Source organism: Geminocystis sp. NIES-3708 (assembly GCF_001548095.1).
In the GTDB taxonomy this organism is placed as follows: domain Bacteria; phylum Cyanobacteriota; class Cyanobacteriia; order Cyanobacteriales; family Cyanobacteriaceae; genus Geminocystis.
This window is the reverse complement of sequence record NZ_AP014815.1, coordinates 2,595,218-3,517,963: the sequence shown is the minus strand read 5'-3', so window position 1 is coordinate 3,517,963 and position 922,746 is coordinate 2,595,218. Positions and strand designations below refer to the sequence as shown.

The 922,746-nt window shown below is 32.3% G+C and carries 795 protein-coding genes, 8 tRNA genes, 2 other RNA genes, 9 pseudogenes and 2 riboswitches; of the genes and pseudogenes, 421 read left to right on the top strand and 393 right to left on the bottom strand.

Annotated elements, in window-relative coordinates:
- Positions 1-225: 225 nt before the first annotated feature.
- A complete protein-coding gene (gene speD, locus GM3708_RS15415; RefSeq protein ID WP_066348791.1) occupies positions 226-639 on the bottom strand; it encodes an adenosylmethionine decarboxylase in 414 nt (137 codons plus the stop codon).
- Positions 640-1,002: 363 nt separating this feature from the next.
- Between speD and moeB the strand changes: the two genes are divergently transcribed.
- Entirely contained in the window at positions 1,003-2,181 is a 1,179-nt protein-coding gene (moeB, locus tag GM3708_RS15410; RefSeq protein ID WP_066348788.1) for a molybdopterin-synthase adenylyltransferase MoeB, read from the top strand.
- A 160-nt stretch (positions 2,182-2,341) separates the two neighbouring features.
- Entirely contained in the window at positions 2,342-2,941 is a 600-nt protein-coding gene (locus GM3708_RS15405) for a hypothetical protein (protein ID WP_066348786.1), read from the top strand.
- A 61-nt stretch (positions 2,942-3,002) separates the two neighbouring features.
- Here the strand turns inward: GM3708_RS15405 and GM3708_RS15400 are convergent, their stop codons facing one another.
- The gene (locus GM3708_RS15400; RefSeq protein WP_066348784.1) at positions 3,003-3,224 is read right to left on the bottom strand and encodes a DUF4327 family protein; all 222 of its coding nucleotides are present in this window, start codon (positions 3,222-3,224) and stop codon (positions 3,003-3,005) included.
- Positions 3,225-3,478: 254 nt separating this feature from the next.
- Between GM3708_RS15400 and ubiE the strand changes: the two genes are divergently transcribed.
- Positions 3,479-4,180 carry a bifunctional demethylmenaquinone methyltransferase/2-methoxy-6-polyprenyl-1,4-benzoquinol methylase UbiE gene (gene ubiE / locus GM3708_RS15395; protein ID WP_066348782.1) on the top strand — a complete coding sequence of 234 codons (702 nt, stop codon included), beginning with the start codon at positions 3,479-3,481 and terminating at the stop codon, positions 4,178-4,180.
- 251 nt (positions 4,181-4,431) lie between these two features.
- On the top strand, positions 4,432-5,667 hold the full coding sequence (locus GM3708_RS15390; protein ID WP_066348777.1) for a DUF445 domain-containing protein: 1,236 nt from the start codon (positions 4,432-4,434) through the stop codon (positions 5,665-5,667).
- Positions 5,668-5,941: 274 nt separating this feature from the next.
- Here the strand turns inward: GM3708_RS15390 and GM3708_RS19485 are convergent, their stop codons facing one another.
- The 4 genes from GM3708_RS19485 to GM3708_RS19670 all read right to left on the bottom strand — a co-directional run bounded on the left by GM3708_RS19485 (position 5,942) and on the right by GM3708_RS19670 (position 7,758).
- Positions 5,942-6,088, bottom strand: coding sequence for a Uma2 family endonuclease (locus tag GM3708_RS19485; protein ID WP_231932969.1), 147 nt, complete (start codon positions 6,086-6,088; stop codon positions 5,942-5,944).
- Positions 6,089-6,220, bottom strand: a complete 132-nt coding sequence (locus tag GM3708_RS19675; RefSeq protein ID WP_255358405.1) for a hypothetical protein — start codon at positions 6,218-6,220, stop codon at positions 6,089-6,091.
- 16 nt (positions 6,221-6,236) lie between these two features.
- Positions 6,237-7,496, bottom strand: coding sequence for an RNA-guided endonuclease TnpB family protein (locus tag GM3708_RS15385; protein ID WP_066348773.1), 1,260 nt, complete (start codon positions 7,494-7,496; stop codon positions 6,237-6,239).
- A 133-nt stretch (positions 7,497-7,629) separates the two neighbouring features.
- Positions 7,630-7,758: a hypothetical protein gene (locus tag GM3708_RS19670; RefSeq protein WP_255358404.1), complete on the bottom strand. Its 129-nt coding sequence runs from the start codon at positions 7,756-7,758 to the stop codon at positions 7,630-7,632.
- 79 nt (positions 7,759-7,837) lie between these two features.
- Between GM3708_RS19670 and GM3708_RS15380 the strand changes: the two genes are divergently transcribed.
- Complete coding sequence (locus GM3708_RS15380) at positions 7,838-8,884, top strand: D-alanine--D-alanine ligase family protein (protein WP_066348771.1); 1,047 nt, start codon at positions 7,838-7,840, stop codon at positions 8,882-8,884.
- 43 nt (positions 8,885-8,927) lie between these two features.
- On the opposite strand, the gene GM3708_RS15375 is transcribed toward GM3708_RS15380, so the two are convergent.
- Positions 8,928-10,523, bottom strand: coding sequence for a type IV pilus twitching motility protein PilT (locus tag GM3708_RS15375; RefSeq protein WP_066348769.1), 1,596 nt, complete (start codon positions 10,521-10,523; stop codon positions 8,928-8,930).
- Between the two features lie 261 nt (positions 10,524-10,784).
- Here GM3708_RS15375 and GM3708_RS15370 point away from each other — a divergent pair, with 261 nt between their 5' ends.
- Both GM3708_RS15370 and dnaG read left to right on the top strand, forming a co-directional pair.
- Positions 10,785-11,174 (top strand): hypothetical protein, encoded by a 390-nt coding sequence (locus GM3708_RS15370; RefSeq protein WP_066348767.1) that lies wholly within the window; start codon positions 10,785-10,787, stop codon positions 11,172-11,174.
- Positions 11,175-11,374: 200 nt separating this feature from the next.
- Positions 11,375-13,294 carry a DNA primase gene (gene dnaG / locus GM3708_RS15365; RefSeq protein WP_144439329.1) on the top strand — a complete coding sequence of 640 codons (1,920 nt, stop codon included), beginning with the start codon at positions 11,375-11,377 and terminating at the stop codon, positions 13,292-13,294.
- Positions 13,295-13,358: 64 nt separating this feature from the next.
- Here the strand turns inward: dnaG and GM3708_RS15360 are convergent, their stop codons facing one another.
- Positions 13,359-14,204 (bottom strand): alpha/beta fold hydrolase, encoded by an 846-nt coding sequence (locus tag GM3708_RS15360; protein ID WP_066348762.1) that lies wholly within the window; start codon positions 14,202-14,204, stop codon positions 13,359-13,361.
- Positions 14,205-14,245: 41 nt separating this feature from the next.
- Entirely contained in the window at positions 14,246-15,085 is an 840-nt protein-coding gene (locus GM3708_RS15355) for a leucine-rich repeat domain-containing protein (RefSeq protein ID WP_066348761.1), read from the bottom strand.
- A 187-nt stretch (positions 15,086-15,272) separates the two neighbouring features.
- On the opposite strand from GM3708_RS15355, the gene cobQ reads away from it, so the two are divergent.
- Positions 15,273-16,760 carry a cobyric acid synthase CobQ gene (gene cobQ, locus GM3708_RS15350; RefSeq protein WP_066348760.1) on the top strand — a complete coding sequence of 496 codons (1,488 nt, stop codon included), beginning with the start codon at positions 15,273-15,275 and terminating at the stop codon, positions 16,758-16,760.
- 576 nt (positions 16,761-17,336) lie between these two features.
- On the opposite strand, the gene GM3708_RS15345 is transcribed toward cobQ, so the two are convergent.
- Positions 17,337-18,425, bottom strand: coding sequence for an AbrB family transcriptional regulator (locus tag GM3708_RS15345; protein ID WP_066348757.1), 1,089 nt, complete (start codon positions 18,423-18,425; stop codon positions 17,337-17,339).
- Between the two features lie 137 nt (positions 18,426-18,562).
- Positions 18,563-19,075 carry an allophycocyanin subunit beta gene (apcB, locus tag GM3708_RS15340; protein ID WP_066348754.1) on the bottom strand — a complete coding sequence of 171 codons (513 nt, stop codon included), beginning with the start codon at positions 19,073-19,075 and terminating at the stop codon, positions 18,563-18,565.
- Positions 19,076-19,353: 278 nt separating this feature from the next.
- Between apcB (GM3708_RS15340) and GM3708_RS15335 the strand changes: the two genes are divergently transcribed.
- Complete coding sequence (locus GM3708_RS15335; protein ID WP_066348753.1) at positions 19,354-20,520, top strand: HhoA/HhoB/HtrA family serine endopeptidase; 1,167 nt, start codon at positions 19,354-19,356, stop codon at positions 20,518-20,520.
- A 215-nt stretch (positions 20,521-20,735) separates the two neighbouring features.
- Here the strand turns inward: GM3708_RS15335 and GM3708_RS15330 are convergent, their stop codons facing one another.
- Positions 20,736-21,380 (bottom strand): ribonuclease HII, encoded by a 645-nt coding sequence (locus GM3708_RS15330; RefSeq protein WP_066348752.1) that lies wholly within the window; start codon positions 21,378-21,380, stop codon positions 20,736-20,738.
- Between the two features lie 169 nt (positions 21,381-21,549).
- A complete protein-coding gene (locus GM3708_RS15325; protein WP_066348751.1) occupies positions 21,550-23,634 on the bottom strand; it encodes an Rne/Rng family ribonuclease in 2,085 nt (694 codons plus the stop codon).
- Between the two features lie 1,119 nt (positions 23,635-24,753).
- Between GM3708_RS15325 and psaC the strand changes: the two genes are divergently transcribed.
- The 4 genes from psaC to GM3708_RS15305 all read left to right on the top strand — a co-directional run bounded on the left by psaC (position 24,754) and on the right by GM3708_RS15305 (position 27,815).
- Complete coding sequence (gene psaC, locus GM3708_RS15320) at positions 24,754-24,999, top strand: photosystem I iron-sulfur center protein PsaC (protein ID WP_002764973.1); 246 nt, start codon at positions 24,754-24,756, stop codon at positions 24,997-24,999.
- Positions 25,000-25,110: 111 nt separating this feature from the next.
- A complete protein-coding gene (locus GM3708_RS15315; RefSeq protein WP_066348750.1) occupies positions 25,111-25,500 on the top strand; it encodes a RidA family protein in 390 nt (129 codons plus the stop codon).
- A 105-nt stretch (positions 25,501-25,605) separates the two neighbouring features.
- On the top strand, positions 25,606-26,763 hold the full coding sequence (locus GM3708_RS15310) for a sugar phosphate nucleotidyltransferase (RefSeq protein WP_066348749.1): 1,158 nt from the start codon (positions 25,606-25,608) through the stop codon (positions 26,761-26,763).
- An 83-nt stretch (positions 26,764-26,846) separates the two neighbouring features.
- Entirely contained in the window at positions 26,847-27,815 is a 969-nt protein-coding gene (locus GM3708_RS15305; RefSeq protein ID WP_066348748.1) for an RluA family pseudouridine synthase, read from the top strand.
- 134 nt (positions 27,816-27,949) lie between these two features.
- Here the strand turns inward: GM3708_RS15305 and GM3708_RS15300 are convergent, their stop codons facing one another.
- Complete coding sequence (locus tag GM3708_RS15300; protein WP_066348747.1) at positions 27,950-28,300, bottom strand: phenylpyruvate tautomerase MIF-related protein; 351 nt, start codon at positions 28,298-28,300, stop codon at positions 27,950-27,952.
- Positions 28,301-28,449: 149 nt separating this feature from the next.
- On the opposite strand from GM3708_RS15300, the gene GM3708_RS15295 reads away from it, so the two are divergent.
- A complete protein-coding gene (locus GM3708_RS15295) occupies positions 28,450-29,061 on the top strand; it encodes a PH domain-containing protein (RefSeq protein ID WP_066348746.1) in 612 nt (203 codons plus the stop codon).
- Between the two features lie 11 nt (positions 29,062-29,072).
- Here the strand turns inward: GM3708_RS15295 and GM3708_RS15290 are convergent, their stop codons facing one another.
- From GM3708_RS15290 to GM3708_RS15280, 3 genes are all read right to left on the bottom strand, one after another.
- Positions 29,073-31,703 (bottom strand): trans-splicing intein-formed DNA polymerase III subunit alpha N-terminal partner DnaE-N, encoded by a 2,631-nt coding sequence (locus tag GM3708_RS15290; protein WP_066348744.1) that lies wholly within the window; start codon positions 31,701-31,703, stop codon positions 29,073-29,075.
- A gap of 21 nt (positions 31,704-31,724) precedes the next feature.
- Positions 31,725-31,991 carry a hypothetical protein gene (locus GM3708_RS15285; RefSeq protein ID WP_066348742.1) on the bottom strand — a complete coding sequence of 89 codons (267 nt, stop codon included), beginning with the start codon at positions 31,989-31,991 and terminating at the stop codon, positions 31,725-31,727.
- A gap of 199 nt (positions 31,992-32,190) precedes the next feature.
- On the bottom strand, positions 32,191-32,742 hold the full coding sequence (locus GM3708_RS15280) for a hypothetical protein (RefSeq protein WP_197671673.1): 552 nt from the start codon (positions 32,740-32,742) through the stop codon (positions 32,191-32,193).
- Between the two features lie 417 nt (positions 32,743-33,159).
- Between GM3708_RS15280 and GM3708_RS15275 the strand changes: the two genes are divergently transcribed.
- Both GM3708_RS15275 and gshA read left to right on the top strand, forming a co-directional pair.
- A complete protein-coding gene (locus tag GM3708_RS15275) occupies positions 33,160-33,807 on the top strand; it encodes a DUF305 domain-containing protein (protein WP_082714156.1) in 648 nt (215 codons plus the stop codon).
- 173 nt (positions 33,808-33,980) lie between these two features.
- Positions 33,981-35,135 (top strand): glutamate--cysteine ligase, encoded by a 1,155-nt coding sequence (gene gshA / locus GM3708_RS15270; protein WP_066348741.1) that lies wholly within the window; start codon positions 33,981-33,983, stop codon positions 35,133-35,135.
- A gap of 145 nt (positions 35,136-35,280) precedes the next feature.
- Here the strand turns inward: gshA and GM3708_RS15265 are convergent, their stop codons facing one another.
- Positions 35,281-36,552, bottom strand: coding sequence for a serine hydrolase (locus tag GM3708_RS15265; RefSeq protein WP_066348739.1), 1,272 nt, complete (start codon positions 36,550-36,552; stop codon positions 35,281-35,283).
- Positions 36,553-36,674: 122 nt separating this feature from the next.
- The gene (locus tag GM3708_RS15260; RefSeq protein WP_066349518.1) at positions 36,675-37,400 is read right to left on the bottom strand and encodes an RNA methyltransferase; all 726 of its coding nucleotides are present in this window, start codon (positions 37,398-37,400) and stop codon (positions 36,675-36,677) included.
- 54 nt (positions 37,401-37,454) lie between these two features.
- On the opposite strand from GM3708_RS15260, the gene GM3708_RS15255 reads away from it, so the two are divergent.
- From GM3708_RS15255 to GM3708_RS15245, 3 genes are all read left to right on the top strand, one after another.
- The gene (locus tag GM3708_RS15255) at positions 37,455-37,724 is read left to right on the top strand and encodes a DUF2470 domain-containing protein (protein ID WP_066348737.1); all 270 of its coding nucleotides are present in this window, start codon (positions 37,455-37,457) and stop codon (positions 37,722-37,724) included.
- Positions 37,725-37,992: 268 nt separating this feature from the next.
- Positions 37,993-38,298, top strand: coding sequence for an RNA-binding protein (locus tag GM3708_RS15250; RefSeq protein WP_066348734.1), 306 nt, complete (start codon positions 37,993-37,995; stop codon positions 38,296-38,298).
- A 150-nt stretch (positions 38,299-38,448) separates the two neighbouring features.
- Positions 38,449-39,177, top strand: coding sequence for a 2-phosphosulfolactate phosphatase family protein (locus GM3708_RS15245; RefSeq protein ID WP_066348732.1), 729 nt, complete (start codon positions 38,449-38,451; stop codon positions 39,175-39,177).
- A 103-nt stretch (positions 39,178-39,280) separates the two neighbouring features.
- Here the strand turns inward: GM3708_RS15245 and sbcD are convergent, their stop codons facing one another.
- On the bottom strand, positions 39,281-40,501 hold the full coding sequence (gene sbcD, locus GM3708_RS15240; protein WP_066348726.1) for an exonuclease subunit SbcD: 1,221 nt from the start codon (positions 40,499-40,501) through the stop codon (positions 39,281-39,283).
- A 390-nt stretch (positions 40,502-40,891) separates the two neighbouring features.
- On the opposite strand from sbcD, the gene GM3708_RS15235 reads away from it, so the two are divergent.
- Positions 40,892-42,349 (top strand): CAP domain-containing protein, encoded by a 1,458-nt coding sequence (locus GM3708_RS15235; protein ID WP_066348724.1) that lies wholly within the window; start codon positions 40,892-40,894, stop codon positions 42,347-42,349.
- A gap of 75 nt (positions 42,350-42,424) precedes the next feature.
- Complete coding sequence (locus GM3708_RS15230; RefSeq protein WP_066348722.1) at positions 42,425-42,667, top strand: 2TM domain-containing protein; 243 nt, start codon at positions 42,425-42,427, stop codon at positions 42,665-42,667.
- A 36-nt stretch (positions 42,668-42,703) separates the two neighbouring features.
- On the opposite strand, the gene GM3708_RS15225 is transcribed toward GM3708_RS15230, so the two are convergent.
- On the bottom strand, positions 42,704-43,870 hold the full coding sequence (locus tag GM3708_RS15225) for an FAD-binding oxidoreductase (RefSeq protein WP_066348720.1): 1,167 nt from the start codon (positions 43,868-43,870) through the stop codon (positions 42,704-42,706).
- Positions 43,871-43,950: 80 nt separating this feature from the next.
- Here GM3708_RS15225 and GM3708_RS15220 point away from each other — a divergent pair, with 80 nt between their 5' ends.
- On the top strand, positions 43,951-45,924 hold the full coding sequence (locus tag GM3708_RS15220; protein WP_231932967.1) for a mechanosensitive ion channel domain-containing protein: 1,974 nt from the start codon (positions 43,951-43,953) through the stop codon (positions 45,922-45,924).
- Positions 45,925-46,127: 203 nt separating this feature from the next.
- Positions 46,128-46,808 (top strand): ATP synthase F0 subunit B, encoded by a 681-nt coding sequence (locus GM3708_RS15215; RefSeq protein WP_066348718.1) that lies wholly within the window; start codon positions 46,128-46,130, stop codon positions 46,806-46,808.
- 33 nt (positions 46,809-46,841) lie between these two features.
- Here the strand turns inward: GM3708_RS15215 and GM3708_RS15210 are convergent, their stop codons facing one another.
- From GM3708_RS15210 to GM3708_RS15200, 3 genes are all read right to left on the bottom strand, one after another.
- Positions 46,842-47,984: a beta-ketoacyl-ACP synthase gene (locus GM3708_RS15210; protein WP_066348715.1), complete on the bottom strand. Its 1,143-nt coding sequence runs from the start codon at positions 47,982-47,984 to the stop codon at positions 46,842-46,844.
- Between the two features lie 144 nt (positions 47,985-48,128).
- Complete coding sequence (locus tag GM3708_RS15205) at positions 48,129-48,935, bottom strand: peptidylprolyl isomerase (RefSeq protein WP_144439328.1); 807 nt, start codon at positions 48,933-48,935, stop codon at positions 48,129-48,131.
- Between the two features lie 38 nt (positions 48,936-48,973).
- On the bottom strand, positions 48,974-49,525 hold the full coding sequence (locus GM3708_RS15200) for a photosystem I assembly protein Ycf4 (protein WP_066348713.1): 552 nt from the start codon (positions 49,523-49,525) through the stop codon (positions 48,974-48,976).
- Positions 49,526-50,197: 672 nt separating this feature from the next.
- Between GM3708_RS15200 and GM3708_RS15195 the strand changes: the two genes are divergently transcribed.
- The gene (locus tag GM3708_RS15195; RefSeq protein ID WP_066348710.1) at positions 50,198-50,800 is read left to right on the top strand and encodes a GNAT family N-acetyltransferase; all 603 of its coding nucleotides are present in this window, start codon (positions 50,198-50,200) and stop codon (positions 50,798-50,800) included.
- A gap of 2 nt (positions 50,801-50,802) precedes the next feature.
- Positions 50,803-51,252, top strand: coding sequence for a hypothetical protein (locus tag GM3708_RS15190; RefSeq protein ID WP_066348708.1), 450 nt, complete (start codon positions 50,803-50,805; stop codon positions 51,250-51,252).
- Between the two features lie 217 nt (positions 51,253-51,469).
- Here the strand turns inward: GM3708_RS15190 and GM3708_RS15185 are convergent, their stop codons facing one another.
- The 5 genes from GM3708_RS15185 to GM3708_RS15170 form a co-directional block, all read right to left on the bottom strand.
- A complete protein-coding gene (locus GM3708_RS15185) occupies positions 51,470-53,158 on the bottom strand; it encodes an MBL fold metallo-hydrolase (protein ID WP_066348706.1) in 1,689 nt (562 codons plus the stop codon).
- Positions 53,159-53,170: 12 nt separating this feature from the next.
- Positions 53,171-53,293, bottom strand: a complete 123-nt coding sequence (locus GM3708_RS19665) for a hypothetical protein (protein ID WP_255358403.1) — start codon at positions 53,291-53,293, stop codon at positions 53,171-53,173.
- A 137-nt stretch (positions 53,294-53,430) separates the two neighbouring features.
- On the bottom strand, positions 53,431-54,348 hold the full coding sequence (locus GM3708_RS15180) for a ParA family protein (RefSeq protein ID WP_066348703.1): 918 nt from the start codon (positions 54,346-54,348) through the stop codon (positions 53,431-53,433).
- 18 nt (positions 54,349-54,366) lie between these two features.
- Positions 54,367-54,693 (bottom strand): divalent-cation tolerance protein CutA, encoded by a 327-nt coding sequence (cutA, locus tag GM3708_RS15175; RefSeq protein WP_066348702.1) that lies wholly within the window; start codon positions 54,691-54,693, stop codon positions 54,367-54,369.
- 161 nt (positions 54,694-54,854) lie between these two features.
- Positions 54,855-55,289 carry a DUF3038 domain-containing protein gene (locus tag GM3708_RS15170; protein ID WP_066348700.1) on the bottom strand — a complete coding sequence of 145 codons (435 nt, stop codon included), beginning with the start codon at positions 55,287-55,289 and terminating at the stop codon, positions 54,855-54,857.
- Between the two features lie 32 nt (positions 55,290-55,321).
- On the opposite strand from GM3708_RS15170, the gene GM3708_RS15165 reads away from it, so the two are divergent.
- Positions 55,322-56,146 carry a biotin--[acetyl-CoA-carboxylase] ligase gene (locus GM3708_RS15165; protein ID WP_158505884.1) on the top strand — a complete coding sequence of 275 codons (825 nt, stop codon included), beginning with the start codon at positions 55,322-55,324 and terminating at the stop codon, positions 56,144-56,146.
- A gap of 89 nt (positions 56,147-56,235) precedes the next feature.
- On the opposite strand, the gene thrS is transcribed toward GM3708_RS15165, so the two are convergent.
- A complete protein-coding gene (gene thrS, locus GM3708_RS15160) occupies positions 56,236-58,047 on the bottom strand; it encodes a threonine--tRNA ligase (protein WP_066348694.1) in 1,812 nt (603 codons plus the stop codon).
- Between the two features lie 239 nt (positions 58,048-58,286).
- Here thrS and GM3708_RS15155 point away from each other — a divergent pair, with 239 nt between their 5' ends.
- Together GM3708_RS15155 and GM3708_RS15150 are read left to right on the top strand one after the other, a co-directional pair.
- Entirely contained in the window at positions 58,287-58,517 is a 231-nt protein-coding gene (locus GM3708_RS15155) for a photosystem I reaction center subunit IV (RefSeq protein ID WP_066348692.1), read from the top strand.
- A gap of 33 nt (positions 58,518-58,550) precedes the next feature.
- Positions 58,551-59,384: a DNA-formamidopyrimidine glycosylase gene (locus tag GM3708_RS15150; RefSeq protein WP_066348690.1), complete on the top strand. Its 834-nt coding sequence runs from the start codon at positions 58,551-58,553 to the stop codon at positions 59,382-59,384.
- Between the two features lie 79 nt (positions 59,385-59,463).
- Here GM3708_RS15150 and GM3708_RS15145 read toward each other — a convergent pair whose 3' ends face one another.
- Complete coding sequence (locus tag GM3708_RS15145; RefSeq protein WP_066348687.1) at positions 59,464-60,582, bottom strand: histidinol-phosphate transaminase; 1,119 nt, start codon at positions 60,580-60,582, stop codon at positions 59,464-59,466.
- 168 nt (positions 60,583-60,750) lie between these two features.
- Positions 60,751-61,644: a glycine--tRNA ligase subunit alpha gene (glyQ, locus tag GM3708_RS15140; protein WP_066348685.1), complete on the bottom strand. Its 894-nt coding sequence runs from the start codon at positions 61,642-61,644 to the stop codon at positions 60,751-60,753.
- A gap of 163 nt (positions 61,645-61,807) precedes the next feature.
- Between glyQ and GM3708_RS15135 the strand changes: the two genes are divergently transcribed.
- From GM3708_RS15135 to GM3708_RS15095, 9 genes are all read left to right on the top strand, one after another.
- Positions 61,808-62,992, top strand: a complete 1,185-nt coding sequence (locus GM3708_RS15135) for a response regulator (protein WP_066348682.1) — start codon at positions 61,808-61,810, stop codon at positions 62,990-62,992.
- 111 nt (positions 62,993-63,103) lie between these two features.
- The gene (locus GM3708_RS15130) at positions 63,104-63,694 is read left to right on the top strand and encodes a peroxiredoxin (protein ID WP_066348681.1); all 591 of its coding nucleotides are present in this window, start codon (positions 63,104-63,106) and stop codon (positions 63,692-63,694) included.
- Positions 63,695-63,745: 51 nt separating this feature from the next.
- A complete protein-coding gene (locus GM3708_RS15125; RefSeq protein WP_066348680.1) occupies positions 63,746-64,102 on the top strand; it encodes an iron-sulfur cluster assembly accessory protein in 357 nt (118 codons plus the stop codon).
- Positions 64,103-64,154: 52 nt separating this feature from the next.
- Positions 64,155-64,424 (top strand): YciI family protein, encoded by a 270-nt coding sequence (locus GM3708_RS15120; protein ID WP_066348678.1) that lies wholly within the window; start codon positions 64,155-64,157, stop codon positions 64,422-64,424.
- Between the two features lie 199 nt (positions 64,425-64,623).
- Complete coding sequence (locus GM3708_RS15115; RefSeq protein ID WP_066348677.1) at positions 64,624-66,342, top strand: NFACT family protein; 1,719 nt, start codon at positions 64,624-64,626, stop codon at positions 66,340-66,342.
- Between the two features lie 169 nt (positions 66,343-66,511).
- Positions 66,512-67,174, top strand: coding sequence for a TIGR00266 family protein (locus GM3708_RS15110; RefSeq protein ID WP_066348675.1), 663 nt, complete (start codon positions 66,512-66,514; stop codon positions 67,172-67,174).
- A gap of 3 nt (positions 67,175-67,177) precedes the next feature.
- Positions 67,178-67,855, top strand: coding sequence for a TIGR00266 family protein (locus GM3708_RS15105; protein ID WP_066348673.1), 678 nt, complete (start codon positions 67,178-67,180; stop codon positions 67,853-67,855).
- Between the two features lie 92 nt (positions 67,856-67,947).
- Positions 67,948-68,649 carry a TIGR00266 family protein gene (locus tag GM3708_RS15100; protein ID WP_066348671.1) on the top strand — a complete coding sequence of 234 codons (702 nt, stop codon included), beginning with the start codon at positions 67,948-67,950 and terminating at the stop codon, positions 68,647-68,649.
- Positions 68,650-68,677: 28 nt separating this feature from the next.
- Positions 68,678-69,481, top strand: coding sequence for a M48 family metallopeptidase (locus GM3708_RS15095; protein ID WP_071827629.1), 804 nt, complete (start codon positions 68,678-68,680; stop codon positions 69,479-69,481).
- Positions 69,482-69,529: 48 nt separating this feature from the next.
- Here GM3708_RS15095 and GM3708_RS15090 read toward each other — a convergent pair whose 3' ends face one another.
- From GM3708_RS15090 to GM3708_RS15070, 5 genes are all read right to left on the bottom strand, one after another.
- Positions 69,530-70,777, bottom strand: coding sequence for an S-layer homology domain-containing protein (locus tag GM3708_RS15090; RefSeq protein ID WP_066348669.1), 1,248 nt, complete (start codon positions 70,775-70,777; stop codon positions 69,530-69,532).
- A gap of 196 nt (positions 70,778-70,973) precedes the next feature.
- Positions 70,974-71,342 carry a DUF4359 domain-containing protein gene (locus GM3708_RS15085; protein ID WP_066348660.1) on the bottom strand — a complete coding sequence of 123 codons (369 nt, stop codon included), beginning with the start codon at positions 71,340-71,342 and terminating at the stop codon, positions 70,974-70,976.
- 106 nt (positions 71,343-71,448) lie between these two features.
- A complete protein-coding gene (locus tag GM3708_RS15080) occupies positions 71,449-71,691 on the bottom strand; it encodes a hypothetical protein (RefSeq protein WP_066348659.1) in 243 nt (80 codons plus the stop codon).
- Between the two features lie 167 nt (positions 71,692-71,858).
- Positions 71,859-72,422, bottom strand: coding sequence for a 50S ribosomal protein L25/general stress protein Ctc (locus GM3708_RS15075; RefSeq protein ID WP_066348657.1), 564 nt, complete (start codon positions 72,420-72,422; stop codon positions 71,859-71,861).
- A gap of 162 nt (positions 72,423-72,584) precedes the next feature.
- Positions 72,585-73,919 (bottom strand): adenylosuccinate synthase, encoded by a 1,335-nt coding sequence (locus tag GM3708_RS15070; RefSeq protein ID WP_066348656.1) that lies wholly within the window; start codon positions 73,917-73,919, stop codon positions 72,585-72,587.
- Between the two features lie 199 nt (positions 73,920-74,118).
- On the opposite strand from GM3708_RS15070, the gene glyA reads away from it, so the two are divergent.
- From glyA to GM3708_RS15030, 8 genes are all read left to right on the top strand, one after another.
- The gene (gene glyA / locus GM3708_RS15065) at positions 74,119-75,402 is read left to right on the top strand and encodes a serine hydroxymethyltransferase (protein WP_066348655.1); all 1,284 of its coding nucleotides are present in this window, start codon (positions 74,119-74,121) and stop codon (positions 75,400-75,402) included.
- Between the two features lie 204 nt (positions 75,403-75,606).
- Positions 75,607-76,011 (top strand): DUF262 domain-containing protein, encoded by a 405-nt coding sequence (locus GM3708_RS19095; protein WP_197671672.1) that lies wholly within the window; start codon positions 75,607-75,609, stop codon positions 76,009-76,011.
- 224 nt (positions 76,012-76,235) lie between these two features.
- The gene (locus GM3708_RS19090; protein ID WP_197671671.1) at positions 76,236-76,817 is read left to right on the top strand and encodes a hypothetical protein; all 582 of its coding nucleotides are present in this window, start codon (positions 76,236-76,238) and stop codon (positions 76,815-76,817) included.
- Positions 76,818-76,833: 16 nt separating this feature from the next.
- A complete protein-coding gene (locus GM3708_RS15055; protein ID WP_066348654.1) occupies positions 76,834-77,226 on the top strand; it encodes a HEPN domain-containing protein in 393 nt (130 codons plus the stop codon).
- An 11-nt stretch (positions 77,227-77,237) separates the two neighbouring features.
- Positions 77,238-77,950 (top strand): IS1 family transposase gene (locus tag GM3708_RS18110; RefSeq protein WP_144439327.1). Its coding sequence is split into 2 segments (ribosomal slippage): positions 77,238-77,577 and positions 77,577-77,950, totalling 714 coding nucleotides; the frame shifts between segments, so codons are not numbered across the junction.
- Positions 77,898-78,641 carry an MAE_28990/MAE_18760 family HEPN-like nuclease gene (locus tag GM3708_RS18750; protein ID WP_158505886.1) on the top strand — a complete coding sequence of 248 codons (744 nt, stop codon included), beginning with the start codon at positions 77,898-77,900 and terminating at the stop codon, positions 78,639-78,641. Before GM3708_RS18110 ends, GM3708_RS18750 begins: the two co-directional genes overlap by 53 nt.
- A 737-nt stretch (positions 78,642-79,378) precedes the next feature.
- On the top strand, positions 79,379-80,470 hold the full coding sequence (gene aroC, locus GM3708_RS15035; protein WP_066348647.1) for a chorismate synthase: 1,092 nt from the start codon (positions 79,379-79,381) through the stop codon (positions 80,468-80,470).
- A 146-nt stretch (positions 80,471-80,616) separates the two neighbouring features.
- Positions 80,617-80,688: transfer RNA gene (locus GM3708_RS15030), tRNA-Gln, on the top strand.
- Positions 80,689-80,869: 181 nt separating this feature from the next.
- Here the strand turns inward: GM3708_RS15030 and pstB are convergent.
- A complete protein-coding gene (pstB, locus tag GM3708_RS15025; RefSeq protein WP_066348646.1) occupies positions 80,870-81,679 on the bottom strand; it encodes a phosphate ABC transporter ATP-binding protein PstB in 810 nt (269 codons plus the stop codon).
- A 176-nt stretch (positions 81,680-81,855) separates the two neighbouring features.
- Positions 81,856-84,015, bottom strand: a complete 2,160-nt coding sequence (locus GM3708_RS15020; protein ID WP_066348639.1) for a PhoX family phosphatase — start codon at positions 84,013-84,015, stop codon at positions 81,856-81,858.
- 529 nt (positions 84,016-84,544) lie between these two features.
- On the opposite strand from GM3708_RS15020, the gene GM3708_RS19480 reads away from it, so the two are divergent.
- The 10 genes from GM3708_RS19480 to tpiA all read left to right on the top strand — a co-directional run bounded on the left by GM3708_RS19480 (position 84,545) and on the right by tpiA (position 95,672).
- Complete coding sequence (locus GM3708_RS19480; RefSeq protein WP_231932964.1) at positions 84,545-84,763, top strand: hypothetical protein; 219 nt, start codon at positions 84,545-84,547, stop codon at positions 84,761-84,763.
- An 87-nt stretch (positions 84,764-84,850) separates the two neighbouring features.
- A complete protein-coding gene (locus GM3708_RS15010; protein WP_066348638.1) occupies positions 84,851-85,228 on the top strand; it encodes a cyclic nucleotide-binding domain-containing protein in 378 nt (125 codons plus the stop codon).
- Positions 85,229-85,231: 3 nt separating this feature from the next.
- Positions 85,232-86,443: an acetate/propionate family kinase gene (locus GM3708_RS15005; RefSeq protein ID WP_066348635.1), complete on the top strand. Its 1,212-nt coding sequence runs from the start codon at positions 85,232-85,234 to the stop codon at positions 86,441-86,443.
- 31 nt (positions 86,444-86,474) lie between these two features.
- Entirely contained in the window at positions 86,475-87,548 is a 1,074-nt protein-coding gene (gene fni / locus GM3708_RS15000) for a type 2 isopentenyl-diphosphate Delta-isomerase (RefSeq protein WP_066348633.1), read from the top strand.
- A gap of 121 nt (positions 87,549-87,669) precedes the next feature.
- Entirely contained in the window at positions 87,670-91,401 is a 3,732-nt protein-coding gene (locus GM3708_RS14995; protein WP_066348632.1) for a response regulator, read from the top strand.
- Positions 91,402-91,488: 87 nt separating this feature from the next.
- On the top strand, positions 91,489-92,160 hold the full coding sequence (locus GM3708_RS14990; protein WP_144439326.1) for a hypothetical protein: 672 nt from the start codon (positions 91,489-91,491) through the stop codon (positions 92,158-92,160).
- A 139-nt stretch (positions 92,161-92,299) separates the two neighbouring features.
- Positions 92,300-92,782, top strand: coding sequence for a DUF4079 domain-containing protein (locus GM3708_RS14985; protein WP_066348630.1), 483 nt, complete (start codon positions 92,300-92,302; stop codon positions 92,780-92,782).
- A gap of 240 nt (positions 92,783-93,022) precedes the next feature.
- Positions 93,023-94,327 (top strand): threonine synthase, encoded by a 1,305-nt coding sequence (gene thrC, locus GM3708_RS14980; RefSeq protein ID WP_066348627.1) that lies wholly within the window; start codon positions 93,023-93,025, stop codon positions 94,325-94,327.
- 138 nt (positions 94,328-94,465) lie between these two features.
- The gene (locus GM3708_RS14975) at positions 94,466-94,741 is read left to right on the top strand and encodes a MoaD/ThiS family protein (RefSeq protein ID WP_066348626.1); all 276 of its coding nucleotides are present in this window, start codon (positions 94,466-94,468) and stop codon (positions 94,739-94,741) included.
- 199 nt (positions 94,742-94,940) lie between these two features.
- Positions 94,941-95,672 (top strand): triose-phosphate isomerase, encoded by a 732-nt coding sequence (gene tpiA / locus GM3708_RS14970; RefSeq protein WP_066348625.1) that lies wholly within the window; start codon positions 94,941-94,943, stop codon positions 95,670-95,672.
- Between the two features lie 365 nt (positions 95,673-96,037).
- Here the strand turns inward: tpiA and GM3708_RS14965 are convergent, their stop codons facing one another.
- Complete coding sequence (locus GM3708_RS14965) at positions 96,038-96,505, bottom strand: hypothetical protein (protein WP_066348624.1); 468 nt, start codon at positions 96,503-96,505, stop codon at positions 96,038-96,040.
- Positions 96,506-96,607: 102 nt separating this feature from the next.
- Between GM3708_RS14965 and GM3708_RS14960 the strand changes: the two genes are divergently transcribed.
- The 6 genes from GM3708_RS14960 to GM3708_RS18105 all read left to right on the top strand — a co-directional run bounded on the left by GM3708_RS14960 (position 96,608) and on the right by GM3708_RS18105 (position 103,946).
- The gene (locus GM3708_RS14960; protein WP_066348617.1) at positions 96,608-97,987 is read left to right on the top strand and encodes a TldD/PmbA family protein; all 1,380 of its coding nucleotides are present in this window, start codon (positions 96,608-96,610) and stop codon (positions 97,985-97,987) included.
- Between the two features lie 34 nt (positions 97,988-98,021).
- A complete protein-coding gene (locus GM3708_RS14955; protein WP_066348614.1) occupies positions 98,022-99,140 on the top strand; it encodes a DUF389 domain-containing protein in 1,119 nt (372 codons plus the stop codon).
- Between the two features lie 345 nt (positions 99,141-99,485).
- Positions 99,486-100,394: a sulfotransferase family protein gene (locus GM3708_RS14950; protein WP_066348611.1), complete on the top strand. Its 909-nt coding sequence runs from the start codon at positions 99,486-99,488 to the stop codon at positions 100,392-100,394.
- Between the two features lie 58 nt (positions 100,395-100,452).
- Complete coding sequence (locus tag GM3708_RS14945) at positions 100,453-101,745, top strand: lipopolysaccharide biosynthesis protein (RefSeq protein WP_066348609.1); 1,293 nt, start codon at positions 100,453-100,455, stop codon at positions 101,743-101,745.
- A gap of 166 nt (positions 101,746-101,911) precedes the next feature.
- Positions 101,912-102,598, top strand: a complete 687-nt coding sequence (locus GM3708_RS14940) for a bifunctional 2-polyprenyl-6-hydroxyphenol methylase/3-demethylubiquinol 3-O-methyltransferase UbiG (protein ID WP_066348606.1) — start codon at positions 101,912-101,914, stop codon at positions 102,596-102,598.
- A gap of 214 nt (positions 102,599-102,812) precedes the next feature.
- A complete protein-coding gene (locus tag GM3708_RS18105; RefSeq protein ID WP_071827628.1) occupies positions 102,813-103,946 on the top strand; it encodes a glycosyltransferase family 4 protein in 1,134 nt (377 codons plus the stop codon).
- A 77-nt stretch (positions 103,947-104,023) separates the two neighbouring features.
- Here GM3708_RS18105 and GM3708_RS14930 read toward each other — a convergent pair whose 3' ends face one another.
- The 5 genes from GM3708_RS14930 to GM3708_RS14910 form a co-directional block, all read right to left on the bottom strand.
- Positions 104,024-104,638: a GAF domain-containing protein gene (locus GM3708_RS14930; protein WP_066348603.1), complete on the bottom strand. Its 615-nt coding sequence runs from the start codon at positions 104,636-104,638 to the stop codon at positions 104,024-104,026.
- Positions 104,639-105,067: 429 nt separating this feature from the next.
- The gene (rpmF, locus tag GM3708_RS14925) at positions 105,068-105,244 is read right to left on the bottom strand and encodes a 50S ribosomal protein L32 (protein WP_066348601.1); all 177 of its coding nucleotides are present in this window, start codon (positions 105,242-105,244) and stop codon (positions 105,068-105,070) included.
- Positions 105,245-105,317: 73 nt separating this feature from the next.
- Positions 105,318-106,535, bottom strand: a complete 1,218-nt coding sequence (locus GM3708_RS14920) for a response regulator (protein WP_066348599.1) — start codon at positions 106,533-106,535, stop codon at positions 105,318-105,320.
- A gap of 292 nt (positions 106,536-106,827) precedes the next feature.
- Positions 106,828-107,577: a YebC/PmpR family DNA-binding transcriptional regulator gene (locus GM3708_RS14915; RefSeq protein WP_066348597.1), complete on the bottom strand. Its 750-nt coding sequence runs from the start codon at positions 107,575-107,577 to the stop codon at positions 106,828-106,830.
- Positions 107,578-107,782: 205 nt separating this feature from the next.
- Positions 107,783-108,457 carry a hypothetical protein gene (locus tag GM3708_RS14910; protein ID WP_066348595.1) on the bottom strand — a complete coding sequence of 225 codons (675 nt, stop codon included), beginning with the start codon at positions 108,455-108,457 and terminating at the stop codon, positions 107,783-107,785.
- Between the two features lie 174 nt (positions 108,458-108,631).
- Between GM3708_RS14910 and GM3708_RS14905 the strand changes: the two genes are divergently transcribed.
- The 5 genes from GM3708_RS14905 to GM3708_RS14885 all read left to right on the top strand — a co-directional run bounded on the left by GM3708_RS14905 (position 108,632) and on the right by GM3708_RS14885 (position 136,499).
- Entirely contained in the window at positions 108,632-109,813 is a 1,182-nt protein-coding gene (locus GM3708_RS14905) for an ATP-dependent 6-phosphofructokinase (RefSeq protein WP_066348592.1), read from the top strand.
- Positions 109,814-110,228: 415 nt separating this feature from the next.
- A complete protein-coding gene (locus tag GM3708_RS14900) occupies positions 110,229-120,254 on the top strand; it encodes a bluetail domain-containing putative surface protein (RefSeq protein ID WP_066348589.1) in 10,026 nt (3,341 codons plus the stop codon).
- A 268-nt stretch (positions 120,255-120,522) separates the two neighbouring features.
- Entirely contained in the window at positions 120,523-133,785 is a 13,263-nt protein-coding gene (locus GM3708_RS14895) for a cadherin-like domain-containing protein (protein ID WP_066348586.1), read from the top strand.
- Positions 133,786-134,156: 371 nt separating this feature from the next.
- Positions 134,157-135,590 carry a phosphoglucosamine mutase gene (gene glmM / locus GM3708_RS14890; RefSeq protein ID WP_066348584.1) on the top strand — a complete coding sequence of 478 codons (1,434 nt, stop codon included), beginning with the start codon at positions 134,157-134,159 and terminating at the stop codon, positions 135,588-135,590.
- An 84-nt stretch (positions 135,591-135,674) separates the two neighbouring features.
- Positions 135,675-136,499, top strand: coding sequence for a hypothetical protein (locus GM3708_RS14885; protein ID WP_066348582.1), 825 nt, complete (start codon positions 135,675-135,677; stop codon positions 136,497-136,499).
- Here the strand turns inward: GM3708_RS14885 and GM3708_RS14880 are convergent.
- Positions 136,496-137,656, bottom strand: a complete 1,161-nt coding sequence (locus tag GM3708_RS14880) for a cupin domain-containing protein (protein ID WP_066348580.1) — start codon at positions 137,654-137,656, stop codon at positions 136,496-136,498. The genes GM3708_RS14885 and GM3708_RS14880 overlap by 4 nt on opposite strands.
- A gap of 33 nt (positions 137,657-137,689) precedes the next feature.
- Positions 137,690-137,986, bottom strand: coding sequence for a hypothetical protein (locus tag GM3708_RS14875; RefSeq protein ID WP_066348578.1), 297 nt, complete (start codon positions 137,984-137,986; stop codon positions 137,690-137,692).
- A 366-nt stretch (positions 137,987-138,352) separates the two neighbouring features.
- On the opposite strand from GM3708_RS14875, the gene GM3708_RS14870 reads away from it, so the two are divergent.
- Both GM3708_RS14870 and GM3708_RS14865 read left to right on the top strand, forming a co-directional pair.
- Positions 138,353-138,868, top strand: coding sequence for a hypothetical protein (locus GM3708_RS14870; RefSeq protein ID WP_066348576.1), 516 nt, complete (start codon positions 138,353-138,355; stop codon positions 138,866-138,868).
- 52 nt (positions 138,869-138,920) lie between these two features.
- Positions 138,921-139,772: a shikimate dehydrogenase gene (locus tag GM3708_RS14865; RefSeq protein ID WP_066348574.1), complete on the top strand. Its 852-nt coding sequence runs from the start codon at positions 138,921-138,923 to the stop codon at positions 139,770-139,772.
- Here the strand turns inward: GM3708_RS14865 and GM3708_RS19085 are convergent.
- From GM3708_RS19085 to lpdA, 3 genes are all read right to left on the bottom strand, one after another.
- Positions 139,761-139,919, bottom strand: a complete 159-nt coding sequence (locus GM3708_RS19085; RefSeq protein ID WP_197671670.1) for a hypothetical protein — start codon at positions 139,917-139,919, stop codon at positions 139,761-139,763. The genes GM3708_RS14865 and GM3708_RS19085 overlap by 12 nt on opposite strands.
- A 314-nt stretch (positions 139,920-140,233) precedes the next feature.
- Positions 140,234-142,192 carry an amylosucrase gene (locus GM3708_RS14860; protein ID WP_066348573.1) on the bottom strand — a complete coding sequence of 653 codons (1,959 nt, stop codon included), beginning with the start codon at positions 142,190-142,192 and terminating at the stop codon, positions 140,234-140,236.
- A gap of 204 nt (positions 142,193-142,396) precedes the next feature.
- Complete coding sequence (gene lpdA, locus GM3708_RS14855; protein WP_066348572.1) at positions 142,397-143,818, bottom strand: dihydrolipoyl dehydrogenase; 1,422 nt, start codon at positions 143,816-143,818, stop codon at positions 142,397-142,399.
- A gap of 324 nt (positions 143,819-144,142) precedes the next feature.
- Between lpdA and sufC the strand changes: the two genes are divergently transcribed.
- Positions 144,143-144,913: a Fe-S cluster assembly ATPase SufC gene (gene sufC, locus GM3708_RS14850; RefSeq protein ID WP_066348570.1), complete on the top strand. Its 771-nt coding sequence runs from the start codon at positions 144,143-144,145 to the stop codon at positions 144,911-144,913.
- Between the two features lie 63 nt (positions 144,914-144,976).
- Positions 144,977-146,347 carry a Fe-S cluster assembly protein SufD gene (gene sufD / locus GM3708_RS14845; RefSeq protein ID WP_066348568.1) on the top strand — a complete coding sequence of 457 codons (1,371 nt, stop codon included), beginning with the start codon at positions 144,977-144,979 and terminating at the stop codon, positions 146,345-146,347.
- 242 nt (positions 146,348-146,589) lie between these two features.
- On the opposite strand, the pseudogene GM3708_RS18905 reads toward sufD, so the two are convergent.
- The 4 genes and pseudogenes from GM3708_RS18905 to bchL all read right to left on the bottom strand — a co-directional run bounded on the left by GM3708_RS18905 (position 146,590) and on the right by bchL (position 150,141).
- Positions 146,590-146,999 (bottom strand): annotated as a pseudogene (locus GM3708_RS18905) (DUF29 domain-containing protein).
- A gap of 206 nt (positions 147,000-147,205) precedes the next feature.
- Positions 147,206-148,618 (bottom strand): ferredoxin:protochlorophyllide reductase (ATP-dependent) subunit N, encoded by a 1,413-nt coding sequence (locus tag GM3708_RS14835; protein WP_066348566.1) that lies wholly within the window; start codon positions 148,616-148,618, stop codon positions 147,206-147,208.
- Positions 148,619-148,845: 227 nt separating this feature from the next.
- Entirely contained in the window at positions 148,846-149,214 is a 369-nt protein-coding gene (locus tag GM3708_RS14830) for a hypothetical protein (RefSeq protein ID WP_066348564.1), read from the bottom strand.
- Between the two features lie 54 nt (positions 149,215-149,268).
- The gene (bchL, locus tag GM3708_RS14825; RefSeq protein WP_066348562.1) at positions 149,269-150,141 is read right to left on the bottom strand and encodes a ferredoxin:protochlorophyllide reductase (ATP-dependent) iron-sulfur ATP-binding protein; all 873 of its coding nucleotides are present in this window, start codon (positions 150,139-150,141) and stop codon (positions 149,269-149,271) included.
- 514 nt (positions 150,142-150,655) lie between these two features.
- On the opposite strand from bchL, the gene GM3708_RS14820 reads away from it, so the two are divergent.
- Positions 150,656-150,850, top strand: coding sequence for a hypothetical protein (locus tag GM3708_RS14820; protein ID WP_066348560.1), 195 nt, complete (start codon positions 150,656-150,658; stop codon positions 150,848-150,850).
- Positions 150,851-150,957: 107 nt separating this feature from the next.
- Here the strand turns inward: GM3708_RS14820 and GM3708_RS18400 are convergent, their stop codons facing one another.
- The 3 genes from GM3708_RS18400 to GM3708_RS14810 all read right to left on the bottom strand — a co-directional run bounded on the left by GM3708_RS18400 (position 150,958) and on the right by GM3708_RS14810 (position 152,930).
- Entirely contained in the window at positions 150,958-151,203 is a 246-nt protein-coding gene (locus GM3708_RS18400) for a hypothetical protein (protein WP_066348559.1), read from the bottom strand.
- Entirely contained in the window at positions 151,196-151,363 is a 168-nt protein-coding gene (locus GM3708_RS18745; protein WP_158505882.1) for a hypothetical protein, read from the bottom strand. The genes GM3708_RS18400 and GM3708_RS18745 overlap by 8 nt, the downstream gene beginning before the upstream one ends.
- Before the next feature lie 556 nt (positions 151,364-151,919).
- Positions 151,920-152,930: an ABC transporter permease gene (locus GM3708_RS14810; protein ID WP_066348556.1), complete on the bottom strand. Its 1,011-nt coding sequence runs from the start codon at positions 152,928-152,930 to the stop codon at positions 151,920-151,922.
- A 151-nt stretch (positions 152,931-153,081) separates the two neighbouring features.
- Between GM3708_RS14810 and GM3708_RS14805 the strand changes: the two genes are divergently transcribed.
- Complete coding sequence (locus GM3708_RS14805) at positions 153,082-154,836, top strand: S8 family peptidase (RefSeq protein WP_066348554.1); 1,755 nt, start codon at positions 153,082-153,084, stop codon at positions 154,834-154,836.
- Positions 154,837-155,001: 165 nt separating this feature from the next.
- A complete protein-coding gene (locus tag GM3708_RS14800; protein ID WP_066348553.1) occupies positions 155,002-156,060 on the top strand; it encodes an anthranilate phosphoribosyltransferase family protein in 1,059 nt (352 codons plus the stop codon).
- A 114-nt stretch (positions 156,061-156,174) separates the two neighbouring features.
- Here the strand turns inward: GM3708_RS14800 and GM3708_RS14795 are convergent, their stop codons facing one another.
- Complete coding sequence (locus GM3708_RS14795; RefSeq protein WP_066348551.1) at positions 156,175-157,077, bottom strand: pentapeptide repeat-containing protein; 903 nt, start codon at positions 157,075-157,077, stop codon at positions 156,175-156,177.
- Positions 157,078-157,429: 352 nt separating this feature from the next.
- Here GM3708_RS14795 and GM3708_RS18900 point away from each other — a divergent pair, with 352 nt between their 5' ends.
- The 3 genes from GM3708_RS18900 to cobT all read left to right on the top strand — a co-directional run bounded on the left by GM3708_RS18900 (position 157,430) and on the right by cobT (position 159,355).
- Positions 157,430-157,585, top strand: a complete 156-nt coding sequence (locus tag GM3708_RS18900; RefSeq protein ID WP_173645022.1) for a hypothetical protein — start codon at positions 157,430-157,432, stop codon at positions 157,583-157,585.
- A gap of 192 nt (positions 157,586-157,777) precedes the next feature.
- Positions 157,778-158,200 carry an aspartate 1-decarboxylase gene (gene panD, locus GM3708_RS14790; RefSeq protein WP_066348549.1) on the top strand — a complete coding sequence of 141 codons (423 nt, stop codon included), beginning with the start codon at positions 157,778-157,780 and terminating at the stop codon, positions 158,198-158,200.
- Between the two features lie 39 nt (positions 158,201-158,239).
- Positions 158,240-159,355: a nicotinate mononucleotide-dependent phosphoribosyltransferase CobT gene (gene cobT / locus GM3708_RS14785; protein WP_066348548.1), complete on the top strand. Its 1,116-nt coding sequence runs from the start codon at positions 158,240-158,242 to the stop codon at positions 159,353-159,355.
- Here the strand turns inward: cobT and GM3708_RS14780 are convergent.
- Positions 159,299-159,703 (bottom strand): hypothetical protein, encoded by a 405-nt coding sequence (locus tag GM3708_RS14780; protein ID WP_066348545.1) that lies wholly within the window; start codon positions 159,701-159,703, stop codon positions 159,299-159,301. The two genes, cobT and GM3708_RS14780, sit on opposite strands and share 57 nt — an antisense overlap.
- A 200-nt stretch (positions 159,704-159,903) precedes the next feature.
- Between GM3708_RS14780 and GM3708_RS14775 the strand changes: the two genes are divergently transcribed.
- The 5 genes from GM3708_RS14775 (at position 159,904) to GM3708_RS14755 (ending at position 167,521) form a co-directional block, all read left to right on the top strand.
- Positions 159,904-161,046 (top strand): extracellular solute-binding protein, encoded by a 1,143-nt coding sequence (locus tag GM3708_RS14775; RefSeq protein ID WP_066348544.1) that lies wholly within the window; start codon positions 159,904-159,906, stop codon positions 161,044-161,046.
- An 86-nt stretch (positions 161,047-161,132) separates the two neighbouring features.
- Positions 161,133-161,203: transfer RNA gene (locus GM3708_RS14770), tRNA-Gly, on the top strand.
- A gap of 257 nt (positions 161,204-161,460) precedes the next feature.
- Entirely contained in the window at positions 161,461-164,661 is a 3,201-nt protein-coding gene (locus GM3708_RS14765; protein WP_066348542.1) for a PAS domain S-box protein, read from the top strand.
- Between the two features lie 227 nt (positions 164,662-164,888).
- On the top strand, positions 164,889-166,247 hold the full coding sequence (locus tag GM3708_RS14760; protein ID WP_066348540.1) for a diguanylate cyclase domain-containing protein: 1,359 nt from the start codon (positions 164,889-164,891) through the stop codon (positions 166,245-166,247).
- Between the two features lie 80 nt (positions 166,248-166,327).
- A complete protein-coding gene (locus tag GM3708_RS14755; protein ID WP_066348538.1) occupies positions 166,328-167,521 on the top strand; it encodes a Coenzyme F420 hydrogenase/dehydrogenase, beta subunit C-terminal domain in 1,194 nt (397 codons plus the stop codon).
- A 5-nt stretch (positions 167,522-167,526) separates the two neighbouring features.
- Here the strand turns inward: GM3708_RS14755 and GM3708_RS19735 are convergent, their stop codons facing one another.
- A complete protein-coding gene (locus tag GM3708_RS19735) occupies positions 167,527-168,750 on the bottom strand; it encodes a WecB/TagA/CpsF family glycosyltransferase (protein ID WP_071827627.1) in 1,224 nt (407 codons plus the stop codon).
- A gap of 204 nt (positions 168,751-168,954) precedes the next feature.
- Here GM3708_RS19735 and GM3708_RS14745 point away from each other — a divergent pair, with 204 nt between their 5' ends.
- Positions 168,955-169,605, top strand: a complete 651-nt coding sequence (locus tag GM3708_RS14745) for a PEP-CTERM sorting domain-containing protein (protein ID WP_066348537.1) — start codon at positions 168,955-168,957, stop codon at positions 169,603-169,605.
- Between the two features lie 373 nt (positions 169,606-169,978).
- Here GM3708_RS14745 and GM3708_RS14740 read toward each other — a convergent pair whose 3' ends face one another.
- Positions 169,979-171,676 (bottom strand): TrkA family potassium uptake protein, encoded by a 1,698-nt coding sequence (locus GM3708_RS14740; RefSeq protein ID WP_066348536.1) that lies wholly within the window; start codon positions 171,674-171,676, stop codon positions 169,979-169,981.
- A gap of 420 nt (positions 171,677-172,096) precedes the next feature.
- Between GM3708_RS14740 and GM3708_RS14735 the strand changes: the two genes are divergently transcribed.
- From GM3708_RS14735 to GM3708_RS14720, 4 genes are all read left to right on the top strand, one after another.
- Positions 172,097-174,118: an elongation factor G gene (locus GM3708_RS14735; protein WP_066348533.1), complete on the top strand. Its 2,022-nt coding sequence runs from the start codon at positions 172,097-172,099 to the stop codon at positions 174,116-174,118.
- A gap of 199 nt (positions 174,119-174,317) precedes the next feature.
- The gene (locus tag GM3708_RS14730; RefSeq protein WP_082714150.1) at positions 174,318-174,947 is read left to right on the top strand and encodes a Uma2 family endonuclease; all 630 of its coding nucleotides are present in this window, start codon (positions 174,318-174,320) and stop codon (positions 174,945-174,947) included.
- Positions 174,948-174,959: 12 nt separating this feature from the next.
- Positions 174,960-175,865 carry a 3'-5' exonuclease gene (locus GM3708_RS14725; RefSeq protein WP_066348528.1) on the top strand — a complete coding sequence of 302 codons (906 nt, stop codon included), beginning with the start codon at positions 174,960-174,962 and terminating at the stop codon, positions 175,863-175,865.
- Between the two features lie 123 nt (positions 175,866-175,988).
- The gene (locus GM3708_RS14720) at positions 175,989-178,478 is read left to right on the top strand and encodes an exonuclease domain-containing protein (protein WP_071827626.1); all 2,490 of its coding nucleotides are present in this window, start codon (positions 175,989-175,991) and stop codon (positions 178,476-178,478) included.
- Between the two features lie 223 nt (positions 178,479-178,701).
- Here GM3708_RS14720 and trpB read toward each other — a convergent pair whose 3' ends face one another.
- Positions 178,702-179,946, bottom strand: a complete 1,245-nt coding sequence (gene trpB / locus GM3708_RS14715) for a tryptophan synthase subunit beta (RefSeq protein WP_066349509.1) — start codon at positions 179,944-179,946, stop codon at positions 178,702-178,704.
- A gap of 161 nt (positions 179,947-180,107) precedes the next feature.
- Entirely contained in the window at positions 180,108-181,580 is a 1,473-nt protein-coding gene (locus GM3708_RS14710; RefSeq protein WP_066348526.1) for a catalase, read from the bottom strand.
- A gap of 306 nt (positions 181,581-181,886) precedes the next feature.
- Here GM3708_RS14710 and GM3708_RS14705 point away from each other — a divergent pair, with 306 nt between their 5' ends.
- The gene (locus tag GM3708_RS14705) at positions 181,887-182,306 is read left to right on the top strand and encodes a gamma-glutamylcyclotransferase (RefSeq protein WP_066348525.1); all 420 of its coding nucleotides are present in this window, start codon (positions 181,887-181,889) and stop codon (positions 182,304-182,306) included.
- Between the two features lie 20 nt (positions 182,307-182,326).
- Here GM3708_RS14705 and GM3708_RS14700 read toward each other — a convergent pair whose 3' ends face one another.
- Entirely contained in the window at positions 182,327-183,040 is a 714-nt protein-coding gene (locus GM3708_RS14700) for a M15 family metallopeptidase (protein ID WP_066348524.1), read from the bottom strand.
- Between the two features lie 111 nt (positions 183,041-183,151).
- Here GM3708_RS14700 and GM3708_RS14695 point away from each other — a divergent pair, with 111 nt between their 5' ends.
- Positions 183,152-184,597 (top strand): glycosyltransferase family 2 protein, encoded by a 1,446-nt coding sequence (locus tag GM3708_RS14695; protein WP_066348522.1) that lies wholly within the window; start codon positions 183,152-183,154, stop codon positions 184,595-184,597.
- A gap of 181 nt (positions 184,598-184,778) precedes the next feature.
- Here the strand turns inward: GM3708_RS14695 and GM3708_RS14690 are convergent, their stop codons facing one another.
- The 3 genes from GM3708_RS14690 to GM3708_RS14680 form a co-directional block, all read right to left on the bottom strand.
- On the bottom strand, positions 184,779-185,075 hold the full coding sequence (locus tag GM3708_RS14690) for a DUF2499 domain-containing protein (protein ID WP_066348520.1): 297 nt from the start codon (positions 185,073-185,075) through the stop codon (positions 184,779-184,781).
- A 47-nt stretch (positions 185,076-185,122) separates the two neighbouring features.
- On the bottom strand, positions 185,123-186,310 hold the full coding sequence (locus tag GM3708_RS14685) for a homocysteine biosynthesis protein (RefSeq protein ID WP_066348518.1): 1,188 nt from the start codon (positions 186,308-186,310) through the stop codon (positions 185,123-185,125).
- A 171-nt stretch (positions 186,311-186,481) separates the two neighbouring features.
- On the bottom strand, positions 186,482-187,336 hold the full coding sequence (locus GM3708_RS14680) for a glycosyltransferase family 2 protein (RefSeq protein ID WP_066348515.1): 855 nt from the start codon (positions 187,334-187,336) through the stop codon (positions 186,482-186,484).
- 380 nt (positions 187,337-187,716) lie between these two features.
- Between GM3708_RS14680 and GM3708_RS14675 the strand changes: the two genes are divergently transcribed.
- The 4 genes from GM3708_RS14675 (at position 187,717) to GM3708_RS14660 (ending at position 194,941) form a co-directional block, all read left to right on the top strand.
- A complete protein-coding gene (locus tag GM3708_RS14675) occupies positions 187,717-188,718 on the top strand; it encodes an ArsJ-associated glyceraldehyde-3-phosphate dehydrogenase (RefSeq protein WP_197671669.1) in 1,002 nt (333 codons plus the stop codon).
- Positions 188,719-188,850: 132 nt separating this feature from the next.
- Positions 188,851-190,083: an organoarsenical effux MFS transporter ArsJ gene (gene arsJ / locus GM3708_RS14670; RefSeq protein ID WP_066348511.1), complete on the top strand. Its 1,233-nt coding sequence runs from the start codon at positions 188,851-188,853 to the stop codon at positions 190,081-190,083.
- A gap of 37 nt (positions 190,084-190,120) precedes the next feature.
- The gene (locus tag GM3708_RS14665; RefSeq protein ID WP_066348508.1) at positions 190,121-193,546 is read left to right on the top strand and encodes a CHAT domain-containing protein; all 3,426 of its coding nucleotides are present in this window, start codon (positions 190,121-190,123) and stop codon (positions 193,544-193,546) included.
- 84 nt (positions 193,547-193,630) lie between these two features.
- The gene (locus GM3708_RS14660) at positions 193,631-194,941 is read left to right on the top strand and encodes a flavohemoglobin expression-modulating QEGLA motif protein (RefSeq protein WP_066348505.1); all 1,311 of its coding nucleotides are present in this window, start codon (positions 193,631-193,633) and stop codon (positions 194,939-194,941) included.
- On the opposite strand, the gene GM3708_RS14655 is transcribed toward GM3708_RS14660, so the two are convergent.
- Both GM3708_RS14655 and GM3708_RS14650 read right to left on the bottom strand, forming a co-directional pair.
- The gene (locus tag GM3708_RS14655; protein ID WP_066348502.1) at positions 194,924-195,595 is read right to left on the bottom strand and encodes a hypothetical protein; all 672 of its coding nucleotides are present in this window, start codon (positions 195,593-195,595) and stop codon (positions 194,924-194,926) included. The genes GM3708_RS14660 and GM3708_RS14655 overlap by 18 nt on opposite strands.
- A 402-nt stretch (positions 195,596-195,997) precedes the next feature.
- The gene (locus GM3708_RS14650; protein WP_066348499.1) at positions 195,998-197,248 is read right to left on the bottom strand and encodes a hypothetical protein; all 1,251 of its coding nucleotides are present in this window, start codon (positions 197,246-197,248) and stop codon (positions 195,998-196,000) included.
- Positions 197,249-197,383: 135 nt separating this feature from the next.
- On the opposite strand from GM3708_RS14650, the gene GM3708_RS14645 reads away from it, so the two are divergent.
- Positions 197,384-197,896, top strand: coding sequence for a hypothetical protein (locus GM3708_RS14645; protein WP_066348494.1), 513 nt, complete (start codon positions 197,384-197,386; stop codon positions 197,894-197,896).
- A 57-nt stretch (positions 197,897-197,953) separates the two neighbouring features.
- Here GM3708_RS14645 and GM3708_RS14640 read toward each other — a convergent pair whose 3' ends face one another.
- The 5 genes from GM3708_RS14640 to GM3708_RS14620 all read right to left on the bottom strand — a co-directional run bounded on the left by GM3708_RS14640 (position 197,954) and on the right by GM3708_RS14620 (position 204,750).
- Positions 197,954-200,584, bottom strand: a complete 2,631-nt coding sequence (locus tag GM3708_RS14640) for a cation-translocating P-type ATPase (RefSeq protein ID WP_066348491.1) — start codon at positions 200,582-200,584, stop codon at positions 197,954-197,956.
- A 74-nt stretch (positions 200,585-200,658) separates the two neighbouring features.
- Complete coding sequence (locus GM3708_RS14635; RefSeq protein ID WP_082714147.1) at positions 200,659-202,062, bottom strand: YdiU family protein; 1,404 nt, start codon at positions 202,060-202,062, stop codon at positions 200,659-200,661.
- Between the two features lie 75 nt (positions 202,063-202,137).
- Positions 202,138-202,956: a hypothetical protein gene (locus tag GM3708_RS14630; protein WP_066348488.1), complete on the bottom strand. Its 819-nt coding sequence runs from the start codon at positions 202,954-202,956 to the stop codon at positions 202,138-202,140.
- A gap of 83 nt (positions 202,957-203,039) precedes the next feature.
- Positions 203,040-203,477, bottom strand: a complete 438-nt coding sequence (locus tag GM3708_RS14625) for a hypothetical protein (RefSeq protein ID WP_071827625.1) — start codon at positions 203,475-203,477, stop codon at positions 203,040-203,042.
- A 325-nt stretch (positions 203,478-203,802) separates the two neighbouring features.
- Entirely contained in the window at positions 203,803-204,750 is a 948-nt protein-coding gene (locus tag GM3708_RS14620; RefSeq protein ID WP_066348487.1) for a DUF362 domain-containing protein, read from the bottom strand.
- Between the two features lie 209 nt (positions 204,751-204,959).
- Here GM3708_RS14620 and petN point away from each other — a divergent pair, with 209 nt between their 5' ends.
- From petN to GM3708_RS14585, 8 genes are all read left to right on the top strand, one after another.
- Positions 204,960-205,049, top strand: coding sequence for a cytochrome b6-f complex subunit PetN (gene petN, locus GM3708_RS14615; RefSeq protein ID WP_015222656.1), 90 nt, complete (start codon positions 204,960-204,962; stop codon positions 205,047-205,049).
- Between the two features lie 3 nt (positions 205,050-205,052).
- Entirely contained in the window at positions 205,053-205,190 is a 138-nt protein-coding gene (locus GM3708_RS18895) for a hypothetical protein (protein ID WP_173645021.1), read from the top strand.
- A 118-nt stretch (positions 205,191-205,308) separates the two neighbouring features.
- On the top strand, positions 205,309-206,766 hold the full coding sequence (locus GM3708_RS14610) for an efflux RND transporter periplasmic adaptor subunit (protein WP_066348485.1): 1,458 nt from the start codon (positions 205,309-205,311) through the stop codon (positions 206,764-206,766).
- A gap of 127 nt (positions 206,767-206,893) precedes the next feature.
- Complete coding sequence (locus GM3708_RS14605; RefSeq protein WP_066348483.1) at positions 206,894-208,090, top strand: pentapeptide repeat-containing protein; 1,197 nt, start codon at positions 206,894-206,896, stop codon at positions 208,088-208,090.
- A gap of 353 nt (positions 208,091-208,443) precedes the next feature.
- Positions 208,444-208,878 carry a VOC family protein gene (locus GM3708_RS14600; protein ID WP_066348480.1) on the top strand — a complete coding sequence of 145 codons (435 nt, stop codon included), beginning with the start codon at positions 208,444-208,446 and terminating at the stop codon, positions 208,876-208,878.
- A gap of 298 nt (positions 208,879-209,176) precedes the next feature.
- Positions 209,177-211,402 carry a molecular chaperone DnaK gene (dnaK, locus tag GM3708_RS14595; RefSeq protein WP_066348478.1) on the top strand — a complete coding sequence of 742 codons (2,226 nt, stop codon included), beginning with the start codon at positions 209,177-209,179 and terminating at the stop codon, positions 211,400-211,402.
- Between the two features lie 430 nt (positions 211,403-211,832).
- Positions 211,833-213,230, top strand: a complete 1,398-nt coding sequence (gene mgtE, locus GM3708_RS14590) for a magnesium transporter (RefSeq protein ID WP_066349505.1) — start codon at positions 211,833-211,835, stop codon at positions 213,228-213,230.
- An 11-nt stretch (positions 213,231-213,241) separates the two neighbouring features.
- On the top strand, positions 213,242-214,756 hold the full coding sequence (locus tag GM3708_RS14585) for a WD40 repeat domain-containing protein (RefSeq protein WP_066348476.1): 1,515 nt from the start codon (positions 213,242-213,244) through the stop codon (positions 214,754-214,756).
- Here the strand turns inward: GM3708_RS14585 and GM3708_RS14580 are convergent.
- The 5 genes from GM3708_RS14580 to GM3708_RS14560 all read right to left on the bottom strand — a co-directional run bounded on the left by GM3708_RS14580 (position 214,753) and on the right by GM3708_RS14560 (position 226,501).
- Entirely contained in the window at positions 214,753-216,423 is a 1,671-nt protein-coding gene (locus tag GM3708_RS14580; protein ID WP_066348474.1) for a ShlB/FhaC/HecB family hemolysin secretion/activation protein, read from the bottom strand. The two genes, GM3708_RS14585 and GM3708_RS14580, sit on opposite strands and share 4 nt — an antisense overlap.
- A gap of 124 nt (positions 216,424-216,547) precedes the next feature.
- Positions 216,548-221,842 carry a CHAT domain-containing protein gene (locus GM3708_RS18395; protein WP_066348472.1) on the bottom strand — a complete coding sequence of 1,765 codons (5,295 nt, stop codon included), beginning with the start codon at positions 221,840-221,842 and terminating at the stop codon, positions 216,548-216,550.
- A gap of 404 nt (positions 221,843-222,246) precedes the next feature.
- Complete coding sequence (locus GM3708_RS14570) at positions 222,247-223,872, bottom strand: Ppx/GppA phosphatase family protein (RefSeq protein WP_066348470.1); 1,626 nt, start codon at positions 223,870-223,872, stop codon at positions 222,247-222,249.
- 504 nt (positions 223,873-224,376) lie between these two features.
- On the bottom strand, positions 224,377-225,558 hold the full coding sequence (gene lhgO / locus GM3708_RS14565) for an L-2-hydroxyglutarate oxidase (protein WP_066349503.1): 1,182 nt from the start codon (positions 225,556-225,558) through the stop codon (positions 224,377-224,379).
- Positions 225,559-225,601: 43 nt separating this feature from the next.
- A complete protein-coding gene (locus GM3708_RS14560; protein WP_066348467.1) occupies positions 225,602-226,501 on the bottom strand; it encodes a phosphatidate cytidylyltransferase in 900 nt (299 codons plus the stop codon).
- A gap of 163 nt (positions 226,502-226,664) precedes the next feature.
- Between GM3708_RS14560 and GM3708_RS14555 the strand changes: the two genes are divergently transcribed.
- Positions 226,665-228,494 carry a DNA phosphorothioation-associated putative methyltransferase gene (locus GM3708_RS14555; RefSeq protein WP_066348464.1) on the top strand — a complete coding sequence of 610 codons (1,830 nt, stop codon included), beginning with the start codon at positions 226,665-226,667 and terminating at the stop codon, positions 228,492-228,494.
- Between the two features lie 54 nt (positions 228,495-228,548).
- Positions 228,549-229,550: a glucokinase gene (locus GM3708_RS14550; protein WP_066348462.1), complete on the top strand. Its 1,002-nt coding sequence runs from the start codon at positions 228,549-228,551 to the stop codon at positions 229,548-229,550.
- Positions 229,551-229,613: 63 nt separating this feature from the next.
- Here GM3708_RS14550 and GM3708_RS14545 read toward each other — a convergent pair whose 3' ends face one another.
- The 4 genes from GM3708_RS14545 to GM3708_RS14530 all read right to left on the bottom strand — a co-directional run bounded on the left by GM3708_RS14545 (position 229,614) and on the right by GM3708_RS14530 (position 231,376).
- Positions 229,614-230,183, bottom strand: a complete 570-nt coding sequence (locus tag GM3708_RS14545) for a DUF3318 domain-containing protein (RefSeq protein ID WP_066348460.1) — start codon at positions 230,181-230,183, stop codon at positions 229,614-229,616.
- Positions 230,161-230,364, bottom strand: coding sequence for a hypothetical protein (locus GM3708_RS14540; protein WP_066348459.1), 204 nt, complete (start codon positions 230,362-230,364; stop codon positions 230,161-230,163). Before GM3708_RS14540 ends, GM3708_RS14545 begins: the two co-directional genes overlap by 23 nt.
- 240 nt (positions 230,365-230,604) lie before the next feature.
- Entirely contained in the window at positions 230,605-230,961 is a 357-nt protein-coding gene (gene folB / locus GM3708_RS14535) for a dihydroneopterin aldolase (RefSeq protein ID WP_066348457.1), read from the bottom strand.
- 115 nt (positions 230,962-231,076) lie between these two features.
- The gene (locus tag GM3708_RS14530; protein ID WP_066348454.1) at positions 231,077-231,376 is read right to left on the bottom strand and encodes a YggT family protein; all 300 of its coding nucleotides are present in this window, start codon (positions 231,374-231,376) and stop codon (positions 231,077-231,079) included.
- Positions 231,377-231,467: 91 nt separating this feature from the next.
- On the opposite strand from GM3708_RS14530, the gene psbX reads away from it, so the two are divergent.
- From psbX to GM3708_RS14515, 3 genes are all read left to right on the top strand, one after another.
- Positions 231,468-231,584 carry a photosystem II reaction center X protein gene (psbX, locus tag GM3708_RS14525; protein WP_066348453.1) on the top strand — a complete coding sequence of 39 codons (117 nt, stop codon included), beginning with the start codon at positions 231,468-231,470 and terminating at the stop codon, positions 231,582-231,584.
- Between the two features lie 162 nt (positions 231,585-231,746).
- Positions 231,747-232,550: a Ycf66 family protein gene (locus tag GM3708_RS14520; RefSeq protein WP_066348451.1), complete on the top strand. Its 804-nt coding sequence runs from the start codon at positions 231,747-231,749 to the stop codon at positions 232,548-232,550.
- Positions 232,551-232,610: 60 nt separating this feature from the next.
- Positions 232,611-233,156, top strand: a complete 546-nt coding sequence (locus GM3708_RS14515; protein WP_066348448.1) for a TolB family protein — start codon at positions 232,611-232,613, stop codon at positions 233,154-233,156.
- A gap of 141 nt (positions 233,157-233,297) precedes the next feature.
- Here the strand turns inward: GM3708_RS14515 and GM3708_RS14510 are convergent, their stop codons facing one another.
- The 5 genes from GM3708_RS14510 to GM3708_RS14490 all read right to left on the bottom strand — a co-directional run bounded on the left by GM3708_RS14510 (position 233,298) and on the right by GM3708_RS14490 (position 238,743).
- The gene (locus tag GM3708_RS14510; protein WP_066348443.1) at positions 233,298-233,870 is read right to left on the bottom strand and encodes a hypothetical protein; all 573 of its coding nucleotides are present in this window, start codon (positions 233,868-233,870) and stop codon (positions 233,298-233,300) included.
- Positions 233,871-233,910: 40 nt separating this feature from the next.
- Positions 233,911-235,125, bottom strand: a complete 1,215-nt coding sequence (locus tag GM3708_RS14505; protein WP_066348441.1) for a type II secretion system F family protein — start codon at positions 235,123-235,125, stop codon at positions 233,911-233,913.
- Positions 235,126-235,192: 67 nt separating this feature from the next.
- On the bottom strand, positions 235,193-236,299 hold the full coding sequence (locus GM3708_RS14500) for a type IV pilus twitching motility protein PilT (protein ID WP_066349502.1): 1,107 nt from the start codon (positions 236,297-236,299) through the stop codon (positions 235,193-235,195).
- Between the two features lie 314 nt (positions 236,300-236,613).
- Positions 236,614-237,066, bottom strand: coding sequence for a DUF2996 domain-containing protein (locus tag GM3708_RS14495; protein ID WP_082714142.1), 453 nt, complete (start codon positions 237,064-237,066; stop codon positions 236,614-236,616).
- 87 nt (positions 237,067-237,153) lie between these two features.
- On the bottom strand, positions 237,154-238,743 hold the full coding sequence (locus GM3708_RS14490; protein ID WP_066348437.1) for a glycoside hydrolase family 57 protein: 1,590 nt from the start codon (positions 238,741-238,743) through the stop codon (positions 237,154-237,156).
- Positions 238,744-239,141: 398 nt separating this feature from the next.
- Here GM3708_RS14490 and GM3708_RS14485 point away from each other — a divergent pair, with 398 nt between their 5' ends.
- From GM3708_RS14485 to GM3708_RS14470, 4 genes are all read left to right on the top strand, one after another.
- Positions 239,142-240,506, top strand: coding sequence for a TolC family protein (locus tag GM3708_RS14485; protein ID WP_315862629.1), 1,365 nt, complete (start codon positions 239,142-239,144; stop codon positions 240,504-240,506).
- A 168-nt stretch (positions 240,507-240,674) separates the two neighbouring features.
- A complete protein-coding gene (locus tag GM3708_RS14480) occupies positions 240,675-240,890 on the top strand; it encodes a hypothetical protein (protein ID WP_066348433.1) in 216 nt (71 codons plus the stop codon).
- A gap of 290 nt (positions 240,891-241,180) precedes the next feature.
- Positions 241,181-242,155 (top strand): DNA polymerase III subunit delta, encoded by a 975-nt coding sequence (holA, locus tag GM3708_RS14475; protein ID WP_066348431.1) that lies wholly within the window; start codon positions 241,181-241,183, stop codon positions 242,153-242,155.
- Entirely contained in the window at positions 242,148-243,251 is a 1,104-nt protein-coding gene (locus tag GM3708_RS14470; RefSeq protein ID WP_066348429.1) for a metallophosphoesterase, read from the top strand. The genes holA and GM3708_RS14470 overlap by 8 nt, the downstream gene beginning before the upstream one ends.
- A gap of 140 nt (positions 243,252-243,391) precedes the next feature.
- Here the strand turns inward: GM3708_RS14470 and GM3708_RS14465 are convergent, their stop codons facing one another.
- Both GM3708_RS14465 and GM3708_RS14460 read right to left on the bottom strand, forming a co-directional pair.
- Entirely contained in the window at positions 243,392-244,219 is an 828-nt protein-coding gene (locus GM3708_RS14465) for a pentapeptide repeat-containing protein (RefSeq protein ID WP_066348427.1), read from the bottom strand.
- Positions 244,220-244,226: 7 nt separating this feature from the next.
- Positions 244,227-245,474 (bottom strand): lipid-A-disaccharide synthase-related protein, encoded by a 1,248-nt coding sequence (locus tag GM3708_RS14460; RefSeq protein ID WP_066348425.1) that lies wholly within the window; start codon positions 245,472-245,474, stop codon positions 244,227-244,229.
- A gap of 106 nt (positions 245,475-245,580) precedes the next feature.
- On the opposite strand from GM3708_RS14460, the gene GM3708_RS14455 reads away from it, so the two are divergent.
- Complete coding sequence (locus GM3708_RS14455; RefSeq protein ID WP_066348423.1) at positions 245,581-247,278, top strand: ATP-binding protein; 1,698 nt, start codon at positions 245,581-245,583, stop codon at positions 247,276-247,278.
- Positions 247,279-247,343: 65 nt separating this feature from the next.
- Here the strand turns inward: GM3708_RS14455 and GM3708_RS19080 are convergent, their stop codons facing one another.
- From GM3708_RS19080 to GM3708_RS14440, 3 genes are all read right to left on the bottom strand, one after another.
- Positions 247,344-247,649, bottom strand: coding sequence for a DUF3862 domain-containing protein (locus GM3708_RS19080; RefSeq protein ID WP_066348421.1), 306 nt, complete (start codon positions 247,647-247,649; stop codon positions 247,344-247,346).
- Positions 247,650-248,001: 352 nt separating this feature from the next.
- Positions 248,002-249,585, bottom strand: a complete 1,584-nt coding sequence (locus tag GM3708_RS14445) for an iron uptake porin (protein ID WP_082714140.1) — start codon at positions 249,583-249,585, stop codon at positions 248,002-248,004.
- A gap of 333 nt (positions 249,586-249,918) precedes the next feature.
- Positions 249,919-250,353 (bottom strand): peroxiredoxin, encoded by a 435-nt coding sequence (locus GM3708_RS14440; protein WP_066349499.1) that lies wholly within the window; start codon positions 250,351-250,353, stop codon positions 249,919-249,921.
- A 64-nt stretch (positions 250,354-250,417) separates the two neighbouring features.
- On the opposite strand from GM3708_RS14440, the gene GM3708_RS14435 reads away from it, so the two are divergent.
- The 8 genes from GM3708_RS14435 to psaB all read left to right on the top strand — a co-directional run bounded on the left by GM3708_RS14435 (position 250,418) and on the right by psaB (position 260,817).
- A complete protein-coding gene (locus GM3708_RS14435; RefSeq protein WP_066348412.1) occupies positions 250,418-251,122 on the top strand; it encodes a hypothetical protein in 705 nt (234 codons plus the stop codon).
- A 147-nt stretch (positions 251,123-251,269) separates the two neighbouring features.
- Positions 251,270-252,202: a ribonuclease Z gene (locus GM3708_RS14430; protein ID WP_066348409.1), complete on the top strand. Its 933-nt coding sequence runs from the start codon at positions 251,270-251,272 to the stop codon at positions 252,200-252,202.
- Positions 252,203-252,262: 60 nt separating this feature from the next.
- Positions 252,263-253,471, top strand: a complete 1,209-nt coding sequence (locus tag GM3708_RS14425; RefSeq protein ID WP_066348406.1) for a glutathione S-transferase family protein — start codon at positions 252,263-252,265, stop codon at positions 253,469-253,471.
- 150 nt (positions 253,472-253,621) lie between these two features.
- Positions 253,622-254,101, top strand: a complete 480-nt coding sequence (fabZ, locus tag GM3708_RS14420) for a 3-hydroxyacyl-ACP dehydratase FabZ (RefSeq protein WP_066348404.1) — start codon at positions 253,622-253,624, stop codon at positions 254,099-254,101.
- A 41-nt stretch (positions 254,102-254,142) separates the two neighbouring features.
- Positions 254,143-254,931: an acyl-ACP--UDP-N-acetylglucosamine O-acyltransferase gene (gene lpxA / locus GM3708_RS14415; RefSeq protein ID WP_066348401.1), complete on the top strand. Its 789-nt coding sequence runs from the start codon at positions 254,143-254,145 to the stop codon at positions 254,929-254,931.
- A gap of 330 nt (positions 254,932-255,261) precedes the next feature.
- A complete protein-coding gene (locus tag GM3708_RS14410) occupies positions 255,262-255,807 on the top strand; it encodes a hypothetical protein (RefSeq protein ID WP_066348398.1) in 546 nt (181 codons plus the stop codon).
- Between the two features lie 270 nt (positions 255,808-256,077).
- Positions 256,078-258,330, top strand: a complete 2,253-nt coding sequence (psaA, locus tag GM3708_RS14405; protein ID WP_066348395.1) for a photosystem I core protein PsaA — start codon at positions 256,078-256,080, stop codon at positions 258,328-258,330.
- 273 nt (positions 258,331-258,603) lie between these two features.
- A complete protein-coding gene (gene psaB, locus GM3708_RS14400; protein ID WP_066348392.1) occupies positions 258,604-260,817 on the top strand; it encodes a photosystem I core protein PsaB in 2,214 nt (737 codons plus the stop codon).
- A gap of 289 nt (positions 260,818-261,106) precedes the next feature.
- Here the strand turns inward: psaB and tsaD are convergent, their stop codons facing one another.
- Positions 261,107-262,153 carry a tRNA (adenosine(37)-N6)-threonylcarbamoyltransferase complex transferase subunit TsaD gene (gene tsaD / locus GM3708_RS14395; protein ID WP_066348390.1) on the bottom strand — a complete coding sequence of 349 codons (1,047 nt, stop codon included), beginning with the start codon at positions 262,151-262,153 and terminating at the stop codon, positions 261,107-261,109.
- A gap of 151 nt (positions 262,154-262,304) precedes the next feature.
- On the opposite strand from tsaD, the gene GM3708_RS14390 reads away from it, so the two are divergent.
- The 6 genes from GM3708_RS14390 to GM3708_RS14365 all read left to right on the top strand — a co-directional run bounded on the left by GM3708_RS14390 (position 262,305) and on the right by GM3708_RS14365 (position 265,943).
- Positions 262,305-262,811: a Photosystem I reaction center subunit III gene (locus GM3708_RS14390; RefSeq protein ID WP_066348388.1), complete on the top strand. Its 507-nt coding sequence runs from the start codon at positions 262,305-262,307 to the stop codon at positions 262,809-262,811.
- Positions 262,812-262,853: 42 nt separating this feature from the next.
- A complete protein-coding gene (gene psaJ / locus GM3708_RS14385; protein ID WP_017296182.1) occupies positions 262,854-262,982 on the top strand; it encodes a photosystem I reaction center subunit IX in 129 nt (42 codons plus the stop codon).
- A gap of 181 nt (positions 262,983-263,163) precedes the next feature.
- A complete protein-coding gene (locus GM3708_RS14380; RefSeq protein ID WP_066348385.1) occupies positions 263,164-263,628 on the top strand; it encodes a nitrate reductase associated protein in 465 nt (154 codons plus the stop codon).
- An 84-nt stretch (positions 263,629-263,712) separates the two neighbouring features.
- A complete protein-coding gene (locus GM3708_RS14375; RefSeq protein ID WP_066348382.1) occupies positions 263,713-264,174 on the top strand; it encodes a DUF2214 family protein in 462 nt (153 codons plus the stop codon).
- 430 nt (positions 264,175-264,604) lie between these two features.
- Positions 264,605-265,462 (top strand): carboxylating nicotinate-nucleotide diphosphorylase, encoded by an 858-nt coding sequence (gene nadC / locus GM3708_RS14370; RefSeq protein ID WP_066348375.1) that lies wholly within the window; start codon positions 264,605-264,607, stop codon positions 265,460-265,462.
- A 133-nt stretch (positions 265,463-265,595) separates the two neighbouring features.
- A complete protein-coding gene (locus tag GM3708_RS14365; protein ID WP_066348373.1) occupies positions 265,596-265,943 on the top strand; it encodes a hypothetical protein in 348 nt (115 codons plus the stop codon).
- Between the two features lie 80 nt (positions 265,944-266,023).
- Here the strand turns inward: GM3708_RS14365 and tatC are convergent, their stop codons facing one another.
- On the bottom strand, positions 266,024-266,788 hold the full coding sequence (gene tatC / locus GM3708_RS14360; RefSeq protein ID WP_066348371.1) for a twin-arginine translocase subunit TatC: 765 nt from the start codon (positions 266,786-266,788) through the stop codon (positions 266,024-266,026).
- A 170-nt stretch (positions 266,789-266,958) separates the two neighbouring features.
- On the opposite strand from tatC, the pseudogene hemB (GM3708_RS14355) reads away from it, so the two are divergent.
- Positions 266,959-267,949, top strand: a pseudogene (hemB, locus tag GM3708_RS14355) (porphobilinogen synthase).
- Positions 267,950-268,300: 351 nt separating this feature from the next.
- Here the strand turns inward: hemB (GM3708_RS14355) and GM3708_RS14350 are convergent.
- A protein-coding gene (locus GM3708_RS14350; protein ID WP_144439325.1) for an IS1 family transposase occupies positions 268,301-269,033 on the bottom strand; the annotation gives its coding sequence in 2 pieces (ribosomal slippage) (positions 268,301-268,694 and positions 268,693-269,033; 735 coding nt in all).
- A 361-nt stretch (positions 269,034-269,394) separates the two neighbouring features.
- Between GM3708_RS14350 and GM3708_RS14345 the strand changes: the two genes are divergently transcribed.
- The gene (locus GM3708_RS14345) at positions 269,395-270,012 is read left to right on the top strand and encodes a hypothetical protein (protein WP_066348369.1); all 618 of its coding nucleotides are present in this window, start codon (positions 269,395-269,397) and stop codon (positions 270,010-270,012) included.
- Between the two features lie 16 nt (positions 270,013-270,028).
- Here GM3708_RS14345 and GM3708_RS14340 read toward each other — a convergent pair whose 3' ends face one another.
- Both GM3708_RS14340 and GM3708_RS19470 read right to left on the bottom strand, forming a co-directional pair.
- Positions 270,029-270,865, bottom strand: coding sequence for an IS4 family transposase (locus tag GM3708_RS14340; RefSeq protein ID WP_304440346.1), 837 nt, complete (start codon positions 270,863-270,865; stop codon positions 270,029-270,031).
- A 12-nt stretch (positions 270,866-270,877) separates the two neighbouring features.
- Complete coding sequence (locus GM3708_RS19470; protein WP_231932959.1) at positions 270,878-271,180, bottom strand: hypothetical protein; 303 nt, start codon at positions 271,178-271,180, stop codon at positions 270,878-270,880.
- Between the two features lie 518 nt (positions 271,181-271,698).
- On the opposite strand from GM3708_RS19470, the gene folE reads away from it, so the two are divergent.
- The 5 genes from folE (at position 271,699) to GM3708_RS14310 (ending at position 276,116) form a co-directional block, all read left to right on the top strand.
- Positions 271,699-272,358: a GTP cyclohydrolase I FolE gene (folE, locus tag GM3708_RS14330; protein ID WP_066348362.1), complete on the top strand. Its 660-nt coding sequence runs from the start codon at positions 271,699-271,701 to the stop codon at positions 272,356-272,358.
- A gap of 125 nt (positions 272,359-272,483) precedes the next feature.
- Positions 272,484-273,479, top strand: a complete 996-nt coding sequence (locus tag GM3708_RS14325; RefSeq protein ID WP_066348354.1) for a GTP-binding protein — start codon at positions 272,484-272,486, stop codon at positions 273,477-273,479.
- A gap of 49 nt (positions 273,480-273,528) precedes the next feature.
- A complete protein-coding gene (locus GM3708_RS14320; RefSeq protein ID WP_066348352.1) occupies positions 273,529-274,296 on the top strand; it encodes a GTP-binding protein in 768 nt (255 codons plus the stop codon).
- Between the two features lie 6 nt (positions 274,297-274,302).
- Positions 274,303-275,118 carry a metallophosphoesterase gene (locus GM3708_RS14315; RefSeq protein WP_066348349.1) on the top strand — a complete coding sequence of 272 codons (816 nt, stop codon included), beginning with the start codon at positions 274,303-274,305 and terminating at the stop codon, positions 275,116-275,118.
- Between the two features lie 302 nt (positions 275,119-275,420).
- Positions 275,421-276,116, top strand: a complete 696-nt coding sequence (locus GM3708_RS14310) for a metallophosphatase (RefSeq protein WP_066348348.1) — start codon at positions 275,421-275,423, stop codon at positions 276,114-276,116.
- Here the strand turns inward: GM3708_RS14310 and GM3708_RS14305 are convergent.
- Both GM3708_RS14305 and GM3708_RS14300 read right to left on the bottom strand, forming a co-directional pair.
- Positions 276,113-277,540: an NADP-dependent isocitrate dehydrogenase gene (locus GM3708_RS14305; protein WP_066349498.1), complete on the bottom strand. Its 1,428-nt coding sequence runs from the start codon at positions 277,538-277,540 to the stop codon at positions 276,113-276,115. The two genes, GM3708_RS14310 and GM3708_RS14305, sit on opposite strands and share 4 nt — an antisense overlap.
- Before the next feature lie 108 nt (positions 277,541-277,648).
- Positions 277,649-279,262, bottom strand: coding sequence for a YcjF family protein (locus tag GM3708_RS14300; protein ID WP_066348345.1), 1,614 nt, complete (start codon positions 279,260-279,262; stop codon positions 277,649-277,651).
- 142 nt (positions 279,263-279,404) lie between these two features.
- Here GM3708_RS14300 and GM3708_RS14295 point away from each other — a divergent pair, with 142 nt between their 5' ends.
- Positions 279,405-279,923: a hypothetical protein gene (locus tag GM3708_RS14295; protein ID WP_066348344.1), complete on the top strand. Its 519-nt coding sequence runs from the start codon at positions 279,405-279,407 to the stop codon at positions 279,921-279,923.
- Positions 279,924-279,976: 53 nt separating this feature from the next.
- Here GM3708_RS14295 and GM3708_RS14290 read toward each other — a convergent pair whose 3' ends face one another.
- The 6 genes from GM3708_RS14290 to GM3708_RS14265 all read right to left on the bottom strand — a co-directional run bounded on the left by GM3708_RS14290 (position 279,977) and on the right by GM3708_RS14265 (position 289,967).
- Positions 279,977-282,760 (bottom strand): cyclic nucleotide-binding domain-containing protein, encoded by a 2,784-nt coding sequence (locus tag GM3708_RS14290; RefSeq protein WP_066348343.1) that lies wholly within the window; start codon positions 282,758-282,760, stop codon positions 279,977-279,979.
- Positions 282,761-282,845: 85 nt separating this feature from the next.
- Positions 282,846-283,655 (bottom strand): nitrate ABC transporter ATP-binding protein, encoded by an 810-nt coding sequence (locus GM3708_RS14285; protein WP_066349495.1) that lies wholly within the window; start codon positions 283,653-283,655, stop codon positions 282,846-282,848.
- Between the two features lie 116 nt (positions 283,656-283,771).
- Positions 283,772-285,772 carry a nitrate ABC transporter ATP-binding protein gene (locus GM3708_RS14280; protein WP_066348341.1) on the bottom strand — a complete coding sequence of 667 codons (2,001 nt, stop codon included), beginning with the start codon at positions 285,770-285,772 and terminating at the stop codon, positions 283,772-283,774.
- Between the two features lie 111 nt (positions 285,773-285,883).
- Positions 285,884-286,714 (bottom strand): nitrate ABC transporter permease, encoded by an 831-nt coding sequence (ntrB, locus tag GM3708_RS14275; protein ID WP_066348340.1) that lies wholly within the window; start codon positions 286,712-286,714, stop codon positions 285,884-285,886.
- 45 nt (positions 286,715-286,759) lie between these two features.
- Positions 286,760-288,109, bottom strand: coding sequence for a CmpA/NrtA family ABC transporter substrate-binding protein (locus tag GM3708_RS14270; RefSeq protein ID WP_066348337.1), 1,350 nt, complete (start codon positions 288,107-288,109; stop codon positions 286,760-286,762).
- A 430-nt stretch (positions 288,110-288,539) separates the two neighbouring features.
- Positions 288,540-289,967 carry an NAD(P)/FAD-dependent oxidoreductase gene (locus tag GM3708_RS14265; RefSeq protein WP_066348333.1) on the bottom strand — a complete coding sequence of 476 codons (1,428 nt, stop codon included), beginning with the start codon at positions 289,965-289,967 and terminating at the stop codon, positions 288,540-288,542.
- A gap of 270 nt (positions 289,968-290,237) precedes the next feature.
- Between GM3708_RS14265 and GM3708_RS14260 the strand changes: the two genes are divergently transcribed.
- From GM3708_RS14260 to GM3708_RS14245, 4 genes are all read left to right on the top strand, one after another.
- Positions 290,238-291,758, top strand: coding sequence for a type II CAAX endopeptidase family protein (locus tag GM3708_RS14260; protein WP_066348331.1), 1,521 nt, complete (start codon positions 290,238-290,240; stop codon positions 291,756-291,758).
- Positions 291,759-291,831: 73 nt separating this feature from the next.
- Positions 291,832-292,872 (top strand): circadian clock protein LdpA, encoded by a 1,041-nt coding sequence (gene ldpA / locus GM3708_RS14255; protein ID WP_066348330.1) that lies wholly within the window; start codon positions 291,832-291,834, stop codon positions 292,870-292,872.
- 98 nt (positions 292,873-292,970) lie between these two features.
- A complete protein-coding gene (locus tag GM3708_RS14250; RefSeq protein WP_071827623.1) occupies positions 292,971-293,288 on the top strand; it encodes a hypothetical protein in 318 nt (105 codons plus the stop codon).
- Positions 293,289-293,368: 80 nt separating this feature from the next.
- Positions 293,369-293,710: a ferredoxin-thioredoxin reductase catalytic domain-containing protein gene (locus GM3708_RS14245; RefSeq protein WP_066348328.1), complete on the top strand. Its 342-nt coding sequence runs from the start codon at positions 293,369-293,371 to the stop codon at positions 293,708-293,710.
- 463 nt (positions 293,711-294,173) lie between these two features.
- On the opposite strand, the gene GM3708_RS14240 is transcribed toward GM3708_RS14245, so the two are convergent.
- Together GM3708_RS14240 and psbN are read right to left on the bottom strand one after the other, a co-directional pair.
- Positions 294,174-298,448: an S-layer family protein gene (locus GM3708_RS14240; RefSeq protein WP_066348326.1), complete on the bottom strand. Its 4,275-nt coding sequence runs from the start codon at positions 298,446-298,448 to the stop codon at positions 294,174-294,176.
- Positions 298,449-298,730: 282 nt separating this feature from the next.
- A complete protein-coding gene (gene psbN, locus GM3708_RS14235; RefSeq protein WP_066348319.1) occupies positions 298,731-298,862 on the bottom strand; it encodes a photosystem II reaction center protein PsbN in 132 nt (43 codons plus the stop codon).
- A 93-nt stretch (positions 298,863-298,955) separates the two neighbouring features.
- Here psbN and psbH point away from each other — a divergent pair, with 93 nt between their 5' ends.
- From psbH to GM3708_RS14220, 3 genes are all read left to right on the top strand, one after another.
- Complete coding sequence (gene psbH, locus GM3708_RS14230) at positions 298,956-299,159, top strand: photosystem II reaction center phosphoprotein PsbH (RefSeq protein WP_066348317.1); 204 nt, start codon at positions 298,956-298,958, stop codon at positions 299,157-299,159.
- A gap of 53 nt (positions 299,160-299,212) precedes the next feature.
- The gene (locus tag GM3708_RS14225) at positions 299,213-299,473 is read left to right on the top strand and encodes a TatA/E family twin arginine-targeting protein translocase (RefSeq protein ID WP_066348313.1); all 261 of its coding nucleotides are present in this window, start codon (positions 299,213-299,215) and stop codon (positions 299,471-299,473) included.
- 118 nt (positions 299,474-299,591) lie between these two features.
- A complete protein-coding gene (locus GM3708_RS14220) occupies positions 299,592-300,572 on the top strand; it encodes a GHMP kinase (RefSeq protein ID WP_066348311.1) in 981 nt (326 codons plus the stop codon).
- A gap of 3 nt (positions 300,573-300,575) precedes the next feature.
- Here GM3708_RS14220 and GM3708_RS19460 read toward each other — a convergent pair whose 3' ends face one another.
- The 4 genes and pseudogenes from GM3708_RS19460 to GM3708_RS19655 all read right to left on the bottom strand — a co-directional run bounded on the left by GM3708_RS19460 (position 300,576) and on the right by GM3708_RS19655 (position 302,127).
- Positions 300,576-301,031 carry a restriction endonuclease gene (locus GM3708_RS19460; RefSeq protein ID WP_082714136.1) on the bottom strand — a complete coding sequence of 152 codons (456 nt, stop codon included), beginning with the start codon at positions 301,029-301,031 and terminating at the stop codon, positions 300,576-300,578.
- A gap of 74 nt (positions 301,032-301,105) precedes the next feature.
- Positions 301,106-301,246 (bottom strand): hypothetical protein, encoded by a 141-nt coding sequence (locus GM3708_RS19455; protein WP_231933219.1) that lies wholly within the window; start codon positions 301,244-301,246, stop codon positions 301,106-301,108.
- 3 nt (positions 301,247-301,249) lie between these two features.
- Positions 301,250-301,498: pseudogene (locus GM3708_RS19660) on the bottom strand (DNA methyltransferase); the annotation flags it as partial.
- A 116-nt stretch (positions 301,499-301,614) separates the two neighbouring features.
- The gene (locus GM3708_RS19655; protein WP_255358452.1) at positions 301,615-302,127 is read right to left on the bottom strand and encodes a DNA methyltransferase; all 513 of its coding nucleotides are present in this window, start codon (positions 302,125-302,127) and stop codon (positions 301,615-301,617) included.
- A 256-nt stretch (positions 302,128-302,383) separates the two neighbouring features.
- Here GM3708_RS19655 and GM3708_RS14210 point away from each other — a divergent pair, with 256 nt between their 5' ends.
- The 7 genes from GM3708_RS14210 (at position 302,384) to GM3708_RS14180 (ending at position 309,177) form a co-directional block, all read left to right on the top strand.
- On the top strand, positions 302,384-304,939 hold the full coding sequence (locus GM3708_RS14210; RefSeq protein WP_066348310.1) for a DUF3536 domain-containing protein: 2,556 nt from the start codon (positions 302,384-302,386) through the stop codon (positions 304,937-304,939).
- 90 nt (positions 304,940-305,029) lie between these two features.
- Positions 305,030-305,995 carry an aldo/keto reductase gene (locus GM3708_RS14205; protein WP_066348307.1) on the top strand — a complete coding sequence of 322 codons (966 nt, stop codon included), beginning with the start codon at positions 305,030-305,032 and terminating at the stop codon, positions 305,993-305,995.
- 392 nt (positions 305,996-306,387) lie between these two features.
- Positions 306,388-306,933: a hypothetical protein gene (locus tag GM3708_RS14200; protein ID WP_066348305.1), complete on the top strand. Its 546-nt coding sequence runs from the start codon at positions 306,388-306,390 to the stop codon at positions 306,931-306,933.
- A gap of 79 nt (positions 306,934-307,012) precedes the next feature.
- Positions 307,013-307,810 carry a fimbria/pilus periplasmic chaperone gene (locus GM3708_RS14195; RefSeq protein WP_066348303.1) on the top strand — a complete coding sequence of 266 codons (798 nt, stop codon included), beginning with the start codon at positions 307,013-307,015 and terminating at the stop codon, positions 307,808-307,810.
- 60 nt (positions 307,811-307,870) lie between these two features.
- Positions 307,871-308,116: a hypothetical protein gene (locus GM3708_RS14190; protein WP_066348301.1), complete on the top strand. Its 246-nt coding sequence runs from the start codon at positions 307,871-307,873 to the stop codon at positions 308,114-308,116.
- Positions 308,117-308,347: 231 nt separating this feature from the next.
- The gene (locus GM3708_RS14185; protein ID WP_066348298.1) at positions 308,348-308,773 is read left to right on the top strand and encodes a hypothetical protein; all 426 of its coding nucleotides are present in this window, start codon (positions 308,348-308,350) and stop codon (positions 308,771-308,773) included.
- Between the two features lie 5 nt (positions 308,774-308,778).
- Positions 308,779-309,177, top strand: a complete 399-nt coding sequence (locus tag GM3708_RS14180) for a hypothetical protein (RefSeq protein WP_066348295.1) — start codon at positions 308,779-308,781, stop codon at positions 309,175-309,177.
- 51 nt (positions 309,178-309,228) lie between these two features.
- Here the strand turns inward: GM3708_RS14180 and GM3708_RS14175 are convergent, their stop codons facing one another.
- A complete protein-coding gene (locus tag GM3708_RS14175; RefSeq protein ID WP_231932957.1) occupies positions 309,229-309,909 on the bottom strand; it encodes a tetratricopeptide repeat protein in 681 nt (226 codons plus the stop codon).
- A gap of 145 nt (positions 309,910-310,054) precedes the next feature.
- On the opposite strand from GM3708_RS14175, the gene GM3708_RS14170 reads away from it, so the two are divergent.
- A complete protein-coding gene (locus GM3708_RS14170) occupies positions 310,055-312,631 on the top strand; it encodes a fimbria/pilus outer membrane usher protein (RefSeq protein WP_066348292.1) in 2,577 nt (858 codons plus the stop codon).
- Between the two features lie 201 nt (positions 312,632-312,832).
- Here the strand turns inward: GM3708_RS14170 and GM3708_RS14165 are convergent, their stop codons facing one another.
- The 4 genes from GM3708_RS14165 to GM3708_RS14150 all read right to left on the bottom strand — a co-directional run bounded on the left by GM3708_RS14165 (position 312,833) and on the right by GM3708_RS14150 (position 317,811).
- Positions 312,833-314,998, bottom strand: a complete 2,166-nt coding sequence (locus tag GM3708_RS14165) for a transglycosylase SLT domain-containing protein (protein WP_066348290.1) — start codon at positions 314,996-314,998, stop codon at positions 312,833-312,835.
- A 184-nt stretch (positions 314,999-315,182) separates the two neighbouring features.
- On the bottom strand, positions 315,183-315,644 hold the full coding sequence (gene rimI / locus GM3708_RS14160) for a ribosomal protein S18-alanine N-acetyltransferase (protein WP_066348288.1): 462 nt from the start codon (positions 315,642-315,644) through the stop codon (positions 315,183-315,185).
- A gap of 127 nt (positions 315,645-315,771) precedes the next feature.
- Positions 315,772-315,955: non-coding RNA, 6S RNA (gene ssrS, locus GM3708_RS14155), on the bottom strand.
- Between the two features lie 59 nt (positions 315,956-316,014).
- Positions 316,015-317,811 carry a serine/threonine phosphatase gene (locus GM3708_RS14150; protein WP_066348281.1) on the bottom strand — a complete coding sequence of 599 codons (1,797 nt, stop codon included), beginning with the start codon at positions 317,809-317,811 and terminating at the stop codon, positions 316,015-316,017.
- A 238-nt stretch (positions 317,812-318,049) separates the two neighbouring features.
- On the opposite strand from GM3708_RS14150, the gene GM3708_RS14145 reads away from it, so the two are divergent.
- Together GM3708_RS14145 and GM3708_RS14140 are read left to right on the top strand one after the other, a co-directional pair.
- Positions 318,050-319,459: a nucleoside triphosphate pyrophosphohydrolase gene (locus GM3708_RS14145; RefSeq protein ID WP_066348279.1), complete on the top strand. Its 1,410-nt coding sequence runs from the start codon at positions 318,050-318,052 to the stop codon at positions 319,457-319,459.
- A 158-nt stretch (positions 319,460-319,617) separates the two neighbouring features.
- Positions 319,618-320,118, top strand: coding sequence for an NADPH-dependent FMN reductase (locus GM3708_RS14140; RefSeq protein ID WP_066348275.1), 501 nt, complete (start codon positions 319,618-319,620; stop codon positions 320,116-320,118).
- A 16-nt stretch (positions 320,119-320,134) separates the two neighbouring features.
- Here GM3708_RS14140 and GM3708_RS14135 read toward each other — a convergent pair whose 3' ends face one another.
- From GM3708_RS14135 to GM3708_RS14125, 3 genes are all read right to left on the bottom strand, one after another.
- The gene (locus GM3708_RS14135; protein WP_197671668.1) at positions 320,135-320,662 is read right to left on the bottom strand and encodes a hypothetical protein; all 528 of its coding nucleotides are present in this window, start codon (positions 320,660-320,662) and stop codon (positions 320,135-320,137) included.
- A 263-nt stretch (positions 320,663-320,925) separates the two neighbouring features.
- A complete protein-coding gene (locus GM3708_RS14130; RefSeq protein ID WP_066348269.1) occupies positions 320,926-322,290 on the bottom strand; it encodes an NAD-dependent succinate-semialdehyde dehydrogenase in 1,365 nt (454 codons plus the stop codon).
- 116 nt (positions 322,291-322,406) lie between these two features.
- Positions 322,407-323,750: a DUF3370 domain-containing protein gene (locus GM3708_RS14125; protein ID WP_082714132.1), complete on the bottom strand. Its 1,344-nt coding sequence runs from the start codon at positions 323,748-323,750 to the stop codon at positions 322,407-322,409.
- 38 nt (positions 323,751-323,788) lie between these two features.
- Between GM3708_RS14125 and GM3708_RS14120 the strand changes: the two genes are divergently transcribed.
- On the top strand, positions 323,789-323,995 hold the full coding sequence (locus GM3708_RS14120) for a hypothetical protein (protein ID WP_066348267.1): 207 nt from the start codon (positions 323,789-323,791) through the stop codon (positions 323,993-323,995).
- Between the two features lie 45 nt (positions 323,996-324,040).
- On the opposite strand, the gene dapB is transcribed toward GM3708_RS14120, so the two are convergent.
- Together dapB and GM3708_RS14110 are read right to left on the bottom strand one after the other, a co-directional pair.
- Positions 324,041-324,868, bottom strand: coding sequence for a 4-hydroxy-tetrahydrodipicolinate reductase (gene dapB / locus GM3708_RS14115; protein ID WP_066348266.1), 828 nt, complete (start codon positions 324,866-324,868; stop codon positions 324,041-324,043).
- A 77-nt stretch (positions 324,869-324,945) separates the two neighbouring features.
- Entirely contained in the window at positions 324,946-325,356 is a 411-nt protein-coding gene (locus GM3708_RS14110; protein WP_066348265.1) for a hypothetical protein, read from the bottom strand.
- A 422-nt stretch (positions 325,357-325,778) separates the two neighbouring features.
- On the opposite strand from GM3708_RS14110, the gene GM3708_RS14105 reads away from it, so the two are divergent.
- Positions 325,779-326,234, top strand: a complete 456-nt coding sequence (locus GM3708_RS14105) for a response regulator (RefSeq protein ID WP_066348264.1) — start codon at positions 325,779-325,781, stop codon at positions 326,232-326,234.
- A gap of 41 nt (positions 326,235-326,275) precedes the next feature.
- Here the strand turns inward: GM3708_RS14105 and GM3708_RS14100 are convergent, their stop codons facing one another.
- From GM3708_RS14100 to GM3708_RS14080, 5 genes are all read right to left on the bottom strand, one after another.
- Positions 326,276-327,835 (bottom strand): bifunctional ADP-dependent NAD(P)H-hydrate dehydratase/NAD(P)H-hydrate epimerase, encoded by a 1,560-nt coding sequence (locus GM3708_RS14100; protein WP_066348262.1) that lies wholly within the window; start codon positions 327,833-327,835, stop codon positions 326,276-326,278.
- Positions 327,836-328,157: 322 nt separating this feature from the next.
- Positions 328,158-329,681, bottom strand: a complete 1,524-nt coding sequence (locus tag GM3708_RS14095) for an FAD-dependent oxidoreductase (protein ID WP_066348259.1) — start codon at positions 329,679-329,681, stop codon at positions 328,158-328,160.
- Between the two features lie 204 nt (positions 329,682-329,885).
- Complete coding sequence (locus GM3708_RS14090; protein ID WP_066348258.1) at positions 329,886-330,314, bottom strand: hypothetical protein; 429 nt, start codon at positions 330,312-330,314, stop codon at positions 329,886-329,888.
- Positions 330,315-330,851 (bottom strand): CDP-diacylglycerol--glycerol-3-phosphate 3-phosphatidyltransferase, encoded by a 537-nt coding sequence (gene pgsA, locus GM3708_RS14085; RefSeq protein ID WP_066348257.1) that lies wholly within the window; start codon positions 330,849-330,851, stop codon positions 330,315-330,317.
- A 29-nt stretch (positions 330,852-330,880) separates the two neighbouring features.
- Positions 330,881-331,999, bottom strand: a complete 1,119-nt coding sequence (locus GM3708_RS14080) for a branched-chain amino acid ABC transporter permease (protein WP_066348255.1) — start codon at positions 331,997-331,999, stop codon at positions 330,881-330,883.
- Positions 332,000-332,102: 103 nt separating this feature from the next.
- Between GM3708_RS14080 and GM3708_RS14075 the strand changes: the two genes are divergently transcribed.
- Together GM3708_RS14075 and urtC are read left to right on the top strand one after the other, a co-directional pair.
- Positions 332,103-332,516 carry a GFA family protein gene (locus tag GM3708_RS14075; RefSeq protein WP_066348254.1) on the top strand — a complete coding sequence of 138 codons (414 nt, stop codon included), beginning with the start codon at positions 332,103-332,105 and terminating at the stop codon, positions 332,514-332,516.
- A 160-nt stretch (positions 332,517-332,676) separates the two neighbouring features.
- Positions 332,677-333,813 carry an urea ABC transporter permease subunit UrtC gene (urtC, locus tag GM3708_RS14070; protein WP_066348253.1) on the top strand — a complete coding sequence of 379 codons (1,137 nt, stop codon included), beginning with the start codon at positions 332,677-332,679 and terminating at the stop codon, positions 333,811-333,813.
- 34 nt (positions 333,814-333,847) lie between these two features.
- Here urtC and GM3708_RS14065 read toward each other — a convergent pair whose 3' ends face one another.
- The 3 genes from GM3708_RS14065 to ureA all read right to left on the bottom strand — a co-directional run bounded on the left by GM3708_RS14065 (position 333,848) and on the right by ureA (position 335,001).
- Positions 333,848-334,129 (bottom strand): YiaA/YiaB family inner membrane protein, encoded by a 282-nt coding sequence (locus tag GM3708_RS14065; protein ID WP_066348252.1) that lies wholly within the window; start codon positions 334,127-334,129, stop codon positions 333,848-333,850.
- 114 nt (positions 334,130-334,243) lie between these two features.
- Complete coding sequence (ureE, locus tag GM3708_RS14060; RefSeq protein WP_066348243.1) at positions 334,244-334,690, bottom strand: urease accessory protein UreE; 447 nt, start codon at positions 334,688-334,690, stop codon at positions 334,244-334,246.
- Between the two features lie 8 nt (positions 334,691-334,698).
- A complete protein-coding gene (gene ureA, locus GM3708_RS14055; protein WP_066348241.1) occupies positions 334,699-335,001 on the bottom strand; it encodes an urease subunit gamma in 303 nt (100 codons plus the stop codon).
- A gap of 86 nt (positions 335,002-335,087) precedes the next feature.
- Between ureA and ureB the strand changes: the two genes are divergently transcribed.
- Positions 335,088-335,354: an urease subunit beta gene (gene ureB, locus GM3708_RS14050; protein ID WP_066348239.1), complete on the top strand. Its 267-nt coding sequence runs from the start codon at positions 335,088-335,090 to the stop codon at positions 335,352-335,354.
- 65 nt (positions 335,355-335,419) lie between these two features.
- Here the strand turns inward: ureB and GM3708_RS14045 are convergent, their stop codons facing one another.
- Complete coding sequence (locus GM3708_RS14045; protein ID WP_066348236.1) at positions 335,420-335,980, bottom strand: DUF721 domain-containing protein; 561 nt, start codon at positions 335,978-335,980, stop codon at positions 335,420-335,422.
- Positions 335,981-335,986: 6 nt separating this feature from the next.
- Here GM3708_RS14045 and GM3708_RS14040 point away from each other — a divergent pair, with 6 nt between their 5' ends.
- A complete protein-coding gene (locus GM3708_RS14040) occupies positions 335,987-336,886 on the top strand; it encodes a hypothetical protein (RefSeq protein ID WP_066348234.1) in 900 nt (299 codons plus the stop codon).
- Positions 336,887-336,985: 99 nt separating this feature from the next.
- On the opposite strand, the gene GM3708_RS14035 is transcribed toward GM3708_RS14040, so the two are convergent.
- Positions 336,986-337,069: transfer RNA gene (locus tag GM3708_RS14035), tRNA-Leu, on the bottom strand.
- Between the two features lie 217 nt (positions 337,070-337,286).
- Positions 337,287-338,354: an undecaprenyldiphospho-muramoylpentapeptide beta-N-acetylglucosaminyltransferase gene (murG, locus tag GM3708_RS14030; protein ID WP_066349489.1), complete on the bottom strand. Its 1,068-nt coding sequence runs from the start codon at positions 338,352-338,354 to the stop codon at positions 337,287-337,289.
- A gap of 115 nt (positions 338,355-338,469) precedes the next feature.
- Between murG and GM3708_RS14025 the strand changes: the two genes are divergently transcribed.
- The gene (locus GM3708_RS14025) at positions 338,470-339,306 is read left to right on the top strand and encodes an inositol monophosphatase family protein (protein ID WP_066348231.1); all 837 of its coding nucleotides are present in this window, start codon (positions 338,470-338,472) and stop codon (positions 339,304-339,306) included.
- 297 nt (positions 339,307-339,603) lie between these two features.
- Here GM3708_RS14025 and GM3708_RS14020 read toward each other — a convergent pair whose 3' ends face one another.
- The 8 genes from GM3708_RS14020 to GM3708_RS13985 form a co-directional block, all read right to left on the bottom strand.
- Positions 339,604-340,119, bottom strand: coding sequence for a DUF1269 domain-containing protein (locus GM3708_RS14020; RefSeq protein WP_066348228.1), 516 nt, complete (start codon positions 340,117-340,119; stop codon positions 339,604-339,606).
- A gap of 270 nt (positions 340,120-340,389) precedes the next feature.
- A complete protein-coding gene (locus tag GM3708_RS14015; RefSeq protein ID WP_066348225.1) occupies positions 340,390-341,403 on the bottom strand; it encodes an HD domain-containing phosphohydrolase in 1,014 nt (337 codons plus the stop codon).
- 80 nt (positions 341,404-341,483) lie between these two features.
- Positions 341,484-342,383: a tRNA (5-methylaminomethyl-2-thiouridine)(34)-methyltransferase MnmD gene (locus GM3708_RS14010; protein WP_066348223.1), complete on the bottom strand. Its 900-nt coding sequence runs from the start codon at positions 342,381-342,383 to the stop codon at positions 341,484-341,486.
- A 40-nt stretch (positions 342,384-342,423) separates the two neighbouring features.
- On the bottom strand, positions 342,424-342,711 hold the full coding sequence (locus tag GM3708_RS14005; protein WP_066348222.1) for a hypothetical protein: 288 nt from the start codon (positions 342,709-342,711) through the stop codon (positions 342,424-342,426).
- A 144-nt stretch (positions 342,712-342,855) separates the two neighbouring features.
- The gene (locus GM3708_RS14000) at positions 342,856-343,683 is read right to left on the bottom strand and encodes an inositol monophosphatase family protein (protein WP_144439323.1); all 828 of its coding nucleotides are present in this window, start codon (positions 343,681-343,683) and stop codon (positions 342,856-342,858) included.
- A 152-nt stretch (positions 343,684-343,835) separates the two neighbouring features.
- Positions 343,836-344,351: a thermonuclease family protein gene (locus GM3708_RS13995; protein WP_066348220.1), complete on the bottom strand. Its 516-nt coding sequence runs from the start codon at positions 344,349-344,351 to the stop codon at positions 343,836-343,838.
- A 71-nt stretch (positions 344,352-344,422) separates the two neighbouring features.
- Entirely contained in the window at positions 344,423-344,791 is a 369-nt protein-coding gene (locus GM3708_RS13990) for a 2Fe-2S iron-sulfur cluster-binding protein (protein ID WP_066348218.1), read from the bottom strand.
- Between the two features lie 426 nt (positions 344,792-345,217).
- A complete protein-coding gene (locus GM3708_RS13985; protein ID WP_066348216.1) occupies positions 345,218-346,399 on the bottom strand; it encodes an RtcB family protein in 1,182 nt (393 codons plus the stop codon).
- 344 nt (positions 346,400-346,743) lie between these two features.
- On the opposite strand from GM3708_RS13985, the gene kaiC reads away from it, so the two are divergent.
- The 6 genes from kaiC (at position 346,744) to GM3708_RS13955 (ending at position 353,189) form a co-directional block, all read left to right on the top strand.
- Positions 346,744-348,432 carry a circadian clock protein KaiC gene (gene kaiC / locus GM3708_RS13980; RefSeq protein WP_066348214.1) on the top strand — a complete coding sequence of 563 codons (1,689 nt, stop codon included), beginning with the start codon at positions 346,744-346,746 and terminating at the stop codon, positions 348,430-348,432.
- A gap of 72 nt (positions 348,433-348,504) precedes the next feature.
- A complete protein-coding gene (locus GM3708_RS13975; RefSeq protein WP_066348212.1) occupies positions 348,505-348,882 on the top strand; it encodes a four helix bundle protein in 378 nt (125 codons plus the stop codon).
- Positions 348,883-348,996: 114 nt separating this feature from the next.
- Positions 348,997-349,323, top strand: a complete 327-nt coding sequence (locus GM3708_RS13970; RefSeq protein WP_066348209.1) for a circadian clock KaiB family protein — start codon at positions 348,997-348,999, stop codon at positions 349,321-349,323.
- Positions 349,324-349,433: 110 nt separating this feature from the next.
- Positions 349,434-349,823: a circadian clock KaiB family protein gene (locus tag GM3708_RS13965; protein ID WP_066348208.1), complete on the top strand. Its 390-nt coding sequence runs from the start codon at positions 349,434-349,436 to the stop codon at positions 349,821-349,823.
- Complete coding sequence (locus GM3708_RS13960) at positions 349,798-351,012, top strand: histidine kinase dimerization/phosphoacceptor domain -containing protein (protein ID WP_082714130.1); 1,215 nt, start codon at positions 349,798-349,800, stop codon at positions 351,010-351,012. Before GM3708_RS13965 ends, GM3708_RS13960 begins: the two co-directional genes overlap by 26 nt.
- A 50-nt stretch (positions 351,013-351,062) precedes the next feature.
- On the top strand, positions 351,063-353,189 hold the full coding sequence (locus tag GM3708_RS13955; RefSeq protein ID WP_066348204.1) for a GGDEF domain-containing response regulator: 2,127 nt from the start codon (positions 351,063-351,065) through the stop codon (positions 353,187-353,189).
- Between the two features lie 330 nt (positions 353,190-353,519).
- Here the strand turns inward: GM3708_RS13955 and GM3708_RS13950 are convergent, their stop codons facing one another.
- Both GM3708_RS13950 and GM3708_RS13945 read right to left on the bottom strand, forming a co-directional pair.
- Positions 353,520-353,822 (bottom strand): hypothetical protein, encoded by a 303-nt coding sequence (locus tag GM3708_RS13950; RefSeq protein WP_066348202.1) that lies wholly within the window; start codon positions 353,820-353,822, stop codon positions 353,520-353,522.
- A 362-nt stretch (positions 353,823-354,184) separates the two neighbouring features.
- The gene (locus tag GM3708_RS13945) at positions 354,185-354,844 is read right to left on the bottom strand and encodes a cadmium resistance transporter (protein ID WP_066348201.1); all 660 of its coding nucleotides are present in this window, start codon (positions 354,842-354,844) and stop codon (positions 354,185-354,187) included.
- 193 nt (positions 354,845-355,037) lie between these two features.
- On the opposite strand from GM3708_RS13945, the gene GM3708_RS13940 reads away from it, so the two are divergent.
- Positions 355,038-355,706 carry a cadmium resistance transporter gene (locus GM3708_RS13940; RefSeq protein WP_066348198.1) on the top strand — a complete coding sequence of 223 codons (669 nt, stop codon included), beginning with the start codon at positions 355,038-355,040 and terminating at the stop codon, positions 355,704-355,706.
- Positions 355,707-355,925: 219 nt separating this feature from the next.
- Here GM3708_RS13940 and GM3708_RS13935 read toward each other — a convergent pair.
- Positions 355,926-356,162 (bottom strand): annotated as a pseudogene (locus GM3708_RS13935) (DUF3593 domain-containing protein); the annotation flags it as partial.
- Positions 356,163-356,440: 278 nt separating this feature from the next.
- On the opposite strand from GM3708_RS13935, the gene GM3708_RS13930 reads away from it, so the two are divergent.
- A complete protein-coding gene (locus GM3708_RS13930) occupies positions 356,441-357,136 on the top strand; it encodes a PEP-CTERM sorting domain-containing protein (protein WP_066348195.1) in 696 nt (231 codons plus the stop codon).
- A 163-nt stretch (positions 357,137-357,299) separates the two neighbouring features.
- Here GM3708_RS13930 and GM3708_RS13925 read toward each other — a convergent pair whose 3' ends face one another.
- Positions 357,300-357,617, bottom strand: coding sequence for a DUF3593 domain-containing protein (locus GM3708_RS13925; protein ID WP_066349487.1), 318 nt, complete (start codon positions 357,615-357,617; stop codon positions 357,300-357,302).
- 187 nt (positions 357,618-357,804) lie between these two features.
- On the opposite strand from GM3708_RS13925, the gene GM3708_RS13920 reads away from it, so the two are divergent.
- The gene (locus tag GM3708_RS13920) at positions 357,805-360,087 is read left to right on the top strand and encodes an ATP-dependent helicase (protein WP_066348192.1); all 2,283 of its coding nucleotides are present in this window, start codon (positions 357,805-357,807) and stop codon (positions 360,085-360,087) included.
- A gap of 127 nt (positions 360,088-360,214) precedes the next feature.
- Here GM3708_RS13920 and GM3708_RS13915 read toward each other — a convergent pair whose 3' ends face one another.
- Positions 360,215-360,460, bottom strand: a complete 246-nt coding sequence (locus GM3708_RS13915; RefSeq protein WP_066348190.1) for an HNH endonuclease — start codon at positions 360,458-360,460, stop codon at positions 360,215-360,217.
- A gap of 8 nt (positions 360,461-360,468) precedes the next feature.
- Entirely contained in the window at positions 360,469-360,801 is a 333-nt protein-coding gene (locus tag GM3708_RS13910; protein WP_066348185.1) for a KGK domain-containing protein, read from the bottom strand.
- A gap of 291 nt (positions 360,802-361,092) precedes the next feature.
- Here GM3708_RS13910 and GM3708_RS13905 point away from each other — a divergent pair, with 291 nt between their 5' ends.
- From GM3708_RS13905 to GM3708_RS13880, 6 genes are all read left to right on the top strand, one after another.
- Complete coding sequence (locus tag GM3708_RS13905) at positions 361,093-361,767, top strand: peptidoglycan-binding protein (RefSeq protein WP_066348183.1); 675 nt, start codon at positions 361,093-361,095, stop codon at positions 361,765-361,767.
- A 37-nt stretch (positions 361,768-361,804) separates the two neighbouring features.
- Entirely contained in the window at positions 361,805-362,572 is a 768-nt protein-coding gene (locus tag GM3708_RS13900; RefSeq protein ID WP_066348180.1) for a hypothetical protein, read from the top strand.
- Positions 362,573-362,719: 147 nt separating this feature from the next.
- The gene (locus GM3708_RS13895; RefSeq protein WP_066348177.1) at positions 362,720-363,616 is read left to right on the top strand and encodes a hypothetical protein; all 897 of its coding nucleotides are present in this window, start codon (positions 362,720-362,722) and stop codon (positions 363,614-363,616) included.
- Between the two features lie 85 nt (positions 363,617-363,701).
- Positions 363,702-365,786, top strand: a complete 2,085-nt coding sequence (locus GM3708_RS13890; RefSeq protein ID WP_066348175.1) for a patatin-like phospholipase family protein — start codon at positions 363,702-363,704, stop codon at positions 365,784-365,786.
- Between the two features lie 39 nt (positions 365,787-365,825).
- Entirely contained in the window at positions 365,826-366,686 is an 861-nt protein-coding gene (locus GM3708_RS13885) for an MOSC domain-containing protein (RefSeq protein ID WP_066348169.1), read from the top strand.
- 430 nt (positions 366,687-367,116) lie between these two features.
- Positions 367,117-368,115 (top strand): RNA polymerase sigma factor, RpoD/SigA family, encoded by a 999-nt coding sequence (locus tag GM3708_RS13880; RefSeq protein ID WP_066348166.1) that lies wholly within the window; start codon positions 367,117-367,119, stop codon positions 368,113-368,115.
- A 243-nt stretch (positions 368,116-368,358) separates the two neighbouring features.
- Here the strand turns inward: GM3708_RS13880 and GM3708_RS13875 are convergent, their stop codons facing one another.
- Complete coding sequence (locus GM3708_RS13875) at positions 368,359-368,559, bottom strand: hypothetical protein (protein ID WP_066348163.1); 201 nt, start codon at positions 368,557-368,559, stop codon at positions 368,359-368,361.
- Positions 368,560-368,650: 91 nt separating this feature from the next.
- Here GM3708_RS13875 and GM3708_RS13870 point away from each other — a divergent pair, with 91 nt between their 5' ends.
- The 3 genes from GM3708_RS13870 to GM3708_RS13860 all read left to right on the top strand — a co-directional run bounded on the left by GM3708_RS13870 (position 368,651) and on the right by GM3708_RS13860 (position 370,791).
- On the top strand, positions 368,651-369,220 hold the full coding sequence (locus tag GM3708_RS13870; protein ID WP_066349485.1) for a DUF3611 family protein: 570 nt from the start codon (positions 368,651-368,653) through the stop codon (positions 369,218-369,220).
- Positions 369,221-369,225: 5 nt separating this feature from the next.
- Complete coding sequence (gene tadA / locus GM3708_RS13865) at positions 369,226-369,696, top strand: tRNA adenosine(34) deaminase TadA (protein ID WP_173645020.1); 471 nt, start codon at positions 369,226-369,228, stop codon at positions 369,694-369,696.
- Between the two features lie 81 nt (positions 369,697-369,777).
- Positions 369,778-370,791 (top strand): diguanylate cyclase domain-containing protein, encoded by a 1,014-nt coding sequence (locus GM3708_RS13860; RefSeq protein ID WP_066348160.1) that lies wholly within the window; start codon positions 369,778-369,780, stop codon positions 370,789-370,791.
- Here the strand turns inward: GM3708_RS13860 and nusB are convergent.
- From nusB to GM3708_RS13845, 3 genes are all read right to left on the bottom strand, one after another.
- A complete protein-coding gene (nusB, locus tag GM3708_RS13855; protein WP_066348156.1) occupies positions 370,788-371,426 on the bottom strand; it encodes a transcription antitermination factor NusB in 639 nt (212 codons plus the stop codon). The two genes, GM3708_RS13860 and nusB, sit on opposite strands and share 4 nt — an antisense overlap.
- A gap of 156 nt (positions 371,427-371,582) precedes the next feature.
- Entirely contained in the window at positions 371,583-372,608 is a 1,026-nt protein-coding gene (locus tag GM3708_RS13850; RefSeq protein ID WP_066348153.1) for an ABC transporter permease, read from the bottom strand.
- A 36-nt stretch (positions 372,609-372,644) separates the two neighbouring features.
- On the bottom strand, positions 372,645-372,893 hold the full coding sequence (locus GM3708_RS13845; protein ID WP_396229634.1) for a hypothetical protein: 249 nt from the start codon (positions 372,891-372,893) through the stop codon (positions 372,645-372,647).
- Between the two features lie 121 nt (positions 372,894-373,014).
- Here GM3708_RS13845 and GM3708_RS13840 point away from each other — a divergent pair.
- Positions 373,015-373,588, top strand: a pseudogene (locus GM3708_RS13840) (Uma2 family endonuclease).
- A gap of 104 nt (positions 373,589-373,692) precedes the next feature.
- Complete coding sequence (locus GM3708_RS13835; RefSeq protein ID WP_066348148.1) at positions 373,693-375,408, top strand: ABC transporter ATP-binding protein/permease; 1,716 nt, start codon at positions 373,693-373,695, stop codon at positions 375,406-375,408.
- A 104-nt stretch (positions 375,409-375,512) separates the two neighbouring features.
- Here GM3708_RS13835 and GM3708_RS13830 read toward each other — a convergent pair whose 3' ends face one another.
- The 7 genes from GM3708_RS13830 to GM3708_RS13800 form a co-directional block, all read right to left on the bottom strand.
- Positions 375,513-375,947 carry a photosystem I reaction center subunit II PsaD gene (locus tag GM3708_RS13830; protein WP_066348146.1) on the bottom strand — a complete coding sequence of 145 codons (435 nt, stop codon included), beginning with the start codon at positions 375,945-375,947 and terminating at the stop codon, positions 375,513-375,515.
- Positions 375,948-376,134: 187 nt separating this feature from the next.
- Complete coding sequence (locus tag GM3708_RS13825; protein ID WP_066348144.1) at positions 376,135-376,887, bottom strand: energy-coupling factor ABC transporter ATP-binding protein; 753 nt, start codon at positions 376,885-376,887, stop codon at positions 376,135-376,137.
- 18 nt (positions 376,888-376,905) lie between these two features.
- Positions 376,906-377,700 (bottom strand): cobalt ECF transporter T component CbiQ, encoded by a 795-nt coding sequence (cbiQ, locus tag GM3708_RS13820; RefSeq protein WP_066348142.1) that lies wholly within the window; start codon positions 377,698-377,700, stop codon positions 376,906-376,908.
- 83 nt (positions 377,701-377,783) lie between these two features.
- Positions 377,784-378,086 carry an energy-coupling factor ABC transporter substrate-binding protein gene (locus GM3708_RS13815; protein ID WP_066348140.1) on the bottom strand — a complete coding sequence of 101 codons (303 nt, stop codon included), beginning with the start codon at positions 378,084-378,086 and terminating at the stop codon, positions 377,784-377,786.
- An 8-nt stretch (positions 378,087-378,094) separates the two neighbouring features.
- Positions 378,095-378,856: an energy-coupling factor ABC transporter permease gene (locus tag GM3708_RS13810; protein ID WP_066348137.1), complete on the bottom strand. Its 762-nt coding sequence runs from the start codon at positions 378,854-378,856 to the stop codon at positions 378,095-378,097.
- A gap of 27 nt (positions 378,857-378,883) precedes the next feature.
- Positions 378,884-379,030: riboswitch (cobalamin riboswitch) on the bottom strand.
- A gap of 122 nt (positions 379,031-379,152) precedes the next feature.
- Positions 379,153-379,470 carry an antibiotic biosynthesis monooxygenase gene (locus GM3708_RS13805; RefSeq protein WP_066348134.1) on the bottom strand — a complete coding sequence of 106 codons (318 nt, stop codon included), beginning with the start codon at positions 379,468-379,470 and terminating at the stop codon, positions 379,153-379,155.
- A gap of 150 nt (positions 379,471-379,620) precedes the next feature.
- The gene (locus GM3708_RS13800; protein WP_197671723.1) at positions 379,621-379,923 is read right to left on the bottom strand and encodes a 30S ribosomal protein PSRP-3; all 303 of its coding nucleotides are present in this window, start codon (positions 379,921-379,923) and stop codon (positions 379,621-379,623) included.
- A 129-nt stretch (positions 379,924-380,052) separates the two neighbouring features.
- Here GM3708_RS13800 and GM3708_RS13795 point away from each other — a divergent pair, with 129 nt between their 5' ends.
- The 3 genes from GM3708_RS13795 (at position 380,053) to GM3708_RS13785 (ending at position 381,935) form a co-directional block, all read left to right on the top strand.
- Positions 380,053-380,814 (top strand): TIGR01548 family HAD-type hydrolase, encoded by a 762-nt coding sequence (locus tag GM3708_RS13795; RefSeq protein WP_066348128.1) that lies wholly within the window; start codon positions 380,053-380,055, stop codon positions 380,812-380,814.
- An 85-nt stretch (positions 380,815-380,899) separates the two neighbouring features.
- The gene (locus GM3708_RS13790) at positions 380,900-381,487 is read left to right on the top strand and encodes a hypothetical protein (RefSeq protein ID WP_066348127.1); all 588 of its coding nucleotides are present in this window, start codon (positions 380,900-380,902) and stop codon (positions 381,485-381,487) included.
- A 43-nt stretch (positions 381,488-381,530) separates the two neighbouring features.
- Complete coding sequence (locus GM3708_RS13785) at positions 381,531-381,935, top strand: hypothetical protein (protein WP_066348125.1); 405 nt, start codon at positions 381,531-381,533, stop codon at positions 381,933-381,935.
- A gap of 65 nt (positions 381,936-382,000) precedes the next feature.
- Here the strand turns inward: GM3708_RS13785 and GM3708_RS13780 are convergent, their stop codons facing one another.
- Positions 382,001-383,377 (bottom strand): flavin monoamine oxidase family protein, encoded by a 1,377-nt coding sequence (locus tag GM3708_RS13780; RefSeq protein WP_066348123.1) that lies wholly within the window; start codon positions 383,375-383,377, stop codon positions 382,001-382,003.
- A gap of 368 nt (positions 383,378-383,745) precedes the next feature.
- Here GM3708_RS13780 and GM3708_RS13775 point away from each other — a divergent pair, with 368 nt between their 5' ends.
- The 3 genes from GM3708_RS13775 to GM3708_RS13765 all read left to right on the top strand — a co-directional run bounded on the left by GM3708_RS13775 (position 383,746) and on the right by GM3708_RS13765 (position 386,978).
- A complete protein-coding gene (locus tag GM3708_RS13775; RefSeq protein ID WP_066348121.1) occupies positions 383,746-384,327 on the top strand; it encodes a FeoA family protein in 582 nt (193 codons plus the stop codon).
- 82 nt (positions 384,328-384,409) lie between these two features.
- Positions 384,410-386,740: a Fe(2+) transporter permease subunit FeoB gene (gene feoB / locus GM3708_RS13770; protein ID WP_066348120.1), complete on the top strand. Its 2,331-nt coding sequence runs from the start codon at positions 384,410-384,412 to the stop codon at positions 386,738-386,740.
- A 10-nt stretch (positions 386,741-386,750) separates the two neighbouring features.
- The gene (locus tag GM3708_RS13765; RefSeq protein WP_066348119.1) at positions 386,751-386,978 is read left to right on the top strand and encodes a FeoC-like transcriptional regulator; all 228 of its coding nucleotides are present in this window, start codon (positions 386,751-386,753) and stop codon (positions 386,976-386,978) included.
- Between the two features lie 379 nt (positions 386,979-387,357).
- Here GM3708_RS13765 and pntB read toward each other — a convergent pair whose 3' ends face one another.
- Together pntB and pntA are read right to left on the bottom strand one after the other, a co-directional pair.
- Positions 387,358-388,800: a Re/Si-specific NAD(P)(+) transhydrogenase subunit beta gene (pntB, locus tag GM3708_RS13760; protein ID WP_066348118.1), complete on the bottom strand. Its 1,443-nt coding sequence runs from the start codon at positions 388,798-388,800 to the stop codon at positions 387,358-387,360.
- Positions 388,801-389,390: 590 nt separating this feature from the next.
- Positions 389,391-390,974, bottom strand: a complete 1,584-nt coding sequence (gene pntA, locus GM3708_RS13755) for a Re/Si-specific NAD(P)(+) transhydrogenase subunit alpha (RefSeq protein WP_066348117.1) — start codon at positions 390,972-390,974, stop codon at positions 389,391-389,393.
- Between the two features lie 407 nt (positions 390,975-391,381).
- On the opposite strand from pntA, the gene GM3708_RS13750 reads away from it, so the two are divergent.
- The 3 genes from GM3708_RS13750 to GM3708_RS13740 all read left to right on the top strand — a co-directional run bounded on the left by GM3708_RS13750 (position 391,382) and on the right by GM3708_RS13740 (position 393,597).
- Entirely contained in the window at positions 391,382-391,921 is a 540-nt protein-coding gene (locus tag GM3708_RS13750) for a DUF192 domain-containing protein (RefSeq protein WP_066348115.1), read from the top strand.
- 544 nt (positions 391,922-392,465) lie between these two features.
- Positions 392,466-392,657 (top strand): DUF2949 domain-containing protein, encoded by a 192-nt coding sequence (locus tag GM3708_RS13745; RefSeq protein ID WP_066348112.1) that lies wholly within the window; start codon positions 392,466-392,468, stop codon positions 392,655-392,657.
- Positions 392,658-392,757: 100 nt separating this feature from the next.
- Entirely contained in the window at positions 392,758-393,597 is an 840-nt protein-coding gene (locus GM3708_RS13740) for a TlyA family RNA methyltransferase (protein ID WP_066348109.1), read from the top strand.
- Between the two features lie 6 nt (positions 393,598-393,603).
- Here the strand turns inward: GM3708_RS13740 and GM3708_RS13735 are convergent, their stop codons facing one another.
- Positions 393,604-393,996, bottom strand: a complete 393-nt coding sequence (locus GM3708_RS13735; RefSeq protein WP_066348107.1) for an FHA domain-containing protein — start codon at positions 393,994-393,996, stop codon at positions 393,604-393,606.
- Positions 393,997-394,304: 308 nt separating this feature from the next.
- A complete protein-coding gene (psaK, locus tag GM3708_RS13730) occupies positions 394,305-394,580 on the bottom strand; it encodes a photosystem I reaction center subunit PsaK (protein ID WP_066348105.1) in 276 nt (91 codons plus the stop codon).
- Positions 394,581-394,718: 138 nt separating this feature from the next.
- Between psaK and GM3708_RS13725 the strand changes: the two genes are divergently transcribed.
- On the top strand, positions 394,719-395,372 hold the full coding sequence (locus GM3708_RS13725; protein ID WP_066348103.1) for a phosphoribosylanthranilate isomerase: 654 nt from the start codon (positions 394,719-394,721) through the stop codon (positions 395,370-395,372).
- Here GM3708_RS13725 and GM3708_RS13720 read toward each other — a convergent pair.
- On the bottom strand, positions 395,356-395,790 hold the full coding sequence (locus tag GM3708_RS13720) for a DUF3750 domain-containing protein (protein WP_066348100.1): 435 nt from the start codon (positions 395,788-395,790) through the stop codon (positions 395,356-395,358). The genes GM3708_RS13725 and GM3708_RS13720 overlap by 17 nt on opposite strands.
- Before the next feature lie 216 nt (positions 395,791-396,006).
- Here GM3708_RS13720 and GM3708_RS13715 point away from each other — a divergent pair, with 216 nt between their 5' ends.
- Positions 396,007-396,558, top strand: a complete 552-nt coding sequence (locus GM3708_RS13715; protein WP_231932954.1) for a M23 family metallopeptidase — start codon at positions 396,007-396,009, stop codon at positions 396,556-396,558.
- Here GM3708_RS13715 and GM3708_RS13710 read toward each other — a convergent pair.
- From GM3708_RS13710 to cysC, 4 genes are all read right to left on the bottom strand, one after another.
- Positions 396,555-397,037: a CRR6 family NdhI maturation factor gene (locus GM3708_RS13710; protein WP_066348096.1), complete on the bottom strand. Its 483-nt coding sequence runs from the start codon at positions 397,035-397,037 to the stop codon at positions 396,555-396,557. The genes GM3708_RS13715 and GM3708_RS13710 overlap by 4 nt on opposite strands.
- A gap of 69 nt (positions 397,038-397,106) precedes the next feature.
- A complete protein-coding gene (locus tag GM3708_RS13705; protein WP_066348094.1) occupies positions 397,107-397,787 on the bottom strand; it encodes a GUN4 domain-containing protein in 681 nt (226 codons plus the stop codon).
- Positions 397,788-397,911: 124 nt separating this feature from the next.
- Positions 397,912-398,679, bottom strand: a complete 768-nt coding sequence (locus GM3708_RS13700) for a TIGR00297 family protein (protein ID WP_066348093.1) — start codon at positions 398,677-398,679, stop codon at positions 397,912-397,914.
- 48 nt (positions 398,680-398,727) lie between these two features.
- Positions 398,728-399,273: an adenylyl-sulfate kinase gene (gene cysC / locus GM3708_RS13695; RefSeq protein ID WP_066348090.1), complete on the bottom strand. Its 546-nt coding sequence runs from the start codon at positions 399,271-399,273 to the stop codon at positions 398,728-398,730.
- A 229-nt stretch (positions 399,274-399,502) separates the two neighbouring features.
- Here cysC and GM3708_RS13690 point away from each other — a divergent pair, with 229 nt between their 5' ends.
- Positions 399,503-401,758: a glycoside hydrolase gene (locus GM3708_RS13690; protein WP_066348087.1), complete on the top strand. Its 2,256-nt coding sequence runs from the start codon at positions 399,503-399,505 to the stop codon at positions 401,756-401,758.
- Positions 401,759-401,837: 79 nt separating this feature from the next.
- Here GM3708_RS13690 and GM3708_RS13685 read toward each other — a convergent pair whose 3' ends face one another.
- The 4 genes from GM3708_RS13685 to GM3708_RS13670 all read right to left on the bottom strand — a co-directional run bounded on the left by GM3708_RS13685 (position 401,838) and on the right by GM3708_RS13670 (position 405,521).
- Positions 401,838-403,217, bottom strand: a complete 1,380-nt coding sequence (locus GM3708_RS13685) for an ion transporter (protein WP_066348085.1) — start codon at positions 403,215-403,217, stop codon at positions 401,838-401,840.
- 42 nt (positions 403,218-403,259) lie between these two features.
- Entirely contained in the window at positions 403,260-403,805 is a 546-nt protein-coding gene (locus GM3708_RS13680) for a YqhA family protein (protein WP_066348082.1), read from the bottom strand.
- A gap of 136 nt (positions 403,806-403,941) precedes the next feature.
- Entirely contained in the window at positions 403,942-404,964 is a 1,023-nt protein-coding gene (locus tag GM3708_RS13675; protein ID WP_066348080.1) for a pentapeptide repeat-containing protein, read from the bottom strand.
- Between the two features lie 359 nt (positions 404,965-405,323).
- The gene (locus GM3708_RS13670) at positions 405,324-405,521 is read right to left on the bottom strand and encodes a hypothetical protein (RefSeq protein WP_066348073.1); all 198 of its coding nucleotides are present in this window, start codon (positions 405,519-405,521) and stop codon (positions 405,324-405,326) included.
- Positions 405,522-405,748: 227 nt separating this feature from the next.
- Between GM3708_RS13670 and GM3708_RS13665 the strand changes: the two genes are divergently transcribed.
- A complete protein-coding gene (locus tag GM3708_RS13665) occupies positions 405,749-406,636 on the top strand; it encodes a hypothetical protein (protein ID WP_066348071.1) in 888 nt (295 codons plus the stop codon).
- A gap of 3 nt (positions 406,637-406,639) precedes the next feature.
- On the opposite strand, the gene GM3708_RS13660 is transcribed toward GM3708_RS13665, so the two are convergent.
- The 5 genes from GM3708_RS13660 to GM3708_RS13640 form a co-directional block, all read right to left on the bottom strand.
- On the bottom strand, positions 406,640-407,353 hold the full coding sequence (locus tag GM3708_RS13660; RefSeq protein ID WP_066348069.1) for a response regulator transcription factor: 714 nt from the start codon (positions 407,351-407,353) through the stop codon (positions 406,640-406,642).
- 143 nt (positions 407,354-407,496) lie between these two features.
- Positions 407,497-409,062 carry a B12-binding domain-containing radical SAM protein gene (locus tag GM3708_RS13655; protein ID WP_066348068.1) on the bottom strand — a complete coding sequence of 522 codons (1,566 nt, stop codon included), beginning with the start codon at positions 409,060-409,062 and terminating at the stop codon, positions 407,497-407,499.
- Positions 409,063-409,634: 572 nt separating this feature from the next.
- Positions 409,635-409,820, bottom strand: a complete 186-nt coding sequence (locus GM3708_RS13650; protein WP_066348065.1) for a CsbD family protein — start codon at positions 409,818-409,820, stop codon at positions 409,635-409,637.
- Between the two features lie 134 nt (positions 409,821-409,954).
- Positions 409,955-410,740 carry a peptidoglycan editing factor PgeF gene (pgeF, locus tag GM3708_RS13645; RefSeq protein ID WP_066348062.1) on the bottom strand — a complete coding sequence of 262 codons (786 nt, stop codon included), beginning with the start codon at positions 410,738-410,740 and terminating at the stop codon, positions 409,955-409,957.
- Positions 410,741-410,786: 46 nt separating this feature from the next.
- The gene (locus GM3708_RS13640) at positions 410,787-411,956 is read right to left on the bottom strand and encodes a tetratricopeptide repeat protein (RefSeq protein ID WP_066348060.1); all 1,170 of its coding nucleotides are present in this window, start codon (positions 411,954-411,956) and stop codon (positions 410,787-410,789) included.
- A 143-nt stretch (positions 411,957-412,099) separates the two neighbouring features.
- On the opposite strand from GM3708_RS13640, the gene GM3708_RS13635 reads away from it, so the two are divergent.
- From GM3708_RS13635 to argB, 3 genes are all read left to right on the top strand, one after another.
- A complete protein-coding gene (locus tag GM3708_RS13635) occupies positions 412,100-413,941 on the top strand; it encodes a DNA polymerase III subunit gamma/tau (protein ID WP_066348058.1) in 1,842 nt (613 codons plus the stop codon).
- Positions 413,942-414,013: 72 nt separating this feature from the next.
- Entirely contained in the window at positions 414,014-415,300 is a 1,287-nt protein-coding gene (locus GM3708_RS13630) for a Glu/Leu/Phe/Val dehydrogenase (protein WP_066348057.1), read from the top strand.
- 314 nt (positions 415,301-415,614) lie between these two features.
- On the top strand, positions 415,615-416,502 hold the full coding sequence (gene argB, locus GM3708_RS13625) for an acetylglutamate kinase (protein WP_066348054.1): 888 nt from the start codon (positions 415,615-415,617) through the stop codon (positions 416,500-416,502).
- Between the two features lie 87 nt (positions 416,503-416,589).
- On the opposite strand, the gene GM3708_RS13620 is transcribed toward argB, so the two are convergent.
- Entirely contained in the window at positions 416,590-416,925 is a 336-nt protein-coding gene (locus GM3708_RS13620; RefSeq protein ID WP_066348051.1) for a hypothetical protein, read from the bottom strand.
- A gap of 1,224 nt (positions 416,926-418,149) precedes the next feature.
- On the opposite strand from GM3708_RS13620, the pseudogene GM3708_RS19825 reads away from it, so the two are divergent.
- Positions 418,150-418,596 (top strand): annotated as a pseudogene (locus GM3708_RS19825) (M23 family metallopeptidase); the annotation flags it as partial.
- Between the two features lie 55 nt (positions 418,597-418,651).
- Here GM3708_RS19825 and GM3708_RS13610 read toward each other — a convergent pair.
- Positions 418,652-419,524 carry an alpha/beta fold hydrolase gene (locus GM3708_RS13610; protein WP_066348046.1) on the bottom strand — a complete coding sequence of 291 codons (873 nt, stop codon included), beginning with the start codon at positions 419,522-419,524 and terminating at the stop codon, positions 418,652-418,654.
- A gap of 129 nt (positions 419,525-419,653) precedes the next feature.
- Here GM3708_RS13610 and GM3708_RS13605 point away from each other — a divergent pair, with 129 nt between their 5' ends.
- The gene (locus GM3708_RS13605; protein ID WP_066348044.1) at positions 419,654-420,298 is read left to right on the top strand and encodes a potassium channel family protein; all 645 of its coding nucleotides are present in this window, start codon (positions 419,654-419,656) and stop codon (positions 420,296-420,298) included.
- A gap of 18 nt (positions 420,299-420,316) precedes the next feature.
- On the opposite strand, the gene GM3708_RS13600 is transcribed toward GM3708_RS13605, so the two are convergent.
- Complete coding sequence (locus GM3708_RS13600) at positions 420,317-420,730, bottom strand: hypothetical protein (protein WP_066348042.1); 414 nt, start codon at positions 420,728-420,730, stop codon at positions 420,317-420,319.
- Positions 420,731-420,790: 60 nt separating this feature from the next.
- A complete protein-coding gene (locus tag GM3708_RS13595; protein WP_066348040.1) occupies positions 420,791-421,966 on the bottom strand; it encodes a transaldolase in 1,176 nt (391 codons plus the stop codon).
- 184 nt (positions 421,967-422,150) lie between these two features.
- Here GM3708_RS13595 and GM3708_RS13590 point away from each other — a divergent pair, with 184 nt between their 5' ends.
- The 3 genes from GM3708_RS13590 to GM3708_RS13580 all read left to right on the top strand — a co-directional run bounded on the left by GM3708_RS13590 (position 422,151) and on the right by GM3708_RS13580 (position 425,190).
- A complete protein-coding gene (locus GM3708_RS13590) occupies positions 422,151-423,074 on the top strand; it encodes a LysR family transcriptional regulator (protein WP_066348038.1) in 924 nt (307 codons plus the stop codon).
- A gap of 116 nt (positions 423,075-423,190) precedes the next feature.
- A complete protein-coding gene (gene trpS / locus GM3708_RS13585; protein ID WP_066348036.1) occupies positions 423,191-424,201 on the top strand; it encodes a tryptophan--tRNA ligase in 1,011 nt (336 codons plus the stop codon).
- A gap of 95 nt (positions 424,202-424,296) precedes the next feature.
- Positions 424,297-425,190 (top strand): methylenetetrahydrofolate reductase, encoded by an 894-nt coding sequence (locus tag GM3708_RS13580; protein WP_197671667.1) that lies wholly within the window; start codon positions 424,297-424,299, stop codon positions 425,188-425,190.
- Here the strand turns inward: GM3708_RS13580 and sppA are convergent, their stop codons facing one another.
- Both sppA and GM3708_RS13570 read right to left on the bottom strand, forming a co-directional pair.
- Positions 425,191-426,978: a signal peptide peptidase SppA gene (gene sppA, locus GM3708_RS13575; RefSeq protein ID WP_066348033.1), complete on the bottom strand. Its 1,788-nt coding sequence runs from the start codon at positions 426,976-426,978 to the stop codon at positions 425,191-425,193.
- Between the two features lie 61 nt (positions 426,979-427,039).
- Positions 427,040-427,939 (bottom strand): bestrophin family protein, encoded by a 900-nt coding sequence (locus tag GM3708_RS13570; RefSeq protein ID WP_066348032.1) that lies wholly within the window; start codon positions 427,937-427,939, stop codon positions 427,040-427,042.
- A 238-nt stretch (positions 427,940-428,177) separates the two neighbouring features.
- Here GM3708_RS13570 and GM3708_RS13565 point away from each other — a divergent pair, with 238 nt between their 5' ends.
- Positions 428,178-428,351, top strand: a complete 174-nt coding sequence (locus GM3708_RS13565) for a metallothionein (protein ID WP_066348031.1) — start codon at positions 428,178-428,180, stop codon at positions 428,349-428,351.
- Between the two features lie 177 nt (positions 428,352-428,528).
- Here the strand turns inward: GM3708_RS13565 and GM3708_RS13560 are convergent, their stop codons facing one another.
- Entirely contained in the window at positions 428,529-428,933 is a 405-nt protein-coding gene (locus GM3708_RS13560; RefSeq protein ID WP_082714124.1) for a helix-turn-helix transcriptional regulator, read from the bottom strand.
- A 161-nt stretch (positions 428,934-429,094) separates the two neighbouring features.
- Between GM3708_RS13560 and GM3708_RS13555 the strand changes: the two genes are divergently transcribed.
- From GM3708_RS13555 to GM3708_RS13545, 3 genes are all read left to right on the top strand, one after another.
- Positions 429,095-430,900, top strand: coding sequence for an aspartate kinase (locus tag GM3708_RS13555; protein WP_066348025.1), 1,806 nt, complete (start codon positions 429,095-429,097; stop codon positions 430,898-430,900).
- A gap of 118 nt (positions 430,901-431,018) precedes the next feature.
- Positions 431,019-432,437: a signal recognition particle-docking protein FtsY gene (ftsY, locus tag GM3708_RS13550; protein WP_066348023.1), complete on the top strand. Its 1,419-nt coding sequence runs from the start codon at positions 431,019-431,021 to the stop codon at positions 432,435-432,437.
- A gap of 230 nt (positions 432,438-432,667) precedes the next feature.
- On the top strand, positions 432,668-433,294 hold the full coding sequence (locus GM3708_RS13545; RefSeq protein WP_066348021.1) for a 7-carboxy-7-deazaguanine synthase QueE: 627 nt from the start codon (positions 432,668-432,670) through the stop codon (positions 433,292-433,294).
- 38 nt (positions 433,295-433,332) lie between these two features.
- Here the strand turns inward: GM3708_RS13545 and GM3708_RS13540 are convergent, their stop codons facing one another.
- On the bottom strand, positions 433,333-433,788 hold the full coding sequence (locus tag GM3708_RS13540) for a peroxiredoxin (RefSeq protein WP_066348018.1): 456 nt from the start codon (positions 433,786-433,788) through the stop codon (positions 433,333-433,335).
- An 85-nt stretch (positions 433,789-433,873) separates the two neighbouring features.
- On the opposite strand from GM3708_RS13540, the gene GM3708_RS13535 reads away from it, so the two are divergent.
- Complete coding sequence (locus GM3708_RS13535; RefSeq protein WP_066348016.1) at positions 433,874-434,668, top strand: rhodanese-related sulfurtransferase; 795 nt, start codon at positions 433,874-433,876, stop codon at positions 434,666-434,668.
- Positions 434,669-434,755: 87 nt separating this feature from the next.
- On the opposite strand, the gene crtR is transcribed toward GM3708_RS13535, so the two are convergent.
- Entirely contained in the window at positions 434,756-435,637 is an 882-nt protein-coding gene (gene crtR, locus GM3708_RS13530) for a beta-carotene hydroxylase (RefSeq protein WP_066348014.1), read from the bottom strand.
- Between the two features lie 325 nt (positions 435,638-435,962).
- Between crtR and rpaB the strand changes: the two genes are divergently transcribed.
- Both rpaB and GM3708_RS13520 read left to right on the top strand, forming a co-directional pair.
- A complete protein-coding gene (rpaB, locus tag GM3708_RS13525) occupies positions 435,963-436,709 on the top strand; it encodes a response regulator transcription factor RpaB (protein ID WP_066348013.1) in 747 nt (248 codons plus the stop codon).
- 131 nt (positions 436,710-436,840) lie between these two features.
- Positions 436,841-437,479 carry a cofactor assembly of complex C subunit B gene (locus GM3708_RS13520; RefSeq protein WP_066348010.1) on the top strand — a complete coding sequence of 213 codons (639 nt, stop codon included), beginning with the start codon at positions 436,841-436,843 and terminating at the stop codon, positions 437,477-437,479.
- A gap of 32 nt (positions 437,480-437,511) precedes the next feature.
- Here GM3708_RS13520 and GM3708_RS13515 read toward each other — a convergent pair whose 3' ends face one another.
- From GM3708_RS13515 to GM3708_RS13505, 3 genes are all read right to left on the bottom strand, one after another.
- Positions 437,512-439,245: an HlyD family efflux transporter periplasmic adaptor subunit gene (locus GM3708_RS13515; protein ID WP_066348008.1), complete on the bottom strand. Its 1,734-nt coding sequence runs from the start codon at positions 439,243-439,245 to the stop codon at positions 437,512-437,514.
- Between the two features lie 77 nt (positions 439,246-439,322).
- Positions 439,323-442,370 (bottom strand): peptidase domain-containing ABC transporter, encoded by a 3,048-nt coding sequence (locus GM3708_RS13510; RefSeq protein ID WP_066348006.1) that lies wholly within the window; start codon positions 442,368-442,370, stop codon positions 439,323-439,325.
- 147 nt (positions 442,371-442,517) lie between these two features.
- A complete protein-coding gene (locus GM3708_RS13505) occupies positions 442,518-443,258 on the bottom strand; it encodes a peptidylprolyl isomerase (protein WP_066348004.1) in 741 nt (246 codons plus the stop codon).
- A gap of 194 nt (positions 443,259-443,452) precedes the next feature.
- Between GM3708_RS13505 and glgA the strand changes: the two genes are divergently transcribed.
- On the top strand, positions 443,453-444,928 hold the full coding sequence (gene glgA, locus GM3708_RS13500) for a glycogen synthase GlgA (RefSeq protein WP_066348002.1): 1,476 nt from the start codon (positions 443,453-443,455) through the stop codon (positions 444,926-444,928).
- A gap of 407 nt (positions 444,929-445,335) precedes the next feature.
- Here glgA and GM3708_RS13495 read toward each other — a convergent pair whose 3' ends face one another.
- A complete protein-coding gene (locus GM3708_RS13495; protein WP_082714123.1) occupies positions 445,336-445,761 on the bottom strand; it encodes a heavy metal-responsive transcriptional regulator in 426 nt (141 codons plus the stop codon).
- A 235-nt stretch (positions 445,762-445,996) separates the two neighbouring features.
- On the opposite strand from GM3708_RS13495, the gene GM3708_RS13490 reads away from it, so the two are divergent.
- From GM3708_RS13490 to GM3708_RS13475, 4 genes are all read left to right on the top strand, one after another.
- Positions 445,997-446,791, top strand: a complete 795-nt coding sequence (locus GM3708_RS13490) for a glutaredoxin (RefSeq protein WP_066347996.1) — start codon at positions 445,997-445,999, stop codon at positions 446,789-446,791.
- Between the two features lie 159 nt (positions 446,792-446,950).
- Positions 446,951-448,801 carry a copper resistance system multicopper oxidase gene (locus GM3708_RS13485; protein WP_066347994.1) on the top strand — a complete coding sequence of 617 codons (1,851 nt, stop codon included), beginning with the start codon at positions 446,951-446,953 and terminating at the stop codon, positions 448,799-448,801.
- Between the two features lie 206 nt (positions 448,802-449,007).
- A complete protein-coding gene (locus GM3708_RS13480) occupies positions 449,008-449,961 on the top strand; it encodes a copper resistance protein B (RefSeq protein ID WP_066347988.1) in 954 nt (317 codons plus the stop codon).
- A 122-nt stretch (positions 449,962-450,083) separates the two neighbouring features.
- Positions 450,084-450,530: a hypothetical protein gene (locus tag GM3708_RS13475; RefSeq protein WP_066347985.1), complete on the top strand. Its 447-nt coding sequence runs from the start codon at positions 450,084-450,086 to the stop codon at positions 450,528-450,530.
- Between the two features lie 73 nt (positions 450,531-450,603).
- Here the strand turns inward: GM3708_RS13475 and GM3708_RS18740 are convergent, their stop codons facing one another.
- Positions 450,604-450,825, bottom strand: coding sequence for a hypothetical protein (locus tag GM3708_RS18740; protein ID WP_066347983.1), 222 nt, complete (start codon positions 450,823-450,825; stop codon positions 450,604-450,606).
- A gap of 95 nt (positions 450,826-450,920) precedes the next feature.
- Between GM3708_RS18740 and GM3708_RS13465 the strand changes: the two genes are divergently transcribed.
- Complete coding sequence (locus GM3708_RS13465) at positions 450,921-451,238, top strand: hypothetical protein (RefSeq protein WP_066347978.1); 318 nt, start codon at positions 450,921-450,923, stop codon at positions 451,236-451,238.
- Between the two features lie 535 nt (positions 451,239-451,773).
- On the opposite strand, the gene GM3708_RS13460 is transcribed toward GM3708_RS13465, so the two are convergent.
- The 4 genes from GM3708_RS13460 to psb34 all read right to left on the bottom strand — a co-directional run bounded on the left by GM3708_RS13460 (position 451,774) and on the right by psb34 (position 454,914).
- Positions 451,774-452,331 carry a DUF411 domain-containing protein gene (locus GM3708_RS13460; RefSeq protein WP_066347977.1) on the bottom strand — a complete coding sequence of 186 codons (558 nt, stop codon included), beginning with the start codon at positions 452,329-452,331 and terminating at the stop codon, positions 451,774-451,776.
- 177 nt (positions 452,332-452,508) lie between these two features.
- Positions 452,509-453,849, bottom strand: coding sequence for a two-component system sensor histidine kinase RppB (rppB, locus tag GM3708_RS13455; RefSeq protein WP_066347976.1), 1,341 nt, complete (start codon positions 453,847-453,849; stop codon positions 452,509-452,511).
- A gap of 126 nt (positions 453,850-453,975) precedes the next feature.
- On the bottom strand, positions 453,976-454,671 hold the full coding sequence (gene rppA, locus GM3708_RS13450) for a two-component system response regulator RppA (protein ID WP_066347970.1): 696 nt from the start codon (positions 454,669-454,671) through the stop codon (positions 453,976-453,978).
- 66 nt (positions 454,672-454,737) lie between these two features.
- Entirely contained in the window at positions 454,738-454,914 is a 177-nt protein-coding gene (gene psb34, locus GM3708_RS18595) for a photosystem II assembly protein Psb34 (protein WP_144439322.1), read from the bottom strand.
- Positions 454,915-455,097: 183 nt separating this feature from the next.
- Here psb34 and GM3708_RS13445 point away from each other — a divergent pair, with 183 nt between their 5' ends.
- From GM3708_RS13445 to GM3708_RS13430, 4 genes are all read left to right on the top strand, one after another.
- A complete protein-coding gene (locus GM3708_RS13445; RefSeq protein ID WP_066347969.1) occupies positions 455,098-455,481 on the top strand; it encodes a DUF3119 family protein in 384 nt (127 codons plus the stop codon).
- Between the two features lie 63 nt (positions 455,482-455,544).
- Entirely contained in the window at positions 455,545-456,876 is a 1,332-nt protein-coding gene (locus GM3708_RS13440; RefSeq protein WP_082714121.1) for a DUF3086 domain-containing protein, read from the top strand.
- Positions 456,877-457,080: 204 nt separating this feature from the next.
- Positions 457,081-457,482: a hypothetical protein gene (locus tag GM3708_RS13435; RefSeq protein ID WP_066347968.1), complete on the top strand. Its 402-nt coding sequence runs from the start codon at positions 457,081-457,083 to the stop codon at positions 457,480-457,482.
- A 150-nt stretch (positions 457,483-457,632) separates the two neighbouring features.
- A complete protein-coding gene (locus GM3708_RS13430; protein WP_066347964.1) occupies positions 457,633-461,091 on the top strand; it encodes an ATP-binding protein in 3,459 nt (1,152 codons plus the stop codon).
- A 14-nt stretch (positions 461,092-461,105) separates the two neighbouring features.
- Here GM3708_RS13430 and psb35 read toward each other — a convergent pair whose 3' ends face one another.
- The 3 genes from psb35 to GM3708_RS13415 form a co-directional block, all read right to left on the bottom strand.
- Positions 461,106-461,312, bottom strand: a complete 207-nt coding sequence (gene psb35, locus GM3708_RS13425) for a photosystem II assembly protein Psb35 (protein ID WP_173645019.1) — start codon at positions 461,310-461,312, stop codon at positions 461,106-461,108.
- A 60-nt stretch (positions 461,313-461,372) separates the two neighbouring features.
- Positions 461,373-461,711, bottom strand: coding sequence for a co-chaperone YbbN (locus tag GM3708_RS13420; RefSeq protein WP_144439321.1), 339 nt, complete (start codon positions 461,709-461,711; stop codon positions 461,373-461,375).
- Positions 461,712-461,879: 168 nt separating this feature from the next.
- Positions 461,880-462,626, bottom strand: a complete 747-nt coding sequence (locus GM3708_RS13415) for an NnrU family protein (RefSeq protein WP_066349478.1) — start codon at positions 462,624-462,626, stop codon at positions 461,880-461,882.
- A gap of 212 nt (positions 462,627-462,838) precedes the next feature.
- Between GM3708_RS13415 and GM3708_RS13410 the strand changes: the two genes are divergently transcribed.
- From GM3708_RS13410 to GM3708_RS13375, 8 genes are all read left to right on the top strand, one after another.
- Positions 462,839-463,840 carry a LysR family transcriptional regulator gene (locus GM3708_RS13410; protein WP_066347962.1) on the top strand — a complete coding sequence of 334 codons (1,002 nt, stop codon included), beginning with the start codon at positions 462,839-462,841 and terminating at the stop codon, positions 463,838-463,840.
- Between the two features lie 113 nt (positions 463,841-463,953).
- On the top strand, positions 463,954-465,426 hold the full coding sequence (locus tag GM3708_RS13405) for a leucyl aminopeptidase (protein ID WP_066347960.1): 1,473 nt from the start codon (positions 463,954-463,956) through the stop codon (positions 465,424-465,426).
- A gap of 60 nt (positions 465,427-465,486) precedes the next feature.
- A complete protein-coding gene (locus GM3708_RS13400; RefSeq protein ID WP_066347956.1) occupies positions 465,487-465,699 on the top strand; it encodes a DUF2839 domain-containing protein in 213 nt (70 codons plus the stop codon).
- Positions 465,700-465,980: 281 nt separating this feature from the next.
- Positions 465,981-467,030 carry a DnaJ domain-containing protein gene (locus GM3708_RS13395; RefSeq protein WP_066347954.1) on the top strand — a complete coding sequence of 350 codons (1,050 nt, stop codon included), beginning with the start codon at positions 465,981-465,983 and terminating at the stop codon, positions 467,028-467,030.
- 130 nt (positions 467,031-467,160) lie between these two features.
- Positions 467,161-468,372 carry an ATP phosphoribosyltransferase regulatory subunit gene (locus GM3708_RS13390; RefSeq protein WP_066347953.1) on the top strand — a complete coding sequence of 404 codons (1,212 nt, stop codon included), beginning with the start codon at positions 467,161-467,163 and terminating at the stop codon, positions 468,370-468,372.
- Between the two features lie 23 nt (positions 468,373-468,395).
- Positions 468,396-469,016: an exopolysaccharide biosynthesis protein gene (locus GM3708_RS13385; RefSeq protein WP_066347951.1), complete on the top strand. Its 621-nt coding sequence runs from the start codon at positions 468,396-468,398 to the stop codon at positions 469,014-469,016.
- A gap of 131 nt (positions 469,017-469,147) precedes the next feature.
- Positions 469,148-469,459, top strand: a complete 312-nt coding sequence (locus tag GM3708_RS13380) for a hypothetical protein (protein WP_066347949.1) — start codon at positions 469,148-469,150, stop codon at positions 469,457-469,459.
- A 60-nt stretch (positions 469,460-469,519) separates the two neighbouring features.
- Positions 469,520-470,350, top strand: coding sequence for a carbohydrate ABC transporter permease (locus GM3708_RS13375; RefSeq protein ID WP_066347943.1), 831 nt, complete (start codon positions 469,520-469,522; stop codon positions 470,348-470,350).
- Between the two features lie 50 nt (positions 470,351-470,400).
- On the opposite strand, the gene GM3708_RS13370 is transcribed toward GM3708_RS13375, so the two are convergent.
- Together GM3708_RS13370 and fabD are read right to left on the bottom strand one after the other, a co-directional pair.
- Positions 470,401-471,699: a homoserine dehydrogenase gene (locus GM3708_RS13370; protein WP_066347940.1), complete on the bottom strand. Its 1,299-nt coding sequence runs from the start codon at positions 471,697-471,699 to the stop codon at positions 470,401-470,403.
- Positions 471,700-471,836: 137 nt separating this feature from the next.
- Positions 471,837-472,700, bottom strand: coding sequence for an ACP S-malonyltransferase (gene fabD, locus GM3708_RS13365; protein ID WP_066347938.1), 864 nt, complete (start codon positions 472,698-472,700; stop codon positions 471,837-471,839).
- 155 nt (positions 472,701-472,855) lie between these two features.
- Between fabD and GM3708_RS13360 the strand changes: the two genes are divergently transcribed.
- A complete protein-coding gene (locus GM3708_RS13360) occupies positions 472,856-473,593 on the top strand; it encodes a DUF1995 family protein (protein WP_066347935.1) in 738 nt (245 codons plus the stop codon).
- Between the two features lie 4 nt (positions 473,594-473,597).
- Here GM3708_RS13360 and GM3708_RS13355 read toward each other — a convergent pair whose 3' ends face one another.
- The 7 genes from GM3708_RS13355 to GM3708_RS13325 all read right to left on the bottom strand — a co-directional run bounded on the left by GM3708_RS13355 (position 473,598) and on the right by GM3708_RS13325 (position 483,118).
- Positions 473,598-474,263 (bottom strand): class I SAM-dependent methyltransferase, encoded by a 666-nt coding sequence (locus GM3708_RS13355; RefSeq protein ID WP_066349477.1) that lies wholly within the window; start codon positions 474,261-474,263, stop codon positions 473,598-473,600.
- Between the two features lie 146 nt (positions 474,264-474,409).
- Complete coding sequence (locus GM3708_RS13350; protein ID WP_066347934.1) at positions 474,410-476,800, bottom strand: ATP-binding cassette domain-containing protein; 2,391 nt, start codon at positions 476,798-476,800, stop codon at positions 474,410-474,412.
- A 162-nt stretch (positions 476,801-476,962) separates the two neighbouring features.
- Positions 476,963-479,494: a glycogen/starch/alpha-glucan phosphorylase gene (locus GM3708_RS13345; protein ID WP_066347930.1), complete on the bottom strand. Its 2,532-nt coding sequence runs from the start codon at positions 479,492-479,494 to the stop codon at positions 476,963-476,965.
- A gap of 264 nt (positions 479,495-479,758) precedes the next feature.
- The gene (locus GM3708_RS13340; protein ID WP_066347924.1) at positions 479,759-480,469 is read right to left on the bottom strand and encodes a response regulator transcription factor; all 711 of its coding nucleotides are present in this window, start codon (positions 480,467-480,469) and stop codon (positions 479,759-479,761) included.
- 100 nt (positions 480,470-480,569) lie between these two features.
- A complete protein-coding gene (locus GM3708_RS13335; protein ID WP_066347922.1) occupies positions 480,570-482,162 on the bottom strand; it encodes a radical SAM protein in 1,593 nt (530 codons plus the stop codon).
- 118 nt (positions 482,163-482,280) lie between these two features.
- Entirely contained in the window at positions 482,281-482,664 is a 384-nt protein-coding gene (locus GM3708_RS13330) for a Mini-ribonuclease 3 (protein WP_066349476.1), read from the bottom strand.
- Positions 482,665-482,776: 112 nt separating this feature from the next.
- The gene (locus GM3708_RS13325) at positions 482,777-483,118 is read right to left on the bottom strand and encodes an STAS domain-containing protein (protein WP_396229672.1); all 342 of its coding nucleotides are present in this window, start codon (positions 483,116-483,118) and stop codon (positions 482,777-482,779) included.
- Between the two features lie 140 nt (positions 483,119-483,258).
- On the opposite strand from GM3708_RS13325, the gene GM3708_RS13320 reads away from it, so the two are divergent.
- The 3 genes from GM3708_RS13320 to GM3708_RS13310 all read left to right on the top strand — a co-directional run bounded on the left by GM3708_RS13320 (position 483,259) and on the right by GM3708_RS13310 (position 486,780).
- The gene (locus tag GM3708_RS13320) at positions 483,259-483,558 is read left to right on the top strand and encodes a hypothetical protein (protein ID WP_066347918.1); all 300 of its coding nucleotides are present in this window, start codon (positions 483,259-483,261) and stop codon (positions 483,556-483,558) included.
- Between the two features lie 37 nt (positions 483,559-483,595).
- Complete coding sequence (locus GM3708_RS13315) at positions 483,596-485,221, top strand: hypothetical protein (protein WP_066347913.1); 1,626 nt, start codon at positions 483,596-483,598, stop codon at positions 485,219-485,221.
- A 104-nt stretch (positions 485,222-485,325) separates the two neighbouring features.
- Positions 485,326-486,780, top strand: coding sequence for an ammonium transporter (locus tag GM3708_RS13310; protein WP_066347908.1), 1,455 nt, complete (start codon positions 485,326-485,328; stop codon positions 486,778-486,780).
- A gap of 194 nt (positions 486,781-486,974) precedes the next feature.
- On the opposite strand, the gene GM3708_RS13305 is transcribed toward GM3708_RS13310, so the two are convergent.
- From GM3708_RS13305 to GM3708_RS13295, 3 genes are all read right to left on the bottom strand, one after another.
- Positions 486,975-487,460 carry a molybdenum cofactor biosynthesis protein MoaE gene (locus GM3708_RS13305; RefSeq protein WP_066347905.1) on the bottom strand — a complete coding sequence of 162 codons (486 nt, stop codon included), beginning with the start codon at positions 487,458-487,460 and terminating at the stop codon, positions 486,975-486,977.
- Positions 487,430-487,687, bottom strand: a complete 258-nt coding sequence (locus GM3708_RS13300; RefSeq protein ID WP_066347902.1) for a chlororespiratory reduction protein 7 — start codon at positions 487,685-487,687, stop codon at positions 487,430-487,432. Before GM3708_RS13300 ends, GM3708_RS13305 begins: the two co-directional genes overlap by 31 nt.
- A 149-nt stretch (positions 487,688-487,836) precedes the next feature.
- Positions 487,837-488,364 (bottom strand): hypothetical protein, encoded by a 528-nt coding sequence (locus GM3708_RS13295; RefSeq protein WP_066347900.1) that lies wholly within the window; start codon positions 488,362-488,364, stop codon positions 487,837-487,839.
- 190 nt (positions 488,365-488,554) lie between these two features.
- Here GM3708_RS13295 and rfbB point away from each other — a divergent pair, with 190 nt between their 5' ends.
- Positions 488,555-489,628, top strand: a complete 1,074-nt coding sequence (rfbB, locus tag GM3708_RS13290) for a dTDP-glucose 4,6-dehydratase (protein WP_066347898.1) — start codon at positions 488,555-488,557, stop codon at positions 489,626-489,628.
- Positions 489,629-489,641: 13 nt separating this feature from the next.
- Here the strand turns inward: rfbB and GM3708_RS13285 are convergent, their stop codons facing one another.
- Positions 489,642-490,100 carry a phosphate-starvation-inducible PsiE family protein gene (locus tag GM3708_RS13285; RefSeq protein WP_066347896.1) on the bottom strand — a complete coding sequence of 153 codons (459 nt, stop codon included), beginning with the start codon at positions 490,098-490,100 and terminating at the stop codon, positions 489,642-489,644.
- 81 nt (positions 490,101-490,181) lie between these two features.
- On the bottom strand, positions 490,182-490,814 hold the full coding sequence (locus tag GM3708_RS13280; protein ID WP_231932950.1) for a nitroreductase family protein: 633 nt from the start codon (positions 490,812-490,814) through the stop codon (positions 490,182-490,184).
- A gap of 146 nt (positions 490,815-490,960) precedes the next feature.
- On the opposite strand from GM3708_RS13280, the gene GM3708_RS13275 reads away from it, so the two are divergent.
- From GM3708_RS13275 to GM3708_RS13260, 4 genes are all read left to right on the top strand, one after another.
- Entirely contained in the window at positions 490,961-491,299 is a 339-nt protein-coding gene (locus tag GM3708_RS13275) for a P-II family nitrogen regulator (protein WP_066347892.1), read from the top strand.
- Between the two features lie 247 nt (positions 491,300-491,546).
- Positions 491,547-492,188, top strand: coding sequence for an endonuclease III (gene nth, locus GM3708_RS13270; RefSeq protein WP_066347890.1), 642 nt, complete (start codon positions 491,547-491,549; stop codon positions 492,186-492,188).
- A gap of 343 nt (positions 492,189-492,531) precedes the next feature.
- A complete protein-coding gene (locus GM3708_RS13265) occupies positions 492,532-495,243 on the top strand; it encodes a phycobilisome rod-core linker polypeptide (protein WP_066347888.1) in 2,712 nt (903 codons plus the stop codon).
- Between the two features lie 161 nt (positions 495,244-495,404).
- Positions 495,405-496,118 carry an SIMPL domain-containing protein gene (locus GM3708_RS13260; RefSeq protein ID WP_066347887.1) on the top strand — a complete coding sequence of 238 codons (714 nt, stop codon included), beginning with the start codon at positions 495,405-495,407 and terminating at the stop codon, positions 496,116-496,118.
- A gap of 216 nt (positions 496,119-496,334) precedes the next feature.
- On the opposite strand, the gene GM3708_RS13255 is transcribed toward GM3708_RS13260, so the two are convergent.
- On the bottom strand, positions 496,335-497,639 hold the full coding sequence (locus GM3708_RS13255) for a CHAT domain-containing protein (RefSeq protein WP_231932948.1): 1,305 nt from the start codon (positions 497,637-497,639) through the stop codon (positions 496,335-496,337).
- Between the two features lie 261 nt (positions 497,640-497,900).
- Between GM3708_RS13255 and GM3708_RS13250 the strand changes: the two genes are divergently transcribed.
- Together GM3708_RS13250 and GM3708_RS13245 are read left to right on the top strand one after the other, a co-directional pair.
- A complete protein-coding gene (locus tag GM3708_RS13250) occupies positions 497,901-499,691 on the top strand; it encodes a sodium:solute symporter family protein (RefSeq protein WP_066347885.1) in 1,791 nt (596 codons plus the stop codon).
- Positions 499,692-499,704: 13 nt separating this feature from the next.
- Complete coding sequence (locus GM3708_RS13245; protein WP_066347883.1) at positions 499,705-501,999, top strand: glycosyltransferase 61 family protein; 2,295 nt, start codon at positions 499,705-499,707, stop codon at positions 501,997-501,999.
- Positions 502,000-502,003: 4 nt separating this feature from the next.
- Here GM3708_RS13245 and GM3708_RS13240 read toward each other — a convergent pair whose 3' ends face one another.
- Entirely contained in the window at positions 502,004-504,007 is a 2,004-nt protein-coding gene (locus tag GM3708_RS13240; protein WP_231932946.1) for a cation:proton antiporter, read from the bottom strand.
- A gap of 409 nt (positions 504,008-504,416) precedes the next feature.
- Between GM3708_RS13240 and GM3708_RS13235 the strand changes: the two genes are divergently transcribed.
- Positions 504,417-506,927, top strand: a complete 2,511-nt coding sequence (locus GM3708_RS13235; protein ID WP_066347878.1) for a glycogen/starch/alpha-glucan phosphorylase — start codon at positions 504,417-504,419, stop codon at positions 506,925-506,927.
- 70 nt (positions 506,928-506,997) lie between these two features.
- Positions 506,998-507,768: a slipin family protein gene (locus GM3708_RS13230; RefSeq protein ID WP_066347877.1), complete on the top strand. Its 771-nt coding sequence runs from the start codon at positions 506,998-507,000 to the stop codon at positions 507,766-507,768.
- Between the two features lie 200 nt (positions 507,769-507,968).
- Here the strand turns inward: GM3708_RS13230 and purF are convergent, their stop codons facing one another.
- The 4 genes from purF to GM3708_RS13210 form a co-directional block, all read right to left on the bottom strand.
- Entirely contained in the window at positions 507,969-509,447 is a 1,479-nt protein-coding gene (purF, locus tag GM3708_RS13225) for an amidophosphoribosyltransferase (RefSeq protein ID WP_066347875.1), read from the bottom strand.
- Positions 509,448-509,645: 198 nt separating this feature from the next.
- On the bottom strand, positions 509,646-510,554 hold the full coding sequence (gene prmC / locus GM3708_RS13220) for a peptide chain release factor N(5)-glutamine methyltransferase (protein ID WP_066347874.1): 909 nt from the start codon (positions 510,552-510,554) through the stop codon (positions 509,646-509,648).
- Between the two features lie 51 nt (positions 510,555-510,605).
- Entirely contained in the window at positions 510,606-511,457 is an 852-nt protein-coding gene (locus tag GM3708_RS13215; protein ID WP_066347873.1) for a pentapeptide repeat-containing protein, read from the bottom strand.
- Positions 511,458-511,562: 105 nt separating this feature from the next.
- Positions 511,563-513,254: a SulP family inorganic anion transporter gene (locus GM3708_RS13210; RefSeq protein WP_066347872.1), complete on the bottom strand. Its 1,692-nt coding sequence runs from the start codon at positions 513,252-513,254 to the stop codon at positions 511,563-511,565.
- Between the two features lie 541 nt (positions 513,255-513,795).
- Between GM3708_RS13210 and mscL the strand changes: the two genes are divergently transcribed.
- Positions 513,796-514,254, top strand: coding sequence for a large conductance mechanosensitive channel protein MscL (gene mscL / locus GM3708_RS13205; protein ID WP_066347869.1), 459 nt, complete (start codon positions 513,796-513,798; stop codon positions 514,252-514,254).
- Positions 514,255-514,460: 206 nt separating this feature from the next.
- On the opposite strand, the gene fba is transcribed toward mscL, so the two are convergent.
- On the bottom strand, positions 514,461-515,540 hold the full coding sequence (fba, locus tag GM3708_RS13200; RefSeq protein ID WP_066347859.1) for a class II fructose-bisphosphate aldolase: 1,080 nt from the start codon (positions 515,538-515,540) through the stop codon (positions 514,461-514,463).
- Positions 515,541-515,669: 129 nt separating this feature from the next.
- The gene (locus GM3708_RS13195) at positions 515,670-517,487 is read right to left on the bottom strand and encodes a tetratricopeptide repeat-containing sulfotransferase family protein (protein ID WP_066347857.1); all 1,818 of its coding nucleotides are present in this window, start codon (positions 517,485-517,487) and stop codon (positions 515,670-515,672) included.
- A gap of 317 nt (positions 517,488-517,804) precedes the next feature.
- Here GM3708_RS13195 and GM3708_RS13190 point away from each other — a divergent pair, with 317 nt between their 5' ends.
- Entirely contained in the window at positions 517,805-519,718 is a 1,914-nt protein-coding gene (locus GM3708_RS13190) for a calcium-binding protein (RefSeq protein WP_066347855.1), read from the top strand.
- A 62-nt stretch (positions 519,719-519,780) separates the two neighbouring features.
- Here the strand turns inward: GM3708_RS13190 and GM3708_RS13185 are convergent, their stop codons facing one another.
- The 3 genes from GM3708_RS13185 to GM3708_RS13175 all read right to left on the bottom strand — a co-directional run bounded on the left by GM3708_RS13185 (position 519,781) and on the right by GM3708_RS13175 (position 521,361).
- Positions 519,781-520,272, bottom strand: coding sequence for a Spy/CpxP family protein refolding chaperone (locus GM3708_RS13185; RefSeq protein ID WP_066347854.1), 492 nt, complete (start codon positions 520,270-520,272; stop codon positions 519,781-519,783).
- A 112-nt stretch (positions 520,273-520,384) separates the two neighbouring features.
- Positions 520,385-520,774: a hypothetical protein gene (locus GM3708_RS13180; RefSeq protein WP_066347852.1), complete on the bottom strand. Its 390-nt coding sequence runs from the start codon at positions 520,772-520,774 to the stop codon at positions 520,385-520,387.
- Positions 520,771-521,361, bottom strand: coding sequence for a sigma-70 family RNA polymerase sigma factor (locus tag GM3708_RS13175; RefSeq protein WP_066347843.1), 591 nt, complete (start codon positions 521,359-521,361; stop codon positions 520,771-520,773). The genes GM3708_RS13180 and GM3708_RS13175 overlap by 4 nt, the downstream gene beginning before the upstream one ends.
- A gap of 327 nt (positions 521,362-521,688) precedes the next feature.
- On the opposite strand from GM3708_RS13175, the gene GM3708_RS13170 reads away from it, so the two are divergent.
- Entirely contained in the window at positions 521,689-523,377 is a 1,689-nt protein-coding gene (locus GM3708_RS13170; protein WP_066347841.1) for a PAS domain-containing hybrid sensor histidine kinase/response regulator, read from the top strand.
- Here the strand turns inward: GM3708_RS13170 and nblS are convergent.
- Positions 523,374-525,302 (bottom strand): two-component system sensor histidine kinase NblS, encoded by a 1,929-nt coding sequence (nblS, locus tag GM3708_RS13165; protein ID WP_066347837.1) that lies wholly within the window; start codon positions 525,300-525,302, stop codon positions 523,374-523,376. The genes GM3708_RS13170 and nblS overlap by 4 nt on opposite strands.
- A gap of 106 nt (positions 525,303-525,408) precedes the next feature.
- On the opposite strand from nblS, the gene GM3708_RS13160 reads away from it, so the two are divergent.
- A complete protein-coding gene (locus tag GM3708_RS13160) occupies positions 525,409-525,738 on the top strand; it encodes a DUF3082 domain-containing protein (protein WP_066347834.1) in 330 nt (109 codons plus the stop codon).
- Positions 525,739-525,777: 39 nt separating this feature from the next.
- Here GM3708_RS13160 and GM3708_RS13155 read toward each other — a convergent pair whose 3' ends face one another.
- Positions 525,778-526,176 carry a universal stress protein gene (locus GM3708_RS13155; RefSeq protein WP_066347829.1) on the bottom strand — a complete coding sequence of 133 codons (399 nt, stop codon included), beginning with the start codon at positions 526,174-526,176 and terminating at the stop codon, positions 525,778-525,780.
- A 145-nt stretch (positions 526,177-526,321) separates the two neighbouring features.
- Positions 526,322-526,864, bottom strand: coding sequence for a hypothetical protein (locus GM3708_RS13150; RefSeq protein ID WP_066347826.1), 543 nt, complete (start codon positions 526,862-526,864; stop codon positions 526,322-526,324).
- Positions 526,865-527,114: 250 nt separating this feature from the next.
- Between GM3708_RS13150 and crtE the strand changes: the two genes are divergently transcribed.
- From crtE to GM3708_RS13135, 3 genes are all read left to right on the top strand, one after another.
- Positions 527,115-528,041: a geranylgeranyl diphosphate synthase CrtE gene (gene crtE / locus GM3708_RS13145; protein ID WP_066347824.1), complete on the top strand. Its 927-nt coding sequence runs from the start codon at positions 527,115-527,117 to the stop codon at positions 528,039-528,041.
- Between the two features lie 11 nt (positions 528,042-528,052).
- Positions 528,053-528,514, top strand: coding sequence for a divergent PAP2 family protein (locus tag GM3708_RS13140; RefSeq protein ID WP_066347823.1), 462 nt, complete (start codon positions 528,053-528,055; stop codon positions 528,512-528,514).
- A gap of 190 nt (positions 528,515-528,704) precedes the next feature.
- Positions 528,705-529,505: an SDR family oxidoreductase gene (locus GM3708_RS13135; protein ID WP_173645017.1), complete on the top strand. Its 801-nt coding sequence runs from the start codon at positions 528,705-528,707 to the stop codon at positions 529,503-529,505.
- A 95-nt stretch (positions 529,506-529,600) separates the two neighbouring features.
- Here the strand turns inward: GM3708_RS13135 and hrcA are convergent, their stop codons facing one another.
- A complete protein-coding gene (gene hrcA, locus GM3708_RS13130) occupies positions 529,601-530,680 on the bottom strand; it encodes a heat-inducible transcriptional repressor HrcA (protein ID WP_066347818.1) in 1,080 nt (359 codons plus the stop codon).
- Between the two features lie 203 nt (positions 530,681-530,883).
- Here hrcA and dnaN point away from each other — a divergent pair, with 203 nt between their 5' ends.
- Positions 530,884-532,065, top strand: a complete 1,182-nt coding sequence (dnaN, locus tag GM3708_RS13125) for a DNA polymerase III subunit beta (RefSeq protein WP_066347815.1) — start codon at positions 530,884-530,886, stop codon at positions 532,063-532,065.
- A 22-nt stretch (positions 532,066-532,087) separates the two neighbouring features.
- On the opposite strand, the gene GM3708_RS13120 is transcribed toward dnaN, so the two are convergent.
- The 4 genes from GM3708_RS13120 to lpxD form a co-directional block, all read right to left on the bottom strand.
- A complete protein-coding gene (locus tag GM3708_RS13120) occupies positions 532,088-533,341 on the bottom strand; it encodes a HAMP domain-containing sensor histidine kinase (protein WP_066347813.1) in 1,254 nt (417 codons plus the stop codon).
- A gap of 55 nt (positions 533,342-533,396) precedes the next feature.
- Positions 533,397-534,170 (bottom strand): ABC transporter permease, encoded by a 774-nt coding sequence (locus tag GM3708_RS13115; RefSeq protein ID WP_066347811.1) that lies wholly within the window; start codon positions 534,168-534,170, stop codon positions 533,397-533,399.
- Between the two features lie 103 nt (positions 534,171-534,273).
- Entirely contained in the window at positions 534,274-535,782 is a 1,509-nt protein-coding gene (locus GM3708_RS13110) for a hypothetical protein (RefSeq protein ID WP_066347810.1), read from the bottom strand.
- A 131-nt stretch (positions 535,783-535,913) separates the two neighbouring features.
- On the bottom strand, positions 535,914-536,948 hold the full coding sequence (gene lpxD, locus GM3708_RS13105; protein WP_066347808.1) for a UDP-3-O-(3-hydroxymyristoyl)glucosamine N-acyltransferase: 1,035 nt from the start codon (positions 536,946-536,948) through the stop codon (positions 535,914-535,916).
- A gap of 12 nt (positions 536,949-536,960) precedes the next feature.
- Between lpxD and GM3708_RS13100 the strand changes: the two genes are divergently transcribed.
- The 3 genes from GM3708_RS13100 to GM3708_RS13090 all read left to right on the top strand — a co-directional run bounded on the left by GM3708_RS13100 (position 536,961) and on the right by GM3708_RS13090 (position 538,689).
- Complete coding sequence (locus GM3708_RS13100) at positions 536,961-537,536, top strand: TerD family protein (protein WP_066347806.1); 576 nt, start codon at positions 536,961-536,963, stop codon at positions 537,534-537,536.
- Between the two features lie 118 nt (positions 537,537-537,654).
- The gene (locus GM3708_RS13095) at positions 537,655-538,269 is read left to right on the top strand and encodes a DedA family protein (protein ID WP_066347804.1); all 615 of its coding nucleotides are present in this window, start codon (positions 537,655-537,657) and stop codon (positions 538,267-538,269) included.
- A gap of 96 nt (positions 538,270-538,365) precedes the next feature.
- Positions 538,366-538,689, top strand: a complete 324-nt coding sequence (locus GM3708_RS13090) for an STAS domain-containing protein (protein ID WP_066347802.1) — start codon at positions 538,366-538,368, stop codon at positions 538,687-538,689.
- A 121-nt stretch (positions 538,690-538,810) separates the two neighbouring features.
- On the opposite strand, the gene GM3708_RS13085 is transcribed toward GM3708_RS13090, so the two are convergent.
- From GM3708_RS13085 to GM3708_RS13070, 4 genes are all read right to left on the bottom strand, one after another.
- Positions 538,811-539,035, bottom strand: coding sequence for a DUF167 domain-containing protein (locus GM3708_RS13085; protein ID WP_066347800.1), 225 nt, complete (start codon positions 539,033-539,035; stop codon positions 538,811-538,813).
- On the bottom strand, positions 539,025-540,191 hold the full coding sequence (locus tag GM3708_RS13080; RefSeq protein WP_066347798.1) for an aminotransferase class V-fold PLP-dependent enzyme: 1,167 nt from the start codon (positions 540,189-540,191) through the stop codon (positions 539,025-539,027). The genes GM3708_RS13085 and GM3708_RS13080 overlap by 11 nt, the downstream gene beginning before the upstream one ends.
- A gap of 136 nt (positions 540,192-540,327) precedes the next feature.
- Positions 540,328-541,455, bottom strand: a complete 1,128-nt coding sequence (locus GM3708_RS13075) for an aldo/keto reductase (protein ID WP_066347796.1) — start codon at positions 541,453-541,455, stop codon at positions 540,328-540,330.
- A 117-nt stretch (positions 541,456-541,572) separates the two neighbouring features.
- Positions 541,573-542,076, bottom strand: a complete 504-nt coding sequence (locus GM3708_RS13070) for a bifunctional nuclease family protein (protein WP_066347794.1) — start codon at positions 542,074-542,076, stop codon at positions 541,573-541,575.
- A gap of 170 nt (positions 542,077-542,246) precedes the next feature.
- On the opposite strand from GM3708_RS13070, the gene nagA reads away from it, so the two are divergent.
- Complete coding sequence (nagA, locus tag GM3708_RS13065) at positions 542,247-543,374, top strand: N-acetylglucosamine-6-phosphate deacetylase (protein ID WP_066347792.1); 1,128 nt, start codon at positions 542,247-542,249, stop codon at positions 543,372-543,374.
- Between the two features lie 71 nt (positions 543,375-543,445).
- Here the strand turns inward: nagA and GM3708_RS13060 are convergent, their stop codons facing one another.
- Both GM3708_RS13060 and btpA read right to left on the bottom strand, forming a co-directional pair.
- Positions 543,446-544,453 carry a vitamin K epoxide reductase family protein gene (locus tag GM3708_RS13060; RefSeq protein WP_197671666.1) on the bottom strand — a complete coding sequence of 336 codons (1,008 nt, stop codon included), beginning with the start codon at positions 544,451-544,453 and terminating at the stop codon, positions 543,446-543,448.
- A 149-nt stretch (positions 544,454-544,602) separates the two neighbouring features.
- Positions 544,603-545,454 carry a photosystem I biogenesis protein BtpA gene (btpA, locus tag GM3708_RS13055; RefSeq protein ID WP_066347790.1) on the bottom strand — a complete coding sequence of 284 codons (852 nt, stop codon included), beginning with the start codon at positions 545,452-545,454 and terminating at the stop codon, positions 544,603-544,605.
- A gap of 175 nt (positions 545,455-545,629) precedes the next feature.
- Between btpA and GM3708_RS13050 the strand changes: the two genes are divergently transcribed.
- Positions 545,630-546,319: a DUF4230 domain-containing protein gene (locus tag GM3708_RS13050; protein ID WP_066347788.1), complete on the top strand. Its 690-nt coding sequence runs from the start codon at positions 545,630-545,632 to the stop codon at positions 546,317-546,319.
- A 68-nt stretch (positions 546,320-546,387) separates the two neighbouring features.
- Here the strand turns inward: GM3708_RS13050 and hemL are convergent, their stop codons facing one another.
- Positions 546,388-547,695, bottom strand: a complete 1,308-nt coding sequence (gene hemL, locus GM3708_RS13045) for a glutamate-1-semialdehyde 2,1-aminomutase (protein WP_197671665.1) — start codon at positions 547,693-547,695, stop codon at positions 546,388-546,390.
- A gap of 396 nt (positions 547,696-548,091) precedes the next feature.
- Between hemL and GM3708_RS13040 the strand changes: the two genes are divergently transcribed.
- The 6 genes from GM3708_RS13040 to GM3708_RS13020 all read left to right on the top strand — a co-directional run bounded on the left by GM3708_RS13040 (position 548,092) and on the right by GM3708_RS13020 (position 557,610).
- Positions 548,092-549,642: a ferredoxin--nitrite reductase gene (locus GM3708_RS13040; protein WP_066347786.1), complete on the top strand. Its 1,551-nt coding sequence runs from the start codon at positions 548,092-548,094 to the stop codon at positions 549,640-549,642.
- Positions 549,643-549,861: 219 nt separating this feature from the next.
- On the top strand, positions 549,862-554,478 hold the full coding sequence (gene gltB, locus GM3708_RS13035) for a glutamate synthase large subunit (protein ID WP_066347779.1): 4,617 nt from the start codon (positions 549,862-549,864) through the stop codon (positions 554,476-554,478).
- Positions 554,479-554,536: 58 nt separating this feature from the next.
- Positions 554,537-554,701 carry an AAA family ATPase gene (locus tag GM3708_RS19445; RefSeq protein WP_082714120.1) on the top strand — a complete coding sequence of 55 codons (165 nt, stop codon included), beginning with the start codon at positions 554,537-554,539 and terminating at the stop codon, positions 554,699-554,701.
- Between the two features lie 68 nt (positions 554,702-554,769).
- Positions 554,770-555,780, top strand: coding sequence for an AAA family ATPase (locus GM3708_RS13030; RefSeq protein WP_066347778.1), 1,011 nt, complete (start codon positions 554,770-554,772; stop codon positions 555,778-555,780).
- Positions 555,773-556,468, top strand: a complete 696-nt coding sequence (locus GM3708_RS13025; RefSeq protein ID WP_066347777.1) for a DUF3226 domain-containing protein — start codon at positions 555,773-555,775, stop codon at positions 556,466-556,468. Before GM3708_RS13030 ends, GM3708_RS13025 begins: the two co-directional genes overlap by 8 nt.
- A 410-nt stretch (positions 556,469-556,878) precedes the next feature.
- Entirely contained in the window at positions 556,879-557,610 is a 732-nt protein-coding gene (locus GM3708_RS13020; RefSeq protein ID WP_066347776.1) for a lipoate--protein ligase family protein, read from the top strand.
- Between the two features lie 169 nt (positions 557,611-557,779).
- Here the strand turns inward: GM3708_RS13020 and GM3708_RS13015 are convergent, their stop codons facing one another.
- The 3 genes from GM3708_RS13015 to GM3708_RS13005 form a co-directional block, all read right to left on the bottom strand.
- The gene (locus GM3708_RS13015) at positions 557,780-559,120 is read right to left on the bottom strand and encodes a TldD/PmbA family protein (RefSeq protein WP_066347774.1); all 1,341 of its coding nucleotides are present in this window, start codon (positions 559,118-559,120) and stop codon (positions 557,780-557,782) included.
- A 119-nt stretch (positions 559,121-559,239) separates the two neighbouring features.
- On the bottom strand, positions 559,240-560,406 hold the full coding sequence (locus GM3708_RS13010; RefSeq protein WP_066347772.1) for an RNA-guided endonuclease TnpB family protein: 1,167 nt from the start codon (positions 560,404-560,406) through the stop codon (positions 559,240-559,242).
- Positions 560,407-560,686: 280 nt separating this feature from the next.
- Positions 560,687-562,936: a bifunctional (p)ppGpp synthetase/guanosine-3',5'-bis(diphosphate) 3'-pyrophosphohydrolase gene (locus GM3708_RS13005; RefSeq protein ID WP_066347769.1), complete on the bottom strand. Its 2,250-nt coding sequence runs from the start codon at positions 562,934-562,936 to the stop codon at positions 560,687-560,689.
- 236 nt (positions 562,937-563,172) lie between these two features.
- Between GM3708_RS13005 and patD the strand changes: the two genes are divergently transcribed.
- Together patD and mtnA are read left to right on the top strand one after the other, a co-directional pair.
- Entirely contained in the window at positions 563,173-563,553 is a 381-nt protein-coding gene (patD, locus tag GM3708_RS13000) for a heterocyst frequency control protein PatD (RefSeq protein ID WP_066347766.1), read from the top strand.
- Positions 563,543-564,649, top strand: a complete 1,107-nt coding sequence (mtnA, locus tag GM3708_RS12995; RefSeq protein ID WP_066347764.1) for an S-methyl-5-thioribose-1-phosphate isomerase — start codon at positions 563,543-563,545, stop codon at positions 564,647-564,649. Before patD ends, mtnA begins: the two co-directional genes overlap by 11 nt.
- A 461-nt stretch (positions 564,650-565,110) precedes the next feature.
- Here mtnA and GM3708_RS12990 read toward each other — a convergent pair whose 3' ends face one another.
- The 3 genes from GM3708_RS12990 to GM3708_RS12980 all read right to left on the bottom strand — a co-directional run bounded on the left by GM3708_RS12990 (position 565,111) and on the right by GM3708_RS12980 (position 567,790).
- Entirely contained in the window at positions 565,111-565,800 is a 690-nt protein-coding gene (locus tag GM3708_RS12990) for a J domain-containing protein (protein WP_066347761.1), read from the bottom strand.
- 102 nt (positions 565,801-565,902) lie between these two features.
- Positions 565,903-566,841, bottom strand: a complete 939-nt coding sequence (gene cysK, locus GM3708_RS12985; protein ID WP_066347758.1) for a cysteine synthase A — start codon at positions 566,839-566,841, stop codon at positions 565,903-565,905.
- Positions 566,842-566,935: 94 nt separating this feature from the next.
- Positions 566,936-567,790 (bottom strand): alpha/beta fold hydrolase, encoded by an 855-nt coding sequence (locus tag GM3708_RS12980; RefSeq protein WP_066347757.1) that lies wholly within the window; start codon positions 567,788-567,790, stop codon positions 566,936-566,938.
- Positions 567,791-567,923: 133 nt separating this feature from the next.
- Here GM3708_RS12980 and smpB point away from each other — a divergent pair, with 133 nt between their 5' ends.
- Genes smpB through cbiT form a run of 3 tightly spaced genes read left to right on the top strand, consistent with a single transcriptional unit; the run spans position 567,924 to position 569,357 of the window.
- Complete coding sequence (gene smpB / locus GM3708_RS12975; RefSeq protein WP_066347748.1) at positions 567,924-568,388, top strand: SsrA-binding protein SmpB; 465 nt, start codon at positions 567,924-567,926, stop codon at positions 568,386-568,388.
- A gap of 26 nt (positions 568,389-568,414) precedes the next feature.
- Positions 568,415-568,744, top strand: coding sequence for a hypothetical protein (locus GM3708_RS12970; protein ID WP_066347745.1), 330 nt, complete (start codon positions 568,415-568,417; stop codon positions 568,742-568,744).
- A 16-nt stretch (positions 568,745-568,760) separates the two neighbouring features.
- Entirely contained in the window at positions 568,761-569,357 is a 597-nt protein-coding gene (gene cbiT, locus GM3708_RS12965) for a precorrin-6Y C5,15-methyltransferase subunit CbiT (RefSeq protein WP_066347743.1), read from the top strand.
- Positions 569,358-569,389: 32 nt separating this feature from the next.
- Here cbiT and GM3708_RS12960 read toward each other — a convergent pair whose 3' ends face one another.
- Positions 569,390-570,934 (bottom strand): Ycf66 family protein, encoded by a 1,545-nt coding sequence (locus GM3708_RS12960; protein WP_066347740.1) that lies wholly within the window; start codon positions 570,932-570,934, stop codon positions 569,390-569,392.
- A 245-nt stretch (positions 570,935-571,179) separates the two neighbouring features.
- On the opposite strand from GM3708_RS12960, the gene GM3708_RS12955 reads away from it, so the two are divergent.
- Positions 571,180-571,986, top strand: a complete 807-nt coding sequence (locus GM3708_RS12955) for a response regulator transcription factor (RefSeq protein ID WP_071827620.1) — start codon at positions 571,180-571,182, stop codon at positions 571,984-571,986.
- Positions 571,987-572,127: 141 nt separating this feature from the next.
- Here GM3708_RS12955 and GM3708_RS12950 read toward each other — a convergent pair whose 3' ends face one another.
- On the bottom strand, positions 572,128-573,024 hold the full coding sequence (locus GM3708_RS12950) for a CoB--CoM heterodisulfide reductase iron-sulfur subunit B family protein (protein ID WP_066349468.1): 897 nt from the start codon (positions 573,022-573,024) through the stop codon (positions 572,128-572,130).
- Positions 573,025-573,204: 180 nt separating this feature from the next.
- On the opposite strand from GM3708_RS12950, the gene xth reads away from it, so the two are divergent.
- Positions 573,205-573,993 carry an exodeoxyribonuclease III gene (gene xth / locus GM3708_RS12945; protein ID WP_066347738.1) on the top strand — a complete coding sequence of 263 codons (789 nt, stop codon included), beginning with the start codon at positions 573,205-573,207 and terminating at the stop codon, positions 573,991-573,993.
- Positions 573,994-574,138: 145 nt separating this feature from the next.
- Here the strand turns inward: xth and GM3708_RS12940 are convergent, their stop codons facing one another.
- From GM3708_RS12940 to GM3708_RS12885, 12 genes are all read right to left on the bottom strand, one after another.
- Positions 574,139-574,900, bottom strand: coding sequence for a PilW family protein (locus GM3708_RS12940; protein ID WP_144439320.1), 762 nt, complete (start codon positions 574,898-574,900; stop codon positions 574,139-574,141).
- 313 nt (positions 574,901-575,213) lie between these two features.
- Positions 575,214-577,334, bottom strand: coding sequence for a polysaccharide biosynthesis tyrosine autokinase (locus tag GM3708_RS12935; RefSeq protein ID WP_066347726.1), 2,121 nt, complete (start codon positions 577,332-577,334; stop codon positions 575,214-575,216).
- 32 nt (positions 577,335-577,366) lie between these two features.
- A complete protein-coding gene (locus GM3708_RS12930; protein WP_231932943.1) occupies positions 577,367-578,935 on the bottom strand; it encodes a polysaccharide biosynthesis/export family protein in 1,569 nt (522 codons plus the stop codon).
- A 40-nt stretch (positions 578,936-578,975) separates the two neighbouring features.
- On the bottom strand, positions 578,976-580,226 hold the full coding sequence (locus tag GM3708_RS12925) for a glycosyltransferase family 4 protein (RefSeq protein WP_066347722.1): 1,251 nt from the start codon (positions 580,224-580,226) through the stop codon (positions 578,976-578,978).
- 501 nt (positions 580,227-580,727) lie between these two features.
- Complete coding sequence (locus GM3708_RS12920; protein WP_158505880.1) at positions 580,728-581,375, bottom strand: serine hydrolase; 648 nt, start codon at positions 581,373-581,375, stop codon at positions 580,728-580,730.
- A 356-nt stretch (positions 581,376-581,731) separates the two neighbouring features.
- The gene (locus tag GM3708_RS12915; protein ID WP_066347715.1) at positions 581,732-582,550 is read right to left on the bottom strand and encodes a hypothetical protein; all 819 of its coding nucleotides are present in this window, start codon (positions 582,548-582,550) and stop codon (positions 581,732-581,734) included.
- Positions 582,551-582,576: 26 nt separating this feature from the next.
- A complete protein-coding gene (locus GM3708_RS12910; RefSeq protein WP_066347711.1) occupies positions 582,577-583,344 on the bottom strand; it encodes a hypothetical protein in 768 nt (255 codons plus the stop codon).
- A gap of 116 nt (positions 583,345-583,460) precedes the next feature.
- Positions 583,461-584,738, bottom strand: coding sequence for a VWA domain-containing protein (locus GM3708_RS12905; protein ID WP_082714115.1), 1,278 nt, complete (start codon positions 584,736-584,738; stop codon positions 583,461-583,463).
- Positions 584,683-585,789, bottom strand: coding sequence for a hypothetical protein (locus tag GM3708_RS12900; RefSeq protein WP_066347708.1), 1,107 nt, complete (start codon positions 585,787-585,789; stop codon positions 584,683-584,685). The genes GM3708_RS12905 and GM3708_RS12900 overlap by 56 nt, the downstream gene beginning before the upstream one ends.
- A 383-nt stretch (positions 585,790-586,172) precedes the next feature.
- Entirely contained in the window at positions 586,173-586,496 is a 324-nt protein-coding gene (locus GM3708_RS12895) for a carbon dioxide-concentrating mechanism protein CcmK (protein ID WP_066347706.1), read from the bottom strand.
- A gap of 117 nt (positions 586,497-586,613) precedes the next feature.
- Positions 586,614-586,922: a carbon dioxide-concentrating mechanism protein CcmK gene (locus tag GM3708_RS12890; RefSeq protein ID WP_066347703.1), complete on the bottom strand. Its 309-nt coding sequence runs from the start codon at positions 586,920-586,922 to the stop codon at positions 586,614-586,616.
- A 217-nt stretch (positions 586,923-587,139) separates the two neighbouring features.
- Positions 587,140-588,867, bottom strand: coding sequence for a diflavin flavoprotein (locus tag GM3708_RS12885; RefSeq protein ID WP_066347700.1), 1,728 nt, complete (start codon positions 588,865-588,867; stop codon positions 587,140-587,142).
- 433 nt (positions 588,868-589,300) lie between these two features.
- Here GM3708_RS12885 and GM3708_RS12880 point away from each other — a divergent pair, with 433 nt between their 5' ends.
- The 6 genes from GM3708_RS12880 (at position 589,301) to GM3708_RS12855 (ending at position 597,298) form a co-directional block, all read left to right on the top strand.
- Positions 589,301-589,786 carry an allophycocyanin gene (locus tag GM3708_RS12880; protein ID WP_066347695.1) on the top strand — a complete coding sequence of 162 codons (486 nt, stop codon included), beginning with the start codon at positions 589,301-589,303 and terminating at the stop codon, positions 589,784-589,786.
- A 97-nt stretch (positions 589,787-589,883) separates the two neighbouring features.
- Positions 589,884-590,369 carry an allophycocyanin subunit beta gene (apcB, locus tag GM3708_RS12875; protein ID WP_066347692.1) on the top strand — a complete coding sequence of 162 codons (486 nt, stop codon included), beginning with the start codon at positions 589,884-589,886 and terminating at the stop codon, positions 590,367-590,369.
- A gap of 265 nt (positions 590,370-590,634) precedes the next feature.
- Positions 590,635-590,838: a phycobilisome linker polypeptide gene (locus GM3708_RS12870; RefSeq protein ID WP_066347689.1), complete on the top strand. Its 204-nt coding sequence runs from the start codon at positions 590,635-590,637 to the stop codon at positions 590,836-590,838.
- 152 nt (positions 590,839-590,990) lie between these two features.
- Entirely contained in the window at positions 590,991-594,602 is a 3,612-nt protein-coding gene (locus GM3708_RS12865; protein WP_066347687.1) for a Calx-beta domain-containing protein, read from the top strand.
- Positions 594,603-594,800: 198 nt separating this feature from the next.
- Positions 594,801-595,982 carry an aspartate aminotransferase gene (locus GM3708_RS12860; protein ID WP_066349461.1) on the top strand — a complete coding sequence of 394 codons (1,182 nt, stop codon included), beginning with the start codon at positions 594,801-594,803 and terminating at the stop codon, positions 595,980-595,982.
- Between the two features lie 68 nt (positions 595,983-596,050).
- Positions 596,051-597,298, top strand: a complete 1,248-nt coding sequence (locus tag GM3708_RS12855; RefSeq protein WP_066347684.1) for a D-alanyl-D-alanine carboxypeptidase — start codon at positions 596,051-596,053, stop codon at positions 597,296-597,298.
- A gap of 421 nt (positions 597,299-597,719) precedes the next feature.
- Here GM3708_RS12855 and corA read toward each other — a convergent pair whose 3' ends face one another.
- The 4 genes from corA to GM3708_RS12835 all read right to left on the bottom strand — a co-directional run bounded on the left by corA (position 597,720) and on the right by GM3708_RS12835 (position 601,174).
- Positions 597,720-598,847 (bottom strand): magnesium/cobalt transporter CorA, encoded by a 1,128-nt coding sequence (corA, locus tag GM3708_RS12850; RefSeq protein WP_066347682.1) that lies wholly within the window; start codon positions 598,845-598,847, stop codon positions 597,720-597,722.
- A 117-nt stretch (positions 598,848-598,964) separates the two neighbouring features.
- Positions 598,965-599,036: transfer RNA gene (locus GM3708_RS12845), tRNA-Lys, on the bottom strand.
- A gap of 132 nt (positions 599,037-599,168) precedes the next feature.
- On the bottom strand, positions 599,169-600,620 hold the full coding sequence (locus GM3708_RS12840; RefSeq protein ID WP_066347679.1) for a folate/biopterin family MFS transporter: 1,452 nt from the start codon (positions 600,618-600,620) through the stop codon (positions 599,169-599,171).
- 86 nt (positions 600,621-600,706) lie between these two features.
- The gene (locus GM3708_RS12835; RefSeq protein ID WP_066349459.1) at positions 600,707-601,174 is read right to left on the bottom strand and encodes a phosphoribosyltransferase; all 468 of its coding nucleotides are present in this window, start codon (positions 601,172-601,174) and stop codon (positions 600,707-600,709) included.
- A 186-nt stretch (positions 601,175-601,360) separates the two neighbouring features.
- Here GM3708_RS12835 and GM3708_RS12830 point away from each other — a divergent pair, with 186 nt between their 5' ends.
- The 6 genes from GM3708_RS12830 (at position 601,361) to GM3708_RS12805 (ending at position 610,041) form a co-directional block, all read left to right on the top strand.
- Positions 601,361-604,306: a UPF0182 family protein gene (locus GM3708_RS12830; RefSeq protein WP_066347676.1), complete on the top strand. Its 2,946-nt coding sequence runs from the start codon at positions 601,361-601,363 to the stop codon at positions 604,304-604,306.
- A gap of 134 nt (positions 604,307-604,440) precedes the next feature.
- Entirely contained in the window at positions 604,441-605,193 is a 753-nt protein-coding gene (locus GM3708_RS12825) for a galactosyltransferase-related protein (RefSeq protein ID WP_066347673.1), read from the top strand.
- Complete coding sequence (locus GM3708_RS12820) at positions 605,180-606,004, top strand: glycosyltransferase (RefSeq protein ID WP_066347670.1); 825 nt, start codon at positions 605,180-605,182, stop codon at positions 606,002-606,004. Before GM3708_RS12825 ends, GM3708_RS12820 begins: the two co-directional genes overlap by 14 nt.
- A gap of 71 nt (positions 606,005-606,075) precedes the next feature.
- On the top strand, positions 606,076-606,651 hold the full coding sequence (locus GM3708_RS12815; RefSeq protein WP_066347668.1) for a hypothetical protein: 576 nt from the start codon (positions 606,076-606,078) through the stop codon (positions 606,649-606,651).
- Between the two features lie 43 nt (positions 606,652-606,694).
- Positions 606,695-608,791 (top strand): hypothetical protein, encoded by a 2,097-nt coding sequence (locus tag GM3708_RS12810; RefSeq protein ID WP_066347666.1) that lies wholly within the window; start codon positions 606,695-606,697, stop codon positions 608,789-608,791.
- Between the two features lie 23 nt (positions 608,792-608,814).
- Complete coding sequence (locus GM3708_RS12805) at positions 608,815-610,041, top strand: glycosyltransferase family 2 protein (protein ID WP_066347664.1); 1,227 nt, start codon at positions 608,815-608,817, stop codon at positions 610,039-610,041.
- Positions 610,042-610,114: 73 nt separating this feature from the next.
- On the opposite strand, the gene dacB is transcribed toward GM3708_RS12805, so the two are convergent.
- Together dacB and pflA are read right to left on the bottom strand one after the other, a co-directional pair.
- On the bottom strand, positions 610,115-611,563 hold the full coding sequence (dacB, locus tag GM3708_RS12800) for a D-alanyl-D-alanine carboxypeptidase/D-alanyl-D-alanine-endopeptidase (RefSeq protein ID WP_066347662.1): 1,449 nt from the start codon (positions 611,561-611,563) through the stop codon (positions 610,115-610,117).
- 31 nt (positions 611,564-611,594) lie between these two features.
- The gene (gene pflA / locus GM3708_RS12795) at positions 611,595-612,353 is read right to left on the bottom strand and encodes a pyruvate formate-lyase-activating protein (protein ID WP_066347653.1); all 759 of its coding nucleotides are present in this window, start codon (positions 612,351-612,353) and stop codon (positions 611,595-611,597) included.
- A 220-nt stretch (positions 612,354-612,573) separates the two neighbouring features.
- Here pflA and GM3708_RS12790 point away from each other — a divergent pair, with 220 nt between their 5' ends.
- Positions 612,574-612,867, top strand: a complete 294-nt coding sequence (locus GM3708_RS12790) for a hypothetical protein (RefSeq protein WP_066347651.1) — start codon at positions 612,574-612,576, stop codon at positions 612,865-612,867.
- 12 nt (positions 612,868-612,879) lie between these two features.
- Here GM3708_RS12790 and GM3708_RS12785 read toward each other — a convergent pair whose 3' ends face one another.
- The 5 genes from GM3708_RS12785 to leuB form a co-directional block, all read right to left on the bottom strand.
- Positions 612,880-613,335: a GatB/YqeY domain-containing protein gene (locus GM3708_RS12785; protein ID WP_066347648.1), complete on the bottom strand. Its 456-nt coding sequence runs from the start codon at positions 613,333-613,335 to the stop codon at positions 612,880-612,882.
- Between the two features lie 73 nt (positions 613,336-613,408).
- On the bottom strand, positions 613,409-614,527 hold the full coding sequence (locus GM3708_RS12780; RefSeq protein ID WP_066347647.1) for a response regulator: 1,119 nt from the start codon (positions 614,525-614,527) through the stop codon (positions 613,409-613,411).
- Positions 614,528-614,808: 281 nt separating this feature from the next.
- Positions 614,809-615,069, bottom strand: a complete 261-nt coding sequence (locus tag GM3708_RS12775) for a hypothetical protein (protein WP_066347643.1) — start codon at positions 615,067-615,069, stop codon at positions 614,809-614,811.
- A 116-nt stretch (positions 615,070-615,185) separates the two neighbouring features.
- Positions 615,186-616,523, bottom strand: a complete 1,338-nt coding sequence (locus GM3708_RS12770; RefSeq protein WP_066347640.1) for an ArsB/NhaD family transporter — start codon at positions 616,521-616,523, stop codon at positions 615,186-615,188.
- 278 nt (positions 616,524-616,801) lie between these two features.
- Positions 616,802-616,955: riboswitch (cyclic di-AMP (ydaO/yuaA leader) on the bottom strand.
- A gap of 64 nt (positions 616,956-617,019) precedes the next feature.
- Complete coding sequence (gene leuB / locus GM3708_RS12765) at positions 617,020-618,105, bottom strand: 3-isopropylmalate dehydrogenase (RefSeq protein ID WP_066347637.1); 1,086 nt, start codon at positions 618,103-618,105, stop codon at positions 617,020-617,022.
- Positions 618,106-618,436: 331 nt separating this feature from the next.
- Between leuB and GM3708_RS12760 the strand changes: the two genes are divergently transcribed.
- The 3 genes from GM3708_RS12760 to GM3708_RS12750 all read left to right on the top strand — a co-directional run bounded on the left by GM3708_RS12760 (position 618,437) and on the right by GM3708_RS12750 (position 622,442).
- A complete protein-coding gene (locus tag GM3708_RS12760; RefSeq protein ID WP_066347634.1) occupies positions 618,437-618,742 on the top strand; it encodes a type II toxin-antitoxin system HigB family toxin in 306 nt (101 codons plus the stop codon).
- A 131-nt stretch (positions 618,743-618,873) separates the two neighbouring features.
- On the top strand, positions 618,874-619,299 hold the full coding sequence (locus GM3708_RS12755; protein ID WP_066347632.1) for a type II toxin-antitoxin system HigA family antitoxin: 426 nt from the start codon (positions 618,874-618,876) through the stop codon (positions 619,297-619,299).
- Between the two features lie 227 nt (positions 619,300-619,526).
- Positions 619,527-622,442, top strand: a complete 2,916-nt coding sequence (locus GM3708_RS12750; RefSeq protein WP_066347631.1) for an RNA helicase — start codon at positions 619,527-619,529, stop codon at positions 622,440-622,442.
- Between the two features lie 223 nt (positions 622,443-622,665).
- Here GM3708_RS12750 and coaD read toward each other — a convergent pair whose 3' ends face one another.
- Entirely contained in the window at positions 622,666-623,148 is a 483-nt protein-coding gene (gene coaD, locus GM3708_RS12745) for a pantetheine-phosphate adenylyltransferase (protein WP_066347629.1), read from the bottom strand.
- A gap of 117 nt (positions 623,149-623,265) precedes the next feature.
- Here coaD and GM3708_RS12740 point away from each other — a divergent pair, with 117 nt between their 5' ends.
- On the top strand, positions 623,266-624,492 hold the full coding sequence (locus GM3708_RS12740; protein WP_066347627.1) for a bifunctional sterol desaturase/short chain dehydrogenase: 1,227 nt from the start codon (positions 623,266-623,268) through the stop codon (positions 624,490-624,492).
- A 364-nt stretch (positions 624,493-624,856) separates the two neighbouring features.
- Positions 624,857-627,343 (top strand): ATP-dependent DNA helicase RecG, encoded by a 2,487-nt coding sequence (recG, locus tag GM3708_RS12735; RefSeq protein WP_066347624.1) that lies wholly within the window; start codon positions 624,857-624,859, stop codon positions 627,341-627,343.
- 143 nt (positions 627,344-627,486) lie between these two features.
- Here the strand turns inward: recG and cobU are convergent, their stop codons facing one another.
- Positions 627,487-628,035 carry a bifunctional adenosylcobinamide kinase/adenosylcobinamide-phosphate guanylyltransferase gene (cobU, locus tag GM3708_RS12730; protein WP_066347623.1) on the bottom strand — a complete coding sequence of 183 codons (549 nt, stop codon included), beginning with the start codon at positions 628,033-628,035 and terminating at the stop codon, positions 627,487-627,489.
- A gap of 228 nt (positions 628,036-628,263) precedes the next feature.
- Between cobU and GM3708_RS12725 the strand changes: the two genes are divergently transcribed.
- On the top strand, positions 628,264-628,878 hold the full coding sequence (locus GM3708_RS12725) for a WcaF family extracellular polysaccharide biosynthesis acetyltransferase (RefSeq protein ID WP_066347621.1): 615 nt from the start codon (positions 628,264-628,266) through the stop codon (positions 628,876-628,878).
- 89 nt (positions 628,879-628,967) lie between these two features.
- Positions 628,968-629,396 (top strand): single-stranded DNA-binding protein, encoded by a 429-nt coding sequence (locus tag GM3708_RS12720; RefSeq protein WP_066347619.1) that lies wholly within the window; start codon positions 628,968-628,970, stop codon positions 629,394-629,396.
- A gap of 26 nt (positions 629,397-629,422) precedes the next feature.
- On the opposite strand, the gene GM3708_RS12715 is transcribed toward GM3708_RS12720, so the two are convergent.
- Positions 629,423-631,144 carry a hypothetical protein gene (locus GM3708_RS12715; protein WP_066347617.1) on the bottom strand — a complete coding sequence of 574 codons (1,722 nt, stop codon included), beginning with the start codon at positions 631,142-631,144 and terminating at the stop codon, positions 629,423-629,425.
- Between the two features lie 248 nt (positions 631,145-631,392).
- Between GM3708_RS12715 and GM3708_RS12710 the strand changes: the two genes are divergently transcribed.
- A complete protein-coding gene (locus GM3708_RS12710; RefSeq protein ID WP_066347615.1) occupies positions 631,393-632,163 on the top strand; it encodes a sensor histidine kinase KdpD in 771 nt (256 codons plus the stop codon).
- A gap of 50 nt (positions 632,164-632,213) precedes the next feature.
- On the opposite strand, the gene GM3708_RS12705 is transcribed toward GM3708_RS12710, so the two are convergent.
- From GM3708_RS12705 to GM3708_RS12695, 3 genes are all read right to left on the bottom strand, one after another.
- Complete coding sequence (locus GM3708_RS12705) at positions 632,214-632,681, bottom strand: GNAT family N-acetyltransferase (protein ID WP_066347613.1); 468 nt, start codon at positions 632,679-632,681, stop codon at positions 632,214-632,216.
- A gap of 469 nt (positions 632,682-633,150) precedes the next feature.
- Positions 633,151-634,809 carry a pentapeptide repeat-containing protein gene (locus GM3708_RS12700; RefSeq protein ID WP_066347611.1) on the bottom strand — a complete coding sequence of 553 codons (1,659 nt, stop codon included), beginning with the start codon at positions 634,807-634,809 and terminating at the stop codon, positions 633,151-633,153.
- A 102-nt stretch (positions 634,810-634,911) separates the two neighbouring features.
- Positions 634,912-635,193 (bottom strand): DUF6150 family protein, encoded by a 282-nt coding sequence (locus GM3708_RS12695; RefSeq protein ID WP_066347601.1) that lies wholly within the window; start codon positions 635,191-635,193, stop codon positions 634,912-634,914.
- 205 nt (positions 635,194-635,398) lie between these two features.
- Here GM3708_RS12695 and GM3708_RS12690 point away from each other — a divergent pair, with 205 nt between their 5' ends.
- Positions 635,399-638,074 (top strand): TIGR03960 family B12-binding radical SAM protein, encoded by a 2,676-nt coding sequence (locus GM3708_RS12690; protein ID WP_066347600.1) that lies wholly within the window; start codon positions 635,399-635,401, stop codon positions 638,072-638,074.
- Positions 638,075-638,148: 74 nt separating this feature from the next.
- The gene (locus GM3708_RS12685; RefSeq protein ID WP_066347598.1) at positions 638,149-638,655 is read left to right on the top strand and encodes a hypothetical protein; all 507 of its coding nucleotides are present in this window, start codon (positions 638,149-638,151) and stop codon (positions 638,653-638,655) included.
- A 103-nt stretch (positions 638,656-638,758) separates the two neighbouring features.
- Here the strand turns inward: GM3708_RS12685 and GM3708_RS12680 are convergent, their stop codons facing one another.
- On the bottom strand, positions 638,759-638,953 hold the full coding sequence (locus GM3708_RS12680) for a hypothetical protein (protein WP_066347594.1): 195 nt from the start codon (positions 638,951-638,953) through the stop codon (positions 638,759-638,761).
- 162 nt (positions 638,954-639,115) lie between these two features.
- Entirely contained in the window at positions 639,116-640,906 is a 1,791-nt protein-coding gene (aspS, locus tag GM3708_RS12675; protein WP_066347591.1) for an aspartate--tRNA ligase, read from the bottom strand.
- Positions 640,907-641,125: 219 nt separating this feature from the next.
- On the opposite strand from aspS, the gene glyS reads away from it, so the two are divergent.
- Complete coding sequence (gene glyS, locus GM3708_RS12670) at positions 641,126-643,261, top strand: glycine--tRNA ligase subunit beta (protein ID WP_066347588.1); 2,136 nt, start codon at positions 641,126-641,128, stop codon at positions 643,259-643,261.
- 242 nt (positions 643,262-643,503) lie between these two features.
- A complete protein-coding gene (gene gloA / locus GM3708_RS12665) occupies positions 643,504-643,899 on the top strand; it encodes a lactoylglutathione lyase (RefSeq protein WP_066347585.1) in 396 nt (131 codons plus the stop codon).
- Between the two features lie 105 nt (positions 643,900-644,004).
- On the opposite strand, the gene rsmH is transcribed toward gloA, so the two are convergent.
- Complete coding sequence (gene rsmH / locus GM3708_RS12660) at positions 644,005-644,874, bottom strand: 16S rRNA (cytosine(1402)-N(4))-methyltransferase RsmH (RefSeq protein ID WP_066347582.1); 870 nt, start codon at positions 644,872-644,874, stop codon at positions 644,005-644,007.
- 151 nt (positions 644,875-645,025) lie between these two features.
- Between rsmH and GM3708_RS12655 the strand changes: the two genes are divergently transcribed.
- The 3 genes from GM3708_RS12655 to GM3708_RS12645 are packed head-to-tail and all read left to right on the top strand — an operon-like array spanning position 645,026 to position 647,737.
- Positions 645,026-646,483, top strand: a complete 1,458-nt coding sequence (locus GM3708_RS12655; protein WP_066347579.1) for a DASH family cryptochrome — start codon at positions 645,026-645,028, stop codon at positions 646,481-646,483.
- A complete protein-coding gene (locus GM3708_RS12650; RefSeq protein ID WP_066347576.1) occupies positions 646,480-646,875 on the top strand; it encodes a response regulator in 396 nt (131 codons plus the stop codon). The genes GM3708_RS12655 and GM3708_RS12650 overlap by 4 nt, the downstream gene beginning before the upstream one ends.
- Before the next feature lie 58 nt (positions 646,876-646,933).
- Positions 646,934-647,737 carry a YdcF family protein gene (locus tag GM3708_RS12645; RefSeq protein WP_066347568.1) on the top strand — a complete coding sequence of 268 codons (804 nt, stop codon included), beginning with the start codon at positions 646,934-646,936 and terminating at the stop codon, positions 647,735-647,737.
- Positions 647,738-647,755: 18 nt separating this feature from the next.
- Here GM3708_RS12645 and GM3708_RS12640 read toward each other — a convergent pair whose 3' ends face one another.
- The gene (locus GM3708_RS12640; RefSeq protein ID WP_066347566.1) at positions 647,756-648,916 is read right to left on the bottom strand and encodes an S-layer homology domain-containing protein; all 1,161 of its coding nucleotides are present in this window, start codon (positions 648,914-648,916) and stop codon (positions 647,756-647,758) included.
- Between the two features lie 406 nt (positions 648,917-649,322).
- Between GM3708_RS12640 and GM3708_RS12635 the strand changes: the two genes are divergently transcribed.
- The 5 genes from GM3708_RS12635 (at position 649,323) to GM3708_RS12615 (ending at position 654,847) form a co-directional block, all read left to right on the top strand.
- Entirely contained in the window at positions 649,323-650,117 is a 795-nt protein-coding gene (locus GM3708_RS12635) for a hypothetical protein (protein WP_066347563.1), read from the top strand.
- 18 nt (positions 650,118-650,135) lie between these two features.
- Entirely contained in the window at positions 650,136-650,519 is a 384-nt protein-coding gene (locus GM3708_RS12630) for a DUF4346 domain-containing protein (protein WP_066347560.1), read from the top strand.
- A 221-nt stretch (positions 650,520-650,740) separates the two neighbouring features.
- Entirely contained in the window at positions 650,741-651,658 is a 918-nt protein-coding gene (locus GM3708_RS12625) for an NAD(+) kinase (RefSeq protein WP_066347552.1), read from the top strand.
- A gap of 616 nt (positions 651,659-652,274) precedes the next feature.
- Entirely contained in the window at positions 652,275-653,534 is a 1,260-nt protein-coding gene (locus tag GM3708_RS12620; protein ID WP_066347550.1) for an RNA-guided endonuclease TnpB family protein, read from the top strand.
- A 308-nt stretch (positions 653,535-653,842) separates the two neighbouring features.
- Positions 653,843-654,847, top strand: a complete 1,005-nt coding sequence (locus tag GM3708_RS12615; protein ID WP_066347547.1) for a zinc-dependent alcohol dehydrogenase family protein — start codon at positions 653,843-653,845, stop codon at positions 654,845-654,847.
- Positions 654,848-654,873: 26 nt separating this feature from the next.
- Here GM3708_RS12615 and GM3708_RS12610 read toward each other — a convergent pair whose 3' ends face one another.
- Positions 654,874-655,542 carry a YqiA/YcfP family alpha/beta fold hydrolase gene (locus GM3708_RS12610; RefSeq protein WP_066347545.1) on the bottom strand — a complete coding sequence of 223 codons (669 nt, stop codon included), beginning with the start codon at positions 655,540-655,542 and terminating at the stop codon, positions 654,874-654,876.
- A gap of 74 nt (positions 655,543-655,616) precedes the next feature.
- Positions 655,617-658,238: a chloride channel protein gene (locus tag GM3708_RS12605; protein WP_066347543.1), complete on the bottom strand. Its 2,622-nt coding sequence runs from the start codon at positions 658,236-658,238 to the stop codon at positions 655,617-655,619.
- A gap of 38 nt (positions 658,239-658,276) precedes the next feature.
- On the opposite strand from GM3708_RS12605, the gene GM3708_RS12600 reads away from it, so the two are divergent.
- Complete coding sequence (locus GM3708_RS12600) at positions 658,277-658,672, top strand: DUF309 domain-containing protein (protein ID WP_066347541.1); 396 nt, start codon at positions 658,277-658,279, stop codon at positions 658,670-658,672.
- 98 nt (positions 658,673-658,770) lie between these two features.
- Positions 658,771-659,073: a prevent-host-death protein gene (locus GM3708_RS12595; protein ID WP_066347539.1), complete on the top strand. Its 303-nt coding sequence runs from the start codon at positions 658,771-658,773 to the stop codon at positions 659,071-659,073.
- A 118-nt stretch (positions 659,074-659,191) separates the two neighbouring features.
- Here the strand turns inward: GM3708_RS12595 and GM3708_RS12590 are convergent, their stop codons facing one another.
- Positions 659,192-660,511, bottom strand: coding sequence for an ABC transporter substrate-binding protein (locus tag GM3708_RS12590; protein WP_066347531.1), 1,320 nt, complete (start codon positions 660,509-660,511; stop codon positions 659,192-659,194).
- 141 nt (positions 660,512-660,652) lie between these two features.
- Between GM3708_RS12590 and GM3708_RS12585 the strand changes: the two genes are divergently transcribed.
- The 4 genes from GM3708_RS12585 (at position 660,653) to GM3708_RS12570 (ending at position 667,799) form a co-directional block, all read left to right on the top strand.
- Positions 660,653-661,399, top strand: a complete 747-nt coding sequence (locus GM3708_RS12585; RefSeq protein WP_066347529.1) for an alpha/beta fold hydrolase — start codon at positions 660,653-660,655, stop codon at positions 661,397-661,399.
- A 759-nt stretch (positions 661,400-662,158) separates the two neighbouring features.
- On the top strand, positions 662,159-662,371 hold the full coding sequence (locus GM3708_RS12580; protein WP_066347521.1) for a hypothetical protein: 213 nt from the start codon (positions 662,159-662,161) through the stop codon (positions 662,369-662,371).
- 46 nt (positions 662,372-662,417) lie between these two features.
- Positions 662,418-666,545, top strand: a complete 4,128-nt coding sequence (locus GM3708_RS12575; RefSeq protein ID WP_066347518.1) for a PAS domain S-box protein — start codon at positions 662,418-662,420, stop codon at positions 666,543-666,545.
- A 156-nt stretch (positions 666,546-666,701) separates the two neighbouring features.
- A complete protein-coding gene (locus tag GM3708_RS12570; protein WP_066347516.1) occupies positions 666,702-667,799 on the top strand; it encodes an ATP-binding protein in 1,098 nt (365 codons plus the stop codon).
- A 145-nt stretch (positions 667,800-667,944) separates the two neighbouring features.
- On the opposite strand, the gene GM3708_RS12565 is transcribed toward GM3708_RS12570, so the two are convergent.
- Positions 667,945-668,685 carry an alpha/beta fold hydrolase gene (locus tag GM3708_RS12565; RefSeq protein WP_066347514.1) on the bottom strand — a complete coding sequence of 247 codons (741 nt, stop codon included), beginning with the start codon at positions 668,683-668,685 and terminating at the stop codon, positions 667,945-667,947.
- A gap of 400 nt (positions 668,686-669,085) precedes the next feature.
- A complete protein-coding gene (gene hisG / locus GM3708_RS12560; protein ID WP_066347510.1) occupies positions 669,086-669,718 on the bottom strand; it encodes an ATP phosphoribosyltransferase in 633 nt (210 codons plus the stop codon).
- A 57-nt stretch (positions 669,719-669,775) separates the two neighbouring features.
- Between hisG and GM3708_RS12555 the strand changes: the two genes are divergently transcribed.
- Entirely contained in the window at positions 669,776-670,483 is a 708-nt protein-coding gene (locus GM3708_RS12555; protein WP_066347508.1) for a response regulator transcription factor, read from the top strand.
- A 280-nt stretch (positions 670,484-670,763) separates the two neighbouring features.
- On the opposite strand, the gene GM3708_RS12550 is transcribed toward GM3708_RS12555, so the two are convergent.
- The 3 genes from GM3708_RS12550 to GM3708_RS12540 form a co-directional block, all read right to left on the bottom strand.
- The gene (locus GM3708_RS12550) at positions 670,764-673,061 is read right to left on the bottom strand and encodes a BamA/TamA family outer membrane protein (RefSeq protein WP_071827672.1); all 2,298 of its coding nucleotides are present in this window, start codon (positions 673,059-673,061) and stop codon (positions 670,764-670,766) included.
- 44 nt (positions 673,062-673,105) lie between these two features.
- Entirely contained in the window at positions 673,106-673,849 is a 744-nt protein-coding gene (gene purC / locus GM3708_RS12545) for a phosphoribosylaminoimidazolesuccinocarboxamide synthase (protein WP_066347504.1), read from the bottom strand.
- 113 nt (positions 673,850-673,962) lie between these two features.
- The gene (locus tag GM3708_RS12540) at positions 673,963-674,631 is read right to left on the bottom strand and encodes a class I SAM-dependent methyltransferase (RefSeq protein ID WP_066347503.1); all 669 of its coding nucleotides are present in this window, start codon (positions 674,629-674,631) and stop codon (positions 673,963-673,965) included.
- Positions 674,632-674,774: 143 nt separating this feature from the next.
- Here GM3708_RS12540 and GM3708_RS12535 point away from each other — a divergent pair, with 143 nt between their 5' ends.
- Both GM3708_RS12535 and rpsU read left to right on the top strand, forming a co-directional pair.
- Positions 674,775-676,343 carry a site-2 protease family protein gene (locus GM3708_RS12535; protein ID WP_066347502.1) on the top strand — a complete coding sequence of 523 codons (1,569 nt, stop codon included), beginning with the start codon at positions 674,775-674,777 and terminating at the stop codon, positions 676,341-676,343.
- A gap of 125 nt (positions 676,344-676,468) precedes the next feature.
- Complete coding sequence (gene rpsU / locus GM3708_RS12530; protein ID WP_066347499.1) at positions 676,469-676,645, top strand: 30S ribosomal protein S21; 177 nt, start codon at positions 676,469-676,471, stop codon at positions 676,643-676,645.
- 233 nt (positions 676,646-676,878) lie between these two features.
- Here rpsU and GM3708_RS12525 read toward each other — a convergent pair whose 3' ends face one another.
- Positions 676,879-677,064, bottom strand: a complete 186-nt coding sequence (locus tag GM3708_RS12525) for a hypothetical protein (protein ID WP_144439319.1) — start codon at positions 677,062-677,064, stop codon at positions 676,879-676,881.
- 439 nt (positions 677,065-677,503) lie between these two features.
- Between GM3708_RS12525 and GM3708_RS12520 the strand changes: the two genes are divergently transcribed.
- On the top strand, positions 677,504-678,901 hold the full coding sequence (locus GM3708_RS12520; protein WP_071827671.1) for an ATP-binding protein: 1,398 nt from the start codon (positions 677,504-677,506) through the stop codon (positions 678,899-678,901).
- A 77-nt stretch (positions 678,902-678,978) separates the two neighbouring features.
- Here the strand turns inward: GM3708_RS12520 and GM3708_RS12515 are convergent, their stop codons facing one another.
- On the bottom strand, positions 678,979-679,377 hold the full coding sequence (locus tag GM3708_RS12515; RefSeq protein WP_066347494.1) for a hypothetical protein: 399 nt from the start codon (positions 679,375-679,377) through the stop codon (positions 678,979-678,981).
- 128 nt (positions 679,378-679,505) lie between these two features.
- Positions 679,506-680,819 carry an urea ABC transporter substrate-binding protein gene (gene urtA, locus GM3708_RS12510; protein WP_066347491.1) on the bottom strand — a complete coding sequence of 438 codons (1,314 nt, stop codon included), beginning with the start codon at positions 680,817-680,819 and terminating at the stop codon, positions 679,506-679,508.
- A gap of 39 nt (positions 680,820-680,858) precedes the next feature.
- Between urtA and GM3708_RS12505 the strand changes: the two genes are divergently transcribed.
- From GM3708_RS12505 to GM3708_RS12480, 6 genes are all read left to right on the top strand, one after another.
- Positions 680,859-681,590 carry a TVP38/TMEM64 family protein gene (locus tag GM3708_RS12505; protein ID WP_082714110.1) on the top strand — a complete coding sequence of 244 codons (732 nt, stop codon included), beginning with the start codon at positions 680,859-680,861 and terminating at the stop codon, positions 681,588-681,590.
- 85 nt (positions 681,591-681,675) lie between these two features.
- A complete protein-coding gene (locus GM3708_RS12500) occupies positions 681,676-682,602 on the top strand; it encodes a class I SAM-dependent methyltransferase (RefSeq protein ID WP_066347488.1) in 927 nt (308 codons plus the stop codon).
- A 90-nt stretch (positions 682,603-682,692) separates the two neighbouring features.
- The gene (gene rfbC / locus GM3708_RS12495) at positions 682,693-683,238 is read left to right on the top strand and encodes a dTDP-4-dehydrorhamnose 3,5-epimerase (protein WP_066347484.1); all 546 of its coding nucleotides are present in this window, start codon (positions 682,693-682,695) and stop codon (positions 683,236-683,238) included.
- A 72-nt stretch (positions 683,239-683,310) separates the two neighbouring features.
- The gene (gene rfbD, locus GM3708_RS12490) at positions 683,311-684,186 is read left to right on the top strand and encodes a dTDP-4-dehydrorhamnose reductase (RefSeq protein ID WP_066347481.1); all 876 of its coding nucleotides are present in this window, start codon (positions 683,311-683,313) and stop codon (positions 684,184-684,186) included.
- A 262-nt stretch (positions 684,187-684,448) separates the two neighbouring features.
- Positions 684,449-685,522 (top strand): glucose-1-phosphate thymidylyltransferase, encoded by a 1,074-nt coding sequence (locus tag GM3708_RS12485; protein ID WP_066347480.1) that lies wholly within the window; start codon positions 684,449-684,451, stop codon positions 685,520-685,522.
- A 20-nt stretch (positions 685,523-685,542) separates the two neighbouring features.
- Positions 685,543-685,965 (top strand): VOC family protein, encoded by a 423-nt coding sequence (locus tag GM3708_RS12480; RefSeq protein WP_066347479.1) that lies wholly within the window; start codon positions 685,543-685,545, stop codon positions 685,963-685,965.
- Here the strand turns inward: GM3708_RS12480 and GM3708_RS12475 are convergent.
- Positions 685,952-688,180: an FdhF/YdeP family oxidoreductase gene (locus GM3708_RS12475; protein WP_066347478.1), complete on the bottom strand. Its 2,229-nt coding sequence runs from the start codon at positions 688,178-688,180 to the stop codon at positions 685,952-685,954. The genes GM3708_RS12480 and GM3708_RS12475 overlap by 14 nt on opposite strands.
- A 180-nt stretch (positions 688,181-688,360) precedes the next feature.
- On the opposite strand from GM3708_RS12475, the gene GM3708_RS18585 reads away from it, so the two are divergent.
- The 5 genes from GM3708_RS18585 (at position 688,361) to GM3708_RS12450 (ending at position 691,229) form a co-directional block, all read left to right on the top strand.
- Positions 688,361-688,552: a type II toxin-antitoxin system HicB family antitoxin gene (locus GM3708_RS18585; protein WP_197671664.1), complete on the top strand. Its 192-nt coding sequence runs from the start codon at positions 688,361-688,363 to the stop codon at positions 688,550-688,552.
- A gap of 173 nt (positions 688,553-688,725) precedes the next feature.
- Complete coding sequence (locus tag GM3708_RS12470) at positions 688,726-689,466, top strand: SDR family NAD(P)-dependent oxidoreductase (protein ID WP_066347476.1); 741 nt, start codon at positions 688,726-688,728, stop codon at positions 689,464-689,466.
- Between the two features lie 197 nt (positions 689,467-689,663).
- Positions 689,664-689,882 carry an antibiotic biosynthesis monooxygenase family protein gene (locus GM3708_RS12465; RefSeq protein WP_066347469.1) on the top strand — a complete coding sequence of 73 codons (219 nt, stop codon included), beginning with the start codon at positions 689,664-689,666 and terminating at the stop codon, positions 689,880-689,882.
- 386 nt (positions 689,883-690,268) lie between these two features.
- Positions 690,269-690,742, top strand: coding sequence for a GNAT family N-acetyltransferase (locus GM3708_RS12455; RefSeq protein ID WP_082714107.1), 474 nt, complete (start codon positions 690,269-690,271; stop codon positions 690,740-690,742).
- A 199-nt stretch (positions 690,743-690,941) separates the two neighbouring features.
- Positions 690,942-691,229, top strand: coding sequence for a YkvA family protein (locus GM3708_RS12450; RefSeq protein WP_066347464.1), 288 nt, complete (start codon positions 690,942-690,944; stop codon positions 691,227-691,229).
- A gap of 454 nt (positions 691,230-691,683) precedes the next feature.
- Here GM3708_RS12450 and hypD read toward each other — a convergent pair whose 3' ends face one another.
- Positions 691,684-692,778: a hydrogenase formation protein HypD gene (gene hypD, locus GM3708_RS12445; protein WP_066347459.1), complete on the bottom strand. Its 1,095-nt coding sequence runs from the start codon at positions 692,776-692,778 to the stop codon at positions 691,684-691,686.
- A gap of 120 nt (positions 692,779-692,898) precedes the next feature.
- Here hypD and hypE point away from each other — a divergent pair, with 120 nt between their 5' ends.
- Both hypE and GM3708_RS12435 read left to right on the top strand, forming a co-directional pair.
- Complete coding sequence (gene hypE / locus GM3708_RS12440) at positions 692,899-693,945, top strand: hydrogenase expression/formation protein HypE (protein ID WP_066347457.1); 1,047 nt, start codon at positions 692,899-692,901, stop codon at positions 693,943-693,945.
- Positions 693,946-694,282: 337 nt separating this feature from the next.
- A complete protein-coding gene (locus GM3708_RS12435) occupies positions 694,283-694,564 on the top strand; it encodes a DUF4090 family protein (RefSeq protein WP_066347447.1) in 282 nt (93 codons plus the stop codon).
- 73 nt (positions 694,565-694,637) lie between these two features.
- Here GM3708_RS12435 and GM3708_RS12430 read toward each other — a convergent pair whose 3' ends face one another.
- The gene (locus tag GM3708_RS12430; RefSeq protein WP_231932940.1) at positions 694,638-696,053 is read right to left on the bottom strand and encodes a hypothetical protein; all 1,416 of its coding nucleotides are present in this window, start codon (positions 696,051-696,053) and stop codon (positions 694,638-694,640) included.
- A gap of 221 nt (positions 696,054-696,274) precedes the next feature.
- Here GM3708_RS12430 and GM3708_RS12425 point away from each other — a divergent pair, with 221 nt between their 5' ends.
- Together GM3708_RS12425 and GM3708_RS12420 are read left to right on the top strand one after the other, a co-directional pair.
- Positions 696,275-697,606, top strand: a complete 1,332-nt coding sequence (locus GM3708_RS12425) for a dihydroorotase (RefSeq protein WP_066347444.1) — start codon at positions 696,275-696,277, stop codon at positions 697,604-697,606.
- A gap of 155 nt (positions 697,607-697,761) precedes the next feature.
- A tRNA-Leu gene (locus GM3708_RS12420) sits at positions 697,762-697,842 on the top strand.
- A gap of 11 nt (positions 697,843-697,853) precedes the next feature.
- On the opposite strand, the gene GM3708_RS12415 is transcribed toward GM3708_RS12420, so the two are convergent.
- The 3 genes from GM3708_RS12415 to glp are packed head-to-tail and all read right to left on the bottom strand — an operon-like array spanning position 697,854 to position 700,990.
- Complete coding sequence (locus tag GM3708_RS12415; protein WP_066347441.1) at positions 697,854-698,657, bottom strand: TIGR03943 family putative permease subunit; 804 nt, start codon at positions 698,655-698,657, stop codon at positions 697,854-697,856.
- Between the two features lie 21 nt (positions 698,658-698,678).
- A complete protein-coding gene (locus tag GM3708_RS12410) occupies positions 698,679-699,713 on the bottom strand; it encodes a permease (RefSeq protein WP_066347439.1) in 1,035 nt (344 codons plus the stop codon).
- Between the two features lie 53 nt (positions 699,714-699,766).
- A complete protein-coding gene (gene glp / locus GM3708_RS12405; RefSeq protein ID WP_066347436.1) occupies positions 699,767-700,990 on the bottom strand; it encodes a gephyrin-like molybdotransferase Glp in 1,224 nt (407 codons plus the stop codon).
- 83 nt (positions 700,991-701,073) lie between these two features.
- Here glp and GM3708_RS12400 point away from each other — a divergent pair, with 83 nt between their 5' ends.
- Positions 701,074-702,321 carry a pitrilysin family protein gene (locus tag GM3708_RS12400; RefSeq protein ID WP_066347434.1) on the top strand — a complete coding sequence of 416 codons (1,248 nt, stop codon included), beginning with the start codon at positions 701,074-701,076 and terminating at the stop codon, positions 702,319-702,321.
- 47 nt (positions 702,322-702,368) lie between these two features.
- On the opposite strand, the gene GM3708_RS12395 is transcribed toward GM3708_RS12400, so the two are convergent.
- Positions 702,369-703,658: a glucose-1-phosphate adenylyltransferase gene (locus GM3708_RS12395; RefSeq protein WP_066347432.1), complete on the bottom strand. Its 1,290-nt coding sequence runs from the start codon at positions 703,656-703,658 to the stop codon at positions 702,369-702,371.
- A gap of 151 nt (positions 703,659-703,809) precedes the next feature.
- On the opposite strand from GM3708_RS12395, the gene tilS reads away from it, so the two are divergent.
- Positions 703,810-704,793, top strand: a complete 984-nt coding sequence (gene tilS, locus GM3708_RS12390; RefSeq protein WP_066347424.1) for a tRNA lysidine(34) synthetase TilS — start codon at positions 703,810-703,812, stop codon at positions 704,791-704,793.
- 258 nt (positions 704,794-705,051) lie between these two features.
- On the opposite strand, the gene GM3708_RS12385 is transcribed toward tilS, so the two are convergent.
- The 3 genes from GM3708_RS12385 to GM3708_RS12375 all read right to left on the bottom strand — a co-directional run bounded on the left by GM3708_RS12385 (position 705,052) and on the right by GM3708_RS12375 (position 710,621).
- Positions 705,052-706,098, bottom strand: a complete 1,047-nt coding sequence (locus GM3708_RS12385) for an MORN repeat-containing protein (protein ID WP_066347422.1) — start codon at positions 706,096-706,098, stop codon at positions 705,052-705,054.
- A gap of 406 nt (positions 706,099-706,504) precedes the next feature.
- Positions 706,505-708,007: an energy transducer TonB gene (locus GM3708_RS12380; RefSeq protein WP_066347421.1), complete on the bottom strand. Its 1,503-nt coding sequence runs from the start codon at positions 708,005-708,007 to the stop codon at positions 706,505-706,507.
- Between the two features lie 265 nt (positions 708,008-708,272).
- Positions 708,273-710,621, bottom strand: coding sequence for a TonB-dependent receptor domain-containing protein (locus GM3708_RS12375; RefSeq protein WP_066347418.1), 2,349 nt, complete (start codon positions 710,619-710,621; stop codon positions 708,273-708,275).
- A 277-nt stretch (positions 710,622-710,898) separates the two neighbouring features.
- Between GM3708_RS12375 and GM3708_RS12370 the strand changes: the two genes are divergently transcribed.
- The 9 genes from GM3708_RS12370 to GM3708_RS19430 all read left to right on the top strand — a co-directional run bounded on the left by GM3708_RS12370 (position 710,899) and on the right by GM3708_RS19430 (position 716,248).
- Positions 710,899-711,546, top strand: coding sequence for a MotA/TolQ/ExbB proton channel family protein (locus GM3708_RS12370; RefSeq protein WP_066347415.1), 648 nt, complete (start codon positions 710,899-710,901; stop codon positions 711,544-711,546).
- Positions 711,533-711,934 (top strand): biopolymer transporter ExbD, encoded by a 402-nt coding sequence (locus tag GM3708_RS12365; RefSeq protein WP_066347413.1) that lies wholly within the window; start codon positions 711,533-711,535, stop codon positions 711,932-711,934. Before GM3708_RS12370 ends, GM3708_RS12365 begins: the two co-directional genes overlap by 14 nt.
- A 106-nt stretch (positions 711,935-712,040) precedes the next feature.
- Positions 712,041-712,796, top strand: a complete 756-nt coding sequence (locus GM3708_RS12360; protein WP_066349453.1) for a histidine phosphatase family protein — start codon at positions 712,041-712,043, stop codon at positions 712,794-712,796.
- Positions 712,797-712,824: 28 nt separating this feature from the next.
- Positions 712,825-713,496 (top strand): Fe2+-dependent dioxygenase, encoded by a 672-nt coding sequence (locus GM3708_RS12355; RefSeq protein ID WP_066347411.1) that lies wholly within the window; start codon positions 712,825-712,827, stop codon positions 713,494-713,496.
- Positions 713,497-713,504: 8 nt separating this feature from the next.
- Positions 713,505-714,512 carry an iron ABC transporter permease gene (locus tag GM3708_RS12350; protein WP_082714101.1) on the top strand — a complete coding sequence of 336 codons (1,008 nt, stop codon included), beginning with the start codon at positions 713,505-713,507 and terminating at the stop codon, positions 714,510-714,512.
- Between the two features lie 55 nt (positions 714,513-714,567).
- Positions 714,568-714,831 (top strand): type II toxin-antitoxin system Phd/YefM family antitoxin, encoded by a 264-nt coding sequence (locus tag GM3708_RS12345; protein WP_066347406.1) that lies wholly within the window; start codon positions 714,568-714,570, stop codon positions 714,829-714,831.
- Positions 714,815-715,078 carry a Txe/YoeB family addiction module toxin gene (locus tag GM3708_RS12340; protein WP_066347403.1) on the top strand — a complete coding sequence of 88 codons (264 nt, stop codon included), beginning with the start codon at positions 714,815-714,817 and terminating at the stop codon, positions 715,076-715,078. The genes GM3708_RS12345 and GM3708_RS12340 overlap by 17 nt, the downstream gene beginning before the upstream one ends.
- Positions 715,079-715,209: 131 nt before the next feature.
- The gene (locus tag GM3708_RS12335; RefSeq protein ID WP_231932938.1) at positions 715,210-716,175 is read left to right on the top strand and encodes an iron ABC transporter permease; all 966 of its coding nucleotides are present in this window, start codon (positions 715,210-715,212) and stop codon (positions 716,173-716,175) included.
- On the top strand, positions 716,114-716,248 hold the full coding sequence (locus tag GM3708_RS19430) for an iron chelate uptake ABC transporter family permease subunit (protein WP_231932937.1): 135 nt from the start codon (positions 716,114-716,116) through the stop codon (positions 716,246-716,248). The genes GM3708_RS12335 and GM3708_RS19430 overlap by 62 nt, the downstream gene beginning before the upstream one ends.
- 332 nt (positions 716,249-716,580) lie before the next feature.
- Here GM3708_RS19430 and GM3708_RS19070 read toward each other — a convergent pair whose 3' ends face one another.
- From GM3708_RS19070 to GM3708_RS12315, 4 genes are all read right to left on the bottom strand, one after another.
- Positions 716,581-716,895, bottom strand: coding sequence for a hypothetical protein (locus tag GM3708_RS19070; RefSeq protein ID WP_315862618.1), 315 nt, complete (start codon positions 716,893-716,895; stop codon positions 716,581-716,583).
- Between the two features lie 367 nt (positions 716,896-717,262).
- A complete protein-coding gene (locus GM3708_RS12325; RefSeq protein WP_066347401.1) occupies positions 717,263-717,769 on the bottom strand; it encodes a GNAT family N-acetyltransferase in 507 nt (168 codons plus the stop codon).
- A 467-nt stretch (positions 717,770-718,236) separates the two neighbouring features.
- Positions 718,237-718,830 (bottom strand): hypothetical protein, encoded by a 594-nt coding sequence (locus GM3708_RS12320; protein ID WP_066347399.1) that lies wholly within the window; start codon positions 718,828-718,830, stop codon positions 718,237-718,239.
- Entirely contained in the window at positions 718,820-719,968 is a 1,149-nt protein-coding gene (locus GM3708_RS12315) for an ImmA/IrrE family metallo-endopeptidase (protein WP_066347396.1), read from the bottom strand. The genes GM3708_RS12320 and GM3708_RS12315 overlap by 11 nt, the downstream gene beginning before the upstream one ends.
- A 197-nt stretch (positions 719,969-720,165) precedes the next feature.
- Here GM3708_RS12315 and GM3708_RS12310 point away from each other — a divergent pair, with 197 nt between their 5' ends.
- Both GM3708_RS12310 and GM3708_RS12305 read left to right on the top strand, forming a co-directional pair.
- Positions 720,166-721,287 carry a Fic family protein gene (locus GM3708_RS12310; protein ID WP_066347393.1) on the top strand — a complete coding sequence of 374 codons (1,122 nt, stop codon included), beginning with the start codon at positions 720,166-720,168 and terminating at the stop codon, positions 721,285-721,287.
- A 408-nt stretch (positions 721,288-721,695) separates the two neighbouring features.
- Positions 721,696-721,938 carry a hypothetical protein gene (locus tag GM3708_RS12305; protein WP_066347390.1) on the top strand — a complete coding sequence of 81 codons (243 nt, stop codon included), beginning with the start codon at positions 721,696-721,698 and terminating at the stop codon, positions 721,936-721,938.
- Here the strand turns inward: GM3708_RS12305 and GM3708_RS19425 are convergent.
- Together GM3708_RS19425 and GM3708_RS19420 are read right to left on the bottom strand one after the other, a co-directional pair.
- Positions 721,896-722,660 (bottom strand): annotated as a pseudogene (locus GM3708_RS19425) (IS4 family transposase); the annotation flags it as partial. The gene GM3708_RS12305 and the pseudogene GM3708_RS19425 overlap by 43 nt on opposite strands.
- A 15-nt stretch (positions 722,661-722,675) precedes the next feature.
- The gene (locus GM3708_RS19420; protein ID WP_231932887.1) at positions 722,676-723,047 is read right to left on the bottom strand and encodes a hypothetical protein; all 372 of its coding nucleotides are present in this window, start codon (positions 723,045-723,047) and stop codon (positions 722,676-722,678) included.
- 95 nt (positions 723,048-723,142) lie between these two features.
- On the opposite strand from GM3708_RS19420, the pseudogene GM3708_RS18045 reads away from it, so the two are divergent.
- From GM3708_RS18045 to GM3708_RS12270, 5 genes and pseudogenes are all read left to right on the top strand, one after another.
- Positions 723,143-724,969: pseudogene (locus GM3708_RS18045) on the top strand (TonB-dependent siderophore receptor).
- A 162-nt stretch (positions 724,970-725,131) separates the two neighbouring features.
- Complete coding sequence (locus tag GM3708_RS12285; protein ID WP_066347384.1) at positions 725,132-725,953, top strand: iron-siderophore ABC transporter substrate-binding protein; 822 nt, start codon at positions 725,132-725,134, stop codon at positions 725,951-725,953.
- A gap of 4 nt (positions 725,954-725,957) precedes the next feature.
- On the top strand, positions 725,958-726,962 hold the full coding sequence (locus GM3708_RS12280) for an iron-siderophore ABC transporter substrate-binding protein (protein WP_231932935.1): 1,005 nt from the start codon (positions 725,958-725,960) through the stop codon (positions 726,960-726,962).
- Positions 726,963-726,966: 4 nt separating this feature from the next.
- Complete coding sequence (locus tag GM3708_RS12275; RefSeq protein WP_066347381.1) at positions 726,967-727,383, top strand: DUF1636 family protein; 417 nt, start codon at positions 726,967-726,969, stop codon at positions 727,381-727,383.
- 55 nt (positions 727,384-727,438) lie between these two features.
- Positions 727,439-729,202, top strand: a complete 1,764-nt coding sequence (locus tag GM3708_RS12270; protein ID WP_066347378.1) for an ABC transporter ATP-binding protein — start codon at positions 727,439-727,441, stop codon at positions 729,200-729,202.
- Between the two features lie 11 nt (positions 729,203-729,213).
- Here GM3708_RS12270 and GM3708_RS12265 read toward each other — a convergent pair whose 3' ends face one another.
- Positions 729,214-730,101, bottom strand: a complete 888-nt coding sequence (locus GM3708_RS12265) for an alpha/beta hydrolase (protein WP_066347371.1) — start codon at positions 730,099-730,101, stop codon at positions 729,214-729,216.
- Between the two features lie 10 nt (positions 730,102-730,111).
- Positions 730,112-731,143, bottom strand: coding sequence for an AraC family transcriptional regulator (locus GM3708_RS12260; RefSeq protein WP_066347367.1), 1,032 nt, complete (start codon positions 731,141-731,143; stop codon positions 730,112-730,114).
- A 265-nt stretch (positions 731,144-731,408) separates the two neighbouring features.
- On the opposite strand from GM3708_RS12260, the gene GM3708_RS12255 reads away from it, so the two are divergent.
- Complete coding sequence (locus GM3708_RS12255) at positions 731,409-732,209, top strand: ABC transporter ATP-binding protein (RefSeq protein ID WP_066347364.1); 801 nt, start codon at positions 731,409-731,411, stop codon at positions 732,207-732,209.
- A 996-nt stretch (positions 732,210-733,205) separates the two neighbouring features.
- On the opposite strand, the gene GM3708_RS12250 is transcribed toward GM3708_RS12255, so the two are convergent.
- The gene (locus GM3708_RS12250; protein WP_066347361.1) at positions 733,206-735,359 is read right to left on the bottom strand and encodes a polyribonucleotide nucleotidyltransferase; all 2,154 of its coding nucleotides are present in this window, start codon (positions 735,357-735,359) and stop codon (positions 733,206-733,208) included.
- 97 nt (positions 735,360-735,456) lie between these two features.
- Complete coding sequence (locus tag GM3708_RS12245) at positions 735,457-735,765, bottom strand: hypothetical protein (RefSeq protein ID WP_066347351.1); 309 nt, start codon at positions 735,763-735,765, stop codon at positions 735,457-735,459.
- Between the two features lie 173 nt (positions 735,766-735,938).
- On the opposite strand from GM3708_RS12245, the gene GM3708_RS12240 reads away from it, so the two are divergent.
- Entirely contained in the window at positions 735,939-736,610 is a 672-nt protein-coding gene (locus GM3708_RS12240; protein ID WP_066347349.1) for a HEAT repeat domain-containing protein, read from the top strand.
- Positions 736,611-736,846: 236 nt separating this feature from the next.
- On the opposite strand, the gene GM3708_RS12235 is transcribed toward GM3708_RS12240, so the two are convergent.
- The 3 genes from GM3708_RS12235 to GM3708_RS12225 all read right to left on the bottom strand — a co-directional run bounded on the left by GM3708_RS12235 (position 736,847) and on the right by GM3708_RS12225 (position 739,824).
- Positions 736,847-738,097 (bottom strand): competence/damage-inducible protein A, encoded by a 1,251-nt coding sequence (locus GM3708_RS12235; protein WP_066347347.1) that lies wholly within the window; start codon positions 738,095-738,097, stop codon positions 736,847-736,849.
- Positions 738,098-738,123: 26 nt separating this feature from the next.
- On the bottom strand, positions 738,124-738,894 hold the full coding sequence (locus GM3708_RS12230) for an HAD family hydrolase (RefSeq protein WP_066347343.1): 771 nt from the start codon (positions 738,892-738,894) through the stop codon (positions 738,124-738,126).
- A gap of 84 nt (positions 738,895-738,978) precedes the next feature.
- Positions 738,979-739,824: a pentapeptide repeat-containing protein gene (locus tag GM3708_RS12225; RefSeq protein WP_066347340.1), complete on the bottom strand. Its 846-nt coding sequence runs from the start codon at positions 739,822-739,824 to the stop codon at positions 738,979-738,981.
- Positions 739,825-740,056: 232 nt separating this feature from the next.
- On the opposite strand from GM3708_RS12225, the gene GM3708_RS12220 reads away from it, so the two are divergent.
- The 14 genes from GM3708_RS12220 to GM3708_RS12155 all read left to right on the top strand — a co-directional run bounded on the left by GM3708_RS12220 (position 740,057) and on the right by GM3708_RS12155 (position 751,439).
- On the top strand, positions 740,057-740,422 hold the full coding sequence (locus GM3708_RS12220) for an NAD(P)H-quinone oxidoreductase subunit M (RefSeq protein WP_066347337.1): 366 nt from the start codon (positions 740,057-740,059) through the stop codon (positions 740,420-740,422).
- Positions 740,423-740,663: 241 nt separating this feature from the next.
- Positions 740,664-741,728 carry a sulfate ABC transporter substrate-binding protein gene (locus GM3708_RS12215; RefSeq protein WP_066347335.1) on the top strand — a complete coding sequence of 355 codons (1,065 nt, stop codon included), beginning with the start codon at positions 740,664-740,666 and terminating at the stop codon, positions 741,726-741,728.
- Positions 741,729-741,819: 91 nt separating this feature from the next.
- On the top strand, positions 741,820-742,122 hold the full coding sequence (locus GM3708_RS12210; protein WP_066347333.1) for an NIL domain-containing protein: 303 nt from the start codon (positions 741,820-741,822) through the stop codon (positions 742,120-742,122).
- Between the two features lie 50 nt (positions 742,123-742,172).
- Entirely contained in the window at positions 742,173-743,039 is an 867-nt protein-coding gene (cysT, locus tag GM3708_RS12205; RefSeq protein WP_066347331.1) for a sulfate ABC transporter permease subunit CysT, read from the top strand.
- Entirely contained in the window at positions 743,026-743,838 is an 813-nt protein-coding gene (cysW, locus tag GM3708_RS12200; protein ID WP_066347329.1) for a sulfate ABC transporter permease subunit CysW, read from the top strand. Before cysT ends, cysW begins: the two co-directional genes overlap by 14 nt.
- A gap of 143 nt (positions 743,839-743,981) precedes the next feature.
- Positions 743,982-745,001 (top strand): sulfate/molybdate ABC transporter ATP-binding protein, encoded by a 1,020-nt coding sequence (locus GM3708_RS12195; RefSeq protein WP_066347327.1) that lies wholly within the window; start codon positions 743,982-743,984, stop codon positions 744,999-745,001.
- A gap of 129 nt (positions 745,002-745,130) precedes the next feature.
- Positions 745,131-746,018: a response regulator gene (locus tag GM3708_RS12190; protein WP_066347325.1), complete on the top strand. Its 888-nt coding sequence runs from the start codon at positions 745,131-745,133 to the stop codon at positions 746,016-746,018.
- Positions 746,019-746,021: 3 nt separating this feature from the next.
- The gene (locus GM3708_RS12185) at positions 746,022-746,303 is read left to right on the top strand and encodes a circadian clock KaiB family protein (protein ID WP_066347323.1); all 282 of its coding nucleotides are present in this window, start codon (positions 746,022-746,024) and stop codon (positions 746,301-746,303) included.
- A 124-nt stretch (positions 746,304-746,427) separates the two neighbouring features.
- Positions 746,428-747,678 (top strand): sensor histidine kinase KdpD, encoded by a 1,251-nt coding sequence (locus tag GM3708_RS12180; protein ID WP_066347320.1) that lies wholly within the window; start codon positions 746,428-746,430, stop codon positions 747,676-747,678.
- A 126-nt stretch (positions 747,679-747,804) separates the two neighbouring features.
- Positions 747,805-748,677, top strand: coding sequence for an S-methyl-5'-thioadenosine phosphorylase (locus tag GM3708_RS12175; RefSeq protein WP_066347317.1), 873 nt, complete (start codon positions 747,805-747,807; stop codon positions 748,675-748,677).
- Positions 748,678-748,772: 95 nt separating this feature from the next.
- Positions 748,773-749,144 carry a plastocyanin/azurin family copper-binding protein gene (locus GM3708_RS12170; protein WP_231932933.1) on the top strand — a complete coding sequence of 124 codons (372 nt, stop codon included), beginning with the start codon at positions 748,773-748,775 and terminating at the stop codon, positions 749,142-749,144.
- Between the two features lie 149 nt (positions 749,145-749,293).
- Positions 749,294-750,067 (top strand): type I methionyl aminopeptidase, encoded by a 774-nt coding sequence (gene map / locus GM3708_RS12165; RefSeq protein ID WP_066349450.1) that lies wholly within the window; start codon positions 749,294-749,296, stop codon positions 750,065-750,067.
- Positions 750,068-750,112: 45 nt separating this feature from the next.
- Complete coding sequence (gene pgl, locus GM3708_RS12160) at positions 750,113-750,808, top strand: 6-phosphogluconolactonase (protein ID WP_066347311.1); 696 nt, start codon at positions 750,113-750,115, stop codon at positions 750,806-750,808.
- A 19-nt stretch (positions 750,809-750,827) separates the two neighbouring features.
- Positions 750,828-751,439 carry an FHA domain-containing protein gene (locus tag GM3708_RS12155; protein WP_082714093.1) on the top strand — a complete coding sequence of 204 codons (612 nt, stop codon included), beginning with the start codon at positions 750,828-750,830 and terminating at the stop codon, positions 751,437-751,439.
- 503 nt (positions 751,440-751,942) lie between these two features.
- Here the strand turns inward: GM3708_RS12155 and GM3708_RS12150 are convergent.
- Positions 751,943-752,248 carry a 2Fe-2S iron-sulfur cluster-binding protein gene (locus GM3708_RS12150; RefSeq protein ID WP_066347310.1) on the bottom strand — a complete coding sequence of 102 codons (306 nt, stop codon included), beginning with the start codon at positions 752,246-752,248 and terminating at the stop codon, positions 751,943-751,945.
- A gap of 194 nt (positions 752,249-752,442) precedes the next feature.
- The gene (locus GM3708_RS12145) at positions 752,443-753,525 is read right to left on the bottom strand and encodes a PIN/TRAM domain-containing protein (protein WP_066347308.1); all 1,083 of its coding nucleotides are present in this window, start codon (positions 753,523-753,525) and stop codon (positions 752,443-752,445) included.
- Between the two features lie 477 nt (positions 753,526-754,002).
- On the opposite strand from GM3708_RS12145, the pseudogene GM3708_RS19820 reads away from it, so the two are divergent.
- From GM3708_RS19820 to GM3708_RS12125, 6 genes and pseudogenes are all read left to right on the top strand, one after another.
- Positions 754,003-754,200 (top strand): annotated as a pseudogene (locus GM3708_RS19820) (DUF6972 family protein).
- Positions 754,160-754,408, top strand: coding sequence for a hypothetical protein (locus GM3708_RS18575; RefSeq protein ID WP_144439317.1), 249 nt, complete (start codon positions 754,160-754,162; stop codon positions 754,406-754,408). Before GM3708_RS19820 ends, GM3708_RS18575 begins: the two are co-directional and overlap by 41 nt.
- Before the next feature lies 1 nt (position 754,409).
- A complete protein-coding gene (locus GM3708_RS12140; protein ID WP_144439316.1) occupies positions 754,410-754,745 on the top strand; it encodes a hypothetical protein in 336 nt (111 codons plus the stop codon).
- A 430-nt stretch (positions 754,746-755,175) separates the two neighbouring features.
- Entirely contained in the window at positions 755,176-756,168 is a 993-nt protein-coding gene (gene ccsB / locus GM3708_RS12135; RefSeq protein WP_066347298.1) for a c-type cytochrome biogenesis protein CcsB, read from the top strand.
- A gap of 73 nt (positions 756,169-756,241) precedes the next feature.
- Entirely contained in the window at positions 756,242-756,796 is a 555-nt protein-coding gene (locus GM3708_RS12130) for a hypothetical protein (protein WP_158505878.1), read from the top strand.
- Between the two features lie 39 nt (positions 756,797-756,835).
- Entirely contained in the window at positions 756,836-757,924 is a 1,089-nt protein-coding gene (locus GM3708_RS12125; protein WP_066347294.1) for a Gfo/Idh/MocA family protein, read from the top strand.
- Positions 757,925-757,941: 17 nt separating this feature from the next.
- On the opposite strand, the gene GM3708_RS12120 is transcribed toward GM3708_RS12125, so the two are convergent.
- Positions 757,942-759,270 (bottom strand): hemolysin family protein, encoded by a 1,329-nt coding sequence (locus GM3708_RS12120; RefSeq protein WP_066347292.1) that lies wholly within the window; start codon positions 759,268-759,270, stop codon positions 757,942-757,944.
- Positions 759,271-759,341: 71 nt separating this feature from the next.
- A complete protein-coding gene (locus GM3708_RS12115) occupies positions 759,342-759,644 on the bottom strand; it encodes a hypothetical protein (protein WP_066347291.1) in 303 nt (100 codons plus the stop codon).
- 78 nt (positions 759,645-759,722) lie between these two features.
- Between GM3708_RS12115 and GM3708_RS12110 the strand changes: the two genes are divergently transcribed.
- Positions 759,723-759,795 (top strand) — tRNA-Ile (locus tag GM3708_RS12110).
- 12 nt (positions 759,796-759,807) lie between these two features.
- Here GM3708_RS12110 and GM3708_RS12105 read toward each other — a convergent pair.
- Positions 759,808-760,227: a hypothetical protein gene (locus tag GM3708_RS12105; RefSeq protein WP_066347290.1), complete on the bottom strand. Its 420-nt coding sequence runs from the start codon at positions 760,225-760,227 to the stop codon at positions 759,808-759,810.
- 59 nt (positions 760,228-760,286) lie between these two features.
- Between GM3708_RS12105 and pyrE the strand changes: the two genes are divergently transcribed.
- Positions 760,287-760,859, top strand: a complete 573-nt coding sequence (gene pyrE / locus GM3708_RS12100; protein ID WP_066347289.1) for an orotate phosphoribosyltransferase — start codon at positions 760,287-760,289, stop codon at positions 760,857-760,859.
- 228 nt (positions 760,860-761,087) lie between these two features.
- Here the strand turns inward: pyrE and aroA are convergent, their stop codons facing one another.
- From aroA to GM3708_RS12055, 9 genes are all read right to left on the bottom strand, one after another.
- Entirely contained in the window at positions 761,088-762,425 is a 1,338-nt protein-coding gene (gene aroA, locus GM3708_RS12095; RefSeq protein WP_066347288.1) for a 3-phosphoshikimate 1-carboxyvinyltransferase, read from the bottom strand.
- 149 nt (positions 762,426-762,574) lie between these two features.
- A complete protein-coding gene (locus tag GM3708_RS12090) occupies positions 762,575-763,942 on the bottom strand; it encodes a DUF1822 family protein (RefSeq protein WP_066347282.1) in 1,368 nt (455 codons plus the stop codon).
- Between the two features lie 54 nt (positions 763,943-763,996).
- Entirely contained in the window at positions 763,997-765,418 is a 1,422-nt protein-coding gene (locus GM3708_RS12085; protein ID WP_066347280.1) for a hypothetical protein, read from the bottom strand.
- 10 nt (positions 765,419-765,428) lie between these two features.
- Complete coding sequence (locus tag GM3708_RS12080) at positions 765,429-765,713, bottom strand: hypothetical protein (protein WP_066347277.1); 285 nt, start codon at positions 765,711-765,713, stop codon at positions 765,429-765,431.
- 265 nt (positions 765,714-765,978) lie between these two features.
- Positions 765,979-766,197 (bottom strand): hypothetical protein, encoded by a 219-nt coding sequence (locus GM3708_RS12075; protein WP_066347275.1) that lies wholly within the window; start codon positions 766,195-766,197, stop codon positions 765,979-765,981.
- 157 nt (positions 766,198-766,354) lie between these two features.
- Positions 766,355-766,774 (bottom strand): MgtC/SapB family protein, encoded by a 420-nt coding sequence (locus GM3708_RS12070; RefSeq protein ID WP_066347272.1) that lies wholly within the window; start codon positions 766,772-766,774, stop codon positions 766,355-766,357.
- A gap of 115 nt (positions 766,775-766,889) precedes the next feature.
- Positions 766,890-767,726 (bottom strand): CPBP family intramembrane glutamic endopeptidase, encoded by an 837-nt coding sequence (locus tag GM3708_RS12065; protein ID WP_066347271.1) that lies wholly within the window; start codon positions 767,724-767,726, stop codon positions 766,890-766,892.
- A 59-nt stretch (positions 767,727-767,785) separates the two neighbouring features.
- On the bottom strand, positions 767,786-768,076 hold the full coding sequence (clpS, locus tag GM3708_RS12060) for an ATP-dependent Clp protease adapter ClpS (RefSeq protein ID WP_066347268.1): 291 nt from the start codon (positions 768,074-768,076) through the stop codon (positions 767,786-767,788).
- A 78-nt stretch (positions 768,077-768,154) separates the two neighbouring features.
- Positions 768,155-771,406 (bottom strand): efflux RND transporter permease subunit, encoded by a 3,252-nt coding sequence (locus tag GM3708_RS12055; RefSeq protein ID WP_066347266.1) that lies wholly within the window; start codon positions 771,404-771,406, stop codon positions 768,155-768,157.
- Between the two features lie 167 nt (positions 771,407-771,573).
- Between GM3708_RS12055 and GM3708_RS12050 the strand changes: the two genes are divergently transcribed.
- From GM3708_RS12050 to GM3708_RS12030, 6 genes are all read left to right on the top strand, one after another.
- Positions 771,574-772,509, top strand: coding sequence for a DNA polymerase III subunit delta' (locus tag GM3708_RS12050; RefSeq protein ID WP_066347263.1), 936 nt, complete (start codon positions 771,574-771,576; stop codon positions 772,507-772,509).
- Between the two features lie 158 nt (positions 772,510-772,667).
- Positions 772,668-774,038 (top strand): MFS transporter, encoded by a 1,371-nt coding sequence (locus GM3708_RS12045; protein WP_066347261.1) that lies wholly within the window; start codon positions 772,668-772,670, stop codon positions 774,036-774,038.
- 115 nt (positions 774,039-774,153) lie between these two features.
- Positions 774,154-774,672 carry a transcriptional repressor gene (locus tag GM3708_RS12040; RefSeq protein WP_066347259.1) on the top strand — a complete coding sequence of 173 codons (519 nt, stop codon included), beginning with the start codon at positions 774,154-774,156 and terminating at the stop codon, positions 774,670-774,672.
- A 56-nt stretch (positions 774,673-774,728) separates the two neighbouring features.
- Entirely contained in the window at positions 774,729-775,871 is a 1,143-nt protein-coding gene (alr, locus tag GM3708_RS12035) for an alanine racemase (protein WP_066347257.1), read from the top strand.
- Between the two features lie 123 nt (positions 775,872-775,994).
- Positions 775,995-776,165, top strand: a complete 171-nt coding sequence (locus GM3708_RS18880) for a hypothetical protein (RefSeq protein ID WP_173645016.1) — start codon at positions 775,995-775,997, stop codon at positions 776,163-776,165.
- A 221-nt stretch (positions 776,166-776,386) separates the two neighbouring features.
- Positions 776,387-777,436 carry a DUF3326 domain-containing protein gene (locus GM3708_RS12030; RefSeq protein WP_066347254.1) on the top strand — a complete coding sequence of 350 codons (1,050 nt, stop codon included), beginning with the start codon at positions 776,387-776,389 and terminating at the stop codon, positions 777,434-777,436.
- Between the two features lie 248 nt (positions 777,437-777,684).
- Here the strand turns inward: GM3708_RS12030 and GM3708_RS12025 are convergent, their stop codons facing one another.
- Positions 777,685-778,635, bottom strand: coding sequence for a glycosyltransferase family 2 protein (locus GM3708_RS12025; RefSeq protein WP_066347253.1), 951 nt, complete (start codon positions 778,633-778,635; stop codon positions 777,685-777,687).
- 33 nt (positions 778,636-778,668) lie between these two features.
- Positions 778,669-779,247, bottom strand: coding sequence for an L-threonylcarbamoyladenylate synthase (locus GM3708_RS12020; protein ID WP_066347251.1), 579 nt, complete (start codon positions 779,245-779,247; stop codon positions 778,669-778,671).
- Between the two features lie 136 nt (positions 779,248-779,383).
- Between GM3708_RS12020 and fmt the strand changes: the two genes are divergently transcribed.
- The 4 genes from fmt to GM3708_RS12000 all read left to right on the top strand — a co-directional run bounded on the left by fmt (position 779,384) and on the right by GM3708_RS12000 (position 782,028).
- Positions 779,384-780,385 (top strand): methionyl-tRNA formyltransferase, encoded by a 1,002-nt coding sequence (gene fmt / locus GM3708_RS12015; protein ID WP_066347249.1) that lies wholly within the window; start codon positions 779,384-779,386, stop codon positions 780,383-780,385.
- Positions 780,386-780,503: 118 nt separating this feature from the next.
- Positions 780,504-781,139: an L-threonylcarbamoyladenylate synthase gene (locus GM3708_RS12010; RefSeq protein ID WP_066347241.1), complete on the top strand. Its 636-nt coding sequence runs from the start codon at positions 780,504-780,506 to the stop codon at positions 781,137-781,139.
- Between the two features lie 99 nt (positions 781,140-781,238).
- Positions 781,239-781,589 carry a c-type cytochrome gene (locus GM3708_RS12005; RefSeq protein ID WP_066347239.1) on the top strand — a complete coding sequence of 117 codons (351 nt, stop codon included), beginning with the start codon at positions 781,239-781,241 and terminating at the stop codon, positions 781,587-781,589.
- A gap of 37 nt (positions 781,590-781,626) precedes the next feature.
- On the top strand, positions 781,627-782,028 hold the full coding sequence (locus tag GM3708_RS12000; RefSeq protein WP_066347236.1) for an MAPEG family protein: 402 nt from the start codon (positions 781,627-781,629) through the stop codon (positions 782,026-782,028).
- Positions 782,029-782,089: 61 nt separating this feature from the next.
- Here the strand turns inward: GM3708_RS12000 and GM3708_RS11995 are convergent, their stop codons facing one another.
- Entirely contained in the window at positions 782,090-782,485 is a 396-nt protein-coding gene (locus GM3708_RS11995; protein WP_396229633.1) for an SHOCT domain-containing protein, read from the bottom strand.
- 124 nt (positions 782,486-782,609) lie between these two features.
- Between GM3708_RS11995 and GM3708_RS11990 the strand changes: the two genes are divergently transcribed.
- Together GM3708_RS11990 and GM3708_RS11985 are read left to right on the top strand one after the other, a co-directional pair.
- On the top strand, positions 782,610-782,921 hold the full coding sequence (locus GM3708_RS11990) for a DUF1825 family protein (protein ID WP_066347229.1): 312 nt from the start codon (positions 782,610-782,612) through the stop codon (positions 782,919-782,921).
- Positions 782,922-783,070: 149 nt separating this feature from the next.
- A complete protein-coding gene (locus GM3708_RS11985) occupies positions 783,071-783,412 on the top strand; it encodes a DUF760 domain-containing protein (RefSeq protein WP_066347226.1) in 342 nt (113 codons plus the stop codon).
- A gap of 83 nt (positions 783,413-783,495) precedes the next feature.
- Here the strand turns inward: GM3708_RS11985 and GM3708_RS11980 are convergent, their stop codons facing one another.
- Positions 783,496-785,610: a TIGR00300 family protein gene (locus GM3708_RS11980; RefSeq protein ID WP_066347225.1), complete on the bottom strand. Its 2,115-nt coding sequence runs from the start codon at positions 785,608-785,610 to the stop codon at positions 783,496-783,498.
- Positions 785,611-785,959: 349 nt separating this feature from the next.
- On the opposite strand from GM3708_RS11980, the gene GM3708_RS11975 reads away from it, so the two are divergent.
- The 7 genes from GM3708_RS11975 to GM3708_RS11950 all read left to right on the top strand — a co-directional run bounded on the left by GM3708_RS11975 (position 785,960) and on the right by GM3708_RS11950 (position 791,927).
- Entirely contained in the window at positions 785,960-786,973 is a 1,014-nt protein-coding gene (locus tag GM3708_RS11975; RefSeq protein ID WP_066347223.1) for a type I glyceraldehyde-3-phosphate dehydrogenase, read from the top strand.
- 129 nt (positions 786,974-787,102) lie between these two features.
- Positions 787,103-787,435 (top strand): metal-sensitive transcriptional regulator, encoded by a 333-nt coding sequence (locus GM3708_RS11970; RefSeq protein WP_066347222.1) that lies wholly within the window; start codon positions 787,103-787,105, stop codon positions 787,433-787,435.
- 235 nt (positions 787,436-787,670) lie between these two features.
- Positions 787,671-787,829: a hypothetical protein gene (locus tag GM3708_RS18875; RefSeq protein ID WP_173645015.1), complete on the top strand. Its 159-nt coding sequence runs from the start codon at positions 787,671-787,673 to the stop codon at positions 787,827-787,829.
- 307 nt (positions 787,830-788,136) lie between these two features.
- The gene (gene mnmA, locus GM3708_RS11965) at positions 788,137-789,189 is read left to right on the top strand and encodes a tRNA 2-thiouridine(34) synthase MnmA (protein WP_066347220.1); all 1,053 of its coding nucleotides are present in this window, start codon (positions 788,137-788,139) and stop codon (positions 789,187-789,189) included.
- A gap of 322 nt (positions 789,190-789,511) precedes the next feature.
- Entirely contained in the window at positions 789,512-790,525 is a 1,014-nt protein-coding gene (locus tag GM3708_RS11960; RefSeq protein WP_066347218.1) for a DMT family transporter, read from the top strand.
- Positions 790,526-790,593: 68 nt separating this feature from the next.
- Complete coding sequence (gene grxC, locus GM3708_RS11955; protein WP_066347216.1) at positions 790,594-790,911, top strand: glutaredoxin 3; 318 nt, start codon at positions 790,594-790,596, stop codon at positions 790,909-790,911.
- A 56-nt stretch (positions 790,912-790,967) separates the two neighbouring features.
- Positions 790,968-791,927, top strand: a complete 960-nt coding sequence (locus tag GM3708_RS11950) for a pentapeptide repeat-containing protein (protein ID WP_071827617.1) — start codon at positions 790,968-790,970, stop codon at positions 791,925-791,927.
- Between the two features lie 225 nt (positions 791,928-792,152).
- Here GM3708_RS11950 and fusA read toward each other — a convergent pair whose 3' ends face one another.
- Entirely contained in the window at positions 792,153-794,246 is a 2,094-nt protein-coding gene (fusA, locus tag GM3708_RS11945) for an elongation factor G (RefSeq protein ID WP_066347212.1), read from the bottom strand.
- A gap of 316 nt (positions 794,247-794,562) precedes the next feature.
- Between fusA and cobM the strand changes: the two genes are divergently transcribed.
- A complete protein-coding gene (cobM, locus tag GM3708_RS11940) occupies positions 794,563-795,348 on the top strand; it encodes a precorrin-4 C(11)-methyltransferase (RefSeq protein WP_066347211.1) in 786 nt (261 codons plus the stop codon).
- 460 nt (positions 795,349-795,808) lie between these two features.
- On the top strand, positions 795,809-797,365 hold the full coding sequence (locus GM3708_RS11935) for a B12-binding domain-containing radical SAM protein (protein WP_066347208.1): 1,557 nt from the start codon (positions 795,809-795,811) through the stop codon (positions 797,363-797,365).
- A 258-nt stretch (positions 797,366-797,623) separates the two neighbouring features.
- Here the strand turns inward: GM3708_RS11935 and psbM are convergent, their stop codons facing one another.
- The 7 genes from psbM to ald form a co-directional block, all read right to left on the bottom strand.
- Entirely contained in the window at positions 797,624-797,728 is a 105-nt protein-coding gene (gene psbM, locus GM3708_RS11930) for a photosystem II reaction center protein PsbM (RefSeq protein ID WP_015221999.1), read from the bottom strand.
- Positions 797,729-797,964: 236 nt separating this feature from the next.
- Positions 797,965-798,924, bottom strand: a complete 960-nt coding sequence (locus GM3708_RS11925; protein WP_066347206.1) for a DnaJ C-terminal domain-containing protein — start codon at positions 798,922-798,924, stop codon at positions 797,965-797,967.
- Positions 798,925-799,015: 91 nt separating this feature from the next.
- Complete coding sequence (locus tag GM3708_RS11920; RefSeq protein ID WP_066347204.1) at positions 799,016-800,137, bottom strand: site-2 protease family protein; 1,122 nt, start codon at positions 800,135-800,137, stop codon at positions 799,016-799,018.
- Between the two features lie 356 nt (positions 800,138-800,493).
- The gene (locus tag GM3708_RS11915) at positions 800,494-800,844 is read right to left on the bottom strand and encodes a DUF1257 domain-containing protein (RefSeq protein ID WP_066347202.1); all 351 of its coding nucleotides are present in this window, start codon (positions 800,842-800,844) and stop codon (positions 800,494-800,496) included.
- A 118-nt stretch (positions 800,845-800,962) separates the two neighbouring features.
- Complete coding sequence (locus tag GM3708_RS11910) at positions 800,963-802,483, bottom strand: AAA family ATPase (protein ID WP_066347200.1); 1,521 nt, start codon at positions 802,481-802,483, stop codon at positions 800,963-800,965.
- A gap of 59 nt (positions 802,484-802,542) precedes the next feature.
- Positions 802,543-802,887, bottom strand: a complete 345-nt coding sequence (locus tag GM3708_RS11905) for a hypothetical protein (RefSeq protein WP_066347198.1) — start codon at positions 802,885-802,887, stop codon at positions 802,543-802,545.
- 217 nt (positions 802,888-803,104) lie between these two features.
- Positions 803,105-804,196 (bottom strand): alanine dehydrogenase, encoded by a 1,092-nt coding sequence (ald, locus tag GM3708_RS11900; RefSeq protein WP_066347196.1) that lies wholly within the window; start codon positions 804,194-804,196, stop codon positions 803,105-803,107.
- Positions 804,197-804,346: 150 nt separating this feature from the next.
- Between ald and GM3708_RS11895 the strand changes: the two genes are divergently transcribed.
- Positions 804,347-805,783 (top strand): TldD/PmbA family protein, encoded by a 1,437-nt coding sequence (locus tag GM3708_RS11895; protein WP_066347193.1) that lies wholly within the window; start codon positions 804,347-804,349, stop codon positions 805,781-805,783.
- 258 nt (positions 805,784-806,041) lie between these two features.
- Here GM3708_RS11895 and GM3708_RS11890 read toward each other — a convergent pair whose 3' ends face one another.
- From GM3708_RS11890 to GM3708_RS11870, 5 genes are all read right to left on the bottom strand, one after another.
- Complete coding sequence (locus GM3708_RS11890) at positions 806,042-806,845, bottom strand: metal ABC transporter permease (protein ID WP_066347191.1); 804 nt, start codon at positions 806,843-806,845, stop codon at positions 806,042-806,044.
- 63 nt (positions 806,846-806,908) lie between these two features.
- Positions 806,909-807,676 carry a metal ABC transporter ATP-binding protein gene (locus GM3708_RS11885; protein ID WP_173645014.1) on the bottom strand — a complete coding sequence of 256 codons (768 nt, stop codon included), beginning with the start codon at positions 807,674-807,676 and terminating at the stop codon, positions 806,909-806,911.
- A 12-nt stretch (positions 807,677-807,688) separates the two neighbouring features.
- Positions 807,689-808,669: a metal ABC transporter solute-binding protein, Zn/Mn family gene (locus GM3708_RS11880; protein ID WP_066347181.1), complete on the bottom strand. Its 981-nt coding sequence runs from the start codon at positions 808,667-808,669 to the stop codon at positions 807,689-807,691.
- Between the two features lie 250 nt (positions 808,670-808,919).
- On the bottom strand, positions 808,920-811,496 hold the full coding sequence (gene leuS / locus GM3708_RS11875) for a leucine--tRNA ligase (RefSeq protein WP_066347178.1): 2,577 nt from the start codon (positions 811,494-811,496) through the stop codon (positions 808,920-808,922).
- A gap of 43 nt (positions 811,497-811,539) precedes the next feature.
- Entirely contained in the window at positions 811,540-811,992 is a 453-nt protein-coding gene (locus GM3708_RS11870; RefSeq protein ID WP_144439315.1) for a hypothetical protein, read from the bottom strand.
- A 179-nt stretch (positions 811,993-812,171) separates the two neighbouring features.
- On the opposite strand from GM3708_RS11870, the gene GM3708_RS11865 reads away from it, so the two are divergent.
- Entirely contained in the window at positions 812,172-813,467 is a 1,296-nt protein-coding gene (locus tag GM3708_RS11865; protein ID WP_066347175.1) for an ATP-binding protein, read from the top strand.
- Between the two features lie 2 nt (positions 813,468-813,469).
- Entirely contained in the window at positions 813,470-814,339 is an 870-nt protein-coding gene (locus tag GM3708_RS11860; protein ID WP_066347174.1) for a DUF4435 domain-containing protein, read from the top strand.
- Between the two features lie 158 nt (positions 814,340-814,497).
- Here the strand turns inward: GM3708_RS11860 and GM3708_RS11855 are convergent.
- The 4 genes from GM3708_RS11855 to pdhA all read right to left on the bottom strand — a co-directional run bounded on the left by GM3708_RS11855 (position 814,498) and on the right by pdhA (position 820,678).
- Positions 814,498-814,571 (bottom strand) — tRNA-Pro (locus GM3708_RS11855).
- A gap of 117 nt (positions 814,572-814,688) precedes the next feature.
- Positions 814,689-817,823, bottom strand: coding sequence for a DEAD/DEAH box helicase (locus GM3708_RS11850; protein ID WP_066347172.1), 3,135 nt, complete (start codon positions 817,821-817,823; stop codon positions 814,689-814,691).
- Between the two features lie 758 nt (positions 817,824-818,581).
- On the bottom strand, positions 818,582-819,448 hold the full coding sequence (locus tag GM3708_RS11845; RefSeq protein WP_082714221.1) for a tetratricopeptide repeat protein: 867 nt from the start codon (positions 819,446-819,448) through the stop codon (positions 818,582-818,584).
- Between the two features lie 201 nt (positions 819,449-819,649).
- On the bottom strand, positions 819,650-820,678 hold the full coding sequence (gene pdhA / locus GM3708_RS11840) for a pyruvate dehydrogenase (acetyl-transferring) E1 component subunit alpha (RefSeq protein ID WP_066347165.1): 1,029 nt from the start codon (positions 820,676-820,678) through the stop codon (positions 819,650-819,652).
- 251 nt (positions 820,679-820,929) lie between these two features.
- Between pdhA and GM3708_RS11835 the strand changes: the two genes are divergently transcribed.
- Positions 820,930-823,221, top strand: a complete 2,292-nt coding sequence (locus tag GM3708_RS11835) for an IMS domain-containing protein (protein ID WP_066347164.1) — start codon at positions 820,930-820,932, stop codon at positions 823,219-823,221.
- A gap of 103 nt (positions 823,222-823,324) precedes the next feature.
- Here GM3708_RS11835 and GM3708_RS11830 read toward each other — a convergent pair whose 3' ends face one another.
- Positions 823,325-824,077 (bottom strand): isoprenyl transferase, encoded by a 753-nt coding sequence (locus GM3708_RS11830; protein ID WP_066347159.1) that lies wholly within the window; start codon positions 824,075-824,077, stop codon positions 823,325-823,327.
- Positions 824,078-824,699: 622 nt separating this feature from the next.
- Positions 824,700-827,579 carry a response regulator gene (locus GM3708_RS11825; protein WP_066347156.1) on the bottom strand — a complete coding sequence of 960 codons (2,880 nt, stop codon included), beginning with the start codon at positions 827,577-827,579 and terminating at the stop codon, positions 824,700-824,702.
- Positions 827,580-827,819: 240 nt separating this feature from the next.
- Between GM3708_RS11825 and cimA the strand changes: the two genes are divergently transcribed.
- Complete coding sequence (gene cimA / locus GM3708_RS11820; RefSeq protein WP_066347154.1) at positions 827,820-829,481, top strand: citramalate synthase; 1,662 nt, start codon at positions 827,820-827,822, stop codon at positions 829,479-829,481.
- Positions 829,482-829,541: 60 nt separating this feature from the next.
- Positions 829,542-831,185, top strand: a complete 1,644-nt coding sequence (locus tag GM3708_RS11815; protein ID WP_066347152.1) for a DUF6930 domain-containing protein — start codon at positions 829,542-829,544, stop codon at positions 831,183-831,185.
- Positions 831,186-831,501: 316 nt separating this feature from the next.
- On the opposite strand, the gene GM3708_RS11810 is transcribed toward GM3708_RS11815, so the two are convergent.
- The 6 genes from GM3708_RS11810 to GM3708_RS11790 all read right to left on the bottom strand — a co-directional run bounded on the left by GM3708_RS11810 (position 831,502) and on the right by GM3708_RS11790 (position 838,106).
- Positions 831,502-832,044: a DUF2854 domain-containing protein gene (locus GM3708_RS11810; protein ID WP_066347150.1), complete on the bottom strand. Its 543-nt coding sequence runs from the start codon at positions 832,042-832,044 to the stop codon at positions 831,502-831,504.
- A 213-nt stretch (positions 832,045-832,257) separates the two neighbouring features.
- Positions 832,258-833,724 carry a pitrilysin family protein gene (locus tag GM3708_RS11805; RefSeq protein WP_066347148.1) on the bottom strand — a complete coding sequence of 489 codons (1,467 nt, stop codon included), beginning with the start codon at positions 833,722-833,724 and terminating at the stop codon, positions 832,258-832,260.
- A 208-nt stretch (positions 833,725-833,932) separates the two neighbouring features.
- Positions 833,933-834,097: a hypothetical protein gene (locus GM3708_RS18735; protein WP_158505877.1), complete on the bottom strand. Its 165-nt coding sequence runs from the start codon at positions 834,095-834,097 to the stop codon at positions 833,933-833,935.
- A 153-nt stretch (positions 834,098-834,250) separates the two neighbouring features.
- On the bottom strand, positions 834,251-834,904 hold the full coding sequence (locus tag GM3708_RS11800; RefSeq protein ID WP_066347146.1) for a phosphate ABC transporter permease: 654 nt from the start codon (positions 834,902-834,904) through the stop codon (positions 834,251-834,253).
- 206 nt (positions 834,905-835,110) lie between these two features.
- Positions 835,111-837,000, bottom strand: a complete 1,890-nt coding sequence (locus tag GM3708_RS11795) for a DNA-directed RNA polymerase subunit gamma (protein WP_066347144.1) — start codon at positions 836,998-837,000, stop codon at positions 835,111-835,113.
- Between the two features lie 131 nt (positions 837,001-837,131).
- Entirely contained in the window at positions 837,132-838,106 is a 975-nt protein-coding gene (locus tag GM3708_RS11790; RefSeq protein WP_066347143.1) for an NAD(P)/FAD-dependent oxidoreductase, read from the bottom strand.
- A gap of 268 nt (positions 838,107-838,374) precedes the next feature.
- Here GM3708_RS11790 and GM3708_RS18870 point away from each other — a divergent pair, with 268 nt between their 5' ends.
- Positions 838,375-838,536 (top strand): hypothetical protein, encoded by a 162-nt coding sequence (locus GM3708_RS18870; RefSeq protein ID WP_173645013.1) that lies wholly within the window; start codon positions 838,375-838,377, stop codon positions 838,534-838,536.
- A gap of 119 nt (positions 838,537-838,655) precedes the next feature.
- Here the strand turns inward: GM3708_RS18870 and GM3708_RS11785 are convergent, their stop codons facing one another.
- The 4 genes from GM3708_RS11785 to psb30 all read right to left on the bottom strand — a co-directional run bounded on the left by GM3708_RS11785 (position 838,656) and on the right by psb30 (position 842,858).
- Entirely contained in the window at positions 838,656-839,051 is a 396-nt protein-coding gene (locus GM3708_RS11785; RefSeq protein WP_066347141.1) for a hypothetical protein, read from the bottom strand.
- A gap of 288 nt (positions 839,052-839,339) precedes the next feature.
- Positions 839,340-840,761: a type I glutamate--ammonia ligase gene (glnA, locus tag GM3708_RS11780; RefSeq protein ID WP_066347139.1), complete on the bottom strand. Its 1,422-nt coding sequence runs from the start codon at positions 840,759-840,761 to the stop codon at positions 839,340-839,342.
- Positions 840,762-841,012: 251 nt separating this feature from the next.
- Complete coding sequence (malQ, locus tag GM3708_RS11775) at positions 841,013-842,557, bottom strand: 4-alpha-glucanotransferase (RefSeq protein WP_255358449.1); 1,545 nt, start codon at positions 842,555-842,557, stop codon at positions 841,013-841,015.
- A 169-nt stretch (positions 842,558-842,726) separates the two neighbouring features.
- Positions 842,727-842,858 carry a photosystem II reaction center protein Ycf12/Psb30 gene (gene psb30, locus GM3708_RS11770; protein ID WP_017295305.1) on the bottom strand — a complete coding sequence of 44 codons (132 nt, stop codon included), beginning with the start codon at positions 842,856-842,858 and terminating at the stop codon, positions 842,727-842,729.
- A gap of 139 nt (positions 842,859-842,997) precedes the next feature.
- Here psb30 and GM3708_RS11765 point away from each other — a divergent pair, with 139 nt between their 5' ends.
- The gene (locus tag GM3708_RS11765) at positions 842,998-843,345 is read left to right on the top strand and encodes a YkgJ family cysteine cluster protein (RefSeq protein WP_066349447.1); all 348 of its coding nucleotides are present in this window, start codon (positions 842,998-843,000) and stop codon (positions 843,343-843,345) included.
- 286 nt (positions 843,346-843,631) lie between these two features.
- Here GM3708_RS11765 and GM3708_RS11760 read toward each other — a convergent pair whose 3' ends face one another.
- From GM3708_RS11760 to GM3708_RS11750, 3 genes are all read right to left on the bottom strand, one after another.
- A complete protein-coding gene (locus tag GM3708_RS11760) occupies positions 843,632-844,798 on the bottom strand; it encodes a pyridoxal phosphate-dependent aminotransferase (RefSeq protein WP_066347135.1) in 1,167 nt (388 codons plus the stop codon).
- Between the two features lie 136 nt (positions 844,799-844,934).
- A complete protein-coding gene (locus GM3708_RS11755; RefSeq protein ID WP_066347134.1) occupies positions 844,935-845,537 on the bottom strand; it encodes a pentapeptide repeat-containing protein in 603 nt (200 codons plus the stop codon).
- A 71-nt stretch (positions 845,538-845,608) separates the two neighbouring features.
- Positions 845,609-846,166 (bottom strand): hypothetical protein, encoded by a 558-nt coding sequence (locus tag GM3708_RS11750; protein WP_066347131.1) that lies wholly within the window; start codon positions 846,164-846,166, stop codon positions 845,609-845,611.
- 196 nt (positions 846,167-846,362) lie between these two features.
- Here GM3708_RS11750 and GM3708_RS11745 point away from each other — a divergent pair, with 196 nt between their 5' ends.
- Positions 846,363-847,880: an ammonium transporter gene (locus GM3708_RS11745; RefSeq protein ID WP_231932930.1), complete on the top strand. Its 1,518-nt coding sequence runs from the start codon at positions 846,363-846,365 to the stop codon at positions 847,878-847,880.
- A gap of 116 nt (positions 847,881-847,996) precedes the next feature.
- Positions 847,997-849,175 (top strand): 2'-O-glycosyltransferase CruG, encoded by a 1,179-nt coding sequence (gene cruG / locus GM3708_RS11740; protein ID WP_066347127.1) that lies wholly within the window; start codon positions 847,997-847,999, stop codon positions 849,173-849,175.
- Between the two features lie 39 nt (positions 849,176-849,214).
- Here cruG and GM3708_RS11735 read toward each other — a convergent pair whose 3' ends face one another.
- On the bottom strand, positions 849,215-849,610 hold the full coding sequence (locus GM3708_RS11735) for a DUF4359 domain-containing protein (protein WP_066347125.1): 396 nt from the start codon (positions 849,608-849,610) through the stop codon (positions 849,215-849,217).
- Positions 849,611-849,674: 64 nt separating this feature from the next.
- Between GM3708_RS11735 and GM3708_RS11730 the strand changes: the two genes are divergently transcribed.
- A tRNA-His gene (locus GM3708_RS11730) sits at positions 849,675-849,747 on the top strand.
- Between the two features lie 161 nt (positions 849,748-849,908).
- On the opposite strand, the gene GM3708_RS11725 is transcribed toward GM3708_RS11730, so the two are convergent.
- Positions 849,909-851,171 (bottom strand): ankyrin repeat domain-containing protein, encoded by a 1,263-nt coding sequence (locus GM3708_RS11725; protein ID WP_066349444.1) that lies wholly within the window; start codon positions 851,169-851,171, stop codon positions 849,909-849,911.
- Between the two features lie 165 nt (positions 851,172-851,336).
- Between GM3708_RS11725 and rpsP the strand changes: the two genes are divergently transcribed.
- The 4 genes from rpsP to GM3708_RS11705 all read left to right on the top strand — a co-directional run bounded on the left by rpsP (position 851,337) and on the right by GM3708_RS11705 (position 853,556).
- Positions 851,337-851,585 carry a 30S ribosomal protein S16 gene (gene rpsP, locus GM3708_RS11720; protein ID WP_066347123.1) on the top strand — a complete coding sequence of 83 codons (249 nt, stop codon included), beginning with the start codon at positions 851,337-851,339 and terminating at the stop codon, positions 851,583-851,585.
- Complete coding sequence (locus tag GM3708_RS11715) at positions 851,578-851,994, top strand: KH domain-containing protein (RefSeq protein WP_066347122.1); 417 nt, start codon at positions 851,578-851,580, stop codon at positions 851,992-851,994. The genes rpsP and GM3708_RS11715 overlap by 8 nt, the downstream gene beginning before the upstream one ends.
- A gap of 170 nt (positions 851,995-852,164) precedes the next feature.
- A complete protein-coding gene (locus GM3708_RS11710) occupies positions 852,165-852,935 on the top strand; it encodes an HAD family hydrolase (RefSeq protein WP_066347119.1) in 771 nt (256 codons plus the stop codon).
- 33 nt (positions 852,936-852,968) lie between these two features.
- Positions 852,969-853,556, top strand: coding sequence for a hypothetical protein (locus GM3708_RS11705; RefSeq protein ID WP_066347117.1), 588 nt, complete (start codon positions 852,969-852,971; stop codon positions 853,554-853,556).
- 19 nt (positions 853,557-853,575) lie between these two features.
- On the opposite strand, the gene GM3708_RS11700 is transcribed toward GM3708_RS11705, so the two are convergent.
- A complete protein-coding gene (locus GM3708_RS11700; protein WP_066347114.1) occupies positions 853,576-855,567 on the bottom strand; it encodes a DUF262 domain-containing protein in 1,992 nt (663 codons plus the stop codon).
- A 149-nt stretch (positions 855,568-855,716) separates the two neighbouring features.
- Entirely contained in the window at positions 855,717-858,293 is a 2,577-nt protein-coding gene (gene gyrA, locus GM3708_RS11695) for a DNA topoisomerase (ATP-hydrolyzing) subunit A (protein WP_066347111.1), read from the bottom strand.
- A gap of 416 nt (positions 858,294-858,709) precedes the next feature.
- Here gyrA and GM3708_RS11690 point away from each other — a divergent pair, with 416 nt between their 5' ends.
- From GM3708_RS11690 to GM3708_RS11680, 3 genes are all read left to right on the top strand, one after another.
- Positions 858,710-860,011 carry an IS4 family transposase gene (locus GM3708_RS11690; RefSeq protein WP_082714220.1) on the top strand — a complete coding sequence of 434 codons (1,302 nt, stop codon included), beginning with the start codon at positions 858,710-858,712 and terminating at the stop codon, positions 860,009-860,011.
- A gap of 133 nt (positions 860,012-860,144) precedes the next feature.
- Positions 860,145-861,800 (top strand): sodium:proton antiporter, encoded by a 1,656-nt coding sequence (locus GM3708_RS11685; protein ID WP_066347108.1) that lies wholly within the window; start codon positions 860,145-860,147, stop codon positions 861,798-861,800.
- A 326-nt stretch (positions 861,801-862,126) separates the two neighbouring features.
- Positions 862,127-864,058, top strand: a complete 1,932-nt coding sequence (locus tag GM3708_RS11680; RefSeq protein WP_066347107.1) for an ABC-F family ATP-binding cassette domain-containing protein — start codon at positions 862,127-862,129, stop codon at positions 864,056-864,058.
- Between the two features lie 96 nt (positions 864,059-864,154).
- Here the strand turns inward: GM3708_RS11680 and GM3708_RS11675 are convergent, their stop codons facing one another.
- The 3 genes from GM3708_RS11675 to GM3708_RS11665 form a co-directional block, all read right to left on the bottom strand.
- The gene (locus GM3708_RS11675) at positions 864,155-864,574 is read right to left on the bottom strand and encodes a TerB family tellurite resistance protein (RefSeq protein WP_066347106.1); all 420 of its coding nucleotides are present in this window, start codon (positions 864,572-864,574) and stop codon (positions 864,155-864,157) included.
- A gap of 3 nt (positions 864,575-864,577) precedes the next feature.
- Positions 864,578-865,918, bottom strand: coding sequence for a 16S rRNA (cytosine(967)-C(5))-methyltransferase (locus GM3708_RS11670; protein WP_066347105.1), 1,341 nt, complete (start codon positions 865,916-865,918; stop codon positions 864,578-864,580).
- 221 nt (positions 865,919-866,139) lie between these two features.
- A complete protein-coding gene (locus GM3708_RS11665) occupies positions 866,140-867,324 on the bottom strand; it encodes an NAD(P)H-quinone oxidoreductase subunit H (RefSeq protein ID WP_066347103.1) in 1,185 nt (394 codons plus the stop codon).
- Between the two features lie 188 nt (positions 867,325-867,512).
- Here GM3708_RS11665 and GM3708_RS18865 point away from each other — a divergent pair, with 188 nt between their 5' ends.
- The 3 genes from GM3708_RS18865 to GM3708_RS11655 all read left to right on the top strand — a co-directional run bounded on the left by GM3708_RS18865 (position 867,513) and on the right by GM3708_RS11655 (position 868,883).
- A complete protein-coding gene (locus GM3708_RS18865) occupies positions 867,513-867,662 on the top strand; it encodes a hypothetical protein (protein ID WP_173645012.1) in 150 nt (49 codons plus the stop codon).
- Between the two features lie 127 nt (positions 867,663-867,789).
- Positions 867,790-868,512, top strand: coding sequence for a pyridoxine 5'-phosphate synthase (locus GM3708_RS11660; protein ID WP_066349442.1), 723 nt, complete (start codon positions 867,790-867,792; stop codon positions 868,510-868,512).
- Between the two features lie 38 nt (positions 868,513-868,550).
- A complete protein-coding gene (locus GM3708_RS11655; protein ID WP_066347102.1) occupies positions 868,551-868,883 on the top strand; it encodes an MgPME-cyclase complex family protein in 333 nt (110 codons plus the stop codon).
- 95 nt (positions 868,884-868,978) lie between these two features.
- Here GM3708_RS11655 and hemB (GM3708_RS11650) read toward each other — a convergent pair whose 3' ends face one another.
- Positions 868,979-869,971: a porphobilinogen synthase gene (gene hemB / locus GM3708_RS11650; protein ID WP_066347099.1), complete on the bottom strand. Its 993-nt coding sequence runs from the start codon at positions 869,969-869,971 to the stop codon at positions 868,979-868,981.
- 186 nt (positions 869,972-870,157) lie between these two features.
- Between hemB (GM3708_RS11650) and ssrA the strand changes: the two genes are divergently transcribed.
- Positions 870,158-870,546: a transfer-messenger RNA gene (gene ssrA, locus GM3708_RS11645) on the top strand.
- A 51-nt stretch (positions 870,547-870,597) separates the two neighbouring features.
- On the opposite strand, the gene rsmG is transcribed toward ssrA, so the two are convergent.
- From rsmG to GM3708_RS11625, 4 genes are all read right to left on the bottom strand, one after another.
- The gene (rsmG, locus tag GM3708_RS11640; RefSeq protein WP_066347097.1) at positions 870,598-871,323 is read right to left on the bottom strand and encodes a 16S rRNA (guanine(527)-N(7))-methyltransferase RsmG; all 726 of its coding nucleotides are present in this window, start codon (positions 871,321-871,323) and stop codon (positions 870,598-870,600) included.
- A 221-nt stretch (positions 871,324-871,544) separates the two neighbouring features.
- Positions 871,545-873,128 (bottom strand): response regulator, encoded by a 1,584-nt coding sequence (locus GM3708_RS19415; RefSeq protein ID WP_066347095.1) that lies wholly within the window; start codon positions 873,126-873,128, stop codon positions 871,545-871,547.
- 189 nt (positions 873,129-873,317) lie between these two features.
- The gene (locus GM3708_RS11630) at positions 873,318-876,080 is read right to left on the bottom strand and encodes a hybrid sensor histidine kinase/response regulator (protein ID WP_066347093.1); all 2,763 of its coding nucleotides are present in this window, start codon (positions 876,078-876,080) and stop codon (positions 873,318-873,320) included.
- Positions 876,081-876,161: 81 nt separating this feature from the next.
- Positions 876,162-876,881: a DUF2993 domain-containing protein gene (locus tag GM3708_RS11625; RefSeq protein WP_066347091.1), complete on the bottom strand. Its 720-nt coding sequence runs from the start codon at positions 876,879-876,881 to the stop codon at positions 876,162-876,164.
- A gap of 86 nt (positions 876,882-876,967) precedes the next feature.
- Between GM3708_RS11625 and GM3708_RS11620 the strand changes: the two genes are divergently transcribed.
- The 3 genes from GM3708_RS11620 to cofG are packed head-to-tail and all read left to right on the top strand — an operon-like array spanning position 876,968 to position 879,541.
- Positions 876,968-877,714 (top strand): pseudouridine synthase, encoded by a 747-nt coding sequence (locus GM3708_RS11620; protein WP_066347089.1) that lies wholly within the window; start codon positions 876,968-876,970, stop codon positions 877,712-877,714.
- Positions 877,715-877,742: 28 nt separating this feature from the next.
- Positions 877,743-878,564 carry a RodZ domain-containing protein gene (locus GM3708_RS11615; RefSeq protein WP_066347087.1) on the top strand — a complete coding sequence of 274 codons (822 nt, stop codon included), beginning with the start codon at positions 877,743-877,745 and terminating at the stop codon, positions 878,562-878,564.
- A 29-nt stretch (positions 878,565-878,593) separates the two neighbouring features.
- Positions 878,594-879,541 (top strand): 7,8-didemethyl-8-hydroxy-5-deazariboflavin synthase subunit CofG, encoded by a 948-nt coding sequence (gene cofG / locus GM3708_RS11610; RefSeq protein ID WP_066347084.1) that lies wholly within the window; start codon positions 878,594-878,596, stop codon positions 879,539-879,541.
- 44 nt (positions 879,542-879,585) lie between these two features.
- On the opposite strand, the gene psbA is transcribed toward cofG, so the two are convergent.
- A complete protein-coding gene (psbA, locus tag GM3708_RS11605) occupies positions 879,586-880,653 on the bottom strand; it encodes a photosystem II q(b) protein (protein WP_066346808.1) in 1,068 nt (355 codons plus the stop codon).
- A gap of 468 nt (positions 880,654-881,121) precedes the next feature.
- Between psbA and cobO the strand changes: the two genes are divergently transcribed.
- Entirely contained in the window at positions 881,122-881,733 is a 612-nt protein-coding gene (gene cobO, locus GM3708_RS11600) for a cob(I)yrinic acid a,c-diamide adenosyltransferase (protein ID WP_066347082.1), read from the top strand.
- A gap of 130 nt (positions 881,734-881,863) precedes the next feature.
- Here the strand turns inward: cobO and murD are convergent, their stop codons facing one another.
- Positions 881,864-883,225, bottom strand: a complete 1,362-nt coding sequence (gene murD, locus GM3708_RS11595; protein WP_066347079.1) for a UDP-N-acetylmuramoyl-L-alanine--D-glutamate ligase — start codon at positions 883,223-883,225, stop codon at positions 881,864-881,866.
- Positions 883,226-883,287: 62 nt separating this feature from the next.
- Positions 883,288-883,839 (bottom strand): RDD family protein, encoded by a 552-nt coding sequence (locus GM3708_RS11590; RefSeq protein ID WP_066347075.1) that lies wholly within the window; start codon positions 883,837-883,839, stop codon positions 883,288-883,290.
- Between the two features lie 80 nt (positions 883,840-883,919).
- Here GM3708_RS11590 and GM3708_RS11585 point away from each other — a divergent pair, with 80 nt between their 5' ends.
- A complete protein-coding gene (locus GM3708_RS11585) occupies positions 883,920-884,171 on the top strand; it encodes a hypothetical protein (RefSeq protein WP_066347074.1) in 252 nt (83 codons plus the stop codon).
- Positions 884,172-884,286: 115 nt separating this feature from the next.
- Positions 884,287-886,134 carry an ATP-dependent zinc metalloprotease FtsH3 gene (gene ftsH3, locus GM3708_RS11580; RefSeq protein WP_066347072.1) on the top strand — a complete coding sequence of 616 codons (1,848 nt, stop codon included), beginning with the start codon at positions 884,287-884,289 and terminating at the stop codon, positions 886,132-886,134.
- A gap of 348 nt (positions 886,135-886,482) precedes the next feature.
- Here ftsH3 and GM3708_RS19410 read toward each other — a convergent pair whose 3' ends face one another.
- Together GM3708_RS19410 and GM3708_RS11570 are read right to left on the bottom strand one after the other, a co-directional pair.
- Entirely contained in the window at positions 886,483-892,389 is a 5,907-nt protein-coding gene (locus tag GM3708_RS19410; RefSeq protein WP_066347070.1) for a Calx-beta domain-containing protein, read from the bottom strand.
- A gap of 646 nt (positions 892,390-893,035) precedes the next feature.
- Positions 893,036-894,229: a lipopolysaccharide assembly protein LapB gene (locus GM3708_RS11570; RefSeq protein ID WP_066347069.1), complete on the bottom strand. Its 1,194-nt coding sequence runs from the start codon at positions 894,227-894,229 to the stop codon at positions 893,036-893,038.
- A 225-nt stretch (positions 894,230-894,454) separates the two neighbouring features.
- Between GM3708_RS11570 and serA the strand changes: the two genes are divergently transcribed.
- The 3 genes from serA to GM3708_RS11555 all read left to right on the top strand — a co-directional run bounded on the left by serA (position 894,455) and on the right by GM3708_RS11555 (position 897,611).
- Positions 894,455-896,035: a phosphoglycerate dehydrogenase gene (gene serA, locus GM3708_RS11565; protein ID WP_066347067.1), complete on the top strand. Its 1,581-nt coding sequence runs from the start codon at positions 894,455-894,457 to the stop codon at positions 896,033-896,035.
- A 78-nt stretch (positions 896,036-896,113) separates the two neighbouring features.
- Entirely contained in the window at positions 896,114-897,001 is an 888-nt protein-coding gene (gene prmA, locus GM3708_RS11560; RefSeq protein WP_066347065.1) for a 50S ribosomal protein L11 methyltransferase, read from the top strand.
- Between the two features lie 370 nt (positions 897,002-897,371).
- On the top strand, positions 897,372-897,611 hold the full coding sequence (locus tag GM3708_RS11555) for a hypothetical protein (RefSeq protein WP_066347063.1): 240 nt from the start codon (positions 897,372-897,374) through the stop codon (positions 897,609-897,611).
- 10 nt (positions 897,612-897,621) lie between these two features.
- On the opposite strand, the gene GM3708_RS11550 is transcribed toward GM3708_RS11555, so the two are convergent.
- Positions 897,622-899,028: a hypothetical protein gene (locus GM3708_RS11550; RefSeq protein ID WP_066347060.1), complete on the bottom strand. Its 1,407-nt coding sequence runs from the start codon at positions 899,026-899,028 to the stop codon at positions 897,622-897,624.
- A gap of 142 nt (positions 899,029-899,170) precedes the next feature.
- A complete protein-coding gene (locus tag GM3708_RS11545) occupies positions 899,171-899,746 on the bottom strand; it encodes a DUF4126 domain-containing protein (protein WP_173645011.1) in 576 nt (191 codons plus the stop codon).
- A gap of 88 nt (positions 899,747-899,834) precedes the next feature.
- Here GM3708_RS11545 and pdxA point away from each other — a divergent pair, with 88 nt between their 5' ends.
- Together pdxA and GM3708_RS11535 are read left to right on the top strand one after the other, a co-directional pair.
- Positions 899,835-900,893, top strand: a complete 1,059-nt coding sequence (pdxA, locus tag GM3708_RS11540; protein ID WP_066347058.1) for a 4-hydroxythreonine-4-phosphate dehydrogenase PdxA — start codon at positions 899,835-899,837, stop codon at positions 900,891-900,893.
- Between the two features lie 6 nt (positions 900,894-900,899).
- A complete protein-coding gene (locus GM3708_RS11535; RefSeq protein ID WP_066347056.1) occupies positions 900,900-901,688 on the top strand; it encodes a segregation/condensation protein A in 789 nt (262 codons plus the stop codon).
- A gap of 92 nt (positions 901,689-901,780) precedes the next feature.
- Here GM3708_RS11535 and GM3708_RS11530 read toward each other — a convergent pair whose 3' ends face one another.
- Complete coding sequence (locus GM3708_RS11530) at positions 901,781-904,252, bottom strand: LVIVD repeat-containing protein (protein ID WP_066347053.1); 2,472 nt, start codon at positions 904,250-904,252, stop codon at positions 901,781-901,783.
- Positions 904,253-904,497: 245 nt separating this feature from the next.
- Between GM3708_RS11530 and GM3708_RS11525 the strand changes: the two genes are divergently transcribed.
- Positions 904,498-905,463, top strand: coding sequence for a glycosyltransferase family 9 protein (locus GM3708_RS11525; RefSeq protein WP_066347052.1), 966 nt, complete (start codon positions 904,498-904,500; stop codon positions 905,461-905,463).
- A gap of 265 nt (positions 905,464-905,728) precedes the next feature.
- On the opposite strand, the gene GM3708_RS11520 is transcribed toward GM3708_RS11525, so the two are convergent.
- A complete protein-coding gene (locus GM3708_RS11520) occupies positions 905,729-906,316 on the bottom strand; it encodes a DUF4340 domain-containing protein (RefSeq protein WP_066347050.1) in 588 nt (195 codons plus the stop codon).
- Positions 906,317-906,368: 52 nt separating this feature from the next.
- The gene (gene murF, locus GM3708_RS11515; protein ID WP_066347049.1) at positions 906,369-907,742 is read right to left on the bottom strand and encodes a UDP-N-acetylmuramoyl-tripeptide--D-alanyl-D-alanine ligase; all 1,374 of its coding nucleotides are present in this window, start codon (positions 907,740-907,742) and stop codon (positions 906,369-906,371) included.
- 156 nt (positions 907,743-907,898) lie between these two features.
- On the opposite strand from murF, the gene GM3708_RS11510 reads away from it, so the two are divergent.
- Positions 907,899-909,209 (top strand): hypothetical protein, encoded by a 1,311-nt coding sequence (locus GM3708_RS11510; RefSeq protein ID WP_066347048.1) that lies wholly within the window; start codon positions 907,899-907,901, stop codon positions 909,207-909,209.
- Between the two features lie 3 nt (positions 909,210-909,212).
- Here the strand turns inward: GM3708_RS11510 and GM3708_RS11505 are convergent, their stop codons facing one another.
- The gene (locus GM3708_RS11505; RefSeq protein WP_066347047.1) at positions 909,213-910,310 is read right to left on the bottom strand and encodes an FAD-binding oxidoreductase; all 1,098 of its coding nucleotides are present in this window, start codon (positions 910,308-910,310) and stop codon (positions 909,213-909,215) included.
- 91 nt (positions 910,311-910,401) lie between these two features.
- Complete coding sequence (locus GM3708_RS11500) at positions 910,402-911,394, bottom strand: adenosine kinase (RefSeq protein ID WP_066347045.1); 993 nt, start codon at positions 911,392-911,394, stop codon at positions 910,402-910,404.
- 282 nt (positions 911,395-911,676) lie between these two features.
- On the opposite strand from GM3708_RS11500, the gene GM3708_RS11495 reads away from it, so the two are divergent.
- Positions 911,677-912,564: a universal stress protein gene (locus GM3708_RS11495; protein ID WP_066347041.1), complete on the top strand. Its 888-nt coding sequence runs from the start codon at positions 911,677-911,679 to the stop codon at positions 912,562-912,564.
- 143 nt (positions 912,565-912,707) lie between these two features.
- On the top strand, positions 912,708-913,412 hold the full coding sequence (gene rpiA, locus GM3708_RS11490) for a ribose-5-phosphate isomerase RpiA (RefSeq protein WP_066347033.1): 705 nt from the start codon (positions 912,708-912,710) through the stop codon (positions 913,410-913,412).
- A gap of 130 nt (positions 913,413-913,542) precedes the next feature.
- Here rpiA and GM3708_RS11485 read toward each other — a convergent pair whose 3' ends face one another.
- The 6 genes from GM3708_RS11485 to murC form a co-directional block, all read right to left on the bottom strand.
- Positions 913,543-913,881, bottom strand: a complete 339-nt coding sequence (locus GM3708_RS11485) for a hypothetical protein (RefSeq protein ID WP_066347032.1) — start codon at positions 913,879-913,881, stop codon at positions 913,543-913,545.
- Positions 913,882-914,147: 266 nt separating this feature from the next.
- Positions 914,148-915,032, bottom strand: a complete 885-nt coding sequence (locus GM3708_RS11480; protein WP_066347030.1) for a hypothetical protein — start codon at positions 915,030-915,032, stop codon at positions 914,148-914,150.
- Positions 915,033-915,117: 85 nt separating this feature from the next.
- Complete coding sequence (locus GM3708_RS11475; protein WP_158505875.1) at positions 915,118-918,048, bottom strand: EAL domain-containing protein; 2,931 nt, start codon at positions 918,046-918,048, stop codon at positions 915,118-915,120.
- A gap of 461 nt (positions 918,049-918,509) precedes the next feature.
- A complete protein-coding gene (locus GM3708_RS11470) occupies positions 918,510-919,304 on the bottom strand; it encodes a hypothetical protein (RefSeq protein ID WP_066347019.1) in 795 nt (264 codons plus the stop codon).
- A gap of 68 nt (positions 919,305-919,372) precedes the next feature.
- On the bottom strand, positions 919,373-920,302 hold the full coding sequence (gene murB, locus GM3708_RS11465) for a UDP-N-acetylmuramate dehydrogenase (protein ID WP_066349440.1): 930 nt from the start codon (positions 920,300-920,302) through the stop codon (positions 919,373-919,375).
- Positions 920,303-920,413: 111 nt separating this feature from the next.
- Positions 920,414-921,868: a UDP-N-acetylmuramate--L-alanine ligase gene (gene murC, locus GM3708_RS11460; protein ID WP_066347016.1), complete on the bottom strand. Its 1,455-nt coding sequence runs from the start codon at positions 921,866-921,868 to the stop codon at positions 920,414-920,416.
- Between the two features lie 195 nt (positions 921,869-922,063).
- On the opposite strand from murC, the gene GM3708_RS11455 reads away from it, so the two are divergent.
- On the top strand, positions 922,064-922,681 hold the full coding sequence (locus GM3708_RS11455) for a hypothetical protein (RefSeq protein WP_066347012.1): 618 nt from the start codon (positions 922,064-922,066) through the stop codon (positions 922,679-922,681).
- The last annotated feature ends 65 nt before the right edge of the window (positions 922,682-922,746 follow it).

The window sequence follows — 922,746 nt, the reverse complement described above, 5'->3', positions numbered from 1 at the left end:
TATTTTAGCCGTAGCGATCGCTTTTTAATAATTGATAAGAAAAATAAACTTAGTTAATTCTTGAATTAGACATAAAATTAATAACTACAAATTATATTTATTTATGTCTAATTGCTGATTCAATAACCCTCAAATGTGGTTGGTTCTGGAAATTAAAGATCATAAAAAGATTATCAGATTTTTTAGAACATTAAGAGTATTTGAGGGTAAAACAAGTCTTGAGCACTAAGCCACACCTTGTAAAGTAGGAATATACTCCTCTTTCATGGTAGTAGTATGTTGATTTACAAACGCTTCAGGAAAACCTCGATCGATTTCTCTCATGGTTGCCTGTTTAGCTTCGAGTGCAACTTGTAATACTTTCATGGCTTCTTTAGGTTGTCCAGCACCACAGAAAAATAAATCTGCGGCAAAATAACCATATTCAGGCCAAGTATGAATTGCAATGTGAGATTCCGCCAAAGTAACGGTAGCTGTTACCCCATGGGGACTAAATTGGTGTACACACATGTCTATTAAAGTCGCCTTTCCAGCCTTAATAGCATCTAACAAGCCTTGACGGATTCTTTCTGGATCATTCAAAAGATCTGCTGGTGCTTGCCAAGCATCTACCACTAAATGTGTACCCACTTTGTTCATTCTTGTCAACTCACTCCATACTGTGTTTACTAATAGGGACAATTGATTTTAACAGATTTTTTCTCTTACCTCAGCCAAAACCTAGTTTATGTTTTTTCTTTAGTTGTAATAAAACTTGAGTATTCATAGTAAGGTTAAGAAAAGGTAAAGACAAAAATTATCCAAACAATCATCATATAGAATCTTAAACATATTTGTCAATAGTTTTACTAAATTTTTTTTATACATAGCATTAGTAAATAGTTACAGCAACTTAATTACAGATTAAATATTAATTGTTGATGGTTAATAGTTGAGTGTTTGCTAAAATAGTAATTTACGAACAAAAACAGAAATTGATTTCTGGTAGACAAAAAGATTAAAATGCTCAATCCTAATTTAGAAGCGATAGAACTCAATAAAGAAGAGTACGAGCGCTATGCTAGACATATAATTTTGCCTGAAGTGGGTTTAGAAGGGCAAAAACGTATTAAAGCGGCGAGTGTACTCTGTATCGGTACAGGAGGATTAGGTTCGCCTTTGATTCTCTATTTAGCCGCCTCTGGTATTGGTAGAATCGGCATCGTTGATTTTGATATAGTAGATACCTCCAATTTACAAAGACAAATTATTCATGGTACATCATGGGTAGGTAAACCAAAAATAGAGTCTGCGAAACACCGTATTTTAGATATTAATCCCGCTTGTCAAGTCGATTTATATGAAACTCGTTTAAGTGCAGAAAATGCTCTATCAATTCTTGAACCCTACGATATAATCATTGACGGTACAGATAATTTTCCTACTCGTTATCTTGTTAACGATGCTTGTGTATTGTTAAACAAACCTAATGTTTACGGCTCAATCTTCCGCTTTGAAGGACAAGCAACCGTTTTCAATTATGAAGGTGGTCCGAATTATCGTGACTTATATCCTGAACCACCACCACCCGGAATGGTGCCTTCTTGTGCTGAAGGTGGAGTTTTAGGAGTATTACCCGGCATCATTGGAACAATTCAAGCCACAGAAGCCATTAAAATCATTTTAGGAGCAAATAATACTCTCAGTGGACGTTTATTGTTATTTAACGCTTGGGATATGAAATTTAGGGAATTAAAATTACGTCCGAATCCCGTGCGCCCTGTCATTGAAAAACTCATTGACTATGAACAATTTTGTGGAATCCCTCAAGCCCAAGCACAAGAAGCAAAAGCAAAAGAAGAATTCCAAGAAATTACTGTTCATGATTTAAAATTCTTATTGGATAGTCATCCTCATGATTTTGTTTTAATTGACGTACGTAATCCCAATGAGTATGAAATCGCCAAAATTCCTAACTCGGTTTTAATTCCTTTACCTGATATTGAAAATGGTGAAGGTGTACAAAAAATTAAAGAATTAATTGATGTTAATGGTCATCGTCTCATCGCTCATTGTAAAATGGGTGGACGCTCAACTAAGGCTTTACAAATCCTTAAACAAGCTGGAATCGAAGGCATTAACGTTAAAGGCGGCATTTTAGCATGGAGTAAAGAAATCGACTCTTCTGTGCCAGAATACTAAATAATTGACAATTGACAATTGACAGTGGATGATTGCTGTTTTTTAACTTGATAGTTAAACATCAAAATAAATCTCTCATCGTTAATTGTTAATTGTTTGCTCTTGATTGCTATATTATTTGAGATATATTAAGAGATAGTTTTCACTAAAAATATCTATTATGAAAAGCATTTTTAAATTAACAACCCTGATTCTTGTTTCTCCATCTCTATTTACTTTTGTTTTCCCTAACAGTGCAAAAGCAAATAATCAATTTGACGTTTGTCTTAAAGATTTAATCACCGCAGGTGTTACTACAGAACAAGCTCAAACAGGTTGTGCTGATGCTTTAGTGCCTAGGGAATTATCTACTTGTGTGCGTACTATTGCTACTGGTACGGACATCAAAGCCATTGATGCTCTTAAAAGTTGTTACCAAGTAAGACGACCTGTTGATATGGGTAATTGTGTAGTTAACATTAATAAAACTAGTATTTTAAAGACTACATCAAAAAGTACCTTAGAGAAAAAAGAAGTAGTAACCACAGAAACCGAAACTAATTTATTTGCCACCACTGAGGATAATACCTTAATGACTAAAATATCTCCTGTTATGATGGCATTAAATACCTGTCAAGCTAGTCTTTTACCAGCCAGACATTCCGAATGTGTGATTGCATTGTCTCGTACTCCACAAGTAACTGATCCTACTAAAGCGATGACAACTTGTTTAAGTGCGGAAGATTTCCCCAGAGACTTATTCCCTTCCTATCAAAAATGATCAAAAAATTAACAGTTAATAATTGATTAATAACTTTAACTTGTTAATTATTAATTGTTAATTATTCCTCGTCCCATTTCTCAACTATAATTATGTCACTTACAGGATCTTGCATCGAAAAACCAAAGGCTAATAATTCTGACTTGAGAAATTTCCATTCATCTCCAAATAATAAGGCAATTTTACCGATGTTATCTTGGGGCTGAATAATTTGTGAATTGACGAGGGAAGATACTTTTTGTTGCAATTTCACCATAGGATGAAGTACTTGCTTATTCCGCATAAAGTTTTTTCTATATTACTGATACTGTTATAATTATTGTTGGTTTTATTATTTGTTCAAATCTTCACGAGAATAGCTATTTATTTGCTGATTCTTATAATTCTCATGAGTACAACTTTATCACCAACTTTTATTTTAAGCAAATTTGAGTAGAAAATTATTGCTTGAGATTATCTTACCACATAATAGCATATTTTGCAAAAATATTTCCGCCTAATCATAAGTAATTTTTTACTAATTATCAACTATTAAAAATGAATTCTTCTCCTAATTCTCAAGATATTCAAAATCTTTTTAATGACATTGCACCAGTTTATGATCAAATGAATGATTGGTTGAGTTTTGGTTTTCATCGTATTTGGAAATTAATGACGGTAAAATGGAGTCATCCACAAACGAGGGAAACTGCTTTAGATTTATGTTGTGGTACTGGAGATTTAACTTTTTTAATGGCAAAGCAACTACAAAAAGGAAAGGTTATCGGAGTCGATTTTTCATCAGAGTTATTAGCAGAAGCAAGAAAAAAGCAAAAAACTAAGTCTTTTAATAGTGAAATTGAGTGGTTAGAAGCAGATGTGTTAAATTTACCATTTGAGAATAATTCTTTTGATTGTGGAACAATGGGTTATGGTTTAAGAAATGTTACTGATATTCCTGCTTGTTTACTTGAGATTCGACGGGTGTTAAAACCTAACGCAAAAATGGCTATTTTAGATTTTCATAAACCAACAGAAGATTGGATTGCTAATAGTCAGAAATGGTATTTGGATAACGTAGTGGTGAGAATTGCCGATTTTTTGGGGGCTTCTTCGGAATATGCTTATATTTACCCTAGTTTAGAGCGCTTTCCTAACGGTGAAACTCAAATTCAACTAGGTTTAAATGCTGGTTTTTCTCAAGCAGTTCATTACCCTTTATTTGGTGGTATAATGGGAGTCTTGGTATTAACTAAATAGTAAAAAAAATTAACAATGGATAAGAAAAAATTGATAATAAACCGAAGAAAAAAATAACACTTTTTTACGATAGTTTAATTGTATTTTAATTTAGTTATTTATGTTGATTTTAAGTTAAAACTTGAGATAAATATAGCTTTTATTTTAATACTTTGTCGTATAAATCTGATAACTATCAATTTTATTTCTTATTTGTATCATAGTTTATTAAAAAATAAAATATTATATTTATAATTAATTAGTTAAAAATAATGCCGTTGGAATTTTATAATTGGTGGCAAATCGCACTTCCTCCTATAGCTGGTTCAGTTATAGGATATTTTACTAATGATTTAGCAATAAAAATGCTATTTCGTCCTTATAAACCTTTATTTTTATTTCAAAAACAATTACCTTTTACACCTGGTTTAATTCCCAGAAATCAAGAAAGATTAGCCAAAAGAGTTTCTGATACTATTATGAACTCTTTATTAACTCCTGAAGAATTACAAAAATTAGCTAAAAGATTATTACAAACTGAGCGAGTTGAAGGGGCAATTTTATGGTTATTACAGTTAACATTAAAGCAAATCAAAGAAGATAAAGAACAAAAGTCAGCAAAAATATTAGCTGATATTTTAAGAGATTTATTTGGTGATGCTTTACCAAAGTTATTAAAAGTTTTAGCCAGAAAAGATGACTTTTTATCTACTCAAATTGATCAAATTTTTGACCGTGTTTTATTAGAGTTTAAATTAACGGAAGCACAAGCTAGACAATTATCAGATTGGTTATTACAAGTTATTTTTGCACCAGATTTATTACGTCAAGCGTTGGTTAATTTTTTAACAGATAGAAATATTAATGTTATCGATGAGGGTTTCAAGGAAAAAACTAGCGGCACTTATTGGGTTGTCGCAAATTTATTTGGATTAAAAAATGCTTTAAATCGTTTGCGCACTTTCTGTTTAGACGAAAAAGAAATGGCTAACTTACGCATTAAAGAGTTACTTTTATCTCTGGAAATTAGAAATAGATTAAAAGAATTTTTTTTAAGTTTTTCTTTACAAAATTTACCCGTAGCTACTGTTAAACAATTAAGGCAAACAACTAATAAAGCCGTCAGAGATTATATTCAAGAAAAAGGTGCAGATTTTTTACATGAATTTGGTTTATCTATTGATTGGGATAAAGTATCAATTTTAATTATTAATCGTTTACAAGCATCAATAGTAGTAAATACTTCTTTAAGTTTAATTAGTGAAGAATTAGCTTTAATTTTAGAGCGTTATTTAGAAGAAGATTTAGAAAAAATTGTTGCTCAAGCTATTCCTATTTTATCTATTGATCAGGTTATTATTGAAAGAGTAAAAGCAACAACTCCTGAACATTTAGAAGAAGCGACTCAAAGTATTGTTCAAAGTGAATTACAAGCTATAGTTAATTTAGGTGGAATTTTGGGTTTAATTATTGGTTTATTACAAAGTGCTATATTATTAATAAGTTAGCCTCTAATTTACTTAATTATTTAGAATTCTTATATTTATTTAACTTTTCTTGACTAAAACTAAAATTTTAACCATGAAAAAACATCTCCATTAGTTAATTTTAATTCTTTGATAAAATCTGGTACTGGTAACACATCAAAATTAGTATCAAAAAAAGCTACTTTTTGGGGATAGTATGCAAAGATTATCTTTTCTTGAGGATCAATAAATCCATGCTAACTCACAACCAGACTCAAGACAACGAACTATTTTTTTAATGATTGTACTCTGATTTTCATCGGGGGGAAACAATTTCAATCATCCAATCAGGCATAATAGAAACTATGTTAGTAATACCGCCATTTTCTTCTTTAGGAATATGATCATAAGTCAAAACTACTATATCAGGTACAATGGATTTACCACCGAAAGTACATCTCAATTAAGGAAAAGCTAAAGCAATTTTAGATTCTTCGACTACATCGTTAATCATTTTAGTTAATTTACCTTGAATGCGGCTATGTTTTCCTTGAGGCATTGCTTTTTGGTTGACACTCCATCGGGCTAAAGCCACGAGGATTCTTAAGAAGTTAACTTAAACTTACATTCAAGTCACTTATTCTTAAAGGGCTAGTCAAAAGCCCCTTACACACTTGGGAAAATCCCTCATGGTTACTTTTACGTCCTATATTCCATGCCCCATTAGCATCGGCATTAACCCTGATACCATCCTTCGATTCATACAATCCCCTTTTTACTCGTTTACCACTAAAGGTATATTTAGCCGTGTTATCAGGATTATAGTTAGGAATAGGGTCATTGTCTAAAGCACTTGCTTTACTGGTATAAGATTCTTCCTGCTCTATGTACTGAATTCCATAAGTTTCACATAAAGATTTTAACTTCTCTTTTAACGAATAAAAAGGTATTTGAACAAAATTCTGATTATTCCTTTTTCCAATGTTAATATCTTGTTTCCAACCTTTGTTCGTCCCTACTATTAGAGTGCCAATATCTAACCTGAGACAATTTTCAATAATATATCTAGCTGTTTTGCTTAGATAATCTCGAATTTGATTATTCCTTTTTAATAATAATCGTCCTTGTCTTTTAGTTACTCCTTTAGTACCTTGTTTGTCCTTGATTGATTGTAACTTAGCGTTTGATTTATTGTACCAGTGGTTATAACTTTTTAATTTGTGACCATCGATAATAAACGATGCCCCATTGGTACTTACACAAGTTGCTAAATTATTAAGTCCCAGATCTATACATAAGGCATTGTCAGACTTAAACTCAACAATTTGTAGTTCTTCCTCAGTAATAAATTCTACCTCAAAAAACTGGCAATTATATTTAGGATGTATTCGTACTTCTTTTAAACTTTTATCAACTAATCTGTCAGGGAAAGGTAATTTAACTTCACCATATTTAGCCTTAAACTCCCTAGACGTAGGTACTTTAAAAAATCCATCTTTAACTTTAATTCTAGGGATAATTAAGCTAAAATAGCCATCTTTTTTAAGGTAGCGTGGCAGAGATATTTGATTGAATTGGTAATTTCCAGACTTAGCCTTTTTAATTAAATTAAAAAACGAACGGAAACTTCTATCTACAACTTTTAAAGTTTGTTGAGCAATATCAGTATTTAATAATTGATAATTTTCATTAGTTTTACATTGATGGTAATTCGATTCGTAGCGAAGAAATGCTTTCTCAGCAAAAAAGAACTGCCTAACAGAGTATAGCCCTACATTGTAGAGGTTTTTTGACAATCTACAAAGTTCTTGTAAAGCTAAATACTCTGTTTGAGACAGTCCTCTAATTTGATTTTTTTGAGTTTTAAACATAGCCTTTAATTTCTCGCTATATTTTCATTATATGTCGAAGAATAAAAGTTGTCAATATGGTAAAGTAGAAATAAATATAAAGCCGCACTTTTAGGGCGGGGTTTCTAACCCAAGAATCCTGATGATTTGATTATTAAGATTCTTGGGTTGGTTTAGTTTCGGGGCGTTGTAAAAATTTAGCTAAAGTTATCGGTTTTTCAGCAATTAGTCTCACTATAAAATCTCCCTTATATTTTTCTTTTTCATTGTAACTATAGAGCATTAAACTTCAACTAAAATTGCCAAAATAAGGTAACATTTAAACTTTAGTTTTTTATTTTTATGGATAAATATTAATTTTTATGGGTAAAGTTAAAGTAGGTTTATTATTCGGTGGAAAGTCAGGAGAGCATGAAGTTTCTATAAAATCAGCACAAGCGATCACCAAAGGGTTATCCGTGGGAGAAAATGCTGAAAAATACGAAGTTATCCCTATTTATATTCAACTTTCGGGAGTATGGTTAGGGGGTGAAACGGCTAAGAATGTTTTAAAAACAGGTATCTCTTTCCATGATGATAATAATTCTAGTCCTCAATGGCAATTTCCTGATGAATGCAATCAGGTTCAAGTTTGGTTTCCCGTATTACATGGACCAAATGGTGAAGATGGCACAGTACAAGGGTTATTAACTTTAATGCAAGTCCCTTTTGTAGGCTTAGGTGTTCTTGGTTCGGCGGTAGGTATGGATAAAATTGCCATGAAAAATGCTTTTGCTCAAGTTGGCTTATCTCAAGTAACCTATTTAGCCGTTACCCGTGATGAGATTTTTAGTGGTGCTTGTGGTTTTTCAAAATTATGCGATGGCATTGATACAACATTGGGTTATCCTTGTTTTGTGAAACCTGCTAACTTAGGTTCATCGGTAGGAATTACGAAAGTAAGAACAAGAAGTGAACTAGAAAAAGCCTTAGATGAAGCGGCTAGTCTTGATCGTCGTGTGATTGTGGAAGCAGGAGTTAAAGCGAGGGAAGTAGAATGTGCAGTGTTAGGTAACGATAATCCCAAAGCATCTGTTATTGGTGAAATTACTTATGATGCAGATTTTTATGATTATGAGACTAAATATACTGATGGTAGAGCAAATTTAATCATTCCTGCGGATATTCCACCTCATATTGCTACCAAAATTCAGGAAATGTCAATCAAAGCCTTTCAAGCTCTTGATGGTAGAGGTTTATCAAGGGTAGATTTCTTTTATATTCCTGAGACGGAAGAAATTTTAATTAATGAAATTAATACTTTACCCGGTTTTACTGCTTTAAGTATGTATCCACAATTATGGGAGGCTTCGGGAGTTAGTTTTCCTGATCTAGTTGATAAATTAGTGACTTTAGCAATGAATAATTGATTATTTTCTTTAAGTTTCACTATCAATTATCAACTATTAACCATTAAACTCTGCCTCGTAACATCATCGCCATTTCGTTACGGGTAGGAGATCTTTCTAAGGCAGTTTCTTCAGTGATACGCCCTTCTTGATAAAGTTCAAATAGGGATTTATTCATGGTAATCATACCGTCAAATTCACCTTCAGCCATCAACATTCCAATTTCTTCGTATTTGTTACTGAGAATATAATCTTTTACCGTTTCAGTATTGATTAAAATATCATGATAAGCGGCTCGTTTACCGTCTGTCGTACGACATAGCCCTTGTGCAATAATACCGACTAAAGATTCGGCGATCGCTGATCTCATAGCTGGTTGCTCTTCGGCGGTATAAAGGGTGAAAATACGTTCAAGGGTTTTAACCGCACTATTGGTATGTAAAGTACCCATAACTAAGTGACCTGTTTGAGCCGCTTTAAGGGCGGTATTCACAGTTTCCTTATCTCGCATTTCCCCTACAAGGATAATGTCGGGATCTTCCCGAAGAGAGGCTTTTAAGGCGTTATCAAACTTAAGGGTGTGCATTCCAACTTCTCGTTGTTTAATGAGAGATTTACGACTTTTATGAACAAATTCTACTGGATCTTCAATGGTGATAATATGTTTTGCGTGTTCACTATTGATATGATCCACCATTGCCGCTAGAGTGGTTGATTTACCTGAACCCGTTGGTCCTGTAACCAAAATTAAACCTTTATGGGCATCACAAATATCTCTGAAAATGGGAGGAAGACGCAATTGTTCTAAAGTTAAGATTTTGAGAGGAATTAAACGTAACACTAAAGCAGGTCCTCTTAAAGTATCAAAAACGTTAATCCGAACCCTTGCAAAATCGTATTGAGTCGCCCCATCAAATTCTAATTCTTTTTTAAACCTTTGTATTTCATCATCTCGTAAAATTTCTCGTAACCAACTCATGAAAGTATTAAGATCAATTTCGGGATACTCCTCTAAAATCATCATTTCTCCACGATCACGCATTCGAGGAAATTCACCCACCCCTAAATGCACATCAGAATAACCATTGTCATAGGCTATCTGTACTAACTCATGGAGGGACGGTTGTCCCGGTGCTCTTCCTACTGGGGGAGTTGAAGAACGAGCTGCTCCTTGAGGACCGGCTCTTAAAGATGCGGGTGCAGGAGATCTGTCCATAACTGAACCTTTACGAACATCTGTTTCTCCGGGTTTAGCTGTCATTCGAGGAGGTGCTGAAGAAGAATTTAAAGGGGGAATTCCTCCTACGGGCGTATTATTTTGAGCTTTTGATTGTATATTTTTATTATTAAGAGGTGATCGAGGAGAAGAAGATAAAGGAGGAGGACTTAATGGGGGAAATTTGCCCTGATTGTTTAATGGTGGTAACATACCGGGTGTATTGATTTGCGTCTTTTCTTCCGAGTCAAAATCATCGTCATCTAAATCAGGAATATTAAATGGTTGAAGGGAATTTGTGTTTTTTCCTAAAGAGATAACAGAATCATCAGGATTAATATTTGTTTTATCTTCTATATTAGTTATTCCTTGAGGCTTTGTTTGGGAAATTAAGGGAGGTACTGGTAAAGGTTGCTTTCTTTGGCGATCAGAAGATTGTGTCATGATTATTCGTTCTCATTCAGAAGATCTCACTTTCATTGTATATCAGTTGCTAGAACATTAATTGCAACGAATAATTAACAATTAATTTTCTCGTTTTTTGCGATTATTATGGTAATTCTATTTATGTTTTAGTTTTAATGGGGAATTTTACCCATATTCAAAATTAAAGAAAGAGGAATTTAACCCTAACCATCAATTTCCCATGGAAGAGATAATAAAGGGAAGTTAAAAGTGGTGACCAGTTTTAGGGAGTGGATAGTAATGGAATATGTCTATTTTTTAGGTAATGCTAGTTTAATACTTAGGGTTATTAATTATTTTGAAACCATGACTTTTTTAAAATCTGCCTCTTTGACGGTGATTCATCAAATTAATGGTTGGGTTATCAGAATCAAAATCCCTTTAGTTTTATCTTTTCAAGAAGATTGTAATATTAAGGCATTTTTGACAGAATTAGGCACACCATATAATCCAGGTGTTCGTTTAGAGATAGTGTTTTGGAGTTTAGACATGGGGGACTCTCCAGTGAGGGTAATGCGTAATTATCGAGTTGCTATCGTTTCTCATGGGAAACCAGATCTTGATCGTATTGAAATTTTTCGCCAAGAATTTACTCGTGGCTTAGGATACCAACCAGAAACTTTTGCTTAACTTTAAGATTATTAAAATTTATTTTTTCAACTTATTTACTAAAGTTAATTCAAGTTGTAATTGATTTACATATTAAAGCCATCTTTTAGCTTAAATTATCTGAAATCTAACAATTATTATTACGAAAAGAAATTTATTACTTATTCTCAAATCTCCTGCTATAGTATTTTTTATTGCTAATAGTTTATAGTTTTGTAATTGTGAAAAATATTAGTCTCCATCCTGATACGATCGCTGAAGTTAAAGAAAAAGTTGATTTAGTAGAAGTGGTTTCTGATTACGTCGTGATGCAAAAAAAAGGACGAGATTTTGTTGGTTTATGTCCATTTCACGACGAAAAAAGTCCTAGTTTCACCGTAAGCCAAAACAAGCAATTATACTACTGCTTTGGTTGTGGTGCTGGCGGTGGTGCAATTAAATTTTTGATGGAAATTGGTAAACAGTCTTTTCGAGATGTGATTTTTAATTTAGCGGGGCGTTATCAAATACCAATTAAAACTTTAGCCGTTGAAGATCAAGAAGAAATACAAAAACAAATTTCATTGAGAGATCAACTATATGAAATTTTAGCCGTAGCTACTAATTTTTATCAATATAGTTTACAACAAGGAGAAGGACAAGAAGCCCTACGATATCTTAAAAATCAACGTAATTTATCACCAGAAAATATCGAAAAATTTAAGCTGGGTTATGCACCTGAAGGATGGCAAACTTTATATCATTATTTAGTAGAAATTAAACACTATTCAGTTATCTTAGTTGAACAAACTGGATTAATTAAAAAAAAATCAAAAGGAGAAGGTTATATTGACTATTTTCGTGATCGTTTAATGATTCCTATTCAAGATATTAATGGAAAAATAATCGCTTTTGGTGCAAGAAGTTTAGATGGTAGTGAACCTAAATATTTAAACTCTCCTGAAACTAACTTATTTTCTAAAAGTAAAACTTTATTTGCCCTAAATTTTGCTCAAAAAAATATTATTAAACAAGATAAAGCAATTATCGTTGAAGGTTATTTTGATGCCATTACTCTTCATAATTATGGAATAGATAATGTAGTTGCCGTTTTGGGTACAGCATTAACTGAACATCATATAAAACAACTTTCTCGTTATACAGAATCAAAAGAAATTATTGTTAATTTCGATGCAGATAAAGCAGGTTTAAAAGCAACTCAAAGAGCAATAAAAGAGGTAGAAAATTTAGTTTATAGTGGACAATTAAAACTAAAAATTTTAACTATTCCTAATGGTAAAGATGCCGATGAATTTTTACAATCTAGTGAAGATTCTGGCGATAAATATCAAGAATTAATTAATAAATCACCATTATGGTTAGACTGGCAAATTGAGCAAATTATTAACAACAAAAACTTACAAAATAGTGCAGATTATGAATTAGCTTTTCAATCTTTAGTTAAGTTATTAAATAAAATTACGAATAATGCCACTAAAGATTATTATTTATCATCTTGTGCCGAAATTTTAAGTACTAAAAGAAGTCAATATTTAGGACTGAATAGTCAAGATTTTAAAAAAATTCATCAGAGTTTACAGTTTGCTCTTAAACAGAATAGTTATAATTCTTATTACAAGAAAAAAAACTATAAAAATATTGATAAATCTATTCAAAATAATCAAGTAGAACAATCAGAGTTTTTATTATTATTAATTTATCTTCATTGTCCTGATTATAGGCAAATAATTATTAATCAATTAGATGAAAAAGATTTAGTATTTAGCTTAGTTTCCCATCGTTTTTTGTGGCAAAAAATACATCAAGTTTCTTTGAGTTTAAACACGAATAATGATCATAATTATTTATTAAATACTGTACAAGAAAATATGGTTAATAATCCAGATATGGCAAAAAAATTAAGTAACTTTTTTAATCTTAATGAAAATCAAAAACAATTTTTATTTCAGCCCGAACATTATATTCAAGCTGCCATTGCCTGTTTAGAAACTGTTAAACTTGAAAAATATAAACAATATTGTCAACAAAAAATAACAGAATTAACTCAAGAAAAAGATTTAACTAAAATGACCTATTATTATCAAGAAATTATTGCTACCGAAGCAGAATTGGTAACACAAAAATCTCTAAGAATGGATTAAATAATTAATTGATTATATATTGATCTGAGTCTGTAAAACCTAAAATTCTTTATCAATAATAAACTTAATTATTACTACCTAAAAAATTAACTATCATAGGTGAAATTTCCTTAGAAAAATGTTCTTGAGGATAATGTTTTGCTTCTTCAATAGTAATTAATTTAAGTTTTTTATTGCTATTAACTAATTCTTCTACTGGGGTAATTTCTAGCCAAGGATCATCTTTTCCCCAGATAATTAAACAAGATTTTTGCCATTGTTGTAAACCCGTTTCAATCTCCCTTGTTACTTGCTTTAAGTTTAATTTTTTTACCACTGTAACTAATGTTCTACCAGCTAAAGAGGAGGTAACAATTGGTTTACGATAAAAAGCTAAATTTTGATCAGAAATGACAAAACCTGACCCTTTTTCTAAAGTTCGATCAACAATTAAGGGATCTTGTGTCACCATATCACCTAAAAAAAGAACTCCACATTGTGCAATTTGCCAAGGTAGTTTTGCAGAGGAAGAAATAGGGGTATTTAAAATAATTAATTTATCAATTTTTTCAGGATATTGCAAAGCATATTGAATTCCAATCGTTGCCAAAAAACCTTGCACTACTAAAGAAATTTTGTCTAATTTTAAACCTTCTATAAATTCTGTAAATGCTTTGATATAACTAGAAGGAGTATAGTCAAAATCTCTTTTATCTGGTTTATCTGATAACCCCCAACCTAACCAATCAGGGGCTATAGCATGATAACCATATTCTGTTAAAATAGGCATAATTTCTAACCAAGAAAAACTTTGAGAAAGTAAGCCATGAAGAAAAATGACGGGGTTTTTTTTCTTATCTTCATTGGGCAAACCTTCCCGATAAAACCATTCTAATGAACCTATTTTTATTTTATTTTCTTGAATATTCATATTTTGCTGATAATTTTTTATTGTCAATTATTAATACTAATTTATCTATTACCAATAAAACAAAGGGCTTGTTTATTATTTGGACAAAATTGACGAGATACAGGATTGTTATGAATATACAGTTGTTGTAAATTATCTAAATTAAATAAAGATTCTACATTAGAATTAGTAATATTATTATTATTAAGAGATAATTCTTCTAAGTTTTTAAGTTTAGTTAAAGGAGTCAAGTCAAAAATTTTATTGTTATCCAAATATAACTCTTTTAAGTTGGTTAAATCTTTTATCGGCTTTAAATCCTGAATCCGATTTTCTTTCGCATATAATTGTTCTAAATTAGTTAAATTTTCAATCGGTTTTAAATCACTAATATTATTTTGATTTATATATAAAGTTTTTAAATTAGTGAGTGAAGATAAAGGCTCAATATCATTGATTTGGTTATCACTCAGATAAAGTTTTTCTAAATTAGTTAAAGATTTTAGTGGGGTAATATCTGTTATTTGATTATGACCAATAATTAATTTTTTTAAATTAGTTAAAGAGTTTAAAGGAGTAATATCACTAATTTCATTATCATATAAAGTTAACTCGGTTAAATTGACAAAACTCGTAAAAGGGCGTAAATCAGAAACACCTTGACTGCTAATATTAATAGTGAAAATTTTGGGCACAATTTCCGCCGCCTGTTGACAATTTTCTACTTTTAAAGTCTTGATAATAACATTAATAGTCTTTTGAGTAGCCGTTGGTAAAGATTCTTCTTGACGACACCAATCACTAAAACTGATTATTTTTGAACTAGTTTGAGCTATTGCTGATGAATAAATAGTAGTAGTTAGTGCGAAACTAAATATTAAACTAGATTTTAAGAAAAACATTTTATTATTTTTGTATGGCAAATCGATAATGAATAAAAAGATCCTAACTGAATCTTTGACCTTTAGAATAAACAATAAATATTTACTCAATCATTTTAATCTTAATTGTGACATGACTTTGTAAATTGTCCCGACACCAACTTTTTTCATCATTAGTAAAACTTAATTATTCATCTTTAAAATATAAATGAAAGCAATAATGGTAGTGGGAACTACATCCCATGCAGGTAAATCATCTCTTGTTACAGCTTTATGTCGCTTATTATGGCGTAAAGGTTGGTTAGTTACACCCTTCAAAGGGCAAAATATGGCATTAAATGCCTATGTAACCCCAACAGGAGGTGAAATTGGTTATGCTCAAGCACTACAAGCCTGGGGAGCAAAAACCACACCTAGGGTAGAAATGAATCCCATTTTACTTAAGCCTCAAGGTAACATGACATCTCAAGTAATTATGAAAGGAGAAGCTGTGGGAGTTACTAATGCTAAAGAATACTATCAAGATTATTTTGATAGAGGTTGGAAAGCGATTACAGAAAGTTTAGATATCTTAGCCCAAGAATTTGACTTAATCGTTTGTGAAGGTGCAGGTAGTCCAGCAGAAATTAATCTTAAACACCGTGATTTAACGAATATGCGAGTAGCAAAACATCTCAATGCGTCAACTATTCTCATTGCCGATATTGAAAGAGGTGGGGTTTTTGCTCATATAGTCGGAACTTTAGCATTATTAGATCCCGATGAACAATCATTAATTAAAGGCATCGTTATCAATAAATTTAGGGGAGATCAAAGTATTCTAGATCCAGGTATAAAATGGTTAGAAGAATATACCAAAATTCCTGTATTAGGTGTGATTCCTTGGTTTGAATCTGCTTTACCCTCAGAAGATTCTCTCGGATTACTTGATCAACCTAGCAAAAAGAAAAATCATGAGTTGAAAATTAATATTATCAAATTACCTCATATTTCTAATTTTACTGACTTTGATCCCCTAGAAGCGGAAAATAGTGTTTTAATTGAATATATCGAACCTCATCAAACCCTTGGTTATCCTGATGCTGTTATCATCCCCGGCACAAAAACCACCATCCCAGATTTAAAAATTCTCGAAGAAACAGGCATGATGTCACAAATAAAAGAATATGCTGACTCTGGAGGTACTATTATAGGTATTTGTGGTGGATTTCAAATGTTAGGACATCAAATATTAGATCCTGAACATCTTGAAGGATATGATCCCGTTTGTCAAGGATTAGACTTATTACCCATAAAAACCACTTTAAAACCTGAAAAAATCACTCGTCAAAGAGAAGTTGCCGCTAACTATCCTCAAAAAGCTCTTCCTGTAGATGGTTATGAAATTCATCAAGGCTATACCGAATTAATTCCAGCTTTAAGCAAACAAAGAAAAATCCGCTATTTTTCACTATTTGATGATGATACCCTTGGCTTAGTCAATGAAATACAATCTATCTGGGGTTGTTATCTTCATGGCATTTTTGATAATGGTGCATGGCGCAGAGCATGGTTAAATAATTTAAGACAAAAGCGAGGTTTATCATCATTACCCACTGGTATCAATAATTATCGCCAACAAAGAGAAGAATTACTCGATTCTCTGACAGATTTAATAGAGCAACATCTAAACTTAGATCCCATTATGAAGGATTAGTTTATAATTTATCAGCAGAAAATAAAAAGTAATTTTTTATGGTCAATCATGAAGAAATATTACAAAATTTATTTTTTAGTAGCCTAAAGAAAAAAAAAGATTTATATTGTTATTAGGTACAAAAAAAGGAAAACAAAAATCTTTTATTCAAGTGACGTTAGGGTTTGTGCCTTCTGCTCTGATTGTCTTTGCTAATCTTCTGTCGAAACTGTGACTTCTGAGATGGTTTAGCTCGACTGTTGTGGTTGTAGTGTAAATAAAAATCAAAAGAAGAGGCGTTTCTGAGTATAAGGTAGTTAATCACTACTTATTTGAGTTCCGTTTGTTGGGTTAAATTCTGAGATGTAATTCACGAATACTCAAGCCACAGCTAAAACTAGATTTGATTAGTGATTTTGTGTAAACTTTTAGCAACTCAATTTTTTTGAGGTAAGTTTTTGAATCTTAATTCATCCAATATAAAATAGCCCACCTGATTTCTATGGTGGGTTTAATTTTGTGTGAATCAATATTTAATACTGGATTTGTCAAACAAAGTATCAAAAATAGAATTTGATGAGAAAATAACCTCATTCATTATTCATTAGTGTTTGTTTGTTTAATTAAAGAAGTCGCTATAAAAGGACTTAAACTTAAAATTAATAACATTCTCGTCATTTGCATGGTTAAAACAAAACCAGAATTTCCTCCTAATTCAATGACTGTAGCCATCATCGCACTTAATCCACCCGGAGTTGATCCTAATAAAGCGGTTAAAGTATCTACTTTTGTTACTAAATGAAACCAATATCCTACTAGACAACAAACCGTAATCAGAATTATGACTAAAGCTGTTTCTAACAATACGGCTTTGAATAACTTTTGTAAAGTTTTGATTTCAAATTTCACCCCAATGGATAATCCTAATAATAGTAAACCTCCTCGAAAAATTGATACTGGCAAAGTGATTTCGTAAGGGAAAAAACAAAAAAGTAGTAAACAGCTAAAGAAGGGGGCAAGAAATAAATTTGAGGGTAATTTAATGATTTTACCAATTTGAACACCTATAAAGGCACATAAAGCGATGATAGTAATATTTATCGGTAGAGGTAGAGATGGCAATAAATGATGATTCTGAGAAATTATTTGAGTGGGAATTGAGGGAATTTCTGTAATATAAAAACTAGCAATAATGGGTACTATAACTGATACCATTAAAATTCTCAAATATTGTAAAACAGCAACCACAATGGCATCTGCACCTATATCTTCACTCATCGCTACTAAACTAGGTCCAGCTCCGGGAGTGCACCCTAAAAAACAACTAGGTAAGTCAAGTTCAGAAAATTTATATATTACATATCCATTAAATAAACTGAAACTAGCTGTAACGATTATACAGATTAATAAAGGGAAAAAATAATTTTGTGCCGTTGTTAAAGTTTCAAAAGAAAAACGACTGGCAGTAAAAATGGCTATTATTGCTTGTCCTGTAATGCTGAAAAATTTTGGTAAAGATTGAGCTTCTTTTTTTACCATTGCCCATATTAAACCTAAAATCATGGGAATTAATAGCCATGGAATGGGAAAGTTTAAGCGATCGCCAATAAAAGTAAAAACAATAGCGAAGAAAAAAAGGGCAATAATTTCAACAATATTCCCATAACTAAAATTAGAAAAGTTCATCTAATAATTAACCATTAACAATGAATAATGCAATACTCAATAGATACAAAAAGATAAACTAAATTAAGTAGATCTTTATTATGATCTATATCGTTCAAAGGTTGATTAATTATCCATTGTCAATGGTAGATAAAGATTTAGATAGAAACTTCGCTCAATTCACGAGTAAGATGGTCAAAAGGTGCATCAACAAAATCAACATTGTTAATTCCTGCTTCTAAAGCCATTTCCTTAATCATTTCTTTCATGATTTGAATACCCCGTACAGTGGGAGAAATAGGTACACCAAGAGAATTATAAGTTTCTCTCAAACCTTGTAAAACTCTCTCATCTAAAACAGTATTATTACCTGCTACTAAAGCATAACTAGCATAGCGAAGATAATAATCCATGTCTCTTAAACAAGCAGAGTAACGACGAGTGGTATAAGCATTACCACCTGCTCGGATTAATTCGGGAACTTCTTCAAATAATTTTCTTCCAGCATTTTTAACTAACTCAGGGGAATTAGCATTAATAATGGTAGCAACTTGAAGTCTAGTAGTGCCTGATTGATAATAAGATTTGATGGAATCTATAGCGTCACGATCTAAATAACGACCGGAGACATCATAATTTTTAATTAAATTAGTTACAGCATCTAGTAACATTTTTTTCTCCCAAACAAGATTTTTATGAGTAACTTAAAGAGTTATTTATGATCTTAATATGATCTTGAAATCCTCGCCAATGGCAAAGGGATCAAGATTTAGAGTTATTCACAGATATAATCAATCATTGTTATTAGGGAAAACACTACTGCTTAACTATCTAAAGGAAAAGACGGCTTCCCTATACAATAAAAATTATAAACTGCGAAACTATTATCTTATTTCTTAACGTCTGTTGATAGGAAAAGTATAAAATCTTTACATCTACCTTAATATCTATGAATATTCGCAAATCTATTAATCAATTTTTTTCTCATTTAGTTGCCTTATTGATGGGAGTTGTCATCGTTTTTAGCGCAATTAATCCATTAACGGCAGAAGCTCAAGTTAATAATAATGTTGTTGCTCAAGTTCCCGTAGCTTTGACTGAAGATAGTTTTATCGCCCGTGCCGTAGAAAAAACTGGAAATTCAGTAGTCAGAATTGATACAGAAAAGGTAATTACTAGATCAATTGATCCTATTTTTGAAGATCCTTTTTTTCGCCAATTTTTTGGAGATCAATTTCGTAATCGTATGCCTCAAGAAAGAAAAGTTACTGGTTTAGGTTCAGGTTTTATTGTTGATAGTCAAGGAATTATTTTAACGAATGCTCATGTTGTCAGTGGTGCAGATAAAGTTACTGTGACTCTCAAAGATGGAAGAATTTTTGAGGGGGAAGTTAAAGGTAGTGATCAAATTACCGATTTAGCGGTGGTTAAAATTAATTCTCAAGGACAAAATTTACCTGTTGCTTCCCTCGGTGATTCTTCTAACATCAGAGTTGGTGATTGGGCGATCGCCGTTGGCAATCCCATTGGTTTAGATAATACCGTCACATTGGGTATTATTAGTACTCTGAATCGTCCTTCTTCTGAAGTAGGCATTTTAGATAAAAAAATCGACTTTATTCAAACGGATGCCGCCATCAACCCAGGAAATTCAGGAGGACCACTTTTAAATGCTCAAGGAGACGTAATTGGCATCAATACCGCCATTCGTGCCGATGCTATGGGTATTGGTTTCGCTATTCCTATCAATCGAGCTAAAGAATTACAAACTACTTTAGTGGCAGGAAAAGAAGTACCTCACCCTTATGTTGGTATTCAAATGGTAAAAATTACTCCTGAATTAGCCAGAGAAAATAACAAAGATCCTAATACTACATTTTTGATTCCTGAAATTGAAGGTGTTTTAGTGGTAAGAGTTTTACCTGATACTCCTGCGGAAACTGGTGGTATTCGTCGAGGTGATGTCATCATTAAAGTTAATAATCAACCCATAAAAGATGCTAATCAACTACAAAAATTAGTAGAAACGACTGGTATTAATCAAAATCTCAAATTTGCGATCGTACGACAAGATCAAAAATTAGAATTAACGATTAAAACTGCTCAAATGAGATAAAAGAAGAAAGAAAAATCGTGAAGACGAGACAGGTGAATAAGTTGACAAGAAAAATCTGATTGCCCATTGCCTGACTTCATAAGAGTTGTCGATTACCTGTTAAGCTAAGACCCATATAAGTTGCATATTATGTTGTTATGGATAAATCAATAAATCTTCCCTGTCTTCTAGTCTCCTAGTCTTATCTTCATCAGTAAATATAAATGCGTTTGAGCTTACTTATTCTCCTCTTTTAGCTGACAAGGAGAAAATGACAATCGATGGAAAGGGGTTACACCATATTTTTCAATGGCTTGTAAATGCTTTTTTGTGCCATATCCTTTATTATTTTTAAAATCGTATTCGGGATATAGCTGGTCATATTCCATCATTTTTTGATCACGATAAACTTTAGCTAAAATACTCGCAGCCGCAATAATAGGCGATCGCAAATCACCTTTAATCAGAGCTTGTTGAGGATATTTTAATTGAGGTAATAAAGCATTACCATCAACTAAACATAAACTAGGAATAACTGATAAATGTTCAATAGCTTTAGTCATAGCTCGTAAAGAAGCCTGAAAAATATTAATCTCATCAATAATCAAATTATCAACTGATGCAATATGATAATCCTTGACAATCTCTCGAATTTGGGGTGATAAAACCTGTCTTTTTTTCGCCGTTAATTTTTTACTATCTGTGACTCCAATATTTTCTAACTTATAAAAATCATCAAAAGGCAACACTACAGCACAAGCTACCACTTCACCAAATAAACATCCTCTACCTACCTCATCAACTCCTACAATTAAGGCAGAAGGATCATTAATAAAGGTATCAACACAAAAATTAGAGATGGTATTTACTATTTTTTTCATGTTTATAGTATATTGCTAGTTTAAAACTTGTGTGTTGTATTTAATGTAGAGTGGGCATTGCCCACAAAAAATCACAATATAGTGTAGTGTTCAAACCTCATAAAAATAGTTGTTCTGCATAAGTTATCAAGCTTTTATAAAAAAACTTTCAATAGATTTAAAAGCTAAACTACTCACTTGTGACAACAGTAGATGTACGACGACGACGAGTTCTTACCACAGGGCGATCTTGTTCTAAGGCTTCCTTAATAATAGTTTCTGAGATGGTTTCAGCCTCAAGACTATTGTTAAGAGAAAAAGAAACTTCTTCCTCTATATCATCAATTTCTATGTCATTATCATTATTATTTTCCTCTAACCTTTCTGATTCTGACTCTAACAATTCTGAAGAGAATATTTCTTCTGATTCTTCATTTTCCAGAGGAGAAGGAACTATATCGGTAATAACTTCGAAGAGTGGATTTTCGGAAATGTCTTTATCAGACTGATAAACTGAATTTTTGGAAATATCTTTATCAGAGCTATCTTGAGAGGAAAAATCATCAGGAATATTAGATTCATCATTTTCAGAAGAAACATATATTAATACAGACTTAGGATCTTTAAATTCTTGCCCTAAATGAATCAAAGGAGAAACCCCCATTAAAGCATAAATATCTTGCTCTGCTGGTGTCATTTTCACCACAACTTTTTCCATCTTACTTTCATCTCGTCGGGGAGTACGAGGTAAAACAGCCCGTTCTTTTCTTTCAGGTTTAGTCTCCGATTCTGTAACAATACCATTACTTGCTACTAAAATTGGTTCGTCTTTACCACCAGTTTCTCGACGACGGCGGCGACGACGAGTACCATTTGTTTGCTCTTGATAACTAGGATGATTGATTAATTCAAGATCTTCTTGTTCATTATTATAATCTTCTAAGAAAGTATTTTTATCTTCTATTATGGTTTTTTCAGGGTTTTTATTAACAATAATTGGTTGATAATAACTAGGTGGCAACGATTCAACTTCATGATGATGACCGGGTAAATGTGCAACTAAACCTAAACCGCCACAATGAGAACAAGGTTGACCAAATAATTCATAAATGTTTTTCCCTTGACGTTTACGGGTTAATTCCACTAATCCTAACTCTGATAATTGAGCAATTTGTGGACGTGCTTTATCAGTTTTTAAGGCTCGATTAAAATGCTCTAATAACTTTAATTTGTCACGACGAGAATCCATATCGATAAAATCAACAATAATGACACCACCAATATTGCGTAACTTTAACTGACGAGCAATTTCTCCAGCCGCCTCATAATTTGTCCATAAAACCGTTTCCCTGGAAGTGGCAGAGTGAGTAAAAGAACCGGAGTTAACGTCAATAACAGTTAGTGCTTCTGTGGGTTCGATGATAATATAACCTCCAGAAGGTAAATCAACTCGTGGTTTTAAGGCTTCTTTAATCGCTGCATTAACTCGAAAATAATCTAAAATCGGACGAAATTCTTGATGATAATCTATAACAACTCCTTCAGGATGTTTCCCTCCTCCCCAATTCATTAACTGTTTTTTGACTCGTTTAACACTTTCTTCTGAATCAACAACAATACGATTAACTTCATCAGCATACATATCCCTTAGTACTCTTTGAATAAAGTCATCATCTCGATTAAGTAAAGCAGGAGGATTAATTGAATTAGCATCTTGTTGTATTTTTTCCCACTGTTTTTGTAATAATTCTAAATCTTCAATAATAGCTTCCTCTGGTGTTCCTTCAGCTTCTGTGCGTACCAACAATCCCATTCCTGCTGGTTTTAATAATATTGCTAAAGCTCGTAAACGATTACGTTCATTATCATTTTTGATTCTACGAGATAAACTAACCCCTTTACCATAAGGCATCAATACCAGATAACGACCCGGAAGACTAATATTTCCCGTTAAACGAGGGCCTTTTGAACCAGTAGGCTCTTTCATTACTTGGACTAATACAGATTGTTGAGGTGATAATAATTCAGTAATCGCCGCAGAGGTTTTTCTTAATCTTAAAGGACCTAAATCAGTTACATGAATAAAACCATTTTTTTCTGCATCCCCGATGTTCACAAAAGCGGCATCTATACCTGAAATTATATTTTCTACCGTACCTAAATAAATATCTCCTACCTGTTGATTTCCTGTAGCAACTACTAATTCTTGAATTTGATCCTCAGCAAATACTGCCGCTATATGATTTTTTTCTGCAATAATAATTTGTTTTGGCATTCAATTCCCTCAAAAAAAATTTATAAAAGTGTTATTATTCCTTATGGCTTTTTACATTTTGTTTAACTTGATAGAGTCACTATTTTTTTGACCACATTTATTACTTACTTATCAGCTGTAAATTCAGAGATTCAAACCTTCAAGATAAAATTTTCCCTAAATTATCCATAGCATTTCTCAAAATCCTAAGATACTGAATTATTTATCTAAAAGCTTTTATACAATCAGTATTTTCGTTTTGAGTTCGGTTATATCTATTGATCATGATTTACTCAATAAAACAATTCTACATTTATGTCTTAATCTTATAAATATTGAAATCACTGTTTCTTAAGACTGATGGAAATTTAAAGATCTGGTTTTATCTTTGTTATAAATCTCTATTATTAATTAAGAAAAATATGTAATTATTCATAGTCTCTATCAATTCTTTTGACATTAATTTATCTCAAGAATAAAAAAGTAAGTCAAACTTTTATCGTCTATAATCTTAAGACTTTTATTATTAATCAATTTGTTATTTATTGCTTTGATAGTGGTGTATAAGTAGTGATAAACAAGAACAGAAGAAAGTTAAACAGTAAAAACCATAGCTGTAAAACTCACGATTAAAGTGATTTACGATTGCTTGTTTTCTGTTGCCTATCTCCTGCCTTCACCGAAAATCAATACTTTTACAGGAATACTATTGCTTTTTACTTTAGCCATAGCAATCAAACTTTGGTTAGACTCATAATAACGCTTTAGGCGTAGTATGTCATTTAGATTCATGAAATATTGGAATTAATTGTTTCGGTCAAACAAATATCTTTATTTAATTTTAAGATAATTTGGAATATGTTATCCCTAAGCTGTATCCTTTTTCGGAATAAGTGCAATTATAACAAAAAAAGTACCTACGAACAATTATAACGGAGTTTTTCTCTTGCTATGATTACAAATGATTGATTTTTTGACAATACCATAGAGTTGAGTCTATGTTCTACGACTATACTAATAATAATTGTTACAGAGTTTGAAGTTATATATCAGAAAAGGTGACGGAGATTATATACTGCGGTAAAGTAAACCTTAAATTGAGAAATCATTGATAAAAATTCAGTAAGGAGTCTTTATTTTATGTCCCATAGTGTAAAAATTTACGATACCTGTATCGGCTGTACCCAGTGTGTTCGTGCTTGTCCTCTTGATGTACTAGAAATGGTACCTTGGGATGGTTGTAAAGCTGCACAAATTGCGTCCTCTCCCCGTACAGAAGATTGTGTTGGCTGCAAGCGTTGTGAGACTGCTTGTCCTACCGACTTTTTAAGTATCCGTGTCTATTTAGGTGCGGAAACCACCCGCAGTATGGGTCTGGCTTATTAAGAAACTCGTATATAATACTAGCAACTGTTGTCATTTTCTTGGCAGCAGTTATTTTTTAAGTCCTAAGTCATCGATTGATTTATTGTTTATTTTTAATTATTTATTTTTACCGTGAGTACCAAAAAAGTTATTTATACTAAAAATGCTCCTTTTCCTTTAGGTCCTTATAGTCAGGCTATCGCAGCTCAAGGAGAATTTATTTTTATAGCAGGACAAATTCCTCTAAATCCCGAAACAGGGGAAATAGTAGGAGATGGAGACATTACAGCTCAAACCAAGCAAGTAATGAAGAATATTGAAGGTATTTTGATAGAAGCGGGAGTTCAATGGTCAAATATAGTTAAAACAAGTGTTTTTCTCAGTGATTTAGCTAACTTTACTCCAATGAATCAAGTTTATAGTGAATACTTTTCCGAAAATCCCCCCGCACGAGCTTGTGTAGAAGTATCTCGTTTACCAAAAGATGTTTTAGTTGAGATAGAATGTATTGCAGTTAGATAACTAAGAATTTCTCCTATCCCCTAATTTTTATTGTTCATTGCTTTTAATGTTATCTTTAGGAATGAATTTATTATCCTTATTTTTATTTATAATCATTAACACATTATGAAAGCAATGATTTTAGCGGCGGGGAAGGGAACTCGTGTACGTCCTATTACCCATACTATTCCAAAGCCTTTAATACCTATTTTACAAAAACCTGTAATGGAATTTTTGGTGGAATTACTCCGTAAACATGGTTTTAATCAAATTATGGTTAATGTAAGTCATTTAGCTGAAGAAATTGAAAACTATTTTCGGGATGGTCAACGCTTTGGAGTTGAAATCGGTTATTCTTTTGAGGGAAGAATTGTTGATGGAGAATTATTAGGAGAAGCTTTAGGTTCGGCTGGAGGCTTAAAAAAAATTCAAAAATTTAATCCTTTTTTTGATGATACTTTTGTCGTTTTGTGTGGTGATGCGTTAATTGATCTCGATTTAACAGAAGTTGTTAGAAAACATAAAGAAAAAGGTGCGATCGCTACTGTCGTTACGAAATCCGTACCTAAAGAAGAAGTTTCTAGTTATGGGGTAGTTGTCACTGATGAAAATGATCGAATATTGGCATTTCAGGAAAAACCATCAGTAGAATCAGCTTTAAGTACTCAAATCAACACTGGTATTTATATATTTGAGCCTGAAATTATCGACTATATACCTCCAGATCAAGAATATGATATTGGAAGTCAATTATTTCCGAAATTAGTAGAATTGGACTTACCTTTTTATGCTGTTAACATGGAATTTGAGTGGATAGACATCGGAAAAGTACCAGACTATTGGGAGGCGGTAAGATCTGTTTTAAAAGGTGAAGTAAAAAACGTACAAATACCCGGAAAAGAAGTTCAACCCGGAATTTATACTGGTTTAAATGTATCTGTTAATTGGGATAAAGTGGAAATTACTGGTCCTGTATATATTGGCGCAATGACTCATATTGAAGATGGAGCAAAAATTGTTGGTCCAACGATGATTGGTCCTAATTGTTGGATTTGTGAAGGTGCAACCGTTGATAATAGCGTAATCTTTGAATATTCTCGTCTTGGGTCGGGAGTTCGTTTAGTTGATAAACTGGTATTTGGTCGTTACTGTGTAGATAAAACTGGTACTGCTATTGATGTACAAGCGGCTGCCATTGACTGGTTGATAACGGATTCTCGTAAAGATTTAGGAGATAATTCCAAAAGTGGAAAAATTATCCCAGATTTAGTTAATAGCAAATAAATAATTAGGGATTAGGAATTAAAAGTTAGAAAAAATCAATTTACTTATTTTTTAAAATTTGCGTTTAATCTTATTTAAAATTTGTGCTTAATACAACATCATCATTATTTTTAGAAAATTCTCAAGAATCATTAACTGTTACAACCACAGGAGAAAGGATTGATGTCTGGTTAGCTGATCATTTAGCAAGTTTGTCTCGATCACGTATTCAAAAATTAATCGAAGATGGGCAAGTATTACTTAATAAGTCTATTTGCACCCAAAAAAAGACAATTTTAAAAGAAAATGATCAGATAGTCGTTCATATTCCTCCTCCTGTCGAATCTTCACTCATTCCTGAAGTTATTCCTTTAGATATTCTTTATGAAGATGAATATTTGATTATTATTAATAAACCAGCTAACTTTGTGGTACATCCTGCTCCCGGACATAGCAAAGGAACTTTAGTTAATGCCTTATTAGCTCATTGTCCTGATTTACAAGGTATAGGTGGTGTTGAACGTCCGGGGATTGTTCATAGGCTAGATAAGGATACCACAGGGGCAATCATGGTGGCTAAGACAGAGCCTGTCTTACATAGTTTACAATCTCAAATAAAGGCAAAAACAGCAACTCGTGAATATTTGGGGGTTGTTTATGGATCTTTTTCAGCAGAATCTGGCATGATTGATTTACCCATTGGCAGACACCCAGCAGACGGGAAAAAAATGGCGATCGTACCTGTAGAGAAAGGAGGTAGAGAAGCCGTTACATATTGGAAGGTAAAAGAAAAACTAGGAAATTATTCTCTTATTCATTTTACATTAGGAACGGGACGAACTCATCAAATTCGAGTCCATGCTAGTCACCTCCGACATCCCATTTTGGGTGATCCTTTGTATAGTGCTGGTCATTTTGTAGGAGTCAATTTAACTGGTCAGGCTTTACACGCTTTCCGATTAACTGTAACTCACCCCATCACTCAAGAAAGAATTGAGGCGATCGCACCTTTACCTTTAGAGTTCGAGACACTTTTACGGATTTTAAGAGAAAAATCAGGAAATAAACAATAAATATTCCCAAAAATAAAAAATAAATTTATAAATATTACTTTACTATACCTAGAAGTTTACAACTGATTAGCTAACGCCTCTGAAAATCTCATATAGTAGGATTACTGTATTTATTTTTTGTGATCAATTAACCATTAAAAAGTAGAACTATTCCAACCCCACATTGAACCTTTAGCATCAGTAAATTCAATATAAATACGGTTTTTTGCTATGGCTAAATTATCATTAATTTCTTGACAAAAATCTTGACTCATTGCTTTAGTTTGATTAGGATTCATTGTACCAACACTTTTTATTTTTACATAGCAAACAGGCTCAAAAGTTCCTGCAAAACTCATGATAACATCAGATTCAAAAGCTGTCATAACATAAGATTCAGGTTTTCCTAAATGTTTGGCTAATTTACCTGATAAGCTACTTAATAAGTTTTTTACTTTTGCTGAATCTGGGGTAGAGATAGAAGTTTGAACTTTAATTAAAGGCATGAATTTATAACGTTATTAAAATAATTTTTGATCTAAAATATTCAATTTTAATCCTCAATCATAATTTTGTCAATTAATTAAAACTAATTTTGTTTTTACTATTATATAATGAAATTTATTCACCTAAAAATCAACAAGGTAACTAAACTATGTTTAAAAATATTGCTTCGGATGTATTAGGTTTAAGTGATATAGGTACAATTATTTCACCCAAGGATTATCATAAGGTTGAATCTGATGATTATATTCTCCATGAAGACGGTGAAAAAATCTATTTTCTTATTAAGTCTAAATCAGATGAATATTGTTTTACAAATTATGCTTTAATTCATCTTGATGGTTCTTCTGCTACGAGCAAAAAAAGATTATTAAAACGTTTTAGTTATAAAAATAATCCTATTAGTGATGTTACTTTAGAAACGGCTGGAACAGTTGATTTAGACATTGAAATTAAATTCCATATTGGCAATATTTCTTATTCAATTGATGTCATAAAACAAGATATTGAACCTTTAAAAAATTTGTACAAAACTTTAGTTAAAATCAGTTCCATTCAACGAGAGAATAAACATTACTTAGAATATGCAGAAAAAAGTCTGGATTTAGCTAGTAAAAGTTTAAAACCTTATACTAATAATGCTTTACCTGATGAACAATTTAAAGCAATTAATGTATATAGTTTTAATTGGTTAAAAAAGACTCATGAACAGTTTATCAGAAAAGATTTTAGCGAAATTTTTGATCTATTCATTAATCAATAAATTATTGAGTATTAATATTTAATATTTATTTCTAATAAATCTAAACCTTGAGTAAAAATATCATCGATGGGTAACATTTGATTATCTTTTGTCATCATTTTATGATCTTTTGTTGCCCGAATTATTCTACCATCTTCTAATTCATATTCAAAAACTTCTTGATCACCTCTGTTATGCCATTGAGCAATATTTTGAGTATAAATAAAGCCATTTTTATCGACACTATAAACTTGACAATTAATATTTTCTTTGACAATTTTACCAATAGGAATTGCACCATATTCTACCGTTAAAATTTCTGTATCTTCACTTAAACAATATTCAGCAAATTGCACCATTTGTTTAAATAAATTCTCAGCAGTTTCTTTTTTAACTCCATTTTTCATCGAACCATCAATAAAAATTTCTCGATGTTTTTCCATTTCTGAGGCTTTTTTCTTACCCATCGCACGGCGTAATAAGTCAGCTTCACCTAAAGAATATCCTGCTAAATCTTGAGCCATTTTCATAATTTGCTCTTGATATACAAGTACTGCATAAGTTTCTTTTAAAATCGGTTCGAGAAGAGGATGCTCATATTTTATCTCTAATCTTCCATGTTTTCGATCGATAAAAATAGGGATCAAACCAGCATCAAGAGGTCCAGGACGATAAAGAGCTAAAATAGAAGAAATATCCTCAATTCCTGACGGTTTTAAGTCTTTAACAATTTGTTTCATGCCATCAGACTCTAACTGAAAAATACCTTCCAAATCTCCTCTTTCTAAAAGTTTATGAGTTTGTGCTACATCATTAGGTAATTTTTTACTTGTGCCTTTCGCCAGAATTTCTAAGGCTTTTCTTTCCCCGATAGGTAATTCATCAACATCTATATCTAAGTTTTGATTTTGCTTAATTAATTCGGCAGTTTTTTGAATTGTTGTTAGATTTTTTAAGCCTAAAAAGTCCATTTTTAATAAGCCTAATGATTCTAAATCTTCCATAAAATATTGAGTAATAACCGCTCCTTCATTATTTTTTTGTAAAGGCACAATTTCATCTAATCTCTGACTAGAAATTACTACTCCTGCGGCATGAACTCCAAAAGTTTTATTCGTTCCTTCAATTCTAATTGCCATGTCTAACCACTTCTTAACATGAGGCTCTTGATCATATTTTTCTTTAAATTCTGGTGATGGTGTTTCTTCAGAAATCATCACTTTTAACTTAGTAGGCTTACCCCTAGAAACTGGAATTAATTTTGCCATATGATCTGACTCAGCATAAGGAATAGCAAGAACTCTAGCCACATCTTTTAATACTGATTTTGATGTTAAACGGTTAAAAGTGATAATTTGTGCCACTTTATCTTCACCGTATTTATCTGTGACATATTTGATCATTTGATCTCTTTTATCTATGCAAAAATCCGTATCAACATCGGGCATAGATTTACGTTCAGGATTTAAAAATCTTTCAAATAATAAACCATGATGAACAGGATCAATATTAGTAATTCCTAAAGCATAAGCTACCAGAGATCCTGCCGCTGAACCTCTTCCAGGACCTACAGGAATGTTATTATCTCTTGCATATTTAATATAATCCCAAACTACTAAAAAATAGGTGCAAAAACCCATCTTTTCCATCATCTTTAATTCATACTCTAAACGCTCTCGATATTCTTGAGAAACTTCATTACGTTTATAGCATTTTAATCTTTTTAATAAGCCTTCCCATGTCACTTCTTCTAAATAACTTTCAGCAGTGTGTCCTGATGGTACTTCATAATTAGGAATTCGAGGTTCTCCTAATACATTATAATGCTTAATTTTTTCGGCTATTTCTAAAGTGTTTATAATGGCTTTTTTGATAGTTTCATCATCAAGATGATCTCTAAATAATAACCTCATTTCTGCTTCCGATTTAAGATATTCTGTTCCCGAATAACGTAGTCTTTTTAATTCCTCAATATTCTTATTTGTTTGAATACATAAAAGGGCATCATGGGCTTCTACATCATTACAAGAAATAAAGTGAGAATCATTAGTTGCAACTATTTTTATATCTAATTTATTACTGATTTTGACAATTTCAGTATTAACAATTCTATCTTCTTGAGAACCATGATCTTGAATTTCTAAATAAAAATCATCTCCAAAAACTCCTTTGTACCACTTAGCAACTTCTCTAGCTTTTTTATAATCTCCCTGTAAAATTGCTTGAGGAATTTCACCCCCTAAACAAGCACTTGTTACAATTAAACCTTCACTATATTCTTTTAGTAGCTCTTTATTAATACAAGGACGACTAAAAATACCTTTTCCCTGCATTCCCTGAAGGTGAGAAATAGTAGTTAATTTAACTAAATTTTGATAACCTTTTGTATCTTTTGCTAAAACAATTTGATGATATTTTCTGATTTTTTTATGTTTTTCTATTATATCTGCATTAATTACATACATTTCATTGCCGATTATAGGCTTAATGCCTTTATTCATACAATGTTTGATTAATTGTATTGCTCCATACATCACACCATGATCCGTAATGGCGATGGCAGGCATATTTAATTCTTTAGCACGATCAATTAGAGCAGGAATTTGAGAAGCACCATCAAGAAGACTATAATCAGTATGGATATGTAAACCAACAAAAGACATTAGTTAAACAATTGAAAACTACTAATCTATCTTACTTAGATCTTGACCTTTTTTGATAGGAATGATGACTTCTTCTATCGGTAAATCTTGTTCTTTTTCTTCTATGTCAATATCTTGATTAAGATTTTCATCCCAGTCAGAATCATAACGATTCCAAGGTAAAATCGGTTTATTGGGTAAATTTTCTGTTAACACAGTTATATTATCAAGATCAGGATCTGGTAATTTGAATTTTGGCTCATCAGCGTTTAAATCCGATGTTTGATTATCATTAGAATCATTATTCATAGTATCTCCCCAATAATGTACTGAAATTAGCTTATTTTCCTGTTAATTCTATTTTACTGAAATCTCATACCAGATTTAAAATTCCATTCGGCAAGTCAGTAATTAAAAGCAAGAAATAGTAAGTAATAATCTTAATTGATGTCTGAAGTATATTGCTACTTTGTGATCACCTCAAATCTTAATTTGACGATAAATATTATTACACAGTAAAAACAGCAATAAAATAGGTAAATAAAATATTAATCATGATAGAAATAGCAATAGTTAATGTGGTATAAGCCGCATAAATTAAAGATTGAGAAATATCATCAATTCTTATTTTATTTGCTTTATAAATTTCTACAAAATTCGCCATCATTTGTAATTGATATTCTTCAGGGGATAAGGCTAAATAACGTTCTAAAAATTTATTATCTTCTAAATTAGGACTAATAATTACTTGACGAGGTAAAAAAGCATTAATTAATAAAATAAAATTAACTAAAAATCCTAACACTTCTACTAAACTAAAAATACTAGGTACATAAATTAAGCGAGAAATACTTAAACTTGTTAATAATGCACCATTTACGACAAAAAGAATATTTAATTTAGTAGTTAACGTATTAGCTTGTTCGTGTTGTTGTTGCGATACAGTTCTTATATCTTCAGCCGCTAAATTTAAAGTTACTTGACTTAATGAATCACTAACAGAAAGCATTTTAAGATGCTCATTAACTAGAGAATTAAGAGGAATAAAAGCTGTTACCATAATAGTTAATAATGAATAATTAATAGTGAATAATTGATAATCAATTTATAAAAGTTAGAGATTAACTCATGAAAACCTAACAAACTGTTATGATATTTTGAAATAGAGTTTTATTTTTTATTGCATAAACAAACCAACCCAAAAATTAAGCAACTTTAGCAGAGTTTTTAGTTGAAAAAATGGGTTTTTCTGTTTATATAAAACCTTGTTCAAGCATCATCACTAAAAGTAGGCTGAGGCACTGCCACATTTTCACCACAAATAGTTGTATTTTCATCTTAAGGCTATATTTTTATTATCGTTGATTATGATGATTTTAGTAATAAGTAAAACAAATTATTTTTTTTATGTTTCTAAATAACAAGTAATTTAACTTAGAATGTTGATATTCAATAACATACTACTTGCAATTATAAAATGTCTAAATATTTCACGAGTTTTATTTCAACATTATTACTAACTACCTTGACAGGGGTTGTTATCGGGTGTGGTGAGAATAATATTTTTGACTCTGTAACCAGTTCTCAAACTACCATGACGAATCATACTATGATGGGTCATAGTGCTATGAATTTAGGTCCTGCGGATGCTGAATATGATTTACGCTTTATTGATGTTATGATACCTCATCATGAAGGGGCAGTCATAATGGCAAAAGAAGCGTTAGTAAAATCTTCACGGAATGAAATTAAAACCTTAGCAACGGAAATAATTGAAACTCAAGACAAAGAAATTTCTGAAATGCGACAATGGCGTAGTAGTTGGTATCCTTCCGCACCAGATACTCCTATGGCTTGGCATTCTACGATGAATCATTCTATGATAATGTCTGAAGCTCAAATTGCCTCCATGCGTATGGATATGGATTTAGGTAAAGCAGATAACGAGTTTGATTTACGGTTTATTAATGCCATGATTCCCCATCATCAAGGGGCAGTGAAAATGGCAAAAGACTTATTAGCAAAATCTCAACGCCCAGAAATGCAAACTTTAGCCCAAAATATTATTAATTCTCAACAACGGGAAATTGAGCAGTTACAACAATGGCATGAAAAATGGTATTAAACAATTTTTTGTTAAGTTAATTTAAAAAAATGATTAAATATTGTCAGATAACTTTAGAAATCTCTAATTTCATGGCATAAAGTGTCAATAATTTGATGTTTAAGGGAAATAAGCTCAAATTATTCCTCTCCAAAGTATAATTAGTCTTATAGAGCAAAGATTGAGGCAAAAATGTGCTATTATCGAAAGGATTTGAAGTTGAAGTTTATACAGGCACTCCCGAAGGTGAAGTAATAGGGCTTTCGAGTCAAATTGTTAAAGATTTACATGGTTTTGTCCGAGAACCTGATAGTCGTAATGTAGAATATACTACTGCTCCTTTATGTAATTACGATCGTTTATTATGTGCTTTATTACGTCCTCGGCGAGATTTACGAAAATACCTTCAATCGTTGGGTAACTATACCATTATTCCGGGCAGTACTTTATCATTAGGCGATAGTAGCAGATTTTTTCGCTCAGATCCTGACAATCATTATCATGACTACATTGAGCAAACTTATCATACAAAAATTGTCACTGCTAGTATTCATATTAACATTGGCATCGAAAACATTGAAAAACTATTTCAAGCCTATCGTTTAATTAGATTAGAAGCACCTTTATTACTAGCATTGAGTGCGTCTTCTCCTTTCTTAGATAACGAAGTGACAGGTTTTCATTCTACCCGTTGGCGTTTATTTCCTCAAACCCCCGACAATGTACCTTTATTCACAAATCACCATCATTTTATTGAGTGGACAAAACAACAATTAATTTTAGGTACAATGCAGAACGTAAGACATCTATGGTGTTCTGTACGTCCCAATGGAGATAATCGTCCTTATAGTTTAAACCGTCTTGAGGTGCGAATTTCTGATTTAGTCTTAAACCCCATTCATTTATTAGCGATAACGGCTATTTTAGAAGCAAGAGTCCATCAAATTTTAAATGATGATACCTTTGATCCTTTACTACAAAGTAAGATTAATCATGGTGATTTAGAGACAGAATTGTTAAAAATAACAAAACATAATGAACAAGCCGTCAGCGAAAATAGTTTAGATGCTCAATTATATCGTTGGCAAGATGGTAGTAAAATTATCGCCCGTGATTGGTTAGAGGAATTAATCGGTGAATTATATCCTATTGCAAAAGCTAAAGGATTTTCTTGTTTCTTAACTCCTGCTTACAAAATCTTGAGTCAGGGCAATCAAGCACAACAGTGGTTACAACAATATCAACAAGGATTATCCATTACGGAAATTATCCAAAATGCGATCGCTACTGTAAACTTAGAGGAAAAAGATTTAGAAGACAAACTCTGTGAACAAATTTTAATCGCTTAATTGCTGATTATTTTAAAAATGCACAAATATTTATATGGTATTGAGAATTTTTTACTTGTCTTCCTGTTTTGTCTTTATCATTTTCCTTCTGTGAAACCAAGGTAGTGTATTAATTGAGGGCAAATACCATTCACCCCCACATTACCTATTTTAAAGGAGAACGAGGAGAATAATTTTTTAAATGTTGATAACCAGTGCGAGAAATTTCTTGAATTAAAGTTCTGGCAGAATAATCATTGTAAGGACGTTTCACTAATACTGCACCAATATAACGTTTTCCTGTCGGTATATCAACAATTCCTGCATCACCTAAAATAGTGCCAATATCACCTGTTTTATGAGCGATAGAGGCTTCTTCTTCGATTCCTTGGGGTAATAATGTTCTAGTTTTAGTTTGTCTCATAATTTCTAAAAGACGATCGCGCGATCGCAAAGAAATTAAATCCCCCTGATTAACTTTAACTAATACCATTGCTAAATCTCGAGGATTCGTGGTGTTCGTGCCTTCTAAATCTGGTAACGGGTTATTAATTACCGTCATATCTAAACCCCATTCTTTGAAACGTTTATTTAACTCATTCTTACCTCCTAAACGTTCAATAATCATATTAGTAGCTGTATTATCACTGTTAATGATCATTTCTGTCACAGTGTGAATTGCAGAAAATTGAGTGCCAACAGGTTGATATTGCATTCCTCCTGAACCACTACCTATATTTGATGAAGTGGTAGTCAGTTTTTCATCAAGATAAATTTTACCAGCATCCACATCTTGAAAAAATGCGACTAAGATGGGAATTTTAATGGTACTTGCCGCCGCAAAATTTGACGTACCGTTAAAATTTACATACGCACCATTATCTAAATCCACAAAAAAAGCTCCCGGTTCTAATTTCGGGTATTTAGCTTTAAGTTCAGCAAATTTATTTTTAAGAGGTATTAATTCTTGAGTAAAAGCTAGAGATTGATTATTTTTTTCTTCATTTATGACTTCAACTTTTTGATTCGTTTGGTCTTCTGTAATTTCTTTTGTAGATGATGGTGTAGTTATTTTTGCCGCTAAACCATCGATAAAAGGTATATTAATGGCAGGAAATAAAGGTTTTGTTAAATCAAGATTTGCCAAAATACTACCGAAAAGAGTACCCATTCCCACGCCAACAATAGCTAACCGAAAAACATTATTAAGAATAATATTCCCTAAATTAGAAGAAGTTTCCTGATCAGTAACGGTAGTTGGTTTAACGGTGGAAACAATATTATTTTTTTTAATAATGCTATTATTTATCGCCGAGCTACTTAGGGTAGAAGGTTTTTTCCGAGAGATGGATTTTCTCGAAGTTTTAGCTTTTTTTGATGATTCAGCTTTGCGATTGTAATTATTTTCTCCGTGAGTTCGAGACAAAAATATACTCAAGGTTCTCCCCTCAAATTGTTAAATCTTAAATGAATGTAAAAATATTAACTTATTTATAGAACATCTAAATATGTTTTAGATCATTTTTTTTATTCCAAGATTGAAACCTTCAATGCCACTCATTACCTATCTTTAATTGCCCACTGTATCTGTCGTAAAATACCTCTAATCATTGCCAATTCTTGACTTTTTAAATTAGTCCGATTAATAATTCTACGTAATTTTTCCATTTTTACCGCTGCTGTATGAGGGTATAAATAATTTACATCCAGTAATACTGACTCTAAATGTTGATAATATCCTTCTAATTCTTCAATATTGGCGTTCATCTCATTGTCGCTATTGTCTGAAATGTTAAGATCATTTAAATTCTGATAAAGTTCATAAGCACAAATTCCCACTGCTTGAGCCAAATTTAAGGAAGGGTATTCAGGATTAGCTTTTATACACACAAAACGTTGAGCGTAACTCAATTCCTGATTACTTAAACCTCGATCTTCAGGACCAAAAATCAAAGCTGAAGTTACATTTTTTTCTATTAACCAAGGAAGTGCTTGTCGAGGAGTTTCCAAGATGGTGGGAATACCTCTAGTTCTTGCAGTGGTGGCGATCGCCCGTTGACAACCTTCTAACGCCATGGGTAAAGAATCCACAATTACCGCCTTTTGTAAAACTTCAACTCCATGAACTGCCATAACTTGAGCATCTTCTGATAAATAATCACAGCGAGGCTTAACAATCACCAAATCAGATAAACCCATATTACGCATAACTCTAGCAATTGAACCAATATTTCTTTCTCCTGCTGGTTCAACCAAAATAATTTTAACCTGACCAATTAACGTCATTTCTCTTTGCCTTTGATGATAAAATACAACCACAAATGTTCCTAATCAATTAGTATGACAGAAACTATTACCACCGCCATCAGCGATCGTATTTGTAAACATATGAATGAAGATCATACCGATGCCATAGCCTTATATGCTCGATATTATGGTCAAGTTTCATTTTTAGACAAAGCTAAAATGTTATCCATTGATAATGAAGGAATGTACTTAATCATCGATGACCAAGAAGAAAAACCATTACGGATTGAATTTGATCATACCTTAGAAGATTCTAAAGACGCACACAATACTCTTGTCGAGATGTTGAAAAAAGCAAAATAAATAATTAGAAAAATACATGGGATAAACTGTCTGTCCTTGACTTAAAAGCTCTTTTACCTCTTTTTTTCCGTTTATTCTTCTTAGTTTTTAAAAAAAATTTGTAAAACACCCCCAAAATAGAAAATGAGTGTTATAATCAAACTTGATGAGATTAAGTATCGGTTTAAAGATTTGTTTAAGATATTCACGAGTTTTTCGAGTTTAAGATTGACAAGCTTCTCTCCGAATTGCGACTCTTGACCACAAAATTTTAATTTGGAGACAGACTATGTCAATCTATGTAGGCAATTTATCCTATGATGTTACGGAAGCACATTTAACCTCTGCGTTTGCAGATTTTGGAGCAGTAAAAAGAGTTTATCTTCCTACTGATCGTGAAACTGGACGTATGCGCGGTTTTGGTTTTGTAGAAATGAATACAGACGCTGAAGAAAACGCAGCAATCGAAGCGCTAGACGGTGCGGAATGGATGGGCCGTGACATGAAAGTAAATAAAGCAAAACCCCGTGAAGAAAACAATTCCCGCGGCGGTGGCGGCGGTGGAAGACGTAACAGTTTTTCTCGCAACTACTAAAGTATATTTGGGTTTGACTAAAGTTTAAATTTTTAGTTGTGACTCTTAAGTAAAAATAATCTCTATTCTTTATTTAGAATGGGGGTTATTTTTTTCTGACAGGATTAATGTACAATCAGGAATGTTCAATATAGTTTGACCTAAATTAGCGTGAAAATTTCTGTTTATCATACCCCTGAATCTACCCCAGCCAATACGATTCCTGAATGTGCTATCGTCATCGATGTATTAAGAGCTACTACTACTATAGGCACAGCATTAGATAATGGAGCAAAATCTGTTCAAGCCTTTAGTGATATAGATTTATTATTAGCAGAAAGTGATAAATTACCCTTAGAATCTCGGTTAAGACTGGGAGAAAGAGGCGGAAAAAAAGTCGACAGTTGTGATTTAGGTAATTCTCCCTTAGATTGTTCTTCTGAAGTTGTTAAAGATAAACAATTATTTATTAGTACTACAAATGGCACTCGATCTTTACAAAGAGTCCAATCAGCAAAAACAGTGATTGCTGCCGCAATTATTAATTATGGTGCGGTAGTTAATTATTTAAAAGAACATAAACCAGCTACAGTATGGCTACTAGGTTCAGGATGGGAAGGAGGTTATTCTTTAGAGGATACAGTTTGTGCGGGAGCTATAGCATCTGAGTTAGTTAATTTAAGTAATCTTGATGAGATTGGCAATGATGAAGTTATTTCTGCCATCGCTTTATATCGTCAATGGGAAGATAATTTATTAGGATTATTCCATTTGTGTAGTCACGGACAAAGACTATTAAAGTTAAATTTAGATGATGATTTAAAATATTGTGCCAACAAAAATATAATTTCTACTTTCCCGTTACAGTCACAAAAAGGGATTTTTACTATTCATAATTGATAATTTTTCTATGGCAGTAGGGACATAAAAAGTCAAAAGATGTTAATCTATGTCCCTAAGCTTTTCCCTGTTCTTTATTTTTTATCTGTCAAAATAACATTTTTTAAACAACTTGACTTAAAAGATTTTTTGCCGCTGCTAACATATCAGGTACTAAATCTTGTAAATCATTACGATTACCTAGATATGCCGATAGGGCTTCAAGTGGATCTAAACTTTTGCCAACCCCCAATTCTGGTAATCTTGCCCGAGCTAATTTTGTGACTAATTGAGCTTTGAGGTTATAAGTATGAGCAGGAGATAAAATTTCATTGATACGAGTCATTTTAATCAATTCTAGTTGTTCTGAACGCAGATGATAGATAACTCGAACGACGGCATCTTCTATATTATATTTAGCGATCGCCTGTATTAAATCTGATTCAGGATTGTTACTGGCACTTATATCAGTTTCAATGGTGACAAAGCGACGGGCTGGTAAAGAACAAAATTCCCAGTTAACTTGTTTATCAATAATATCAATTAAAACATAACCTTTTTCCTCTTTTTCCTCTGAAAAATCTACTCTCTCAATACTGCCGGGATAAACCACAGGAGGATTATTTTTTCGATTCAGATTTTGATGTTTATGAACATGACCTAGTGCAACATAATCAAATTCAGAACGAATTAACATTGATAAAGGAATTTGAAAACCTTTACCAACAGCTAAAAATCTTTCCGCTCCTAAATTTGCTTTTTCTGCCATCAGATGAGCGAGTAAAACAGTTGGAATTTGAGGATTTAATTGTCGAATTTCGGCTTCTAAAACTGGTTCAATTTTTTGGATTAATAATTGATTAATTTCTTCCATAGATAAGCCTTCGGTTTCAGGGCGAGTTAGTAACACAGACCGAGTTAACCATGGTAAGGTGATTACTTGAATTAAACCTGATTTTGTTTCTATTAAGTGAGTTTTTAATTGCTCTCCAACAATAAAATTAGGTACTCCTAAGGTACGATAAATAGATAAACTAGCACCACCATTACCTTGGGTATGTTGATCGTGATTACCTACTAATAAAACTGTAGGAATATTTGCCTCAACTAAACGGCGAAATTGATGAGCAAAAGCTGATTGAATATAAGGTGCTGGTGTACTGTCTGGAAAGGCATCACCGCCGAACAATACTAAGTCAAGATTATCATCAATCGCTCGATCAATACAAATACTTAAAGTATTGGTAAAGTCTTCTAGTCTAGTATTTAATCCTGTTTCGGGGTTAATTTTTCCGTGACTAAAACTGCTGCCTAAATGAATATCGCTTAAATGTAAAATTTTCACATTGATAATTATCTATACAAAAAAGATAAGAGATAGAAAAAACCGAATAACAACTATTGATTGAATTTTTTGAAAGAATCCAATTAGTTTTACTTTGATTTGTTTTAATTTTATAACACATTTAAAATGTATTGAGATAATAAAAAATACTCAAAAAAATATAGATAAAATCATAAGTATTAACTAGGACTGATACTGCTTATGGGATAGGAAGCAATTATCGTTTTAGTAACCAGAAATCACTATTAATCAATATTAAAAATGATTATAAATTTTGAATGAGATAATTTTAAAAATCATATGAATCAGAAAAATCTATCATTTTATTTTTTTAAGAAGAAGATTAACTGCGATAGCATAGAAATGCTTAGATTTCATTAATTATTAAAAATGACTCAAAGAGAACCAACAGCAATTGATCAGTTAATGCTAGAATTAATCAATCGAGCAAGAAAAAATCCTCAACAAGAAGCAGAACGCTTGATTAATGGACTTTTAAATGAAGGTGTACCATCCCAAAGAACTATCTCTAATACACCAAAACAACCTCTAGCATTTAATCTTTATCTCAATCAAAGTGCCAAAAATCACAGTGAATGGATACTTGAAGAAGATATTTTCAGTCATGTAGGGGTTAACAATACAACTTCTAAAGAAAGAATGGCAATAGCAGGATACCAATTTATTGAGCCTTGGGGGAGTGGTGAAAATATTGCATGGAAAGGTACAACAGCAAACCTAGATTTTACAAAATTTACTATAGATAACTATAATAACTTATTTGTGGATCTCAATTATCCCAATAGAGGTCATAGGGTAGCCATTATGAAGGATGATTTTCAAGAAATTGGGATTGCATCCATTCAAGGAGTTTTTACTTCCAATAAAGTTGATTATAACGCTGTGATGACTACTCAACACTTTGCTTATTCAGCTAGTAATAGTGCTTTTTTAACAGGGGTAGTTTATAGTGATGAAATTGTGAATGATGATTTTTATACCCTTGGCGAAGGTATTGGAAATATTAATATTATTGCGGAAAATATTGACTCTAAAGAAAAATATGAAACAAAAAATTGGTCAACGGGAGGATATTCTTTACCGTTATCTCCCGGTACTTATAATGTTAGTTTTATAGGTAATTTGAATCAAGATTTTCAAGATGATATTGTAGCAAAAACTATTACTATTAAGAAGCAAAATATAAAATTGGATATAGCTACAGATGATCTTTCTTTTGTCGTTGAAGATAATAGTAATATTGATGAAAATGATTTGAATAAGCCTGTCGAAAAAACTAATGATGAGCTTAATATTCCTATAGATAATCAGATTGAAAATAATATTATTCCTATCGATAATAGTATCAATAATCAATCTATAAATAAAATAGATTCTTTATTGAATAATCCTATATATCGCTTTCAAAATCAAAATCAATTAGGTAATTATTTATATACAGGAGAACAAGAAAAAACTAATATTCAAAATAATTTTTCTGAGTTTAAATTAGAAGGACTAGCATTTTATGTAGGAATTTCTGCTAATGATAATTTAACTACTATTTATCGTTTTCAAAATAGTAATATTCCCGGTACTTATTTATTTGTGGGAGAAGAAGAAGCAAAAAATATTCGTCAAAACTTTACTAATTTTAAAGAAGAAGGTATCGCTTTTTATGTTTATGGTGCTGATAGTAATAAAGGAGATTCTATCTATCGTTTACAAAATAGTAATATTCTTGGGACTTATTTATTTGTAGGAGAAACAGAAAAAAACAATATCCTAGCAAATTATTCTAATTTTATCTTAGAAGGGGTTGCTTTTAAGGTGGAATATTCTACTTAATACAAAACAATTTAAGTGAACGATCAGTTAATGTTAAAATTAACTTATTAATATTTAAACTTAAATACATTTATTATGCCCCCACGTTGGCCGAGAAAACCTGATCGTCAAAATGATCCTCAATATCGTAAATTAGATGATAGAATGAATTTTGCTGTTCATGTAGCCTTGTTTTTAGCTTGTAATTCTGGAGTTTGGTTTTTTCATAATTTTAATCATCCTGAATGGTTATGGACAACTCAATTTAGTCTTATTTGGGGTGGTATTTTATTTGCCCATCTACTTTATATTAGCGTTATTGCGGACTATTCCCATTGATGATATAACTTCAGTATCGTAATAGTATCAATATTTTTATCTTAGAGATGGCAATTGCTCGATTATGCTGTCTTTATTTTCTACTAGATAATGGGCAAAATGTCGGGCTAAAGGCGGTACAAATACAAATGGACTGGTAAATCCAGAGAATAAAGATAATCCTTCAATTTCCTCTATTTTTCTCGCCTGAAATGGCATTTCTTGACTAAAGGCTACTTGACAATTATACCAAGTACCTTGTAATACAGATAAGCTAGGTAAAACTTTAGCGATCGCTTCTCGAATTCTTCTTTCACTGACTTTAGAATTGATAGAAGTGTCTATATTAGTAATAATTTGACTAATTTGACCTAAACAAAAACTACCGTCTAAAAATTGAATTGCCCCAGCTTCTAAAACGTCACTGTGTATTTCATTGTTAGGGTTTTTCCACATAGATATTCTTTCTTCTCCTGTAATTTCTTTTTCTGTGTCTAAGCGTTTGCTAGTACAAGGCATTACTAAAGTACGTAACTTTATTTCTGAAGAAGGAATTTTTATTAGTTGTGCATGACTAAAATAAATAGGTAAATTTAATCCCAAATTTTCTAATAATTGCTTAGAAAATGCCCCTGCTGAGATAATAACTTGTGGACTAAAATAAATATTTTTATTAGTTTGAATACCTTCAATTTTATTGTGTTTATTTTTGATAAAAGTCACTAATTCTTTTTCGATTTTGCCACCTAATTTAATGAATTGTTTTTGATAAGCTAAAATCATTTTTTCGGGGTTAACATGACCTTGAGGAAACTTTAAACAACCAGAAATAGCATTAGGATTTAATAAAGGTTCTAATTGTTTACTTTCATCAATATTTAGAAATTCTGGCTTGATATAAAATTTTTGATAATCAGCAATTAACTTTTCAACATCTTGACTGGGATCAATAGTAAATAAAAGATCTAATTCTCTAAACTCTATATTTTCTGATAATTCTTCCCTGAGATTACGATAAATATTAATACCTTCTTCACATAATTGATTTGTTAATTTATCTGTTCCTCCCCAATAAGAAATACCACCATAGCTTGAAGTTGTTGCATTGTTTAAAGAAGCATCTTTTTCTAATAATAAAACTTTAACTTTTTTTTTTGCTAATTCATAGCTTAACACTGAGCCAGTTAAACCACCACCAATAACAATAACATCATAGCTATTCATAAATGAATTTATTTTAAAATACAGAAGGTGATAAGTTAATATTAACATAGGAGTTAAAAATTGTTAATATTCAAAGTGTAATGAAAACAATTAGGCAGAAAATTATTTGCTATTTTTTAATTTTTCTTGGTAGTTTAACTCTGATGATGAGTTTTTCTCCTTTTGTTGACGCTCAAATTCCTTTTTTGTTTTCTGAAGATGCTATCAATGAACTACCTCAAACTCCAGCATGGGATTTGAATCGGGCTATTCCTTGTGGTAGATTTTTATGTAGTCCAGTTTTTTTCTTCGGTGATGGAGATTTATTAGGAGATCGAATTATTCTTGCAATCCCAAGAGATAGAACTAAAACCACTAGAGAAGTAGCTTTAGAAGTTGAACAAAGAGCTCGATTTATCCAAAATGTCTTCATCGGTGTTTTTAATCATTTACGCCCCATAGTCAGAAATAATCCGATGGAAGAAAGAAAAAATAGGAGATTCTGGCTAATTACCACTAAAAAACCTTTTCATCCAGCAACTCCTATTGTCGAAATAGGCATCGAAAATGGTCAAACAGTAGTATATGTAGCGGGACAAAAAGAATTAGGTTTACCACAACAAGCTATTATCACTGTCACAGAAGTAGATGCTAGTGCTAATGCAATGACAATAGATCAATTAGCGCAAATATGGCGTTCAAAAATAAAACTATCTTTTAGTAATGCCCTTTGGGGTTTAGAAATGGATATACAAAGACCTTTTTTAAGGTTTAATTTTTCCAATTTAATTATTACTATAGCTATTTTATTTGTATTCTTAGAGAAAAAAATTAAAAGAATTTTCAGAAAAGTAAAAAGAAATTTGCAAGAAAAATTAGATGAAATTAATGAAAGTTTAAAGATAAATCCAGAAACTAATTATGCCAAAAAAACCAATTTAAAAAATTCTAAATTAACGATTGAAGAAAAAGAAAAAGAGATAGTTAAATCTGATGTTAAAAATGACTTTGCTTTATCAGAAAATATTTTTCTTAAGGGAATCAATAACGGAAAACAATTAATTTTTGAAGGCTTATCTTTTTCTGTAAAACTATTTCCACAAGGCTTCTTACAAAAACAAAATTTAATTAAACAACAAATCAATTTAATTGAATTATTCTCTAGCTTGATATTTTTAAGTCAAATCACGATCATTTTTTTAGCAATCACTATTATTACTGTTACCTTTAGAGAAACTCGTTTTTTATTTAATCTATTTTTCACCCAAGCCTTACTATTACCATTTATATGGGTAACAATGGTATTGGCAGATAGAATCACTGATTTTTGGATTGATAGTGCGTTAAATGAGTGGGCAAAAGAAAAACAAGAACTTCAACCTTATTCTAATCGTCCTATATTAAGAGTTAATACTTATTCTCCTGCCTTAAGAAAAGCGACAACAATTATATTTAATATCATTGGTATTTTCTTGAGCTTAGGAGTAATTGGATTAGACGTAAATGTTTTAGCTGGTGCTGGAGCATTAGCTGTACTATTTGCATTTCTTTCTCGTAATATTCTTGATGATTTACTTAATGGTACATTAATTCTCATCACGGATCGCTATGCCTTAGGAGATTTTGTTCAAATCAATAAATTAGAAGGGTTTGTAGAAACGATGAATCTTTATACAACTTCTTTACGTAATTTAGATGGACAATTAATTACGATTCCTAATGGACAAGTTTCTAGCGTCATTAACATGACAAAAAATTGGTCAAGGGTTAATTTTACGATTCAAGTATCATGGGAAGCTAATTTACAAAAAACCATGAATACTTTACAAAGAGTAGCAGATCAAATGTATAAAGAACCAGAATGGCGAGAAAAAATGTTTGATACTGCCGATATTTTAGGTATTGACCAAATAGATCATAATGGAGTGTTAATCAGAGTTTTAATTAAAACATTACCTTTACAACAATGGGCTGTGGGTAGAGAATATCGTTGGCGAGTAAAAGAAGCATTTCAAAGATCTGGTATTTCTCTTGGTATTCCTCAAAATCGAATTTGGTACAATGAAAATAAGTAAAGTTTGCTGAAAAAGTGCTTTCGTGAGAATAAAAGATAGAAAAAATAGTTATCAATAAAGATATTTACCCTAAACATCAGAATTAAATACGGTAATACTTTAATTAATTTTCGTATTATTATCAACACAGTCTAATATATAGTTTAATTATTTCAATAACTTGTAATTTATATCAGAACAATAAAGGAGATTTTTGATTGACTATGGCAAATAATTTAACACCTCAACAACAATTTATTCCCCTCAACTCTTCACCAGAAAAACCACCTAAAATAGAAGAAATGGGTGTTAGTATGCCTGATGAAATAGATAGATTAGAAGATTTAATACTCAATGGCACTCGTATTCCTTTTATGGGTAAAACTTTAATTGACGAGGATACATTAATTAATCAACTAGATTTAATTAGAATTAATATTCCTGATTGTTTGCAACAAGCAACGCAAATATTACAGCAAAGAGAGCAAATTCTTTCAGAAGCACAAAATTATGCTCAAAAAATAGTCGAAAATGCTCAAAGAAGAGCGGCACAACTCTTAGATGAATCTCGCATTGTGCAACAAGCAGAAAGTCAAGCTCATCAAATTAGAAGACAAGTACAACAAGACTGCGAAAATTTACAACGGAAAACTATTAATGAAGTAGAGCAAATTAGACAAAAAATTCAACAAGAAGCTATTAAAACTCGACAACAAGCTATTTTAGAAGCAGAAGATATTCAAAACGAAGCGGATATTTATGCTGACTCAGTATTAGGTAAACTAGAAAAAGATTTGAGTGATATGTTAAGAGTTGTACACAATGGTCGTCAACAAGTTCATAATCAAAAAGTTGCACCTCAACCTCGTCAACAGGATATGACGATCGCCAAAAAAGCATCTTAAACTCATTAACAATTAACAATTAACAATTAACAATTAATTTCCGATAGCTAAAACCGCATTTTGTCCGCCAAATCCGAAGCTAAAACAAAGCATTTTCTTGAGGTTATAATCATCAGATTCTCGGCAAAAATTAAGGGAAAAATCGGAATTTGATAAGCCAATATTAGGTAATAGTATCTGTTTTTTTAAAGACATCAAACTTAAAACTGTTGCCATAGCACCAGAAGCACCTAATGTATGACCTATTGCACCTTTATTAGAACTTACTTTCGGATTATGAACAAATAGTTTCTCAATAATTTTAGCTTCTCTTTGATCGTTAAGTATTGTACCCGTGCCGTGAGCGTTGATATAATCAATATCTTTTGCAGATAATCCCCCACGTATTAAACATTTTTCAATGGTACTCATGGCCGTTTTACCATCACTGGAAGGAGAAGTCATGGTATTAGCATCACAACTCATACCCCATGAGAGAATTTCACCATATATTTTAGCTTTACGATTTCGGGCTATTTCTTCTGTTTCTAACATTAACATTGCACCTCCTTCTCCTAAAACAAATCCATCTCTTTTTCTGGCAAAAGGATAACATCCAGTATCACTTAATGCTTTCATTTGAGTAAATCCTGCTATGGTTAAAGGAGTAATGGGAGTTTCTACCGCACCAACAATTACTCTTTCAGTTTTTTTTTGTTTAATTAATTCGTATCCTTGAGCGATCGCCACTAATCCTGTAGCACAAGCATTAGCAGGAGCAAGTACACAAGCAGAAGTTTGTAAATATTTAGCGACAATAAGGGCAGGTTGAGAGGGCAAGGTATTTAGCCAATGGGGAGAAAAATCAGAAATTTGATCTAAATTGTGAGAAGAAAATAAAGATAAAAACGATTCCCATTGACTTTGACAACCACGACTCGAACCGATAACTACCGCAATATCATTTAATGGGGGAAAAATATTTCCGTCTAAACAAACATCTTTAATTAATTGAGTCGTCAAATCAAATATAGGAGAAGGTTGAGAGTTAATTAATCCTAGGGGTAATTCAGGAAAAAAATTAAAAGGTTGACTTAATTTAATTCCCGAATTTCCTTCGACAATCCCTTTCCAAGTAGCATTTTTATTGCCAAAACAACTAAGAAGACTAATGCCTGTAACAACAACTTTAACCATCAAAAACAATTAGGAATTCGGAATTGCAAAAGGCAAATTTACCTGAGTTCAAGATAAAATTATCAGTCAAGATAAGTAATAAGTTATAACTAATTAGTAATAAATACTAGAATTGAGGGTAAATTCATTAAAATTAATTATTAATTATTTCCCTTGTTTCAGATTTTCAGCACCAGTAATAACTTCTGCAGTTTCAATGCGATCGCCTTGTTTAATTTTTTCAACCACATCCATACCTTCAGTAACTTTACCAAAAACTGCATAACTACCATCAAGGAAAGGTAAATCAGCTAAGGTAAAATAAAACTGAGAAGAGGCAGAATCTGGGGCTTGAGATCTAGCCATAGCAATTACACCATAATCATGTTTCAACTGTGGTGGTTGTTTAATGGTTGTGCTGTAAATAATTTCGGGAATTTGTGCGTCTTTTTCCGTTTCATCATACTGAGGACGAATTTCTAAAGGAATATAACGTTGTTTTTTAGTTTCAGGATCATTATAACCCCCAGTACCCAAAGCAGAAGCAGGAAATTTAGGATCTTTACCTTGAGGATCTCCACCTTGTACAACAAAGGGTTGAGGCTCTTTAACGACACGATGAAATACTAAACCATTATAAATGCCTTTTTGTACTAAATCGACAAAATTACCCGCCGTAATTGGTGCATTATCGCCGTCAACCTCAATAGTGATAGATTGACCATTAACTTTCATTACAACCGTAGCCTTGCCTTCTAATCGAGGTAAATTCATTGTATTTTGAGTAATTTGAGTAATTTCGGGAGAATTTTCAGGAGGATTTTCTGAATTAACATTTTCTTGGGTAGTAGCAGAATTATTTTCTGTATTTGTATTAGCACCCAACTGCTGACATCCAGATAAACTAATCGCTGTTATGAAAAACAAAATCAAAAAAATATTGACATGATTAGAAATTTTCATCACTGTCATAAAATAAATTAAAGGGTTAATTATTAATTGTTAATTATTTAAAGTCCTTCTAAAGGTACAGTGAGAAAACGAGCTAATTCTGCACCTTGATTTTCTAACTTAGAAAGAGAAATAGGTTCACCCACAGGGGTTAAAGGAATATCTCTTTTTGGCTTAACTCTTAAATATAAAGTTCTTTTAGGATTTAAACCTTCTTTGATTTCTGCCCTAATAGCTTGAATATCATCCAAATTATAAACTAACTCAATTCGGCGATTTTTACCAAGAAATCCGAAACGAAAAATAGTAACATTACCTTTTTTCTTATCAAATTCATTATAACCACCCCCAACATTGAGAAAAACCATCAGCCATAAATATAAGGCTAATAAAGTACCAGCGACACCATAAAAAGTTAGAGCAATACCTTGAGGGACAAATGGAAGTGTAGAAGTATCACTAACCATCAGAAAGTTAGTATGAAAATAACTAGATAAACCAGCTAATAAAAAACCGATACCACCAATGGAAACCACACTTGCCCACCAGAAATTGCTGAAACGTCTTGCTCCAGTAATATTTTGTCGTAAAATTAAATTGTTTGTTTCCATTATTTATAAAATTGTTTTTATACCTCAACAAAATTAAATTTTAACGGAAAATCAAACTAAATTCAGTAGATAAGAAAATTGACAAGTTGACAAGTTGACAAGTGGATAGGTTGACGGGTTGACAATTTCTTTGTTTATATCAATTAATTACTTAATTTAATTTTGATAAAGTTAATTTGAACAACTTTTTTACCAATTCTTTACCTGATACCTAACACTTGATACCTAAAACCTTCTCTTGACTGATAATTTTATCTCGAACTGAGGTAATTTTTATACATTTTTGGGATAATTTTATTCATTCACAAGAAATACCATCTACCTATCTTCCTGTCAGCCTATCAACGAGAGTCAGATATCACCGATAATTTTATGTCGAATTCAGGTCAGTGACGAGAAGAGGATTGATTTAAACACCATTAAAATTGATTTTCGATACTTATTTGTCAAATTTAATTCTTTTCAGTGACGACAATTTGGTATGTCATCAGTCTTAAATCCTTATTTTTCAAAGTTTTTTATATCGAACTGAAATGAGCTTAATAATAGTGTCCGATGTTCGATTTCGGATGTAGGAAAAAACAATCCCTGTTAATATAGAGAAAATTGAACTGCATTTAAACTTAAATTATATATCCATAACCAAATTATCTACTATTTTTTGTATTATTCGTGCAATCATCATTCTTCGGTTCTCAAAATTTTTTTGCCTCGACACCTGCTCATCAAAAATCTTCAGATACATTAGTTCGCTCTGCCGATCTAAGTGATGTAAATGAAATTGGAGATGTTCTAACCCTGAGTTTTAATAATTTTAACGACTTAACCCTATGGATTTATCCTTTTATCAAGCTAAGTGTTTGTGAAGATTTACGTAACCGATTAAAAAAAACCGATGCAAGTCATTTTTGTCTTGTCGCTGTAAATAAGATAACACCTGAAAAACAAAACTGTAAGAAAATAAAGGGTACAGTAGAATTATCATTTCGTACAGAATATGGTTGGAAGGGGAAAAAAACCTATCCTTATATTGCTAATCTGGCGGTGAGTAAAAATTATCGCCGTCAAGGTATCGGTAGTAAACTATTATCTAAATGTGAAACTATCGCCAAAGAGCATGGATTTAAAGAACTTTATCTTCATGTTTTAGCAAGTAACCAAAGTGGAAAACAGTTGTATTTGCGAAACGGTTATACTATTCGGCAAGTAGAAACTGACTTATATAGTTTATTCGTACCTAGTAAGCGTCGTTTACTCTTAGCCAAATCCATTTGATTATGACTATTGCTTCTAATTCAACAGAATATGACATAAATGATTTTTTGCGAGATAAAAAGTTATTAGTGATTAATCCTAAAAGAAAAAATGGCTTAATTTTAATTAAAACTTATTATGCAGAATTTGCCGGACCTGGGGCAATTGTGGGGGGGTGTTTTGATGAAGATTTACAAAAAGTTATCCCCGTAGGTAAATTATCTTTAATTTCACCCCTCAATCAATCGGAAAGGCAACGTGCTTATTTAATTAGAAGACAATGGGTAAGATTAACAAAGCAAATTACGGATAATCCCATACCTCATGAGAGAGCTCAAGTTATTCTTAATCAATTTGAGCATTGGTTCGATGCAAAGACAGCAAATCAAGTACCTGACGAAATATTTGCCTTGATTGTAGGTGTTTTACCAGATACCATCACCAAAGCCAGAGATTTAGTCAATAGACTTTAATTTGATTAATGGGGTAATACTTCGGTTTGGCAGAAGAAAAATAATCAAAACAAGACAAGTGGATAGATGGACAGGTGGACAAGTAGAATGGGGAAAAAATTCTCAATATCTATGCTATTCGTGTATTTTTGAGAGAATTTTATTGATTTACAAAAACATAATCTCTCTATCTCTTATCTTCACTGATAATTTTATCTCCAACTCACGTTGCTATAGTTCACAAAATCCCTTCAAAGAAAGGACAATAACCATCTGTCGGCACTTTAAAACCATCTAACGGAGAATTTTTATTATTACAAGATTGATCTTGATAATAAGCACAATTACCACAAGATTCAGGATTTAATTGACGACGCAGTAAACTATTTTGTTGTAATAATTCTCGTTGAGATAATCCCCTTAAAACTAATTCTTCGCCTTGCCAACGTGCTTCCACTAATCCTGTATCGGCGAAATTTTGCCATCGAGGATCTTTGTTGATTTGTTCTGGTAAAGTAATTGTAATATATGCTCCTGTTTCATTTAATTCCCCTTCATAGTTGCTTTGAGGAGTTACTTTCGGTTGCATAAATTTTGCCCCGATGGGTAAATCAACCATTATTCCCACCCTAGGAGAGTGTAATTGATAACGATTTTGTAATTCTTCTAGGCTAGTTAAATCTGCTAAATAATTCGGCGAACCATGAACGAATATAATATGCTGGGGACGCAAATTGTGAATAAGTTGAGTTGTATTTTTGCCGTCACTGTGTTCTGCTAATAAATAATCTTCAAGAATAATTTTTTTAGGGTTGATATTGGCTATAAATCTTTGAAATATTGAGCAATGCTTGATTTTTGACTGTTCAGAAATTAAAACTAACCATTTTTCTTGACTTTGCTCACAATATTCTTCTAAATGATTGATATTATCTGTTAAAACAATACTTGGGCTATTAATTAATTGATGGCGGGGCAGATTATTTTCTACTCGTCTCATTCTTGGTTTAATTTTATCATCCCAAAATAATGGCTGATGTTTAGCAAAATTTTGCACATTAGCAGGAAAATAATCCATTAACTCTAAATATAAATCACAAGCTGTGGGTAAGTCTCCATCTACCCATATATCTAAATTTGCTCCCGTAAACTCATGATGTGATCGCAATAATTTTAATAATTCTTGACCTAAACCAAAAGTAGGCACAGGCAAGATAACATTAACATTATCGGTTAAAGCAGATTTAATTCTCTCCATCAAGTATTTTTCTTGTTGACGGCGATGGGGATGTCGAGCAGTGCCATAACTACCTTCTAAGATTAAGACATCAGGATTTAAACCCCGTAAACTATCAAGAGACAATCCTTCGACTAATTGTAAATTCGATAAACAAAAATCCCCTGTATAGAAAATTTTATAAATTCGATTATTGTATTTATATTCAAACAAAAAAGAAGTTGCACCGGGTAAATGTCCTGCGGGAAATAATTCTACCGTTAAATCTGATTCTAAATTAATAGGGTTTCTATCAGTAATATCTATTTTTTTGGATATATTACTTCGAGATCGCCAAGGTAAAACTTGAGCAAAAGATAAAGAAGAAAAGTTTTTTTGATTTAACCAATTGAGAGGAAGTAACTTAGCCGTGACATCACTGGTATAAATAGGTAAATCAGGAAATTTTTGATGTAAAGACAGTAAACCACGAGCATGATCTTGATGAGCATGACTACAAAAAACCCAATCAGCAGGAGGTTCATTATTTGCAGATAAAGAATCTATTTCCGCTAAACCACAATCAAGTAAAATACGGTAATTACCGATATTGAGAAGGATTGCCACCCCTTCAGTTTGATTGCCAACACCAAAGGGATAACAAGAAAAAGCAATTTGCGGAGGGGAAAAAATTTCTTGCCGCTTAATCATAAATCATAAACTTTAATGTGCCGAACCGTTCCCATCATAGTCATCGGAGTCATAGAAACCGTTTCTAGTGCCGAAAAACAATGCAGAAACAATGAATAAACCTGTTAAGATAACTATTAACATTTTAACGTCCATAGTGAATAAATTCTCCAAATTATTAAGTTATTAACTTGTATTGTAAAACTTCAAGCAATATATAAATAAAAAGAATATTTTGATTGACTCTAATTACTAAAAATTAATAGTTTTTCATTCTCAATTCTGAATTTTGTCTAACCATGATTTGCACGGAAAGTGTTAATCTTACCTAAAAATTCTTCCGTAAGTTTACTAAAAGCTTTTGAGCCACTAGAATTAGGGGAAGTTAATACCGCAGGCATAAATAAATCAACAGCTTTAGCAACATTAACATCCATGGGAATATCAGTAGAAAATAACTGATCTATATTAAAATCTTGTTTAACCCGTCTAATAACTTGATCATAATATTTATCATAACGTCCAAATAATCCCGCTTCGGACAGAATGAAAACTATACCCAATAAATTCAAACTTAAAGGGTTATTAATTTCATGACTATCTTTTAACTTTTTAATTCGTCTTTCTAATAATTGTATTCCTACTAATGATAATGGTTCAGGACGTGCTGGTAATAAATAAAAATCACTAGCCGCAATGGCACTTCGAGTTAAAAGATTATATCCGGGGGCACAATCTATGATGATAAAATCATAATCATCAATAACAGGTTGTAAAATATTATGGATTAAAAGTCTTTCAAAGGTATTCCAAACTGATTCAAAATTTTCGATTTTATTTTCATTAACAGCTTGTTGATGTAGCATTTCTGATACTAAATATTCATCATATAACTCAATATCTCCGGGCAACAATTCTAACTTTGGTAAACCACACACAGACTTAGTAATTAAATCATGAATTCCTAATTTGGCATAAGGATTAGGTTGAACTATATTATCAATCAAATAACTAAGAGTTTTGCGTTTTTTTCTTAATTTACCAAATTCGTGGGGAGGTAACAAACTTAAAGTAGCACTAATTTGTGCATCTAAATCTAAAACTAAAACTTTTTGGTTAAAATTTTTGGCTAAAGAGGTAGCTAAATTAACTGTTAAAGTAGTTTTACCTACGCCTCCTTTCATATTAACAGTACTGATAATGTATCCCATAATATTTTTCAGAAATTTTTATGACTTAATAACGTTTTCTTCAATCCAATTTAGATAAGGTTGAGAAGCTTTGATAATGGGTATAGCTATAATTTCTGGCACTTCATAAGAATGTAACTCTTTGATTCTATTTTCTAACGTGCAAAAAAGCTGTAAATCCGTTTTAATTATCAACTGCCATTCTGAATCTTGACAAATTTTTTCTTGCCAACGATAAACAGAGGTAATTGGCAGACAATTAACACAGGCGGCTAAATTTTCTTCAATAAGTTTTTTTGCCATCTTCATTGCTTCTTTTTTATTACCAATGGTGACTAATATTACTCCAAAACGATTATCATTCATAAAATTAGGGAAAAACGCATCTAAATTTTAATGGTAAAAGTAGGCAATAGGCAATAAACTTCTCTAAAAAAATTTGTTATCTCTTCTTAGTAAAAGCTTTAGCCGTGATTTTGAAAATCATGGAAGATGTCTAAAGTAAAAGGCATTTCAGTTGTGTGTTTTTATAAACATTGTAATTGTTGTTTAAGGAAACGTTTTCCAGATTTTCCACTATAAAACAATAAATCAGTTAGTATTTTTAAGGCAAAATAAGATTGATTTTCAACGGCAATATTTATATCTAAAAATTCTTCAGATTGAGACAAAACTAAAAATTGATCTAAATAATCTTTTACTATACCATAATAATAATTCTTCTCATTAGAAGTTTCTATTTGCTCTAATAAAGAACAAGCTCTTCTAATTAATTCATCGTTTCTTTGTAAAATTTCAGCAAGATATTCAATTAATAAATCTAATTCTGAATTACTTACAGGAATAACTGTTGATTCTATTTTAATACCTAATGCTAAAATACCTAAATAAATTAGTTTTATTTTTTCAGGAGTATGGTTAACTTTTTCGACATCAATTAAATTCTCTTGTTCGTCTAACATAGTATAAACTTTTATTAAATTTAATGGTAATTATGAAACAAATAAATCTTAATTTACCTGAAAACTTTTCCTTATTAATTGTAAAACAGAATACCATCAATGGTTATGTTTATGAAACTTTAAATTCGACTAATTCTCAAGCATGGCAATTAATACAGCAAAATATTAAACCTCCTTTTTTCGTTATCGCTAAACAACAAACCGCAGGAAAAGGACAACGAGGCAATATTTGGAGTTCCCCTTTAGGAGGATTATATTTAAGTATAGTATTAGAAGTAAGACTATCTATTAAAAATATGTCTCATTTAATATTATTTTCAGTATCTGGTATTGTTACAGAATTAAGAAAATTTGATATTCCAGTACAAATAAAATGGCTTAATGATTTAATTTTAGACAGAAAAAAATTAGGTGGAATTTTGTTGGAAATTAAAACTGATAAAGAGATAATCAAAGAAGTAGTAATCGGAATTGGTATTAACTATGAGAATCAAATTCCAGATAACGGAATTAACTTAATAAACTATTGTCAAAAAACGAATAATTTTAGAATTAAATCCATTGAAAATTTAGCAGAAATAGTAACTTTAGGGATTATTAATGGTTATCAAGAGTATCTAAATTTAGGAATTGATTATGTTATAGATAAATATAATAATTTAATGTATAATCTCCACGAAAAAATATCTATTGAACAAGTACAAGGAAAAATTATAGGCATCGATAGTCAAGGAAATTTACAAGTTAAAATAACCTCATCAGGTGCTAGTAGTAAAATTAGTTTTTCAGCACAAAATTATAGTCTTTCCTACGATAAATCTCTTGAAAACTGTTACCAATTAACAGAGAAAAAATAAATTTTTTAAATTTCAGGACTTACTCACTTACCCCTAATTCCCTCTTCATAAAGGGGACTTAATATTGTTAATTGTTAATTGTTAATTACTTAAAAGTTTCCATGATTAGTGATCGCTGTACTAATTTTTTCGATAACTTCTAATACAGAAATAGCCCCTAATTCCCCTGAAGCACGAGTACGAATATTGAGGGTATTATTTTCTACCTCATTACCACCAACAACTGCCATGACAGGAATTTTCTGCTTTTCACCATTACGAATCATCTTGCCGAGTCTTTCGTTACTGTTGTCAACTTCCGCACGAATACCAGCGAGTAACATTTTTTGACAAACTTCTTGACAGTATCCTGAAAAATCATCGTTAACAGGCATTAAACGCACTTGAACAGGTGCTAACCATAATGGGAAATCCCCTGCATATTCTTCAATTAAAATGCCGATAAGACGCTCTAAAGAGCCAAAGGGAGCACGGTGAATCATAATGGGACGTTGACGAGTACCATCGGGAGCAGTATATTCAAGATCGAAACGCTCAGGTAAATTGTAATCTACTTGCACTGTACCTAATTGCCACTCTCTTTCTAAGGCATCTTGGAAAATAAAGTCTAATTTTGGTCCATAAAATGCCGCTTCTCCTTCCGCTTCAAAGTAATCCATATCGAGGTGTTGCACTGCATTACGGATAGCGTTTTGGGCTTTTTCCCACACTTCATCCCCGCCAATATATTTGTCAGAATTAGGATCACGAAAACTTAAACGGGCTTTAAAATTCTTCAGTTGTAAGCTCTTGAATACCGACAAAATCAGTTCAACTACGCTGAAAAATTCTGATTCGAGTTGTTCAGGAGTTACAAAAAGGTGAGAATCATCAACGGTAAAGCCTCTAACCCTCGTTAAACCGCCTAATTCCCCAGATTGCTCATAACGATACACCGTACCAAATTCCGCTAAACGCATAGGTAATTCACGGTAAGAGCGCAATTCACTTTTATAAATTTGGATGTGAAAAGGGCAATTCATGGGTTTTAAGACAAAACCGACTTCTTTTTCGGCTTCCTCAAAGTTATCCGCCATCATGGGAAACATATCTTCTTTATAGTTTTGCCAATGTCCAGAAATCTTAAATAAATCGATTCTGCCGATGTGAGGAGTAACAACTTGGAGATAACCTCGTTTTGTTTGCTCTTTTTTCAAAAAATCTTCTAAAGTTGAGCGAATTAAAGTACCTTTTGGTGTCCAAAGTGGCAAACCAGGACCGACAGGATCTGCGAAGATAAATAGACCCAATTCCTTACCTAGTTTACGATGATCTCTTTTTAAGGCTTCTTCCTTACGTCTTTTATATTCCTCTAATTGTTCGGGAGTTTCCCATGCTGTGCCGTATAATCGTTGTAACTGTTTATTATTAGCATCACCTCGCCAGTAAGCACCAGCAATACTTTCAAGCTCGATTGCCTTAGGATTTAAGTCTGCAGTAGAGTCAACGTGAGGACCTGCACATAAATCCCACCATTCTTCTGCTAAATGGTATATGGTGATAGTATCATCCTTAATACTGTCTAAAATTTCTAGTTTATAAGGTTCATTAATACTTTTTATTCTAGTTTGGGCTTCTTCTCTACTGACAACTTCTCGAATTACAGGCAATTTACGATTGATAATTTTGATCATTTCTTTTTTAATTGTCTTGAGATCCTTTTCTGTCAAAGGTTCTGATAAATCAAAGTCATAATAAAAGCCGTTTTCTGTCCAAGGACCGATCGTCACCTGCGCATTGGGATATAATTTTTGTACCGCCATCGCCATAACATGAGAAGTAGTATGACGAATTTTCTTTAAGTTTTCAGATTCACTGGTGCGTGGTAGTTTAATAACTTCTGTAAGGGCTGAATTAGACATAAAAATAAATATAATCATCAATATCGATAAGTAACCATCTTACAATAAACCTTGCCTGAGTTCGGGGTTTCGGTGAAAACATCAGAAAAAGACAGAAAAACAAAAGATATAAGTTAAACTTTGAAGACTATAATTTATAAAAACTTAATAAAACTTAAAGTAAAAATTGATGTCATTGAGACAAACAAGTAGTAATCTGTTATTTAATGGTCATTTTCAGAAGAATAATTAATTAACCTATGGCAATTCAACGTGGTTCAAAAGTAAGAATTTTACGCAAAGAATCCTACTGGTATAGAGATGTAGGGACTGTTGCTAGTATCGACAAAAGCGGTATCATTTACCCTGTTATCGTTCGTTTTGATACCGTAAACTATAATGGTTTTAGCGGCAGTGCTGGTGGTGTTAACACCAATAATTTCGCTGAACATGAATTAGAAGAAGTTTCCGCCCCTGTAGCGAAAAAGTAATCTAGTTTAACTCTATCTTATAGGGCTTAATTTATGCCTGAATTACCTGAAGTAGAAACTGTGTGTCGGGGGCTGAACAAGGCAACCTCCGAACTCACTTTTATTGGTGCAGAGGTTTTATTATCCCGTACTTTGGCTTATCCTGATGTTGACGATACATTTACTAAAGGCATTAAGTCACAAAAAATAATTGCATGGCATCGACGGGGAAAATATTTATTAGCCCAATTATCTGATGGTTGGCTAGGTGTTCATTTACGGATGACAGGGCAATTGTTATGGTTGACTCAAGATACTCCTTTACACAAACATACTCGTATTCGTTTCTTTTTTCCTGATAATCAAGAATTACGTTTTGTAGATACAAGAACTTTCGGTAAAGTTTGGTTTATCTCTGAAAATCAACCTCCTGAAACTATTATTACTGGTTTACAAAAATTAGGACATGAGCCTTTTTCTGCCAATTTTTCTGATTCTTATTTACAATCAAAGTTAAATAAAAGTCGTCGCCCCATAAAAACCACACTATTAGACCAAAATTTAGTTGCGGGTATTGGAAATATTTATGCTGATGAAGCTCTTTTCAAATCTAACATTCATCCTTTAACCTTATCTTGTGATTTGACATTTTCTCAAGTTTGTACTCTTAGATTAGCAATTATTACTGTCTTAGAAAATGCGATCGCCGCAGGAGGAACAAGTTTTAGCGATTTTCTGCAAATAACAGGGGTGAATGGTAATTATGGGGGTATTGCCTTAGTTTATGGACGCAAAAATCAACCTTGTCGAGTTTGTAACACTTTGATAGATAAAATAAAAATAGGGGGAAGATCAAGTCATTTTTGCCCCCAATGTCAAGTAAAATAGCGGTTTAACACCTGAATATAAGAATTTAAAAATTTGTCAACCGTATCTAAGCTATACGGACGTAGCATAGTACTTTTTTTTACGGACTGTCTAATTTATCCAGAAGATGATTATTTTCCGTTATTGTACCGATAGAAATTCTTAAACCTCCTCCCGTGTGTCTGACAATAATATTGTCTTGTTTTAGTTGTTGTAAAATACGATAATGATTTTCGTTACTGGGGTTATCAGCTAAACGTAAATAAATAAAATTAGCGTCACTATGCCACACTTTTAACAAAGGATTATTCACTAAAGTTTTATATACCCTTTCTTTTTCCGTCATGACTTGTTTCACGGCGGGTAAGATTATCTCTCGATTTTCCAACACCAATTCTGCGGCTAATTGAGAAAATGTCGGTAAATTATATGGTAAGCGGATTTTCTCTAATATTTTGATTACATCAAGATTGGCGATCGCATATCCTACTCGATGAGCGGCTAACCGAAAAGCCTTAGAAAAAGTACGTAAAATTAGCCAATTAGGGTGATTTTGTAATTCTGAAACTAAAGTTTGTTGACTAAATTCATAATAAGCCTCATCAATGACAACTAAAATATTTGAGGGTAAATTCTTTAACCATTGAATTTCATCTATGGTTAAGCAATTAGCAGTAGGGGAATTTGGATGCACCACAAAAATCACTTTCACAGGAGGATTATTTGAGTCGGAAATTACCTGATTTGCTTGATCTAAATTCCAAGAAAAATTACTTTCATTTCTATTAATTGAATGAGTAATAATTCCTAAACTTTGAGCTAAGATTTCGTACATAGAAAATGTAGGATTAGCCACTAAAATTGAACCTTGATTATTAAGACAAGTAGCGATTAAAATAGAACGAATTAATTCATCTGAACCGTTACCGACAGAAATGTTATTATGCTTGATAAATTGAGGTGAATTTATTGATTCATTAACATAGTCAGCAATTAAATTTTTTAGCTTAAAATGACTACCATCAGGATAACGATTAGTTTCGATTTCTTGTTCGTAGAATAAGGCTAATTTGGTTTTTAATTCTGATGGTAAATTATAAGGACTTTCATTGGCATCTAATCTTGTTAGTTGTTGCTGATTTTCACCAATGGGCGTTGGTATATAAGCTGATAAATTGAGTAAATCTTTTCGTATAAAAGATAGTTGAGATTTTGTCATTTGTTGATGAAGTTAAATAATAGTTTATATCTTAAATTTTTTTAATATTTTTACTAATTTTTTTTAAAAAATAGATATTGGTATCTAATAAATATGTAATATAAACAAAATCTCCATTTTTTAAATAAGTAATTATTGTTTATTATCTATATTGATTGAATTTTATTGCTAATTATTAACGACAAATTTGTCTTTTATTAAAGGGAAATTTAACGATTTTCTTTGATTCAAATATTGATGAGCAACTTGACGAGCTAAATTACGAATTCTGCCAATATACCTAGTTCGTTCAGTTACAGCAATTACTCCTCTAGCATCTAATAAATTAAAACAATGAGAACACTTTAAAACATAATCTAAACTAGGTAAAACAAGATTTTTTTCTATTAATTGTTTAGCTTCTTCTTCATATAAATTAAAGAGTTTTAATAATAAATCTGGATTGGATGCTTCAAAATTATATGTGCATTGTTCAATTTCTCCTTGCAAGAAAATATCCCCGTATTTTACTTTGTCATTCCATTGAACTTCATAAATGCTATCTACATCTTGAAGATACATTGCTAATCTCTCTAAACCGTAGGTAATTTCAATGGAAACGGGATGACAGTCAATACCGCCACATTGTTGAAAATAAGTAAATTGTGTAATTTCCATACCATCTAACCATACTTCCCAGCCGACACCCCATGCACCAAGGGTAGGAGATTCCCAGTTATCTTCTACAAAACGAATATCATGATCTTCGGGATGAATACCCAAGGCTTTTAATGAGTCTAAATAAATTTCTTGAATATTATTCGGAGATGGTTTAATCAAGACTTGATATTGATAATAATGTTGTACTCGATTAGGGTTTTCTCCGTAACGTCCATCGGTAGGTCTTCTACAAGGTTCTATATATGCTACTGACCAAGGTTCTGGACCAATAGCTCGTAAAAAGGTATGATGACTCATTGTACCTGCACCCTTTTCAGTGTCGTAAGGTTGGGCTATCAGACAATTTCTATCACTCCAAAATTGATTGAGGGTAGTAACAATAGTTTGAAAATTAATACTCATAAACAATAAGACTAAGATGTTAATATATATACTGAAAATATAGCAAGAATAATTAGAACAAGAATAACTGCTATAGTGGCAATGATGTTATGAATCAGAAAATCTCTGAATTTTATACTAAGATTTAAACAACGATTATCAGCCTACTTCTAATTTATCATTGATGGATACGCCTAATAAAGAAAACTATAGTGTTCCAATTAAGGGGTTTGTGGCATCAAAACAAACCTATCTTTTTAACACCCTCAAAAAACATCAATTTAGTGGTGAAGTTAAATTAGTTTATGCTGGAAAGGCTGAATGGTGTTTTTATTTGTATATGGGGCGTTTGATTTATGGTACAGGAGGAGAACATTCGGTTAGGCGTTGGCGACGAAATTTAGCCGCTTATCTTCCCAGCATTGCTACTGATGCGGGATATTTAGAAGAACAAATTCAATCTATTTCTAGTCATAATATTAAGTTTTGTTGGGAGTATGAATTATTACGTCGTTGGTTGTTAAATAATAGAGCAGATCGTGAATCTGTGATCAAAATGCTTAATAGTATTCTCATAGAAATTTTTTTCGATCTCAATCAAACTACAGAAATTACTTTCCATCTCAATAGTGATATTGGTGTACCTATCTCTGAACAAATTTTTCTCCTCGATGCAAATCAAGTTATTGTACCAGCATGGCAACAATGGCAGAATTGGGTTAGTCTTAGGTTAGGCGATCGTTCTCCGAATAAAGCTCCTGTAATTCGTTCTCCAGAACAATTAAAGCAGAAAATATCTCCAAAAACCTATAGTGCTTTTACTAAATTATTTAATGGTAGAAACTCTTTGCGAGATTTGTCTTTACAATTAAAAAGAGATTTGAACCAGTTTAGCAGTTCATTATTGCCGTACATTCAAGAAGGTTATATCGATTTAGTTTCCGTTGCGGATTTGCCTACTCCAATTTCTCTACCAACGATTATTCAGCCTGAAGAAAAAACGGCTTTAATTGCTTGTATTGACGATAGTCCGATGATTTGCGAGACTATGGCGACTATTCTCAAAAAATCTGGATACCAATTTATCGGTATTACTGAACCTTTAAAAGCGATCGCCAAAATTTTAGCAGTAAAACCAGATTTAATTTTTTTAGATTTAGTAATGCCCAATACTAACGGCTATGAAATATGTGCCAGTCTTAGAAAATTATCTATGTTTCGTCAAACCCCTATTATTATAATCACTTCCAATGATGGCATGATTGAAAGAGTACGCACAAAAATGATGGGTGCATCAGATTTTATCGGTAAACCAATAAATGCAGAAGACGTATTAACTATAGTTGCAAAATATTTATCTTCTAAATAAAGCTTTGTTTAATAGATTGATAGGAACATAATAATATTTTCAACATCGGTGATTTGAATTGTCTCAGAACTAAAGGCTAGAATTATCAGTGATCTATTATTCAATTTCAAAATGAACATTCAAGTAGGACAAAAAGCACCAGATTTTACTGCTACAGCGGTTATTGATCAACAATTTAAGGTTGTTAAACTGTCTGATTATTTAGGTAAATATGTTGTTTTGTTTTTCTATCCCCTTGATTTTACTTTTGTTTGTCCCACAGAAATTATTGCTTTTAGCGATCGCCATAGCGAATTTCAGAGTTTAAACACCCAAATTTTAGGAATATCCGTTGATAGTGAATTTGCACACTTAGCATGGATTCAAACTGAGAGAAAACAAGGGGGTATTGGTGACATTGAATATCCTTTAATTTCTGATTTGAAAAAAGAAATTAGTATAGAATATAATGTTTTAGAACCTAATGCAGGAGTGGCTTTAAGAGGCTTATTTATTATTGATCCTCAAGGTTTTATTCAGTATATGACAGTGAATAATCTTTCTTTTGGTCGTAGTATTGACGAAACTTTAAGGGTATTAAAAGCCATTCAATATGTGCAATCTCATGATAATGAAGTATGTCCTGTGGATTGGCAAGAAGGAGACAAAACCATGAATCCAGATCCAATTCAGTCTAAAGTTTACTTTTCTTCTCTCGGTTGAGAAATATAAAGTGTAGAATAGTAAGAAAACCAAAGTTAATAATTGAAGTTTATGACACAAGCAGTAGCCGTTACTAAAGGCATTCAATTAACCGAAAATGCCCTCAAACACGTTTTAATGTTAAGACAACAGCAGGGTAACGAAGATCTCTGTTTAAGGGTAGGAGTTAGACAGGGTGGTTGTTCTGGGATGTCTTACCTTATGGATTTTGAAAGTACAAGTAATATTACTGAACATGATGATGTTTTTGATTACGATGGTTTTAAAATAATCTGCGATCGCAAAAGTTTATTGTTTTTATACGGTTTAGTTTTAGATTATAGTAATGCAATGATTGGAGGAGGTTTTCAATTCACTAACCCCAATGCGAATCAAACCTGTGGTTGTGGTAAATCCTTCGCTGCTTAATTTTATGAGACAATTAACTATTAACAAATAATAATTAAATTGAATTTACGAGATGGCTAAATATATTTTATTCGGTAGTTATTGTGACAATGCTTTGGAAAAAAGAAGACCCTATCGCTCTGCTCATTTAGAAGGATTAGGAAAACAAAAAGAATCAGGTATTTTAATAACTCTAGGTCCAACTAAAGATAATAGTCAAGTATTTGGTATTTATGAAGCTGAAAATGAAGAAATAGTCAGAAATTTGGTTGAATCTGATCCTTATTGGCAAAATGGTATTTGGACAGAATATAAAATCAAAGAGTGGATTCAGGCTTTTTAATTGATTGTTTTATTCTTCAATTTTTGATTTCTAAAGACTTCTAATTTTCATATCCAAAACCTAATTAAGCTAAAACAGATCTTAAAATATAGTAATCCTACTAAATTATTTATGAATAATTAAAGATTAAAAAATAAATCTGTAAGTCTTACTCTACCTTATAGCTGATAGCTAATACCTGTAAAAAATTTCACTGATTATGCAACCAGTTGACTATACGACTCTTGTGGCTATTTGTCATTCTCTTCAAAATAATTATATTCCTTCTAGGTTAGAGCAAATATATCAAATCGATCGCCATACCATCAGTCTTTGTTTACGTAGTCTCAATCATAAAGCATGGTTAACGGTGTCATGGCATCCTCAAGCCGCCAGAATTTGCATCGGAAATTCTCCCCCTCGTGGTAAAGATACTTTTACTTTTAGTGAACAATTACGACATCTTATTAACGGTTATGCTTTAATTGGGGTGAAAATTGTTACGGATTGGGAAAGAGTGATTGATTTTCAGTTTGCAAAACGTCCAAATGAAGCACCAATACATCATTTATTTGTAGAAATAATGGGTAAATATAGCAATGTTATTCTTACTTCTGCGGATAACCAAATTATCACCGTTGCCAAACAAGTTACTGCCGATAAATCTAGTTTGCGCACGGTAGAAACTAGCCAATTTTATCAACTACCTCCAGCTTTAACGGGAGAAACACCAAAATTAACAGAATGTTTGGAAAAATGGCAAGAAAAAGTAACTTTAATTCCGGGCAGAATTGATAAACAACTGATTAAAACTTATCGAGGAGTTAGCCCTATTATCGCTCAAGATTTACTGACTCGCTCAAATATTTTACTAGAAAAATCTAATCAAGAATTAACTCAAGAAGAATGGGAAATTTTATATAAAAATTGGCAAAATTGGTTACAAGTTATTCAAAATAAATCATTTAATTGTCAAAAAACAAAGAAAGGATATACAGTTTTAGTAGATGAAGAAAATAATGAAGATTTACATAAAATTTTAAACGATTATTATAATCAAGAATTGTATAAAGAAAATTTTACTCAATTAAAGCTACAATTACAACAAAAAATTAAAAATATTGTAAGTAAATTAATTGTTAAAAGAGATAAATATAAAGAAAAATTACACGACTCTGATAATTGCGAAGTTTATAGTAATAAAGCTGATTTATTAATGGCTAACCTACATCAATGGCAACTGGGGATGAAAGAAATAATTGTCAATGATTTTACTACTAATGAACCCATAAAAATTAATCTCGCACCAGATAAAAATATTATTCAAAATGCTCAAGGTTTATATAAACAAAATCAGAAGTTAAAACGGGCAAAACTAGCGGTACAACCTTTATTAGAAGAGGTCAAAAACGAAGTTAATTATTTACAACAAATCGCTACAATTTTAACTCAATTAGACTATCAAGAAACAGAAGATTTAATAACTTTACAAGAAATAAAAACAGAATTAATTAGTCAAAAATACATCGAAGATAGTCAATATCGAGGAAATAATAATATAGAAGAATCTAATCCTAGACGCTATCAAACTCCATCAGGTTATGAAGTTTTAATTGGGCGCAATAATCGTCAAAATGATATTCTTACTTTTCGCACTGCCACTGATTATGATTTATGGTTTCATGCTCAGGAAATTTCAGGATCTCATGTTTTATTACGATTAAGTGCTGGTGATGTTCCTGATGATCAAGATTTACAATATACAGCTAATTTAACCGCTTATTATAGTCAAGGAAGAGAAAGCGATCAAGTACCTGTAATTTATACGAAACCGAATCATGTTTATAAACCTAAAGGGGCTAAACCTGGTATGGTAATTTATACTAAAGAAACAGTTATTTGGGGTAAACCTTCTATATTTTTAGGTTATAAATTATAGATAATACATTAGTTATATTATCTAATATATAGTTCAATTTTTATATTTATCATATTATCAAATTAGACTAGATTTTATGAATTATTTTTAATTTTAATATTTTTTTTATTTTTTTATTGAAATAAATGAATTAAGATGATAACAAACTATGATAGTTATCGTTTAAATCATGAAATATGATATTCGCTATCGTCCTGCTTTTGCTGCCATCTTTGTAACTTTAGAACCAAAAGAAAAAATTACAGCCGAAGCTGGTGCAATGGTTAGCATGGATGCCAATATAACTATGACAACAGAATTTTCTGGCGGTTTATTTCCCGCTTTGATACGCAAATTTTTTGGTGGAGAATCTTTATTTGTTAATGTTTTTCAGAATAAAACCAGTCGTCCATTGAATCTTGTATTAACTCAGTCAGTTATTGGGGATATCGAAGCCTTGAAATTAGATGGTAAAAGCATTTGTTTAGAAGCTGGAGCATATATTGCCCATGCTGGAGGGGCTAAAATGGGAGTTAAATGGGCTGGTTTTGCCAGTTGGTTTGCTGGAGAAGGGTTATTTAAACTACAATTTAGCGGCAAAGGAAGAGTTTTATTCGGTGGTTACGGTGGTATTACTCATAAAGAAATTAACGGCGAGTTTATCGTTGATAGCAGTCATCTTCTTGGCTATGACTCTAACATAAAACTAAATGTCGGTTTATCTGGTGGTTTATTATCTTCCATTACCTCTGGTGAAGGCTTTGTAACTAAGCTCAAAGGCAAAGGTAATATTTTAATACAATCTCGCAGTGTCAGTGGTTTAGTCGGTTTTTTACGCCCCAAGGTTAGATAATTTATGGATATACAAATTTTACAACAACCTGATAGTGCGATCGCTAAAGTGACCATGAATGCCCAAGAAGAATTGATCGCTGAAGCGGGTACAATGGTTGCTATGAGCGATTTTATCAACGTTAGCACCACTTTAAGACAAGGAAAAGGAGGAGGTGTTTTAGGTGGTTTAAAAAGAATGATGGCGGGGGAATCATTATTTTTAAGCGTTTTCCGTTGTTACCAGCCTGATGGTGAAATTTTTTTAGCACCTCGCTTTCTTGGCGATATTATTGTCTATGAAATGACAGGTAAAGAATTAGTAGTTCAATCAGGGTCTTACTTAGCTTGTGCTTCTGGAGTTAACATAGAGTTAGGATTTCAAGGCTTAAAATCCCTCTTTTCAGGGGAATCTGTTTTTTGGTTAAATATAACAGGATTTGGACCTGTAATTCTAAGTTCTTTCGGCGGTATTTATGAAATAGATGTTGATGGAGAATATATCGTTGATACAGGACATATTGTTGCATTTGAGAAAACTTTAGATTTTAAAATAAGTAAAGCAGGAAGTAGTTTATTAGGTTCATTTTTAGGAGGTGAAGGCTTAGTTTGTCGTTTCCACGGAAAAGGAAAAATATTTTGTCAAACTCACAATCCGGGTAGTTTTGGCAGTTTAATTGGTTTACAATTACCACCAAGATAAAGAAGTAGGAGAAGGGGAAGACAGGGAGAGGGAGAGATTGATTAGTAACAAAACAATATTAATTATTTATTATTTTCAAATAGAATTTTTATATGTTGAATAAATCAGAAATAAAATATCGAATTGAACATAATCCAGCTTATGGTTTTTTGATTTTAGATCTTCAACCAAATCAAACGGTAATCGTTGAAGCAGGAGGCATGGCGGCTATGGATTCCTGTATCGAAATGAAGTCAAAAATGCGTGGCGGTTTAGGCAAAAGTGTTACGAGAATGTTTGGTGGAGAATCTTTATTTTTAAGTGAATTTACTGCTAAAAAAACCTCTGGAGAATTATATATTTCACCCGGTGTACCCGGTGATATTAGCTATTATTATTTAAACGGTAATTGTGGTTTAATGGTGCAATCTTCTGGTTTTGTTGCCTGTAGCCCCACTGTCGAAATTGACACCAAATTTCAAGGTTTTAAAGGGTTTTTTAGTGGTGAATCTTTATTCTTATTAAAAGCAACAGGAATTGGTGATTTTTGGTTTAGTTCTTATGGTGCTATTATCGAAATTGAGGTTAAAGGAAGTTATATTGTCGATACTGGTTATATTGTCGCTTTTGAAGATACTCTTAATTATAATGTCGAGATGATTGGCGGTTTATCTTTTCGTAGTTTAAAAACAGGAATTTTGGGCGGTGAGGGTTTAGTTTGTCGTTTTAGGGGTAGTGGAAAGTTATGGTTACAATCTCGTAATTTGTATTCTTTACTTAATTTTCTTAATCCTTTTCGTCCTGTTAAAAGTTAAATTTAATAATTTTGGGTTAATTTATATAATGCCTTATTCTTCTCCTATTAGTAAAAATAGTCCCGAAGTAAATAATAGACAATTATTAACATTATTAATCTTATTTGGTGGTTTAGGATTATCTATTGTGTTAGCATTATTTGTAATAATTAATCAGATAGTAAACTTTATTCCTGTCAATGTAGAGCAAAAAATAGGAAATTTAATTACAGACGAATTTAAACAAAAAAGTGAGTCATCAACAACAGAAATAAAATTAAATAAAATAGTTGATAATTTAGAAAATTTATTACCAGAAAATACTAATTACAAAAGAGATTATAAAGTTTTATATATTCCTGAAAATACTGTTAATGCTTTAGCAATTCCGGGAGATATTATTATTATTTATGAAGGGTTATTAAAAGAAGTAAAATCAGAAAATGAATTAGTCATGATTTTAAGTCATGAAATCGGACATTTTGCTAATCGAGATCATCTGAGAAGTTTGGGAAATATTTTATTATTAAAAATTGTCATTAATTCTCTTTTTGGTGGTGTAGAAATTTTACAATCAGGTGCAGATTTCGCTAATATATTAGCTAACGCACAATATTCTCAAAATCAAGAAAGTAAAGCCGATGAATTTGGGTTAAATTTATTAAATAAATATTATGGTCATGTGGCGGGGGCAACAGATTTTTTTGAGCGTTTATCTAACAAAAATCAAGAAGACAATTTCATGGATTTTTTTGCCAGTCATCCCCAACCACAAAAAAGAGTTCAACGCCTAGAAAAATTAATTCAAAATAATAACTATACTCTAGGAAAAAAAGAAGATTTAAAAATGTAGAGGTGAATGATATTCACTCACCGCTATATTTTCATGGAGGACTAATTTTTAATTATTGATCATCAATTCTTCCTCTAAAACCAAATTAAAATTACTATTAGGTCTGACTACTAATAAATCTACTTTATTTAATCCAAAAAATTGAGGAATTAATGTTGCTAAAATACCAGCACCTGTACCAATTAATAATTCTTCAGTAGCGATCGCCTTATCTCCTGTTACTCCAGCAATAGCCGCCGCCGCCGCCGTGCCTAAAGCTGCATTTTTCAATAAATTACCGATATTCATACCTTTAGAAATACTCGTAGTTTCAGTAATAACTTGAGAAGAAGCATTTATGTTATAAGTTTGACCATTTGTTAACTGTAATGTTTGAGCATAAAACCTTGTACCATTACCTGTAGGACGTAATTCGCCGATAATTTTACTATCACGGGGAATTATAACAACACCATTATTAAGCATATTAGTCGTCACGGTTAAAGTAAGAGGTACAATTTCATCTTTAGTTAATAAAATTGATTCTTCTTCATGACTGACGGGGATTCTAGTGCCATCAGCAAGACTATAACTTACGACGGTTGGATTTAAAGCGACAATATAATTTGAATTAATAGCCTGTGATTGCCCTTGAGAAACCAAAGCCTGATAAATAAAAGCGGCAACTTCTGCTCTGGTAGCATTGCGAACAGGATTTAGTTGTTTTAAACTGGGATGATTAACTACTAATTCTCTTTCCGTGGCAGCGGCTACTGGCGATCGAGCAAAATTAGAGATACTATTAGAATCATTAAAAAAGTTAAGAGTATTATTAACATCCTGATTCGCATTATAATTCAATCCATTGGCTAATGATACCAAAACTTGTTCCCTAGGAATATTTTGCTCAGGGCGAAAAATTTGTCCGGGATAGCCCGACAGAAATCCCATACTATAAGCATTATTGATAGCATTATTAGCCCAATAATTGCTTGGCACATCATTAAAATTAATAGCAGAGCGAATTTGATTTTTTGGTAGTGCTTTTTGTACCATTGCCGCAAATTGAGCTCTGGTGACGGGTGCATCAGGTCGAAAAGTACCATCAGGGAAACCAGCAATAACACCTCTTTGTACCAAAGGATTGATAAAATTAGCCGCCCAATAATTAGCAGAAACATCATTAAATTGCAAATTTTGAGCCATTACCACTGCAGGATTAGCGAAAGAGAAGGTAATAGGTAAAGTTGCACTAACACCAAATGTAAGGGCAAGAAACAAAGCTGTTTTAGTTTTATGGCTATTTAATTTATTCATAAAAATTTATTTATCCTAATAAAAATAATTCTTATAGTAATTTTATTGACAAGAATTTTATTCATGAATTTATCAGTGAATATGCTTTCTTAAAGTCAATAATTTTAGTGCTATAAACCAATAGACTAAACTTTAATCCTAAATGTTCCTTCCTTGTCAATTGAGTATTCTATCGTAGTAAAAAATTTTACAAGACTTAATTTGAGTCCTTCATTCCATCGTCTAAAATCACAAAGTTATTAAATAAACCTAAAGTTTTTGAGTGATGAATATTGGCATCAAGCTCATAAATACTAAATAATAAATAATTATGTCTGGTGGTATTTTCAGCCACAAATCTTGCGACTAATTCCATACTGGTATCACCAATCAAATTACAAGCCTTACTAGCAAAATTTTCTAAAATACCTGTAGATTGAGAGTTACTTTGACAAATATCTTCTTTAATTGCTTTACTTCCTTTTTCCGCAATAAATGTTTCAAATTTTTTTTGATCTGGATTTGTCACTACCGCACTAATAATTAATAAACTTAAAATTGAGAGAGGAATCAAAGGTAACTTCATAAATTTTGCTCCAATAGTGTCTTTTGTATTATATCAAACGAGCAAAATAATTTATTACTTAAGAATTTAAAATTGATTTTATGTTTAATATTTATCAATAAAGTATCTATTTTTGAATTCTTTCAAACTGAGGAGTTTTATCTGTTAAACCAAATTTAGACATAGTTTTAATTAAAACGAAAGAAACAATCCCACCAATAATTAAACCTACTGTTAAAAGAAGAATAAACAATTTGAAAAATTCTCGTTTTTTCTGAGGAGATATATTCTCAATTTCTTCTTGTTCTTTTAAATATTCTAAATGATCATTATTTTCATCATTATCATTATTAAAAAATGAATTATTCATAACATTAAGTTAATTTTGTTTAAGAATTAATAAAAAACCGCTTACTTTAATAATTTTAGTAAACGGCTTTTTTTGATTACAATTATTTAGAGTTTGAATATAAATATTAAGAACTTTATCAGAAAAACTCTAATTAATCGATGACTTATTGTCAATTATTAATTGTTTTAACCTTTTTTCCGAGGTGCGACAATACCAATAATATTCTTATTAGGATCATCTAAGACTTTAATACCTTCAGGAAGAACTAAATTAGCTACAGAAAAACTTTTTCCAATATCCACATTAGTAATATCCATTTCTAAATATTGAGGAATATTAGTAGGTAAACAACGAACTTTAACTTCAGTCACCATTTGCTCCATAATACCACCTTGAGCGATACCAACAGAGTGTCCTACAATTTTTAAAGGTACAACTACTTCTACATCATTATCCCCTGAAGGACAAAAGAAACTAATATGGTGTAAATTACGTTTCCAAGGATGAGTTTGTACTTCTCTAATTAAGACTTTACCATTCCATTCCAATTCAGGAATAGCTAAATCAACTAAAGTGTTGTTGACAGAAGCATTTTTCAATAAAGTAATAGCCTCTTTTTGACTTAAAACTAAAGAGATTGCTTCCGCACCATTATGTCCGTATAAATTAGCAGGAATAAAACCTTCACGGCGTAATGCTCTAGGCTTACTACCTTCAGATCTTGTCTTGCATTCTAATGTTATTGTCATTTTACTTTGTGGATTTCTTTATAAGTTTAAATGTTATTGATATTTCCAAAAAGAAATTAATTTACTATTAACTATTAATACATTGATAAATTATACAATAGACATTTATCTATCAATAGATAATTCATTATAGATAATTGACAATTGTAGATCGCTAGATGACTAAGATTGAGCAGGATTACCATTAGCGTACAATAACGCTCTTTTAGGTCCATGAATAGGATCTTCTATAATAATAGTCTGATCTCGTCCAGGTCCTACCGAGACGATCGCAATAGGTAACTCCATCAATTCAGCTAAGAATTTTAAATAATCTAATGCCTTTTGAGGCAATTCCTCTAAAGTCTGACAGTGGCTAGTGGATTGTTGCCATCCGGGTACGGTTTTATATATAGGCTTACAGTTAGCGAATTTAGTAGCATGAGTAGGAAATTCTCGACAGATTTCACCATCGATGTCATAAGCTACACATACTTGAATTTCTTCTAACTCATCAAGAACATCCAATTTAGTAATGGCAAGACAATCTAAACCATTGATTCGGGCTGCATATCTGCCAATAACCCCGTCAAACCAACCACAACGCCTACGACGACCTGTAGTTGTCCCAAATTCTGCTCCTTTATCTCCTAAGTGAACACCAATGTCATCACCTAGTTCCGTGGGAAAAGGTCCTTCTCCGACACGGGTAGTATAGGCTTTTGCCACTCCAATAATACGATCAATGATTGTTGGACCAACACCAGCACCGACACAAGCACCACCAGCAATAGGATTAGAAGAGGTAACATAAGGATACGTACCATGATCTAAGTCTAATAGTGTACCCTGGGCTCCCTCAAACAAGATATTTTTCTTGCTTCTAACAGCTTGATCAATTTTCAAGGAACTGTCAATGACAAAAGGACGTAAACGATCTGCATATTTTATGTACTCTTGGACAACCTCTTTTGCATTTAAAGGAGGCAAATCATAGAGTTTTTCTAATACTGCATTTTTATAGTTAATAGTCCATTCCAACTTATCAGGATGGCGATCGCAGTTGATTAAATCTAGCATTCTAATGCCTATTCTTTCAGCTTTATCCGAATAAGTCGGACCGATACCCCTTCCCGTTGTGCCAATCTTATATTTACCACGCTTTTCTTCTGCTGCTTGATCTAAAATACGATGATAAGGCATCGTCACATGAGCAGTTTGCGAGATAAACAAATTATCCGTGGAAATATTGAGTTTAACCAGTTGGTCAATTTCTTCTAATAATTCCTGTGGATCTATCACAGTACCAGAACCTATAATACACTCAGTATCAGGGTATAAAATACCTGACGGAATTAAGTGTAATTTAAAGGTTTGATCTTTTACAACCACAGTATGACCGGCATTTACGCCCCCTTGAGAGCGAACCACCATATCTGCTGATTTACTGAGTAAATCTGTTATTTTTCCTTTTCCTTCATCGCCCCATTGGGCTCCGATTACGATAACGTTAGCCAAGAGTTTAATAGAGCTAAACTTCACACAAACTATTATTATCGCAGTTTCAGTTTACGATGTCAAGCACTTTTATTAATTGATAATTTAGTGACGTTTTCTTCTGTGTTTGAGGGAAGAAGATTAAAACTATCAAGTCGAAGGATTAAGCAACAATCTATTATCATAGATAAGGTATATCTATATAAAAAATTAAATTAACGTGAGTCAGACTAATTTAGAATTCTTAGCCGATACAGATCCAGCTATCGCCGAAATTATTGCTAACGAGTTGCAACGTCAAAGAGGACATTTAGAATTAATTGCTAGTGAAAATTTTACCTCTCCTGCGGTAATGGCGGCACAGGGTTCGGTTTTAACCAATAAATACGCAGAAGGTTTGCCCGGAAAACGTTATTATGGCGGGTGTAAATTTGTAGATCAAGCTGAAGATTTAGCAATTCAAAGAGCAAAACAGCTATTTGGGGCAGAAATGGCTAACGTACAACCCCATTCAGGTGCTCAAGCTAATTTTGCCGTATTTTTAACTCTTCTCAACCCCGGTGATAAAATCATGGGTATGGATTTGTCTCACGGTGGGCATTTAACCCATGGATCGCCTGTAAACGTTTCAGGTAAATGGTTTGAAGTATGCCAATACGGTGTAAGTAAAGAAACCGAACGCCTCGATTATGATCAAATAAGAGAAATTGCTTTAAAAGAACGTCCAAAACTCATTATTTGCGGTTATTCTGCCTATCCTCGTACTATCGAATTTGATAAGTTTAGAGAAATTGCCGATGAAGTTGGTGCATATTTACTAGCTGATATTGCTCATATTGCTGGTTTAGTGGCGACTGGTTTACATCCTAATCCTGTGCCTTATTGCGATGTCGTAACAACAACTACCCATAAGACATTAAGAGGACCTAGAGGCGGTTTAATCCTTACCCGTGATGCCGAATTAGGCAAACAACTCAATAAAGCGGTATTCCCCGGTACTCAAGGAGGCCCTTTAGAACACGTTATCGCTGGTAAAGCAGTGGCTTTCGGAGAGGCATTAAAACCTGAATTTAAAACCTATTGTGAGCAAGTTATCTTAAATTCGCAAACATTAGGAAATCAATTAGTAAGTAGAGGCTTTAAGTTAGTTTCTGGTGGTACAGATAATCACCTCAACTTAGTAGATTTGCGTTCCATCGGCATGACTGGTAAAGTGGCAGATCAGTTATTAGGTAAAACCAGCATCACAGCGAATAAAAATACTGTACCTTTCGATCCTGAATCTCCTTTTGTTACCAGTGGCTTACGTTTAGGCTCACCGGCGGAAACCACCAGAGGTTTAAAAGAAGCTGAATTCACGGAAATTGCGAATATTATCGCTGACAGACTTTTAAACCCAGAAGATGAAGCCGTAAGATTAGATTGTATTAAACGTGTAGAAGCGTTGTGCGATCGCTTCCCCTTATATCCTCATTTAAGAATCCCTGTACCTGCTTTAGCATAATTTTTCTATTATTAAAAGTGAAAAAGTCCCTCTTTTTTGGGGGATTTAAAGTTTTATTACATTTATTCTTTTATGGCAAATAAAATAATTAAAATTTTAGTAAAAAGTGTATGAGTCTAAATAACTATCTAATGGAAGGTGAAAAATTTATCATTGAAGATAAATCTGATCTTTCCCTGCCTTTGGTAACGGATGAGGTAATCAATGACAAATACAAAAGGGGTGAAATTAGAATTGTTACCGAACACCGAACAGGCTCGTTATCCCTTTGATACCATCGAAACCATGCTTGATAGTAAACAGGGAGACACAAAAAAATACCTTTTAAATCCTGAATATCAACGAAGAAAAAGATGGGATGACATTCGCAAATCTCGTTTAATTGAATCCTTCATTCTGAATGTACCCATTCCTCCTATTTTTCTTTATGAGGTAGATTATTCTATCTATGAAGTTATGGATGGACAACAGAGACTTACAGCTATATACGATTTTTACAAAGGACGATTTGAGTTAAAAGGATTAGAATATTGGCGAGAACTTAATGGACGAAAATATAATAATTTACCTGAACAAGTAAAAAGAGGTATTGATAGACGTTATTTATAATCAATTGTATTATTAGAAGAGACTGCAAAAACTAAAGAAGAAGCCGAAAGTCTTAAAAGAATAGTTTTTGAAAGATTAAATAGTGGTGGAGAAAAATTAACTCCACAAGAAACACGGAATGCTCTATATAATGGTAAGTCCAATCAATTATGTATTAAACTTGCCGAAAATGATAAATCAATCAATTATGTATTAAACTTGCCGAAAATGATAAATTTCGTGAGATGTGGAAACTACCTTTACAAAAAGAAGTAGAAGAATTACTCGTTAAAAGTGAAGATGAAATAAAGCAAGAGGGTGAATCAGATAAATTTAAGAGATTACAGTTGTATCGAAAAATGGAAGATGTGGAATTAGTTTTACGATTTTTTGCTTATAGACACTTGGAGAAATTTAAGTTTTCCCCATCCTTAGATAAATTTTTAGATGATTATCTTAAACAAGCAAATAATTTGTCTGATGAAGTTTTACACAAACTAGAATCTATTTTCAAAGAGACTATTGAATTAGTTTATACAATTTTTGGTAATAGTGCGTTTTTACTTCCAGCAAAAATGCAAAAATCTAAAACTCCTAGAAAAAGTGTTTATGATCCCTTAATGCAGGTTTTTTCAAAATATTTACGTTATAAATCCAATCTTATAAAAAAAGCCGAAATAATCAGAAAAGAAAGGTACTCTGATAAAGAATTATTATTTTTAATAGATAAAAATAGAGAACTTTTTGACGGTAGATTTAGTGATCAAAAAGATATTCAACTTCGCATTGATTATTTTGATAATTTTTTACAACAATACATTCAATAAACTTGGGTAGAAATTGATGAATATATCTTCCCTAGATGAATTAACAAGAGAAATTAATCTAGTACGAAAATATTTAACACATATTAAATATGTAAATGAGTTAACTAATTATTTTATTTCTGAAACTGATAATAAACAAATACAATTATTACTAGAGAACTTAAAAGAACACGATAAAAATTTTAGAACAGATAAACGAATATTTGAATATAAAGCTGTTATCATTTCACTTTATGCATTGATAGAAAAATATGTAGAAATTTGGATTAAAGAATATCTTGATTCTTTAGCAAAATTAATACCAGATTATAATCAATTAGATGACAAAATTAGAAATAATCATTTTGAACTTTCTTTAAAACTAATGGCGTTGGTGAATGAGGGTATGATAGAAAGAGGAAAAAAGTGAAGTAAAAAAACATGAAATGTCCAGAATGTGGCTCCAAGAATATCAATAAAAATGGCATAAAAAAAGGAAAACAAAATCATATTTGTGTTCATTGTCGCGGACAATTTATAGCTCCAGAACAACTCAGTGGTAAAGGTTATAGTGATGATCTCAGAAAAGAATGCTTAAAAATGTACGTCAATGGTATGGGTTTCCGAGCTATTGGGAGGATTAAACAGGTGCATCATACAACGATCATCTCTTGGGTTAAAGCAGTGGGTCAAATTTTGCCACAGAGCTATCATCCAGAAACGCTACCAGAAGTTGGAGAATTGGATGAATTGCAAACCTTTGTCGGCTCAAAAAAAAACCAATCTGGCGATGGACAGCGGTAGATCATTTTCACGAGGGTATATTGGAATGGGTCATAGGGGATAGAAGTGCAAAAACATTTAGACCGTTGTGGGAGCAAGTAAAAAAATGGCATTGTTATTTTTATGTAACAGAAGGGTGGAAAGTCTATGGAAACTTTATTCCTGAGGGCGACCAAATCATCTGTAAAACATACATGACCAGAGTGGAGGGAGAAAATACGAGATTAAGACATTATCTTGCTAGAGTACATCGAAAAACTTTATGTTATTCAAAATCCATGGAGATTTTAAAGTATTCTGTTTCACTATTGATTCACTATCTCAAATTTAAAGATATACCAATTCCTTCTTTTAGTCTTCTTCATACCTAAAATCACCAATGCCAAACTAATCAATACAATAATAAGTAGAGAGAGTGCTAAATATCAACATATTAAGAAAGAAGAGATTTTAAATAAATTAAATACTTGTCTGGTTAACCCTACAAATTATCAAATAAATACAGATGCATTTGTTTTATTATCTGGTAATTTAAAACATAATAAAATTGTTGAATTATTTAAAATTTTAAGTATTGATTTGAATGACAAATTAATTCATAATGAACAACTTAATAATAAAATTGATTTATCAAAAGAGAAAATCGCAAAAACACAAAAAGATGTTTTATATGAAAAAATAAATGATTTAGTTGAGAGAAGAAATGAAATTGCTCACGGTTCAATAAGATTAGATAATATTTTAAGTATTTCTGAATTAGAACCTTATATTGATTTTTTAGAAATTTATTGTCAGGCAATTTTAGAAGTATTAAATTCAGAATTTATTAAACAAGAATGTATTTATAATTATCAAAAAATAGAAAAAGTTATTGATGTTTTTGATAATAGTATATTATGTTTTAAAATTGAAAAATATCATGCAAAAGTTAGTGATATATTGATTATTGAAAATCAAGAAGAACAATTTTATAAAAAACCTATTTTATTAATTCAATTAAACAATCAATTATACCCAGAACTTAAGATTTCAGAAAAAATAAATATTGCGATAAAAATTTAACCTAAAATTAGAAAAAATCAAACATTTTATCTTGTTAAAAATTATGTCAATTCTTAATAATAAGAATGAATATTACCCAGTACATTAATCAAATTATTCAACAAAATTACGTTGAGATCATGAGTCAATGTGACGTCATTTCCATTGATTTAATGATTACCTCTCCACATAAGATAATTTAATTTAAGGACTTATAAAGTATAAAATTTATGTTTTCCTTTTTAAAGAAATAGCAGAACAGGTATTGAGAATTAATAAACAAGGCAGTTTTGGAGCTTTATTGAGTTGTGATGTCACTATTAAAAGAAGTAAAACAAGAACAAGTTTTAAACAAGAGCATCTCATTTATGTATGAAACAAAAATATTTAACCTTTTACTTTGTCTATTTTTTCAGGTTATTTTTTCATGTTTTGATTGCCAAGCATAGGGAATTAAACAAAATTGATTAAAGTTAATTTATCCTCATTTCTCTCATAAATTTATATTTGTTTTAATTGCCAATTAGCAGTTATCCATTTCAATTTAGTTTCGACACTAACAGTCATATTCTTCATGATTTTATCTAAGAATTATCAATGTTTGTAGTAAACTTTAGAAAGTTTGAAGCAATGAAGCAATATAAGCTAAAGCTCTTAACTACAAACGATCACTTATTTTAAGGCAGGGTTTTATGGTAAGTTTAAACAAATAAATATATCAATCAATAACTATTTTATTCGTAAATTTTAATTATTAAATGAGCAGTAATTTCGGTACATTATTTAGAGTATCAACTTTTGGAGAATCTCATGGAGGAGGGGTTGGTGTTGTTATCGATGGTTGCCCTCCCCTTATCGAAATTTCCTCTGAAGAAATTCAAATTGAGTTAAATCGCCGTAAACCCGGGCAAAGTAAGATTACAACTCCTCGCAACGAATCAGATTTATGCGAAGTTATGTCAGGAGTATTTGAAGGCAAAACTTTAGGTACTCCTATTGCTATTTTAGTCCGTAATAAGGATGCTAGATCTCAAGATTATGATGAAATGGCTGTAAAATATCGCCCTTCCCATGCTGATGCTACTTACGATGGGAAGTATGGCATTCGTAATTGGCAAGGTGGCGGTAGATCTTCAGCACGGGAAACGATTGGTAGAGTTGCGGCTGGTGCGATCGCCAAAAAAATTCTTCATCAAGTAGCTGGAGTAGAAGTCATCGCTTATGTGAAAAGTATTAAAAATTTGGAGGCAGTGGTAGATCAAAATACTGTCACTCTTGAGCAAGTGGAAAGTAATATTGTACGCTGTCCTGACGGCGAATGTGCGCAAAAAATGATTGATTTGATTGATGATATTCGTAAGGAAAAAGACTCTTTAGGGGGAGTTGTCGAATGTATCGTCAGAAATGTACCCGTAGGCTTAGGCGAACCTGTTTTCGATAAGTTAGAAGCAGATTTGGCTAAGGCGATTATGTCTTTACCTGCCACTAAAGGTTTTGAAATCGGTTCGGGTTTTCACGGTACAACTTTAACAGGAAGTGAACACAACGACGAATTTTACCTTGATGAGCAGGGGAACACCCGTACTAAGACTAATCGTTCAGGAGGTATTCAAGGGGGTATCAGTAACGGTGAAAATATCGTTATCAGAGCTGCATTTAAGCCCACAGCGACTATTGGAAAAGAACAGAATACAGTGAGTAAAGAAGGAGAAGAAACCACTTTAGCAGCGAAAGGAAGACATGATCCTTGTGTACTACCTAGAGCAGTGCCAATGGTAGAAGCAATGGTGGCTTTAGTGTTATGCGATCATCTTTTACGTCATCATGCTCAATGTGAGTTAATTAAGTAGGATTTGCTGAAAAAGTATTCGGCTTAAGTAGGGATAATTAATGAATTGCCCCTACAGCTTACTTAAAACTTGATCTTGAATAATCTTCATCTATTGCTTGACAAATTTGTTAAAGCTTTGTTATATTAATAAATGTGCGAAATCGATGGGATGTCGCCAAGCGGTAAGGCAGCGGGTTTTGGTCTCGCCATTCCTAGGTTCGAATCCTAGCATCCCAGTTTGTCAAAACTTAACCCATATGCAAAAAAAGAACAACTCGTCAGCAGTTCTTTTGATTAAATGTTGATTTTTATTAAGCCTATCAATCCCACTATCTGAATTTGTGATACTTTTGCGGGTACTAGTTATCAGATATAGTAAGATTTATAGATTGATTTTCTAACTTTTAATGATTAGTTATTAGCCGAAACGTCCACTTACATATTCTTGGGTAGCCTGTTCTACAGGATTTTGAAATATATTTTCCGTGCGATCATACTCTACTAAATAGCCTAGTTTACCACTTCCTCCTTCGATACTTTTAGCATTAAAAAAAGCAGTATAGTCAGACACCCTTGAGGCTTGTTGCATATTATGGGTTACAATAATAATGGTATAGTTGCGTTTTAATTCATGTATCGATTCTTCTACTTTTAAAGTTGAAATAGGATCTAACGCAGAACAAGGTTCATCCATTAAAATAACCTCAGGTTGAATAGCGATCGTTCTAGCAATACATAAACGTTGTTGTTGTCCTCCAGATAAGGCTAAACCACTTTGACGTAATTTATCTTTAACTTCATCCCATAAAGCCGCTTTTTTTAATGATTGTTCGACTAAATCGTTCATATTACCTTTATAACCGTTAATTCTAGCACCCCAAGCAATATTTTCATAAATAGATTTAGGAAAAGGATTCGGTTTTTGAAATACCATACCAATACTTGTTCTTAATTTCACAGGATCAATATTGTTGCTGTAAATATTTTTTCCTCTAAAAGTAATTTTACCATGAATTTTTGCACTAGCAACTAAGTCATTCATGCGGTTAAAACATCTCAAAATTGTACTCTTACCACAACCAGAAGGACCGATAAAAGCGATCGCATTATGTTTAGGAATTTCTAAGTTAACTCCTGCAACGGCTTTATGTGAACCGTAATAAACATCAACATTTTCAGTCCTTAAGACCGATTCTTCGATTATTTCTTGTGAATATAAATTACTCATATTTTTTAGATAATTACTGAATATAAATTAGTAGTTTATTTATGCTTTTTTTTGATAAAATTATTACAGTTTAGAACTGATTATTACTAATAAAATTTATTAATATACAAATATTAAATCAATTATAATTCTTCTTGGACATCTCTAAGTTAAGAGAAGATTAAAAAAATATGTTTTCAACCTAATTTACTATTATAAATAGCAACAATAGAAGGTTTTGGTGGTTGATTGGTTTGTAAATCGGGCCAATTTGAGCCTTGAGGAATCGTTCTTTTTTGCTGAAATTCTTCTCCTTCAGTCGTCAAAATAGATATTTCCGTTGTTTTTTGTGATTTATCTTTTCTCATACCACTGATTTCTGCTGGATGTTGAATAGCTAAAAACAGCGTTTTTTGATCTTTGGTAAAATATAAGCCAGTACCTTCGGCTTCCATTGGTACAATACCAAAAGGATAAGCTTTTCCTGCGTTTTCTCCTGATAGAGGTATATACCAAATAGAATTATTACCTAATGCTCCTATTGTATTTCTTTTACCTTGTGATAGTTGGTTTTGTATCCCTGTTGGCATATCCGTTACCATCCATAAATCCCCATTAGCATCGAATTCAAGATTATCAGGATTTGCAAAGCCCATACCACCTTTTGAAGGTTCACCACCTACTACGAGAATATCCCATGTAAATGTCATGGCATCAGGCTTATTATCAGTTTCTTTTAGACGCATCAAACAACCATATTGATACATTTTCCCTTGATTATCGCTGAAAATACGTTTGTCTGGACTACCTTCACTTCCTGCTACTCCTGCTGTATAGGCAATAACCAGAGAATTATCTATAGGATTCAATTCTACATCTTCAGGACGAGCTCCACAAGTACCTCCGACTACATTAGCGGCATAATGAGCATCAATTAAAATCACTCCTTGTATTTCTTCTTTGTTTTCTCCTAAATATAAATTTTCTAATTTTGGATATTTAGTCATAAAATCTTCTAACTCTTGTTGATTTTTCACGGCAATAAATCCGCCTTTTTTTCTATCAGGATTAGGAATTGTTAATAATCCGCCTTCTAAATCTTTTAAAGCTGTGGGATTAATAGGAGTATCTGGTTGTAAAGCTATCCATTCTCCCTTTCCGTTGTCTAACATTTTTGCAACGTATAACATTCCTTCTTCTAATAACTTTGAGTTTTTTTTCTGAATGGGATTAATAACTTTTCCTTTTGATACAAATTTATATAAATGTCCTCCAGTACGATCGCATCCAGAGTAAAATACTAAAGGTTGATCTTTTTCCGCTCGAATAGTTACCGCCTCATGACGAAAACGTCCTAACCATGTATGTTTTGTGCCATAATCATCAGGGTTAGAAGGATCAATTTCTACCATCCAACCATATTTATTTCCTGCCAACCCGAAAGGATTACCTTGACCATTCAAACCTGATACAGGCTCAAATTCTGGAGAAAAAGAAGTACCATCAGCCATAATAGCTTCAGGGACATAATTTTGGAAATTTTCTTCAGCACTGAATACTGTACCCCAAGGTGAAGTACCACCAGCACAATTAGCAAAAGTACCAATAATTTTATTGCCTAGATTGTCTATATAGCCTAAACCTTGACTTTTTTTAAAGATATTTGTCGCGGCTCCTGTAGCTGATAAGTAACGATTATCTTTCCAGCCTGAAATTCCGGTAATACGGCGATCATTTTTACTATAAGTGCGTTGCCATTTACCATCATTATCTTTTTTAATTGAGATTATACCAACACCTTGATCTATTAACAATTCTGCAAAAAATTCTTGAAATTTTAATTTGGCAGGGTTATCATCGGCAAGAGTAAAAATATTTAAAGCCTGTCTATTTTGATTTGCTTCTGTTAAGATATTCAAAACCTCTTGTGATAGAGATTTATTAATAACAGTTTCGTAAGTTTGCAACCAAGGAATCGGACTTACATATTCAAAATTTATCACCAAAAAACCCTCATTAGGGCTAATTTCAACAAAAGAAACATAATCGTTATTATAACCGAAACGAGAATCTCCAACTTTATCACCCCAAGAGGCAATAACATCATATTTAAAACCTTCTGGTAAGATTAAATCATCTTCGACTTGATAACTTTGATAAATTTCTTTTTGTTGTTGACTATTAAGATTATTAATTTCTAATGGAATGGGATATTTTATGGGCTTAAAATTACTAAAAGAATGATTAACATTCCCAGATGTTTTGGCGTTTAAATTAGATTTTAAAATTGAACTACAAGCAATAGCAGCTATACCAACTCCTAAAAAAGTTAAAAATTCTCTACGTTTAAAAGTCATTATTATCAACCACAAAATATAAGTTTAAATAGCTTATTTTAATACTAAATCATTTGTGAATAATTGAAGATTAAAAAATAAATCTATAAATTTTACTATACCGTTAAAGTTAATCACTAACAGCTAATAAACACTATATCTTAAAATAAAACCTTACAACTTTTATTTTAAGATACTATATCAATATTTTACATTATTTTTTCTTACTTATCTCCACTACTTCTTTTAATAAAATAATCACTTTTTCTTAAATAAATCTTAACCATAAATGAGGTTAAAAATGAGAAGATACTTAATCATAAATAATTGATACTGAACAATTAAAAATTTAATTAGTTATTAATTTTAAATTATAGAACCTAAGCTATTGAGTGTGTTAAAAACAATTGAGATTATTGAATTATTTTTTAAACATTTGGACGTTAAAAATATTCCCTTGGGAGAGATTATTTTTAAAGAGGGGGAAAATGGAAATATTATGTTTGCCTTAATAGAATGAGAAGTAGAGTTATTTCTTAATGATATAGTAGTGGAAACTATTCATGAACATGATGTATTTGGAGAAGGAGCTTTAGTACAACTAGATCATACTAGATTTACCACAGCTATGGCTAAAACTGATTATCAATTAGCGGAATTAAATAGGGAAAGATTTTTATTCTTATTACAAGAAATACCTTTATTTGCTTTAAAAATTGTTAGAAGTTTATCAAGTCGTTTACATAATCTTTTATTCTATAATAATTAGCTTTAATTATTTATCATGAATTATTAAAATTGCTAATTGTTAATTAATCTGAGACAATAAAATACTAATACTTTATATTATTATCTTATGTTGGAGCCTAGCGACGTTATTAATCTGTTTTTTAATCATCTCAAAACTCAGAATATTCCCGCTGGAGAAGTTATTTTTTCATCGGGAGACAAAGGAGAAAAAATGTTTGCTTTAATGAAAGGTGAAGTAGAATTATGGCTAAATGGTCAAGTAGTGGAAACTATTCATGAACATGATGTATTTGGAGAAGGAGCTTTAGTACAACTAGATCATACTAGAATGACTACTGCTATCGCCAAAACTGACTGTCAATTAGCGGAATTAAATAGGGAAAGATTTTTATTCTTATTACAAGAAACACCTTTATTTGCTTTAGAAATTGTTAGAAGTTTATCAAGTCGTTTAAGGAAAGTAAAGCAAAAATCATCAATTTAAACTATGAAAATCTTAGTTCTTAATGCTGGTTCAAGTAGTCACAAAAGTTGTTTATATGAAATTAATTCTTTACACAATATCATTTTACCTCTTAAACCTCTTTGGGAGGGAATGATTGATTGGACAGTTGATAGTAACCATGGACTACTAGAAGTTCAAGCCAACGGTAAAAAAAATACCTTTGAGTTACCAATGGATAATGTTGAAACTGGCATTAAAACTATGTTAGATACAATGATTAAAGGAGAAAATAAAGTTATAGAAAAATTAATAGATATAAATGTAGTTGGTCATAGAGTAGTACACGGCGGCAAAAAATACTATCAAGCGACTTTCATTACAGAGGAAGTAAAGGCAACTATCAAAGAATTAATACCCTTAGCACCGAATCATAATCCAGTGCATTTAAAAGGAATTAATAGTATTGAAGCCATAAATAAAGATATTCGGCAAATAGCGGTATTTGATACGGCTTTTCATTGTACTATTCCTGATTATGCCAAAATTTATCCTATTCCTTATCAATATTATAAAGAAGGAATCCAACGTTATGGTTTTCACGGTATTTCCCATCAATATGTATCTCAACGCATGGCAGAAATTATTGATAAACCGTTAAATAGTCTCAAAATCATTACTTGTCATTTAGGTAACGGTTGCTCAATTACCGCAATCAAAGATGGTAAAAGCATTAATACAAGTATGGGTTTTACTCCCCTAGAAGGATTAATGATGGGTAGTCGTAGCGGTTCGATCGATCCTGCAATCTTAACTTATTTTATGAGAGAATATGATTATGATAGAGACGAAATTGACCAAATTTTGAACAAAAAATCAGGATTATTAGGGATTTCTGGCATTTCTGCGGATTTACGTACGGTTTTAACTGCTATGGAAAACGGTGATAAACAAGCTAAATTAGCTGTTGATATTTATATTCATCGTATCCAAGAAGTTATTGGCAGTTTTTTACCTTCTCTCGGAGGATTAGATGCGTTGGTTTTTACTGCAGGAATAGGAGAAAATTCAGCTTTTATTAGAGAAAAAGTGTGTCAAAAATTTAATTTTTTAGGTGTTAAATTAGATAAGGAAAAAAATCGTCAATTTTGTATAGATAAAAATATCGCTACCGATGATTCTTCCGTCAAAATTTTGGTTATTCATACTCAAGAGGATTGGGCGATCGCCAAACAATGTTATAATTTGATAAGCTGAGAAATATTAGGTTTAATGATGAGGTGAGGCAATGGGTGATAGGGTATGGGAAATAGGGAAATTAACTGATACTCAGACGAGAAAAGATGATCATATAAAAATTTGTTTAGATGAAAAAGTACAATTTAAGGAAGTAAAAAATGGATTAGAAAAATATATTTTTATTCATAATTGTTTACCTGAATTAGACTATGAAAATATAAATATCTCTACTAACTTTTTAGGGAAAAAATTAAATTCTCCTCTCTTAATTTCTTCCATGACAGGAGGCACAGAAAATGCTCAGATTATTAATCAACGTTTAGCCATTATTGCTCAAAAATATCGTCTGGGAATGGGTATTGGTTCAGGACGTGTTATTATCGAAAAACCAGAAGTCGCAAAAACATTTCAAATAAGATCCCTTTGTCCAGATATATTATTATTAGCAAATATTGGGGCAGTGCAATTAAATTATGGTTATACATGGCGAGAATGCTTAAAATTAATCGAAATTTTGGAGGCAGACGGATTAATTTTACATCTCAATCCTTTACAAGAATGTATCCAATCAGAAGGCGATACTAACTTTAAAGATTTATTAGTAAAAATTGGCGTTATATGTGAAAAATTACCTGTACCTGTTATCGTCAAAGAAGTTGGTAACGGTATCTCCGCAAAAATTGCCAAAAAATTAATGGAAAGAGGAATACAAGCTATTGACGTAGCTGGTGCTGGTGGTACATCATGGGCAATGGTAGAAAGCGAAAGAAGTGATAGTAAATTAAAACGAGAATTAGGCAAAACTTTTGCTAATTGGGGAATCCCTACTGCTGATTGCGTTAAAGACATTGCTAAAAAATATCCCGATATTCCCTTAATTGCTTCTGGTGGTATTCGTAGTGGTTTAGATGTAGCAAAATTGTTAGCTTTAGGTGCAGATATAGTGGGTTTAGCTTATCCTTTTTTAAAAGCAGCAATGACATCAATGGAGACATTAGAAGAATTAGTAGAATTACTAAATGCTGAAATTCAAACTGTATTGTTTTGTACTGGTAATCAAGATATAAACAGTTTACAAAAATCAGATGATTTAATAATTAATAGCGAAAGAAGTTTACTTTAAACTTAATTTTTGGATTATTTAGACTAAAATGTAGTTAAATTTTTGCTCATGAATACTATATGATGTAAAGTTTTTATATACAAAAATCTTAACTCTCTTTCTTCATTCCTCTATTAATTCAATGTCAATAAATGAATTAGATAACCAAAAATTAAATTTAGTCTCTGATTATAATTTTCCTTTGTTTTCTGATGATAATCAGGCACGAGTTTCATCTTCGCAAAATATCTTAAATCAATGTCAGGGAAAAATTATCGAGGGTTTTGCTGATGGCATTGCTATTTTAAACAATGAAAAATATATTTATCTCAATCAAGCTCATTTAGATTTATTCGGTTACACTGAAAAAGAATTATTAGGTAAATCTTGGCGATCGCTGTATAGTGAGAAGGAAATAAAAAGATTAGAAGAGAAAGCCTTGCCTGTAGTATGGGAAAAAGGAATTTGGCGAGGGGAAGTATTAGCATTAACAAAAGACGGCAAAGAATTTTGGCAAGAAGTTTCTCTCAAGATTATCGATAAACAGACTGTAATTTGTCATTGTCGGGATATTAGTGAAAGAAAAATCATGGAAACCGACTTGAATCTCAGTCATGATTTATTAAGGGTTATTCAAGATGCTCAATCTCAGTTTATCGCTAATGTTGATAAAGGAGTTTTATTTGATAATCTTCTCGAAAATTTATTAACTTTGACAGGTAGCGAATATGGTTTCATTAGTGAAGTTGCATATAACCAAAAAGGAGAAAAAATACTAGAAGAAGGTTATATGAAAAATCGGGGCAAACCGTATATCAAAGTTCATGCTATCACTAATATCGCTTGGAATGAAGAAACTATCCGTTTATATGAAGAAAGTGGTGGAAGAGGAATGGAGTTTCATAACCTAAAAACCTTATTTGGTGCAGTAATTTATACGGAAAAACCTGTTATCTCTCATGATCCTAGCACAGATCCTCGCAGTGGAGGACTACCTGATGGACATCCCCCCCTATATTCTTTTTTAGGTTTACCTTTTCATTCCCAAGGAGAATTATTAGGAATGGTAGGGATTGCTAATCGAGAGGGTGGTTATAATCAAGAGTTAGTAGAATACTTACAGCCTTTCGTTTCGGTTTGTAGCAATATTATTGACTCCTATCGCAGTGAAAAACTTCGCCAAGAATCAGACACAAAATTAGAAAATAGTCGATTAGCTTTTAAGCAACAAGAAAGTGTTATTAGAAGTTTATATAAGGTTTGTTCATCTACACAACTTAATTTCCAGCAAAAGCTACAAGGAATTTTCGCCTTAGGCAGAAAAACTTTTAATTTCGATATCGGAATGTTAACAAGAATAGATGATAAATACTGCCATATCTTAGAATTGCAAACTGGCAACGAATATCGACAGCAATTTAATCAGAAAATAACACTAAATTTGGAAGAAACTTTTTGTTTTATAGCATATCAAAATAAAGAACCTTTTGCTATCGATCATGTTAGTAAATCAAATTATTGTCTTCATCCTGCACATCTTAATCTAAAAATTGAATCTTATTTAGGTACAAAAATAGAAGTTTTTAATAATACCTTCGGCACATTATGTTTTTTTTCTCTCAATGATCAAAAAGTAGAAATTACTACTACCATAAAAGAACAAATTAAGTTAATGAGCCAATGGATAGGTTATGAATTAGAAAGGGAAAAATCTCAGGCATTAATTGAAGAAAAATTTCAACAAGAAATACTACTAAAAAAAATAACTCAAGAAATTCGCCAGACTTTAGACTTTAATCAATTATTTGAAACTGCCGCCAATACTTTACTTAATACTTTTAAAATTAATCGTTGTCATGTTTTTGTTTATGACGAATCTAATATTCATCCTTTAAAAATGGTAGCTGAAGCCATCGAAGGTGAATTTATACCCATGTTTGAAACAACAGTTGATATTTCTCAAGATAATCCTCATATTGACAAAGTTTTGAGTTCAGATCAAGTAGTAGTTAGTGATAATGTGTTTGAAGAGCCTTTATTATATTTTATGGCGGATTTTTGCAAACAAATAGAACTTAAATCTATGTTGTCTGTACGCACTTCCTATAAAGGTCAAGCTAATGGTATCATAGGTTTACAACAATGTGATCGCTTCAGAAAGTGGACATCAGCAGAAATAAGTTTATTAGAAAGTGTTGCTAATCAATTAGGTATTGCGATTAGTCAAGCAAAGTTATTACAAAAAGAACAAGAACAAATACAACAGTTAGCACGGCAAAATAAGGCATTATCCAAAGCAGAAAAACAAGCCCAAACAGCTAATTCAGCAAAAACAGATTTTCTTGCATCTATGAGTCATGAAATACGCACACCAATGAATGGCATTATCGGCATGACAGAATTATTATTAGATACTTATCTTAATCCAGAACAGAAAAACTTTGTCGAAATTATCAATCATAGTAGTAACACTTTACTGACAATTATCAACGATATTTTAGACTTATCAAAAATAGAATCTAATAAAGTCGAATTAGAATCGACAATTTTTAACATTCATGAATGTATAGAATCGGTAATTAGTTTAATGGCATTACAAGCAGAAAATAAACATCTCAATCTAATTTATATAGTAGATCCTACCATCAATTATTTATTTAAAGGAGATGCGAATCGCTTAAGGCAGATAGTTTTAAATTTAGTTAGTAATGCTATTAAATTTACGGATATAGGGGAAGTTATTATACGTCTTGAAGTTAATATCACCAATAAATTTCCTGATATTCTCAAAATAAGTGTCGAAGATTCTGGCATTGGTATTCCAAAAAATCGTCTTAATCGTTTATTTCAATCATTTTCTCAAGTAGATGCTTCCACCACTCGTAAATATGGAGGTACTGGTTTAGGATTAGTTATCAGTAAAAAATTAGCAGAATTAATGGGTGGTACAATAACAGTACAAAGCGAAGTAAATATAGGCTCAATTTTTGAAGTTACCATCCAAGCCCAAAATATTGATCCAATAGAAGCTAATTTACCAGATTTACGTCCCCAAACTTGTTTCAGTGAGAAAAAAGCCTTAATCATTTCCGATTCTTCTGCCATTAAAGAGATGCTGAATTTACAAGTATCAAGTTTAGGCTTAAAAGTAGAAATAGTTTCTAGTCATAATTTTTATGATACAAATTTATCTTCAATATCAGTCATAATAGTTGATTATCCTTTATCCGAAATTGATAATTTAGAATTAGCTAAATTTATCCGCAAAAATACTCCCTATATTCCTTTAATTTGGTTAACACCTTTCAATTTAGCTACTAAAGAAAATTTAGCAAAAACAACTACCTTTGCCACAGTCATAACAAAACCAATTAAACAATTTCAGCTAAGTGAAATTATTCAACAATTATTGATGAAATCTGCTTCTTTATCCTTTTCTGAAAATAATTGTTTAGTCAACAAGTTTACTGAAAAAAAAGTTGATATATTACCCTTAAAAATTTTATTAGTAGAAGATACTTTACTCAATCAAAAAATTGCCTGTTTAATGTTAAATAAATTAGGCTATCAAGATATAGACATTGCTAATAATGGCTTAGAAGGAGTAAAATTTGTACAAAAAAAATCTTATGATGTGGTATTCATGGATATGCAAATGCCTATTTTAGATGGAATAAACGCTACACAACAAATTAGAAAACTAGGCACAAAAATTAAACAACCATGGATTATTGCGATGACTGCTTCTGCTTTATCTGAAGATAGAGAAAATTGTTTGAATGCAGGAATGAATGATTATCTTAGTAAACCTGTTAAATCGGATAATATTTTTCAAGCCTTGCAGAAAATTAATGATAAAAAATTATTAGAATGATATTCAAGGAAATCAATCACGATAAAATAATAGAAAGTATTCAAAATGTTATTTACAAAAAAGTACTTGTTATTGTCTTTAATTTTTATGGATATGAATTTAAGTTCTATCTTATCTCAAAATAATAGAATAAATAACTTCAATCAACTGAATAATTATTTTATCCAACTAGGTTTAAATACAGCTAATAATATTTGTCAAGCATACACTATCTCTGATTTAAGACAAAAATGTAATAACATAGTTGATCAAACTGAATATTTTGATTTTAATGCAATTTTTCTTTGTGAAGATAAATTTTTTATTTCTAGTAAAACTATCAACTGTTTAGATAGTATTAGGAATAAAACTTACATTAAATCAGAATTGATAAATTGTGGCAACAATACAAATGAATATCAAATTTATGACTGCTTAAACAAGAGTGGAAAAATGATTACATATAATCAACTTAGTTATGAATATGAGAATAAAATAGCCTTTGATAAAGCTGAAAATATATGCAATTCTTTTACTAATTCTCGAACTAAAAATGATTGTCATAAAATTTTGAACAATAGCTATTTTCTTGATATAGATGTTATTAGTTTCTGCCTGACAAAATTTAGTATCTCCCCTAAAATTTTAAATTGTTTTCAAATTATTAAAAATAAAACTTATACTGTTATTAACCTTTCTCAATGTAGTCAAAAATCCACCGAATCAACTATATTAGATTGCTTATTAAGTAATGGTTATCTAATAAAACCAGAAAGCTAAAATTGAGGGAAAATATCTAAGATTTTTATTATTTCTCATCAAATTTTTTACAGGAAATCTTCACAAATCAATATTCTTTATTCAACCTCAAGTTATACTGAATAAAGAAATTAAGTTTTGTTAAGAAGAATTAAGATTTATGAAAGAAACCATTAGAGAAATTTTACAACCCATTGCTGATATATTTTCGGGTTTTAATACACCTGAACCAATCGTTCATTGGGGACATCCTTTTTTTATGAGTATTGTTATCTTTGCTATGGGTAGTTTTGTGGCAATTACTGGTTGGCGTAGTCGTATTTCTGAAGATAAAGAAGTAAAAGTAAAGAATAAATCAGATCATCGCAAATTAGCACCATTTTTATTTTTATTTATCACTCTTGGGTATAGTGGCGGTGTGCTATCTTTAATTATGCAAGGTCAACCAATATTTGAAAGTCCTCATTTTTGGACAGGATCAACAGTTATTGGCATCTTAGGTTTAAATGGATTAATTTCGGCGACAGGTTTTGGTGGTAATAACGAAAACTTACGCACCGCCCATGCTTATATTGGTAGTTTAGCTTTAGTTATCATGATTGTCCATGCCATTCTTGGCTTTAAATTAGGATTATCTATATAGATAATTAGGATAAAAATCCAAAAGTGATCGTAATCGATAATTTTTTTAATAATAGTTGATTTTAACTTTTGTATTTTAAGGATTTTTATTCAGTCGAACTAAGATTTGGATCTATCCCGACTAAAAAGGTCGGGTATATTTGACAGCTCATTTGCTAATTGTTATACTTTTCACAACAAGCAATCATTTAAAGATTATTTTCAGATTCATCGATCATCGACTAACACAGGAGAAGATAAAATGACCCAAGCCATCGATCGTCCTAATACTAAATTTAAGCCTACCTTCACCAAATTAGTTTCTAAGGAAGGAAATGCAGAATATCCTCTTAAAGCTATTCATATTTGTGAAGAAACCTTTGCCCCTTTAGAAGTAGCCTATGATTACGATGCTATCAAAGCTCAAGTAAGCCGTGAAAGTATTGCCAAAGGACCTAATTCTATTTGGCGCTATAAAGCTTTTTTACCTGTTGAAAGTGAAAATCCTATAGATGTAGGTACAGGGATGACTCCCCTTGTCAAATCAAATCGCTTGGCTCGTCGTTTAGGTCTGAAAAATCTTTATATTAAAAATGATGCTGTTAATATGCCTACCCTTAGTTTTAAGGATAGAGTAGTTTCTGTTGCTTTAACCCGTGCTAGAGAGTTAGGTTTTACTACTGTCTCCTGTGCTAGTACTGGTAATTTAGCTAATTCTACCGCAGCGATCGCTGCTCATGCAGGTTTAGATTGTTGCGTGTTTATTCCTTCGGATTTAGAAGCAGGAAAAGTCTTAGGCACATTAATCTATAATCCCACAGTCATGGCTGTTAAAGGCAACTATGATCAAGTAAATCGCCTTTGTTGTGAAGTTGGCAATACTTACGGATGGGGCTTTGTTAATATTAACTTACGTCCTTACTATTCTGAAGGTTCAAAAACTTTAGGCTTTGAAGTAGCTGAACAATTAGGCTGGAAATTGCCTGATCACATTGTTGCACCTTTAGCTTCTGGCTCTTTGTTTACTAAAATTCACAAAGGTTTTCAAGAATTCGTTAAAGTTGGCTTAGTGGACGATAAACCGGTGCGTTTCAGTGGTGCACAAGCAGAAGGTTGTTCTCCTATTGCCCAAGCATTTAAAGAAGGTAGAGATTTTGTTATCCCTGTTAAACCTAACACCATCGCTAAGTCGATCGCCATTGGTAATCCTGCAGACGGAATGTATGCATTAGATTTAGCTCGTAAAACTAACGGTAATATTGAATCCGTCACCGATGCAGAAATTATTGAGGGCATCAAGCTTTTAGCGGAAACTGAAGGCATCTTCACCGAAACAGCAGGAGGTACAACTGTTGCTGTATTGAAGAAGTTAGTAGAAGCAGGAAAAATTGATCCTGAAGAAACCACTGTAGTTTACATCACTGGTAACGGTTTAAAAACTCAAGAAGCGGTGCAAGGTTATATTAGTGAGCCTTTCTTAATCGAACCTAAACTAGATAGCTTTGAACGTGCTTTAGAACGCTCTCGCACTTTAGAACGTTTAGAATGGCAACAAGTCTCCGTTTAATTAATAATGAAGAAAATCAAGAATAGATTAATTAATATTTTTGTTTTCTTCTTCCTTTTTTACTGGTTTTTATAATCTCTAACTCATTAGCAGTTAGTATTTTTTTGTCTGTAAACTTTATTGAAAATTATTAAAATTATGGCTGTTAAAGTATTAATTCCTACTCCTTTACAAAAATTTACAAAAGAACAAGCTACTATCGAATGTGATGCTACCAATGTACAAGAATTAATCGACGCATTAGAAGTCAATTGTCCCGGCATCAAAGCTCGTTTATGTGATGAACAAGGTGCACCTCGTCGCTTTCTCAATTTCTACGTCAATAGCGAAGATATACGCTTTTTAGATAACGTTACCACTCCTTTAGCTGATGGTGATGAAGTAAGTATTGTACCTGCTGTAGCAGGGGGTTGATAATTAAGTGGGGTGATAAAATTCACCCTTGAAGACAGAATTCACCCACGTAATAATTTTCAGAAAATAAGCATTTACTAAAATAACCGATACATTATAGAATGTTAGTTTTGATACTTATGCCCGTTTAAAAATGTTATTAAGAAAATTGGAGCATAGGACAAGTAAATTAACTCAATAACGGAAATTAGGAGCAAAAGTGCGGAAAATTATTATTGCTGGTAACTGGAAGATGCACAAGACTCAATCGGAGTCATTAGAATTTTTACAGGCTTTTTTACCCCATTTAGAAGACACCCCCGAAACCAGAGAAATAGTTTTATGTGTGCCTTTTACCAGTTTACATTTTATGTCGAAAAATTTGCATGGTAGTCGAGTTAAATTGGGGGCACAAAATATTCACTGGGCTGAACAAGGTGCATTTACTGGTGAAGTTTCAGGTGCTATGCTGACAGAAATTGGTATTAACTATGTTATTGTCGGTCATAGTGAGCGTCGTCAATATTTTGGAGAAACAGACGAAACTGTAAATTCTCGTCTCTTAGCAACTCAAAAACATGGTTTAACTCCAATTCTTTGTGTTGGTGAAAGTAAAGCCCAAAGAGATGCGGGAGAAACTGAAAATATTATCATCAATCAATTACAAAAAGCGTTAGTCAATGTTGATCAAAATAATCTTGTTATCGCCTATGAACCAATTTGGGCGATCGGTACAGGTGACACTTGTGAAGCGACTGAAGCAAATCGAGTTATTGCAATTATTCGCTCTCAGTTAAGTAATAAAAATGTTACAATTCAGTATGGTGGCTCTGTTAATCCGAAAAACGTTGACGAAATTATGGCACAATCGGACATTGATGGTGCATTAGTCGGAGGTGCAAGTCTTGAGGCTAGTAGTTTTTCTCGTTTAGTAAACTACAATCTAATATAATTGCTTTTTCTTCCACAGTCGATATTACTTTTCTGAGTTCAATATCAAATACGTGATGATTGACTAGAAAAACAGACTGACAAGAAGACAAGGATTTAATACTGGTGAGATACCAAATTTTACCCACTGAAAAGAATTAAATTTGATAAATAACTGTCAAAAATTAATTTTAATAATGTTTAAGTCAATTCTCTTTTCTTCCTCTATTCTTCTGGTTTTCTAGCCTCATCTTCCCTCAAAAAAATTATAAGTACCCATGCAAAATTAATTGTATAGAGGCAATGGGTTTAAACTCATTGTTACCAAAGCTTTAACAAAAATGAAATACACAATTAATTTTATTAACTTACTTATAGAACTCAGGTTTATTTAAATCTATCAATATCCAATAATTTAATCAAGTCTTGATCATCTTCCCACCTCGGCACAATTTCTAACTTATTATTCTGCTTTCGTGTTTCTGTAAACCATAAATTAGCTAAATCTTGTTTTATTTGTTCTATTCCTTCTGTAATAATAGTTTCATAATCATTAGCCCAAAAGGTAAAGATACGAGAAGGTTTAGGTTGAATAATAGTCCATTTAACCCTATTTTCATGATGTATTACTTGAATACCCTGATCAATTCCTGCACAATCAGGTACACCACACCAACAGGTTAAGATAAAGTAGTTTCCGTTGTGTTTTAAACTGTTTTTCAGCTCCGTCAAAGAGGTAGCATAGTAGGAAAAATCAGCGATGGGTTCTCCATCAATTAAAATAACACTAACAAAATAAATATTATCATCATTATCAAAACGGCATATTTTACTCTGTAACTCTATTTTATTCATTGGAATCGATTGAAATTAGATATTATAAAAATAAATATTTGTTAATTAAGCATAACTAACAAACATTTACACTATTCTCTATTACTTATTTCCTACTTAAAAATGCAAGACTATTGTAATCAACTATCAGATTTAATTAACCGTTATCGACATCGAGTTGATTTTTTGACTATTCGCCTAGAAAAAGCGGAGGGTAGTAATATAGTTTTGCGTGGTAATCAGGTGGAAACCTTGAGTGAAGGAATATCTTTAGGCGGGCAGGTAAGGGCTTGTTATAAAGGGGGCTGGGGTTTCGCTACTTTTAATGACTTAAGCCAACTGACAGAAAGAATTGAAGATGCTATTACTTCCGCTCGTTTAGTAGGGGATGATGAAACAATTTTAGCGGGTATATCTCCTATCCAAATAAACTGTCAATTACCTCTGACGGGTTCAAATCCTCGTGCAATTTCACTTTTTCACAAAAAACAACTTTGTGATCATTATAATCAGATTCTAGGGGAATACCATCCACAAATTATTACTTCTAGTGTTAGTTATCGAGATTCTCAACAAACAGTTCTATTAGCTACTTCAGAAGGAAGTATGATTGAACAATCTTGGGTTGACTGTGAAATGAGGTTTAGTGCTACCGCTAAAAATGGAGAATTAGTGCAAACAGGAAGAGAAACCACAGGTACAAGAAAAGCCTATGAAGATTTAACAAACTTAGATATTTCAGTGGAAAATGCCGCCAAACGAGCTATCAATGCCCTGAGTTTGCCTTCTGTCAAAGGTGGTACATATGATGTGGTCATTGATCCAATTTTAACAGGTTTATTTGTTCATGAAGCCTTTGGGCATTTATCAGAAGCAGATATGGCTTATGAAAATCCTGATTTATTAGAAGTTATGACAATGGGGCGTAAATTTGGTGAAGAGTTTTTACAGATTTTTGACGGAGCAATGCCAGAAGGACACCGAGGCAGTTATTATTATGATGATGAAGGTACACCAGCTACCACAACACAATTAATTAAAGATGGTATTTTAGTTGGGCGATTACATTCCCGTGAAACGGCGGGAAAATTAGGAGAAAAACCAACTGGTAATGCTAGATGTTTAAATTATCATTATCCTCCTATCGTTAGAATGACAAACACTTGGATTGGTAGAGGAAAAACTCCTGTCGCTGATTTATTTAGCAATATCAAAGAGGGAGTTTATGCTAGTAATTGGTTAGGTGGCATGACTAACGGCGAAATGTTCACCTTTACTGCAGGAGAAGCATGGATGATTAGAGATGGTAAGATTTCAGAACCCGTCAAAAATGTTACTTTGTCAGGTAATGTCTTTAAAACCCTAGCTAATATAGAAGCCATTGGAAATGATTTTTTCTGGGATGAATCAGGCGGTTGCGGAAAAGGTGGGCAAAGTGGTTTAGCGGTAGGTTGTGGTGGTCCTAGTTTGCGTATTAAGAATGTAGTTATTGGCGGAGACTAAAAAAGAAGTACTTTATTGATATAAGTAAAAAATCATGTCAGAAAAATCATCTCAATTATTTAAAGGGAAAAAAATTAAAGCCTTGTTTCGCTGGTTAAGAATGGCTTTTTATCGTCTGATTCCCCCGACTGAAGCAGAAAACGTTAAATCCTTACATCAAAAATTATCCTTGGACTCTTCATGGAATACTGATTTTATTTTATGCAGTGTTTCTGCTTGTTTAATCGCTACATTTGGCTTACTTAGTAATAGTGCCGCCGTGATTATAGGTGCGATGATTGTCGCTCCTTTAATGTTACCCTTAAGAGGTTTAGCTTTTTCCGCTTGTGAAGGAGATTTAAAATTATTTCGTAAGGCTTTATTCTCGATAATCGGTGCAACTTTACTCGCTATTTTTCTTTCTAGTTTGATTGCTAAAATTGTCTCTTTCCCTGATGTCGGCTCAGAAATCATAGCACGGACTCAACCCAATTTATTAGATTTAGGTATCGCCATCACCGCAGGCGCTATTAGTGGTTTTGGAAAAGTTCGAGAAGGTATAAGTGAAACTTTAGCAGGTACAGCCATTGCCGTTGCTTTAATGCCCCCTCTTTGTGTGGTAGGAATTTCTTTAGCAATGGGTAATTATGATTTCGCCAATGGTGCATTTTTGTTATATTTAACTAATTTATTGGGTATAACTTTAGCTTGTATGATCGCTTTTATCCTTTCTGGATATACAAAAGTAACTAAGGCTTTAGGATGGACAACTTTACTAACTCTTTTGTTAATGATACCTTTAGCTTCAAGTTTTTTTCGTTTATTGCAACAACAACAAATCGAGAAAGAAATTAATCGACAATTAATTAATGAAACGATTACCGTTGGTAGAGATGTTGAAAATGTTAAAGTCAAAGTAAGATGGACTTCCGAACAACCGATCATTACTGTTATTCTACAAACAGATAAAAATATTTCTCCCAACCAAGTCAGGTTAGTGGAAGAATATCTTCGTAAACGACTTAATCGCAATTTTGAGATAATATTTTCGGTAATCCCCATTAAAAATATTACAAGAAAAAATCCCCAAAATCCTGTTATGGAATTTCCTTTAGATGGTGATAACTATACTCTGCCCGAAAACGATAATTTTAAATTTTTCCAAAACCAATAAAAAAAATTAGGCTTAAATGCTGTGGTGATTGTAGTCAAAGAAACACAATCATTCAATGTCATACTGATATTGAACATTTTGCTAAAAATCAAGAAAAAATGGGTATTGAACGAATATCAACAAAATCTTATACACATCTTCAAATGAAAATCCATCTGTTGGAATATTAGTTTAACAAATATGATCTTTATTAATTTCTTTGTTAAGTTTGTCTTATTTAAGTTTAGTAAGTCCTCTTACTACCATTAATTATATAATTACCCTCAAGAGAAAAAAATTAAACTGAAAAAAGCAAGTCAACATATTTCGTTTAATAATTATAAAAAAGAAATAAATAGCAATTATATGCACGATAATAATCCACAAATAAAAAATAATGTTGGTTTTGCTATTGGCACTGGAAGGTGTGGTACTAATTTTTTAGCAAAATTACTAGAATTAGAACCACAGGTCAAATCAACCCATGAGAGAAATGCACTTAATGAAACTTTTCATCGTTATTGTAAATGGTATAACCTACCAGTAGATCATGAAGGTTTTTTAAACACCAAACAAAATGAAATATTTGAAGACTTGAAAAAAAACAGTTATTCTTTTGAAGCTAGTGCTTTTTTATCTGTTTCTGTTAAAGAATTATACGAAAGATTTGGGGCTAAATTTATACTTTTAGTTAGGAGTCCAGAAAAAGTTATCAACTCCTATCTAGTAAAAGGATGGTATGAAGATCAATTCCTTCAGAAAAATCATAATTTAGCTTTAGGTTATCAAAAAAATAAATCATTTCATCATTTTTTGGGAAGACCAGCCCCCATTGGTGAGAAGTTTATGCAATGGCAAACCATGACAAGGGTAGGAAAACTAGCTTGGTATTGGAATGAACTTAACTCTAGAGTCATTAATTTGTTTGAACAAATACCACAGGAATATTGGAAAATTCAAACGTTAGAAGAATTTAACTATCAATCTTACATAGAAATAGCAAACTTTTTTGGTTTTCAGCCCGAAGTCACACTTAAGCAGTTTGAAAATCTGACAAATAAAAAACCGAATGGCTTTACTGAAGTACCTACTATTGTGAACTGGACAGATCAAGAAAAAATAGAATTTGAACAAGAAGTCCAATCAATGGCAAAATATTTTGGTTATCAATACCAAATTAATTTACTTCCAATCCCAAAAACATATCCCATCACCTTTAAACAGAAATTTGTCAAAACACTTAAAAAAATCAAACGAATTTTGCTTTCTACCTAAAAGTATATCGGAGTCACTATAGTCCCCATATTTTATGAGTATATCAATAAAAAATTTAATGAAACATTCCTCCTATCTCTTCGCAGGAGGTATTGGTTCAATGGTGTTACGGTTTGCCCAAAATATCTTTGTGGCTAGGGCTTTAGGAGCAGAATTATTGGGAGTTTGGAGTACAATAGTTTCTTTCTCTGTCATAGTTTCATCTTTTTTTGCTTTTCGTACCCAAGAAGCTTTAACTCGTTATTTAGTAGAATTTAGAATAAAAAACGAGTCAGAAAAAATCAGATTACTACTGGCTACTGCTATTATTACCGATATAGCAAGTAATATAATCCCATTCTTATTTATAGTTATATTCTCACCTATAATAGCAACTAATTTAGCACAAGGACAAGCTCAACCTATTTTATTTATTCTCTATGCCACATCATTTTTAGCTCGTTCTTTTGATAACACATGGTATTGTGTTGCTCGTGATCTCAAGCGTTTGGGAAAACAATCTTTACGTCAAATTGTTATTACTTTTGTTCAGGTGGCTCTGATTTCCATTCTTTATTTTGTACAACTACTCAACTTGTACACAATGACTATTCTGATTAGTTTTATCTCCATAGTTAATTTTATCGTTGTAATAATTTTTCTCAATCAAGAGTTAAAAGAAGGTTACAACATAAAAATTATGTCTTTGCCATGGCATAATTACTTCAAAAGTTTTCGACAACTAAACCAATTTTGGAACTTTATGTTTTCAACATATATTTCAACAACTTTTTCTAGTCTGATTAAAAATATTGATATACTTATTTTAGGTGCTTTTACTTCTAATAAAGAAGTCGGAATTTATCAGTTAGCAAAAACATTATCTAGCTTCTTACAAGTAGGAACTCAATCATTAACTTCCATCATATATCAAGATTTTAATGAGTTAATCGCTAACCGTCAAACACAAAAAATCATTCAAGAGTTGAAAAGGATTTCACTGAAGTTAATTCCCATTCTCACTTTAACAATGATTTTAGTCTTCTTGCTCATATATCCTTTTATACTATTTTTCTATGGAGAAGAATTTATTAAATCTTATCCTTTATTTATTATAATTTCATTAGCCTTTACTGTTTCTCTCATTTTATTTTGGGCTCAAGCTTTGATTTTGAGTTTAGACTATCATAGATATAGAGTAAAGGTCATAATGCTGAGTTTTTTTATAGAATTATTCTTCATGCTTGTTTTTCTTCCTAATTTTGGTAGTTTCGCCATGGCGGTGATTACCTCGGTAAATATGGTGTGTATTAATTTAGTATTTGCAGTTAAAGCAGTCAAAGAAGTTCGGAATATTATTTATAAAACTTAAGAAACAAATTATGCTTTGACTACATTCAATCAGAATGACAAGAAAAAAGCGGCAGTCAATATTACTTTTTACGTTTTCAGTCCTAATTTTATTTTTTATTTTTTAATTTATAAGTAAAATTAAAATACTTATACAAAATTTACCCACATTAATTGATTGACCAAAAATGGATAATCGCCTGACTCGACCTAATGTTCACATATCCTACAACCAAAAAATTCGCCCCTATCATTTTGAAATAGCAAGATTATTTGAGAAATATTCTTCTGCATCTTGTGATTTATTAGAAATCGGATGCGGTTTAGGGCATACACTGGAATTAATAAAAAATAAAAGACCAGATACTAGGATTTTTGCAGCAGATATTGACGAGCATTTACTAACTACAACAAACAATAAAGTAACATTACATAGATCAATTCAGATTGATCCAATGGGAAATCTTGAAGACTTATTTGATTTGAAGTTGACATTTGATTCTATTATCATGTCTCATGTTCTTGAACATACAAAGAGACCTTATGATGTAATGAAAGGGATCATTAAAATGCTTCGTCCTAACGGAATAGCAATAGTTGCTGTGCCGAATCCTGTTCGCCCCACTGTATTTTACGGTAATATTCTTAAGCGCAACTACGTCAATCAGGGTCATGTATATTCATGGGATAGATCTCATTGGATTAATTTTCTTGAACGTATTTGTTGTTTGAACGTTAAGGAGTATTCTCAAGACTATGTTCCTTTACCATGGCTGGACAAATTTGGCATTTTTAAGCCACTTGAAATTTCTTTATCGTCATTTTTTCCTTGGCTATGTTTTTCAAACATAGCTGTGATCAAGAATAAAGAATGAAAACATTAAGAATGATTTATTTAAAGTAGATGTTAATCAGATTACTTTTTATCTTTAAATTGGAATCTATCAGTTATAAAAAATAACAGCTACTGCTAGAGTTGCAAAATCCAATATTCGAGATTAATAACACTATTCATCGAGTACTTAAAATTATTCCGATTAAATCTATTATCCAGGATAGACATCTTACAAAATGGAAATTAAAATATAGATGAAAATAGCTTATATATCATGGTCTGGCATACCTTCTCGCTCCGCCAACAGCATCCAAGTTATGAAAATGTGCGAGGCTTTCACGAAAAACGGTCATGAAGTTCTCTTATTTGCCAAAAACCAATCAAGTTTAAATTCTGAACCAGAAGATATTTATAGTTTATATGGAATTGAAAAGAAATTTGATATTTCTTATTTACCACCCTTATCCTTTGCTGGTGCAGGTTATCTGTATAGCATTTTAGCCTTACCCGCTTTATGGAAATTTAAGCCAGATGTTATCTATTGTCGATTAATTTCAGGATGTCTTCTCGGTTTATTTTTCAATATTCCTTCAATTTTTGAATCTCACTCCGACATAGGACAATCAGGAAAAGTAGCCGCAAAATTACTATCTTGGCTTGTTAATCAGAAAAAACCAACCAGAATTGTTACCATTTCTAATGCTCTGAAAGAATCTTTTGTTAAAAATTATCAAATTCCTGAAAAATTAATCTGTGTTGCCCATGATGGGGCAGATGATTTAGAGGAGAATAAGAGTAGTATATCCAGTGTTAGTTTTGACTCTGATATGTTTCGTGTTGGTTATATCGGTCAATTATATAATGGCAAAGGAATGGAAATTATTTCTCAATTAGCCCCTTTATGTCCATGGGCTCAGTTTCATGTTATAGGAGGAACGGAAGAAGATCTTAAAATTTGGAAGGAAAAAACGAATCAATTATCAAATCTGATTTTTTATGGTTTTTTGCCCTACTCTCAAACCCATAAGTATCGTTCCAGTTTTGATGTTTTAATTGCACCTTATTTGAATAAAGTTGGTATTGCGGGGCATCCTAATGGTGATGTTAGTAGATGGATGTCTCCTCTAAAAATATTTGAATATATGTCTGTTGGTAAACCAATTGTCACGTCTAATCTAGCAGTTTTAACAGAGGTTTTAGAAGATAACAAGACAGCTCTATTATGTAATCCTGATAATATTAATGACTGGGCAACGGCGTTGTCAAAACTCAGAGATGATTCTTCTTTCAGGCAGCTTTTAGGATGTAACGCAAGAAAAGAATTTTTGTCACAATATACATGGAAGGCGAGGGCAAATCTTGTTTTATCTTGTTTAAAAATAAGTTAAGTATGATCGCACATACTCCACTAACTGATAATCTTGAAATATTTTCGATGATATAAATAAAAAAAACTTAAAATTTTTTAACTGTTAATGGTTAATTGTAATCGGGCATGATCTAATGCTATCGCAATGGCAGGAGAATACATACTCATAAAATCTGCTATATCTTTAGTAAAATGTTCAGTTTCAGGATGAGTAAGAGTTAAAATACCTAATAATAGACTACCACGTAAAAAAGGAATACACAAAGCAGAACCAACTTTATAAGGTTGATTTGAAAAATGTAACCAGCGATTATCTTCATCAGCATTTTTGACAATAGCCATGCGGCGATAACGAGCAACCCATCCTCCTAAACCTTTGTCTAAAACTTCTCCAATTAAATAATCTTTTTCATCCCGCATCGTTGGACCACGAGCTAAAATACTTTCAGTAATAACTCCACGATCATCTAACATAAACAGACTAGCATCTTTTGCCCTAGTTAATTCCCTACTGACTTCAGTTATTTCCAAAAGAATAGAGCGTAACATAAGTTTGCCAACAGAAACATTACTCATCATTAAAATAGAGCGAAATAGTTTTTCTTGGGCTTCCATTGCTAATTTATATTTACTTAAGTCAGCAATATGACTTCTAAGAGAAGAAACTTCTAATTGTAAAGCTTGTACAGATTGTTGAGGTGGAAGATTCATACTAAGTAATAAGTTTATTCTGATTTAAGTTCTTTCATTATAGAAGTTAAATTTCTAATTATTTCAACAAATTTGTATTGTCTTTGAGAAAGAAAATTTATTCTCAGAAACAATGTTAGATTGAATTAGGGTTTGCCAAATGTGGTTATGAGAGTAAGCAATAACTTTATTGTTTTTAAAATCAGTAGTCAAAATTTAGTAGCCAATTATTTATAATTTCCAACGAATACAAACTCTTATGTGTCTGAATTAATCAAGTTTTTAGAGATTTTACTGAAGACTGAAAATGGAGGGTTTTAAACAGAAAAAACACTTGGAGATTAAAGGTTAAATAAAATATTTTTTGATTGAAAAAAAGTCATAAAATGAGAGGAAAAAAAGTTATTAAATTTATTTTTTTCCCTACATCAACTCAAAAACAATAGTTAACTACTCTTCTCCTTCTTCTTCCTCATCGGTAATATAGACAAAACTATTAGAGTTTCCAGTTAACACTGATTTACCTAAAGATAATGCTTTTTGTGCTTGTAATTCAGCTTTCTTAATCCAATGGGCACGACGTTGATTACGTTTAGATTTTGATGTTTTCTTCTTAGGTACTGCCATAAAGTTTAAATAATAATTTGATTATTGGACAATTTTACTATTTTAACCATAGTTGAGATACTCTGACAATATTTTAAATTTTTGTCTCTGTGGTCAACTCTAAAGTAGTTGCTGAATTATTATTTTTCGATCGCAAACAAGATTTAATTTTTGCTAAAACTTTTTCTTGATCAATTGGTTTACTTAAAAAGCCATTCGCTCCCACAATTTTACTTCTAACTCGATCTAACATACCATCATTGCTAGTCAGAATAATAATAGGAGTGTCTTTTAAAGAAGAAACCCGACGAATTTGAGAACAAATTTCATAACCATTAACAATAGGCATTACTAAGTCTAAAAAAATTAAATCTGGTTTTCTTTTCAAAATTTCTGGTAAGGCTTTAATGGGGTTTTGAATAGAAACATATTGATAACCTGCTTCTGTGATAATATGTTCCATTATCTGACAAACTTGTAAGCTGTCATCAATACAGAAAACAACTTGTTGATGAGTAGTCTTTGTTAATTTATAATTATTATTTGTGATGCCAATTAATGTTATTTGTAAAGGTTGATCTTTTACTTCAACTAAAGCAATTAATCCCTGTTCAAAATAAGGTTTTAACCAAACAGTAATCTTCAAAATAGTTAAATTTAATTTATCAGCTAATTCAATTAAAGGATATTTTCCATTTAATAAAGAGACTAATTTTTTATAAGTACTTTCTTTTCCTTTAAATTTTTGTTGTAATAAAACAGGATTTTTAATAATAGGTGCAAAGTTGGGATTCCAAAGACTTAATCCCATGTTGTGCCAATGTTGCCACTGATATTCGACTGCGGCTAATAAAGTTTCTATTTTGAATAAAGTAATAGACACTTTTAATCCTGATTCTTCTGGGAAATTGTCTTCTACAATAACAACATCATATTTTAATATTTCTTGATTTTCTGCTTGATAAATATCAAATAATATTTGTTTTATTCTTTCATCTATTAAAAATAATGCTTGTTCTTTTGTAATTAAAAATCTTTGTAATAAAGAGACAATTAAATAATAATTCCAACACTCAAATTCTTTTGCTTTGTTAATATCAATTAATTGATTGTCTAAATGAGGACAATATTTTGTTAATAATCTTTCCCATACCCGATAAGGATGATAACCGCCATCTGCCCAAATTAAACGACTAAGGCAGAAATATAACCGCCATTTGATGCCATTCGCATTTTTAACATCTATTCTACCTGTAAACTTTTTTCCTTGAAGGGATTGCAGTTTTTGCTTTAGTATTCCTGAACTACTCATTTCTTCCCCTTGACTTTCTTAACTAAAATAGAAGCGTAGATGACTAATTATCACTATCTCAAGGACAGGTTTAAATCCAGATTAATAACTGGTATAAACTAAGACACATCTAAACTACTGGTCAGAAAAATAGTTAAAATCAGATTTAATATATTTTCTGTGGTTTATTATTGGGTATTCTCTTGTATTAAATCGCTCGACTATGTGCGTTTTAGCTTATCAATGATATTTTAAGATATATAGAGCATAAAAGATTAATTTGTTGATTTTCTTAATAATAGTTAGGGTGATTTTACTCATTTTCGATTAATTCAAAATTTGCTGTGACATTTTGCACATCATCTAAAGATTCAAGAGTATCTATTAATCTTAATAAATATTTAATCTGATCTTGATCATTAATTTCTACTATATTATTCGGTATCCAACGAAGTTCTATTTCTCTAACACAAAAATTATTATTTGTCAAGATCTTATTAAGATTCTCTATCCCTTCAATGGTTGTAAAAATTTCCGCACCTTGATAATCTTCCTCGTCAATAATTTCATAACTATCTGCGTCTGCTTCTAAACAAATCTCTAACAACTTTTCTTCCTTTATCTTTCCTTCAATAGTGATAACCCCTTTTTGATCAAACATCCAACTAACACAACCAGTTTCCCCTAGATTACCACCATTTTTAGTAAAAGCTGATCGAATATCTGCGGCTGTGCGATTACGATTATCTGTCAAGGCTTCAATTAACACTGCCACTCCACCAATACCATAACCTTCATATCTAATTTCTTCTAAAATACTATCGTCATCGCTATACGTACCAGCACCTTTAGCGATCGCCCGTTCAATATTTTCATTAGGAATACTAGCTGCCTTAGCTTTTTCGATGGCTGTGCGCAACTGAAAATTACCTTCAGGATCTGGACTTCCATGACGAGCGGCTACAATAATAGCACGTGAAAGTTGAGTAAAAGTTTTACCTTTTTTAGCATCAACAACAGCTTTTTGTCGTTTAATATTCGCCCATTTACTATGTCCTGCCATAATTAAATTATAAAATTACTTCATCAAACTTTTAAAATGTCATTATCTCTAATTAGTTATCAATAATCAAGTTAACAACCAAATTTTAAAGCACAAGAAGCCAGTTGCGGTCAAAAAATGATCACTAAGTAAACCAAATGTAGCAAGAATAATAGCTTTGATTCCTCAGTTTGAAAAAATGCAAGTTAAATGCGTCTTAGCTGAATCAAAACACAAAATCAATAAATGCGTTTAATACTCCAGAAAAAAAACTACCTTCCCTTGGGCGAAAGAATTCAAAATTACCAGCCGTACCAAAAAAAGGACGAAGTGTCCATCCTAGCTGACTTCCGACAAAACCATATAAGACTAACCAGAATTTTAAAATATTCTTACGAACTTTAATATTTTGATCGTTATCATCATTATCAATGGGTTTCATGATTCGATATAAAAAAGAAACTCCAATAATACCCGTTAGGGCAAAAATAACCACATTTAATAATACAAAAAAAGGATAATCATTAACAGTAATTAAAAAAAACAAAACCACTGGTGCAAAACCACAAAGCAAAACAGCAATTACCGTTACAGCTGTTAATAAATAAGTGAAATGTTGAGCAATATTTTGTTTAGAACCAAATAATACATTAAAAATATAAAGAGTTGGCAAACAAATCAAAAGAGTTATCAGATAGAGTGCTGGTAATTTAATAGCGGAAGATAGTGCTTGTAGTGGACTATGAAATGTGCCGATAATAGCTCCATAGATAGCAAAGAAACAAAAACTTGAGAACATTAAAGATGAAATTTTACTTTTAAGATTAACACCGTCATAAATTTCTTCTAAAAAATTTTGGCGATCGCTTAATAAAATAATGACAGTGGAAAAGTAATTCATGGGGCTTAAGTATTCTTCCTGATGATTAAAAATTGACCATTTCTATCAACAAATCATAACAAATAAATCAAAAACACTATAAAGTTTTAGGCAATACAATAATGAGCTTTTTTTAAAAATAAGTGATTTAATAAATTAGTCAAGCAGTTAATTTATAATCAAATCATTAAAATTATGACTAATAAAAAAAGAATCGGTATTTTAACTAGCGGTGGAGATTGTCCTGGATTAAATGCAATTATTAGGGCTGTAGTCAAATATTCATATTTGAAAGGGTGGGAGGTTTTCGGTATCCCTCGTGGTACAGACGGTTTTCTTGATATTTCTAAAGGCGATCTACTGATTGAAGATCTTAAATTACAACCTCACGGTTATGATGTCCCCGGAGTTTTACAAGGACTAGATATATTACAGTTCATGAGTGGTAGTGTACTAGGTTCTCTTAGTAGAGGAAATCCAGCAGATGACCATATTACAGAACACATTCTTAAAGGTTATAATCTTTTAGAATTAGATGCTTTAATTGCCATTGGTGGAGATGGTAGCTTAGATATTATCTATGACTTAGCCAAAAAAGGAAACTGGAATCTAGTTGTTATCCCCAAAACCATTGATAATGATGTGGCATTTACTGAAAGATCTGTAGGATTTGATACTGCAAGTAATACAGTGACTCAAGCCTTGTATGATTTAACGTTTACGGCGGCAAGTCATGAACGTATAATGGTAGTGCAAGTCATGGGAAGAGATGCAGGACATTTAGCATTACACTCTGGTATTGCAGGAGGTTCTGATTGTATATTAATTCCTGAACTAACTCCCAAATTAACTGAAAAAACCATTGACGGCATTTGTAAATATATTGCTAAACTAAGAAAAGATAGACGAAAATTTGCCTTAATTGTTGTAGCAGAAGGAGTACACGGACTCAATAATCAAAAAGATCCTTATATAGGAGAAACCTTAGCTAATTTAATTAGAGAATATAGTCATCGCCTTTGTAGTAGCGACAATACGGATTATGAAGGTTTAGATCAAATAGATACTCGTGCTACAGTATTAGGACATTTACAACGTTGTGGTGTGCCTAGTTCCTTTGATCGTATTTTAGCTACCGTCTTTGGTATTAAAGCCTTACATCTCATTGAAGAAGAACGTTATAACCGTCTTGTAATATGGCAAAATGGAGCAGTAGAGAGTAAATCTTTAGAGCAAATCATGCCGATGATTAAATGGTGTCATCAAGAAAATACTTGTCCTGCTCCTGTAGATCCAGAAGGCTTCATGGTCAGAACAGCTTTATCTTTAGGTATTTATTTAGGAGAATCACATTTTCATCCTGATCATCATCAATAATTAATCACGTCTGTTTTTGAAGAGTTCAAAATAAGTTAGCAAAATTTAAAATACGTGAATTATTGTCACTGAAAGGATTACATTTTTTTCAATCACAATCAAAAAAAGTTAATAAATATTTAAAATATTACTTCTCTTTCTAATTTTAAGAAAGAGATTTTTTTTGACAAAATTCCAATAAGTTTTTTTTACTTATAGTCAATTAATATGTTATTATCCTATAATGATTTTTATAATCAAAAAGCCCTTTTTACATTATATTTCGGCAATTAAGATTAGTTTCAAACAAATTTTATATTAACTTTACACAAACTTTATAAACATTTTATATACACAAATAACTTGATTAAAAAATAGTTTTTTTTAAGTAAAAGTACTGAAATTATTAATTCCTTTAAAAAGCAAATTATCATTTATGACTAACTCCACAATCTTCAACCATGACCACTTGTTAAACAACTCCGTAGAATTACTTATTCCTATAGAATCTTTAATCAGAGATCAACTTCTAAATTGGTTTGGCAAAGAAGATTACTTAACTTCACTAGCAATTCCTTTCAGTGCTAATGTCGATACAACAAAATGGACAGAAAACGCCGAAACACTTCAGCAATCTATCCTCAACGGTAGTTATAATATTCGTCTTGAAATTCGTAGTAACAATGAATTGGGTGGAGCATTGGGTGCGTATAGTGCTACTGGAACAACAGGAAAACCTACAATCTACTTAAACGGCGATTGGTTACAAACAGCATCATTTCAGGAAATCCAAGCGGTTTTATTAGAAGAATTAGGTCACGATTTTGACAACTATATCAATAATGGTGCTGATAGCCAAGGCGATGAGGGAGAAATTTTTGCAAATTTAATTCTTAATAAACCTTTTAACATCAAAACTCTTCAAGAACAAAATGACCATCAACTCTTAACAATTGATAATGTAGCCATAGCTGTAGAAAATGCGGTTTGGGGACCTGCGAACATAGCACAAACTTTCTTTATCCCTATCAAAGAATCCGATGAACGTACTTCTCTTGCGGCTGTTGGTGGTTCAGGGGTAGGAACAACTCTTACAACTATTATTTCTACGGTAGTCACCAGTAACGGAACTATTATTGTCTATGATCATTGGGAAGATGGTTATGAAACAGACATCAATTTTCCGACTCAAGCTACCACACAAATTTGGGGTGATGGTAATCTAACTAATGGTTCAGCTCCTGGAGATGTAGATGATCTTCTCACGGCAGGGCAAGTTATTACCTTAAAAAATGATGTTGTCCTTGCTAACGTTGGTGGTTTAAATTCTAATGGTACTAATAAACCCTACTACGATGGGCGAGATAAAATTGGTGCAACAAAAGCGATCGCCATCACAAGAGCTGGTTGGGCAATAAATCCGGGTACTGTATTAGCAGGGGCTGTTAACGTTTATGACGTGGGTAATGCTGGTATTTCTTATACCATACCCATCGGTCAAAATGTAATCACCAGCAATCCTGATAGTGCCGCTAACCGTTTATTTGAATACACCTCTCTCCATATTGTTGCAACAGAAAACAATACAAGAGTCAAAATAGATAGGGATGGTAATGGTAGTGTTGATATTACCGTTACTCTTAATCAAGGAGAGACTTATTTAGTCAGTGGTGGAGTATTAGCAGGAGCCACTGTCAACTCTGAAGATTCATTAGGTACAACAACAAAAAGACCTATTACAGTCTATTCCATCGCTGGAGATGTTGGTTCTAGTTACGAAAACCGTTGGTTTGCTATTACACCAAAAGAACAATGGTCGAATAGTTATTATGCCCCTGTGGGAACAACTCTAGCTATCGATCCAGTTTTTGTGTTTTTGTATAATCCTAGTACTACTTCACCTATCACAGTTTATTATGATACCCAAGGCACTAGTGGAAGCTCTATTGTTGTTCCTGCTAATACTACTAAGTATGTGCAGATGCCAAACTCTGGGGCACATTTTTATACTACCGATGGAGCTAAATTTTTTGCCGTTAGTACCATTGACTCTGATGCCACTAATAACCAAACCCATGATTGGAGCTATTCTCTAGTTCCCGAAAGTTATTTAACTGATCGATTTGTAGTCGCTTGGGGACCTGGTAATAATAATGCTGACCCAAAAACCGCTCTTAATGGTAGCCCTGTATGGGTAACAGCACCCAAAGCAACAACCCTATATATCGACTTAGACGGTGATGGTTGGATCTTAGATGGTCTTGGAAAGCCAGATTACACTCAATCCAACGCTCGTAACGTTAAATACAATATTCAAGCTCTTGAATCCTATCGTATTACTGATTCCCTTGATTTTGATCAAAGTGGGATCAGTGTATTTACCATTGATGGGACGTTAATAACGGGTGCGTGGGGTGAAGATCCTGCCGTAGCTGGTCCAGGGAATCCTTACCTAGATATGGGTACGACAGTTTTACCCTTCCCAGATTATGTCTTTAAGAAAACTTCTAAAGAAGCTAGTCAAGCTACCTACGGTACGGGTGTTAGTAATGACAATAATCTTATTAACTTAAATGAACAAGTCGAATATACTATCAGCGTTACTAACCGAGCGGTAATCGATCTATTTAATATTAATATTAAAGACTCCATCAATCCGACGGATAGTGCTATTTATGTACCGAATAGTGCTAATTTAACTATTTATAATCCTGACGGCACAATATTACTATCTAATACCGATCTTGATGGACTGACTAATTTATTCCCTTTGGATCAAGCCACAGGAGGCTATACCATTACCGATACAGATACCACTCTTGCAGGGAATCAAGGCTTATTAAGGGGTTATCAAGCAGTTATTAAATATCGAGTAACTGTACGGGGTGATGTTAACAAAAACTTAACGGATGCTAATCTGACTATCACCAATTCTGCCAAACTAACAGGAGATCCTTCGGGGGGAGGAGATGCCATTACAAAAGATGTTAACAACAATACCCCTGTAAGTGTGCCTAACGTTGATGGTGAAGTATCTTTCCGTGATTCTAGTTATGGTAGTTCTGTGACAAGTTATCAGGAAAATGGCATTATCTATCTTCAAGTTGTTGATGGTGATCTTAATACTTATCGAGATCTAAAAGATAACAGTAATGATAATGTACTAAATACCTTAGATACTTTAACGGTAACTGTTACTAACACTACCACAGGAGAACTGGAAACTGTTACCCTCACAGAAACAACTTTTAGTTCTGGTATTTTTCGAGCACCTCTTCCTACCTCTACCAATAATACTAATAACGGTAATAATAGTGGTATTCTTTATATGGTAGGAGGTCATAGCCTTAAAGTTGACTATATAGATCCTATTTTTGGGGCTGTGTTTGATAATCCTTCCTTCCCTGGTATTCCCAATGGTGATGATAATAATATCAATACAGGTCTTGCCAACACAGCCACAGGTACGGTAGTTGTTCCCTCGAAAACTAAGATTCTCTACCTTTCTGATGACGGTGCCTCTGGTGACTCTAGTGGCGATTTAGATCGTATTGATCCTACTAAAGCACCTCATACAACTGATAACCCCGACATTGATAGCACGGTGAATTTAAGTGCAGTCTCTACTAAAACGTATAGGGATAGTTTTGGCACTGTTTCTTACAGTGGCTCCAGTGGTACTCAAGCATGGACTTCAGATTGGACAGATCAGATTGCAAGTCCAGGTACAGGTGGTGTAAACGACTCTAATGCCGCTGCTAATGGTGGATCAATCCAAGTTGTTAATTCTGGCAATAGTTCTGGGGGTTCAGGAAACTCTTTGCTAATTACGGCTGATACAACTAGTAGTCCAGCAGCAGTTTCAAATAGAGGAGCATCTCGTGCTGCTGATTTGAATGGTGCTACTTCAGCAACCCTTTCTTTTTTCTACAATAAAGCCTCTGTTAATGGTACGAATCCCACACTTGCTGTTGAAGTTTACAACGGAAGCTCTTGGTCTTTACTCGATACATTAGACTCTGGCGACGCAAATGGCAATAAAAGTTATTCAATTCCAGCAGGTGCCCTAAATGCTAATTTCAGAATAAGATTCCGTGTTGCCTCAACAGGTAGTCAAGGAAATGAAAATTTCTTCATTGACGACATTCAGGTTCAGGGTACATTTTCTGCTACCCCTACGACAACTTTCACTCAATCTATCCCTATGGCGGATACATTTATTATCCCCAATGGTGGCACAATCAATGTCGTAACTTATATCAGTGGGCTTTCTGGTGGAACTCCTTCTAATCAGGTTACGGCGGCTCTAACTTATGGTGCGAGTGGTACTGGTAATACTGTTGTTCCTTTAACTTTCCAGAGCTATACGTCCCTAACTGGTACAACAGGATATATTACTTGGACAGGAACGCCTTCTTCTGGTAATGTCACCATTCCTGCAGGGCAAAAAGTTCAATTATTAGTCACCAATAATCAAAGTGGATTAAGTTTTAAAGCTGACTATGACAGTGCAACTACCCCCTCTCGCATAGAATTACCCACTACCACCGTCATCGATATTGTTGACGTAGATAGCGATGGTAGTAATGGAGTTCAAAATATTGGCTTTTATAATAGTGCCTTTAGTAATGATGCAAATACTAGCAATGATGGTAGTTTTATCCCCTCCATTGATGCAGGTGGAACAGTTTATCTGCGAGTAAAAGTTAGTGATCCTTTCGGCGATTATGACATTACCAGTTTAAACTTAACCATTGATGGACCAGGTACTACTGGCGATCTTAACTTAAGTCTTGATAATACTTATGTTGTTGATACCAATAATAATGGTGCTTTCAAAATTTATGAATATCCTTGGAAAACTGTTTTAAATACAGGAACTTATAGTGTCACAGTAAAAGCTAATGAGGGTTATGAAGGCAATATATTTGATACCGCTACTTCTACATTTGACATCACAGCCCTTGACTTAGGTACACCTTCTGTTACTCAGTTTATTACTGGTTTACTGGGTGCTGATGCTGGTACTCAATACGCTGTAGGAGCTAATGCTTTTCTACGAGTAACAGATTTAGACGAAAATCAAAACGACACTACCATAGAGACCATACAATCAGTTGTTAATGGAGTTACTTTTACCTTAACCGAAACTGGCGTTAATACAGGTATATTTGAAGCGGCACTGACAAATGCTAATAGTGGGAATACAGGTCAATTTATCAGCCTAACAGCAGGTACAGTTTTAACTGCTAGTTATGTTGATAATGATGATGCCACAGATACCAGTGGAGATACTATCAGTGTTCCTTCAGCAGGGAATATTCCTCCTACTTTAGATTTAGATACCACTAACAACGGCACGGTTAATAATACTGCTACCTTCAATGAAGGAGATACAGGAGTAGCATTTACTAAAGATGCAACTGGCACTCCCATAACCGATGACACAGATACGATCGCATTCCTCAGAATTACTATCCCCCTTGCCCAGATTACTAATGGAGCATCAGAACAACTATTAATTAATGGTGCTACTTCAGGAGGAACGATTGCCCTCAATACCAATAATACATATACTATTACTGGAGTAGGAGGTGTTACTTACACCCTAAACGTTACAGACAATGGTACGATAAGAACCCTAAACTTTGCCAAAAATTCAGGCAATCTTACTAAAGCTGAAACTGAAGCAATCCTAGAAGCATTACGTTACAACAATACGAGTGAAAACCCCACTGATGCCAACCGAGTATTCACGGCAATAGTCAACGATGGAACACTTGATAGTAATACAGCAACCTTTACCGTAGATGTTAACCCAGTAAATGACCCTCCTGTATTAGATTTAGATGGTGGTACTCTCGGATTTAATTATACAACTACATTCATAGAAAACTCATCTACCAATGTAGCGATCGCAGATACTGACGATCTAATTACTGATCTTGATAGTACAATCATCACCAATGCCAGAATTGTGCTGACTAATCCCCTAGATGGTGCATTAGAAAGTTTAAGCATTAATGGTACATTGCCCTTAGGAATAACGGCTAGTGGTTACAATTCAGCTACGGGAGTATTGACTTTAACGGGTAGTGCTACCTTAGCCAATTATCAAACGGCATTATCACAAGTTGTTTACAATAATACATCTGCTAATCTTAATAGTACTCCTCGTACTGTTGATGTCACGGTAAGTGATGGTGAAAATGATAGTAATATTGCGACCACCACCATTAATATTACCCCCGTTAATAACCCACCGACTTTAGACTTAGACGGTAATAATAGTAGTGGGGCAACGGGTGCCAATTATAATACGACTTTTACCGAACAAACACCCATAGCCATAGGAGATGTAGATGTTGTCATCACAGATGTTGATGATACCAACATTGAAAGTGCGACTATTACCCTCACCAATCGCCCTGATGGTAATGGAGTAGAAAGTTTAATCGTTAATGGCACATTACCCACAGGAATTACAGCTAGTAGTTATGACTCAAGCACAGGGGTATTAACTTTAACAGGTAGTGCTACTTTAGCAAACTATCAAACTGCTATTGCTCAGATTCAATATAACAACACATCAGATAATCCTAATACCACCCCAAGAAGTGTAACAGTTACAGTTAATGATGGTAATGCGGATAGTAATCTTGCCACCACCACCATTAATATTACCCCAGTTAATGACCCACCAACTTTAGACTTAGACGGTAATAATAGTAGTGGAGCAACGGGTGCCAATTATAATACGACTTTTACCGAACAAACACCCATAGCCATAGGGGATCTAGATGTAACCATCACAGATGTTGATGATACCAACATTGAAAGTGCGACTATTACCCTCACCAATCGCCCTGATGGTAATGGAGTAGAAAGTTTAATCGTCAATGGCACATTACCCACAGGAATAACAGCTAGTAGCTATAATTCAACGACGGGAGTATTAACTTTAACAGGTAGTGCTACTTTAGCAAACTATCAAACTGCTATTGCTCAGATTCAATATAACAACACATCAGATAATCCTAATACCACCCCAAGAAGTGTAACAGTTATCGTTAATGATGGTAATGCGGATAGTAATCTTGCCACCACCACCATTAATATTACCCCAGTTAATGACCCACCAACTTTAGACTTAGACGGTAATAATAGTAGTGGAGCAACGAGTGCTGATTATAATACGACTTTTGCAGGGGTAGGAGCTGTAGCCATAGGAGATGTAGATGTCGTCATCACAGATGTTGATGATACCAACATTGAAAGTGCGACTATTACCCTCACCAATCGCCCTGATGGTAATGGAGTAGAAAGTTTAATCGTCAATGGCACATTACCCACAGGAATAACAGCTAGTAGCTATAATTCAGCTACAGGAGTATTAACTTTAACAGGTAATGCTACTTTGGCGAATTATCAAACTGCCATTGCTCAAATTCAATACAACAATAGTTCTAGTAATCCTAGCACTACTCCACGAAGTGTAACAGTTATCGTCAATGATGGTAATGCGGATAGTAATCTTGCTACCACTACTATTAGTATAGCTATTATTAATGACCCACCCGCTTTAGACTTAGACGGTAATGATAGTAGTTTAGCGACAGGTGCTGATTATAATACGACTTTTACCGAAGGAACACCTATAGCCATCGGGGATGTAGATGTAACCATCACAGATGCCGATGATACCAACATTGAAAGTGCGACTATTACCCTCACCAATCGCCCTGATGGTAATGGAGTAGAAAGTTTAATCGTTAATGGCACATTACCTGCAGGAATTACGGCTAGTAGTTATAATTCAAGTACAGGGGTATTAACTTTAAGCGGTAGTGCTACTTTAGCAAACTATCAAACTGCCATTGCTCAAATTCAATATAACAACAGTTCAAATAATCCTAATACCACCCCAAGAAGTGTAACAGTTATCGTCAATGATGGTAACGCTAATAGTAATCTTGCTATCACCACCATTAATATTACTCCCGTTAATGACCCACCGACTTTAGACTTAGACGGGAATGATAGTAGTGGAGCAACGGGTGCTAATTATAATACGACTTTTACCGAACAAACACCCATAGCCATAGGAGATGTAGATGTAACCATAACGGATGTTGATGATACCAACATTGAAAGTGCGACTATTACCCTTACCAATCGCCCTGATGGTAATGGAGTAGAAAGTTTAATCATCAATGGCACATTACCTGCAGGAATTACGGCTAGTAGTTATAATTCAAGTACGGGAGTATTAACTTTAACGGGTAGTGCGAGTTTAGCTAACTATCAAACTGCCATTGCTCAAATTCAATACAACAACACATCAAATAATCCGAATACCACCCCAAGAAGTGTAACAGTTATCGTTAATGATGGTAATGCGGATAGTAATCTTGCTACTACCACCATTAATATTACCCCTGTTAATGATCCACCTAGTGGTACAAATAAAACTGTGACTATCACTGAAGATAGTAGCTATACTTTTAATGTCTTAGACTTTGGCTTTAGTGATACAGAAGGTAATAGTTTTAGTGCGGTTAAAATCACTACTTTACCAACTGCTGGTACATTAGAATTAAATGGTAGTGCTATCAATTCTGGGGATTTGATTACTGTAGCAAATATTCCTAATTTAGTATTTACACCTATTCTTGACGGTAATAGTATTGGTTCTGCTTATGCTAACTTTACTTTTCAAGTACAAGATAATGGGGGTATAAGTTCTGGCGGAATTAATTTAGATCCAACACCAAAAACTTTCAGCATTAATGTGACTCCTGTTAATGATGCCCCAGTAGCGAATCCGAATGTAACAATACCACCAGTTAACCAAGATAATATTAATCCTCCTCTCAATCCCTTACCTACATTATTAAATAGTAGCTATGACGATTCAAAAGACCAAGTATTAGGTGGTAGTTCATCAACACCTTTGCGGGGTATTGCTATCGTCGGGAATAATGCAGATCCAGCTCAAGGTAAATGGCAATATTCAGCGAGTACTCTTGCCTATGAATTATGGAATGATATTCCTACTAGTGGACTTTCTACTTCCTCTGCTTTAGTATTAAACAATTATTCTACGGTGAAACTTCGCTTTTTACCGAATCCTCAATTTAACGGTACTCCTACGAACCAAGATTTAGAAGTTTATCTTTCTGATGGTTTAGGATTTTCTGCTAGTTCAACCGTCAGTGATCGCAAAGATATTAGTGGCGATATTATTAATCCTATAAGTGGTTGGTCGAATGATAGTATTTTGATTTCTACTACTATTAATAAAATAAATACCCCTCCCATTATTAATGACTTAGATGGAGATATATTTGCAGTTGCCCCTAATGGAACGACAAAAATAGATCAAGTTACAGGTACAGATATTTTAGCGGCGACTATCACTGATGTTCAAGGATTAAAAATAGGAGGTCAATTAACCATTTCTCTTGATGGTTTCGGTGTCAGTACTAATAATGACACTTTAAGTATTAATCCCTCTTTCCTCTCTGGTATTGGAACTATTGATGCTGTCAATGATGGTACGAATGGTAAACCTTTAACCATAAACTTTACCAAAGATCTTACCCCCGCCGAAGGAAATACTTTGATTCAAAATATTACCTATCAAGCCAGTAATACGGTAGGAATTCGTGCTGCTTCTTTCACTGTCACCGATGGCCAAGGCGGTACTTCTAATACGGCAACAGCTTACTTGAACGTCACCAGTAGTACAATTCCCTATGGTCCACCTATCTTAGGAGATCTCAATGGTCAAGTACGCAGTGATATTCTTAAAGGTACTAGCGGTAATGACATTATCAATGGTAAAGGTTCAAATGATATTCTTTATGGCTATAACGGCGATGATTTGATGATGGGGGGAGATGCCAATGATCGCCTTGATGCAGCGGCAGGAAATGACATATTAATAGCTGGTAATGGGGATGATGCTTTACTAGGAGGAGATGGACAAGATATATTACTGGGAGGAGATGGGGCAGATAATTTGACTGGTGGTAATGGAAATGATTACCTGAATGGTGGCTTCGGTACTGATACTCTGACTGGAGGTACAGGAGCGGATATGTTTGATTATAGTGAGTTAAACCATTCTTTCCTAGGGATTGTTTCTAGCGTGAGAGAGTATGACTTGATTATGGACTTTAATGTGAGTCAAGGGGATAAGATATTAACTAGTCGCCTTATTAACTCTTTTAATACAACTCCTACTACTATTACATCTTTAACACATACTGCTGTAGCATCTGCCTTGATTAGTTTAGGTGCAGATTCAGCGGCATTAGTGAAATTTGGCACAAGAACTTTCTTAGCTATCAATGATAGTGAAACGGGATTTGATGCTAATAATGATACTTTTGTTGAGTTTCGTTATACTGCTACCACTACTGCACCATTAAATACATCTATTTTTTCTACTCTATAGGTAATTAAAAATAGACCATAAATATTTAAAATATTATTTCTCTTTCCAATTTTAGGGGAGAGATTTTTTTTACAAAATTAAAATGTGTTTTTATTCATAAGTTAATTCATGTATTAATTTGTTATTATATTAATAATTATAAATTCAAGAAACCTTTTATTTATATACTATCTATGACTTTATATTAATTTTATAAAAACTTTATATTAACTTTACAAACACTAATTTATTCCGTAAAAATACTTAGCTTTTTCTTATCTTAAAAATTATGACTATCACTATTAACGACAGCAATTCATTCTCATATATTTTCAACGAAGATAGTCTTTTAAATCTTACAACCATAAATATTAGTGGCACTTCAACTACTCTTACAGTTACCTTAATTGCTACGAATGGCAATATAAATATTGGTTCAACCACAAACTTGAGTAACGTTTCTGTTTCAGGAAATACTATTAGCTTTCAAGGGTTAGAATCAGATGTTAATAATGCCTTAGCGACTTTAAGTTATGACTCTGACAATAACTATAATGGTTCAGCTAGTTTAAATATTGATGTCAATGATGGCTCTAATTCTACAAATCAAAATGTTTCCTTCTCAATTACCCCTGTTAATGATGCACCTGATTTAATTTCCACTAGCACACTAAACTTAACTGTTGATGAAGATAACATCCCTGTAGGTGCCGTAGGTAGCTTGATCAGTGACTTTAATGGTAATATCTCTGATATAGATTCTGTTAGTTCATTAAAAAGCATTGCTATTACTAATGTATCTTCTGATATAACTTTATATTATTCTCTGGATAACGGTACGAACTGGACTATTGCCAGTGCTTTAAGTAATTCATCCGCTTTGCTATTAGCTGATGATGGTGTAACTAGAATTTATGTAGTCAATAATACTTCTAATTTCAATGGTTCGATTACTGATGGTTTAACATTTAGAGCATGGGATCAAACTACTGGCTTCAATGGAACTTTAGCTGATACTACTACGAATGGTAATGATACAGCTTTTTCTACAACGACAGATACTATTGACATCAATGTTATATCCACCAATGATGCACCTACTCGCATCGGAAATATAAATGCACCTAATTTAACACCAATTTCAGTAGAAGATCAAAATCCAAATACCATTAGTGGAGATACTATTAATAATATCTTTAGTGCTAAATTTAGTGATCTTGATGGTGATAGTTTTGGCGGTGTCGCAGTGGTTACTAATGATGCTAGTTTTTTTCAAGGGGACTGGCAATGGTCAAATGATGGAGTTAACTGGATTACCATTGAGCAGACTTTCATCGGGTTTGGCGGTACTGTTTCAGGATTAACATTAAACAATGCTCTTTTATTGAATAAAGATACCAAAGTTCGTTTTCTTCCCTTTGAAAATTTTAATGGTACTCCTGAGCCTTTAACTGTTCGTTTAGTTGATGATTCTATCAGCATTATCTCAGGAAATCGAGTTGACCTAAGTGATCTGAATGCCACAGGTGATAAAACACCTTATAGTGATGTTAACAATGAAATTACCTTAACAACTACAGTCACAGGTATCAATGATGCACCTTTGCGAATTTCCGACGAACCAATTATCTTTACACCAACAAACGAAGATAACTCTAACCCTTCTGGTCAAAGCATTTCCAGCCTTTTTAATTCTCAATTTGATGACTTCAATGATAGTTATAGCTTTTTTGGTGGTAGTAATCAAAATAATTTAGCAGGGATTGCTATTGTCAAAAATAATGCTGTTGCTAGTGAAGGTACTTGGGAATGGTCTAATAATGGGTCAACATGGAATTCTATTCCTTTTAATCTTAGTAATAATAATGCCTTAGTTTTATCTGCTAATACGTTTATTCGTTTTGTTCCTGCCCTTAATTATAATGGCAACGTGGGAAGTCTTACCTCCCGTTTAATAGATGATTCTAGTGGTGCGGTGATTTCTGGTTCAACCCTTGACTTTGCCAATGTTGTTAGTGGTGGTACAACTGCTTATAGTGATGAAAACAATACTGTTCAATTAAAAACCAGTGTTACCCCCATCAATGATGCCCCGACTAGAGATGTTACCAAACCAGATTTAATACTTTTAGCACAAGAAGATACAGCTAATTCTGGTACAGCAACGGTAAGCACACTATTCGCTACAGGTTTTCTTGATACTGCTGATGCTCAAAATTTAATTGGCGGTTTAAGTACATCTAATCAATTTGCAGGAGTTGCGATTGTTCAAAATGAAGCCACAGTTAATGGCACGTGGCAATATTCTACTAATGGCACAACTTGGACAAATATTTCTACAACTCTTATTCCTACTAATGCTTTAGTACTCAATAAAGATACTCTAATTCGCTTTCTCATTAATACTCCGAATTTTAACGGTAATATTGGGAAATTAACAGCCCGTCTTCTCGATAATTCTTCTGGGGAAGTAGTCACAGGAACGACATTGGATGTCAACACCATTGACGGTACAGCAATTTATAGTAATAGTAGTAACCAAGTTTTACTTTTTGGTAGTATAACTCCTATTAACGATATTCCGACGATTAACCCAGTTTCTTTAATTGTCAATGAGGGAGGCTCAGGAACTTTTAGTAATAGTGGAAATTTTAATTTAGCAGATATTGATAACGTAGATCAACAGTTAATCATCAAAATTGCTAGTCTTCCTACTAAAGGTATTCTTACTTTTAATGGTCGTCAGGTTGTGGTAGGTTCAACTTTGTCCGCCGATCAAATTCCTCAATTACAATATGTCCATAGTGGCAACCAAGTTTTAATTCAATCTTCTGATAGTTTTAATATTACTGCAGAAGATGGTGCAGGAGGTTTGATCGCCCTTACCCCCATTCCTATAACCATTAATCCTGTCAATCAAGATCCTAGTGCGGAAGGGGAAGAAACCCTTTATGAAGGACAAACAGGGGTTATTGTTCCCATAACTATATCAGATCCCGATCAAGCAGTGGGTATTCCCCATGACATTAAAATTCTCACTTTGCCCACCCAAGGTAAATTAAAAGTTAATGGTATCGAGATAATCTCCATTCCTATGGGCGGTTTAATGGTTTCATCAACAGATGCCATCACTTATGATCATAATGGTAACGAACCAATTGGGAATGATAGCTTTAATGTCGAAATCATTGATGATGGTGGCGGTACAGGATTTTCTGCTACTACAGTCAGCACCATTAGTCTTAATATTATCCCCAACAATGATGATCCTTTTCTAGTTAATAATACTGGGACATCTTTAGATATAAATACTGGTAGAGAAATCACAGTTGACAGTGCAATGCTACAAGTAGATGATCCAGATTCGAGTATTAGTCAATTGACTTACACTCTTACTGATATACCGAATAATGGTTATCTACTTTATGACGATAATGGAACGAAAAAACGGTTGTTAGTGGGGGCAACATTTACCCAAGCAGATATTAATAACGGTATTATTAGCTATCGTTTCTTTGAAAGTGGTACAGGAATATTTAATGATAGTTTTAGTTTTCAAGTAAGAGATAGTGAAATTACATCCTATCCTGTTGTACGGGAAGGAGGTATTTATGATGGAGCTACACTGGAAACAATTACTTTTCCCATAACCGTAGAAGATAATACGGAAAGAGGTTTCGGTGAAGGAGGAGAAACTTTCCCTGATCGTGGTCCAACTCAGCCCCCCACTGAAGAAAATAATCAGGGAGTCGGAATAATAAACAGTCCAGCTATTTTAGATGAAGCCTCAAGTATTGTCATTACTGATACTCTTTTGAAATTCATTGATCCAGATAACCTTCCCGAAGAAGTTATTTTTCGTCTGGCAGAATTACCTACCAGTGGGATTTTAAAACTTGATGGAGTAGCTTTAAGAGTTTTTGATAGTTTTACTCAAAAGGATATAACTGATGGGCTCTTAACTTTTGAGCATGACGGAAATGAAGATTTTATTGATAACTTTAAATTTACGATCAGTGATGGTAGTAATATTGTTACAAATAGTGGTAATCCTTTTATTTTCGAGATTGATGTTACCCCAAAAAACGATCAACCTATTATTAATGTAAGTGGAAAACCCTTTGTCAGAGAAGGAGGAACAACGGGAATAGCCCCTGATTCTAGTCTCAGTACTTATATAACATTAAGTGATGTAGATGGTAGCGGTGAAAAATCAGGTGAAGGTTTTGCAACAGTGAATAACCTAACTTTCAAAGTTCTCAATTTACCTATTCATGGAACTTTAGAAGTAAATCAAGGAGCTGGTTTTGTGCCTGTGACAACATCAACTATTATCACTAAGGCTCAATTAGACGGTAATCTATTTCGTTATATTCATGATGGTAGTGAAAATTTTGATGATAGTTTTGATATTCAAGTAGATGATAATACTACAGGTACAATCAATAATCTGAGTACGATCACCACCGTTGAAATCGATATTTCCCCTATTAATGATCCTCCAGTTTTTGACCAGAAAAAAGATCTTATAGTTTTAGAAGGTGGAACTGCGACCATTAAAGGTTCTAATGGCATAACCATCGATGAATCTCGATTAATTTACCAAGATCCTGATAATACAAGTATTCAGCGTCAATATGTTATTACTACGGATGTCGAATATGGTACTTTATTTTTAAATGGTCAGGCTTTAGGGTTAAATAGTGTTTTCACTCAAAATGATTTAGATAATGATCGAATAACCTATAAGCATGATGGTTCAGAAAATCATGATGATGAGTTTTTGTTTACCGTTAGAGACGGGGCAGGTGGTAGTGTAGATGGAAACTATCAAATTAAAGTTACTCCTCGTAATGATAGACCTACTATTGATGTTCCTAGTAATACTCTAGAGTTATTCGACAATATAGCCCTCAATATTACAGGAATTATTCCTAGTGATATAGATATTATTCAGCTTAATACTGGAGTTAGTAACTCTGTCGAAGTTGATCGTTTGCGCATTACCCTTAATCCCTTGTTGAATGGAAGTACTTATCAGAATGGAGTTTTAAATCTTACTACCATTAATGGTATTACGTTTATTAATCCTGCCAGTGGTTTACCTTATCCCGATCAAAATAATACGAATAATGGCAGTACTAACTATGGCAATAAACTAATTATAGAAGGTACTTTAGCCGAACTTCAGAGTGCAGTAAATACCTTAACTTATCAATTAGATCCCAATGCAAATAGTGATGTTAACGGTACAATTGAACTAAAAATAACTGTAGATGATCGTATTTATGATCCTAACACAGGATCTGTAACTGCTTCTAATGGTGGTTTTCAAAATCAAAATGGATCTGCTTTTAATGATCTCGATAATACAGCTTTCGGAACAATTAAAATTCAAACATCTAATGAAAATAACCCACCTCAAGTTACCACCTCAAAAAATAATACGAGTTTTGCTACGTTTATTAATGAAGATCAAGCCACCTTATTAAACGGGCAAGGAAACAATCCTACCAAAATTATTATTATCGATGAAGATGCTTTTGGCTCAAATGTTCGAGTTACTCTTACTGTTGCCAACGGTATTATTAATTTAAGTAATTCCAGTTTAATAACTGGGGGAGCAAATGGAAGTCAGAATATAACTCTCACAGGTAATCTTACCGATATAAATAATGTCTTGGAGGGACTATCCTATAATCCTTCCACAGACTATAATAACTTTGGAACTTCGGGATTTTTACCTACCAATAATCTTTTGACAGTTGTAGTTAATGACTTAGGTAATTCAGGTGTGGGAGGACCAAAAGAAACCACTAGAGATATTTATCTTGTGGTAAGAGCGGTTAATGATGCTCCTACTCGCATCGATGCTAATCCCATTATTACTACTGTTCCTGAAGATACAATTCCGACGGGAAACACCGTCTTAAGTTTATTTAATCCTAAATTTAATGATCAGAAGGATAATCAAACTGCTAGTAGTGGTTCAGGAGCAAATAGTTTAGCAGGAATTGCCATTGTCGGTAATACGAATGATCCAACTCAGGGTAAGTGGCAATGGTCTATTAACGGAACATTATGGACAGATATTAGTAATTCTCCTAATCTGAGTAGTTCTCTTCTGCTTTCTAGTAATACTCTAATTCGCTTTTTACCTGTATCAGATTTTCAAGGTACTCCTTCAGGACAGTTAACGACAAGATTAATTGATAGTTCATCGGGAGTAGTGACTTCAGGTGGCTCGGTTAATCTCAGTGCCACTAATGCTACTGGTGGTACAACTCGTTATAGTGATCTTAACAATGAAGTTATCTTACAAACTATCGTCTCACCAATTAATGATGCACCTATTGCTACCACTGGGACTGTTTCCATTACAACGATTGCTGAAGATACTACTCCAACAGGAACACAACTTTTAGGATTACTCAATAGTCAATACGATGATCAACAAAAAGATAATCAAACCAATAAAAATGGTAATAATACTGCTACACCTTTAACTTATGTGGCGATCGTCGGTAGCACTAACTATGTAGCTGGTCAAGGTGCATGGGAATATAGTGACGGTGGTACAGGTTGGATTAATATACCCGTAAGCGGTTTATCGGATAGTCGTGCGTTAATTATCCCTAGTGATCGACAAATTCGTTTTGTTCCTGCACCTAACTTTTTTGGTACACCTGGTACTTTAAGCGTCAAGTTAGCTGATGGTAGCTCTGTTTTAACTACAAGTAACAATAGTACTGATAATAGTGAGTTTAAAAATTTAACTTTAACGACCAATGGTGGTATTGGTACTACTGGTTCATGGTCAGTTAATAATGTAACGATCTCGACTAATATTACTACCGTTAATGATGCACCAAGTATTAATAATCCCAATACTGTCGTTAACTTAACTGCCATAGATGAAGATAATACAGATCCTACTGGGGAAACAGTATTAAATCTTTTTAGTTCTAAATATAACGACACTATTGATAATCAACAGGCTATCACAGGAGGGGGTAAAGCAGATACTAATTTTGCTGGAATCGCCGTTGTCGCTAATGCTTCTACCTCAGGGCAAGGTAAATGGCAATATAACACTGGTGGCGGTTGGTTAGATCTTCCTATTCTCTTAAGTGATAGTAATGCTTTAGTTTTAACTACGACTGATCAATTACGTTTTGTTCCTGCTCTAAATTATTATGGAGATCCCGGTCAACTAACCGTCAGAGTATCCGATGGCACTGGATTTACTGCAGGAGTCAGTCAAAATATTAATGCTATTATTGGTACAAAAACTGATGGTAGTGGCGGTTGGTCAAGCGATACCACAGACCTAGCTACAACCGTTAATCCTATTAATGACACTCCTGTATTAAATGGCACAACGGGAACAGCTCAAACCACCATCGAGGATGCTAATCCTGTGGCGGTAGGAACAAATTTGACGGGTATCAGTGATATTGAAATTGGCTTAAATCAACTACCAGATTTAGTAACGGCTACTGTAACCATTGGTAACTTTTTTGCGGGAGATCTTCTTACTTTTACTTTACCTTCAGGAGTTACTGCCACGGCTAATGGTACAGGAGATGTTTACACTTTAAGCGGTTCAGGTGCAACTTTAGTCAATATTTTATCTGCTTTACAATCAACAACTTATGTTTCTACCAGTAATAATCCTACTAACATTATCAATGGCAATGAACTAAATCCTACCCGTACTATTCAGTATCAAATTAATGACACTCAAAGTATTAATAATCTTTCTAATGTTATTACTACCACTGTTGAATATACTGAAGTTTTCAATGATGCACCAAGTTTAGAAAATGCTAGTTTTGTTATTGATGAAGATCCAGCAATAAATGTAGGACAAACCATTGATACTTTATTTACCGGTAAATTCAGCGATCCTGATGGACCTAGTGCTTCCCTATCTGGTATCGCCATTATTAGTAATACAGCAAATGGCACGACGGAGGGAACATGGCAATATTCTACCGTTTCCAATCCCAATGAAACAGACTGGTTTGCCATTGGTACAGTAGGTGATGACAATATTACTCAAGCCTTAGCTCTTTCTAAAAATACTCTTGTTCGCTTTGTACCTGTCTTAAATTATAATGGCACTCCTCCAGCTTTACAAGTTCGGGCTTTAGATGATACCTATAGTAATTTTACCAATGCTTCAACACGAGTCAATGTCAATACTTCTGTTAATGGTGGACAAACTGCGATCGCTGCAAATCCTAGCACATTAGCTGTAACAGTTAATCCTGTTAACGATACACCTATTATTAGTGGTAACACTGGTGCCAGAACCTATACTGAAAATAATTCTTCTATTATTCTGGTTACGGCTAGTGGTGCAATCGTAGATGTTGATACGAATAATTTCCCTAATGGTACTCTTACTATTAGCCTTAATAACTATTTAACAGGAGATGTTTTATCGGTTAATAATCAAGGTACTGGTAACGGTCAAATTGGCTTAAGTGGGAATAATATTACATTTGCTGGTACAACCATCGGCACAACTTCAGGAGGTAATGCCAATAACTTAGTTATTACTTTGAATGCTAATGCCGATAAAACTGCCATCCAAGCATTATTAGATAATTTAACTTATCGTAGTACCAGTGATGATCCTACCAATGTAGGTGCGAATCCTAGCCGAACTTTTAATGTCACCTTCAATGATGGTGGTAATATTGGTTCAGGAGGTCCATTAAACTCAAATATTCTCTCAGGAACTATTAATGTCATAGCCGTTAATGATGACCCTGTCAATAGTGTACCCACAACTCAAACAACACCAGAAGATACAACTCGAATTTTTAATAGCACTAATAATAATCGTATCTCTATCAGTGATGTTGATGCTGGAAATCAGTTTGTAAGCGTAACTTTAACCGTTGCGAATGGAATTGTTAATTTATCAGGTGTTAGCGGTTTAACTTTTCAAAATAGCACTAGTAACGGATCAAATAATATTCAAGTTACGGGTACTATTACAAATATCAATAACGCTCTCAATGGTTTAAGTTTTTCTCCTACCGCCAACTATAACAATAACTTCAGTACTGGTAGTATTACCGTTGTTACCAATGATTTAGGAAATACTGATGCTTTAGCCAATCAAAATAAAGCTGATAGCGACACGATTATTATTAACATTACTCCTGTTAATGATGCTCCAATTATTTCTCTAGTTGCTTCACCTGTTACAGGTACTTATACGGAAGGACAAACAGCATTTAATGTTGGTCAAAATATCGCTGCTATCGCTGATATAGAAATAGATCAAAATGAACCAACCATCGCCAATAACTTTACCAGTACAGTAACGATTACTGACTTTTTTACAGGGGATATATTAGATTTTACTCTAGGTTCAACAGGGGTTGTTGTTATTAATCCCAGTAATGGAGTTTATACTCTTAATGGAACAAAAGCCAATGTTCTACAGGTTTTACAGACAACTACTTATTTCTCTAGCAGTGACAATCCTACTAACTACAATACTAATTTTGATCGAGTTATTACCTATCGTATAAACGATAATCAATCCGTAAATAATCTATCAAATATTGTTTCTACTACTGTTAATATTACTCCTGAGAATGATCCTCCCGTAGTAACGGCATCTAATGGAGTAACAACTTTTATTGAAGGAAATAATGTTCTTTCCACTCCGGTTATTGTTGATAGTGGCTTAATCCTTGATGATGTCGATAATTTAACTTTAGCTTCTGCGACAGTATCTATTACTAACTTTTTACCTGAAGATATATTAGTATTTACCAATAATCCTAGTTTTGGCAATATTACAGCTAGTTATGTTAATGGAGTTTTAACTCTATCTTCTGTCGGACAAACTGCTACCCTTACACAGTGGCAAAATGCTCTCCGTAGCATTACTTATACCAATAGTAGTGATATTCCGAATAATCTTGATCGAACTATTACTATTACTATAAATGATGGACAAGCTAACAGTATTTCTACCACAAGAACAGTTCAAGTAGTACCTGTTAATGATACTCCTATTTTAAGTGCAGGTAGTATAGAAACTTATGCTGAGAATGCTAGTCTAGTGGCCATAGCACCAACCATGACTTTAACCAATGCAGATACAGATCTATTGGTTTATAACAATGGTAGCTCTTTAACTATTAACTATAGTTCTGGTGGAACATCCAATGATCAATTATCTATCTCAGATGGTAATGGGATTACTATTAGCGGTACTGATGTTCTCTATAATGGCAATATCATTGGTACTTTTTCTGGTGGTGTTAACGGCACAGGTTTAACGATTACCTTTGATGGTATAGACTCTAGTGGCTTAGCCGTTCAAACACTCCTCAATAACATCAGTTTTAGTAATAATTCAGATGATCCTATAGGTGGAAATCGAGTATTTGAGATCACCATTAACGATAATGAAGGTAATGATAATGGTGGTTGGGAATTCGCAATATCATCAACTACAGTAAATCTCATTCCTGTTAATGATGCCCCCAGTTTTACCAATAACGCAACCCTAACTGCTATTAAAGAAGATTACGATAACGATCTCAATACCATTCAAGGAGAACAAATTAATATTCTTTTCAATGGCTTCTTTAATGATGCTGATATTTCTACTAATCCCTTTTTATCAGGATTAGCGGTGATTGGTAATACTGCTAATGCAACAACAGAAGGGGCATGGCAATATTCCACCAATAATGGTTTAAATTGGTTTGATATCGGCAACGTAAATGACAGTGGAAATGCTCTTGTACTAAGTGCCACAACTAAAATTCGTTTCGTACCCACTGCCAACTACAATACTAATATCTTTGTCGTTCCTCCTTTACAAGTTCGGGCGTTAGATAATACTTATAGTAGTGGTTTTACCAATGGTTCAACAAGAATAGATATTGACACGACGAATAATGGAGGTACAACAGCAATTGCTGGTGGCACAAATACCATTGAGACTTCTGTTATTCCTGTTAATGACATCCCTAATTTAAATATTCCTGGTGTTCAAGTTTTAGCTAGTGGTAATATCATAACTTTTAGTGCTAGTAATTCTACGCCTAATGCTATTACCATTGATGATTTATTAGACTTTCCATATGGTGCTGATGATAATTTTACAGTTACTCTCACTACCACCAAAAATGGTAATGCCGATGGTATTCTCACTTTAGGAAATGGATTTACTAACAATAATAATACTATTACCTTAACAGGTACAAAAAATGATATTAATATTGCCCTTGACGGCTTGACTTATAGCCCTTTTAATTCTAATTCAGAATTAAGTGCGATCCTTGAAGTAATAGTAAATGATAATGCTAATGGTGGAACTGCTATTAGTGGTCTAGGTGATGCTCTTACTGCTACAGGAGAAATTATTATCAATGTTAGTAATATTAATGAACCTCCTGTCTTTACAAATCCTTTGCCTTCAACCATTATCGCCACCGAAGATACTCCTTTTGGCTTTACAGGTAATAGTCTTATCTCTTTTGATGATCCTGATGATTTTGATAATAATTTAAAAGTTACCCTCTCTGTTACTAATGGTAAGTTAACTTTAGGTACTCTAACAGGGATAAATGTTACTAATGGTGCTAACGGTAGTAATAATTTGACGTTCCAAGGTACAGAAACTGATTTAAATGCTGCCTTAGCCAGTCTTATTTATCAAGGGAATCAGGATTATAATACTCTTGGTAGCAACAAAGATGTTTTCAGCATAATAGTTGATGATTTAGGCAATACTGGAGTACCGATACCGAATACAGATCCTTTACTTCGTGGTCAAATTAATATTAATGTGACTCCTGTTAATGATGCCCCAGTAGCGAATCCGAGTGTAACAATACCACCAGTTAACCAAGATAATATTAATCCTCCTCTCAATCGTTTACCTACTCTATTAAGTAGTAGCTATGACGATTCAAAAGACCAAGTATTAGGTGGTAGTTCATCAACACCTTTGCGGGGTATTGCCATCGTCAGGAATAATGCAGATCCAGCTCAAGGTAAATGGCAATATTCAGCGAGTACTCTTGCCTATGAATTATGGAATGATATTCCTCTTGATAGTTCAGCTAACAAACTATCTACTTCCTCTGCTTTAATATTAAATAATTATTCCACGGTGAAACTTCGCTTTTTACCGAATCCTCAATTTAACGGTACTCCTACGAACCAAGATTTAGAAGTTTATCTTTCTGATGGTTTAGGATTTTCTGCTAGTTCAACCGTCAGTGATCGCAAAGATATTAGTGGCGATATTACTAATCCTATCAATGGTTGGTCGAATGATAGTATTTTGATTTCTACTACTATTAATAAAATAAATACCCCTCCCATTATTAATGACTTAGATGGAGATATATTTGCAGTTGCCCCTAATGGAACGACAAAAATAGATCAAGTTACAGGTACAGGTATTTTAGCGGCGACTATCACCGATGTTCAAGGATTAAAAATAGGAGGTCAATTAACCATTTCTCTTGATGCTTTTGGAGTTAATAACTCAGGAGATCAACTATCAATTGCAACAGGAGGGAATATTTCGGTTGTCGGTAATGTGGTTAGTGTTAATGGTACTGCTATTGGAACGATCAATTCTATTAATAATGGTACAAATGGTAAATCTTTAACCATAAACTTTACCAAAGATCTTACCCCCGCCGAAGGAAATACTTTGATTCAAAATATTACCTATCAAGCCAGTAATACGGTAGGAATTCGTGCTGCTTCTTTCACTGTCACCGATGGCCAAGGCGGTACTTCTAATACGGCAACAGCTTACTTGAACGTCACCAGTAGTACAATTCCCTATGGTCCACCTATCTTAGGAGATGTTAATGGTCAAGTACGCAGTGATATTCTTAAAGGTACTAGCGGTAATGACATTATCAATGGTAAAGGTTCAAATGATATTCTTTATGGCTATAACGGCGATGATTTGATGATGGGGGGAGATGCCAATGATCGCCTTGATGCGGCGGCAGGAAATGATATCTTACTAGGTGGTAGTGGCGATGATGCTTTACTCGGAGGTAATGATAATGACATCTTAGTGGGAGGAGATGGCAAAGATAACTTAACGGGTGGTAATGGAAATGATTACCTGAATGGTGGCTTTGGTAGTGATACTATTACTGGTGGAGCAGGGGCAGATATGTTTGACTATCGTGAGTTAAAGCATTCTTTCTTGGGCACTGTTTCTAACGTAAGGGAATATGACTTGATTATGGACTTTAATGTTAGTCAAGGGGATAAGATATTAACCAGTCGTGCCATTACCTCTTTTAATACAACTCCTACTACTATGACATCTTTAACACATACTGCTGTAACAAGTGCATTGAGCAGTTTAGGTTCTAATTCTGCAGCATTAGTGAAATTTGGCACAAGAACTTTCTTAGCTATCAATGATGATATACCTGCATTTGATGCTAATAATGATACTTTTGTTGAGTTTCGTTATACTGCTACGACTACTGCACCATTAAACATCAATGTTTTTTCTACTCTATAGGTAATCGTTAATCATGGTTTAGCCCTATCCCCTAGGGCGAGGAGATCTGAGACAGAAGAAAAATAGTGAAGACGAGACAGGTGGAAAAGTAGAATGGAAGAAAAATTCCTAATATTTGTAAATTTTTGAGATAATTTCATTGATTCACAAGAAATACAATGCCCGCGTCTGTCTGTCTTCCAAGTCAGTTCTCACCAATAATTTTATATCGAACTCAGGTGAGGGGGGATTTTTTTGTGATAATTGATTTATTGATCAAAAAAACACGCTATAATCCCAGTTAAATGTAAAATTATGGGGAATGTCAAAGACGTTTTCCTTGACTTTTACCCTTGATTAAACATAAAACACTTTTGTGTGAGGAATTAAATATGGTGTTTTCTTTTACTAAAAATTCGTCTTCTTTGGATTATGATACTTCAAAACCAAAGGATGGTTTACCTGATAAACTTTTCGGTACGGATGGTATTCGAGGTAAGGTAGGAGACTTATTAACCCCCCATTTAGCTTTACAGGTAGGGTTGGCGGCTGGTAATGTTTGGCAGGAGTTTAAAGCTTCTCAGGGTGTTGTTATTATTGGACAAGATTCCCGTAATTCTAGTGATATGTTATCTATGGCTATAGCTTCTGGTTTAACATCTCTAGGTTTAGAAGTGTGGAATGTAGGTTTATGCCCTACTCCTTGTGTAGCTTACTTAACAAAGACAACAAACGCTATAGGTGGAATCATGATTTCTGCCAGTCATAATCCCCCAGAAGATAATGGAATTAAATTTTTTGGTTCAGAAGGTACTAAACTAGATAAACTGCTTACCAGTGCTATTGAAAATACTCTACGGAAAAATATTGATGGTGGCATTGATTTTAAAGATAGTAAGTGTGGAAAAACTGTTCAACAACATCATTTAGTGCAAAATTATGGTCATTTTTTAAAAACTTCTTTACCTTCAGGTTTAGATTTCAGTGGGATGCGTATTGTTTTAGATTTGGCTTGGGGTGCATCGGTAGAACTAGCACCATCTATGTTTCAGGCTTTAGGAGCAGAAGTTATTTCTCTTCATCCCTATGGTGATGGCGATCGCATAAATGTTAATTGCGGTTCAACCCATCTAGTAAAGTTACAAGAAGCTGTCCAAAAATATGGAGCGAATTTAGGATTTGCTTTTGATGGTGATGCGGATAGAGTTATGGCTGTAGATGCCCAAGGGCGGATTATTTGCGGTGATTATATTCTTTATCTATGGGGTAAATACCTAAAAGAGCGTAATTTGTTACCGGATAACTTATTGGTAAGTACAGTTATGGCAAATTTAGGTTTTGAAGTGGCATGGAAAAAAATAGGCGGTCAATTTTTACGTACGGCAGTAGGAGATCAAAATGTTCAAGCCGCTATGTGGGAAACGGGTGCAATGCTAGGGGGTGAACAATCAGGACATATTCTGTGCCATCATCATCATTTCTCAGGGGATGGTATTCAAACTGCTTTGCAATTAACTGCTTTAGTCAGACAACAAGGGGATTGTTTAGCATCTTTAGTCAATGATAGTTTTACTCAGTATCCTCAAGTCTTAAAAAATGTCAGGGTAGAAAATCGAGAAAAACGTCTTAATTGGCAAGATTGTACTTCTTTACAAAGTGCGATCTCCAAAGCAGAAGAAGCTATGGGGAATGAAGGTAGAGTGTTAGTAAGACCATCAGGTACAGAACCCTTAATTCGAGTTATGGTAGAAGCACAAAACGAAAATTTAGTCAATTATTGGACAGATTATTTAGTTAAAGTTGTGCAACAAAACTTCATCAATTAAGAGTGAACAATTAATAACAAATAATCAAACTCAATTTATTTGTGCCATAAATAAATATTTTGATTTTTTCTTGTGGCATAAAAAATGAACAGAATTAGAATAGAGGAATATGGAAGGTTTTTTCAACAAAATGAATGGGGATATTTATTAAATGATTGTGAGATAAATAACCTCAAGTCTCCTTGGTTGGAATTAGTAGAAACATGGAAACAAAATTGTTTATCTATTTTCAACCCCTCAATTATATCTATTTATTTAAGAGGTTCAATACCACGGGGATTAGCGATAGAAGGGTTTTCTGATTTAGATGGTATTATTATTATTGATCAAAATTATATTGATAATGATCACATTAAAATTGGTTTATCTAACTTAGAGAAAAATTTGCGATCAAAATTTCCCTTTTGTACAGGAATAGAAACTCAAATTATTACCGAAAAAGACCTTTTCAATCCTGAATATGATTGGGGAGTGTTATTAAAAATTCAGGGATTATGTCTTTGGGGTGTAGATTATCAGTTACAGTTACCTCCCGTCTCTATTTCTAAAAATTTAATTACTCATAGTTTCTCCTTAGAGCAAGATATTGTTAACATCTGTCAATGGTTACGAGAAATGCAATTATCTGATTCACAAGAAGTTACAAAAATCAAGCATAAATGTAGTTGGCTATCAAAAAGGATTGTACGTAGTGGATTTGAGTTAGTAATGGAACAAGAAAACGTTTATACCCGTGACCTTTATCTTAATTATGCTGTATTTGCCCGTTATTTTCCTGAAAAAGAAATGGATATGCGTCGAATGTTATCTTTAGCCATCTTACCTTCTAGTAATAGATCAGGATTGCTCGTATTTTGGCGAGAATTTGGCAGTTGGCTGCTAGAAAAAATTAATCATAAATTTGCTTAATTAGTAAAATAAATTCCTTCTATAATCAACTGAGTTAATAAAGGCTCAATTACTTTATCCCAGTCCAAATTCGGTGCTATTTCAGCTAAATCTAGTAAAGAAAACTCTGTTTGTTGCAATATCCAACGAATAACGCTTAAATCTTCTCCCTGTAAATCTAATTGCTTACTACCAATGGTTACTCTTAAACTATTATGGGATAATTTTTCAATCTGAAAATATTGATTTTTCTCTCTCCATAGTCTTGTTTCTAAACCCTTATTGAATAAATCATACCCTAATTGTTGAGGTAATTTTATCCCCTCTCTCGAACCTTGTTTAATTAGTAAATTTTTACTATATTCTTCTCTCCAAGAAGGTTTTTGTAACTCTGTAGCTAATTCTTGAGCCAATATTTGTAATTGTTTTTGTAATTTGCTACTGTCTCCATTGGGCAACAATGGTAGATTTTCTCGCCACAAAGGAGAATCTTGCAATTTTTTTGTTAACCAAACTAACCAATCTAATCCAGTTTCACAACTAATCCCGATGGTGAGATGTAAAGAAGGTCGATCTCCACTTGAAACGGCATAATGCCAATGACCACGAGGAATATATAATACATCTCCGGGTTTTAAAATTACTTTTAAATAAGGTAAACTATCGGGTGGTAAATCATTAATAGTACGTTGAGAAGAGATAGGAGAAGGTATGGTTGGTGGTAATACAAACCATTCTTTTTCGCCATCAATCTGCAAAATTATCACTTCATGGGTATCGTAATGACAGTCAAAACCCTTATTTTCAGAAGGTGTACAATAAGTATTAATTTGCACATCATGCCCCAATTCATAGCGTATATTAAGGGCTAATTGAGCTAAAATGGGATCTAATTCATGAATATGATTAATAATCAGAGTTGTCCCTTGTTGCAACAAAGAAGACCATTTTTTTTGAGGTTGAGGTGGCAATGTTTCACCATCTTTAGCAAATCTTATATCGTCAGGATAACTTAAGCGATGAAAATTTAGCAAATAGTTCAGTTTCTGCCAATTAAAAAGGGAATTAAAACCTTCTTTTGATTTAGAGGAAATAACAATTGCTTTATTTCCCCAATAATTTTGCAAAAAATCTTCTTTATCAAGAGGGTTAAGAAGAGATGCTAAGTTTAATTCCATCACTTTCTTTAAAGTTCAAATTAATTTTGACCATTAACGATCATAATCATATCCTTTTTGAGAATTATTTCCTCTCTTACTCTTGTTATTAGAGTCATATTCTTTTTTATTACTATCATAATCTTGACCTCGATTAGCGACTAAAGTTTGTCGAGTATATTCATCTCGATTCACAGTGGTATCACTGATATCGGTGACACGCATATTAATAGCATTAGTTGACGAAGTAAACTCAGAGGAGATTCTTTGAGGAGAAATGGCTAAAGCGGACACGGCGATGGTAGATTGCACAGTAACGAAAAAAGCCAATAAAATTTTGGGATTCAACATAACAAATTTTGCAGATAAGCAGATAATATTTTTACTTATAGATGTTAGACGACTAAATAACTATTTTTGTTCCCATTTTTAATGGTAAACAGGAAATTGCTTATTAACAAAATCTAATTATTATCCGATTCTATAAAAAAGTATTCTCTGTATTTAACTTTAATACGGAAATAAACATTATTATTTATAAGTAGTTTTATTGTCTTTCATCTGCTCAAGCATTTTTTAAAAAATCTTAAGTATAAATGCTTAAATTTTCTTCGCAATTGAACTTAATTAAACTTCATAAAAAAGGTTAAAATACTTAATAGAAAAAGAGAAAATAGTAGGTTATTCTAAATGATATAGATATTAAGAGGTATTATTATGAATATTATTTCTCATAGCCATCATAAAGAAAATAAACAAATAAAACAAATAAATTGGTCTGCTATTATTTTATTTGCCTTAGGATTTTGGCTTAGTGGTAGTTTGCTGTTAGATTTTGTTTTAATTCCTAGCCTTGCCACCACTGGAATGATGGCACAAAGTGGTTTTGCTAGTGCAGGATTTACTATTTTTGGTGTATTTAATCGCATCGAGTTAATTTGTGCATCCTTAGTTTTAACTTGTGCCTTTGTTTTTTCTTTTAATCATGATCTTGATGATAAAAAACAAAAATCATTCATTATTTTTTCTAGTTTATTATTTTTAATTGCTTTAGCTTATACTTATCTATTTACTCCTCATTTAAGTGCATGGGGATTGTGTTTAAATCAATTTAATACAATAGAAACTATGCCCTCTGCGATGATTCTATGGCATAAAAGTTACTGGATTTTAGAAACTGTAAAATATGGGTTAGGAATTACTTTGTTACGCTGGAGTTATCAAAATAAATAACGAGTTTCATGTACAATTAATGGTATTAAGTATTAAGTAATAAATAATAACAATGCACATAAAAGGTACAACTAAATTATTAGGTATTATTGGTAATCCCATTGAACATTCTAAGTCTCCATTGATGCAAAATGCGGCGATAGAGGGATTGAAATTAGATTATATCTATGTACCCTTTGAGGTCGAAAAAGATGACTTAGAAGCAGTTTTTAATGGTTTTAAGGCAGTAAATTTAAAGGGTTTTAACGTTACTATTCCCCATAAAGAAAATGTTATCCCTTTATTAACTAAAATCACTGATACAGCGAAAAAAATTGGTGCTGTCAATACTGTCTGGTTAACCGATGAGGGTTGGCACGGCACAAATACTGATATTGATGGTTTTATTGCTCCTTTGAAAGAATTAAATAGAGATTGGTGTAAAATTATTCCTTTAGTTTTGGGTGCTGGTGGTGCAAGTCGGGCGGTGATTGTGGGTTGTGAACAGTTAGGCTGTCAGGAAATTCGAGTTATAGGGCGAAATATACAAAAATTAGAAGCATTCAAGAATAGTTTTGCTGATAGTAATCTTAATTGTCAAATATCAGTTTATTCTTGGGATAAGTTAACAAATTTGATTCCTGATAGTGAGTTAATTGTTAATACGACTCCCATCGGAATGTACCCAAATATCGACAATTCTCCCTTGAAAAAAGAGCAAAATGAGTTGATAAAACAAAATGCGATCGCCTATGATTTAATCTATACTCCTCGCCCAACTCTATTTTTACAACAAGCACAAAAACGGGGTGCGATAATTATTGATGGTAGTGAAATGTTAGTGCAACAAGGAGCGGTGGGTTTTGAAATTTGGACTGGAAAAAAAGCACCGATAGAGATTATGCGTCAAGGATTATTTCAGTAATTTTGCAATTTCTACCATATAAAAATAATCTAGTAGTAATGACTCCACATTCGATAAATTTTGCTCAGTTTCTCTGATTTCTGATTCAAAGACTTCATAAACTAATCGATGCTGTTTATTGATGCGACAGCTAATTAGTCTTTTCATGTCTCCTTTTAATAATTCATAATCTGGTGAATAAGATAGGTGAGTATAGTTACTTGTTGATTTTATTTTTTCTAAGTTTTTGGTAACAAGGGGTTTAAACCCCTTGACTTTTGTTGGCTATCCACAATTAATTTTGCTTAAGTGCTTAGTGCAACAGATTTTGTTCAATTATTTTGACAAGTTGCAGAACTTTGTCTTTCAATCTACCTAAATTTTATCTGACTTAAATTAACACTTTTAATGAAACAGAGAGAAGATTAACTATTGAAGAAACAAACTTCCTGACATAAAAGTTTATTAATAACAATTATATATTAGACAAGAGATAACCAATAAAAACGAAATGGCGGTAAGACTAATTGATGTTTAAACATTGTCGGTGACTCTCCAGAATAAAGATCCATAATTTCATGATTGTTTTTAAATCTAAATAAATTATTTTGAATTTCAGAAAAATTTATATATTGATAACTAGCATCGAAATTACCAATAACTATTATATTATTTTTTTCTTGAGGATCAGTTCTCATAAAAACTAATAGGTGAGGATTACTGACATTAATCAATTCCCTATTGTTAAAATCACCAAAAGCACTAATTTCTTTTCTAACTTTTATCATTCGTTGAAGGGCAGAAAAAATGATATTCTCGATGGTATTTTCTTTATGCCTTAATTGGGCTTTTTGCCAGTTTATTTTGGGACGATGTGCCCACCTACTATCATTAGCTTTACTTAAGTTTCCCATATAGGAATAATCATTCAGAGTGCCAATTTCATCACCATAGTAAATAAGGGGAATGCCACCAAAGGAAAAAATCATACTATGAAGTAAAATAATATGTTGAATAGTGAGATCTATTTTTTCTTGATTTCCTTCTTCTAAAGCATTTTCTAAGCCAATAAGAGAAGTTAATGTGCCAGAAATACGGGCATCATTATTTTTGGGATTTTGTCCAAAGAGTAAGCCTCTTGCATCAGTATTTTCAAATTTTCCTGAAAAGTAGTTGAGCAAAAATTGACGATGTGATCGAGGTTCGTAACCAGCTTGAATTATATCATCATCAGTAAAACCTAAACCAATATCATCATGACACCTAATATAGTTTAACCATGTTGCTCTTTCTAATTTATCGGGAAGATTTTTAATACCTTGAATTAGTAACTTAGCATTTTTTGTCGCCACAGCATCCCATAACAAAGCCATAAAGGTAGCATTATAGGCGATTTCACACTCCTTGGCGTTAATGGCATCTTCTCCGAAATATTTAACGATTTCCACGGGTGCAACGATGGCTTCGGCAATAAATAATACTCCTGGGGCAGTTACTTGACAACAATCTTTGAATAATTGTAATAGTGTATGAGCTTCTGGTTCATTTTGACTACTACCACCGATTTTCTTCCATAAAAAAGCCACAGCATCCAGACGCAAAATATCAACCCCTTGATTTGCCCAAAATAACAAAATATCTAACATTTCGATGAAAACGGCAGGATTTTGATAGTTTAAATCCCATTGATAGTTATTAAATACCGTCATCACCCATTTTTTCATTTTCTCATCCCATGTAAAATTACCCGGTGCGGTTTGAGGAAAAACTTCAGGGAGAGTTTTTTCAAACATATTGGGAATTTCTCGATTGTGAAAAGTATAATAATAATTTTGATATTTACTATCTCCTTGACGTGCTTTTTTTGCCCATTCATGTTCATTAGAGGTGTGATTTACGACAATATCTAAAACCAGTAAAATATCTTTTTTTTTCATTTCATGGGCTATTTTTTGAATATCCTGTAAATTTCCGACTCTTTCATCAATTTTTCGATAGTTACTAACGGCATAACCACCATCACTAGCATTTTTCGGACATTCTAAAATAGGCATAATATGAACTAAGTTAATGCCTAATTCCTGAAAATAATCAATTTTTTGGCTTAAGTCTGGTAAATCCTCCGCAAATCCATCAGCATAAAGAGTCATACCCACCCATTTTTGACTCAAAAACCAGTTAAAATCTTTTTCCCTAGCTAAATCCGTGTTTTTAAATTCTGGCGATCGCAAAATATATTGACGTGCCATAACTTCCACTAATTTTAAAAGTTGATGCTTAAAATCTTGACGTTGCCCATAAAGTTGATAAAAAAGAGAGAAAAGACTGTAAAAATTAGCACCTAACCTAGTATAAAAGTGATTAAGCTCTTTTCCAGTAATTTCTGGTTTAAGTTGGTCGAGAATTTCATTAAGAATGGAATGAGATAGCTGTTCATACATGATATTTTTAAAATTAAGCTACTTTAGTTTTTATCTGAGTTGTAAATTGAAATGAATAAAAAAAACCACAGAAAAAAGCTAACAGATTTAATCTTCTGATTTTATTGTTTATTTTGGGAGGTGCCTAATAATTTCATAGTTTTGCTGTTTCCCATATTCTATGTTTAGATTAAGCAACGCCATAATTCCTAATTCCTAATTTTTTTAACTTGCTCGTTTATAAGCCTCGTCTAATACTTCTGACAAAGTAGGATGAGCATGAATATTGAAAGCTAAATTATTTACCGATTCACGATTAGCGATGGCGTTAGCGGCTTCTTGAATTAAATCTGAAGCATGAATTCCGATAATATGAACACCGAGTAATTCTCCTGTATCTTTTCGATAAATAATTTTAGCGATCCCATCAGTTTCCTTCTCTGCTAGAGCCTTAGAATTACCTTTAAAATAGGTTTTAGCTGTTGCAACCTCAAATTTTTCATTTTTGCCTAATTCCTTAGCTTGAGGCTCATTTAACCCAACATAGCTAATTTCTGGATGAGTGAAAGCCGCCGCAGGAATACTACGATAATCGATAGTTTTTTTGTTACCGCACATATTTTCTACCGCTACTATACCTTGTCCTGATGCCGCATGGGCTAACATCATTTTACCGTTAGCATCACCCACAGCCCAAAGATGAGGTACAATTTCTCCATCTTTTAATACCTGCATTTTATCATTAACAGGAATAAAGCCTCTTTCTGTTTCAATACCGAGATTTTCTAAGCCAAGATTTTTAGTAGAGGGGATTCTTCCTGTTGCCACCAAACAAGCATCAACTTCTAATATTTCTACCACTTCTTTCGTTTTTGCATCGGTTAATTCAATAGTGACAGGATTTCCGGGGGTTATTTTAGTAGCGAAAACTCCTGTATAGGTTTCGATGTCACGACTATTAATTAAAACTTTTTCTGCAATTTTAGCAATATCAGGATCAAAAGTTGGCATTAATTGATCTAATGCTTCAATCATCGTAATTTCACTACCCAAAGCAGTATAAACATCTGCAAACTCTAAACCAATGTAGCCACTACCAATGATTGCTATCCATTGAGGTAAAGATTCTAATTTGACCGCTTGATCGCTAGTATAAACTGTTTTACCATCCACTTCTACCCCTTTAGGCACAAAAGGAGTCGAACCTGGACATAACATAATATCTTTCGCAGTGATTACTTTTTCGCCATTATCAGTAATTACCCCTACTTTTTGCGGTGCAAGAATTTTTCCCCACCCTTTGAAAATATCGACTTTAAGACGAGTTAAACTATTGGTTAAATCCGATTGAATTTTACTCACTAAATTGTTAGCATGATCAGCAATGAGTTTTCGATCAAAACTAACACCACCAACATTAACTCCCATACTTTCTAAATGCTCATTATGAGATAATTCTCTAACCTTACCTGATGCTGCTAATAAGGCTTTAGAAGGAATACAACCACGATTTACACAAGTGCCGCCCATATCACCAGCTTCGATGATAGCAGTTTTTAAGCCTAATTTTACAGCATGAAGTGCCGCACCATGACCGCCAACACCAGCACCAATGATCACTAAATCATAATCAAACTTTTTACTCATAAGATTTTTAACTTTTTCTGATATTTTTTGAGGATAATCTCCTTATTTTACGAAAATAGTTACTCAAAAAACTACCTCTTATGAACAAAGATTATATTAACAATTACTCAGCAAAAATTTAAGAGAAGAAATTAGGCAAAAATTTTCTACTAGATTATGAATGAGAAAAAATCAACACCTCATCTAATAAGGTTTGACTAACCTCTTTTATCACTTTCGGAGTTAAACAACAAAATTGTTGCTAAAGTATCCTAAAATAGATTGACAGAAAAATTTTAAATGTAACTTCAATATCAGTCAATCAAAGCTGACACTCTATTTATTATGACTCAATCTATATTATCAGTTCGTAACCTAACTGCAAGTGTCGATGGCATACCGATTTTAAAAGGTGTAAACTTAGAAATAAAAGCAGGTGAAATACATGCTATCATGGGGCGTAATGGTTCGGGTAAAAGTACTTTTTCCAAAGTATTAAGCGGACATCCTGAGTATGAAGTAACAGGAGGTGAGATAATCTATTTAGGTGAAAATTTACTAGAAAAAGAGCCTGAAGAAAGAGCATTAGCTGGTATTTTTTTAGCTTTTCAATATCCTTTAGAAATCCCCGGCGTTAGTAATTTAGATTTTTTAAGAGTAGCTTATAATGCCCGTTGCAAACATTTAGGTTTAGAAGAATTAGACGCTTTTGATTTTGAAGATTTAGTCGAGCAAAAGTTAGAAGTAGTAAAAATGAATTCTGCTTTTTTAGCTAGAAGTTTAAATGAAGGATTTTCTGGAGGGGAAAAAAAACGCAACGAAATCTTACAAATGGCATTACTTGAGCCAACTTTAGGAATTTTAGACGAGATAGATTCTGGTTTAGATATTGATGCTTTGCGCATTGTTTCTGAAGGAGTTAATCAATTACGTAAACCTGAAAACGCTTTTTTATTGATTACTCATTATCAACGGTTACTTGATTATATTATTCCCGATTTTGTTCATGTAATGTATCAAGGAAAAATTGTCATGAGTGGTGATAAAAAATTAGCTTTAGAGTTAGAAGCAAAAGGTTACGATTTCTTGGAAGAAGAAGAATTAGTAATCAATTAACAATTAATAAATTTTTCTATTCTTTTTTATTTTTCTTCTTTCATCACCAATTACTAATTAATTATGAATACTGTTGCAATTTTGAAACCTGATACATTTGAGCAAAAAAAAGATGCTTATTTAGGTAGTTTATTACAACTTAGTGAAAATCAACCTCTCAATTTTAACGGTGATTTAGCTAAATTTGTCAAAGAAATTCGTCAACAAGGAGCGAATAAAGTTGTTAAATTAAATATTCCTACGGATAAAGATGAAGATTGGCGGTTTACTGATTTATCAGATTTACAAAAACAAGATTGGTTTTTAGCAACAAAAAATGAGTTAAATTCAACTGTTTTAGATGGATTTATTCTCAAAGAAGCATCTCATTCTCGTTTAGTTTTTGTTAACGGTTTTTATGATGCCAATTTATCAGATATTTCAGGATTATCTAATGATATTTATGTGGGAAATTTAGCTAATTTAGATAGTAATAATATATCTAAAATTCATGATTATTTAAGCAAAAATGAGCCTGAAAATGAAGTTTTTACTGCTTTAAATTCCGCTGGAATTACTGATAGTTTTATAATTTGGGTAAAGGCAAACAGCAAGGTTAATCTTCCTATTCATCTTTTACACCTGACTGCTAGAGATAATTTTTGTAGTTTTACTCAACCTCGAATTTTAGTCGTAGCGGAAGCCAATTCTAATCTTAATTTTATCGAATATTATGGAGCGATCGCCTCTGGATGTTCAGATTCTGCAAAACAACAATATTATTTTACAAATGTTGTTACCGAAGTTTACCTTGAAAATAACGCACAAGTAAATCACACTCGCATTCAAAGAGAATCAGGAGACGGTTTTCATATTGCCAAAACTACGGTATCTCAAGCTAGAAATAGTAGTTATACCATTAACGAAATTAGTTTAGGAGCTAAATTATATCGTCATAATCTCCATATTAAACAAGAAGGAGAACAAACGGAAACTAATCTTAACGGTTTAACGATGTTGCAGGGTAAGCAAATCGGTGATACCCATAGTGAAGTGAGTTTAAGTAAACCTCATGGAATCGTCAATCAACTTCATAAATTTATTATCGATGATTCTGGGCGTGGTGTTTTTAACGGTAAAGTTTATGTTCCTAAATTAGCACAATTAACTAATGCTTCCCAACTCAACCGTAATTTATTATTATCATCAAAGGCTAGGATTAACACTAAACCTGAGTTACAAATCACCGCCGATAACGTAAAATGTGCGCATGGTGCAACGGTAAGTCAATTAGAAGCCGATGAAATTTTTTATCTACGCAGTCGTGGCTTAAATGAATATGATGCTAGACATTTATTGATGGATGCTTTTGCGGCGGAAATTATTGATAAAATTCCCTATGATTCCTTCAAACAAAGATTAACTCAGTGTGTGGCTTGTCGCACTTTAGATTGATAAAAAAGTCCCCAATATTATCTGAATTCGATAAAAAATAGATAATGACTGACTCTTGTTGACAGGAAAACAGGGAGATTGTATTTTTTATGAGTCAATAAAATTCTTTTAAAAATGTACAAATATTAAGAATTTTTCTACCTGTTTCCTTGTCAACTTGTCAACCTGTCTCGTTTTCACGACTTTTCTTCTGTCAAACTGAGGTAATATTGGGGATTCAGGGGAAAAATCTGGCATAAATTTTAACAAGGAAACCAATCTTCATCTAATAATTGATCTAGAGTATAAAAGCATTGATTAGGAAAAATATCTAAATTAGTTTTTCGTTGAGCATATTTAAGAGCATTTTGATAAATTAAAGCAAATTCTTCACTTAAATAATTGTAAAAATTTTTGGTTAATATTCTATTTAATTGAAATCTAAATTCTGTTATTTCAGCTTTCCAATGACAACCATTTTTAGTATTTTCAGCTTCCTAATATTGAAGTCAAAGTAAATGAATTATAATCTGTCTTAATAAACTCTCTACTTTATTTTTTCTTTCTCTACCTAAGTCATCTAGTTCTTCAATTAAATTATCTAAATCCAACTCATTAAACTTTTTTCTTTTAATAAATTAATAGTTTCTTGAATCCATAAATAATCATCAATTTCGTATAATTCTTGTCAATTAGTCTTAGTTTTTACTATCATAAGCTTTACCTATTTTATTATAATTAGAAAGAATAACACTTAGTTTCTTTAAACCTTTGTGAGAATTTTATCAATAATTGTTTAACTAAATCTTAATACTATAAATATAACAAAAAAGCCCCTAATTTTAAAAATTAGAGACTTCTATTTAGGATAATTAAAAATTAGATTTTCGCTTCTTCTTTGACTAATTTACTCCAACCTAAATCTTTTAAGTTATTATTACGGCGTAAAGGACGTGTTACTAATTCAAGAATATCACGAGCGTTAGTAAAACCGTGAATTTGGGCAAAAGTGAACTCCACAGACCATTTTGTGTTAATTCCTCTAGCTTCTAACGGATTGGCGTGTGCCATGCCAGTTATCACTAAATCAGGCTTAATTTCTTTGATTCTCTGTAATTGGTTATAGTTATCAGGTTTTTCCACAATAGTAGGTACTTTTACCCCCATTTCTTGGCAAGTTTGAGCCAGAAAATCTAACTCACCTTTTTGATAACGTTTATCCATGTAAGGAATACCAATTTCATCAACAGTCATACCACAGCGAATGAGGAAACGAGCGAGAGATATTTCGAGTAAATTATCGCCCATGAAGAAAACTGACTTACCTTTGATAATATCCACATAATCTTGTATATTTTCCCAAATTTGGGCTTCTCTTTCAGCTAACCCTTGAGGCTCAACTCCAACCACAGAGCAGATTTTCTCAATCCATGCACGAGTGCCATCTGGGCCAATCGGGAAGGGTGCGCCAATTAATTTACACTTACGGCGACGCATTAAAGTAGTAGCTGTGCGACTTAAAAAAGGATTCACCCCTGCAACGTAATAACCTTCATCGATAACGGGTAACTCAGTATAACGTTTTGCAGGAAGCCAACCATCAATTTTTACCCCTTGTTTTTTTAATTCTAAGGTTAAATTGGTAACAACAGGATCAGGTAATGAACCAAATAACACTAAAGGCGGATGTTTGTGATATTCTTCATTATGGTTAGTATCTTCCGCTTTTTTGCCAAAATTCATCAATTTTTGAATAGCATTACGCTCAGTTTTTTCCGCTTCCTGTTTTACTTCCGATTCCTTCGGGCAACGATTTGCCATAGAAGCTAAAACCGTATCTTCTCCTTGGGTGAAAGCATAATCTAAACCATTAGCACGAGCGACTACAATAGGAATACCTAACTCGGCTTCTAATTTAGGGGCAATTCCCTCTAAATCCATTTTAATAATTTCGGTGGTGCAAGTACCAATCCAAACGATTACACTGGGGTTGCGATCGCGCTTAATTTGGTCACAAAGGCGTTTTAACTCGTTATAGTCGTTAAGTTGGGCAGAAATATCAGCTTCTTCTAATTCAGCCATAGCGTAACGAGGTTCAGCGAATATCATAACACCCATAGCATTTTGTAAAAAATAACCACAGGTTTTAGTGCCGATAACGAGGAAAAAACTATCCTCAATTTTTTGGTATAACCAAGCTACGCAACTAATGGGGCAAAAAGTATGATAATTGCCTGTTTCACATTCAAAATTTAATTCGGGGGTAGCGGGTTTTTCTTGAGCTAATGTCATGGTTTTTTACTCCTAATTAATAATGTTTATTTTTATCCGTTTGGGTTAGTGATAGCCTAAGCTAAGAAAATAATTTAGAGGGATTATTCATAGTCTTAATTTGTTAAAATACTCATGCAAAATTAATTGTATAAAGGCAATAGGTTTAAACCCATTGTTACCAAAGCTTTGAGAAAAATAAAGGGCATTGATTAATTTTACTCACTTACTTATCAAAAGAGAATTTTTTAGAGGTTTTGTTTCCGAAAATCATCTAAGGGTGAAGAAGGCTCAATAATTTTATTTTTAGCTCTTTCTTCAACTTGTTGATTAAGCTGATTTTTATTATTAGATATATTTAGAATATCTAGCCATTTAGAAGAATTAGGAAAATCCATTTTCATATATGTGGTTACTTTGTGAAAGTCTTGCATTTTTTGACCTAATTTTGGCTCAAGACTAATTAAAATTAATAATATAGTTTTTGCTTCTAAATATTGCTTATCTTTTTCCCATAAAGCAAATCTATTAACCCAAGTTAAATTAAGCTCACAAAAATTTAACCATTTCTCTTGTAAAATAGGTTTTAATTCTTCAAAATCTTCCACAATTCCCATACACTAAAAAGATAAAAATAATTGTTAATTGCTTACTGTTAATTTCTAATTGAATTAAACCATCATTAACTCTAATTCGTCTTTTTCTTGTTTAGGCGCATCCGCAGGAGGATTTAAGTAGTAATCGGAGAGTAATCCAAATAATTCACGATCAAGGGCTTCACTAGGCACCACTCCTTCAGGTAAAGCTAAAATTTGATCAGCTATATTCAAGTAAAAATCACAAACGTAATCTAAAGAAGGATCTTTTTCTGCCATTTCAAACAAAGTTTTACCCTTGACTCTTGATACTCGGATGTCTTCAATGAGGGGTAATACTTCTAATACAGGCATTGCTACATGGGAAATATATTTATCAATTAAGTCACGTTTTGAGGTGCGATTACCAATTAAACCAGCTAATTTTAAGGGATGAGTGCGCGCTTTTTCTCTGACAGATGCGGCGATACGATTGGCGGCAAATAAAGCATCAAAACCGTTGTCAGTGATGATTAAACAATAATCAGCATAATTTAGAGGTGCGGCAAATCCACCGCATACCACGTCACCCAATACGTCAAATAAAATCACATCATATTCATCAAAGGCGTTTAACTCTTTTAACAGTTTTACGGTTTCACCTACGACATAACCACCACAACCAGCACCCGCAGGAGGACCACCAGCCTCTACACAGTCAACACCAGCATAACCTTTATAGATAACGTCTTCCGCCCAAATATCTTCATAGTGGAAATCTTTTTCTTGCAATGTGTCAATGATGGTGGGAATTAAAAAGCCTGTAAGGGTGAAAGTGCTATCATGTTTTGGATCACACCCAATTTGTAATACTTTTTTACCTCTTTTTGCCAATGCTGTAGAAATGTTGCAACTGGTGGTGGATTTGCCAATACCGCCTTTTCCGTAAACTGCTAATGTCAAAGTCATGTTTTTATAATTCCTGATTTATTTGCACTGATTGCATTATTGACTAATTTTTTAGAAATGAAAAGGGGTATAAGTTTTATTTTAGGTATTAAAACAAAGCATTTTAGAGTTTAAATTAGTAAAAATTAGTTTATTTAGTTTTAATTCACTATTAAAGATAATTTTACTTAATTTTAAAGTTTTGCTTATTTAATTATTTTAATATAATATAAAAACAAAAAAATATGAATAAATATTGATACATTCCTTAAAACCTTTATAAAATATAGCCTGAGAAGTTTATAGTAGCGATCGCCTATAAGTAATTATTCTTATAAAATAGTTGAAATGTTACGAAAAAAGAGTTTAAACAAGTGAATTGTTAATAATTGCTACAATACTTGATCCCAAGAGATTGAATAAGTATAAATACTCAAAAAAAACTGAGTGTGAGCCGATAATTGTGAAGATTTACAAACAAAATATGATAAAAATAGTATGGTAATTTAATTTTCCATCTATTTGAGTTATTTTTATGAATAGAAAAATTCAGATAATTAATAAAAAACTACGTTTATCAATAATAATAATAATTCCTTTAACTATTCTTTTGTATTTATTGAGAGGATTTGGTCTATTAGGTTTTTTACCCGGAGGAATATTAATATTTTTGATTATTATTTCTGCTTTTATTTTAATCAGTTTTTTAATAACAGAAACCTATTCTTAATGAAAATAATAATAGATTTTAATAATCTTAAATATTTTATATGATTATTTTTTGATCAATTTTTAAGTTAATATTTAGTATTTATATTATAGTAAAAAAAACAATATTTATTTTTGTTCTTTAAAAATTATAAGAGCATTATATAATCTTTTATAAGTTCGATAACGGTGATAAAAATCAAGACTGTCAAAAAAGATTAAAGAAACTGCTTCCCAAACAAAAAACCATCCAGTAATAACAAGTTCTTGAAGTAAAATAGATGGCAGAAAAGAAACATAACTTTCTGAATAAATTGTAGTTATTCCTAATAAAATAAAACTAATTAGAAAATAATAAGCGATGCGTTTATTCATTTGTAATTGTTTTCTTTTTAAAAGATATATTTTGAAAAAAAAAAAGTTCTAAATCTATAGGAAATTCTTCTTCTATATTTTCATCTTGTTTTCCTTTAAGAAGAACAAAAAATAATTCAATAGGATAATTAAATGGTATTTCAGAAGAACTTGTTTCCAAATAAATCTCTAAATCTGGATCAATTTCTCGACGTTTAAAAGGATATGGATCTCTTTTATGAAAAATATCAATATATTCATCTAAAGCAATTTAGATCATATAAAAATTTGTAGATTCATCGAGCTTATAGATTTCAGTAAATACTTTATATTTTATTTTCATCAAAAAATCGTGGGTCTGAAACCCTGCCCTTTAGGGCATTAATTTGATAATATAAATATTGTGCCACAAAGACCTTAAAACGGTAGGTGAGACTCCTAGTGGTGGGACACCTGTTGAAAAGATGAGTTACCGAAATGGTACTCGGTGCAATGCACTACAGACTCAGCCCCTACAAGCAAAGACGTTAAACGAGTGAAAAGCATAACCCTGAAAGTAAACTGAAAGCAAAAGCTAACAGTGTAGTGGCGATTGACTCCGCCTTGTGGACTGCTGTTGTGTTAGTACTACGGTACGGTACGGCAATGTGGTTGTTACGAGCAATAACTGACATTTTCGGTTATCTCCTCTAAAGAATCCTCGTGGCTTTAGCCCGATGGAGTGTCAACCTATAGTATTAACTATCAATATTATCTAATTTTATTCGTGGATCGACTATTTTTAATAATAAATCAGCAACTAAATTACCAATAATTAACATAGTTGCCCCCATCATTAAACTAGCCATAACTAAATATAAATCTTGAGCTTGTACTGCTTGTAATATTAACCTGCCCAATCCGGGCCAATTAAAGAAATATTCAGCGATAAATGAGCCACTTAATAAACTCGCAAATTCAAAGCCTAATAGAGTGATTAAAGGATTAATGGCATTACGCAGAGCATGAACATATAAGACTTGATTCTCGGGTAATCCCTTTGCCCTTGCTGTTTGAATGTAATCTTGCCTCAATACATCTAAAAGTTGTCCTCTGGTAAGCCTTTGTAATCCTGCGAAACTGGTAATACTTAGAGCAATAGTAGGTAAAATCATATGCCAACTTATGTCTGTAACTTTTCCCCAGAAGGATAATTCATTATGATTAATGCTTGTCATACCGCCAACGGGAAAAATTGGGGCAACATTTTGAGCTAAAATTAATAATAATAATGCAGTAATAAAGCTAGGAAATCCTTGCCCAAAATAACTAATTACTCTTAAAATTCTATCCGTTACAGTATTTTGTTTAACAGCACTAATAATTCCTAGTGGTAAGGCGATCGCCCATGTTAAAATGATAGAGGTAAAAGCTAGTAGTAAGGTTGCGGGGATTCTTTCGAGAATAAGACTGGATACTGATCGAGAATAGACGAAACTTTCACCAAAGTCAAATCTGGTAATCACTTGCTTAAACCATAATAAATATTGCTCTAAGGGAGATTTATCCAAGCCAAAGCGAATTTTTAACTCTTCAATGGTTTCTTGGGAAATAGTTGGATTTTGGCGCAAATTATCAAGATAATCTCCCGGTGCGAATTGAATGATAGCAAAACTCAATATTGATGCTAATAGTAAAGTGAGTAGTCCTTGAAATAAGCGTTTCAAGATATAGATTACATTTTCATTCAATATCCAATACTTTGTCATAGTTCTTGATTATAAATTTTTTATTGTACCATTTTGAGCTTTATTTTTTTGATAAATGCTTCTGTTAAAATATAAAAAAATTATAGTAAATGTTAGTAACTTTTGAGGTCAAGGTTTATAATGGTGGAATAATTACCGCACCATAATTACTATGAAAAAACTATTACTTCTTTCAGTCTTTTTAATAGGTTTAGGATTTGCTTTATTTAATTTTAAAGGATTAGCAAATCAAGGAGAATTTGATTCTATTATTATTAATTTCCGTCAAGATATTCCTACTACAGCCCTAGAAAAAAACATAGAATTTATCACTTCAAAAATTCAAGAAATACCTATTTTAAATAGTATTTTTTCTGAAGAAGAAAAAGTTTATATCGTTCAAGGTGATAAAAAAACTCTCAAGAAATTAAAAAGATCTCCCCTCAAACAAGAAGTAGAATATATTGAACCTAATTATATTTATCATAGTTTAGAAGTTCCCAATGATCCTGCTTATACTCAACAGTGGAATTTGCGTAGTATCAATATAGAACAAGCATGGGAAGACACCAAAGGAGAAGGGGTAACTATTGCAGTTATTGACACTGGCGTTACTAAAGTGCCAGATTTAGAGCAAACTCAGTTCGTTGAAGGCTATGATTTTGTTAATAATAAAGTTGATGCTCAAGATAATGTAGGACACGGAACACACGTTGCAGGTACGATCGCCCAATCCACTAACAATAATTACGGAGTAGCAGGAATAGCTTATCAATCGAAAATAATGCCCTTAAAAGTATTAGGAGTAAATGGTGGCACAATTGCTGATATAGCCGAAGCCATAAAATTTGCGGCTGATAATAAAGCCGATGTGATAAACATGAGTTTAGGTGGTGGTGGAGATAGCCAATTAATGCGAGATGCGATTAAATATGCCCATGACAAAGGAGTAGTGATTATTGCCGCCGCAGGTAACGAAAACCGCAATAGTGCTTCATTTCCCGCTCGTTATCCTCTAGTAATCAGCGTTTCAGCTACAGATTCTATCGGTGAAAAAGCACCTTACTCTAATTTTGGTGCAGGAGTAGATATTTCCGCCCCCGGAGGTAGTGAAACAGGGAAAATTATTCAAGAAACTATCACAGGAGAAAATAAACAACCAACTTTTATTGGCTTCCAAGGCACAAGTATGGCAGCACCCCATGTGGCAGGAGTAGCGGCATTAATTAAATCCACAGGTATCCAAAATCCCGATGAAGTACGAGAAATTTTAATCAAATCTGCCCGTAAAATAGAAAAAGATCCTTTAAATCATTATGGTGCAGGACAATTAGATGCGGCGCAAGGGGTTAAACTAGCATTAAAAGGGCAAATTAGTCCACGAGACTTTTTACGATGGTTGAAAAACAGTGGTTATTTAAACCCAGGGTTTTGGATTGATGGTGGTACAATTACTTTATTACCTAAATTGGGCATGGTTTTAGGATCATATTTATTAGCTTGGTTTTTGCGTAATTATCTTACTTTCAATCTAAGCCTCGCCACAGGATTAGTCACAGGTAGCAGTGGTTTATTTTTCCTCCAAGGATTATACTTGTTTGATTTGCCTCAATGGCCTTTTCGTTTAATGGGCAGTTCTGTACCAGAATTAGGTAATGTAGTAATGGGTACAAATAGTTTAAATCCTTTCTTTGCTAGTGCGTTAATTCCCTTTATTTTACTTGCTTTATTTTTAAGTCATCAACAACTCAAATGGGTAGCTATTGGTTGTACTTTAGGGGTTACTTCTTGTTTAATAGTTACAGCTTTTATTAATCCTTTAGTGTGGGGATTAGGTTATGGTTTAATTTCCCAAATTTTCTTATTACTTAATGCTGGTATTTGTTTTTATTTAGCTTATTTAGCCAGTAAAACTATTAATAATTAGGAATTAATCCTTAATTTTCCTGTGGGATTTTTTAACTTTACTTATAAACATTTTCCCTATCCTCACTAAAAAACTTTTTCATCACATCCTAATCATTGCTTTATAGTTACTTTAATTTTATGATTAACTTATATAGCATTGATTTTACTTATCAGTTAATGAATCATGAGTAGTGAATTTAGAGAATTATTAAAAAAAGTCGGTAGTGGTGCGCATACCCATAAAAATTTGAGCCGTGAAGAAGCCAGTTTAGCTTTAGAGATGATGCTAACAGGTATTGCTACTCCCGCTCAAATTGGTGGTTTTTTAATAGCCCATCGCATCAAACGCCCTACAGGAGAAGAATTAGCTGGAATGTTAGATGCTTATACTAATTTAGGTGTAACTTTACCAAGTATAGAGAATAGTCAATATCCTCTCACTATTCTTGGTATTCCCTACGATGGTAGAACAAGAAGTGCACCTATTTCTCCTATTACGACTTTAATTTTATCAGCAGTAGGAGTTTCAGTTTTAATGCACGGTGGCACAAAAATGCCCACTAAATATGGCTTAACTTTGGCAGAAATTTGGGCAAATTTAGGATTAGATGTGACAAATTTATCATTAATTCAAGTAAAAAATTTATTAAATCAGACTAACTTCGGTTTTCTTTATTTACCTCAACATTTCTCTGTTGCTCATAAATTAGTACAATATCGAGAAGAAATCGGTAAACGCCCTCCCATTGCGACTTTAGAGCTGATTTGGCAACCCTATGAAGGAAAAAGTCATCTTATCGCTGGTTATGTGCATCCTCCTACGGAAAAGATGATTAGAGAGGCTTTAAACTTGAGGAAAGTCAAAAAATTTACTTTAATTAAGGGTTTAGAAGGTAGTGGAGATTTAAAATTAGAGCAAACTAATATTATTGTTATTGATAATGAAAATAGTGAAGAAGGTTATGAATATTTAAAAATAAATCCTTTACATTATGGCTTAAAAAGCAACGATATTAAGTTATCTAATCATCAAGAATATTTTACTGAATTAATTAAAACTATCAGAGGAGAAAAATCAACTTTAATTACTAGCAGTATTTTAAATGGCGGTTTTTATCTTTGGCGTTGCGGCGTTAGTGATTCTATGGAAAAAGGTTTAACTATGGCAGAGGATTTGATTACTAATGGCAAATTACAAACTCAATTAGAAAAAATTATAGCAGAAGCCAGAACTAAAATTTAGATTTGTTAAACTCATAGCTTAATAACATAATTTATGTTGATGTTATTCTCAAACAACCCATCTTAATTATTAATAATTGAAATAATTAATTTATAATTTTTAATTCCTAATAGTTTAACTTGCTTCCAAAAAAATATTAAAAGAATAATAATTAAGATTGTTGTTAATATCTACGTTCATAATTTTGTGTAAAGTTTCTGGTAAAATAGTTCGATCTAAACAAGAATTATTAAGGTTAGTATGAGCTAAATTTGCACCGCTTAAATTAGCTTGAGATAAATTAGTGTTATCTAAAATTGCCCCTGTCAAATTTGCCATTTCTAAATCTGCACCTTGAAAATTTGCACCTCTTAAATCTGCATCTCGAAAATTAACTCGACATAAACGAGCCCCTTGGAAATTTGCCCTTTGTAAATTTGCCTCTTGTAAATTTGCCCCACTTAATCTTGCACCACTTAAATTAGCTTCAACTAAGTTACTATTAGTTAAGTTAACTTCTTTCATAAAAGATCGTGTAAAATTACCTTGATAAGCAGAGCATTCTCTCATATTCGCACCACTTAATCTTGCCTCTTGAAAATTACTCCAATTAAGATTACTTTTATTCATATTTGCCCCTCTTAAGTTGACTCGGTAAAGAGATGCACCACATAAATTGACTTCTGTTAAGTCACCCTTCGCTAAATTAACATGACTAAGATTTGCACCGCTTAATTGACTTTTAATAAATTGCGATCGCACCATAAAAGCACCAGTTAAATTAGCTTTAGTTAAATCAGCATAATTGAAAATAGCCTCACTTAATTTAGCATAGGTGAAATCTGACCAATTTAGTTGAGTGTGGGTAAAATTAGATTTAGTCAAAAAAGCACGATTGAAGTTAATACCAATTAATTTTGAGCCTTGTAAATTCAACGCTACTAAAACTGATTGAGCTAAATCAGCACTTTGTAGTCTAATCTCTCGAAATTCACGAATTCCTTGTTCATATTGGCGTAAAAAGTGGGAAATTTTCATTTTTTTACCTCTATTAACCTTATCAACATTTAAAGTATTATCATTTCACTTTCTGTAAGAAAAAATACCAATTAAAATCTAGTTAAATAAAAATTCCTTACCAGCATTCTAAAACATTCTAACGGGAAATCAGTGTAAAAAGTGAAGGGGTTGTAATTACTCTTAATAAATATTTTATAATCTTCATTGAATCTTTTTTTACATAGATCTCAGTTTAGCAGTAGATCTGTTTTTGAGGAATTTACTCCATCATGGTTTAATAGTTTTGTACAAGTAAATAACTAATATATAATTAGGTAACAGAATTTTAAGAAACTTAAACAAAATAAATATTATAAAAAGAGATTAAGAGATGGAAAGAAAAAAAATAGTGGCGATAATTACAGGAATAATTTCAGTTTTATTAGGTGTTATCTATTTAGTAATAGTACAATTACTCGACTCCAGAGGTGCTATGATTCCTGCTCCCATTACTGACTTATCTTTGATTTTATCTCCTTTCATTTAACTTAAGTCTTGCACTAACCATAAAATACATTGATGAAGGCATAAAGAAGCCATAAAACAGAATATAGCAACAATAATTTACTAAAACTTGTTGTCAATTCATTTTCTTAACTCTGACTTTATTGGATATTTTTATTCTTGTGCAACATCTTAGTTTAACTAAACCATATCAAAGTCTATTAATTAATATTTTATGAACATGATCCGATTAATGCACGGTAAACTACATAGAGTTACGGTTACGTCTGCTAATGTAGATTATGTCGGTAGTATTTCTATTGATCCTGAATTAATGGAAAAAGTCGGTATTTTACCTTTGGAAGAAGTAGATGTAGTTAACTTAAATAATGCCCAACGTTGGTCAACTTATGCTATACCTGGAATAAGAGGTAGTCGGGAAATCTGCCCTAATGGTGGTGCCGCTTTATTATGTAAACCCGGTGATTTGTTAATTATTTATGCTTATGAACAATGCGATCGCCAAGATGTTATGATTAATGGTCATCGTGCTAAAGTGTTAGTAGCTGATCAAAAAAATAATATAGCAGACTATTTTGAGCAAACTTTAATTAGTAATAATGACGAAATTGAGTTTCAGGAAAGAGTAGGAGACTAGAGGACGTGAAGATAAAACTCCTTTATTGTTAATTATTATATGGATATAAGAGTTTATACTGAAATTGAGCAAGGACAAAAATGGTTGAATAAATATAACGATTGTATTCCTATTTTTACTTGCACTTTAGGCTTTACTGCTACGGCTTTATTACCCAATATTTCTACCGCAGGGATAACACCCGAATCGAGACGTTATACAGCCTTAGCTGATGGGGAATTTTTGGTGAATGGAATTCAAGAAAATCCAACTTTTGCTTTACCACCTTTAAGTGTGGGTATTTCTCCTACTTTTATTAGTCGTGCGGTAATTGAAAAATTTAATTTACCAGTTTATATATTTAATGCTGGATTATTAGAATCCCCTTCTATTAAAAATATCGACTTAGGTGGAAAACCAGCTAATTGTGTTTCTACAGGAAAAGCATTACCTTTAGAGTTAGTTAAGCATTTATACCAACAAGGATTATTTTGGGGAGAAAATTTAGCACAGCAAAGCAAATCTAGCTATCTAATTTTAAGTGAATGTGTTGTGGGTGGTACAACTACCGCTTTAGCAGTATTAACGGCATTAGGAATTTCCGCTCAAGGAAAAGTTAACAGTAGTCATCCTATCTGCAATCATGAACAAAAATGGTCATTAGTACAAAAAGGATTAATTCAAGCTGGATTAAATGATCGAAATACTATATTTGATCCTTTTGAAATTATAGCCGCAGTAGGTGATCCCATGCAAATTGTGGTGGCAGGAATAGCTTTAAGTGCCAGTAAAAAAATCGGTGTAATGTTAGCAGGTGGTACACAAATGTTAGCAATTTTTGCGCTAATTAAGGCATTGAAAAATTTATGTTACTATACTGAGGCTAACTTAGAAAACATTATCGTTGGTACAACTCGTTGGGTGGCGGAAGATTGTACAGGTGATACTATTGGTTTAAGTAAAATTATCGGTAACGTTTCCTTGTGTGCCACGGAGCTAAATTTTAGTAATTCAAATTATCCTAGTTTACAAGCCTATGAAAAAGGATATGTAAAAGAAGGGGTTGGTGCAGGAGGTAGTGCAATTGCATCCCATTTGCTAGGTATGAATAAAGTAGAATTATTGCACATGATAGAAACCATTGTGTCTAGTTTCCATATGACTACGAGTAGCTAATAATTGATCTTCAAGAGATGCAATACGATGATAAGCCGCCGTCAATTGGGCTGTCAAACGATATACTTGTTCTTCACAGGAAATATTATTTTCAATCTGAGTATAATCGGATAATTCTGAGGAAATAGCATCATCATCCATTAAAATATCCTTATGAGTTTTAAAGTGTTTTTTTTGTTTCTCTTCGGTAATATGACATGATTCGGAAACAGTATTAACATTCAAATCGCACAGAGAAATATTGTTCAATCCTTCCCAACCGATATATTCTCCTAATTGTTTAACAATATCGTAAAGCTGATTAACTTTACTGTGTAAATTCACCAACTCTTGTTTTCTTTTATACATATTCAATTATTGATTAAAACTAATTTAACTATTTGTTTTTTCTATTTCCTATGCTAAAGTCTTAAACAAAATAATGTCCACTATTCCTGATTAATTTAACAATTGACGTAGATTCATTATTATTGTAGAAGTCAGGTAATAGGTAATGAATAATAGGCAATGGTGATACAATAAGAGGGCATTTTTCACTGTTAATTGATATGGTAAATCGTCGATCTTTTTTATGGGGTATCAGTAGTTTAACCCTAGCTTCTATGTTATCAGGATGTGAAAAAAAATATGATCTAAATATTGCACAACTACAAGGCTCAATTCCCATACAATTAATAGTTGCGTTACAACAAGAATTCCAAAAAATAGGCATCGTTAATTTTCAACCACAATCAACCCTCAAAGATATATATGATTTATTGCTAACATGGCAGGGTAAAAATAAAATTAGAGAAAAAAATCAATTGTCTTTTGCTTTGCCTAACTTTTCTGAGAATAAATCTCCTGTTATTGCCGATGATTTAGTGACATTAGGTAATTATTGGTTAAATTTAGCAATTGTTGAAAAATTAATTGAGCCTGTAGAATTAAATAAACTCGAAACTTGGCAAAATCTTCCTCTGGAATTTCAGAATTTAGTAACCAGAAATGATCAAGGTAAATTAGATAATAAGGGTAAAATTTGGGGGGCACCCTATCGTTGGGGATGTGCGATGATAGCTTATCGTAATGATAAATTTGCAGAATTGGGATGGCAACCTCAAGACTGGCATGACTTATGGAAAAAAGATCTTACCCGCAAATTTTCCCTTTTAAATCAACCTAGAGAAACTTTAGGCTTGATTTTAAAAAAACTTGGTTATTCCTATAATTTTGAAGATTTAAACACGATCTCAGAGCTAAAATCAGAGTGGATAGCATTGCAAAAACAAGTCAAATTTTATGATAATACTAATTATTTACAGCCTTTAATTTTAGGTGATACTTGGTTAGCAGTGGGATGGTCAACTGACATACTACCTTTAGTGAAACAATACAAAAATATTTCCGCAGTAATACCTAAATCTGGTACATCTTTATGGGCGGATATATGGGTAAAACCTCGTCAAGACAAAAATAATCCTCAACAATTAGAGAAAATATACGATTTCATTGATTTTTGTTGGCAAGAAAAGTCTGCTAAACAAATAAATTTATTCACCAATGGAGTATCACCTATAGAATCATCATTGAAAAGTAACTCAAAAATTGTGCAAATGTCTTCAGATGTTTTTGCAAAAAGTGATTTTATTGAAACTTTACCTTCTGCATCAGTTAAACAATATGAACAATTATGGAAAAATATGCAATGATTTGTTCTAGTCGAAATTATTTTTTAATTAACCTTGCCAAATTTTAAACCTGTTGTTATAATTGTGAATGTGTTTTAAATAAACCTGCGGGTGTAGTTTAGTGGTAAAACCTTAGCCTTCCAAGCTAATGATGGGGGTTCGATTCCCCCCACCCGCTTAATTTTACTGTTGTTAATTAATTTAACTTTCAATAAATATTTTAAGATGAGAATTATGTAGTAAAAGAAGAGTAGAGGATTGACTCAAATTTTATAAAAAGCGGTTTTTGATAATTATTTATTAAATTTAATTCTTTTACTCTCACCATTGCCTACCCTCACCAAAAAACTTTTTCATTACACTCTAATTAATAATTTTTTAAGTTTTTTTCTTAAGATGTAAATAGTTGGTTTCAATAGTTGTTGGCTTTTTCATATGAAAGATTCTAGTTTTAATTCTCAACAATTTCAAACAACTTTAATTAAGTACAGTCTTTTTTTCCCTGCTTTGACGAGTTTTATCTCTATATTGGTGATAATGGGATGGATTTTTCATGTGGATTTATTGACGAGAATTCACTCCGAATTAGCTACGATGAAAGTTAATACGGCTTTGTGTTTTATTTTTTTAAGTACTTCTAGTTTATTATCTTATCAATACTTTACTCACAATCGATTACATAATAGCTTTTCATTATGGCAACTTAGGATCATAAAATCCATCATAAATGTGTTGATAGTGATTGTAATAATTATTGCCACGTTAACTATAATTGAATATTTATTTAACTTAAATTTTGGTATTGATGAGTTATTTATAAAAGATATATTTTACGATAGCGGCGGTATACAGGCGACAAAAGCAGTAAGAGGAAGGATGGGGTTGAATACTGCCTTTTGTTTTGTCGTATTAGCCTTCATTCAATTATTTTTCAATCTCAATCTTTCTTTTTATTTTTTGTGTGAACTTTTTTCTTTAGTTGTTTTTTTTATTGCATTATTAGCGTTTTTAGGTTTAATCGATTACGATGCTTATTTTAATAATATAGAATCTTATACTGATATGGCATTGCATACTTCATTAAATTTGATGATGTTAAGTATCAGTTTTCTTTTTCGACATCCTCAACGAGGGCTAATGAAGGTTATTAGTAATGATACGGTAGGAGGTGAGATTGCTAGAAGTTTATTACCTATCATTATCATATTGTCTCCTGTGCTGTGTAAATTAATTCTCATTGGTTATGAACAAAATTTTTACACTATTGCTATGGGATTTAATCTTTTAGGAATTAGTTATATAATCACTTTTTCTATTATTGTATGGAAAAATGCTTATGTTTTAGATGGAATTGATGTTAGACGTAAATGGGTAGAACATATATTAAAACAACAATGGCAACAATTAACTGAAAAAAAAGAATTTTTAGAAAAATTAAATCAACAATTGGAAGAAGAAATTGCTAAACGGGAAGAAGTAGAAATTATTTTAAAAAAAAGAAAAGCGCAATATTTAGCCATTATTGAAGATCAAACAGAATTAATCTGTCGTTTTTTACCTGATGGTACAATATTATTTGTTAATCAAGCCTACTGTAAATATTATGACATTGATAAAGAAAATATAATCGGCTCTAAATTTCATCCTGTGATTTATCCAAAAGATTTAGAAAAAATAGAGCAAATGCTTGATTCTTTATCTTTAAAAAATCCTGTTGCGATTATTGAGCATCGTGCAATAGTTAAAGGTGAAATTCGTTGGATGGAATGGATAAATAGGGCAATTTTTGACGAAGAAAATAATTTTATAGAGTTTCAATCTGTGGGGAGAGATATTCAGGAGCAAAAACAAGCACAGATTCAAATTCAACAACTGAATAAACAATTGCAATCTCTCCTTGATAATGCACCGTTATCTATTAGTTTATTCGATGAAGATGGTTGTTATTTAGATGTTAACAAAGCTTTTAGCAATAAAGTTAATCTACCTTCAGAAAAAATTATTGGCAAAACCTTTGAAGATTTGTTTCCCGAATATGTATGTAAGATTTTTAGAGCTAGACTTCAATCTTTAAAAAATAATCCTCGAACATTAGATATAGAAGATGAAGTGATTATTAATAATCAAATGAAAATATTTCGTAGTGTTCTTTTTCCTGTATTTAATGAAAACAATATAGCTCAAAGTTTTTGGGCGATCGCTTATGATATTACAGAACAAAAACGAACAGAAATCTCCTTAAGGTTAAAAACACAAGAGTTAAATCGCTTTTTTTATGTAGCCATTGATTTATTATCTATCGCCAATTTAGACGGTTATTTTGTAAGACTCAATCGTCAGTGGGAAAAAACTCTTGGCTATTCCATTAAAGAATTAGAAGGGGCAAAATTTTTAGACTATATTCATCCAGAAGATTTAGAAAAAACTAATGAAATAATCTCAGTTTTAAAAAATGATCAGGAGAAAATTGACAATTTTGTTAATCGTTATCGTTGTCGTGATGGATCTTACCGTTATATTGAGTGGAGATCTATTCGTGTTAATAATCTAGTTTATTCCGCCGCAAGAGATATTACTGAGCGTCTAAAATCAGAACAGATTTTACAGCAATATGAACGTATTGTATCTGTCAGTAATGATGCTATCGCTTTAGTGAGTCGAGATTACATTTATAAGGTAGTTAATCCCAGATATTTAGATTTACATAACAAATCTTATTCGGAAATTATTAATCATCATATTGCAGAAATTTTAGATCCAGAAGCTTTTGTGAATATCATTAAACCTAAAGTAGAATTATCTCTATCTGGTGAAATAGTTCAATATGAAATGTGGGATAATCGGGATCAACAAAATCCACAATATTTAAGTGTCACTTATTCTCCCTGTTTTGAAGCAGATAAAAGTATATCAGGTATAGTTGTAAGCATTCGCAATGTAACAGAATTAAAATTAATTGAACAAAAAATCGAAGCATCATTAAAAGAAAAAGAAGTTTTATTAAAAGAAATACATCACCGAGTTAAAAATAATTTACAAATAATTCATAGTTTATTAAATCTTCAAAGTCGTTCAATTAATGATCCTTCTACAGCGATGAAACTTCAAGAAAGTCAAAGTAGAATTCAATCTATGGCATTAATTCATGAGCATCTTTATCAATCTGATAATCTTTCAGAAATTAACTTATCTGAATATCTCAAAGAATTGATTAATGTTTTATTTTCCACCTATCAAATAAATACTTTATCCATTGAAATGAAAGTAAAAGTGGAAAAAAATTTCTTTTTAGATATAGATTCTGCTGTACCTTGTGGTTTAATCATTAATGAATTAATTTCTAATGTACTTAAATATGCTTTCAATGAAAATGAAAAAGGAAAATTATTAATTGTAATTACAGCAGATGATCAAGAAAATTTAGTATTAACTATTGCTGATAATGGAAAAGGTTTACCACCAAATTTAGACTGGGAAAAAAGTACAACACTAGGATTAAAATTAGTGAAAAATCTCGTCCGTCAACTTCGAGGAAATATTATTTTAGATAGAGAAGAAGGAACAAAATATATCATTACTTTAACTCGCATTAAGGGAAGTCCAAAAACAGAGCGATTAGTGGATGAGTATAATTAACTGTGGGTTTTATTTTTCCTAAGCCTTTGGTAACAATGGGGCAAAAAAGGGTTTAAAATCCTTGCTTTCCATAGACTATACACAAGTACTTATGATGGTAATGTCATTCAATGGGTTTGAGTTTATCAATCAATTTGTAACGAATGTGATGGAAATCCTTAATTAAATATCTAATAATTTATAATGAAATAAGAATCATTGATAACTATAAACAGAATCATCATTTAATGACAAATAGAACGATAAAAATCTTAATTGTTGAAGATGAAAGTATTGTTGCCCAAGATTTACAATCAGTTTTAGAAGATTTTGGGTATGAGGTACCATTACTGGTCGATTCTGGAGAAGAAGCCATCGAACAAGCCATAAAAATTAAACCCCAGTTAATCTTAATGGATATTAAATTAATTGGCAAAATGGATGGGATTATGGCGGCAGAAAAAATAGTCGAAATTTTAGATATTCCCATTATTTATTTAACCGCTCATGGTGATAAAAACACCATCGAAAGAGCAAAAATATCTCAACCTTTCGGTTACATTATTAAACCTTTTACTAAACAAGAATTAAATATCGCCGTTGAAATAGCCCTTTATAAACATTCTATCGATCAAAAACTAAAACAAAATACCCGTTGGTTAATGATGATTCTTAATAGCATTGCTGATGGAATTATTGTCACCAGTGGAAAGGGTTTTATTACTTTTGTTAATCCCGCCGCCGAAAAAATCACTGGTTGGTTATCAACAGAAGCTCTCAATCAACCTATTTCCTCCGTTTTTAATATAATTGATGATAATACGAAAAATAGTCTCGATTCTTTTTTGATGAAAATTATCAAATCTGATGAAGAGACAAAAATACCAGAAGTCACTTGTTTAATTAACAAAAATGCCATAGAAATTCCTATTACTTGTCAAATTTCTTCCATTAGCGAATATCTTGAGATGAATTCTGTTAACAATTTTATCGAAGAATTTGGAGGAAAAGTAATTATATTTCGAGATGATACTCAAAGAAGAATAAGTCATGAACAGTTAAAACGTCAAGCTTTTTATGATTCATTAACTAACATACCAAATCGAGTTTGGTTTACAGAAAGACTTAATGATGCTCTTGAAAGATGTTATCGTAACTCAAAATATTTATTTGCCGTTTTATTTTTAGATCTTGATGGCTTTAAAATGGTTAATGATACATTCGGACATTTAATCGGAGATAAATTATTAATTGAAGTCGCAAATCGTTTGATGAAGTTACTACGTTCTATAGATACTGTAGCACGTTTTGGTGGAGATGAGTTTGCGATTTTATTGGAAGATGTCACTGATATTGAGGAAGTTTGCCGCATTGCTCAACGTATTCACCATGATTTGAGTATTTCTTTTAGTATCGAAAATAAGATATTATGTACTAATGCAAGTATTGGTATTGTTTTAAGCTCTATTAATAGTACAAATGTAGAAGATCTCATTAAAAATGCGGATATTGCGATGTATCAAGCCAAAAGCAAAGGTAAGGGAAGATATGAAATTTTTGAACCTTCCATGAAAAATAAAATCAAAGAAGATGTTGTTTTCGGTTAATAAGCTCATTTGATGTCGAACTCAGATAATATAATAATTGATTGCTCTTTACAAGGGAATGATAAAATTTTATTTATAACATGACTGCAATTACTTCTCATCAAAAAGCTAAAGCCTTAAAACCCGGTAGTCGTCGCCCTGCAAAAGATTTATGTAGTGAATGTGGCTTGTGCGATACCTATTATATCCATTATGTCAAAGAAGCCTGTGCTTTTATTCATCAACAAATCGCCGAATTAGAAGCTGATGCCCATGGGCGTAGTCGAGATTTAAACAATGAGTATGATGTTTATTTTGGTGTCCATCAAGAGATGATGTCAGCGAAAAAAAAACAACCCATCGAAGGCGCTCAATGGACAGGAATTGTGAGTACGATCGCCTGTGAAATGTTAACTCAAGGGTTAGTAGAAGGAGTTGTATGTGTTCAAAGTAGCGAAAATGATCGTTTTCAACCTAAACCCATTATTGCCACGACTACAGAAGAAATTTTAAAGGCAAGGGTAAATAAGCCTACTTTATCCCCTAATTTGTCGGTTTTAGAACAAATTGAGCAATCAGGTATGAAACGCTTATTAGTCATCGGCGTTGGTTGTCAAATTCAGGCATTACGAGCGGTGGAAAAAAAATTAGGTTTAGAAAAACTCTATATTTTAGGCACTCCTTGCGTTGATAATGTCACCCGTGCAGGTTTACAGAAATTTTTAGAAACTACCAGTAAATCCCCTGATACTGTAGTTGCCTATGAATTTATGCAGGATTTTCGAGTGCATTTTAAACATGAAGATGGTAGCGAAGAAAAAGTACCTTTTTTTGGTTTAAAAACTAATAAATTAAAAGATGTTTTTGCCCCTTCTTGCATGACTTGTTTTGATTATGTAAATTCCTTAGCAGATTTAGTGGTGGGCTATATGGGTGCGCCTTTTGGTTGGCAATGGATTGTGGTACGTAACGAAACAGGCAAAGAAATGTTAAATTTAGTCCATGATCAACTTGATACTCAACCTGTAACCTCTAAAGGCGATCGCAAACAAGCGGTACAAAACAGTATTCCTGCCTATGACAAAGGTGTAACATTACCCATGTGGGCGGCACAATTAATGGGTGTTGTCATCGAAAAAATAGGTCCTCAAGGATTAGAATATGCTCGTTTTTCCATTGATTCTCACTTTACCCGCAACTATCTTTATGTTAAGCGTAATTACCCCGAAAAACTAGCAGATCATGTCCCTGATTATGCTCAAAAAATTGTATCTCAGTATAAATTACCAGAATAAATAAATTATGGATTTAGAGATGATGGTATCGTCTCCAATTCCTGATAAATTTGTCTGAAAGTTGTATTTTTGTTACCTTGTTGAGATTTTAAAACATATTGAAATTCAATAAACCAATCTAAAGTTTTTTGAGAAATATAACCTTCTTCTACTATTAACTCTCCCAGTTTTTTATGTGTTGATAATAGTTTTTGTTTTTGGCATAAATATTGAATTTGTGAAGTAGTGATTAAATGAGCTTTTTGTAAATAATCTCCCATAAGAAGTACTTGATTTAATTCAATCATTTTCGGTAATGTTTCTGCAAAAAATGTGATTGTTTCTTGAGATAATAATCCAAAATTTTGGATAATTTTTCCTAAATTTGTTTCATAGTTTTTTTCTTTTTGGGTTTTCGACACTAAATTTAATTGTTCATTAGATAATAATCCAGCGTGATTTAAAACCATTCCTAAAGGCATTGATTTTAATTCTACGATAGGATTATGTCTATAAATGTCAAAACGATGTTGCAATATATGAATCAAAAAAGGAATACTATCAACTAAATAACGTTTCCATAGTCTTTTCGGTTCAGAAATTAAACGATATAACCACTCTAAACCCATATTACTCATCCATTTTGGCGATCGAGGTTTATATCCTGCCTCAAAATCAATAGTCGCACCGATAGGCAAAAATACTTTCACGTTAGGTAATTGAGCACGATATTTTACAATCCATTTTTCTTGTTTCGGTGCACCAACACCAATAGCTAATACATTAGCACCAGATTGATTAATTTTATCGATGATAGTTAAACACTCACTGTGATTATTTTCAAAACCAAAACTAGGAGATAAAGCATCAACCACAATTTTTCTGGCTACTTTTTGATTAATGTTATGTTGAGCTTTTTGTGCAACTCCTTCTTCACCCCCAAGGAGAAAAATTTTAATATCTTCATTGTGTTGATTGTAATGATAAAAAGCTGGTAGTAAGTCTGAACCTGAAATTTTTTCTTGTATCGGTTTTCCTAACAATTTAAGGACATATTGCAAAATCTTACTATCACAAACTACATAATCAGCTATTTTATAAGCCTTAAGAAAATCAGGATCTTTCTGTAGTTTTACTAAATGATCCACATTAGGAGTCACGATAAATCCTCCATTTTTGGTTAACTCTTCAAGAAGGTTAGACAGAGAAAGATTATCGATCAAAATATTGAGCAATTTTACTTTATTCATAGAGTTTTTACTTACTTGTTAATACTTATTTGAGATTATTTACTTAAGTATAATAGAAAAGATTTTACAACTAAACGTAAATATATTTTGATTAAGTTTCTGGTTAAATATAAAGATTATGTAAAGCAACAATAATAAGTAGTCAATTCAAAAAAAATATTTTATACTTAGCTATAATCACTTAAGTATTGACAAAAGAGGAAAATGAACAAAAAACTATTAGCAACCATTGGAATGTCAACTGTATTTATAAGTTTGATTGGCATATACCCTGAAATAGCTCAAGCGAAAGATAAGGATAAGGGTAAGGAAAAGGAAAAAGAAACTATTTCCTCTAGTTCAACCGTATTGTGTAGTACAGCTAACTTAACTACTTCTATATTATGTGAAGGTCCTTTTAGTGGAAATGACTCTAACTCTAATTTGGATGGTATCTTTGGACTTAATAACTGGACTGAATTTGCGAAAGTTGATGATGACAATGGCACTGATAAAGGTTTAACCGTCACTGGTGGTGGTACTTCAGGGGGTTGGAGCTTAGATCTGGGAGGAGATGGCTCACATAAATATAGCGGAGTAATGGCAGTATTGAAAGGTGGACCTTCTTATAGTGCATACTTATTAGGTCTGGATGTTCTTGATAATTTTAATTTTCTCAATGGTACGTGGAATACTGATGGTATTTATAAAGGCAATGGCGATCCAAATCCGGGATTATCTCATTTTACTATCTATACCACAGGTAAAATGCCGATTCGTGATGTTCCCGAACCTTTAACTATTTTAGGTACTGGATTAGCTTTAGGATTTGGTGGCTTATTCAAAAAACAACAAGATAAAAGAAAAAACACTTAAGCGTTAATTTAATCAACAAATTGTTAATTAAGGGTTTACTGAATAAGTAAAAAGTCCTTTAAAATAAAGTGTTGATCATCGATAATTAATAATTAACAATGTTTTCATTAAAAATTTAAAACCTCCCCTTTCAAAGGAAAAAAGCAAAAAATTACCATTTTTCAAAGTTCAACAATTTAATCAAGACAGAAGTGGTTGTCAATTGTATATTAAGTGAGTGAGTAAAATTAATTGTGGATTTTATTTCTCTCAAAACAATGATAACAAAGGGTTTAAACCTATTGCCTCTATACAATGAATTTTCCATGAATACTTATTCATTGTTGAACTACTCTCATCAAAAAACTTTTTTAGCACTCCTAATTCTATCGACTCAACGAGAAATCAGTAAAGGGGAAGAACTAGAAACTCGCCAAAGTTGATCTAATTTTGTTGCAGGCATGGTCAAATATAAAACATCATTATTAGTTAGTTGAGCATTGAGTAAATTCCATCCATGAATATTCTCTCTTCCCCTAGCAATATAAAGAGGAACAAAATCTGCTTCTGTGGCAATCTCTTTAATAAATTTTTCACAAAAAGGATGATTTGGAGTGATCATGGTAGCTAATGACACCCATAATAAATCGTCAGTCATTCCATTTCCCAAAATTCTGCCTCCTAATGCTGCTGCAGCAAAAGAATAAGTTGCTAACTCTGTGGGAGATAAAACATTTTCAAATTGAAATACTTGCTTAACTGATTCAGCGAATTGATTATCTTGTACTCTTAAAATAACAGGAATTTTCGGTGTTAAGGCTTTTACTGTCAGAGCAATTTCCACATTAATCATATCATTGCTTGTAGAAACAACAATTGCGTTTGCCCCTTGTATGTTTGCGGCTTGTAAAGTGTCAGCTAAGGAGGCATCTTCTACGATTACGGGAATACCTAGCGATCGCACTGAGCGCAAAAATCGATTATTATGATCAGATTCGATAACAACAATTTCATGACCTTGTTGATGTAATTCTCTGAGAATTTCCATGCCAACGTTACCTAAACCACAGATAAGATAATGGTTTTTAGTTGGCACTCTTGCCGCATCCCAAAATTGTTTTAAACGACTACCTAAGACAAAATCATTGATTAAAGCATAACAAATACCTACAATTCCAGCACCAACAATCATCATAATCGCTGTGAAAATTTTAATAACATCAGGTGCAGACTCTGCTACTTCTTCTTTACCCCCAGCACCAGTAATCATACCAACACTAAAATAAAGAGCATCCACAGGGGAAATTTCCCAATTCACACATAGATAAGTGAAAGTAGCCAGAAAAATTAAGGTTAACAAAGTTAATGTCACCATAATTATGGACTGTGCATATTGTTTATAGGTATTGATATTGAAAAAAACTTTTAACCATCGAAACAGGAAAAAAGATCGTTTTGGTTTTACTTTTGCTTTATTGGCTAAAATTAGATGGTCTCCTAACTCTAATACTTGATTATTTACTACTGCCGAAACAAGGTCCATTTCGCTATTTTTAGGCAGATAATAAATCAACATTTGGTCAAGGTTATCCCACAACTGAGCTAAACTTAATCCATGCCAAGGATGTTCTTTAGTGATAACTTCTTCATGTAACGCCCATGTTTGTTCAAATAGTTTTAAATGTCCAATAGCCTGATTCCCAGAGGCGGCAAAGGCAAAAATAGGAGCGGCTAAAGAAGGAACACTCATGCTAAAATGATCCGTTAAAGTCTTATCTAACCTTGCTCCTAGGGTATGATTATAAATACGATTAACAATACGAATTTTTGAGTTTAAAATTCTGGCTTGAGTTAAAATAGCTACATTTAAAGCATCATCACCACTGGCTAAAACGATGGTAGAGGCTTGTTTTATTCCTGCTTCTATTAATACTATGGGAGAACGTAAATCACCAACAATGATTTGATCATCAACTTGAGTTGCAATAGGGCGATTATTAATACCAACGACATTTGCACCTTGTTGCTTTAATAAATTATAAATTTTGTAACCAGTATAGCCTAACCCAGAGACAATAATTAATGGTTTCATCTTTTTTACTCAAGTATTTACTCATCGATGTCTTAAATTCTGAAATAAATTTACTCTGACAATTTTTGCTTTAAGATTCTGACAAACTTATTTTTCTAAATTGAACACAGACTAATTACTATTATCTCTAACAGCGATGAAAGTAAATGTAACGTGGCAAACAAAAACCATAAATGATTTTTAATGGTAATTCTTCTTTATTTCTTGAATTAAAATTTAGCAAAGAAAATTCATAATTAAAATTAAAACTTAACAAAGAGATAAATATTTAAGATAAATAACATTATCTACCTCTAAAAGTCAGAAATAAGCTACTCTAAAAATATAGAAGATCTCATCAAAACTATATTTAACAAAAGATTTCAAGATTAAAGTCAATGAATTAATCTGAGAACAAAAATCAAATTAGGAGCAGAATTTATGAATGAAAATACAAATATATCTGTTAGAAATATTGCGATTGTTGGTCCTTATTCTAGTGGAAAAACCACCCTTTTAGAGAGTTTATTGTTCGTTTCAGGTGCAATTAATCGTAAAGGAAATGTCAATAATGGCAATAGTATTGGAGATAATTGTCTAGAGGCAAAAAGCCGTAATATGAGTGTTGAAGTGTCCTCTGCTTATACAGAATATAAAGATATAAATTTTACTTTTCTTGATTGTCCGGGATCTGTGGAATTTATGCAAGAAACTTATAATGCTTTGGTAGCAGCAGGTTGTGCACTCATCGTTTGCGAACCTTCTGTGAGTAAGGTTTTAACCCTTGCACCCTTATTTCATTTTTTGGATGAATGGCAAATTCCCCATCTAGTTTATATCAATAAAATGGATCGATCTCAGGATAATTTTATGGATGTTTTAAAGGCAATTAAAGATGTTTCTACTCGTCCTTTAGTACCTCAACAATATCCTATCAAAAAAGATCAAGATGTCATTGGTTATATTGATTTAATCACAGAACAAGCCTATCATTATCATCCAGATAGCGAAGCGGATTTAGTTTCTTTTCCTGATGAATTAAAAGAAGTTGAAACCAAAGCAAGACAGGAAATGTTAGAAATCTTAGCAGATTTTGATGACCATTTATTAGAGGAATTAATTGAAGAAATTGAGCCTTCTGAGGAAGAAATTATTAAAGATTTAAAACAAGATTTGAGTGCAGATTTAATTGTTCCTGTATTTTTTGGTATTGCTCAAAATGATTACGGAGTGCGTCCATTATTAGATAGTTTAGTCAAAGAAGCACCAGAGCCTAATATAACTGCCGAAAGACGAGGTTTAAAACCAATTAATTCTGAAACTGTTATCGCTCAAGTCTTAAAAACTTACTATAGCACCCAAGGAGGAAGATTATCTCTAGTACGAGTTTGGCAGGGTAATTTAATCGATGGTATGACTCTTAATGGAGTGCGTGTGGGCGGTATATATCAATTAATGGGTAGTCAACAAAAATCTTTAAATTGGGCTAATACTGGGCAAATAGTAGCATTAGGACGACTAGAAGGCATTAAAACAGGAGACACTATTACTGATGCTTCTTCATTGATCAAATCTCTTCCTAAAGCTCAAATTTTTCAACCTGTTTATGCCAAAGCTGTTACTGCAGAAAATCGTAAAGATGAAGTAAAAATTTCTGGTGCGATCGCCAAAATATCAGAAGAAGATCCCTCTTTGAAATGGGAACAAGATGAGAATACTCACGAAGTTATTTTGTGGGGACAGGGGGAGATTCATTTACAAGTAACTTTAGAGCGACTAAGAAATAAGTATAACTTATCGATGGTTACTCAAAATCCCAAAATTCCCTATAAAGAAACCATCCGTAAAAGTACAACAATTCATGGGCGGTATAAACATCAAAGCGGTGGTCATGGTGCATTCGGTGATGTATATTTAGAAATAAAACCTCTTTCTCGTGGAGAAGGCTTTCAATTTCATCAAACTATTGTGGGCGGTGTCGTACCTAAACAATACATACCTGGGGTAGAAACTGGAGTCAGAGAATATTTAATACAAGGTCCTTTAGGCTATCCTGTCGTGGACATTGATGTCACCCTTACTGATGGTTCATATCATGCGGTAGATAGCTCAGAACAAGCCTTTAAACAAGCTGCACGGATTGCTATGAGCGAAGGAATGCTTCAATGTGAACCTATTTTATTAGAACCCGTTTTACAAGTTGATATATCTATACCTTCAGAATTTACATCTAAAGTATTACAGTTAGTTAGTACTCATCGAGGACAAATTCTTGGTTATGACTCTATGACTAATTGGAAAAATTGGGATCAAGTAAATGCTTATTTACCTCAAGCCGAAATGCAAGATTTTATTATCGAATTGCGATCGCTAAGTTTAGGGGTAGGTTTCTTCAATTGGCAATATGATCATTTAGACCAAGTACCTGATAAAGTTACTTCTAAGATTTTAGCAGAAGTTTAATTAATAATTAATAATGAGTAATGAGTAATTAATAACAAGTAATTTTAAGAGCATTATTTAGTAAATTTTACGAACTAAAATCATCAAATTTACAACATAATTGCCGAAATTTAATTGACTTAATCTTTCAGTTAAAAGGTCGGGTATTAATAAAAAATCGAGTTATCATATTAGTAAATTCTTCACTTTTTCAATAATGATGCTTACCAAAAAAAGAGCTGATCGAGTCTTACTATACAATATAGATTGGCAACAATTTGAAAATATCCTCATAGATTTAGGACAAACCCGTTCTGCTAGGATTGCTTATGATAATGGAATCTTGGAAATTATGAATCCTTTACCTGAGCACGAATACTATAAAGAAAATATTGGTGATTGTATCAAAGACATTGCTGAGGTATTAGAAAGAGATTATGAGAATTTAGGCTCAACTACTTGGCGTAAACAGGCAAAAATGGCGGGTATTGAGCCTGATAACTGTTTTTATTTCCAAAATGAGGCAAAAATTAGAGGAAAATTAGACTATGATTTAAATCAAGATCCTCCTCCTGATTTAGCTTTAGAAATTGATCTTACCAGTAAATCTTTAAATCGTTTTCCCATTTATGTTCGTTTAGGGATTCCTGAAGTGTGGTGTTATGATGAAGGATTGTTAAAAGTTTATTTATTACAAAACGATGAAACTTATCAAGAATCACGATCAAGTTTAGTATTTCCAGATTTACCCGTACAAGAGATACCAGAAGTTATTAATCAATATCGTATGCAAGGAAGAAGAAAAATTCGTCAAGAAATTAGAAAATGGGCATTGACATTAAAAATTTAGACCATCTAGGATATGATTTATTTAACTGATGAAAATGAGATAAAAAATATCATTCTTGACTTAATAGAAACTGATATTCTTTGGCTAGATACTGAAGTCGCTGATTATGCCACAAAAAAACCTCGTTTATCTTTAATTCAAGTTTTGGCATATCCAGAAAATCTTGATGGTAGTCGAACTTATATGCTTGATGTGTTAGATAAACCAGATTTAATTGATTTTTTTATTCAGAATATTATGATCAATGAATCCATTAAAAAAGTTTTTCATAACGCTAATTATGATTTAAAGTTATTAGGCAAAATCACCGCTAAGAATGTATTTTGTACCCTCGAATTTTCTCGAAAATTTCCTTATCATTTATTACCAGTAAAAAGTCATAGTTTAAAAACTTTAACGGAATATTTAACTAATTTTAAGGACTTAAATAAGGAAGAACAAGGAGGAGATTGGAGTATTCGTCCGTTACAAAAAAGTCAGTTAGAATATGCAAAAATGGACTGTGTTTATCTTGCTCAAATTTATAATAAATTAATAGAATTAGAAGATAAGGTTAACCGAAATTTTGAACACAACAATTTAGATGTATTGAGTAAAAGATATAAAGAAATTGAAGAAAAATGGCTATTATTAGACTCAGAAATTAATTATTTGAAAGAGAAAATAAAAGCTACTATGATTGACGAAGGAATAAAAGAAAATGATTATTTCAAACTTACTTCTAGTCAACGCACTACTATAAAAAGTGATTTACAAGAGTTAGTAAAATTGATTAATAATAAAAAGATTAATATAGATTTTTCTATCACCTTAACGAAAGCAATTCAAGAACAGTTAGGTGATAATTTAGACTCTTTAAAAACTGACGTGGAGACAAAGATTTACTATAGTTTAAAAGAATCTGAGCCTCTAAGTTAATGAGAGAAATTATCTAGGGAAAATTCAATATATTTTAGGTATTTTTTTTAGCGTTAAATAATATATTTAAAATCTGATTTATGATGATATTGTTATTTTATAATTAATAATAAGTAATGGAAAATGAATAATAAAAATATAAATAACTTAGGTGAACAAAGAAAAATAATAGTAAAAAATCCTGCAAAAATTATATTTTTAGATACTGAAGGTAAAAATATTTTAAGGGAAATTGGAATTTTAAATGATCGAGGAAAAGTGCTTTATAATAGTTTTGTAAAAGATCACTATAACAATGAAAATATTAGGATAAATTTAAAATCTTTAAACACAATAATTGAAGAAATTGAGCCGATTATTAAAGATAAAATTATCGTATGTCATCATGCAGAACATGATCAAAAAATAATATTTAATAGTTTTCATAAAGTTAGAAAAATTGTCCCTCGACTAAATTTCATTTGTACTGTACAATTAAGTAAACAAAGTTTTCCTGATTATCTTAGTTATGGCTTAAGTTATTTAGCTAAACAATTAAATTTAAAAGTAGAAGGACAATATTTCCAAGATAATTTTGCCCATAGTGCCGTTTATGATGCTAAATTTACGCATCAACTATACTTATATTTAACAAAAACTATGAATGATATTGATCAAAAAATTGTTGATTTAGAAAAAACTTTTGCTCCCAAAAATTATCACAATCCTTTTACTAGCAGTAGAGTTGATGATCCCTTTCAAAATCATCCTGACTATCAAGCAATTTATGACCAAGAATTTAAACGTTTACAAAGAATTTTAGGAGAAATTAAAGAAGATAAAAATAATCAAAGTCAAGGGGCATTAATTATCGGAGAAGCAGGTACAGGTAAAACTCATTTAATTATGAGAGTAGCTCACAAATTATTAGAAAAAAATCGCCTTTTATTTATTCGTCAACCGAATAACCCTGATAGTGTTTTATATCATACTTATTCTCGCATTTTAGAATCATTTTTTCAACTTGTTCCGGAAAAAGAAAATACTCAATTAGAATACTTAATTGCCCATAGTTTTACTAAAATATTAAGTTCCTCAGATAATGTTACTAAAACCGAAAAAGGTCAAAAATTAATTCAGAATTTAGAACAAGATTATTTAAGTTTATTTAATGTTTTAGGCAAAGAAAATACTGATTTACATCGCAATAATTGGGATTATATTGAAAGAAATATTATCGATTGGTGGGCAAATTATGAACATCATGTTGGTGGTTATTCCAGTGAAATTTTAAGAGGAATTATTCGTTATTGTCGCTATAGTAAATTAGATTTAAAAACTATTGCCGAGCGTTGGTTAGCAGGAAATCAATTAGAAGATGAAGAGGTACAAAAAATTGGTCTAACTAATTGGAAAGATGATTTAAGTAGAGAAGAATTTGCCTTAGAAGCAATTAGAGTATTTGGCATTTTATCTAAATTAGATGAACCATTAATTATTGTTTTTGATCAATTAGAAGGTTTAGGATTACCTCAAAATAGAAGTATTTTATATAGTTTTGGATCTGCGATAAAAGAGATTATCACTCATGTACCAAATAGTTTAATAATTCTCAATTTATTTCCTAATCGTTGGCAACAATTTCAAGAATACTTTGACGAAGCTGTTAACGATAGATGGAGACAAAATATTATTAATTTACCAACACTTAATAAAACAGAATTAGAGGAAATTTTAACGATAAAAGCAAAATTAGTAAATTTAAAGTTAGCAGATATTTTTACAAATCAACAGTTAGAAGATACTTTAAATAAATCATCTATTAGAAAGGTATTAAATAGAGCTTCTGATTATTTTAACTATAAATTTTATCAAATCCCTTTACCTGAAGATATTGTTATCACAAAATCATCTTTTGATTTAGAAGAAAAAGTACAAGAATTAGAATCTACTTTAGTTGAAATAGGTAAATTAGTTAGTAACTTTGTTAAAAAAGATGATTCTAGTCAACCAATAGATAATTTTACTTCAACAGGAAACGATAGTTTAACAGGAAGAGAAACACTACCATCTAAAAATCCACTTTTTCAATACTTAGATAATAAAAAACAATTACTAGAAAAAGAATATCAAAAAGCTCAAGTAATTACGGATTCTGATGACATAGGTAAACTCAAAACTATTTTAGAAGCCTACCAAACTATTGAGCCTTCTTTGGAAATCAATCAACTAATGTTAGGCAAAAGAAAACTACCCGAACATTTAGCGATTATCAATAAAAATGGTACTAATATCATTGCCTTTTTAAATATTTCAGCCGCAGGTTTTGCCGCAAGATTAGGGAATTTTAATGAATTAGTTGTATCTTCTCCTAAACATAAATTTCAGTTATTTAGAGATCTCCGAGAGCCAGAAATTAACGGTAAAGTTGGGAAATTAGAAATCGAAAAACTTAATAATACTAAAAATGGTGAGTTTATTTTTATGGATGAACAAAACCGCATTAATTTTGAATTAATTTATCATCTAATTATCGATATTCAACAAAAAGATGTAGAATTTGAATTGAAAATAATTGGAGAATTTTTACCAGAATATTTTAAATCTTATTGGCTTTTGTCTATTCTTAAATAAATATTTTTATTCAATTTACATTAATCAAAATAACCTCACTTCGATGTCAAAACTTTGAAAAATAAAGGTTTAAGACTGATGATATACTGACAAGAATTAAATTTAATAAATAATGTTTAAGTCAATTCTCTTAATCTTCCAGTCTCCCAGTCTCATCTTCGCTAATAAATTTATATCGAACTCGGGTAGAAATAGGGGAATTTTTGACTTTTCCCCCTATCAATTACAAATCAATACCGTCAATATGTTTAGCTACGGTTTGCACATCTTTGTCACCACGCCCTGAACAATTGATAACAATATAAGGACTACCTTCAATATTGAGGCAAAGTTTCTCTAAATAAGCAAAAGCATGGGCAGTTTCTAAGGCAGGAATAATACCTTCTAGTTTGCACACTAACTGAAAAGCCGTTAAAGCCTCTGCATCGGTAATGCTATAGTATTCTGCTCTATGTTCATCTTTTAGGTAACTATGTTCTGGTCCAACTCCGGGATAATCTAACCCTGCACTGATAGAATGGGCTTCAATTACTTGTCCTTCTGTATCTTGAAGTAAATAACTCATTGCACCATGTAAAACACCCGGTTTACCTTGAGTTAAAGTAGCAGCGTGTTTTCCTGACGCAATACCACTTCCTTCGGCTTCCACCCCAATTAAACGTACAGAAGCATCGCCGACAAATTCATAGAATAAGCCCATGGCATTTGAGCCACCACCCACACAAGCGAGTAAAATATCTGGTAAACCGCCCCATTTTTCTAAACATTGGCTACGAGTTTCTTTACCGATAACCCCATGAAAATCCCTTACCATCATCGGATAAGGATGAGGACCAGCAACAGAACCTAAGATATAATGAGTACTTTCAACATTAGTAACCCAATCTCGGATTGCTTCAGAAGTAGCATCTTTGAGTGTTCCAGTTCCAGCCGATACGGGTTGGACTTTTGCCCCTAATAGACGCATCCTAAAAACGTTTAACTTTTGGCGTTCCATATCTTCTACGCCCATATATATTACACAATCTAAACCAAAACGAGCACATACAGTAGCCGTTGCTACTCCATGTTGTCCTGCACCTGTTTCAGCGATAATTCTTTTTTTACCCATGCGCACGGCTAATAAAACTTGCCCTAATGCGTTATTAATTTTATGAGCCCCTGTGTGATTTAAGTCTTCTCTTTTGAGGTAAATTTTAGCACCTTTGCCATCTGGTTTAGCGTAATGTTGGGTTAGTCTTTCTGCAAAATAAAGGGGATTTGGTCTTCCAACATAATCTTTAAGTAATAAATTTAATTCTTGTTGAAAATCAGGATCGTTTTTATACTTATTGTAAGCAGTTTCTAGTTCGCTTAAGGCGGGCATTAAAGTCTCAGGGACATATTTCCCGCCATATTTGCCAAAACGACCGAAATTGTCAGGTACTTGAGTAAAATTAGATTTAGTTTTAATAGGTGTAACAGTCACAAGTTTTAAGATTTTATTTATGGATTTTTCTGTTTCTATTTTAGTCAAGTTTGAGTCAAGAATTAATCTTTTAAGCTCAAACCCATTTAACTTGCATGTTTTTCTATTAATAAAAAATTTTTAAAACTATTGCCTATTACCTGACTTGTGCAGGGAGTCTATTACTTATCGGAAAGAAATTTTGTGGCATCGATAGTAATACCTAAAGCCGTTGCAACTTTTTGTCCATATTCCATATCAGCACGGAAAAAATGACATAATTGGCGCATTTTAATTTCTTCTGTTACCCCAGTCATTGCTGATGCGATCGCCTTTGCTGTCCGTTCTTTTTCACCGTCAGAGAAGATACGCCACAAGTTTCCCGCTTGAGAATAGTCATCGTTACCCTCACGAGAATCATAACGATCAACCGCTACATTACCTAAATTTAAAGGAGGTTCAGCATATTCAGGAGCTTCTTTAGGAGCATTCTCATCACTATTAGGATAATAATTAGGACTACTGCCACCATGACCATTAGACATTGCACCGTCTCTCTGATAGTGCATTACAGGGCATTGAGGTTTATTTACGGGTAATTGATGATAGTTTGTGCCGATGCGATACCTTTGGGCATCAGGATAAGACATTAGTCTTGCTTGTAAAACTTTATCAGGACTAGGACCAATACCCGGAACAAAAACTGACGGGCTAAAAGCGGATTGTTCTACTTCAGCAAAGTAATTTTCAGGATTACGATTAAGTTCTAAAACACCAATTTCTAACAGGGGATAATCTTGATGAGGCCATACTTTTGTTAAATCGAAAGGATTATGTGGAAAAGTTTGAGCCTGTGTTTCGATCATAATCTGAATTTTGACTGTCCAACTAGGATATTCTCCTCTGTCAATGGCATAAAAAAGATCTCTTTGATGGGATTCTCGATCAACTCCAATTAAATTAGCCGATTCTTCGGAAGTCATGGATTTGTTACCTTGACGAGTTTTGAAATGGAATTTACACCACACTCGTTGATTATCCTGATTGATAAAAGAATAAGTATGACTACCATAACCATTCATGTGTCGGTAACTAGCAGGTAAACCCCGATCACTGAATACAATCGTAACCTGATGTAAAGATTCAGGATTTAATGACCAAAAATCCCATTGAGAATTATTATTTCGTAGATTAGTTTGGGGGTGACGCTTTTGGGTGTGAATAAAGTTAGCAAATTTATAGGGATCACGAATAAAAAACACGGGAGTATTATTTCCAACTAAGTCCCAGTTACCCTCTTCGGTATAAAATTTAACAGCAAAACCCCGAACGTCTCTTTCCGCATCTGCTGCTCCTTTTTCCCCTGCGACGGTGGAAAATCGAGCAAATACATCGGTTTTTTTACCTTCTTCTATCAAAAATTTAGCTTTAGTATATTCAGGTATAGGGCGAGTTAAAGTAAAAGTACCATAAGCCCCCGAACCTTTAGCATGAACAACTCTTTCTGGTATTCTTTCTCGATTAAAACTTTGCATCTCTTCCAATAACTGAAAATCTTGCATTAGCAAAGGGCCACGTTCTCCAGCCGTTAAAGAGTTTTGAATATCCGCAATCGGACATCCTGATTTTGAAGTTATTTTTTTAGAATCCGTCATAAATGAAACTTTCTCCTAATACATAATATTTACTGATCAAAATTAGCACTGATAAAATTGATGAGATCTTTAAAATATCAGCTATTTCTCAAACTAATTAGTACAATTAAACAAAAATATTAACCCTAGTTTTGACACTTTTAAATATAACATGAAAAATATGAAAATTTAGGTAAAATAACTACTTATATAGATAATATTAAATATAAATTTTTGTGAAGAAAAAAGCAATTTATCTGTTTTATAAAATACTTAAAGTTTAGTTTAGTTTAAGGTTTTATTAAGTTTGAAAAATTAAACACCAATATGTTAAAAATCTTTGTTTATGGCACATTAAAACCTAAAGGCAAATATTATCAAATTTATTGTGAGGGAAAAACTCTTCAAGAAGTTAAATGTTGGACAAAAGGACGATTATTTGATTTACCGTTAGGTTATCCTGCTATGATTAAAGGAAATGATCAAGTTTTCGGCTATTTACTTTCTTTTGCTTCTTTTCAAGACTTAGAAAAATTAGATGAATTAGAAGGTTATTCAGGAGAACCAAATTCACCTTCAAATGAATACTATCGAGAAAAAATTATGGTCTATAATGACGTTAATTATCCCTTCGATGAGGCTTGGACATATTTTATGACACAAGAAAAGGTTAAGGCTTTAAATGGCGTTTTTTTGTCCTCTGGATGGTGGAATACTCAAACCGAAACGCATTCAGATTGTAAATGAGACTGGGAGACGGGGATTGATTAATTGTCAATTACTCTACCATATTTAGCGATCTCATTTAGGTTAGGAGTATCAAGATTTTGTAACCATGCCCACATTTGATCACCATAAGAAAAATGCCACCACTCCCCCAAATGACGGCGAAAACCTCCATAGCTCATAATCTCTAGTAATATTTGCCTGTTTTGGTGACACAATTTTCCTTCGGGATTAGTTTTATTTTTGTAATAATTAGGATTGGAACGCTCAGAAAGTTCATCAATTTCGCCTCCCATATCAACATCAAAGCCATTTTCATCCACCAAAGTTAAATCGATCGCCGATCCTGTACTATGAGGAGGAGGAGTTAAAGGATTGTCACTAGGAATAGCCCAAATTTTGTAAACCTCATCATAAATAGATGCTTTTTCCCATGGTGTTAGTAAATTAGGTTCAAGTTGGCAATCGCTACAGATGGAATTAAAAGTATAATCTACCATAAACTGTTGTACGTTTACTGGACGATAAGCATCAAAAATTTTAATCTGCCAATGGGGTTTAATTGCTGTTAATTTATCTTTTGACTTCATTAATCTTTTTAAGACTTCTTCCCTTAAAAAATAAGGGGATTTACCTTCATAATTGGCTCCTAGTTTGACATAAGCTGAAGGATTTTCTAAGATAAATTCACCATCGGGAATTGCGACTAAAGGTTCTTGAGAGTCTATTATAGGTATTATTTGATATGGTTTCATAAAATAAGAAAGCTGTGAACAATTAACAATGAACAATTAATAATGTATCGTAGGGATTAATGGTATTAACCTAAACCATTGGTAAATTTTATTGAAAATCAAAAATTAATGATGCCTGATAAAGATAAATTTAATAATTCAGAAATTAACACGGAATTAGATCCTATTACCTCATTAATAGCAGAATTTTCTGATCCTGAAATAGAAGAGGAAGAATTCAGAAATGATTTTTTTCAAGGTTTATCGGGAAGAAGGAAAAAAGCTGCTTTTACTCTTAGTATCATTTGGCTAGTAACTATTTCTCTGCATTTAATTTCTTGGAGTTTTTGGGTTGTCTTAGGATTAGGCATTTTTGTTACCATACAAGCTTTAAGATTAATGTTTGCTTCTCCTTCTCTTAACAAAGATATTTCCTTTGAGCAAAATGAGCTTAATTTACCCAAAATTTCCCTGATGGTTTCTGCAAAAAATGAAGAGGCAGTAGTTAGAAAATTAGTACAAATGTTGTTAAGTTTTGATTATCCTCAAAATTTATATGAGTTTTGGGTAATTAATGATAATAGTAGCGACAACACAGGTATAATTTTAGACGAATTAGCTCAAAAACATTGCCAATTAAAAGTTTTACACCGAGATAATACTGCTAAAGGGGGAAAATCTGGGGCATTAAATCAAGCCTTTGCTTTAACAACAGGAGATATTGTAGGAGTTTTTGATGCTGATGCGATTGCTTCACCTTCTCTATTAAAAAAAATAGTACCGTTATTTAATAATCAAAAAATTGGTGCTATTCAAGTAAGAAAATCGATTTCTAATGCTAATGAAAATTTTTGGACTCAAGGGCAATCTTCCGAAATGGCTTTAGATAGCTATTTTCAGCAACAAAGAATTGCTTGTGGTGGCATGGGAGAATTAAGAGGAAATGGTCAATTTGTGCGTCGTCTTGCTTTAGACAGTTGTGGGGGTTGGAATGAAGAAACCATAACTGATGATCTTGATTTAACTATTCGTTTACACTTAGATAATTGGGATATTGATATTTTAGAACATCCTTCCGTAGAAGAAGAAGGAGTAAAAAAAGCGATCGCATTATGGCATCAAAGAAGTCGTTGGGCTGAAGGTGGCTATCAACGTTATTTTGATTATTGGCGTTTTATTCTCAGTAATCGTTTAAATTGGCGCAAAAAATTTGATTTACTTTACTTCTTTTTAGTACAGTATATATTCCCCACCGCCGCCATACCTGATTTAGTCATGGTAATCACTCGCCATCATATTCCCTTAATTGCCCCTTTAACTAGCCTTACTGTAGTATTGGGATTTTGGGGAATGTTTACCGGCTTAAAAAGAACAAAAATGACTGGGAAGCAGAGTCTTATTGAGAACGTAAAAATAACAATACAAAGTGTATTGGGAATGATTTATCTGACCCATTGGTTTTTAGTTATGCCCGTAACTACAGCTAGAATATCTATTCGTGAAAAACAGCTAAAATGGGTGAAAACAGTTCATGAGGGCTCGTCAGATAACTTGGAGTTAGGCTTAACTAAACCCTAATTAACATAGTGTTTCAGAAAAAAATGATAAAGACAAGACAGGTGGACAAGTAGAAAGATTCCCAATACTCCGATGCATTTTTGAGAGAATTTTATTCATTTATAAAAAATATAATCTTCCTCTCTGCCTGTCTTCCAAGTCAGTCATTACCTATTCTTATATCGAACTCAGGTAACTCAGGTTAACTTTGAGTGGTTTGCCAAATTTTCCATGCACCAAAACACAGAGTAATATTACCTATAACAGTAGTTAAAGCCTGAATTGTCACCAACCATTCCCATGATTCGGCGTTATCAAATAAATGCCACGTACAAGCACACATCGCACTAATTAATGCGGGTAACATTCCATAAGCTAACCAATACCAGCTACTATCTCCTGTTAATTCTCCATAACGCCAAATAAACCAAATTGCCGCTATCCATTCTATGACACTGGAAACATGAACAATCCATGTGGGAATTGATAAAGTGTGCATTTATAAACATCCTAACTATTTCTTAGTAAATTACCGCTAATTATCCATTAAATTAATCCATCTTGAGAGATAAACGAACTATCACTTCGTAATGGTGCTACAGGTTCAGATAAAGTAAAATTACCTTCTAAAATCCATTTTTTTAAAGTTTCTGCCACTTGTCTTCCTAAATACATACTTGCTACTGATGCGACTCTTACAGTTTGCCCTTCAATTTTGATTTTACCATGTTTTAACTGAGCATAATTTACTAAGCCAAAACTAGGACGCACTCGACGAGGAATAGAAAAATCAACCACAGGGGCAACTATATCTTCGTCTTCTACCGCACAATGTTCGATAACTTTTTCGCTTAATACGGGAAAAGGTATTCCTACCCCTAACATTAACGATGAACCATAATTCTTAAAATAACAACCTCTAACCCATTCTCGACTCATTTTTTTTGCGTCACCTACTAAAGCCAAAGTAGAAGCGGGACCAATGGGAGTATCATTAGGTAATCTTTTCTGTAAAGGAAAATGCTGTGTTCCTTCCCATACAATCATACCTTGGGCACCTCCTAAAAATATTTTTGTGCCAATTCCTACTACTTCTAAATTGGGATCGTTTAACAATGGTGACATAGCTCCAATACTTGAATACACTGCATTACCTAAACGGGGTAATAGTGGACCCAAATAAGTATACAATGTGCGATCGCCTCCATTGACTCCGACGATGAAATTTTGATACAAATTACGAGGATTATATAAGTAAAACTGATTTATTGTTGTCGCCGTAATGCTAGATTCAAAAGAAGCACGAGGATAACAATCTGTAACTTGCCCAATCGCTTTTATACTTACAGATTTACCAGCAATTAAATTTTCAATAACGTGAGAACCGCCTTTTTCAGGAGTATGGGAAGGGAAATTTTCGCCATTATCATTAACTGAACTATAGTCACTTAAGGCTGTCGCTCCTAAATATAGATCTACTGCCCCAAAACCAGCATAAGCTGGAACACCATCAAGCCAACATTTACGAATTTTCATGGGAGGATCAGTATGACCAAGGTTCAAAATTGCTCCCGATGACTCCATCGGTTCAAAAGTACCTGTACAAATTACGTCCACTTTTTCATAAGTTTTCTTTATGCCTAGTTTTTTCACTTTTGATTTTAATTCCTCAATCGTCCAAACTGTGGCTTTACCACTGAGGATTTTTTCGTTAATTTCGGCGATCGTGCGCATGATAATAATTAATAATGGCGTTATGGCATGACATAGATCAATATTAACGATATTTTAAACATAAGCATAGTCTAACGATTATAATTTTCTATGATTAGCAATCTCCAATCATCTACAAAATTAAAGCTTTAACCCTTACTAAGAGCAGATAAAAAATCTTTTTTGAAAGATCTATTGTGTTAATCGAGATTGATGTTTTAACTCATAAATTTTAGCATCTACTAAAAAACGATACCAAAACCCTTGTAAAAAATGAAACATCATACCTTCGATGCCGTCTAAAAATCCTAAACCAACAGTATAACGTAATAGCCAATAAATAAATACTCTAAAAAATAGAGGTGATTTTACATATAAATTCTTTTTAACCCATCTTCGTTGAGATGCTTGAGAAGTTTGACTATTGTCTAAAATATTTTGTTGATTTTCTTCGGCTTTTTCCATGGCTAACATATCTTTTACTTCCCTATCAGCATAACTATTATGCTTATTTACCCAAAAACTTAAACCTTTTTGATTTTCGTCAATAATATCGTTTTGTAAATCTATAATTTTCCCTTCTGAGAGAATAATATGTTCATCCATCCATCTTTGTTCGCAAATACCAATACCATTACGCCAAATTCTAAGTAACCAAGTGGGATAATATCCACCGTGACGAATCCAACGCCCCATAAAAAATACTCTCCTTTTCATCTGATAACCGCCAACATTTTTCGGGGTTAAGGGTAATTTTTCTTTTATTTCTGCTACTAATTCTGGGGTTAATCGCTCATCGGCATCTAATCTCATAATCCAAGGGGTTGTAATTGGTAAATTTTTTAAACCCCAATTTAGTTGTTGTGCATAATTTTCCCACGGATGATTAAATACTTGACAATTATATTCTTTTGCTATTTCAACAGTGCGATCGCTACTACCTGAATCAATAATAAATATTTCTGCTTCTAACTTTTTTAAACTCGATAAAGAAGTGGGTAAATTAGCTTCTTCGTTATGGGTAAGGATAATTACTGATAATTCCATGATCAAAATTACGAAATATTGGTTAAAAATAAGATTCTTTTTATTCTCCACTATATAGCTTTTGCTTTGATAATTTTTTCTACAGTAAATTACCTTTTATGTTTCTCAACAATATATAACAATCATGGTTAATAATATTTTATTGTTCTTAAGCTAATTGGTGATTAGTGATTTTAATTTCTCTTAACCATTCCTTAAACCAAGTTTTATTGATTTGACGATAAAATAATAGTGTTGAAAATAATTGAACTCAAAATAGTTAAAACTATAATTTCAGATATTTAGAGACTTTTTTAAAAGATAGAAAATATTATTTAGATTAGCTCAGTATTTTACTCAACAACTTTTATTGTTATATTTACAGTTAAAAAATTATTTATATGCGTATTGGTATTAACGGTTTTGGAAGAATCGGCAGGTTAGCATTTCGAGCAGGTTGGGATAATCCTGAGATAGAATTTGTACATATCAACGAGATTAAAGGTGGTGTAGCTACTGCTGCTCATTTATTAGAGTTTGATTCTGTGCATGGGCGTTGGCATAAAGAATTTATTGTTGAAAAAGATAAATTTATTCTCGATGGAAAAACCGTCACATTTAGCGAATATGCGACACCGCAGGAAGTGCCTTGGGCAGATTTGGGAGTCGATTTAGTTATCGAATCGTCGGGTAAATTCCGCACTCCTGACACTTTAAATCCTTATTTTGAGCATGGTGTAAAAAAAGTTGTGGTTGCCGCACCAGTTAAGGAAGAAGCCCTTAATATTGTAGTAGGTGTGAATGATCATCTTTATAATCCCGAAAAATATCATCTATTAACTGCCGCTTCTTGTACTACAAACTGTTTAGCACCTGTGGTTAAAGTTATTCACGGCACATTAGGCATCAAACACGGTGTTATCACTACCATTCATGATGTCACAAATACCCAAATTGTTGTCGATGCACCTCATAAAGACTTACGCAGAGCGAGATCTTGTATCCAGTCTTTAATTCCCACAACTACAGGTTCGGCAACGGCGATCGCCATGATTTACCCAGAGTTACAAGGAAAATTAAACGGCATAGCGGTAAGAGTGCCGATGTTAAACGCTTCTTTAACAGATTGTGTTTTTGAAGTTAACCGCAAAACCAGTGTTGAAGAAGTAAATAAATTACTGAAAGAAGCCTCTGAAGAGGAATTAAAAGGTATTTTAGGCTATGAAGAACGTCCTTTGGTTTCGATTGATTACAAAGACGATGCAAGATCTTCTATTATCGATGCGCTTTCAACCATGGTAATAGACGAAACCCAAGTAAAAATTCTGGCATGGTATGACAACGAATGGGGTTATTCTAATCGCCTCGTGGAGTTAGTCGCCAAAATTAGTCGCTTAGGTTAGTTAAAAACTATAGCAGATGGAATATTTTATCTCGTAAAGACGCAAAGGCACAAAAGTAAAACAATATTGCCTAAATGTCGTTTAAGCAAGGAAAAATATCTGTAATTAATTCCTCATTCTTCATCATTTTTTATGGATAAAAATTTACGTAATTATGCTTTAGTAACCTCTGCTTATTGGGGTTATACTATTACCGATGGTGCATTAAGAATGCTTGTTTTATTGCACTTTAATAAGCTCGGTTTTACGCCCATTGAAATTGCTTTTCTGTTTTTATTTTACGAAATTTTTGGGATAATTACTAATTTTTTAGGGGGTTGGATTGGATCTCAATTTGGCTTAAGATTAACTCTTTATGGCGGTATCGCTTTACAAATTTTTGCTCTTGTTATGTTAGGAGTAATTAACTTTGAATGGGCAACATGGTTTCAAGTTTTATATGTTATGATTTCCCAAGCATTTTCGGGTGTTGCTAAAGATTTAACGAAGATGAGTTCTAAAAGTGCTGTGCGTTTAGTTGTACCAAAAGAGCAAGAATCAAAACTGTTTAAATGGGTTGCTATCCTTACAGGATCAAAAAATGCGTTAAAAGGTTTAGGCTTTTTTGTTGGTGCAGCTTTATTAGAATTATTCGGTTTTAAAAATGCTTTATTTATTCAAGCCTCATTTTTATTTATTATATTTTTAAGTGGTCGATTTTTACCGAAAAATTTGGGCAAAATTAAAGCGAAAATTAAATTTAAACAGTTATTTTCTAAGAGTAAAGCCATTAATATTTTATCTTTAGCTCGATTTTTTTTATTCGGTGCAAGGGATATTTGGTTTGTGGTTGCTTTACCCGTATTTTTACGCACAAATTTAGGTTGGAGTTTTATTCAAGTCGGCACTTATATGGCTTGTTGGGTTATCGGTTACGGTTTAATTCAATCTTTTTCTCCCACAATTTTAAGACAAAGTCAAGCAGGAAAAGCACCTCAGGCACGTACGATTCAAATTTGGACTTCTATTTTAACTATTGTACCTGTTGCCATTGCCATGGCATTTATAGCGGGATTAAATCCCCAAATCGTGATTACAGGAGGCTTAATTATCTTTGGTATTGTATTTGCTTTTAACTCCGCCGTACATTCTTATTTAGTGTTAGCCTACACCGAAGATAATGATGTTGCTTTAAATGTAGGTTTTTATTATATGGCAAATTCTGGAGGTAGATTACTCGGCACAATTACATCAGGAATTGTTTTTCAAATAGGAGGCATTGAAGCCTGTTTATGGATTTCGAGCTTTTTTGTGTTGATTGCGGCGTTAGTGTCTTTTAAATTACCGCCTATTAATATCAGCCAAAAACCAGAAGCAGTTACATAATAGATAATAGATAAACTAATTCTATTTCTTTTTTGCCATGACTCAACATTCTTCAAAATCAATAATCTTGGCGATAATTTTAAGTATAGTTTCGATGATTAATTTCCCTCTCAAAACTATTGCTCAAAATGAAAATCATATCAGACAAAATGTCCTCGCTCAAATAAATTCTGATGATGGAACAAAAGTTGCAGAGGTAGAAAAATTAAGTGCACAAATGGAAGAATTGTTGAAACAAGGAAATTATCGAGAAGCTATTTCTTTCATGGAAAAAATATTAGCTATCATTAAAGGAGAATTAGGGGAAAATAACACTTATACGGCAATTTTATATAATAATTTAGGAGAATTATATTTTTCTGTAGGAGATTATCAAAAAGCACAATCTCTCTATCAACAAGGATTAACAATTATAAAAATAGTTTCTCAGGAAGATACTTTGAATACTGCTATTTTTACTAATAATTTAGGAAAAGTACAGCATATATTAGGAAATTATCCAGAAGCAGAATCCCTTTATCAACAAGCCTTAACCATTACTAAAAAATTATCAGGAGAAAAAAATTTAACCGTTGCAACTTTATTAAATAATTTAGGAGATTTACAGCGTTTACAAGGAAATTATCCCCCCGCAGAATCTTTTTATTTACAAGCATTAAGTATCGCTAAAGAAGTTTCAGGAGAAAATAATCCTGATAGTGCTATATTTCTCAATAATTTAGGTCTATTATATTATCTTCAAGGTGATAATGAAAAAGCCGAACCTTTTTACCTAGAAGCATTAAAAATCAAAAAAGCAATTTTTGGCGAAAATCATCCTGATGTTGCTATTTTACTCAACAATTTAGCTGAATTATACCGTTCTCAAGGGCAGTACGAAAAAGCAAAATCTTTTTATCAAGAATCACTAACTCTTAGTAAGAAAATATTAGGGGAAAAACATCCCAATATTGCTCAAACTCTAAATAATTTCGGTTTATTATTATACTCTCTTGGTGATTATCAAGAGGCAGAATCCCTTTATCAACAAGCCTTAACTATCCGAAAAGAAGCATTAGGAGAAAATCATCCTGACACCGCTCAATCTTTCAATAATTTGGCTTTAATGTATAATACCCAAGGAAATTATCAAGAAGCAGAATCTTATTATCTTCAAGCCTTAAATATTTATAAAAAAGCATTGGGGGAAAATCATCCCGATACTTTAACTACACTGAATAACTTAGCTGAATTATACCGTTCCCAAGGAAATTATCAAGAAGCAGAGCCTATTTATTTGCAAGTCTTAACCGCTAGAAGAAAAGTATTAGGTGATAATCATAGCGATACTGGACAATCTTTAAATAATCTAGCCTTAATGTATCATGAACAGGGAAATCTTCAAAAAGCAGAACCCCTTTATCTTGAATCTTTAGCTATTTATCAAAAAAACTTCGGTGAAAATAATCCTGATACGGCGACTTCTTTGAATAATTTAGCAGAATTATATCGCATACAAAAAAGATACAAAGAAGCAGAACCTCTTTATCTCCAATCTTTAGCTATCCGAAAAAAATTATTAGGGGAAAAACATTCGGATATTGCCCAATCTCTCAATAATTTAGCTTTATTTTATAATTTTCAATCAGAATATGACAAAGCTGAACCTCTTTTTCAACAAAGTTTAACCATTTATCAAGAATCATTAGGGAAAAAACACCCCAATATTGCCACTTTGCTCAATAATTTGGGAGGATTATACTGGGATAAAAATAATATTCCCCTCGCACTTGATTACTTAACTCAAGGCACGAATCTTGAGGAAGATAGACTTAATGAATTTTTGAATACTATCGGTAATGAATCTCGTAAACAGGCATATATTAATACTCTTTCCATTTCCACTAATTTTGTAATTAGCTTACATCTTAAATCAGTATCGAATAATCCTCAAGCGGCACGTCTGGCTTTAACGACAATACTTCGTCGGAAGGGAAGAGTTTTAGATGCTTTAAGTAATATTATTGCTACTTTGCGATCACAAAATAGTCCTCAGATTCAAACCCTTTTTGATAATCTGGCAGAAAAAAGAAGTCAATTAGCCTCTCTTTCTTTTGAAGGTGTCGGCAAACTTAATCCCTCGGCTTATCAAGAATTAATTAGAAATCTTGAGGAGGAAATTCGTCAATTAGAAACAAATTTATCTTCCAAAAGTAATGAATTTCGTACTATTAATCAACCAATTACCTTAGAAAATATCCAAAAAGCTATTCCCAAAAATACGGCTTTAATTGAGTATCTGGTTTATAATCCCTTTAATCCGAAAACGAAAGAAATAGGAAAGCCTCATTATGTTGCTTATGTATTGCATTCCGAAGGTGAACCTCAAGGGGTTGATTTAGGAGAAACAGAAACTATTGATAAACTGGTTAAAGAATTACGAATAGATTTAGCCGACATTGGTAAACCAGAAGATTTAGCTAATAATAGTCAAAAACTTCATCAATTAATATTTAAACCATTATTACCTCTTCTTAAGGATAAAAAAACTCTTTTGATTTCTCCTGATAGTCAACTAAATCTGATTCCTTTTGTGGCATTACAAGATGAGCAAGGTAAATATTTAGCAGAAAGTTATTCTATCAGCTATCTTACCAGTGGTAGAGATTTATTAAGATTACAAACGAAGTTTCAACCACAATCAGATGCGGTTATCGTTGCTAATCCTACTTATAACTTAGATACAGACAAAATTTTAATAGCTAGTGCCAGTCGAGGAAAAAATATTAAGCGTTCAGGGGATTTAGATCAATTAGCATGGTGTTGTGGTGCTTTAGAAGGTACAAAAGGAGAAGCTAACGCAATTATTCCCTTACTATCTCATCCTCAAGTTTTCACAGAAAATCAAGCCTTGGCACAAAATATTATTAAAGTAAAAGCACCTCAAATTCTTCATATTGCTACTCATGGTTTCTTTTTACCCAATGTCGAAAAAGAAGAAAACATGACAACATTTAATAATATGGATTCTCAAAGTCAGCTTACCATAATTAAAAGTGAAAATCCTTTATTAAGATCGGGTTTAGCTTTTGCTGGATTTAATCCTGCTGACAATAAAATGGATGGTGCATTAACTGCTTTAGATGCTTCTAGTTTATATTTATGGGGAACAAAATTAGTAGTTTTATCCGCTTGTCAAACGGGCATTGGCGATGTTAGAAATGGAGAAGGAGTATATGGCTTAAGACGAGCATTTGTACTAGCTGGAGCGGAAAGTCAACTCATGAGTTTATGGGATGTATTTGATCTTACTACTCAAGAATTGATGACAAGTTATTATAAGCGATTAATGAAAGGTGAAGGTAGATCAGAAGCATTACGTCAAGTACAATTAGAGATGTTAAACAGCGACAAATTTAAACATCCTGTGCATTGGGCGGCTTTTATTCCTCTGGGTGACTGGCGTAATCTTGATGGTAAATAAAATAAAATGAATCTGAGAATATCTTGCTATATTTATTTTCAGAAGGAGAATTTCTAATTTTTATTCCTTTAATTATTAATCTTCATGAGTGATTTACATACTGAAAAAGAAAAAGTCAGAATTTGTTCTGTAGCTAGTTTATTACAACAAGCTAATAAGCAGATTCGTATTCTCAAAACCATTAGCTGGAATCCTCAAGTAAAAGAAGATTTTTTCGCTCATCAATGCCAAAAATTGCCTGATGTTAACTATATTCCTTTCAATCCTGCTCCTGTTATTGATATTCTTAGGGAAGCTCGAAAAAATATTTTTCCTCAAAGTTCAAAAGTTGACTTTTGGCTAGAACGTCAGGGAGATGCCATTGAAAAAGCGGCTAGAATGTTGGCTAATGTAGGTAAATCTGATTTTTTTTCCTTCAGTCGTCTAGCTTATGGTGAACCCACTGCTCCTTTACGTTATGATGATAAAACCCTCTTACAATTGGCTCAAAGTATTAGAGATAATGTTGATCGCTTAAATGAACTTCAATTTAAAATTCATTCTCCAACAATCTATTCTGCGGAAGAAATAGCCTTAAAAATCGACTTAGCCCTCAAACCTCACTTTGGAGAAGATGCCCCTGAAATTGTCATTTTAGATAACCTATCAGCTAATGCTTTAGCTACTTCTAAACAAATTCGTCTTCGTCGAGATGCTAAATTTACTGATAGAGATTGTATTCAATTAATTAATCATGAGGGTTTTATCCATGTTTTAACTTCCATTAACGGTAAAAAACAAGATAAATTACCCATTTTAGGGGAAGGACATATTGGCACAACTTGTACTCAAGAAGGATTGGCTGTCTTTGCTGAAGTTATTAGCGGTAGTATGGAATTAAATCGGTTTCAAAGATTAGCAGATCGAGTTTTTGCCATTCAGATGGCTATTGATGGTGCGGATTTTATTGATGTCTATAAATATTTTTTCGATCGCACGGAGGGGAAAAAAGATCAATCCTTTGAAAGTGCTAGAAGGGTTTTTCGTGGAGGAGTTATCACAGGAAGTACACCTTTTACTAAAGATGTGGTTTATTTATTCGGCTTATTAATGGTTAGTAGTGCCATCAATGCCATGTTTTCAGCGGGGAGAGCCGATTGTTTAAGATTAATGTTTTGCGGTAAATTAGACATAATGGATTTACCTGCATTAGCAGAATTAACTGATTTAGGATTGTGTAAGTTACCTAAATATCTCCCCCCTTGGATTATTGATCCCCGTTCTTTGTTAGCATTATTAACCTATTCTACTTTTATGCGCAAAATTGATTTAGACACTTCCACGAAAGTAGCCAGTCGTTTATTAGGGGATACACCCATTATTAATTGTCCTTTAAATTTAGAAGCTCCCACTTAAACAATGCCAATGGTGAGCGAATAAATCAGGTTTATGAACATTGATAGAGGCAATGGCAGAAGAAGCAGGAAAAGGCCACAGGCGATCGAAAATGATATTATCATCTAACATCCGAAATTGTAAAAGATAAACAGAGGGTATTGCTTGAATTGAATTAAGTAACTCTTTTGCCAATGTTTGCAAATCAGTATAAATTTCTGAAGGTAAATTTTGGGGTTGTTGATAATCATTTGGCAAAATTCCTTCCCCAATAATATCACTATAAATCAATTTTTCAGGGGTAAAAATTATAGGTAACCATAAATCTCCGAGCCATAAATTATCTTTACTTGTTTTATGATTGAAATGTTGTTGTACCCATTTTCTTCTTTTTTCTACATCCCGACAAGCATAGTAAATGTGTTGGGCGGGAAAATGAAACCAGTCTGGCAATTTAATCGTTAAAGGACAATAAATGGTATCTTCATCTGAATCTGATATTGGTAATGATTTTGACCACAAATCTGCACCACTAACGATTTCTATTTTATGACAAGAATTTGATTCTGTAATACTTTTACTCAACGCTAGAGCCATTTTTTGTGCAACTGGTGCATTAGCACTAATTTTACCTTTATTTACTTGTGCGTTAACAATAATAATAACTTTTGACATTCTTTGAAGGATGAAGTTCTGAATTCTATTATCTCAGTTTAAGCAATTTATTTATCAAAAATTTTGAGTATAAAATTTTTGAATTAGGGGTTGACAAAGTTTGTCGGTGACGGGGAGTAAGCACTCTTGCAATAGTTTTATTCTTTGAAACATTAATGTGTATTCTTTAAAAAATAGTATTATGGAAACTTTATTTTTGCACATTTTTTTATTAATGCACTATCTTCGATTATTTTAGTATTTAAAAATAACACTTATAAATAAAAATGTCAATTTTAGGATTAAGAATGTTTACATAAGTATCTCGTTTAAGGAAATGTATTCTAATTATTTTTTATAATAATCATGAGTCATTTATGGTAGAGACATTAAGGGCAACGTCTCTCCATGAAATTTTATTTTTTATGTTGGTGTATTTTGATTATTCTCTTTGTTGAAAGATTCAATAGGTGAAAGATTTTCTTGATTGTTATCTATATTTAATTCTGGTTGAATTTCAATTTTTTTTGTTTCAATATTAAGATTTTCTTCCTTTACAACTTCAGATTCTTCTTCAAGTAGAGGTTGATTTTTATCGGTATTTAAAACTGGTAAAGATTCTATATTTTCTTTTTCTTCTTCTTTAATAACTTCTTTTTCTTCAAGATTTACAGTCGGTGAAGATTCCTCAATATTTTCTTCTATATTTTCTTCTTCAGTAACTTCTTCTTGAATTATAGTTTGTTCTTCTGCACTTTCATAGTTACGAATAGTTATAGCCTGAGCTTTATTTAAACTAATTTTACCTGTAACTAATTTTGCTAAAGTATCTTTAGTTTTAGGGTCATATTCGATGGCTCTTACAGTACTATTAAAAGCATTCTTAATCACATCACCATTCTCATCAATAAATTCTAATTTAACCCAATTTTGTCCTTTATTAAAACCAGTTAAATAAATCGGTTGCCATGTATCTAATAAAAAAGATTCCCCATTAATCGTAACCCGAATACGCCAATCAGCAATATCATCATCAGGATTTTCTTTCGCTACCACATGAAGAGGTGCGTTAGTTAAATAAAAATCTAACATAATTGGTTGTGCACCATAAACTCCTTGAGGGCGACTATAGGTAAGTAAAGGTAGAGTATCAGAAGGGTGATTATCTTCTGTGGGGGTAAAAACATGAAAAGTAGTTTGAGCGTAAGCACCTTCGTTTTTAAAACTTTCATGCCAAGGACGAGAAGCAAAAACTCTGATAGTATGAGTACCGGGGGTTAAATCTGATAATATAATTGGCTTTTCTATGCTATAAATAGCTTGATAGGGTTTATTATCAACGAAAAAATGTAAATGAGAACCCATTTGTAATTCTTCATCTTTAAAAATATCTAATCCCTTTACATCGAAAGTTACCGACACATCTTTGGTGTTTAAGACTTCATTGTTATTAGGAGTAAGAATTTTAACTTGTGGTTGAGATGTAGTAAAATTTTGATTCAGTTGTTGAATTAACGCAGGGGGTGCAACTTCGGCGATATTTTTAACGTTAGGAATAGGTGGTTTAGAGTCACTATTAAAGGCTTGTACGCTATCGATGGTATCATTATTACAAGCAATTAAAGTACAGCTAAAAATAATTATAGTTAGCCAAGAGAATATTTTTTTTAACATAAGACTTTTTATTGGTAACGAATTTTACTGATTTAATGATAACGATAGTAGCTGATCAATGGAGTAACCTTTGAAGAATCTAATTATTACTATTAAGATCAGATATTATAGGAGCGTTATCACCCGATAATAATTATGCGTTTTCAAACTTTTGTTCTTTTAATCATCAGTTTACTCTTTCTCACTAGCTGTGACGGTAGTATTCAAAAAGCAGCGGATACAGCCCAATCCACTGTCGATAAAGCCAAAATAGCCACTGAAAAAGCGACTCAATCTGCTCAAACTAAAATAAATAATTCTAAAACTGCTGTAGAAAAGGCTACTGAGTCAGCCAAAAGTGCAGTTAATGATGTCATTGTAATCAAAGATGGTCTGCAAGGTATGTCTGTTGCTGTTTCCAATACCTTATCCTCTGTTCAATCTGGCGATATGGTTACGGCACAACAGGAATTTATAAAAATTCAAGAAAACTGGGCAAGTTTGGAAGGCACGGTTAAAAACACATCGGCAGTAACCTGTGAAGAAATTAATCGGCACATGACTACCCTTAACACTTTGTTTGAGGCGAATAAACCTGATGGAGCTAAATTGACGACAGAACTACAAGCATTAGGAAAATCTTTAATTAGTGCCGAAAAACAGAAATAATTGCGATTTTTCCCCCAAATTTTGCTAAGTGTCCATTTGTGGGTTGTTGATTTTAATTTATTTGGTTTGACGGCGATTCCAAATTTTTAGTCCTTCAAACCAGAAAATACTAACAATTCCAGAAAAAAGGCTCACTAACAAATCATCAGTATGTAGAAAGGAAAAGCTAAATAAATGTCGTAACAGAGGAATATAAAGCACTAATCCTAGAAAAACAATACCGCCGCCGAATACCCACCATAAGGCTAAATTAGGGGTTTTTAGGGTTTCAAGAATAGTACGCGACCAAGAGCGATTAGTTAAGATCATCGCTAGATTGGAGATAATCAGCGTAGTAAAAGCAAGAGCACGGGCATCAAATTCCCCATTGCCATTGTAATAAGCGATCGCAAATACCGTTACCAATACCGCTAAAACACTCATTCCTTGAAACAAAGCTAAACGTAAAATTCGATTACTGAATAAAGGTTCTTTCGGGTTGCGAGGTGGACGTTGCATAATATTATTTTCAGCAGGCTCAGCTTCAAAGACAATAGTACAAGCTGGATCAATAATTAGATGCAGAAAGGCAATATGAATGGGTAGTAATACTAAGGGCCAACCAAAGATAACAGGAATTAAAGACATACCTGCAATGGGAACATGAACAGCGAGAGTATAAGCCATTCCTTTTTTTAGGTTGTCAAAGATGCGTCGCCCCAATTTAACAGATTGGACAATAGAAGAAAAATCATCTTCGAGTAATACTAAATCTGCCGATTCCCGTGCAACATCAGTACCTCTTTCTCCCATAGCAATACCAACATGAGCAGACTTTAGAGCAGGAGCATCATTCACACCATCCCCTGTCATGGCAACGATTTCCCCCGACTTTTTGAGGGCATTAACAATCAGTAATTTTTGTTCAGGGACAACACGAGCAAAGATATTGACTGTCTGAATGCGATCCCGCAATTCGGCATACCCCATTTTTTCTAGTTCTTTACCCGTAATTACTTTATCTGTGGGAGTGAGTCCAATCTGACGGGCAATATTTTGGGCGGTAACAGGATAATCTCCCGTAATCATTACTATCCGAATCCCTGCACTGTAACATTCAGCGATCGCAGGAGCAACGGTGGGACGTACGGGATCTTCTAATCCCACTAAACCTACAAATTCAAATTCAAAATCATGTTGTTGTGGAGGTAGTCGTTTATCCATTTCCAACGGTAACGGGGCAGAAATTTCTGTATGGGTTTTGGGCAAATTCCCCTTATGACTTCCTTTGGCTACACCTAAAACTCGCAAACCTTTTTTAGCCATTTCTTGAATATATTGTGCTAATTCTTCTTGTTGGATTGCGGTGAAATGACAAAGATCGGCAATCGCTTCTGGTGCACCTTTTGCTGCAACATTTAATTCTCCTGTTGGCGATTCCCAAACACAGGACATAGCTAGTAATTGTGCAGAAAGAGGATATTCATATAATAGTTTCCAGTCATAGTGCAGGTGTTCAGTTTTTTCCAGATAATGCCGCCCAATCTTTTGCAATGCCTTTTCCATGGGATCAAAAGGATCTTTGCGACTTGCTAAAATGCCAAATTCAATCAACGGATGAACTTCCTCTGGCAAGGATTTGCCCTCGTGCAATGTAAGATCGTAGGGATAGGGATGATTATCTTTATACACAAATAACTGTTTAACCGCCATTTGATTTAAGGTTAAAGTTCCCGTTTTGTCCACACACAGAACTGTTACCGAACCGAGAGTTTCCACCACCGGCACTCGACGAGTGAGGACTTTCTGCTGGGAAAATCGCCACGCTCCTAAAGCTAGAAAAATGGCTAATACCACGGGAATTTCGTTAGGTAAAATAGCCATTGCTAGAGCTATTCCTGCCAAAAATCCATTCAACCAATCACCACGAGTTAACCCATAAATGACCACAACGACAACGCAAATGGCGATCGCTATAATGGTTAATTTACCAACAACACTGCGAGTTTCTTTTTGCAATACTGTATCTTCTTGCTCAACGGTTTGTAATGCTTTACCGATCTTTCCCATTTCGGTATGAATGCCTGTGGCTTGAACCTCAGCAATACCTTGACCTTGTACGGCTAAAGTTCCCGAATAAATAGAGGGTAAATCATCTCCACCTGGTCGTAAAGTTACGGCAAGTTCTTCTGGCTTTTCTGGCGGTTGAATTGATCGTTTTCTGACAGGAACAGATTCTCCCGTTAACAGTGATTCATCTACTGTCAAATGTGTTGACCACAACAAAATTGCATCAGCTGGAACACGATCTCCTTCCGATAAAACCACCAAATCGCCTTTGGCAACTTCTCGTCCTGGAATTCGTTGACGTTCTCCATCTCGAATAACCAAGGCACGGGGGCTGGATAAATCCCGTAGGGCTTCTAATGATCTCTCAGTTTTGTCTTCCTGATAAAGTTCGAGTCCAATGATAAAAAACACAAATCCTAATAAAATTAGAGCTTCTTGGGCATCACCTAAAAATAAGTAAATCACACCACAGGCAATTAACAATAAAAAAATTGGTTCTCGGATGATATCCCAAGCGATCACCAAAAAATTGCGATTTTTATTAGACGGCAGTTCATTGTAACCATATCGTTTTAGGAGATCAGCCGCTTCTCGTCCTGACAAACCCTTAAACTGTTTATCTTCAATGTTTGAGACCATATTTAGAACTCAGAACCAAAATTTTCCCTCCATTTTATCTTCTCAATCTTAAATTCTGAAAGATGCCTTAAGATTTAACTTCTAATTTTTGCTAATAAATCATGAAAAGGTTGCCAATTATCATCAGTGGTTATAGGTTGCCAAATTTCTTCGATAATATTTCTAATAGGCACAATTTGAGGATTATACTGGTTAAGAGTATTTTTTATATTATCTAATTCTTCCCTGACACAATTTTCCAAGGCTTGATGATAAAGTTTTTTCCATGTATCAAAGTTAGAAGAATTAATGTCACTATTTTCTAAAATTAAACTATCATTTTCATGCCAACCATAGTTAAATTGAGAGGTTAAATCAGCAAAAAATTGACTATAACTAACTTGACTTTCTTTTAATAAATTAACGGTTTCTGTTACTAACTTTTTGGTTAAATTATCAGGTAAGTTATTAAACCCCAGTTTTTTCACCATTAAACCTTGGTAGAATTCTTCATAATATTGATTATAATTAGTTAATACTTCTTGTAAATCTTGATGAGGAATTACTAAAGAGAGAGGTTTTTGTAATAATTCCAAATTCCATTGACAAATTAACGGTTGATTACCATAACTATATCTACCTCCGTAGTCGAAGTAAGCCGCCGTAAAAAAAAGATCATAAGTATTAATAAAAGCGTAGGGGCCATAATCGAAACTTTCCCCCGTAATAGACATATTATCAGTATTCAAAACCCCATGACAAAAACCTGCTGCCATCCATTGCGCCGCCAATAAGGCAACTCTTTCCACTAATTCACTATAAAATTCAATGTAGGGATTCTCTGAAGTAGTTAAATGAGGATAATAATAATAGATTACATGATCTAATAAATTTTTGATTAAATCAGGACGTTGTAAATAGTGTAACCTTTCAAAAGTGCCGAAACGAATATGAGATTGACTAAAACGAACCATTACAGAACTACGTGTAGGTGACGGCTCATCTCCTCGCCATAAAGATTCCCCTGTTTCAATTAAGGAAAAACAACGAGAAGTATTAACTCCTTGTCTATGTAATGCTTCACCAGCGATAACTTCTCTAATTCCGCCTTTGAGGGTGAGTCTCCCGTCGGCTGTACGAGAATAAGGTGTTCTTCCTGATCCTTTTGTGCCAAAATCGTATAATATGCCATTATTACCTCTTATTTGTCCATATAAAAAGCCCCTACCATCACCTAATTGGGGATTATATGCACCAAATTGATAACCATGATATTTTAAAGCTAAAAATGGGCGTATTCCTTGAAATTTGCCAAAGGCTTCTATCCAATCATTTTCCTTGACGGCGTTTTTATCTAAGCCGATGACGGGTAATAAATCATCGTTGGCAAATCTTAGTATATGTTGGGAAAATTCAGCAGGAGAAACTTCTTCATAATAACTATCTCCTAAATTTTCCATGGCAGTTTCATATTCAAGATTTAAAAAAGGATTTGTCATAATCATTAGAAATAAAGAATTAGGAGTTAATTATATATTTTTTTGATATTTTTAATTTTAAAATTATTTTATGTGTTAAATTTGTGTTGGTAAATTTTCTTTAAATTCTTGATAAAAAAGATTTTGATAATAGTGTAAGCCAATAGCAATTAATCCTAATCGACTTTGAGATATTCCTAAGTTTTTATGTAAAATTTCTCCCCAAATCTGACAATGACATTCCATATCTAAAATGGCTTGACTTAATTTATTTAATGAATTTTGATAATTGAGTTTATTGTTGACTATTTTCTCTGTTATGATAACTAATTCTTTAATCAATTTTTGCTCATAACTTCCTGATAAATTTATAATTTTATAGTTAATCTTAACTGGATTTTCTATTTTCCATTGATTCAGTATAAAGTCCATACTATTGAGACTTATTATATTTTGTTCATGAGCAGATTTTAAAATTGAGCAACAACGAGAATGAGTATAATAATGATTAAAATTTATTTGACTTTTATCTATTTTTATGCCATCTCTATTTAACTCTAGAAAATGGATTTTATTAACCTTATTTAGCCAGTGATTAATAAACTCATCGCTAATGATAAATTCTAACCAACCATTACCAGAAATTTGGATGAAAATATCTAGTTTATTATTACTTTGATTATAGATGTCAACTAAAATTTTTGCTAAAAATACAGCAGACTGTTGGTTGATTTTAGATAACTGTAAACATACAGAACTTTTATAAGTAATTTGACTTTCATTTTTACTTAATTCTATAGAAAAATTAATTCTTGATAAATCATTAAAATATTTTAATTCTTTTTTTTCCTTTTTTATTAAATCTGTTAGTTTATTTTTAATAATAGTAACCAAAGAAAAATTATTAATGAGCATTTATTACAGAATTCAGTTTACAATTTAATTAGTATGAAATATCAATAGGTATTCTGAGTTATCAGATAAAATATTGATATATGTTATAGGTTTATAATAATTTTGATAATAATTTTTATGGTAACAACAATTGTTATATAAATAGATGTGAGAAAAGCATTGTAAGTAGTAGATTGAATAGAATATTCTTCTTTTTCTTCTTCTGATTTAGCTTTTATAAATTTTTTATTTTTGATATTAAAATAAATTAGTTGACTGATAACTAGAATTAATAAAATTATGATGGTTTGATCATTATTAAGTAGTAAGCCAATGCCACTTAATAATGTTAAAATTCCACCAATAAACATAAAGTTAGTAACTAAAGAATCTACTTTTTTCCCTTCAATTTGCTCAAGACAAGTATCCATAAATTGAGATTCTCTGGCAGTTTTCAGCGCAAAAATACCTCCTAGAATCCAAAATAAACCAAAAATTCTTAAAAAATTTTCTAGTACTAATAAAACTAAATTCAAATTCATATTTTTTATTATTTATCTCAGTTGATTATTCAAAAAATATAGCAATCCTAAATTATTTGTGAATAATTAAAAATAAATCTGTAAATTTTATGATACCTGAAAACCAACACCTGTAAAAATTTTAGGACTAAGATACTAGAATTGTTATAGTATTAATTTCCACCTATTTATAAGTTTATAGATATAGGAATACTAAATCGATTATCAAATATTTAAAAGTAACAATAAATTATATAGTGTTTATATAATGAAACTTTTAAACCACTTTCTACTAAATTTTCGAGATTTATTTTCAGACAAATTATTTAGGACTGCTATATAATTTTTAACTATTAATTGTTTCCTTAATGAGCTTAATATAAAAATGTTTAAATGTAGATTTTAACACCCTAGGCAAACCAAAATCGATAGACATTAATGTCTCTGGTAATTTCCAGTTTAATACTCTTAACTCTTCGGGTTTTAACAAAGGAAATTGAATATCTTTTATATCACTTAATAACCCCAATTTTTTTTGAGCAACTAAAGTAGGCACTATTTCTGAGCATACGTTCAGCATATCAGCGATCGCCACATCTAGAGCAAAAACATTATGAGAAGCCCCTAAAATACCTAATTCTCTAGGTTCTCCTGCACTTGGTCCATTTCCTTCATGGGCAATGATTCCGTCAATAATTGTCAAATCTGGATTAATTGCTTTGGCAGTTTCTACTAACATTTCCCCAAAACGACTAGCATCTTTTCCCGCTTCCATATGCCACCATGCCTTCATTTTCCCCGGCACACAACCAAATAAATTTTTAACTCCCATCGTCATGCTCAATTGCATATGAGACTTAATTTTCGGTAGATTGATAATAACATCTGCTTCCATTGCTTCTTTTGATAACCGCAAATGTTGAAAATTATTATTATCAACAGAGTATTTTTTGCTTTGAAACTCGATAATGGGCAAATTTAAGGCTTCACAAAGGGGTAAATAACCGTTAGCTTTAGCTACTCCCTTTGCACTACCAAAAGCTGGGCTATCTCCTAAAAATGGTTTTCCCCCAACTTCCTGCACCATTTGAGCAACACAATAAACTATTTCCTTACGAGTAGTACATTCTTTTGTTGGGCGAGAAGCCGTTAATAAATTTGGTTTTAGTAATACTCGATCACCTTTTTTTACGAAAGCAGATATACCACCCAAGGGCATGAGTAAATTTTCTAAGGACGTACGTAACTGTTCTAAATCGTAAGATTGTGCTTTGATTAAGGAAACTTGAGTCATAAAAAATATTAATGTAAATAACTGTAGATAAGACTTTTAGTATAAACCAATCAAATTAAACATCATCAAATCATATTACTTGTTACGTCGGTTTATTTCATCACTATATTTAATTGTTAACTTATTTTTCCGCACAGGAACTCTTAACTCAATTATTCTTCTTAATGATAAGATAATATAGTTAAAATTACTCTTTAAATGTTATAAATATGGATATTCTTACTTTAGGTTGGGTTGGAGTTCTTTCTCTATTCACATGGTCTATTGCAATGGTAGTATGGGGTAGAAAAGGTTTCTAAATCGTGGAATCATTACCTGTTTTAAATCTTCTTTTTGTTGCCGCCATCGCTTTGTTAGTTTTTGTAAGTGGTGGTATTCTTTATCTCACAACTCTTGAATGGCGCGATCGCCGTCGTCGAGATCGTGATAAAAAGCTCTAATTTATAGATAATTAGCAATTAACAACTATTGCATTGAGTGCTTATTGCTTATTCTCGATTATGAATAATATTTGTTAACTTGTATAGATGATGATTGACAATTATAAAAACCTGATGTATGACAGCAAGTAATTTGGAAAAGCAAAGTAATCCTTTACCAAAGCAAAATAATCCTTTACCGTGGATTTTTGGTGCAATGATTGGTGGCATTATTCTCATCGGAGGATTTGCTTATGTGTCTTTAAATCGGAGTAATTCTACTACTGCGGAAATAGATAAATATACAGTTCCCATTACCAGAAAAACTATTAATCTTGAAATTAAAGCTAGTGGTACAGTTGAGCCAATTCAAAATGTAAATATTAGTCCTAAAAATCCCGGAATACTAGAACGATTATTAGTAGATCAAGGAGTTATAGTCAAAAAAGGGCAACCAATAGCTGTGATGGATAATAAGCAGTTATATGCTCAAGGCATTCAAGCAGAAGCTAGGTTACAAGAAGCTCAAGCCAGTGTCCAAGAAGCAGATTTAAAATTACAAGGTGATTTACAAGTATTATCAGCTCAATTAGCTCAAGCATCAGCACGTTTAGAGGAATCAAGACGTAGAATTCCTTCTCAGATTGAACAAACAAGAGCCCAATTAGTCGAAGCTCAATCCAAGCTAAAATTAGCTCAAGTTCAATTGCAAAGAAATGAAAAGTTATTACAAGAAGGTGCTATTACCGCTGATCAATTTGATCAATTAGCCAATGAAGTCATTGTTTCTCAGGCAAATGTACAAAGAATTGTCCGACAGTTAGAAGAATTACAAATTACCGAAGATCCTGAAATTAAACGTTTAGAGGCGGCAGTAGGGGAAATCAAAATATCTTTAGAAGAAAGAAAAGTTAGTGGTAAAGCTGAGATAGAAAAACTGAAAGCGAATATCAAAGCAGTACAAGCTAGTTTAGAAATTGCTAAAATTCAATTTCAAGATACTTTAATTACTGCTCCTTTTGACGGAATTATTACTCAAAGATTTGCCACAGAAGGTGCTTTTGTTACTCCTACGACTTCCGCTTCTACCACTGCTTCAGCTACTTCTTCTTCTATCGTTGCTTTAGCTAAAGGGTTAGAAATTGTGGCAAAAGTGCCAGAAATTGATTTAAGTCAAATCAAATTAGGTCAACCGGTGCAAATTATTGCCGATTCTTATCCTAATGAAGTTTTTAAAGGTGTGGTTAAAAGCATTGCTCCAGAGGCAATTGTAGAGCAAAATGTGACCTCTTTTGAAGTGAAGATTGCGGTAATTACTGGACAAGATCGACTACTTTCAAAAATGAATGTAGAAGTGAATTTTTTGGGAGAAAAATTAGATAATATTTTAGTAGTTCCAACGGTGGCAATTGTCACGGAAGAAGGTAAAACTGGAGTAATGATTCCCGGCGAAAATAACGTTCCTAAATTTAAACCGATTACCATTGGTACGTCAGTAGATGATACAACGGAAATATTAGGCGGTTTATCAGTCGGGGATCGAGTTTTTATTGATTTACCATCAGATAAAAATAAAAAACCTACACAAGAAGACTAATACCATAACCCAGTTTCTCTATAGAGTTTGTCTTTCCTCTCCATAATTCATCTTAGCCTCTTTGTCTCTAGAACGATGGTGTGATACGCTGAGAAAGAAAAGACTATAAGGTTAAGGTTATATAAAAATGGACTCTAAGGATTTTAGCAAGAGACGAGGCTCTTTAGCCCTAGCCCTACTTACATTGCTGCTCCCTTTTGTCGTGATTAGTCTTCTCATAGAGCGCCCTGTGGAGATCGCCCCAGAAAAGTTCGATTTTATCAGAGGGTTGTTTCCTTCAAATCCGCTTCTTACCATATTGGGCATGGCTGGTTTACTGATCCTCGCACAAACCTCCTTTACGAAAACCACGCAAAAGATTGTCAACATACTATCTTCGCCCAAAGCTCTGAAAATTTCATTGCTTATTGCCCTGACTTTTACAATAATAGCGGGTACGGGTTTTTTCCACGCCGTGGCAGCCGCAGCTACTCGCAATGAAAACGAAGCTGGTTCATGGTTTGAAGCCGTTAATATGGTACTAGCAGGGGCGGGATTGGTTATTCAGAGTCTCCTCACGTATAGCCTCTACGTTCTGACTAAAGAACAGACTAAGCAATCTATAAATCAAAGTGCCGCCGCCGCCGCTGCCAATACTCAGAGTTTTTGTGTTAAGCTGATCGATACGATTCTTACTGCTGATGGGGTAATGGACCCGCGCAAAGGTAAAATCAACGCTATTCGAGGACTTCTGTTCTCGACGATAAACGGGATTCGGATGGGCAGTAGCAATGACTTACATACAGTGTTCGTACAGCTATTGGAAAATAACCTTACATCTCCCATTCTATTAATTTCACAGTCGAATTCAATCAACACAGATCCAAAAGGTAATCCTGTTTGTTGTCACTGCGCAGATCCTCTCAGTTCAAGCATTGTTCAGGTTGTAGATCTCGGAGACAAGAAAATCGCCCAGAAGTTGGAAGGTTCAATTCTTGATGGACATATACTTGATGAATTTGATTTCTGGGGAGCTATAATCAATAAGTTCTCCCTACGCAATACGAGCTTAGTGCAAGTCTCTTTGATACGTGCGACGTTTATCGACGTAGATTTTCGAGGAGCAAATTTTTCCGGGGCTATTCTTACCCCAAGCAACCGTGACAGATTCTTAGCCGACGAATTCAGAATTCGACAATTGCCCGATGAGCAAATAACGCCCAAATTTCTCGGAAATTGTCAGTTCGAGGGTGCAACTATGGATCGGAACTTATATGACTTACTAAAAATTAGCCTTGGAGAAAATGCAAACAACGCACTTGAAGGAGTCATTGTCAATGGATAACTACGAGGAAGAAAAATTTCCTCTCTTTTTCTGCTATAAAACAAGCTGATCAAGCCTTATATTTAACCGAGAAAAAAGTAGAAATAATTTTGTTGTTTATACTACTGTAGAATAAAAAAATAGGCTCAAACGCATTTAACTTGAATCTTTTAAAACTAGTCAAAAATTAAAAAAACTCTCTCAACAATTTAGACATATTGGTATTTTTTTTTACCGTTTTACTGATTTTATTGTCCATCTGTACTTGTTTTTACAATTTTTTTTGTGTCGAACTTGAGGTATCTACTACCCTCAATATTCTAGTTAGATACGTCTGAGCCCAGTAAATATTGAATATATGATTTAATTTGTTTATGGTTAACCAAGTAATTTTTCATTTAGCTATTCCTATTAATAGTATTAATGAAGCTAAAAATTTTTATAGTGATATTTTAGGTGCAAAAATCGGGAGAGAAAATCAACACGCTGTTATTTTTGATTTTTATGGTCATCAATTAGTAGGACATACCACAAAAGAAATTTTAATTCCACCTTCTAGTATTTATCCTCGCCATTTTGGTTTAATTTTCATCCATGAATCAGATTGGAATTTATTGTTGACTAGATGTCAAGACCATTTAGAGTTATATCAACCGGCAAAATTAAGATTTAAAGAACAATTAACTGAGCATCAAACTTTTTTTTTGCAAGATCCCTTTTATAATATCCTTGAATTTAAATTCTATCGACATTATGAAGCTATTTTCGGAGCTAATCATATTATATCTATTGGCGATCGAGAAGATTGAATAAAATTTCAACTTACATAGGAGTTGCTAAAAAAGTTTTTTATTTTGATGAGGATAACTATAAGTAGTCAGTTATCAGCTTCAATGACCAAAAATGAATTTTTAGCTAAATATTATTCTGGATTGAATCTATTTCTTCTATTTCCTATTGCCTAACCTTTAACAATAAATTAAGGATAAATTCGCCCTTTGATCTCAAACGTGATCCGATACAATAGACTGAATAAATAGTAAAGTTAAAGTATAAAAACCTCGAACGAGGGCAAATAACGAGAAAAAACTGGAGAAATTAGCAACAATGGGTAGAGTCGTTGGTATAGATTTAGGCACAACTAACTCAGTGGTAGCAGTGATGGAAGGGGGAAAGCCTCTCGTTATCCCCAACTCTGAAGGAAGTCGCACCACTCCCTCCGTAGTAGGTTTTAATAAAGATGGTGAATTAGTCATTGGGCAAATGGCAAGACGACAAGGAGTTTTAAATCCTCAAAATACCTACTATGGTATTAAACGTTTCATGGGGCGAAAATACTCAGAATTAAATGAAGAATCTAAACGTGTGCCTTATACCATTCGTCGGGATGAAGTTGATAATATCAAAATTCGTTGTCCTCGTCTGAAAAAAGAGTTTGCCTCAGAAGAAGTATCAGCGATGATTTTACGCAAATTAGCGGAGGAAGCAGAAAGATATTTAGGGGAAGAAGTGACTGGTGCTGTAATTACTGTACCTGCATATTTCAACGATGCTCAACGTCAAGCAACAAAAGATGCAGGAAAAATTGCAGGATTAGAAGTGTTAAGAATTGTAAATGAACCTACTGCGGCTTCTTTAGCTTATGGTTTAGAAAAAAGACGGAGTGAAAAAATCCTTGTTTTTGACTTGGGGGGAGGAACTTTTGATGTTTCTATCCTTGAAGTGGGAGATGGTGTTTTAGAAGTTAAAGCTACTAGCGGTGATACTCAATTAGGGGGAAATGATTTTGATAGAAGAATTGTTGATTATCTCGCTGAAGCATTCTTAGAAACCGAAGGAGTAGATTTAAGAAGAGATAGACAATCTTTGCAACGGTTAACCGAAGCGGCAGAAAAAGCTAAAATTGAGCTATCGGGAGTTAGTAATACAGAAATTAATTTGCCTTTTATTACTGCGACTGAAGATGGACCTAAACATATCGAAACCAGTCTTAGTCGTGCTAAATTTGAAGAACTATGTGGTGATTTGGTATCTCGATTACGTCGCCCTATTCAAAGAGCTTTGAAAGACGCAGGTTTAAGCCCTGTGCAGATAGATGAAGTTGTATTAGTTGGGGGTTCAACTCGCATACCTTTAGTACAAGATTTAGTCCGTAGCTTTATTGATATTGAACCTAATCAGAATGTTAATCCTGACGAGGTTGTAGCCGTTGGTGCTGCTATTCAAGCAGGAATTTTAGGGGGGGAAGTAAAAGATATTTTACTCCTCGATGTGACTCCTTTATCTATTGGTGTGGAAACCATTGGTGGTGTTACAAAAAAACTTTTACCCCGCAATACTACAATCCCAGTAAGAAGATCAGATGTTTTCTCTACCTCAGAAAATAATCAAACTTCTGTAGAAATTCATATAGTGCAAGGGGAACGAGAAATGGCAGAAGACAATAAGTCTTTGGGACGTTTTAAATTAACTGGAATTCCACCTGCACCTAGGGGTGTACCACAAATTCAAGTATCTTTTGATATTGATGCTAACGGCATTTTACAAGTAATTGCTAGAGATAAAACTACTGGAAGAGAACAAAGAATTATTGTTCAAGGTGCTTCGACTTTATCACAAGCAGAAGTTGATGAGATGATGAATCAAGCCCAAGAATTTGCTAGAGAAGATAGAGAAAGACGTGATCGAGTGGAAAAACGCAATGGAGCAAAGGCTTTGACAGATCAAGCCCAACGTCGTTTAAGGGAAGTTACTCTCGATTTCGGTAGTCAATTTACAAATCCTTATCGCCGAGATATAGAAACTCTTTGTACTGAAATTCTTGATAGTTTAGAAAAAGATGACGATCGCCGTTTAGATCGTAGTCAGGCTGATTTACAAGATGTTCTTTATGAATTAAATCGAGAAGTCAGACTACAATATGATGATGAACAAGAAGGGTTTTTTGAGTCTATTAAAAAGACTTTTATTGGTGATGATGAAGATGACTATAACCCCAGAGAAAGAGGTGCAGTATATCGTAATTCTGACACTAACTCATATGGCTCAAGGGTTTCCCCTAATCGAGATTACCGAGATTATGACAATCCGAATAACTATGGTTACGGCGGCGGTGGTTTATCTAGTCCTCGAAATCCTCAACGTTCTCAACCTACTACTTCTCGTTCTGCATCCTCTTCTCGACGCAGTAATGATTATCAGGAAGAAGGTAATCGTGGAGCACCATTTTATGATTCTTCATCAACTTCTCCCAGAGATCGTCGTTATAATGTCGGCAAAAAAAAAGATATTCCCTATGAAAATGATTGGGAAGACGATGATGACTGGTTTTAATTAACCTAAGTTCGATCTAAAAGTAGATGATGGCTGGTAACCAAGACAGAAAGATAAGCAGACAGGGAGATTATATTTTTTGTGAATTCATAAAATTGATTTTAAATATGCACAAATATCCATAATTTTGTCCATTTTACTTATCTACTTGTTTGTCTGTCTTGTCTTGAGCATTTTTATTCTGTCGAACTCTTAACTTCTACTCTCATCAAAAAAGTTTTTCATTACACCTTATTTACACAAGATTATCGGATTTTACAGTAAAAAATAGCTCACAAAAAATTTACTAAAATCCTTTATTATTATCATTTTAGGTTAATTTTTGAGCAATCAAAAGTTTATTTTCACATCAACCAGACAGAGGTTAGAATTAAAAATCGATGCTAAAAGATTTATCGTAATAAGTTTAAGTTATAAAGGGGGCGTACTGGTGAGTGATAATGTAGTGGTTAAACAAAATGATTCTCGCCACGAATTAAGAGAGTTAGTAAGTTCTCAATTACAAATTTTATTAGAACAAAATAACCTAGAAGGTGCAAAAGCATTATTATTACCAGTACAACACGTTGATATTGCTGAAGCCATTGAATATTTACCTCCATCAAAGCAGTTAATCGCCTTTCGGTTACTGAATAAAACAGAAGCCATCGATGTTTATGAACATTTAGATTCTAGTGTACAACAGTCGTTAATAGAAGAATTTAAGCGTCAAGAAGTCTTAGATATTGTCGATAAAATGTCTCCCGATGATCGTGCCAAGTTATTTGATGAGTTACCAGCTTCAGTCGTTAGTCGTATTTTAGAACAGTTAAGCCCTGAAGAAAGACAAGCAACAAACCTACTTTTGGGTTATGAGGAAGATACCGCAGGAAGAATCATGACTCCTGAGTATATTTCTCTTAAACAAAATTTAACGGTAGAGGAAACCTTAGACAGAATACGCTCTTTAGCTAAAGCCTCGGAATTAATTTATTATATGTATGTAACCGATGCTTCTCGTCATCTAGCGGGTATTGTTTCTTTACGAGATTTAGTTTTAAATTCTCCCACTCAAACCCTCGAACAAATCATGACGAAGGATGTGATTTATGTCAAAACTGACATGGATCAAGAAGAAGTGGCTAGATTAATTCAAAGATATGACTTTTTAGCTGTGCCAGTAGTTGATAAAGAGTTACGATTAGTAGGTATTGTCACCGTAGATGATGTTATCGACATTTTAGAACGGGAAGCCACAGAAGATATTTATGCTTTAGGGGCTGTACAATCTAATGGTGATAACTACTTTCAAACTAATTTATTTACGGTGGCAAGAAGAAGAGTGTCATGGCTATTGATATTATTATTGACTAATACCGTTACAGGAAGTATTATTGGTGCACAAGAAGACGTACTAGCAAAAGTTACTGTTTTAGCGGCTTTTATCCCTCTTTTAACAGGTACAGGGGGTAATATTGGTACTCAGTCTTCTACTGTAGTTATTAGGGGTTTAAGTACTGATGAAGTGAGTGATTTAGGTACAGTAAAAGTTATTTTTAGGGAAGCATTAGCTGGATTATTATTAGGCTTAATTTTAGGAATTTTAGCTTCTATTTGGGCTTATCTTTTACCTCAAACTAATAAAAATCCTGTGGTAGCAGTATCTGTGGGAGTTAGTTTAGTGGCTATTTCTGTGTTAGCATCGGTTTCTGGTTCAGCTTTACCTTTCCTATTTAAGTCTATCGGATTAGATCCAGCTTTAATGTCTGCACCTTTTATTACTACTGCTGTGGATGTTTTAGGGGTGTTGATTTATTTTTCGATCGCTCGTACAATGTTAGGCATTTAAGGATAATTCTTATGATTTTAGTTACTTTACTTTGGTTAGAATGGCTTGAATATCTCGGTGTTTTATTTATTATTATTGGCTTAATTATTTCTTTATTTTTACAGTCTAATACTTTATTATTTTCTGCTATTACGATTACTTTTCTTTTAAATATTATCAATCGTTTTCGCTTAGAATCTCGTACAAAAAATCGTATTGGAGCGGCATTAAATATTCAACTAAGACGTTTTTCAGGAGAAGTTGAAGAAATTAACGCTAAAATTAGCGATTATATAGAAAAACAAAATACCCTGACAACTCCGCCTAAAATTTCTAGCAATACACAAAAATCAGATAACCCAATTATTGCTTCTTTACAGCAAGATGTTGAAAGTTTAAATAAATCTTTAACAAGTATTATTGATTATATTCAAGAACATAAATTAGAACAAAGAATTAAAAGTTTAGAACAACTTTATCAATCTTCTCAATCTTCCCGAAAACCTATTAATTCATCCCCTAATGATATTAAATTACCTGATCGCCATGTTTTAAGTCAGTCCCAAAATTATGACATTGAAGCTCCCCCAAAAATTGCTTGGAAATGTATTCATATTATTAATGGTCATAGTCAATCTGTTACTGATTTAATCATTACTCATGATAGTAAGTATTTATTAAGTTCTTCTTGGGATCAATATTTAAAAATTTGGTCTTTAGACACAGGTTATGAAATTGATGCTGTAAAGGCTTCAGCTCAAGGAGTTTTAACCGTTAGTGTTAGTGATTTTAATTATCTGGATCATGGTATTGTTACAGGTAGTTTAGATCAAGATGTAAAAATTTGGTCTTTGAAATCAGAAAAAAATTCTTTACGTTTAAACCTTCAAAATACTTTAACTAATCACACAGGCTCAATTCATGGTTTAGAAATAGCTTCTTCTCGGCAAATTATTGTAAGTGGTAGTTATGATCAAACTTTGAAACAATGGGATTTACAAAGTGGTGATTTACTTCAAAGTTGCTATGACAAAACTGGGGCAATTAATGCCATCGCTATTCATGAAGAATCTGGATTTATTGCTAGTGGTGGTGGTGATGGAGAGATAACTATTTGGGAGTTAGGAGGAGAAAGAAAACTTGGTTTATTAGTAGGTAATGTCACTTCTTTAGAATCTATTGCCATTAGTAAGTCAGGGGAATATATTGCTGGGGGTTGTACTGATGGCTCGATTAAAATCTGGCATTTACCAAATACAATGTTTAGTTTATTTTTAGAACTTTCACCTACTTTAGAATTACAAGGTCATCACGGACAAGTAATGGACTTAATTTTCAATCCTGACGGCAATTTATTATATAGTGGCGGAGTTGATGGTTTCATTAAAATTTGGCATCCTGCCACTGCAAAAGAATTAGGACATTTAAAAATTGGCGATGATAACCGTATTTTTTCCTTATCCTTAAGTAAAAATGGTGAAATTCTGGCGGCAGGAGGAGTTGATGGCACAATTAAAATTTGGCAACAAACCAATCAAAATCATTAAAAATTATATTTAAGATTGAAATATAAACCGTCATCTTGAATGTTATTACCTCGATCAATCAAATCAATTAAAGGTGGTGCATAATCGATTCTTATGTTTAAGTTGTTTATGGGTTGCCAAATTAAACCTAATCCTAAAGCAGCAATAAATTGTTGATTAGCTGAAAAGTTAGGATTTCCCTGAGCATTCCACACTGAGCCCATATCAAAAAATGGAGCAATTTGAAATATAGGGAATTTTTCCTCATTTCTAATTAAGGTAATTCTATCTTCAATGGAAAAACGAAAACCATTATCTCCCGCACGGACATTTTGTCGATAACCTCTTACGGATTGTCCTCCACCAATTACAAACTGTTCTGATGGTAATAAAGGATCTAAACTTAATTGAATATCTCCTTGAATAATTAATAAATTATCAGGATTTAATAATTGTACTCGTTGAATTTGTCCTAACCATGCAAAAAAATAACCATCAGGATCATTAGAACGATTAGATGTCGTTACATCAAATAAACCGACTCCCATCCTAAATTGAGATCGTAAAGCCCAAGCTCCTGTTGTTTCCCGTTTAACATAATCTTGACCAAAAGTAATCACATTCGTACGAGTAATACCATCATCATTAGGTCCTACACCAAAAGGAGTTGGCCCTTGGAAAGTAAAAGTTTGACCATTACGATAACTCATACCAACAGATAACGCAAATTCTTCACGGGGAGTACGAATCAATGGTTGACGATAACTTAATTCGTAAAACTGACTTTCTCCGCTAATATCTAACTCTTGAAAATCACCTTCAACAACGGTATTTTCTTGTATAGAAACCCTTGCTTGTAAACTACCATTCATGGGATTAAGAGGAGCATTATAGTACAGATCTAAGTTATAAGTACCAGTCCAATCTTCTAACCGAGGTTGATAAGAGACAGAAAAAGAATCACCAAAACCAAAAACATTACCATAACCCGCCCCAAAAGTCATTTGAGAAGCACCAATGCTGGGAGGAGAATAATTATCAATACCAATAGTCGCAAAAAAGGGATCAGCTTCAGAAACTTTTATCACTAAAATACTTTGTTTTTCAGCATTACCCTGTCTTAAAGTAGCTTCAATATTATCAATTAAAGGATCTGTTTTTAACAATCGCAATTGATCTTCTAAATTCCCAGAGTTAAGAGGTGTTGTTGTCCCTAACGCTACTCTTTGACGTACATAATTTTCTAATCTTTTCGCACCTTCAATTTCAATTGCTTCTACTTGTCCTTCATCAACCCTAATAATTGCTACTTCATCAATAACATTCTCCACAATAGCTCTAGTAGTAATATAACCTTTATTCAGATAAATTTGTGTAATTTGGTCTGCAACATTTTTTAAAGTTTCACCAGTAACACTTTGATTTTTATAAGGTTCAATAATAGTATTAATTTCATTATTTAAAATGCTATTTCCTTTGACTTGAATATTTTTGATATAAACTTCTGGGGAATTATTTTGACCGAGCAAAAAAATATTGTCATTAACTAAATCATTAGTTAAATATTTTTGATTATTTTCAATGGTAAAATTAAATTCTTGAGCTGAAATTTGATCGTTAACACTAAAAAAAGATAATGAGCTTAGGGAAAATATAAATAATTTTTTATTCAAATTAATACTTTTCATAATATGATATATAGTCTGATATTTGTTTTTAATGAATAAATTATAAGAACAAAATAAATAGAAATCCTTAAAAATTTTTTAATAAAGATAAAATGTAAGAAATTAGAAATCTTTAATTATTACATTACCAAGGATTACCTATCATAGTGAAAGGAGCCCAATAAAAAGGATGAGAAAAATCTTCTTTTTGCCGAGAATTTTCGGGTAACCCATCTAATGATACTTCTAGTTCAGGAGTAATAATCTCATTACCATCTTCAGTTTTATAAATTTTACCTTGAAGCATATTTAACTGTGCTTGTCGTAAAGATTCTGCTTTAGTAGATTGAGTTTTTAGTTGCCCATAAAAATCAGTCATCAACGCCAAAGTACCAGTGTCACTGACTTGCCAAACACTACCTAAGGAAGTTTTAACTCCAGCTTGTACCGCTAAACCAGCAAATCCTAACTCGGCTATCTCGTTACCAAAAGCAGTATCACAAGCACTTAATACCATCAATTCCACTAAAGGCTGATTTAAACCAAGATTGCGTAATTCACCTAATTTAAGTCGAGAATTATACAATTGAATAAAACTATCAGTAGTTTCTGTCGGATTAAATTCCCCATGAGTACCAAAATGTACTATTCCAAAAGATTTAGCACCTAAATTTTGTTTAATTTCGTCAAAAGTAAAGTTATTATTCAAATATCGTTGATAATCTTCTGTTGCTTTACCATTCCAAACTTTTTGAATGGTTGGCAACTCTAAGCCAACAGCAGGTAAAGGTGTTACTTGATCATCTGCAAACTGTGCTGCTCCCATCGCCAAAAGGTTTAAATCTTTGATAGGGCGATAACTATTATCATTTAAGTTTAAACTTGGTGCTAAACCACTACTATATTTTTCGACGAGAAACTGCTGGTTATTACCATCATATAAAGCGGCAACAGGAAGAAAACGAATTTCTGTAGGCAAAATAAATAATAAATTAGAAATTTCTTCTTTTTTCAGTTTATCTTCAAGGGGTGTAATTAACCAGCTATATAATTCTGTAGCATATGGCTTATAATTGTCATTTAAGGCAAAATTATCTGACGCACTTGACCATAAATTAGTAGCTGATTGCACTACTTGCTCACGGGTAACAGGTACAGTTAACCTGATGGGAGCGCCTTTACGGGTAATTATTAGTAAATCTAACTGATCTTCTTCAGATGGTTTTAAGGGAATAGTCGGTTGAATATCAGAAAGAGTAATATCAACTTGGCTATATTCTTGAGTATTTAAAACTTCTCTACGGGCAAATTCTTTTTCCAAATTAGGTGGTTCATAACCTTTAGGAGTAAAAGTAACATATATCAATGCTGGTTTTTCCGGTGTTTCTTGTTCGATTAAAGTTAAAATTTCTTGAGCTTGAGCAATGGTGGCAATAGGAATAACTGAAGGATAAAGATTTGCCCCAAGGGTTTTAACTTCAAATCGTGAAGGAATGGCATTATTTGGATCACCTTCTTTTTGTAATAGATTGAGTTTTTCTGTGCGAGAATTGACAGGAGTTTCCGGTTGAGGAGTTTCTGGTTGAGGAGTTTCTGGTTGAGGAGTTTCCGGTTGAGGAGTTTCCGGTTGAGGAGTTTCTGGTTGCGGAGTTTCTGGTTGTGGAGTTTCTGGTTGTGGAGTTTCTGGTTGTGGAGTTTCTGGTTGTGGAGTTTCTGGTTGAGGAGTTTCTGGTTGGGGAGTTTCTGGTTGGGGAGTTTCTGGTTGGGGAGTTTCTGGTTGGGGAGTTTCTGGTTGGGGAGTTTCTGGTTGGGGAGTTTCTGGTTGGGGATCTAATAATACGACTCCAATATTTCCTAATTGAAATGTATCAAAATATTCTCCCGGTTCAACAGTGAAATCACCCGTAGTAATAAGTCCTAAAGTTCCATTATTACTAGGATCGCCTACAATAAAAGGTAAACGAGGATCTTCCTGATTTTTTTCAAGTCCTTCAGGAAAGAAGCTAATATTAATAGAACCTCCACCATTGTTGCCACTACTATCGATACTAAAATTAGTATTACCAATGGTTTCTGTTATTCTTAATCTACCGCTTGTTAGTATATTGACATTCCCCCCTGTGAGGTTATTACTACGGGTATTAATGTTAGTCAATTGTATGTCATTAAGAGAATTAATTGTTACATTGCCACCATTTTGCGTATTTCCGATTGAGCTAATTCCTTGTGTTTCAATAGTTGTGCCTGAGTTCAAGGCGATCGCACCACCATTATTTCCTGAAGAGTTCAGATTCTGAGTTAGAATACCATCTTGAGTGGAAGTAAGAATAATATTACCACCATTACCCTCAATATTACTTGTATTAATGTTTCCAGTGTTAATATTGTCGGCGATGATCGTAACATTATTACCGTTGGTAATTATATTGTCACTGACAAAAAAGCCTTGTGGTTCAAGAGTACTATTATTAGTGAGTAGTAAATCACCATTAAAAGTTTGATTTCCCGTTGTCAAAACCAAACCACCATTAAGATTAGTTGTATTTGCTGTGACAGTTAAGTTATTTAAAGCTTGACTATTACCGATCACTCCTAGAATAAAAATACTGCTATCACCGCCATTGAGAGTTAAACTTTGATTACCATTAATAGTTCCAAGTATGTCAATATTACCGATAATATTATTTCCATTATCAATAGCTAGGGTAACATCAGCACCTAAAATAACGTTATCATCAATGGTTATATCATTACCTTGAGTTATAATATCAGCGTTGAGAGTCGTGGTTGTTTTCGCACCTATGATGGTAATAGAAGCATTATCATCCCCAAAAATAGAAGAATTAACATTGATATTACTAGCCTGTAAACTGAGAGGATCATTTATGTTTAAAACACCATCAATATTGATAGAACCGATAGAACTACTTTCTCCAATGATAATATTCTCAAAGCCATTGATTTGATTGAGGTTAGAGATATTAAATAGGGTGCTGTTACCATTATTAATAGAGATAAATCTATCGTCATTTAACGTTCTCAAAATCAAATTACTACCATTAGCTGAAACAAGGGCATTTTGAGGAAAATTAATCCCTGACAAACTTTCAAGAGTGAGACTTTGACTAACATTTACTGCACCATTAAAATTTAATTGTCCAGTCGCACTACTAAAAATACTATTTCTTTCTATATTAAGTTGATTATTATATGTTTGATTTCCCGTAGTGGTGATGGTATTAGCATTAACAACCGTTGTGCCAAGATTATTTGTGAGAATACTATTAGCTTGAATATTACTCAGAATATTCGTGATACCTGTAACTCGCAAATCTAAATCTCCTGAAATGCTAATGTTGAGAGGATTACTTTCACTATCTACATTCCCAAAGGTTAAATCATTAATATCTGCAAGAATTACGTTGTTAGCATTGACAATATTAACAGTTTGAAAATTATTTCCCGTTACATCTAATAAAATATCATTACCGTTAGTATTAATATCAGTATTATTTGCTACTATAATATTTCCACTATTGGTAAGATTACCATTAGTCGTTACTCTTAAATCACCGTTGACATTAGAATTACCCAAGTTAAGAGTATTGATATCATAAAGGTTAACATTATCAGCACTATTAATCACAACAGTATTAAAGTCACTGGGGGATGTTTCAGGAACTACAATATTTGTCTGTCCTGTATTAAAAGTTGTTATACCCGATGTAATAATTCTGCCATTTCCGATGATTTCAAAACCTCCATTAATATCTGTGGTAGTCGCAGCATTAGCATTAATATTAATATTACCTGTATTGGTATTGATTAATGAACCATTGAAAAGTGCGATTGCTCCAAATTGATTATTATCAGAATCAGCATTAAAAACAATATTTAGAGAATCTATAGTTGAAGGGATGAAATCATCAATTATTCCTAAATAAATAATATTATTAGCCGCATCCAACGTTAAAGTTTTTCCTTGTCCAATGTTATCGTAATCAAGTATTGCATCACTATTCCAAGTAATATTTCCTTCTTGAGGTAATCGAGTATCACTACTTATTCCCGTTGATACAGTAACGTCACCGTTGATAAGTGCTTGTTGTATAAATCCTACCCACAGTAGAGCATTATTATTAAAAGCAATGAAGGGATTTTCGCTAGTTATACCTTCAAATAAATCTTCACTTATAATTGCAATATTATAAGGATCAATTAACCATTCTCCACCTGTGCCATTAGTTGCACCCACATCAGGCACTGTGTTGATCGAAAATGATTTTAAACCACTGGTTTCAATAAATCCACCATCCCCTGAAATCAAGCCACCTTTTGCCGTTAATTGACCATCAACTCCTAGATAATCACTGGCAAAGGCGATAACCTCTCCCCCATTACCCCTTAAGTTGGCATCAGCATTCACAGTAGAATTTTTATCAATAACGGTAATTTGAGCATTGGGAATTGTGCCTTTTCCTTGACGCTCACCACCTAATAAAACTTTTCCGCCCCCTAAATCACCATTAGCAGATATTTCACCATCAATCACCCCAACTTTATCCCCTAATACCGTTACTTCTCCCCCTTTATTTGCCGATGAAGTACTGATTTTTCCTGATGCAATGACAATTCCCGTTTCACTGGGGATATTACTTTTCGCCACTTGTACTTGATTATTTTCAACCATGACATTCCCCGTTGTCACACCACCATTATTTGCCCCTGTCAATAGACTCGGTAAATCTTGAGGGGTGAAGCCTAATAAATTTCCTTGCTCATCTTTCGGGATATCAAGCTCTAAGCTCAACAAACTACCTTCAGGAGTGATTTTTATCCTTGATGTACCTTTAACCGCCTGTATATTGATTTTCCCTTGAGGGGTTTCGATTGTACCTGTATTGATGATATTAGCCGCAAAAAGATTGATGTTATTTCCTTGTGCTACTTTTAAATCCCCCGCGTTGATAATACTTCCTGATTGTTGAGTGTTGAAAATAAAGTTAGTAGGATTACCCGTTAAATTTTGATAGTCATTATTGCCAATGGCGTTTAAAATTCCGTTACTAAAGCCAATACCTGTAGCGGTAGTAGCGGTAAAATCTGCTGGTACATTTAAACTAGCTCCTTGACTAAAAACAACTCCTGCAGGATTCATCAAAAAAAGGTTAGAGTTTCCACCGACAACTTCGATTAAACCGTTAATATAAGATGGATTTCCCCCTGTAACTCTGGTTAAAATATTTTGAATATTGGGATTTGTTAAAAAAGTTGCTATTTGTTGATTCGTTAAACCAAATTCTTTGAAGCTGTGAAAGAGGTTTTTCCCGTCTCTGGATAATGTATTGCCATCAATTACGATGCGTTCTCCATTTTTGGTGACAATGGTAGCTGTATTGCCATCGATACTAATTTCTTGACCTTGGCTTGATTCAGGCAAAAAGCAATTAATAATAAATGAGAAGGTAATTATTAGGCTTATTTTTCTGATCATAATTCACACCTTAGATTAGAATAATCTATATGCTAGTCAATTTTTAAAGATGTCGAATAAGCGAATCAGTTTTCGTATTTATTCTTAATATTATTCTTCACATAAATTCAAGTAACTTGACTTTAATCTCAAAACTATTTTCGGTTTTTTACAGTATTTATGATCACTTGAAAATAAAAGAATCAGAGAATTATAAAATACTAAGTATAAAGATCTTATATACCCTGAAAAGGATATTTTTGCTAGATTTTTATTAGTTTAAAATAAGTATATTTTTTATCTTATATCTTGTAATTTTTCACTGGGCTTGTTAATTATCATAACTATTGTATAAAAGCCAGAAATTATTTTTATTTATGTAATGTAGTAATTACTTTTACTTGAAATTCCTGTTCAAAAATTGGTTTTTTATAATCTAAATTCCATAATTCTAAGGCACAATCATCATTAGGCAAAGAAGGAGTTAGATGCAAATGTAATTGTCTATATTCACTATCATATCTACATTCTAGGCTTTTTATTGCTCCAATTTGACGACGATCTAATGCGATCGCCAATCGAAGAATAGCACTTAATTGTTTAATGATTTGACGATGATAGTCTGATAAACAAGTATAAGTTTCATGTTTGCGTTTTGGTTTACTTTTACGGTGATAACGAGCAATTTGGGCAATTAATTCAATTTCAATTTCACTAAAACCCAATAATTCAGCATTACGAATCAAATAATAAGAGTGTTTATGATGAGCAGAATGAGAGATATATAAACCAGAATTATGTAAAATAGTGGATGACCAAAGATATTCTCTTTCCAAATTACCCCAAGAATGTAATAGATTTTTGGTGGCATCAAAAATATTAAGGGCAAAATCAGCTATTTTTTCGGCATGAGGTAAATCCACTCGATATTTATGGGCAATTTTATAAATATTTCTAGGTCGTACTTCTCCTTGAAGTGCAAGACGGTCTTCAATATAACCATGTTGCAACATCCAATCAACAATGACTCCTTCTCGCAAGGCACGTTCACAAATGGTAAGATATTCTATGTCTAGCATTTTCATTGCTTCTACCAAAATTGTAACTCCAGCTATGATAATTTCCGCCCTACGCTCAGACATTCCGGGTAAAGTAGCACGTTGGGCATAACTCATCGTAATTAGACGGCTTAAAATTGCTTCAATATCTCTTAGTGGTATTTGATAGCCATTGAGGGTTAAAGGTGCAACTTCTTGGTTTTGGGTAGAATGAATTAAAGCTAAAGTTTCTGCTGTGCCTGATGTGCCTACAAAAATCGGTGTTTCTCCTTGATTAAGAGCATTTTTAAATTCTTCCACAGGGCGCTCTAACATCCCTCTCACATAGGCTTGTAAACTAAAAAATTCTTGATGATTAATAGGATCACTATGAATAAAATCTTGAGTAAGACGAACAGCTCCTATTTTTGTACTACTTAAAAATCTTGCTTCTTTATTATCTCCCAAAACTATTTCTGTTGAGCCTCCTCCAATGTCAATCATAGCATGAACTTTTCCACCAAAATCCATACCTGATAAAACTCCTAGATAGATTCTTCTGGCTTCTTCCTGCCCTGATATTAAGTCAACATAAATACCTAACTCTGCTTGTATTAGTCTTAAAAATTCTTGTCCATTGGGAGCTTCTCGTGTCGCACTTGTTGCTACGGCAATAACTTGATCTGCTTTTAAGCTGTCTGCTAAATGTTTACAGCGTTTTAGAGCCGCTAAAGAACGATTTATAGCTTCTTCTGTCAGATTTCCTGTTTCGGGATGGCGATCACCCAATCTAACGGTATCTTTTTCTTTAGCAATGATACTGAAAGAAGGAATTTGAGCATTAATTTGTACTACTACCATATGAATGGAATTTGTCCCAATATCGATAGCACCTAAAATACAATCTTTTAATGCTTTTTTATTCTTTAATCCATTAGATACTTGAGTAATATTTGCCATAAATTAGTATTTATTTTGATGATTTTTAACTTATCTTTAATCCAAAAGAAAAGTTAAATATTTATCCCCTTTAAAAATACTATTACAGTTGTTAATAATTAACAATGATTGACACTCCATCGGGCTAAAGCCACGAGGATTCTTTAGAGGAGATAACCGAAAATGTCAGTTATTGCTGGTAACAACCACATTGTCATATCGTGCCTTAACACAAATACGACAGCAGTTCACAAGGCGGTGTCAATCGCCACTACACTGTTAGCTTTTGCTTTCAGTTTACTTTCAGAGTTGTGCTTTTCACTCACTTAACGTCTTTGCTTGTAGGGGCTGGGTCTGTAGTGCATTGCACCGAGTACCATTTCGGTAACTCATCTTTTCAACAGGTGTCCCACCACTAGGAGTCTCACCTACCGTTTTAAAGTCTTTGTGGCACAATATTTATATTATCAAACTAATGCCCTAAAGGGCAGGGTTTCAGACCCACGATTTTTTGATGATTCATAATTAATTAGAAATTTGCTCACAAATAGCTTTCCCAATTTCAAGGGAAGCAGTAGCAGCTGGAGAAGGTGCATTACATACATGAAGAGCATTGTTTGTAGATATAATCAAAAAATCTTCCACTAATTTACCATCAGTTTGTAACGCTTGTGCCCTAACTCCAGCAGGGGAAGGAATAATATCATCAGCCTTTACTTCGGGGATGAGAGTTTGCAAACTACGCACAAAAGCATTCTTGCTAAAAGAGCGAATAATTTCTTCTATCCCCTCGGCATAATATTTACTCACTAATTTCCATAATCCTGAATAAGTAGCAATTTCCGCAAATTCCCCTAAGTCAAAATCAGTTTTTTGATACCCTTCTCGTTTTAAACTTAACACAGCATTAGGTCCAGCATGAATATTACCATCAATTAAACGGGTAAAATGCACACCCAGAAATGGAAAATCGGGGTTGGGTACAGGGTAGATTAAATGTTTGACTAAATGACGTTTTTGGGGCTTTAGCTCATAATATTCACCTCTGAAAGGGATAATTTTCATTCTAGGCTCAACACCCCCCATCTTGGCGATTTTATCACTATATAAACCACCACAATTGATCAAATATTTTGCTTGAATTTCTCCTTGATTTGTAATTAAAATTTGGGGTGATGATGAGTTTATTTTCATCACTTGAGTATTAAATTTAATTTCTCCCCCTTTATTCGTAAAAATTTCAGCATATTTTTGAGCCACTTGTTTATAGTCAACAATTCCTGCCGTTGGCACTTGTATTGCCGCTAAACAACTAACATAAGGCTCAATTTCTTTGACTTCTTCGAGGGATACTTTTTTGACAGGAATACCGTTATTTAATCCTCGTTGATATAAATTTTCCAATAACGGTAATTCTTTCTCTTTACAAGCTACGATTAACTTACCACAAACATCATGGTTAATATTATATTGTTGACAAAATTTCACCAATTCTTGATTTCCTTTGGTAGTTAAAATTGCTTTATAACTACCCGGTTTATAATAAATTCCTGAATGGATAACACCACTATTATGGCCTGTTTGATGTACTGCACACTGATTCTCTTTTTCTACTAAAATAACTGTTTTATTAGGGTATTTTTCTTGTAATGCGATTGCCGTAGCTAATCCGACAATACCACCGCCAATAATTGCAAAATCGTAAATCATAATTAATAATAAATTTACATCATTCACTGAATTTTAAAATTCAAGAATAAGAAAATAAAGGTAATAATAAAGTAACAAAATAATAAACTAAAGGTGCAGTAAAAACATAACTGTCCGTTCTATCTAATATACCACCATGACCTGGAATTAATTCTCCTGAATCTTTAACTCCTGCATCTCTTTTCATCATGGATTCAAGTAAATCACCAAATAAGCTAACGATACCAATAAGCAAACCGAGTAACGCTCCTGTTAGTTGCCAGTAATTCCAGCCTAAAAACCACGCCCCCCATAATCCCACTAACATACTTCCCGTAATACCAAATAATGATCCTTCAACGGTTTTTTTAGGACTAATATTAGATAATTTAGTTTTACCAAAATTTTTACCAATCAAATATGCACCAATATCCGCAGCCCAAATACAAGCCATGGCTATAAAAGTAATTTTAAGAGCATCAGGAAAACTGCTCAAATCAAAAATATTTGCAGGAAAATAACCATCTAAGGGTAAATTGTGAATGTTAGGAATAGTTTGAGCATAAGCGGCATCTTGTCCTAAACTGACTCTTAATCGTATCCAATAACTAGGTAAATATCCAGCATAAAATAATCCTAAAATTGATGTGGAGATGTCAGCGATGGTAGCTAATTTAGGCAAAAATAATAAATAAAAACAAATTAATGCCCCTGCTAAAGCAAAAGTTGCGTCAGTTAAACTAGGAATAAATGTAGCGGTGATTAATAAAAACTGAGAAACTACCATTGTAGTCTTACTAGCCGGTTCTATTCCTTTGGCTTTTACGAGTCGAAAATACTCAACTTGTGCCAAAAACACGATGACTCCAAAGCTAATAGTAAAATATAAACCACCTAAGATAATCATTATTAATGCTAAGGCGATCGCAACTATCGTGCTAATGGTTCGAGTATAAGACATATTTTAACAATGGGCAAAATATTTGGAACTAATCTTCTATTTTATCTTAAAATTTAGGATAAGTAATTAACAATTGAGAATGAGTAATTAGTCATCAGTAATTCAATGTAATCAAAAATCCAAAATTATCATTAGTGTAATTATCATTTATCCATTAACTAATATGATAAATAATTTTGAGAAAATATCTAATATTGCTCGTCAAAGCGTGATTGGGAAACACCTTCCAAATAGTCTTTATGTACATATTTCTGCTTTAATTTACTTAGATATTTCTTTACAAAAGTACGAGCAACAAACAAGAGAATTAGTTAAGAATATTGATGATTTTACTCTCGTTAAATTTAACTTAGAAAAAGTAAAAATATCTTATCTTTATTATCCTGATTTTGATACTAATCCCCATCCCGCTCTTATTAAAAGTATTGTTGTTAATATCCAAGATCAAGTAAGTAAAGTTATTAATTATAATAATGAGAATAATCCACCAATTTTACATAGAAAAGAAACTTTTGTAAATATCAATTATATCCATTATGAAAAATTTAAACATTTAACTCATATAGAAGAAAAATTGGGCTTATTAGATAATACTCGTTATATTGGTCTTAGAAAAGAATGGGAACAATTATTAACTGACCATTCCTTAATTTTTATTGACCATAATTTAGCTTGTCATATTAATAATAATCCTCAAGAATTCATCAAAATTGAACGTCACAAAGCTGCAATTCATAGAAATAGACTTTCTCGCCCTGTTAATTTAGCATTAGAAGCTGGTTTATTTTCTGAAAAAACTACTTTTTTTGATTATGGATGTGGTCATGGTTTAGATGTAAAAATTATGGCAGAAAAAGGATATGAAAGTAACGGTTGGGATCTTTTTTATCATCCCGATAATCCTTTAAAAGATTCGGATATTGTCAACTTAGGATACATTATTAACGTAATTGAAAATGTAGCTGAAAGACGAGAGGCTTTAGTAAAAGCATGGTTATTAACTAAAGAAATTTTAATTGTCGCCGCCCAAGTATTAATTGATGATCGTCAAAGGGGTTTTATGGCTTATGGTGATGGCATAATAACAGAAAGAAATACTTTTCAAAAATATTATGAACAAGAAGAATTAAAAACTTATATTGAAAGTGTTTTAAATAAAGAAGCAATTCCCGCTGGATTAGGCATTTATTTTATTTTCAGAGATGAAGAAAAAGCTAACAATTTTCGAGCTTCTCGTTTTCATTCTAAAGTAAAAGCACCTAGAATTTTATTACCTATCAAAAAATTTGATGATTATCAAGTACTATTAAATCCTCTGATTAATTTTTATACAGAAAGAGGAAGACTACCTCAAAAAGGAGAGTTATCTCAAGAAGCGGAAATTAAAGCAGAATTTCGTTCTTTTAAACAAGCATTTAAGATAATTTTACAGGTAACAAATGAGTCAGAGTGGGATCAAATAGCAGATCAACGTCGTCAAGATATATTATTATATTTAGCCTTAAGTCGTTTTGGAAATAGACCAAATATTCGTCAATTATCTCCTATCTTAAAAATGGATATAAAAAATTTATTCGGAAATTATCAAGCCGCTTGTTTTCTAGCTGATGAAATGTTAATTACTCTGAGAAATTTAGAAATAATTAAGAAAATTTGTCAAGATTTAACAATAGGCAAAGTATTTGAAAAAAGTTATTTAGTTCATTTAGATATGTTAGATTCTTTACCGACATTATTACGTTTATATGAAGGTTGTGCTAGTCGTACTATTGGCAGAATGGAAGGAGCAAATTTAATCAGATTTTATTTTAATATTCCTCGTATAAGTTATTTATATGTACCTGATTTTAATAGGAAAAAAGAACCAGTTTTACGCACAACTATGACTATTGATTTACAAGATTTAAGAGTACAATATCGTAATTTTATAGATGATACAAATGCCCCTAAAATAAAAGATAAACATTTATTAATTTTTGCTGATAATGGTTGACAACTAATAATAAATAATCAATCATTAATTATTAATTAAATTTATCTGATTATTATGAAAGTTATTATTGGTGATATTGGTGGTACAAAAACCTTATTAAGTCTATTAGAATTAAATAATAATGGAGACTATAAAATATTAAAACAAACAAAATATGCTAGTGTTAATTATAATAATTTTCAATCAATGATTAAAGATTTTTTAGAGGAAGATTCTGCTGAAGAAGGTTGTTTTGCTATTGCAGGACCTGTTATTAATAATAGTTGTGATTTAACAAACTTAAATTGGTACTTAGAAGCTGACACTTTAGCTGATGAATTGGGTATTAAAAAAATAACTTTATTAAATGATTTTGCTGCGGTTAGTTATGGAATTTTAACATTAAAAAATAATGAAATATGTACTTTACAAGAAGGCGAAAAAAATTATGATTCAACCATAGCCGTAGTTGGTGCTGGTACAGGATTAGGAGAAAGTTTTTTAGTGAATCATGATAGAAAATATAAAGTTATTTCCACCGAAGGAGGGCATACAGATTTTAGTGCTAAAAATGAATTGGAATGGCAATTAGTAAATTATTTAAAGCAAAAAAATAAATGGGATCGAGTTTCAGTAGAAAGAGTTGTTTCAGGACAAGGTATCGTATCAATTTATCAGTTTTTAAGAGATATTAATTTCGCTGAAGAATCTCCTGATATTAGTCAAAAAATTAAACAATGGGAATCAGGAGATAATTCTATTGATGTCGGAGAAATAATTGGATTATCAGCGATAAAAAAAGATAATATTTTGACAACTAAAACAATGTCAATTTTTATTGAAAATTATGCTTCAGAAATTGGTAATTTTGCTTTAAAAATTTTGCCTTACAGTGGTATTTATATTGCAGGAGGTATCGCAACAAAAATAACCAGTTTATTACAAGAAAATCATTTTATTGATATTTTTTTAGCCAAAGGAAGAATGAAAAAATTATTAGAAAAAATGCCTTTATATATTGTAGAAAATCCAGAAGTAGGATTAAAAGGATGTATTTATTATTTATTGAAGAGATAGTCTTTTTTTCTATCTCCTCTGTCTCGCCCTCATCAGAAAACTAATAACTAATAACTGCAACTTCTAATTAATTCTCATCAAATTTTGTACTCTCAATAATTCAATAAAATTTAAACTACGACGAGATTCTATTTTTGGTAAACTCTCTATAGCTTCTATTAAATATTTTTTTGCTTCTTGAGATGAATAACCACGTCTTATTGCTACTTTTATTCCTCCTTCGTCTGCCTCTAATTCTTTCTCGATACTAAGATTTTTTTGCCAAATTTGATTTCCTGCTATTGTCAATAAGCTACCAGCAACAATAATTCCCACGATGTCTTGATTAGCAATTTCAAAGGTTAAGCCTCCTAATGCTGACAATAAAACACCCTGATAAATATCGAATTTAAACCATTTTACGCCTAAAGAAAAAGCCACACTTCTTAATAAGAGTAAGTCTCTTTGAGGAATAGATAATTGTTTCCATAAGTCGAAATTGATATAAATTAAACGGTTTTTTGATCGCCAGGGAGGGGGGAAAACAGTATTAATAATTTCAGTTTGTTGAGGTTTACTGCGGATTTTACAACATATTCGTCCAGATGCTGGCATCAAATCTTGTAGGCGATTAATTTCCTGTTCTATACTCATCTTGATTTTCGTGAGAAGGTAAAAAAGAATCTTGCAACCAACAAGTCTCTAATAATCTAATTTTGTATAAATACCAAAAGCGAGTTGGTTTCCAAACAGATTCATATTCAATACTGGGAATTAATGATTGATTAAGATATTCCCATACAGCACGACTAACTTTACGTACGTTGTAAATCATAGTATTTATCTCCTTAGTAAGTGATTAATAACACGAAATTAAACTAGATTCACTTCCTCACAGCCATTAGATTTCCATCTACTACTAATTTGACAGATTTCTGAAATTTTTATATCAACAAGAAAAACAGAGATAAATTGCTAATTATCTCTAAAATTCCGATTATTTGCCTAATAATGATTAATTTCTAACACTGAAAAAATTAGTAATAATTGACAAATATGTAAACTTTTCTAACGTTTATTTACTTCTGATAATATCAATGGTTATTCTACCCCCAAAATCAGGAATAGGTGGTGCAGGTTTTGATAGTCTAACTCTAACTTTCTCGATAGGCTCAATTTTTAAAATATCTTCTGCAATTACATCAGCTAATTTTTCTATCAGTTCAAATTTAGCGGTTTTAATGATATGTTTAACTATTGCAATAGTATTTCGATAATCAACGGTATCTTTTAAATCGTCACTTTTTCCTGATAATTCTAAATCTACCCATAAAGTTAAATCAACTTCAAACCATTGACCTAAAATTCTTTCTTCTGGTAACAAACCTGTATAACCATAACTACGAATACCTGAAACTTCGATACAATCCATAAATAGTAATTAATATAAAATTGATACTTTGATAACATTCTTTAATAAAGCACAAAAAACCAGATGATAATATTTCTTTTTAAATTAATTGTGCATAAAAAAATTTTAATTTTATTTATATTGAACCATGTCTAATTACTAAGGTAATAAGTCCTTGTTGACCTAATAAAATTTCTCGTAATAAGCTAAAAATTCCTAACCAAACAATGGGAGAAATATCGATACCCCCAAGAGGAGGGATAATTTTACGAGTAGGTACTAAAAAAGGCTCTGTGGGCAAATATGCTAATTTGTAAGGAAAATCAGCAAGATTTACATTGGGATACCATGTTAAAACAATCCGAAAAATAAATAATAATGTCATGATAGACAATACAATACCAAGAGTAATACTGCTAATAATTGCTATGTTCATAAATTAGTTACTTTTGTTCAGCTTAAATAACTATCTATTCTAATGTAAAATGATAATGATAATTTTTAGTAAGCACAAGGTATAAAAAAATATGACTCCTTCTTTAGCTAATTTTCTTTGGAGCTTGGTGTGGGGCGCAGCCATCGTCGTTATTCCCGCAACTATTGGTTTAATTGCCGTTAGTCAAGCTGATAAAATTCGTCGCTAATATTTTAGAAAATACTTAGTTATTTCTTATTTATTTTTTCATTGGGCGAAACCAATTCGCCCCTACTAATAAGAACTGTGAAATATTAATTTTCACTAAAAAATTATAGATTCGAGTGATGTTCGTTAAGATAGAAAAAATATCATCCTTTAGGTTTTAGTAATGGTTAATTTTGGTTTTAACTCAGCGAGTATATTAGGCATTTTTTTAGCCTTAGCTGGTGGTGGATTATACCTACTACGTTCTTTACGCCCTGAAGTTTCAAGAGATCATGATATATTTTTTGCTGCGGTAGGTTTACTATGCGGTGGCATTTTACTTTGGCATGGTTGGCGTTTAGATCCTATTCTTCAGTTTAGTCAATTACTTTTAGCAGTTACAGCCGTCTTTTTTGCGGTAGAAAGTGTACGTTTAAGAGGTGTCACAACCGATCAAATGAAAGGACGTTCCTCTTATGTAGATGATGATCGCCCTAATAGCAGAGTTTATCGGGCAGAATTAGCTCAAATGGACGGTTATGAAGATGATTATGAAGATGAAGAAGAACAACCCCCTCGTCGCCGTTTACAAGGAACTCCTACAAAATCATCTTCTCGTCGTGGTAATTATGAAGAACAACCCCCTCGTCCTCGTTCTCGCCGTCCCCCTTCTTCTGGTTACAGTCAAGAACCCCCTGTAAATAATCCTCGCCGTACTGCAAATAATTCTTCTCGTCCTCGTCGAAACTATGATGATTGGCAAGAAACACCAGATCATTGGGATGAAAGTTCTTCTGAATCTCGTCGTAACTCTCCTCGAGTTTCTAATAATTCTCCGAGTATTCCTCCAGAAAGAAAAACAAAAAAACGTCGTCCAAAATCGGCAGATGATATAGTTTCTAGTGTTGGGACAGAATACGTTGACTATCAACCGTTAGATGAAGAAAATCCTAATAATCCTGAAAATACCGACAATTTTGACTATTAAAACTCAGTAATTTTTATAATAGTTTATGTTTACCCTTTTTTATTCTTCATCTAATTAGTTTTGAAGCTATTTTTTTTTGTTCTTCTTCTATCTTCTGGTTGGCTCATCAGTGGTTGTAATTCTAATAATTTACCTTCTCTATCTAATTCTCTCAATAGTCGATATAATGACGAACAACCAGCTCTTAGTGGTGATGGTCGTTGGTTAGCAATGATTTCTAATCGTTATGGACGCAGAGAAGTTTTACTGTATGATTTACAGCAACAATCTTTTGTAAGTTTGCCCGGTTTAAATTTACCAAATGCCATTACAGATAGTCCTAGTCTTAGTCGTACTGGTCGATATATTGCTTATATATCAAGCATTCAAGGGCGACCAGATATATTTTTATATGATCGGGCTACCAAACAAACTCAATTATTAACTCAAGGTTATCGTAGTTGGCTCAGAAATCCTCGTATTAGCCCTGATGGTCGCTATATTGTTTTTGAGACTGCCCGTCGTGGACAATGGGATATAGAAGTACTAGATTTAGGTACAAATATTGAATTAGATCAAGTTGATGGAATTGTAAACAATGAAAAACCAAACGATAGCCCACAATAAAAGAATTAATTTTATTTAATTTCTGAGAGAATTCATATAAAATCTAATCAAAACCCCCCACAGTTAAAAATAAAATCAATTTAAGGGAAGAAATTATCAATTTTGACTGATGTTGGCTATTGCCTGATTTCTTGGAGAACTCTAATAAGTTAATGCTTGTTCACTTTCTTGATCCGCTAACGCTTCAGGAATATATTCAATATATGGCAAAGAAGACCCTAATAAGCCTTTTTTAATTCTTTCAGAAGTTTGAGGAAAAACAATAAATAATGGGTGAATTTGTTCCGCTAAATCACTAAAAATATGTTCTTCAGCATGAGGCATAACCCATTCATATTCTTTATGAAGATAAATTTGTGATTGTCGCCAACGTCTTAGTAAATCAGAAAAATCTTCTTGAGGACGATGGATAAATACCAGTATTTCTACCCCCATTTTAATCTTCCATTCAGGATCACACATTAAGATGGCTAAATCGCAAGGAATAGGAGTAACTTCGTCCAAACACATCTGACTTAAATTATCTCCAGAAACTGTCCTTAAATTACGTACTTTTGCCAGAGGCAAAGGAATAGCAATAACGCTATCACTAGGTCGTCTCATACTAGGTATCATCTCTAAATATTGACGATATTGACCTAGCAAAGAAACAATACGCTCTCGATTACTATAATCAGCTAGTACCGTTTCATAATCTGATTGTTTTATACTCATCATCTAATAGTGGATAATTATTTTTTTTGACATAGTATTTTTAGCCTAACTGATCGAAAATAGCGAACATTGGAAGATACATAGACAATAAAATAGTCCCTACCATTCCCGCAATACCTACCATCATAATAGGTTCAATGACGCTAGTTAAAGCTTTGACTGCCTGTTCTACTTCATCTTCATAAAAGTCAGCCACTTTCATCATCATAGAATCTAATTCCCCTGTTTCTTCACCAATCATCATCATTTGTATTGCCATGGCGGGAAATACTTTTCTTTCAGAGATCGCTAAACTTAACATTCCTCCTTCTAAAACTGCATCTTTAGCCGCTCCAATAGCATTAGCAATAACTTTATTAGAGATAGTTTCTTGTACAATATCTAAACATTGAAGAATTGGAACACCCGAACGAGTTAAAGTACCAAATACTCGACAAAAACGAGCAACTGCACTTTTTTCGTTTAAATCCCCAAAAATAGGTACTTTTAAGGCTAGTTGATCGATTTGTAATCTCCCTGCTGGGGTTTTGTAATATTGTTTAAAAGCAAACACTGCACCAATAAAACCGAAAATAGGTAAAACTACTTTAGGACTTCTTAAAAAGTTACTTAAGTTCACCATGAATTGTGTTAAAGCTGGAAGTTCCGCACCTAAACCATCGAAAATACCAGCAAATACAGGAATCAGAAAAATAGTCATTCCCAAAAAAGCTAATACGGCAAAAATTCCTACCGTTACAGGATAAGCCATCGCTGATTTAACTTGGTTTTGTAACCGTGCGACATCTTCTAATAATTTTGCCAGACGATTCATTACTTCATCTAAAACCCCTCCAGTTTCTCCAGCTTCTACCATGGAAACATAAAGTTGATCAAAACAATCAGGATGTTTAGACATTGCTTCAGACAAGTTAGTTCCTTGCTGTACATCTGAACTAATAATCATCAAGGCTTTTTTAAATTTTGGATTACTAGATTGTTCGGCTAATACCGTTAGAGTTCTGATAATTGCTACCCCGGCATTAACTAATACTGCAAATTGACGAGAAAAAATAGCTTTATCTTTCACCGTCACCTTACTCATCGCCGCTTCAATACTAGCCAGATCAAATTCCATCCCTGCTTTTTTTATTTTACCGATGGAAGAAAATCTTTTTTTGAGAATACTTCTTGCCTCGTCCTGAGAGTCGGCAACAACTCTTTCTTCTAGTATGTTACCTGATTTATCTTTGACTTGAACAATAAATGTAGCCATATCTTTATATAGAAATTGACAATGAATAATTATTAATTACTACTACTTACTACTTATTATTTATTACTTATCTTTTTTTTGTTGCAGTACCTTCCATACCACTACCAACTAATAAACGTTTTAATTCATCGGGTTTACTGCTTTTAGCTAATCCTTCTTCTAAACTAATTGTTCCCGTTTTTACGTAACCTGCTAAGGCTTGTTCCATGGTTTGCATTCCTAATTTACCTCCTGTTTGAATCGCTGAGTAAATCTGAGGTGCTTTTGCTTCCCGAATCAAGTTAGCGATCGCTGGAGTAACAATCATAATTTCTTGAGCCATCGCTCGTCCAAATTCACCAGGTTTGGGATTTTTCTTCTTAGCCAAAGTTTGAGCAAATACGGCTAGTAAAGAGTTAGATAACATTGCCCGAATTTGTCCTTGTTCTGCGGAGGGAAAAACATCAATAATACGATCTATCGTACCAGCTGCTGAACTAGTGTGAAGAGTTCCGAATACAAGGTGTCCTGTTTCCGCCGCACTAACAGCGAGAGAGATAGTTTCTAAATCTCGCATCTCACCCACCAGAATAATATCAGGGTCTTCCCTTAAAGCCGCTTTTAATGCATTAGCAAAACTTTTTGTATCTTCTCCTTTTTGTCGTTGATGAAATAAGCTATTAACATTAGGAAATACATACTCAATGGGATCTTCTACAGTTAAGATATGTTCGGCACGAGTACGATTAATTAAATCTAACATTGCGGCTAAAGTTGTTGTTTTACCAGATCCAGTAGGTCCTGTTACAAGAATTAAACCTCGAGGACGATCAGTCATTTCCTTGACAATATCAGGTAAACCCAATTGATCAAAGTTAGGAATTTTAGAAGATAAAGCTCTTAAACAAGCCGCATAACAACCTCTTTCTTTATAGACATTAACCCGAAATCGAGCTAAACCTTTAACTCCATAAGAACAATCTAGCTCCCATTCTTGCTCAAGGGTTTTACGCTGAGTGTTATTTAACATACTAAAAATTAGTTTTTGACACTCTTGAGGAGTCAATGGATCTTCACCAATAGGAGTAAGTTTACCACTGATGCGAAAATAAACAGGTGCCCCTGCTTGAATGTGCATATCAGAGCCACCTAATTCGACTAACTGCTCCATTAAGTCTTCGATCATTAATTCCATAAATTCCATTCTCCGCAATCTAAAAGCTATTTTCAATATAACTCAATATTTAGATGAAAAAAAGAGTAATGAACTATAAAAACAATAAACGACAGACTCTTGATAATAGGGTGATATACAGATTGTTACTATGAATAAATAAATAGGGATTTTTGAATGTGGTTAGGAGGGAAAGCAACGGCAACTCTTGGAATGATTTTCAAAGACAAAATAGAGAGATAGGGATGTTTTTTTTCACCCCGTTTCCGTATTCTGTCTTACCTTGATCTTTCTTAGATTCTTTATTGTTGAAATAAATAACTATTGACTATTGATTAATTTCTAGCTAACCATTTTTGACCATTTAAACGCTTAAGCAGAAATAAAACCATCAAATCAAGAGTTGCTTTGCGCTCATCAATCATAAAAGATTCAAGAGTACTGGGTTTTTGACCATCGGTACTGCAAGAAAAGGCTTTTTGTCCATTTATATCTTCATTTAAGAAGTAAAGAGAAAATTGACGATTTTTAAGATTACCCCACAGTTGCCAACACTCAGGATTAGATTCAAAACCTGTCATAGCAATTTCTCCTTTTTTCAACTCTAATGATACATTTTCTAACCCCTGTTTTTCTAACGCAGTTTTGAGAGTAGGGATAAAATGTTGCTCTATAAATTCGGTAAAAGGTTTATCTTCTAAAGCTGGAGGCTTCTCTTTTTTAGGAGGTTTAGCTTTTATTTCTGCGGATTTATTTACGGTTTCTGTTACCTTAGTTTCTTCAGTCATAAGTTTAATAATAATTGGACAAAATTTTTTAATCAAAGAAGGAAATAGAACATTAGTCTTCTAGTCTCCTTCTCTTGTTTTCTTCAATTAAAGTGGGCGATAGACCCTATAATCAATTTCTGGGAAAATATTATCAATCTCCTCTACTTGTGTTAACCAACCAGAATCAATTTTCTCTGCTAGAATCTCCTCATAAAGTTTATTTAATCTTAGCAAATGACTTTTTGTTCGCCTTACTGCATAAGGTACCATTGTTCCTGTACGCATGATAAATGCCCAATCAGAAGACTGTGCCAATAATAGTTCCCTTGCAGCTTGATTTAAAGCCCGTAATTGTAATTCATCGGCAGGTTCAATGGTTGCTAAATGAATCATTTTTTCAGCCCCTTTATGAAGATGAGGATAAACCCACGCATTGGTATGATTTAACCAATATTCATGGAAGCCTTTATAACCCCAACTTGATTGAGAGGGAATCGCTACTTGTTGAGTAGGATGTCCTTTTAAATAATCAGCTAAATGAATCATATAAAGGGAATCTTGATCGAACCAAGCTTTACGGAACAGAAAATCAATAAATTGAGGTCCTTCATACCACCAATGTCCGTATAATTCAGCATCATAGGGTGAAACCACAAGAGGCTCTCTTTGCATCATTCCTGCTAAGTGTTGAACTTGCTGTACTCGGTTATATAAAAAGTTTCCTGCGTGTTCTGCGGCTTTTTCCCTTGCCCAATAAGGATCATAAAGAGCTTTATCCGATAAACCAGCTTGACGGCTAGTAATTTTATGATATTTAATCCCAACATTTTTCCGTTGACCGTTGGGCATAATATAGGGTTTAATATAGTCGTAATCAGCTTCCCAGCCTAAATCCTTATAAAATTCACGATATACAGGATCACCCGGATAACCTACTTCTGATGACCAAACTTGTTGAGAAGATTCATGATCACGACCAAAAACTGCTACCCCAGGTTCAGTAAAAATGGGAGCATAAGTGCCAAAACGAGGACGTGGACGGGCATAGAGTAAACCATGACCATCGGTTAGAAAGTATCGTAAACCAGCATCGGCTAACATTCTTTCTAAACCTTCATAATAGGCACATTCGGGCAACCAGATTCCACGAGGACGAATACCAAAATTTTCTTCATAACTTTGACAGGCAACTTCGATTTGTGCCCATACCGCTTGAGGATACATCTTCATCAAGGGTAAATAACCATGAGTTGCACCGCAGGTAATAATTTCAACGTTATTACTATCTTGAAAATGCTTAAAAGCAGTGACTAAATCACCTTTATATCTTTCCCATGTTTGACGAATTTCTTTGAATTCCTGAGCATAATATTCGGCAAGATATTTAATATGCCCATTATGCTCATTATGTTCAATTTCTTTTTCTAGTAATTCTTGTAATTTTTCTAAATGTTCGTTATATCTTTCTTGTAATAATTTATCTTTGAGCATAGACACTAAAGGGGGTGTCATACTCATGGTTATTTTAAAATCGACTCCATCTCGTTTTAATCCTTCAAAAACGTGGATTAACGGTATATAAGTTTCGGTGATTGCTTCATACAACCACTCTTCTTCTAAGACATAATCACTTTCTGGATGGCGAACGAAAGGTAAATGTGCGTGTAGCACTAAGGCAAGGTAGCCAAGAGCCATAATATGTCAATAACTATTTGCTAGTTTTTACAGGTTGACAGTTAATAATATTATCTGTCATTAGAATTTTATGATAAAACGAGCGTGACTCACATTAAAATAAATAGTCAATTTCTAACTAAATTTTCTAATATTTGTGAATAATAAAAAGAAGGATCATTTTTTTCTATATACTTTTTTTTCAAAAGTAGGAGAAATACGATACTTACAAATACAATTAATCACAAAAGTATTGTCAAGATTTTTCAGTAAATAAATTATAATAACTATCTGAAAGTAACCTTTATATTATACAAATGTCTTATCAAAAAAGTTTTTCTTTTCTCTTTACCTCCTTATATTTAGGCTTAAGTTCGATTAGTCCGTCCTTTGCTCAGGAGGCGAACAATAATCAATTAATGAACAAAAATAATTCTGCTTCTCCTATTAGTAATACTACAAAATTTAATTCTAGTGCAAATCCCTTGCTTTTCCCGACCAAACCTAAAGAGGTTAACATCGAAAAAGAACAATCTATCACATTAGAACAGGCTATTGAAATTGCTTTAAAAAATAATAAGGAATTACAAGCGGCTAGGCTCGTATTGCAAAGGTCGGAAGATGGTTTAAGAGCTTCTTTAGCGGCTCAATTACCTACTCTTGATGGAAATTTAGAATTTAATCAACGGGCAGATGATGTTCCATCCGCACAAGAGACTTTTATTAGTAGAAATAGAACTTTATTAATCGGGCAATTGGAAGTAGGTTACGAGCTTTATAATGGTGGACGGAGAAATGCCACCATTGAGCGATCTCGTCGAGAAGTTTATCTTAGTAAATTAGATGTGGAAAGAATTTCCGAAGAAACTCGTTTTAATGCTAGTAATACTTATTATGAGTTACAAAATAGGGATGCTCAAGTAGCCATCGCCCAAGCAGCCATTGAAGATTTTTCCCAAACTTTAAGAGATGCTCAATTATTAGAACAAGCAGGATTAGGTACGAAATTTGATGTTTTACAAGCAGAAGTAGATTTAGCCAATGCAAATCAAGCTTTAACAAGGGCGATCGCAGAACAACGTAATTCCAGAAGAAGATTAGCGGAAGTCTTAAGTGTTGGGCAAAATGTAGAATTAACGGCGGCAGATGAAATTAAAGAAAATGGAACATGGGAATATTCTTTGGAAGAAAGTATTGTTATGGCTTATAAAAATAGGGCTGAATTGGAACAGTTATTGGTAAGACGAGAGATTAGTAATCAAGATAGGCAAATCGCCCTTTCAGACACTCGCCCCCAAGTAAGTTTGTTTGCAAACTACAATTTTACTAACACCTTTGCTGATAATCTTAGTACCCTCACTGGTTATGCTGATGGTTATAACACAGGTGCGAGAATTAGTTGGCGATTATATGACGGTGGCATCGCTAAAGCTAGAGCAGATCAAGAAACTCGTAATATTGAGATTGAAGAAACTAATTTTGCTAACCAAAGAAATAAAATTCGTTTACAAGTAGAAAATTCTTATAATACATTGATCGCCAATCAAGAAAATATTAAAACCACTGAAACGGCAGTAATTACCGCTACAGAAAGCCTTCGATTAGCTCGATTAAGATTTCAAGCAGGAGTGGGAACTCAAACCGATGTAATCAATGCTCAGAGAAGTTTAACAGAGGCAAGAGGTAACTTTTTACAAGCCATTATTGGATATAATCAATCCCTCAATGAATTACAAAGAGGTGTGAGTAATTTACCTGATAATAATCTTTTTGAAATTAGATAAATAAAACTAAAGAAGAACTTCGATCAGTTTTCAAAATATGATTATGTTTTTTCGGAGTTCTTGTTCTGTTGAGATATTAATTATTGTTGACACTTAAATTTTGTAAGTTAAGATTAGGTTAAGATAAATTTAAGTCTAATATATAAATAAGTGTAGGGGTTAGAAAAAATGAACAATATTGTTCTTCAAAAAGTTAAACAAGACTTTCTCTATCCAATTTCTTCTTATCACGGCAAAGACTATTTTAATGGCTTAATTCCTAATCAAAAATTACAAAAGTTTACATCTGAAGTGACTTATATTGCTGGTTTGCATGGTAATGGTAAGCTATCAACTCAACAAGCTTTTGAAAAAATAGAACATTTATGTCATATATTAGATTAGCTTGGAATTAACAACAAGAAATGAAGATAAAAGTAAAAACTTTTTATTGTCAATTCTAAGTAAAGTTGTGTCATAAATTGTATCTATAAACAAATAGAAGCAATCAAGTGGGTTATCATCAGCACTAAATAAATGAAATCACAATATTGAGATTAAAAGCAATATAGTCGAATCATAATGAATAATAGAGTTGAATCTTAATACGAAGTGTCGCTGAACGAACTCCTTATCAAGAATACTTATTTATTTTTGTAATAAATTAGTTACTAATTTCTCAATACTAATTATTTATGCCAATTTATTTATACTGGGGTGAAGATGATTTTGCCATGAGTCAGGCAATTTCTACTCTTAAACAAGATAACCTTGATCCTAATTGGATTCAGTTCAATTTTGACAAATTTACAGGAGACAAAGAAGATTCTATTCTTTCTGCTTTAATGCAAGTCATGACTCCTGCTTTTGGTATCGGTTCTCGTTTTGTATGGCTATTTGAGACAAATATATGTCAAAATTGTTCGGAAGAATTGTTAACCCAATTACAACGCACAATTCCTCAAATACCAGAATCAACTCATTTTTTGCTAACCACCAGTAAAAAACCTGATGCGAGAATAAAAAGTACTAAATTAATCAATAAATATGCAAAAGTCGTTGAATTTGCTTTAATTTCTCCTTGGCAAACCGAAATTTTAGTTAAAAAAGTAGAAGAAGTTGCCGCTGAAAAACAAGTCAGATTAACTCCAGAGGCGATTAAAATTTTGGCTAACTGTGTGGGAAATGATAGTCGTTTATTATGGCAAGAATTAGAAAAATTATCTATTTATCAAGGTAATAATCAACAACTAATTGATGAAGAAACAGTTAAAAATTTAGTCAATGTTAGTACTCAAAATAGTTTACAGTTAGCACAGGCAATTCTGGGTCAAAATATTCCTTATGCCTTAGAATTAGTTAACGATTTAATTACTTTAAATGAACCAGTATTAAGAATTGTAGCTACTTTAGTAGGGCAGTTTCGTACATGGGCGATCATTAAAACTATGATCGAATTAGGAGAAAAAGATGACAAAAAAATTGCAGAATCTGCTGACATAAGCAATCCGAAAAGAATCTATTTTTTGAAACAAGAAATAAAAAACCGATCAGCAAAACAACTATTATCTAGCTTACCTATTTTACTAGAATTAGAAGCTAGTTTAAAATTAGGTGCTGATCCTTTAAATTCTCTGGAAACCAAAATTATAGAACTATGTAATGTTTAATTTAATTAACAGAAAAAGACAGAAGTTATTAATATTAACTATAACAACTTTAATCATCTTTATTATCATTGAATATTTGGGACAAAATTTAAGCAATCAACAAGTATTAGCTAATAAGAAATTTTCTCCTGAAATTCAAGAAGTTATCCATCAATATAAGCCTACTCAACCTCGTAGAGGTGACGTTAGATTATTAGTTATTAGTGACTTAAACAGTGCCTATGGTTCAACAGAATATGAAAAGGAGGTACACTTAGCCTTGAAAATGATCCCTTTTTGGCAACCAGATCTAATACTATGCAGTGGTGATATGATTGCAGGGCAAAAATCTACTTTAACACCTCAACAAATTCGCAGTATGTGGAAGGCTTTTGACAGTCAAATCGCACAACCAATAAGAAAATTAAATATTCCTTTTGGTTTTACTATCGGTAACCATGACGCTTCAGGTGCCATTAATAATTATAAATTTACTTTTCAACAAGAAAGAGATTTAGCCATGGAATATTGGCAAAATTCTACTCACAACACAAAAGTTAAGTTACTTGATAATAGTCTTTTTCCCTTTTATTATACCTTTGAACAACAGGGAATTTTCTTTTTAGCTTGGGATGGTTCAACCAGTAATATTCCCAATGATAAATTGAGATGGATTGAAAAAAACCTATCCTCAAAAAAAGCTCAAGACGCTAAAATGAGAGTAATCATAGGACATTTACCATTATATGCCGTTGCTGAAGGTAGAAATAGAGTTGGAGAAGTATTAAGTAATGCTGAAAATTTAAGAGCTTTACTGGAAAAATATAATGTACATACTTATATTAGCGGACATCAACACGCCTACTATCCTGCTTATAAAGGCAATTTACAATTATTGCACACTGGAGCTTTAGGTTCAGGACCTCGAAAATTATTAAATACCGCGATCGCACCACGCAAAACCATAACGATTATCGATATTAATTTTGATGACAAAAATTTAACTACTTATAGCACTTATAATATGGAAAATTTTCAGCTTATTAAATATGAAGAATTACCAAAATTTATAGAAGGTCATAATGGTATAGTTTATCGCAGAAATGTAAGTCAATAAAGACTATTTTTTCATAAATAACTGAAATCCATCTACTAGTAAATTATCTATATAATTCATTTATTTAATTTTCTAGCATTGGTGAAGAAAAATAATCATTGGCTAATTTTATTAGAAAATTTTGATTATGATAATAAATATTAATTATCAATGGTCATAATAATATCTTCTAAATTGGCCAGATCAAAATTAGTTTGACTAATATTCGTATTAACTAAATTTGCTTTTTGAAGATTCGCTCTGGTAAAATTTGACCATAGGAGTTTAGCTTCTGATAAATTAGCATGAGAAAAGTTAGTCATCTTAAAACTACCCCATGTCATCATACTGTCATAAAAATTAGCATTATTAAAATCTCCTTTAACAAAATTACCTCCACTTAAGTTGGCATGACTAAAGTTAGCATGGGCAGCATAAATACCAACTCCATTAACACCATTCATCTGAGTTAAGGATAAATTTGCCCCTTCTAGGTTGGTATTCATCATAATGGCATTTGTCAAGTTTGCCCCTTGTAAATTAGCACCTTGTAGATTAGCCTCAGTTAAATTAGCACGACTCAGGAGACAGTTTATCATGGTAGCATGACTAAGATTTGCTTTTTTTAAATTAGTGTCGTGTAACAAGCTACAATTTAAAATGGCATAACTAAAATCACTGTCACTCAGATTAGCATTACGCAAACTAGAATCCGATAAATTGGATTTAGCTAAATTTGCTTTATGAAGATTCGCTTGTATTAAATTAACTGCTGTTAAATCTCCTCGAATAATAGCATTAGTAAGATTTGTTTCTTTAAAATTAGCTTCTGATAATGAACAATCTACTAAATTAACATCACTTAAATCTGCTTCTTTGAGGTTAATACGACTCAGATTAATATTACCTAATATTTGACCGTGAAGATCAACTTTCTCAAAGTTAGTTTCTCCTCTATGGTATCTTTCTAATAATTCTTGAACATCCATAATTAATTTAGCGATTTTCGGTTAACAAATCTATTTTTTTGATGATAAATTCGGCGATTCTTTTAGCAGCACCTGTTTCTCCTAATCTTTTTTTTCCGTTAGTGGCAATAGAATGCAATAAATCAGGAGTTGACAATAAATCTTGTATTTTTTTTCCTGCTTCTTGAGGATGATTGACTAATTGTAGAGAAATTCCTAATAAACGAGCTTGATTTTCGGCGAATTTCTGATTATATTGAGGACCATTACCCGGAAAAGCGATAACAGGTTTTCCTAATCCCACAAATTGCTCTGTTGCTGTACCAGCCATAGCTATAGACATATCACAATAATTTAAACATTGATCATAGGCATTTTGACTTAAAATTAATTTTACCCCTTTCTTAGTAAATACCATTATTTGGGAATCGTTAATAGGTGTATTCACGGATTTTAATGGATTTTCCTGCCATTGTCTAGGACTTAGTAATTCAGTAAATTTACTTAAACTTAATGATGGTGTAATGGCAGCAACAAAAGTTAAATCATGATATTTACTATCAATAATAGATTCCACAGCTTGAAGTATTAATTGCCAATTATCGAGAGCTTCTGGTAATCTTGAACCAGGTAAGAGTAAAATTTTCAAAGAATCTTCATTATCTGAAGGCAATGAAGAAATTGTTAAATCATCCATCATCGGATTACCTAAATCATAGGCACAGATATTATCCTCTTGTAAACTTTGAGCCGTAATTGAATCTCTGGGAAAAACTCCAAAACAACGGTTATTTTTCATCAACCATCTTTCCCAAGGATAATATATTGAACCAAAATAACGATCAATTTTCGAGATATTCTCTAACCAAGCATCTTCATTTCTTAAATAATATTCTGACTTCGCTGTACCAATAAAACTATATTTTGCACCACTTAACCATGCACATAAAAGAGGTAAAATATCTCCTACTGCTAAAATATAACCATCATTTTTTGCCCATAATTTTACCGCTTTAAATTGAGTCAAAGTTAAACTAATTAAACCGTTATTTATATCTCGCCACAATTGCTTATTATCCATATAAATAAAACCACCAGAAGGCATTTTCTTTACAGGGGCAATAAAAGATATATTTTCTCTAACATAAGCATATCCTTCCCCTACCATTGGTAAACAAGTAATAGAAATTTGCGGATTAATTTGTCGTAACTGGTTTATAATCTTTATAGCAATTAAATCTTCACCGTGGCCATTACTTATAATTAATAAATTCATTGATAAAAAAGTCTATATTTAATAGTTAATCATATTTTAAAATTTCTAATTACTTATCATTTGGATCAATACTATTCATCTCTACATATTCCTCATTATTTAAAACATGAACTCTAATAAAATACAACCATTAGGATCAGTTATTCAAGGCTCATTAAGTGGTGGTTTAGAAGTACGATTACATCCTGACATATCTGTAGAAGATATGAGAGTAGGAAAATTTTTGGTGGTAGAAGGCACTCGCTCGAAGTTTTTTTGTCTTCTCACAGATGTCTCTTTAGGCACTTCTAACCCTCGTATTTTCACTCATCCTCCTGATCATAATGATAGTTTTTGGTTAGATATATTAGCAGGAAGTGATACTTATGGAACGATCGAAATTGCTCCCATGTTAATGTTATCCTTGACAAATAAAGAAGAATATATTGGCAATTTTGACAATATTCCCAAGTTAAAAGATATTGACACAGAATTAAAACTTCTGCCAGTAAAAACAATTCCTAGTCATTTTAGTCAAGTTTATGAGTCCACAGAGCAAGATTTTCGCTCGGTTTTTGGTTGGGAAAATGATCCCCATAAATGTAATTTTTACATCGGACAACCTTTGGATATGGATGTCCCTGTATGTCTTGATTTAGGGCGTTTTGTAGAACGTAGTAATGGTATTTTCGGTAAATCTGGCACGGGAAAATCATTTTTAACACGGTTATTAATTTCCGGAGTTATTCGCAGAGAAGCCGCAGTTAATCTTATGTTTGATATGCACTCAGAATACGGTTGGGCGGCGGTAAGTGAAGGGAAGCAATTTAGTATGGTAAAAGGGTTAAAGCAACTTTTTCCTAATCGGGTGGAAATTTATACTCTTGATGGAGAATCTACTCATCGTCGAGGAGTAACAAGTGCTCATGAACTATATTTGAGCTATGATCAAATTGAGATTGAGGATTTACGCTTAATAGCCAGAGAATTAAACTTATCGGAAGCTAGTTTGGATAATGCCAATGTTTTAGCTTCAGAATACGGCAAAGATTGGATTTATAATCTTTTAAACATGACAAATGAGGAAATTCAAATATTTTGTAACGAAAAACAAGGACATCAAGGCTCAATCATGGCACTACAAAGAAAATTGAAACGTCTTGAAAGTCTTAAGTATATGCGTTCAGCTTGTCCTCATAATTATATCAAGGAAATTCTCAATTTATTGGACGGTGGTAAACACGTTGTCATTGAATTTGGTTCGCAAGGTAATATGCTTTCTTATATGCTAGTAACTAATATGATTACTCGTCGTATCCATACTGCTTATGTGAAAAAAGCCGAGAAATTTTTACAAACTCAAAAAATAACCGATCGCCCTCGACAATTAGTTATTACTATAGAAGAAGCTCATCGTTTTCTCGATTCAAAAATTGTCCATCAAACTATTTTCGGCACCATTGCAAGGGAAATGCGTAAATATTTTGTAACTTTACTTATTGTCGATCAACGTCCTTCAGGTATCGATAACGAAGTAATGTCTCAAGTCGGTACAAGAATTACCTGCCTACTCAACGACGAAAAAGATATTGACGCTATTTTTACAGGAGTTTCTGGTGCTAGTGGGCTAAGATCGGTATTAGCCAAACTAGACTCTAAACAACAAGCTTTAGTTTTAGGTCATGCAGTACCTATGCCCGTAGTCGTACGTACTCGCCCTTATGATCAAGAATTTTATAGCCAAATTGGTGATAATAATTGGCAACAAAAAAGTGATCAAGAAGTTTTTGATGCCGCAAAAGTAGCAAGATCTGATTTATTTTAACATTTAAGTTTATATAAAACGGAAAGGAAGCCAGAGGTAAAAAATCACTAACCACCAATAAAGTTCTATTTCAGTCTAAATTGAGATTTCTGCACAACATCATCATTTTGAAACATGGCATTCATATTAGAGCCATTTTTATTAACCCATTGATACATAATAGTTTTAATCCCTGCAATCTCATTTTGTGATAATTCTTCTCCTTCATGACCAATAATTTGTTTAACTTGATCATAAGTCATTCCATTTTCAATTTTTTGATATTTTTCAAAAGTTACAAACTGTTCACCCACACTAGGAATAGTTATACCAGTTTGAGGTTTAGTTGTATTAGTATCTGGGATAAGAGAGCCTATCACACCTAATCCCACTTTTACATTTTATTAATACTATACTTTCAATTAATTTATTAGTATATTCGTAATAAATTACATGATATACCAATAGTTATAGATATAGTTAAATAAAATTAATCCTTCAAGATTCTGTGATGACTCTACTATGTCTTACCATTATCAAAAATTTTATGTCGAATTCAGGTAGATAATAAGCGGAGGCACATTTAACTTGCATTTTGTCAAACTAATGAAAATACCTTAAATATTAGTTATTGCCTGTCTTTACCAGTCAACTTAGATGCGTTCTAGCTTATCAGATTTCCTTAATCAGTCATAGATAGAGTAAGTTAAATAAACTGCAACGCAACAAAGACTTTTAATATCGTTAAAAGGTAAAGGTAGTGCGCAATGCCCCAATAACCAAAGCATCATTACGACTATCATTAGCTGGATTAGTCACAACAATTACACCCGGAGTAATTTTAATATTGTCGGTGACGGCATATTCATAAAATGCTTCGATGTGAAAAGAATTATCATCTTCACGTAATCCCATACCGTTATTTTTAACAGAAAAATTCGTTTGCCATGGTTGCATACCCACGATAACACCCCCTAAATTACCCTCTTTGAATAAGTCAGGAAAGCCAAGAGTTGCCGCCCAATACCAGACATCATAACTACCACGAGATAAAGTAGCATTATTGTCATCAAAAGAATTAAGATTTCTGACGTTGGCATATCCTCCCCATCCACCTAATACAAATTTGTTAGCTAATTGCCATGACATAGTTAAAGAATAGATGTTATGGGATGTACTAATAGGACTATCTGCGACTATTTCGGCAAATCTACGATTATTTTCACCGATACCAAAGCTATTATATCCTTGTCCATAGGCAAAGGCGATACCAAACTTATCATTAGGATAATAACCGATTTGAGCGATAGTACCATAAGCACCGTTAAATAAACCATTTCCCTCTTCAGGATTATTCGCATCAGTGGCTAAATAACCTAAACTCCAGCCAAAACTACCCATTTTTCCTTCTAATGCTAAACCAGTACCTTCTCCTTGATAATAGACTAAGTTTCTTGTGCCAAAACTAGATAACGCACCGCTACCACCATCACCATCTAAAATACTTAAGGTATTGGTAAAATCATCAAATGCCCCCCCCGCCCCTTCTAACCAAACAGTAATATTATCGTTAAGAGGAAAATTATAGTTTAAAACTTCTACCGCTACATCATTATCATCAGGTTGGGCAAAAGCTAAACTAGCCTGTTGAGTATTGGCAGTCTCCGCAAAATCTGGAAAATTACCAGTGGCAAGACGAGTGTAAAGTAAATCTTTGCCTGTAAAACTGGTACTTAATTCTATTCTGGTACGATTTCCTAAAACTGGTACTTGTTCAATGGTATCTGTTCCGCCGTTTTTTTGTCCACTAAAAATACTACCTAATCCGAAAACCACCTCACCGCTTAACTTCGTAGTTGTCGAAAATTGATGATCTTCTAAAAATGCAACTCTACCTTCTAGGTTATCAACTCTTGCTCCCAAGGTAGCTAATTCGGTTTCAAATTCTGCCATTAAACGTTTTAGTTTCTCGATGTCTTCTCTGGTAACTGCTTCACTAGCGGCGATTAATCTTTCCATTTGTTGCATACAGGCATTTAAACCAGCGGCAAATTCATAGCGACTTAAGGCACGATTTCCTCTAAAGGTACGATCCGGATACCCCACAATACAACCATAACGCTCGACTAAACTTCTTAAGGCTTCAAATGCCCAATCGGTAGGAGAAACGTCTCTTAATTGTGATACTGATGTTACTTGTGCTTGATTTTTTGTTGTCTGATAACTGTCGATTTGCTCTAAAACTTCTTCTATTGGTGATGCTGCAGCAATATTTGGAAATGCGATCGCAGCTAATAATGCACTACCAATTAATAATTTAGTTTTCATTCTTTTTAAATCTCCTCACAGGATTAATGCCTTCTATAATATTTGATAATGATTCTCTTTTTCAATGCCCCTAGTGGGTATCATTATATTTATACTCTGGTAAGGTAAGTAGTAAAAAAAGATATTAACTGCTCTTTTCTTCATTGTATTTTTTTATTAGTATGATTTTGTTATTTAAGAAAATTTTAAGCAATATTGTTGACTATCTTTGAAAATTATATATTAACTCAATCTTTAATACAAAAAATATGCAATAAGTTTAGAGTCATAAAAAATCTTCTCCATAGAAGAAGAAGACTTTTCCATTATCAAAATGGGGAAATGTAGATAAATTTAAACAAGGGTAGCTAGAATATCTTGAGCATGAGTGGCAGTTTTTACCTTATCATCAACATGGGTAATAATACCTTCACCATTAATAATATAAGTAACTCGTTTAGGATAGCCACCACCATCAACATCATAACTTTGAGAAATACTTCTATTAGTGTCAGCTAATAGACTAAAAGGTAAACCATATTTTTCTTTAAATCTTGTATGGGATGCTTCATCATCGTTACTAACCCCTAAAACTACAATATCTTTACCTTTATATTCTTCATAATTATCACGAAAACCTTGAGCTTCGATGGTGCAACCCGGAGTATCATCTTTAGGGTAGAAATATAAAACTACTATTTTACCTGCAAAATCTGATAAAGAAACTGTATTACCTTGATCATCTTTAGTGGTGAATGCTGGTGCTTTAGTGCCAACGGTGAGTGTCATAAATAAATTCTCTACAATTAAATAAATTTTATTTCTCACTCTACTTTACAATACTTAATGAAAGATGAACATATTTTTACCGAAGAACTTTGAGTCTCAAAAACCGATTAAAATTTATGATTATCAAGATATGATGATTACTTTATTTTCTCCTCATATCAACCCTCATAATTTCAGTATTAATCAATTACAAGAGATGGAGGTTATTCCTTCCCATTGGCAGTTGAGTAAACCTGTGTTAAATAAATCTCAATCATTACAGTTTTGTTTTAAGTCAGGTATTATTATTATTATTAACGTTGGTAATATTTCTGTTATCGGAAAAATCAGTAATAATGCGTTTAATTTAACAAAAATAGTTAACAATTTTGTCAAAAAATTTTATCAATATAATTGGCAAAGAATACAAATTAATTTAAGACGCTTAATTTCTTTACCGGGAGATAAAACAAATGGGAAAAAATTTATTAATGAGACTTTATTACAAAGTAAAAAATGGGATATTTTAGGGATAAAACCTGTTAAAGCTCAAGTTACATTAATGTATTCTTTTCCAGATTTTCCCTTAATGATAAATATTAAAGATGTAAAAGTTAAAGATAACAATCAAAAAATTAAGTCGGCTTTATTATTTAAAGGCATTTTCAATTATAATTTAACTTCTAAGTATAATCATAAAATAAAATACCTTTATTCAATTATTAATAATAATAGTCAAAATATCGAAATCTTTAATCAAATTATTGAAGAGAATTTTTTATCGGAATAAAGTTATTATTTAACGATGAATTATTATCAGATATTATTTAATATAATTTAAATAAAAAGGAAATAATTTCTTTAATGTAATTAAAAGAGTTAAAATTAAATATAAAATCCTAGTCGATTATTTTTGAATCTATAATAATTATTGGAAGTGGAAGTAACTTTTTTAGGCACAAGTTCAGGCGTACCAACTAGATCCAGAAATGTTTCTAGTGTTGCGTTGCGGCTGACTCAGCGAGGAGAAATTTGGTTATTTGATTGCGGAGAAGGCACTCAACATCAACTATTACGTAGTGATTTAAAAACTTCTCAACTGAAAAAAATTTTTGTAACCCATATGCACGGGGATCATACCTTTGGTTTAATGGGATTATTGGCTAGTTGTGGATTAGGTGCGCATGCAGAAAATGTTGAAGTATATGGACCTCCGGGTATTGAGCCTTATTTAAAAGCTTGTATGAAATATTCTTATACTTATTTCCCTTATGGTGTCAATATTAATACTATCGAACCGGGTGTCGTGTATGAAGATCAAGATTTTATCGTTACCACTGAATTACTCAAACATCGTGTCACTGCCTTTGGTTATCGCATTACCGAGAAAGATAAAGCAGGTAAGTTTAACGTAGAAAAGGCGAAAAAAGTAGGAATTCCTTTTGGTCCTGTTTATGGGAAACTAAAAGCTGGTGAAACTGTTACCCTTGAGGATGGACGCACATTTATAGGTTCCCAATTTTGTGGAGCAACAGAAATCGGGAGGAAATTTGTTTATTGTACAGATACTGTTTTTTGTGAAAATGCCATCGAATTAGCACAAGATGCTGACGTATTAATTCATGAGGCAACCTTCGCTCATCAAGATGCAGAAATGGCTTTTGAAAAAATGCACTCAACCACGACGATGGCTGCACAAGTAGCTTTAGCGGCACAGGTTAAACAACTAATAATGACTCATTTTAGCCCTCGTTATGCTCCGGGAAATTCTTTACAAATGAGTGATTTGCTGAAAGAAGCACAATCAATTTTTCCTCAAACAGTTTTGGCTTATGATTTCTTTCGTTATGAAATTCCTCGTCGTCGATAAAATGCCTTTGTCTATTTTAAATATATTTTAAATATCATTCAAAATTATTATTTTTCTTTTATGAGCAATACTCTTCTTTCTTGGCAAGAATTAGAAAAACTAACGAATTGTGACATCGATAACGTCAATGGATTAACAAATTCTCAAGCACTTCTTCGGCTATTCAACCAACCAGAAAAAAACATCAGAGTTACCTTCTATAGAGATCATCATGCTTGGTGTCCTTATTGTCAAAAAGTATGGTCATGGTTAGAAGAAAAACAAATTCCTTACCGTGTTAAAAAAGTAACCATGTTTTGTTATGGAAACAAGGAAAGTTGGTATAAACAAAAAGTACCATCGGGAATGTTACCCGCTTTAGAATTAGATGGACAAATTATTACTGAAAGTGATGATATTTTATCAGCCTTAGAAAATACTTTCGGAGTTTTAGGATTAGGAATGCAACATCCAAAAATTATCCCCTTAAGAAAATTAGAAAGATTATTATTTCGAGCATGGTGTAGTTGGCTTTGTTATCCCACAATGTTTTCCATTCAGGAAGAAAATAATCGTAAGCAATTTATCGAAGTTGTCAAAGAGGTAGAATCAGCTTTACTAATAACCGATAGCCCTTATTTTTTAGATGATTTCAGTGTCGCTGATGTTATTTTTACTCCTTATGTTGAACGAATGAATGCTAGTCTTTATTACTATAAGGGATACTCTTTGCGGGAAGAAAATCCTTATTTTTCTAGGTGGTTTGATGCTATGGAAACTCGGTCAACTTATAGAGGTACACAAAGTGATTTTCATACTCATGCCCATGATTTACCTCCACAAATGGGTGGTTGTTACGCTAATAGGACAGACAAAACTAAAATAAATCAAAAACTTGTAGATGAAGGAGATTGGTTTAGTTTACCAGATGTTACTTATCTTGAGCCTGAAAATTCTCGTCAAGAAGCTTTATATCGAGTTTTAAAACATCGTCAAAATATTATTAAAGTTAATCCTGTGGATAACCAATTATTTGATCAAGCTTTGCGTTGTGCTTTAACTTATATGATGACGGGAGAAGTTTGCTCTCTTCCTCCTAATTCTGCCATTGGTTTACGATATTTACGAGATAGAATTAGTGTACCTCGTGATATGTCAGTTTATGCCGCAAAAAGATTACGTAGTGCTTTAGAATATATTGCTAATTTACAAAATGATTTACAACCTGAACCTTTAACCATACGTCATCGACGAGATCAAGATCCGATAAATTTTCTGGCATTGAAATAAATCCGTAAACATAATCTAAGATAGCTATCTGTAAATTAGATTTTGTCAAAAAAATTATAGATAAAAGCCATAAAACTCTTTTCTTTTTCATGGTTTGTGATATTCTAATTAAGGCTTACTGAGTTAATATTATCGATCTAGCTTTTATCCATGGAACAAATCGTAGAAAAAGAACAAGATTTAGGGCAAGATACAAAAACAACTTTCTCCGTTACAGAAATTCAAGAGTTGTTGCCTCATCGTTATCCTTTTGCTTTAGTCGATCGCATAATTGATTATATTCCTGGTAAAAAAGTCACGGGTATAAAAAATCTTACTATCAATGAACCTTTTTTTCAGGGGCATATTCCGGGTAAACCAATTATGCCGGGTGTTTTAGAATTGGAAGCGATGGCACAAGTTGGGGGAGTTATTTTAACCTTGTTACCTGGTATGAAAGGGAAATTTTTTGCCTATGCTGGTGTAGATAAAGCTCGTTTTCGTCGTCCTGTAGTACCAGGTGATCAATTAATTATGACAGTAGAATTAATTTCCTTTAAACGTAATCGTATTGCTAAAATGCAAGGTCAAGGATTTGTAGATGATCAATTAGCCGTGGAAGCTGAAATGTTATTTTCTCTTTTAGATTAATTTTTAATACCTTAAATATACAGTTATTTTTTTTACGAATCGTGATACATCCTACTGCCATTATAAATCCCAAAGCTGAATTAGATCCATCTGTGGAAATCGCTCCTAATGTTGTGATTGGTGCTGACGTTAAAATTGGTGCTAATACTATTATCGGGGCAAATGTAGTTATTGATGGTTCTATCGAAATCGGCTGTAATAATCAAATTTTTCCCGGTGCTGCTTTAGGTTTACCACCTCAAGATCTAAAATATAAAGGCGGTAAAAGTAGAGTAAAAATTGGTAATGGTAATACTATTCGAGAATATGTAACCATCAATCGTGCGACAGAAGAAGGAGAAGAAACCATCGTTGGTAATGATAATTTGCTCATGGCTTACGTTCATGTTGCTCATAATTGTGTTTTAGGCGATCGCATCGTTATTGCTAATTCCGTAGCTTTAGCGGGTCACGTGGAGGTAGAGTCCAAAGCTGTTATTGGGGGTATGCTAGGTATTCATCAATTTGTTAAAGTCGGTAAAATGGCTATGTTAGGTGGAATGAGTCGTATAGATCGAGATGTACCACCTTATATGTTAGTAGAAGGCAATCCTTCCCATGTGCGATCGCTTAACCTTGTCGCTTTAAAACGAAATAATTTTGACAGTGAACAAATAGCTATTATGAAAAAAGCCTATAAAATTCTCTATAAATCAGGATTAACAATTAGTCGAGCATTAAAAGAATTAGAGCCTTTATGTGAGAATGAACATATTAAACATTTGAGCCAATTTATGGAATCTTCTATGAATAATAAAAATAGACGAGGATTAATAAATGGAAATCAATAAAGTGGGTAATCGTTAATAGTTAATACGTGAGTTCGATATAGAAATAGATAATGACTGACTGGGAAGACAGACAGACAAAGAGATTGTATTTTTTATAAATGAATAAAATTCTCTCAAAAATAAATCAAATATTGGGAATTTTTCAACCTGTCCACTTGTCTACTTGTCTTATTTTCATCATTTTTTTATGTCAAACTCAGGTTAATTTATATACTTGTTAAATATATCTTTTTTGTTAAAAGAGTAAGATGGAGAAGATAAGAAAGTTATCTTGTTTTATCTGATTTTGAAATAAAAATCTTTTTTCAATCATCCATATTTGTTAATTCTATGAATATAAATTGGCAAAAACTAGCAGAGATAAAAGAGCTCAAACCCTATTTTGATAACAATTTTGAGGGTTTTAAAACTAAAATTGAGAATTATCTTCCCCTTTGGCAAAACATTCCCTCCGACGATTTAGATAAATTAGCCTTAATTAGAGCCTTGGAAGTAACTAATGGTCGTACTCAATGGGCTTATCGAAGACAAGATAAAGATTGTTTATCCTTAGAGCAAACTCAAAAATGTATGAAGCTATCTATGTCTTCCATTAAAAATAAAGAAATTAGATTAAATAATGGAGATGTTATTAAATACACTGGTATATTAGCAGACTTGATGGATGAAAGTAGGGGTTTATATATAGATGCTTTTAAAAATAATATTTTAGGAAAAGACGAAGAATTTTATGCCCTTTCCACTGCTCAATTCTTAGTCCATGGAAAAGAAAGAATGAATAAATGTTTTCAAATTCTTCGAGATAATTATTTAGATTTATTTACAGAGTTTTTTATTAATAAAGGCGAAAAATACATTCAACCTTACTTAATCTGACTATTTTAAACAAAAACTTATGAGAACACAACATTTACTAATATTCAGTTTTCTCTATTTAATCTATAGAGTAAAAATTTGAATTTTTATATAAAGAAAAGTAACAAAATCTTGACTTAAATGAGAAAATATTAAAATTAAAAATCTTGTATGAGGGAATATTAAGCAAATTTTAAATATTGTTAAGCAATTCCCACAACCGTGACAAAATACCATTATCATCTTGGTTAATGTAGTAGTTTAAGTATTTTGTCGAGAGAGGAGTACCTCATGACAGTAAGCCCTCAAAAAGAGGCGAAAGCTAAAGTTATTGTAGATAAAGATCCAGTTCCTACCTCCTTTGAAAAATGGGGTAAACCCGGACATTTTGATCGCACTTTAGCTAGAGGTCCTAAAACCACAACATGGATTTGGAACCTTCACGCCGATGCCCACGATTTCGATAGTCAAACCAGTGATTTAGAAGATATTTCTCGTAAAATCTTCAGCGCTCACTTCGGTCATTTAGCAGTAGTATTCGTTTGGTTAAGTGGAATGTACTTCCACGGAGCTAAGTTTTCCAACTACTCCGCCTGGTTAGCAGATCCCCTTAACGTTAAGCCTAGTGCTCAACAAGTCTGGTCTGTTGTAGGTCAAGACATTCTCAACGCCGATGTAGGCGGTGGTTTTCACGGTATTCAAATCACATCTGGTTTATTCCAATTATGGAGAGCCTCTGGTATCACCAATGAGTATCAGCTTTATGTAACCGCTATTGGTGGTTTAGTTATGGCTGGTTTAATGCTCTTTGCTGGTTGGTTTCATTACCATAAAGCCGCTCCTAAGTTGGAATGGTTTCAGAATGTAGAATCAATGATGAATCACCACTTAGCTGGTTTATTGGGATTAGGTTCATTAGGATGGGCTGGACACCAAATTCACGTATCTTTACCAATTAACAAATTGTTAGATGCCGGTGTTGCTCCACAGGATATTCCTTTACCTCATGAATTTATTCTCGATCCTAGCAAAATGGCTGAATTATATCCCAGCTTTGCTCAAGGTTTAACACCATTTTTTACCTTAAATTGGGGAGTTTATTCTGACTTCTTAACCTTTAAAGGTGGTTTAAATCCTGTTACTGGTGGTCTTTGGTTGTCTGATACTGCTCACCATCACTTGGCGATCGCTGTATTATTCATCATTGCAGGTCATATGTACCGCACCAACTGGGGAATCGGTCATAGCATGAAAGAAATATTAGAAGGCCACAAAGGACCATTCACTGGTGAAGGTCATAAAGGACTCTATGAAATCTTAACCACATCATGGCACGCACAATTAGCCATTAACCTCGCTTTATTAGGTTCTTTGACTATCATTGTTGCTCAACATATGTACGCTATGCCTCCTTATCCCTACCTCGCCACCGACTATGGTACTCAGTTATCACTGTTTACTCACCACATGTGGATCGGTGCATTCTTTATCGTAGGTGCAGGTGCTCACGCTTCTATTTTCATGGTTCGTGACTATGATCCTGCTAAGAACGTTAATAACTTGTTAGACAGAGTACTCCGTCATCGTGATGCGATTATTTCTCACCTCAACTGGGTATGTATATGGTTAGGCTTCCATAGCTTTGGTTTGTACATTCACAATGACACCATGAGAGCTTTAGGTCGTCCTCAAGATTTATTTTCTGATTCTGCAATTCAGTTACAACCTGTCTTTGCTCAATGGATACAAGGTCTTCACACTGCGGCGGCTGGTGCAACTGCTCCTTTTGCTGGTGCAACTGCTAGTTATGCTTTCGGTGGTGACATTGTAGCTGTAGGTGGCAAGGTAGCAATGATGCCTATTACATTAGGTACTGCAGATTTCATGGTTCACCATATCCATGCGTTTACCATTCACGTTACCGTTTTAATCCTCCTTAAAGGTGTACTCTATGCTCGTAGCTCCAGACTTATCCCTGATAAAGCTGAGTTAGGCTTCCGTTTCCCTTGTGATGGACCTGGTCGTGGTGGCACTTGTCAAGTATCTGGATGGGATCATGTCTTCTTAGGATTATTCTGGATGTACAACTCCATCTCTGTGGTAATATTCCACTTCAGTTGGAAAATGCAATCTGATGTTTGGGGAACTGTTTTACCTGATGGTAGTGTTTCTCACATCACTGGTGGTAATTTCGCTCAAAGTGCTATTACTATCAACGGCTGGTTAAGAGATTTCTTATGGGCACAAGCGGCTAATGTAATTAACTCTTACGGTTCAGCTTTATCTGCCTATGGCATCATGTTCTTAGCAGGTCACTTCATCTTCGCTTTTAGCTTAATGTTCCTTTTCAGCGGACGTGGCTACTGGCAAGAGTTAATTGAATCCATTGTTTGGGCTCATAATAAACTCAAATTAGCTCCCGCTATCCAACCCCGTGCTTTGAGCATTATTCAAGGTCGTGCGGTAGGTGTAGCTCACTATCTCTTAGGAGGTATTGTGACTACATGGGCATTCTTCCTCTGTCGTATTCTATCGGTAGGTTAAGAATGTAAACTTTCACTAACAAGTGAGAGTAAACTCGGCAAAATAAGTTATAAAATAACCAGTAAAGCCGTTTTAACAGCGAAGAGTTAATAGATAAAAGTCAATAGTTTATCTAAAAACTTAACTATTAACTACTTAAAAAACAACTTTAAAAAAACTTGCCTAGAGAATTTTGAATATTAAACTATCTGGGCAAGAGCAAAAAACAAAATAGAGCAGCGTATTTCAATCGTTGACCCTCATTGTGTAACAGGAGAATTCCTTTAAAAAGCTATGGCAACTAAATTTCCCAAATTTAGCCAAGATTTAGCCCAAGATCCAACTACAAGACGGATATGGTACGGAATTGCTACCGCTCATGACTTTGAAACTCATGACGGTATGACCGAAGAGAATCTCTACCAAAAGATTTTTGCTTCTCATTTCGGTCATTTGGCAATCATTTTCTTATGGACTTCCGGAACTGTATTTCACGTAGCTTGGCAAGGCAATTTTGAGCAGTGGATCAAAGATCCTTTAAACGTCCGTCCCATCGCCCATGCGATCTGGGATCCTCATTTCGGTCAAGGCGCTATTGATGCTTTTACCCAAGCTGGTGCTTCTAGTCCTGTAAACGTTGCTTATTCAGGTGTTTACCATTGGTTTTATACCATTGGGATGACCAACAATCAAGATTTATATCAAGGTGCAGTTTTTCTTTTAATTCTGTCTGCTATATTCTTGTTTGCTGGTTGGTTACACTTACAACCTAAGTTCCGTCCTAGCCTTTCTTGGTTTAAGAATGCTGAATCTCGTTTAAATCACCATTTAGCTGGTTTATTCGGTGTTAGTTCTTTAGCATGGGCTGGTCACTTAGTACACGTTGCTATTCCTGAATCTCGTGGTGTACACGTTGGTTGGGATAACTTCTTAAGTGTTAAACCTCACCCCGCAGGACTAGCTCCTTTCTTTACTGGTAACTGGGGCGTTTATGCTCAAAACCCTGATACAGCTAGTCAAGTCTTCGGTACTTCTGATGGTGCAGGAACTGCAATCTTAACCTTTTTAGGTGGTTTCCATCCTCAAACCGAATCCCTTTGGTTGACTGACATTGCTCATCACCATTTAGCTATTGCTGTCATCTTCATTATTGCTGGTCATATGTACCGCACTAACTGGGGTATTGGTCACAGTATTAAGGACATCTTAGCTGCCCACAAACCACCTTCTGGTAAATTGGGAGCGGGACACAGAGGACTTTATGACACCATTAATAACTCTTTACACTTCCAGTTAGGTTTAGCCCTAGCTTGTTTAGGAGTTGTTACTTCTTTGGTGGCTCAACATATGTACTCGATGCCTTCTTACGCTTTCATCGCAAAGGATTATACTACCCAAGCGGCTCTTTACACTCATCACCAATACATTGCTGGTTTCTTGATGGTAGGTGCTTTTGCTCACGGTGCTATTTTCTTCGTGCGTGATTATGATCCTGAAGCCAACAAAGATAACGTTTTAGCTCGGATGTTAGAGCACAAAGAGGCGATTATTTCTCACTTAAGTTGGGTATCTCTTTTCTTAGGTTTCCACACTTTAGGACTTTATGTTCATAATGATGTTGTGGTTGCTTTTGGTACTCCTGAGAAACAAATATTAATTGAACCTGTGTTTGCTCAATGGATTCAAGCGGCTCACGGTAAAGCTCTCTACGGTTTTGATACTTTGTTATCTAATCCTGATAGTGTTGCGGCTACTGCTTATCCTAACTATGCCAATGTTTGGTTGCCCGGTTGGTTAGACGCAATTAATAGCGGAGCTAACTCCTTATTCCTCACGATTGGACCTGGTGATTTCTTAGTTCACCATGCAATTGCATTAGGATTACACACCACTACCTTAATTCTCGTTAAGGGTGCTTTAGATGCTCGTGGTTCTAAATTAATGCCCGACAAAAAAGACTTTGGTTTCTCCTTCCCTTGTGATGGTCCTGGTCGTGGTGGTACTTGTGACATCTCTGCATGGGATTCCTTCTACTTAGCGATGTTCTGGATGCTCAATACTTTAGGTTGGTTAACCTTCTACTGGCATTGGAAACACCTCGGTATCTGGCAAGGTAACGTTGCTCAGTTTAATGAAAACTCTACCTATCTAATGGGTTGGTTCAGAGATTACTTATGGGCAAACTCTGCTCAGTTAATTAATGGTTATAATCCTTACGGTGTAAATAACCTCTCCGTCTGGGCTTGGATGTTCTTATTCGGACACCTTGTTTGGGCAACTGGTTTCATGTTCTTAATTTCTTGGCGTGGATACTGGCAAGAATTAATTGAAACTATTGTTTGGGCTCACGAGCGTACTCCTCTAGCTAACATTGTTCGCTGGAAAGATAAACCCGTTGCTCTTTCGATCGTTCAAGCTCGTTTGGTTGGTTTAGCTCACTTCACTGTTGGTTATATCCTTACCTACGCAGCCTTCTTAATTGCTTCTACTGCTGGGAAGTTTGGTTAAAAACGACTCAAGTTTTAGTAATTAAAAATTAACCCCTCTGCCTTTTGGGTGGGGGGGTTTTTTTGTAAGTAAGTAGAGTTTGTTGAATAAATTAGAAAGTTATGAAAATTAACCTTAGTTCAGATGAATTCGATATGAATTTGTCGATAAAGATGAAACTAATTGACTTAAACATTATTTATCAAATTTATTTTTAAGTGAGTAAAATGAGTATGTCAGCAGTCTTAAATCTTTATTTTTGCTGATTGATACTGATACCTTAGTGCCAGATAGTTACTCCAAATAAATTTTATTGATAAAGTTTGCTTACGTTTTCAATATTCATCCTCGAAGCCACTCCTAATGATAAAGAGGATCGTAAATTATGGTTAAAATGATCACAAGCAGCACAAGCAATCATAGCGGCATTATCTGTGCAAAGTTTGAGAGGCGGAAAAAATACTTGTAATTTATGTTTATCTGCTTCCTGTTGTAAATGTTGTCTTAAACCACTATTAGCGGCTACACCACCACCAACGGCAATTTTAGTTAAATTTAAGTCTAAACAAGCACAAATAGCTCTTTTTGTCAAAGCTTTTGCTACGGTAAATTGAAAACTAGCACATAAATCCTCAATAGGTAAATTACCTCTTTTTTCCTCTTTCAATTTTGTTATTAATCTTAACATCGCAGTTTTTAAACCGCTAAAACTAGAATCATAAGGATGAAAACCTTGATTATGAGGTAAAGATACTCTCCCTTCAGGCAATTTAAACGCCTCTGGATTACCTTGTTTTGCTAGTTTATCAATTATAGGACCTCCGGGATAAGGTAAACCTAATAACCGAGCTACTTTATCAAAAGCTTCTCCCGCCGCATCATCACGAGTTGAACCAATATTTTCATATATTCCACTGGCTTTGACATGAATCAAGCTAGTATGTCCACCAGATACTAATAGACAAAGAAAAGGTGGTTCTAAATCAGGCTCATTAAGATAACTAGCATATATATGACCTTCTAGATGATGAATACCTAAAAATGGCTTATGATGCACCATAGCGAGAGTTTTTGCGGCCGTCATTCCGACAATTAATGATCCGACTAATCCGGGTGTCACGGTGGCGGCGATCGCATCAATATCATTCCATGAAAGTTGAGATTCTTCTAATGCTTTATCAATACAAGGATTAACTATTTCTAAATGCTTACGAGAAGCTAATTCAGGTACGACACCACCATATTGTTCATGTAACTTAATTTGTGACGCAATTACATTCGATAAAATATTACGATTTTTTACAATTGCGACGCTAGTTTCATCACAACTGCTTTCTACTGCTAAAATAACACTCATTATTTAAGTAATTTGTTAAGAATAATAAATTTTCTTCTTATTACTTTACTCCATTTACTAATCACAGTAAGATTGCATTTGAAGCCATTTTTTAGCTTCATTTTTTGTAACAAAAACTTATTGTTTCGACAGAAATAAGGAAACAATTTCTATGGGAAAAATATTCAGTTTAGTATTAGCATTCGCTCTTTCATTGACATTGTGGGCAAATTTTGCTCCTACTGCACAAGCAGACTTATCTCACTTAACACCTTGTAGTGAATCTGCTGCTTTTCAAGCTAAAGCTAAGAGCTTCCGTAATACTACGGATGATCCTCAATCTGGTCAAAAACGTGCTGCAAGTTATGGACAAGCACTTTGTGGCCCTGAAGGTTATCCTCATTTAGTAGTAGATGGTAGATTGAGTCATGCGGGTGATTTCATTATTCCTGGGGTGTTATTTCTTTATATCGCTGGTTGGATTGGCTGGGTAGGTCGTTCTTATCTTATCGCCATCAGAGAAGAAAAAGATACCGAAATGCGTGAAATCATTATTGATGTTCCTTTAGCCTTCAGCAAAATGTTATTTGGATTCTTGTGGCCCTTACAAGCATTACAAGAGTTTACATCAGGTCAATTAACAGTTAAAGATTCGGAAATTACCGTTTCTCCTCGTTAATTTTTGTTGTTCATTTTTAACTAATTATTAGGAGAAATTTTGATGAAAGATTTAACAACTTTTTTATCTACCGCCCCTGTTTTAATCACTGCTTTATTAGTTTTTACAGCAGGTTTATTAATCGAATTTAATCGTTTTTATCCTGATCTTTTATTCCATCCTATGGGCTAAAATTTATCAATAATAGATTAATATAATATAAAGGTACGAATTGCTTTTTAATTTTAAGCGATCGTACCTTTTTAAGTAATACTTAATAAGTATTTAGCAGTAAATCTTCAGTTTTTATTCTTTAATATTTATTATCTTTTGTATTCTTAAATTCCTAATTCCTCGTTCCTCATTCTTAATAATGGCTAATTTCTTTGAATTTGAAACAGATTTTGTAGATTCTTTACGTTGTATTCCTATGATTGTCAGGTTTAAACTTGATACCTGTGGCGTAAAATTAAAACTTCATCATTGGCATAATTTTAATCAAATTGAAAGAGAATCTTTAGTTCATAAACCTTGTTTAACTCCTCAAGAAATAGAAGAATATAAGCAATATACTCAAAATTTAGTATATTTAAACACAGGAGAATATGCAAAACAATTAGATATTGATTCTCATCCTGAATGGTTAAATTTAGATAATATACCAATAGATTTAGAAAAAAAAGCAAAAGAATTTAATTTAATAATCACTTTATCTCAATGGCAAAATTTGACTAATTTACAAAGATTTGTTTTAATAAAATTAAGTCGCCCTAGTCATGAAAATAAAAATTTTTTACCAGCTTTAAAAGAATTTAATATCTATAGCAATCACGAATGATTGAGATTTATTACAATTTTTTCTTTTCTCTTAAATCTTATTTCTCTCTAATTGTTTTACCTTCAAAATAGGAGTATATTTATTATGTGGGCTAGTGCTATTACGGCTTATTTTCATTATGTAAGCATCGGGATTATTTTTGCCGCATTGGCAACAGAATTTTTCACCCTCAAAGAAGAATTAAATTTAAAAGAAGCATGGCGTATTTTATGGGCTGATAGTGCGTATGGGATAGCTGCAATTATTGTTTTAGCCACAGGAATATTAAGAGTTTTATACTTTGCCAAAGACACCGCTTATTATTTGAATAACCCTATTTTTTGGGTTAAAATCACAGTGTATTTGATAGTGGGGATAGTATCTCTTTATCCTACTATTTCTTTTTTAAAATGGATTAAATCTTTGATGGAAAAAAAAGTTCCAGAAATCACTATTAATAAATATAAAAGACTCAAAGGTGTAATTATTTTTGAGTTAATTGGATTTAGTATTATTCCTTTATTTGCCTCCATGATGGCTAGAGGAATTAGCATAAAATTACTTTAATTGATTCCAAATTTATTTTAGATTATTTTTTATTGTTCAAAAAGATAATTATTAAAAAACAAAATAACTATATAATTTATAAAAGACAATCTCAAATTTTTATAAAAAAAGATTCTATCAAAGTTAAATACTTAGATTAATTATTGATGAGGATATAGATAAAAACATTTAAACATTTAGTTAATATTTTGAGATGATAAAATCAATAAACTAAGACGCATTTAACTTACATTAATCAAATTGCCTTTATTGTTGAATTTTTTACTCCAATTTATTATTAGCGGTTGCAAAAGTAGGCACTCTTGTAATGGGCAATATAAAAAAATTCAATTTTCGATACCTTTTCTATCAATGTAATATTTCCAAGCCTTTGATTATAATAGTCTTCTTCTTCCTATCGGCAAACCTTTACTATGAACTAACTATAATGATGAACTATTCTTTACCTTCTCCTTTAATTTTAGACTCTCTTTTGCGTGATTGGTTATTAGAAGATATTGGTAGAGGAGATAAAACTACAGACTGTATTTTTACAGAAGAATCTACCAAAAGTAAAGCATATTGGATTATTAAAGAAGAAGGTGTTATGGCAGGATTACCCATCGCTGAGAAAGTATTTAAGTTATTAGATAGTGAAATAAAATGGCAAAATTTAGCTTTAGAAGGAGAAAAAAAACCTTTAGGAACAAAAATAGTCGAAATTGAAGGAAAAATGTCAGCTTTACTCACAGGAGAAAGAGTAGCGTTAAATATTGTTATGCACTTAAGTGGTATTGCCACTATGACAAGAAAATATGTGGAAGCCATCAAAGACTACTCTGCCAAATTAGTAGATACTCGCAAAACAACTCCAGGATTAAGAATTTTAGAAAAATATGCCTCTCAGGTTGGTGGTGCAATTAATCATCGTATGGGTTTAGATGATGCCATCATGATTAAAGATAATCATATTCAAGGTGCAGGAAGTATTGCTAATGCTATTACTTTGATAAAAAAAACAATGCCTTATCCTTTAACCATTGAAGTAGAAACTAATAATTTAGATCAAGTCAAAGAAGCGATCGCTCATCAAGCTGATATTATTATGTTGGACAACATGACAGTAATAAAAATGACGGAGGCGGTAAAATTAATCCGAGAAAAAAATCCCCTCATTAAAATTGAAGCCTCTGGTAACGTTACTTTAAGTAATATCAAAGATATAGCAACTACTGGCGTTGATTATATTTCAACAAGTGCTACTATTACTCGATCACCTTGGTTAGATATTAGTATGAGATTTCATTGATATTAAATTTTAAATATCAAAAATAAATCATGAAAATTCCCTGTGGATAAGATTTTTAGAAATGTAACAATCTGTTATAATTTTGAAGAATTAAAATAACAAAAATTAACAAAATTATCAGGAGAAATAATTAATGGCAGGTTTATTTGGTTTATTTGGGAAAAATAATAATAAAGTAGAAGACGCTTATTTTTTAGAGCCTGATGATGCTAAGACTTTTGGGGATATTGATTATATGCGTACACCCAAAACTACGAGAAGAACTTTTCCGAAAACGATTAACAATCGTGAGGGAGGAGAATTAATTCAAGAAGTTTCTTCTGAAAAAGCAGCGAAGAAAAATCCCAATGAGGCGATAAAACCTAAATCAGCATCTAATAATTCTAGTGAGGCTAATTCTTCTTTTACACCTCAGCAAAATCGCAATACGGACACCAGCATGGATATGTTCCGTAGTATGGCGAAAAAAATCAAAAAATAGGCAATGATTGGTTAACGCCAAAAGTCTTAGGTGAAAATGGGGAATGGGTAATAGGCACTTTTGCAATGGTAAAAAATTGTTTACTTTCCTATTAATTTTACCGCCCCGACACCGCCAAAATATAATGTTATAACTGCACCACCGAGAAGAGATTGAGTAAGTGGGTCGGTTGAAGGTGTTAATACTGCACCTAAAATCATTGCACCTAAAATTACAATACGCCAACCAGAAAGCATTTGCTCAGAAGAAACAAGATTTAATGTGCCAAGCAATAATTGAATCACGGGGATTTGAAAAGCTAAACCAGTGGAAAACATTAATAATAATACGAATTTAAAATATTTATCTATTGACCACATTTGTTCTACAACATCTGCTCCATAATTGATGAAAAAGTTTAACGCCGCAGGAATCAATAAATAATAGGCAAAAGCTAAACCAGCAAAAAAAAGAATACTTGAACCAAATACTACAGGTGCAAGAGTACGTCTTTCTTTACGAGTTAATCCAGGTAAAACAAATTGAACAATCTGATATAAAATTACAGGAGCTGAAAGTAAAATCCCTGTATAACCTGCCACTTGAATTGAGACGAAAAAAAATTCCCCAGGTGCTAATTGTAAAAACTTCACATCTCCTGCAGGAATTTCTAACCATGCGACAATTTTTTTGACAAAGAAAAAACAAGATATTGCACCTATCGCCATAGCAATTAAACTGACGAAAATACGCTGACGTAATTCTTCCAGATGATCAAAAAAAGACATCTCCCCTTGATTGGGTATCTCATCCCAATATTCTTCGTTTTCTTCTTGAGGTTTTGTTTTTAATTCCTGAGTCGTCATTTTGAATAAAATAATAATTCACATACCACAAATTTTATTCTACCAAATTTAAGGATTAGGATTTTAATAATTTCTTTAGCAATTGTAAAAAAATTGTAGAGGAAGTAACCCAAAACATGATCATTGTTTGTTACTATAAACGATAATGATTATCATTTTACGAAGATTTTATGTCCTTATTGTCGTATCGCCCAAGACGTTTAAGACGCACAGAATCATTACGATCAATGGTACAAGAGAACCAAGTAACCGTCAATGATTTAATTTATCCCGTATTTGTGATGCAAGGGGAAAACATCAAGCAAGAAATCCCCTCCATGCCTGACTGTTATCGTTTTTCCCTCGATTTATTACTTTTAGAATTACAAGAAGTTTTTGATTTAGGCATAAATGCGATCGCACTTTTTCCCTTAATAGAAGAAAATAAAAAGGATAACGAAGGAAGAGAGAGCTATAATCCAGAAGGATTAGTACAACGCACCGTAAGAACCATTAAAACAGAAATCCCTCAGATAACAGTCATTACCGATATTGCCCTTGATCCTTACTCTATTTATGGTCATGATGGTATCGTTAAAGATGGAGAGATATTGAATGACGAAACTGTGGAAATATTAGTAAAAATGGCATTATCTCACGCCGAAGCAGGGGCGGATATGGTTGCCCCCTCAGATATGATGGATGATGGATGGTAGAATTGGAGCAACTAGACAGGCATTAGATAAAGAAGGATGGATAAATACAGGAATCCTCGCCTACTCAGCAAAATACGCCTCAGCTTATTATGGACCATTTCGGGATGCGTTAGAATCTGCCCCCCAATTTGGTGATAAAAAAACCTATCAAATGGATTATGCTAACGGGAAAGAAGCCATCAAAGAAGTAGCTTTAGACATCAAAGAGGGTGCAGATATGGTAATGATAAAACCTGCCCTAGCCTATTTAGATATTATTAGACGGCTACGAGATTATACTAATTTACCCGTAGTTGCCTATAATGTTAGTGGCGAATATGCCATGATAAAAGCCGCCAGTCAGCGAGGGTGGATAGACGAAGATAAAGTCGTGTTAGAAACCCTTACCAGTATGAAAAGAGCAGGTGCAGATTTGATATTAACCTATTTTGCCAAACAAGTAGCCCAACAATTAAACCAACATTAATAATAAATATATTATCTGGTTCGTAGTAACCCCTTTAGGGGTTATTAAACTGGTAAGAAAGATGAGGTTTATTATAACTCTTTGTCATTCAAAAAATCTTTAATGGTAAATGTAATTAACCTCAGTTTTGGATAAGAAAACAGGCAAATAGTAAGCTGAATATAGCAAACTATCAAACTAACTACTGCCTTATGCTACTGTGTTCTATCAATGACTAAATAAATTACTTTGTTTGATTCCGTTTAGAATGGCTTTTACCTCAATCTGCTTAACCAAAACTCAGGTTAATTAAGTAGCAAATGTTTGAATATTACTTGTTAGACAAAATTAAATTATAGGGCATTGGTGATTTTAGGTATGAAGAAGACTAAAAGTAGGTCTCCCTAAAGGACGAAAAGGAATTGGTATATCTTTAAATTTGAGATAGTGAATCAATAGTGAAACAGAATACTTTAAAATCTCCATGGATTTTGAATAACATAAAGTTTTTCGATGTAGTCTAGCAAGATAATGTCTTAATCTCGTATTTTCTCCCTCCACTCTGGTCATGTATGTTTTACAGATGATTTGGTCGCCCTCAGGAATAAAGTTTCCATAGACTTTCCACCCTTCTGTTACATAAAAATAACAATGCCATTTTTTTACTTGCTCCCACAACGGTCTAAATGTTTTTGCACTTCTATCCCCTATGACCCATTCCAATATACCCTCGTGAAAATGATCTACCGCTGTCCATCGCCAGATTGGTTTTTTTTGAGCCGACAAAGGTTTGCAATTCATCTAATTCTCCAACTTCTGGTCGCGTTTCTGGATGATAGCTCTGTGGCAAAATTTGACCCACTGCTTTAACCCAAGAGATGATCGTTGTATGATGCACCTGTTTAATCCTCCCAATAGCTCGAAAACCCATACCATTGACGTACATTTTTAAGCATTCTTTTCTGAGATCATCACTATAACCTTTACCACTGAGTTGTTCTGGAGCTATAAATTGTCCGCGACAATGAACACAAATATGATTTTGTTTTCCTTTTTTTATGCCATTTTTATTGATATTCTTGGAGCCACATTCTGGACATTTCATGTTTTTTTACTTCACTTTTTTCCTCTTTCTATCATACCCTCATTCACCAACGCCGAAAAATCTTTATTTATTCGCACACTTGATGATCTTCATAAATCCATCAATTCAAAGGATGAATACGAGATCTTGCGTGCATCAGCATTAATTAGACAGCTATTTCTAGATGGCAGGAGCTCTCTTATTGACAAGATAAATCGCGAGCATCGTCATAACTCGAATTTGAAGTTGTTGAGCATCTACCACCAGATATTCATGAGATTAGCTTTCAGCTTTGGTGTGTTATTGATGGTATTGACCCTACCCTAGAGCCACGCCTTCGCATCTACCACGAACAAAGAAGAAACGCGACGACTTCTTTAGCATGATTATTGCGATTGTTGATGGCCATAGCTATTCCATTAAAGAGCTAGTCCTGTTTGTTGCCAATGTAATGGGTGGAGTGCATTCTGGTACTTTTGATAATGACAAAGCCAAAAGTTTTGCTCAATTTAAAGAGTTATATATTTTTTCAGATATTAACGTAGCCCTCTTATTTATACGTATAATTGGTAGGATTATACTTGAGTCTTTAAAGCCGTTACAGTATGAAGTTCTCGACTTAGCTAGATTTGAAGATAAAGCCGGAATTTCTATTTATTTTTCGCTCACTTTATATCCGCTGCCAGATAAGCAGAGTTACATCTTAGATATTGGTACAGAAGATACGCGGAATAGGATATCTATCTACTTAGACTATAAGGGTGAGCTTAGTCTTAGGTTTTATGATTCTTCTGGCAGTTGCTATTTAGTGCAAGCAGGGTCTGCCGATCTCGCATATCGCTATGGTGAACCAAAATACCTAACCTTTCAAGCAGCAATTCATAAGGCTGAGTTGTTTTTATGTATAGAGGCTGGTGGCTGGCGGCACTTTTACATCTCGCGTACTGATTCTCAAGATAGCTTCGAGGACTTTCATTATGTCTTGGGGTCAGATGTCTGAGGGGGCGACAGAACATTCAGAATGCAGATTGGATAAGGGAAATAGCCCTCATACCTTGACGATAATAGGACTGTTTCTGAGGAAATAAAGAGGTTAACTTATCTAATTGTTCTTGAAAAAAGCAGATTTCACTTAGCCATTTTATCCCATTTAAACCAATAGAAAAATCACTATATCTTTTATATCTTCTTCTTTTTTCTGTGGGTCTAACTAGATATTCACTTATTCCTTTTCTTTTAATTTCTTCTCCTATAAATGTTGAATAACTATAGGATAATGTTATCAGTATAATTAAAGAAATTAGTCGTTCATTTTCAAGTTTTGTACTTTCTAAGTTATAACCTCCTAATTTAAAATCTCTAAACATTTCTTCAATACCCATTCTTTTGGAATAAGCAGAGATTGTTTCCGACATACTTTCTAAATTTGTGAGAATAAACCATGGCTGTTTACTCGATTTATGTCTATAGTTTTTCTTCCATTTTGCTGCTAAATTAATTCCTGAGAATCCCTTGGTTTTTGTAACTTTTATTCCTCGATAATATACGGAGAATCCTGGAGATAAACCTAATTCACTCAATCGAAACCATATATCAGTTTCTAACTCCACATATTCACTCTTTTTTAAACGTAGAGATAAATAAACCTGTTTCTCTACTGATAACCATTTTGCTAAATCCACAGAGCAAAATTCTCTATCTCCTAAAACGATTATTTTATATTCAATTAATAAATTAATACTTGCTTCTAATACTTGTTTTTGTTCTGATAAATTACTACTTCCTTTTTTATTTAATAAGATAAAATATACAGGGATAGCTCCTTGATGATGAACTAAACTTACCATCAATATATTAATGTTTTGCTACTGTGTTCTATCAATGACTAAATAAATTACTTTGTTTGATTCCCATTGGTTCATAATCCATGATTTTAAAATCGGAAACCATATGGTTTCAACTTTCCAATTTTTCAGACTTAAAAATCTTTGTAACTTTTTAATTCTACTTCTTAATTTAATCGGATAAGGAAAAAGTTTTGCCATTTCTTCTAACCTAACAGTTTTAAGATTTTGAAGTAAATTAACTAAAAGACAAAGAGTTAAATATTGAGGTAAATTAAACTGTTTTTTTAAATACTCCTGATAAAATTGGGGAAGTTGAAACATCTTTTTCTATAGTAATTAATATAAAAACTAAAAACATCTTATTTTTATCCAGATTACCAGCTTCAATCTCTTATTCAGGTCAGATGTATTTGGCAATGCAGAAACTAACATGGCAATAATGGAGACATGTATATTCTTAAAAATTCTAAGTATGTCAGATCAGATAAAAATGAAAGAATATCTAGAACAAAGACTTAGCAATAGATATAGTGCGAGTGTTAAATTTGAAGGTAACAAGTTTTTATATTCAAACAATCATCCAAATTTTCATGACAACAGGGCAACACAATCTACTTAATTTAAAAAGGGTGATTGAATTTAAAGAAAGTATGGGCATTTGTTAAGTGAGGACTATTTGGGATCGAACTTTATAAGGTGATGAGTGTGATTAACTTTTAAATTACATTCCCTTTTTCCGAACTTATTAAGAATTTTAGCGAAAAAGTTATAATCTCAACCTCTTGTCAAAACGAATGATAATGATTATCATTTTAAATAGTCTCCACTCAACCAACAATATGACATACACAGGATCTTCTATCATTAAGTCTGCTAATCATAATAATTCCTTCCCTAACCTCATCACAGAATCACAACCTCCTGTAACAGAGGCGGATATGGTTCAAGCAGTTAGAACATTATTACTAGGTTTAGGGGAAAATCCCGACAGAGAAGGATTAAAAGACACTCCCAAAAGAGTCGTAAAAGCCTTAAAATTCCTCACCTCTGGTTATAATAAATCCCTCGATGAATTGCTAAATGGTGCAGTATTCCACGAAAACGCCAATGAAATGGTATTGGTGAGAGATATTGACTTATTTAGCTCCTGTGAACATCATATACTACCAATTTTAGGTAGGGCGCACGTTGCTTATATTCCTAACGGTAAAGTCATTGGTTTATCAAAAATTGCCCGTATTTGTGAAATGTATGCTAGAAGATTGCAAGTGCAAAAACGTTTAACCTCTCAAATTGCCGATGCTTTACAAGGCTTATTGCAACCTCAAGGGGTCGCAGTGGTTATCGAAGCGAGTCATATGTGTATGGTAATGCGAGGAGTGCAAAAACCCGGCCCTTGGACTTCTACCAGTGCATTACGAGGTGTATTTAATGATGATGCCAAAACCCGTCAGGAGTTTATGAATTTAATTCAGCACCGTCCCACTTTTAACAGTTAATATTGGTAGGCTAAAGTATTGGCGAATAGAGAAGAGTAAAACAGGCATCTTGCCTATGATAAAAATAATTCTTATTATGCCTCTTGCCTTGCCTTTCTTAATTCTCAATTCTTAATTTTTAATTTATGGAAAGTTTAATTTTACCAAAAAGAGGTTTACCCGTTACTATTATTACTGGTTTTTTAGGGAGTGGTAAAACTACTTTATTGAATCATATTTTGACTAATAATCAAGATTTAAAAGTCGCTATTTTAGTCAATGAATTCGGTGATATTGATATTGATAGTCAGTTATTAATCTCTACTGATGATAATATGCTTAGTCTCAGTAATGGTTGTATTTGTTGTACAATTAATGATGATTTAATAGATACAGTTTTTCAAGTTTTAGAAAGTGATAAAAAAATTGATTATTTAATCGTTGAAACAACAGGAGTTGCCGATCCTTTACCTATTATTTTAACTTTTTTAAGTCCAGAGTTGAGGGATTTAGTGCGTCTTGATTCCGTGTTAACTTTAATCGATGCGGAAAATTTTACTTCTGAACATTTTGAAAGTGATGCGGCTTTAAAACAGGTAATTTTTGGAGATATTATTTTATTAAATAAGGTTGATTTAGTAACTGAAGACAAAATTAAAGAGTTAGAAAAAGATATTTATTGTATTAAACAAGGTGCTAATATTTTACATACTGAATATGGTAAAGTACCCTTACCTTTAATTTTAGATATTGATGTAAGTAAACCAACTAATTATCCTTCGGAATCTGTTACTAATTCTCATGATCATCACCATCATCACCATGATCATCATCACTCTAATCATTTAGAAATTGATGGTTTTATGTCTATTTCTTTTGAATGCAATTGCCCCTTTAATGTGGATAAATTTCAAAATTTAATTATCGATAATATCATGAATCAAGTATTTAGAGCAAAGGGAATTTTATGGTTTGCTGAAAGTAAGTTAAAACACATTTTTCAATTAAGTGGAAAACGTTATGATATTGATACTCAAGAATGGGAAAATAACCCTAAAAATCAGTTAATAATGATAGGAAGAAATCTTGATGAAAATAAACTAAAAACGAAACTGAAAGAATGCCTTGTTAGTGAATCATAAATAATGATTATTACGTCAATACCGAATCTCTCATTCTTAATTCTTATATATGATAACAGCTGTACTGGGTAACTTTGGGGTAGGTAAAACCCATTGGATAAAACAACAAATTAAACAGAATAATGAAGATATTTATTATATTAGTCCACAAACTAAAACTTTTCCTGTTGATGGTGCTTTTTTACAAAGTTTTTTCCCTGATTTATCAATTACTGATTTAGAATCTCCTACAGAATTATTAAAATTATCACAAAAAAATGATGTTTATTTAGAAATTCCTGAATATCTGGACGTGAAAGCAATTCTTTCTATTTTATCAGCTTTAAATTGTCAAAAAATTGCCATAGTTAGTAAAGATGAAAGTAAAGAAAAATGGCAAGAATTAGCAGATAAAATTATTGTCAATAAAGAAGTAATAATGAATGATAATTTAAACTCTTTTTCTGATTTAGAAATTCATCGTGCAGGTTTAACCGAAGAAGTGTTAGATTTTGCTAGTTTAGAGACTTTTTGGCAAGAATTAACCCAAGGTGCTTATGGGGACATTTTTCGAGCTAAAGGTATATTTAATATTATGGATGGTCAATGTGTCTATGGTGAATATTTACATAACAGTTATAATCCTGAATTTTATCCTTTGAATATACCATTATCATTAGAAGGCGGACCAACTCATTTTAGTGGTTTAGAAATCATCGGTTGTAATTTAGACAAACAAGCCATTGCCGATACTTTAGGGGATTTTTGTCTGGGAGATGATGCTGTTAATTACTATCAACAACAGGTTAAAGAAACATTACTTTTATCTAGGGAGTAAAATTAAATGAAAATTGCCGTTATGTCTTGTATTCACGCTAATTTACCTGCTTTTGAAGCTGTGTTAAAGGATATTGACGAAAATCACTGCGAGACTATTTATAGTTTAGGATATTTAGTGGGTTATGGTCCTCACCCTAACGAAATTGTGGATAAAATCCGAGAGTTAAATATTCCTTCAGTGCAAGGTTGTTGGGATGAGGATATAGTAGAAGGGTTAAATTCCTGTGAATGTAGCTATCCTTCGTTATTAGCAAAAAAAAGAGGTATAATCGCCCATGAATGGACAAATCAACAAATTACTGCCGAAAATCGTCAATTTTTAGCTGAATTACCTCGTACTCTCAAGCTTGAAAACCTTTGTTTTGCCCACGGTAGCCCTCATAGCAATCACGAATACATTTTGCCTGAAATGGATGCTTTTACCGCCTTAGAGCATGTTTTAAGTAGTGAAGCTGACGTTTTATTTTGTGGACATACTCATATTCCTTATCATCGAACCTTAAAGGTTGGAATGTTACAAGTTAAGGTGAATGAATCTAACATTGAATCTGAATCACAGAGACAATTTAAAACTCCTTTAAAACGTATTATAAATGTGGGTTCGGTGGGTGAACCTCGTCATGGAAAACCAAATGGTACTTATGTGATATACAACACAAAGACACAGGAAATAATTTTAAAAGAGGTAGAGTATGATTATCAAACAACTTGTCGGGATATTATCGAAAAAGGTTTACCGCCGATTTTTGCATGGTGCTTGGCTAGAGGTTTAGAGTTTGCAGAAAAAGCCGAAGACGCAACTCATGTTTGTCAACGATAATCGGAGTTTGCCTCATGGGAGGTAACGATAGAAAGGGCAAAGAGATTGAAATTAACTTAAAGTATATTAAAATTGATTTTTTGACTTTTGCTTATTAAGTATTTTTGATGTGATACAACATCTCAGTATTAGGTATTGATTTTCGATTAGCAACAAATTTATTTTTTGTTTTATAGCAGTCGCCATGATGCTTGGGGTATTAACAAAGTAATACAGGATAATAAGGAATTAAAAGCCCTTGCCTAAAGGATTGAAATGTTCTAACCTGTCGGTTACTATACTATTAACTATTAATTAACAAAATGTGGGCAATTTTAAGCGGAATTGAAGGAAATTTACAGGCTTATCACGGAGTGATAAATGATATTTTAGGACAAAAAATGTCAGTAGAAGAAATCTATATTCTGGGTGATATTATTGGTATCAGTGAGAATAATGAGGCTTTAGTTAAAGAAATTCGTCACCCTCATCATAATATCCCTATTCGAGTTTGTCGGGGTTGGTGGGAAGAACAATGTATTATCCTCCATAGTTTACACTCTACCGCAGATCCAGTGGAATTGATCAACAAATATGGTGTTGAAGCCTCAAAAAAACTTTGGGATTGTGTTTCTCGTGAAACGGTGGAATGGTTACGAAATTTAGACTTTGGTTTTGTAGAGTTTGACTGTCTTTTAATTCATGGTAGCAGTGTTAATATAAGTGAAGTTTTAACCCCTGATACTTCTCCTTGGATTATTCTTGATCGATTAAATCGTGTCAATGTTAATTATCTATTCTGCGGTAGATCCAGTCAAATATTTGATTATGAGTTACAATCAGGTTTTATTACATCCGCCGTTATGAGTTTAGATAATAAATCTATATCTGAAGTTCAAGAATTCACAAAAAAACGGTTAATTGGAGTAGGGAATATAGGAAAAACAGCTAATACTGCTTCCTATACCCTTTACAATCCTTATAATAATCAACTGAAATTTACACAGATTAATTATTAATTATCAAAATTGTCGATAATTGCTTGAGCAAATTCTGAACATTTCAACGGTGTCTCCACTGGAGGTGTCATCATCCTTGCTAAATCGTAGGTAACTTGTCGAGATGCGATCGCCTTACTGATTCCTTGACGAATTAAATCGGCGGCTTCTTGCCAACCCATAAACTCTAACATCATTACTCCTGATAATATAACAGAACCGGGATTGATACGATCGAGTCCTGCGTGTTTCGGGGCTGTTCCATGAGTAGCTTCAAAAATAGCACAGTTATCACCAATATTAGCACCTGGCCCCATACCTAAACCTCCAACAATGGCAGCTGCAGCATCGGATAAATAATCACCGTTGAGGTTCATGGTTGCTAAAATAGAGTATTCATCAGGGCGAGTTTGGATTTGTTGAAAGATACTATCAGCAATGCGATCATTTACCATAATTTTATCTTGCCATTGTCCATTACCGTGACTATTCCAAATGGCATCTAACACAGTTTTAACTTCTTCACAAATTACGGCCTGTTTTTCAGGGGTTAAACCATTGTAACCAGGCTCAATTTGACGAGCATTATCTTCGATGGAAATATCTGGATTTGCTTCTCTATTACCTAAAATCCACGATTCCCTCTCGGTAACACACTCTTGACGAAATTCAGTAGTTGCCAATTCATAACCCCAATCACGAAAAGCTCCTTCAGTATATTTCATGATATTACCTTTGTGAACTAAAGTCACCATCTGCTTATTTTTAGGCAAACGTAAAGCATTTTGAATCGCCCGTCTTACTAAACGTTGTGAGCCTTTTTTACTAATTGGTTTAATGCCGATACCTGAATCAAGGGGAATCTGTTTATTTTTGTGTTCAGGTGTAGCAGGAATTAAATCTTCATTGAGAATTTTAATCAATTTCTGCCCAATTTCTGAGCCTTCTTTCCATTCAATGCCTAAATAAATATCTTCAGTATTTTCACGATAAACAATAATATCCAATTTTTCGGGGGTTTTATGGGGAGAAGGTGTACCTTCATAGTAACGACAAGGACGAACACAGCTATAGAGATCAAAAATTTGTCTTAAGGCAACGTTTAAGGAACGAATACCACCACCTACAGGAGTAGTCAAAGGACCTTTAATAGCGATGCCATATTCTCTGATAGCGGTTAAAGTATCTTCGGGTAGATATTGATAAGTGCCATATTTCTCACAAGCCTCATCTCCAGCATAGATTTTAAACCAGCTAATTTTGCGTTTACCACCATAGGCTTTTTCTACCGCCGCATCAATGACTTTTTCAGAAGCTGGCCAAATATCAACTCCCGTACCATCACCACGAATGAAGGGAATAATCGGATTATCAGGTACAATAGGTAAACCATTATCAAATTTTACTTTACTACCAACTTCTGGCGGTGTCAATTTTTCAAACATATTATTTTTAAACCAAGATTTCTTCTTTAGCATAATATGATAAATCATCGTGAACAGTATTTCTTCAGTGTTATTGTTCTCTGACTTGAGAAAAAAACGAATATTAAATTACCAATAATCTTTCGATTTATCGTTACTTCCCCAGTCATCGCCTTCATCAAAATAAATTTCATTACTGTATTCGATTTGATCATTAATATTATTATCTAAAGTATCTTTTATTGGTTCAATTACACGAGTAATCGCATCTTGCACAAAAGCCTTCACAAATTCATCTTTGCGACTTAGCTTAAATTGTCTTTGCACTACTTCTGTTATTCCTCCATCACCCCAATCTTGATCCTGACTAAAATATTCTACAAAACTTTTACCTGCAATTCTCGTTAAATATGCCGCACTGATGCCTTGAATAACTTTGCCCACCACATAAGTCGCAGCTGTGAATTGTAATGCTTTTGCTACTAATTCCACCGCACCTTTTACCACTCCTAAACTCACAAGAGTTTTACCTAAAGATACCGCTAAATCTTTTCCCGTATCATTGTTCAAATCACAATTGTAAACTTGCCCAATTTCTACTACCATTTGGGCATTTACCGCCGCCGTTGCCAACATATCCAAAACTGGTAAAGGTGTACAAGCGATGACTCCTGCACCAATCCACTGATAACGCATGATAATTTTATCAGCTTCTCGCACCCGTTGCTGACTAATTAATTTTCGGGCTTCTTCCCCTAATCTTTGAGATTGCAAGAGAATGTTATCGGCTAATAAATCATCTCCTTCTGCACGACAAATAGCGGCTAAACGTTTTATCACACTGGTTATTTCGATGTCTGGTTGTATCATTTCATCCTCAGAAAATTGCACAGGTTGAGGATTAGCACAGGCTTTCAATACATCTACAGGGGCGATAAAATTTTTAACTCTTTCTTGGAGGTTAGTGATAATTATTTCTTGTTCGTCTTCTGAATATAAGTCTATCTTATTAAAAATTAACAGTGAGCGCTTTCCAATACTCGCCAAAGCCTCTAAAGGAGTAAATTCCGAAGCTCTTAAATCATTATCACAGACGAATAGTAATAAATCCGCTTCTGTGGCTAATTGTCGGGCTAATTGTTCTCTAATTTCCCCTGGTGCACCCATTTCGAGAATTCCGGGGGTATCAGTAATCAAAATTTCTCGATTAGCTTGAGGAAGTTTTAAGCTATAAGTAACCCCTTCAGTTGTCGTTCCCATACTTGCGTTAACGTTACCCACCATTTCACCAATTAAAGCATTGACAAGGGAGGTTTTACCAGCACTACCTGTGCCGAAAACCGCTACTTTTAAGATGCCAGTGGTTAAATTTGCCTCAATTTGCTTAGATTTAGCTAGTAAGGCTTTTTGGGTAACTTCATCTTGAATTTGAGCTACTTGCTTTTTAACTGCTTGAATAGTTTTAGAGGCAATCTCATTTTTTTCTGCGGGTAAAGCTGGTAAATTTTTACGACGTTTACCTTTATTAGCAGATTTGTTGGGAAGAATGCCTAAATAGTAGATAAAGATGGCAATAAAACAGATGAGTAAGACAATGAGAATAAAAACCAGAAAATTAGCTAAAAATGGACTAGTCCATGCTATTTCACTATAAAGTCTAGATAATGAGCTAATTAACCACAGCATTAATCCGAAAATAACACTTAAACCGACAACGATGGTGATAATACGAGATAAAGGCATGATGATAATTAACTGTGAACAATGAACAATAAATATACATTTACCATTGCTTTTTTAAATTATCTCATGTCGAAAAAAATATGGGAACAAAAAATAACTGCATCAGTCACACAGGAGTATAACAATCTATAAATATAATTTTATGCTGTTCACAACACAAAAACAAATTTCTGGCATCGCTATCACTTTAGTTGCCATTGCCACTAACCTCAGCTTTATGAATATTGCTAAAGCCGAAGAAATAAACTGTCAAGGAACTTTAGGTGCAATTACTGTAGATAATGTTAAAGTGCCTCAAGGTAAAACTTGTACTTTAAACGGCACAACTATTAAAGGTAATATCGTAGTTAATAATCGAGCTACTTTAAAAGCCAATGGTGTAAAAGTTAATGGTAATATTCAAGCAGAAGGTGCTACTGCGGTTAATGTTAATTCCAATACCACCGTGGGAGGAAGTATTCAAATTAAACAAGGAGGCAGTGCTAGTATTCTTAGTAACAAAATTCAAGGGGATGTTCAATTATTTTCCAATTCAGGAAAGTTAACCGTCAGCAAAAATAATATTGGCGGTAATTTGCAATGTAAAGAAAACAAAATTACTCCTGTAGGTGGAGAGAATATTGTTGAAGGTAATAAAGAAGATCAATGTTCCAAACTTTAATTGTTAATTATGCTTAATAGTAGGGGATTTATTCCCCTTTTTTTATTCTATTACTATTTTGTAATCAGTTGTTTTAAACGACTACTTTCTAACTCTAAAATACGGCGAGAAAACTCTTGATCTTCTTCTAAAATACTATCAAAACTATCTATTGCGATCGCTAAAATTTTTGTAGGAGTAGTTTTGGCAATAATTTTTCCCGATTGTTTGCCATGAGATAAAACTTCTAATTCATCAAGAATTTGTCCGGGTAATAAACTGGAAATAATAGGCGTATCATTTTCACGGGGTAAGATAATTTCTACCCTACCATTAATCAATAATAATAACTCTCTACAAGTATCTCCTTCGTCAGAAATAATCTCATTTTCTCGATAATAATTAAAGTAAGATAATTCAGCTAATTCGATTAGAGTATTGCTATGAATTCCGTCAAAAAAGTTAGCATTACCTAAATAAATTACTTTTTCTAAAGTATTAAAATTAGAGAGATTTAGTGTTTCAGAATTAAGTAAAATTTTAGCGGTTTCTTTGACTAACAAATTAGTTTTAATTGTCAACAAATTTTCAGCTTCTTCTCGCCCTAATTTTAAATCAATTTGTGCCAAAATATAAAGACTAATTGTTTGAGTAATAGGGTTCGATTCCATTAATAAACCTTGTAAATGACCGATAATTGTGTTTATATCAATATCTAAAGAACAAGTTGGAATCTTATTGGTAGGTTGACTTAATAAATTTAAAATTTTTGGTTGTAAACGAGAATACCAACTCGAAGCGGAATTTTCTAACACATCTTGTAAAACTCCGGGAGAAAGATTAGCTAAATTTTGGGTAATTTCCTCAGAAATACTTGAATCTTCGCTATTTTCAATAATTTCTAATAATGCTCTCACTAAGAGACGTTTTTTCTGCTTCACGGTTTCTCTTAATAGATTAAGAATTTCCCCTTGAGGAAGAAAACGAGGTTGATTAAGCGCGTGATAACGTTCAATTAGTTGCTCTAGTTGTGATAGGATATGTTCTGCTCGTGCTATGATTCCCGATTCAGGTTGTAAACCCTGTAAAATTTCTTCCTCTTCTTGATAAGTAATACAATATTCTTGACGTAGTTTGCGTATATCCTGAGAATTATTTTCTAAAAGTTCGTCAAGGGAAGCCTTTTGCTGTAAAGATAGCATTCTTTCTAAGGCTTTGCGATAACCAGTTAAACGTACAGAATTTTCGACAGAATGTAGTTTAGAAGGATCGAGTAACGAAGGATCTTCGACACCTAATTCTGTTAAGATTGTACGGTGTTCATCGTCAGTAATATTTAATTCTGAACGTAATTGTTCCAAAACTTCTAAACTGCTAACAGTGTTAACATAGCCTTCCTCTAAAGATTCTTTTAAAACACCTTTATATACTTCCTGGCGTTTATCTTTAGTAAAACCGGGCAAAACTTTTGCTAAGACATAAACCTCATCAGTATTGAGATTTTCAAGAGATTTTCCTTCTAAAAAACGGCTGATATTTAAACCTAATTTTTTTAATTGTTTTCTAAGACGAGTTGCTAAACTTTCTTTGGAGTAAATTTCTGGACTTCTACCCCATGTTTGATATACCCAAATTGAACTTAAGAAAACTAAAGCAAAATCCCAAATATATTGAACTTTTATGGGTAATAAAACTAACCATGATCTACCTGCAAAAATAAAGAAAAAGTCAAAAATTATAAAAGTTAAAATACTAAATATTCGATGTCTAATTAACTCTGAAGGAAGTTTATTTTTATATTTATTTTGATAAAACTTTTCGATATTTTTACCTAAATAATAACCAGTGATAGTAAAAATACCTAAGGTAAGAGGTACGGCGATAATTTTAGGTATAGGAATTGATTGATTAAAAAGATAAAAACCCGGATTTAAAAGAGTACTTAATTGATTTTTTTCATAAGCCCAAATTCCTGAAAAATAGTAATCCCAATTACCAGCATATAAGTAATAATAAATAAAATAACCGATAACTAAACCAAAATAACCATAGTATAATAATTGTCGATCGCTTTGATTTATACTATCCCAATAACTTCTTTCCGAGTCAATGTCAATACAAGGACTTTGACAAGCAATACAGGCACTTTTTTCTTGATTATCTTCAATAATTCGGCACATAGATTGAGTGACTTTATCATCTCCAATATGAGCTTTACTGGTAAATAATCCTTTTGGTTCACCGTAAATTTGTTGCACAGGAGACATCGGACAGAAATAATTACACCAAGATTTTCCACCGAAAAAATAACCAATAAAAATAGCAATAAAAATAGTAAATAATAACCAAATAGCAAGAGCTAATCGATCGGCATTAACAAAGAGTATTCGGGAGCATAAACCAATAAAAAACCAACCCATTTGTAGATATAAATAATTGCGTCCTAACCATGAATTTTTATCAACTCTAGGTATCTCAAAACGCACTGAGCCATTAGCACTAACCCGTTTAATTTTACGTTGCCAACCTAATGCTCTAGGAATTTGAGAAAGGAAAGATAAAGGACAAATTCTACGCCATAATTCATGACCAAAAACAAGGAGAATAAAGATAGAACTAGGAACAACAATTCCCCAAAAAATAGGAGCGCCTAAATAATAAGCATTTTTTTCTAAACAATTACCTTGAACTGCCACACAAGTATCTAAATTAACCCTTAATGGACTACCTAAATTATCAGGAGAAGTTAATAATGGAGAAATAGGATCATAAAATAAAGATAAAATTATTAAAAACCAAGCAATTGTTAAGATCCACCTAACAGAGTGCATGGTTTTTTCTGGAGTTTTATTAAACATAAAAATTGTGATATTAAAATTATAAAAAATATAAAATATTTATTAAATATAAAATGTTAATTGTTAATTATTAATTGTTCGTTATTTAAGCGACATCATCGTGAGCAAAACGATTATAGAGGAAATCTAAAGCATAATTACGCAAATCATAGTATGTTGGATCTTCCATAATACGCTCTCTGTCACGAGGACGAGGAAAAGGTATATTTAATATTTCACCAATAGTTGCAGAAGGCCCATTAGTCATCATAACGAGTCGATCTGCTAAAAACAAGGCTTCGTCTATATCATGAGTAATCATTAAAACATTACAACGATATTCATTCCAAATATTAAGTAATTCTTCTTGTAACTCTTCTTTGGTAATAGGATCTAATGCACCAAAAGGCTCATCTAAAATAAGTACTTCAGGACGTATAGCTAATGCACGGGCGATCGACGTACGTTGTTTCATACCCCCAGAAATTTGTGTAGGCTTCTTGTCGGCGGCTTCCGTTAAACCTACTAAGGCTAAATGATCCCTTACTATGGCTCTTTTTTCCGCTTCTTTTTTCTCAGGATATACCGAATCAATAGCTAGATAGACGTTTTCAAATACCGTTAACCAAGGTAAAAGGGCATAATTCTGAAATACTACCATGCGATCAGGCCCTGGTTTGGTAATGGGTTTACCTTTTAATTGTACTGATCCTGAAGTGGGTTGAGCAAAGCCTGAAACCATGTTTAAAAGTGTGGATTTACCGCAACCAGAATGGCCAATTACACAGATAAATTCTCCTTGATTAATGGTTAAATTAACGTCTTGAAGAACGGTGTAACTTCCTGTGGGAGTAGGATAAACTTTAGAAACATTTTCGATGGTTAAAAATGAGTCTTGATAGAGTTGTTTTTCCATTTTTTGTGCGAATTGTTTAGTTGATATTTGCATTATTTTTTTCTCCTGTTTTGTTGTTTCACGCAAAGGTGCAAAGATGTTTGTTTTTATTTTCGGGTGATGAATAAGGTTAGAAGTTAGACGTTAACTAGGATACGGGAGTTAAGGGGAATTTCCGCCATCGTTACATTACGCTTAATTTCAAGATGGTTTAAATAACCGATGGGATCTTCACCATCAAAAGGTATTCCATCAAATAATTTAATGGCTTCTCGGCGATATTTTAAGTCGCTTAATCCTAATTCACGACAAGCAGTGCTAAAGACACCAACTCGGCATACTCTTTCTAAAATTTCTACCCAGTTACGAGGAAAGGGAATATCTCCCCATCGTGCCATTTGTGTCAGCATCCATAAATGTTCTGTCCGACTTGGGCGATTCATGCCGTCTCCATAAAACCGATGATGAGCATATTCAACAGATTTTTCTAAGTTACAACTGTAGGAATTAGGATCGCCTAATTGGATGTAGTCAATGTTCGTACTTAAATATTTGCGATCGCTTAAAATAGTGCGTATTTCTTCCTGATTACTAGGATCAGCACAATATTGACAGGCTTCCAAAAGGGCTTTGACAAGGGCAATATGGCTATTAGGATAGTTGTTTGCCCAATCTTCCCTTACCCCTAATACTTTACCCGGATGTCCATTCCATACCTCCAAATCTGTTGCTACGGTGAAGCCAAAACCTTCCATAGCCGCCCGTAAGTTCCACGGCTCACCGACACAGTAACCATCAATACTACCTGCTTTTAAATCAGCGATCATTTGTGCAGGAGGAATAGTCTGTAAGTGCACATCATAATCAGGATCGATGCCTTCAGCCGCCAACCAATATCGTAGTAAAATATTGTGCATAGATGATGGATGTACCATACCAAAAGTATGATTTTCTTCTACAGATTCCAGTAACATTCTTTTGAGATGATGCCCATCATGAATTCCCATGTCATAGAATTTCTTAGCGAGAGTTACACCATTACCATTACGAGTCATTGTCAAAGCACTCACAACGGGTAAAGGTTCGTTTTGATTGCCTCCTACCGTTAACCAAGTGGGCATTCCCGCCGGCATTTGAGCCGCATCTAAATAACCTCCAGCGATACCATCAACAATACCTCGCCAACTGGTTTCTCTGACTAAATTAACTTCATCTAAGCCATGTTTAGTGAAAAATCCTTTTTCTTGGGCAATGGCTAGAGGTGCGCAAGCGGTTAAAGGTAAAAAACCGATTTCTAAATTGACTTTTTCTAAGCCATGACGGGAGATAACTCCTTGTTTTTGAGCTCGAATTTTTTTGATGCGTTTTTGTTGATTTAAAAAGTAAATAATTTCGCTTCTTAAACTGTAATAACTAGGGTGATTTACTACCTCCATTCTTTGACGAGGACGAGGAATATCTACTTCTAAAATACCGCCAATTTTTGAGCCTGGCCCATTCGTTAACATGACGATTTTATCTGATAATAAAACTGCTTCATCCACATCATGAGTCACCATTATGGCAGTGATTTGATAACGATCACATATTTGCATTAACTGTTCTTGTAAATTCCCTCTGGTTAAAGCATCTAATGCACCAAAAGGCTCATCTAATAAGAGTAATTTAGGACGGATAGATAAAGCACGAGCAATGGCAACTCGTTGTCTCATACCGCCAGATAACTGATTAGGGAACTTATCAACGGCATGACTCAAGCCCACAAGATTAATATGATCTTCAACGATTTCTTTTCTTTCACTATCAGAATAACCCTTCATAACTTCATCAACAGCTAAAGCGATATTTTGACGAACAGTTAACCAAGGTAAAAGACAATAACTTTGAAAAATAACCATCCTTTCAGGCCCAGGTTTTTGGATTTTTTGCCCTTCTAAAGTAACAATTCCTTCGGTGGGTAAATCTAAACCAGCAATCATATTTAAGAGGGTGGACTTACCACAACCAGAGTGACCAATTAGAGAAATAAATTCACCTTTTTTTATCTCTAAATTAATGCCTTTTAAAGCTAAATATTCACCACCACCTGTTAAAGAAAATACCTTTTCAATATTATCAACTGCGACAAAAACAGACATAATTTTACTCCTTAAAATCTAACAATTTAATAACTTATTAACTTATCAACCTTAACCCTCACCAAAATTTGTAAATATAACCTTTGCACCTTTGCGTGAGAAAATAAAACATTATTGACGAACAATTTTAGATTGAATCCAAGCCATGAATTTATCAAGAATTAAACCAATTGCACCGATATAAATTAGTGCTAAAATAATGTCACTAATATAATTATTTTGATAAGAATCCCAGATAAAAAAGCCAATTCCAACGATACCAGACATAACAATTTCTGCCGCAATAATTGCTAACCATGCTAAACCAATCGCAATTCTTAAACCAGTAAAAATGTAGGGTAATGCAGAAGGAATTAAAATTTTAAAGAAGAATTTTTTGTTAGAAAGTTGTAAAACTTGTTGGACATTGATATAGTCTTGAGGTATTTGTTGAACACCAACTACAGTATTAAGTAAAATAGGCCAAACTGCGGTAATAAAAATAACGAATAATGCGGCAGGTTGGTTTTGCTGTAATGCAGCGAGGGCAATGGGTACCCATGCTAAAGGAGGTACGGTTCTTAAGAATTGAAATAGAGGATCTAATGCCTTATTTAAGAAAGGATTTAAACCAACTAAAATACCAACTCCAATACCAACAACTGCGGCAAAAGAATAGCCGATTAAAACTCTTTGTAAACTAGCCATTGCTTGCCAAAATAAACCCACATCAGTACCACCACGATCGAAAAATGGGTACATTAAATAAATGCGAGTTCGTTCATTGGTAATCAGCGAAATTGGTCCCGGTAATTTAACTAATCCAATAGTTGAAAATAGTTGCCAAATTAATAAAAAACCTAAAATTCCTAAAATGGGGGGTAAAATATTTTTCCCGTTTTTCTTCCAAAATTTAGTTAAAAAATTACTATTATTTCTTGATGTTCTGATGGTGGTAGCCATGATGTAAATTTCCTCCTTTTTTTGATTAATATTTATTGGTAATAATTAAACTTTTTTTATCGCTAAACTATCTAAATAAGCCTTGGGATTTGCTGGATCAAATGTTTTTCCGTCAAATAATGTTTCTACTCCACGGGAATCACTACTGGGAATGTCCGCCGAAGGAATACCAGCTTCGGTTGCCGCTTCTCGCCATAAGTCCGATCGATTTACCTTGTCAATCAAGGCTTTAGCGTTATCATCTAAATAACTAGCAGGTAAAAAGCCCCAACGTACGCTTTCCGTAATAAACCATAAATCGAGGCTCTTATAAGGGAAAGAAACACTGCCTTTATCGGTTTTCCAATATTGAACCGCCATTTTGTAATCATCTATATCTGGTTGCCCGTCACCCATTTTATATTTACCCATTAAAGCTGGTTCGAGTACGGTGGCAGGTACATTAAAATAGTTAGCACCAGACAGTATTTGTGCTAATTCCGATCGATTACTCTGAGTATCACACCATTGTTGAGCTTCCATTACCGCTTTAAGTACTGCTTTTGTCGCTTTGGGATTTTTGTCCACCCAGTCAGCACGAATAGCAAGATATTCTTCAGGATGATTCGCCCACATTTGAGCCGTCAATGCTGGCATAAAACCAATGCCATCGGCAACAATACGGGTAGGCCAAGGATCGCCTGTACTAAATCCTTCCATCGAACCTGTTTTCATATTTGCTACAGTTTGGGCAGCAGGTACAGTCATTAAATTTACATCTGTATCAGGATTAATACCCCCTGCGGCTAACCAATAACGAATCCAAAAATCTTGATTGGCTTTGGGAAAGGTAAAAGCGGCTCGAAATGGCTTTCCTGATTGCTTTAAACCTAAGATATAATCCTTAGCTTTACTCATATCTAAGGTGATATTTTTACCTTCTTGACTTTTGGCGATCGCAATACCATTGCCTTGGGTGTTCAACATAGCGAGAACATACATTGGTATTTTGACGTTATTCTTGGTGATTAATCCTTCAGAGATAAGATAAGGCATCGGCATTTGCCATTGTCCTCCATCTATACCACCACCTGCCGAACCAATTTCAACGTTGTCTCTTGCCGAGCCCCAGTTGGCTTGTTTGGCTATTTCTACCTCATTCATGCCATATTTAGCAAAAAATCCCTTTTCTTTAGCCACAATTAAAGGAGCTGCTTCAAAAATTGGAGCAAATCCTAATTTTATGACAGGAGTTTCGGGAGTCATTTCTGGTGTTAAGGTGACAGGGGTAACACCGGGATTTGATGTGTTACTAACAGGTTCGGGAGGATTGCCTAGACATCCTTTGAGGAAAACTGCGGTAATAGCAGACGTTCCAACAGTAGTTAAAAATCGACGACGAGAGAAATTTGACATTTAGCCTCCTTTTTGAATAGTTTTTTTTCTATGGCTTATTGATTAATCATTTATTTATATCTATAACTATATCCTGAAGATTCTAAAAAAGCTATAATAACAATTCACATTTTAAAATAAGTTATATATGTTTTTTTTATCTATTGCTATGAGGTTTAAAAGCTATTTGTAGTGTGGAGTGAACAATATAACCTTATATTTACCTCAGTTCAATGTAAAAAACTTTGAAAAGTAAAGATTTAAGACTGATGAAATACTAAATTTTACACACGGAAAAGAATTAAACTGGATAAATAATTGTTGAAAATTAATTTTAACAATGTTTAAGTCCATTTTCTGTTCGTCCTATAGTTTCATCTTTGCCAACAAATTTATAATTTATATAGAACTTAGGTAATATTTAGTAGTAGTACGTAAATTCGATTATTTTTTAAAATCCTAACCAACGACGAAAATTAAAAAATTTGGTTAATAAGTTTTGTAATCCTTGATTTTGGGCATATTTTTGTTTAACGAAAAGTAGTGCTGTTTTACTGTTAATTTCGCTTAACGTTGGATAAATATGAATACCTGATAAACTTGTTACTTTAAGATTATTTTTCATGGCTAAAACAATTTCATGGATCAATTCTCCTGCAGATTCTCCGATAATAGTTGCTCCTAAAATATCTCCTTTTAAAGTTGTAATTATTTTACAAAAGCCTTTAATATTTTTTGCTGTTTGTGCTCGATCAACTTCTTTCATCTCTAGTTTTAAAATAATGATATTATCGCCATAAATTTCTCTAGCTTGGCTTTCATTTATGCCAACTCTTGCCAATTCAGGAGAAGTAAAAGTAGCCCAAGAAATAACTCGATAATCAACATTTTTTGTGGGAAAAAATAAGGCATTTTGTAAAATAATTGTAGCTTCATATCCTGCTACATGGGTAAATTGATAACCACCAATAACATCACCACAGCTATAAATTTTTTTATTGCTAGTTTGCAGTTTATTATTAACCTTAATTCCTTGATGATTATATTGAACTTTTGCCTTTTTTAAATCAAGAGATTGAATGTTAGGAATGCGCCCAATAGATACCAAAATTTCTTCGGCAATTAACTTTTCACCATTAACAAAAACTACTTTTTTTCCGTCAATTATCTTTACTTTTTCTGCTTTGGCTGACTTAATTATTCTGATGCCTTCCTCGATAAACTGATTTTCGATGATTTTCGATGCTTCTAAGTCTTCTTTAGGCAAAAGTTGACTTTTACTAGCTATGATAGTAATTTCTGCACCTAATCTTTTTAATGCTTGTCCTAGCTCACAGGCGATCGCTCCTCCCCCCATTATAATAATAGATTCAGGTAAATGCGTTAAAGAAAAAACCTGCTCATTAGTGATAAATCCTGCTGCCGATAAACCTTCAATTTCAGGTATCTCAGGGCTTGAGCCAGTAGAAATGACAAAATTTCGGGGTTTTAATTGTTTTCCACTTACCTCAAAAGTATTTTCGTCAATAAACTTCCCATTGCCGAAAATTACATCTACTCCTAAGCCTCTAAATCTTTCGGGAGAATCATTAGGTTCTATAGTACTAATTACTTTTTGTACATGATTTATAGCTTCAGCGAATTTAATTTCTAAATTGTCGTTATAAATCCCGAAATTATGACTATTTTTAACTTGATAAGCAACTCTACTGGCATGAATTAATGACTTACTTGGTATGCAACCATACCAAAGACAATCTCCTCCTAAACGATGTTTTTCAACTAAGGCGACTTTTGCTTTTAACTGTGCGGCTGCACTGGCAATTACTAATCCACCAGAACCACCTCCAATAATAACCAAATCATATTCTCTTGTCATATTTTTTTTATTTTATTCATCATTAATAGTTTTATTTTATCTTTAGAAAATGATAAAAACCTAAGTAATTTATTAAATATTCGTTAGGATTAGCAACTCAAAATAATTATTTTAAAAACTAAATTTGACAACAAAAAAAGATCTTGCTATAATTAAGTTTAACTATCAACATTAACCATCAACAATCAACTATTAACGTTTAGGGGCTTGATCTTCGAGTCCCTATGCTGTTATTAGTAAGAATAATGTTTTGTTAGGGTAAAAAATTTTATGAACTGGAAGCGATCACTGTTAGCTATTCTTACTGTAATATCCATGTACAGTGTTTTTTTTGCTTTGAGTCAAAGTTTGGGTGAACCTCAAGTCCAAGCTCAATTAGAATTATATCAAACTAATTTAATTCTTAACGCCTCATCATTAAATCAATCTTCTAATCCTTCAATCTCAAACGATGATAATGTAAGTAATATAGCTCAAGGTTTAATTGGCAATGATCCCTATGGTGTGGCACAAAATCAATACGAAAAAGCTTTAATAGCAACAAAAGATTCTTTACATAATTTACAAGAAAAAAATAACTCTCTTTCTAATAGTGAAAAAGCAATTGCTTCAGAAAGCCCTCGACAACAATTAAAACAAAATATTGAGCAAAATCAAAATTTAGTTAATAATCTTAATCTTAAGTTAGGAATTATCTGTGCAAAAGAAAATAACTTAAAAATAGCTAATAATTATTGGTCAAATATTTCAGATGAAGAATTGAAAGAAGTATTAATTAATATTTGGGATAAAAAATTAGGAGGAATTAATAATAAATTGGAAGAAATTGTCTCTGAAAAATTAGACGGTTGGTTTAAATTAAATACTTTGGCTCAATTATATAAAAATCAAAATGATCTAGATAAATTATCAGAAATTAAGTCACAACAAAAAATAATAGCAGAAAAATCTATTTATCGATTATTTAGTTTAAGTATTATCCCTGTTTTTGGTGGTTTAGTTGGTTTTGGTTTAATCATTTTCTTAATCATTCAGTTAGTGATTAAAAAAGAAACCTCAATTTTAGCGACTAACTATAATCGAGTATGGCAATCTCCTTGGGATTGGGAAATTATTTGGCAAGTATTCATCGTTGGTTTTTTCTTCCTCAGTCAAGTTTTATTACCCTTATTATTTGGTTTGAGTGGATTTAATCCAAGTAGTTTCAGTATCAAAGGCAAAGCATTGTATGTTTTAGTCAGTTATTTTTTCATGGCGGGGGGAGGATTATTAGTTTTATACCTATCCTTAAAATCATTTTTTCCTTTACCCGAAGGTTGGTTTAATTTAACTAATAAAAAATGGTATTTATGGGGTATTGGAGGCTATTTAGTGGCTATTCCTTCGGTATTTTTAGTCTCAATTCTCAATCAACAATTATGGCAAGGAAGAGGAGGCAGTAATCCACTCTTATTATTAGCCTTAGAATCTCAAGATAAATTTGCTTTAGCTATCTTTTTTCTTACTGCTTCTATTGCTGCCCCCATTTTTGAAGAAATTATGTTTCGGGGCTTTTTACTACCTTCTCTCACTCGTTATCTACCAGTTTGGGGGGCGATTGTCGTGAGTGGCATTATTTTTGCAGTAGCCCATTTAAGTTTAGCGGAAATCATACCTTTAGCGACTTTAGGGATTATTTTAGGAATAGTTTATACTCGATCACGTAGTTTATTAGCATCCATAACTTTACATAGTTTATGGAATAGTGGCACACTTTTTAGTTTATTTGTCTTGGGAAGTAAAATAAATTAATTATTAATTTTAATAGTTTCGTCATTCTTCTCCTTTATCACGCTTTCATGATTTTTTTGGTTAATTATTTTTGATGGTTAATTTTTCTCCCTTGGAATCTTTACAAAAAGGTAGCTGGTTTAAGTTGATATGTGGTGCAAGTTATCAACATTTACCCTCTATTCGTAATCTTGCCTTAGTTTACAGTTTAGCAGGAGCTGACTGTCTTGATGTTGCCGCCGATAAAGCCGTAATTCATAGTGCTTTGGAAGGCATCACCATTGCTCAAAATTATCGACAAGAAGCTATTAACTTTGGTTACAATCCCCATGAAGTCCCTTTTTTAATGATAAGTATTAATGATGGAGAAGATCCACATTTTCGTAAAGCCTACTTTAATCCTAAACTTTGCCCGACAAATTGCCATCGCCCCTGTGAAAAAATTTGTCCAGCAGAGGCGATAAAATTCAATAATCATCATCAAGGAATAATTGAAGAATTATGCTATGGTTGCGGAAGATGTTTACCAATTTGCCCGATAAATATTATCGATACAGAATCACAAATTATTAGTATCAAAGAAGTTTTACAATGGTTAGACATTTTACCGATAAATGCTATAGAAATTCATACTCAAAACGGACATTTTTTAGAATTTAAAAAAGTTTGGGAAATGATAAAACCTCACCTTTTAAAACTAAAATTAATTGCTATTAGTTGTCCTTATACTGAAAATATTATCCAATATTTAACACAAATTTATGATTATATAAAACCTGTGAAAATTCCTTTAATTTGGCAAACAGATGGTCGTCCTATGAGTGGTGACATAGGTTCTGGAACAACTCATTTAACTATCAAATATGCTCAAAAAATAGCTCAAACAAATCTTGAAGGCTATATACAATTAGCTGGAGGTACAAATGAATATACGGTGGAAAAAATAAAATCTTTAAACTTAATACCTTCGCCAATTTCTGGAGTTGCTTATGGTAGTAAGGGGCGAAAATTAATAGGCAATATTCTCCATCAATTAGAAATAATTTCTCCTAATAATCAATTAGAAGACTATCCTGAATTATTATGGCAAGGAGTTAATCAAGCCTATCAACTAATTTCACCCCTTAAAATATAACAAGAAAAAGCCTATATTACGGAATTAAAAACGGGGAATAAGGAAATAAAACGATAAAATATTTTAAAGATCAAAAATAAAATAGGAGTTCTATAGTTATGTTTAGTAAAAATAATCCTGAAAAATCAATCAATAATCCTAAAATTGAAGATTTAATGATTAATGATATTCCTGAATCCATAACGGAAAAATTAGATACAAATCAACAAACTACGGTAAAATTAGTAGAAAAAATTAGTGGTATTTTATCTCCCTATTTTATTGTTATTGTTGGCTTATACTTATATGATAATAACTTCTTATTTGGTACAGTTTTAATATTAGTAGGTATCTTTTCTTTACTCAAAATTTCCTATGAAGATATTTGGCAATGGATAGAAAAAATTAAAGGTCTTTTTAATCAGGATAGAATATGATAATGTCAATATTCTCTGTCAAATACTCCTAATCAGGTAAAATGAGAACTGATACCGTAGCACAATAGAAAAAAATAATTATGACTGAAGTCAGTAACAATAAAACCCTAGAAGCCATGAAAAACTTTGCGGAACAATACGCTAAACGTACAGATACTTACTTTTGCGTAGATCCATCCGTTACAGCAGTAGTGATTCAAGGTTTAGCTCGTCACAAAGAAGAATTAGGCTCACCCCTTTGTCCCTGTCGGCACTACGAAGATAAAGAAGCGGAAGTAAAAAATACTTTTTGGAATTGTCCTTGCGTACCGATGAGAGAAAGAAAAGAATGTCATTGTATGTTGTTTATTACCCCAGATAATGAATTTTCAGGGGAAGAACAACAAATTTCTTGGGAAGACTTACAATCAGTTAAAATGTAATAAATAGGGGTTGCTGTTGGAAATCAGAAAGCTATAAAAATCAAAGGAAAAAAACACTACACAACAAAAAAAAAGCTGATTTCTGGGGGGTGAAACCCTTTTTTGAGTTAAAAGCTAGATAAGTAGTATGCGATTATAAACTAGGTTTTGCTAAATCATTTTGGTAAATCATAATGAAAAAAACTATTTCAACTGTTGCCTTATTCGAAGTTGCCTAGCCTCACCAAAATAGTTTTTAAACCAACTCCTAAATATATAGTTTTTAATTCTTTTGATTTTATCTTCAAGAATCTGTGGCCAACGCCTACCCGAATAATTAGAAACCCCTCCTTTATTTCTCTCTCAGAAAAAAGATGATAAAGAAAGGGTTATTTTTATCTCAAAAGGTGGGGAGAAAAATATCAAAGATTTAATCCTAAAATGTAAATCTGGTAAATTTCCTTTTACCTATCAAAATAAAGATTTAGATAAAGTAACTGTTAGTTAAAGTATTGTAATCATCTATACCAGAAATGTTGATAATAGCATCATTAGTCGCTGAAAAACCAGCCGTTCCATCGTTGATAGCCAAATAAATATTCAGACCAAAAATGAATACCGCCGCTGTGTTAGCTGTAAATATTCCGGTAGTTAATACAGCACCAATATCTGTGGCACTTAAGCTAGAGACTGTATAAGCATCAATAATATTTGAACTGGCAATATCTGCGTCAAGAAGAGTAATAGCATTTGGAACATCAAATCGATCAACCTCGCCAGTACCACCAGTCAAGGAATTAGCAACAAAGTCAGTGATAATATCAATATTGTTTAAGTTAGAATCACTCAATACAGTATAGGTAAAAGTATCAATCCCAGAACCACCTGTTAAAGTATCAATGCCGATACCACCATTGATAGTATCGTTACCGACACCACCATTAATATTATCAATACCAGCAGCACCAATTAAACTATCGTTACCTGTAGCACCATTGATAGTATCGTTACCGTCACCACCATTAATGGTATTGGCTCCTGCATTACCTGTAATGTTATTATTACTAACATTACCCGTTATATTTAAAGCATTCGTACCAGCAATAGTAGCAAAGTTGAGATTTTCTACGTTGCTCGAAATGACGTAAGTGCCAGTTAAAGTAGTTCCTTGTATTTCAATTGAATCTGTTCCTCCGGTAGTTGTTTCAGTAATTACATCAGAGAGACTATCAATCTTATAGCTATCATTCCCATCACCACCAATTAAGATATCATTACCAGTCCCACCATCAATCAAATTTGCAGCAATATTTCCAGTAATAATGTTTGGTAAGGTGTTACCCGTAGCATTGATAGCGATTGTACCTGTTAATGTCAGGTTTTCGATCGTAGTAAAGGTCACTAAAGAAAAAGTAACATCTGATAGGACTATATCAGTCCCCCCCGTATCACTAGCAACAAGATCATTAATACCTACAATGTAAGTATCGTTACCAAGCCCACCAACTAAACTATCTGCTACAGTATCAACACCACCAATTAAAGTATCATTCCCGTCACCACCATCGAGGGTATCGTTCTCAGCACCACCATCGAGGGTATCATTGCCAGCGTTACCCACTAAGCTATCATTACCTGCTCCACCTGAAAGGCTATTATTACCTGTGTTACCAGTAATCGTGTTGGCTAAATTATTCCCCGTACCGTTAATTGCCGTTGTAGCTGTTAAGGTTAGGTTTTCGATTTCTGCACCTATGGTATAAGTAACGGAGGATTCAACTAAATCGTTTGTACCACCACCTGAGAGTTCAGTGATAATATCTCCTGTCGTACCGACAACGTAAGTATCATTACCCCCACCACCGATTAAGGTATCAACTAAAGCATCAACCCCACTATCTAATCTGTTATTGCTAGAGTTACCGGTGATTTTATTTGCCAGGGTGTTACCAATACCGTTAATATTAATAGTACCTAGCAATTCTATGTTTTCTAATCCTGTCGCTAAAGTGAGAGTAGTAGAAGTTTGAACCGTATCAATACCACCAGTATCAGTAGCAATAAGGTCTCCAGCACCAACGATATATAAATCGTTACCGTTACCCCCCACAAGAGTATCGGCTCCAGAATCAGCATCAGCATTTAAGGTATCGTTACCTTCTCCACCAAAAAGACTATCATTACCTGCCCCACCAAAAAGACTATCATTGCCTGTCCCACCATCAAGGGTATCATTACCTGCCCCACCATCAAGGGTGTTGTTTCCAGTATTACCAGTAATACGATTGTTATCAGTACTCCCAGTACCCGTATTATTACCCGTACCTGTTAGGGTAAAATTTTCAATCCCTATCACTGAAGCCAGAGAGTAACTAACATCGGATAGAACCGTATCAGTTCCCCCCGTGTCGTTAGCAATAAGGTCATTAATACCTACAATGTAGGTATCGTTACCAAGTCCACCAACTAAACTATCGGCTACAGTATCAGTACCACCATTTAAAGTATCATTACCGTCACCACCCACTAAGGTATCTAAACCAGCACCACCGTCGAGGTTATTGTTTCCGCTATTACCCGTAATAAAGTTGGCTGATGCGTTGCCTGTAGCATTCGTATTACCAGTGCTTCCCAAAATAAGGTTTTCGATCGTACTAAAGGTAGCCAAAGAAAAAGTAACATCTGAGAGAACCATATCAGTTCCGGCAGTATCAAAAATTACGTCACCAGTACCCACAATGTAGGTATTGTTACCATTACCTCCCACTAAACTATCGGCTACAGTATCGGCACCACCAATTAAGGTATCATTACCGTCACCACCTACTAAGGTATCTAAACCAGTACCACCATCGAGAGTATTGCTTCCGCTATTACCCGTAATAAAGTTTGCTGATGCGTTACCCGTACCATTAATAGAAGTTGTACCTGTTAAAATTAGGTTCTCAATATTAGCAAAATTAACGCTACTAAGTGTTACTGATTCACCAGCAAAAACAGTATCTGCCGTACCATCACTCGCACCTTCTGAGATCTTGTCTCCATTCTCATAGAAATAGAAATCGTTACCAGTACCACCCACTAAGGTATCATTCTCAGCACCACCATCGAGGGTATCATTTCCAGCGTTACCCACTAAGCTATCATTACCTGCTCCACCTGAAAGGCTATTATTACCTGTGTTACCAGTAATCGTGTTGGCTAAATTATTCCCTGTACCGTTAATTGCCGTTGTAGCTGTTAAGGTTAGGTTTTCGATTTCTGCACCTATGGTATAAGTGACGGAAGATTCAACTAAATCGTTTGTACCACCACCTGAGAGTTCAGTGATAATATCTCCCGTCGTACCGACAACATAAGTATCATTACCCCCACCACCGATTAAGGTATCAACTAAAGCATCAACCCCACTATCTAATCTGTTATTACTAGAGTTACCGGTGATTTTATTTGCCAGGGTGTTACCAATACCGTTAATATTACCAGTGCCTAGTAATTCCAGGTTTTCTAATCCTGTCGCTAAAGTGAAAGTAGTAGAAGTTTGAACCGTATCAATACCACCAGTATCAGTAGCAATAAGGTCTCCAGCACCAACGATATATAAATCGTTACCGTTACCCCCCACAAGAGTATCGACTCCAGAATCAGCATCAGCATTTAAGGTATCGTTACCTTCTCCACCAAAAAGACTATCATTACCTGCCCCACCAAAAAGACTATCATTGCCTGTCCCACCATCAAGGGTATCATTACCTGCCCCACCATCAAGGGTGTTGTTTCCAGTATTACCAGTAATACGATTGTTATCAGTACTCCCAGTACCCGTATTATTACCCGTACCTGTTAGGGTAAAATTTTCAATCCCTATCACTGAAGCCAGAGAGTAACTAACATCGGATAGAACCGTATCAGTTCCCCCCGTGTCGTTAGCAATAAGGTCATTAATACCTACAATGTAGGTATCGTTACCAAGTCCACCAACTAAACTATCGGCTACAGTATCAGTACCACCATTTAAAGTATCATTACCGTCACCACCCACTAAGGTATCTAAACCAGCACCACCATTGAGAATGTCATTCCCAAGATCACCTATAATTATATTGGCACTACTATTTCCAGTGCTATTTACATTCGAAACTCCACTGAAATATAAATTTTCAACATTTGCGGGTAAAGTGTAATTGACTGTGGTAGTTTGTGCAAAATAAATAGTGTCCTGTGTCCCATTAGTACCTCCGATAGTAGTTTCAATTACTTGATCACTAATACTATCAATGAAATAAGCATCATTACCGGCACCTCCGACGAGGATATCATTACCGGTACCACCATTGAGAATGTCATCTCCGGCACCAGCCACAAGAGAATCAATACCTGCACCACCATAAAGCTGATCATTTTGACTACCTCCAACAAGAGTATCACCCCCACCTCCACCATATATAAATCCAGATTTAGAAGCGTTAGTACCGATATTTAAAAAATCACCGATGGTGTCTGCATCTGATTCAAGGAAAAATATATTAGCAAAACTACCAGCGGTGAGATTAAGAACTATATCAGCACCAGTGCTAGGTTTAATAGTAATAGTACTACTTGTTTGTGTTAAAATACCCGTAATAGCTCCTGTAGCTTTATCTATTTCAACAACAGCACCCGTCGGAGTTCCATATACTGAATAAGTTAACCTATCGGGATTACTTAATGCGAGAAGATAAGTAAATTGCCTACCTTGTACAACGGTTAAATCAGGCATGATATTTACCTCGAATAATTATTTTTTGAATGATATTGATAGGCTAGTTAGTTAACTTTTTACTAACTTAGTTCTAAGTTGTTACTCATACTATTTCTTTAATATTGAGCTTACCCATTTACTCTTTAAAAAACATCAGTATATAAACTAATTTTTTAACTATAGCAGTCCTGTTATTCGTGATAAATTTAAGTTACTGTTTCCCTTTTTTTTGGGGGGGTTGGAGGGATCGTATTCTCAATACTCACAGAGGATTGCTATAGATAAAAATACTAATTAATTTTAGTCTTCGTGATCTTCAAAAGGATCGCTTAATTCCGTAGAAGGAGGGCCAAAAGCCGTATAAATAGCGAATCCTGTAAAAGCAATTAACACAGCACCAATACTAAATCCAATAATTGTGGCAGTTTCCATAAGTGGTATTTGTTTGTTAAATAAGAGTCTTCTTACTCTATAATATTACGACAGATAAGAAAAATAATTGTAATATCTAAGGTTAATAATAATATGTCACAACGTACTCGTTTAGGCGATATTCTCAAGCCTCTTAACTCAGAATATGGTAAAGTTGCTCCCGGATGGAGTACAACACCTTTAATGGGAGTTTTTATGCTCTTATTTTTGGTCTTTCTATTAATAATTTTACAAATTTATAATTCCTCTCTTTTACTTGAAGGGGTAAATGTTGACTGGAGTAGTCTTGGTCAGTAAAATTGTTGATTGTTGATTGTTGATTGTTATTCTTTTATTATAAGTTAATTACAATGAATGTTTTTGGTATCGGACTTCCCGAAATGATCTTAATTTTCGTGGTAGCTTTAGTGATTTTTGGTCCTAAAAAATTACCAGAAATTGGCAGAAGTTTAGGTAAAACTATTAAAGGATTTCAAGAGGCTTCGAGAGAGTTTCAAGAAGAGTTTAAAAAAGAAGCTCAAGATATCGAAGAAACTGTTTCCATGAATGCCAAACTAGAACCAAGTAGCGAAACACAAAAAAATGTATCTACTTCCGAAAAAGTTAATTAATTTAAAAATTGATAGTGTTTAAATTATCTAATATTACTAGATTTTTCAAAAAAATATTAAGTTTAAATTTATCTGGTAATGAGTAATTATTCATTATCAATTATTAATTGTTAAAAATATGCTGATTTCCCGTGCACCTGTTAGAATTAGCTTTTTCGGGGGAGGCACTGATTACCCTGAGCATTTTTTACGTCATGGTGGTGCAGTTTTAGCCACTGCCATTGATAAATTTTGTTATCTTACTGCTAGTCCATTTCCTAGTCATTTATTTGACTATACGATGCGTTTGTCTTATCGTCAGGTAGAGTTAGTTAAAAATGTAACGGATATCGAACATAATGTTTATCGTGAGTGTTTAAAGTTTTGTGGTTTAGATCGAGATATTGAGTTACATAATGTGGCTGATTTACCTGCTTTTACAGGTTTAGGATCATCTTCAACTTTTACCGTTGCACTACTTCACGCTCTCCATAGTTTTAAAGGTGAGTTTGTGCGCCCCTTAGATTTAGCCTATGAGGCGATTTATGTAGAAAGAAATTTATTACAAGATAAAGTTGGTTGTCAAGATCAATTAATGGCGGCAGTGGGCGGTTTTAATTTAGTGGAGTTTCGTACAGAAACCGATATAATTGTCCATCGTGTGCCAATTTCCGCCCAACGATTAGCAGAGTTTGAGCAACATCTTTTTGTCGTATTTACTGGCATTAAAAGACGTGCTGCACAAGTAGTGGCGCATCAATTAGAAAAAGTTGTTGATAATACCGATACTTTAAAACAGATGCGTACAATGGTTGATGATGGTTGGAATATCCTCACCAGTGATCAATGTTTTTCTGCTTTTGGTCATTTGTTACATGAAGCATGGATAGCAAAACGTAGTTTATCACAGGTCATTTCTAACCCCGAAATTGATCAAATTTATCAGCAGGGCATCAATGCTGGGGCTTGGGGTGGTAAGTTATTGGGTGCTGGTGCTGGGGGTTTTATTCTCTTTTTTGCACCGCCTGAAGCTCATTCTCGTTTACAATCAGCTTTTTGCGATCGCCAAGTTTTACAAGTAAAAGTTAATGCTCCGGGTTCAGAAATAATTTTTGCCTGATAATTAAATACCATTAATTTCTATTTGTGTACCATTAGATTGTCTCTCTTTTTGTGCCTGTTTAAAAGTACTTTTTCCCCAGCTTAAATCATAGTATTTAGGTTGTTCATTGCCATTAATTAAACCCTCGATACTAAAAATTTGAATAAGTCGATATTGTTTCCCGTTTCCTGCTTGATAAAAACCTGCTTTTGCTGCTTCTTGAATCATAACTTTTGTAGGAGGCGTAAGAATTATAAAAAACCCCATACTAGCGTTATTTGCTTCCATTGTGCCTCGTAAATCTCTAATCATAGACACATTTACATTTTTACCGCCTTTAACACTAACAATAATTTTTTCAATCACAGATTCGCTTTTTACTGAGTCGAAATTATCAAAATAAATAAGACCATCAATACCAGAATCCGCACTTTTTTTCTTTTTACCTTGATAGGGTTGAGCATTAACAAGAGAGATTGTCCACCATTGAAATTGATAAGCATCTCAGTTAAATAAATCTAAGGTGGCATCTAAAGTTTTGGGCATTTCTTCTACTTCAAAAAAGTCTGTTTTTTCTTAATTAAGTCTTCAGAATTATCTAAATATTTTTCACTAAAAGCGTCTCGTAAACGTTTTTCAATGAGGGAAATTGCTAAGTGAGTAATATCAATACCTATCCATTGACGATTCAATTTTTCAGAAGCATGAACTGCCGTACCACAACCACAAAAAGGATCTAAAATTAGGTCATTTTCATTACTACTTGATTCTATAATTCTTTCTAGTAATTTTAATGGTTTTTGAGTAGGATAACCTAATCTTTCTTGATCTGTAGGACCAAATTTAATATCTGTCCAAATATTTTGTAAAATAGCACCTTCATTTTCATGTAAATACTCTTTTAAACCATCTTTTCTAGGACAACCATTTTGTTTTAAAAGTATTTTACCTTGAGTATATAATTCTTCTAATTTTTCAACAGAAAATCTCCACTGTCTATTTTTCCCGGGATGAGTTCTTCTTGATTGGATAGTTCTTGTTTGATAGTATTTAGGAGATGTTAAATTTTCCGCTTTAAAAAACCATTTTCGTCTTCATATTTATATCTTTTTTTTTGTTCTTCAGAATATTCTAATTTGAGAACATTAAAAACTTTATTTTGAGTTTTTGTATAGAACAAAATTCTATCTGAAATTCTACCATATTTTTGTGGATCATTATGAGAAGTTGTTCTTTTCCATGTGATTTCATTTTGAAAATTTTTTGCCCCAAAAATAATATCTAAAATCATTTTTAAATAATGACTAGCAGTAGGATCACAATGTAAGTATAAACTACCTGTTGACTTTAAGACTCGATGTAATTCTACTAACCTAATTGCCATCATTACTAAATAAGCTGAAAGAGAATTTTTTCCTAAAGTGCGTACTAATAAATCTAATAATTCTGCTAAATCTCCTCTAATTTGTTTCAAATCTTGGATACATCTTTCCGATTCAATATTCCATGTCCATGTATCTTCAAAAGCAGTAATTTGTGCCTCAGATTTTTCTCCTTTTGGAGTGTTAAAAATAACGTTATAATTTACCTGAGAATTGAAAGGAGGATCAAGATAAATTAAATCTATTATTTCATCATCAATATGATTTTTAAGAATATCTAAATTATCACCGTAATAAAGTTTTTAATCATCAAAATATTTGCTAATTAAAGACTATTATCTGATTATATTCTCTTTGTATCTGAATTTTTTCAGTAAATTTTCCTTAATGAACATTCAGTAATAGAGAATTAGGTTTAAATAGTAGAAGCAATATTTTTTTTAATCTATGACTATCACCACTCCTATTAAAAACCCTATTCATAAACCTTTGAATCTTGATGATTCTTCTCTACATCAAGCCAAGGGCGTTTATATTACAGTACATGGACATTTTTATCAACCTCCCAGAGAAAACCCTTACCTTAACGTCATTGAAAGACAGCCCAGCGCTCAACCTTTTCATGATTGGAATGAGCGTATTTTTTATGAATGTTATCGTAATAATGCTTTTGCTCGTATTTTCAATAACGATGGTAACATTGTCGGCATTGTCAATAACTATGAATACATGAGTTTTAATATCGGTGCAACTCTGATGTCATGGTTAGAAAAGTATGATCGCAAAGTCTATGAAAAAATAATAGAAGCCGATCATCTTAGTTGTCAACGATTAAATGGTCATGGTAATGCCATCGCTCAAGTGTATAATCATATTATTCTTCCTCTTGCCAATGAAAGAGATAAATATACCCAAGTAAGATGGGGAAAAGCAGACTTTTATCATCGTTTTGGCAGACAACCTGAAGGAATGTGGTTAGCAGAAACGGCGGTAGATTATCCGACGTTAGAGGTATTAATTGCTGAGGGGATTAAATTTATTATCCTTGCACCAACCCAAGCCGAAAGATGTCGCCCAATTATTAGAGAGAATGATGAATGGTTAGAAGTAGGAGGAGGACAAATTGACCCTACTCGCCCTTATCGATGCTATATTAACGAGGAAGATTATATTGATATTTTCTTTTATGATGGTCCTATTTCGGGAGATATGGGCTTTGGTGATGTTTTATTAAGCAGTCATCATTTTTACTCTCGTTTAAAATCAGCAGTGAGAGGTGATAATCGCCCATCGCAAATTATTTCAGTAGCTACCGATGGTGAAACCTTTGGTCATCACAAAAAAGATACAGAAAAATGTCTTGCTTATGCTTTTACTCAAGAATTTCCACAACAAGGATGGACAGTAACTAACTATGCACATTATCTTAGTTTAGTAACGCCGACATGGGAAGTTGAATTAAAACCTGTTACGGCTTGGAGTTGTTATCACGGTGTTGAAAGGTGGAAAGATGACTGTGGTTGCGGTGGTGGTGGTGAATATCATCAAAAATGGCGTAAACCCTTACGAGAAACCTTAAATTGGTTACGAGACGAGTTAACAAAAGTTTATGAGGATGTGGGTTATCACTATTTCAAAAATCCTTGGTTAGCTAGAGATGAATATATACAAGTTATTTTAGATCGTAATCGGGATACTATTAAAGAGTTTTTATCTCGTCATGGTAGTCATATATTATCTCCATCAGAAGAAATTGACGCTTTAAGATTATTAGAGATACAAAAAAATTCCCTATTGATGTTTACCAGTTGTGGATGGTTTTTTGAAGAAATTTCTCGCCCCGAAGGTACACAAATATTACGTTATGCTTCCCATGCTGTGGAGTTAGCTGGAGAAATTGCTGGAGTGCAATTAGAAAAAGAATTTATAACTCGTTTAGCCGAAGCACCTAGTAACATTAAAGAATATGGCAACGGTGAAGGTGTTTATCGTCAAGGCGTAATACCATCGAAAGTAAACTTAGAACAGGTAACTGCCCATTATGCACTAAGTTCTTTATATAATAACTATCAAGATGAGGAAACTATTTACTGTTATTCTACTCGACAATTAGATTATCAAAAACAACAGATAGGTTCTTTGACGTTGGCAATAGGACAAGTGCGTTTAACATCTAATATCACTTGGGAAAGTGGACATTTTATCTTCGCAGTCTTACATCTTGGTGGTTGGGATTTTCACTGTTGTATTCAGCCTTTTTCTAGTCGTTTGGCTTATACTCAGATGAAAGAAGAATTGTTTTCGATGTTGAAACAAACTAGCATCGTCGATTTGATTTTGAGTATGAGTAGGCTATTCGGTAATAAATCTTTTGATTTAAAGCATCTTTTTGCCGAAGAAAGGTTATCAATCATGGAAAAATTGACCACTACTACGAAAAAAAGACTTGATCAGCTTTATACTCAAGTTTATCGGGATAATTATAGTATTTTACTAGCTTTTCAACGAGATGAAGTGCCTATTCCTCAAGAATTGCAAGTAGCGGCAGAAGTTGCCATTTCTTATCGTTGTCTGAAAGTGATTGAGGCTATTAATAATGAAAAACCTGATTTAGATAATTTAGAGCCTTATTTGATTGATTTAGAAGTGATCGCAATAGAAGCTGATGATCTAAGATGTAAGTTAGAGATACCAAAAGGGAAAAAAACCCTTGAAAATTTAATTTTATCCTGTGTTCAAAAAATCTTATCACAAGAAAGCTCCGAGACATTAGAAACGGATATTCAATTAATAAACAAACTAATAACTGTAGGTAAAAAACTAAAACTAAATCTCTGGTTAGATAAAATTCAAGAAATTTATTATGATTTTTTACACCAACAATTATTACCACAATTATCCTTAAATAATGGATCTTTTAAAAAGAATAATCAACTAAGATTGTGGATCAAATTAGCAGAATATTTAGAGATATTTTTACCTTCTTTTTCGGAACAAATTTAATTTTGCTAAAAAATTGGGCAATAATTTGGGTGAATGCCATTCACCCCTACATTAATTATGATTGAATTAGATAAAAACTGAGTACGAAAAATGGAAACAAGACAGTTAGGGAACTCTGATTTGTACATTACACCTATAATCATGGGTACATGGCAAGCAGGAAAAAGAATGTGGGTAGGTATTGAAGATACTGATAGCATAAAAGCAATTCGAGAGGCTTTTGAGGTAGGTATTACTACCATTGACACAGCAGAAGTATATGGAGAAGGACATTCAGAAAGAATTGTCAGCCAAGCCTTAAAAGAGGTAAGAGATAAAGTTATTTATGCCACTAAAGTTTTTGCTAATCATATGAAATACGATCAAGTGATCACTGCTTGTCATAATTCTTTGAGCAATTTACAAACAGACTATATTGATTTATATCAAATTCATTGGCCTTCTGGTAGTTGGAAAAGTGAAATTGTACCCATAGAGGAAACGATGAAAGCCTTAAATCAGTTGAAACAAGAGGGTAAAATTAGAGCAATTGGAGTATCTAACTTTTCTTGTCAACAATTAGCAGAAGCTTCAGTTTATGGACAAATTGACAGTATTCAGCCTCCTTATTCTCTTTTTTGGCGTGGAGTGGAAAAAGAAATTCAACCTTATTGTGTTGAACATAATATCTCCATCCTAGCTTATTCATCTTTAGCTCAAGGAATTTTAACAGGAAAATTCGGCAATAATCCTAACTTCCCTGAAGGTGATCATCGCAAAGATCATCGTTTATTTCAATCTCCTCATTGGGAAAGAGTGCAACTTGCTTTAACTAAATTGACTCCCATTGCTCAAGAATATAAATGTACACTTGGACAATTAGCGATCGCTTGGTTAATAAAACAACCAAAAAGTAATGCTATTGTCGGGGCAAGAAATTTGCAACAGGTAAAAGAAAATGCCGAAGCGATAAAGATCAGGTTAACGGAAGAAGATTTAATAAAAATAAGCTCTATTGGCAATGAAGTAACAAAACATTTAGATGATAATCCAGTGATGTGGAATTTTGACAGTTAATTAAATCTGAGTTTGACATAAAATTTTCGATAAAGATGTAAATAAGGTTTGCTGAAAAAGTTTTTTGGTGAGGGTAGCAGAAATACTTATATATAAAAATGTTCATTTTTCTACCCTTAATCTTAGTATTAGTACTTAAGTTCTATCATTTATAAAGTAAGTTTATATATATTTTTTAGATGAAGATGATCCAAAGTAAGTATTACTGAGTCGGTATTTATCTTTAGTAATGATTTTTCGACTTCAGAGAAAGTTGAGTGTTATAACCGATGGTTTTCCCTTGGGCTTTGGTCATAATAAGAGTATAAGAAAAAACAACAAATTCAATCTACTAACCAACGAGCGATACAAACAATACCACCCGCAAGGTTATGTAGAAGGAGGAAAATATTATGTTTACGAAATCTTTAAGTCGAATTGCTTTGGTTTCTGGTTTGATTCTCAGTGCAGGTGCGATCATTCCTCAAGTTGCATTAGCTGATACAATTACCGTTGAGAATAATCCTTATGTAAGTTCGAGTTTTACTCCTGTATCTAATGTATCTATTACTCACACATCAACTAATGGTACGACAACCCATGCTGGGCTTGTAAATACAACAGAAATTGGTACATTAAAAATTGCAGCTAATGGTGAATTTGGGTTTACAGTTAAAGTCAATGGGGCAGCAACGAATACTTCTTCTCTTGTTCATGACACGTTAGACACTTATAAAATTCCATTTAAACTAGGCTATCAAAGTGGTGCTGTTGCTACGTTAACAGATACAGCTACTGCAATGGCAGGAGGTAGTGAAGATTTTAGTACTGATTGTTCTGATGCTGGTGGTTGTGATCGTTCTATCAAAATCGAAGTGGCAAATACTGATCTTATAAGTAAACCATCTGGTACTTATAACGCAACTGTCACTTTTACCGTAACAAATGATGCTAGTTAATTTCTGATAATTAAATATTTTATTGTCATAGAAGTTAACGGATCAAAATGTTTATTGATAGAAATTAGGGGCTAAAAAGATGAAAAGATTTTATAAGATTGGGTTAACTCTTTTCGCAATTATGGGATTGAATTGTTTAACAATTCCTTCTACTTTAGCCCAATCTAGTTTCCTTGTAGTTCCTACTACCGCCAAATTGTCACCTGTGGGAAGTGGTGTTACTAAAACATTTTTAATAGAGAACGTTAGTAAAGAAATTCTAGCGGTAGAAATTTATTGTACTAAACGAGAAATTGATATTGATGGTAACGAATCCCAATCATTAGTTGAAGATGACTTTTTACTTTATCCTCCTCAGATTATACTTAAACCTGGTGAAAGCCAAAGTGTCAGACTTACTTGGGTAGGAGATCCACAACCTCCTCAAGAGTTAGCTTATTGGATGATAACGGCACAAGTACCAATTCCTGTAAAGACGGAAGAAAAACCAGAGACTATTGAACAACAACCATCTCAAGGTATTCGTGTTAATATTTCAGCTCTGTTTAATCATCAAGGAGCAATTTATATTACACCCAGAAATATCAAGTCTAGTCTGGTTTTAGAAAGTGTTAGTCATCGAAAAAATGACGAGGGTAAAGATCAATTAGTTATTCTATTTGAAAATAAAGGAACTGCTCATCAGTTATTAAGAGATGTAGAGATTAAACTTACTTCAAATAATAATCAAAATCAGTCTATTATCCTAACAAAACAACAACTAAATAGTGTTGAGGGTAAAAATATCCTTGCAGGTAATAAACGTCAATTTATCATTCCTTGGCCTCAAGAATTGCCTGTAGGAGAAGTTACCGCTACAGTTGAAATTAATCGTTAAATTACCTAAAAGGAAGAAAACCTAAACATAAAAATTCCTCTAGGGTATTGGAGGTATTTTATGAATATTTCTTTTTTATTTAAAATTCTTTGTTTATTATTAATCACCCTCACCCCATCGGTGGTTTCCGCAGAAAATCCCCCAAACGGGCATAAAAATTCTCCCTCAACGCCACCCAAAACCTTAACCATCAAACCGAACGCCACAGAAGGTTACGCCCAAAAAATGCGTCAAAACCCACCGCCAAAAATAAACGTAAATACCACATATAATATCGAGCATATACCATATCCCCCAACAAATTAAAAAAACATCAATTTTATCGTAGGGGTGCAAGGCTTACACTCGAATTAATTTTGCACCCAAATTAATTAAGCTGAGAGAGCGACAATGAAGCTAAATAGAGGATTCTATAAGGGATTGAACATGGTAATCTGGATAAAGATGAGATGTTTTCAGTTTTTATATTAATAATAATAGAAAAAAGTCATCTATTTAGTAATTGATAGAACACAGTGGCAAAATATTAATATATTGATGGTAAGTTTAGTTTATAATCAACGAGTTATTCCAGTATATTTTACCTTGCTAGATAAAAAAGGAAGCAGTAATTTATTAGGACAAAAACAAGTATTAAAACCAAGTATAAATTTATTTATTGAATATAAAATAATCGTTTTAGGAGATAGAGAATTTTGCTCTGTGGATTTAGCAAAGTGGTTATCATTAGAGAAAGAAGTTTATTTATCTCTACTTTTAAAAAAGAGTGAATATGCCCAGTTAGAAACTGATATATGGTTTCGATTAAGTGAATTAGGTTTATCTCCAGGATTCTCGGTATATTATCGAGGAATAAAAGTTACAAAAATGAAGGAATTTTCAGGAATTAATTTAACAGCAAGTGGAAAAAAAACTATGGTTATAAATTTAGTAAAGAGCCATGGTTTATTCTCACAAATTTAGCAAGTATGTCGGAAACAATCTCCGCTTATTTCAAAAGAATGGGTATAGAAGAAATGTTTAGAGATTTGAAATTAGGAGGATATGATTTAGAGAGCACTAAAGTTGAGAATGAACGACTAATTTCTTTAATTATACGAATAACCTTAGCCTATAGTTATTCAACATTTATAGGAGAAGAAATTAAAAGAAAAGGGATAAGTGAATATTTAGTTCGTCCCACAGAAAAAGGAAGAAGATATAAAAGATATAGTAATTTTTCTATTGGTTTAAATGCCATAAAATGGCTAAGTGAAATCTGCTTTTTCCAAGACCAATTAGAAGAGTTAATCTCTTTATTTCCTCAGAAACAGTTCTATTATCGTCAAGGTATGAGGGCTATTTCCCTTATCCAATCTGCATTATGAGTCCGTTGTCGCCCCCTCAGGGGATTAAATCAAGAGGGCATATGCTATGTGCTACAGGTTTAATTCGGTGATGCGTTCTAATGCTTCTAAATAGTTATTACGATCGCCTTTATTTAGGTATTGTTGGGCGGCTTGAAATAAATCTTTTCTGGCATGATCTAATTCACCTAATTGATAATAAGTTAAGCCTCGATTGTATATCGCATCAATATAATCAGGTTGTAAAACTAAAACAATTTCATAATCTGCGATGGCTTGTTGATAGTTTGTTAATTGAAAATAACTATTTGCTCTGTTATAGTAAGCCTTGTAACGATTCGGATCAACTTCAATAGCACGACTAAAGTCTATTACCGCTTTTTGGTGATTACCTTGTTGGCTGTAAAGATTTCCTCGATTAATATAAGCTGGAACATATAAATTATCTAATCGTAAAGTTTCATTATAGTCTGCGATCGCCTGAGCAGATTTACCTAAACGTTCAAAAGACAAACCACGATTATAATACGCTTCAGGAGAAAGAGAACTTAAACTGATTACTTGAGAAAATAATGTCACTGCTAAAGAATAATTACCAGCTTCTCCTTGATTAACTCCTTTTTCAAATAACATTTCTGCTCTCTCATCAGAAGTTTGACTAATTGCTGTTAAAGAATTAACCTTCTTGACTGAAGAAACGATAGTATGATCAGGATAAATAATTTGAGCCTGTAAAGGTTTGACTATCACCATCGATGATCTCAAGGATAAACATAATAACATCATAGAAAGAATCTGACGACTTAAGAACATTATCCTTACAAAAATATAAAAACTTGATAAAAGTGTTTAGATTATAACTATTTTTCTCATTAATTATTATCATCACGATCACATTATGTATTGGAATCTTTTAATTACTTTAAATTCATTAATTCCCATAGATCATAACGATAACAAGAGAATTATTCCCCTCGCTTCTTTGTCTTTACCAGAAATATCTCAAAATACTGAGCAGGAAATAAAACCCAAAACAGAAACCCCTACAGTAAACGAAAATAGTGATGAAATCTTTGAGAGAGTTTTTAAACGCCCTAAGCCAACAGGAGTGCAACGGGTTATCGTACCTTTTTATATTAATGATTTAGATCAGGGACAAATTATTATTTTTGTTTCTTTAGGGGGTAGTAGTAATTTACAAATTACAGGGGATACTTTCTTAAAAAAGACGGCACAATATGCTCGTCCTGATATTCAAAGCCGTCTCGAAGGTTTAGTAGATCAAAGTGGTAATTTAACCCTTACGGCATTACAATCCACAGGACTAGATGCTACTTTTAATGAACGATCGCTAGAATTACGGGTGCAAATCCCCCCAAATCTTCGTAAAACCATTGTTTATGGATCAGGAAATTCTCGTATTCCCAAAGAAGCCGCTAATGCTCTAAAACCTAGTAATCTTAGTGCCTTTATTAATTTAAGAGGAAATCAATTTTATGCGTGGGATGGTACAAATATCTCAAATTTAGGGCGACAACCTTTTAACCTAGGATTAGATGGGGCAATTAATTATCAAGGATGGGTTTTAGAAGGAAGTGGTAGTTTTATCGAAAGCAGTAATACACCGTGGACTAGAGCTGATATTCGTTTAGTGAAAGATGATCCACAGCGTGGTATTCGTTACGTCATGGGCGATTTATTTAGTTCAACACGAGGTTATCAAAGTTTTATACCCATGGCAGGAATAGGTGTTATTCGCAATTTTTCCCTACAACCTTATCTATCAACTTTACCTACAGGACAATTTGAGTTTTTTTTAGAACGTCCTTCACGGGTGGAAATTTTTGTCAATGGCTTACTGCGACAAACTTTGCAACTTCCAGCAGGTCCTCAAGACATTCGTAATTTTTCCCTTAATACAGGTTTAAATAATGTCACATTACAGATTACTGACAATACAGGACAAACTCGAAATCTATCCTTTGCTCTTCCCCTAGCTTCCGATTTATTAGACGTAGGATTACAACAATTTGCTTTCGGTTTAGGTATTCCTTCTTATAGTCAAAACAGCACCAGAAGTTATGACACCAGCAAACCGATTTTAGTAGGTTTCTATCGACAGGGTATTACACCAACTCTTACCCTTGGAGGCTATTTTCAACTAGCAGGAGTGCAACAAATTATCGGCACAGAAGGCACATTAGCAACTTCCTTGGGTAATATTGGTTGGGATATGGCGTTAAGCAGTAATCCTATTGGGTTCGATCATGCTTTTCGATTACGTTATCAATATTTAGCATTAGGAGGCAATCAGACAAAATTACCAACTTTTGGCTTTGAGGTAGAATATTTAGGTCCTTATTTTCAACGTTTTGGTAATCTCAGTATTGGCAATCCTTTAAATATTTTCAGCGATTCAACTAATAATGTAGCGTGGAATTTTGGTTTTAATTATAGTCAAACTTTATTTAATGGTTTAGGAATTAATCTTAATTTAGGTTATCAAATTGGTAGTTTAAACCAGCCGAATGCTTACCGTATGGCATTAGGTATTAATCAAAATTTGGGCAATAGTTTTCAGTTAAATCTTACTCTCAATAACCGTCAAGAACAATCAGGCACAAGAGAAACTCAATTTTTATTTAATTTATTACGAACCTCATCACTACAATCTCTTACACTTAGAAACGATGTGAGTAGTCAAAGAGAACAAATTAGTGAAATAACATGGAACATAAGAAGCCCAGCACCTTACAATAGTATTAATACGACCATTGGCTTGAGAAATAATCCATCACCGAGTTATGTTGGTGCAAGATTAGGGCTAGATTATCGAGGTTTTTTTGGTACGATGAATCTTAATCACGATTATGATCAATCCCGTCAAGGAACAAATTTAAGTTTTGGTACGGCTTTTGTTTATGCTGATGGACGTTTTGGTTGGACTCGCCCTGTTAATGATAGTTTTGTAATGGTTGCCCGTAACGATAATTTTGCCAATCAATTAGTGGGAGTAAATCCTAATTTATATGGTTATGTAGCTCAAACCAGTTTTTTTGGTCCTGCGGTTGTACCTGATTTAAGTTCTTATACGGTGACAAATATTCGAGTCGATGCACCAAATATGCCTTTGGGTTATGATTTGGGCAATACAATTTTCAGTCTTTTACCTAGTTATAAAAGCGGTACTGTTGTTGTTGTCGGCACTGAAGCCACAGTTTTTTTAAAGGGAGTGCTTAAAAATAGTGCTGGTGATGTGATCGCCTTACAAAGTGGTGAAATAACATCACTATCTGATGCTAATTGGACACCTGTCACCTTGTTTACGAATAAAGTAGGTAAATTTGCTTTACTAGGTTTAAAACCCGGACGTTACGAATTAAAATTATTTACAGATCCACCTCAATCGAAGATTTTTGAAATTCCTGCTGATAAAACAGGTATTTATGATTTAGGAAATTTAATACTTCCCTAATCGACACCTCAGTTTACCTGAGTTTGATATAAAATTATTGGTGAGAACTGACTTGGAAGACAGGCAGACAGGCAGATTATATTTTTTGTGAATCAATAAAATTCTCTCAAAAGTGCATCGAATATTGAGAAGTTTTCTTCCATTCTACTTGTCCACCTGTCTCGTCTTCACCATTTCTCTTGTGTCGAACTCAGGTTAGAATTAAGGTTGTTTTTTATCTTCTATTTGAGGTTGGTATAATTCAACATAATTCCAGTAATTACCAAAAACTGACTCAATATAACCTTTAGTTTCTGGAAAAGGAATATTTTCGACAAACTCATCAAAATCATTTAAACTATAGCGTTGTAACCAGTTGGCAACATTTCCAGGTCCTGCATTATAACTGGCAACTGCTAGTAAGGAATTACCATTATAAGTTTCATGAGTATGATTCAAATACCACGTTCCCATCTGAATATTATCATTAGGATCAGTTAGAGAGTATTTTTTGACGTTGATTTGTGGTGCAATCCATTCTCCAGTCTCCGGCATAATCTGCATTAAACCTGTCGCACCAACAGGGGATTTAATTTCTTTCTCAAATCGTGATTCTTGGCGAATAAGAGACACTACTAAAAATGGATTTAGCTTTCTTTCTGTTGACCATTTTACGATTAAATCCTCATAGTGAAAGGGAAATAAGCCATGCCAATATTCTGGACTATTTCTTAATATTTGCCATTCTCGATAATCTTCAGGATTGTCTCGACGATTTTTTAAATCCCAAATAGTATTAATTCCTTGTAAATTTTCTCCTTGAATTTGCTTTATTAATCCTTGAATAAATTGTTCTGATACCGTAATAGTTGGTTTATTACCTACTTCCCCTCTAAATAAATCAATAGCTTCTTGATTTTCTCCTAACAAAAATAACTCTTTAAACATATTAGAACCTGTAGGAGGAATGGGTCTAGTTTGAGGAGTTTCTACTTTTAATGGTAAATTCCGAATAGTAGTAAAATCACCCACATCTTTCCCCAGTCTTACAGCCGATCTCCAAGCATAATATGAGTGAGGGTATCTTTCTAATACAAATTGAAAAGCCTTTTGAGCCTCCTGTTTTTGCCCTAATTTTTCTGCCCATTTACCTACCCAAAAAGCGGCTTTTGGTGCAACATCACTATCAGGATTATCAACACTAATTTGTTGTGCCCATTGCCAAGCAGATACAAGGTTATTATTTTTTGCGAATTCTTGAGCTATTTGCCAACGAGAATCCGCCGCTTCGTTAGAATTGGGATATTGTTGTAATAATTGATCTCTAGTTTGAGTTGCTTCGGAAAATCTACCCAAAAGAGTTAAAATGGTTGCTTTTTGATTTAAGGCTTTTGATGCTTCTTGGGGAAATTTTTTATCAACTTTATTAAGATAAGATATAGCTTCATCTCCTTGAGTCATAGTCGCTAATCGTCTTAAGGCTAAACCCGTATCAGGTGCATCGGGAAATTGATTAACTAATTTCAGATAAAAACTTTTTGCTTCGGTTTTTTTGTTAGATACCTGATAACCTCTGGCAATACGATACAAATTTTCGGGAGTAGATGTACCTTTTTGATAGGCTTGAGCGGCTTGTAAATAATTGCCATTTTGCCAGTAATTATTAGCAATAATATCCCATTCAATAGGCTTTAATTCTTTACTAAATTCTTTCACTAATCGATCTAAAATGGGTTTAGTTTGAGGTGATAAATCATAGGTTGCTAACAATAATAATAAATCTTTTTGTTTAGGATTTTTTTCTAATAATTTACGTGTAATTTCATGAGTTCGGGGGTATTGAGGAAATTTTTGTATAGCTTTTTGCCAGTATTGTGGATCATAATTACCTAGTTTATAATAAGCTTCTGCTGTTACTAATTCTTCTGGAAATTCTGTGATTAATTGTTGCCAAATTTCTTGGGCTTTTTTGGTGTCATTTGTTAGCTCATAAGCACGTCCTTCTCTTAATAAAATATAAGGTGCTAATATAGGATATTCTTTATCTAAATTTTTGAGATAATTTAAGGCTTTTGCACCGTCAAAATCACCTCTTAATATATCTGATGCTAATAAAAATCTTGCTCTACTTCTGTCTAAGGACGGTTTCTCTTGATTGGCGATCGCCTCTAAAGCAGTTTGTCGTTCTTTAGGGTAAATATCAGCTAAGGGTAAAACCTCAGAAGGTGCATCAAGTCTATATTCTGGCTTTTCTTGAAAAGGAGAAATTGTAACTTCATCTAGCATTTTAATTAACTTTGGAGTTAATAATGTTGCACCGACAAGTCCAATAATTAGAATAAAAAGAGTTGATAGAGGAATGAGATTCTTAATGTTTTTAATTTTCATCTACTTATGAGTCTTTATTATTAACAATTCCGATGAGACTATACTTGGTATTAGATGAGTTTCAGGAAAATATTTTATTAATAGTTTTATTATCATACCAGTTTTACTCTCTATAAAAATTGTGAGATTTCTGAAAACAATTGTTTTTTGAATCACATCATAACAATTAATAAATAAAAATAGACTAAATTTTTTTCCACAAAATTAAAGCATCCTCTCCTGTTTTTTTATAATATTTTTTACGTCTTCCTGCTTCTTTAAATCCAAATTTTCGATATAAATTTAAGGCTTTATGATTATTTTCTCCTACTTCTAAAGTAGCTCTTTCTAAGTTTTTATTTCCCGCTTCTTCTAATAATTTACCTAATAATAATTTACTTAAGCCTTGCCCTTGAAAATCAGGATGTATCGCCAGAATAGTTATATGTGCTTCTTCAAGAATTGACCAAAAACAACTTAAACCAATTACTTTTTCATTTTCATCGATATTGACGGTAAGAATTAATAAAAAACTATTAGGGCTTTCAATTTCTCGTTTATAACCATCTAAACTCCATAAACCTCCAAAACAAAGTTCATCCAATTCTAATACTTGAGTTAGTTCTTTTTCTGTCAGAGTTTTAATATTTATTTTTTCTAAAATCATTATTAAACTAATTTTTAATCAAAAAATATGTATCGATTTTTTAATCTTTCATTCTCGACTTTAATTTTCTTGGTTGATAGATTTATCACGATTAAAATTTTATTAGTCATGAGTTATATCTCATTAATGATGAACCACTACGCCGTTTTACCTCAGTTTATGACCTGGAAAACCAGGTGGACACCAACGTTTCTGCGTTCGTTTCCGAGTACAAAAGCTCGGTTTACTGCTACAAGAACTCTGTTAGTTTCCTTATAACTCAAGTATAGATCAAAAAACTTGATTGGCAGTCACCAACGTAGTAGCTTATTTAATAACCATGATAATGATTTACGGATTTTTGTGCAACAATTTTTCAACGGATAAATGTTTAGAAAATTGGGTTTTGATGTTCTAAGTTAGGCTGTACTTTAATGCGAATTAAAATACAGGTAATGTTATCATGACCGTTGAATTGGTTGCCCAGATCGATAATTTGACTAATTCCTTCTTCAATATTGGCTTTAGAACTAATTAAAGGTAAAAGAGCGGTTTCCCAGTGATTTTCTAACAAATCATTATCAGATAAACCATCAGAACACATTAGTAACAAGGTATCTTCTTTAATATCTAAATATTTAATATCAGGATGAACAAAAGCATCATCTCGTGGACCTAATGCTTGAGTTAATTGATATGCGTCAGGTCTAGCAAACGCAATATCTGATTCTACACCTTGCTTAATTTCTGATTGTGCCACAGAATGATCCGTTGTTAGTTGTTCTAATCCCCATTTTCGGGTAACTCGATAAATTCGACTGTCTCCGACATGGGCGATGACAACTTTTGTATCTTGTACAAGAGTTAATAGTAATGTTGTTCCCATTCTACCTGAGCCTGTTTGCCCTTTATCCATATTAGCGGAGTAAATCGCTTGATTTGCCTGAAGGATACCTTCTCTAATAATTTCGGTTTCTGGAAGTTCATCAGTCCAATGATCTTGAAAATAACGATAAATATTTTTTACAGCCATGGCACTGGCTACTTCTCCCGCCGCATGACCCCCCATACCATCACACACAATAAACAAGCCTTTACCTTCATAATAAATGCCTTGAGGACTTTCTTTTTTTCTAATGTAGGTGTCAATGGCAAAACAATCTTCATTATGTCCTCTTTTTCTTCCAATATCACTTAAACCAACATTTGCAAGACTTAAAAGCCTCATTGGAAGGACAATGGTAGGTTGATCATCTCCATCAGAATTATTAATCTGAGTAGCTTCTTGATCTTCTGATTCTTCGTAGTCAAATTGACCTGCTAAGGCGTTTAATTCTTCTTCTCCCGGAATAAAAATGACTTCTTCTCCTTCTTCTTTTGCTTGTTGTTCTAAAATTGATTCAATTTCAATTTCTTGAATAATGACTTGTATCTCTGAGCGTAATTGTTTAATATCATCAATATCTCCAGATTCAATTTTAATCATTAAATCAGCAATAATAGATTGATAATCTCCTTTTAAATCTTCCAATAAATAAGCCCATGTTTGTACTAATTCTCTTAACAAAGGTGGATCATGAGGATTATCTAAATAAATTTTCTCGATAATTAGCGTACCGTCTTGAGCTACTTTTAAGTTATTTAATTTTAATAAAGTTTGGCAACAATCAATTTTAGTAAAACTTTTCCATAGTTTTGAGGTTTTTTGTAAATATTCTAAAACTTGTCCTACTTCAAGGTGGGTTATTTTCAGATAATCTTCTAATGTTTGATAGTTTTGATAATTACTAATAATCACTAATTCTTGATTATGTTCTGAGTCTTCCCAGCCGTCAAATAATTCTGGGATGGTAGGATTATACTCAGTTAGTGTTAGATAAGTGAAGGCTAAATCTGGTACACCAACTGATTTTAAATTTTCACGATCAAAACTTTCCACTAAATCTAAATTTTCATCTAAAATTCCCCTTTGGGTTGGGTTACTATCTTTAATTTCTAAAGAAAAAAATTGGCGATCGCCCACAATAAGAAATGGGGATAAAGTATTGTCAGAAAGAGGACTGGTTAATGAATATCGATGAGGAGAATCTTTTTCTGAGAATACAAAAGGAATATGAGGTAATTGAGAAACGGCACAACTAATAATACATTGATAAACTTGTGGTGTTAAATTATTATCTATTGACATATTTATAAACCTGATTACTTATAATTAAATATTATAATTAGACTATATTGAAACAAATTGACAATGGAGAATCTCTAGTATCAACTTTGAGAGAATTAAAAAGATAACTTCATTAGATAATTAAATTCTCACGATTCATATAGGATAGCTATATAAAGAGAACTTTAATAAAGAGAACTTAACAAAATGTATAAGAATCTATCTAAATAAGATCTTTATTTTTATTATATTTCAAATTATGAATGAATATCAAAAATTAATTAGAGATAAAATTCCTCAGATTATTAACTCAACGAATAAAAAATGTCAAGTAAAAAGATTGTCTAATTCTGAATATAAACAGGCTTTAAAATATAAATTGATAGAAGAATCAAAAGAAGTCTTTTTTGCCAATCCAGATGATTTATCAGAAGAAATTGCAGATATTTACGAAGTAATAGAGACTTTAATTAAAACCTATAAATTAAATAAAAAAGATATTCTCAAAAAACAAAAAGAGAAACAAAAGTTAAAAGGAAAATTTAACAAAAAATATTTATTATTATCAATAGATTCTTTAGAAACTAAGACTCAAAGTTTAACCATCTTAGAGCAAAATATTTTAAAACAAGGGAGATTTTTTTTAGAAGAAGAAGTATTATTAACAGCGAATATTATAGATAGAGATAGTAATATTCTTAAAGAAACTTTTTTGAAAATGAATCAAGCTAATGCTTCTTTTTTTCAACTAAAATTATCATCAAATTATGGTGGTGTTGAAATTAGTAATTTAGGCTTTTATTCATGGCAAATAATGATAACAAAGTATTCTGGAGCATTATCATTTTTACAAGCTCAACATCAAAGTGCAATCTCAATGTTAAATAAAAGTACAAATAAAATTATAAAAGAAAAATATTTACAAAAAATAATCCTTAACAATCAATTTTGTGGTGTCGGTTTTTCTCATTTAAGAAGACAAGGAAAACCATTATTAATAGCAAATCCTACCGAAAAAGGTTATGAATTAACAGGAGTAGTACCTTGGATTACGGGATACAATATCTTTGCTTATTTTATTATTGGTGCAGTTTTACCCGATGGACGAGAATTATATGGTGTTGTACCTTTTCAAAATTATGATAACTTAACTTTTAGCGTTCCGATGAAACTTAGTGCGATGAATAGTACGAATACTGTTACAGCTACACTCAATCATTGGTTTTTATCCTCCGAAGATGTTGTTATGATTAATCCTCATCAATCTATTCATCAAAAAGATCAAGAAAATATTTTACATCATGGGTTTTTTGCTTTAGGATGTAGTTTTGCTGGATTAAGAGTTATCAAAAATAATTATCAAAAAATTAATTTATCAAATATTAAAGAAAGTTATTTAAAATTAAAGACCGAGACAGAGAATTTACAACAAAAAATGTTAGATGTCGTTATTTCACCCCATGATAACTTTGAAGAAAAATTGAATTTAAGAATACAAGCTATTAGCTTAGCTTATCGTTGTGCCATCGCTGCTATTGTTAGTTCTAAAGGTGAAAGTAATCAAGAATATCATGATGCTAATAGAATTTATCGTGAAGCTTTAGTTTATAGTGTTTCTGGGCAAACAACCTCTGTTTTAAATCGTTCTTTAGAAACCTTAATGATATAACTTTTTGTTGTAAATCTCACCATTTTGATACAATGAAACCGGAACAAAAAATTTATATCATAAAAATATAAAATTTTTTTTATTCACCCACAAAAGTTACGATAAATAAATTAAATATATTTTAGCTTCATATTTTAAATTTACGTCAAATATATAGTATGAGAATATCAATCATTGTCGCTAGTAATAATCATAATCTGGCATTAGCACACCAACTTAGCAAAATTGCACTACAGATAGGGCAATCAACCCAAATTATTGATTTAGTAGAAGAAGATTTGCCTCTTTATACTCCTAAACTTCAAGCTGAATATGGTATTCCTTCTAAAGTAAAACAATTAGCTGACACTTTAATTAATACCGAAGCTATGATTTTTATCGCTCCTGAATATAACGGTAGCATTCCTCCTACTTTAAATAATTTCCTCGCTTGGTTAAGCGTCAGTGGTGATGATTGGCGAGGTTGTTTTAATGGAAAACCAGCAATTATAGCTACCTATAGTGGTGGTGGTGGACAATATGTTTTATTAGCGATGAGAACTCAATTGTCATATATTGGAATGAACGTTATTGGAAGACAAATTCTGACTAACAAGAATAAACCTTTAAATGAAGATTCTGCCAAAGAAGTTATAAAACAATTGATTAATTTTTGTTGATTATATTAAAACTTAGTTACATTTCTAGGTCAAAAATTGGTTGAGTTATTTGTTCAATTACAGGGATAATGTTTTCAACGTCACCTAACGATAACATCAAACAAGGATAAACAGCTTGATTCCATAATGGATGAATTATTCCACATTGATTTGATTTTACCCTTAATGAAGGTAAATATCGTAGGATTAATTGTTGAATGCTAAATATTTGTTTTCCTTTAGTAGAATATTGAGGAGTACCATTTTTTGGACAGATAATTTCTGATAAAATTCCTTGTTTTTGACAAAGAGAATAAAATTGATAACCTAATTGATTAAACTTTAATAATAATCTGTCTTTTTCTAATTGTTCTTGGATTAAATCACTACCATCTAAAGAATATTTACACTCAAAGAATAGAAAAATTATTGTTTTAGGATATGTTTTCCAATCAGGTAATAATTTATCTATATGGTTTATTATATACTCGTTGTTGTCAAAATTTAGATGTTTAATCTCTATTTCACATTTTAATTGTGTTTCTAAATCTCTAAAAATAGTCAAAGTAAAAAAAATTTTGTAACGTTAATATCAGTTTATTTTACTTTATCTCTACTAAACTTCATCAGCATATTTAACATTTGGCACAATAGACAATTAAAGTTTGATAAAAAAGTGCTAGTGATGACTATAATAGATAAAAAATACTAGAAATACTTATGAAATAAGATTTATTTTTCAAGACACTAAAACCTATTTTATTTATATTTTTTAGAATTAGCAAAAAATAAAAAACTGTTACTTGGTGCGTCATTACTTACCTGTAATTATTTTTGCCAAACGGTTTTAATATTGACAAATTCTTGTATTCCCTCTATGCTTAATTCTCTGCCATATCCTGATTGTTTTATTCCTCCAAATGGTAAACGAGGATCAGATTTTACTAAACCATTAATAAACAATGCTCCTGATTCTATATCTCTGACAGCTATTTTAATATTTTCTTCGCTATTTGTCCAAATTGATGCACCTAAACCAAATAAAGTTTTATTAGCTAATTCTATTGCTTCTTTAAGATTACTTACTCTAAATAATAACGCCACAGGACCAAAAAATTCTTCACTCATCCCGGGAGAGTTTACAGGAATATCCGTCAAAATTGTCGGCGGATAAAAGTTACCTTTCCCATTTAAGATTTTCCCACCAATTAATGATTTTGCACCCATTTCAATGGTTTTTTTGACTTGATTCGCAATTTCTTGACAAATAGTAGGAGTTGCTAAAGGACCTATATCTATGGTATTATCTAAGGGATTTCCCATTTTGAGATTTTGATATTTTTCTAATAATAATTCTTGAAACTTATCAGCGATCGCATTATGCAAGATAAATCTTTTAGCGGCAATACAAGTTTGTCCATTATTTAAGATTCTAGCCATAACTGCCACTTCTGCGGCTTCCTCTATATTGGCATCATCCAAAACGATAAAAGGATCACTGCCGCCTAATTCTAACACGGATTTCTTCAATTTATCCCCGGCGATAGAAGCAACATTTTTCCCTGCTAATTCACTACCAGTAAGGGTAACTGCTTTGACTCGACTATCTCTTAAAACCGATTCCACCTGAGAAGATTGGATGAGTAAAGTTTGAAAAACCCCTTCAGGAAAACCAGCAGATAATAGAATAGATTCAATAGCTAAAGCACATTGAGGCACATTAGAAGCATGTTTAAGTAATCCTACATTTCCAGCCATTAAATTAGGAGATAGAAAACGAAATACTTGCCAAAAAGGAAAATTCCAGGGCATCACCGCTAAAATTGCACCTAATGGTTGATAGATAACATAACTTTTACTAGCATCAGTATCAATATATTTAGGAGTTAAAAATTTTGCCCCATTTTCTCCATAATATCGGCAAACAGAAGCACATTTATTAATTTCTGCTATACCTTGTTTGATGGGTTTTCCCATTTCTATCGTCATTAATTGTGCGTATTTTTCTGTGTTGCTTTCCAAAATTTCAGCCGCTTTAAATAATTTTTCTCCACGAAATTCTAAGGATGTGAGACGATAATCTTCAAAAGCAGAGACAGCTAAAGCTAATTTTTGCTCAATTTCTTTGCCGGTTAAAGGTGTAAAAGTTTGTAAAGTTTCCCCGTTAAATGGGTTGATAGTGGCGATAGACATTGTTTTTTTTGTTTTAATAACAATAACTAACTATATTTTAATTGTTTTATTCATTAAAATTACTACTAAAAAAGAGAAAAAAAGTAATTAATATTAAATATCAAGCATACAATAGATTATTCAGTAGTAACTGTCAAAATTTGTGGAGGAGTAGCATCAGGAGGATAAAGAAAATCAACGGATACTAATTTTTGTGACTGGGGAGGCATCGTTAAAGTGACTAAATTTTCGCCTTTTTCTCCTCTTTTTTGTACTAAATGAAAGTATTTTAAACGAGGAATGTTATTATCATCATTATATTTAACTTGTACTAAACCTCGAAAAAATGTTTGTGTCGGCAGAGGATTTAAAAAATTAACGCCAAGGATATCTTGTTTAACAGGTGTCGAAATGGCTATATTAACAATTTTATTTTCTTTGTTAGGGTTAAATAAGGGTAAAGTTAGGCTATACTGTACCCCATAATTACCGTGAGCACTATAAGCTGTGTCTGGGTATCTCACTAACATAGGTGCAGTTTGAACTTGATTAGTTCCTAATGTACCACCAATTAAAGTACTTAAACCATAAGAAAACGCTTCTCCAGAGTCGGGAATCGTCAGGATTTGATTTGAAGAAGAATCTGTTAAGTCAGTTTTCCATAAATTACCCTCAGAAACTCCTGCCACTCTGCCATAAATTCTTTTTCCTGATGCTTCTGGTGGGGTTGGCGGTAAGTCACGAGGAGAGGATAATGATTGATTTTCTAAAAGCTGTTGCCATTGAGAAAGACTTGGCGGATTGTCTTCAGTGTCTTGATACATGGCTAAACTAGCTAAATATACTTTCCCACTACTATATAATCTCATATAGGTAGAACGTCCGTTAATGGGCGGTGTTAAAGTTTGTACAGGAATTGGCAAATTTAGTAACATTTTACTTTCTCCTGCAGGAATTATTATTTCTGACGAGAATGTTTCTTGACGTTTCTTTTGTAAAATATCTCCCATAACTCGACTACCTGGTCCTGCATAGATGTTACTTCCTTCTGCTTTTGAGGGTAAAGTTATAAAAGGTGCATCGGGTTGACTTAGATAACTAGCGGCTTCAAATGTGTTAACCGTTACAGTTTCTGAGGAAGGATTATGTATAATAATGCCTAAGTATAAAGTCCTTTTATCATTTTCTGTTGATGGCTTAGCTACGTGATGGGCAAAAATATCAAATCTTCCTTGAAAGCCAAAGTTTAAGTGTGCTTCGGGATGATTTTTGTTATCCTTAGGAAAAGTAGAAAGTAAAATTCCTTCTCCTAATACTAATTCTGGACTATTACTATTAAATACGGGTATTTTATTTAATTGTCCGGATAATGGGCGTAAAATATTATTTTCTTCAGCAATTATTTCATTATTTTGAGCAACATTTTGACTGTAAAAAATAGGAGTATTGATAGGAATAAAAAAAGATAAAAGTTCTAACATTTCTTGATTAAATAATAATAATTAAATAAATATTTTTTATGGTAAATAGTGAAGATTTAGCAAAATATATTGAAAGCATTGATGGCATTTCTAAACCTTGGTTATTAGCACAAATAAGACTCAAAAAACTAGAAGAAAATAAACAATTTCTTTCTCCTGATGAATATTTAATTCAATTAAAAGATATTCATCAAGATGTTATGAATTTAGGAGAATGGTGGTTAACAGTTAACAATGAACAATGAACAATTTGTAATTGATAATTGTAGTTGATTTTTTACTTTTGTTCTTTATAATATTTTTTCTAAGCCATACACTAAAGATTTTAATTCCACAATTTTGCGGATAGATAATAATACTCCTTGCATATAACAGGATCGATCACTGGTATCATGACGTAAGGTATAAATTTGTCCTTGTGCGCCAAAAATGATTTCTTGATGAGCAATTAAGCCGGGTAAACGCACACTATGAATACGAATATTATCACCGCAAATACTACCCCTTGCACCTTCTAAATTTTCTGTTTCTTTTACTAATTGAGGATTATAAGTTTTACCCAAATCTGATAACATTTCAGCGGTTTTAATGGCTGTGCCACTGGGTGCATCAGCTTTTTGATTATGATGTAATTCAATAATCTCTACATGATCAAAATATTGTGCCGCTTGGATGGCGGCTTGTTGCATTAAAACCATACCAATAGAAAAATTAGGGATAATTAATACTCCCGTAGTAGCTTTGTCTGCAAAATCAGCTAAATCTTGGATTTGTTCAGATGATAGTCCTGTTGTACCAACTACAGGACGTATTCCATAGGCGATCGCACTTCTTACATTTTCATAAACACTATCGGGATGAGTAAAATCAACCATTACCCCTTGTATTTTATATTGGGTAGCCAAAACTAAAACGCTTTGTAAATCGTTAAGAATGGGAATTTCTAATTCTCCACAACCTGCCACTAAACCTACATCTTGCCCCAATAATGCAGGATTTTGATCGATTGCACCCACTAAGATCATATCATTAGCTGAAGCGATCGCTTTGATAACTTCTTTTCCCATTTTGCCACCAGCGCCATTGACAACTACGGGAATTAAATTTTCTTGATTCATAAATAAATTTTAATATTAATGGGAAAGGAAAATGAGCAACTATTAACTATCAACTATTAACTATTCATTGTCAAGTATTAAAAAGAAGTATTTTTCCCTTGAGTATCAATAAATTTAAAAATTTTAAGAGATTCTTCCTCTTGTGATTCGAGATTATTATTATTATCATCAATTTTATTATCGTGAGTTTCAGAATCAGAATATTCAAGATTAGTGGGTAAAATAGCTTCTTTTTTGATAGGTAATTTAGGTTGACTATCTATAGTAAAAATTTTATTTAATTCACTTTCAACGGATTTAACTAATTCTGGTTGAGATGCTAGAATATTTTTAATTTCTTGAGCATCGGTAAGAAAACCTTGTATTTTTTGCTTAGTTGCCAATAAATTTTTTTTCTTTTCAATTAATTCTTGTTGTTTAGCTTGTAAATGTTTAATTTGAGTTGATATATCTTGATCTAGTTTTGTAAAAACATTGGCATATCCCATGATAAACTTACCCTTATCTTTAAATGTTAATGATGACTATTTTGACAGTTATTACCTAACCAAAATAATTATATATTGATTATAGATAATTGATAATGAGGTGACACTCAAATTTCTTATAAAGAATCTAAATCATCAATGGACATCTGGGAAAAAAGAAATTTTAAATCAATTCTTGTTTAGAAATCATCAATTGTTATTATCATTACCCATTGCCTATTACCCATTGCCTGACTTCTGAAAAAAGTCTAATGATTAATATAATTTTATGTGAATAAGAGATAGCAGACAGATATTTGTTGATGGAATTGTATGGCTTAATCAAGGTAAGATTAAAGAAGACTAAATAATTAATGTAGTCCATTAATGGATAATCTTTTTGACAACTTTAATGCTATAATCTCCACCATCTAAATTTGACCATGTATTCATCAGAATTAATTAATCACGAAGAATCAATTATTTTAATAGTAGATGATTTAAAACAAAATTTAAAACTCTTAACCTTCATTCTCGAAGCAGAAAATTATCAAACGAGCTTTGCCTTAAGTGGTAGAGATGCTTTGGAAAGATTAACCGTATTAACTCCTGACTTAATTTTATTAGACTTAATGATGCCTGATATGAGTGGTTTAGAAGTATGCGAAAAGATCAAATCTAACCCTCAATATAAAGATATTCCCGTTATTTTTCTTACCGCCAGTCAAGAAGAACATCATTTAATACAAGCTTATAGTATGGGTGCTTCAGATTACGTAACCAAACCTTTCAAAAAACCAGAGCTATTGACAAGAGTTATGACACAATTAACTCTAAGAAGCCAAGCCAAATATATTGCCAAATTAACGGAAGAAATTAAAATTCTTAAAAATGGGTAAAAATGTAGAAAAACCTCTCCGAAACTATAATAATTACCTATTTAATTGTCAATTGTTAATTGCTTTATTGCCTTATTGATATAATCAGCTAAAGTAACCCCATCGACACCCATTTGAGTATGATTTTTTGCCGCCAAAATTCCTCCCCGTTGATGCAACCATCCTGCCGTAGCAACAACCTCATCAATAGAATGTTGACTTAAATCTGTTTGTGCGATTAAACCGCCAATAAATCCACTTAAGACATCTCCACTTCCGCCTCTAGCTAATGCAGAAGTACTTTCATTTATAATCCAATTTTTTTCGCCTTTATAACTTATCATCGTTTTTGTTCCTTTTAATAAAATCGTGCTATTAATTCTTTTAGCTGCTTTTTGTAATGTTATAAAACGATCTTTATTTAAGTCTAAATCAGGAAATAAACGCTTAAATTCTCCATCATGAGGTGTTAAAATTGTAGGATATTTTCTATTAGATAATAATTCTAAAAAATTATTTTTTAATAAGTAATAAAAACCATCAGCATCGATGATTAATGTTTTTTCACTATTTAATATTTGCTCAAATAATTGTTCTATAACATAATTATCTTGTTGTGAAATACCCATGCCAAAAACAATGGTATCATACTTATTTAAAGATAACATTTCTTCAGAAGGGAAGGTTTCTATATTAGTCTCAGATAAACCAATAACTAAAGCAAAAGGAAGATGATTAAGAATAAGCATTCTCAAAGATTCTGGCACAGCTAAAGTTAGCATTCCGACACCGCTAGTTTTTGCACCATATCCTGATAATAAAGCCGCTCCAGCATATTTTTGAGAGCCACAAATTAAAAGTAAATTACCTTGTTTATATTTATGAGTATTAATAGCGCGGGGTATAGGTAAAACGGCTTTAACTTTTCCTGAGGTGATTATTTTTATAGTGGGAGATTTATTAATTATTGCACTAATTAAATCTTCGGGAATACCAATGTCAATTATGTCTAATTTTCCTGTATATTGCCACACTAAAAATTGAAATAAACCAAGTTTCCATAACCCTAAACAGAGGGTATGGGATGCTTTGATGGCAACTCCTAAGACTTCTCCAGTATCAGTATGTATTCCTGAAGGTAAATCGATACTAATTACTAATTTTTTCCAACTATTAATAGATAAAATATCATCAGCTAAAAAATTATTTATAGGGCGATTTAAACCAAATCCAAAAAAACAATCAATAATTAAATCACAATGTTTTAAGTCATTAATATTATTAACAAAATCTAGTTCTAAATAGTGTGCATATTGTAGATGTTGGGCTGTTAAATCTTTAGATTTATGTGCTAAAGGAGTGTATAATTTAACTTGATAACTTTTTAAAAATAATTCTCTCGCAATAACTAAACCATCACCACCATTATGACCATTTCCGATTAAAAATCCAATTTTTTGATAATTATTCAAAGGATAATCTTGATTAATTTTTTGGCTACATAATAAAGCAGCTTTTTCCATTAAACTGGCAATTGGCATTCCTTGTGCAAACATTTTTCGCTCTATTTCCTGCATTTGATTCGCAGTAATAACTACTTCTTTGAGGTTATTAATATTCATAAGGCTTTTCTTTTATCCTTCGTCAAGATTTAACCCTCCTTAAACTCAATAATAGCTTTCTTATAGTAAATAAGTTTTTTATAAAAGATAAAATTAATATTTATTTAAGAAATAATATAATACTAGAATAATTTTCTCCACAAAAACTAATTATTCATAAAATTAAAAAATATAAATTCAATGGGGTTTTAATTTATTAAAAAGTTTGCATGGTAATCTTTACATTATTTGTGAATAGTTAAAGATTAAAAAATAAATCTGTAAGTTTTAGTATAGCTAATAACCAATAACTAATAATTCACATAGTAGGATTGCTATATGATTACTTAAATCCCGCACCATATTGCCACATATCTAACCAACGATGATAATAATATTTTTGTTGAGGAGTAAGATTTTTCATAAAAGGTTGTAAAGATTTAGCAACAGGATATAAACCACTATAAATGCCCAAATTTGAATAATGTTTCAACCAATCGAGAAGAATTGGTAAACCAATTTGAGGTAATAAAGGTAATACTAATTTCGGATTAACGAGGGGAAGAGTTTTTGTTAAACCAGAAAATTGCACTACATCTTGTAAAAATGGCTTTAACACATCATCTCCTAATTTATCCATAACCTCAAATACGCCACTCATTAAGTTATTGATTTGGTTGGGATTAATTTGGGCATCTATGGCAACACTCATGGTTTTTTGAAATAGCCACGTCACGGAAATATTAGGTTGATAGGGTTGAATTAAACCCAAATCTTTCTCTGTCAGAGTGTCATATTTTAAGGCAGAATCAATGGCGTAGGTTAAACGGGTTAAATGACGCATCATCGCTCCAAAACCACCAAAACTAACGGGAGATTGACTACCACTACTATCACCAACAGCTAATATTCTATTGTAATTAATTTTAATTGGGCTTTGGCGATAGGCGGGGAAAAATCCAAATAAAAAACGCTGAAAATCAATATTTTCTAAATCTATTTGCTGATATTTTGGTAATAATCGCAGATATTCATTCATCAAATCCGTTAAACTAATCCTATCAGGATGAGCATCAAGATAAGTAAATAAGTAAGTTGTGCGCCCATCTTTCGCAGGAAAAGCCTCCCAAAAATATTGACATTGATTTTGAATAGGAGTAAATGAAACAATTAAATCACCAGTTTCATTGTTAGTAAATCCTTTCCCACAACTACCAACAACTAAACAAACTCCTTCTGGTTTTTCTCCTTTTCTTAATTGCTGAATGATGGGGGAAAAATGCCCCATACTATCTATAAGTAATTTAGTTTTTAATTTTTGTTTATTAGTTTTAATAATGACCCCATTTTCCTTTACTATTGCATTATTAAAAACAGTATTTTCAAAAATAAAACCTCCTAATTGTAAAAACTTTTCCTTAATTTTGTTTATTAATAATTTAGGGCTAACTCCAATATTTAATACATTTTTAATCCATAATTCATAACCTTCATAAAAACTTATTCTTGCAGGGTTATATTCACTGACAATTATTATTTCTAATTCTTCTTGGGTTAATAATTCTAATTCTAATAAACAGTTTAATTCATGACGAGAAATATTCCATTCTTGATCTCTACCTTGTAGAATTCCTTTCTCAATTACCGCTATTTTATAACCTTTTTTTTGTAAAGTTGTGGCTAAAAATATACCTAACGTTCCTCCACAGATAATTATATCAAAATCAATATCAAGAATCTTCTCTTGACTGGAAAAAATTACGGGATTAATATTATTAACATTGGGTTGTATATGACGTAAATCAAACCATATTTTATCAACTATAGATAATCTTTGTTTGACATCTTCAGATAAACTAAAATTCATAGGAAAACTTTAAATATTGTATATATATAAAAACAAAATAATATAAAAAAGAGATAATAAATATATCGTAATCCTAGTATGTAAGTTTTTAGCTATCAGCTTTCAGATATAGTAAAATTTACAGATTTATTTTTTTATCTTGAATTATTAACTAATGATTTAAAGATTGCTATATTAAAAATTTATTGCTGATAACTAATTATATTAATTTTGCTGACAATAGCTATTAATATTTTCAACTAATGTTTTTTCTTCTTGAGATAATTTGAATATTTCTTGCTTATAAAGAATAGCTTTTTCTGTATCTTTCGTTTGAAAAGCAGTTATAAAGTTTCTAGTTATTTGACCATAATTTTTATAAATTCTTCCTAATTTTTTACTGTAATCTATTAATTTTTCATTTTTTAAATTTTTATCTAATATTTGTTGTGCTGATTGATCGAAGTTATCAGCTATTTTTAGTAATTGATTGACGTCTTGTATTTTTAAATTAGCTTGAGTAATTTCGGCTAATTTATCACTAACTTTTATGATTTTACCACATTCATTGGCTTTGGAGTTAAAACATCCTGTTAAACTAATATTAATAATCATTAAGAATAATAGTTGATTTTTTTTCCTATTTTTAATCATTTAGTTCTCAAGTTTAATTATTTTATCGGGAATGATATAGATAACACCAGAAATAATTGTTAAAAATAATGCTATCCAAAAAGAAATTAAGCCTATTTTTTGCCAAATACCAGGAAGAGGAATAATTAATAAACTAATAGCAATAATTTGCATAACAGTTTTGAGTTTTCCCCAAAAATTTGCACCTGAAATATTATCTTTTTTTGCTAATTGAGGATTAACTCTCCATCCTGCAATCACAATTTCTCTTACAATAATAATTAATACTGCCCATGCTGGTATTTGCTGACGTTCAATTAAAACTAAAAAAGGTGCTATCACTAGAATTTTATCTGTTAAAGGATCTAAAAATTTTCCTAATTCAGTGATTTGATTTAATTTTCTCGCTAAATAACCATCTAACCAGTCTGTTGCGGCGGCAATAATAAAAATTATAAAAGCTATCCACTGATAATTATTTTCTGGTTGATATAGTAAATACATTAATGGAATAACAAGAATAATTCTTGCTAATGTTATAGAGTTTGGTATGTTCATTTAATAGAAAATGTTTCTAATATAAATTATTAATTATTTAATGAAAGTTCTGCTTTTTTGCCTAAAATTCCTTGAGGACGAGAAATCATTAATATCATTAAAATTAAGCCGATTATCATGATTCTTAATGCTCCAACTTGAGCATCATTTATTATCTCTGAATTGCTAAAAATAAATCTTGTTAATGAATCATAACTCCAAAAAATAATTGATCCTAATATTACTCCTGCATTATTTCCTGAGCCACCTAAAACAACAATAATCCAAGCATTAAAGGTTAATAAAGTTTCAAAACTAGATGGATAAATTGTGGTTAATTGCCATGTATAAAAAGCTCCAGCAATTCCTGCAATTGCACCACCTAACATAAAAGATTGTAGCTTATAAAAAAAAACATTTTTGCCTAATGCTTTAGGTATTTCTTCATCTTCTCTAATCGCTTTTAATACCCTCCCCCAAGGAGAATGTACTAATAAATCTAAGCCATAATACACTACAGTTAAAGTAATTAAAATTAATAACATTAAACCTGCTTTATAATTATAATTATACAAGGCAATTATACCATTAATATAAGTAATTAAAATTAAAATTAAAGTTAAACCACTAGATAAATAAATATTTAAAACACTCGAAGGTTGATAACTTTTTCCTTGAATTTGTTTTCTTAAGCGTAATTGTTGACGAACATTTTTCCATAATTGCCACAAAACAAAAATTCCTAAAACAGAAAAAATGATAATCATCATTACTTTACCAAGTAGATTAGGTTGAAAATTCCCCAGAGGTAATTGATAACTTTGTATCCCAAATGTACCTTTTGTTAACCATTGTTCATTTTGTACTATTAAGCGAATCAACTCTGATACTCCAATAGTAACGATCGCTAAGTAATCTTCTCGTAACTTAAGAGAGGTTAAGCCGATCAATAATCCTAAAAGGGAAGCAAAAATAGCTCCAATAATCACGGCTGAGAAAAGAGGAAATCCTTTTTCTGCTAATAATACCGTCGTGTAAGCTCCAATAGTCATAAAAGCAACATGACCAAAATTAATTAATCCCGTAAAACCCCATTGCAAATTTAAACCTAAAGCAAATAAAGCATAAAGACTAGCGGAGATTGTTAAAAAAACTAGATATTCAACCACGTTTTACCTCAAAACACTCAAAAACAACTATTCATAATAACCTGTGATTGCAATACTTATTTTTGAAATAAGATAAGATTAAAAAAACTCAGAGGTGTTTCTTATGACTCAACATAAAACAGGTGGTTGTCATTGTGGTGAAATTAGATATAAATTCAATGACAATCCATTAAATGCCGTATTTTGTTATTGTAAAGATTGTCAAAAAACAAGTGGTTTAGATAAAGCATTTTCTTTATTATTGAAAATTGATTCTTTAGAAATTACGAAAGGAAATCCTAGTATTTATACAACCATTGCTGACAGTGGAAATGAATTGAAGCGTTATTTTTGTTCAAAATGTGGTAGCACTCTTTTCGGTAAATCTGAGGCTTTAGGTATAATTGGTTTAGCCGTGGGTAATTTAGATGATTCTGATGAATATAAACCTAAAATGGCTATCTTTACTAAATCTGCACCGAAATGGGCTGTTATTCCCGATGATATTCCTAATTTTCCTGAGAGTCCACAGTTTTAATATTTTTAGCTTCTATTTGATGACTATAAAATTTATTCCTAAAATGATTTCAAGATTTAAGTAACGGTTTTTGTATTAAAAATCACTAAATAGAGATCTTAATCTGTTCATAATATGGTGGATAAATTGTCAATATTCATTATGAAATGGTAGCAACAAAATGCTAAATAATACCCTTGCTCAAATTAGGGAAAATAAAAAACAAAAATTATTTATAGAAATAGGTGCGATCGTAGCTATAGTAATTATTTTTGTAATAATCTTGCCCTTGATTATAAGTGCTTTTCGGTTACAGTTATTAGGAAGATTTTTAGCCTTAGCTATCGTCGCATTAGGTATCGATTTAATTTGGGGTTATACAGGATTATTGAGTTTAGGTCATGGAATTTTTTTTGCATTAGGAGGTTATGCTTTTATGATGCACTTAAAATTGCAAATACCAGAGGGAGAATTACCCGAATTTTTTAATCTCTATGGAGTGACTGAGTTACCTTTCTTTTGGCAACCTTTTCACTCTTTTCCTTTTACTTTTATTGCTATTTTCGTTATCCCCGGCATTGTTGCTGGTTTACTAGGTTATTTAGTTTTTCGTAATCGCATTAAAGGAGTTTATTTTTCGATTTTAACTCAAGCAGCGTTGATTGTATTTTATAATTTTTTCAATGGACAACAAAAACTAATTAACGGTACTAATGGATTAAAAGTTGATAAAGAAAGTATCTTTGGTTTCTTAGTTAGTGAACCTTCTACTCAAGTTTTATTTTATCAATTTACTATTATTTTTTTATTGTTATCTTATCTTCTTTGTCGTTGGTTAACTAGCGGTAGATTTGGTAGATTATTAATAGCCATTAGAGATGATGAAAATAGAGTTAGATTTTCAGGATATGATCCTACTTGGTTTAAGGTTTTAGTGTTTGCCATTTCCGGTGCAATAGCAGGAATTTCAGGAGCTTTATATACCGTGCAAACATCTATTATTACTCCTAGTATCATGGAGGTAGCTTTTTCCATCGAAATGGTTATCTGGGTTGCTGTAGGAGGTAGAGGAACTTTATTAGGTGCAATTATCGGCACATTATTAGTAAGATTAGGACAAAGTTTTCTCAGCGAAAAATTCCCCGATATTTGGTTATTTTTTCAAGGAGCATTATTCTTAATAGTTGTAACAATTTTACCTAGCGGAATTGTTGGTTGGTGGCAAAATTGGGCATGGATAAAATTACAATCAATTTTAGGTTTAAATCCCCCTTTAATTACCTATCCTTCCTTAGAAAAAAATCCAGAGGAAACCTAATTATTAATTATTCTTAATTAACTATCTATATTTTTTAATTAACTTGATTATGTTCTGCCAAAATTCTTTCTACTTTTGCTTCTTCAAGTTTAGCAATAATTCTACTAGATTCATGAAGATCTCTTTGAGTTTTTGTGAGACTAACTGTCGAGCCAATGGAAAAAAGTAACCCCATTCCCATGTAACCTTTAATCCAAATGTCCACAGGTAAATAGATTATACCAATAGAAGTTGCACCAATGGAAAGAATAAAAGACAACCAAGTTTGAATTACCCAAGCACTACTATGACTTTGATTAAAATTTTCTTTTCCCATGATTAATAACTATTCAAAATAAAGTTTCTACCATGATTATAGTAGTCAATATTTTGAGGTAGTTTATGGAATAGACAGTTTATAAATTGGACTATCCTAATGATAATAACTATGTCAATGCTTATATGCTCCAAATTCGGGGAAAAATGGTGCTAATTCTTCATATATATTTAATCCCAGTTTGATAAGCATTGACTCCAGAACATGATCAGGAGAAAATCTTAAATAATTATCATTGATTTCAAGACTAACATGACGATTTCCTAAGTGATAAGCCGCTTTTAATAATGTTAATTTAGAATCAGATTTAACTGTAATAACAGGTTCTAACTTTGCTTTAATGAGGACAAAAAAGTTAGCTTGATCATTAGTTAATATATCTCCATCGTTTAATATTAATCCCCTTTCTAAGTTCAACTTAATTATTTGTATATCTTCAGAATCAACTGATTTTAACTCAATACTATATTTAACTTTAGTTCTTTCTTCCGCAGTTAAATTAATGATTAAATTAGGTTTATTATCAGAGATCAAATCTATTTTTTTTGTCAGAATAATCATTACTAATATTAACTAATTGGATTATGAACAGTAACTAATTTTGTCCCGTCAGGAAAAGTAGCTTCTACTTGTACATCTTCAATCATTTCTGCGATACCTTCCATCACCTCATTTTTTGTCAATAAGGTTGTGCCATAACTCATTAATTCTGCTACAGTTTTACCTTCTCTTGCACCCTCTAAAATTGCAGAAGAGATATAAGCAATAGCTTCAGGATAATTCAACTTTAAGCCTTTTGCTTTGCGTCTTTCTGCTAATAATCCAGCTGTAAAAATTAGTAATTTATCTTTTTCTTGGGGAGATAATTGCATATATAAAAAGATTGATATTTTTAGTTTTTAATACAAAATTTTATTTTATAATAAAATCAAATTATTAACCTTATTTTTTATTGATTATGATTCCAGGAGAAATATTTACCCAAGAAGGTGACATTGAGTTAAATCAAGGCAGAAAAATTTTAATTATTACCGTTGCCAATACAGGCGATCGCCCCATCCAAATTGGTTCACATTTTCCTTTTATAAAAGTCAATCAATCCTTACGTTTTGATAGAGAAAAAACTATGAATATGAGGTTAAATATCCCCGCAGGTACAGCTATTCGTTTTGAGCCCGGAGACGAAAAAGAAATAGAATTAGTAATGGTAAAAAGTACTAATTAGTGATTAACTAATTAATTGAAATCACCAAGCCTTAATTATTAGTTGCTGAAAAACCACTTTTAAATTTATTCCATTAATCCTAATTCCGAGGAATTTTCTTGTTGAAAACAAATTATACAAATACCCCAACGTTTTAATTCTCCTTCAGGGCAATTAGTTTTACAATGAGGACAAGTTTTCCATACAATTGCTCTTTTTTTGACAATTTCTAGCCATTTCTCTAAGACTTTTTGAGGAGTATCTGTAGGAAATAAATTTAAGGAAGATTCAGGAATAATAGTGCTAGGATGTTCTTTATTATGATCTTCTTTATCAATCGGTATAGTTTGATTCTGATACCATTTTACCGATGCAAAATGTAAATCATTAATAGGAGATTCTACACAACGATTAATTTTGATAATCAGAGAGCGTCTTTGTAAGTTTAAATCTTGAGACCATGATGAACTAGATGTTGCAATAAATAATATATCATCTTTCAAAGAAACTGGGCGAGTATTTTGTGCTATTTTTTTATTAATTATTTGATACCAAAATTTAGTTAACAGATGGTATCTCTTCTGTTTTTCCCATTCAGGTTGTGAGAGAATTTGATTTAATAATTTGTCAATAGAATAAAGTGTCATTATATTATGAATTTATCAGTAGTGCCAGTACATCCACAAATCAAAAAAATTATTCAAAACCTTGATTTAGACTTAGGTTTAGAGTTAGATAGATATGAAAATAGTCATTATCAAGAATCTATCTCTGCTATCGATCCTATTGTAGAAGAATTTATCTCTTCCCCTGAAAAAAAACTTAATCATCAAGAGTTGTCATCATCTTTAGTTTATAATCCTAATGATATTGATTCAGAAGAGGCTATTCCCGTCGCTTCTCGTCTTATTAATAGTAGCTCTTCAATTTTAGATATAATACTAACTCCTTGGGGTATAATCGGAATTTTATTATTTTTTGGTGCTAATATTTTTATTTTTTTTAGCCTAGATGAAGAAAGTTTAATTGATAATAATCAAGTAAGTAACATCACTGAAAATAATCTTAATTTTCCAAATACACAAAAAACAGAAAATAATAACAATAATATTAATTTAGATAATATCAAAAAAAATCAAGATATTGCTCCTCAAACTATCTCCTCATTACCAGAAATAAATAACTCTATTTCTAAGAATAGTTCATCTCAAAATTCTTCTATTTATCCTGATTTAAAAAGTGCTTTATTCGCAGAAATAAATAAAACTCAACAACCATCATCTTTATCAAATGATCAGAAAAATACTCTTCCAACTTCTATTAATTCTTCTAATTCAAAAATAGAAAAAAAATATTATTTATTAAGTAATTATCAAAATATGGATAATTTTAACCGTATTAAAAAAATAGTACCTAACGCCCTAATTATGAATCTAAATCAAGAAATGAAAATTCAACTAGGATTATTTAATACAGAAATTGAAGCTCAAAATCAAGGAGATAAACTAAAAAATCAGGGTATCGAAGTTTATATTCAGCCTATTAATAATTAATAATTAGAATCTACTTATAGAAAGATGATAGCAAAAGGTTGATAGCTACTTTCATCAAAATAAAATTATTGTTCATCAGAGCCTAATTCTATCCTAAAGTGCGGAACTCGGGACTTGAACCCGAAAGTCCTTACGAACACTAGAATCTGAATCTAGCGCGTCTGCCAATTCCGCCAGTTCCGCATTACTTCTTTAGCAATTTTAGCGTATTTAACACTATTTTGCACAATGATTATATCTGTTTAAATAAAAAAGTTTAGTAATGAATCAGAGCGAATAATTAATAATATTAAAATTAAAACAAAATTAGTATTATGTTTACTCTATTTTTTGTCGGAATAGGCTCTGTATCTTACAGGTGATTGAATGAGAATTTAATTCATGATCAACTATCGAGCAACTATTTAATTGTTAAACATTCCCTGATTATTTTACCCAAAATTTTTGCACTATCTGTTAAAGCCAAATTTCCTGATTTTTCTCCCATAGAGACTAACTTTTCAGAATTATTTAATAAGTTTAATACAGTTTCTGTTAATAAATCTGGGTTTAATTGATCTTGTCTAAAAAGTAATGAAGCCTCACCATTAACAAACTCTTGTCCATTATAAAATTGATGATCTTCTGCGGCAAAAGGATAAGGGATTAAGATAGAAGGAGTTTTTGTAATCGCTAATTCTGTTAGTGTACCTGCACCAGATCGACTTATAGCTATATTTGCTCTTTGTAATAATCCCGCCATATTATTGTAAAAAGGCATCTCCAAATAATGATCATGGTGAAATGTACCTATTTCCTCATCTTGTTTCCCTGTTAAATGAACTATGTAAGCCCCTTTTTCTAGTAAACGAGGTGCTGATTGTCTCACTAATTTATTAAGCCCTACAGCTCCTTGTGAGCCTCCTACTGCCACAATTAAAGGTACATTTTCAGGAATATCTAATTCTAATAGTTGAGGTGAAAAAAATTCTTCTCTGACAGGAGTGCTTACCCATTGAGTTTTTGCCTTCGGTAAATATTTACTTGTGCCTGTAAAACCAATACCTACCACATTACACCAACCTCCAAATAATTTAGTAACTTTTCCGGGTATATAGTTAGATTCGTGCAAAATAACGGGAATTTTAGCTAATTTTGCTCCAATAATTGCTGGAGCGGCAATATATCCACCTGTAGTAAAAACTATGTCTATTTTTTTTGACTTTATGAGTTGATAAGTTTTAATGATCGCCTTAAACATTTTAAACATTACAAAAATAGTTTTAATACCGAAGCTAGTTTGAAAACCATCAATATCAACAGTAATAAGAGGATAAGATTTCGGCACTAAAGAAGTTTCGAGACGATGAGGTACTCCCAACCATAAAATATTATAATCAGGTAATTGTTGGGCGACGGCTAAGGCAGGAAATAAATGTCCACCAGTGCCACTAGCAGCGATTAAAAGATTTGGATTGTTAACAGACACAGCAATCAATAAAGGATTTAACAGGTTACGAAAGATCAATTATACTTTGAAAGGATAGATTTTAAGCTGATAGCTAAAGACTTCATCCGTCAACGTAACTAAACAGGGAAAAAAGATGATTTATTTTTGGCAAGAAGTATATAATTTTTGTCGGCAAATAACTTACCGTATCGGAGAAAAATTATTAGAAGATTTTGCCAAACTAGAGCCAACTCGTAAAGCAGATGGTAGCTTAGTAACAGAGGCGGATAAATGGGCAGATTCTGAATTAAGAAAAGCAATTAAGCAATGTTTTCCTACTCATGGAGTTTTGACAGAAGAAACCGAGCATATTTTACCTTATACAGATTGGTGTTGGGTAATTGATCCTATTGATGGTACAACCAATTTCACAAGAGGTATTCCTATATGGGGTATTTCTATCGGTTTACTTTATCAGGGAATACCAGTATTTGGGTTTGCACATTTTCCCCAGATTCAGCAGACATATCATGGTTATTATTTTGAAAATACTGATTTAACTGGACCTAAAGGTGCTTTTCTCAATAATACTCCTATTTTTAGCAGTTACGATGATCCTAGTTTTAATCATGTTTTTATGTTATGTAATAGAAGTTTAGACATATTAAAGCATAACTTTCCTTGCAAAATTAGGATAACGGGAGTAACTAGTTATGATCTAATATCTGTTGCTTGTGGTGCTACTCTAGGAGCGATAGAAGCCAGTCCTAAAATATGGGATATAGCTGGAGCTTATCCGATTTTAAGAGCTGCTGGAGGTAATTTAGTTCATTTCAATCAAAAAAATAATTTTCCTTTAATTAAAGGCTTAAATTATGGAGAAATTAATTTTCCTATTTTAGCAGTTGCTCAAGAAAATTTAATTACCATGTTTAAACCTTTAGTAGAAATTACTTTTAGAGAAAAACAATTAATTGGTAAAAATTATTGAAAATATTATTCAATATATGGAATAAGCAATAATCTTAATTTCTTTGTTAGACTTTTTCCAAGAAGTTAGATGATAAGAAATAAGTACTCTTGCAATGGTGCTTCAATTTGATAAGTTTTTTTCTTAAATTGATTCTATTTTTATGTTTATTATTAATGATAAATTTGGGCGAACATAGCAAAAAATAAGTTAATTTGGGGATTATAAAAGAATAAGAAGTTATTGTAGTCTATATTTCTCCTTTGTCATTTTTCTTTTCCTTATTCCTTACTACTATTCACCCCTCGTGTTAAAAAATTAACTATCTTCAGATTCAGGGATTTTAAGCCCATGACTACTTAAAACAGCTTGTAATTGCTCTTCATCATCTTTACTTAAAGATGTACGTAAAACTGTACCGCCATATTTACTAACTTCGTCTAATACTTTATCAGGAGTAACTTTTTTGACAAGAATAAATAATGCAGAAGTTTCTGGTTTTAAGGTTTCTCCTAATTCCCTCATAAAGTTATCATCAACTCCAATATCTGTTAATGCTCCTCCTAATGCACCTGTCGCAGCACCTACGGCAGCACCAAACAAAGGTACTAAGAAAAGAGTTCCGATTAATAAACCCCAAAAACCACCACTAGCAGCACCTGTAGCTGTTAAATTGATGGCTTGTTTTAGTTTTACCTTTCCATCTGCATCTTTGACGACTACCGCCGCATCTTCTAATTCAATTAAATGCTCTCTTTGGAGTTTAGCCAAAGTTAATCTAACTTCTTCAGCTTTGAAGGTATCATCGTAGGCGATCGCAATTAAATCACTCATATGTTATGGTTTTATAAAAAATACACTGACACCAATGTAACAATTAATTCGCAAGAATGGATACCAATAATACCTCATTTCGACAGCAGAAAAATTTTCAAGACAAGACAGATGAACAGGTGTAAGGTGAAAATGACGTTTACTGGTGGTAGGTAAGCTAAGATGTATTTTACTTGAATTTTTTCAAACTAATGAAAATACCTCAAAATATTACCTATTGCCCATTGCTTGTCTTTATCAGTAAACTTAGATGCGTTCTAGCTTAATAAGTTATGGATTATTAAGAATAAAGTCTTTAAATTGAGCAAAAAGTTTTGGATTGCGCCAACCTTTTACCATTTCTTCTTCCATAATAGCTAATGCTTGTTCTTGACTATATGCTGGTTTATATATACGCTCACGGGTAAGTGCATCATAAATATCCACCATTTGAAATACTTGTGCCAAATAAGGAATATTTTCTGTGGCTAATTTGTCGGGATAGCCGTTACCATCCCATTTTTCATGATGATGACGAATAATTGCTAATAGATTAGGTCTATTATACAGAGGTTGACAAATTTGTTCGCCAATGATTACGTGTTGATCAATAATTTTTTTTTCTGTAGTAGTGAGTTGAGTTGTTTTACCGAGAATATGTTCTGGAATACCAACTGTACCAATATCATGAAGATAAGCCGCTAATACTAAATCGTCAATATTTTGATCACATAAGTTCAAATATTGACCAAAACTCATGGCTAAATTAGCTAATTTCAAAGGTGATTGGTGACTATTTATACAACGAGCTTCGATTGCCATTGCTAAACTAAGTAAAACTTTTTGAGTTTGATCTAATCCTTCATTAAGACGTTTTTGTTGAGCTAAAATTTTTAATTTGGGTGATAAAGAATTATGATCTAAGGGTTTTAAAATAATTTCTTCAACACCAATTTGTAAGGCTTTTTGCCAAAGTTCAGGATCGTCTGCCACAGACATTAACACAATGGGAATAGATTTAGTTTGAGGTTGCAATTTGAGCATTTTAGCCAATTCTAACCCGTCAATCTCAGGCATAAAAATATCCATGAGAATTACATCAGGTTGTTCCTCAAAAGCTAATGATAAAACCCTATTACTATCACTATTTTCGATGACATTATACCCTTGATAAGTTATTAAATCTACTGCGTGTAAAAGACTGAGGGGTTGATCATCCACCACCATAATTTTACTAGGGGTGGAAACTGCGGACATAAATCTGCTTTGGAAGTTTAATTCTGTTATAGTCTCGTAGTTACTCATCTCAACTCCTATCCTGCAATAAAATTGTAGATAATGTTTTGTGCAAGAGACTAACTTTATCTATTTATATTGTCAAACATTTATAAATTATTGTCATCAGTTGATTTACGGAAATTATTTTTAGAAAACCAACGTTTTTTCCACTGACTCGTAAATTCTAAATTACTTAAGGCTTGTTCTTCTTCCCTACGTTTTTTAATCATTTCTGCTGTATTATCCAAATTTGGATCTCGAAAAGGTATTGCACCACGGGTTTTTAAATGCTCTAATTCTTTTTCTGATAATGGTGATAAATATGTATCTGTAAAAGCGGCTAATGTTCCGGGCGATCGCCAACCAATACCAACATTAGAACCAATTTTTAAGCCTACCAATTGAAAAGCCGCACGAATTGCCGCAGAGCATGAATAAGTTGCGATGATACCATCTGTGTTTAAACACTGAGAAAGAAGAGATAAAAATTCCACTGTCCATAATTGAGGACACTTAGGTGGAGAAAAGGGATCAAGAAAAATAGCATCTACTTGGAGATTTTGTTGTACTAATTTGATCATACTTTGTCGAGCATCATCAATCCATAAACTCAATTTTAGTTGCGGTGTATCTACCTGTCGAAAATAAAATAATTGAGTTAAAAGTTCAATAATTTCTGGTTGCCAATGATTTAATAGATTATATTCTAAGGCTTGACGAGGTACGTTTTCATCTAATTCTAAAGCGATTATTTCAACTTGACATTGAGGATTAATCTTAAAAATACAATCAATAGCGGCGGCGGTGTTATATCCCAAACCATAACAAATATCAATAATTTTAATTTGCTCTTGTTGTTTTATTTTTTCAGCAAGATGACAACCTTGAACATAAGTAATTTCAGCTTCGGCTTTAGCACCATATTTAGTATGAAAAGTCTCGCTAAATTCATGAGAATAAAAAGTTTTTGAACCATCGGCGGTATTTCTCGTATCAAATATATTCATAAAACAAAAAGTAAAGGAATTAATAATGTCAAGTTGTCATTTAAAAGATTTGGCTGGGTGCTAAAAATTTGATGATTAATGTAATCACTGCGATTAATGTTCCACCTACAATGCTAATGAATATACCTCCATTAGTAAACTCAAGGTTATCTAGTCTTTTGCTAAAACCTTCTTGATTACCTTTGATTGAGGCTATCTCTACTCTCATATCATTCAGCTTATTATTTACTTGCTCAAAACGAGAGTCTATTTTTTCATTAACTTGCTCAAATTTAGAGTTAATTAAATCTTTTAACTCCTTTAAGTGGTTATCGGTAATGGTAGTCATGTCAAAATCCCCTTAGATTTTCAAGTATTTGATTAGAAATAATTACCCATTACTCCTAAACTCATTCTACTCTACAGCACTGATTTTCAAATCCTTCTTACCTGAGTATCACTCCCATTAGTTTTAAACTCGGAGTCTTGGTTATCATCTAATAATTAGATTTATCGGGGATATAGATTTTAAAACTTCAACTAATGAAGAGTGTAAATAACCATTGGTAGCCAAAATTCTACCACTATCTAAATTAAATTCACTACCATCATAGGCGGTTATTTTTCCACCAGCTTCGGTTAAAATAACAACTCCTGCTAATAAATCCCAAGGTTTTAATCCTCTTTCCCAATATCCATCCAGTCGCCCTGTTGCCACGTGACATAAATCTAACGACGCACTACCTCCTCGTCTTACTCCTTGGGTTAAATGGGTAAAAGTACAAAATTCTGCATAATTATTATCTTCTACTTCTTTGCGATCGTATGCAAAACCTGTTACTAAAAGACTATCCGCTAAATTTTTGGTAGTCGAAACCTGAATGGGAATATCATTTAAAGTCGCCCCTAAACCTTGCGCACCAACCCACAATTCATTAAGCATAGGATTATAAACAACTCCAACCAAAGGTTTTCCTGATACCATTAAACCTACTGAAACTGCGGCTTGAGGATAACCATGAGCGTAATTAGTTGTACCATCAAGGGGATCAATTACCCATAAATATTGATTATCAGAAGTTCCCGTTTTACCTGATTCCTCCGCTAAGATACCATGATCAGGTAAATGACGCTTGATTACTGAAATTATTTCTGCTTCCGCTTGTTGATCTACTTCTGTAATTAAATCACCTGCTCTACCTTTTTCCCTGATGTTGAGTTGTTTTCCCCAATAATTTTGTAAAACGACACCTCCAGCTTTAGCCGCCAAAAAAGCGATGTCACGCAATTTCAAGATTTCTTCGGAGGAAATATTACTCATAAATTTAAGATAAAAAAGATTAATTTATAGCGAGTTGATTAACAGATTAGGCATCTCCAATAATTGACAAAATTATGGAAACTAAAGCCTTTACGAAAAGCCGATTAATTTTTTTCTGGAGAAGTCTATTGTTAATTATTAATTATTAATTGTTAATTGCTCTTTGCTATATTTCTAAGGGGTTGTTTAGGATTCCAAATCCCTTTTTCCATGATACGAGCATAACTTTGTGCCTGTAATAATTTTTGGTCATATTTTCCGTCAGTATAAGTTAAATTAACTACTCCAAATCCTTCTGCTAATATTTTTTCATTGATTAATTCATTGTTAAACCATCCATAACCGCTAATTCTGTTGAATTTATCTTTAACTTTCACATCAGTTTCTAAAATTATCATGGCAGATTTTAGAGGTATGGTGTTATTAGCTGTCAGAAAATCAACTAAAAATTTTTTACCATCATCTCCCCAAGGTTGTTGTTTACGACTAGGAGTGTCTAACCCTGACAATCGAAGTTGATAGGATTTGTTATTGATAATCACCTCAATAGTTTGGGCACTAACAACTCGTCTTAATTTTGCGTCAATGCCGTTAATAGCAGTTTGATTTTGACAACCAGTAACTACTAAATATAAACAAATAAAAATAATTAATAACTTATATTTCAACGGTGAATAATTTTATAAACTAATTGTGGGAGTAAATGACATTCACGCAATTTAAAATCATATTTCAGAAATTAATCATCTTCAATGGGAAAACCAAAACGCACTTTACCCTTACCAAAATAACGTCCGAATTGTAACTCATAAACTTCATCTTCATCTTGAGTTTCTACCACTAAATCTGAGCGAGGATAAGACACACACAATAAAGCGTAACCTTTTCTTTGTAAATCAGGAGATAAACCCATTGCCTCTGGTTGATAAATATCACCCCTAATTACTCTAACAGCACAAGTTGTACAAGCACCATTACGACAGGAAAAAGGTGGCTCAACTTCCTGATTTTCTGCCGTTTTTAAAATATACTCATTTTCAGGTACAGTAATTGTTTCTGTGGTATTATTTTGACGATTATGAATAGTAACTTGATAATTTTTAACCATTATTAAACAATAATTATTATGGATTTACTTGAATAAAAATAAGAATTTGATCCTTACCCTATTATAAGGTGACGAGGATTAGTAAGCCCAAACGCATTTACATTTACTGAGGGCGGTAAGACTGGGAAGACTAGAAGAGGAGGAGACAGGGGAGATTTGTTGATTTATCTATAACAACAAAATAATATGCAACTTAGATACGTCTTGGCTTACTCAAAAATCACCCTAGAAATTACCTGAATTCGATATAAAAATAGGTGATGATTGACTCTCGTTGAAAGGAAGACAGGAAGACAGGGAGATTATATTCTATATAAATCAATAAAATTATTTTAAAGTGTACAAATATTAGGAATTTTTCCACCTGTCCACTCGTTCATCTGTCTCGTTTTCACGACTTTTCTTCTGTCAAACTGAGGTTAGAAATTATCCTTTCACACAAATAACTTGCTTGAGAGTTGCTACAACTTCTACTAAATCCGTTTGTTGATTCATGACTTCTTCAATGGATTTATAAGCACTAGGAATTTCATCAATAATTCCTGAATCTTTCCGACACTCAATACCTTCGGTTTGCATGACTAAATCATGAACATCAAAACGCTTCTTAGCTTGACTCCGAGACATTTTACGTCCAGCACCATGACTACAGGAGCAAAAACTATCATGATTACCTTTACCTTTAACAATAAAAGATTTTGCCCCCATTGAACCGGGTATGATACCATAATCATTTTCCGTAGCTCTTACTGCCCCTTTACGAGTGACATAGACATCCTCGCCGAAGTGAGTTTCTTTTTCAGCGTAGTTATGGTGACAATTGACGATTAATAATGGTTTAGTGGCTTTACCACCGTTTAAATGTTTCTCCACAATGGCTTTAAAACGACTCATCATCACGTCACGGTTAAAACGTGCATAACCTTGCGCCCATTGTAAATCTCGCCAATAAGCATCAAATTCAGGGGTACCAGCAATAAAATAAGCTAAATCAGGATCAGGAAGCCTTAAATTGGCTAATTTCGCTAATTGTTTCCCTGTTTTGATGTGACAATCCGCTAATTGATTACCGATATGGCGAGAGCCTGAATGTAACATTAACCACACTTGATCTTCAGTATCTAAACATAATTCAATGAAGTGATTTCCACCGCCCAATGAGCCCAGTTGTTTTATGGCTTTACCTTCTAGCCTTTGAACTCCCGAATGTAAATCTTTGAAACCTTGCCAACCTTGCCAGTTAGTTACTTTTCTTTCTACGTCTTTATTTTCGTTAAAACCAACAGGGATATTTGCTTCAATGTCTAAGCGAATTTTTTTCAACTTTCCTTCTAATTCGGAAGCATTAAAGCTTGTCTGCAATGCATACATACCACAGCCCACGTCAACCCCGACAGCTGCGGGGATTATTGCATCTTTTGTCGCAATAACCGAACCTACTAACGCTCCTTTTCCTAAATGTACGTCAGGCATAAGGGCAACGTGTTTATAGACAAAAGGTAAGGAAGCAACATTTTTTGCCATGTTAGTTTCTTCAAAACCTAAGTCATGATTTGCCCAAGATAACACAGGCTTAGGAGTGGAAAGGTTTAATTGTTCGTAAGGCATAATGGTTAAATAAGATTAGCTATTTTTCCATCTTAATCAAATTCTTAGGAAATGGTATGGTGAGAGACTAAAATAAGCTCAGACACATTTAAACTGATGGATGAAGATAAGTAATGAGCAATGAATAAAAGTTTTAAAAATTTTTTACTAATTTTCACAGATGCAAGTTAAATGCGTTTTACTGTAACAATAAAATTGATTGAATTGATAACAATAAAGAATGCGAATCAGAATTAACTTTATAGTTGAAAGTAAATAATTAATAAGAAGAAATGGGGCAAACTTTTACAAGAGTATAATTATAATTAAGAGTTATCAATAATATAAATTGTGAGGGTAATTTTATGGAAGACGAGAAACATCTACCATTATCGAAATGCCCAACAGGTATTCGAGGACTTGATGAAATTACCAATGGTGGATTACCCTTAGGAAGACCAACTTTAATTTGTGGTGGAGCGGGATGTGGTAAAACTCTTTTAGGTGTTGAATTTTTAGTACATGGTGCTATTATTTATGATGAGCCGGGAGTGTTAATGACTTTTGAAGAAACGGCGGCGGAAATAACCACAAATGTGACTTCTTTAGGGTGGGATTTGGATAGGTTACACAAGAAAGGAAAGTTATTAATTGATCATGTTTACATTGAAGCTAACGAAATTGAAGAAGCTGGAGAATATGATCTTGAGGGTTTATTTATTCGCTTAGGTTATGCTATTCAAAAAATTGGGGCTAAACGAGTAGTTTTAGATACAACGGAAGTATTATTCGCAGGTTTAAGTCATGCTAATATTATTCGTGCAGAATTACGTCGTTTATTTCGTTGGTTAAAAAATCAAGGTGTCACGACTATAATTACGGCAGAGCAAGGAGATAATAGTTTAACTCGTCAAGGTTTAGAAGAATATGTTTCTGATTGTGTGATCAGATTAGGGCATAAAATGGAAGGGGATATAGCTAATCGAACTTTACAAATAATCAAATATCGAGGCTCAAGTCACAGTGCAAATCAGTATCCTTTTTTAATTGAAGAAAGTGGCATTTCTGTTTTACCCATTACTTCTTTAACTTTAGATCATGAGGTTTCTGCTGAACGTATTTCTACCGGTATTACTGCATTAGATGAAATGTTTGGCGGACAAGGTTATTATCGTGGTAGTAGTATTCTTGTTACGGGAAAAGCAGGAACAGGAAAAAGTACTCTTGCCGCTTATTTTGCTCAGGCAACTTGTAAGAAAGGAGAACGATGTTTATATTTAGCTACAGAAGAGTCACCTAAACAAATTCTACGGAATTTAATTTCTATCGGTGTCGATTTGAATGAGTATGTGGAGGAAGGTTTATTGAAAATTGATTCAGTACGTCCTACAACTTATAGTTTAGAAATGCGTTTATTGAAGATTCATCATCAGGTTCAACAATTTAAGCCTAGTGCCATCATTATCGATCCTATGAGTAATCTCATTTTAAGTGGAAGCCTGATGCAAACTAAAAGTTTCTTTATGCGCTTAATTGACTATTTAAAATCGAACCAAATTACTGGTTTATTAACAAATTTAACTGAGGGAGATATAGAAGGGGAGAAAACAGACATAGGGGTTTCATCTTTGATGGATACTTGGTTGGAATTACAAACCGTGAAAGTTAATGGTGAACGCAATCGTCTTCTTTATGTGCTTAAATCTCGTGGCATGAGTCATTCTAATCAGATGCGAGAATTTATTATTACAGATAAGGGAATCAATTTAGTAGATGTTTATTTAGGTGAAGGTAAAGTATTAACGGGGACAGAACGTATTAATCAACAATTACAAGAACAATCTGAGCAAATAAAACGTCGAGAAAATCTTGAACGTCAAAAACGAGAATTTGCACGGCAAAAAATACTTTTACAAGCTCAAATTCAGGATTTACAAATACAGTTAAATAATCATGATGAAGAATTAGCTTTAATGATGCAACAAGAAGAAGAACATCAAAAAATGTTTTTAGAAAATCGCTCGGTGATGAGTAGTTTACGTCATATTAAATAGCTGAGGTTGCGCACTTATTTATATGTTAAGTTTTAATAGGTGTCAGGTATCAGGCATTAGGTTTTAGGTTTAATGAAAATGATTGAAGTAAAAAGTTATCGAGATTTAACGGTTTGGCAAAAATCAATGGATTTGGTAGTGAGATGTTATCAATTAACTTCTCAATTTCCCAAAACTGAAATTTATGGGTTAAGTAGTCAAATACAAAGAGCGGCTGTTTCAATTCCAGCAAATATTGCAGAAGGAAAAGGAAGAAATTATTTAGGTGATTATATTCGTCATCTTTCAATTGCTAATGGTTCACTCAAAGAACTAGAAACTCATTTATTGATTGTTGAACGATTAGAATATATTAAACAGGAAGAATTAAAAATCCTATTAAACAAATGTGAAGAAATTGGCAGAATGTTACATAGTTTAATAGAAAAACTAAGTCAAAAGAAAAAATAGTGAATTTTTTTTATTTTTAAACCTGAAACCCGACACCTGAAACCTGACACCTCCAATCAAAAATTAATTCTATTTTTGCGTAACATAACATTAGTTAAAAGGAGATTTAAAATTATGATAGATAATTCATCAGAATCACTGAAAACAAAGAATTTACCAAAGTGGCAATTGCGGTTATATGTAGCAGGACAAACTCCGAAATCTTTGATGGCTTTTTCTAATTTAAAAAATCTTTGCGAGGAGTATCTTCATGGTCAATATAGTATTGAAATTGTCGATCTAATCAAAAATCCTCATTTAGCACAACAGGATCAAATCCTGGCTTTACCTACTTTGATCAGAAAATTACCTGAACCTATTAAAAAAATTATTGGTGATTTATCAAACACCGAAAAAGTATTAGTTGGACTCGATGTTATTTCTCTTAGGGATGAAGGATAAGGCAAATAATGAAGGGCAATGGGCAAAGGGCAAGGGGCAATGGGCAAAGGAAATTATTAACATAATTAATTTCAGATTAAGGATATTGAAATAAATATGAGGACTAAAAAATGATAAACCCAGAAGAATTTGATCCTACCATCAGAGAAGTTTTTGAAGAAGCCTTGAGTCAATCTTCAGAACAGCATTATGTATTAAGACTATACATTGCGGGTACGACATATCAATCGGTTAAGGCTTTGCAAAATCTCAAGCAAATTTGTGAAGAACATCTTAAAGGACGTTACGAGTTAGAAGTAATAGATATTTATCAAGATATGGAATTAACTTCTTCTCAAAATATTGTAGCTGTGCCTACCTTAATAAAAGAATTACCTCCACCTATACAAAGACTTATTGGTAATTTATCTAATACAGAGAAAGTGTTGGTCGGTCTTGATATTATACCGAAAAAGACTACAGGAGGAAGAAACAATGACGAGTTTACGGAATTTGTTTGAAAATCCATCGGAAGAAATAGCCGCACTTCGTCTGCAATTAGAGGAAATAAAGGCACGTCTTCACACAGCAGAACAAACTTTAGAGGCAATTCACTCAGGAGAAGTGGATGCGTTGGTTGTTAGCACAAATGTAGGAAGTCAAGTTTTTACCCTTCGAGGCGCTGATCATGTTTATCAAAATTTAGTCGAACAAATGGGAGAAGGTGCAGTTACTATCTCTTCTGAAGGCTTTATTTTATATTGTAATCAACAATTTTCACAATTATTAAATTATCCTTTAAAAAATCTCATCGGCTCTAATTTACAAACTTTTATTTCTCCGAAGGAAAGAGAAACTTTTATCTTACTTTTAGAGAATATTAAGAAAGAGGAAACTGTAACTCAAGAATTATCTCTTATAACCCCAACAGAAAAAACTGAAATACCTGTTAAATTGTCTATTAAAAAACTTCAGATAGATCAACTTTTAATTAATAGCATTATCGTTACAGATATATCTTTTTATAAAGAGAAAGAAGAAAAACAAACAAATCTTATTCTTAAAACTAATATTTTATTAGAAGAAAAAGAAATTTTATTAAAAGAAATTCATCATCGTGTTAAAAATAATTTACAAGTAATTTATAGTTTACTCAATCTTCAATCCCGTTCTATCAAAGATCCCTTAATTGCTGAAAAATTTAAAGAAAGTAAAAACAGAGTTCAGTCCATGGCTCTAATTCATGAGCATCTTTACCGCTCTGATGATTTTTCTAAAATAGATTTATCTCAATATATTAAGGAATTAATTAATATTTTATCTATGTCTTATAAAATGAATAATTTAGATGTTAATATTATTATAGATATACAAAAAAATTTGTTTTTAGATATTGATACCGCAGTACCTTGTGGTTTAATTATTAATGAATTAGTTTCAAATGCTCTTAAATACGCTTTTAATAAAAATAAAAAAGGCATTTTATCCATCAAAGCAGAGTCTGATAATGATCAAAATTTAGTATTAATAATTGCTGATAATGGTCAAGGTTTACCAGCAGGTTTCGATTGGGAAGAAATACCAACTTTAGGATTAAGATTAGTTAAAAATTTGACCAATCAGTTAAGAGGAAATATTACCATAGAATATGATCAAGGAACTAAAATAACTTTAGTTTTTACTCGTATTAAAGTCGTGAATACTAAATAATAGGTAATAGGCAATGGGCAATATAAATAAAATCTAAATTGGTTAAATTAATGATCACCAAAATACCCACTAAAATCTTAATTGTTGAGGATGAAAGTATTGTAGCCCAAGATTTACAAGCTCTTTTACAAGAGATGGGATACTATGTTCCTCTTTTTGTTGATTCAGGTGAATTAGCTATTAAAAAAGTCGCAGAAATTCATCCAGATTTGATTTTAATGGATATTCGACTCATCGGTGACATGGACGGTATTGAAACAGCAGAAAAAATTACAGAGCAGTTTGATATTCCTATTATTTATTTAACCGCTCATGGTGATGAAGAGACTTTAAGTCGTGCTAAGATTACCCAACCTTTTGGTTATATTATTAAACCTTTTAATGAGCAAGAATTACGTATTCTTATTGAAATTTCCCTTTATAAACATAAATTTGACCTAAAAATCAAAGAAAACGCTCAATGGTTATCCATAATTCTTAATAGTATTGGTGATGGAGTAATTGTTACTGATATGAACGGAAATGTTACTTTTTTAAATCCTTCCGCCGAGAAAATAACAGGTTGGTCATTAACAGAAGCAATAAACCAACCTATTACTTCAGTATTTAATCTCATTCATGAAACAACTCAAGATAGTCTTAATAATTTTTTAATAGAAGTTATTAAGTCTGGTGAATTTACGAAGCTACCAGAATTAACTTCTCTAATTACTAAAACTGGTGCATTAGTTTCTATTAGTGATAGTTTATCACCCATCGCCAACACAAGGGGAATTCGTTTTGTTAAAAATTCACTAAAAGAATTAACAGGCACAGTATTAGTTTTTCGGGATAATACAGAACAAAAATTAGCTCAACAACAATTACGTCATCAAGCCTTTTACGATTCTTTAACCAATTTACCAAATCGATCATGGTTTTTAGAAAGATTGACAGATGCCATTGAACGAACTAAACGTAATCATGAATATTTATTTGCAGTTTTATTTTTAGATTTAGATCGTTTTAAAATCATTAATGATAGTTTAGGACATTGGGCAGGAGATGAAATTTTAATTATTGTAGGTAATCGACTATTAAAATTAGCACGGCCGATGGATACTATCGCTCGTTTAGGTGGAGATGAATTTGCTATCTTACTAGAAAATGTTGCTAATATTCACGAAGTTTGTAAATTTGCACAACGAGTTCAAAAAGAATTAAGTATATCTTGTCAAATCAAAGATAATAAAATATTTACAAATGCTAGTATTGGCATTGTATTTAGTTCTATTGATTATGAAACCATCGAAGATATAATTCAATATGCTGATATAGCTATGTATCGAGCCAAAGAACAAGGTCAAGGACATTATGCAGTATTTGATAATTCCATGCGTCAAGAAGTTATCAATCTTTTAATCTTAGAAAATGAACTCAGAAGAGCTTTAGAAGACAATGAGTTCGATGTTTCTTATCAACCAATTATTTCTCTAAGTGACAAAAAAATAGCAGGTTTTGAGGCTTTAGTGTGTTGGCGACATCCCCAAAAAGGATTATTATCCGCCGCTCATTTTATTAACATTGCAGAACAAACAGACTTAATTCTCGAAATTGATCACTTTGTGTTACAAAAAGCCTGTAATCAATTAAAAGCTTGGCAGAAAATATATCCTGATGCTGAAAATTGGACAGTGAGTGTTAATTTATCGGGAAAACAATTTCTTAAACCTCATCTTGATCAAGAAATTCTTCAAACATTACACGAATCAGGTTTAAAAGCTAATTGCTTAAAACTGGAAATGACTGAGGGGATTTTAGTTGAAAATCCAGAAGCCATAACAATTATTTTCTCTAGGTTAAAAGAATTAGGTATTACTTTTGCACTAGATGATTTTGGAACAGGTTATTCTTCTCTAAGTTATTTATATCATTTTCCTTTTAATACTCTCAAGATTGATCGTTCTTTTGTAAATAGAATTGATACAGATCAAAGTGGTTTAGAAATTGTACGTACTATTATATTACTGGCAAAAAACTTACAATTAGATGTCGTTGCCGAAGGTATAGAAAACTTACCACAAATAACATTACTTAAAGACTTATATTGTGAATATGGTCAAGGTTATCTTTTCGCAAAACCTTTATCATCTTCTGCTACTATCTCTTGGATAGAATCATACTTAAGTTCTACATAATAAAATTAACTCATGAGCATAGATAATGGGCAAATTGGTGTATATATATTTTTATTTTTTATTACTCGCTTTATAGAAGATGCGATCGCAAAGTGATACGTCGTAATCGCACTATTTAGCTGTATTAATTCATGCTTCTTACAGCTTAAACACCTATAATAAAACTACTTCAAGTATTAATGTTAATAAAAAAATCGACTGGGGTTGTGCTGTAGTAGAAAATCTTTTGTTTGGCGATATTGGTGCTATTATTGAATCAACTACGGTAAAAATCAACAAATACATAGTGGTTCTGGATCCGAACACTTCAAATATAACTATAAAGGAAATTTATTGACAATTCAATATTCCCATAATCGATACTATTACCCCTGTCAAAGCTTCTATACCTCCAGCAAGAGCAAAAAAATCTCCTGTTGTAATAACTGTTATAACTTCAGATATAGTAGCCCCTGCGATAATCATAGGTACAGCAATAGTTGCAAAAGTACTAGCTAAAGCAACTAAGGATGTCGCACTCACAACAATTAAAACACCTGAACCTGTAATTAGTGCTACTATAGCCATCCATTGATAAGGAGTTGGTTGTTGACAAGCGGTTGTTAAAAGTAGTGACGTTGACTCTAAAAACATAGACAATCAAGTGTAGAGTTTAAGTAGTTTTTCATATTTTAGTACAAAACAAAAAGATAGATTTATCTCATTAGGAATGAGTAATCTTTCTGGCAGAATTAAAAATCCTTAATTTGCTCCTAAAAAAAACAATCTTTGAATCTTTTTCTTGATGCTAAAATTATAAATTAGTATGAACAAAATAAGATTGATCATCAAATAGAAATTAATAATTTATTTTAATTGATAGAATAGAAGAATATCAAATATTATGAAGGTAAAAATATTATTAAATTAATATGAATATAATTGTCAATCATCATCCTGTGACAAAATATTTTAGTATCTAATATCTTAGTAATAGCTTTAACTTTTATTGTATATTATCCTTTATAAAGTAAGCTAAAAGTTCCATTTTTCCAAAAAATAAAAAAACCTAATCCAATCAAAATATAAGGAACAATATTGTTACCATATTTAGTAATAATATCAGCAATTTTAGGATTTTTAATTAATCGATAAGCTAAATAACAGGATATTGCTTTAAGAACAAAAAACACTAATAAAATAATCATTAAATTCATCAGATTATTAGTGGCAAATAAGGGTACATAAACACCGATATTATCTCCTCCATTTGCAAAAGTAATTACTGCTACTTTATAGGTTTGAGGATGAAGGATTTGAGAGACAAAGCTTAGAAAAGGATGACGATTACTTAAATTAACATACTCACTTGTTACTAATTGTACTTCTTCTGTTTCATTATCAGGCTGAATAAGTTGTTTAATACCAATAATAATAGGTAAAATTCCTAATAATCCAATCCATGATGGAGAGATAATTAAACCTCCAAAAAAACCTATTAAACTTAATAAAATAATAACAATAAATCCCCAATAAGAACCACTTATTACATGAATTTTTGTGATTTTTTCTTCTTTAACTTGAGCAAATAAAATCAATAAAATAACTAAATCATCAATGTTTGTAGCAATAAAGGCAGTAATCCCCGTAATAATAGCAATGAAAACTTGATTCATAACTAATCCTCATAGTTATAACTTCAGTAAAGATTGTAAGGAGATTTTGTGCAGTTTTTTATTATCAATTTTATTTATTAATTCAAGAAGAAACAATATTTGCTCTTATCATTCATCTTGCATACAGTTTAGTTAAGTTCTCAAAAAGATCTAATTCTTATTGTTATTTAATCAATAAACTCGAAAGATATATATGAATACTTGGCTTATTAGTACTTTAATAACTAGCGTTGCCGTCGCCTTTGCTACAACTTTTGATGACAACATTTATTTAACTATATTTTTTGGAAAAATTAATCGTACTTTTCGCCCTAGACATATTGTAATTGGCGAATATTTGGGGTTTACTTTGTTAGTTTTAATCAGTTTAGTTGGATTTTTAGGTGGTTTAGTTATTTCTCATCTCTGGATTGGATTATTGGGCTTTTTACCGATAAGTATTGGTATCGCTAATCTTTTAAATAGACAAGAAGACGAAATCCAAGATGTTAATACTAATTTTTACAATTATACTCGTCCGACACCTAAAAGAAGTTTAATTGCAACTATTCGAGATCCTCAAACTTATAAGGTTTCTGCCGTCACTGTTGCTAATGGTGGTAACAATATTGCCATCTATATCCCTTTATTTGCTAGTGCCAGTCTTCCCAGCTTAGGAATCATTTTAGCAGTACTTTATACTATTATCGGAATATGGTGTTTTCTTTCTTACAACCTTACCCGTCAACCCCATCTTGCAATTATTATCTCCCGTTATCTTAAACGCTTTTTTCCCTTTGTCTTAATTTGGTTAGGTATGTCGATTATCATTGATAATCAATCTTATGAGCTTTTCACTAGTTTGCCTCTATTCTCCTGGTAAGCTCAATTATAAATGCTTAATTGTCAAATGTTTAAGGAGGACGGGAAAAATTTTTGTAAATATAGCAATCCTAAGTTATCTGTCAATAATTAAAAATTAAAAAATAAATCTGTAAATTTTACTATACTTCAAGGCTGACCACTGGTAGCTAAACCTCTAAATATTTCATAACTTTTACAGTGGGATTGCTATAGCTTTTGTAAAAAAGTTTTGAATAAACTAATTGTCAACTTTTTTTTGATTTTCTTTTTCGATAAATACTCTACGAAATCCCAACACTACAAAAATATTAGATAAAGTTAAGAAAAATTCTGCACCTCCATGTAACCAATCTACATTCGCTAATGAAGTTTGATAGTGAGTTTTTGCATAAATCCCCGCAGGTATTGTAATTGCAACGAAGAATAATAATAAATAAAAACCTATTAAAGCCATTTGAGGCACTTTTTGCGATCGCTTTTGATCGTTATAACCATTGGCATAAGTCCATTTTTGCTATTGTGCCAAAGTTTAAAAAGAAGAATTAAAACAAAAGTTCTAATATCGACATGATGACGAAGACTAGAATAATTGTCTCGATTCCAAGAATACACTTAAGTATTTAGGTCTTGCAAAGAAAATAAATAGTAAATATACGCAAATATATTTACTTAGATATCATCAAAATAAGTTGTCAATATTAAAAAAACTGATATATACTTAAGTGAATAATATTTTATTGAGAGAAAATCACAATGAATCTAGTAAAAATACTTAGTCAATCAGTTTTTTTTATTACCGGTGCAACAATCTTTACTATGGCAACAACAGGAACAGCTCAAGCAATTGTATTAACCTTTGAGGGATTACAGGATTTAGAATCTGTTAATAATTTCTATGATGGTGGTTTCGGCGGTAACGGTAGTGGTCCTGGTCCAGATTATGATATTACTTTTTCATCAAATTCTTTAGCTATTATAGATGGGGATGCTGGAGGTAGTGGAAATTTCGGGGGTGAACCTAGTCCTGATACTGTCCTGTTTTTCCTAGACGGTCCTGCTGCCATTATGAACGTCGCTAACGGTTTTACTACGGGTTTTTCCTTCTATTATTCGGCAATTAATAACCCTGGATTTATTAATGTTTATGACGATTTAAATGGAACAGGCAATTTACTTGCGACTTTAAACTTACCACTGACTCCTTTTGATGGAGCTCCAGATCCTACAGGACAATTTAGTCCATTGCTTCCTCTTGGTGTAGCTTTTAATGGAACTGCTAAATCTGTTGATTTTGGTGGTACTGTCAATCAAATAGCTTTCGATAACATTACTTTAGGTTCAGATATACCTGATCCGACTGATGTCCCTGAACCTTTAACGATTTTAGGCACTGTAAGTGCTGGTATTATGGGAACTTTGATGAAGAAAAAACGGAAACAAAAGGCTTGATTTTTCATCTATTTTATTTGTAAAAAATGTGATTCTTTTAACCTTTCAATAACAGGAAAGAATTGCATTTTTTTTATAGAAACGACACCCTACACCTTCACTTTATAGTCTCTATCCTCAGCGAAATCTTATAGCTCAGATAGAAATACTATATCTTTCTACTTCAGATGTTAGATTCAGTAACCCCCTCTTTTTTTTCTTTTTCTTTTTCAATAACAACTCTACGAAACCCCAACACTACAAAAATATTAGATAAAGTTAAGAAAAATTCTGCACCTCCATGTAACCAATCTACATTCGCTAATGAAGTTTGATAGTGAGTTTCTGCATAAATCCCCGCAGGTATTGTAATTGCAACGAATAATAATAATAAATAAAAACCCATTAAAGCCATTTTAGGCACTTTTTGAGATCGCCCTAAAAACCATAAGAATCCGAGATAGGGAAACAGAGAAACGGCAAATAAGGTTTCTTTGCTCATAAAACTAAGGGTGAATGATTCCATGATGTTAGAATGTAATTAGTACAAAATAATAAAAATTAAGAAAACCACCCACATTTTAACATTTAATGTTGATAATTTTAAGGAATATTTAGCAGAGTAAATTATCATTATTAATATAGATATTTAAGCATCATAATTAACTTAAAAATTATCAGAAATTAAAATGGAAAAATTAATTAATAATTTAAGAACTGGACAACAAGAATTGGCAAAATGGGAAGGCGGTAAAATGGCAGTTTCAGCAGTACCAGGGGCAGGAAAATCTCATAGTTTAGCGGTGGCTGCTGCTATTACTATTAATAAAAATAATCTTAATAATAATCGACAATTACTTATTGTTACTTATACGAGATCTGCCACCGCTAGTATTAAAAATAGTATAAAAAAAATATTAGAAGAATTAAATTTACCTCCCATTGGTTTTACTGTACAAACAATTCATGGATTAGCGGTTAATATTGCCAATCGTCATCCTTTATTGTCTCAACTTCATCTCGAAATTAGTACATTAATTGATGCAACTCCTAGCCATCGCATCATTCGCACAACGGTTACAGAATGGGCAAAAAATCACGAAGAATATTATCATCTACTATTGAAAGGTAAAAATACTGAAACAGAAGAAAGTGAAAGATTAAGAAGAGATTCCGTATTATTAACGGAAGTTTTGCCTAATTTTGCCCATAATGTTATTCGTCAAATTAAAAGTTCAGGTTTAACAGAATATGATCTCGATACATTACAAGATGATCCTACTAATCCTTATCCTTTAATGGCGATCGCACGAGGACTATATCACGAATATCAGGAATTGATGCAAAAAGAAAATTTAATTGATTATGATGACTTAATTTTGGGAGCATTAAGAGTTTTAGAAAACGATAATGCGAGAAAAATATGGCAAGAAGAAATTTTTGGAGTATTTGAAGACGAAGCTCAAGATTCTAGCCCATTACAAGGAAAACTACTGGAAATTTTGGCTACTGATTCTGATAATAGCGAGGTAAATTTTATTCGAGTGGGCGATCCTAATCAAGCCATTAACTCAACATTTACAGCTTCTGATCCCCTTTACTTTAAACTTTTTTGCGATCAATGTCAAGAAATAGGGCAATTTTTTGCTATGAATCAGGCAGGGAGAAGTAGTAAAATCATTATAGACACAGCAAACACGACTTTAAAGTGGATTAATCAACAAATTAGGGAAAAATTTGAAGATAAATCTTTCAATAAATTAGATTCTATTTTACCTTTTCGAGAACAAGAAATAAACATAGTTGATAGAGAAGATAAACAACTTGATGCTAATCCACAAGCCGAAGGCAAAGGAGTTGAAATCTATGAGCCAGAAAATATATATCAAACCGTTGAATTAATCAGTAAAAGAATCATTCAATTATTTAATAATCAAAAAGCAAAAGAGACTTATAATTTAGCAATTTTAGTAAGAGAAAATCGTCAAGGTTCTTTTTTATATAAACACTTAGAATTTTTAAAAAATAATTATAATATTAAAATACAACTCATCAATGATATTAATAATTATGCTCATATTCCTCGACAAATATTATCTATTCTACAGTTTATAGATTGTCCTCATTCTCGTGAATACCTCAAAAATGCCTTAGAAACTCTCCAAAATAAAATATTAATTGAAGCTCAAGACTTAAATGCTTTAAGTATTTATCCTGAAAAATTTTTATATCCTAGTGCTATTGAACCACCACAGTCTAAACAGACAAAAAAAGCAAGAAACTATTGTTTAAAATTACTAAAATCTCGCTTAGAATTACCCCATTATCGATTAATTCCCTTCATTTCTTCACTATTAGAATATCAAGCATCAGAATTAGCTACTGCTCAAAAATTAAGTGATAAAATTCATAAACAAATTATTGGTAATAGCTCATTAAAAACCATGATTTCAACTTTACAAGAAATTATTAATTCAGAAAAATTTGAAGGGGTAGAAACAGATAATCAAAACATTTATACAGAAAAAGGACAAGTTACTATTATGACTATGCACAAAGCTAAGGGTTTACAATGGGATTATGTATTTTTACCATTCTTACATGAAAATGTTATTCCGGGCAGTGCTGATCCATACGTACCAAAAAGTGCTAAATTCTTAGGTAACTATAATTTACCAGATATTACCAGAACCATTTTGCGATCGCTTACTCATCAAAAAAATTCTGGTCATAAAAATTCGCCTTTGACGAGTATTTCTTTAGCATCCCATGAAAGTCATCAACTAAAACAGGGAGAAGAATATCGTTTATTATACGTAGCAATGACTAGAGCAAAAAAATTACTATGGATGTCATCAGCAAAAAAAGCACCTTGGCGATGGAATTATTTTGAAGATAATGGTAATGTATTTCAACTGCAAGATTCAAAACCATGTTCTGTTATTATGATGTTAAAATCAGTGCAAAAATAATAAATTTAGGACAAACGAACACAAAAATTTAGAAATATTACATTAACAAAACAAGAAATTGAAAATCCAGTTTTTTATTTAAAAATTATTACCTATTAACTAGCGGAATAAAGACATTCAACAAATCTTAATTACTAAAATGACGACGAAAACGACTATCAAGATTAGCTTTTTTTGCCTGATTACATTTAACACAAAGAGTTTGTAAATTACTCATATCATTACTTCCACCTTTTGCTAAAGGAATAATATGATCAATATTTAAAGTTGTTTCTTGAATAGTTTTTCTACAGCTCTGACATTGATAATTGTCTCGATTATAGATATATTTTCTTACTTCTAAGGGAATGGGAATACGAGGAGTTTTACTCATTTTTATTCTTAATTTTCTCTAAATTCATCTAAATTTAATTCTGGTTCATCGGGGCAAAATTCAACGGTAACTTTTAATTTTAATTTACCTTTTTGCCAATCTAAAGCACCAACTTTTAATACTTCTACTTCTACCCCGTCATGTAGCCATTTTTTTCGATTTATTTTTTCATTTTCAGTGTGTAAATCCTTGCGAGAAAGATCGATTAGTTTACACTTAATTCCTTCTATTAAATGACCTAATTTAAACATAGATTCATCAACATAAAATCTATGAACATCCTGATCAATAATATGAACAACATGGGCTTCATTTTTAAGATGTTTATAATTATCTGTCATTAACTAAACAATTCTCTGATAGCAATATTTCTGCATTATTACATATCATTGCCATGATAAGCCTAGATTCCTTATATATTTACGGTAAAAGAGATGGGGAAAAAGAGAAGCAGATCTTTATCTCTCAAATAAGTAAAAACACGTATAGTTTAATGAAAAACTATTAAGAAAAATAAATTATTTAAGTATTTTTACGTAGATGTTAGTTATAGTGGAGACGAAAAAATAGATTGAGTATTTGCAAAGAAAACTCAATAGATTGTTTTAATTTATTTAAGGAAAGTCAATACCATGGATTACCCCGAAACAATTATTAAACGTGGCAGTACAGGCGAAGCCGTTAAAGAAATTCAAGAACGGTTAGGAGTTCAACAAACTGGAGTTTTTGGACCTACCACTGAATCTTGTGTCTCAGCCTTTCAGAAGGCATTCGGGCTCGAAGTTGACGGAGAAGTCGGACCCATAACATGGGCTGCACTCTTTGCTACTCAACCTTCTCAAGATTTAGGGGTAGCATCTCTTATGGAGGCACAACGGCGAGTTGGTGTCAAAGAAAGACCATTAGGGAGCAACAAAGGTCCAGAAGTAGATGAGTACCTCAAACGTGCTGGAGTCCCTTCCCCGAACCCTTGGTGTATGGCTTTTGTTTACTACTGCGTAGATGAAGCAGCCAAGAAATTAGGCAAACCCAACCCCCTAACGAAAACTGCCTTCTGTCCCACCCTCTATAACTGGGCAAAAGAACATGGTCGTCTTGTGTCCAAACCGGAGATCGGAGATATCTTTCTGTGCATCGGCACTCCACAAGGTCACTATCATACAGGTTTTGTCAACGGTCCCGTCACCAATAACCATTTTTCTACGGTCGAAGGCAATTCAAATTATGACGGTAGTGCTAATGGAACAGAAGTTGCAATGCGTAAACCCGGTCGCCTAATTACTTCATGCCACTACGTCCGTTTATAGATAAACATTAGCTAATTTAATTTAGGAGATAAATACCGTGACTACTCTAAAAGAAATCTACGATGAGAAATTGATTATTTCCCTAGACGATCTCAAAAAAGATGTCGATCTTCTGCAACAGATACAAACTCGTTTGCACGATCTAAATCTCTATACTTACGGATCAAACGATCCAGACGGTTTCTGGGGTCCCAAAACGGAAGAAGGTATCGAGCAATTTTGTAAAGCGGTTCATCTGAACAACATCGAGACAGGATTATTTGGACCTTCTTTTGCAGAAGCTCTAATGGAAACGAAGGACATCGGCAATGTTGGTCGCTTTAGTATACCCCACTGGTGGAATGGAGGAAGTAAAGAGCAACTTGCTCAGGCAATTGCCAAGGAAGCACATAATCAAGGCATAACCGATCGCAACCAAATTTGCTACATTATGGCAACCATTCAACATGAAACGGCAGGTACTTACCGACCCATAGCAGAGTATGGCGGAAAGAATCGACGCTATGCTCCTTATTATGGGCGTGGGTATGTTCAACTTACGTGGAAATATAACTATCAGAAATATAGCAACCTCCTCAATCAGGACTTTGTCAAACACCCAGACCAGGTCATGGAACCAGATATTTCTCTGTTCATCATTGTCCACGGCATGAAAAATGGAACTTTCACTGGCAAAAAGCTTAGCGACTATATTTCGGGAAGCCACGTTGATTTTCACCATGCCCGTAAAATAATTAATGGTCTTGATCGTGCTGGGCTAATCGAAGAATATGCGAAACAGTGGCAAAAAACGACTTTATTTTAGTAAGTCCTAATATTCACGAAAAAGGAAAATTATTGGAAATTTTACAGATGCGATCGCATTAAAGGTTATTGCTGAATTGTAACCTGCGTAATTCAAGAAACTTTTGCGGCGATCGCCAACGTTGATAAAAAAGTAGAGGTTAAAACCATGAATACAAACCCTTCCTCTGGAGATAAAGACATTTTTGAGATTAACAAAAATCGATCAGAAACTGTTTTGAATGAGTTTCGTATTGCTGAGGTAGTAATACTTTCTATTATTGCACTTTTAAATGTTTTAATCAATATTAATCTTAATAAGGTTAATCAAAAACTAGAGGATGCTAAATTTTTTGAAACTACTATCGATCACTTAGCCGCCGATGCAGAAAACCGAGAAATTGCCCTAAGTATTCTGTATTCTTTATATATTCTTGAGGAAAAACCGCCTAAACATCGAGATATGTTAATAGATATATCGGAGACAATTCTCGAAACTAATATTTCTCAAGTTTCTCAAGAAAAAAATATCCCAATTTCAAAAAAAGCTCTAAAAATTATTGAAGCACTCGATCCCGAAAAACTAGAAGAAATGAAATCAAAAATAGCACAAACACCAGAAAGTAAAACTGATCCTAATCTAGATACAAGTGAAAAATCAATAGATAAATCTACTATGGAAAAAAACAATGCTTTTGTGAGTGCTTTGTTAAAAACAACAGAACAAGCTAAAGATGAAAAAAAAGGTTTAGTTTTTATTCAATATAACAATCAAAGTAAGAGAGAAGATATTGATAAGTTCAGAGAAACATTATCACAGGAATGGAATGCTCCAGGGATAGAATTTATAGCAGAATATAATTCTCCTTCTGGCAAATATGGAGATGTTCGGTTTTTCCATACGGACGAAGAAGAGTTAGCTAATCAGCTACAAGCAACTCTTAACCAAAAATATTGTCCTGAAAAACCAGAAGGATGTTTTGTCATCCGTGATCTATCAGAAAATTATCCTAATCTCCCTAAAAAACAATTTGAAATTTGGATTGATGCCAACAAAATACCGTAAGGGCTAACAGGATAAATAGCCAAATTTATTAACAATTTTCACGAAATACTTACCGTAATTTTTCTAAAAATGGAGTTTTTACACTATGAATATTCAACATCGCACAATTGGCTTAACATTTTCTGGTGGCGGATTTCGAGCAGCAGGATTCTCTTTAGGAACAATGGTTTTATTGAAACGGATTGGTTTAATGGAAAAAGTTCAAGCCATTTCATCTGCCTCTGGTGGTTCAATTACAGCCGCTTTTTTTCTGGTAGCTAAAGCCCATTTCTATTCTGAACATAAAAATGATTCATTTGAGATGTCAAACTTTATGGATAAATTCTATCATCCCTTGAAAAAATTTTTAGAAAGCGACATAGTTGCAAATGCTATTTTATCTAACTTGGGTGAAGAGGAAAAAATGATCAAAAAAGCGGCGAATTGTTATCAAGAGCAATTGCAAGAAATACTTGAAAATTCAGAAAATACAATGATGACAGAGCAAATTTGGGAGTTACTAACAACAACTGATACATCTCCCGATTGCTTAAGTATTAATGCCACAAATATGACAGATGCGTCTTTATTCAGATTCGCAATGTTGCGGACGCAGACAACAAAAAAAGGAATGGTTATTGGCAATACATTTATTGATGTATCTGATCCTAATTCCGCTAATTCAGAAATGATAGAATGTTGTCAAAACTTGAAATTAGGAGACATGATTGCGGCTTCTTCTTGCTTTCCTATTGGTTTTGAACCGATAATTTTTCCCGATAATTTTTATAGTGAAGGTTGCTTAAAAGAAGTACTCAAAAATCAGAAAAGTGTTGCTTTAATGGATGCAGGTCTTTATGATAACTTAGCCTTAACTTCTATTGAATCTTTAAGACCAAATTTTGAGAATCCTAATCAAGAACAAAAAATAACTCTTCGTTATCCTATAAAACTAGTAATTGCTACAGATGCAGATAATCTTGAACCGTCAAGTGCTTTATTAGATCCCGATCAACTAAACAAAGAAAATGATCCTAATACTTTGTTTGAACAACTTCCTCATGTTGTAAATTTACTTGTCACATTACTTGATTCTATCTTTCAAAAGTTCAATCTTTATTCTAAATTGGTGAATTGGTTGGTATCTAAAGTAGGCATAAAAGAAGTTAACGCTTCAACATCTCAATCTTGGCGATCGCTTGATAAAAATAAATTAGCAAAGTTAATTCCTAATCGAATAAAAGAACTATCTCCTACATTTGGAGCATTTTTAAAAAGAAATCGCAACTTAACTTATCAGTTTTTACAGTATAAATATGAACAAGAAAACAAAAATTATGACCAAGAAAATAAGAAAATAAACCTCCTCCGTAATTTGATCTTTGATCTTTATAACAGAAATGATCCCGATACGGCATTAAGCGAACTTGTCCCGAAATTAACAGAACTTTCTCAAGAAAGTTTGGCGGATAATTCAGAATCAGATTCAGAAGCAATCTTACGAGAAATGCGTAAAATCAATACTTTAGTTTTGGCATTGATGAGTAGTCAGAATTCTGCTTCAGATTATCAGATAGAAACCTTTAAGAATGAAGATAATAACCTCAAAAGTATCATCTGCCTTACCAAACTTGCAACTGCTTTGCCGACAACTCTTTGGCTAAAATGGTACACCCATTGCAATGTAGAAAGTAAAGAAAAAAGTGGTCCATCTAAATCTTTAATTGATGATATTTTAAAAGATGAATCAACTTGTATCTGGAAAACAGATAGCACAACAGAATCATTTATCACCTTTGCCACTGAATCAGGAGACTCCAAAAAAACAACTGCCGCAGAAGTCGTTATTGCCTGTGGGTTTGTGGCGGCTTGTTATAATCTTTTAGAATATTCAGCGAATAAAATTGGTGTTCTTTATAGTAACTCAGATAATTCTAATAACTCAGGGGAAACAATGCTAAAATTACGTGAATTATACCAATATAGGAATGATCTTAAAACACTGAATGATTTTGGTCATAAATTTCGCAATGAATTAGAACAATTAGGATTCAAAGAATTTGAAAATGCAGCATTAATATGGTTCAAAATCATCTCCATATCTTTTCCTCAATCAAGTTCATCAGATGAAGAAATTTTACATCACTTTATCAAACAGATTATGGTCATAGCTACTACAGATATAACATAATCAATTAGAAAAAACATTGAAGTTATTTATCCTACTATGATGAAAGTTAGCGGTATTTTTCTTTATCCCATCAAATCTTGTCAAGGCATTAGTCTAAAAAAAGCATTAATTACTCCTAAAGGTTTACGATATTTTTCTGATTCTAATATTTATGATCGTCAATTTATGTTAGTCGATGACCAAGGTAAATTTTTGACTCAAAGACAATATCCAGAATTAGCAACTATTAAAGTGAAAATTAACAATAATTCACTTGATTTAAGTAGTGAATATGATAATATATCACCGTTTCAATTAATTCCTTCTAATACTAAAAAAAATATTAAAGTTAAGGTTTGGAGTGATCATACTATGGCCATTGATCAGGGAGATGAAGTGGCAAACTGGTTTAAAAATGCCTTAAAAATAGACATATCTTGTCGTTTAGTTCAACAATCAGATGAGTATATTCGAGTCATTAATTCTCGGTATTCCACCCGTGAAAATCAACCTGTGAGTTTCGCTGATGGGTTTCCTTTTTTATTAACTAATACCGCCTCTTTAGAAGCATTAAATCAACGTTTAAAAAATAAATATTCCTCAGAACAATTTCAGGTGAGTATGGATCGTTTTCGTCCTAATATTGTAGTGGAAAGTGAATTTTCTTTTATGGAAGATACATGGCAAAAAATTGCGATTGGGGAAGTTAATTTTTCAGTGGTTAAATCCTGTAGTCGTTGTATAATTACTACCACCGATCAAAAAACTGGTAAAACAAATCCTGAAAAAGAACCTTTATTAACATTAAGTAATTTTCGTAATACAACTGAAGGAATTATGTTTGGACAAAATCTTATTGCTATAAATGATGGAATTATCGAAATTGGTGATCAATTAAAAACTGATGAGGCTCTAATGTAAAGATTTCTTAAATAATCCTGATATTTTTCTTAAGAAATTATCTTTATCAACGTATTTCTGGGTATGCTAATATCAGAAGGATCTGTCTATAATCAAAGAATTTTATTCTCAGATTTAGTACAAGGTTCGGTGATCACTCACTAACCAACCTATCAATTATATTTTAAATCCGTCATTATATAAATAAGTTGTAACGAAAATTTACATAAATCTTGGTTTACTATTGACTCAAGTTAATACATTACCATAAATAAAAAAATCTCAAAAATGAACTTTTATTAACAATTTAACGTCTAAAGAAAAAGTAAAATACAAGTAGCACTAAGTAAAAGTTATTACGACTTCGATGAAATGAATATCAAGGTTGCTTGTAGAAACAATCTTGTTCTGAAAATAATATCGAGCTTGAAGTTAGGAGAATATAAGCCCTATGTCCACTGCCAAAGTTACCGCTAAAATAAACGACATTGATAAACGCAAAGTCAATACAGTAGATATGGTGCGTACCTATCTGCAAGAAATCGGTAAAGTCCCTCTGTTAAGTCATGAGCAGGAAATTATTTTTGGAAAGCAAGTACAGCACATGATGGCTTTGTACAATGTACAGGAAAATTTAACTGAAAAATTAGGTCGTCAACCGAGTATCGAAGAATGGTCTAATGCTGTCAATAAAACCCCTAATGAAATCAAAAAAATTATTCATCAAGGTAAACGCGCCAAACAAAAAATGATTGAGGCAAATTTACGTTTAGTGGTGGCGATCGCTAAAAAATATCAAAAAAGAAATATGGAATTTTTAGACCTAATCCAAGAAGGGAGTTTAGGTTTAGAAAGAGGTGTGGAAAAATTTGATCCTACTAAAGGCTTCAAGTTTTCTACTTATGCTTACTGGTGGATTCGTCAAGCTATTACCCGTGCCATCGCTCAACAAGCGAGAACTATTCGTTTACCAATTCATATTACAGAGAAACTCAATAAAATCAAAAAAACTCAGAGGGAATTATCTCAAAAATTAGGTAGAAGCCCATCCCCCAATGAAATCGCCATAGCTTTAGAATTAGAACCTGCTCAAATCAGGGAATATTTCAGTATAGCCCGTCAACCGATTTCTTTAGATGTTAAAGTGGGGGATAATCAGGATACCGAATTATCTGAATTGTTAGAAGATGATGGTATTTCTCCTGATGCTTATATCACTCAAGAATTGATGCGTCAAGATTTACATAAATTGTTAGGAGAATTAACACCTCAACAGCAACAAGTAGTAAAACTAAGATTCGGTTTAGAAGACGGTAAAGAACTATCTTTAGCCAAAATCGGTCAAAGAATGAGTATTAGTAGAGAAAGAGTACGTCAATTAGAACAACAAGCATTGGCACATCTACGAAAAAAACGTAGTAGTGTAAAAGAATATATTGTCGCTAATTAAATCAGGAGGTTGGGTTTGCCCAATCTCTTGAAAATAAATCGGAAAAATTGGGGTTAATAAGCCCCTTTTTTTATGGCAAACACGACAAATTGATTAGTACATTAACTATATCTCAGTTCGACACAAGAAAAGTTGTGAAAACGAGACAGGCAGAAAAATTCCTCATATTTGTACATTTTTGGGATAATTTTATATCGAACTCAGGTTAGCTATCAGTGGTTAGCTTTGGCGGTATAGTAAATTTTAAAAATCATCAGGAATAACCCATTTAGGAGGTTCTGTTAATTTCTTTAATCGAGAGGCTTCCGCCATTTCAATCATCTTATCTAAAGAAGTATTTTCAATAAATTGGGATGTTTCTTGAACAAATTCTCGATGGGGACATCCTTCACCTAAAATACAACCATTAACACACTCTATTTGGCAATTTACAGTTCTAGTCATCAAAATTCCTCACGGTATAACCAAAGATTTGCGGTTATTATATCAATTAGCGATAAAAAATTTTTTTGATCAATTATTAATTATTTTTATTATGACTAGAGATTCCGAACTGGCTCAATCTTTACCTCCTGCGGTACAAAAAGTATCGAAAAATTTGCAACGGTGGGGATTTTGGAGTTTTTGGCTACAGTTGATTTTAGGGATTATTTCTACGGTTACTCTTTTGTTTGCCACTCCCGCTTTATTTAAAACAGAACAAGATGTACAAAATGTTCAATTCGGGATTTTTTCGGCTTTTATTAGTATTGTTCTTTTAGTTGTAGCTATTTATACATCTTTTCGTTACAACAAAATTGGCAAAAAAATCGAAAATAAAGATCCAGCAATGCGCCCGAAAAAGTCTGAAACCATCGGATTAATTAAATTTGGATTGATTTTTAATTTGGTTGGAATGCTTTTTGCGATTATCGGTGCAGAAACTTTAGTTGGTTTATCCTTGGCGAAATTATTAACATTATCACCTCAGTTAATTGGTTCTAATCCTCAATTATTTGTTAATTCTCTGGATTTATTAATCATTCAAGCCAATACGAACACCATCGGAGCTCATTTTGCTGGGATAGTAACTTCTTTGATTTTAATTAATCGCATTAGTAATTAATTAGAATGATAGAATTACAACATCATCAATATTGGATGAATCAAGCGTTAGTATTAGCCGAAAAAGCTGGAAATGAAGGGGAAATTCCAGTTGGTGCAGTTATTATAGATCAAAATTATAAATTAATTGCATCAGCTTACAATCAGAAAGAAAAATTCCAAGATTGTACTGCCCATGCAGAAATTATCGCCATTCGTCATGCTTGTAAAAAATTGGATAGTTGGCGTTTAAATAATTGTACATTATATGTAACTCTTGAACCTTGTTTTATGTGTGCTGGAGCAATTATTCATTCTCGTCTCAAAACTTTAGTTTATGCAGTAGATGACTTTAAAACTGGTTGTATTCGTACTGTAATGAATCTTCCCGATAGTTTTGTTTCTAATCATAATTTACAAGTATTTGCTGGTATTCAAGAAAAAGCTAGTCGAGAATTATTACAATCTTGGTTTAACAATCGTCGTTTATATCGTTAAAGATGATTAATCTTTGTAAAATAGAGAAGAATCAAGTCTAAATTTATAAATAAAAGTAGTATTTAGTATCTAGTATTTATCATGAATAAAAAAATTATTATTTTAGACGATTTAGTAGAACAAAGTCAGTTTTTTTTAAGATTACTTCATGAAGCTAATTATAAGGTATTTATTACAGAAGAAGAATCAGAACTTTTAGACTCAATTTCTAATCAAAAGCCTGATATTATTTTGTTAAGTGCCACCTTAAAAGATAAAGATTGTTATTTAATTTGTAAAAAAATTAAGTTGTTAGAAATCAGCGAAAATATACCAGTTATTTTTATTAATAGAGATCAACGTTATTTTGATGCTGAAACCATGTTTAATTCAGGTGGTTCTGATTATATAAATTATCCTTTTAGTTCTGGAGAAATTTTACATCGAATTTCAACTCAGATAAAACTAAAAAGTTTACAAGAAGCACTCACAGAAAAAACCAATCAATTACACAAATTAATTCCTCATTACCAAAAATTAAAATTAGCCTTAGAAAAATCTAAATTAGAATTAGCAAATATTACTCAAAAAGATCAGTCTAGTTTTTTACCACAAAAAGAAGAATTTGCAAAAATTTTAGAACAAGAATGGTTAAGGGGCGCACGTCAAAGATCTTCTTTCGGGGATTTAGCTGGAACAAATATTTCTTTGATTATGGCTAAAATTAATGATTTTACTGTTTATCAAAATAATCATGAAAAAGATTTAATTGATAATTGTCTCAATATTCTCGGTAAAACCTTACAATCAGTGGTAAAAAGACCGGGGGATGTAGTTGGTACTTTTAGTCAAGGTTTATTTGTAATTTTATTACCGAATACTGATCAAGATGGTGCTGAAAAAGTTGCACAAATGGTTAATTCTAAATTAGAAAGTTTACAAATTCCTCATCATTACTCTAATTTTAGTGAGTATATCAGTTGTAGCTTTGGCATCGCTACGGGTATCCCTAGTCAGGCTTTACCCCCCACTGTTTTAATTGAAGTAGCCGAAAATGCTCTTAATACTGCTTTATCTCATCAGCAAACTAATATTATTGTTATTGACAATTTTTAACTTTTGATCATTTTGGTTAATTTATCACTGACTTTTCTTAAAACGCCATTGATAAAACGATAACCGTCATCGTCAGAATAACTTTTGGCAATTTCAATAGCTTCATTGATAGCTACTTTATGATCAACGTTTAAAAAAGCCATTTCAGCCACAGCTAAACGTAGAATATTAGCGTCTATTTGGGTTAAACGATTCAGAGTCCAATCTACCATTACTTCATTTAAAATAGCTTCTATTTCTACACGACGACGATCAACCGTACCAATTAATTCTAAAGCATATTCCCTAACTTCATGTTGACGAGATAATTGTACAAATTCAGGAATCTCAATAATACTACCAAGACGATTAATGGCTTTTTGAGTTAAAGCAATAGACTCTTTGAGCATACTTCTAGCACTACCTAAATTAGTAGCACGAGTTTCACTTTTAAATAATTGATCATTACTGCGATTTAATTCATCGGATGCTGTTTCAATAGTGCTTTCAATCTCAACAGATAATGTACGAATGGCACTAAGAATTAGATCATTAATTTCTATATCATCAATCTGTTCTGATTTTGCTCTAATTTGACTTAAACTAAGTAAGGACAATATTCTAGCTGTTCTTCTTGGTTGTTGGCGAATGGACATTTTATTCGATTCTTAAATATTCGGTAGCAATAGACAATGAACAATTAATCAATAATTAATAGCCAATCCCTCAATATACACTAATTTAGGAAATTATAAAACACTTTTTAAGACTATCTTTTAGTCTTTGATGTCGATTCAAATAAGATTGCTATATCAATATCTGATTCTGGGATCAATCAAAGCATTAATAATATCAATTAAAATACTAGCAAACACGACAATTATACCGAAAAATACCATAATTCCTTGTACGGTAGGATAATCTCTTAAAGAAATAGCCTCATATAATCTATTACCTAAACCAGGCCACGAAAAAGTAACTTCTGTTAACACTGCTCCACCTAATAGAGCCGCAAAAGTTAATCCCATGACGGTTATAACAGGAATTAAGGCATTCTTAAGGGCGTGAGATATTAAAATCGTATTTTCTTGAATTCCCCTAGCCCTAGCCGCTTCTACATACTCAGATTTTAATGTTTGCTTTAAGTTTACTCTTACAATACGCTCAAAAATACCACTTAACAAAAGCCCTAATGTAATACATGGCAATACTAAATAATAAATAGAGGTGAAAAATTGAGCAAAATTAAATGAGAATAAACTATCTAAAGTGTATAATCCTGTGATGGTTTTGGGAGTAGGCATTCCTACGGGAAACCTAGTGCCAAGGGGAAACCAACGTAATTGTACTGCAAAAATTAGTTGCATAATCATTCCTACCCAAAATAATGGTAAAGAATAGGTTATGATTCCAAATAGTCTGCCTCCTATGTCAAACAGAGTATTGGGACGAGATGCTGAAATAATACCAATACTTACACCTATAGTTATCGCCACGATAATGGCAAATAAGGATAATTCGACGGTAGCGGGAAAATATTCTTGAATTACGTCCCAAACATTTTGTCCTCGGCTACTTAAAGATGTGCCAAGATTAAAATTAAGAACTTGTATTAAATAGCGAAAATATTGTAACCATAAAGGTGCATTTAAACCTAATTCCTCTCTCAAAGCATCTTTCGCAGATTGAGGTGCCCTAGTACCAAGTATAGCATCTGCCGGATCTCCCGGAGTTGCCCTTAATAATAAAAAAACGATAGTGATAATTGTCCATATCATTAAGGGTGCTAAGAGAATACGGGCGAAGATATAGTATTGTAAAGATTTAGAGCGAGACATAAGCACAAATCAAGGTTACAGAAGCTGAATTATAACCTATTTTTTGTCATTCAAACCTAAATTTTTGATACTTGCTTTTAACTCTCCCCAAAGATTTTTAATTTGTTCATAAGCATCTTGAGAGGAAATCTTACCATTTGTTTCTAAGTTACAAATATAACTAACTTTTTGAGCAAACTCTTGTAAATTAGCATTAAAGACTAAGTTTTCTGGAGTAAATTCTCCACGATAAGGAGTATGAGGAAAAATAAAATTTTCTTTATCTCGTTTATTTTGTTCTGTCACAATCACAATCCCTTTATATTTAATGAAATTGTCAAAAATCTAGCATAACATTTAATTCATTCCGATTTTACACAATATTTTCGACTATGATTGTTATATTACATTCAAAAGTAATTTAAAAATGTGCTTTTATGGTTCAAACATTAAAAAAACGGTATCTTTTGAAGACTATTTAGCTTTATCTATCAGTGATGATTATAAATGTGAATTTGTCAATGGAGAATTAATTATTATGCCCCCTGCTAGTGGTTTTCATGCTTTAATTACTATCTTTATTTATGATTTTTAAAAACTGAAATTGAAAGACTTCAACAATCATGGAAAATTATGCCTAGTAATGTCGGTATCAGAACTTCTAAACATAAAGTTCGAATTCCTGATTTAATAATTTTATCACAGAACAATGCGAAGAATTAAAATGTTTAAATTCAGCAATTATTGAATTTTCTCCTCTGTTAGTTATGGAGATTGTTAGTAAAGGAAATAGTGAAGATGATTACCGTTATAAACGCTCAGAATATGCAGCAATAGAAATCCCTGAATATTGGATTATTGATTGTTTTGAGCAAAAAATTTCTATTTTATTATTAGTAGCAGGTTTTTATGATGTTACTGAGTTTAAGGGTGAACAAATTATTAAATCTGCTTTATTTCCTGAATTAAATATCACAGTTAATCAAGTTTTAAATCAATAAAATATTTCTACGCTTTTTCTGAGATAATAAGATTCATCAACTTTTCTTTAAATAATTGTGGGCATTGCCTACCCTACTAAATTTGATTTTGAGACTCATTAAATATGCGTGGTTTTAATTTTAGTGTTTTTAGTCGCTTTTGGGCGATCGCCAAATTATATTGGTTAGGAAGTGAAAAAAAAGGTGCATTTATTCTTTTAGGAATATTAGGATTATTATTGATTGGTTATACTCAATTAAGCGTTTTATTAAATACAGCCCAAGGAGATTTAATCTCTACTTTATCAGCTAAAAATGAAACTAAATTTTGGCAAACCGTATTAAGATTTTTGTTGATTTTAGTAGTTTATGTACCTTTATTTGCTGGTTTTTCTTACACTCAAAGTAAGTTAGGTTTATATTGGCGAAGATGGTTAACAGAAAACTTTTTAAATAAGTATTTTACTAATAGATCTTTCTATCAATTAGCGGTAAAAAATATAGAAATTGATAACCCAGATCAACGAATTTCAGAAGACATTAGAAGTTTTACTCAAGATTCTTTACTATTTTTATTAGTAGTTGTGCAATCAGTTTTACAAGTAGTTGCTTTTAGTGCTGTTTTATGGTCAATTTCGCAAAAATTAGTTATCTTTTTATTAGTTTATGCCATCGTCGGAACGTTAATAACAACAGGAGTTTTTGGCAAAAAATTAGTTACATTAAACTTTGGGCAATTGCAAAAAGAAGCTAACTTTCGTTTCGGTTTAGTAAGGGTAAGAGAAAATTCTGAATCTATCGCTTTTTATCAAGGAGAAATTCAAGAAAAGAACAACTTAAATAACCTATTTACTGATTTATTTAATAACTTTAATTCATTAATTATTTGGCAAGAATTATATTTAGGATTATTCATTAATACTTTTGAATTTTTACCTTACGTTATTCCCGCCATTGTGGTTGCTCCTAGTGTTTTATCAGGAGAATTAGAAGTAGGAAAAGTTAGTGAAGCAACGGGTGCTTTTGCGAGGGTATTTTTCTCATTAAATATTATCGTTAGTCGTTTTCAATCCCTAACAACTTTTGCGGCAGGAATTAATCGTTTATCTACTTTTCATCAATTTTTATCTCCTGAAGAAAAAGGTGATTTATTAACAAAAGTCAATCCTGAAAATAGAACTATTGATACTATTGAAAATGGACAATTAGCTATCGAACATTTAACTCTACAAACTCCTAATTATCAAAACACATTAATAGAAAATGTGAGTTTAAATTTACCTCAAGGAAAAGGTTTATTAATTATGGGTACAAGTGGTTGCGGTAAGAGTTCATTATTGCGTGCGATCGCAGGATTGTGGAATTCAGGCACAGGAGCAATTTTTCGCCCAGAATTAAACCAAATGCTCTTTTTACCTCAACGCCCTTACATGATTATAGGCACATTAAGAGAACAATTAATTTATCCTAGTCTCGAAAAAGAGATTACAGAAACAGAGTTAGAAAATATCTTAAATTTAGTCAATTTACCGAATTTAGCTGATAAATTTGGTGGTTTTAAGGTAGAAAAAGACTGGGGTGAGGTGTTATCTTTAGGTGAACAACAAAGAGTTGCTTTTGCTCGTATTTTGATTAATCAACCACGGTACGCTATTCTTGATGAAGCAACAAGTGCCTTAGATGCTAAAAATGAAGAGAATTTATACAAACATCTTTTAGAGACAAACACGACTTTTATTAGCGTTGGGCATCGTGAAAGTTTAAGGACTTATCATCAATTATTATTACAAATATCTGATAATAAATCATGGCAAATATCAACCATTAATGATTCACCATGAATAATTAACAATAAACCTGATTGATTAAGCAGAGCGAATAACATTTTAATAGGGTGAATACCATTCACCCCTAAATTATTAACTGTCAATTATAAATTGTTTGCCTATACGTCGTAAGGTGCTTTGCCAGAAAATTTGAGAGTGACAGGCTCAGGATTTTTACCAATGCTTCTGTCTTTTTTCCCATGAAATTCACGACCTTCATTAACTTTCTCAGGAAATACACCATCAGCAGGATGAAGATATTGAGTTTCACCAGTAGGATAAATACGGTAAATTTTATAATCTTCAATTTTGGGCTTAAATTTGGTGCGCAGTTGAGTGCCTAAAGCCAAACATTGCTCTTTACGGGCAAAATAGAATAAATTTTCACCTTCATTCATAATGGCTGCGCCACCAGTAGGTAATTCAAAAACTTGCTCTTTTTTACTTGTCCAAGTAATAGCATATTTTTCCTCTCTGTCAGCAGCAGAAAGTAAACCGCCAGTGCTACCACCAAATTTAGGTAATTGTCCAGTGAGTTGAATTGTTTCGCTCATACAGATATTGCTTTTATGGTAATTATATTTACTATCTAGGCAATGCTACCACTGACATTAGCAAATTTGTACATCTTTGTTATGAACTGTAACAGTTTGTTACTATATGTAATGCTTCGTGTTTTGATTTTGCTCTCGATGAGTGTCTTAAAATTGTTTTTTTCTGGGAATTTGGGCATTTTCCACCCTACTTGTTTTCTTTACTTAATTTTAATTCTAAAGGAATATCTAAGTCTAATTGTTCCAATAGATCTTTTTGGTTAAAAACTTCCTCAGGTGTACCTTGTAGAGCGATTTTTCCCCTATCCATGACGAAAATCCAATCCGCCCAACGATAAATAAAATCAAGATCATGGGTGGCTAATAAGATGGTTGTGCCTTCCTTGAAAATTTGGTCTAATTGTTTAATTAATTCTTTTCTTTGTTTCGGATCAAGGTATGCTGTTGGTTCGTCTAATAATAATATTTTTGGTTTAAGTATCATTACATCGGCGATCGCCAAGCGTTTTTTTTGCCCTAAACTAAGATAATTAACGGGAAAATGAGCTAATTCCTCTAAATTAAAATCTTTTAAAGTAATAGCTACTCTTTGCTCAATTTCTATATTTGGTATCCCCAAATTACACAATCCATAGGATAAATCTTCTTCCACTGTAGTAGCCACTAATTGTTGCTCAGGATCTTGAAAGACAAGACCTACTTGTTGATACCACTTTTTTAGGGATTGGCGATCGTAATTTAAAGGCTTCCCTGAAATGCGAATAAGTCCATGATTCGGGCGATACAAGCCATTTGCTAACCGTAAAAAAGTAGTTTTACCTGATCCATTATTACCGATTAGACCGTAACGTTTCCCCTCATTAAGTTGTAATGAAAGGTTGTTAATAGTAGGTTTTTGACTACAGGGATAAGTGTAAAATAAGTCTTCAAATTCTATCATTATAAGCACTTAAATATCTTAATAATTTTGTCTCACAACTACTACCAATAAAAAACTATAACCTGCTATAGCTTCAGTGAGATAACGCCAATTGGTTCGATAACGACGGGAATGCCATGTTCGTAATTCTCCATTAAATCCTCTGGATGTTAATCCTAATGATATTTGTCGATAATTTTCTAATGATTTTGTTAATAGTTGTGCGATCGCCAAACTTAAACTATACATTCCTCTACGCCAATTAATATAACCGAAGCGAGATTTTTGAGCCGTAATTAATTCCGATGCAGTGGTAGTTAAAATAAAAATAAAGCGATACATTAATAATAATAAATCTGTCAATAAAGTAGGGCATTTATATTTTTGCAAAACAGTAATTATTTCTCCAAAGGGGATGGTTAAAAGAATAAAATACATACAAGAAGTTAAACACCATGAGCGAGTAAAAATCATGCCACTTTGTGAAATTCCTTGCTTACTCAGATAAAGGAAAAAATCACCTAATGGGAAACCAAAAATAATATCTTGTTGAAAGTTATTCAAGGAAGAAAAAGCACCAATACCCATAAGTAAAGGTGGCAAACTCATCAACCAAAAACCAAAAGGAATTGCTAATAATTGACAATAAAAAGCCAAGGGAATACCCCCATAAATAACTACCCAAATTATTAACCAAATACTAATTAAAATCTGAATATACCAAGAAGATATATAACCTAAAATAAATAATAATATCGCAAATCCTAATTTATGTTCTGGTGGAAGTGATCGTAATTTATTACCATAAGCTAAAGAGTCAATTTGATGGTGCATTTATGGGAATTTAGAATTTAAAATTTAGCTATTGCCTATTGCCTATTGCCCATTGCCTATTTGCCACGACTTGTAGCAGAAGTCTATTTATTTCGCCCTTTATAAAGTCCAATAATATAACCGATAACTCCTGCACCCAGTGCTGCCTGAGAAGCAAATAAAAGACTTTCAATTTCGCCACTAGCAGGTTCAAATAAAGGTTTAAACCAAGGTTTATAATTAGGTTGTATCTCGTTAATTAATTCTTCTGCTTCTCCATCAGCACCAGAAAATTCTCCTTCAACAAAGACTAAGGGTAACACGGTTAAACTAATGACGGCAAAAATTAACCACCAGTTGCTTTGTTTATTTTTAGATTGAGATGTAGTTACTTCTTTATTGTCCATGATTTTTATTATCCTTCTTGAATTTTTAATAATTTCAATGTTTGTAGCTCATTAATAGCGTAAGATTGTAGCCAATTCCATACCAACACCGTTAAGAAACCTTCACTGATAGCAAGGGGAATTTGAGTAATGGCAAAAATACCACTAAATTTAATAAATGAAGCCATCACACCACCTTCAACAGCTGGAAAAACTATCGCCAATTGAATAGAAGTAACCATATAAGTCGCTAAATTTCCGGAAGTTGCACCCAAAAAAATCGCTAATTTTTGTTTACCGCTACGTATTATAAGACTATAAACAACAAAAGCAACCCAAGGACCGACAATAGCCATAGAAAAAGCATTTGCCCCTAAAGTCGTTAAACCACCATGGGCTAATAATACTGCTTGAAATAGTAACACTAAACTACCTAAAACTGACATTACAGAAGGACCAAATAAAATAGCCCCTAATCCCGTACCTGTAGGATGAGAACAACTACCAGTCACTGAAGGGATTTTCAAGGCTGATAAGACAAAGCCAAACGCCCCTGATAAAGCTAAAAGCAGTTTTAACTCGGGATTTTTTTGTGTAATATGAGAAAGAGATTTAAACCCAAATATCAAAAAGGGTATGGTGACAATCCACCAAAAAATCGCCCATGTCACGGGTAAAAAACCCTCGGCGATGTGCATGGCATAGGCTGGATTTGGAGAAGAAATAATTATAAAACAAGTCAAACCTGACATTAAACCTAAGCAGATTCGATTTTTTAGGCGTGTATTCATTCTGTACCTCGCAGATTAACACTGATCAATTTTTAGATTAATTTCGGCAGGTGTTCTGACTTATGAGAATAGCCTTCTCAATTACAGTTGCGGGACAGTGGCAGATTTTCACTACTCTTTCCCTGTTTTTTCCCACGGCTGTTATTCGTGAGAACCGATACTGAAATTATGACTATATCACATTCTGTTAGGTAATTGATTAATTATTCAGCCATTTATTATTTTATATATTCTTCTTTTTTAATGATTTGAGCGAATGGTATTCCCCCCTACAAATTCCTAAATCCTCATGACTTTTAAGGTTTAATTTCTGTCGATAATTCATAAAAATCGGTTTCTGGAGGAGATGCAAATAAATGTTTCATTTCTCCCATAATCTTCTGATAAGTTTCTCCTTGGTTTTCTTCCATATCTTCTATTTTTTCCCAAATAATGAAAGCTATTCCTTCATCAGTATTGGGTTTTTGAAATAAATATGCACCTTTGAAACCTTTATTATAGGTAGCAACAGCTTCTTCAAATAATTTTTGAGCTTCAGGAAATTTACCCGGTTTAAAAGTTGCGATCGCAACATAAGCACATTTATGACGTAAAAAATCGCTAAATTCTTGCATAGTGTAATGATGAAATGAAAATCTATTGTTAATCTTATGTTTTGAAAAGAAAAAAAGAATTAACCATTAATAAAGATTAATATTGTCGAAGTTTTAATACTATTTTTTATTTTGAAAGAAGTTTAATTGTTAATTGTTAATTGTTAATTATTAGTTAGTGCCAGAGAATACCACTTCGGGAAACTTCTGTTGAGCTTGAAGCATACTGGTAACTCTTCCTTTCTCTTGCCAGAAATTAATAACTTCGGTAGCTTGATTGAGTAATTGGATTTTTTCACTATCAGTAATCCAATTTTTTTTATCTAACTCGTCTTTCAATTCCTGCCAAGCATCACTACGAGGCCAGAAATAATAAGCTGTTAAGGGGCTAGTACCTTTACTAATTACATAATCAACTGCAAGAGCTACATCTTTATCTAACCACACAACTTTTAATACAAATCGAGAATCAATTTTAGTTTCTACGGCTTCCAAGTAAACCTCCAAATAACAATTTTTATAGACAGATAATTTAGCACAGTACTATATTATAACCTAAGATTGATCATAGTCAAAATTGTTATCTATAAGGTTCTTTTTAAAATGAAAAATATTATTATTTTTGATATTGATGGAGTGATTCGAGATGTAACAGGCTCATATCGTCGAGCTTTAGCAGATACCGTCGAACATTTTACCAACAATAATTATCGCCCCAGTATGGATGACATTGATAATCTTAAAGGTGAAGGAATTTGGAATAATGATTGGGAAGGCTCACAAGAATTAATTTATCGTTATTTTGAGAGTATGGGTAAATCTCGTGGAGATGTTACTTATACTTATGAGGAAATTGTCAATTTTTTTCAACGGCGTTATCGAGGTAGCCAACCCGATAAACCCGAAACATGGGAAGGTTATATTACTACTGAGCCATTATTATTAACTCAAGAATACTTTACCACTTTAACTACTAAAAACTCAGCTTGGGGTTTTTTTAGTGGTGCCACCAGAGGTTCGGCAGAATACATTTTAAAACATCGTTTAGCCTTGGAAAATCCTCTGTTAGTAGCCATGGAAGATGCACCGGGGAAACCAGATCCGACGGGTCTATTTTTAGCAGTAAAATTAATAGAAGAAAAATTATCTTTACTATCATCATTACCTGTGGTGTATTTAGGTGATACCGTAGCAGATATGACAACTATCATCAAAGCTAGAGAAATTCAACCTGAAAGAGAATGGGTTGCGGTAGGTGTATTACCTCCTCATATTCAAGGTGATGTTAATATCAGTACATATAGTCAACAATTATTTAAAGCTGGGGCAAATCAGGTTGTTTCAAAAGTAACAGATTTTCCTTAACATCAAATTTATTAATTTTTTATATTTTTTTACCTGTTTATAAAATATCAATAAATCATAAAGTTAACCAAATAAAATAAAGATAATGACAGATTTTATAGAAATTTTAAATAATGCTATTAGTGGTAAAAATTTATCCCCTAAAAGTAAGGTATTAGTGGAGGCTTTATTAGCGGCAGAAAAAGATAGTCATAAACATAAAACTCAATATCAATTTGAGCAACTAATCGGAGATTGGCAATTGCATTTCATTACTGGCACTAAAAATAGTCAAAAAAAGTTGGGTAATTTTCTCGGTAGTGGTTTTTATCTTCCTTCTATTTTTCAAGTGATTATTTCTTATTCTTCATCTGAAAATTTAGAGCAAAATAACCGAGGAAGAATTGCTAATATTCTCAAATTTGGTCTTGTAAAATTTATTATCGATGGTCCTTCTAAATTCGTGCTGAAAAAAAATATTATGGCTTTTGATTTTACCTATTTAAAGATGTTTATTCTTGGTACGAAAACCTATGAAATGAATATCAGAAATGGTAAAAATAGTGAAGCTAAATTTTATGAGACAAATACTAATCATCAAGCCTTTTTTAGTTATTTTTATGTATCCGAAAATGCGATCGCTGCTAGGGGAAGAGGAGGCGGTTTAGCCTTATGGAAAAAATTAGATAAGTAAAAGTAAGAAATGAATTATTAGTTTACAATTAATCAATTTTATTATGTTTAAATTTACATATTTTACCAGTATATTTTTTGTATTAACATTGTTAATAAATAGCCTGAATTTATCTGTTTTTTCACTGCCCAATAATCTCAATAAAACTTCTCCTCCTATAACTAAAGAAAAAGATTGGAGTATTTGGCAACCTTGGGTGGATTTTCCTTTTGATGACATTCAAGTAGGATTATCCAATATGGATTTAGGCGGAATGATGGATTTTGAGTATAGTTGTTTTGGTTCAGTTAGTGATGAAAATAATACTCTCAAACAAGAAACTTATTGGTATCGTATCGCTGATAAAGTTGAGAGAATTGGACAAGATAATTATGTCACAATAGAAGTTGGTTGTTGGCTAAATAATGAGTTTAAATCCACCACTACTTTAACAGGAATCAAAAATTAATAATGGTGGAATAGACATTTATTTTGGCATTGGATTTTTAACTTTTACCACTGATTAAAATCTTTTTACAATAAAGTTGCGATGGAATTGGCGGCTGATTCACCAGTGCGCACTGCACCATCAAAAAACCCTGCCCAACGATTAGCCATTTCTGTACCTGCCCAGTAAATTCTTCCGACAGGAGCGATGAGAGCTTCTCCAAAGGTTGTCCACACTCCGGGGGGCATAAAAGCGGCATATCCTCCTCCAACCCATTGTTCTCTAGGCCAATCCACTTCATTATAAGTGACAGGAGAAAGGGCTTCTTCACCAAAATAATTAGCAAGATCAGAAAGTACAGAAGAACGACGCTCAACTTCACTCATCAAACACCAATCTTTATATCGGTCTCCCACCACAAAAGTAGCAATAAGTCCTACTCCCTTTTCAGGATCAGAACTGTCAGCACATAATTCAATCCATTTACAATTACCGAATCCAATCCCTGCTAAACCTTTTTCTCGCCAAAATGGTCGATCATAAGAAATAAGAAGTTTGGCACAACTACCCATCGGCATTCGTTGAGTCAGTTGTTGACGTAAAGACGGTATAGGGGGCTCATAGGTAATTCGACCAGCCAAATGGGGAGGCATAGCTACAACAGTAAACTTAGCCGAATATTTACCTTTAGTGGTTTGCACTTCTACCCCTTGAGAGTTTTGATTAATCTGTATTACAGGTTCATTAATAAGAATATTATTTACTAACTCCTCAGCAATTTTTTGAGGAATTTGCCCTGCTCCACCGTGTAAAAGTTCAGCTTCGGGATGCTCTCCCTGAGAAGCGGATTTATGCCCCCAAAGAACGTGTAATAAAGAAACTTGGTTGGGTTCAGCCGGTCCTAAAAAACCCACCGCACGGGACATATAGGAAAAGTACCATTTTCCAAAAGCGGTATGAGTATTTTCTTCAATCCACTGAGCAAAAGTTTGACTATCTAATTTCTTATAATGATCATCATTACCAATGGGATGGTTTGCGGGTAAGGTTTGAGATAGAGCTTCAAAAGATTCCCATGCTTTCATGGCATCGCTCCATTCTTTTTCACTTACTTTTGGAGCTTCTCCTTCGGGTACACCTTGAAAAAAACCGTCAAATTCATAACGTTTTCCGTCAAATAAAAGCACTTTTTTCCCCTCTAAAGGTGTGGGAAAGCGACGAATTTTGTACTCATCTAAGAGGGCAAGAAAACGATCTTGTGTAGGGCCAACCCATTGTCCACCTCGATCAATCCATTGTCCAGAAGGCAAATATTCACCATACATCCGACCACCAATACGATTTTGAGCTTCAATGACTAAAACACTATGACCTAACCTAGATAGATTACGAGCAGTAACTAACCCCGACAATCCAGAACCAACAATAATGCAATCATAAATAGTTGAGTTTAGGGAAGACATAATTTTTTCTGAGTAATTTTATTGTTTACAGATAATATCTTATTAGTAAGACATTTTGATAATTTTTAACTATGTTTTAATAATTAAGTTTATTGTTTACTTTAATATTTCTATATCCATCATTCTCTGTTTTCTAAAATTTCAAGGTAAAAAAGAAAAAGTAGTCAACTATTTAATATTCTTTTAAAAAAAACAATGAAGAAATGTTTAACATCTTTGAGGATAGATATTTGATGTTAAATAATAAAGTTATTGAAAAATATAATCAATAAATGATATAGTCTTATTTAACAACTTTTTGATTAAATGAATAGTAAAAATCGGGAGGGTTAAATAATTATGAGATATGACAACACAGATAAACAGCAATGAAAAAATTTTCTTATTGGGGTGAAAAAATGAATTTAGAAGAGAATATTACTACGACTTTAGAACAGAAATTTTCATCTTCTAGCTATCCTCTTTCCCAAGCTAAGGCTGGGGCGGAGGTGTGGGTTGTGGGATTTGCAGAAAAAGAAGGTACTAATCGACTTTTGGGTATGGGTTTAATTCCGAGTAGGAAACTTAAAATTGTAAATGCTCAACCTAGTGGCTCAGTAATGATAGCGATTCAAGATCAAAGAATGGGTATAGGAGCTGATATGGCCAACAAAATTTTAGTCAGTGATAAGCAATTAATCAATCAAGAGGAAAATTTAATGACAAATACTACTAGAATTTATTTGCGGGAAATGGTTAGTGGTACGGTAGGACGAGTTTTAGGTTATGAAAAAACCATGAGGGGTTATAAAAGTAAATTATTGTCTATGGGATTAACTCCTCGCACGGAATTTATGGTAATTAGAGTAGCACCTTTAGGAGATCCTGTAGAAATTAAAGTCAGAGATTTTCATTTAAGTTTGCGTAAACAAGAAGCTGACACTTTAATCGTAGAAATAGTTAATAGTTAATGCCGATGAAACAAGCATTTTAAATAATTAATAAGTATTTTTACTTGTTATTTTGATCATTAACTATCAACAAAACAAAAGTATGTTAAAACCAATTATAGGACTTATAGGTAATCCCAATTGTGGAAAAACCACCCTTTTTAATGCCTTAACGGGTGCAAATCAACGCACTGGCAACTGGCCCGGTGTTACAGTTGATCGTAAAGAAGGTAAATTTAATAATCATGAAGGTAAAGAAATCACCGTGGTGGATTTACCCGGAGTTTACTCTTTAGATGCAGACGATGAAGAAACAGGATTAGATGAATTAGTAGCACGAGATTATTTACTTTCAGGAGAAGCGAATTTAATTATTAATATTGTCGATGCTTCTAATTTAGAGCGAAATCTCTATTTAACGACTCAAATCATGGAAATGAACTTACCCATGGTGATTGCCTTAAATATGATGGATGTTGCCGAAAAAAGAGGGATTTCTATTAATACTAATTTATTAAGAGAAAGATTAGGTTGCCCAGTAGTTTCTCTAAGTGCAGTTAATGGGCAAGGTATCACAGAATTAATTAATGTTATTGCGGACGAATTAGGGAATTTGAGTAATTCAGCTTCTTATATAGCTTATCCACCAGTAATTGAAGAGGCTTTAGAGGAATTAGTTTCTTATATCACTGAAAATAGCACAAAACCGATTGTTGAGCCTCGTTGGACTGCTTTAAGTTTGTTACAGTATGAAGATAGAGGTATTGAAAATTTAGGTGGTGAAGAATTACCTTCCATAATCGCTAAATATCGTCGCCAAATTCATCAAGTACTTGGAGAAGACATTGATATTATGATTGCGGATAGCCGTTATGGTTTTATTCAGCAAGTTACCCAAGGAGCGACAGGGCGACAGGGAGAAATTAGTAATAATTTATCTGATCGTTTAGATCAAATTGTACTCCATCGTTGGTGGGGCATTCCCATTTTTTTCGGTGTGATGTATCTTATGTTTCTCTTTACCATTAACGTTAGTGCGGCGTTTATCGACTTTTTTGACATGACTGCCGCTACTATCTTTGTTGATGGTTTAGCTCATGTTTTACAGAGCATTAATACCCCTGGATGGTTAATTGCTTTACTCGCTGATGGTGCTGGAGGTGGTATTCAAACCGTAGCCACTTTTATTCCCGTAATTGGCTTTATGTTTTTATTTCTCTCCATTTTGGAAGATTCTGGTTATATGGCACGGGCGGCTTTTGTTATGGATAGATTAATGCGATTAGTCGGGCTTCCGGGTAAATCTTTTGTACCAATGTTGGTGGGTTTTGGCTGTAATGTACCAGCAATTATGGCAACTCGTACCCTCGAAAATTCCCGCGATCGCCTAATGACGGTGATGATGAATCCTTTTATGTCATGTGGTGCAAGGCTTCCGGTTTATGCACTGTTTGCGGCGGCTTTTTTCCCTGTGGGTGGTCAAAATATTGTCTTTGGAATGTATATATTAGGTATTGTCGCCGCTATTTTTACAGGAATAGTGATGAAAAATACTTTACTTAAAGGAGAAATTAGTCATTTTGTCATGGAATTACCGCCCTATCATTTACCCCGTGTTAAAGGTGTATTAATTAGAACATGGGATCGATTAAAAGCCTTTTTATGGAAAGCAGGGCGAGTAATTATTTTGATGGTGATGGTTTTAGGCTTGTTAAATTCCGTTAGTTTTGATGGCTCTTTTGGCAACCAAAATACAAAAAATTCGGTTTTAAGTGTTACTTCCGAAGCTGTCACCCCTATATTTTCACCGATGGGATTGACTAAAGAAAATTGGGCGGCAACGGTAGGAATTTTCACGGGAGTTTTTGCTAAAGAAGCCATGGTAGGAACTTTAGATTCCCTTTACAGTCAATTAGCAAAAGAAGATAATCCCGATGAGGAAGCCAAAATAGATGAATATAGCTTCTGGAGAGGGATAAAAGATGCTTTTGCCACGATTCCTGCCAATTTAGCTGATTTACCCTCTCAATTACTCGATCCTTTAGGTTTAAGTATTGCTAATAGTGAAAACATTGAAACCGCTGCCGAAGAACAAGAAGTCAATAAAAGTACTTTTGGAGCAATGGTGAAGCGTTTTAATGGACAAGCTGGGGCTTTTGCTTACCTTTTATTTGTTTTGCTCTATTTTCCTTGTGTTTCCGCTACTGCGGCTGTTTATCGAGAAACAACTTTATGGTGGACAGTTTTTGTCGCCGCATGGACTACTGGTATGGCTTATTGGGTAGCAACGATATTTTATCAAGTGGCTACTTTTTCCCAACATCCGGGCTTTTCTTTAACATGGATTGTGGTAATGAGTCTAATTTTAGTAGGAGTTTTATTTACTCTTAGCCAAATTCGCCCCATTAAAACCATCAAAAAAGTTATTATTTAGTGAACAAAAAATGATTTTAACAGACATACAAAATTATTTAATTAAACACCGTAAAGCATCTTTAGAAGAGTTAGCTATGTATGCTCATTCTGATGCTGATGCTATTCGTCTAATGTTAAACCGTCTGATTCGCAAAGGAAGAGTCAAGCAAATCGAAGGCAAAAAATGTGGAGGTTGTCATAGTTGTACTCCTGAATCTATCGAATTTTATGAATGGAAAATTAATAATTGTAAGTAGTTTTTATGGAGATGATAAATATGTTTAAATAAAAGTTTATTGTTAGTTAAATAATGATTTTGAATCGAAAATTATATATTATGTAATTGATTAATTTGTCGGACAAACCAACTGGTAAAAATGCCATTACTAATTACTTTGACTTTCTAAAACAGATAAAGTTTCGTTTAATAAACTAATAGGTAAATTCTTTAAGATGAGGAAAAAATCAGCTTCTTTATATAAATTATTCTCTTTTAATCGAAAATAGAAAACTCTTTTATCTAAAATATCAATTAGCCAGTATTTCAGGAATTTTTAAATAGCATAAAGATGATTTATTTTTATTATAGTCATAAAAAAGGTGGGCATTGCCCACCCTAGAATTCACAAGTTATTATTAGGCGGTAACTAAAACTTTATCTTCAGCTTTACCTTTTTTGCTGGTTTTTTCTCTCAATGCCACTAACAATGAGTCAATATTTACCTTAGCATCACCAAAAAGCATTCTTGTATTTTCTTTATAAAATAAAGGGTTATCTACTCCGGCGTAACCACTGGCTAAACTGCGTTTCATCACAATGGAGGTTTCTGCTTTCCATACTTCTAATACAGGCATACCAGCGATTGCACTATTGGGATCTTCTAATGCGCTAGGATTAACAGTATCATTCGCACCGATAACCAAAACTACGTCAGTTGTGGGGAAATCTTCGTTAATTTCATCCATTTCTAAAACGATGTCATAAGGCACATTTGCTTCAGCTAATAAAACATTCATGTGACCGGGTAAACGCCCTGCGACAGGATGAATACCAAAACGCACATTCACTCTACGACTTTTGAGAATCTTAGTAATTTCCGAAACGCCGTGTTGAGCTTGAGCGACTGCCATACCATAACCAGGGGTGATAATCACACTTTTAGCATTAACCAATAAATCGGCAACTTCATCAATATTGGTAGCTACCGCTTCCCCAACTTCCTCAGTAGTTGATGAAGCAGTAGATTTTCCACTTCCTTCTCCAAAACCGCCTAAAATTACGCTGATAAAGGAACGATTCATGGCTTTACACATAATATAACTCAGAATTGCACCACTACTACCAACTAACGCACCCGTGATGATTAACAAGTCGTTACTTAACATAAAACCTGCGGCGGCAGCAGCCCATCCTGAATAACTATTTAGCATGGAAATAACTACTGGCATATCCGCACCACCTATAGCCGCCACGAGGTGAATACCCAATAAACAAGCAATACCAGTCATGATTAATAATGGTTGTAAGCCAGATTCACTGTTAAGAAAGGCATATCCGAAATAAATTGTTGCACTTAACATCCCCAAGTTGAGAAAATGTCTAGCAGGTAACATGAGAGGTTTTGAGCTAATTATCGCACGTAATTTACCAAAGGCAACAATCGAACCTGTAAAAGTCACTGCGCCGATGAAGACACCGATATAAATTTCGATTTGATGGATAAATTCTTCAGCACCAACTAAGCCAGATGCTGGTTGTAAATAGTTACCGACACCCACTAATACGGCGGCTAAACCGACAAAACTATGTAAAATTGCCACTAATTCAGGCATGGATGTCATTGCTACCCTAGAGGCTAAAATTGAGCCGATAATAACCGCAGGAATAATGGCAGTAATGAGGGTTGCGTAATTTGTCACCTCAGCACTAAAAGCAGTAGCTATAAATGCGATCGCCATCCCTGCAATACCGTAAATGTTACCTTTTCCTGCGGTTTCTTGGTTAGATAAACCTGCTAGACTGAGAATAAATAAGGCACTGGCGGCGATATACGCAACGGTAATGAGGTTACTTGTCATAAATATTTAATTTCGTAGTTTGAGTAATTGACAATAGAGAATAAATAATGCTCTAACAATAGGTTATGCAATTTATGGGTGTTTAATTGTTAAGAATCTGTTAAAAATATCTGTATTTGCTGATTTTTATTTATTGTAAAACATAAATTTATATGAAATAGAGATACTTAAACATAATTTAGTCATTAAAAAATAAAATAATCAATATTAACTAAATAAGAAATAAAAGCCTTTTTATAGATATTAAAAATATTTATTTCCCGATAATTTATTTATAAAGAATTTGGGTATATTCTTGATAAAATTCTAGTTAAATTAGTATTATGGCTTCACCTAAAACAGAAATTCGATAAGTAACTGCGGTTTGGGTTTTTTAATCTTGAATAAAATCTTTTTTATGTTTTTAGTAATTTCAACAATTCGTTTACAAAAAATTAAAGCATCTAAAACTAAAGGTAAATTACCCTCCATAAATTGCCGTAGCCGTTGTTAATATTTCTTTTTCCTAATCTAATTATTACTGTTGTTTTAATTATCTTTAAAAATTACATCTATATCTCGATTAATATTGTTAATTGTTAATTGTTAACTTATCTCCTAAACATTTTTAACATTCTCTGAGTAACTAAAAATCCCCCAGAAATATTAATAGTACCAACTAAAATAGCGATCGCACCAAGTATAGTAGTAGGAGAAGTTAATTCACCAGAAATTTGTAACATCCCACCGATGATAATAATGCCACTAATCGCATTAGTTACACTCATTAACGGCGTGTGCAAAGCAGGGGTAACATTCCAAATCACCTGCCAACCGACAAATACTGCGAGAATAAAGACAGTAAAATGAGACAGAAAAGAAGAAGGTGCACCAATGCCGATACCAATTAAAGCTAAAACTGCTAAAACTGCCCACAATAAACCGCTATTACTTTTTTTCTCTTTTTTACTCTCAGAAGTAACGATTTTCACTTCTGGTTTAACGGTGGTAGTGGGAGAAGGTTGAGCAATTTTGGGAGGTGGAAAAGTCACATCACCTTGATAGGTTACTAACGCACCTCGAATCACCTCATCCTCAAGATTAACAGTAAAATTATCATTACCGCCCATATCCTTGAGTAAATGCCATAAATTTGTGCCGTAAAGCTGACTAGATTGACTTGCCATGCGACTGGGTAAATCTGTTAAACCGACAATGGTGACACCGTTATATTTATAAACCTCGTTAGGTTTTGTAACCTCACAGTTACCCCCTTGTTCGGCGGCTAAGTCAACTATCACCGAACCTTGACGCATACTACTCACCATCGCCTCAGTAATGAGTTTCGGGGCAGGTTTACCCGGAATTAAGGCAGTAGTGATAATAATATCAACTTCTTGGGCTTGTTCGGCAAATAAAGCCATTTCCGCATCGATAAATTCCTTACTCATGGTTTTAGCATAACCTCCTTCCCCTGAGCCATCTTCAGCAAATTCTAATTCTAAAAATTCACCGCCTAAGCTCTCAATTTGCTCTTTAACTACTAATCTAGTATCAAATGCCCTAACAATAGCCCCTAAACTTTTAGCCGTGCCAATAGCGGCTAAACCTGCAACCCCAGCACCTATAACTAATACTTTCGCAGGAGGCACTTTTCCCGCCGCCGTAATTTGCCCTGTAAAAAACCTACCAAAGTTATTTGCTGCTTCGATTACGGCTCGATACCCTGCAATATTTGCCATACTAGATAAAGCATCTAATTTTTGAGCCCGACTAATCCTAGGCACAGCATCCATTGCGAATACTGTTGCTTTTTTATCCGATAATTCTCTTAATAACTCGGGATTTTGAGCGGGATAGATGAAACTAATTAAGGTTTTCTTGCTATCTAATAAGTTTACTTCTTCTTGCTCTGGAGGACGCACTTTTAAAATAATGTCAGCTTCCTGCCACAATTGTTTTTTATTATGAATAATTTTACACCCAATTTCTTCATAGACGCGATCGCTAAAACTAGCTTTTTCTCCTGCTTGAGTTTCAATTAAAATGGTAAAACCAAGTTTTTGTAATTTAGTCGCCGTGTCGGGAGTAGCGGAAACTCGACACTCGTTAGGATAAATTTCCCTAGGAATACCTATTTTTAAAGATATTTTTTTATCGTCACTTTTTTTCTCATCAGTGAGAGTTGCTGTCATAATTCTACTTCTGTGTTATTTTGAAAGTTCGTTTTATCTATCGCTTCGGTGCACGAAGGCACAAAGGTTTATTAAGATGTTTTGGCTATGAATTTATTATTTATTTGTGATTCATTGTCCATTCTGAAAACTCTTTATTTTTGCATATTAATATCATTCCTCTGTTTTTACTTTGAATTTAAACTTCTCTTAGCAATTGAGCTTTTATTTTTTACAATTCTTTACTTTCACTAAGTAATTTATTATGGTTTTATGGAAAAAGTAGAATGATTTTTAACTTGCATCTTTTAAAATTAGTAAAAAATTAAAAACTGTATCCATTGTCTATTGCTCATCGCTAACTTTCCATCTTTTTTTCAAGAATCTTAAGTTACTATTTAATACTAACTATTTATTATTTTCCTGTGATGAAATTATTTAAAAATTATCCTTTAATTATTCTTATTAGTTTCTTTTTCTTTGGTTGTGATTTTGAATCCCCTTCTGTGTCTGATAATCAGATAAATAATTCTGTCGAAATTACTCCTGTTGATAATACTTCCTTGGCTCAGAATTTACCCATCGGTGCTAAATTACTAATTAATGATCAAGAAATTGAATTAGAAATTGCGGCAACTCCCCAACAACAATCTATTGGTTTAATGTATCGTAATTCCCTCCCTCCAAATCGTGGTATGTTATTTCCTTTCAATCCTCCCCAAACTGTTAGTTTTTGGATGAAAAATGTATCTATTCCCCTTGACATGATTTTTGTTTCTGAAGGAGTTGTTAAAAATATAGTTAAAGCGCCCCCTTGTAAAGTTGAACCTTGTCCTCTTTTTAATTCAAACGTACCAATTGATCAAGTCATTGAACTGGCAGAAAATAGATCAACAGAACTAAAAATCAACATTGGCGATCGCATCAATGTCAAAATGGTAGAGGATGAAAAAAAGAAGGAAAATTAATTAACCAAAACGAAATAAAAAGATGTATAATATTTTACTTAAACATTCCCGTAAAGTAGTTAGGTTCACAACTAACACTTATTGAAGTGAGGATTATTAGATCTCTTGTCAAGGTTACAGAAAGCTCTTAGATAGTAATTTTTAATACACATCTTTAAAGCTACTTTTTGAACATAATTTTAAAAAAAATATCGTGTAGATTATTAGTTTTATCAAACTAGAATTGTTATTCTCATATAGCTAACGATCTATTTTCAACTGAGAAGAAGTGTATCAATAATTTTTCGTGATTGAAGAAGAGATCATCATCAAAATATCAAACACCAATCCATCAAAACGTAAATCTATAAGTAGTTTTATGGTTGTGGGAACAATGTTTTTATACTCTTTCTCTATAAAAATTAGAGCAAAAAGTAAATAAAAAAAGCGATAAGAATAAGAGTTTTTGATAAAACTATCAAATCTACTTCTGATAAAAAATAACATATTTTATAACTATTTTTTCATTTTTTATTAACAATTTTTAAATCAATTAATTAATATTATGCCTACTATTACCTATAATCGTTTTGTCAAATTTTTGCAAGAGGAAATCAATTTACCTCAAGATTCTATTGCTATTGCTCAACGTTCAGTAAATCAAAACTTGGGTTTAATGCCGATGGTTTTATGGCAATATGGATTAGTTACCATCGAACAATTAGATCGTATTTATGATTGGTTAGAAACCTGTTAAATATATCTTGTTTTTTTATTTATTATTTGAATTATTATTAGATTAATTCTTACTTTTAAGCCAATATTTTTTCTTGAATAATTTTTAGGAGTAATTACTTTTGACCAAAGAAAGACTAGATATATTATTGACAGAAAAGCAATTGTGTGATACTAGAGCGATCGCACAAAAAATGATTAGAGCGGGAAAAGTAAGAGTCAAACAACAAATAGTAGATAAACCGGGGACTTTAATTGATATAGAGAGCTTGATTGAAGTGGAAGCTGAACCTCTTTTTGTATCCAGGGGAGGAGAAAAGTTAGTTAAAGCCTTAAATGAATTTAAGATCAATATAGAAGGAAGAATTTGCCTTGATGGGGGTATTTCTACTGGAGGATTTACAGATTGTTTATTACAACAAGGAGCTGAAAAAGTTTATGGTGTAGATGTGGGATATGGACAAGTAGCATGGAAATTACGACAAGATGAGAGGTTAATTTTATTAGAAAGAACTAATTTCCGTCATTTAACTCCAGAAAAACTCTATAACGGAGAAATTTTTGCTGATTTAGCCGTAATGGATTTATCTTTTATTTCTTTAACAAAAGTATTAGCTAAATTATGGGAATTATTAGCCCCCCCTAGAGACATTATTTTATTAGTTAAACCTCAGTTTGAAGTCGGGAAAAATAAAGTCGGTAAAAATGGTGTTGTCAGAGATGCTCAAATTCAAGCTGAAGCCATTAATCAAGTTTTAACTGAAGCACTCAGACTAAGTTGGCAATATCAAAGTTTAACATGGTCTCCCATTACAGGACCAGCAGGAAATATAGAATATCTACTTTGGCTAAATCAAATAGAGAGTAATCAACCCCCTAATATTGATGTCATTGAAAAATTAACCAAGGAAAGTCGTAAACAATTAATAATGAATAATTTAAAATCAAGTATTCCAGTCTAAGAGAAATTAATTCATCACTGTGTCTTTAGAAATATCTCTGCTAGTAAGAGGTTGAGTTTTAGGCTTATTAGATTCTTGAGTAACATTACTTTCAACACCTTGTGCTAAAGTAATTTTAATTTTAGGACCAGAACTTGCTAAACGTATTACCATTCCATCTTTCACTAAAACTTTATTAATCTTTTTACCATTGATAAAAGTGCCATTCGAGCCTAAATTCACCAATGCCCAATCATTCCCTCTAGGGCGAATTTCCAGATGATGACGAGATACGACTGCACTATACAGAACTACCTCATTATCATTAGCTCTACCAATTCTAATTACTGAATTTGGTTCAAAATTCCATTTTTGAACTGCAATTGATTTGAGAGGATGTAAGAGAGTTAAGGTAATCACCGACGTTTCATCTGAGTAAAGATTGTTACTTTTGTTATAAGTCAAAAAAAGGATTGTTTACAAGTTTGACTCGATACACTCTCATATTTTACATGATTTAGTTCATAGTTGATATTATTCACCATAGAATTAAGTAAACTCATATTCAAAACTAAGAATTTAAGACGAAAATGTTGATTGTTTGAATAAAAGTAGGCAAAATCTAAGACTTTTTTGTTGATATAGTTTTTCCAAAACTGTTACTTGACAAAATTTTTACTTATTCAGTAAATCTTAATTGTTAATTATTAATTGTTAATTATTAATTGTTACAAAAGTCCTGCATTAGATAATCCTAAGACAAAACCGGCTCCTAAAATATGTCCAAAACTCAGGGTAGCTAATAATTCAGGTAAGCCAAATTTTTTCCATAATGCAGGTTTATCTACGGGTAAATCAGGACCAATTCCCGCTTTTTGAATGGCAAATCGTCCGATAAAAACTGCCAGTAAATTTGCTGAAATCATTACTAATGCAATGTTAAAATTCCATTCTACTGTTTGGGGAATATTAGCTAGAAGATTAGATAATACTAAATAATTCATGATTTTAATTTAATTTGATTTATGTTAACTATTTTTGTTATGGTAATGTTTATAGTACCTTTTTTGCTTGTTTTCTTAAAATTTATTAATTATTTTTATTATTAACTTTTCTTACTAAAAATTGATTGATTTCTCATTATGCGCGTCAAAATATGTGGTATTACTAATTTAGAACAAGGTTTAGCTATCGTCAATTCTGGAGCTGATACTCTCGGATTTATTTGTGTGGCAAAATCTCCTCGATATGTTAACAATGAAATAATCAAAAATATTATTCAACAATTACCGAAAGAAATAAGCAAGATAGGTATATTTGTTAATGAAAATATTGATAATCTTATTAAAACAGTTCAAGAAACAGGATTAACAGGAATACAATTACATGGGGAAGAAAGTACAGCTTTTTGTGCTCAATTAAGGGAATTTTTGCCTGATATTGAAATTATTAAAGCCTTTCGCTATCAAAATCCAGAATCTTTAGCCTTATTAGATAGTTATATTCCTGTTATCGATACCATTTTATTAGACGCTTATCAACAAGGGGTTTACGGTGGTACTGGAAAAATATTAAATTGGTTAGAATTACTTAATTTTCGCCCTTCTCGCCCTTGGTTATTGGCAGGTGGTATTAATCCTGATAATGTTTTGAATGCTTTAGAAATATTGAAATGTGATGGTATTGATGTTTCTAGTGGTGTGGAAATTAGTCCTGGAAATAAAGATTTAGACAAGATTAGACAATTATTTCAAAAATTAAATACCTTGAAAAATCAACTTAATTCCTCAAATTAGCTAGAAAATAATTATATTTAAGATAATTTTTACCTAAGCCACGTCTTTCTAAAATATAAGGAATATTAGCTTGATTAAGAATCCATTGAACATAAGTGTTACTATTTGGTCCAGGATAGTAATGATAAATATAATTATAAGGATATTGTTCTGGACTTTCTCGAATAATTTTTCTTAATATTTCTGCTTCTTTTCCTATCCACTGAGTTTCTAACCAACTACTACCATTCCCAACCCCTTGAGTAGCCGTCATTAAATTTTGGTGTAAGTGTCCCCAACTTGTGGTTACTAAATGTTTACTTTGCCATATCTCCCAACGTTCAAAATTGTTATTTTCAATAATGATAAACCAATAATGCACAGCAATTAAACCTAAATAAGGAATTTTTGCCACCCTTAAATCAACTGTCAAATTCATAAAAAGGCAATAATAATGTAGAATAAAATCCGTACTTATTTTCCATGATAAGTAATTGTATAGAAGAATATTTGTTTATAAAAGTATAAACTCTTAATAACAATTTTATTTCAATCAAACTCGTGAGGAGTGATGTTTAATCTGAATACCCTAGTAACTCGATCAATTAAAGGGTCATTAAATCCTAGAAAGTATTTACATTCATCGGGTTTACTAATGACTACTTTAGTTTTAATTATTACCAATAGTCTAATTCTTGTCAAACCTAAATCAGTTCAAGCACAAACAATTCCCGTAACTGCTTCTTGGCGACAAGCATCTTTTCCAGTAGAAAATTTTCAGGCTTATACTTCTGGTTATGGTTATAGAATGCACCCCATTAGCGGAGATACCAGATTTCATCGAGGATTAGATTTAGCCGCCCCTTTAGGTAGTTATGTTCGTAGTTGGTGGAGTGGTCAAGTTGTCTCTCTTTCTGATCATACAGGGTGTGGTACAATGATTACTATTCAATCAGGTAAATGGACTCATATCTATTGTCACTTAATGGGTTCGGTGGAAAATACAGCAAAAGGAACAGTTTTAGTGGATCGTAGTGGTGGAATTGTATTATGGCAAGGACAAAATGTTCCTGCTGGTGCAAGAATTGCTAGAGTAGGAATGACAGGTAGAACTACTGGACCTCATTTACATTGGGAATTAAAGTATAATGGTAATCATATTGATCCAGCCGATGTATTACGACAAATGTTTGCCCAAAGGATTTAATTTTGCGATAAAAGTTCAAAAAAACTATCTTCCAAATCGTAACCAAAAATCTGTGCCATCGCTTTTAATCGAGAATTACCCTTAATATTTTGTTGTTTTAACCAACGATGAAGGGTAAAAATTTTATTCATTATAAAAATATCGAGAGCTTCAGAATTATACTGTATTCCTTCTGTGCGACTAAATGTATGAGGTACAAGCATGGCAGTATATCTGACTAACTCACCATCTCGCCAATTTAAAGAAAAAGGCAACCAAGGATAACGACTATCTAAAGCAATAAACCAAAGTCTTATTTCTGGGATTTCAGATAATTCACGAGGATCGGTTTCTTCTCTAGGATAATCAATATTAAAAACTATTTGTTGTTCTAATGTCAAAATTTCTTGCGGTTTTCCCAACTCTTCAATAATTATTTCTACTGGAGATAAATCTAGTTTATAAATATGATTTTGATTAATTGTAATATTAACAGTCATAATAATGAGGAAGTAGAAATTAAGTTCTGATAAAAATTTTATTACTTATTACTTATTACTTATTATTTATTAATTCCAAGCTGGATGAGAAAACAAAGCATCGATAACTCTGATACCACGTAATTGATTTGATAGAGGTAAATGCCCTATGGGAGCACTTAAATCCCAGATAAATTCTTGAGGATATTTTGTCCATTTATTGCCTGATTTCCATTTCAGTTTTTCCCATAATTGTGCATAGTCTTTTCCAAAAGATAACCACAGTTGACGCTGTATTTTATAGCCAAATTTTCCTTCAGAATAAACTTGCCAGAGTAAGTCTATTAATTGTAAATCTTGGATCGGAAATTTATCTACTTCAGTGAAATAAACCCATTTTCTTTGAATGGCTGTTTCACCTGCTAGTTCACATAATTTAACTCTTGTTAATACGTCTGCTTCCTGAAATTTTTGATGGATTAGTAATTGTTGTAAATCGCTATAGTCAATATTTTTTTCTGATGTTAATTTAATAATTCCTTTGGGAAAATATAGATTAATAAATTTTTTATCTTCTTGTTTATTGCTTTGTCTTAATATTAGATAAATTTTACCGATAATAGGGTCAACCTTATCTTTATTCGTAAATAAAAAATCTCTTAAAAATTGATAGCCATCTTCTCCTTGATCTGTTAGTTGGTTTATAATCGATAATTTATTCTTTTCAGATGTTTGATTAAATTTTTCTTTTAGAGTTTCTAAATCATTCATTTTTGATTAATATTAAAGTTTTTATTATAGAATTTTTATGATAAAATTTAGTTCAATTATTATCGAAACTAATAATATATATAGTTTAATATAAACTTATTTTATTTTAATTTAATGATAATAATTATAGGGACAAAGTTTTAAGATAAATATAAGTACAGAAAATTGCAACTATTGCTCCTATAAAAGTATTGAAAACGTTGACAATTTCATTGGTTAACCAGTCAAATTTAGTTTGTAAAGTTGCTCCAATTACACTCTCTAAATTAGTAGCAATAAAAGCGGATATTAAACAAATAATGACACCAATAATGTTAATCATACCGATACCATAACCTAATGAGGCGATCGCCAGACTAGCAATAAAACCAGCAATAGTGCCTTCAAGGCTTACAGCACCTTCTGTACCTCTGGGCACTGGTTTAAAGGTGGTAATCAAGAAAGTATTTTTACCGTATGCTTTCCCTATTTCACTAGCACAGGTATCCGATAATTTAGTGGCAAAACTAGCCAAATAACCGATTAAAAAAAACTGTTGCCAAGGGACAGGAGCAAAAACATAACCTAACGCACATAGGGTGCCAATTAAGGCACTTCCCCAGACGTTTTCAGGTCCTCTAACCCCTGAGCGTTTTTCAGCTATGCCTTCTGCTTCTTTTTGTGCTATTCCTACACGAGTAATTCCTGATCCTACAAAAAAATAAAACATTACTACCAAATAACCTTGCCATTGTAAACATCCCCATATAATCACTCCTAATACCCAACTATGAAAATAACCTATGACGGTTAATAATTTTTTGGGAGAAATTAAAGCAATAGTAATAAGAATTGTATTTAAAATAATGGCAATTAACCAAGAATTAGACCAATCAAGATTAATATTTATCATAGTTATTTGGTAAGTGTAAAAGATGCTTTTTTCTTGATTAATTTTTGATTAGACAACTACAGGTTGAGGTAAATAACCAAGTTTTTCTAAAGATTGTAATACTTTATTTACGCTTTCGTCTAATTCTTCTAAGTCAGTGCGACACTCAATTTCAGGGTTAAGAGGTGCTTCATAAGGATCACTAATACCTGTAAACATTTTGATTTCTCCGCTACGGGCTTTTTTATATAAACCTTTTACGTCTCTATCTTCACATACTGACAAAGGAGCGTTGACAAAAACTTCAACAAAATTGCCGATTTTTTCCCTGACTTCATCTCTAATTTCACGATAAGGAGAAATAGCTGAAACAATAACGATAACACCATTGCGAGTAAGTAAATTTGAGACAAAACCAATACGGCGGATATTTTCATCTCTGTCTTCTTTACTAAAACCTAATCCCTTCGTTAAATTTGTGCGAACTATATCACCGTCTAACACTTCTAATTTATAGCCTTGTTCTCTTAATTTTAATTCTACTTGATGACTAATGGTGGTTTTTCCAGCACCGCTTAATCCAGTAAACCAAATGGTTACGCCTTTTTGTTCCATGATATTTATTATAGTTATTAATAATAGAATTTAATACTCCTAAAGTATTTTACAAGTGTAAGAGGCAATTAACAATGAGCAATTAGCATTAAACTTCTTAATGCGATCGCTATTTATGTTAATCATAATAAATTCAGTAAGAGGTTAAGAAACTTTACGGAATTAATATCATCAAAAAAAAGTTGATTAAGATGAATTGATAAAGATTATTTATCTATCCCCTTAAATTATGGCTCATCCTCTCTATGTTGCATTTATCTGGCATCAACATCAGCCATTGTATAAATCTCGCCTGTCTAGTCATGATTTTGGTGGACAATATCGTTTACCTTGGGTTAGGCTACACGGTATCAAAGATTATTTAGATTTAGTTTTAATTCTTGAAAAATATCCTTTACTACATCAAACTGTCAACCTTGTTCCCTCTTTGATTTTACAGTTAGAAGAATATGCTAATGGTACAGCTATCGATCCTTATTTAGCTTTAACTCTTACTCCTGTCACTGAATTAACTAAAGAACAAAAACAATATATAATTGCACATTTTTTCGACGCTAATCATTATCATTTGATTCGCCCCCATGCTCGATATGAAGAACTTTATCAAGAACGTCATCTAAAAGGTGAACAATGGTGTTATGAACGTTGGGATGATAAAGATTACAGTGATTTGTTAGCATGGCATAATTTAGCATGGTTTGATCCTCTTTTTTGGGATGATCCTGATATTGCTGGATGGCTAGAAAAAGGTCACAATTTTACATTACGTGATCGCCAACATATTTGTGCTAAACAACAAGAAATTATTGCCCGTATTATTCCACAGCATAAAAAAATGCAGGAAACAGGACAATTAGAAGTTACCACAACCCCTTACACTCATCCAATTTTACCCTTATTAGCCGATACAAATGCAGGAAGAGTCGCCATTCCAAATATGACTTTACCTGATACTCGTTTTCTCTGGGAAGAAGATATTCCTCGTCACCTCAACAAAGCATGGAATATTTATGAAGATAGATTTGGGCGATCGCCAAGAGGATTATGGCCTAGTGAACAGTCTGTTAGTCCTTCAATTTTACCCCATGTTGCCAAAAAAGGATTTAATTGGTTATGCTCTGATGAAGCAGTTTTAGGATGGAGTATCAATCACTTTTTTCAGCGAGATGAAATGGGGAATTTATATGAACCAGAATACCTATATCGCCCTTATCGATTAGAAACCTCAGAAGGTGATTTAAGTATCATTTTTCGAGATCACCGTCTATCAGATTTAATCGGCTTTACCTACGGTGCAATGAACCCAGAACAAGCCGCAGGAGATTTAATTGGACATTTAGAAGCTATTGCTAGACGGTTAAAAGAAAGACAGTGGGGAGATGACAAAAGCACTTTAGAAAATCCTTGGTTAGTGACAATCGCTCTTGACGGAGAAAACTGTTGGGAATTTTACGAAAAAGATGGTAAATTATTTTTAGAATCCCTTTATAGTCGGCTATCTCAACAATCACAAATTAAATTAGTTACTGTTTCTGAATTTATCGATCAATTTCCTCCTACCCAAATCCTCAATAGCAAGAGTTTACATAGTGGTTCATGGGTTGATGGTAGCTTTAGTACATGGATTGGAGATCCTGCGAAAAATCGAGCATGGGAATATCTTAAAACCGCTAGAGAAATTTTAGCAAAACATTCAGAAGCCACAGAAGAAAATAATCCCGAAGCGTGGGAAGCATTATACGCTGCCGAAGGTTCAGATTGGTTTTGGTGGTTTGGTGATCCTCATCATTCTAATCATGATGCGATGTTTGACCAATTATTTAGAGAACATTTAATTGTTTTATATCAAGCCTTAGATGAAACTCCACCAGAATATTTATATAAACCTGTTGCGGAAGTTGAAACAAAATTAGCTAATGATTATTTACCTGCTAGTTTCATTCATCCCGTCATAGATGGGCGAGGGGATGAGGAAGATTGGGATAAGGCTGGAAAAATCAAAATTGGTGGAGCAAGGGGAACTATGCACCGTGCAAGTCTCATTCCTGCTATATTCTATGGTTGGGATCACCTTAACTTTTACCTGCGTTTTGACATCAAGCCGGGGGTTAAAGCGGGGCAAGACTTACCTTCTGAATTACATTTATTTTGGTACTATCCCGGCAGATTAATCCGTAATAATCAGATTTATTTGGCTAATTTGCCTGATGAAGCCCCTCTTCACTATTACTATCACCATCATTTGTGTATAAATTTAGTAACTAAAACTATTTGGTTACAAGAAGCGGGAGAAGATGGTAACTGGCACTCTCGTTATTGTGGTGCAAGAATTGCTTTTGATACCTCTATAGAAATTTCTGTACCGTGGAAAGATTTACATATCGATCCTGATGCTGAACTAAATCTATTGGCAATATTAGCAGAAAATGGTCAATATAAAGAATATTTACCCGAAAATAACTTGATTCGCCTTCAAGCACCATAAAATAATTAACAATTAACAATAGACTTTTCTAACAAGTTAGGGAATAGACAATGTGATAATAATTGATGATCTCTTAAATTTACAGTATTAATCCCTCTAAAATTAATTCTGACATCTTTTTTGTATGTTCAGATGCGGCTTTTTTTAAAACATCTTTAAATTCTGGATATTCATTTTTGATATAATTAAATTGTTTTCTATTTAAAATAAAAATTTCACAATAAGTTAAAGTTTTTACTGATGCGGTGAGTTTTTCATTAAAAATCAAAGATAAATGTCCAAAATATTCTCCTGTTTCTAATATAAATTCAAAATTAGATTCTTGTTCTGATAAAATTTCAACTTTGCCTAAAGAAATAAAATAAATGGCTTGTCCTAAATCTCCTTCTTTGACAATATAACTATTAGGTGGATAGGTTTGAAATTTAAGAGCGATAAGTAAAACATTTCTTAAACGAGGAGAGCAATATTGAAATAACGCTACTTTTTCTAATAAATCTCCTGTAATGTGTTGAAGAATATCTAAATGAAAATGTAGAGGTAAATCTTCAAAAAAATTATTTTCTGGTAAGCCTCGGTGACGTTCCCAGATATAATCATAATAATTTCTGAGTTGAAAAATTAAGGATTTTGGAACATTATGATAGGCTAAAAATTGTGTTAAAGCCTCAGTTTTATTCTTATGGGCAATTTTCGCTGAATCAAGATTACTAAAAAGAGAAGCGATATTACCAATAATAAAAGCGTAAGTAGATGCTCCCACAATCATAATCATAGTTGTGGCTACATATTCAATATCTCGATGAGGGGTAATGTCTCCATAACCAATCGTAGTCATAGTTGTCACAGCCCAATAAAGAGAATAAATATATTGTCTAATCACAGAAGCATTTTCGATTTCTAAAGCAACAACCCAAGAATCTGCGGGAAAATTGTCAATAAAGGCAAGAAAAAACCAAATACACGCAATCCAATGAGTAAGAATAATTACAGTAATAAATAATTTTGTAATTCTGACATAACCTGGATTAATGTGACTATAACTTTCCCAACGATTAAAAATTAGTAAAAGTCTGGTAATTCTTAAAAGACGTAAGAGTCTTAAAACTAAAAATAAAGGTATTTTACCAATAGTAATTTGTGGAAAGAATACAAACAAAATATCAAGAGGAATATTGGCAACAAAATCAATAAAAAAGAATTTTTTAAAGTAATGATTTTTTGTTTTTTTTAGATCTGTAATTTCTTCCCCATGATAACGATAAGAAGTAAAAAAATTTAAGAATATATCTATGAAAAAAAAAGAATCGAAGAAATAATTTAATTTTTGATAATCTAATAATAAATCTTGATTAAATGCAATTTGAAACGGTAATAATCCAACGGTAACAAAAATTAAAATCAGTATAAAACTATCCCAAATTATTCTAAATGTAGAATTTTCTCTGATTACTTTCACAAGTGATTACCCGTTAAAATAAAAACAAAATTAATTGACAATTTAATGATTTTCGTGGTGAGATTTATGAGAACTTTTATGTTGTAATTGAAGTAAATAACTACTTATAGAAATCAGTAAGATAGATAAAGCAATATATGCTAAATCACTAGCTTGTTTTACTTCTAAATTTAACATTTTTTTAAATAAACTTACGATTAATGCGACTACAATAACTTGAACCAATTTTCCTTTTAACTCTTCTAAAGATTCACTTTGAAGAATATTAATTTCGTCTTGCTCAAATCGAATATCAATTTTAGAAATAAAAAGTTCGTAAATACCAAAACTAAAAATTAATAAGACAATACCAATTAAATAATAATCGATACCACCAATAATATAAGAGACAATTTTATAAGTAATTGCTCCTTCTGGATCTTTAACATTAAACTTTAAAATTAATCCTGCCCAAATATCTAAACTACCAATAATAAAAAATTTTAAGGAACTAAATAAACTAAAAATAACAGGAAATAAAACAAAAAAACGAAAATTCCAAATAAGATTTTCAAAAATAAATTCAATTTTATTTATTCTTTTTTTCATTATTTTTTATACTCAAATAAATATAGACTAACCCATAACAATATCAATAGCATTTACTATAAAAAAAGTTATTTCTCAAATATTAATCATCAATTATTGATAATTTTTGAATCTAATAAAAGCGATCAATTAATAATCATTCTAAATTTAATTCTCCCTTTTCAATTTTAGAATTAATCAATTCTTGTAAAATTTTTAACTCTTGAATATTAATTCTATGATCAGAAGTAATTAAAGATTCAATAGTTTTCATTTCATCTTGAGAAATTTTACCATCTTCTGAAGCAAGTTGAATAAAGTTTTTTAATCTTAATAATTGTTTTTTTTCTTCCTCAGAAAGTTGTCCATCTTCTTGAAAAATTTGTTCTACTTTAACATTACAATCTCGATTAGAATCAATAATAATTTTATTCGGTAATAATGTTTTACAAATTATAGCTTTAAAAATTTGTTTTTCAGTTAAATTAATGACATTCGTTAAATCAGCTTCACTTAAATCAGCTTCATCAAAATTAGCATTAAAAACATTGGCTTGAGAGAAATTGACTTCCTGTAATATGGCTTTTTCAAAATTAGTATTACTTAAATTTGCACCTTGAAAATTACTCTTGTTTAAAATGCAACCTTGTAACTTGGCATTATCTAAAATAGCTTGACTAAAATCAGCTTTACTTAAAATTGCACCTTGTAATTTAGCATTACTTAAAACTGCTTGTTCAAAATTTGTGCCTGTTAAAGTTGCATCTTGAAGATTAACATTAAATAACATTGCATTTTTAAAATTAACCTTCCGTAAATCGGCACCTTGAAGATTAGCATTACTTAAAATTGCATTTTCTAAATTAGCACCTACTAAAACAGCTTCTTGTAAATTAGCACTAACTAAAACAGCTTCTTGTAAATTAGCTCTTTCTAAACGAGATTTTGCAAAATTAGCTTTTCCTAAATCGGCTTTTTGTAAATTAATTTTTGTTAAATCTGCTTCTATTACTGTTAAATTTTCTAAAGAAACATGATCTTTATTCAAATCTTCTAAAGCATTAATTCTTCCTCCACTTCCTCCTTGATTATGGGCAGAATTAATTACTTGCCACGCTTCATAATGTTCTCTTTTTTTGCGATTACGAGCTTCTTTAAAATAAAGTAGTATAGCTGACAAAATAGCTATTACTTCTCCTTTTTCTAATAAAATTTCAATAATATTTTTAAAGAATTTTACTTCTTCTATATCTATCCAAATAATAATAGGAATTAAGAAAAATAGGAAAACAATAATAACAACTGTGGTAGAAGTTTCATAAAACCATTCTAAATACTGTAGCCATTTTTTTTTAAATTGTTTAACATTTACAGAATTTTTCTTTATAAAAATAGTTGATAATAAATACCGAAATTTGATATAAAAACCTTGCCGAAAATAAGAGGGAAAAAGGAGTAGAAATTTATTTCCTCATCCCCCATTTTCTAACTTCTTAGAAAAGTCTAATATAAAATATATTTTGCTTAAGTATTGAAAAACTAAGCTAACTCACGAGAAGTGTATTTTTCGATAGTAGCTTGAGTTTGGTAAAGTAAATTATCACGGCTATCTTGAACTTGGTTCATAGATGGTAAAAGATTACGAGATTGAAGACTCATGTGTAGTTGTAAATGAGCAACATAATCACGAACATCATCGTTCATCGACTGAGTTAAGCTATCCGATTTGAAGTTCATCGTATTTTTGATTTATGCCTTATTTTAACATCTAAACTTTATCATTTTTTTTAAATTTAGTCAATGAAATATAGTATTAAATCCCTTTAATTATCAGCGTTTTAATAATTCTTAATAAAAAATATGCTAATATAATCTTTTCGATAATTTCCTCGATGATATTTTCTTACCTATGTTAACCTTGAAACTAAAATCATTCTTTAAATTTAATTATTCAGCTATATCTTATGAGTAGTTCTCAATCTTCTCCTATTAATAAATCTTCTTTAACTGATAAGGATTGGCATTCCATTGCTTGTAAAATCAGAAAACAAAATCAGGAATTAAAAGAAAAAATTGCCCAATTAGATAATATAATTGCAGAACAAAAAAATCAACTCACAGTACAAGTTATTAAAAATCAAGATCAAAATCAATTAATAAACGAACAATATCAAAAAATAAAAGAATCAGATATAAAAATTAATCAAAAAAATCAACAATACGAAAAACAAAAAACAACTTTTGATACTGTTAATACTGAATTAAAAAAAACTCAACAATTAGCGGCGGGGTTAGAAAGAGAATGTTCTTTACTTCAAGATAAGTACAATGAAACCCAACATCAATTAAAACAAAAAGAAAAAGAAAATAAAGAATTACAAACTAGACTCCAAAGACAGCAAAGATATAACATTCAACTAAAAACTTCATTAGATCAATATTTAACATCATCTTCTGTAAATCCTTCTGATGTCGGTAGTTTAGGAATCGAATCTTGGTCAAAGGATAAATCTAATTATTCAATACCCGTTTTGTCAATTGATCTATCATCAGATAGTGAAATGCAAAATCCTAATCAAGAAGATTCTGGGATTATTCTTAATAATTTAAAGGAACAAAATGAAGAAAAAATTATTGATGACATACCACAAAAAGTAGAAAAATTTGAGTTATTAAAAGAGAGTAAAAAAAATAGTGTATCTTCTATTTTATTAGAAAGTAATTTAAGTCTTCCACCAGTGAATAAATCAGAAAAACTTAATAATAATTTAGAGGTGAAACAAGGGGATAATTCTAAAAATGGTAAACAACGTAGGCAATCGTTTTTAAAATTACCAAAATTTGGTAAGTAATTATTAATTATTATTATTTTGATTTAATTCTAAACAATATCCTGCACCATATACCGTTTTAATATAACGAGGGCGACGGGGATCAGGCTCTAATTTTGTTCTTAGATGTCTAACGTGAACTCTAATGGTTTCAATATCATCATTTGGATCATATCCCCATACTTCTTTGAGAATATCACTAGGGGAAACAGTTTGTCCGTGACGTTGTAATAAACAATGCAACAACTCAAATTCTAAATGAGTTAGCTTGATCGTTTTCTCGAACCAAATTGCTTCAAATCTTTCAGGCACAAGGGTTAAAGATCCATAATTAAGAATTTCGCTATGCTTGGTAGATTGTGAAGTACGCTCACTTCTTCTTAATAATGCTTTTACCCTTGCCAACATTTCTTCTACTTCAAAAGGTTTTGTTAAGTAATCATCAGCACCAGCATTAAAACCATCAACCTTATCTTTAGTTTGCACTAAAGCTGTTAACATTAATACAGGAATATTAGAAGTTCTTTCATCCCGTCTCAATCTTTGACAGACAGTGAAACCATCAACTTTTGGTAACATCAGATCTAACATAATTAAATCTGGTTGAATTTGTAATGCTAAAGCTTGTCCTTTAATACCATCTTCTGCTTGACAAATATCGTATCCTGCCATTTCTAAGTTAATAGATACTAATTCTGAGATTGCTGGATCGTCATCAATAACTAATATTCGAGACATTATCAATTCTGCCTATAATAATTTTGTGAATAAAAAATATATTTATAAAAAAACAATAAAAATTTATCTTATGTTAATAATTATAAGCAATCTTGTTAAATATGAATAAGTTTTATTTACTTTTTGTAATCTATAGTTTAAGCTCATTCGATGTTCTCAAAACTAACAGTTAAAGGATCATATCCTAATTGTTCCGCAATGCGTTTTTTCGCTAAAATACGATATTCCCAAAAATGTTCTCCTGTCAAACATAAAACCAAATACATTACTAATACTTCAGGCTTTTTCCACAAAATTGTCCAAAGTTGTAGCCAAAATTGTTCTCTAATTTCTGGGCGACGAATACCCTGATGCCAAATTAAATTACTAATGACTCGTAATCCCACATCAAGAGGTAATTTTTTTGTTTGTTGCCAACGGTTTTTCACTCGAATATTAAGACATTGTTGAAAACATCGATTTAAGTAAGTTTTTGGTTCATATAATCTCCAAAATCCTTCAACATACTCTTTCGCAATTTCTGAAATCGACCTTGTTGGGATAAAATTCATCAAGGCATTTTGATCTCCCATAGCCGTACTACTGATATTTTCAATTAAACGATTTTCTTGTCGTAATCTAGTCCATAAGGCGGTATTTGGTAATGCTTGAAGAATGCCCAACATCGGTTGAGGAATATTTGTTTCTGCTATAAATTGTTGAATGCGATCGCCAGCTCCCGTACGTTCTCCATCAAAACCGAGAATGAATCCTGCATAAATTAACAACCCAGCTTGATTAATCTTGTCACAGGCTTCTACCAGGGAATTACGAGTATTTTGAACCTTTTTGGTGACGTGCAGACTATCTTGATCTGGAGTTTCAATACCGAGAAAAACTCCATAAAAACGAGCTTCCGTCATCAATTCTAATAGTTCATCATCTTGTGCCAAATTCACTGAGGCTTCTGTTAAAAAAGTAAAGGGATAATTTCGTTGTTTTAGCCAAGGAATCAATTCTCGTAAAAAAATCTTGACATTACGCTGATTACCGATAAAATTATCATCAACGATAAAAACTGAACCTCTCCAACCTAAATCATAAAGAGTTTGTAATTCTGCTAAGGCTTGATCTGAATTTTTCGTCCGAGGTTTCCGACCATAAAGACTGATTATGTCACAAAATTCACAGTTGAAAGGGCAACCACGAGAGAATTGAATTGCCATCATAAAGTAAGCATTCATTTGTAACAAATCAAAACGAGGCATGGGGCTAGTCGTCACATCAGGCTTATCTATAGAGCGAAAAATGCCCTTTGTTTGTCCTTGATTTAAAGCTTCTAAGAATAAAGGTATCGTCATTTCTCCTTCATCTAAAATCAGATAATTCGCACCAGAATTTAAGGCATCTTCAGGAACAGATGTGGGATAAGGACCACCTACTGCGACTTTTTTGCCCCATTTGACCGCTTTTTTGATTAAATAGTGAAAATCTGGTTTTTGTACCAACATTGCCGAAATAATCACTATATCGCACCACTGCCAATCTGCATCGGTTTCTAAACTGACATTCCGATCAAAAAATCGAATTTCCCAATCTTGGGGCAATAATGCGGCAACGGTAATAATCCCCAATGGTGGAATTACAGATTTTAGTCCAGCCATTTCCATAGCACGATCATAAGACCAAAAGGATTGCGGAAATTGGGGATAAAGCAATAATGCTCTCATAATAAAACTCCAACAAATCAATTTTTAGCTCAAAATAAACTTTGTAATGTTATTAATTATTAATCGACTATAATTTGATCTTTACTATCAAAATTTTTGGTAATATGTGCAACTTAATATTTAACTTCTATAGTTTTCTCTATAGCTTGAATTTGGCGATCACCAATTATGTTGTCATTAAGTTTTTGGATTTTATTACTGATAAAGTAATATCCATTGATAGCAAGATTAGTTTGACGTTGAGTGAAAAACGATATTGCTGTTGTGATTAATCAACTCTATGAAGATGCAAAACTAACGAATGGTAATATTTGTGATTACTGATATAGCTAAACTTGCCGATAAAGATAATCGGTTTATATCTTAAGCATTAATACTAATATATTATTTGAACAACCATTTTATACAATGCTGATCAAAAGTTTTATCAAAAAGAAAAATTTATCTTATTCTTATTGAATAGGTCAATAAACTTATTTACTTCATCGGATACTAGAAGTAAATTTATCTGACTATTAAAAAATGTTTTAACTATTTATTCTCTAAAAAATCTTAAATAGTGTTAAAAAAAGCTATTGGTCAACAATTTTTTTTATTTCGTCTTTGATATTCTCAGTCGTGTGACGAACTTTTGCTTCAACTTGTTTTGCTTGACCTTCAAGTTGTGCTTTTGGATTATCTGTTATATTTCCAACGGCTTCTTGAATTTTACCTTCAATATTTTTGGCTGTTGCCTTCGCTCTATCTTTAATACTCATAATGTGTTCCTGTTTAAATTTTGAGAATCACTTAGTTGAGTTAACTTTACAACTTTGCGTATGTTCGATTATAAAAGATGATTTTTTTTTTTAAGTAAATTCACTGAGTTAAGATACAAATCTTAATATTAAATTTAACAGGATATGATAGTTGACCATTGTACATTTTTTTCGTGAGTACGCCGATAAGAAAAAAAGTATTCAGGATTTTGATAAGTACAATAGGGTGCGATGGCAATATTATCAGGAGAGATGCCTTGTTTTTGAATTTGTAAATTAATTACTTGAGTAACGTTTAATTTAACTTTATTGACTTCATCATCAAGAATAATTACTTGATTAGGGAATTCATAACCTTGTGTTAAAAGATCTTCAGAATCTGAATTTTTAGCATCAGGGATTATCGTATTTAAAACTTTTATCGCTACTTCTTTATCAACTTGATAAACTTTAGCATCAATAGCAGGACCTAAAGCAAATAATAAATTTTCTAACTTACTGCCTTGAGATTGAAATAGTGCGATCGCATTAGCCACAATTTGTGTAGATGTGCCTCTCCACCCTGAATGAATAGCTGCAACTTTACCGGTATGAGAATCAGCAATTAATACAGGCGTACAATCAGCACTAGCACACCAAACAGACTGTAAAGATTTTTCTGTTATAATTCCATCTGCTTCCACTAAATTATCATTACTAACTTGATGATCATTAATAGTATTTGTTGATACCACTATATTACTGTGAATTTGCTTTACTCGATAACTCGAAGCTTGAGGGTGAAGATATTTAATCAAAACTTCTGGCGATTGTTGGTGAAAATGATTAGAAAAAAAACCATGTTGCCAATCTGCCAATAATTTACAGGTGAGAAAACTTCCTTTTTCTGTTTCTTGCCACTGCCATTGAGATGAGTCCATAGTTAATAAAATAGAATTGAAAATCTTTTATTACTGGTTAATTTAATTATTGTCCTTTGCCCTTTATCACTTTTAAAACTCTGTTTACAGCATTTTGAGCAGGAGTATAATTATTATAAATACTTAAACATTTTTGAAAACTACTTATCGCTTCTGAAAATAAATTGAGTTTTTCTAAAGCTAAGCCACGATGATACCATGCTTGATAATCATTTGGTTCTAATCCTAGAGTACGATCCCAACTAGTAACGGCTTCCTGCCAACGATGTAAACTATATAAGGCATTCCCACGATCATTCCACGACTGATGATAGTTTACATCTAAAGCAATGGCACGATCAAAACTTTTTATGGCTTCCTCAAAATGTTGTAAATAAGCTAATGCACTACCTCGATTATGCCATGCTTGAGAAAAGTTATTGTTGATAGATAAGGCTTGATCCCAATAAGCGATCGCACCTTCTAAATCTCCTGTAGAGGCTTTTTCCAAACCGAGATTAAACAAATCATTAACAGTATCAGAAGAAACGGAATCTATAGGAGTAATAGGAGTAATAGGAGTAATTAACTCACTTTCCTGAACTATTTTTTCCATGATGATACCGGGATCTTTTGTATCAATACCCAATTGACGAGCAGTATCTTCAGCAAAATCGGGGTCATTTTGTAATAAATGAAGAACATCTCCTAAAGAAATAGGCTCAGAATTTTCTTGATTTTCAATGACATTAGAATCTTGAGAGTCATTATTGAGATTATGTCGCAAAGACTCAGCTAAGGAATTATTTTCCGCTCGATTTAATAATTCTTTCCCAATTTCATAGGCTAAATCGCCAACAGCACGAAGAAACGGTAAAGAAGCAGTTTTTTCACCTAAAATGATCATTCTCGCCGCAAAGTGATTATGAGGTGCAGGAGAGACAACTAATTTATTACGATATCGTTGTAACCAATCAAGCCATATTTCAACTGTAATTTTTGGCTGTAACTTCTGAAAAAATTGTTCAATCCGATTTTCTTGCCAACCATTAACGACTCCTTCTAATAATTGATGAAAAAGGAATTCTAAATCTCTATCTTTCAAAGATTTTTCTGAATTGTGAGATAATGAAATTTCAGTCGGCGAGTGATGATTATCACTTTCACTCTCAAGAGGATTATGAGCTTCAATGGTGTCAGATTGTAATTTGAGCCATTTTTGTAATTTTCTAATCATTGCTTTTCTTTATTAAAAGCGGTTTTTTAAATTTTAATATTTAATCATAATGGATAATAACAATTAACAATTAATAATTAAAAATAAGAGAAGGCAAAAAGACATAAACATTTTCTCCTAGTCTCCTTAACTCCTAATTACCCATGATTTACGAGCCTTTACATCATAAATACAGACCTCAAACCTTTGCTCAATTAGCTGGGCAAGAAGCCATAGCCCAAACTCTGATTAATGCTATCAACAGTGAGAAAATTGTTCCTGCTTATCTTTTTTGTGGACCTCGTGGTACGGGAAAAACATCTAGTGCTAGAATTTTAGCTAAATCTCTTAACTGTCTTGAAAGTGATCGTCCTACTGCTCAACCTTGTGGGGTATGTGAAGCCTGTAGAAGTATCACAAATGGTTCAGCATTAGATGTCATAGAAATCGATGCCGCTAGTAATACAGGAGTTGATAATATTAGAGAAATCATCGAAAAAGCTCAATTTGCCCCTGTTCAATGTCGTTATAAGGTATATGTTATTGATGAGTGTCATATGCTTAGTACGGCTGCTTTTAATGCTCTTTTAAAGACTTTGGAAGAACCACCTTTAAGAGTTATTTTTGTTTTAGCAACAACAGATCCTCAAAGAGTATTACCTACTATTATATCTCGATGTCAAAGATTCGATTATCGCCGTATTCCTTTAGAAGCAATGGTAAATCATTTGCAAGATATTGCCATCAAAGAAAATATTGCTATAACCACTGAAGCATTAACTTTAATTGCACAATTATCCAATGGTGGTATGAGAGATGCTCAAAGTTTATTAGATCAACTTAGCCTATTATCGGATACCATTACACCTCAAAAAGTCTGGGATTTAGTTGGTGCAGTATCTGAACAAGATTTATTAGAATTAATACAAGCGATCGCTACTGATAATCCTGAAACAGTAATAACTCAATGTCGAAAACTGTTAGATCGAGGAAGAGAACCTTTAACTGTATTACAAAATTTAGCTAATTTTTATCTAAACCTCTTAATTGCAAAAACAGCACCTGAAAGGAATGATTTAGTAGCGATTACGGCTGAAATTTGGTCAAAGTTGATCAAAGAAGCACCTAATTGGCAATTAAGCACCATTTTACAGGGATCAAAAAAACTTAAAGACAGTGAAGTACAAATTAAAAACACAACCCAACCTCGACTATGGTTAGAAATAACTTTATTAAGTCTTTTACCATCTGCTAATGAGAATACTGTTACAATGATGAGTAATCAAATTACAACATCTTCAGCAGTAGTCAAGAATCAAACTATGACAAGATCTTCCGATAATGTGGCACCACCAACCCCCTCAATTCCAAAAACTGAAACGATTGAAACCATCCCAGAAAATATCGAAAAAGTCGATTTAACTTCTTTTATTGATGTGAAAGAAAAGGTTGCTAATAGCATTAATTTGATGACTACAAAATCTTTTTTCCGTCAAAATTGTCATATTTCTAGTATCGAAGGTAATGCAATTAAAATTAGTGTCGGTAGTAAATTTCTCTTAGAAGTTGGAAATAAAAACAAAAAAGAGATAGAAAATAGTTTTCAAAAAGTTTTCGGGCAACCGATGACAGTATTTTTCTTTGAGGATAAAAATTTAAAGTCAAATAAAGAAGAATCAAAAGAAAATATTTCTGAGACAAAATTAAATGAATCGGTATCAGAGAATCCTTTTGTTAATAATAATCAAAATAATCCACCCATCAATAATGTAATTCCCTTAAAACAACCTAAAAATAAACCTCCCGTATCTTCTGCGGAAATAACTCCTTCTATCCAACAAAATAAAAATCTTACAGCTAAAAATGCAGCGGAAAATTTAGCGAAAAGTCTTAATGGTGAAATTGTTTTGATTGAAACAAAAACTATCGAATCAAAAATTTCTGATGTGAAAATTGTTAATCGTCCTCAAGTTGAAGATTTTGACGATGATGATATTCCCTTTTAAATAATAGTTCTTTTGGTAATCAGAAAATGGTTAAATAAAAGTAATATTAGAGAGTTTTCGGAAATTAAAATTATGTCTCAATCTTTATTGGCAGATGCTAGTGTCAGATTAGAACAGGCTTTGAAATATGTATCAATTTCTGACGATGCGTTTTCTAGGTTGAAATATCCTAAAGCTAGTCTTAGTGTTTCTATTCCCGTACGTATGGATGACGGTTCGTTGAGAATTTTTCAAGGTTATCGAGTACGATATGATGATACTAGAGGACCAGGTAAAGGTGGAGTTCGTTATCATCCTTCTGTCTCTCTTGATGAAGTGCAATCTTTAGCTTTTTGGATGACTTTTAAATGTGCTTTATTGAATCTTCCTTTTGGTGGGGCTAAAGGTGGTATTACTGTTAACCCAAAAGAATTATCTAGGGCTGAGTTAGAAAGATTAAGTAGGGGTTATATTGAAGCCATCGCTGATTTTATTGGCACAGATGTCGATATTCTCGCACCAGATGTTTATACCAACGAAATGATTATGGGTTGGATGATGGATCAATATAGTATTATTCGTCGTCGTATTTCCCCCGGTGTGGTAACAGGAAAACCTTTAACCATGGGTGGTAGTCAAGGTAGAGACACTGCTACGGCGACTGGTGCTTTTCATGTCATGAATACTGTTTTACCCAAATTTGGTCAGATTCCCGAAAAAACAACTATTGCAGTGCAAGGTTTTGGTAATGCTGGAGCACAGATAGCACAACTACTCAATAAAGCAGGTTATAAAGTCGTCGCCGTTAGTGATTCTCAAGGGGGAATTTATGCTTCCCAAGGTTTAGATATTCCTAGTATTCGTCAATACAAGCAAAATCATCTCACCGTTACTGGGGTTTACTGTAAAGACAGTGTTTGCAATATTATTGATCATGAAGTAATTACTAATGAACAATTATTAACTCTTGATGTTGATGTTTTAATTCCTGCGGCATTGGAAAAACAAATCACCGAAAAAAATGCCCATGACGTTAAAGCAAAATATATATTTGAAGTAGCAAATGGTCCAATTACTTCTTCTGCAGATGCTATTTTAAATACTAAAGGTATTCATGTTTTTCCTGATATTCTTGTTAATGCTGGAGGAGTAACTGTTAGTTATTTGGAGTGGGTACAAAATCGTAACGGTTTATATTGGAGTTTAACAGAAGTTCAGGAAAGACTTAAAGTAAGAATGATTGAGGAAACGGAAGTTGTTTGGCGTATTTCTCAAGAATTTGGCGTTAATATGCGTACTTCTGCTTATATTAATGCTCTTAATCGTTTAAATGAAGCAATGTCAGCAAAAGGTACAAGAGATTATTATCAAGGTATTTAACAATTCATAACCTAAAAAACTTTGAAAAAGAAGGATTTAAGACTGATGATATACCAACTTTTACCCACCGAAGAAAATTCAATTTGATAAATAATTGTCTAAAATCAATTTTAATATTTTTTAAGTCAATTCTCTTGTTGTTTTTTAGTCTTGTCGTCTAATCTTTCCTAAAAAATTTATATCGAACTCAGGTATTTTATGGTTTTTCTGGAGATTTTTAGCTTATTAAGTACATAAAAAAGCTATCTATGAACAATTTTTATGTCACCTTATTCAGTAATGTAATTTTTTGAGAAATAAAGTTAATAAAAAATATGACAAAGGATAAAAAAGAAAGCGAGTATATACAAGAAACAGAAGCCACGAGAGTTAGAGTTTTAAGTGAAGCCTTACCTTATATACAAAAATTTTCAGGGCGTACGATCGTTATTAAATACGGTGGTGCGGCGATGAAAGATAGTACTCTCAAAGAATATGTTATCCGTGATATTGTCTTTTTGGCTTCTGTGGGAGTTCGCCCTGTCGTTGTTCATGGTGGTGGACCGGAAATTAACACATGGTTGACAAAATTAGGTATTGAACCTCAATTTAAAGATGGCTTAAGAGTGACCGATGCGGCTACTATGGATGTAGTCGAGATGGTGCTAGTGGGTCGTGTTAATAAAGAATTAGTAACTATGGTGAATAATGCTGGAGGTAGAGCAGTCGGCATCTGTGGTAAAGATGGTAATTTAGTCCAAGCCAGATCCGTTGATAGGGAAAAGGTTGGCTTTGTGGGAGAAGTCCTCAGCGTTGATAGTAGCTTAGTTGACTCTTTAGTTAAAAGTGGTTATGTTCCAATTATTTCTAGTGTTGCGGCTGATCATACAGGTCAAGCTCATAATATCAATGCTGATACCATAGCTGGAGAAATTGCCGCCGCTTTAGGTGCTGAAAAATTAATTTTACTTACTGATACACCCGGAATTTTAGAAGATTATAAAGATCCTTCTACTTTACTCTATAAACTTTCTATTCAAGACGCAAGAGATTTAATTGATGAAGGAGTTGTCAGCGGTGGCATGATTCCCAAAGTCAATTGTTGTGTGCGATCGCTAGCTCAAGGAGTAAAAGCGGCACATATTATTGATGGAAGATTACCCCATGCTTTGTTACTAGAAATTTTTACAGATGATGGTATTGGTTCGATGATCGTACCGTAATAATTAATAATTAACAATTAACAATTAAAAAACTGCATTTAATTTTATTAACTGTTCAGGTTTTCTTATCATGAATTGTTAACTACTTTACAATAATGATTGAAACTCCTGTCTTAACCATTTAACATTTGCGACTCTAGCAATAATCAAATTTTGTGGATTGGAATTTTCAAAAGTTTGTTTCCATTGTTCGATGGTTTCTTCTTGCTCTAACCAAAAATTGACAATACTTTCAGTGACTTGATCCCAATTCCAGTCAGGTTTTTTGGGAATCATTTGCGTAGATTGAATAAAACTATCTAAAGTACATTGATAACTACCAAGATAGGCTTTACTACGTTTTGGATTTTGTTCTACTTGTTGTTGATAATAGAAAAAGTCCAAAATAGGTGTGACTCCAACAATGTCGAAAGAATAGGACATAATTGATTTTTTCCTCTTAATATTAAACGACAAAAAGTTATTTAAAAAAATTATCAATTGTAATAAATGCTTTTAAATAACAAGAAAATAGATAATAATTTACTAAATTGATCTTACTTGATTTATTTTAGCTAAAGTTTTTGATAGTAATTGTTATAGCTGAACTTTTTTGAATTTTGGTTTAAGAACATTAAATCAAAGTATAAGAAATTTATATCATTAATTTAAAAATAAAGTGACATTTCTTGATACATTGAGCTAGAATTTACACTTAAAAATAATAATAATTTAATGTTTCTCATGGTAGATTATCGCTAACTCGATAGTTTGCTCTCAAAAATTTAGAGTGTGACGAGTAAAAGGAAATTGTACATGAATCTAAAATCAAAATCACAAAAATTATCTCAGGGCATTTTATTAATTGCTTTAGGGTTAATCGTTTATCCTGAATCTGCTAAAGCAGCTACCTCCACTTTACCCACCGAAAGTTTAGAGCTTTCCAAGCCGACTTTATTGGTTAACAGTGTTAAACAAGTCTCAATGTTAGTAGAAGCATCCAACACTATTGACTCCGAATTGAGCAATAATCTCTCATCCACTGCCATAGATAATGTAACAAATAACACTTATACTATTGCAAAAGATGCTCAAGTGACACCCTTAGAAGAAGTAACAACGGAAACAGTAGAACTCAATGTTGTTAAAACAGCGAATCTGCCTCCACAAAATTCAGTTCAAACTCTGAATAATCCTTCTCTAATTGCATCTAATGAAGTTTCTACTTCTACTGTTGTTCAAGAAAACTCTTTGTCAATACCAATAAAAGTTGAATTTCAAGCACCAGTAAATATCAAAAATGAGCCTCAATCTATCTCTATTCCTGTAGAGGTTGAGCAAAGAAGTAATATTGCTCCTGTAATTAATAATTCTGATAGAGCAAATAACTCCATTAATATACCTGTTGTAACTTCAGTTAATGAAGAAATTTTCGTACAACAGACTGAAACAGAACCTCTAGAAACTCTGGGTAATGTAGAACGACCAACTTTAATTAGTAACACGAGAACTTCTTTTAATCAAAATTTAGATCGCAGAAATAGCAGAATTATTAATCCTGCTCCTAATCCCCAGACAAATCAAGGGCCTTCTTCTGGTAACTTAATGAGTTCTGTACCGATTCAAGTAGAATACTATAACCCAATGGTAACTCCTTCTGCAGGACAAATGGTATCCCCTGATTTACCACAAATTAATTCCCCTGATCCTTATTTACCAGATAATAGTCGTCCTTTTAATGGTTTTATTTGGCCCGCCCAAGGAGTATTTACCTCTGGTTATGGTTGGCGCTGGGGTAGAATGCACAAAGGAATTGATGTAGCTGGTCCTGTCGGTACTCCTATTGTAGCGGCGGCAGAAGGAGAAGTTATTTCCGCTGGTTGGAATTCTGGTGGTTTTGGTAACTTAGTTAAAATCCAACACCTTGATGGTACAGTTACTCTTTATGCTCATAACAGTAAGATTCATGTACGTCGAGGGCAATTCGTAAAACAAGGACAACACATCGCCAATATGGGTAGTACTGGATTTAGTACAGGCCCTCACTTACATTTTGAAATTCATCCTCAAGGTCAAAAAGCCGTTAATCCTATCGCTTTGTTACCTAAAAAATAAAGATTATGATAAATTGTGAGGCGAAGGATATTCGCCCACAATGCTCTTAAAATAACTAATGTTCAAGAGTTTCTAACCATTGTCTTAACAAAGGATTAACAATTTCTGGAGCTTCATCTTGAGGGCAATGCCCTAAACCTTCTAACTCAATAAAATCTTTTACCATAGGATAATTGGCTAACTCTCTCCCTAATTCAATGGATTCCCAAGGATCATTTGTACCCCAAAAAAAAGTTATTGGACAAGGTAGAATAGGCAATAAATCTTCGGGTAAAGCACCACCAGAATAGGCGGTAAATGCCAAAAACACATCTGACGCTCCTTTATCTTGAGAAGGTTTATAAATTATGTCTATTAATTCATCGGTAATAGCTTCTTTATTTTGATAGGCTTGGGAAAGAAGATTTTTTATTACTTTTGGTTTCGCAATTTGTCGGTAAAAAAAGTTCCCTATACTCTTATTTGTCAACAATTTTTGCATCACTGTTGCACCGACATTTTTATAAAATGGTAAACTTTCTCGTTTGCGATCGTGTAATAATCTTAAAGAACAATTAAGTGCGGCTATACCCAAAACTAAATCAGGATTATCAACAGCAGTTTGCATGGTTACGATACAACCAATAGAATTACCAATTAAATAAACAGGAGTTTTCACTATTTCTCGACAAAAATCAGCAACTTGTTTTGACCAAGTTTCAAAAGTATAATAAAAAGGTTGCCCCGGAGTTGGTTTAGCGGATGCACCAAAACCCAGTAAATCAATGGCATAACAACGATAATTTTGACCTAAAAATGGTAAATTATGTCGCCAATGTCCACTATTTGCACCAAAACCGTGGATGAAAACGATTACCTCTCCTATTTCTCCATAACTTTGATAACCAATATTAAAACCTTGCCACTGCCATATTTGATAATTAATCATTTTTGTTTTATTTTTTCTGGTATCTTTGAAATATAAATATTATTGATCATCAAAACTAATTTTATTTTTTAGTTTAATAAAAATATTATATTCAATAATTTTTTAAGTTTTAATTGATTAAAATTTACCGTGAAAATATCCAATAAAAATAAATATACACAGCTTCTTATTTACTTAATAATATTTTTTATTATTATTCCTTTTTCAGAATATTTTCCTGTTATTAATTTTATCCTTCCTTTAAGTTTTTTCCTGACTATTATTTCTGCAATTAATACATTAATTTTTCCTAAAGTAATTATTAGAATTTTCTATTTCGTTGCAGCATTATCTCTTTTAACAGATTTAATTAATATTTATAATCAAAATTATTTATCAGAATTATTAGCGATTATTACTACTACTTTTGATAGTATATTTTTGATTCTGTCTATTACCGCTATTTCTCAAAAAGTTCACTTAGAAACTACAGTTAATAAGGATGTAATTAGAGGAGGGATTTGTATTTATATTATGTTAGGAATACTCTGGTTTTTACTGTATAAAGTAATCTATTTTTTTGATGTAAATGCTTTTAATTTTCCCGAATCGAAATCGACACAGGTTAATATTAATTTGTTGCATTTTAGTTTTGTTACTTTAACAACTATCGGTTATGGTGATATAACGCCTGTCAATCATTTTGCCATGATGTTGAGTATTTTAGAAGGATTATGTGGTCAACTTTTTCCAGCTATATCTATTGCCACATTAGTGGGTTTATATAAAAAATAAAGCCAAAATAATTTAATTTTACCAACGAATTAAAGGCTCTCGAAATAACTCTTTTTTTCCTTCTGTAACTGTTAAAAAACTACCTTTAGGAGTATTAAAAATAATCAAGTAATTAACATTCCCATTATAAGCGGAAAAATAATTTCCTTGTTTATCATAATCATCTAAAACTAAACGAATACGCTTACCATTTTTTTTACTAACGCCAACATAATAACGAGGTAAATCTCCCCCACAAATATTCAGCCAAAAGTTTTTTGTTTCTGCACTTAAAAATAGACTTTCTTCTGGTTTACAATAATTTTTTTCTTGATTTTGAGCTAATAGTTGAGGCGGTTGACTAATTAAGTTATTAGCCAAAACATTCGACGGTAAAATAGTTAAAGATAAAGTAACACTAGAAAGAATTATACTCTTAAGTTGATGTTTCATATTATTATGATCAATATTATGTTTAATAGATAAAATTATTAATTGTTAATGGTTAATTATTTAACTTACATTTGCTAAATATAGTATCGCACCTAAACCAGAAGCCATTTCTGCAGGAGTTATTCTACCGTCATGATTAATATCAAGAGCATCGAATACCGCATCAGCACCTGCCCATTCTTCACGGGTAATGAAACCATCACCATCTAGGTCATATACTTGAAAAATATCACCTACTGCATGGGCTAAAGTCTCGTCACCTTCTAGTCTGGCTAAACGAGAGGCTAAAAGTTGCTCAAGAGTTTCTAAGGCTTTGGTAAATCCAATGATGCCTTCTTCTAACTTTTCTGATGCCATTTTATCTTCTTTGTGCATCTTCTCGAAGATTTCTTTATCGATAGTAATTTGTTCAATATCTAAGTTTAGAGCCGTTTCTGGGGATAATTTACGGGGTAAATCTTCTTCAGTATTACTTAATTGTTCTAATAGTTTCGGAGAAATTGTCAACAAATCACAACCTGCCAACTCACAAATTTCACTAATGTTACGAAAACTTGCTCCCATCACTTCCGTTTTATAACCAAATTTTTTATAGTAGTTGTAAATTTCGGTAACAGATTGCACACCGGGATCTTCTGCACCAATATAATCTTTACCAGTGGTTTTCTTGTACCAGTCTAAAATTCTACCCACGAAAGGAGAAATCAAGGTAACTCCTGCTTCGGCACAAGCAACGGCTTGATGAAAACCGAATAAAAGAGTTAAATTACAGTGGATACCTTCTTTTTCGAGAATTTCGGCGGCTTTGATTCCTTCCCATGTAGAGGCAATTTTGATTAAAATTCGCTCTTTTTTTATACCTGCTTTCTCATATTGAGATATTAAATAACGGGCTTTTTCGATTGTTCCTTGAGTATCATAGGATAAACGAGCATCAACTTCGGTGGAGACTCTTCCGGGTATAATATCTAATATTTTTTTCCCAAAAGCAACGGCTAACCAATCAATAGCAAGTTTTACAACTATATCTGTATCGGCTTTTTTTCCTAATTCTTCTCTAGCTTGTTTGAGGGTATCATCAACGATGTTTTGATATTCAGGCATTTGTGCCGCCGCAGTAATAAGAGACGGGTTTGTAGTGGTGTCTCTAGGAGTAAAGTTTTCGATGGCTTGGATTTCTCCAGTATCTGCAACTACAACTGTGTATAAACGTAATTGTTCGAGCAAATTAGTCATTTTTTTGTGGATTTATTTGATTGGGAGATATTATCTTTATCTTACTCCTAAGAAATAGATTGAGGAGTAATTAATGGTGAATTGTTAATTATTATTGGTATGAATCGTTACAGAATCGTTCGCAACTGAATCTATAGTCTATTAACTTGAGGTGTAAAGAAATAGGCAAAATTGATAATAATTTATGAGAATCGAACAAATCAAAGCTTTTCTAGCAGTAAGTGAAACAGGTAGTTTTGGACAAGCAGCGAAGCTTTGTGGAGTGACACAATCGACTATTAGTCGTCAAGTTCAAGGTTTAGAAGTTCATTTAAAAACAGCTTTATTTCATCGTCAAGCACAGGCAAAATTAACTGTAAGTGGCGAAAAACTTTTACCTCATGCTAGACGTATTTGTCAGGAATGGGAAAAAGTTGAAGAAAAAATTCAAGAATTACTTGGCGGTGAGCAACCAGAGTTGTGTGTTGCCGCTATTCATTCTGTATGTGCTTATTATTTACCACCTCTTTTACAGGATTTTTGCAAAAATCATCCTCAAGTACAATTACGAGTAACTGCTTTAGGTAGTGATAGAGCTTTAAAAGTGTTACGAGATGGTTTAGTCGATGTAGCTTTAGTGATGAATAATAAATATTTAACTTCTAGTTCAGATATGATAGTTAAACATTTATATTATGAAGCAATTCAAGTATTAGTATCTAATAATCATCCCTTAGCCACACAAAAAAATGTCACGATTGCCGAATTAGCAAAATATTCTCAGGTAATTTTTAAAGACGGTTATGGTATGCAACGCATAGTTCAAGATATATTTGCTAGTAACGGATTTGAATTAGAGGTAGCAATGGAGTTAAATACCTTAGATGCTTTTCGAGGGGTGATTCGTCAAGGAAATTTAATTGCTTTATTACCAGAATTGGCATTACAAGAATCGAAATTAGATCCCACTTTAGCTATTATTCCTATTAATATGCCGTCAAATTATTCAATAAATAGTCAATTAACAAGAGAAGTTGTTTTAATTACAACAAAAGATCGATTGGAAATTCCTACAGTTAGAGATTTTTTTAATTTAGTTTATGAATATGGGAAAACAAAAGATAAGTAATAATTAATAATGAGTGAGTAATGAGTGATCAGTAAAATTTGGTAACTTAAATGCTATAATTTCCCATGGAATTCATAGTGTTTCTACATTCACTTAAATAACTTTTAACCAAAAAAATGACCAAAAAGCGTGTATTATCAGGAGTACAACCCACAGGAAATTTACATATCGGCAATTATTTAGGTGCTATTCGTAACTGGGTTGAATTGCAACCTGACTATGATAATTTTTTCTGTGTCGTTGATTTACACGCTATTACAGTGCCTCATAATCCTGCTACTTTAGCACGAGACACTTATACCATCGCCGCTTTATATTTAGCTTGTGGTATCGATTTGAAATATTCTACTATTTTTGTTCAATCTCATGTTACTGCTCATAGTGAATTGGCATGGTTATTAAACTGTGTTACGCCTCTTAATTGGTTAGAACGAATGATCCAATTTAAGGAAAAAGCCGTTAAACAAGGGGAAAATGTTAGTGTTGGTTTATTAGATTATCCTATTTTAATGGCGGCAGATATATTATTATATGATGCAGATCAAGTACCCGTTGGAGAAGATCAAAAACAACATTTAGAATTAACTAGAGATATTGCTATTCGTGTTAACGATAAATTTGCTGCTGAAGATAAACCTATATTTAAAATACCAGATCCTTTAATCAGAAAAGAAGGTGCAAGAATAATGAGTCTTGCTGATGGCACCAAAAAAATGTCTAAATCTGATCCTTCGGAGTTAAGTAGAATTAGTTTATTAGATACTCCTGATGATATTAAGAAAAAGATCAAAAAATGTAAAACTGATCCCATTATGGGCTTAAATTTTGCAGATGATCGCCCTGAATGTAATAATTTATTAGGATTATATGGTATTTTAACAGGTAAAAGTAAAGAAGAAGTAACCCTAGAATGTAGCGACATGGGCTGGGGTAAATTTAAACCTTTGTTAACCGATGCCACTATTAATGCTTTAACTCCTATTCAAACTAAATATCAGGAAATCATGGCTGATAAAACTTATTTAGATTCTGTGTTAAAAGAAGGAAAAGAAAAAGCTGAAAATGTCGCAAATATAACCTTAAAACGAGTTAAAAATGCTTTGGGATATTTGGTAATTAACAGTTAACAATTATAAGGGTAATGGGCAAAATTAATAATTATCTCCCAGTCTCTTAGTCTTCTAGTCTCTCCTAATTATTACTTCTCTTTAACAAAAACATAATGAATCATTTTCAAAAGGCGATCGCCAATAAAGAGTTTTTAATCACAGCCGAGGTAACACCGCCAAAAGGTGGCAATCCTCAAAGAATGTTAGAGGTGGCAGAATTATTAAAAAATCGTGTTCATGCGGTTAATATTACTGATGGTAGTCGTGCTGTTTTGAGAATGTCATCTATCGCCGCTTGTTATTTACTTTTACAAAGGGGAATTGAGCCGATTTGTCAGGTAACTGGTAGAGATAGAAATGCTATTGCTTTACAAGCCGATTTAATGGGTGCTTATGCTTTAGGAATTAGAAACATTTTAGCTTTAACGGGTGATCCTTTAAAGGCAGGAGATCATCCCAAATCTAAAGCAGTTTTTGAGCTTGAATCTGTTCGATTATTACAGTTAATTGAGCAATTAAATAAAGGTTTTGATATTAATAATAAGCCTTTAACTGATGGTAATTTAGACTTGTTTGCTGGTGCTGCCGTTGATCCTCAATCTAATAGCTGGTCAGGATTACAGCGTCGTTTTGAAGCTAAATTATTAGCAGGAGCGAAGTTTTTTCAAAGTCAATTAATCACTGATTTTGATAAATTAGATCTGTTTATGAATCAAGTTGCGATAGGATGCGATCGCCCAATTTTAGCGGGAATATTCTTATTAAAAAGTGCAAAAAATGCGTTATTTATTAATAAAAATGTGCCAGGAGTTAACATACCAGAAACCATAATTAAAAGACTAGAAAAAGCTGAAAAACCTCTAGAAGAAGGAATAAAAATTGCCGCCGAGCAAATAAAATTAGCAAAAAATATTTGTCAAGGAGTGCATTTAATGGCAGTTAAAAAAGAGGATTTAATCCCAGAAATATTAGATTTAGCACAAATAAAAGCTATTTCTAATTCTTAATTATTTAATATTTAATTTAAAGGGTAAAATGGTATAAATTTGATTTGGATTTTCAATAATATTAGTTAATTGTAATTCGGTATTTAATTCCCAAATTATTTGAGCTAATTTTTCTTTATCACTAAAATTACTATTTATTTGACTATTACTTAATCTATTCAATAATTGTCCTTCCCAAGTTATTTGTTCAGGAAAAGATACTACTTGATAGTTATTATTTAATTGGAGTTTTTCAGTTAAATATTCGATAGATTTATCTAATCCACCAATTTCATCAACTAAACCAATTTTTTGAGCTGATTTTCCTGACCAAACTCTACCTTGTGCAATTTCTGCTACTTTAGAAATGGGTAAATTTCTTGCTGTAGAAACTCTTTCTAAAAACAACTCATAAATGTGATCTACATTTTGCTGAAAAATATTTAATTCAGCTTCATTTTTAGCATTAAAACCATTACCAAGATTCGCAAATTCATTAGTTTTGATTACGCCATTATTAATACCATTATCTTGAGCAATTTTTTCTACATTGAATAAAATACTAAGTACACCAATCGAACCTGTAATAGTATTATTACTAGCAAAAATTCTTTCTCCTGCGGTAGCTATCCAATAACCACCCGATGCGGCAACATTTCCCATCGAAATAACTAAAGGTTTTTTCTTCGCCGTCAATTGTAATTCTCTTAAAATTAATTCTGAGGCAATAGCACTTCCTCCGGGGCTGTTTATCCTTGCAATAACGCCTTTTATATTTTTATCTTGACGAATTTTTCTAATTTCCGCCACAAAACGCTGACTTCCTATTTCACCAATTCTACCTTCACCATCAACAATAGAACCTTCAAGATAAAGAATTGCAATTTGATTATTACTATTAATATCATCAGCAGGATTAGCCGCTAAATAATCTTGAATAGTAATTTCTCGAAAAGAATCTTGATTTTTTGTATTAGTAATATCTTTTAATTGAGTAATAATTTCATCTTGATAACGCAATTTATCAACTAATTTTAAATCCTGTGCTTGTTGTGCCAATAAAATACCTTTATTATCAGCAATATTATTAATTTCTCCTGTTTTTAAAGGACGATTTTTTGTAATATTTTCCAAATAAGAATCCCATAAATCCTTTATTAATTCTGTAGTTTGAGCTTCACTTTCTTTACTATAATTATCAAGAGAAAAAGGCTCGACAGCAGACTTAAATTTTCCTACTCGAATTACTTGAGCACCAATGCCATATTTTTTTAAAGCTGAAGCAAAAAATAATTGAGAAGAGGCAAAACCATTCATCTCTAATTCACCAATGGGATTCAAATTAATTTCACTAGCAATAGAAGTTAAAAAGTAATCTGCTTCATTATGAGAAACATTATAAGCAATGATTTTTTTTCCACTAGCTTTAAAATTTTCTAAAGCATTTCTAATTTCCGTTAAATTAGCATAACCAGCAGTAATATTTCCCCTACTTCCGTCTAAGTATAAAGCTTTAATACGATTATCTTTCGCCGCTTTATTGATGGCAGTAGTTACTTCCCTCAACGTTAAAGTTTGATTATTTTCACTTAAAATTGAGGATAAATCAGTACCAGACTGATAATCATTAATTTGAGTATTAAGATTAAAAACTAATACAGATTGATTTTCAATTTTTGGATTATTATTTGATAATAATAAAGCTAAAATAAAAATTAATAATCCGCCTCCACTTAAGGCGAAAAAGAAAAATAATCCAGCTAAACTACCGACAAAACTAGCTAAAGTTTGTTTAAAAAATTGTTTCATTATAGTTATTATTTAAAATCTATTCAGCATTAATTGTTCATCATTAATCATTAATTATTGATTATTCTCGATCTTGATTAAGAATAAAATCCTGAATATTTTGATTAATATTTTGACATATTTGATCTAATGGTAAATCATTTTCATCCAGACCAAAAGGATTTTCAATTTCATTAGCAATGGCTTCAATACCATATAAAACATAACTAACAATTGCTACAAAAGGAATACTAATCCATCTTAACGCTTCAATGGATTGAAAAGGCAATAATAGACAATAAAAAAATAAAAATTGTTGAAGATGAATATTATAGGAATGAGGAATAGGAGTTTTTAAAATTCTTTCACAACCTCCGACCATATCGATTAAGATATTAATTAATTGTTGCATCGCTATTAATTGATAACGATCAAGATTATGGCGTTGATATTCTTCCCTCAAATATTCTCCTAAATAAGCTGCTATTTGTAAAGGTATATGTTGACTGGTTTGTAGATGATGATATTGATTCAAAGATAACAAAGGTTTGACTTCGTCATTTATACCCTCTCCTCGTAAATGATTTTTAGTTGAGATAGCAAAGACGGTTAATAGCTTAAGAGTAGCAATTTTTCTTTGTCTATCATCAGCATCAACCTCTTTAACATTAATCCAAATTTGCCATGTCAGATTTCTGAGGGTATTAATTATCATACCCCATAACTTTCTGCCTTCCCAAAAACGTTCATTAGCGGAATTAGTGCGAAATACTAATAATAAACTTAAGACAATAGTTGGAATTAAGCTAGTTAAAGAAGATTTATTTAAAGGTAAACCAAAATGGTTGAGAATATAAATCACAAAAGTAAAGAAACCAAAAAACAATGATTTTTCCCAAACATCGGGTAAAATCGAAGTATTGAGCCTAAATAAAGCCCGAAACCAAGATTTTCTGTTGACAGTCAAAGTATTTATTTTCATCTAAAACTATTAACAACGAATCATTGACATACTCAGTAATATAATTGGTTGAAGAAGCCAACCTAAATAATCCTATCATCACAAGGATGCACAATGCAGTCAAAATAAAGTTCTCATCATCAGACATCTTTTGATCATAAAACTTAATACCTGAACATATATTCATGTTTTTGTGTATAATAAAAGTATCTAAATAATTTTTCACAGATCAAAATAAAATTTTAAGGAGAAAAATCCTATGACTACAGCAACAGTTACCCAAATGAAATGTGCTTGTCCTTCATGCTTGTGTATTGTTGATATTAGTAGTGCGTTAGAAAAAGACGGGCAGTATTTCTGTTCTACGGCTTGTGCACAGGGACATCAAAACGGAGAAGGTTGTTCTCATAATGGTTGTGGATGTCATAAATAATTTCTGTTTAGGGTGTGATGAATTTGATTTTAAATAACTTTCTACTTATTCAGCAAACCCTACTCATTCTAATTTGAGTAAATGTTATTAATTACCATGATTTGGGTGAAACCAATTCACCCCTAAGAATTGCCATGATTTGCAAAAAAATTATCTTTGGTTAAATCAATTAAACCTTTAGTCAGTTTCATCAAGATGTTCAGCTACAGAACGATATAATTCTAAAACGTGATGATCTAAAAGATGGTAAAAAACTTTTCTGCCTCTTTTTTGATAACCGACTAAACGCATAACCTTTAAGGTTCGCAGTTGATGAGATACTGCTGATTCGCTCATGTCTAAAGTTGCCGCTAAATCACACACGCATAACTCCTGTTGTGCCAATACTGAGAGTATTCTCAAACGGTTAGAATCCCCTAATAAACTGAAAAACTCTGCCATTTTTTGAGCTTTATCACTGGCTAAAATTTGAGTCTTACACGTCTCAATTAATTCTGGTTCAATTTGATGAGGTTTACAAAGAATTAAATCATTTTTATTTTCGGTCGATTTAATCGGTTTAGCAGAAGAAAAAACATTCATGAATTGCCATTAATTTAGATTTCGCTATGTCTATTGTAACAGTCTTATTATCTTCTACCCCTAATCAATTTCTTTGACTATTATTTATCCAAGTTTATTGTTCTAAGGTGGCAAATTTTGTTACTATTAATCAGGAAATTGTTATCATAAAATCTCAAAACATGGCGCTAATTGTCCAAAAGTATGGTGGTAGCTCAGTAGGTTCAACGGATCGGATTAAATCCGTTAGTCAAAGAATTTCTCGTACTGTCAAAGAAGGAAATCAAGTGGTAGTAGTAGTTTCGGCTATGGGGAAAACTACTGATGGCTTGGTAAAATTAGCCCAGGAAATTTCTACGAATCCCAGTCGTCGAGAAATGGATATGTTACTTTCTACTGGGGAACAAGTTTCTATTTCTTTGTTAAGTATGGCGCTACAGGAAATCGGACAAGCCGCCATTTCTTTAACAGGTGCACAAGTCGGCATCGTCACAGAAGCAAATTATAGTAAGGCACGAATTTTAGAAATTAAATCTGATCGTATTAATGGAGAATTAGCAGAAGGTAAAGTCGTTGTCGTCGCTGGATTTCAAGGGATCACTAATTCAGAAAACTTAGAAATTACTACCTTAGGTAGAGGTGGCTCTGATACTTCTGCTGTCGCTTTAGCTGTTGCCCTTCAAGCAGATTGTTGTGAAATATATACTGATGTGCCTGGTATTTTAACGACAGATCCTCGTATCGTACCTTCAGCGAAATTAATGACGGAAATTACCAGTGATGAAATGCTGGAATTAGCTAGTTTGGGGGCAAAAGTATTACATCCTCGTGCCGTGGAAATTGCTCGTAATTTTGGTATGCCCTTAGTGGTAAAATCTAGTTGGACTAATGATGTCGGTACTAAAGTTATTTCTCCCCCTAATCAAAGTAGATCTCTTGTTGGGTTAGAAATTACTAAAGCAGTTGATGCCGTTCAATTTGATTCAGATCAAGCGAAAATTGCTCTTCTAAGGGTCGCCGATCGCCCCGGGATTGCGGCAAAACTGTTTGGGGAAATTGCCCGTCAAAACGTTGATGTGGACTTAATTATTCAATCCATTCACGAAGGAAATAGTAATGATATTGCTTTTACAGTCGTTAAAGGTGTTTTACCTCATGCCGAATCCGTAGCGATGGCGATCGCACCTATATTAGATGAAAATGGAAATACAGACATTTTAGTAGAGAAAAAAATTGCTAAAATTGCTATCGCTGGAGCAGGTATGATTGGAAGACCGGGTATTGCAGCGAAAATGTTTCAATCTTTAGCTTCCGCCCGTGTTAATATCCAAATGATTTCTACCTCAGAAGTTAAGGTTAGTTGTATTGTTGATCAAGATGAATGTGATCAGGCGATCGCCGCTTTATGTGAGGCTTTTGAGATTGATAGTTCTAGTATTTTACAAGAACAAACAGGATCTAGTACAAACTTAGTACCAGTAAGAGGAGTTGCCCTAGATCAAAATCAAGCTCAATTAGCGATTTTATTTGTTCCTGATATACCCGGTATGGCGGCGAAAATCTTTGCAATATTAGCAGAGGAAAATATCAGCGTTGATATGATTATTCAATCTCAAAGATGCCGTTTAGTAGATGGTATTCCTATGAGAGATATTGCCTTTACCGTTGCACAACAAGATGCACAACTAGCGAGAAATGCTCTTTATAAACTACAATCAGACATTCAATTTAGAGAAATAGTTGTCGATGAAAATATCGCTAAAGTAAGTATAGTGGGTTCAGGAATGATTGGTTCTCCGGGGGTTGCCGCGAAGTTTTTTGAAGCATTAGCACAGGAACATATAAATATTTATATGATTACGACTTCTGAAATTAAAATTAGTTGTGTTGTCTCTGAAAGTCAAGGTATTCAAGCCTTAAAAGCTGTTCATGAAGCCTTTGGTTTGAGCGGTGATACCACCTTAGAAGTACCATCAAAAGAGGGATAAGATCATTGATTAATGAACACAACATGATAAAGTTTGTTGAATTATTCATCATTACCCTAGTCTGTTGAGAAAATAAGATAAAGTAAGAAATATTTAGAGTATAGTAATTATAATTTTTATGTTTAATTGGTTTCGTCGTAATAAAGATAATAAAGAAGAAAAACAAACAACATCTCCTGTGGTAGAAAATTATTCAACAGTGGAACAGACAAAAACAGAAGAACAAAATACAAATACTTCTGTAGCTGATCAACAATCATTAGAATGGGCAAAGGCAGCATTTGCTAACATTCAAAAACAAAAACAGCAACAAGAGGTAATTAGTAAACAAGAAATAACCCCTGAATTTGTAGCAGAAGAATTAGATAATATTGAGTCAGAAACATTAATTGATCAAGATGTTACTGTCGCTATCGATGAAAAAGAAATAGTTGAAGAAATTGACGAAGTTGAAGAAAATATCCCTGCTTGGTTGCAAAAATCTGATCGACTAGAGGTATTAAAAGAGACTGCTATTGAGTTTGAAAAAGAGCTAGACGAAGATTTTCTTTGGTCTGCTCAAGTTTTAGCCTCTCAAGGACGTTCAGCCGATGATGTGTCAGAAGATGAGTTTATTTGGCTCAAAAAACTACGTCAAGGTTTAGGTAAAACTCGTCGTAACTTAATCAATCAGTTGAAATCTGTTGTCGGACAAGGACCTCTCAATCAAGAGGCGGTAATGGAAATTGAGGCGATGTTGTTAAGTGCTGATGTAGGTATCGAAGCCACTGATTATATTATCAATACTCTACAAAATAAACTTAAAGAGGAAGCTTTACCCCCAGAAGAAGCGATCGCCTATTTGAAGCAAATTTTACAAAAAGTATTAGATGAGCCCCTCAAAAAATTTACCAAGACTCAATTTGAGCCGGTGGAAGGAAAACTTAACATCTGGCTTTTAACAGGGGTAAACGGTGCTGGAAAAACCACGACTATTGGCAAATTAGCTCACTTAGCACAAACATCAGGTTATAAATGTGTTATTGCCGCCGCTGACACCTTTCGAGCCGCGGCTGTTGAACAGGTAAAGGTTTGGGGTGAAAGAACCAATACTCCTGTAATCTCTAATCAAGGACAAAATACCGATCCTGCGGCTGTTGTTTTTGATGGTATTAATGCGGCGATCGCACGAAATGCTAATTTATTGTTAGTTGATACCGCAGGAAGATTACAAAATAAAAAGAATTTAATGGAAGAATTAGCCAAAATTCGCCGAATTATAGATAAAAAAGCAGAAAATGCTCATATCGAATCATTATTAGTGCTAGATGCCACTTTAGGACAAAACGGACTCAGACAAGCTCAAGTATTCTCTGAATCAGCACAATTAACGGGAGTTGTCTTAACAAAATTAGACGGCACGGCTAAAGGTGGTGTTGCCCTTGCCGTGTCTCAACAATTAAATTTACCCATACGCTTTATTGGTGCAGGAGAGGGAATTGAAGATTTACGCCCTTTTTCTAGCTATGAATTTGTGGAGGCTTTATTATCTGCATAATTTTCATTTTATCCTTAATAAGTTAAGCTAAAACGTATTCAAATTGCATCTTTTAAATTTGGTAAAAAATTTTAAGAAATCTTATTCGTTGCAAGAGTGCCTACTTCCACCATTATACTTAAGTGCGTGCTAGCTTATTTATAGGTAGAAATCAAATTTTTTTTGATATATTCCACGATAATAAATTAACAATCTTTCTATTAATTAATGTTTTACAAACTATAAAATAAATGTTATTAATCAATAATAAAACAAACTTAGAGCATCAATACTTCATTGTCGAAATGTTTCATTCTATACAAGGTGAAGGTTTTTGGAGTGGAGAAAATTCTTTTTTTATTCGTTTGGCAGGATGTGATGTTTATTGTCCTTGGTGTGATCAAAAAGAAACTTGGTCTATGAAAAAATATCCTTTCTTAACACTAGAAAAAATAATAAATAATTTAACTAATATTAATACTCAACATATCATTATTACTGGTGGTGAACCTTTATTACATGATCTGTTTCCTCTGACAAAAAGTCTTAAAAATTTAGGCTATAAAACTCATTTAGAAACTTCAGGATCTCATATATTTTCTGGAGAATTTGATTGGGTGACTTTTTCTCCTAAACCTTATAAAAAACCCCATGAAAGTATTTATAATCAGGTTAGTGAATTAAAAATAGTAATTAATGATCAAAATGATTTAATGTGGGCAGAATCTGAAGCACAAAAACTGCCTATTAATATTCCCAAATATTTACAACCCCAGTGGGAAAATCCTGATAGTCAAGAGCTGATTTTTGATTATATTCTCAATCATCCCCAATGGCGTTTAAGTCTGCAAACTCATAAATTTCTGGGTGTTAGATAAGATTTTCTTTTTGTTTTTTTCCCCGATCTGAATTTAACCTAAAGTGCTTGAATAGTTTTTATAGCTTCATCTACGTGGGCTTGAAAATCTAACATGGAATTAAAAATATGCCGCACAATACCTTTTTTATCGATAACGTAAGTAACTCTACCGGGTAACACAAAAAGAGTTGCTGGAACATCAAACAATTTTCTGACTTGGTTTTGAGAATCGCTTAATAAAATGAATGGTAATTGATATTTACTAGCAAATTGTTGATGAGATGCCACGGAGTCACCGCTAATACCGATAACTTCAGCACCAGCGTCAGTAAAGACATCATAATTATCTCTAAACGCACAAGATTCAGCAGTGCATCCGGGGGTATCGTCTTTAGGATAGAAATAGATAACTACTACTTTTTTACCGAGAAAGTCGTTTAAACTAACATTTTCTCCAGTGGCTGAAGATAGTGTAAAATTTGGTGCATGATCGCCTATTTTTAAAGTTGCCATATTATTGAAGATAAATTGCTTAATTAAACTAATTATAATAGAATAGTGTTTCTATATTTTTTCAGTGGAAATAAAAATAAGTTTTATGAATTTTACATTTGCTTCCTTTTACCAGTTTTTAGTATTAGATAATCTTGTGGATTTACAGACTGAATTTTTACAATGGTGTAATGAAAAGCAGATTAAAGGTACAATTTTAATTGCAAAAGAAGGTATTAATGCTAACATTGTTGGAAAAAAAGAAGATCTCGAAATAGTAATAAATAAGATAAAAAAAATTCTTAACTATGAATTATTAGAAATTAAATATGCCATAGTAGAAAGTATCCCTTTTGAAAGAATGAAAGTTAAAATAAAGCCTGAAATTATTACTTTTGGCATTCCTGAAGCCGATCCTAATATTCAAGTTGGTACTTATGTCAAACCTAAAAATTGGAATAAATTAATTTCTCAACCAGATGTAAAAGTTATTGATACTCGCAATGAATATGAAGTAAAAATTGGAACATTTAAAAAAGCAGAAAATCCTCATATTAATTCTTTTAAAGAGTTTAATGATTATATAGACAGTAATTTAAATCCAGAAAAAGATGAGAAAGTTGCTTTATTTTGTACTGGGGGAATTCGTTGCGAAAAAGTTACTGCTTTAATGTTAAGTAAAGGTTTTAAAGAGGTTTATCATCTTCAAGGAGGTATTCTTAAATATTTAGAAGAAATCCCTTCAGAGGAGAGTTTATGGGAAGGGGAATGTTTTGTTTTTGATGAAAGAGTTGCGGTTAAACACGGGTTGGAAAAGGGTACGTATGAATTATGTCCTGAAACTGGTGAACCCATCTTAGTTAATCCGAAAATTAGTGATGAAGATAAGTCAGTCAATTAAAATGGATTTATTAGATTTTTAGAAATATGTGAAAACGATTCAAACTTTAATGAAATTGTTAATTGTTTATTGTTAATTATTCATTGTTTAATGTTTTTCATGGAATCTTATACCTAAAAATAAATCATACATAAAACTCCAAAAATTCTTACCCTTTAATAAATCTAAGGATTGATCACAACCTTTCTCATCCAATAATGATTTAGTAGCATAATAAGCTGGTTGATATTTATACCAAGGAATTGAAGGCCATAAATGATGCACTAAATGGTAGTTTTGTCCTAAAATTAAGATGTTTAAAATTCTACCGGGATAAACTCTCGCATTTTTCCAGCGATCACGATCTTTAAAAGGGCGATGAGGTAAATAATCAAAAAATAAACCTAAAGCAATTCCCACCACTAAAGCTGGTACAAACCAGAAATTCATGACATAACCGATAAAGCCATAGTGAATACCTAAAAACACCACAGTAAACAGAAATAAACGACTCAGAAACCACTCTAAAAGCTCATATTTACGCCATAATTTCCTTTTGAAGAAAAATATCTCATGATAGAAAAATCTAGCGGCAATCATCCATAAAGGTCCACCCGTAGAAACAAAGTGATCTGGATCATTTTCAGGATCGTTAACATGGGCATGATGTTGCAAATGTACTCTAGTAAATACAGGAAATGCAAAACCTAACATTAAAGCACTACCATGACCAAGAATAGAATTGATAATACGATTGCTATGGGCGCTATTATGAGAAGCATCATGAATAACAGTACCAGACATATGTAAAGCTAAAACGTTAGCAGAAAAACAAATCCAATCTCTCCAACTCCATAAAAAGTAACCGCAGGTAGAGATAGTTATTAATAAAATAGCAGTAATAAACATTAACACATTGGGATTTAATCCTCCCGGTGCTTTGAGATACTCCCTTGGTACGGATGTCAACACAGGTGAAACCGACTGCATTGCTTTTGTTCGCTCCTTCCTTTAAATAAATTATTTTCTTGTGGTAGTTTACAATATTTTGCTCTTGAGGTAAAGTTTTGTAAACTTTTATCTTTGTTTTAGTAAATAATAAACAGTTTTATCAAGATGAACAAGAAGTTTATTAATAATCTCATTCTTTCAAAATTTATCTTCTTTGTTCACTCGTCCATTTATTTTTCTTTTTTTTACCTCTATTAATAATTTAATTTTTTAATCGTAATTAGGTTATGTAGGATAGTTTCAAATTGGGATAAACTAGATTTTACTAATGTATAAGAATGCACTTACTTATAGGAGAAAAAAATTGGAAACTCATAAAGAAAAAATCTTAGTAGTAGATGATGAAGCTAGTATTCGTCGTATTTTAGAAACCCGTTTATCCATGATTGGTTATGATGTTGTCACTGCAGCCGACGGAGAAGATGCCATTGCCACATTTCATGCAACTCAACCTGATTTAGTCGTGTTAGATGTCATGATGCCTAAATTAGATGGTTATGGAGTTTGTCAAGAATTACGAAAAGAATCTGATATACCCATCATTATGTTAACTGCCTTAGGAGATGTTGCCGATCGCATTACAGGCTTAGAATTGGGTGCAGATGATTATGTAGTTAAACCTTTTTCTCCTAAAGAATTAGAAGCTCGTATTCGTTCAGTATTAAGAAGAATTGATAAAACAGGAGTAGCAGGAATTCCTAGTTCTGGAGTAATATCAATTAATGCCATTAGAATTGACACCAATAAACGTCAAGTATATAAAGGAGATCAACGTATTCGCTTAACAGGTATGGAATTTAGTCTCTTAGAATTACTCGTCAGTAAATCTGGTGAACCCTTTTCTCGCTCAGAAATACTACAAGAGGTATGGGGGTATACTCCAGAGCGTCATGTTGATACTAGAGTTGTAGATGTTCATGTGTCTCGTTTAAGAGCAAAATTAGAAGAAGATCCTAGTAATCCTGAATTAATTTTAACAGCTAGAGGTACAGGTTACTTATTTCAAAGAATTTTAGAACCCGGAGAAAAAAGAGCTAATAATATTAATTAATAATGCACAATTAACAATTAACACCTCATCTATAGTAATTAATATATTCAGAGTAATTAATAATTAAATATTATATATTTTAAAATTTTGGGTAATACTCACCAAACTATCTTAAAAATTGCTGATAAAAAATGCCTCAAAAAGAAGAAAATCAATTAGTAAAAAATTTACCCTTAATAGCAGGTATTTTAGGGGGATTTTTGCTGATGATTAATCGCTTAACCACTCCCACAGTTTTAGATTCCCAAGCTCGTTCTGATGCTCTTGGAGTAATTCTTTGTGCCATGTTATTATTAGTTAGTATTTTACTAAGGCAAATCGAATCAGTGCCTCCTCAAAGCGTTACTTTAATAGGGGAAGAAACAATAGAATTTGCGAATAATTTACCAGTAAATATCAAAACAGAATTAGCATGGGCAAGTCATCTTATTCTTAATAATACGGTGTCTAAATCTATAATTATTTATTATCAAAATCAAATATTATTACGTCGAGGAATCTTAGGTTATTCTAAAACTATTAATCCCGGAACTATTTTACAAAGAGTAATGACCACCAAAAAACCAGTTTATTTAGTAGATTTAAAACATTATCCGGGTAAAGTTGAATTTGACTATTTACCTGAAAATATTCAAGGATTAATTTGTTTACCACTAAATGATCAAGGTGCAATGATTATAGCTACAAATATTCCCCGTAGCTATAGCAAACAAGATGAATATTGGATTCAAGGTATTGCCGAAAAAATAGCTTTAACTTTAAAAATGTAGTTATGTAATTGTTAATTGCTAATTATTAATTGTTAACGTACTTGTTTGAGAGTTTCTACTTTCTTGGTGAATAATTCTGTAAAAATACTCAATACCGTGCGATTTTCTTTTACTTTAATGTTGACACTTACTGACATACCTGATTGTAAAATAACAGGCTCACCTCGAATAAGTAATTCTTGGGCATTGAGTTCTATTTTTACAGGGAAACGATAAAAATTATAAACAGGATCAGGCTCTAGGGAATCCGAGCCAACAAAAGAAACCTTACCTTTTATATCTCCGAATTCACTATAAGGAAAAGAGTCTATTCTGACATCACTATCTTGTCCTACTTGTACAAAACCTATATCTTGATTAGTAACATAAACTTCTGCTATTAAAGGATTATCAGGACCGGGATCTGGTACAATTTTTAGTAATGCTTCTGACTGTCCTGTTTTCGGTACAAATCCAGGACCCGCTTGTAAATCGAATACCACACCAGACACAGGTGCTTTTAGTTCTTGATATTTAATGGTTTGTTTCGCACTACTAATTTGACTATTTGTTTCAGCAATACGTTTCTCATTATCAACAATAACTTTATTAATTTGACTATCTAATTCTGCAATTCTTTGACTATTTACTGCTATACGATCACGAACATCTTTTTCAGTAATAGCAAGGGTATTTTTAAATTGTTCTTCTGCCTGATTGATATTTAGACGTAAACGAGCTTTTTCTTCTTCTAATTGTTTAATTTCCGCTAAACGAGTTTCTACTTGTTGTTTTTGATTTTCAAACTCAATTTTACCATTAGCTTTGCGATCAACTAAATCTCTCCTTCTATCTTGTACCTGTTGTTTTTGTCGCTCAATTTGAATAGTTGCAAGAGCACCTTCTTCCGATAAAGGTGTAATATTATCAAGAATTTGTTGATCAATTTTCAAACTTTCTTCCGCTTCAATGATTGATTTTTCATTACGATTTTTAATTTCCATTAAAACTTTGCGATCATTTGCCACTTGTTTTTTAGCATCGGCTAATTTAACTTCTGTTTGAGTTAGTTGTTTTTCTAATTGCTGAGATTGTAATTTTGCAGCACCAGAACGAGAATTTAACTCAGCAAAAGCCGCTTCTAATCTTGCTAATTGTTCAGGCTTAAGTTCTGTAATACTGCTTGTACCTTCAGATAGTTGTATTTGATATAATTGATTTTCTGCTACTAATTGAGATCTATTTAAAGCTAAAGCTTCTATTTCTGGAGGAAGTTTTAATTGTCGAATAGCTTCTTGAACTTCTGTGGGATTTAAGGAAGAATTAATTAAAGTACGATAAAATTTATTTTCTTGAACTAGAGAATTTCTGATATCCTCAAGAGATTGTAATTGTGCTTCAGTTGCCTCAGAATCAAAAATTAACAGCGAATCTCCTTTCTTGATATGTTCCCCGTCTTTTACATTAACTTGTCTTACCACTCCACTTAAGGGGGCTTGGATTTCTTGAACGGTAGTTTTTGGCTTTAATTGTCCTCTGGCGGTTATAACTTGTTCTATCGTAGCAAAATAAGCCCAAGCCACAGCAAAAGTTGTGACTCCCATAATACTCCATGCCATTGTCCTTGACCAAATGGGAGATTGTTTGAGAATAACATCTTTTTCAAAATCGGAAGTATCAAGATTAATTTTCGATTCCTCCGTTTGATTTATAACCTCTGAATCCGTTGAATTTCCCTGTAACAAAGTATCTGTTTTTATATAATTCTTGCCGTTACCGTTATTCATGATCAGTAATAATTAATAATTAATAATTGATAATTGATAATTGATAATTGTCATTGATGATTCTTAATTATTCATTTCTAATTATTATTAGATTTTTGTTGTTGTTGATAAAGATAAAAATAACGCCCTGTCATCGCCATTAATTCAGAATGTTTTCCTGTTTCTACAATAGATCCAGCATCCATAACTACAATAATATCTGCATTTTGAATAGTACCTAAACGATGGGTAATAAATAAAACTGTGCGATCATGAAAAGCATGAATTAAGTTTTGACATACTTGAGCTTCCGTATTGTAATCTAACGCACTGGTTGCTTCATCTAAGATTAACATTCTCGGATTTTGTAAGACAGAACGAGCAATGGCAATCCGTTGTCTTTGTCCACCAGATAAACCAGCACCTCTTTCCCCAACTCTAGTGTTATAACCGTTAGGTAAATTCATAATAAAATCGTGAGCAACAGCTATTTGAGCCGCTTTGATAATTTCTTCCGTGGTAGCATCAGGATTTGTTAAAGCAATATTTTCTAATACTGTACCGTCAAACAACAAACTCTCTTGGGGAACTACTCCTATTTGTCTTCGCAAGGAGTAGAGTTCTACTCGGTTAACATCATAACCATCAATTAAAATACGTCCAGATTCAGGCTCATAGAGTCGAGAAACCAGCTTCGTCATAGTACTTTTACCTGCTCCACTTTCTCCCACAATACCAACGAACGTACCAGCAGGAAAATCGATACTGACGTTATTTAACTGTAAAGGACCATGAGGTTTAAAACGAAAACAAACATTATCATATTTCAAAGCACCTTCAATTAAAGGCATCGGAATATTATCACGATCTTCTTCCGCTTCTTGAGGGTGATCCACAATATCCGCTAAACGTTCGAGAGATAAAGCTGTTTGCTGGAAGTTTTGCCATAATTGAGCAAGACGTAAAATGGGTGAAGTTACATAGCCAGAAATAATACGGAAAGCAATTAATTGTCCTAATGTTAAATCTCCTTGTAGTACTAAAGAAGCTCCGACCCATAATACTAGAAGTTGTGATAACTTATTGAGGAAATTACTAGCCGAACCTGCTAAAGTTTGAGTGATAACAGTTTTAAAACCTGTACCAACATATTTAGCATAACGTTCTTGCCATTCCCAACGAGATCTTAATTCAATATTTTGAGCTTTTACCGTTTGAATCCCTGACATAATTTCCACTAAATGGGATTGGGTTTCGGCATTACGTTCAGCTTTTGCTCGTAATTGACGACGAATCAAAGGAGAAAACACTAGAGTTAAAAGTACAAAAATAGGAATAATACCTAATGCCACAAAGGTTAATAATGGGCTATAAACAAACATAACCGCAATATAAATAACCGAGAAAATTGCATCTAAGACTACTGTTAAAGCCGTTCCTGTCAAAAATGATCTAATATTTTCTAACTCGTTTATACGGGTAGAAATTTCTCCCACAGGACGTTTTTCAAAGTACCTTAAGGGTAATCTTAAAAGGTGATCAATAATATCAGATCCTAAACTCATGTCAATGCGGTTAGTTGTATCCACAAAGGAATATGTCCGCAAAGTGCTTAAAATAGCTTCAAAGACTGCTAATACAACTAAAAAGATCCCTAACACTTGAAGAGTATCAGGGCTATTTTGCACAATAACTTTATCAATGATAATTTGAATCATCAAAGGATTGGCAAGGGCAAAAAGTTGCACGAAAAAAGAAGCAATAAATACTTCTATTAAGCTCCATTTATATTTAATTAAAGAAGGTACAAACCAACTTAAACCAAATTTTTCTTGAGGAGTTTCTTTAGTTTGTTGGAGCAGTAAAACTTTACCTTCTTGTCCCCAAATTTCCAGAAAATCGTTGGTTTTATATTCTTTTACCCCCGAAAGAGTAGGATCTGCTACAATAATAGTCTTATCACTGGTAGCATAGATAACCACTAGAGAATCTGATAATTTCGTTAAAAAAGGTCCTTCTAAGCGTCCAAACGCTCCAGCAGGTACACCTATTAATTGAGCATTTAAACCAATTAGTTCTGTGATAGCACCACAAATATCAAGGGATAAACGTCCACTTCTTTGGACTTGTTCTCTGATAATCCGAACTAATACTTCACCACGGTAAGGAATCTTATAATGTTTACTTAACATCCGCATACAGGCAATACCAACGTCTGCTTCAGTTTTACCACCATAAAAAGGATATTTTTTGAGGGGTTTTTTACTTTCTATACGTAGAGTATTTGGTTGTTTTTGTAAAATGCTAGGATCTGCAATAGGAATATCTTGATTATCCATCAATATCGATGGAGTAATACTGGGGGTTTCATTATCTGTGTTAGTGGAAGAATCTTCAGCCCAAACATCTTCTATATCATCTTGTTGAATATTATTAGTATGATTAGGTTTGTGTAATTTGCGATGATCAGGTAACTCTATAGAAATAAAACGACAATCAGTGTCAAGAGTTAGTTTCGTGTTTAAAGGAATTGCTGAACCCACTTCAATATTTTTAATTGTACCGCTACTGAGTACCCATACTTGATTTTCTGGTGGAGGAGGAAGTTCTTTTTCTTTCCCTGAAGATAAATTATATACTTTTGCTTTTTCAATGGTTTCTCTTGCTAATTCTTTCAGATTACCTTCTCCTGTAGCACGATGGGTAAGTTGATAACCCAAGGAATCAAAGACTTCGATTAAACCAGCCTGATTTTGATAATATTCTTTGATAGATGGATGTTTGTTGACTAATTCTAAAAATTTTTCTCGATCTAAAGTCAAAGCGATTACTTCTGTAGATGCGATCGCCGTTTCACAAGGAATACCTCGAATTAAACCCTCCCAGCCAATAACATTACCATTACTCAGAAGTTGTAAACTAATAGGAAGAGTATTACGAGGATCATAAGCGATGCAACGAGCTTGTCCCTCATAAATAATAGCAATATAAGGAGGTATTTTCTCCTTAATAAGCATAATCTGTCCCATTTCATATTTTAAAGGTTGAAAATGCTGAGATATTTCTTGAATAGTATTTTGTGATAATTGTTTAAACGGTGTAACTGTAGAAAGAAATTCTCCTACAGAACTAACTGTATATACCATGATTAATAATTGTTCAGAAATTTAAGTAATTTTTATCGTTATTTAGATAAATGATTTTTAGATTTTTAGATATAGTTAGCGGCAGTTTTAAACCTAAAAAGAAAATAAGATAAATAAATATTAACAATTAACGCTCTAATAATTTTTTTATTCTCCCTGAAGTTGGAATTGTACTTCTTTTTGTATGCTTTCATTTAACCATGTGTTGAATAATTCATCTAATAATCTGCGCTTCATATTTTGGTCTAATTGAGCGGCTAAATATTTTTCTAACCTTAAAATGACAATCCATTCTCCGATTCTAGTCGGTGGTAAAACTTGTCCGGGCTGGGATGTCATTAATTTTTGAGCTATTTCAGGATGAGGTACAGTTAACTCCACAGGACCAATTAATCCTCCCGTTTCTGACTCTGCACCTTGAGAATGTTGTCTAGCTAACTCAGCAAATTCTTTTTCTCCTTCACTAATCCGAAAATATAATTCTTGAGCTTGTCCGGGATTTTTTGTCCTAATCAAAGAATAAATTATTTTATCTAATTGTCTTTTTCTTTTTAAATAATAAGATTCTAAATCATTACTCCAGGTTTGTTGCTTATATTTTTCTAGCTTAATACCCCTTAAAATTCTTTGCTGTAATTGTTCTCTTGTTAAATAATTTCTTTCTAACCATGTTTGTAACTGTTGCGGTTCATTAGGATTCATTTGCATTTGCATAAAAAATTGTTGTTCCGCCATCATGGTTTCTTCTGAGGTACACTCTATATTAGCAACGGCTTGATCTAAAATAATTTCTCTGGCTAAGGGGGCGATCATTTGTTTTTCTGCCAACAAAGGAAAAATATTTTCAGGAGTAATAACAATTTTACCCACTTGTAAACTAGGATTCATAAATAATAATCAATAAACATAACATCAAATACTATACCAATTAACAATTAATAATTAACAATGAACAAAAAGCTAATTCGTAATTCCTAATTTGTCATTGTCAATGCCTTATATTTACATTTCTTTACAAAATGACAAGGATTTGATATAAAATGTATCAATTTGAAAGAAAAACGAAGAGGTAAAAGCTCTCTATGTATATTGTTCATATTGCTTCAGAGTGCGCACCTGTCATTAAAGCAGGGGGATTAGGCGATGTAGTCTATGGGTTAAGTCGAGAAATTGAAAATAGAGGTCATACAGTAGAAATTATTTTACCTATGTATGATTGTATGCGTTATGATCATATTTGGGGTTTACATGATGCTTATAAAGATTTATATGTACCTTGGTACGATAGTGCAATTCATTGTTCTGTTTATTGCGGTTGGGTACATGGTAGATTATGTTTCTTTATACAACCCCATTCTAATGATGATTTTTTTAATCGAGGTTGTTACTACGGTGAAACTGATGATGATATGAGGTTTGCTTTTTTCTCGAAAGCGGCTTTAGAATTTCTCTTTATCAGCAATAAACGTCCTGATGTTATCCACTGTCATGATTGGCAAACAGGATTAATTCCTGTCATGTTATATGAGATGTATAAATGGCATGGCATGGCAAATCAAAGAGTTTGTTATACTATCCATAACTTTAAACATCAAGGCATTTGTGGCACCGAAATTTTAGAAGCTACGGGCTTAAATAATGCTCCTTATTATTATAGTTATGATCGCCTTAGAGATAATTTTAATCCTTTTGCCCTTAACATGATGAAAGGAGGTATTGTTTATTCTAATCACATTAATACTGTTTCTCCTCACCACGCATGGGAAGCAAGGTATAGCGGTGTGAGTTATGGCTTAGGTCATACTTTAGAACTTCATCACTATAAATTTAATGGTATTCTCAACGGTATTGATTACAATATTTGGAATCCTGAAATAGATACATTTATTCCTTATCAATACAACATCAATAATATTAGTAATAAAGCAAAAAATACACAAGCATTAAGACAAAGATTATTATTAAAAAATGATAAAAAACCTATTGTTGCTTATATTGGCAGACTTGATCGTCAAAAAGGTGTTGAATTAGTACATCATTCCCTATACTATTCCCTTCATCATAATGCCCAATTTGTACTATTAGGATCAGCGACAGAAGCCCCTATTAATAATTGGTTTTCCCATGAAAAATACTTTCTCAATAACAACCCTGATTGTCATTTAGAGTTAGGTTTTAATGAAGAATTAGCCCATTTAATTTATGCAGGAGCTGATATTATTGTTGTACCTAGCGACTATGAACCCTGTGGTTTAACTCAAATGATTGGATTAAAATATGGTACAGTTCCTGTAGTACGTGGAGTTGGTGGTTTAATTGATACGGTTTTTGATAGAGATAATGATCAAAATCATCAAGAAGAAGAAAGAAACGGATTTGTTTTTTATCAAACTGATCATCATGCTTTAGAATCTGGCTTGTCAAGAGCAATTTCACTATGGCATCATTATCCTGAAGAATTTGAAAAACTGCAAAAACAAGGAATGAACTATGATTATTCATGGAAAAATCCAGGTCAAAAATATATTGATCTTTACGATTTTTTACGCCATAAATAATATATATAGTAATTGCTCAACTAAAATTTAAAAGTAGGGTGTTTTCATTTTTTCAAAAAGCGATTGCTAAAAACCATATTTTAAAGAATTTTTAGTCTATTTTTTTGACTAATAAACTGATTATTATCAAAAAATCTTCCCTGGCTTTGTGAGATAAAGTCTAAACAAATTAAGTCAGACTTTGAAAAAATCTTACTTAGTAAGCGAGGCGTTTTCATTCTTCAAAAAATTGAATTTTATGAGTTCAATTTTACCCAAACCTTGAAGACACCCAGCTTAATAATATGATCTTGGGAAGATTTTTTTAATAGACACGAGTACAAAACAAAAATTAAAATCTATTTAAGGTGAAATATTATTAATTTTAATAACCATTCCTTATTGCCCGACTTTGCAGAAGTTTAATTTTAAATAACTTTAAGCTTTGCAATTAGAGGACAAATTTCTTTTGTTTCTTGATTATCTATATTTAGATCATTTATTCTCCAACTTTCCCTGTAATTTTCCAATTCAGCTTTAAAAGAAGTCATTTGTTGAATTTGTGTTTTTAATTCTTCAATTTTTTTATCCAATAGATTTTTGACCAATTCACAAGGTGGTTTCCCATAATTACGAATCTCAATAATTTGCCTAATTTCTTCCAAAGAAAATCTCAAGGATTGAGCTTTTTTAATAAATTGAACAACTTTAACTGCGTCTAATTCGTAATATCTATAACCATTTTCCCCTCGCTGTATAGGTTGAACGAGTTTTAGGGATTCGTAATATCGTAAAGTAGCAACAGAAACCCTTGTTTGTTTTGCGATTTCACCTATTTTTAAAAGATTACTCATATTGATTACCTCAACATATTATAAATTTACTTCAAACTCAAAAAATTTTTACTTACCCCTTGACTCTCTAGTTGACTATAGAGTTTATCATAGACACATTAAGTAAAAAAGTTTTTAAAAATCATTTGATCGAAAAAATAAGTACTTTTTTAAAGCTAAAATTGATAATTTATAGTCTTCTATTGATTTGATATTTGTTTTTTCTTATTCATTAATTAAAAATGAGGAAATAGAAATGATTACTATCGGTGTAAATACACAAGTAAGATTATACAGGATGTCAATGCCCGAACACGAATGTCCTTGGGGTTTAAAAGCAATTAATTTACTCAAAGAGGCTGGGATTGTTTTTGAAGATATTAAACTAATTAGCCAAGAAGAAGTCGATTTATTCAAGGCTAAATATAATGTAGCTACGACTCCACAAATATTTTTTGATAACGAGCGAATTGGCGGTTATACTGATTTAGCTAATTATTTTGGGGTAACAGCCAAAAAAGCGGATTATTCCTATACTCCTGTCATTGCCTTATTTTCTACGGCAGGTTTAATTAGTTTAGCCTCCTCTTTAGGAATGACTGGTTTTATGGGAGTTTCTCTCTCCATGTTAGCATCATTAAAATTAATGGATCTTAATGCTTTTGCTGAAAGTTTTGCTAAATACGATCTCATTTGTCAACGTTTCAAGCCTTATGGGAAAATATATCCCTTTCTGGAATCTATGATTGGCTTAGGTTTATTATCAGGAATCCTTCCCTTAGTGACGGGTATTAGTGCCTTTGGATTGGGGATTAGTGGTGCTATTTCAGTATTTAAAGCGGTTTATATTGATAAACTGGAATTGAATTGTGCTTGTGTCGGCGGTAATTCTAAAGCACCTTTGGGGGTTGTTAGTTTTGCGGAAAATGCTATTATGGCGATTATGGGAGCTAGTTTAATTTTTTCTAATGTTTCCGTTACTTTGAATCAACAACAATCTCTATCTCCATTTTATAGTTCGATCGTTCAAGAAAGTAGCATCAAAAAATAGATTTTTTTCTCACGCAAAGGTGCAAAGAGGGCATAAACAGGGGAAATCATTATCAAATTTGCGCTTGATTTATGGATAGTCATTTCATCCTCATTTCATATTCTTTTGGCACTATAGAGATTAATCAAAATTAGATCAAAAATGAGGTAAAAGACGATTGTGAAGCAAATTAGGCTTAATAGACGCAATTTCCTGCAATTTTCAGGGGGGATTGCCACCAGTTTTATTTTACATCAAATCCTACCTGCATCTGCAAAGAATATTAACGCCAATGGTTATTTAGAAGGGGATGTAATCGACTTAGTGATAGCAGAAACAAAAATTAATATCGGCGATCGAACCTCTCAAGGTAAAGTGGTAAATGGTAGCTTACCTTCTCCTACCATTAGACTCAAAGAAGGGCAAAACGTCACCATTAACATCAAGAATAATCTGAATGAAGATACTTCTATTCATTGGCACGGTTTAATTTTACCAGCAAATATGGACGGAGTGCCAGGGGTAAGTTTTCGGGGAATAAAACCAAAGGAAACCTTTACTTATCAATTCCCTGTAAACCAGAGTGGTACTTACTGGTATCATAGTCATAGCAATATGCAAGAACCATTAGGAATGTATGGTGCTATTATTATTGATCCCCTAGAGCCTGAGCCTTATAATTATAGTCGAGACTATGTAATCATATTATCAGATTGGAGTTTTGAGAATCCCCACGCCATTCTCGCCAATTTGAAAAAGATGCCCACCTACTATAATTATCAAAGACGCACCGTTGCTAACTTAGCAGAAGATTGGGAGTGGAAACAGATGCGGATGGATTCTGCGGATATTGCCGATGTGACGGGGGCGACTTATACTTATTTAATGAATGGTAAAACCAGTAATGATAATTGGACTGGTATTTTTAACAAGGGTAATAAAGTTAGACTGAGATTTATTAACGCCTCGGCGATGACATTGTTTGATGTCAGAATCCCTAACTTACCTATGACAGTCATACAAGCAGATGGGCAGAATGTGCAACCGGTGACAGTAGATGAGATAAGGATAGGAGTAGCAGAAACCTATGACGTGATAGTTGAACCAGATACCCAAGAGGCTTATACTATACTTGCGGAGAGTCTCGATCGAAGTGGTTATGTGAGAGGTACACTAGGAATAAAAGAAGGGTTATTCGCCGAAATTCCTCCTCGTAGAGAACGCCCTTTGCGTACAATGGATGATATGGGTATGGATCATAATGCTCATAGTGGTCATAATAATCACTCATCTTCATCAAGTCAAGACCACAGTAGTCATCAAACCTTATCATCTAATCATAGCAATCATCAAAGCTCATCGATCAATCATGGTAACCATAATCAGCATCAAGATCATGATATGTCGAATATGAGTCACGATGATCATAATAATCATGGTACGTCAAATATGGATCATAGTAATCATAGTAACCATGATATAAGTGAGAAAGAAACCTTAGATTTTTCATGGCAACCGAGGGGGGAAGATAATAATGGTATTGGTAACGCCGCAACGCCAATGATGGTAAAAAATCGTTTAAATGAAGCAGGGGTTGGCTTAGAAAATGTCAAACATCGAGTGTTAGTTTATACAGATTTAAAGAGTGTAAAACCCTCGAAAAACACAAGAAAATTTGATCGAGAAATAACCCTATATTTAACTGGAAATATGGAGCGTTATATGTGGTCATTTAATGGTAAAAAATACTCAGAAGACAAAGAAATAGACTTTTATTATGGAGAGAGATTAAGACTAACATTTGTCAATGATACCATGATGGAACATCCCATACATTTACACGGAATGTGGATGGAATTAGTAAACGGCAACGGCGTTTATCAACCACGAAAACATACAATAATTGTGAAACCAGCCGAGAAATTATCTACAGAAATTGACGTTGATGCTAAAGGAAAATGGGCGTTTCATTGTCATTTAATGTATCACATGGATGTCGGAATGTTTCGCACTATTAACGTTATTTCCTAAAAGAATAAAAATTAAATAACTTAGTTAAATCAAATAGTCATTGCGAGGTAACGAAGAAATCTTCTATAGCAAACTTTAGTATTTTATTTAATCTTAATTCTCAAGAATAATTTAATTCTAAAAACCTTTGCTTTTCTCTCTTTGCGTCTTTGCGTCTTTGCGTCTTTGCGTGAGAATAATAAATTTTTCTTAAAAACTGACAACAAATGTTATCATTAAAACTTACTAAATTTTTAGTTCGATCAAGCAGTACACTTTTAACATCAAGCCTTTTATCTTTATTAACTTTAACTCATTTTACCCATCAAAGTAAAGCACAAGAAATAGATAAAACTATTATCAAAAACCCGTTAACTATTAGTAAATTTATTGATAAAAGTAATAACCAAGAAAAACAACAATTTTTTAAGCAATTTGAAGATAACCAATACTTAAATCAAGAAAAAAATTTTATCTTTACTCAACATAATCATAACAATAATAATCAAGAAAATGATTTTGGTGAGCCTATCCATGATAATTTAATTTATCATAAAATCCTTTTTGATCAATTAGAATATCAAGTTAATGATAGTCAAAATATCTTTAATTGGGATGTGACAGGATGGGTAGGAGGAGACTATCAAAAATTTGTTTTTAAAACCGAAGGAGATGTGAGTTTTGATGATGGTAATGGAGAAGCAGAATTACAACTTTTATACAGTAAACAAATTTCTCCTTATTTCGATTTTCAAGCAGGTTTAAGATATGATCAACTCTATGGAGATAAGGGAAATAGTCGAGGTTTTGCTGTTATCGGAGTGGAAGGATTAGCACCTTATTTTTTTGAAATTGATAGCGCTTTATTTATTAGTCATCAAGGAGATATTTCTGCAAGATTTAAAGCTGAATATGAGTTATTACTTTCTCAAAGATTAGTTTTACAACCGAAAATAGAGACAAATTTAGCTATTCAAAAAGTCGAAGAATTTGGCATCGGTAGCGGTATTAATAATTTGGAATTAGGTTTAAGATTACGCTACGAAATTACTCGAGAATTTGCCCCTTATATTGGCGTAAGTTGGAATAAACTGTTTGGAAATACTGCTAAATTTGCTGAAGAGGAAGGGGAAAGTAGTGATGATTTAAAATTCGTAACTGGAGTGAGATTAATGTTTTAAGTTAACTTAGATAATCTAGGTAATAAAAAATTATTAAATATGGGTTTTTTTTTTTTCATCCTAATTTCATTTTTATTGTTCATAATTGTATTCAACAAATAAAAAATTGGAGAAAGTAAACAATGAAAAAATTTATCTTAACAGGATTAGTGTCTGGAATGATATTAAGCTCTTTATCTCCTAATATTTTAGCGGCAAATGTTCATAGTGGCAGTCATCCTTCTGCTTCTCAAATTCAAAATGCGACTCATCATTTTTCTTATGATGTGATAGGTAAATTTCCACTAGAAAGTTTAATAATTCAACTTCCGCAAGGTTTAACTATTAATGATGTTGAAATAGTAATGTCTAATGGAAATAAAATTAATAGTCAAACAAGTATTAGTGATAATAAAGCGATAGTAAACTTAGGAGAAAATATTAAACCTAATACTAGAATATATATTAGTTTAAGGGGAGTAAAAACTAATGGTAAACCTCATACATGGCAATACAGATTATCAGGAAAATTTGCAGGAATTAATCAAGAAATACCTCTTGGTTTAACTCAAGTGCGTACTTATTATTAATTTTATAAATTAAAAAAGGGGAGTCTAATCCCCTTCTATTTTTTGTAAAATTTATTAAATTCTATCAACTATATTAGTGATGCCCTTCGTGGCTTTCTTCTTTAGTTTCTTCTTTTTTATCTTCTGTGGTTTTATCATTATTTTTGGTTGCTTTTACTTCTTCTTTATCTTTGCCATGATGACGGCTATGAGAATGCCCTTCATGACTTAAAGCAGGAGAAGTTATAACTGCTAAATTAAAGATAATTCCTGTTAAAAACAAGAAGCTAATTAATAGTTTACTAGAAATTTTCATTGGACTAATTTCACCTTTTAGATTAGATTGATAGTTCTGATTTTAACTATTGATTATGAAATAAGGATGAAATGATAATTTAATTATGGAAAAAAATGAAACTTATAAATTTATTTAACAATCAAAAACTATTACGCCATTTACATCGTCAATTAGCACCTATAATGCTTCTACCTATATTAATTACTTTATTTACTGGTATATTTTTTGAATTAGCTATTAATATGGATAAAGGGGATAATTTTTTATGGTTGTTGTCATGGCATAGAGGTAATTTTGGTTTAATTAATTTAGAAAAATTTTATCCTTTTCTCAATGGCTTTGGTTTATTGATATTGACTATCTCAGGGATTAATTTATGGTGGCAAAATATTTACAAAAACAAAACATTTAGGAATAATGATAATAAATAAGTATAATTTTTCAATTAAAAATAACGAAAATATATTCCTTTTAGCCTCTCCAAATTTGATGAATAGTTAAAGAGAATTATTAAATATTTGATAATTAATTATTCAACCTCACAGGGATTGATTCTAAGAAAACTAATTTTTAATTTTTTGGCTGTGGTTGTTGATTATTATTATGATTTTTGTGATTTTCGTTGATTTTATGATGATTATCCATCATCTCATGATTTTCATCATATCTACATTGTCTTTGATTTTCTAAGGTATTTTTTTGAGTATCTGTAGTTTGAATAAATGCGGAATTAGTTTATAATCCAAAACTTAATCCTATGCCACTAACTCATAGAAGAATTAATGATATTTTTTTAGATTTTTCATCACTTGAATCCTTTTTATTTCTCTTGGTAACTTGATATTAACAACTAATTATGAAATTACTGTGAAACGACTTTTTTTAAGATAAATTATTCCTCTTAAAATTAATCTATTATTCCTGAATTTAAGTTAAAGATTTACAAGGCAATTACTTATAATGAATTTAATAATTTTTGTGAATTTTAAATACTGTTACTTTACTATTATTATTAAAAGCCACCACATCAAAAGGTTGCTTAATTTTATCAGATTCCATTCCGGGGCTACCAATGGGCATCCCTGCAACGGCTAATCCTTTAAAGTTAGTCGATTTTTGGGTTAGAAAACGTTTAATATCATCGGCGGGAATATGCCCTTCCATAACGTAACCATCGATAATAGCAGTATGACAAGACTCTAACTCTGAGGGTAAATTATTTTTACGTTTAATCGTCTCCATATCATCGGTTTTGATGTCTGTTACTTCAAAGCCATGTTTTTTCATGTGTGCCATCCATTGTTTACAACAACCACAAGAAGGACTATTATAAACTGTTATTTTTTTACTGCCATTATAATTAACAGTGGATTTATCCCAAACACTAGCAGTTATAGCCTTATTTTCGTGATTTTGATGGGTTTCATGGGCATAGCTTGAGTTATTAGAAGATATAGCAATGCTACCGATAATGGTAATAAGTGCAATCCCTGTTAATGATTGAATTAATTTTATTTGTAACATGGTAATTTCTCTTTTTATTTTTCTCTATTACTATTTATTTTGACAAAAGAATATGAAATTAAGATGAAATGTGTAAAAAATGAAGGTGTTGCTGATTTAAACTTAAAAACGTTCAACTGTTTAGCTATCTTTCTTCAATAATTTATTTCTTGAAAATATGGATATAAAAATTTTTTATTATTTAGGCAAATAAACAGTAAAAATACTTCCTTTATTTATAGTACTTTCTAATTCGATTCTGCCGTGATGAAATAGCAGAATCGAGCTAACAATAGCTAAGCCTAATCCACTATTTCCTTTGTCTCTACCACGGGATTTATCTACTCGATAAAAACGATTAAAAATTAATAAGTTATCTTCTTCACTAATACCTATTCCTGTATCACTAATTGCCATTATTACTTCTTTTTTATTATTTTCTAAGGATATAGTAACTAATCCACTTTCAGGAGTATTTTGAATCGCATTAACGACTAAATTAGTTAATAATCGATAAATTTGTGCTTCATTTCCTTGAATAATTAGATTATCCTTAATTTGAATATCTTGACAAAGATTTATTTTATTTTCTATAGCTAAAAATGATAATTCTTCTGTTACATCGTTAATTAGATCAATTAAATTAATATCAGTTTTTTCGAGAAGATAGTTATTTTGATTGATGGCATCAAGACGACTTAAAATTAACAAATCATTAACTAAATTAATTAATCTTTGATTTTGTCGATTAATTGTTATTAATGTTTCTTGATTGTCTTTTATTGATAAATTTTCTGTTAACATCACACTATCAATAGTTGCTTTTATTGCCGCTAAAGGTGTACGCAATTCGTGGGCAACATCGGAGCTAAATTGTTGCATTTGTTGATAAGATTTATCTAGGGGTTTCATTGCTTTTTCCGCTAAATACCAACTAGCAATTATGACCAAAATAATTAATAATGGTAAGCCTAATACTAATAACCATTTTATATTATTGAGGTATTGATCGAATTCCTCTAAACTTCTTCCTATCTGTAAATAACCCCATTCTTGATTATTTTTGCTATGTAAAAGTAAAGATATTTGACGATAATTATTGTTTTGATTATCTTGAATAGTTTTAAATTCTTCTGAGGGATGATTAAGGGATAAATTATCTATTTTTATTCCTGCATTGCCTAACAAATTCCCAGATAAATCATAAAATTTGAGATAGTATTTTCCTTGCTGAATCAGTCTTGTTATATATCGATTTTCATAATATAAATTATCACACTTCTCATCTATTAAGCACAAATCTGGTATAATTTCTCTAACATTTTTTTCTAGTTTATTTGGTTTAAGTAATAAAGGTTCAAGGGTATCATGAAAAGTTCCTGCTACGGTTTTTAATTCTTGATTAATTGTGATATAATGGGCGTGTGCGATCGCCTCATAAACTCCTAATGCACCTAATGTAATAATGCCTGAAAAAATACTGGCATACCAACAAGTTAGAGATATTTTAGTTTGATTAAATAACCTGTTTTTTGACACAAGAAATATTAATATCTATCTAAATTCTTAATTAAAATTTTTTATTCAATCTTTTACTGTTGTGGGAAGGGAAATAGAAAAATACTACTTTTTTCTAGCATTAAGACAAGACTTTTTGATAAAACCCTAATCATCTAATTTTAAACGATAACCTAAACCATAAACCGTTTCAATTAAATCACCATAACCATATTGATTAAGTTTCTTTCTTAACAGACGAATTTGAGCCGCTACTACATTACTAATAGTATCAGAACCTATTTCCCATAGTTGGTCTAAAAGTTGGCTTCTTGTTAAAATTTGTTGAGGATGACGCATAAAAAATTCCAATAGATGAAATTCTTTATTAGTCAAAGAAATTATCTCTATTTTTCCTGATTTTAACTCTATTTTAATAGTATTAATTTGATAATCTAAAATTAAATTTTGAACTTTCAATTGTTGTGGTTTTATCTCTTGATTTCGCCTTAATAATGCTCTAATTCTGGCAAATAGTTCTAACATTTCAAAGGGTTTAATTAAATAGTCATCTGCCCCAGCATCTAAACCCGTAATTTTATCTATCATTGTATCTTTTGCTGTTAACATTAATACTGGTAAAGAATTTTTTTGTCGTCGAATTATTTTTAGCAATTCAATACCTGATAACTCTGGCAACAACCAATCAAAAATACCAATGTTATAAGTAATGTTTGGATTTTCTAATAAATATAATCCTTCTTGTCCTGATGTTACCCAATCTATAACATAATTCTGCTGTAAGAGTAATCGTTTAATAGCAATACCTAAATCTTCTTCATCTTCTATGAGCAATATTCGCATTATAATTAATATATTAAAAATATAACATTAAGGGTTAAAGGTATTAACCCCTAAATTAAGTGCTTTTTAAATATTAGAAGCAAAAACAGCGATGGCAATTACTCCAGTAACGAGAATTAACCCTAAAACTCCAAGAATTAAATAGTTACGTTTTTCTTTTGTACTAGGTGGCTCAGCTTGATAAACTTTGGGCTCATTAGCAAAATTATTAACTCTGCCTCCATCTTCTGTAGTATATGGCATATCTATAACCTCTTATATTTAACTGAGTGTGATTATAGTCTATTATTCAACAATTAACAATTAGGCTTAAGGTATCCAAATTTTAAAATTATTTCAAAAAGGTTTTTCTGTTATTGTTAATGAACCATAAAAATTTACTATACAATAAGGAGCATACTCAATAAATATTTTTATAAAAAAATAATGCAAAACACTGTTTTGGGCTGTGATAGCATCACCTTGAAACCTAATTATAATATTCCTATCATCATCATCATTAGTGGAATTGCTTTGACTTTATGGTCGTCAATCTTAGCATTAGTAATCATTATTTTTGGAATATTTTTATTAATTCAAGCTAATTTAATTAGATTAACTTTTACTTCTACTGCTTTAGATGTTTATCGAGGCAAAAAAAATATTAGAACTTTTCCTTATACCGAGTGGGAAACTTGGGCAATATTTTGGCAGCCTCTACCGATTTTGTTATACTTTAAAGAAGTCAAAAGTATTCATTTTTTACCAATTATCTTTGATCCTAATACTTTAAGAGAATGTTTAGAACAATATTGCTCTGAAAAAAAATAAATTTTATCTAAAATTTTAAAGAAAAAATTAGATTATTTATAACTAAAAAATATTAAAATTATTATGACTGATAACTTAAAAGAAAATCAAATAAAAGATGTTAATTTAAACAATTTTGATGATCAAGATTTATGGGAGATGCAATCAAAAAAACAAAATCTCGAAAAACAAGATAATTTTGAGATAGCGTTAGAATCTAATAAAACACAAGATTTCAAAGAAGATCTCCCTTTAGAATTATCTGTTAATGATCAAAAATTTGATTCTCCTAATGAAGAATTAAGCTCAGAAAATGTAATCGAAACTAATTTATACATTTCAGATTTAGAACAAAACAATACTCAGCTATTAAAGGAAAAAGAGATTAATTTTATATCTAAAAATAAAGAGGAACAATCTATCATATTACCGTTAGAATCCGAAAAAGAATTAGAAAAAACTATTGAAAAAAAACTTGATGTTTCAATAACAGAAATTGAAGTTTTAGAGGAGAAAAAACAAGATTTAATTAATCAACAAGAAGCTATTACTTCGGGTATTAACTTATTAGTTAAAGAAAGCTTAAAAGAATTAGAAGAAAAGAGACAAAACCTAGAATTAACTATTCAAAAATTAGAGCTTAGAAAGAAAAAAATTGAACAGGAAATGAGAACTACTTTTTCTGGTGTTTCTCAAGATTTAGCTATTAAAGTTCAAGGTTTCAAAGACTATTTAGTCGGTAGTTTACAGGATTTAGCCGCTGCGGCAGAGCAACTAGAGTTATCAAATAACTCTTCTCAATCATGGGAAACAGAAATAACTTCTTATGATATTCCTAAAGTGCAAAATAATGTCCCCAATCCACAATTTGTAGAAAAAAATTTCAAGGAAGAAACTCGTCAAATTCGTGGTTTATTGGATAAGTATCGCACGAAACCTGACTATTATGGTTCACCCTGGCAATTGCGTCGTACTTTTGAGCCTATCCAAGCTGAAAGAGTTGCTGAATGGTTTTTTAGCCAAGGAGGGCGTGGTGCTTTACGAAGTATGGGGACTAGGTTACAAAATATTCTAGTAGCTTCAGCAATTATGTCTATTCTATATCAATTGTATGGTGATCGTAGTCGTACTTTAATCTTAGCGGATACACCAGAAAGATTGGGAGAATGGCGTAGAGGTTTACAGGATTGCTTAGGGATTTCTCGCAGTGATTTTGGTCCAAATAAAGGAGTAGTGTTATTTGAAACACCAGAGTCTCTTATTCAAAAAGGCGATCGCATTGTGGAAGAGAAAGATTTACCATTAGTAATAGTAGATCAAAGTGACGATAAGGTCAGTCTTTCTTTGTTAAAATTTCCTTTATGGTTAGCATTTGCACCAGAAACGAATATTCAATCATCTAACTATTATTATTAAAAATTTACCCAGAAAACTCATCAATTTCTTGCAGATAAAAAGAAGAAAAATATTTATAATGACTAAATTATATTAGTAAAAATTATAGTTTTATATTTATCAGTCATTCGAATTTCTTTGATTTTGCAAGAATTTCTACATTTTAAAACAATTTTAGTATCGTGATTGTTATAAAATTCTTCTTTTTTATTTATAGTAAAAATAATGTTTCCTTTTTATCAAAAAAAACCTAAACCCAAAGTAGTTATAATTCCTGAAAAAATCAATGTATCTAAACCTTTAAATCAATCTTCAAAACCCCAAGTTAAAATTCCTTATCATTTTCAGAAAAATAGCATTATCACTTACTCTCAATCACAAATAAAAAGAGAGTTAAAAAAATATCCAGGATTATTAAGAACATTAGGTCATGCTTATCAATATCAAATCATATTTAATAATGAGGATCAAGAAAAACAATATTGGTTTTGCCGTAACTTAGAATTAGTAATGCCTTTACTTAAATATTTGAATGAGCAAAATTGGATAGTTGATTGGCACGAAAAACCTTTTAAGATTATGGATTCATCTTTTGATTATCCGATCACAAATTCTACTATTTCTTAAATATTAATATTTATTAAGACTTAGATAATTTTTACCAAATAAAGAAAAAATATCTTACAATAACGTATTAGGGGATACTATTTTAAGATTAAAAATTAACAAAACCCTAGGTTAAGATCTTAATTCTAAAGTGATCACGTTTTTAAAATAATGTTGGAAAAAAAAAATAGTATAAATAATTCAACTTTAATTGATAATAAATGTTGGAGATTTTTGTTTATAGGAGATAATAATAATAATCTTTATCAACAGTTAGATGAATATTCCCAGAAAATAGTATTTTTACATAAATTTTGTGAAGTAACAAAAATTAATTGCTTGGTTGATGATTGCCAACAATATTTTAAGAATAATAATATTTCTGTGGTTTTTTTAGTTATAAATAATATTCAGGATCATCAACTTTTATCAATTAAAAATATTAATAAAAAAATTGGTTATTTCACTCCAAAAATTATAACTATTTTTTCAAAAGATTTACTAGAGTTGAGAAGTCAAGTTTTACAGGATATAGATATATTTGATTATTTAGAAATAGAAAATATTACTTTTGATATTTTAGAAAATAAAATTATAACTGTTTTAAAAACAGAAAAATGTGATCAACAATTTTTAGAAAATAAAGAAAATAATCAATTAAAAATAATTTATAAAGATTATGATTTTGACGATGAGTTTTGGTATAAAATTTTTTATAGTTTATCTATCACAGCATTTATACAAAAATCCAAACTAAAAGATTTTAGTCGGAATTTTTTGTGGAATAAAACGAAAGAAATACTATACAGTAATTATGACATTCAACATTTGAATAAAACTATCTATCAACTGTGTAGTTTAATGATAAAAACTAGCTTAGAAGGCATATGTATTCTTTCTGAGAATGGTCTAGTTTATTCTATTAATTCGCAAATGGAAGAAATATTAGGTTGCAAAGAAAAAGAAATAATAGGTAAATTATGGATTGATTTTTTGGAACAATATAATGAAAATAAAAATGATTTATTTAATAACTATTCTAAATATTGGTACAAAGAAAATTATCAATTTAAACGTCATGATAAAAAAAATATTTCTCTAATAATTTATTGTTATCCCATATATGATAATAATAAAAGATATATAGGTAGTTTATTGACATTTACAAAAATGTCTGAAAAAATAGCTATTTCTAAAAAAGTATTAAATAGTGAAAAACATTTACAAGAAATTACAGCATTAGTACCAGGTATGGTATTTCAATTAGGATGTAATATTCAGGGAAATTATTTCGTCACTTTTGCTAGTAAGGCAGTTAGGGATATTTTTGAATTTACTCCCGAAGAAGTCATTGAGGATGTCAAAAGAATTTTTAATTTAATCGAACCAAACCAACTATCAGAATTTTATCAAGCCCTTAATCTATCTCGTCAATATCTTACCGAGTTTCATTATGATTCTCAGATAATAACTCCCAGTGGTAAATACAAATATATTAGGATTAATTCATTACCGCAAAGGCTACCTAATAAAAGCGTTATTTGGAATGGAGTTGCTATTGACATCACTATTGAAAAACAAAGAGAAGTAGCTTTAAGAGAAAATGCGTTGCTCCAAAGGGCAATTAATTCTATTATGGGTAAAATGAGAGATAGTATCGACTTTCAAATCATTTGTGATACTACTACTGCTGAAGTAAGAAATATTTTAGATTGCGATCGAGTAGCAGTCTATCAATTTAACTCTGAATGGGGAGGCGAATTTGTAGCAGAAAGTGCTAAATCAGGATTAATTTCTGTGGTGGGTAATATTGTTAAACGTGTGTGGAATGATACTTATTTACAAATTCATAAAGGTGGCAGATATCGTAATAGAGAAATTCATGTTGTTAATGATGTGGATTTAGCTAATTTTACTAGATGTCATCTTGATTTGTATCAACAATTTAGTATTAAATCTTTTTGTATTATTCCAATTTTTTGCGGAGAAAAATTATGGGGATTATTAGGCGCATATTATCATACTTCTTTCTCTTGGCAATCAAGTCATATTAATCTATTAAAAAAAATTACCCGTCAATTAGGCATAGCTATCGAACAAGCACAACTATTTTTACAAATTCAGCGACAATCTCAAGAATTACAAATTGCAAAAGAAGCGGCAGAAATGGCAAATATTGCTAAAAGTGAATTTCTAGCAAATATGAGTCATGAAATTAGAACTCCCATGAATGCGATACTAGGATTTTCTCATTTATTAAAAGACTTAATTAAAGATAATAGATCACAAAGTTATCTTAATTCTATTACTTCTAGCGGAGAAACTTTATTATCATTAATTAATGATATTTTAGATTTATCTAAGATTGAAGCTGGAAAAATGCCCATTCAATATGAAACAGTAAATTTATCTTATTTAATACAAGAAATAATCAATATTTTTTCCATTAAAGCAGAAGAAAAAGAACTTGATTTAATTTTAAAAATAGAAGAAAAAACACCAGAATTAATTATTTTTGATGAAATAAGATTACGACAAATTTTATTTAACTTAATTGGTAATGCACTCAAATTTACAGAAAAAGGCTATGTTAAAATAATGATGGGTAATAGTAAAAATCGTATTAATAATGACTTAAATTGTGGATTTTATGTAATGATTGAAGATACTGGCATTGGTATTCCTTCGAGTCAAATTGAACGAATTTTTGAATCTTTTACTCAACAAGATGGACAAAGTACTCGTAAATATGGAGGTACAGGATTAGGTTTAGCGATCACAAAAAAATTAGTAACTATGCTTAATGGTAATATAAAAGTTGAAAGTAAAATTAATAAAGGTAGTAAATTTACTATCGATTTTCCTTCTGTTGCCTGTAGTTTTTTACCAATAGAAAATCCTATCATGGCTCTTGATGATAATTTAGATCAATTTAATCCTAGTAGAATTTTAGTCGTGGATGATATTTCATCTAATTTAGATTTAATTCAGGCTTATTTTGCCGATACATCTCACCAACTTATTTTTGGTAAAAATGGTAAAGATGCAATGATAATGGCAATTAAATATTATCCTGATTTAATACTTTTAGATTTAAAAATGCCTGATTATGATGCTAAAAAAGCCATTGAATTATTACGAGGAAATGATATTACTAAAAAAATTCCTATTATCATTATTACTGCTTCGATAAACCCTGACGATAGAAAGGAAATAGAACATTCAGTACAAGGTTTTTTATGTAAGCCCATTAGTCGTCATACATTAGTTCAAGAGTTTAAAAAAGTTTTACAATTACAGGATCAATTTTTTTCTCATTCTTTAGAACATAAACAACTTAAGTTTAATGATATTATTCCCGATAATACAAAAAAAATATCAGATTTAATCGCAAAATTAGAAAAAGAATACTTAGAAAAATGGCATCAAATTCAACAAACAAAAATTACTTCTCATATTAGAGATTTTGCTTCTGAATTAGAGCAAGATGCTTTAAAATATCAAAACAAAACTTTATTAAATTATGCAGTGATTTTACAAGATCAAATTAACTGTTTTGAAATTGATTTGCTAGAAAATTCTTTAAATAAATTTCCAGACATAATTCAACAAGTTATTTTATCTTGTTAATTGTTAATTATTATTTAGTCTTTATTCTTTTCATCATTAATTGTTATATCAGGAATAAAATCAGGTTTTTCCGAATCTTCCCAACCTACAGGACGCTTAGAACTATACCAAGCTATTGAACCAATTACAACGGCGGCGATAAAACCTACAACATAAACAGCAACGAAATAAACAGGAAATGTTCCAGCAGTCGCTAATATTTCTAATGACAAATTATTCATTTATATATCTCCATTTTTAAACTTTAATTAATATTTTACCTTTGGCTTTTAATATATTATTTAAGCAGATTTAGGCATTAAATGTAACATAATATTACTCATATTACTATATAAATCTTCTCTGCTTTTAAATCCTTCTAATCGATGAATTATTTCACCTCTATCTATAAGAATAAGAGTTGGTAAATTACGCAAACGATAGCTATTTGCCAATTGTAGATTTTGATCAGCATTAATATTAATAATTTTTAATTGTCCTTGCCATTCAGATTCTAATTTATTTAAAATTGGATTTAGCATAATACATAAACCACACCAAGGAGCCCAAAAATTAACTAAGACAGTTTGAGAAGATTCTAATACTTCTTGACGGAAAGTTTTTTCATCAATGTAAATCATGATTATATTAATAAGTAATATGGCTTTAAACAAAATATTATATAGATAGAAATTTTAAGGGCTATCAAATCAGATTATTATAAATATTTAAAAAATTTATTTAATCTTATATCTTCTTGATCCCTTTACTATATTTTGCAAGAAATTGATACATTTCATCCATAAAATTTAAAAATTAACTCTAGTTGTGGCTATCATCAACCAAGGATGTAACCACCAAAATAACAAAGTAAAGCCTGTAACTCCAACATAAGAAGGACGCAAAAATTCTTTAATATCTAACTTTTGTCGGCCATCTAAAATTGCTAACATTGGTATTACTGATGTTCTTTCTTTTACTTTCAAAAAAGCATCTCCGTAACGTTTACTTAATCGATAATCCCCATGCCATACAGCAAAAAGATGATGAGCAATTAAACCGAAAGAAGTAACAAGAGTAAAAGTTGTACCTAACCATAGAGTATGAGCGATACACCAGATAACTTGTCCTACCATTTGAGGATGACGGGAAATACGAATTATCCCAGTTTCATAAAGATGAACTTCAGGTTTAGCAATGGCGGCAATTTCTAATAAATTAAATGTAGCAGGATAAAGGAAAATAAAAGAGATAAAGGATAAAATCCAGACACTTTCTTTAACCCCTTGAATATCTTGTATTTGCCATAAAACCAAACCTTCATAACGGTGATTAAAAAAATAAATAATCAAAATAGTGGCTAAAGGAATACTCACCAAAGCAAACAAAACTCGGTATAAACGTGCTCCAATTTTTGACTCTCCCCACATTCTCAAGGCAGCTAAACCACTATGGGCAATGGCAAATAAAAACAATAAACCTAACATGATAAAATGACTACGGCTTAACCAATCGGGAATACTAAAAATTAAAAAATTAAAGGGAATTTTAGTCATTAAATCAAAGTCAAAAAAAATGATCATTTTTGCGTCAAAGTGGTGCATAAAGTCTATACTGAAAAATAAAAATATAACTAATACTTATTTTATAGTTTAATTAGATCTTATCAATAGTAGGTAAAAAATTGATCCCTATACTGTTAAAGTCCAATCATAATTATTTAGAAATTTAAGCACATAATTTTCACCATTAAGCATTTATAAAATTTATGTCAGATATACCTTTTTCTCTCGATCAATTAAGAATTTTGAAAGCTATTGCCGATGAAGGTAGCTTTAAACGTGCTGCGGATAGTTTATTTGTTTCACAACCTGCTATTAGCTTACAAATTCAAAACCTTGAAAAACAACTAGCCGTGCCTTTATTTGATAGAGGTGGAAGAAAAGCCCAACTGACAGAAGCTGGAAATTTATTACTCGCTTACGGTGAAAAAATTATTACTTTGTGTCAAGAAACCTGTCGTGCCATTGAAGACTTACAAAATCTTCAAGGAGGTACTTTAATCGTTGGGGCATCCCAAACCACTGGTACTTATTTATTACCAAGAATGATTGGCTCATTTCACCAAAAATATCCTTATGTTTCCGTTCAGCTACAAGTACACTCTACTCGTCGAACATCATGGGCTGTAGCTAATGGACAAGTTGATCTAGCTATTATCGGTGGAGAAGTACCGTTGGAATTACAGGAAATACTAGAAATCATACCCTATACAGAAGACGAACTTGCTCTGATATTACCACCAAATCACCCTTTCGCCGAACAAGAAACCATCGCCAAAGAAGATTTATATAATTTAAACTATATTACTCTCGATTCTCAATCTACCATCCGTAAAGTGTTAGATCAAGTGTTAACCCGTTGCAACATTAACACCAGTGAATTAAAAATTGAGATGGAATTAAATTCTATAGAAGCCATTAAAAATGCCGTACAATCAGGTTTAGGTGCGTCTTTTGTGTCTGTGACAGCCATTGAAAAAGAGTTAAAAATGGGTATTATTCATCGTGCCCATATTGAAGATGTCAAAATTGTACGAACCTTATCAGTAATAGTCAATTCTAATCGTTATCGATCGAAAGCATCAGAAGCATTTATCAAAGAAATATTACCACAATTTTGCAGTGAAAATTATTTGCTATCTCTCGATAAACTCTCGAAAAAAGATAAAAACTTTTTAGAAAAAACCGTAGAAATTACTGAGAATTAAGATTTATTTTTCTTATTTTTTTATTAGAGGTAAGTAAGTGAAAAGAGGTAAAAGTTCCGAAAAGTTAGTAAAATTAACATAGATAAAGAGAAATAATCATATCATTTTAGACGATGGAAATAAAAGTTAGTAATATTAATAAATTAGATTGGACTGGTGACGCTTTAGCTTTAGGTTTTTTAGCCGATAATGTTCAACTCAGCGATGAATTACATCAATTAGATCAAAAATTGGATGGTACAATCAGCGAATTAATTAGCGAAGCAGAATTTACAGGCAAGTCAGGCACAACTGCCACCGCTAGAATAGGAGGACAAAAATCTTTACGCAAAATTATTTTAGTAGGTTTAGGAAAGCCAGAAGAATTGACGATTAATAGTTTCCGTCAAGGGGGAGGAAGTATAGCCAGAGCCGCAAAACAGGCGAAAATTAAGACATTGGCAATCGCCCTCAATAATAATGATTATGACAATAATCTATTAGCTCAAGTTATTAGCGAAGGAATTATTCTCGCCTTACATGAAGATAAACGCTTTAAATCTGATGAAGATGATAAAAACATTCTTGAAACAGTAGAACTATTAGAATTACCAGCAGATCAAAAAGCCATTGAAACTGCTGAAAAAATAGCATCAGGAGTCATTTTGGCTAGAGAATTAGTCAATGCACCTGCCAATGTGATTAACCCTTTAACCATGGCAGAAACAGTACAAAATTTAGCCTCCGAATATGCCTTAGAATTAACAATTTTGGAACAACAAGATTGTGAAAAATTAGGTATGGGAGCATTTTTAGGAGTTGCGAAAGCCTCGGATTTACCCCCTCAATTTATCCATCTCGTCTATAAACCTCAAGGCAAAGCAAAACGAAAATTAGCTATCATTGGCAAGGGTTTAACCTTTGATTCTGGTGGTTTAAATCTCAAAATCAGTGGTAGTGGTATCGAAACTATGAAAATGGATATGGGAGGAGCAGCAGCAACTTTTGGAGCGGCTAAGGCGATCGCACAACTAAAACCTAATGTAGAGATTCACTTTATTAGTGCCGTCACGGAAAACATGATTAGTGGCAAAGCAATGTGCCCAGGGGACATATTAACCGCATCAAATGGAAAAACTATCGAGGTGAATAATACCGATGCAGAAGGACGCTTAACTTTAGCTGATGCCTTAGTTTATGCTGATAAATTGGGGGTGGATGCTATGGTGGACTTGGCAACTTTGACAGGAGCTTGTATTGTAGCATTAGGTAATGATATTGCAGGATTATGGACAAAAGATCATCAACTAGCAACAGAATTACAAACCGCCGCTCAAACTGCTGGAGAAAAATTTTGGCAAATGCCTATGGAAAGCAAATATTTTGAGCAGATGAAATCTCCTATCGCAGATATGAAAAATACAGGTAGCAGAGCAGGAGGTTCAATTACTGCCGCTTTATTTTTAGAACAATTTGTCAAAGATACTCCTTGGGTACATTTAGATATTGCAGGTCCTGTATGGGCAGAAAAGCCCAATGCCATTGATAATGAAGGAGGTACTGGTTTTGCAGTGCGAACTTTAGTAAACTGGGCTTTAAATAATTAATAATCAATAATTAACAATTAACATCTGATTTTAAACTTATTATTTAATTACGTCAAAAAAATGGGTGAATCTAAAAGAAGAAAAGAAACATTAGGAGAAGAATACGGTAAAGAAGAACGTTTTGTCTCATGCTTGCCATTAACAAAGAAACAAGCTGATGACGCTTATAAATTAACTACTCGTGGTGCATGGGTAGGTATTGGTTTATTAGCTTCTGCATGGGTAATTATTCGTTTTGTAGGACCTGCTTTTGGTTGGTGGGAAGTCTATTAATTACTTCTAGGTTTTTTAGTACTATGAAGTTTTAATATTTACACCTAATTTTAATAAGATTCGATTCTGAAAAAATATCCGTTAGAATTTAATTATATAGTAGAAGACGAGTTATTGAGGACATTACGAAACATTGACACTATTGTTCAGTAATGTTTTTGATTGTATCTCCCATAACCATTTTTCATTATCTATTGTCCATTATGGATTTATTGTTTTGTCAATTCAGAATCTGAAAATTTATTATTATTATTCATGATTAATTGTTATAGGAGCAATATATGATGATTTCTGATTTAAAACATGGCTTGTTCAAATATGATGTTAAAGATTATTATGCGATTTTAGGTGTTCCCATTGATGCAAATGTAAAAGATATTCGCTTACGTTATTTAAAAATTGCTTATCAACTTCATCCTGATACTAACCAAGCTGAAACTGAAGAGGAAAAAACAAGGGCTAGTAATATTTTGTCAAAATTGGTTAACCCTGCTTATGAGAATTTATATAAAGACAAATTGAGAAAAGAATGTGAATTAATCCTCTCGGATATTGGCAGAAGATTAGCCACAGATTCTTATAAAATTACTGTTAGTAGTGAAAGTGCAAAAAAACTTTTACAGGAAGAAAAAAACAGTAATAAAGTTTATCATGAATTGATAGAAAAATTAGCACCAGAACAATATCAAGATTTAGATAAATTGCATATCAAAATATCTTTGATGAGTGAACTAAATATGGTTTATTTAATGTCACAAAAAACCATTGAGTTTAATAAAGTTGCGGGAATTTCTAACCAATCACAAATAAATGTTGGTGAAGGTAGTATTTCTCAAAGTTCATCAAATATAGATACTTCTGCCTCTAATATTGATAGTTCAACCACAGAAGAAGCCACAACATCTAAACCTAAAATTTCCCGATTAGATAAGCTAATTAATAGTGCCAAACAACATTCAGAAAATCACAATTATGAACAAGGTATTATTGATTTACGAGAAGCCGTGAAGATTGATTCCAATAGCAGTACTGTTCATGCCCTATTAGGATCTATGTATGTAAAACAAAATAATCTTACTTATGGTCGTATTCATATTAATAAAGCCATGGCTCTCGATCCTAATGATCTGATCGCAAAACAAGCACAACAAGAATTAAAAGATATTGAAAAGGCACAAAAATCAGCTAAGACTCCATCTGCAAAATCTTCTAAAACATCGAAAGAGACTCCAGCCACTAAATCTGTTGATAAATCTAAAGATAAGTCAAAAGACAAGGATGGGAAAGGAAAAAAAGAAGCTCCGAAAATTTTTGGAATTCCTTTGTGGTAACAAATAACTATTCATTAATTGAAAATTTTATGCTGAACTCAGGCTCACACAATTTGATCATCGAACTAACATGGTTTATGGTAGGATTATCTTTGATTTGTCACGGAAATAACTTAATCACCATCAGAGTATGATTCATCAAGCACCTGCAGGCGCAAGAGATTTATTACCCCTAGAAGTCGCACAAAAAAGTTGGATAAATGATCGACTGCAAGAAGTATTCCAGCGTTGGGGATATAAAAGAATTGTCACATCCACCATTGAATGGGTTGATACTCTTATGGCAGGAGGAGCAATTCAAACCTCAACAGTAATACAACTACAAAATATTGCGGAAGGAAGACTCGGACTACGTCCAGAATTAACAGCTTCCATTGCACGGGCGGCAGTTAATCGGCTTACAACTCAAACAATTCAAAGGCTTTGTTATCGTGCCAATGTTTTTCGGAATCCCCCTCAAGGGCATCACGGAAGACAGTTGGAATTTTATCAAGCAGGAGTTGAATTATTATTTACTGATGGTGTTTTAGCTGATGCAGAAACTTTATTGCTATTAACGGATTGTTTAGAATATTTAGAAGTAGAATCTTGGCAATTACTTTTAGGTGATGCAGGTTTAACTCGCTCTTTATTAAAGGTTTTTCCTGATAATTTACGTTCAGATATTTTAAGTTGTATTGCTAATTTAGATCGAGTTACCTTAGAAAATTTACCCTTAGAATCAGAGCTAAAAAGTAGAGCATTATTAGTATTTGATTTACGAGGAAATCCTTTAGAAGTTTTAGAAAAAGTAAGTAAATTAGATTTAGATGAAAATGAAAAAAAAGCAGTCAATCATCTTAAATCATTAATTGAATTAGTTAATTATAATACTACAAAAACTTTACCAATAACCTTAGATTTAAGTTTAATTCAAACCTTTGATTATTATACAGGGATTGTTTTCGAGATAGTCAGCTTAATTAACAATAAACCTTATATTTTAGGACAAGGAGGACGTTACAATCAATTATTAGGAATTTATCATCCTCAAAAACAAACTTATCCTGGCATTGGTTTTTCCTTTAATATTGAAGATTTGCATAGTTGTCTATTAAGTAATCCTCATTTACCTAAAACAACTCCCCCTAGTGATTGGCTTGTGATTCCTGAAACACCATCTGCCGTTAAACAAGCTTTTGATTATGCTCAAAAACTCAGAAAAAATGATGACAAAATTGTCAAAGTAGAAATCGATTTAGAATCTCGTACACCAGAAGAAATCAAAAATTACGCACAAAAAGAAGGTATTTTATCTTTAGCTTGGATTTCAGAAGATGGCACGGTATCAATTAATAATTAATAATTCTAAATTGCTTTTAATATATGGCTACATTATCTGTAGAATTAAATCGTTATTTTTTTGAAGATGAAAGAGAAGAAACAGTCACTTTATCTGATATTTTAAGTTTGGCTGGAGAAAGAATTTTCGGTTTTTTATTATTAATATTATCATTACCCTCCGCATTACCAGTACCTGCCCCCGGATATTCCATCCCTTTTGGCATATTAATTTTTTTATTAGCTATACAGTTAATCGGGGGTGCGAAAATTCCTTGGTTGCCATCTAAAATGATGAATGGTTCAATGAAAACAGATACTGCTCGTAAATTTGTCAAAATGGGTTTACCTTGGTTAATGAAAATAGAAGCTATTACTAAACCTCGTTTAACTTATATTTGCACCAGTATTCCGGGTAAATTAATTATTGGCATTGCTATCGCTTTAATGGCTATTTCTATGATGATACCGATTCCGGGCACAAATACCGCCCCCGCTATGGGAATTTTTGTAACTTCATTCGGTTTACAAGAAGATGATGGATTTATCACTTTAGCTGGTTTAACAATTTGTTTACTCGCTGGTATTGTCTCTACTTCTATTATTATCGCTTTTATTTGGGGTGGATCCAGTATTATTGATTTAATCAAAGAAAATTTAAAATAATCTTTTGGAAGTAATAAACTAAGCATTTTTACTTATGTTTACTAAAATGTTAAATTTAATTAACAAAATCATTCTCCCAAGAAAACATTTGATAATCTGAAAAAGTAAGAAGTAAAAGCTCATGAAGGGTAATGAAACATTTTTCTGATGATTGGATTAAAGAATGGTGTCAAGACAATGGCTGGACAGATTTATTTGTCGAACGTTTTGACTATTGGGCATTTCCTCCTCATGCCGTGATTCCTTTACCCATTCCTAAAGAAACATTAATTCAAATTAAAGCAGAAAAAGGCTTTTGTCAGGAAGAAAGAATGTGGTTAGGTGCAGTGATAGCTATTAGTATTTCTGCTATGATTTTAAGTTATTTATTAAGTTGCCCAATGCCTTTAGTATTTGCTTTTGCGTTTACTTCTATAGTTATTGGTAATTTTGAATTAGATTAACTTGATAATTTATGTTTCCATGTACTTATGTTAAATTAAAAGAAAAATTTGCCGTGGAAAATGAATTTCAAAATTAATAAGTTTATCAAAGAAAATATATCTTTTAAATTCACCTCAATAATAAGTTTTTTAATCCTTTTAAGTGGATTAATTATTATTTTATCACCTTTAATAATTGTTCTCTATACTTCCTTTTTTGATAATTCTAGTCATCCTCATTTTACATTAAAATATTATCAAGAAGCATGGCAAAAAGGACGCTTCTTACTAGCTTTTGCTAATTCTAGTATTGTGGCGATCGCAGTAACATTTTTACAGATCATCACTTCTGTTTTAGCGGGTTATGCTTTAGCAAGACTAGAGTTTCAAGGTAAGAATTTTGTTCTGTTATTAATTTTAGCAACTCTGGTAATTCCCTTTCAAATATTAGTAATTCCAATTTTTTTAATCCTGAAATCAGGACATTTAATCAATACCTATTGGGCATTAATTTTACCCACAGCCGCCAGTGGATTTGGTATTTTTTTAATGCGTCAATATTTTGTAACAATTCCCCTAGAATTAGAACAAGCCGCCGCTTTAGATGGTGCAAATCGTTTACAAATTATTTGGCATATTCTTTTTCCTTTAGCTAAACCCGCAGTTATAACCCTGTTTCTTTTTACCTTTATCGGTGAATGGAATGACTTATTTAAACCTCTTGTATTTACCAATAACCCCAATTTAATCACGGTACAACTATCATTAGCATCTTTTCAAGAGCAGTTTACGAGTAATTGGTCATTATTAATGGCAGGGGTTGTGATTGCGACTATTCCAGTAATATTTTTATTTATAATTGGTCAAAAACAGTTTATACAAGGAGTTGGCACAACGGGCATGAAAAATTAATTTAGTTAAAGTCTATATATTCAAGTTAATTGTTAATTGTTGTTAATTGTTTAAAGTACTCTGATAATACTAGGAATGTTTTTGATAGCATTTAAACTACGAATTTCGTCGATCGCCTTACGGAAATTACCTTCTCTGACTTGATGAGTTACCACCACAATCTCGGCAAAATCTCCTTGAAAGCCTATTTGTACTACAGACTCTAAACTAACCTCATGATCACCGAAAACAGTACCTAAATGACCGATAACCCCCGGTACATCTGCACACAAGAAACGGGTATAAAAACGGGTATAAACGTCATCTATGGAACTTATTTGACAATAGTTCTGAGGAGAAGAACTTAACAAAGGATCAAGAGTTTTTCCGTCTTTATTACTATGCAAAACCCCCACTATATTCATTATATCAGCAACTACCGCACTAGCCGTCGGCCCTGCCCCAGCACCGGGTCCATAAAACATCACTTGTCCAAGGGGGTGTCCTTCCACTAAAATGGCGTTATTTACCCCGTTAATATTGGCTAGAGGATGAGATTTCGGGACAAAAGTAGGATGCACTCTTAATTGTAATATTTCAGGATCGCTTTTTGGAACTTTATGGGCAATCGCTAATAGCTTAATGACAAAACCTAATTTTTCAGCATAACTAATATCACTACTAGTAATGTTGGTGATGCCTTCACAGTAAACATCTTCACGGTTGATTTTACCACCAAAAGCTAAGGAAGCGAGAATGGAGATTTTATCAGCTGCATCTAAACCACCTACATCCGCAGTGGGATCAGCTTCGGCATAACCTAGGGCTTGGGCTTCTTTCAAGACGTCAGCAAAATCTACTCCGTTTTGAGTCATTTGGGTAAGGATATAATTAGTTGTGCCATTGACGATACCAATTATATTCTCGAAGCGATTTGCACCCAAAGACTGTTTTAAAGGTTCAACAATGGGAATACCACCACCAACGGCGGCTTCAAGGAGTACATAAACTTTAGCTTCATTGGCGGCAGCGTAAATTTCAGGACCAAATCGTGCTATAACGGCTTTATTAGCGGTGACAACGTGTTTACCATGGGTGATCGCCTTTAAAATAAGACTCCTAGCAGGTTCTAAACCACCGATTAATTCCACGACAATATCAATATCAGGATTAGTGACAATTGCTTCTAAATCAGTAGTCAGAATTTCTGTGGGTAAAGCAAGGTAACGTTGTTTTTCCAAAGATTTAACCCCAACTTGAGCAATAGTTATATCTTTAACGAGGGGGTGTCTGCCTTCAGGATTTAGTAATATTTCCGCCGTGCCTGTACCTACAGTGCCTAATCCTAATAAACCGATTTTAAAAGCCACAATATCTATCCTTCACAATTTAATCGTTATAGTAGCTATTTTACAATGAACAGTTTAACAATTAACAATTAACAATGAATAATTAACAATGAATAATAAATAGTTACATAAATAATGATAATATTAAAGGTTAGTTATTATCCATCAAAATTAATTAAATTTAGATTTTTAACACTGCGTTTAAGTAATCCTGATAAGACTTTACCCGGACCTACTTCTATCACTTCCGAGACACCTTGTAAGGGCAACTCTAGCATTATTTCTCGCCAACGAACCCCCCCTGTCATTTGTTTAATTAAGCGTTGTTTAATGGTGTCTGCATCGGTGCTAGGATTAGGATCAATATTACTTAAAATGGGGACATCAGCAGTATTAAAATTAACTCCCTCTAAAACTTGGGTAAATTCTGAAGCGGCGATCGCCATTAAGGGAGAATGAAAAGCACCTGAAACTTTCAACGGCACAACTAGTTTAGCTTTTATTTCACTTACGGCTAAATCCACTGCATTAGGTTCACCAGAAATAACTACTTGTCTTTCACTATTATCATTGGCGATAACGACATTTTCTGTCGTATTTATCACGGTTTCTAGTATTGTTCTATCAAATTTCATTAAGGCTACCATTTTCCCACCTTTCGCCTTATCCATTAACTCCCCTCGTTTTTTTACCAACTTTAACCCTGTGGTAAAATCATAAACCCCAGCCGCATAAAGAGCGACATATTCTCCTAAACTGTGCCCTGCAACGACATCAGGGTTTTTTCCTTCCGCTTTTAATAAATCAACTAAAATGGTTTCAATGGTATAAAGACAAGGTTGAGTGTAGAGAGTACGAGATAAAATTTCTTCATCACCTTGACATATTTCTACCACAGACCAACCTAAAATTTCTTCTGCTTGAGCAAACTTTTCTTGGGCGATCGCATTATCTTGTAAATTTGCACCCATATTTTGAGCTTGTGAACCTTGTCCAGGAAATACCCACGCTGTTTTAGTCATTTACAATAAAATTTTTCTTAAAGTGCCAACGTGATATTATATCATTTCAGATCATTGTTGAAAAAAAGACAAATGGAAAGGAGGCTAAGAGACTAGAAGAAAATTAACTCTTAATTCCTAAATCTTAATTCCCAAATCTTAATTCCTAATTATTTATGACTATTCCTGAAACTTTAGAAGAAACGATTTTACAAGCAAAATCAGCGTTAAAAGTTGCCTTAGATAGCGGTTGTAATCGTATTACCGTTGACTTAGTTATTCCTGAAATTGCCTTGAAAGCTCAGTATTTAGCCTTAGAATTTGCCCAATTATTCAAAGATGAATATGGCATGGGTTTAAAAGTCATTTTTCCTGATACAGGTGCGGCTGCATTAGCGAGAAGAGAATGGGGTGAGACGGAATTTAAAGTTACCGATATTGGTAGTAGTCGCACTCCTGTTGAGACTAAAATCAGTGATACAGATCAATTGTTCTTAGTAGTTTCTCCTTCGGCAGTAGAAGTTTCTTTGGTAGAAAAATTATGTAATCTTGCTGGCGATCGCCCAGTAATATTATTAATACCTCAATTAGAAGACGTCTCCATTGTAGGAATTGGTTACGCTGCGAGACAGTTAAGAGAGAGATTTTTAAGCATTTTAGAATCTTGCTATTATTTTAGACCATTAGAATCAGCAGTGGTAATACGCACTTATCCTAATCTATGGCAAATTTGGCAGGAAAAAGAAGGGGAAGAAAATTATCAATTAATAGCAGAAGTATCCCAAAAACCTTTGGGTGAAACATTAGATAGAATTTTAGCAGGGGAAAATGAAGAAGGAAATAATCAAAAATCTAGTCTATCTTTAGGGTTTTTTGGTTCAATCAAAAGTTTCTTAAAAGCCCTAAGTAATTGATGATTTATAACTCCAGTTTTTGATTTATTATTAAAGTCCAATGACGAGAAGAAGATTGATATATTTTGGCATTATGCCAACCAATTTGGGATATTATTTCCTTCATTTCATCTAAGGTTAGGGCTGCGTGTAGAGAATCTTTGAATAACTGCTTTTGACGGGGATTATAGTCTAAATTAGCTCGTTTTAATATTTCCTCAATGTCATTTTCAGATTTAGGGCGTAATAAATCCCTAATTAAAATACTGCCTTGAGGTTTAACAACTCGATTTATTTCTCTGAATAAATCTAAAGGGTTAGGAATATGATGAACTAAGCTATTCGACATTATCACATCAAAATGATGATCATCATAGGGCATTTTTTTGCCGTCAACCAAAGTTACAGCAATTTGTTGAGATTTTCCAGCTTTTTGAATATTTTGTCTAGCTAATTTAAGCATCGATTCTGCTAAGTCAACGGCGATAATATGCCATTTTGGTTGTAAATCTGCCAGAATAATGGGTATTTGTGCTGTGCCTGTGCCAATATCTAATACTTTCGCTTCTTTTCCTTTTAATTTACTGGCTAATAAGGCAAAATCAGTATTAACTTCTGTGAAGTCCATTTGATCATATTCAAAGGCTTCTGTATCATTATCCATTACTTCGGGTTCTAAAATACGATCAATCATAGGATTTATTACTAACAATAGACTTGTTGCATAAGTCAGGCAATGGTTATTAAAATTAATAATTTCTTACCTTAAGTAGATTTTAATTTTTATTTTGCAAGAGGTCTAATAATTATTTGACAAATGGAAAGTGACAAGAAAGGTTAAAGAATATCTTTTCGTTTTTGCATCATCCATGTGAGAGTTAAATAGACAACACTATGTAATACTAAAATTTTCCAGTTTAAACTTAAGTTACTGCTATCAGGATTATATACTTCAGTGATTTTGAAAGGAGCTTCAATTTTTGTACCATCAGGTAAAATTTTAACTTCTGGAACTAAATTATTAAGATCAACCAGTGAACCATAAGCTCCTACAGACCAACGACTTATCATCAGCCATGATAAATATTTACCAACACCTTGAATTTTAAATAACACTCCTGAAAAAATAATTTGTGGTAATAAAAGTAAAGGTAAAGCACTGTTAGCTTGAGTACTATTTTTTACGGTAGCTGAAATCATTAAACCTAAACTAATAGAAGCAAAAATACTCAAAAAAGTAGTAAGACTAACACCTATTAACCATGAAATTGTTTGGGATTCAGGTGGAGAAAAAGCTATACAAATTACTCCTACCATCAAGATAGTTTGTAAAAATGCTAATGCACTTAAAATTATTGTTTTTGACTTTAAATAGGCAAATAAATTGAGATTTACTAACCTTTCTCTTAAATAAATATCATTTTCTTTTACTATTTCTTGTAATGATGTAGCTAAACCAACCCAAATAGCGGCGGAAGTAAAAACAAATAAGACAGTTTGAGCTAAGGGAGCAAGAGAAGGATCGGCTTTATTTCCTAAAATGAAAGGTTCTTTTTCTTTAATCGCTAAATCTATCAAAAATACTCCTATAGGAGCTGTTAATAAAGATATGATTAAATTAACTTTATCTCTAATTATTAATTGATAATATCTAGTACATAAAATTAATAATTGTTGCAGAAAATTACCTTTAACTTTTTCAGGTTTTACTTTTACTTTACTTGCATGATCAGTTCCTAATTTCTCAGTAATATATTTAGTATAATATTGAGAATTTTTAAATTGAATTGCCGCATCAAAAACTGCTTCTTTTTTTTCCAATTGAATATAAATATCTGCAAAATCACCTGTTGTTAAATTAAAGAATTTTATGGCATCTTCATAATTACCAAAATAGCATAAATTACCTCCTTGACCTAAAAAAACAAGGCGATCACAAAGGTTGATATTGGTGGTTGCATGGGTAACAAGAATTACTGTTCTTCCTTGATTTGCTAACTTTCTGAGTAATTGCATCATTTTTTTATCTAAACCAGGATCTAAACCAGAAGTAGGTTCATCAAGAAAAAATAGCTTAGGATCTACTAATAATTCTACTCCAATAGAAACTCTTTTTAACTGTCCACCACTTAAATTTTTAATAATGACATCACGCCTTTCTAGCATATCAATATCTTGTAAAGTTTGCTCAATAATTGAATCAATATCAGCGTCTGTAGGTAACCTTAATTTAGCAGTATATCTTAAAACTTCTTCTACTTTTAAATCTCGATGAATAATATCAGATTGTGGAACATAACCAATTTGATTACGATAAATATTAAAATTATTTCTTAAACTTTCGCCGTTTAAATAAACTGTACCTGAAGTCGTAGGTTCAATACCTAATAAAGTACGCATAAAAGTTGATTTTCCTGCACCACTTCCTCCCACTAAAGCGATTAATTGTCCTGGCTCAATCGGTAAAGAAATATTGTTTAATAATGTGATAGATTTTCCTTTTTTATCTTTAACAATTCTGGAAATATTTTCAGCATCTAAACGAATATTATCTCCATCATCAGCAATTAATAATTCATCTCCTTGAATAACTAGGGTATAAGGAACAATTTTAATTATAGATCCTGAAGTTACCTCAATTTTTCCATGAACTTTTACATCATTAACAAATACTCCATTACTACTATAGTCATATAAAATATATTTTCCCTCACTTTGATAATCAATTACGGCGTGTTTACGAGAAACTGTAGGAGCAATTAATGGAAAATTTGCTGTTTCATCTCTACCTAAAACCGTTGATTTTTGTTTAAGAGAAATTGATTTTTTATTAATATTTTCAAAACTAAAATTTTTATGAGGATTAAAAAATTGAATAGTAACTAAAACATTTAAATTTTGTCCAATTCTCAAAATATCACCGTTATTTAAGCGATAACCTTCATGGGGAGTAATTAAATAATTGTTAATAAACAGTTTATTACTACTAGGAGTATTTCCATTGCCATCATAAATATAATATTCATTATCAATTTTATGAATAATAGCCTGATAACGACTAATAACAAACCAATCGGAGGGAACTAATAAATCAGCAAATTGAGGATCTCGCCCCAGAATATGTTGATTTTTTGTTAACTCAAAATGAGGAGATATTTGACCTTGATTATTGATAATAATATAGGGATTTATTTCTAAAACCGTAGCATTATTAGAATAATTATTCATAAAATTGATTGTATTTTTTATTTTTCGAGATGTCTATAACAACAAACGATATGATTAGGGCATTCATAAAATGTGAAACCTATCAATATTACGTATTTTTCTTGTGATTTCCCCCCCCCTGCTTCCTGTGGAAATGCTATATTAATTTTATTTAAGAAAGTTTTAATTTCTAAGACGACATTGTCCATCGGGGCATAAATCAATTAATTCAACAGGATGGGGATGTACTTTCCAAATATCTTTACAGTAGTCACGAATACTACGATCACTGGAAAATTTTCCAATACGTGCTACATTTAAGATAGACATTTTAGCCCAATGTTCTTTATTACGATAAACCTCAGCAACTCGATCTTGACAGTCTATATATGATTGATAATCAGCTAAAAGAAGATATTGATCATCATAAAGTAAAGAATCAACAAAAGGTTTAAAGAGATTATAATCACCGTGAGAGAAATAACCAGAGGCGATTTGATCTATTACTTCTTTGAGAGATGCGTTATTTTGATAATAATGCCAAGGATTATAACCATTATTTTTTATTTGAGCAACTTCTGGGGTAGTTAAACCAAATAAGAAGAAGTTTTCTTCCCCGACACACACTCGAATTTCAACATTAGCACCATCCAGAGTGCCAATTGTCAAAGCCCCATTCATGGAAAATTTCATATTACCAGTGCCTGACGCTTCCTTTCCTGCTGTGGAAATTTGTTCAGATAAATCGGCGGCAGGATAAATTCTTTGAGAATTGGTAACATTATAATCAGGGATGAATACAACTTTAAGGCGATCATGTATATCAGGATCATTATTGACAACTTCACCCACAGAATTAATTAACTTAATGATTAATTTCGCCATAAAGTAACCCGGTGCGGCTTTACCACCAAAGATGAAAGTACGAGGTACAATATCTAACTTAGGATTCTTTTTGAGACGATTATAGAGAGTGATAATATGTAAAACGTTGAGATGTTGACGCTTATATTCGTGAATTCGTTTTACTTGTATATCAAATAAGGATTCAGGATTGAGAATAATTTTTTGTTGTTGTTTAACCTTTTGTGCTAAATCTTTTTTGATGTCAGTTTTTACTTGTCGCCATGATTTACAAAAAATATCATCATTGATAAACTCTTCTAACTTACGTAATTCGTCTAGATTTTTAATCCAATGTGTACCAATTTTTAAGCTAATCAAATTCGTCAAACGAGGATTACTCAAAACTATCCAACGACGAGGAGTAACACCATTAGTTTTGTTGCTGAATTTTTGAGGAGATAATTGATACCAATCATGCAAAACAGTTTCTGTTAATAATTGAGAATGTAACGCCGCTACTCCATTAATAGCAAAACTACCTACACAAGCTAAATTAGCCATGCGGACAACTTTGCGATCTCCTTCGCCAATTAAAGATAAACTGTTAATAATACCCTGATTGTTAGGGAATTTTAGAGCGACTTCTTCCAAAAAACGACGATTAATTTCGTAAATAATTTCCAGATGACGAGGTAAAACTTTAGCAAATAAATCTAATCCCCAAGTTTCAAGAGCTTCAGGTAAAAGAGTATGATTAGTATAAGCAAAGGTATGAGTAGTGATTTTCCATGCCTTTTCCCAATTTAATTTATGATCATCGATCAATAAACGCATTAATTCTGCAACACCGATGGAAGGATGAGTGTCGTTAAGTTGGGCAACAAATTTTTCATGGAAAGTTTCAATTTTTCCCCCATAAAGCAAATGAAGAGTAATCATATCTTGGAGAGAACAAGAAACGAAAAAGTACTGTTGTTCTAATCGTAACTGTTTCCCCTCAAATTGTTCATCATTGGGATATAAAACTTTACTGATATTTTCACAGACAATTTTTTTATCTACTGCACCATAATAATTACCGACATTGAAGGCTTGAAAATCAAAAGATTCGGGTGCTTCAGACTTCCATAACCTTAAAGTGTTCGCATTTGTGACTTGATAACCAAGAATCGGAGTATCATAAGCAACTCCTTTTACTACTAAATCGGGATGCCAATAACTTCTATAATTACCATTGTGATCAGTATAATGGTCAATATAGCCACCTAATTTTACTTCATAGGTGATTTCCGGACGGCAAATTTCCCACGGATTACCATAACGTAACCATTTATCGGTGATTTCTACTTGCCAACCGTCACGGATTTCTTGATCAAAAATGCCAAATTCATAACGAATTCCATAACCAATAGCAGGAATTTCTAAGGTTGCCAAGGAATCCATATAACAGGCGGCAAGTCTTCCTAAACCACCATTTCCTAATCCTGGTTCTTCTTCTTGAGCAATTAATATATCTAAATTTAAGCCTAATTCTTCTACAGCCCGATGAATTTGATCATAAATTCCCAAATTAATTAAATTATTACCTAAATGAGGACCTAATAAAAATTCGGCGGATAAATAACACACCATGCGGGTTTTATTTTCAATATAGCTATTGCTAGAAGCTAACCATCTTTGTAATAGTCGATCTCTGACGGTGTAAGCTAACGCCATATAATAGTCATTTTCTGTGGCAATACTAGGGAATTTTCCTTGTACATAAAACAAATTGTCTGCGATCGCTCTTCTTAAAGTAGGAATACTTAAACCTGTACGATCATCTTCTATTTCAATGTGTTGATTAAAGGTTTCATTTAACTGATTCATAAAAATAAGCCTTATTACCAAATATTATGAGCTTGTTTTTAGTGTAGCTATATTATCAGTAAATAATAGTAAGAAAAGATTAAGAATAAACTAAACAGCCTCCAAGGGAGGAGGCTGGAAGTTAATAAGTAATAAGTAATCTATCTATTATAACTTAAATGTGAAAATAAAAAAATCATGAAAATAGACGTCATCAAAACTGATTTAGAACATTATCGCTGGTCGTTTTTAAACTTAAAATACTTAAATTTTTTGAATAGTTAATTATCTTTTATCATCGTCTTCAAATTTATAACCAACTCCCACAACAGTTTTGATAAAAGTAGGTTGTGCAGGGTTAGGCTCAATTTTTTTTCGTAAACGACGAATATGAGTATCAACAACTCTCTCATCACCAAAAAAATCTGCACCCCAAAGTTTATCAATTAATTGAGTACGACTCCATACTTTTCCGGGATAATTAGTAAAGGCGACTAATAAATTAAACTCTAAAGCAGTTAAATCTAATATTTCCTCCTGCCCATCATCTAATTGACGTATGGCACTATGTTCATCTAAATTTAAAGTAAAGTGAGGAGTTTCATTAATTTGAGCGTGTCCCCCGTGACGCATACTACGCCGTAATAAAGCTCTTACCCTCGCGACTAATTCCCTTGGACTAAAAGGCTTTACAAGGTAATCATCAGCCCCTGTCGATAACCCAATCACCCGATCAATTTCCTCTCCTTTTGCTGTTAACATGAGAATATAAGGATCTTTTGTCATTCCTAAATTTCTAACTCGATTACATACTTCTAAACCGTCAAGTTTCGGCAACATAAGATCTAAAATAATTAAATCTGGTTGTATGACTTTAGCATTTTCAAGGGCAGATAATCCATCATAAGCAATATAACATTGAAATCCCTCTCTTGCAAGACAATTATGAATCAGTTGGGCGATTTCTTTTTCGTCTTCTACTATTAAAATTTCCATCGATATAGACAATAAATTAAGTCTTATCAGTGATCATCTCCAATGTTATCAAAATTTTTAGCTTTAAAACCTCGCACTTCAGGGCAACTTTATTAATTTATTATTTTTGCTGTAAATGTTTGATTAATGTTTCTTCACTTAACGCCGTTTTTAGATGTTGCCAAGGCAAAACTTGTCCTATTTGCCAATTTTCATGAACATAATAATCCAAACTTGGTATTTCTCCTTTTAACTCCTTAAATGCCCGTTTATAACTACCTAAACTGTCGCCATAATTACGAGTTAATTCTAACAACTTACTTAATCGGCGATCGCCACGAGATATAAGAGCTTGAATTACTGACCAACTATAGCTTTCAGGTCGAAAATCTACACCTATTTTACGTAAATTTTTCTCTAAATATTGCAGTCTTTTTTTACTTTCAGAGTTAACCCCAAACCATTGAAAAGGAGTATGAGATTTTGGAACAAAAGTACTGCATCCAAGGGTTACTTTTAATTTTGGAGCGACTTTTTTTACCTGTGCCATCATCTCAATAGTGGCATCAATATCGGATAAATCTTCCTCTGGTAAGCCTACCATACCATAAAATTTAAGTGCTTTTAATCCCCCTGCTTGAGCGTTGATGGCGGCTTGAATTATTTCTTCATTTTCGAGCTTTTTGTTGATTAATTGCCTAATTTTCGCAGAACCACTCTCAATTGCTATAGTTATTGATTTAGTATCTCGTTTTGTAAGAAATTCCGCTAATTTTTCCGTTATAGTATTAGTCCGTACTGATGCTATACTTACTCGAATATCATCAAATTTTGGTTGTAATAAATAATCCATTAAGCTCTCAAATTCAGGGTGTTGGGTGACGGATGCACCTAATAAACCTAGACGATTGGTAACTTTTAAACCTCTTTCAATAGCAGGAATTAAGGAAGCTTCTAAACTAGCGGTACGAAATGGTAAGGTAAGATAACTTGCTAGGCAAAAACGGCACATTTCAGGGCAACTTCTCACCACTTCTATCATATAGATATTTTCCCATGCCGCCTTTTCTGTGACAACGGTTGAAGCGGATAAAACATTTCCTCGATAAGTCTGTTTTTCTACGGTTTCAGGAATATGATTATTTACTGGTTTTATACTTTCAATTTGACCATCTTTTTCTTGATAGTTAATATAATATAAACTAGGGATATAAACACCTTCAGTTTGAGCTAAATGAGTTAGTTTTTGGTTGCGATTACTCTGTCTAATTTGTTGGTAACTATCGATAAAATTACCTAATAAATTTTCACCATCACCTAATAAAATAATATCAAAAAAATCAGCAAAAGGTTCAGGATTAGCGGTAAATACAGGTCCACCACCAAATACTAAAGGATGATTTTCATTTCTATCTTTTGCATAAATAGGAATATTTAAAAATTCTAATAAATTAAGAATATTAACATAATCTAATTCCCAAGAAAAAGAAAAGCCAACTAATTCAGGATTTCGAGGTAAATTCTCATGGACATCCATAAATAAACGACTTACCACAACATCATCTCTTAAGGAAAAATTAGCCCATACTAATTGATAACCTAAACTGGTAATTCCTACGGTATATTCATTAGGAAAAGCAAAAATTAAAGGAATAGGATTAAGATTTTTTTGTGCTGGAGTAAATAATAACTTTTCTTGTGCAAAAAGATTCATATAAATTTTATAATTTCAGAAATAATATAGAAAATTTACTATCAGAGTTGTGAGACTTTTAGCGGTGTTAACTATCAACTTTCAGTAGTCAGCTTTTAGGTATAGTTAAATCTTTCCGTTAGTATATTTTTATTTGTGATAGTAAATACTCTAGTCTTGGGCGATCGCAAATATAGAGATAACCTAATAATGTTTCTAAACCTGTGGCTTGTTGATAGGTTTGTAAAGGTAAACGACGAGGAGATTTATTAACTGAATTTCTGCCTCTACGAACCCAGTTTAGTTCAATTTCCGTCAATAAAGGATATAAATTTTGTAAATAAGAAGCTTGTGATTCTGCTCTAACTTTTTCAACTACTTTGTGGTGATAGTCAGAAATTTTTTTGGAGGGCAGTAAAAAGTTAGTACGAATATATAACTCATATACTGCATCACCAATATAAGCAAAGGACACTGGAGAGATTTGTTGTAAAGATGAGGCAGATATTTCGCCATTAAACATCAATTTCCAGTAGGGAATAACCTCATTCTGAGGCTCAGATTGAGGGGAATTTTGGGATTCAAAGTCGTTTTTTTTGATAGACAAAGCTGGAAATTAATTTTAAATCTAATTACTATATATCTTTTAGTGCCTCATCAAGAGAATTTTTCAAGTTAAGAAACTTCTCTAGTCTCACCATTTTGACAGTTTGGGTTACTCTAGGGTTACTGACAATTTGCATTTTTCCTTTAATACCATCCATATGTTTTGCAATACGCACTAAAGCACCTAACCCTGAACTATCAATAAAATCAATTTGTGATAAATCTAAGATTATTTGATTAGCACTCTCTTTTGTATAGCTTAATATAACTCTTTGAAATGTTGGTTCAGAAAAAGCATCTAATTGACCTAGTAAATGAAAGACTTGGCAATTTTTTTTGACTTCACGAGTACCTCTAAGACTGACTGTCAGATTTAGTTGTTCTGAAATAGCTACCTCCTTACTTTCCCTGTAGTTGATCGATTAATAGTATAATATAGCTTAAAATTTCCGATAAAGTCTAATTTTTTGCTTATTATCTTGATGAATTTTTTGTATTGTTATAATACATTATGATTAACTTTTTCTTTGCCAGTTTAACCTTAATCTCTAGTTTATTAATCTCTAATTTTGCCGTTTCTGCTTTACCACCGAAAAATGATACTCCAGAAGAAATTTTAGCCACAGAAATTATTATTGAAGCACGATCTCCTATTGATAATAAACCTTTAACGGTAGAAGAATATGCTTTATTGCAAGAAAAAATAGTTACAAATCCTTTTCCTCCTAATATAAATTCAGAATTGCGTCAAAAGATTTTTTTACTACAAATACTCAAAATGATTCGTACTATTTCACCTATCAATAATTAAAATTAAGATAATATATCTTCCACTTATTAAATTCACTATGATTAACACAGCTATCGGTAATAATATTGATTATCAAACTTTAAAAAAAGCCTTTTATGAAGCTATTAATAACAAATTAACTTTTGATTTTTCTTTACAAATAGACTGTTTTAAAGAAAATAATTATTTGGTGATTTTAATTAGTGACGTTGATGAAAATATTTTAATAGAAATTATTAATCAAATTAAAGAAGTAATTAATAGCTATCAAATTATCGATGATTTTTTAATTTGTAATTTCGATAATACAGATAATGTTTATTTTAATTCTCAAGAAAATAATGATGTTATTAATCAAAATGAATTATTATTAAAAGCTGGTAAAAAATATATTTCTGCTAATTTTTCTGTTAGTTTTATTCTCTTGATTTTAGGTATTATTTCTTTAGGTACAATTGGTATTTTTTATTATTTTACTCGTCCCTGTGTCATCGGTAATTGCGAATTGATAACCACAACCGAAACTTCTATTTCTTCTTCATTTAAAAATCAATCTCAAGATTTAACTGAAACAAAAATAAAAGAGTTACAATTAAGTTTAATTAATGGCATTAATGATTTAAAACGCATTCCCTTTTGGTCAAAATCTTATGATAATGCAAATTTATTAATTAAAGATTATCAAAATCAAGTTGAACAATTAGATAATTTATTAGTGGCTTTAAAATCAGTAGATACAGCTGAAACTGTAAGTAAAAATTTACCTTTATCTTTAGATGAATGGAATCGTGTTAAAGATTTTTTTAACGAAGCTATCACAATTATTAATCAAATAAATATAGAAGAATTAGATAGTTATAAGCAAAAAAAAATAAATATTTATAATAATAAATTACAGCTAATTGATCAAAACATTAGTCAAGAAAAACAAGGTAATGAATTATTAAGTAAAGGAAAAACAATAGCAACAGATATTGAAAATCAACAAACACAAGTCACTAATTTATCAGAGTTGGAGAATCTACAAAAAAATTGGCAATTAGCTATCAAAACAATAGAATCAATTCCTGAGCAAACTAATGCTTATCGAGAAAAAGATGCGACTTTAAAAAATTATTTGCAAAAACTTATCGAAGTTCAAAATAAAATAAATGAAGAAAAAGATGCTTTAAATATTAAAAAAGAAGCAGAAGAAAAAATCAAATTAGCCAAAGAATCTCAAAAAAATAATCAATGGACAAAAGCCGTTTCATTATGGCAAGAAGCGATTTCTTTATTAAAAAAAGTTCCTTCAGAGGTTTTAGCAAAAAAAGAAATAACTGACTTAGAATCTAGTGCTAGTAAACAATTAATAATGGCAAAATCTGAATTAAAACAAGCAGTAACAAGGGAAGAAATTAAACAAGAATTGATAAAGATCTGTAAAAATACTGAGGAGATTTGTACTTTTAATGTCAGTAAAGAAAGTGTTAAAGTTTTTTTAACAGATAAATACTTACAGAAAATTGCTTCCTTATCAGCGGTGACAAAATTAACGAATAATATAGAGCAAGAAAAACAGATTAGTACTCATATAAATCAAGTGGAAAAGAACTATAAGTATATCAATGCTAAATATAAAATTCCTGTAGAAGTATATAATCCTCAAAGACAATTAATTATGATTTATAGTAAACCAATTTAAAGCCCTATTTTTTGAAATTTTTAAATAAATATCTGTAAAAATTGATGCTAAATGTTATGGTTTATATCCTTTATAATAGTCAAGTTAAAATTTAGGTGAGGATTATGTTCAAAAGTAAAACTAAGCAGAAAAAAATTAAATTAATTATTCAGAAAATAAAACAATCGTCTAGTTGGCAAGGTTGTCTTCTTTTAAGTGTTATTTTGCTTCTTTCTTCTAGCTATGCGGTGTATGCTCAAGAACCTTCTCAAGATTTACAATCTATCACTGGAGAATTAAGAGTTGGTTTAGACACCCTTTGGGTAGTATTAGCATCTATTTTAGTAATATTTATGAACGCTGGTTTTGCTATGTTAGAAACTGGTTTTTGTCGTCGTAAAAATGCAGTCAATTTATTATCTAAAAATTTGATTGTTTTTGCCGTCTCAACTATCGCTTTTTGGGCAATCGGTTTTAGTTTGATGTTCGGTGATGGCAATAGTATTATGGGACTACAAGGATTTTTTCTTAATGGAATTGATAATAGTCCAGCTACAGGAGATGCTTATAAAGGGGTTTATAGTGCTTTGAATTGGACAGGAGTACCTTTAGCCGCAAAATTCTTATTTCAAGTAGCATTTGCAGGTACAGCCGCAACAATTGTCTCTGGTGCAGTGGCGGAAAGAATTAAGTTTATTGATTTTGTTTTATTTAGTTTTTTATTAGTGGCGATCGCTTATCCCATTGTTGGTCATTGGATATGGGGGGGCGGATGGCTACAAAAATCAGGATTTCAAGATTTTGCAGGTTCAACGGTAGTGCATTCTGTAGGAGGCTGGGCTGCATTGACAGGAGCAATTATACTAGGACCTAGATTGGGAAAATATCAGAAAGATGGAGGAATAATACCATTACCCGGTCATAACCTTAGTATCGCAACATTAGGATGCTTTATTCTCTGGATTGGTTGGTTTGGCTTTAATCCTGGATCAACTATGGCTGTAGGAGAAAATATTGCTTATATTGCAGTAGTGACAAATTTAGCGGCGGCATCAGGAGCAATTACTGCTACAGTTAGCAGTTGGGTTTTAGCTGGAAAACCAGATTTATCTTTAAGTATTAACGGTATCTTATCAGGATTAGTGGCAATTACCGCCAGTTGTTCTATGGTGAGTTATGGTAGTGCCGTTACCATTGGTGCATTAGCTGGAATTTTAGTTGTTTTTGCTGTTTATTTATTAGATAGTTTAAAAATAGATGATCCTGTAGGTGCAGTATCAGTACATTTAGTTAATGGTATTTGGGGTACAATTGCTTTGGGATTATTTGCTGACGCTAATATTACCAAGAATCCAGACATCGCAGGATTATTTAGTAGTGGAAGTTTAAACTTATTAGGCATTCAATTATTAGGTATTGTCAGCGTAGGTGTTGTGATGATTATATTTAGCACTTTAGTTTGGAATTTATTAAAAGTTATTCTTGGCTTAAGAGTTTCCGAAGAAGAAGAATATTTAGGTTTAGATATAGGAGAACATGGTATGGAGGCTTATAATGGCTTTTTAGAGGTAGATAATTAATAATTAACAATTAACAATTAACAATTAACAATTAACAATTAACAATTAACAATTAACAATTAACAATTAACAATTAACAAATAGATCTCTCCAAAAAAAGAAATTAAAAATCAATTGTTGACTTGTTTTTATCAATTATCTTTCCTGTTAACTGAGTTTGCAAAAGTTGTTTAATAACCAATAACTAATATAATTTAATTGTTGGTTAACTGTTCACACATACCAATACTAACCCAACTACTAGCACCATCCTCAAAATGTTCTTTTTTCCAAATGGGAGCGTTATGTTTTAAAGTATCAATGGCATACTGACAAGCTGAAAAAGCTTCTCCACGATGAGGACATCCAACAGCAACTAAGACACTAATTTCTCCGATACTTAGTTTACCAATACGATGATGAATAATTATAGTATTGGTATCTTGCCATTTTTTGATAATGTCATCCTTAATTTGCTGAAAAATATTAATCGCCATCGGTTCATAAGCCTGATATTCTAAATATTTAACTGGTTTTCCTTCCGTTTGATTTCTCACTGTACCACTCATAACGACAATCGCCCCATTAGAAGCATTATCTGCTAATTGATAAACTTCAGTAACCGAAAGAGGGGCAAAGGTAATGGCAAAATTAGTAAAGCAACTCATCGTTATTTTTTTTCCCAACGCACTACATACCATTGTAAATAGTTATCATCATCAGGATTAAATTCACAATAGTTATGTAATAAATATCTGGCTTGTTCTTCTATTGTCTTAAATTTAGCTATATCAGGAAATAAGTCTGACTGATTTATCAAAACCGATTCTATTTTTTTTAATAACTCCGATTCTGTCATTAATTCTTCTGGTTTATTGGTTTCTAAAACCACATAACCATCTTCTTGATACATAATTGAATTAGCCATAAACGATTGGGAATTAGGAATTATGAAACATGAGGAAGAAAGACTAAAAAACTAGAAAAAGATGAACCTTTACCTTTTCTTTGCTTAATCTTTACCATTATATTTTATTTTTGATGTCAAATTTATTTTGTTTCTGTTTCTAATTCTACTTATTTACTATCAGAAAGCTCGATGGCTTTTTTCAAATCATTTCTATTTTTCTGGATAGTATCAAGACTTTCTTCTAATTGTTCTGCCATCGTGGCTTTTTTTCCTATTTTTTCTTTCTCTTTTTGTAATTTTTCTGAATTAGTTTCACCTTTTTTATCTTGTTTTAAATCATTTAATTTATTCAAAAATCTGCCTTTTTCACTACCATCCTCTACTATTTCTTCCGAAGATGACTCTGTTATGACATTTTGTCCTATTGCCCACCAATTAGCAACATGAGGAAAAGCCAAAGCAATTAAAGTTACACCGACAAAACTCGAGACAATCGTCTTAATATTTTTATTTTGAGATTCCTGATAACGAATACGTTTAAATGTTTGATGTTGTTTTCTCTGCCATTGCCTTTTAACTTTGTCAATGTTTTCTTGATCCACTTCTGAGGAGTTATCCCATAATGAAAGAGAGTTTTGAGATTTTGTTTCTATTTGCGGTATTTTCTCTGATTTTTTGTTTGAGTTATAACTCATAAACTTAATTTTTTTTATTTTCAGTGTAATAACTTAAATTGTCTTATGGAGATGATAACTCATATCTCAGCAAAAATAATGACAAACAAGTATGTTATTTGAAATAAATATCAGTAAAAATACTTAAAAATTGACAAGAAATCATTAAGAATTAACAATGATTAAGTAATGATTCTTTAGACTATTGATTATGAGCAAACATCTTTTAGTTACCGGTGGTGCAGGGTTTATTGGTTCTAATTTTGTTAATTATTGGTATGAAAATCATCCCCAAGACAAAATAATTGTTTTAGATGCCCTCACCTATGCTGGAAATCGTCAAAATTTAATTAATCTTGAAAATAATCCTAATTTTTCTTTTATTCATGGTGATATTTGCGATCGCCAATTAGTCGATAATTTGTTAGAAAAAGAAAAAATAACTACCATCGCTCATTTTGCCGCAGAATCCCATGTAGATCGTTCAATTCTAACACCTTCTGCTTTTATTCAAACTAATGTAATCGGCACATTTACTTTATTAGAGAGTTTTCGTCATTATTGGCAGAAAAAAAATCAACCTCCAGAATATCGTTTTCTTCATGTTTCTACCGATGAAGTTTATGGCAGTTTAGACATAAATGATCCTCCTTTCACAGAAAATACACCTTATGCACCCAATAGCCCTTATTCTGCATCAAAAGCAGGAAGTGATCACTTAGCACGGGCTTATTATCATACCTATAAATTACCCACAATTATCACCAACTGCTCGAACAATTACGGTGCTTATCATTTTCCTGAAAAACTTATTCCATTGATGTGTATTAACATTCTTTTAGGTAAACCTTTACCAGTCTATGGCGATGGGCAAAATATTCGTGATTGGTTATATGTTCAAGATCATTGTAGTGCCTTAGATGTAGTTTTAAATAAAGGTAAATCGGGAGAAACTTATAATATTGGTGGTAATAATGAAGTAAAAAATATTGATTTAGTACAATTAATCTGTCAAATTATGGATGAAATCGCCCCCAATTTGCCCATAAAACCCTCTAATGAATTAATCACTTACGTGAAAGATAGAGCAGGACACGATCACCGTTACGCCATTGACAGCAGTAAACTACAAAAAGAATTAGGCTGGAAACCAAAAGCAACAGTAGAATCAGGTTTAAGAAAAACTTTACAATGGTATGTCGATAATCCACAATGGTGGCAATCGCTTTTATCAGCAGATTATCAAAAATATTATCAGCAAGTTTATACAACGATTAATTCATAATTAAAGAAAGTAATCAAAACTTTTTTTCATTATGACTATAACGAATTAAAAAATAACTAACTGCTAAACAAACAATTGCAATTCCTAGAGCAATTAAATCTATTTTTTCATATTTATTAGGATCAAAAATAATAATTTTTCTAGCAACAGCAATTAAAGCCGTAGTTAAAACTAATTCTAATTGAACAATATGTTTTCTTAGATAAACTGTTATATTTTCTAGTAATTCTAAGGCAATTAATATATTTAAAAAAAAGCCAAAAATTTCTATTAAAGTTCTATTAAAAAATCCCACAGGTTCTATAAATAAATCTGTGATTAAAACTAACATTAAATCGTATAAAGATACAAAAATAACGATAATAAGGGCAATAGAAAGAAACTTAGAAACAATATTTTCTGTGATATGAATTAACTTTAAAAAATTTCTATCTTTAAAAAAATCCTGAACCAGAGCCAAAAATTTAACCATGTTTGATTTAATTGATAATTATTTTGGGGGAATATCATTCACCCCGATAGATTACTTCTTTTTAGAAAGGATTAACTAAACTTAAAAATGGTCAAGAAATACTACTTCGGACATATCCAATTGTCCTGCCCTATTTTTAGGAGATTGAGTAGCTTTCCCTACAACAATCATAAGACCTATTATATTGTCATCAGGCAAATTAATAATTTCTGCAACTTTATTACTATTAAATCCAATCATCGGACAAGAATCATAACCCATTGCCTTCGCCGCTAACATAATTGTTTGCCCTGCAATACCAGCTGATCGCATGGCTTCATCTCTTTGTAATTCAGGATTATTTTCATAAAATCCACCAATCATTGGTACAATTTGAGCTTGTACATCTTCAGTGGCATTTTTCCAATATCTTTGAGGATTTTTTGCCCACGCTTTCAAATCACCACAAATAACAATAACAATAGAAGCATCAGAAACTTGAGCTTGATTGAAAGAAGCGGCTTTTAATTGTTGTTTTATTACTTTATCTTTAACTACAACAAAACGCCAATTTTGCAGATTAAAAGAAGTAGGGGATAATAAAGCGTGTTCCATTAAAATATTAATTTCTGTTGCCGTCATTTCATGATTTGCATCAAAATGTTTGACAGATCTTCTTTTCTTAATAGCTTCTAAGGTATTCATAGACAGTATTTTTCTTAAATTTATTGTCATTTTACCTTTTTCTGTTCTCAATCAAAACTGAGGTTATTGACTAAATGTAATCACTTTTACAAAAATAGATTGAGTAACAATGTTAGAAAATAACAGGAAAATTGTATAAGTTATATAGATAAATAAAAAATAGAGGAGTTATCAATTTGAAAAAGATAGAAGCCATTATTCGTCCTTTTAAACTAGATGAAGTAAAAATTGCCCTAGTCAATGCTGGAATTGTTGGTATGACTGTTTCTGAAGTTAGAGGTTTTGGTCGTCAGAAAGGACAGACTGAACGTTATCGTGGTTCGGAATATACCGTTGAGTTTTTACAAAAACTCAAAATTGAAATCGTTGTGGAAGATAGTCAAGTGGATATGGTTGTAGATAAAGTTGTCCAAGCATCCCGCACCGGGGAAATCGGCGACGGCAAAATCTTTATTTCTCCCATTGAAGAAACCATTCGTATTAGAACTGGGGAGAAAAACTTAGAAGCTATTTAATTAATAGTTCTCAAAACTCTGTAGGGGTATATTAATTTATTACCCTTACTATTTATTTACTATTTTTCACCTCAGTTCGATATTAATTTGTTGGCGAAGATGAAACTAGGAGACTAGGAGAAAATTGACTTAAATATTATTAAAATTGATTTCTCACAATTCTTTATCAAATTTTATTCTTTTCAGTGGGTAGAATTTCGTCTGTCATCAGTCTTAAACTTTTATTTCTCAAGGTATTTTCCATTTAATGAGAATCAGTAAAAAAAAGAAAGCACGAGAAATTTTAACCATTCTCAAACAACTTTACCCTAACGCTACCTGTAGCCTTGATTATGAAACGCCTTTACAACTTTTAGTAGCTACTATTTTGTCCGCTCAATGTACTGATGAAAGAGTCAACAAAGTTACTCCCGCTTTATTTACTAGATTTCCTGATGCCCCAAGTTTTGCCAAAGCCGACAGACAAGAGATTGAAACTTTAATTCACTCTACGGGTTTTTATCGCAATAAAGCCAAAAATATTCAAAATGCTTGTCTGAAAATAGTTAATGATTTTAACGGTAATGTGCCTCAAACCATGCCTGAATTATTAACTTTAGCAGGAGTAGCTCGTAAAACAGCTAATGTCGTCTTAGCTCATGGTTTTGGCATCATTGAAGGAGTAACAGTCGATACCCATGTTAAAAGGCTTAGTAACCGTCTAGGATTGACTAAAAAAGATAATCCTGTCCAAATTGAACAAGACTTAATGCAGTTATTACCACAACCAGACTGGGAAAATTTTTCTATTAGTATTATCTATCATGGCAGGGCAGTATGTAATGCTCGTAAACCCTTGTGTAATCAATGTCAATTAATTCATTTATGTAATCATTACACAGCACAATGACCATGAATCAATCACAATAATTACATTTAGATCCATAAATCTTAAAAATACGAACAGAAATTGTAACAATTTTTAACAAACTAACTATGAAACCCCAAAAAGATTTAATCTATAACAACAGAATCAAAATTTATATTCTTCAGCTATAGGGCATATAGTGGAAGTAAAAATAAAACCCTTGTGAATTTAATCTGACGGGGTGATTGTCAGAGCGTAATATGTTATGCTCATGGCTTTTACCTAGTTGAGAAGAAAAAAAGCAAGAATCCCTCTATTTGTATGGTGGGAATGTCCAATGCCATGAATTGATAATCAAACTTGGTTTTAAAATTAAAAATAATCAATGACTATAAAAGCAAGTGGCGGTAGTTCTTTAGCAAAGCCGCAATTATACCAAACCGTTGCCGTTTCAACTATTATTCAAGCTGAACAGCAAGATCGCTTTCTCGATAACAACGAGTTAGGGGAATTAGACAATTATTTTAAATCTGGGGCGAAAAGATTAGAGATTGCTCAAGTTTTGACCGAAAACTCCGATCTAATCGTTTCTCGTGCGGCTAATCGCATCTTTACTGGTGGATCTCCCATGTCTTTCTTGGAAAAACCCCCTGTGGAAGAATCTGTAGGGGCGATCGCCAGTGTAGGTGGTTTACCAGCTGACATTAAAGCAGCTCAACAATCTATCCAAACTTTTGTTGATGGTAGTAGCAAAGGCAGTAGTGAAGGAGGAGGGTTTTTAGGTAATTTATTATCTGTCTTTACTAACCCCGGTATTGGCAAAATTCCTGCTGGTTTCCGCCCCATAAATATCTCCCGTTATGGTCCTAGCAACATGGCTAAATCTTTACGAGATATGTCATGGTTTTTACGTTATGTTAGCTATGCCGTAGTCGCTGGTGATCCTAATATCCTTGTAGTTAATACTAGAGGTTTAAGAGAAGTTTTAGAAAATGCTTGTTCTATTGATGCTACTATTGTTGCTTTATTAGAAATGCGTGTTTCTTCTCTTACTTACTTCAAAAATGACGAAGAAGCCAAAGAAATTTTAACTCAATATTTTGAAATTCTCATCAACGAGTTAAAAGCACCTACTCCATCCACAAAAGTTCGTCAACGTCCTTCTGATGATGCTCAAGGTTTAGAGTTACCTCAAAGTTATTTTAATGCTTCTGAGCGTCGTCCTAAATTTGTGATGAAACCAGGATTATCAGCTTCTGAGAAAATTTCGGTAGTTAAAGCTGCTTATCGTCAAATTTTTGAGCGTGATATTACTCGTGCTTATTCTCAGTCAATTTCTTACCTTGAATCTCAGGTAAAAAATGGTGATATTTCTATGAAGGAATTTGTTCGTCGTTTAGCAAAATCTCCTTTATATCGTCAACAATTCTTTGAGCCCTTTATCAATTCTCGTGCTTTAGAATTGGCTTTCCGTCATATTTTAGGTCGTGGACCATCTTCCCGTGAAGAGGTGCAAAAATACTTCTCCATCGTGTCTAGCGGTGGCTTAAATGCTTTAGTAGATGCTTTAGTGGACTCTCAAGAGTATTCTGACTACTTCGGTGAAGAAACCGTGCCTTATTTAAGAGGTTTAGGGGTAGAAGCTCAAGAGTGTCGTAACTGGGGTATGCAACAAGATTTATTCAGTTACAGTGCACCTTTCCGTAAAGTACCTCAATTTATTACTACTTTTGCGAAGTACGATCGCCCCTTACCAGATCAGCACGTTTATGGTTCAGGAAATGATCCTTTAGAAATTCAATTTGGAGCTATTTTCCCGAAAGAAACTCGTAATCCTAGCAGTGCCCCCGCACCATTTAGTAAAGATACTAAACGGATTTTAATTCATCGTGGTCCTGGTATCAACAACCAAAATAGTAATCCTAGCGCTCGCGGTGAATATCCCGGAAGTTTAGGAGCAAAAGTAGTTCGTTTAAATAACGAGTTACCCGGTGCTAGTAATGGTTTGGGAGTTAAATTCGGTGAAAGTTCTACCCAAGCTGTAATTCGTGCCGCTTATCGTCAAGTTTTTGGTCGTGATGTTTATGAAGGACAAAGATTAAAAGTAGCAGAAATTAAACTAGAAAATGGTGACATCAGTCTCCGTGATTTTATCCGTATGTTAGCTAAATCTGAAACTTTCTTAAAAACTTACTGGACACCTTTTTATGTTTGTAAGGCGATCGAATTCATTCACCGTCGTTTATTAGGTCGCCCGACTTACGGACGTAGTGAAATGAATACTTACTTTGATCTTGCTTCTAAAAAAGGTTTCTACGCTTTAGTTGATGCCTTTATTGATAGCCCTGAGTATAATCAAGCCTTCGGGGAAGATACTGTACCTTACGAGCGTTATGTTACCCCTAATGGTCTACAAATGCGTAATGCCAGAGTTGGTACATTAAGAGAAGACATTGGACAAAGAATTGACGTTGAAACCACACCGAGATTCATTGAATTAGGACAAGTTTCTTCCGCCCGTAGTGAAAATGATGTTAAAAATCGTGTAAATCAAGGGGTAACAGTTCAAAGAGAACAAACTAAACTCTTCAAACTTACCAATAATGCGGACAAAGTAGCGGTTAAAAACGTTATTCGTGCAGCTTATCGTCAGATATTCGAGCGAGATGTTGAACCTTATACCATTAGTGCCAACTTTACCAATCTTGAAAGTAAACTCAGCAATGGCGAAATTAGCGTCAAAGAGTTTATCGAAGGTTTAGGTACTTCTGAATTGTATTTGAAAGAGTTTTATGCACCTTTCCCCAATACTAAAGTAATTGAGTTAGGAACAAAACACTTTTTAGGTCGTGCTCCGATGAATCAAAAAGAGATTCAGCACTATAACCGCATCTTAGCCAGTGAAGGTATCCGTGCCTTTATTAGTGCCTTAGTTGGTAGTATGGAATATGCTCAAGTATTTGGTGAAGATACTGTGCCTTATCGCCGTTTTCCTACCTTACCTGCGGCTAATTTCCCCAATACTGAAAGACTATATAACAAGTTAACCAAACAAGATAGCGAGTTAGTTGTACCTAGTTTCAAGCCTGTTGTTTAATTTGTAATTTTTGAATTCCTCTTAAAAATGAGGTCGAATAGTCGTAGTTTGGGTTAAACATAAAACCTCAACACAAAAAATTAAGAGGAGTCGGGATATTATCTCTCGGCTTCTTTTTTTCAAAAACTCTATATTTACTTTTTCGCTAATATATTATTTTTATGTTATTATCCATTTTACCACTACAAAAAATTTTCATTTCTTTTAGTTTTGTTAGTTTAGCTCTCATGCAACCAGTTTTGGCACAAGAACCAATTTTAAAAACCATAACAGTTACTGGTAAAGGAATTGAACGAATACCCGCTACCGTTGCGAATGTACAGTTAGGAGTTGAAATTGAGGGAAAAAATGCAACTCAAATTCAACAAGAAGTAGCTAAACGGACCACATCTTTAGTTGAGTTATTAAAATCTAGTAATGTACAAAGATTACAAACTACTGGGGTTCAATTACGTCCTAATTATAATTACAATAACAATCAACGAGAATTAACAGGCTATGTTGCCACTAATTTAGTTAGTTTTGAGTTACCTATTGATGGGGTTGGACGTTTATTAGATGATAGTGTCAAAGTAGGAGCAACTCGTATTGATAATGTAAGTTTAACCGCAACAGAAATGGCAATTTCTCAAGCTCAAAAACAAGCATTAATAAAAGCGAGTTTTGATGCACAACAACAAGCAGAAACGGTTTTAAAAGCCTTAAATTTAACTGCCCAAGAAATTATTACTATTAACGTTAATGGTGCTAATGTTCCTAATCCTATAGTTAGAGAGGCAATGGCAGATAAATTAGTTTCTAATATGCCTAGTAGCCCTATTGTTGGCGGTGAACAAGAAATTTCAGCTTCTATAACTTTACAAATTCGTTATTAATTGAAATATATAGTTAATTAAAATAACACTGAGACAGTTAGAAAAAATATGCAGGATGAATAATGCTCACAAATCAAGGTTTTTGAGAATTTTTAATATTATTAAACTGTTTCATTCTTATTTAAAATGACTATAAGCTAAAAACCAATATTTTTTAATGATTTAATCTGATGATTACTCTATAAAAAAATACTTTTTCAGTGACTCCCAATCATATTACCATGGGTTACTTATTAGAGTAAATCCCCCCCAATAAAAAGGATGAGATAAAGTTATTTTTCCCTTTAAACCTAAAGTCTCAGGTAATTCAATATTTCCATGGGGGGTGATTAAACGGTTATCTTGAAAATATATTTTTTCTTGTAATAATAGATTTTGAGCTTTACGTAATGCTTGTGTTTTCGTGAGATTTTGTGCTGATTGATTAATTAGTTGTTCATAAAATTCAGTGATTAGTGCAAAAGTACCTAAATCACTGACACTCCATAAACTACCTAAAGCGGATTTTACTCCTGATTGTAAAGCAACTCCTGTAAAACCAAGTTCAGCATTACGATCGCCAAATGCAGTATTACAAGCACTTAAAACCAATAAATCAGGTGCAGTTTGCCAAGGAAAACTAGCCATTTTATCTAAAGTTAATTTTTGATCCCAAAATTGAATATAGGAGTTATTAGGATTACCTTGATTAAAATTAGCATGGGTAGCTAAATGAATAATATTAAAAGAATTTCCTTGTAATTGTTTTTGCATATTACTCAATGTAAATTCTTCATTAAGTAAAACTTCACTAGATCTAGATGATGATATATGATAATTGTTCTGCAATCTTTTCATTATATTTTCGAGTTCTAATGTTACGGCAGGAAGTGGATCTTGATCAGGGAAATTTGATGCACCCATCGCTAAAACTTGAGGATTTTTCAAAGATTGATACTGTGGAATAATTAAATTAAATGCAGGAATACGAGTTATATTATATTTCTCTATTAAAAAATTATTTCCATCATGTAAAGCAACTAAAGGTAATAATCTAACTCCATTTTCTAAACAAAATAAAAGATTATTGATATTGTCTTTATCCAAAAATTCTTCTTGATAAGGTTTAATAATCCATTCATATAATTGTTGAGCTTGAGTTAAATTGATCGGATTATTTATTTGATTAATTTCTGTATAAAAATCTTTAACTGTTTGAGTAAGTTTATTAAAAGAAGCATCTTCAATATCTTTAACAATAATTTTACCACTCTTTGTTAAATAGACTAAATGTAGATACTTTTCTTCAGGCGTAACCCAAATAACTGCTGAATTAGTACCTGTTTGTTGATCTAATTTAGCTAAAATAGCAGAAATTTCTAAAGAACTTTTTTCACTATTTACTATATCTCTTTGAAAATAATCTTCATATTCTTTTTCTAATCTTTGTTCCATTTTTAACATATTTTTGCTTAACATCGCCTCTTTTGAATCATCAGGTATTTGTTGAGCATTTACTAAATGTAAATTTAAAATATTCATAGATATAAAAAATGTTAATCCCAACAACACAATAAATTGTTGAAATCTATTTTTTTTCAAGTTACTCTTTATTTTTTTAAAGAAAAATTTAATTAGTTTCATCTTAAGTTTATAATATTAAAATTAATTTTACTAACGAATATTAAAAGTGAATATTTATTACTTTATAAATCTTAAACTATATTTTTAAATTTGGAAGTGAATTTTATACTATAGTAATTCTATTTGACTATTATTAACCATTAAATTTCTTCGCATTTTATGCAAAATATTGATTGGATTGTTATTCTACTATATTTAATTATTACCATGGCTCTTGGTGTTTATCTTTCCGGAAAAGCATCGAAAAGTATGGAAGATTTTTTTGTCTCTGGGCGATCGCTGACATGGTGGTTAGCTGGTACAAGTATGGCGGCTACGACCTTTTCTATTGATACACCTTTGTATATTTGCGGTATTGTAGCAACTAGAGGTATCGCAGGTAATTGGGAATGGTGGAGTTTTGGTATTTCTCACGTTGTACTAATCTATATTTTTGCACGGTTATGGCGTAGATCAGAAGTGGTGACTGATGCTGAATTAACTGAGTTACGTTATGGAGGCAAAACAGCGGCAATTCTCCGTGGCACTAAAGGTTTTTTATTTGCTGTACCGATTAATTGTATTGGCATAGGTTACGCAATGTTGGCGATGGTAAAAGTAGTTACGGCATTGCAATTATGGGAAAGTCTTGGTTTAAATGTGGGAGATAGTGGTAAGTTATGGAGTGTCATTGCTGTTAGTATTTTTGTTCTAGTTTACTCTGGCTTTTCTGGTTTATGGGGAGTTGTTGTAACTGACTTTTTTCAATTTTTCCTAGCTTTATTTGGGGCGATGATTGTAGCTATAATGGCAGTAAATCATGTTGGCGGTATTCAAGAGTTAATTCCAGCAGTACAAAAAGCTACAGACATTGATGTGTTATCAGTGATTCCTCTGACACAAGGAGAAGGGTTATTCAACTGGCGTTGGAGTGATGTAGCAGGAATTACTTTTAGCACTTTTTCCGCTTATTTATTCGTACAATGGTGGAGTTTTCGCCGTAGTGATGGCGGTGGTGAATTTATTCAACGGTTAGTCGCCGCAAAAGATGAAGCCGAAGCAGAAAAAGCAGCATGGTTTTTTAATATCCTTAATTATATTGTTCGTACCTGGCCCTGGATTATCGTCGCTCTTGTCGCTATTACTATGTATCCTGATCTCGAAGATCCAGAATTAGGCTATCCTAAATTAATGTTAGAGTTTTTGCCCCCCGTGATGTTAGGATTAGTGGTAGCGTCTCTTATCGCCGCTTTTATGAGTACAGTTTCTACTTCCATTAATTGGGGTGCATCATATCTCACTAATGACTTATACCGCCGCTTTTTTGCACCTGATGCATCTCAAGATCAATTAGTATTAGTGGGAAGGATAGCTTCTATTCTAGTTACTCTTATTGGTGGGATCGCCGCTTTTTTTGCCAAGGATATTAGTACAGTATTTCGTTTAGTAATTGCTATAGGTACAGGACCAGGATTAGTATTGATTTTACGTTGGTATTGGTGGCGTATTAATGCTACAGCAGAGTTAACAGCGATGGTAGCAGGTTTTATTATCGGCTTAACTAGTGTCATTCCCAATCTCAATATTTTTCCGACAGATTTTGGCTTAAGGTTAATGACTATCTCAGGCTTAACTGCTATTATCTGGATTACTGCGATGTATTTAACTCCCCCAGAATCAGAAGAAACCTTGATCAAATTTTATCTAAAAGTTCGCCCCGGAGGTATTGGTTGGCGAAAACAACAAGAAAAAACAGGAGTTAAACCTTTACAAAATTTAAAATTGGATAGTTTTAAAGTTGTTGCATCTATATTTTTACTATTTGGATTAATGTTATCCATTGGTGGCTTCTTATTATTACAATCATTAACTGGTTGGGTATCTTTAATATTTGCAGTTATTGGTGGTTTTTGGCTACGATACCTGAATAAGCAAAAAATATTTCCGATGCCTCGACCCGGATTAGAATAAGTAATAGGTAGGGGTGAATAATATTCACCCAAATCATAACTTTATTGATTTTGATATGAATATTTCTGAGTATGAAATAAGAATAAAGAGTTTTTTTGAAGAAGAAAAATATGAACAAGCTATTGAATATATTGAGAATATTTTAGTTGATAACTCTGAAATTAATTTATATAAAACCTATCTAGGATTAGCTTATTTTTGCCAGGGAAATGAAGAATTTTATCAAACTATTTTATTAGATTTATGCTTCAATGCTGAAGAAGAAGATTTTGCTATTATTGCTGAATTAATTTTTAATATTGCTGAATTAAAAAGTGAACAAACAAATATTAATTTAGCTATTAAATTATATCAACAAGTTTTAGAAATAAATCCTCAATATATCCTTGCTTATATAAATTTAGCTCAACTTTTTAGCCAACAAAGTAATTTTGATGACGCAGTTTATTTTTTGGAAGAGTTAATTTCTATAAAACCAAATTTCATTATTACTTATGAAAAATTAGGTTTATTATGGCAAAATATTAATGAATTTGAAAAAGCAATTATAGTTTATAGTCAAGGTTTAAAGATTCAAGAAAATAACTTGAATATTTTATCAAATTTGGCTTATTGTTATCTTAAAAATAATAATTTTTTCGATGCTAAAGAGATATTGTTAAAAGTTATTAAAATTGAACCTAAAATTTATCAAAGTTATGGGGAATTAGGTTATATTTACCTTCTTGAAAATAACTTAAACTTAACAATAAAGTTATGGACAGAATTAATCGATAATCTACCATTATTTTTTGAAAAATATTTAGATTGGTATCATAACAATCTTCAAAACTTATCCATTAATAATGAAGTAATTAAATTAAATATAAATTTAGTTAATTCCTTAAAAAATAGGCAAAATCAAGAAGGAATTGCTTTTAATATTGCTAACTTGTTGTTTCAACAAAAAAACTATCTTTTAGCTATTAATTATTATCAAATCGCTTTAAATCAAAACCTAGAATTAGAGTCTATTTACTATAATTTAATTTTAAGTTTACTTTATACTCAACAAAGGGATAAAATAGCTAGTTATTTAGATAAATTAAGTAGCATAAATTTACATAAAAGTCAATTAATTTTTGATTTGATTAATCATAGAAAATCTAACGATAAAGATAATAAAAACTTAGTGACTTCTCCCCATAACTATCATAAAACTGCATTAAACTTTGTTGAAAAAAATCAGATAATAAAGACTAATTATTATGATTTTAATTTAGATAATATCTTAAAGTTAAAGCCACCAAAAACTCTTGATAAAAATATTCATCCTAGCTTTTATTTTTCTTCAATTATCGAATTACCAAAAACTTTTTTAGTTAATATTCCAGATGGTAGATTTTATTTACGAGAAGACGAGGCAAGTAGTGCCATAATTACAAAAGAAAATTATATAATTGGTGAGCTTTCTCCTGAATCTCCAGCATTAAGTCCAAATCATCCTGATAGTCACCCCAGCAATCATTCTATTTTTAAGACTAATTTTTTACCTTCTATTCAATTAATAAAGGGCACAGTTATTATTTTGGCAGGATTAGCAAATGATATTTATTTTCATTGGTTATTTGATATATTACCTAGAATAAAACTATTAGAATTAGCTAAGATTAATTATAGAGAAATAGACTATTTTTTAGTAGATAATCGCACAAATTTTCAAAAAGAAACTCTTGAAATATTTGGTATTCCTCACGATAAAATTTTACCTTTATCTTTCCCTTTACATATACAAGCTGAAAATTTAATAGTACCTTCTTTTCCTAGTACGATCGCATGGATGCCTCCTTGGAGTTGTGATTATTTACGAAATAAAATTTTAGATAATAAAGATATACAAAATCAAGAGAGAAAAAGATTATATATTAGTCGCAAAAATTCTAGTAATCGTCGTTTAATCAATGAAGATGAAGTAGTAAATATTTTATTAAATTATAATTTTGAAATTGTAAACTTAGAATTTTTATCAGTAAAAAAACAGGGGGAATTATTATCAACAGCAGAAATTGTTGTTTCTTCCCATGGTAGTGGTTTAAGTAATCTCGTTTTTTGTCAACCTAATACTAAAGTTATCGAAATTTTTGCTCCAAATTATGTTTATCCTTGTTATTGGTTGGTGAGTAATTTAATTAATCTTGATTATTATTATTTAATAGGAGAAATAATTGGTAGTAAACACTTTCATCAATTACTTTATCCTGATTCACGTTTAGAAGATATTTATTTAAATTGTCAAAATTTACAACAACTTTTAAACAAAGTAATTTGAATTTTTAACTACTTTTTAAACAAATTATCATCATTGATACCTGTCTGTAATTACGAGCGATCGCTTCTGGAATAGAGCCTAATGTAGGAGTACCCACTACTTTATGATCACCGATAGACATCAACAACAGTAAATCATCAGGCTTCATTTCCTGTAAAACTCTACGAGTAAAATTACCTTTTAATTGTTGAAAAGAAATCCCTGTTAAACGGCTATCAACTACGATTCCTGAATTACTTGAAGACACAAGAAGAATGTGTAAATTAGCATTGATTTCGTTAGCAAGAATTTTGCTTAAATTAAATGCTTGAGAAAAACTAGAAGATTTGTACTGAAAATCAGAGATAGCTAATACTACTCGTTGAGTTGTTTTAATTGGCTCAGTGAAACGAGTAATTAAAACAGGAATCACAGACTTTTGCAACACATTATCAATGATACCGCCAAAAAAGTTGTCTTTATAAGTGGAAAAACCTTTCCAACCACAAATAATAAGATTAGCGTCAGATTCTTGAGATACATGAAGAATTCCTTGATCTACAGAACTTTCTATTCTGGCAATGCTTTTAACATCTGTAGATGTAGCATGAGCAATCATTTCTGCCGCTTCTAATAATTGTGCTTGACGGATTTTTTCTCCTTTAGAAATCACCCCATTCGCATCGGTAAGAATATGTAAAGGAAAAAGTTTTCCTTTCGTTGCATTTACTAATAATAAAGCTAGATTTAATAAATTATCTTCTGTATTTGGATTTGATACAGGTACAACTACTCGATATGTAGATATTTCTTCTTCAGTGGTTTCTAAAATTGAAGTATCATTATTCTCAGATATTGAAGATTCTTGAGTTTTAATTTGATCTGCCCATTTTGTTGTTACCCAAGGAGATAAAATACAAGTCACAAGAATCATTGCGATCGTACCATTAACGGTTAATTCATCAACTAATTTGATTTGAAAAGCGACAGTAATAGCGGCTAAAGTTGAAGCGGCTTGAGCTACAGATAAGCCAAACATCACCATAATATTAGCAAAGGAAAATTTAAAGTATTTACCCACTCCCCATGCGGGGATAAATTTAGCAACAATGGCAACCGTGATCATCACTCCTGAAACTACAAATGATTGAGGTTCTTGTATTAATGTAGCAGGATTAACCAACATCCCCACGGAAAGTAAAAATAAAGGGATAAATAATGTATTACCAATAAATTGGATACGATTCATTAGAGGACTTAACTGAGGAATTAACGGACGAATACTTATTCCTGCTAAGAAAGCACCAATAATAGGTTCAATATCGATTAATCTGGCGGCATAGGAAACCACAAACAAGGTTAACACTACAAAAGTAAATTCTACACCTTCATCTCGTCCAAAAGTACGGAAAAACCATCTTCCCAATTTAGGTACACCAAAAAGAGTTGCAAAGGTATAAATAGCTAGGGCGGGAATTAAAAATAACCAAAAACCAAGGGTTAAACCTCCTTCACTTGCCCTAACAACAATGGTTAACACTAAAAGAGCTAAAATATTGACAATTAAAGTACCTCCTAATGTCACCGTCATCATTGAAGTGCGCATCAATCCTCGTTTACTGACAATCGGTAAAGACAATAGAGTGTGAGAGGCAAAACATGAAGCTACCAAAATTGCTGCTAAAATATCGTAACCGATGAATAACATTGCTCCTGTACCTAAAACCATCGGGATTACAAAAGTACTCAACCCAAAAACCGTGGCTTTATCCCCATTTTCTTTTAAATCATCTAAGCTAGTTTCTAATCCAGCCATAAACATCAAAAACAGTAATCCTACTGTACCAAACAAAATTATCGTTTTATCTCTCTCTAATAATCCGATGCCATGAGGTCCAATAACGATACCTGCTACAATTAAACCGACTAAACCCGGTAGTTTAATTTTTTCAAATAAAATCGGGGCAATTAATAATACTCCCATCATAATCAAAAATACAGCAACAGGATCTGTTATGGGATTTGTCACAAATGAAAATAAATAAAAATTAGTCATCTATTTGTCCGTGATAGGTAATGATTAATAATTGCTGTATAAATATGACGTTATTCAACTTATTTTAAAACACATATTGAATAAAAATTGATTGTAAATTCACTAAATGCTTTGTGTTATCATTAGTAATCAGAAAAACCAATTTATATCCTGACTTTGGTTGTAAATATTTTTGTACTTTGTTTATTTTGTCTTTTATTTTTCTTCATTGATAAATAAAATTAAACCTTAATGTTAATTCATTAGGGTTTTTTCCACGAAGAATCTACTGTTTGAAATAACTTGATTATTTTTTCAGAGAAAAATCACATTCACAAAAAAAAAGCTCGATTGAAAAAAAAATCGTATAACCTAAATAGTATAAAGAGTAAGGAAAATAAATATGATACAAGAAACCGCGTCAGAGTTATATTGCACTCCGACAATTAAAGTAGAAGACGATCGAACTGGCATGAGTCCAGAAACTCTAAAACGGGCGTTTTTAGACAACCTTTTCTATATTCAAGGTATTGATCGAACTCAAGCATCCAATTACGACTACTACGTAGCCTTAGCTTATACTATCCGAGATAGATTATTACGCCGTTTTTTAAAAACCACTGAAACTTATAAAAAAAATTCCCAAACAAAATTAGTTTGTTATTTTTCCGCAGAATTTTTGATGGGTAGATATTTAGGTAATAACTTAGTAAACCTTGATATTTATGAAGAAGTTGAAAAAGTCATCGCAGAATTAGGCTTAGATTTAAGCGAATTAATTGAACAAGAACCCGATCCGGGCTTAGGAAATGGCGGTTTAGGGCGATTAGCGGCGTGTTTCCTCGATTCTTTAGCTAGTTTAGAAATTCCAGCAGTTGGTTACGGTATTCGCTACGAATTTGGTATCTTTTTCCAACTTTTACGGGATGGTTGGCAAGGAGAAATGCCCGATAACTGGCTACGATTTGGCAACCCTTGGGAATTACCTCGCCCTGATGAAACAGTACCTGTAAAATTGGGAGGCTATACCCAAGGTTATTATGATAGTAAAGGACATTATCGTGTTTCATGGATACCCGAACGCACGGTTTTAGCTATTCCCCATGATACTCCTGTACCGGGTTATAAAACCAACACCGTAAACCCTTTACGTCTCTGGAAAGCGGAAGCATCGGAAGAATTTAACTTTGAGGCTTTCAACGCTGGTAATTATGATCGAGCTGTGGAAGAAAAAATCAACTCTGAAACCATCTCTAAAGTACTCTATCCTAACGATAACACTCCCGCAGGAAAAGAATTAAGACTTGCTCAACAATTTTTCTTTGTTTCTGCATCTTTACAAGATTTAATTCGTGTTCACCTGCGCAATAATAAAAATCTTGATAACTTCCATGAAAGAATAGCGATTCAACTTAACGATACTCACCCTGCCATCGCTGTTGCCGAATTGATGCGTTTATTTGTGGATGAACATGGTTTAGACTGGGATCGTTCATGGTATATTACCCAAAAAACTCTTTCTTATACTAACCATACCCTCCTACCTGAAGCCTTAGAAACATGGGATGTTAGCTTATTTGAAAAACTCCTTCCCCGTCACTTAGAAATCATCTATGAAATTAACCATCATTTCCTTAGCGATGTACGCACATGGTATCCCAATAATGAAGATTTACTGACAGCAGTATCCATTATCGGAGAAGGAAACGGTAAAAAAGTTCGCATGGCAAATTTAGCCTGTGTTGGTAGTCATGCTATTAATGGGGTTGCCGCATTACACACTCAACTCTTAAAACAAGAAACTTTAAATGCTTTTGCCTTTTTGTGGCCTGAAAAATTCTACAATAAAACCAATGGTGTCACCCCTCGCCGTTGGATGGTATTAAGCAATCCCAAATTAGCACAACTAATCACCTCCAAAATTGGAGAAGGTTGGGTAAAAGATTTAAGCCAAATTCAACAAATCGAGAAGTATGTAGATGATCCAGATTTTTGTCGTCAATGGCGTGACATCAAACAGGCAAATAAACAGAGATTAGCTGATTACATCTTTAAACAACGTGCGATCGAAGTTGATGTTAACTCTATTTTTGATGTGTTAGTCAAACGGATTCATGAGTACAAACGCCAACACCTAGACGTTTTAAACATTATCACCCTTTATAATCGCATCAAACGTGACCCTGATTTACATATTGCTCCTCAAACCTTCATTTTTGGTGGAAAAGCCGCTCCCGGTTACTTCATGGCGAAATTAATCATCAAATTGATTAACAGTGTTGCAGATGTAGTCAACAAAGACCCAGATATTCGAGGACGCTTAAAAGTGGTATTTTTACCTAACTTTAACGTTTCTTTAGGGCAAAAAATTTATCCTGCCGCCGATGTATCCGAACAAATTTCCACCGCAGGAAAAGAGGCTTCAGGTACAGGTAATATGAAATTTGCCATGAATGGTGCGTTAACTATTGGTACTTTAGACGGTGCAAACATCGAAATTCGGGAAGAAGCTGGTGCAGAAAATTTCTTCTTGTTTGGTTTAACTGCCGAAGAAGTTGCTCAAACTAAAGCTCATGGTTATAATCCTAAGTATTATTATGACACCAACGCTGAATTAAGAGAAGTCATCGATCGTATTGCTGACGGTTATTTCAGTTATGGAGATACTCAAATGTTTAAACCCATTGTGGACTCTCTTTTATATGATGATCAATATATGCTTTTAGCTGATTATCATTCCTATGTAGAGTGTCATAAACAAGTTGCCATGGCTTATCAAAATCAAGAAAAATGGACGAGAATGTCTATTCTTAATAGTGCTAGAATGGCTAAGTTTTCTAGCGATCGTACGATACAGGAGTACTGTAATGAGATTTGGAATGTTAAACCTGTTAAAATCGACTTAGAAGAATAATTAATAATTAACAATTAACAATTAACAATCAATAGTCTTCTCACTATTCACTATTCACTATTCATTACCTATGGAAGCTATTTTTACTGTACTAATTCCAGTCATAATATTTCTTTTAACAGGCTTTAAAATAGATCGAGAATATGAAAGAGGTGTCATTTTTCGACTGGGTAGAATGAATGGCATCAAAGGACCAGGATTATATTGGACAATACCATTAGTTGACCAAAAAGCCAAAATTGATATTCGGACAAAAACTGTTGATATAAAATCCCAAGAGACTATCACCGCTGATAGTGTAACGGTTAAAGTCAATGCTGTATTATATTATCGAATCTTAGATCCCGATCGTGCCATTAATAAAATAGAAGATTATGAAGTAGCCGTTTATCAGGCTTCTATGACTACTTTGCGCAATGTTTTAGGTCAAAATATCCTTGATGATATTCTGCGTAACCGAGATAAAATTAACGTTCAAATTCAAGAAATTGTAGATGAAATTTCTGAGCCTTGGGGTGTAGTGATTGAAAGAGTAGAAATGAAAGATGTGGAAATACCTCAATCAATGCAACGGGCAATGGCACAAGAAGCCGAAGCTGTAAGAGAAAAAAGATCTCGTTTAATCAAAGCCTCTGCGGAAAAAGAAGCGTCTTTAATGCTATCAGAAGCAAGTCAACAAATGTCTAATAATCCCATTGCTTTAGAATTAAGACGCTTACAAACTTTAACGGAAATTGGTGCAGAAAATAACACTACTACTGTAATGTTAGTTCCCACCGAATTAATTACTTTAACAAAGCAAATGGCAGATAAATTAGCAAAAGAGAGTGAGGATAAATAAGAGTTAAGAGAAATACTTATCAATAAAAAATGTTTATCCTTAGTATTACAATTAAATATAAAAATATTTTATTGACAGAGTCAGATTAAAAATCTTGGTTTTTTGTTATTTAAGCAGTCATCATCTAATTTTAGATCCAACTCATCTGCTGACAGCTACTTACATCAAAGTAAAATATTTTTCAGTAAACCCTAATTCCCCTAATTATTAACTGGTTCTAATATTAATTTAGATCTTTTTATATCTTCAGGAATATCAATGGGATAATTTCCATTAAAACAAGCCGTGCAAAAACTTTGAGGATTTTCATTTGTAACTTTTAACATTCCTTCCTGAGACAAATAAGTTAAAGTATCTACTTCTATCTGTTGAGCTATATCATTAACACTTCTTGTGGCAGCAATCAGATGATCTTGACTATCAGTATCAATGCCGTAAAAACAAGGATGAGTAACAGGAGGAGAAGAAATTTTCATATGTACTTCTTTTGCCCCAGCATCCCTTAAAGCTCGAACAATTTTTCTGCTGGTTGTGCCTCGAACAATGGAGTCATCAATAATAATAATACGTTTTCCTGCCAAAACATCTTTGAGAGGATTAAGTTTCATTTTAATACCATGTTCTCTCATATGTTGAGTGGGTTGAATAAATGTACGTCCAACATAACGATTTTTGATTAACCCTTCTTGATAAGTAATACCTGAATAACGGGAATAACCGATTGCCGCAGGAATTCCTGAGTCTGGCACACCCATTACCATATCAGCATCTACTAAAGATTCTTTTGCTAATTGTTCTCCTAATCTGAGGCGATAAGCATAAAGACTATCATGACCCATAATACTATCAGGACGAGCAAAATAAATCATTTCAAATACGCATAATTTATGTTCTGATTTTTGTGCCCATTGAATAGATGATAAACCTTCTTCGGTAATCCAAACTAATTCTCCCGGTTCAACATCTCGAATAAACTCAGCACCAATAATATCTAAAGCACAGGTTTCAGAGGCTAAAACGTAACGAATAGGATTACCTTCTTCCTCCATTTTACCGATTACTAATGGACGAATACCGTGAGGATCTCTTGCTCCAATTATACCTATCGGTGTACCAATGACTAAACTATAAGCCCCTTGACACCATTTAAAAGCAGTAATGGCAGCCTCAACCCAATCTTTGCCACCATCAACTTCTTTGCCCATCATCAGAGCAATCATTTCTGAGTCAGTAGTTGTAATATATTGACAGTTTCTTTTATCTAATTCTATTTTTAGTTCTAGGGTATTGACTAAGTTGCCGTTATGTGCTAAAGCTAATTTTCCTAATCTGGTATTAATTACCGCAGGTTGTGCATTTGCCTGTAAACTAGACCCAGTGGTAGAGTAACGAGTATGACCAATGGCAATTTTACCGGGTAGATTTGTTAAAATGGACTCATTGAAAACCTGAGAGACTAAGCCCATATTTTTGTAGCAATAACAGGCTTCTCCGTCAAACGTAGCTATTCCTGCGGATTCTTGTCCTCGGTGTTGTAGTGCATATAACCCAAAATAAGCTAATTTAGAAACGGTTTCTTCTGGTGCATAAACTCCAAAAACACCACAGGCTTCTTCTGGCTTGTCTCCTTTGTGGATCAACTTCTGTTCATTAGTTAGGTTGTATTGGTTATCCTTCATGTTCTGTCCTGATTTCTCTCTAACCGCTCAGTTAAATATTTTAATCTTGCACAAAGTCAATCTTAACAGACTTTAAGAGTATTATCCTTATTTTATTTAACCAATCCTTAAACAATGAATAATTAACAATTAACAATGAAGAAGTTTTATCTTCTAGTTTCCTCATCTGTTTTTCTTTATCGGAAAACTTAATCAGTTTTAACTTAATTGTGCCATTGCAAATCTATCTAAATTGGCTAAATCTTGATAAATATTAATATTAGTATAATTACCATTTTTTGTTAATAATTCTTTAACCATATCACCTTGTCCTGCCATTATTTCTAATAATAAAAAACCTTTATTAATGAGAAAATTAGGTGCATTACCAATTAAGTATCGAATATCATTTAAACCATCTTCTCCTCCATCTAAGGCTATTTTTGGTTCATGATTTACTACTTCTGGCTGTAATTCTAAGACCATTTTTGAAGGGATATAGGGTGGGTTAGAAATGATACCGCTAAAGTTGTTTCTCAAATCATTTATAGGATTAAACCAAGAGCCATGGTAAAATTTAATTTTTGATCTTAAACCTAAATTTAGAGCATTTTCTTGGGCGATTTTTAAGGCTTTTTCACTTTTATCCACTGCGTAAATTGTTGCCTGTGGAAAAATATCTGCCAAAGCAATGGCGATCGCACCACTACCTGTACCTAAATCTAACCATTTACCTAATTGTAAACTAGAATATTCTTGAGTGAGTTCTAAGGCTAAATCGATAATTAATTCAGTTTCAGGACGAGGAATTAAGACATCAGGGGTTACTTTTAAAGTAAAATTACGCCAGTGACATTCACCAATTAGATATTGAATGGGACAACGTTTTTCTACTCTTAAATTCCATAACTTTTGCAATTCTTCGAGAGAAATTTTACTGCTAATTTTACCTTTATTTTTATGATTATTGAAACGTAAATCTAAAGAAGTTAATTCTGTTAATTCTGTTACTAAATACTCCAATTCAAAAAGGGGAATATGATGATTAATAGTATCTTGTTTCCCTTGTTGATACCAGTTAAATAATTGAGAATTGGGAATTGAGAATTGAAAATTTAATACAACCATTTTCTTCCTACTTCTTAATAATTATATAGCAATCCTAAATTATTCGCTGATTTAAAGTTTATTTTTTACATCTTTTTCCATAGGTATAAAATCACAATGGGAAAAGGTTGATATTAAACGCATTTTTGCTTTATCAGGATCAAATTCAGGATCAAATTTAGTAAAGTTATCGTAACAAGCATTCGTTAAATTAGCATTAAGAAGGTCAGTTTTTTCTAAATTAACACTCCTTAAATCCGCATTAGTTAAATTGACATTAGTGAGTTTACTTCCCACAAAAATACTTTTATGTAAATTAGCTTGATTGAGATTTGCTTTCGTTAAATCAGCACCAGTAAAGTTAGCGTTAGATAAATCTAAATTTTGCAATTTTGCCTCTACCAAATTAGCATTTTTTAGTAAAGGTATCGATTTATTATAGTTGTTAAAAGTTAATAAATGTGTATCTTGTAGAAACATAATAATATAACGTTTTCTTTCACCATCAATTTCTGACAAAGCTGTTTGAGTATTAGCTCTTAATAAGTAAGGATTTTGTTGTAATTTCCAGAGAGGATAATCTAAAGTTAACTGAGCAGTATAATTTAAATATTCAGTTAAAATAGTTTGATAGTAACGCTCTAATTCTAGGTTGTAGTTAGCATTATTATCTTGGATTTGTAAAGGACGATACAGAAATTGTTCGCTAAAAATGTTAGATATAGTCAGAAAACCGATAATTAAAGTAGTAGTAGCACTGATTAAAGCTCCCACGATAGGACCAATGGCAATTTCGGGGATATGTACAGAAGAAGTGATGGCTTCTGCGATGGCATTAATAAAAGAAGATAAAGTTTTTTGAAAACGTTTAACAATTTTAATTAAAAAAGATTGAGGTTGATTATTTTCCTCAGACTCTGACATATTAAAACAAAAAAGATAGAAGATTAAGATACTATCATAATTTAATTAACTTTTCAAAATGAATTAATTATTGGGTGAATAATATCCACCCTTAGATATTCCTAATTATTCATTACTAATTATTAAATCTTCATTATAATTTTGGGTTTGTTTTTCTCTGACAATTGCTAAACCTTCTTGTAAGGCAAGAAGTCTGTCTGTCATCCAATGATATTCGGGAATTAAACCCGCAATACCCAATTTTTCTAAGCGATTTCTGACTTTACCTGTTGCACCTACTACTATAACTTCATGATCGTTATCGATCGCTTCTTTAATCGCATTTTCTAAAGCTAAGGAAGATGTCACCCCTAAAATTGGTACTTCGCTTAAATTGACAATCAATACATCATAATTGGCGATCGCATTATGTTCTCTGTCGATGGCTTTGGCAACACCAAAAATCATAGGACCACTTAAATGGAAGTATAATACTCGCCCTTCTGCTAAATCTAAGATTTGGGTTTCTTCATCAGTGAGGGGAATTTCATCATCAGCCGTACTGATTATTTTAACAGATTTTGAACGCAATTCAGATAATTTATCAATGGTTAAGATATTAGCAATAAAAACACCTACTCCAACGGCTACCATTAAATCAACAAATACCGTTAAAGCAATTACACCATAAACGATAGCGGTGGCTTTCCATGAAATTTTATGAACCCGTTTCAGGAAACCCCAGTCCATAATATTAATACCAACTTTCAGTGCAATTCCTGCTAACACAGCTAGAGGAATACTAGCGGTTAAAGGTGCTGCCCAAACTACAACTACAAATAAGACTAAAGCACGGGTTATACCTGATAAGGCAGTAGTTGCTCCAGTTTGAATGTTAACGACAGTACCCATAGTAGCACCAGCACCAGCGATACCACCAAATAGACCAGAAAATAAATTACCTAAACCTTGCCCAATTAATTCTTTATTGGAATCATGCTCCGTACGAGTTAAACTATCTGCAACCACAGAAGTTAACAGTGCATCAATACAACCTAACATTCCTAAAACTAGAGCATTAAACACCATTGTACGCAGTTGGCTAGGCTCAAAAGTTGGTATTTGTAAAGCTGGTAAACCTGTAGGAATTTCTCCAATACGACGAATATTCGCATCACCAAAAAAGACTAAAGAAGCGACTGTACAAAGAATTAATGCTAATAATTGAGGAGGTACAATACGCTTATACTTAGAAGGCACAATGTAGAGAATAACCACCGTCACTACCGCTAAAATCGTTTCTAAAGGATTTATATTAGACAGTAAATCAGGAATATTCTGAATTGTACCGATAACGCCACCTTTAGGACTAGCTTGACCTAAAAAAGGAGCGGTTTGTAAGATAATTAGGATTAAACCAATACCCGTCATAAAACCCGAAATAACGGTATAAGGCATCATGGTTACATATTTACCTAACTTTAAGAAGCCAAATAAAATTTGAAATAAACCTGCCATCATTACCACCGTAAAAGCCATCGCCATACCATTCTCAGGACTTGCAGCGATAGAGTTAGCAATAACAGCAGTCATTACAACAGTCATCGGTCCTGTAGGCTCTGATATTAAAGTAGGAGTACCACCAAATAAAGCGGCGAAAAATCCTACTAACACCGCACCCCATAAACCAGCAGATGCACCAGCACCCGAAGCGATGCCAAATGCTAAAGCCATAGGTAAGGCTATTACGGCTGCAGTTAAGCCTCCAAATACGTCACCTTGTATATTCCGAAAATTTATTTTATTTGTTATTTGCATTTAGGTTTTCCTCTTTAAGTGATTAGTTGATTACTCTATAGAGCTTCTCATAGAACTAAATCAATATTCTTTTAATTATAAATAGAAAAAAATCTATGTAAAACATCATAGAACAAAACATCCACGATAAAAAGTAAGTATTATTTATACTTTGCAACTAATTATATAATTTTAATTTAACTTAATGCTTAGAGCTTTTAACTGTATATTTATTAATTTGAAACCCTAAGCAAAACAAAACTTTTGTCATGATAACTTTCTATTAAATAGCGATCGCAATCCTACTATGTGACTTATGAGATTTTTTATAGGTGTTCGCTATCAGCTATATAGTGGTCAGCTTTGGCAGTATAGTTAAAATGCAAAAATAAATTTATTAATCTTTAACGATTCACAAATAATTTAAAGATTGCTATATATTTATAAATTCAAAAAAATTATGATTTAATATTCAATCAATGACTTTTAAGTCTCTATAATAAAAGTGAAAACTTGAAAATTAATAAAAAATCTTTTGTCAAATTAAGGAGTAAATTAGAATATGACAGCTAATCGAAGTAGAAATTTTTTCGCTGATTTTCGTGATTTTATTCTGCGGGGTAATGTTATTGATTTAGCCGTAGCAGTTATTATTGGAGGTGCATTTAATGGTATTATCAACTCTCTTGTTGAAGATATTGTAACTCCTGCAATTTTATCTCCTGCTATCAAAGCCGCTGGGGTAGATAAATTATCAGATTTAAGTATTTCTGGGATTAAATATGGTTTATTCTTATCTTCTGTTATCAATTTCCTCGTTATTGCCTTTTGTTTATTTTTCATTATCCGCATTTTTGAAGGGGTAAAGCAAAAACTAATTCGCAAGGAAGAGTTAGCATTAGCCGAAGAATCCGCCATAGAAAAAGAAGAAGCTAAAGAAGAAATTTTAGTACAAGAAAATTTAACTAAAGCTATTGAAGCTCTTACGGAAGTAATTAATAATAAATCAATTAATAATTAGGATATGATTAAAATTTTTTTGGTGAGGCGAGGAAATAGGAGTTAGCAAAAATACTTAATTTTTTATGAATAGATTATTAATATAAGGTTATAACAAAAAAAGATGAGGGGAAAAGAAGAAAAAGTTGAAAGAATAAATATAATTTCCTTTGACTTTTACCTCTTACCTCTCATCTTTTCTGTTTTGATGATTAGTTGAAGATTAATCTACACAACTACGGTTTTTTTGCTGGTAGAACTTAATTCACCTTTCGCATATTTTTTCGCAAAATCATCAAGACTAACTTGTTTAATTTTACTAGCATTTCCAGCAGTCCAGAATTGTTGATAACGCTCTAAACATACTTGTTTCATGTATTTGATAGAGGGTTTCAAGAAGTGACGAGGATCGAAGTTAGAAGGATCTTTGAAAGCTGCCTCACGAATAGCCGCAGTAATAGCTAAACGATTATCAGTATCAATGTTTACTTTACGAACACCACTCTTAATTCCTTTTTGGATTTCTTCTACAGGTACGCCATAGGTTTCAGGAATGTTGCCACCGTATTTATTGATCATGTCTAACCACTCTTGAGGTACGGAAGAAGAACCGTGCATTACTAAGTGAGTATTAGGTAATTTAGCGTGGATTTCTTCAATACGGCTAATAGCAAGAATTTCACCAGTAGGCTTACGAGTAAATTTGTAAGCACCATGACTTGTACCAATCGCTACTGCTAAAGCGTCAACTTGAGTTCTTTCTACAAATTCTACTGCTTCATCAGGATCTGTTAAAAGCTGAGAATGATCTAGTTTACCTTCAAAACCGTGACCATCTTCTGCTTCACCCATACCAGTTTCCAGAGAACCTAAACAACCTAATTCTCCTTCAACACTAGCACCTACAGAATGAGCTACTTTAACTACTTCTGCGGTAACAGCAACGTTATATTCAAAAGTAGCAGGAGTTTTTGCATCTGCTTGTAATGAACCGTCCATCATAACGCTAGTAAAACCGTTACGGATAGCAGAATAACAAGTAGCAGGACTATTACCGTGATCTTGGTGCATAGCAATGGGAATGTGAGGATAAGTTTCTGCCGCCGCTAAAATAAGGTGACGGAGGAAATTTTCTCCTGCATAACTGCGAGCGCCACGAGATGCTTGTAAAATGACGGGGCTATCAGTTTCGTTAGCCGCATCCATGATAGATAGAATTTGCTCTAAGTTGTTAACGTTAAATGCAGGAATTCCATAATCATGTTCTGCTGCGTGATCTAATAGTAACCTCATGGGAACTAAAGCCATAAATACCCTCCTTTATCTTTTTTTTATTTAATTTAAAAATTTTCTTTGTTAAGAATCTTAACTCATAATGGGTGAATCAGCAATTAACAATGAAGAATTAACAATTAAAAAATAACTGTTTGTAATTACTTAAAAAAGAGATTCTGGAAGAGGGGCATATTTCCCTAAAGATTTCTTGAGAGGTTCTAAAAATTCTTCATAACGTTTCCATTTGCCAATAGAAGAAGTATAAATGGGTTTTCTGACTTGCTCTAAACTTGCAGTTTTAACTTTACGTTCTGTTTCATGGAAGTTAAGACAAGCATCATCCCATTCTAAACCAACAAAATCAATAATTTTGCGACTTATTTCTTCAGTGTTTTCTACCATATTTTCATAACTTACGTCAAGAATAGGTATCGGCAACACGTTATGCCAGTGAGCCATTAAATCTTCATATAATTGATAATAATTTCCTAAGTCTTCTAATTGCCTCGTATAAACAATTACCTGTGTAAAATGTTGAGTAAAACAGGAAAAACAACTATCCATAGGATTTCTCCGACAGTGAATTAATTTTGCATTAGGTAACAATAGAGAAATTAAGCCCAAATTGGTAAAATTACCCGGCATTTTGTCTGTGATTCGTAAAATATTTTCTTTATCATCTTGTACTAAATCTCTAACTTTATTAACGTAAGTTTCTCCTATACTGCAAGAATTAATTGGATTCAATAAATTTAAACACGCTGGATACCCTGCCTTATTACTAAACTCACCTGCTAAGGATTGTATTATTTGCGATATATATTTTAATTCTCCAGCTCCATAAACTTGAGGATGACTAGACAAAATTTGCTCTACTAAAGTAGTACCTGATCGAGGCATTCCAAAAATAAAAACTGGTGCTTCGGAAGAACTACCAAAATGAGGATGAGTAGCAAAAAATTCCTTAGTAAAAAAAGATTTAAAAATCGAAAATACTTTAGCTTGGGTTTCATGATTATAAGGTTCTTTTCGACTGTCGATGTCATTACCCTGTTTATAATGATTAAAAGCAGTTTGGTAATTTTTCTGACCATCATAATAACGAGCTAAAGTAAAATGTAAATTACTACGATCTTCATCACTGACACTAGGATCTAAAATTAACTCTTCTAATCTTTGTAGTTGTTGAGGAGTGACTTCTAGGGCAAAATGCTTCGCTGACCGATTATAATAAGCTGAAACGTGTTCAGGATTGTATTGGATTGCTTTTCGGACATGTTCTTCAGCTTCTTCTAGTTTTCCTAAAGTTCGTAAAATATTACCGCAATTATTATGCACTGAAGCATCATGGGGTTTTTCTTTGAGTAACTCATAATAAATTTGTAGTGCTTCTTTTGTTTGAGAATCTTGTTCAAGAGCATTAGCTAAACTAAATTTTGCCTCATAATAATCTTTTTTAAGAGCGATAGCTTTGCGCAAAATCGGAATTGCCTCTTTTGTTGCTTCTAAGGTAGTTAGCATCACTCCTAAATAATGATATGCTGGTGCAAAACTAGGATCTAATTTAATCATAAATTCAAATCTAGCTCTAGCATCCTGATAGCGTTTTAAATCAATAAGGGTGTTAGCAATACCTAAATGAGCTTTAGGAAAAGCAGGTTGTACTAATAAAGCACTATGAAAACAATTTAAGGCTTCATTAAATTCCCCTTTACGACGCAATGCCTCCGCTAAATTATTATAAAAATTAGCATTGTTAGTAACTTGAGTTACCGTAATTTTAAATTTGGCGATCGCAGCATCATATTTTTGACGCATATAATAAATTAATCCTAAAGCATGGGCAACAATAGGATCGTTAGGTTGTTGTTTTTCCAACTGCAAACATTTATTTTCTGCTTCTTCTAATTTTTCTTCTAAAATCAGCTTTTCAATAATTTTAAGCTCTATATTTAAAGTTTTCTCTGGTTTTGAATACATAAATTTAATAGTTTTTTTATAAGTTTAATAAAGTCATTTATATATTATTATTTTTCTTTTTTTTATTATGTTTTCTATATACTTTTGTCTAAGTATATTTGATTAAGTATATTTAACTAAGTTTTTTGAAATTGTTTTTATATAAGACTTTGAGTATATTAGTTTCATAAAGTAACTTTATAGTTTCAATGAAAAATATTTATTTTTACTTTCTTTTACAAATTAAATTGTACAATAATTTTTATGACATAATGATTAAATATTAATTTAAAGATTTTAGGCTAATATCAACATTCACAAAAATTGAAAATAACATCATGCCGACTCAAAATATCACTGTTTCAACAAATACAACTATCTCTGCTCAGACTTTCAGTCTCATTGGCACTACTTTAGTGGACTTATTATCTATTAGTTTAGTTACTGATAATGACATAAATACCAACACAATTAATGTTAGTGGTGACTCAGGAAATGACTTAATCATTGTAAACCTTGTTGCTGAAGATAATATTTCAAGTAACAATATTACTTTATCTGGTGGCAATGGTAATGATCTTATTGAACTTAGTTTAGTCGCAAATTCTTCTATTAGTAACAATACAATCTTAGTCAATGGAGATGCAGGTAATGATACTATTAATCTTGTTCTAGCAGGTTACTCATCAACCATTAGCAATAATTCTATTACCGTTAACGGTGGTAGTGGTAATGATATAATTAACGTCAATATTTCTCAAGCATATTCAAGTGATGTACAATCTAATACAGTAGTAGTAGATGGTGGCGTAGGCAATGATAACATTAATATCGTTCTGCAGAATGGAACTTCTGACTTATACAATAATGATGTTATCGCCACTGGTAATACGGGTAATGACATCATCAATGTCTCTCTTCTCGGCATGGATGGTTCTTCTGTTTACAGTAATACGGTAACAGTTGATGGAGGTGCAGGAAATGATACCATTAATATCCTTCTGGAAAATGGCACTGATGACTTATCTAATAATGACGTTACCGTTATCGGTGGTACAGGTAATGACATTATTAATGTCTCTCTTCTCGGTGCTGATGGTTCTTATGTAAGTAGCAACAGTGTAAATATTGATAGTGGTGCAGGAGATGATACTATTACAGTTCTTTTGACTGGTGGTAGTTCAACTATCCAAGATAATGATATTACTATAACGGCTGGTGATGGTCATGATGTCATCAATGTATCTCTTCTTGATACTTATAGCAGTGGAATTACAAGTAATACAGTAAGTATTGATGGTGGCAATGGTAATAATAATATCAAAGTTTTGTTGAACTCTGGTACTTCCGAAATTTCCAATAATGATGTAACCATTAATAGTGGTACTGGAGTTGATACCATTAGTGTTAAATTCATCTCCTTCACTAGTGCGATTTATTCCAATACGGTGAATATTAATAGTGGAAGCAACAATGATACTATTAATTTTGAGTTTAATAGTGGTTCATATTCCATCTATAGCAATGATATAAACATCAACGGAGGTAGCGGCAATGATTTAATTTCCGCAAAACTCTTATCTGGTTCATCAGATATTAGCGATAATACTATAATCCTTGATGGTGGCACGGGTAACGATCTCATTAATTTGGAACTCCTCTCTGGTGATGATTCCGTAAGTTCTAATAACATAACCGTTAATGGTGATACTGGGAATGATCAAATTAGCATAATTCTCGTGGGAGCAGATGCTGACGTATATAGTAATACGATAAATGTTAATGGTGGTGCTGGTAATGATCTCATTAGCATTTCATTGACTGGTGGCTCTAATACTGCCGTTTACAGTAATACCATAAATATTGATGGTGGTGCGGGTAAAGATACGATTAATCTTGACATTAATGGTTTATTCAGCGATTTGGCAGTTACAACCCCTAGTGTTACAACCCTTGCTAAAAATGACATCAATTTAACCTATAACACCCTTGCAGACTTAGGAGATCTAATTAATGGAGTACCTACTACGGCTAATGAGGCGGTGATATTCAGATTCAATCGCACTGTATTTAACGGAGATGCAAATAATGACGGTATTTTAGATAGTCCTTTAAGTCCTTATTTTAGTTTCGATCAGGCTCAAGGTCGATTATTTTATGACGTTAACGGGGTTGCTTCTGGTGGTTCTGTATTAGTAGCTGATTTTGATTCTAGTATCATTATTACTGCTGATAATATCACATTTTTCTAATAAACAAACCTCCTTTGTAGGGATTAACAGAGCCGTTAATCCCCACATTTATCTACTATTTATTATTTTTGTGTCCCTCGATCATTTGCTCTTCTTTCTCCCATCATTTGCGAAAATTGTTGACGTTGTTCAGGAGTTAATACTTCTTGCATTTCTAACATACTTTCAAAACGTAAATTTTGCATTTTTTGATTTAACGCTGTTATAGATTGGTGTTGAGCTCTTAAACTATTTTCAGATTCATTATTGCGCATCATGGTTGACATTTTTTCTCTTTCTGTGCGCATTTGTTCTCGGAGACTGTTAATCTGTGGTTGATATTTACTACGGATAGACTCCATCTGTTGTTTTTGTTGACTCGTCAGATTCAGTTTTTCCATTAATTTATCTTTCTTACCTTCTCCTTTTTGTTTGGTAGGAGTGGTATTTTGAGCAATTTGTGTTGTTATATTAGCTTCATTGGGGATCGGTTTTTCCGCTGCAACAGCACTAAAACTGATTCCTATAGAAGATAAAATAGCCAAGCTGAGAAGATAGTTGATTTGAGTTTTCATGGTAAGATTTTCTCCTAAGATTTACAAAATTGAATTGATAACAGACAAAACTATTACTGAAATCTTGTACTTATTAATTTCTGTTTTAAAATAGTGCAAGATCCGAGTATTATTAATATTCATCACTGACAGTGACTAGATGTGATTGTGATTCTTGTGCCATTGAACCATACCAACTATTGATTAAAAACGTTTCTAAGTCTTCGGTTTGTGCGGCAATTTGAGGGGCTGATTTTTGATTGAGATTGAAGAAATAACCCCCAAGAATGACTGATAAAGTGGTAATTAAAGTACCTGATAATAACCAATACCTCATAATTTTCTGAGGTTTTTTTTGCCAATGATTAGATTCACTGGTTATCTGAGAATTATGATCGGCGATCGCCTTCATCACCAACTCCTCGCAAGATTTTGTTTCTGGGGGAGTATTGGGGCAATAAGTTTTCAAAAAATTAACCAATTCTTCATCTTCAAATCCATTATCAGAAGTTGTTTTGCTCATAAATTAACTCCTTGCTGTTGCAAAAATTGGCGTAAAATTTGTCTGGCTCTAAATAATCTTGATTTCACTGTACCTACGGGAATAGCTAAAATTTCAGCAATTTCTTTTTGGGGTAAATCTTCTAAATCATGCAAAACAATTACTGCACGATGTTCGAGACTAATATTTTGCAATGCTAACTCGATCAATTCTTGATAATGTAATTGCAATAAGCCCGTTTGAGAATAATTTACCGAACCTAAATTCGTGTTTAAAGATTGTTTTGCTTGAGCTATTTGATTTTGTTGACGATCTTGATCACGCTTACGGGATAGACTATGATCAGAAGCGACATTCCAACAAATACGATAAAGCCATGTGGAAAAATATTTTGCCTCTCGTAATTTAGGTAATGCTTTCCATGTTTTTAAAAATACCTCCTGTTGTAAATCATCGAGTAATTCGCTACCGCATAATTTATATAAAGTAGCCCTAACTTTGTATTGATACCGTTGGTAAAGTAAACGAAAAGAATTTTGATCGCCTTTTTGACATTTTCGCACTAACTCCAAATCAGTAATCTCTGCATTATTATTTGCTATTGACATTCATCATCTTTATTTTTTGCTGTAGTCATCTCTTTAGACTGACGATTATCAATAAAGGTTCATAATAATTATAAGTTGTCCAAAAATTATTTTCTTGAGGTTAGAAGGCTAGAAGACTAGAAGAATAGAAGAATAGGAGACTAGAAGACTGGGAGAATAAGAGAAATAATTATAGATAAAGATGTTTATCATCGGAATTATAATCAAGAGTTACAAAATAAATACGTAAATATTACTATACCGCCAAGGCTGACTACTGATAACTTATAGCTGATAAAATAAATTGGAATCTATTTATACAAAAGTACACTGCAACAATTCATCTTTATGACAGAAAATGATCGAGAAAGACAAGCAAAAAAACAGTTTATTTCTGAGAATAAAATTGTTAATTTAGAGTCCGTTTTAGCTACAAACCAAAAATTTCTTCAACAAATTACTGATAATTCCCCACAAATTCTTTATATTTTAGATGTCATTAATTGGACAAATCTTTATGTAAATAGTAGATGTATAAATATATTAGGTTATACTCCTCAAGAATTTGCACTAGGTGGTAGTAAAATTTTTTACGATATTCTACATCCTAATGATTTAGAGTTACTTTCTGTCAATCAAAATTTCTGGAAAACAGCTAAAGATGATGATATTTTAACCACTGAATATCGAATGCGTCATAAAGATGGTTTCTGGATTTGGTTGCGATCGCAAGATGTAGTCTTCGTCAGAGATGAAAATAATCAAGTAAGACAAATTTTAGGTACAGCACAAGATATTACAGAACAAAAAAAAATTGAACAATCTTTAATTCAAGCCAAAGAATTAGCAGAAGCGGCAACAAAAGCAAAAAGTGAATTTCTCGCCAATATGAGTCATGAAATTAGGACTCCTATGAATGGAGTTTTAAATATGGCACACTTACTTTTAAAAACAAATTTAACACCTTCACAAGAAGATATTGTTCAAATTATTGTTGATAGCGGAGAAACTCTTTTAGTAGTTATTAACGATATACTTGATTTTTCTAAAATTCAGTCAGGGAGATTAAGGTTAGAAGAGCATCCTTTTATTTTAAAAGATATGATTAAATCGGTGGTCAATCTTTTTTATCCTGAGGCTTTAAAAAAACAAATTACTCTTACTTATTTTATTAATCCTGATGTGCCTAACCATATTTTAGGCGATCGCACTCGTTTACAACAAATTTTATTCAACCTCATCGGCAATGGGATTAAATTTACCGAAAAAGGGGAAGTTTTCATTTTTGTTAACAGTAAATTATTATCAGAGAAAAAATATGAAATCAGAATTTCCATCAAAGATACTGGTATAGGCATTGAGAAAAAGCATCTCAACAAATTATTTCAATCTTTTACCCAAGGAGATACTTCTATTACTCGTAAATATGGTGGCACAGGTTTAGGTTTGGCAATTAGTAAAAATTTAGTAACATTAATGGGGGGAAAAATTTGGGTAGAAAGTAATGGTAGTATTGGCGGAAATCCTCCTTTCAAATGGTTTTCTGATATTGATGATGATGAAGAAAATATACAAGGCTCAATTTTTCATTTTACTTTCATAACTCAGGATGCTTCTGGTTATCAATTAACAGAGGAAATATCAGCAGATTTTTCTCCAAAATCCCCAGAGGAAAAATCAAACCTGAAAATTTTAGTAGCAGAAGATTATAAACCTAATCAAAAAGTCATAGATTATTTACTTACCAGTCTTGGTTATAGTGCAGATATTGTTACCAATGGATTAGAAGTATTAGAGATATTAAAAATACAATCCTATGATGTTATTTTAATGGATATGCAAATGCCAGAAATGGATGGCATCACCACCACTCGATTAATTCGTCAATCAATAATTGAACAACCCTATATCATTGCTTTAACTGCGAATGTATTAGAAGAAAATCGACAACAATGTTTAGATGTAGGAATGAATGATTTTATTAGCAAACCAATTATTATAGATGAACTTGAAAAGGCTTTAGAGAAAATTCTCTAACTCAACTTTCTTTCTTGATAGATTTGTAAATCAAACCAAAAAGTTGTACCAACACCCTCCTCACTCACTAAATGAATTCGACTGTTATGTTTATCAGTAATATTTTTGACAATGGATAAACCTAACCCCGTGCCTTCTAAAGTATGTACTCGATTTTCTACACGGAAAAAGCGATCAAATATAGCTTCTTGATCTTCTTGTGCAATACCAATTCCTGTATCAATAATTTCTACTCTAACATGAGAATATTCTGAAGGATTTTCGGGATTAGCTTTTACGGCATAAGCCTTAATCGTTACAGTACCTTCTTCAAGAGTAAATTTCAAGGCATTACCAACTAAATTAGTAAAAACTTGTAGAAGTAAGTCATAATGTCCCCAAATAGGTGGCAAAGAAGGCTCAATATCTTGAATTAATTCTATGTTTTTATCCTTAGCATTTAACTGATAAGTTCTTAAAGTTTGTTCTATGGGTTGAGCTAAATCTAAAGGAGTAAATTCATAACTTCTGGAAGATTCTAAACGAGATAAATCTAGGACATCATTAACTAAACGAGTTAAGCGATCAGTTTCATTATTCGCTGTTTGTAAAAACTCTAATTTTTCTGCTTCAGTTAAGTCATCACCATATTCAAAAAGAGTTTCTATAAAAGATTTAATATTAAATAAAGGAGTTCTTAATTCATGGGAAACATTACTAATAAATTGACTTTTAGCCTCATTTAATTCTGCTTCTTTTGTTATATCTTGTACAGTCATAACAATTCCTTTAATATTTTCCCTATTTTGATCTAAAACTTGGGTTAATAAAATCCTAAAAGTATTTTGATTAGGAGGATTTAAACTAATCCTAAACTCTCCTCTTGTGGGCAAAATATTATGATGATCTTTCTCATCTTCTGTATGTTCATCTTGAGAAATATGTTTTAAAGGTTCATATAATTGTTGAGTCACTTCTGGAGGTAAATATTCTAATAAATTTTCACCAATAATATGGGTTTCTTCCCACTTAAACATTCTTCTTGCAGTAGTATTAACCAAGATTAATTTTAATTGTGAATCTAATAAAATTGCACCATCAGCAATAGTAGAAACAAGGGTTTCTAGTTTCGCTTTTTCTGCTGTTAATTCTTCAATATTTTGTTCTTCAAATTTCTCTAATCTTTCTGCCATATCATTAAAACTTAAAATCAATTCACCTAATTCACCTCCAAGAGGTAAATCTATTCTTTGCTTAAAATTTCCTGTGGCGATATTTTTTACTCCTAACAATAATTCTTTAATTGGTTGGGTAATGGTTAAAGCATTGAATACACCTCCTAAAATAACCATTGCCCAAATAGAGATAAAAACAGCAATAGTTACATCTCTGGTGAGGTTAGAAGAGGCTACAACAGTCGGATTGGGGTTAATACCGATAGCTAACACTCCTAAATATTGATTCTCTAAAGATAAAGGCACAAAAACATCAGTGACTTTACCGTTTGGGGTTAAATGTTGTCTAACAACGGGATTGCTAACGTTTGGGTTATAATCTTCAGGTAATTCTAATTTTCTTTGAATAGTAAGGGAATTTTTAACTTCATCTTGAGAAAAAGGAATACCAAAAAAAATATGTCCTTCCTCATTAGCATAAATAATATATCTGACACTAGATGTACTATGAAAAAAACGTCCAGAAAATTGTGCTACTTCTGTTAACTTATCTTCCGCAATCAAAGGTGTAACGTTACTGGCTAAAAGTAACCCTAAATCTCGTCCGAAACGGGTATCATTAATTTGAGCATCTTGTTGAATGGAGTTAACCGCCCAAAAAGTCAAACTACTCATGAATAATGATACTACTAGAGTAGCGATAGCCATTAATTTAGTTTGGAGGGTAAATTCTGACCACCAACGCGCGATAATTTCCTTAAAAACTTGCACCGAATTAACTCAATAAAATCTGAATGTTAAAACTAATTTACCTTAAAATCAATTGATTATTGTTTCCTGTCATAATTAAGTGTAAAAATAATTTTGACATTTGATCATGAGTGATACTGAAATTAAAGAAAAATCAACTACCGTTAATCAAGAAGAACAAGAAAAAATAACTCCTTTACGTTGTTTTACTGGAGGTTCTATTTCTGGAGGGTTGGCGATCGCCTCTTATTTATTAACGAAATCGGTGATATTAACTTACTCTACCATGCCGATAAAATTTAATAATCCGATGGCGATAAGAATTGCGGCGACGGTAAGAACATTAATTATGGGTATCACCACCATGGCGACTTTTGTATTTTTGATGGTGACAGTAGGATTAGTAGCATTGGGGATAAAATTGATGATCGAAAAGATGAAAGGAGTTAAGGATTAATTTCTTTTATTGGCTTTTTCTCCTATTATCTTCCCGAAGTTAAGGTACAACTAACACAGGGCAAGGTGCAAGGTTTATCACCCGATTAGTGACACTATCTTCTGCACCTTCATGAGTTAATCCTAACCCTCTACATCCCATAATAATTAAATTTGCTTCTACTTCATCAGCGACATCACAGATGGTAAAAGATGGCATTCCTTCACGCTCAATAATTTCGGCAATAATATTTTCTTGAGCAAACAACTCTTTTGCACCAACTAATAATTGGTTTACACTATTTTCATCACTCATTACAGAATTATTATCCGCCGATTTCTCAACAACAGAGAGTAAAAATAACTGGCTATCGTAGGTTTTGACAATATTGCTCACTATAGCAACCGCATCCCTTGTTTCTCTGTTTTGATCAATGGGAAAAAGAACTTTTTTAAACATAATACTTACTTAAAATATTCAAGCGGTAAAACGTGATACATTCTCATATTTTATCATTAATTAGAGATGATTTCTTTTGTTTATGGCTATTGGTGATTGCTTTTAGCTTCTTTAACCATAAAATCTCATGAGATAACCTTTTATTTTATATAGCGTTAGTAATTGTCCAAATATCTATCAACCACAAAAAAAAAGTAAACAGTAATAAGAAAAAATACATCCAAGGTTGTGCTAATGGGCGAATATCATTAGTGTCAATATTAGTTTTGAGTTGTATTTCTTTAACCATTTTATTAAATCCTGCCACTCTCATGGGTAATAAATAAGCTCTATCCTTATTTTTGGTGATAAAATAATATACTATTCCACCTTGTCCAGTGGTACGCATTTTGAGACTATCAATTTCATTCCATGATAAATGCCAACCTTTACGCCATAACCATGATACCCATTGAGGATAATCAACTCTTATACCTTCTTGATTAAGGATAACTCTTTCACTTAAAATAGCCAAAATAGCGATCGCACCTAGAGCTAATAATAAATAAAACAGCCATTGAGGAAGATTAACGGCGGTAAATTTAGCTAAAAAAGGTAATGGAATTGTTAAGGCGAAATAGAGATTAAGTAAAGTAATTTTGATTAAAGGAGAAATGGGAAATTGAGATTCTTCAAAATTCTGATTCATCTTTTTCTCTTTTTTAATACCCTGTTAAAAATACAAATATTTCCTAAAAGTCATTTTATTTATTATAATTCCATAATATACTGAAATTCTTATACTTAGTGACTTTTGTCTTCTATCTCCGAACTTCTACCTTTACCAATATCTTACAAATAAAAAAGAATTGATATATTTAATTTCTTTGTTAATTGATCTATCGCCATAAATCACTGATAATTGATCCATGATAATAAGCGATCGTAGTATTAAAAATATGGTACAAACCAATTTAAAACCCACTATAGTATCTGATTCTAACTTTGACTTAAATACATATTTAGAGAGAAAAAAAGAATTAGTAGAGAAGGCTTTAGATGAATCTTTACCCATAGGTAAGCCCGAAAAAATTTATGAAGCAATGCGTTATTCCCTATTGGCAGGGGGAAAAAGATTACGCCCAATTCTTTGCTTGGCAACGGCGGAATTATTAGGAGAAAAGCAAAATACGGCTATGGCTACTGCTTGCGCTTTAGAAATGATACATACTATGTCTTTAATCCACGATGATTTACCAGCGATGGATAATGACGATTATCGCCGAGGTAAGCTAACCAATCATAAAGTTTACGGGGAAGATATAGCGATTTTAGCGGGTGATGGTTTATTAGCTTATGCTTTTGAGTATGTGGCGGAAAATACCAAAAATATTCCTGCCGAAAGAATTGTTAAAGTATTGGCAATCTTGGGTAAAGCTGTTGGTGCAAATGGTTTAGTAGGAGGGCAGGTTATGGATTTAGATTGTGAAGGTAAATCTGATGTTACCGCCGAAATTCTTACTACTATTCATCGTAATAAAACAGGTGCTTTATTAGAGGCTTGTGTATCTTCTGGTGCAGTATTAGCTGGTGCATCTTCAGAAGATTTAAGTCGTTTATCAATTTATGCTCAAAATATTGGTTTAGCTTTCCAAATTATTGATGATATACTTGATGTTACTGCTACCACTGAGGAGTTAGGTAAAACCGCAGGAAAAGATCTTTCCGCTCAAAAAGCCACTTATCCTAAACTTTGGGGTATCGAAACTTCTCAAGCAAAAGCAGAAGAATTAGTTAAAGATGCTGTGGCACAATTAGCGGTATATGGAGAAAAAGCTTTACCGTTACAAGCCATTGCAGAATATATTGTTAGACGTAAAAATTAGGCGAAAAAAAAATGAAAGTTTTTGCGGAAATATTTACTAATCGTTTAATAGTCATTCCCCTCCTTGCATGTATTTTGGCTCAAATAATCAAGGTTTCTGTAGATACTGTTACTAATCGTAAATTTAGTTTTCGCTATCTTGTAAGTACTGGTGGTATGCCTAGCTCTCATTCAGCATTAGTCGGTGCATTAGCGACAGGTGTAGGTCAAATTTTGGGATGGGCATCTCCAGAATTTGCCATTGCTTCTATATTTGCAGGTATCGTTATGTATGACGCCGCCGGGGTGAGACAAGCGGCGGGAAAACAAGCAAAAATCTTGAACCAAATTATGGATGAATTTCTTAATAATGAAGACTTAAACGAGGAAAAATTAAAAGAATTATTAGGGCATACACCCTTTCAAGTTTTAGTTGGTTTATTATTAGGAATTTTAAGTTCAATATTTTTAGTGCCTTTGTTTTCTACTTTATAAATTTTCAACTATTTATTCATAAAAATATCATGTTTTTATGTTAATCATTTCAATATTATGGTAGTTTTTGAAAGAGGATTATCATTCAAGTTAATCATTGATTATTTATTAAACTATTTACTTTTTACTTATATAGTAAAAACTGATGATTAATACTTTCTATTATTCAAAATTTATCTAATTTATTTATATGAAAACTGCATTAATCACAGGTGCATCTTCAGGAATTGGAAAGGCTTTTGCCGAAGAATTAGCTCAACGTAATTACAATTTAGTTATTGTCGCAAGATCTGAATCGGCTTTAATACAACTGGCAGAAAAATTACAATCTCAATATCAAATTAATGTTACTGTTATCGTTCAAGATTTAACTTTACCTCATGGCAGTCAAAACATTTTCAATAAGGTTAAATTTTTAGATATTTCTGTAGATTTATTAATTAATAATGCTGGTTTTGGAGATTATGGGAAATTTGGCGATCGTATTTTACAAAAACAGTTAGATATGATACAAGTCAATATTTCTGCTTTAGTGGAGTTAACCCATTTATTTTTAGAGGAGATGAAACAAAGAAAAAATGGAGAAATTATCAATGTCAGTTCGATAGCAGGTTATCAACCTCTGCCTTATTTATCCGTATATGCCGCTACAAAAGCCTTTGTTTTATCATTTTCAGAGGCACTTTGGGCGGAGTATAAAGATTATGGTATCAAAGTTTTAGCCCTGTGTCCTGGACCAACTCAATCAAATTTTCCCACAGTTGCAGAATTTCCAGATTCTAGCAGTTTTGATGACAATAATAAAAATAGTCTTACCACCCCAGAAGAAGTCGTAAAAAATGCTCTTGTAGGGTTAGAAAAACAACAACCAAATATTGTTACAGGGGGAATTGGTAATCAAATTATTGTCAATATCGGTAGATTTTTTCCCAGAGAATTTATTCTTCAGGGTGTAGAAAAACAATTTCGTCAAAAGCAAAAAAAAGAATAGATTACTTGGATTAAATCAATGAATGAGTAATGAATAATTGATCATTTCTAAACAAGAATTTTTTTTCAGATGTCTAATGAAAAAGTTAATAAAAATCACAGTTTTTCTGATAAATAATCCGCCGTTGATTCTACTAATGCGATCGCCTGTTCGTATGCTATACGAGTTGGTCCAATAATACCGACACTACCAACAGGATATTCTCCCTGATAATAATATGCAGAAATTAGACTACAAGATTGCATTGATTCTAAAGGATTTTCTGAACCGATGCGAATTTTTACTTTTTGCCAAGAATTATCAAAATCACTAATATTAAAAATTAAAGGTAAAAGCTGATCTTGCTCTTTTTCTAGTAAATTTAATATGATTTTCACTTGTTCTATACAAGAAAATTCAGGTTGTTGCACTAATTGTGAAAAACCTTGAATTAGAATCGGAGCAGTATTGGATAGACGATAACTTGATTTAATTTTTGTTAATAAACTTTTGATAAAATCAGCATAAATTTGAAAATCATCATTTAATTCACTCCAATCTAAATTACTTATTTCTGTTAAAGATTGACCTTTTAACTTATGATTTAAAAAGTTAGATAAAATTTCTAATTCTCGATCAATTATTTCTATTGAATCATCATCATTAAGAATTTTTAAGGCATTATATTCTAATAAAACCGATTCTGTTTGATAATTATCAATAACCATCACTAACATAATTTGATCATTTGCTAATCTTAATAACTGTAAGTGATGAAGAATATTACTAGGAATTTGAGGTAGAGTTATTAAAGCAATACAACCACTCAAATTAGCTAAAAGATTAGTAATTTTTTGAAAGAGTATTTCATAACGACTAAAACCATTTTTAATGTTATAGTCAAGAAATTTATTAAGAGGAAATTTAACAGTATTATCAAGATTGATTAATTGATCAACATAAACACGATAACCCGAATCGGAAGGAATTCTCCCAGCAGAGGTATAAGGCTGATAAAGAAAACCCGCTTTTTCCAGTTTTCCCATTACATTACGAATTGTAGCAGAACTAACACTAAAGTTATATTCATCAATTAGAGTTTTTGAACCAACAGGTTCAGCCGTTGCGATATAATGTTTAATGGTAGCCTGTAAAATTTTTTGATGGCGTTCATTGAGTGTAATTTGAACAGTCATCTTAGGATATATTAGTTTTGAGTAAGATAGTGTTAAATTAAGATTTTTTTAATATTCTGATAGTATAGCAATCAATAATTAACAATGGACAATGAACAATGAACAATTTTAAGTTATCCTATTATTTCTGTGCTAAAAAAAGAGTTAAACATTTAGTACAATAGAACTAAAATTAGCATTAAATAAGATTTAGGTAAAAGATTGTGAAAATTGTCTGTTCTCAAATAGATCTCAAGAATAATCTATCATTAGTTAGTCGTGCTGTGCCAACTCGCCCCACTCATCCCATTTTAGCTAATGTTTTATTAGTCGCTGATAAGACTAAAAATCGAGTTACGTTGACAGGGTTTGATTTAAGTTTAGGAATGCGCACGAGTTTTGCGGCAGAAGTAGAAGAAGCAGGAATGATTACTTTACCCTCGAAATTCTTGAATGATATAATCACCCGTTTACCTGAAGGGGAAGTCTCCTTATCCTATGAAGAAGAAGAATTAGAAGAAAATCCCTTAGTTGCCATCAACTCTTTATCAGGTAAATTTCAATTAAGGGGAGTTAAAGGGGATGAATTTCCAGAATTGCCAACGGTGGAAAAGGAAGAAGCCTTTTTATTACCTGTCACCTCTTTAGTAGAAGGATTAAAAGGCTCATTATTTTCGGCTAGTAGTGATGAAACTAAGCAAGTTTTAACAGGTGTGCATCTTACTCGTGACTTGGATACTTTGGAGTTTGCGGCTACCGACGGGCATCGATTAGCGGTAGTTAAAACCAGTGAGGAAAAAGCAGAAGCCGAAGAAGGGGAAGAAATTGAAAATACATCTGTAAGTGAAGAGCAAAATTTTACCGTTACAATTCCTGCACGGGCTTTAAGAGAGTTAGAAAAAATCTTATCTTTGGCGAAGGAGAATGAATCGGTGGCTTTGTATGTTGATCAAGGTCAAGTTGTATTTGAATTAGGAGACCAACATTTAACCAGTCGGAAGTTAGAAGGTGCTTACCCTAATTATAATCAATTAATACCTAAAAACTTTGAACGGACAATGATTGTTGAGCGTAAACGAGTTATTGAAAGTTTAGAACGAGTGTCTGTATTTGCAGATCAAAAAAATAATTTAGTTAAATTTAATTTAGATCCTGATAATAGTCAAGTCACTTTATCAGTGGAAGCCAAAGAATTAGGTAATGCAAAAGAAGCTATTTCGGCGGAAATTACTGGAGATGCTTTTGAAATTGGCTTTAATATTCGCTATTTAATGGATGGTTTAAAAGCTTTATCTGCTAATGATATTAAGTTTCAATTTAACGGTGCAACTCAACCCGTTATTACTACTCCTTTAAGTGGTTTGCAAATGACTTATTTAATTATGCCTGTGCAAATTCGAGACTAGGAGACTAACTAAAAGCTATTATTTAATTTGAGAGGGGGAGAGTTAAAGTAAAACAACTGCCTTCATTTTCTTCGGAGATAAGGGTAATATCTCCCCCGTGGAGTCTTGCTAATTCACGAGAAATTACTAAACCTAACCCCGTGCCTCGATGTTGACGGTGAAGGTGTGTAGTGAGTTGGATAAAAGGTTGAAATAATTTTGCTTGGGATTCTTTTTTGATACCAATTCCTGTGTCAATAATATTAAATTTTAAGTAATTATTGTCTTGTTTTACCTCTAAAGTAATTGAGCCATTTTCTGTAAATTTAACGGCATTAGACAATAAATTAAGTAATACTTGTTTGATGCGACGTTGATCTACATAACAATATTGTATATCAGAATCTATCTTTAATTTTAACTCTAAACCTTGTTCTTCTGCCTTAGTTTTTATTAAAGCTAAACATGATTCACATAACTCAGTTATTAATATTTTTTCAATAAATAAATCTTCTTTTCTCGCTTCAATTTTTGATATATCTAATAAATCACTAACTAAATCTAATAAGTATTTTCCTGATTGATGAATAGCATCAACATATTGAGCTTGTTTAGGATTTAATTCACCATATAATTGTTGTTGTAACATTTTTGCAAATCCTATAATAGCAGAGATAGGTGTTCTTAATTCATGATTCATATGAGATAAATATTTGCTTTGATTTTCTTTACTTTTTACTAATTTTTGTTCTTCTATTTCTAGGCTTTTTTCTTTTTCTTCCATAGAAATTTGGTAAAGATATATTGATAAATATTTACTCAATAATTTAATAATTTCATGACATTGATTTTCTGAACATTTAACTGATTCAATATCAATCAATAAACTCCCTATTTTTTTACCTTTAAAATCTATGGGAATAATATACAAAAAATTAATATTATCTTTATTATCTTCATTATATTCATCAATATTATTCTGGTTATTTACGTCTTTAAAATTTAAAAAAAGATGATTATTATTAATGCACTGATTATGAATTTTAGCCAGATTATAAATATTACTTAAATAGGTGTGATCTTTTTCAATACTATTACGATAAATAACTTTTATCTTTTCAACATCATTGACGTAATTATTAACGATAACAAAGCCGTCTAATTTTACATATTTAGATAATAATTGATAGCAACATTGACAAAAATCTTCTATATTTTGAGCTTTTTCTAATAGAGAAAATAAATAACTATGAGTTTCTTGAAAGTCAATTCTGTGTAAAATTGAGTTATCTTGCATTTTTTTTACATTTTATCTAGGCTAATCAATGAATGGAAAGCCACAAACTATTTTTTTAGAATTGTCGGCGAGAGAATATAACAATAGTGATAGTGAGCAATAAAACAATATACAAAATTGCATAAATTAAACTACTTAATAATTCTCCCGTACTAGGTAAAATATTATAAACAGCTTCATTTTTTAAATTTAATCTTTCCAAGTCGGGTAAAATCAGAAAAAGAGTTTTTGTTATTTTTTCAATACCGGGATTCTCTGTAATCTTACCTAATTGTAACAGGTCTCTACTTAAGTGTCCCATAATAAATACGCCAAAACTTAAAAGTGTTGCTAAAATAGAGCTGGTAAACACTCCGAAAGTCATAGCTACGGCGGTTAAAAGTGCTAATTCTAGTAAGATATAGACGATGGCAATTAACAGACTGTGTAGAGGATAGTTGATTGTTAATAAGCTCATCAACGAAAAATATACTATTGTCATAGTAGCAACTAATACTGTCAGTACCGCAGATAAACCTAAATGTTTTCCCACAATAAATTCTGTGGTAGTTACAGGTTTTGGAATTAGAATTAGAACGGTTTTTTTTTCTATTTCTTTATTGATCAATCCTGTTCCTACAAATATAGCAACAATTGCACCTAATAAACTGATTCCGCCAATGCCTAAATCTAAAAATATTTTTTCATCTGCACTCACGGCAATGGGTGGTAAAATACGAGAAGCTAAGACCAATAATAAAACAAAAAATCCAATTACATATAAAATCCGATCTCTAATTACTTCCCGAAATCCGTTAGTGGCGATCGCTAAAATTCGAGTAATATTCATAAATATTTTGGAAATGTCTATTTAGATAACTAATCTATTGATATAAATAAATAGTATCAGGAAATTTTCCAGAAAGATTTTCTAATCTATTAACTTTATTATATTAATTCTTACTTTTACTAATTATTGGTTGTGTTTTCCACATAGAAATATTACTAATTTTATAAGTATTATCAATAATATTTTTTCCGCTTAAATAATCTCCATAATTGCCTGACGCTTCAATCGTTATAGTATTAGGAGAAGTATTCAAACTTTTAGCCCAAATAGAGCCTTTAAAATTAGATTGTGTATTGTTACCACCACTTACACTAACGACAGCATCGGGAGCATGAATAAATATATTTCCTGATATTGCGTTTCCACGAATTAACACCTTGTTTGTTTGACATTCTACTGCATCTTTTGGACAATCATACTTAGATATTTTCTTAGTAGAATTATAAGTGTTACCATAAATTTGCAAATTAGAAGTATCTGGGATAACTATTTCAGAATCGCCACCAATATTAAAATCATCTTGTAAATAAAATACTATTTTTGTATCAGCAGCGATTGTTAATGTCTGATTGTTGCTTAATGTTACATTTGGCACAAGGTAATGATAATAACCATCAGAATCTTTTTCATCTGTTATATTGAGAGGGAAAGTAGTCATCTCAGTGATAGCACTGGCAATGTTAAGAATAGAATCATCAGGTTTGTCTGGAGTTTGAGGCATTAATTGCTTATCAATATAAATTTTTCCTCCATTAATCAAATTATCAGCATTTAGGAGAGGTTTATTATTTTGCCCCATTGCTTGAAGAGTTTTGCAAGTGGGAGAATAAATTTTGACATTCCCTGAAATTTGATTGTTGCCAAAATTATTGCCCGAATCCGTTATCCAAATTGCAGGAACTTTTTCTTTTGTTTTATCAATGTTATATTCAATAATATCAAACGTTACTTCTACTTGTGCAATGGAAGCAATGTTATCTTTTATTTTTCCTTGAATTACTAAAATACTTTTTTTGGTGATGGGATTATGATTATAGCTAACTAAACGATATTCTTTTTTTTCCTCTAAAGAAACCCAATCATTCACCCCCGGAGTTATCTTTAAATTATTGGAAGGAACTTTTATTACTTCTCCTTGTAACTTTTTAATTATTCCTTCCCCATCAAGCACTCCAGAATTAACAGATGATAAATTTTGAATAGTTCTACATTTTGTATCTTGGCTAACTTCCGAAAGTCCAATAGTTTTATTTAATGTTTGGTATAACTGATCTTTTCCTGCATTAATGATATCTGTCCATTGATTATTATTCTTTACCATAGCCAAACGTGGTTCTTTCACAAACAAATCTTGGATTTTTGTTACTCCCGTTTCAGCCACCCCTAAGGCTTGTTTTGTCTGATTGTCAGTAATTGTATTAATTTTGTCATTACTTGCTTTTGAAATAGCTAATCCTACAGCCCCAATAACTAAAACTCCCATTGTTGTAGCAACGACAAGAGTTGAACCTTTTTGACATGGCTGGTTTAAAATAAGAAAATTATTGATTAAGTTATAGAAAGAAAAATTCTGTTGAAATTTGATGTTGTGATTCTGAGAAAATTTAATCATAATTTCTGTTTTCACTATCAACGGAAGTCATATTACATAAATTATATTGTATTGATGTCAAAAATACAACAAATATAAAATATTATTATAATATATTGAAATTTTTAGTTGATTTTTCGGAGTAATGATGATTAGCTATTTTTCTTTTGCAATTCTTTCACTATTTTATAAATTTCAGGTAGTTTCTTATAAATAGCCGATACTTTTAAATATAATCGATTATTAACTGCTGGAGAGCCTGAAACTGTTTCTCCTGTTTTGACATCGTTATGTATCCCTGTTTGGGCAGATGCGATCGCACTATCACCGATATGTACTTGGTTCGCAACACCTACTTGTCCTGCTAAAATAACTCGATTACCTAATTTTACTCCTCCAGCTAAACCCACTTGAGCCGCTAAAGCACAGTTTTCTCCAATATCACCATTATGTCCCACATGGACTAAATTATCTAATTTGGTGTTTTTTCCGATGCGAGTTATACCTACAGCAGGGCGATCGATTGTACTATTGCAGCCAATTTCTACTCCATTTTCTAACACCACGTAGCCTGATTGTTGCATTTTATACCAACCTTCAGGAATCGGCACAAAGCCAAAGCCTTCACCACCAATAACTGCACCGCTATGAATCACACAATCATTACCAATTTGACTTCTTTCTTCGATAGTCGCATTACCATGAATTAAAGTGCGATCGCCAATAATAACATGGGGATAAATCACCACATTGGGGAAGATAGAGACATTATCACCAATAGTAACGCCTTTTTCGATGACAACATGAGCCGCAATAGAAACATTTTTACCTAATGTGACATCATCGGCAATGACAGCCGTAGGATGAATTTGTGGTTCAGGTTGAAAGGGTTGATAAAACAGATTAATCGCTTGGGCAAAAGTAAGACGGGGATAACTAGAAGATAACCAAGCAATTCCTCTTTGAGTGGCTAGTTCTTGTAAGGATAAATCTAATGGTAGAATAAGAGCAGAAGCGGTGGTAACAGCTACCATTTTTGCAAACTTTTCCCCTTCAATATAGCTTAATGTATTTACCTTTGCTTGATCGATCGCCATGATATGATAAAGATCAGGATTAACATCAGGGTTTTGATTAAGACTGTGACTTTGAGGGGATAATTGACTAATAAGTTCACTAAATTTCATATAAATTAGATTATGGCTATTTCACTACAAAAAGGACAAAGAATTTCATTAGCTAAAGTTGCACCAAGCCTAGTCGCAGGATTTATCGGTTTAGGTTGGGATACAAACGCAACAGATACAGGAGGAGACTTTGATTTAGATGTTTCCTTATTTCTTGTGGGTGCTAACGAAAAATTAGTTTCTGATAAACATTTCATTTTTTACAATAACCTAATTAGTCCAGATCCTGATCAATCTGTCAAACTTTTAGGAGATAATCGCACAGGAGAAGGAGAAGGAGATGACGAAGGTTTAATTGTCGATTTGCGCAAAGTGCCTTCTGATGTAGCTAAAATTGTTATAGCGGTAACGATTTATGATGCTGATAAAAGACATCAAAATTTTGGACAAGTTACTAATGCTTATATTCGCTTAGTAGATGTACAAACTAAAGAAGAAATTTTACGCTATGACTTAACAGAAGATTTTTCCACAGAAACTGCCGTGATTATGGCGGAAGTATATAACAAAGATGGAGAATGGCGTATTAATGCTGTAGGCTCAGGATTTGATGGCGGGTTACAATCTCTTCTCGATAGGTATAGCTAATAATTAATGAATAATTAACAATTAACAATCACAGAAGCCAAAAGAGAAGAAAAAAATACTTTCTCTTCATCTTCTACTCTCTTAGTCTTTTCCTTTTAACTCTTCACTGAATTATATAATGGATTTTTTTTCACTCGAACAACTTAAAGAATTGGCAACTGTTTATGGTTATTGGGCTGTTTTTGCTGGTATTGCTATCGAAAATACAGGAATTCCTATCCCGGGGGAAACAATCACCATCATTGGCGGATTTTTGGCAGGGAGTGGAGAATTAAACTATTGGTTAGTTTTACTTACAGCCATTGCTGGTGCAGTAACAGGAGATAATTTTGGTTATTGGATTGGTAGAATTGGTGGTTGGCAATTTTTGCTTAAACTATCTCGTTTTTTCCGCCTTCCTGATGAAGAGGTAGAAAAAGCAAAAGACAAATTTGTAGAAAATGCCGCTAAAGCTGTTTTTTTTGGTCGTTTTATCACATTATTAAGGATTTTTGCTGGACCTATCGCTGGAATTGTCGAAATGCCTTATCCTAAATTCTTATTCTATAATTTTATGGGAGCAGCGATTTGGGGTGTAATTGTTGTGACTTTGGCTTATTTTGTGGGTATGATTATCCCCTTAAGTCAATTAATCAGCTTAATAGCTAAATTTGGCTTTATTGCACTATTAATCTTCGCTGCATGGGTTTTTATCCCAATCTTAGTCAAATCATATCAAAAAAATCCCAGTTAATAATCTCTTAAATTAATTATTAATAATTAAATAATTTCAATTAATCTGATTTTCGCTATCATACTAATTATTATTGACAACAAAATCTATTTATTTATGTTACCTAAAGTTAAAGTTCTTCGTCCTGAAGGTATTCTTGATAATGCCAAATCCACTCAATTTCGACAACAAATCAATGAATTAATAGATGAAGGGGTTAATGTTATTCTCATTGATTTCAAGAAAGTTACTTTTATGGATAGTTCTGGTTTAGGTGCTTTAGTATTAATATTAAAAATGATTCGTGCTAGTGGAGGTAGATTATTTTTAATGTCACTAAATGATCAGCTTAAAATGTTATTTGATTTAACAAATATGGGGAATATTTTTGAGATTATTAATGATAAATCAGAATTAGAAGACAGATTGAGAAATCCTTAATGAGGGATTGATAAAAAATATAGTTATGAGAGTAGGCAATAGACAATAAACAAATTTTTTGTTTTTATTGTTTTATTTTTGCTATTTTTTAAAGATGCAAGTTAAATATATTTTAGTTTAATTAAAGGTTATCAATTTCCACAATTTTATTTTGATTAGATAATCCAGATTTAATCTTGATTTGTGACTTTTTGACTGAAAATTCTTCAGCTATCATACTAATTAATTCTTGATTTGCTTTACCATTAATAGGTGCAGATTTTAAATTGATAATCCAAATACCTTCTAAATTTTGCTCAATTTTTTGTTGTTTTGACTTAGGCTTAACTTTAACACTAATTTTCATCTCTAATCGCTTTAACTAATGCCTCAATTTCTATATCTAAAGTCAAATAATGAACACAAGCTCGGATACAATAAGGATTAAGTAAAGTACGTAAATAAAATCCCTTCTCTTCTAAAATTTTAACTATTTTATTCGCATCTTTCCCATTTCTTAAATAAAAAGATACTAATCCTGATTCTGGTGCTGTATGTTTTAAACATTCAATGCCGTCTATTTTTGCTAATTCCTTCCATAAATAACTGCTTAATTCACAAATACGATCATAACGTTGCTCTATTGTACCCCATTGTTGATGAACAGCGATCGCCTCTTGTAATGCAGCATATAAAGGATAAGCGGAAGTTGCTACTTCATAACGGCTACCGTCATCCGAAAAAGGTAAATCTGTTTTCGAGTAATTTAAACCACGCCAACCAATGAAAGTAGGAGGCAAAGAAGAAATTAAATCTTGTCTAACATAAAGAAAACCAATACCCGAAGCACCACATAACCATTTATGCCCTGTACAACCGTAAAAGTCAACCTCGGATTCTAGCAATTTTAAGGGTAAACTTCCAGCCGATTGTGCACCATCAACTAATACTTGAATTTTTTGTTGACTATGAGGATAATTGTGACATACTGACACTATTTCTTTTAACGGTAAAATTTGCCCAGTATTCCAAAGAATATGACTAATCACTACTAATCGGGTATTCCCTGTTAGATAATTTTTGATAACTTCTATCGGATTACCTTCATTAAGAGTTTCGATAATCGGACAAGTAACAATCTTAACCCCAAAACGGCTACTAATTTCTTTAACAATAGCATAAATACCCGGATGTTCCGCATCGGTTAACAAAATTTCCTCCCCCTTCTGCCATGAAATTCCCCATAAAGGAATATTACAACTGGCAGTTACATTTTCTGTTAAAGTAATTGTTTCTGGTATTACTCCAATTTCTTGGGCAATAGCTTTTTTAGTAGCGGCAATATTTTCTTGTATCCAAGTATTAATTTTTAAGCCAAAAGGGCCAACTTGATCAATATATTTATAACTATCAATTATTTTTTGTAAAGCCGATTGTGGTAGAATCCCTTGACCACCAAAGTTAAAATAGAATTTATCTTTTAAACCAGAAAATTGTTGTCGATGTTGTTGAATATCAATCATAATTTAAAATTATATAGCAGACTTCTTACAGAAATCAAGCAATAGGGACTTTTGGAATAGTTAGGAGAATTAACTATAAATTTTCTTAATTTAATTGTATTTTTTATTTTGCAAAAGATCTAGTATTACTACTTATTTATTCCCATAAACGTCTTCTTGCACTACCATTAAATCTAATATGACTATCCCTTAATAATTCTGGGATATTAAGACTTTCTGGACATTTTGGCAGACATTCGCCACAATCTGTGCATTTATCACCTTTTTTGCCCCAAAACCAATGTCCTGCATTTTCTAGCATCTGATAACGATAACTAGCATAATCAGTCATGTCTAATCCTACTCCTAAATTACGTAATCTCAAAATTTCTGGGATATTAATATTTTCAGGACAAGGTAAACATTGATAACACTGTAAACAATGATCTGTTTTTAAAGTATTTCTCAAATTTTGATCTATTTTTGTTAATGTTTCTTTTTCTAAATTTGTTAACTCCCCATCATCATTAGCAACAGATAAAGGCATAATTAAATCATCCGCATTACTCGCACCAACGCTTAAAGTAGTAATTTGAGGATGACTGAAAAGAAAACGATAATTTAAAAGTAAAGGAGTAAAAGGTTGACAAATTTGGCTTAATTTTGTTGAAGGTTGATATAAACGTCCTCCTTTATCCCCTGGGGAAATAATAAAAATTCCTAAATCTTGTTGTTTAGCTAATTCAATTATCGGTATATGACGTTGAAAAAAAAAATAATAATGTAGATTAATAAACTCGAAAAAACCTGTAAAAATTGTAGCTGAAATTAGTTCTAAACTACCGTGAGTTGAAAAACCAATATGTTTTATTTTTCCTTGTTTTTTTGCTTCTTGTAAAACTGTTAAAAAACTATTCTCTTTAGTTAATAAATCTAAATGTTGCCAAGTATTAATCCCATGAATTGCGATATTATCTATATAATCAACTCCTAAACGAGATAAAGATTCATCTAACCATTGTTGAACAATTTTACCATCATCAATAGGAGTAAATTTTGTGGTAATAAATATCTTTTCACGCTGAATATTTAACTTGTTTAACGCTAATCCTAAAAATATTTCACTATCACCATAACCTCTTGCAGTTTCAAAATGATTTATTCCTAATTCCAAAGCTTTTTTAACTGTTTCTAATAACTGAGATTGGGAATAACAACACCTCATTAAACCAAGAGAAAAAACTGATAAATTTAATTCAGTTTTTCCAAAACGCCGATATTTCATCTCAATTTTATTATTTATAACTATAAGGAATTTATATCTCTATCTTCAACAGATAAATAGACATCTCCAAAAAAGAAATTTAAAATTAAAAAATTAATTCTTGTGATGTTTTTGAGCTTAACTTTCTTCACTGGTTTTTCTGGCACGACGAATTAATTCCTCTGGGCTCAAATTAGCGACAAAATCTCGAAAAGCCTCTCTTTCTTCCTCATCAGCTTCTCTATCAACAGGAATTGAGGCATCTAAAAGTACTTCTTCCATTACCCAAATCGGACATCCGATACGTACTGCAATAGCGATGGCATCACTAGGACGACAATCAATATTTTTCTCTTTTTTACCCAATTTCATACATAATAAAGCATAAAAAGTATTGTCTTGTAGTGAATTAATAATAACTTTGTCTAATTTCAAATTCCATGCAGAAAAAACATTAACCATCAAATCATGAGTAAGGGGGCGAGGTGCGTGTTGTTGCTCTAAAACTCCAATGATAGATTTAGCTTGTTCTTGCCCTACATATATAGGTAAGGCACGGCGTTCAGAAGCATCTTTCAAAAGTACAATAGGACTACGAGTCACAGCATCTAAAGCTATTGCCGCTACCTTCATTTCGATCATCGATTTCTCTCTCTTGCATAACTCAGTAGGTCAACCTTCTTTATTATATGTCAAATTTGCGTTTTTTTTCTCAAAAATAAACAAAATTAATAGACAATATATAAAAATACTCTTTAGAGGTTGAATAAATTAGAAGAGTTAATATATAAAAGATAAAAGTAATAAAAAATATGAATAAAGTTATCACGAATGCTAAATTAATTGGTTATAAAAATTTACAAACAATCATCATTGAAAATGATATAATTACCTCCATTCAAGATTCTAATTTTTATACTAAAAAAGATTTAGACTTGCAAGGTGATTGGCTTTCTTTGGGAGGAGTAGATTTACAAATTAACGGTTGTTTGGGCTTAGCTTTTCCTGATTTAACTATTAATGATATAGATAAACTTAACGAAATTTGTACTTATTTATGGAAAGAAGGAGTAGATCAATTTTTGCCGACTATAGTAACAACTTCAGTAAAAAAAATTCATCAATCTTTAAAGGTAATTAATGAGTATATAAATTTTCCAAAAAAATCTCAACAGGCGGAAATAATCGGAGTTCATTTGGAAGGACCTTTTTTAAATTATGATAAAAGAGGTGCTCATCCTGCCCAATATTTATTACCTTTAACTTTAGATAACGTGAAGGAAGTTTTAGGGGAATATACTAACATCGTTAAAATTATCACCCTTGCCCCCGAATTAGATACCACTGGGCAAATTATTCCTTTTTTGCATTCTCATGGCATTGTAGTTAGTTTAGGACATTCTCAAGCAACGGCACAACAAGCTCAAAATGCTTTTAATCAAGGTGCTTCTATGGTAACACACGCTTTTAATGCCATGCCTACTCTTCATCATCGACAATGTGGATTATTGGGAGAAGCTATTATTAATCCTGATGTTTATTGTGGTTTAATCGCTGACGGTAATCATGTTTGTCAGACAATGTTAAAACTGATTTTACAAGCTAGTAATTATCAAGAGGGAATTTTTTTAGTCAGTGATGCCTTATCACCCATCGGTTTAAATGATGGTTTTTATCCTTGGGATGATCGCATGATTGAAGTCAAAAATGGTACGGCTAGATTACCTGACGGTACTTTATCTGGCACTACTTTACCTTTATTTATCGGTGCAAAAAATTTGGTTAAATGGGGTATTTGTGATGTCAAACAGGCGATCGCCCTTGTCACCGATGCCCCTCGCAAAGCTGTAAATTTGCCAACTTTACACATAAATTCCCCAGCTAACTTAATCCGTTGGCAATGTCATAATCAAGAATTAACTTGGGAAAGGTTAAAATAGAGAGGAGTTAAGAGACTAGGAGACTAGAAGAAGAGAGGTGAATTAATTGTTAATTGTTAATTGTTAATTATTTACGGCATTCTATATTTAAAATTAGTTTTACCACTGTAATCTGTTAACTTAGCTAACTCCTCTAAAGTTTGCACTCCCTCATGCAATTCTCCATTAATTACCCAAGAAGGAAAGGCACGAATTTTAGCATCAACACACTTTTGAGGTGCTGGTGCGATACCTTTTGGATCACATTCCACTTTGCCAACTTCTTTAAATGCTTCTTTACCAAAAAGCTGTTTTTGCTCATAACAATGAGGACACCAATAAGCAGAATACATCACCGCACCTTTAGAAGCCAAGTGTTTTGCTAAGGCAATTTCAGCGACTCCTGAAGTGGTAGTTATTTCCCATCCTAGAGGAGGTTGTGGTGCAGTTTGTGCTTGAGGAATAGCTATTTTTTCTCCAGCTGCTAATTCAATATTCGGATCGCTTACTGTGGTAGTGTTAACATTTGCATAAACTCCTAACGCACCAACAAGGGTAATCAAAGCAACAGCAATACCTGTAAAGAAAATTTGTCCCATATCTTCCCAATCATGACCAATAATAGTTAATGTTAATAGAGTAAAGGAAAAGAATGCCGAACCGATACAGTAAGGACATACTGCTTGTAGTTTAAATGCTAAAACATACATTAAATAACTGCTAAAAGCCGCCATAGTAAAGGTAACAACTAGCATTAGCCACCAAGAAGACTTTTCTAATTTTTGTCTTAATTCTTTATTTTGATCAGAGTTGATAAATAAAGGAGCTAATGCTAATATTGCCATAGTAAGATAGGCTAATGATCCAAATATGCTTAAAGGTGGTCCTGTTTTACCTTGAGGATCAAGAGGATAAGCATAAGCACTATCTAAGACGCTATTACAACCACTAGCACTATCTGCGGTACAAGCGATTTCTCCTCCACTTAATTTTATAATAGTTAAATATATTGTTAAAATTAAACCAATAATGGCGATCGCACCAATTAAAAATCGGGAGTAGCGTTGAATCCACGGCAAGTTACGACGACGACGAATCATAATAATTATCTATATAGAATTAAATTAATAAGTATTTGAATTTTAACAATTAAATAGAGGAAGAGTTTAGGTAATGGGTAATAAGCACTCTTGCAATATTGAAATCTTTATTGTGATTGATTTTTTAGTATTTTCTTCCGTTTAGTTTATTAGGTTTGATTAACGGTTTTTGTGAGGGTAGAAGTCGAAGGATTAGATGAAACCATCGGTGTTTGTGCCGCCTCAATAAACTGTGAAACCCTTGATGGATCAATAGTTTCGTCTATTCTGCCATGACGTTTTAAAGAACTTGAGACAATCACACCATCAGCAAAAGTCATTAAATCGGCGATATTATCTGGAGTTGCACCACTACCAATGAATACTGGTGTTCCTTTCGCTGCGGACTGTGCTAACTCTAAGTCTTCTATGCTAGGAGGTAAACCCGTTGCCCAACCTGATAAAATTACCGCATCAGCTAAACCTCTTTCGATGGTATCTTGCACCGCAGTAGTTAAATTTGGTGTGCCTAAAGGACGTGCGTGTTTCACTAAAACATCCGCAAAAATTGCAATATCTTCCCCTAATTCTCGGCGATAACGTTGAATTTCATGAGCTTTTCCTTCAATTAAACCTTGATCTGTTGCCATTACTCCTGTATATACATTAACTCTAATAAAATTTGCTCCTACGCAAGAAGCGATCGCTAAAGCACTTTTAGCATCATTACGCAATACGTTTAAACCGATAGGTAACATAACAAGGTTCATAATGCGATCGACAATCAAAGTCATAGCACTTACGGTGGCGGGATCTACATTATCCTTAGTAAAAGGAGCATCAAAAAAATTTTCGATAATAATACCATCAACACCACCTGCGGTTAAAGCCGTAGCTTCTTGCTCTGCTCTACGAATTACATCTCTTAAATTCCCACCCCATCTAGCAGAAGTAGGTAACGGTAATAAATGAACAACACCAATAACAGGATTTTTTTTGCCAAAAATTTTTTCAGTTATCATAAAAATTTAGTATATATTCCCCTAAAACAGAGGATTTAATCAATTTATCTCGTCCAATTAGCAAGTTTTTATTTTAATCGGGCTTGGTAATTCTCTTCAAATATTTTACTACTCATCTGTTAGCAAAAATACCTTGTTATAATATTCTGATTGACAAAAAGTACCCTTGCTTGTGATGAATATTTCTAAATCATTTATTTTTAATTCTCGTATTTTGAAAAATACTGCTTTGATAACTAGCGGTAGTTTAACTTTAATTATTCTTTTAGGTATTTTTAGTGCTGGGAAAATTACAAAGGAGATGATTAAAAATATAACTCAGATTTTTCATCACGAAATTACACCACCGCAAATAAATAACCCTCACTTAATAGTTAAACAAGTTCAAACTTTAAGTGAATTAACTACAACAAAGTTTATCATGGATGCCATTATACCCACTTCATCCAGTCGAAGGCTAGGTAATTTCGTCATCGGTGAAACTAATTTACTTTATGTCGCAAGAGGAGAGATAGAAGCAGGATTAGATTTAAGTAAAATAAGTGAAACAAATGTTGTTATGGTGGGAGATATACTAAAAATAACATTACCTTCACCAGAAATTTTAGACGAAAAAATCGATGTAAATCAATCTCAAGTATATGATTATGATCGAGGTTTTCTCAATTTAGGTCCTGATGTTGCTCCAGAATTACAAACTCAGGCACAGCGTCAAACGTTAGCAAAAATAAAAGAAACCGCCTGTCAGCAGAAAATATTAGATCAAGCCAACGAAAAAGCGATAATTTTAATTACTAAATTAATGCAAACTGCGGGTTATGAAAAAGTAGAAATCATAACCACAGAATCTAAAAATTGTTTGTAACTTATACCTTACCTGAATTTTACATAAATTTTTCGATGAAGGTAAGAGACAGAAAGACTAGAGGATTGTTAATTATTAATTGTATTAAGTACTTCTTCGGCGGCAGCTAAAGTTTGTTGAATATCAGCTTCTGTATGAGCTATGGAAGTAAACCCAGCTTCAAATTGAGAAGGTGCTAAATAAATTCCTCTTTCTAACATTCCTCGGTGAAAACGTCCAAATTTAACCGTATCAGCGTGTTTTGCATCACTATAGTTATGGACAGGATTACCAGTAAAAAATAGTCCAAACATACCGCTAATATTACCACCAGTTACTTCATGACCTGCTTTTCTAGCGATGTCTAATAAACCAGTAATTAATTGATTAGTAATTTTTTCTAAATATTCGTAAGTGCCGGGTTTTTGCAATAATTCTAAAGTTTTAATACCTGCTGTCATAGCTAAAGGATTACCTGATAAAGTTCCAGCTTGATACATAGGACCTGATGGTGCAACTAATGCCATAATTTCTTTTTTACCACCATAAGCACCAACGGGCAACCCACCACCGATAACTTTGCCTAAAGTAGTTAAATCAGGAGTAACACCAAATTTTTCTTGTACACCACCGTAAGCAATACGAAAACCAGTCATTACTTCATCAAATACTAATAAAGCGTCATTTTCTTGAGTAATAACTCTTAAACCTTCAAGAAAACCAGCATCAGGAGGAATAAAGCCAGAATTTCCTACCACAGCTTCTAAAATAACCCCAGCAATTTCTCCTTTATGTTCAGCAAATAGCTTTTTAACCGCTTCTAAGTCGTTATAGGGAGCATTTAAAGTGTCGGCGGTAACGGATTTAGGTACACCGGGAGAATCAGGTAAACCAAGGGTTGCAACTCCAGAACCTGCTTGTACTAAAAACATATCACCATGACCATGATAACATCCTTCAAATTTGATGATCTTATTTTTACCTGTATAAGCACGCATTAAGCGTAACACGGACAAACAAGCCTCAGTACCCGAATTGACAAAACGAACCATTTCAATGCTAGGCACGGCATCAATAACCATCTCAGCGAGAATATTTTCCAAGACACAAGGTGCTCCAAAACTTGTACCTTTTTCTAAAACTTCATGTAAGGCAGCAATAACTTCAGGGTGAGCGTGTCCACAAATTGCAGGTCCCCATGAGCCAACATAATCGATATACTTATTTTCATCCACATCCCAAATATAAGCCCCTTTGACTCTATCGAAAACAATAGGTTGTCCACCTACAGATTTAAAAGCCCTCACGGGAGAATTTACACCTCCTGGCATGAGTTTTTGAGCGGCGGTAAAAATTTGTTCTGATTTTGTAGTTTTAAATGATACTATATTAACCAAAATTATCTCCTTCTTTTTTTATTTTTAGATAATCAATCTATTTTACTGAGATTTTGCACAGATCTTGAAAAATAACGGATTTTTTGAGTTTTATACATCTTGTTTCAGTAAAATTTATCATAAAGTTAAGTATTTTAAAGTAAAAACAATATTTATAATTAAAACTAACCAAAAATCATTTTTTATAGTTATTTTTTAACTTTTTTTGTTATTATTTTCGATGTAAAAAATCCATAAAATTTATGCAAAAGTGGTTTGTATAAGGATATTCAGTATTAAACGTTACAAAATATTAAGAGCTAAATTTATAATCTGTTGTTCATAAGACTTACTAATTAAACTCGTAAATCAATTATTTAATCAATATCCTAAATCTATATTAAAAGAGGTTACAGCATGACGATTGCTACTAATACAAAAGTTAAATTAAATAAAATTGAAAAAGTTAAAGCAGCAAAACATGGCTTAGATGTGAAACAAGAGTTAGAATCTTTTGCTCAAATGGGTTGGGAGGCAATGGAAGAAGATGATTTAATTATACGTTTAAAGTGGCTAGGTATTTTTTTTCGTCCTGTAACACCGGGCAAATTCATGTTGCGATTACGTATACCTAATGGGATTCTTAGTAGTGAACAAATGCGTACTTTGGCAGAGATTATTGAACGTTACGGAGATGATGGCAGTGCAGATATTACCACTCGTCAAAATATACAATTAAGGGGTGTTCATTTAGAAGATATTCCCGACATTTTCCAAAAATTAGAGGCGGTGGGTATGACTTCCATTCAGTCTGGGATGGATAATGTTCGTAATTTAACAGGTTCGCCTGTAGCGGGAATTGATCCTGATGAATTATTTGATACCAGGGAATTAAATCAAAAGTTACAGGATTTAATCACTAATAAAGGGCAGGGTAGTTATGAGTTTAGCAATTTACCCCGCAAATTAAATATTGCCGTTGATGGTGCTAGGGATAATTCTATCCATGCAGAAATTAATGATATTGCTTTTATTCCTGCTTTTAAAGATGGTGAATTTGGCTTTAATGTCTTAATTGGTGGTTATTTATCAGCTCAACGTTGTGCAGAAGCGATACCTATGGATGTCTGGGTGAAACCTAACGATGAAGTCATCGAGTTATCCGCAGCTATTTTAAAAGTTTATAGTGAAAATGGCTTAGAGGAAGGTTTAAGAGAAAATCGGGGTAAATCTCGTTTAATGTGGTTGGTTGATAAATGGGGTATGAATCGATTTCGCATAGAAGTAGAAAAAAAGTTAGGTAAATCTCTCTATTTTGCCGCCCCGAAAGATGAATATACTATGGAAAAACGAGATCATTTAGGAGTCCATCCTCAAATCCAAGAGGGTTATAGTTATATTGGCATACATATCCCCGTAGGACATTTAAACGCTCAGGGAATGTATGATATAGCTCGTTTAGCAGATGTTTATGGTAATGGTGAAATTCGGGCAACTGTAGAGCAAAATTTTATTATTCCTTTTGTCGCTGATGAAAAAGTAGAAGCCTTTTTAGCTGAACCTATTTTACAACAATATCCCGTCAATCCTTCTCCTCTAGTGCGATCGCTCATTTCCTGTACAGGTGCTCGTTATTGTAATTTTGCCTTAGTAGAAACTAAGCAAAGAGGATTGAAATTAGCCCAAGAATTAGATACGGAATTAAATATACCTGAAAGAGTACGTATTCATTGGACAGGTTGCCCCAACTCTTGCGGACAAGCTCAAGCAGGTGATATAGGTTTAATGGGAACAAAAGCTAAAAAAGATGGACAAGTAGTAGAAGGTGTTAATTTATTTACAGGAGGAAAAGTCGGCAAAGATGCTCATTTAGGCAGTGTGACACAAAAAAGTATTCCCTGTGATGATCTCAAATCAGTTTTAAAAGATTTATTAATATCAGATTTTGGAGCTACAGTAAAATCCTAAACCTCTCTGATTCCCTTTTTTGAAAATCATGATTCTATATATCAACACCATACATCTTCATAATATCAAGAAAAATAATAGTCGCAAATCTTAAAAAATACTTAACAATTCTTTATAATAGAAGCAATCACGATCGATGGTTATAAATATAGTAAAACCAGTGTATTCTTTGTTACTAAGTTTTAATAACCAATAGGTAGTAATATAACGAATCTAAGTATGCAAGGTCAAGATATAATGACAAATATTGATAATAGTTTAACTCCCTTTCAAGGACAACCTTGGTTAGTGGAAGAAAGAGATGCTTGTGGTGTTGGTTTTATCGCCTATCAAAATAATCGTCAATCCCATAAATTAGTTAAAGAAGCCCTAAAAGCCTTACACTGCATGGAACATCGAGGGGGCTGTGGTGCTGACAGAGAAACGGGAGATGGTTCGGGTATTATGACTGGTATTCCCGTAGAAATTTTTAAACAGTGGTTTACAGAAAATAAAATTGAAATGCCTTCTTGTGAAGAATGGGGGGTGGGTATGGTATTTTTACCCCAAGATGAGAAGGAAGCCGAAGAAGGGCGCAAATATGTAGAAGAAATGGTTGCCGTGGAGAGTTTAAAAACCCTCGGTTGGCGTACTGTACCTGTAAATTCAGATGTATTAGGAGAACAAGCAAAAGCAAATCAGCCCCGCATTGAACAAATTATTGTTACTTCAGGAGATACTCATTATCAAGGAGATGAACTTGATCGAAGATTATATGTAGCACGATCAAGAGTAGGTAAAAAATTGAGCGATAACTTCTATATCTGTTCTTTCTCCTGTCGTACCATAGTTTATAAAGGATTAGTACAAGGAGATGTCTTAGAAAAATTTTACTTAGATTTAAGTAACCCTGCATACGAAAGCCGTTTTGCGGTGTATCATCGTCGTTTTAGTACCAATACCGTACCAAAATGGCCTTTCGCTCAGCCCATGCGAGTTTTAGGGCATAACGGCGAGATTAACACCCTCATCGGTAATATTAACTGGATGACGGTAAGGGAAGCCAATTTAGAGTTACCGGGTTGGAGTGATGAAGAATTTGACGGCGTTACTCCCGTTGTTAACATGGCGAATAGTGACTCTTACAACCTCGATAGTTCTTTAGAATTATTAGTGCGTACAGGTCGCAGTATTCCCGAAGCCTTAATGATTCTTGTACCTGAAGCCTACGAAAATCAACCAGAATTAGAAAAATATCCCGAAATTCTCGACTTCTATCATTACTATAGCGGATTAAAAGAGCCTTGGGATGGTCCTGCTTTACTCGCTTTCAGTGAAGGTAAAACCGTAGGTGCTTGTCTTGATCGAAATGGCTTACGTCCTGCCCGTTATGCTATCACAAAAGATGGTTATGTGGTAGTTGGTTCAGAAACAGGAGTTGTTGACTTAGACGAATCAGAAATTATCGAAAAAGGCAAACTAGGCCCCGGTCAGATGATTGTGGTGGACTTAGAACATAATAAAATCCTCAAAAACTGGGAAATCAAACAACAAATTGCTTCTCAAAAACCTTATGGGCAATGGTTGAAAGATTATCGCTTAGAGTTACCAAAACAGCCCATTACCCCTTTACCTTTACAAGAAAAACAGAAATTATTACAACAGCAAACCGCCTTTGGCTACACTGCTGAAGACGTAGAAATCATTATCGCCGACATGGCAAGGGATGGTAAAGAAGCAACCTTCTGCATGGGTGACGACATTCCCTTAGCAGTGTTATCCGATAAACCTCGTTTATTGTACGACTATTTTAAACAGCGTTTTGCTCAAGTTACCAATCCTCCTATTGACCCTTTACGGGAAAGTTTGGTAATGTCATTACAGATGCACTTAGGAGAAAGAGGTAATTTACTCTATATCAAACCCGAAAATGCCCATACTTTTTGGTTAGAATCCCCTGTATTGTCACGGGGTGAATTAGCAAAAATCAAGGCTGAAGATTTCGAGACTTATGAATTATCAACATTATATCCCCTCAGTGATGGACCAAACGGCTTAAAATTAGCTTTAGAAAAATTATGTAAAGATGCCACTAAAGCGGTATTAGAAGGGCATAAAATCCTGATTTTGAGCGATCGAATTGAGGGTAAAATTGACAGTGAGACTACTTATATCCCCTCTCTCCTCGCTATGGGTGCAGTACATCAACACTTAATCAAAGAAGGATTACGCTTAAAAACCTCTCTTATTGCTGACACAGCCCAATGTTGGAGTACTCATCACTTCGCCTGTTTAATCGGTTTTGGTGCATCCGCAGTTTGCCCTTACCTAGCCTTAGAATCCGTTTCTGATTGGTGGCACGACAGCAAAACTCAAAAACTGATGGAAACCGAGAAAATCGAGAAAATAACCGAGTCTGAAGCCTTAGAACGCTATCGTAAAGCAGTAGAGGCAGGATTACTCAAAATTTTGTCGAAAATGGGGATTTCTCTCTTGGCTTCCTATCATGGTGCGCAGATTTTTGAGTGTATCGGTTTAGGTGCAGATGTGATGGAATTAGCTTTCAAAGGCACAACTAGCCGTGTAGGTGGTTTAAACCTTCCAGAAGTGGCTAACGAGGTTGTTTCTTTCCATCAAAAAGCCTTCCCTGAATTACAAGGCAAAAAATTAGAAAACTACGGCTATGTCAATTATAAAAAAGGTGGTGAATATCACATGAATTCCCCCGAAATGGCAAAATCTCTACATAAAGCGGTTTCAGCCTACGGGAAACAGGAAGGTTATGATCATTATGAATTTTATCGCAAGTATCTGCAAGAGCGCCCTGCCACTGCTTTAAGGGATTTATTGGAGTTTAAGAGTGATCGAAATTCTATCTCTATCGATGATGTTGAGCCTGTAGAAGACATTGTCAAACGCTTTTGTACGGGGGGTATGTCTTTAGGGGCGTTAAGCAAAGAAGCTCACGAAACCCTTGCTATTGCCATGAATCGCATCGGTGGTAAATCCAATTCTGGAGAAGGTGGAGAAGATACTAACCGTTATACTCCCATTGATGATGTGAATGAAGAAGGCAAAAGCCCTCGTTTTCCTATCTTAAAAGGCTTGAAAAATGGCGATCGTGCCACCTCAGCTATCAAACAAATTGCATCAGGGCGATTTGGTGTCACTCCTGAGTATTTAATGAGTGGTGAACAGCTAGAAATCAAGATGGCACAGGGTGCAAAACCGGGAGAAGGGGGGCAGTTACCGGGTAAGAAAGTTAGTGATTACATCGCAACCTTGAGACTTTCCAAACCGGGGGTAACTTTAATTTCTCCTCCTCCTCACCATGACATCTATTCCATTGAGGATTTAGCTCAATTAATCCACGATTTACACCAGATTAACCCCTCTGCTAAAGTATCCGTTAAATTAGTGGCAGAAATCGGTATCGGTACGATCGCCGCAGGTGTCGCCAAAGCTAATGCGGATGTAATCCAAATTTCTGGTCATGATGGTGGTACAGGTGCATCTCCTTTAAGTTCCATTAAACACGCAGGTTGCCCTTGGGAATTGGGCGTAACTGAAGTACATCGCACTTTATTAGAGAACCAATTGCGCGATCGAGTTTTACTCCGTGCCGATGGTGGCTTAAAAACAGGTTGGGATATTGTCATGGCGGCGTTAATGGGTGCTGAAGAATACGGTTTCGGTAGCATTGCCATGATTGCAGAAGGTTGTATTATGGCTCGTGTTTGCCATACCAATCAATGCCCTGTAGGAGTTGCCACTCAACAAGAGCGTTTACGTCAGCGTTTCTCTGGTGTGCCGGGGGATGTGGTTAATTTCTTTTACTTTGTAGCGGAGGAGGTTCGATCAATTCTCGCTAAATTGGGCTATCGTAGTTTAGATGAAGTTATTGGACGTGCAGACTTATTAACCTATCGTCACGATGCAAAACTCACTAAAACAAAAGCCTTGATTCTCGACTGTTTAACCAATCTTCCTGACACGAAAACTAACCGTGACTGGTTGCAACATGGTGATACTCACACTAACGGTCATGTTTTAGATGATGAAATTTTAGCAGATGCTGACATCATGGGTGCAATTAATTCTCATGGTAAGATTACCAAAGAAATTAAGATTATTAACACTGATCGTTCCGTAGGGGCAAGAATTTCAGGGGTTATCGCCAAAAATCACGGTAATTTGGGCTTTAATGGTCAATTAAACTTGAATTTTAAAGGTTATGCTGGACAAAGTTTCGGTGCTTTCAACATTCAAGGCATGAATATTCATCTCGAAGGGGAAGCCAATGACTACGTTGGTAAAGGTATAAATGGAGGTTCGATCGTCATTGTACCGCCTTCTGAATGCACCTTTGAGGCTTCGGATAACGTCATTTTAGGCAATACCTGCTTATACGGTGCAACGGGTGGTGAATTATATGCCAATGGACGAGCTGGAGAGCGTTTTGGGGTGCGTAACTCTAAAGCAACAGCCGTAATTGAAGGTGCTGGAGATCACTGTTGTGAATATATGACAGGAGGGTTAATCGTTGTCTTAGGAAGCGTTGGGCGTAACATAGGTGCAGGTATGACAGGAGGCTTAGGCTACTTCTTAGATGAGGAGGGCAATTTTGAGCCTAAAGTTAACCCTGAAATCGTCCAAATTCAGCGTATTTGTACTGAGCAAGGTGAGGCACAATTAAAAGAATTAATCACAATTCATGTGGAAAAAACAGGTAGTAAAAAAGGTCAATTAATCTTAGATAATTGGGCGAATTATGTACCGAAATTCTGGCAAGTAGTTCCTCCTTCTGAAGCAGAAACTACTGAAGTTAAGGCTCAAAAAGAGTTAACTACTGTGTAATTTAACTTTGCGGTGGGCATTGCCCACCCTACTTTTTTTTGTAAAGAAATAAAAAAATATGCTACTTGATATTCAGATTAAAAATTTTCGTTGTTTTGAAGATACAAAAATAGAGGGATTTCAACGAGTTAATTTAATTGGTGGTAAAAATAATTCTGGTAAAACTGCTTTATTAGAAGCTATATATATATATCACCAGAACCACAAAGTATTCTTTTTTTAAAAGAGTTAAGAAAAGAGTTTTCTTCTGTTAATCAAAAATCCCCCGAAATTACATGGGAAAACTTTTTTTTGAATAGAAATACTAAAAAAGAAATTGAGTTAATAGGTACAACTAAAGAAAAAACCGAAGAAGAAATAAATAGTTTTATATTTCCTCGAACTGTTAGATTAAATACAAACCAATCAACAAGGAAATTAAGAGACAAAGAAATAGCGACAGTATCACTAAATAATATATATTCGGGAAATAAAATAGAATTACATAGCTCAAACGATCATATTTCCATTCTTAATTATCAAAACTTTTTTAGATTGTTTATTTATTCTGAGATTGATTTGATAGACAAAGAAAATAGTAAATTATACTTTAAAGAAGATTATGAAATAAAAACACAAGGAAACGATATAATCATATCAAAAGGTGTTAAAGGCCATTCTACAATAAAAAGACAAGGAATAAACAAAAATCACGAAATTATTTCTAAATATTTAATGCAATGGCTTGAAAAAAACTCTATATTTTGTGTATTGTCTCTTGCCAAAATATCAAATCGAGAATTGGCTAAAAACTTTGATTTAGCAATCTTAAATGATAAATCTGGTGAAATTTTAAATATTTTGCAAAAATTAGATCCTACTATTGCAGAAATTAGAAGTTTAACCATAAATGAGCCAGATATTTACTTAAGAAGAAAAGGGGAAAACTTTTTACCTATTTCTTTGTTTGGTGATTGCTTTAATCGAGTACTTGACATAATTTTGAGAATCATTAATAGTAAAAATAGTGTTTGTTTAATTGACGAAATAGAAAACGGTATTCATTATCAAAATCAACGAGAATTTTGGCGTAGTTTGTTTAAGTTAGTAATGGAATTAGATATTCAAATTTTTGCCACAACTCATAGTTTAGAAATGATAAAAGCCTTTGCTGATGTAGGTTTAGAATATCCAAATGAAGGGGCTTATTTTGAATTAGCAAGACATGAAAAAACGAATCAAATTGTGAGTATAAAAAGAGATTTAGATGTTTTGCAATATTCTTTAAAGCATGAAGGAGGAGTCGGGTTAAGAGGTGAGTAATATTCTTATTGTTGAAAGCAAAAACGATCGAATTTTTTTTGATGCTTTAATTAATTATCTCAATCTACCAATCGAAACGGAAATTATCCTTAATGAATATGAAACTTTAGACGGTTTATCAGAAAAAATATTAATAGAAAAACTCAAAAGTTTACAAGCTCGTAATTTGAAAAAACCAATTAATAAGTTAGGTATTATTATCGATATTGATAATTACACGGTAGCGGAGAGAATAGAATTTATTAATAATTGTTTAAATCCAGTTTTTTCGGATATAAATATATTGAAAAATACCAGTGAATTTATTGAAGTATCCAGTCCTAGTAATAAGATTAAAATAGCTTTTTATTTTACTAATGTTGAAGGAAAAGGAGAATTGGAAACGGTATTAAAAGCTATAAAATCTCAAGATTCACCCCATGCAGATTGCCTTGAAGATTGGCAAAAATGTTTAGAAAATCAAGGTGGAAATATTAAACAAAAAGACTTTGATAAATTTTGGGTTAATATTTATATTCGTTATGATACTTGTTCTAATCAAGAAAGAAAACAAGCAGGAAAAAAATGCAGTATGAATAATTTTGAATACATTATGACTAATAAAAAAGAGATTTGGAACTTTGAAGATGAAAATTTACAGAAATTAAAAGATTTTTTATCATTATTTAATAAAAAATTTAATGAGTAAAATAAAAGCTATTTTATTCTTATCTTTTAAAACCATTATCTCCTGAAGATGGTGGCGGTTATTTAATCGAATTTCCTGATTTACTTGCTTGTCTGATGATGATACGGACGAAAAAGCTATTTTAATTAGCAAAGATGCTGTAGAAGTATGGATAAATACATCAAAAGAGTGAGATTATAAAAGAAGGATACTTAGGTAAATTAAACTGATTTTTTAAATGATGATGATAAAATTGAAAAAGTTGAAACATCTTCTTCTATAGTAATTAATATAAAAACTGAAAATATTTGATCTCCCCTTGGATTCGCATCTTCAATCCTTTACTGCATCTTTTGTTTAGCTTTATTGTCGCCTCCTCAGAGAAAATATAAATTTCCCTAACTATTATTAATTTTTACTACTTTTTAAATATGCTCAAAAAGCAACTACCTACTTGGCGTTTTATACCTTTAATCGAAGGACATGGAAAATTACAAATGGCGATTGATGAATGGTTATTAAAACAACATCAACATCATAATCATCCTCCCACTCTTAGATTTTATACATGGAATCCCGTAGCCATTTCTTTGGGTATTAGTCAAAAACATCATTTTCCAAATCATTGGCAAAATATAACTTATCAAGGAAAATCTTTAGATTTAGTGAAACGTCCTAGTGGTGGGAGAGGTGTATTACATCAAGGAGATTTAACTTATGCCGTTATCACATCTAATTTAGAGGGCAATTTAGATCAGGTTTATCGACAAATTTGTCAATTTTTGATTTTAGGATGGAAAGAATTAGGAATAAAATTGTATTTTGGAGAACCGAAAAAGCTATATTTAAACTCACCAAATTGTTTTAAACTCGCCACCAATGCAGATTTAGTCAATTCCCATGGACATAAATTTATTGGCAGTGCACAACTTAAAAAGGCTAAATTTATCCTTCAGCATGGTTCAATGATGTTAAAGCCTGATTTAAAGCTGTTTGAGAAGGTTTTTAACAGCCTACCTCCTCAATCTATTATTCCCGAATCTTTATCTTTAGATGAAATTATCAACACTTTAACAAAAGCAGCAGAAAAATGTTTTAATTGTCAATTTGTTATTCAACCTTTATCAGAGGAAGAAATGAAAGAAATAAAAAGTCATTTTTAGTATATTTTTTTTATTAATTAATGAATCAATAATTACAAAAAAAATCCTCTCATCTTAGAGAAAAAGGGTTGGAGGTGAGGGCTAGACAAATTAAAATTAACCTTGACTGTGAAAATAACTCCTTCAAAAGGGAATATTTTTAACTTTAAATCAAATAATTGCCAGTTTTTTATTGTCCTGTAATCGATAAACTATCGACCCAAATACGAGGACAAACACCGCTAGGAGTAACTTCGGGAGTTTCTTCCACAAAAATAATAGATTTTAAAACATCAAGAAAATCTCCTGCTACCGTTGCGGCTTCAATGCTTATTTTTTCTCCTTGATTGACTAACCAACCATCAAAGGGTAAAGAAAATGAACCTTGTAAGGAATTGACTCCTGCGTGTAATGCTTGAACATCATCAATTAAAATGATATTTTCAGCCGTATTTAAATTATATTGAGTAGTAGGCTCTTCTCCACGAAAAACATGATAATAATTGGGGCTAATACTTACTTTTGCTCCAATACTAGCATGACCTGTAGGAGTTGTATTCATTCTTTTTGCAGTTACACTACTATGTAAAAAATTCACTAAAACTCCCTTATCAATAATAGGTAAATTACGGGTTGGTGTGCCTTCACCATCAAAGGTTTCTGCACTAATATTTCCTTCATGTAAAGCATTATCACTGACAGACAGTAAAGAAGAAGCGATTTTTTGTCCCAATGATTCAGGAGTTGATAAACTTTGTTTATCAAGAATATTTTGAGCGTTATAGAGGTTGCTAAATGCACCTAATAAACTTAAAAAGGCTTCAGGTGAAAAAACGACTCGATATTTTCCTGACTTTATTGGTTCATAATTAAGATGACTAATAGTTTTTTCTACAGTTTCTTGAAAACAACCATCGATGTCTAATTTCTGTAAGGTATTTGCTACTTTATATGCACCACCGCTACGGGGTTTTCTATTTTCTTCTTCGGTGGTAGTATATAAATAGATGGAGGAAAAAGAACGAGTTTCTTCCCTTAATGCACCATCACTGTTAATATAAAATCTTTCTATTTCTTGTTCTGCCAATCCATTATAAGGCACGGATGTGATCGCTTCATGAGAATTTAACAAATCAGCTTCAATTTTCAATAACTTATCAATTAAATCAGAAGCTAAAGAAGCCTTACCTAATTCACTATTTACGGATGGCAAAGGTAATTTTGCTTCATCACTAAAATCTGGTACATAATTAGTTACACCAAAGTTACTAGCTTCTAAGGCAGTTTTCAAAGCTAATTCAATTCCCACGGCATCAATGTCAGTAGTAGAAGTAACACCTATCTGTTGTTTTTCATTCCAGACTCTCACAATAACACTTGATTTCTGAGAAGCTTTTACTTGTTTTGGCTCACCTTGAAACACTTGTACGCTAGTTTGATCAATTGCCGAACCATATATGTCAAATTTTGTAATTCCCAATTGTGAAGCTTTTTCGGTGGCAGTTTGAGCAATAGTCTGAACTTTTGACATAATCTAATAGTTAATAATTAATAATTAATAGTTAGTATAGCAATCCTAAATGAGTCGGATAAACTTTGGTTTAGTTTGATTTGACACTCCCACGTCATTTATACGTGGGATTCTCCCATTTACACATTTACCCCGAAGGGCAACTGCTTCATAGAGTTAGGCGGATTGCCAAGTACCGCATCAACTAGACCCACTGAATCTATTACAGAATCAGCTTTCTTTAGGTCTAGCTGACAAGAGAAACCATCATATTGAGCTAGGTTTCTCGAAGCATTTAAGTCTGAGTTGCTATAGTGTCCATTGGGACAGTTAAAATGATGCCCTTTTCTGTTTCCCAATACTCCACATTTAGAACAGCTTTTAGAAGTATAAGGAGCAGGACGTTTTAACATCCTTAATCCTTTTAAAGACAACTTATAATCTAACTTTTGTTCTAAAGAATAGAAAGCCCAACTATGACGAGATTGACCCATATTTGAGCGATCTTTCTTTCTTTGTTTCATAGTTTTACGGCAACTTTCCAAGTCTTCAATAACTACATCGGCTTGATGATATTCTGCAAAGCGCACTATTCTACAAGAAACAGTATGATTAATAGCTTCCATCCATCTACGCTCTTTTTTATTCCATTTTTTTAAAGCACGGAATTTTTTTGCTTTTTGCAATTCCTCTCTACGTTTTTGGAAATAGCGTCTGCGATGTTTTACTTCTCTTCCTGAATAAAACTTGCCGAATCCTTTAGAACCAGCCACTACAGCAATTTGATTCTGTCCTCTATCCACACCTAACCTTTTCTGTGCCTTTACTTCTGGAACATCCTCCGTTATAGACACATAGGCATACCACTTATTCTTGTGACAGATAAGTTTAAATGACCCATAGCTTATCTCCCCTAACAAAATACCATCTAAGATGTATTGCCAGTGACGGGAAGCTACTTCTACTGGAACTCTTTTCTCTCCTTGAACAGTAGGGAATGATAGAGAAAAGGTGTCACCAACCTTCATCAACTTCCAATTTTGTTTGTTGATTTCAGGCGGCAAAACATTATAATGTTTTGCTTTTCTTCCAGTAGCAGAGCAAGTATGCCGAATTACCTGATTTAAGAGGGCAGATTTTAACGAAGAAACAACTTTTGCCGTTGTCATGTTTCTTCTTTCCATATATGGTATAGCTAATAATTCATTAGCAACTCTCGTACTTTCAGCCGTCATCTCTACAAAGATATCTGCTTTGCATTTATTGAGATTTTTAAATTTCAGCTTAATTGTGCGAGTTACTTCCATGACTTAAATTTGCCTTAACAAAATTATCTTAATACTTTTCTTAAGCAGTGTGTATAAAACTTAGGATTTAATTTCTTCACGCACCCTGAAGGGTGTCGCAATACATCCCATGCCTAAAGGCGATGGGCTTTATGCGAAGTCATTGTAAGAATCCTAAATTAATAAATAATTGGAGAGATAAAAGCAAAGAATTAGTATTAAGTTTAGTCAATTCTTGCTACTATCTTCTGTTTTCTGTCTTTTATCTTCTACTCTCACCAAAAAACTTTTTTATTACATCTTAGTTAATACTAGAAACTTCGCTAATACGACGGATGTTTAAAACATCACTCATATTTTTGATTTGATTAATCACGTATTGAAATTGGGTAGAATCTTGCACATCAATGGTTAGAGAAATTAAGGCAGGTTTACCAAAATCTGTTTTTACTCCAGCATTACTAACATTAATATTTTGATCTGTTAATCTTCCTAAAATATCTCGTAGAATACCGACACGATCAAGAGTTTCGATAACAATATCCACTGGATAAGTAGCATTACGACTTTTAACATCACAAGAATTCCAACTAACAGGAATTAAACGCTCACCTGGTATAGTCGCTAAATTAGGGCAATCGTGGTGATGAATAGAAATACCTCGAACATGAGTAACAACTCCGATGATATTTTCTCCTGGTAAGGGGCGACAACATCCAGCGATATGATACATTAGTCCTTCTATTCCACAAATAGGATATTTATTTCCATTTATTTCCTTATAGGTTTTTGTAGCGGTAGTGGGTAAAGGAGTTTCTCCGTCATGTTTTATTTCTGATTTTTCTGGTTGTTGTAGCTTATTTTCTTCTCGTAAACGATTAATAATTTGCATACAGGTTACTTCTCCATAACCTAGTGATGCTAATAAATCATCTACCTTGACAAAATTACATTTTTGTGCTACTTTTTGCATGGTATCAGATTTTAACAAAGATTCTAAGCCATTTTTGCCTAATTCTTTCTCTAATAATTCCCTACCTCTAGCGATATTTTCATCACGGTGGGATCTTTTATACCATTGACGGATACGATTTTTTGCACTAGGAGTTACAGCATAATTTAGCCAATCAAGACTAGGATGACTATTATTGCTAGTAACAATCTCCACTATATCGCCATTTTTAATTGGTTGATCGAGAGGACACCATTTACCATTAATTCTTGCACCTTTCATGCGATTGCCTACCTCACTATGAATGCGATAAGCAAAATCCACCACTGTTGCACCTCTAGTTAAAGGGATAACTTCACCTTTGGGAGTAAAGCCATAAACATCATCATCGAACAAATTTTCTCTGAGGTTATCTACATATTCCTGTGCATCTTTTAAATCTTTTTGCCAATCTAGTAATTGTCGTAACCATGTAAATTTTTCTTCATCACTGGATAAATGAGTGTTATTAGAATTCCCCGCTTCTTTATATTTCCAATGGGCGGCGATACCATATTCAGCAATATAGTGCATTTCAAGAGTCCGAATTTGTATTTCTAAAGGTCTTCCATTAGAATTAACCACAGTGGTATGTAAAGATTGATATAAATTAGGCTTAGGTAAACCGATGTAATCTTTAAATCTACCCGGAATTGGACGAAAGGCATCATGAACTACAGCTAAAGCTCGATAACATTCATCATTGGTATTAACGATAATTCTTACTGCGGCAATGTCATAAATTTGATCAAATTCCTTATTTTGACGTTCCATTTTATGGTATATTCCATAAAGGTGTTTTGGTCTGCCCTTAACTTCTACTGGATGAATGCCTAAACTTGCCAGACGACGATTAACAATAGCTGTTACATTTTCAATTCTAGCTTCTCTATCTTTTCTTCTTTCTGAAACCAAGTTTTTAATGCTATTGTAAGCAATAGGGTTGAGATATTTGAAAGATAAATCCTCTAACTCCCACTTAAAATGCCAAATACCAAGACGATTAGCTAAAGGTGCAAAAATTTCTTTGGTCTCCTCCGCAATTAAACGCTGTTTTTCTGGGGCTAAAAAATCAAGGGTGCGCATATTGTGTAATCTATCCGCCAATTTTACCACGATCACTCGAATATCTTGAGCCATGGCGACAAACATTCGCCGAAAATTTTCTGCTTGTCTTTCGGTTTTACTAGAAAAGTTAAATTTAGATAACTTTGTCACCGCTTCTACTAACTGGCGTACATTTGCACCAAAAAGAGTTTCAATTTCATCGGGAGTAATATCCGTATCTTCTACCACATCATGTAAAAAACCTGCAGCAATCATTTCTGCATCTCCACCCAAATCTCTTAATAACTCTGCAACAGCTACAGGATGAGCGATATAAGGTTCACCTGATTTACGATATTGTCCTTCATGTAAAGAATAAGCAAATTGAAATGCTCTACATATTAGGCTATTATAAGGATCGTTTTGGTCACTAATTAAACAATTATTTAACCAATTCGGAATATGTAATTTTTTGACTGGTTTAATTTCAGGAATGATGGTGGTGGTATTCATAAATTTGGGGTAAAAATGGATAAATTGAATATTATTCAGTTATAATTCTTGACGGTTATGATCAAGTACAAACAATTTCAGAAACTAAAATCATCTCCTCAAGGAAACCTTGAATTCTATTTCCATTGATAGAAGAATTACCCCTACTGCAATGCTTTCTTTCATTTGCTCTCACATCTAGGGGGATATTAGTAATAGTTAATCTCTTAATTAAATTTTAACTCAATTTAACCAAAATGTTACCAAAATCACATCGACAAGAATTGTTAAGTTGGTTAGAATTACTGAAAAGTTTAGAAAAATTATTCTGTGATGAAAAAGATAATTTTAAGATCGTTAAAAATCAATGGCATCAAATTCAAGACTATTTACAAACAAAAATTATGACTGTTGATAGTGGCAATTTAGAAATAAGTGAACAATTTTTATTTCAATCTTGGCAAACAGAAACTTATCGTTATATACGGCTTTTAAAAACAGATTTTTTATTTTATCAATCAGCGAAACAAGTTAATACTAAACATACTTGTTTTTTAACGATTAAACAACGTCTAAATGATACTATAAAATTAACAGAAAACTATTTAATACAGATTACCTTAAGCAATGAAAATTGACGGCAAACATCATCAAAGCATTTGGATAAATGAAAATAACGAGAAATTAATACAAGTTTTTGATCAAAGATTATTTCCCCATGAAATTAAAATATTTAACATTCAAAATACTGATGCCGCTATTTTTGCTATCAAAGAAATGGTAGTAAGAGGTGCTCCTTTAATTGGTGTTACCGCCGCCTATGGTTTATATTTAGCTTGTCTGGAAGCACAAAAAGAATCTAACCCTGATATATATATAGAAGAAATAGCTAGGAAATTAGCTCAAACTCGCCCTACAGCGGTTAATTTAGTTTGGGCAATCAATGAGATGCTAAGAGTAATTCATCAGGGCAAAAGTGTTGAGGAAAAAATCAATATTGCTTTACAAAAAGCCAATGAAATTAAAAAAGAAGATATTGAGATTTGCTTTAAAATAGGGGAATATGGGCTATTTCTTATCAAAAAAATTGCCGAGTCGAAACAAGGTAAAACCGTTAATATCCTCACTCATTGTAACGCCGGTTGGTTAGCAACTATCGATTGGGGTACAGCAACTTCTCCTATGTATCAGGCACAACAAGCAGAAATTGATATTCATGTGTGGGTTGATGAAACTCGCCCTCGTAATCAAGGTGCAAATTTGACCGCCTTTGAGTTAAATCAACAAGGTATCCCCCATACTTTGATTACTGACAACACTGGAGGGCATTTAATGCAACATGGCATGGTGGATATGGTTATAGTTGGAACTGATCGAACTACTCGTAATGGTGATGTAGCGAATAAAATTGGCACATATCTTAAAGCATTGGCGGCTTATGATAATAATATCCCCTTTTATGTTGCCTTACCTTCTTCTACTTTAGATTGTTCCATTGCGGATGGTATAAAAGAAATTTCGATCGAAACACGAGATCAAAATGAAGTAAAATACATACAAGGCAAGGTTGATGGGGAGATAAAATCTGTTTTAATTTGTCCTGAAACTACTTCGGCTATCAACTACGGTTTTGATATCACTCCTGCTAAATATGTGACGGGATTAATCACTGAGAGGGGAATCTGTAAGGCTTCGGAAGAAGGTATTAGAAGTTTATTTCCTGAGAAATTTTAATCTTTCTAACTCCTCTTAACAAAAGAGGGGAATTTCACTCAAAATTATGAAAAATTATTTATTAAAGTTTCTTATTAAGACTGTCTTATAATGGAAGAAAATATTGAAATAGAAACTTAGAAAAAAGTATAAAAACATTATCGCCTTCGGCTTAGGGAGAGAACTCCTCCACGTTTTTATCTTTTTGACTTACATTATTACGTATATGGTTAATTATTTCTTTTGAGATACTTTATTATTACCTAGTCTATAAAAACATATTATCTAAGCTATATAGTCATTTTAAATAAGAATGAAAAAGTTTAATAATATTAAAAATTCTCAAAAACCTTGATTTGTGAGCATTGTTTATCCTGCATATTTTTTATAACTGTCTCAGTGTTATTTTAATTAACTATAACTCTTTACAGAAAAACTAAACTATTTGAAAAGCAGTAATGATGAACCTAAAAATCTCATTATTAAATAAATCTTTCCATCATTTGTGCCGCCTCTTGATTAATTTCTTCTGCTAAATTAAACAATTCTCTACCAGTGTGTAAATAATAGTCATCATAAGTTATTGTAAATCTTTCTAACTCTTCAATGCCATCACTAATATGATTTAATCCATAATAAAGATTAGCGGCAATACCAGCATATAAACTGGGATTAGGTTGAGATGCTAAAATATTTCTAGCTTTATTAAAATCTTGATAACAGTTGTTTAAATAGTTTGTAAAAATTAACATTAAATTATCATCAAATACATCAGCTGATAAATCTTCAATTTCTTTTTCTAATGGTAAAATAATTTTAGAAATTAAATAATTAACAGGAAGATAAATCTCTTTTAACCATTGAAATTGAGAAAAATCTCGTTGTTTTTGTTGTTGTCTATTTTGTTGATAATATGCTGATATATTTTCACTGTTATTTTGTCTGTAATTAACAGCATTAACAAATTGTTGATTTAATTTTTGATCATAAATATGACGATTTTTTGCATCACTCAGAACTTCATAAGCGGCATTGAGTTTTATAATTAGATCATGATTAGCATTTTTATGGTTACTATCAGGATGAAATTCTTTAACTAAACGTCGATAAGCTTGTTTTATTTCTGTTGCCGAAGCATTAATTTCTATTTGTAAAATTTCGTAATAATTCATTGATTAAGCTGAAATTCATCTAACTTGCATCTTTTAATTTTAATAAAAAATCGATGAAACTTTTATATTGTCTAGCTTCATCAGTAAACTTGGATGTCTTTTTTACTTAAAATCTTTAAATAAAGCAGTACTTAAGTATCGTTCTCCAAAGCTCGGTTGAATCATCACAATTAGTTTATCTTTATTTTCTACTCTTTGAGCTAATTTTATCGCTCCAGCTAAAGCTGCACCAGTAGAAATACCTGATAAAATACCTTCTTCTCGTGCTAATCTTCTGGCATAGATGATGGCTTCTTCATCTGTAACTGTTATAATTTCATCAATTAAATCTATATTTAATACTTCGGGAATAAAACCAGCTCCAATACCTTGTATTTTATGGGGTCCAGGTTTTCCGCCTGATAATACTGGACTATTTTTAGGTTCAATGGCGATCGCTTTAAAAGTAGTTTTTTTCGGTTTAATAAACTCAGCAATACCCGTAATTGTACCACCGGTACCAACACCAGCCACCAAAAAATCAATATTTCCATCGGTATCTTCCCAAATTTCTTGTGCTGTAGTTTGATAATGAATTTGAGGATTAGCAGGATTCTGGAATTGTTGCAACATATAAGCATCAGGAATAGTATTCACAATTTCTTTAGCCCGTTGAATACAACCTTTCATACCTTCGCTACCGGGAGTTAATTCTAATTTTGCACCATAGGCACGTAACATTGCCCGTCTTTCTTCACTCATGGTTTCTGGCATAGTTAAGATTAACTCATAACCTTTTGCCGCTGCTGCCATAGCTAAAGCGATGCCTGTATTACCAGAAGTAGGCTCAACTAACACAGTTTTTTGGGGAGTAATTAAACCAGCTTTTTCTGCCGCATTAATCATATTAACCCCAATACGATCTTTTACGGAAGCAGAAGGATTCATGCCCTCTAATTTAACAACAATTTCAGCAAAACAATTTTCTTCTTGAGAAATACGATTAAGTTTAATTAAAGGTGTTTTTCCTACTAATTCAGTGATATTATTTGCAATTTTCATTATGTAATTCAAAAAATGATTTTATTTACTGTTCTTGATTATATTTTATCAATATTAATATTACTAATTAAAATTTTTTATTGATCGAATATTTTTAGTTGTGCAGAAAATTTTGGATGGTAGTTAAATAATTATTTTCATCTTCTAACATAGGAAAATGTCCAGTTTTAGGAATTTCTACATAGTCAATATTATCAGTATTTAAAACCGCAGCCGCTTTTCCCATAGAAGCAGGAATTATCTGATCTTTTTCTCCTGAAATCAACAAAGTTTTTACTTTTATTTTTGCGAATTCTTGAGGCATAATATCAACTGCTTTTTTACTTACTGATGAGTAAATAGTATTTAAAGCGGCATTATAATCAGCTAATAAAAAATCTTCTAAAAAAGCAATACTCATATCTTTTGGAATCGGCTGATATAAGAATCTAGCCATGAACATTTTATCAGCAAAAGGTACTTTTAAAAACCAATTATATCTAAATTTAACCACGTAACCACCTACTTGATGAAAAGTAGAAAAAGCTAGAGCATTATAAGAAAAAATTCCATTACAGGTTAAAATTGCTTTATAAATTCTTTCAGGTACTAAATTAAGCAATATTAAACCAATCGATGCCCCCATAGAATGAGCATTAAAATAAATTTTATCAATATTAAGAGTGTCTAATAAGATCAATAAATCTTGGGCATAATCTTCTAACTCATAACCAATATTTATCGCTTTATTTTCTTTTGATTGTCCAAAACCGCGCATATCGTATAATAAACAATCATAGTCATTAGCGATCGCCTTAGCAGTAGTGCGCCAGTATCGACAAGAACCTCCCCAGCCATGAATAAAAACCATTACAGGTTTAGGATTATGATTTTGTAAAGGTTGTCGAATCCACTCATAATAATGATTTACTCCTCTAATGTTAACTTTTCCTTTTTCCTTGAGCGTCATAATTTAATAGTTGATGATGAACAGTAATTAATCATTTATTGTATCCATTTATTTTTAGAAGGTGGATTATAGCTCCAATTATGAAATAAGGTAAGTTATCATATAAGAATTGTCCGTTAAAATTTACCTTTCCATGATTGAAAAACTACCCGTAAAAATTGTCAGTGATAACCGTCAAGCAAGATATTTATACGAAATTTTAGAAACCTACGAAGCTGGAATCGAGTTAACTGGCACAGAGGTGAAATCTATTCGGATGGGTAAAGTTAACTTAAGAGATGGTTATGCTTTAATTCGTAACGGAGAAGCATGGTTAAGTAATGTGCATATTTCTCCCTATGAAATCAGTGGTAAATATTTCAATCATGAGCCTCGCCGTAATCGTAAATTATTGTTACACAAAAAAGAAATTAATAAACTAATTGGTTTACTAGAACAACAAGGTTTAACTTTAATTCCCTTAAAAATGTATCTTAAAGGTCATTGGGTTAAAATAAGTTTAGGATTAGGCAGGGGTAAAAAACTTCATGATAAACGAGAAACCGTTAAACGTAGAGAAGATCAAAGAGAAATGGCTAGGGCGATGAAAAGATTTTAATTTAATTATCACAATGATTAACTGACATGGGTGAAAATAGAGAACAGAATCTGGATAAATTTCAACTATCATTATACTTAATGCCCATATTTGGACCTGTTTGGGCTTTAATTCATCTGAAATATTTTCCTCATAATCTTAATCAACAACAAAAAAAAACTAGCCGTCTTTCTTTACGATTAGGCATGGCTTGGCTAATTACTTATAGTACCTTGTGGGTAGGAGGTTCGATTACATCTGATCTGCTTTCTATCAGGCTACTTTATTTTAACGGAATTATTACTACTACCTATTTTTTTATTTGTTTAATTCTCATTTCTCAGCTTTGGAGTCAAAATTTAAGTCAACGTAAGTAAATAATCAACAAGAAATATGAATTGGCAATATAAAACTCCCGGTATTCCTGATGAACTTTTTGAGCGTTTACCCGGCATTCCTTTAACCAAAAGAGAAGTTAGATTATTAATATTATCAGGATTAAGATTAGAAGAAAAATCAGTTATTTGGGATATAGGTGCAGGTACAGGTACTATTTCCATTGAAATTGGTTTACTTTGTCCTAAAACGACAATTATCGCCATTGAAAGAGATCCTGATGTGGCTAATCTAATTAGAAAAAATTGTCAACTGTTTGGTGTTAAGAATGTGCAAGTAATTGAAGGAAATGCCCCCGATTGTTTTGACAGTTTAACCCCAAAACCTGATCGAGTTGTCATTGGTGGGGGTAAATCTGTTAAAGAAATTTTACGACAAATATGGGATTATTTACCCTTACAAGGAAGAGTTGTAGCGATGGCTGGTAATTTAGAGAATCTTTATTACATTTCCGAAGGATTATCACAGTTACAAGCTCGTAATGTAGAAGTAGTTCAGTCTTCCATTAATCGTTTAGAAACAAGAGGATTAAGTCAAATATTTGCAGCCATAGCACCTGTCTTTATTTTAAGCGGTGAAAAACTAGGAGACTAAATCGTTAAATCTTGCATTTTGTTTAAAATTTTCTAATCTTGTGAATTTTGAATCTCATCTTCGAAAAGACTATCTAATTCATCTATAGGATTTTGATTGTTTTCTGGAGAATAGGATTCTACATTTAAGTTAATATTTTCTTCCGTTTCCATTAATAAATCTAAATCATCTAAAGTTTCGATAATATCTTTTTGAGAAATATTTTCAGAGTTCATTTCTTTGGATTCTAAATCGGTAGATAAATCAATTTCTTCTTCTTGATTTTCAGACTCTAAATTGGCGGATAAATCAATTTTTTCTTCTTGATTTTCAGACTCTAAATTGGCGGATAAATCAATTTTTTCTTCTTGATTTTCAGACTCTAAATTGGCGGATAAATCAATTTTTTCTTCCTGATTTTCAGATTCTAAATCGGTAGATAAATCAATTTCTTCTTCCTGATTTTCAGATTCTAAATCTGCAGATAAATCAACTTCTTCTTCCTGATTTTCAGATTCTAAGATACTATCAACTATAATTTCCGTTTCTGATGTTACAATTTCTATAGATGTTTCTATAATTTCTTGTGTTTGTGCTGTGATAGTTTCTGGCAATATTTCAGCAGTAGTTTTGTTTTCTTCAGAAATATTATTAGATTCCGCTAAATCAAAATTATCGATAGCATCTTCCACTTCTATGGCAGTAGTTTTAGAATCAATTTCTAATATTTCTTCTTTTAAATCTATATCTTCTGAAGATGTTGACGGAGAAATAACTTCTTCGGATTGAGAAATTTTTTGAGGAGATGATTTGCGAAAAAATCCTAAAAATTTAGTTAGAATATTTGTCTTTGTTGAAGATGAAGGTTTGTTTTCCGACGGAGATTGTGCTAATCCTAAAGAATCCACATCAAAATCATCATCCTCTGTTTTTGAGTTATTTAAAGATAAATCTAGTGATTGATTGATATTTTCTTCTTCTTTTATCTCTTGAATAACAATTTCTTCAATAATATTTTCTTTCTGTGGAGATTCTTCTGTTAAGCTATCATTTACAATTTCTTCGATGATATGCTCTATTTTTTGAGAGTTATCTATATCACTAACAATTTCTTCGACAATAGAGTTAGATTCGGTTTTTATCTCACCAGAAGTTTTATTTTCACTATTCTTTACTAGATTTTCCTTAACAATATCAGTTTTTTCTTTGTTGGTAACAGGCTTATCAATTTTGGCTTTATTAGTAACAGATGATTTTTTCTGAATTAATTGAGACAGCTTACCAAAAGAAACTATTATCAAACTTAACAGTGAAACTCCTTCTAAAATTTGATTAGATTCTGAATCAGCCGTAATAGTTTTTCTTAGTTGGCGATTTTCCCAAATAAATGAGATCGCTACTGATATAATTGCTAATTGTCCTAATAAAACTGCCCCAGTTATTCTACCTGCACAAACCCAAAGAGTTAGGGCATAAAATAATCCCAAACCACTCCACAAGAAATCATCCTGTCGATGAATTTTCGGACTAATAAAAGCATTTAGATATAGTGTTAAACTAATAGTAGCCATAAGAGTGGCGAGAAAGTAAGCCAACATTGCCTGTTTTCCTTCGATTTATTTATTTCTTATGATTATTATAGTGTTAAATTAAGCTCAAATGTTATGATCGAAATTCGTTTTATCAATAGTTTCTTCTATTTCTTAGGAGTTATCTTTATCAAAAACTTTTTCGCAAAATCTGATTTTATTGTTAATTAATATAAGTATTCTATGTAACAGTTTCTTGACAATTGATTCGTTATGCTTAGGTATTAAAGATTCAAGATATTGGTATTGCTAAAGTGATTTATATATCTATAATTGAAGGGAATTCTAATTTACGATCGCTGTTGGGATGGCACTTACAACAAGTGGGCTATATTACCCATCAATATGGTACTATTCAACAAGCAAGAAATAATCTAGTAACTCATCCTCCGACTCTGGTTATTTTAGACTCGGATTTACCTGATGGTGACGGTATAGAATTTTGTCAATGGTTATATCAATCACATCAACCATTGATATTAATGTTATCAGCAAAAATAACAGAAAAAGATGTTGTCAAAGGTTTAAAAGCAGGTGCTGATGATTATCTGAAAAAACCTTTCGGGATGCAAGAATTTTTAGGCAGGGTAGAATCTTTGCTAAGACGTTTTCGTGTTAACAATGCACCTCTTATTTTAGACTTTGGAGACTTAAAAATTGATTTAGTGCAAAGAAGAGTGGAATTTAGAGGAGAATTTATCGATTTGACACCTCAAGAGTTTAGCTTATTATATGTCTTAAGTCAAGCTCAAGGAACACCATTAAGTCGTCCTGAATTATTGCGTAGAGCATGGCCTGAAGCCATTGAAAATCAGAGAACTATTGATACACATGTGCTATCATTACGTAAAAAAATAGAACTTGATCCTCGCCAACCTAATTTAATTCAAACTGTACGTAACGTCGGCTATCGTTTTAATTTGGAAGTATTACAACGTCAAAATAAAACTCAATATCAGGAGAATTGTATTCACAAAAATAATTTATCACAGAATAATCTTCATGACAATCAATATATCTCTAATGGTCGAGTCATGGCAGAAAAATTGATGGTCAAATAAATAATAGAGTTTTTCAAAAAAAGATTTTCATCTTCTTTCGTTGTAATAGTTTAAGCTCTCCTCAATTACAGTTATGGAAGATGTTTAATTAACAATTAACAATTAAGTATTTTTTAGTTTTTTCTTAAATCTCTCTATTACCTAGTTAATTTTTAATTTATCGAGAATTTTTTTTGTAGAAACAACATGATTATTCAAGCCTAATTTGTTGGGTTTAATTCCTAATGCTAAACCCACTAATTGCGGTAAATGTAGGATAGGAATATCTAACTTTTGATTAATAACTTTAGCAACCTCTGGTTGTCGAGAATCTAAATTTAAGTGACAAAGAGGACAAGGTGTTACTATACAATCAGCACCATTATTAATGGCATCTAATAAATTTTTTCCTGCCATTTGAAAAGATTGCTTTGTGGCATAACTGGATAAAGGCCAACCACAACATTTACTCCTACCTTCATAATAAATCGGAGTTGCTCCGAGAGTGGTAAAAACACTTTCTAAAGATTGAGGATTTAAAGGATTATCAAAAGGTAAATTTTTTTGTGCACGTAATAAATAACAACCGTAAAAAGAAGCACATTTTATACCTGTTAATGGCTTAATTACCTTGGTTTTTAATGCCTCTAATCCATAATCTCCCACTAATGCCCATAGAATATGTTTTATTTCTGTTGTGCCTTGATAGGGTGAGCAATTTTCTTTCACTAAAAAATTATTAACTTTATCTAGGTATTCAGGATTGTTTTCTTGTGCGTCTTTCAATCTTTCATCTACATGACCAATAACTCCTTGACAAGTGCTACAGTGAGTTAAAAGAGGTAAATTGAGAGATTCTGCCAAAGCAATATTTCGAGCGTTAACGGTGTCTTCTAATAGCTGAGAATCTTCTTTGTAAGTACCAGAGCCACAACAAGCGGCTTTTTTTAGTTCAATTAATTCAATGCCTAAGGCTTTACTAATAGCTGTAGTAGAAGTATGTAGCTCTTTACAAGCTCCTTGAGCGACACATCCAGGAAAATAAGCATAACGAAGCATAATCAAAATACCTTCACAGTGTTGACTGATATTATTTCTATTATCTCTATAAAAATCCAAAAAACGAACTAATTTTGTTGCATTTATTTACAGAAGATACATAAAAACCTTTACTAGAAAGTGAACCTATCTTAAACTTAATAAAGCTAAAGCTATTAAAAATTAATTATTAATCTATCAATGAAAATCGCTACATGGAATGTTAACTCAATTCGTACCCGAAAAGAACAAGTAAAACAATGGTTAGTTGATAATAATGTTGATGTAATTTGTTTACAAGAAACAAAGGTTATTGATGCTGATTTTCCCGTAAATTTTTTTACTGACATTGGATATTATTGCTATATTTATGGGCAAAAAGCTTATAATGGAGTGGCAATTTTTAGTCTTCAACCTTTAGAAGATATTAAATATGGTTTTTCAGGAGTTTTATCAGAAAATATTGTTGATAATTTTGATGAACAAAAAAGAGTAATTAGTGGTGTTATTAATAATATTAGAATTGTTAATCTTTACGTTCCCAATGGTAATTCCATAGGTTCAGAAAAGTATCGATATAAATTAGAATGGTTAAAGATATTAAAAGAATATTTAACTATTTTTAAGAATAATTATCCACAAGAACTATTAGTTTGTGGAGATTTTAATATTGCCTTGGAAGAGAAAGATATTTATAATCCTAAAGGAAAAGAAAATCATATTATGGCTTCGACATTAGAAATAGATGCTTTAAAATCTGTTTTAGATTTAAAATTAATGGATGTTTTTCGTAAATTTATTACTGATGGTAATTATTATACTTGGTGGGATTATCGTCAAGGAGGTTTTACTAAAAATAGAGGTTGGCGTATTGATCATATTTATTTGACAGATAAATTATATCAAAAAGCAATTAATTGTTATATTGATATTAATCCTCGAAAATTAACTCAACCTAGTGATCATGCACCTGTTATTTGTGAGTTTTAAGAAACTATAAATACTCAAATAATTTTATTATTTATAGTTAATATTAAGTTCAGATGATCACTAATAAAAAATGTTGTTTTTTGTTCATATAACTGAAAATAAATCAATTTTATGATGATGATTTTAGAGAAATTGAGCTAAATTATTATTGACTTCTAGTAAAAACGACTGTACTTACACTAATAGGATTTCCATTAATAATATGTCCATATAAAAAAACTCTTACTAATCGATTTTCAGAATGACTCTTCCCATTCTCGTCTTCATGTAAACAAAATCTAAACCCTCCTTTTTGATCTTTTATATCTCCCCCGTAAACTTTTGAACTTTTAGTCCAATTAACACTATTTTGACGACAAAAATCATCATAAGTAGTAAAATCACTGACAGGATTATTTTCTTTTTTACTTAATAATCCGTCAGCAATCACAATCCAATTTCTTTGTTTGCCATCATTACAAATAATTTTTCTTTTGAGAATACCGGGCTTAAGCCATATTTGATTACCTTTACTAATATCTTGAAATCCATAATAAATTTTAGGTTCATTCGCAGTACACTCTTCAGCTTCAAGAGCACCATCAGGGTAAGTTAAGACTAAACAATAGTCAGAATCCACACTTGATAAACTGCAATGTCCTCCTGATGTTGCTGGTGTTGCAGTGACGTATTTTGCACCTTTTATTTCATCCTGAATATAAGCTAAAGATTTTATTAATCCTGCACGACGAACAGTTTTTGAATCTATATCTTGGTTTAGTGTTAATAGGTTAATAAATCCACTAGCAGCTGCGGTTAAAACAATACTACCCATGGCTATCCCCACTAATAAATCTATTAAAGTCATACCTCCGCATAAAGATGTAGTTTCGGAGATATTTGCCACAACTTTGGAGATGGTTGTCATGACTTTATATTTCATAATCAAATATTGAAGCTAAAATTATTTCACTGACATTAATTTCAATTATATTGTATTATTAATAAATATGATGTGATCTAAATGACATAACAAAAAAAATCCGATTTAGAGAGTAAATATCATGGTTCTTTATTTACCTAATGTCCACATAATATGCACTTATGTTTTTACCATGTTTAGTATATGACTACTAATATATTTACTTAAATCGGACTTAAAAAATGTCTCTTACCTATATATCAGTCTCGAAAACTAAATTTATTCAGTAGTATTTAATGAAATTTGAAAATTCTTTTATTTAATTAAATAATTGATTTTTCTTCTTATCTTTTTTGTCGTAATAATATGAATAATTGTAATAGTAATAATAATTATCACTATCAGAAATAAAACAATTAAGCAATAAACCAAGAATATTGACATCTGCTTGGGATAAAGACTCACTACTACTGGCTAACATTGATGTATTAGCTTTTTCTTGACGTATAACCATTAACATTCCATCACTCATACGTCCTAAAATTTGAGCATCGGCGGCAACACTAACAGGAGGTGCATCAAGAATAATTAAATCATATTTATCGCTTAACTCATCTAGTAAATGTACCATTTGTGATGAACCAATCAACGCTACAGGATTTGATTTCGTATTACCAGCTGGTAAAAGATCCAAATTAGTCATCAGGGGAATAATAACTTCTGAGAGTGATGAATTGTGTTCTATCTGTAATAAATCACTTAAACCAGCTGATTTATCTATGCCTTCCCAAATTTTTTGTTGTCCGGGTTTCCTTAAGTCTGCTTCTATCAATAAGACTTTCGTACCTAAGCCTGAAGCGGCAATAGCCATATTAGCGGCAATAGTAGATTTTCCTTCCCCGGCAACGGAACTGGAAATAGTGATTATTTTTAAAGGTTTTTCCTCTGTCTCCATAAATTTCAACCCGGTATAAAGTGCTCTAAAATTTTCACTAATAGGGGAAGATGGATTATCTCTTACAGGAAGATCACTTTGGACTTTATCTTTGTTGTGACGATAAAAATCAGGTATTTTACCTAATACAGGTTGTGTAAAATATTCTTTAATTTGATCAACGTTATTAATTCTTTGATCAAGTTGATCTAATAAATAAGCTACCACAGAACCAGCTAAAATACCTCCTAAGAAGCCTTGTATTAAATAAGTCAATCTACGATTTATAGCAGGTTCCGTCGGTATAGATGCGAGTTCTGTGGATCTAATATTTCCTTGGGTGTTATTGATGGCAATTTGAGCATCTTGATAATTTTTAATGAGATTTTGGAGAACATCACTTCGGGCTGTAAGTTCTCTTTGTAATTGTTGCTGTTCAAATTCTAACTGTGGAAGAGTATCAACTCTTTGTCGATAAACATTGATTAATTCTTTTAATGATTTGAGTTGTGCTTCCAAACTTTTAATTTGTCTTTCAGTAGCTGCATATTCGCTTAAAAGTGTACTTTGATTTGAGCCGGGTTGATAAATCCCTTGGGAATTGTTTGCTGAATTACCTTGAATATTAGTAGTGGAAGAATAATTTTTCAGCTGTTCTTGTAAGACAGCTTCTTGTTTTTGTAAAGTTATGACTTGAGGATGTTGATCTCCGAAACGAATTTTTTCTTGTTCAATTTTCAGTTGTATTTCTTGAATTTGTTTAACTAAAGAACCAACAATAGGGGATTCATTCATAAAACTAGAAGCAATTCCGGCTTCTGAATCCACAGGAAAGATTTTTTTTAAGGAATTTAAACGGGATTTTTGGGAAGCTAATTCTGAATTAATATTAGCAATTTGACTATCTAATTCACTGATAATTGAAATAGTAGAAGTCGCTTCAGCATTAATATCTAAAATTCGATTATTTTGTTTGAAATTTTTTAATTTTTCCGCCGTATATTCTAAAGATTCTTGACTTTCAGGAATTTGTTGTTCCAAAAATTTAGCCAATGCTCTGGTTTGAGAAACTTTTTGCTCTTTATCTATTTGTACATAATTTCTAATCCAAGCATTAACAATTTCCGTTGCTTTTTTTGGATCTTCATCCGTAAAAGATAATTGAATAACATCACTTTTGTCTGGATTAACAGCGATTAAATTTTGTGCCAATTTTTTATGATCTATTTCTAAAGGCAATTTTAAATCTTCTTTAACTTTTTCAGCTAAAGATTCAGACTTGATTAAAATTAAATCATTGTTTAATTTCTTTTGTTCCCCTACCGCAAAAGGATCTGTAATACTAGGGTTTTTTTGATCAAACACAATAGTACCAGTGGCACGATAAAGAGGAATTGTTTTTTTTGATCTTTCGTAACCCAAAAATAAAAACACTACTACAAATACGAGGGATGCAGGAAGCCATCTTTTGCGAATAATACGAAAATATATTAGTAACTCTTCCATAATTTTTGTTAATAATAATTAAATTTAAAGTTTTAATCTATTCTGATAACAGAGCTATTATTGCTATTATTATCGTTATCAAATAAGTCCCAAGTTGATTTAAAGAGATTAATAGTATTCAGTAATTGATTAAGGGGATTAACGGATGAGAATATAACGTCAGCTGCTACTGCTAAAGTTGAACGTTCAATAAATACAATGTCATTATTTAATAAAGGTGGATTATTTTCTCCGTTTAAAGGGGCAGAAAAATCTACTTTAATTGATTTCTCCGTTACAGTGCCATTAGCATTGAGACGTACCAGTTTAGCGACATATTCTTTCGCTCGAACATTATTAAAGCCTCCAGCTTGTAATAAGGCTTGTTGTAAACTGACATTGGGAGGTAGTTCTTTTAATCCTGGATTTTTGACTTCTCCTACCACACTGACATTAATACGGTTAGGGGAAAAACTAGCGACGGCTACTTGACGTACTTCCGTCTCATCGATGGTTTCTGCCGCAGGAATAAAAATACGATCGCCATTTTGTAGTAAAGCATCATCTCGAAATCTTCCTGTTTGCAAAAATTCCCAAAGGTTTACTTTTAACATTTGTTCTTGTCCTGATGGTAGAGTCCGACGTACTTCAATATTGCGAATATCTGCTTTTGCGGTTAATCCTCCTGCGGTTTTTATTGCTCTTGTGGCAGTGGGAATTCCAGCTAAAACTTGTTCATCTCGAATGACATTATTATTCTGAAAAGTTAATTTATCATCCAAATTTTCAGATCTTACATCATCTCCTGTTAAGGTATAAGGACCTGGACGATTAACTTCCCCAACTATACTAACAGTAATGGGAATACTTAAGTTCGCCGAAAAATTAGCCGTCGCCATTCTCAACACTTCTACAGGATCTACTGTTTCCGCACTAGGAATTACTATGCGATCGCCATCTCGCAAAATAATATTTTGTGTTAAATCACCTTGTTCAAGAAAATTCCAAAAATTGACGGGAATCGTATATTCTTGTCCTTTATAGTTACGAATAACTTTTACTTGACGAGGATCAGCCGAAGCATTAATGCCATTCGCTAATTGTAAAGCACTGATAAGATTAGGAAATTTTCGTCCTTTATCGGTAGTACCTTCAAAAGGTATTGAATAAGAACCCGGAGTCCTAATTTCTCCGACAATGGCAACCATAACAGGACGAGGTGCAATTAAATTGACACTAATAAGAGGATTTCTTAATAATCCCTTACTAACATATTCTTGAGTAACGATAGACTCTACTTCCTCTAATGTTAATCCTGCAACAGAAATACGATTAATTAAAGGTAAATTAAGAGTCCCATCTACTAATACTTGATATTCTCTACTATATTCAGGTACATTAAAGATATCTAAGGCAATGACATCTCCTGCATCGAGAGTATAAGGAAATTCTTGACGAGAATTAATTTGTGGTGCCACAGAATAATTAGTATTTTTATTATTAGTGGGAGATAAAGGCTTTAATGACTGCCTTTGACTTAATTCTTGTGCTGAGACAGTAGAAAAAAAATTCAATAAAATAAAAATAGATATTGTTTGATAAAAAATTAATTTAAACATCATGAAAATTTCGTTTTAATTATTGAAAACTAGATTCAGAAAATCATTTTGAAAGGACTTTATTAATAACTTCTAAATATTTATTAATAGCAATATCTTTAGTAAAATAATTACAAAAATATTCCCTAGCATTGTAACCCATTTTGTATCTAAGTTGTTTATCACCATAAAGTTTTAAAAAAAAGTTAGCTAACCCTTGAGCATCATTATTTCTAAAAGTTTCACCACATTTAGCATCCATGATTAGCTTTTTCAAAAAAGAAGTGTCTGGACAAATAACTCCGACAGGAATTCCCCCAGCTAAGGTAGAATAAAGTTTACTAGGGGCAACAATTCCCTCCATTTCTTTGGCGATGGAAATTAAAGAAACATCACAAGCAGTAAGGGAATAAGGTAAAGTGTCTTTATTTTGATAAGGCAGAAATAAAAAATTATTTAAAGATAATTGATTAATAGTTTCTATAATTGACTTTTGTTGCGCACCACTACCAATAAAAAGGAATTGAAAGTCTTGTTGATAATCCTTAAGAAGATAAGCGGCTTGAATAATGGTTTCCATATCATGACAACGCCCCATATTTCCTGAATAAAGAATCGTAAATTTTTTATCTAAGTCATATTTTCTCGCAAACCAATTATCCTCCTTTTTAATAGGTTTAATTAAATCTCCATCAGACCAATTATGAATAATAGAAATTTTATCTTTTATTTGTGGACAAACTTCAATTATTCGTTGTTTCATTGTACTGGATAAGACGATGATTTGTTGGGCTTTTGTCCAAGTTTGAAAATTCAATTTATGCCATATTTTAATAATAAAGTGATTATTCGGTAAAATCCTTAAAGCTGTAACTACGTTAGGATACAAGTCATAAATTAAGCAAACATATTTCTTTTTCCAAATAAGATAAGTAAAATATCCTAACCAGGTCATAAAAGCAGGTGCAGTGGTTATGATTACTAAATCGATATTCTTCTGATGGCGTAAAATATGAGTAAAACCACGTACAAAAAATAAAACACTATTAACTACTTTCCCTCGAATACGTTCAGGCCACATTTGTGTTGTTCTTGTTCTTCTCACATGAAGCTCACCAATGTGTTCATTTTTTGGAGCTTCAGTGGTGTCAAAGGCATAACCAGGTTGTCCTGTAAACACTTCGATTTTTATTCCTTTTTTAGTGATAGCAGTTGCTAATTCTTCAATTAATTGTCCTGTAGCCGCATAATCAGGGGGAAAAAATTGATTAATTATAAGAATATTATATTTTTGACGAGGGAAAGAGTGATTCATTCTTTAGATTTTGTCGAAGTGATAATAGATAAACTCTATATTATTAGTTACAATAAAATATCATAAATAAAATAGAATTGCTATAGTATAAATCAAGACTTTAAATAAATATCAACCAATTTTAAGACAAAGTTTCTTTTTGTAGTAGAAAAACTATGCTTGACACTAGGTTTTTATCTTGTTTTATGTCAAAAAGATTGAAAATAATTCTCATTAAATTTATTTTTGATAAATGATTGTTGGCTCATCACAGTTAACAGTAAGTATTTTTTAGAGACAAGTTTTGCGAAATATAAAGCCTTTTTTATTGATAAAAGATATTACTTGAATCATTTTTTATTCTTCAAATATCATAACTACTGTAGAAAAAATGAAACCTTAATATAATTTATATAAACAAAACGAAATATTTTTGTTATAAGTCTTAGAATATGTTACTTTAATTAATACAATTGAAGAAGACATAAAAATGAATTTATTTCAAAACAATAAGTATTTTTATTATTGGAAAAATTTACTCATTTCTTCATAAACCATTTTTGATACTTTTGATAAAAATTCTACATCTTTATAGTAAGCTGGATCATCGCCAAAAATAACTAATATATAAGCTGTTTTACCACCAGAACTTTTTATGATCGCCGCATCATTTCTGTTGTTAAAAGTCCAACCCATTTTAGAATAAAATTCAACATTTTCATCCTTGATTCCTTCCCCTAAAAATCCCCTGATAGCATTAAAAGGAATATCTTGCCATGCACTAGGGTTTAAATCTCTTTTTAATAAAGCTAACATTTCATCAGACTGGGGAAATTTTTGAGTATAAATTTGATACAGTAAAGTAGCGACATCTTCACTGGTTAATTTATTTCTAATAGGTTTTTTTTCATTGTTAGGATGACGTAATTGAAATTCCAATCCTTTAGCTTTATCTAACTGTAATGAATAAATTGGTAAAGTTTTCTGAGTAATATTAAGATTTGTAAAACCCTTGTTTAAAAAATAAGTATTTATTTGATAACGCTTATCTATAATTTTCTCCAATTCTTCTCCTGTAAGTAATATTTTACTATTTTCAATAGTCATAATTTCTCCTATAATTAAATCCATTATTTTACTAGCAGATTCATTATCAGAATTTTGAATCATATTTCTTAGAAGTTGATTTATGTCTAAAGAATTTATAAGATTTATATTTAATTGATTATTATAATATTTGTCAAAAAAAATTACCAGCCAAAATAATTTTACAATACTAGCAGGATACCTAATTTCTGTTTGATTATAAAAAATAGATTCTTGATTAATAGAATTAAGATTAATTAAATTAAAAGACAGTTGATCTAATGGTAAATTTCTTGATTTAGCTATATTGATAATATTTTTTTCAATGCTTTGCAATGATTTAGATTCATAAATTACTAATGGAGGTAATTTTTGACTTGAAAAAAAATTTGCATCATTTAAATGATTATATATATACATTTTAGGTGAGAGAAATATAACTATTTTAATCCAATTTCCGCCCAAATTATTCGATTAGGAGATGAATTATAATCAACAAAAGTTTCTAAATTAAGAATAATAAATTGTTGTCCTGAAGATAAAGTACTAATTGAATTAGGTAAATCATAATTAGGATATTTAGGAAAACTATCTCTTAAATTTACCGTAGTTATAATACTTATTTTATCACCAATATTAGGGACATTTGTAGGTGCAATAGTAACTGGTTGAGTTGTTTTAATCATTGGTTGTCCAACATAAGATTCATTATCTCCATTTACCGCACCAATTCTTATCCAGCCAATAGACTTTACATTCTCAACTAAATTTGAGTTAGAATCACTTTGATTATTAGAAGAATTAGAGGCAATAGAAGTATCTTGTAAACTCATTTCTAAATCAAAAGTACTCGAACCTTTAAGTAAACTTATTTGTATGGTATATTTACCATCAATAGGCAATTCTACTCCTTCTAAAAGTTTAGTATCTGGTTGAAAAATCCATAAACAAATATCATTAGGGGTTGTGTAATTTAATTTTTGTCCTTTCTTTCCTTCAAAAGTATAACCTATATATTTTCCTGCGGTTAATTGTCCTGATTTAGCAACAGTTTCTTGTAAATTTATTTCTTCTGCACTAGACAATTCTCCCGGAGTTTTTAAACATCCCGTGTTAGGATCAATTTCGGCGACTTGTGTTGAATTATTCGTATTATTTGAGTTATTCCCAGAAGTTATATTTTCCTGTTTATTACAAGCAGTGATTAATAAAAAAATACAGATTAATAGTTTTGGAAAATGATGTTTAATTAAAATCATAGTTTATTTGGATAATTTATTAAATATTACTGATAAATCTTAGTTGGTTCACCGACACTAATAGTAGGTATTTTTTCTGATATAAATTGAGCAAAAGACAAAGCCTTATCTTCACTAAGAAAAGAAGCAACTTGAATTATTTTTTCTCCTGTAATTTTATCTTTTTTTTTATAGGAATCTTGACAATAACTTTCTCTCACAATATTGAAATAGTTCTCATTATAAGGTATATTAACAGGGTAAAAATTCACTGGATACATAGAAGAATCTGAAGGTTTTTCATCACCACAAGTCGATTGAGGATAATCGGCTAAATCCCATTGATAATTAGAGATTGTATCATTTTCATTTTTCTTTTTGGCTAATTTTTCATCTTCATTTAAACTAAAATTAATTTCAAATAATTGTGAACCTTTTGGTAAATAAATTTGTAAAGTGTATAAACCATCCATAGGTAATTCGACATCTTTAACTAAATCATTTTTTTGTGTATAGATATGAATACAAAGATCTTGATCTGTTTTATATTTGAAAATATCTCCTGCCTTAGCATTAAAACTAAAACCCATCACTTCACCTTGATTTAATTGTCCAGATTCTTTAATATATTCCCCTTCTAAATTTAATAATTTAACCTTATTTGCACTTAAAATTACATTATTTTTAGGTGAACAATTATCATTATTTGCTGTTTGAAAGTTAGACTTATTTTTATATTGACAGGCAGTAATAAATAAAAAAATAAAAATTAAATTTAACCATTTATTAACATTAAATTTAGTTATAATTAACATGATATTTTAAAGAGAGAAAGTAAAAACAATTATTGATAATAAGCGTAACTAAATTAATGATAAAACTGGTTTCCCTTCCTTATTTACCGAAGTCTAAGAAACTCATTAATTATTAATTATTCAAGGGCTTTTTGTTTGAGCATTTGTCCCCATAAATAAAATGGTAAAACCCCAAATAAACCTAAACTTAATAAAGTTAAACCGAAAATTAAAAGGCGAATATTTAACGGTAATGTACGCCCAAAAACTGGTATAGTATAAGGCTTAGGTTCAGATTTTATATTCTCTACTTGTGATATTACAGTATGAGTTGCTCCCCTTTCAGGATTTGGATCTGTATAAGTAATTTCGTACTCTCCTAACAAAGCATTAAGAAATAACTGGAGATTTTCGGCAATATCCTCTGAATCACCTGAAAATTCAGCAATTCCGCCTGTTTTTTGGGCAATTTCTTCTAATCTTTGAGCATCAACAAATTCTTCTTCAGGCACTTTACCATTATTGACATCTTGACGAGTGGCAGGTTTCGATAATTTATATTTTTGAGCTAATTGTTGAGGAGTTAAACCATAGCCTAGAGTATGAACAATAATATTATTATTTAACTCTAATTTTTCCGTTAACTTAGCAAAATCTTTGGCTTCATTTGAGCGATTATGATAACCATCTGATAATAAAATTACTGATAATCTTGGTTGTAATTCTCCTTTATTTATTTGTTCTTCAGTAAGATAAAAACGAGGATCTTTTTCATTACTGAAGAATTTAATTGCTTCTAATAAGGGATCATAAAGATTAGTAGAAGCACAAGGTTTTGTACTTGCTAAATAAGTTAAAAAATTTGTTAATTTAACATCATTAGGACTAAAAAATTTATCTAATTCTTGAGTATTAACTTCATAACCTTGACATTTTTCATTTCCTTCTCCAAAAGGCACGATGGCAACTTGAGTATTACCACCTCGTTTTGCTAAAATCTCAATAAATTGATTAATGGCTTCCATACCGCCTTCTAGCTTTGTTTTACCGCTACTATCAGGGCTCAACATACTGCCACTCATATCCACCAAAATAACAATCCATGCAGGGGGTGGCTCAGATTCTTCCGGAGATTTCCAGTTTCTAGGATTAATTTCTAAATCTTGTCCTTCAACTTGTAGCTTAAAATCTTTATAAGACAAACCCATTACGGGGCGATCGTCTTCTCCAGTAACTTTAATTCTGACAGTAACATTATCATTATTAATGGTAGGAGTGCGTACAATATCAACTTTTTTAGGATTTTTTTCTTGTGCTAAACTAGGAGTAATTAAACTAATAGAAAATAATAAAATTAGACTAACCTTGGGGATCGAAAAAGCGGTTATAATAGACAAAACGGAAGAATTTTTCATAGTTAATTAATTGCTGATTTTCTTGATTATTTTCACTATCAGCTGGAGAATAAAAAGTTAATAAATAATTATGCTTTAAGGTAATATTTTTTTTTGTTTTTAACATTTCACCATTAATCGCAATATAATTAAAGTATAGTATATGAGGAATTAATATTGCTTCACGAGATTTTATTTCAATAGTCGCAACATGATCGCCCAATGAAGGAATACAAATATCACAGTCTTTTTCTGAGCCGATTTTCAGGCTACCTTTTGATGGTAATTTGATAGATAAACCTTCTTCAATTTTGTCAGTAGTGCTATCACTTACAAAACTCAAAACTAATTGATTAATAGAAGGATAACCTTTATCAAGATTGATTGATTTAGGCATGACTTGTGCAAATTCTTGACTTACATATTCAAAACCACTACCAGCCCTAAGAGCAACTAAATAGCTCGGAGAGCCTGTTAAACTGAAAGTTAAGCCTAAAAGTAAACCTAAAATGCTAAAACCGATAGGATCTTCCATTAAAGAAAGATTTTTGGGCATTTCTTTCAGAAAAATTCTGACTAATTCAAACAAAATAGCTGCTATCAAACTGGCTAAACTTGCACCTCCCACACTGGCAATTAATCTTTGACGAAAACGTTTTTTGTCTCCTGCTTCAACAGTTTCCCAACGCCATGTCAAACCTTCAGCTAAACCAACGGCGACACCAATTAATAACCAACCAAAAGTTCTTACTATTACAGGAGGAATATTGAAAAATGGTAAAAAGAGTATTTGAGCTATACTACCAGATAGCAAACCGATAATTAATCCCAAAGAAAGAGCAATTAATAAAGGAATTATGGCTTTTCTTAAACACATTTTAGGACGTGTGGGACTTGAGATGAAAATTTCATTTAACACCATCCCAATGGCTAAAGAAATAGCAATACAAGGAAATAAAACAATTTCGGGAAAAGATTGTAATAAACCTATATCTGTGAGAAAAAATTGACCAATATTCCATCCAATTAAGGCGGAAGTGATACCAGCAATCAAATATAAATAAATGCGCATACTATCGGTGATTATTTTTATTACAATAAAAGTTTACACCTTATTTCATAATTCTTGATAATATGTAAAGATTAAGTTGTGTTTTTTGATTTGTGGCAATTACATTTAACTTGTTAAAAATCATCGCATTAACTATTAGATAAGGAATGCAAAATGATTATTAAAATTGATAATTCCTGACTTTAAATAGATTTTTTTTGCAAAAACTCTACATCGTACACAGGAAAAATTTTTAAAATTACTGGTAAAGGTGTAATTTAATTTAGTTAAGAATTTTAACAAATAAATTTTGAGATCTTAGATATTGATAGTTAAATCTATTACTTATTAATTATTTCATTGAATAAAAAATAGTTAATTGTTAATTGCAAAGTCTTAAATTATTATTCTACTGCTTGGCGATAAGGTTCAACTGCCTCACTATAGTCAATAGGAAGTACTGCACATATATTTTCATGGGGACGAGGAATGATAACCCATGATTCAAGGGTAGCACCTTCAACTTTTTCGACAGCATCAATTCCTGCCGCCATAGCAGTTTTTACCTCAGAAACATCCCCTCGAATATTAACGTTGAAACGAGCACTCCCTACACGAATATAACCAACAAGAGTTACTCTACCAGCTTTTACCATCGCATCGGCGGCGGCTAAAATACCCGGAAATCCTTTTGTCTCTAAAGATCCTACTGCTGCTTGAGAAGGCATAAAAAATTCTCCTTTAATAATGATTAAATAAAAATAAAGTTATTTATGAAATTATGGTCTTACGATCTAAAATTGTTTTTTTCTTATCGAATTATTAACAATCAAGAAATTAAATTTTTATGAGCGATAAGGTAAAGAAGTTTCTGTATATTCTATCGGTAGAACATCTACAACATTAGGAGGAGGATTAGGTACAATATAATGTGTTTGAACGACTCCGCCAAAAACATTACTTGCTTCTTTAATACCTTCAGCCATTGCTCTATTTACCTCAGAAACCGAACCTCGAATTGCAATCACAAAATCACCTTTTTCCGCTTTATCAAAATAAACTAAAGTGACACGGGCGGCTTTTACCATGGTATCAGCGGCGGCGAGAATCGAGGGAAACCCTAACGTTTGAATTACTCCTACTGCTTCAGGCATTGGTTATAAAAAATAAATAACAGAAAAATAATCTCACCTCGATATTTTTTTAACAAGCATTTAGTTGATAAATAAACATCTTGATTCGATTTTGCTGAAGGTAATTTTACCACCTATTGACCAATAATAAAACATTAATCAAACACAAGAATAAGTACTTTACTAGGTATAAATGGCATTCAGTCAAATAATAAAACGATGAATGATCAATTATTTATTAATAATAGTTACCTACTTTACGATGATGTACAGCTGTTAATCCATCTGGTTTTGAGACTCTTCCATTGGTAACTTTACTATATACTACCCAATGATCACCGCAATCCATTCGACTAACGACCTCACATTCAAGGTAAGCTAAAGCATCGATTAAAATTGGCGATCCATTCGCCCCCACTTGGGTTTTAACCCCCGCAAAACGATCAGCACCCGGGGGGAATCGTTTTAGAAAATGTTTCATTAACGGCTGATATTTCCCCTCTTCTAGGATGTTTAAAACAAAAGTATCTTCTACTTGTAGTAAAGACTCGATAGCCCGATCTTTTGCCACTGCAACGGTAAATCCGGGAGGATCAAAACTTGCTTGTGTTACCCATGAAGCTAACATCGCCCCACTAGCTTCTCTTTTTTGAGCTGTGATAATATATAAACCGCCACTAATACGCCCAATGGCTTTGTCTAAATCGCTATCAAGAGCTTTTCTTTGTTTAATACTTGCTTTTTTGGTCAGAATTTGTCCTAAATCAACCCCTGATTCTTCACATAGTTGATAGGTGGTTTCGTGGGGTGTATCCTTAATCCGTATAGCCGCAAAAGCAGAAGTTAAACCCAAATCTTGTAACTTAGTAGTAAGAGGATCAATAGGTTCATCATCTCCACCATAAGATTCATACAAACCAACAATTTGCTTATTATTAACACAGGCTAAAATTGCCCCCATTTTGTTACTGATTTGAGCATTATTTTGATCTGTTAATGGTGGCATTCCTAAAACAATTCCCGCTGATTTACCTATAATTTCAGGGATTTCGTGAATATCTGTGCCGTTAAGATCAATCATTTCAACGGTTATGCCTGTTTTTGTGATACCTTTAGCTATGGCTTGAGATAGGCGATCACTATAACCATAATCAGAAATATAAAAAACGGCAACGCTCTTCTCTCCTTTGCTTTGTTCGTTGCTCCAACGGTAATAACGATCAAGTAATTCTTTCACATTATGCTTTAAAATTGGTCCGTGACCATTAGCAACTAAGGTAATTTCTCCTAATTCTGACATCCGTTTCATAGCTGATAAGACTGATCTTGCATTAGGTCCCATCAAACATTCATAATAAAAACGATAATCAGGAGAAATGTCTCGCAAATTTTCATCATACAATTGAGCAGTGCAATAGTGCATTCCAAAAGCATCACAGGTAAAAATAGTTTGAGTGCCATGATCATAACTGAAAATAGTATCAGGCCAGTGTAAATTAGGAGCATTGATAAATTCCATTACATGACCATTACCCAAATCAAGGCGATCGCCATTTTTAACAATTTGCCGTTTAAAATCAAGATGGACAAAACCTTCTAAAAATTGAATAGCCACCTTAGAAGCCACTACAGTAATATGAGGATTAATTTCTAGCAAATCTTTGACTAAACCACTATGATCAGGTTCAGTGTGAGAGATGATTAAATAGTCAATATCTTGGGGATTAATAACTTGATTCAGACAGTCAAAATATAATTGTTTAAATTTGAGATGAGAAGTATCTACTAAAGCATTTTTCTCTCCTTCAATGACATAGGAATTATAAGTAGTTCCATTTTGTAAACCAAATTCAATATCAAATCTATCCCTATCCCAATCTAAAGAGCGAATCGCCGTGGTATTAGAGGCAATAACTTCTACTTGGGTAGTTAAACGTTGAGTAGTTTTAATAGGAGTCGTTACCATAAATTATTTTTCCTCTACAGTATTATTTTCTTATTAACCCATTATAGTTTTTCAAGCAAAAATACTTAATCATCAAGGATTTAATTACCGAATAAAATACATAAGTAAGGTCTTGAACATTTTTTAAAAATGTATTTGACGAAGAGCAAAAAAAATAAGAGATAGATACTTAATTAGCATCCTTAGGAAAACCAATTGTTAAAAAGTATTAAGAAAATTAAGCAAAAGTGGACTTCATATCGCACAATGATTTTCGGAGACAAACAAAACATCTTCAAAAAATCAAATAATTAATATAACCCTTGTCGGTTATACTAATGAAAAGAAAAAACTATCATCATGATAGAAATTTCAAAACTTCCTAACCAGTGGAAATAAAATTCTGGTTAAATTAATAAATACTATTTAATATTTTGTTTGGAGGAATCCATCAATGAGTATCGTCACGAAATCTATCGTGAATGCTGACGCAGAAGCACGTTATTTAAGCCCCGGTGAGTTAGACAGAATCAAAGCATTCGTTACTTCCGGAGAATCTCGTTTACGCATTGCTGAAACCTTAAGTGGTGCTCGTGAGCGTATTGTTAAAGAAGCAGGAAATCGCTTATTCCAAAAACGCCCTGATGTTGTTTCCCCCGGTGGAAATGCTTATGGTGAAGAAATGACCGCTACCTGTTTACGTGACATTGACTACTATCTACGTCTAGTTACCTACGGAATCGTAGCTGGTGATGTTACTCCCATCGAGGAAATTGGCTTAGTCGGCGTAAAAGAAATGTACAAATCTTTAGGTACTGACATTGGAGCTCTAGCTCAAAGTATCCGTGAAGCTAAAGAAGTTGCAAGTGGACTTCTCTCTTCTGACGATGCAAGTGAAGCTGGTTCTTACTTCGATTATGTTATCGGAGCTTTACAATAGGTTTTAGCTAAAATCCCTAAACCCTATTTGGTGCTAAATAATTTTAGTCCTGCAAAAATACTAAGCAAAAGTTAATTAAGAAGAAAGGAAAACAACAATGCAAGACGCAATTACTGCTGTAATCAACTCCTCCGACGTACAAGGTAAGTACCTCGATGCCAACGCTTTAGGTAAATTAAAATCCTATTTTCAAAGTGGTTCACTCCGTGTTCGTGCTGCTGGTGTCATCAGTGCTAACGCTGCTACCATCATTAAAGAAGCTGTAGCTAAATCTTTATTATATTCTGATGTAACTCGTCCTGGTGGCAATATGTACACCACTCGTCGTTATGCCGCTTGTATTCGTGATTTAGACTACTATCTCCGTTACGCTACCTATGCTATGTTAGCAGGTGATGTTTCTATTCTTGATGAGCGTGTACTTAACGGTTTAAAGGAAACCTACAACTCTTTAGGTGTACCCGTAAGCTCTACCATTCAAGCTATTCAAGCTATTAAAGAAGTAGCTGCTGGTTTAGTAGGTTCTGATGCTGGAAAAGAACTTGGAGTTTACTTAGATTACATCTCTTCTGGTTTAAGCTAATTGATTACTATTATTAAGTAATAAACGCTTAAAACTTAACTAAAGGTTAGGAAAGTCCAGAGTGAGTGCTAGTTTAGTTATACTTAACAACAGCTTAATTGATTTAGTATTGACTCTTGACTCCTAATCATTATTATTGAAACTTTACATAAAGTAATATTTAGCTCTAAATAATTAGGACTAAAAATTAACAGTTTTTATATAAACAAACTAATTTTCACAAAAAGTTTAAAAAGAGATTTAATCATCAAGGAGATAAATCCCCATGAGAATGTTTCAAGTTACTGCTTGTGTACCAAGCCAAAGCAGAATTAGAACTCAAAGAGAGTTACAAAATACCTATTTTACTAAATTAGTTCCTTATGATAACTGGTTTAAAGAACAACAAAGAATCCAGAAAATGGGTGGATCTATTGTTAAAGTTAAATTAGTTACTGGCAGACCTGGAGCTAATACTGGTTTACTTTAAAATAATAATTTTGATTATATTTCAATATAAAAATGAGGGCAGAAGTTAATGATTCTGCCCTTTTTTTGCCTTACAATAGGTAATTATTCGGATACATAATGATTTAATCTACGCTATTATATTTGTGTATAAACATAATATTAATATTAATCATGACAGACGTAAGTATTTTCAGTAATGGGGTAGCACTTGAAGGACTAAACACAACTTTAACCTTCACGATTGAGCTTTCTGAACCTGCATCTGATCCATTACAAGCGAATAGAACCTATTATTACAGCACTTTCAGTAATACTGCGACCGCAGGTTTAGATTTTACCGCGACCAATAATACCTCAATAGTTTTTGCTGTAGGAGAAAGAGTTAAAACCATCTCTATCATAATAGCTAATGATAACTTTGTGGAAGCTGATGAAACTTTTTTTGTCAATGTTTTTGATACCAATAATATAGCTACTCAGATATTGATAGCAACAAACTTCGGTACAATTACGGATGTTTTAACAGCAGATGTACCTACTACTTTATCAGCAAATGTTGACTCTTTAACCTTAACTGGCATCGCCAATATTAACGGTACGGGCAATGTTAACGCTAATAATATCATTGGTAATAATGGCAATAATACCCTGGATGGTGGCTCTGGTAACGATACCCTTAATGGTGGTGCAGGAGATGATAGTATCATTGGTGGTGCAGGAGATGATAGTATCATTGGTGGTACAGGTGTTGACTCTCTTTCTGGTGGTGGTGGAAATGATATTTATGTGATTGATGCCTCAGATAAAATTATCGGAGAAACTGATGGCGGTGGCGTTGACACTATTGAAGTTTCAACTAACTATGATCTAAGCGTACTCGGTATCAGTAGTAATATCGAAAATCTAACTTTAACAGGTACAGCTATAAGTGGAAATGGAAATGGATATGGTAACTTAATTCAAGGAAACAGTGTCAATAATCTCCTCGATGGGAAAGAAGAAAGTGATACCTTGCAAGGATGGGCTGGTGCAGATACCCTCATTGGTGGATTTGGTGATGATCTCCTTGACGGTGGTAGCGGTATCGATTCTTTAGTCGGTGGCGTTGGCAATGATACTTATAGTATCGATAGTGCCTCTGATAAAATTGTGGAAGTTGCTAACGAAGGTATTGACACAGTTCAAGTAGCCTACGGAAGTTATAGCATCGCCAGTCAGGCTAATTTAGAAAATATTAGCCTTATAGGATTATTACCAATTAATGCGATAGGGAATACAGGAAACAATTATCTTACTGGGAATAATCGGAATAACGTCCTTGATGGTGGTACTGGTAATGATACTCTCGATGGAAATGGTGGGATTGATACCCTTAAAGGTGGAGCAGGTAATGATACTTATATTCTTGATAATTCGGAGGATACAGTAGATTTAGTTTTAGAAACAGCTACTGGCGGTACTGATACTGTCATCACTAATTCTGACTATGTTTTAGCGGCTAATTTAGAAAACCTTCAATTATTGGGTAATGGAGATTTTTCAGGTACGGGTAACGCATTAGTTAATACGATTATTGGCAATGACGGTAATAACTTATTGGACGGGCAAGGAGGCAATGATATTCTGACCGGAGGTATTGGTAATGATACTTATTTTGTAGATAACTCAGGAGATGTAGTTCAGGAAAATAGTGCCGTAAATCAAGGCTTTGATACAGCAGTAATTAATTACAATACATCTACACCTTATGAATTAACAGACAGTGGCGATAAAAGATTTGTAGAAAATATCACCTTAGATGGACTAGCTTCAAGAGCAAAAGGTAATAGTTTAGCAAATATTTTACTGGGAAATGACGGTGCAGATACTCTTGATGGTGTTGCGGGGAATGATACCCTTAATGGTGGAGAAGGACAAGATGTTCTTATAGGTGGTACTGGTAACGACTTATATCGTATTAATCTAGGTGATAATGACCTAGTTATAGAAAATTCTTCCTCAGTAACAGAGATTGACACCATTGAAGCCTCTTATATTGGCACAATAGCCCCAGCTTATACATTATCTACAAATATCGAAAATTTCGTCTTTCTAGGTACTGCTAACCTTAATGTCACTGGTAACAGTTCTAATAATATTATTACAACAACAATTGGTAACGACATTTTGAATGGTGGAGATGGTAACGATAGCCTAAACGCTGGTGATGCTAATGATAGTTTAGTTGGCGGTGCTGGTAATGATACCCTCCTTGGTGGGAAAGGAAAAGATACCTTAATCGGTGGTGCAGGAAATGATTTTTATGTCACCGATACTGCTAGTGAAACTTTGACAGAGGCGGCCAATGAAGGTATTGATACCATTGAATCTACAGTTTCTTACACTTTGAAAGTTAACTTTGAAAATTTAACCTTATTAGGTACGACCAACATTAATGGTACGGGAAATAGTGTAAATAATATTATTACTGGTAATACTGGAAATAATACTCTTGATGGTCAAGATGGAGATGATAGTCTTCTTGGTGGAGGGGGTAATGATATTCTCTTAGGGCAAATCGGTAATGACACTCTCGACGGCGGTGTTGGAGTTGATACCTTCTATGGCAATGAAGGAAACGATGTTTATGTAGTTGACAATATTGGAGATGTCGTCATTGAAGGGATTAGTCAGGGAACTGATTTAGTTAACACTTCTATTAGCTATACTTTAACGGATAATGTAGAAAATCTTACTCTTCTGGGTACAACTGCCATCAATGGTACGGGCAATGCTTTAGATAATACTATTACTGGAAACTCAGGTGCAAATATTATTGATGGTACTTTAGGTAATGACACAATGATTGGAGGATTAGGCAATGACTCATACTATATAAATAGTCTCACTGATGTTGTCATTGAGGCTGCTACCTTAAACGGTGGTATTGATACTGCTTTTATTTCCATCAATAATGACACTTTAGACGGTAACGTAGAAAATTTAACCCTCATCAGTTCAGCTCTTAAAGGTACAGGTAATAGTCTCAATAACCTTTTAATTGGTAATAGTTTACCTAATAATCTCATCGGCTTAGATGGGAATGATTTTCTAGATGGTTTAGGTGGTAACGATACCCTTGTGGGTGGCAATGGTAATGATACTTATATCATCAATAACACTGGCGTGATAATTACAGAAGTTACAGGACAAGGTATTGGCTTTACCGACTTAGTTATTTCGTCCATTACTTATACTCTCGGTGCAAATGTAGAAAATCTCCAGTTAAGGGGTGTAGCAAATATTAATGGTACTGGTAATTCCCTAGATAATAATATCGCTGGAAATTTTGGGAATAATCTTCTTTCTGGTTCCATCGGTAATGATACCCTTATTGGTAATGAGGGAAATGACACTTTAACAGGAGATCAAGGCAACGATATATTAACCGGCGGTTTGGGTGTTGATTTATTTAATTATAAAACTAACCGCAGTTATAATGCTGCGGATATTGGTAGTGATACTATTCTGGATTTTAACAGTTCTCAAGGAGATAAATTAATTCTTGGCAAAACTACTTTTGGTTTAGCCAGTATTGTAGGAAATTCATTTAGTGTTCCTAGTGAGTTTGCTTCAGTAACTTTAGAATCTTTTGTGGATGTTAGTACGGCTAAAATTGTACATAGTCAACAAACAGGTAATCTTTATTTCAACGCCAATGGAACAACACCATTAGGTACATCTCTCATTGTTGATACTAATATAATATCAGCATTGTCTAATAGTGATTTTATTATTGCTTAAACTATCAATAGGGGTAATGGGCATTGCCCCCTATATTTATGGAGATTGGTACACGAAGTCCTGATAACTTAGAAAATAGCGGCAATTAATGTCATAATGAAAGACTGTCTAAATAGTTCGTTCCTTCAGAAATCAAGATTGATATGTTTGGGCGACACTGATAACTTTTTTTTGATGCCTTCGAGATATAATATACCCATGAAAACCAGTTGGATTAATCGTGCTGATCGTTTAAGTGCTTTACCCCCTTATGTTTTTGCTCGTTTAGATGAATTAAAAGTCAAAGCCAGAGAACAAGGTTTAGATTTAATTGATTTAGGTATGGGCAACCCTGATGGAGCAACTCCAGAACCTATTATTGAAGCAGCTAAAGTGGCTTTAAATGTCACAAAGTATCACGGTTATCCACCTTTTGAGGGAACAACAGATTTTCGTCAAGCTATTACCAATTGGTATCAAAGACGTTATCAAGTAGATTTAAGTGCTGATAGTGAAGCGTTACCATTGTTAGGCTCAAAAGAAGGCTTATCCCATCTTGCTCTAGCTTATATTAACCCCGGAGATACGGTTATTGTACCAAGTCCATCTTACCCCGCTCATTATCGAGGACCTGCTATTGCTGGGGCAGATATTTATGCACCTATTTTAAAAGCTGAAGAAGATTGGGTTTTAAATTTAAGTAGCATTCCTGAAGATATTGCTCGAAAAACAAAAATTCTTTATTTTAATTATCCGAATAACCCCACCAGTGCCACTGCACCCCGTAGCTTTTTTGAAGAAGTAGTATCTTGGGCAAAACATTATGAAATTATGTTAGTTCATGATTTAGCTTATGCAGAATTAGCCTTTGAAGGTTATGAACCGACGAGTTTACTGCAAATTCCGGGGGCAAAAGATATTGGAGTAGAATTTCATACCCTCTCCAAAACCTATAATATGGCGGGTTGGCGAGTGGGTTTTGTGGTAGGAAATAGCGATATTATTCAAGGATTGCGTACATTAAAAACTAATCTTGATTATGGTATCTTTAGCGTTATTCAAGCTGCTGCACAAACAGCATTACAATTACCTGATAGTTATATTCATGAGGTACAACAACGGTATCAAAAGCGTCGAGATTTCGTGATTGAAGGATTGAGTAAGTTAGGCTGGAGAATGAAACCCTCTAAAGCTACTATGTATTTATGGGTTCAAGTTCCTCGTAATTCCAATTCTACAGATTTTGCTCTGGATTTATTGCAAAAAACAGGGGTAGTTGTTACTCCTGGTAATGCCTTTGGAGAAGGTGGCGAAGGTTATGTGCGTTTGAGTTTGATTGGAGATTGTGATCGCCTTGGAGAAGCACTAAAACGCTGGGAAAATGCAGGAATACGTTATTAGGTTAAACACATCTAAGTTTAACTTTTTTGATTCATAATATATGCTTAATGATCAATCGCTAATTGTTTATGTTTTTTTCTCATTTATTAGCATTTCTTTTTAATTCTTCTCAACCAAAATTTTTACCCTTAATTTCATGGCAGGAGGCTTCTATTTTTCAGATACCTAGTGATCCTGATCCTCAAGTACAAACTATAATATCTAAATATCTACAAATTCTTGATGATCAAGGTCTATCCACTAATAAACAAGGGATTTGGATTCAATCGGATTGGTCTATTTTAGCCGAGCATCAAGGAAAAGTTCCTGCTCCAGCAGCATCTTTAACAAAAATAGCCACCACGATTGCTTCTATAGATAAATGGGGATTAAATTATCGTTTTACCACTAAAATTTATGGCATTGGGGAAATTAATAACGGTATTCTTAAAGGTGATTTAGTAGTAGAATCTGGAGGAGATCCTTTATTTGTATGGGAAGAAGCCATCATATTAGGAAATAAATTACAACAATTAGGCATTATAAAAGTAGAAGGTGATTTAATTGTTTTGGGCAATTGGCAAATGAATTATGAGGAACATTCCCTTAAATCCGGAGAGTTACTAAAACAAGCTCTAAACGAGAAAAATTGGTCAGGAATCATCGAAAAACAATATCAAAAGATGAAAGATAAGCCTATTCCGCCTAAGATACAAATAGAAGGAATAGTAAAAAAAGGCGATCACATACCTGATAATGCACAATTATTATTAACTCATCAATCTCTTACTTTAAGGGAAATTTTACGAGCGATGAATGTTTATAGTAATAATAAAATAGCAGAATCTTTAGCCCAACAAATAGGAGGAGGTGAAAAAGTTGGTGATATTGCATCTAAAATAGCCAACGTACCACAAGAAGAAATTTTATTAGAAAATGGTTCAGGATTAGGAGTTGATAACCGCATTTCACCCCGTGGAGTTTGTCGAATGTTGATGGCTTTAGATAATCAATTAGACAGTAGTGGTATTAACCTCGGTGACTTATTCCCTGTGGCGGGAGTCGATAAAAAAGGTACAGTAGAATATCGCAATATCCCCTATGGTATCCCCACCAAAACAGGAACATTATCGGTAGTAAGTGCCTTAGCAGGAGTTATACCCACTGTGCAGAGAAATCATGTTTATTTTGCCGTGATTAATTACGGTAGTGATATAGAAGATTTAAGAAAAAAACAAGATATTTTACTGAGAAATCTTGAACAACATTGGACTTTTAAACCTCTATTACCTACAAAATCAATTGATATTTCTTTCGGGGAAAATAGATTATTGTAAATGATTAATAGACTTTTTTGAGACTTTAGGCAATAGTAGTTATATAATTTTTAGTTGTTGGAGATGTTTTTTTTATTTATAACCAACAATAGAAACAGTATAAGCGATATTATTTGAATCCTCAATCAATACATTTGCCTGATAAGATTGTTTACTTGTGGAAATACGAAATGTTAAGGAATAAGTTTATCCTCTTTCCATTGCCACATTACGGCTATAAAAAGTATCAGATATATTGTCAGAATATTTGAAACGAATAGAAACTTCATAATTAGATTTTCAGGAATCATTGTAACTATCAAAAGGTTATAGGTTTTTCTTATATTAACTTCTTTAAAGCTTTCACATTTATCTTTTTAGGTTTCTGCTTGTACAGATGTGTTAATAAAACAAAGAGACGTTATTTAATAATTATTTTTATTCATTGTGATTTATTTTTGTGCCGTTTTGCTAAAAATAACTTAAACCATCCTCTTCGCCAAAAATAATAAATCATACCCCAGGCAATCAAAAACATTAACACTAAACAGACAAAATAGCCCCAACGCCATGTTAATTCAGGCATATACTGAAAATTCATGCCATAAAGTCCAGCAATAAAAGTTAAAGGAATAAAAATACTAGAAATAATTGTGAGTAAAGTAATTACTTCATTCATTTTATTACTCATGGACGAGATTAACACATCCATTAAACTTGATGCTAACTCTCGATAGGTTTCTAAAATATCTAAAATTTGGATGGTGTGATAATAACAATCTCGAAAATAAATATAAACTTCTTTTGTAATTAAATCATTATCTTCCCTCGTTAGTTCATTGAAAAGATTACGGAGAGGCCAAATTGAACGTCTTAAAGCTAATAATTCACGTCTAACATTATAAATTTCTTGTAATGTATTCTTACTAGGATCCAATACAATTTTATCTTCTAAATCTTCAATTCTTTCGCCATAATCTTCTAAAACGGGAAAATAATTATCAATCAAGGTATCTAATAACAAATAAGCTAAATAATCTGCGCCTAATTGTCTTACTTTTCCTTGATTAAGCCGAATACGTTCTCTAACTTTAAAAAAATCATCTATGGTGTCTTCTTGAAAAGTTAATAAATAATTTTTTCCTAGTATAAAACTAATTTGCTCAGAAGTAAAACCTTTTTCATTTTGATTCGGTTTTATTGAATGAATTATAATTAATAATTGATCAGGATAATCTTCGATTTTAGGTCTTTGAGGAACACTGACGACATCTTCTAAAATCAAAGGATGTAGTTTAAAAACTTGTCCAATTTCAGTGAGAATATTCTCCGTACCTAATCCATCAATATCAGCCCAAGAAATCATATTATTTGTTAGACATGAAATGCAATTTTTAGGTTGTACATTTAGTGAATGACGAACATTATTTTTATCATATTCAATCAAAGTAATATTAGATGGTAACGCTGATGGATCAATCGTAATACTACCAGGTTCACTTCCTGGTTCATCATAAGAATAATCGAAATAATCTTCTTCTTCTTCTTTGAAGGATGAATTAGATAACATAATGAAAAAATTCCGAAAATAAAACCTGATATTTTTTGAAACAAGGATATATTATCATGATTCCAATAAGCTGATTTTAGTATTCTTAAAGGAATTCATTATGATTACGGTTAAAAATGGGTCGCCTGAGATTCGAACTCAGGACCAATCAGTTAAAAGCCGAGTGCTCTACCGCTGAGCTAGCGACCCGTTGGTCAGTTGTTTGTTTTTTTCACAACGATAACCAGTATAACGCACAAAAAAAAAAGATGCAAGGGGAAAGGAAATATTTTGCGAAATTAAATTTATTAAAGATAAAATCCTCTCCTGAAAAAAATGCCGTCAATTTTTAGGAGAAGCTGAAGATTTAGCAATATGAGAGTTTAAGTCAATAATGACTTCGGGCATAATATTTTGACCAAAGACAGATCCTGTACTATGATGTTCATAAATTTCCGATGTAGGTAAATTTTCAACATTATCCTGAATTTGTGGATCTTCATTGGGTAATAATGTAATTAAGAACAAAGGTAATAAGCTAGACAAATTAGTTATTAACAGCAATAGCCAAAGATTTTCAAAATTAGTTTCTGTTACCCCTAACCAATGAGTAAGTAACGCACCTAATTCGTTGGAAATTAATCCTGCTAAATTCCAAATTGACATTAATAAGGCAAAAAAACTAGCTTCGATGCCTTCTGGGCAAAGACGTGCTGATAATACTAATACAGGCATAAAAGCGATTTGTCCCATAACGGTTAAAATCAGACTATCTCCTAAGCTAAACCAATGATCATCGATACCTAAAACACGATTAAAATGGGTTACTAATATTAGACTTGTCATGCCTAAAAGAGAGGATAAAACAACACTCCAACCCAACATCATTCGGAAAGAGATTTGTTTTAGCCATGTTTGATAACAAAATATGCCTATTAGTGCAGCTAAACTTGTAATTAATCTTATTCTACCTAAAAATTCAGGAGTGAATCCTAATTCGTTTGTAGAGAAGAAAAAAAAGGCAGAATCGGCACTAGGAGTTGCTTGCCAAAGAGAAATAAAAATTACTGGAGCAAGAATAGATTTTTGGGTGATAGTTTGCCATAATTGCTTTACTTGTCCTTTGAATGGATTAGATATATTTTCTTTTTCTCTGGGTTTTTCAATGATTAATCCCGCTACACCTACTACTAATAAAGGAAAACAAGAGGTAATTAAAAATACGGTGTTGTTACTAAATTGTTGTAGCAATGCACCACTAAAATAGGCAGTAATTAAGCCTCCAAGAGCTGAAGCTCCCCATGTTACTGATTGTAAAGAACCTGACTTAACTAAAGATTCATTTTTTGCCCTTTCTACTACTACTGAGTCAACGATAACGTCACTCATTGCGACGGAAAGAGAAGTAAATAGAATAGCAATAGTCGCACTCCACGCATTATTAACAATCGTACCTAAACTTAACCATGCCATTGTACCTAAAATGCCCGAAAGAAATAAATAACTACGACGACGATAACCGAAAAGAGGTTTACCGTCACTTAAAAAACCAATAATTGGCTTAGTAATCCAAGGAATTGCGGCTACTCCCATCAAAGCAGAAACTTCGGCTGGAGAAAGCATCAATTCATCTTTCAAGAAAAAACTAACAGCAAGTCTAGCTAATCCTAAAATACCTTGTACAAAATACACCGTCAGAATAGCAAATAATTCTGGGGTGAGCTTATTGCCAAATAATAGTTTATCTTCGATGTATTGCCTAATTTTGGTGGTTTGATAAATATTAATAAACATTAATTATCTTAAAGTTTTATTACTTTACCTATATTAGCGTGAGTTCAATTTTCTGGTTTCACTAATGAAAACTCTGATTAAATCATTTAATTTTCAAATGGCTGTTTAATCCAATAATCTTTTGGGGTTATACTGTGATAATAGTCAGCTCGATATTGACTATGAGATTTTTGCCATATTACTGCTGTGTTTACTTCTACTCTCCATTTATTTTCTAGCTTTTTTTTTATTGTTGTCATGGTAATTCCCGTATCTAATAAGTCATCAACTAATAAAACTCTATCTTTGGGGGGGTTAATATAGGATAATTTTCCCGCTAAAAATTTCTGTTGTTGATTATCTTTTGAGTAACTTTGGGTAACTATAACTGATAGGGGTAATTCTAATTTTCGAGAGATATAGTCTCCTAAATAAAATCCGCCCCTAACAATAGCAATTATCTGGGAATAAGATTTGTTGCTGTTAACAATCATGGTAGTGACTATTTCACAATATTCTCTAAATTCTTCCCATGTAAATATTAATTCTTTTTTATTTTTATTAATTTTTGTCATAATTTTAAAAATATATTTTATAGATAAATTAAAATTTTTATTAATAATCATTAAAACATTTTTATCATGAATAAAATACTTAAATCGAATCTTTAAATAATTATGGTGGATAGATAATAATGTAACATATTTGATGATTTTAATTTTTTGTTCATTCTATTATTTAAAAATATACCGAAATTTTCTATGAAAGTAATCGAAATATTTAAACATTTAGGTAACAAGAATAATAAACTTATTTTTATTAGTATTAGCTTATTATTTATTTATATATTTTTTATTATTGTTAGTAAAATTAATGTTAATATATTATGGTTTAAAGAAGTAAACTATTTTAATATTTTTTGGAAAATTTCTTTTACAAAATTATTATTATGGTTGTTAGCTTTTTCTACTTCTTTCTGTTTTTTATGGGTAAATTTCATAATGGCAGAAAAACAAAAAAAGCAACAAGAAGGTTTTAATTCTTCTGATGTTAAATTTTATTCTCAATCTCCTCCTTTAAATTTAAAATTTTTATCACTTATCATATTTAGTTTTTCTCTTTTAATAAGTATTAGTCTTGTTTATTACACAAAAATTTTACAAAGCATTAATTACTATAGTTTAGAATTACCCAATTTAAAACCCCTTGTTCTCAAACCGTTTCAGTTAAGTATATTTCAGGAAATAGTAAATAATTTTAAGGAAGAGGGATGGCAAATTATTTTAATTATATTATTTATTATTTTATTGATTTTGAGAACTAATTTATGGTTAAAAATTGTTGGTATTTATTATAGTATTTTATTTGGATTTATTCTTTCCAGTTATTGGGGAAGATGTTTAAGATATTTTCATAGTATCCCTTTCAATAAAGAAGATCCTCTTTTTCATCATGATTTAAGTTTTTATGTTTTTAAAATACCTTTTTTACAAGTAATAAATTTTTGGCTACAGGGTTTATTTCTTTATAGTATTGTTGCTGTTACTTTAATTTATTTATTAGCTAATAATAGTCTTTCTGATGGAAATTTTAAGGGTTTTTCTCGTTATCAATTAAGACATTTATATGGTTTAAGTAGTTTTTTAATGTTGGCTTTATCCATGAGTCATTGGTTAAATCGTTATCTATTTTTATTATCTCCTGAAGGGGTGGTTTATGGAGCTGGATATGCGGATATTCATATTAATTTACCAAGAGAAACGATTACTTCAATCTATACTTTATTAATGGCAATTTGGTTATTTACTAAATCTTTTACAGGAGGAATTGATAAAAATAGATATAAACTAAAAAATAATAATAAAACTTTTATTTCTGTTTCTACTATTCCATTTATTTTATATTTTAGTTTATATTCTTTTGGTCTTTTATTAGGCATTTTAGTACAAAATATGATTGTACTTCCTAATGAATTAGCTTTAGAAAAACCATATATTTTGCGTAATATTGAACAAACAAGAAATGCTTTTAATTTAGAAAAAATCGATGTACAAACCTTTAATCCTGAAGGTAATTTAACAGCAAAAGATATTGAAAATAATTTTTTAACTATTAATAATATTCGCCTTTGGGATACCCTCCCTATTCTACAAGCTAATCGTCAATTACAACAAATTCGTCCTTACTATGTATTTAAAGATGCTGATATTGATCGCTATAATATTCAAACGACTATCGATTCTGGCAAAAATATAACTATCAATAAGCAGGTAATTTTAGCGGGAAGAGAGTTAGATTCTCAATTATTACCATCTCAGGCACAAACTTGGGTAAATCAACATTTAGTTTATACTCATGGTTATGGTTTCACGATGTCTCCTGTTAACCGAGTCGATGACGGTGGCTTACCTTACTATTTTATCAAAGATATTGGCACACCAGAAGATCCAGGAGCTTTAAATACTTCATCCGAAGGAGTTAGAAACAGTATTCCCATTTATCGACCTCGTATTTACTACGGTCAAGCTACAAATAATTATGTTATGACTAATACTAAGGTACCTGAATTTGATTTTCCCAGTGGCGAAGAAAATGTTTATCATACCTATGATGGTAAAGGGGGTATTTATCTTAATTCTTTTGGGCGTAAATTATTGTTTTCTGTTTATTTAAAAGATTGGCGAATGTTGCTTACAAATAACTTTACTGATAAAACTCGTGTTTTATTTCGCCGTAATCTAGGAGAAAGATTGAAAGCGATCGCTCCATTTTTATACTACGATAGAGATCCTTACCTAGTAATCGCTAAGGGAAATAATCAAGACTCTAATCACCTTTATTGGCTTATAGATGGTTATACTATATCAGATCATTATCCTTATTCTGATGCAGGAGATAACAAATTTAACTATATTCGCAACTCTGTTAAAGTTTTAATCAATGCTGAAGATGGTGATGTTACTTATTATATTAGCGACGAGAAAGATCCTATCATACAATCATGGGCAAAAATTTTTCCAGAATTGTTTCAACCTTTAAAATCTATGCCTTTGGATATTAAACAACACATTCGCTATCCCATTGATTTATTTAACACTCAATCAGAAAGACTTTTAACTTATCACGTTACTGATCCTCAAGTATTATATAACAGAGAAGATCAATGGCAAGTACCTGAAGAAGTTTATGGAAATGAAATACTTTCTATGCAACCTTATTATTTAATCATGAAGTTGCCTATTGCCGATAAAGAAGAATTTATTTTATTACATCCTTATACCCCTATCTCTCGCCCTAATTTAATCGCATGGTTAGCCGCAAGATCTGATGAAGAAAACTATGGTAAATTGTTATTGTATCAGTTTCCAAAACAAAGATTAGTTTATGGTCCTGATCAAATACAAGCTTTAATTAATCAAGATCCTATCATTTCTAGTCAAATTTCTTTATGGGATCGTCAAGGTTCAAAAGCAATACAAGGACATTTGTTAGTTATACCCATAGAAGAATCTCTATTATATGTAGAACCAGTATATATAGAAGCTGATAAAAATAGTGTTCCTACTTTAGCAAGGGTAATTGTAGTTTATGAGAATAAAATTGTTATGGCAAATACCTTAAAAAAAGCCTTAGATAATATTTTTGGAGATGGTGAAATTGATGAATCGGCGATTATTCGCATTTTACAAAATTCATCAATTAATTAAGAGGTTTTTAAAAAGTATGTTGCTAAGGAGAGGAGTTAAAAGAAATACTTATCAATAAAGATGTCAATTTTATAAAAAATAAATACAAAAAAACATTATAAAGATAATTAATCATTAATTTTTTAAAATATATAATGAGAAATCAATTAACTTTACTCATTCCTTATCGCCGAAGAGAATTGGCTTTTAACTCTTTTTATAATTGGCTAAAGTGGACGAAAAAACAGAATAATTATTTTTCATCCATGGAAATAATTTTAATAGAAAATGATTTGAGTCCAACACTAACCATCAAACAACAAGCCTTAGATTTAAAGATAAAGTATTATTTTATTGAAGGTGATGGAATTTTTCATAAAACTTATTTATTAAATTCTGCCTTAAAATTAGTCGAAACAAAGTATCTTATGGCTTATGATATTGATTTAATTCCCTACAAAAATTCTTTATTTAAACATTGGCAATTAACAGCAAAAAGTAATGATTTTTTAGTGACAGGTTATCGACTAATGTTAGAAGAATCTTATCTATATAAATTTGATTTATTAGAAGATAATATTAAAGGAGCAAAAATTGCTCCAGAAGATCAACCTACAGCTTTAAAAAAACATTTAATTAGTTTTGAAAAAATGGGAGTTTTACCAATCTTTGAAACTGAAAAAATTATCAAAATTGGAGGTTGGGATGAAAATTTTATAGGTTGGGGTGGAGAAGATCAAGATTTAATTCAACGTTATTGCTTTGCTGATAATTTGAGTATTTGTAAAGTTCCCGAATTATTATATTTACATTTAGCTCATGATTATCAATTAGATTGGTATTCTTCTGAAATTATTACTCAAAATAGAAATTATTATTATCAAAAATATTATCATGAATCAGATTAAATTAGAGGTATTAATTCCCGTAAAAGGAAGAAATACTCTAAGTCAAACTATCACATCTCTTGTTAATATTGAACTGATTGATTTAATCACTATTATTACAGGTGATGATTTAATAGACTTAGAAGACAAACTACTAAATAATAAAAAGATTAGAAAACTTAATATAAAAGATAATAATAATTTTCAAAAAAGTTATTATCTAAACATAGGAATACAAGAAAGTTTAGGCAAAATAATTTTAGTTTCTGATGCTGACATTATCTGGAATTCAAACACTATTAAAGAATTATATAATATTGTTAATAGTAACAATAATAATATTGCTCATATTGCTGATGTTCAAGAAAGTCAAGCTGAAAATTATGCTATTAAACGTCTCAGATTTATGCCAATTATTAATAAAATTAAATCTAAATATTTTTCCATAAAAATCATTCCTGATCAATTATATTCACAACGTCCGGGGTGTGGTTTAATTTGTATTCATCGTCAAAGTTTATTAAATTTAGGAGGTTATAATGAGCGTTTACGAGGATGGGGATGGGAAGATCAAGATTTGTTAATTCGAGCACAAATATTAGATTATAAAATTGTCAAAATCTCTCAAGTAATTCATCTCAGTCATGAAGATAATTTACGCAATCAATCAGGACAAAATCCTATTAATACTCGCAATCAAAACATTCTTACTTCCTGTGAGATGCTTTCTCAAGGAATAATTAAAGGTAGTTTAAATGATTTTATTACTGATTCATCTTTGACAATTAATATTGAAATTCCAACATTTATAAATAATTGTAAGGAAATATAATCAAATTTTCTCGAAAATAAATTTTAGCTTTATAATAAGTAAATGAATGTGCAATATTGGGTATAATAATTATGAATCTTAAAATAAAATATTTAATTTTAATAAGTCTTTCTTTACTAATAACTCAACAAGTAAAAGCTCTCCAAAATTCATCAAATAAGAATAATCAAAATCTGAATCCTGACACTAATTTAATTAGTTATAAATGTGCCAAAGAATTTAAAGGAAAAGACGGTTATTCTGTTTATTCTGATTTGGTTAACTCTCAAAAATTTTATCAAATAAGAACTGAAAGTGGTCCGTTAAGAATTAGATCTACTCCAGGAGGAGATATAGTAGGAGAAATACCTAGTGGATGGCAGGTTTATGTAGCCAAATTTGATAAAACGAAAAGATGGGCTTATATTCGAGACGTAAATTCCCCTTATTATGATACCTTCTTCGGGTTTGGTTCAGCACCTAATTTTCGCTCTGATGGTTGGGTAAATGTTGACTATCTTGTTTATTTAGGGGAATTTTGTACGAAGCCAAATAGATTAGCATTATTGCCTTCAGATTTACCTATTTCATTGAATAATGATGATTTATTCGATACCATATATCATAGTTTAGAAGCAGAAATATTAGCTAAATTTAATCAAAATTAGTAGATTAAAATACATAAAAAATATCTTTTAGTTATGGATATAAATGATAAACTTTACACAATTAAGAAAATTGCTAATAAAGGGAAGTAATCTTCCAGCTTATAATGAAAAATTTAAAAAAATAGGATTAAATAAATCATTTTTGGCTAATCTTAGTGATGGGGATTTATTATCATATTTTACAAGAATTGATCCTATTAATAAAGAAGAATTAAGACAATTTCCAGAAAATTTTTTAGCTCAAGTTGATGATATTGTTTATCGGGGTGTTACCAGTGGTACAACATCAGAAGCATTTATTTATTTTCGAGATTCCCAATGGAATCAACAAAGAAAAATAGGATTAAAAAATTTCTTAAATTGGTGGAATATTGATGATAATCTGCCCATTATGAATATCAATAGTCGTTTATTTCCGTTACGAGAAAATGATTATTCACTCATAGGAATTATTGATAATTTTTTTTGGCAATCATTAAAAATTTCTACAGAAAAACCTGTTATACTTCGTGGTTTTCCTAGTCGATTATGTGAAGTAGCTATATTTGCAAATAAAAATATTAAAATTTCATCTATTAAAGCTATTATTTGTACGGGAGAACACTTATTTCCTCATCAAAAAAAACTTTTAGAAGATACATTTTCTGCCCCCATTATTAATGAATATGGAAGTCAAGAGTGTGGTGTTTATGGATTTTCTTGTCCTCTATGTAGTAATATTCACATAGATGAAAAGAGATGTTTTGTGGAAGTTAAAAATAAAGTTTTAATAGTAACGGATTTATATAGTGATATAATGCCTTTAATTCGTTATAAAAACGGTGATTTAGCAGAAATTGAGAGCGATAATTTTTGTCCGAATGGTAGCATTAATCTTAAATTTTTAGGTAGAATCGAAGAAGAAATAATATCTATCAAAAATTATCCTATTATTCCAGAGATTAGTTATTATAGAACTTTTTTTAGCACTAACAAAAATCAAAAAATAATAGGTTATTTGACTACAAAAGTCAACGAGAAAGATAATATGGAATCAATAATTAAAATAAAATTAACTGATATTTTAGATCAAAAAGATGTTATCAAATATCAAAAATTTTCATATCCTGAAGATTTTTATCAGGCAAATATTATTAACTCAGAATCATTATTGTCAGAAACTATTAAATTAAATTACCATGAAAATTATTTAGAACAGTTATCAGAAATTTTAAAGAGTCGTCGTTGGATATTTTATAGTTTACCACGTAATTTATATCAATTAGTTAATAATAATTATATAGCAAAAAATATAGATAGTTCAAAGCAACTCAGGCAAGATAAACTATTTCTATTTTTGAATGTATTGATGAATAATCATAAGGCTGATTTTGAAGAACAAACAATTAAAATATTTTCAGAATATCAAAATAAACAAAAACTATATTTAATTTATTTAGATTTATTAATTATTGCCTTATTTTTAGAACAAAAAGAATTATGGATTCACTTAAAAAATATTAAGATAAAAGAACAAATTATCCTCGATTCTTTAAGTTATCGTTTACTATTAACAAGTATTTCTCAAGCTATTAGTAGTGCTAGAACTAAAAAAGAATCTCTTTTAATCACCAAATTAACTCCTCTATTACCATTATTTATATCTGATTTAGATTTTTGTCAAATAAATAATCTCAATTGTTTACCAAGTATCTTAGTACATTGGTCTATTTTATTAGGTTGTTTAACTGATGACACAATAATAAATTCTGCATTTTTTCGTCGTCCATTGGTATTAGAAAAAAGAGAAATAAAAATTAAAAATAAAAACAATATTAATAATAAATCAAATCATTTGTCTGAACTTAGCTTGGAAGAATTAAAAGAATTAGGTATTGAGATGGTACTATTTAACTTAAAAATAAACCCTAGTATTTTTTTAGATAGAATTCAATTGAAATTAAGTAAAAATAAGTCTCAAGAAATTAGCAAAAAATTAGGTTTTATTCCGTTTATGCGTTATTTAGCTAAAAGTTTTTTAGTGAGAGGAGATAGAAAAAAAGCCTATTATTGTTTATTAATGTCTCAAGATATTTCCCTTATGCAAGATGATTTTGAATCTATAAGTAAAGTATATAATTTTAAACAAAAAATAATGTAATCTACTAATTTCAAATAATATTTATGAATTTTGTCGTTTATTTATGTAAGAATATTAGCAACCAAAAAAATTCATCTAAAAATAAATTTATTGTTCAAAAAAAATATAGTATTAATAATTTACAAGATTTATTAAATATTCCTCATAATAATTGGATTTTATCTCAAGATCATAATAAAATGATTAACCTTGAATTAATTAATATTCAAGATAATTTTATCTGGTTAATTGATAAGCCATATTATCCTTTATTAACAGCACAAGAGTTAGATATGAGTAAGATTAAATGGATTGCTAAAGCTGAATTTATAAAAAAATACTTTAAAAATAGACTCAACTTATTATCTAAACCTTTCCAACTTTTAAAAACACTAATTGAAGAAAATATATTAACTGAAATTAAATTAATTAATCCACCACAAAAAAATCTAATTAAAAATAATAATGTCACTTTTCCTCAAACAATTCTCGCGATTATCCCTCATTTAAACTGCAATCAATGGCTAAACTTTTGTTTACTAAGTTTAGTAAATCAAACTATACCGTTAACTAACATCGTAGTAGTTGATGACAACTCAAAGGAAAGTCCCGAAATAATTTGTAAAAATTACCCTCAAGTTACTTTACTTAAAACTTCAGAATCTGTTGGACCATATCAAATAATTCAATCGGTAATTAAACAAACTAACTATGATGTTTATTTATTCCAAGATGCCGATGACTGGTCAACTTCAAACAGATTAGAAACTGTGTTAACATTAATGAATGAGACTAATGCAGATTTAGTAGGTACACAAGAATATAGAGTAGATGAAATCAATCAAATTACTATACCTGTAACTTATCCTCTTGACGTTAATCTGGCATTAAAAGAAAAACCTGGTCATGGATTACTACATCCGACTTCTTTGATAAGACGTTCTGCTATTCTCAAGTTAAATGGTTTTGCCAATGGATTATTATTTGGGGGAGATACAGAATTTTTATTAAGAGCACATTTTCATCTTAAAATTCTTAATTCTCCCGAATTTTGTTATTTTCGCCGTAAAAGAGTTGATTCTTTAACTACTTCTCCTATCACGGGTTTAGATAGTGTGAGAAGAAAAGATTTACTCCAAAAACTGAAACAAATTGCTCAGAGTAATTATGATAGAATTCAGCATGGAAAAAAACCCTTAATGACTCCTTTTCTAACTCAAAAAATTATCAAACTTAGATACATTACTGGTATTAATCTTAAATATATATAACTATTTAACTAAATTGATAAATGATTTAATTTTAACTAAAAAATTAATTGATTCAACTAAAAGTAGGACATGATTAACATCTTTCTAATCGTGCTAATAAAAAAATAATATCATCAATAGTATTTCTTAAAATAACTGAATTTTCTGTTGATTGATTAACGATGATAGTAAAAACCAAATCATCGAATTTATCGATTGTTAAATACCCAGATAACGCAGAAACACCACTTAAAGTACCTGTTTTTCCTGATAATTTATTAGTTATATTTGTATTTTGATAGCGGTTTTTTAATGTACCATTGACTCCAGCAAGACTTAAAGAATTACGAAAAGTATCTTTATATTCACTATTATTTATTAATTTTAATAAAGTAACTAAGCCTTCGGGAGTAATTAAATTATGACGAGATAAACCTGAGCCATCTTTGAGTTGATAACTGTCAGATGATATTCCGAAATTATTCATAATTTGAGTTAAAGATTCAAATTCATTTAAGGATTCATATTTTAAATATTTTAGTAAAACTTCCGCAAATAAGTTATTACTATCTTGATTAGTAATTTTGATTAATTCAGCCAAAATAGGAGATTTTATTTCTAAGAATAATTTTTCACTATTTTCTGGTAAATGATTTTTTTCAGTAACAATTTGAGTAGTATTTACTTTTATACCATTATTACTTAAAATTTCTACCAATGAATCTTGAAAATAATTTGCAGGTTTAGGAATAGCTAATCTCCAAATATTATCTTGTTTATTTATGGCTAAATTTCCTGTTAACTCTAAACTCGATTTAGCAAATAAAGGACTTATCACTACATTAGATTCTGTATTTTTTTCTCTAGTATAAACATTATTTTCTATATCCCATTGTTTTCCAGCTAAGGAATCTGACCATGTTATAGATGGTTTTTCATTGATATTATTATGATTTAACGTTAAATTAACAGTATTATTTTCGAGAATTAAACTATTAACAGGTACGGCAAAATAAAAATAAGTATCTTCAAATTCCCAAGTATAATTAGTGCTTGGAGATGATAAATAACCATCAATTAAAGTTAATTTATTAATTTCTTTAATCCCTGTTTCTTTTAATTTTTTAGCTATAATATCTAACTGTTTTTTACTAAAAGTAGGATCTCCTTTTCCCTCGATAATTAAATTACTTAAATTAGGAGATTCTTGTTGAAGATAAATGGGAGTTTTTATGGTGAAATCTGAGCCTAATTTTAATAAACTAGCCGCAGTTATTAATAATTTAGTATTAGAAGCAGGAATAAAATATTTATTATTATTTAACTGATATAATACTTGATTATTATTAACACTTTCAATAGATATACCCCAATTTTCTTTTTTGCGTGAAGGCTGATTAAGAATAAGATTTATTTGATTATTAAGATTACTAGCACAGACTTTTTTTTCGTTATTTTTAAAAGATTCTTGTGCTATTATGGGGAAAGAGATAGATATAAAAATAGAACTTAATAAAATCAATAAATAACGTTGGTTAATCATGATGAGAAAATTATTATTAATTATCAATTATTTATTGTACTTTTAAGCCATAACTTTTGAAAATATTTATCACTTGATTCATTAATTGAGGAGAAGGTGGTTGAGTATCCTTGAGTTGATAATCATAGCCTAATTGTTCCCATTTATACTCTCCCATTTTATGAAAAGGTAAAATTTCTACTTTTTCGATATTTTTAAAAGGTGCAATAAACTGAGCTAATCCACGAACATTATTTTCAGGATCTGTTAAATTAGGAACTAAGACAAATCTTATCCATGTAGGTTTATTTATTTGTGCTAAATAACGAGCAAAAATTAAAGTTGGTTCGAGAGAAACACTGGTTAATTTATGATAAATATTAGGATCAAAAGATTTAATATCTAATAAGACTAAATCTGTATATTCTAAGATTGGTTTTGCTATATTTAAGTTAACATAACCAGAAGTATCTAAAGTTGTATGAATATTAATTTTTTTACAATTTTGAAATATAGCTTTAACAAAATCTGGCTGCATTAGAGGTTCACCACCAGTTATAGTTACACCACCACCAGAGGACTCAAAATACGCTCTATACTTGTCAATTTCAGTAATTAATTCATCTACTGTAACTATTTTTCCGTCTTCAAAATGCCGACAGTCAGGATTATGGCAATATAAACATCTTAAGGGGCATCCCTGAGTAAAAATAACAAAACGAATACCAGGTCCATCAACCGTGCCACAGCTTTCTACGGAATGAATTATTCCAGTTTGTGAACTATTATTAATACTTAGTGTGTTTGTCATAAGATGATATATACTTAAACTGTTATAAAAAAATTATTCCTAATTCATTTTATGTCACAATTAATTAAGAATATTCAAAAAAACTTTGGTGAAGATATTAAAAATAAGATTAATTTATTAGATAAACATTAACTGTATTGATATTATAAAAGTTATTCTTCCTCGATAAATTTCTCATCTTTATCTATTGTAAAATTAAAATCATTATTAATTATTATCTATGTTCAACGAAACTTTTTATTTATTAAGATCTAGACAAGATGGTAAATATTTAGTCGCAAATATTGGTAACTCTGATGAAGAAAAAAAATCTTATTTATTTGTTTTTAAAGAAAATTTTGATGCTTTAGGCTATATCAATCATCATAGTCCAGAATATAAAGATTTATTTAGTGTAGAATCTGTTTCTTTTCCTCAATTAAAACTATTATTATCAAGATGGGGATTTTCAGGAATAGGTATAGTAGAAGATATACTTATTCCTAGTATTAAATTTTGCACCATAGATAATTAGACAAAAAGATATTTAACTTAACTTAAATTTTACTAAGTCTTGAATTTTTTTCCCATCAGCTTTTCCTTTTAATTCTTTCATCGCAACTCTCATAACTTTTCCTAAGTCTTTGGCTGTTTTCGCTTCTAATTTAGTAATAATATTCGTAATAATACTGTCTAATTCTTCATCAGAAATTTGTGCAGGAAGATAAGTTTCAATAATTTCTAATTCTGCTTTTTCCTTATCGGCTAAATCCGCTCTATTTGCTTGAAGATATTGTTCGATAGAATCTCGTCTTTGTTTTGCTTGTTGTACTAAAATTTCAATTTCATCTTCCGTTGTTAAAATATCTTTACCTTTTCCTCGTAATTCTACTTCTTTTTCCAATAAAACTTTTTTAATACTTCTAACGGTTTCTAAGCGAATTTTATCTTTGGCTTTCATCGCCGACTTTATATCTTCTCCAATTTGATCTTTTAAACTCATGATTTTGATTTTTATTGTAATTGATTAATATACTTTTATTATAACAAATTTAGTGAATAAATAAAATTACAAATTATAAATATTGTTCAATAATTTTGATTAAATTTTGATTAAATTTCTTTTTATTTATATACTCATTAACACCATAAATCTTAGCTGTTAAATAGTTTAGATGATTATATTTATTAACTAAAAAAATGATAGGGATATTTTTTTTATTTTCTATATTTTTTAAAATTTTACATAATTGATATTTCTCATTATGATCAATATCTGAGTCTAAAATAATTAAATCTACTGAAGATGTTAAAATATTATTTAATCCTTGTCTAAAACTATCAGTAGTGAAGAGGTTATATTTTTTCAAATGTAATATTTTTTCTGTTTTAAAAGCCCAATTTTTATCTTGAGTTAAACAAAATATATTAAAAGTTTTTGGTGATGAATATTGACTAATAGAAGATAATAAAAAAGGAGTAATAATTTTTATCCATCCCATTTCAACATAAGGATAAATAAATTGACCAATAGTAGCTAAATCTTGGTGTAAATAACGAGATAATTGTAAAAATGAAGTTTTACCATCTATTTTTGCACATAAAGTCTGATAAAGATGATCACTAACTAATAGTTTTAATTGAGGATTATTAGTAATAAAAGGGCATTCTTGAGGAGATCTTATGTAAGGATTTAGCTGTTGCCAATTTTGAGCATAATTTGCAATTTTCGGGATAAGAAAATCAACGTTAAATCTAATTATTAATGGTTCTAAATTAATATTTTCTTGCCAACTAAAATATCCTTTTCGTAAAAAAAATACATTAAATAAAACTTCTTCAATAATGTTTTTGATAAGATTTTTTTGTTGATTTATAGAGATAATTTTTTTTTCACTTAATAGTAAAATAGCTTCATATTCAGCAATAGTATTAACATCAATTAACGACTCTTCAATAGATTGAATTTCCTGATTTAATTGGTAATAAGTTAAATATTCTTGAAGACGTTGTAAATCGAAAGATTGCTGATCTGCGGCAAAAATAATCTCTCCACGCTCAAAAAAAATAAAATAAAATAATTTTTTCATTAAAAAATTAGATTCAGTTTCAACAAAAAAAACTCCCGTTTTTTGCTGTGTACTAATAAAATAAAAAAGAGAGTTAACATCTATTTCTTGTAAATCACCATACATATAATATTCTGTTCAGTTATCATAAGAATTTATGTGTAGATTCCGAAATTATAAAATTTTAGTTATCATCAATTTTAAATTTTATCAGTATAAAATAAAAAAGAATCTACAATAATTTAAGATTACCGAATCAAAAAACAAGAATCAAGACAATTGAGATCAAAATTAACCATTTTCCAATAATTGGTTTGATAAATCTTTAATCCAATTAAAATCATTGCCTAATAAGAAATAATCAACTTATCTTACTATTCGCTATTTTTCAAACTAACAAAAAAATTTTAATATGTTTCGGATTCTATTTGATTAATAGGAATAAAATTTTCCCAAGGTAATAAAATAGGACGTTTAGTAAATAATAATTGACCTCTATGAGTTTTGCGATCAATCGCTACTCCGATGGGGGGTTTTGCTAATTTAACATGAAAATGACAGTAAGTTTGATAGATTGCCCTAGCCGACTTAAGTATATTAGGATCTAGTAAGTCAGGAACACCTTTAGTGATTTTAGTGGTATTACCATTACTGATGATGGGGATCATTTTTTCCTCCTCTGAAATTTAACAAAGTTGATAATTACTGACTAACTATTATATTAATCAAACATCCATTATCTGAGAAAAGAAAAATATTAATCCGATAAATTGTCAATTTTATCTCAAAAAAGGAAAAATAATCCTAGATAAATAGCAGAGACAATCAATTGTACTCCCATCATGGGTAATCCGTATTTAAGAAAAGTCTTAAAGGAGATTTCTCTCCCATGTTGCTCTGCAATTCCCGCCGCTACAATATTAGAAGATGCACCAACTAAAGTTCCATTACCTCCTAAAGTTGCACCAAACATCATGGCATAAAATAAAGGTAATACTTCTGGGGGGAATTGCCCAGCAAAATCTGGATTTAGTACTTCTGAACCTGTTAAGCCTACATTAACTAAATATTCTTTTAATAAGGGTACCATTGCTACTACAAGAGGAATATTTGCGACAACACTAGAAAGCAAACCAACCACAAACATTAAAACTATTGAACCAACAAAAATATTTTGTCCTAAAACAAAGGCTAATAACCCTGATAAACTTTTTATAACTCCTGTTTTTTCCAAACTACCAATTAAAACAAAAATAGACATGAAGAAAATTAAAGTACTCCAATCTACATCTTTCAAGATATTATGAACCGTATCAATTTTACTGTGATGTGCTAATAATAAAGCCAGAGCCGCACCCATTAAAGCCACTGCGGCGGGAGATACAGGTACGGTTAGAGAATCGCCAAAAATGAAAAAGAAAAGGACAAAAACCATGATTAAAGCCCCTAAAGCTAACATTCTCGGGTGATTCACTTTAGGATGAGGTAAGTCTTCTAAATGAGTAAATTTCGTATTCCAAATATCACGAAATAAAATCGGTGTCATGACAGCAACGGTGATAACAGCAATCAAGCCACCAATACTTAACCGTTGAAGATAGTCAAGAAAACTCATGTTAATAGCATCTCCCACAATAAAAGTAGCAGGATCTCCCACTAAAGTGATTAATCCAGCACTATTTGCTACAAAAACCATCAAAATAAGCAAAGGTACAAAATTAACACCTATTTCTTCTGCAAGAGGAGGAATTAAGGGAGCTAATAGCATTACGGTGGTAGCATTGGGCAAAAATGCACAAATGGGAGTAGTAATACCAATAATACCTAATAACAAGACGTTACCTCTACCTTTAGCAATTAGTACCATTTTAGTAGCTAAATATTCAAAGATTTTAGTAGGCTCAAATGCTCTAACTAAAACCATTACACCAAAAAATAAGACCAAAGTTGCATGACTTTTACTGATGTATCCAATGGCTTCTGTGAGTGTAAGGGTATGGGTAAAAATAAGTATCAGTGCACCTAATAAAGCGGCAACTGTTAAATGTATTTTATCTGCTGTAATTAGTGCTATTACTGTAACAAATACTGATGCGGAAATGATAGTAGAAATATTTTCCATAATATAAATATTTTTCTTAGAAATGATAAAAAACTCAAACGATAGATGTTTTTAGTTCTATATATTTAGATATATAAAATTAATTTACTAACGGATAAAAATACACTCATCAAGTTAGTAAATATTTTAAAAAAACTAAATTATTCAATTAGTGAAAAAATATTTTTAGTGATAATTCATCAGATAATTAAACCCCAAATTCAAAAAGGATGATCAATGAAGAGTATGGTCAAAATAGGAATACCTAATGAATTCGAGACATGAAAAACGCTCATTCTTTAGTCTCCTCTCAATGCCTACGAGGTTAGCTGACGGGCTAGAACTGAGAGATGTTCTTTTCTACAATAAAAGTAGAAATAAGCCCCGTTAATGGTTCCCCCGTTTCCAGCGATTTAATTTATTTAGATCAATGAAACTAGGCTGATTAACTCTGTGTAAATCTTTTCTATTATAGCTTGACTATCAAAAATTCGCTGTATTGCTCAACACAAATTGATTAAGATTGTAAAACGTCTAATAAAATTTTACCGATTTCTTGACATCCTACAGGTTTACATCCTTCGGACATAATATCTCCTGTGCGATAACCCAAATCAAGGACTTTTAATACTGCTGATTCGATTTTACTTGCTGGGATAGGCTCATTTAATCCGTAACGTAACATCATCGCTGCACTTAAAACCTGAGCTAAAGGATTAGCTTTATCTTGCCCTGCAATATCAGGTGCTGAACCGTGTACAGGCTCAAATAATCCTGGGCGATCGCTACCTAAACTAGCAGAAGGTAACATACCAATACTACCTGTTAACATAGCCGCCGCATCAGAAAGAATATCACCAAATAAGTTACCAGTAACAATGGTATCGAATTGCTTAGGATTGCGCACTAATTGCATAGCGGCATTATCAACGTACATATGAGTTAACTCTACATCGGGATAATCTGCGGAAATTGCAATTACACGATCACGCCACAATTGAGACACATCTAATACGTTTGCTTTGTCTACAGAACATAACCGCTTTTGACGTTTTTGAGCAGTCTCAAAGGCAACTCTAGCAATGCGATCAATTTCTGATTCACTATAAACCATAGTATTTATGCCTCGTTTTTCTCCTGTTTCCGAGGTAAAAATGCCTTTAGGTTTACCAAAATAAATACCTCCTGTTAATTCTCGTACTACCATAATATCAACTCCTTCCACTACTTCTCGTTTCAGGCTAGAAGCATCAATTAATTGAGGTAAAATAGTAGCAGGACGTAAATTGGCGAATAAACCTAAAGCCGCACGAATACCTAATAATCCTGTTTCTGGGCGTTGCTCACGGGGTAAATTATCCCACTTATAACCTCCAATAGCCGCTAATAAAACAGAATCGCTTTTTTTACATATTTCAATAGTTTCTGGGGGTAAAGGATTACCTGTAGCATCAATAGCCGCACCACCAATTAAAGCCTCTTGAAATTGAAATTCTATATTACATTGTTTAGCTACTACTTTTAAAACTTCAACGGTGACAGCCATAATTTCTGGACCGATACCATCACCCGGCAATAAAGTAATAGAATATTTATTAGTCATTATTAATATCTGTATATATATTTTGAACAACCTTTCATCATATCAGAACTAGGCAATAGCCAATGAGCAATGGGTAATTAACAATTAATAATGGTTTTAGGCAAAAAAGCTAGAAGATTCTTTATAGTCAGAATGAAAATTCTATCATTTTACAAACGTCCTAACATTACTTAGTAGGACTATACGATTATATAATCTTGGTAGGAAAAGAATATCTAAAGTCATTGACAAATAACTTCGCAAATTGCTAAGATTAAGAAATTGTTAACCAACCATAAAGTAAAGGAAAACAGATGATACCAGTTAACCTTATATTGAAAATAACTTGCGTATGCACATTATCAGTAAAACCGCCTTGAGAGAATTTTGGGAGAAAAATCCTAATGCTGAAACAGGCTTAAAATTTTGGCATAAAATTACTAACCAAAGTCGATGGAAACATTTAGATGATGTTCGTCAAACTTTCTCTCATGCTGATCCCGTTGGGCAATTAACTGTTTTCAATATTAGTGGAACTAATTATCGACTTATTACCAAAATCGATTTTTCGAGAGCAAAAGTATATATTAGGGCTGTTTTGACTCATTCAGAATATAATAAAAGTCACTGGAAAAAAGACTCTTGGTTTTTCAAGTAAAAGTCTAATTTAGATAGATACTTAAGTTATATCTAAAAAATATTTTTTAATCATTTTGTTTTCCTTTACATAACAATTAACGATAATTTGAGCAATTCAATTTTTATCGAACTTTTAAACTACTAAGATATATGATAACAACTGAGAAATATCTTCAACTCCTTTACGAATTCCCTCCTCGCCCGGTTGTCACTGATGCTGATTTTCAAGCCACTCAATCAGTGATTAATCAATTACTTGATAAACCATTACTTACTCCAGAAGAAGAAGATTATCTAGATGTCTTAGGTACATTAGTGTATAACTATGAACAACAACGAGAGGAGCTTATTCCTGATATTTATGGGGTAGAGTTATTAAAAGTGCTTATGGAAGAACATAATTTAAAACAAAAAGATCTAATTTGTATCTTTAAAACTGAATCGATCATTTCTGATATTTTAAGGGAAAAACGTCAACTTACTAATCGCCATATCCAAGAATTAGCAGAGTTTTTTCATGTTTCTCCGTCGGTATTTTTTCCCTTAAAATCATCTAATAATTTAGTCTCTGTTTAGAAACAAAAATGTAAGTGTTGGGTATTAAGTATTAGGTTGTATTTTAAAATATTAAATATAAACTATAAAAAACTATGTACGGGCGAACGACTGTTCGCAACTATCACAGAAAATCTACCTTTATGACAACTTTTGTTGTTACCCCGTCAGTTATCATCACCTAATCCACCCTACTATTTTGAGGACAAATAATTGTTAATTATTCAGTCTTCTTTGCTAATTTTTATATGAATGCTATCACTTTAGATTTTAATACCATTTTTCCTTACAAATTAGATGATTTTCAACAAGAAGCGATGGCTTACTTAGATGAAAATAAATCTGTAGTTGTAACTGCACCTACAGGATCTGGTAAAACTTTAATAGGTGAATATGCTATTTATCGCGCTTTAAATGAGGGAAAAAGAGTTTTTTATACCACTCCATTAAAAGCCCTTTCTAACCAAAAATTTCGTGATTTTCAAGAAAAATTTGGTCAAACTTTACTGCCTGAAACTAGTATTTATGCAGAAATTGGTTTAATTACTGGGGATGTCTTAATCAATCCTTCTGCACCTGTTATTGTCATGACCACAGAAATTTTTCGTAATATGCTTTATAGCACTCCCATCGGTGAAGTGGGGACTTCCGTGCGAGATGTGCAAACAGTAGTTTTAGATGAATGCCATTATATCAGTGATCCCGGACGTGGTACAGTGTGGGAAGAATCAATTATTTATTGTCCTCCTCATATTCAATTAGTGGCATTATCAGCAACTATCGGTAATCCTCAGGAATTATGTCGTTGGATTAATAATGTTCGTCAAGCAAATTTTCAGCAGGGTAAAATTAGCGAATGTAAATTAGTTAATTCTGATTTTCGTCCTGTACCATTAAAGTTTTATTTTAGTCATAATAAAGGTCTATTTGCACTTTTTAACGAAAAAAATCATAAACTAAATCCACAATTAAAAAGTGTTTTAGCCACTAATCAAAGAGGAAAATTTAATCAAAAAGATTGTCCTACCATTAAAACTATTGTCCAACAATTAAGCAATAATAATATGCTTCCGGCTATCTATATAATTTTTAGTCGTAGGGGTTGTGATCAAGCAGTAGAATCTTTAAGTTATTTTAATTTAGTTAATGTAGAAGAAAGTAGAAAAATTTTACTTTATTTACTTTATTTTTTAATGATAGAAAATTTAGAATTACAGGAAAAAATAGTAATATTTGCGAAAAAAGAACATGAAATTGCTTATGAAAAGATTTTAGCTTTTATTGCTAACTATGAACAAGCAGGAGAAGAATTAGTAGATTATTTAATTGATAAACCCTTATTTAAAGAACGTTTATTAAGATTTTTAGCTGATAATAGTGAATTAGTTAGAAGTAGTCAAATTGAACCATTAACAAGAGGAATTGCCGCCCATCATGCTGGAATTTTACCCGCTTGGAAAGAATTAGTTGAGCGATTATTTGAGTTAGGTTTAGTAAAAATTGTTTTTGCAACGGCTACCCTTGCCGCAGGGATTAATATGCCTGCACGTACTACTGTTATTTCTGCGTTGAAAAAAAGAAGTGATGATGGACACCGTTTACTTACTCCCTCTGAATTTATGCAAATTGCGGGAAGAGCAGGGCGTAGAGGTATGGATAAGGTAGGCTACGTTGTCACTGTGCAAACACCCTATGAAGGGGCTTTAATTGCTTCTAAACTAGCTAAATCACCCCCTGAGCCTCTCCGTAGTCAATTTACTCCTAGTTATGGTATGGTTTTAAACTTATTACAAAAACATAACATAGATGAGGTTAAGCAGTTATTAGAGTTAAGTTTTGCAGAATATTTAGCACAATTACAACTTTCACCCCAAGAGGAAGCAATCGCTGATTATACTACAGAGTTAACAAGACTAGATATTATGTTAGCTGGATTTAACAGTAAAGATTTAGCTAGTTATGAAAAATTAAAAGAAAGGCGCAAACAAGAAAAGAAAGTTCTTAAATTATTCTATCGAAATTGGATACAACAAAGACAACGGGCAATTATGCCTTATTTAGAGAATTTATCGCCTGGTAGTATTCTTAATTTAAGTCGAGAAAATAAGAAAAATCCCTATAGTATTCAAGGGGTTTTTGTGGCACATATTCCTAACGGAAATCAAAAATTTTTATTATGTTTAGGAAAAGATAATAACTGGTATATTGCTTCTTTTAGTGATGTTATTGATATTAATAGTGGTAGAATTCCGACTACTTCAATTGAACAATTATATACTCCTGATGGACAAGACTTTAAAATTGGTTTATGGTGTCATGGGGATGAAAATACATTATCGGTGAGTAAAATTATTAGTCAGAATGAACAAGAATACGCTCAACCAACGGAGGAAATTATCCAACAACAACAAAGAATTTTAGAGGTAGAAGAAGCTATCATCAATAATCCTTTAGATAAAGTTGAAAAAATCTCTCAAATTCTCAAAAATAACCGTAAAAGACAGATATTAAAACAAGAATTAAGCAAAATTCAAACTCAATATCAAAGATATAAATCAAGTAGCTCATATTATTGGCAAGAATTTATAGCATTAATCGAGATTTTAAGAGAATTTGGTGCATTAGAAGGCTTTACCCCGACTTTATTAGGAGAGGCAGCCTCTGTTATTCGAGGAGAAAATGAATTATGGTTAGGATTAGCATTGATGTCTCATCGTCTTGATTTCCTTTCTCCTCATCACCTTGCGGCGGTTATTACTGCATTGATTACTGAACCTGCACGATTTGACACATGGGTAGGTTTTCAACCATCATTAGAAGTCTTAGACGCTTTAGGATTGCAAAAAATAGAAGATATGAACTATAATCCTGAACAGGAATTATGGGAAATTCGTCGCAAATTATACCAAGTTCAAAACCGTCACGATATAAGTATTCCTGTATGGTTAGAACGAGATATGATTGGTTTATCCGAGGCATGGTGTTTAGAGGTAACGTGGGAAGAAATTTCCAAAAATACCACTATGGATGAAGGTGATATTGTTCGTGTGTTACGTCGCACAGTTGATGTGTTAGTGCAAATTCCTCAAGTTTCGGGTATATCAGGTAATCTAATAAAAACTGCCAAAGAGGCGGCATTAAAAATGAAACGTTTTCCGATATAGTAATTAGGACGTGATGAAAATAAACTCTGTTTGACAAAACAAAAATGGTGGAGACGAGACAGGTGGACAAGTTAATAAGTAAAATGGTATAAAAATTCCCAATATTTGATGGACTTTTGAGAGAATTTTATTCATTCGTAAAAAATATAATCTCTCTGTCTGCTTGTTTTCCAAGTCACTTATCACCGATAGCAATTTTAAGGACAGTTTAAGATTAATCTGTTCAAATTCGATTATTAATAGCTAAATATAAATCCTGAGCAATATTAGAAGTTACAAGATGATCGATCGCTCCACCAAATTTAGCAATTTCTTTGACAACACTGCTACTAATAAAACTAAGTTCAGTATTTGTTGCTAAAAAAATTGTTTCAATTTTATATTCTAAAGTTTTATTTATATGTGCCATTTGCAACTCTTGCTCAAAATCTGACATTACTCTTAAACCTCTTAATAATACTCCAGCCTGTTTCATTTTGGCGTATTCTACGGTTAAACCAGAAAAACTATCTACTTCTATATTTTTAATATTTTGAGTACATTCTTGGATTTGTTGTACTCTTTTTTCCACCGTGAAAAATGGTTGTTTTTGTGGATTTTTTAATACTGCTACGATGACTTTCTCAAATAAAATACTACTGCGGTTAATCAAATCGAGATGTCCAAGAGTGATAGGATCAAAACTACCGGGATAAATTGCAATCATAAATGAAAAGTGAATAATAAATAGTTAATAATAAATAATGGATAGTTAATAATTGTTAATTGTTAATTGTTACAATGCTATAGTTTTATAAAAAATTTTGCTATTTTTATTTCCCTTATGATTAACAACTCCTTATTAATAGCTCTTGCCATCGCCTTATTCTCGATAATATGGGTAGAATTAGTTAGAGACTATTATCATTATTTAGCACATATTTGGACACCCTTATCACGTTTACATTCATGGCATCATCGAGTATTTAAACCAGACTTATCCGTCAACACCGTTGAAATTTATCGTCAAGCTCACTGGTATAATGATGTACCAGAATCCTTAGTGATGTTAGTGTTTAGTATTGGTTTTGCCTTGTTAATTATTTCCCAAGAATTAATTTCTCCAAGCTATCAATGGTTGGCATGGTTGGGTTCATTCTATACTTTAACATTTACTGGAAGTGCCATCGCCAGAGGTTTGGGTGTGCCTTACGCTGACGAAATTACTGATGCTACCCATCGTCAAGGAGATTTTACGAGTATTCCAGCTCATTGGTTCGTAAATCGTACTTATCATTGGCGACACCATTTTGACGATCAAAATGCCTATTTTTGCGGTACTTTAACTATAGTTGATCGTATCATGGGTACAGCATTATCTTTAAAAGGAAAAAAAATCGCTGTCACAGGGGCAAATGGTACATTGGGACAAGAATTAGTCAAACAACTATACTTGAAAGGGGCAAAAGTTACTGCCTTAACATCGCAAAATCAGGAATTATTAATTAACGTCAAAAATGAACAAATCCCCATTAAAACGATTACATGGAAAATTGGGGAAGAATCAAATTTAAGTCAAATGTTAGAAAAGATTGATATATTAATTCTCAATCATGGTATTAATGTTTATGGAGAAAAAACAGAAAAAGCCATTGAAAAATCTTATGAAATTAACAGTTTTTCTAGTTGGCGATTAATGGAATTATTCCTGAAAACTGTGCGCAATAATCAAGATAAAGCCAGAAAAGAAATTTGGGTAAACACATCCGAAGCAGAAGTTAATCCTGCTTTTAGTCCTCTTTATGAAATGAGTAAACGTACACTAGGTGAATTAGTCACCATGAAACGAGTTAATTCTCCGATTATCATTCGCAAATTGATTTTAGGTCCTTTTAAGAGTAATCTTAATCCTATTGGTGTTATGTCGGCTGACTGGGTTGCAAAACAAATTGTTAACTTAGTAGTAAGAGATTTCCGAGATATTATTGTGACAATAAATCCTTTAACTTATATTGTTTTTCCTCTCAAAGAGTTATTTACAGCAACTTATTTTAAACTCTTTACCAAATAGAAAATGATGCCAAGGCTGTAAATATATAAAAAAGACTCATATTACACATGATCAAGATAAAAGTAAAGGTTTTAGATATTAGATAAAAGCTATACAGTTGAGAAATTATCAGCAATATTTAGAAGTTAGGCAAAACAAATATTCTTATAAGGTTTAAAAACTATAGGTGGCGGTTTGTTGATAATGCTTAATTAACATTTAGTGTCTATGGGTGATTTCTATATATTGCATATTTTTCGATGAATAACGATTATCTATTCATAATAACTATCACCCATTACTTTTTATCTATATTATTACCTTAATGTCATAAATCCTCCTGACAAAGTAAAATGTCATGAGAAAGAATTTATTATTCTAAAGAATGAGTAACAACCATAATAACCCTGATTGGCAGAGAGTAGAAAAAGCCTTAAACGTAGAAAAAGAATATGGTTATCAAAATTTACAAGGTAAGCAACATCGCTTTCATGAATTTTTATGGTTAACTTTTGGTAAAATTCCTCCCGTTAATAACTTATTAATTGCTTTTCGTTGGCAAAAAACAGCTCAACAATTTGCTATATATAATCAATTAACAACGTCACAAAGAATGGATTTAATTAGTCAAACTGAAGCGTTAATTACCGAAGTTCGTCAATTACAAATAAATGAGTTAAATTCCTACGAGATAAAAGAAAATATCGTCAATTCTCTTCCAAAAACTGCGACTCTTTCTCCTATTATTCCTCCTTCAACACCAAAAAAGATTACTTTAGATCAACCTATAACAGATTTAAGTACAATCAATTATCGACAAAAAGACTTATTAGGAAAATTAAATATTTATACTGTCAGAGATTTATTGTTTTATTATCCCAGAGATCACATTGATTATGCTCGTCAAATTAATATTTGTGACTTAGAAGCTGGGGAAACTGTAACAGTTATTGGCAAAGTTAAAAAATGTGATTGTTTTACCAGTCCAAAAAATAAAAAATTAACTATCCTTAATCTTATTCTTAAAGATGCTACCGGAGAATTAAAAATTAATCGTTTTTTTGCGGGTAATTTATTCACTAATCGAGGATGGCAAGAAAAAATGAAGCGGATGTATCCTATGGGTGCATTATTGGCAGCTTCTGGCTTAGTGAAGGAAAATAAATACGGTATTACCCTTGATAACCCTGAATTTGAGGTTTTAGATTCTCAGGGTGGTAATATTAATTCTTTGAAAATTGGGCGTTTACTACCAGTTTATCCTCTCACTGAAGGTATTCCTGCTGATGTTATTCGTAAAAGTGTGGTAGAAGCTATTCCTGCATTACAAGAAATTACTGATCCTTTACCTGTTATTCTGAAACAACAATATAATTTAATTAATCTACAAACAGCGATCGCCCAAATACATTATCCTGAAGATCAAGATAAACTAAGCCAAGCTAGACGCAGATTAATTTTCGATGAATTTTTCTATCTCCAATTAGGCTTTTTAAATCGTAAACAACAAGAAAAAGAGAGTCGTCAAGCAGTGGCATTTACCCCTCAAGGAAAACTAATTGAAGAATTTAATCACATCTTACCCTTTAAATTAACAAATGCTCAACAAAGAGTTATCAACGAAATTGAGCAGGATTTACAATCAGACTCCCCGATGAATCGCTTAGTGCAAGGTGATGTAGGTTCAGGGAAAACAATTGTAGCAGTTTTTGCTCTTTTAACTGCTTTACAATCAGGTTATCAAGGTGCATTAATGGCACCCACAGAAGTTTTAGCCGAGCAACATTATCGCAAGATAGTAGAGTGGTTTAACCTCTTACATTTGCCCGTAGAATTGCTTACAGGTTCAACAAAAATAGGTAAACGTAGAGAAATACACGCTCAACTAGAAAGTGGAGAATTACCTCTTTTAATCGGCACTCATGCCTTAATTCAAGATCCTGTAAACTTTTGTAATCTAGGTTTAGTTGTAATTGATGAACAACACAGATTCGGAGTACAACAACGAGGAAGACTACTGGCGAAAGGAAAAGCACCTCATGTATTAAGTATGACAGCAACACCAATTCCACGCACTCTAGCTTTAACCCTTCACGGTGATTTAGACGTGAGTCAAATTGATGAATTACCACCTGGCAGACAAGCAATTCAAACTACAGCATTAACTGGCAGACAACGACAAAATGCCTATGACTTAATTAAGCGAGAAGTAGCACAAGGAAGACAGGCTTATGTGATTTTTCCTATGATTGAAGAATCTGAAAAGTTAGACGTAAAGGCAGCAGTGGCTGAATATGAAAAATTTAAAGAAAAAATCTTTCCTGACTTTAAAATTGGCTTGTTACATGGGCGAATGTCATCAGCGGAAAAAGATGTTGCGTTAAACGCTTTTCGGGATAACAAAACTCAGATAATTGTATCAACAACAGTGATTGAGGTAGGAGTTGATGTGCCTAATGCTACTGTTATGTTAATTGAAAATGCTGAACGTTTTGGCTTATCCCAATTACATCAGTTAAGGGGTAGGGTAGGGCGTGGTAGTCATAAATCTTATTGTTTGTTACTCAGTAGCAGTAAAACTGGGGATGCAATGCAAAGATTAAGTGTTTTAGAACAATCACAAGACGGTTTCTTTATCTCGGAAATGGATTTAAGATTACGTGGTCCTGGTGAAGTTTTAGGTAGTCGTCAATCGGGTTTACCAGATTTTGCGTTAGCTAGTTTAGTGGAAGATCAAGAAGTGTTAGTATTAGCTAGGGAAGCGGCTGAGAAGATTTTATTACAGCATCAATATTTAAAAGATACACCTTCTTTAAAAAATGAATTAGAAAGACGTTATCAAAAGTTAATTGGTAGTCAAATTTTAACTTAGTTTTTTAGACTGAAAACTACTAATAAACTATTATGAATTGTAGAAATATTTTTCTCAAAAACCGAGCCTATGTGTTTCATTAATCTTTGTTGAGAAACCGAGCAAATTTGAAAAGTATCAGCAACAGAAATGAATGAGCAGTTTTACTTTAAATTGAGATTTATCCCAATTTTACTCACCTCAACAGCGTAACCTCCTATGGTTAAATATACGGTATTTGCCATACTTCCTATTAGACGAATAAGTTTACCTAAACGATTACGAAATAAACGCCCTAAAGGATAAGCAGGAATAACACCCCAACCCGTTTCTTCCCCTACTAAAATAATGTTACTGGAGGCATTTTTTAAACTAAAAATCAATTTTTCAACTTCAATTTGCCATTGAGATTCATCTTTTTCTAAGAAGTTAGTAACCCATGTACCTAAAGAGTCAATTAATATACAATTATCTTGAGGAATTTTCTTAATTGCTAAAGATAAATTATCAGGAATTTCCCATGTTTGCCAGTTTTTTGGTCGTCTTTTTTGATGTTGTTTTATTTTTAACATCCATTCTTCATCATCTTTTATTTTTTGTGCAGTTGCTATATAAATTACTGGTTTTTGACTATTTTTCGCCAGAGATTCTGCCCATTCACTTTTACCAGAATTTGCCGCACCCGTGACTAAAATTATTTGAAAATCTTTCATAAAATTTTGTGTATTTTGAAATTAGTAATAGTTAATTTTATTTTTTGATATTTATTTATATCATAAACTTTTCGAAAAAACTATACGAAAAAACTATAATTTCATATTATTATTATTTTCTATTTATTAGTATTTATTTAAAAAAACTCTAATTTTTTAACTAAAATATAAAATTTACTGCTAAACTATCCCTATTAATTATTAATTTTTTTATACATTAATATTTCTATGGATAATCAAAACCCAATCCTACCAGAATTAGAGCCTATTTTAGATGAGAAATCTTGGCTTGATTTAAGTCAATATAATTCTTCTTTTAATAGAGGTAAACCTCAATGGTTTATTTTTTTATGGTGGTTAATTGAAGCAATTATTTTTCCGATTACCCCTCATAATTTCAATAGTTTTCGGTGTAGTTTATTAAAACTATTTGGTGCAAAAATCGGTAAAAATGTTGTAATTCGCCCCAGTGTTAAAATATATTTTCCTTGGAAAGTCGAAATTGGTGACTATAGTTGGATTGGAGATCAAGTTAACTTATATAGTTTAGATAAAATTAAAATTGGGTCTAACTCTATCTTATCTCAAAAATGCTATCTCTGTACAGGTAGTCATAACCCTAATCATGTGAATTTTCCTCTGATTATTGCACCTATCTTTATTGGTAACGGAGTTTGGATTGCGGCGGATTGTTTTATCGCTCAAGGTGTTAAAATTGGCGCTAATACGATAATTGGTGGTAGAAGTAGTGTTTTTAAAAGTATTCCTGCCGAAACGATTGCATGGGGAAATCCTTGTCAACCTCAAAAATCTCGTAATTTTCATGACATCAAAAAAGATTAGTATTTTTAAACTACTATTTTAGTCTGATTGTGGCAAAATAGAAGATAGTTAAAAATCATGACCTTATAGTTAAGTAAGAAGTAAAAATCATGAATAGTTGCATTTTAATGGCAAAAATCGTTCGTAATCCTCAATTAAGATACACTCAAGATAATCAATTAGCGTTTGCTGAGATGATGGTAGAATTTGAAAATCCTTCTCCTAATAATCCTCCTTCAACTCTTAAAGTAGTTGCATGGGGTGGTTTGGCTACAGATATTGAACAAAAATATACCGAAGGTAATCAAGTTGTATTGACTGGACGTTTAAAAATGGATTTAGTTGAAAGACAAGGATATAAAGAGAAAATTGCTGAGTTGACGATTTCTCATATTTATCCTTTGGGTGGCAATAATAACGATAATTCTCCTCGAAATAAAGTTGTAAGTTTAAATGATTATAAAACTGATGATAATGAAGATGATTCTATTTTAGATGATAGTATTAATTCTAATAACTTAGATAATATTCCCTTCTAAACAACTAACAATTAACAATTAACAACTCATTTTTTTATTAAAAATTTTATTTTATTGACTATTTTGACAATAATTTCCTCTAGCCATAGGATAAATTGATCAAGTTTTTCTAAGATTATTTCTAATAAATGTTTTTCATATTTTATTTCCGTAATTTGCACCTCTATTTCCTCTAAAGTTATTTCTTTTTTTTGTATTTTGACTGTTTGTTTATCTTGAATAACTATATTTTTTTGATTATTTTTTCCTTTTGTTATCTGCTCAATTTCTGAATCATTAATTATTAGTTCTAATGATTCCGAAGTTGATTCTAACACTCTATCCTCAAAACTACCAGTAATTTCTCCATTAAATTGTTTATCTTCTATTACTATATTAGAATTATTCTTAACAGAAGAGTCAAGTAAAATATTATTACCAAATAAATCTTCCCATGATAACCAAGGATCAGTAATTTCTTCATTTATAATAATAATTTCTGTTTCTAAAAAAAATCCTAAATTATGATTATTAGATGATAATTTATGGGATTGATTCTTATTATAAAAAAAGTAGTCAATAGCGGCAAAAATTAGCATTTTAACTTGAAAAGGATCGTCAGAATTATTAAGTTTATTATATAAATTATTTTTAGCAATATTTAATTGATTTAAACCCTGACTAATGATTTGTTCGGTGCTATCTTGTACAAGAGGTATAATATTTTCTAAACTATCTTGTGTTTGACTAATTATAGTTTTAAAGATTTTATTATTAGATAAATTTGCGGGAGAAATAGCAAGATTATTTTCATTATTAAAAGACAATTCTTGATTAAAATTTTTATTATTTTCTATTAATTGATTTTTATTATTTTTTTCTTTAAAAAAGTAGTTTATAGCCTCTTGAATTAAGAGAAAAATTGATAACTTTTTTTTGTAGTCAGAGTTTAACGTTTGAGAATTATTAATTATATTATTATCTTGATTCTGACCACTAATAATTTTACCTTCAGTATCTAAAATATTTTGATCATCATCTAATTGTTTAGAGTGACTTAAAAATGCTATATTCTCTAAAATGGCAAAAAAACTGTCAATTAAGTAAATAATGTTATGCTTTTCAGCTAAAAATAAATCAGAAGAAGATTGATTTTTTAAAACTAAGTCAGATTTATGAAGATTATTAATATCTTGAGAAATAGTAAAGTCTAATTTTGATTTTCCAAAAATATTAAACCACGCTAAAAACCGAGAAAAAAAGTTAGATGGTGGGGCAGTGGATAAAACTTGAATATTAGTAAGTTTATCGGTTATATTATGAATAATATTATTCACTTCTTCTTGTTTATTCAAAGGAATAATATCCGTAAATTTATTATTTTCTAAAACACAAATAATTTGTTTGTCTTTAATTCTACTAGCAAAACCTTGAAAATTTTTAATGGGGAAAGATGTTAATTGAGGATGAAAATTAATAACTTCGTTGACACTATTTATGACATCATCTGAGGAAACTAAGGCTTTTCTTTGATTAGAATTCTTTAACTGAGATGAAACAGAGGAAGAAGTAGGAGAAAAAGTTTGATTAATTTTTTTTGTAGTTTCCCATAACCAAAATAATGGCAAAACTAGATTTTGTAAACCAGTTTTTGCTACATAACCTAATTCACGAAATTTAATATTGACTTGACTATTAAACTTGATATAATGTCGGTTGAGAAAATTAAATAATCGACTTTTATAGGGCTTATTTGATGGTAAAGACATAAGAATTAGAAATTAAGAATTAATAATGACAAATTAAGAATTAACATTCAGAGTTTTAGTCTTAATTAAGTTAATTAATCGTTGTTTTGTTTGTAAGTTATGACGGATAACCTATTATGACTCAATAATTAATGAAGAATGAATAAGTTAAGAGTTTATCAGAACTTGAAACTTTGAGTATATTATTTGTTAGACATAAATAAGTACAAAATTAAAATCTATTTTAAACACAAAAGTATTAAATCCTCATGACAGATATAAATAATTTTACGGAAGAATTAACTAAAACAAAACTGGCTTATCAACTATCTTTACAAAATAGTCGTTTTAAAGCGGGTTTTCTTGGTAGAATTGCCCATGAAATTCGCTCACCTCTAAGTAGTTTAATGGGTTTACATCAATTAATTATTAATGATTTATGTGAAAGTAAGGAAGAAGAAAGAGAATTTATTGAAGAAGCCTATAAATATGCTAAAAAACTAATGAGAATTATTGATCAATTAACAGAAGTTTCTAAAATAGAAGTAGGTAAATTAACCTTAGAAATCCAAAAAGTTGATTTATCAGAATTGTTAATAGATATACAAGAAATAATGGCTTTACAGGCAGCCAATCGTAATCTAAAGCTCAAGTTAGAAAAAATAAAAGATAATATAATAATCAATATTGATAGGGAAAAGTTAACAAATACCCTTATTTCTTTATTAGAAGTGGTAATTGATTATAGTGAGATGGGGGAAATAATTTTAACAGTTGTCAGTAAAGAAGATGATAAACAAATTATGATTAATATTGATTTTCCTTGTCAACATTTAACCATCAGTGAAAATATCGATTTTATTAAACCTCCCATAGAAGAATTGAAACAGTTAAACAGTATGCCCCAATTCTCTAATGGTATGAAAATTATGTTAGGTGAAACTTTACTGCAAATGATGGGAGGAAAATTGGTATTAAATTCTAATCAAGATAATGATGATGGAATACAATGGCAAATATTTCTTCCTCTTAATTATTAACATTAACTAAATATTTTTTTATAAATAAACATAATTCAAAGAAATTATCATCAATTATCAATTATTAACTGTTGACATTCTTTAACTAAATCATTACTGGTAGGATAACGGTTATATAAAACCATAGTAGTCGTAAGGTTTTCTGTGAAGCCAATTCTTTGATAAAACTTTTGTTGATGAGTGGTAGTTAAATAAACTCTTTCTACTCGACTAAGATGAGGATGACTGATTAAAGTTTCTACTAACTTACTACCTAAACCATAACCTTGATAATCAGGGTGAATTACCACATCCCAGATTGTAGCCCGATAAACACCGTCAGATGTTGCTCTTCCACTACCAATTAAACGTTGATTATCCCAAATAGAAACCACAGGATTGCTATTAATAACCGCAATTTTCACATCTTCTAAAGTACGATTTTGTGCCCAAAAAGCCGTATTTTTATATAACTCTAATAATTGTACTAAATCTATTTTTGTTTTATCTGTACAAAATTGGATATGGCTAAAATCCATCTATGTTACTCCTTTTTATTCCATTCAAATCAAAAATGAACAATGGACAATAAATTCTTTTTTGAAAATATCAATCTTACTAATAAAGCTATTTATGTTATTCAACAGTATCAATATTAACAATTAATAATTGATAATGAACAATAATTGTTTTCTAATTGTTATGAAAAATTAATAATTGTCTATTTTACCTAACTTTGAATAGTCAATAATAAAAGCTTCAGGTAATTCTTGTTGATAAAATAATGGCGATCTCACCTGCTCGTTATGTAGATGAAAAAGTTACAGGCAACGCATAAACACTTCAACACTGGTAAAATTAGATACATTAAATTCAACTGTGTTAGCCTGTTTAAACCTCGAAAGAAATTATATTGGTATGAAGAAAGAAGAAAAATATATTAATTTTATTAATCAAAGAGTAACTGAACATAAATTGATTCTATCCATATAATATTAGAATCGATAATTAATACTTTTCCTCTAAATGTTTTAAAACATCATAAATACCACCTATATATAATAAATCTTTTGCTTTAAAACTAATATAATCTTGAGATTTGATTTTTGATGTTATTAAAAATCCTGCTGAAATGATTTTATATTGAGAATTTTTTATATCAATTTCTTTATCAATAAACATAAAAACTATTAATTTATTTTTTTCAATTTCTTTTTCATTCACATACCAATCTACATCTAACATCAAATTTTCCGTTCTTGTTTTAACCTGTATTCCAATTTTTGGATTTTTTAATAAAGTTAAATCTATACCTCCATCATCTATCCCATTTCCATATTTTTCATAATCTACTTGATTAACAATATTTCCTAATCTTGTTTTAACAACAAATTCTCCTAATTTACCTTTAAAAAAATTATTGTAAATAGTTTTAGATTCAGGGTTATTTCTATTCTTTGAATATTTATCAATCATATCAAAAGAAAAATTACTAATAGTATCTATTTCTGATTGATTAATAATTATTAATTCGCTATGAAATCCGATTAAACTCGACTCTAATAAATTACCTTTTTTATATCTTTCTACAAAATCTAATTGTTGCCTAATCAATAAATTAAGATAGTAATCTGTTGTTTTTAAGCTAAATATTTGATTATCTTCTCGAATATTTAAACCTGTTAAATCTGATTCTTTTATAGTAATTTGCTCTGCCGATACTTTTTCAAAAATACAATAATTTAAAATGACTCTATCAAATAAAGTATTCAATATTTTACTATCACTAAAATCAGATTTCTCAAGATTTGAATTAACAAATTCTGTCCTTTCTATTACAGACTTACTAAAATTAACATTGACTAATCTTGTCTGAATAAATTGAGTATCTTGTATTTTTGTGAAAGTAAGATTTGAATTAGTAAAATCACATTTATTAAACTTACTACCAAATAAACTTACTCCTAAACGAGCATTTTGAAAATTAGAATGATTTAATGAACAATTATTAAAATTACAACTTACTAATATTGCATTTTCTAAATTGGCACCAATTAAATTAGAACCCTTAAAATCAGAATCAGATAAGTTACTGTGAAATAGGATTGCATTTTCTAAATTGGAATAATTAAAATGACAATAACTACCAATAGATTTGATATCATTTTTTAATAAATCTAGTGATGCTTTTTCTATTTTGATGTTGAGTAATTGTGAATTATTAAACTCAGTTAATATGAGTAAACATTCTTGAATATTTGCTTGATTTAAAGTACAACTATTAAATTTTGTATGAGATAAATTAGACTTAATAAAAGTAGCTTGATATAAATTTGAACCTGAAAAGTCACACCCGTCAAGATTTGCATTTTCAAAATGACTATTTTGAGCATTAATCCCCTTCAAATCACTTCCTTGAAAATTAGTATTAACTAAAATAGTATCAGTTAAATCAGTACCTTTTAAATCACATCTACTTAAATCAGCATTTGTTAAATTACATCGGCTAAAATCAGCACCTCTTAAATCATTTCCTTTTAAATTAATATCGCTTAAATCTTCATTAGTGAGATTGATGTCTTCTAAATCATCAGTTTTAAAATAAGCATTTTTTGTAAAATCTCTTTGACCTTCTTGATAAAATCTTAGTAATGTTTCTCTATCCATTAATTCACTTTATGTGAAAAAAGCTAGATATAAATTATAACAACTTATATCTAACTTTTATTAAACATTTTACTGGAAAATATTAATTAAAAAGTGCCGATTTTAACCGATTCTACGCTGAAAAGGATGTCCTTTGTTCCATTTTGCTTGACTTGGGGAATCTACAAATTTCACCTTTATATCTGCCTGACTAGCAGAGTTCACCCAAAAAACTTTAGTATCAGCTTGGCTAGGAGATTTGACATAAAACCATTTTTCATCACCCTTAGCTTGAGAATTTGAATTAACAACATAAACTAACACATCTGCCTGACTTGAAGACTCAACTTTATATGCTTTAACATCAGATTGACTACTAGATTCGACAACAAATATTTTCGCCATATTTATATCAATGTATAACGACTGCTCTATCATAACTTTTAAACAAAAAGGTTTCGTTGTTATACAGGTGTGGTTATCCGAATAATCTATTCTAGATAAAAATTCATTAAATAGTTCAATATCTCAATACTTGACTTTCTATGAAATTAAACTTTTAAGTGGCATCCTTTTATAATGGAAAAAAGATACAAGATAGTAAAAAATAATGTCGATCGCAACTGATACACTAATTACACCAGAAATATTTAAACCTGCCCGTTATTTAGGCAACGAATTAGGGGCAAAACATAAAGACTTCGACACAGCAAAGGTTCGATGGGTGTTGACTTATCCCGAAGTTTATGAGGTAGGAGCGTCAAATTTAGGGCATATTATTCTCTACAATATCATTAACGCTCAACCAAGGCAAATGTGCGATCGAGCTTACCTACCTGCGCCCGACTTGGCAATGAAGATGAGAGAAACCAATACCCCTTTATTTGCCCTAGAAACGAAACGAGAGGTTAAAGAATACGATATTTTAGGATTTAGCTTGAGTTATGAACTGGGAGCGACTAATATCTTAGAAATGCTGAGTTTAGCTGATATTCCCTTGACTTGGCAAGAAAGAAAAGATACCGATTACCCTTTGATATTTGCAGGAGGACAAACGGCAACCTCAAATCCTGAGCCTTATGCAGACTTTTTTGACTTCGTGGCTTTAGGTGACGGGGAGGAATTGTTACCTGAAATTGGTTTAGTTATTGAAGAAGGCAAACGAGATGGTTTAACTAGAACAGAATTACTATTGGATTTAGCACAAGTGCCGGGGGTATATGTGCCTCAATTCTATGATATGCAATCCGATGGCAGTGTCAAGCCTAATCGTGATGATGTGCCGGAAAGGATTTTAAGACGGGTAGCTACCCCTATACCTGCTTATTCTATAGGATTAGTGCCTTATGTGCAAACGGTACATGATCGCCTTACAATCGAAATTCGTAGAGGTTGCACTAGAGGTTGTCGTTTTTGTCAACCCGGAATGTTAACGCGCCCTGCCAGAGATGTTGAGCCAGAAGAAGTGGTAAATAGCATCGTTGAGGGGATGAAACAAACAGGATTTAACGAATTTAGTCTATTATCTCTTAGTTGCTCTGATTATCTATCATTACCTGCTGTTGGCATTGAAATCAAAAATCGCCTCAAGGATGAAAATATATCTCTCTCCCTTCCTTCCCAAAGAGTTGATCGCTTTGATGAAAACATTGCTAATATTATTGGTGGTACTCGCAAAACTGGCTTAACTTTTGCACCTGAAGCTGGTACGCAACGAATGCGCGATATTATTAACAAAGGGTTAACCAATGAGGAATTATTGCGAGGCATTCAGACGGCGGTAAGGGAGGGTTGGAATCAAGTTAAACTTTACTTTATGATAGGCTTACCGGGAGAAACCGATGAGGATGTTATCGGTATTGTGGAAACTGTTAAATGGTTGCGTCAAGAATGCCGTCATCTTACTAATAAACGCCTTAATTTTAATATCACCATCTCGAATTTTACCCCTAAACCCCATACTCCTTTTCAATGGCATTCTGTTTCTACTTCCGAATTTTTGCGTAAACGTAATATTTTGCGTGATGAATTTTATCCTGTCAAAGGTGTTAAAGTTAATTATACAGATGTACGTATTTCTGCCATAGAGGATTTTGTGGGACGTGGCGATCGTAATTTAGCCCCTGTGGTGCGTCGGGCGTGGGAATTGGGTGCTGGCATGGATTCATGGTGGGAAAGCATCGATAAGGCTTATAAGGCATGGCAAACTGCCATTGATGAGGCAGGGTTAACTTGGAAATATCGACTGGTGGAGAATGGCGAATGGAATGTATTTGAGGAGGCAGAAGACAGAGAGCAGAAGGCAGAAGAAGATATGATAGACTATAAGTCACAATCAGAGAATCAACTATCAACTATCAACTATTCACTATTCACTAAAAAGCTCTTACCGTGGGATCATTTAGATACAGGTATTGATAAACAATGGCTTATAGAAGACTTAGAAAAGGCGTTAAAAGAAGCTACTGTGCCTGATTGTGCCTTTGATGGTTGTAGTAGTTGTGGTGTTTGCAGCCCAGATTTTGGGCATAATATTGTGGTAACTCCTCCTCCCATTCCTGATTATGTAGGGGAGTTTAAGCCTAACCAAGAAAAAGCTCAAAAAATTCGGGTATGGTTTGGCAAACACGGCAATATGGCATTGGTTAGTCATTTAGACTTAGTGCGTTTGTTTGATCGAGCTATCAGACGGGCGGGTATTCCAATCTCTTATACTGGAGGTTTTCATCCTGGACCTAAAATTTCGATCGCATTAGCTTTATCATTAGGGATGACAAGTAATGGAGAAATTGTGGATTTTGAAAATCATACGTCTATGAATATTGATGTATTTACTGAAAAATTAAAGGCACAATTACCTCCAGAATTGCCGATTTTTCGAGTAGAAGAATTACCTATTAAATCTCCTAAAGCTACTCAAATTTTAGATACGGCTGAATATATTATTACCATTTCTGCGGATACTAAAATTAGCCTTTCTTCATGGAAAAATTGGATTACTCAAGTGCAAAACTCGTCAGAAATTATGATGGAAAAAACTGCTAAAACTGGGAAGAAAAAAATGGTTAATTTAAGAGAAAACTTAGATAAAATATTTATAATTGATGATAATTTTCAAGAGTCAGAACAAGTAAAAATTAATTATTTAGGTAGTGCTAAAAATGATGGTAGTTTATTAACTCCTGACCAAGTTTGTTATATGTTAGAACAGATTAGTAAAGAAAATTTAACTCTAATTAAGGCACATCGAGAACAAATTATCTTAGCTAATTATATTACTCAATAAAAAAGTATAGGGCAATAAAAAGCCCTCAAAATTAAGTTTAATATTAATTATTGAAATAGCTATAAATAAATCATATGAACAAAAATGAAATATTAACTTTGCAAAATAGATCTAATAAAAATATTTGGATTACTGGAATTTTAACATTCTTTGTTGCACCATTTGGTTATATTTATACTATTCGATATAAAGCCGCATTTATAGCTTTTATTGTTTATGCTATTCTCTTAGGTTTATCAGAAGAAAGTGAGACAGGAGAGATGTTATTAGGATTATTTGCTATAGGTGTTACGGTTGAAAATGTTATGTTTATTAATAGTGCTAAAAATCAAGTAAAAAAATTAGGTATAAATATAAACAAAGATAATTTTTTGTCATCATCAGGCTCTTTAGTTAATCCTGATATAATAATTTTAAAAGTTTTACAAAAAAGAGGCATAATGACTATCTCAGAAATTGTTGTTGCCACTGAACTAAGTCCTCAAATTGTTAAACAAACTTTGTTAGAATTGGAGCGTGAACAATTAATTTATGGATATAATCGAGAAACTGATGGTGCAGTTGTGTATAAAAATATTTAATTAGAATTTTTGAATCAAAGTAGTCAAAATTTTGCATTTTCTTGTTAAAATCACATTCTTAAAACCTCTATTTTTTTAAGGTTTCTGATTTATTCAACAATGCTTAAATATTCTTGGGTTTAAGAGTTAAAGAAGCAATTAGTCCAAATGTACCTCCAATTAAACCAATAAGTAACCATAAAGGAAAAAAATAACCTTTAGTGTCGGCAACAATTCCTGCTATTAAACCAATTAAACTATGTAATAGCATCAAAGAAAAAACAATATTAGGATCGATATTCATCAAAGTTTCTAACATATTAGCTTAAATTAACGCCGTTTATTGTAAAGTAATTATTTAAAGTTTTTAGCTTGTAATTGTCAACTGTCAAAATCAAAGAATCTAAATTTCTTATCAAATTTTAGACAAAAAACTTTGATTCTTTAATTATATTTTATTGCTAGTACGAAATCTAAAATATTAACTTTTTTTGGGTTTAAAAGTAGAAGCAATATGTAATTCTTTTAGTTGTTTACTGTCAACTTCTGCTGGTGCTTCGGTTAATAAACAACTAGCTTGTTGAGTTTTCGGGAAGGCAATTACATCTCTAATGGAATCTTCTTTAGCTAATAACATTACCAGTCGATCAAGTCCATAAGCAATACCTCCATGAGGTGGTGTACCATATTCAAAAGCTTCTAATAAAAAGCCAAATTTATTTTTAGCTTCTTCTGCTGATAAACCAATAGTAGCAAATACTTTTTCTTGGATTTCCCGTTGATAAATTCTTAAACTTCCACCCCCGATTTCGATGCCATTTAATACTAAATCATAGGCTAAAGCACGGGCATTGGATAAGTCTTGTAAATCCTCTGGATTAGGTGCAGTAAAAGGATGATGTAAGGCTTCGAGACGTTTTTCATCGGCATTCCACTCAAACATTGGAAATTCTGTTATCCAGACTAAGTTCATTTGATCTTCATCGATTAAGCCTAGTTGTTGACCTATTACTAATCTTAAGCGATCAAGAGATTTATTGACTGTTGCGGTATCTCCAGCACTGAATAACAGTAAATCACCATTTTTTGCTTTAGTTTTATCTAATAGTGTCTGTTTTTGCTCAGGAGTAAGATTATCTTTTATCGCTCCAATGGTATCAATTTCACCATTTTCTCTAACTCTAATATAAGCAATACCCTTAGCCCCTGCAATGGTTGCTTCAGTAAATAAATCCCCACCGGGTTTTATCCTAACGTTAGAAATTTTATCGTTACCATCAGGAATAGGTAACACTTTCACTTTTCCACCATTAGAAATAGCTGAAGCAAAAACTTTAAACCCTGAATCTTTCATAATGTCAGATACATCGACTAATTCTAAGCCAAAACGAGTATCTGGGCGATCGCTGCCATACTTATTCATGGCTTCTGCATAGGTTAAACGAGGAAAAGGACGGGGTAAATCAATATTTTTGACATTTTTGAAGATATGACAGATTAAAGCCTCGTTAAGCTCAATTATTTCGTTTTCGGACATGAAGCTCATTTCCATATCTAATTGAGTAAATTCGGGTTGCCTATCTGCCCGTAAATCTTCATCTCTGAAACATCTTGCAATCTGATAATAGCGATCAAATCCTGACACCATCAACAATTGCTTAAATAACTGTGGTGATTGAGGTAAGGCATACCATTGTCCTTCATTTACCCTCGACGGCACAAGATAATCTCTTGCTCCTTCAGGAGTGGATCTAGTTAGTACTGGTGTTTCGATTTCTAGGAAATTTTGCTCATCTTCTAAGAATCGACGCATTGCCTTAACCACTTGATGACGTAATACTAAGTTGCGACTCATCCGTTCTCGTCTTAAATCTAAATAGCGATATTTGAGTCTTAAATCTTCCCTAACATTTTCGTCTTCAATGGTGGAAACTTGGAAGGGTAACTGTTTACCCACTGCATTGAGTAACTGAATTTCTGTGGCATAAATTTCGATTTCTCCTGTAGGCAATTTGGGATTGAGAGATTCTGAAGGGCGTTGAAATACTTTTCCTGTAATTTTAACTACATATTCATTGCGCAAACTTTCGGCATTTTGATATGATTCAGGAGTACGTTGAGGATCACTAACTATTTGTACTATCCCAGAGCGATCACGTAAATCAATAAAAATAACACCACCGTGATCTCGTCTTCGATCAACCCAACCATAAACAGTTACAATTTTATCTAAATGCTCAAGGCGTAAGTCGCCACAATAATTAGTTCTCATAATAAGTTATTTTTTATACCAATATCAATATACAGTTTTTCGACTCGCCAACAAAGTCATACAAACTTTCTATTATAATCATTTATCAGTTCAAAACATTCTCACTTGATGATTTTTAGTCAACCTCAGTCAATGGTATTTAAAGTTTAAGGTGAATTGCTAATTGATAGGCAATAGTTGATAATTAAGGGAAATATAATCCTATAAATTCATTAGAATATGGCTAACTTCCTTTTAGAAATTGGAACTGAAGAACTACCAGCAGATTTTATTAATAGTGCTATTAGTCAATGGCAAAATAAGATTGAACAAAATTTGAAGGATGAATTTTTATCTGCTCATAATATTAACATCTATGCTACTCCTCGACGTTTAGGAGTCTTGATTGAAGGTTTAGAAGAAAAACAAGCTGATAGGGAAGAAGAAATAAAAGGGCCTCCTATTTCCACGGCTTTTAAGGATGGTAAACCAACTTCTGCGGCAGAAGGTTTTGCTCGTAAACAAGGAGTTTCTGTGGCTGATTTTCAGGTAAAAGCTACAGATAAAGGAGAATTTATTTTTATCAACAAAAAAACTGTTGGAGAAAAAACTACTACTATTTTACAAAAGTTAATTCCTCAATGGATTATCGGATTGGAGGGTAGAAGATTTATGCGTTGGGCGGATGGTGATTTACGGTTTCCTCGCCCTATTCGTAGTTTAATTTCTCTTTGGGATAATGATATTTTACCCATTGAGTTGGTAAGCGGCTCAACTACTATCAAGAGTGATCGTATTACATGTGGTCATAGAGTATTACATCCTAATACTGTTAATATTTCATCTGCCAAAGCTTATGTTGATTCTCTACAAAAAGCATCAGTGTTAGTCGATGTAAAAAATCGTAGGCAAAAGATTGAAGGAGAAATCAAGATTTTAGCTGATACTGTTGGCGGAAAAGCCGAAATTTATCCTGATTTATTGGCAGAAGTAACTAATTTAGTCGAATATCCTACTGCTGTTTTAGGGAAATTTGAGCAGGAATTTTTACAGTTACCTTCGGAAGTTATTTCTACGGTAATGGTTAAACATCAACGTTATTTTCCTATTAGGGATGAAAAAGGAGATTTAATGCCCTATTTTATCACTATTTCTAATGGAGATCCTCAAAAATCAGAGATTATCGCCACTGGAAATGCTAAAGTAATTCGAGCTAGATTAGCAGATGCTCAATTTTTCTATCAAGCTGATTGTGATGAACATTTAGAGACTTATTTACCCCAGCTAGAAAATGTAACTTTTCAGGAAGATTTAGGCTCAATGCACGATAAAGTCAATCGTATTATCGCCATTAGTCAACAAATTACAGAACAATTAAACTTACATGATACACAACGTATAGAGGTAGAAAGTACGGCTTCTTTATGTAAAGCAGATTTAGTTACTCAAATGGTATATGAATTTCCTGAATTACAGGGTATTATGGGGGAAAAATATGCTCTTGTCAGTGGTGAATCTCCCACAGTAGCAAAAGGAATTTTTGAGCATTATTTACCTAAAAATTCAGGAGATGTTTTACCACAAACTCTTAATGGACAAATCGTTGGTATTAGCGATCGCCTTGATACTATAGTGGGTATAATTGGTTTAGGAATGATGCCTAGTGGTTCAAGTGATCCTTTTGCCTTGAAAAGAGCGGCTAATGGTATTATTAATATTGCATGGCACGGTAATCTTCACTTAAATTTATATCAATTATTAAGTCAAGCCTGTGAAGAATTTGTCACAGCACATTCTGAAAAAGAATCACCTTTAAATATTATTAAAGAGTTTTTTATTCAAAGAATTAATACTCTTTTACAAGACGAATTAAAAATTGATTATGATTTAGTAAATGCTGTTTTGGGAGATAATGATCAAGAATACATTGAAAGGGCTTTAAATAATCTTTTAGATGTCCGAGATAGAGCTTTATTTTTACAGCAAATTCGTAATAATGGTATTCTCAGTCAAATTTATGAAACTGTAAATAGATCAACTAAATTAGCTACTAAAGGCACTTTAAATACTCAAGAATTAGAGCCTAAAAATATCATAAACCCCAATTTATTTGAGTCTGTTTCTGAACAAGAATTTTATCAAGCGTTAGAAAAATTAAACCCCATTACTAAACAAGCTAAAGCTGAAAGTAACTATAAATTATTAACAGATGCTTTATTAAAAATTAATCCTCAAGTTAGTAACTTTTTTGATGGTGAAAATAGCGTTTTGGTTATGGCAGAAAATGAAGAGGTAAAAACTAATCGTCTTAATTTGTTAGGATTATTACGTAATAATAGTCGTATTTTGGCTGATTTTGGTGCGATCGTAACATGATAAAATTCAGCTACCAAGTATTGGTCATCAGCTTTAAAGTATAGTAAGACTTACAGATCTATTGCTCAATCTTTAATTATTCATCAATGATTTAAAGATTACTATATAATTGGTAATATTAATTTTTGATAGCTAGTTAGGAATTGCTGAAAAAATGGAAAATCTTTGTTATTTATAAGTATTTTTCCTAACTACTACCCTTATCTAAAAACTTTATTATCACACCCCAGTTACTAATTATTATGCGTATTTTACACACAATGTTAAGAGTGGGAAACCTTGAAAAATCCCTTGATTTCTACTGCAATATTTTAGGAATGAAATTATTACGTCAAAAAGACTATCCTGATGGTAAATTTACCCTTGCTTTTGTTGGTTATGGTGATGAAACTTCTAATACTGTCATTGAACTTACTCACAATTGGGATACAACAAGTTATGATATTGGTACTGGTTATGGTCATATTGCTTTAGGGGTTGATGATATTTACGATACTTGTGAGCAAATTAAATCTTTAGGTGGTAAAGTTACTAGAGAACCCGGTGCAATGAAACATGGTTCAACATTAATCGCTTTCGTAGAAGATCCTGATGGTTATAAAATTGAGTTAATTCAAATATCTTCTCAAGCAAGATAAAACACACCCCGTATTTACTATTAATACTAAATAAAATTGACATCTTTAATTTAAAATAACTTCTCCTAGCCTTTACCCTCACCACTCATATTTTTTAACCACATCCTAAATACGATAAGCAACTCTTAATTTAGCAGATCGAGAACGAGGATTCGATTTTTGTTCTTCTATACTAGGTATAATTGGCTTTTTTGTGATTATTTTTAGATTGGGATGATCTCTAAATTGATTTTTAACGATACGATCTTCTAAGCTATGAAAACTTATCACGGCAATTCTTCCTTCTGGTTTTAACCAACTAGGTGCTATTTGTAAAAATTTCTCTAAAGAAGCTAATTCGTCATTTACTTTAATTCTTAATGCCTGAAAAGTACGAGTGGCTGGATGTATTTTACCATGACGATATTTACTTGGTACACAAGAAGCGATCGCATTTGCTAATTCAAGAGTAGTAGAAAAAGGACGTTTTTCGATAATAGTTTTAGCGATACGTCGAGAAAGTCTTTCTTCTCCATAAAGATAAATTAAATCGGCTAGTTGTTTTTCCTGCCAACGATTGACAATATCTTTTGCCATCAGAGATTGACTGGTATCCATTCGCATATCTAAGTCACCGTCATGACGAAAACTGAAACCTCTTTCCCCTTGGTCTAATTGTGGTGAACTAACACCTAAATCCGCTATAATGCCATCAAATCTGAGATTTAGTGGTTGAAAATTAGCAAAGTTTCCTTGCCAAAAATCAACTCTATTACCGTAATTTTCGAGATTTTTTTGAGCAAAATGCAATGCTTGAATGTCTCTATCGATCGCCATTACTTTTACGGTATTATTATGAGATAAAATTAAGTTAGTATGTCCTCCAGCACCTAAAGTTACGTCTAAATAACTTGCATTATCAATAATGTTTAAAGAATCAATTATTTCTTTAGGTAAAACTGATTCATGAATAAAATTTGCTTCTGTTTTTAACATAAAATTAATGAAGATATTTTTTATAAAAAGTATAATTTTATTTAATTTTTCTTATCGTAAGAACTCAAAGATAAAAAAGTTGAATACTATAATATAAATAATTTTGTCTGAATAATTATATCATAGAAAATATTATCATAATCTCTAAAAAATGAGTAGAATTTTAATTTGGTTTCGTAACGATTTAAGAATTCATGATCAAGCAATTTTAATTCATGGGATTGAACATAATCCTGAAATAATTATCCCTATTTATTGCTTTGATGAACGACAATTTTCAACCACTTCTTTTGGTTTTCCAAAGACAGGTAAATTTAGAGCCAAATTTTTAATCGAAGCCGTTACAGATTTAAGAAAATCATTACAAAAGATAGGGAATAATTTAATTATTAGAAAAGGTATTCCTGAAAATATTATTCCTCAAATTGCCATAGAAAATAAAATAGATTTAGTTTGTTTTTCAGCAGAGGCTACTGCCGAAGAAATTAAAGTGGAGAAAAAATTAAGCAAAAAATTAAGTCAAGTAAATATCAGGATAAAATCTATTTGGCAATCAACTTTATATCACCCTGAAGAATTACCATATTCAATAGCAGATATTCCTGATTTATTTACTAACTTTCGGAAAAAAGTAGAGGCAAAAAGTAAGATTTATTATTGTTTAAAAACTCCTCAAAAATTGCCATCAATTCCTACTATAGAAATAGGTAATATTCCCTCTTTACAAGACTTAGGTTTAGAAGATTATCAACTCTCTTCAAAATCAGTTTTAACTTTTCAAGGGGGAGAAACAAAAGCAATTGATAGACTAAATCATTATTTTTGGGAAAAAGACTGTCTCAAAAATTATAAACAAACTCGTAACGGAATGTTAGGCAGTGATTATTCTTCTAAATTGTCTCCTTGGTTGGCTTTAGGTTGTATTTCCCCTCGTTATATTTATCAACAAGTAAAAAAGTATGAGGAAGAAAGAGTTAAAAATGACTCTACTTATTGGCTAATTTTTGAATTATTATGGCGAGATTTTTTTCGTTTTACCGCCGTTAAATATGGTAATCAAATATTTTATAAATCTGGCTTACAAAATATATCTCTTCCTTGGCAAGAAAATTGGTCAATATTTGAATTATGGTGCGAGGGACAAACAGGCTACCCCTTGATTGATGCTAATATGAGAGAATTAAAATCCACAGGTTTTATGTCTAATAGAGGAAGACAGAATGTAGCTAGTTTTTTAACCAAAAATTTGGGTATAAATTGGCAAATGGGTGCGCAATGGTTTGAGTCTATGTTAATTGATTATGACGTGTGTAGTAATTGGGGAAATTGGAATTATACTGCGGGTATTGGTAATGATGCTAGAGGTTTTCGTTATTTTAATATTCCGAAACAATCCAAAGATTATGATTATCAAGGAAATTATTTACGTCATTGGTTACCTGAAATTGCTCAAATAAAAGGGGAAAAAATACATCAACCTTGGACATTATCACCTCACGAACAGAAACAATTTAATATACAATTAGGAGTTAACTATCCTCTTCCTATGGTGGACTTTTTTCCATCGATAAAAAATAATCAAAAAGTGTACCTAAATTATACTTCATGAACACAGTTTTAATTGTAGAAGATGATCCCATTAACATGAAAGTTTTTTCTAAAATTCTCACTAAACGAGGGGGATTACAGGTAAAAGGCACAGAAAATGTTGATGAAGTTATGGAGATCGCCCGTTCTGGAAATGCTAAAATTATTCTTATGGATGTATCCTTAGCTAATAGTTATTATCAAGGAGAAGCCGTTGATGGGATCAAAATTACTCAACTATTAAAAGCTGATAACAAAACTAAGCATATTCCTATTATTCTTGTAACTGCTCATGCTATGCGAGGAGATAAAGATAATTTTTTGGCAGAAAGTGGTGCAAATGGTTATATTTCTAAACCAATAGTTGATCATCAAGATTTTGTTGATACAGTTAAGGGGATGATTAATAGTTAATTACTAACAGTGGGAGAAATTGACAGTTGACAATTAAATTTCTAATCCCTAATTAATAATGAACTTTTTATTTTTATCTAAATTATTACCTCTTTTATTGTATCCTCTGGGATTGGTATTTTTACTCTTAATTATTGTCTTAATTTTGTGGTGGAAATATCCCCGTTGGCTACCAATTCCTCTTCTTCTTGCCTGTTGTATTTTGTTTATTGGCGGCAACCCTTGGATAAGTAATTTATTAGTTAAATCTTTAGAATGGCAATATATCTCAACTATTGAAGAATTACCAACAGCCGAAGCTATCGTCATTTTAGGAGGAAGTGTTAAGCCAATGATACCCCCTCGTGCAACGATTGAAATTTCAGAATCAGGTGATCGAGTGATTTATGGTGCTAAATTATATAAAACTGGGAAGTCTTCTTTAATTATTCCTTCAGGAGGCAGAATCTCTTGGCGAGGCGGCGGTGAGAATATTCCTTCGGAAGCTGAGGATATGACGGAATTACTGTTAATGTTTGATATTCCCGAATCAGATATTATCAAAGAAGGTGACTCTTTCAACACTTATGATAATGCCGTTAATACTAGGAAAATTTTAGAGAAGTTAAATCTTAATCATATTTTGTTAGTTACCTCAGCATTACATATGCCAAGGGCTGTAAAAATTTTTGAAAAGCAAAATATTAGGGTAACACCAGCACCTACAGACTATCTTGTTATTCACCAAGACTTTTCAGAAGAAGATAATTGGCAAAATATTGTCATTAATCTTTTTCCAGATTCTGCACACTTAAACAACACAACTTTAGCCATAAAAGAATATATTGGTATCATTGTCTATAAACTGAAAGGATGGTTATAAAAATTTTGTTAGCAAAAATTACTTTTTAATTTCTTTTACGTTACGAATATCCCCTTGATAACCAAATATATTTAAAACTTTAGCCGCTTCTTCATAAGTAACTGGTTTTTGAGGTTGAAAAAGAGTCGTGTAATTAAATCCTCTTCTAATATTAGAGTCTTCCCCATTTTGCCAGTCTATATATAATTGTCGCCAACCTTGGGGTTTAATTTTACTCGCATCTTGGAAACCCCATGTTTCCTTGATGGTGTCAAGAGTGGCATTAGGTAATTTTTGGCGAAAATCTAAAGGCACTTTCCATATAATTAAATCATCTCTAGTTAAAGGTTTATCAGGTTGAAAAGTGATAGCATTAGTATCTTGAGTTAAAGATGACGGAATTAAACCAGCCTCAGCCAAACCTTGAATAATAGCAAAATCAGGATCATTTTGTGGAATATCGGTAAAAATTGCCTTACTATCAGGATTAGCAAGACGAATTAACTTACTATTTACATCTGCATAAATAAGATTATTCAGTTTAACTAACCAACGGGCATATTCTCGACGAGTAATAATTTGATGAGGGTTTAAGTTTTGTGTGCTGGGAAGAATACCTAATCTTACTAATTCATCAAGACTAGAAGAATTTTGATTAATATTATTGGTTAAATTTAAAGATTCGGGTTTTTCGGGATTTGTCGGAATGGTAGGAGTCGTCGAAATTAAATTGGGGTTACTAACTTCATAAGTCAGAATAAACTCAGTTTCACTGTTGCGAGGGGTGAAAGATATTTGCAGAGATTGATTTTGTTCTGGTTTTGAAGCTATAATCAAATTATCTTCAGATGGAGAAATAATCCATTTTTTATTGGTTAATTCTTGTTTATAATATTCACTGATTAAATTTAAAGGATCAGAAGATGTCCAAATAATTTTTTTACCATCTACACTCATTAATTTTGCTTGACTATAAACTGGTATATCAGAAGGAAAATCATCAGGTAATTTAAGGGAATTATTATTTGTCTCAGGATTCGTCGCTAGATTTTTAATTTCTGGCTTAGTATCAGTAGAAGAATTACTATTAGATTTAAGTTGAGAATTAGGTGCAAAACGAGATTCTAAGGCTTTATTTCCACTACAACCATTAAGTACAACTATTAAAAACGTAAATAATATATAACGCAATAAAATCATCTAAATCTATTTATTTTAACTATTATCAATTGTTAACATAATCATATTTTTATTTTAACCATTGATTAATATCAACGGTGAGATTTAAAAATCCTCAATCATTTGTTTTCAAAAATATTCTCGAAACATGTTCGATCTTAGCATTTATATACTATGTTTCTCGAAAGTTTGATTATTTTTTTCATAATTTAATCAATTTACAACTAATTTAGAATTGTGATGTTATTCTTTTTCTCGTCTTTCTGATTAATTTTTGAGGTTGCTAATTTGAACTATTATTTTTAGTTAAGGTGAAGAATAGCAAATCAGCAATAAATAATAATAATTAGATTAATTGAATAGTTAATATTATTTCTACTTTTCATGTTTGATCCCTCAATTAAATAACAGCAATTTTTAAGATAAAATGACTTTAATATATTTATCACAGGATAAAATTTTGGGTAGTTTCGTGTCGGCTTTCATCGGACAAAAATTAACTCAAAACAGCAATAAAAATCTGATAAACTTAGATTATGATTATCCTTTAAATATTACTTTTGATATTTTAAAAAATATAGTTAATAATACAAATGACCAAAACTTATTCATCAATAAAATTAAAAATTTAGAAACAATTGACACTCTTATTTGTATTTTTCCTTGGATTATTTATCATTATCAAAATACAGAAAAACTAATTGTTATTAGGAATAATTATTCCGATTTAAAAGTTAACCTAAATAGTATAAATCTTTTTATAAATATTATCAATCTTATCTTAAACCAAGGGTTAAAATCTAATAAAATAATGACTTTTGACAGTGTTGTTTCTTTAAAGAATAAAAATGAAACCATAAACGACTATCTTCTTTTAATCAATCAAATGATTATTAAATGTCAACCACTAACAGAAGTTGATAAAATATTTAAGCAAAATATTCCAGAAGATTCCCTTGCTCTTTATCAAAGTTTATATGCTTTTTTTTCAACTATTTATAATTTTGAAAGTTCCTTAAAAAGAACCCTTTATTTTTCGCAACAATCACAAGCCACCAGTATCTTGACTGGATATTTCTTAGGTTTATATCATGGTTATATTCATATACCTTATCAATGGCGATCGCAAATAAAATTAAATTCACAAATTGCTGAAATCAATCAACTAACACAAAAATTAGTTGCACAATGGCAAGGAAAAATAGACAATAAAAAAAGATAATTAAATTAAAAACTAACGATGATCACTACCTTATTATTAACAGAATTAGATAACGAATTGTCGAAAAGAGATATAAAGTTAGATCCCGACGGATACTTTATTATATATATAAACCGAAAAGATGAATTAATTTGTGCGGATCATTATACAAACGCCATAAATGATCAAGGGTTAGCAGTTGATCCAGATACAGGAGAAGTAATTGCTTGTAAAGGCAATAGTAAACCTAGAATCCCAACTCAAACGTTTATCGGTAGAACAGCAAAGGAAATTTGTGTTAATTTACTAGAAAAAACTCAATCAAGTCCTCTTAGTATGTTAGATCATGCGGCTTATTTAGGGAGAGAATTTATGCGTGCCGAATGGGCTTTAAAAACAGGAGAAGAATATATTCAAGATTAATTAATATTTCTACACTTGCCCAAAATTTTGCTAATATACTGCGAAAAAAACAATAAGTTTAAAAGATTATTGGGTGAATATCATTCACCCCCACAGATTTTTCATCTATTTATTACTATTCAATATTCAAAACGCACACCTTCTGATAAAATACAATCAATAAATGTGCTATGCCTAACAGACATTCTTAAAAGTTTCATTGTAACTAGGAAGAAATATTGATGCCCAAAATCGGCGTTATTTACAACGATATAAAACCTATTGCTTGTCAAGTAGCAGAAAACCTACAAAAGCAATTAGAAAGTAAAGGTTATCAAGTTTATTTAGCTACTGGTTATGCTGGCATTTTAGGATACTCACACCCTCATCGTCCAGTGTGTCATAGCCCTATTGAACAAATTGCTGTCGAAGGATTTGATCACAATATGAGTTTCGCCATTGTCTTAGGTGGTGACGGTACAGTTTTATCTGCTTCTCGACAGGTTGCCCCCCATAACATTCCCCTTTTAACGGTCAATACTGGACATTTAGGATTTTTGACCGAAATTTATCTAAATCAACTTTCTACAGCATTAGAACAAGTTTTAAGCGGTAAATATGAGATAGAAACACGCTCGATGATGAAAGTTACAGTGATTCGAGATCAAACTTCTTTGTGGGAAGCTCTTTGTTTAAATGAAATGGTAGTTCACCGAGAACCTCTTACCAGTATGTGTCATTTTGAAATTGCTATTGGCAGACACTCTCCTGTTGATATTGCTGCTGATGGAGTTATTATTTCTACTCCAACAGGTTCAACTGCTTATTCTTTGAGTGCAGGAGGCCCTGTGGTTACTCCTGATGTTCCAGTATTTCAACTAGCCCCTATTTGTCCTCATTCTTTGGCTTCTCGCTCTTTAGTTTTTTCTGATCAAGAACCTGTTACCATTTATCCTGCTACCCCTAATCAAATGGTTATGGTTGTCGATGGAAATGCTGGTTGTTATATCTTACCCGATGATCAAGTCAAAATTGTCCGCTCACCTTATGATGTTCAATTTATTCGTTTACAATCCCCTGAATTTTTCCGTATCCTCAGAGAAAAATTAGGTTGGGGCTTACCACACATAGCTAAACCAACATCTGTAGAATTACCCTAATCATTGAATTTTTCCCCCATTCCCAAAAAGATTTGTTTCTTCTTTTATCCATTGCTTTTAGAATGATATTTTCATCGGGAAGTTTTTGTAAGTTCTCATCTGTCAGATGTATGGAATAATAACTGTAATTTTATCAATTGTTATATCACTAACTAAGATTTTTAATACTTATACAGCAGTAATATCTGTTCTTCGAATACAAGAGCCCTTCTTCTGATTATTTCAGGGTTAAAGGTGATTCTTCCTGAGATAATTTTTGTATTTTTTATGATCTTTTATTTTATTGAGGCAACTATATTCTATTACATTTGATTAGATGTGATCGCCATTGAAAAATTATTTTCCAAAACACTATTAATCTTTTCTCTCTATAAAATGCGAACTACCCCGAAACCGAAATATCATTGTAACATCTTTCTTGAGATAGAGTCTCCATACTTCCAATGAAAACTGACAACTTTGAGGTGTATTCGCACTTTTATACCCAATATACAAACTCATCAAAATTCTTGGGTTAGAAACCCTGCACTTTTATGGCGGCTTTATATTTCTACTTTACCATATTGACAGCTCTTATTACTCAATATATAATCAAAATATAGTGAAAACTAAAACCATGTTTAAAACTCAGAAGAATAAAATTAGAGGACTGTCTCAAACAGAGTATTTAGCTCTACAAGAAATGTGTAGGTTGTCAAAAAACCTCTACAATGTAGGGCTATACTCTGTTAGGCAGTTCTTTTTTGCTGAGAAAGCATTTCTTCGCTATGAATCGAATTACCATCAATGTAAAACTAATGAAAATTATCAATTATTAAATACTGATATTGCTCAACAAACTTTAAAAGTTGTAGATAGAAGTTTCCGTTCGTTTTTTAATTTAATTAAAAAGGCTAAGTCTGGAAATTACCGATTCAATCAAATATCTCTGCCACGCTACCTTAAAAAAGATGGCTATTTTAGCTTAATTATCCCTAGAATTAAAGTTAAAGATGGATTTTTTAAAGTACCTATGTCTAGGGAGTTTAAGGCTAAATATGGTGAAGTTAAATTACCTTTCCCTGACAGATTAGTTGATAAAAGTTTAAAAGAAGTACGAATACATCCTAAATATAATTGCCAGTTTTTTGAGGTAGAATTTATTACTGAGGAAGAACTACAAATTGTTGAGTTTAAGTCTGACAATGCCTTATGTATAGATCTGGGACTTAATAATTTAGCAACTTGTGTAAGTACCAATGGGGCATCGTTTATTATCGATGGTCACAAATTAAAAAGTTATAACCACTGGTACAATAAATCAAACGCTAAGTTACAATCAATCAAGGACAAACAAGGTACTAAAGGAGTAACTAAAAGACAAGGACGATTATTATTAAAAAGGAATAATCAAATTCGAGATTATCTAAGCAAAACAGCTAGATATATTATTGAAAATTGTCTCAGGTTAGATATTGGCACTCTAATAGTAGGGACGAACAAAGGTTGGAAACAAGATATTAACATTGGAAAAAGGAATAATCAGAATTTTGTTCAAATACCTTTTTATTCGTTAAAAGAGAAGTTAAAATCTTTATGTGAAACTTATGGAATTCAGTACATAGAGCAGGAAGAATCTTATACCAGTAAAGCAAGTGCTTTAGACAATGATCTTATTCCTGACTATAATCCTGATCATACTATTAAATATGCCTTTAGCGGTAAAAGAGTAAAAAGGGGATTGTATGAATCAAAGGATGGTATCAGGGTTAATGCCGATGCGAATGCAGCATGGAATATAAGACGTAAAAGTAACCATGAGGGATTTTCCCAAGTGTGTAAGGGGCTTTTGACTAGCCCTTTAAGAATAAGTGACTTGAATGTAAGTTTAAGTTAATTTCTCAAGAATCCTCGTGGCTTTAGCCCGATGGAGTGCCAAAGTCTTTATCTTTTTTAGAAGATTTAAATAATAATTATTGAGATTAATTTAAGTGATTGTGCAGTGCCATATCATGATTGTAAACTCAGTAAATTTAAGAGTTTCAGAATCGTGAAAAGGTAATACTATATCATCTTTTGCTACATCTGCATTTAATCATTCTATGGGAAAAAGCAAAAGTCGAAAACAAATATATTGTCCATATTTCTTGATAGTAATTGATTTATAATGCTGATGTTCATTAAATATAAGTACTTAAATTATTTATGAAAGCAGTTTTAATGACTAAAGCAGGGGATTTTAATGTACTTCGATTAACAGAAGTCGCCCTTCCACAAATAACAACGCCTACAGAAATTTTAGTAGAATTAAAAGCGGCAGGAATTAACCCTATCGACACAAAAATCCGTAGTCGTGGTACATTTTATCCTGAATCTTTTTCTGCAATTTTAGGTTGTGATGGTGCTGGTGTTGTTGTGGGTATTGGAAAAGAAGTTACAAGATTTAGCTGTGGTGATGAGGTTTATTTTTGTGCTGGTGGTTTAGGAAAACCGAATACGGGAAATTATGCCCAATATGCCGTCATTGAGCAAGATTATGTAGCTATGAAGCCTAAATCATTATCCTTTCCTGAAGCCGCTTGTGCACCCTTAGCATTAATTACAGCATGGGAGTCGTTATATGATAGGGTAAAATTAAATTCTGAAGATACTGTTTTAATTCATGGTGGAGCTGGTGGAGTTGGTCATGTTGCAATTCAGTTAGCTAAACTCAGAGGAGCAAAAATAGCAACTACTGTTAGTAATTCCGATAAAGAAAAATTAGTGCGTAAATTAGGGGCAGATTATCCCATTTTATATAAACAACAAAATTTTGTCTCTGCAATTATGGATTTAACTCAAGGAAAAGGTGTCGATGTGGGTTTTGATACTGTGGGCGGAAAGACTTTTTTTGATACTTGTCAAGCGGTAAAAGTTTACGGTGATGTGGTGACAATTCTTGAACCTGACTGTAGTATTGAAAATTTAAAAACTGCCCGAAATCGTAATTTAAGAATTAGTTTAGAGTTGATGTTAACACCAGCATTAATGAATTTAAAAGAAGCATTAAAACATCAAACTAAAATTTTAGAACAATGTGCGCTATGGTTTGATGCAAGAAAATTAACTATACACCTAGAGCAAACTTTCCCTTTAGCAGAGGCTTCTATGGCACATAAAATAATTGAAAATGGATCTGTCACTGGTAAGATTGCTTTAATTATTTCATAAATACTCTAATTTGTCACTAATAAACATTACTTATCTTCCAAAAAAATCTGTAATTCTTGCCAAATAACAAAAAGACAATCATTAAGACTATGATTACTATTTAATTCTTGTAGAGTGGCGTTACTATGTTTTTTTATATAATTACGGCTAGATTCAATGGGAATAGTTTCGTCATATATTCCATGAAAGATAAGAGTCGGAATTGAGTGACTAATGGAAGATTCATCATAGGAAAGTAAATCTGTCCAAAAATGGTATTTTAAGGGCATTTCTTTTTTATAGCCATAGTGATATATAGACAAAAAACCTTGTTTTTTCCATTCTTCAAGAATTTGTTCACTTATTATATTTTTGAGATGGTTAAAAAAATCAAAGGCTGGAGCGAGTAAAATTAGAGCTTTGATATTTTGAGGATATTTATTTGCTAACCAATTAGTAGTTAATCCGCCAAAACTAGAACCAATTAAAATAAAGTTAGATTGGTTATTATGATTGATAATGTTACTAACTTGATCAATTTGTCGAGAAAGGCTAAGATTAGCGAAGTCTGGTTCATTAAAGTTTATAACGGTTAAGGGTATTGGAATTTGTCGAAATTGTTCTGAAAAATAAAGAGCCTTAGTAGATTCGGGACTAGAAGCAAAACCATGTAAATATAGATATTGACAGTTATTGTTTGTGGGATTTTTACTCATTAAATCTACCTATATTAAGAATTCTTAGATCGAAATCAGATTATAAGCTAAAACCTATTTTACTTGGATTTTTCTCAAGAAGGGAGACGAATAATAATTACCGTTGTATCCAGTTTAGATGTGATAGCTTCAGGTATATTGCCATACCATGCTTGTTTTAATAAACTATCACGAGATGCACCTAAAATAACTAATTCTGATTTTTGAGTTTCCGCTAATTGAATTACTGCTGATACTACTGAAGTTGAGCATACTGTTAAAGATTGTACTTCTGTATTTAGTAAATTTTGCAATTTTTTCGTAGTAGTATAAAGTTGATTACTATTAAAATCTTTTGCTTCTGGTGGATAAACTTTTGTTAGCCAAATTGGTGGTAATTTTTCTTGATTATAAACTTCTAAAAAAGCTGGTAATAATTTTAAACCTTCTTCTATATTTGGTCCTCCAGCCGTTGGTATTAAAAGGCTACCCAGAGGATTTATATTATAAGGGTAAAACTGCTTATTTTTGCCTAATCTAATTAAAATTAACTCACAAGTTGCTTTGTTAATTAAACTGTCAATTAGTTGAGAAAAAACGAATTCTTGTCCATAAAAATTCTGTTTCCATCCCATCACTAATAAATTAATATGTCGTTGTTTGATGATGTCTAAAATTATCTGACTGCGATAATGTCCTACTATTATGCTCGTATGTACGGATATTTTCGCTTTTCTGCCCATTCTCTCTAAATTTTGCATGAGATGTCGGGCATTTTTTTTATCGACTTTGATTGTACTGGGATCTTGATGTTTCGCTATTTTAATCACCTGCACAAATTCTATCTCATATTGATAATAACGAGCAATAGATAGAGCTATTTTTGATAAGGCACGAAAATCGTCATCTTCTTCTATTGGCACTAAAATACGCCCTTTACCTGTGGCTGGTGAACGAGTTTTATAAACTGTATAAGCAGGTTGAGATTTTGTCAAGGCATCAGCTTTTAACTCATTTACCTCTACTCGAATAATATCAGTGCGGGTGATAATTCCCACTAAACGATTATTTTGTAAAACGGGTAAACGGGATAATTGGTAACGATTGAGAAGATATAACACATCACTAAGAGAAACATCAGCTTTGACGGTGATAGGATTTCTTGTCATAATTTCATCAATAGAAATATCACTATTAAAAGTTTCCGCTTTGACTAAATCTGATTGAGTAATAATACCCACGATATTACCATTTTCGACAACGGGAAAACCACGATGATGGGATGTTGTCATCAATTCCAATAATTCCGACATGGATAGATTTGGGGTAACGGTTTCTACCTGAGGTTGCATCACGTCGGCGGCGGTTAAATGACTTAAAAAATGCTCTTGAGTATCGTTATTTTCCTTTTGCAATTCAATACCCATACTGCTTAATAAATGTTGATATACAGAACCATTCTCGAAAGTTTCAGCACTGATATAAGCTACAGCACAAGTAATCATTAAGGGTAATACTAAATTAAAGTTAGCATTCAACTCGAATACAATCATAATAGCTGTAATGGGAACTCTGACAACTCCTGTAAATAACGCCCCCATACCCACTAAGGCAAAAGTTGAAATGCTTTCACTGCCTGAAATATAGCCTTCAAAGTCTCCCACCAAATAACCTAAAGCTGAGCCCATAATCAAAGCTGGTGCGAATAATCCTCCCGGTGCACCCGATCCTGCGGCTAAAATTGTTAAGATGTAATGAGCTAAAAATGCTAAGGCAGTTTGTTGCCAAGTTAATTCTCCACGAATCACAAACTCTTTTAATCCTGCGTTATCCCGAAAAAAAGGCGGTAAAGAGGCGATAATTAAGCCAGAAATTAATCCTGCTACCCCAATACGCACGAATAAAGGTATTTTTAGTTTGTCATTCCACTTGACGCTAAATAAGATACTACGATTAAAAATTGCCCCTAAAATTCCTGCGAGGATACCTAAAAGCAGATAAAAAGGAATTTCGTGAGGGGAAAAGGTAAGATTCTCAATGGATATAATACTTTCAGGTAATTTTAAGTTAGGAGATTGTAAAATTAATGACACTACCGCCCCTGTAAATGAGGCGACAATAGCTGTTTCAAGGGTTAAATTAGAAATATCTCGCATCAATTCTTCTACCACAAACATTACCCCAGCGATGGGCGTATTAAACCCTGCCGCCAATCCTGCTGCTGCCCCTGCCGCTATCATTTGTCTTCGATGTTCGGGAGAAGTGGGTACAAAACGAGTTAATTCACCAGCTAAAGCTGCTCCTATATGGACAGTTGGCGCACGACGACCTAAAGTTAAACCAGAACCTAAAACCAGAATTGTGCCTATAATTTTTACTACAGCTACTCGTAAAGAAAGGGGAATTTTGTATCTAGCTAATGCCGCTTTGACTTGGGGAATACCTCCTCCTGCTGCCGTTGGGGACACATTTTCCACTAAAAAACCTGCTAATCCACCAAAAATTAAGCCAAATAATGGTAAGATGGCGATCGCACTCCAACGATCTACTAATTCTAAGCGATAACTACCTAATAAATTAATTCCTTCTTTAAGTAAAAGTGCTGCTAATGCTGAAAAAATCCCGATTAAACAGGCTTCGATTAAAGCATAACGAGTAGAAATAGATCGTCTTCCAAAATGTTGAGATTTTAACCAATTTCGCCACTGATTAATCATTTTTAAGAGAAAATATGCTCAATTATTAATTACTTAACATGAATAATGAACTTTTCACAAAAGGAATAGAGGAATTTAATCAACAACAATTTTATGCTTGTCATGATACTCTTGAAGAAATTTGGATGGATTCAATCGAACCTGATAAGACATTCTATCAGGGAATTTTACAAATAGCAGTAGGTTGTTATCATCTTAGTAATAATAATTGGCGAGGAGCAGTTATTTTATTAGGAGAAGGTAGTAAAAAATTGCGAGAATATGAGCCTGATTATTTTAATATTGATGTTAGTAACCTACTCGAAAATAGTTATAATTTATTGACTGCTTTACAACAAATAAATCCAGATTCAGCAACTGAATTTTATCAAAAATTAATTAGTAATCAACTGCAAAATAATTTAATTTTACCATATATTAAGATGATAAATTAGCTTTTTCTTTGTAAATTTAATGTTCAAAAAATTTATTAATAAATTTGAAGAAGAAAATAATATATTTTTTTGTTAATACATATAAAATAGCCAAAATATTGTCAACACTAAAAAGTTATACATCAAGGCAAACTCGTAATCAAGACAGGGAATTATTTGATAAAACACAAATTGAATCAATATTAATTACAAAGCAAAAAAGAATAAGTCATGTTATCATTCTAGCCGAAACCTATCAACAATTAATTGCGAAATTACGAAAATTAGAGGACTTAAATTTAGGTAAGACAGCAGAAACAATCAAAAAAAATTATTCAATGATAGAAAGTAAAAAATTTACTGCTATTTTAGGGAAAATTGCCAATGACTATACTCGATTAATTACAATTAGTATTATTTAAAAAACGGTTTACAACCAAAAATTTCTCACTAAATTGCAAAAAAAACGTTATATTTGAAGACTGAACTTTTAATATTTATTAAAATAGTAAAATCTCTTTGAATTAAGTATTTAATGTCTTATTTTGTTATTGATAAATCTAGTCTTTTTTGAGCTTCTTCTAAGGCTTGTTTTGGAGTTTTTTCTCCTAATAAAGAAGATTCGATTGCCCGTCCTAAATTTTCAGAAATAGCAGGATAATCAGCAATAATAGGACGAGATTTCGCTACCTTCATTTGATCTAAAAATACTTGAATAACAGGATTTTCTTTAATAAATTCTTGATATTCAGAACTTTGTTGAGCCTTGATATTAATAGGTAAATAACCTGTTTTTAATGCCCATTGCGTTTGAAATTCTTTACTTAAAATAAACTCTAAAAATTTTAAAGTAGCTTGTTCTCTTTGTGGGTTACTTTTAAAAACAAATAAATTTTCTCCTCCTAAAACTGTGGCACTTTTATTAATAATAGGTATCGGAAAAACATTATAATCAATACCAGATTGTTTTAATTGTGCTAAAGTCCAAGGGCCAGTAATTTGCATTGCTATTTTACCATTAATAAAATTATCTAACTCATAACCTCGATCTGGTGCAGATAAAATGGCACTTTTTTCTTTAACTAAATCTACTCCTAATTGTAAGGCTTTTTCTGTTCCTTCACTAACTAGATTAGGTTGAGTATTTTGGATAATTTCACCATTAGCACTGAAAATAAAAGGCAACCAAACAAATACAGTAAATTCACCTTTTCCTGATGATAATAAAGCTCCATTTTGATCAATTTTGCCATCATTATTATTATCAATAGTCAATTTTTTAGCCACTTCTTTAAAATCATCCCAAGTTTTAGGTATGTTAGTAATTCCCGCTTTTTGAAATAAACTTGGACGATAAAACATAGCAGTATTATTAGTAGCAAAAGGAACAGAATAAATATTATTATCTAACTCCATTGTCGGCAACATCGCTGGATCAATTTCTGCTTTTATTTCTGAATTATTCCACCATTCTTGTAATGGTTTTAGGGCTTGTAATTCTACTAATTTACCTGTTAGTTGCGGTACATACCAAAGCACATCAGGTGTTTGATTTCCAGCTACCCCCGCGATAATTTTCGGTAATTGTTCATCAGGTTGCCCTATATATAAAGCTTCTACTTTTATATTCGGATTTTCTGCATTAAATTTAATTAATAATTCATTAAAAATTTCTCTATTTTCAGGAGGATTAATACCATGCCAAAAGGTGATTTTTGTTATTTTATTATTTGTTGAAGAGTCAGAATTTAAACCACTATTTTGACAACCACTAATAAATAGCAAACTAATAATACAAATAAAGCTGATAGATTTAATCCAATATTGACGACGATAAAATAAGCAAAAACCAGAAAACATAATTAAAATAATATTTTTTTACTGTTACATTTTACTCTTAAAAGAAAATAAACTTCAAATTTCACTAATGTTATTTATTCAATAGTAACTATCGTCGATAAAATAGAAATATAACAAACTTATTTAAAATTGATTAATCTCTTGATATTTTTACCAACTAAAACCATAAATACTACTAACCCTCTTTTTATTTATTTACCCGGCATGGATGGTAGTGGCAAACTTCTTAAAAATCAAACTCGGATTTGGCAAAACTTTGATGTGCGTTGTGTGGCAATTCCTCCCCTTCATGGTATCGAATGGCAAGAATTAACCCAACAATTAATTAATTTAATTCAACAACAATTAAAAGTTAATGACAACAGGGAAGTTTATTTATGTGGAGAATCTTTTGGTGCTTGTTTAGCGATGAAATTAATGGAAAAAATTCCTCATATATTTACTAGGGTTATCTTGATTAATTCCGCCTCTGCTTTTTCTCAACGTCCATGGTTAAATTTAGGTACTTATATTACACAAATCATGCCAGATTTTATTTATCGAGGTTCAACTTTGTTGTTATTACCATTTTTAGCAAAACTAGAAGTATTAAGCATAAGAGAACGTCAAAGATTACTTAGAGTTATGAATTTATTACCCCCAAATATCGTATCATGGCGGATTAATTTATTAGAAAAATTTTTTTTAGATCAACACAAATTAAAACAATATGAAAAAGAAGTTTTAATCATTGCAGGAGGAGAAGATCAATTATTACCATCGGTAGAAGAAGCAACAAGATTAAAAAATATTTTTTCTCAAGCAAAAATAAGTGTTCTTACTCATAGTGGTCATTGTTGTTTATTGGAAAAAAATGTCGATTTATGTAAAATTATAACAGAATCTTAACAATTAATTTTTAGTAATAGATATTGAATTTTTTATTTTGTAGTAAGTAATCTAGGGTTTTTTCTTGATAACTAAAGATAATTTTTAAACTTTATTTTTTCAAAATCAATGACAATATAAAGTTTTGTAAATTTGCCTTCCCTTTTACAAAAAACCTTGTTATCTTATAGGTATAGAAGCAAGTTAAAAGCTTCTTTCGATAGACCAAACAGCTGGTATAAATCCTAATTTAAAAAGTGAGGTGAAAAGGCTGAATAAGATACGTGATATCTGTCTTTCGATGACCGAAACAGCAGTTAGTTTTCTGTTTCATATTTCCTAAACTTGTAAAAAGGGAGCGATGAAACTGAACCAGATCTTAGGGATTGTTTGACGTTCAGTGCAACTCTGTAAAGTCTCAGTTTGGGTAAGGAAAAAAAGTTGATTAATGGAGGTTAAATAAGCTGTTTACGGTAAGTTTGAGTTACGTTTTCGGTAATATCAATAACAGTAGTCAGTACCAAGCCTTGAATTTCCTAAGATATAGCGAAGCAGGGAGTAAGGGAACTAAGTTGAGTGAATTTAGTGCAACTCCAAGCATTCTCAACTAGGATAGGAAGTAAAAAAAGCGGGTCAATATCGGGCTACTGTTATTGTTATGATCAGCTATCTGAAAAATGAGTTAATTATAGAGATTATAAAAACCTAAGAAGTAATTATAAGTTATATTTTTTTGCCCTTTGCTATAATTTGTATATTCTCTACAATATTTACAAATATATGATTAAGGTAACAGGCATTATTAAATATCAAGATATTGGTGTTGGTGTATGGATACTTATTAGTGAAAGTGGTGAAACTTACGAGTTATATAAGCCTTCTGAGGCTATCCGTAAAAAGGATTTAAAGGTGACGGTAGAGGGTAAAATCCGAGATGATATAATGTCTATAGCAATGGTAGGAAAAATATTAGAAATTGTATCTGTTTTATAAAGTTTTTTGCGGTGGTTACTATTTTTTGGCATTGCTGAATTAAGTTATGATTTATGGAGAATTGGACACTACAATTATTGATTATCAGCCAATACTAATTTCACCAGACATTTCTTTTTTAGATGTGGTGAAAAAATTAGCGATGGGTTATGAGTATTTAATCGTAGTAGATGAATTATTACCTTTGGGAGTTATTTCTCAACATTTGATTCTAAAAATTATTGCTTCTAACGTTAATATTTATTCTTTAAAAGCAAAAAATTTTTGTGCAAGTTTTCCCAGTGACAAAAAAGAAAATTTACCAGATATTTTTACTATTGCTAATGATATTTATCAAGACAAATATATAATTTATGGATGCTTAAATAGTCACAATAATTTAATAGGAATTATCACTGCTAAAAGTCTTTGTCGTTATTTTAATACTGAATCTTTTTATCAAAAAATTTCTTTAGAGGAAATAGTTGAGCCTAATTTAATTTTAATTAAAAAAAATACTTCTTTACTATCAATTATTGAAAACTTAAGTACCAATAATCATCTTCAAGGATTTATTTCAGATTTTGGTAATAGAATTTTTAGTTTGTTTTCTATTATTAAGGCTTTAGTTAATCCTGATTGGAAAACTCAAGTTATTGAAAATTTGAGTTTTGAGCCTTTGAAGTATTTAGATGATCAGGAAAAAATTACCACAATTAGTAAATCACTAGAGAAAAATTATAGTATATTAGTTAATCATTATTTTCCTAATTCTATTATTAGTTATTATACTAATAAGTATCAAATAGACGTTAAAACTCATAATAATAATTCTTGCTTTTTACATTTATCCAACCAAATTAATTTGGTTAATCCTCGTCATTTTATTAAAGTTTTAACTCCCTTTTGGCAATATCAATATTTAAAAAAACAGCAAAAAGAAATTGATAATGTCAAAAATGCTTTTAAAATTGAAAGAAAACAAGTAGAAAAAGAAAAATTAATCTCTCAACTCAGTTACCGTATTCGTCAATCTCTACATTTAGATGAAATATTAAGTAGCACAGTAAATGAGGTAAGACAGTTTTTAGATTGTGATCGAGTTATCGTTTATCAGTTATATCCTGATGGAGATGGGGTTATTATTGCCGAGTCGGTAAAAAATGGAGTAATGTCAATTTTAGGCAGGATAGTACAAGATAACTGTTTTGCCAAAGATTTTATTCAACCTTATCTTAACGGCAGAATTCAGGCGGTGAATAATGTTTTTACGGCAAATCTTTCTCCTTGTCATTTGGATTTATTGTTGGGGATACAAATACAAGCTAACTTAGTTGTACCAATTATTTTTCATAATCGACTTTGGGGTTTATTAGCCGCTCAAAATTGCCTTCAACCTCGAAATTGGTTAGAAGATGAATTAGAATTATTACAAAAATTAGGCTCACAGGTAGCCATAGCTATTCAACAATCAGAATATGCCCAAAAAGCATTACAAATAGCACAATATCAAACTGCCATCGCTACTTTAGGAAACACGGCATTAGCTACCAATGATATAAGTATTTTGATGAATACTACCGTCAATATTGTCAGTAAAACTCTGAAAGTAGAATATTGTGACTTGTTAGAATTGCAGTCAAATAATGCCTCTTTTTTACTCAAAGCAGGAGTTGGTTGGTTATCAGATTGGATAGGATTGGCACAAATTGGCTCTTCTCCTCGTTGGATGCAGGGTTATACTCTAAAGATGATGCAACCAGTGGTAACTGAAGATTTGTTAGTAGAAACTCGTTTTAGCCCTCCTTCTTTCTTACATAATACTGGTATTGTTAGTGGTGCAATGGTGACAATTGGGGGTAAAGAAAATTGTTTTGGAGTTATGGGTATTTACAGCAAAACTCTCCGTAAATTTACGACAGAAGAAATTGATTTTTTACAAACAGTTGCTAATGTTTTAGCCACAGCCATTGAACGCACTCAAACTCAGCGACAACTCAACTACTTTTTTGATCTTTCTCTGGATATGTTTTGTATTATAGGAAAAGATGGATCATTTAAGCGTGTTAATTCTAGTTTCTTAACGACTTTAGGTTATACCGAAGAAGAAATAATTAATCAAAATGTACTTTCTTGTGTGCATCCTGATGATGTGGAAATAACAAAGCAAGAATTGGAAAAATTGGATAGTGGTTTTCCTAGTGTAAATTTTGAGAATCGTTGGTTAACCAATGATGGACAATATCGTTGGTTAGCATGGAAAAGTCTTCCCTATGATGAGGGTATTATTTATGCTGTGGCTAGAGATATTACTTTAGCAAAACAAGCGGAGTCTCAATTACGTAGTCTTAATGAAGAGTTAGAAATAAGGGTAAAAGATCGGACAGAAGAATTAGAGCATACTACCACACAGTTAAGAACTTTTGTGCAAACAGCCGGTACTGTTTTAGTGGTACTTAATCAAGAATATCGTATCATGGAATGGAATGAGGAAGCCGAAAAAGTATTTGGTTGGCAAAGGGATGCTGTGTTGGGGGAAGATTATTTTTTACTGTTTATTGCCCCTGATGAAAGAGATATTTTGAGGGATAAATTAAATATAACTTTAAATGAGGGAACAGTTCAACGAAATTTAGAGAATAAAATCTTAACAGCGGATGGTAGCGAAAGAACTTTGTTATGGAATGTTAATCGTTTTACTGATAATTATGGTCAAGGAATTGGTATTATTGCTTGTGGACAAGATATAGAAGAAGTTCGACTAGCACAATTGCGATTAAAATTAAGTGAGCAACGTTTTCGCAGTATTTTTAATCAAGCAGCCGTTGGAATTGTACAAGTTAGTCTTCCGGGTAAGATAGTTTTAGTTAATGATAAGTTTATTCAACTAATGGGTTATACTCGTGAACAATTAGCGGATGTAGATTTTCATTCTCTCATTGATTCCGATGATGTTTCCCCTACTCTGACAGATTTATCGGGTTTATTATCAGGTTATCATGCGACTTTTGAAAGAGAAATTCGTATTCGCTGTGCTGATGATCAATTATTGTGGGTTAATTTAACTATGTCTGTAGTATGGGTGGCAGTTGATCCATCCTACTTTATCGCTATTATTAATGATATAAGTGGTCGTAAACAAGCGGAAGCCTCATTACAAGAAAGTGAAGGAAGACTAAATAGTGTATTAAGCTCTTTACAAGACGTAGTTTGGTCAATGTCATTACCAGATTTGCAACCCCGTTATATAAATCCTGCTTGTCAAATATTATATGGTCATTCTCCTGCAGATATTTTAGCAAATCGAGGCATCTTATTAGATATGGTAGTCTCAGAATATCGTCAATCAGTGGAAAAAACTTGGGCAGATATTATGGAAAGTTATGAGTTAGGTATTTTACAAAATGATTATGGGAAAAGTTGGGAGTTAGAATATAAAATTCAATTATCGACGGGGGATACTCGTTGGATTCGAGAAAGATCTCATATAGTATATGATAAATATGGTAGAGCAGTAAGTATTGATGGTATTTCTACGGATGTGACGGAAAGACATTTAGCGGAAGAAAAGTTGTTTAAATCTTTACAAGAAAAAGAAATATTATTAAAAGAAGTTCATCATCGGGTAAAAAATAATTTATATGTTATCTCAGGATTATTGAATTTACAATCTAGTTATATAGAAGATGAAGCTGTAAAAATTCTGTTTCAAGACAGTCAAAATCGCATTCAAACCATGGCAGTAATTCATGAGCAATTATATCAGTCTCATGATCTTTCTCAAATCAATTTTGCCGATTATATTAACCGACTGGTATCAAATTTATTTCTTTCTTATAATCATTATCATACAGGTATTAAACCCATTACCCATTTGCAAGAATGTTTTTTAAGTATTGAAACAGCAATTCCTGCTGGGTTATTAATCAATGAATTAGTAACTAATGCTTTTAAACACGCTTTTCCCAATGGAGAAGGAGAAGTTACTATTAATTTGATGGTAAAAGAAGAAGAACAGGTAAAATTAGAAGTGATAGACAATGGTATCGGATTACCAGTAAATTTAGACTGGGAAAAAAGTAACTCTTTAGGGTTACGATTAGTTCGATTATTAAGTCAACAATTAGATGCTGAAATATTCGTTAATGGTAATAGTCAAGGGACAATTTTTTCCATTACATTTACTCCGGAATAATCCTAAAATAAATTTGATTTTACTGATAAAGTAAAAGATAAAATATTAAAATTACATTATACTTAAGAGTTTTATGGAGGTTTAATTAATATTAAAATCTATAATTGTCACCTTTTTCACTTATTCTTTAATTTATTCTTAGTCAAGAGGTAAAAAATGAACACCGCACAAATTTTGATAGTCGAAGACGAATTAATAGCGGCGGAAAGTCTAGCGTTAGATTTAGAAAAACTCGGTTATAAAATTTGTGGGATTGTCAACTCAGGAGAAAAAGCCATTGAAAAAGTTAAAAAATCTCAACCTGATTTAATTTTAATGGATATTATGTTAAAGGGAAAAATGGATGGTATTACTGCCGCACAAACCATTTATAGTGAATACAAAACTCCGATAATTTATCTTAGTGCTTATGCTGATAATGAGACTCTTAATCGTAGTAAGTCAACTCCTGTTTATGGTTATTTAGTTAAGCCTTATAAAATTGTTGATATTCGCACTACTATTTCTATTGCTTTAGCCAAGCATCAAGAAGATAAACAAAGAGAAACAGATTTATCAGCGGAAAAAAAACTAAATCAAATCAAAACCCAAGCCTTAGCTACTGCTTCTCACGATTTACGTACTCCTTTAACGAATATTCTTGGTTATACTGAATTAATTCGAGATTATGGCGATCGCATTTCTGCCGATAAAAAAGAAAGATACTTTAATTTCATTAAGTCTGCGGTAGTAAAAATGACAGACTCATTAGAAGATTTATTACTAATCAGCAAAGCAGAAGAAGGAAAAATTACTCTTTATCCTCAGTATTTTAATATTGTAGAATATCTCAGTATTATGATTGATGAATATAATAACTTAACAGAAAACCATGACTTAAAATTATATTCCAATGAAGAAAATTATGAAGTATATTTAGACCAAAAAATCCTTAATCATATTCTTAATAATTTAATCTCTAATGCTATTAAATATTCTCCTGAAGGAGGAAAAATTATTATCCAAATTCAGTGTGAAGAAAAAGAAATTATTTTAAAAATAGAAGATGAAGGTATTGGAATACCAGAAAATTATCAAACAAAATTGTTTGCTCTTTTTGAAAGAGGAGATAATGTGGGTAATATAAAAGGTAATGGTTTAGGCTTATCTATAGTAAAAAAAGCAGTAGAATTGCAAGGTGGAAAAATAGAAGTTAAAAGCAAAGAAAACGAAGGAACAATATTTACTGTTATGATTCCTCGAAAATATAATTAGGAGTGTTATTTTTTAAAATTTTTTTGAAGGTAGGCAATGGATAAGGAGCAATTTATAGGAGTTTGATACATTTTTTACGAATTTTTAAAAACGCAAGTTAAATGAGTTTTAGCTTATTTATAAATTAATCAACTATTGGTTATAGTTACTGTAAAGAATAACTTTTAATATTGGTCTCATTTTTCAATAATAAACTCCAAAAATCAACTATTTTTTCCGATAATAATTTAGCTTCAAAATAATGAAAAAAGTGTTCTCCTTGAGGACATTGCCATAAACAGTCTTCAGGTTTTAAATAAGACTTCCATTTTTTGATTTCATCCCAAGAAACAATTTTATCATTTTTACCACCACAAACCATTAATGGTGAAGAAATTTGAGTTATGGGTAAATTAAATCTCTGATAAAGAGAATGAGGAGATAAAGAATATAACAAGGCTTTTTCTAAAAGTTGAATAAAGGCTTTTTGATAATATTGATTATGATAACCAAATAAATTTCTGGCTAATTTTGCTAGAATTATGTCTTTACTGCATTGAAGATTTGATCGCATTATATAGTAATAACTAACCCAATCCCAACCAGCATTACCACCTACCCCCAAAATTGTCAAAGATTTAACTTTTTGAGGATATTTTTGTGCATAATATAAACCTAATAATCCGCAAGTACTATGTCCAATTAAATGTACTGGTTTGTTGATTAAACTTAAATAATTGTCTAATAATTCTATTGCTTGATCAATAGATGTACTTTCATCTTGATGAATTTTATATTCCCATTGACCAATTTTTGCATGACTAGATAAATATTTAATAATGGGTAAATTAAAACGGAGTAAATAAGGGTTGCTATTTAACCAAAGTACATCAGGATTTTTGAACATTTTTCTCAATAATTACTAAATAATTTAAAAAAGTATCAGCAAGATTTTTAACCATTACCTTGCTTAATACATAGTAACCGATTCTTATTGATAATTTTTATCAAATACTTATTTAATAATATATCTGATAATGATAATTATTGCAAGTTATTCTCATTATAAAAAATATATGTGATAAAAAAGTTTGATTGATAAAATTAAGAGGTAGTTAATGGATTATCCCTATCGGAGAGAGGAAAAAAACTGATCAATCAAGATTTAGTTTTAGTATTTTTAAAAATATAGGAATGTTTTATTGAGGTAATAGAATCAAAAATATTGAATTATTCAATAAAAATAACCAAAATTTAGCACTTTTTGTCAAGTAGTATTTTTTTATATTTATAGATTTCTGATTTATTCAGGAAACTTTAATTATTTTTTTTACCCAGTCGTTAAGATTATAGGTGTTAAGACGATAGGTAAGAGGATTGGCAACTAAATAGGCACTACTTTCAAATAAAACATCAATTTCAATTAAACCATTTTCTCTTAAGGTTTTTCCCGTTGAGACTAAATCGACAATGGCTTCTGACATTCCTGTAATTGGACCCAATTCTACTGAACCATATAACGGTACAATTTCCACAGGTAAATCTAGTGATCGAAAGTACTCTTTAGCACAATTGACAAATTTAGAAGCAACAATACCATGAGCGGGTAAATCAACAGAACTACGATAAGGGCTATTTTCTGGTACAGCTACAGACATTCGACAATAACCAAAACCTAAATTAGCAATATTAGCAACATTAGCTTTTTTTTCTTTTAACACATCATAGCCCACAAAACCTAAATGAGCTTGACCATATTCTACATATACGGGGACATCTTGGGCTCTAACTAATACGGCTTTAGCTAATCCTTGAGAATCTTCAATTTGTAGTTGACGGTTACTAGAAGAAAGAAATAAACTAAAATCAAGTCCTACTTGTTGACAAAGTTCGATGCTTTCTTTTAGAAGTGCGCCTTTAGGTAGTGCGATGGTTAACATAATTATAAGTATTTTTATTGTTCTTTATTAATTATCAGTGAAGAGTAGATCATGTCAATGAAGATTTTATTGGTGGAAGATGAGAAAGAATTAGGAAAAAGTCTGGCACGGATTTTAACTCAGGAAGGTTATGAGGTGAAATTATGTCATGACGGTAATGAAGGATTAAATTTAGCTTTGACACAAAATTATAATTTACTAATTCTTGATTGGATGTTACCGAATAAGACTGGTTTAGAAATTTGTCAAGGTTTAAAATCTCATATTAATCAATCTATCGCTACAACTCCTGTATTATTTTTAACAGCAAAAGATACTTTAGATGATCGAGTAATTGGTTTAGATGCTGGTGCTGATGATTATTTAATTAAACCCTTTGAATTAAGGGAATTATTAGCTAGAGTGAGGGCATTATTACGTAGATTATCAGTAAATATTGAGCCTCAGCCAAATAAAATAAAATTAGAGGTTGCAGACTTAGAGATAGAGCTAGAGAATCAATTAGCTTATCGTAACGGCAGATTAATTAAGTTATCAGAAAAAGAAGTTAAATTATTAGAGTTTTTTAGCCTTAATCTTAATCAGCTAGTAACTCAAGAGGAAATCTTTGAGTATCTTTGGAGTGAAGAAGAATCCCCTAGTAGTAACGTAGTAGCCGCAATGGTAAGATTACTAAGGCGTAAAATTGAAAAAGATAATGAACCAATCCTAATTCATACCATTTATGGTAAAGGTTATTGGTTCGGTTTACAATCCGATGGGTAAAATTTTAATGAAAACATAGTAAAAAACTAATAGTAACTTTTTGTTGTGATTAACTTTCACCGTTTAAGAATGTCCTTACCAACTTTTTCTTTGGGATAGAAAAATAGTGAAAGATAGACTGGGAAAACAAGGAGATTGTTTTTTTTGAGTCAATAAAGTTATTTTAAAAAGACACAAATATTGAAAATTTTTCTACCTCTTGACTTGTCCACTTGTCTTATCTTCATAATTTTTTTCCTGTTTCTTACCTTCACTAAAAAACTTTTTCATCTTACTTTATTTAAAATTTCTCGCCGATTCCAAAATGAATACGACTGTCACCTTCATCATTAATCGCATAATCGATACGGATTGGACCGACGGGAGATTGTACCCTTACTCCTAAGCCATAACCAAAACCATCACCACTTAAACCCCTTACTTCTGAAGGTTTACCGATTACTGCACCCCCTGAACCGAGAGTTGTACCATAATCAAAAAATAGAGTACCTGCTAAAAAGGAAACGATGGGAAAACGATATTCTGCGGTAGCTTGGAAAAATGATCGCCCGTTACCTAAATCCCCTTCTCCATAACCTCTAACGGAATTACTACCACCAATAACGAAGGCTTCATAGGGGGGTAAGTCTCCTAAAACAGTTCCTCCTTGGACGTTAAAAGCTAAAGTCTGAGGTCCTTCCATGAAATCGAAATTCAGTAATTTTAAAGGTAAATAGTAGCTATAATTTGCCCGAATACGATTATATAAAATAGAAGTCAGAGGCAAGGTTTGCTCCATACCTAACAATAATAAACTGCCATTGGTAGGGCGTAAACTATTATCACGGGTATCTTTAGAAGCATTTAATCTTAAAGTAATTAAATCATCAATACCGCCACTATTAAAAGCTAGTTTTTGACTTCCAAAGGCTTCTCCTGATCTAGGCGCACGATCGCCATCAGCATCCTGTATTTCAATATTTTGATATTGCAATCCTCCACTAATTACCCAGTCAGCAGGAGAAAAAGGATCTTTGGCAATGGGGCGAGAAATGGAGAAACCAACACCTGTACGTACTACCCTAGGACTATCATTATTTTCCGCAGTACGTATAGTTTCAGTGTCAGTACCATCATAAACTAGAGAAATCGATCTTCTACGGAAAAGATTTGCACCATAGGAAGTACGATAAGGATCACCTGCAATCCAAGGATCTTGAAAACTTAAATCAAATAATAATTCTCTTTCTCCTAATTGAAATTCTAATCCTACCGTTTGATTATTGCCACCTAAATTTTTTTCTTGATAACTAACAGTACCGAATAAACCACTGGTAGAACTAATACCAGCCCCTGCCGCTAAAGATCCAGTATTAGTAGGAACTATATCAACGTTCATGATTACTTCTGAAGGATCTTGCCCTGGGCTAAATGACAATTTGACATCTTCAAAAATTCCTAAACCAAATACTCTTTGTAAATCTTGTTGTGCTGTTTTCCGATTAAAGACATCACCGGGTTTTAGTTGCATTTCTCTTGTGACGATAAAATCTCTTGTCCTACTTTCAATTTCTTCTTGTTCGCTATCAAAAAATCTAACCTGAATATTTTCCAATCTTCCTTCGGCAATAACTAAAGTAACAACACCATTTTCACTAATTTGTGGTGCTCCTACCACTTGGGCTAAATCATAACCGTTATCGGTGTACCATTTATTGATTTCGGTAATTCCTTCTTGTAAGTCTCGAAGATTGAGAATTTTACCATATTGATCTGTAAATGCTTTTTCAATTACATCTGAAGGTAATAAGGAAGTTTGTCCATCTTTTTTTTCTGGCAAAGTTTGAATTTCAACTTTTTCTAACACTGGATTAGATAGTACTTCGTAAATTATTTTTACCCCATACTGAGTATCTTCTGGAGTTACTTTTACATTTCGGAAATATCCTGTAGCATAAATGGCATTAATATCTTCTTGTAATCTTGAACGAGTAGTAGTGCGTCCGGGATTAGTTCTAATAGTATTAAAAACTAAATCTTGCAATTCTCCTTCTACTCCTACCACCGATACTTCCGATACTAAGACTCTAGGCTCATCCACTGGCGGTTGAGATTCTGTTGTTGGTTGAGGTGTAGGATTTGGTTGGGGTGTAGGATTTGGTTGAGGCTCAGAATTAGACTCAGGCTGAGGATTTGGATTTGCTTGGGATTCTGATGGTTGTGTTTGTGCAGTTAAATTAGGAGAAAATAGTTCTTTTTTTGCTTCGGATGGTTCAGCAATGACAAAATCTGCATTATGATTTTCTAAGGTAACGGAAGATTTTTCTGGAGTTGTCAAATCTGTTGTCGCCGAAAGGTTCGTAGAAGTAGTTATAGTGTCTGATAATGCGATTGCTTTGAAAGGAAATGTTAAACCAACAGTGGATAAAAGTGCGAAAAGGAAAGTTTTATACCATGAAGAATGATTTTTAGATTTCAAAAGGTCAATTTGAGGGATAATTAGTGATTTTTTGTCTTTTTGATCAGAAATTATCCATGTTGAACGTGATTTATCCACTTTAGCGGTCAAAGAACGATATTGAATTTTCTTGTTTTTCACTGCCACACACCAAATTTTAATTGCAATAATTGTTTTTAAATATACTAGGTATTTCCCAGTTTTTCAATTTGAGTTAAAACTCTTTTTTGTACTTGCTCATATGCTGATTCAACTTTACCTAAATCTCGGCGAAAGCGATCTTTATCCAAGACTCTTTTTTCGGCATCTTGTTCCAAACAATCCCACAAACGACAAGTATCAGGACTAATTTCATCGGCTAATAATAAGTTACCATGAGCATCTAAACCAAATTCTAATTTAAAATCTACCAAAGTAATATCACAACTTACAAAAAAATCTTGAAGATACTGATTAATTTTGAGTGCATTATTTTTTAACTGCTCAATTTGCTCATCACTAGCTATATTTAATATTGATAAGCGATCGCTAGTTAAAAGGGGATCTCCTAAATCGTCATTTTTGAGATAAAATTCAACCAAAGGAAAAGGTAACTCTAACCCTTCTTTTAAACCTGTTTGTTTACATAAACTTCCAGCAGCAATATTTCTGACTACCACTTCTAATGGTATAATTTTGACTGCTTTGACTAACATTTCTCTTTCTGATTTTTGTGCCAAAAAATGAGTTTCAATACCCTTATCAGATAATAATTTGAGCAATGCGGAAGAAATTGTGCAGTTGATCTCTCCTTTTCCCTGAATAGTACCTTTTTTCAAAGCATTAAAGGCTGTAGCGTCATCTTTAAAATAAGTTAGGTATTCTTGCTCATTTTGTGTAGAATAGACAATTTTAGCTTTTCCTTCGTAAAGTTTAGCGGGTGTTGACATAATCAAAAATCATGAAATGAAAAAATATTCACCTATCACCATATCATAAAAGATAAAGGGCATTAGGATAATGTTTTTTAAAAATAATCAGGTTTAGAATTAATTTTTAATTATTAAATAGTTTTTTTCATAGCTAAAGTTAATCCATCTCCTATAGAAATAATACTTAAATCAATACGATCATCATGAGCTAATTTAGTGTTAAATTCTCTTAATTTTTGAGTTCTATTATCATTAATATTTTCATCTGCCACTTTTCCATACCAAAGCACATTATCAATAGCAATTAATCCTCCTTTTCTGACTAATTGTAAAGATTTTTCATAATAATGAGAATAGTTGCTTTTATCTGCATCAATGAAAACAAAATCAAAAGTTTCTGTTTCTCCTTGTCCGATTAATTGATCTAAAGTTTTTAATGCTGGTTGAAGATGTAAAATGATTTTATGAGCGATTTGAGCTTTTTGCCAATAATGTTGGGCAATATCGGTAAAATCTTTTCGTGTATCACAGGCAATCAATTTTCCGTCGTTTGGCAAAGCTAGAGCCATTGCAGTAGAACTGTAACCCATAAAAGCACCTATTTCGAGAATCTTTTTTACTCCCATTAACTTAATCAATAATGCCAAAAATTGGGCTTGATCTGGGGAAATTTGCATTTTTCCTAAAGGATGAGATGATGTTTCTTCTCTTAATTCCTGTAAGATTTTCGATTCTCTTAAAGATACTGATAATAAATATTCGTATAATTTAGGAGATAGGTTTAGATTTTCAATGGTCATTTTTAAGATAATAGATGATACATAATTCGTTAAAGTATAAGGTGTAGGGAAAATTTCATAATAAATCAACTATTCTTGTAGCAGAATATCCCAACTGTTCAAGCAATGTCAACTGTTAACAGTCAACCATCAATTACTAATTTATGTTTAATTTATCTGATAATTTTACTACTATCGCCATTACTTTAGTTGCCTTTATAATCATTATTTGGGGTTATAATCGAGCTAAACTTTTTGGTGAGATAGGTATTTTAGCGTGGCTACAATCTTTAACATTAATGAGTCCTTGGCTAGTATTTTTTGGATTATTAGCAACGGGGATATATATTAATCTTATTTCTGTTATTTTATTTCTAGTTTTATCTTCAGGTATTTATATTTATTTAGGTAATTTAATTAGAAAAAAAGCAACGAAAAATATTAACCCTGACAATCTCGAACAAATTAAAAAACAATTAATTGAAAATATTAACAAAAATGAAACTGTAAGTGATAGCAATAAAATATCATCATCTAATAATAATCTTGATAATTTTAAACAAAATCAATTTCCGATTAAAATCGAACAAATACAACCTGATTTTACTCCTATTAATGAAGAAGATTTAAAAGTCATTAAAACTATTTTTGGCATCGATACTTTTTTTATAACCGAAACAATACCTTATCAAGAAGGCGTTATTTTAAAAGGGAATTTACGGGGAGAAGCTGATTTTACTCATCAACATTTAACTGAAAAATTAACTGCTAAATTGGGTGATAAATATCGCTTATTTTTAGTGGAAACTCCTGAAGGAAAACCTGTTGTTATTATTTTACCTAGTACTAATGACCCTAAGCCTTTAACCCTCTCACAAAAAAATCTCGCTTTAGTATTATTTTTAGCAACAATTTTTACCAGTATGGAGGCGATTGCTTTACTGTTAGGATTCGATTTAGTTGGTAATTGGAATCGTTATCAAGAAGTTTTACCCTTGTGTATTGGTTTATGGATTATTTTATTAGCTCATGAAATAGGACATCAAATTATAGGAGCAAAAAATAATGTTAAAATAAGTTTGCCTTTCTTTATCCCTACGATACAAATAGGCAGTTTTGGTGCTATTACTCGTTTTGAATCTATCATTCCTAGTCGCTCTGTCTTGTTTGATATTTCATTTGCTGGACCCGCCGCAGGATTTGCCGTTTCGTTTCTGATACTACTTTTAGGTTTTTTGATGTCTAATGGTGAAAGTGGTTTTCAAATTCCCACTAATTTTTTTCAAGGCTCAATTTTTGTCGGTATTTTAGCAAAATTATTTTTTAATTCTGCTTTACAAAGTGAAACCATCGGTATAAATCCCTTAATGATTTTGGGATGGTTAGGATTAGTGATTAATGCCTTAAATCTTTTACCAGCAGGTCAACTCGACGGTGGTAGAATTATTCAAGCAATCTATGGTAGAAAAACCTGTCGCCGTGCTACTATCGGCACATTAATTATTTTAGGTATTGTTAGCATTCTCAATCCTATTAATTCTTTACCTTTCTATTGGGCGATCGTCATTTTATTCTTACAAAGAGAATTAGAGCGTCCTAGTTTAAATGAAATAACTGAACCTAATGATAAACGAGCGGCATGGGGATTAATATTAATTTTTTTATCTTTAACAACCTTAATTCCTATCACCCCAACTTTAGCTAGTCGTTTAGGTATCGGCATTGGATTGTAGAATCTTTACTTATTAATCATGACTAAAAATTTAATTAATTTATGGATTGTAGAACGCTGTTTACTAAGTTATAATTGTAGATTAGTTTTAAAATTTGAGTAATATTTTAGTAAGGAGGATATTAGATGACCCAAGTGGTTGTGGGACAAAACGAAAATATAGAATCAGCTTTACGTCGCTTTAAAAGACAGGTTTCTAAAGCTGGAATCTTCGCTGATATTAAGCGTCTGCGTCATTTTGAAACCCCCATTGAAAAACAAAAACGCAAAGCCGTTGCCCGTCGCAAAAAACGCTTTCGTTAAGTAGAGTAATGTTGTCGGAATGTTAGTGTTTAGATAGTTATAGTGATTTTTTTATAAATAGGTAAGGTGATAAGAAGATTGACAATTGATAATTGCAAATAATTGTTTTTGTCTTTGTTCATTAATGATGAAATTATGTAAGTCTGTTAAGTATTGTTTTTCATAAAGTATTAAAGCAAGTCAAAAAGTTTAAGTAATCGCTTATACTTAAGACTTGCTTTTTGATGAAAAGACTAACAATTAATAGTAATTTTTTCTTTAATTAAATTATCTAAATTTTGCCATTGATTAGCTGTAAAATTAACAAAACTAAGATTAATATTTTCTGATAATTCTATTCCTTCTTCTAACATTAAATTTATAACTATTTCCGAGAGAAATAAACTTACTTCTTTCCTATTAGCATCATTCAAATTCATTAACGAAGTTACATTTTTTTCTTGTGATATTTTAAATAAAATTTTCTCAATAGCGATCACAAGTTTTTTTATATCTGCTTTCCAAAAGACTTTAAGTTTACAGAAAGTTATATTTTTTACACTACGATTATTTATAGTTTTATATTATATCATGAAATAAAAACAACCAATTTTTATCTAATAAATTATTTAAATTAAGAGAATATAAATCTCTTTTTTTTGCTTTAATAGTGTCTAATACTTGGAAATTATAGTCACCTCATTTTCACCTTATTCCAATACATAACTTTTAAGATGGTAAAATCAATGAAGAATAAAAGAAGAGTATTTAATCAAAAATTCAGGAAAAAATCATATTAGTAAGATTTAATGGGAATAGATAAAAATTTTTTATTTATATCTGAGTGCTTTTTTAAAGATAACAATGTTAACTCAAATTATGGCTAATATATCTAAAGTAAAAGCTATTGATTTTAATTCTTTAAGATTTCGCTTAACTTTAGGTGTTGCATTACTTTCTACTCTGGGATTAGGCAGTGTAGCCTTCTGGATAAATTGGAAAATGCAAAATTTATTAATAATGACTCATAAACAAACCGTTAATTCTGTAGCCAATCGTTTTCCCCATGATGTAGAAATTTATAGTGAAATGGTTTCTTTAGAAATGGGTATTCAAAAAACTATTAAAAATTTATCTGATCATAAAAATTTATTTTGGTTTAAAAATAAGAATAATCTTATTATTGCTAAATCAAGTTATTTTTATCCTCAATTAGCTAATATTGAACATCTATCTTCAACTCCAAAAGTGATCATTCTTAATCAGAATTATTGGCTTATTTGTGGAATTCCTTTAAATATTAATCAAAAATTTATTGGTCATTTATATATTGCTCAAAATATTACTAACGAACAAATTTTATTTAGCTATTTAATTCGCAGTTTAACTATTGCGACTATTGTCGCTATTGCTATAATGATTATGGCGATCGCCTATTATATTTATTATTCTTTAAAACCATTAGAAAAAATTTGTAATGTTGCTGAAAATATCTCTGCCGAAAAATTAAAAGAAGTATCAATTAACTTTAATAATAGTCCTAGTGAAGTGAAAAAACTAGCCCAAACTTTAGAAAAAATGTTAATAAGATTAGGGCAAAGTTGGGAAAATCAACAACAATTATTAAGTAATGTTTCTCATGAATTAAGAACACCTTTAACGATCATATCAGGATATTTACAAAGTACTTTAAGACGGGGAGAAAATCTAACTTCCATACAAAAAGAAGCCTTATCGGTAGCAGTATCAGAAGCAAATCGTACAGTACAATTATTAGAAGATTTATTAGATTTAGCAAGGGCAGATAATGGTAATATTCAGATGCAATTAGAAATAGTAATCGTCAATGATTTAATCCGAGAAATTATTGCTATGGCTCAACAATATCGCACAAGAAATATTAATTTAATAGAAAAAAATATGAATATTAAGATTAAAGTGGATCCTAACAGATTTAAACAAATTTGTCTTAATTTAATTGATAATGCTATTAAATATTCTCCTGAAAATACTGATATTAATATTATTTTAAAGCATGATAAATCAGCTATTATTGAAATTCATGATCAAGGAATTGGCATTCCTTTAGCTTTACAACATAGAGTTTTTGAACGTTTTTATCGAGTAGATGAAGCTAGAAATAGAGATACGGGGGGTACGGGTTTAGGACTAGCTATTGTAAAAAGTTTAGTAACGACAATGAATGGTACAATTAATTTAATTTCTCAACCAGAAAAAGGTAGTATTTTTACTGTTAGTTTTCCTCTGATAGAATAACATGATAGTTCCTAATCAAAGAAAGAAAAATACTGAAGAATGATAATGAGTTATAAAATGATTTTTTGACTATTTGATTAATCCAAGAAATCTGTTAAAATTTCGTCAGGTTCGTCTTCAATTTCATAACTTATCATTGAAGAATAACTTAATTGATCGAAAGGAATAGAAGTAAAATTATTTTGTACACTAGCGATTAATTTCTCCATAATATCTAAACGATGTTGTAATCTTTCAATGGAATAATCTTTTTTTTCTAAGGTTATTAGTCTTTGGTTTAGTTTTTGATAATTTTCCTGTAATCTATTAATTTTAATATCAGTAATATTCTCGTCTAAATATTCTCCGATAATATCAGTAATTAATTCAGATAAAGATATTTGTTTTTCTAATGCTAAATCTTTTATTTTCTCTTGCCACTCTAGGGGTAAATTAATCGTAAGGTTTAGAGATGTATAGACTTTTTTTTCCGTCATTGATTAACCTAATAAAAAATAATTGATGATGATTTTTTAAAGTGTAAATTTTATGTTAGTTGGGCGAATATCTCCATTAATTAGGAGGGAACCTGAATTAACGACGAGAATGTTACTCGCCCTCACACTTAACTCATCTTAAATTTACCACCTTTAGCCGGATCAGTCCAATCACAAGAATATCCTTTAGTCTCTGCTACAAATTGATTCCAAGGAATAGCATCAACGGGAGCTTCAGTAGAATAGACAATATCAAATAAACCATCATCTCTTACTTGTCCAATACGTACAGTTTTAGCAATATGATGATTAGGTAACATCTTAACAGGTCCATGGGGTGCTGCAAATTGTTGTCCGACAGCGGAAGTTCTTACTTTTTCTATGTCATCAATACTACCAGCAGCTTCAACAGCTTGTTTCCAGAGATATACCATGGTATAAGCCGCTTCCATAGGATCATTTACGACTCTATCTTGACCATATTCTGCTTTAAAAGCATCGACAAACTTTTTATTTTCTGGACTTTCTACCGTTTGAAAATAGTTCCATGCAGCATAATGTCCTTTAAGATATTCTACTCCAATTTGTTGTACTTCTTCCTCGGCGATACTTACTGACATAACGGGAAATTTATCAGGAGTTAAACCTGCAGCCTGAATTTGTTTAAAGAAAGCTACGTTACTATCACCGTTAAGACTATTAAAAATAACCCCTCCGTTAGGTAATGCCGCTTTGATTTTAGCAATAATAGGAGTTACTTCTGTGCTACCCAGTGGTAAATAATCTTCTCCTACAACTTTGCCTCCTTTTGCGTCTAATTGTGCTTTAATAATAGTGTTAGCAGTACGAGGAAATACATAATCAGAACCAATTAAGAAAAAGTCTTTACCCTTATTCTCTAACAACCAATCTACTGCTGGTTCAATTTGTTGATTCGGGGCTGCACCAGTGTAAAATATATTTTTGGAACATTCTTGACCTTCATATTGTACAGGATACCATAGCATATGATTTTTAGATTCAAATACTGGTAATACTGCTTTACGACTGGCAGAAGTCCAACATCCAAAAACCGTAGCGACTTTATCTTGATCTATTAGTTTAGTTGCTTTTTCCGCAAAAGTGGGCCAATCAGAAGCACCATCTTCCACGATTGCTTCAATTTGTTTTCCTAATACTCCTCCCGCCGCATTGATTTCTTTAATGGCTAATTTTTCCGCATCCACAACGCTGGTTTCACTAATAGCCATTGTACCGCTTAAAGATTGTAAAATACCTACTTTTATAGCGTCTCCAGTGGCAGGTGCTGGTGATTCAGTGGGAGTGGTTGTTGCGGTATCATCAGCAGGAGGAGGTGAATTTCCACAGGCTTTTAATAATAAACTTGTACCAATAGTGGCTGAACTGTATAATAGAAATTTTCTTCTTCCGAGTCTGGACATGATTTAATTTTTTACTTATTTGATGTTTTAGACCTATTAATGGTAGAGAGAACCTTCAGAATATTTTGTATTGTAGGCTACACTTATTTGATCGCATTAGTAAAAGTAAACTATTATTTTAGAAAAACAGGACAATTACAAGTGAAGAGCAGACTAATTATATTAACATTAATTTGTATTTTAGTATCAGGGGTAGGTATTTTCTTGATGGGAGGTATTAATCCAGAGTTATTAGAGAATTTTGTCGCTAAATTGGGACTATTTGCTCCTTTTTTTTATATTATTCTTTATATTATTGCTACTATTTTATTGTTACCTTCTACTCCTTTAAATGTTAGCGGTGGTTTGATTTTTGGTTTTTGGTGGGGGCTTCTTTGGACGGCGATCGCTGCTGTAATAGCGGCAATGGTAAGTTTTGCCTATTCAAGATTTTTAGGCAGGAAATGGGTTAAAAAAAGATTTGGGATTCATTTGCAACGATTAGATAAAGAAATAAAAAAGGGTGGAATGAGTTATATTTTCGCAATTCGTTTACTACCTTTGATTCCCTATGGAATAGTTAATTTTGGTGCTGGTTTAACTTGTGTCAAGAAAAAAGATTATCTTTTGGGAACTATTTTTGGTACGATTCCGGGTATCTTACCATTTGTGATGATGGGTGCGGGAATTTCAGCAATGAGTAAAGGAGATATGTTGATGATTACTCTTTCTTTAGGATTGACGGGTTTATTAGTAGGTGCAGCTACATATTATCAAAAAATAAGTAATTAGTAATTAAGAATTAATAACAAATAATTGATCATTCACCATTAATCGATAACAATTGACAGTGAATTATTGGGTAAAAAGTAAGATTATGAATACAACAACTAGCAAATTAGATAACAACTTTTCGATCAAATTAATCAATGGTTTATTGAATATTAAACCTTTAATGGAATTTGCTAAAACCAGAGCCCGTAGTATGATTATTAAACGTGCGAATCTAATCGGTGTAGGATGGGAAAATAATGTTAAAAATCTTCAAAACCATGATTGGCAAACTGAAATTCAAGTTGTAGAAAATCCTGATATTACTTATCCTTCTTATTATCTTACTTCTTTTCATGCTTATGATCACGGTAATCTTAGCTGGGAAGCGGCTTGGGAATTAGAATCTGCATCTTATAGTGTTCATTCTACCGTCTATTCTAAAACTCCTCAAGCTGATGGAGATCGAAATTTAAGAGAAAGTTATAATCAAGTTTTAAAGTCAGAAATTATCTCCAATCCTGAGAATATATTAGATTTTGGTTGTGGTGTTGGCTTAAGTACTTTTGCTTTACAAGAAAATTATCCACAGAGTAATATTTCTGGTTTAGATTTATCACCTTACTTTTTATCGGTAGCCAATTATCAAAGTAAAATAAAAAATAAGTCTATTAATTGGATTCATAGTGCGGCAGAATTAACTAATTTACCAGTAAAATCCTTTGACTTAATTTCAGCTTTTTTAATGTTTCATGAATTACCTCAATCTGCCGCTGAAAATATTATCTTATCCGCTAATAAATTATTAAAAAAAGGTGGATACTTTGGAATAATGGATATGAATCCACAATCAGAAAATTATCAAAAAATGCCTCGTTATGTTTTAACTTTATTAAAAAGTACTGAGCCTTATTTAGATGAATATTTTACTTTAGATATAGCATCAGTTTTTGAAAAATGTGGTTTTTCTACTCCTAAAATTATACCCATCAGTCCTCGTCATCGCGCTATTATTGCTCAAAAAGTTAATTGATAATTACTTGTCAAATCTAAGCAACTTATTATGTTAAAAGAATATTAACTATTCCTTTTTTTGTTTTTACTTTAAATAATTTAATTTTTTATGAAAATTACTGTTACTAAAATTCCCGATGTTTTAATCATTGAGCCTAAAATTTTTGGAGATGAAAGAGGATTTTTTTTTGAAAGTTTTAATAGTAAGTCTTGGCAGGAAAAAACTGGTTTAAATACTAATTTTGTCCAAGATAATCATTCTCGCTCTCAAAAAAATGTTTTAAGAGGATTACATTATCAAATTCAACAACCTCAAGGCAAATTAGTCAGAGCAATACTAGGAGAAATTTTTGATGTTGCAGTAGATATTCGTAAAAAATCTCCTACTTTTGGGCAATGGGTAGGAGAAATTTTAACAGCTGAAAATAAAAAACAATTATGGATTCCTGAAGGTTTTGCTCATGGTTTTTTAGTGTTATCTGAAAATGCTGAAGTTGTATATAAAACTAATAATTTTTACGCTCCAGAATATGATAGAGCGATTCGTTGGGATGATGGCGATATTAATATTAATTGGAACATCAAAATAACTCCTTTACTATCCCAAAAAGATAAAAATGCACCCTTATTAAAAGATGCAGATATTTTTGATTAAAACACCAAAAATTTATGATAAAAGTTCACTAACAATCAACAAAATTAGTATTTTTGAAATTATTAATTAACCATGAAAATTTTACTATTGGGAAATCAAGGACAAGTTGGCACAGAATTAACCTATACTTTACCATTATTAGGAACATTAATTAAAGTTGATCGAAGTTTAGTTGACTTGACAAATGAGCAACAAATTCGAGATATTATTCAACAAATTAAACCTGATATTATTGTTAATGCGGCGGCTTATACTGCTGTTGATAAAGCCGAATCAGAAAAAAAATTAGCCGAGCAAATAAATACAATTGCACCTAAAATAATCGCAGAAGAAATGAGTAAAATTAAAGGTAAATTAATTCATCTTTCTACTGATTATGTTTTTGATGGGAAATCTAATACTCCTTATTTAGAGACAGATTTAACCAACCCATTGGGAGTTTATGGTCAAAGTAAATTAGCTGGAGAAACAAATATTAAAGAAAATAGTGATAATTATATTATTATTAGAACAGCGTGGGTTTATAGTACTTATGGTAAAGGAAATTTTCTTAAAACAATGCTTAAATTAGGGAAAGAAAGACAACAAATCAAAGTAGTAATAGATCAAGTTGGTTGTCCCACTTATGGGGAAGATATAGCTATATTTATTAATAAAATTATTACAAAATTTGGGAATGAAAATAATAGTAAAAGGCTTTATCATTTTACTAACTTAGGAGTTTGTAGCTGGTACGATTTTGCTGTTAATATTTTTAATGAAGCTCAAAAATTAGGCTATAATTTAAAAGTAAAAGAGATTGTACCTATCTTAACATCAGAATATCCAACTCCAGCTCAACGTCCTCATTATTCTGTGTTAAATACTCGTAAAATTAGTGAAGATATAGATTGTTTTCCTCCTTATTGGCAAGATTCTTTATCTAAATATTTTCTCAAACTTACTTAATATTAATTTCAAAAGATAAGAGACATAAAATAAAATTATTGAAGACAGTTTTTAACTGATAAATATAAGGGTACAATTAAAGTCAATTATCTATAATTAATTATCAATTTTACTAATATCTATAACCGAATATCTAAAATATTTTCTCAAAACAATTTATCATCTTCAAAGTAGAAAAGTCTTAATTATCTGTACAATTAACTTAGTCAAAAAAACTAGCTAAAAAAAATTGTTGACAAACTAAAAAAATAGGTTATCTTTTATGAAAGCATTAATTTTATCTGGAGGAAAAGGTACAAGACTACGTCCTCTAACTTATACAGGGGCAAAACAATTAGTACCTGTAGCGAATAAACCCATTCTCTGGTATGGTATCGAAGCTTTAGTTAGTGCAGGAATCACTGATATAGGCATCATCATCAGCCCTGAAACTGGTACTGAAATAGAGAAAAAAACAGGAGATGGAAGTTATTTTGGTGCAAACATCACTTATATTCGTCAAGATAGTCCTGATGGTTTAGCCCATGCCGTCAAAATTGCCCAACCTTTTCTCGGTGATTCTCCTTTCGTGATGTATTTGGGTGATAATTTAATTGCCGATGATTTAGAACAATATTTACAGGAATTTGTTGAGAAAAAGTTAGATGCTTTAATTCTACTCAGAAAAGTTTCTAATCCTTCCGCTTTTGGTGTGGCTACTGTCAACGAAAAAGGAGAAGTTTTAGCATTAGTAGAAAAACCTAAAAATCCGCAATCAAATTTAGCTTTGGTGGGGATTTATTTTTTCTCTTCTTTAATTCATAATGCGATCGCTAATTTAAAACCTTCTGCTAGAGGGGAATTAGAAATAACCGATGCCATTCAATCTTTATTAGAAGACAAGAAATTAGTTTCAGCAAGACAACTAAAAAACTGGTGGTTAGATACAGGAAAAAAAGATGATTTACTCGAAGCAAATAGAATTATTTTAGATACTGATTTAGAATCAGAAAATTTAGGTATAATTGAAGAAAATAGTCAAATAATTGGCAGAGTTAAAATTGGTAAAAATACACAAATTATTAACTCAACTATTAGGGGTCCTGTTATTATAGGAGAGAATTGTTTCCTTGAAAACTGTTTTATAGGTCCTTATTCAAGTATCGCTGATAATGTTAAATTAAGCGAAACAGATTTAGAGCATAGCGTGATTTTAGAATCCGCAGAAGTTGTGGGTATTCATCAGCGAATTGTGGATAGTGTCATTGGGCAAAGGGCAAAAATTCATCCAGCATTAAAACGTCCGAAAGCAGTTAGTTTTATGATAGGTGATGATTCTCAAATTGAATTAATATAGTGAATTTAAAATAAAAACTTATGGTAGATTTCGGTTTTACTCATGTCGCTTTAGAAGTTAGTGATATTGATAAAAGTATTGATTTTTATGAAAAATATGCTCAAATGAAAGTCGTACATCGTCGGAAAGATACTGTATCTCAAAGTGATGTTGCCTGGATTAGTGATTTGACTCGCCCATTTGTGATTGTTTTAATTAAAATGCCGAAGGTTGAAGGAAGACTTACACCACAATCTCACTTGGGTGTAGCTTTAGAAAGCCGAAAAAAAGTAGAACAATTGTGTATTATGGCTTCTGACGAAAAAATTTTAGTGTCAGGACCCAATGATTGGGGTTTACCTGTAGGATATTGGGCATATATAAAAGATCCTGATGGACACACTTTAGAAATATCTTTTGGTCAAGAAATTCATTTTACCTTAGAAAATTTTAAGAATAAATAAAAATAGGCACTCTTTTATAGGCTGGAGTTTCTGCCAAATTGTCAATATGTGCCTTAAATAGAATATTTGCTTCAGGATAAAACATAAATGCTGTGCCTTGCAAAATATTTCCTGCAATAATTTCGATATTGTCTAACTCACCTGCATCGCCTTTGACTTTTACCCGTTGATTCTCCACAAAACCGCCCTTTTTAATATCCTCACGATTCATCAAAATACAGTAACGATGAAGCATTCCCCGATATTTGTCTGCGGTGTTATAAACAACGGTGTTATGTTGCCCGTAACCTCTCCCCGTGCCTAAAATTAACACTATACCCTTACTATCTGCACTCACTTCAAAAAATTCTTTATCAGGGATAGTTAAGACAGGTAAAGGAGTTACTTGCATTTGTGCTTTACCATTAGCAGTTTTAAACCTTGGTTGAGTAAAAATTCGATCGTCAATGGTAAATTCTTCTTTAGTTTTGTCAATTTCGCCTATTTTTTGATAACCCGGTATGGTTTTGGCAATTAACTCCCGAATATAGCTAGTATCTTGTAATTGCTTCCAATTAATAGGATTTTCACCTAATATCTTATCCGCAATTTCCGTAATTAACTCAATTTCCGATACTAAATCACCATCTTGAAGATGAGTTGTACCCATTTCATTTAAGCGCACAAAGTTATTTCCTGACTCCGTAGTAGTGCGGTGAGGATTCTCGAAACGGTTAAATACTGGAAGAATAAGGGTATTTTCTTTAGCTAACCCGTGAAAATGTCCTAAATTTGGCTTAGTTGCCACATAAAAGATAGTTTCGATGTTTGATAACGATCGTTTTGCTTCCGTTAAGTCGGGATTAGCACCATATAAATTACCTCCTAAACAAAAGAGAGTATCTACTTTATGGTTATCCGAAGCAGTAATTAATCCCCTTGCAGAGTAACCTTTTGTTTCTGTGACAGATTGTCCGATAATTTCTTTTAAGGCTTGTTTGATGAGCTCACTAAGTCTAATGGTAACTCCCATTGAGCCAAATCCTTGCACGTTAGAATGTCCTCTTATGGGCATTGTACCCGCTCCCATTTTACCAGCATTGCCCGTAATTAAGGCAGTATTGGCAATACTTTTGACGTTATCAACACCGTTGGTATGGTGAGTTATACCCATTGCCCAAGCAAAGACAACCTTCTGCGATTTACCAATAGTATAGGCAACTTCTTCTATTTCCTCTCTGGATAAACCGCAAGTATCGATAATGGTATCCCAAGAAGTATTTTCTGCATGGTTAACCACTTCCTGCCAACCATCGGTATAGTTGCGTAAATAGTCAAAGTTGATTAAATTTTGTTCGAGTAAAGACTTTTGGATACCAACAAATACGGCGACATCACTTCCGGGTATTGGTTGCACATATAAAGTAGAAATATCTGAGCCACCTTTTAGTAAGGATTTAATGGGAAAAGCAGGGGAGGCGAATTTGACTAAACCGACTTCGATTTGCGGATTGACAATGATTACTTTACCGCCTTTATCTCGAATTTTGATTAATTCATTCATCAAGCGGGGATGATTAGCCGGGGCATTTGAGCCAATTAAAACAACACAATCTGACTGTTTCAGGCTTTCGAGGCTTACCATTGATGTGCCACTACCGAAAACCTCTTTTAAGCCTACGGTGGAAGGTGCGTGACATAAGTCTGAGCAATCAGCTAAATTATTACTACCTAATGCTCTCATCATCAATTGTAAAATAAAAGCGGCTTCATTTGATGACCTTCCAGAGCTATAACTAGCGACTCTTTCAGGAGGATGTTTAAAGGCTTTTTCTGCTATGTCATATACTTCCTGCCAAGTAATCCTTTCATAATGGTTACTATCCTTTCTTAATATTACAGGATAGCTTAATCTGCCTAGTTGATCGCACTGTTGAGAATCTAATTGTTGTAATTCTTCGATGGTAAATTGGGCAAAAAAATCTGGTTTAATGCCTTCTTGTAATTCTGCGGATATTGCCTCAACACTTTTCGCACATCGTTGTAAATATTCTCCTTCCTCATTGACAAAACCGCCCTTTTGCCCTCCTGTACCCCATGCACAGGACAAACAACTACTTTGATGATTTAATTTTTCCCAAATTTTGACACCTTGAGGAGAAACGCTTTTTTCTACCCAATATTTAAGTACAGGTAAACCGCCACCAGCAGAAGGGGATTTAGTAGATTCTGTCATAATTCAACTCGGATAATGATGTCTTTTTTATTTTAATTCTTCATGGTTAACAATTATGGTATTTTTGTTTTTTTTATCCAATTGTCACATAGTTAGTAGTGATTTATTTTAAGAAAGACGATCGCCTTTTCTCTGTTTGAGAATACATAAATTAGAACTATAATTAGGAATAACCAAAAAATGAGAAAATTGATTATGTCGATCGAATATACTGCAATTATCACAAAAGATGAGGATTGGTGGCTCGGTTGGGTTGAAGAAATACCGGGTGCAAATGCCCAAGAAAAAACCAAAGAGGAATTAATTATTAGTTTACAAGAAGCAGTCAAAGATATTATTGAACTTCGTCGCCAATATTCAAGAAGCTATTGAATTATATATTGAGATGTTGAGAGAAGAAGATCGTAATATTCCTGAAGATAAAGTTGAAACCGTAATGTTGACTATATGATTAAACTACCTCAAATTTCATAAAGAGTGCGTTCACTTTTAACATGGATAAATTTAATTATTAACTGGCAAATTATTTTTTGGGATTAAAGAACATGAAGACAAAAAGAGTTGCCTTAATTACAGGTTCTACTTCTGGAATTGGAATGGCAATTGCAAAACAACTTTCTCAAGATGGATTTTCCATCGCTTTCCATTCTAAATCTTCATGGCAAATGGGTCGGGAATTAGCAAAAAATCATTCCGATTCTTCTTATACTCAAGCCGATTTAGCAGATCAAAAACAAATTCGTGATTTGATAAGTTCAGTTATATCTCATCATGGTCGCTTAGATATTTTAGTAAATAATGCCGGAATTAATGCTATTATCCCTCACCATTCTCTGAAAAAGGCTTGTCCCGAAATTTGGCGTAATATTTACGAAATTAATGTCATCGCACCATGGACACTCATTACAGAGGCTGAACAGGTCTTAAGAGAATCATCAAATAGTGATTGTCCTAGTTGTATTCTCAATATTAGTTCTCATGCGGGTATTCGTCCAAAAGGAGGTTCAATTCCATATGCGACGAGTAAAGCTGCTCTCAATCATATGACACGTCTTCTGGCGTTAAGTCTAGCACCAGAGATTAGAGTAAATGCGATCGCACCAGGATTAGTCAATACTCCCATGACGGAAAATTGGATAGATGCACAAAAAACTTGGCAACAACGTTCACCCATGAAACGAGGTGCAAAACCAGAAGAAATTGCTCAACTGGCATCAATGATAGTTAAAAATAATTATCTTACAGGGGAGATTATCATTTGTGATGGTGGCTTAAATCTTACTTAATAATTTTCTATCTCCATGATACCTTAGACTCATATCTTGTACCTAGGGAATAAATTGCTGGTGAGGTGGAGAAATAAGCGATAGGGAATAATAATAATAAAAATAATTGACTATAAAATTATCTAAATTGATTTTTTATATTTTTCTATTTAGTTTTTTTATCATGTTAATTTACCTTTAATATCTTTAACAAAACTATGGCTATAACAAGAATATTTGCAGTGCAAATTCATACAAGATTTCGCACAGAGTTTGAGGATAAATTTTCAGATCTCTCCTTACGAACTGTAGAGGAAGCTACTGGTTTTATTTCCGCTTCTATTCATAAACCAACTAAATGGTCGCCAGACGAATACATGATGATTTCTCATTGGAAAAATGAAGCAGCTTTGATAGCCTTTGCTGGTGAAAAATAAAACGTTTGAGTAATTCCTTACGGTATGGAAAAATTTGTTAAGAAATGTTCGGTTTATCACTATGAGTCATGGGATTAAAGAATATTTTTAAATGGTATTATGGCGATCGCAAAAAATTAAAATACGGAAAATGAAGTAATGATGATTTCGATAGAATATTAGACGGCTATTCAAGATTATCTTTTAATGACTAGAAAATAAATCAATGATTAACTTTGTCAAAATAAGAGAAGAAACACCCAATGATATTAATTTGATAACAGAGATTACAAAATTAGCTTTTAAAAATCATCCCTATAGAACCCATTTGATATTGATGCCTGTAACCCAAATAACAAAAGGCTTTGACGAGATTAAAGCATTCCTCCTGAAATCATTACTATGTAATCATTCTAAAAAAGATACCAAATGGGTTCTATAGTAATCACACTGAACATTTAATAGTTGAAGAATTAAGGAAACATGATTCTCTCTCAATTTCATTGGTTGCTGAAAAAGAGGAGTTATTAATTGGACATATCGCATTTTCCCCTGTAGAAATTAGTGATGGAACAAAAAATTGGTATGGTTTAGCACCAGTATCTGTTAAACCTCAATTTCAAAATCAGGGAGTCGGAAAAAAACTCATTAGGGAAGGATTAAAAATTCTCGAACAAAAAAATGCTGATGGGTGCGTAGTTTTAGGTGAGCCTGAATATTATCAAAAGTTTGGATTTAAAAACAATTCAAACATAGAATTAATGGGAGTTCCACAAGAGTTTTTTCTCTCATTAAATTTTGGAACATCAACCCCAAAAGGGCAAGTAAAATATCATCTTGCTTTTTCTGTAACCCCTGAAGATGATCGATTTTATTTATAATAAAATATTTAGCATATATATTATGTAGCGATTATAAAAAATTCTAATCAAACTGTTCATTCAACGAAAAAATAATAATAACCGTCATTGAAAGGGTGGAAAACTGAACTTACTATTTATTTTATACTATGAAAAATAAGTTATTATATAAGCAATCAAGGTTTTCTTTTAACTTTTTTAACTAATCCACTTATATCCAATGAAATTTAATCTTCAATCTCTCTACAGTTTTTATCGCAATGCAATCCGTAACCCAAAATATCGTAATTGGATTATTTTAGGTACATTAATTTATGTTTTAAGTCCTTTTGATATTTCTCCTGATTTTTTCCCTTTAGCAGGACAAATTGACGATTTTTTATTATTATCAATTATGTTAACAGAAGTTTCTCAAATGATTATGAGTAGCGTAAAAAATAAAAAAGATTCCTATACAGAAACACAAGAACAAAAAACTGTAGATATTGATGCTGTTTCTTTAGATTAAAATAAACTTAAATAAAAGATTTATTTAAGTTTGAAAAAATGAAAACTATTAATTTTTACATTTTAAATATATTATTGTATTAACCTTATTTATTTTGAATAATAACAGGTACACCATCAAAAACGGTTCGATTATTAACAGATTTAATATTAACATCCACAATACTATTAGCTTTTACTAGGAAAAAACTAGCTAATTCCATGATAATTAGTACTAAACACACAGGTATGATAGTTAAAATTGTTTTGGTATAAGCATCAATTTTTATGAAATAATTTACCTATCAAACTAAATTAATTATAATTAGGAGTTGATAAAAAAGTTTGTCTATCTATTATTAAAATTTATTTTTGATAATTATTTACTAAGTTTAATTATTTTATAAAAGAAAATTTTGTTTAGTTACTACTACTAAAATCTTATTCTTCAATATTTTTTATATTGAACTCAAGTTTTATTGCTTTATACGATAATTATAATAAGCAGCACAAGCACCTTCTGATGATACCATAGGAGCTCCTAAAGGTTGTTCAGGGGTACATTTTTTAGCAAAAGATGGACATTCATGGGGTTTTTTTATTCCTTGTAAAATCTGCCCACTAATACAATTTTGATTTTCTAAATCTTGATGATTAATTAGTTTTAAATTAAATTTATTACTCGCTGAAAACTCCTGATATTCTTCTTTGAGTTTTAGGCCACTATCAGGAATATTGCCAATGCCACGCCAAAAATAATCATCAGTATCAAATATTCTTTTCATTAATAATTGAGCATTTTTATTCCCCTCTTTGTTAACAACTCGACTATATTGATTTTCAACTTTTATGTCGTTATTTTCTAATTGTTGAATACAAAGAAAAATTCCTTGTAAAATATCCACAGGTTCAAATCCTGTTATGATAATAGGTACTTTATATTTATGAGAAATAGATTCATATTTTTGATAACCCATAACGGTACAAACATGACCAGCCGCTAAAAAACCTTCAACTTGACACTGGTTTGATGATAAAATTGTTTCCATTGCTGGAGGTACTAAAACATGGGATATTAAAACTGAAAAATTAAAAATATTTTGTTGTTGTGCTTGATAAATTGTTAAAGCGGTGCTTGGTGCAGTTGTTTCAAATCCGACAGCAAAGAATACTACTTCTTTATTAGGATTTTGTTGGGCAATTTTTAAACAATCCAAAGGTGAATAAATAATACGAATATCTGCTCCTAATGCTTTAATATTTAGTAAATCTTTTTTACTTCCTGGTACTCTTAACATATCTCCAAAAGAGCATAAAATAGTATTAGGTAACAAAGCAATTTTTATAGCTTGGTCAATTAGTTCTATACTTGTTACACAAACAGGACATCCAGAACCATGAATTAAAGTAATTTCTGAAGGTAACAGTTGATCAATGCCATATTTAACGATACTATGGGTTTGACCTCCACAAATTTCCATTATTTGCCATGGTTGTGTTATTATATTTGCGATCTTTTCAGAGTATTTTTGAACTAAATTTATGTCTCTATATTCATCAACAAATTTCATGATATTGTCAGTAATATTTTTTTGATTTTAACATTTTTTTTAGTGAAAATATCAATTAATTACTTGCTTAAATTATTATTATTTATATTATAATCAATCATAAAATTATATATAAATATTATGCAAGAGAATAGTAATTTTCAATTAAATTGTCCTTTACCTATGGATAAATATTCCCATATTTTATTAGGTCATGGTAGCGGTGGCAAGTTAATGAGAGAGTTAATTAATAATATGTTTTTGGCTACTTTTCAAGATAAAAATTATATTGAACATGATTCAGCAGTGCTTAATTTATCTAGTAAAAAAATTGCTTTCACAACAGATTCTTATGTGGTAAATCCTCTATTTTTTCCGGGGGGTGATATTGGTTCGATGGCGGTTTATGGTACAGTAAATGACTTAGCAATGTCTGGGGCGATTCCTCTCTATTTAAGTTTAAGTTTTATTCTCGAAGAAGGATTAGAAATTGCTACGTTATGGCGAATTATACAATCTATAAAAAAAGCATCAGAAATAAGTAGCGTAAAAATAGTTACTGGGGATACTAAAGTTGTTGAAAAAGGAAAAGGTGATCAAATTTTTATTAACACTTCTGGCATCGGAATTATTAACCATAATTTAGATATTAATCCTCACTCTATAAAATCTAATGACATGGTTATTCTTAGTGGAGATATTGGACAACATGGCATTGCAATTATGGCAATTAGAGAAGGTTTAGAGTTTGAAACCTCTATTAAAAGTGATTCTGCACCAGTTACAAAAATTATTTTAGATTTAATAAATGCGGGAATTAAAATTAATTGTTTACGAGATTTAACAAGGGGAGGATTAGCTAGTGCATTGAATGAAATTGCTTTTTCTGCTAATATAGAAATTACGATTAATGAGAATGCTATTGATGTTCAAGAAGAAGTAAAAGGTGCGTGTGAAATATTAGGTTTTGATCCTCTTTATGTAGCAAATGAAGGTAGATTTATAATGTTTATTTCTGAAGAAGATGTCGATAAAAGTTTAACTATTTTAAAAGCAGAAAATTCTAGTGCTAATATAATTGGTAAAGTAAAAAAAAGTAAAAATTCTATGGTGATTCTAAATAGTAAAATTGGGGGAAAAAGAGTTATTAATTTGTTAAGTGGCGAACAGTTACCTCGTATTTGTTAATACCTAGATTCTGTATATTTTATCAAATAACAAAGTAATTATAAATTTGATAAGTATATATGTTTAATATTTTAAGAACACACTAAATCAATAAGAAAATTATCAAAATATACATAAATAAAAAAAGAAACTAACATTATAAGATTAAATTATTTAAGATTAGTGGTAAAAACTATTGATGATTTAGGTATAGAAAAAATCATAGTTTTAAATTTTGATTATAAAAAATTTGTAGCAATGAACAATCAAGAAAAATGGAATATAACCTAACTAATTTTCTTGACATTTTCCTCTGTGATGATATGATAAAAAGTTAAATAGTTAATATAAATTTATTATGACTAATTTAACCACTGGAGCTGATGCAGTTGATCAAGCGATCGCAAAAGGAATTGATTTTGATGGCAGTGAAATCCCCACAGCAAAAATAGATTTATATAATCAGGTGATGGGATTAGAAGGTCAAAGACAACGTAGCGGAGTAAGTAATACTATGCGTTCAAGAATTGTGCGAATCGGGGCTAAACATATACCCCAAGATGAACTTAATCAAAAGTTGATTGACGCTAATTTTGCTCCTTTAAAAGATAAAGAAATTGCGTTTTATTATAGTAAATAGTAGCAAAAAACTTATTAAAGCTTAGGAAATGCTTAAATTTTATTAACAAAGACTAAGTTTAAATTATTAAGGATTAATTTTTCATTAATTCTTCAATATCTTCATCAGATAGTTCTTGAATATAATTAACTTTAACTTCTTCCAATAAAATAACTAATAATTCCTCTATTTTATTGATATCATATCTAGCATTAGGACGTAAACTCATAATTCTGGTAGATTTATTAATAATTTGTTCTAAATGTTTCTCAAAAATAAGATCTTCTTTTAACATATTATTAATAGTATTTAAAAAGATTTGATAAAATTGGGTAGCTAGTTTATTACTAATATCTTGAGGAAAATTTTTTGGCAAAGGTAGATAATTGATGTTTTGATAAACAGGAGATTCGATGATAGTTTTTGCAAAAATATAGGTAAGTAAAATTTCGACTTCTGGACGAATTTCTGGTAACATTTCATAAACTACCAAATTAATTAGTATTTTGATAATTTCTGACGTTTCATTAATATTATTCAAATCAATATATTCTCTTCTCTCTTCTTCCTTAAATAATACTTTTTCTATTTCTCCTTTTTCAATAGTTTTTTGAATTTGATTAACAATTCTCAATATGACAACTTGGGTTATGTCTCCTGCAATTTCTGCAACAAAACCTTTACTCAGTTGTTTTTTAATTCTCTTAGAATCCAATAATTTCGCTTCATCTAAACGAATGATTATGGGAATAATTCTTAACCATCGGAAAGTAGGTAAAAAGAAAATTAAATCATACCAACGCCATAGAATAGCATCTTGAAATTTAACTCCTTGATAGCGCATACTAATAAAAAGACACCGAATAATAAAATCATAAAAAATAATGACAATAAAAGGAAAATCTATCAAGCCAAAATAATCAACAAATTGTCCATTTTCTCCGATAGGGCGGAAATAATTAGTTCTAATTAACGGTTTTATTTGTTGGTTAAAAAAAGTTAATTGCCTTTCTATATTATTATTTTTAAGATGATTTTCTGTCCAAAAAGATGTAAAAGCAATAGTAGAAGAGTTCCTAGGATTATCAATATATATGCTCATATGTTCTCGCATCCTATTTTTTATGATTTCTAAAGTCCCACTTTTATTCGCTATTCTAAAAGGATCTTCAGAGATCATATTAGCACTCATTTGTCTTAAATTTTCTAAAATTTTCGCTGTTTCTTCACTACTTAATCCCGACTGATTAATACTTTTTTCTAATCTATTAACTTCTTCTAAATACTCTTGAGTATCTCGATAAGGTTCAATTCCTTTTATGACATCATACTGAATTATTTTCTCTCTTAAAGATTGAGGTAAAATCTTAAAAGTTACACCGTCAAATTCATGGGAAGCAATTTTAATTTTTCCTACGGTTACTTTCCCATTTAACCATATATCTCTTAAAGGAATATAAGTTATATCAAAAAGCACAACTCCAAAGTTTAATACTGAAATAACTGCCATTATTCTAGCAATAAATAATCGATCTGAATACCAATTTAAAAGTTTAAAAAAGAATGATAATTTTTGTTGCGATTTTGTCGATTGATTATTTTTCATGGATTAGAATATTAAACTATAATATCAATAAATAAGTATAAATAATTTAGTAGCTAAAAAAATATTTGCAAAGCTATGGCAATATTGCTTAAATAATTATTTATTATCAATAATTAATTATAACTATGACTTCTAATTTATTAATTCATCATGCCGAAATTTTATTATCCAACGGCGATATTTTTTTAGGAGATTTGCTCATCAAAGATGGCAAAATAGCTGAAATTGGCACGGAATTAACTGCCGATTCTGCAACAATTATCGATGCTACGGGCTTAACTTTACTACCTGGGGTAATCGATCCGCAAGTGCATTTTCGTGAACCTGGATTAACCCATAAAGAAGACCTTTTTACCGCTTCTTGTGCTTGTGCTAAAGGGGGAGTCACATCCTTTCTCGAAATGCCTAATACTATCCCTTTAACTACTACTCAAGCAATATTAGATGATAAGTTACACCGTGCCAGTCAAAAATGTTTAGTTAATTATGGCTTCTTTATGGGTGCTACGGCTGAAAATTTAGATGATTTACGCAATGCTAATCCTGCTTGTGGTATAAAGATTTTTATGGGATCAAATCATGGTGCATTATTAGTAAGTACCGAGGCTGAAATTGAACCTATTTTTGCTAAAGGTAGTCGTTTAATTGCTGTTCATGCCGAAGATCAAGCTAGAATTATAGAAAGAAAAAAACTGTTTAAAGATAATACCAATCCTGCTATTCACTCTGTCATTCAAGATGAAGAAGCGGCCCTAAATGCTACTAAATTGGCAGTAAAATTAGCTAATAAATATCAACGGCGTTTACACATCCTCCATCTTAGCACTGGTATCGAAGCTGAATATTTACGAGAAAACAAGACTCCTTGGATTTCTACTGAAGTCACCCCTCAACATCTTCTACTCAATACTAATGATTATCAAAGAATAGGCACTTTAGCACAAATGAACCCACCTTTGCGATCGCCTGAAAATAACGAAATTTTATGGAAAGCATTATTAGATGGAGTAATCGACTGTATTGCAACAGATCATGCTCCCCACACCTTAGAAGAAAAAGCCAAACCCTATCCCCATAGCCCTTCGGGAATGCCAGGAGTTGAGACTTCATTACCACTGATGTTAACAGAGTATAAAAAAGGACGTTGTACCCTTGCTCAGGTGGTAACATGGATGTGTACTAATCCAGCTAAACTGTATCAAATACAAAATAAAGGGGAAATAAAAATCGGCTATGATGCTGATTTGATTTTAGTAGATTTAAACAACTATCAACCCGTGTTAAAAGAAAATTTAGCGACAAAATGCGGATGGAGTCCTTTTGAAGGTTGGAATTTAACAGGTTGGCCTATTTATACTATTGTTAATGGTGATATTGTTTTAGAAAAGGGAAAACTTAATACCAATATAAGAGGAAAAGCCTTAACTTTTTCTCAAATGAATATCAAGGATTCGTAATCACGATCTATCCATAGCAAGAAAGGGAATATTTAGTACGAATAAATTTTTGTTAAAGGTAATAACTAACAGAAAAATGTCCTAATCAATTAGTTATCTGCTATGTCTAGTTGAATTATTTAACGAAGACTGTTATTATAGTAGATACTGTTCAAGCGGACGTGGCGGAATTGGTAGACGCGCTAGATTTAGGTTCTAGTATCTCTGATGTGAGAGTTCGAGTCTCTCCGTCCGCATAAGCAATAAGTTAGTAATCGTAAGGATTTTTAGGTGTAGGAATAACTTTAACTTCTTTCGCTTTTAAGACTAATTGGCGCTTGTCTTTTGTCTCTATTGAGGGAAAAGAATCAAGGCGGGGTAAAATTTCTGTCTTCATAATTCCTTGTATTTCTAACCAACTATCAACAGGAAAATTGTTTCTGGATTTTGGTAATTCCACAAGAATACCGACAGGATAAGCATCTACGGCACAACAGGTAAGAACAAAACGGGATAAGTAGATATAATTATCAGGTAAATGATCGAAATGGACAACAAAACCTGTAATATTAGCTGGTTGCCCTGTATAGGTATCAGGTTCGGGATAAGCATTTAAAGTTCTCACCCATTCTATGAGAGAACGTTTTTCGGGAGATGTTTGAGTGAGAAAAGATTGAGTTTCTAACGTAGTCGGTGGTAAAGAATCTATTACTCCTCTTTGCATCGCTGTTTGACTACTTAATACCATAGGTTTAGTTATTAAGCCTAATATTGCGACAAAACTTAATAAACTACTAGCCCATCCTTTTGGTAATAATTTAGAGTATTGATTATTTGCAGAATTGTTTCGATTATAATTTCGTTGATTATAAATAATTAATTGAATAATATTAGCGATGGATAATAAGAATAAAATAATACTACTTACCAATACTAATATAAAATAATTAGGATGAATTAATAAATTTAATTCTCCAGTAAACCAATATTTAAACAATAATAATGCCCATAAAAAAATTGCAAATATATTTAAGATATTAAATATTAATTCTTTCCTTTTAATATTTTTCATTTGCTTTGATTATTTTTAGATTTAAAATAGATAACTATAGGATAGAGTAAAAATAAAAGTTAATTGAGCTGCGATTGCCGTTAGATAAATAATCATTTTTGGCTTAAAAATAGATAACATTAAACCAATTCCTTTAATATCAATCATAGGTCCAAAAACTAAAAAAGCAACTAAAGATCCTGTCGTAAAAGTTGAAGCAAAAGACAACACAAAAAAAGAATCTACTGTTGAACAAATAGAAACTACCGCAGCTAAAATCATCATTGCTACAATAGAAGTGATAGTATCTTGTCCTAAATTTAAAATAATTTCTCTGGGAACAAAAACTTGGATAGATGCGGCAATAGCACTACCTAAAATTAAAATACCGCCTAATTCTCTTAACTCAATTTGTACGTTATTAATAAATAAATCCCATTTTTGCCACCCTGAAATTTTGATATTATTGGTATTCTTAGTTGTCAATAAATTTTCATCCATCTTGATTGTTTTACCTTCCTCCCCTAGAATAAAACTTCCTGACTGCAACAAACTATATTCTTTTACTTTTGTCTGTTTAGGACATGATTTTTCCGCTTCATTTATATTCATTAAAACCGTTAAACGTTTTGCCAGTATTGGTTTTAATAGAGGACGAGGATCAGATTGAAAACTAAAAATACAACCAATAGTAATAGCAATAATGAGTGAAAAAGTAATTCTTAACCAAACAATATGAGGTTGTCCTCGAAAAGCGACATAAGTTGACCATAAGACAATTGGATTTACTGCTGGTGCGGCTAAAAGGAAAGAAATTGCCACAGAAGTTGGTAAACCTTTTAATAAAAATTGACGGGCGACAGGAACATTACCGCACTCACAAACAGGGAAGAAAAAACCAAAAATACTGCCAATAATTGCTCCGAAAAAAGGATTTTTAGGAAGTTTAGTAATTAGTGTATTTTCATCCATAAAAAAGATGAGACTACTAGATAACAATACCCCAATTAGAAGAAAAGGCATTGCTTCTACTAATAAACTGGTAAATAATGTAAAAGCACTATATATTTGAGTCATAAATTTTTTGGGACATAGATAATGAGCAATTGTTAGCTATCAATTGTTAATTATTAATTATTCACTAACATTATTTCTACATCGTCACCAATTTCGATTAAATTTGTATTGATAGGGATTATGGCTAAACCATTAATTTGTTGTAAATTAACAAGGTTTCCTGAATTATGAGAACCTTTGGCAATAGTAAACTGATAATGTCCTTTTATCAAGCTCACATTACCCCAGACATAAGTTTCTCTTGTACCTTGCGATCGCAAATTATTAAAAGTAATTCCTTTGACAATGGAAGGATAACTATAATTTTTTTTGGCGGATAATTTTTCTATAGCCGTTTGTAAAAAACGCCAACAAGTTACCATTGTGGAAACGGGATTCCCCGGAATACCAAAATATAGTTTATCGTGGCAAAAAGTTGCGACAGTCAAAGGTTTTCCCGGCTTCATTTTCACTCCTTTAACGTGAATTTTTCCTCCTAATTTTTCCAATACTTGATCTACATAATCATAATCTCCCACAGAAACCCCACCAGTGGAAATTACCCAGTCAGCTTGATTCAAGGCTTCTTTAATGGCATTTTCCAGTGCCAAAGGATGATCAGGAATAATGCCCAAGGATAAAGGAATACCACCATTTTGTTGAATGAAACTGGCTAATAAATATTGATTAGAGTCTATGATTTTTCCTTTTTCCATAGATTCTTCTGGTGCTATTAACTCATCTCCAGTGGAAAGAATTGCAATAATTGGCGATCGTATAACAGGTACTTCCAAACATTGAGCGGCTGCTAAAATAGCCATTTCAGGAGGATTAATTTTGTAACCTGCGGACAGTAAACACTCACCAGCTCGATAATAAGAGCCTTGATAACGGACAAATTCATTCTTGAGAGGAGAAGCAAACACTTTAATTTGATCTCCTTCTCGTTGCGTATTCTCTTGAATAACAATGGAATCAGCTCCTTGAGGTAAAATTGCCCCAGTAAAAATTCGAGAAGTTTCACCATCTAAAATAGTTTTTTGTGGACAATATCCAGCTGGAATTTCTTCTATTATTTTTAAAGACACAGGAGAATCTTGACTTGCCATCGCCACATTCTGATATTTAACCGCATAACCATCCATTGCGGAATTATCATCATAGGGAAAATCAAAAGAAGAGGAGATATTTTCAGCCAAAATACGATTAGTAGCTTGAGATAAAGGTACTAACTCTTTATCAGTAATCGGTTTTACTAAATTCAAAATAAATTTTTCAACTTCGTTAACAGTGAGCATAATGAATAGTTAATAATTAATAATCAATAATTGATAGTAAATAATTAATTATTGATGAAAATGTACTTGAAAAATTATAGTCAGTGAAAGCAAATCAAAAACATATACAAAAAACGACTTTAAGTAACGGCATAACTCTTATAGTTATTGAGAATCCTACCACAGAAATCATTGCTGGAAGAATTTTTTGTCGTCATGCAGGAAGTTTATGGGAATCAACTCATCAAGCAGGAATTTTTCACCTGTTAGCCAGTGTAATGTCTAAAGGCACTCAGAGTCTATCATCCTTAGAAATTGCACAAAAAGTAGAATCTATTGGTGCAGGATTAAGCACAGATACTTCTAACGATTACTTTTTAGTTAGTTTAAAAACCATTACTGCCGATTTTCCCGAAATTTTAGCCTTAGCCGCCGAGATTTTGCGGTTTCCTTCCTTTCCTGACCATGAAATCGAACTAGAAAAGAAACTTATTTTACAAAATATTTTATCTCAGAAAGAACAACCCTTTAATCTTGCCTTTAGTCAACTTAGAGAAATGATTTATGGTGAGCATCCCTATGGGTTTTCGGTTTTAGGCACTGAAAAAACTGTCACGGAGTTAACTGTAAAGGATTTAAAACACTGTCATAATAAACACTTTACTCCGAATAATTTAACGATCAGTTTAGCAGGAAAAATAAATTTAGATCAAGCAATTTTAATTGTGGAAGAAATTTTCGGTGATTGGCAACCATTGAACATGAAAACCCCTCAATTTACCCCTTATCCTCTTTCTCCTCAATCAAATTATCGAAAACTTAACCAAGAAACTCAACAATCTATTATTATGATGGGCTACCTTGCACCAGAAATGAAACATCTTGATTATCCTGTACTCAAATTATTAACAACTTATTTAGGAAATGGACTTTCTAGCCGTTTATTTGTGGAATTGAGAGAAAAAAGAGGATTAGCTTATGATGTTTCCGCTTTTTATCCTACTCGTCTCGATAAATCTCAATTTGTGGTTTATATGGGTACGTCTCCTAACAATACAGACATAGGAAAAGAAGGATTATATAATGAAATTCAGCGCCTAAGAAAAAATAAACTAAGTATCGAAGAGCTAGAAACAGCAAAAAGTAAATTATTAGGACAATATGCTTTAGGAAAACAAACCAATGGCGAGTTTGCTCAAATTTTTGGTTGGTATGAAACTTTAGGATTAGGAATTGAATACGATACCATTTTTCCTCAAGAAATCACTAACGTTACTCTAGATGATATACAAAGAGTTGCTAATGATTATTTTCAAGACGATTTTCTTTGTACATCAATAGTCGGACAATAGTTAAATAGGGGTGAATAGTATTCACCCAAATAATCATTAATTATTCATCAAATAACGGTATTATCAGGAATGACGGCATTTTTGATAACCACAACAATACCACTGCGAATTAAAAAACCTTCATCTTCTCGGTTAGCCTCTTCGACTTTGTCTTTGTTAGTTATGATTACATTTTTGCCTATTCGTGCATTTTTATCGACAATAGCCCGTCTGACGATAGAATTTGCACCTATACCAACTGGTACACTTCCTTGATCTATTTTACTTTGTCTGATACTATAGGACTCATAAAAATCAGATCCCATGAGTAAACTATCTTCAATAATACAATCAGATTCAATACGTGTTCTTACTCCTAAAACACAGTGATTTATACGGCAATCTTTAATAATGCACCCTTCACCAATAATAGATTGTGTAACTTCTGCATTAAGTAGTTTTGTTGGTGGTAAATAACGAGAGCGAGTGTAAATGGGAGCTTTTTCATCATAAAAGCTAAAATCTGGCTGAGGTTGTTTGGTTAAAGCTAAATTTGCGTCATAAAAAGCCTCAATTGTTCCAATATCTTCCCAATAACCTTTAAATAAGTAGGCTTGTACTTTATAATCTTTAGCTGCCGCTGGGATAATTTCTTTCCCAAAATCTGTCTGATTAGGATTATCTTTTAAAAGTTTCTCTAAAACTTCTTTTTTAAAAACATAAATACCCATTGAGGCAATATAAGGACTTTCTTTCGCTTTTTCAGGGCTTAAGCCTAAAATAGAAGTATCAACTGCCATTTTTTGTAACTCATCGCCTTCAGGTTTTTCGCTAAAATCAACAATTCTTCCTGTATCATCTATCTTCATTAAACCAAAAGCAGAAGCTCTTTTTTCGTCTATAGGCACAACCGATAAAGTAATATCTGCCCCAGTTTTGCGGTGATGTTCTACAAATTTACTATAATCCATACGATAGAGATGATCACCCGAAAGGATGATATATTCATCAATATCCCATTCTTGAAATAACCATATATATTGACGTACTGCATCTGCCGTACCTTGAAACCATTCAGGATTTTCTTTAGTTTGTTGTGCAGCTAAAACTTCTACAAAACCATCACTAAACCCTGAAAAATTATAGGCACGACTGACATGACGATTCAAAGAAGCTGAGTTAAACTGAGTTAAAACATAAATTTTTAAAATTTCAGAATTAATACAGTTACTAATAGGAATATCAATTAAACGATATTTTCCTGCTAGTGGTACGGCAGGTTTTGCTCGTAATTTAGTTAAAGGATATAATCTTGTACCTGCGCCACCGCCTAAAATTATTCCAAGTACTTTTTTCATAAATTTAATCTGTTAAATTACTTTTATTAGAAAGTTTATTGGTTTATGGTCAATCCGACAATCATAATCAATAATTAATAATGAATAATTAATAGTTAATAATTTATGGCGTGGTGATTAACTTTGAATTTCTTAATTCCTTACTAAAATAATGTGGACTGATTATCATGGTAAATTCCATCAAACCTTAAAAAATAGACTTTTATTGCCAAAAAGTAGTAAGATCCTCATTGCAGTTTCAGGAGGACAAGATTCTCTGTGTCTTGGTAAATTATGCTTAGATTTACAATTAAAATGGGATTGGCATTTGGCGATCGCCCATTTTAATCATGGTTGGATATTAGATGAAGGATTAGCTCTTCATGTAGAGAAAATCGCCAAAAATTGGAGTTTAGATTTTTATTTAGAGACAGCAAAGCAAAAAATAACAGAATCGGAAGGAGAAGCCCGAAAATATCGCTATGAAGGTTTAGTAGAAATTGCCACTAAATACCAATTCAATTATCTAATAACAGGACATACCTTAAGTGATCGTGGGGAAACTTTTTTATATAACTTAATGCGTGGTGCAGGAATGGAAGGATTAAGTGCCCTTAATTGGACAAGAAAACTCAATGATAATATTACCCTAGTTCGTCCTTTACTTAATTTTACTCGTGGCGATACCCTTGCTTTTTGTCAACAATTACAACTACCTATCTGGGAAGATAAATATAACAAAAATAAAAAATTTGCTCGTAATCGCATCCGTCTTGAATTAATACCTTATCTCAAAAAAGAATTTAATTCACAGATAGAACAACATTTAAGCCAAACAGCAGAAATATTACGAGGAGATATTGCATTTTTAACAGAAGAAACTGAAAAATTATTTGATTTAGCAATTCATGAAGATCAAAAAAGTTTGAAACGTTCTATTCTAAAAGAAAAACCCCTCAGTTTACAAAGAAGGGTGATAAAGGTTTTTTTACACCAAAACTTAAACAGGATGCCTAATTTTGAGCAAATAGAGGCAGTTGTGAACTTAATTGAAGCCCCACACTGCTCTCGAACTTCTACCTTAAGTAAAGATATGTTTGCCCAAGTAGAAGGAAATTTTATTAAGATAATTAGACTTAAAAATAACCTAAGTTAAATGGAAGAAAAATGATGAAGATAAGACAGGTAAAATAGTGGATAAGCACAAAAATTCCCAATATTCGTATATTTTTGAGAAAACTTTATTCATTAAGGAAAAAACATAATCTTCTTATATCCTTTTCAGGCTGTTTTTCAAGTCAATCATCAGCTATTTTTATATCGAAATCAACTTAAACTAATGCACTTTTGGTAAAATTTACGGAGTAGGCTTTTTTTGATATTAAGCTAAATCTTCGGACTGAATTTTTATTAACTATAAAGGTTTATCTTCCTTCCAGTTACCATCGATTACCGTGCCATCGGCGAAATTATAAATTCCTTTACCATTTTTTTTACCACTGGCAAATTCTCCTTTGTAGGTGTCTCCATTGGCATAATCGCAAATCACATCCCCGTGTAATTGGTTATTTTTAAATTTACCTTGACACACATCGCCGTTAGCAAAAGTAAATATTCCTTGTCCTTCAAATTGTCCATTGACAAATTCTCCATCATAACGATTACCATTTGCAAATTTATACATTCCTTTACCTGCCTGTTTACCGTTATCAAAATTTCCTTCATACATACCACCATCGGTAAATTTATAAATCCCTTTACCATTAGGAATACCGTCTTTTATCTCACCCTCATAACTGTCACCATTGCCGTATTTACGTACTCCTTTTCCACTTAATCCTCCTTCGGTGAAAGTGCCTTCATCGCTACCACCACTCCCAAAAGTATAGATTCCTTCTCCCTGAGGTTGATTATCGACTAATTGCCCTTGATAGCGATCGCCATTTTGATAGGTACAAGCACCTTGACCATCAATCCTACCATCTTTGATCATTCCCGCACAACTATCGCCATTACTGTAGATAAATTTACCTTCTCCCATTGGTAAACCGTTAACAAAATTGCCTTCGTAACGACTACCATCACTAGAGAGATAAACCCCTTTACCTTCTGGTTTACCCTGTTTAAATTGCCCTTCATATTTGTCACCTTCAGGAAAAACTCTTATTCCTTGCCCTTCAAATTGATCTTTTTGAAATTCTCCCTGATAATAACCACCATTGGCAAAAGTATATTTACCCTTTCCTTGCTTTTCACCATCAACAAAATTACCTTCATAGCTATCACCATTACTAAAAATACATTTACCCTCGCCATTGAGATTCCCCCTTGTAACGCTACCTTCGCATTTACTACCATCGGGGAGAGTCATATTATTAGCCAAAATTTTAGGGCTAATCACTGAAGTATTAATAAAAATTAAACTAATTAAGGAGGTTAAGAAAAGATATTTTTTGTTCATAATTTTATGTGTTAAGTCAATAGTTAATTAATCAAAAAAAAGATGAGATTTAATAATATTTATCGTTCAAAATAAATATGATACTAATGCAGATTTCAAAATAAGTTGTGATATTTTCGTTGTTAATTTCTTCTTTTCAGCTTTATTACTTGCTTAGTCCATAATTTGAGATAATTTATTGAAGATTTTTTTATAACATATTTTTTATTAATTGATATACTTTAGATTCTATTTAATATTTTTCCCCAATACAGGTTTATAAACTTCAAATATCTTTAAATTAATTTAAAATTTTATTTCCCATACTTTATCAATAATAAATAACTCCTAGATAATATTTTGAATTCTTTTTCTTTTCTAAAAAATTTGCACCATTAAGGGTATTTGCAAGAAAAAAGACTCTTGATTAATTACCTTCTTCTAATAAGGTTGAATCTAGTTTTTCATCCAACTCTAATAATGGTAGATTTTCACTATTATTAATATTAGTTTGAGTATTTATAGGAGAAGAAGATTGTCTTAATTGTTGCTCTGTTTTTTCCCTTTCTATTTGAGCTAATCTTTCTCTTTCTTGACGCTCTTTTTCTAGTTGTTGTTGACGCTGTAATCTTTCTTTTTCTAATTGTGCTTGACGAGCTTGACGCTCTTTATCTTGGGCTAAACGTGCTTGTCTTTGTTGCTCTTCTTTTTTCTGACGAGCAAGGCGATCAAATTCTGAACCTGCCACGGTAAAATTAATACTAACTTGTACTGAAGCATTATTGACACTAGGAGAAGAAAATCTCATTTGTCGTGCGGCTAATAATGCCTGTCGATTAACTTCACCGTTGCTATGAGGATTAACTACATTCACTCCTAACACATTGCCACCACTATCAAGATTAACCTTTACGGTGGTTTTACCTTCTACCCCTTGTAACTCAGAAGGATAAACGGGATCACAATTACGAATACATTTGATACTTTCAGGGGGGGGAGGAGTTAGTTTAGCTTGGGGGCGTTGTGGCACGGATTGACTGGTAGCCGCAACATTGCTAGGAATACCAGACACCTTATTGCCATTACCTATGCCATTACTATTACTATTACTATTACCACGACTAAAACTATTTCTTAAATTACCTATTCCCTCTCCTTGATTACCATTACTACCATTAATAGTACTAGGAGTTTTATTATTATTGCGAGATAGTCTGCCACTAGAAACTCCTACATTTTCACTCATAGAAGCAACAAAAGTTTCTTGATTAGTATTATTATTAACCGCTCTAGGAGAAGATTTAAAAGAATTACTCCATGAGTTACTACTATTCTGATTCTCAACGGGCTTAGGGGCACGAGGAATATTATTACGGGCTAAAGTATTGCTGGTAAGCACCTCTTGAGGAAGTAAAGGAGCGGTATTTTCTTCTATTTGAGGAGTGCTATTAGGTGTGTTAAATTGAGGTTTAATAGGATTAGATTCGGTGGCGATAGGGGTAGGAGTTTTTATTGGTTGAATGATCTCCTGTGGTGATAAGGTAGGTTCAATGGTTTCTGTGGGTTTAGGTTTAGGGATATTAGTTTTAAGACTTTGGATAACTTGAGATTTAGGGGAATTAGCTTTGACTGTCGGGGTAGTTTGAGGTTTAGAAGGCTCAACTTCCTTTAATTGAGTTTTTGGGATTGGTTTTTCAGGTTGTAGTTTAGGTTTCTCTTGTTTTATGTCTTGTTTAGGTTCTGGCTCTTGTATGATAATGAATTCAATGGGTTTATTTTCCTCTTTAGCTAAAGGTTTTTCGATATAATTCATCATTGACAAAGCAACTCCATGAAAAGCTATCGAACCAACAACCCCAATAGTAACTAATTTGCGTGTTTTTTCCGTTTCTTTTTGTCGTTGTTGAGTACAAGTCAGTGAATGAGTCATGATTATTTAATAATTTCCTTTCTTAATTGGTTTTTTAGTGAGATATAGACAATTAAGGTAAAAGTGTTATTCAATCAAAATTTTAATTTTGAGTTTTACTATAGTTACTTTTTGTATTTACTACTAATAATTTTTAATGAAATCCCACTTCATATTAAAATATTAATTTAATTAATAAAGATTTGCAACTAAACTGATAAAGTAAATCATAATTATATAACTCATTATCCTTTAATTTTATCCTCTTTTCTGACTTAATTTCTCATTAAAAATAGGCTTGTAATCCAATTCGATAAGTTAATCCGGGTTGATAAATACGATTACTCTTTTCATAACTTTCATCGCTTAAATTTTCTAAATTGAGGGTTAAAAAGATATTTTTAGTTAGTGGAATTTGCCCGTTAAAATCTATACTCAGATAAGAAGGAGAAAACTCAGTACTACTAACTCCCGGCAGAGCAAATAAGGCACGACGAGAGCCACTGTAATAGTTGAAAAAGAGATTAGCTTGATAACCATTAGAGCTATAACCGACACCAAACGTACCCACAGAGTAAGGTAGCGTTGACAGTTGTAAACCCACTTCAGAAGGGATTGGGCTACTAAGAATTTGAGCGTCGGTATAGGTATAATTAAGAAATGAAGAAAATTCGGGGCTAATTTGCCATTGAAGAACTACTTCAAGCCCATTTGTCTCAACCCTTCCCACGTTTTCCCAACGTCCAGCAACAATGCCAAGACGATCATTTAAATTACTACCAAAATATGTTAATTGTGCAAGGAAAGAATCAGATAAATTAATGTCGAATCCAGCAGTATAAGCTACTCCTTTTTCGGGAATAAGATTCGGATTCGGTAGCCAGTTGTGTACTGTGTCAAACACATATAATTGATCAAGCCCCGGATTTCGTTGCAGAACAGCAAAGCTATTACGAAAGGCAATATTAGGTGTTATATTCCATCTCGTGCCGAAGGTGGGGTTAAGATAGCTACCAAAATCACTGGTAATATTTTGCCGCAAGCCTAATTCCAGTTGAAAGTTATCGCTGAGTTCAAATGTATTGAGGGCAAATAAAGCGAAAAGAAAACGATCGCGATCTTCTACTTCATTAAATATAGCTAAATCGGGACGATTACTCTGGACATCTCCATAAATAGAATTGTTACTAATATCAAATCCTGATGTCAGTTTATAAGTAGGAGATATTTGCCATTGGTTTTCCACACGCCCACTCAAGGCTTGAGAGTCCAAAACCCCTGAACGATAAAATCTCCCCGCATTTGGTCCATAAGTACTAAAATAATCTTGATTATAGGCAATAGTTGTTTTTAATATAGAATCATCTCCATTACCTAATTTAGTGGTTAAGGTTGCACCAATATTGAATAAATCATGATCGAGACGATCAAACTGTAAAGGGAAGCCAAAATAGAGTAACCCTCGCCTACTGGCAGTTTTATAAGCATCAACACTGAGATAGTTGCGAGTATCAATAGGAAATTCCACACTACCATAGAAGTTATTAAGAGTACTGTCGCCATTAAACAGTTTGCCCGTTTCAGGATCACGGTTAGCCGCCCCTACAGGTACAAGATAATCATTATTGGTGGTTAAATATTCATAGCCTACACGAAAGTTAACTTCATTTACTGTGCCACCATAGCCTAGTTGATAACGCTGATAGCCATAAGAACCTATTTCTGCACCTAATCCTAGCTGAAGGGGTTGAGGATCTTTTTTGGTGATAATATTAACTATCCCTCCAAAGGCTTCCGAACCATAAAGAGTTGCACTTGTGCCACTGGTGATTACTACTTGCTCGATCGCATCCACAGGAATACTATTAAGGTCTGTTGCACCATGATAAGTGCTAATATTGCTACCAAGAGAACGTCCATTGATTTGAAAAATAGACTGATTGATCGAAAAACCCCTTAAAAAAGTACCCGTATGAATATCTGCACCGAAGCCGTAATCATTAACGGCAAAGCCGGGTAAATTGCGTAATAATTCTGAGGTAGTTCTAGGATTTAGCTGTTCAATTTCTGATTTATCGATTGTGTAAGTAGGTGCAGAACTAGGTACAAAAGGTGATCGCTCATCAGTGGCGATGATTTGAATATTATCTTCTTCAGGGTTTTGTTGTGGGGTTAAAGTAATTAATAAACCAGATTGACTTTGAAAGACTTGCCCTGTGGGTATTTCTTTTATACCTGTAATCGTTATTCTCAGAGTATGAGGTTCAAGATTAGTAACAGTAATACTTCCAATATCTTGAGTCGGATTTTCTTGATGAAATTCTTGATTTTCTGGTAACTGTAGTTGTAGGTTGGGAATGTCAATGATTAAATTATTGCCTTCAGTGCTAGTAACAGGGTGAAAAATCTCATTATTAAAAGTATTTAAAATAACATCAAGACCATTTTCTGTGACACGAACTTGCACCTCTGTGACGATACTAAAAGACTGAGGTGGCGACTTTTCAAAAGAATTTTCTTCTGTTACTACTTCATCATTAACTGGTTTTGTTTCAGGTTTTGCAGATAAAGGAAATAGAATAGTGAACAATATTACATTTAGATAAATCAAAGAAAATAGCTTTTCTTGTTTCATCTTTACTCCTTACACATTAGTTTGATTTACTCAACTAACGATATTTAAAGTATTTTTCAATGTCAACAGACATAATGTCAAAGTTATTACTTGTAGTACAAATAATTGTATAAATATTGGATTAACTTTGGGATCTTCTCTGCTCTTTTGCAAAAAAATATTTTTTTAGTACCTTAACATTATTACTAATAATTTGCATTAGTTATCAAACTTCGCTATAGTTAAAAATGATTAATTCAATTAATAAATATTTGCAACTAATTTTTAAAATAAGTCGATGTCAGCATATGAATTTTTAGTCGCTGGAGGTATTGTCTCAATCCCTCTTTTAGCTTTCTCAATAATGACAGTAGCTTTAGTTATTGAGCGTTTTTGGTTTTGGAATCGTATTAAATCAAGGGAAAAACCTTTAATTAAAGAAGTTTTGAAAATTTATCGTTCTGATTATGTAACTGCGATCGCCAAGTTAAGAAAAAATGCTGATTTACCTACAGCTCGTATTTTTTTAGAAGCCTTAGAATTAGAACAAGCAAATGCAACAGAGTTTCGTTTAGCGTTAGAAACAGCGACTCAAGCAGAGTTACCTTTATTAAAAAGATTTAACACTTTTTTTCAAACCGTGATCACCATTGCTCCTTTATTTGGCTTATTAGGCACAATATTAGGTTTAATGCAATCCTTTGCATCCTTTGATTTAGGTAACACAGGAGGCACAAACACCACTGGAGTAACTGGGGGTATTAGTGAGGCTTTAATTTCTACAGTCATGGGAATAGTAGTAGCAATTGTTACTTTAATGTTTGCCAACGTTTTTCGTTCTCTTTATCTCCGTCAAATCGCTTTAATTCAAGAATGGGGAGGACAATTAGAACTTTTATATCGTCGTATTTACGAAAAGGGAGAAAAAGTTTATGCAAATACATGAGGGTGAAGAAGTACAAGGTGAAATTAATCTTGTGCCGATGATTGATGCTATTTTTTCGATTTTGGCGTTTTTCATTATATCGAGTATTTCTTTAATTAAATCGGAAGGTTTACCAGTTAATCTACCTTCAGCGACAACTACTGAATCCCAAAAAGTTGCTCAGATTAATGTCACCATTCAATCAGATGGCAAAGTTTTTTTAAATAAACAACCCATTCAAATTAATAGTTTACAGGGTGCGCTCACTAAATTAATCCCTAACAATCAGCAGGGCATGGTAATTATTAACGCTGACGAGAAAGTATCCCATGGAATAGTGGTTTCGGTGATGGATGAATTGAGACAGGTAAAAGGAGCGGGTTTAGCGATTGCAACCACAAAAAACTAAAAGAATTGAAAACTGAGAATTTAGAAACAAAGAATATGAGTAGAGAACTTTTCTTTTTACTTTTGTCAAAAATAAAAAATCATGAATCATGGAGAGAAAATTAACGATGAGTAACAAAAAATCAAAATCTTTACAATTACTACTAGGTTTAAGTTTAAGTACAACTTTATTTAATTCAATTCCAGTAAATGCTCAAGAAAATATTAACTCAGAAATTTCCTCAAAATCTTATCTTCTCGCTCAACAAGGAGGCGAAGGTGGCGAAGGTGGTGAAGGCGGAGAGGAAATGAGCCCAGGAGAAAAAGCAAACGCTGACTTTGAAGATAAAATGAGTGGCACTGCCTTATTAAATGCTTTACGTCAAGGAGGTTATATTATATATTTTCGCCACGCTCAAACAGAAAAAGACTATGCTGATCAGATTAACGCAGTTATGGGAGATTGTTCTAGTCAAAGAATGTTAAGTGAAGTGGGATGGAAACAATCAAAACAGATTGGGGAAGCTTTTCGTAAATATTCTATTCCTGTGGGAGAGGTTATTTCCAGTCAATATTGTCGGGCTTGGCAAACAGCCGATTTAGCTTTTGATAAATACGTAAAAAATTCAGCACTAAATTTTCCCAAGGCAGAAGATTATACTGATGAGCAAGTGGCACAAATGAAAGCCCAATTAATGCCTTTATTGATACAAGTTCCAGCTCAAGGTACAAATACTATTATTGTTGGGCATGATGATTTATTTGAAGCGGCAACGGGTATTTATCCTGCACCTCAAGGTATGGCTTATGTACTAAAACCAGATGGTAAAGGCGGATTTGAGTTAATCGCTAATATGCTACCTGATGACTGGATGAAACTTTAATAAATATGTGTGACTTTTATCAATATTAATGATTCTTGAATTAGAAAATATTTTATCTCCAGAAACTTTGAGCATTATTGATCAAAAATTAAATCAGGCTCAATTTGTCGATGGTAAAAACACCGCAGGTTGGCACGCCAAAACTGTGAAAGATAACCTACAGATGTCGATTAATTATCCAGAGGCTGAAACTTTAAATCAAATTATCTATGATGCTTTGAAAGACAATCTTATTTTTCAAATGGCAACTTTACCAAAAACAATTCATTCTTTACGATTTAGTCGATATGAAGAAGGAATGAGTTATGGTTCTCATGTTGATAATGCTTTAATGGGTATATCTACTCTATGGCGATCAGATATTTCTTTTACTCTGTTTCTGAATTCTCCTAGTGAATATCAAGGGGGAGAGTTAGTATTAGAAGAAATCAACGGCGAAAAATTTTTTAAGTTAAATGCTGGTTCGTTAATACTATATCCTTCTACAACTTTACATCGAGTGGAAAAAGTGACATTTGGAGTTAGAAAAGTGGTTGTCGGTTGGATTCAAAGTTTAATCAGGGATGAATTAAAACGAGAGATTTTATTTGATTTAGACACTGTTAGACGAGCTCTGTTTCACCGAGAGGGAAAAACCACTGAATTTGATTTACTGTGTAAGTCTCATTCTAATTTACTAAGGAGTTTTGCAGAAAATTAGACCTAAAAATGATGATAGTTGCTAAATATCCTTTATCGTTGACAATTTCTTTTATATTTGCCTGTGTTTTGTTATGTCTGAGTTTTTTAGCTAGTTTAACTTTTGGGGTTGCGGATATTGCTTGGCTGGATTTACCCCAAGCCTTTACTGCTTTTGATGGCTCAACATCTCACTTAATTATTACCACAATTAGATTACCGAGGGCGATTATTGCTTTATTAGTAGGGGGAGGATTAGGAGTTGCTGGAAGTTTAATGCAAGGTATCACTCGTAATCCTTTAGCTGATCCTAGCATTTTGGGAATCAATAGTGGAGCAGTTTTAGCCGTTGTTACTATGACTTTTTTACTAGATAATCCTAGTTCAAATATTTTAGGTCTTTTTGCCTTTTTGGGAGCAACTCTAAGTGCGATCGCAGTTTACTTTTTTGCCTCTTTAAATAAAAAAGGTTTATCTCCTCTGAGTTTAACTTTAGCAGGTTCTACCATTACTGTTTTTTGTTCTTCTGTTACCAGTGGCATTTTAATTTTAAATCAACGCACCCTCGATGAAATTCGTTTTTGGTTGGCAGGTTCGATTACTGGAAGGGATATACAATTCATTAAACATATATTTCCTTATTTTGTCATCGGCTTAATTTTAGCGTTGATTTTAGCTCGACAAATTACCATTCTTAGCTTAGGAGAAGAAACCGCAAAGGGATTAGGGCAAAATACCTTATTAATTAAAATTGGAGGGATGATTGCTGTAATATTGTTAGCAGGATCTAGTGTTTCTTTAGCAGGACCTATTGGCTTTATTGGTTTAATTATGCCCCATTTGGTGCGTTTATTGGTAGGAAATGATTACCGTTGGATATTACCTTTTTCTATACTAGGAGGGGCAATTTTATTACTGAATGCGGATATTGTGAGTCGCTTGATTATTAAACCTCAAGAAGTGCCTGTGGGTTTAATTTTACCGATTTTAGGAGCACCTTTTTTTATTTATCTCATTCGCAAAAGAATTAGGGGATAGGGTGATTTTTCCATTAATTATAATAGTACAATAAAATGTACAATATTTTTAAATTATGGAAGTAATAAACGCAAGTACGGCAAGAGCCAATTTATTCGGATTAGTAGAACAAGTGAACCAAGATCATGTACCACGAATTATCACTAGCAAAAAAGGAGATGCGGTGTTATTGTCTAAAGAGGATTGGGATAGTTTACAAGAAACTCTTTATTTGCAATCCATTGTGGGGTTAGTGGATTCTCTTAAACAAGCTGAGTCAGAAAATGATTGGGTATCGGAAGATCAATTTTTGAGGGTGTTAGATGGTGTGGAAGATTGATTTTAGTCAGAGAGTCTTAAAAGATGCCAAGAAAATAAAATCAGCTAACCTCGATAGTAACCTTAAAGATTTACTGGACATTTTAAAAGTAAATCCTTATCAACCCCCTTATGAAAAATTATCAGGAAATCTTAAAAAATATTATTCGAGAAGGATTAATATTCAACATCGCCTTGTTTACTCCATTGACGAAGAAAATCAAGTAATTAAAGTAGTTTCTATTTGGTCACATATTAATAAATCTTGATGACTACAACTTTTATTCTACCTGAGTTAAGAATTGAGAGGTTAGTTAAAGTTAAGAGTTATTGACTAAAAAACTATGATGCAGTTGATTTTTAATTTTTTATCAAACTTAATTCTTAATTTTTAGTTCTTATGAAAGATTCTTGGATTATCGTTAGATCAAAGCAACCATCTTTTTCGTTATGGTTAGATAGTAGAGTGCCAAAAACTCTCTTAGTTTTACTGATAACATCCCTTATTGTGATAACTCTTAGTATTGGTTACGGAGAATATTATATTTCCCCAGTAGATGTCATTAAAACTTTAGTTGGATTTAACACACAATCAGACTTTCAATTTATTATTAACACTCTGCGTTTACCCCGCACTCTTACCGCTTGGCTAGTCGGCATAGGATTGTCTATTTCTGGTTGTATCATGCAGACTATTACACGTAACCCATTAGCAGATCCTAGTATTATTGGTATCAATGCAGGTGCAGGATTAGCCGCTATATTATTTATCGTAGTTTTTCCTTCCCTACCCATTGTCTTATTACCCTTTTCAGCTTTTATGGGGGGAATATTGGTAGCATTAGCTATTTATGCAATGGCGTGGCAGGGAGAAAATTCAATTATTCGTTTGATTTTAGTGGGTATTGGTTTTAATTTTATCATTTCCGCCATCACGAATATTATTACAACCTTTGGTGAGATAAATAGTGTTTCTCAAGCCTTAATCTGGTTAACGGGTAGCGTTTATGGAAAAACCATAACACAGGTTTTGATTTTATTGCCTTGGATTGTCATTTTTGTTCTGCTAACGTGGATAATGAGTAAAGAGTTAAATAGTCTCAATTTAGGAGATAATTTAGCGAAGGGTTTAGGTTTACCTCTCCAAAAAACACAATTAACTCTTTTAATCTCTAGTGTTGCTCTTTCTAGTGCTAGTGTGGCGATCGCTGGTGCGGTAGGATTTGTCGGTTTAATTGCCCATCATATCGCCCGTTTTTTGGTAGGAAATACCCATCAAGGCTTAATTCCCCGTTACGGGTTTAGTGGGGGGATTATTAGTTGTCAGTGCAGATTTATTGGGCAGACTATTATTTACCCCCCTTGAACTTCCCTGTGGTATTATCACGGCGATTATTGGTGTGCCTTACTTTATCTTTTTGTTGAGCAAATCTCGCTAAAATGAAATCAATTAATAAATTGTAGTTAAAATTTATCATCATCTAAAGTAACTCAATATTTATGAAACTAGAACTGATTCTTTCCGTAAAAAAACCAGTGAAGCTCGTCATGTAGTAATAGATTCCACAGGAGTAAAAGTTTGATGGCAAGGAGAATGGAAAACTAAAGTTTATGGTGATATAGTTGCCTATAATATATTTGTAGTTAAATAGAATGATAAAAATGGCAAAACTAGATAGCTATATCGTTTAACAATCAATATCCATAAAATTTAGTGATCGACTTTAGAAACCAAATTATCTTTTTTTTGATGTAACAAAGTCATTATTAATTAAGATTTATACTTTGTTGACGCAATTTTTCTTTTAATTCTTGTAATTCTTTTTCGGCTTTTTTGTTTTAAAATAGCTTTTTGTACCGACTCATCACCTGTTAAAAGTAAATTATCATTTTCATCACACCAACGCAACCATATACCATTAAAATTTTCAAATTCTCCTTCCCATAAAGTTAACGGTAAATTAATTGCTTCTAACCAAGTGTCGGACGTTTCTCGATAATTTATTTCCGTAAGTTTAAATATCCTTAAAATCTGTTCACCTAAATATTTTTGAAGATCAAAAATAACATAATAAATAACTCTCATATTTTGATAAATTTTCAGCTTTTCATCTAATTTTCCTCCTACTTTATTGGAGACAATTTCGATGGAAACTCAAGATAACAACGATGATTTTTTCCCACAAATTAAGTGCAGTAGTAACATCTAAACTCAGGAAAAATCCGTAGAATGAGCGGTTGAGCAACATTATAATAAATAAAAACATTCTCACAGGCTTAAAAAAACTTGATTTTTTCTAGCATTGTAAAGAATGTTCGTTAAAATCTTTGTTGTTTTTCTGAATCAAAATTATCTACTGATATATCATCTTCTGTGATTAAATTACTAATGTCAGATTTAGAGATAAATTTTACTTGATTATTAGTGGAAATTTGTATTTGTATTACTATTTTTATTTAGTTTTTTCAACTTTGTTTAATGGTAATTTTTTCTGCCAAAATAACGCCCTACCCATATCAGGATTTAACTGATAACCGTCAAAACCAAAAGCCTGATAAGCCGATTGAGCGATATGATTCCCTTCTAATACTTCTAGCGTGAGTTTACAACACCCCAACTCTAGAGCAATATCTTCCACTTTTTGCAATAATAATTTAGAAATACCTTGACGACGATATTCAGGAATAATAATTAAATCATGAATATTTAATAAAGGTTTACAAGCAAAAGTTGAGAAGCCTTCGATGGCAATTACTAACCCCGCAGGTTTATTATCTACAAAGGCTAAAACTGCATGAATAGATTGTCTTTTTGCCAATTCACTAGCTAAGTTAGTTTTGACATAATCCGACAATTCTTCCCCTCCCCCCATATAATCAAGGGCATAGGTATTCATTAAATCAACGACTGCTTCTCTATGGGCTGGTATATCAAAATTTGCTTTAATAACTTTTATCATTGTTTTTTCCCGTTTGTTCTGTTCTATATTGGTGTAATTCGCTCATTTTATCGATTTTAGATAAATTTTAAGGGAAAGATTTTACCCTAATTTTTTAGTGATCAATTGCAATAATACTTTAACAATAATCAAATAGAAGAAATAGTTTATTGTTTAGGAAATATGATTTTTTTACAACCTAATTTGAACCATGAAATGGACAATAAAACCATACTTTAAAACCAGAAAATTATCAACAAATTAATTATCAATTAATCAAAAATATTCAAGCAGAAGAATAGAATCCTGACAGTTTGCATAGAAGACAAATATAATTAGCAAAAAAGGCAATACAGATATGAAGATCGAGCTTTTCGTAGTTTTTATTATATTGATAATTTCTTGTTTAATATTCAGTTTCCATGTATGGCGATGATATTTTTCAATGATACTATTTATAGATTTTTAGTTTTTATTCGATAGTAACCTTAATATTTAGTAGAATACTGTTTGAGTTTATAATCTAAGGCTTTATGATACATTTCCATAAAATAACGCTCTAATTTACCGTTATATGTTTGATGTTGTTCAATAATAAGTTTTATATCTTCATAATTCAAGAAATTTTTGAAAAATAGCCATCCTAATAGATGTGGGGTAGTTTGAACTTTATCATTACCAAGTATTTCTTCAGCAATATTTCTTGCACCCTGATCATCAGTAATAAAAGCCTGATTTGTCTTTTTTGCATAAGCAATAGATGTCAATTCTCCTTTTCCTAGCTTTTTGCGTCTTTTTAATATCTCAACTTCCTGTAAATCCTCAATATCAAGATGATAACTTTTAAATTGTTCATTGTTGATTTCTTGTTTTAGCAAATTTTGTAATTCTATATCTTCATCTTTTGGTTGTTCTCGTGGCTTATACAAACACTCATAATATACAAAATTAGTACAACAAAATGAACATCGAGCAGAATAAGCCGTTACACGCAACAGTTGACTTGAAATAATGTGCCATATAGAACAAGTATCTACAACATTGATTGAATAAAAATTGGATGGATTACGTTCAGTTGTCATATCTTAATCTCATTCCGTAAATTTCTAATATTTGATAGAGTTCATGTTCATTAACTAAAAGCATTTCTGCTAATCTGCCTAGTGAAATAAAACTTTTTTCATAGGCTTCAAAACAAAGATTGACGTAAAATGTTGAGAGTCCCTTTTTTAAAAGTAATTCTTTACGCTCACGAGAATTAGGAGATAAATCAGCTGGTAATTCTGGATCAACCTTTTTATTCTTTAGTATTTTGATCGATTTCATTTGTTCATAAATTTCTGTTGATATTAATTTTTCATCACTGAGAGCAATGGCTAGAGGTTGTGTATTTACTTGTAATTTATTTGCCCATATTTTTACTTTTTCATCATCCCAATTAGTTGGTTGTGGAATTTGATTTAATAAATTACGTGGTATTAGATAATGAGATGCAAATGTATTTGCTCTAATTTCCACAAGGTCATTTTTATTCCAAGAAGTAAAAGAAACAACAAAATCTTCTTCCTCATCTAAAATTGCATGGGCTGACTCGTGAGCAACCGTAAATCTTTGTCTGTAAATATCTTCATCGTAATTGACTAAAATACATTTACCTGCCGTCGGATGTTTAATATATAGTCCTGAAATAGAAGAATTACCTAGTTTTCGACGAAATATATGAAATCCCAAACGACGAAAATCATCGTAAATATCACGGATAAAATCATTTGAGGAATAATCAAGATGTTGTCTTAATTTTATAGAAGCTTGTTCTCCGTGACTTTTGTAATATGATCCATTTTTTGAAAAATGAAAGAGTTTATAATGTTGTCTAGGTATTAATTCAAACAAAAATTCTTCGCATTCACATAGAAATAAAAATTCTTGTATTACCTTACGATCTTTCTGAGAAAATTCATCACCATGTTTTCTATAAAGTGCTTCTATTTGCTCAAACGGAGCTAACTTTTCATTCGATAAAAAAAATTGATAGTCACATTTGTAATAGTCTGCCAAGATCAAAACTTGATCTCCTGTTGGTATTTTTTTCTCGTCTTCTAAGTCAATTAAGTCTTGCGTTAAAATACCAGTTGATTGAGAAATTTCTTTGATCGAAACTTGACGTTGTTCACGATATTTTTTTAGCTTTGAACTAAATAATTTAAGGTCAAATGACATAACAGATTATCATTAAAGGATTATTTTATTTGTTTTGTCTCTCAAAATTGGCTAAGTTCGATCGACAAGCATTTTTGACATAAATCTATTCACATTAAACTATTTTGTTTCTCATTATAGCTAAAATATTTATATCTAAATGATTCAATGTTAATTTTTAGTAAAATATTGATATCTAGCTCGATAATCATAATTTAATGAAATATAACCTGAGTAATGCAGTAAACTATCATTATGATCGCTTTCCTCCCCATCATCTTGACTATGAAAAATTTGTGATGTCATTAGTTAAAGCAACGGATGCGGTTGCCAGATATGATCAAATGCTGAAAAATATGCACAATAGCGAAATATTACTTGCACCTTTGAGAAATCAAGAGGCAATTATATCTTCAAGGATGGAAGGCACTATTAGCACTATGGATGAAATTTTAAAATATGAAGCTGATTATAATAATGAAACAGAATTGACTCAAAATGTGCGATCAGAAGTAATTGAGACACTTCTTTATCAAAGATCATTGAAATCGGCTCAAAAAGCAATACAAGACGGTTATCCTTTAACTCAATCTCTAATTAAAAGTATTCATCAAAGATTATTATCATTTGGAAGAGGTGCATCAGAATCTCCGGGAGAATTTAAAAATGAACAAAATTATATTGGGGATAACTGGAAACGAAATATCTCATTTATTCCTATTAGCCCAGAAAAATTGCAAGATGGATTAGATCAATTATTTAAGTATATTAACGATAATCAACACCCTATTTTAGTCAAAACAGCCATCGCACATATAGAATTTGAAGCCTTACATCCCTTTAAAGATGGTAATGGACGTATTGGTAGAATGTTAATTACTTTAATGTTATGGCATTTCGGAGCAATTTCTGAGCCTCATTTTTATATCAGTTCCTATTTAGAAAATAATAAAGATAGATATATTTATGAGTTAAGGAATGTTTCTTTAAATAATGATTGGGAAAGATGGTGTAATTTTTTCCTAGAGGCGATCGCAAAACAAGCCATCAGAAATTTAACCATTGCAGAAAATATTAAAAATTTATATGAAGAAATGAAAGTAATATTTGCAGAAATTTTATCTTCAAAATGGAGCGTTAATGCTTTAGATTACATATTTAGAAATCCTGTATTCAGAAATAATAGATTTACCTCTAATAGTGGGATACCCAGTGCTACAGCAGCTAGATTCACCCGAAAACTTGTGGAGGAAGATTTGCTTAAAGTTTTAGAAGAAGCATCAGGAAGAAAACCAGCATTATATTCATTTGAACCATTAATGCAATTAGTTAGAGTATAATAAAAAGAACGGAAGAGGCATGATTTTTTCTAGTGATAGTAATTCTAACACCACTATTGTCTAAATTAACGACTTATTATTACTAATACTTAGAGCAAAAAATAGTGTCCAAATTGTTTATTTTATCAATTCAAATTATTCAAAATAATTGCTAAATATCTTTAAATGCTATAACTATTGAAAATATATTTGGTAGTAATAGATAAAATTATAATTACCCTAAAAAAATTTTAGAATAGTTGAAAAAGAGCCTTTTTAGAGTGAATTAAAAGCAGTAAAAAGCGATCATATCTATACTTTTGACTATTATGGTTTAGTCAACCCTAGCAGTCTGTGAAAAGTAAAGAACACCTGAACACCATTAGCACAGATAACTAAGAGTAATTAAGTTTTACTTCGATTGATTTGATGGGATGCGACCGCTATCAAGATAAAACGGTATCATTTATTTATTTTGGACGAGATCAAATCCACATTGATGCTAAAAATTCCTTTGCTGGTTTAATTTTAGAAGATGCTGGTTTAAAACGCCCGACATCACAAAGTCAAGATGCACCCTATGGAGCTTTCTCTATTTCCCTTGAGGAGCTGAGGGTGCGACAGAACATTCAGAATGCAGATTGGATAAGGGAAATAGCCCTCATACCTTGACGATAATAGGACTGTTTCTGAGGAAATAAAGAGGTTAACTTATCTAATTGTTCTTGAAAAAAGCAGATTTCACTTAGCCATTTTATCCCATTTAAACCAATAGAAAAATCACTATATCTTTTATATCTTCTTCTTTTTTCTGTGGGTCTAACTAGATATTCACTTATTCCTTTTCTTTTAATTTCTTCTCCTATAAATGTTGAATAACTATAGGATAATGTTATCAGTATAATTAAAGAAATTAGTCGTTCATTTTCAAGTTTTGTACTTTCTAAGTTATAACCTCCTAATTTAAAATCTCTAAACATTTCTTCAATACCCATTCTTTTGGAATAAGCAGAGATTGTTTCCGACATACTTTCTAAATTTGTGAGAATAAACCATGGCTGTTTACTCGATTTATGTCTATAGTTTTTCTTCCATTTTGCTGCTAAATTAATTCCTGAGAATCCCTTGGTTTTTGTAACTTTTATTCCTCGATAATATACGGAGAATCCTGGAGATAAACCTAATTCACTCAATCGAAACCATATATCAGTTTCTAACTCCACATATTCACTCTTTTTTAAACGTAGAGATAAATAAACCTGTTTCTCTACTGATAACCATTTTGCTAAATCCACAGAGCAAAATTCTCTATCTCCTAAAACGATTATTTTATATTCAATTAATAAATTAATACTTGCTTCTAATACTTGTTTTTGTTCTGATAAATTACTACTTCCTTTTTTATTTAATCAGATAAAATATACAGGGATAGCTCCTTGATGATGAACTAAACTTACCATCAATATATTAATGTTTTGCCACTGTGTTCTATCCATGACTAAATAAATTACTTTGTTTGATTCCCATTGGTTCATAATCCATGATTTTAAAATCGGAAACCATATGGTTTCAACTTTCCAATTTTTCAGACTTAAAAATCTTTGTAACTTTTTAATTCTACTTCTTAATTTAATCGGATAAGGAAAAAGTTTTGCCATTTCTTCTAACCTAACAGTTTTAAGATTTTGAAGTAAATTAACTAAAAGACAAAGAGTTAAATATTGAGGTAAATTAAACTGTTTTTTTAAATACTCCTGATAAAATTGGGGAAGTTGAAACATCTTTTTCTATAGTAATTAATATAAAAACTAAAAACATCTTATTTTTATCCAGATTACCAGCTTCAATCTCTTATGCCATCGTCTGTTTACCTTCATTGTCGCCCCCTCAGGTTCGTGTTTCTTCCCCTACTAATTTTGATACATTACGGATACAAGTGAGAGGATTTTTTACATCTCCCACTCTTAACGGTTTTAAAGATTCTTTGTCTTCTACTTTAGGGGCTGATTTGACGGGCATTGATAGAATAGAGGTACTTCAAGGGCCTAATTCCGTTCTTTTTGGTTCATCATCCCCCGATGGTACAGTAAATTTCGTTACTAAACAACCCTTGAGCAATCCTTACTATTTTGCGGAGGCAACCTTCGGTAATTATAACTTTTATCGTGGAGAAATAGATATATCTGGCCCCTTAGATAATACGGGGAAAGTGTTAGGGCGGTTGAATGCTTCTTATCGAGATCAAGGATTTTTTACTGACTTTAGTAATACAACAAATTTAGTAATCGCTCCTGCTGTATCTGTACAATTGGGAGATAACACCAAAATCACGATCGAAGGGATATATAAGGATTTAGAATTTACTAGAATCAGTTTTGGTTTGCCTGTGGTGGGTACGATCGAATCTAATCCCAATGGTCAAATCCCCCGAAATCGCAACGTAAATGAAGGGACTCTCGATGCAGATGGTTCAAGAATTGGTTACGCCTTAGAGCATGAATTTAACGAAAATTGGTCAATCAGAAATGCTTTTCAACACACAAGATATTTTTCCTCTTACAGTTATCCTAATGGAGGAACTTTTCCTACCGCACTTTTACCAGACGATCGTACTTTACTAAGAAGATATTTCACCGCAGACTATGATCAACGAGATTCGAGGATGTCAACCAATGTTGTGGGAAATTTTGCCACTGGTTCAGTGAAACATCAATTACTATTTGGTTTTGATTTAGGCAGACAAACGGTAGATTCTAGTGGTGTAGATAGGGAATTAGCATCTCTTGATTTATTTAATCCGATTTATGGCCAATCTCCCGGAGCAATTACTTTTGAGTATAATGACAATACCGTCACCGATGAACTCGGGTTTATCTTACAAGATCAGGTAACAATATCCGATAATTTGATTTTCCTGATAAGCGGTAGATTTGATACCTTTGAGCAAACCTATAAAGATTTTCTCGCTAATACCCAAACCAATTAGTCTGGGAGTGCTTTTAGTCCTCGTGTTGGCATTGTTTATAAACCCATACAACCTATTTCTCTTTATGCAAATTATAGTCGATCGTTTGAACCGGCGATCGGTCAAGCCGTTGATGGTAGCGATTTTGAACTCACAAGAGGCACTCAGTTTGAGATTGGTGTCAAAGGTGATATACACGATAAACTTTCGGCAACTTTAGCCTTTTATCATATTACTCAGTCCAATGTTTTAACCGCCGATAACAATAACCCCGGTTTTTCTGTTCAAACAGGAGAGCAACGTAGTCAAGGGGTAGAACTTGGTGTTGCAGGAGAGATTTTACCCGGTTGGAATATTTTTGCCAGTTATGCCTATAACGATGCAGAAGTGACAGAAGATAACTCTATCCCTTTAGGCAATCGAGTACAACGAACAACTCCCAATGCTTTTAGTTTGTAGACAACTTATCAAATTCAGGAAGGCAATTTAGAAGGTTTAGGCTTTGGTTTAGGGCTTTTTTATGTGGATAATCGAGCAGGAGATGCTCAAAATACGTTTGAAGTTCCTAGCTATTTTAGAACTGATGCAGCCATTTTTTACGAAAAAAATCAATTTCGGGCGGCACTTAATTTCAAAAATCTTTTTGATGTGAATTATTATGAGAATGCTTTTGGCAGATTGCGAGTTTCTCCGGTTGAGCCATTTACTGTACAGGGGACTATTTCATGGAAGTTTTAAGGAGGGTAGAGTATCTCGCAAAGACGCAAAGGGTTTCCAGTTTTTCTACTATTTTTGTCGGCAATTTTCATATTTTCTACTCTATTTTGTAGTCTTGGTAATAGCAATAAACTTACTCATTCTCAGGCATCAAATGGAGATTGTAGAATAGTCACCCATACTATGGGAGAAACTTGCATCCCTTTAAATCCTCAACGAATAGTCACCCTAGATATACTTAGTCTTGGAGATACCCTTGCTTTAGGAGTTAAGCCGATCGCATCTGCTATATGGTCTCCTACAGAAAGCCTATCAGAAATGCCTCCTTATTTAAGAGACAAAATCAACGGAATTGTTTTACATGGTTTTTCCACTAGCCAACCCAATTTAGAAACAATTTTACAACTTAAGCCTGACTTGATTATTACGCCTTCCGATCCTTCTTCAAAAGAGCAATATCAGCAATTATCCCACATTGCCCCCACTGTCTTAGTTCCTTGGGCTGAGATTTCACGGGATTGGAAACAACACTTAAAAGAAACGGCGAAAGTTCTTGATAAAACAGAGATTGCCGATCGACTTCTCATCAATTATTACCAAAGAGTAGAAAAAATAAAACAGATGTTACAAAATAAGCCGACTCTTGCCTCTTTTATCTATGTTGGGAATGGAGGAGTCTATCTTACTCAAAAAAATTCTTTTTCTGGCACAATTTTAAATGATCTTGGACTGCTATCTCCTAAGTCATCCAACGATTTAGCTTTGCCTATCTCTGAAGAAAGTTGGTCTGAAATTGATAGCGATGTTATCTTCATTGGGTGTTATCAAAAAGATGATTGCTCTACTTTAGAAGCAATTAAACGTAAGCCATTATGGTCTAAAGTTAATGCAGTAAAGCAAAATCAAGTGTTTCCTGTGGATTTTCAGACTTGGTACGGTTTTGATTTTCTCGCCAGTGATGCTGTGTTAGATGACATTGAAAAATACTTACTAGATAGAAAATAAAGTTATGGGAGAATATCTCGTACCCCCTTCACCCCCCTTTCAAAGGGGGAGACAAAGACGCAAAGGGTTTCCAGTTTTTCTATCATTTTTGGCAGGAATTTTGATATTTTTGGCGTTATCTTGTGGTGTTGATAACAGTCTTAAAGATTCTCAAATATCAAATCAAGATTGTCGAGTAGTGCAACACGCTAGGGGTGAGACTTGTATCCCCCTTAATCCTCAACGAATTGTCACTCTCGATTTTAACTCTCTTGCTGTTGCTTTGGCTTTGGATGTAAAACTGATCGCCACTTGGATAACCACTGAAATTGAAGATGATTTTCCCTATTTTCAGAATAAAACCGATGATATAGAAGTTTTGCGTAATTCATCAGGTCAACCTAATCTCGAAAAACTATTATCTCTTAAACCCGATTTAATTCTCGTTATTTCTCATTCATGGTTTGAGCCAATCTATGACAATCTATCACAAATTGCACCCACTGTAATTTTGCCTTGGCAAGAAACGAGAGGCAACTGGAAACAACATATTCACGATGCCGGAAGGGTTTTTGATCACACAGAAAAGGCTAATCAATTAATAGATGATTATGATCATCGCATTCGAGAATTGAAAGGTTTAATGGGCGATCGCCCTCCGAAAATTTCATTTATGTATGTCGCTGACGGCCAAATCGTCATTACTCGTCAAAAATCCTTTGCTGGTGGTATCTTACATGAGTTGGGCTTTTTAAATCCTCTGTTTACCGACTCTGGGAATATTGACTTGCCCATTTCTGAGGAAATATTACCTACCATTGATAGTGATATTCTCTTTGTCGCACCATTGAAAAAAGATGATCGATCGGTGATTGAAAAACTACAACAAAAGCCTTTATGGTCAAAAGTCAAAGCAGTACAAAATAATCAAGTATATGTCGTGGATTTTTCCGTGTGGCGTGGGCTTAATATTTTTGGCGCCCATGAAGTGCTTAATGATCTTGAAAAATATCTTGTAAATACTCCTTAAAATTATGGCTAAACATACTTTATTTGTCTGTAAATCCTGTCATCGTGCATCCCAAGAGCGCCCCAAAAATCCCCCTTTTGATGGTGACATTTTTCTTGATAAATTAAACGCTTTATGCGATGAACAATTCCTCGATGATGAGATAGAAATTCGATCGGTGGGCTGTTTATGGGCGTGCGATCATGGTTGCGTTGTCTCCGTTGCTAGTGCAGATAAACCTACTTATTTATTTATCAATCTTACCCCAGAAGAAAGCAGTCTCCCCTTGATAGAATTTCTGCAATTATATCTCGATAGTAAAAAAGGTAATATCCCTTGGAAAAAACTACCTGAACATTTACAGTCTGCGATTTTTGCCCAAATTCCCCCACAAAGCCTCTCAAGCTCTGTTAATGAGGAAGAGGCCGAAAGCGAGGGGTGATGGTGATTCGTTGCTAAAAGCAATTAAATCCATAACGTTATATTAATCATTCTTTATGAGTAAATCTTATTCCTTTATTAGTTTATTTCGTGCCAAGCATTATCGATCGCCATTTATAATTGCTATTGTCTGTTCTATTTTTCGTACTCTTTTTGATCTCGCGCCTCCTTATCTTATCGGGGTTGCCGTGGACATTGTAGTAGAGGGAGAAAAGTCTTTTTTTGCCAGTTTAGGTATTATCAATCCTGCTAATCAATTACTACTTTTGTCTATAATTACTATTATTACTTGGGGGATGGAGTCTTTAAGTCAATATGGTGCCGATCACCTCTGGTATAATTTAGCTCAATCTTTACAACATGAATTAAGAGTTGACACCTACAATCACTTACAACAATTAGAATTAGCTTATTTTGAAGATAAAAGCACTGGTACACTTCTTTCTATCCTTAATGATGACATCAATCAATTAGAGCGTTTTCTGAATCGTGGTGCACAGGAGTTGATTAGCTTTTTCACTCGGGTAACGGCGGTGGGATTGAGCTTTATTCTTCTTGCCCCTCAAATTTCTTGGTTAGCTATGTTGCCTATTTTCCCTATACTATGGGGTACAATGAGCTTTCAAAAACGTTTAGGAGATCGCTATGATCAAGTTCGTGAGAAAGCAGGATCGATAAGTAATCGACTTTCTAATAATATTTCAGGTATCGCTACTATCAAAAGTTTTACGGCAGAAGTATATGAGTCCGATCGAGTTTATCAAGAAAGCGAAGCCTATCGCCGTAGTAATCAGCGTGCTATTGCACTAAGTGTTGCTTTTCAACCTTTAATCCGTTTTATGATTTTACTCGGATTTGTCACAGTTCTTTATCTGGGTGGCTTAGAAGTGCTAAACGATCGTCTTAATGTCGGTTTATATGGTTTTATGGTGTTTATCGTTCAAGATTTATTATGGCCTTTTACAGAATTAAGTCAGTTAATTGACGAATATCAACGAGCTATGGCATCTATTCGCCGAGTGATGGGTTTATTAAATAGCCCTATTGTCATTCATTCAGGAAATCTCTCTTTTCCTATTCAACAAATTTCTGGAGAAATTAACCTCTCTCATTTGCGTTTTGCTTATCGAGATCGAACTAATATTATTAATGATTTATCAATGCACATTCAAGCGAAAAGTAATATTGGTATTGTCGGGGCAACGGGTTCAGGAAAAAGCACTTTAGTTAAATTATTACTGAGATTTTACGAAATTGATCACGGAGAAATTACCATTGATGGTGTTAATATCCAAGAATTATATTTACATGATCTCAGAAGGGCGATCGCATGGGTAAGTCAGGATGTGTTTTTATTTCATGGCACGGTTGCGGAAAACATCGCTTATGGCAACTTTGACGCTACTTTACCAGAAATTATCCAAGCGGCTAAATTAGCAGAATGTGATGACTTTATTCAACAATTACCCCAAGGATACGATACCATCGTGGGGGAAAGAGGGCAAAAACTTTCAGGAGGACAACGACAACGCATTGCCATCGCTCGTGCTATCCTGAAAAACCCCCCTATTTTAATTTTAGATGAAGCTACCTCCGCAGTGGATAACGAAACCGAAGCCGCTATCCAAAAATCCTTACAGGTGATTACGAAAGACAGAACAACTATTGCCATCGCCCATCGTCTCTCAACTATACGAAATTGCGATCGAATTTATATGATGGATAAAGGGCAAATAGTCGAACAAGGGAAACATGAAGAATTATTAGCATTAGAGGGGATTTATCATAGCCTTTGGGCAGTGCAGTCAGGAATAAGTTAACGAGAGATAGATTAAATAAATTCTCTGATGCTAGGCACAATTAAATTAGCAAATTCTTCTGCCATTCCTAATGTGCCTTCCAAGGTAACTGTTTTTACGTTATCTAGTTGAGAGATTGCCTTCATTTGTGAGAGGGAATAAGGAGGAGAATCGTTACCAATGATATTTAAAATTGGTTTTTGAATTTGAGAAATTAGGTTTAAAAACTCTTGGGAATTGTTTATCGGATCAAGATTTCCTGTTACGAAAGCTGAGGGGGCAAATCTAGCTCCTTTTTGTTGCGTAATAGTTTGTTTCTCTTTAATAAAACTGGGAGTTAATTTACTTTCATCTACAAAAACATGACGGCGATACATGAAACGTAAAAAAGCAGGAGTGGTATTAAGATAATAAAGAAATTGTCCAATTATGGGAGTATAGACTAGGTTTTTAACTATTTTGCGGACATTATCGGGAAAACCCATAACTTTTAAAGGGCCTTTTCCTGTCGGTGCAATTAAAATTATTTTATCTACTAAATTAGGATAACACTGAGTAAATTTAAGGGCGTATCCCGCACTATGACCAGCAGTTATTATAACTACAGGTTCACTAAAGTTATTTGTGATAAAATCCACCAATAATTGCTCATAAATTTCTGGGTTATAGTCAAGAGGAGGACGATCAGATGCTCCAAAACCAAGCCAGTCAAGAGAATTTGTCTGATGTTGAGAGCTTAATAATTGAGCAATACCTCTCATTTCTGTACGAGAAGAAACGGTGCTAAAAGCAGGAAGTAATAGTATGGGTTTTCCTTCTCCTTGGGTTTCAAAGGTGATACTATAGGCTGAGTTTTTCCATTGCCAAGAATATTGTTTAACGATGGGGTTAATGTTTTGACTTACTGTAATGTTATTCATGGGGTAACTATTAGTTTTTTAATTGATAATTTTTTGGACTTTGGTCAAATTTGCGTCTAAAGGCAGTGCTAAAGGCTTCTGGGTTGGAATAGCCTACCCTAGTGGCAATTTGAGCGATACTTAAGTTAGAGTCTCTGAGTAGTTGTTGGGCTTGTTCCATGCGATAGTTATATAAATAACCGAATACGGTTGTGCTAAATAATTGCTTAAATCCTTGTTTTAATTTATGATCGTTCAATCCTACTTTTCTGGCTAATTCTGTTAAGGAAGGAGGATTAAGAGAAGACTTAATTAAAATATCTTTGGCATATTCTACTCGATCGAGATCATCTTTTTTGAGACTTAATTTTTGAGGGATAAATATCGATGAATCGCAACTATTAAACTGCAAAGCAAATAGTTCTAAGGCTTTACTTTCTAAATATAATTGCTTCGTTAAACCATGATAAGGACATTGATAAATTTGAGATAATGCCTTTAATATTTGAGGATTATTTTCCCCCAATGGTAAATGAAATTTCGAGGTTCGATCGCCATTAATTAAGTTTAAAATGGGATTATAATTAATTTTTTCTCCTATGCAAAAACCTTGAAAATAATCTACAGGTGCGTAAATACTTATAACTCTAATTTTTGTGTTACAAGACCATTTTTCCACTTCTCTTAAATCAGGTAAATGATAAAGATAATTTTTCCCAGTTGATTCGATATAACTTGGTTTAATTTCAGATGTATTGAAAGTTTCTACTGTGGACATCCCAGAAAGGTAAAAATGTGATGTGAAAGGAAAATTACTTTCATGCTTTCTTTGCAGATACATTGTTTCTTTCAGTTGTGCTTCGATAATCTCAATTGTTAATCTTCCCCTCAAACTAATTTGACGATTGTATCCTTTCCCTAATTTTGGGGAAAAATGAATAATTGTTTCTTCATTATTAGTTTCAAAAGTTAACTCACTCCAATCGACAATTCTTTCACTCTTGTGGCGATGATTTGGTAAAAGGATAATGATATTAGGATCAAATATTACTGGAGCATCCATCGAAAGCTGTCAATTATTGATAATCTTTCCTATTTATTATAAACTAATAAATAAATAGATGTTGAGAAATTTTTTGATAAAAAGTTAAAAATCTTTTTTAAATTAATGGTTGACTGAAAAAATAAACTTTAATTGAATCATATCTTCAGAGTGTGATTATTTTTTGAGATTAGTTTATTTCTAAAACAAATAAAAATTATTATTGGATTTCCTTGAGATGATGTTACTACTTCTTAACATTTTGTAATCAATTGAAAATAATCTTATGAAACAACTCTCCGCCCGACAATTAACCCTTGCTTATCAAAAAACTACTATTATCGAAAACCTGAATTTAGAAATTCCTCAAGGTAAAATTACTATTCTTATTGGTGGGAATGGTTGCGGTAAATCAACTTTACTAAAAGAATTAGGGCGGATTCTTCATCCCCAACAAGGAATGGTATATTTAGATGGAAAAGAAATTCATCAATTGCCTAGTCGCAAAGTCGCACAAACCCTCGGTCTTCTTCCTCAAAATCCTAACGCCCCTGAAGGTTTAACAGTGAAAGACTTAGTTGCACAAGGGCGTTATCCTCATCAGACATGGTGGCAAGAATGGACTGTAGAAGATGAAAAACAAGTAAATCAAGCTCTTGAAATTACTTGCTTAACATCAATGAGCGATAGAGATTTAGATACTTTATCAGGAGGGCAAAGACAACGGGCATGGATTGCTATGGCACTAGCTCAAAATACGGAAATACTACTACTAGATGAGCCGACAACTTTTTTAGACTTAGCTCATCAAATTGAGGTGTTAGATTTACTTACAGAGTTAAATCATCAACTGCAACGCACTATTATTATTGTTTTACATGAGTTGAATTTAGCGGCTCGATATGCAGACTATTTAGTGGCAATGAAACAGGGTTATATCTATGCACAAGGAAAACCAGAAGAGGTAATGACTTCCACAATTATTAGGGAGGTATTTGATTTATCCTGTCAGATTATTATTGATCCTATTAGTCATACTCCCCTTTGTATTCCTCATAGTAAAAAAAGAATTCATATTTTGGAATAAAAGCTAATTTGACGTAAAAATTTTTCCATAAAAAGGATTCAACTATATTTTGCCTTAAAGTAACAATCTCAGAATTATATTGTTAATTCACTATATCAATTGACTTTTTAACTCTTTTTGTAACTAATATTGACAACTTTATTAAAATTTATTTGCTTTAATATTTAAAAACTGGTATGTCAATACTCTTAATTAATTACAAACTATTTGCAACTATTTTTGGCAAATGAACGTTAATGATTAAATTTTTAGAAGCAGGAGGCGACATCTAAATTTCTCTAGCAATTTTTGATTTTCTTTATAACTTATACAAAGTAAGAATGCTCATCTTCGACATCATTGTCGGTTGGGTGTAGAGTTTAGTAGGTTGTGCTATGAATCAAGAAATTTTATTTGAATTAGAATACTGTTGATTGTTTTTTTATTAAAAGAAAAAAGCCACATAACTTGACTTAATTTCTAAGTGTCACGCCAATTTGTCGAGAATTAATGATCAAAAAAAACCATCAAGTTAGTGTAACTATTGCCTATCACTAACCACAAGATAACACAAATACAAATAATATTTTTAGTATATTAGATTTTCAATATTTTAATAATTAACAATTGATATTATATAAAATACAAATACAAATAAATTCACAAATAATAATGAAATTAAAGTCGCTACTTATTCTAAATTAGAGATTATTTAATAGATAACGCAACTATTTTTTATCGCCGTGATAACTACCGTTTTGCTCTCAACTTCAAAAATATTTCTAATGCTGATTATATTCAATGAATAATGGGAAATCAAATAGGAATCGACCCTAGTCAATCTTTTAGTGTTATTAGTTCATTTTCGGTGCAATTTTAATTTGATCGTAACTTTTAAATTTGCAAATAGTTTAAGTTGACTTATCTTATCATCTCCTATTTTCATAACTCCTATACTCATTAGTTAATTTTATGATTAAATGTGATATTACTTATTACTTATTATTTATTGATCACTTAAATTTGTGATTCCTGACGAGCAACTTCCGCTTGTTCGGGATGAATACCTAAACGGGTTAAGTTTAAACGTCCTTTATTATCAAAGCCACGAATTTTAACCACAATTTCATCACCAATAGTGACTTCATCTTCCACTTTTCCCACACGATGTTCAGCTAATTGGGAAATATGGATCATGCCTTCTTTACCAGGTAAAACTTCTACAAAAGCACCAATATCGATAATACGACTCACACGCCCTAAATACACATCACCCTCGTTGAGTTTACGAGTCATGGTTTGAATGATACGTTTAGCTTGTTGTGCTCGTTCCGCCTGTACTGCACAAATAGTTACTGTTCCATCATCTGCGATGTCGATTTTTGAACCAGTTTGTTCAGTGATACCTTTGATTGTTTTACCACCTGGTCCAATAACTAAACCAATCATGTCAGGATCGATTTTCATCGTCATCAAACGAGGTGCATAGGGTGATAATTCTTGACGAGGAGTGTTAATGGTTTTCATCATTTCTCCTAAGATATGTAAACGTGCTTCTCTGGCTTGTTTCACCGCTTCGGCGATAGTTTCCATTTTCAAACCACTAATTTTCATATCCATTTGTAAAGCTGTAATACCGCTATCAGTACCAGCTACCTTAAAATCCATATCTCCTAAAAAATCTTCAATGCCTTGAATATCCGTTAAGATACGCACTTCATCTCCTTCTTTGATTAATCCCATCGCTGCACCACTTACAGGCTTAGTAATAGGTACTCCAGCGTCCATTAAAGCTAAAGTTGAACCGCATACTGAACCCATAGAAGTTGAACCATTGGAAGATAATACTTCAGATACCACACGGATTACGTAAGGAAAGTCTTCTTGAGGTGGTAAAACAGGGGTAATAGCTCTTTCTGCTAAAGCACCATGACCGATTTCTCTTCTTCCGGGGGGGCGTAAAGGTTTAGTTTCGCCGACGGAATAAGGTGGAAAATTATAGTGATGGAGGTAACGTTTTTCAAAGTCGGGGTGTAAGTCATCAGCTAAATCTTGAGCATCTCCTGATGTGCCTAAAGTTGCGATCGAAAGTACCTGAGTTAAACCTCTTTGGAATAAACCACTACCATGAACTCTAGCAGGTAATAAACCCACACGAGAAGAAATAGGACGAACTTGATCTAATTTTCTTCCATCTACCCTTACACCATCTTCAATAATTTGACGACGCATAAGTTTTTTGGTCAAATATTTGAATAGATTTGGTAAAAGTTTCGAGTTGTCTGCTACTGCAATTTTAATTTCATTATCATCCCCTAAAGCATTAATGGCTTCTTGTACAGTAGCTTGAATAGCATCTAAGGCTTCATCACGTGCTTTTTTATCGTAGTCGAAGTGAGAAAGAACTTGTTTAATTTCTTCACTCGCTTTTTCATTAATAAAATTAACTACCGCAGGATTATCTTCTTCTTTAGTTTCGACTTTAATTTCAATACCTAACTCTTGAATAAGATCTTTTTGAGCTTGAATTAATTCTAAAATTGCTTCATAGCCAAATTCGATCGCCTCAATAATATCTTGCTCTGGTAACTGATTTGCTCCTGCTTCTACCATTACGATACCATCAGGAGTACCAGCTACTACTAAATCAAGATCACCGTTTTCGATCTCTCGAAAAGTAGGATTGATAATGAATTCATCATTGACTAATCCTACTCTTACCGCCGCCATTGGTCCGTAAAAAGGAATTTGAGCGACTAAAGTAGCGATGGATGCACCCGTAACTGCTAAAACATCAGGTGGTACTTCTTCATCCATAGATAAGGTAGTAGCTACAATTTGTAAGTCATCTCTTAACCAAGAAGGAAAAAGAGGACGTAAAGGACGATCTATTAACCGACTGGTAAGGGTTGCTCGTTCTGGAGGTCTGCCTTCACGACGTAAAAATCCACCCGGAATACGTCCAGCCGCATATAATCTTTCTTCATAATCTACGGTTAAAGGTAAAAAATCAATGCCTTCTCTTCCTTTTGTACGAGTTGCTGTTACTAAAACTGCGGTTTCACCTGCTTGAATTAAAACCGTTCCACCAGCTTGAGGTGCTAATAATCCTACCTTAATCTTTATATCTCTTCCTTCAAAAAAAGAAATTGACTTATTATATTCTTCCATTCAACTTTTTCCTTATTCTCACTTTATCTCTATACACTCTGTAATCGTAACATTTTTCAGTAATTAACAATCAACGAACTATTTAGGGACTATCGATTTACAGGGATGACGATTCTTCTTCCGAAAGTAGTTTTTGACAAATATCTTTTACTCTCATTCTTTCTATATAAGGCCAACCTCCAACTTCTTCAATATGTTTTAATAACAGATAAAGTCGATGACGAGTATCAGGCAATACAGGCTCAAACATTTCTTGTCGGATGTTGCGATGAAGTAATTCTAATTCTCGGAGAATCAAAAGCAAGTCAAAAATATCATCTTGGGATTTTTCTGCTAAATTCCAAATTTCACTAACTAAATTTTTAAGTTTATTTTCGATGGCACTGTTGTTAATACTACTATTCATCAGTCTTAAAATTACTTACCAGAAATAAATGATAATTGATTATTCTTTTTTTTGCTACTAATACACAATAAAAAGAGAGAATAACAAATTTTATCTTAAGTTTCGGAAAACAATACGTAAAGCTATAAATTCATCATCTATAATAATAATTGTAAAGAAATGTTGAGAAAAATATGAGTACCATTAACTTAGCAGAAATTTCTAGCAAGTTGGAAAGTAGCAATTCTAAAGATAGATTATTAGCTCTTGTGTCTTTGAGAGAAGTCGAAGCCCAAGATGCTGTACCCTTGATTAAGAAAGTTCTGAACGATGAAATGTTACCTGTGCGTTCAATGGCAGTATTTGCTTTAGGTGTCAAAAAAACTGATGAATGTATGCCTATTTTAGTCAAATTGTTAGAAACAGATCCTGATTATGGTATTCGTGCAGATGCGGCTGGTGCGTTAGGTTATTTACGAGATATTCGTGCTTTTGAGGCTTTAGTAAGGGCTTTTTATGAAGATACAGAATGGTTAGTAAGATTTAGTGCGGCGGTTTCTTTAGGTAATTTAGGAGATATTCGAGCAAAACAAGTATTATTAGAAGCTTTACATAGTTGTGAAACAGTTTTGCAACAAGCGGCAATTTCTGCTCTAGGAGAAATAAAAGCAGAAGATTGTATCGAAGAAATATTAGTTTTCGCACAATCTGATGATTGGTTGATTCGTCAAAGATTAGCACAATCTCTAGGTAATTTTAATACTGAAAAATGTATTTCCGCCTTAAAATTTTTGGCTAAAGATGCTAATTCTCAGGTATCCCAAGCAGCTAATTATTCCTTGGACAAAATATTATTTAACTCATAATTTAAAAGTAATAAAATTAATCATCAATTTCTATCACCTGAGTTCAACGTAAAAAACCTTCTGATTAGTAAAGGTTTAAGACTTATGACATACCAAATGTTACCCAAGGAAAAAAATTAAATTTAATAAATAATTGTCGAAAATCAATTTTAATAATTTTAAAATTTTTAAGTCAAATCTATTCTAGTTTTCTAATCTCATCTTGGTCAACAAATTTATATCGAACTCAGATTCTCTCAGTTACTTATTAATTCACGGCGTAACTTATCTAAAGCATAACAACTGGTAAGATATCTTATCGCCTCTCTACCTCGTTTTTCCCCTAGTCTTAATTCATAGCTTTCTACTTGTTTTTCGGGATTTGCGATGGCTAAATAAACTAAGCCAACAGGTTTAGCTTCTGTGCCTCCTTTAGGACCAGCTATACCTGTAACTGATATACTCCAATCAGTGCTAAAACGAGATTGCACACCTTTTGCCATTTGTCGTGCAACGATAGCTGATACGGCACCATATTCTGTTAAAAATTCTTCTGAAACTCCTAATTGTTCAATTTTTACTTGATTGCTATAGGCGATGACTCCTCCCATAAAATAACTAGAACTTCCGCTCACTTCCGTTAACATTGAACCTAAACCACCACCAGTACAAGATTCTGCGACACTAAGAGTCTGTCCTCTTTCTAGCAACATTTTTCCTACCACAGAAGCAAGGGTATCATCATCATAACCAAAATAATCCTCTCCGGCGATCGTCTCAATTTCTTTAGCAACAGGGTGAATGAGTTTTTCTGCTGATTCTGCATCTTGAGCTTTGACAGACACTCGGAGTTTAACTTCTCCCATAGAAGCATAAGGTGCAACGGTAGGATTACTTGAAGAGAATAAATGATATACCTTTTCTGCTAAGGCTGATTCGCCGATACCTCGAAAACGCATCATGCGACTATAAATAATTTCTTTTCCCCATCCCTGATTTTTGAGAAATGGAACAGCAGTATCATTCCACATTTGTTTCATTTCTGAAGGCACACCCGGGAAGGTAAGAATGGTTAAATTAGGTATTGGTTGCCAAATTATTCCGGGAGCAGTACCTGTTACATTAGGTAAAATATCAGCAGATTCAGGAATTAATGCTTGTTTAAGGTTACTAGGAGTCATTTCTCTCCCTCTTTGGGCAAATTTTTTGGTTATATCCTCAATTATTTCCTGTTTTTCTATTAAAGGAGTATTAAAAAAAGTCGCTATAGCTTCTGTGGTTAAATCGTCAGCAGTTGGTCCTAAACCACCAGTAAAAATAAGAATTTGAGAACGTTTAGAGGCAATTTCAATAATCTCATTTATACGAGATAAATTATCTCCAACAACGGTTTGATAATAGTGAGGAATCCCCAAATTAGCTAATTCTTGAGCTAAAAATTTAGCATTACTATTAAGAATATCACCTAATAATAATTCTGTGCCTATACAAATAATTTCTGCTGTCATTTTGATAATTTATAATAAAATTAAAGCTAATAATTTATAGTTTCATCACATATTTTTTGAGCTAAATCTATATTAAAATAAGAATGATTATAACTATTTCCTTTTATTACTAAAAAAGGTAAATTAGTTTCACCTAAAGAATTTAATACTAAAATAGCTTCATCAAAATTTTGATTTTTGCTATAGTCATTAACAGTTATTATAGTCTTTATACCTGCATTTGTCGCCGCTATCAATCCTTGATTAGTGTCTTCTATAGCTAAACAATTTTCAGGAGAAATATTAAGTTTTTCTAAAGCTAATAAATATATATCTGAAGCGGGTTTTTTATTTTTTACCATATCTCCTGCGGCAATGACGGCAAAATATTGACTCATTTCTTTACCCAAACTGGTATGTAAAAGTACCTTAACGTTTTCCTCCGAAGCGGTGGAGGCAATGGCGAGGATGATACCTTTTCGATGGGCTTCAATAATTAACCTTTCAACGCCAATTCTTAAGGGAATGGCATTATTACTCAATAATTCGTGATAATAATAACTTTTTTTGTGATGTAAATGGCGAATAAATTTATCTAAAGGTTCTTGGGTATTAAATTCTGGTTGATAATATTCTAAATAATGTCTTAAACGCTCTTTTCCACCTCCAATTTCTAATAAATCACCGTAGGTATCAACGTCCCAACGCCAAGGTAAATTATTCTCTTCAAAGGCTAAATTAAAGGCGATACGATGACCATTTTTTTCTGTTTCGGCTAAAGTACCATCAACATCAAATATTAAGGCTTTAAGAGTCATAATCAATGAAATAGGAACATAATTTTTGGTTATAGTTTCTATATCTTAACCATAATCATCATTTTTCCCAATAATTCATTATTATTAGCAATTAATAGTATATTTTAAAAATTGATTATTATTGACTTTAATTAATTCTTGTATTTGTTCTTCAATGGCAACTTTTTTCACTTGAAGAATATCAATAATTTTTTTTTCACTGTTTTGAGATTTATCCGATTTTGTTTTATTTTTCATGATAAAATTTAAAAAAATAGTAGTATTTTCAAAAACTTGAATATCTGTCGTTAATTTTTCTTGACGAGTAATGAAAACATAACTAGCAAATACTTTATCGAACTTCGTTTGATTATTGATTTCCCAGTCTTCTATAATCACTCCCGTTAAAGTGGCTTGATCAAAATTAGTATTATTAGCTTTAACTAAAGTAAAATCTGATTGATTTAAAATCGTCTCTCCACAGTCAGCTTCGCTTAAATTTGCTTCCATGAAACTAACTCCTTGAAAAATACCACGGGATAATTTAGCGTAGTTTAAATTAGCAGTAATAAAAAATGATTCAGAACAATTTGCCTCTTGAAAATTAGCATTTAATAAGTTAGATCTACTAAAATCGCTACCTGAAAAATAAGCTCCGAAAAAATTTGCATCTTGTAAATTAGATACACTTAAATTTGCGTCTCTACCATAAGCTCTGCTAAAATCAGCCTTAAATAAATCAGCTTTCGATAAATTAGTTTCTGTAAGATTACTTTGACTTAAATTTGCCTCAATTAAATTTGCTCCTCTCAAATTAAATTTACTTAAATTAACACCACTAAGATTAGCTTCTCTCAAATCAGGAACAATGTGAGGGTTTTCCTTTCTCCAATTATTCCATTCATCAGAGGAAAGAGAAATGATAAGTTGGAGATGTTGTTGATTAGCCATGATGAAATTTGTTTTTTAAGAGTTTTTAATTGCCTATTTCCATTAGGACTTATGATTGTGAAGATCTTGTGAAGACTTCTTTATTTTCGTGAAAGAAAGAAATCAAAAACAAAAATGGACAATGGTATAGTCAAAAGTAGATAATAGAATTTAAGTGTTAAGAAAAGTTCCACAAGCTATTTATAATTCTTAATAATCTATCAATATCAGCAAATTTTGAATATTTAGTATTATGTTAATTAAATCTACAACTCGTCATATTAGAATCTATACCGCAGAAATTCAGAAAAATGAGTTAATACCCTCGAATCAAGTTTTAACCCTTGATGTTGATCCCGACAATGAATTTAATTGGGATGAAGTAGCATTACAAAAAGTTTATAGTAAGTTTGATCAGTTAGTAGAAAGTTATAGTGGTGAAGATTTAACGGATTATAATTTGCGTCGTATCGGTTCAGATTTAGAACATTTAATCCGCAATCTTTTGAGTAAAGGAGAAATTAGCTACAATCTTGACGCTAGAGTCATTAATTATAGTATGGGTTTACCTCGTGTTGATGTGCCCGAATCTGAAGGTAAATATCAACTTAACAATTAATTGCACTTTTTTCAGTTAATTTTTGTATAGATGTAAAATTTTACGTCCCTACCCTCATTTGCACAAAAGTCTATTAGATTGTTTATCATCAAAAATTAAAAAAATATCACAACTGTTCTGAATGAGTTTTAGCTCATGGAGCAGTTTTTTTTGACAAAATCAATATCGCATCAAAAATGTATTGAAAATATTTTAATTATCATTTAAGATGGTATGCAGTCAAGATTGAAAAACAAAAAGGATGAAAAAGCAAACAAGATTAATAAGCGGGTTTATCATTGGTTTAGCTATTAGTGGTGTGGTTGCCGCCTGTTCTAATCCTAACAACACAAATCAGACAGAAAATAATACCAGTAATCAAAATAGCCCTAATCAGGAAGTAAAACTCACCTTAGTCAGTTATGCTGTAACTCAAAGTGCTTACGAAAAAATCATCCCGAAATTTGCTGAACAATGGGAACAAAAAACAGGTCAAAAAGTTATCGTTGAACAAAGTTATGGTGGTTCTGGCTCACAAACGAGAGCAGTTATTGATGGATTAGAAGCCGATGTTGTGGGTTTAGCTTTATCAGCAGATACTTTGAAAATTCAACAAGCAGGATTAATTGAACCGGGATGGGAAAAAGAAGCACCAAATAATGGTATTGTAACTCGCTCCGTAGTGGCTTTAGTGGGCAGAGAAGGAGGCAAAACTGCAAAGACTTGGGCAGATTTAGCAAATCCTGATATTAAAGTAATTACCGCTAATCCCAAAACTTCAGGGGGTGCAAGATGGAACTTTTTAGTATTATGGGGAGCAATTACTCAAGGTGGTGGTAATGCTCAAGAAGCTCAAGATTTTGTTACCAATGTCTATAAAAATGTTCCCGTATTGCCAAAAGATGCAAGAGAAGCTACAGACGTTTTTTATAAACAAGGACAAGGAGACATTTTGATGAACTATGAAAATGAAATTTTATTAGCTAAATTGAAAGGAGAAAATCAACCCTATATTATACCTACCGATAAAAATATATCTATCGATGGACCGATCGCCGTAGTTGACAAGTATGTTGACAAACGAGGTACAAGGGAAGTAGCTGAAGCCTTTGTACAATTTTTATTTACACCTGAAGCTCAAAAAGCTTTTGCTGAAGTAGGTTTTCGTCCTGTGGATGAAGCTATATTTGAAGAATTCAAAGATCAGTTTCCTAAAGTTGATAACTTATTCACCGTAGAAGCTTTTGGTGGTTGGGATCAAGTTCAAAAAGATTTCTTTGATGATGGTACTATTTTTGACCAAATTTTTGCCAATCTCAAAAAGTAATTAATAATTAACAATTACTGTTCATTTAAATATTAGATTCTTAACCTATCGACTCTCAATATTAACATTCTCAATCAACTCAGATAAAAAGATGAATGATAAACTAAAATCTCTGAAAATATCTTTACGAATTCCCCCTGAATATCATCAGCAACCTATCATTTTTAGGTTAGCATCTGATTATAATTTAGAAGTTAATATTACTTCCGCTCTTTTAGGGGAATCTGCTGGTGGTGACGGGTGGTTTAACCTTTTATTAAAAGGAACAAAAGAAGCCATAAGTGATGGTTTAAAATACTTAGCTGATTCTAATATAGAAATTTGGAATCACAGTAAAGAAGATCAAGCCTTCACAAAAGATTGGAATTTTGAAGGATGGTTATTAGAAGATTAAATCCTTAATTTTTTTATGTACACACTATTAATTAAACATAATTTAAAAAAATGGTTGCTTCCCTTGATGATTTTCCTCCCATAATAAAAAAACGAGAAATAGTCGCTAATTTTTTCTCAAATATATCAATTCCTTGGTTTGTTACTATCGGCTATTTAACTATTATTTTGTTAATTCCGATGACAGCATTAATTCTCAAATCTTCCACTTTAGGATTCGGGAAATTTTGGGAAGTTGCTACCTCAGACGTTGCTATTTCGGCTTATCAAGTTACCTTCATTACTGCTCTTGCCGCAGGGGCAATTAACGGCGTAATGGGAACTTTACTAGCATGGGTTTTAGTGCGTTATGAATTTCCGGGTAGAAAAATATTTGACGCAATTATAGATGTACCTTTTGCGTTGCCTACCGCCGTAGCAGGTTTAGTGTTAGCAACGGTTTACAGCCCTAGTGGTTGGATTGGTAGATTTTTTACACCTTTTGGCATTAAAATCGCCTTTTCTCAATTAGGGGTATTTGTGGCAATGTTATTTATTTCTTTACCCTTTATCGTAAGAACATTACAACCAGTGTTACAAGAGCTAGAACAGGAAATAGAAGAAGCCGCTTGGGCTTTAGGTGCAACGGATTGGCAGACTTTTCGCTTAGTTATTTTTCCCCCATTAATACCACCTATTCTAACAGGTGTTGCTTTAGGTTTTTCTAGGGCAGTGGGTGAATATGGCTCAATTGTAGTAATTGCATCTAATATACCTTTTCAAGATTTAATTGCTCCCGTATTAGTTTTTCAACGTTTAGAAGAATATGACTATGTAGGGGCGACGGTTATTGGTGCGGTATTACTTTTAATATCTTTAATTCTCTTATTCGTAATCAACTTCTTACAACAATGGGGTCGTCGTTATGCAAAAGATTAAACCTGTAGAAATGGGGCTAATTATTATATCTTTAATATATTTAGCCTTAATTCTCCTTATTCCGGCAATATCAGTATTTTTTGAGGCTTTTCATAAGGGGTTTCAACCCTTCGTTGAGGCTTTACAGCAACGGGAATTTGTGGAAGCCGTCAAACTTACTTTAATTATTGCTTTAGTTAGTGTACCTCTTAACACTGTTTTTGGACTATGTGCCGCTTGGGTAATCGCTAGAAATGAATTTAAAGGTAAAACATTTTTAATGAGTCTTATTGACTTACCTTTCTCGATTTCTCCTGTCGTAGCGGGTTTGATGATTGTTTTATTATATGGGCGTAATGGTTGGTTTGGTCCTTTATTAGAAACTTGGAATGTAAAAATTATTTTTGCATTACCCGGTATGATTTTAGCGACAATTTTTGTTACTTTTCCTTTTGTAGCGAGGGAAGTAATACCTGTCTTAGAAGAAATTGGTACAGAACAAGAACAGGCAGCTCAAACTCTAGGTGCGACAGATTGGCAAATCTTTTGGCGTGTTACCTTACCGAGTATTCGTTGGGGTTTAATGTATGGGGTTTTACTGACAAATGCTCGTGCTATGGGTGAATTTGGAGCAGTTGCAGTGGTTTCTGGTAGTATTATCGGACAAACTGCCACTTTACCTATTTTTGTAGAATTAGCCTATAAAAATTATCAAACAGAAGCTGCTTTTAGTGCGGCGGTAGTTTTGGGTTTGTTAGCGGCATTAACCTTGATTTTCAAGGAAATTTTAGAAAGAAAAACCAAAATTGTTGACACTTAACTAAACTCAAACCCATCTAACCTTTAGATGTAAGAGTAAGTAATAGACAATGGAATTGTAATAATTTTTATAAATTCTAAATTATGCAATATATTTTGCCTCGTTTTAATTGTTATGTTCGTATATAAATATAGGAGAAAAAAATGAGTATTCTTGTTAATAATGTTTCTAAAAATTTTGGTAGTTTTTTAGCCTTAGATAATATTAATTTAGAAGTAAAAGCTAATACCTTAGTAGCTTTATTGGGTCCTTCTGGTTCAGGAAAATCAACCCTTTTACGCACAATATCTGGGTTAGAAAATCCCGATGTTGGTCAAATTATTATCAACGGAAAAGATACCACAGGTGTTGATATTCGTAAGCGAAATATTGGTTTTGTTTTTCAACATTATGCTTTATTTAAACATTTAACTATTCGTGAAAATATTGCTTTTGGCTTACGCATTCGTAAAGCACCTGAAGCACAGGTAAAAGAAAAAGTTTCTGAATTACTGAGTTTAATACAGTTAGAGGGTTTAGGCGATCGCTATCCTAGTCAGTTATCAGGAGGACAAAGACAACGGGTAGCCTTAGCTCGTGCCTTAGCTGTACAACCTCAAGTACTACTTTTAGATGAACCTTTTGGAGCTTTAGATGCTAAAGTACGCAAAGAGTTGAGAGCATGGCTAAGAAGATTGCATGATGAAGTGCATATTACCAGCGTGTTTGTCACCCATGATCAAGAAGAAGCGATGGAAGTAGCTGATGAAATTGTCGTTATGAATAAGGGAAGAATTGAGCAAATTGGCTCACCTGCTGAAATTTATGATAATCCTGCGTCATCTTTTGTGATGCAATTCATTGGCGAAGTAAATATCTTGCCTCGTCATGCTCCTTTATTTGGTGAAAATGTCCTTGATAATTTAGGAGATGATATATTTATCAGACCTCACGAATTAGATATATTATTAGAAGATGATGGTATCAGTAGTAAAGCGATCGTTAAACGTATTATTCATTTAGGATGGGAAATTCAGGCGGAATTAGTTATTGCTGATAATTGGGAAATTACTGCCCATTTGAATCGGGAAAAATTCGATAAATTAGGTTTACGTCATAATCAAACCGTATATGTAAAACCTAGTCGTGTTAAGAGTTTTAATAATGCTTCTGTCGCCGCATAACAATTAATAATTAATAAATAATTCAGGTTATCAAGAGAATAGGGGCAAACTAGCGAAAAGCTAGGAAGATTGGTACTATAAAATTACTAACTCTTTATCCGTTGATAAAATTTTGCTCCCCTCTAAAATATGTCTAATTATGTATATGAAATTTTATTAGTAGAGGATGATGCTATTAATGCTCAACTAATTCAAAATTTACTGTCTAACTCTCATGATTCTGTTTTAGCAGAGGGATTATCTTTTGATTTGTCTTTAGTAACAAACTTAACTGAAGCCTTAAATATACTTACGGAAAAAGATTTTGATGTTATTTTACTTGATTTAACATTACCTGATAGTAAAAGTATTGAATCACTATTAAAAATTAAAGAAAATGCTCCTGATATTCCTATCATTGTACAAACAGCTTATCAGGATGAAACTATTATCGTTCGGGCTTTTCAACTAGGTGCAAATGGTTATCTACAGAAAAAAGATTTAGATAGCAACTCTTTGATTTATGCTATTCGTATCGCTATTGAAAGACAACAGTATATTTATAACTTTTCCCAACAAAAACAACGACAACAACAACAAAAAGAATTTACGAGTCTCGAAAATTTAGCTAATTCTATTCAACCTAGCATCACGGCTAGAATGTTTGCTTCAGAAGCATTAAAAGAGTCTATTCCTGAAGTTTTTGCCGATTTAACCACTAGATATGGGGAATTATTAGATTTAGCCTTAGAAGAAAGAGCCTTTAAAGTAAATCATGATACTTCTGAAAAGTTACGTTCTTTAGCCGCAAAATTAGGTTTTTTTAAAGCTAGTCCAAGAGATATAGTAGATATTCATACTAAAGCCCTTAAAATAAAAAGTCAGAACGCAAATTTAGCAAAAGTTCAAGCCTATGTTGATGAAGGTCGGTTAAGATTATTAGAGTTAATGGGTTATTTAACTTCCTATTATCGTAAATATTATATTGGTATTAGTAATCTTAATGTCTTTTTTCCTTCTGATTCTGATCAAATTTAATTCATGAGTAAATATTTATTGCGATTATATATTACTGGTAATTCCCTTAATTCTCAAAGGGCGATCGCTAATCTGTTAAGATTGTGTAAAGAAGAGTTGAGTAATCAGTACAAAGTAGAAATTATTGATGTATTAGAAGAACCACATCGTGCGGAAATAGAGAAAATTTTAGTAACACCGACTTTAATTAAGCAACTGCCACCGCCATTACAAAGAATTATTGGAGATTTATCTAATCGAGAAAAAGTACTTTATGGGTTAGATTTGGTTGCTAAAGATCAATAATACTAAAAAAAGCTCATGGAAAATAAGCATAAAAAATATTTAATACTAATATTTAACGAATAAATTTGTAATTATTTTAATAAAAACTAAACCAAAAATAAACTGTATATATAATTAATGGATTATGCCCGAATATGAAGAAGTTAGAGTAAGTGAAGAATTTATTCATCTATGTGAATCACAATTAAGGCTACTATTACAGAATTTTTTAGTGCAAGAAAGTATTATTTATTTGACAACACCAAATAATAGTCAGACACCTAAATTAATTCCTATTTTAGTTTATCCAAATTCTGCCACTGTTTCTTCTCAATTGAACACTTTATCTTTTTTACCTTCAAAATCCGTAAAAGAAACTTTTAATGAGGTTATTAATGATTGTTTTGTATCTGAAAAAATAATCAGTAATACCTCAAATTCTGACTCTCCTTATCAGTTAATTTTGCCCTTAATTTATCAAGATTTAGTTTTAGGTTTATTAACTACCACTAGAAAAAGTTTACCTTGGCGACAAAATGAAATTATACAAATAAAAGAAATTGTTAAAACTATAACTTTAGCTCGTATTATCGAACAAAAACAGCAATTAACAGAATTAAAACTAACTCAATTAGAAAAATTAAGGATATTAGAAAATAATCATATTGACGACTTTTTACATCAACTACGTAATCCCCTCACGGCTATTCGTACTTTCGCTAAATTATTGTTAAAACGTCTATTGCCTCATGAATCTAATTATCAAGTTTCAGAAAATATTATCAGAGAAAGTGATCGAATGAAAGACTTAATTGCTGATTTTAATGAACAATGGGAAGGATTAAATAATAATAAAATTTTACCATTAAATTCCATAGGATCTACCAGCTTTTTCTTAACAGAAAAGATTGAGTTATTAGAAAAATTTAATATTCAAGAAATTATTGAGCCCTTGATTTTAACAATTAAAGCCATTAGTGAAGAAAAAAATATTCAATTGTTAACTAAAATTAACAATTCTTTATTATTAGTAAATAGTAATAAAAAAGCGTTAACAGAAATTCTTTATAATCTATTAGAAAATGCAGTCAAATATACTCCTAATAATGGCAAAGTCTTATTAGAAATTAAGCAAAATAAAACCGAATTAATTATTGAGATTAGCGATACAGGTTATGGCATTAATCAAGAAGACCAACTACACATTTTTGAAAGACATTATCGAGGTACTCAAGATAAAAGTGCAATTGATGGAACTGGTTTAGGTTTAACAATTGTTAAAGAATTATGTGATAAAATAGGTGTAAAAATTAGTTTAATTAGTCCTTATTATTGGACAAAATATCAACAGGAAAAAGGAACACAATTCAGTTTATTTATTCCTATTAATAATTAATTTATAAACATTAAACGTTACCGCTTTATTTTTTATAAAGTGATATGATAATTAGAATATTAATCACAAACATATGTTACTTTGGGTTAAAATTATTAATGGTATTTTTATAGTAAAAACAAGGAAATGACATTAACAAAAATTGGTATTATTGGTGGTAGCGGATTATATAAAATGGAAGCCTTACAAGATGTTGAAGAAATTTCTCTAGATACTCCCTTTGGTAAACCTTCTGATAATTTTATCATTGGAACATTAGACAATGCAAAAGTTGTTTTTCTTGCTCGTCATGGCAAAAATCATCACTTCCTACCAACAGAATTACCTTTTAAAGCTAATATTTATGGATTGAAACAGTTAGGAGTTGACTATATTATCTCAGCCTCTGCAGTTGGTTCACTACAACAACATATTAGACCTCTAGATTTAGTTATACCTGATCAATTTATTGATCGTACAAAAAATCGTGAATCAACTTTTTTCGGTGAAGGTATTGTGGCACATATAGGGTTTGGACATCCTGTGTGTAACAAACTAGCTGATACCATCGCCCAAGCCGTGAGAAATTTAGATTTTCCTGATATTGACTTACATCATGGTGGTACTTATGTATGTATGGAAGGTCCAGCATTTTCTACTATAGCCGAATCAAATTTATATCGTAGTTGGGGTGCAAGTATCATTGGCATGACAAACTTAACGGAAGCCAAATTGGCAAGAGAAGCAGAAATAGCTTACGCTACCCTAGCTTTAGTTACAGATTATGATTGTTGGAATCCAGAACATGATCATGTTACCGTTGAAACCGTCATTCAGAATTTACATCAAAATGGTATTAATGCTCAAAAAGTAATCAGAGAAACGGTAAAATTAATTAATAAAAATCCATTTATTAGTGATGCACACTCAGCCTTAAAAACCGCTATTTTAACTCCCTTAGATACAGCACCAACAGAAACTAAACACAAAATATCGTTATTATTGCAAAAATACCTTTAATAATTAATTTATCATAATAAATATAAAGTATTAAAATGAAACTAAAAAATATTCTTTTTTCCATTTTTATTTTTGTTTTTTGTTTCTTTAATTTTATGTTAAGCGCCCAAGCAAATATTGATATAGAAACAGTAAATATTAGCCTAGGGAATGCTCAAGGAGAATTAAAGTTTATACCTAATAAATTTCAATTTCGTAAAGGACAAAAATATAAATTAATCCTTAACAATCCTAGTCCAGAAAAACATTATTTTACTGCTAAAGATTTTGCAGACGCTAGTTGGACACAAAAAGTACAAGCTGGAAAAGTCGAAATAAAAGGTGCAATTCATGAATTAGAATTAAAACCTGAAGGTGTCGCAGATTGGGTTTTTATCCCAGAAAAAGAAGGTATTTACGAACTTTATTGTTCCATAGCTGGACATAAACAAGCAGGTATGACTGGACAATTAATAATTAATAATTAACAATTTAGAATTCAAGATTATTCAGTTAATTCTAAATTGTTTCAGACTAACTATTATAATCAATAATTATGAAAAATTTACAAGATTTACTATCTAATATTAATAAAAATAAACGAGAGAATCCTCCTAAAACTAAAGGATTACCACCCATGAAAAAAAATGGGAAAGGGATAGAAATAAAAAATGAAGCAGAAATTGAAATTATGCGTATTTCTGGAAAAATTGTCGCTACAGTCTTAAAAGAAATTAGCGAAATAACTAAACCCGGTATGACAACAGCGGATTTAGATGAGTATGCCGAAAAAAGAATCAGAGAAATGGGTGCAACCCCTAGCTTTAAAGGTTATCATGGTTTTCCTGCTTCGATTTGTGCTTGTATTAATGAAGAAGTTGTCCATGGTATTCCTAACCCGAAGAAAGTCATTCAAATGGGGGATATACTCAAAATTGATACGGGTGCATTTTATAATGGTTATCATGGTGATTCCTGTATTACTTTTCCCGTGGGAAAGGTTAAAAGAAGTACTGCTAAATTATTAGAAGTTGCTGAAACTGCTATGTATAAAGGCATTGAACAAGTAAAAGCAGGAAAATATTTAATGGACATTGCCGGGGCAATTCAAGATTATGTTGAGAAAAATGGTTTTTGTGTGGTAGAGAATTTTGTCGGGCATGGTGTCGGTAGAAATTTACATGAAGAGCCTTCCGTATTCAATTTTCGCACAAAAGACTTACCAAATGTACAATTAAAAGCAGGAATGACATTAGCAATCGAACCAATTATTAATGCCGGGAAGAAACATACTCGTACTTTGAAAGATCGTTGGACTGTTGTAACCTTAGACAAACAACTTTCAGCACAGTTTGAACATACTGTTTTAGTTACTGATAATGGTTATGAAATTTTAACCTTAAGAAATTAATAAACGGTGAATAATAAACTATTAACTATCAACCATTAACTATTTATGACACAAATTAACAATGTTTCTGATAAAAATGCTTTAATTACTCAAGCTACTGCTCTGATTATACAAAAAATTAAAGAAGCGATCGTCAAAAATAATATCTGTACTATTGCCTTAGCTGGTGGAAGTACACCAAAACCAATTTATGAAGCTATTGCACAAACTGATTTACCTTGGGATAAAATTCATATATTTTGGGGTGATGAGCGCTATGTGTTACCGAATCATCCCGATAGTAACGAAAAAATGGCACGAGAAGCATGGTTAGATAAGGTAGATATTCCCCCCAATAATATTCATGCCATGCCTACAACGGCGAATAATCCTCAAGCGGATGCCGATAAACACAATCAAGAGTTACTAAACTTTTTTGAGATAACTTCGGGTTTTCCTACTTTTGATCTTATTCTATTAGGTATGGGAGATGATGGTCACACAGCTTCTCTTTTTCCTCATACCCAAGCCTTACAAGTATGTGATCGCCTAATAACAGTGGGGAATAAAGAAGATAGTTTAAGATTAACTTTTACTGTACCATTGATTAATCAAGCAAATTGCGTTATTTTCTTGGTATCTGGTAGTAATAAACAAGAGGCTTTACAACAGGTTTTTAGTGAGACAGGAGACACTAATCAATATCCTAGTAAGCTAATTAAACCTCAAGGGGAGTTAATCTGGTTTATAAGTAATTCTTAATTATTAATTTTCAATTATTATGATTATTTGTTCTAACTGTGGTAAGTTTATCGAAGATGAAGTAACTAAATGTCCTGAATGTGATTTTCTTTTAGAAAAAAATTCCTTAGACTTAAATAATAATGAAACGACAACGAATGTTGTGACGGCAGTAGTTAATGAATCAGAGGTTATTACTGACATCATCACAGATTTAAAAAATATTAATAGCCTTGATATGGATATATTTTCTCATAATTCTTCTTCCAGAATAACTGACATCATGGGAGATAATCAAACTCAAATTCAGACTATCAAAGCTACTCTTACTCATGTACAAACTAATATTATTTTAGAAATCCCTCTAGAATTAACGGTGATTCATATTGGGAAACCAAATGAAAAAAGCCCTCCCGACATAGATGTATCAGGTTTTCCTAATTCTCAAGTAGTTTCCCGTATTCATGCAAATATTATCCAAGAAGATGATAATTTTTATATCGAAGATAGTGGTAGTGCTAACGGAACTTATATTAATCACACTCCTCTAGCCACAGGTAACCGTCACCGTTTAAAGTCTGGTGATCGCATTGCACTAGGAAAAGAGGATAAAGTGAGTTTTATTTTCGAATTCGCAATGTTAACAACATAAAAAACCAAAAGTGACAAAAAAGAAACAAATTAGTCACTCTACGGCTATATTAAGAATTAAGAAAATGGACGTATCGTGACTCAAATCAGAAATCCATGGGGATGAAAGATGGGATAAAATTGCCTAAATGAGCGATTAAATTTTTGTAGAAAGTAATTCCTAAAGATGGGGCAAAAATTTAAAATCAATTAAGGCAACTTATTTTTTTGTATTGAGAAAAAAGCACTATTCTTTTTACTGAATTTAAAGATAAATACAATAGAAGAAGAGTGGAGAAAATTTTATTTACTGAGATTGAGAAATAAATATTTCTTACTATTTTATTTGAAGGGCATAAACTACAACTTGAGGGAGGATTTGATGATTAATTAAGAGTATCATCAGAAATTCATGAAAAAATGATTTTTGAGTGGGCTTATCCCTAAGTAATTAATGCTTATAAAGCCCACAATAAAACCTATCCATATTAGACGATAATGGGGAAACTATTAGAAGAAAGACATTTATAAATCTAATAAAGCATCTTCCTGATGAGTTTCCACAACGCAGTTAGAAGTAGCGAAGGCTTTGCAAGTAAGGAAAAAACCCGCTTCGATTTCCTTTTGTTTCAAAAAGTCATAGTCATGATTAACCGTACCTTCTGTTAATCTTGCCGTACAACTAACGCAAACTCCTGCTCGACAAGAATAAGGTAAATTGAAACCTTGTCTTTCTGCAGCATCTAAAATATACTCATCTGCACCTACTTCAATTACATTGTCAATACCTTTTTCTTGATTAACTAACCTAACTTGATAATTATTTGCCATTGTTATATTTATAATTAATTGTTTTAAAAATGTTTATTTTATCTTAATCTTCAATGTTCACTTAATTTACAAGTACACTGACATTATTAAGCAATCTTTACAATTAACAATGAGAAAAGATAAATGAACAAGAAACAATCAATAATTATTTCAAAGATATTAATTGTGCATTGTCCATTTTTTTTACTTTCAAATTAAGAAATCATCGCCGAAGCATTGGTTTTCGCAAAAATCATTCTTCCTGCGGAAGTTTGTAAAGCAGAAGTAACAATAACCCTCATTTCCTCACCTACATGACCATTGGCTTCTTCTACTACCACCATTGTACCATCTTCTAAGTAACCGATACCTTGAGTTGGTTCTTTTCCGTGTTTAAGAATTTTTAAGTCAATATAATCTCCGGGCAGATAAATTGGTCTTACAGCTTGTGCTAAATCATTAACATTGAGGATTTCAATTTTTTGTAAACTAGCTACTTTACTTAAATTAAAATCATTAGTAATCAACATAGCGTTAATATCATGGGCCAAGTGTAATAATTTAGCATCTACAGTAGTTACTTCTTCGTATTCTTCAGGATGAATCACAATTTTGTCAGGATAAGTTTCTTGCATCTGATTCAAAATATCTAATCCTCTTCTACCTCTGACTCTTTTTTGATCATTGGTAGCGTCAGCTAACTGTTGTAATTCATTTAAAATAAACTGAGGAATTAAAATTTGTCCTTCTAAAAAACCAGTGGATAATAATTGTTGAATACGTCCATCAATAATACAGCTAGTATCAAGAATTTTGGTAGCAACGGGTTTTAATGTACCTTCAGCCACTAACATGGATTCAATACTATTAGGATTAATTAAGCGTAAGAAAGTGCGTCCATGAGTATCCGCTAAAGATACCCCTAAAACTGCAAACATGATACTTCCCAAAATTGCCATCATGGGTTTTATAAAGCTAAAGTTGCCCGGAATTGGTAATAGGAAAATTGGAGCTAACATTAAATTAGCTAATAATAAGCCGATTACTAATCCAATGGCTCGTGTGATGATAACTTCGATAGGAGTTTTACGGATTTTTTGCTCTAATCTTCTGTAGGTAGTTTGTGCCACTAAACCCATGGCTAAACCGATAATAGAAGCAAATCCTGCTGCTAACCATCGTAAAGCCTGAATATTAGAAATTTGATTTTGTATCTCATCGGGCAGAATTTGAATAAGATCAAAGCCTACACCACCAAAGGCTAAGATGAAAATACTAATAATAATTACGTCAATCATAAAATTCGATCCTAATTTTGGATACTGATAATTTATTATAATCTCTCAGTTAGAACTAATCTGTTAAGTAGAGTTAACCTGCAATCTATTTTAACTTTTATTCAAGATTTCTTCGCCGTTTTATAAAACTTACTCAATGGAAGTGAATCTTTATTTTTTATAGATGAATGTTCGTTTTTTCCTTGATCAAATCTTTGTAGCTTAAGAGTATAGTTATCTATCAAGTTAAACATAGACAAAATGCTTATAACTAACTCAAGGAGTCTAAAATGCTAAAATTACCGTCAGAATTTTAAAAATTAAATTCTATTTTTTAGTAAGTAATTATTTTGTCTAATCAAAAAATAAATGACAAATATTAACTATCCTCTTGAATTAGATACAAAACATATAGCCAAACATCTATCAAATACTTCCCAGATGAAATGACTTTTAAGAAAAGAACTTTCAGCCCATTTTTTTAAGGATATTGAAACTTTGGAAGAAGTTACTCAGGCTATTATAGAAAAAGGAGAATATTTAGGACAAATAAGAAAGTATGCTCGATATTGATTGTGTTTTGACAAAATAATTGGTTATAGAATTAGCCCAGACGGTAAAAAATTAGACCTTTATTACGGAGAAATGAAAATCAATGAATACAATCAGTATCACGTTATTCCCAAAAAAAGTTGATTTAACTAAGAATACTTCGATAAATCGACAAGGATTACAGTCTTTACTTAACTCTAACTCTCGTGTGGATAATAATTATACTTATCTTTTATCTACGGCTAACCTTAGCTATCGTATTTTGTGGATTTTTAAACAAACTCCTACCCAACTAGAAATTAACAATATTGAAATTAGGAGGGGAAATAGTTTTAAATGCTACTACCCCTAAAATGTCTTTAGAAGCGAATAACACTGAGGGTACGATTGAATATCAAACAAAAATCGAATATAACATAACGACTTTAATTATAACAGGAGGTTTTGAACCGAATCGAATTAAATCTTACCAAGTAATTGATAATAATACTGATAAAAAACCCTATCAATTAATCTTAGTTGATAACGGAAAAGTTCGAGATTTATTAACCAATACGAAATTTAGTATTACTACTTTGATTAAACAAAATGATGATATTTATCGAGAGCGTGATACTGGGGAATTTAATCTTCCACCCGATAAAGTTTCCACAGGGAGTATGACAGTTAATAATTATCAATATACATGAAACTGAGGAAAAGATTTATTTCTTTGGTTAAAAGCTGATTCTGGTTATCAGTTAAAACATTTAATTACTATTACTCAAACAACAAAAAGAGGCGTTGTTTATCAACAAAAAATTTAGTATGAAAGAGAAACATAGAAAAATAAAACATAGTATAGTGTTAATTTAATATTTCTTGCCCAAAAGCCTTAACAATTAGGTAAATTACCACCTTCTCTCATAAAATAGTTAACATGGGCTGAGGTTAAAATCTTGGCGATATAAGGTTAATGTCATTCACACCTGCAATAAAGCAAAGGTTTTTTGGCAATTATCCCAATATGAAGAAAATTTCAGTGCTAATAGCATACCTCCATTAAAATGGACTAATAAATTGAAGTTTAAAACAATAAACAAAATAGTTATATATTAATCATTTCAACATTTAACACTTATGGACTTAGTTAATTTACAAAATACTTTAGATAATATTTCTTTCGCTGTCCTTTTTCTCACCATGTTATGTTATTGGGTAGGTACGGCTTTCCCTAATTTCACCTTGTTACCTAAAATTGGCACTACGGGAATGATTATTGCTAATTTGGCGATCGCTACATTATTAATTGCCCGTTGGATTGAAGCAGGATATTTTCCTTTAAGTAATCTTTATGAATCGTTATTTTTCTTAACTTGGGGTATTACCGCAGTACATCTAATTGCAGAAAATATGAGTAACAGTAGGTTAGTAGGAGTAGTAACTTCTCCAGTGGCGATGGGAATTACGGCTTTTGCGGCACTATCTTTACCCTCAGAAATGCAACACAGTGAACCTCTTGTACCTGCTCTAAAATCGAACTGGTTGATGATGCACGTTAGCGTTATGATGTTTAGTTATTCGGCTTTGATGGTAGGTTCTTTAATGGCGATCGCTTTTTTAATTCTCACCCAAGGCAAAGAAATTCAATTAAGAGGTAGTTCTGTTGGTACAGGAGCTTACCGTAATGTTAAAAAATTAAATTTAAACTATAAAACCGAATCCATCAACCTGAATATAGATGATTCTTCAGGAAATACTGCTGTTTTAACTACGCCGACAACAGAAGTTATTTCCCTTTCTCCTGAGAAATTGAGTTTAATTGATACTCTTGATAATATTAGCTATCGTATCATCGGCTTAGGTTTTCCTTTACTCACCATTGGTATTATTTCTGGTGGTGTGTGGGCTAATGAAGCATGGGGATCATACTGGAGTTGGGATCCTAAAGAAACATGGGCATTAATTACATGGTTAGTGTTTGCGGCATATTTACACGCACGAATAACCAAAGGTTGGCAAGGAAAAAAACCAGCAATACTAGCCGCTAGTGGTTTTGCAGTTGTGTGGATTTGTTATTTAGGGGTGAATTTATTGGGTAAAGGTTTACATTCCTACGGATGGTTTTTTTAGTCTCATCATTTTAGTCAAGCCATACTATGTTATTTGAATTAATAAGACCCTATATTTTGCCATGATTAATTTTATGAAATCTGGAATTAGTAAAACCATTGTTTTTTTAATTTTTTTAACTATCAATAGTAGTATCACAAATAAAGTTTATGCAGATGTTGATGATTGTATCGACTCTTTAGTGGATAGGGGTACACCTGCTAGAGAAGCACGGGAGGCTTGTTCAAAAGTCATGGATAATAATCAAAAAACAAAACTGACTCTAGCTCAAAAAATGTGCTTTTCTGCACAACAAGGAAATGGTGAAACTCTGCGCTATCAAAATGGTCAAGTTATGACTTATGGCGCTGGGCGTGTCGGTTCTACTTGGTACTATCCTAATGGTCAAGTTATGACTTATGGTGCTGGGCGTGTCGGTTCTACTTGGTACTATCCCAATGGTCAAGTTATGACTTATAATACCGGGAATTCTAGTGCTACGTGGTATTATCCCAATGGTCAAGTTATGACTTATAATGTTGGGAATCCTAGTGCTACGTGGTATAATTCAGATGGTAGTGTGTTGGCTTATCGTGGACACTCAATTCCCTTACAAACATTACTTTATCCATGTAATTACATTGAGTAAATAGCTGTGTTGTATTGCTGTTAATTATTTATAATCAAAATGACTGAAGGAAATAAAATTAAAGTTGCCATCGCTGGTACTGGTTTTGGTAAGCAAATTCATTTACCAGCTTTTCAAATTCATCCTCGTACAGAAGTTACGGCTATTTATCATCGAGATTTGAACAAGGCTCGATTGATCGCTCAAAAGTATAAGATTCCTTATGCTACGGACTCTTTTGAAGATCTTTGTACTTCCTCTAATGTAAATGTGGTGAGTATCTCAACCCCTCCTTTTTTACACTATGAAATGGGTAAAATTGCCCTTAAAAATGATAAACATATTCTCCTCGAAAAACCTCTTAATCTTAATGCTAATGAAACGAAAAAATTAGCTCAATTAGCTCAACAAAAAGGTAAGATTGCTATTGCTGATTTTGAATTTCGTTTTATTCCTGCGTGGCAACTATTAAAGGAATATTTAGAACAAGATTATGTGGGTCAAATTCGCTTAATTAAAATAGATTGGTTAGTGGCTTCCCGTGCTAATCCTACTAGACCATGGAATTGGTATTCTGTCAAAGAAAAAGGTGGCGGTGCGCTAGGTGCTATAGGCTCTCACGTTTTTGATTATATTAATTGGTTATTTGGTGAAGTAGATACTATTTCCGCTCATTTGAACTGTGCGATCGCCGAACGTCCTGATCCTTTATCTAACAATGAATTAAAACTTGTTACTGCTGATGATACTTGTTTAATCACCCTTGAACTTAAAACAGGCACACCTGTACAGATTAACTTAAGTTCTGTGACTTATCAAGGAAGAGGACATTGGTTAGAAATTTATGGAGAAAAAGGCACTTTAGTATTAGGAAGTAGTAACTTAAAAGACTATGTACACGGTTTTAAATTATACGCCTCCGATGGTGATAAACCATTAACAGAGATAGAAATTCCAAAAAGATTAGCTTTTCCTCAAGTATATACCGATGGCAGATTAGCACCTTTTATTCGAGTAGTTGATCAATTAGTTAATTCTATTGATACAAATATTAATTTAAAACCATCATTAAAAGAAGGATTTTATTCACAATTGTTAATGGATTTAGCCCATGAATCTCACCAACAAAAAAAACAATTAAGATTATGATAGAAAATTGAAAATATTTATTTATCCTGAAGAGTAATTTTTATTTTATTAATTCGAGGACTATCCATATCCATAACGGTAAACTGATAATTATCAAAACTAAAAACTTCGTATAGTTTAGGTATTTTTTGCCAATGATAAACTAAAAAACCTCCTAAAGTTTGATAATCGTCAATTAAAGGTAAATTAAAATCCAATAAATCATTTAATTCTTCTAAATTAATTTGTGCAGGAACTAAAAAATTTTGTTCATCAATCACCGTAATATTATAAGTATCATCATTATATTGACTTTCATCACCTCCTAAAATTTCGTTGATTAAATCTTGCATGGTGACTAATCCTGATGTACCACCATATTCATCAACGATAATTACCATTTTGAGGCGAGATTGTTGCATTATAGTCAACAATTCACTTAAAGAAGTAGATTCTGGCAAAAAACGCACAGGTTTAATAAAATCTTCTAAAGAAGTTTCGAGATTAAGAGAATTTTCTTCTAAAAGAGAGAGACAATCTTTAAAATCCACAATTCCCCTAATATCATCTAAAGAATCACCAATAATTGGATAACGGGAATGTTTTGTGTCTGCAACTTCTAACCATAAATGTCGATAAGTAGCGCATAATTCAAGAGCTTTAATATTAACCCTAGGAGTCATGACTTCCAAAGCTTCAACATCTCCAAATTCAAAAACATTACTTAATAATTCTCTTTCTTCAGCTTCTAATCCAGAAGAATCTCTTTCAGTTTTAATAATTAATTGCAATTCTTCAGGGGTTACTTGTTTATACCATCCTTGCCCTGTATATTCAACTCCTATTAATTTTAATAAGTAACGAGTAGATTGATTAAGAATATCAATAAAAGGTTTAAAAATGCCACCAATAACCGTAATAGGAGGTGCTAAAAAACGAGCTAATTGTTCAGGATATAATAAAGCTAAAGATTTTGGACAAAGTTCTCCTAAAACTATTTGTAAATAAGCTAATAAAAAAAAAGCTAAAGGAATAGAAATAGAACGAGTTAAAACATTAATTATTGCTTGAGATAAAGGTAAAATGGAGATTAGATATTGTAAAGAAATAGCAAGAGTATCTTCCCCAATCCAACCCAAAGCTAAACTAGATAAAGTAATACCTAATTGAGTAGTGGAAAGTAATCTATCCAAACTTTTTTGTAAAGACTGTACTGTTTGAGCCGCTATATCACCTCCTATGACTAAATGATCAATACGAGATCTTCTCACGGAAACAATTGCAAACTCTGCCGTTACAAAAAAAGCATTGATTGAAATTAACAGAAAAATAGATAAAACTCTCAATGATAATTGATGCCAAGTCATCAGATATCTCCAGAAATCAACGTTATATTGTTAATTGTCTTTTTGAAAGTTACTAAATCTTCAATCATTATTTATTTTTGAGATTTTTCTTTAACTTTACTTTCTTTTCTGGCTTCATGAATATAGTCATAAACTTGAACCAGTATTTTCTCTTCAGACATCAAATGAAATTTTTTTTCTTTCAAGTCATTTTTCTCTTTATTATTAATTTTTTGAGTGGGATTTTCTGGGGGTGAGGTAACACCCACAAGAGATGTGCCACCCAAATAAAAAGAAAATAATCCACTGGCTATTCCTACAGCTAGACTACTTAACAAGACAATCGTACTAGCAATAGTGGTAGGTTTTAATAATTCTACTGTATTTATTTTCATTGATAAAAATTTATATTTGACAAATTCCTAGGAATATATTTTATAATAGTGAAGGTGGCAAAAAAAAGAATGTCATTACCAGGGTTGGCCGAGCGGTTGAGGCAGCGAACTCATAATTCGCCCAAGACAGGTTCAACTCCTGTACCCTGGATAAAAAATAAAATCAACGGATATAATTGGGATCTTCTCCCACAGAACTATTAAAAGGGTTAGGAATGTCTCTAGTTCTAATAGTGGGTTCTTTTTCTTGTAACTGTTTAAAATAATCTGAGAGTATAGCATTAAGTAATAAACCATCTCTAGTAATATTATTTTCGGGAAAAGAACCTTGAGGAAAATTACGCCATCCGAAGATAGTATTAAGTTGTCCTCCAATACTTGCTTGTTCAAAAAAATTGCCACTATGTTCTGAAAAAGCTTGGTTAACTAATTGATTCATATTTATAGGAGTGTTAGACTCTACTATATCCATCGTTGATGATTGTTCAGAATTAACAGGTTGTGCTTCACTAGGATGGGTGATCACACAAGTTAAAGTTGTTAAGGTTGCAATGGCTACAAAGCGAGAAATTTTTGATAACATAATTGATATTTGGTAAGATCATGTTGCTCTAATTGTAACGGATCTACGTTAAAACATTCATGGAAAATAATAGTGCCTTTCTAAGACAACAATTACTAGATTTATTTCTCAAATATGCTTATCAAGAAGGAGATTTTACTCTTTCTTCGGGACAGAAAAGTAATTTTTATCTCAATGGTAAACAAGTCACTTTAAGAGCTGAAGGTGCTTTATTAGTTGGAAAATTAATTTTTTCTTTATTGTCAGAAAATACTGCTGCTGTGGCAGGTTTGACTTTAGGTGCTGATCCCATTGTTAGTGCTGTAAGTGTGGTGTCTGCCTATGAAAATAAGCCTATTCCAGCCCTCATTATTCGTAAAGAAGCTAAAGGTCATGGTACAAAAGCTTACATTGAAGGACCTGATTTAGATGCCGATGCAGAAGTTGTGGTGTTAGAAGATGTCGTAACTACTGGGAAATCAGCTATGTTGGCTGTAGAAAGATTAAAAAATGCTGGTTATCAGGTAAACAAAATTATTTCTTTAGTAGATCGTGAAGCAGGAGGTCGTCAATTTTATGAGTCTCAAGGCTTAGAATTTGAGGCTATTTTCACTTTGACAGAAATTAAAAAGGCACAGTTAACGAAAAATTAAAATTACCTCAGTTCGACAAAAAAAAGATGAAAACATGACAAGGAGACAAGAAGACAAGGAGATTAGAAGACAATATTCGATCCAGTTTTGAGAAAATTTTATTCATTTATAAAAAATACAATCTACCTGTCAACCTGTCCGCTTGTCTGCCTGTCAACAAAAATCAATCATCATCTATTCTGAGATCGAACTGAGGTAAAAATAAATGCTAATTACTTTTATTATTGATTAATCTCTATGGCTTGTTAAGTATTTTAATGTTTTCACAAATGTAGGATAAGAAATAGAAGCGGCTTGTGCACGATTAATGGTTGTTTTTCCTTTGGCATTTAAACCTGCGATCGCCAAACTCATAGCAATACGATGATCTGTATAACTATCCATTTCTGAGCCTTTGAGAGTAACACTGCCCATAATTTCTAAGCCGTCAGGTAATTCCGTAATATTTGCCCCCATTTTATTTAATTCTGTCGCCATCACTGCTAATCGATCACTTTCTTTTACCCGTAATTCTTCGGCATCTTTAATAATAGTTGTACCTTCGGCAAAACAGGCAGCCACCGCAAGAATAGGAATTTCGTCAATTAAGCGAGGAATAATTGCTCCTTCAATGGTACAGGCTTTGAGTTTACTTGATTTTACCTTTAAATCTGCCACGGGTTCTCCAGCTGTTTCCCTTTTATTTTCAAGGGTAATATCTGCACCCATCATCATCAAAGCCTCTAAAATACCTGTACGAGTAGGATTTATACCTACATTTTCAATGGTTAACTCAGAATTAGGTGTAATCGCTCCTGCTACTAACCAAAAAGCCGCCGAACTAATATCTCCCGGTACTATGACTGTTTGTCCATATAACTTTGTTTTACCTTCAATAGTTACACTATGGGTATCAACATCGATTTCTAAAGTTGCACCAAAAGCTCGTAACATTCTTTCACTATGATCTCTTGACAAAGCTGGTTCGGTAACTGTAGTTTTACCTTCTGTCATTAATCCTGCTAACAGAATACAAGATTTGACTTGTGCAGAAGCAATGGGAGAATGATAATGAATTCCTTTTAAGTTTTGTCCAATAACAGCTAAAGGTGCATTTTTATTAGTATTTCTACCATAAATGATTGCACCCATTTGTTGTAATGGTTGAACTACTCTTGACATAGGGCGACTTCTCAGGGAATCATCTCCTGTGACGGCAAAAAATTTGTTAGGTTGAGATGCTAATAAACCTAGCATTAAACGCATGGTTGTGCCTGAATTCCCCGCATCGAGAATATTTAATGGTTCTTGTAACCCTTCTTCTCCTATCCCTGTGACTATTACTTCTTCACTATTTAATTGAGAAATTTTTGCTCCCATTGCTTGAAAACATTGTGCAGTACTACGGGGATCTTCTCCTAGTAATAAACCTTTAATAATAGTTTTTCCAGATGCGATCGCACCTAACATTAAAGCACGATGAGAGATGGATTTATCTCCCGGAATGGATATTTTTCCTTGTAAAGAATATGCTTTATTTTCAATAATTAATTGATGATCTTGGGAGGTTTGAATAAGATTAATCACGACGAATAATTATAGATTATATTAATAATAAGAATTTTCTTAATATATCATTTTTGGGTATCGTAAATACAATTAATAATCTTTTTAAAATCTATCTGATATATTTTATTCTCTTTAAAAGTAAAAGCTATAAGTTGGTAATGCTATAGTTAAATATTAAATTTTTCTTCAAAATAATTATTATTTAAAATAACTTTAATTATAAATTTTTCTTCGGTATTACCCCAAAACTTATATTGTAAAATACGATCATTATCATTAGCCATTAAATTTGCAAAAATATTATTATTTTGATCAATTATTTGCAATCGTAAATCCTCTGGTAAATTATAATTTTTATTCAAATTAAAAAGTCTTATAAAAATATCAATTTCCGTGCTACTTTTTTCTAAAACTCCTATTAATAAACTTAATTGTTTAGAATCTAAATTAATAATTTTTCCTTGCCAAATAGCACAAGATGGATGATTATCGTCTAATTTTTGTAAAGCTAAAGCTGCATTCCAACGTATTTCTTCATCATTATCATTAATTAAATTAGGTAAAATTTTAATTATGTCTATTTTTAATTCATTATCAATATCTAAATTAATGATGTTATTAAGAATTTTATTTATTTGATCTTTATCAATATTTTTTTGTAAAATATTAAGAGAATCAGTAAAAGAAAATGAGCGAGAAGAAAAAACAGGGTTTAAAGAAAAGTCAAAGTTAATATATTGTTGAGTCAACATATCTAAAGTTTGCCAACCTTTACTTAAATTTGTCAAGAATTTACCTTTTAACCATTCACTTAAATTGACAGATTTACGACTAGCAAATAATTGATAACGAGTTTTATTATCACTAAGTAAACTTAACCAATGTCCAAAGTTAACCAAAAGACAAGAAGATAAATTATCTTGAATTTCTTTAAATAAATTTTGTTTGATAGGAGATGAAAGAAAGGGTAAAGGTAAAATTTGTGGAATAGAATCCCAACCATATTCATATTCTAAACAGATTAAATTTAAATCAGTTTCTAAGCATTCATAGGGTAAATCATAACAATGATTAAAAGAATCTAATTTACCATAATTATTTACATCTTCATAGGAAATATAACCAGCAAAATTCAGATAGTTTTCTTCTAAATTTACTTCTACAGCTATATAATAGTTTCCTACCCATTGAGGAATTTTTAACCATTCTTCAGGAATAGAAAATTCAATTTTGTCTTGAGTTTCTATAGGAATTAAAATAATGCGACTAGAATCAATATCAATAGCGTTACCATTAATAAATTCCCAAATACTTAAATTATCTTCTAATTTCATGGTATCACTAAAATTTTTCTCTAATATTAAATTAAGCCATGAAATAAATATTTTTCTTACTAATAAATTAAGATAACCTCGAACAAGAGCAATGTCATTACTTAACTGGTTAATATTTTGCCAAGTTTCAGTTTTTATTTTATCAGTTAATTGTATTTTTATTTGGTCTATAGGAGTATCAAAAAAGATTAAATTAGTCATAATAATTTTAAAAATTAAATAAAAAGAGTAAAATTAAGATTGTCAAAAAAAATTTTATTGTTGATTAAAATATTCATGAAAAAATTTCTCTAACCATAGTTTAATATTATTATTAATCAAAGTATTTTCTTCTAACTGTAAATTCAGTTTAGCATTTAATTTTTGCCTAAAAATATTAATAAGTTCAACTGAAATATGTTCGAGAATAGATGATTTATCTAAATAAAAGTTAAAATAATTGTTTTCAAGTGATTTTTGTTGAGAAGTTTCTATGGAAAGAAAAGATTCTTGACATAGTAATAACATTTCCGATTCTATATATTCCGTTAACCATTGTTTTAACAGTTGAATTAATGATTTAATTTTTTCTGGATTAAATTTTTCTTTTTCTCCTTTAAAGTTTTTAATCACCACATCCAGCAAGTATTTTCTAATTTTTTCGGTATCTCTTGAAAGTTGATATTGTTGACTAGGAAAATTAGAGTTTGTTAATCGAATAGTTTTTATGATTTGTTGTTGAGTGAAACCAAATGCTTCTGAAAGATAAAAGATACTTTGGGAAGGAAGATTAAGAGATTTAAAAGTGGTGACAAGAATTAGATTTATTTTTTCTTTTTGTTGATATTCCTCCAAGTCATTGAAATAATGTATATAATTTTCCTCTTGATTGATTTCTTTATCTTCTGGATATTCAACTGTCACTGGATTAATAAATAATCTTGCTTTTTCTCCACAAAATTCAACTCTTTCTTTAAATTCTTCCATAGTTAACTCTGATGTAAATTCAAAGATTTTTTTCCCTAATAAATTATACTGACTAGTCATCAGCTTTAGTTGTGCTAAATTAGGAGGAGATAAAGACTTATTTTTAGTAGTAGAAAAAGACGTATAATTATCAACAAAACATTGCCATACTAATAAATATTCTTTTAACTTATTTTCGGTTAAACCGCCAATATTTTTTAAAATATTTTCTCTATTAGATTTACTAATTTTTTTTAATAATCCCCAATTAGTTAATAATTTCCAATTCCTACTAAGATATATTTTATCAGCTACAATAGTTTTTAGTCGAGTATAAGCATAAGTAGTTATTTTACTACCACCATCAAATTGATATTTTCTTAATATTTTTTCTGGTTGAGTTATGGCTTCACTCGCTAATAAAAAACATTCATCAAGAGTTAAAGGAGTAATAATATTATTCAGATGAAAATAAACATATTTTGTTGTCCAATAAGATATTTCTTGAAGATAAGATGTTAGATGATGCCGTAAAATTAAGTTATTATTTATTCGTAAATTGTTTAACATTTGATAAGCTAAAATATCAGCTTCAACTGATGACTGTAAAATAATTTTTTTTATATTCTTTTTTAATTTATAGTCTATACGCCAATGTAAAATAAACTTATAACTATCAGTAATGGATAAAAAAGTGGAAAATTTATCAACAATATTTAAACGAATTATCATAAAAATTATACTAACGAATTAAATGATGAATATAGTTAGCACAAATAGCTGAATAAGGTTTTCTTTGAATACTAGCTTGTCTTCTTTCTTCATAAATTATTTGTTTTTCTTTGATATTACTTAATTGGCAGATATTTATAGGAAAATTATAATCTTGATAATATTGAAAACGTCCTGTTTTTGTGAATCTAAATAAACGACAAAAAATACGAGTATCTGTAATATCAAATACTAAGTATAATTTACCTTTCACTTTAACAACATCACCAATTTTGATTATTTTATTGTCTTTCATCTATAGTACTAAATTGAGTTAATTTTCACTAGGGCTTTTAATAGTACATCCAGAAGGTATCCTTAAAATATGCAAAATTATTAATTTTTCTAAAAATTGATTTTTATAGCAAAGGACAAGGGAAAATAAATACTATAATGGGGGAATAGCTGAGTGAATTAAGAGAGCTATAAAAATCAACCAGTTAAAAAATACCAAATTAACAAATACCTTAACAAAAAAGTATTTCTTTATCTCCTACTTTATTTCCCCTCATCATGAATAATTAAACTAACTCTTGCTCTGTTCGAGAAGTCATGTTATTCTGTAAGTTCTGATCATGTTGACGATTTTCAGCTAATAATTCTCTTGCCTTTTCTTCAAGCTCTGTAACATGGTGTTCATGTAGTTCTTGCTCTGTCAAAGATAACAAAATTTCAGTCTCATGATTTGTCTGAATTCTTTGTTTTGCCATTAATTCTCTAGCTTTATCTTCTGTACTCATAAAAATATACCTCATTATCTCATTCTTTACTTTAATTTTAAGATCTTCTTGGCTAAATTTCTTTATTTTTGTAACTAAGACAGCAGAAAATTTTTAATTGTTTAAACAGTCTTCATTTTTTGAAAAATTTATCAATCTTTTACTTTTTCGATTAATTTTATTCTATATCTTTAGGTATTGATGATTCTCGATGATTTTTGTTAGAAAAATAGATCCTCATTGTTCTTAAAATAATTAAAGAGAATAATAATAAGGCTAGGGCTAAATCCCATAAACCTACACTACAAGCTAAACCGATAGCGGAAGAAACCCAAATTTCTGTAGCTCCTGTAACATTCCTAGCATTGTTTCCAGCTTTAAGAATCAACCCACCGCCAATAAAACCAACACCTTGTATAATGCCTGTCATAACTCTAGCTATTTCGGTAGAGTCAACATTATCAATAATTAAAACAAAAGCACATGAAGCCATAGAGACTAAAGCATTAGTTTTTATTCCCCCCGGTTTATGTCTTAATTCTCTTTCTAAACCTAAAATTGCTCCTAAAATAGTAGCGATTAATAATTTGAATAACATTAAAATAAAATTTTTTTTGGAAACTGTTTAAATACTTATTTAGACTAAAAATAATAAAAATTTTAATACTTAAATCTTGATTTTTTATCCTCTATAAAATTATCTAAATTCTAAATTAATTTTTCTCATATTTAGTATTTATTGAGGTTTTAATAAAATATAATAAGATTGCAAGAAAACCTAATCCCATAATTCCAGCAATGGGATTTTGATCTATTCCCGTAATCCATTGAGGTACTTTTTCTGTATAGGTTATCATTTCCCCGACATTAACCACATAATAACCCCAAACTAAACCACTATGAATACCAATACTGATACCTAAAAGATTTTGATGAGATCTCTTTGCTGAGATTAAAGTGTACCCTAGTAATAATAATGCAGGAAAAGTAACAATAGTTCTAATAACTTCAGACAGAGGTTTGATAAAATGAGCGACAGCAAAAAGCAAAGAATTTAAGCCACCAGAAACACCCAAAGAAAAATCCTTTTCTAACTCTGATAGTAACCATCCTCGAAAAAATAATTCTTCAGCAAATCCTATACCAATTGCACTAATAAAACCTTCTAAAACTAATTTAGGAAAAGCCATCGTCGGAGGCTGAAAACTTAACCAACCGAATAATGCTTCTACGGCAAATAATAGCCAATTTGAAACAAAACCAATTATTAAACCTTTAATTAAATGTTGCCAATTTTTTTTACTATTTACTAAACCATAATAAGAAAAAATATTGTTATTATCATAAATATATTTTCCCCAAAGTTTAACTAAAAATAAAAAAATGACAAATAAAATTGCCATAGTAATAATAGTTGTTAAATTAGGATCTTTTTTTCCTATAAGATAGTAAATAGGAATTGCAAAAGGTAGCCAAATAATTCCTAAAGCAAGAATAAATAAACCTAACCTTGCTAAAAAAGGATATTTTTTAATATGTTCAAAAGACAATTTTTTAAAATTAACTGTTTATGTAGATTAATTGTTAATTGTTAATTATTAATTATTAATTATTCTGCTGGTTCAATTGTGCTAGTCAAGCCTTTACTTTTAAGACTTTCGCAATAAAATTCTGCGTGTTCTAAAGCACAAGTAGTGACTAACCCAATACCATTTGTGTGAGTTTCCATCATGACACTAACCGCTTGAGGCTCATTAATACCAACGGTTTCCATTAAAACTAGTACAACATATTCCATAGTATTAAAACTATCATTATGTAATAAGACTCGATAACCTGAATCATGCTTACGTTTAGTCTCAGATTTACTTGTAGGCTTATCAATTACTTGAGTTGACATATAAATTAATTACCTCCTATGTATATGTAGTTGAGAAAAATTTAATTCTTTAAATGATTATAACTCTAAGTTTTGTCTCTAACTATCTGACATCAGGATAGGAGATTCTTGAGTATTAGGATTACCACCATTTTTATCATTATCAGAGGGTTTACGAGGTTTCTTCTCGTTACTTAATATATTTTGTTCAAAATTCTTAATTACGATATAAAGATTAGGCACAAATAATAAACTCAAAATCGTGGAAATAATCATTCCTCCAAATACAGATGTACCTAATGACCAACGGCTGACACTACCTGCACCACTGGCAACTAATAAAGGTAAAAAGCCGAATAGAGTAGATAAGGTTGTCATTAAAATCGGACGAAAACGCTCTGTTGCCGCATAGATTGCCGCATTAGTAATAGTCATGCCTAATGTACGTGCTTGATTAGCAAATTCCACAATCAGAATGGCATTTTTACTCGACATCCCGATAAGCATTACTAAGCCTACTTGTACATAAATATTATTATCGAGAATGGGCCAAATACTATCAGTGCCTTGAAATTGAACTCTTAACCAGATGCCCCCTAACGCACCTAAAATTGATAGGGGTACGGTTAACATAATGATAGTCGGATCAATATAGCTTTCATACTGAGAGGCTAATACTAAGAATACCATCACAAAACCTAACCCGAATACAATAGGTGCGGCACCTCCTGCGGTTTTTTCTTCGGCGGCGGTGTTTGTCCATTCAAAGCCAAATCCGGGCTGTAAGGTGGCATTTGCAACTTCTTCCATGACTTGGATAACTTGCCCTGAGCTATATCCTTGGGCTGGAGATACGTTAACTTTGATGGCTGGATAAACATTATAGTTAGTAACGATGGGAGGATAAGTGCTTTCTTCCAGGGTTAACATATCGCTCATCTGCACCATTGCACCGTTACGACTACGCACATAAATTTTACCAATATCATCAGGATTGGAGCGAAAATCTCCGTCAGCTTGCGCAAAAACTCTATATAATCGCCCATCTAAGACAAATTGGTTAACAAAGTTTCCACCGAGATAAGTTTGTAAGTTAGCTAAAACCACGTTAATATCCACATTCATCGCTTTGACTTTTTCTCGATTGATTTTTGCCTCTAAGATGGGAGAGTTAAAGGTAAAGGTAGTAAAAGCACCCGCCACTTCAGGACGTTCATTTGCTGCCGCAATTATCCGTTGAGTATTATCAATTAAGGCATCCATCCCTGTTAATTGACGATCTTGGATATAAAGTTCTAAACCACTAAAGTTACTTAAACCATCCACTGGAGGAGCATTAACGGCAAAAACTCTGGCGTTATCGATTTTTTGTCTCAAAATAGGGTTTAAGCGACGAATTACGCCAAATACGGAATGTTTTGCCCCTTCTCTTTCAGCCCAAGTTTTTAATTTAATAAAGAATAAACCTTGATTGCTGTTAATACCATCGAAGGAAAATCCCGTTAATGCCATAGCATGATCAACTTCTTCAAATTCCATGATTTCCGCCATGATTTTACTGTTAATATCTTGGGTATAGTTGAGAGATACACCGGGTTGTGCGGTGGCAATAACAAAGAAATACCCTTGATCTTCTTCAGGAATAAAACCCTGCGGTACAGTTTGATACATCCATCCCGTCAAAATTAAACCACTTATGAAAATAATCATAATTAGGGTTTTGAGCTTAGTTAAAAAAGTAATTACCTTGCGGTATCCTTCTTTAAAAGCATCAAATACACGGTTAAATAATTCAAAAAATACTCCTAAAGGACCTTTGGTTTTTTTAGGGGCTTGTAACAATATCCCTGACATGGTAGGAGAAAAGGTTAAAGCATTAAAGGTAGAAAAAAGTACTGCAGCGGCAATGGTTAAAGCGAATTGTTTATAAACAATCCCTGTTGTGCCGGGGAAAAAAGATACGGGAATAAATACCGCCATTAACACTACAGATGTAGCAATGACTGCTCCGAATAATTCATCCATAGAGTCAAAAGCCGCTTGTAGAGGACGCATTCTCTGGGCAAGTTTATTGGAAACAGATTCGACAATTACGATACCGTCGTCCACTACTAAACCTGTTGCTAATACACAGGCGAATAAGGTTAATTGATTGAGAGTAAAACCTAAAGCTTTTAAAGCAATCATCGAACCAATTAAGGCTACAGGAATCGCCACAGAAGGAATAACGGTGGTTCGCCAGTCTTGTAAAAAGATAAAAATAACTAATACTACCAGTGCGATCGCCTGTAATAAAGTTACCACTAAGTCTTTTAGTGCCGCATCAATGAAAAGAGTGTTATCTAAAACAATTACATCTTTATATCCGGGAGGGAAGGACTGTCTTAATTCTTCCATTTTTGCCTTAATGGCGTTTGCCGTGTCAAGGGCGTTACTACCGGGTAACTGATAAATAATTAAAGCAACGGCGGGGGTATCTCCATCAAGGGTAATTAAAGTAATATAATTTTCAACTCCTAATTCTGCTCTGCCAACATCACCAATTTTAATTAAAGTTCCATCATCTCCCACCTTCACCACAATATTTTCAGCTTCTTCTGGAGTGACAAAACGTCCTTGTACTTTCAAGGGAATTTCAAATTGTTGTCCTTCGGGATTCGGTAATCTACCAACACCACCAGTACCAATATCAAAGTTTTGCTCTTGAATCACAGACACTACATCAGTAGCGGTTAAACCTCTAGCGGCTAATTTGTTGGGATCAAGCCAAATTCGCATAGCATAGGTAGATGAGCCTAGTGCGTTTAAATTTCCTACCCCTTCAATTCTGTTTAATTCATTCCACAGATAGCGATCGAGGTAGTTAAATAAGAATACGGTATCATATAAATATTTACCATCTTCTCCTTTTTCAGAGTAAAAAGCGTAAGCAAGGGTAACGCTAGGAGAAGCTTGTTGCGTTGTAATCCCTGATTGGTTAACAATGGGTGGTAAGCTGGATTGGGCTTGTGCAACTCGGTTTTGTACTAATACTTGTGCCGTGTTGCTATCAATTTCGACGGGAAAACTAACGTTAATAGTACTTTGTCCTGTATTAGCCGTATTGGAACTAATCCAGCGAATATCAGCCGTGCCGTTAATTTCTCTTTCTAAAACGCTAGTAACATTATCTACGGTAGTTTTTGCATCTGCACCCACATAGTTAGCGGTAACAGATACCTGCTTGGGAGCAATTTGCGGTAATTTATCCAAGGGTAACAGTGCCATACATATTACCCCGACGAGGATAATCACGATGGTGCAAACCGTTGTTAATACTGGACGTTTAATAAATTCTGAAGAAAGAGACATAGATTAATGGTGGATGAGGACGTATAAATTAATAATACTGATTTAATCTAAAATAAACAAAACTCAAGATAATTATATCGATAAGTTAAAAATCTTAACTAATTCTGTGAACAAGTTTTCAATGACTTTCGCATTTTATAATTGTTAATTATTAATTATTAATTGTCATGAAGCCTCTTGCTAAGTTAATCGGACAACCTCTTGCCATAGAATTATTAGAACGGGCGATCGCCAAAAATCATGTCGCACCTGCTTATTTATTTGTAGGGGCAGACGGCATTGGAAAAGCATTTGCGGCGAAATGTTTTACAGAAATGTTGATGATTGATGAAACGGAAAATTATCTTCAGGCTTGTAAAAAATTATATGCAGGAAATCACCCTGATTTTTTATGGGTAGAACCAACTTACAATGATAAAGGAGTGTTATTAACTGCTACAGACGCAATAGAAAAAGGCTTTAAACGCAAAACATCCCCAAAAATTAGAATCGAACAAATTAGAGAAATTAGTCAATTTTTAGCTCGTCCACCGTTAAAGTGTGATCGCTCTGTAGTCGTAATTGAATCGGCTGAATTAATGGCAGAATCCGCAGGAAATGCGTTATTAAAAACGTTAGAAGAACCAGGACAAGCTACTATTATTTTAATAGCACCTAGCATCGATTCCATCTTGTCAACTTTAGTTTCTCGATGTCAAATTATCCCTTTTTCTCGTCTTAGTGAAGAACATTTAAAGTTAGTTTTATATCGAGAAGATGCCGCACAAGTTTTAGATTATCCACAATTAATTAAACTATCTCAAGGATGTCCCGGAAAAGCAATCTCTGATTGGCAAAAATTACGAGAAATTCCTTCAGATTTACTGTTACAATTAACTAAATTACCTGATAATGTTATAGATGGTTTAAATTTAGCAAAACAAATTAGTAAAGATATTGAGTTAGAAAATCAAATTTGGTTGGCTGATTATTTACAATATTTATATTGGGATAAAGAACGAAAAATTAATATTATTGAAGCCTTAGAAAAAGTTAAAAAATTTTTATCTCGTTATATACAACCTCGTCTAGTTTGGGATTGTTTTTTCTTAGATATAATTTAATTAATTCTATGACAATAAATTAACACAAATACAGTTTGGAGTTAGACTAAAATTGCCACTAACTTTAATATTGGCGATAATATTGCGATTGTTAAAACTCTTATTTTATTTGTAGAATAGAATATAAAGTTTTGTAACAATCCTCCCTAAACAAAAGCGTGAATTTTCTGAAAACCTTTCAGAGTATTGAGAAAAATAAATTAATCAATTTACTAATTCTCTTTCTATGTGCCTTATTTTTTTGGATAAGTCTCACCTGTTTATTGCCAACTTTACCTGCTTATATTCAAGATATTGGTGCTACAGCTAAACAAGTGGGTTACGTCATGGGGTGTTTTGCTATTGGGCTATTATTATCTCGTGTTTGGTTAGGAAAATTAGCAGATGATGGATTAACTCAATTAATTCAACAAATAAAACTCCATTCAACTATCAGTAAATTTTTAACTCGTACTTTACGAAAATTGATTGGTAGATTAGTTGATTATCCGAGCCGAAAAATAGTGATAATTATTGGTACATTAGTTGCAACCATCGCTCCTATCGGATATTTAATGTTAAATTCTATTCCTGAATTAATGGTGATTCGTGCTTTTCATGGTGTAAGTATCGCCGCTTTTACCACAGGTTATAGTGCATTAGTGGTGGACTTATCACCGCCGAAACAAAGAGGAGAATTAATCGGTTATATGAGTCTAGCTGTGCCTATTGGTATGGCTGTAGGACCTGCTATAGGAGGTTTCTTACAAGAATATACCAACTACCAAGTATTATTTGCATTTTCCTCTGGTTCTAGTTTTTTAGCTTTCTTTTTAGCTATACAAATTAGGGAATTTGAATCTTCTTCAAAACAAGGAAAAAACTCCCATATTATTTCTTCTAAACGAGATAAATCAAATGATCGCACTTTCAAACAAATAATTTTTAATCCTTCTTTTTTCGTTCCTACTCTGATTCTATTATTAATTGGTAGCTTATTTGGTGCATTAGTAACATTTTTACCCCTATATTTACGATATATTGGATTGACCCTCAATGTCGGATTATTTTACACTACAGCCGCCATCGCTTCTTTTGTGGTCAGATTTATTTCAGGACAAGCATCAGATAAACATGGTAGAGGTATTTTTATTACTATTAGTATTATGTGCTATGTCTTATCAATGATTTTACTGACATTTGTTCAAAGTAATAACATCTTACTATTATCTGCCATCCTAGAAGGTACCGGAGCTGGAATGTTAGTGCCAATCATCCTTGCCTTAATTTCTGACAGATGTAGTGCAACAGAGAGAGGAAAAGTGTTTGCTATCTGTGTCAGTGGCTTTGATGTGGGGGTTGCATTAGGTGGTCCTGTGTTAGGTAGTTTATTATTAGACTTAGGTTATCGTTTCCTGTTTGCCGTGACTGCGATGATGGCAATAATAGCTTTTATAATTTTTATCAGTTTTTCTAACAAAGACATGGTTAATTCTTGGCGTTTTGCCTTCGGGGATGCCCCAGATTTATATAAAATTATTGATAATTGAAAAAAGAATAAAGTAAAGTTAAGATTTGATTCTCAATTAAAGTTAATTAGTTGCAAATAGCAGTGAAAGAAAAGTATCATAAGTAAAGAAATAGTTTGTCTCTCCCAAATTGCTTATGTCTTTAGATACTACCGCATCAATCAAAAAAAAGCTCAATTCCAGAGGTTGGCGAATGACACCTCAACGGGAGAAAATCCTTGAGGTATTTAACAATCTTCCTCAAGGTAATCATCTGAGTGCAGAAGAATTGCATAAATTACTAGAAGAAGAAGGGGAAAATATTAGTTTATCGACTATTTATCGTAGTGTTAAATTAATGACAAAAATGCGAGTTTTGCGTGAGTTAGAATTAGCGGAAGGTCATAAACATTATGAATTAAATCATCCTTATCCCCATCATCATCATCATATTGTTTGTGTTCAATGTAACAAAACTATTGAGTTTCAAGATGATTCTATTCTTAAGCATAGTCTCAAACAATGTCAAAAAGAGGATTTTCAATTAATAGATTGTCAGTTAACGGTTACTACTATTTGTCAGGAAGCCATTGAAATGGGTTGGCCTTCAACTTTACCGAGTGATTGGTGTTGTAGTCGAGCCATTGCTGATGGACAACATAAAATTAACCATTAAAATTTCTCAATAGAAATTAATATATCAATCTTACTATCTGAAATAATGATTATCACATGAATCATTCTTCTTCTGAACATAAAAAACAAAGGGCATGGATTAACATTAATCATCAAGCCTTAACTCATAATGTACAAGAAGTTAAAAAAATATTACTTGATCGAACTCTATTAATGGCTGTTATTAAAGCTGATGCTTACGGGCATGGTGCAATAAAAGTAGCTCAAACTCTCTTAAAATCAGGAGTTGATGCTTTAGCTATTGCTACGTTATCCGAAGGTATTGAATTAAGACAAGGGGGTATTATTGCACCAATCCTCATTTTAGGGGCGATTAACACAGTAGATGAAGTTAAAGATATTGTTAAATATAACTTAGAGCCTACTTTATGTACTCCTTCTCAGGCTTTGATTTTTGCTGAAACATTAGAACATCTTAATACTACTTTATCTGTACATCTCAAATTAGATACGGGAATGTCAAGACTTGGCACTCATTGGCATAATACAGTAGATTTTGTTCATTATATTCAACAATTTCCTCAATTACATCTCTCAAGTATTTATTCTCACTTAGCTACGGCAGATGATATTAACACGTCATTTATGGAGCTACAAAATTCTCGTTTTCAAGAAGCTATTTCCGCTTTAGAAGCCCTAAATATTCCTATCCCTTCACTACATTTAGCTAATTCTGCTGGTACTTTAGCTAATCAAAATTTACACTATGATATGGTGAGAGTTGGTTTAGCTTTATATGGTATTTTTCCCGCACCTCATTTAAAAGATAAAGTAAAACTACAACCAGTCTTAGAAGTTAAAGCTCGTATTACTCAAATTAAGACTTTACCACCAAATACTGGGGTTAGTTATAGTCATACTTTTAAATCTGATTTTCCTATTAAAATGGCGGTAGTGGGAATTGGCTATGCAGATGGAATTCCTCGTTTATTATCTAATAAAATGAAGGTAATAATTAAAGGAAAATTGTTCGCTCAAATTGGTAATATTACAATGGATCAAATGATGTTAAATGTCACTGATTTTCCTGATTTAGAAGTAGGAGAAGTGGTTACTTTATTAGGAAAAGATGGTAATTTAGAAATTACTGCCGATGATTGGGCTAATACCATTGGTACAATTTCATGGGAAATATTATGCAGTTTTAAACACCGTTTACCGAGAATTAATAATAGATAAATAAAATAAACTTTAATAAAAAATATAGTTTGAAGAAGAAACAGAAAAATAAATATTAATTCTTTTACCATTACTGTTTTTACGATAATATATAATAAATTCAAAATTTATCAATCAAAAATTATGACAACTCACTTCATTACTGCGGAAATTGACTTACAAGAAAACCCTCTTAAATTGAAAAAAGACATTGAGGAAAAATTGAATCAAGAAGGTAAACCTTTGCGTTGGGCGATTACAAATATTGATGATAATAAACAAAAGTTAAAAGTAGAGGCAATTGTGACAAAATAAATGATAGTTAATTATCCCTACTATCTCCTGTCTCCTAACTCCTATTTCTTATAGTTAATTAAAATAACACTGAGACAGTTAGAAAAAATATTCAGGATGAACAATGCTCACAAATCAAGGTTTTTGAGAATTTTTAATATTATTAAACTGTTTCATTCTTATTTAAAATGACTATACCTTCATCACACCCTAACTAATTAATTCATTATTAATTTTCTGCCATGAAACAAAAACCCTATTGTGGTGTTTTAATTATTCCTACGGGTATTGGTGCATCCATTGGTGGTTATGCAGGAGATGCTTTACCTGTCGCAAAGGCAATGGCTCAAATTTGCGATCGCCTTGTAACTCATCCTAATGTTATGAATGGTGCAAGTTTATATTGGCAATGTCAAAATATAGACTATGTTGAAGGTTATGGATTAGACAAATTTGCAGCAGGAGAATGGGGATTAGAATCAGTCACTCAAAATAAAATTGGTTTAATTTTAGATAAAGCCATAGAAACAGAATTAAGATATAGACACTTACAAGCTACCGATGGAGTTAGAACAACTTTAGGTATTAATGTTAATAATTATATTATTACGGATGCTCCTTTACATGTAGAATTAAGAATAGCTGAAAGTGGAGCTAGTTGGGGTACAATAGGCAATCCTGATAGTTTATTACGGGCGGCACAAAAATTAATTGACGATGGAATGAATGCTTTAGCTGTAGTGGCTAGATTTCCTGACGATACTGACTCTCAAGCCTTACAGGATTATCGTCATGGTAGCGGTGTAGATGCCTTAGCGGGTGCTGAAGCCGTAATATCCCATCTTATAGTCAGAGAATTTCAGATACCTTGTGCTCATGCTCCAGCTTTATCTCCTTTACCTTTAGATATAAATATATCACCTCGCTCAGCCGCTGAGGAATTAGGACATACATTTTTACCATGTGTATTAGTGGGTTTAAGCAAAGCACCTCAATTTACTCTTAACAAAAATTATCATAGTCTTTGGGCAAAAGATATTGATACCCTTGTCATACCAGCGAATGCTTGTGGTGGTAGTGCAATGCTGAGTTTTAGTAGTTTAAATACTCAAATAATCGCTGTGGAAGATAACCAAACTTTATTAAATATAAACCCAGAATTATTAGGAATTAAAGTCATCACAGTAAAATCATATTTAGAAGCATTAGGGGTAATTGTTGCTCATCGTGCAGGAGTTCGTTATGATGCACTCAATTTAGAAGTAAAATATCTTCGTCTCAATAAAGTGTGATGAGAAAGTTTTTTGGTGAGACTATTAGTTAAAAGATAAGAGAAATACTTATAAACAAGGACATTAACTTTTATATGATAATTTAAAATACAAATATATTTTATTTACAAAATTATATTAAAAGTGTTAAGTTTTTCTATAAAAATAGCTAAAATCTTACATTTTTTAAAATTAGTAAAAAATTTAAAAACTCTTATTCATTGCTTATTACCTGTCTTTACCTGTAAACTTAGATGCGACCTAGTTTATTATTTATCTTTAAAACCATAGGTTTCTCGAATAAGATATAATGGTCTTCCTTTAACTTCTTCATAAATTCTAGCAATATATTCACCAATAATTCCTAAAGTAATTAATTGAATACCACCTAAAAATAAAATAGCAATAATAGTAGAAGCATATCCTGGCAAATCAATACCAAAAATAATAGTTTTAAGTACTAAAAATAAACCATAAAATAAAGAAATTAAAGAAATAAATAACCCAAAATAACTCCACACTTTAAGAGGAATTGAACTAAAAGAAGTTATACCATCTAAAGCAAAATTCCACAACTTCCAATAATTAAAACTACTTTTTCCTCCATGTCTTGGCAACCTTTCAAAATAGATAGCCGTTTGTCGATAACCTACCCATGAAAATAAACCTTTCATAAAGCGATTTTTTTCTGGTAATTGTCTTAATGCCTTGACTACTTTTTCATCCAATAAACGATAATCTCCTGTGTTGGCAGGAATAGGAATTATACTAATTTTGCCGATAAAACTATAAAAACAATCAGCCGTTTTTTGTTTTAACCATGACTCCCCTTGACGAGATTTTCTGACGGCATAAACCATGTCATAACCTTCTTGCCATTTCTTCCTCAACTCAATAATTAATTCTGGGGGATCTTGTAAGTCAGCATCAATGGGAATAACAGCTTTTCCTGTGGTATAATCTAGTCCTGCACTCATTGCGATTTCTTTACCAAAGTTACGAGATAAGTTAATAACTTTTATGCGATTATCTCGATAATGATAGTCGATGAGAAGTTGAAGAGTATCGTCTTTACTACCATCATTAATGCAAACGATTTCATAATCTGAATTGAGAGAATTTAAAACTGATTGTAAACTAGAAAAAAGTTTATCTAAATTCTTTGCCTCATTATAACAAGGTATTAATAATGATAACTCTGGTTGATTTTCTTTCACAATTAATTAAATTTCTGAAGTAGAGAATAGGAAGTATCAATTATCAATTCTTATTTTTCCTTGTCGTAAAGTTTGCCAATTTTCTCCTGTCCATTTTATAACAGTAGAGGCAAGACCAGAATTTTGATTCTGAATGTTATTATCATCCAAAACATAAACAGAGGGAAATTTTTGGGCAATTTCTGACATATTGGTTAAGGCTTCTTCTCCTGATAAATTAGCACTAGTGGTAGCTAATGCACCTGTTTGTTTAAGAATTTCTTGGGCGATCGGAAAATTAGGAACACGAACCCCTATACTATTAGGATTGAGAGGATTCATCGTTGCTGGAATTAAAGAAGAAGCGGGTAAAACCATTGTTAATCCACCGGGTAAATATTTATTAGCTACATTTTGCCAAATTTTTAATTCTTTTGATGTACCTTTAACATATTGCCATATTTCTTCTACACTACTTGTCATTAAAATTAATGGTTTTTCATAACTACGTTGCTTTAACTCAAAAATTAACTCACTGTGATTTGGTTTTACCGCTAGAGCTGGTAATGTGTCGGTAGGAAAACTAACTACTTGTTTTGCGATCGCTTTTTCAATTAAAACAGAAACAGAAACCATACAAAAAGAAGGAATAAGAGATTATCAATTATCAATTATTCATGGTTTTTTGTTAATTGTCCATTATTCTTAGATATACAGATAATTTTTTTGTCTTAATTGTTCATTATTCACTGTTAATTGTTAATTACCTAAAATGCGTATTGTTTTTTTTGGTACACCCGAATTTGCTGTTACTACTTTAGAAAAACTACTCCATGAATCTCCCCATGAAGTGATAGCTGTTGTCACACAACCAGACAAAAAACGAGGTAGAGGAAATAAAATGATTCCTTCTCCCGTGAAAGAATTAGCATTAAAACATCACTTACCTGTATGGCAACCCACAAGAATCAAAAAAGATAAAGAAACATTAGAATCATTGCACAAAAGTCCTGCTGATGTATTTGTAGTCGTTGCCTATGGACAAATTTTATCTAAGAAAATCTTGAATATGCCTAAATTAGGTTGTATTAACGTTCATGGCTCAATTTTACCAGAATATCGAGGTGCTGCTCCCATTCAATGGAGTATTTATGACGGAAAAACTGAAACTGGTGTAACTACGATGTTAATGGATGAAGGTATGGATACAGGAGGTATGTTACTTAAAGCACATACTCCCATCGATTTATTTTCAAATGTTGAGGATTTGTCTCTAAATTTAGCCTCTCAAGGGGCAGATTTATTATTAGAAACTTTAATAAAACTAGAGAAAAATGATATAAAGCCTATCCTTCAAGATGAATCATCAGCAACTTATGCACGTTTAATTGATAAAGCTGACTATCATATTAATTGGAATAAATCTGCTTTACAAATTCACAATCAAATTAGGGCATTTTATCCTCATTGTATAACTATATTTAGAGATCAAATTTTAAAAATTACTCAAAGTTTACCGTTAATAGAAATAAATTCTTTAAATTTACCACCAAATTTAATGAAACTACCTGCTTTATTAAAAGATATAAATACTGTCTCAGGTGAAATAGGAGAAATAGTAAAAACCATTAAAAATTTTGGTTTTATTGTACAAACAGGTTCAGATTTATTATTAATATTAGAAGTACAATTAGCAGGAAAAAAACAACAATCTGCATGGAATTTTATTAATGGCACTCATTTACAATTAGGGGAAAAATTAAGTGTTTGCTAAAATTTTAATCTAATAACGAGGATTAATTATTCAATAAAGTCATCATAAAAATGCAATTATTAAATGATGCGGTTAATGCAAATGATATTATAAAATCTAATCATTAATTGTATTAATCATGACAAAAGTTTATCAAAAATCCCTAGAAGTAATTCCCAAAATTCTTCAAAGTTTAGAATTGGGAGAAATTGTTGCTTTGCACACTGATATGTTTTATATTTTTCTAGCCCATGGATTTAATGATTTAGCGGTGACTAAAATTCATGAATTAAAAAAATGGAATCCTCGAAAACCTTTAACTTTATTATCTCATCGCCGAAAGGTAGAAGAGTTTGCTATTATTAGTCAAGACTCAGAAATTTTAATTAATCAGTTTCCTTATCCTATTAGTTTAATTATTCCCCATAAAGGTAATCTTTCTGACGAAGTTACAGGGGGACATAAAACAATATTTCTGTCTTGTCCTGATGATTTTATCTATAATTTAATAGATGTGTCTTCTTTTCCTATCGTTTGTGGCACGGCGAGTTTGGGGGGAGAATATCAGGCTAAAACATCAAAAACAACCCAAGAATTTTTTGGCAATCAAGTTTCAGTAATTATTGATGGTGGAAAATGCAAATATGGCATGAGAACAACTATGATTGATTGTAGTTTACCTTTACCTACTATCATGAATTTTGGTCTTATTGCTTTTGATGAATTGCGTCTTTTATTACCTCATATTGAATTACCATCTCATTTACGAAAATAATTTGTTATTTCTTAATTAACTATATTTTTGATATATCCTTCATTTCTTTGTAAAGAAGGATATCTTTCTTATTTTAAGATACAATTCTTCAACAAATATATGAGCAAATTTTTATTTTTATTGTTAAATATCACTGTTTTTTTTCTATTCAATTTATATTTAATATCCCCTATAAAAGCAGAAAATCTTAATAATAATTCCATAGGGAAAACAATTTTTTTAATGAATTGTGCTGGATGTCATCCCAATGGTAGTAATATTATTAGAAGAGGTAAAAATTTGCGGTTAAAAACTTTGCAAAAGAATGGTTATGATTCTGTAGATGCGATCACAAATATAATTGCGAATGGTAAAAATAATATGTCAGCATTTAAAGATCGTCTCACAGAAAATGAAATTAATCAAGTAGCACAATATGTTTTTCAACAAGCAGAAAATAACTGGCAATAATTAAATTTTTAAGATTAATAAAACGGAATAATTTTTTATGTTATTAGGTGCAAGTATCATCACAGTTTCAGCTCTTTTAGTTTATTTTGTTACAATTATTAATGTTGGCAGAGCTAGAGTAAAATATAATGTAATGCCTCCAGCAATGTCGGGAGAACCTAATTTTGAAAGAGCATTAAGAGTACAAGAAAATATGCTAGAACAACTAATATTTTTCCTACCTTTAATGTGGATTTTTTCTTATTATGTAAGTGAATTATGGGGAGCAATTTTAGGGGGGATTTGGATTTTAGGAAGGGTTTTATATGCTTGGGGTTATTACCAAGAAGCAAAAAAAAGGGCTTTAGGTTTTGGCATTAGTTCTTTCAGTAGTATGAGTTTATTATTAGGTTGTTTAATTACTTTAGGAATGTCAGTTATTAAAACTATTAATTATTAAGCTGATTTTTTTTGATTATGTTTATAGTGTCAAAATTATTCCCAAAATTAAACAACTCTAATTAAGCTAATAGTTGACGGCGTTTTTGTTCAAATTCATACTCCGAAATTAAACCCTCTTGACGTAATTTTTCTAATTCCCTTAATGCTGTCGCAATTTCTGTTAAGTGCTGGGGATTTTTGAGTATATTTTCCGTTTCTAGTGTTGAGCTAGGATTAAAACGAAAATTAAAAAAATTTTGATCTTGAGTTAAATATAATACTGCATCTATAGCACAAGCAATACGAGCTATAGGACTTTGCCAACTCAAAAGAAGATAAACAACGCCCCATAGAGGTTGTGATAAGTAAAATTTATGTAATCCAACACATGGCGTTACTGTGCCAATAAGTGCCAGAATAACGCTTAATATTCTTTTTTTTGGTTGATTTAAAAACGTAAAAGATTTAGATAACATGATTATTTAAGGTTACGGAAATCCGCATTTTAAAGATAATAAACATAATTTTATAATTAGTGCTATATAAAATTTAAAAAATTTATTTTATATAATAAAGATAAGGTCTAAAAACGGAGTTAAAATGGGATTTTTTGATTCAGAAGTAGTACAGCAAGAAGCCAAACAACTATTTGAGGATTACCAATCATTGACTCAACTAGGCAGTGAATTTGGAAAATTTGATCGAGAAGGGAAAAAAATCTTTATTGAAAAAATGGAAGATATGATGGATCGGTATCGTATTTTCATGAAAAGATTTGAATTATCAGAGGATTTTATGGCAAAAATGACCATAGAACAACTTAAAACTCAGTTAAATCAATTTGGCACAACTCCCGAACAAATGTTTCAACAAATGCACTTAACCTTAGAAAGAATGAAAAAAGAAATTTAAGTGTAGTTTATCGTCTCTTTTTAGATGAAGGAGAAATAATGCTATTCTCAAAGTTCGGTTTTACTTAATCACAAACATTAATAAAATTGATAAATTATAAATAATTAAATTAATATTCTTACACAAAAAATTTTTGGAGGAGAAAAACAGTGAATTATAAAGAAAATCGTCGCCCTAAATATTTTAATCAACCAGAAGAAAACAATATTTTTCTAGATTATCTTCAATCTCTCACCCCAGAAACTATTAATCAACTATCTAAACCTCAATCTCAAGAGGTGTTTCAGGTTATGGAACGGAACATTATGGGAATGTTAGGTACTTTACCTTCAGAACATTTTGGCGTGATGGTTAGTACCAATAGAGAAAATTTAGGTAAATTATTAGCTTCGGCGATGATGAGTGGATATTTTCTCCGAAATGCCGAACAAAGAATGGATTTTGAAAGGGCTTTAATGGCTGGAGATCATAATCAGGATTCTGAGGAATAGAAAATAAAGAGATTAGAAAACAGGAAAAAGTAAATTAATTCCTAATTTCTTATTTCTAATTCCCTATTTCTAATTCCTTATTTCTAATTATTAACTAACTCATAGCGATTGGTTAATTTATCTAGCTGTTGTACCAACAAACTTAAAAATAAGCCAACATCAGTAACAATTCCGACAGATTCTACCGAACCACGATCGCTTAATTTTGTTACTACCGCAGGATTTATGTCCACACAGATCATTTTTACCCCAGCAGGTGTCATGTTTCCAACACCAATAGAATGGAGCATAGTGGAAAGCATGATAATCATATCAGTACCTTTCAAAAGACGAGAATAATCTTCTTGTGCTTTAATTAAATCCATTTGAGTGTCAGGTAGGGGACCATCATCACGAATTGAACCAGCAAGACTAAAAGGCACATTATTTTTCACACATTCATACATAATACCTTTGGTAACAATGCCTTGATTGACGGCTTCGGTGATACTTCCTACACGACGAACTGCATTAATGACATTAAGGTGATGACGATGACCACCTCTTACGGGAATACCTTTACGCATATCCACCCCCAAAGAAGTTCCCATGATCGATTGTTCCATATCATGAACGGCGATCGCATTTCCTCCTAATAAACATTGAACATAACCTTCACGAATTAAACGAGAAAGATGCTCTGAACCACCAGTATGAATAACTACAGGTCCAGCTACCACAGCAACTTTACCTCCTTGATCACGGATATGGCGGATTTCCCATGCAATTTGTTCAACTAATAATTCTACTCGACGTTCACTAGAAACACCACCACTCATAAAGCTAAATTCTTGAGGTTGGTTTCTTTGTTCTCTCGATTGAGGAGATCTGATTGTACGAATACCATCTACACCTACAACCACTTTTTCTCCTACTTCTAAATCACGCAAAAGTTTACAAGTCGCAGTGATACCCTCTTCTGTTTCTTGAATGACGATCGCACCATCCATCCGTTGATTAGTAACTTTTTCCCAGTAGCCATTTATTCTAACCTCCGTGGGATAAATATTGGTGATATAAAAATCATCGGGAGAAACTCCAGCTTTAACAACGGTTTGAAGGTTGGCATCAGACTCCTTTTCTGGTATTGAAGTAGCTCCTAAATCAATTAAAATACTAACAATGTCTTCCATCACATCAACAGAAGGTGCAGAAATACGAACTTCTGCGGTGGAAGGACTTTGTCTTTCAACTCCTAAATCAAAGTTAAGAACTTTAAAACTACCACCTTCTTTGATAACCACGTCTAAAGCACGATTCATTAAACCGCTATCTAGTAGATGTCCTTCCATTTTGATGATACGACTGGTTACAGTGACATTAGCATGAACATCTTCTAAAATAGGTTCAGTGACTCTTAATGTAAGACATTTTGCCGCACCACCAGCTTTTAAGAATTCTGTTAAAGGTGTTTGCACCACTTTAAAACCTTTATCTATAATGCGTTGCTCTAAATCATGACTAATTTTGTTCATGATTACAACATTATTAATATTAACGGTGTTACAGGCAAAGTTTACAGCATCAGGTTCTTCCACTACAATTCTTTTTTCCTCTGGTACACGCATTTCAATCAGACGATTAGAATAACTATCAAAGGCTTCAGGATAATAAAGTAAGTAACCATTTGCTAAAGGACAAAAACAGGTGTCTAAATGATAAAAACGGTTATCAATAAGACGCAAAGATAAAACTTCCGTATCCAACCATCTAGCGATATATGGGTGAGAATCTAACTCTGAGCGGAAACCATAGCCAGCCCATAACCAACGCCCTTCTCTGTCAAATAAAGCGTCTCCTGCCCCTTCAAAAGGTAAATCTTTAGGCAATTCATAGACATTAAAGCCGTTTTCTTCAAACCATGCTTTAAAAAATGGTTCTTCTCCTTGTCTTTCAGGATGATAAAATCGACTTAATACTACATTTTGCCCTAATACTAAACCAGCATTAGCAGTAAAAACCATATCAGGCACACCTTTTTCAGGTTTAACCAAATCGACAATTGCATATTCTTTGATGATATGATAAAGTTTCTGCCATTGTTCTACAGCACGTTCTCGACTAGATTTATGTATATTACCTTCCATCCAAGGATTGATCACATAGTCAACATCATAGTGATCAGGGGCGCACATAAGAATGCGAATATCTTGGGTCATAACAATTTAAAATTTACTATAAAATTTGATTGGCAATTGGCTAATTGATAGTATCTGTAACCATAACTTTTTTGCCAACATTTCATTATAACTTGACTCTGTAGGTACTTTTACCTCGAAACTTTATATGTCTGGAAACGATAACTTATAAAATTTATATCAATCACTTTGATAGATTTTGTAAACTCTTACTAAAAAATTTATTTATTACCGTCAGTAGTACTTGATAGATACAAAACCATAGCAAAAAAAATCAAAAAATGGGTATGAAATTGTACAATCTTTACGATATGATTAGGCACATTAGAAAAATTTACTTTATTTAGTTTAAATATAGAGGAAATAAACAGTGGTTAGAGTTGCTATTAATGGATTTGGGCGTATTGGACGTAACTTTTTGCGTTGTTGGTTAGGCCGTGAGAATAGTGGTTTAGAATTAGTAGGAATTAACGACACTTCCGATCCTAAAACGAATGCACATTTACTCAGATATGACTCCATGTTAGGTAAATTAGATGCTGATATTCGAGCCGACGAAAATTCAATTATTGTTAATGGTAAAACTATTAAATGTGTATCTGATCGTAATCCGCTTAACTTACCTTGGGCAGATTGGGGTGTAGATTTAATCATCGAAGCAACCGGGGTATTTGTTACTGATGAAGGCGCATCTAAACACATTCAAGCTGGTGCAAAAAAAGTTTTAATTACTGCTCCGGGTAAAGGTGCTAACGTCGGAACTTATGTTGTTGGTGTTAACCATAAAGAATATGCTCACGATAAATATAATGTTATTAGTAATGCTAGTTGTACCACTAATTGTTTAGCACCTATTGCTAAAGTACTTCATGAAAACTTTGGTATCATCAAAGGTACAATGACAACTACTCATAGTTACACTGGAGATCAACGTTTATTAGATGCTAGTCACCGTGATTTACGTCGTGCCCGTGCAGCCGCCGTAAATATTGTACCTACTAGCACTGGTGCGGCTCAAGCAGTTGCTTTAGTTTTACCAGAATTAAAAGGAAAATTAAATGGTATTGCATTAAGAGTACCTACTCCTAATGTTTCTATTGTTGATTTAGTTGTACAAGTTGAAAAAAATACCATCGCTGAACAAGTTAATGATGTTATCAGAGAAGCATCTGAAGGCGAATTAAAAGGGATTTTAGGTTATAACGAATTACCTTTAGTCTCTTCTGATTATCGTGGTAGTGATGTATCTTCTATCGTTGATGCGAACTTAACTATGGTGATGGCTGGAGATATGGTTAAAGTTGTAGCTTGGTATGATAACGAATGGGGTTATTCTCAACGAGTTGTTGATTTAGCTGAAATAGTTGCTTCTAACTGGAAATAATATTCTATTCAATTTCAAAATATAGTTATAGATGCTCTATTACAGGGCATCTTCGTTTTTTAAGGGAGAAATTAATAAGATCTTTAATATTCCGTTAAAATAGTGAGTAAAAATACTCTAGCTAATACCATGACAAAAACGTTCTCTAATCATCATCATCCACATTCCCAAAAACATTCTCATGGTCATATTCATAGTGAAGAATCTCAGCGAAAAATAATTAATCGTTTATCTCGTATTGAAGGTCATGTTAGAGGAATTAAAACGATGATTAATGAAGATAGAGATTGTCCAGAAGTCTTAATTCAAATAGCCGCCATTCGTGGTGCTTTAGATAGAGTCGCTAGACTAATTTTAGATGAACATTTGAGTGAATGTATAACTCGTGCAGCCAAAGAAGGTAGTATTGAAGGAGAAATAGAAGCCTTAAAATCTGCCTTAGATCGTTTTTTACCATCTTAAACAGTATTAATGTTATAATCATCTTGGGAATAAAGATTTAGTGACCAAAATTTGGCTTTTGTATTTACTCTTTTTGCTTAGTACAATACAGTTCAGTAATCTTAACTCTCTACAAAAACTATTTCATGGCTTGGTAATTTGATTTCAATTATTCCGTGAAAAAGCTGGTTTTTATCTCTTCTAATCACTAGATATTTTGAGCATTAGAAGAAAATTATTCATTTATGAGGACATAATGGCTAAAAGTAATCCTAAAAAAGAAAAAGCAGAACGTAACAAAGCATACGCTCGTCAGTTTAGAAAAAAAACTACTACTTTTAACTCCAAATTTAAAAGAAGAGACTATAACGGTTCTAATGGTTCTAACCAACAATCTGAAGATGATAAAGAGTAGGGTAACTGTAATAAATCATTAATTGAGTGATTGATTACTTAATCTTTAAACAAGCCGCCAATACTGACTATCTGTAAAAGATATTTTTGGGTTGGTGGTTTTGTTTTTTTAATACGATAATAATAATAGTGGGTTATTGCTCATGGTTATTTATTAAGTTACTAAGTAAAATTAATTGGGCATTTTATTTTTCTCAAGGCTATGGTAACAATGGGTTTCAACCCGTTGCCTCTATACAATTAGTTTTGCATGAGTACTTACTAAAAAATTTTTTCATTACGATTGTTAGTTATTATATTTTCTGGTTATGAATAAAGTTGTGGTAGGTTTGTCAGGTGGTGTCGACAGTTCAGTTGCGGCGGCTAGTTTACAATCTCAAGGTTATGAGGTAGAAGGTTTAACTCTTTGGTTAATGAAAGGAAAAGGGCAATGTTGCTCAGAAGGGATGGTGGATGCCGCTTCTATTTGTGAACAATTAGGAATACCTCATCATGTAGTAGATACACGAGAACTTTTTCAGACTTACATTGTTGATTATTTAGTTTCTGGTTATGAAGCTGGAATTACTCCTTTACCTTGTTCTCAATGTAATCGTGTAGTCAAGTTTCCGCCCATGTTGGAATATGCAAGAAATACTCTAGGTATTGATAAAATCGCTACAGGACATTATGGCAGAATCGAATATGATGCCAAGGGCGATCGCTATCAATTATTAAAAGCCATTGATGATACTAAAGATCAATCTTATTTTTTGTATGATCTTACCCAAGAATTATTAGCCCATTTAATTTTACCTTTAGGGTATCAAACCAAGACAGAAACTAGAGCGATGGCGAATAAATTTAAACTAACCACCGCAGAAAAACCTGATAGTCAAGACTTATGTTTAATTGAAAGTCATGGTTCGATGAAACACTTTTTAGATAAATATATTCAACCAAAACAAGGGCAAATTGTCGATTTACAAGGCACTGTTTTAGGAGAACATGAAGGGATTCATCATTACACTATTGGTCAAAGAAAAGGCTTAGGAATCGCTTATGCAGAGCCTTTATATGTAGTAAAACTAGATCCTGTTATGAATCAGGTTATTGTCGCAACTCGTGATGAAGGTGGTCAAGCTGAGTGTATTGTTAGTCGTATGAATTGGGTTTCTATCCCTGAGCCTGAAAACCCCATCAAGGCAGAGGCTAAAATTAGATACCGTAGCACCCCAAAATTGGTAAATGTCATTCCTTTAGACACTCAACGAGTTAAGTTAGTATTTGATGAGCCACAATTTGGTATTACTCCAGGACAAGCCGCCGTTTTATATCATGGTGAGATGCTTTTAGGAGGGGGAATTATCGAAAAATCCTGAGCCAAATAGAGGTTATGAAAAAACTCTAAAGTCTTTTAAAATCAAGGGTTAAAAATACTACATGAAAAAAAGTAAGATTTTGGCTACTTTTATTCAAAAGCTCAACATTTTTAACCTGATTTTGTGTGAATCAATAAAATTATTTTAAAAATGTAAAAATAATCTACAAATATTGGGAATTTTTCACTTATCCACTTGTCTTAGTCTGCTCTGGTTAAATTTAATTCTCGTAGCATGATTAAGAAAATTATCATTTTCACTCAAGTTCAATTAAGATGAAGAAATGTAACAAATAAAAGAACTTTAAGCATATTCTTTTTTAATGCAATTCAAATTTAATCATAATTCATTTTTTTTAACCCCGATTATCTTGATAACACCTTTCTTCCTTTGGGGTACAGCTATGGTAGCTATGAAAGGTGTTATTCATCAGACGACACCTTTGTTTATGGCAGGAATCAGGATATTTCCCGCTGGAATTTTAGTCTTATTAGTGGCGATGATATTAGGTAAATATAAGCCTATAACCCCATTAGGATGGCTGTGGATAGGCTTATTTTCTTTGGTGGATGGGTTGATGTTTCAAGGATTTCTCGGTGAAGGTTTATTACGCACAGGAGCTGGTTTAGGTTCGGTAATGATTGATTCTCAGCCTTTAGCGGTGGCAATTTTATCTCGTTGGTTATTTAAAGAAATTATCGGCTTTTGGGGATGGTTAGGTTTAATTATCGGTATTATCGGTATTAGTTTAATTGGCTTACCTGATGAGTTGATTATCAATTGGTGGCAAGGTAATTTTATCGATTTAGAATTTAGTTGGCAAGGATTATTTGATAATGGACAATGGTTGATGTTACTTGCTTCTTTATCAATGGCGATCGGTACTGTGATGATACCATATATTTCTCGTCATGTTGATCCTGTGGTGGCTACAGGTTGGCATTTAGTTATCGGCGGATTCGTTTTATTTCTCCTCAGTTTTCAGTTTGAAACTTCTCAATGGGTTAATTTAGATTTTAGTGCATGGTTATCCATTGCTTATGCCACAATTTTTGGCAGTGCGATCGCCTATGGTTTATTCTTTTTCTTAGCTTCTAAAGGAAATTTAACCAGCTTAAGTGCTTTAACCTTTTTAACTCCAATTTTTGCCCTTACCTTTGGTAACTTGTTACTAAAAGAAACACTTTCTGATCTACAATGGCAAGGAGTATGCTTAACTTTAGTTAGTATTTATTTAATTAACCAAAGAGAACAAATAAACAATTTTTTTGCCCAAGAAAAGTTTACTTTATATATAGATAAAATTAAACTAAAACTATTGATAAATAGGGACTAAGATTAATTATATTATATCAATAAAGTATTAAGTTTTTAATAAAATTAAAGTTATGAAAAAAAGTTAAAATGTTAAATCTAATTAGTAGAATATTAGGACAAAAAACGACAAATATTAACGCCAAAGTTGAGATTTATACATGGCAAACTTGTCCTTATTGCATTAAAGCCAAACTATTATTATGGCTGAAAGGATGTAAATTTGAAGAACATAAAATAGATGGTAATGAAGATGCCAGAAAATTAATGACAAAAAGAGCGAATGGTAGAAAAACACTTCCTCAAATATTTATTAATAATCAACATATCGGCGGTTGCGATGATTTATATAACTTAGAAGAAAAAAATCAATTAGATTCATTATTGAGCAATTTTTTAGAAACTTAAATCAATACTTTTTGGATTTTTCATCTTATCCACTGCTAACTCTCATTTCTCACTATATGAACGCTGATGAAATGCTCAGATTATATGATCAAGGACAAAAAGATTTTAGTCAAGTTGATTTATCCAGAGAAGATATAATTCAAGCTAATTTAACTCAAATTGATTTTACTAGAGCCGATTTGAATTGGGCAAATTTAAGCGGTAGTGACTTTAGTGGTGCAAATTTTAGTCGAGCAGATTTAACTCATACTCGTATTATTAGTGCGAAATTAATCGGTGTTAACTTAAGTAATGCCGATCTTAGTTATGCTGATTTAAGTTGGGTAAATCTTAATGGTGCAAATCTTACTCGTGCAAATTTAAGTTATGGAAATCTAAATAAATCTTCCCTAGCCAACACTAATTTCAGTTACGCTAACTTACAAAATTGCAATTTAACAGGAGCTAATTTTGTAGGGGCTAATTTTAATCGTGCAGACTTAAAAGGTGCAGATTTAAGTGGAATTAATTTAACAGGTTCAGATTTTTCTCATGCCGATTTATCAGAGGCAAATATGGAAGGTTGTGACTTAACAGAAGCTAATTTGAATCGTGCAAATTTATCAAACACTCAACTTCGTAATGCCGATTTAAGTGAAACTATTTTACAAGGAGCGAATTTGGAAAAAGCCAACCTTCGAGGAGCAAATTTTACAGGAGCAGTTTTACGCAATACCAATGTTAATCAAGTAAAACTATCAGAATTAAATATCAAATTATCTAGTAAAAATAGGATTATTTTTTGGGGTGCAAATCTTCGAGAAGCGAATTTAAAAGATACTAATTTAAAAAACTGTATTTTCAATTACGCTTTATTGGAAAAAACTAATTTAGTGGAAGCCTGTTTACATCGTGCGAGTATGATTGACGCTTTTTTATTATCAGCAGACTTAAAAGGTGCAAATTTACGCAATAGTGCCTTAAATGGAGTTAATCTTAAGGGAACAACAATGCCCGACGGTTCAATTCATCCTTAAGAAAATTCCGTTCAATAGAAGAAAAATCATAAACATAGAACAGACAGAAAAATTCTCAATATTTGTACTTTTTTGAGAGAATTTTACTCATTCATAAAAAGCTCGATCTAACTATTTTCCAAGTTAGTCATCATCTATATTTTATATCGAACCTAGGTTTGAGGAGAATAAGAAAAGAGGAGAGGAAGAGAATTTTCTTAATTGCTCATTCCTCATTCCTCATTATTATTTAGCCGCCGCTAATTCCCGCTCTTTAACTTCTTTAATAACTTCATCAGCTACATTCTTAGGACAAGGTGCATAATGATCAAACTCCATGGAGAATTGACCACGTCCAGAAGTCATGGTTCTTAAATCACCAATATAACCGAACATTTCACTCAAAGGTGCTTCGGCTTTGATTCTTACACCCATAGGAGTTGTGCTTTGAGATTTAATCATCCCACGACGACGGTTAAGATCACCAATTACATCTCCCATGTGATCTTCAGGAGTGAAAACATCAATATTCATAATAGGTTCTAATAATTGAGGACCAGCTTTAGGAATAGATTGACGATAACCCGCACGGGCAGCAATTTCAAAGGCGATGGCACTAGAGTCCACAGCGTGAAATGCACCATCTGTTAAAGTGACTTTTAAGTCAACACAGGGGAAACCAGCTAAGACACCTTTAACAATACTAGCTTGGAAGCCTTTTTGTACCGCAGGCCAAAATTCACGAGGTACGTTACCACCAGTTACTTTAGATTCAAACTGGAAGCCAGTACCCGGTTCGCCCGGTTCAACGGTGTAGTCGATACGTCCAAATTGACCAGAACCACCAGATTGTTTTTTGTGAGTGTAACTATCGTTAACTACTTTGGTAATAGATTCACGATAAGCTACTTGAGGTTTCCCAACTTCCACTTCTACGCCGTGAGTACGTTTAAGAATATCAACTTTAATATCGAGGTGTAATTCACCCATCCCTTTAATAATAGTTTCGCCACTTTCTTGATCGGTTTCAACGTAAAAAGAAGGATCTTCTTGTACCATTTTACTGAGAGCAAGACCCATTTTTTCGTTACCACCTTTATTTTTAGGCTTGATAGCGATCGAGATTACAGGATCAGGGAATACCATCGGTTCAAGGGTTGCAGGATTGTTAGGATCACATAAAGTGTGACCAGTTTGCACATTTTTCATACCCACAATAGCGACAATATCACCAGCTTGAGCCGATTCAATCTCAATACGATCATTAGCGTGCATTTCCACTAAACGACCAATTCGATCAGTTTTACCCGTAGCGGTATTTAAAATGGTCATACCTTTACTTAATACCCCAGAATAAATACGAGTGAAGGTTAAAGCACCATAGCGATCATCCATAATTTTGAAAGCTAAAGCACGTAAAGGTTCATTCGCATCGACAATGGCAAATTCTCCAGTTTCATTACCTTCAATATCAGTAATAGGTTGAGGGTTAACTTCAGTAGGATCAGGTAAATAGTCAATTACAGCGTCCAAAATTAATTGTACCCCTTTGTTTTTGAAGGAAGAACCGCAATAGGTAGGGAAGAAAGCTAGATCACGAGTGCCTTTACGGATACAACGTTTAATATCATCAATAGCAATTTCTTCGCCTTCGAGATATTTTTCCATTAAATCATCGTCTTGTTGTACCGCCATTTCGATTAACTGTTCACGATACACTTCCACATCGTCTTTCATGTCTTCGGGTACATCTTCAATGGTGTAAGCAAAAGGATCACCAGAATCATCCCAAATCCAAGCCTTACGAGTTAATAAATCAACTACCCCTTTAAATTCAGTTTCTACACCGATGGGTAATACCATGACTAAAGGTTCGGCGGCTAAAATTTCTTTAACTTGTTTAACAACACGGTAGAAATCTGCCCCAGTTCGATCAAGTTTATTAACGTAGATAATACGAGCTACTTTAGAATCGTTAGCATAACGCCAGTTTGTTTCTGATTGAGGTTCAACTCCACCAGAGCCACAGAATACACCGATACCACCATCAAGAACTTTGAGAGAACGATACACTTCAATTGTAAAGTCAACGTGTCCGGGAGTATCAATAACATTGAATTGATGATCTTTCCAAAAACAGCTTGTAGCGGCGGATTGGATGGTAATACCTCTTTCCTGTTCTTGCTCCATGAAGTCAGTGGTAGCTGCACCATCGTGTACTTCGCCAATTTTATGAATTTTACCAGTTAATTTGAGAATTCTTTCTGTTGTTGTCGTTTTACCTGCATCGACGTGAGCAAAAATGCCTATATTTCTATATTTACTGAGATCTTTTGTCATAATAGGTTTTGTATATTAGTTAAACTTTCAGAATCCTTTGAATTTTCTCTCAAGGATTATTAAAAAAAGCAATGTAAGTGTAGTTTTAATTGAACAACACCGATTTTAGAATTTATCATATTTCTAGGCACGAAAATTCTTGTGACAGACATTTATTTTTATCTCTCATTTAATCATCATAGATTATTGTAACAAAATGTGAAAGAGGGAATTTAACTCTTAACAAGGGTTGGTGTATCAAATTACGTTATGATCATGTTGAAAATGTTGAACAAAAACAAATCAAAGCATTGGTTAAATATATAATTAAAATAATATGAAATCAATTGTCTATTTTATCGGAGCAGGACCAGGTGATCCAGATTTATTAACAATTAAAGCTTACAAAATTTTACAACAAGCAGATGTTATTTTCTATGCTGACTCTTTAGTACCAAAACAAATTTTAAAAGATGTAAAATCCAACGCTCAATTAATTACTACCAGTAATCAAACCTTAGAAAAAATAGTGCCTTTGATGATCGAAAAGGCTAGAGAAGGTTTAATAGTGGTGAGGCTTCAATCAGGTGATTTATCTCTTTATAGTGCCATTGATGAGCAAATGAGACAATTAGCAGAAGCAAATATTTCCTTTGAATTGATACCGGGCATTAGTGCTTATCAGGCAGCTGCTGCCAAAATTAGCAGTGAATTAACTATTCCTGAGTTAGTACAAACCATCATTCTAACAAGAGTTAGTGGTAGTGCATCCCCCGTTCCAAAAAAAGAAGAATTGAAGAGTTTAGCGGCACATCAAGCTAGTTTATGTTTATATTTAGCGGCTCGTCATGTTCGCAAAGCTCAACAAGACTTATTAGAACATTATCCTGCTGATACTCCCGTCGCCGTGTGTTATCGGGTGGGTTGGAAAGATGAGAAAATTTTAATTGTACCTTTAAAGCTAATGGCGATCGCAACTGAAGAAAATAACTTAATTAGGACAACTATGTATATTATTAGTCCTGCATTGAAAAAATTTTCAAACAATGAGTTTAGATCTCAATTATACCACCCTGAACATTCTCATTTATTTCGCCCAACAAGAGGGAAATTAGAAGTATAAACTCCTTTGAAAATAAACTTAGTTCGATAGAGGAAAAATGATCAAGATAACACAAGTTGAGAAGTAAAATAATAATAAAAATTTTAAAATTTGCACATTTTTGAGAGCATTTTATTAATTCGCAAAAAACATAATTTATCTACTACTCTTTTCTGTTAGTCATCTTGTATTGTAAGGAAGTAAGTAAAATTAATTGTGCATTTTATCTTGCTTAAAACTATGACAAAAATAGTTTTAAAACTATTGTCTTTATACAATTAATTTTGCATGAGTACTTATATTAAAACTCAGGTTAAAAATAGAAATTTTAGCTATGGCTTCAGTGGTGAATTTGATGATTAATGAACATAATACTATATAAAACCTATAATTATTACAAAAAATATAGTTAATTTTTTAAAAATTTAGGTTAAAGTTGAGGATAATAAACCAATTTTTAGTAATTCAACCACCTTTTATAATGCGAGCTTTATTAATTTATCCCATTTTTCCACCAACTTTTTGGTCTTATGACAAAATTTTAGAATTAGTTGATCGCAAAGTATTATTACCACCATTAGGATTGATTACTGTAGCATCAATTTTACCTCAAGAATGGGAATTTAAGCTAGTTGATCGCAACATACGTCCTGTAACAGAAGCAGAATGGGCATGGGCAGATGTGGTAATTATGTCAGCGATGATCGTCCAAAAAGATGATTTAATTAGTCAAATCAAGGAAGCGAAACAAAGAGGAAAATTAGTAGCCGTAGGTGGTCCTTATCCTACTTCTGTACCCCAAGAAGCAGAACAAGCTGGCGCAGATTTTTTAATTTTGGATGAAGGTGAAATTACCTTACCAATGTTTGTGGAAGCCATCGAAAAAGGTGAAAAATCAGGTACTTTCCGCACCACCGAAAAACCTGACGTAACAGTTACTCCCGTACCTCGTTTTGATTTACTGGAATTTAATGCTTATGATTCCATGTCTGTACAATTTTCTCGTGGATGTCCTTTTCAGTGTGAGTTTTGCGATATTATTGTACTTTATGGACGAAAACCAAGAACTAAAACCCCTGAACAATTATTAAAAGAATTAGATTATCTTTATGAATTAGGATGGCGGCGAAGTGTTTTCATGGTGGATGATAACTTTATCGGTAATAAACGCAACGTCAAATTATTGCTAAAAGCCTTAAAAGTTTGGCAACAAGAAAAACAATATCCTTTCCGTTTCAATACTGAGGCTTCTGTTGATTTAGCTGATGATGAAGAATTAATGGAATTGATGGTAGATTGTTATTTTGATGCGGTATTTTTAGGCATTGAAACCCCTGACGAAGATAGTTTACAGCTTACAAAAAAATTCCAAAATACTCGTAGCTCTCTTGCAGATGCCGTTGATAAAATTATTCGTATTGGTTTACGCCCTATGGCTGGTTTTATTATTGGTTTTGATGGTGAGAAAAAAGGTGCTGGCGATCGCATTGTCAGATTTGCCGAACAAGTGGGGATTCCCACCACAACCTTCGCTATGCTTCAAGCTTTGCCTAATACAGCATTATGGCATCGTTTAGAAAAAGAAGGACGTTTAAGAGAAGGAAAAGACGGTAACATCAATCAAACTACTTTAATGAATTTTGTGCCAACTCGCCCTGTGGAAGACATTGCTAATGAATATGTCGATGCTTTTTGGCGGTTATATGATCCCCATGCCTATCTTGATCGTATTTACCATTGTTTCTTGAAATTAGGTGCTCCTAAAGCTCATCCTCCCGCAAAATTACCAACATTAATTGATCTTAAAGCGTTGGCGATCGTAGTATGGAGACAAGGAATAAAAAGAGATACCCGTTGGAAATTTTGGCATCATCTATTCAGTATTATCAAAAACAATCCCGCAGTATGGGAACATTATTTAACCCTTTGTGCCCATAATGAACATTTTATGGAATATAGACAAATTGTTAAAAATCAAATTGAAAAACAATTACAAGAATACTTAAATCAAGAACAAAAATCTTTAGTTTCTTGTTAGTCATTTAGAATCTGGGAATAAGTTTGTAATACTTTGACAGATTTAAGATTAGCTATATTAGCTGGAATATTTTTCAAAGAAAATGTAAATAATCGAGAATAGTCAAGTTATAAAGCGAATGATTTTAAAGAGTTTAAAACTAGGTAAAATACTTTAAGTATTAAGAAAATCATAAATGATTAAATTCCTAGTAATAAACTCTTTTTTTAGATAACAACGTTAATAATTGATTATCTTGTTTTTTCTTAAATATGTTTATTAGGCTTCGTTTTTTCCAGTTTGAATATATAAAATTAGGAGAAAAACAGTAGGCACAAGCACAAATAAAAGGGTGGCAACAAAGCCTAAATCGTTAACTTGCATTTTGGTTAATTCTCAGAACTTAACTGACAATCACTAGAATATCATAATTTAGTAATCTGATGCTCAAGAAAATCTTAAATCAACAAATGTAAATAATTATAAATTTTCCTTGACAAAATTTATGTTTATTAAACTATTAAACCTCTACTAAAAAAAAGAAAAATAAATTCCACTCAATACATTTTTGGTGTCAAAGACGATTACTCATTCTCTATTCCTTAAATTTTATAAAAACCTTATTTTCCCTGATAGGAATTAATCAGATTTTGACGAGGTTTAAATTGTTCGATTTCTCGTATTTGTGCATATAATTTCTTTTCTTCATCACTAACTTCATTGGGTATCACTATTTTTATAATAACTAATTGATCTCCTCTTTCTCCTCGAATATTCGGATAACCTTTATTTGCTAATTTTAATCTTTGTCCTGATTTTACCCCCGCAGGTACATTCATTTTGACTAAACCATCTATAGTGGGTACTTCGATCGCACCACCAACAATGGCTTCAGAAGGAGTTAAAGGAATTTCACAGGAAATCTCAGATCCTTGTAGAGTAAAAAAAGGATGGGATTGAATCAATATTTTTAAGTATAAATCTCCCCCTCTAATACCTTGTCCTTTGAGGCGAATTTTTTGACCATTATACATTCCTGAAGGCATATCAACTTCAAGTGATCGCTCATCTTCTAGTTTTATTCTTTCCCTACCTCCTTGATAGGCTTTTTCTAAAGGTAAAGTTAGCTTTGCTTCAATATCTTTGGGCTGAGATCGAGGTGGTACTGGAGTTCTTGTAGTCCCCGAACTATAATCAGCCGTAGTAATGCGAGTTCTTGGAGAATTACTTTTAACTCTGGTAGTATTATTGGAACTAATATTATCCCAAAAACCGCCCATATTTGGTGGAGAAAAAGGAAAACCAGAGTTACTCTTGTTATTTTGCCCACGCACAAATCTACTTCTTCCACCAAAAAAGTCAAAATCGTAAGTCTGACGTTTTTTATCATCTGAGAGAATATCATAAGCCTCATTAATTTGCTTAAATTTCTCTTCCGATGTTTTATCCCCCGGATTCATATCTGGATGATATTTTCTGGCTAAACTACGAAACTCTTTTTTGATTTCTTCTGGGGTAGCATCATTTCTTACTCCCAAAACTTCATAATAGTTGATCACTGCTGTCCGTAAATTTTGCATGGTTAATATCTAATTAATAGCTGATTTTACAATTAACAATGAACAATTAACAATTAACATGACTTTGGAGTATTGAGAATATTGTGAAAAATTAACCTATTGCGGGAGTAACTTTAGATTGTAAAAATTTGATGATGCCTTGTTTTTCAATTAAACCTACCACCACGCCATCTTCTTTCACTACCGTTAATTCTTGTTCTTGTTGTTGTTCTAATAATTTTACTACTTCTAACAAAGAAATGGTATCTATCACAGTTTTAACCTCATTTTTCGATTTCATTAAATCTGATACATGAGAATGATTCCATTGCATGGTTGAAACTGAACGCAAATCATCTGTATTTAAAACTCCAATTAAAATACCTTCATCATTGGTAACTAAGAATTTACGCCATTGTTGTTTACCGATAACATATTCATTGGCAAATTCTCTTAAGGTTAAATTATCATGAACAACTGGACTTTCAGGTAAAACGGCATCCCCAGCGACATAATGACTCAGTTTATCTTCTATTCTTGCCGATTGAGCTGCATTTCCTGCATTTTGTAATAAAAACCAACCAATAAATACAGTCCAAAAATTACCAAAACCAATCACGTTTAGTGTTCCTAATGCACCAATAATAATAGCAGTCCAACCGAAAAATTGTCCTACCATTCCCGCAAAAATAACGCCTTTTTGGGGGTTGCCTGTGATTTTCCAAACAATGGCTTTTAATACGTTACCACCATCTAAGGGTAAACCCGGAATCATATTAAACACAGCCAAAATTAAGTTAATAGTTGCCAATAACGATACTATAAGACTTAAGGTTAAAGGTAAGGTAAAGTTAATTCCGATCAAACTAAAAAGAATAAATAAACCAACGCTAACCAAAGGACCTGCGATCGCAACTAATAAGGCTTGTTCTGGTGTTTCTGATTCTTTTTCTAAAGCGGCTAAACCACCAAAAATAAACAGGGTAATAGACTTAACTTCTATGCCTTGAGCGATCGCCACAAAACTATGACCTAATTCGTGAGCTAAAACCGAAGAAAATAAAAGTAAAGAAGTAATTAAACCAACTACCCAAGGTAAAATACCGGGTAATTGAGTTTGATAAGCCAAATCAGTACCATAGGTTAAAGTCATTAACCCTAATACTAAAAACCATGAAGGATTGACATAAAAAGGGATACCGAATAAGCTACCGACTCTAATATTTCCATTCATAAAAATAAATCTCCTAGCTACATAACTTATATTGTAGAAGATGGCAAAAAATTATAAATTAATAGATATTACGGTGATCCACCATTACGAACTTACCTGAACTTGATCTAAATTAGTTGGTGAAAACGAGACTAGGGGATTTAGGGTAGGAGACTAAGAAACTAAGAGTGAATATTTACATAGTGTCTTAGTGAGGATTTTAGCCCTCCTAAATGAAAATTATTGCACAAGTCTATCGAACTGGGGTGAAATCGGATCTTTTTATTCATCTTTCCATTTGCCCAAAAAAAAAGACTAACCAAAATTAATTGATTAGCCTTAAAAATTAGGAATGCACTTTCAGAAAATATATTGCATTACTTGAGAACTAATTTAACATTAGCGTTTTGTAATCCACGTTGTTTAACATCACCCAAAGTCTTGTTAACTGCATATTTTTGATTAATGGAGTTAATTAACTCAGTTTGATTATGTTTTTTAGCAACGCCCCAGAGATCAGCAATTAAATCAAAGCTACCATCGGCATTGCGAGACCAACCGAGATCGTATTCTCCCTCTAAAACAGCTACTATATCAGCACGAAGACGTTGACCATTATAGCCACGAACATCAGCATCTGTTTTTACACTGATACCGAGATCACGCAAAGAATTAGTTAAAATTTCCGCAGAAGAGATTTTGGTGCGTAAAGTACTGAAATGAGACATTGGTATTTCCTCCTAAGAGATTAAAGACAACTTTTTGATATTAAATTGCACATAAAGTGCTTTAGATTAAACTGTTAGCAATTAAGCTAACCTTTCCCCGACAATAAGAGAAAGACTGTTAAAATGACCCTCGTTGATATTCCACAACGGAGGCTGAAGCAGGTCGGGCTCTTTTATTCGCCCAATCTCGTAGTGCTGTGACCTGTTCTGTCATAGTTCGGGACAGAGGTAGTGTAGATTTGACCGCCGCAATGATGTCTAACTGTGTAAATTCTCGTGCTTGAGCAAAAGCCTCATACATAGCCGCCACAATTGCTTGTTCAATTTCTGCCCCAGAAAAACCTTCTGATACCTTAGCTAACTGTTCCAAGTCAAAACGACCGATATCGGAACGACGTTTGCCAAGATGAATACTGAAAATAGCTTCTCGTTCCTGATGACTAGGCAAATCCACAAAAAAGATCTCATCAAAACGACCTTTACGCAAAAACTCACTGGGTAATTTTTCAATGCGGTTAGCTGTTGCCATGACAAAGACTGGAGAATTTTTCTCTTGCATCCACGTCAGGAATGAACCAAAAATACGACTAGAAGTACCACCATCAGAATCACCAGATCCTGCACCACCAGCAAAAGCTTTATCTAATTCATCGATAAACAATATCGCTGGAGAAATAGACTCTGCTGTTTTTAAGGCACTACGTAAATTGGCTTCGGATTTTCCTACCGTCGAACCATCATAGACTCTACCCATATCCAACCTTAGTAAAGGTAAACCCCATAACTTAGCTGTCGTTTTAGCTATCAGAGATTTTCCACAACCCGGTACTCCTAAAATGAGCATTCCTTTTGGTTGAGGTAAACCATAAGCTCTAGCTTTTTCTGTGAAAGCCTCCGAACGTTGAGTTAACCAGTGTTTTAGTTCTTCTAAACCGCCCACTGCGTTTATGGTTTCATCTTCTTCAATATAATCAAGAATTCCATTACGCCGAATAAGTTGCTTTTTCTCAGAAAGGACGATTTCAACTTCATTTTCTGTTAATTGTCCCGCCTTAATCTGAGCTTTGCGATAGACTTTTTCTGCTTCATCGATAGTTAAACCGAGGGCAGCTCTGCGTAACTTTTCTTTGACTTCTGGAAGAAGTTCTTTTCCTCTACTTTTTCTTAATGCCCTTTCCAATACTAAATCCAAATCATGGGCTTGAGGTAAGGGAAAGTCTAACACCACTAAATCTTTTTCCAGTTCTAAAGGTGTTTGCTGATATGGTGACATCAAGACAATTATTTTATCAGTTCCCTTAAAACTAGCAATGGCATCTCTCAACCATCTTGTCACGGGAGGTGATTCTAAATAAGGGTGTAAGTCTTTGAAAATGTAAATCCCCGCCTCTTTTTGTCTGACAACCCATTCTATAGCTGCTTCGGGAGAAACAGTATTATGTTGTACAGAGACTGAATTTTGCTGAGAGTGTTCAACGATTCCACGGGTTACTGTCCACACAAATACTCGACGAGATCCCTGATTTTGTAATTCATTCACTATGGTAGCAATGGCTTCCTCTGCACGTTCTTCTTCCGAAGTTACTAAATAAATCAGGGGATATTGAGCTTTGATAAGAATGTTTAACTCTTCTTTCATGGGATCGACCTCTATTGTGGTTAGGCAGTTACTGTAATCGCTGACATCACTGTCATCATTTAGCAAGGGATTAACTCTTCTTGTCCTTCTGTGTCTTTATTGATTTCCTTGGTTTCACCAATTAAGGGAAATTCTTCATCAACAATATTTGGTTGATTTTTCAGAGAAATCATGTCTCCGTCACGCATAACCATGGCGGCATTACATTCAGGGCAAATGTGAACTTGATGAGTTTTTCCGTAACTCGCTTCTAATTCCTCTACTGCTTCGGGGTGTTTTAAGTAGAAGCTAATAGCTTTCTCGACTAGGGCTGACATGGAGTCAGTGTCGATAGCTGCTTTTACTTTTAATTGACGATGCAGTGTTGGTGGAAGATAAAGAGTAACTTTTTGCTTTTCTTGCATATTCGCTTTTATTTGATATGCCCAGGTGCGATACTCATTAATTTAACTTTTTTCTTTTAAACTGTCAAGCTGTTATCCCATTTTAATGGCAATTTTGTTACAAAACTTAATAATTGAAGGTAAGTACTGATATTTATCCCCACCAAAAAAAATTTTTTTAACAAATCTTACCCAGAGCGAAGGATTAATAGTCTTTCGAGTAACGTTGTACAAATTGTTAGTTATTGATGGTTAAGTCTGGAAATACTTGTTGTACGGCTGGATGTACTAATCGATGATATTGTATATTTAAGCCTTGAGCAAGACTAGAATCTTGTTTTAATGCTCCAATACCTTGATTTGCCAGTTTTAATACATAGGGCAGAGTATTATTGTTTAATGCTTGAGTAGCCGTCCAAGGTACTGCACCTGGAAGGTTGGGAATACCTAAATGAATAACTCCTTCTTCTATATAGCTAGGCTCACTGTGGGAAGTGGTGCGTAAGGTTTCGATACATCCTCCTTGATCTACCGCTACATCCATAATTACTGAACCTTCAGACATTTCTTTAACTAATTGCCTTGAGACGAGAATAGGTGCTTTTTTTCCTGTAATTAAGACTGCACCAATTAATAAATCTGCTTTAGATATATTTTGGGCAATATGTTGAGAGTTACTATATAATAACTCGACTCTTGAACCGAAAAGGTTTTCTAGGTAAGCTAATCTATCAATATTTACGTCTAAAATAGTGACTTTTGCACCCATACCTACGGCAATTTTAGCGGCTTCTGTACCGACAACGCCACCTCCCAAAATAACGACGTTTCCTTGGGCAACTCCGGGGATACCTCCAAGTAATACTCCTTTGCCTCCTTGTTGTTTTTCTAAATATCTCGCCCCAATTTGTACTGCTAATTTTCCTGCAATGATGCTCATAGGAGTTAAAAGAGGTAGTCTGCCATCAGGTAGTTGCACTGTTTCATAAGCAATTGCAGTAATACCACTTTTAAGGAGAAATTCTGTTAAACTACGATCAGCTGCTAAGTGAAGATAAGTGAATAATATTTGTCCTTGATGGATATAATGATATTCTGAAGAAAGAGGCTCTTTGACTTTAATTATTAATTCTTGATTCCATGCGCTTTTAGTATTAACAATTGTTGCCCCTACTTTTTGATAATCTTCATTACTAAAACTTGAGCCTAACCCTGCATTTTCTTCGATAAAAACCTCATGATTTTGCTGAGTTAAAACTCTAACACTAGCAGGAGTTAAACCAACTCGAAACTCTTGATCTTTAATTTCTTTAGGGACACCAATTTTCATTTTTATTTTTTGTGAGAATTTTTGATCAATGTTAAATTATAAATCCTTTAATCCTTGAAATAATAAATAAGTGAGTTCAGAATTGCTAGTTATAATAAGCAATATTGTTGAAAAGAATATTTAGTTTATCTGAGATTTCAAAAGAAGATTATGATATTTGATTTAGAAAAAACCTTAAATAATCTCAAAATTAATGCTGATTGGGTAGGTTTAAGACAAGTTAGGGAAACTACTACTACTAGAGTTTTTCGAGATGGGAAACCCCAAAGTAATGGCAGAAATTTTACGAATGGGGTGATGGTGGAAGTAATGATAAATGGGCAAATGGGTTACTGTGCTACCAATAGACTAGATCAAGCTAATATTCAAGAAGCCGTTGAAATTGCACAAAAACAGGCAAAAAGTATTAATAATTGGGGTATATTCCAATTTAACACTGATATTCGCCCTCCCACCAAAGGTAACTATAAATCTCCCGTAAAAGATTCAGCTAGTTTATTAAACCATCAAGAATTAAATGATTTATTAATACAAACTTGTCATGCGTTAAAAGTATCTGATAAAATCGTCAAAGCTACGGCAATGGCACAAATTAGCGAGATTCAACATCATTTTGTCAGTAGTAACGGTGCAAATATTCATCAAGAATTTTCGTTAGCTGCCACGGATTATGAAGCCACTGCCCAAGAAGATAATGTTGTGCAAAAACGCACAGACAACGGCATGATGGCTAGATGTTATCAAGGAGGAAAGGAGGTTTTTAACCCTGAAACGACTTTACTTCGGGCAAAACGTATCGGAGAGGAAGCCATAGAGTTACTTTATGCCTCTGAATGCCCTGATATTATCACTACTTTAGTTTTAGCACCTGATCAAATGATGCTACAAATCCATGAAAGTATCGGACATCCGTTAGAGTTAGATCGAATTTTGGGGGATGAACGTAATTATGCTGGTAGTAGTTTTGTCAAGTTATCAGATTTTGGTAATTTAGCCTATGGTTCGTCTATCATGAATATTACCTTTGATCCTACCGTACAAGGGGAATTAGCTAGTTATGGTTTTGATGATGCGGGTTTAAAGGCGGAAAAAGAGTATTTAATCAAAGATGGAATTTTATTGCGAGGGTTAGGTAGTTTAGAAAGTCAAGCAAGAGCAAATGTACTGGGTGTTGCCAATTTTAGATCATCTTCTTGGAATCGTGCACCGATTGATCGCATGGCTAATTTAAACTTAGAATCGGGGAATAGTAGTTTTAATGATATTATCAGTTCCATCGATCATGGAGTTTATATGGAATCTAATAAATCATGGTCAATTGATGATTATCGCAATAAATTTCAATTCGGCTGTGAATATGCACGGTTAATCGAAAATGGAAAACTCACAAAAACCCTTCGGAATCCTAATTATCGAGGAGTTACCCAACATTTTTGGCATAATCTAATTCATGTGGGAGATAGTTCAACTCGTGAATTTTATGGTACACCCTATTGCGGTAAAGGTGAGCCTAATCAATCAATAAATGTCGGTCATGCTTCGCCTGTATGTGCTTTTAAAGATATTCAAGTTTTCGGCGGAGGGTAAATAATTAATAATTAACAATTACAAAACTTACCCCATTCTTGATTTCCCCAGTTTGGAGGTAAGAATAAATTAGGGGTTGCTGAAAAGGTTTTTTCGTGAGGGTAGGAAGCATAGGCAAAGTTTTAATGACTTTCATGATTAGAATTTAGGTATACTACTTACCCATTTTTTGATTTGATTAAACAAGGGGTTTAAACCCCTTGCTAAAACTGCTCACTTTTTGTGCAATGTAGTCTGTTTATTGATTTTCAGCAGACTCTAATTATGAATAGTTTTTACACCTAAACTTAGAAAATAAGCTAATCCTGATACCACAATAATCGTTGCACCAGAAGTTAAATTAAAAGCATAGGAAAGCCATAAGCCAATTAATATAAATAACACTCCCAAAATACTACTTAATACCATCATCTGTTTAATTTCCTGCACAAATTGATTGGCAACGGCGGCAGGAATGGTTAGTAAAGCAATTACCATGATTAAGCCTACCACTTGCATTACCATGACAATAGTTAAGGCGATCGCACTGATTAACATTAGATATAGAGCATTAACGGGAATATTTCTAGTTGTAGCAAAAACAGGATCAAAAGAAATTGCTAATAATTCCTTATAAAATAAGCACACCATCCCCACGATAATCACGTCTAAAACTGCCATAATTAATAAGTCACTTTTAGGCACTGCTAAAATACTACCGAAAAGATAGCTCATCAAATTGGCTTTGTATCCTTTGGTTAAGTCAATCAAAATAATTCCGATTCCCATACCTATCGCCCACATTGTGCCAATAATCGTATCTGCTCTTTCTTTCGTATTTTTTTCTACCCATGCCATGGCTAACCCCGAAAATACCGCAAAGGCGATCGCACCTATCATAGGATTAAAACGGAAAAAATAACCTAAACCGATACCTCCATAAGCGGCATGGGCGATACCACCGCTAATAAAAACAATGCGGTTAACGACAACAAAAGTACCGATAATACCACAGGCAATACTAACTAATACACCTGCAGTAATGGCATTTTGCATAAATTCAAGTTGTAAAATCTCAATCATAATAAGGGTGTGATGAAAAAGTTTTTTTAATGAAGGTAGAAATTAGGAGAAATACTTACAAATTTACTTTTTTAATTTATGATTATGTTCTGGTAAGATGCGATGAGGCACACCATGAGCAATTAAATCAATGGGACATTGATAAGTTTCCTGAATCATTTGAGGAGTAATTAATTTGTCTTGATGATAATGTAGTGTCCGATTTAAACAAGCAATAGTTTTAACGTAGGAAGAAACTACTCCTAAATCATGGGAAATAAGCAAAATAGTCATGTACTCATTAAGCTCTCTTAGTAGTTCATAAATGCTATTCTGAATTTTTGAGTCAACATTGGCAGTAGGTTCATCTAATAATAATATATGAGGTTTACTAGCTAAAGCACGGGCAATATAAACCCTTTGTCTTTCTCCTCCAGATAATTCGCTAATAGACCGAGATCGCAATTCTAGCATTCCTACTTGTGCTAAACAATGGGTAATAATTTTTTCGTCTTCGGAATTATAACGGTGAAATAGCTTACTTTTTGATAATCTGCCCATTTTCACCACGTCTTCTACTAAAATAGGAAAACTGCGATCAAATTCTAAAACTTGAGGCACATAACCAATATATTTTCTACCTTGAGAAACAGGATAATTCATGATCGAAATTGTCCCAGTTTTAGGAGTAATTAATCCTAATAATGTTTTTAATAAAGTAGTTTTTCCTCCACCATTTGGTCCAATGATACCAATAAAATCTAATTCTTTTACCTGTAAATTAATATTTTCTAAGACATTATTTTTACCATAATTTACACAAATATTTGATAAGTTTATCACTTCACTCATTATCTTTTCTTTTTATTTCATTGATTGTGCTAATTTATCGGCAACATCTAAGAGATTTTCTGACCAATTTTCGGCTAAATCATCCAGTAAAACAACTTCTCCTCCTATCTCTTTTGCCAAAGTATCAACAGTTTTAGAACTGAATTGGGGTTGAGCAAAAATAACAGTAATATTATCTGATTTTGCTTCTTTAACTAAGTTTACTAATTCCGCCGTAGTAGCTTCTTGTCCTTCAAATTCTATAGGTATTTGTTGTAAATTATAATCTTTCGCAAAGTAACCCCATGCTGGATGATAAATTACGAATTTACGTTTATTTATATTTGCAAATTTGTCAGTTATTTGTTGATCTAAATCTTCAATTTCAATAATAAATTTATCTAAATTTTCTTTATATATTGTTTGATTTTTAGGGTCTAGTTTTACTAACTCTTGATAAATATTTTTGGCTTGAATTTTGGCTAATTTAGGAGATAACCAAATATGAGGATCAAGATTTTCTGCTTCTATTTTTTCTCCTTCTTGCTCGTGATGATGTTCGTCGATTTCTTCATGATCGTGATGATGCCCAATCATAGGTATTTTGTCAATACCTGCCCCAGAATTAATAATAGGTATATTCGTATTCGCCGATTTAATCTTTTCTAGCCAAGTCTGTTCAAAAGGAACACCGATACTAATATAAGCCGATGATTTACTTAAATTACTGAGTTGTTGAGGTAAAGGCTCGTAAGTTTCTGCGGACATACCAGGTTCAACCATAACATTTACAGTTACTAATTCTCCTCCTATTTTTTCAACAAAATATTTTTGAGGCAAGATACTAACTGTTAAATTAAGTTTTCCTTCTGTTATTTTTGATTTTTCATTATCAATTTTTATCTCAGGGGAGAGAGCATCATTTTCGATTACTTTAGTTTGGTTACATCCTATTAAATTTAAAATGGTTAAAATTAATAAAAAATTAATTAATTTATATTTAAAAAGAATCATAAATAATCTCAATGTTAACAGTCTTTTATTATAACGAAATTGATAAAATTCTTATATGTTTAAGTGTTCACATGATCATTAATAAAGACTGTTTATCTATGAGAAATATTATTTATTTAACTTTTCTAAATTTTAAAACATATTAGTTTGTAGACAAGAGTCAATCATAATCTATTTCATATAAAACTCAGATTAATCATAGATTAGACTCTATTTAAAAAGTAAAATCCCCAACTCTGGGGATTTAAAGCTAACTTATTACGAAATTAACCAATTTATTCGGTACGACAATTACTTTTTTAATCGTTTTATCACCAATATGTTTTTTGGCAATATCAGATTGTTTCGCAAAGGTTTCTAATTCCTCTTTAGTTGCGGAAGCTGGTACGCAAATTGTGCCTCTAGTTTTACCCATAATTTGAATAACTAAGGTAATTTCATCGACAATTAAAGCATCATTATCTAACGTTAACCATGATTGTAAATGCACTGATTCATTATTACCTAATAATTGCCATAATTCTTCGCTAATGTGAGGAGCAAAGGGTGCTAAAAGTAAAATTAAAGTTTCAATTCCTTCGAGAAAAACAGGAGAGTTTTTAATATTATAATCTCTCAAAGCGTTGCTTAGTTTCATCAGCTCAGAAACTGCCGTATTAAATTGATAATCATCATTTAAGTCTTCTGAAATTTCTTTAATTGCGGTGTGAATTGCTCTGCGTAAGTCTTTTTCTTCCTTCGTCAGCTTACTTTTATCAAAGGTTTTATCTTTAGCAGAATTAGGATTTTCAATAAACTCATTTATTAGTAACCAAACCCGATTTAAAAAACGAAATTGCCCTTCTACATCAGCGTCTTGCCACTCTAAATCTTTCTCAGGAGGTGCTTTAAATAAGATAAACATCCTTGCCGTATCAGCACCATATTTAGATAACACTATTTGTGGATCAACTCCGTTATATTTAGATTTTGACATCTTTTCATAAAAAGTAGCAACGGGTTCATTAGTTTCTTGATGCCGACATTCGCCATTTTTATAAATGATCTGGTCTGGGGTAATATACTTACCAGTTTGACGAGTTTTATAAGTTAAACCCTGCACCATGCCTTGAGTCAATAAACGCTTGAAAGGCTCATCAACATTGACTAAACCTCGATCACGCACTACTTTTGTGAAAAAACGAGAATAAAGTAAATGTAAGATTGCGTGTTCTATTCCTCCTACGTACTGATCCACTCCCATCCAATCATTAACTCTATCAACGTTAAAAGGCTCATCTTGGTTCGTGGCATCGGTATAACGCAAAAAATACCATGAAGAGTCAATGAAAGTATCCATAGTGTCTGTTTCTCGTTTAGCGGGTTTGCCACATTTCGGACAAGACACATTTACCCAATCATTTAGTTTAGCTAAAGGTGAAGGACCACGCCCAGAAAATTCTACTTGCTCAGGCAATTTAACTGGTAAATCCGAACTAGGAACTGGCACTGTGCCACAATCTTCGCAGTGAATGACAGGAATCGGACACCCCCAGTAACGTTGACGGGAAATCAACCAATCTCTAAGGCGATATTGAATACGTTTTTTACCATAATCATTATTTTCTGCTAATCTGATTACTTCTTCTTTACCTTTTACGGAATTCATACCATTAAAGCCACCAGAATTAATCATTATTCCTGCCTCAGTGTATGCTTCTAATAAGCAAATATCAGAATTATCAGCGTCATCAGGTAAAATTACTACTTTTATTGGTAAATCGTTTTCTTTAGCAAATTTAAAGTCTCGCACATCGTGAGCTGGTACACCCATGACTGCACCAGTACCATATTCATACAACACATAGTTAGCGATTAAAATAGGTATTTCTTCACCCGTAAAAGGGTTGATAGCTTTACCCCCAGTAAATTTACCTTTTTTGGGTTTATCATCCGCCGTGCGATCGATTTCACTTTCATTACTGACTTCTTGGATAAAGGCTTCTACAGCTTCTTTTTTCTCAGGTGTCGTGACAATTTGGGTTAAAGGATGTTCAGGAGCGAGTACTACATAAGTGACTCCATAGACAGTGTCAGGACGGGTTGTAAAGACGGCTATTTTTTCATCTGTTCCCACAACAGGAAACTCTAAATAAGCTCCTACAGACTTTCCTATCCAGTTTTCCTGCATAGTTTTTACTCGTTCGGGCCAACCTTGTAACTGTTGTAAGTCATTTAATAGCTGTTCGGCATAATCAGTAATTTTCAAAAACCACTGTCTTAATAATTTACGTTCAACTTTTGCTCCGCTACGCCATGAATAACCGTCAGCGTCAACTTGCTCATTTGCTAGTACAGTTTGATCTATAGGATCCCAATTTACCGCAGCTTCTCGTTGATAAGCTAATCCTGCGTCTAAAAATTGTAAAAATAACCACTGTGTCCATTTATAATATTCTGGTGAACAAGTAGCAACTTCTCGACTCCAATCGATTGATAAACCTAACTCTTGTAGTTGAGATCGCATTTGAGAAATATTTTCAAAAGTCCATTTAGCTGGGGGAATACCTCTATCAATGGCGGCATTTTCCGCAGGTAAACCGAAAGCATCCCACCCCATTGGATGTAATACTCGATGTCCTTGCATTCTTTTAAAACGGGCAATAACATCAGTAATAACATAGTTACGGACATGACCCATATGCAATTTTCCTGATGGATAAGGAAACATAGAAAGGGCATAAAATTTAGGTTTTGTAGGGTTTTCGTCAGTATCATAAAGTCCAATATCTGACCATTGTTGTTGCCATTTAGACTCTATATCACTAGGAGTATAGGGAGTTTGCATAAAATATTATTGGAATATCTATAATTATTTAATTTAGTCGATCTCATATTTTAACCTGAGTTCGTAGATATATTCTTGACACTAACCTCATAACTAAATAATTGAAAACTATCAAGATGAGGAGTATATTCCATCTTAAAGCCAATAAAATCTGATCAATACGATTCTTTCTAGTCGTAACTTCGCATTCCATTTGCTCTGCCTTTTGTCTTTTTCGTTCAGGATCGGTTTTATAAGAAACTTGATCTAGCTTTTCTGTTAACAAGGAATGAATCTCATCTAACCAAATCGGCATGACAGGATACCCTTGTTTTAAGCATTTTTTTCTCTTACTGATCTCAAAATCCATAATTACAATTCTGTGATCTTCATCATGGGATAAGAGATAAGGGCTTTGAATATTTGAGTCTGTGAAATTTGGTTCTCGTTGTTTAAGCATTTCTAGTTCTGCACAAGCCTGAGAATAATTTAATCTACCCGACAAGAATTTGTGCATAAGCATTAAAATTAACATATTTTCTCTGGTATAAAAAACATTTTTATTCCCCTAAATAGAATAGTTGTGGGAAATTTACTTTTTTGTATGTATGTTAATCATGGTTAGAAATACTATATATTAGATTTGTTATATTAACCGTTGTATATCCATAAATTAGTTATATGTAACAGAATGTTATGATTATTCAAAGTGTAGAGATTAAAGGATTTTGGGGAAGACAAATAGCCTCAACAAAAATTGATAAAGATGTTACTATTTTCATTGGCGAAAATGGTACTGGAAAAACAACTTTTGTAAATAGTATTAGTGCAGTTCTTAATGTTGATTTTTATCAATTAGCAAGATTATCATTTGATGAGATTGTTATTAGGTTAATAGATATAAATAATAAAAAAGCTAAAACTATCAGAGTTATTAACCACTCAAAAGAGAACATACCAGTTAACCATTATCAATATAAAATTAGTCAAAAATCATATGATCTATTTATAGATGTAAGCATTTTGTCAAGAACAACAAGAGTTGTAAATGATAGATTTTTATATGGTAGAATGCATCGTCCTTATAGAGACCAATATATTGAGTTAAAGAAAGAATTATATAAAATAGTAGAAGTTTCTGAAATTTCTGTTTACAGACATTCATATAATTTGGAAAATGAAAATGACTCTATTCAATCAATATCTGCCGTCGATGAAAGATTGAAAAAATTACTGAATAGACTTTCATCTTATCAATTAAAACTAGAAACAAGATTGAATGAAATATCTAATGATTTTCAAAAACAAACTCTTTTATCTCTTCTTTACAGTGAAGATTTTGACAAATTTGACAGAAAAAAGATAGAAAATCAAGGCTCAACTTTAGAAGAACAAAAAAACAAAATATATAAAGCATTTGAAGAATTAGGAATTAAAGATAGAAAGAATGATATTGATAAACATATTGAAAAAATCAAGACAGGAATAGAAGGATTAAGAGTTGAGAATAATCAAAGTGAAAATACTGATGATGTATTTGCAATTCCTCTATTTTACAGAACAAACCGTATTATTGATTTATTAAATGAATCAGAAAAAGAAAAAAATAAAATAACTGAAGCTAGAGATAACTTTTTTAAAATACTTAATAATTTTGTTACAAAAAAGAAAATAATTTACGAAAAAAAAACAAGTGAGTTATCATTTTACTTAATTGATAATAAAGATGAATATTTTCCTTGGAATCAGTTATCTTCTGGAGAAAAACAATTACTAATTCAGTTTTTGGAAGCTCTACTTCAAGAAAAAAGGAATGTAATATTTATTGCTGATGAACCGGAACTATCTCTTCATGTTAAATGGCAAGAAAAACTTATAAATGCGATTAGAGAATTAAACCCTAATGCTCAATTAATTATTGCCACTCATTCACCTGATATTGTAGCAGATTACAGAAATAAAGTTATTGATATGGAGGGTATAGTACATTAAAAATGTTTACTCGTAGTTCTTCTGGAATTAAAAATGCAGATATTTTTTATAAAGGTGAATATTTAGTGTATGTTGAGGGTAATGATGATAAACTTTTTTGGAGTTCGTTTTTTCCTGAAAAAATAAATGGTTATAAATGTAAATTAAAACCAGTTGGTGGTTTCCCTGAATTAAAAAAATATATTGATATATTACTTAAGGAAAAAAATTCTCAATTTGCAGTTGCGACAGATAGTGATTATCGAAAGTTACAAGGAAAACTTTATAAACATCCAAAAATATTAGAAACGGAAACTCATAGTATTGAAAATATAATTTTGTTATCTTACAGTATCTATCAAATTATTCAATGTAGATCAAAAGAAACTGAATACCCTATCGACAAAGTGGAAAAATGGCTAGATCATTTTAATCAGGAAACCAAAAAATTAATGATTTTAGATTTTCTTATTCAAAGAGATAATATAGGACAAAAATGTTTGAAAGATAATTGTCTACAATTTTTAAAAAGTCCTAGAAGTAAAAAGCCGATTTTTGATCAAGAAAAAATCAATAATTTTATAAAACAATCTGAAATCTGTACCAATTTATTAGACCAAGAATTAGAAAAATATACAGAATATTTACCTTGTTATCATATTAGAGGTCATTTTTTTGCTAGTGCCGTATTGTGTTTCGTCAATCATGAAGTTTCCGACATCAGAAAAGAAAATGATATTTCAAATAAGCCTATTTCCATTAGCAAAGAGGATTTTATCGCTTTAGCGAATTCAACTTTTAAAAATATAATATCTGATAGTGAAGATTTACAACAACTTCGAGGAAAAGCAAATTCTGTTGCAGAAACACTTGTTAATAATTTAGAGAACTAAATCCACATTATTTTTTCTAATTACAAAAAGGTATCTAGGAAATATAATTCTTTTGCTTAATTAAAAAGATTTATTCGTTTATTCAGGAGAAATTTAAACAAAAACTGCGATCTCACATTATGATTCCTTTAATAACACTTAATTTGGCACTGTACATATCGGGATGACAGGATTTGAACCTGCGACTCCTTCGTCCCGAACGAAGTGCGCTACCAAGCTGCGCTACATCCCGTTTTTAATGATTTTAGATTATAACATATTTTTTTGATTAGATTAATTATTGACTAATAGTTATTCATATCTGTTGAACTATAGACAAAACACTATAAATTATTAAGATAAACAAATATTATAAAACTGCATTTCTTTCTAAGACTAATAAATTTCTTAATTGATCTGTATCTAAATCAGTTAACCAATCTTCGGCGGTATTAATTGTTTGTTCAGCTAGTTGTTTTTTATTTTCTAAAATATCGTTAATTTTTTCTTCTAATGTACCGCTACAGACAAATTTGTGTACTTGTACATTTTGTTTTTGTCCTATGCGAAAAGCTCGATCCGTTGCTTGATTTTCTACGGCTGGATTCCACCATCTATCATAATGAAAAACATGATTTGCTTTTGTTAAATTTAAGCCTGTTCCTCCAGCTTTTAATGATAAGATAAAAATAGGTGGTCCTTGAGGATCATTTTGAAAACGATCAACCATTTCTTGACGTTTTTCTCTTTTGGTACTTCCCGACAAAAACATCACTTCAACCCCTAGTTTTTGCTTTAAATAAGGCTGCAATAGATTTCCCCATTCTGTAAATTGTGTAAAAATAAGACTGCGATCACCTTCTGCTACAACTTCTTCTAACATCTCTTCTAATCTTAATAATTTACCAGATCGTGGAGAAAAATCGAGCTTTTCTTCTTTTAATAAATGAGCAGGATGATTACAAACTTGTTTTAATTTCATCAATAAAGTTAAGACTAATCCATGACGTTTAATACCCTGACTTTCATTAATTTTTTCTAAGGATTCTTCTACTAAATTTTGATATATTTGAGCTTGTTCGGAGGATAAACCACAATAAACAATCATCTCCTGTTTTTCGGGTAAATCTTGAATAATATTTTTGTCTGTTTTTAGTCGGCGTAAGATAAAAGGTTGCACAAGCGATCGCAAAGTTTGTAAAGAATGTTGATCTCCAAATTTCTCAATGGGAATAGTAAAGCGTCGTTGAAAAAATTGTTGTGTGCCTAAATATCCTGGATTTAAAAATTGTAAAATTGACCATAATTCTGACAAGCGATTTTCCACAGGAGTGCCAGTTAAAGCAATTCTAAATTCTGAATTCAACTCTTGAACTGCCTGAGTTTGTTTAGCTTGAGGATTTTTAATATTTTGAGCTTCATCAAGAATAATTCCTTGCCATTCTACCATGTTTAGACTATCAAAATCACGATAAATTAGGGCATAGCTACTAATAATAACATCAACTTTTGTTGCTTCTTTTAAAAATACTTTTTCTTTACTTCTTTGTTCTCCGTGATGAATAATTGTTTTTAATGATGGTGCAAATTTCTCAATTTCCCTTTCCCAGTTGTTTAATACAGAAGTCGGACAAACAATTAAGCTAGGCTTAGTTAATAATTTTTGTTCTTTTAAAATTAGTAAAAAAGCAATTAATTGTACCGTTTTTCCTAAACCCATATCATCAGCTAAACAAGCTCCTAAATTCCATTTTTCTAGAAAATATAACCAACTAAATCCTGCTTGTTGATAAGGGCGTAAAGTACCTTTAAAATCTTTAGGAGTAGGTAAAATATTTATTTTTTGATTATCATTAATGCTATTAATTAAATCCGCCAATGCTCCACTACTTTCAAAAGCAATAACGGGCAATTTTGCGATAGTTTCTCCTGTACCACTACTTAATCTTAAAGCATCTTCTACAGTTAAATTAATATTATTTTCTGCCTGATTTAAAATATCTTCAGCCGCTTTAACATCCGCAGGTTGCAAGGCTAACCATTGCCCATCAATTTCTACTATCGGAGATTTTTGAGCTAATAAATTTTGAAATTCTTTCTTAGTTAAAGTTTTATCACCAACGGCAACTTTTAAATTATAATTCAACAAACTATTTAAGTTTAATCTTTCACCTTTTTTTAGACTAACTTTAGCTTCGATTTTAACTCCTAAACGTTTTTCATCAACTCCACTTGCTAAACCTTCAGGTAAAATTACTCCTAAACCATTATCTTGTAATTGCCAAACTACACTACGAATAAATTGATAGGCTTCAATGGCATTTAAAGTACAAAAATTAGGCATCGATTCATCCAAACTTTGGGCAATTGGTTCATAAAATCGACTGGCTAATCCTAAACCTTTTAAAATAATTTCTTGAGGATTTTCGATGGTACGATCATCAATATCTAATTCAGGATAAGGATGTTTCCAAATTTTTTCAGAAGGTATTAAAAAATCAGAATTATCTACTGCTTGTAAATAATAATTTAATTTCCAATTATCATAATTATCCGCTTGATTTTGACTGATAGGAGGTTGTAATTTAAGACAAATTCGATACTGTTTTTTTACTAATTGATAATCAGAAGTAATTAAGTTATCTTGAATGGGTAATGTCCAATGATCAAAAGCCATTTTCAATCTTTTACTATCTAAAGATGACAAATTAGAAATTGGTTGATCCTTATTATTTAAAGACTCTAACCAAGGTTGAATCATCAAATCATTACTAGAAGAAGGAACATAATTAGTCAAAAGTTTTCTTACTTGTGCATCTAAAATTGTACCCAAAAAATCTAAGATTAATTCTTGTTGAGGAATAATAGGATCATCTTCTGATTCCACATAACAACGACAAATAGAGGGCATTAATTGAATAAAATGTGCTAATCGACTTTGATCAATATTACTATCTAATAATGGTTGCCAAAAACTATTATTTTTATCATCAATACCGGGTAAAAATTTCTGACGACAAATTAAGTCTAAACTCCAACGATAAATATGACTCCAAAAGCGAATATCAGAACCAATATAGTCAACTTTTCCTAAAGGTAATTTTTGTAAAAAATCTAATAATTGATTTATAGTTAATTTAAACCCTCCAACTTCCCAAGGATATAAAATAACTGTACTTAGTTTATTATTAATAGCAACAAATTGTTCATATAAAAGAGGAATAACTGTCTTTGATTTAGGTTTTTTTTGAGAAGGAAATAAAACCATTTCCCATTGCCAGATTTTTTCTAAATTATCTTTATCATCTTGTAAATAATCAATACAATTATATTTTTCTAAAAAGGAGTATAAAATCTTGGGTTGATCTAGTAAAAAAGGATAAAGATATAAATATTCTGCTTCTAAATCATATTTTTCTTTCTCTAATTGTTTCCATTCTTCACTCCAAATAAAAAAGTATTTTTGTTCGTTTTTTATTAAAAAGCTACCATGTAAAGTTGACATATTATATAAACTAAGATTGATTGCTAATAATTAGTATTTGAGAAATGGATCAATAAAATAATTTTCAAATTGGTTATATTAAATTAATTAGTTTTTTAATGCACTAAATTTATTACTTTTTTAAATATATAGCTGTCAAAGTAAGAATTAAAAACCTTGATATTCTTTGCTATTGCTCAGAATCAAAATTTTAAAGTTTTATGACATTTTTTAAAATAACAATACAAGTTTTTTTCAGAATGTCAGTGACAAAAATATCTTATGAAATTGATAAGGCTGTCAGAACTAACGATTATGACCATAATTGACTAATCTGAAAACTGCTGTAAGTTATCTGTGCATTGTCAGATTTATTATAAATTTTAAGTTTATCACCTTTAGAGCTATTTACCATCAAAATTAATCACTTTCGGATGAAGAAAAATGATAAAAACAAGATAAGTGGAGAATTAAAGTAGTAGATATGTCGAATATTAAAAAAATTCGCAATATTTGTCTATTTTGGAGAAAGTTTTATTTATTCACAAAAACATAATCTTCCTGTGTGCAAAATCTTCCAAGTCAGTTATCAGCTATTTTTATGTTGATTAAGTACTATTTTTACTAATAGATTTAGATAAGCTGAGGGGCATCTAAGTTGACAGGTGAAGCTATTCAGTGTGTAATAGGCTAGAGTTTTTTTATTTTTTTACTAATTTGAAAAAATCTCAAAAAAATGTATCTAGGCTTATATTTTAGTTTCTCATGAATTTTGTAATTTATTCTTGGGAAGAAGGTGATTTTTTGCCAACTAGAGGTTGAATATCGGGATTCTGGAAAAATTTAGCAGTATCTGCTAACAATTTTTCTCCCCACAAATTTTCTTTCAAAAATTCTACATCTCCGTAACTGTTATCAATTTTTAATGCTTCTTTACCCAATTGAATTGCTTCTGCTTTTTTTCCTTGATTGTATAATGCTACTGCTACTGCTAACATTGGTTCAGCTTGATTTTTGTCAATACTTAAAGCCTTACGCCATGATTCAACCGCTTTATTGTTTTGACCTTTTTCATACTCAACTAAACCAATATTATTGATAGCAGGCCAAAATTCTTTTTCTAATTTGACTGCTTTTTGATAAGAAGAAATTGCTTCTGAATATTTTGTTAATTTGAAATAAGCATTACCTAAATCAAAGTATGCTTGTGGTACTTCTTTATTTATTTTTAATCCAGCTTGTAACTCTTTCACAGCCGAGTCATAATCTCCCAACTGAAAATAGGAATTACCCAAAGAAAAAAGTACACTTGAGTCCTCAGGTGCCAGTCTTTTAGCTTCTTGTAAAGCCTTTACTCCCGCTTCAGTTTCTCCTGCTTGAATTTGTAATGTTCCTAAAACAAACCAAGGTTCATATTGATTAGGAGATAATTGTACAGATAATTTTGCCCTCGATAAAGCTAAATCAAATTCCCGAAAACGCATCAATTGCACTGCGTCTTGTAATAATTGTGCACCATAAGAATCTAAAAATTCGCCATTTAATTCTGGTGTATAAGGTAATAAGGTTTGAGCTTTTAGACTTGGAGTAGCAGAAAAAATACTGATAAAAGCGACAATAGATAATAGGTAATGACGAAATAACACTTTTTTTAAGTTAATAATTAACAAAATAACAAACTCAATGTTAGCATACTTGAAGATAATAAGAAGTTGATAAAAATAAGGGTATTTTAACTAATTGAGGTAAATATCATCTATATCGAACTTAGATGAACTCTAGTAAATATAAAGATGTTTTCTACCAGCGTACTTGTTAATTGTTAATTGTTAATTTGTTAATTATTCCTAATCTTCCGCAAAAATATAACGATATAATTCACTAGGATCTGGTTCAGGACTAGCTTCTGCAAACTCTACCGCCTCGTCAATGTCCTGTTGTACTTTTTTATCAATAGCATCTAATTCTGTTTGAGAAACGATATTATTTTCTGTTAAATAAGTAGCAAATTTTTTGATGGGATCTCTCGCATTCCAAAATTCTTTTTCTGTCGCATCTCTTAATTCATCAGGATCTGCTAAAGAATGACCACGAAAACGATAGGTTAACGCTTCAATTAAAGTTGGTCCTTCCCCAGCTCTAGCACGAGCAATCGCTTTTTGTGCTACATCTCTGACTGCCAATAAATCCATACCATCAACTTCATAGCCTTCCATGTTAAAAACACTGGCTTTTTTATAAATTTCTGGTTGAGAAGTCGCTCTTTCATGAGCCATACCGATCGCCCATTTATTATTTTCGACAACATAAAGAATAGGTAATTTCCATAATGCCGCCATGTTTAAACACTCAAAAAATTGACCATTATTACTAGCACCATCACCGAAGAAACAGACAGTAACTTGATCAAAATCTTCTCCTAAAGCCTTTTTACGATACATACTTTGATAAGCTGTACCAGTAGCTACGGGAATACCTTCAGCAACGAAAGCATATCCGCCTAATAATTTATGAGCCGCCGAGAACATATGCATTGATCCACCACGACCTTTACTACAACCTGTTGCTTTTCCAAAAAGTTCTGCCATAACTTCCTTCGCAGGTACACCACTACTTAAAGCATGAACGTGATCCCTATAAGTGCTACAAACATAATCTTGATCAGGACGTAATGATTTTACAATACCGCTAGAAACGGCTTCTTGTCCATTATAAAGGTGAACAAAACCAAACATTCTACCACGATAGTACATTTCAGCACACTTATCCTCAAATAAGCGTCCTAAAACCATATCTTCATAATAAATTAAACTTTCTTGTTTAGTAATTTTAACTGTAGAATAGTCAAATTTGGGGAGAGTTCTTTCTTCAGCCATAGTAATTTATTTTAGTTATTCATAGATCATTATTAAGTATCGGTGAATAATAATCAATTTTTTGGATTTGGAGGTGATAACATTATTTCATTATTTACTTCTGTACGTTTACCGTAATAATAATTTTGAACTAGAAACTTTATCCAATACTCAAAAATATGAGTTAAAATTTTCTTGTCTATCACTTAGTCAATGCTAAGATCTCAAATTGGTAAACAAAATCTTCCTGCAATCTCAATAAAAAGTAAGTCGTGCAAATTTCTTTAGATTACTACCGCATTCTCGGCATACCCATTCAAGCTGAATTAAACTTGATTGAACAAGCCTATCAAGATCGCATTCTTCAGTTACCCCACAAGGGTTATAGTGAATATGCTATTACTTCTCGTAATAATTTATTTCAACAAGCCTATAATGTTTTAAAGGATAATGAATCTCGTCTAGAGTATGAATCCTCTTTCTTCTCATCAGTAACAGAAACGGAAGATTTGATCGAAGATGAAGAAGAAACAGAAGAATCAATAGGGGTATCAGACGAAAATTTAGATGTAGTCAGGGATACAAATATTGAGATTGATGAGAGTTTGTTTATTGGAGCTTTAATAACTTTATTAGATTTAGGAGAATATGAGTTAGTTATAACTTTAAGTCAGCCTTATTTAAAAGATAAAAGCAGTTTAAATAATTTTAGTGATCAAGAAGAACAAATAAGCATTATTGAGCAAGATTTAGTTTTAAGTGTAGTTTTAGCTTATTTAGAACTAGCTAGAGAGCAATGGCAGGAAAAACAATACGAATCAGCATCTCATTCTTTAGCAGAATCTTATCAATTATTATTTCAAGAAGATTTATTCTCTAATTTAAGAAAAGAAATTAAGCAGGATTTAGGTAAATTACGCCCTTATCAAATATTAGAGTTATTAACGAAGGAAGATGCCGATATTCATGGACGACAAAAAGGAATTAAATTGCTCAAGGAAATGTTTAACCTGAGAGGAGGTATTGAAAGTCAAGTTACAGATGAATCTGGATTAGATATTGATGGTTTTTTAAGGTTTATCCAACAAATTAGGGTTTATTTAACTCCAGAAGAACAACAGGTATTATTTGAAGAAGAAGCTCAACGTCCTTCCCCTGCCGCAGGATATTTAGCCGCCTATGCTGGAATTGCAAGAGGTTTTACCGAAAGACGACCAGAATTTATTATTCGGGCAAAAAATAGTCTTATTTCTCTGACTATTCATCAAGATGTTTATTTAGAGCAATCTATTTGTGCTTTATTATTAGGACAAACTGCTGAAGCTGAATTTTCTCTGAGTCAAAGTCGAGAAAAAAAAGTAATTAGCTATATTCAAGAAATGTCACAGGGTTCTCCTGATCTTTTACCCGGATTGTGCATTTATACTGAAAAATGGCTACAAACAGAAGTTTTTCCCCAATTTAAAAATTTAGCTTCTAAAAATTACTCTTTACAGGAATATTTTGCCAATGATCGAGTACAAGCATATTTAGAAACTATTACTAATCCATTAAGCAATGATTCAGAGGATAGTCAAAGTCAAGAATTTATTTCTCCTGAATTAGAATTACCATTCGATATTGAACAAACTTCTCATCAATCTTATTCTTTTACCCAATTTAATGATCTAAAAGAACAAACAGACTATGAAGAACAAATAATTAACGAAAATTATACTTCATCTTCTACTTCTGATCTTTCTGAAATTAATCTTAGCTCTGGTGATGTAGAAAATGACAAGATTAGTTTATTAGTTTCTGATGAAGAAGATAACGAAGATTTAATTGGTTTTAATGATTTTCTCGAAGCGGAAATAGAAGAAGATCAAAATCCATCACAAAATTCCTCTTATAATGTTACGGCTGAAAATCCTTCTATCAAACAAGAGACTAATTATGTAGCCAAAGCACCTCAAACTTCCATAAATCCACAGACAAAAACTTCTTCAGAAAGTGATAATAATCTCATTATTGGTTCATTATTAGGTTTATTGTTTTTAATTGCTATCGCTTTTGGGGCATCCAAATTATTATTGTCTTCTGAATCTTCTGAGGATAAATTACAAATTTCTATTTCTGAACCACTAATAGAATTACCTCCTAATAGTGGTGAAACTGTTAATCAAAAAATGGACAAGTTAGATCAAGATACGGCACTCAAAATTATTAATCAGTGGTTAAATGCTAAAGCCCAAGCTACTGGACCTGAATATAATTCAGGTGAATTAACTAAAATATTAACGGAGCCACAACTATCTCGATGGGTTGCCAATAGTCGTGATTTGAGAAATAAAAACGCCTATAAACGATATGAGCATCAAGTCAAAGTAGAATCTGCTAAAGTTAATCCTCAAGATGTTACCCAAGGCATTGTTACTGCTAAAATTAGCGAAAAATCTCAGTATTATCGAAATGGTGCATTAATTCCTAGTTTATCCTATGAAGAAAATTTATTAGTTAAGTATGAGTTAATTAAAGATGGCGATCGCTGGTTAATTAAAAATAGTCAAATAATTAAAAATTAGGAATTATAGTAAGGGAAGACGCATTTAACTTTTCATTTCAGTAAAAATAGATAAAACTCTTATCCATTGACTTTTTTTGCTCATGACTATATAAATTCTAAAATTATTGATTTAATTTACCAAAACGACGATCTCGTTTTTGATAGTCTAATAACGCCTGACGAAATTCCTGACGATTAAAATCGGGCCATAAAGTTTGAGTAACATAAATTTCACCATAAGCCATTTGCCATAAAAGAAAATTACTTAAGCGCATTTCACCACTGGTACGAATTAATAAATCAGGACTGATTAATCCTTTTGTATAAAGATGATTTTCTAATAATTCTTCGTTAATATCATTTAATTGTATCTTTTCTTCCTTCACCAAAGATGCGATCGCCTGACAAGCATAGAGAATTTCTTGACGAGAACCATAATTAGTTGCAATATTAAATTGAATACCCTTATTATTAGCAGTTTTTTCCATAGAATGAGCGATTTCTGCTTGTAGAGATTCGGGTAAAGCCTTTAAATCACCTATAAAACGAATTTTGACATTTTCTGCCATCATTTCTTCTAATTCACGACGTAAAACTCTCTCAAATAACGTCATTAAAAATTCTACCTCATGGGCGGGTCTTCCCCAATTTTCCGTTGAAAAAGCATAAGCAGTTAAAACTTTAACACCCCAATCATCACAACACCGTAGTAAATCCTTAAGGGCATCTACCCCTTTCTGATGTCCGACAATGCGGGGTAAACCACGATTTTTAGCCCAACGTCCATTACCATCCATAATCACCGCTACATGAGCTGGAATCCGTTGTTGATCTAAATCAAAAGGTAATTCAATTAAACTTTGCTGAACACTCATTGGGAATTAATAATAAAATTTTAGGGCTTTTTGAACAAAAATAATCTAGTTAAATACACATGATTAGCTATGCTATTAAATTTTATCTTAAATATAGCAGTCCTAAATCATTGGTGAAAAACAAAATAATATTCTTAGGATTTGCACATCACTACTAAAAATTAATGGTTTCGAGATTCCTACACAAGCTCAGAATGATAAAGTATAGTTGTTAAGTAAATAAATATAATTAATTTGTAGATTTTATTTTCCCTAAGCTTTTGGTAACAATAGGTTTAAACCCGTTGCCTCTATACAATTAATTTTGTCTAAGTAAGGGTTGCTGTTGGGAATCAGAAGTCTATCAAAACTAAAGTTTTATATATACTACACTAATAAAAAAGTGTACAGTTTTAGCAAGGGGTTTAAACCCCTTATTTACTCAAAGAGCAGGTAAATATTGTACAATTACAAACTCTTATGCTACAAATCAAAACCATTAAAACCTTTGCCTTGCAAATCGTTGCCCTACCCCTTCCTCATACTTTTTGAGCAAACCCCAAATATTTAGTACCTACATACTAGATCTAAAGTTCTAATTAATACTGAATTCTGACTTTTTTTCTTATCAATATCTTACAAATCAAAGAGTATTTTTATAGGAGTTTTCCACTTCTAAAAATTTTGATAAAATCGATTGTAATGCTGATAACTTAATGGGTTTAGGTAAATAATCTTTCATTCCTATTTCTCGACACCTCTTCTTATTTTCATCATCATCATGGGCTGTCATAGCGATAATTATTGGTAGGTTTTCTGAGGAGAAAAGTTCATAAATTTTTTTTGTAGCAGTTATACCATCCATTTCGGGCATTTCTACGTCCATGAAAATAATATGATAAAATTGTGATTCCATCGCTGAAATAACTTCTTTACCGTTGTTAGCAATATCTGCTTTGTAACCCAATTTTTTTAAAAAGCTAATAATTAATTTTTGATTAACTCGATTATCTTCGGCTATCAAAATTTTTATTTCCTGAGATGATATTTTTTCCGTTAAAGTTTCTAAATTTTTAGTCACGGCAATAGTCGAATTTTCGGAAGTCGAATTTTCGGAAATTGACTCATAAATATATTCCAGATGCAAAAAATGTTGTAATTTATCAAAAATAATCGCTGTCATAAAAGGTTTGCTAACCACATCATCACACCCTGATTTTAAAATATGATCTTTTTCTTCCATAAAAGCATGGGCAGTTAATGCGATGATAATAGGGCGATAAAAAGAGTTTTGATTTTTTTCACGAATAAGCCTTGTTGCTTCATAACCATCCATTTCTGGCATACCTATATCCATCCAAATTAAATGAGGTTGCCAATTTTCAGTAATTTCTACGGCTTCTTTACCGTTAACGGCTTCTTTCAAGGCAAAATTTAGCGGGGTTAATAATTTTCTTAAAAGTAAACGATTTTGCTCATGGTCATCGACAATTAAAATACGATAAATAGGAGTATTAACTGCTAAACTAATTATTTTTTCTGTGGGTAAAAGTTTATGTTCATTTTGAAAATCAATAGGGGTAAAATTGATCGTAAATGAAAAAGTAGTTCCTTCTTTAAACTTACTTTCAACTTTCATTTTACCACCCATTAACTCTACGAATTGGCGAGAAATTAATAAACCTAAACCTGTACCTTCTTTTGATTTTATTCCCGATGCTGTTTGGAAAAAAGGAGTAAAAAGTTTATCTATTTCTTCTGGTTGCATTCCCATTCCTGTATCTGTTATGGCAAAATAAAGCTGATTTTTTGTTAATAATTTTGCTACTAAAGTTATATTTCCTTCCTTAGTAAATTTTAGAGAATTACTAATTAAATTAAGTAAAATTTGTCTTAACTTACTCTCATCAGTAACAATAAATTCTGGTAAATTATCTGCTAAATTGAAAATTAAATCTATTTTTTTTTGTGTTGCTTTAATTTGTAGCATAGATTTTAAAGATAAAAGTAAATCATGAAGATTAAAACTATTTTCATTAAAATTAATTTGCCCTGCTTCAATTTTTGATAATTCTAAAACTTCATTAATTAGAGATAGTAAATGTTCCCCACTATTAATTATTATATTGATATTATCTTTATTATCTAAACTTAAATTATGATCATCTTTCATTAATTGCGAAAAACCTAAAATGGCATTTAAAGGAGTGCGCAATTCATGACTCATATTTGATAAAAAAATACTTTTAGCTTGGTTCGCTTTTTCTGCTAATTCTTTGGCAATATTTAATTCTTGTGTCCTTGTTAATATTTTTTCTTCTAATTCTTGATTTATTTTTTTTAGTTTATTTTCTTGACTAATTAAATTTTGAACTAAATCTGATAGACTTGAGGATAATAAAAGGATCTCATTTTTTCCTTGATAAAATTCACTAGAAAGAGGAAAAATACATAATGGTATTTCTCGATTTCCTTTACGAATTTGATCTGCTTCATTGGCAATTTTTAATAAAGGATTTGTAATTTGTTCCGCAATTTTCCAACCTATCAATGAAAAAATGGTAGCTAATCCTAACCCCCAAATTAAAATTTTTCTTTGTAAATCATCAGCAGATTTAAAAGCAATAGTAGTGGGTTGTTTAACAATAATATGCCACCCTAAACCTTCATAAGTAAGATAACCTTTATCTCGATGATGACTAATTAAATATTTAACTCCCTGAAAATTTTGTTTTTGACTGATTGATAACGGTTGCTGTAAATCAATGGAAGGGATAATATCATTAATCAATTTTCCTTCTGATTTTTCTTCTGAATCATAAATTATTTTTCCGTCTTTGCTAATAATAAAAATTTCAATTTGCTTATTTTTAGGAATACTCTGCATTAAAGAATTACTTAAGTTTTCTATCCATTGCCAACTTAAATGAGCCCCTAAAACCCCAATTACTTGATTTTTCTCGTTATATACTGGATATGCGACATCTAAAAACCTTAATTTTTCCCCATTAGGAAGAGGAGGTAATTTATTAGCTAATAATTTTGCTTCATGGACATCTCCAATAAAACCTTTTTTTAATCCTTCAATAAACCAAGGGCGTTTACTTACATTTACTTGTTCTAAAATACCTTTAGTACTAACTTCAACGATTCCTTCCCTATCAGCAAAACCTATCCAAGCATAACCTTCATAACTTTCTTGTAACTCATTTAATAAAAAACCACGATTGTTTTTGTATTCACCTTCTTTTCTAAACTCGGATAATTTTGACATATTCCGAACATCAATAGAACGTTTATACATCGAATGATCGAAGTTATTAATCAACTCATTGCTAATTTGTCTTAATAAAAAACTTTGGTCTTCTTCTACTTTGCTTTTGACAGACTGAAATACAATAAAGCTAAATATAATAGATAGAAAAAAGATTGTCACACCAAAAGAAATCCCTAATTTTTCCTTAAGAGTAAGATTGAGTAATAACTTATCTATTTTTAACTTTAGATGAGGAGAAAAAGACATGAAGGATCAAATATTGAAAAGCTATTATTTATTGTACTTCCTACCACAGATCTTAGACATCCGAGAAGAAAGAAATTTAAAATCAATTTTTGTTTACAAATCATCAATTCTTATCATCATTGCCTATTGCCTATTGCCTATTGCCTAACTTCACAAAAGTTGTCTATTAGTTATTTTTATTTCGTTAAAATGGTGATATACAATAAATTAGCTGTAACGTGAGATGGGGATATTTTAGGGATGAATGATCACAAAATTTGGTTATATGACACTACTTTAAGAGACGGGGCACAAAGAGAAGGTATTTCACTTTCTTTGGCGGATAAATTAAAAATTGCCCGAAAGTTAGATGATATGGGTATCCCTTTTATCGAAGGCGGTTGGCCTGGTGCAAATCCGAAAGATGTACAATTTTTTTGGGAGTTAAAAGAGCAACCTTTAAAACAGGCTAATATCGTGGCTTTTTGCTCTACCCGTCGCCCAAACCAATCTGCTGAAGCTGATCCCATGTTAAAAGCCATTCTAGCCGCAAATACCCACTGGGTAACAATTTTTGGCAAATCTTGGGATTTACACGTTACAGAAGGCTTAAAAACCTCTTTGGATGAAAATTTAGCCATGATTGAAGATACCATATCTTATTTGCGATCACAAGGAAGACAAGTAATTTATGATGCCGAACATTGGTTCGATGGTTATAAAAATAATCCTGAATATGCTTTAAAAACTCTTCAATCAGCTATTAAAGGTGGTGCAAAGTGGCTTGTTTTTTGTGATACTAACGGGGGGACTTTACCTCATGAAATTAGCCAAATTGTCTCGGAAATCGTAGGTAAACTTGATCTTAATTTAGATGATCCTGATATTCCAAAATTAGGTATTCATACTCATAATGATAGCGGTACAGCCGTAGCGAATGCCATCGCTTCAGTATTAGAAGGTGTCACTATGATTCAAGGCACAATTAACGGTTATGGTGAAAGATGTGGTAATGCTAATTTATGCACTTTAATCCCTAATTTACAGCTAAAGTTAGGCTATAAATGCCTTGAAGCAGAAGAATTAACCAAATTAACCCCTAATAGTCGTTTAATTAGTGAAATTGTCAATCTTGCTCCTGATGATCATGCTCCTTTTGTAGGGCGATCGGCATTTGCCCATAAAGGTGGTATTCATGTATCAGCCGTTGCTCGGAATCCCTTAACTTATGAACATATAGAGCCTGAATCTATTGGTAATGAAAGAAGAATAGTTATATCAGATCAAGCAGGATTAAGTAATATTATTGCAAAAGCGAAAACCTTCGGTATCGAATTTGATAAAAATGATCCTACTTGCAGAGAAATTTTATTGAAGCTAAAAGCTTTAGAAAGTGAAGGTTATCAATTTGAAGCTGCCGAAGCAAGTTTTGAATTATTATTACGAGAAGCCTTAAACCAGAGAAAAGAATTATTTGGTATTAAAGGTTTTCAAGTACATTCTGATATTACCATAGATGGTAAAACCCCTTATACTCACGCTTTAGCTACGGTAAAAGTTATCGTTGCGGAGGAAGAATTATTAGAAGTAGCGGAAGGAAATGGTCCAGTTTCAGCATTAGATCAGGCGTTACGTAAGGCGTTGGTGAAATTCTATCCCGAAATAGCCCAATTTCATTTAACAGATTATAAAGTACGTATTCTCGATGGCACAAAGGGAACTTCTGCTAAAACTAGGGTTTTAATTGAGTCTAGCAATGGTGAACAGAGATGGACAACAGTCGGTGTATCTACGAATATTATTGATGCTTCTTATCAAGCGGTAGTTGAAGGTATAGAATATGGTATCTTACTAGGTAGAGCGGAAATTAATTCTTCCAACTTTTTAGCAAAAAGCGAAGAGACTAGGAGACTAGGAGATTAGAAAACCATCTAGAAGAAAATCATCAACCTTTTATCGTAATTGTTCATTGTTAATTGTTAAATGACTTCCTTACCAGAAACTACAAAACATAGACTAAAACGTATTCCTCAAATTCCTCATGTGTGGGAAGGCGATCGCCGTTCGATTATGGGTATGATGGAAAATCTCGAAACGGACTTAGTTGATCATGGGGAATGTATTATTTGGGTAGATGGCAGTGAAGGTTTTGTGAGATCTATGGATGTAATGAACATCAAAACAGGACCAGAGGCTATGGTAAGAACATTATTGAAAGCCATTGAAAATCCTCATAATCCAGCGAAACCAGCCCGTCCACAAAAAATTGTAGTTAAAGATAGGGAGTTACAATTTTTTTTGCGAGGTGCATTACAGGGTTTAGACATTATTGTTGACTATCAATCGGAATTGCCTCTTTTAGATGAATTATGGCAAAATTTTCAAAGTATTCACACCGATAGTAATGAAAATATTTCTCCTGAATTATCGGAAGCCTTAGAAAAAATAGCCATTTCAGAAATTTGGGATCAACAACCATGGCACTCATTATCTGAAGAAGAAATTATCAAAATTGATATTAATCACTGGAATGTAGATAGTCTTTATGCTTGTGTGATGGGAATGTTAGGACAAGAATTTGGAGTGATTTTATATCGTTCTTTAGATTCTATGAAAAAATTTCGTCAACAAGTCATCGATTTAGCTGATTCTGCCGATGAAGGAGAGTTGGAGGCTATTTTTTTGCAACAAGATTGTTGGTTTGTTAATTTTTCTCAAGAAGACGGCGAAAATTTCTACTCTAAAGGTGATAATTTTTCAGAAAACAATATCGGAGCTATTTTTGGTAGTATTCATCCCTATGAAGGTATTAGACCTTTAAGAGAAGAAGAAGAAGTCTATCCAGTTTATTTGGCGATACAAGCACTTGGTCGATTTCTTCGTGAATGTGAAGAAGAATTATCTGAACAAGAAATAGATTTTATTAGTAAAGAATATACTTTAAATATTCCTTTAGAAGATTTATGGTTAAAAATCAATGTTTCTACAACTCCAGAATTAACTAAAGAATTAGAAGAACTTTTTGGTGATGAAGATGATGAAGATGACTATTATTTTGAAGAAGAAGATGAGCCTGAAATTAATGATACTTTAATTCCCGAAGGTACATTAGTTTCTTTCAGTAAAATGGAAGCTAGTTTATTTAACTCGTTACAGGGTAATTCTTCGAGTAATATTCCGCTAAAAACTTTTGAAAAAATAAAAAATAAAGCCTCAAAATCATTTTTTCCCGTTATTATTTTACAGACAACTCGTCCGAAAGCTCAAACAATTATTGAGGAATTAATTGAAGAAGATGGAGTGTTAAATGTCACTTTTAATGAAGGTTATGATCCTTATAAAGAAGTAAATTATACGTTAGGTATTTTACAAACCTTAGAAGAGAATTTTTATATTTTTGCCCAAATTCAACATGATCATGAAGACGATAATTTTATCAAACAACTCAACGAGTGGCGAGAATATGTTGCTAAGTTTTATGGTTATTGTGGTATTGTTATTGCTATGGGAGCAAAAGGTTCATCCCGTGGTAATCCGCAACCTAAAGATATTTTACATCTTTTTTATGGTGAATTAATAGACAGAGAAAAACTCGGTTTTGGTAAATTAGTTTTACAAATTGATTAACACTATATTAAACATATCTGAGATTGACATAACATTTTTGATGAAGCTAGGGAGTAAGAAACTAGGAGAAATATTTATAAATAAAAATATTTATCTGAGTATTTTAATTAAACATAATAATATTTTATTTACAGAATGCTATTTAAAATCTTGGGTTTATTTTTCAATTTAATCAATCGTAAATAAATTTTATCATTAATATTTTAGATAATTTAAAATCAGGAGTTTTTCGGGGTGAATCACATTCACCCAATTGATAATTGAAACTTCAAGCATCAATTATCTATCAACGTTAATTGTTAATTTTGATCTTTTTCTATACAGAAATTAAAGCTAATTCAATTTCATTTTCATCATTTTTAGAAACTTCAGCAATAATACCAGGTCCAAAAAACTTAGTAATTTTTTCTTGTTTTTCTTGCCAAATGTCAAAACTAATAAGAGGAGAATCGAAGTATAAAATTAAGGCATAATTATTATTAATATTTGCTTCTTTTATTTTCATTAAAACTGGTCTTTCATCATCTGTGGGACTTAAACCAAGACGTTGTAAGGCTTCATCTAAATGAGCTTCTTGTCCGTATCGATAACGAGTTACATCATTGCGCAATTGATTTTGAGTATCGGTAGCTTTTTGTTTTCTTAAAGCGATAACTTCTGGGGGAGTTTCCGCTGCAAAGGGAATTGGTTTCAATTCAGCCGCTTTTAAAGCTAGTCCACCTAATAATAAAGGTATTCCATAGAAAAAACCTGCTAAATTTAAGGTAGAGTTACCAATGCCATAAGCAATAAACCCAATAACGGTTAAAATTGAGCCGATGGTTAAACCTACTAATGCTAAAGGTATTTTACGCCACATAATTATAAATTAAGGTCAGAATAATAAGATTAATGATTCTCAATATTGTACCGTCTTAAAGTAGTTGATAATTAGACTTCTCTAAGAAGTCAGGCAATGGGCAATAGCGAATAGGCAATAGTAGTTAAAATTGATAATTTCTTACCTTAAATTAATTTTATTTTTAATTGTTGAGGATTTTGATTAATAATTCAAAGCAACAAAGTTTTTACTTCAACTGGAAGATTCGGGAATTGTGACATCAACGCTGATAATTTGTTGTTGAAGATTAGCTAAATCCTCTTTAAATGCTTTTTCATTACCAACAATTAAAGTCACAATGCGATCAGGTTGTAAATATTCTTGTGCAACTCTTAAAACATCTTCAATGGTAGTTTTTTTTACTGCTTTTTGATAGTTAAAAATAAAGTCATTGGGATAACCAAAATATTCATAAGTCATTAAACGAGATAAGGTTTGAGAAGGATCTTGAAATTGAAAGACAAAAGAATTTAAAATAGAATTTTTAGCATAATCTAATTCTTCTTGAGTGATAGGCTGAGTACGTAAACGCTCAATTTCGGCTATTATGGATTTGATAAATTGAGCAGTAGTTTCACTTTTTGTTTGTCCTCCTGCAATAAATGTTCCGGGATAGTCATAACTGCCTCGCCAGACACCATACACCGAATAAGCTAAACCTTGAGTAGAACGAATTTCATTATATAATCTACCGCCAAAGCCGTTTAAAATTCCGTTGATAACGCTTAATGTGCCATAATTTGGATCATCTAATTTGCCGCTTAAATGACCTAATAAAATATTACTTTGGGTTAATTGTGGTTGATCAACTACATAAATTCCGTCTTGTTTTTGTTGTTCAACAGAATTAATATTAAGATTTAAAGAAGGGTTATTTACTGTCCAATTACCGAAGGTTTTTTCGATTAATGATTTCATTTTTGCTGGTTGAAAATCTCCTACAATGCCTAAAATAATATTATCAGGACGAATATATTTACTATAAAAATTAACTAAATCTTCACGAGTAATATTATCTAAATTTTTATACTCAATCGTACGTGCATAAGGGCTATTTTCTCCATAAATTAACTTAGCAAATTCTCGACTTGCTATTTGTCCGGGATTATCATTTCTTCTTGCAATCGCACCTTTTAATTTTGTTTTTTGTAAATCTAATTGCTGATTATCAAACACGGGAGATTGTAAAACTTCAGCAAAAAGAGGAAAAACCGTATCTAAATCATAACTGAGGGAAGTAAAACTAGCACTTCCTAAAGTGGTATCAATAGAAGTTTCAATGGCAGAAGCTTTTTGTTCTAAAATATAATTTAGTTGTTCAGGAGTATGATTTTTTGTACCCCCTAAACGCATTAAATCTCCTGTTAAATCGGCTAAACCAGCTTGAATAGATGGTTCAAATCTTGAGCCTGTGCGAATAATAGCATTACCACTAATTAAAGGTAATCTACCATCGGGCATTAAATAAATAACCATACCATTATCTAATTGATAGCGTTCATATTCTGGTAATTTAATTTCTGATAAAGGAGGATATTCTAAGTTTTTATAGCTATTAGAAACCTCTGCTAAAGCAACATTATGGGTAGTAATAATTAAGGCAATAGTTATGAGACTAAATCCTAGCCATTGACACATTTTTTTAAATTTTATTTTCATGATTAATATAGAAATAAATTATTTTTTTACTGGAGATAGAGTTCTAATAAACATTTTCAAAGCTAAACATAAAATTGATTATAATTAATTAGTTGAACATACATTTCTTGTCTAACAGAATTATATTTTAGTTTTATTTGCGGAACTTTTTGCTCATAAATTTTAAAAATTGGTAATAATGCTGCTTAATAGATTAAATATTATTTTCTTAATTAAATTTTAACCAATGTTGACGAGTATAAAAAACATTTTCTAAAGGTAAAAATATATGGTAGTAAAATAATTCTAATTTACAAGAATAATTTATTCCATTATGGTGATAATATAGTTGCTCGATTTCTTCAGGAATTTGACAAGGAAAATTCTCCAGCATTTTTTCAATTTCAGTAAAAAAAAGTCATTTTTTAAAATTTGATTTTAACTTATTATTTGCACCAGTATATTGAATAATACTATCTAAAAGTTGAAAAATTTTCTGATTAGAAGATAACATATCACAATCCTATAGGAGTTCTAAGTTGATAGTTTATCTACCATAAATTTTCATTAATTGTAATCTTAAATCTAAGAAAATATCTCGACGAATATAAGGATAATCTCCTAACCAAAGTTTATGACGAGGAATATAAACATCAGTAATTTGCCCAATTTTTATAAAATCAGGATCATTAGATAATAGCAAACCTTCTACAGCTTGACCACGATTTACTACCTTATGAATTCTTTGTCTTGGGGTGGTAATGGTGGCACGAAATCCCGTTTTATCTCCTACTTCAACATTAAATAACTTACGTCGATTTTCTACAATAATCGCTCGACCTAATTTATCAATCGCTGATTCTTCACTAATTAATTCTTCTGTCAAATAAATATCTAAAACCTTACCACGCCAAAAACTGATATAACGATAATGGCGAAACTTACTATTGCGAATACTTGCCCAGTATATCGGACTCCAAAGCCAGTATAAACCAGCAATTACTCTAAATATTAATGATAAATTATCCCCAGATCTACCAAAAAAAGATCCTAATAACCAAAAAAATAACACTCCTACTAGAGAGATAAATAAATTTTTTAATAATGTGGATAAATTTGCCCAATAATGACTATATTGACTTCCCGTAGCAATGGCAGGAATCAAATCTTTAATAGCTTCTTGTTTCAGTGGAATCAACATAAGAATTAAGAATTAAAAATTAAGAATTAAGAATGGATAATTAATAAGCAAGATACTTATTTGATAAGCTAAAACCCATTTAACTTGCATCTTTTAAAATTAGTAAAAAATTAAAGAAACTCTTACTCATTGCCTACCCTCATCAGTAAACTTAGATGCGTCTGAGCTTATAATTACTCATTCCTAATTCCTAATTCCTGATTAATTTAATGCACTAAATCAAAATCTAAAGCATCGATAATGGTTTTATTATAAATAATACGTCCAGGAGTAGTGTGTACATACTGAGCAATTATTTCACCCTCCGCAGTTTCACGCACTTTACGCCCTTGATAATATTTCCAAACACTACCATCAGCTAAAGTTTCCTCTTTTTCGAGTTCATTATCCCCTTTACCTGTTTGTACTTCACCATCAAAACGTACCCAGATATAAGCGTGTAAATCCACGAGTTTTTGTTCATAAGCACGTAAAGCATCATCAAGATTGGCATAATAACTATCCGCTCCTTTTGTTGCCGCAGGATTCTCCGCAGTGAGGTAATAACAACCTAAAACCATGTCTTGAGATGGTGCAATAATTGGTTTACCCGTTGCAGGAGAAAGAATATTATGACAAGCCATCATCAATAATCGAGCTTCAGATTGTGCTTCGATGGAAAGAGGAACGTGTACAGCCATTTGATCCCCGTCAAAGTCAGCGTTGAAAGGAGGACATACTAAAGGATGTAATTGAATCGCTCTCCCCTCTACTAATACAGGTTCAAAAGCCTGAATACCAAGACGGTGTAAGGTAGGGGCACGGTTTAACAATACAGGATGTCCAGCGATAACTTCTTCTAATACTTTCCAGATACTAGGATCTGTTTTTTGAATCATTTTCTTCGCCGCTTTGATATTATTAACGATGCCTAAGCGGATTAAACGATTAATAACAAAAGGTTGGAAAAGTTCGATAGCCATTTCACGGGGTAAACCGCATTGATATATCTGTAAATTAGGACCAACTACAATTACTGAACGTCCAGAATAATCAACCCTTTTACCTAATAAGTTTTGACGGAAACGTCCTTGTTTACCTTCAATAATATCTGATAAAGATTTTAAAGGACGACTATTTCCACCAACTACAGTACGACCACGTCTGCCGTTATCAATTAAAGCGTCCACCGCTTCCTGTAACATCCGCTTTTCGTTACGGATAATAATTTCAGGAGCAAGAATTTCTTGTAAACGATTTAAGCGATTATTACGATTAATTACACGACGGTATAAATCATTAAGATCAGAAGTAGCAAAACGTCCACCATCTAACTGCACCATCGGACGCAAATCAGGAGGAATGACAGGAATTACACTTAAAACCATCCATTCAGGTTTAGAACCTGTCGCAATAAAATTATCAATTAACCGTAATCTTTTAATTAATTTTGCTCTTTTTTGTCCTTTACTATTAATAATTTCTTCTCTTAATTTTTCTGCTTCTTCTTCAAGTTTTATTTCTTGTAAAAGACGCTCAACAGCTTCTGCACCAATACCAACCTCGATGCCTTCTAACTCAGAATCTTCCGCATAAATTTGTTCTTCAATTTCCATCCATTGATCTTCAGATAGTAATTGACGATAGCTCAAATTAGTAGCGTTACCCGGATCTAGAACTACATGAGAGTTAAAATATACCACCTGTTCTACATCTCGCAAAGGCATATCTAACAGAATACTCAAATAGCTAGGAATACCTTTTAAGTACCAAACATGAGTTACAGGAGCGGCTAATTTAATATAACCCATCCGATGACGGCGAACTCTGGATTCTGTGACTTCAACACCGCAACGTTCACAGACAATACCTCTATGGCGTACTCTTTTATATTTTCCGCACCAACATTCCCAATCTTTAGAAGGACCAAAAATTTTCTCACAGAATAACCCGTCCATTTCTGGTTTTAGGGTACGATAGTTAATGGTTTCTGGAGTTGTGACTTCTCCTACCACAATGCCATTAGGTAGTGTTCTTTGTCCCCATTCCCGAATTCTCTCAGGAGATGCAATACCAATTTTTACGTAGTCGAACTGTCTCTCTTGTTGATGATTCATGCTATTTCCGCGCTTACTCAACCCTTTAATTATATTTTGTTAGCTTATAATTTTATATGCAATTATGAGTCACAAAGATCTATACTATCATTTTTCGGCGTTGCTGATTTTCTGTGTCATTTTTACTGAGATTAAACAAATATCTCAATGATTTTTTCTGCCAAATAATAACCACTTAAAAAAGCAGATTCGACTTTTCCATTTAAACACCAATCACCGCAAACACCAATATTATTAAATTTGTCGAAATAATATCCTTGATCATTACTTTGTTGAGGTATAGCATAACGCCATAGATGTAGAGATTCATAAAGATTATTCTGAAACTTAATATTTAAAACCTCCTCTGTCACATTTTTTAAGATTGTGCAAATAGACTCTCTTGTTTGCTCTAAATTTGCTTCTGCCCAACTAAAATTTGATTGAATGATAATAGCACCTTTTTCTCCCCGTGAGGGTTTACTATCGTTAAGGGCAATCCAACCTAATATAGGATGTTTAAATTCGATACCATCAAAAGGAATATCTAACTTGTTTTCAGGTATCAACATTGAACTATAACAGGCAAACATTTTTAATTTTCTAATAGATTCAATAATAAAACTATGATTGTCTAATAAATCAATGGTTTGTAACGGAGGTGCGGTGACAATAATGTAGTCATAATCAAAGTATTTTTCGTTGTTTTCATCAGTTAATGTCCATGTTTGAGCTTTTTCTAAACTAATAATACGAGTTTGTAATTTTATATTCAGTTCGATTGCCATATTTTTACATAAATTATTCATAGCTATAGTCGGCACATAGCGAAGGTTATCAGGTTTTATGCTCGTGAAATTTCCCTCCTCCCAATGAGCAAATTTTCCTTTCCAAACCTTAACAATGGATTGATTTTGCTCTATAAATTTTTGAAAAATAGGATTTTTGACGGTAAAATATTGTGTTCCATGATCAAGATAACCCCATTGTGTTCGTCTGCTCGACATTCTACCGCCAACGGCTCTACCTTTATCAAAAATATCCACAGATAACCCTTGATTAATCATTTTTTTTGCTATGATTAAACCTGCGATTCCAGCACCGATAATGGCTATTTTTGCGACCATAAATTTTTGTTTTTACTGATTATTAAAAGAATAGACTGATCATTTATGACTTAAACTATGGGGGATCAAGCTTAAAGCAATTATTATTGAAGTAAATTAATTGTTAAGGAATAATAACAATCTATAAAAAAGATTAAGATTTCTTCTAATAAATAGTTTTTTCATAGATAATAAAAGTAGGGAAATAAGAATAAATTAAACATCAAAATTTAATTCATCTTGATTATTTTATCCTCGCAAATATTTGCATATTAGGAGGCATTGAGTTATGAATATCATCAAAATGCTTGGAGACATGACTAAATATTTGACCGAAGGTTTTACCAGAATTTTTAGTCCTCCTGAAAAATCACCTCCTGAAATTGGTGTTCAGCCTTTTGAGTGTACACATTATTCGGAAAAACCTTCTGCTGATAATTCTATTAGTTAATTGATTATTGTTTTTATCGGGAAAAAAATTACCTCTGAAATAACTGTTCTTAATTAACGTTATGTTGAGTCTTTTTAGGATGATTAGATTAAGAAAAATTGCCGGCGGACTGTGACCATTTATTTTTCCTTAATAAAAAAGATAGGACTTAAATTAGGATCTACTTTATAGGTATTTTTTTCCATCACTTTGCGTGTTAATTTAGGATCAAAAGTATTCCCAAAATCTTCTTGAAGTTTTTCTACTCTGGGTTGTATTTTTGCTATTTCTCCGTCAATTTCTGCTATTTTTTCCTGTTGAACTAAATGATATGGTAAAAGATGTTTAACACTAAAAATTGCTAGGACGGAAATGCCTATATTTGCAAATATTTTTAGGCTAGTTTCGATGGTTTTTTCGAGATTGGCTCTTTTTTGTTGTATTTGTTCTTTTTTTAGAGCTCTATTTGCTAATATTGATTCCGCATGAAGACTATTAGTAGATCTCACTCTATTCAAAGATGTATTAACCGTCATTTACTCTACCTCACAAAAATTTAATAATCAATTTCTCTAACTAACTATAGCAATCCTAAATCATTTGTGAATAATTAAAGATAAAAAATAAAACTGTCAGTCTTGCCCTACCTAAAAGCTGACTACTGAATACCTACAACCTCTAAAAGTCTCACAACTATATAGTATTGCTATATATCATCAATTATTCCTACTATCTCCTTTCTTTTCTGTTCACCTTAACTTAAGTGAAAAAAAAGAAGGTAATTAAACCTCCTTAAATTAAAATAAATCTTTACTTCTTACATATTAACAATCATAGTACAGAGAAAACTCATAAGGATGAGGACGAAGACGCATAGGATTAACTTCATTATCCAGTTTATATTCAATCCAGTTTTCAATGAAATCAGTGGTAAATACACCACTATCCGTCAAGAAAGCGTGATCATTTTCTAGAGCTTCTAGTGCTGCTTCTAATGAACCGGGAGTAGAAGGAATTTTACTTAACTCTTCAGGAGATAAATCATAAATATCAACATCTAAAGGCTCACCGGGATCAATTTGATTTTTAATACCGTCAATACCAGCACATAACATCGCAGCAAATGCTAAATAAGGATTACTTGTAGCATCAGGACAACGGAATTCTAAGCGTTTGGCCTTGGGGTTAGGACCAGATAGAGGAATACGAATAGAAGCAGATCTATTTCCCTGAGAGTAAGCTAAGTTTACAGGTGCTTCAAAACCCGGAACTAATCTTTTATAGGAGTTTGTTGTAGGATTAGTTAATGCTAAAAGAGCAGGAGCATGTTTGATAATACCACCTATATAATGTAAAGCCATTTGGCTTAAACCAGCGTATTTATCCCCTGCGAATAATGGTACGCCATCTTGCCAAATAGATTGATGAGTGTGCATTCCTGAACCATTATCATTAAATAAAGGTTTAGGCATAAACGTAGCCGTTTTTCCATATTTTTTACAGACGTTTTTCACGACATATTTATAAGTCATTAAATAGTCTGCTGATTCTACGAGGGTAGCAAACTTAATACCTAACTCATTTTGACCGCCTGTTGCTACTTCATGGTGATGTTTTTCGATAGGTACACCACATTTTGCCATTGTTAAGAGCATTTCTGTACGAATGTCTTGCTGGGTATCTGTGGGTGCTACGGGAAAATATCCTTGTTTATAACCGGGTTTATAGCCTAAGTTACCGCCTTCTTCCACTCGCCCAGAATTCCAACGTCCTTCAATGCTATCAACGTAATAATAACCTTTATTTTCGGTTTGATCAAAGCGTACATCATCAAAGATAAAAAACTCAGCTTCAGGACCAAAATAAGCAGTATCACCAATGCCACAAGAAGCTAAATAATCAACGGCTTTAGTGGCAATACTACGAGGATCTCTTGAATACCATTCCCCCGTGCGAGGTTCTTTAATACGACAAATCATGCTAAGTGTAGGTTCAGCATAAAAAGGATCGATCCATGCGGTGGTAGGATCTGGTACCATTGCCATATCAGAATCATTAATAGCTTTCCAACCACGAATACTAGAACCATCAAAAGCAACACCCTCTGTAAAAGAGTTCTCGTCTATTTGATCATAGTAGAAAGAACAATGTTGCCAAATACCTGGCATATCAATGAATTTGAGGTCAATAATTTTAATATTATTATCTTGAATCATTTTCAAGACTTCTTGGGGAGTTTCGGGCATTAACTATTTCTCCTTTGAGTTTACTTATTTTACTTTTTCTCTCAAAGCTCTAATGCTAAAGATAGTTCTATCTTCATTTTGTAGCTATTGATACATAATTAACAATTAACATCACTTCAACCCAAGAAAAATCTTGAAGATACCTGAGTTCGATCTAATAGATAGGCGATGACTGATTTGCAAGACTCCTCAGACAGAGAAATTATGTTTTTATGAATGAATAAAATCCCCCTGTCTGCCACCTTCATTAATCAGAATGATGCTCTGCCGTAAAGAAAAGTTAAATATTTGAGATGTTCGCTAATGTCATCGGTTAACACATTATCTTCATAGCGCCAACTCCAGTTATCTGTAATAGTGCCGGGGGTGTTCATCTTCGAGTCTGAACCTAACCCTAACAGATCTTGTACTGGAAAAATAGCTAAATTGGCTACGGATGCTAAGGCTAAACGAATTAAACTCCAATGAATACCTTCGTTACAAATCCCTCCCATAAAATCTACTACTCTTTTTTTCTCACTAAATGAGCGTTTCTCAAACCATCCCACGGTGGTATCATTATCGTGAGTGCCTGTATAAACAACAAAATTGCGGTCGTTATAGTTATAGGGTAAAAAACCGTTAGCTCGATCAGAGTCAAAAGCAAAATGTAAAACTTTCATGCCGGGAAATTTATACTTATCTCGTAATTCTTCGACTTCTGGGGTGATAACTCCTAAATCTTCTGCAACTATGGGTAAAGTACCTAATTCTTTGTCTAAAATCGCAAAAAACTTGTCTCCTGGGGCAGTTAACCATTCTCCGTTAACAGCAGTGGTTTCTCCTTCTGGCACTGCCCAATAAGCCTCAAAACCTCGAAAATGATCAATACGCATAATGTCAACGTATTCTAACATTCCCTTAATACGTTGTATCCACCAAGCAAAATTAGTTTTTTCTAATACCTCCCAATCGTAAACAGGATTACCCCATAATTGTCCAGTTTCACTAAAATAATCAGGTGGCACTCCTGCCATTAAAGCCGCAGCACCAGTTTTGGCATCTAAACAAAAAATTTCTTGATTTGCCCATACATCAACGCTATCATGGGCAACGTAAATAGGAATATCTCCAAAAATTTTAACATTTTTTTCGTTAGCATATTTTTTTAAATTTCGCCACTGTTTGAAGAAACTAAATTGTAAAAATTTATGATAAAACATCTCTTTTCCCAGTTTCATCTGCCATTGATGTATCGCTTCTGGATTGCGTTTGGCGATCGCCTCATCCCATTGAAACCAAGCCGCTCCTTGATGATAGTCTTTGAGAGCCATGTAAAGAGCATAATCTTCTAACCAGTAACGATAATCTTCGCAAAATTGGCTAAATTCGAGCTGATATTCCTCATCTTCTTTTTCTTGAAATGTTTCAAAAGCTTTACGAAATAAAGGATATTTTTGCTTAATGACTAAGTCAAAGTTAACCCGTGAAGAATTTTGTTTCTCAAAAGTAGTTTTAACAGTCTCTAAATCTTCCTCTGTTAATAAATCATCACCATAAAGAATATCTAAGCTAATCATCAAAGGATTACCAGCCAGAGCACTATAGGCTAAATAAGGCGAATTTCCTGCCCCAGTTGGTCCTAAAGGCAGAATTTGCCATACTTGTTGATCTCCTTTTTCTAAAAAATCCACAAATCGATAAGCACCGTTGCCTAAATCACCGATACCATAATTACTGGGTAAAGAAGTTGGATGTAATAAAATTCCACTGAGTCTGCGATCGAACATAAAAATAACATCCTCTGAACAATGAATCTTGTAGAGCAATTTAATCTTAGTTCAAGCTGAGATCACAAAATCGAAATATTAATAAATGTAAAGAAAATTAGGAATTGAAAAATTTAGAGTTAAAAATATTATTTTATTCTTTGAGGGAATGCTCTTGACTGTTGGGCGAATGGTATTTACTCGCCCCTACTTAAAATTATAAGTCACCTCTTAAAGCATAGAGAATGAAAACGATCACAGGACCAGCAACTAAAATGAAACCGACAGAAGTCAATTGTAAAATAACTTGTAAATCTAAACCACTAAAAAGATTTGTAATAAAATCCATAGTTACTCCTAGTTTTAAATAATGATTTTAAATGTTTGGTACTAAATCTAACAAGATATATGATACTAGGAAAGGAAGATTCTTTATCGAAAAAATCAACCAAATTTTATTAAGTTTTGTTACAGATTTTCTTTTTTTTATGAGTGAATGGCGTTGTATTGAAAAATGTGGTGCTTGTTGTAATTTAGATCCTAGTGATCGTCCTGATTTAGGGGATTATCTTACACAATCAGAGTTAGAATTGTATTTGAGTATGGTAGGAAAAGATGGTTGGTGTGTTAATTATGATCAAGAGTTAAGAAAGTGTCAGATATATGACGATCGCCCTCGTTTTTGTCGGGTGAAACCTGATGTTTTTCAAGAAATGTATGATATTCCTTTGGATAAGTTTCAGGAATTCGCTATTGATTGTTGTCATCAACAAATTGAAGGAGTCTATGGAGAAGAAAGTGAGGAAATCAATAGTTATCGCTTACAAGTAGGTTAACATTGTTTAAAATTTAGTCCACAATAAATTGTTAATTGCTAATTGGTATAGCTGTTATCTTATCTGACTTGTGAATAATTAGAGTTTTCTAAATCAGTAAAAGTCTTTTAAAATAACGTGTTGATAATGGTTTCATTCAGAATTGAAAACCTCTCCTTTGAAAGGAAAAAATTTCGATTTTTCAATGCTCAAAAATTTAATTAGGGGAAAGGTAATTATCGATTGTCTATTACCGATTTCCTTTTTCACAACAATTTTGTTGACCAATAATTTAGGATTGCTATAGTTATAGTGATTGAATAAAATTACTAATTCTTGCCATGCCCTTATTGATAGATTCCATATCAGTAGCATAAGATAAACGAATACAGTTATCATTACCAAAGGCAACACCTGGAATTGTAGCTACTTTTTCTTGGGTAAGTAATTTATCACAAAATTCGAGGGATTTTAAACCAGTTTTACTAATATCGATAAATAAATAAAATGCTCCATTAGGTAAGGGGGCACTAACATTAGGAATTGATTCAATCGCAGAATACATGATTTTTCTTCTTTCGGCAAAAGATGCTAACATTTGCACAACACAATCTTGAGAAGATTCTAAAGCTGCGATCGCACCATATTGAGCAAAGGTACAAACATTAGAAGTACTATGACCTTGAACTGTCGTCATCGCTTTAATAATATTAATATCAGCGGCGATATAACCTACTCGCCATCCTGTCATGGAATAAGCTTTGGCAAAACCATTACTAATAATTGTGCGTTTAAAAATTTCTTCATTTATTGCCCCAATGCTCAAATGAGTTGCATCATCGTAAAGTATTTTTTCATAAATTTCATCTGATACTACTAAAATATCATGATCAATAACTACTTGAGCTAGAGCCTTAATTTCGGAAGGATTATAAACGCTACCCGTAGGATTAGAAGGGGAGTTTAAAACAAATAACTTCGTTTTTGGGGTAATAGCTTCTTTTAACTGCTCTGGAGTTATTTTATAATCATTTTCGGCGGTTGTAGCTACAATGATAGATTTTCCTCCAGCTAAGGTCACCATTTCAGGATAGCTTAACCAATAGGGAGCGGGAATAATTACTTCGTCTCCCTCTTCAATTAAAGCCATCATCAAGTTATATAAAGAATGTTTGCCGCCATTAGTGACGATAATATTTTCTGGCTTGTAATCTACATTATTATCTTTTTTGAGCTTATGAGCAATGGCTTGACGTAAAGGCATTTCACCTGCAGCCGCTCCATACTTAGTTTTACCATCATCTAAGGCTTGTTTTGCCGCTGATTTGATATGATCAGGGGTATCAAAATCAGGCTCACCAGCACTAAAACTACAAACATCTAAACCTTCTGCTTTCATTGCTTTAGCTTTAGCAGTGATGGCGAGGGTAATAGAAGGGTTAACTTGAGATACTCTAGTAGCTAATTTATTCATTGTTGCTTAAATTTTTGGGACAAATCTTTTTCTATTAATTTTCATAGTAAATAATATTTATTGAACTTTGAACAGTAAAAAATATCACCCTTTCTTAATAATGAGTAATTAATAGTAAAAACAAAATTATGATCTATTATTGATTAAAAATTCCCTCAATACAAACTCCTTCTTTAAAAGTATTTTTTAACGCCTGAATATCTACTGTTGCACAAAGAAGATTCGCCTGAAATAAATTTGCACCCTTTAAAATAGCACCTGTTAAATTTGCCTCTTCCAAATCAGCTTGAGATAAATCAGTACCACTTAAATTGGAGTTACTTAAATCTGCCTTTTGTAAACAAGCTCCTACCAAGTTAACACCTCGTAAATCAGTACCCCTTAAATCCACATTGGATAAGTCTAAATTCGTTAAAATTGCCCCTGCTAAAAAACTTCCTGCTAAACTAATATTTTCTACTTGTGCCGAGATTAAAATTGCACCACGTAAATCTGCACCACGTAAATCTGCACCACGTAAATCTGCACCACGTAAATCTGCACCACGTAAATTACAACGTAAAATTGCTTCTCGCAAATTTGCCCCAGAAAAATTAACCCCCATTAATTGACTACCAGAAAAATCAACTGCGGATAAATTTGCACCGGAAAGATCATATCCGCTTAAGTTTATGCCTCGTAAATCTTTAATACTACCGTTGCGAATTTGAGACAAATCATGAATTAATGAATCAGTCATAATGGGAATCAAAAATTTAGGAATTAGGAATTTAGGAATTAAAGATCCTATTGTTTATATATTTTACATTTTTACGTTCTGTTTTCTGTTAAGCAATATTTGAAATATTCTCTTAAATTACTTCTTTTTTTGATGCCTAATTTTATTTCCCACCAACCTTGTATTTTTTCAGGCGATCGCCATAATTCCAGATGAGGTACAGAAGGAGAAGCATAAAAACTATTTTCTTCACCACCTAAGTAGCTCAGATGAGTAAAATAATCGTGAGAAATGCGATAACAGGGAAAATCTGCCATTAAAGGCACTCCCCAACTATCACAAGCAAATAAGGCTTTTACTTTGCCACCATTTCTTTGCCATAAGTTTCCGGCGATAATTGCACCTACAACTCCAGCACTAAATCCGATGAAGATAATCGGCGTAGAATTAAGGGATTTTTGATGATGTTCATGGATATAGTTATAGATATTTAAACCATCATAAGGTTGAATATTCTCTTTGCAAATAAGAATACTATTTTCTTCATAAACATCATAAATAATAGTTTTCAAATAAGCAAAAAAGTTAATAGTTAAAGTGAAAGAATGAAAACCACCACAGATAATATAAATAGGTAAATGATTAGACATTTGATAATTATAGTTTTTTTATTTTTTATCTATTATCCATTATTCATCAGTTATTGTATTTATTGATACAGAAACCGTGAAGTAAAAAGTATGAATATTTAACAGTTAATTAAAGGGTTGAATTATTAATTCTTTAATTCTTATTTAGTTTTCCCAATAATCTATACCGAAAATAAAATTTACTTAGTTTATGGTGATGATGTCTAAAAAAATGAACAAAAAGGCTTCTCGATTACCAAATCAAGATAGTTTTATACTTAATTCTATAGCTCGTGTTAGAAATTTATTTTCCCCCTATCAATTAGCCTGTATTCCTTTAACTGCCCTCATTCTTGTGGTGTGGAACAGTGCGGCAACGGCACAAGGATTCGGACAACCTGAAGATGTAGGGCAATTAAAAATTGTTTTAGATTCGGTTTTTCTATTGATAACTGGTACTTTAGTTGTCTTCATGAATGCTGGTTTTGCAATGTTAGAAACTGGCTTTTGTCGTCAAAAAAATGCGGTTAACGTCTTAGCAAAAAATCTCATCGTATTTGCCATCGCTTCTATTGTTTATTGGGCAGTTGGCTATGGTTTAATGTATGGAAACGGCAACGGTTTTATCGGTTTAGACGGTTTCTTCTTCAATGGTAGCAGTCTTCCTTACAGTGACTCCGAAGCCTTTGAAATAGCTAAAACAATGGTTGATGGTAAAGAAGTTGAAGTTAAAACCTTGACAAAAGTACCTGAATCTATTTCCTTCTTTTTCCAATTAGCATTCTCAGCTACAGCAGCAACGATTGTATCTGGTGCGGTAGCAGAAAGAATCCGTTTTGATGCCTTCTTAATCTTCAGTGTTTTATTAGTAGGAATCGCTTACCCTATTACAGGACATTGGATTTGGGATGGTGGTTGGTTAGCTTCCATGGGATTCCGTGACTTTGCAGGTTCAACGGCGGTTCACTCTGTCGGCGGTTGGGCGGCATTAATGGGGGCGGCAATTTTAGGTCCTCGTCAAGGTAAATACACCTCTGATGGTACAGTCCACGCTATACCAGGTCATAACATGAGTATTGCTACTCTTGGATGTTTAATTCTTTGGATTGGCTGGTTTGGTTTTAACCCCGGTTCAGAATTAGCCGCTACTGGTAACATTCCTTATATTGCTCTCACGACTAATTTAGCCGCAGCCGCAGGTGGTATCACTGCCACAGCTACATCTTGGGCAAAAGATGGTAAACCTGATTTATCCATGATTATTAACGGTGTGTTAGCGGGTTTAGTGGGTATCACTGCTGGTTGTGCTGATGTTAGTTATATTAGTGCGGTAATTATCGGTGCGATCGCTGGTGTAATTGTAGTTTTTGCAGTAGGATTTTTTGATAAAACTTTAAAGATTGATGATCCCGTTGGTGCAACTTCAGTACACTTAGTTTGTGGTATTTGGGGAACTCTAGCCGTTGGTATTTTCAGTATGAATGGTCATAGTTTTATTACTCAATTAATTGGTGTACTAACCGTTGGTGGTTTTACTGTTGTAGTTAGCTCTATTTTCTGGTATGCAATCAAAGCAACTGTAGGTATTAGAGTTCATCCCGAAGAAGAAGTCAAAGGTTTAGATATTTCTGAACACGGTATGGAGGCTTATAACGGATTTGTGAAAGAGGCTGATATTCTTGCTGGTGGTTTTGCCACTACATCAAGCGAAGTTAGCTCTGGAGTTGAAATGTAATTATTAATTAGTTAACACTAAATTCTATCCCTTGTCTTTGGAAAGATGAGGGATTTTTTGTTTAAATGAGATACTTTTACGTTTAAAATTGACTAAAATCAATCTTATTTAGCAGAATGACCATCATTGCAATTATTTGCTTACTTTTATTAGTTTTTCAAAGTGTTTGTTTTTTTATTCTTCTGAGTCGATTATTTCGGGGTGCAACCCGATTTCCACCTTTAAAGCCTCAATCTCCTAATCCTTCTCTTTTAGCAAAAGTTAGCGTGGTTGTACCCACTTTAAATGAAGTTGATCGCATCGATAAAATGTTAGAAGGTATTACTCGTCAAAGTTATGAGGTTAAAGAAATAATTGTAGTTGATAGTAATTCAAGGGACGGGACACAAGAAAAAATTATAGAAGCCTCGAAAAAAGATCCTCGTATTCGCCTTGTAACTGATCCACCTTTGCCAAAAAAATGGGTGGGAAGACCTTGGGCATTACATAATGGGTTTTTAAATAGTTCAAAAACCAGTGAATGGATTTTAGGTATTGATGCGGATACTCAGCCTCAACGGGGTTTAATTCCTAGTTTATTGAATTTTGCTAATCTTCATCACTACGATGTTGTTTCTCTTTCCCCTCAATTTATTCTTAACTATGGCGGTGAGTGGTGGTTACAACCAGCTTTATTAATGACTTTAATTTATCGTTTTGAGTCTTCTGGTGTCGATGCTCAAAGTGCAGAAACTGTCATGGCAAATGGGCAATGTTTTTTAGTTAAACGTAAAGTTTTAGAAGCTATCAATGGTTATAGTTGTGCTTCTAATTCTTTCTGTGATGATGTTACTTTAGCTCGTTTGATTGCCCGTCAAGGTTATAAAGTTGGCTTTGCTGATGGTGCAAAAATTATCAAAGTTAGAATGTATGAGGGTTTAAAAGAAACATGGACAGAATGGGGACGCTCACTTGACCTTAAAGATGCTACTTCTAAAGCTGGTTTATGGGCAGAATGTGGCTTTTTAGCTTTAATTCAGGCTTTACCGTTACCTATCATTATTATCGGTTTCCTGTTTTGCTCTGAGTTAAATTTTCTTAGTTTTTACTTATTATTTACCTTAAATTCTGTTTTATTATTGATTCGTTTTGCTTTATTATTTGCGATCGCACCATCCTATAATTTTACGAAATCACTAAGAGAATTGTTCTTTTTTCTTTCCCCAACGGCGGATATTTTCGCAGTCATAAGAATATTTTTATCAGCTACTCAAAAACCTCGTCAATGGAGAGGGAGAATATACAACGAAAATTAACGCTCACGCCGTCAAATGAGAGAGGGTGATGATATATGTCTATAATCGAGAAGAATTAAAACCAATGACAAAAAATTGATTTAAAAGACCAATAGTTTCAAAATTATAGATATAAAGATTCGTTTCATAAACGCTGAATAATAAATAATTACGTTTACGAGTGGTTTTTTCAATTAATTTTGGTATTTGATTTTTACCTGTTTCAATCATCAAATTACACACCTGACTTTTGACAGCCTCTTCTATACTCTCAGATTTTGCAATACAGACATTTTCTTTTGCATATTTTATCAATTGTTCGGCAGCAAATTGCTCATATTTTTTTTGCGGTGGATTGGTAAAAAATAATAAAAAACTAAAAATTAAAAATAAACTACCCCCTATCGTCAGGGTAATAGATAAAGGACTTCGTTGTTCTGAGGCTAATGGATTCATCAATAAAATTTTTAATAATTACTGGATCATTTTACTAGAATTAGTTATAATAATCTAATATACGGCGAGCGTAGCCAAGTGGTTAAGGCAGTGGTTTGTGGTACCGCCATTCGTGGGTTCGAGTCCCATCGTTCGCCCTTTTTTTATATAAGACAAAGTTTTTACTGTTCAATTGAGTAAATATTGTTATTAACAACTAAAACTTATTTGATGTTCATGGCTATAATTTTAGTCAAAAAGATGTGAAATTTTTACTCATTACTTATTACAATGCTAATAAACTTAGATGTACTTTTGTTTATAGCTGTTGATTTAAAAACTTAGCAACTTCGGAATGATGATTATATTCAGCTAAACTTGCTGCGGTATAACCTCCATGATTTTTGTGATTAATATCAATATTTTTAACTGTGAGTAATAATTTTACCCCGTCTAAATAGCCCCGATGTGCCGCCCACATTAATGCTGTGCCACCCCCTTTATCTTCTAAATTAACATCCGCTCCTGCTTTTAATAGATGTGATATTAATTCTAAATTATTTTGATCACAGGCTTTCATTAATACTGTTTTACCATCCCCTAATCGTGTATTGGGATTTGCACCTGCTTCTATTAAATAAAAAGCTATTTTTTGCCAACCATTAACAATTGCTAACCCTAAAGGAGTATCTTGTTGATTATAAAAATTCGGATTTGCACCATAATCTAATAGTTTTTTAACTATATCTGTATAACCATGTATTGTAGCAATTAGTAGAGGAGAATCTCGATCTTGATTGATGATGTTAACTTCTGCACCCGCTTTTAATAGTCTTTTTACGATATTTAAATGACCTTCTAATACAGCTAAATGTAAAGGGCTATCCCCGTTAATATCTTGATGATTAACTTGAGCTCCTACTTCTAATAATCTTTCTAAAATGACTAAGTTACCATGGGCGGATGCTGTCATTAGTGGTGTTACTTGATCCCTATTGCCTTGATTGACATTAATTTTTTTTGTTAGTAACAAGTTAATCATGGTTAAGTTATCAGCATCAATGGCGATAATTAATGCACCATCGTCAATATATAAATCAGCACCATAATCAATTAAAAGACTAACTACTTCTTGATGATTGGATTTTATAGCTAAATAGAGAGCGTTGTCTCCATCTAAGTCTTTATGATTGACATCAGCATTATTTTTTAGCAGTATTCCGACAATATTAGCATACCCTTTATAACTAGCAATCATCAACGCCGAACTTTCATCATCATTGATAAGATTAACGTTAGCACCATGATCAATTAATATTTGACAAATTAAGCCATGATTTCCTGCACTAGCAAACATTAATGGTGTCATCAAATGGGGTAGGCTTTGAAAATTAACTTGTGCTTGAGCATCAATCAAGATACTTACAATTTCTGTGTAGCCTTGTTTTACCGCATAAATAAGAGACTGATTTTTTTCTTCTTGGCTGATAATATTAAACTGTGAATGAGATTCTAATATTTTTCTTAATTGATCAACATTATTGTGGATAACGGCTGAATGTAAACTAAATTGATAATTCATAATTATATTTTTGGTTAATATAACCAAAGACATCGAGTTAAAATTTTGTCCCTTAAATTAATGATTAAACAAGTTACTTAGCAATTGCGGTCAAATTTGAGTATCATAGTATAGGTTAATTAAATCTTAACTCAAGAAGTCGAATTGAAAATTAATTAAATTAATATGGTTAAATTACGTTTAAAGCGATTAGGAAAAAAAAGAGAAGTTAGTTATCGTATTGTAGCGATGAATAGTCGTGATCGTAGAGATGGAAAAGCTTTAGAAGAATTAGGTTTTTATAACCCTAGAAGTGATGAAACTAGATTAAATGTACCTGCTATTGTGACTAGACTAAAACAAGGCGCTCAACCTACTGAGACTGTACGCCGTATTTTAGACAAAGCAAAGGTATTTGAACAAGTAAATGCTTAATAGTGAACCAAACATCAATATTAATAGTAACTCGAAGCCCGATTATGATGGATTAGTCCGTTTTTTGATTGAGCCTTTACTCGATTCTCCTGAATTATTGAGCTTTGATTGTGAGCAAATTCTTAGCACAAGAAGAGTGTGGATTCGTTTGGCTTTTGAGGAAAATGAGAAGGGTAAAGTATATGGTAGAGGTGGTCGTAATATTCAAGCCGTGAGAACTGTATTGCAAACAGCGGCACAAGTTGCTGGAGATACTCTTTATTTGGAAATATATGAAGATCAAGAACGTTCAAGATTAAGACGTCAAAGACCTCCTACACGCCCATCTGTAGCCCCTCGACCTTCTGGACAAGATGTTTCCCGTCCACCCATTAGAAGACGTACTCCCGTGATTAAACCTGAGTTTTAGAGATCAAGTAAATCTCAATTACTAAATAAAAATACGCTACAATTTCTCAGATTATACTGATTTTGTGGCGTTTTTTTGTAAATATAGTAATTGGTTATTTCCCCTCTAAATCCCTCAAATTTGAAAGACTTAAATAAATCTGAATATTGCTTGAAAATTAAGAGGTATTAATGAAAATTTTAGTTAGTGATTTTGATGGTGTTATTTGTAATGGTTTAAAGGAGTATTTTTATAGTAGTAAGCTGGTTTATCAACAAATTTGGCATGATTTTACCTATGATTTAGATAGTTTACAAAGTACTTTTAATTTATTACGTCCTGTGGTAGAAACTGGTTGGGAAATGCCTTTATTGTTAAGAGTTTTAACTTGGAATGAAACCCCTGAAAATATTTTAAATAATTGGCATAATATCAAAGAAAAATCTATTAAAATTCTTGATTTAGAAGGAATTACTATTGAAAAAATATCAAAAACATTAGATCAAGTTAGAGAGTTTGAGATTAAGAATAATTTAGAAAATTGGTTAAATTTACACTGTTTTTATGATGATATTATTTTAAAATTAAAATATTTAATTAAACAAAATATTAAACTATATATTATTACTACAAAAGAAGGAAAATTTACTAGACAATTATTAGAAAAAGAAGGCATTTTTTTACCAGAGAATGCCATTATGGGCAAAGAAGTTAAACGCCCTAAATATGAAAGTTTGCGATTAATTATTCAAAGAGAAAAAGTTAAGCCTTCAGATATAAATTTTCTTGAGGATAGATTAGAAGCATTGGAGTTGGTAAATAAACAAAAAGATTTACAAGAGGTTAAGTTATTTCTAGCATTATGGGGTTATAACGATGACTTAACAAAGGTTAAAGCTGAAAATAATCCAAACATTAACACTTTGTCTCTAGTTAATTTTATCAGTAATGATGTATTCTAAAGTTTAATCATATTTTCTAGTTATTTTTCGGCAATGACTTATACCACAGACGAATTAATTAAGTTTTTAGAGTTGGAATTAAGGGCGACTTGGGGAGGAATGAGAATAATTTTTAATGCGGAGGAAAAGTTAGATAATCCCGCAGTAGCGAAGGCGATTAATATGCAGAAAACTAGCCGAGTTTTTGTTTTTCGTGATTTTAGGCAACAAATCCATGAATATCAGCAAAAAAATCAGGTTTCGGGTGTTATTTGGCGTACAATTAATTTTCAAAATAAAACTTTTCGTTGTCCAGAAGTTTATAATCAATTAATTGCCATTGATGGGGATAAAGAAATATTAATGGATGCGAAAACTTCAGTTCTTGATTTTTGGCGAGAGATGACTCAAGGTATGAAGTTTTATTTAAGTGGCGATGAAAATATGCTTATAAGTAAAGATAAATTAGAATTATTATATCAAGAAGTTGAATGGGCTGAATTAGACGCAGGAAAAGAAGAAATTTATTTAGGTTTATGTTGGGGAAATCCAAAAGAATATATTTATAAATGGGCAAATCCTGAGTCTGGATGTTATCGTGTTATTGCCACTCATAATGAGCCTAGTAATATTAAAATTTGAAATAATAAATAATTATCTGCTAAATTATTATGGTTTCTACCAACCAATCATCGGAAGATAAATTAGCAGTTTCAATCGCTTTTTGACAGAAAGAATAAATATCTTTTGAAGATAATTGAACTTCGATAAAAGCACCATTTTTGAGTTGACGAGTGCTGCGTAAATCTTTTTCATCCCATGCTAAAAAACGAGGGAATTGCTCCATTATTTCTTTGAATTTTTCTGGCTCAGATTCTGATAAAACATTTAAAGTAGTTTCTAAGACATCTCGCCAACTTTTAACGGAATATTCATCACCAAAAATTTTTATAAGTTTAGGAATCGTACCTGTTACAGTACTTTTAGTAATTAATTCTAAAGATTCATCACCAAAATAAGACCAAATTTTTAAACATTTTTCTATTAATAAATTAGCTCTTTTTTCTATATCTTCTCTTTGCCAATTATTAACATTATTAAAGTATTTATTTAATTCTAAATGACTTTCTTTTAAGGCTTTTTGTTTATTGAAAAATGTATCATTAGAAAGTTCTGAATTATAAGCAGTTAAAGTTAAGTTACCAAGAGAATGTATTAGTAAATCATGGGTTATTTGATAATCTTCTCCGAGATAATTTTTCCACCAATCACTTAAAGTTTGAGGCATAATATGTTCGATGGTGAGATTTTGAAAAGAAACTCTTTCTTTATGTTCAAAAGATTCTTCTAAAGATTGTAAAATAAGTTTAGCTTTTTCTGATCGATTACTACCATAAAGTTTGACTTCTTTTAATCTATTTTTAAATTCTTCATCTTTAGGATAGTTTTGATTTTGTAAATTTAGTTTTAATTGTTCTAAAATACTACGAGAAGATAAGTTACTTTCTTTGGTTATTTGGGAATAAAGTAAAGCAAAAGTGCGATTTAATCCTCTAGTTTGCACATTACAAACAAAGCGTCTTAATAAATAATTTTCAATAACTTTAAAGATATTAATTAATTCATTTTCGCTGATGAGATTCGTTTTCCATCCGTGATAACAATTTAAAATAAAAGGATAAACTGTAGTGACATCTAAGCGTCTAAGACGGAATAAATATTTTCTCACTAAAAGAGTTTCTTCTTTAGCAGGATTGAGAATTTTTAGATAATATTGACTGAATCGATATAAGTCTTTTAAATAAGAAAGAGTATCTCCTCTACTAATGCGATTTTTTAAGTCGAAATAAATTTCATTTTGGTTAATAATCACTCCATTTTTTGTTAGATAATGTCTTATAAATTCTGTTAAATTTTCTCCTAAAATATTTTGCATAGGTAGCCAATATTGTTTATAAATAGAATCTTGCTCATCCCCATTTATTTGCATGAAAAAATAGTTACGAATTAAATCAGCTTGGGTTAATGGTTTTCCTTTTGCGTTGAGACTTTCAAAGACTAAATAAGGGTTATCATCTTTTCCTAATAAAATTCTTACTACAATTAAGCTATTACAAATAATATTTTTTATCTTTTGTATATCTAAATCTTTTCTCTGTTTTATCTTCTTTTCAAAAAATAAATAACAGTCACTAATACTATTACTATTTTTCTCAATATTTGTATCTCTTTTAATGATATTATAAAAGGATTTTCTATCTATTTGAGTAGGATTTAATTTATAATAATCAGGCTCTTTATTATAAGTATTAACTAAAAAACGATCATTAATTTCTGAAGCGATATGATGCTTTTCTAGTAAAGTAGCTTTATCTCGTAAAACGGCCAATAAAATAAAAATAGTAGTTAATCTTTGTTGCCCATCAATTAATAAAAATTTAGTAACTCCTTCGGGTAAAGATTCTGTTTGCATAGTCACAATTGAACCCATAAAATGAGGATATAAATTCTCACTAAAATATAACTCTATAATATCTTCCCATAATAATTCCCAATGAGATTTTTCCCAACTATAAGAGCGTTGAAACAAAGGAATTACATATTGTTTTGTTCCTTCAATAATTTCTTGTAATTTAGTTTCTGAAGCCTGCATTTAATCTTTATTTCTGGGTTGATAATATTAGAAATATGTAGGGTTTAATAGGAATATACCGTATGGGGAATCATACTTAAATAAATCGTGAGGAATGAAAATAATAATCAACTATTACTTATTACTTATTAATTATTACTTATTAATTATTATTCTTCGGTTATCACTGACTCTTCCCCTTCTTCTGATGGTGGTACTAATGCAATACCTGCGATCGCATCATCAGAATCGAGTTTTTGTACCCTTACTCCACTAGCATTACGAGATTGGAGAGAAACAGCATTGACATCACAACGGATAATAATACCACGAGTAGTAATAATCATAAACTCATCATCACCATTAACGATATGTAAAGCGGCTAATTCCTCTTTCGGTTTACGGAAACGAATAGCTTTGACTCCAATACCAGCCCGTCTTTGTAAACGGAATTGAGTAACAGGCACTCTTTTCCCATAACCGCTAGTCGTCACTGCTAAAGCCCAAGGAGCATCTTTACTGGTATCATTAGTTAGTTCTTCTTCATTTTCAATATCAATATTTTCCTCATCGTCATTTTCTCCCGCTTCAGCGATATTTGCTACGACTTGAGAAGGTAAAATATCCATACTGATAATTTGATCACCGGTACGCAATTTCATTGATTTAACGCCTTTTGCTGTACGACTGAGAGGGCGTAATTGTTGATTATCAGCATGGAAATGAATCGCCATACCACGACGAGAACCGATGAGAATACTATCATCTTCCGTTGCTAATCTTACCCAACGCAATTCATCATTATCCTCTAAAGAAATGGCAATTAAACCGTTACTACGAATATTCCCAAAAGCAGAAAGAGCAGTTTTTTTGATAAACCCTTTTTTGGTAAGCATTACTAAATATTCATGATCAGTAAACTCGCTTACGGGTATGATTGAAGTAATTTTCTCATCACTGGCAACGGGTAATAGTTGTACGATGGGAACACCTCTTGCAGTACGAGAACTTGAAGGTATTTGATAAGCACTAAGTCCATACACGACTCCTTTATCACTAAAGAATAATACTCGATCATGATCGCATCCTGTGAAGAAATGTTCAATGACATCATCGTCTTTAATTTTTGCCCCAGATTTGCCTCTGGTAGCTCGATTTTGGGCTTCAAAAGTATTGACGAGCATTTTTTTCAAATAGCCTTGTTTCGTCAATAAAATCACAACTTGCTCATTAGCGATTAAATCTATATCTCCTAAATCACCGTCATTTTGGACAATTTCTGTACGTCTAGGAGTAGCATGAAGAGTTTTAATTTCCGCTAATTCCGCCTCAATAATAGTGTCAATTCGTTCTTTTCGAGCTAATATATCATTAAGATCAATAATTTGGGTCATTAAGTCTTGATGTTCAGCTTCGATTTTTTCCGCTTCAAGGGCTGTTAAACGGCGTAATTGCATCTGTAAAATAGCATCGGCTTGGGTTTCCGAAAGTTCAAAATTAGTGATTAACTCTTGTTTTGCCGTTGCCGTATCTGCTGCACCTCGAATAATTCTAATCACCGCATCGAGATTATTAAGTGCGATTAATAAGCCTTGTAATAAATGATCTCTTTCTTCGGCTTTTTTGAGTAAATAACGAGTGCGTCTGATAATCGTTTCGACACGAAATTCGAGGAAAACTTCTAAAAACTTGCGAATTGTTAATAATTGTGGCTCATTATTCACTAAAGCCAACATATTTGCCCCAAAATTGCTTTGAATAGCCGTTTGTTTATATAAATTATTTAAAACAACTCTAGGGTAAGCATCCCGTTTCAATTCAATCACAATACGCATCCCGTTGCGATCGCTTTCATCTCGGATATCAGAAATACCATCAATTTTTTTATCATTTACTAATTCAGCAATTTTTTCAATCAATGCCGCTTTATTAGTTTGATAGGGTAACTCGGTGACAATAATCGCTTCTTTATCCTGTCTGCCTTTATTAGAAACCGTTTCAATATTGGCGACACCCCTCATGGTAATTGAACCTCTACCAGTGGTATAAGCGTCTTTTATGCCTTGTCTGCCCAAAATTTGTGCACCTGTGGGAAAATCAGGACCTGGTATGTATTGCATTAACTCCAAGTCCGTAATGTCAGGATTGTGAATCATCGCCACTGCACCATTGATTAATTCCCCTAAATTATGAGGAGGAATATTGGTAGCCATACCCACAGCGATACCCGTTGCACCATTTAATAATAATTGGGGTATTCTCGCTGGTAATACGACAGGCTCTTGTTGCGAACCATCAAAGTTATCAATATAATCAACGGTTTCTGCTTCAATATCTCGTAATAAACCATTAGTCGCCAAAGCCTGTAAACGGCACTCTGTATAACGCATCGCCGCTGGAGGATCATTATCAACACTGCCGAAATTTCCATGGCCATTTATGAGGGGGTTACGCATGGAAAAATCTTGTGCCATCCTCACCAAGGCATCATATACCGCCGTGTCACCGTGGGGGTGATATTTACCCAAAACTTCCCCTACAACCCTAGCACATTTACGAAAAGGGCGATCGGGCATTAATCCTAATTCATACATAGCGTAAAGAATGCGTCGATGAACAGGTTTTAATCCATCCCTAGCGTCAGGTAACGCCCTACCGACAATAACGCTCATGGCGTATTCGAGGTAAGAGCGAGACATTTCGTTAGTTAAGTTAATGGGTACTATGCGTTCTTGGATAGATGTCATATGTATTTTTAAGCTATGATTAGTTATCTACTGCGATAATTAGTTTGAGGATTGCAGTAGTTAAATTTAATGATTTTTGGTTAATTTATCGCTTTTTTTGTTAAATTAGCGATGTTTAACGATTAAATCATGATTATTCTATTAATCGTTACATTTTAGCATATTTTGACCATCATTTTAGGGTAATAGATACCTGAGTGAATCATATAATTTTTGATCAAGATGAGACTAGAAGACTAGGAGACTAGGCATTGGTAAGAAGTTAAACAAATGAGAAAAAAATCAACCCCTTCGCAATAAAAGTTAATAAATAGCTGAAAACCTTATTAGTGCTAATCTTTTAGAGTATTTACTCTTTATTACTTTTGATGGCTAAAAAAATTAACCGAGATCATGCGAGGAAACAACATCATCCGTTGATGGAAAATGAGGCTATTGTTTCACATTTGTCTGAACTGTTAACGCCTTCTATTTTTGCACAAGAAGGTTTGTTTCGTGATTTAGGAATGAGAAATCGTATTCTTAATTTGTCATTAATGACGGCAGCAATCTTGACTCTTTTATGGCGAAATGTTCCTAGTGTCAATGAGTTGACTCGTATGTTAAATCGAGAAGCCTTTTTATGGGTAAATCCGACTACAGTTAGTCAGAAAGCACTGGCAGAGAGATTTTTAACATTTCCATCTATTTTATTTGAACAAGTATTTAAAGAATTATTGCCAAAATTAAAACAAAGATGGCAAGATAGAACGAATCGCCGACTTCCTGATAGTGTCTGTTTTTCTTTAACAAAATTCAGTCAGATTTGGATTGTTGATGGTTCAACATTAGAAGCATTGTTCAGAAAATTAGACAGTTTAAAAGATATTCCTATAGGAAAATTAGTGGGAAAAATGGCAGTAGTCATGGATTTAGCCACGAGATTACCAGTAGAAATTTGGGTAGAAGAAAATCCAAGTATTTCCGATGTTAAATTTGAGCAAAATATTCTTGATTTAGTAAAAAGTAAAACTCTATTATTATTGGATAGAGGATTTTATCATTTTCTATTTTGGCAAAAATTAATAAAAAGAAATATTGATTTTATAACCAGAATAAAAAAAGGGGCATCTGTAGAAATATTAAAACGATTTACAAATAGTCATGATTTAAGAGATAGCTTGATAAATATCGGTTGTGACAAAAAAGAAACGGCAATTATTACGTTACGTTTAATTGAAATTAGATCAAAAAATAAATGGCATTCTTATTTAACATCGGTAATAGATCCTGAGATTTTACCTCCTTATGTTGTTGCTAATTTATATGGGAAACGTTGGCGAATAGAAGAAGCATTTAATATAGTAAAAAGATTATTAGGTTTGAGTTATTTATGGACAGGTTCAATCAATGGAATTAAGTTACAAATATGGGGAACTTGGCTATTTTATGGCATATTAATAGATTTGGGAGATGCCGTAGCAGAAGAATTATCATTACCATTTGATGACGTATCAATAGAAATGATATATAGAGGCTTATATCATTTTATAGTTGCATATAATAAAGGAAAAATAAAAGACCCAGTAAAATATTTTTCAGCACCAGAAAATAGGGATTTAGGAATTATAAAAAGGAGGAGAAAACCGAGGCAAAAATTAATTATCGCCCTATTTCCAGAAGTGGGCAAAAATCGAAAAAATTTTTTCTTTGAAAATCACTTGACACCCTGCTTTTAGCCTTAACTTCTAATCAATGGAGACTAGGAGACTAGAAGACTAAGAGACTAGGAAAGAATTTACTTAAAATTGTAATTTTCTTTAAATTAGTTTTAAATTAACTGTTATCGATACTTAAATTTTAAAAGGAAAAATGCTAGAGAGTATTTTATGGATTATTCTATTAGGTTTTTTTGTTAGTCAAGTTTTTAGTCGTGCTAAAATTCCAGCCCTTGTGGGTTTAATTGTAGTAGGAATAATTTTAGGTCCACAAGTGAGTAATGTTTTAGCTTCTGATGTGTTAAACTCTGCTCCTAGCTTAAGAATCATCGCTGTAATGGTTATTCTGATGAAAGCAGGTTTAGGTTTAGACACAGAGAAACTTGCCCAGCAGGGAACTGTGGCATTACGGTTAGGTTTTTTACCTGCTACATTTGAGGCGATCGCGATTGCTTTTGCCGCCATGTTGATTTTAAACTTTGATTTTCCCACAGGTTTATTATTAGGTTGCATTATTGGTGCAGAGTCTCCTGCGGTAATTGTACCCGCAATGTTACGCTTAAAAAGTTTAGGTTGGGGGGTAAATAAAGGTATTCCTGATGCAATTTTAACGGGAAGTGCATTGTCTGATGTGTTGTTATTATTGGTTTTTAGCTTATTAATGGCATTTTTAGGCAATAGCTCTGTTTCTTTCTCTTTTGCTGGTTTTAGCGTTTCTCCTTTATTCTTACTGCCTTTTCAAGTTGTTTGTCAAATTGGTTTAGGAATTTTGATGGGTTGGCTAACCGCTCATTTATTAGTTTCCCTCTTAGTAAAACAAAATTGGACTCAAAATGCTGTACAAGATACATTTATTACGGCAGGTTTTGCTCTTTTATTAGTGGTTTTAGGAGAAAAAATGCCTATTTTCTCTGGTTATCTTGCGGTTATGGCATTAGGTTTTTTCTTAATTGAATTAGATGCTCCTTTAGCACGAATTTTAAGAGCTGGTTTTGATGGGCTTTGGGAAGTTGCTCAAATTTTTCTGTTTGTGCTTTTAGGTGCAAGTATTCAGTTAAATGTCTTAGGCAATAGCTTAATGACAGGGTTGTTGATTTTAATAATTGGTACTTTAATTGGAAGAACTTTGGGATGGTATTTGTCAACCCTAGGTAGTAATTGGACTTGGGGAGAACGTCTTTTTTTATTACCGGGTAATTCAGCTAAAGCTACAGTTCAAGCGGCTATTGGTGCAATTCCTTTGACTCAGGGTATTGCTGGAGGTGATAGTATTTTGGCGATCGCCGTTCTGTCAATCCTCGTCACTGCACCTTTAGGCGCATGGGCAATACCTATTTTTGCACCTAAATTGTTAGAAAAAGGCGAAGTTGATCCCACTAAAGTCACTTTAAATCGTCAGTTAAGATTATTAGCGGCTATTGATAATTCACCTTTAACTAATACGGTTTTATTAAAAGTAGCAGAATTAGCCCGTCGCAGTAATGCGGAAGTAATAGTTTTGCACGTTGTAGAACAAGATGATCCTCAAATCCTTCAATATTTAGAGGCACAAACCCAAACATTACTAGCAGATATTCGCTATCGTTTTATCACTACGGTGGGAGTAATACCAGAAGAAATTGTTAAGGTAGCTGATTATTATAAGGTAGTGGAATTAATCATTGGAAAACGAGGACATAATCATTGGGAAAATGTTTTAATCAGTTCAAAATCACAAACCGTCTTAGAAACCAGTGCCATTCCAGTAATTTTGGTAGAAAATCAATCTGTAAATTTTACTGTACCGCCAAAGTTGACCACCGATAGCTAATATTTCTAAAAATCTCACTTCTTGTAAAATAAAAATTAAAATCTATTTAAGGTAAAAAAATTATCAATTTTAATAATTATTGCTAATTGTCTGACTTGTGCAAGAAGTCTACTAAATTAAGCTAAAACGTATTTAACTTAAATTTTTTAAAATTAGTAAAAAATTTAAGAAAATCTTACCTATTGCCTAACTTCACCTGTCAACTTAAATGCGTCTGAGCTTAAAGCTAAATTATTGATATATTAAGAATAGATAATTATATTTTGCAATCTCTTATATGGAATAATAATTATTTCAAATAACTTCTATATACTACTCCTTTTTAAATGGCTATTATTACGACACAATCCCTCAAAAAAGATTTTGGAATCAAAGAAATTCTCAAGGATGCCAATTTTAGCATCGATGATAACGATAAAGTAGGTTTAATTGGAGTTAACGGTTCGGGAAAATCAACCCTTCTCAAGATTCTATCAGGATTAGAGCCTTATGATAGCGGAGAGATGGTAGTAAAATCAGGCTCAAAAATTATTTATCTTCCTCAACAACCTGAAATTGAGCCAAATAACACTGTTTTAGAACAAGTTTTTGTCTATAGTGGTGAACAAATGCAATGGATTAAACAATATGAAGATTTATCCCATCATCTCGCCTTAGCTGAAGGTGTCGCTCAGGAAGAGTTAATGAATAAATTAGCAAAGGTGACAGAAAAAATTAACGCAGCTAATGCTTGGGATGCAGAAACTAACGCCAAAATTATTCTTGATAAACTCGGAATTAGCGATTTTGATGCCAAAATGGGTGATTTATCAGGAGGTTATCGTAAAAGAGTCGCTCTTGCTTCTGCTTTAATGGCTGATCCTGATTTATTATTAATGGATGAACCCACTAACCATCTTGATGCCGAGTCTGTGCAATGGTTACAGGAATATATGCAGAAGTTTCGAGGTGCAATTTTCTTGATTACCCATGATCGATATTTTCTGGATCAAGTTACAACTCGTATTTTGGAAATTGATCGAGGGGATATGTATAGCTATGCTGGTAACTATAGCTATTATCTCGAAAAGAAAGCCTTAGCAGAAGAATCAGTAGCTAGTAGTCAGCGAAAACATCAGGGGGTACTTAGAAGAGAATTAGAATGGCTTAAACGAGGACCTAAAGCCCGTAGTACAAAACAAAAAGCAAGAATTGATCGTATCTATGATATGAAAGATCGAGAGTTTAAACAAGCTCAAGGGAAGGTAGAAATTGATACTCCTAGTCGTCGCATTGGCAAAAAAGTTATTGAATTAGATAATGTTAGCAAATCTTACGGCAATCGAATTTTAATTAAAGAATTTACTTATAAATTTGCACCTGATGACAGAGTAGGTATTATCGGTGGTAACGGTGTTGGTAAGTCAACCCTGATGAATTTAATTATGGCAAAAATTGAGCCAGATAGCGGTAAAGTGGAGATTGGCAGTACAATTCATATTGGTTATTTTGATCAACATTCTGACAGTTTAATTACGGCAGCTCAAAATGAACAACGGGCTATAGAATATATTAAAGATGTAGCTACATTTATTGAAACCAGTGATGGAAGTCAGATAAGTGCTTCTCAATTATTAGAAAGATTTTTATTTACTCCCAATCAACAATATTCTCCTATTGCTAAATTATCAGGAGGTGAAAAACGTCGTTTATTTTTACTAAGGATGTTAATTAGTAATCCTAATGTATTAATATTAGATGAACCTACCAATGATTTAGATGTCCAAACTTTAGCTGTATTAGAAGAATATATTGAGTCTTTTAAGGGTTGTGTAATAGTTGTATCTCATGATCGTTATTTTCTTGATCGTACGGTAGATACTATTTTTGCCTTTGAAAGTAATGGTAATTTACGTCAATATCCGGGTAATTATTCTGTTTATTTAGATTGTAAAAAGAAAGAAGAAAAACAAACTCAAGAAGAAAAAAATGCCAATAATAAAATAATTAAAGAAGTTAAAAATAATCAAGAAAAAGAAAATAAATCAGATAACAATTATAAAAGATTATCAGCTTATCAAAGACGAGAATTAGAAAAACTAGAAACCAAAATTATTCCTGATTTAGAAAGTACAAAAGTAGAAATAGAAAAAAAATTATATCATTCTAATCAAGATTATGAAACTTTAAATAATTTAACAGCAGAATTAGCACAAGTTAATAAAGAAATAGATAAAGCAACAGAAAAATGGATGGAATTATCGGAATTAGAGAAATAATTTAATGTTGTTAATCATTAACTTGTTTCTCTAAATAAATCATCATTAATTTGGGTGAATATCACTCACCCTTACAAAATTTTGTGAGATAAATTTTTAGTTACTAGCGATCGCCTTATGGTATAATTGCCGAATAGATTGAAGAATTTGCTCAAAACTAGATTTTTTCTCTTGGGAATGAGGATCTAAATTTTGTAAACGACTTAATAGTTTAGCCTCTTGAATATCTACATCACCATCACTGTAAACTAAGGCACTGATACCCCCTAATAATTCCTCGTAATCTTCAGTAGTAGGATGACTACCTAAATATTCTTCTAACCATTCATAACATTGATTAGGATTGACAGACTTAATTTCTGATAATAAAGATTTAATATCTGAATCTTCATTAAGGTTATTTTCTGTCACAACTTTTTGTAAATATTTTCTTTCTTGAGGTTGAATAATACCATCAATCCATGCTGTGCCTACCAAAATTTTAACCAATAATTTAGTCTTATTTTCAGTTGTCATAAACTACTCTCCTTTTATTAATTTAGCCATAAAAAATCCATCCATATTATCAACAGGAGGAAATATTTTAACTATTCCCTTTGATGTTATCGAAAAATCAAAATTTGGATTATTATTTTTTGTGTCTAATTGCCATTGAGAATTATTGACTAAAAATTTGGTGATAATGTTTTCGTTTTCTTCTTTATTCAAGGTACAAGTAGAATAAACTAACACACCGTTGTTTTTAACCCATTTTGCTGAATTTTCGAGAATTTTTAACTGTAGTTCGGTTAATGCTTTAATGTCTTCTGGTTTTTTGTGCCAACGAATATCAGGATTTTTGTGTAATGTGCCTAAACCTGAACAGGGTACATCTACTAATACTTTATCGGCTTTATTTTCCCATTCTCTCAACTGGCTACTATCACCTTCTACCACCTGAATAGATTTTAATTGCAATCTTTCGGCGTTTTCTGTTACTTTTTTAAGCCTTGATAATTGGCGATCACATCCTATAATTGTACCAGTATCCTGCATTAATTCAGCCATATGAGTCGTTTTTCCACCCGGTGCAGCACAAGCATCAATAATTGTGTCATGGGGTTGAGGATTGAGAAAATTAGTGACAAGTTGAGCACTAGCATCTTGGATAGTAAATAAACCCTCTTTAAAACAATCTAATCTAGTGATATTTCCTGCTGAATTAGTTAACCTTAAACCTTGAGGAATATTCGGTAAAAAAGTTGTTTCAATACCATTATTTAGTAGAATTTCTTGTAAGTTTTCTTTTGTAATTTTTAAAGAATTAACTCTCAAATCAATAAAGGGAGATTGATTATACCAATCTAATAATTTTTTCGTTTGTTTAACATTAAATTCATTAATAAAATGCGAAACTAACCAATCAGGAAAACTATATTTAACTCCTAAACGAGGAATAAAATCTGATGGTAAAATTAAAGAATCTTCTTCTGCTGATAATCTAAGATATGATCGTAGAATACCATTGACTACACCAGAAAGTTTAGATAAACCATTCTTTTTAGCTAAATCAACGCTACTATTCACTGCCGCCGATTCTGGAATTTTGTCAAGATACCGTAATTGATATAATCCCAATTGTAAAATGATACGTAAATTTAAGGGTTGTTGAGTCGCCTTTTTCGTTGCTAATTGATTGATAAGACTATCTAAAGTTCTTTTACGTCTAACAATACCATAGACTAATTCAGAAACTAAATGACGATCAAAACTAGAAATGGAAGTGGAAGTAAAAACTCTGTCTAAAGCAATATCAGTATAAGCATGACGTTGATAAACATTTTGTAAAGCCTGAAACGCCAATTGACGAGGATTATTCATTAAATTAATATCTTATACCAATTAAAATGGAAATTTAAAATTCTTATTAGTAACGAAAATTAAAGATTTTTCACTGTCTATTTTTTATTTTTAAAACTCATAAAATCTACTTATTAGACATCTTCAAAAAAGATTTTTTTATTTTGTTGTAGTAAGGGGTTAAACCTTTCTAAATGATAATTTTTGAAGATGTCTATTACTTATTACTTATTACTTATTTTTTATCTATCAACCGAACCCATAATTACATCAATACTCCCAAGAATTGCCATAATATCAGCAACTTTAACACCTCGAAGTAGATGAGGAAGGATTTGTAAATTATTGAAATCAGGTGCACGAATTTTCCAACGCCAAGGGAAAACATCATCATTACCCACAATAAATATTCCTAATTCACCTTTACCGCTTTCAAGACGCACATAATGCTCTCCTGCAGGTATTTTAAAAGTAGGGGCAACTTTTTTAGCAATATATTGATAATCAAAGTTATTCCATTCAGATTTTTTTCCTTCTTGAAGTCTTTTTGCCTCTAAATTTTCGTAAGCACCACCGGGTATGCCTTTTAAAGCCTGACGAATAATTTTTACTGATTCACGCATTTCCCGAATACGAATGATATAACGGGCAAAACAATCACCTTCGGTTTCCCATTGTACATCCCAGTCAAAATCATCATAACATTCATAATGATCTACTTTACGTAAATCCCATTGTACCCCAGAAGCCCGTAACATTGGACCAGATAAGCCCCAGTTAATAGCTTGTTCACGAGTTATAGTGCCTAAACCTTCAACTCGCTTACGAAAAATGGGGTTATTCGTAATTAGCTTCTCATACTCATCAACTTTGGGTAAAAAATAATCGCAGAAATCTTCACATTTATCTACCCAACCGTAAGGTAAATCAACGGCAACGCCACCGATACGGAAATAATTATTATTGATTAAGCGCATCCCTGTAGCTGATTCCCACAAATCATAAATCATCTCTCTTTCACGGAAGATATAGAAAAAGGGAGTTTGTGCACCAACATCTGCTAAAAATGGACCTAGCCATAGTAAATGATTAGCGATACGATTTAACTCTAACATAATCACTCGAATATATTGAGCTCGTTTTGGCACTGTTATATTCGCTAATTTTTCTGGTGCATTTACCGTAATGGCTTCATTAAACATTCCCGCAGCGTAATCCCAACGACTAACATAAGGTACATACATTACATTAGTACGATTTTCGGCGATTTTTTCCATGCCTCGATGTAAATAACCAATGACAGGCTCACAATCCACTACGTCTTCACCATCAAGGGTGACAATGAGTCTCAAAACCCCGTGCATAGAGGGATGATGAGGACCCATGTTTAGTACCATAGGTTCTGTTCTAGTTTCTATTTTAGCCATAAAGCCGATAATTTAATGGTTAAATTTTTTTATATTTATTACTTGACACAGTTTATATTGTTAATGTCTATGTGCGATCTAAGTTTTAGTAACAATTTGTTTACTTTTCTTAAACTATCACATATTATTTAATTTTAAGTTAAAATCAGATACTTAATCATAATAAAAATAATAAGCATTTATACTCAATGAAAACCCAAGTTAAAAACAATAACTATAATTTAGAAAGACTACAAAAAGCTTATCAAGCAGATCAACAACTTAAGTATATGAGTTTAGAGGCAGAATTAGAGCTTCTTTTACATCAAATTCAAGTCAATAAAGCCAATAATAATTAGAAATTACGAATTACGAATTAATGTTTGTAGTCAAAACTTTAGTTTTTTGCTCAAAGTTTAATAACCTGTGAATGGTTTACTACAAACATTTTTCATTAACATTTTTGTCAAAAAAGGAGAAGAAAAATTGTTAACACTAGGGGTTAATATTGACCATGTAGCGACTATTCGTCAAGCCAGACGTACCGTTGAACCAGATCCGGTTTCTGCCGCCGTTTTGGCTGAGTTAGGCGGTGCTGACGGCATTACTACTCATTTACGGGAAGATAGACGACATATTCAAGATCGAGATGTGCGTATTTTAAGAGAAACTGTACGTACTCATCTCAACTTGGAAATGGCGGCTACAGATGAAATGATTGCCATCGCTCTTGATATTAAACCTGATTATGTTACATTAGTACCTGAAAAAAGGGAAGAAGTGACGACTGAAGGTGGCATCGATATTGTTAAAAATCTGGATAAATTTATCGCCGTTGTAGATAAATTGCAGTCTGCGGATATTCCTGTTAGTTGGTTTATTGATGCTGATGAAAAACAAATTGAAGCCGCCGCTAAAACTCAAGCTAAATTCATCGAGTTACATACAGGCAAATATGCCGATGCACTAAATGGTGAAGCAATCCAGAAAGAATTTATTGCTTTACAAAAAGGTACTCAACAGGCTTTAGAATTAGGTTTGAGGGTAAATGCTGGTCATGGTTTAACCTATTGGAATGTTTATCCTGTGGCTTGTATTGAAGGTATGGAAGAGTTAAACATCGGTCATAGTATAATTAGTAGAGCAGTGTTAGTTGGTTTAGAGCGTGCTGTTAAAGAAATGAAATTAGCAATGAAAAATCAACTATAAATTTATCTTTTTTTTAGTAACAATAATTGAATCAATTTATGACTACTTATTATTATCTTGTAGCTAGTGAAAAATTTTTGACCAGTGATAGTGAAAATTTACATGAAATTATAGACGAAAAACACAGGTTTTATAAGGATAACAATAAAGAAATTGACTTTTGGTTTATCAAACAACCTGCATTTTTAGATGCTCCAGAATTCAAAGAAATTAAGGCGAAATGTCCTCAACCCTCTGCAGCAGTTATTTCTCTAAATAAGCAATGGATTACTTTTTTAAAATTGCGTTTAGAATATGTTATTACTGGTGAATTTAATGCTCCTTCTGACACTATTCCCGATGCCATCGCATCTTTAACTGTCGCTGTTTAAAATAAAAAATCCTCCTAATTTTATTTTTAGGAAGGATTTTTTAATTCAGATTTGCTAATGATTTAAAAAGATATTGAGGAAAAAATTAGAGACGATTAAAAACTGACTTCATTTAGCCAACGCACAGCATCTTTGGCATGATAGGTTAAAATCAAGTCTGCACCAGCACGTTTAAAACTCATTAAGGTTTCAAGAGTCACTTTTTTCTCGTCAATCCAACCGTTAAGGGCGGCGGCTTTCACCATAGAATATTCTCCTGATACGTTATAAGCCGCTACGGGTAAATTTGTGATTTCTTTAACACGCCAAATTATATCCATATAGGATAAAGCAGGTTTTACCATTAACATATCTGCACCCTCAGCGATGTCTAATTCCACTTCTTTTAAGGCTTCCAGGGCATTAGCAGGATTCATCTGGTAGGTTCGGCGATCGCCATGACTAGGGGCTGATTCTGCCGCATCACGAAATGGTCCATAATAAGCAGAAGCATATTTAGCGGCATAGGAAAGAATGGGAGTATTTTCAAAACCTGCTTCGTCTAAAGCTTCACGAATAGAAGTAACAAAACCATCCATCATGCCTGAAGGGGCGATAATATCAGCACCAGCTTTGGCTTGAGAAACCGCAGTTTTTTTGAGTAATTCGAGAGTCGGATCATTTAAGACTCTTCCCGCTAAATCCCCAACTTCTAAGTAACCACAATGGCCATGAGGAGTATATTCACAAAGACAGGTATCAGCAATAACAATCAAATCTGGTAAAGCTTCTTTTACTGCCGTAGCTGCTTTTTGGACAATTCCGCAATCATGCCATGCACCAGTGGCATCATTATCTTTATCTGTAGGAATACCAAATAAAATAATAGCAGGAATGCCTAAATCATAGACTTCTTTAGCTTCTTCAACGATTTTATCTACCGATAGTTGGTAAACACCCGGCATGGATTTTACTTCCTTGGCGATGGCATTACCCGGCACAGCAAATAAAGGGTAAATTAAATCATTGGCAGTCAAGACGGTTTCTTGCACCATGCGTCTTAGTTGAAGATTTTGACGCAAACGACGAGGACGACTAATAGGGAACATAGTTAAATAATATAATTTGATAAAATAATGACCGTCTTCTTAGTTTAAGGCGATCGCCGACTTTTTCCCTAGAGTTTAGTAATATTTCGTTACGTTAAATCTTGTAAAGCTAATTTAGAAATTAATCTTACGAATCAAAAATCTATTGTCAATTACAAAAATAAGAGTTATGATAGTATAATGCACGGGGCTGTAACGGTTTCGACAGGCTGGTGAAAGCTGACCCGTGATTCAGGTCGAGAGTGAGTCTTCTCTCGAAAATACCGGACTCAAAAAAAATGTAACTGCGAACAACATCGTTCCTTTTGCTCGTAAAGCTGCACCTGTTGCTGCCTAAGACCTAATTTCGGTTCGAGCGCTTATAGTATGATTCCGTTAATTATTATAGGCAACCCTCAACGGATGCTCTTAGTGAAGGCTTCTAGTCTGACACTAATCTAAGAATATACTAGAAAATCCTGCTATCAGGGATAAGTGATAGTTCCCGCTCTGAGGAATAAAAGAGCTAAACCTGTGAATGAGCGATAGGTAAATAACCAGTTTGGACAGCAGTTCAACTCTGCTCAGCTCCATATATAATCATAAAAAAGATCGATGTCAAGGGCATTGGTCTTTTTTTGTGGACATCATAAAGGTAATTTCGTTGGTTTACCCACTTCTCTGGGATATTTTTTAGGAGTTAATTTCACTTTTTCGATATAAATACAGTGACGAATATGATCTTGAATAGGTGTATTTTTATTAGTTATTTTAACAATTTTTCCTCCTAATTTATGAGCAATTTTTTCAGTTATTTCTTTTTCTTCTTGTGTTAAATTTCCACGATATAAAATCGCAATTCCTCCAAGCTTTAGTAAAGGTAAACTATACTCTAAACAAACTGATATTTCCGCTACTGCTCTAATTAGAGCAAAATCATATTGTTTTCGATAATTTTGATCTTGTCCAATAATTTCGGCTCTATTAACTAAAGTTTCAATATTTTTCAAATTTAACTTGTGAGAAAACTCATTAATAAATTTAATTTTTTTTGCCACAGAATCCATTAATGTTAACTTTGCTTCTGGAAAAATTATCGCAATTGGTAATCCAGGGAAACCTCCTCCTGTGCCAATATCAATAACTTTTTTATCCTTTAAATTATGTTCTAAAATCGGTGCTAAAGAATCCCATAAATTTTTTTCCCAAAATTCTTCCGAAGTAGTAATTCTAGTTAAATTCAAGTGTCGATTAATAATTAATATTTCATTATATAATTCTTGAAATAAGTTTAATTGTTCTATAGATGGTGTCCAATTAGTAGTGGTTTGCCATAATTCTTGATAGATTGGTAATAGACTATTTTCGTTCATCAATAAAATTAGTGAATAATAATTTTTTTACTACTTTTTTTATAGTTTTACTTATTTTACCTTCAATATACCAATCCAACTATGAGAATTGTGAGATTTTTAGAAGTTTGAGGTATCAACTATTAGCTTTTAGGAGTTAGTTAAACTTGATTTAACTTGTGTCTTTTAAAATCAAGATTTTACAAAAAATATCTTAATTAACCAAAGCTAAATAAGATTGATTATTCTTGACTTAAAATAAAATAAAAAGTAGAGCCTTTATTTAATTCTGATTCTGCCCAAATAATGCCATCATGAAGTTCAATAATTCTTTTAACAATAGATAAACCAATTCCTGTGCCTTCAAATTGAGAATCTTGATGTAATTTTTTAAAAGGGGTAAATAGTTTATCTATATTTTGATCATCAAAGCCAATACCATTATCTTTAATAAAATAAATATTTTTTTCTATTATTTCTGTTAAGGAAATATTCGTTAATTTAATTTTTTCTTCCCATAGTTTAGTATTATATTTGATTTCTCCAAATTCAATTTTTGGTTCTGGTGTTTGTTGGGTATATTTCCACGCATTTTTGATTAAATTTTCAAGGGCAACATTTAATAGTTTAATATCTGCAGTTACGGTTATATCTTCTTGAATAATGAACTCTATTTTTCTCTTAGGTTGACTACTTTGTAAATAAGTAAAAATTTCTTTAGTTAATTGAGAAAGATTAAAAGAAGTTGGTTTAATAGGCTCATATTTTAACCTTGATAACTCAGTAATTCCTTCTAAAACATTAATAGTTCTTTCGCAAGAATCATTAATAATATTAATTAACTCTAACTGATCTTCTGATACATTAGGAGTAGCTTCTATTTCCTCTTTTAATAAACAACTAGAAACGTTTATATTATTAATATAATTGCGTAAATCGTGAGCTATACTATAAGAAAAAGTTTCTAAATCTTGATTGATTTTTTGTAGCTCTAATTCTGTTTCTTTTCTGGTGGTAATATTTCTGACAGTAAGAGATAAACCGTCTCCTAATTTTACCACAGTTAAATGAAACCAATATTTTAAAGAATTATATTTATAATAAACATCTTGAGAAAAAGATTTTCCTGTTTCTACCACTTCAATTAAAGAATAAAAAACTTTGTCATTAATTTTATTAAAAATTTGTTTAATACCAATTTTACCGATTAAATCAGTTTTATTTTTGCCAAATGCCCTTGCAATTACGGGGTTAACTATTAAACAACGAAAATCAATAATCTCTCCAGTATTATTATCTCTTAAAGCTTCTATGGCGGCGATGCCATCCAGAGAGCTATTTAAAACACTTGACAATACAGATCTTGATTGATGTAAAATTTCTTCAGTATATTTACGTTGTTCAATTTCTTTTTTTAATTGTTTTTTTTGTCGCTGAATGGTTAATTGACTTTCAATTCTGGCTATAACTTCTTCTACTTGAAAAGGTTTAGTTATATAGTCAACTCCCCCAACTTCAAAGGCTTTTATTTTATCGATAGTATCATCTAAAGCACTGATAAAAATAATGGGAATATCTGCGGTAATTTCATCTAATTTAAGATATTTGCACACTTCATAACCATCCATTTCAGGCATTTTTATATCTAAAAGAATCAAATCTGGTATTGCTAATTGTGCGGCTCGAATAGCAGTTTTTCCGTTAATTGCTTTTCTAACATGATAGTTTTTTTCGACTAAAATTTGCGAAAGTACTCGTAAGTTATCAGGTAAATCATCTACTATTAAAATATCTCCTTTATTATCACTATTATTGTTATTATTCATTAATTTAGAGTCAAGTATAAAAGTTTATAATTTTTATAGCAAAGGGCAAGAGGCAAAGGATAAATATATATATTATAATTACTTTTGAGTTTTTATAATTTCCCAATCAAATCATTTTCCACTATATTATCTTAATTTATAAAATATTAACTATCCATTATTAATTATTAATTGTTAATTGTTAATTGCCTATTTTTCATTGTTAATTAGTTTTGCAATTTCTTCCAGTTGAAAATTGTTAACTAATTCTTGTAAACTATCAGCGATATGTTTATGATTTTCAGAAATTTCTGTGATTAAACTCATAACTTTTTCCTCATCTAAAATTAATGTGGCTTGATACATTTCTTCCAACCAAGTTTCAGGCATTATTTTAAGGCTTTCACTGGTTAAAATTTTATTATTTTTTACCATAGGAGATGACGAATCCTCCTCATAAATATATTCTACTCCTAAGTGTTTTTCTATTGCGTTAAAAATGGCTTCTTGTCGAAAAGGTTTCCGTAAAAAATCATCACATCCTGCTGATAAACAAATTACTTTTTCTTCCTCTAAAACACTAGCAGTTAAGGCAATTACCGCCGTTGCATTCCCTTTTATTTCACTTTTAATTATTTGAGTCGCTTCATAACCATCCATCACAGGCATTCGCATATCCATAAAAATTAGATGAGGTTGCCATTCTTTCCAAATTTTCACGGCTTGTTGCCCATTATAGGCTTCTTTCACTTCAAAACCGATGGGGGTTAATAAGCTATTTAATAGTTGACAATTGACTTCTTTATCATCGACGACTAAAATACGATATTTATTGTCATGGGGTTGTAAGCCAATAACTCGACTAACGATGGATTCCTTTTCTATGGATAGACTATCAACTTTTTGAGCAATAATATTAAATATAAAAGTCGTGCCAACTCCTACTTCGCTGTTGACGGTGATGTCTCCCCCCATTAACGTAATGAATTTACGACTGATGACTAAACCTAAACCTGTGCCTTCTTGGGAGTTTTTTCCTGTATCAGTTTGATGAAAGGCTTTGAATAATTCTTGTAAGTCTTTAGCTTCTATTCCTGCACCCGTGTCGCTAACTTCAAAGATGAGGTTAATTTTATCGCTGTTATCTTCCATTGTCTCTTTGGTGAAAAGAGAAGAGTTTTCGGGAGTGACAAAAACACTGACTCCTCCTTCTTTGGTGAATTTTAAGGCGTTACTCAGAAGATTGATTAATACTTGTCGGAGTTTAACTGAATCTGTATAAATATATTGAGGCGTGTCTGGATGTCGCTCGAAAATAAGCTGTAACGCTTTTTGTTCGGCATTTAGTCTTAAAAAGTCTTCTAATTCATCTAACAGGCGATAAAGGTCAAAATTATGGGGATTAAAAGAGGTTTTTCCTGCCTCTATTTTAGCTAAATCTAAAATATTATTAATCAACGTTAGTAAATATTCTCCACTACGGTTAATAATACTAATTTTTTCTCGATCTTGTGGTGGCAATGTTTGCGATCGCATCATCAATTGAGCAAAACCAAGAATAGCATTTAAAGGAGTGCGTAATTCGTGACTCATATTAGCTAAAAAAGTACTTTTAGCATGATTGGCAACTTCAGCTTTGTCTTTAGCTTCTGTTAGTTGTTGAGTGCGCTCTAAAACTCGATTTTCTAACTCATTATTAATTTTTTCTAAACTGTTTAAAGAAGTCAATAATTCATCAGCCATATAATTAAAAGTCATGGACAAATTAGTTAACTCTTTGACACCTTGAATTTTAACTCTAGTTTGTAAATTTCCTTGAGAAAAATCATAACTAGCAGTGGCTAATTCTTGAATGGGTTTAGCTAACCAACGAGAAATTAGATAACCAATAATGATAGAAATCAAAACACCTAAAAGACTAAGAAGAATAGTATGTTTAGTATTAGCATTAATTGAAGCCATAAAATCTGACTGAGGGATAACCACAACCACAAACCAATCTAAACCTAAATAATCTTGATAGCGGATTACCTGGGTAAAATAGTTTTCATTATCGAGGGTAAAAATGAACTTTTTATTATTTTTAATTTCTTGTAAGTTAGTGATTTTTAAGGATAAAGATTCAGTAATAAAACGAGTTAAACTATCATTGCTATTTTTAGCTAAAGTTAGAGTTTTTTCGCTAAAATTAAAAGGAATTTCACCTGTCGAATTAGCAATTAATTCACCTTCATTATTCACGATGAATATTTGGGATGATGGACTAATTTGTAAATCTTTTAAAAATTTGCTAATGTGATCTAGTTTAATGGTTGCATTTAAAAAACCATCAAAAATACCATTATTATCTACATCAACAGGTTGTAAATTAGAAATTAATAAAAGAGGCTCTAAGTAAGAAATGTGTAAATCACTCCAAGTACTTTTGCCTGTATTTATTGCTTGTTGATACCATACTTGTTTTCTAATATCTTTATCAGGAAGACTTTGAAAAAGGGTGGTTTTTTCTCCTAATTTATTAGTATTAAAAGATTCAAAAGTAAAATTATTTTTTGGTGATACAATATTAATAGTAAATTGATTATTTTCTAATCTTTCTCCTGCACGATATTCACCCTTTGGATTAACAACAGCAATAAAAGCTATATCAGGAAAATCTTGTATTTGTCTCCATAAATGATTTTCCCATTTATCAAGATTATTAAATGTTAGAAAATTTGATTTAACTAATCTTAAATTATCTTGGTTAATTTGTTGCGGTAAAGTTAAATAAGAATCTAAATTTTGAATAACTTGATTACCTATCTCTTCACTTAAGTTATTAATCATTTCAGTAACAATTTTTTCACTATTTTTAATAGATAAATAACCGACTATACCAACAGTAATAATAATCTGGGTGACGAAAGAAGTTACTAAAACTGTTTGTAATGGTAATTGATGAATAACTTTAGTCAAATTTGGTATCTTCATAGAGCTTTTTTAGACATTTTAAGATTCATGGTAACTTAAAAATTCCTTAAGGGAATGTCATTCGCCCCTACAAATTCTTGATTATTCACTTATTATTTTTATTTTGCCAAAACAAGATAATTTATCAGAATTTAAGGTTAGTTGTGCCAAAGCTACATCATTGCCTAAATCTACTTCAAAATTATTAATAACAATCGTTTCTAAATCAGGAATTTTGTCAATTTCTATGGGATTAAATAGTAAAGTATGATCATCTTTTAAAGTTAAGCTAGAAGTTAAGATTAAATCGGCATTTTCCCGTTGATTATTCGTCAATATAGCTTTTAAAATAAATTTATCATCGTGTAAAATTATATCTTGCCAATCAAACTCATATTTGCTCAATATTTGCTCAAAATTGTCTATTTTTTCATGCTCTAATAATAAATGAACTAAGTCAATTAATCCTTGATGTAAAAGATTCGAATTAAGAGAAGTTTGAATATCATCTAAGGTTAAAATTATTTCTCCATTAACAAATATTGGTTGCAATAATTTTAAAGGTTTTCCCCTTAATATACCTCCTAAATTTATGGCAATATTTTTCGTATTAACGGCGGCTTTACTCACATGAATTCCCTGATAAATAGCTTTTTTCGTTTGCAAAGAAACCTGATCGATTTTTCCTGTTAATATTTGTTTATCCCCTCCATGAATTTCTATGTTTAAATCTTCTACAGCTTGTAACTGCGATCGCAACCAAAATTTGATCGCAGGAGTGAGAATATGAGAAATAATTTCCGATTTATTTTTAATAGCCATTAAATTTAAGATTAATTTTACATTTACCCATTAAACTTAATATTCTACTAATTCATTATAGAGATAACAAATCAAGGAAAAAATTAATGTCAGAAAGAATCCAAAAAATTTTAAGAGAATGGGGAATTGCCTCCCGTCGAGAAGCCGAAACCATGATTACCCAAAGAAGAGTAAAAGTCAATGGTGTTATAACTCAATTGGGTGACAAAGCCGATGCGGTAAAAGATAAAATAGAGGTAGATGGTAAAATATTAACTAATGACTATCGTCCTCGATTAATTTATTTACTTTTAAATAAGCCAAAAGGGTATATTAGTACTTGTGATGATCCTCAAGGAAGAAAAACTGTAATGGATTTGCTGCCATCTCATTTAAAATCAGGAAAAGGAATACATCCAGTTGGCAGACTTGATCGTAATTCTACAGGTGCATTATTATTAACTAATGATGGTTCATTAACCCTTAGTTTAACGCATCCTCGTTATCATCTCCCTAAAACTTATCTTGTCACCCTAGAAGGTAATATACCAAATCAAATTATACAGCAATGGTCAGAAGGATTTATGTGGGAAGGAAAACAAACCTTACCTACAGAAATTATTATTAATAAAAGAAGTGGTAACCAAACACAGATGGAAATTATGCTATGGGAAGGGCGTAATCGTCAAATTCGGAGAATAGCAGAATTATTTGGTTATCCTGTATTTAGTTTACATCGAAAAGCCATTGGCTCAATTAAAATAGCTTCTTTATCTTCTGGAAAATATCGAAATTTAACCATGCAAGAAATTTCTGATTTAAAAAAAACTGTTAAAGCCATATCTAAAAATTAAATTATTTTATATAAGAGTAAAATTAACCATGAAATTTTTAAATAAAAATACAGAGAAAATTACCGATTATAACAGTATCAGACAAGAACAATTACAGTTAATTAGTATTCAACTTAAACAAGCTAGAATAGAAAAAAATCTTGATAAAGATATAATTTCAAATCAACTACATATTCCCATAACGATTATTAATGCTCTCGAATCAGCTAATTTACAGGCTTTGCCTGAACCAGTTTTTATTAAACAATTAATAAAAAAATATGCTAACTTTCTTAAATTAAATGGTGAAGATATTAGTAATCAATTTTCAACTCAATTAAATCCTAAAGTTTATAACAAAAAGTCTTCTTTTGAATCGTTTAATTTTAAATTAAATCTCAATTTTAAACCTCAACATTTATATTTCTTTTACTTTTTAATACTCTTTTTTTCCATTAGAAGTTTAAGTAATATTTTAGAATCTGCTCAATTTACCCAAATAAAAGTACCTCAAAAACAAATAATTGAAACTAACATTCCATCGACAAATAATCCATCTGTGAATACTTCTCCAAAAGCAACACCAATTGTGGAGAAAAAAGAAGAAAAAACACCCATTCCCACAGAATTAATTGTCAAAATAACAGTAAAAGAAGATTCTTGGGTAAAAATTATTGTTGATGAAAAACCAATTTTTGAAGGTATTCTCACTAAAGGATTAGAAAAAGAATGGAGTGGAAAACAAAAAGTTACTATTCGTGCTGGTAATGCTGGAGGTTTAATTGTTACCGTTAATGATGAAAACCCGAAGATATTAGGTAAATCAGGACAAGTCACTAATGCTACTTTTGAGTTACCTTCTCAATCTTAATTTGTTTTTAGATACATCATAATAATAAAATGTCTAAAATAATTACCTATAGTCCTGCTTTTACTATTGTACCAACCTATGAGTGTTTTAATCGTTGCAGTTATTGTAATTTTAGGACTGATTCTAATCAAAGTCCTTGGTTAGAATTAAATAAAGCTAAAAATATCCTTGCTAATCTTGATAATAAAAAAGTCATTGAAATTTTAATCTTAAGTGGAGAGATACACCCAAAATCTAGCCGAAGAAAAGATTGGATAAAGCGAATTTATGATTTAGGAAAATTGGCATTAGACATGGGATTTTTTCCCCATACCAATGCTGGAGTTTTGAATTTTGAGGAAATGTCTTTACTCAAACAAGTTAATGTATCTATGGGGTTGATGCTAGAACAGTTAAATCCTAATTTATTAAATACAGTCCATCTTCATGCCCCTAGCAAAATCCCTGAATTACGATTACAACAGCTAGAATGGGCTGGTATCCTAAAAATTCCTTTCACCACAGGAATTCTTTTAGGCATTGGTGAAACTTTAGACGATCGAATAGAAAGTTTAAAAACAATAGCTAAAATACATAAAAAATGGGGTCATATCCAAGAAGTAATACTACAACCTTATTGTCAAGGTTCGCAAGAAGAATTACAAAAAAAATCTATCACTCAAACAGAAATTTTAGAAATAATTGCCATCGCCCGTGATATTTTACCTTCTGATATTACCTTACAAATACCACCTAATTTAATCACTACAGAAGAAACACTATTAAAATGTTTAGAATTGGGAATAAGAGATTTAGGCGGAATTGTGCCAAAAGATGAAGTCAACCCTGACTATCACCATCAAAACATCGAAATTATCACCAAAATTCTCAATCGAGCAGGTTGGGATTTGAAACCTCGTTTACCCGTATATCCTCAATATTATTCTTGGCTGATAGAAGAGCAAAAAATAAACATCAAAAAGCACCCCCTAAGTTAATAGAGAGTGCTTTTTGATTATTATTTAGTTTTTTAAACTATAACTTAACCGTTGATTACAGGAGCAGATACAGGCTCTGCACTTGCTAAATCTAAGGGGAAGTTGTGAGCGTTACGCTCGTGCATTACTTCGATACCGATGTTTGCACGGTTTAACACATCTGCCCAAGTTCCAATTACATGACCTTGACTATCTAAGATAGACTGGTTGAAATTGAAACCGTTGAGGTTAAATGCCATGGTACTTACACCCATTGCGGTGAACCAAATACCAATTACAGGCCATGCACCTAAGAAGAAGTGTAACGCACGACTGTTGTTGAAGGATGCATATTGGAAGATTAAACGACCAAAGTATCCATGTGCCGCTACGATATTGTAGGTTTCTTCTTCTTGACCGAACTTGTAACCGTAGTTTTGAGATTCAGTTTCAGTGGTTTCACGCACTAAGGAAGAAGTTACTAAAGAACCGTGCATCGCGGAGAATAAAGATCCACCGAAAACACCTGCCACTCCTAACATATGGAAGGGGTGCATTAAAATGTTGTGCTCAGCTTGGAATACAAACATGAAGTTAAATGTTCCAGAGATTCCTAAAGGCATACCATCAGAGAAAGAACCTTGACCGATGGGGTAGATTAAGAATACAGCAGTAGCAGCAGATACAGGTGCAGAATAAGCAACACAGATCCAAGGACGCATTCCTAAACGGAAAGATAGTTCCCACTGACGACCCATATAACAAAAGATACCGATCAAGAAGTGGAATACTACTAACTGGTAAGGACCACCGTTATATAACCATTCATCTAAAGATGCTGCTTCCCAAATAGGGTAGAAGTGAAGACCGATGGCATTACTAGAAGGAACAACCGCACCAGAGATGATGTTGTTTCCATAGAGTAAGGATCCAGCTACAGGCTCACGAATACCGTCAATGTCAACGGGAGGAGCTGCGATAAATGCGATGATAAAACAGGTAGTTGCAGTTAAGAGGGTAGGGATCATTAAAGTACCGAACCAACCTACATATAAGCGGTTGTTGGTAGAAGTGATCCACTGACAAAACTGCTCCCATGCGGAAGACTGTTGTTGCTGTAAAGTGGTAGTCATCTTTTTATGATTTCTTTATTTGAGTATGATATTTTCGAGGTACTATTAAGCGATTTCTCACTATAGTTAACATAATAAGAGATTTATAAAGTTTTGTCAAGTTTTTTCAGATAGTTTTTTTATTTTTGATTTTTTAAAGTTTGTTTTGTCTGTTTTTGATGAAAAAATAGAAATAATTGATTATTACCTTACTGTAATTGATTCTTATCTTTAAGGGTAAAAATAAAACAGGAAGCCTAGGGCAGAAGGAAAATAGCGAATATGAATGGGATTTAAAGTTTATAAAAATACTACTAGCTACTTAACTTTTAAAATCTTATAAATCTATTTCTATGAGAATCTCAACTAATGATTAAGGTAATGAGAAAACTTGAAGAGAAAAAATAACAGAATATTATTAATATTTAATTTCAGCGACTGTTTTACCGTTAAAATTGAAAAAAATTAAATCAAAAAAAATAAATTTTCATGAATTTTCAATTAACTGACAGTGAATACAAGCGAAAAATGCAACGTCGTAAGGAAGTTCAAGTTCAACGTTTGGCTAAAATGACCGATGAAAAAGGCTTAATCATTGTGCATACTGGAAATGGCAAGGGTAAAACTACCGCCGCTTTAGGGATGGTCATTCGTTCGTTAGGTCATGGGTACAAGGTGGCGATCGTACAATTTATTAAAGGTGCATGGCAACCAGCAGAAAAAGAAGTATTAGAAAAATGGTCAGATCAATTAGAGTTTTATGCTATGGGGGAAGGTTTTACGTGGGAAACTCAAGATAGAGAAAAAGATATTTTAGCGGCAAATAAAGCATGGGAAAAAGCAAAAGATTTTATCCTTAATCCTGAGTATAAATTAATATTATTAGATGAGATTAATATTGCTTTAAAATTAAATTATTTAAACCTTGATGATGTTTTGGAAATTTTAGCACAGAAACCTGATAATACTCATGTGATTTTAACAGGGAGAGGTGCAAAATCTGAGTTAATTGAAACAGCAGATTTAGTAACAGAAATGAAACTGATAAAGCATCCTTTTAAAGAACAAGGAATTAAGGCACAAGCAGGAATAGAATTTTAAGATGAATTGATATTTTATATTAGTTTTATCATACTAAAATCTAGGAAATATATCCTATTTTTAAAATAATAAAACTATTGCTTATGACTTGCTACCTATTACTTTTAATCATAATCAGATTAAGAAAAAATTATTTAATTTTTAGACATATTTCTCGAAAATCATCCCCTCGATGTTCAAAACTAGAGTATTGATCAAAACTGGCACAAGCTGGGGAAAGTAATACAACTTTTGCTTTTTTTTCTTCAGCTAATTCTTTTCCTCTAGATATAGCTTTGTCCATTGTTTTGACAATTTCATATTCTTTAAAACCTACTTTTTCTAACTTTTCTGCAAATAAATCTGCTGCATCACCAATTAATAAAACTGAAATACATTTTTCCTTGATTTTATTTATCCAAGCATTATCATCACCCTCTTTAGCTTCTCCTCCAGCAATTAAAATTACGGGAGATTTCACAGAGTCTAAACCAACTTCAGCAGCATCATAATTAGTAGCTTTACTATCATTTATATAATCAATTCCGTTGATAGTTGTAATTAATTCTAATCGGTGAGACACCCCCGTAAAAGATGATATTGTTTCAACAATCGAACTTTTAGTAACTCCTGCTAATTTTGCGGCGGCAGTGGCCATTAAAAGATTTTGTAAGTTGTGTTTTCCTACCATTTTAAATAGTGAAATTGGTGCAATTAATTCTTTAAATGCAACAATCCAAGAGTCTTCTAAATAAACTCCTTTTTCTATGTCTCCTAATAAAAAATCTTTTCCTTTTATACTTGTCCAATAAATATTTTTCCAGTCTAAATTTAAACCAAAATTATGTAAATAAATATCATCTCCATTTAAAATTTTAGCATTAGATCTTTGTAGTAAACTAGCTTTAATCTGACGATAATTTTCAAGAGTTTTATGTCTAGCTAAATGATCTGGAGTAAAAGTTGTCCAAACACCAATTTTAGGAGATAATTCTGCCGAGGATTCTATCTGATAACTACTAATTTCTGCTACTACCCATTCAGGAGGATTTTCCATGGCTGATAAAGCTAATTCACAAGCGGCATAACCTATGTTTCCACAGGCTGAAGTTTTTATTCCTCCTGCTTTTAACATAGCTTCAATTAATGCTGTCGTAGTTGTTTTACCGTTTGTGCCAGTGATGCCAATCCAAGGATAAGATTTGAGATACTGCCATGCTAATTCCATTTCACCAATAGTTTTGATTCCTTTGTTTCTTGCTTCCACGAGGATAGGAATATCATAAGCTACACCCGGACTGACAACAATTAAATCTGGTTGATGTTGAGTATTTAGATCTATAGTTTGTCCTAATTTAACTAAAATATCTTCTTGGGCAAGATTGTTTTTGATTTTTTCTAAAGATTCTGATGTCGAACTATCATAAATGGTTACTTCATGATTTTTTTTTCTTAAAATTTTAGCCGCTGCAATACCTGATTTTCCCAATCCAATAATATTAACGTTACCCATTTATTTATTATTAATAATATAACTAATCAATTACTAAAAGATAGTTTTTCAATTTTAACTGGTTATTTGTATTTTTTTCTATTTTTTTGCCAAGTTTTTCTTGCTTCTTTAAATAACTTTTTCAGTCTTAAATCCAGTGAAAATCCTCTTTTTGTTTGAGTAATCATCGTACCACTAATGCGATCGTGAAATGATTGATTATATTGATCATCGGTAAAAATAGTCAATCCATCAAGAAGCAAAGGAGTTGCAAATAACATCATCAATAAAAAATCTTGAAAGTTAATTTTTAAGGCAATCATGGCTAAAAATGCTCCTATAGCAACAGTACCTTCTCTTTTGGTTAAGGTGAGCAAAGAAGGAAGACGATTAAAACGAAGATCTATTATTTTTAAGTCCATTGTCCAACGCCCTAAACTTTGTCCTTTATTTTTATCTACTATAATTACCCTCAAAATCCACCAAAGTAATGTAAAGACAAAAAATTCTAAGAAAATATTAGTAACAAGAGAAGATATTAACCAAACTACTATAAAATCAATTAAAAACGCATAAGCACGACGATCAAAAGGAGCTTTTGGCGATCGGCGAAATAATATTTCTTCGCTATACATGATAGAAGTTCGTTTTTCTGTTGAACATTGAGATTTATTTGCTAATATAGATTTTAGTGTATTAGAAGCAGTATGTGACTATGCCAAGGTTAAAACGTTGGGAATCTCCAAGACGAGAAGGAAGAAACGATAAAGGAAAGGGGGGTTATGCGAAGAAAAAACAATGGCAAAAACGCCTGAAAATGTTAAAAAATAAACTCAAAAGTAATCAAGAAGGGGAAGTTAAATCTTCTCCTTTTTTTATTTATACCAAAGAGCAAATTGTTTATTACGCTTATTACGCCAACTCTCAACTATCAACTACTAATCTAAATTCTGAGAAATTAACCTAAAAATTCTTAACATAAGTTAACATAGAATTTAAAGATAGTAATAATAACCTCAAAACTCGCATTCATAAGAGTAATTGATAAAATAAGTATAAATAAATTAGGAGGCTATCCACCTGTGAGTAAAAGTAATAAAAAATGGCGTAATGTTGGACTATACGCAATTTTAGCGGTAGTTGTCGTTGCCCTCGGAACGGTTTTTTTAGATCGTCCTCAGACTAATCAGTTAACTTGGAAATATAGTGAATTTATTAATGAAGTTCAAAGTGATAAAGTTGAAAGGGTAAATTTGAGTGCTGATCGCAGTGTTGCTGTCGCTACAGCCAGAGATGGACAAAGATTTTTAGTAAATTTGCCAAATGATCCTCAATTAATCGATATCTTATCCAATAACAAAGTAGATATTTCCGTTTTACCTCAAAGTGACGAAAGTTTCTGGTTTAGAGCTTTGAGTAGTTTATTTTTCCCAATTTTACTATTAGTTGGTTTGTTTTTCTTGCTCCGTCGGGCTTCTAGTGGACCTGGCTCTCAAGCCATGAACTTTGGTAAATCCAAAGCTAGAGTACAAATGGAACCTCAAACTCAAGTTACTTTTAGTGATGTAGCGGGAATTGAACAAGCTAAATTAGAATTAACTGAAGTTGTTGATTTTCTAAAAAATGGTGAACGTTTCACTGCCATTGGTGCAAAAATTCCCAAAGGTGTATTATTAGTTGGTCCTCCGGGAACTGGTAAAACCCTTTTAGCCAAAGCCGTTGCAGGAGAAGCTGGTGTACCTTTTTTCAGCATTTCTGGTTCAGAGTTTGTCGAAATGTTTGTGGGTGTTGGTGCTTCTCGTGTTCGTGATTTATTTGAACAAGCTAAACAAAATGCTCCCTGTATCGTATTTATAGATGAAATCGATGCAGTAGGTCGTCAACGGGGTGCTGGTTTAGGTGGTGGTAATGATGAAAGAGAGCAAACTTTAAACCAATTATTAACAGAAATGGATGGTTTTGAAGGTAATACTGGAATCATCATCGTAGCAGCGACTAACCGCCCTGATGTATTAGATTCAGCCTTAATGCGTCCAGGTCGTTTTGATCGCCAAGTAGTAGTTGATCGTCCTGATTTCGCTGGTCGTACAGAAATTCTTAATGTTCACGCTCGTGGCAAAATTTTAGGTGCAGATGTGGAATTAGAGAAAATCGCCCGTCGTACTCCAGGATTCACAGGTGCAGATTTATCTAACCTTCTCAATGAGGCTGCGATTTTAGCTGCTCGTCGTAACTTAACTGAAATTTCCATGGATGAAATCAATGATGCTATTGACAGAGTATTAGCAGGTCCTGAAAAGAAAAACCGAGTTATGAGTCAAAAACGTAAAGAATTAGTAGCTTATCACGAGGCAGGACACGCTCTAGTAGGTGCTTTAATGCCTGACTATGATCCCGTTCAAAAAATAAGTATTATTCCCCGTGGACGAGCAGGCGGTTTAACATGGTTTACTCCTAGTGAAGATCGCATGGAATCTGGCTTGTATTCTCGTTCTTACTTACAAAATCAGATGGCTGTGGCTTTAGGTGGACGTATTGCTGAAGAAATTATTTTCGGTGAAGAAGAAGTAACTACAGGTGCATCTAACGATTTACAACAAGTTGCAAGGGTAGCTCGTCAAATGATTACCCGTTTTGGTATGAGCGATCGTCTCGGTCCTGTAGCATTGGGTCGTCAAAATGGTAACGTATTCATGGGACGTGATATTGCATCTGATCGTGATTTTTCTGATTCTACAGCTTCAGCTATTGATGATGAGGTCAAAAAATTAGTAGATTCAGCTTATCAAAGAGCTAAACAAGTATTAGTAGAAAATCGTGCAGTTTTAGACAAATTAGCAGATATGTTGATTGAAAAAGAAACTGTTGATGCTGATGAATTGCAGGATATTCTTAACAATAGTGAAGTGAAAATGGCGGCTATTGCGTAAGTAAACTATTAAATCCCCAACCTCAAGCCCCTCCTTAGTAAAAAATGAAGTCCTTCTTGTACTTTACCCCAACTTTGGGGAAGGGGGGTTAAAAATGTCATTAAATCCCAAATTCTAGTAAGAAAGCACGATGCTTTCTACCAGTTTTCTCGCTGAAACTAAGAAGTTCAAATTATAAGAATATCGGTACTAGTCATCCCTAAACCAGTAGTAAGTAACCCACAATTAAACCTCCTCCTTAAACTCAAAGATGATTCCTCTCTTCGTGTAAACTACGAAAGTTAAATTAACGAACAGTTTGCCATTAATGGCCTTGGTCTTAAAACCCTTAATAGCAAACTATGAACTTTAAATTACCACAATATCAGCATTAGTCATGGTTAAACTGATATTTAAAGTGGCAAATTGTACGGCAGAAGTCGCACCGTTACCATCCACATCAAAGAATAATCCTCCATTACTAGAATTATAGAAGAAACGATGAGAAGAAGTAGTTGCCGATGAACCAATTGTAAACTGACTAATAGATAATGTACCAGCTACTAAACCACCACCGAAGGCACTACCTAAAACTCGAATTGTATCATCAGCAACGGTAAAATCAGTAATGAAATCGACTCCTTCAGAAGCAGAGTTAAAACGGAATGAATCTAAACCATTACCACCTGTGAGAGTGTCATTACTGCCACCACCTATGAGAGTATCATTTCCATCACCACCTATGAGAGTATCGTTACCATCTCCTCCACTGAGGCTATTATTACCACTGTTACCCGTAATTACGTTCTTGAGAGTGTTACCTGTACCGTTGATAGCAGTTGTGCCTGTTAAAGTCAGGTTTTCTACGTTATCTGTCAAGGTATAGGTAATGGAGGATTGTACTGTATCAATTTCGGTAGCAAGAGTGGATGTTTCACTCACTATATCCCCTACATTATCTACAATATAAAGGTCATTCCCCGTACCACCTATTAAACTATCTATACCGGTGCCACCGTTGAGAGTATCATTACCGGCACCACCATCAAGGCTATTGTTCGCTGTATTACCAGTGATGGTATTATTTAGAGTGTTACCTGTACCATTAATAGCAGTTGTACCTGTTAAGGTGAGATTTTCTACGTTAGTAGTTAAGGTATAGGTAATTGACGATTGCACTGTATCAATTTCGGTAGCAAGAGTCGATGTTTCACTCACTATATCCCCTACATTATCCACAATATAAAGGTCATTACCAGTACCACCTGTCAGACGATCGCTTCCCGTACCACCATTGAGGGTATCATTACCATCACCACCAGTGAGAGTATCGTTACCGTCTCCTCCGTTAAGGTTGTTGTTCGCTATATTACCAGTGATGGTGTTATTGAGGGTGTTACCTGTACCGTTGATAGCACTTGTACCCGTTAAGGTGAGATTTTCTACGTTAGTAGTTAAGGTATAGGTGATTGAAGATTGTACGGTATCAATTTCCGTGGCAAGAGTCGATGTTTCAATCACTATATCCCCTACATTATCTACAATATAAAGGTCATTACCAGTACCACTTGTCAGACGATCGCTTCCCGTACCACCATTGAGGGTATCATTACCATCACCACCAGTGAGAGTATCGTTACCGTCTCCTCCGTTAAGGTTGTTGTTCGCTATATTACCAGTGATGGTGTTATTGAGGATGTTACCTGTACCGTTGATAGCACTTGTACCCGTTAAGGTGAGATTTTCTACGTTAGTAGTTAAGGTATAGGTGATTAAAGATTGTACGGTATCAATTTCCGTGGCAAGAGTCGATGTTTCAATCACTATATCCCCTAAATTATCCACAATATAAAGGTCATTACCAGTACCACCTGTCAGACGATCGCTTCCTATACTACCATTGAGGGTATCATTACCATCACCACCAGTGAGAGTATCGTTACCGTCTCCTCCGTTAAGGTTGTTGTTCGCTATATTACCAGTGATGGTGTTATTGAGGGTGTTACCTGTACCGTTGATAGCACTTGTACCCGTTAAGGTGAGATTTTCTACGTTAGTAGTTAAGGTATAGGTGATTGAAGATTGTACGGTATCAATTTCCGTGGCAAGAGTCGATGTTTCACTCACTATATCCCCTACATTATCTACAAGATAAAGGTCATTACCAGTACCACCTGTCAGACGATCGCTTCCCGTACCACCATTGAGGGTATCATTACCATCACCACCAGTGAGAGTATCGTTACCGTCTCCTCCGTTAAGGTTGTTGTTCGCTATATTACCAGTGATGGTGTTATTGAGGGTGTTACCTGTACCGTTAATAGCACTTATGTCTATTAAAGTGAGATTTTCTACGTTAGCAGCTAAGGTATGGGTAATAGAAGAAATAACTGTATCTGTACCTTGACTGGCATTTTCTACTACCACATCTACTGTACTATTGACATAGTAAAAATCATTGCCTAAGCCACCACTCATGACATCACTTCCAGCACCACCATCGAGGGTATCATTACCATCTCCATCATTGAGAGTATCGTTTCCGGCACCACCATTAAGGTTATTATTGGCAGTATTACCACTAATAATATTATTACCACCGTTACCTGTGCCGTTAATAGCCGTTATACCTGTTAAGATCAGATTTTCGACATTGGCGGATAAAGTAGTCGTTACAGCAGTGAATAAAGTATCAGCAATGGTTGTTGTAACACCAGAGTTACTTAAATTAGCATTAGTAGAGTTACTTAAAGTTAAGTTAAAATTCTCATCAAACTCATTGACAAAATCATTGAGAATTGGAAGAATAATAGTCTTACTGATTTGTCCGGGAGAGAAAGTTAAAGTTCCACTGGTAGCAGTATAATCTGAACCTGCTATAGCCGTTCCGTTAGTGGTGGCATATTGTACCGTTACTGTTTGACTACTTGCTTGAGAAAGAATTACTGTGTAAGTTACATTTTGAAGACTGGTTAAGCCTTCGATAACGGTTTGATTAGGACTGATACTTATTTGTGGTAAAAATGTATTTGTATCATCATTTTGAATAGTACCGATGGCGGTTGCGGTGGTAATAGTTGCCCCGTTGGTGGCATTAGAAAGAGTCACGGTAAAGTTTTCGTCTGGTTCTACAGTGGTGTCACCTTGAACGTTTACTGTGATTACTTTACTGGTCTCATTGGCCGCAAAACTTACGGTACCTGATGGTAACACTCCACCACTGAAGTCCGTAGCATTAGCAGGATTTGTACCTGAACCGGTAACTGCCCAATTTACATTATTGGCACCGGTGGTAGTACCACTGCGAGTCACGGTAAAGGTAAAGGCTTTTGTTCCGCTATTTCCTTCTGTTTGGTTGGCATTAGTGGCGGCGATCGCTAAATTGGTTGGGATTGGAGTATCATCATTTTGAATAGTACCGATGGCGGTTGCGGTGGTAATAGTTGCCCCGTTGGTGGCATTAGAAAGAGTCACGGTAAAGTTTTCGTCTGGTTCTACAGTGGTGTCACCTTGAACGTTTACTGTGATTACTTTACTGGTCTCATTGGCCGCAAAACTCACGGTACCTGATGGTAACACTCCACCACTGAAGTCCGTAGCATTAGCAGGATTTGTACCTGAACCGGTAACTGCCCAATTTACATTATTGGCACCGGTGGTAGTACCACTGCGAGTCACGGTAAAGGTAAAGGCTTTTGTTCCGCTATTTCCTTCTGTTTGGTTGGCATTAGTGGCGGCGATCGCTAAAGTCGTTGGGAAAGATGCTGTAGTTTCAAAGGTTAAAGACAAACCACCAGCAATAGATCCGAAATCTCCACTAATATCATCTACTACAAATAATCTCCATTCCCCATTAGGATTGGTATTGTTAAATACGGATAAATCGGCATTATATGGACCTACAGGGGCGGGAGAATCGAAAACGTCATCAGATTCAAAATCTGTCGGTTTATAAGTACCGCTTGTAATCAAGCCACTATCTGGCAAAAAATTGGTGGCGGTGGGATCAAAAGTTAGGGTGACATCTGATAAATCATTACTTTCTCCCACATCAGACATTAAGAGGGTTTTTGCACCAGTGGGACTTACTAAGAGAATATCAAGATCATCTGGGAAGGTATGACTCAGATTATTAAGGGTAACAGTGACTTTACTGATATTACCACTTAAGCCTGAGACGTTAATAGTAGAAGGGTAGGAGGATGCTGGCCCAATCTCAGGGATTGAAATAGTCGAGGTATTGCTAAAAGTGTTACCGTTTGTTCCATCATCATTGAGAATAGTACCAGTAGCGGTTGCGGTGGTAATAGTTGCCCCGTTGGTGGCATTAGAAAGAGTCACGGTAAAGTTTTCATCTGGTTCTACAGTGGTGTCACCTTGAACATTTACTGTAATTACTTTACTGGTTTCATTGGCCGCAAAACTCACGGTACCTGATGGTAACACTCCACCACTGAAGTCCGTAGCATTAGCAGGATTTGTACCTGAACCTGTTACTGCCCAATTAACATTATTCGCACCAGTGGTAGTACCACTACGATTTATAGTAAAGGTAAAGGCTTTTGTTCCGCTATTTCCTTCTGTTTGGTTGGCATTAGTGGCGGCGATGGCAAAGCTAGTGAGAATATTCGTACTTGAAAATTGGATATTTAGTCGATCAGTGCTTGTTAAATAATAATCTTTAACGGTAATTGAACGTGCTGAACCTAATCCTAAGACTAGGTTATTTCCGCTTTGGATTTGACTAACACTACTAGAAGTGAATTCAGATAAATCAAGGGTATCAAGACTATTTCCACCCTCAATGGTATCATTTCCCGTAGAAGTTATCACACCATAGCCACTAAATTGGTTAGCCGCCGAGTTAGCGATAATATAGTCATTACTAGAAGAATTGACCAGATGTTCAATTATTATTCCGTAACCAAGTCTTGTCCCGTTGGTTGTAGCTCTATAGGTTGTACCTGAACTAAAACTAACCGGTGGTCCTGGATCGACATTATAGCCCGTACCATTAAAAGCAGTTTGAGTTGAGAACCATCCTCCCGGATTCATATCAAATCGATAACCACCAGTATTAGATCCTAAACCAGTAAAATTTAGAATATCTGTACCACCACTATCCCAAATAGTAATTTTATTGTTGAGAGTCGAACTACCCACAGTTTTAGAGCCATCGGAATAGAGATCTGTATCAGAAAAAGTATAGATAGTGTTATTAGAATTGTAAGATTTTGCACCGTATAGATATTGTAAGGCTAGTATGTCATAAGCCATAGGAGTACTAGGTTCATCACCAGAGTCGAAGTTATAAGTCATCAGGGTGTTATCCCAATTTTCTTCTCCGTAGGGAAGATAAGGAGGATCTCCTGCTCCACTACCGTTATAATTACCTGAATGTTTGATCCCTAGTGCATGGAGGGTTTCGTGAATTAAAGATTGATAACCATGAGTTCCTGCTCCTCCTCGAAAACCATTTGTGTCAAAATTATTATCATAGTCAGGATTTAAAAATACATCACCTGCCACGTCATTACCATTGCCCTGATTTGTGTCTGTTGAAAATGGATAATAAGCATAAGCGTAACCCGGATCTGTAGAAAGAAGATAGCGAAGTTGACCATAATTACTGGGAGAGTCAGTTACTTCTGTAAAAGTAAGATTAATTAATGGAGCAATTAGATTGTTGAGAATATAGCGTACATTGTTTTTCACTGCCTCACTCACAGATGCTAAACCTGTTTCACTTCCATAGAATGAACCTCCAGCATAGAAACTATAAGTTAGATTTGTTATCCCCCATTTGTTACCTCCTAAAAGTGCATCGATACGATAATCTCCAGATGGAGCACTGATTGCTTGAAGTGGCTTTATTGGCGAGAAAAAAGTTGGAGATGAATCTTGGAGTTTAATTACTGTTTCAGGGGGAGAAATTCCACGAGAAATTATCGAAGATAGAGAGTTCTTTATCAATGGTGTTGAAGAACTATGAACCTCTGGCAAGGACAACTTTTGACTCAAATCTGCTGTTAATTCTGAAGTATCAGCACTAACTGGGGTTACTTTGGTAGTGGCAATAGGTGATTCAATATTTACCGAATTTTTAACATCCATTACGGAGAAAGATGTGTTTTCAGAAATAGTTGAAGATAAGGAAGAGTTCAAAGATAGCACTAAGTCATCATCATTATATATTGTGTCAATAAGTCCTGTGAACTCATTTGATTTTAAAGTGGTAGTATCGCCATTGGAATGATTTGCTTGATTAGTTGTCATAGTATTTTCGCCAAATTATATTTTGTTGTTCTACAACTCTATGTATTCCTTTTTTGTTAGTTTTCGATTTCAAATCCTATTAAATATTTTCAAATTCCTTAAAAACTAAGAATTCAAATATATTACTAAGTTCAATTTGTCAAATTCAAGTTTTATGCAAGTAGGGTCTTTTTGGTATCGATTTTATATCATTAAATATAGGTTGCCTCGCCAACAATGCTTTTGGCGATTAATTAATGTATAATGTCGATGTTTCCAAAATTTAAAAATTGCAAGTGTTTTCGAAGTTTAACAAAAAAGGCTCATAATGACTTGCTGGAGCTATGCAAATTTTTCTTAAAAAAACCGCAATCTTCCCATCTAATCAGCTGATAAGATTTAAATTCAAACTTTACGCTATTTTTGTGAGAGTTACATAATCTGATATTATAATCTATCTAAGTAATTTTTATATAACTTAATCTTAAAATTTACAAAAATTATCTTAGATTTCTAAATTGCTAATTCAATAGACATCTCCAATAATTGTCAAAGTGAGAGTTCAAGCCCTTACTACGAGCAAAGGAAAAAATTTTTTTTTGAATAGTCTAAAATAAAAGGCAAGATGCTTATACCACTCTTTACCCCAAAATTTAGGGCTGAGTGGTTAATTTTTTGTTTGTATTTCGTTAATTTTTCCTAAAAAATAGTCTTCTTTATGACTAAGACTACGAGAAATTTCAAGAGCTTTTTGATAAAATTGAACAGCTGAAGAATAATCTTCTTTTTTACTATAAATAATTCCTATATAGTCATAAGTATTCATTAAGCCATAAAAATTATATGACAATTGTTCAACTTTAATTAATTCTTGATAAATTTGTAAAGCTGAGTCTAATTGTTCATATTCTTGATATAGTATTCCTAATTTTCGTAAAGCATCTCCAGCTACTGCATATTGTTTTAATTCCCATGCAATATTAAAGGCTTCTTGATAAGATTTTGTGGCTTCTTCTGGCTTTTTTAAGGTTTTATAATCATCTCCGATGGCAATTTTTAGTAAAGATAAAGCTGATAAATTTTGATTTTGTGCATAACTCCCTGCTAATTCTTGTTTATATTTAACCGCATTTTCTGGTTGTACGATCGCCCCACTAATTTCAGCTAGTTTTTGTAAATAAATTCCCTCAGCTAAATAATCTTTTTCTAGTCTTGAGATATTTAATAATTCTTGGTAAATTGGTTCAGCACGATAATAATCAAATTTAGATAAATAGAATTGTCCTAATTTTTGTAAACTAATTTTTTGTTGTTCATTATTATTATTTAATCTGGCTAATTCTAAATTTTGTTGATGAATAATTATTGATTTATCTAAATTGTGTAAAGCTTCATAAGCGTTTATAAATAAAGATAAATAGTCTGAATTTATTTTATTATTTTTAGTAAACATTGATTCTAATATAGTAATTCTTTCAGTTAAAAAATTAATATCTTGATTACGACTTTTATCCCAAGCAAAATTACCCACTCTTGTTATTATTTTTAACTCAGAATCTGCACCCAAAGCTCTACTTAAATTAATAGCTTTATACCACAGACCAAAAGCTAAATCATCATTTCCTGCTGACAGTTCAGTTTCAGCTAAATTATCTAATTCATTAATTTTTTCTTGAATTCTTTTTTTTTCTAAATTTGTTAAATCTCGTTTAATTTTCGGTAATAATTCATCTTCAAAATTCACCGTAAGAGGATTAACTATTTCTACAGTTTGAGCTAAACTAATTTCTGATGGAAAAGTAAAAATTAATAATAAATAAATAAAGCAACTATTAAAATTTTTATGTAAAAGTAATTTCATATTTTTATAAAATAATAACGAACATTAACTAAATAATTTGATATTTGATGACAGACATGACAAAAAAGACGTCATTTTCTTCTATTAAGTTACAATGTTTTAGATTTCCTTAAGATCAATTTAACAAACAAGAGATAATAATGGTAAGATAACCATTGCGATATATGAGCTTTAAATAAAATTATCGCAACAGTAAAGATAAAGTAAAAATATATTAATTTTAAAATGGCAAAAGTTCTAGTATCCGATCCTGTAGATGAAGCAGGAATTAAAATTCTATCTCAAGTCGCTCAAGTAGATGTCAAAACAGGATTATCACCAACTGAATTATCGGGTATTATTGGGGAATATGATGCCTTAATGATTCGCTCTGGTACTCAAGTTACTGCAGAAGTTATCGAAGCCGCAAATCAATTAAAAATTATTGGTCGTGCTGGAGTTGGAGTTGATAATGTAGATGTACCTTCAGCTACCCGTAAAGGTATTGTCGTCGTCAATTCCCCTGAAGGAAATACTATTGCCGCAGCCGAGCACGCTTTAGCAATGATGTTATCTCTTTCTCGTCATATTCCCGATGCCAATGAATCCGTAAAGGCAAAAAAATGGGATCGTAAAAACTTCATGGGTACAGAAGTTTACAAAAAAACTTTAGGTGTTGTCGGTTTGGGAAAAATAGGCTCTCATGTTGCTACCGCAGCTAAAGCAATGGGGATGAAAATTTTAGCTTATGATCCTTTTATTTCTCAAGAAAGAGCAAATCAATTAGGTTGTATTTTAGTCGATTTAGATATGATTTTTACTGAATCTGACTATATTACCCTTCATGTACCCAAAACGAAAGAAACAGCTAATCTTATCAATGCGGAATCTTTAGCTAAAATGAAACCTACCACTAGAATTATCAATTGTTCTCGTGGTGGTATTATCGATGAGGATGCTCTCTATGATGCCTTAGCTAGTGGACAAATTGCTGGTGCGGCTTTAGATGTATTTTCTTCTGAGCCTTTAGGAGAATCTCGATTGAGAGAATTGGGCAGCAATGTAATTTTAACCCCCCATTTAGGTGCATCCACTGCCGAAGCTCAAGTTAATGTAGCCATCGATGTTGCAGAACAAATCAGAGATGTCTTATTAGGTTTACCTGCTAGAAGTGCGGTTAATATCCCCGGATTAAATCCTGATGTAATGGAAAAACTTCGTCCTTATATGCGTTTAGCGGAAACTTTAGGTACTTTGGTCGGACAATTAGCTGGCGATCGCATCGAAAGTTTTAATGTAAAATTACAAGGAGATTTAGCAGATAGTAATAGTCAACCCTTAGTTGTGGCAGCTATTAAAGGTTTGTTATCTAAAGCATTACGGGAAAGAGTAAATTATGTAAATGCAGCTATCGAAGCAAAAGAGAGAGGTATTCATGTTATTGACTCCAGAGACTCTACCATCAAAGATTACAGTAACTCAATTTATTTAGAAGCTACTGGTACAAAAGGCACTCATTCCGTGCGAGGTGCATTACTTAACGAGGGTGAAATTCGCATTACCAACCTTAATGATTATCCTGTTAACGTACTTCCTAATAACTATATGCTATTTACCTTACATAGAGATATGCCCGGTATTATCGGTAAAATAGGCTCATTATTAGGTAGTTTTAATGTAAATATTGCGAGTATGCAAGTCGGACGTAAAATTGTGCGCGGTGATGCTGTAATGGTATTAACCATTGATGATCCTTTACCTGAAGGTATTTTAGCCGAAATTATTAAAGTACCAGGGGTTACTGATGCTTATACTGTAAACCTGTAAATAATTAATAATTAACAATTAACAATTAAGAAATTTCTTCTAGTCTCCTTTTCCTTACTCATTACCTATTACTTAAAGATGACTACTCCTTGGTGGGAAATAAAAATTAATCACATTCCAGCATTAGAAGATACTATATTTTGGCGTTTGCAGGAATTTGGCTGTAAAGGCACAGCATTAGCGAAAGAAAAAGATTCTTGGTTTATTAAGGCTTATATTCCCACTATTACGAAAGAAGTAATGGATTTAGCCGCACTTTCTATGTGGTTAAAACAAGATGTCATTTTAGAAGGTGATGATTCTTTAGATATTACGTGGAAACTGATTGATGATGAGGATTGGGCTAGTAGTTGGAAAGAACACTGGCAACCCATGGAAATAGGCGATCGCTTTTGTATTTATCCTGCTTGGATTGAACCGCCGAAAGAATCCCAGAGAATTATTATTCGTCTTGATCCCGGTTCTGCTTTTGGTACAGGTGTTCATGCTACCACTCAACTTTGCTTGGAATCTTTAGAAATGAGACTGGATGAACCAGAAAAAGGGCTTATTATTGCTGATATTGGATGTGGTTCAGGTATTTTATCTATCGGGGCGAAATTGTTAGGAGCAAAACAAGTATATGCAACAGATATTGATCCTTTAGCAACTAAAGCGACTAGAGAAAATAGTGAGTTAAATCATGTCGGAGGAATAGAAGTTTTTGACGGTAGTATAGATCAATTAAAACTCATTCCTGGACTTAAATTTGATGGTATTGTCTGTAATATTTTAGCGGAAGTGATTAAAACTTTGATTCCTACTATGACAGAAATTATTAAACCAAATGGTTGGGTGATTTTAAGTGGAATTTTAGTAGATCAATCTATTGATATTAGTACGATTTTAGAAAAAAATGGTTGGACGATCGCTTCTTTATGGAAACGGGGAGAGTGGTGCTGTTTAAATGCTCGTCGTCTTAAATAGTTTTCAATAGAAAAGTTTAATTTTTATAATAATTCGCTGTTAGTTATTGGCTTAAATTGCTAAAGGTTAAGATATTTATTTAGCCTCATAATTAATTTGAATAACTTTTCCATACTTTTATCGTTATTTCAATTAAGTTTGAGACACTTTGAAAAATTTTGTAGGGTTGGCATCGCTGACTATCTGGGTTTTTGAGATAAATATTACTATTCTTAAACTGTTTCATTCTTATTTGAAACGACTATAGTTAAATTAATCTCAAAAAAAGCAACCGATTATAAAGTTTTATCAAAGAATTTTCAAAAATAATTTCTTTAAAATATAATAAAATATTGAACTAAAATTAAATTTTTTACGCTGGAGGTAATTAATGGGAACTATTCGTGAAATTAAAGGCAATCCTGGTGATATTTGGGATGATTTAAGTTGGATAGACATGAACAGTGATGAGCAAAAACTTTGGTCTATTCTTGGTTGGAATGAATCAAGTTGGGAAGAAGATACAGATCCACCACCATCTAATGATAAATATTGGGCTGATTTAAGCACGGAAGAAAAAAAAGCGGCAGAGGAGCTAGGTTACACTATTAAATATTGGGATGAAGAATAAAAATCAATTATTACTTAAATGGTCCTAAAATAGTTTTTTCCACAATGCTTTGAGTGGCAGAATTATTGGCAAAAGTACGTTTAATATCTAATTGTACCTGAATTGCCTTACCAGCTACTAAATAGCGAGGATCGATCGATAACCTTCCAATTTCAATGATAAAACGATTATTACTATAACGAATTGCTTCGGGGGGAATAACTCCTTCATAGCGCAAAGTATAATCATTGACTGGACGTAAACGGGCTTCTGAGGAGTTGGAAACACTATATCGAATGTTAAACTGGGTACTAATTAAATCTGATTTTTCTCCCTCATCAATTAACTCTAGTTCTAGTCCTAAACCGACTCCTGATAAGCCTTTACTTTTCAATTTCGTGGCATCTTGAGATTTTATTGCATTGAAAACCAATAATTGTGTTACATTATTTCTTTCTAAAATATTAGTTTCTAGCCATAAATCTGAAGGAAATTTCATTTCTATACTGCGATCATCTTTTAAATTGAGAGTAAGAGTGCGATCGCTAAAAGGTGCAAATACTTGGGGTGCATTCCAAATTAAAACAACGGAATTTTCAACTCTTTCTATCAATTCTAAATATTGATCATCAATAACAGAATCTGGTGCAAATAAAGCTTTTGCCCCTGTACGAGTTTCCCATATATTCTTAGATAAACTAAAACCTCTATTTTTCAATTCTGCCATCGTCACAGAAGCTGACAGACGATCAGGTGCTAATGGTTGATTTGTATTTATAAGAGTAAGAGAACCAATTTTTCCGTTTCTGCCAACTCTACCAGATCTGCCATTTTTACCATTTTCTCCGTTTAAACATCTAAATTCTTTACTACTACAACTATAATTAGCATCTCCCGGTTTGCCATTACAAGACTCTACTATCCAATAAGGCTCAGGACATTGACAACCTTTTCCGCCATTACCGCCTTCCCCCGGTTTTCCACCTATGCCACCGTTAGCCTGAACAGATATTTGTTTTAAATAGCTTTTATCCGTTGCATAGATAGTTAAAGCTCCTGCATTGCCACCATCGCCACCATTACCACCAGTGCCACCATCACCACCGTCAACTCCTACCAAGTTATAGTTAACGTTAACAGGTTGATTTTCACAAAGGGCATTTTCACCATTACCTCCATTTTCACCTAATAAACCCTCTTGACCTGATAAATCCAACTTTTGAGGTGATCCATCAGCAAAAATAGTTAATGCTTCACTATCTCTACCTTTTTCTCCATCTTTCCCATCAACACCTTGTTTTCCTTCTTTACCAAAGCTAACGATTTGATTCGCTGAAGCCGTTAAAAAACACATTACCGAATTAGGATTTAAGAAAGGAAATATACTTGGAACAAAAAAAAATAGTGCAGTGAGAGAAACCTTGGTAAACCAACCCATGATCATAAAAGATAGAAAATAACACTTTATGACTTTACCATACAGCGCTTTTAAAAGAATAGATAATAAGTAATAAATAAGAAATAAAAATTAGCTCTTTGGGTTGTCAATTCTTGATGATAAATCAAAGATTTAAAAATACTTACTTTTTCTCTTCTGTTTTCAATCTACGTTTCCATTCAGTGGAACTACGCAGAGCAATCCACAGTAACATAAAAGCAATTAAACCACCATTTTCTGGGGCATTAAGAGCAAAAATAACTAAAACTGCCGATAAAAAATCTTCTAAAAAAATAAATCCGATGGGAATTTTGCCTAAACGAAAAAACCATCCCACTTGTACGAATTTTAATACTAATGCGAATAATCCACCGATTAAACCTAATAACCAAAGAGGAGTAATTTCAACTTCAATTAAACGTGATACTCCTATAGCCATTAATCCTCCTGCTAGAGGACTAAAAATTAACTGTACAATTTGTACAATACGTAAACCAATGAGTTTTTTTGTACCAAATAATTCAAAAAGTGACCAACTGGTAAGAATCCCAATGATAAGTTGGGGATTTAATGATGACAACAAAGGAATATTACTCCATAATTCATCAATACGCACCAAGCCAATGATTAGTAATGGTAAGCCGATTCTCATACCTCCTGCGGCGGATGCTGAGAGTATCGCTAAAACTTGAATTATTGATAAATGTTCTACAATCACAATATATTTAAACTAAAATTTAACTAAATCATTTAGTAATTAACAATTATTGATTAGCCACTATTAAGTAAAAACTTTGGATTAAAAAATGACTTTGTCTGACTCTCATAAAATTAACTTAGCTATTACTTTAGGAGATCCTGCTAGTATTGGTTCAGAAATTATACTCAAGGCTTTATCACATTCTCTGGTTTCCACTCAAGCAAATATAACTATTATTGGTTCTCAAATTTGTTTAGAAAAAACTTATAATCATTTTAAAAATAAAAGTAATATTAATTTAGCACATCCTGATATATTAAACATTTTTGATATTAACACATCTTCTGACTTTACTTGGGGTGAAGGTAATGCTGATACGGGTAAAGCCAGTTTTTTATATTTAGAAAAGGCAATCGAGTTGACTTTAGAAGGTAAATTTGATGGTATCGTCACTGCACCCACTGCAAAAATTTTATGGCAAAAAGCTGGTTATGATTATCCAGGGCAAACTGAAGTACTAGCACAAAAATCAGGAGTTGATAAATTTGCCATGATGTTTGTGGGCAAATCTCCTCATACAGGATGGACATTACGCACTCTTTTAGCTACCACTCATATCCCCTTAAAAGCTGTTTCTGATACCCTTAACTCCGACTTGATGGATTTAAAGTTAGATTTATTAATTCATACTCTCAAACAGGATTTTAATTTAACTCATCCCCATATTGCCATCGCTGGATTAAATCCTCATAGTGGTGAAGATGGAAAATTAGGCACAGAGGAAAAAGAATGGTTAAATGATTGGTTAGATAATGCAAGGAAACGCTGTCCACAGGCAAAATTAACAGGGTTGATTCCTCCTGATACGATGTGGATAAAACCTGCTCAAGCATGGTATCATAACCCTAATATTCCCGTTGCTGACGCTTTTTTTGCCCTATATCATGATCAAGGTTTAATACCTGTGAAATCTATGGCTTTTGAACAAGCAATTAATACAACTATTGGCTTACCTTTTATTCGTACTTCTCCCGATCATGGTACTGCTTTTGATATTGCAGGGCAAGGTATCGCTAACCCTAATAGTATGATTTCTGCTATTGAATTGGCGATCGTCTTGTCTAAAAATAGAAAGAAAATAAATCAACAAATCTGCCCTTCTTAATTGTTAATGATTACAAATAAAAGTCCAGCTAGTCAAACCATAGAATTATTAATAGAATTATCTCAAAAAGGAGAGATTGATCCATGGGATGTACAGGTAATTGAAGTTATTGACCGTTTTTTGTCCGAATTAGGTATAAATGATCAGAATAATGATTTACAAACTGCGGATTTATCTCAGTCTGGGCAGGTGATGTTATGGGCTTCGATGTTAGTGCTATTTAAGGCAGAAACTCTTGAAAAATTAAGTCAACAAGAGGAAAATGAAGAAAACTTGGAAGACTTAGAAGAAGATATAGAATTAGAAGCTATTAGACGTAATTTTAGGAATAGTGATCTTGATAAGCATATAAAAAGACGTACATCCGCTCCAGCTCCAAAAACCAGAAAAGTGACGTTAGGGGAATTAATTACCCAGTTACAAGCCATGGAAAGTGAATTAGAAGAGAAAAAAATAAGCCATGATTTACCCTTAAATAAAACAAAAAAAGGTTATACTCGTAAACAAGCTTTAAAAACCATTACTGAATTAGCTCACAATGAAAATTTAACGGAATTAGCTCAACAAATCAATGAATTTTTAACAACGAATCTACTTAAAAATAACGATGACGGAAATATTCAATTAGATAAATTAGTTAGTTATTGGCAAAACCATCAACAAGAAAAATCTAAAGATAAAGTCGGTATATTTTGGGCATTATTATTATTATCATCACAATCGAAAGTTGAGTTATATCAAGAAGAATTTTATCAAGACTTAGATATTAAATTGTTAGACATTTCCAAAAATTAAAAATAAAATCCATTTTTCTCGAAAATTTCTCAATTTATCCCCTTTTACCTTTTGCTAAGACTTCACTATAGTTGTTAATGAAAAATATCAGCTTAAATTAAAACTTCAAAAGCGACTCCTTCCTCTTGAAAATTAGGAAAATTAGCGAGAATATTTTGTCTTTCTTCTTCTGCCACAAAAAGATAAGTACCAAGTATATTATTATTCTGGAAACGGTAAAAATCAACACCTTTATTGGCATTAACAGGATATACATAAAAAGCTTTTCCTTCCTCTTGAAAATTAGGAAAATTATTGCGGATATTAATACTTTCTTCTTCTCCTGCATAAAGATAAGTACCAACTATATCACGATTTTGAAAACGATTCATCACTATTAAATCATCATCAGACTCCTTAGCAACTTTAAATGCTTTTCCTTCTTCTTGAAAATTAGGAAAATTGTTGCGGATATTAATACTTTCTTCTTCTCCTGCATAAAGATAAGTGCTAGGTTTATCAAGATTTTGAAAACGATAAATTTGGGTGTCTAGTTTGTGGTTAAAATCAGGTTTATCAACATGACAATTTGTCGATGGATTATTAATATTATCTTGATTATCTTCTCCTTGATTAGTTATGTTATGGCTTAATATTTTTAAATTATCTTCTCCATCCGCAATATAGATATTTTCCTGTGATACCGTAAAACTTGAAGGATTACTGAGTTGAGAATAAGAGTCGATAAGTGATATATTCCCAAAATCACTAATATCTAAAATCTCCAGACTTTCGTTATTCAAAAGATAGGCATAGTTTCCCACTATTTGTATTTCTTTTGTGGGATTACTATTAGAATAAGATGCAACAATTTGAGGATTAATGGGATTACTAATATTAATTATTTCCATACCACCACGAGGAGGATTATATTCTCTAAATCCGGGGAAACTAATACCTGCGTAAGCATAGTTTCCTTTTACCACCACACTAGACAGGGATTCATCTCCTATACTTCCCACTAACTGAGGTTGAGTAGGATTACTTATATCTAATATCTCCAATCCTATGACATGAGGTATAGTAACACCTGAAAAACTATAGGTTGTATAAGCATAATTATCTTTAATTGCTATATCCTGTATATTTTTAATCATGTATGACGATGTGTCATCTTTAGTTGGGGTTTCAAAAGATGACACAAAAGAAGGATTACTAGGATTACTAATATCAAAAATTTGTAAGCCACCATCAATGAGAGAAAACTTATCAATAACATAAGCATAATGACAAGCTATTGATATCTCACCACTGCTACTAAGATTATTATATAAACCTAAAGATTGAGGGTTAGTAGGGTTACTAATATCTATAATTTCAAAGCCATTCTTCCAGTTTATACCGTCAATATCTAATCCTGAATAACTTACATAGGCATAATTTCCACTGATAGTTATGTTTTTGGCATCACTTCTGATAGGATGAGAGCTAATTAACTGAGGATTATTACTATCTGTCAAATTAAAAATTTGTAATCCTTTCTTTCCATTCGCCATGTAGCCATAATTTTCCACAACAGCGATGTCATAACTATAACCTCCTGAAGGGGTATAAATTGCTTTTGATAATGGTAATTCAGGGTTAGTTATATCAAGAATTTCTACACCTTGATTTCCTTCGGCGATATAGGCTAAATTCTCAGCAATCGCTAAATTTAAAGACGGATCAGGACTATCATAGGAATAAATAAACTGAGGATTAACAGGATTATTTACATTAAAAACTTTCAATCCTTTGTCTTGATCTAAAACATAGAGATAATTTTTTATGATACCAAAATCTTTTGCCCAAAGATAATAGTAACCTGAAGTGTAAATATAGGAGGAAATTAATTGAGGGTTGAGGGGATTGTTTATGTCTAAAATTCTCAATTTTTCTGAGTCAAATATATAAGCTAAATTATCGACTATTTCTACGCCATAAATATCATCATTAGCATAATTAATAGGATCTCTCGAAGTCTCATAAGAAAGAATAAGTTGTGGATTTGTGGGATTACTAATATCAAAAATCTTTAAATCTCCATCGGCTATGTAAGCATAGTTACCTTTGACAGCAATTTCATTTGAAGGTTGAGAATAACTTAAACTTAAATTTTGATAATTGCCTATTAATTCAAAGTTGGTGGAGTTAGCTACCTCAAAAATTGTTAATCCTGTCTCTCTATTTGTTGTATAGGCTTTATCGTTAACTGTCACAATGTCTCTTACACCATTGAAAACTTGTTGGGATAAAATAAGAGGTTGATTGTGATCGCTTATGTCAATAACTGTGATACCATTAGAAGCATTTGAAATATAGGCAGAATTATCTTGTATAAAAACTATATTTGTGTCACTTTCAAAAGAACCTGTATTAACATCATCGACAGAAGCTATTACTTGAATATTATTAGGATTACTGACATCGATAATTTCTAAAACATCTCCCAATAGATAGGCATAATTTCCAGTAACGAATACATCATTGACGAAATCGATGGGATTCCATGCCGCAACTAAATTTATCTTATTTTCGAAAAGCATAATCCTACCTCCGATGTTAATTGTCCCAAGAACACCTATTAAGAGATAAAAATACTACAGTATTTGTATTTATTCTTTATCGTATATTTTTTTAAAATTAATGGTGTAATATCGATATAAAACTTGACTAAATGGGAGTATTGGACAAAATATTGTCTAAACAATCTTTACAAAAACGTGGTGATAGCCAATTAATCCTTTAAAATTAAGCAAATATAAGTAATTTAATAAAGTTATTACTATCTATGCGAATATTAGCTCTTATTCCGGGTGGCATCAGCGATCAAATTTTATTTTTCCCTACTCTCAAAACCCTTAACACACAATATCCCGAAGCAATTATTGATGTTATCGTTGAACCACGATCAAAAAATGCTTATCGAATCTGTAAATATGTTAAAGAAGTAATGGTATTCGATTTTCAAGATAATAATGGTTTAGCAGATTATCTGAATTTACTTGGTATTATTAGAGATAGAGAATATGAATTAGCTATAACCCTTGAAAAAAATTGGGCTGTTGCCTTTTTATTGTGGCTTAATGGTATTCCTAATCGTATTGGTTATAAGACTAAAAGTTCATGGTTTATTAATAATCCTGTGACTCAAAAAACTGAACAATATAACGCTTTAATGTACCATGATTTACTTAAAGGTTTAAATATTTATTCTCCTTGTCCAGATTTGACAATTAATGTACCAAAAGAGGATATAGAATGGGCAGAGTCAGAACAAAAACGCATCAATGTTAAAACAACTGGTTATATTTTAATTCATGGTGGTGCAAGTCCTTTAACAGTTATTCAGGGTATTAATAAAATATATCCTGTACCTAAATGGCAAAGAATTATTGAAGATATTCAAAAGAAACAACCTGAATTACCTATTGTCTTATTATGTGGTCCTGATGACTTAGAATGGACAACAGAAGTATTGAATTTATGCCCAACCGTAAAGGTAATTAGTCCTCCTGATATTGGTAAATTAGCGGCGGTAATTGCTGGTGCAAATTTGATGTTATGTACTGATAGTGCGCCTATGCAGTTAGCTGTAGCAGTTGGTACTTATACTATTGCTCTTTTTGGTCCTACTCAAGCTAAAAAATTATTACCTTTCCAAAGTGATCGTTTTATTGGTATTCAGTCTTTAAGTGATCAAATCGCTGATATACCCACTGATAAAATTTTAGAGCAAATCTGGAAAAATAATTAACATCATAAAATTAATTGTAGGTTGGGTTGAATCCTTAAAACCCAACATTACCTCACCTCAGTTAGATGTAAAAAACTTTGAGAAATAAAAGTTTAAGACTGATGACACATAAAATTTTACCCACCGAAAGAATAAAATGTGATAAACAATTGTGGAAAATTAATTTTAATAATTTTTAAGTCAATTTCCTCCTAGTCTTTTAGTCTCATTTTTGCCAACAAATTTATATCGAAATCAGATTACCCCAATTTGACAGAAGAAAATCTTAGTTAGAAAAATCATCATTAAGTGCTTTCCATTCTTCAAAATCTCTTTCAATGGCATATTGAAAACTTTTAGAAACTAGAAAAATATTTTGTTGAGATTTAACAGATTTTGGAAATGTTACTTCCGCATAAATTTGAGTATTATCAAAATTCGATTTACCCAGAATCATATGATATTCTTCACCATTATTTAAAGTTAACCAAATTTGATATTGAGATATATCTAAACCAAACTCTTGTCGTTTTTCTTTAGTTGAAGGAATTTCTACTTTATTTTCTGCTTGACTAAATAAATTTATCAGAAAAGATATTGCCGCATTACTAGCAATTATTTTTTCTGGTTGTGTCATTTGCCAAGACTGATTTTTGTTTTTGATTTTCTCAAAACTAATTTTTTTGTCATTAATTTTAATTGTAATATTTTTAATATCATTGGTATCGAAAGTAAAAATTTTTTCCCCTTCATTTTGATTTTGTATCTTTGGAGTAATATCAAATCCCTGATCTTTTATTTCTCTCAAAAAAACAAATGCGGTTAAACCTAATGCCAAGATTACTAAAAATATTGTCGTACGATTAAATTTCATGAGCTAAAAATAGATTTAGATACTTAATATTAGACTTCTTTTCGTTAATCTTTTATTGACCATTAAAATTATTGACATTGACAAACTCATCGACAACTTTACTCAAACCGACGGAATTAGAAGCCTTAAATAAAATGCGATCGCCACTTTCAACTATTTCTTGTAAATATTGCAATAACTCTTGATGATCAGTGAAAATTGCTGAAGGAATACCTTTCGCCCCCTCTCCCATGGTTTTAGTAATTTCTTCATCAGCTAAAATTAACAACATATCAAGATTTAAACTTTTTACCGTTTCTCCCACTTGTCGATGAAGTTGAGAAGCGTATTCTCCTAATTCTTTCATTGTGCCTAAAACTGCGATATGACGTTTACCTTCGGTTTGTTTAAGTAAATGTAATGCGGCAATCATAGATTCTAAACCAGCATTATAAGTTTCATCTAACACTTCTATATCATTATCTAATAAATGACGTTTTGCCCTGCCTTTTGGTAAAACAACTTCAATTCCTGCTTCTAAAATGCTCAAATCTATACCCAATACTTTAGCTGTTGCGATCGCACCTAAATAATTAAGAGCATTATGCTCACCCATTAAAGGTAAAGGATACAATTTATGATCAATTTTGAGGGTATAAGAATCTACCAATTCTCCCCGAAAATTTCCTGATTTTAAACCATAAGTAATAGTCTCACCATGCCAAATATCAGCAGCAGTTTTAATTAATAAATCATTATCTCCATTGAGAATTGCAACCCCAGAATTATTCATTTTTGCTAACAACTCACATTTAGCTTTTGCAATGGCTTCTCGTGAACCTAATCTTCCAATATGTGCCGTTCCTACATTGGTAATTACTCCAATCTTTGGGTTGACAATTTCTGTTAATAAGGCGATTTCTCCCGCACCTCTCATAGCCATTTCAATCACGGCATATTGATGACTTTTATCTATTTGTAAAAGAGTCTTTGGAACACCAATTTCATTGTTGTAATTACCCTCAGTTTTTAAGACTTTTCCCTGAGTATTTAACACCGCCGTAATTAATTCTTTGGTGGTAGTTTTACCCACCGAACCTGTTACACCAATAACAGGTATATCAAAGGTTTCTCTCCACCAATGAGCGATATTTTGATAAGCTTGAAGAGTATCTTTTACTTTAAACTCTGGAATATTTGTTGATGTTAAAGGAGGATAGTTTTCTTGAGTTATTAAAGCCATTGCACCTAAATCTATTGCTTGATTGAGAAAGTGATGACCATTAAAATTTTCACCTTCTAAAGCTAAAAAAATTTCTCCTGATTTAAGATTACGAGTATCTGTACTAATTCCATAACATTCTTTCTTTAAAATATCCACACTCATATTAAATTCATGAGCCTCAGTAATTTCACGGATAGATTGAAGATTAGCAAAAACTTTCATAAAAAATAAAAATAAAATTTCAGTAATTTAGCTGAGAATAAAAATAATAATTGATAGTAAAATTTAGGTAATTAAACAGAGAGCAAATCTTTACAATTGCTTTAATATAGTAAATAAAGAAACTGTAAACCAAAATATACCATACCATGAAAAGCCGTGAATATTACTCCTCTATCAGAACATCATAACCATGAGATTACTGTCGATGAACAGTTTGTTTATGATCATTTGCTAGAATGTGTGAAGAATCAATCACCAGAGCAAGTGTTAGATAGATTTCGGTATTTATTTATTCAGGCTAGAAACTATGATGATCCTAAAGTAATACAAGCCTTAGCCAAAATAATCAGTAATTTTCAAGCGTTAGAAACCTTCCCCTCAATTTTGAATCGTTGTTGTCATATTCTGGTTAATAGATGGCAGTTAAATCCTAAAACTCAAGGTTATGTAGTTGAATTGGTTCAATTATTTGACTTACTTCCCTCTGGCATGAATAGACGTTATGGAAAACCCTACGCCAGTCGCATGAATCAATTAGTAAGAGAATTTTTGAAATCTGATTACTATACACAATTAAAACGTCTTGTGACAATTCTTTATCAAACTCAGGAAAGAAAAACCAGTCCTAAAAATGAAGAAGTGTTGGGTAATTTAATTACTAGATATCCTTACCTTTACGATCATTGTCTTTTAGGTGCTAATAGTAGCAAAGAACAACAACAAACAGTTTATAAAGTTAAAACAGAACTAGAAAAACAATTTGAGTCAAAATTATCTAAATTCGTGACTTATCAAATTAGAGTAGCACAGACGGGAAAACAAAAACTAGAGGAATTAAATCAAGATCCTATCATTAAACCCGTCGGTAATCCTACCTTATTGAGTGATCGAGATTTAGGGAAAAGTTTAAGACATTATGTTGGCACTGTAGAAAATGGTTATTCTTATCAAGATTTGTCTCGTAGTTTTCTAACTCATACCAGTGATGTGCGTAACTATCAATTATTTAAAGATGATTTGTATGAATACGTAATAAACTCCATTGATGGGAAGTATGGAAAAAATGGTTTCAACAAAAGACTATATGATAAGTTACAACAGATGTACCCAAAATATAATAATAGTAAACCCGATGAATTTTTGAAAATGCGTACCTATAGTCAATTATTTAATTATTTGATTGTAGATAGCCCTCAAAATCCTAGTCATCTAGTATTTATGGATATGATTAGTAACATGGGTACAACAAAAACTATTGGTCTTTTACTAAAATTAACCTTAGCTTGTAGCAAAGTTAAACCTTACTTAGAAAAAAGATTTTCGATTCTTTTCAGTCATTATGAATCCTTTAGTCGAGATGGTGCGGCATGGTTAGTAAGAAGTTTAGAAAAAGTTAATGTTGCTTTTAGTGTGAATTTTGGTAATTTAGATATGTCTTTCCTGCGACGAATTTATGCAAAAGTTTAACTGTTATGGACTTTCTTTAATCAACTCTAATACTGATAATGCCGTAGCTGGAGCTAATAATACGCCATTGCGATAATGTCCTGTTGCTAGAATAATATTTTCATAATCTTCTAGTTTTTCAATAATGGGAGCTGATTTACCTTCAGGGCGAGGACGTTTACCAGTCCACGATAACATAATGGGAGTATTAACTAAACTAGGAAAAAATCTTGTTGCTTCTTTTTGTAAATTTTGTAACAATTCTTCATCAGGTAAGATTTCATCTCCATTACTAGGAAATTCTACCGTTGCACCTAGCCAAAATTCATCATTACCCATCGGTGCAATATGAATATCATTTCCTGTAATTACTGGATTGAAGTTTTCTTTCGTTTTCCATTCTGTATGTTTTAATAATAATGCTTGACCTAAAACAGGTTTAATGGCGATTTTTGAGCCTAAAGGTTGTATTAGTGATGATGTGCCTAATCCTGTAGCCAAAATTACCCAATCTGCTGATAATGAGTCATTGCCTATGGTTATTTCTTGACAACGTTTACTCTTATCTTCAATAATTTTTAAATTTCGCACTTTTTCGCCAAAAATACATTTAACCCCTTTTAATGATGCTCCTTTTACCAAGGCTTTAGTTAAAAAAGTAGGATTAATTTGGCGATCGCAGGGAGAATATACTGCTCCTAAAAAAGAAGAGACATCAACTTCGGGGCAATAATGTTTTAAAAGAGATTTATCCCAAATATCGAGAGTATAACCTTGTTGAGAGCGAATTTCGACTAAATTTTCCCATGGGTTTAAATCATCGTCAGGAAAAAGTAATTTAACAATACCATCAGTGTTATAGGGAATTTGTAAACCCGTTAAGGTTTCTAATTCTGGGATTAAAGTATTATACCTTTGTAAACTAGATTCTCGTAATTTCCATGCCCTACCTTTTGTCTTGTGACTAATTACCGCCATCAAAATTCCTAGGGCTGCACCAGTTGAACCTGTACCCGGATTTTTTTCATCAATTAAGGTAATATCTAAGCTAGGATCATGACTTAATTCATAGGCGATAGTACTACCTACAATACCGCTACCGATAATGATAACTTTACTCATATTTTTGATAATTAATAACTGATCGTAAACAATAAAAAATAGATGAAAAGAAGAATAGAGTAATAGTTAATTACTCATAGCTAAATATATATCACCTAATTTTATGTAAAAGTTGTTGTAATTTATCGGTATCTAGCCTAGCACCAAAATTTGTTACTAACTCTGCCGATGCTAAAGAAGCCAGTTTTCCTGCATCAATCCAATCTAAACCGTTAGTGATACCATATAATAAACATCCTGCATACATATCACCTGCACCAACAGTATCTACAGCTATAACGGGAAAAGCGGGAATTTCTAATAAATTTTCACCATCAAAAATAATTGATCCTTTTTTTCCACAAGTAATAGCAAAAGTCTTCGCTAAATTTTTAAAATAGTTGATGGCTACAGTTAAATCATCGGTATTAGCTATTTTTAAGGCTTCAATTTCATTAGCAAATAATAAATCGACTCCATTACCAATAATTTCTAAAATACTATCTTTAAAGAAATCTACCATGTTTGGATCTGATAAAGAAAAAGATGTTTTAACTTTGGCTTTTTCAGCTATATTTTTAGCGAAAATAGCCGTTTGTTTTGCGGTAGGTGAAGAGACTAAATAACCTTCAATATATAAATACTCAGAATCTGTTAAAGCTGTTTCGTTTAATTCTTCGATGGTGAGATTTCCTGTAATTCCCAGAAAAGTATTCATGGTACGATCAGCATCAGGAGTAACTAAAACCAAACATTTACCAGTAATACCAGTAGGGCGATTTTCTACATTTAAGTTAGTATCTAATCCACAATTTAGTAAATCTTGAAGATAAAATAATCCAACTTCATCATTGGCTACTTTACAAGAATAAAAACCCTTTCCTCCTAGTTGACTTATAGCTACTAATGTATTTGCTGCCGAACCTCCTGAGCATTTTTTCCAGGGGTTGGGTAAATGTTTAATAACTTCCGTTTGTTGATTTTCATCCATTAAAGTCATTACCCCTTTATCAATACCTAGTTGGGTGAGTAATTCTGGGGTTACTTTAAACTCCATATCAACCAAGGCATTACCCATACCATAAACATGATATTTTTTAGTCATCTGATGATTTCGCTAATTATTGAATAGTAATAGAGATTTTAATTATAGTTATTAATGAGATTTATTATCCATCGATTTTAACTTCAATGTCGTTAGAATAATAAAAACGGATGGAAGCCGTTTCTGCATCTGGAGGCACAGTAAAACTAAAAGGCGGATGTAAATAAATCTGTTTTGAGGTATATATAAGCTGATGAAAGATGAAACCAACGCCATAAATCTTTGATTTTGATGTTAGGTAGTTCACGATGTAATTAAAAATGATTGGAGATAAAACAGCTTATGTTTCAGCGTTGTTTAGTTTGTACGGATTTAACCGATGGTTTACAAAGATTAGTAACTGACGTAAATTCATTGGCTGATAGTGGTTTAACAGAAATTACCTTTTTACATAGTGTACCTTTATGGGAGGAAGGACAAGTACCACGTATCAATATCGAAGAAATTGAATTAGCAAAAGAAAAGTTATCTTTGGGTTTAACTCACGAGAATGAAAAAGTTAAAGTTAATGTGGAAGTAACATCAGGAAATGTTGGTGATAATATTTTAAAAATTATCAAAAAATATAATCCTGATTTTATTATTACAGGTACACCTCTACGTAATTCTCTTCAAGAAAGGATTTTTGGCTCAACGACTCAAGATTTGATGAAAAAAGTTAAAATTCCAGTAATGATTTTGCGTCCTCAACTTATCAGTGTTTATACTTCAGAAGAGATCAAAATTCGTTGTCAGAAACTAAATGATTATTGGTTAGTGCCTTGTTATGATATAGATAATGCTCGTTATCTCCTCGAACAAATTAAATTTTATGCTAAAGAAAAACCTAGTCAAGTTAAGCACAAGTATTTATTTCTTGTCGTTATTGATGATGTTTCTCGCTCAGAATTAATTGTTGAAAATTCCATTAAAGATGCACAACAAAAATCAGAAGTGGTGAAAAAAGAATTAGAATCCTTCGGTTTAGAAGTTGAAGTTATTGTTACAACAGGTAATCCTCTAAAAGAAACTCTCAATGCGGCTTTAAATAATGATATTACTGCCATCGCTATTGCTGATGATCAAGATAATTTATTAGATTGGACTGTAAAAAGTTTTACTCAAGAAGTGCTACATCGTAGCTGGTTTCCTGTGGTTTTCTTTCCTTTTCACAAATCTGATCACAAATAAGGTTAAATTTTTAAAACCTTTACTTATTACCTGTTTTCTTTGCCAATTTGAACTAGAGTAAAATCATTTCTCGCTAAAGTTTACATTGATTAATGATCTCCAATCACAGATAATAATTGATAATTAATAAAAAAAGATAGAATATGACTACAGATCCAGTAATTGTAATGAAACAGGAAGTAGGTAAAGCCGCTGCTGCTAGGGTAAAATCTAACTCCGTGGTAGGTTTAGGTACAGGTTCAACTACTGCTTATGCTATCCAATATATCGGTGAAAGATTAGCTTCAGGAGAATTAATTAATATTGTCGGTGTGCCTACTTCTTTTCAAGCGGAAGTTTTAGCGAAAAAATATGGTATTCCTTTAACTACTCTTGACGCAATAGATCATATTGATGTAGCCATTGATGGTGCAGATGAAGTTGATCCTCAAAAAAACCTCATCAAAGGCGGTGGTGCGGCACATACCCGTGAAAAAGTCGTGGATAGTTTAGCCGATGAATTTATTGTCGTAGTTGATGGTGGTAAATTAGTTGATAAATTAGGTTCAACTTTCTTATTACCCGTTGAAGTTATCCCTATGGCAGTAACTCCAGTAACTCGACAATTAGAAGCTTTAGGGGGTAAACCAGAATTAAGAATGGGTATCAAAAAAGCAGGTCCAGTTGTTACAGATCAAGGTAATCTAGTTATTGACGTTAAATTTGATCACATTGATAATCCTGCGGAATTAGAATCAAAAATTAATAACCTTCCCGGAGTATTAGAAAATGGCTTATTTGTGGGAGTAGCTGATGTCATTCTCGTAGGGGAAATCATTGACGGAAAACCTTCAGTAAGAGAATTTTAACAAAGAAAATTAGCAATTAACAATAAAACTCTAATAAACAAAATAGATATAAATACAAAAACAATTAATTTTTATCACTATTACCTGACTTCTTGAAGAAGTCTATTACTTATTACTTAATACTTAATACTTAGTCAAGATAACCCATTAAAAGAAGAACATCATCAATGTGATTAGAGGCGACAGGACGATTACCCATAACTTTAAATTCTTGACTAATATTTAGATGACTAGCTGTAATAGGACGTGATCCTGAAAGAGTCATCATTCCCTTAATATCTAATCCACTTTTAGTAATAGGTCGTAAACTGCCTACAGTTGTATATGTATTTACAATCTGTAAGTGACTAGGTTGTATCGGACGATTTCCAAATAATAATGGAGCTTTATTCGCTAATTTTAAAGCAGATGTTCCTTCTGTTTGATTAGTTTGCTCATTTTGTTGTTGGTTTTCCCAATTCTCGCTCATGATTTATTCTCCAAAAATGATATAAGTGTTTATATAATATCAATCTAATGAAACTGATAGCTTTATTGTTCACAGTTTATGATTATTATACTCTTATACTGCTCATTGCTACAGGAGTTAAGTTTCAGACTAAGTAATCAAACACATTAGATATTTTAAACAAATTTTATTATTGTTATCTTGTAAGAGATACGTCTAATAACTAGATTATTTTTAGAATTATTGTCCATCCCTTAATTCATGTTAAAATACTTTTTTATTAATTTCTAGCTATTGATTAAAGTAGGAATTTCCTGATAATTGTTAGTAATTTTTATACCTTTTTCTAATAAAGATTCAGTAATTAATTGCAGTGAGAAAACACGATTCAAATGTTGAGGAATTTGATCTGTTATTATTTTAGCCTGACCATTATTAATAGAAGATTTTAAATTATTTGGATCTAAATTATAAATAATTATTGGCTTATTTGCTACACTATTTATCCCTGAGATAAACGCATCTTTGTCAATATTAGAAAAATCATTTATCGTTACTAAAATAACTTTAGTTAACCTATCTTTAGATAATTTTGTAAACCATAAATGCCAATCAATATCAGTAAAATTATCATGACCAACATTGATTATTATTGATTCACCTAAGTTATTCTCTTGCAAAAATAAAGCTAATTCTTGGCTAATTATACTTTCTCCATAATTAATAATACCAATATTTCCTTTTCTATAAAGATGTGCATTTTGTATTCCAGAAGATTGTTTTTCAGGAATTAATATCCCTCCTTGAGAAGGTCCTAAAATTTTGATATTTTTCTTTTTTGCTTGATTAAATAATTTCAGTAAATCAAGGGGAGGAATTTTTTCAGTATGAATAATTATTTGTTTAATTCCTGCATCAATAGCTTCATAACCAGAGTCTAATACGTTATAAGCATCGCTAAAAATAATTGTGGTATTTATTTCTGGATAAGTGGTAATTGCTTCTGTTACTAAATCAAAAATAGGAATATTTTCAATGGTTTTTCCTATATACTCGTCAGGTACACCAGCTATAATATTAGAATTATCCAAAGAAATTTCTTGAAGATAAGTTAATGCTTTTGTTTGATCAATACCTTGTATTAATATCTTGTGATCGAAATTCCAAACCATAAATATTACCTAATAAAAAAAAGAAAAATCAATAATAACAACAATTATCTATTAAACTAAAATCCATCTAAGTTTTAACTTATCATTAGCTTAGTTTAAACTCTGACATCGGCACTGGTTTCCCGTATAAATATCCTTGATAATAGTTACAACCTCTAACTCTAAGAAATTCAGCTTGTTCTACGGTTTCAACTCCTTCAGCTACAATTTTCAAGTTAAAGTATTGTGCAACGGCAATAATTGCTTCAATTAATCCTGCATCACTAATATTATACAAGGCATCTTGAACAAAACTTTTATCGATTTTTAATTCATTGATAGGTAATCGTTTTAGGTAAGACAATGAAGAATAACCTGTGCCAAAATCATCAATAGAAAACTGGATGCCCAAACTTTTTAATTGATTTATGGTTTCAATAGCTTGGGTAATATCTTCAATAATTAACCCTTCTGTAACTTCTAAAGTAAGATAATTAGGGTTAACTTCTGTTTTTTTGATAATAGATTTAACATTTTCAACAAAGTGAGATTGACGGAATTGACAAGGACTAATGTTAACTGATAAACGTAAATAAGAATCTGTTTTCTGAATTTCTCGAAGATAATAACAAACTTCTTGTAATACCCATTCTCCTATTTTGATGATTAATCCTGTTTCTTCTGCTAAGGGAATAAATTCTATGGGGGATATTAAGCCTCTGAGGGGATGTTGCCAACGAATTAAGGCTTCTGCACCGATTATCTCCTTTTTATGATTAACTTGAGGTTGTAGAAAAATGAGAAATTGATGTTCTTCTAAAGCATGACGCATTTCTTTTTCTAAAATAAAACGATATTCTGCTTCAATCTGCATTTGAGGTTCAAATAAGCAAATCATATTTCTTCCTCTAGCTTTACCTTTATACATAGCAGTATCAGCTTCTTTCAGCAAATCTTTGAGAGTTTCATTATCTTTAGGAAAAATAGTAATACCAATACTAACGCTAATAGTCAATTCCTCTTCTTCAATCAAAAAAGAAGTTGATAATTCATCTCGAATTTTTTCGGCTATGGTAGTACTTAAATTGATAGCAATATCTTGATTTTTCGATAGCTGGGGTAATAAAACAATAAACTCATCTCCGCCAAAACGTCCAACAATCTCCGTTTCGCTAATGGATTGTTTTAAACGTAAGGCAACTTTTTGTAATAAAAAATCACCAAAATCATGACCACGAGCATCATTGAGAGTTTTAAACTGATCTAAATCAATAAATAAAATTGCTCCATAATCCCCTGTTTGTTTTGCTAAGGCTAAAGATTTTATAATGCGATCAAATAATAAACGACGATTAGGTAAAGTAGTTAAAGGATCATAATAAGCTAATTGTTCAATTTGTAGTTCTGCTTGTTTATATTTAGTAATATCTGTATGAGTTCCTAACATCCGCAAGGGTTGCCCATTATTATTCCATTCAACAATTTTTCCCACCGACAGAATCCATTTCCAATCCCCTGTAGCTGTTTGCTGACGGAATTCAATACGATAATAAGGCATTTCACCATTAATATATAATCGGTAGGCATTACTAACTGAATCTCGATCATCAGGGTGAAGACGTTCAATCCATTTAGCATTAGTTTCCTCAAATTCCGTAGGCTCATAACCCAACATTAACGCATATTCAGGGGATACACTCGCCTTTCCTGTTTGAATATTTAAGTCATATAAACCTTGATTCGCCGCTTTTAAAGCCAAACGTAGCCTTTCTTCATTTTCTTGTAATAGTAATTGAATTTGATCATGCTTTTGCTGAGATTGAATCGCATCTAGGGCAAAAGCAATATTATCACCAATTTCTTGTAGTAGTCCTTGTTCTTGTTTAGTAAAAAAACCCGCATCTTCAGAATATAGAGTTAAAACACCAATAACTTTTCCTCCTTCTTTTATCGGCAATGCAGCTGAAGATTTATAGCCATATTTTAATGCCTGCGATCGCCAAGGAGTCATCTTTGGATCATGTAAAATATCTTCAGAAATAACTAATCTTGCTTCTCTAGCGGCTACTCCACAAGGACCTCTCCCTGATGGCTCATCTAACTCGGTAATATAAATATTACGTAAGTATTCTGTCGTTTTACCAGCAAAAGTAAAAGGGACAATTTGATGAGTATTAACATCAATTATACCAATCCAAACTAAAGGAAACTGACCAATTTTAGAAGCAACTTCACAAATACTTTGAAATAAAGATTCTGGTTTTTTATGAGTAATAATACTTTGATTAATTTGGCTCAAAGTTGCATACAAACGAGTAAGATATTTAATTTTTTGTTCTTGTTGTTTTCTTTCATGAATATCTCTTACTACCATTAAAATTCGACATTTGGAGCTAATTTCAGTTAATTTTAGAGAAACCTCTACCCAAAAAATTTCTCCTGTGGCTTTTTTCGCTAACCATTCGCAAACACAAGATCCTTCTTTAAATACTTGATCAATATAATTTATTGTTTCTTGTTGATTAAGACTAAAATCAGAGATACTAAGTCCCAAAACTTCTTCTTTGTTAGAATAACCATACATTTCTAACATAGAATTATTAACATCTATAATTTTTCCTGTAATAGTATCATGAATAAAAAATGCTTCATGGGTAGAATTAAAGATTTCTTGATAATTATTTAAGCTATTTTTGAGTGCTTTTTTTGCCTCTTGAGATTCGAGAATACGACTTAAAAATTTAGCCATTGTATTAATAAGAACTTTTTCCTCTTTCAAAAAATTAAGTTCTTTAATGAGATAAACTTCAATCACACAAGGACAGCAACTATTAATGATAATGTCAGACTTTAAAACCCAAGGAGTGGTAACAAAATTCTCAGTAAGATAAACTTGATTTTCATAAAAAATTTTGGCACAAGTCCACTGAGGATATTGAAATGCGGGAGGAATCAGCTTAACGCAATTTTGTAAAAATATTTCTGAAGTAATATCTGATTGTTGAGAAAGTTCAGAAAGTGCGATTAAACACTCCATCTCTTTTACTCGCTCATTTAGATTCTCAATTATGTTTAACAAATCTGGAATTTGTTCGGGCATTTCTCACTCCACAAGAATCTAGGAATTTTTTGTTATTAGCAAAAATTTACTTGAGTTCGATATAAAATTATCGGTAAACAGAGGAGAGAGAAAACAGCAGTAAGAATTGACAAAAAAACTTAATACTAATTCTTTGCTTTCACTCCTTCAATCACTAATTAAAGATTGTCAGATCGAACTGAGATAGAAATTTATGTCGTGAATCAATCCTAACATTTTTGAATGAGTCGAATGTATTTTGATTTTAAAATTTTGACATGATAAACCTAAATCAGTGTTTCAGAAATTTCAGTAGATAAAGTTAAAAAATAAAAATTAACATTATTTGTACCTAAATAAATTATTTGCAGAATCACAGAAAACCAAATTCTTAAATCAAGTTCAATTCGCCATTAAAATTATCTAAAATTAGCCAAGAAAGTTTGTCCATCAATAGTACCTTGTCCTACCATATTATTAATAGAATTACCAGCACCTAATTCTAGGTTAAAAAATCCTGTTGCCGACGCCATGCCCGAATTATTTAATTGAATTCTTAATCCATAAGCATCTCGTTGGGTTTGTCGTCCTTCAAAATTGATGATATTACCATTTTTCAACCCCAAAGAAACTCTTGCTTTTTGACGATTATCGACGATTACTGTCACAAAAGTAATATTTTCTGCACGGCGAGATTTGATATTTAATAAGCCTTCTCCATTTTGTTGAATATTCAAACCACGATTATTATTTCCTCCTCCACTATTGACATTTTCGCCCCTAAACATGACATTAAAGTTTTGTCCGTCAAGTTTTCCAGTGCCGTTGAGTTGTATAATTTGATTATTACGATACTCTAATAATAAGTTTCCTTGAGCATCGGCATTACCTGAACTACGCACATTAATTCTAAATTGTTGTGCATTTTGTTGATTATATGTACCACGAAAACTTCTAGTTTGATTATTTTCTAAAAATAGAGTTACATCAGCTCGATCTCCTTGTAAAGTAATAGAAGCCGCCGTAATATTATTTTTTCTTCCCCTCAAGTTAAATGTACCATTTCCTTGACTAATGGCATTAACTTGATTATTTTGAGCTAATACTTGATTATCAGAATTAGGATAAACTATTGCCATTGCTAAAGGAGCAAATATCAAAGTTAAGCCGACAAAGATACCATAATGCTTATAGTTTTTAAATTTTAACTTCATAATTTTTAATTTTTTTTACTAAATTCAGTCATTGAAAATAATATTCCTAATTCCTAATACCTCACTAACTAAAATTGTCCTAATAATTTTACTTCAGGATGCAACAAAATTGACCATTTTTTCTCTACCTCTTCTTGCACATGATTAATTAAGCTAAAAATATCTTTAGCCGTAGCATTGCCAGAATTGATAATAAAGTTAGCATGACGATGAGCAACTTGTGCACCACCAATCCGATAACCTTTTAAGCCAATTTGTTCAATTAACCATCCTGCCGCTTTAGGTTGTGGATTACGAAAAACACTGCCACAACTAGGCTTATCATAAGGTTGAGTATTTTTGCGCATTCTAAAATTATCAGTAGTAATTTTTAACATTTCTTCCTTTGCCATGCCAGATTGTAAGGCTAAGGTAGCTTTTAAAACTAAAGCTTGTTTATTTTGTAACTTTGATGAACGATAAGCGTATTCTAGTTCGTCACGGGACAAGATTTCAATATTACCATTGCCATAGGCAACCACCGCATTAACTAAAATATCACCTATACAGCCCTTATGTGCACCTGCATTCATTACCACTGCACCCCCTACAGTGCCTGGGATACCCACAGCCCAATCTAAGCCTTGCCATCCTTTTTTTGCGGTTTTCCATGCTAGTTTAGGTAAAGAATATCCTGCCCCAACAGTAATCGTGTTATTTTCTTCATCAATAGTATAATCTTTAAAATGACGAGTATTTAGAACTAATCCAGAGATACCTTCATCACTTACCAGCAAATTTGAACCTGCACCTAAACAAATAAAAGGTATTTGTTGTTTTTCTATCCACTCGAAAACAGCTTGAATATCGTCCCATGTTCGTGGCTCAACATACCATTGAGCAGTGCCGCCAACTCTATAGGAAGTATATTGAGATAAAGCCACAGAATGATAAATAGCACACTCACTTCCTTTTAAAGATATTGGACTTTTTAACGAGTCTGTTTGTACATTTTTCATAACATTTTCACTCCACACAAATTGAAAATTAATTTAGATAAAAAACATTTAATAACAGAAGACAGAAAAAGAAAGAATTTTGTTCATTTCTAATTTCTAATTCCTAATTATTTAGGCGGCTTGTGCCAAAGATTCATGATTTAGTTTGAGCAGTTGAGGTATAGTCTGATTAAGATTTCCAGCACCTAAAAACAAGGTTAAATCTTGAGTTTCTAAAAAATCTGCTAAAAATGCAGTAATGGTAGATAAATTATCATGATAATACACTTTGGGATGATATTTTTTAAGTGTTTCCGCAACCTTCTTTCCGTCTATACCAGTGGTATTTGTTTCCCCCGCACTATAAATATCCGTTAAAATTACGACATCTGCTTCTGCAAAACATTGGGCAAATTCCTCCAAAAAAGTGGCAGTACGACTGTAACGATGAGGTTGAAATATCGCTACCAATCTTTTAGCGTTATATTGAGGCAATCTTGCTCTTCCTGCTTGTAATGTACAACGAATTTCACTAGGATGGTGAGCATAATCATCAATTAATGTACCACCTTGATAAGTTCCTCTGTGCTCAAATCTTCTTTTTGCACCTTCAAATGTGCTTAAGGCTTGGGCGATAATATTAAAGTCTAATCCTAATTTACGTCCAACAGCAATAGTGGCTAAAGCATTACTAATGTTATGATCTCCTGACAATAGTAAGGAAATATCACCTAATAAATGACCATTTTCCCAAATTTCTGCCTGACTTCCATAGGGAGTGTGAGTTAATTTTTTAGCAATATAGTTGGCGTTACTATCAGAGTTTAAACTATAAGTGAGAGTGGCGTTAATATTTTCTTTGATCACTGGGCAATCAATACAAGCTATAACAGTATTAGATTGAGCAGAAAATTCCTGAAAAATATTGACTAATTGTTCTAAAGACTCGTAATGATCAGGATGATCTAATTCTATATTAGTAATAATACCAAATTGAGGATGATGTTTAACTAAAGATCCGTCCGATTCATCTGCCTCCGCAACTAAATAAGCACTCTCCCCTAAACGAGCATTACCCTCCCAAGCATTAACTTCTCCTCCTATAATGACGGTAGGATCTAAACCGCATTCTAACAACATATAACCGATTAAACTGCTGGTAGTTGTCTTCCCATGAGTTCCAGCAACGGCTATACTTTGATAATCTTTAATTAACGCCGCTAATAAATCAGAACGATGATAAATAGGATAACCTTGATTTATCGCCTCTTGATATTCAATATTATTATCATTAATCGCAGTAGAACAAATGACCTGAGTTTGATAGTTATTACTTTTAGGATTGCTATGGGCGAAGAGATTGAGACTAGAATGATGTTGTTTTATTTTTTCAAGATTTTCAGCGGTTTGACTGGTAAAAATTTGAGCACCTACTGATTCTAAACGTTCGGTTATATGAGTAGTACGAAGATCAGAGCCAGATACTGGCAGGTCTCTTTTTGCTAAAATATAGGCTAAAGCAGACATTCCAATGCCACCAATGCCGATAAAATGAAACGGCTTTCCGCTTAAATCTATTTCTTTCATTTGTCTATTCTCCTTGCACACCAAATAAGTAGTAACTATAAATTTGTTTTAATGATATACTGATTTTTGTAAATCATACCAGCATTTTTCTTTTTATTCTCAATCAACTAATTATTAATTTATTAGTCATATTTGTCAAAGTTTTGTTAACTGCTTATCCTCATTGAGCTTAAATTTATCTCCTTCCAAACTAGAATGATTGATACTCTCACCTTAGAAACCGAATTAAGTAAATGTGATAAACGATTAAGAATATCTCCTTTTGATCCCAGAATGTATATTTATAGGGGAATGATACACTTTAAACTAGGACAACTTCTTCTGTCATTACAAGACTTTAACAAAGCAGAAGAATTAAATCCCCAGTTAACACCTTATCTATGGCAACGAGGCATCACTTACTATTATTTAGGTAAATATGCAAAAGGTGCGAGACAATTTGAATTAGATTTAAGTGTTAATTCTCAAGATGTGGAAGAAACTCTTTGGCATTATCTATGTATGGCTCAATTAGAAAATTCTTTGTCAGCGAGAGAATGTTTATTATCTGTGAAGTATCATTTACCCTTATTTATGCGTCGAATATATAATCTTTTTGCAGGAAAATCTTCCGTGGAAAATTTTTTATATACTTTCAATGACTCTAACATTCGAGATTTATTTTATCTCAATCTCTATCTTGGTTTATATTATGAAGCAGAACGTGACCAGATAAATTCTTCTTTTTATATAAATAGGGCGATCGAATGTAAAATTGATGATTATATGTGGTATCTTGCCCGTCTTCATCGGCAATTGAGACTCGGAAACTAGAAGAGGGTATTAAATTTATTGATTCACAAAAAAAAAGAAAGAGGCTAACAGGACTTAATTTATAA

Coding starts and splice junctions, on each gene's coding strand:
- GM3708_RS13160 (WP_066347834.1), top strand. CDS start 525,409: ATGAGTGATACTGAAATTAAAGAAAAATCAACTACCGTTAATCAAGAA.
- GM3708_RS12715 (WP_066347617.1), bottom strand. CDS start 631,144: ATGTCTTTACCATCAAATAAGCCCTATAAAAGTCGATTATTTAATTTT.
- GM3708_RS15360 (WP_066348762.1), bottom strand. CDS start 14,204: ATGAATATTCAAGAAAATAAAATAAAAATAGGTTCATTAGAATGGTTT.
- GM3708_RS15370 (WP_066348767.1), top strand. CDS start 10,785: ATGGAATATGTCTATTTTTTAGGTAATGCTAGTTTAATACTTAGGGTT.
- GM3708_RS14905 (WP_066348592.1), top strand. CDS start 108,632: ATGACTAATAAAAAAAGAATCGGTATTTTAACTAGCGGTGGAGATTGT.
- thrC (WP_066348627.1), top strand. CDS start 93,023: ATGACCCAAGCCATCGATCGTCCTAATACTAAATTTAAGCCTACCTTC.
- pyrE (WP_066347289.1), top strand. CDS start 760,287: ATGGAAAATAATAGTGCCTTTCTAAGACAACAATTACTAGATTTATTT.
- holA (WP_066348431.1), top strand. CDS start 241,181: ATGCCAATTTATTTATACTGGGGTGAAGATGATTTTGCCATGAGTCAG.
- GM3708_RS11500 (WP_066347045.1), bottom strand. CDS start 911,394: ATGACTAAAAAATATCATGTTTATGGTATGGGTAATGCCTTGGTTGAT.
- GM3708_RS14645 (WP_066348494.1), top strand. CDS start 197,384: ATGCGTTTTCAAACTTTTGTTCTTTTAATCATCAGTTTACTCTTTCTC.
- GM3708_RS12805 (WP_066347664.1), top strand. CDS start 608,815: ATGAATTTTGTCGTTTATTTATGTAAGAATATTAGCAACCAAAAAAAT.
- GM3708_RS13175 (WP_066347843.1), bottom strand. CDS start 521,361: ATGTCAATAGCAAATAATAATGCAGAGATTACTGATTTGGAGTTAGTG.
- GM3708_RS12365 (WP_066347413.1), top strand. CDS start 711,533: ATGCAAATACATGAGGGTGAAGAAGTACAAGGTGAAATTAATCTTGTG.
- dacB (WP_066347662.1), bottom strand. CDS start 611,563: ATGATTAACCAACGTTATTTATTGATTTTATTAAGTTCTATTTTTATA.
- GM3708_RS14745 (WP_066348537.1), top strand. CDS start 168,955: ATGAACAAAAAACTATTAGCAACCATTGGAATGTCAACTGTATTTATA.
- GM3708_RS12225 (WP_066347340.1), bottom strand. CDS start 739,824: ATGGCTAATCAACAACATCTCCAACTTATCATTTCTCTTTCCTCTGAT.
- GM3708_RS13750 (WP_066348115.1), top strand. CDS start 391,382: ATGAAATTATTTAAAAATTATCCTTTAATTATTCTTATTAGTTTCTTT.
- GM3708_RS13395 (WP_066347954.1), top strand. CDS start 465,981: ATGATGATTTCTGATTTAAAACATGGCTTGTTCAAATATGATGTTAAA.
- GM3708_RS13985 (WP_066348216.1), bottom strand. CDS start 346,399: ATGCCTTACGAACAATTAAACCTTTCCACTCCTAAGCCTGTGTTATCT.
- GM3708_RS12525 (WP_144439319.1), bottom strand. CDS start 677,064: ATGAATTTGAATGATGCTAATAGGAAAGAAGTAAGTTTATTTCTCTCG.
- psbN (WP_066348319.1), bottom strand. CDS start 298,862: ATGGAAACTGCCACAATTATTGGATTTAGTATTGGTGCTGTGTTAATT.
- GM3708_RS18740 (WP_066347983.1), bottom strand. CDS start 450,825: ATGAAAATTTCTAGTAAACTATTAATTAGCTTCTTGTTTTTAACAGGA.
- GM3708_RS15275 (WP_082714156.1), top strand. CDS start 33,160: ATGTCTAAATATTTCACGAGTTTTATTTCAACATTATTACTAACTACC.
- GM3708_RS11495 (WP_066347041.1), top strand. CDS start 911,677: ATGTTTCAGCGTTGTTTAGTTTGTACGGATTTAACCGATGGTTTACAA.
- GM3708_RS12820 (WP_066347670.1), top strand. CDS start 605,180: ATGAATCAGATTAAATTAGAGGTATTAATTCCCGTAAAAGGAAGAAAT.
- GM3708_RS13850 (WP_066348153.1), bottom strand. CDS start 372,608: ATGTCTCGCTCTAAATCTTTACAATACTATATCTTCGCCCGTATTCTC.
- GM3708_RS13385 (WP_066347951.1), top strand. CDS start 468,396: ATGGCTACATTATCTGTAGAATTAAATCGTTATTTTTTTGAAGATGAA.
- GM3708_RS13920 (WP_066348192.1), top strand. CDS start 357,805: ATGGAAAAATTAATTAATAATTTAAGAACTGGACAACAAGAATTGGCA.
- smpB (WP_066347748.1), top strand. CDS start 567,924: ATGATTGAAAAACTACCCGTAAAAATTGTCAGTGATAACCGTCAAGCA.
- GM3708_RS12075 (WP_066347275.1), bottom strand. CDS start 766,197: ATGAGTACAGAAGATAAAGCTAGAGAATTAATGGCAAAACAAAGAATT.
- GM3708_RS12810 (WP_066347666.1), top strand. CDS start 606,695: ATGATAAACTTTACACAATTAAGAAAATTGCTAATAAAGGGAAGTAAT.
- mnmA (WP_066347220.1), top strand. CDS start 788,137: ATGAATAAAGTTGTGGTAGGTTTGTCAGGTGGTGTCGACAGTTCAGTT.
- lpdA (WP_066348572.1), bottom strand. CDS start 143,818: ATGAGTAAAAAGTTTGATTATGATTTAGTGATCATTGGTGCTGGTGTT.
- pgl (WP_066347311.1), top strand. CDS start 750,113: ATGACACAAATTAACAATGTTTCTGATAAAAATGCTTTAATTACTCAA.
- GM3708_RS12245 (WP_066347351.1), bottom strand. CDS start 735,765: ATGAATAGTAGTATTAACAACAGTGCCATCGAAAATAAACTTAAAAAT.
- leuS (WP_066347178.1), bottom strand. CDS start 811,496: ATGCAAACTCCCTATACTCCTAGTGATATAGAGTCTAAATGGCAACAA.
- GM3708_RS14685 (WP_066348518.1), bottom strand. CDS start 186,310: ATGCGCACGATCGCCGAAATTAACGAAAAAATCCTCAGTGGTAAAGCC.
- glyS (WP_066347588.1), top strand. CDS start 641,126: ATGGCTAACTTCCTTTTAGAAATTGGAACTGAAGAACTACCAGCAGAT.
- hemB (WP_066347099.1), bottom strand. CDS start 869,971: ATGTTCCCTATTAGTCGTCCTCGTCGTTTGCGTCAAAATCTTCAACTA.
- GM3708_RS14505 (WP_066348441.1), bottom strand. CDS start 235,125: ATGGCTACATTTATTGTTCAAGTCAAAGATAAATCAGGTAACATACTA.
- GM3708_RS13705 (WP_066348094.1), bottom strand. CDS start 397,787: ATGAATGATTTAGAAACTCTAAAAGAAAAATTTAATCAAACATCTGAA.
- GM3708_RS14885 (WP_066348582.1), top strand. CDS start 135,675: ATGAACAGAATTAGAATAGAGGAATATGGAAGGTTTTTTCAACAAAAT.
- GM3708_RS11455 (WP_066347012.1), top strand. CDS start 922,064: ATGATTGATACTCTCACCTTAGAAACCGAATTAAGTAAATGTGATAAA.
- GM3708_RS13610 (WP_066348046.1), bottom strand. CDS start 419,524: ATGATTAATTATCAAATATGGCAGTGGCAAGGTTTTAATATTGGTTAT.
- GM3708_RS13475 (WP_066347985.1), top strand. CDS start 450,084: ATGAAAAAATTTATCTTAACAGGATTAGTGTCTGGAATGATATTAAGC.
- cobT (WP_066348548.1), top strand. CDS start 158,240: ATGGATATAAGAGTTTATACTGAAATTGAGCAAGGACAAAAATGGTTG.
- GM3708_RS14865 (WP_066348574.1), top strand. CDS start 138,921: ATGCACATAAAAGGTACAACTAAATTATTAGGTATTATTGGTAATCCC.
- GM3708_RS14195 (WP_066348303.1), top strand. CDS start 307,013: ATGAAAAGATTTTATAAGATTGGGTTAACTCTTTTCGCAATTATGGGA.
- GM3708_RS14380 (WP_066348385.1), top strand. CDS start 263,164: ATGGCTAATTTCTTTGAATTTGAAACAGATTTTGTAGATTCTTTACGT.
- GM3708_RS18585 (WP_197671664.1), top strand. CDS start 688,361: ATGAGAAAATTGATTATGTCGATCGAATATACTGCAATTATCACAAAA.
- GM3708_RS11910 (WP_066347200.1), bottom strand. CDS start 802,483: ATGAAAGAAGAGTTAAACATTCTTATCAAAGCTCAATATCCCCTGATT.
- GM3708_RS15255 (WP_066348737.1), top strand. CDS start 37,455: ATGACAGAAACTATTACCACCGCCATCAGCGATCGTATTTGTAAACAT.
- ald (WP_066347196.1), bottom strand. CDS start 804,196: ATGAAAATTGGTGTCCCTAAAGAAATTAAAGATCAAGAGTTTCGAGTT.
- purC (WP_066347504.1), bottom strand. CDS start 673,849: ATGTCAACACCCGCTAAACTTTACGAAGGAAAAGCTAAAATTGTCTAT.
- GM3708_RS14820 (WP_066348560.1), top strand. CDS start 150,656: ATGAATAGAAAAATTCAGATAATTAATAAAAAACTACGTTTATCAATA.
- GM3708_RS19470 (WP_231932959.1), bottom strand. CDS start 271,180: ATGTTTCAACTTCCCCAATTTTATCAGGAGTATTTAAAAAAACAGTTT.
- map (WP_066349450.1), top strand. CDS start 749,294: ATGAAAAAAAATGGGAAAGGGATAGAAATAAAAAATGAAGCAGAAATT.
- GM3708_RS12915 (WP_066347715.1), bottom strand. CDS start 582,550: ATGATTTTAATTAAACATCATTTTCCAAAACTATTAATCTGTATTTTT.
- GM3708_RS12635 (WP_066347563.1), top strand. CDS start 649,323: ATGACTTTAATATATTTATCACAGGATAAAATTTTGGGTAGTTTCGTG.
- GM3708_RS14655 (WP_066348502.1), bottom strand. CDS start 195,595: ATGTCAAAAGTTATTATTATTGTTAACGCACAAGTAAATAAAGGTAAA.
- pgsA (WP_066348257.1), bottom strand. CDS start 330,851: ATGAACATACCAAACTCTATAACATTAGCAAGAATTATTCTTGTTATT.
- GM3708_RS13410 (WP_066347962.1), top strand. CDS start 462,839: ATGTCAGATATACCTTTTTCTCTCGATCAATTAAGAATTTTGAAAGCT.
- GM3708_RS14795 (WP_066348551.1), bottom strand. CDS start 157,077: ATGAAAATTTCCCACTTTTTACGCCAATATGAACAAGGAATTCGTGAA.
- cysK (WP_066347758.1), bottom strand. CDS start 566,841: ATGAAAATTGCAAATAATATCACTGAATTAGTAGGAAAAACACCTTTA.
- nth (WP_066347890.1), top strand. CDS start 491,547: ATGAGAATCAGTAAAAAAAAGAAAGCACGAGAAATTTTAACCATTCTC.
- GM3708_RS13335 (WP_066347922.1), bottom strand. CDS start 482,162: ATGAATCTTTTTGCACAAGAAAAGTTATTATTTACTCCAGCACAAAAA.
- GM3708_RS12785 (WP_066347648.1), bottom strand. CDS start 613,335: ATGAGTTTAAAAGATCAAATTGGAGAAGATATAAAGTCGGCGATGAAA.
- GM3708_RS14780 (WP_066348545.1), bottom strand. CDS start 159,703: ATGTATAAAAGAAAACAAGAGTTGGTGAATTTACACAGTAAAGTTAAT.
- GM3708_RS13150 (WP_066347826.1), bottom strand. CDS start 526,864: ATGAATCAGAATTTTGAAGAATCTCAATTTCCCATTTCTCCTTTAATC.
- GM3708_RS12650 (WP_066347576.1), top strand. CDS start 646,480: ATGAACACAGTTTTAATTGTAGAAGATGATCCCATTAACATGAAAGTT.
- psbH (WP_066348317.1), top strand. CDS start 298,956: ATGTCACAACGTACTCGTTTAGGCGATATTCTCAAGCCTCTTAACTCA.
- GM3708_RS15290 (WP_066348744.1), bottom strand. CDS start 31,703: ATGTCTTTTGTTGGTTTACATATCCATACTGATTATAGTCTTCTTGAT.
- GM3708_RS14245 (WP_066348328.1), top strand. CDS start 293,369: ATGACTGAAGTCAGTAACAATAAAACCCTAGAAGCCATGAAAAACTTT.
- GM3708_RS13725 (WP_066348103.1), top strand. CDS start 394,719: ATGCGCGTCAAAATATGTGGTATTACTAATTTAGAACAAGGTTTAGCT.
- GM3708_RS13835 (WP_066348148.1), top strand. CDS start 373,693: ATGCGTGGTTTTAATTTTAGTGTTTTTAGTCGCTTTTGGGCGATCGCC.
- xth (WP_066347738.1), top strand. CDS start 573,205: ATGAAAATCGCTACATGGAATGTTAACTCAATTCGTACCCGAAAAGAA.
- GM3708_RS13230 (WP_066347877.1), top strand. CDS start 506,998: ATGGAAGCTATTTTTACTGTACTAATTCCAGTCATAATATTTCTTTTA.
- psbA (WP_066346808.1), bottom strand. CDS start 880,653: ATGACTACCACTTTACAGCAACAACAGTCTTCCGCATGGGAGCAGTTT.
- GM3708_RS11675 (WP_066347106.1), bottom strand. CDS start 864,574: ATGACAACTGAAAATAAGACTAAATTATTGGTTAAAATTTTGGTAGGC.
- GM3708_RS19665 (WP_255358403.1), bottom strand. CDS start 53,293: ATGGACGTTAAAATGTTAATAGTTATCTTAACAGGTTTATTCATTGTT.
- rpsU (WP_066347499.1), top strand. CDS start 676,469: ATGACCCAAGTGGTTGTGGGACAAAACGAAAATATAGAATCAGCTTTA.
- GM3708_RS12150 (WP_066347310.1), bottom strand. CDS start 752,248: ATGGCAAATAATTATCAAGTTAGGTTAGTTAATCAAGAAAAAGGTATT.
- GM3708_RS14710 (WP_066348526.1), bottom strand. CDS start 181,580: ATGACGGATTCTAAAAAAATAACTTCAAAATCAGGATGTCCGATTGCG.
- GM3708_RS14170 (WP_066348292.1), top strand. CDS start 310,055: ATGTATTGGAATCTTTTAATTACTTTAAATTCATTAATTCCCATAGAT.
- GM3708_RS11980 (WP_066347225.1), bottom strand. CDS start 785,610: ATGACCCAAGATATTCGCATTCTTATGTGCGCCCCTGATCACTATGAT.
- GM3708_RS14140 (WP_066348275.1), top strand. CDS start 319,618: ATGAGAATATCAATCATTGTCGCTAGTAATAATCATAATCTGGCATTA.
- GM3708_RS13140 (WP_066347823.1), top strand. CDS start 528,053: ATGAAAGTTTTTGCGGAAATATTTACTAATCGTTTAATAGTCATTCCC.
- GM3708_RS19415 (WP_066347095.1), bottom strand. CDS start 873,128: ATGAATAATAACAATAATAGTGATAATAAAGGAGATATTTTAATAGTA.
- GM3708_RS12645 (WP_066347568.1), top strand. CDS start 646,934: ATGAACTTTTTATTTTTATCTAAATTATTACCTCTTTTATTGTATCCT.
- GM3708_RS14910 (WP_066348595.1), bottom strand. CDS start 108,457: ATGAATTACTTTTCCACTGTCATTATTTTATTAAGCGATCGCCAAAAT.
- GM3708_RS11680 (WP_066347107.1), top strand. CDS start 862,127: ATGGCTATTATTACGACACAATCCCTCAAAAAAGATTTTGGAATCAAA.
- urtA (WP_066347491.1), bottom strand. CDS start 680,819: ATGTCCAGACTCGGAAGAAGAAAATTTCTATTATACAGTTCAGCCACT.
- folE (WP_066348362.1), top strand. CDS start 271,699: ATGACATACACAGGATCTTCTATCATTAAGTCTGCTAATCATAATAAT.
- GM3708_RS12685 (WP_066347598.1), top strand. CDS start 638,149: ATGAACAAAAATGAAATATTAACTTTGCAAAATAGATCTAATAAAAAT.
- GM3708_RS14240 (WP_066348326.1), bottom strand. CDS start 298,448: ATGCCTGATTTAACCGTTGTACAAGGTAGGCAATTTACTTATCTTCTC.
- GM3708_RS13110 (WP_066347810.1), bottom strand. CDS start 535,782: ATGATTAAATTTTCTCAGAATCACAACATCAAATTTCAACAGAATTTT.
- GM3708_RS11785 (WP_066347141.1), bottom strand. CDS start 839,051: ATGACGGTTAATACATCTTTGAATAGAGTGAGATCTACTAATAGTCTT.
- gyrA (WP_066347111.1), bottom strand. CDS start 858,293: ATGACATCTATCCAAGAACGCATAGTACCCATTAACTTAACTAACGAA.
- GM3708_RS13670 (WP_066348073.1), bottom strand. CDS start 405,521: ATGAACTTCAAATCGGATAGCTTAACTCAGTCGATGAACGATGATGTT.
- GM3708_RS13250 (WP_066347885.1), top strand. CDS start 497,901: ATGCAAAATATTGATTGGATTGTTATTCTACTATATTTAATTATTACC.
- corA (WP_066347682.1), bottom strand. CDS start 598,847: ATGTTATCTAATTCATCCTTCAAAGAAGAAGAAGAAGATTATTTCGAT.
- GM3708_RS12325 (WP_066347401.1), bottom strand. CDS start 717,769: ATGATAAAAGTTATTAAAGCAAATTTTGATATACCAGCCCATAGAGAA.
- GM3708_RS13090 (WP_066347802.1), top strand. CDS start 538,366: ATGTTACCTAAAGTTAAAGTTCTTCGTCCTGAAGGTATTCTTGATAAT.
- fusA (WP_066347212.1), bottom strand. CDS start 794,246: ATGACAAAAGATCTCAGTAAATATAGAAATATAGGCATTTTTGCTCAC.
- GM3708_RS13435 (WP_066347968.1), top strand. CDS start 457,081: ATGTTTCCTTTTTATCAAAAAAAACCTAAACCCAAAGTAGTTATAATT.
- GM3708_RS11920 (WP_066347204.1), bottom strand. CDS start 800,137: ATGAATGGAAATATTAGAGTCGGTAGCTTATTCGGTATCCCTTTTTAT.
- GM3708_RS12760 (WP_066347634.1), top strand. CDS start 618,437: ATGCACATTATCAGTAAAACCGCCTTGAGAGAATTTTGGGAGAAAAAT.
- fabZ (WP_066348404.1), top strand. CDS start 253,622: ATGGAACAAATCGTAGAAAAAGAACAAGATTTAGGGCAAGATACAAAA.
- GM3708_RS12270 (WP_066347378.1), top strand. CDS start 727,439: ATGAGTAAATCTTATTCCTTTATTAGTTTATTTCGTGCCAAGCATTAT.
- GM3708_RS11850 (WP_066347172.1), bottom strand. CDS start 817,823: ATGTCAACTTTACATGGTAGCTTTTTAATAAAAAACGAACAAAAATAC.
- GM3708_RS14120 (WP_066348267.1), top strand. CDS start 323,789: ATGGTAAATAGTGAAGATTTAGCAAAATATATTGAAAGCATTGATGGC.
- GM3708_RS13655 (WP_066348068.1), bottom strand. CDS start 409,062: ATGAGAGCATTATTGCTTTATCCCCAATTTCCGCAATCCTTTTGGTCT.
- GM3708_RS11790 (WP_066347143.1), bottom strand. CDS start 838,106: ATGGTCGCAAAAATAGCCATTATCGGTGCTGGAATCGCAGGTTTAATC.
- GM3708_RS14610 (WP_066348485.1), top strand. CDS start 205,309: ATGACAGCAAGTAATTTGGAAAAGCAAAGTAATCCTTTACCAAAGCAA.
- GM3708_RS11685 (WP_066347108.1), top strand. CDS start 860,145: ATGCTAGAGAGTATTTTATGGATTATTCTATTAGGTTTTTTTGTTAGT.
- GM3708_RS14130 (WP_066348269.1), bottom strand. CDS start 322,290: ATGTCTATCGCCACTATCAACCCATTTAACGGGGAAACTTTACAAACT.
- hisG (WP_066347510.1), bottom strand. CDS start 669,718: ATGTTAACCATCGCACTACCTAAAGGCGCACTTCTAAAAGAAAGCATC.
- GM3708_RS14955 (WP_066348614.1), top strand. CDS start 98,022: ATGTCAGAAAAATCATCTCAATTATTTAAAGGGAAAAAAATTAAAGCC.
- ubiE (WP_066348782.1), top strand. CDS start 3,479: ATGAATTCTTCTCCTAATTCTCAAGATATTCAAAATCTTTTTAATGAC.
- GM3708_RS12755 (WP_066347632.1), top strand. CDS start 618,874: ATGATAACAACTGAGAAATATCTTCAACTCCTTTACGAATTCCCTCCT.
- GM3708_RS13930 (WP_066348195.1), top strand. CDS start 356,441: ATGAATCTAGTAAAAATACTTAGTCAATCAGTTTTTTTTATTACCGGT.
- GM3708_RS13310 (WP_066347908.1), top strand. CDS start 485,326: ATGTTCAAAAGTAAAACTAAGCAGAAAAAAATTAAATTAATTATTCAG.
- GM3708_RS19095 (WP_197671672.1), top strand. CDS start 75,607: ATGACAAATACAAAAGGGGTGAAATTAGAATTGTTACCGAACACCGAA.
- GM3708_RS12050 (WP_066347263.1), top strand. CDS start 771,574: ATGAAGCCTCTTGCTAAGTTAATCGGACAACCTCTTGCCATAGAATTA.
- GM3708_RS11795 (WP_066347144.1), bottom strand. CDS start 837,000: ATGAATCATCAACAAGAGAGACAGTTCGACTACGTAAAAATTGGTATT.
- murC (WP_066347016.1), bottom strand. CDS start 921,868: ATGAAAGAAATAGATTTAAGCGGAAAGCCGTTTCATTTTATCGGCATT.
- GM3708_RS14410 (WP_066348398.1), top strand. CDS start 255,262: ATGAATATAAATTGGCAAAAACTAGCAGAGATAAAAGAGCTCAAACCC.
- GM3708_RS13095 (WP_066347804.1), top strand. CDS start 537,655: ATGGATTTTTTTTCACTCGAACAACTTAAAGAATTGGCAACTGTTTAT.
- psaA (WP_066348395.1), top strand. CDS start 256,078: ATGACAGTAAGCCCTCAAAAAGAGGCGAAAGCTAAAGTTATTGTAGAT.
- GM3708_RS13805 (WP_066348134.1), bottom strand. CDS start 379,470: ATGCAAGAATTTAGCGATTTTTTACGTCATAAATGTGCTTATGTTGCG.
- GM3708_RS18880 (WP_173645016.1), top strand. CDS start 775,995: ATGACAACTCACTTCATTACTGCGGAAATTGACTTACAAGAAAACCCT.
- GM3708_RS14580 (WP_066348474.1), bottom strand. CDS start 216,423: ATGAAAAGTATTAATTTGAATAAAAAATTATTTATATTTTCCCTAAGC.
- GM3708_RS14720 (WP_071827626.1), top strand. CDS start 175,989: ATGAATAATAAAAATATAAATAACTTAGGTGAACAAAGAAAAATAATA.
- GM3708_RS15385 (WP_066348773.1), bottom strand. CDS start 7,496: ATGTTTAAAACTCAAAAAAATCAAATTAGAGGACTGTCTCAAACAGAG.
- GM3708_RS12350 (WP_082714101.1), top strand. CDS start 713,505: ATGATGATAGTTGCTAAATATCCTTTATCGTTGACAATTTCTTTTATA.
- sufC (WP_066348570.1), top strand. CDS start 144,143: ATGACTCAATCTATATTATCAGTTCGTAACCTAACTGCAAGTGTCGAT.
- GM3708_RS15085 (WP_066348660.1), bottom strand. CDS start 71,342: ATGAAGTTACCTTTGATTCCTCTCTCAATTTTAAGTTTATTAATTATT.
- crtE (WP_066347824.1), top strand. CDS start 527,115: ATGGTACAAACCAATTTAAAACCCACTATAGTATCTGATTCTAACTTT.
- ftsY (WP_066348023.1), top strand. CDS start 431,019: ATGTTTAATTGGTTTCGTCGTAATAAAGATAATAAAGAAGAAAAACAA.
- GM3708_RS12835 (WP_066349459.1), bottom strand. CDS start 601,174: ATGACAAAAATTAATAAAAATAAAAAAGAATTAATATTTACATGGGAA.
- GM3708_RS12620 (WP_066347550.1), top strand. CDS start 652,275: ATGTTTAAAACTCAGAAGAATAAAATTAGAGGACTGTCTCAAACAGAG.
- GM3708_RS11620 (WP_066347089.1), top strand. CDS start 876,968: ATGTCAGAAAGAATCCAAAAAATTTTAAGAGAATGGGGAATTGCCTCC.
- GM3708_RS12385 (WP_066347422.1), bottom strand. CDS start 706,098: ATGAACAAAAAATATCTTTTCTTAACCTCCTTAATTAGTTTAATTTTT.
- GM3708_RS12865 (WP_066347687.1), top strand. CDS start 590,991: ATGACAGACGTAAGTATTTTCAGTAATGGGGTAGCACTTGAAGGACTA.
- GM3708_RS12775 (WP_066347643.1), bottom strand. CDS start 615,069: ATGATCCCCATCATCAGTAATGGTAATACCACTAAAATCACTAAAGGT.
- GM3708_RS14045 (WP_066348236.1), bottom strand. CDS start 335,980: ATGACACTTTATTCTATTGACAAATTATTAAATCAAATTCTCTCACAA.
- cofG (WP_066347084.1), top strand. CDS start 878,594: ATGTCTAAAATAATTACCTATAGTCCTGCTTTTACTATTGTACCAACC.
- tilS (WP_066347424.1), top strand. CDS start 703,810: ATGTGGACTGATTATCATGGTAAATTCCATCAAACCTTAAAAAATAGA.
- GM3708_RS15260 (WP_066349518.1), bottom strand. CDS start 37,400: ATGACGTTAATTGGTCAGGTTAAAATTATTTTGGTTGAACCAGCAGGA.
- GM3708_RS14465 (WP_066348427.1), bottom strand. CDS start 244,219: ATGGATGTTCAAGAATTATTAGAAAGATACCATAGAGGAGAAACTAAC.
- GM3708_RS14940 (WP_066348606.1), top strand. CDS start 101,912: ATGGATAATCGCCTGACTCGACCTAATGTTCACATATCCTACAACCAA.
- GM3708_RS14985 (WP_066348630.1), top strand. CDS start 92,300: ATGAAAGAAACCATTAGAGAAATTTTACAACCCATTGCTGATATATTT.
- GM3708_RS13830 (WP_066348146.1), bottom strand. CDS start 375,947: ATGAGCGAAACAATTCAACTCACTGGACAATTACCTAAATTTGGTGGT.
- GM3708_RS14125 (WP_082714132.1), bottom strand. CDS start 323,750: ATGTTAGAACTTTTATCTTTTTTTATTCCTATCAATACTCCTATTTTT.
- hypD (WP_066347459.1), bottom strand. CDS start 692,778: ATGAAATTTGTTGATGAATATAGAGACATAAATTTAGTTCAAAAATAC.
- GM3708_RS14460 (WP_066348425.1), bottom strand. CDS start 245,474: ATGAATTTATTAATTATAAGTAATGGCCACGGTGAAGATTTAATTGCT.
- GM3708_RS12155 (WP_082714093.1), top strand. CDS start 750,828: ATGATTATTTGTTCTAACTGTGGTAAGTTTATCGAAGATGAAGTAACT.
- GM3708_RS13790 (WP_066348127.1), top strand. CDS start 380,900: ATGACAGATTTTATAGAAATTTTAAATAATGCTATTAGTGGTAAAAAT.
- GM3708_RS12535 (WP_066347502.1), top strand. CDS start 674,775: ATGTTTAATTTATCTGATAATTTTACTACTATCGCCATTACTTTAGTT.
- recG (WP_066347624.1), top strand. CDS start 624,857: ATGAGTAACAACCATAATAACCCTGATTGGCAGAGAGTAGAAAAAGCC.
- GM3708_RS15130 (WP_066348681.1), top strand. CDS start 63,104: ATGAACATTCAAGTAGGACAAAAAGCACCAGATTTTACTGCTACAGCG.
- aspS (WP_066347591.1), bottom strand. CDS start 640,906: ATGAGAACTAATTATTGTGGCGACTTACGCCTTGAGCATTTAGATAAA.
- GM3708_RS13070 (WP_066347794.1), bottom strand. CDS start 542,076: ATGATCGAAATGAAGGTAGCGGCAATAGCTTTAGATGCTGTGACTCGT.
- GM3708_RS14545 (WP_066348460.1), bottom strand. CDS start 230,183: ATGAGTATAGAACAGGAAATTAATCGCCTACAAGATTTGATGCCAGCA.
- btpA (WP_066347790.1), bottom strand. CDS start 545,454: ATGATAACTGAAAAAATTTTTGGCAAAAAAAATCCTGTTATTGGTGTT.
- glp (WP_066347436.1), bottom strand. CDS start 700,990: ATGCTCACTGTTAACGAAGTTGAAAAATTTATTTTGAATTTAGTAAAA.
- GM3708_RS12920 (WP_158505880.1), bottom strand. CDS start 581,375: ATGATTCAAAATTCTGATAATGAATCTGCTAGTAAAATAATGGATTTA.
- GM3708_RS14740 (WP_066348536.1), bottom strand. CDS start 171,676: ATGAAACCATTAATTATTGTCTCTGGGTTAGGCTATACTGGTTACAAA.
- GM3708_RS13190 (WP_066347855.1), top strand. CDS start 517,805: ATGCCGACTCAAAATATCACTGTTTCAACAAATACAACTATCTCTGCT.
- GM3708_RS14895 (WP_066348586.1), top strand. CDS start 120,523: ATGACTATCACTATTAACGACAGCAATTCATTCTCATATATTTTCAAC.
- GM3708_RS15185 (WP_066348706.1), bottom strand. CDS start 53,158: ATGATTAAGCGGCAAGAAATTTTTTCCCCTCCGCAAATTGCTTTTTCT.
- GM3708_RS14555 (WP_066348464.1), top strand. CDS start 226,665: ATGATAAATAATTTTGAGAAAATATCTAATATTGCTCGTCAAAGCGTG.
- clpS (WP_066347268.1), bottom strand. CDS start 768,076: ATGTCAACTCAAGTAATTGATAAGCCTACAAGTAAATCTGAGACTAAA.
- GM3708_RS15075 (WP_066348657.1), bottom strand. CDS start 72,422: ATGACAATAACATTAGAATGCAAGACAAGATCTGAAGGTAGTAAGCCT.
- GM3708_RS12310 (WP_066347393.1), top strand. CDS start 720,166: ATGAAATATAACCTGAGTAATGCAGTAAACTATCATTATGATCGCTTT.
- GM3708_RS12250 (WP_066347361.1), bottom strand. CDS start 735,359: ATGGAAGAATATAATAAGTCAATTTCTTTTTTTGAAGGAAGAGATATA.
- GM3708_RS12680 (WP_066347594.1), bottom strand. CDS start 638,953: ATGTTAGAAACTTTGATGAATATCGATCCTAATATTGTTTTTTCTTTG.
- GM3708_RS13650 (WP_066348065.1), bottom strand. CDS start 409,820: ATGAGTATTAAAGATAGAGCGAAGGCAACAGCCAAAAATATTGAAGGT.
- GM3708_RS14095 (WP_066348259.1), bottom strand. CDS start 329,681: ATGAATTTTAGTTTATCTGAAGATGTCAAACAAAGATTATCTATAGTT.
- GM3708_RS13155 (WP_066347829.1), bottom strand. CDS start 526,176: ATGTTTAAAAAAGTTCTTTTTCCCATTGATCAAAACAGAGAAACAAGG.
- GM3708_RS12940 (WP_144439320.1), bottom strand. CDS start 574,900: ATGACAACCATCTCCAAAGTTGTGGCAAATATCTCCGAAACTACATCT.
- GM3708_RS14650 (WP_066348499.1), bottom strand. CDS start 197,248: ATGTTAAAAAAAATATTCTCTTGGCTAACTATAATTATTTTTAGCTGT.
- GM3708_RS14690 (WP_066348520.1), bottom strand. CDS start 185,075: ATGCACACTTTATCAATTCCCACATGGATTGTTCATGTTTCCAGTGTC.
- GM3708_RS13170 (WP_066347841.1), top strand. CDS start 521,689: ATGACAGAAAATGATCGAGAAAGACAAGCAAAAAAACAGTTTATTTCT.
- GM3708_RS13260 (WP_066347887.1), top strand. CDS start 495,405: ATGTTATTATCCATTTTACCACTACAAAAAATTTTCATTTCTTTTAGT.
- GM3708_RS15155 (WP_066348692.1), top strand. CDS start 58,287: ATGGCAATTCAACGTGGTTCAAAAGTAAGAATTTTACGCAAAGAATCC.
- GM3708_RS13255 (WP_231932948.1), bottom strand. CDS start 497,639: ATGAATATTTTAAATTTACATTTAGTAAATGCTCAACAAATACCTGAT.
- GM3708_RS15345 (WP_066348757.1), bottom strand. CDS start 18,425: ATGAACTTTTCTAATTTTAGTTATGGGAATATTGTTGAAATTATTGCC.
- GM3708_RS13665 (WP_066348071.1), top strand. CDS start 405,749: ATGAGTAGTTCTCAATCTTCTCCTATTAATAAATCTTCTTTAACTGAT.
- GM3708_RS12195 (WP_066347327.1), top strand. CDS start 743,982: ATGAGTATTCTTGTTAATAATGTTTCTAAAAATTTTGGTAGTTTTTTA.
- GM3708_RS11705 (WP_066347117.1), top strand. CDS start 852,969: ATGACTTATACCACAGACGAATTAATTAAGTTTTTAGAGTTGGAATTA.
- GM3708_RS14800 (WP_066348553.1), top strand. CDS start 155,002: ATGAGTAGTGAATTTAGAGAATTATTAAAAAAAGTCGGTAGTGGTGCG.
- GM3708_RS14150 (WP_066348281.1), bottom strand. CDS start 317,811: ATGTCAATAGATAATAATTTAACACCACAAGTTTATCAATGTATTATT.
- gltB (WP_066347779.1), top strand. CDS start 549,862: ATGCAAGGTCAAGATATAATGACAAATATTGATAATAGTTTAACTCCC.
- hrcA (WP_066347818.1), bottom strand. CDS start 530,680: ATGACTGTTCAAATTACACTCAATGAACGCCATCAAAAAATTTTACAG.
- psaJ (WP_017296182.1), top strand. CDS start 262,854: ATGAAAGATTTAACAACTTTTTTATCTACCGCCCCTGTTTTAATCACT.
- GM3708_RS12615 (WP_066347547.1), top strand. CDS start 653,843: ATGAAAGCAGTTTTAATGACTAAAGCAGGGGATTTTAATGTACTTCGA.
- ureE (WP_066348243.1), bottom strand. CDS start 334,690: ATGATTATTCTGACAAAAAAAATAGATTTGATCTCTGATAATAAACCT.
- cysW (WP_066347329.1), top strand. CDS start 743,026: ATGCAAAAGATTAAACCTGTAGAAATGGGGCTAATTATTATATCTTTA.
- GM3708_RS19410 (WP_066347070.1), bottom strand. CDS start 892,389: ATGACAACTAATCAAGCAAATCATTCCAATGGCGATACTACCACTTTA.
- dnaK (WP_066348478.1), top strand. CDS start 209,177: ATGGGTAGAGTCGTTGGTATAGATTTAGGCACAACTAACTCAGTGGTA.
- GM3708_RS15095 (WP_071827629.1), top strand. CDS start 68,678: ATGCCTTATTCTTCTCCTATTAGTAAAAATAGTCCCGAAGTAAATAAT.
- GM3708_RS15135 (WP_066348682.1), top strand. CDS start 61,808: ATGGATACGCCTAATAAAGAAAACTATAGTGTTCCAATTAAGGGGTTT.
- GM3708_RS12580 (WP_066347521.1), top strand. CDS start 662,159: ATGATTAAGGTAACAGGCATTATTAAATATCAAGATATTGGTGTTGGT.
- GM3708_RS14075 (WP_066348254.1), top strand. CDS start 332,103: ATGACTCAACATAAAACAGGTGGTTGTCATTGTGGTGAAATTAGATAT.
- GM3708_RS14375 (WP_066348382.1), top strand. CDS start 263,713: ATGTGGGCTAGTGCTATTACGGCTTATTTTCATTATGTAAGCATCGGG.
- rfbD (WP_066347481.1), top strand. CDS start 683,311: ATGAAAATTTTACTATTGGGAAATCAAGGACAAGTTGGCACAGAATTA.
- GM3708_RS12930 (WP_231932943.1), bottom strand. CDS start 578,935: ATGATGTTTAAATTAATTTTTTATCAAACAATATCTATTTTTATTTTA.
- GM3708_RS14830 (WP_066348564.1), bottom strand. CDS start 149,214: ATGGGAATTGTGGAAGATTTTGAAGAATTAAAACCTATTTTACAAGAG.
- GM3708_RS13775 (WP_066348121.1), top strand. CDS start 383,746: ATGAAAAAATTTTCTTATTGGGGTGAAAAAATGAATTTAGAAGAGAAT.
- GM3708_RS14225 (WP_066348313.1), top strand. CDS start 299,213: ATGAATGTTTTTGGTATCGGACTTCCCGAAATGATCTTAATTTTCGTG.
- GM3708_RS18870 (WP_173645013.1), top strand. CDS start 838,375: ATGAATATCATCAAAATGCTTGGAGACATGACTAAATATTTGACCGAA.
- folB (WP_066348457.1), bottom strand. CDS start 230,961: ATGGATTGTATCGAAGTTTCAGGTATTCGTAGTTATGGTTATACAGGT.
- GM3708_RS11760 (WP_066347135.1), bottom strand. CDS start 844,798: ATGAATAAATTAGCTACTAGAGTATCTCAAGTTAACCCTTCTATTACC.
- GM3708_RS13890 (WP_066348175.1), top strand. CDS start 363,702: ATGAATATTCAACATCGCACAATTGGCTTAACATTTTCTGGTGGCGGA.
- GM3708_RS12880 (WP_066347695.1), top strand. CDS start 589,301: ATGAGTATCGTCACGAAATCTATCGTGAATGCTGACGCAGAAGCACGT.
- GM3708_RS13540 (WP_066348018.1), bottom strand. CDS start 433,788: ATGGCAACTTTAAAAATAGGCGATCATGCACCAAATTTTACACTATCT.
- leuB (WP_066347637.1), bottom strand. CDS start 618,105: ATGACTAATAAATATTCTATTACTTTATTGCCGGGTGATGGTATCGGT.
- GM3708_RS11810 (WP_066347150.1), bottom strand. CDS start 832,044: ATGTGGCGTAAAATACCTTTAGCATTAGTAGGTTTAACCATCGGCTCA.
- GM3708_RS13875 (WP_066348163.1), bottom strand. CDS start 368,559: ATGACTAGAACTGTAAATTGCCAAATAGAGTGTGTTAATGGTTGTATT.
- GM3708_RS14625 (WP_071827625.1), bottom strand. CDS start 203,477: ATGAATTTGAATTTAGTTTTATTAGTACTAGAAAATTTTTTAAGAATT.
- GM3708_RS14660 (WP_066348505.1), top strand. CDS start 193,631: ATGAGTGATTTACATACTGAAAAAGAAAAAGTCAGAATTTGTTCTGTA.
- GM3708_RS12315 (WP_066347396.1), bottom strand. CDS start 719,968: ATGTCATTTGACCTTAAATTATTTAGTTCAAAGCTAAAAAAATATCGT.
- GM3708_RS11480 (WP_066347030.1), bottom strand. CDS start 915,032: ATGGTTTGGAATTTCGATCACAAGATATTAATACAAGGTATTGATCAA.
- murF (WP_066347049.1), bottom strand. CDS start 907,742: ATGAAAGTTTTTGCTAATCTTCAATCTATCCGTGAAATTACTGAGGCT.
- GM3708_RS11950 (WP_071827617.1), top strand. CDS start 790,968: ATGAACGCTGATGAAATGCTCAGATTATATGATCAAGGACAAAAAGAT.
- GM3708_RS11615 (WP_066347087.1), top strand. CDS start 877,743: ATGAAATTTTTAAATAAAAATACAGAGAAAATTACCGATTATAACAGT.
- GM3708_RS13910 (WP_066348185.1), bottom strand. CDS start 360,801: ATGACAGATAATTATAAACATCTTAAAAATGAAGCCCATGTTGTTCAT.
- GM3708_RS13535 (WP_066348016.1), top strand. CDS start 433,874: ATGAATTTTACATTTGCTTCCTTTTACCAGTTTTTAGTATTAGATAAT.
- glyQ (WP_066348685.1), bottom strand. CDS start 61,644: ATGAGTATTAATTTTCAAACTATTGTTACTACCCTCAATCAATTTTGG.
- GM3708_RS13590 (WP_066348038.1), top strand. CDS start 422,151: ATGAGAATCGAACAAATCAAAGCTTTTCTAGCAGTAAGTGAAACAGGT.
- GM3708_RS11665 (WP_066347103.1), bottom strand. CDS start 867,324: ATGGCTAAAATAGAAACTAGAACAGAACCTATGGTACTAAACATGGGT.
- nadC (WP_066348375.1), top strand. CDS start 264,605: ATGAACTATTCTTTACCTTCTCCTTTAATTTTAGACTCTCTTTTGCGT.
- murD (WP_066347079.1), bottom strand. CDS start 883,225: ATGGGTAACGTTAATATTATTGGATTGGGAAAATCAGGTATTGCAGCG.
- GM3708_RS12410 (WP_066347439.1), bottom strand. CDS start 699,713: ATGACTCAAATATATAGTGCTTTTACATTATTTACCAGTTTATTAGTA.
- hypE (WP_066347457.1), top strand. CDS start 692,899: ATGCAAGAGAATAGTAATTTTCAATTAAATTGTCCTTTACCTATGGAT.
- nusB (WP_066348156.1), bottom strand. CDS start 371,426: ATGTCCATTCGCCAACAACCAAGAAGAACAGCTAGAATATTGTCCTTA.
- GM3708_RS14285 (WP_066349495.1), bottom strand. CDS start 283,655: ATGGAAAAACAACTCTATCAAGACTCATTTTTAACCATCGAAAATGTT.
- pntA (WP_066348117.1), bottom strand. CDS start 390,974: ATGACAGCAACTCTCACTGATGAGAAAAAAAGTGACGATAAAAAAATA.
- cobM (WP_066347211.1), top strand. CDS start 794,563: ATGAAATCAATTGTCTATTTTATCGGAGCAGGACCAGGTGATCCAGAT.
- GM3708_RS12450 (WP_066347464.1), top strand. CDS start 690,942: ATGAAATTTAATCTTCAATCTCTCTACAGTTTTTATCGCAATGCAATC.
- GM3708_RS14325 (WP_066348354.1), top strand. CDS start 272,484: ATGGAAAGTTTAATTTTACCAAAAAGAGGTTTACCCGTTACTATTATT.
- purF (WP_066347875.1), bottom strand. CDS start 509,447: ATGAAGGATAACCAATACAACCTAACTAATGAACAGAAGTTGATCCAC.
- GM3708_RS15210 (WP_066348715.1), bottom strand. CDS start 47,984: ATGGTTAAAGTTGTTGTTACAGGCATTAGTCTTCTTAGTTGTTTTGGC.
- GM3708_RS12380 (WP_066347421.1), bottom strand. CDS start 708,007: ATGACTCATTCACTGACTTGTACTCAACAACGACAAAAAGAAACGGAA.
- GM3708_RS12055 (WP_066347266.1), bottom strand. CDS start 771,406: ATGTCTCTTTCTTCAGAATTTATTAAACGTCCAGTATTAACAACGGTT.
- GM3708_RS15080 (WP_066348659.1), bottom strand. CDS start 71,691: ATGAATAATTCATTTTTTAATAATGATAATGATGAAAATAATGATCAT.
- GM3708_RS11800 (WP_066347146.1), bottom strand. CDS start 834,904: ATGTTGATTCCACTGAAACAAGAAGCTATTAAAGATTTGATTCCTGCC.
- GM3708_RS14175 (WP_231932957.1), bottom strand. CDS start 309,909: ATGGTGATAGTCAAACCTTTACAGGCTCAAATTATTTATCCTGATCAT.
- GM3708_RS12515 (WP_066347494.1), bottom strand. CDS start 679,377: ATGACGGAAAAAAAAGTCTATACATCTCTAAACCTTACGATTAATTTA.
- GM3708_RS11700 (WP_066347114.1), bottom strand. CDS start 855,567: ATGCAGGCTTCAGAAACTAAATTACAAGAAATTATTGAAGGAACAAAA.
- GM3708_RS15100 (WP_066348671.1), top strand. CDS start 67,948: ATGTTGAATAAATCAGAAATAAAATATCGAATTGAACATAATCCAGCT.
- GM3708_RS13825 (WP_066348144.1), bottom strand. CDS start 376,887: ATGATAGAATTTGAAGACTTATTTTACACTTATCCCTGTAGTCAAAAA.
- pstB (WP_066348646.1), bottom strand. CDS start 81,679: ATGAGTAATTTATATTCACAAGAAATAATCGAAGAATCGGTCTTAAGG.
- GM3708_RS18400 (WP_066348559.1), bottom strand. CDS start 151,203: ATGAATAAACGCATCGCTTATTATTTTCTAATTAGTTTTATTTTATTA.
- crtR (WP_066348014.1), bottom strand. CDS start 435,637: ATGCAGTCGGTTTCACCTGTGTTGACATCCGTACCAAGGGAGTATCTC.
- GM3708_RS11870 (WP_144439315.1), bottom strand. CDS start 811,992: ATGCACAAATTCTTGTCGGGTAGATTAAATTATTCTCAGGCTTGTGCA.
- GM3708_RS12255 (WP_066347364.1), top strand. CDS start 731,409: ATGAAACAACTCTCCGCCCGACAATTAACCCTTGCTTATCAAAAAACT.
- GM3708_RS11505 (WP_066347047.1), bottom strand. CDS start 910,310: ATGAGTAAAGTTATCATTATCGGTAGCGGTATTGTAGGTAGTACTATC.
- GM3708_RS14270 (WP_066348337.1), bottom strand. CDS start 288,109: ATGTCAAATTTCTCTCGTCGTCGATTTTTAACTACTGTTGGAACGTCT.
- moeB (WP_066348788.1), top strand. CDS start 1,003: ATGCTCAATCCTAATTTAGAAGCGATAGAACTCAATAAAGAAGAGTAC.
- GM3708_RS13345 (WP_066347930.1), bottom strand. CDS start 479,494: ATGAATCAGTTAAATGAAACCTTTAATCAACACATTGAAATAGAAGAT.
- GM3708_RS14730 (WP_082714150.1), top strand. CDS start 174,318: ATGCTTACCAAAAAAAGAGCTGATCGAGTCTTACTATACAATATAGAT.
- GM3708_RS14205 (WP_066348307.1), top strand. CDS start 305,030: ATGGAAACAAGACAGTTAGGGAACTCTGATTTGTACATTACACCTATA.
- GM3708_RS12900 (WP_066347708.1), bottom strand. CDS start 585,789: ATGCGCATTTATTTATATTTGATTGCTGGTATCACTTCCGCCTTAATT.
- GM3708_RS14425 (WP_066348406.1), top strand. CDS start 252,263: ATGAGCAATACTCTTCTTTCTTGGCAAGAATTAGAAAAACTAACGAAT.
- GM3708_RS13185 (WP_066347854.1), bottom strand. CDS start 520,272: ATGAAAACTCAAATCAACTATCTTCTCAGCTTGGCTATTTTATCTTCT.
- pdhA (WP_066347165.1), bottom strand. CDS start 820,678: ATGGCTGAAGAAAGAACTCTCCCCAAATTTGACTATTCTACAGTTAAA.
- GM3708_RS12935 (WP_066347726.1), bottom strand. CDS start 577,334: ATGGAAGAGTTACTAATATATTTTCGTATTATTCGCAAAAGATGGCTT.
- GM3708_RS11815 (WP_066347152.1), top strand. CDS start 829,542: ATGACTTCCTTACCAGAAACTACAAAACATAGACTAAAACGTATTCCT.
- GM3708_RS11725 (WP_066349444.1), bottom strand. CDS start 851,171: ATGAATTATCAATTTAGTTTACATTCAGCCGTTATCCACAATAATGTT.
- GM3708_RS12260 (WP_066347367.1), bottom strand. CDS start 731,143: ATGGATGCTCCAGTAATATTTGATCCTAATATCATTATCCTTTTACCA.
- GM3708_RS13880 (WP_066348166.1), top strand. CDS start 367,117: ATGTCCACTGCCAAAGTTACCGCTAAAATAAACGACATTGATAAACGC.
- GM3708_RS14760 (WP_066348540.1), top strand. CDS start 164,889: ATGACAAATAGAACGATAAAAATCTTAATTGTTGAAGATGAAAGTATT.
- GM3708_RS14295 (WP_066348344.1), top strand. CDS start 279,405: ATGCTGTTCACAACACAAAAACAAATTTCTGGCATCGCTATCACTTTA.
- GM3708_RS14680 (WP_066348515.1), bottom strand. CDS start 187,336: ATGGAATTATCAGTAATTATCCTTACCCATAACGAAGAAGCTAATTTA.
- GM3708_RS12710 (WP_066347615.1), top strand. CDS start 631,393: ATGACAGATATAAATAATTTTACGGAAGAATTAACTAAAACAAAACTG.
- GM3708_RS13060 (WP_197671666.1), bottom strand. CDS start 544,453: ATGATTCGTCGTCGTCGTAACTTGCCGTGGATTCAACGCTACTCCCGA.
- GM3708_RS14290 (WP_066348343.1), bottom strand. CDS start 282,760: ATGTTTAATAAAACTCCAGAAAAAACCATGCACTCTGTTAGGTGGATC.
- psb30 (WP_017295305.1), bottom strand. CDS start 842,858: ATGGATTTTATTACAAATCTTTTTAGTGGTTTAGATTTACAAGTTATT.
- GM3708_RS13905 (WP_066348183.1), top strand. CDS start 361,093: ATGGATTACCCCGAAACAATTATTAAACGTGGCAGTACAGGCGAAGCC.
- sppA (WP_066348033.1), bottom strand. CDS start 426,978: ATGAAACAATTTTTTAAACAAACTTTAGCTAGTTTTGTCGGTAGTTTA.
- GM3708_RS14500 (WP_066349502.1), bottom strand. CDS start 236,299: ATGGAATTAATGATCGAAGACTTAATGGAGCAGTTAGTCGAATTAGGT.
- GM3708_RS12170 (WP_231932933.1), top strand. CDS start 748,773: ATGTTAAGCGCCCAAGCAAATATTGATATAGAAACAGTAAATATTAGC.
- GM3708_RS11655 (WP_066347102.1), top strand. CDS start 868,551: ATGACTACTTATTATTATCTTGTAGCTAGTGAAAAATTTTTGACCAGT.
- GM3708_RS13970 (WP_066348209.1), top strand. CDS start 348,997: ATGATAGATAATTCATCAGAATCACTGAAAACAAAGAATTTACCAAAG.
- pgeF (WP_066348062.1), bottom strand. CDS start 410,740: ATGGACTCATCTCAATGGCAGTGGCAAGAAACAGAAAAAGGAAGTTTT.
- GM3708_RS12905 (WP_082714115.1), bottom strand. CDS start 584,738: ATGAAAAATTCTTCCGTTTTGTCTATTATAACCGCTTTTTCGATCCCC.
- GM3708_RS11750 (WP_066347131.1), bottom strand. CDS start 846,166: ATGTCTAATCATTTACCTATTTATATTATCTGTGGTGGTTTTCATTCT.
- GM3708_RS12780 (WP_066347647.1), bottom strand. CDS start 614,527: ATGTATGGTGATTTACAAGAAATAGATGTTAACTCTCTTTTTTATTTT.
- GM3708_RS13885 (WP_066348169.1), top strand. CDS start 365,826: ATGAAAGTTAGCGGTATTTTTCTTTATCCCATCAAATCTTGTCAAGGC.
- psaB (WP_066348392.1), top strand. CDS start 258,604: ATGGCAACTAAATTTCCCAAATTTAGCCAAGATTTAGCCCAAGATCCA.
- GM3708_RS14495 (WP_082714142.1), bottom strand. CDS start 237,066: ATGACTGAAGAAACTAAGGTAACAGAAACCGTAAATAAATCCGCAGAA.
- alr (WP_066347257.1), top strand. CDS start 774,729: ATGAATCATTCTTCTTCTGAACATAAAAAACAAAGGGCATGGATTAAC.
- GM3708_RS12960 (WP_066347740.1), bottom strand. CDS start 570,934: ATGTTGGCTTACTTTCTCGCCACTCTTATGGCTACTATTAGTTTAACA.
- GM3708_RS13080 (WP_066347798.1), bottom strand. CDS start 540,191: ATGATTGATATTCAACAACATCGACAACAATTTTCTGGTTTAAAAGAT.
- GM3708_RS15230 (WP_066348722.1), top strand. CDS start 42,425: ATGCCCCCACGTTGGCCGAGAAAACCTGATCGTCAAAATGATCCTCAA.
- GM3708_RS12080 (WP_066347277.1), bottom strand. CDS start 765,713: ATGAAAGACAATAAAATAATCAAAATTGGTGATGTTGTTAAAGTGAAA.
- GM3708_RS14345 (WP_066348369.1), top strand. CDS start 269,395: ATGATTATTGCGATTGTTGATGGCCATAGCTATTCCATTAAAGAGCTA.
- GM3708_RS13565 (WP_066348031.1), top strand. CDS start 428,178: ATGACTACAGCAACAGTTACCCAAATGAAATGTGCTTGTCCTTCATGC.
- GM3708_RS14630 (WP_066348488.1), bottom strand. CDS start 202,956: ATGCTCATTAATAATTTTTCTTTGGTTACTATTATTAAAAATAAACTA.
- psbM (WP_015221999.1), bottom strand. CDS start 797,728: ATGCAAGTTAACGATTTAGGCTTTGTTGCCACCCTTTTATTTGTGCTT.
- GM3708_RS15295 (WP_066348746.1), top strand. CDS start 28,450: ATGTTTAAAAATATTGCTTCGGATGTATTAGGTTTAAGTGATATAGGT.
- GM3708_RS14735 (WP_066348533.1), top strand. CDS start 172,097: ATGAATGAAAATACAAATATATCTGTTAGAAATATTGCGATTGTTGGT.
- GM3708_RS15405 (WP_066348786.1), top strand. CDS start 2,342: ATGAAAAGCATTTTTAAATTAACAACCCTGATTCTTGTTTCTCCATCT.
- GM3708_RS11625 (WP_066347091.1), bottom strand. CDS start 876,881: ATGGCTATTAAAAATAAATCGGAAATTATTTCTCATATTCTCACTCCT.
- GM3708_RS12630 (WP_066347560.1), top strand. CDS start 650,136: ATGATCACTACCTTATTATTAACAGAATTAGATAACGAATTGTCGAAA.
- GM3708_RS12425 (WP_066347444.1), top strand. CDS start 696,275: ATGACTTCTAATTTATTAATTCATCATGCCGAAATTTTATTATCCAAC.
- GM3708_RS15375 (WP_066348769.1), bottom strand. CDS start 10,523: ATGACACAATCTTCTGATCGCCAAAGAAAGCAACCTTTACCAGTACCT.
- GM3708_RS11530 (WP_066347053.1), bottom strand. CDS start 904,252: ATGCTTTTCGAAAATAAGATAAATTTAGTTGCGGCATGGAATCCCATC.
- GM3708_RS13635 (WP_066348058.1), top strand. CDS start 412,100: ATGATTTACGAGCCTTTACATCATAAATACAGACCTCAAACCTTTGCT.
- GM3708_RS19420 (WP_231932887.1), bottom strand. CDS start 723,047: ATGTTTCAACTTCCCCAATTTTATCAGGAGTATTTAAAAAAACAGTTT.
- GM3708_RS15125 (WP_066348680.1), top strand. CDS start 63,746: ATGACACAAGCAGTAGCCGTTACTAAAGGCATTCAATTAACCGAAAAT.
- GM3708_RS14950 (WP_066348611.1), top strand. CDS start 99,486: ATGCACGATAATAATCCACAAATAAAAAATAATGTTGGTTTTGCTATT.
- GM3708_RS14020 (WP_066348228.1), bottom strand. CDS start 340,119: ATGAGTGATTTAATTGCGATCGCCTACGATGATACCTTCAAAGCTGAA.
- grxC (WP_066347216.1), top strand. CDS start 790,594: ATGTTAAATCTAATTAGTAGAATATTAGGACAAAAAACGACAAATATT.
- GM3708_RS14870 (WP_066348576.1), top strand. CDS start 138,353: ATGAATATTATTTCTCATAGCCATCATAAAGAAAATAAACAAATAAAA.
- GM3708_RS12320 (WP_066347399.1), bottom strand. CDS start 718,830: ATGACAACTGAACGTAATCCATCCAATTTTTATTCAATCAATGTTGTA.
- GM3708_RS11990 (WP_066347229.1), top strand. CDS start 782,610: ATGGGATTTTTTGATTCAGAAGTAGTACAGCAAGAAGCCAAACAACTA.
- GM3708_RS14810 (WP_066348556.1), bottom strand. CDS start 152,930: ATGACAAAGTATTGGATATTGAATGAAAATGTAATCTATATCTTGAAA.
- GM3708_RS14000 (WP_144439323.1), bottom strand. CDS start 343,683: ATGAGTAATATTTCCTCCGAAGAAATCTTGAAATTGCGTGACATCGCT.
- GM3708_RS12070 (WP_066347272.1), bottom strand. CDS start 766,774: ATGTTATTCAAATTATTAATCGCTACTATTTTAGGAGCAATTTTAGGT.
- GM3708_RS12565 (WP_066347514.1), bottom strand. CDS start 668,685: ATGTTCAAAAATCCTGATGTACTTTGGTTAAATAGCAACCCTTATTTA.
- psb35 (WP_173645019.1), bottom strand. CDS start 461,312: ATGAATAATTTGTCATTAGAAATATTAGCGACTGCTGGAACATTTCCT.
- GM3708_RS14145 (WP_066348279.1), top strand. CDS start 318,050: ATGAATGAATATCAAAAATTAATTAGAGATAAAATTCCTCAGATTATT.
- serA (WP_066347067.1), top strand. CDS start 894,455: ATGGCAAAAGTTCTAGTATCCGATCCTGTAGATGAAGCAGGAATTAAA.
- GM3708_RS14995 (WP_066348632.1), top strand. CDS start 87,670: ATGTCAATAAATGAATTAGATAACCAAAAATTAAATTTAGTCTCTGAT.
- GM3708_RS13495 (WP_082714123.1), bottom strand. CDS start 445,761: ATGAGTAATCTTTTAAAAATAGGTGAAATCGCAAAACAAACAAGGGTT.
- panD (WP_066348549.1), top strand. CDS start 157,778: ATGAACATGATCCGATTAATGCACGGTAAACTACATAGAGTTACGGTT.
- GM3708_RS15330 (WP_066348752.1), bottom strand. CDS start 21,380: ATGAAAAAAATAGTAAATACCATCTCTAATTTTTGTGTTGATACCTTT.
- GM3708_RS14705 (WP_066348525.1), top strand. CDS start 181,887: ATGTTAAAAATCTTTGTTTATGGCACATTAAAACCTAAAGGCAAATAT.
- GM3708_RS15215 (WP_066348718.1), top strand. CDS start 46,128: ATGGCAAATAATTTAACACCTCAACAACAATTTATTCCCCTCAACTCT.
- GM3708_RS11865 (WP_066347175.1), top strand. CDS start 812,172: ATGATTATTCAAAGTGTAGAGATTAAAGGATTTTGGGGAAGACAAATA.
- GM3708_RS14455 (WP_066348423.1), top strand. CDS start 245,581: ATGAACTCTAATAAAATACAACCATTAGGATCAGTTATTCAAGGCTCA.
- GM3708_RS14560 (WP_066348467.1), bottom strand. CDS start 226,501: ATGTCTTATACTCGAACCATTAGCACGATAGTTGCGATCGCCTTAGCA.
- GM3708_RS14520 (WP_066348451.1), top strand. CDS start 231,747: ATGGTTAATTTTGGTTTTAACTCAGCGAGTATATTAGGCATTTTTTTA.
- GM3708_RS13005 (WP_066347769.1), bottom strand. CDS start 562,936: ATGAATACCACCACCATCATTCCTGAAATTAAACCAGTCAAAAAATTA.
- GM3708_RS11585 (WP_066347074.1), top strand. CDS start 883,920: ATGCCAAGGTTAAAACGTTGGGAATCTCCAAGACGAGAAGGAAGAAAC.
- GM3708_RS13280 (WP_231932950.1), bottom strand. CDS start 490,814: ATGACAATAAATTTAAGAAAAATACTGTCTATGAATACCTTAGAAGCT.
- gloA (WP_066347585.1), top strand. CDS start 643,504: ATGCGTATTTTACACACAATGTTAAGAGTGGGAAACCTTGAAAAATCC.
- GM3708_RS15190 (WP_066348708.1), top strand. CDS start 50,803: ATGACTATTGCTTCTAATTCAACAGAATATGACATAAATGATTTTTTG.
- GM3708_RS14860 (WP_066348573.1), bottom strand. CDS start 142,192: ATGTATGAACAGCTATCTCATTCCATTCTTAATGAAATTCTCGACCAA.
- GM3708_RS15355 (WP_066348761.1), bottom strand. CDS start 15,085: ATGTTTTTCTTAAAATCTAGTTTAATATTTAGTTTCGCACTAACTACT.
- GM3708_RS15105 (WP_066348673.1), top strand. CDS start 67,178: ATGGATATACAAATTTTACAACAACCTGATAGTGCGATCGCTAAAGTG.
- fabD (WP_066347938.1), bottom strand. CDS start 472,700: ATGACTAAAACAGCGTGGGTATTTCCTGGACAAGGTTCACAAGCTCAA.
- GM3708_RS12815 (WP_066347668.1), top strand. CDS start 606,076: ATGAATCTTAAAATAAAATATTTAATTTTAATAAGTCTTTCTTTACTA.
- GM3708_RS12980 (WP_066347757.1), bottom strand. CDS start 567,790: ATGACGCTCAAGGAAAAAGGAAAAGTTAACATTAGAGGAGTAAATCAT.
- GM3708_RS18735 (WP_158505877.1), bottom strand. CDS start 834,097: ATGCTGGAGAATTTTCCTTGTCAAATTCCTGAAGAAATCGAGCAACTA.
- rsmG (WP_066347097.1), bottom strand. CDS start 871,323: ATGAACGAAAATAGTCTATTACCAATCTATCAAGAATTATGGCAAACC.
- GM3708_RS13510 (WP_066348006.1), bottom strand. CDS start 442,370: ATGGTATATACAGTTAGTTCTGTAGGAGAATTTCTTTCTACAGTTACA.
- GM3708_RS14585 (WP_066348476.1), top strand. CDS start 213,242: ATGATTTTAGTTACTTTACTTTGGTTAGAATGGCTTGAATATCTCGGT.
- pflA (WP_066347653.1), bottom strand. CDS start 612,353: ATGACAAACACACTAAGTATTAATAATAGTTCACAAACTGGAATAATT.
- GM3708_RS13445 (WP_066347969.1), top strand. CDS start 455,098: ATGCAAAACACTGTTTTGGGCTGTGATAGCATCACCTTGAAACCTAAT.
- GM3708_RS13075 (WP_066347796.1), bottom strand. CDS start 541,455: ATGAAATATCGGCGTTTTGGAAAAACTGAATTAAATTTATCAGTTTTT.
- GM3708_RS12470 (WP_066347476.1), top strand. CDS start 688,726: ATGAAGACAAAAAGAGTTGCCTTAATTACAGGTTCTACTTCTGGAATT.
- GM3708_RS11555 (WP_066347063.1), top strand. CDS start 897,372: ATGGGAACTATTCGTGAAATTAAAGGCAATCCTGGTGATATTTGGGAT.
- GM3708_RS14220 (WP_066348311.1), top strand. CDS start 299,592: ATGCTGATTTCCCGTGCACCTGTTAGAATTAGCTTTTTCGGGGGAGGC.
- GM3708_RS13195 (WP_066347857.1), bottom strand. CDS start 517,487: ATGTATTCAAAACCAGAGAAAACTTTAAATATAGAGCTTAAAATTATT.
- GM3708_RS11825 (WP_066347156.1), bottom strand. CDS start 827,579: ATGTCTTTTTCTCCTCATCTAAAGTTAAAAATAGATAAGTTATTACTC.
- speD (WP_066348791.1), bottom strand. CDS start 639: ATGAACAAAGTGGGTACACATTTAGTGGTAGATGCTTGGCAAGCACCA.
- fba (WP_066347859.1), bottom strand. CDS start 515,540: ATGGCTTTAGTTCCCATGAGGTTACTATTAGATCACGCAGCAGAACAT.
- GM3708_RS13955 (WP_066348204.1), top strand. CDS start 351,063: ATGATCACCAAAATACCCACTAAAATCTTAATTGTTGAGGATGAAAGT.
- GM3708_RS14040 (WP_066348234.1), top strand. CDS start 335,987: ATGAATTTATCAGTAGTGCCAGTACATCCACAAATCAAAAAAATTATT.
- GM3708_RS13180 (WP_066347852.1), bottom strand. CDS start 520,774: ATGAGCAAAACAACTTCTGATAATGGATTTGAAGATGAAGAATTGGTT.
- GM3708_RS11520 (WP_066347050.1), bottom strand. CDS start 906,316: ATGAAATTTAATCGTACGACAATATTTTTAGTAATCTTGGCATTAGGT.
- GM3708_RS12570 (WP_066347516.1), top strand. CDS start 666,702: ATGAACACCGCACAAATTTTGATAGTCGAAGACGAATTAATAGCGGCG.
- GM3708_RS12180 (WP_066347320.1), top strand. CDS start 746,428: ATGCCCGAATATGAAGAAGTTAGAGTAAGTGAAGAATTTATTCATCTA.
- GM3708_RS12235 (WP_066347347.1), bottom strand. CDS start 738,097: ATGACAGCAGAAATTATTTGTATAGGCACAGAATTATTATTAGGTGAT.
- GM3708_RS14725 (WP_066348528.1), top strand. CDS start 174,960: ATGATTTATTTAACTGATGAAAATGAGATAAAAAATATCATTCTTGAC.
- GM3708_RS13405 (WP_066347960.1), top strand. CDS start 463,954: ATGGAAATAAAAGTTAGTAATATTAATAAATTAGATTGGACTGGTGAC.
- GM3708_RS14640 (WP_066348491.1), bottom strand. CDS start 200,584: ATGGTCTCAAACATTGAAGATAAACAGTTTAAGGGTTTGTCAGGACGA.
- cruG (WP_066347127.1), top strand. CDS start 847,997: ATGACCATCATTGCAATTATTTGCTTACTTTTATTAGTTTTTCAAAGT.
- cysT (WP_066347331.1), top strand. CDS start 742,173: ATGGTTGCTTCCCTTGATGATTTTCCTCCCATAATAAAAAAACGAGAA.
- pdxA (WP_066347058.1), top strand. CDS start 899,835: ATGACTTTGTCTGACTCTCATAAAATTAACTTAGCTATTACTTTAGGA.
- GM3708_RS13945 (WP_066348201.1), bottom strand. CDS start 354,844: ATGAATCAAGTTTTCATTGCTATTATTACGGGGATTACTGCCTTTATT.
- GM3708_RS14875 (WP_066348578.1), bottom strand. CDS start 137,986: ATGTTGAATCCCAAAATTTTATTGGCTTTTTTCGTTACTGTGCAATCT.
- GM3708_RS12475 (WP_066347478.1), bottom strand. CDS start 688,180: ATGACAGAATCTACTAAATCCCCTTCTGCTGGTGGCGGTTTACCTGTA.
- GM3708_RS13415 (WP_066349478.1), bottom strand. CDS start 462,626: ATGACTAAAATTCCCTTTAATTTTTTAATTTTTAGTATTCCCGATTGG.
- GM3708_RS15170 (WP_066348700.1), bottom strand. CDS start 55,289: ATGTTAGACGAACAAGAGAATTTAATTGATGTCGAAAAAGTTAACCAT.
- GM3708_RS14915 (WP_066348597.1), bottom strand. CDS start 107,577: ATGGCAGGACATAGTAAATGGGCGAATATTAAACGACAAAAAGCTGTT.
- GM3708_RS14365 (WP_066348373.1), top strand. CDS start 265,596: ATGGCAGGTTTATTTGGTTTATTTGGGAAAAATAATAATAAAGTAGAA.
- prmA (WP_066347065.1), top strand. CDS start 896,114: ATGACTACTCCTTGGTGGGAAATAAAAATTAATCACATTCCAGCATTA.
- GM3708_RS15300 (WP_066348747.1), bottom strand. CDS start 28,300: ATGCCTTTAATTAAAGTTCAAACTTCTATCTCTACCCCAGATTCAGCA.
- glnA (WP_066347139.1), bottom strand. CDS start 840,761: ATGCCCGAAACTCCCCAAGAAGTCTTGAAAATGATTCAAGATAATAAT.
- GM3708_RS12505 (WP_082714110.1), top strand. CDS start 680,859: ATGGTAGAGAGAACCTTCAGAATATTTTGTATTGTAGGCTACACTTAT.
- GM3708_RS12265 (WP_066347371.1), bottom strand. CDS start 730,101: ATGAATAACATTACAGTAAGTCAAAACATTAACCCCATCGTTAAACAA.
- GM3708_RS12740 (WP_066347627.1), top strand. CDS start 623,266: ATGATTAACAACTCCTTATTAATAGCTCTTGCCATCGCCTTATTCTCG.
- GM3708_RS12275 (WP_066347381.1), top strand. CDS start 726,967: ATGGCTAAACATACTTTATTTGTCTGTAAATCCTGTCATCGTGCATCC.
- GM3708_RS12305 (WP_066347390.1), top strand. CDS start 721,696: ATGGGATGCGACCGCTATCAAGATAAAACGGTATCATTTATTTATTTT.
- GM3708_RS13710 (WP_066348096.1), bottom strand. CDS start 397,037: ATGACTGTTAATATTACAATTAATCAAAATCATATTTATAAACTAGAT.
- GM3708_RS13490 (WP_066347996.1), top strand. CDS start 445,997: ATGATTACTATCGGTGTAAATACACAAGTAAGATTATACAGGATGTCA.
- GM3708_RS13465 (WP_066347978.1), top strand. CDS start 450,921: ATGAAACTTATAAATTTATTTAACAATCAAAAACTATTACGCCATTTA.
- GM3708_RS14110 (WP_066348265.1), bottom strand. CDS start 325,356: ATGGGATATGCCAATGTTTTTACAAAACTAGATCAAGATATATCAACT.
- GM3708_RS19090 (WP_197671671.1), top strand. CDS start 76,236: ATGTGGAAACTACCTTTACAAAAAGAAGTAGAAGAATTACTCGTTAAA.
- GM3708_RS14105 (WP_066348264.1), top strand. CDS start 325,779: ATGTATTCATCAGAATTAATTAATCACGAAGAATCAATTATTTTAATA.
- GM3708_RS13965 (WP_066348208.1), top strand. CDS start 349,434: ATGATAAACCCAGAAGAATTTGATCCTACCATCAGAGAAGTTTTTGAA.
- GM3708_RS12870 (WP_066347689.1), top strand. CDS start 590,635: ATGAGAATGTTTCAAGTTACTGCTTGTGTACCAAGCCAAAGCAGAATT.
- pntB (WP_066348118.1), bottom strand. CDS start 388,800: ATGACAAGTAACCTCATTACCGTTGCGTATATCGCCGCCAGTGCCTTA.
- GM3708_RS12970 (WP_066347745.1), top strand. CDS start 568,415: ATGGGTGAAAATAGAGAACAGAATCTGGATAAATTTCAACTATCATTA.
- GM3708_RS11525 (WP_066347052.1), top strand. CDS start 904,498: ATGCGAATATTAGCTCTTATTCCGGGTGGCATCAGCGATCAAATTTTA.
- GM3708_RS12140 (WP_144439316.1), top strand. CDS start 754,410: ATGTCTTTAGAAGCGAATAACACTGAGGGTACGATTGAATATCAAACA.
- GM3708_RS15090 (WP_066348669.1), bottom strand. CDS start 70,777: ATGAATAAATTAAATAGCCATAAAACTAAAACAGCTTTGTTTCTTGCC.
- GM3708_RS12640 (WP_066347566.1), bottom strand. CDS start 648,916: ATGATTTTATTGCGTTATATATTATTTACGTTTTTAATAGTTGTACTT.
- GM3708_RS18900 (WP_173645022.1), top strand. CDS start 157,430: ATGGAAAGAAAAAAAATAGTGGCGATAATTACAGGAATAATTTCAGTT.
- GM3708_RS11630 (WP_066347093.1), bottom strand. CDS start 876,080: ATGAAGATACCAAATTTGACTAAAGTTATTCATCAATTACCATTACAA.
- ccsB (WP_066347298.1), top strand. CDS start 755,176: ATGGACTTAGTTAATTTACAAAATACTTTAGATAATATTTCTTTCGCT.
- GM3708_RS13780 (WP_066348123.1), bottom strand. CDS start 383,377: ATGTCTTCCCTAAACTCAACTATTTATGATTGCATTATTGTTGGTTCT.
- GM3708_RS12210 (WP_066347333.1), top strand. CDS start 741,820: ATGAATGATAAACTAAAATCTCTGAAAATATCTTTACGAATTCCCCCT.
- ureB (WP_066348239.1), top strand. CDS start 335,088: ATGATTCCAGGAGAAATATTTACCCAAGAAGGTGACATTGAGTTAAAT.
- GM3708_RS14990 (WP_144439326.1), top strand. CDS start 91,489: ATGGATATGAATTTAAGTTCTATCTTATCTCAAAATAATAGAATAAAT.
- GM3708_RS12185 (WP_066347323.1), top strand. CDS start 746,022: ATGAGTAAATATTTATTGCGATTATATATTACTGGTAATTCCCTTAAT.
- GM3708_RS11995 (WP_396229633.1), bottom strand. CDS start 782,485: ATGTTATCTAAATCTTTTACGTTTTTAAATCAACCAAAAAAAAGAATA.
- GM3708_RS12430 (WP_231932940.1), bottom strand. CDS start 696,053: ATGGCAGTTATTTCAGTATTAAACTTTGGAGTTGTGCTTTTTGATATA.
- rpmF (WP_066348601.1), bottom strand. CDS start 105,244: ATGGCAGTACCTAAGAAGAAAACATCAAAATCTAAACGTAATCAACGT.
- GM3708_RS12130 (WP_158505878.1), top strand. CDS start 756,242: ATGAAATCTGGAATTAGTAAAACCATTGTTTTTTTAATTTTTTTAACT.
- GM3708_RS12415 (WP_066347441.1), bottom strand. CDS start 698,657: ATGAAAAATATTAAAAGGAAAGAATTAATATTTAATATCTTAAATATA.
- feoB (WP_066348120.1), top strand. CDS start 384,410: ATGTTAAAACCAATTATAGGACTTATAGGTAATCCCAATTGTGGAAAA.
- GM3708_RS18105 (WP_071827628.1), top strand. CDS start 102,813: ATGAAAATAGCTTATATATCATGGTCTGGCATACCTTCTCGCTCCGCC.
- GM3708_RS13640 (WP_066348060.1), bottom strand. CDS start 411,956: ATGATTAGAAAATTACAAAAATGGCTCAAATTACAATCTGACACCATT.
- GM3708_RS13350 (WP_066347934.1), bottom strand. CDS start 476,800: ATGAATAATTATTCTAATAATGCTACGGTTTTAGAAATAAATCCCTAT.
- GM3708_RS12115 (WP_066347291.1), bottom strand. CDS start 759,644: ATGAAAATAAATACAGTAGAATTATTAAAACCTACCACTATTGCTAGT.
- GM3708_RS18865 (WP_173645012.1), top strand. CDS start 867,513: ATGAAAACCCAAGTTAAAAACAATAACTATAATTTAGAAAGACTACAA.
- GM3708_RS14920 (WP_066348599.1), bottom strand. CDS start 106,535: ATGAGTAGTTCAGGAATACTAAAGCAAAAACTGCAATCCCTTCAAGGA.
- apcB (WP_066347692.1), top strand. CDS start 589,884: ATGCAAGACGCAATTACTGCTGTAATCAACTCCTCCGACGTACAAGGT.
- GM3708_RS11925 (WP_066347206.1), bottom strand. CDS start 798,924: ATGCAAAATTTACGGACAGCAGTGATCAACTATTATGAAGTTTTGGGA.
- GM3708_RS11905 (WP_066347198.1), bottom strand. CDS start 802,887: ATGCAAGAAAAGCAAAAAGTTACTCTTTATCTTCCACCAACACTGCAT.
- dapB (WP_066348266.1), bottom strand. CDS start 324,868: ATGAATCAAGAAAATTTAATTCCCGTAGTTGTCAATGGCGCTGGTGGC.
- GM3708_RS12925 (WP_066347722.1), bottom strand. CDS start 580,226: ATGAATCACTCTTTCCCTCGTCAAAAATATAATATTCTTATAATTAAT.
- GM3708_RS13505 (WP_066348004.1), bottom strand. CDS start 443,258: ATGAATCCTAGTTTACAAGTGGGTAAAATTGTTATTACTCCTGAAAAT.
- GM3708_RS13630 (WP_066348057.1), top strand. CDS start 414,014: ATGTCTCAATCTTTATTGGCAGATGCTAGTGTCAGATTAGAACAGGCT.
- glmM (WP_066348584.1), top strand. CDS start 134,157: ATGGTGTTTTCTTTTACTAAAAATTCGTCTTCTTTGGATTATGATACT.
- GM3708_RS13015 (WP_066347774.1), bottom strand. CDS start 559,120: ATGTCAAAAGTTCAGACTATTGCTCAAACTGCCACCGAAAAAGCTTCA.
- GM3708_RS13320 (WP_066347918.1), top strand. CDS start 483,259: ATGATTAACTTTTTCTTTGCCAGTTTAACCTTAATCTCTAGTTTATTA.
- GM3708_RS12600 (WP_066347541.1), top strand. CDS start 658,277: ATGAATAATGAACTTTTCACAAAAGGAATAGAGGAATTTAATCAACAA.
- GM3708_RS12825 (WP_066347673.1), top strand. CDS start 604,441: ATGAGAAATCAATTAACTTTACTCATTCCTTATCGCCGAAGAGAATTG.
- GM3708_RS14390 (WP_066348388.1), top strand. CDS start 262,305: ATGGGAAAAATATTCAGTTTAGTATTAGCATTCGCTCTTTCATTGACA.
- GM3708_RS11895 (WP_066347193.1), top strand. CDS start 804,347: ATGATATTTGATTTAGAAAAAACCTTAAATAATCTCAAAATTAATGCT.
- GM3708_RS12335 (WP_231932938.1), top strand. CDS start 715,210: ATGAAAGATTCTTGGATTATCGTTAGATCAAAGCAACCATCTTTTTCG.
- GM3708_RS12540 (WP_066347503.1), bottom strand. CDS start 674,631: ATGACCATTGAAAATCTAAACCTATCTCCTAAATTATACGAATATTTA.
- GM3708_RS18575 (WP_144439317.1), top strand. CDS start 754,160: ATGAATACAATCAGTATCACGTTATTCCCAAAAAAAGTTGATTTAACT.
- GM3708_RS19445 (WP_082714120.1), top strand. CDS start 554,537: ATGCTACTTGATATTCAGATTAAAAATTTTCGTTGTTTTGAAGATACA.
- GM3708_RS12020 (WP_066347251.1), bottom strand. CDS start 779,247: ATGGTTTCTGTTTCTGTTTTAATTGAAAAAGCGATCGCAAAACAAGTA.
- GM3708_RS12175 (WP_066347317.1), top strand. CDS start 747,805: ATGACATTAACAAAAATTGGTATTATTGGTGGTAGCGGATTATATAAA.
- GM3708_RS12725 (WP_066347621.1), top strand. CDS start 628,264: ATGGATAATCAAAACCCAATCCTACCAGAATTAGAGCCTATTTTAGAT.
- GM3708_RS14540 (WP_066348459.1), bottom strand. CDS start 230,364: ATGATTTACAACGTACGTAAAGTTAGTCGTGCTGTATGGGAATATCTT.
- GM3708_RS11470 (WP_066347019.1), bottom strand. CDS start 919,304: ATGAAGTTAAAATTTAAAAACTATAAGCATTATGGTATCTTTGTCGGC.
- GM3708_RS12705 (WP_066347613.1), bottom strand. CDS start 632,681: ATGGATTTTAGCCATATCCAATTTTGTACAGATAAAACAAAAATAGAT.
- coaD (WP_066347629.1), bottom strand. CDS start 623,148: ATGATTGCAATTTATCCCGGTAGTTTTGATCCTATCACTCTTGGACAT.
- GM3708_RS15310 (WP_066348749.1), top strand. CDS start 25,606: ATGAAAGCAATGATTTTAGCGGCGGGGAAGGGAACTCGTGTACGTCCT.
- rfbB (WP_066347898.1), top strand. CDS start 488,555: ATGAGCAAACATCTTTTAGTTACCGGTGGTGCAGGGTTTATTGGTTCT.
- GM3708_RS11570 (WP_066347069.1), bottom strand. CDS start 894,229: ATGAAATTACTTTTACATAAAAATTTTAATAGTTGCTTTATTTATTTA.
- argB (WP_066348054.1), top strand. CDS start 415,615: ATGACAAAGGATAAAAAAGAAAGCGAGTATATACAAGAAACAGAAGCC.
- GM3708_RS13765 (WP_066348119.1), top strand. CDS start 386,751: ATGATTTTAACAGACATACAAAATTATTTAATTAAACACCGTAAAGCA.
- GM3708_RS11535 (WP_066347056.1), top strand. CDS start 900,900: ATGATTACAAATAAAAGTCCAGCTAGTCAAACCATAGAATTATTAATA.
- GM3708_RS12005 (WP_066347239.1), top strand. CDS start 781,239: ATGAGCAAATTTTTATTTTTATTGTTAAATATCACTGTTTTTTTTCTA.
- GM3708_RS14025 (WP_066348231.1), top strand. CDS start 338,470: ATGATTTATTTTTGGCAAGAAGTATATAATTTTTGTCGGCAAATAACT.
- GM3708_RS14315 (WP_066348349.1), top strand. CDS start 274,303: ATGAAAATTGCCGTTATGTCTTGTATTCACGCTAATTTACCTGCTTTT.
- GM3708_RS12830 (WP_066347676.1), top strand. CDS start 601,361: ATGAAAGTAATCGAAATATTTAAACATTTAGGTAACAAGAATAATAAA.
- GM3708_RS11755 (WP_066347134.1), bottom strand. CDS start 845,537: ATGACTGATTCATTAATTCATGATTTGTCTCAAATTCGCAACGGTAGT.
- GM3708_RS11890 (WP_066347191.1), bottom strand. CDS start 806,845: ATGATTGAGATTTTACAACTTGAATTTATGCAAAATGCCATTACTGCA.
- GM3708_RS12790 (WP_066347651.1), top strand. CDS start 612,574: ATGTTCAACGAAACTTTTTATTTATTAAGATCTAGACAAGATGGTAAA.
- GM3708_RS13715 (WP_231932954.1), top strand. CDS start 396,007: ATGACTACTTTAGTTTTAATTATTACCAATAGTCTAATTCTTGTCAAA.
- GM3708_RS14930 (WP_066348603.1), bottom strand. CDS start 104,638: ATGAATCTTCCACCTCAACAATCTGTACAAGCTTTACAATTAGAAGTT.
- GM3708_RS12555 (WP_066347508.1), top strand. CDS start 669,776: ATGAAGATTTTATTGGTGGAAGATGAGAAAGAATTAGGAAAAAGTCTG.
- GM3708_RS13795 (WP_066348128.1), top strand. CDS start 380,053: ATGAAAAATATTATTATTTTTGATATTGATGGAGTGATTCGAGATGTA.
- cbiQ (WP_066348142.1), bottom strand. CDS start 377,700: ATGCACCATCAAATTGACTCTTTAGCTTATGGTAATAAATTACGATCA.
- GM3708_RS13135 (WP_173645017.1), top strand. CDS start 528,705: ATGAAAACTGCATTAATCACAGGTGCATCTTCAGGAATTGGAAAGGCT.
- thrS (WP_066348694.1), bottom strand. CDS start 58,047: ATGTCTAATTCAGCCCTTACAGAAGTTATTAAACTACCACGCACCAGT.
- GM3708_RS14620 (WP_066348487.1), bottom strand. CDS start 204,750: ATGACTCAAGTTTCCTTAATCAAAGCACAATCTTACGATTTAGAACAG.
- GM3708_RS11915 (WP_066347202.1), bottom strand. CDS start 800,844: ATGTCTCATTTCAGTACTTTACGCACCAAAATCTCTTCTGCGGAAATT.
- GM3708_RS14280 (WP_066348341.1), bottom strand. CDS start 285,772: ATGTCTGTTTTTGTCGCAGTTGATAATATTGAAAAGGTATTTTCTTTA.
- murB (WP_066349440.1), bottom strand. CDS start 920,302: ATGAAAAATGTACAAACAGACTCGTTAAAAAGTCCAATATCTTTAAAA.
- petN (WP_015222656.1), top strand. CDS start 204,960: ATGGATATTCTTACTTTAGGTTGGGTTGGAGTTCTTTCTCTATTCACA.
- GM3708_RS11885 (WP_173645014.1), bottom strand. CDS start 807,676: ATGAGTGAAGTGATAAACTTATCAAATATTTGTGTAAATTATGGTAAA.
- GM3708_RS12465 (WP_066347469.1), top strand. CDS start 689,664: ATGGCTATAACAAGAATATTTGCAGTGCAAATTCATACAAGATTTCGC.
- GM3708_RS13915 (WP_066348190.1), bottom strand. CDS start 360,460: ATGAGTAAAACTCCTCGTATTCCCATTCCCTTAGAAGTAAGAAAATAT.
- GM3708_RS14090 (WP_066348258.1), bottom strand. CDS start 330,314: ATGATTAAAAATAGGAAAAAAAATCAACTATTATTCTTAATGATTATT.
- GM3708_RS14100 (WP_066348262.1), bottom strand. CDS start 327,835: ATGAATATTAATAACCTCAAAGAAGTAGTTATTACTGCGAATCAAATG.
- GM3708_RS13690 (WP_066348087.1), top strand. CDS start 399,503: ATGGCTCATCCTCTCTATGTTGCATTTATCTGGCATCAACATCAGCCA.
- GM3708_RS12360 (WP_066349453.1), top strand. CDS start 712,041: ATGAGTAACAAAAAATCAAAATCTTTACAATTACTACTAGGTTTAAGT.
- GM3708_RS13315 (WP_066347913.1), top strand. CDS start 483,596: ATGATTAACACAGCTATCGGTAATAATATTGATTATCAAACTTTAAAA.
- psaK (WP_066348105.1), bottom strand. CDS start 394,580: ATGAATTATTTAGTATTATCTAATCTTCTAGCTAATATTCCCCAAACA.
- fmt (WP_066347249.1), top strand. CDS start 779,384: ATGCGTATTGTTTTTTTTGGTACACCCGAATTTGCTGTTACTACTTTA.
- GM3708_RS11765 (WP_066349447.1), top strand. CDS start 842,998: ATGAGTGAATGGCGTTGTATTGAAAAATGTGGTGCTTGTTGTAATTTA.
- GM3708_RS14190 (WP_066348301.1), top strand. CDS start 307,871: ATGAATATTTCTTTTTTATTTAAAATTCTTTGTTTATTATTAATCACC.
- GM3708_RS14530 (WP_066348454.1), bottom strand. CDS start 231,376: ATGAACATAGCAATTATTAGCAGTATTACTCTTGGTATTGTATTGTCT.
- GM3708_RS12435 (WP_066347447.1), top strand. CDS start 694,283: ATGACTAATTTAACCACTGGAGCTGATGCAGTTGATCAAGCGATCGCA.
- rpsP (WP_066347123.1), top strand. CDS start 851,337: ATGGTTAAATTACGTTTAAAGCGATTAGGAAAAAAAAGAGAAGTTAGT.
- GM3708_RS12700 (WP_066347611.1), bottom strand. CDS start 634,809: ATGGATAGAGAAACATTACTAAGATTTTATCAAGAAGGTCAAAGAGAT.
- GM3708_RS15150 (WP_066348690.1), top strand. CDS start 58,551: ATGCCTGAATTACCTGAAGTAGAAACTGTGTGTCGGGGGCTGAACAAG.
- tsaD (WP_066348390.1), bottom strand. CDS start 262,153: ATGAGTGTTATTTTAGCAGTAGAAAGCAGTTGTGATGAAACTAGCGTC.
- GM3708_RS15180 (WP_066348703.1), bottom strand. CDS start 54,348: ATGGGATACATTATCAGTACTGTTAATATGAAAGGAGGCGTAGGTAAA.
- GM3708_RS14605 (WP_066348483.1), top strand. CDS start 206,894: ATGGACTCTAAGGATTTTAGCAAGAGACGAGGCTCTTTAGCCCTAGCC.
- GM3708_RS11830 (WP_066347159.1), bottom strand. CDS start 824,077: ATGAGTGTTCAGCAAAGTTTAATTGAATTACCTTTTGATTTAGATCAA.
- GM3708_RS15145 (WP_066348687.1), bottom strand. CDS start 60,582: ATGACAAAATCTCAACTATCTTTTATACGAAAAGATTTACTCAATTTA.
- GM3708_RS11710 (WP_066347119.1), top strand. CDS start 852,165: ATGAAAATTTTAGTTAGTGATTTTGATGGTGTTATTTGTAATGGTTTA.
- GM3708_RS13360 (WP_066347935.1), top strand. CDS start 472,856: ATGACTATTCCTGAAACTTTAGAAGAAACGATTTTACAAGCAAAATCA.
- GM3708_RS19085 (WP_197671670.1), bottom strand. CDS start 139,919: ATGAAAAGACTAATTAGCTGTCGCATCAATAAACAGCATCGATTAGTT.
- GM3708_RS11715 (WP_066347122.1), top strand. CDS start 851,578: ATGCTTAATAGTGAACCAAACATCAATATTAATAGTAACTCGAAGCCC.
- GM3708_RS12030 (WP_066347254.1), top strand. CDS start 776,387: ATGAAACAAAAACCCTATTGTGGTGTTTTAATTATTCCTACGGGTATT.
- GM3708_RS12520 (WP_071827671.1), top strand. CDS start 677,504: ATGGCTAATATATCTAAAGTAAAAGCTATTGATTTTAATTCTTTAAGA.
- psaC (WP_002764973.1), top strand. CDS start 24,754: ATGTCCCATAGTGTAAAAATTTACGATACCTGTATCGGCTGTACCCAG.
- GM3708_RS12040 (WP_066347259.1), top strand. CDS start 774,154: ATGTCTTTAGATACTACCGCATCAATCAAAAAAAAGCTCAATTCCAGA.
- GM3708_RS12370 (WP_066347415.1), top strand. CDS start 710,899: ATGTCAGCATATGAATTTTTAGTCGCTGGAGGTATTGTCTCAATCCCT.
- GM3708_RS11550 (WP_066347060.1), bottom strand. CDS start 899,028: ATGGGTTGGTTTACCAAGGTTTCTCTCACTGCACTATTTTTTTTTGTT.
- glgA (WP_066348002.1), top strand. CDS start 443,453: ATGTATATTGTTCATATTGCTTCAGAGTGCGCACCTGTCATTAAAGCA.
- GM3708_RS14510 (WP_066348443.1), bottom strand. CDS start 233,870: ATGAGTATAAAACAATCAGATTATGAAACGGTACTAGCTGATTATAGT.
- GM3708_RS13305 (WP_066347905.1), bottom strand. CDS start 487,460: ATGGTATGTAGTGCGTTGGGAAAAAAAATAACGATGAGTTGCTTTACT.
- nagA (WP_066347792.1), top strand. CDS start 542,247: ATGAATAAAGTTATCACGAATGCTAAATTAATTGGTTATAAAAATTTA.
- GM3708_RS12125 (WP_066347294.1), top strand. CDS start 756,836: ATGACTGAAGGAAATAAAATTAAAGTTGCCATCGCTGGTACTGGTTTT.
- GM3708_RS15400 (WP_066348784.1), bottom strand. CDS start 3,224: ATGCGGAATAAGCAAGTACTTCATCCTATGGTGAAATTGCAACAAAAA.
- GM3708_RS12910 (WP_066347711.1), bottom strand. CDS start 583,344: ATGTTAATTATAACTAAATTTAATGTTAATAAATGGTTAAATTTAATT.
- trpS (WP_066348036.1), top strand. CDS start 423,191: ATGACCAAAAAGCGTGTATTATCAGGAGTACAACCCACAGGAAATTTA.
- GM3708_RS14700 (WP_066348524.1), bottom strand. CDS start 183,040: ATGAAACCATATCAAATAATACCTATAATAGACTCTCAAGAACCTTTA.
- GM3708_RS15200 (WP_066348713.1), bottom strand. CDS start 49,525: ATGGAAACAAACAATTTAATTTTACGACAAAATATTACTGGAGCAAGA.
- fni (WP_066348633.1), top strand. CDS start 86,475: ATGGGTGATAGGGTATGGGAAATAGGGAAATTAACTGATACTCAGACG.
- GM3708_RS13925 (WP_066349487.1), bottom strand. CDS start 357,617: ATGAGCAAAGAAACCTTATTTGCCGTTTCTCTGTTTCCCTATCTCGGA.
- GM3708_RS12375 (WP_066347418.1), bottom strand. CDS start 710,621: ATGAAACAAGAAAAGCTATTTTCTTTGATTTATCTAAATGTAATATTG.
- GM3708_RS14900 (WP_066348589.1), top strand. CDS start 110,229: ATGACTAACTCCACAATCTTCAACCATGACCACTTGTTAAACAACTCC.
- GM3708_RS14490 (WP_066348437.1), bottom strand. CDS start 238,743: ATGGCTCTTGGCTACCTTGCCTTAGTGCTACACGCACATTTACCTTTC.
- GM3708_RS14300 (WP_066348345.1), bottom strand. CDS start 279,262: ATGCCTTTATCTCGTATTATCACCATCGTTGTCGGTTTAAGTGTTATT.
- GM3708_RS13340 (WP_066347924.1), bottom strand. CDS start 480,469: ATGGAAATTTTAATAGTAGAAGACGAAAAAGAAATCGCCCAACTGATT.
- GM3708_RS12625 (WP_066347552.1), top strand. CDS start 650,741: ATGCCCAAAATCGGCGTTATTTACAACGATATAAAACCTATTGCTTGT.
- rppA (WP_066347970.1), bottom strand. CDS start 454,671: ATGCGAATATTGCTCATAGAAGATGAAGAAGATTTAGGTATTGCTATT.
- GM3708_RS12085 (WP_066347280.1), bottom strand. CDS start 765,418: ATGATAATTCGTTTAAATATTGTTGATAAATTTTCCACTTTTTTATCC.
- GM3708_RS12655 (WP_066347579.1), top strand. CDS start 645,026: ATGAGTAGAATTTTAATTTGGTTTCGTAACGATTTAAGAATTCATGAT.
- GM3708_RS15250 (WP_066348734.1), top strand. CDS start 37,993: ATGTCAATCTATGTAGGCAATTTATCCTATGATGTTACGGAAGCACAT.
- GM3708_RS12690 (WP_066347600.1), top strand. CDS start 635,399: ATGTCGATCGCAACTGATACACTAATTACACCAGAAATATTTAAACCT.
- mtnA (WP_066347764.1), top strand. CDS start 563,543: ATGAAAATTGACGGCAAACATCATCAAAGCATTTGGATAAATGAAAAT.
- GM3708_RS12590 (WP_066347531.1), bottom strand. CDS start 660,511: ATGTTTTCTGGTTTTTGCTTATTTTATCGTCGTCAATATTGGATTAAA.
- urtC (WP_066348253.1), top strand. CDS start 332,677: ATGCTAAATAATACCCTTGCTCAAATTAGGGAAAATAAAAAACAAAAA.
- GM3708_RS14550 (WP_066348462.1), top strand. CDS start 228,549: ATGAAAGTTATTATTGGTGATATTGGTGGTACAAAAACCTTATTAAGT.
- GM3708_RS11970 (WP_066347222.1), top strand. CDS start 787,103: ATGACAAAAACGTTCTCTAATCATCATCATCCACATTCCCAAAAACAT.
- GM3708_RS14250 (WP_071827623.1), top strand. CDS start 292,971: ATGTTTAGTAAAAATAATCCTGAAAAATCAATCAATAATCCTAAAATT.
- GM3708_RS14435 (WP_066348412.1), top strand. CDS start 250,418: ATGAACATATTTTTACCGAAGAACTTTGAGTCTCAAAAACCGATTAAA.
- GM3708_RS12010 (WP_066347241.1), top strand. CDS start 780,504: ATGACAAAAGTTTATCAAAAATCCCTAGAAGTAATTCCCAAAATTCTT.
- cbiT (WP_066347743.1), top strand. CDS start 568,761: ATGAATTGGCAATATAAAACTCCCGGTATTCCTGATGAACTTTTTGAG.
- GM3708_RS14975 (WP_066348626.1), top strand. CDS start 94,466: ATGGCTGTTAAAGTATTAATTCCTACTCCTTTACAAAAATTTACAAAA.
- rimI (WP_066348288.1), bottom strand. CDS start 315,644: ATGATTTTAGAAAAAATAAATATTAAAACTCTGACAGAAAAAGAACTA.
- GM3708_RS12090 (WP_066347282.1), bottom strand. CDS start 763,942: ATGACTAATTTAATCTTTTTTGATACTCCTATAGACCAAATAAAAATA.
- GM3708_RS14065 (WP_066348252.1), bottom strand. CDS start 334,129: ATGGGAAAAGAAAATTTTAATCAAAGTCATAGTAGTGCTTGGGTAATT.
- GM3708_RS12485 (WP_066347480.1), top strand. CDS start 684,449: ATGAAAGCATTAATTTTATCTGGAGGAAAAGGTACAAGACTACGTCCT.
- GM3708_RS15115 (WP_066348677.1), top strand. CDS start 64,624: ATGCAACCAGTTGACTATACGACTCTTGTGGCTATTTGTCATTCTCTT.
- GM3708_RS14775 (WP_066348544.1), top strand. CDS start 159,904: ATGGTAAATCGTCGATCTTTTTTATGGGGTATCAGTAGTTTAACCCTA.
- GM3708_RS14485 (WP_315862629.1), top strand. CDS start 239,142: ATGAACAAAAATAATTCTGCTTCTCCTATTAGTAATACTACAAAATTT.
- GM3708_RS13400 (WP_066347956.1), top strand. CDS start 465,487: ATGGGTGAATCTAAAAGAAGAAAAGAAACATTAGGAGAAGAATACGGT.
- GM3708_RS14945 (WP_066348609.1), top strand. CDS start 100,453: ATGAAACATTCCTCCTATCTCTTCGCAGGAGGTATTGGTTCAATGGTG.
- GM3708_RS14765 (WP_066348542.1), top strand. CDS start 161,461: ATGAAAGATTCTAGTTTTAATTCTCAACAATTTCAAACAACTTTAATT.
- GM3708_RS13745 (WP_066348112.1), top strand. CDS start 392,466: ATGCCTACTATTACCTATAATCGTTTTGTCAAATTTTTGCAAGAGGAA.
- GM3708_RS13555 (WP_066348025.1), top strand. CDS start 429,095: ATGGCGCTAATTGTCCAAAAGTATGGTGGTAGCTCAGTAGGTTCAACG.
- GM3708_RS12340 (WP_066347403.1), top strand. CDS start 714,815: ATGGTGTGGAAGATTGATTTTAGTCAGAGAGTCTTAAAAGATGCCAAG.
- GM3708_RS13460 (WP_066347977.1), bottom strand. CDS start 452,331: ATGTTACAAATAAAATTAATTCAATCATTAACAGGGATTGCACTTATT.
- GM3708_RS11745 (WP_231932930.1), top strand. CDS start 846,363: ATGATGTCTAAAAAAATGAACAAAAAGGCTTCTCGATTACCAAATCAA.
- GM3708_RS12190 (WP_066347325.1), top strand. CDS start 745,131: ATGTCTAATTATGTATATGAAATTTTATTAGTAGAGGATGATGCTATT.
- GM3708_RS13430 (WP_066347964.1), top strand. CDS start 457,633: ATGTTGGAAAAAAAAAATAGTATAAATAATTCAACTTTAATTGATAAT.
- GM3708_RS13265 (WP_066347888.1), top strand. CDS start 492,532: ATGACTATAAAAGCAAGTGGCGGTAGTTCTTTAGCAAAGCCGCAATTA.
- GM3708_RS11475 (WP_158505875.1), bottom strand. CDS start 918,048: ATGGAGTGTTTAATCGCACTTTCTGAACTTTCTCAACAATCAGATATT.
- GM3708_RS12345 (WP_066347406.1), top strand. CDS start 714,568: ATGGAAGTAATAAACGCAAGTACGGCAAGAGCCAATTTATTCGGATTA.
- GM3708_RS13085 (WP_066347800.1), bottom strand. CDS start 539,035: ATGAAAATTAGTGTTAAAGTTAAGCCTAAGTCAAAACAACAAAAAATT.
- GM3708_RS13040 (WP_066347786.1), top strand. CDS start 548,092: ATGACGATTGCTACTAATACAAAAGTTAAATTAAATAAAATTGAAAAA.
- GM3708_RS12220 (WP_066347337.1), top strand. CDS start 740,057: ATGTTAATTAAATCTACAACTCGTCATATTAGAATCTATACCGCAGAA.
- GM3708_RS13380 (WP_066347949.1), top strand. CDS start 469,148: ATGAAACATTTTTCTGATGATTGGATTAAAGAATGGTGTCAAGACAAT.
- tadA (WP_173645020.1), top strand. CDS start 369,226: ATGATAGAATTACAACATCATCAATATTGGATGAATCAAGCGTTAGTA.
- GM3708_RS14570 (WP_066348470.1), bottom strand. CDS start 223,872: ATGGCAAATATTACTCAAGTATCTAATGGATTAAAGAATAAAAAAGCA.
- aroC (WP_066348647.1), top strand. CDS start 79,379: ATGAGCAGTAATTTCGGTACATTATTTAGAGTATCAACTTTTGGAGAA.
- GM3708_RS14260 (WP_066348331.1), top strand. CDS start 290,238: ATGAACTGGAAGCGATCACTGTTAGCTATTCTTACTGTAATATCCATG.
- GM3708_RS12990 (WP_066347761.1), bottom strand. CDS start 565,800: ATGAATTATTACGAAATTTTACAAATAGAAATTAATGCTTCGGCAACA.
- GM3708_RS14880 (WP_066348580.1), bottom strand. CDS start 137,656: ATGGAATTAAACTTAGCATCTCTTCTTAACCCTCTTGATAAAGAAGAT.
- GM3708_RS13975 (WP_066348212.1), top strand. CDS start 348,505: ATGAAAATGATTGAAGTAAAAAGTTATCGAGATTTAACGGTTTGGCAA.
- GM3708_RS14600 (WP_066348480.1), top strand. CDS start 208,444: ATGGTTAACCAAGTAATTTTTCATTTAGCTATTCCTATTAATAGTATT.
- GM3708_RS12840 (WP_066347679.1), bottom strand. CDS start 600,620: ATGTTTATTAATATTTATCAAACCACCAAAATTAGGCAATACATCGAA.
- GM3708_RS15165 (WP_158505884.1), top strand. CDS start 55,322: ATGAAACAAATAAATCTTAATTTACCTGAAAACTTTTCCTTATTAATT.
- GM3708_RS12355 (WP_066347411.1), top strand. CDS start 712,825: ATGATTCTTGAATTAGAAAATATTTTATCTCCAGAAACTTTGAGCATT.
- rfbC (WP_066347484.1), top strand. CDS start 682,693: ATGAAAATTACTGTTACTAAAATTCCCGATGTTTTAATCATTGAGCCT.
- GM3708_RS14005 (WP_066348222.1), bottom strand. CDS start 342,711: ATGACTACCATTACCGATAACCACTTAAAGGAGTTAAAAGATTTAATT.
- GM3708_RS15055 (WP_066348654.1), top strand. CDS start 76,834: ATGAATATATCTTCCCTAGATGAATTAACAAGAGAAATTAATCTAGTA.
- GM3708_RS14320 (WP_066348352.1), top strand. CDS start 273,529: ATGATAACAGCTGTACTGGGTAACTTTGGGGTAGGTAAAACCCATTGG.
- GM3708_RS13720 (WP_066348100.1), bottom strand. CDS start 395,790: ATGAATTTGACAGTTGATTTAAGGGTGGCAAAAATTCCTTATTTAGGT.
- GM3708_RS13515 (WP_066348008.1), bottom strand. CDS start 439,245: ATGAATAACGGTAACGGCAAGAATTATATAAAAACAGATACTTTGTTA.
- GM3708_RS11735 (WP_066347125.1), bottom strand. CDS start 849,610: ATGAATCCATTAGCCTCAGAACAACGAAGTCCTTTATCTATTACCCTG.
- GM3708_RS13210 (WP_066347872.1), bottom strand. CDS start 513,254: ATGCAAATAACAAATAAAATAAATTTTCGGAATATACAAGGTGACGTA.
- cutA (WP_066348702.1), bottom strand. CDS start 54,693: ATGAATGATAATCGTTTTGGAGTAATATTAGTCACCATTGGTAATAAA.
- sufD (WP_066348568.1), top strand. CDS start 144,977: ATGAATACTGTTGCAATTTTGAAACCTGATACATTTGAGCAAAAAAAA.
- GM3708_RS13215 (WP_066347873.1), bottom strand. CDS start 511,457: ATGTCAGAGTCTGAGGAAAATAATCAACCTCAATCTTTTTTAATTAAA.
- GM3708_RS13660 (WP_066348069.1), bottom strand. CDS start 407,353: ATGTCTCGAATATTAGTTATTGATGACGATCCAGCAATCTCAGAATTA.
- GM3708_RS14010 (WP_066348223.1), bottom strand. CDS start 342,383: ATGAATATATTTGATACGAGAAATACCGCCGATGGTTCAAAAACTTTT.
- GM3708_RS14470 (WP_066348429.1), top strand. CDS start 242,148: ATGTTTAATTTAATTAACAGAAAAAGACAGAAGTTATTAATATTAACT.
- rpiA (WP_066347033.1), top strand. CDS start 912,708: ATGACTACAGATCCAGTAATTGTAATGAAACAGGAAGTAGGTAAAGCC.
- GM3708_RS15005 (WP_066348635.1), top strand. CDS start 85,232: ATGAAAATCTTAGTTCTTAATGCTGGTTCAAGTAGTCACAAAAGTTGT.
- GM3708_RS14310 (WP_066348348.1), top strand. CDS start 275,421: ATGTGGGCAATTTTAAGCGGAATTGAAGGAAATTTACAGGCTTATCAC.
- GM3708_RS12285 (WP_066347384.1), top strand. CDS start 725,132: ATGGGAGAAACTTGCATCCCTTTAAATCCTCAACGAATAGTCACCCTA.
- GM3708_RS13570 (WP_066348032.1), bottom strand. CDS start 427,939: ATGAAAATAAATACTTTGACTGTCAACAGAAAATCTTGGTTTCGGGCT.
- GM3708_RS12395 (WP_066347432.1), bottom strand. CDS start 703,658: ATGAAAAAAGTACTTGGAATAATTTTAGGCGGTGGCGCAGGTACAAGA.
- bchL (WP_066348562.1), bottom strand. CDS start 150,141: ATGACTTTGACATTAGCAGTTTACGGAAAAGGCGGTATTGGCAAATCC.
- GM3708_RS18875 (WP_173645015.1), top strand. CDS start 787,671: ATGGCTAAAAGTAATCCTAAAAAAGAAAAAGCAGAACGTAACAAAGCA.
- GM3708_RS13620 (WP_066348051.1), bottom strand. CDS start 416,925: ATGTCCTATTCTTTCGACATTGTTGGAGTCACACCTATTTTGGACTTT.
- GM3708_RS14635 (WP_082714147.1), bottom strand. CDS start 202,062: ATGACAAATCCTTTTTTAAATCTTGAATATGAAACTGCCATGGAAAAT.
- GM3708_RS13010 (WP_066347772.1), bottom strand. CDS start 560,406: ATGGAAGTAACTCGCACAATTAAGCTGAAATTTAAAAATCTCAATAAA.
- GM3708_RS13815 (WP_066348140.1), bottom strand. CDS start 378,086: ATGGACAATAAAGAAGTAACTACATCTCAATCTAAAAATAAACAAAGC.
- GM3708_RS12575 (WP_066347518.1), top strand. CDS start 662,418: ATGATTTATGGAGAATTGGACACTACAATTATTGATTATCAGCCAATA.
- GM3708_RS14755 (WP_066348538.1), top strand. CDS start 166,328: ATGACTGCAATTACTTCTCATCAAAAAGCTAAAGCCTTAAAACCCGGT.
- GM3708_RS12770 (WP_066347640.1), bottom strand. CDS start 616,523: ATGGAAAATATTTCTACTATCATTTCCGCATCAGTATTTGTTACAGTA.
- prmC (WP_066347874.1), bottom strand. CDS start 510,554: ATGGTTGTATTAAATTTTCAATTCTCAATTCCCAATTCTCAATTATTT.
- GM3708_RS14960 (WP_066348617.1), top strand. CDS start 96,608: ATGCAAGACTATTGTAATCAACTATCAGATTTAATTAACCGTTATCGA.
- cimA (WP_066347154.1), top strand. CDS start 827,820: ATGAATGATCACAAAATTTGGTTATATGACACTACTTTAAGAGACGGG.
- GM3708_RS13330 (WP_066349476.1), bottom strand. CDS start 482,664: ATGTTTAATGGCGAAATATCTGCCTCATCTTTACAACAAATCTCTCCA.
- GM3708_RS12240 (WP_066347349.1), top strand. CDS start 735,939: ATGAGTACCATTAACTTAGCAGAAATTTCTAGCAAGTTGGAAAGTAGC.
- GM3708_RS19070 (WP_315862618.1), bottom strand. CDS start 716,895: ATGAGAGTTATTTATTATGTTATTTTTGATCTTCAAAAATATTTAGGT.
- GM3708_RS13300 (WP_066347902.1), bottom strand. CDS start 487,687: ATGGCTAATTCAATTATGTATCAAGAAGATGGTTATGTGGTTTTAGAA.
- GM3708_RS13480 (WP_066347988.1), top strand. CDS start 449,008: ATGTTATCATTAAAACTTACTAAATTTTTAGTTCGATCAAGCAGTACA.
- GM3708_RS13235 (WP_066347878.1), top strand. CDS start 504,417: ATGATACAAGAAACCGCGTCAGAGTTATATTGCACTCCGACAATTAAA.
- ureA (WP_066348241.1), bottom strand. CDS start 335,001: ATGCAATTATCTCCCCAAGAAAAAGATAAATTACTAATTTTTACAGCT.
- GM3708_RS12895 (WP_066347706.1), bottom strand. CDS start 586,496: ATGCCTTCTCAAGCAGCAGTAGGATCTTTAGAGACAAAAGGATTTCCG.
- GM3708_RS12750 (WP_066347631.1), top strand. CDS start 619,527: ATGAATGCTATCACTTTAGATTTTAATACCATTTTTCCTTACAAATTA.
- GM3708_RS12950 (WP_066349468.1), bottom strand. CDS start 573,024: ATGCTTCGTTATGCTTATTTTCCTGGATGTGTCGCTCAAGGAGCTTGT.
- GM3708_RS12605 (WP_066347543.1), bottom strand. CDS start 658,238: ATGATTAATCAGTGGCGAAATTGGTTAAAATCTCAACATTTTGGAAGA.
- GM3708_RS12610 (WP_066347545.1), bottom strand. CDS start 655,542: ATGAGTAAAAATCCCACAAACAATAACTGTCAATATCTATATTTACAT.
- lpxD (WP_066347808.1), bottom strand. CDS start 536,948: ATGAAATTTAGTGAACTTATTAGTCAATTATCCCCTCAAAGTCACAGT.
- apcB (WP_066348754.1), bottom strand. CDS start 19,075: ATGTTACTAGATGCTGTAACTAATTTAATTAAAAATTATGATGTCTCC.
- GM3708_RS13960 (WP_082714130.1), top strand. CDS start 349,798: ATGACGAGTTTACGGAATTTGTTTGAAAATCCATCGGAAGAAATAGCC.
- GM3708_RS13115 (WP_066347811.1), bottom strand. CDS start 534,170: ATGAATATTACTCGAATTTTAGCGATCGCCACTAACGGATTTCGGGAA.
- GM3708_RS13050 (WP_066347788.1), top strand. CDS start 545,630: ATGAATATTTCTAAATCATTTATTTTTAATTCTCGTATTTTGAAAAAT.
- GM3708_RS12230 (WP_066347343.1), bottom strand. CDS start 738,894: ATGACTCTTAAAGCCTTAATATTTGATGTTGATGGTACTTTAGCCGAA.
- GM3708_RS12000 (WP_066347236.1), top strand. CDS start 781,627: ATGTTATTAGGTGCAAGTATCATCACAGTTTCAGCTCTTTTAGTTTAT.
- GM3708_RS13860 (WP_066348160.1), top strand. CDS start 369,778: ATGAATAAAAAAATTATTATTTTAGACGATTTAGTAGAACAAAGTCAG.
- GM3708_RS19735 (WP_071827627.1), bottom strand. CDS start 168,750: ATGAATAAAGTAAAATTGCTCAATATTTTGATCGATAATCTTTCTCTG.
- GM3708_RS13600 (WP_066348042.1), bottom strand. CDS start 420,730: ATGAAACATCAACTTAAGAGTATAATTCTTTCTAGTGTTACTTTATCT.
- GM3708_RS13285 (WP_066347896.1), bottom strand. CDS start 490,100: ATGGTTAAATTTTTGGCTCTGGTTCAGGATTTTTTTAAAGATAGAAAT.
- GM3708_RS14210 (WP_066348310.1), top strand. CDS start 302,384: ATGACTATCACCACTCCTATTAAAAACCCTATTCATAAACCTTTGAAT.
- GM3708_RS13785 (WP_066348125.1), top strand. CDS start 381,531: ATGTTTAAATTTACATATTTTACCAGTATATTTTTTGTATTAACATTG.
- GM3708_RS13595 (WP_066348040.1), bottom strand. CDS start 421,966: ATGACTAATTTGCTCGAACAATTACGTTTATACACAGTTGTAGTTGCA.
- cobO (WP_066347082.1), top strand. CDS start 881,122: ATGAATTTTCAATTAACTGACAGTGAATACAAGCGAAAAATGCAACGT.
- GM3708_RS12120 (WP_066347292.1), bottom strand. CDS start 759,270: ATGACTTGGCATCAATTATCATTGAGAGTTTTATCTATTTTTCTGTTA.
- GM3708_RS13295 (WP_066347900.1), bottom strand. CDS start 488,364: ATGAGTTATAACTCAAACAAAAAATCAGAGAAAATACCGCAAATAGAA.
- GM3708_RS13700 (WP_066348093.1), bottom strand. CDS start 398,679: ATGATAAATATTAATCTTGATTGGTCTAATTCTTGGTTAATTGCCATT.
- GM3708_RS11960 (WP_066347218.1), top strand. CDS start 789,512: ATGCAATTCAAATTTAATCATAATTCATTTTTTTTAACCCCGATTATC.
- GM3708_RS15010 (WP_066348638.1), top strand. CDS start 84,851: ATGTTGGAGCCTAGCGACGTTATTAATCTGTTTTTTAATCATCTCAAA.
- GM3708_RS13580 (WP_197671667.1), top strand. CDS start 424,297: ATGAATCATTTTCAAAAGGCGATCGCCAATAAAGAGTTTTTAATCACA.
- GM3708_RS13440 (WP_082714121.1), top strand. CDS start 455,545: ATGACTGATAACTTAAAAGAAAATCAAATAAAAGATGTTAATTTAAAC.
- GM3708_RS13895 (WP_066348177.1), top strand. CDS start 362,720: ATGAATACAAACCCTTCCTCTGGAGATAAAGACATTTTTGAGATTAAC.
- cysC (WP_066348090.1), bottom strand. CDS start 399,273: ATGGAACAAAAAGGCGTAACCATTTGGTTTACTGGATTAAGCGGTGCT.
- ntrB (WP_066348340.1), bottom strand. CDS start 286,714: ATGGCTACCACCATCAGAACATCAAGAAATAATAGTAATTTTTTAACT.
- GM3708_RS12280 (WP_231932935.1), top strand. CDS start 725,958: ATGGGAGAATATCTCGTACCCCCTTCACCCCCCTTTCAAAGGGGGAGA.
- patD (WP_066347766.1), top strand. CDS start 563,173: ATGTTACCAAAATCACATCGACAAGAATTGTTAAGTTGGTTAGAATTA.
- psb34 (WP_144439322.1), bottom strand. CDS start 454,914: ATGCCATATACTACAGAAGATGGAGGCAGAGTTAATAATTTTGCTAAT.
- GM3708_RS12145 (WP_066347308.1), bottom strand. CDS start 753,525: ATGATTGACGTAATTATTATTAGTATTTTCATCTTAGCCTTTGGTGGT.
- GM3708_RS14480 (WP_066348433.1), top strand. CDS start 240,675: ATGAACAATATTGTTCTTCAAAAAGTTAAACAAGACTTTCTCTATCCA.
- GM3708_RS13120 (WP_066347813.1), bottom strand. CDS start 533,341: ATGCAAGATAACTCAATTTTACACAGAATTGACTTTCAAGAAACTCAT.
- cobU (WP_066347623.1), bottom strand. CDS start 628,035: ATGAAAGATTTTCAAATAATTTTAGTCACGGGTGCGGCAAATTCTGGT.
- GM3708_RS12885 (WP_066347700.1), bottom strand. CDS start 588,867: ATGGTAACGACTCCTATTAAAACTACTCAACGTTTAACTACCCAAGTA.
- GM3708_RS12720 (WP_066347619.1), top strand. CDS start 628,968: ATGAATAGTTGCATTTTAATGGCAAAAATCGTTCGTAATCCTCAATTA.
- GM3708_RS12695 (WP_066347601.1), bottom strand. CDS start 635,193: ATGGCGAAAATATTTGTTGTCGAATCTAGTAGTCAATCTGATGTTAAA.
- GM3708_RS13870 (WP_066349485.1), top strand. CDS start 368,651: ATGACTAGAGATTCCGAACTGGCTCAATCTTTACCTCCTGCGGTACAA.
- GM3708_RS12855 (WP_066347684.1), top strand. CDS start 596,051: ATGTTTTTTTCTCATTTATTAGCATTTCTTTTTAATTCTTCTCAACCA.
- GM3708_RS15390 (WP_066348777.1), top strand. CDS start 4,432: ATGCCGTTGGAATTTTATAATTGGTGGCAAATCGCACTTCCTCCTATA.
- GM3708_RS11590 (WP_066347075.1), bottom strand. CDS start 883,839: ATGTATAGCGAAGAAATATTATTTCGCCGATCGCCAAAAGCTCCTTTT.
- GM3708_RS14695 (WP_066348522.1), top strand. CDS start 183,152: ATGCCTGATAAAGATAAATTTAATAATTCAGAAATTAACACGGAATTA.
- GM3708_RS13100 (WP_066347806.1), top strand. CDS start 536,961: ATGGCTATTTCACTACAAAAAGGACAAAGAATTTCATTAGCTAAAGTT.
- GM3708_RS11805 (WP_066347148.1), bottom strand. CDS start 833,724: ATGAAAATAAAATTTAAAAAAATGTGTCAATGGCTAGGATTTAGTCTC.
- GM3708_RS15205 (WP_144439328.1), bottom strand. CDS start 48,935: ATGACAGTGATGAAAATTTCTAATCATGTCAATATTTTTTTGATTTTG.
- GM3708_RS15380 (WP_066348771.1), top strand. CDS start 7,838: ATGGGTAAAGTTAAAGTAGGTTTATTATTCGGTGGAAAGTCAGGAGAG.
- GM3708_RS14180 (WP_066348295.1), top strand. CDS start 308,779: ATGTCGGAAACAATCTCCGCTTATTTCAAAAGAATGGGTATAGAAGAA.
- GM3708_RS15020 (WP_066348639.1), bottom strand. CDS start 84,015: ATGACTTTTAAACGTAGAGAATTTTTAACTTTTTTAGGAGTTGGTATA.
- GM3708_RS19670 (WP_255358404.1), bottom strand. CDS start 7,758: ATGCTCTATAGTTACAATGAAAAAGAAAAATATAAGGGAGATTTTATA.
- rsmH (WP_066347582.1), bottom strand. CDS start 644,874: ATGTTAAAAACAGAAGCAAATTTTATTCATGAATCAGTTTTACCTAAA.
- GM3708_RS15120 (WP_066348678.1), top strand. CDS start 64,155: ATGGCTAAATATATTTTATTCGGTAGTTATTGTGACAATGCTTTGGAA.
- GM3708_RS12215 (WP_066347335.1), top strand. CDS start 740,664: ATGAAAAAGCAAACAAGATTAATAAGCGGGTTTATCATTGGTTTAGCT.
- GM3708_RS15335 (WP_066348753.1), top strand. CDS start 19,354: ATGAATATTCGCAAATCTATTAATCAATTTTTTTCTCATTTAGTTGCC.
- GM3708_RS11485 (WP_066347032.1), bottom strand. CDS start 913,881: ATGAGCGAGAATTGGGAAAACCAACAACAAAATGAGCAAACTAATCAA.
- GM3708_RS13990 (WP_066348218.1), bottom strand. CDS start 344,791: ATGGTTAAAAATTATCAAGTTACTATTCATAATCGTCAAAATAATACC.
- GM3708_RS11935 (WP_066347208.1), top strand. CDS start 795,809: ATGCGAGCTTTATTAATTTATCCCATTTTTCCACCAACTTTTTGGTCT.
- GM3708_RS14185 (WP_066348298.1), top strand. CDS start 308,348: ATGGTAAGTTTAGTTTATAATCAACGAGTTATTCCAGTATATTTTACC.
- GM3708_RS13520 (WP_066348010.1), top strand. CDS start 436,841: ATGCCTCAAAAAGAAGAAAATCAATTAGTAAAAAATTTACCCTTAATA.
- GM3708_RS11670 (WP_066347105.1), bottom strand. CDS start 865,918: ATGAATAATCCTCGTCAATTGGCGTTTCAGGCTTTACAAAATGTTTAT.
- GM3708_RS14165 (WP_066348290.1), bottom strand. CDS start 314,998: ATGAAAATTAAAAACATTAAGAATCTCATTCCTCTATCAACTCTTTTT.
- GM3708_RS13940 (WP_066348198.1), top strand. CDS start 355,038: ATGAATACTTGGCTTATTAGTACTTTAATAACTAGCGTTGCCGTCGCC.
- GM3708_RS13680 (WP_066348082.1), bottom strand. CDS start 403,805: ATGAAAAAAAGAATAAATAAAATTGAATTTATTTTTGAAAATCTTATT.
- GM3708_RS12105 (WP_066347290.1), bottom strand. CDS start 760,227: ATGTTATCAAAAATTTCTCGCTTTGTAGCCATTGCAACCTTAACAACT.
- GM3708_RS15235 (WP_066348724.1), top strand. CDS start 40,892: ATGACTCAAAGAGAACCAACAGCAATTGATCAGTTAATGCTAGAATTA.
- GM3708_RS15225 (WP_066348720.1), bottom strand. CDS start 43,870: ATGAATAGCTATGATGTTATTGTTATTGGTGGTGGTTTAACTGGCTCA.
- GM3708_RS12860 (WP_066349461.1), top strand. CDS start 594,801: ATGAAAACCAGTTGGATTAATCGTGCTGATCGTTTAAGTGCTTTACCC.
- GM3708_RS13020 (WP_066347776.1), top strand. CDS start 556,879: ATGCTCAAAAAGCAACTACCTACTTGGCGTTTTATACCTTTAATCGAA.
- GM3708_RS14200 (WP_066348305.1), top strand. CDS start 306,388: ATGTTTACGAAATCTTTAAGTCGAATTGCTTTGGTTTCTGGTTTGATT.
- GM3708_RS14445 (WP_082714140.1), bottom strand. CDS start 249,585: ATGAAAACTAAATTATTAATTGGTAGTGCATTATTAGCTGCGATCGCA.
- GM3708_RS14805 (WP_066348554.1), top strand. CDS start 153,082: ATGAAAAAACTATTACTTCTTTCAGTCTTTTTAATAGGTTTAGGATTT.
- GM3708_RS15280 (WP_197671673.1), bottom strand. CDS start 32,742: ATGGTAACAGCTTTTATTCCTCTTAATTCTCTAGTTAATGAGCATCTT.
- GM3708_RS14675 (WP_197671669.1), top strand. CDS start 187,717: ATGCGTATTGGTATTAACGGTTTTGGAAGAATCGGCAGGTTAGCATTT.
- ldpA (WP_066348330.1), top strand. CDS start 291,832: ATGGTTAATTTTTCTCCCTTGGAATCTTTACAAAAAGGTAGCTGGTTT.
- GM3708_RS13810 (WP_066348137.1), bottom strand. CDS start 378,856: ATGAATACACGCCTAAAAAATCGAATCTGCTTAGGTTTAATGTCAGGT.
- GM3708_RS15325 (WP_066348751.1), bottom strand. CDS start 23,634: ATGCCAAAACAAATTATTATTGCAGAAAAAAATCATATAGCGGCAGTA.
- GM3708_RS13560 (WP_082714124.1), bottom strand. CDS start 428,933: ATGAATGTTTTTTCTTCTGCTAAACCGATTAAATCGACCGAAAATAAA.
- GM3708_RS14015 (WP_066348225.1), bottom strand. CDS start 341,403: ATGAGTAACTACGAGACTATAACAGAATTAAACTTCCAAAGCAGATTT.
- GM3708_RS15220 (WP_231932967.1), top strand. CDS start 43,951: ATGAAAACAATTAGGCAGAAAATTATTTGCTATTTTTTAATTTTTCTT.
- GM3708_RS13375 (WP_066347943.1), top strand. CDS start 469,520: ATGAATTTCAAAATTAATAAGTTTATCAAAGAAAATATATCTTTTAAA.
- GM3708_RS14305 (WP_066349498.1), bottom strand. CDS start 277,540: ATGTTTGAAAAATTGACACCGCCAGAAGTTGGTAGTAAAGTAAAATTT.
- GM3708_RS14965 (WP_066348624.1), bottom strand. CDS start 96,505: ATGAATAAAATAGAGTTACAGAGTAAAATATGCCGTTTTGATAATGAT.
- GM3708_RS11860 (WP_066347174.1), top strand. CDS start 813,470: ATGTTTACTCGTAGTTCTTCTGGAATTAAAAATGCAGATATTTTTTAT.
- arsJ (WP_066348511.1), top strand. CDS start 188,851: ATGGATAAAAATTTACGTAATTATGCTTTAGTAACCTCTGCTTATTGG.
- cobQ (WP_066348760.1), top strand. CDS start 15,273: ATGAAAGCAATAATGGTAGTGGGAACTACATCCCATGCAGGTAAATCA.
- GM3708_RS13390 (WP_066347953.1), top strand. CDS start 467,161: ATGATTCATCAAGCACCTGCAGGCGCAAGAGATTTATTACCCCTAGAA.
- GM3708_RS15110 (WP_066348675.1), top strand. CDS start 66,512: ATGAAATATGATATTCGCTATCGTCCTGCTTTTGCTGCCATCTTTGTA.
- GM3708_RS14835 (WP_066348566.1), bottom strand. CDS start 148,618: ATGACATTAGCTCAAGAAAAACCCGCTACCCCCGAATTAAATTTTGAA.
- GM3708_RS13545 (WP_066348021.1), top strand. CDS start 432,668: ATGTTATTAATCAATAATAAAACAAACTTAGAGCATCAATACTTCATT.
- GM3708_RS13420 (WP_144439321.1), bottom strand. CDS start 461,711: ATGATTTACATTGATGAAAAAACTTTCCGTCAAGAAGTATTAGAATCT.
- GM3708_RS14665 (WP_066348508.1), top strand. CDS start 190,121: ATGACTCAACATTCTTCAAAATCAATAATCTTGGCGATAATTTTAAGT.
- tatC (WP_066348371.1), bottom strand. CDS start 266,788: ATGACGACTCAGGAATTAAAAACAAAACCTCAAGAAGAAAACGAAGAA.
- GM3708_RS13950 (WP_066348202.1), bottom strand. CDS start 353,822: ATGTTTTTAGAGTCAACGTCACTACTTTTAACAACCGCTTGTCAACAA.
- GM3708_RS14265 (WP_066348333.1), bottom strand. CDS start 289,967: ATGACAAGAGAATATGATTTGGTTATTATTGGAGGTGGTTCTGGTGGA.
- mscL (WP_066347869.1), top strand. CDS start 513,796: ATGACAGCTAATCGAAGTAGAAATTTTTTCGCTGATTTTCGTGATTTT.
- GM3708_RS12500 (WP_066347488.1), top strand. CDS start 681,676: ATGAATACAACAACTAGCAAATTAGATAACAACTTTTCGATCAAATTA.
- GM3708_RS15285 (WP_066348742.1), bottom strand. CDS start 31,991: ATGAATAATGATTCTAATGATAATCAAACATCGGATTTAAACGCTGAT.
- GM3708_RS14440 (WP_066349499.1), bottom strand. CDS start 250,353: ATGACACTCACCGTTGGCACTAAAGCACCAGCATTCACCACTAAAGAT.
- GM3708_RS12480 (WP_066347479.1), top strand. CDS start 685,543: ATGGTAGATTTCGGTTTTACTCATGTCGCTTTAGAAGTTAGTGATATT.
- kaiC (WP_066348214.1), top strand. CDS start 346,744: ATGGAAGACGAGAAACATCTACCATTATCGAAATGCCCAACAGGTATT.
- GM3708_RS12890 (WP_066347703.1), bottom strand. CDS start 586,922: ATGCCTGAAGCAGTAGGAGTAATTCAAACGTTAGGGTTTCCCTCGATT.
- psbX (WP_066348453.1), top strand. CDS start 231,468: ATGACTCCTTCTTTAGCTAATTTTCTTTGGAGCTTGGTGTGGGGCGCA.
- GM3708_RS11880 (WP_066347181.1), bottom strand. CDS start 808,669: ATGATTCTTTTTAAATATAAATTAATTAATTTTTTATTAATTTTAACC.